General features: G+C 62.3%; 848 protein-coding genes, 6 tRNA genes, 1 other RNA gene, 2 pseudogenes and 5 riboswitches (2 of these 862 only partly in view). Of the genes and pseudogenes, 531 read left to right on the top strand and 326 right to left on the bottom strand.

The window, feature by feature from the left end:
• The 4 genes from C7T36_RS06335 to C7T36_RS06320 all read right to left on the bottom strand — a co-directional run.
• Positions 1 to 86, bottom strand: the 5' portion of a protein-coding gene (locus C7T36_RS06335; protein WP_033235695.1) for a hypothetical protein. Its footprint begins 160 nt before the window's first position; the window shows 86 of its 246 coding nt (coding positions 1–86); it begins with the start codon at positions 84 to 86; the stop codon falls past the left edge of the window.
• On the bottom strand, positions 86 to 472 hold the full coding sequence (locus C7T36_RS06330) for a nuclear transport factor 2 family protein (protein WP_033235694.1): 387 nt from the start codon (positions 470 to 472) through the stop codon (positions 86 to 88). Before C7T36_RS06330 ends, C7T36_RS06335 begins: the two co-directional genes overlap by 1 nt.
• A gap of 144 nt (positions 473 to 616) precedes the next feature.
• The gene (locus C7T36_RS06325; protein WP_045064125.1) at positions 617 to 1117 is read right to left on the bottom strand and encodes a flavin reductase family protein; all 501 of its coding nucleotides are present in this window, start codon (positions 1115 to 1117) and stop codon (positions 617 to 619) included.
• Between the two features lie 168 nt (positions 1118 to 1285).
• Positions 1286 to 2887 (bottom strand): PQQ-binding-like beta-propeller repeat protein, encoded by a 1602-nt coding sequence (locus tag C7T36_RS06320; protein WP_084702402.1) that lies wholly within the window; start codon positions 2885 to 2887, stop codon positions 1286 to 1288.
• Between the two features lie 44 nt (positions 2888 to 2931).
• Here C7T36_RS06320 and C7T36_RS06315 point away from each other — a divergent pair, with 44 nt between their 5' ends.
• Together C7T36_RS06315 and C7T36_RS06310 are read left to right on the top strand one after the other, a co-directional pair.
• Positions 2932 to 3543 (top strand): TetR/AcrR family transcriptional regulator, encoded by a 612-nt coding sequence (locus C7T36_RS06315; protein ID WP_052683308.1) that lies wholly within the window; start codon positions 2932 to 2934, stop codon positions 3541 to 3543.
• A 73-nt stretch (positions 3544 to 3616) separates the two neighbouring features.
• A complete protein-coding gene (locus C7T36_RS06310; RefSeq protein ID WP_033235691.1) occupies positions 3617 to 4303 on the top strand; it encodes a PadR family transcriptional regulator in 687 nt (228 codons plus the stop codon).
• A gap of 36 nt (positions 4304 to 4339) precedes the next feature.
• On the opposite strand, the gene C7T36_RS06305 is transcribed toward C7T36_RS06310, so the two are convergent.
• Positions 4340 to 5143 carry an IclR family transcriptional regulator gene (locus tag C7T36_RS06305; protein WP_033235829.1) on the bottom strand — a complete coding sequence of 268 codons (804 nt, stop codon included), beginning with the start codon at positions 5141 to 5143 and terminating at the stop codon, positions 4340 to 4342.
• A 272-nt stretch (positions 5144 to 5415) separates the two neighbouring features.
• On the opposite strand from C7T36_RS06305, the gene C7T36_RS06300 reads away from it, so the two are divergent.
• Positions 5416 to 6756, top strand: coding sequence for an HNH endonuclease signature motif containing protein (locus tag C7T36_RS06300; protein WP_045066613.1), 1341 nt, complete (start codon positions 5416 to 5418; stop codon positions 6754 to 6756).
• A 160-nt stretch (positions 6757 to 6916) separates the two neighbouring features.
• On the opposite strand, the gene bphC is transcribed toward C7T36_RS06300, so the two are convergent.
• The 5 genes from bphC to C7T36_RS06275 all read right to left on the bottom strand — a co-directional run bounded on the left by bphC (position 6917) and on the right by C7T36_RS06275 (position 12181).
• Positions 6917 to 7828, bottom strand: coding sequence for a biphenyl-2,3-diol 1,2-dioxygenase (bphC, locus tag C7T36_RS06295; RefSeq protein ID WP_045064119.1), 912 nt, complete (start codon positions 7826 to 7828; stop codon positions 6917 to 6919).
• 18 nt (positions 7829 to 7846) lie between these two features.
• A complete protein-coding gene (locus C7T36_RS06290; RefSeq protein ID WP_033235689.1) occupies positions 7847 to 9028 on the bottom strand; it encodes an acyl-CoA dehydrogenase family protein in 1182 nt (393 codons plus the stop codon).
• 52 nt (positions 9029 to 9080) lie between these two features.
• Positions 9081 to 10253 (bottom strand): Rieske 2Fe-2S domain-containing protein, encoded by a 1173-nt coding sequence (locus C7T36_RS06285; RefSeq protein ID WP_033235827.1) that lies wholly within the window; start codon positions 10251 to 10253, stop codon positions 9081 to 9083.
• A gap of 106 nt (positions 10254 to 10359) precedes the next feature.
• Positions 10360 to 11568: an alpha-hydroxy acid oxidase gene (locus C7T36_RS06280; protein ID WP_045064117.1), complete on the bottom strand. Its 1209-nt coding sequence runs from the start codon at positions 11566 to 11568 to the stop codon at positions 10360 to 10362.
• Positions 11569 to 11626: 58 nt separating this feature from the next.
• Positions 11627 to 12181: a hypothetical protein gene (locus C7T36_RS06275; protein WP_106939692.1), complete on the bottom strand. Its 555-nt coding sequence runs from the start codon at positions 12179 to 12181 to the stop codon at positions 11627 to 11629.
• A 291-nt stretch (positions 12182 to 12472) separates the two neighbouring features.
• Between C7T36_RS06275 and C7T36_RS06270 the strand changes: the two genes are divergently transcribed.
• The 3 genes from C7T36_RS06270 (at position 12473) to C7T36_RS06260 (ending at position 17261) form a co-directional block, all read left to right on the top strand.
• A complete protein-coding gene (locus tag C7T36_RS06270; protein ID WP_045064113.1) occupies positions 12473 to 13297 on the top strand; it encodes an SDR family NAD(P)-dependent oxidoreductase in 825 nt (274 codons plus the stop codon).
• An 11-nt stretch (positions 13298 to 13308) separates the two neighbouring features.
• Positions 13309 to 15522: an arylsulfatase gene (locus C7T36_RS06265; RefSeq protein ID WP_052683307.1), complete on the top strand. Its 2214-nt coding sequence runs from the start codon at positions 13309 to 13311 to the stop codon at positions 15520 to 15522.
• A 164-nt stretch (positions 15523 to 15686) separates the two neighbouring features.
• Positions 15687 to 17261 carry an AMP-binding protein gene (locus C7T36_RS06260; RefSeq protein WP_033235685.1) on the top strand — a complete coding sequence of 525 codons (1575 nt, stop codon included), beginning with the start codon at positions 15687 to 15689 and terminating at the stop codon, positions 17259 to 17261.
• A gap of 171 nt (positions 17262 to 17432) precedes the next feature.
• Here the strand turns inward: C7T36_RS06260 and C7T36_RS06255 are convergent, their stop codons facing one another.
• A complete protein-coding gene (locus C7T36_RS06255) occupies positions 17433 to 18101 on the bottom strand; it encodes a response regulator (RefSeq protein WP_033235681.1) in 669 nt (222 codons plus the stop codon).
• Positions 18098 to 19741 carry a sensor histidine kinase gene (locus C7T36_RS06250; protein WP_239654599.1) on the bottom strand — a complete coding sequence of 548 codons (1644 nt, stop codon included), beginning with the start codon at positions 19739 to 19741 and terminating at the stop codon, positions 18098 to 18100. Before C7T36_RS06250 ends, C7T36_RS06255 begins: the two co-directional genes overlap by 4 nt.
• A 158-nt stretch (positions 19742 to 19899) precedes the next feature.
• Between C7T36_RS06250 and C7T36_RS06245 the strand changes: the two genes are divergently transcribed.
• Complete coding sequence (locus tag C7T36_RS06245) at positions 19900 to 20895, top strand: tripartite tricarboxylate transporter substrate binding protein (protein ID WP_239654598.1); 996 nt, start codon at positions 19900 to 19902, stop codon at positions 20893 to 20895.
• Positions 20896 to 20990: 95 nt separating this feature from the next.
• Complete coding sequence (locus C7T36_RS06240; protein ID WP_033235823.1) at positions 20991 to 22373, top strand: CitMHS family transporter; 1383 nt, start codon at positions 20991 to 20993, stop codon at positions 22371 to 22373.
• A gap of 6 nt (positions 22374 to 22379) precedes the next feature.
• On the opposite strand, the gene C7T36_RS06235 is transcribed toward C7T36_RS06240, so the two are convergent.
• The gene (locus C7T36_RS06235) at positions 22380 to 23564 is read right to left on the bottom strand and encodes a nitric oxide synthase oxygenase (protein ID WP_045064107.1); all 1185 of its coding nucleotides are present in this window, start codon (positions 23562 to 23564) and stop codon (positions 22380 to 22382) included.
• Between the two features lie 237 nt (positions 23565 to 23801).
• On the opposite strand from C7T36_RS06235, the gene C7T36_RS06230 reads away from it, so the two are divergent.
• Positions 23802 to 24962 (top strand): globin domain-containing protein, encoded by a 1161-nt coding sequence (locus C7T36_RS06230; protein WP_033235679.1) that lies wholly within the window; start codon positions 23802 to 23804, stop codon positions 24960 to 24962.
• Positions 24963 to 24965: 3 nt separating this feature from the next.
• Here C7T36_RS06230 and C7T36_RS06225 read toward each other — a convergent pair whose 3' ends face one another.
• Entirely contained in the window at positions 24966 to 25712 is a 747-nt protein-coding gene (locus tag C7T36_RS06225; protein WP_045064105.1) for an FAD-binding oxidoreductase, read from the bottom strand.
• Positions 25713 to 25728: 16 nt separating this feature from the next.
• Positions 25729 to 26907 carry an FAD-binding oxidoreductase gene (locus C7T36_RS06220; RefSeq protein WP_239654596.1) on the bottom strand — a complete coding sequence of 393 codons (1179 nt, stop codon included), beginning with the start codon at positions 26905 to 26907 and terminating at the stop codon, positions 25729 to 25731.
• Positions 26908 to 27131: 224 nt separating this feature from the next.
• Between C7T36_RS06220 and clpB the strand changes: the two genes are divergently transcribed.
• The 5 genes from clpB (at position 27132) to pyrE (ending at position 33228) form a co-directional block, all read left to right on the top strand.
• Complete coding sequence (gene clpB / locus C7T36_RS06215; protein ID WP_033235677.1) at positions 27132 to 29684, top strand: ATP-dependent chaperone ClpB; 2553 nt, start codon at positions 27132 to 27134, stop codon at positions 29682 to 29684.
• A 177-nt stretch (positions 29685 to 29861) separates the two neighbouring features.
• Entirely contained in the window at positions 29862 to 30737 is an 876-nt protein-coding gene (locus tag C7T36_RS06210; protein ID WP_045064103.1) for a DUF5666 domain-containing protein, read from the top strand.
• A gap of 145 nt (positions 30738 to 30882) precedes the next feature.
• Positions 30883 to 31788: a hypothetical protein gene (locus C7T36_RS06205; RefSeq protein ID WP_045066608.1), complete on the top strand. Its 906-nt coding sequence runs from the start codon at positions 30883 to 30885 to the stop codon at positions 31786 to 31788.
• Positions 31789 to 31838: 50 nt separating this feature from the next.
• On the top strand, positions 31839 to 32639 hold the full coding sequence (locus C7T36_RS06200; RefSeq protein ID WP_045066607.1) for an SDR family oxidoreductase: 801 nt from the start codon (positions 31839 to 31841) through the stop codon (positions 32637 to 32639).
• A gap of 55 nt (positions 32640 to 32694) precedes the next feature.
• Positions 32695 to 33228 carry an orotate phosphoribosyltransferase gene (gene pyrE, locus C7T36_RS06195; RefSeq protein ID WP_033235674.1) on the top strand — a complete coding sequence of 178 codons (534 nt, stop codon included), beginning with the start codon at positions 32695 to 32697 and terminating at the stop codon, positions 33226 to 33228.
• 43 nt (positions 33229 to 33271) lie between these two features.
• Here the strand turns inward: pyrE and C7T36_RS06190 are convergent, their stop codons facing one another.
• Both C7T36_RS06190 and C7T36_RS06185 read right to left on the bottom strand, forming a co-directional pair.
• Positions 33272 to 33721, bottom strand: a complete 450-nt coding sequence (locus tag C7T36_RS06190; protein ID WP_033235673.1) for a MarR family winged helix-turn-helix transcriptional regulator — start codon at positions 33719 to 33721, stop codon at positions 33272 to 33274.
• A gap of 63 nt (positions 33722 to 33784) precedes the next feature.
• Positions 33785 to 34339, bottom strand: a complete 555-nt coding sequence (locus C7T36_RS06185) for a TetR/AcrR family transcriptional regulator (RefSeq protein WP_045064101.1) — start codon at positions 34337 to 34339, stop codon at positions 33785 to 33787.
• A 64-nt stretch (positions 34340 to 34403) separates the two neighbouring features.
• On the opposite strand from C7T36_RS06185, the gene C7T36_RS06180 reads away from it, so the two are divergent.
• The 6 genes from C7T36_RS06180 (at position 34404) to C7T36_RS06155 (ending at position 39170) form a co-directional block, all read left to right on the top strand.
• Entirely contained in the window at positions 34404 to 35084 is a 681-nt protein-coding gene (locus C7T36_RS06180) for a 1-acyl-sn-glycerol-3-phosphate acyltransferase (protein WP_033235671.1), read from the top strand.
• A gap of 63 nt (positions 35085 to 35147) precedes the next feature.
• The gene (locus tag C7T36_RS06175; RefSeq protein ID WP_033235670.1) at positions 35148 to 35858 is read left to right on the top strand and encodes a lysoplasmalogenase family protein; all 711 of its coding nucleotides are present in this window, start codon (positions 35148 to 35150) and stop codon (positions 35856 to 35858) included.
• Entirely contained in the window at positions 35851 to 36633 is a 783-nt protein-coding gene (locus tag C7T36_RS06170) for an SDR family oxidoreductase (RefSeq protein ID WP_045064100.1), read from the top strand. The genes C7T36_RS06175 and C7T36_RS06170 overlap by 8 nt, the downstream gene beginning before the upstream one ends.
• 74 nt (positions 36634 to 36707) lie before the next feature.
• Positions 36708 to 37301, top strand: a complete 594-nt coding sequence (locus C7T36_RS06165) for a DUF6636 domain-containing protein (protein ID WP_045066606.1) — start codon at positions 36708 to 36710, stop codon at positions 37299 to 37301.
• A complete protein-coding gene (locus C7T36_RS06160; RefSeq protein ID WP_045064099.1) occupies positions 37301 to 37981 on the top strand; it encodes a TrmH family RNA methyltransferase in 681 nt (226 codons plus the stop codon). Before C7T36_RS06165 ends, C7T36_RS06160 begins: the two co-directional genes overlap by 1 nt.
• Positions 37982 to 38048: 67 nt before the next feature.
• On the top strand, positions 38049 to 39170 hold the full coding sequence (locus tag C7T36_RS06155; RefSeq protein WP_033235667.1) for a glycoside hydrolase family 76 protein: 1122 nt from the start codon (positions 38049 to 38051) through the stop codon (positions 39168 to 39170).
• Between the two features lie 65 nt (positions 39171 to 39235).
• On the opposite strand, the gene C7T36_RS06150 is transcribed toward C7T36_RS06155, so the two are convergent.
• Both C7T36_RS06150 and C7T36_RS06145 read right to left on the bottom strand, forming a co-directional pair.
• Positions 39236 to 39898: a DedA family protein gene (locus C7T36_RS06150; RefSeq protein ID WP_033235666.1), complete on the bottom strand. Its 663-nt coding sequence runs from the start codon at positions 39896 to 39898 to the stop codon at positions 39236 to 39238.
• A 31-nt stretch (positions 39899 to 39929) separates the two neighbouring features.
• Positions 39930 to 40664: a VTT domain-containing protein gene (locus C7T36_RS06145; RefSeq protein ID WP_181317467.1), complete on the bottom strand. Its 735-nt coding sequence runs from the start codon at positions 40662 to 40664 to the stop codon at positions 39930 to 39932.
• A 182-nt stretch (positions 40665 to 40846) separates the two neighbouring features.
• Here C7T36_RS06145 and fbaA point away from each other — a divergent pair, with 182 nt between their 5' ends.
• Positions 40847 to 41884, top strand: coding sequence for a class II fructose-bisphosphate aldolase (gene fbaA, locus C7T36_RS06140; protein WP_045064096.1), 1038 nt, complete (start codon positions 40847 to 40849; stop codon positions 41882 to 41884).
• Between the two features lie 80 nt (positions 41885 to 41964).
• Here the strand turns inward: fbaA and C7T36_RS06135 are convergent, their stop codons facing one another.
• Positions 41965 to 42750, bottom strand: a complete 786-nt coding sequence (locus C7T36_RS06135; protein ID WP_045064093.1) for a nuclear transport factor 2 family protein — start codon at positions 42748 to 42750, stop codon at positions 41965 to 41967.
• A gap of 123 nt (positions 42751 to 42873) precedes the next feature.
• Between C7T36_RS06135 and C7T36_RS06130 the strand changes: the two genes are divergently transcribed.
• The 3 genes from C7T36_RS06130 to C7T36_RS06120 all read left to right on the top strand — a co-directional run bounded on the left by C7T36_RS06130 (position 42874) and on the right by C7T36_RS06120 (position 45436).
• Entirely contained in the window at positions 42874 to 43290 is a 417-nt protein-coding gene (locus C7T36_RS06130) for a DUF3151 domain-containing protein (RefSeq protein ID WP_033235662.1), read from the top strand.
• Positions 43277 to 44422, top strand: coding sequence for an aromatic acid exporter family protein (locus C7T36_RS06125; RefSeq protein ID WP_033235661.1), 1146 nt, complete (start codon positions 43277 to 43279; stop codon positions 44420 to 44422). Before C7T36_RS06130 ends, C7T36_RS06125 begins: the two co-directional genes overlap by 14 nt.
• Positions 44423 to 44506: 84 nt before the next feature.
• A complete protein-coding gene (locus C7T36_RS06120; protein WP_033235660.1) occupies positions 44507 to 45436 on the top strand; it encodes a cation diffusion facilitator family transporter in 930 nt (309 codons plus the stop codon).
• Here the strand turns inward: C7T36_RS06120 and C7T36_RS06115 are convergent.
• On the bottom strand, positions 45426 to 45890 hold the full coding sequence (locus C7T36_RS06115) for a pyridoxamine 5'-phosphate oxidase family protein (protein ID WP_033235819.1): 465 nt from the start codon (positions 45888 to 45890) through the stop codon (positions 45426 to 45428). The two genes, C7T36_RS06120 and C7T36_RS06115, sit on opposite strands and share 11 nt — an antisense overlap.
• A 64-nt stretch (positions 45891 to 45954) precedes the next feature.
• Here C7T36_RS06115 and C7T36_RS06110 point away from each other — a divergent pair, with 64 nt between their 5' ends.
• The gene (locus tag C7T36_RS06110) at positions 45955 to 46908 is read left to right on the top strand and encodes a YafY family protein (protein WP_045066605.1); all 954 of its coding nucleotides are present in this window, start codon (positions 45955 to 45957) and stop codon (positions 46906 to 46908) included.
• Here C7T36_RS06110 and C7T36_RS06105 read toward each other — a convergent pair.
• Complete coding sequence (locus C7T36_RS06105; protein ID WP_033235659.1) at positions 46905 to 47846, bottom strand: DUF808 domain-containing protein; 942 nt, start codon at positions 47844 to 47846, stop codon at positions 46905 to 46907. The two genes, C7T36_RS06110 and C7T36_RS06105, sit on opposite strands and share 4 nt — an antisense overlap.
• A 239-nt stretch (positions 47847 to 48085) precedes the next feature.
• On the opposite strand from C7T36_RS06105, the gene C7T36_RS06100 reads away from it, so the two are divergent.
• Positions 48086 to 48766: a class I SAM-dependent methyltransferase gene (locus tag C7T36_RS06100; RefSeq protein WP_033235658.1), complete on the top strand. Its 681-nt coding sequence runs from the start codon at positions 48086 to 48088 to the stop codon at positions 48764 to 48766.
• Between the two features lie 23 nt (positions 48767 to 48789).
• On the opposite strand, the gene C7T36_RS06095 is transcribed toward C7T36_RS06100, so the two are convergent.
• Positions 48790 to 50220 carry an MFS transporter gene (locus C7T36_RS06095; RefSeq protein ID WP_045064089.1) on the bottom strand — a complete coding sequence of 477 codons (1431 nt, stop codon included), beginning with the start codon at positions 50218 to 50220 and terminating at the stop codon, positions 48790 to 48792.
• Positions 50221 to 50278: 58 nt separating this feature from the next.
• Here C7T36_RS06095 and C7T36_RS06090 point away from each other — a divergent pair, with 58 nt between their 5' ends.
• Complete coding sequence (locus C7T36_RS06090; protein ID WP_045064086.1) at positions 50279 to 50776, top strand: helix-turn-helix domain-containing protein; 498 nt, start codon at positions 50279 to 50281, stop codon at positions 50774 to 50776.
• 39 nt (positions 50777 to 50815) lie between these two features.
• Here the strand turns inward: C7T36_RS06090 and C7T36_RS06085 are convergent, their stop codons facing one another.
• Positions 50816 to 51625: an SDR family NAD(P)-dependent oxidoreductase gene (locus tag C7T36_RS06085; protein WP_045064084.1), complete on the bottom strand. Its 810-nt coding sequence runs from the start codon at positions 51623 to 51625 to the stop codon at positions 50816 to 50818.
• The gene (locus C7T36_RS06080) at positions 51622 to 52317 is read right to left on the bottom strand and encodes a hypothetical protein (RefSeq protein ID WP_052683306.1); all 696 of its coding nucleotides are present in this window, start codon (positions 52315 to 52317) and stop codon (positions 51622 to 51624) included. Before C7T36_RS06080 ends, C7T36_RS06085 begins: the two co-directional genes overlap by 4 nt.
• Positions 52318 to 52438: 121 nt before the next feature.
• On the opposite strand from C7T36_RS06080, the gene C7T36_RS06075 reads away from it, so the two are divergent.
• Positions 52439 to 53104, top strand: a complete 666-nt coding sequence (locus C7T36_RS06075; protein ID WP_033235815.1) for a TetR/AcrR family transcriptional regulator — start codon at positions 52439 to 52441, stop codon at positions 53102 to 53104.
• Positions 53105 to 53998: 894 nt separating this feature from the next.
• Here the strand turns inward: C7T36_RS06075 and C7T36_RS06065 are convergent.
• A complete protein-coding gene (locus C7T36_RS06065; RefSeq protein WP_146153428.1) occupies positions 53999 to 54229 on the bottom strand; it encodes a hypothetical protein in 231 nt (76 codons plus the stop codon).
• A 16-nt stretch (positions 54230 to 54245) separates the two neighbouring features.
• Here C7T36_RS06065 and C7T36_RS06060 point away from each other — a divergent pair, with 16 nt between their 5' ends.
• Positions 54246 to 55586, top strand: a complete 1341-nt coding sequence (locus tag C7T36_RS06060; protein ID WP_045066603.1) for an HNH endonuclease signature motif containing protein — start codon at positions 54246 to 54248, stop codon at positions 55584 to 55586.
• 115 nt (positions 55587 to 55701) lie between these two features.
• On the opposite strand, the gene C7T36_RS06055 is transcribed toward C7T36_RS06060, so the two are convergent.
• From C7T36_RS06055 to C7T36_RS06045, 3 genes are all read right to left on the bottom strand, one after another.
• Positions 55702 to 56193 carry a GNAT family N-acetyltransferase gene (locus C7T36_RS06055; RefSeq protein ID WP_033235653.1) on the bottom strand — a complete coding sequence of 164 codons (492 nt, stop codon included), beginning with the start codon at positions 56191 to 56193 and terminating at the stop codon, positions 55702 to 55704.
• Positions 56194 to 56281: 88 nt separating this feature from the next.
• Positions 56282 to 57052, bottom strand: coding sequence for a site-2 protease family protein (locus C7T36_RS06050; RefSeq protein WP_084702401.1), 771 nt, complete (start codon positions 57050 to 57052; stop codon positions 56282 to 56284).
• A complete protein-coding gene (locus C7T36_RS06045) occupies positions 57049 to 57708 on the bottom strand; it encodes a hypothetical protein (protein ID WP_033235651.1) in 660 nt (219 codons plus the stop codon). The genes C7T36_RS06050 and C7T36_RS06045 overlap by 4 nt, the downstream gene beginning before the upstream one ends.
• Before the next feature lie 305 nt (positions 57709 to 58013).
• On the opposite strand from C7T36_RS06045, the gene C7T36_RS06040 reads away from it, so the two are divergent.
• Positions 58014 to 59303 carry an adenylosuccinate synthase gene (locus C7T36_RS06040; RefSeq protein ID WP_033235650.1) on the top strand — a complete coding sequence of 430 codons (1290 nt, stop codon included), beginning with the start codon at positions 58014 to 58016 and terminating at the stop codon, positions 59301 to 59303.
• Positions 59304 to 59357: 54 nt separating this feature from the next.
• On the opposite strand, the gene C7T36_RS06035 is transcribed toward C7T36_RS06040, so the two are convergent.
• Together C7T36_RS06035 and C7T36_RS06030 are read right to left on the bottom strand one after the other, a co-directional pair.
• Entirely contained in the window at positions 59358 to 59828 is a 471-nt protein-coding gene (locus C7T36_RS06035) for a 5'-3'-deoxyribonucleotidase (RefSeq protein WP_045066601.1), read from the bottom strand.
• Between the two features lie 48 nt (positions 59829 to 59876).
• Positions 59877 to 60107 carry a hypothetical protein gene (locus C7T36_RS06030; RefSeq protein ID WP_045064079.1) on the bottom strand — a complete coding sequence of 77 codons (231 nt, stop codon included), beginning with the start codon at positions 60105 to 60107 and terminating at the stop codon, positions 59877 to 59879.
• A 61-nt stretch (positions 60108 to 60168) separates the two neighbouring features.
• Here C7T36_RS06030 and C7T36_RS06025 point away from each other — a divergent pair, with 61 nt between their 5' ends.
• Together C7T36_RS06025 and C7T36_RS06020 are read left to right on the top strand one after the other, a co-directional pair.
• Positions 60169 to 61644, top strand: a complete 1476-nt coding sequence (locus C7T36_RS06025; protein WP_045064077.1) for a PLP-dependent aminotransferase family protein — start codon at positions 60169 to 60171, stop codon at positions 61642 to 61644.
• A gap of 155 nt (positions 61645 to 61799) precedes the next feature.
• On the top strand, positions 61800 to 62840 hold the full coding sequence (locus C7T36_RS06020) for a bifunctional 2-polyprenyl-6-hydroxyphenol methylase/3-demethylubiquinol 3-O-methyltransferase UbiG (RefSeq protein WP_045066600.1): 1041 nt from the start codon (positions 61800 to 61802) through the stop codon (positions 62838 to 62840).
• A gap of 84 nt (positions 62841 to 62924) precedes the next feature.
• Here C7T36_RS06020 and C7T36_RS06015 read toward each other — a convergent pair whose 3' ends face one another.
• The 3 genes from C7T36_RS06015 to C7T36_RS06005 all read right to left on the bottom strand — a co-directional run bounded on the left by C7T36_RS06015 (position 62925) and on the right by C7T36_RS06005 (position 68028).
• Positions 62925 to 64025, bottom strand: coding sequence for a CaiB/BaiF CoA-transferase family protein (locus C7T36_RS06015; RefSeq protein ID WP_033235812.1), 1101 nt, complete (start codon positions 64023 to 64025; stop codon positions 62925 to 62927).
• A 107-nt stretch (positions 64026 to 64132) separates the two neighbouring features.
• Positions 64133 to 66298 (bottom strand): ABC transporter transmembrane domain-containing protein, encoded by a 2166-nt coding sequence (locus C7T36_RS06010; protein WP_045064069.1) that lies wholly within the window; start codon positions 66296 to 66298, stop codon positions 64133 to 64135.
• Entirely contained in the window at positions 66295 to 68028 is a 1734-nt protein-coding gene (locus tag C7T36_RS06005) for an ABC transporter ATP-binding protein (RefSeq protein ID WP_033235645.1), read from the bottom strand. The genes C7T36_RS06010 and C7T36_RS06005 overlap by 4 nt, the downstream gene beginning before the upstream one ends.
• A 311-nt stretch (positions 68029 to 68339) precedes the next feature.
• On the opposite strand from C7T36_RS06005, the gene C7T36_RS30465 reads away from it, so the two are divergent.
• The 6 genes from C7T36_RS30465 to C7T36_RS05990 all read left to right on the top strand — a co-directional run bounded on the left by C7T36_RS30465 (position 68340) and on the right by C7T36_RS05990 (position 72702).
• A complete protein-coding gene (locus tag C7T36_RS30465) occupies positions 68340 to 68462 on the top strand; it encodes a hypothetical protein (RefSeq protein WP_255285212.1) in 123 nt (40 codons plus the stop codon).
• Between the two features lie 214 nt (positions 68463 to 68676).
• A complete protein-coding gene (locus C7T36_RS30460) occupies positions 68677 to 68799 on the top strand; it encodes a hypothetical protein (RefSeq protein WP_255285213.1) in 123 nt (40 codons plus the stop codon).
• 378 nt (positions 68800 to 69177) lie between these two features.
• The gene (locus C7T36_RS30455) at positions 69178 to 69303 is read left to right on the top strand and encodes a hypothetical protein (protein ID WP_257013114.1); all 126 of its coding nucleotides are present in this window, start codon (positions 69178 to 69180) and stop codon (positions 69301 to 69303) included.
• Positions 69304 to 69476: 173 nt separating this feature from the next.
• On the top strand, positions 69477 to 70907 hold the full coding sequence (locus tag C7T36_RS06000; RefSeq protein WP_045064068.1) for a diguanylate cyclase: 1431 nt from the start codon (positions 69477 to 69479) through the stop codon (positions 70905 to 70907).
• A gap of 62 nt (positions 70908 to 70969) precedes the next feature.
• On the top strand, positions 70970 to 72223 hold the full coding sequence (gene purT, locus C7T36_RS05995) for a formate-dependent phosphoribosylglycinamide formyltransferase (RefSeq protein WP_045066599.1): 1254 nt from the start codon (positions 70970 to 70972) through the stop codon (positions 72221 to 72223).
• Positions 72220 to 72702 carry a DUF456 domain-containing protein gene (locus C7T36_RS05990; protein ID WP_045064067.1) on the top strand — a complete coding sequence of 161 codons (483 nt, stop codon included), beginning with the start codon at positions 72220 to 72222 and terminating at the stop codon, positions 72700 to 72702. The genes purT and C7T36_RS05990 overlap by 4 nt, the downstream gene beginning before the upstream one ends.
• A 7-nt stretch (positions 72703 to 72709) precedes the next feature.
• Here C7T36_RS05990 and C7T36_RS05985 read toward each other — a convergent pair whose 3' ends face one another.
• Together C7T36_RS05985 and C7T36_RS05980 are read right to left on the bottom strand one after the other, a co-directional pair.
• Positions 72710 to 73492: an amidohydrolase family protein gene (locus tag C7T36_RS05985; protein ID WP_045066598.1), complete on the bottom strand. Its 783-nt coding sequence runs from the start codon at positions 73490 to 73492 to the stop codon at positions 72710 to 72712.
• Positions 73493 to 73610: 118 nt separating this feature from the next.
• Positions 73611 to 75005 carry an FAD-dependent oxidoreductase gene (locus C7T36_RS05980; protein WP_033235643.1) on the bottom strand — a complete coding sequence of 465 codons (1395 nt, stop codon included), beginning with the start codon at positions 75003 to 75005 and terminating at the stop codon, positions 73611 to 73613.
• A 231-nt stretch (positions 75006 to 75236) separates the two neighbouring features.
• Here C7T36_RS05980 and C7T36_RS05975 point away from each other — a divergent pair, with 231 nt between their 5' ends.
• Genes C7T36_RS05975 through C7T36_RS05965 form a run of 3 tightly spaced genes read left to right on the top strand, consistent with a single transcriptional unit; the run spans position 75237 to position 77340 of the window.
• Complete coding sequence (locus tag C7T36_RS05975; protein WP_045064066.1) at positions 75237 to 75662, top strand: hypothetical protein; 426 nt, start codon at positions 75237 to 75239, stop codon at positions 75660 to 75662.
• A gap of 38 nt (positions 75663 to 75700) precedes the next feature.
• Positions 75701 to 76120 carry a rhodanese-like domain-containing protein gene (locus C7T36_RS05970; RefSeq protein WP_033235808.1) on the top strand — a complete coding sequence of 140 codons (420 nt, stop codon included), beginning with the start codon at positions 75701 to 75703 and terminating at the stop codon, positions 76118 to 76120.
• Entirely contained in the window at positions 76117 to 77340 is a 1224-nt protein-coding gene (locus C7T36_RS05965; RefSeq protein ID WP_175393502.1) for an O-succinylhomoserine sulfhydrylase, read from the top strand. Before C7T36_RS05970 ends, C7T36_RS05965 begins: the two co-directional genes overlap by 4 nt.
• Before the next feature lie 60 nt (positions 77341 to 77400).
• Here the strand turns inward: C7T36_RS05965 and C7T36_RS05960 are convergent, their stop codons facing one another.
• From C7T36_RS05960 to C7T36_RS05925, 8 genes are all read right to left on the bottom strand, one after another.
• Entirely contained in the window at positions 77401 to 77955 is a 555-nt protein-coding gene (locus C7T36_RS05960; RefSeq protein WP_052683305.1) for an alternate-type signal peptide domain-containing protein, read from the bottom strand.
• Positions 77952 to 79580 carry a signal peptidase I gene (locus tag C7T36_RS30015; RefSeq protein WP_045064064.1) on the bottom strand — a complete coding sequence of 543 codons (1629 nt, stop codon included), beginning with the start codon at positions 79578 to 79580 and terminating at the stop codon, positions 77952 to 77954. Before C7T36_RS30015 ends, C7T36_RS05960 begins: the two co-directional genes overlap by 4 nt.
• 7 nt (positions 79581 to 79587) lie before the next feature.
• Positions 79588 to 80160, bottom strand: coding sequence for a SipW-dependent-type signal peptide-containing protein (locus tag C7T36_RS05950; protein WP_239654595.1), 573 nt, complete (start codon positions 80158 to 80160; stop codon positions 79588 to 79590).
• 22 nt (positions 80161 to 80182) lie between these two features.
• Positions 80183 to 80839, bottom strand: coding sequence for a signal peptidase I (locus C7T36_RS05945; protein WP_084702398.1), 657 nt, complete (start codon positions 80837 to 80839; stop codon positions 80183 to 80185).
• Positions 80840 to 80850: 11 nt separating this feature from the next.
• Positions 80851 to 81435 carry a hypothetical protein gene (locus C7T36_RS05940; protein ID WP_045064060.1) on the bottom strand — a complete coding sequence of 195 codons (585 nt, stop codon included), beginning with the start codon at positions 81433 to 81435 and terminating at the stop codon, positions 80851 to 80853.
• Positions 81436 to 81447: 12 nt separating this feature from the next.
• Positions 81448 to 82032 carry an alternate-type signal peptide domain-containing protein gene (locus C7T36_RS05935; protein WP_033235638.1) on the bottom strand — a complete coding sequence of 195 codons (585 nt, stop codon included), beginning with the start codon at positions 82030 to 82032 and terminating at the stop codon, positions 81448 to 81450.
• A gap of 287 nt (positions 82033 to 82319) precedes the next feature.
• Positions 82320 to 83129, bottom strand: coding sequence for an HAD-IIA family hydrolase (locus C7T36_RS05930; protein ID WP_033235637.1), 810 nt, complete (start codon positions 83127 to 83129; stop codon positions 82320 to 82322).
• 37 nt (positions 83130 to 83166) lie between these two features.
• Positions 83167 to 83934: a sulfite exporter TauE/SafE family protein gene (locus tag C7T36_RS05925; RefSeq protein WP_045064058.1), complete on the bottom strand. Its 768-nt coding sequence runs from the start codon at positions 83932 to 83934 to the stop codon at positions 83167 to 83169.
• A 508-nt stretch (positions 83935 to 84442) separates the two neighbouring features.
• On the opposite strand from C7T36_RS05925, the gene C7T36_RS05920 reads away from it, so the two are divergent.
• The 14 genes from C7T36_RS05920 (at position 84443) to C7T36_RS05860 (ending at position 98928) form a co-directional block, all read left to right on the top strand.
• Positions 84443 to 85417, top strand: coding sequence for an amino acid ABC transporter permease (locus tag C7T36_RS05920; protein ID WP_045064055.1), 975 nt, complete (start codon positions 84443 to 84445; stop codon positions 85415 to 85417).
• Positions 85414 to 86199 (top strand): amino acid ABC transporter ATP-binding protein, encoded by a 786-nt coding sequence (locus C7T36_RS05915; protein WP_045064053.1) that lies wholly within the window; start codon positions 85414 to 85416, stop codon positions 86197 to 86199. The genes C7T36_RS05920 and C7T36_RS05915 overlap by 4 nt, the downstream gene beginning before the upstream one ends.
• A 33-nt stretch (positions 86200 to 86232) precedes the next feature.
• On the top strand, positions 86233 to 87204 hold the full coding sequence (locus C7T36_RS05910) for an ABC transporter substrate-binding protein (protein ID WP_033235632.1): 972 nt from the start codon (positions 86233 to 86235) through the stop codon (positions 87202 to 87204).
• 10 nt (positions 87205 to 87214) lie between these two features.
• Positions 87215 to 88324 carry an FAD-dependent oxidoreductase gene (locus C7T36_RS05905; RefSeq protein ID WP_045064050.1) on the top strand — a complete coding sequence of 370 codons (1110 nt, stop codon included), beginning with the start codon at positions 87215 to 87217 and terminating at the stop codon, positions 88322 to 88324.
• A 32-nt stretch (positions 88325 to 88356) separates the two neighbouring features.
• Positions 88357 to 88890, top strand: coding sequence for a GNAT family N-acetyltransferase (locus tag C7T36_RS05900; protein WP_033235630.1), 534 nt, complete (start codon positions 88357 to 88359; stop codon positions 88888 to 88890).
• 87 nt (positions 88891 to 88977) lie between these two features.
• A riboswitch (SAM riboswitch) is annotated at positions 88978 to 89072 on the top strand.
• 9 nt (positions 89073 to 89081) lie between these two features.
• Positions 89082 to 89171, top strand: a complete 90-nt coding sequence (locus tag C7T36_RS30745; protein ID WP_317823110.1) for a putative leader peptide — start codon at positions 89082 to 89084, stop codon at positions 89169 to 89171.
• Positions 89172 to 89338: 167 nt separating this feature from the next.
• Positions 89339 to 90979 carry an ABC transporter substrate-binding protein gene (locus tag C7T36_RS05895; protein ID WP_045064048.1) on the top strand — a complete coding sequence of 547 codons (1641 nt, stop codon included), beginning with the start codon at positions 89339 to 89341 and terminating at the stop codon, positions 90977 to 90979.
• 3 nt (positions 90980 to 90982) lie between these two features.
• Positions 90983 to 91981 carry an ABC transporter permease gene (locus tag C7T36_RS05890; protein ID WP_033235628.1) on the top strand — a complete coding sequence of 333 codons (999 nt, stop codon included), beginning with the start codon at positions 90983 to 90985 and terminating at the stop codon, positions 91979 to 91981.
• Entirely contained in the window at positions 91974 to 92864 is an 891-nt protein-coding gene (locus tag C7T36_RS05885) for an ABC transporter permease (RefSeq protein ID WP_045064046.1), read from the top strand. Before C7T36_RS05890 ends, C7T36_RS05885 begins: the two co-directional genes overlap by 8 nt.
• Positions 92861 to 94483, top strand: coding sequence for an ABC transporter ATP-binding protein (locus C7T36_RS05880; RefSeq protein ID WP_045064044.1), 1623 nt, complete (start codon positions 92861 to 92863; stop codon positions 94481 to 94483). The genes C7T36_RS05885 and C7T36_RS05880 overlap by 4 nt, the downstream gene beginning before the upstream one ends.
• Positions 94470 to 95588 carry an LLM class flavin-dependent oxidoreductase gene (locus C7T36_RS05875; RefSeq protein WP_045064042.1) on the top strand — a complete coding sequence of 373 codons (1119 nt, stop codon included), beginning with the start codon at positions 94470 to 94472 and terminating at the stop codon, positions 95586 to 95588. Before C7T36_RS05880 ends, C7T36_RS05875 begins: the two co-directional genes overlap by 14 nt.
• Positions 95589 to 95613: 25 nt before the next feature.
• A complete protein-coding gene (locus tag C7T36_RS05870) occupies positions 95614 to 96984 on the top strand; it encodes an NtaA/DmoA family FMN-dependent monooxygenase (RefSeq protein WP_045064039.1) in 1371 nt (456 codons plus the stop codon).
• Entirely contained in the window at positions 96981 to 97787 is an 807-nt protein-coding gene (locus C7T36_RS05865; protein WP_045064037.1) for a DUF1684 domain-containing protein, read from the top strand. Before C7T36_RS05870 ends, C7T36_RS05865 begins: the two co-directional genes overlap by 4 nt.
• Position 97788: 1 nt before the next feature.
• A complete protein-coding gene (locus C7T36_RS05860) occupies positions 97789 to 98928 on the top strand; it encodes an LLM class flavin-dependent oxidoreductase (RefSeq protein WP_045064035.1) in 1140 nt (379 codons plus the stop codon).
• Between the two features lie 106 nt (positions 98929 to 99034).
• On the opposite strand, the gene C7T36_RS05855 is transcribed toward C7T36_RS05860, so the two are convergent.
• Positions 99035 to 99943: an alpha/beta hydrolase family protein gene (locus C7T36_RS05855; protein ID WP_045066596.1), complete on the bottom strand. Its 909-nt coding sequence runs from the start codon at positions 99941 to 99943 to the stop codon at positions 99035 to 99037.
• 173 nt (positions 99944 to 100116) lie between these two features.
• Between C7T36_RS05855 and C7T36_RS05850 the strand changes: the two genes are divergently transcribed.
• The 6 genes from C7T36_RS05850 (at position 100117) to C7T36_RS05825 (ending at position 106183) form a co-directional block, all read left to right on the top strand.
• Positions 100117 to 100827, top strand: coding sequence for a hypothetical protein (locus tag C7T36_RS05850; RefSeq protein ID WP_045066595.1), 711 nt, complete (start codon positions 100117 to 100119; stop codon positions 100825 to 100827).
• Entirely contained in the window at positions 100827 to 101303 is a 477-nt protein-coding gene (locus C7T36_RS05845; RefSeq protein WP_045064034.1) for an RDD family protein, read from the top strand. Before C7T36_RS05850 ends, C7T36_RS05845 begins: the two co-directional genes overlap by 1 nt.
• Positions 101300 to 101647: a YidH family protein gene (locus C7T36_RS05840; protein WP_033235620.1), complete on the top strand. Its 348-nt coding sequence runs from the start codon at positions 101300 to 101302 to the stop codon at positions 101645 to 101647. The genes C7T36_RS05845 and C7T36_RS05840 overlap by 4 nt, the downstream gene beginning before the upstream one ends.
• Before the next feature lie 91 nt (positions 101648 to 101738).
• A complete protein-coding gene (fgd, locus tag C7T36_RS05835) occupies positions 101739 to 102752 on the top strand; it encodes a glucose-6-phosphate dehydrogenase (coenzyme-F420) (protein WP_033235619.1) in 1014 nt (337 codons plus the stop codon).
• 147 nt (positions 102753 to 102899) lie between these two features.
• Positions 102900 to 104978 (top strand): phosphate acetyltransferase, encoded by a 2079-nt coding sequence (pta, locus tag C7T36_RS05830; RefSeq protein WP_045064032.1) that lies wholly within the window; start codon positions 102900 to 102902, stop codon positions 104976 to 104978.
• Positions 104979 to 104980: 2 nt separating this feature from the next.
• Positions 104981 to 106183 (top strand): acetate kinase, encoded by a 1203-nt coding sequence (locus C7T36_RS05825; RefSeq protein ID WP_045064030.1) that lies wholly within the window; start codon positions 104981 to 104983, stop codon positions 106181 to 106183.
• 23 nt (positions 106184 to 106206) lie between these two features.
• Here C7T36_RS05825 and C7T36_RS05820 read toward each other — a convergent pair whose 3' ends face one another.
• Genes C7T36_RS05820 through C7T36_RS05810 form a run of 3 tightly spaced genes read right to left on the bottom strand, consistent with a single transcriptional unit; the run spans position 106207 to position 110889 of the window.
• On the bottom strand, positions 106207 to 108546 hold the full coding sequence (locus C7T36_RS05820; RefSeq protein WP_045064027.1) for a serine/threonine-protein kinase: 2340 nt from the start codon (positions 108544 to 108546) through the stop codon (positions 106207 to 106209).
• Positions 108547 to 108553: 7 nt separating this feature from the next.
• Complete coding sequence (locus tag C7T36_RS05815) at positions 108554 to 109483, bottom strand: glutamate ABC transporter substrate-binding protein (RefSeq protein WP_239654678.1); 930 nt, start codon at positions 109481 to 109483, stop codon at positions 108554 to 108556.
• Between the two features lie 53 nt (positions 109484 to 109536).
• Positions 109537 to 110889 (bottom strand): hypothetical protein, encoded by a 1353-nt coding sequence (locus C7T36_RS05810; RefSeq protein ID WP_239654594.1) that lies wholly within the window; start codon positions 110887 to 110889, stop codon positions 109537 to 109539.
• Between the two features lie 163 nt (positions 110890 to 111052).
• Here C7T36_RS05810 and C7T36_RS05805 point away from each other — a divergent pair, with 163 nt between their 5' ends.
• Positions 111053 to 111643, top strand: a complete 591-nt coding sequence (locus C7T36_RS05805; RefSeq protein WP_045064023.1) for an NUDIX hydrolase — start codon at positions 111053 to 111055, stop codon at positions 111641 to 111643.
• A 140-nt stretch (positions 111644 to 111783) separates the two neighbouring features.
• Here C7T36_RS05805 and C7T36_RS30450 read toward each other — a convergent pair whose 3' ends face one another.
• Positions 111784 to 111915, bottom strand: coding sequence for a hypothetical protein (locus C7T36_RS30450; protein ID WP_255285215.1), 132 nt, complete (start codon positions 111913 to 111915; stop codon positions 111784 to 111786).
• A gap of 209 nt (positions 111916 to 112124) precedes the next feature.
• Complete coding sequence (thiE, locus tag C7T36_RS05800; RefSeq protein ID WP_033235613.1) at positions 112125 to 112817, bottom strand: thiamine phosphate synthase; 693 nt, start codon at positions 112815 to 112817, stop codon at positions 112125 to 112127.
• A 26-nt stretch (positions 112818 to 112843) separates the two neighbouring features.
• A riboswitch (TPP riboswitch) is annotated at positions 112844 to 112990 on the top strand.
• 2 nt (positions 112991 to 112992) lie between these two features.
• Between thiE and thiO the strand changes: the two genes are divergently transcribed.
• From thiO to C7T36_RS05765, 7 genes are all read left to right on the top strand, one after another.
• Positions 112993 to 114072, top strand: coding sequence for a glycine oxidase ThiO (gene thiO, locus C7T36_RS05795; RefSeq protein ID WP_045066593.1), 1080 nt, complete (start codon positions 112993 to 112995; stop codon positions 114070 to 114072).
• Entirely contained in the window at positions 114069 to 114284 is a 216-nt protein-coding gene (gene thiS / locus C7T36_RS05790; protein ID WP_045064021.1) for a sulfur carrier protein ThiS, read from the top strand. Before thiO ends, thiS begins: the two co-directional genes overlap by 4 nt.
• Positions 114277 to 115029 (top strand): thiazole synthase, encoded by a 753-nt coding sequence (locus C7T36_RS05785; protein ID WP_033235611.1) that lies wholly within the window; start codon positions 114277 to 114279, stop codon positions 115027 to 115029. Before thiS ends, C7T36_RS05785 begins: the two co-directional genes overlap by 8 nt.
• A 107-nt stretch (positions 115030 to 115136) precedes the next feature.
• A complete protein-coding gene (locus C7T36_RS05780; protein WP_033235610.1) occupies positions 115137 to 116111 on the top strand; it encodes an ABC transporter ATP-binding protein in 975 nt (324 codons plus the stop codon).
• A complete protein-coding gene (locus tag C7T36_RS05775) occupies positions 116111 to 116878 on the top strand; it encodes an ABC transporter permease subunit (RefSeq protein WP_033235609.1) in 768 nt (255 codons plus the stop codon). The genes C7T36_RS05780 and C7T36_RS05775 overlap by 1 nt, the downstream gene beginning before the upstream one ends.
• A 110-nt stretch (positions 116879 to 116988) precedes the next feature.
• Positions 116989 to 118446 (top strand): M28 family peptidase, encoded by a 1458-nt coding sequence (locus tag C7T36_RS05770; protein WP_174557325.1) that lies wholly within the window; start codon positions 116989 to 116991, stop codon positions 118444 to 118446.
• Positions 118447 to 118488: 42 nt separating this feature from the next.
• The gene (locus C7T36_RS05765; protein WP_033235608.1) at positions 118489 to 119346 is read left to right on the top strand and encodes an adenylate/guanylate cyclase domain-containing protein; all 858 of its coding nucleotides are present in this window, start codon (positions 118489 to 118491) and stop codon (positions 119344 to 119346) included.
• 5 nt (positions 119347 to 119351) lie between these two features.
• Here the strand turns inward: C7T36_RS05765 and thiD are convergent, their stop codons facing one another.
• A complete protein-coding gene (thiD, locus tag C7T36_RS05760) occupies positions 119352 to 120194 on the bottom strand; it encodes a bifunctional hydroxymethylpyrimidine kinase/phosphomethylpyrimidine kinase (protein ID WP_033235607.1) in 843 nt (280 codons plus the stop codon).
• A complete protein-coding gene (gene thiC, locus C7T36_RS05755; protein ID WP_045064019.1) occupies positions 120191 to 121816 on the bottom strand; it encodes a phosphomethylpyrimidine synthase ThiC in 1626 nt (541 codons plus the stop codon). Before thiC ends, thiD begins: the two co-directional genes overlap by 4 nt.
• Positions 121809 to 121916: riboswitch (TPP riboswitch) on the bottom strand. It overlaps the preceding gene by 8 nt.
• A 143-nt stretch (positions 121917 to 122059) precedes the next feature.
• Between thiC and C7T36_RS05750 the strand changes: the two genes are divergently transcribed.
• A complete protein-coding gene (locus C7T36_RS05750; protein WP_373557452.1) occupies positions 122060 to 122455 on the top strand; it encodes a GNAT family N-acetyltransferase in 396 nt (131 codons plus the stop codon).
• Positions 122456 to 122473: 18 nt separating this feature from the next.
• Here the strand turns inward: C7T36_RS05750 and C7T36_RS05745 are convergent, their stop codons facing one another.
• Genes C7T36_RS05745 through C7T36_RS05735 form a run of 3 tightly spaced genes read right to left on the bottom strand, consistent with a single transcriptional unit; the run spans position 122474 to position 124765 of the window.
• The gene (locus C7T36_RS05745) at positions 122474 to 123277 is read right to left on the bottom strand and encodes an exodeoxyribonuclease III (RefSeq protein WP_033235606.1); all 804 of its coding nucleotides are present in this window, start codon (positions 123275 to 123277) and stop codon (positions 122474 to 122476) included.
• A gap of 16 nt (positions 123278 to 123293) precedes the next feature.
• Positions 123294 to 124145 (bottom strand): GNAT family N-acetyltransferase, encoded by an 852-nt coding sequence (locus tag C7T36_RS05740; protein ID WP_045064017.1) that lies wholly within the window; start codon positions 124143 to 124145, stop codon positions 123294 to 123296.
• 29 nt (positions 124146 to 124174) lie between these two features.
• Positions 124175 to 124765 (bottom strand): peptide deformylase, encoded by a 591-nt coding sequence (locus C7T36_RS05735; RefSeq protein ID WP_033235604.1) that lies wholly within the window; start codon positions 124763 to 124765, stop codon positions 124175 to 124177.
• A 182-nt stretch (positions 124766 to 124947) separates the two neighbouring features.
• Between C7T36_RS05735 and C7T36_RS05730 the strand changes: the two genes are divergently transcribed.
• From C7T36_RS05730 to C7T36_RS05710, 5 genes are all read left to right on the top strand, one after another.
• A complete protein-coding gene (locus C7T36_RS05730; protein WP_033235603.1) occupies positions 124948 to 125301 on the top strand; it encodes a DUF3263 domain-containing protein in 354 nt (117 codons plus the stop codon).
• A 71-nt stretch (positions 125302 to 125372) separates the two neighbouring features.
• Positions 125373 to 125942 carry a LytR C-terminal domain-containing protein gene (locus C7T36_RS05725; protein ID WP_033235602.1) on the top strand — a complete coding sequence of 190 codons (570 nt, stop codon included), beginning with the start codon at positions 125373 to 125375 and terminating at the stop codon, positions 125940 to 125942.
• An 89-nt stretch (positions 125943 to 126031) separates the two neighbouring features.
• Entirely contained in the window at positions 126032 to 126736 is a 705-nt protein-coding gene (locus C7T36_RS05720; RefSeq protein ID WP_033235601.1) for a superoxide dismutase family protein, read from the top strand.
• 87 nt (positions 126737 to 126823) lie between these two features.
• Positions 126824 to 127948: a glutamate--cysteine ligase gene (locus tag C7T36_RS05715; RefSeq protein WP_033235600.1), complete on the top strand. Its 1125-nt coding sequence runs from the start codon at positions 126824 to 126826 to the stop codon at positions 127946 to 127948.
• 83 nt (positions 127949 to 128031) lie between these two features.
• Positions 128032 to 129411: a phosphatase PAP2 family protein gene (locus C7T36_RS05710; RefSeq protein WP_033235599.1), complete on the top strand. Its 1380-nt coding sequence runs from the start codon at positions 128032 to 128034 to the stop codon at positions 129409 to 129411.
• Here C7T36_RS05710 and mnhG read toward each other — a convergent pair.
• The 6 genes from mnhG to C7T36_RS05680 are packed head-to-tail and all read right to left on the bottom strand — an operon-like array spanning position 129377 to position 135674.
• Positions 129377 to 129721 (bottom strand): monovalent cation/H(+) antiporter subunit G, encoded by a 345-nt coding sequence (mnhG, locus tag C7T36_RS05705; protein ID WP_033235598.1) that lies wholly within the window; start codon positions 129719 to 129721, stop codon positions 129377 to 129379. The genes C7T36_RS05710 and mnhG overlap by 35 nt on opposite strands.
• Positions 129718 to 129987, bottom strand: a complete 270-nt coding sequence (locus C7T36_RS05700; protein ID WP_202026106.1) for a monovalent cation/H+ antiporter complex subunit F — start codon at positions 129985 to 129987, stop codon at positions 129718 to 129720. Before C7T36_RS05700 ends, mnhG begins: the two co-directional genes overlap by 4 nt.
• Positions 129987 to 130556: a Na+/H+ antiporter subunit E gene (locus tag C7T36_RS05695; protein WP_033235597.1), complete on the bottom strand. Its 570-nt coding sequence runs from the start codon at positions 130554 to 130556 to the stop codon at positions 129987 to 129989. The genes C7T36_RS05700 and C7T36_RS05695 overlap by 1 nt, the downstream gene beginning before the upstream one ends.
• A complete protein-coding gene (locus tag C7T36_RS05690) occupies positions 130553 to 132208 on the bottom strand; it encodes a Na+/H+ antiporter subunit D (RefSeq protein WP_202026177.1) in 1656 nt (551 codons plus the stop codon). The genes C7T36_RS05695 and C7T36_RS05690 overlap by 4 nt, the downstream gene beginning before the upstream one ends.
• A gap of 17 nt (positions 132209 to 132225) precedes the next feature.
• Entirely contained in the window at positions 132226 to 132843 is a 618-nt protein-coding gene (locus tag C7T36_RS05685) for a Na(+)/H(+) antiporter subunit C (RefSeq protein ID WP_033235595.1), read from the bottom strand.
• Positions 132840 to 135674: a Na+/H+ antiporter subunit A gene (locus tag C7T36_RS05680; RefSeq protein WP_045064013.1), complete on the bottom strand. Its 2835-nt coding sequence runs from the start codon at positions 135672 to 135674 to the stop codon at positions 132840 to 132842. The genes C7T36_RS05685 and C7T36_RS05680 overlap by 4 nt, the downstream gene beginning before the upstream one ends.
• A 193-nt stretch (positions 135675 to 135867) precedes the next feature.
• Here C7T36_RS05680 and C7T36_RS05675 point away from each other — a divergent pair, with 193 nt between their 5' ends.
• Positions 135868 to 136281: an NUDIX domain-containing protein gene (locus C7T36_RS05675; protein ID WP_239654593.1), complete on the top strand. Its 414-nt coding sequence runs from the start codon at positions 135868 to 135870 to the stop codon at positions 136279 to 136281.
• Here C7T36_RS05675 and C7T36_RS05670 read toward each other — a convergent pair.
• From C7T36_RS05670 to C7T36_RS05655, 3 genes are read right to left on the bottom strand one after another with little or no spacing between them, the layout of a single operon-like run.
• On the bottom strand, positions 136238 to 137581 hold the full coding sequence (locus C7T36_RS05670) for a hypothetical protein (protein WP_239654592.1): 1344 nt from the start codon (positions 137579 to 137581) through the stop codon (positions 136238 to 136240). The genes C7T36_RS05675 and C7T36_RS05670 overlap by 44 nt on opposite strands.
• Positions 137582 to 137594: 13 nt before the next feature.
• Entirely contained in the window at positions 137595 to 138968 is a 1374-nt protein-coding gene (locus C7T36_RS05660; protein ID WP_045064008.1) for a hypothetical protein, read from the bottom strand.
• 26 nt (positions 138969 to 138994) lie between these two features.
• Entirely contained in the window at positions 138995 to 139609 is a 615-nt protein-coding gene (locus C7T36_RS05655; protein WP_033235591.1) for a TetR/AcrR family transcriptional regulator, read from the bottom strand.
• A 117-nt stretch (positions 139610 to 139726) separates the two neighbouring features.
• Here C7T36_RS05655 and C7T36_RS05650 point away from each other — a divergent pair, with 117 nt between their 5' ends.
• The 3 genes from C7T36_RS05650 (at position 139727) to C7T36_RS05640 (ending at position 142858) form a co-directional block, all read left to right on the top strand.
• Positions 139727 to 140995: a cytochrome P450 gene (locus tag C7T36_RS05650; RefSeq protein WP_033235795.1), complete on the top strand. Its 1269-nt coding sequence runs from the start codon at positions 139727 to 139729 to the stop codon at positions 140993 to 140995.
• A gap of 91 nt (positions 140996 to 141086) precedes the next feature.
• On the top strand, positions 141087 to 141839 hold the full coding sequence (locus tag C7T36_RS05645; RefSeq protein ID WP_045064005.1) for an isocitrate lyase/phosphoenolpyruvate mutase family protein: 753 nt from the start codon (positions 141087 to 141089) through the stop codon (positions 141837 to 141839).
• 2 nt (positions 141840 to 141841) lie between these two features.
• Positions 141842 to 142858, top strand: a complete 1017-nt coding sequence (locus C7T36_RS05640) for a DUF2804 domain-containing protein (protein ID WP_045064003.1) — start codon at positions 141842 to 141844, stop codon at positions 142856 to 142858.
• 9 nt (positions 142859 to 142867) lie between these two features.
• Here the strand turns inward: C7T36_RS05640 and C7T36_RS05635 are convergent, their stop codons facing one another.
• The 8 genes from C7T36_RS05635 to C7T36_RS05605 form a co-directional block, all read right to left on the bottom strand.
• On the bottom strand, positions 142868 to 144490 hold the full coding sequence (locus C7T36_RS05635; RefSeq protein ID WP_045064001.1) for an amidohydrolase: 1623 nt from the start codon (positions 144488 to 144490) through the stop codon (positions 142868 to 142870).
• A gap of 8 nt (positions 144491 to 144498) precedes the next feature.
• Entirely contained in the window at positions 144499 to 146673 is a 2175-nt protein-coding gene (locus C7T36_RS05630; protein ID WP_045064000.1) for an AAA family ATPase, read from the bottom strand.
• A gap of 21 nt (positions 146674 to 146694) precedes the next feature.
• Positions 146695 to 147531: a phosphatidylcholine/phosphatidylserine synthase gene (locus tag C7T36_RS05625; protein ID WP_033235794.1), complete on the bottom strand. Its 837-nt coding sequence runs from the start codon at positions 147529 to 147531 to the stop codon at positions 146695 to 146697.
• A 56-nt stretch (positions 147532 to 147587) separates the two neighbouring features.
• On the bottom strand, positions 147588 to 148301 hold the full coding sequence (locus tag C7T36_RS05620) for a phosphatidylserine decarboxylase (protein WP_033235586.1): 714 nt from the start codon (positions 148299 to 148301) through the stop codon (positions 147588 to 147590).
• An 87-nt stretch (positions 148302 to 148388) separates the two neighbouring features.
• Positions 148389 to 148544, bottom strand: a complete 156-nt coding sequence (locus C7T36_RS30010) for a hypothetical protein (protein ID WP_162487719.1) — start codon at positions 148542 to 148544, stop codon at positions 148389 to 148391.
• A gap of 280 nt (positions 148545 to 148824) precedes the next feature.
• Positions 148825 to 149847, bottom strand: coding sequence for a MerR family DNA-binding transcriptional regulator (locus C7T36_RS05615; protein ID WP_045063997.1), 1023 nt, complete (start codon positions 149845 to 149847; stop codon positions 148825 to 148827).
• Positions 149837 to 150283, bottom strand: coding sequence for a hypothetical protein (locus C7T36_RS05610; RefSeq protein WP_045063996.1), 447 nt, complete (start codon positions 150281 to 150283; stop codon positions 149837 to 149839). The genes C7T36_RS05615 and C7T36_RS05610 overlap by 11 nt, the downstream gene beginning before the upstream one ends.
• 34 nt (positions 150284 to 150317) lie before the next feature.
• Positions 150318 to 150785, bottom strand: a complete 468-nt coding sequence (locus C7T36_RS05605) for an SRPBCC family protein (RefSeq protein ID WP_033235583.1) — start codon at positions 150783 to 150785, stop codon at positions 150318 to 150320.
• A 159-nt stretch (positions 150786 to 150944) separates the two neighbouring features.
• Here C7T36_RS05605 and C7T36_RS05600 point away from each other — a divergent pair, with 159 nt between their 5' ends.
• Positions 150945 to 152375, top strand: a complete 1431-nt coding sequence (locus C7T36_RS05600) for an amino acid permease (RefSeq protein WP_375128312.1) — start codon at positions 150945 to 150947, stop codon at positions 152373 to 152375.
• On the opposite strand, the gene C7T36_RS05595 is transcribed toward C7T36_RS05600, so the two are convergent.
• Together C7T36_RS05595 and C7T36_RS05590 are read right to left on the bottom strand one after the other, a co-directional pair.
• Entirely contained in the window at positions 152341 to 153594 is a 1254-nt protein-coding gene (locus C7T36_RS05595; RefSeq protein WP_045063993.1) for an FAD-binding oxidoreductase, read from the bottom strand. The two genes, C7T36_RS05600 and C7T36_RS05595, sit on opposite strands and share 35 nt — an antisense overlap.
• Positions 153595 to 153735: 141 nt before the next feature.
• Positions 153736 to 154881, bottom strand: a complete 1146-nt coding sequence (locus C7T36_RS05590; protein ID WP_045063992.1) for a CdaR family transcriptional regulator — start codon at positions 154879 to 154881, stop codon at positions 153736 to 153738.
• Positions 154882 to 154953: 72 nt separating this feature from the next.
• Here C7T36_RS05590 and C7T36_RS05585 point away from each other — a divergent pair, with 72 nt between their 5' ends.
• The 3 genes from C7T36_RS05585 to groL (C7T36_RS05575) all read left to right on the top strand — a co-directional run bounded on the left by C7T36_RS05585 (position 154954) and on the right by groL (C7T36_RS05575) (position 158245).
• Complete coding sequence (locus C7T36_RS05585; RefSeq protein ID WP_045063991.1) at positions 154954 to 155739, top strand: HAD-IIA family hydrolase; 786 nt, start codon at positions 154954 to 154956, stop codon at positions 155737 to 155739.
• Between the two features lie 80 nt (positions 155740 to 155819).
• Complete coding sequence (locus C7T36_RS05580; protein ID WP_080711786.1) at positions 155820 to 156377, top strand: DUF6764 family protein; 558 nt, start codon at positions 155820 to 155822, stop codon at positions 156375 to 156377.
• 245 nt (positions 156378 to 156622) lie between these two features.
• Complete coding sequence (groL, locus tag C7T36_RS05575) at positions 156623 to 158245, top strand: chaperonin GroEL (protein ID WP_033235579.1); 1623 nt, start codon at positions 156623 to 156625, stop codon at positions 158243 to 158245.
• 146 nt (positions 158246 to 158391) lie between these two features.
• Here the strand turns inward: groL (C7T36_RS05575) and C7T36_RS05570 are convergent, their stop codons facing one another.
• From C7T36_RS05570 to C7T36_RS30445, 3 genes are all read right to left on the bottom strand, one after another.
• The gene (locus C7T36_RS05570; RefSeq protein ID WP_045063990.1) at positions 158392 to 159852 is read right to left on the bottom strand and encodes a wax ester/triacylglycerol synthase domain-containing protein; all 1461 of its coding nucleotides are present in this window, start codon (positions 159850 to 159852) and stop codon (positions 158392 to 158394) included.
• A gap of 414 nt (positions 159853 to 160266) precedes the next feature.
• The gene (locus tag C7T36_RS05565; RefSeq protein ID WP_033235577.1) at positions 160267 to 160461 is read right to left on the bottom strand and encodes a hypothetical protein; all 195 of its coding nucleotides are present in this window, start codon (positions 160459 to 160461) and stop codon (positions 160267 to 160269) included.
• 28 nt (positions 160462 to 160489) lie between these two features.
• Positions 160490 to 160618, bottom strand: a complete 129-nt coding sequence (locus C7T36_RS30445) for a hypothetical protein (protein ID WP_255285217.1) — start codon at positions 160616 to 160618, stop codon at positions 160490 to 160492.
• A 1610-nt stretch (positions 160619 to 162228) separates the two neighbouring features.
• Here C7T36_RS30445 and C7T36_RS05560 point away from each other — a divergent pair.
• Complete coding sequence (locus C7T36_RS05560; RefSeq protein WP_033235576.1) at positions 162229 to 162780, top strand: VOC family protein; 552 nt, start codon at positions 162229 to 162231, stop codon at positions 162778 to 162780.
• On the opposite strand, the gene C7T36_RS05555 is transcribed toward C7T36_RS05560, so the two are convergent.
• Complete coding sequence (locus C7T36_RS05555) at positions 162762 to 163559, bottom strand: IclR family transcriptional regulator (RefSeq protein ID WP_033235790.1); 798 nt, start codon at positions 163557 to 163559, stop codon at positions 162762 to 162764. The two genes, C7T36_RS05560 and C7T36_RS05555, sit on opposite strands and share 19 nt — an antisense overlap.
• Before the next feature lie 283 nt (positions 163560 to 163842).
• Here C7T36_RS05555 and C7T36_RS05550 point away from each other — a divergent pair, with 283 nt between their 5' ends.
• The 5 genes from C7T36_RS05550 to C7T36_RS30000 all read left to right on the top strand — a co-directional run bounded on the left by C7T36_RS05550 (position 163843) and on the right by C7T36_RS30000 (position 166479).
• Positions 163843 to 165285, top strand: coding sequence for a wax ester/triacylglycerol synthase domain-containing protein (locus tag C7T36_RS05550; RefSeq protein WP_045063988.1), 1443 nt, complete (start codon positions 163843 to 163845; stop codon positions 165283 to 165285).
• A 220-nt stretch (positions 165286 to 165505) separates the two neighbouring features.
• The gene (locus C7T36_RS05545; protein WP_045063985.1) at positions 165506 to 165697 is read left to right on the top strand and encodes a hypothetical protein; all 192 of its coding nucleotides are present in this window, start codon (positions 165506 to 165508) and stop codon (positions 165695 to 165697) included.
• 59 nt (positions 165698 to 165756) lie between these two features.
• A complete protein-coding gene (locus C7T36_RS30005; protein WP_181317466.1) occupies positions 165757 to 165900 on the top strand; it encodes a hypothetical protein in 144 nt (47 codons plus the stop codon).
• Between the two features lie 76 nt (positions 165901 to 165976).
• Positions 165977 to 166276: a hypothetical protein gene (locus C7T36_RS05540; RefSeq protein WP_239654591.1), complete on the top strand. Its 300-nt coding sequence runs from the start codon at positions 165977 to 165979 to the stop codon at positions 166274 to 166276.
• Between the two features lie 59 nt (positions 166277 to 166335).
• Positions 166336 to 166479: a hypothetical protein gene (locus C7T36_RS30000; RefSeq protein ID WP_165826256.1), complete on the top strand. Its 144-nt coding sequence runs from the start codon at positions 166336 to 166338 to the stop codon at positions 166477 to 166479.
• A 68-nt stretch (positions 166480 to 166547) separates the two neighbouring features.
• Here the strand turns inward: C7T36_RS30000 and C7T36_RS05535 are convergent, their stop codons facing one another.
• Complete coding sequence (locus tag C7T36_RS05535) at positions 166548 to 166751, bottom strand: PspC domain-containing protein (protein ID WP_033235574.1); 204 nt, start codon at positions 166749 to 166751, stop codon at positions 166548 to 166550.
• Between the two features lie 138 nt (positions 166752 to 166889).
• Here C7T36_RS05535 and ppk2 point away from each other — a divergent pair, with 138 nt between their 5' ends.
• A complete protein-coding gene (ppk2, locus tag C7T36_RS05530; protein WP_033235573.1) occupies positions 166890 to 167804 on the top strand; it encodes a polyphosphate kinase 2 in 915 nt (304 codons plus the stop codon).
• A gap of 44 nt (positions 167805 to 167848) precedes the next feature.
• Positions 167849 to 168682 carry an alpha/beta fold hydrolase gene (locus C7T36_RS05525; RefSeq protein WP_033235572.1) on the top strand — a complete coding sequence of 278 codons (834 nt, stop codon included), beginning with the start codon at positions 167849 to 167851 and terminating at the stop codon, positions 168680 to 168682.
• A 4-nt stretch (positions 168683 to 168686) separates the two neighbouring features.
• On the opposite strand, the gene C7T36_RS05520 is transcribed toward C7T36_RS05525, so the two are convergent.
• The 3 genes from C7T36_RS05520 to C7T36_RS05510 all read right to left on the bottom strand — a co-directional run bounded on the left by C7T36_RS05520 (position 168687) and on the right by C7T36_RS05510 (position 173092).
• On the bottom strand, positions 168687 to 170738 hold the full coding sequence (locus C7T36_RS05520; protein ID WP_045063982.1) for a prolyl oligopeptidase family protein: 2052 nt from the start codon (positions 170736 to 170738) through the stop codon (positions 168687 to 168689).
• An 81-nt stretch (positions 170739 to 170819) separates the two neighbouring features.
• The gene (locus tag C7T36_RS05515) at positions 170820 to 171869 is read right to left on the bottom strand and encodes an alpha/beta hydrolase family protein (RefSeq protein ID WP_045063980.1); all 1050 of its coding nucleotides are present in this window, start codon (positions 171867 to 171869) and stop codon (positions 170820 to 170822) included.
• 176 nt (positions 171870 to 172045) lie between these two features.
• Positions 172046 to 173092: an alpha/beta hydrolase family protein gene (locus tag C7T36_RS05510; RefSeq protein ID WP_045063977.1), complete on the bottom strand. Its 1047-nt coding sequence runs from the start codon at positions 173090 to 173092 to the stop codon at positions 172046 to 172048.
• A 223-nt stretch (positions 173093 to 173315) separates the two neighbouring features.
• On the opposite strand from C7T36_RS05510, the gene C7T36_RS05505 reads away from it, so the two are divergent.
• The 3 genes from C7T36_RS05505 (at position 173316) to C7T36_RS05495 (ending at position 176886) form a co-directional block, all read left to right on the top strand.
• Positions 173316 to 174302 carry a dipeptidase gene (locus C7T36_RS05505; RefSeq protein ID WP_045063975.1) on the top strand — a complete coding sequence of 329 codons (987 nt, stop codon included), beginning with the start codon at positions 173316 to 173318 and terminating at the stop codon, positions 174300 to 174302.
• A 49-nt stretch (positions 174303 to 174351) separates the two neighbouring features.
• Positions 174352 to 175755 carry a dihydrolipoyl dehydrogenase gene (gene lpdA / locus C7T36_RS05500; RefSeq protein WP_033235567.1) on the top strand — a complete coding sequence of 468 codons (1404 nt, stop codon included), beginning with the start codon at positions 174352 to 174354 and terminating at the stop codon, positions 175753 to 175755.
• A 138-nt stretch (positions 175756 to 175893) separates the two neighbouring features.
• Positions 175894 to 176886, top strand: coding sequence for an iron-siderophore ABC transporter substrate-binding protein (locus C7T36_RS05495; RefSeq protein ID WP_045063972.1), 993 nt, complete (start codon positions 175894 to 175896; stop codon positions 176884 to 176886).
• 41 nt (positions 176887 to 176927) lie between these two features.
• Here the strand turns inward: C7T36_RS05495 and C7T36_RS05490 are convergent, their stop codons facing one another.
• Positions 176928 to 177341 (bottom strand): helix-turn-helix domain-containing protein, encoded by a 414-nt coding sequence (locus tag C7T36_RS05490; protein ID WP_033235565.1) that lies wholly within the window; start codon positions 177339 to 177341, stop codon positions 176928 to 176930.
• Between the two features lie 118 nt (positions 177342 to 177459).
• On the opposite strand from C7T36_RS05490, the gene C7T36_RS05485 reads away from it, so the two are divergent.
• Positions 177460 to 178311 (top strand): SDR family oxidoreductase, encoded by an 852-nt coding sequence (locus tag C7T36_RS05485; protein ID WP_045063969.1) that lies wholly within the window; start codon positions 177460 to 177462, stop codon positions 178309 to 178311.
• 52 nt (positions 178312 to 178363) lie between these two features.
• Here the strand turns inward: C7T36_RS05485 and C7T36_RS05480 are convergent, their stop codons facing one another.
• Positions 178364 to 179965 (bottom strand): MFS transporter, encoded by a 1602-nt coding sequence (locus C7T36_RS05480; RefSeq protein ID WP_045063967.1) that lies wholly within the window; start codon positions 179963 to 179965, stop codon positions 178364 to 178366.
• A 65-nt stretch (positions 179966 to 180030) separates the two neighbouring features.
• Between C7T36_RS05480 and C7T36_RS05475 the strand changes: the two genes are divergently transcribed.
• Positions 180031 to 180606: a TetR family transcriptional regulator gene (locus C7T36_RS05475; protein WP_045063965.1), complete on the top strand. Its 576-nt coding sequence runs from the start codon at positions 180031 to 180033 to the stop codon at positions 180604 to 180606.
• 7 nt (positions 180607 to 180613) lie between these two features.
• On the opposite strand, the gene C7T36_RS05470 is transcribed toward C7T36_RS05475, so the two are convergent.
• The 9 genes from C7T36_RS05470 to urtA all read right to left on the bottom strand — a co-directional run bounded on the left by C7T36_RS05470 (position 180614) and on the right by urtA (position 188932).
• Positions 180614 to 181147: a carboxymuconolactone decarboxylase family protein gene (locus C7T36_RS05470; protein ID WP_045063963.1), complete on the bottom strand. Its 534-nt coding sequence runs from the start codon at positions 181145 to 181147 to the stop codon at positions 180614 to 180616.
• Complete coding sequence (locus C7T36_RS05465) at positions 181144 to 182316, bottom strand: MFS transporter (RefSeq protein ID WP_045063961.1); 1173 nt, start codon at positions 182314 to 182316, stop codon at positions 181144 to 181146. The genes C7T36_RS05470 and C7T36_RS05465 overlap by 4 nt, the downstream gene beginning before the upstream one ends.
• Positions 182317 to 182326: 10 nt before the next feature.
• Positions 182327 to 183316 (bottom strand): LLM class flavin-dependent oxidoreductase, encoded by a 990-nt coding sequence (locus tag C7T36_RS05460; RefSeq protein ID WP_045063958.1) that lies wholly within the window; start codon positions 183314 to 183316, stop codon positions 182327 to 182329.
• A 103-nt stretch (positions 183317 to 183419) separates the two neighbouring features.
• On the bottom strand, positions 183420 to 184121 hold the full coding sequence (locus tag C7T36_RS05455) for a GntR family transcriptional regulator (RefSeq protein ID WP_045063956.1): 702 nt from the start codon (positions 184119 to 184121) through the stop codon (positions 183420 to 183422).
• 1 nt (position 184122) lies between these two features.
• The gene (gene urtE / locus C7T36_RS05450) at positions 184123 to 184815 is read right to left on the bottom strand and encodes an urea ABC transporter ATP-binding subunit UrtE (RefSeq protein ID WP_033235557.1); all 693 of its coding nucleotides are present in this window, start codon (positions 184813 to 184815) and stop codon (positions 184123 to 184125) included.
• A 3-nt stretch (positions 184816 to 184818) separates the two neighbouring features.
• Positions 184819 to 185637, bottom strand: a complete 819-nt coding sequence (urtD, locus tag C7T36_RS05445) for an urea ABC transporter ATP-binding protein UrtD (protein WP_033235556.1) — start codon at positions 185635 to 185637, stop codon at positions 184819 to 184821.
• Positions 185634 to 186740 (bottom strand): urea ABC transporter permease subunit UrtC, encoded by a 1107-nt coding sequence (gene urtC, locus C7T36_RS05440; protein WP_045063953.1) that lies wholly within the window; start codon positions 186738 to 186740, stop codon positions 185634 to 185636. Before urtC ends, urtD begins: the two co-directional genes overlap by 4 nt.
• Entirely contained in the window at positions 186737 to 187621 is an 885-nt protein-coding gene (gene urtB / locus C7T36_RS05435) for an urea ABC transporter permease subunit UrtB (RefSeq protein ID WP_033235554.1), read from the bottom strand. The genes urtC and urtB overlap by 4 nt, the downstream gene beginning before the upstream one ends.
• Positions 187622 to 187669: 48 nt before the next feature.
• Positions 187670 to 188932 carry an urea ABC transporter substrate-binding protein gene (gene urtA / locus C7T36_RS05430; RefSeq protein WP_033235553.1) on the bottom strand — a complete coding sequence of 421 codons (1263 nt, stop codon included), beginning with the start codon at positions 188930 to 188932 and terminating at the stop codon, positions 187670 to 187672.
• Positions 188933 to 189253: 321 nt separating this feature from the next.
• On the opposite strand from urtA, the gene C7T36_RS05425 reads away from it, so the two are divergent.
• From C7T36_RS05425 to C7T36_RS05385, 9 genes are all read left to right on the top strand, one after another.
• Positions 189254 to 189997 (top strand): TetR/AcrR family transcriptional regulator, encoded by a 744-nt coding sequence (locus C7T36_RS05425; protein WP_045063950.1) that lies wholly within the window; start codon positions 189254 to 189256, stop codon positions 189995 to 189997.
• 116 nt (positions 189998 to 190113) lie between these two features.
• Positions 190114 to 191298, top strand: a complete 1185-nt coding sequence (locus C7T36_RS05420; RefSeq protein WP_045063948.1) for an ABC transporter substrate-binding protein — start codon at positions 190114 to 190116, stop codon at positions 191296 to 191298.
• A gap of 15 nt (positions 191299 to 191313) precedes the next feature.
• On the top strand, positions 191314 to 192189 hold the full coding sequence (locus C7T36_RS05415) for a branched-chain amino acid ABC transporter permease (protein WP_033235550.1): 876 nt from the start codon (positions 191314 to 191316) through the stop codon (positions 192187 to 192189).
• Positions 192189 to 193193: a branched-chain amino acid ABC transporter permease gene (locus C7T36_RS05410; protein ID WP_045063945.1), complete on the top strand. Its 1005-nt coding sequence runs from the start codon at positions 192189 to 192191 to the stop codon at positions 193191 to 193193. The genes C7T36_RS05415 and C7T36_RS05410 overlap by 1 nt, the downstream gene beginning before the upstream one ends.
• Complete coding sequence (locus C7T36_RS05405) at positions 193190 to 193984, top strand: ABC transporter ATP-binding protein (protein ID WP_045063942.1); 795 nt, start codon at positions 193190 to 193192, stop codon at positions 193982 to 193984. Before C7T36_RS05410 ends, C7T36_RS05405 begins: the two co-directional genes overlap by 4 nt.
• Positions 193968 to 194672, top strand: coding sequence for an ABC transporter ATP-binding protein (locus C7T36_RS05400; protein WP_045063940.1), 705 nt, complete (start codon positions 193968 to 193970; stop codon positions 194670 to 194672). The genes C7T36_RS05405 and C7T36_RS05400 overlap by 17 nt, the downstream gene beginning before the upstream one ends.
• Before the next feature lie 9 nt (positions 194673 to 194681).
• Positions 194682 to 196328 carry a class I adenylate-forming enzyme family protein gene (locus C7T36_RS05395; RefSeq protein ID WP_045063938.1) on the top strand — a complete coding sequence of 549 codons (1647 nt, stop codon included), beginning with the start codon at positions 194682 to 194684 and terminating at the stop codon, positions 196326 to 196328.
• 113 nt (positions 196329 to 196441) lie between these two features.
• Positions 196442 to 197392, top strand: a complete 951-nt coding sequence (locus C7T36_RS05390) for an alpha/beta hydrolase (protein WP_239654590.1) — start codon at positions 196442 to 196444, stop codon at positions 197390 to 197392.
• A gap of 133 nt (positions 197393 to 197525) precedes the next feature.
• Positions 197526 to 198548, top strand: a complete 1023-nt coding sequence (locus C7T36_RS05385) for an alpha/beta hydrolase (RefSeq protein WP_045063933.1) — start codon at positions 197526 to 197528, stop codon at positions 198546 to 198548.
• A gap of 10 nt (positions 198549 to 198558) precedes the next feature.
• Here C7T36_RS05385 and ramB read toward each other — a convergent pair whose 3' ends face one another.
• From ramB to C7T36_RS05370, 3 genes are read right to left on the bottom strand one after another with little or no spacing between them, the layout of a single operon-like run.
• Positions 198559 to 199971, bottom strand: a complete 1413-nt coding sequence (gene ramB / locus C7T36_RS05380; RefSeq protein WP_033235543.1) for an acetate metabolism transcriptional regulator RamB — start codon at positions 199969 to 199971, stop codon at positions 198559 to 198561.
• Positions 199972 to 200027: 56 nt separating this feature from the next.
• A complete protein-coding gene (gene fmdA, locus C7T36_RS05375; protein ID WP_045063930.1) occupies positions 200028 to 201287 on the bottom strand; it encodes a formamidase in 1260 nt (419 codons plus the stop codon).
• Positions 201288 to 201315: 28 nt separating this feature from the next.
• Positions 201316 to 201603, bottom strand: coding sequence for an FmdB family zinc ribbon protein (locus C7T36_RS05370; RefSeq protein ID WP_072782287.1), 288 nt, complete (start codon positions 201601 to 201603; stop codon positions 201316 to 201318).
• Positions 201604 to 202123: 520 nt separating this feature from the next.
• Here C7T36_RS05370 and aceA point away from each other — a divergent pair.
• From aceA to C7T36_RS05350, 4 genes are all read left to right on the top strand, one after another.
• Positions 202124 to 203413 (top strand): isocitrate lyase, encoded by a 1290-nt coding sequence (aceA, locus tag C7T36_RS05365; protein ID WP_003941533.1) that lies wholly within the window; start codon positions 202124 to 202126, stop codon positions 203411 to 203413.
• A gap of 185 nt (positions 203414 to 203598) precedes the next feature.
• Positions 203599 to 204495 (top strand): 3-hydroxybutyryl-CoA dehydrogenase, encoded by an 897-nt coding sequence (locus tag C7T36_RS05360; protein ID WP_033235540.1) that lies wholly within the window; start codon positions 203599 to 203601, stop codon positions 204493 to 204495.
• A gap of 90 nt (positions 204496 to 204585) precedes the next feature.
• Positions 204586 to 206892: a 5-methyltetrahydropteroyltriglutamate--homocysteine S-methyltransferase gene (metE, locus tag C7T36_RS05355; protein ID WP_045063926.1), complete on the top strand. Its 2307-nt coding sequence runs from the start codon at positions 204586 to 204588 to the stop codon at positions 206890 to 206892.
• 65 nt (positions 206893 to 206957) lie between these two features.
• On the top strand, positions 206958 to 208001 hold the full coding sequence (locus tag C7T36_RS05350) for an NAD(P)-dependent alcohol dehydrogenase (RefSeq protein WP_045063923.1): 1044 nt from the start codon (positions 206958 to 206960) through the stop codon (positions 207999 to 208001).
• 19 nt (positions 208002 to 208020) lie between these two features.
• Here C7T36_RS05350 and C7T36_RS05345 read toward each other — a convergent pair.
• Together C7T36_RS05345 and C7T36_RS05340 are read right to left on the bottom strand one after the other, a co-directional pair.
• Positions 208021 to 208834 (bottom strand): annotated as a pseudogene (locus tag C7T36_RS05345) (SigB/SigF/SigG family RNA polymerase sigma factor).
• Positions 208831 to 209262 (bottom strand): anti-sigma factor, encoded by a 432-nt coding sequence (locus C7T36_RS05340; RefSeq protein WP_033235536.1) that lies wholly within the window; start codon positions 209260 to 209262, stop codon positions 208831 to 208833. The pseudogene C7T36_RS05345 and the gene C7T36_RS05340 overlap by 4 nt, the downstream one beginning before the upstream one ends.
• A 355-nt stretch (positions 209263 to 209617) precedes the next feature.
• Between C7T36_RS05340 and C7T36_RS30740 the strand changes: the two genes are divergently transcribed.
• Positions 209618 to 210157 (top strand): STAS domain-containing protein, encoded by a 540-nt coding sequence (locus C7T36_RS30740; RefSeq protein ID WP_342393910.1) that lies wholly within the window; start codon positions 209618 to 209620, stop codon positions 210155 to 210157.
• A 79-nt stretch (positions 210158 to 210236) separates the two neighbouring features.
• On the opposite strand, the gene C7T36_RS05330 is transcribed toward C7T36_RS30740, so the two are convergent.
• Positions 210237 to 211508, bottom strand: a complete 1272-nt coding sequence (locus tag C7T36_RS05330) for a glycosyltransferase (protein WP_045063920.1) — start codon at positions 211506 to 211508, stop codon at positions 210237 to 210239.
• A gap of 118 nt (positions 211509 to 211626) precedes the next feature.
• On the opposite strand from C7T36_RS05330, the gene C7T36_RS05325 reads away from it, so the two are divergent.
• The gene (locus C7T36_RS05325) at positions 211627 to 212055 is read left to right on the top strand and encodes a DUF6292 family protein (RefSeq protein ID WP_045063918.1); all 429 of its coding nucleotides are present in this window, start codon (positions 211627 to 211629) and stop codon (positions 212053 to 212055) included.
• Positions 212056 to 212110: 55 nt separating this feature from the next.
• Here C7T36_RS05325 and C7T36_RS05320 read toward each other — a convergent pair whose 3' ends face one another.
• A complete protein-coding gene (locus C7T36_RS05320) occupies positions 212111 to 212689 on the bottom strand; it encodes a DUF2231 domain-containing protein (RefSeq protein WP_045063917.1) in 579 nt (192 codons plus the stop codon).
• Between the two features lie 101 nt (positions 212690 to 212790).
• On the opposite strand from C7T36_RS05320, the gene C7T36_RS05315 reads away from it, so the two are divergent.
• Entirely contained in the window at positions 212791 to 213012 is a 222-nt protein-coding gene (locus C7T36_RS05315; RefSeq protein WP_033235535.1) for a hypothetical protein, read from the top strand.
• A 27-nt stretch (positions 213013 to 213039) separates the two neighbouring features.
• Here the strand turns inward: C7T36_RS05315 and C7T36_RS05310 are convergent, their stop codons facing one another.
• Together C7T36_RS05310 and C7T36_RS05305 are read right to left on the bottom strand one after the other, a co-directional pair.
• On the bottom strand, positions 213040 to 213894 hold the full coding sequence (locus C7T36_RS05310) for a polyphosphate kinase 2 family protein (protein ID WP_045063916.1): 855 nt from the start codon (positions 213892 to 213894) through the stop codon (positions 213040 to 213042).
• A 49-nt stretch (positions 213895 to 213943) separates the two neighbouring features.
• On the bottom strand, positions 213944 to 214678 hold the full coding sequence (locus C7T36_RS05305; protein WP_033235533.1) for a TetR/AcrR family transcriptional regulator: 735 nt from the start codon (positions 214676 to 214678) through the stop codon (positions 213944 to 213946).
• A 136-nt stretch (positions 214679 to 214814) separates the two neighbouring features.
• On the opposite strand from C7T36_RS05305, the gene C7T36_RS05300 reads away from it, so the two are divergent.
• From C7T36_RS05300 to C7T36_RS05275, 6 genes are all read left to right on the top strand, one after another.
• Positions 214815 to 216098, top strand: a complete 1284-nt coding sequence (locus C7T36_RS05300; protein WP_033235788.1) for a DUF445 domain-containing protein — start codon at positions 214815 to 214817, stop codon at positions 216096 to 216098.
• 106 nt (positions 216099 to 216204) lie between these two features.
• Positions 216205 to 216714 carry a helix-turn-helix domain-containing protein gene (locus tag C7T36_RS05295; protein ID WP_033235532.1) on the top strand — a complete coding sequence of 170 codons (510 nt, stop codon included), beginning with the start codon at positions 216205 to 216207 and terminating at the stop codon, positions 216712 to 216714.
• Positions 216704 to 217573 carry a heparin-binding hemagglutinin gene (locus C7T36_RS05290; protein WP_045063914.1) on the top strand — a complete coding sequence of 290 codons (870 nt, stop codon included), beginning with the start codon at positions 216704 to 216706 and terminating at the stop codon, positions 217571 to 217573. Before C7T36_RS05295 ends, C7T36_RS05290 begins: the two co-directional genes overlap by 11 nt.
• Positions 217574 to 217666: 93 nt before the next feature.
• Positions 217667 to 217960 carry a DUF2516 family protein gene (locus tag C7T36_RS05285; protein ID WP_033235530.1) on the top strand — a complete coding sequence of 98 codons (294 nt, stop codon included), beginning with the start codon at positions 217667 to 217669 and terminating at the stop codon, positions 217958 to 217960.
• 105 nt (positions 217961 to 218065) lie between these two features.
• On the top strand, positions 218066 to 219001 hold the full coding sequence (locus C7T36_RS05280; protein WP_045063911.1) for a diiron oxygenase: 936 nt from the start codon (positions 218066 to 218068) through the stop codon (positions 218999 to 219001).
• 50 nt (positions 219002 to 219051) lie between these two features.
• Positions 219052 to 220083 (top strand): alpha/beta fold hydrolase, encoded by a 1032-nt coding sequence (locus C7T36_RS05275; protein ID WP_045063909.1) that lies wholly within the window; start codon positions 219052 to 219054, stop codon positions 220081 to 220083.
• Here the strand turns inward: C7T36_RS05275 and purU are convergent.
• Positions 220080 to 220967 carry a formyltetrahydrofolate deformylase gene (gene purU / locus C7T36_RS05270; RefSeq protein ID WP_033235527.1) on the bottom strand — a complete coding sequence of 296 codons (888 nt, stop codon included), beginning with the start codon at positions 220965 to 220967 and terminating at the stop codon, positions 220080 to 220082. The two genes, C7T36_RS05275 and purU, sit on opposite strands and share 4 nt — an antisense overlap.
• Before the next feature lie 64 nt (positions 220968 to 221031).
• Between purU and deoC the strand changes: the two genes are divergently transcribed.
• Positions 221032 to 221697: a deoxyribose-phosphate aldolase gene (deoC, locus tag C7T36_RS05265; protein WP_033235526.1), complete on the top strand. Its 666-nt coding sequence runs from the start codon at positions 221032 to 221034 to the stop codon at positions 221695 to 221697.
• A 37-nt stretch (positions 221698 to 221734) separates the two neighbouring features.
• On the opposite strand, the gene C7T36_RS05260 is transcribed toward deoC, so the two are convergent.
• Positions 221735 to 223276 carry an HNH endonuclease signature motif containing protein gene (locus C7T36_RS05260; protein ID WP_045063908.1) on the bottom strand — a complete coding sequence of 514 codons (1542 nt, stop codon included), beginning with the start codon at positions 223274 to 223276 and terminating at the stop codon, positions 221735 to 221737.
• A 79-nt stretch (positions 223277 to 223355) separates the two neighbouring features.
• Complete coding sequence (locus C7T36_RS05255) at positions 223356 to 224126, bottom strand: DUF2993 domain-containing protein (protein WP_033235524.1); 771 nt, start codon at positions 224124 to 224126, stop codon at positions 223356 to 223358.
• A gap of 126 nt (positions 224127 to 224252) precedes the next feature.
• Between C7T36_RS05255 and C7T36_RS05250 the strand changes: the two genes are divergently transcribed.
• The 3 genes from C7T36_RS05250 (at position 224253) to C7T36_RS05240 (ending at position 228529) form a co-directional block, all read left to right on the top strand.
• Positions 224253 to 224831, top strand: a complete 579-nt coding sequence (locus tag C7T36_RS05250) for a hypothetical protein (protein WP_045063905.1) — start codon at positions 224253 to 224255, stop codon at positions 224829 to 224831.
• Between the two features lie 147 nt (positions 224832 to 224978).
• Complete coding sequence (locus tag C7T36_RS05245) at positions 224979 to 226418, top strand: Ig-like domain-containing protein (RefSeq protein WP_045063902.1); 1440 nt, start codon at positions 224979 to 224981, stop codon at positions 226416 to 226418.
• Between the two features lie 83 nt (positions 226419 to 226501).
• Positions 226502 to 228529: an Ig-like domain-containing protein gene (locus C7T36_RS05240; protein WP_045063899.1), complete on the top strand. Its 2028-nt coding sequence runs from the start codon at positions 226502 to 226504 to the stop codon at positions 228527 to 228529.
• Positions 228530 to 228601: 72 nt separating this feature from the next.
• Here the strand turns inward: C7T36_RS05240 and C7T36_RS05235 are convergent, their stop codons facing one another.
• The 3 genes from C7T36_RS05235 to C7T36_RS05225 are packed head-to-tail and all read right to left on the bottom strand — an operon-like array spanning position 228602 to position 230455.
• The gene (locus C7T36_RS05235) at positions 228602 to 229390 is read right to left on the bottom strand and encodes a hypothetical protein (protein ID WP_033235520.1); all 789 of its coding nucleotides are present in this window, start codon (positions 229388 to 229390) and stop codon (positions 228602 to 228604) included.
• A 6-nt stretch (positions 229391 to 229396) separates the two neighbouring features.
• Positions 229397 to 229897: a DUF2505 domain-containing protein gene (locus tag C7T36_RS05230; protein WP_045063896.1), complete on the bottom strand. Its 501-nt coding sequence runs from the start codon at positions 229895 to 229897 to the stop codon at positions 229397 to 229399.
• Positions 229898 to 229957: 60 nt separating this feature from the next.
• Positions 229958 to 230455 (bottom strand): DUF2505 domain-containing protein, encoded by a 498-nt coding sequence (locus tag C7T36_RS05225; RefSeq protein ID WP_033235518.1) that lies wholly within the window; start codon positions 230453 to 230455, stop codon positions 229958 to 229960.
• A gap of 74 nt (positions 230456 to 230529) precedes the next feature.
• Between C7T36_RS05225 and C7T36_RS05220 the strand changes: the two genes are divergently transcribed.
• The 4 genes from C7T36_RS05220 to C7T36_RS05205 all read left to right on the top strand — a co-directional run bounded on the left by C7T36_RS05220 (position 230530) and on the right by C7T36_RS05205 (position 235165).
• On the top strand, positions 230530 to 231573 hold the full coding sequence (locus C7T36_RS05220; RefSeq protein ID WP_045066586.1) for a UDP-N-acetylmuramate dehydrogenase: 1044 nt from the start codon (positions 230530 to 230532) through the stop codon (positions 231571 to 231573).
• 33 nt (positions 231574 to 231606) lie between these two features.
• Positions 231607 to 232803 (top strand): Ig-like domain-containing protein, encoded by a 1197-nt coding sequence (locus C7T36_RS05215; protein ID WP_045063893.1) that lies wholly within the window; start codon positions 231607 to 231609, stop codon positions 232801 to 232803.
• An 86-nt stretch (positions 232804 to 232889) separates the two neighbouring features.
• Entirely contained in the window at positions 232890 to 234398 is a 1509-nt protein-coding gene (locus C7T36_RS05210) for a hypothetical protein (protein ID WP_146153427.1), read from the top strand.
• Between the two features lie 50 nt (positions 234399 to 234448).
• Positions 234449 to 235165 (top strand): ESX secretion-associated protein EspG, encoded by a 717-nt coding sequence (locus C7T36_RS05205; protein ID WP_045066585.1) that lies wholly within the window; start codon positions 234449 to 234451, stop codon positions 235163 to 235165.
• Positions 235166 to 235179: 14 nt separating this feature from the next.
• Here the strand turns inward: C7T36_RS05205 and C7T36_RS05200 are convergent, their stop codons facing one another.
• Positions 235180 to 235929, bottom strand: a complete 750-nt coding sequence (locus tag C7T36_RS05200; protein WP_033235516.1) for an SDR family NAD(P)-dependent oxidoreductase — start codon at positions 235927 to 235929, stop codon at positions 235180 to 235182.
• Positions 235930 to 235944: 15 nt separating this feature from the next.
• Positions 235945 to 238266 carry an arylsulfatase gene (locus C7T36_RS05195; RefSeq protein WP_045066583.1) on the bottom strand — a complete coding sequence of 774 codons (2322 nt, stop codon included), beginning with the start codon at positions 238264 to 238266 and terminating at the stop codon, positions 235945 to 235947.
• Between the two features lie 317 nt (positions 238267 to 238583).
• Here C7T36_RS05195 and C7T36_RS05190 point away from each other — a divergent pair, with 317 nt between their 5' ends.
• The gene (locus C7T36_RS05190; RefSeq protein WP_033235783.1) at positions 238584 to 239846 is read left to right on the top strand and encodes an ROK family protein; all 1263 of its coding nucleotides are present in this window, start codon (positions 238584 to 238586) and stop codon (positions 239844 to 239846) included.
• Between the two features lie 15 nt (positions 239847 to 239861).
• Here C7T36_RS05190 and C7T36_RS05185 read toward each other — a convergent pair whose 3' ends face one another.
• Complete coding sequence (locus C7T36_RS05185; protein ID WP_033235515.1) at positions 239862 to 240221, bottom strand: nuclear transport factor 2 family protein; 360 nt, start codon at positions 240219 to 240221, stop codon at positions 239862 to 239864.
• Between the two features lie 70 nt (positions 240222 to 240291).
• Between C7T36_RS05185 and C7T36_RS05180 the strand changes: the two genes are divergently transcribed.
• Positions 240292 to 241161 (top strand): LysR family transcriptional regulator, encoded by an 870-nt coding sequence (locus C7T36_RS05180; RefSeq protein ID WP_045063888.1) that lies wholly within the window; start codon positions 240292 to 240294, stop codon positions 241159 to 241161.
• Here the strand turns inward: C7T36_RS05180 and C7T36_RS05175 are convergent.
• Genes C7T36_RS05175 through C7T36_RS05165 form a run of 3 tightly spaced genes read right to left on the bottom strand, consistent with a single transcriptional unit; the run spans position 241127 to position 243339 of the window.
• Positions 241127 to 242131, bottom strand: coding sequence for a tocopherol cyclase family protein (locus C7T36_RS05175; RefSeq protein WP_033235513.1), 1005 nt, complete (start codon positions 242129 to 242131; stop codon positions 241127 to 241129). The two genes, C7T36_RS05180 and C7T36_RS05175, sit on opposite strands and share 35 nt — an antisense overlap.
• Positions 242128 to 242520 carry a PaaI family thioesterase gene (locus tag C7T36_RS05170; RefSeq protein ID WP_033235512.1) on the bottom strand — a complete coding sequence of 131 codons (393 nt, stop codon included), beginning with the start codon at positions 242518 to 242520 and terminating at the stop codon, positions 242128 to 242130. Before C7T36_RS05170 ends, C7T36_RS05175 begins: the two co-directional genes overlap by 4 nt.
• Positions 242521 to 242565: 45 nt before the next feature.
• Complete coding sequence (locus tag C7T36_RS05165) at positions 242566 to 243339, bottom strand: PIG-L family deacetylase (protein WP_033235511.1); 774 nt, start codon at positions 243337 to 243339, stop codon at positions 242566 to 242568.
• A 101-nt stretch (positions 243340 to 243440) separates the two neighbouring features.
• On the opposite strand from C7T36_RS05165, the gene C7T36_RS05160 reads away from it, so the two are divergent.
• The 8 genes from C7T36_RS05160 (at position 243441) to C7T36_RS05125 (ending at position 251963) form a co-directional block, all read left to right on the top strand.
• The gene (locus C7T36_RS05160) at positions 243441 to 244667 is read left to right on the top strand and encodes an MFS transporter (RefSeq protein WP_045063885.1); all 1227 of its coding nucleotides are present in this window, start codon (positions 243441 to 243443) and stop codon (positions 244665 to 244667) included.
• Entirely contained in the window at positions 244613 to 245440 is an 828-nt protein-coding gene (locus C7T36_RS05155; RefSeq protein WP_045063884.1) for an alpha/beta fold hydrolase, read from the top strand. The genes C7T36_RS05160 and C7T36_RS05155 overlap by 55 nt, the downstream gene beginning before the upstream one ends.
• A 12-nt stretch (positions 245441 to 245452) precedes the next feature.
• A complete protein-coding gene (gene mshA, locus C7T36_RS05150; protein ID WP_181317465.1) occupies positions 245453 to 246811 on the top strand; it encodes a D-inositol-3-phosphate glycosyltransferase in 1359 nt (452 codons plus the stop codon).
• Positions 246808 to 247341, top strand: coding sequence for a YbjN domain-containing protein (locus C7T36_RS05145; RefSeq protein ID WP_045063879.1), 534 nt, complete (start codon positions 246808 to 246810; stop codon positions 247339 to 247341). Before mshA ends, C7T36_RS05145 begins: the two co-directional genes overlap by 4 nt.
• 134 nt (positions 247342 to 247475) lie before the next feature.
• Positions 247476 to 249077 carry an AMP-binding protein gene (locus tag C7T36_RS05140; protein ID WP_045063877.1) on the top strand — a complete coding sequence of 534 codons (1602 nt, stop codon included), beginning with the start codon at positions 247476 to 247478 and terminating at the stop codon, positions 249075 to 249077.
• Between the two features lie 46 nt (positions 249078 to 249123).
• The gene (locus C7T36_RS05135) at positions 249124 to 249879 is read left to right on the top strand and encodes a phosphoglyceromutase (protein WP_172936322.1); all 756 of its coding nucleotides are present in this window, start codon (positions 249124 to 249126) and stop codon (positions 249877 to 249879) included.
• A 162-nt stretch (positions 249880 to 250041) separates the two neighbouring features.
• A complete protein-coding gene (locus C7T36_RS05130) occupies positions 250042 to 251277 on the top strand; it encodes a cell wall metabolism sensor histidine kinase WalK (protein ID WP_033235781.1) in 1236 nt (411 codons plus the stop codon).
• The gene (locus C7T36_RS05125; protein WP_033235505.1) at positions 251274 to 251963 is read left to right on the top strand and encodes a response regulator transcription factor; all 690 of its coding nucleotides are present in this window, start codon (positions 251274 to 251276) and stop codon (positions 251961 to 251963) included. The genes C7T36_RS05130 and C7T36_RS05125 overlap by 4 nt, the downstream gene beginning before the upstream one ends.
• Positions 251964 to 252021: 58 nt before the next feature.
• Here C7T36_RS05125 and C7T36_RS05120 read toward each other — a convergent pair whose 3' ends face one another.
• The gene (locus C7T36_RS05120; protein ID WP_033235504.1) at positions 252022 to 252807 is read right to left on the bottom strand and encodes a hypothetical protein; all 786 of its coding nucleotides are present in this window, start codon (positions 252805 to 252807) and stop codon (positions 252022 to 252024) included.
• A 66-nt stretch (positions 252808 to 252873) separates the two neighbouring features.
• On the opposite strand from C7T36_RS05120, the gene C7T36_RS05115 reads away from it, so the two are divergent.
• Genes C7T36_RS05115 through C7T36_RS05105 form a run of 3 tightly spaced genes read left to right on the top strand, consistent with a single transcriptional unit; the run spans position 252874 to position 255765 of the window.
• Positions 252874 to 253824, top strand: coding sequence for a Ppx/GppA phosphatase family protein (locus C7T36_RS05115; protein WP_033235503.1), 951 nt, complete (start codon positions 252874 to 252876; stop codon positions 253822 to 253824).
• The gene (locus C7T36_RS05110; protein ID WP_045063872.1) at positions 253824 to 254927 is read left to right on the top strand and encodes a hypothetical protein; all 1104 of its coding nucleotides are present in this window, start codon (positions 253824 to 253826) and stop codon (positions 254925 to 254927) included. The genes C7T36_RS05115 and C7T36_RS05110 overlap by 1 nt, the downstream gene beginning before the upstream one ends.
• Positions 254928 to 254934: 7 nt before the next feature.
• Complete coding sequence (locus C7T36_RS05105) at positions 254935 to 255765, top strand: sugar phosphate isomerase/epimerase (protein WP_033235501.1); 831 nt, start codon at positions 254935 to 254937, stop codon at positions 255763 to 255765.
• A gap of 31 nt (positions 255766 to 255796) precedes the next feature.
• On the opposite strand, the gene C7T36_RS05100 is transcribed toward C7T36_RS05105, so the two are convergent.
• The 4 genes from C7T36_RS05100 to C7T36_RS05085 form a co-directional block, all read right to left on the bottom strand.
• Entirely contained in the window at positions 255797 to 257230 is a 1434-nt protein-coding gene (locus C7T36_RS05100; protein ID WP_045063869.1) for an HAD-IB family hydrolase, read from the bottom strand.
• Entirely contained in the window at positions 257227 to 259539 is a 2313-nt protein-coding gene (locus C7T36_RS05095; protein WP_045063867.1) for a glycerol-3-phosphate 1-O-acyltransferase, read from the bottom strand. The genes C7T36_RS05100 and C7T36_RS05095 overlap by 4 nt, the downstream gene beginning before the upstream one ends.
• 3 nt (positions 259540 to 259542) lie before the next feature.
• Positions 259543 to 261009: a wax ester/triacylglycerol synthase domain-containing protein gene (locus tag C7T36_RS05090; protein ID WP_045063864.1), complete on the bottom strand. Its 1467-nt coding sequence runs from the start codon at positions 261007 to 261009 to the stop codon at positions 259543 to 259545.
• Between the two features lie 128 nt (positions 261010 to 261137).
• Positions 261138 to 261785, bottom strand: a complete 648-nt coding sequence (locus C7T36_RS05085; protein WP_045063862.1) for a TetR/AcrR family transcriptional regulator — start codon at positions 261783 to 261785, stop codon at positions 261138 to 261140.
• Between the two features lie 135 nt (positions 261786 to 261920).
• Between C7T36_RS05085 and C7T36_RS05080 the strand changes: the two genes are divergently transcribed.
• From C7T36_RS05080 to C7T36_RS05050, 7 genes are all read left to right on the top strand, one after another.
• On the top strand, positions 261921 to 262565 hold the full coding sequence (locus C7T36_RS05080; protein WP_045063860.1) for a MerR family transcriptional regulator: 645 nt from the start codon (positions 261921 to 261923) through the stop codon (positions 262563 to 262565).
• Positions 262565 to 263410 (top strand): thioesterase family protein, encoded by an 846-nt coding sequence (locus tag C7T36_RS05075; protein WP_045063858.1) that lies wholly within the window; start codon positions 262565 to 262567, stop codon positions 263408 to 263410. Before C7T36_RS05080 ends, C7T36_RS05075 begins: the two co-directional genes overlap by 1 nt.
• A 34-nt stretch (positions 263411 to 263444) precedes the next feature.
• Positions 263445 to 264260, top strand: a complete 816-nt coding sequence (proC, locus tag C7T36_RS05070; RefSeq protein ID WP_033235495.1) for a pyrroline-5-carboxylate reductase — start codon at positions 263445 to 263447, stop codon at positions 264258 to 264260.
• A 127-nt stretch (positions 264261 to 264387) separates the two neighbouring features.
• Positions 264388 to 264624 (top strand): helix-turn-helix domain-containing protein, encoded by a 237-nt coding sequence (locus C7T36_RS05065; protein WP_003941845.1) that lies wholly within the window; start codon positions 264388 to 264390, stop codon positions 264622 to 264624.
• Between the two features lie 244 nt (positions 264625 to 264868).
• Entirely contained in the window at positions 264869 to 264970 is a 102-nt protein-coding gene (locus tag C7T36_RS05060) for a 30S ribosomal protein bS22 (RefSeq protein ID WP_003402602.1), read from the top strand.
• A 309-nt stretch (positions 264971 to 265279) separates the two neighbouring features.
• Positions 265280 to 266371 (top strand): NAD-dependent epimerase/dehydratase family protein, encoded by a 1092-nt coding sequence (locus C7T36_RS05055; protein WP_045066581.1) that lies wholly within the window; start codon positions 265280 to 265282, stop codon positions 266369 to 266371.
• Positions 266368 to 267393, top strand: coding sequence for a lysophospholipid acyltransferase family protein (locus tag C7T36_RS05050; protein WP_045063850.1), 1026 nt, complete (start codon positions 266368 to 266370; stop codon positions 267391 to 267393). The genes C7T36_RS05055 and C7T36_RS05050 overlap by 4 nt, the downstream gene beginning before the upstream one ends.
• 54 nt (positions 267394 to 267447) lie before the next feature.
• On the opposite strand, the gene C7T36_RS05045 is transcribed toward C7T36_RS05050, so the two are convergent.
• Positions 267448 to 268443, bottom strand: coding sequence for an HAD family phosphatase (locus C7T36_RS05045; protein ID WP_033235493.1), 996 nt, complete (start codon positions 268441 to 268443; stop codon positions 267448 to 267450).
• Positions 268444 to 268644: 201 nt separating this feature from the next.
• On the opposite strand from C7T36_RS05045, the gene C7T36_RS05040 reads away from it, so the two are divergent.
• From C7T36_RS05040 to C7T36_RS04990, 11 genes are all read left to right on the top strand, one after another.
• Complete coding sequence (locus tag C7T36_RS05040) at positions 268645 to 268905, top strand: glutaredoxin family protein (RefSeq protein ID WP_033235492.1); 261 nt, start codon at positions 268645 to 268647, stop codon at positions 268903 to 268905.
• Between the two features lie 141 nt (positions 268906 to 269046).
• A complete protein-coding gene (locus C7T36_RS05035) occupies positions 269047 to 269940 on the top strand; it encodes a redox-sensing transcriptional repressor Rex (protein WP_033235491.1) in 894 nt (297 codons plus the stop codon).
• Positions 269937 to 271298: a glutamyl-tRNA reductase gene (locus tag C7T36_RS05030; RefSeq protein ID WP_033235490.1), complete on the top strand. Its 1362-nt coding sequence runs from the start codon at positions 269937 to 269939 to the stop codon at positions 271296 to 271298. Before C7T36_RS05035 ends, C7T36_RS05030 begins: the two co-directional genes overlap by 4 nt.
• A complete protein-coding gene (gene hemC, locus C7T36_RS05025) occupies positions 271295 to 272269 on the top strand; it encodes a hydroxymethylbilane synthase (RefSeq protein ID WP_045063847.1) in 975 nt (324 codons plus the stop codon). The genes C7T36_RS05030 and hemC overlap by 4 nt, the downstream gene beginning before the upstream one ends.
• 60 nt (positions 272270 to 272329) lie before the next feature.
• Positions 272330 to 273892, top strand: a complete 1563-nt coding sequence (locus tag C7T36_RS05020) for a bifunctional uroporphyrinogen-III C-methyltransferase/uroporphyrinogen-III synthase (RefSeq protein ID WP_033235488.1) — start codon at positions 272330 to 272332, stop codon at positions 273890 to 273892.
• 77 nt (positions 273893 to 273969) lie between these two features.
• Positions 273970 to 274944 (top strand): porphobilinogen synthase, encoded by a 975-nt coding sequence (gene hemB / locus C7T36_RS05015; RefSeq protein WP_033235487.1) that lies wholly within the window; start codon positions 273970 to 273972, stop codon positions 274942 to 274944.
• Between the two features lie 51 nt (positions 274945 to 274995).
• On the top strand, positions 274996 to 275646 hold the full coding sequence (locus tag C7T36_RS05010; RefSeq protein ID WP_033235486.1) for a hypothetical protein: 651 nt from the start codon (positions 274996 to 274998) through the stop codon (positions 275644 to 275646).
• A 206-nt stretch (positions 275647 to 275852) separates the two neighbouring features.
• On the top strand, positions 275853 to 276314 hold the full coding sequence (locus C7T36_RS05005; protein WP_239654589.1) for a hypothetical protein: 462 nt from the start codon (positions 275853 to 275855) through the stop codon (positions 276312 to 276314).
• Positions 276307 to 276828: a hypothetical protein gene (locus tag C7T36_RS05000; RefSeq protein WP_045063842.1), complete on the top strand. Its 522-nt coding sequence runs from the start codon at positions 276307 to 276309 to the stop codon at positions 276826 to 276828. The genes C7T36_RS05005 and C7T36_RS05000 overlap by 8 nt, the downstream gene beginning before the upstream one ends.
• Positions 276821 to 277078: a hypothetical protein gene (locus tag C7T36_RS04995; protein WP_033235484.1), complete on the top strand. Its 258-nt coding sequence runs from the start codon at positions 276821 to 276823 to the stop codon at positions 277076 to 277078. Before C7T36_RS05000 ends, C7T36_RS04995 begins: the two co-directional genes overlap by 8 nt.
• A 31-nt stretch (positions 277079 to 277109) precedes the next feature.
• On the top strand, positions 277110 to 277391 hold the full coding sequence (locus C7T36_RS04990) for a metal-sensitive transcriptional regulator (RefSeq protein ID WP_033235483.1): 282 nt from the start codon (positions 277110 to 277112) through the stop codon (positions 277389 to 277391).
• A gap of 13 nt (positions 277392 to 277404) precedes the next feature.
• On the opposite strand, the gene C7T36_RS04985 is transcribed toward C7T36_RS04990, so the two are convergent.
• On the bottom strand, positions 277405 to 278016 hold the full coding sequence (locus tag C7T36_RS04985) for a TetR/AcrR family transcriptional regulator (protein ID WP_033235777.1): 612 nt from the start codon (positions 278014 to 278016) through the stop codon (positions 277405 to 277407).
• A gap of 254 nt (positions 278017 to 278270) precedes the next feature.
• Between C7T36_RS04985 and C7T36_RS04980 the strand changes: the two genes are divergently transcribed.
• The 9 genes from C7T36_RS04980 (at position 278271) to C7T36_RS04940 (ending at position 288001) form a co-directional block, all read left to right on the top strand.
• On the top strand, positions 278271 to 279017 hold the full coding sequence (locus C7T36_RS04980; RefSeq protein WP_033235482.1) for a 3'(2'),5'-bisphosphate nucleotidase CysQ: 747 nt from the start codon (positions 278271 to 278273) through the stop codon (positions 279015 to 279017).
• Positions 279014 to 279919 carry a sulfate adenylyltransferase subunit CysD gene (gene cysD / locus C7T36_RS04975; RefSeq protein ID WP_045063838.1) on the top strand — a complete coding sequence of 302 codons (906 nt, stop codon included), beginning with the start codon at positions 279014 to 279016 and terminating at the stop codon, positions 279917 to 279919. Before C7T36_RS04980 ends, cysD begins: the two co-directional genes overlap by 4 nt.
• Positions 279919 to 281820: a sulfate adenylyltransferase subunit CysN gene (gene cysN, locus C7T36_RS04970; protein WP_045063835.1), complete on the top strand. Its 1902-nt coding sequence runs from the start codon at positions 279919 to 279921 to the stop codon at positions 281818 to 281820. Before cysD ends, cysN begins: the two co-directional genes overlap by 1 nt.
• 24 nt (positions 281821 to 281844) lie before the next feature.
• Positions 281845 to 282204, top strand: a complete 360-nt coding sequence (locus C7T36_RS04965; RefSeq protein ID WP_045063833.1) for a nuclear transport factor 2 family protein — start codon at positions 281845 to 281847, stop codon at positions 282202 to 282204.
• Positions 282198 to 282989: an SDR family oxidoreductase gene (locus tag C7T36_RS04960; RefSeq protein WP_033235478.1), complete on the top strand. Its 792-nt coding sequence runs from the start codon at positions 282198 to 282200 to the stop codon at positions 282987 to 282989. The genes C7T36_RS04965 and C7T36_RS04960 overlap by 7 nt, the downstream gene beginning before the upstream one ends.
• A gap of 38 nt (positions 282990 to 283027) precedes the next feature.
• Complete coding sequence (locus C7T36_RS04955) at positions 283028 to 284170, top strand: sulfotransferase (protein WP_045063831.1); 1143 nt, start codon at positions 283028 to 283030, stop codon at positions 284168 to 284170.
• 35 nt (positions 284171 to 284205) lie between these two features.
• Entirely contained in the window at positions 284206 to 285267 is a 1062-nt protein-coding gene (locus tag C7T36_RS04950) for a DUF1214 domain-containing protein (RefSeq protein WP_045063830.1), read from the top strand.
• Between the two features lie 119 nt (positions 285268 to 285386).
• Positions 285387 to 287000 carry an ABC transporter substrate-binding protein gene (locus tag C7T36_RS04945; RefSeq protein ID WP_045066578.1) on the top strand — a complete coding sequence of 538 codons (1614 nt, stop codon included), beginning with the start codon at positions 285387 to 285389 and terminating at the stop codon, positions 286998 to 287000.
• 125 nt (positions 287001 to 287125) lie between these two features.
• On the top strand, positions 287126 to 288001 hold the full coding sequence (locus tag C7T36_RS04940; RefSeq protein WP_045063828.1) for a TIGR03619 family F420-dependent LLM class oxidoreductase: 876 nt from the start codon (positions 287126 to 287128) through the stop codon (positions 287999 to 288001).
• On the opposite strand, the gene C7T36_RS04935 is transcribed toward C7T36_RS04940, so the two are convergent.
• The gene (locus tag C7T36_RS04935) at positions 287992 to 288552 is read right to left on the bottom strand and encodes a TetR/AcrR family transcriptional regulator (protein WP_045063826.1); all 561 of its coding nucleotides are present in this window, start codon (positions 288550 to 288552) and stop codon (positions 287992 to 287994) included. The genes C7T36_RS04940 and C7T36_RS04935 overlap by 10 nt on opposite strands.
• A gap of 135 nt (positions 288553 to 288687) precedes the next feature.
• Here C7T36_RS04935 and C7T36_RS04930 point away from each other — a divergent pair, with 135 nt between their 5' ends.
• The gene (locus tag C7T36_RS04930) at positions 288688 to 289710 is read left to right on the top strand and encodes an ABC transporter permease (protein ID WP_045063824.1); all 1023 of its coding nucleotides are present in this window, start codon (positions 288688 to 288690) and stop codon (positions 289708 to 289710) included.
• 38 nt (positions 289711 to 289748) lie between these two features.
• Here C7T36_RS04930 and C7T36_RS04925 read toward each other — a convergent pair whose 3' ends face one another.
• Both C7T36_RS04925 and C7T36_RS04920 read right to left on the bottom strand, forming a co-directional pair.
• Complete coding sequence (locus C7T36_RS04925) at positions 289749 to 291680, bottom strand: acyl-CoA dehydrogenase (protein ID WP_045063823.1); 1932 nt, start codon at positions 291678 to 291680, stop codon at positions 289749 to 289751.
• Between the two features lie 43 nt (positions 291681 to 291723).
• On the bottom strand, positions 291724 to 292071 hold the full coding sequence (locus tag C7T36_RS04920; protein WP_033235471.1) for a hypothetical protein: 348 nt from the start codon (positions 292069 to 292071) through the stop codon (positions 291724 to 291726).
• Positions 292072 to 292181: 110 nt separating this feature from the next.
• On the opposite strand from C7T36_RS04920, the gene hemL reads away from it, so the two are divergent.
• The 7 genes from hemL to C7T36_RS04885 all read left to right on the top strand — a co-directional run bounded on the left by hemL (position 292182) and on the right by C7T36_RS04885 (position 300106).
• Positions 292182 to 293507 carry a glutamate-1-semialdehyde 2,1-aminomutase gene (gene hemL, locus C7T36_RS04915; RefSeq protein WP_045063822.1) on the top strand — a complete coding sequence of 442 codons (1326 nt, stop codon included), beginning with the start codon at positions 292182 to 292184 and terminating at the stop codon, positions 293505 to 293507.
• A gap of 59 nt (positions 293508 to 293566) precedes the next feature.
• Entirely contained in the window at positions 293567 to 294226 is a 660-nt protein-coding gene (locus C7T36_RS04910; protein WP_033235469.1) for a histidine phosphatase family protein, read from the top strand.
• The gene (locus C7T36_RS04905; RefSeq protein WP_033235468.1) at positions 294223 to 294834 is read left to right on the top strand and encodes a TlpA disulfide reductase family protein; all 612 of its coding nucleotides are present in this window, start codon (positions 294223 to 294225) and stop codon (positions 294832 to 294834) included. The genes C7T36_RS04910 and C7T36_RS04905 overlap by 4 nt, the downstream gene beginning before the upstream one ends.
• Positions 294831 to 295661 carry a cytochrome c biogenesis CcdA family protein gene (locus tag C7T36_RS04900; protein ID WP_033235467.1) on the top strand — a complete coding sequence of 277 codons (831 nt, stop codon included), beginning with the start codon at positions 294831 to 294833 and terminating at the stop codon, positions 295659 to 295661. The genes C7T36_RS04905 and C7T36_RS04900 overlap by 4 nt, the downstream gene beginning before the upstream one ends.
• Positions 295658 to 297322: a cytochrome c biogenesis protein ResB gene (locus C7T36_RS04895; RefSeq protein WP_033235466.1), complete on the top strand. Its 1665-nt coding sequence runs from the start codon at positions 295658 to 295660 to the stop codon at positions 297320 to 297322. The genes C7T36_RS04900 and C7T36_RS04895 overlap by 4 nt, the downstream gene beginning before the upstream one ends.
• Entirely contained in the window at positions 297319 to 298281 is a 963-nt protein-coding gene (gene ccsB / locus C7T36_RS04890; protein WP_045063821.1) for a c-type cytochrome biogenesis protein CcsB, read from the top strand. The genes C7T36_RS04895 and ccsB overlap by 4 nt, the downstream gene beginning before the upstream one ends.
• Positions 298282 to 298459: 178 nt before the next feature.
• Complete coding sequence (locus tag C7T36_RS04885; RefSeq protein ID WP_045066577.1) at positions 298460 to 300106, top strand: MinD/ParA family protein; 1647 nt, start codon at positions 298460 to 298462, stop codon at positions 300104 to 300106.
• Positions 300107 to 300262: 156 nt separating this feature from the next.
• Here the strand turns inward: C7T36_RS04885 and C7T36_RS04880 are convergent, their stop codons facing one another.
• Both C7T36_RS04880 and C7T36_RS04875 read right to left on the bottom strand, forming a co-directional pair.
• Entirely contained in the window at positions 300263 to 300469 is a 207-nt protein-coding gene (locus C7T36_RS04880) for a hypothetical protein (protein WP_033235464.1), read from the bottom strand.
• A gap of 138 nt (positions 300470 to 300607) precedes the next feature.
• Positions 300608 to 300814, bottom strand: a complete 207-nt coding sequence (locus C7T36_RS04875) for a BldC family transcriptional regulator (RefSeq protein WP_033235774.1) — start codon at positions 300812 to 300814, stop codon at positions 300608 to 300610.
• A gap of 237 nt (positions 300815 to 301051) precedes the next feature.
• Here C7T36_RS04875 and C7T36_RS04870 point away from each other — a divergent pair, with 237 nt between their 5' ends.
• Positions 301052 to 301438, top strand: coding sequence for a DUF4229 domain-containing protein (locus C7T36_RS04870; RefSeq protein WP_033235463.1), 387 nt, complete (start codon positions 301052 to 301054; stop codon positions 301436 to 301438).
• Entirely contained in the window at positions 301435 to 302538 is a 1104-nt protein-coding gene (locus tag C7T36_RS04865) for a PLP-dependent cysteine synthase family protein (RefSeq protein WP_045063819.1), read from the top strand. The genes C7T36_RS04870 and C7T36_RS04865 overlap by 4 nt, the downstream gene beginning before the upstream one ends.
• Here the strand turns inward: C7T36_RS04865 and C7T36_RS04860 are convergent.
• The gene (locus C7T36_RS04860; RefSeq protein ID WP_045063817.1) at positions 302504 to 303040 is read right to left on the bottom strand and encodes a GNAT family N-acetyltransferase; all 537 of its coding nucleotides are present in this window, start codon (positions 303038 to 303040) and stop codon (positions 302504 to 302506) included. The two genes, C7T36_RS04865 and C7T36_RS04860, sit on opposite strands and share 35 nt — an antisense overlap.
• Positions 303041 to 303133: 93 nt before the next feature.
• Between C7T36_RS04860 and C7T36_RS04855 the strand changes: the two genes are divergently transcribed.
• The 4 genes from C7T36_RS04855 (at position 303134) to C7T36_RS04840 (ending at position 305138) form a co-directional block, all read left to right on the top strand.
• On the top strand, positions 303134 to 303871 hold the full coding sequence (locus C7T36_RS04855; RefSeq protein ID WP_045063814.1) for a 1-acyl-sn-glycerol-3-phosphate acyltransferase: 738 nt from the start codon (positions 303134 to 303136) through the stop codon (positions 303869 to 303871).
• Positions 303872 to 303943: 72 nt separating this feature from the next.
• Positions 303944 to 304177 (top strand): HTH domain-containing protein, encoded by a 234-nt coding sequence (locus C7T36_RS04850; protein WP_033235460.1) that lies wholly within the window; start codon positions 303944 to 303946, stop codon positions 304175 to 304177.
• A 4-nt stretch (positions 304178 to 304181) separates the two neighbouring features.
• Positions 304182 to 304718, top strand: coding sequence for a Clp protease N-terminal domain-containing protein (locus C7T36_RS04845; RefSeq protein ID WP_045063812.1), 537 nt, complete (start codon positions 304182 to 304184; stop codon positions 304716 to 304718).
• A gap of 39 nt (positions 304719 to 304757) precedes the next feature.
• Positions 304758 to 305138, top strand: a complete 381-nt coding sequence (locus C7T36_RS04840) for a phage holin family protein (protein WP_033235458.1) — start codon at positions 304758 to 304760, stop codon at positions 305136 to 305138.
• A gap of 30 nt (positions 305139 to 305168) precedes the next feature.
• Here the strand turns inward: C7T36_RS04840 and C7T36_RS04835 are convergent, their stop codons facing one another.
• Positions 305169 to 306038, bottom strand: a complete 870-nt coding sequence (locus C7T36_RS04835) for a 1,4-dihydroxy-2-naphthoate polyprenyltransferase (RefSeq protein WP_045063810.1) — start codon at positions 306036 to 306038, stop codon at positions 305169 to 305171.
• Positions 306039 to 306099: 61 nt separating this feature from the next.
• On the opposite strand from C7T36_RS04835, the gene C7T36_RS04830 reads away from it, so the two are divergent.
• Complete coding sequence (locus C7T36_RS04830) at positions 306100 to 309294, top strand: BTAD domain-containing putative transcriptional regulator (protein ID WP_045066576.1); 3195 nt, start codon at positions 306100 to 306102, stop codon at positions 309292 to 309294.
• A gap of 10 nt (positions 309295 to 309304) precedes the next feature.
• On the opposite strand, the gene C7T36_RS04825 is transcribed toward C7T36_RS04830, so the two are convergent.
• Positions 309305 to 310132 (bottom strand): ABC transporter permease, encoded by an 828-nt coding sequence (locus tag C7T36_RS04825; RefSeq protein WP_033235455.1) that lies wholly within the window; start codon positions 310130 to 310132, stop codon positions 309305 to 309307.
• The gene (locus tag C7T36_RS04820) at positions 310129 to 311136 is read right to left on the bottom strand and encodes a daunorubicin resistance protein DrrA family ABC transporter ATP-binding protein (protein ID WP_033235454.1); all 1008 of its coding nucleotides are present in this window, start codon (positions 311134 to 311136) and stop codon (positions 310129 to 310131) included. The genes C7T36_RS04825 and C7T36_RS04820 overlap by 4 nt, the downstream gene beginning before the upstream one ends.
• A 243-nt stretch (positions 311137 to 311379) precedes the next feature.
• On the opposite strand from C7T36_RS04820, the gene C7T36_RS04815 reads away from it, so the two are divergent.
• From C7T36_RS04815 to C7T36_RS04800, 4 genes are all read left to right on the top strand, one after another.
• Positions 311380 to 312273: a type IV toxin-antitoxin system AbiEi family antitoxin domain-containing protein gene (locus C7T36_RS04815; protein ID WP_045063808.1), complete on the top strand. Its 894-nt coding sequence runs from the start codon at positions 311380 to 311382 to the stop codon at positions 312271 to 312273.
• A gap of 269 nt (positions 312274 to 312542) precedes the next feature.
• A complete protein-coding gene (locus C7T36_RS04810; protein WP_045063807.1) occupies positions 312543 to 313769 on the top strand; it encodes an ABC transporter substrate-binding protein in 1227 nt (408 codons plus the stop codon).
• A 26-nt stretch (positions 313770 to 313795) separates the two neighbouring features.
• Positions 313796 to 316516 carry an ATP-binding cassette domain-containing protein gene (locus C7T36_RS04805; RefSeq protein ID WP_045063805.1) on the top strand — a complete coding sequence of 907 codons (2721 nt, stop codon included), beginning with the start codon at positions 313796 to 313798 and terminating at the stop codon, positions 316514 to 316516.
• Positions 316513 to 317250: an ABC transporter ATP-binding protein gene (locus C7T36_RS04800; RefSeq protein ID WP_045063803.1), complete on the top strand. Its 738-nt coding sequence runs from the start codon at positions 316513 to 316515 to the stop codon at positions 317248 to 317250. Before C7T36_RS04805 ends, C7T36_RS04800 begins: the two co-directional genes overlap by 4 nt.
• Positions 317251 to 317268: 18 nt before the next feature.
• On the opposite strand, the gene menE is transcribed toward C7T36_RS04800, so the two are convergent.
• Genes menE through C7T36_RS04775 form a run of 5 tightly spaced genes read right to left on the bottom strand, consistent with a single transcriptional unit; the run spans position 317269 to position 320565 of the window.
• The gene (gene menE, locus C7T36_RS04795; protein ID WP_045063802.1) at positions 317269 to 318408 is read right to left on the bottom strand and encodes an o-succinylbenzoate--CoA ligase; all 1140 of its coding nucleotides are present in this window, start codon (positions 318406 to 318408) and stop codon (positions 317269 to 317271) included.
• Entirely contained in the window at positions 318405 to 318710 is a 306-nt protein-coding gene (locus C7T36_RS04790; RefSeq protein ID WP_033235450.1) for a DUF3349 domain-containing protein, read from the bottom strand. Before C7T36_RS04790 ends, menE begins: the two co-directional genes overlap by 4 nt.
• A 4-nt stretch (positions 318711 to 318714) precedes the next feature.
• A complete protein-coding gene (locus tag C7T36_RS04785) occupies positions 318715 to 319047 on the bottom strand; it encodes a DUF3349 domain-containing protein (RefSeq protein WP_033235449.1) in 333 nt (110 codons plus the stop codon).
• Between the two features lie 55 nt (positions 319048 to 319102).
• Positions 319103 to 319366 (bottom strand): hypothetical protein, encoded by a 264-nt coding sequence (locus C7T36_RS04780; RefSeq protein ID WP_033235448.1) that lies wholly within the window; start codon positions 319364 to 319366, stop codon positions 319103 to 319105.
• A 14-nt stretch (positions 319367 to 319380) separates the two neighbouring features.
• Entirely contained in the window at positions 319381 to 320565 is a 1185-nt protein-coding gene (locus C7T36_RS04775) for an inorganic phosphate transporter (protein WP_033235447.1), read from the bottom strand.
• A gap of 262 nt (positions 320566 to 320827) precedes the next feature.
• Here C7T36_RS04775 and C7T36_RS04770 point away from each other — a divergent pair, with 262 nt between their 5' ends.
• The 5 genes from C7T36_RS04770 (at position 320828) to C7T36_RS04750 (ending at position 326415) form a co-directional block, all read left to right on the top strand.
• Positions 320828 to 322252 (top strand): ABC transporter substrate-binding protein, encoded by a 1425-nt coding sequence (locus C7T36_RS04770; RefSeq protein WP_045063800.1) that lies wholly within the window; start codon positions 320828 to 320830, stop codon positions 322250 to 322252.
• A 75-nt stretch (positions 322253 to 322327) separates the two neighbouring features.
• A complete protein-coding gene (locus C7T36_RS04765; RefSeq protein WP_106939689.1) occupies positions 322328 to 324580 on the top strand; it encodes an ABC transporter permease in 2253 nt (750 codons plus the stop codon).
• Positions 324573 to 325316: an ABC transporter ATP-binding protein gene (locus C7T36_RS04760; protein WP_106939688.1), complete on the top strand. Its 744-nt coding sequence runs from the start codon at positions 324573 to 324575 to the stop codon at positions 325314 to 325316. Before C7T36_RS04765 ends, C7T36_RS04760 begins: the two co-directional genes overlap by 8 nt.
• A complete protein-coding gene (locus tag C7T36_RS04755; protein ID WP_051730716.1) occupies positions 325313 to 326056 on the top strand; it encodes an ABC transporter ATP-binding protein in 744 nt (247 codons plus the stop codon). The genes C7T36_RS04760 and C7T36_RS04755 overlap by 4 nt, the downstream gene beginning before the upstream one ends.
• On the top strand, positions 326053 to 326415 hold the full coding sequence (locus C7T36_RS04750; RefSeq protein WP_172936292.1) for a hypothetical protein: 363 nt from the start codon (positions 326053 to 326055) through the stop codon (positions 326413 to 326415). The genes C7T36_RS04755 and C7T36_RS04750 overlap by 4 nt, the downstream gene beginning before the upstream one ends.
• 63 nt (positions 326416 to 326478) lie before the next feature.
• Here C7T36_RS04750 and C7T36_RS04745 read toward each other — a convergent pair whose 3' ends face one another.
• The gene (locus C7T36_RS04745; protein WP_045071012.1) at positions 326479 to 326865 is read right to left on the bottom strand and encodes a VOC family protein; all 387 of its coding nucleotides are present in this window, start codon (positions 326863 to 326865) and stop codon (positions 326479 to 326481) included.
• 49 nt (positions 326866 to 326914) lie between these two features.
• Positions 326915 to 327808 carry a 1,4-dihydroxy-2-naphthoyl-CoA synthase gene (locus C7T36_RS04740; RefSeq protein WP_045071276.1) on the bottom strand — a complete coding sequence of 298 codons (894 nt, stop codon included), beginning with the start codon at positions 327806 to 327808 and terminating at the stop codon, positions 326915 to 326917.
• An 83-nt stretch (positions 327809 to 327891) separates the two neighbouring features.
• Here C7T36_RS04740 and C7T36_RS04735 point away from each other — a divergent pair, with 83 nt between their 5' ends.
• The 3 genes from C7T36_RS04735 to C7T36_RS04725 are packed head-to-tail and all read left to right on the top strand — an operon-like array spanning position 327892 to position 330043.
• Positions 327892 to 328536 carry a PaaI family thioesterase gene (locus C7T36_RS04735; protein WP_045071274.1) on the top strand — a complete coding sequence of 215 codons (645 nt, stop codon included), beginning with the start codon at positions 327892 to 327894 and terminating at the stop codon, positions 328534 to 328536.
• 1 nt (position 328537) lies between these two features.
• On the top strand, positions 328538 to 329548 hold the full coding sequence (locus tag C7T36_RS04730) for an o-succinylbenzoate synthase (RefSeq protein ID WP_045071009.1): 1011 nt from the start codon (positions 328538 to 328540) through the stop codon (positions 329546 to 329548).
• A 48-nt stretch (positions 329549 to 329596) separates the two neighbouring features.
• Entirely contained in the window at positions 329597 to 330043 is a 447-nt protein-coding gene (locus C7T36_RS04725) for a DUF6918 family protein (RefSeq protein ID WP_033236504.1), read from the top strand.
• 67 nt (positions 330044 to 330110) lie between these two features.
• Here C7T36_RS04725 and C7T36_RS04720 read toward each other — a convergent pair whose 3' ends face one another.
• Together C7T36_RS04720 and C7T36_RS04715 are read right to left on the bottom strand one after the other, a co-directional pair.
• A complete protein-coding gene (locus tag C7T36_RS04720; protein ID WP_045071271.1) occupies positions 330111 to 330938 on the bottom strand; it encodes a siderophore-interacting protein in 828 nt (275 codons plus the stop codon).
• 43 nt (positions 330939 to 330981) lie between these two features.
• Positions 330982 to 331581 carry a flavin reductase family protein gene (locus tag C7T36_RS04715; RefSeq protein ID WP_045071007.1) on the bottom strand — a complete coding sequence of 200 codons (600 nt, stop codon included), beginning with the start codon at positions 331579 to 331581 and terminating at the stop codon, positions 330982 to 330984.
• Positions 331582 to 331648: 67 nt separating this feature from the next.
• On the opposite strand from C7T36_RS04715, the gene menD reads away from it, so the two are divergent.
• From menD to C7T36_RS04695, 4 genes are read left to right on the top strand one after another with little or no spacing between them, the layout of a single operon-like run.
• Positions 331649 to 333262, top strand: coding sequence for a 2-succinyl-5-enolpyruvyl-6-hydroxy-3-cyclohexene-1-carboxylic-acid synthase (menD, locus tag C7T36_RS04710; RefSeq protein WP_033236476.1), 1614 nt, complete (start codon positions 331649 to 331651; stop codon positions 333260 to 333262).
• Entirely contained in the window at positions 333259 to 333702 is a 444-nt protein-coding gene (locus C7T36_RS04705; RefSeq protein ID WP_033236475.1) for a DUF3592 domain-containing protein, read from the top strand. The genes menD and C7T36_RS04705 overlap by 4 nt, the downstream gene beginning before the upstream one ends.
• A gap of 57 nt (positions 333703 to 333759) precedes the next feature.
• The gene (locus C7T36_RS04700) at positions 333760 to 334902 is read left to right on the top strand and encodes a glycosyltransferase family 1 protein (RefSeq protein WP_204369003.1); all 1143 of its coding nucleotides are present in this window, start codon (positions 333760 to 333762) and stop codon (positions 334900 to 334902) included.
• Positions 334903 to 334939: 37 nt separating this feature from the next.
• Positions 334940 to 335638, top strand: coding sequence for a demethylmenaquinone methyltransferase (locus C7T36_RS04695; RefSeq protein ID WP_033236474.1), 699 nt, complete (start codon positions 334940 to 334942; stop codon positions 335636 to 335638).
• Positions 335639 to 335650: 12 nt separating this feature from the next.
• Here C7T36_RS04695 and C7T36_RS04690 read toward each other — a convergent pair whose 3' ends face one another.
• The gene (locus C7T36_RS04690; protein ID WP_045071004.1) at positions 335651 to 336913 is read right to left on the bottom strand and encodes a geranylgeranyl reductase family protein; all 1263 of its coding nucleotides are present in this window, start codon (positions 336911 to 336913) and stop codon (positions 335651 to 335653) included.
• Positions 336914 to 337017: 104 nt separating this feature from the next.
• Here C7T36_RS04690 and C7T36_RS04685 point away from each other — a divergent pair, with 104 nt between their 5' ends.
• Both C7T36_RS04685 and htpX read left to right on the top strand, forming a co-directional pair.
• Positions 337018 to 338067: a polyprenyl synthetase family protein gene (locus C7T36_RS04685; RefSeq protein WP_045071268.1), complete on the top strand. Its 1050-nt coding sequence runs from the start codon at positions 337018 to 337020 to the stop codon at positions 338065 to 338067.
• 138 nt (positions 338068 to 338205) lie between these two features.
• A complete protein-coding gene (htpX, locus tag C7T36_RS04680) occupies positions 338206 to 339069 on the top strand; it encodes a zinc metalloprotease HtpX (protein ID WP_084703053.1) in 864 nt (287 codons plus the stop codon).
• A gap of 71 nt (positions 339070 to 339140) precedes the next feature.
• Here the strand turns inward: htpX and C7T36_RS04675 are convergent, their stop codons facing one another.
• A complete protein-coding gene (locus tag C7T36_RS04675; RefSeq protein WP_033236471.1) occupies positions 339141 to 339632 on the bottom strand; it encodes a YajQ family cyclic di-GMP-binding protein in 492 nt (163 codons plus the stop codon).
• A gap of 222 nt (positions 339633 to 339854) precedes the next feature.
• On the opposite strand from C7T36_RS04675, the gene C7T36_RS04670 reads away from it, so the two are divergent.
• From C7T36_RS04670 to C7T36_RS04545, 26 genes are all read left to right on the top strand, one after another.
• A tRNA-Tyr gene (locus tag C7T36_RS04670) sits at positions 339855 to 339937 on the top strand.
• A gap of 425 nt (positions 339938 to 340362) precedes the next feature.
• Positions 340363 to 340435: transfer RNA gene (locus tag C7T36_RS04665), tRNA-Thr, on the top strand.
• 45 nt (positions 340436 to 340480) lie between these two features.
• Positions 340481 to 340553 (top strand) — tRNA-Met (locus C7T36_RS04660).
• A 61-nt stretch (positions 340554 to 340614) separates the two neighbouring features.
• Positions 340615 to 340782, top strand: coding sequence for a 50S ribosomal protein L33 (rpmG, locus tag C7T36_RS04655; protein WP_003941903.1), 168 nt, complete (start codon positions 340615 to 340617; stop codon positions 340780 to 340782).
• 155 nt (positions 340783 to 340937) lie between these two features.
• Positions 340938 to 341423 carry a (3R)-hydroxyacyl-ACP dehydratase subunit HadA gene (hadA, locus tag C7T36_RS04650; RefSeq protein WP_172936632.1) on the top strand — a complete coding sequence of 162 codons (486 nt, stop codon included), beginning with the start codon at positions 340938 to 340940 and terminating at the stop codon, positions 341421 to 341423.
• Complete coding sequence (gene hadB, locus C7T36_RS04645; protein ID WP_033236469.1) at positions 341410 to 341835, top strand: (3R)-hydroxyacyl-ACP dehydratase subunit HadB; 426 nt, start codon at positions 341410 to 341412, stop codon at positions 341833 to 341835. Before hadA ends, hadB begins: the two co-directional genes overlap by 14 nt.
• Before the next feature lie 186 nt (positions 341836 to 342021).
• Positions 342022 to 342094: transfer RNA gene (locus C7T36_RS04640), tRNA-Trp, on the top strand.
• A gap of 31 nt (positions 342095 to 342125) precedes the next feature.
• Complete coding sequence (secE, locus tag C7T36_RS04635; protein WP_033236468.1) at positions 342126 to 342617, top strand: preprotein translocase subunit SecE; 492 nt, start codon at positions 342126 to 342128, stop codon at positions 342615 to 342617.
• A gap of 83 nt (positions 342618 to 342700) precedes the next feature.
• Positions 342701 to 343552 carry a transcription termination/antitermination protein NusG gene (gene nusG, locus C7T36_RS04630; protein ID WP_033236467.1) on the top strand — a complete coding sequence of 284 codons (852 nt, stop codon included), beginning with the start codon at positions 342701 to 342703 and terminating at the stop codon, positions 343550 to 343552.
• Between the two features lie 61 nt (positions 343553 to 343613).
• Complete coding sequence (gene rplK / locus C7T36_RS04625) at positions 343614 to 344048, top strand: 50S ribosomal protein L11 (RefSeq protein ID WP_033236466.1); 435 nt, start codon at positions 343614 to 343616, stop codon at positions 344046 to 344048.
• 111 nt (positions 344049 to 344159) lie between these two features.
• Positions 344160 to 344879, top strand: a complete 720-nt coding sequence (rplA, locus tag C7T36_RS04620) for a 50S ribosomal protein L1 (RefSeq protein WP_003941982.1) — start codon at positions 344160 to 344162, stop codon at positions 344877 to 344879.
• Between the two features lie 429 nt (positions 344880 to 345308).
• Complete coding sequence (gene rplJ / locus C7T36_RS04615; RefSeq protein ID WP_033236465.1) at positions 345309 to 345902, top strand: 50S ribosomal protein L10; 594 nt, start codon at positions 345309 to 345311, stop codon at positions 345900 to 345902.
• 78 nt (positions 345903 to 345980) lie between these two features.
• Positions 345981 to 346367, top strand: a complete 387-nt coding sequence (rplL, locus tag C7T36_RS04610; RefSeq protein WP_033236464.1) for a 50S ribosomal protein L7/L12 — start codon at positions 345981 to 345983, stop codon at positions 346365 to 346367.
• 255 nt (positions 346368 to 346622) lie between these two features.
• A complete protein-coding gene (locus C7T36_RS04605) occupies positions 346623 to 347738 on the top strand; it encodes an ABC transporter ATP-binding protein (protein WP_275586646.1) in 1116 nt (371 codons plus the stop codon).
• Positions 347739 to 347747: 9 nt separating this feature from the next.
• Entirely contained in the window at positions 347748 to 348542 is a 795-nt protein-coding gene (locus C7T36_RS04600) for an ABC transporter permease (RefSeq protein WP_033236462.1), read from the top strand.
• Positions 348543 to 348547: 5 nt separating this feature from the next.
• Positions 348548 to 349408, top strand: a complete 861-nt coding sequence (locus C7T36_RS04595) for an ABC transporter permease (protein ID WP_033236461.1) — start codon at positions 348548 to 348550, stop codon at positions 349406 to 349408.
• Positions 349405 to 350766 (top strand): MCE family protein, encoded by a 1362-nt coding sequence (locus C7T36_RS04590; RefSeq protein WP_033236460.1) that lies wholly within the window; start codon positions 349405 to 349407, stop codon positions 350764 to 350766. Before C7T36_RS04595 ends, C7T36_RS04590 begins: the two co-directional genes overlap by 4 nt.
• The gene (locus C7T36_RS04585) at positions 350763 to 351842 is read left to right on the top strand and encodes an MCE family protein (protein WP_045070992.1); all 1080 of its coding nucleotides are present in this window, start codon (positions 350763 to 350765) and stop codon (positions 351840 to 351842) included. The genes C7T36_RS04590 and C7T36_RS04585 overlap by 4 nt, the downstream gene beginning before the upstream one ends.
• Positions 351839 to 352834, top strand: a complete 996-nt coding sequence (locus C7T36_RS04580) for an MCE family protein (RefSeq protein ID WP_045070990.1) — start codon at positions 351839 to 351841, stop codon at positions 352832 to 352834. Before C7T36_RS04585 ends, C7T36_RS04580 begins: the two co-directional genes overlap by 4 nt.
• On the top strand, positions 352834 to 354081 hold the full coding sequence (locus C7T36_RS04575) for an MCE family protein (RefSeq protein WP_033236457.1): 1248 nt from the start codon (positions 352834 to 352836) through the stop codon (positions 354079 to 354081). Before C7T36_RS04580 ends, C7T36_RS04575 begins: the two co-directional genes overlap by 1 nt.
• Positions 354078 to 355310 carry an MCE family protein gene (locus C7T36_RS04570; RefSeq protein WP_045070989.1) on the top strand — a complete coding sequence of 411 codons (1233 nt, stop codon included), beginning with the start codon at positions 354078 to 354080 and terminating at the stop codon, positions 355308 to 355310. The genes C7T36_RS04575 and C7T36_RS04570 overlap by 4 nt, the downstream gene beginning before the upstream one ends.
• Positions 355307 to 356554 (top strand): MCE family protein, encoded by a 1248-nt coding sequence (locus tag C7T36_RS04565; RefSeq protein WP_033236455.1) that lies wholly within the window; start codon positions 355307 to 355309, stop codon positions 356552 to 356554. Before C7T36_RS04570 ends, C7T36_RS04565 begins: the two co-directional genes overlap by 4 nt.
• Positions 356555 to 356657: 103 nt before the next feature.
• Positions 356658 to 357311 (top strand): hypothetical protein, encoded by a 654-nt coding sequence (locus tag C7T36_RS04560; RefSeq protein ID WP_230590359.1) that lies wholly within the window; start codon positions 356658 to 356660, stop codon positions 357309 to 357311.
• Between the two features lie 36 nt (positions 357312 to 357347).
• Positions 357348 to 358163, top strand: a complete 816-nt coding sequence (locus C7T36_RS04555; RefSeq protein ID WP_045070983.1) for a hypothetical protein — start codon at positions 357348 to 357350, stop codon at positions 358161 to 358163.
• Positions 358164 to 358596: 433 nt separating this feature from the next.
• A complete protein-coding gene (gene rpoB, locus C7T36_RS04550) occupies positions 358597 to 362103 on the top strand; it encodes a DNA-directed RNA polymerase subunit beta (RefSeq protein WP_033236452.1) in 3507 nt (1168 codons plus the stop codon).
• Between the two features lie 118 nt (positions 362104 to 362221).
• A complete protein-coding gene (locus C7T36_RS04545) occupies positions 362222 to 366178 on the top strand; it encodes a DNA-directed RNA polymerase subunit beta' (protein WP_045070980.1) in 3957 nt (1318 codons plus the stop codon).
• Between the two features lie 53 nt (positions 366179 to 366231).
• Here C7T36_RS04545 and C7T36_RS04540 read toward each other — a convergent pair whose 3' ends face one another.
• The gene (locus C7T36_RS04540; RefSeq protein WP_033236450.1) at positions 366232 to 366618 is read right to left on the bottom strand and encodes a glyoxalase superfamily protein; all 387 of its coding nucleotides are present in this window, start codon (positions 366616 to 366618) and stop codon (positions 366232 to 366234) included.
• An 88-nt stretch (positions 366619 to 366706) separates the two neighbouring features.
• On the opposite strand from C7T36_RS04540, the gene C7T36_RS04535 reads away from it, so the two are divergent.
• A complete protein-coding gene (locus C7T36_RS04535) occupies positions 366707 to 367714 on the top strand; it encodes an MsnO8 family LLM class oxidoreductase (protein ID WP_045070978.1) in 1008 nt (335 codons plus the stop codon).
• Here the strand turns inward: C7T36_RS04535 and C7T36_RS04530 are convergent.
• Positions 367711 to 368208 carry a histidine phosphatase family protein gene (locus C7T36_RS04530; RefSeq protein WP_033236448.1) on the bottom strand — a complete coding sequence of 166 codons (498 nt, stop codon included), beginning with the start codon at positions 368206 to 368208 and terminating at the stop codon, positions 367711 to 367713. The genes C7T36_RS04535 and C7T36_RS04530 overlap by 4 nt on opposite strands.
• A gap of 73 nt (positions 368209 to 368281) precedes the next feature.
• On the opposite strand from C7T36_RS04530, the gene C7T36_RS04525 reads away from it, so the two are divergent.
• Entirely contained in the window at positions 368282 to 368482 is a 201-nt protein-coding gene (locus C7T36_RS04525) for a hypothetical protein (protein WP_033236447.1), read from the top strand.
• Here the strand turns inward: C7T36_RS04525 and C7T36_RS04520 are convergent.
• Positions 368479 to 369237 carry an acyl-[acyl-carrier-protein] thioesterase gene (locus C7T36_RS04520; RefSeq protein ID WP_033236446.1) on the bottom strand — a complete coding sequence of 253 codons (759 nt, stop codon included), beginning with the start codon at positions 369235 to 369237 and terminating at the stop codon, positions 368479 to 368481. The genes C7T36_RS04525 and C7T36_RS04520 overlap by 4 nt on opposite strands.
• A gap of 150 nt (positions 369238 to 369387) precedes the next feature.
• Between C7T36_RS04520 and C7T36_RS04515 the strand changes: the two genes are divergently transcribed.
• Genes C7T36_RS04515 through C7T36_RS04505 form a run of 3 tightly spaced genes read left to right on the top strand, consistent with a single transcriptional unit; the run spans position 369388 to position 374185 of the window.
• Positions 369388 to 370170, top strand: a complete 783-nt coding sequence (locus C7T36_RS04515) for a hypothetical protein (RefSeq protein WP_141484738.1) — start codon at positions 369388 to 369390, stop codon at positions 370168 to 370170.
• A complete protein-coding gene (locus tag C7T36_RS04510) occupies positions 370139 to 372298 on the top strand; it encodes an Rv1355c family protein (protein WP_258190578.1) in 2160 nt (719 codons plus the stop codon). The genes C7T36_RS04515 and C7T36_RS04510 overlap by 32 nt, the downstream gene beginning before the upstream one ends.
• Positions 372299 to 372328: 30 nt before the next feature.
• On the top strand, positions 372329 to 374185 hold the full coding sequence (locus tag C7T36_RS04505; RefSeq protein WP_045070974.1) for a bifunctional diguanylate cyclase/phosphodiesterase: 1857 nt from the start codon (positions 372329 to 372331) through the stop codon (positions 374183 to 374185).
• Here C7T36_RS04505 and C7T36_RS04500 read toward each other — a convergent pair.
• Positions 374174 to 374869 carry a GAF and ANTAR domain-containing protein gene (locus tag C7T36_RS04500; protein ID WP_045070971.1) on the bottom strand — a complete coding sequence of 232 codons (696 nt, stop codon included), beginning with the start codon at positions 374867 to 374869 and terminating at the stop codon, positions 374174 to 374176. The genes C7T36_RS04505 and C7T36_RS04500 overlap by 12 nt on opposite strands.
• 313 nt (positions 374870 to 375182) lie before the next feature.
• Between C7T36_RS04500 and C7T36_RS04495 the strand changes: the two genes are divergently transcribed.
• Genes C7T36_RS04495 through C7T36_RS04480 form a run of 4 tightly spaced genes read left to right on the top strand, consistent with a single transcriptional unit; the run spans position 375183 to position 383381 of the window.
• Complete coding sequence (locus tag C7T36_RS04495; protein WP_052683644.1) at positions 375183 to 377027, top strand: non-ribosomal peptide synthetase; 1845 nt, start codon at positions 375183 to 375185, stop codon at positions 377025 to 377027.
• Complete coding sequence (locus C7T36_RS04490) at positions 377024 to 378250, top strand: cytochrome P450 (protein WP_084703052.1); 1227 nt, start codon at positions 377024 to 377026, stop codon at positions 378248 to 378250. Before C7T36_RS04495 ends, C7T36_RS04490 begins: the two co-directional genes overlap by 4 nt.
• A complete protein-coding gene (locus C7T36_RS04485; protein WP_045070968.1) occupies positions 378247 to 382365 on the top strand; it encodes a non-ribosomal peptide synthetase in 4119 nt (1372 codons plus the stop codon). Before C7T36_RS04490 ends, C7T36_RS04485 begins: the two co-directional genes overlap by 4 nt.
• The gene (locus C7T36_RS04480) at positions 382365 to 383381 is read left to right on the top strand and encodes a glycoside hydrolase family 6 protein (RefSeq protein ID WP_106939687.1); all 1017 of its coding nucleotides are present in this window, start codon (positions 382365 to 382367) and stop codon (positions 383379 to 383381) included. The genes C7T36_RS04485 and C7T36_RS04480 overlap by 1 nt, the downstream gene beginning before the upstream one ends.
• On the opposite strand, the gene C7T36_RS04475 is transcribed toward C7T36_RS04480, so the two are convergent.
• From C7T36_RS04475 to C7T36_RS04440, 8 genes are all read right to left on the bottom strand, one after another.
• The gene (locus C7T36_RS04475; protein WP_045070967.1) at positions 383348 to 384604 is read right to left on the bottom strand and encodes a glycosyltransferase; all 1257 of its coding nucleotides are present in this window, start codon (positions 384602 to 384604) and stop codon (positions 383348 to 383350) included. The genes C7T36_RS04480 and C7T36_RS04475 overlap by 34 nt on opposite strands.
• A gap of 13 nt (positions 384605 to 384617) precedes the next feature.
• Positions 384618 to 385928, bottom strand: coding sequence for a lipopolysaccharide biosynthesis protein (locus tag C7T36_RS04470; RefSeq protein WP_045070964.1), 1311 nt, complete (start codon positions 385926 to 385928; stop codon positions 384618 to 384620).
• Positions 385928 to 386866 carry a hypothetical protein gene (locus tag C7T36_RS04465; protein WP_045070961.1) on the bottom strand — a complete coding sequence of 313 codons (939 nt, stop codon included), beginning with the start codon at positions 386864 to 386866 and terminating at the stop codon, positions 385928 to 385930. The genes C7T36_RS04470 and C7T36_RS04465 overlap by 1 nt, the downstream gene beginning before the upstream one ends.
• Positions 386863 to 388758, bottom strand: coding sequence for a hypothetical protein (locus tag C7T36_RS04460; RefSeq protein WP_146153424.1), 1896 nt, complete (start codon positions 388756 to 388758; stop codon positions 386863 to 386865). The genes C7T36_RS04465 and C7T36_RS04460 overlap by 4 nt, the downstream gene beginning before the upstream one ends.
• On the bottom strand, positions 388755 to 389924 hold the full coding sequence (locus C7T36_RS04455) for a glycosyltransferase (RefSeq protein ID WP_045070956.1): 1170 nt from the start codon (positions 389922 to 389924) through the stop codon (positions 388755 to 388757). The genes C7T36_RS04460 and C7T36_RS04455 overlap by 4 nt, the downstream gene beginning before the upstream one ends.
• A complete protein-coding gene (locus tag C7T36_RS04450; RefSeq protein ID WP_084703068.1) occupies positions 389921 to 390778 on the bottom strand; it encodes a glycosyltransferase family 2 protein in 858 nt (285 codons plus the stop codon). Before C7T36_RS04450 ends, C7T36_RS04455 begins: the two co-directional genes overlap by 4 nt.
• 139 nt (positions 390779 to 390917) lie before the next feature.
• A complete protein-coding gene (locus C7T36_RS04445; RefSeq protein WP_045070954.1) occupies positions 390918 to 392003 on the bottom strand; it encodes a glycosyltransferase family 4 protein in 1086 nt (361 codons plus the stop codon).
• Between the two features lie 3 nt (positions 392004 to 392006).
• A complete protein-coding gene (locus tag C7T36_RS04440) occupies positions 392007 to 392726 on the bottom strand; it encodes an ANTAR domain-containing response regulator (RefSeq protein WP_052683643.1) in 720 nt (239 codons plus the stop codon).
• Positions 392727 to 393103: 377 nt separating this feature from the next.
• On the opposite strand from C7T36_RS04440, the gene C7T36_RS04435 reads away from it, so the two are divergent.
• The 5 genes from C7T36_RS04435 (at position 393104) to C7T36_RS04415 (ending at position 398420) form a co-directional block, all read left to right on the top strand.
• Positions 393104 to 394069 (top strand): NADPH:quinone oxidoreductase family protein, encoded by a 966-nt coding sequence (locus C7T36_RS04435; protein WP_033236436.1) that lies wholly within the window; start codon positions 393104 to 393106, stop codon positions 394067 to 394069.
• A gap of 88 nt (positions 394070 to 394157) precedes the next feature.
• On the top strand, positions 394158 to 394628 hold the full coding sequence (locus tag C7T36_RS04430) for a MarR family winged helix-turn-helix transcriptional regulator (protein ID WP_033236435.1): 471 nt from the start codon (positions 394158 to 394160) through the stop codon (positions 394626 to 394628).
• The gene (locus C7T36_RS04425) at positions 394625 to 396151 is read left to right on the top strand and encodes a DHA2 family efflux MFS transporter permease subunit (RefSeq protein ID WP_033236434.1); all 1527 of its coding nucleotides are present in this window, start codon (positions 394625 to 394627) and stop codon (positions 396149 to 396151) included. Before C7T36_RS04430 ends, C7T36_RS04425 begins: the two co-directional genes overlap by 4 nt.
• Before the next feature lie 147 nt (positions 396152 to 396298).
• Positions 396299 to 397393 (top strand): LLM class flavin-dependent oxidoreductase, encoded by a 1095-nt coding sequence (locus C7T36_RS04420; RefSeq protein WP_045070950.1) that lies wholly within the window; start codon positions 396299 to 396301, stop codon positions 397391 to 397393.
• Between the two features lie 40 nt (positions 397394 to 397433).
• Positions 397434 to 398420, top strand: coding sequence for a pirin family protein (locus C7T36_RS04415; protein ID WP_181317463.1), 987 nt, complete (start codon positions 397434 to 397436; stop codon positions 398418 to 398420).
• 40 nt (positions 398421 to 398460) lie between these two features.
• Here C7T36_RS04415 and C7T36_RS04410 read toward each other — a convergent pair whose 3' ends face one another.
• Genes C7T36_RS04410 through C7T36_RS04400 form a run of 3 tightly spaced genes read right to left on the bottom strand, consistent with a single transcriptional unit; the run spans position 398461 to position 400691 of the window.
• Positions 398461 to 398988 carry a gamma carbonic anhydrase family protein gene (locus tag C7T36_RS04410; protein WP_033236431.1) on the bottom strand — a complete coding sequence of 176 codons (528 nt, stop codon included), beginning with the start codon at positions 398986 to 398988 and terminating at the stop codon, positions 398461 to 398463.
• A gap of 45 nt (positions 398989 to 399033) precedes the next feature.
• Positions 399034 to 399894: a DMT family transporter gene (locus C7T36_RS04405; RefSeq protein ID WP_045070946.1), complete on the bottom strand. Its 861-nt coding sequence runs from the start codon at positions 399892 to 399894 to the stop codon at positions 399034 to 399036.
• Positions 399891 to 400691, bottom strand: coding sequence for a crotonase/enoyl-CoA hydratase family protein (locus C7T36_RS04400; protein WP_045070943.1), 801 nt, complete (start codon positions 400689 to 400691; stop codon positions 399891 to 399893). The genes C7T36_RS04405 and C7T36_RS04400 overlap by 4 nt, the downstream gene beginning before the upstream one ends.
• A 109-nt stretch (positions 400692 to 400800) precedes the next feature.
• On the opposite strand from C7T36_RS04400, the gene C7T36_RS04395 reads away from it, so the two are divergent.
• From C7T36_RS04395 to tuf, 14 genes are all read left to right on the top strand, one after another.
• Complete coding sequence (locus C7T36_RS04395) at positions 400801 to 401622, top strand: TIGR03084 family metal-binding protein (RefSeq protein WP_045070941.1); 822 nt, start codon at positions 400801 to 400803, stop codon at positions 401620 to 401622.
• Positions 401619 to 403340 carry an acyclic terpene utilization AtuA family protein gene (locus C7T36_RS04390; protein WP_045070939.1) on the top strand — a complete coding sequence of 574 codons (1722 nt, stop codon included), beginning with the start codon at positions 401619 to 401621 and terminating at the stop codon, positions 403338 to 403340. Before C7T36_RS04395 ends, C7T36_RS04390 begins: the two co-directional genes overlap by 4 nt.
• A complete protein-coding gene (locus tag C7T36_RS04385) occupies positions 403337 to 404485 on the top strand; it encodes an acyl-CoA dehydrogenase family protein (protein ID WP_042921024.1) in 1149 nt (382 codons plus the stop codon). The genes C7T36_RS04390 and C7T36_RS04385 overlap by 4 nt, the downstream gene beginning before the upstream one ends.
• The gene (locus tag C7T36_RS04380; RefSeq protein WP_019744291.1) at positions 404482 to 406080 is read left to right on the top strand and encodes an acyl-CoA carboxylase subunit beta; all 1599 of its coding nucleotides are present in this window, start codon (positions 404482 to 404484) and stop codon (positions 406078 to 406080) included. The genes C7T36_RS04385 and C7T36_RS04380 overlap by 4 nt, the downstream gene beginning before the upstream one ends.
• Before the next feature lie 8 nt (positions 406081 to 406088).
• Positions 406089 to 408074, top strand: a complete 1986-nt coding sequence (locus tag C7T36_RS04375) for a biotin carboxylase N-terminal domain-containing protein (RefSeq protein WP_045070934.1) — start codon at positions 406089 to 406091, stop codon at positions 408072 to 408074.
• On the top strand, positions 408074 to 409234 hold the full coding sequence (locus C7T36_RS04370; RefSeq protein WP_029536739.1) for an acyl-CoA dehydrogenase family protein: 1161 nt from the start codon (positions 408074 to 408076) through the stop codon (positions 409232 to 409234). The genes C7T36_RS04375 and C7T36_RS04370 overlap by 1 nt, the downstream gene beginning before the upstream one ends.
• A 25-nt stretch (positions 409235 to 409259) precedes the next feature.
• Complete coding sequence (locus tag C7T36_RS04365; protein WP_045070925.1) at positions 409260 to 410057, top strand: enoyl-CoA hydratase family protein; 798 nt, start codon at positions 409260 to 409262, stop codon at positions 410055 to 410057.
• A 16-nt stretch (positions 410058 to 410073) separates the two neighbouring features.
• The gene (locus tag C7T36_RS04360; protein WP_045070922.1) at positions 410074 to 410685 is read left to right on the top strand and encodes a TetR/AcrR family transcriptional regulator; all 612 of its coding nucleotides are present in this window, start codon (positions 410074 to 410076) and stop codon (positions 410683 to 410685) included.
• 36 nt (positions 410686 to 410721) lie between these two features.
• On the top strand, positions 410722 to 411279 hold the full coding sequence (locus C7T36_RS04355; protein WP_084703050.1) for a DUF3558 domain-containing protein: 558 nt from the start codon (positions 410722 to 410724) through the stop codon (positions 411277 to 411279).
• Positions 411276 to 411800 (top strand): DUF3558 domain-containing protein, encoded by a 525-nt coding sequence (locus tag C7T36_RS04350; RefSeq protein ID WP_045070919.1) that lies wholly within the window; start codon positions 411276 to 411278, stop codon positions 411798 to 411800. Before C7T36_RS04355 ends, C7T36_RS04350 begins: the two co-directional genes overlap by 4 nt.
• A gap of 364 nt (positions 411801 to 412164) precedes the next feature.
• Positions 412165 to 412539 carry a 30S ribosomal protein S12 gene (gene rpsL / locus C7T36_RS04345; RefSeq protein ID WP_003941908.1) on the top strand — a complete coding sequence of 125 codons (375 nt, stop codon included), beginning with the start codon at positions 412165 to 412167 and terminating at the stop codon, positions 412537 to 412539.
• On the top strand, positions 412539 to 413009 hold the full coding sequence (gene rpsG / locus C7T36_RS04340) for a 30S ribosomal protein S7 (RefSeq protein ID WP_003941856.1): 471 nt from the start codon (positions 412539 to 412541) through the stop codon (positions 413007 to 413009). Before rpsL ends, rpsG begins: the two co-directional genes overlap by 1 nt.
• 204 nt (positions 413010 to 413213) lie before the next feature.
• Complete coding sequence (gene fusA / locus C7T36_RS04335; protein WP_033236420.1) at positions 413214 to 415316, top strand: elongation factor G; 2103 nt, start codon at positions 413214 to 413216, stop codon at positions 415314 to 415316.
• Between the two features lie 132 nt (positions 415317 to 415448).
• The gene (gene tuf / locus C7T36_RS04330) at positions 415449 to 416639 is read left to right on the top strand and encodes an elongation factor Tu (protein ID WP_033236419.1); all 1191 of its coding nucleotides are present in this window, start codon (positions 415449 to 415451) and stop codon (positions 416637 to 416639) included.
• A gap of 132 nt (positions 416640 to 416771) precedes the next feature.
• On the opposite strand, the gene C7T36_RS04325 is transcribed toward tuf, so the two are convergent.
• From C7T36_RS04325 to C7T36_RS04305, 5 genes are read right to left on the bottom strand one after another with little or no spacing between them, the layout of a single operon-like run.
• Positions 416772 to 417335 (bottom strand): hypothetical protein, encoded by a 564-nt coding sequence (locus C7T36_RS04325; RefSeq protein ID WP_045070916.1) that lies wholly within the window; start codon positions 417333 to 417335, stop codon positions 416772 to 416774.
• Positions 417332 to 418330 (bottom strand): DUF6286 domain-containing Asp23/Gls24 family envelope stress response protein, encoded by a 999-nt coding sequence (locus C7T36_RS04320; protein WP_045070914.1) that lies wholly within the window; start codon positions 418328 to 418330, stop codon positions 417332 to 417334. Before C7T36_RS04320 ends, C7T36_RS04325 begins: the two co-directional genes overlap by 4 nt.
• Positions 418317 to 418496: a hypothetical protein gene (locus C7T36_RS04315; protein ID WP_033236416.1), complete on the bottom strand. Its 180-nt coding sequence runs from the start codon at positions 418494 to 418496 to the stop codon at positions 418317 to 418319. The genes C7T36_RS04320 and C7T36_RS04315 overlap by 14 nt, the downstream gene beginning before the upstream one ends.
• Position 418497: 1 nt before the next feature.
• The gene (locus C7T36_RS04310) at positions 418498 to 418827 is read right to left on the bottom strand and encodes an Asp23/Gls24 family envelope stress response protein (protein ID WP_239654810.1); all 330 of its coding nucleotides are present in this window, start codon (positions 418825 to 418827) and stop codon (positions 418498 to 418500) included.
• Positions 418824 to 419288 carry an Asp23/Gls24 family envelope stress response protein gene (locus C7T36_RS04305; protein ID WP_045070913.1) on the bottom strand — a complete coding sequence of 155 codons (465 nt, stop codon included), beginning with the start codon at positions 419286 to 419288 and terminating at the stop codon, positions 418824 to 418826. The genes C7T36_RS04310 and C7T36_RS04305 overlap by 4 nt, the downstream gene beginning before the upstream one ends.
• Positions 419289 to 419487: 199 nt before the next feature.
• Between C7T36_RS04305 and C7T36_RS04300 the strand changes: the two genes are divergently transcribed.
• Positions 419488 to 420654, top strand: coding sequence for an NAD(P)/FAD-dependent oxidoreductase (locus C7T36_RS04300; protein WP_045071247.1), 1167 nt, complete (start codon positions 419488 to 419490; stop codon positions 420652 to 420654).
• Positions 420655 to 420734: 80 nt separating this feature from the next.
• Positions 420735 to 421502 (top strand): glutamate racemase, encoded by a 768-nt coding sequence (locus C7T36_RS04295; RefSeq protein WP_033236414.1) that lies wholly within the window; start codon positions 420735 to 420737, stop codon positions 421500 to 421502.
• 34 nt (positions 421503 to 421536) lie between these two features.
• Here the strand turns inward: C7T36_RS04295 and C7T36_RS04290 are convergent, their stop codons facing one another.
• Together C7T36_RS04290 and C7T36_RS04285 are read right to left on the bottom strand one after the other, a co-directional pair.
• Complete coding sequence (locus tag C7T36_RS04290) at positions 421537 to 421902, bottom strand: SPW repeat protein (protein ID WP_033236413.1); 366 nt, start codon at positions 421900 to 421902, stop codon at positions 421537 to 421539.
• Between the two features lie 135 nt (positions 421903 to 422037).
• Complete coding sequence (locus C7T36_RS04285; protein ID WP_052683642.1) at positions 422038 to 423123, bottom strand: phospholipase D family protein; 1086 nt, start codon at positions 423121 to 423123, stop codon at positions 422038 to 422040.
• A gap of 256 nt (positions 423124 to 423379) precedes the next feature.
• Between C7T36_RS04285 and C7T36_RS04280 the strand changes: the two genes are divergently transcribed.
• On the top strand, positions 423380 to 424126 hold the full coding sequence (locus tag C7T36_RS04280) for a DNA alkylation repair protein (protein ID WP_033236412.1): 747 nt from the start codon (positions 423380 to 423382) through the stop codon (positions 424124 to 424126).
• A gap of 83 nt (positions 424127 to 424209) precedes the next feature.
• The gene (locus tag C7T36_RS04275) at positions 424210 to 425454 is read left to right on the top strand and encodes a glycosyltransferase family 87 protein (RefSeq protein ID WP_045070911.1); all 1245 of its coding nucleotides are present in this window, start codon (positions 424210 to 424212) and stop codon (positions 425452 to 425454) included.
• Here C7T36_RS04275 and C7T36_RS04270 read toward each other — a convergent pair.
• On the bottom strand, positions 425438 to 426493 hold the full coding sequence (locus C7T36_RS04270) for a ferredoxin--NADP reductase (RefSeq protein ID WP_033236411.1): 1056 nt from the start codon (positions 426491 to 426493) through the stop codon (positions 425438 to 425440). The genes C7T36_RS04275 and C7T36_RS04270 overlap by 17 nt on opposite strands.
• A 362-nt stretch (positions 426494 to 426855) precedes the next feature.
• Here C7T36_RS04270 and mdo point away from each other — a divergent pair, with 362 nt between their 5' ends.
• The 7 genes from mdo to C7T36_RS04235 all read left to right on the top strand — a co-directional run bounded on the left by mdo (position 426856) and on the right by C7T36_RS04235 (position 434737).
• Positions 426856 to 428130 (top strand): NDMA-dependent methanol dehydrogenase, encoded by a 1275-nt coding sequence (gene mdo, locus C7T36_RS04265; RefSeq protein ID WP_033236488.1) that lies wholly within the window; start codon positions 426856 to 426858, stop codon positions 428128 to 428130.
• Between the two features lie 86 nt (positions 428131 to 428216).
• A complete protein-coding gene (locus C7T36_RS04260; protein ID WP_033236410.1) occupies positions 428217 to 429299 on the top strand; it encodes a MoxR family ATPase in 1083 nt (360 codons plus the stop codon).
• Positions 429296 to 430813 carry a VWA domain-containing protein gene (locus tag C7T36_RS04255; RefSeq protein ID WP_045070907.1) on the top strand — a complete coding sequence of 506 codons (1518 nt, stop codon included), beginning with the start codon at positions 429296 to 429298 and terminating at the stop codon, positions 430811 to 430813. Before C7T36_RS04260 ends, C7T36_RS04255 begins: the two co-directional genes overlap by 4 nt.
• A gap of 41 nt (positions 430814 to 430854) precedes the next feature.
• On the top strand, positions 430855 to 431178 hold the full coding sequence (locus C7T36_RS04250) for a hypothetical protein (RefSeq protein ID WP_045070904.1): 324 nt from the start codon (positions 430855 to 430857) through the stop codon (positions 431176 to 431178).
• Between the two features lie 316 nt (positions 431179 to 431494).
• Positions 431495 to 432637: an iron-containing alcohol dehydrogenase gene (locus tag C7T36_RS04245; protein WP_230590363.1), complete on the top strand. Its 1143-nt coding sequence runs from the start codon at positions 431495 to 431497 to the stop codon at positions 432635 to 432637.
• Positions 432638 to 432650: 13 nt separating this feature from the next.
• Positions 432651 to 434033 carry a GAF domain-containing sensor histidine kinase gene (locus tag C7T36_RS04240; protein ID WP_045070901.1) on the top strand — a complete coding sequence of 461 codons (1383 nt, stop codon included), beginning with the start codon at positions 432651 to 432653 and terminating at the stop codon, positions 434031 to 434033.
• Positions 434033 to 434737: a response regulator transcription factor gene (locus C7T36_RS04235; RefSeq protein ID WP_045071244.1), complete on the top strand. Its 705-nt coding sequence runs from the start codon at positions 434033 to 434035 to the stop codon at positions 434735 to 434737. Before C7T36_RS04240 ends, C7T36_RS04235 begins: the two co-directional genes overlap by 1 nt.
• On the opposite strand, the gene C7T36_RS04230 is transcribed toward C7T36_RS04235, so the two are convergent.
• Positions 434734 to 435222 (bottom strand): GbsR/MarR family transcriptional regulator, encoded by a 489-nt coding sequence (locus C7T36_RS04230; protein WP_033236406.1) that lies wholly within the window; start codon positions 435220 to 435222, stop codon positions 434734 to 434736. The two genes, C7T36_RS04235 and C7T36_RS04230, sit on opposite strands and share 4 nt — an antisense overlap.
• A gap of 68 nt (positions 435223 to 435290) precedes the next feature.
• Between C7T36_RS04230 and C7T36_RS04225 the strand changes: the two genes are divergently transcribed.
• Both C7T36_RS04225 and C7T36_RS04220 read left to right on the top strand, forming a co-directional pair.
• Positions 435291 to 436226 (top strand): ABC transporter ATP-binding protein, encoded by a 936-nt coding sequence (locus C7T36_RS04225; RefSeq protein WP_033236405.1) that lies wholly within the window; start codon positions 435291 to 435293, stop codon positions 436224 to 436226.
• Positions 436223 to 437887, top strand: a complete 1665-nt coding sequence (locus tag C7T36_RS04220) for an ABC transporter permease (RefSeq protein ID WP_045070899.1) — start codon at positions 436223 to 436225, stop codon at positions 437885 to 437887. The genes C7T36_RS04225 and C7T36_RS04220 overlap by 4 nt, the downstream gene beginning before the upstream one ends.
• Before the next feature lie 8 nt (positions 437888 to 437895).
• Here C7T36_RS04220 and C7T36_RS04215 read toward each other — a convergent pair whose 3' ends face one another.
• A complete protein-coding gene (locus tag C7T36_RS04215) occupies positions 437896 to 438366 on the bottom strand; it encodes a MaoC/PaaZ C-terminal domain-containing protein (RefSeq protein WP_045071242.1) in 471 nt (156 codons plus the stop codon).
• A 73-nt stretch (positions 438367 to 438439) separates the two neighbouring features.
• On the opposite strand from C7T36_RS04215, the gene C7T36_RS04210 reads away from it, so the two are divergent.
• Both C7T36_RS04210 and C7T36_RS04205 read left to right on the top strand, forming a co-directional pair.
• Entirely contained in the window at positions 438440 to 438883 is a 444-nt protein-coding gene (locus tag C7T36_RS04210) for a DUF6314 family protein (protein ID WP_045070896.1), read from the top strand.
• A 41-nt stretch (positions 438884 to 438924) separates the two neighbouring features.
• Complete coding sequence (locus C7T36_RS04205) at positions 438925 to 439134, top strand: DUF4287 domain-containing protein (protein ID WP_033236403.1); 210 nt, start codon at positions 438925 to 438927, stop codon at positions 439132 to 439134.
• 3 nt (positions 439135 to 439137) lie between these two features.
• Here the strand turns inward: C7T36_RS04205 and mftM are convergent, their stop codons facing one another.
• Together mftM and mftR are read right to left on the bottom strand one after the other, a co-directional pair.
• A complete protein-coding gene (gene mftM, locus C7T36_RS04200; RefSeq protein ID WP_045070894.1) occupies positions 439138 to 439962 on the bottom strand; it encodes a mycofactocin oligosaccharide methyltransferase MftM in 825 nt (274 codons plus the stop codon).
• Between the two features lie 11 nt (positions 439963 to 439973).
• Positions 439974 to 440573, bottom strand: a complete 600-nt coding sequence (mftR, locus tag C7T36_RS04195) for a mycofactocin system transcriptional regulator (protein WP_033236401.1) — start codon at positions 440571 to 440573, stop codon at positions 439974 to 439976.
• A 103-nt stretch (positions 440574 to 440676) separates the two neighbouring features.
• Between mftR and mftA the strand changes: the two genes are divergently transcribed.
• The 7 genes from mftA to C7T36_RS04160 all read left to right on the top strand — a co-directional run bounded on the left by mftA (position 440677) and on the right by C7T36_RS04160 (position 448290).
• Entirely contained in the window at positions 440677 to 440772 is a 96-nt protein-coding gene (gene mftA, locus C7T36_RS04190) for a mycofactocin precursor MftA (protein ID WP_072782308.1), read from the top strand.
• Positions 440757 to 441044: a mycofactocin biosynthesis chaperone MftB gene (gene mftB / locus C7T36_RS04185; protein ID WP_033236400.1), complete on the top strand. Its 288-nt coding sequence runs from the start codon at positions 440757 to 440759 to the stop codon at positions 441042 to 441044. The genes mftA and mftB overlap by 16 nt, the downstream gene beginning before the upstream one ends.
• Positions 441045 to 441119: 75 nt before the next feature.
• Positions 441120 to 442334, top strand: coding sequence for a mycofactocin radical SAM maturase (gene mftC / locus C7T36_RS04180; RefSeq protein ID WP_033236399.1), 1215 nt, complete (start codon positions 441120 to 441122; stop codon positions 442332 to 442334).
• A gap of 40 nt (positions 442335 to 442374) precedes the next feature.
• Positions 442375 to 443553, top strand: a complete 1179-nt coding sequence (gene mftD, locus C7T36_RS04175) for a pre-mycofactocin synthase MftD (protein WP_045070891.1) — start codon at positions 442375 to 442377, stop codon at positions 443551 to 443553.
• Positions 443554 to 443579: 26 nt separating this feature from the next.
• Positions 443580 to 445523, top strand: a complete 1944-nt coding sequence (locus C7T36_RS04170) for a mycofactocin system FadH/OYE family oxidoreductase 1 (protein WP_045070889.1) — start codon at positions 443580 to 443582, stop codon at positions 445521 to 445523.
• Entirely contained in the window at positions 445520 to 446341 is an 822-nt protein-coding gene (locus tag C7T36_RS04165; protein WP_045070887.1) for a mycofactocin-coupled SDR family oxidoreductase, read from the top strand. Before C7T36_RS04170 ends, C7T36_RS04165 begins: the two co-directional genes overlap by 4 nt.
• Positions 446341 to 448290 (top strand): mycofactocin system FadH/OYE family oxidoreductase 2, encoded by a 1950-nt coding sequence (locus C7T36_RS04160; RefSeq protein ID WP_045070885.1) that lies wholly within the window; start codon positions 446341 to 446343, stop codon positions 448288 to 448290. Before C7T36_RS04165 ends, C7T36_RS04160 begins: the two co-directional genes overlap by 1 nt.
• Positions 448291 to 448347: 57 nt before the next feature.
• On the opposite strand, the gene C7T36_RS04155 is transcribed toward C7T36_RS04160, so the two are convergent.
• Positions 448348 to 449586: an HNH endonuclease signature motif containing protein gene (locus C7T36_RS04155; RefSeq protein ID WP_045070883.1), complete on the bottom strand. Its 1239-nt coding sequence runs from the start codon at positions 449584 to 449586 to the stop codon at positions 448348 to 448350.
• Positions 449587 to 449958: 372 nt separating this feature from the next.
• Between C7T36_RS04155 and mftE the strand changes: the two genes are divergently transcribed.
• From mftE to eutC, 9 genes are all read left to right on the top strand, one after another.
• Complete coding sequence (gene mftE / locus C7T36_RS04150; protein WP_045071240.1) at positions 449959 to 450651, top strand: mycofactocin biosynthesis peptidyl-dipeptidase MftE; 693 nt, start codon at positions 449959 to 449961, stop codon at positions 450649 to 450651.
• A 70-nt stretch (positions 450652 to 450721) separates the two neighbouring features.
• Complete coding sequence (mftF, locus tag C7T36_RS04145; protein ID WP_033236971.1) at positions 450722 to 452119, top strand: mycofactocin biosynthesis glycosyltransferase MftF; 1398 nt, start codon at positions 450722 to 450724, stop codon at positions 452117 to 452119.
• Positions 452116 to 453603, top strand: a complete 1488-nt coding sequence (mftG, locus tag C7T36_RS04140; protein WP_045070881.1) for a mycofactocin system GMC family oxidoreductase MftG — start codon at positions 452116 to 452118, stop codon at positions 453601 to 453603. Before mftF ends, mftG begins: the two co-directional genes overlap by 4 nt.
• Before the next feature lie 73 nt (positions 453604 to 453676).
• Positions 453677 to 454984 carry a helix-turn-helix domain-containing protein gene (locus C7T36_RS04135; RefSeq protein WP_045070879.1) on the top strand — a complete coding sequence of 436 codons (1308 nt, stop codon included), beginning with the start codon at positions 453677 to 453679 and terminating at the stop codon, positions 454982 to 454984.
• 165 nt (positions 454985 to 455149) lie between these two features.
• A complete protein-coding gene (gene adh, locus C7T36_RS04130; RefSeq protein WP_033236961.1) occupies positions 455150 to 456673 on the top strand; it encodes an aldehyde dehydrogenase in 1524 nt (507 codons plus the stop codon).
• A gap of 58 nt (positions 456674 to 456731) precedes the next feature.
• Positions 456732 to 457304, top strand: coding sequence for a DUF779 domain-containing protein (locus C7T36_RS04125; RefSeq protein ID WP_045070876.1), 573 nt, complete (start codon positions 456732 to 456734; stop codon positions 457302 to 457304).
• A 112-nt stretch (positions 457305 to 457416) separates the two neighbouring features.
• Positions 457417 to 458880: an ethanolamine permease gene (eat, locus tag C7T36_RS04120; protein ID WP_092801744.1), complete on the top strand. Its 1464-nt coding sequence runs from the start codon at positions 457417 to 457419 to the stop codon at positions 458878 to 458880.
• On the top strand, positions 458877 to 460289 hold the full coding sequence (locus tag C7T36_RS04115; RefSeq protein WP_045070874.1) for an ethanolamine ammonia-lyase subunit EutB: 1413 nt from the start codon (positions 458877 to 458879) through the stop codon (positions 460287 to 460289). The genes eat and C7T36_RS04115 overlap by 4 nt, the downstream gene beginning before the upstream one ends.
• Positions 460286 to 461059 (top strand): ethanolamine ammonia-lyase subunit EutC, encoded by a 774-nt coding sequence (eutC, locus tag C7T36_RS04110; RefSeq protein ID WP_045070871.1) that lies wholly within the window; start codon positions 460286 to 460288, stop codon positions 461057 to 461059. The genes C7T36_RS04115 and eutC overlap by 4 nt, the downstream gene beginning before the upstream one ends.
• Positions 461060 to 461074: 15 nt before the next feature.
• Here the strand turns inward: eutC and C7T36_RS04105 are convergent, their stop codons facing one another.
• Positions 461075 to 461950, bottom strand: coding sequence for a glycosyltransferase family 2 protein (locus C7T36_RS04105; RefSeq protein ID WP_052683641.1), 876 nt, complete (start codon positions 461948 to 461950; stop codon positions 461075 to 461077).
• Positions 461951 to 462136: 186 nt separating this feature from the next.
• Between C7T36_RS04105 and C7T36_RS04100 the strand changes: the two genes are divergently transcribed.
• The 6 genes from C7T36_RS04100 (at position 462137) to C7T36_RS04075 (ending at position 470493) form a co-directional block, all read left to right on the top strand.
• Positions 462137 to 462682, top strand: a complete 546-nt coding sequence (locus C7T36_RS04100) for a hypothetical protein (RefSeq protein ID WP_033236954.1) — start codon at positions 462137 to 462139, stop codon at positions 462680 to 462682.
• Between the two features lie 219 nt (positions 462683 to 462901).
• A complete protein-coding gene (locus C7T36_RS04095; protein ID WP_045070869.1) occupies positions 462902 to 464251 on the top strand; it encodes an MFS transporter in 1350 nt (449 codons plus the stop codon).
• Positions 464252 to 464417: 166 nt separating this feature from the next.
• Complete coding sequence (locus C7T36_RS04090; protein ID WP_033236953.1) at positions 464418 to 466055, top strand: AMP-binding protein; 1638 nt, start codon at positions 464418 to 464420, stop codon at positions 466053 to 466055.
• Between the two features lie 3 nt (positions 466056 to 466058).
• Positions 466059 to 467726, top strand: coding sequence for a sigma-54-dependent Fis family transcriptional regulator (locus tag C7T36_RS04085; protein WP_045070868.1), 1668 nt, complete (start codon positions 466059 to 466061; stop codon positions 467724 to 467726).
• Between the two features lie 107 nt (positions 467727 to 467833).
• Positions 467834 to 469333, top strand: a complete 1500-nt coding sequence (locus C7T36_RS04080; RefSeq protein ID WP_045071237.1) for an aldehyde dehydrogenase family protein — start codon at positions 467834 to 467836, stop codon at positions 469331 to 469333.
• 47 nt (positions 469334 to 469380) lie between these two features.
• Positions 469381 to 470493 (top strand): NDMA-dependent alcohol dehydrogenase, encoded by a 1113-nt coding sequence (locus C7T36_RS04075; RefSeq protein ID WP_033236951.1) that lies wholly within the window; start codon positions 469381 to 469383, stop codon positions 470491 to 470493.
• A gap of 36 nt (positions 470494 to 470529) precedes the next feature.
• Here C7T36_RS04075 and C7T36_RS04070 read toward each other — a convergent pair whose 3' ends face one another.
• Positions 470530 to 471993 (bottom strand): hypothetical protein, encoded by a 1464-nt coding sequence (locus tag C7T36_RS04070; protein ID WP_045070866.1) that lies wholly within the window; start codon positions 471991 to 471993, stop codon positions 470530 to 470532.
• Positions 471994 to 472100: 107 nt separating this feature from the next.
• Here C7T36_RS04070 and C7T36_RS04065 point away from each other — a divergent pair, with 107 nt between their 5' ends.
• The 4 genes from C7T36_RS04065 (at position 472101) to C7T36_RS04050 (ending at position 477865) form a co-directional block, all read left to right on the top strand.
• Entirely contained in the window at positions 472101 to 474335 is a 2235-nt protein-coding gene (locus C7T36_RS04065) for an MMPL family transporter (RefSeq protein ID WP_045070865.1), read from the top strand.
• Between the two features lie 111 nt (positions 474336 to 474446).
• On the top strand, positions 474447 to 475877 hold the full coding sequence (locus C7T36_RS04060; RefSeq protein WP_052683640.1) for a hypothetical protein: 1431 nt from the start codon (positions 474447 to 474449) through the stop codon (positions 475875 to 475877).
• A complete protein-coding gene (locus C7T36_RS04055) occupies positions 475874 to 477238 on the top strand; it encodes a PQQ-binding-like beta-propeller repeat protein (RefSeq protein WP_045070864.1) in 1365 nt (454 codons plus the stop codon). Before C7T36_RS04060 ends, C7T36_RS04055 begins: the two co-directional genes overlap by 4 nt.
• A gap of 366 nt (positions 477239 to 477604) precedes the next feature.
• Positions 477605 to 477865: a GlsB/YeaQ/YmgE family stress response membrane protein gene (locus C7T36_RS04050; RefSeq protein WP_045070861.1), complete on the top strand. Its 261-nt coding sequence runs from the start codon at positions 477605 to 477607 to the stop codon at positions 477863 to 477865.
• 83 nt (positions 477866 to 477948) lie between these two features.
• Here C7T36_RS04050 and C7T36_RS04045 read toward each other — a convergent pair whose 3' ends face one another.
• Both C7T36_RS04045 and C7T36_RS04040 read right to left on the bottom strand, forming a co-directional pair.
• Positions 477949 to 478677 (bottom strand): GTP pyrophosphokinase family protein, encoded by a 729-nt coding sequence (locus tag C7T36_RS04045; protein WP_045071233.1) that lies wholly within the window; start codon positions 478675 to 478677, stop codon positions 477949 to 477951.
• 67 nt (positions 478678 to 478744) lie between these two features.
• Positions 478745 to 479344 (bottom strand): TetR/AcrR family transcriptional regulator, encoded by a 600-nt coding sequence (locus C7T36_RS04040; RefSeq protein ID WP_033236945.1) that lies wholly within the window; start codon positions 479342 to 479344, stop codon positions 478745 to 478747.
• A gap of 98 nt (positions 479345 to 479442) precedes the next feature.
• Between C7T36_RS04040 and C7T36_RS04035 the strand changes: the two genes are divergently transcribed.
• From C7T36_RS04035 to C7T36_RS03990, 10 genes are all read left to right on the top strand, one after another.
• Entirely contained in the window at positions 479443 to 481032 is a 1590-nt protein-coding gene (locus C7T36_RS04035) for a carboxyl transferase domain-containing protein (protein WP_045070858.1), read from the top strand.
• A 3-nt stretch (positions 481033 to 481035) separates the two neighbouring features.
• Positions 481036 to 483075 carry an acetyl/propionyl/methylcrotonyl-CoA carboxylase subunit alpha gene (locus C7T36_RS04030; protein WP_045070856.1) on the top strand — a complete coding sequence of 680 codons (2040 nt, stop codon included), beginning with the start codon at positions 481036 to 481038 and terminating at the stop codon, positions 483073 to 483075.
• Positions 483075 to 484238, top strand: a complete 1164-nt coding sequence (locus C7T36_RS04025; RefSeq protein ID WP_033236942.1) for an acyl-CoA dehydrogenase family protein — start codon at positions 483075 to 483077, stop codon at positions 484236 to 484238. Before C7T36_RS04030 ends, C7T36_RS04025 begins: the two co-directional genes overlap by 1 nt.
• Before the next feature lie 11 nt (positions 484239 to 484249).
• Complete coding sequence (locus tag C7T36_RS04020; protein ID WP_045070853.1) at positions 484250 to 484744, top strand: MaoC family dehydratase; 495 nt, start codon at positions 484250 to 484252, stop codon at positions 484742 to 484744.
• Positions 484741 to 485559, top strand: coding sequence for a CoA ester lyase (locus C7T36_RS04015; protein WP_045070850.1), 819 nt, complete (start codon positions 484741 to 484743; stop codon positions 485557 to 485559). Before C7T36_RS04020 ends, C7T36_RS04015 begins: the two co-directional genes overlap by 4 nt.
• A 12-nt stretch (positions 485560 to 485571) precedes the next feature.
• Entirely contained in the window at positions 485572 to 486327 is a 756-nt protein-coding gene (locus C7T36_RS04010) for a CoA transferase subunit A (protein ID WP_033236940.1), read from the top strand.
• Positions 486324 to 486974, top strand: coding sequence for a 3-oxoacid CoA-transferase subunit B (locus tag C7T36_RS04005; protein WP_258190576.1), 651 nt, complete (start codon positions 486324 to 486326; stop codon positions 486972 to 486974). Before C7T36_RS04010 ends, C7T36_RS04005 begins: the two co-directional genes overlap by 4 nt.
• 494 nt (positions 486975 to 487468) lie before the next feature.
• Positions 487469 to 516073, top strand: a complete 28605-nt coding sequence (locus tag C7T36_RS04000; protein ID WP_146153423.1) for a non-ribosomal peptide synthase/polyketide synthase — start codon at positions 487469 to 487471, stop codon at positions 516071 to 516073.
• A 121-nt stretch (positions 516074 to 516194) separates the two neighbouring features.
• Entirely contained in the window at positions 516195 to 529907 is a 13713-nt protein-coding gene (locus tag C7T36_RS03995) for a non-ribosomal peptide synthetase (RefSeq protein ID WP_045070848.1), read from the top strand.
• Positions 529908 to 530118: 211 nt separating this feature from the next.
• Positions 530119 to 535917: a non-ribosomal peptide synthetase gene (locus tag C7T36_RS03990; protein ID WP_045070845.1), complete on the top strand. Its 5799-nt coding sequence runs from the start codon at positions 530119 to 530121 to the stop codon at positions 535915 to 535917.
• 8 nt (positions 535918 to 535925) lie between these two features.
• Here C7T36_RS03990 and C7T36_RS03985 read toward each other — a convergent pair whose 3' ends face one another.
• From C7T36_RS03985 to C7T36_RS03965, 5 genes are all read right to left on the bottom strand, one after another.
• Positions 535926 to 537611 (bottom strand): amidase, encoded by a 1686-nt coding sequence (locus C7T36_RS03985; RefSeq protein WP_045070842.1) that lies wholly within the window; start codon positions 537609 to 537611, stop codon positions 535926 to 535928.
• A 153-nt stretch (positions 537612 to 537764) separates the two neighbouring features.
• Complete coding sequence (locus C7T36_RS03980) at positions 537765 to 538817, bottom strand: alpha/beta hydrolase family protein (protein ID WP_045070840.1); 1053 nt, start codon at positions 538815 to 538817, stop codon at positions 537765 to 537767.
• Between the two features lie 132 nt (positions 538818 to 538949).
• Entirely contained in the window at positions 538950 to 539813 is an 864-nt protein-coding gene (locus C7T36_RS03975) for an ABC transporter permease (protein ID WP_033231548.1), read from the bottom strand.
• A complete protein-coding gene (locus tag C7T36_RS03970; protein WP_033231388.1) occupies positions 539813 to 540676 on the bottom strand; it encodes an ABC transporter permease in 864 nt (287 codons plus the stop codon). The genes C7T36_RS03975 and C7T36_RS03970 overlap by 1 nt, the downstream gene beginning before the upstream one ends.
• Complete coding sequence (locus C7T36_RS03965) at positions 540673 to 541662, bottom strand: daunorubicin resistance protein DrrA family ABC transporter ATP-binding protein (RefSeq protein WP_045070838.1); 990 nt, start codon at positions 541660 to 541662, stop codon at positions 540673 to 540675. The genes C7T36_RS03970 and C7T36_RS03965 overlap by 4 nt, the downstream gene beginning before the upstream one ends.
• 337 nt (positions 541663 to 541999) lie before the next feature.
• Here C7T36_RS03965 and C7T36_RS03960 point away from each other — a divergent pair, with 337 nt between their 5' ends.
• Positions 542000 to 542851 (top strand): glycosyltransferase family 2 protein, encoded by an 852-nt coding sequence (locus C7T36_RS03960; RefSeq protein ID WP_033231386.1) that lies wholly within the window; start codon positions 542000 to 542002, stop codon positions 542849 to 542851.
• Between the two features lie 13 nt (positions 542852 to 542864).
• Here C7T36_RS03960 and C7T36_RS03955 read toward each other — a convergent pair whose 3' ends face one another.
• From C7T36_RS03955 to C7T36_RS03930, 5 genes are all read right to left on the bottom strand, one after another.
• The gene (locus tag C7T36_RS03955) at positions 542865 to 543815 is read right to left on the bottom strand and encodes a diiron oxygenase (RefSeq protein WP_033231385.1); all 951 of its coding nucleotides are present in this window, start codon (positions 543813 to 543815) and stop codon (positions 542865 to 542867) included.
• A 9-nt stretch (positions 543816 to 543824) separates the two neighbouring features.
• Positions 543825 to 544709 carry a prephenate dehydrogenase dimerization domain-containing protein gene (locus C7T36_RS03950; protein WP_045070835.1) on the bottom strand — a complete coding sequence of 295 codons (885 nt, stop codon included), beginning with the start codon at positions 544707 to 544709 and terminating at the stop codon, positions 543825 to 543827.
• Between the two features lie 6 nt (positions 544710 to 544715).
• Positions 544716 to 546815, bottom strand: a complete 2100-nt coding sequence (gene pabB, locus C7T36_RS03945; RefSeq protein WP_045070833.1) for an aminodeoxychorismate synthase component I — start codon at positions 546813 to 546815, stop codon at positions 544716 to 544718.
• Positions 546812 to 547219 (bottom strand): chorismate mutase family protein, encoded by a 408-nt coding sequence (locus C7T36_RS03940; protein ID WP_084703048.1) that lies wholly within the window; start codon positions 547217 to 547219, stop codon positions 546812 to 546814. The genes pabB and C7T36_RS03940 overlap by 4 nt, the downstream gene beginning before the upstream one ends.
• 230 nt (positions 547220 to 547449) lie before the next feature.
• Positions 547450 to 547938, bottom strand: coding sequence for a hotdog fold domain-containing protein (locus C7T36_RS03930; RefSeq protein ID WP_033231382.1), 489 nt, complete (start codon positions 547936 to 547938; stop codon positions 547450 to 547452).
• Positions 547939 to 548440: 502 nt separating this feature from the next.
• Here C7T36_RS03930 and rpsJ point away from each other — a divergent pair.
• The 32 genes from rpsJ (at position 548441) to truA (ending at position 566469) form a co-directional block, all read left to right on the top strand.
• Positions 548441 to 548746: a 30S ribosomal protein S10 gene (gene rpsJ / locus C7T36_RS03925; protein ID WP_003938093.1), complete on the top strand. Its 306-nt coding sequence runs from the start codon at positions 548441 to 548443 to the stop codon at positions 548744 to 548746.
• A gap of 17 nt (positions 548747 to 548763) precedes the next feature.
• Positions 548764 to 549420, top strand: coding sequence for a 50S ribosomal protein L3 (gene rplC, locus C7T36_RS03920; protein ID WP_045070827.1), 657 nt, complete (start codon positions 548764 to 548766; stop codon positions 549418 to 549420).
• A complete protein-coding gene (gene rplD / locus C7T36_RS03915) occupies positions 549417 to 550097 on the top strand; it encodes a 50S ribosomal protein L4 (protein WP_033231380.1) in 681 nt (226 codons plus the stop codon). The genes rplC and rplD overlap by 4 nt, the downstream gene beginning before the upstream one ends.
• Complete coding sequence (gene rplW, locus C7T36_RS03910; protein WP_033231379.1) at positions 550094 to 550399, top strand: 50S ribosomal protein L23; 306 nt, start codon at positions 550094 to 550096, stop codon at positions 550397 to 550399. Before rplD ends, rplW begins: the two co-directional genes overlap by 4 nt.
• Before the next feature lie 39 nt (positions 550400 to 550438).
• On the top strand, positions 550439 to 551275 hold the full coding sequence (rplB, locus tag C7T36_RS03905; RefSeq protein WP_033231378.1) for a 50S ribosomal protein L2: 837 nt from the start codon (positions 550439 to 550441) through the stop codon (positions 551273 to 551275).
• A 13-nt stretch (positions 551276 to 551288) separates the two neighbouring features.
• Entirely contained in the window at positions 551289 to 551570 is a 282-nt protein-coding gene (rpsS, locus tag C7T36_RS03900; protein WP_003940820.1) for a 30S ribosomal protein S19, read from the top strand.
• Entirely contained in the window at positions 551567 to 551971 is a 405-nt protein-coding gene (gene rplV / locus C7T36_RS03895) for a 50S ribosomal protein L22 (protein ID WP_033231377.1), read from the top strand. The genes rpsS and rplV overlap by 4 nt, the downstream gene beginning before the upstream one ends.
• Positions 551971 to 552777, top strand: coding sequence for a 30S ribosomal protein S3 (gene rpsC / locus C7T36_RS03890; protein ID WP_033231376.1), 807 nt, complete (start codon positions 551971 to 551973; stop codon positions 552775 to 552777). Before rplV ends, rpsC begins: the two co-directional genes overlap by 1 nt.
• A 3-nt stretch (positions 552778 to 552780) precedes the next feature.
• Complete coding sequence (gene rplP / locus C7T36_RS03885; RefSeq protein WP_003940899.1) at positions 552781 to 553197, top strand: 50S ribosomal protein L16; 417 nt, start codon at positions 552781 to 552783, stop codon at positions 553195 to 553197.
• The gene (gene rpmC / locus C7T36_RS03880; RefSeq protein WP_033231375.1) at positions 553197 to 553433 is read left to right on the top strand and encodes a 50S ribosomal protein L29; all 237 of its coding nucleotides are present in this window, start codon (positions 553197 to 553199) and stop codon (positions 553431 to 553433) included. The genes rplP and rpmC overlap by 1 nt, the downstream gene beginning before the upstream one ends.
• Entirely contained in the window at positions 553430 to 553711 is a 282-nt protein-coding gene (rpsQ, locus tag C7T36_RS03875) for a 30S ribosomal protein S17 (protein ID WP_003941020.1), read from the top strand. Before rpmC ends, rpsQ begins: the two co-directional genes overlap by 4 nt.
• A 327-nt stretch (positions 553712 to 554038) precedes the next feature.
• Positions 554039 to 554407 carry a 50S ribosomal protein L14 gene (gene rplN / locus C7T36_RS03870; protein WP_003940951.1) on the top strand — a complete coding sequence of 123 codons (369 nt, stop codon included), beginning with the start codon at positions 554039 to 554041 and terminating at the stop codon, positions 554405 to 554407.
• Positions 554407 to 554724, top strand: a complete 318-nt coding sequence (gene rplX, locus C7T36_RS03865; protein WP_033231374.1) for a 50S ribosomal protein L24 — start codon at positions 554407 to 554409, stop codon at positions 554722 to 554724. Before rplN ends, rplX begins: the two co-directional genes overlap by 1 nt.
• A 1-nt stretch (position 554725) precedes the next feature.
• On the top strand, positions 554726 to 555292 hold the full coding sequence (rplE, locus tag C7T36_RS03860; RefSeq protein ID WP_033231373.1) for a 50S ribosomal protein L5: 567 nt from the start codon (positions 554726 to 554728) through the stop codon (positions 555290 to 555292).
• A gap of 4 nt (positions 555293 to 555296) precedes the next feature.
• Positions 555297 to 555482: a type Z 30S ribosomal protein S14 gene (locus C7T36_RS03855; protein ID WP_033231372.1), complete on the top strand. Its 186-nt coding sequence runs from the start codon at positions 555297 to 555299 to the stop codon at positions 555480 to 555482.
• A 301-nt stretch (positions 555483 to 555783) separates the two neighbouring features.
• On the top strand, positions 555784 to 556182 hold the full coding sequence (gene rpsH, locus C7T36_RS03850) for a 30S ribosomal protein S8 (RefSeq protein WP_033231371.1): 399 nt from the start codon (positions 555784 to 555786) through the stop codon (positions 556180 to 556182).
• Between the two features lie 15 nt (positions 556183 to 556197).
• The gene (rplF, locus tag C7T36_RS03845; protein WP_033231370.1) at positions 556198 to 556737 is read left to right on the top strand and encodes a 50S ribosomal protein L6; all 540 of its coding nucleotides are present in this window, start codon (positions 556198 to 556200) and stop codon (positions 556735 to 556737) included.
• Position 556738: 1 nt separating this feature from the next.
• Positions 556739 to 557146, top strand: a complete 408-nt coding sequence (gene rplR / locus C7T36_RS03840) for a 50S ribosomal protein L18 (RefSeq protein WP_033231369.1) — start codon at positions 556739 to 556741, stop codon at positions 557144 to 557146.
• A gap of 31 nt (positions 557147 to 557177) precedes the next feature.
• A complete protein-coding gene (rpsE, locus tag C7T36_RS03835; RefSeq protein WP_033231368.1) occupies positions 557178 to 557849 on the top strand; it encodes a 30S ribosomal protein S5 in 672 nt (223 codons plus the stop codon).
• Positions 557849 to 558028 (top strand): 50S ribosomal protein L30, encoded by a 180-nt coding sequence (gene rpmD, locus C7T36_RS03830; RefSeq protein ID WP_003940751.1) that lies wholly within the window; start codon positions 557849 to 557851, stop codon positions 558026 to 558028. The genes rpsE and rpmD overlap by 1 nt, the downstream gene beginning before the upstream one ends.
• Positions 558029 to 558030: 2 nt before the next feature.
• A complete protein-coding gene (rplO, locus tag C7T36_RS03825) occupies positions 558031 to 558474 on the top strand; it encodes a 50S ribosomal protein L15 (protein WP_033231367.1) in 444 nt (147 codons plus the stop codon).
• 239 nt (positions 558475 to 558713) lie between these two features.
• Positions 558714 to 560033: a preprotein translocase subunit SecY gene (secY, locus tag C7T36_RS03820; RefSeq protein WP_033231366.1), complete on the top strand. Its 1320-nt coding sequence runs from the start codon at positions 558714 to 558716 to the stop codon at positions 560031 to 560033.
• Positions 560030 to 560575 (top strand): adenylate kinase, encoded by a 546-nt coding sequence (locus C7T36_RS03815; RefSeq protein ID WP_045070823.1) that lies wholly within the window; start codon positions 560030 to 560032, stop codon positions 560573 to 560575. Before secY ends, C7T36_RS03815 begins: the two co-directional genes overlap by 4 nt.
• Positions 560575 to 561372, top strand: coding sequence for a type I methionyl aminopeptidase (gene map / locus C7T36_RS03810; RefSeq protein ID WP_033231364.1), 798 nt, complete (start codon positions 560575 to 560577; stop codon positions 561370 to 561372). The genes C7T36_RS03815 and map overlap by 1 nt, the downstream gene beginning before the upstream one ends.
• Positions 561373 to 561727: 355 nt before the next feature.
• Complete coding sequence (infA, locus tag C7T36_RS03805; RefSeq protein WP_003418601.1) at positions 561728 to 561949, top strand: translation initiation factor IF-1; 222 nt, start codon at positions 561728 to 561730, stop codon at positions 561947 to 561949.
• A gap of 90 nt (positions 561950 to 562039) precedes the next feature.
• Positions 562040 to 562153 carry a 50S ribosomal protein L36 gene (gene rpmJ, locus C7T36_RS03800; RefSeq protein ID WP_003938068.1) on the top strand — a complete coding sequence of 38 codons (114 nt, stop codon included), beginning with the start codon at positions 562040 to 562042 and terminating at the stop codon, positions 562151 to 562153.
• Positions 562154 to 562402: 249 nt separating this feature from the next.
• Positions 562403 to 562777, top strand: coding sequence for a 30S ribosomal protein S13 (gene rpsM, locus C7T36_RS03795; RefSeq protein WP_033231363.1), 375 nt, complete (start codon positions 562403 to 562405; stop codon positions 562775 to 562777).
• Positions 562777 to 563190: a 30S ribosomal protein S11 gene (gene rpsK, locus C7T36_RS03790; protein ID WP_003940683.1), complete on the top strand. Its 414-nt coding sequence runs from the start codon at positions 562777 to 562779 to the stop codon at positions 563188 to 563190. The genes rpsM and rpsK overlap by 1 nt, the downstream gene beginning before the upstream one ends.
• Positions 563191 to 563214: 24 nt before the next feature.
• Positions 563215 to 563820, top strand: coding sequence for a 30S ribosomal protein S4 (rpsD, locus tag C7T36_RS03785; protein WP_033231362.1), 606 nt, complete (start codon positions 563215 to 563217; stop codon positions 563818 to 563820).
• 119 nt (positions 563821 to 563939) lie between these two features.
• On the top strand, positions 563940 to 565001 hold the full coding sequence (locus C7T36_RS03780) for a DNA-directed RNA polymerase subunit alpha (RefSeq protein WP_033231361.1): 1062 nt from the start codon (positions 563940 to 563942) through the stop codon (positions 564999 to 565001).
• Between the two features lie 29 nt (positions 565002 to 565030).
• Complete coding sequence (rplQ, locus tag C7T36_RS03775) at positions 565031 to 565579, top strand: 50S ribosomal protein L17 (protein ID WP_033231360.1); 549 nt, start codon at positions 565031 to 565033, stop codon at positions 565577 to 565579.
• A 5-nt stretch (positions 565580 to 565584) separates the two neighbouring features.
• On the top strand, positions 565585 to 566469 hold the full coding sequence (gene truA / locus C7T36_RS03770; RefSeq protein WP_033231359.1) for a tRNA pseudouridine(38-40) synthase TruA: 885 nt from the start codon (positions 565585 to 565587) through the stop codon (positions 566467 to 566469).
• Positions 566470 to 566539: 70 nt separating this feature from the next.
• On the opposite strand, the gene C7T36_RS03765 is transcribed toward truA, so the two are convergent.
• Positions 566540 to 567682: an acyl-CoA dehydrogenase family protein gene (locus C7T36_RS03765; protein ID WP_033231358.1), complete on the bottom strand. Its 1143-nt coding sequence runs from the start codon at positions 567680 to 567682 to the stop codon at positions 566540 to 566542.
• A 57-nt stretch (positions 567683 to 567739) separates the two neighbouring features.
• Here C7T36_RS03765 and C7T36_RS03760 point away from each other — a divergent pair, with 57 nt between their 5' ends.
• Both C7T36_RS03760 and C7T36_RS03755 read left to right on the top strand, forming a co-directional pair.
• Entirely contained in the window at positions 567740 to 568333 is a 594-nt protein-coding gene (locus C7T36_RS03760; protein WP_045070819.1) for a TetR/AcrR family transcriptional regulator, read from the top strand.
• Positions 568330 to 568887 carry an NADPH-dependent FMN reductase gene (locus tag C7T36_RS03755; protein ID WP_045070816.1) on the top strand — a complete coding sequence of 186 codons (558 nt, stop codon included), beginning with the start codon at positions 568330 to 568332 and terminating at the stop codon, positions 568885 to 568887. The genes C7T36_RS03760 and C7T36_RS03755 overlap by 4 nt, the downstream gene beginning before the upstream one ends.
• 5 nt (positions 568888 to 568892) lie before the next feature.
• On the opposite strand, the gene eccE is transcribed toward C7T36_RS03755, so the two are convergent.
• Positions 568893 to 570536 carry a type VII secretion protein EccE gene (gene eccE / locus C7T36_RS03750; protein WP_045070815.1) on the bottom strand — a complete coding sequence of 548 codons (1644 nt, stop codon included), beginning with the start codon at positions 570534 to 570536 and terminating at the stop codon, positions 568893 to 568895.
• Positions 570537 to 570598: 62 nt separating this feature from the next.
• Between eccE and eccB the strand changes: the two genes are divergently transcribed.
• Positions 570599 to 572062 (top strand): type VII secretion protein EccB, encoded by a 1464-nt coding sequence (gene eccB / locus C7T36_RS03745; RefSeq protein WP_045070812.1) that lies wholly within the window; start codon positions 570599 to 570601, stop codon positions 572060 to 572062.
• Here eccB and C7T36_RS03740 read toward each other — a convergent pair.
• On the bottom strand, positions 572055 to 572705 hold the full coding sequence (locus C7T36_RS03740) for a TetR/AcrR family transcriptional regulator (protein ID WP_045070810.1): 651 nt from the start codon (positions 572703 to 572705) through the stop codon (positions 572055 to 572057). The genes eccB and C7T36_RS03740 overlap by 8 nt on opposite strands.
• Before the next feature lie 153 nt (positions 572706 to 572858).
• Here C7T36_RS03740 and C7T36_RS03735 point away from each other — a divergent pair, with 153 nt between their 5' ends.
• Positions 572859 to 574982: an ABC transporter permease gene (locus tag C7T36_RS03735; RefSeq protein WP_045070809.1), complete on the top strand. Its 2124-nt coding sequence runs from the start codon at positions 572859 to 572861 to the stop codon at positions 574980 to 574982.
• On the opposite strand, the gene mycP is transcribed toward C7T36_RS03735, so the two are convergent.
• Complete coding sequence (mycP, locus tag C7T36_RS03730; protein WP_052683638.1) at positions 574979 to 576382, bottom strand: type VII secretion-associated serine protease mycosin; 1404 nt, start codon at positions 576380 to 576382, stop codon at positions 574979 to 574981. The genes C7T36_RS03735 and mycP overlap by 4 nt on opposite strands.
• Before the next feature lie 17 nt (positions 576383 to 576399).
• On the bottom strand, positions 576400 to 577866 hold the full coding sequence (gene eccD / locus C7T36_RS03725; protein ID WP_045070807.1) for a type VII secretion integral membrane protein EccD: 1467 nt from the start codon (positions 577864 to 577866) through the stop codon (positions 576400 to 576402).
• A 243-nt stretch (positions 577867 to 578109) separates the two neighbouring features.
• Between eccD and C7T36_RS03720 the strand changes: the two genes are divergently transcribed.
• From C7T36_RS03720 to C7T36_RS03675, 9 genes are all read left to right on the top strand, one after another.
• Positions 578110 to 582120: a type VII secretion protein EccC gene (locus tag C7T36_RS03720; protein ID WP_045070805.1), complete on the top strand. Its 4011-nt coding sequence runs from the start codon at positions 578110 to 578112 to the stop codon at positions 582118 to 582120.
• The gene (locus tag C7T36_RS03715; RefSeq protein WP_045070803.1) at positions 582102 to 583604 is read left to right on the top strand and encodes a type VII secretion-associated protein; all 1503 of its coding nucleotides are present in this window, start codon (positions 582102 to 582104) and stop codon (positions 583602 to 583604) included. Before C7T36_RS03720 ends, C7T36_RS03715 begins: the two co-directional genes overlap by 19 nt.
• A gap of 154 nt (positions 583605 to 583758) precedes the next feature.
• The gene (locus C7T36_RS03710; protein WP_033231349.1) at positions 583759 to 584064 is read left to right on the top strand and encodes a WXG100 family type VII secretion target; all 306 of its coding nucleotides are present in this window, start codon (positions 583759 to 583761) and stop codon (positions 584062 to 584064) included.
• A 117-nt stretch (positions 584065 to 584181) separates the two neighbouring features.
• Positions 584182 to 584478, top strand: a complete 297-nt coding sequence (locus C7T36_RS03705) for a WXG100 family type VII secretion target (RefSeq protein ID WP_033231348.1) — start codon at positions 584182 to 584184, stop codon at positions 584476 to 584478.
• Between the two features lie 322 nt (positions 584479 to 584800).
• Positions 584801 to 585244, top strand: a complete 444-nt coding sequence (gene rplM / locus C7T36_RS03700) for a 50S ribosomal protein L13 (RefSeq protein WP_033231347.1) — start codon at positions 584801 to 584803, stop codon at positions 585242 to 585244.
• Entirely contained in the window at positions 585241 to 585750 is a 510-nt protein-coding gene (rpsI, locus tag C7T36_RS03695) for a 30S ribosomal protein S9 (RefSeq protein ID WP_033231346.1), read from the top strand. Before rplM ends, rpsI begins: the two co-directional genes overlap by 4 nt.
• A 144-nt stretch (positions 585751 to 585894) precedes the next feature.
• Positions 585895 to 587241, top strand: a complete 1347-nt coding sequence (gene glmM / locus C7T36_RS03685; RefSeq protein WP_045070802.1) for a phosphoglucosamine mutase — start codon at positions 585895 to 585897, stop codon at positions 587239 to 587241.
• Between the two features lie 124 nt (positions 587242 to 587365).
• Positions 587366 to 587683: a hypothetical protein gene (locus tag C7T36_RS03680; protein ID WP_045070800.1), complete on the top strand. Its 318-nt coding sequence runs from the start codon at positions 587366 to 587368 to the stop codon at positions 587681 to 587683.
• The gene (locus C7T36_RS03675) at positions 587683 to 588948 is read left to right on the top strand and encodes a hypothetical protein (protein ID WP_045070798.1); all 1266 of its coding nucleotides are present in this window, start codon (positions 587683 to 587685) and stop codon (positions 588946 to 588948) included. The genes C7T36_RS03680 and C7T36_RS03675 overlap by 1 nt, the downstream gene beginning before the upstream one ends.
• 262 nt (positions 588949 to 589210) lie before the next feature.
• Here the strand turns inward: C7T36_RS03675 and C7T36_RS03665 are convergent, their stop codons facing one another.
• Positions 589211 to 590068, bottom strand: a complete 858-nt coding sequence (locus tag C7T36_RS03665; protein ID WP_045070794.1) for a dienelactone hydrolase family protein — start codon at positions 590066 to 590068, stop codon at positions 589211 to 589213.
• A gap of 89 nt (positions 590069 to 590157) precedes the next feature.
• Between C7T36_RS03665 and glmS the strand changes: the two genes are divergently transcribed.
• Complete coding sequence (gene glmS, locus C7T36_RS03660; protein ID WP_033231343.1) at positions 590158 to 592020, top strand: glutamine--fructose-6-phosphate transaminase (isomerizing); 1863 nt, start codon at positions 590158 to 590160, stop codon at positions 592018 to 592020.
• A 61-nt stretch (positions 592021 to 592081) separates the two neighbouring features.
• Here the strand turns inward: glmS and C7T36_RS03655 are convergent, their stop codons facing one another.
• Complete coding sequence (locus tag C7T36_RS03655) at positions 592082 to 592447, bottom strand: plastocyanin/azurin family copper-binding protein (RefSeq protein WP_033231342.1); 366 nt, start codon at positions 592445 to 592447, stop codon at positions 592082 to 592084.
• Between the two features lie 39 nt (positions 592448 to 592486).
• Between C7T36_RS03655 and C7T36_RS03650 the strand changes: the two genes are divergently transcribed.
• The 7 genes from C7T36_RS03650 to tsaD are packed head-to-tail and all read left to right on the top strand — an operon-like array spanning position 592487 to position 598934.
• On the top strand, positions 592487 to 593926 hold the full coding sequence (locus C7T36_RS03650; RefSeq protein WP_045070791.1) for an NAD(P)H-hydrate dehydratase: 1440 nt from the start codon (positions 592487 to 592489) through the stop codon (positions 593924 to 593926).
• 55 nt (positions 593927 to 593981) lie between these two features.
• A complete protein-coding gene (alr, locus tag C7T36_RS03645) occupies positions 593982 to 595187 on the top strand; it encodes an alanine racemase (protein ID WP_045070789.1) in 1206 nt (401 codons plus the stop codon).
• Positions 595184 to 596239, top strand: coding sequence for an alpha/beta fold hydrolase (locus C7T36_RS03640; protein WP_084703047.1), 1056 nt, complete (start codon positions 595184 to 595186; stop codon positions 596237 to 596239). The genes alr and C7T36_RS03640 overlap by 4 nt, the downstream gene beginning before the upstream one ends.
• On the top strand, positions 596229 to 596711 hold the full coding sequence (tsaE, locus tag C7T36_RS03635; protein WP_033231339.1) for a tRNA (adenosine(37)-N6)-threonylcarbamoyltransferase complex ATPase subunit type 1 TsaE: 483 nt from the start codon (positions 596229 to 596231) through the stop codon (positions 596709 to 596711). The genes C7T36_RS03640 and tsaE overlap by 11 nt, the downstream gene beginning before the upstream one ends.
• 53 nt (positions 596712 to 596764) lie before the next feature.
• Complete coding sequence (gene tsaB, locus C7T36_RS03630; protein WP_045070787.1) at positions 596765 to 597412, top strand: tRNA (adenosine(37)-N6)-threonylcarbamoyltransferase complex dimerization subunit type 1 TsaB; 648 nt, start codon at positions 596765 to 596767, stop codon at positions 597410 to 597412.
• On the top strand, positions 597409 to 597900 hold the full coding sequence (gene rimI, locus C7T36_RS03625; protein ID WP_033231337.1) for a ribosomal protein S18-alanine N-acetyltransferase: 492 nt from the start codon (positions 597409 to 597411) through the stop codon (positions 597898 to 597900). The genes tsaB and rimI overlap by 4 nt, the downstream gene beginning before the upstream one ends.
• The gene (tsaD, locus tag C7T36_RS03620; RefSeq protein ID WP_045070779.1) at positions 597897 to 598934 is read left to right on the top strand and encodes a tRNA (adenosine(37)-N6)-threonylcarbamoyltransferase complex transferase subunit TsaD; all 1038 of its coding nucleotides are present in this window, start codon (positions 597897 to 597899) and stop codon (positions 598932 to 598934) included. Before rimI ends, tsaD begins: the two co-directional genes overlap by 4 nt.
• Before the next feature lies 1 nt (position 598935).
• Here the strand turns inward: tsaD and C7T36_RS03615 are convergent, their stop codons facing one another.
• The gene (locus tag C7T36_RS03615) at positions 598936 to 600459 is read right to left on the bottom strand and encodes an Hsp70 family protein (RefSeq protein ID WP_052683637.1); all 1524 of its coding nucleotides are present in this window, start codon (positions 600457 to 600459) and stop codon (positions 598936 to 598938) included.
• A gap of 159 nt (positions 600460 to 600618) precedes the next feature.
• On the opposite strand from C7T36_RS03615, the gene C7T36_RS03610 reads away from it, so the two are divergent.
• On the top strand, positions 600619 to 601185 hold the full coding sequence (locus C7T36_RS03610) for a potassium channel family protein (RefSeq protein ID WP_033231335.1): 567 nt from the start codon (positions 600619 to 600621) through the stop codon (positions 601183 to 601185).
• Here C7T36_RS03610 and C7T36_RS03605 read toward each other — a convergent pair.
• Complete coding sequence (locus tag C7T36_RS03605; RefSeq protein ID WP_045071213.1) at positions 601175 to 602893, bottom strand: TIGR03767 family metallophosphoesterase; 1719 nt, start codon at positions 602891 to 602893, stop codon at positions 601175 to 601177. The genes C7T36_RS03610 and C7T36_RS03605 overlap by 11 nt on opposite strands.
• Positions 602894 to 603120: 227 nt before the next feature.
• Here C7T36_RS03605 and groES point away from each other — a divergent pair, with 227 nt between their 5' ends.
• Together groES and groL (C7T36_RS03595) are read left to right on the top strand one after the other, a co-directional pair.
• Positions 603121 to 603420 carry a co-chaperone GroES gene (gene groES, locus C7T36_RS03600; protein ID WP_003940763.1) on the top strand — a complete coding sequence of 100 codons (300 nt, stop codon included), beginning with the start codon at positions 603121 to 603123 and terminating at the stop codon, positions 603418 to 603420.
• A gap of 86 nt (positions 603421 to 603506) precedes the next feature.
• Positions 603507 to 605117, top strand: a complete 1611-nt coding sequence (gene groL / locus C7T36_RS03595) for a chaperonin GroEL (RefSeq protein WP_033231334.1) — start codon at positions 603507 to 603509, stop codon at positions 605115 to 605117.
• 65 nt (positions 605118 to 605182) lie between these two features.
• On the opposite strand, the gene C7T36_RS03590 is transcribed toward groL (C7T36_RS03595), so the two are convergent.
• The 4 genes from C7T36_RS03590 to C7T36_RS03575 form a co-directional block, all read right to left on the bottom strand.
• Complete coding sequence (locus tag C7T36_RS03590) at positions 605183 to 605920, bottom strand: anti-sigma factor (protein ID WP_045070776.1); 738 nt, start codon at positions 605918 to 605920, stop codon at positions 605183 to 605185.
• A gap of 1 nt (position 605921) precedes the next feature.
• Complete coding sequence (locus C7T36_RS03585) at positions 605922 to 606626, bottom strand: sigma-70 family RNA polymerase sigma factor (RefSeq protein WP_033231332.1); 705 nt, start codon at positions 606624 to 606626, stop codon at positions 605922 to 605924.
• A gap of 85 nt (positions 606627 to 606711) precedes the next feature.
• Positions 606712 to 607371, bottom strand: a complete 660-nt coding sequence (locus C7T36_RS03580; protein ID WP_033231331.1) for a fasciclin domain-containing protein — start codon at positions 607369 to 607371, stop codon at positions 606712 to 606714.
• Between the two features lie 253 nt (positions 607372 to 607624).
• On the bottom strand, positions 607625 to 607921 hold the full coding sequence (locus tag C7T36_RS03575) for a WhiB family transcriptional regulator (RefSeq protein WP_033231330.1): 297 nt from the start codon (positions 607919 to 607921) through the stop codon (positions 607625 to 607627).
• Positions 607922 to 608502: 581 nt separating this feature from the next.
• Between C7T36_RS03575 and C7T36_RS03570 the strand changes: the two genes are divergently transcribed.
• The 3 genes from C7T36_RS03570 to C7T36_RS03560 all read left to right on the top strand — a co-directional run bounded on the left by C7T36_RS03570 (position 608503) and on the right by C7T36_RS03560 (position 611018).
• Positions 608503 to 609324, top strand: coding sequence for a hypothetical protein (locus C7T36_RS03570; RefSeq protein WP_233363583.1), 822 nt, complete (start codon positions 608503 to 608505; stop codon positions 609322 to 609324).
• A gap of 193 nt (positions 609325 to 609517) precedes the next feature.
• On the top strand, positions 609518 to 610096 hold the full coding sequence (locus tag C7T36_RS03565; RefSeq protein ID WP_033231328.1) for a sigma-70 family RNA polymerase sigma factor: 579 nt from the start codon (positions 609518 to 609520) through the stop codon (positions 610094 to 610096).
• Positions 610089 to 611018, top strand: coding sequence for an anti-sigma-D factor RsdA (locus C7T36_RS03560; protein ID WP_106939685.1), 930 nt, complete (start codon positions 610089 to 610091; stop codon positions 611016 to 611018). Before C7T36_RS03565 ends, C7T36_RS03560 begins: the two co-directional genes overlap by 8 nt.
• A 118-nt stretch (positions 611019 to 611136) precedes the next feature.
• Here the strand turns inward: C7T36_RS03560 and C7T36_RS03555 are convergent, their stop codons facing one another.
• Positions 611137 to 611541 (bottom strand): DUF5319 domain-containing protein, encoded by a 405-nt coding sequence (locus C7T36_RS03555; RefSeq protein WP_033231326.1) that lies wholly within the window; start codon positions 611539 to 611541, stop codon positions 611137 to 611139.
• A 245-nt stretch (positions 611542 to 611786) separates the two neighbouring features.
• Here C7T36_RS03555 and guaB point away from each other — a divergent pair, with 245 nt between their 5' ends.
• The 4 genes from guaB (at position 611787) to guaA (ending at position 618085) form a co-directional block, all read left to right on the top strand.
• Positions 611787 to 613310, top strand: a complete 1524-nt coding sequence (gene guaB, locus C7T36_RS03550; protein ID WP_033231537.1) for an IMP dehydrogenase — start codon at positions 611787 to 611789, stop codon at positions 613308 to 613310.
• A gap of 41 nt (positions 613311 to 613351) precedes the next feature.
• Positions 613352 to 614491, top strand: a complete 1140-nt coding sequence (locus C7T36_RS03545; protein WP_033231325.1) for a GuaB3 family IMP dehydrogenase-related protein — start codon at positions 613352 to 613354, stop codon at positions 614489 to 614491.
• Between the two features lie 176 nt (positions 614492 to 614667).
• Complete coding sequence (locus tag C7T36_RS03540; RefSeq protein ID WP_033231324.1) at positions 614668 to 616410, top strand: GMC oxidoreductase; 1743 nt, start codon at positions 614668 to 614670, stop codon at positions 616408 to 616410.
• 103 nt (positions 616411 to 616513) lie between these two features.
• On the top strand, positions 616514 to 618085 hold the full coding sequence (gene guaA / locus C7T36_RS03535) for a glutamine-hydrolyzing GMP synthase (RefSeq protein WP_033231323.1): 1572 nt from the start codon (positions 616514 to 616516) through the stop codon (positions 618083 to 618085).
• 70 nt (positions 618086 to 618155) lie between these two features.
• On the opposite strand, the gene C7T36_RS03530 is transcribed toward guaA, so the two are convergent.
• Positions 618156 to 618392 carry a hypothetical protein gene (locus tag C7T36_RS03530; RefSeq protein WP_045070771.1) on the bottom strand — a complete coding sequence of 79 codons (237 nt, stop codon included), beginning with the start codon at positions 618390 to 618392 and terminating at the stop codon, positions 618156 to 618158.
• Positions 618392 to 619720 (bottom strand): PspC domain-containing protein, encoded by a 1329-nt coding sequence (locus C7T36_RS03525; protein WP_045070769.1) that lies wholly within the window; start codon positions 619718 to 619720, stop codon positions 618392 to 618394. Before C7T36_RS03525 ends, C7T36_RS03530 begins: the two co-directional genes overlap by 1 nt.
• A gap of 93 nt (positions 619721 to 619813) precedes the next feature.
• Between C7T36_RS03525 and C7T36_RS03520 the strand changes: the two genes are divergently transcribed.
• Genes C7T36_RS03520 through C7T36_RS03510 form a run of 3 tightly spaced genes read left to right on the top strand, consistent with a single transcriptional unit; the run spans position 619814 to position 623296 of the window.
• Positions 619814 to 621145, top strand: coding sequence for an ATP-binding protein (locus tag C7T36_RS03520; protein WP_045070767.1), 1332 nt, complete (start codon positions 619814 to 619816; stop codon positions 621143 to 621145).
• The gene (locus C7T36_RS03515) at positions 621142 to 621801 is read left to right on the top strand and encodes a response regulator transcription factor (protein ID WP_033231319.1); all 660 of its coding nucleotides are present in this window, start codon (positions 621142 to 621144) and stop codon (positions 621799 to 621801) included. Before C7T36_RS03520 ends, C7T36_RS03515 begins: the two co-directional genes overlap by 4 nt.
• A gap of 40 nt (positions 621802 to 621841) precedes the next feature.
• The gene (locus tag C7T36_RS03510) at positions 621842 to 623296 is read left to right on the top strand and encodes an MFS transporter (protein ID WP_045071210.1); all 1455 of its coding nucleotides are present in this window, start codon (positions 621842 to 621844) and stop codon (positions 623294 to 623296) included.
• A gap of 8 nt (positions 623297 to 623304) precedes the next feature.
• On the opposite strand, the gene C7T36_RS03505 is transcribed toward C7T36_RS03510, so the two are convergent.
• From C7T36_RS03505 to C7T36_RS03480, 6 genes are all read right to left on the bottom strand, one after another.
• Entirely contained in the window at positions 623305 to 624510 is a 1206-nt protein-coding gene (locus C7T36_RS03505; protein WP_033231318.1) for an MFS transporter, read from the bottom strand.
• 86 nt (positions 624511 to 624596) lie between these two features.
• Positions 624597 to 626003 carry a cell wall metabolism sensor histidine kinase WalK gene (locus C7T36_RS03500; protein ID WP_045070765.1) on the bottom strand — a complete coding sequence of 469 codons (1407 nt, stop codon included), beginning with the start codon at positions 626001 to 626003 and terminating at the stop codon, positions 624597 to 624599.
• On the bottom strand, positions 626000 to 626698 hold the full coding sequence (locus tag C7T36_RS03495) for a response regulator transcription factor (RefSeq protein ID WP_045070762.1): 699 nt from the start codon (positions 626696 to 626698) through the stop codon (positions 626000 to 626002). Before C7T36_RS03495 ends, C7T36_RS03500 begins: the two co-directional genes overlap by 4 nt.
• A gap of 53 nt (positions 626699 to 626751) precedes the next feature.
• Positions 626752 to 627393 (bottom strand): phosphatase PAP2 family protein, encoded by a 642-nt coding sequence (locus C7T36_RS03490; protein WP_033231315.1) that lies wholly within the window; start codon positions 627391 to 627393, stop codon positions 626752 to 626754.
• Positions 627394 to 627395: 2 nt separating this feature from the next.
• Positions 627396 to 628010 carry a M15 family metallopeptidase gene (locus tag C7T36_RS03485; protein ID WP_045070758.1) on the bottom strand — a complete coding sequence of 205 codons (615 nt, stop codon included), beginning with the start codon at positions 628008 to 628010 and terminating at the stop codon, positions 627396 to 627398.
• Positions 628011 to 628121: 111 nt separating this feature from the next.
• A complete protein-coding gene (locus C7T36_RS03480; protein WP_045070756.1) occupies positions 628122 to 628799 on the bottom strand; it encodes a helix-turn-helix domain-containing protein in 678 nt (225 codons plus the stop codon).
• 126 nt (positions 628800 to 628925) lie between these two features.
• Here C7T36_RS03480 and C7T36_RS03475 point away from each other — a divergent pair, with 126 nt between their 5' ends.
• Together C7T36_RS03475 and C7T36_RS03470 are read left to right on the top strand one after the other, a co-directional pair.
• Positions 628926 to 629777 (top strand): class I SAM-dependent methyltransferase, encoded by an 852-nt coding sequence (locus tag C7T36_RS03475; RefSeq protein WP_045070754.1) that lies wholly within the window; start codon positions 628926 to 628928, stop codon positions 629775 to 629777.
• Positions 629774 to 631177, top strand: coding sequence for an FAD-binding oxidoreductase (locus tag C7T36_RS03470; RefSeq protein ID WP_045070752.1), 1404 nt, complete (start codon positions 629774 to 629776; stop codon positions 631175 to 631177). The genes C7T36_RS03475 and C7T36_RS03470 overlap by 4 nt, the downstream gene beginning before the upstream one ends.
• 7 nt (positions 631178 to 631184) lie before the next feature.
• Here the strand turns inward: C7T36_RS03470 and C7T36_RS03465 are convergent, their stop codons facing one another.
• On the bottom strand, positions 631185 to 632384 hold the full coding sequence (locus C7T36_RS03465; RefSeq protein WP_045071208.1) for a serine/threonine-protein kinase: 1200 nt from the start codon (positions 632382 to 632384) through the stop codon (positions 631185 to 631187).
• A 297-nt stretch (positions 632385 to 632681) separates the two neighbouring features.
• Between C7T36_RS03465 and C7T36_RS03460 the strand changes: the two genes are divergently transcribed.
• The 6 genes from C7T36_RS03460 to C7T36_RS03435 all read left to right on the top strand — a co-directional run bounded on the left by C7T36_RS03460 (position 632682) and on the right by C7T36_RS03435 (position 640140).
• Entirely contained in the window at positions 632682 to 633407 is a 726-nt protein-coding gene (locus C7T36_RS03460; RefSeq protein ID WP_239654816.1) for a hypothetical protein, read from the top strand.
• A complete protein-coding gene (locus C7T36_RS03455) occupies positions 633404 to 634957 on the top strand; it encodes a DNA polymerase Y family protein (RefSeq protein ID WP_045070750.1) in 1554 nt (517 codons plus the stop codon). Before C7T36_RS03460 ends, C7T36_RS03455 begins: the two co-directional genes overlap by 4 nt.
• Positions 634958 to 634978: 21 nt before the next feature.
• On the top strand, positions 634979 to 635734 hold the full coding sequence (locus tag C7T36_RS03450; protein ID WP_045070748.1) for an alpha/beta fold hydrolase: 756 nt from the start codon (positions 634979 to 634981) through the stop codon (positions 635732 to 635734).
• A 162-nt stretch (positions 635735 to 635896) separates the two neighbouring features.
• A complete protein-coding gene (locus C7T36_RS03445; RefSeq protein WP_374700861.1) occupies positions 635897 to 637504 on the top strand; it encodes a sulfatase-like hydrolase/transferase in 1608 nt (535 codons plus the stop codon).
• A gap of 66 nt (positions 637505 to 637570) precedes the next feature.
• Positions 637571 to 638527, top strand: coding sequence for a R2-like ligand-binding oxidase (locus C7T36_RS03440; RefSeq protein ID WP_045070744.1), 957 nt, complete (start codon positions 637571 to 637573; stop codon positions 638525 to 638527).
• 104 nt (positions 638528 to 638631) lie between these two features.
• The gene (locus C7T36_RS03435) at positions 638632 to 640140 is read left to right on the top strand and encodes an HNH endonuclease signature motif containing protein (RefSeq protein ID WP_045070742.1); all 1509 of its coding nucleotides are present in this window, start codon (positions 638632 to 638634) and stop codon (positions 640138 to 640140) included.
• Here the strand turns inward: C7T36_RS03435 and C7T36_RS03430 are convergent.
• Positions 640113 to 640943 (bottom strand): alpha/beta hydrolase, encoded by an 831-nt coding sequence (locus tag C7T36_RS03430; protein WP_045070740.1) that lies wholly within the window; start codon positions 640941 to 640943, stop codon positions 640113 to 640115. The two genes, C7T36_RS03435 and C7T36_RS03430, sit on opposite strands and share 28 nt — an antisense overlap.
• A 116-nt stretch (positions 640944 to 641059) precedes the next feature.
• Between C7T36_RS03430 and C7T36_RS03425 the strand changes: the two genes are divergently transcribed.
• The 3 genes from C7T36_RS03425 to C7T36_RS03415 are packed head-to-tail and all read left to right on the top strand — an operon-like array spanning position 641060 to position 643109.
• Positions 641060 to 641596 carry a hypothetical protein gene (locus tag C7T36_RS03425; RefSeq protein ID WP_045071203.1) on the top strand — a complete coding sequence of 179 codons (537 nt, stop codon included), beginning with the start codon at positions 641060 to 641062 and terminating at the stop codon, positions 641594 to 641596.
• On the top strand, positions 641596 to 642168 hold the full coding sequence (locus C7T36_RS03420) for a YdeI family protein (RefSeq protein WP_033231305.1): 573 nt from the start codon (positions 641596 to 641598) through the stop codon (positions 642166 to 642168). The genes C7T36_RS03425 and C7T36_RS03420 overlap by 1 nt, the downstream gene beginning before the upstream one ends.
• Before the next feature lie 14 nt (positions 642169 to 642182).
• Positions 642183 to 643109, top strand: a complete 927-nt coding sequence (locus C7T36_RS03415) for a sucrase ferredoxin (protein ID WP_045070738.1) — start codon at positions 642183 to 642185, stop codon at positions 643107 to 643109.
• A gap of 29 nt (positions 643110 to 643138) precedes the next feature.
• Here the strand turns inward: C7T36_RS03415 and C7T36_RS30440 are convergent, their stop codons facing one another.
• The 3 genes from C7T36_RS30440 to C7T36_RS03405 form a co-directional block, all read right to left on the bottom strand.
• A complete protein-coding gene (locus C7T36_RS30440; RefSeq protein ID WP_258190574.1) occupies positions 643139 to 643261 on the bottom strand; it encodes a hypothetical protein in 123 nt (40 codons plus the stop codon).
• A gap of 112 nt (positions 643262 to 643373) precedes the next feature.
• The gene (locus tag C7T36_RS03410; RefSeq protein WP_045070736.1) at positions 643374 to 645494 is read right to left on the bottom strand and encodes an MMPL family transporter; all 2121 of its coding nucleotides are present in this window, start codon (positions 645492 to 645494) and stop codon (positions 643374 to 643376) included.
• A 136-nt stretch (positions 645495 to 645630) separates the two neighbouring features.
• The gene (locus C7T36_RS03405) at positions 645631 to 646131 is read right to left on the bottom strand and encodes a hypothetical protein (protein WP_033231302.1); all 501 of its coding nucleotides are present in this window, start codon (positions 646129 to 646131) and stop codon (positions 645631 to 645633) included.
• A 138-nt stretch (positions 646132 to 646269) separates the two neighbouring features.
• Positions 646270 to 646417, top strand: a riboswitch (cobalamin riboswitch).
• Between the two features lie 175 nt (positions 646418 to 646592).
• On the opposite strand from C7T36_RS03405, the gene C7T36_RS03400 reads away from it, so the two are divergent.
• The 9 genes from C7T36_RS03400 (at position 646593) to C7T36_RS03360 (ending at position 660366) form a co-directional block, all read left to right on the top strand.
• A complete protein-coding gene (locus tag C7T36_RS03400) occupies positions 646593 to 647546 on the top strand; it encodes an ABC transporter substrate-binding protein (RefSeq protein WP_045071201.1) in 954 nt (317 codons plus the stop codon).
• Entirely contained in the window at positions 647543 to 648583 is a 1041-nt protein-coding gene (locus C7T36_RS03395) for an iron ABC transporter permease (protein ID WP_033231300.1), read from the top strand. Before C7T36_RS03400 ends, C7T36_RS03395 begins: the two co-directional genes overlap by 4 nt.
• Positions 648580 to 649347 carry an ABC transporter ATP-binding protein gene (locus C7T36_RS03390; RefSeq protein ID WP_052683635.1) on the top strand — a complete coding sequence of 256 codons (768 nt, stop codon included), beginning with the start codon at positions 648580 to 648582 and terminating at the stop codon, positions 649345 to 649347. Before C7T36_RS03395 ends, C7T36_RS03390 begins: the two co-directional genes overlap by 4 nt.
• Entirely contained in the window at positions 649344 to 650114 is a 771-nt protein-coding gene (locus C7T36_RS03385) for a (2Fe-2S)-binding protein (protein WP_052683634.1), read from the top strand. The genes C7T36_RS03390 and C7T36_RS03385 overlap by 4 nt, the downstream gene beginning before the upstream one ends.
• A 120-nt stretch (positions 650115 to 650234) precedes the next feature.
• The gene (locus tag C7T36_RS03380; RefSeq protein WP_033231531.1) at positions 650235 to 653522 is read left to right on the top strand and encodes an error-prone DNA polymerase; all 3288 of its coding nucleotides are present in this window, start codon (positions 650235 to 650237) and stop codon (positions 653520 to 653522) included.
• Between the two features lie 47 nt (positions 653523 to 653569).
• Positions 653570 to 653755, top strand: a complete 186-nt coding sequence (locus C7T36_RS03375) for a hypothetical protein (RefSeq protein ID WP_033231297.1) — start codon at positions 653570 to 653572, stop codon at positions 653753 to 653755.
• 550 nt (positions 653756 to 654305) lie between these two features.
• Entirely contained in the window at positions 654306 to 658397 is a 4092-nt protein-coding gene (locus tag C7T36_RS03370) for a Pls/PosA family non-ribosomal peptide synthetase (protein WP_084703044.1), read from the top strand.
• Positions 658394 to 659134, top strand: a complete 741-nt coding sequence (locus tag C7T36_RS03365; RefSeq protein ID WP_080711574.1) for a BPL-N domain-containing protein — start codon at positions 658394 to 658396, stop codon at positions 659132 to 659134. The genes C7T36_RS03370 and C7T36_RS03365 overlap by 4 nt, the downstream gene beginning before the upstream one ends.
• Positions 659131 to 660366: a heparan-alpha-glucosaminide N-acetyltransferase domain-containing protein gene (locus C7T36_RS03360; protein WP_045070734.1), complete on the top strand. Its 1236-nt coding sequence runs from the start codon at positions 659131 to 659133 to the stop codon at positions 660364 to 660366. Before C7T36_RS03365 ends, C7T36_RS03360 begins: the two co-directional genes overlap by 4 nt.
• On the opposite strand, the gene C7T36_RS03355 is transcribed toward C7T36_RS03360, so the two are convergent.
• Entirely contained in the window at positions 660323 to 661099 is a 777-nt protein-coding gene (locus C7T36_RS03355) for a BPL-N domain-containing protein (RefSeq protein WP_045070731.1), read from the bottom strand. The genes C7T36_RS03360 and C7T36_RS03355 overlap by 44 nt on opposite strands.
• Before the next feature lie 166 nt (positions 661100 to 661265).
• Between C7T36_RS03355 and C7T36_RS03350 the strand changes: the two genes are divergently transcribed.
• Positions 661266 to 661577 carry a rhodanese-like domain-containing protein gene (locus C7T36_RS03350; RefSeq protein WP_045070729.1) on the top strand — a complete coding sequence of 104 codons (312 nt, stop codon included), beginning with the start codon at positions 661266 to 661268 and terminating at the stop codon, positions 661575 to 661577.
• Here the strand turns inward: C7T36_RS03350 and C7T36_RS03345 are convergent.
• Positions 661574 to 662659, bottom strand: coding sequence for a TDT family transporter (locus tag C7T36_RS03345; protein ID WP_045071188.1), 1086 nt, complete (start codon positions 662657 to 662659; stop codon positions 661574 to 661576). The two genes, C7T36_RS03350 and C7T36_RS03345, sit on opposite strands and share 4 nt — an antisense overlap.
• Positions 662660 to 662750: 91 nt before the next feature.
• On the opposite strand from C7T36_RS03345, the gene C7T36_RS03340 reads away from it, so the two are divergent.
• Positions 662751 to 663662 carry a LysR family transcriptional regulator gene (locus tag C7T36_RS03340; protein WP_045070727.1) on the top strand — a complete coding sequence of 304 codons (912 nt, stop codon included), beginning with the start codon at positions 662751 to 662753 and terminating at the stop codon, positions 663660 to 663662.
• 3 nt (positions 663663 to 663665) lie between these two features.
• On the opposite strand, the gene C7T36_RS03335 is transcribed toward C7T36_RS03340, so the two are convergent.
• Positions 663666 to 664130 carry a tRNA (cytidine(34)-2'-O)-methyltransferase gene (locus tag C7T36_RS03335; RefSeq protein WP_033231525.1) on the bottom strand — a complete coding sequence of 155 codons (465 nt, stop codon included), beginning with the start codon at positions 664128 to 664130 and terminating at the stop codon, positions 663666 to 663668.
• 120 nt (positions 664131 to 664250) lie between these two features.
• Here C7T36_RS03335 and C7T36_RS03330 point away from each other — a divergent pair, with 120 nt between their 5' ends.
• Both C7T36_RS03330 and C7T36_RS03325 read left to right on the top strand, forming a co-directional pair.
• Positions 664251 to 664901, top strand: a complete 651-nt coding sequence (locus C7T36_RS03330; RefSeq protein ID WP_045070726.1) for an excalibur calcium-binding domain-containing protein — start codon at positions 664251 to 664253, stop codon at positions 664899 to 664901.
• Between the two features lie 45 nt (positions 664902 to 664946).
• On the top strand, positions 664947 to 665555 hold the full coding sequence (locus C7T36_RS03325) for a pentapeptide repeat-containing protein (protein WP_033231293.1): 609 nt from the start codon (positions 664947 to 664949) through the stop codon (positions 665553 to 665555).
• Between the two features lie 23 nt (positions 665556 to 665578).
• Here C7T36_RS03325 and C7T36_RS03320 read toward each other — a convergent pair whose 3' ends face one another.
• A complete protein-coding gene (locus tag C7T36_RS03320) occupies positions 665579 to 665854 on the bottom strand; it encodes a DUF1905 domain-containing protein (RefSeq protein ID WP_045070724.1) in 276 nt (91 codons plus the stop codon).
• Between the two features lie 22 nt (positions 665855 to 665876).
• Positions 665877 to 666389, bottom strand: a complete 513-nt coding sequence (locus C7T36_RS03315) for a GNAT family N-acetyltransferase (protein ID WP_239654809.1) — start codon at positions 666387 to 666389, stop codon at positions 665877 to 665879.
• A 31-nt stretch (positions 666390 to 666420) separates the two neighbouring features.
• On the opposite strand from C7T36_RS03315, the gene C7T36_RS03310 reads away from it, so the two are divergent.
• Positions 666421 to 667278, top strand: a complete 858-nt coding sequence (locus C7T36_RS03310; RefSeq protein ID WP_172936014.1) for a bifunctional methylenetetrahydrofolate dehydrogenase/methenyltetrahydrofolate cyclohydrolase — start codon at positions 666421 to 666423, stop codon at positions 667276 to 667278.
• 4 nt (positions 667279 to 667282) lie between these two features.
• The gene (locus C7T36_RS03305) at positions 667283 to 667567 is read left to right on the top strand and encodes a DUF3017 domain-containing protein (protein ID WP_033231289.1); all 285 of its coding nucleotides are present in this window, start codon (positions 667283 to 667285) and stop codon (positions 667565 to 667567) included.
• Between the two features lies 1 nt (position 667568).
• On the opposite strand, the gene C7T36_RS03300 is transcribed toward C7T36_RS03305, so the two are convergent.
• Positions 667569 to 668141: an SWIM zinc finger family protein gene (locus C7T36_RS03300; RefSeq protein WP_045070720.1), complete on the bottom strand. Its 573-nt coding sequence runs from the start codon at positions 668139 to 668141 to the stop codon at positions 667569 to 667571.
• Positions 668141 to 670126 (bottom strand): DEAD/DEAH box helicase, encoded by a 1986-nt coding sequence (locus tag C7T36_RS03295; protein ID WP_239654808.1) that lies wholly within the window; start codon positions 670124 to 670126, stop codon positions 668141 to 668143. The genes C7T36_RS03300 and C7T36_RS03295 overlap by 1 nt, the downstream gene beginning before the upstream one ends.
• 45 nt (positions 670127 to 670171) lie before the next feature.
• Between C7T36_RS03295 and C7T36_RS03290 the strand changes: the two genes are divergently transcribed.
• The gene (locus tag C7T36_RS03290) at positions 670172 to 671164 is read left to right on the top strand and encodes a hypothetical protein (protein ID WP_045070717.1); all 993 of its coding nucleotides are present in this window, start codon (positions 670172 to 670174) and stop codon (positions 671162 to 671164) included.
• A gap of 4 nt (positions 671165 to 671168) precedes the next feature.
• Here C7T36_RS03290 and C7T36_RS03285 read toward each other — a convergent pair whose 3' ends face one another.
• Both C7T36_RS03285 and C7T36_RS03280 read right to left on the bottom strand, forming a co-directional pair.
• Positions 671169 to 672272, bottom strand: coding sequence for a homoserine O-acetyltransferase (locus tag C7T36_RS03285; protein ID WP_045071185.1), 1104 nt, complete (start codon positions 672270 to 672272; stop codon positions 671169 to 671171).
• A 32-nt stretch (positions 672273 to 672304) separates the two neighbouring features.
• Positions 672305 to 673600: a bifunctional o-acetylhomoserine/o-acetylserine sulfhydrylase gene (locus C7T36_RS03280; protein ID WP_045070715.1), complete on the bottom strand. Its 1296-nt coding sequence runs from the start codon at positions 673598 to 673600 to the stop codon at positions 672305 to 672307.
• A gap of 143 nt (positions 673601 to 673743) precedes the next feature.
• A riboswitch (SAM riboswitch) is annotated at positions 673744 to 673888 on the bottom strand.
• Between the two features lie 306 nt (positions 673889 to 674194).
• Between C7T36_RS03280 and C7T36_RS03275 the strand changes: the two genes are divergently transcribed.
• The 7 genes from C7T36_RS03275 (at position 674195) to yhjD (ending at position 680843) form a co-directional block, all read left to right on the top strand.
• Positions 674195 to 675418: an NADP-dependent isocitrate dehydrogenase gene (locus C7T36_RS03275; protein WP_033231283.1), complete on the top strand. Its 1224-nt coding sequence runs from the start codon at positions 674195 to 674197 to the stop codon at positions 675416 to 675418.
• Positions 675419 to 675634: 216 nt separating this feature from the next.
• Positions 675635 to 676774, top strand: a complete 1140-nt coding sequence (locus C7T36_RS03270) for an MFS transporter (protein ID WP_045070713.1) — start codon at positions 675635 to 675637, stop codon at positions 676772 to 676774.
• A gap of 25 nt (positions 676775 to 676799) precedes the next feature.
• Positions 676800 to 677645 carry an exodeoxyribonuclease III gene (locus C7T36_RS03265; RefSeq protein ID WP_045070712.1) on the top strand — a complete coding sequence of 282 codons (846 nt, stop codon included), beginning with the start codon at positions 676800 to 676802 and terminating at the stop codon, positions 677643 to 677645.
• Between the two features lie 9 nt (positions 677646 to 677654).
• On the top strand, positions 677655 to 678176 hold the full coding sequence (locus tag C7T36_RS03260; protein ID WP_233365883.1) for a ribonuclease domain-containing protein: 522 nt from the start codon (positions 677655 to 677657) through the stop codon (positions 678174 to 678176).
• Positions 678176 to 678685 carry a barstar family protein gene (locus C7T36_RS03255; RefSeq protein ID WP_239654807.1) on the top strand — a complete coding sequence of 170 codons (510 nt, stop codon included), beginning with the start codon at positions 678176 to 678178 and terminating at the stop codon, positions 678683 to 678685. Before C7T36_RS03260 ends, C7T36_RS03255 begins: the two co-directional genes overlap by 1 nt.
• 26 nt (positions 678686 to 678711) lie before the next feature.
• Complete coding sequence (gene trpS, locus C7T36_RS03250; RefSeq protein WP_045070708.1) at positions 678712 to 679746, top strand: tryptophan--tRNA ligase; 1035 nt, start codon at positions 678712 to 678714, stop codon at positions 679744 to 679746.
• 59 nt (positions 679747 to 679805) lie between these two features.
• Positions 679806 to 680843 (top strand): inner membrane protein YhjD, encoded by a 1038-nt coding sequence (gene yhjD, locus C7T36_RS03245; protein ID WP_045070706.1) that lies wholly within the window; start codon positions 679806 to 679808, stop codon positions 680841 to 680843.
• Here the strand turns inward: yhjD and C7T36_RS30435 are convergent.
• The 5 genes and pseudogenes from C7T36_RS30435 to C7T36_RS03225 form a co-directional block, all read right to left on the bottom strand.
• Complete coding sequence (locus C7T36_RS30435; RefSeq protein WP_258190573.1) at positions 680840 to 681745, bottom strand: glycosyltransferase family 2 protein; 906 nt, start codon at positions 681743 to 681745, stop codon at positions 680840 to 680842. The genes yhjD and C7T36_RS30435 overlap by 4 nt on opposite strands.
• Positions 681685 to 682671: a glycosyltransferase family 2 protein gene (locus C7T36_RS30430; protein ID WP_258190572.1), complete on the bottom strand. Its 987-nt coding sequence runs from the start codon at positions 682669 to 682671 to the stop codon at positions 681685 to 681687. The genes C7T36_RS30435 and C7T36_RS30430 overlap by 61 nt, the downstream gene beginning before the upstream one ends.
• Positions 682668 to 684572: a hypothetical protein gene (locus C7T36_RS03235; RefSeq protein ID WP_045070704.1), complete on the bottom strand. Its 1905-nt coding sequence runs from the start codon at positions 684570 to 684572 to the stop codon at positions 682668 to 682670. The genes C7T36_RS30430 and C7T36_RS03235 overlap by 4 nt, the downstream gene beginning before the upstream one ends.
• Positions 684569 to 685766, bottom strand: a pseudogene (locus tag C7T36_RS03230) (NAD-dependent epimerase/dehydratase family protein). The gene C7T36_RS03235 and the pseudogene C7T36_RS03230 overlap by 4 nt, the downstream one beginning before the upstream one ends.
• Positions 685767 to 685802: 36 nt before the next feature.
• Positions 685803 to 686240 (bottom strand): DUF6069 family protein, encoded by a 438-nt coding sequence (locus C7T36_RS03225; RefSeq protein WP_045070702.1) that lies wholly within the window; start codon positions 686238 to 686240, stop codon positions 685803 to 685805.
• Between the two features lie 203 nt (positions 686241 to 686443).
• Between C7T36_RS03225 and C7T36_RS03220 the strand changes: the two genes are divergently transcribed.
• A complete protein-coding gene (locus C7T36_RS03220) occupies positions 686444 to 688339 on the top strand; it encodes an alkyl/aryl-sulfatase (protein ID WP_045071182.1) in 1896 nt (631 codons plus the stop codon).
• A 12-nt stretch (positions 688340 to 688351) separates the two neighbouring features.
• Here C7T36_RS03220 and C7T36_RS03215 read toward each other — a convergent pair whose 3' ends face one another.
• Positions 688352 to 689587 carry a D-alanyl-D-alanine carboxypeptidase family protein gene (locus C7T36_RS03215; RefSeq protein ID WP_045071181.1) on the bottom strand — a complete coding sequence of 412 codons (1236 nt, stop codon included), beginning with the start codon at positions 689585 to 689587 and terminating at the stop codon, positions 688352 to 688354.
• A 174-nt stretch (positions 689588 to 689761) separates the two neighbouring features.
• Between C7T36_RS03215 and C7T36_RS03210 the strand changes: the two genes are divergently transcribed.
• Entirely contained in the window at positions 689762 to 690334 is a 573-nt protein-coding gene (locus tag C7T36_RS03210; RefSeq protein ID WP_045070701.1) for a dihydrofolate reductase family protein, read from the top strand.
• 58 nt (positions 690335 to 690392) lie between these two features.
• Here the strand turns inward: C7T36_RS03210 and C7T36_RS03205 are convergent, their stop codons facing one another.
• Genes C7T36_RS03205 through sdhC form a run of 4 tightly spaced genes read right to left on the bottom strand, consistent with a single transcriptional unit; the run spans position 690393 to position 693788 of the window.
• Positions 690393 to 691160 carry a succinate dehydrogenase iron-sulfur subunit gene (locus tag C7T36_RS03205; protein WP_033231276.1) on the bottom strand — a complete coding sequence of 256 codons (768 nt, stop codon included), beginning with the start codon at positions 691158 to 691160 and terminating at the stop codon, positions 690393 to 690395.
• Positions 691160 to 692911 carry a succinate dehydrogenase flavoprotein subunit gene (gene sdhA / locus C7T36_RS03200; protein ID WP_033231275.1) on the bottom strand — a complete coding sequence of 584 codons (1752 nt, stop codon included), beginning with the start codon at positions 692909 to 692911 and terminating at the stop codon, positions 691160 to 691162. Before sdhA ends, C7T36_RS03205 begins: the two co-directional genes overlap by 1 nt.
• Before the next feature lie 15 nt (positions 692912 to 692926).
• On the bottom strand, positions 692927 to 693382 hold the full coding sequence (locus tag C7T36_RS03195; RefSeq protein ID WP_033231274.1) for a succinate dehydrogenase hydrophobic membrane anchor subunit: 456 nt from the start codon (positions 693380 to 693382) through the stop codon (positions 692927 to 692929).
• A gap of 1 nt (position 693383) precedes the next feature.
• Positions 693384 to 693788, bottom strand: a complete 405-nt coding sequence (gene sdhC, locus C7T36_RS03190; protein WP_072782401.1) for a succinate dehydrogenase, cytochrome b556 subunit — start codon at positions 693786 to 693788, stop codon at positions 693384 to 693386.
• Between the two features lie 252 nt (positions 693789 to 694040).
• Here sdhC and C7T36_RS03185 point away from each other — a divergent pair, with 252 nt between their 5' ends.
• The 3 genes from C7T36_RS03185 to C7T36_RS03175 are packed head-to-tail and all read left to right on the top strand — an operon-like array spanning position 694041 to position 696826.
• On the top strand, positions 694041 to 694445 hold the full coding sequence (locus C7T36_RS03185; RefSeq protein ID WP_033231273.1) for a cytidine deaminase: 405 nt from the start codon (positions 694041 to 694043) through the stop codon (positions 694443 to 694445).
• Positions 694438 to 695733, top strand: coding sequence for a thymidine phosphorylase (locus C7T36_RS03180; protein WP_045070699.1), 1296 nt, complete (start codon positions 694438 to 694440; stop codon positions 695731 to 695733). The genes C7T36_RS03185 and C7T36_RS03180 overlap by 8 nt, the downstream gene beginning before the upstream one ends.
• Before the next feature lie 10 nt (positions 695734 to 695743).
• A complete protein-coding gene (locus C7T36_RS03175) occupies positions 695744 to 696826 on the top strand; it encodes an adenosine deaminase (protein ID WP_033231271.1) in 1083 nt (360 codons plus the stop codon).
• Positions 696827 to 696849: 23 nt separating this feature from the next.
• Here the strand turns inward: C7T36_RS03175 and C7T36_RS03170 are convergent, their stop codons facing one another.
• The 5 genes from C7T36_RS03170 to C7T36_RS03150 are packed head-to-tail and all read right to left on the bottom strand — an operon-like array spanning position 696850 to position 700072.
• Entirely contained in the window at positions 696850 to 698088 is a 1239-nt protein-coding gene (locus C7T36_RS03170) for a hypothetical protein (RefSeq protein WP_045070697.1), read from the bottom strand.
• 47 nt (positions 698089 to 698135) lie between these two features.
• Positions 698136 to 698435 (bottom strand): YbaB/EbfC family nucleoid-associated protein, encoded by a 300-nt coding sequence (locus tag C7T36_RS03165; protein WP_033231269.1) that lies wholly within the window; start codon positions 698433 to 698435, stop codon positions 698136 to 698138.
• Positions 698432 to 698788, bottom strand: a complete 357-nt coding sequence (locus C7T36_RS03160) for a hypothetical protein (RefSeq protein WP_045070695.1) — start codon at positions 698786 to 698788, stop codon at positions 698432 to 698434. Before C7T36_RS03160 ends, C7T36_RS03165 begins: the two co-directional genes overlap by 4 nt.
• A 1-nt stretch (position 698789) precedes the next feature.
• Positions 698790 to 699761 carry a C40 family peptidase gene (locus C7T36_RS03155; RefSeq protein ID WP_045070694.1) on the bottom strand — a complete coding sequence of 324 codons (972 nt, stop codon included), beginning with the start codon at positions 699759 to 699761 and terminating at the stop codon, positions 698790 to 698792.
• The gene (locus C7T36_RS03150) at positions 699758 to 700072 is read right to left on the bottom strand and encodes a hypothetical protein (protein WP_045070693.1); all 315 of its coding nucleotides are present in this window, start codon (positions 700070 to 700072) and stop codon (positions 699758 to 699760) included. The genes C7T36_RS03155 and C7T36_RS03150 overlap by 4 nt, the downstream gene beginning before the upstream one ends.
• 82 nt (positions 700073 to 700154) lie before the next feature.
• On the opposite strand from C7T36_RS03150, the gene upp reads away from it, so the two are divergent.
• Entirely contained in the window at positions 700155 to 700778 is a 624-nt protein-coding gene (gene upp / locus C7T36_RS03145; RefSeq protein ID WP_033231521.1) for a uracil phosphoribosyltransferase, read from the top strand.
• Between the two features lies 1 nt (position 700779).
• Here upp and C7T36_RS03140 read toward each other — a convergent pair whose 3' ends face one another.
• Together C7T36_RS03140 and C7T36_RS03135 are read right to left on the bottom strand one after the other, a co-directional pair.
• Positions 700780 to 702225, bottom strand: a complete 1446-nt coding sequence (locus C7T36_RS03140) for a phospho-sugar mutase (RefSeq protein ID WP_239654815.1) — start codon at positions 702223 to 702225, stop codon at positions 700780 to 700782.
• A 158-nt stretch (positions 702226 to 702383) separates the two neighbouring features.
• A complete protein-coding gene (locus C7T36_RS03135; protein WP_033231520.1) occupies positions 702384 to 703169 on the bottom strand; it encodes a purine-nucleoside phosphorylase in 786 nt (261 codons plus the stop codon).
• A 67-nt stretch (positions 703170 to 703236) separates the two neighbouring features.
• On the opposite strand from C7T36_RS03135, the gene C7T36_RS03130 reads away from it, so the two are divergent.
• Genes C7T36_RS03130 through C7T36_RS03115 form a run of 4 tightly spaced genes read left to right on the top strand, consistent with a single transcriptional unit; the run spans position 703237 to position 707385 of the window.
• Positions 703237 to 703935: an enoyl-CoA hydratase-related protein gene (locus tag C7T36_RS03130; protein WP_033231264.1), complete on the top strand. Its 699-nt coding sequence runs from the start codon at positions 703237 to 703239 to the stop codon at positions 703933 to 703935.
• Between the two features lie 12 nt (positions 703936 to 703947).
• The gene (locus C7T36_RS03125) at positions 703948 to 705108 is read left to right on the top strand and encodes a M20 family metallopeptidase (RefSeq protein ID WP_045070690.1); all 1161 of its coding nucleotides are present in this window, start codon (positions 703948 to 703950) and stop codon (positions 705106 to 705108) included.
• A complete protein-coding gene (locus C7T36_RS03120) occupies positions 705105 to 706253 on the top strand; it encodes a M20 family metallopeptidase (protein ID WP_045070687.1) in 1149 nt (382 codons plus the stop codon). Before C7T36_RS03125 ends, C7T36_RS03120 begins: the two co-directional genes overlap by 4 nt.
• Before the next feature lie 55 nt (positions 706254 to 706308).
• A complete protein-coding gene (locus C7T36_RS03115) occupies positions 706309 to 707385 on the top strand; it encodes a hypothetical protein (protein ID WP_045070684.1) in 1077 nt (358 codons plus the stop codon).
• A gap of 14 nt (positions 707386 to 707399) precedes the next feature.
• Here the strand turns inward: C7T36_RS03115 and C7T36_RS03110 are convergent, their stop codons facing one another.
• Positions 707400 to 707870 carry a gamma-glutamylcyclotransferase gene (locus tag C7T36_RS03110; RefSeq protein ID WP_045070682.1) on the bottom strand — a complete coding sequence of 157 codons (471 nt, stop codon included), beginning with the start codon at positions 707868 to 707870 and terminating at the stop codon, positions 707400 to 707402.
• Positions 707871 to 708048: 178 nt separating this feature from the next.
• Here C7T36_RS03110 and C7T36_RS03105 point away from each other — a divergent pair, with 178 nt between their 5' ends.
• Both C7T36_RS03105 and C7T36_RS03100 read left to right on the top strand, forming a co-directional pair.
• Positions 708049 to 709452: an NAD(P)H-quinone dehydrogenase gene (locus tag C7T36_RS03105; protein ID WP_033231260.1), complete on the top strand. Its 1404-nt coding sequence runs from the start codon at positions 708049 to 708051 to the stop codon at positions 709450 to 709452.
• Positions 709453 to 709636: 184 nt separating this feature from the next.
• Positions 709637 to 710830 carry a PLP-dependent aminotransferase family protein gene (locus C7T36_RS03100; RefSeq protein WP_045070679.1) on the top strand — a complete coding sequence of 398 codons (1194 nt, stop codon included), beginning with the start codon at positions 709637 to 709639 and terminating at the stop codon, positions 710828 to 710830.
• Here C7T36_RS03100 and C7T36_RS03095 read toward each other — a convergent pair.
• From C7T36_RS03095 to glpK, 6 genes are all read right to left on the bottom strand, one after another.
• Complete coding sequence (locus tag C7T36_RS03095) at positions 710815 to 711420, bottom strand: TetR/AcrR family transcriptional regulator (protein WP_033231518.1); 606 nt, start codon at positions 711418 to 711420, stop codon at positions 710815 to 710817. The genes C7T36_RS03100 and C7T36_RS03095 overlap by 16 nt on opposite strands.
• 11 nt (positions 711421 to 711431) lie before the next feature.
• A complete protein-coding gene (locus C7T36_RS03090) occupies positions 711432 to 712202 on the bottom strand; it encodes a tyrosine-protein phosphatase (RefSeq protein ID WP_045070676.1) in 771 nt (256 codons plus the stop codon).
• 8 nt (positions 712203 to 712210) lie between these two features.
• Positions 712211 to 713044, bottom strand: coding sequence for a phosphonate ABC transporter, permease protein PhnE (gene phnE, locus C7T36_RS03085; protein WP_033231257.1), 834 nt, complete (start codon positions 713042 to 713044; stop codon positions 712211 to 712213).
• On the bottom strand, positions 713022 to 713822 hold the full coding sequence (phnC, locus tag C7T36_RS03080) for a phosphonate ABC transporter ATP-binding protein (RefSeq protein WP_052683632.1): 801 nt from the start codon (positions 713820 to 713822) through the stop codon (positions 713022 to 713024). Before phnC ends, phnE begins: the two co-directional genes overlap by 23 nt.
• Complete coding sequence (gene phnD, locus C7T36_RS03075; protein ID WP_045070674.1) at positions 713819 to 714706, bottom strand: phosphate/phosphite/phosphonate ABC transporter substrate-binding protein; 888 nt, start codon at positions 714704 to 714706, stop codon at positions 713819 to 713821. The genes phnC and phnD overlap by 4 nt, the downstream gene beginning before the upstream one ends.
• A 153-nt stretch (positions 714707 to 714859) precedes the next feature.
• Entirely contained in the window at positions 714860 to 716350 is a 1491-nt protein-coding gene (glpK, locus tag C7T36_RS03070; RefSeq protein WP_045070671.1) for a glycerol kinase GlpK, read from the bottom strand.
• An 89-nt stretch (positions 716351 to 716439) separates the two neighbouring features.
• Between glpK and C7T36_RS03065 the strand changes: the two genes are divergently transcribed.
• From C7T36_RS03065 to C7T36_RS29995, 3 genes are all read left to right on the top strand, one after another.
• Positions 716440 to 718182 (top strand): glycerol-3-phosphate dehydrogenase/oxidase, encoded by a 1743-nt coding sequence (locus C7T36_RS03065; RefSeq protein WP_033231254.1) that lies wholly within the window; start codon positions 716440 to 716442, stop codon positions 718180 to 718182.
• A 106-nt stretch (positions 718183 to 718288) separates the two neighbouring features.
• Complete coding sequence (locus C7T36_RS03060; RefSeq protein ID WP_045070668.1) at positions 718289 to 719815, top strand: HNH endonuclease signature motif containing protein; 1527 nt, start codon at positions 718289 to 718291, stop codon at positions 719813 to 719815.
• 213 nt (positions 719816 to 720028) lie between these two features.
• Positions 720029 to 720220: a hypothetical protein gene (locus C7T36_RS29995; RefSeq protein ID WP_162487764.1), complete on the top strand. Its 192-nt coding sequence runs from the start codon at positions 720029 to 720031 to the stop codon at positions 720218 to 720220.
• 350 nt (positions 720221 to 720570) lie between these two features.
• On the opposite strand, the gene C7T36_RS03050 is transcribed toward C7T36_RS29995, so the two are convergent.
• Positions 720571 to 721107: a hypothetical protein gene (locus C7T36_RS03050; RefSeq protein ID WP_033231251.1), complete on the bottom strand. Its 537-nt coding sequence runs from the start codon at positions 721105 to 721107 to the stop codon at positions 720571 to 720573.
• A gap of 17 nt (positions 721108 to 721124) precedes the next feature.
• Positions 721125 to 722066: an oxygenase MpaB family protein gene (locus C7T36_RS03045; protein WP_045070665.1), complete on the bottom strand. Its 942-nt coding sequence runs from the start codon at positions 722064 to 722066 to the stop codon at positions 721125 to 721127.
• Positions 722067 to 722118: 52 nt separating this feature from the next.
• Here C7T36_RS03045 and C7T36_RS03040 point away from each other — a divergent pair, with 52 nt between their 5' ends.
• Positions 722119 to 722688 carry a TetR/AcrR family transcriptional regulator gene (locus tag C7T36_RS03040; RefSeq protein WP_033231249.1) on the top strand — a complete coding sequence of 190 codons (570 nt, stop codon included), beginning with the start codon at positions 722119 to 722121 and terminating at the stop codon, positions 722686 to 722688.
• On the opposite strand, the gene C7T36_RS03035 is transcribed toward C7T36_RS03040, so the two are convergent.
• On the bottom strand, positions 722675 to 723466 hold the full coding sequence (locus C7T36_RS03035; RefSeq protein ID WP_045070662.1) for a DNA-formamidopyrimidine glycosylase family protein: 792 nt from the start codon (positions 723464 to 723466) through the stop codon (positions 722675 to 722677). The two genes, C7T36_RS03040 and C7T36_RS03035, sit on opposite strands and share 14 nt — an antisense overlap.
• A gap of 13 nt (positions 723467 to 723479) precedes the next feature.
• Positions 723480 to 728000 carry an ATP-dependent helicase gene (locus C7T36_RS03030; RefSeq protein ID WP_181317462.1) on the bottom strand — a complete coding sequence of 1507 codons (4521 nt, stop codon included), beginning with the start codon at positions 727998 to 728000 and terminating at the stop codon, positions 723480 to 723482.
• Positions 728001 to 728117: 117 nt separating this feature from the next.
• On the opposite strand from C7T36_RS03030, the gene C7T36_RS03025 reads away from it, so the two are divergent.
• Positions 728118 to 729449, top strand: a complete 1332-nt coding sequence (locus tag C7T36_RS03025) for an anaerobic C4-dicarboxylate transporter family protein (RefSeq protein WP_045071171.1) — start codon at positions 728118 to 728120, stop codon at positions 729447 to 729449.
• Here the strand turns inward: C7T36_RS03025 and C7T36_RS03020 are convergent.
• Genes C7T36_RS03020 through C7T36_RS03010 form a run of 3 tightly spaced genes read right to left on the bottom strand, consistent with a single transcriptional unit; the run spans position 729446 to position 732186 of the window.
• Positions 729446 to 730561: an N-formylglutamate amidohydrolase gene (locus C7T36_RS03020; RefSeq protein ID WP_239654806.1), complete on the bottom strand. Its 1116-nt coding sequence runs from the start codon at positions 730559 to 730561 to the stop codon at positions 729446 to 729448. The genes C7T36_RS03025 and C7T36_RS03020 overlap by 4 nt on opposite strands.
• Before the next feature lie 38 nt (positions 730562 to 730599).
• Positions 730600 to 731601 carry an acyl-CoA dehydrogenase family protein gene (locus C7T36_RS03015; protein WP_084703041.1) on the bottom strand — a complete coding sequence of 334 codons (1002 nt, stop codon included), beginning with the start codon at positions 731599 to 731601 and terminating at the stop codon, positions 730600 to 730602.
• 21 nt (positions 731602 to 731622) lie between these two features.
• Positions 731623 to 732186: a helix-turn-helix domain-containing protein gene (locus tag C7T36_RS03010; RefSeq protein WP_033231245.1), complete on the bottom strand. Its 564-nt coding sequence runs from the start codon at positions 732184 to 732186 to the stop codon at positions 731623 to 731625.
• Between the two features lie 147 nt (positions 732187 to 732333).
• Here C7T36_RS03010 and C7T36_RS03005 point away from each other — a divergent pair, with 147 nt between their 5' ends.
• The 3 genes from C7T36_RS03005 to C7T36_RS02995 are packed head-to-tail and all read left to right on the top strand — an operon-like array spanning position 732334 to position 735555.
• Positions 732334 to 733728 (top strand): uracil-xanthine permease family protein, encoded by a 1395-nt coding sequence (locus C7T36_RS03005; RefSeq protein ID WP_033231244.1) that lies wholly within the window; start codon positions 732334 to 732336, stop codon positions 733726 to 733728.
• Positions 733709 to 734773, top strand: a complete 1065-nt coding sequence (locus C7T36_RS03000; RefSeq protein ID WP_045070657.1) for an isopenicillin N synthase family oxygenase — start codon at positions 733709 to 733711, stop codon at positions 734771 to 734773. Before C7T36_RS03005 ends, C7T36_RS03000 begins: the two co-directional genes overlap by 20 nt.
• Positions 734770 to 735555: an alpha/beta fold hydrolase gene (locus C7T36_RS02995; RefSeq protein WP_045070654.1), complete on the top strand. Its 786-nt coding sequence runs from the start codon at positions 734770 to 734772 to the stop codon at positions 735553 to 735555. Before C7T36_RS03000 ends, C7T36_RS02995 begins: the two co-directional genes overlap by 4 nt.
• Here C7T36_RS02995 and C7T36_RS02990 read toward each other — a convergent pair.
• Positions 735506 to 737011: an aldehyde dehydrogenase family protein gene (locus tag C7T36_RS02990; protein ID WP_045070652.1), complete on the bottom strand. Its 1506-nt coding sequence runs from the start codon at positions 737009 to 737011 to the stop codon at positions 735506 to 735508. The two genes, C7T36_RS02995 and C7T36_RS02990, sit on opposite strands and share 50 nt — an antisense overlap.
• The gene (locus tag C7T36_RS02985) at positions 737008 to 738264 is read right to left on the bottom strand and encodes a VOC family protein (RefSeq protein WP_045070649.1); all 1257 of its coding nucleotides are present in this window, start codon (positions 738262 to 738264) and stop codon (positions 737008 to 737010) included. The genes C7T36_RS02990 and C7T36_RS02985 overlap by 4 nt, the downstream gene beginning before the upstream one ends.
• A gap of 30 nt (positions 738265 to 738294) precedes the next feature.
• On the opposite strand from C7T36_RS02985, the gene C7T36_RS02980 reads away from it, so the two are divergent.
• Positions 738295 to 738756, top strand: a complete 462-nt coding sequence (locus C7T36_RS02980) for an Lrp/AsnC family transcriptional regulator (protein WP_045070647.1) — start codon at positions 738295 to 738297, stop codon at positions 738754 to 738756.
• Positions 738757 to 738821: 65 nt separating this feature from the next.
• Positions 738822 to 740153, top strand: a complete 1332-nt coding sequence (gene lat / locus C7T36_RS02975; protein ID WP_045070644.1) for an L-lysine 6-transaminase — start codon at positions 738822 to 738824, stop codon at positions 740151 to 740153.
• On the opposite strand, the gene C7T36_RS02970 is transcribed toward lat, so the two are convergent.
• From C7T36_RS02970 to uraD, 6 genes are read right to left on the bottom strand one after another with little or no spacing between them, the layout of a single operon-like run.
• Positions 740143 to 742839 (bottom strand): molybdopterin cofactor-binding domain-containing protein, encoded by a 2697-nt coding sequence (locus C7T36_RS02970; RefSeq protein ID WP_045070641.1) that lies wholly within the window; start codon positions 742837 to 742839, stop codon positions 740143 to 740145. The two genes, lat and C7T36_RS02970, sit on opposite strands and share 11 nt — an antisense overlap.
• Positions 742836 to 743642: an FAD binding domain-containing protein gene (locus C7T36_RS02965; RefSeq protein WP_045070639.1), complete on the bottom strand. Its 807-nt coding sequence runs from the start codon at positions 743640 to 743642 to the stop codon at positions 742836 to 742838. The genes C7T36_RS02970 and C7T36_RS02965 overlap by 4 nt, the downstream gene beginning before the upstream one ends.
• Before the next feature lie 7 nt (positions 743643 to 743649).
• Positions 743650 to 745014 (bottom strand): 8-oxoguanine deaminase, encoded by a 1365-nt coding sequence (locus C7T36_RS02960; RefSeq protein ID WP_045070636.1) that lies wholly within the window; start codon positions 745012 to 745014, stop codon positions 743650 to 743652.
• Positions 745002 to 745925 carry a factor-independent urate hydroxylase gene (gene pucL / locus C7T36_RS02955; RefSeq protein WP_045071166.1) on the bottom strand — a complete coding sequence of 308 codons (924 nt, stop codon included), beginning with the start codon at positions 745923 to 745925 and terminating at the stop codon, positions 745002 to 745004. Before pucL ends, C7T36_RS02960 begins: the two co-directional genes overlap by 13 nt.
• Before the next feature lie 17 nt (positions 745926 to 745942).
• Entirely contained in the window at positions 745943 to 746272 is a 330-nt protein-coding gene (gene uraH / locus C7T36_RS02950) for a hydroxyisourate hydrolase (RefSeq protein ID WP_045070635.1), read from the bottom strand.
• Complete coding sequence (gene uraD, locus C7T36_RS02945; RefSeq protein WP_045070631.1) at positions 746269 to 746787, bottom strand: 2-oxo-4-hydroxy-4-carboxy-5-ureidoimidazoline decarboxylase; 519 nt, start codon at positions 746785 to 746787, stop codon at positions 746269 to 746271. The genes uraH and uraD overlap by 4 nt, the downstream gene beginning before the upstream one ends.
• A 119-nt stretch (positions 746788 to 746906) precedes the next feature.
• Here uraD and C7T36_RS02940 point away from each other — a divergent pair, with 119 nt between their 5' ends.
• Positions 746907 to 747707, top strand: coding sequence for a tyrosine-protein phosphatase (locus C7T36_RS02940; RefSeq protein ID WP_045071165.1), 801 nt, complete (start codon positions 746907 to 746909; stop codon positions 747705 to 747707).
• A 7-nt stretch (positions 747708 to 747714) separates the two neighbouring features.
• Here the strand turns inward: C7T36_RS02940 and C7T36_RS02935 are convergent, their stop codons facing one another.
• From C7T36_RS02935 to C7T36_RS02895, 9 genes are all read right to left on the bottom strand, one after another.
• Entirely contained in the window at positions 747715 to 748062 is a 348-nt protein-coding gene (locus C7T36_RS02935) for a VanZ family protein (protein ID WP_045070628.1), read from the bottom strand.
• Positions 748059 to 748400: a hypothetical protein gene (locus C7T36_RS02930; protein WP_045070625.1), complete on the bottom strand. Its 342-nt coding sequence runs from the start codon at positions 748398 to 748400 to the stop codon at positions 748059 to 748061. Before C7T36_RS02930 ends, C7T36_RS02935 begins: the two co-directional genes overlap by 4 nt.
• A gap of 4 nt (positions 748401 to 748404) precedes the next feature.
• A complete protein-coding gene (locus C7T36_RS02925; protein WP_045070623.1) occupies positions 748405 to 748806 on the bottom strand; it encodes a DUF1707 domain-containing protein in 402 nt (133 codons plus the stop codon).
• 80 nt (positions 748807 to 748886) lie between these two features.
• Positions 748887 to 750683, bottom strand: a complete 1797-nt coding sequence (locus C7T36_RS02920; protein ID WP_033231230.1) for an acetyl/propionyl/methylcrotonyl-CoA carboxylase subunit alpha — start codon at positions 750681 to 750683, stop codon at positions 748887 to 748889.
• 140 nt (positions 750684 to 750823) lie between these two features.
• Entirely contained in the window at positions 750824 to 752236 is a 1413-nt protein-coding gene (locus C7T36_RS02915) for a condensation domain-containing protein (RefSeq protein ID WP_033231229.1), read from the bottom strand.
• A gap of 10 nt (positions 752237 to 752246) precedes the next feature.
• Positions 752247 to 752663, bottom strand: coding sequence for a SufE family protein (locus tag C7T36_RS02910; protein WP_033231228.1), 417 nt, complete (start codon positions 752661 to 752663; stop codon positions 752247 to 752249).
• The gene (locus tag C7T36_RS02905; RefSeq protein WP_045070622.1) at positions 752660 to 753562 is read right to left on the bottom strand and encodes a sulfurtransferase; all 903 of its coding nucleotides are present in this window, start codon (positions 753560 to 753562) and stop codon (positions 752660 to 752662) included. Before C7T36_RS02905 ends, C7T36_RS02910 begins: the two co-directional genes overlap by 4 nt.
• Positions 753563 to 753690: 128 nt before the next feature.
• A complete protein-coding gene (locus C7T36_RS02900; RefSeq protein WP_045070621.1) occupies positions 753691 to 755154 on the bottom strand; it encodes a condensation domain-containing protein in 1464 nt (487 codons plus the stop codon).
• Positions 755154 to 756635, bottom strand: coding sequence for a condensation domain-containing protein (locus tag C7T36_RS02895; RefSeq protein WP_033231225.1), 1482 nt, complete (start codon positions 756633 to 756635; stop codon positions 755154 to 755156). Before C7T36_RS02895 ends, C7T36_RS02900 begins: the two co-directional genes overlap by 1 nt.
• A 219-nt stretch (positions 756636 to 756854) precedes the next feature.
• Between C7T36_RS02895 and C7T36_RS02890 the strand changes: the two genes are divergently transcribed.
• A complete protein-coding gene (locus C7T36_RS02890; RefSeq protein ID WP_045070619.1) occupies positions 756855 to 758549 on the top strand; it encodes a DHA2 family efflux MFS transporter permease subunit in 1695 nt (564 codons plus the stop codon).
• Here C7T36_RS02890 and C7T36_RS02885 read toward each other — a convergent pair.
• The 3 genes from C7T36_RS02885 to C7T36_RS02875 are packed head-to-tail and all read right to left on the bottom strand — an operon-like array spanning position 758534 to position 761188.
• On the bottom strand, positions 758534 to 759175 hold the full coding sequence (locus C7T36_RS02885) for a nucleoside triphosphate pyrophosphatase (protein ID WP_033231224.1): 642 nt from the start codon (positions 759173 to 759175) through the stop codon (positions 758534 to 758536). The genes C7T36_RS02890 and C7T36_RS02885 overlap by 16 nt on opposite strands.
• 37 nt (positions 759176 to 759212) lie before the next feature.
• Positions 759213 to 759551, bottom strand: a complete 339-nt coding sequence (locus tag C7T36_RS02880) for an acyl-CoA carboxylase epsilon subunit (RefSeq protein ID WP_033231223.1) — start codon at positions 759549 to 759551, stop codon at positions 759213 to 759215.
• The gene (locus C7T36_RS02875; protein ID WP_033231222.1) at positions 759548 to 761188 is read right to left on the bottom strand and encodes an acyl-CoA carboxylase subunit beta; all 1641 of its coding nucleotides are present in this window, start codon (positions 761186 to 761188) and stop codon (positions 759548 to 759550) included. The genes C7T36_RS02880 and C7T36_RS02875 overlap by 4 nt, the downstream gene beginning before the upstream one ends.
• Positions 761189 to 761304: 116 nt before the next feature.
• Between C7T36_RS02875 and C7T36_RS02870 the strand changes: the two genes are divergently transcribed.
• From C7T36_RS02870 to C7T36_RS02850, 5 genes are read left to right on the top strand one after another with little or no spacing between them, the layout of a single operon-like run.
• Entirely contained in the window at positions 761305 to 762159 is an 855-nt protein-coding gene (locus C7T36_RS02870; RefSeq protein ID WP_033231221.1) for a biotin--[acetyl-CoA-carboxylase] ligase, read from the top strand.
• 52 nt (positions 762160 to 762211) lie between these two features.
• Positions 762212 to 762787 (top strand): HdeD family acid-resistance protein, encoded by a 576-nt coding sequence (locus C7T36_RS02865; protein ID WP_033231220.1) that lies wholly within the window; start codon positions 762212 to 762214, stop codon positions 762785 to 762787.
• A gap of 31 nt (positions 762788 to 762818) precedes the next feature.
• Positions 762819 to 763373, top strand: a complete 555-nt coding sequence (locus C7T36_RS02860) for a PH domain-containing protein (RefSeq protein ID WP_033231219.1) — start codon at positions 762819 to 762821, stop codon at positions 763371 to 763373.
• A 37-nt stretch (positions 763374 to 763410) separates the two neighbouring features.
• Positions 763411 to 764091 carry a response regulator transcription factor gene (locus C7T36_RS02855; RefSeq protein WP_033231510.1) on the top strand — a complete coding sequence of 227 codons (681 nt, stop codon included), beginning with the start codon at positions 763411 to 763413 and terminating at the stop codon, positions 764089 to 764091.
• Positions 764092 to 764099: 8 nt separating this feature from the next.
• The gene (locus tag C7T36_RS02850; protein WP_033231218.1) at positions 764100 to 765407 is read left to right on the top strand and encodes a HAMP domain-containing sensor histidine kinase; all 1308 of its coding nucleotides are present in this window, start codon (positions 764100 to 764102) and stop codon (positions 765405 to 765407) included.
• A 23-nt stretch (positions 765408 to 765430) separates the two neighbouring features.
• Here the strand turns inward: C7T36_RS02850 and C7T36_RS02845 are convergent, their stop codons facing one another.
• On the bottom strand, positions 765431 to 765964 hold the full coding sequence (locus tag C7T36_RS02845; RefSeq protein ID WP_033231509.1) for a GtrA family protein: 534 nt from the start codon (positions 765962 to 765964) through the stop codon (positions 765431 to 765433).
• A gap of 139 nt (positions 765965 to 766103) precedes the next feature.
• Here C7T36_RS02845 and C7T36_RS02840 point away from each other — a divergent pair, with 139 nt between their 5' ends.
• The 7 genes from C7T36_RS02840 (at position 766104) to C7T36_RS02810 (ending at position 773560) form a co-directional block, all read left to right on the top strand.
• On the top strand, positions 766104 to 767372 hold the full coding sequence (locus C7T36_RS02840) for a 5-(carboxyamino)imidazole ribonucleotide synthase (protein WP_033231217.1): 1269 nt from the start codon (positions 766104 to 766106) through the stop codon (positions 767370 to 767372).
• The gene (purE, locus tag C7T36_RS02835) at positions 767356 to 767874 is read left to right on the top strand and encodes a 5-(carboxyamino)imidazole ribonucleotide mutase (protein ID WP_045070614.1); all 519 of its coding nucleotides are present in this window, start codon (positions 767356 to 767358) and stop codon (positions 767872 to 767874) included. Before C7T36_RS02840 ends, purE begins: the two co-directional genes overlap by 17 nt.
• A gap of 24 nt (positions 767875 to 767898) precedes the next feature.
• On the top strand, positions 767899 to 768282 hold the full coding sequence (locus C7T36_RS02830; protein ID WP_045070612.1) for a hypothetical protein: 384 nt from the start codon (positions 767899 to 767901) through the stop codon (positions 768280 to 768282).
• Positions 768283 to 768302: 20 nt separating this feature from the next.
• The gene (locus tag C7T36_RS02825) at positions 768303 to 769484 is read left to right on the top strand and encodes a sensor histidine kinase (RefSeq protein WP_045071163.1); all 1182 of its coding nucleotides are present in this window, start codon (positions 768303 to 768305) and stop codon (positions 769482 to 769484) included.
• A gap of 10 nt (positions 769485 to 769494) precedes the next feature.
• On the top strand, positions 769495 to 770187 hold the full coding sequence (locus C7T36_RS02820) for a response regulator transcription factor (protein WP_033231507.1): 693 nt from the start codon (positions 769495 to 769497) through the stop codon (positions 770185 to 770187).
• A 128-nt stretch (positions 770188 to 770315) separates the two neighbouring features.
• On the top strand, positions 770316 to 771116 hold the full coding sequence (locus C7T36_RS02815) for an ABC transporter ATP-binding protein (protein WP_045070610.1): 801 nt from the start codon (positions 770316 to 770318) through the stop codon (positions 771114 to 771116).
• A complete protein-coding gene (locus C7T36_RS02810; protein ID WP_045070608.1) occupies positions 771113 to 773560 on the top strand; it encodes an ABC transporter permease in 2448 nt (815 codons plus the stop codon). The genes C7T36_RS02815 and C7T36_RS02810 overlap by 4 nt, the downstream gene beginning before the upstream one ends.
• A gap of 20 nt (positions 773561 to 773580) precedes the next feature.
• On the opposite strand, the gene C7T36_RS02805 is transcribed toward C7T36_RS02810, so the two are convergent.
• Together C7T36_RS02805 and C7T36_RS02800 are read right to left on the bottom strand one after the other, a co-directional pair.
• A complete protein-coding gene (locus tag C7T36_RS02805; protein WP_045070605.1) occupies positions 773581 to 774294 on the bottom strand; it encodes a TIGR03089 family protein in 714 nt (237 codons plus the stop codon).
• 21 nt (positions 774295 to 774315) lie between these two features.
• Entirely contained in the window at positions 774316 to 775830 is a 1515-nt protein-coding gene (locus tag C7T36_RS02800; protein WP_045070602.1) for an LCP family protein, read from the bottom strand.
• A gap of 94 nt (positions 775831 to 775924) precedes the next feature.
• On the opposite strand from C7T36_RS02800, the gene rfbD reads away from it, so the two are divergent.
• Genes rfbD through C7T36_RS02780 form a run of 4 tightly spaced genes read left to right on the top strand, consistent with a single transcriptional unit; the run spans position 775925 to position 779619 of the window.
• A complete protein-coding gene (rfbD, locus tag C7T36_RS02795; protein WP_045070600.1) occupies positions 775925 to 776779 on the top strand; it encodes a dTDP-4-dehydrorhamnose reductase in 855 nt (284 codons plus the stop codon).
• Between the two features lie 43 nt (positions 776780 to 776822).
• Complete coding sequence (locus C7T36_RS02790) at positions 776823 to 777737, top strand: glycosyltransferase family 2 protein (RefSeq protein ID WP_045070597.1); 915 nt, start codon at positions 776823 to 776825, stop codon at positions 777735 to 777737.
• Positions 777734 to 778813 (top strand): sugar phosphate nucleotidyltransferase, encoded by a 1080-nt coding sequence (locus tag C7T36_RS02785; RefSeq protein ID WP_033231210.1) that lies wholly within the window; start codon positions 777734 to 777736, stop codon positions 778811 to 778813. Before C7T36_RS02790 ends, C7T36_RS02785 begins: the two co-directional genes overlap by 4 nt.
• Positions 778814 to 778845: 32 nt before the next feature.
• Complete coding sequence (locus C7T36_RS02780; protein WP_045070594.1) at positions 778846 to 779619, top strand: SGNH/GDSL hydrolase family protein; 774 nt, start codon at positions 778846 to 778848, stop codon at positions 779617 to 779619.
• 4 nt (positions 779620 to 779623) lie between these two features.
• Here the strand turns inward: C7T36_RS02780 and C7T36_RS02775 are convergent, their stop codons facing one another.
• Genes C7T36_RS02775 through cofD form a run of 3 tightly spaced genes read right to left on the bottom strand, consistent with a single transcriptional unit; the run spans position 779624 to position 782538 of the window.
• Positions 779624 to 780181 (bottom strand): NUDIX hydrolase, encoded by a 558-nt coding sequence (locus C7T36_RS02775; RefSeq protein WP_045070592.1) that lies wholly within the window; start codon positions 780179 to 780181, stop codon positions 779624 to 779626.
• A complete protein-coding gene (locus C7T36_RS02770) occupies positions 780182 to 781549 on the bottom strand; it encodes a coenzyme F420-0:L-glutamate ligase (protein ID WP_045070590.1) in 1368 nt (455 codons plus the stop codon).
• On the bottom strand, positions 781546 to 782538 hold the full coding sequence (gene cofD / locus C7T36_RS02765) for a 2-phospho-L-lactate transferase (RefSeq protein WP_033231206.1): 993 nt from the start codon (positions 782536 to 782538) through the stop codon (positions 781546 to 781548). Before cofD ends, C7T36_RS02770 begins: the two co-directional genes overlap by 4 nt.
• A 402-nt stretch (positions 782539 to 782940) precedes the next feature.
• Between cofD and C7T36_RS02760 the strand changes: the two genes are divergently transcribed.
• Entirely contained in the window at positions 782941 to 783204 is a 264-nt protein-coding gene (locus C7T36_RS02760; RefSeq protein ID WP_165826358.1) for a WhiB family transcriptional regulator, read from the top strand.
• Positions 783205 to 783372: 168 nt separating this feature from the next.
• Here C7T36_RS02760 and C7T36_RS02755 read toward each other — a convergent pair whose 3' ends face one another.
• The gene (locus C7T36_RS02755; protein WP_033231205.1) at positions 783373 to 783861 is read right to left on the bottom strand and encodes a metallopeptidase family protein; all 489 of its coding nucleotides are present in this window, start codon (positions 783859 to 783861) and stop codon (positions 783373 to 783375) included.
• Positions 783862 to 783941: 80 nt separating this feature from the next.
• Here C7T36_RS02755 and C7T36_RS02750 point away from each other — a divergent pair, with 80 nt between their 5' ends.
• The 11 genes from C7T36_RS02750 to ahcY all read left to right on the top strand — a co-directional run bounded on the left by C7T36_RS02750 (position 783942) and on the right by ahcY (position 794687).
• Positions 783942 to 784340: a DUF3499 domain-containing protein gene (locus C7T36_RS02750; RefSeq protein ID WP_033231204.1), complete on the top strand. Its 399-nt coding sequence runs from the start codon at positions 783942 to 783944 to the stop codon at positions 784338 to 784340.
• A gap of 138 nt (positions 784341 to 784478) precedes the next feature.
• Complete coding sequence (locus C7T36_RS02745; RefSeq protein ID WP_033231203.1) at positions 784479 to 785852, top strand: phosphomannomutase/phosphoglucomutase; 1374 nt, start codon at positions 784479 to 784481, stop codon at positions 785850 to 785852.
• Positions 785853 to 785984: 132 nt separating this feature from the next.
• Positions 785985 to 787079 (top strand): hypothetical protein, encoded by a 1095-nt coding sequence (locus C7T36_RS02740; protein WP_045070585.1) that lies wholly within the window; start codon positions 785985 to 785987, stop codon positions 787077 to 787079.
• Positions 787079 to 788296 (top strand): mannose-6-phosphate isomerase, class I, encoded by a 1218-nt coding sequence (gene manA / locus C7T36_RS02735; protein WP_033231201.1) that lies wholly within the window; start codon positions 787079 to 787081, stop codon positions 788294 to 788296. The genes C7T36_RS02740 and manA overlap by 1 nt, the downstream gene beginning before the upstream one ends.
• Positions 788297 to 788298: 2 nt before the next feature.
• Positions 788299 to 789225, top strand: coding sequence for a cation diffusion facilitator family transporter (locus tag C7T36_RS02730; RefSeq protein WP_033231200.1), 927 nt, complete (start codon positions 788299 to 788301; stop codon positions 789223 to 789225).
• A 51-nt stretch (positions 789226 to 789276) separates the two neighbouring features.
• Positions 789277 to 790770: an amino acid permease gene (locus C7T36_RS02725; RefSeq protein WP_045070584.1), complete on the top strand. Its 1494-nt coding sequence runs from the start codon at positions 789277 to 789279 to the stop codon at positions 790768 to 790770.
• Positions 790771 to 790880: 110 nt separating this feature from the next.
• Entirely contained in the window at positions 790881 to 792104 is a 1224-nt protein-coding gene (locus C7T36_RS02720) for an alkane 1-monooxygenase (protein ID WP_045070583.1), read from the top strand.
• Positions 792101 to 792280, top strand: coding sequence for a rubredoxin (locus C7T36_RS02715; protein ID WP_084703039.1), 180 nt, complete (start codon positions 792101 to 792103; stop codon positions 792278 to 792280). The genes C7T36_RS02720 and C7T36_RS02715 overlap by 4 nt, the downstream gene beginning before the upstream one ends.
• Positions 792281 to 792283: 3 nt before the next feature.
• On the top strand, positions 792284 to 792466 hold the full coding sequence (locus tag C7T36_RS02710) for a rubredoxin (protein ID WP_033231503.1): 183 nt from the start codon (positions 792284 to 792286) through the stop codon (positions 792464 to 792466).
• A 34-nt stretch (positions 792467 to 792500) separates the two neighbouring features.
• Positions 792501 to 793121, top strand: a complete 621-nt coding sequence (locus C7T36_RS02705) for a TetR/AcrR family transcriptional regulator (RefSeq protein ID WP_045070579.1) — start codon at positions 792501 to 792503, stop codon at positions 793119 to 793121.
• An 87-nt stretch (positions 793122 to 793208) separates the two neighbouring features.
• Complete coding sequence (ahcY, locus tag C7T36_RS02700; RefSeq protein WP_033231196.1) at positions 793209 to 794687, top strand: adenosylhomocysteinase; 1479 nt, start codon at positions 793209 to 793211, stop codon at positions 794685 to 794687.
• A gap of 255 nt (positions 794688 to 794942) precedes the next feature.
• On the opposite strand, the gene C7T36_RS02695 is transcribed toward ahcY, so the two are convergent.
• From C7T36_RS02695 to C7T36_RS02680, 4 genes are read right to left on the bottom strand one after another with little or no spacing between them, the layout of a single operon-like run.
• On the bottom strand, positions 794943 to 795275 hold the full coding sequence (locus tag C7T36_RS02695) for a MazG nucleotide pyrophosphohydrolase domain-containing protein (RefSeq protein ID WP_052683630.1): 333 nt from the start codon (positions 795273 to 795275) through the stop codon (positions 794943 to 794945).
• Positions 795272 to 796180, bottom strand: a complete 909-nt coding sequence (locus C7T36_RS02690; RefSeq protein ID WP_106939684.1) for a hypothetical protein — start codon at positions 796178 to 796180, stop codon at positions 795272 to 795274. Before C7T36_RS02690 ends, C7T36_RS02695 begins: the two co-directional genes overlap by 4 nt.
• Positions 796177 to 796995 carry a metallophosphoesterase gene (locus C7T36_RS02685; RefSeq protein WP_045070574.1) on the bottom strand — a complete coding sequence of 273 codons (819 nt, stop codon included), beginning with the start codon at positions 796993 to 796995 and terminating at the stop codon, positions 796177 to 796179. Before C7T36_RS02685 ends, C7T36_RS02690 begins: the two co-directional genes overlap by 4 nt.
• The gene (locus C7T36_RS02680; RefSeq protein ID WP_084703036.1) at positions 796992 to 797957 is read right to left on the bottom strand and encodes a thymidylate synthase; all 966 of its coding nucleotides are present in this window, start codon (positions 797955 to 797957) and stop codon (positions 796992 to 796994) included. The genes C7T36_RS02685 and C7T36_RS02680 overlap by 4 nt, the downstream gene beginning before the upstream one ends.
• 110 nt (positions 797958 to 798067) lie before the next feature.
• Between C7T36_RS02680 and tmk the strand changes: the two genes are divergently transcribed.
• The 7 genes from tmk (at position 798068) to secA (ending at position 807768) form a co-directional block, all read left to right on the top strand.
• Positions 798068 to 798784 carry a dTMP kinase gene (gene tmk / locus C7T36_RS02675; RefSeq protein WP_084703034.1) on the top strand — a complete coding sequence of 239 codons (717 nt, stop codon included), beginning with the start codon at positions 798068 to 798070 and terminating at the stop codon, positions 798782 to 798784.
• Positions 798785 to 799000: 216 nt separating this feature from the next.
• Positions 799001 to 799678, top strand: a complete 678-nt coding sequence (gene mtrA / locus C7T36_RS02670; RefSeq protein ID WP_033231194.1) for an MtrAB system response regulator MtrA — start codon at positions 799001 to 799003, stop codon at positions 799676 to 799678.
• Complete coding sequence (gene mtrB / locus C7T36_RS02665) at positions 799675 to 801414, top strand: MtrAB system histidine kinase MtrB (protein ID WP_179300734.1); 1740 nt, start codon at positions 799675 to 799677, stop codon at positions 801412 to 801414. Before mtrA ends, mtrB begins: the two co-directional genes overlap by 4 nt.
• Positions 801414 to 803186 carry an MtrAB system accessory lipoprotein LpqB gene (gene lpqB / locus C7T36_RS02660; RefSeq protein ID WP_045070570.1) on the top strand — a complete coding sequence of 591 codons (1773 nt, stop codon included), beginning with the start codon at positions 801414 to 801416 and terminating at the stop codon, positions 803184 to 803186. Before mtrB ends, lpqB begins: the two co-directional genes overlap by 1 nt.
• A gap of 55 nt (positions 803187 to 803241) precedes the next feature.
• Complete coding sequence (locus C7T36_RS02655) at positions 803242 to 803943, top strand: ComF family protein (protein WP_045070568.1); 702 nt, start codon at positions 803242 to 803244, stop codon at positions 803941 to 803943.
• 174 nt (positions 803944 to 804117) lie between these two features.
• Positions 804118 to 804798, top strand: coding sequence for a ribosome hibernation-promoting factor, HPF/YfiA family (gene hpf, locus C7T36_RS02650; RefSeq protein ID WP_045070565.1), 681 nt, complete (start codon positions 804118 to 804120; stop codon positions 804796 to 804798).
• Positions 804799 to 804930: 132 nt separating this feature from the next.
• Positions 804931 to 807768, top strand: coding sequence for a preprotein translocase subunit SecA (gene secA / locus C7T36_RS02645; protein WP_045070563.1), 2838 nt, complete (start codon positions 804931 to 804933; stop codon positions 807766 to 807768).
• Between the two features lie 41 nt (positions 807769 to 807809).
• Here the strand turns inward: secA and C7T36_RS02640 are convergent, their stop codons facing one another.
• Positions 807810 to 808349: an Rv3235 family protein gene (locus C7T36_RS02640; protein WP_045070560.1), complete on the bottom strand. Its 540-nt coding sequence runs from the start codon at positions 808347 to 808349 to the stop codon at positions 807810 to 807812.
• A gap of 111 nt (positions 808350 to 808460) precedes the next feature.
• Between C7T36_RS02640 and C7T36_RS02635 the strand changes: the two genes are divergently transcribed.
• From C7T36_RS02635 to C7T36_RS02610, 6 genes are all read left to right on the top strand, one after another.
• On the top strand, positions 808461 to 808907 hold the full coding sequence (locus C7T36_RS02635; RefSeq protein ID WP_045070558.1) for an HAD-IA family hydrolase: 447 nt from the start codon (positions 808461 to 808463) through the stop codon (positions 808905 to 808907).
• Positions 808901 to 810310 (top strand): wax ester/triacylglycerol synthase family O-acyltransferase, encoded by a 1410-nt coding sequence (locus C7T36_RS02630; protein ID WP_045070556.1) that lies wholly within the window; start codon positions 808901 to 808903, stop codon positions 810308 to 810310. Before C7T36_RS02635 ends, C7T36_RS02630 begins: the two co-directional genes overlap by 7 nt.
• Positions 810311 to 810351: 41 nt before the next feature.
• Positions 810352 to 810846 (top strand): DUF6912 family protein, encoded by a 495-nt coding sequence (locus tag C7T36_RS02625; RefSeq protein ID WP_033231187.1) that lies wholly within the window; start codon positions 810352 to 810354, stop codon positions 810844 to 810846.
• Between the two features lie 117 nt (positions 810847 to 810963).
• Positions 810964 to 812082, top strand: a complete 1119-nt coding sequence (locus tag C7T36_RS02620; protein WP_033231186.1) for a ferredoxin reductase — start codon at positions 810964 to 810966, stop codon at positions 812080 to 812082.
• Positions 812083 to 812106: 24 nt separating this feature from the next.
• Positions 812107 to 813369, top strand: coding sequence for an acyl-CoA desaturase (locus tag C7T36_RS02615; RefSeq protein ID WP_033231185.1), 1263 nt, complete (start codon positions 812107 to 812109; stop codon positions 813367 to 813369).
• Positions 813370 to 813484: 115 nt separating this feature from the next.
• Complete coding sequence (locus tag C7T36_RS02610; protein WP_033231184.1) at positions 813485 to 814726, top strand: fatty acid desaturase; 1242 nt, start codon at positions 813485 to 813487, stop codon at positions 814724 to 814726.
• A 55-nt stretch (positions 814727 to 814781) separates the two neighbouring features.
• On the opposite strand, the gene rsgA is transcribed toward C7T36_RS02610, so the two are convergent.
• Entirely contained in the window at positions 814782 to 815813 is a 1032-nt protein-coding gene (gene rsgA, locus C7T36_RS02605; protein ID WP_045070554.1) for a ribosome small subunit-dependent GTPase A, read from the bottom strand.
• Complete coding sequence (gene aroA / locus C7T36_RS02600; RefSeq protein WP_045070553.1) at positions 815768 to 817075, bottom strand: 3-phosphoshikimate 1-carboxyvinyltransferase; 1308 nt, start codon at positions 817073 to 817075, stop codon at positions 815768 to 815770. The genes rsgA and aroA overlap by 46 nt, the downstream gene beginning before the upstream one ends.
• 49 nt (positions 817076 to 817124) lie before the next feature.
• Between aroA and C7T36_RS02595 the strand changes: the two genes are divergently transcribed.
• Positions 817125 to 817877, top strand: a complete 753-nt coding sequence (locus C7T36_RS02595; protein ID WP_045070552.1) for an SOS response-associated peptidase — start codon at positions 817125 to 817127, stop codon at positions 817875 to 817877.
• A 58-nt stretch (positions 817878 to 817935) separates the two neighbouring features.
• Here C7T36_RS02595 and C7T36_RS02590 read toward each other — a convergent pair whose 3' ends face one another.
• The 4 genes from C7T36_RS02590 to ybaK all read right to left on the bottom strand — a co-directional run bounded on the left by C7T36_RS02590 (position 817936) and on the right by ybaK (position 821355).
• A complete protein-coding gene (locus C7T36_RS02590) occupies positions 817936 to 818655 on the bottom strand; it encodes an SIMPL domain-containing protein (RefSeq protein WP_045070551.1) in 720 nt (239 codons plus the stop codon).
• A gap of 45 nt (positions 818656 to 818700) precedes the next feature.
• The gene (locus C7T36_RS02585; protein ID WP_181317461.1) at positions 818701 to 819264 is read right to left on the bottom strand and encodes a class F sortase; all 564 of its coding nucleotides are present in this window, start codon (positions 819262 to 819264) and stop codon (positions 818701 to 818703) included.
• A 25-nt stretch (positions 819265 to 819289) separates the two neighbouring features.
• Positions 819290 to 820504 carry a hypothetical protein gene (locus C7T36_RS02580; RefSeq protein ID WP_146153422.1) on the bottom strand — a complete coding sequence of 405 codons (1215 nt, stop codon included), beginning with the start codon at positions 820502 to 820504 and terminating at the stop codon, positions 819290 to 819292.
• Between the two features lie 356 nt (positions 820505 to 820860).
• Complete coding sequence (gene ybaK, locus C7T36_RS02570) at positions 820861 to 821355, bottom strand: Cys-tRNA(Pro) deacylase (RefSeq protein ID WP_045070546.1); 495 nt, start codon at positions 821353 to 821355, stop codon at positions 820861 to 820863.
• 185 nt (positions 821356 to 821540) lie between these two features.
• Here ybaK and C7T36_RS02565 point away from each other — a divergent pair, with 185 nt between their 5' ends.
• Both C7T36_RS02565 and rsrA read left to right on the top strand, forming a co-directional pair.
• Complete coding sequence (locus C7T36_RS02565; protein WP_202025927.1) at positions 821541 to 822266, top strand: sigma-70 family RNA polymerase sigma factor; 726 nt, start codon at positions 821541 to 821543, stop codon at positions 822264 to 822266.
• Entirely contained in the window at positions 822263 to 822544 is a 282-nt protein-coding gene (rsrA, locus tag C7T36_RS02560) for a mycothiol system anti-sigma-R factor (protein ID WP_033231177.1), read from the top strand. Before C7T36_RS02565 ends, rsrA begins: the two co-directional genes overlap by 4 nt.
• A gap of 90 nt (positions 822545 to 822634) precedes the next feature.
• Here rsrA and C7T36_RS30735 read toward each other — a convergent pair whose 3' ends face one another.
• Entirely contained in the window at positions 822635 to 822709 is a 75-nt protein-coding gene (locus tag C7T36_RS30735) for a 50S ribosomal protein bL37 (protein WP_095887907.1), read from the bottom strand.
• A 128-nt stretch (positions 822710 to 822837) separates the two neighbouring features.
• On the opposite strand from C7T36_RS30735, the gene C7T36_RS02550 reads away from it, so the two are divergent.
• Positions 822838 to 823053, top strand: coding sequence for a biotin/lipoyl-binding carrier protein (locus C7T36_RS02550; protein WP_033231176.1), 216 nt, complete (start codon positions 822838 to 822840; stop codon positions 823051 to 823053).
• 10 nt (positions 823054 to 823063) lie between these two features.
• On the top strand, positions 823064 to 824566 hold the full coding sequence (locus tag C7T36_RS02545; RefSeq protein ID WP_045070539.1) for a sensor histidine kinase: 1503 nt from the start codon (positions 823064 to 823066) through the stop codon (positions 824564 to 824566).
• Positions 824567 to 824700: 134 nt separating this feature from the next.
• Here C7T36_RS02545 and C7T36_RS02540 read toward each other — a convergent pair whose 3' ends face one another.
• Together C7T36_RS02540 and C7T36_RS02535 are read right to left on the bottom strand one after the other, a co-directional pair.
• Positions 824701 to 824955: a WhiB family transcriptional regulator gene (locus tag C7T36_RS02540; protein ID WP_003940950.1), complete on the bottom strand. Its 255-nt coding sequence runs from the start codon at positions 824953 to 824955 to the stop codon at positions 824701 to 824703.
• Between the two features lie 253 nt (positions 824956 to 825208).
• Positions 825209 to 826165: a diacylglycerol kinase family protein gene (locus tag C7T36_RS02535; protein WP_045070536.1), complete on the bottom strand. Its 957-nt coding sequence runs from the start codon at positions 826163 to 826165 to the stop codon at positions 825209 to 825211.
• Positions 826166 to 826206: 41 nt separating this feature from the next.
• Between C7T36_RS02535 and C7T36_RS02530 the strand changes: the two genes are divergently transcribed.
• Positions 826207 to 826677: a hypothetical protein gene (locus C7T36_RS02530; protein ID WP_033231173.1), complete on the top strand. Its 471-nt coding sequence runs from the start codon at positions 826207 to 826209 to the stop codon at positions 826675 to 826677.
• Positions 826678 to 826682: 5 nt separating this feature from the next.
• On the opposite strand, the gene C7T36_RS02525 is transcribed toward C7T36_RS02530, so the two are convergent.
• A complete protein-coding gene (locus tag C7T36_RS02525; protein ID WP_045070534.1) occupies positions 826683 to 827162 on the bottom strand; it encodes a GNAT family N-acetyltransferase in 480 nt (159 codons plus the stop codon).
• 5 nt (positions 827163 to 827167) lie between these two features.
• A complete protein-coding gene (locus tag C7T36_RS02520) occupies positions 827168 to 827788 on the bottom strand; it encodes an acid phosphatase (RefSeq protein ID WP_045070533.1) in 621 nt (206 codons plus the stop codon).
• Positions 827789 to 827872: 84 nt separating this feature from the next.
• Here C7T36_RS02520 and C7T36_RS02515 point away from each other — a divergent pair, with 84 nt between their 5' ends.
• Positions 827873 to 828670 (top strand): ParA family protein, encoded by a 798-nt coding sequence (locus C7T36_RS02515; protein ID WP_045071148.1) that lies wholly within the window; start codon positions 827873 to 827875, stop codon positions 828668 to 828670.
• Between the two features lie 6 nt (positions 828671 to 828676).
• Here the strand turns inward: C7T36_RS02515 and C7T36_RS02510 are convergent, their stop codons facing one another.
• Entirely contained in the window at positions 828677 to 829879 is a 1203-nt protein-coding gene (locus C7T36_RS02510) for a PQQ-binding-like beta-propeller repeat protein (RefSeq protein ID WP_045070532.1), read from the bottom strand.
• A gap of 9 nt (positions 829880 to 829888) precedes the next feature.
• The gene (locus C7T36_RS02505; protein ID WP_239654805.1) at positions 829889 to 831430 is read right to left on the bottom strand and encodes a DEAD/DEAH box helicase; all 1542 of its coding nucleotides are present in this window, start codon (positions 831428 to 831430) and stop codon (positions 829889 to 829891) included.
• Between the two features lie 429 nt (positions 831431 to 831859).
• On the opposite strand from C7T36_RS02505, the gene C7T36_RS02500 reads away from it, so the two are divergent.
• On the top strand, positions 831860 to 832555 hold the full coding sequence (locus tag C7T36_RS02500) for a ferritin-like fold-containing protein (RefSeq protein ID WP_033231169.1): 696 nt from the start codon (positions 831860 to 831862) through the stop codon (positions 832553 to 832555).
• 105 nt (positions 832556 to 832660) lie between these two features.
• On the top strand, positions 832661 to 832891 hold the full coding sequence (locus C7T36_RS02495) for a DUF3107 domain-containing protein (RefSeq protein WP_033231168.1): 231 nt from the start codon (positions 832661 to 832663) through the stop codon (positions 832889 to 832891).
• Between the two features lie 97 nt (positions 832892 to 832988).
• On the opposite strand, the gene C7T36_RS02490 is transcribed toward C7T36_RS02495, so the two are convergent.
• Positions 832989 to 833651, bottom strand: a complete 663-nt coding sequence (locus C7T36_RS02490) for a TetR/AcrR family transcriptional regulator (protein ID WP_033231167.1) — start codon at positions 833649 to 833651, stop codon at positions 832989 to 832991.
• Between the two features lie 395 nt (positions 833652 to 834046).
• Here C7T36_RS02490 and C7T36_RS02485 point away from each other — a divergent pair, with 395 nt between their 5' ends.
• From C7T36_RS02485 to C7T36_RS02475, 3 genes are read left to right on the top strand one after another with little or no spacing between them, the layout of a single operon-like run.
• A complete protein-coding gene (locus C7T36_RS02485) occupies positions 834047 to 835036 on the top strand; it encodes a DUF3152 domain-containing protein (protein WP_230589980.1) in 990 nt (329 codons plus the stop codon).
• Positions 835037 to 835059: 23 nt separating this feature from the next.
• A complete protein-coding gene (moeZ, locus tag C7T36_RS02480) occupies positions 835060 to 836247 on the top strand; it encodes an adenylyltransferase/sulfurtransferase MoeZ (RefSeq protein ID WP_045070524.1) in 1188 nt (395 codons plus the stop codon).
• Between the two features lie 47 nt (positions 836248 to 836294).
• Complete coding sequence (locus C7T36_RS02475; protein ID WP_033231496.1) at positions 836295 to 837149, top strand: TIGR02569 family protein; 855 nt, start codon at positions 836295 to 836297, stop codon at positions 837147 to 837149.
• A gap of 9 nt (positions 837150 to 837158) precedes the next feature.
• On the opposite strand, the gene C7T36_RS02470 is transcribed toward C7T36_RS02475, so the two are convergent.
• The gene (locus C7T36_RS02470) at positions 837159 to 837824 is read right to left on the bottom strand and encodes a FadR/GntR family transcriptional regulator (RefSeq protein ID WP_033231164.1); all 666 of its coding nucleotides are present in this window, start codon (positions 837822 to 837824) and stop codon (positions 837159 to 837161) included.
• Between the two features lie 90 nt (positions 837825 to 837914).
• Between C7T36_RS02470 and C7T36_RS02465 the strand changes: the two genes are divergently transcribed.
• The 6 genes from C7T36_RS02465 (at position 837915) to C7T36_RS02440 (ending at position 845522) form a co-directional block, all read left to right on the top strand.
• Positions 837915 to 839144 carry an MFS transporter gene (locus C7T36_RS02465; protein ID WP_045070522.1) on the top strand — a complete coding sequence of 410 codons (1230 nt, stop codon included), beginning with the start codon at positions 837915 to 837917 and terminating at the stop codon, positions 839142 to 839144.
• Positions 839145 to 839259: 115 nt separating this feature from the next.
• Positions 839260 to 840660, top strand: a complete 1401-nt coding sequence (locus C7T36_RS02460; protein ID WP_092801120.1) for a nitrate/nitrite transporter — start codon at positions 839260 to 839262, stop codon at positions 840658 to 840660.
• 56 nt (positions 840661 to 840716) lie between these two features.
• Positions 840717 to 843218, top strand: coding sequence for a nitrite reductase large subunit NirB (nirB, locus tag C7T36_RS02455; protein WP_045070519.1), 2502 nt, complete (start codon positions 840717 to 840719; stop codon positions 843216 to 843218).
• A 90-nt stretch (positions 843219 to 843308) separates the two neighbouring features.
• The gene (gene nirD, locus C7T36_RS02450; protein WP_033231161.1) at positions 843309 to 843704 is read left to right on the top strand and encodes a nitrite reductase small subunit NirD; all 396 of its coding nucleotides are present in this window, start codon (positions 843309 to 843311) and stop codon (positions 843702 to 843704) included.
• Positions 843701 to 844840, top strand: a complete 1140-nt coding sequence (locus C7T36_RS02445; protein WP_033231160.1) for a uroporphyrinogen-III synthase — start codon at positions 843701 to 843703, stop codon at positions 844838 to 844840. The genes nirD and C7T36_RS02445 overlap by 4 nt, the downstream gene beginning before the upstream one ends.
• Positions 844815 to 845522, top strand: a complete 708-nt coding sequence (locus tag C7T36_RS02440) for a sirohydrochlorin chelatase (RefSeq protein WP_258190612.1) — start codon at positions 844815 to 844817, stop codon at positions 845520 to 845522. The genes C7T36_RS02445 and C7T36_RS02440 overlap by 26 nt, the downstream gene beginning before the upstream one ends.
• 50 nt (positions 845523 to 845572) lie before the next feature.
• On the opposite strand, the gene C7T36_RS02435 is transcribed toward C7T36_RS02440, so the two are convergent.
• From C7T36_RS02435 to C7T36_RS02425, 3 genes are read right to left on the bottom strand one after another with little or no spacing between them, the layout of a single operon-like run.
• On the bottom strand, positions 845573 to 847315 hold the full coding sequence (locus C7T36_RS02435) for an NTP transferase domain-containing protein (protein ID WP_045070516.1): 1743 nt from the start codon (positions 847313 to 847315) through the stop codon (positions 845573 to 845575).
• 14 nt (positions 847316 to 847329) lie between these two features.
• Positions 847330 to 847629 carry an MGMT family protein gene (locus C7T36_RS02430; protein WP_045070513.1) on the bottom strand — a complete coding sequence of 100 codons (300 nt, stop codon included), beginning with the start codon at positions 847627 to 847629 and terminating at the stop codon, positions 847330 to 847332.
• A gap of 10 nt (positions 847630 to 847639) precedes the next feature.
• Positions 847640 to 848416 carry an alpha/beta fold hydrolase gene (locus C7T36_RS02425; protein WP_045070510.1) on the bottom strand — a complete coding sequence of 259 codons (777 nt, stop codon included), beginning with the start codon at positions 848414 to 848416 and terminating at the stop codon, positions 847640 to 847642.
• A gap of 63 nt (positions 848417 to 848479) precedes the next feature.
• Here C7T36_RS02425 and C7T36_RS02420 point away from each other — a divergent pair, with 63 nt between their 5' ends.
• Both C7T36_RS02420 and C7T36_RS02415 read left to right on the top strand, forming a co-directional pair.
• Positions 848480 to 851839, top strand: a complete 3360-nt coding sequence (locus C7T36_RS02420) for an ATP-dependent DNA helicase (protein ID WP_239654804.1) — start codon at positions 848480 to 848482, stop codon at positions 851837 to 851839.
• Positions 851840 to 855214, top strand: a complete 3375-nt coding sequence (locus C7T36_RS02415) for an ATP-dependent DNA helicase (protein WP_045070507.1) — start codon at positions 851840 to 851842, stop codon at positions 855212 to 855214.
• Here the strand turns inward: C7T36_RS02415 and C7T36_RS02410 are convergent.
• Positions 855211 to 855606: a membrane protein gene (locus tag C7T36_RS02410; RefSeq protein ID WP_033231155.1), complete on the bottom strand. Its 396-nt coding sequence runs from the start codon at positions 855604 to 855606 to the stop codon at positions 855211 to 855213. The two genes, C7T36_RS02415 and C7T36_RS02410, sit on opposite strands and share 4 nt — an antisense overlap.
• An 80-nt stretch (positions 855607 to 855686) precedes the next feature.
• On the opposite strand from C7T36_RS02410, the gene C7T36_RS02405 reads away from it, so the two are divergent.
• Complete coding sequence (locus C7T36_RS02405; protein WP_033231154.1) at positions 855687 to 856754, top strand: TrkA family potassium uptake protein; 1068 nt, start codon at positions 855687 to 855689, stop codon at positions 856752 to 856754.
• A gap of 42 nt (positions 856755 to 856796) precedes the next feature.
• Positions 856797 to 857693: an NAD(+) diphosphatase gene (nudC, locus tag C7T36_RS02400; RefSeq protein ID WP_045070505.1), complete on the top strand. Its 897-nt coding sequence runs from the start codon at positions 856797 to 856799 to the stop codon at positions 857691 to 857693.
• 4 nt (positions 857694 to 857697) lie between these two features.
• Here nudC and C7T36_RS02395 read toward each other — a convergent pair whose 3' ends face one another.
• Positions 857698 to 857955: a mycoredoxin gene (locus C7T36_RS02395; protein WP_033231152.1), complete on the bottom strand. Its 258-nt coding sequence runs from the start codon at positions 857953 to 857955 to the stop codon at positions 857698 to 857700.
• Between the two features lie 102 nt (positions 857956 to 858057).
• On the opposite strand from C7T36_RS02395, the gene C7T36_RS02390 reads away from it, so the two are divergent.
• Positions 858058 to 860181 (top strand): ATP-dependent DNA helicase UvrD2, encoded by a 2124-nt coding sequence (locus C7T36_RS02390; RefSeq protein ID WP_033231151.1) that lies wholly within the window; start codon positions 858058 to 858060, stop codon positions 860179 to 860181.
• Between the two features lie 373 nt (positions 860182 to 860554).
• Positions 860555 to 860845 (top strand): WhiB family transcriptional regulator, encoded by a 291-nt coding sequence (locus C7T36_RS02385; RefSeq protein WP_045070502.1) that lies wholly within the window; start codon positions 860555 to 860557, stop codon positions 860843 to 860845.
• A gap of 17 nt (positions 860846 to 860862) precedes the next feature.
• On the opposite strand, the gene C7T36_RS02380 is transcribed toward C7T36_RS02385, so the two are convergent.
• From C7T36_RS02380 to C7T36_RS02370, 3 genes are all read right to left on the bottom strand, one after another.
• Positions 860863 to 862182, bottom strand: coding sequence for an AarF/ABC1/UbiB kinase family protein (locus C7T36_RS02380; RefSeq protein ID WP_045070499.1), 1320 nt, complete (start codon positions 862180 to 862182; stop codon positions 860863 to 860865).
• A gap of 7 nt (positions 862183 to 862189) precedes the next feature.
• A complete protein-coding gene (locus C7T36_RS02375; protein WP_045070496.1) occupies positions 862190 to 863083 on the bottom strand; it encodes a hypothetical protein in 894 nt (297 codons plus the stop codon).
• 109 nt (positions 863084 to 863192) lie between these two features.
• Complete coding sequence (locus C7T36_RS02370; RefSeq protein ID WP_045070493.1) at positions 863193 to 864623, bottom strand: zinc-dependent metalloprotease; 1431 nt, start codon at positions 864621 to 864623, stop codon at positions 863193 to 863195.
• A gap of 91 nt (positions 864624 to 864714) precedes the next feature.
• Between C7T36_RS02370 and C7T36_RS02365 the strand changes: the two genes are divergently transcribed.
• Positions 864715 to 865761 carry a PDZ domain-containing protein gene (locus C7T36_RS02365; protein ID WP_045071144.1) on the top strand — a complete coding sequence of 349 codons (1047 nt, stop codon included), beginning with the start codon at positions 864715 to 864717 and terminating at the stop codon, positions 865759 to 865761.
• A 7-nt stretch (positions 865762 to 865768) separates the two neighbouring features.
• On the opposite strand, the gene C7T36_RS02360 is transcribed toward C7T36_RS02365, so the two are convergent.
• Positions 865769 to 866371 (bottom strand): PPA1309 family protein, encoded by a 603-nt coding sequence (locus C7T36_RS02360; RefSeq protein ID WP_033231147.1) that lies wholly within the window; start codon positions 866369 to 866371, stop codon positions 865769 to 865771.
• 147 nt (positions 866372 to 866518) lie between these two features.
• Here C7T36_RS02360 and C7T36_RS02355 point away from each other — a divergent pair, with 147 nt between their 5' ends.
• On the top strand, positions 866519 to 869476 hold the full coding sequence (locus tag C7T36_RS02355; protein WP_033231490.1) for a UPF0182 family protein: 2958 nt from the start codon (positions 866519 to 866521) through the stop codon (positions 869474 to 869476).
• Between the two features lie 104 nt (positions 869477 to 869580).
• Here C7T36_RS02355 and C7T36_RS02350 read toward each other — a convergent pair whose 3' ends face one another.
• Complete coding sequence (locus C7T36_RS02350; RefSeq protein WP_045070491.1) at positions 869581 to 870135, bottom strand: transglycosylase family protein; 555 nt, start codon at positions 870133 to 870135, stop codon at positions 869581 to 869583.
• A gap of 444 nt (positions 870136 to 870579) precedes the next feature.
• Between C7T36_RS02350 and C7T36_RS02345 the strand changes: the two genes are divergently transcribed.
• A tRNA-Met gene (locus C7T36_RS02345) sits at positions 870580 to 870653 on the top strand.
• 67 nt (positions 870654 to 870720) lie between these two features.
• Here the strand turns inward: C7T36_RS02345 and C7T36_RS02340 are convergent.
• From C7T36_RS02340 to C7T36_RS02325, 4 genes are all read right to left on the bottom strand, one after another.
• A complete protein-coding gene (locus C7T36_RS02340) occupies positions 870721 to 871365 on the bottom strand; it encodes a GntR family transcriptional regulator (RefSeq protein ID WP_045071140.1) in 645 nt (214 codons plus the stop codon).
• 49 nt (positions 871366 to 871414) lie between these two features.
• Complete coding sequence (locus C7T36_RS02335; protein WP_084703030.1) at positions 871415 to 872461, bottom strand: isopenicillin N synthase family oxygenase; 1047 nt, start codon at positions 872459 to 872461, stop codon at positions 871415 to 871417.
• 36 nt (positions 872462 to 872497) lie between these two features.
• Positions 872498 to 873262, bottom strand: a complete 765-nt coding sequence (locus C7T36_RS02330; protein WP_202025990.1) for an ABC transporter permease — start codon at positions 873260 to 873262, stop codon at positions 872498 to 872500.
• A gap of 95 nt (positions 873263 to 873357) precedes the next feature.
• Positions 873358 to 874140: an ABC transporter ATP-binding protein gene (locus tag C7T36_RS02325; protein ID WP_033231143.1), complete on the bottom strand. Its 783-nt coding sequence runs from the start codon at positions 874138 to 874140 to the stop codon at positions 873358 to 873360.
• Positions 874141 to 874379: 239 nt separating this feature from the next.
• On the opposite strand from C7T36_RS02325, the gene C7T36_RS02320 reads away from it, so the two are divergent.
• From C7T36_RS02320 to C7T36_RS02310, 3 genes are read left to right on the top strand one after another with little or no spacing between them, the layout of a single operon-like run.
• Positions 874380 to 875555 (top strand): hypothetical protein, encoded by a 1176-nt coding sequence (locus C7T36_RS02320; protein WP_045070490.1) that lies wholly within the window; start codon positions 874380 to 874382, stop codon positions 875553 to 875555.
• A 19-nt stretch (positions 875556 to 875574) separates the two neighbouring features.
• Entirely contained in the window at positions 875575 to 876552 is a 978-nt protein-coding gene (locus C7T36_RS02315) for an isopenicillin N synthase family oxygenase (RefSeq protein WP_045070488.1), read from the top strand.
• Between the two features lie 38 nt (positions 876553 to 876590).
• Positions 876591 to 877922 (top strand): amidohydrolase family protein, encoded by a 1332-nt coding sequence (locus C7T36_RS02310; RefSeq protein WP_045070485.1) that lies wholly within the window; start codon positions 876591 to 876593, stop codon positions 877920 to 877922.
• Here the strand turns inward: C7T36_RS02310 and C7T36_RS02305 are convergent.
• The 3 genes from C7T36_RS02305 to C7T36_RS02295 form a co-directional block, all read right to left on the bottom strand.
• A complete protein-coding gene (locus C7T36_RS02305; RefSeq protein ID WP_045070483.1) occupies positions 877919 to 879544 on the bottom strand; it encodes an acyl-CoA synthetase in 1626 nt (541 codons plus the stop codon). The genes C7T36_RS02310 and C7T36_RS02305 overlap by 4 nt on opposite strands.
• A gap of 90 nt (positions 879545 to 879634) precedes the next feature.
• Positions 879635 to 880837 (bottom strand): acyl-CoA dehydrogenase family protein, encoded by a 1203-nt coding sequence (locus C7T36_RS02300; protein ID WP_045070480.1) that lies wholly within the window; start codon positions 880835 to 880837, stop codon positions 879635 to 879637.
• Positions 880838 to 880864: 27 nt separating this feature from the next.
• Entirely contained in the window at positions 880865 to 882280 is a 1416-nt protein-coding gene (locus tag C7T36_RS02295) for an acyl-CoA dehydrogenase family protein (protein ID WP_045070477.1), read from the bottom strand.
• 148 nt (positions 882281 to 882428) lie between these two features.
• Between C7T36_RS02295 and C7T36_RS02290 the strand changes: the two genes are divergently transcribed.
• Both C7T36_RS02290 and C7T36_RS02285 read left to right on the top strand, forming a co-directional pair.
• Positions 882429 to 883571, top strand: coding sequence for a sensor histidine kinase (locus C7T36_RS02290; RefSeq protein WP_045070474.1), 1143 nt, complete (start codon positions 882429 to 882431; stop codon positions 883569 to 883571).
• Positions 883568 to 884206, top strand: a complete 639-nt coding sequence (locus C7T36_RS02285; protein WP_045070472.1) for a response regulator transcription factor — start codon at positions 883568 to 883570, stop codon at positions 884204 to 884206. The genes C7T36_RS02290 and C7T36_RS02285 overlap by 4 nt, the downstream gene beginning before the upstream one ends.
• Here C7T36_RS02285 and C7T36_RS02280 read toward each other — a convergent pair.
• The 3 genes from C7T36_RS02280 to C7T36_RS02270 form a co-directional block, all read right to left on the bottom strand.
• Positions 884200 to 885735 (bottom strand): multicopper oxidase family protein, encoded by a 1536-nt coding sequence (locus tag C7T36_RS02280; protein WP_033231135.1) that lies wholly within the window; start codon positions 885733 to 885735, stop codon positions 884200 to 884202. The genes C7T36_RS02285 and C7T36_RS02280 overlap by 7 nt on opposite strands.
• Positions 885736 to 885871: 136 nt before the next feature.
• On the bottom strand, positions 885872 to 886654 hold the full coding sequence (hisN, locus tag C7T36_RS02275) for a histidinol-phosphatase (protein ID WP_045070469.1): 783 nt from the start codon (positions 886652 to 886654) through the stop codon (positions 885872 to 885874).
• Positions 886655 to 886715: 61 nt separating this feature from the next.
• Positions 886716 to 887210 (bottom strand): carbonic anhydrase, encoded by a 495-nt coding sequence (locus C7T36_RS02270; protein WP_045070466.1) that lies wholly within the window; start codon positions 887208 to 887210, stop codon positions 886716 to 886718.
• A 77-nt stretch (positions 887211 to 887287) separates the two neighbouring features.
• On the opposite strand from C7T36_RS02270, the gene prfB reads away from it, so the two are divergent.
• From prfB to smpB, 6 genes are all read left to right on the top strand, one after another.
• On the top strand, positions 887288 to 888394 hold the full coding sequence (gene prfB / locus C7T36_RS02265) for a peptide chain release factor 2 (protein WP_033231132.1): 1107 nt from the start codon (positions 887288 to 887290) through the stop codon (positions 888392 to 888394).
• 19 nt (positions 888395 to 888413) lie between these two features.
• Positions 888414 to 889298, top strand: coding sequence for a mechanosensitive ion channel family protein (locus C7T36_RS02260; protein WP_033231131.1), 885 nt, complete (start codon positions 888414 to 888416; stop codon positions 889296 to 889298).
• Positions 889295 to 889780 (top strand): hypothetical protein, encoded by a 486-nt coding sequence (locus C7T36_RS29990; protein ID WP_181317460.1) that lies wholly within the window; start codon positions 889295 to 889297, stop codon positions 889778 to 889780. The genes C7T36_RS02260 and C7T36_RS29990 overlap by 4 nt, the downstream gene beginning before the upstream one ends.
• 73 nt (positions 889781 to 889853) lie before the next feature.
• A complete protein-coding gene (gene ftsE, locus C7T36_RS02250; RefSeq protein WP_202025995.1) occupies positions 889854 to 890534 on the top strand; it encodes a cell division ATP-binding protein FtsE in 681 nt (226 codons plus the stop codon).
• An 82-nt stretch (positions 890535 to 890616) separates the two neighbouring features.
• Complete coding sequence (gene ftsX, locus C7T36_RS02245; protein WP_033231129.1) at positions 890617 to 891522, top strand: permease-like cell division protein FtsX; 906 nt, start codon at positions 890617 to 890619, stop codon at positions 891520 to 891522.
• Between the two features lie 80 nt (positions 891523 to 891602).
• On the top strand, positions 891603 to 892079 hold the full coding sequence (smpB, locus tag C7T36_RS02240; protein WP_033231128.1) for an SsrA-binding protein SmpB: 477 nt from the start codon (positions 891603 to 891605) through the stop codon (positions 892077 to 892079).
• A gap of 14 nt (positions 892080 to 892093) precedes the next feature.
• On the opposite strand, the gene C7T36_RS02235 is transcribed toward smpB, so the two are convergent.
• Positions 892094 to 892678, bottom strand: coding sequence for a helix-turn-helix domain-containing protein (locus tag C7T36_RS02235; RefSeq protein ID WP_045070463.1), 585 nt, complete (start codon positions 892676 to 892678; stop codon positions 892094 to 892096).
• Positions 892679 to 892743: 65 nt separating this feature from the next.
• On the opposite strand from C7T36_RS02235, the gene C7T36_RS02230 reads away from it, so the two are divergent.
• The 3 genes from C7T36_RS02230 (at position 892744) to ssrA (ending at position 895686) form a co-directional block, all read left to right on the top strand.
• Positions 892744 to 893733 carry an NAD(P)/FAD-dependent oxidoreductase gene (locus tag C7T36_RS02230; protein WP_045071136.1) on the top strand — a complete coding sequence of 330 codons (990 nt, stop codon included), beginning with the start codon at positions 892744 to 892746 and terminating at the stop codon, positions 893731 to 893733.
• Positions 893734 to 893761: 28 nt separating this feature from the next.
• Positions 893762 to 895249, top strand: a complete 1488-nt coding sequence (locus C7T36_RS02225; protein WP_045070461.1) for an SDR family oxidoreductase — start codon at positions 893762 to 893764, stop codon at positions 895247 to 895249.
• Positions 895250 to 895315: 66 nt separating this feature from the next.
• Positions 895316 to 895686, top strand: a transfer-messenger RNA (tmRNA) gene (gene ssrA / locus C7T36_RS02220).
• 102 nt (positions 895687 to 895788) lie between these two features.
• Here the strand turns inward: ssrA and C7T36_RS02215 are convergent.
• Entirely contained in the window at positions 895789 to 897144 is a 1356-nt protein-coding gene (locus tag C7T36_RS02215; protein ID WP_239654803.1) for an HNH endonuclease, read from the bottom strand.
• A gap of 146 nt (positions 897145 to 897290) precedes the next feature.
• Here C7T36_RS02215 and C7T36_RS02210 point away from each other — a divergent pair, with 146 nt between their 5' ends.
• The 13 genes from C7T36_RS02210 to C7T36_RS02150 all read left to right on the top strand — a co-directional run bounded on the left by C7T36_RS02210 (position 897291) and on the right by C7T36_RS02150 (position 908593).
• Positions 897291 to 897941, top strand: coding sequence for an alpha/beta hydrolase (locus tag C7T36_RS02210; protein WP_045070458.1), 651 nt, complete (start codon positions 897291 to 897293; stop codon positions 897939 to 897941).
• Positions 897938 to 899293, top strand: a complete 1356-nt coding sequence (locus tag C7T36_RS02205; protein WP_045070456.1) for an NAD(P)/FAD-dependent oxidoreductase — start codon at positions 897938 to 897940, stop codon at positions 899291 to 899293. The genes C7T36_RS02210 and C7T36_RS02205 overlap by 4 nt, the downstream gene beginning before the upstream one ends.
• On the top strand, positions 899284 to 900024 hold the full coding sequence (locus tag C7T36_RS02200; RefSeq protein WP_045070455.1) for a DUF1365 domain-containing protein: 741 nt from the start codon (positions 899284 to 899286) through the stop codon (positions 900022 to 900024). The genes C7T36_RS02205 and C7T36_RS02200 overlap by 10 nt, the downstream gene beginning before the upstream one ends.
• An 11-nt stretch (positions 900025 to 900035) precedes the next feature.
• Positions 900036 to 901319, top strand: coding sequence for a cyclopropane-fatty-acyl-phospholipid synthase family protein (locus C7T36_RS02195; RefSeq protein ID WP_033231483.1), 1284 nt, complete (start codon positions 900036 to 900038; stop codon positions 901317 to 901319).
• A complete protein-coding gene (locus tag C7T36_RS02190; RefSeq protein ID WP_045070452.1) occupies positions 901316 to 902587 on the top strand; it encodes a class I SAM-dependent methyltransferase in 1272 nt (423 codons plus the stop codon). The genes C7T36_RS02195 and C7T36_RS02190 overlap by 4 nt, the downstream gene beginning before the upstream one ends.
• Complete coding sequence (locus C7T36_RS02185) at positions 902575 to 903354, top strand: DUF1295 domain-containing protein (protein ID WP_045070450.1); 780 nt, start codon at positions 902575 to 902577, stop codon at positions 903352 to 903354. The genes C7T36_RS02190 and C7T36_RS02185 overlap by 13 nt, the downstream gene beginning before the upstream one ends.
• Positions 903355 to 903416: 62 nt before the next feature.
• Complete coding sequence (locus tag C7T36_RS02180) at positions 903417 to 903794, top strand: CrcB family protein (RefSeq protein ID WP_033231121.1); 378 nt, start codon at positions 903417 to 903419, stop codon at positions 903792 to 903794.
• Positions 903791 to 904135: a fluoride efflux transporter CrcB gene (crcB, locus tag C7T36_RS02175; RefSeq protein ID WP_033231120.1), complete on the top strand. Its 345-nt coding sequence runs from the start codon at positions 903791 to 903793 to the stop codon at positions 904133 to 904135. The genes C7T36_RS02180 and crcB overlap by 4 nt, the downstream gene beginning before the upstream one ends.
• Before the next feature lie 56 nt (positions 904136 to 904191).
• The gene (pgm, locus tag C7T36_RS02170) at positions 904192 to 905829 is read left to right on the top strand and encodes a phosphoglucomutase (alpha-D-glucose-1,6-bisphosphate-dependent) (RefSeq protein WP_045070447.1); all 1638 of its coding nucleotides are present in this window, start codon (positions 904192 to 904194) and stop codon (positions 905827 to 905829) included.
• A 42-nt stretch (positions 905830 to 905871) separates the two neighbouring features.
• On the top strand, positions 905872 to 907083 hold the full coding sequence (locus C7T36_RS02165) for an MFS transporter (protein WP_045070444.1): 1212 nt from the start codon (positions 905872 to 905874) through the stop codon (positions 907081 to 907083).
• Between the two features lie 9 nt (positions 907084 to 907092).
• Positions 907093 to 907581 (top strand): MauE/DoxX family redox-associated membrane protein, encoded by a 489-nt coding sequence (locus C7T36_RS02160; protein ID WP_033231117.1) that lies wholly within the window; start codon positions 907093 to 907095, stop codon positions 907579 to 907581.
• Between the two features lie 60 nt (positions 907582 to 907641).
• The gene (locus tag C7T36_RS02155) at positions 907642 to 908379 is read left to right on the top strand and encodes a DsbA family protein (RefSeq protein WP_033231116.1); all 738 of its coding nucleotides are present in this window, start codon (positions 907642 to 907644) and stop codon (positions 908377 to 908379) included.
• A 138-nt stretch (positions 908380 to 908517) separates the two neighbouring features.
• Positions 908518 to 908593 (top strand) — tRNA-Ala (locus C7T36_RS02150).
• Positions 908594 to 908648: 55 nt separating this feature from the next.
• Here the strand turns inward: C7T36_RS02150 and C7T36_RS02145 are convergent.
• Positions 908649 to 911183 carry an alpha/beta fold hydrolase gene (locus tag C7T36_RS02145; RefSeq protein WP_033231115.1) on the bottom strand — a complete coding sequence of 845 codons (2535 nt, stop codon included), beginning with the start codon at positions 911181 to 911183 and terminating at the stop codon, positions 908649 to 908651.
• A 163-nt stretch (positions 911184 to 911346) separates the two neighbouring features.
• On the opposite strand from C7T36_RS02145, the gene C7T36_RS02140 reads away from it, so the two are divergent.
• Genes C7T36_RS02140 through bluB form a run of 3 tightly spaced genes read left to right on the top strand, consistent with a single transcriptional unit; the run spans position 911347 to position 913656 of the window.
• On the top strand, positions 911347 to 911973 hold the full coding sequence (locus C7T36_RS02140) for a lipocalin family protein (protein WP_045070442.1): 627 nt from the start codon (positions 911347 to 911349) through the stop codon (positions 911971 to 911973).
• Positions 911974 to 912007: 34 nt separating this feature from the next.
• Positions 912008 to 913030 carry a GTP-binding protein gene (locus tag C7T36_RS02135; RefSeq protein ID WP_045070440.1) on the top strand — a complete coding sequence of 341 codons (1023 nt, stop codon included), beginning with the start codon at positions 912008 to 912010 and terminating at the stop codon, positions 913028 to 913030.
• Positions 913027 to 913656 carry a 5,6-dimethylbenzimidazole synthase gene (gene bluB, locus C7T36_RS02130; RefSeq protein WP_033231112.1) on the top strand — a complete coding sequence of 210 codons (630 nt, stop codon included), beginning with the start codon at positions 913027 to 913029 and terminating at the stop codon, positions 913654 to 913656. The genes C7T36_RS02135 and bluB overlap by 4 nt, the downstream gene beginning before the upstream one ends.
• Before the next feature lie 15 nt (positions 913657 to 913671).
• Here bluB and C7T36_RS02125 read toward each other — a convergent pair whose 3' ends face one another.
• From C7T36_RS02125 to glp, 4 genes are all read right to left on the bottom strand, one after another.
• The gene (locus C7T36_RS02125) at positions 913672 to 915084 is read right to left on the bottom strand and encodes a DEAD/DEAH box helicase (protein WP_045070437.1); all 1413 of its coding nucleotides are present in this window, start codon (positions 915082 to 915084) and stop codon (positions 913672 to 913674) included.
• A gap of 234 nt (positions 915085 to 915318) precedes the next feature.
• A complete protein-coding gene (locus C7T36_RS02120) occupies positions 915319 to 915732 on the bottom strand; it encodes a molybdenum cofactor biosynthesis protein MoaE (protein ID WP_033231110.1) in 414 nt (137 codons plus the stop codon).
• Positions 915725 to 916717 carry a bifunctional molybdenum cofactor biosynthesis protein MoaC/MoaB gene (gene moaCB / locus C7T36_RS02115; RefSeq protein ID WP_045070434.1) on the bottom strand — a complete coding sequence of 331 codons (993 nt, stop codon included), beginning with the start codon at positions 916715 to 916717 and terminating at the stop codon, positions 915725 to 915727. The genes C7T36_RS02120 and moaCB overlap by 8 nt, the downstream gene beginning before the upstream one ends.
• Before the next feature lie 35 nt (positions 916718 to 916752).
• Positions 916753 to 917952 (bottom strand): gephyrin-like molybdotransferase Glp, encoded by a 1200-nt coding sequence (gene glp, locus C7T36_RS02110; protein WP_045070432.1) that lies wholly within the window; start codon positions 917950 to 917952, stop codon positions 916753 to 916755.
• A gap of 117 nt (positions 917953 to 918069) precedes the next feature.
• Between glp and moaA the strand changes: the two genes are divergently transcribed.
• The 3 genes from moaA to C7T36_RS02095 all read left to right on the top strand — a co-directional run bounded on the left by moaA (position 918070) and on the right by C7T36_RS02095 (position 920522).
• On the top strand, positions 918070 to 919143 hold the full coding sequence (gene moaA / locus C7T36_RS02105; protein WP_045071132.1) for a GTP 3',8-cyclase MoaA: 1074 nt from the start codon (positions 918070 to 918072) through the stop codon (positions 919141 to 919143).
• A complete protein-coding gene (locus tag C7T36_RS02100; protein WP_080711593.1) occupies positions 919136 to 919393 on the top strand; it encodes a MoaD/ThiS family protein in 258 nt (85 codons plus the stop codon). The genes moaA and C7T36_RS02100 overlap by 8 nt, the downstream gene beginning before the upstream one ends.
• 364 nt (positions 919394 to 919757) lie before the next feature.
• On the top strand, positions 919758 to 920522 hold the full coding sequence (locus C7T36_RS02095; protein WP_045070430.1) for a hypothetical protein: 765 nt from the start codon (positions 919758 to 919760) through the stop codon (positions 920520 to 920522).
• A 73-nt stretch (positions 920523 to 920595) separates the two neighbouring features.
• Here the strand turns inward: C7T36_RS02095 and nadE are convergent, their stop codons facing one another.
• Positions 920596 to 921420, bottom strand: a complete 825-nt coding sequence (gene nadE, locus C7T36_RS02090; RefSeq protein ID WP_045070429.1) for an ammonia-dependent NAD(+) synthetase — start codon at positions 921418 to 921420, stop codon at positions 920596 to 920598.
• A 33-nt stretch (positions 921421 to 921453) separates the two neighbouring features.
• On the opposite strand from nadE, the gene C7T36_RS02085 reads away from it, so the two are divergent.
• Complete coding sequence (locus C7T36_RS02085) at positions 921454 to 922008, top strand: nucleosidase (RefSeq protein ID WP_045070428.1); 555 nt, start codon at positions 921454 to 921456, stop codon at positions 922006 to 922008.
• Positions 922009 to 922023: 15 nt separating this feature from the next.
• Here C7T36_RS02085 and C7T36_RS02080 read toward each other — a convergent pair whose 3' ends face one another.
• Positions 922024 to 922746: the 3' portion of an META domain-containing protein gene (locus tag C7T36_RS02080; protein WP_045070426.1), read on the bottom strand. It continues 57 nt past the right edge of the window; the window shows 723 of its 780 coding nt (coding positions 58–780); its start codon lies off the right edge, out of view; its stop codon occupies positions 922024 to 922026.

The raw sequence follows: 922746 nt of genomic DNA, 5'->3' as shown, positions 1-922746 counted from the left end.
TCGAGCCACTGCACGCTGGTGTGCGCGTTGCTGTACTTCTCGATGAGTACTCGGTTGCCGCAATTGCGGCAGCTGACCTGCCGCATCAGCGTACGGCCATGTCCGACATCGCCCAGAACGCGCGCGTGCTGGTGATCTTGGCGTTCTCGTCGAAGGTCATCACGTCGATGGGGGAGACCTCGTAGATCTTGTCACCCATCGGTGTCACGACGCGGAAATGGAACGCCGCGCTGGAACCGCTGACACGCAGGGTCAGGAGTTCGATCTCCTGCGTGCGACCTTCGAGGGCACCGAAGAATGCGGCAATCGCCTCGCGGCCGACAACGGGTTCGCTGCCCACGGGATCCTCGAGAGTTCCGTTCTCCGCGTACAGGGCTGCGATGTCTGCGCTCGATCCGCGGGAAACCGCGTCGAGGTACGCGGTGACGGTCGCGGTGATCGCAGCGGTGATATCTGGTTCGACAGTAGTCATCGTCGTAATCCGATCAGTTGTGTCCCGGTGAGGTCGGCGGTGGGCGCCGACCTCACCGGACGTTATCGCTTCTGATCGTCCCTATCGTCGATGTCTCCCACGCAGCGGGACGCCCAGTTCAAACGTCGGCGGCTTGTCGGAGGCTTAGGCGTCGAAGCGACCGAAACCGCCACGGTAGAAGAGCAGCGGGCCGTCGTGGCGCAGCACGGTCAGATCCGTGATGCGTGCAACGACGATGGTGTGATCGCCTGCATCGTGCTCGTTTTCGATGGTGGCTTCGATACGGGCCAGGGCGCCGTCGAGGGCAGGCGCGCCGTTGGAGCCTGCTTCCCAGTCGACACCACTGAACTTGTCAGTGCCGCCGCGAGCGAAAGCCGAGCACATGTCCTTCTGATCGTGCGCAAGAACGTTGATGCAGATAGATCCGGCTTCACGCAGTTTCGGCCAACTCGTCGACGTCTTGGCCGGGCAGAACGACAGCAACGGAGGATCGAGAGAAACCGAGACCAAGGACTGGCACGTGAATCCGAGTGGGGAATCACCGTCGTGAGCGGTGATCACCGTGACGCCGGTGCAGAAGTTGCTCATCACGTCGCGCAGTGTGCGCCCGTCCAGCGCCGGCGGTGCGGCATTTTCTACGGACATGTGTCTCTCCTCGATCAAAGCTCTGCAAACAGGGTGTGAGTCCCTACGATGTGGGGCAACGGCGAGGTAATCCAGCGCCAGTCCCACTCAATGGCAGCGAACACACTTCTGCCCAGGATCCCGATCCACCCGGTCGCCTCTGCACTCCCGGTCAGTAGAAGCGCTGCCCTACGGGTTCGGGATGAACCCGTCGAGTCCGCCGGACGGTGCAATCAGTTCGAGTCCGTCCGGCAGCGTCGGGTTGATCATCGGCGCGAGTGGCGCAACAGCCGTCGACGTCATGACGCCCAAGGTCGAGAAGATTCGTCCGTCCGGAGTGACCGCCAGAATCCCTTCTGTGGTGTCGGTGGCGAAGCCGATGTTGCGCATGCCCTTTCCGGTGGCCGGATCGATGTCGACGATGGCGGACTTCACCGGCACCGAGACGGGGTAGCCCTGGATCGGGACGTCGTAGCCGTAGAAGACTTCGATCAGAATTGAGCCGTTCACAACCGTCGGGTTGCCGTTGCCGCGCACGATGGGCGCGCCGTACACGTCGCTGACCGGGAGCGTTGCGTTTGTCAGCTCGCTGAGATCGGCGTCCCAGAGCTTTGCGCCTGCGGCACTGTATGCGGAGAGGACGCCGGGATTGGTGAGTGCGTAGATAGATCCTTGCGCGTCCACGGCTACCGCGGCGGCAGCAGCGCCGGACGGAGCGTTCCAGAGTTCCTTGCCGGATGCAGCATCGAATGCATAGAGGAGTCCCTCGTCGTCACACGTGTAGACGGTTTTGCCGTCGGGCGAGATAACGGGGCTCGAACCGCTACCTGGGCCCATCTGCGCCGCAAAGGCAATGGAAATCGAGCCGGGGGCACCGTTCTTCGGTGGGGTGATGTCGAGGCCGTAGAGCGCGCCCTTGTCTTGTTCCTTGTCGGTTGCCGCGACGTAGACGCGTCCGGTCACCGAGTCCACTGCGGGAGTGTTTGCGCTCTGGACTATGCCGCCCATGATGATCTGGAAGATGGGATCCTTGATGGCAGGGTCCATCATTCCGCCGGCCCACATGTTCGGTGACATCGGAGTTTTTGTGTGCCGCTTGGCTATTGAGCCGGGAAGCTGGAACACGGGTGCGCGCAGCTCTCCGGTGGCCCGGTCGACCACCATCACCTGACCGAATACGGTGGTGCCGAAAACTGCACCGTCCTTGGTGAAAGCGGCTGTGACAAAGGGATTGATCGCCCGCGATCCGTCGGCAAAGGGGTTGGGGCTGGGCGCTGCCGGTAGGTCGATGACCCAACGCAGGGCGCCGCCACTGGTGTACGACCACAGTTGATCGGCGTCGCTGACAAAGATGTTGCCGTCGGCGTCGATGATGGGGGAGGAGATGATCGCGGCCGAGTCGACGCCGGTCTTGCCGCTCCACGCCGGCGTTTCCCAGACGATGGTGCCGAACTTGTCGAGCACGTGGAGGTTGGCGCTGCCCTCGGCCTTGCCTGTGGTGATGGCCAGGTTTCCGTTGGGCAGCATTGTGGGAGCGGTGAGAATCGAGGCACCCTGCAGAGCTGTCCACCGGGTGTAACTCTGCGCGGGTTGAACCCCCAGTTGCTGACGGCGATTGCCCGAATCGCCGTGCAGGGTAACCCAACCTGTGTCTGCATAGACAGATGTGTCGGGTTCGAGGCTTCCGTCGATACTTCCGGTGCTGCTTCCGAACCCTGTCGCGAGCACCGTCGTAGCGGCAACGAGTAGGGATCCGAACCTGGCCGGGGTCATTGATCTCAAGGGGCTCATTAATACTCCTTATTAGTAGTAATCGGAAAGGTACACTAAGCGCCATGAGTACGGGAGAGCTCTCGACCAAACAAAAACTTCTCGAAGTCGCGGAAGAACTCTTTGCCACGAAGGGGATTGAGGCGACCCTGGTCGGTGACATCGTTTCGGGTGCGGGCCAACGCAATCCGTCGGCGTTGCGGTATCACTTCGGCTCCCGCGAAGGCATACTCCAGGCGATTCGGGAGAAGTATCTGGTGCAGTTGGAGTCTCGACGAACCGTGATGCTGGCAAACTGGCAAGGCGATGTCACCCCGCGCGAGTGCGTCGAACTGATCGTGGCGCCGCTGGGGGAGATGCTCACCAGCGAAGCGGGCCGCAGGTACCTGCGCATTCTCGGCCAGACCATCTATCAGCTCGAACCCGAGCAGATAGATCAGGTACCGCCGAAGTATCCCAGCCTCGTCAGATCCATCGAGTTGCTGCGCGAATCCATCGGCCACCTGCCCGGCCCGCTGGTGGACGAGCGTGTGCGCGGCGCAATTCTGCTTGCCACCGCAATGCTTGCCGTCCGGGCACGTGATCTGACCGGGCGCCGCCGATTGCCGCTCTCGGCGGCGGACTTTCAAGCGAACGTCATCGACATGACGACAGCAGCCTTGACCGCCAATTCGTGAAACTCTCCCGCTAAGCGGGCACCTCGGTTTGTGATGCACCTCACCTGGTCGTTCGATTGTTAGACTCCTGTCCGTGTCCGCAACCGAAGACGTGTCCAGAGGACTTCCCGCAACGAGTTGGGCGGTCCTCGGAACGCTCACGTTCGGTGAGGAGCTGACAGGCAACGATCTCAAGAAATGGGCCGACTGGAGTGTCGGGTTCTTCTACTGGAGTCCGTCCATCAGTCAGGTGTATGCCGAGCTCAAGAAACTCGAGAAAATCGGGTTCGTGGAATCGCGGGTCGTGTCCGAACCGGGAGTGCGGGGTCGGCGCCTGTACGCGATTACCGAATCCGGAACCGAGGCAGTGCGCACCTGGTCGCGCGAAGCTCCTGTGGAGGTTCCCGTACTCAAACACGGTGTCATGCTTCGACTTTGGATGGGGCATCTCAATGACCCGCCACGGCTCAAGGCACTTGTCGGTGCGCATATCGCCAATGTCGAGGAGCAACTACGACGCGCGGAACTTCACGCAGACCACGCAGAAAACGAGCCCGCCTGGGCGTACTCCGTCATGACATTGCGTTGGTCGGTACGCTACTTCCGGGCTGAAATCGACCTTGCGCGTGAACTACTCGACGATATCGACCGGGCGTCGGCAGAATTTGCCAAGGTCGCCGAATATGATCCCCTCGGGTCACCGATCCCGGTGTCGCCTGGCCGATGGAAGGACATCGAAGATCATGTCCTCTCACTCACCCAGGATCAGCGCGATATCTGAGTAACCAGCTGCCCTCGGTCATGACCAACGTGTTGCTCACGCCCTGGCAGCGGTGGGCAGGTTTCGCAGCAGCTGCCGACGCTGCAAAGTCGGTGTGACAGTGTGAGATCCACCGTCGATGGCACGCCAGATCGCAGACGCGGCCATGCGGACGGGTGCTGCACTGATGTGATCGTTACGTAGCGCCTTCGTCGGCCCACAAATCGACACTGCGGCAACTGCCCGTCCGGGCAGTCCGATCGGTGCCGCCAGACAGCTGAAGCCGGCCAACCCACTCCCACTTTCGAAGGCCACACCGGCCTCCCGAATCCGGGCACGCTGGGGATGCGTTGTGGATTGCGACTCGAATGCGAGCAGCGCCTGCCCCAAGGCAGTCGTGGGAGCATGACGCCGTTCCCCGACGCGCGTCGGGACAGCGGCGGCCAGGCGCCCGCCGATCTTCTCGAGATACACCACATCGGAGCCGTCGAGAATGCCGAGGTGAACAACAAATCCAGTGACGCGATACAGCTCGTGCAGCAGTGGCAACGCAGCTGTGTGCAGGCGATCCTGGTGTACGGCGAGAGAGCCCAACTCGACCAGGCGCATACCGAGCTCGTAGTCGCGGCCGTCGCGCCGTAGCCAGCGCATCGAGACCAGCCGCTCGAGTAGGCGGTGGGCGGACGACCGAGGAAGGCCGGTGCGGCGAACAATCTGGGCGAGTGTGAGGCGGCCAGGACCGTCGAAGGTGTCGAGGACGAGTGAGACGCGGTCGAGAACGGCAGTGGGTGTCGAGTCAACCCCCAGGTCAGCGGAATCTAGCTTCACGGTCGCTACTTGGGACTCCAGTGCCATAGTCATCGCGTCCACTACTCCTCTTCGATGAAAATCTGTGAGCTGGCTATTTCAATTAGAAATAGTGTCATATGACTCGCGATTTGTGAAGTGAATCACGTAAACGTCCTGCATCTGGGCGTAGGGGCGTGGCGCGTTCGGGTTTTTGTGGGCGCCATTCCTGTCGACTGGGCGATCCGGCGCGCATGCGTGTCGCTTCGGTTTCAGATGTGCCCGATATGTCTCTTGATTCGAATAAGTGTTCGAGTATCATTGTGGTCAAGGGTGGGGAGGCTCTGATGACCACAGTCAGCGATTTTGTTTCGGTGGGGGATGTTGTAGCTGGCTCCGCTGCGGGTGTGCGTGGCAGGTTGTGGCAATTGCGCCCGGCGGAGGTTCGGGACGTTGCCGTGAGTGCGTCTGCGGAGATTCTTCGGTTGGAAGCGATTCGGGTTGCCGCGGTTGATGAGTTGGCGCTCAATCCTGATGAGCAGGTGCTGTGTTACCGGGGTGTTGGTCGGTGGTTGGCGGCGAACACGATGCTGCAGAATGCGGCCGGTAACAAGATCGCGGCTCTCGGTGCCGCGTTGCGGGTATTCCCGGATGTTGCCGCGCAGTTCGAGGCCGGCGACCTCTCGCTCGATCATGCGGCAATGATCGTCGCGTTCTGTGAATCTCCGCCAAAAGGAATGCCGGACAGGGCGTTACCGTCTTGCATGAAGACCCTTCTCGCTGCCGCATCCGGGGTGGAGGCGACCACCGTCAAACTCCGCTACGCGATTGCGGTTTTGGAGCGGATGTTCGAATCCGACGATGTCCCGCCGGGTGAGGACGATGACCTCAATGTCTTGCGGATTTCGCCGACGCTCAACGGTCGGGTGGCGATCAAGGGTGATTTCGACGCGCTCACTGGTGAAATGTTGTTGTCGGCTCCCTCGGGTTTGTCGATGCCGAAGCCAGCAGCGGAAGGAACCCCGGATCAGCGGTCCGCTGCCAAACGAACCGCCGACGCCTTCACGGAACTGATCCGCCGCTATCTCGACAACGCCATGACCGGTGTCGACGGCGGTCAGCGTCCGCACGTGAATGTGCACATCACCGCGAAAGACCTTGCCGAGCATCGGGAATGCGCCACCATGCGCAGCGATGTCGCAGCGGATTTCGATGAGCCTGATGTCGAAGATCTGGACGTCGGGTACATGCCGTGGATGGGACCACTCAGTGTGAGCCTGACCCGGATGCTCGCCTGTGACTGCATGCTCTCCACAGTGTTGATGGACGGCAACGGCGCACCGCTGGATGCGACCCCGCACAAACGCCTCGTCACACCCGAGCAACGCACGGCGTTGATTGCCCGGGACAAAGGCTGCGCCTTCCCCAACTGTGATGCCGTACCGGCCTGGTGCGATGCCCACCATATAAAACCCTGGTCAACCGGAGGCTTGACGGTGATGGACAACCTCACCCTCCTCTGCCGAACTCACCATCGATTGATCCACAGCACCAGCGGATTCCGCGGCATCTGGGAAATCAAAATGGGCGATGATCACAAACCCTGGTTTATCCCACCAGCTACGATCGACCCGAAACAACGACGCCGACGCTCCACCACCCGCCAAGGCCCAGTCCACCGAGACTGAATTCGGCTCTGCCGGAACTGAATACCGTGTGAGAGCTTCGCATCACCAGTCAAGACGATGCGAAGCCCACACGCATGCCTACGGGGTCCGAACACAGGAAAAGGGCTTGCGCACAAATGTGCGCAAGCCCTTCCCGGTAAAAATTTACATCGCTTAAAATTTACATCGCTGCCAGCGGTTCGCTGCCCGACCAGTCATGGCCCCAGTAACTGTCGGCGGTGATCTCCTCTGCCGAGTAGGAGTCCTGATCCACCTTCGATCCCTCGGTGCCGAACTCGATGTCCCAGCCGCCGGGTGCCCGGACGTAGAACGAGACCATCTTGTCGTTGGTGTGTCGACCCAGGGTCGAGGACACCGAGAATCCGTCCTTCACCACCCGGTCGAGTGCCTGGCCGACGGCGTCGAGTGTGTCGACCTCGACCATGATGTGAATCAGGCCGGGCGCGCCGCCGTGCGGGGCAGGGCACAGCGCCAAGCTGTGGTGGCGTTCGTTGACCCCGAGGAAGCGGATGCGCAGGGGGCCGAACTCCGGCGGCGCGGGCAGGCGGAATGCGCCACGCGGATAGAAGCCGAGAACATCGGTGTAGAAATCGAAGCTCGCAGCACTGTCCATGACCGGGAGAACAACGTGGCCAAGGCCCTGTGAGCCGGTGACAAATCGAGAGCCGAACGGCGTGACGACCGGGCTGTGATCGAGGATCGCGCCGTGGAAGATTTCCACATTTGCGCCGCCGGGATCGGTGAAGGTGATGACCTCTTCGACTCGGCGTGCGTCGGCCTCGGCCAGGGGAAGTTGGTCGACCGCGGTGCCGAACTTCTCCAGCGCGGCCTGAACGCGTCGTAGCGCGTTGCGATCGGCCACCTCCCAGCCGATGCTGACGATCTCGTCGCGCTCGCCCTCGACGATGACGATGCGGGCGGCGCGCTCGTCGAGACGCAGGTACAGCGCGTTCTCGTCCGGTCCGCTGCCCTTGGCGAAGCCAAGAACGTCGAATGCAAAAGTGCGCCAACGGTCCATGTCGTTGGTGGAGATCTTGACGTAGCCAAGTCCCTTGATGTCGGTGTGCGTCATCGTGTGTTGTTCCTTATGTCAGATCATCGCCCGCAGCGGGCCCTGCGGATCGGCGCCGAGGCGGCTGAGGGAGGCAGCGTGGAATACGGTGCCGGGGACGTGGATTGCGTGATGCTGGCCGGCATGGGCGTCGCGCCAGAAGCGCTGCAGTGGCTTGTCCATGCGAAGGGCGTTGCCGCCGCACCGCGGGTAGACCTGGTCGATGGCATTGATGGCACGCCATGCAGCCTGAACCTGTGTCTGTCGACCTTCTGCGCGCTGCTCGAACGTCACTTCCTTGCCTGCGTCGACGCGATCCCACATGCGATCGACATTGGCCAGCAAGGTGTCTCGCGCCGCGCGAATATCGGCCGTTGCCTGGCCGATGGCGAAGAGCGTGTACGGATCATCCTTGATCGCGGTGCCCTGGGCATTGATGCGATCAGCCTGGTATTCGTTGGCGTGGAACAGCATTCCCTCGCAAATGCCGATGGTCGCGGCTGTGATCCCGAGTGGGAACATGTTCGACCAGGGCATCAGGTACAGCGTCTCGGTGCGTCCGTACTTGCGTACAGCGGTACCGTCGATGACCTCGTCGCAATCCATGACGCGGTAATCGGGAACGTACGCGTCCTTGACCACAAGATCTTTCGACCCCGTGCCGCGCAAACCCATGACGTCCCACGAGTCTTCGATGATCTCGTAGTCGGTGCGCGGAATGATCACGTGCAGCATGCGGGGCGGCATTTCCATGTTGCCGTCCTTGTCGCAGGCCATAGCGCCGAGGAACGCCCAATCACAATGGTCCGTACCGGAGGAAAACTGCCAGCGGCCGGAGAACTTGTACCCACCGTCGGTGGGAATACACATGCCGCCGGGCATATAGGGAGAGGCCATCCAGGTATCAGGATCGGAACCCCAGATTTCCTGCTGAACCTTCGGATCGGCAAACGCCAACTGCCACGGGTGAACTCCGACAATCCCGTGGACCCAACCAGCCGACGGATTCAGTGACGCCATCCGCATTACAGTTTCCGCGAACTCGCGCGGATGCGCCTCCATGCCGCCGTATTCCTTGGGCTGCAACATCCGGATCGACCCGGCGGCCTTCATCTTCTTGGCGGTATCGTCTGCCAACCGTCCGATTTTCTCGGCCTCGATACCTTCTTGGAAAATGTCGTCGGCCATCAAGTTGATCTGTTCGAGCACTTCGTAACTCATGGTCACCCTATGTTGTGTTGTGTCGTGTGGTCTCGGTCAGCACGGGCTCTGATCAGGACGTGGTCTGAGGTGCCTGGGCTTCCCGGGCTGCGACGTTCTCGGCAACTTCCTGCTTCCAGCTCGCCACCGCGCGGGTGGTGTCGATCTCGAACTCGAAGCGCTTGGTCATGTCTTCGGTGACGTCCTCGACATCGGTGTAGAACTGGTTGTACCAACGCCGCAACTGATATACCGGGCCGTCTTCTTCGGAGAGAAGTGGATTGTCGATGGGAGCCTTGTTCTTCCAGATCTCCACGTCCTGAAGGAATCCCGTCTCGACGCCCTCGGTGAACTGCGCGGCCATAGCCGCAGTGTCCTCGTCGCTCATTCCGGGAAGCTTCTTCACCATGGCGCCGTACTGCAGCACGAAGGCGTTGTTCGAGATCGGGTAGTGGCAGTTGATCAGAACGGTCTCGATGATCTGACCGTTGGCCTCGCTCTTGAGCCAGTCGATCATGTACGACGGACCGAAATACGACGCGTCCGAACGAAGAACAGCGTTGGGATCGCCGTAGTTCGTACCGCTGATGACATCCTCACGTCCCACCGACTCCATGTACTGGCTCGCGACATGACCTTCGAAGATGTTCTTGAAATACCGGGGGAAGGAGTAATGGATGTAGAAGAAGTGCGCCATGTCCACGACGTTGTCCACGATCTCGCGGCAATGCGAGCCTTCGATGGTGAGCGTGTTCCAGCTCCAGTCGCTCCACTCGCTGCTTCCGAAGCCTTCGATCTCGGGGATGGTGACTTCTGCGGGTGGGGGGTTGCCCTGGGGATCGTTCCAGACGAACAGCTGGCCGTTGCGCTCGAGTGTCGTCCATGCACGGGTCTTGGCCAGCGGCGGAACGCGTCGTGCGTACGGAATATCCGTACATTTTCCGTTACCGCCCCAACGCCAGTCGTGGAACGGGCACGCGATCGAATCGCCCTTGACCGTGCCCTGCGCCAGGTTGCCGCCCATGTGACGGCAGTAGGCGTCGAGGATCTTGATGTCGCCCTTACTGTCGGCGAAAACAACCAGGCTGGTGCCGAAGATTTCGATCTGGTGTGGCGTTCCGTCGCGATACGTCTTGCTGAGTCCGAGGCAATGCCACCCCCGAGCAAATCGCGCCGGGGGAGCCGCCGCCTCGATTTCGCGAATTTCCTCGTCTGCCGTTGTGGGTGAGTCCGTGCTGAGCGACATGTCTTCCTCCGAGCCGCGTCCGACGACGCTGTCAGTGATGTGATCCACCCCATAGAACCGTTGGCGTGGTTGCCTCGGATACGGGCATTCCCGCTGGATGGAACACTTACTCTTGGGACCGGAAACTCGCCCCGCGTCGCATCATGTGGGAGCGATCGAGTTCGGCGATGTCACGTACGCCCATGAGCGTCAGAGTCCGAGCGATCTCCTCGCGGAAAATCTCGAGAACGTGCGCGACGCCGTCCTCACCGCCAACCGCCAGTCCATAGACGTACGGTCGGCCGATTCCGACCGCGGTCGCGCCGAGTGCAAGTGCCTTCACCACATCGCTGCCACGACGAATGCCGCCGTCCAGGTAGACGGGAACACCGCCGGATCCGCCCACTCGATCAACCACCGCAGGCAGTGCTTCGATGCTCGAGAGCGCGCTGTCGAGTTGGCGTCCACCGTGATTCGACACGACAATTCCGTCGGCACCCAGTCGGACAGCAGCAGCGGCATCATCCGGATCGAGAATGCCTTTGACGTACATCGGGCCGTCCCACAGATCGCGGATCTTCGCCAAGTCGTCCCAGCACAGTTCCGGTCGCAGGAGACTGACCTGCTTCTGCGCCGATCGCACTGCGGCGGCGGCGCCTCGCTCGTCGACCAACATGCGCGACGAGATTCGCTGGTGTTTGAGGAAGTTGTAGGCCCAGCGGGGTTTGCGGGCCGCGTCGAGGACGCGGGATGGCGAGAGAGTGGGCGGAATCCCCATGCCTCGCTTACGCTCCCCCTCCCGGTTTCCGGTCACCGGAACGTCAACCGTCACGAACAACGCGCTGTACCCGGCGTGGTGTGCGCGGTCGATGAATTTCTTCGCCAACGATTCCCCGGTGCGGACGCTGGTCCACGGGTAAAGCTGGAAGAAATGGTTCTCGGAGGTCGCGTCCGCGATCTCCTCCACGGTGTAACTGGATGCCGTCGAGATAACCGCGCGCGTGCCAACGCGTTCGGCTGCCCGAGCGGCAGCTCGTTCACCGGTCCACTGGATAAGTCCGGTCATTCCGGTGGGAGAGAGGAAAACCGGGAGATCGAGCGCTGTGTTCCCCACTTTGGCGGACAGCCCTTGACCTTCGTTTCCGGTCAAAACCCGGGAGCGAAGCGCCCACTTGTCGAAATCATCGACGTTGGCGCGCAGCGTCAGCTCGTCCTCGGCGCCGCCGTCGACGTACGCCCAGATCATCGCGGGCAGTGCCTTGCGGGCACGTTCGCGGTAGTCAGCGACGGTTATCGGTGACGTACGTGAGGACAGAGTGAATGCAATGGCCGACATGGAGCCACTCAATCACCGGAGAATCGCCCGGTTGCTGCCTGATCCCGCTCGGTGGAACTTACCGATCCGAGTGAGCAGTCTCCGCCACGGTGACCCACGCCCTGCCCGCGGTTACGCCTGCGTCATCGGTTGCACTCACGATGAAATCGGAAACATACTCCGAATCCTTGAGATACCGGGCGACGGCAGTGCGGGTAAACGTGAGACGCGAGGCATCCGAGACGAAGATTCGGGTGCGGAATCGACGGACGCTGTCGGCATCGAACGAGGCGTCGACGTGCGCGGCCAGCGCGGACGAAGTGCTCGCGGCGACAGGACCTTTGATGTCGCAGGCGATTCCCGACGCGTACACCTCGGCAACCAGGTGCCCGTACACGTCGCGGTAGTCGATGGTCCGGGCGATCCGCGACGGGCCGCCGTCGGTGGACGGGATTCGTTCGAGTGAACGGATACTTCCCACAACAGTGTCAGTCGGGCGTGGCGGGCCGAAGAACACCACATCCTGTTCGTCTGTCGACGCGTCGATCAAGCCGGCGGATGCGTCGTACAGCGTCGAAAATGTCGGCAGCACCGCGTGCGCCAAGGGATTCTCGTCGACAAGCATTGCAGTCACGATAACCTCCGTTTCCCCCGGCCAGTCGGCCGTTCGAGTGGGTGATGGCAACGCTAGTGACCATCGCGGCTACCACAGCATTTGCTCCCGCTGATCGGGAATATGTGCAGAAGTGCCATGTAGTGCGGCTGGGACGTGGCCGTGGTTTCGGTGGGCGAGACATCAGTTTCTGGTGGTATTGCGCTCGTTCCACCGTGCGGGAGATCCTCTGTCGAGCGGGGTGTAGGCCGAATAGTGTCACCCGAAAATTCGACAGAGCAACGCGTCACTGCAGGTTGCGAAGGGAATGCGATGAAACTCGAAGAATTGCGCGACGGAACAGCAGTGATCACGGGAGCCGGAAGTGGAATCGGCGAGGGTCTGGCCCGCGAAGCTGTCAACCTCGGAATGAATGTCGTCCTGGCGGACATCTCCGCCGAGCGCCTCGAGGCTGTGGCGACCGATCTTCGGGCAGACGGAGCCCACGTGCTGACCGTCCCGACCGATGTCACCGTCGCCGCAGATGTGGACGCACTGGCCGACGCGACCTACGCGAAGTTCGGTGCCGTGACACTGCTGGCCAACAATGCCGGCCTCGAATCCGTCGGGTTCACGTGGGACATTCCGGCTGACGAATGGCGCCGCGTCATCGACGTCAACCTGACCGGGGTTTTTCACGGCATCCGCTCGTTCGTCCCCAGAATGGGAGCCGACCCGCGGCCTTCCCACGTCGTCAACACCGTCTCGGTCGGCGGTGTGGCGATCACACCGAAGATGACGGCGTACGCGGCCTCGAAGCACGGCGTGCAGGCGCTCACCGAAAGCCTGTATCTCGAATGTGCCGAACAGTTTCCGCAGATCCGCGTCTCGGTATTCAGTCCGGGACAGGTTGCCACCAGGATTTTCGAGGACGTCGCGGTGCGCCCGCAGTCCGGGTCGGATACCGAGTTCTGGCGCGAGAACATCAGAGAAGGTATGTCGCCCGCGGCCGCAGCCAAAATCTACTTCGACGGTGTTGCGCAGGAAGAGTTCTGGATACTCACGCACCCCGATTCGTTCGACCGTCTGGCCGCAAAGCGGGCCCAGGTTCTGACCGGAAAACTACGTCCGGACGCACTTTTCGACGGCCGGAACTGAAAGGTATTGCTATGACGAACAAGGCACCTAACGTACTGATCGTCTTGGTCGATGACATGGGATTCGGCGCCACCTCGCCGTTCGGTGGGCCGATCGACATGCCCACGGCGCAGCGGCTCGCAGATGACGGCCTGAAGTACAACAGGTTTCACACCACCGCACTATGTTCGCCGACCAGAGCGTCGCTGCTGACCGGCCGAAATCCACACGCGGTGGGGTTCGGTACCGTCACCAACTTCGAGAGCACAGACCCCGGATACAACTGCACAAGGCCAGACAGCGCCGCAACGCTCGCGATGACTCTGCGTGAGAACGGATACAACACAGCAGCATTCGGAAAATGGCACCAAACTCCGGGTGTCGAAACGGGACCGGCCGGACCGTTCGATCGTTGGCCAACCGGGGAGGGGTTCGAGCACTTCTACGGATTTCTCGGCGGATCCACCGATCAGTACTACCCGGCTCTCTACAACGGCATCACTCCCGTGGACGCCCCAGCAGGTCCGGAGGAGGGCTACCACCTCTCCGAAGATCTCGTCGATCGCCTGATCGACTGGGTGCGCCACCAGCAGGCTGCCGCGCCGGACAAACCCTTCTTCACGTATCTGGCTCTGGGAGCGACACATTCACCCCTTCAGGTGCCGGCGCAGTGGAGAGACAAATACGCCGGGAAGTTCGCGCACGGGTGGAACCGTCAGCGCGACATCACCGTGGCACGCCAGCACGAGTTGGGCGTCGTACCGGAAGACGGACAGCTGACGGCGTGGCTGGATTTCATTCCCCAGTGGGATTCGATGAGCGACGAAGACCGTCGCGCGGCGGAATTGCTCATGGAACTGTACGCAGGTTTTGCCGAGCACACCGACGCTCAGGTCGGACGGGTGATCGACGCACTCGACGACATGGCCGCGCTCGAAAACACCTTGGTTTTCTACATTCTCGGCGACAACGGTGCGGCCGGTGAAGGCGGCATGCTCGGCACCGCCAACGAGGGCATCCTGTTCAACGGCCTGAAGGACACGTCGGCACGGATCATCGACAAGAGTGCGGAATTGGGTGGACCGACCACAGCTCCGCAATATCCGATCGGGTGGGCGCTGGCGATGGATACGCCCTACCAGTGGGTGAAGCAGGTCGCGTCGCATTACGGCGGCACGCGAAACCCGTTGATCGTGCACTGGCCGTCCGGCATCGACTCGGGTGGCGAGATTCGCGAGCAATGGCACTTCGTGTCCGACGTCGTTCCCACAGTTCTCGAGGCTGCGGGAATTGCGCAGCCAGAGACTGTCGGCGGCGTGGCGCAGCAGCCGATGGACGGAGTGTCGATGCTCTACAGCTTGAACGACCCGTCGGCGCCCGATCGGCGAACCACGCAGTATTTCGAAGTATTCGGCAACCGCGGGATCTACCACGAGGGGTGGGTGGCGTGTACCGCTCACCGCGTCCCGATGCAGGCGGCATCCGGCGACAAGCCATTCGAAGACGATGTGTGGGAGCTGTACGACACGAATACCGACTGGACCGAGGCCGCCGACCTGGCGTCGACCCGGCCGGACAAACTTGCCGAGCTTCAAGCGGTGTTCGAACGCGAGGCGGTCCGAAACCAGGTCCTGCTCGACAACACTCGCATGCAGAGGATGCGCAAGGGGTCGGTGAAGCCGGCGCCGAGTTCGCACACCTATCCCGGGTCGATGCCACCCTTGCTGCCGGACGCGGCACCCAAACTGTTCAATCGTTCGCACGCGATGACGGCGAACGTCGAACTGTCGGAGGCGGGGCGAACCGGCGTTGTCGTGGCTCAGGGTGCTCGCGCCGACGGCGGATGGAGTCTGTATCTGCACGACGGTGCCCTGACGTACTGCAACAACGTCGCCGATCTGCATGTGCAGCACGTTCGTAGCCGGGTGGTGATCGAACCCGGCCATCACGACCTGCGGATGGAACTGCACTACGAGGGCGACGGATTGGGCTCCGGCGCGCAGATCGTGCTTCTGGTGGACGGCGCCGTTGTTGCGTCGGATCGGATCGAGCGGACGACACCGTTCTACATCGGCGGAACCGGCCTGCTGACAATCGGGCGATGCCACGGCGTCGCAATCAGTTCCGACTACACCGACCGAGATCGTTTTGTAGGGACGGTGCGATCCGTTCGGGTCGATCTGGATGATCTGCCGTCGCGCGAAACGGAAGCGGATCTCGCGCGGATTGCATTTGCGGTGCAGTAGGGCCTTCGGCCCTGTGCGCCTTTTTGGTAGTCGGGCCTACCAGAAAGGCGCACGGGGGACGGAGGCCCCTCTGGAACCTGTTCCAGTTTTGTGCGATTGTGGATAACGTATTCGTGACCGGGAGCACATCTCGATGACGGCAGGCCGAGCAGAAGGAAGACCAGATGACAGACGAGTTTGCTGACCTCCACCGACCGATTTACGGTCCGGACCTGCTCATCACCGCCCTCGAACGGAACCACGACAAGCCGGCGCTGTACATCGGCGACGTTGTTCTCACCGGCGGACAGATGCGCGATCAGATCAGCTGCTTCGCCCAGGCACTCGCGTCGCTCGGAATCACCCAGGGCACCAGCACGGCGATGCTCTCCAAGAATCGTCCCGAAGTACTCATCAGCATGGGCGCCACCATGATCACCGGTTGTCGCGCCAGCGCTCTCAATCCGATGGGCTCCCTCGACGACCACAAGTACATCGTCGACGACGCTGAGATCGAGACCCTCATCTTCGACCCCAACGCTTTCGAGGACAGGGCCGCCGAGTTGAAGGCGTCGTCGCCGTCGTTGACCACGATCCTGTCGATGGGCCCGTCGGAGATCGGCATCGACATTCTGGCTCTCGCGGCAACTTTCGAGCCGAAGCCGCTCAAAGCCGCGCACGTCGACGCCGAGGACGCCAGCAGCATGGTGTACACCGGCGGCACAACCGGAAAGCCGAAAGGTGTTATCGGGTCGTTCCGTTCGGGCGCGGCGCTCAACCAGATCCAGATGTCGGAATGGCAGTGGCCCGAGGAGAATCGCTTCCTCATCTGCACGCCGCTGTCCCATGCCGGTGCCGCGTTCTTCACTCCGACGCTCCTGCGCGGCGGCGCGCTGATCGTGCTGCCCGCCTTCGAGCCCGGAGCAGTTCTCGAAGCGATCGAAAAGTACAAGATCACGGCAACCATGTTGGTGCCCACCATGATCTACATGCTCATGGACCATCCGGATTTCGAGAAGCGGGACGTCTCGAGTCTGCAGACGCTCTTCTACGGTGCATCCGCGATGTCACCGGCCCGCTTGCAGGAAGGCATCAAGAAGTTCGGTCAGATCTTCTTCCAGTTCTACGGTCAGAGTGAGTGCGGCATGACCATCTCGGTGCTCCGCAAGGAAGAGCACCTCGCCGACGACCCGGTCCGACTTGCCACGTGTGGCCGCCCGGTGCCGTGGCTCGACGTCCGGCTGCTCGACGACGATCTGAACGAGGTGCCGCAGGGCGAACTCGGTGAGATCTGCGTCCGAGGTCCTTTGGTCATGAAGGGGTACTGGAAGAAGCCCGCCGAGACTGCAGAAGCCTTCCGCGGTGGCTGGCTGCACACCGGCGACATCGCGCGCAAGGACGTCGACGGGTTCCTGTCCATCGTCGATCGCAAGAAGGACATGATCGTGACCGGCGGTTTCAACGTGTTCCCGCGAGAGATCGAGGACGTGATCTCCGCGCACCCGTCCGTCGCGTCCGTGGCCGTGGTGGGTGTGCCGGACGACAAGTGGGGCGAAGCCGTCAAGGCGTGCGTGGTTTTGCGCGGCGGGCTCACCGTCAGTACCGAAGAGCTGGTCGAGCGGGTGAAGGCGGCCAAGGGATCAGTACACGCACCCAAGAGCATCGACTTCGTGGACAGCCTGCCGCTGACACCGCTCGGCAAGCTCGACAAGAAGGCTCTGCGTGCGCAGTACTGGGAGACCAGCGACCGCGCTGTGTAGTCGTAGGAGTGAGCTGGCAGTAGGAGTGAGCTGGCAGTAGAAGTGAGCTGGCAGTAGGAGTGAGCACAGTTTTCCTCGAGTGAGCAGCCCCTGCAGCAGGATGCAAGGGCTGCTCACTTCGCAAAAAGGGTGCTAGCTCGCAGCGTCTCCGGACCTCAGCGTGTCCAGGTCTCAGCGTTTCCAGACGTAGCGTCGTTCCGGGCGGCCCACCACTCCGTACTTCAGGGACGTGGTGGACTGCCCGCTCGCGCACAGGTGCTCGAGGTAGCGACGCGCGCTTGCCCGCGAGATGCCGACGCGTTCGGAAATGTCTGTCGCCGAGGCAGGTTCCGCTTCTCCGCGCAGTGCGGTCTCGACCAACTGCAGGGTCTCGGGACTCAGGCCCTTCGGCAGGGGTGCTGCCACAACGCCGGCTACACCGAACGCTTCGTCGACGGCGGTCTGCTCGGCTTCACCCGCGCTGTCGAGGTTCGCGTACGTCGATCGGTACCGCTCGAGACGGTCACGGAGAACGTCGAATGTGAACGGCTTCATCAGATAATGCACGACCCCGCTGCGTAGTGCCTTCTTCACCGAGCCTGCCTCGCGCTCGCTGGTGATCACCAGAACGTCGAGTTCGGGCACCAGTTCCCGGAACGGAGCGATCAGATCGAGCCCTGTTGTTCCGGGCAGGTGGACGTCGAGAAGCACCAGATCGGGAACCAGGTCTCCGACGGCAGCCAGCGCGGCCTCGGCGGAGTGCGCAACACCGCATACCTCGAAACCGTCTATCCGCGAAACAAATCCGCTGTGCACACGCGCGACCATGAAGTCGTCGTCGACTACCAGAACTCGGATCATGCGCTCTCTCCGTCATGTAGGACTGCGGTGAAGACGGTCCACTCGAGACCCTCCGCAGTGTGAGTGCTCACGGAGACGTCACCGCCGCGCCGCCGACATGTCAGCCGCACCAACGCCAACCCGAATCCGTGACCGTCGCTCGATTGTCCCTTGGTGCTCCAGCCCTGGCTGAACACCCGCTCTCGATTTTCGGGCGCGACACCGGGGCCGGCGTCCTCGACACGCACTTCGACGGAGGCGCCCAAACCGCGAATGGACAACCGAACCGTGCGCCGCTCCGTCTCCGACATTTCAGCGACGGCATCGACGGCATTGTCGACGAGGTTTCCGACCACCGTCGCCACATCGCGCCCGAGCGCGCGTTCGAGAGTGCCCAGATGCGAATCGGCAGACAGGTCGACGGTCACCAATCCCTGTGCCGCCGCGCCGATCTTGGCAATGACAAGAGCGGCGGTGCCCACATCGGCGATCTTGTCGGTGACAGCCGCGCTGATCTGCGCCCGCTCCATGGTCAACCCTTCGACGTAGCCGACAACTTCGTCGTATTCGCCCAGTTGGATGAGACCGGAAATGGTGTGCAGTTGATTGTCGAACTCGTGAATGTGAGCGCGCAGTGCGTCGGTGCTGGTTTTGGTGACGTCGAGTTCTTCCTCCACAGCCCGCAATTCGGTGCGATCGCGGAACGTGGTGACCGACCCGATGGTGCGGCCTTTGGACTCGATGAGCACGGTGTTGAGAACAAGCAGCCGATCGCCGACCAGAACCAACTGATCGGATTCCGTTGTCCCGGAGGTCAGAACGCTCTGCAAGCGATCGTCGAGTCCCAGGTCTCGGACGGATTTGCCCGCGCTGCCGTAAGCGATGTCGAGAAGTTGGTGGGCGCTCTCGCTCATCAGCACCACTCGTCCCTGCGCGTCGAAGGCGATGACTCCCTCCTTGAGGCCGCGCAGCATTGCCTCGCGGTGGCGGACAAGATCGAGGATCTCGCCGGGTTCCATGCCGAGCGTCTGCCGTTTGACCCTGCGGGCCAACAGGATCGAGCCGACTGCGCCGATCACCGAAGCAACTGCGAGATACACCAGGAGGTTCGGCGCCGACTGCAGTAGGCGGGTCCAGATCGACGGGTACTCGATCCCGACTACGGCGCTGCCGATGATCGAACCCTCGTTGCCGAGAATCGGAACCTGCGCTTCGACGGCCTTGCCGGAGGACGTGTCGACCAGTCCCGTCTCGGACCGGCCCTGAGTCTGCGGCACGGCAGTGCCGACATCGCCGGGACGCGTGGAGATGACAACGACGGCGTCTCCATCGGCAAGAGACACGTACGTGACACCGGAGATTGCACGCACCGAATCGACAGATCCCTGCAGCCCCGAGCGGATACGGGTCTGAGCCCCGGGGAGTAGTTCTCGCACTGCCGGATTGGCGGCAAGCGACTCTGCTGCCGAGAGCGCGCGGCGCCCCTCCTCGCGCTGGAAACTCGCCGACGACTGCGCAAGCGAGAGTGCGGTCACGCAGAGAAGAACCGCCACGACGATCAGGAGTTGCAGTTCGAGTAGCTGTGTCGCCAATGTCTGTCGTCGACGGCGGAAGCGGGCGCGCAGCGGTATGCGTTCGGCCTGCGCGTTTCCTGTGGACACCTGCCAGACCCTAGCGCGGTAGTCGGGCGCCGGGAAAGTGGCTGTTTGTGAGCACAATGAGCACAAAGCACTTTGCGTTCCCAATGGTGACTCCAGTCACAAAGTGCGCCAGTATGAAATCTGTTCACACATCGAACCAGGCAGGAAAGGACAACATCATGAGTGCATCGACGCGGTTGAGCAGGCATATCGCCCTGCTGGCTGCCTGCGCGATGGCTCTCGTGGCGGCGATCGGATGCACTCCGGTCGAGTCCTTCCTCTCTGGTGGCCAGGCAGGAGCCAGTTCCGAGGAATTGCGCATCCTGGTGCCGTCGGTTGCCGGTGGCGGTTACGACCTGACCGCACGAACCATGGTGCAAGCCCTTGCCGACGAGGGAACCGCCACCGCCGACGTCGTGGTTCTGCCCGGATCGGGTGGCATCGTCGGACTCAACCGGTTGGTTCTCGAACGGGGTAACCCCGATCTCCTCATGGTGATGGGACTCGGTGTGCTCGGATCCGTGGAGATTCTGCCGTCCCAGCACACGCTTGCCGACGCGACCCCGATCGCGCGGTTGATGGACGAACCGGAAGCTGTTCTGGTTCCGGCAGATTCACCGTTCACAACCCTGGCGGATCTGACATCGGCGTGGACCCAAGACCCGTCGTCGATCTCGATAGGCGGGGGTTCGAGCGAAGGCGGACCGGACGGGCTGTTCCGGCTTCTCCTGGCGCGGGCCGTCGGCGTCGATCCGTCGCTGTCCCCGTCGCGCACGTACGACGGCGGCGGTGAACTGCTCCCAGCGCTATTGACCGGGCAGGTCGATGTCGCGGCAACCGGTCTCGGTGAATACCTGGATCAGATTGCGGCAGGAACGGTTCGGGTTCTTGCGGTCAGTTCACCGCAGCGCTCCCCGGCGGTGGACGCGCCCACCTTGGCTGAACTGGGCGTCGACGTCACCTTCACGAACTGGCGAGGCCTCATGGCGCCGCCGGGGCTGACCGACGATCAGCGACTGCGTCTGCAGACGCTGGTGACGGACTTGACGGCCAGCCCGCGATGGAACGAGCTTTCTCGCCGAAACGGTTGGAACAGTGCAGTTCTCACCGAACCCGAGTTCTCCGAGTTCCTGCAAGATCAATCCCGGTTTGTTGCTGCGACTTTGGACCGGTAGGGCGTCAACACAGAAGTTTCGTTTCACCCTCAGTAGGACATCAGCTGGATTTGCTGTGCCTTCTTCTCCTCGTTCCGTACGCAAAGGAGCTCACCATGCTCGTCACACTCGGCTTCCTCATGGTTGCGGTGTTCATGTTCCTCATCCTCACCAAACGTGCAACACCGGTGGTGGGACTGACACTGGTTCCCGTGGCCTTCGGATTACTTGCCGGAGCGGGCCTCGGTATCGGCGACATGATCACCGACGGCATCAAATCGCTTGCCCCCACCGCGGCGCTCTTGTTCTTCGCGATCATATTCTTCGGCATCATGATCGACGTCGGGTTGTTCGATCCGCTCGTGAAGTTCATTCTCCGGTTGGTGCGTGACGATCCGATGCGCTTGGTGGTCGGCACCGCAGTTCTGGCGATGGTGGTCTCCCTCGACGGCGACGGTTCCACGACGTTCATCATCGTGACGTCCGCGATGTTGCCGCTCTACCTCAAACTCGGAGTCAGTCCGGTGGTGCTGACAGTGGTCGCCGGGCTGTCCAACGCGACGATGAACATCATTCCGTGGGGCGGTCCCACCGTCCGGGCCGCCAGCGCCTTGGGACTTTCGCCGTCCGATGTCTTTGTTCCGATGGTGCCGTCGCTGATCGTCGGATTGATCATGGTGCTCGGGTTTTCGGTTCATCTCGGGATCATGGAGCGTCGCCGGATCGGGACTTTGGTCCTCACTTCTGAACGCATCCTCGAAAAGGTCGGAAACGGAGGAACTTCCAGCGCCGGCAGCGATAACAGTGGCAATGCCGACGACAGTGACGACGGCGGCGACACCGGACGCTTCATCGACGGCCTCGACCCCAAGCGGGATACGTTGCGGCCGAAGCTCCTGTGGTTCAACGCCGCGCTGACGACTGTCCTTCTGGTTGTTCTCGTCATGGATGTTCTGCCCATCCCGGTGCTGTTCATGATCGCGTCGTCGATCGCTCTCGCGGTGAACTTCCCTGCCGTCAAGGATCAGGGTGAGGCGATTGCCCGGCACTCGGCGAGCATCGTGTCCGTTGTCGCGATGGTGTTAGCGGCAGCTGTGCTGACCGGCGTTTTTCAGGGCACCGGCATGGTCGAGGCGATGGCCGAATGGCTCCTGCAGGTCATTCCCGACGCGATGGGCTCCCACCTGGCCGTCATCACCGGCGTCCTGAGCATTCCGCTCACGTTCTTCATGACCAACGACGCCTTCTACTTCGGCGTACTGCCGGTGCTGTCGGAGACGGCGGCGCAGTACGGAATCGAGCCGGTGGAGATGGCTCGGGCGTCGATCACCGGGCAGGCAGTACACATGCAGAGCCCGCTGGTCCCCGCGATTCTGCTGCTCGTGACGTTAGCCGGTGTGTCTTTGGCGGATCACCACAAGAAGGTCCTGTGGCGAGCCGGCCTCATCTCGATCACGATGCTCGTGGTCGGAGTTGCGTTGGGGCAGATCCCGTTCTGAGCGTGATCACGTGTGGAAGGGGCATCGACCTTGGTCGGTGCCCTTTTTCTTCGTCACGAAGTTGGGGCGGATGGAGAGATCTGGCTCGTCGTAGAGGCGATGGAACGTCGGAGTGAGAGAACTGGACATCGGCGGGTTCACCCAGGACCAGTCCGTCGGGCATTTGCGGCCCGCCTTTTCTTCGCGCCCGATGTGGTCGATGAATTGTTTTGCGACAGTGTGGTGGTCGACCATGATGACGCCGGCTTTGCGGTAGCTGTGAATAACTGCGCGGTTCAATTCGACCAGAGCACGGTCCTTCCACAGAGTGCGGTCGTGGCTCGTATCGAGTTCCAAATGCGCTGCCACGGCGGGAAGCATGTTGTAGCGATCGGTGTCGCTGAAGTTGCGGGCGCCCACTTCGGTACTGACGTACCAACCGCTGAACGGTGTGCAGGGGTAGACGATTCCGCCGATATCGAGATTCATGTCCGAGACTGCCGGAACGGCGTGCCATTTAAGGCCCAGGTCAGCGAACCACGGGTAGTCGGGATGCTCGATGGGTACCTCGAGGACAAGGTCGGCAGGCACGTCGAAGTACTGCAGTGGTTCGTCCGGAACCGAAATGAGCAGGGGTAGAACGTCGAACGGCGTTCCGGCGCCCTTCCAGCCCATCGACGTAACCTGTTCTGTCAGGTCGACGTGCCACGGGTCGCCCAGAATCGTGCCGTCCGGCTGCCGGTAGCCGGCGTAGCGGATCAGTTGCGGGCTGAGGATGCGGTACTCCTGCCCGTCCTCGCGGGGAAGTGGTCCGACGGTGACGACGGACTGGAGTGCGCCGCCGTTGGTCGAGAGCCGCAGGTGTTCCCAACAGGCTTCCGCCAGTGCGGATGCGGTGACGGCGTCGCGTGCGTCGATGAGTTTGAGGGTGCGCCAATGTGCGCGTCCGACGCACCGTGCGTGGTTGCGCCACGCGAGCTTGGCTCCGACCAGAAGTTCTTCGGCGGTGTGGGTGTACGTTCCGGTCCGATGCAGTTCCCGTAGCGCTTCGTGCCTTCTCGACGTCGGCAGGTGGCTCAGTTCCGGGGAGTCGAAGAACTCCACGCACTCGAGTTCGCGGCGTTGAAGATCGGTAGGCACCGGGGGATGTGATACGAGCGGAGTTGAAGGAGCGCTACCTTTTGGCAATGCATCCGGTCGAACAATATCCACGGCACGACTCCTGTTTGGCTGGTTCGGATTTCGCTGGACGTTAGCTCAACTGTCGAGCGTGTCGAAACCCTTGCTTATTTTGCACCCCCCAGCGAAAAAGGGACGGGCGTACCGAAAAAATCGGCGTGACGTGTGACATATACGGCCAAACATTTACGAGTGGGACATTTGTGACATAAGCTCCCCTCGGAAAGTTTGCGGCTGGTCTGCCGCGAAAAATCGGGACGAGGATTAAGCGTGGATTCGCAAGCAATTTCTCTGGTCCGGTCGAGCTTCAAGTCCATCGTCGCTGAAGAAGGCGGCCCGGAGCGGCTTGCCCGGACCTTCTATTCGCTGCTGTTCGCGCGCTCACCGGAGACACGCGAGTTCTTTCCGGCTGCAATGGACGTGCAGCGTGACCGTCTGTTCACGGCGATAGCTTACGTTGTCGAACGACTCGACGAGACCGACGAAATTCTTGAATATCTCGCGCAATTGGGTCGCGATCATCGCAAATACGGTGTAACGGACGAGCATTACCAAGCCGTCGGCAATTCGATGATCGAAGCCTTCGAGCTGTTCGGCGGCGCCGAGATGTGGACCGACGAGGTCGACAGCGCCTGGCGCAACGCCTTGGCTGTCATCTCCGCAGCCATGATGGACGCGGCAAACGCAGAAGACGGACCGCCCGCCTGGAGCGCCACGGTAATCGAGACGCGCACCGCGATCAGAGGAGTCGCGATCGTGCGACTCCAACTCGATCAGCCCATGGACTACCGGCCCGGTCAATACGTCAGTGTGCAGGTTGGCGCGCGGCCCCGGATGTGGCGATACCTTTCCCCGGCCAATCCGCCGGACGGATCGGGAATCATCGAGTTCCACATCCGTCAGGTAACCGGCGGCTGGGTCAGCCCCGCAATGGTCACGCAGACCACCGTCGGAGACATCTGGGTGATCGGGTCACCGATCGGCGGCCTCGGAATTCCGGAGAACACCAAAGACCTCCTGATGATCGCGTCGGGAACCGGCGTTGCACCGCTGCGCGCACAGATCCTGGAACTGATCCGTCGCGGCAATACTCGCAAGGTTCACTTGTTCTACTCCGGTGCGCATCCGTGCGATCTGTACGACCTCCCACATCTGTGGGCCCTCGCCGAGCGACATCCCTGGCTCACCATCGTCCCGGTCTCGGAAGACGACACCAATCCGTGGTGGCACACCGAGACCGAACCGCTGTCACCGATCGGAATGCCGAAGCGGATGACCGGAAAAGTCGGCAAGGTTGTCACATCGTTCGGGAACTGGGCGGGATGCGACATTCAAGTCGTCGGCAACGAATCCGTCGTGAACAGCACCAAATTCCGGCTCCGGGCCGTCGGCATCGACGCCGCGACCGTCCGCAGTGATCCCACGTACTGACCGTCAGTAAGGGTCGAAGCTTATGGCCTCGGCCGGCGTGCCCGTCGCAATCAGCCGATCTCGCGTCGAACGCACCATCGCAGCCGACCCACACACCAACACCTGGTGCTCGGTGAAGGCCCCGTACGACGAGACGACGTCGGCAAGCGTTCCCTCCACCAGATGATCCTCGCCGAAACCGATGTCGACGCCGAGCCTTTCGGCCCAGCCGTCGGGTGGGCCGGCGTCCGTGAGATCTTCGACGACGGGAATCGGTTGCAGCCACGGCAGTTCGTGGGCGAGTATCCACAGCATGTCCGCCGCGTACAGATCGCGAAGCGTTCGACCGCCGAAAAACAGGTAGACCAGCGGCGGATTCGGCGACTGGGCCAGATCGAGGATGATCGACCGCATCGGCGCCAAACCGGTTCCGCCCGCGATCATGATGACGGGCGGACCGTTCTCGTCGACGGCAAGATTGCCGCGCGGATCGATGATCGTCCAGATGTCGCCGGGTTGAGTGTCCTTGACTATCGCACCGCTCACCCAACCGCCGGGAACCGTCTTGACGTGGAACTCGAGCTTCCCGTCCTGCGACGGTGGCAGCGCGGGGGACAGCCGGCGAAGCAAGCGGGCATTCTGCGGCACGCTCACATCCACGTATTGACCCGGCCGGAACGGCACGACGTCGCCGATCAGGCGAACCACGGCCAGATCCTCACGCAGGCGGTGATGTTCGACGACAGTGCTGGTCCAGGATCGTGAAGTCATGGATGTCTCCTGAAAGTCAGTAGAGCGGGTCGTGCAGGATCTGGTCGATCGGAGTGCCACCGGCCCGCAACGCGTAGATCGTGGTCTTGATCATCGACGGTGACCCCGAGATCTGGATCTGACGGTCCGCCCACGAACCGAACCGCGCAACGACCCGACCGATAGGGCCGGTCAGGCGTGAATGCATACCGAATGGCGGCTCGAGTGCCGGCCCGCTGTGCCACCACGGATTATCGGCTTCCTCGGACACCGGTACGACGGTCAGCCACGGGTTGCTGAGCGAAATGTGCCACAAGGTCTCGAGATCGTAGAGATCACACGGGTAGCGTCCGCCGACAAAAAGATGAACACGCGGATTCTGCGCTCGCTGAGACATTTCCATCACCTGAGCGCGCAGCGGCGCGATCCCGGTGCCCGAACCGATCATCAGGACGTCGCGGTCGTGTGTGAAGTCCACTTCCAGGCCGCCGAGCGGAGTGGACATGACCCATTGGTCGCCGACATTGGTCTCAGTGACGATTGCCGGGCTCACCCAGCCGCCCGAGACCTTGCGGACGTGGAACTCGAGTTGGCCGAAGGGATTGGTCGGAATGGCGGGGGAGTAGTACCGCCACATTCGGGGGCGTTGGGGTACCTGCACCCCGACGTACTGACCAGCGCCGTACGGAATGGGCGGGTCGGTTTCGAGGCGCACTATCGCAAGATCGTCGAGCACGCGTTCGTGGCTGACGACGGTTCCGCCCCACAGCGCCGGGGTGGTATCGGACTCGGCGCCTTCCGCCATCGTGCTCACGACGAACTCGGTGAACTCGGACCAGGCTTCTTCGAGTTCGGGTGTCCACTTGTACCGGCTGTGGGCGCTGGTCCCGTGCATCGACTTCACGGCGCGCCTCATCGCAACTCCGGCAGCCCGGTAGTGCTCGCGTTCGACACCGTAGCGACGATGGTCGAGGCCGAGTTGAGTCAGGAATTTCCGGATCCTGCGCTGCTGCGGCAGGTTCTTCACGACAAATTCGATAGCGGTGACAAACCTGTGGCCTTGGGATTCCATCCCGGCCGGGAACAATGAGCGGTACAGAGGATGTTCGGCAAAAAGGGCCGTGTAGAACAGAGCTGAAAAGTGGGCGCGAGAGTCGTCGTCGTCGGCCAGAGCGTCGAGGCTGGATTGCAGGCGGGCGATCACCGTCGGATCCAATCGACACCCCTTTCGCAACAGCTGCAACTCTCGTCCCAATTCTAGTACGGCTCGAATTGTTACAAACGATGGCGAACCCGCCTGGCCAAATAAAACTTGAGCGGAATAGACTCAAGTTTGTCCGCGTTGAGCATATTGACACGGCCGCACCACCACCCGGAGCGGCCCACAACTTCGACTTCGACGCGCTTGTGGCGACCGGAGCCCGGCCAGAAAGGTGACAAGTGGACTCGTTCACACCAACAACCAAGACCCAGGCTGCGATGACGGCTGCACTGCAGTCGGCGTCGTCGGCGGGTAACCCCGACATTCGACCGGCACACCTGCTGGTCGCACTCCTCGACCAAACCGACGGCATCGCCGGCCCGCTGCTCAAAGCAGTGGGCGTCGATCCCACCGTCGTGCATCGCGAAGCTCAGAGCATGGTGGATCGCCTGCCGAAAACCACCGGTGCGAGCTCGACGCCCCAGCTCGGGCGTGAAGCACTCGCGGCGCTGACCTCCGCGCAGCACCTCGCCACCGAGATGGACGACGAGTACGTCTCCACCGAGCATGTGCTGTACGGACTTGCCGACGGTGATTCCGACGTCGCGACCCTGCTGAAGAATCACGGTGCGACACCAATCGCGCTGCGTGAGGCGTTCACCACAGTTCGCGGGAGCGCGCGTGTCACCAGCCCGGAGCCGGAAGGCACCTACCAAGCGCTGGAAAAGTACTCCACCGACCTCACCGAGGCCGCACGCAGCGGCAAGCTCGACCCGGTGATCGGCCGCGACACCGAGATTCGACGTGTCGTGCAGGTGCTCTCGCGTCGCACCAAGAACAACCCGGTACTCATCGGTGAGCCAGGCGTCGGCAAAACCGCGATCGTGGAGGGCCTTGCCCAACGCATCGTCGCGGGTGACGTCCCGGAATCGCTGCGCGGAAAGACCGTCATCTCCCTGGACCTCGGGTCCATGGTGGCCGGTGCCAAGTATCGCGGTGAGTTCGAGGAGCGCCTCAAGGCAGTTCTCGACGACATCAAGAACAGCGCCGGACAGGTCATCACCTTCATCGACGAGCTGCACACCATCGTCGGCGCCGGAGCCACCGGTGAATCCGCGATGGACGCAGGCAACATGATCAAGCCGATGCTTGCCCGTGGTGAGCTGCGGCTGGTCGGTGCCACCACGCTCGAGGAATACCGCAAGTACATCGAGAAGGACGCCGCACTCGAGCGTCGCTTCCAGCAGGTACTCGTCGGTGAGCCCTCGGTCGAGGACACCGTCGGCATCCTGCGCGGCCTCAAGGAGCGCTACGAAGTGCACCACGGCGTGCGCATCACCGACTCCGCGCTGGTAGCAGCAGCTTCGCTGTCCGACCGCTACATCACGTCGCGGTTCCTGCCGGACAAGGCCATCGACCTCGTCGACGAAGCCGCATCGCGTCTGCGTATGGAAATCGACTCGCGTCCCGTCGAGATCGACGAGGTGGAACGTACCGTCCGCCGACTCGAGATCGAGGAAGTGGCACTCGAGAAGGAAACCGACGACGCGTCGAAGGCGCGGCTCGAAAAGTTGCGCCAAGAACTTGCCGACGACCGCGAGAAGCTCAGTCAGCTCAGTACTCGCTGGCAGAACGAGAAGCAGGCCATCGACTCGGTGCGCGTGCTCAAGGAACAGCTCGAATCCCTGCGAGGAGAGTCCGAACGCGCTGAGCGTGACGGCGATCTGGGCAAGGCAGCCGAGCTGCGCTACGGCCGCATCCCCGCGTTGGAGAAGGAACTGGAAGCCGCAGCAGAGGCTTCCGGCGCCGCCTCCGACGGCGACGTGATGCTCAAGGAAGAGGTCGGGCCGGACGACGTCGCAGACGTTGTCGCAGCCTGGACCGGCATTCCGGCCGGCCGAATGCTGGAAGGCGAAACCGAGAAGCTGCTCCGAATGGAGTCCGAACTCGGCAAGCGCGTCGTCGGACAGACTGATGCCGTCGTCGCCGTCTCGGATGCGGTTCGCCGTGCCCGAGCAGGTGTTGCCGACCCCAATCGGCCCACCGGTTCGTTCCTGTTCCTCGGCCCGACCGGCGTCGGTAAGACGGAGCTCGCCAAAGCCTTGGCGGACTTCCTCTTCGACGACGAGCGCGCGATGATCCGCATCGACATGAGCGAATACGGTGAGAAGCACTCGGTGGCCCGACTCGTCGGTGCCCCTCCGGGATATGTCGGTTACGAAGCCGGCGGCCAGCTCACCGAAGCAGTTCGGCGACGCCCGTACTCGGTGGTCCTCTTCGACGAGGTTGAAAAGGCACACCCCGACGTGTTCGACGTCCTGCTTGCAGTGCTCGACGAAGGCCGACTCACCGACGGTCAAGGCCGCACGGTGGACTTCCGCAACACCATCCTGATCCTGACCTCAAACCTGGGATCCGGTGGAACACGCGAGCAGGTCATGGACGCGGTACGCCACGCGTTCAAACCCGAGTTCATCAACCGTCTCGACGACGTGGTCATCTTCGACTCGCTCTCCGAAGAGCAGTTGGAGCACATCGTGGACATCCAGCTCGAGCAGCTGCAGAAGCGTCTGGCTGCGCGTCGACTCACCCTCGAGGTGAACGGGGCGGCTCGGATGTGGCTCGCGGTGCGCGGCTACGACCCGCTGTACGGCGCTCGGCCACTGCGTCGACTCGTCCAGCAGTCGATCGGCGACCAGCTCGCCAAACTGCTCCTGGCCGGCAAAGTCCAGGACGGAGACACCGTGAACGTCGGTGTCAGCGAGGACGCGGACCAGTTGGTTCTGTCCTGATTCGGTAAGCGGAATGCCCCGTCGATCCACGTGGATCGGCGGGGCATTCGCGTTTTCTCTACCCTGGTTTTGTCGACGCTGGTTTTTGTCGACGTTGTTTTGTCTACGCTGAACGGCTGGATGCTCGTACGGCAGATGTGGTCCGCACCCGTAGGTCCGAAATGAAGGTGGCCAGGAATGACTGATCAGAACGATCCGCGTAAGTCGGACCAGCCGACCGAGCATTTCGAGATTCCCGAGCAGTACCAGAACCCACAGCAGTACCAGAACCAGGGGCAGCAGCAGTATCCCTACGGCGGGCCGGATCAGAACACCGAGTATCTGGGCCAGCCGAACCAGCAGGGCCAGCCCAACCCGACGCAGGCGTTTCCGCCCTACAACCCGCAGTTCGATCCGCAGGCCCCGCCGCCCGGCGCGACGCAGGCGTACCCGACATACAACGCGCAGCAGTACGGACAGACGCAGCAGTACGGACAGACGCAGCAGTATCCGGTTGGCGGCGGAAGTGGCGGCGGGGTGCCGCCGGAGCAACCATTCTTGGACAGTGGGTCGCCGGATGGTGGGAAGCGACGCAAGCTCGGGACCTGGATCGCCGCGGGAGTCGTCGGCATCCTGGTTGCCGTCGTCGCGATCATCGGGATTTCGTTGTTCGGTTCCTCGGGTGAATCGGGAACGCAGACGGCATTTGTTCCGCCAACCAGCACGGTGGCGCCGACGACGCCCAAACCCACGACCACCGCACCTGCGCCATCGCCTACACCCTCGCCGCTCGAAAACCTGCCTGGCGGACTCGGTGATGTCATCGGCCAAGCCGGCGGAGCTGTCGGCACAGTGGTGTCCAATGACGGCGGCACCCTGGTCATCAACTCGATCGGTGGATCTCAGACCACCATTCTCACCACATCTGAGACGACGCTGATCGCGTTCAACCGATCATCTGTCGCTGACCTGCAACCGGGTGACAACGTCGTCGTCGACGGCACCCCGGTGGAGAACGGCACGATGACCGCAAAGACGATTCTCGATACTTCATTGCCGTCGTTCGGCAACTGAGCCAGCGTGTCGTCGCGCTTATGAGACTTGGATCGAGGGGTTTCGCCGCACCGAAGATAACGCCGCCACACCGATCAGGTGACAGTTCTCGGGGTGTTGCGGGAGGTTGTCGTCGGAAGTCGCTAGGCTGGCTGTGATGACTGGAATGTGGTTCGGACTCGCATTAGTGGCACTCGCAGGCGCGGGTGCGCTTCTGTACGTCGATAGAACAAGACGTGATCAATCCGGCCGCGTACGTCAGATTTGGGCAAAGGCGCAGGGCTACACGTACACCGGTGCTGATGATCAGCTTGCCGGCGAGTGGCATCGCGCAGCGATGGCCAAGCAGGACTACCTGACCGCAACCGATGTTGTGCGTGGCACAAGACGAGGTGAGCAGTTTGTGCTCTTCGACCTCGAGGAAACAGCAACCATCGTGGCAGTTCGACGCGAAGTCGGGTCTGACGTCGACATTGATCTACGGCTCAAATCGACGGCACCGCCCAAGGACGGCGACCTCAATCTCCTGGGCGCAATCGGTCCGCGCGTCGTGTTTGCCACCGACCTCGAAATCGCTCGCCGGGTCTGTGACCAGCGTATGGTCGCCTTCACCGAATCAGTACCCCCGGCAATCAGCATGCTGTGGAGCGAAGGTCGCTGGACCCTCGGCTCCCTTCCGGTCTCGAGCACCGGCCGCGATTGGGATGCTGCCATCGAAGCTGTCGCACGGCTGTCCGGCATCCTGCACGTACTCCCTCCCGTCACGGATCCGCGTGAACTCGAAGTCGATCACGACCCGACCCGGCCCCGCCCCCGCAGCGACAAATCCGATGCACCGCTGAACCGCGAAGCGCCGCAGGCCGTTCGTAGTGCACCGCAGGCACCGCCGGTCGTTCGTGGCGCACAGCAGACACCACGCCGGGAGGCTCCGGAGTCGCAGCGTCGCGAGGAGTCGGACGTGCCCCGTCGAACCGCTCCGGAATTGCCCCGCCGCGAGTTTCCCGCCCCGTCGACCGCGCCGAAACCCAACCCCGGCACACAGCGCTCAGGAACCGTACGCCCCGTCGATTGAGCCGCGTGTAAGCCTCACCTTTCGAGGCGCGACGCACTAGCGTGGCCGGTATGTCGTCATCGAACTCGGATCGCCCCGCGCGTCCTGTAGCCCTGGTCACCGGTCCCACCTCAGGTCTGGGTGCCGGGTTTGCCAAGAAATATGCGTCGCTCGGCTACGACCTGGTGCTTGTCGCCCGAGATGAAGTGAGATTGCGTGATCTTGCCTCCGAGCTGTCCGCGATGTTCGGTACCGAATCCGAAATTCTGGTGTCCGACCTCGCCACGGAACCTGGCCGTGACGCAGTCGCCGACCGATTGGCCCGCGGCGTCGACGTTCTGGTCAACAACGCCGGGTTCGGTACCTCCGGTGAATTCTGGACCGCTGATCCAGCACTTCTGCAAGCTCAACTCGACGTCAACGTCACCGCCGTCATGCGCCTGACCCGTGCGGCGTTGCCCAGCATGATCGCGTCGGCGAACGGGACGATCGTCAATGTCGCAAGTGTGGCGGGATTGCTGTCCGGGCGCGGTTCGACGTATTCGGCCAGCAAGGCGTACGTGATTTCGTTCACCGAAGGATTGTCCGGCGGGCTGGCCGGAACCGGTGTTCGAGTTCAAGCGCTGTGCCCGGGGTTCATCCGCACCGAGTTTCACGAGCGAGCCGGAATCGAGATGTCGTCGATCCCGAAGCCGATGTGGTTGAGCGTCGATCAGGTGGTCGCGACGTCGATGAAGGACCTCGGCGACAACAAGGTCATCAGCATTCCCGGGATTCAGTACAAGATCCTCACCACTGCCGGACGTCTGGTACCGAAGGGCTTGGTTCGCAAGATGACCAACCTTGTCGGACGTGGGCGGGGTAGGACGTAGTGCACCTCGCACGGAGATTATTGCCTCGGCGCTGTGGTCGGTAGGCTGAGCACTCATGAGCGATCGTGAGGATTTGGCTGCGCTGGTGCGCGAACTGGCTGTTGTGCACGGAAAGGTGACGTTGTCTTCGGGCAAGGAAGCCGACTACTACGTGGATCTTCGCCGCGCGACGCTTCACCACAAGGCAGGGCCGTTGATCGGCTCACTGCTGCGTGAACTTGTTGCAGACTGGGATTTCGACGCCGTGGGCGGTTTGACGATGGGTGCAGACCCGGTCGCGATGGCAGTGATGCACGCGCCCGGCCGTCCGATCGACGCGTTTGTCGTCCGCAAGGCTGCCAAGGCCCACGGAATGCAGCGTCAGATCGAGGGACCCGATGTGGTTGGCAAGCGTGTTCTGGTTGTCGAGGACACCACGACCACGGGCAACTCTCCGCTCACCGCGGTGAAGGCACTTCGTGAAGCGGGCGCCATCGTGGTCGGTGTGGCAACCGTGGTGGATCGCGCGACCGGCGCCGACGCCGTAATCGGTGCAGAGGGCGTGGAATACCGCTCGCTTCTGGGCCTGGACGATCTCAACTTGGGCTAGCGCCCCCGTGCGCCTTTCTGGTAGTTCGCGCTACCGGAAAGGCTCACAGGGCCGAAGGCCTTGCCGACGTGATCATCGATCGCAGCTCGGCCAACCCCACGGTCAGGCGTTCGATCTGCTCGGGTTCGAGGTCCGCAAAATGCGGAATCAGGGCATCAGCGATGGCATGTCGACCGTCGGCTAGGGTCTTTCGTCCCACATCGGTCATCGCGACCAGTACGGCGCGGGCGTCGTCCGGATCCGGGCGCCGCTCGACCAACCCGCGCTCACCGAGTGTGCGCATCACCGCAGTTGCGGAGGGTTGTGAGCAGTGATCGATCTTGGCGAAGTCGCTGATCCGCATTTCGCCGTATTCCTCGAGCAACGCCAACGCGCGGAGCCAGGTCCGGGGGTAACGGTCGGCAGCAAGTGACGTCGCCATTTTTGTGAAGCGATGGGTATTGCTCACCAAGTCGACCAGTAGGTCGTGCAATCTCTGTTCCTGATCGGGCACGTTCGAATCCTTCCATAAGGTAATGATTGTGTAAACGAGTCTTTGGCGACAGTTGGCATTCGTTCAGGGGAGATGTGCAACCACAGTCGACCTGACCAATTCTTCGATGACGAGGTCAGGGGTCACGAGGCTCAGACTGCGGTTCGCGGCCAACACTGCAATTCCGTGCGTTCCCGTCCAGATCTTCAGTGCAGTCGCGTTCGGATCCGAGGCTTGGTCTGCTTCGGCCAGAGTCCGCAGAGCCTCGAAGAGTGGAAGCGACGTTGCCCGGAGGTTCGCGCCGGCGCCTTCGAGTAAATCGTGGCGGAACATCAGCTCGAACATCGCCGGTCGCTCCTGCGCAAAAGCGACGTATTCGATTGCGGCAGAGATCAATCGGTGTCGCGCGGACGTGGGTGCATCGAGTATCGGTGCGAGCCTTGCCCCCAAGTCACGTAGGCCCTGTGAGGCAATTGCCGCAAGTAGGCTGTTGTGTGTCGGGAAATAGCGTCTGGGCGCCCCGTGTGAAACGCCGGCTCGACGGGTTATCTCTCGTAACGTCAGGGCGGCGAGGCCGTCGGTGTCGAGAATGTCGACGCCAGTGGCGACGAGGGTGTCGCGGAGTGTGGTGGCAGACATGGGAGACAGTGTCTACCATCTAGGTGCGTAGACAGTGTCTACTCTCACTGATTGGGGTGTTGGCGTGCTGTATCGACTGTTCAAGTACATCTTGATAGGACCGGTTCTGTGGGTCTTCGGACGCCCCACGATCGAGGGGCACCGCAACATCCCGAGAAAGGGGCCGGTGATACTTGCCGGTAATCACCGGGCTGTTGTCGACTCGTTCTTCCTGGTTCTGAAAGTGCGCCGACGGATCACCTTTGTCGCCAAGAGCGAGTACTTCACCGGTTCCGGCATCAAGGGCGCGTTGCAGCGCTGGTTCTTCGGCGGCGCAGGTCAAGTTCCCATCGACCGCAGTGGCGCCGACGCCTCGCGGGCCGCACTGGACACTGCCGTCGGAATCCTCGAACGGGGTGGTGTGTGGGCGATCTATCCCGAGGGAACACGATCGCCGGACGGTCGCCTGCACAAAGGCAAAACGGGGGTGATCCGGGTTGCGTTGGAAACGGGTGTCCCCGTTATCCCGGTTGTTGTTCACGGAGGCGACGCGGTGAACCCGCCTGGCACCAGGATGTGGCGATTCAGCAAGGTGCACGTCAGTGTGGGCAAGCCGATCGACTTCTCCCGCTACCGAGAACTGCGGACCCATCAGGCTGTTGTGCGCGCGGCAACCGACGAGTTGATGGCGGCACTGTGCGAGCAGTCCGGGCAGGAATACGTCGACCTGTACGGGGCTGACGTCAAATCTCGTGATTCCCTCTGAATTACCCAGTACGGTCGTCTTGGACGCGTAACCAACTGCGCGCAACCAACAGGAGGACTGGGCATGGCAGGCAAGTGGGGCATCGAGCACGCGGTTTTTGCGGCGGCAACGGCGGCAACGGTGGCTGGGGCGGTGCTCGGCAACGAGCGTGTTCAGCAGATTGCCAAGCCGTTGATTGCGCCGTCGCTCGCGGTCAGGGTGCTGCGCAAGCGATCCGAGACCGATACCGCCGATACTGCGCTGCTCTTGGCAGGTCTTGCTGCGGCAACGATCGGTGATGTGTTCATGATCGACCCGGATAACGATGCTCGCCTGGTGAAGGGTGCGTCTTCGTTTGCCGTCATGCAGTCGAGCTATTCGGCGCTCCTGTTGCGTCGTGGTGCCAGGCCGACGAGGGCTGCGCTCAAGCCTCGGATGAGCGGGTGGTCCACGGCTTCCGGGTTGCTGCGTGCAAAAGCTCCCGAGGTCTCGATGCCGTTGACCGCGTACGGATTGCTGCTGGGAACCACGTCGACGTTGTCCGCAGATCCGGCTTTGTCGCCGGGGGCGAAGACGGTGCTGGACGTGGTGGTGCCTGGCGAGGAGCGGCGATCCTGGCTGGGTGTGGGCGGCGTGCTGTTCACCGCATCCGACGGTCTGATTGTGGTGCGACGCTTGTTCATTCGCGGCAAGGCCGGCCGTGCGGCCGCTGAGGGCGTGATTCTGGCGTCGTATGCGGCTGCTCAGTTGATGCTTGTCGAGGGAATGCTTGCTCTCGGTCGCAAAAATGCCTGAGCGGAGCATCTTCATCACCGGGGCGGCGTCGGGAATCGGCCGTGAGGCCGCGTTGTTGTTTGCGCGCAAGGGTTATCGGGTTGGCTGCTATGACATCGACGAGTCCGGGTTGACGGCTCTGGCCGCCGAGATCAACGAATTCGGGGGTGTGGCCGTGACCGGCGCACTCGACGTGACGGACCCGGAGCAGTGGTCGACGCAGTTGGCTCACTTTGTCGGTGCGTCGGGTCGACTCGACATCCTGGTCAACAACGCCGGTGTTCTGTCGTCGGGGAAGTTCGAGAGTATTTCCCTTGCTGCGCATCGCCGCATGGTCGATATCAACGTCACCGGCGTTCTCAATGGGACACACACGGCGTTTCCGTATCTGCGTGAAACACCGGGTGCTCAGGTTGTGAATATGTGCTCGGCGTCGGCCATTTACGGACAGCCTGAACTGGCGACATACGGGGCCACGAAGTTCGCGGTCCGAGGACTGACGGAGGCACTCGACCTCGAATGGGCCGAACACGACATCCGAGTGATTGCACTGTGGCCTCTCTTCGTGCAGACGGCCATGGTCACCGGAATGGATACCGGTTCGACGCGATCGCTTGGAATCAAGCTCACTGCAACGGAAGTCGCGCAGGAACTCTGGGATGCGACGCGCGGCGCCGGACGCATGCCCAAGGTTCACTATCCGGTGGGAGGGCAAGCGAAAGTGCTTCTTGCCGCGTCGCGATTCTCGCCTGCGTGGTTGTCGAGGTTGACGAACAAACGTTTAACCGGAACGTAATCGAACTCGCGATATAGTTCGGAATCGTTTTGTGGGCCGGGTTGAGGCAGAAGACATGGGTGGAGGTAGTCGCGGTGGTTCGTGTCCGGGTGGGATTGCTGTGTCTGAGTGTGGGTTCGGCGGTACTGCTCACTGGTTGTGGCGGTGACGCGCAGTCTGCGCCGACGCCGACTACGCAATCCAGTACGGCAGTCTCGACCACGCCCCAGGTGACGACGACCGTTCCGGTACCTGTCACAACGACGACGATCCCGCCCACAACTGTGTCGCCGACAACCACATTGACGGACGTGCACTTCGAGCGCAACGAGTCCTACTACTTCACCACTCCGGACGGGAACTTCCAGTGTGGCATCATCAGATTGCCCACCCGCATCGAAGCGGGGTGTGAGGGAACGACAACTCCGGTGCCGCCGCGCCCGGACAGTTGCATGGTGAACTGGGGCAACGGAATTCGTGTTCAAGATGAGGGTGAAGGTGCCTTCATGTGCTCTGGTGGCCCGGTGTACATGTCCGGCGGACCCGAAGCTGATCCGGTGCTTCCACCCGGAACGCCACTGTCTAAGCTGGGCTTCACATGTACTACCACGGCGACGGATGTCTCGTGTGTCAACGAGCAGACCACACACGGATTCACCGTGGCTGCCGATTCCAACGAGGTGTTCTGATGTCCGACGTGAGCGTAGAACCGGCCGACGAGGTCGGTCCGACAGAATGGGGCGAAAACCCGAACGGCGTCGGCCCGTGGGCGGAGTTTCACGGGACGGACCTCCCAACCGACGAGCGTTACGACCCGCTGCTTCTGCTGGAGGGTGACCGTCGAAACGTGTTGGACGAGTACAGGTACTGGACACGCGAGGCGATTGTCGAGGACATCGACTCGCGGCGTCATCCGATGCACGTGGCCATCGAGAATTTTGCGCACGACGCCAATATCGGCACCGTGGTTCGTACTGCCAACGCGTTTGCCGCAGCGGCCGTGCATATCGTGGGCCGGCGACGGTGGAACCGCCGCGGCGCCATGGTCACCGATCGGTACCAACACATCGTTCACCATGCTGACATCGGCGAGTTGGTCGAGTACGCACGTGAGAATTCGCTCACTATCGTTGCCGTCGACAACACCCCCGGATCGGTACCACTCGAAACCGCGAGCCTGCCGAGAGACTGCATTCTGCTGTTCGGCCAGGAGGGTCCAGGAGTGACCGAACTGGCGAAAGAGGTTGCGTCCATGACGGTATCGATTGCACAATTCGGCTCGACCCGCAGCATCAACGCCGGCGTCGCGGCAGGTATCGCGATGCATGCCTGGGTACGGGAGCACGCGGATCTTCGTAACTCCCGCTGACCTTGCCGGAGTCTGTTAGCTGGGTAGGCGCTAGCGCCGCAGGCTCCGAGGGGACAGGATATGTCTTATGCAGCAAGTGTGGGCGGAACGCGCAGATGCGGCCGAAGGAGCCATTGTCAGTCGGCATCTGCGACGGTTGTGGGCAATGCCGAGAACAGCGCTGGGTGTCGTGGCGTGGCCGGCGGTGCGCCGCGAGCGCATGTTCCGCCCGTGGCATTACTGGTGGCAGGCGCATCTGCTCGATACTGCCGTCGACGCGCTCGAACGTGACCCGACGCCCAAGCGTCGTCGTCGGATTGCCAAGGTTGCCCGCAGCGTCCGGGTCCGCAACGTCAGGTCCTGGACCAACAGCTACTACGACGACATGGCCTGGCTTGGGTTGTCGCTCGAACGCGCCCAACGGCTGTTTGCACTGGACCATCGCAGCGCCGTACAAGCTCTCGAATCTCAACTCTTCGACTCGTGGTCGCCGGAGGACGGTGGCGGAATTCCCTGGTGCAAGGGTTCCGATTTCTACAACACCCCGGCCAACGGCCCCGCCGGGATCATGCTTGCTCGGACTGGCAAGCTGTGGCGAGCTCAGGCGCACGCCGACTGGATCGAGGAGACTCTGCGTGATCCCGAATCAGGCCTGATCTTCGACGGTATCCGCCGCGACGGAACGCTCGAACGGGCCATTTACTCGTATTGCCAAGGAGTCACTCTCGGCCTGGAGACGGAACTGGCGACACGGTTGGGTGAACCGAGGCACCGCGAGCGGGTTCATGCCCTCGTCAACGCGGTCTACGACGGTTTGACCGATCGCGGCGTCATCATCGGAGGCGGCGGCGGCGACGGTGGCCTGTTCAACGCGATCCTGGTGCGGTATCTGGCGTTTGTCGTGGTCAACCTGACCTGGGAGAGCAACGAGGACATTCGGGCGAAGGAGATCGCCGCGCAGATCGTGCTGGCGTCGGCGGAAGCCGCCTGGAAGAACCGCCTCGAGGTGGAGGGGTTACCGCTGTTCGGTCACGACTGGACCCGCGACGCCACGCTGCCGAGGCTTTCGGGGGAACTGGCGACATTCACGGGAGGTTCGGTGCGATCGTCGAGCGTCCCGGAGCGTGACCTGTCAGTGCAGTTGGGCGGCTGGATGCTGATGGAAGCGGCGTACGTCGTCTCAGCGGCGGGGTATCCGCGTAAACGCTGAGCGCCAGAGCCTCAGCCGCGTAAACGCTGAGCGCCAGAGCCTCAGCCGGGCAAACGCTAAAGGCGTCAGTCCAGAACTTCCTCGACCTCGACGTCCTCGGCGGGGCGGGCCATTTCCTTGCGGTACTGCCAGATGCCGAGACCGGTGCCGACGACCAGGCTCACGGTCATCACGATCAGGACCGCCGGCAGGAGCCAGGGGACACGATCGAGGAACGAGCCGCCGTAGAAGCCGATCAGCAGCAGTACCGGCGCCCAGATGATTGCGCCGATGGTGCTGGCCACGGTGTACCGCGTGTGGTTCATCTTGGCTGCGCCCGCGACCATGGGGCACAGGGTGCGTATCCAGGGGATCCACCGGGCGATCAGGACAGCCCAGAAGCCGTGTCTCTCCAGCAGGATGTTGACTCGGTGCAGGTTTTTCTCGGTGAAGTATTTGCCACCTTTGCGGGCCTTGATGTGGTTGCCCGTTCGGTGACCGATGACGTACCCGACCTGATTGCCGGCAATGGCGGCGATCATGGCGCCCACCGAGAGAGCCCACACGTGTCCGGCGCCGGATTCGTGGCCGGCCAGCACAATTCCTGCGGTGATGAGGAGAGAATCGCCGGGAAGGAACAACCCCAGAATGATCGCGCATTCGATGAAGACGAATGTCACGACGATGATCCACACCAGCGCAGGACCAGCGGTTTCGAGGGGACCGAAACTGCCGGACGCGAGTGTCATGGTGGTCAGTTTCTTGCCTCGGTTCTGGTGATCAGTGAGTCGGTTCCTCGGTCACGGATTCCGTATTGTCCGTAGTTGAAGTATTCGCCGTTTCACCGCGTCGTGACGCGAGAAGGCGCTTTCCGATTTCGAAAACGATCGGCAGGACAGACACCAGGACGATCAAGATGAAGATGTAGTCGACGTTGTCGCGGATGAACTCGATCTGACCGAGGAGGTAGCCGAGCAACGTGACGCCCGCGCCCCACAGAATGCCACCGACGATGTTGTAGGTGAGGAAGAGTGAGTACTTCATCTTCGATGCGCCGGCGACAACCGGCGCGAAGGTACGCACGATCGGCACGAAGCGGGCCAGGATGATGGTGACCGGGCCGTGCTTCTCGAAGAACGCGTGCGACTCGTCGATGTACTTCTTCTTGAAGAACTTCGCGTCGTCGTTCTTGAACAGCGCAGTTCCACCCTTGGCGCCGATGTAGAAACCGACCTGGTCACCGAGGATCGCGGCAATCGGAATGGTCACCAACAGCACCCACAACGGTGCGAACGGTTCGATCTCGGTGGACTTGGACGCCGCGATCAACCCTGCGGTGAAGAGGAGGGAATCGCCGGGCAGGAGCGGAAACAGTAGGCCGGATTCGATGAAGACCACCAGAAGCAATCCCACCAGAACCCACGTTCCGAAGGAGTTCAAGAGGTTCACGGGATCGAGGAAGCCGGGCAGCAAGGCCAGGTTCGTCACGGATTCAGTTGCTGCCTGCACATTCACGGAGGCCAGACTACCGGGAGCGTCTGAGTGTTTCCCACCGCTGCAGGTCACCGCGTCGTCCACGTCACGGCGAGACCGCAAAGAGACGTGGCGACCACGACTTGCCATACTGCTAGGACCACACGAAGCGCTTTATACATCGTCGAGCGCTCCGAACGACACGTAAATGGAGGACTCCCGCCGTGCCTATCGCAACTCCCGAGGTCTATGCCGAGATGCTGAGTCGGGCCAAGGAGCATTCCTTTGCCTTCCCCGCTATCAACTGTGTCGGCTCCGAATCCATCAACGCAGCCATCAAGGGCTTTGCAGACGCCGGCAGTGACGGCATCATCCAGTTCTCGACCGGCGGTGCCGAGTTCGGTTCCGGTCTGGGCATCAAGGACATGGTTACCGGTGCTGCTGCACTCGCCGAGTTCGCGCACGTGATTGCCGCCAAGTACGACGTCACCATCGCGCTGCACACCGATCACTGCCCGAAGGACAAGCTGGACACGTTTGTGCGTCCACTGCTCGCCATCTCGCAGGAACGCGTCAACGCCGGCCGTAACCCGCTCTTCCAGTCCCACATGTGGGACGGATCGGCTGTCCCGATCGACGAGAACCTGGCGATCGCCAAGGAACTGCTTGCACTGTCGAAAGCTGCAAACATCATCCTCGAGGTCGAGATCGGTGTTGTCGGCGGCGAAGAAGACGGCGTCGAAGCCGAGATCAACGACAAGCTGTACACCTCGAAGGAAGACTTCGAGAAGACGGTCGACGCTCTGGGCGTCGGCGAGCAGGGCAAGTACCTCCTCGCTGCCACCTTCGGCAACGTGCACGGTGTGTACAAGCCGGGCAACGTCAAGCTCAAGCCTGAGGTTCTCGACGAGGGCCAGCGCGTTGCCGCAGCGAAGCTCGGCCTCGCTGCCGGCTCGCAGCCGTTCGACTTCGTGTTCCACGGTGGATCGGGCTCGCTGAAGTCCGAGATCGAGGATTCGCTGAACTTCGGCGTCGTGAAGATGAACGTCGACACCGACACGCAGTACGCGTTCTCGCGTCCGATCGCGGGTCACTTCTTCACCAACTACGACGGCGTCCTCAAGGTCGACGGCGAGGTCGGAAACAAGAAGGCTTACGACCCGCGCAGCTACCTCAAGAAGGCCGAAGCAGGCATGACTGCTCGTGTCATCGAGGCGTGCAACGACCTGAAGTCGGCCGGCCGCTCGGTGTCCGGAGGCTAGAACTGCTCGATCGAAAAACTGTGCGCGCCCACGAAGTCGACGACTTCGTGGGCGCGCACAGTTGGTTATGGTTCGAGTGTTTAACCGGTCTGGCTCGGGTCGCAGACCTTCCAGGTTCCGTCCTGGCGTTCCAGATCGAAGGTTCGCCACGACCGTTCCCCGGTTGCCGGGATGCTCGCCTCAACTTGGGCGATAGCGGTGTCGTCGGTGATTCGGACGGCGTCGACGGCGCTGACCTGGGGAATCGTCTTCTGCGTTACCGCATTCTGGTGGACCTGGGCAAAAGCGTCGTCCGGGACGGACTGGTAGTAGTCGGCGAGAGAACCACACGTTGCGGTGCGCAGAGCGGCAATGTCACCGGACGCGAGAGCGTCGACGTACGTGCTGATCGCCGTTTGGACCTGAGCTTCCGGTGAGTTTCCCCCGCTGCTGCTCTCGGACGAGACATACAGTGCGACGGCGATCGCGGCCACGATGGCGACAGCTGCTGCTCCCGCGGCGATGTACCACCCCTTGCCACCGCGCTTCGCCTGCTCCGGCGCGGCCGGCTCGATTCGAGTGGGAAGAGGCTGCTGCGGCGGAATTCCGGCTGCTACTCCGACGCGTTGCGGCGCGGCGCGGACCGGCTGTGGTGCCTTGGGCTGCGGCGACGGACGTTGCGGCGACTGACGTTGCGGTGCCTGGGGCGGCGGCATCTGGGGCTGCGGTGCCTTGGGAATGGCTACGGTTGCGGGCTCAGGCGCCGGGGGTTTCGGAGACGCCTTGGGGATCGCGACGGTGGCGGGTTCAGTCGGCGTCGAACTTTCCGGCGCGCCCTGTTTTTCCGGCGCGCCCTTTGTCGAGTTGTCGTCTTTCGAGTCCGGCACCGGTCATCCTTCGGTCTGGGGCAATTGACGTCCCCAGCGTAACGATCGGTCGAATCCGGTCGTAACGGCGACCACGGGTGAGGCGGTCCGGTGCCCACGGACCGCAGCGGGCACAATAAGCCCATGACCCAATTCGGTGACCTGCTCGGACCCAAGCCCACTCTGCTTCCCGGCGACGACGACGCGGAATCGGCCCTGCTCAACCACGCTGATCCGGCTCAGGTAGCGGCTGATCATCCCACTGCGTCCATCGCGTGGGCTTATCTGGCCGAGGCCGCATTCGAGAGCGGCGCAACCATCACCGCGTACGCCTACGCGCGTACCGGCTACCACCGCGGACTCGATCAGCTTCGTCGCAATGGTTGGAAGGGCTTCGGGCCCGTCCCGTACAGCCATGAGCCCAATCGCGGTTTCCTCCGTTGTGTAGCAGTGCTGGCCAAGGCCGCGCAATCGATCGGTGAGACAGACGAGTACGCCCGCTGCCTGGACCTGCTCGAGGATTGCGACCCCAACGCTGCCGAAGCGCTTGGCGTCGGTTAGCAGTTTCCGTCCGAGCGCGTCGAGCATCAAGGACCGCGCTCGCAAGTCGGGGCGCCGGCTGAGAACGTCGGCGCTACCGATTCTTCAATGCGCACTGGCCGCAGGGTTGGCGTGGTGGGTTGCCACCACGGTGATCGGGCACCACGCGCCGTTCTTTGCGCCCATTGCCGCTGTCGTGTCGCTCGGGCTGTCGTTGGGTGCTCGCCTGCGTCGCTCGTTCGAGTTGGTGGCCGGTGTGACGGTCGGCATCGGTATCGGCGATCTGATCATTTCCGGTATCGGCAGCGGCGCGTGGCAGATCAGCCTGGTGGTGGTGCTGGCGATGTCGGTGGCGGTCTTGCTGAACAGCGGCCCCATCTTCTCGATGCAGGCCGGTAACTCGGCTGTGCTGGTGGCGACGTTGATTCCGCCAGGGGGTACCGGCGGAATCGACCGCATGATCGACGCACTGGTCGGTGGTTTGGTGGGCATCGCGGTGGTCGCCATCATCCCCACACATCCCGTGCGACGCGCTCGTAAGGATGCAGCGGCGATTCTCGCGACGTCGTCGGAGGTGTTGGCGTTGGTGGCCGACGGATTGCGAGCCAACGATCCGGAGCCGATAGTGAAGGCTCTCCGTAAGGCCCGCGCGACGCAGTCGGCGATCGACGGATTGCGCACCAATCTCAAAGGCGGGCAGGAGATCAGTCGGATCTCGCCGCTGTACTGGAACACTCGCCCGCGGCTCGAACGACTCATGGCGACAGCCGATCCGATCGACAACGCGATGCGCAACATTCGAGTTCTGTCGCGGCGTTCCCTGACGTTGGTCAGGGACGACGAAATTCTTGATCCACGTCTGGTGACCCAGGTGGAGAAATTGTCCAAGGCCGTCGACGTCTTGAGGGAAATGATCCTGGCGGAACCGGGGGAGCAGCCTGATCAGGCGGAGGCCGCTCGGGTGCTACGTTCGGTGGCCAAAGAACTGAAGCCGGCAATTGTGGAGACGGCCGGCCTGTCTGCGACGGTGGTGTTCGCGCAGATCCGCTCGCTGGTTGTCGACTTACTGCAGGTGGCGGGGATGAAGCGTATTTCGGCAATCGCTACGTTGCCGCCCACTGTGGAGAAACCGGCGTACCAGCCTGAACACTGACCTTTGTCCCGCTCACCGAGCAACCCGTTGTATATATGCGAATGTATGCATATGATCGGGAGAACTCAGGAGGTAAGCGGTCATATGGGGTCAGGGCACGGTCATTCTCACGGTCACACGGCGGCAGATTCGGTCGGAGTAGGACCGAGTCCGACGCGCATCCGGAAGATGGTGATCGCACTTGCGATCCTGGTTGCCTTCCTCGTTCTCGAGGCGACCGTCGGCTTGCTCATCGGCTCACTGGCTCTGCTCGCCGACGCCGGCCACATGCTCACCGATGTTGTCGGCATGGCCATGGGGTTGACAGCGCTTCTGCTCGCCAAGAAGGGGAGCAGCACCGCTGCACGGACTTTCGGCTGGCATCGCGCCGAGGTCCTCACAGCGATGGCCAACGCGGCCATGCTCTTGGCCGTGGCGGCGTGGGTGATGTACGAGGCCATCGGCCGCATCGGTGACGAACCCGAGATTCCCGGCGGTGCCCTCATCATCACTGCCGCAGCGGGTCTGCTCGCCAATATCGTGGTCATGCTCATGTTGCGTGGCGACTCCAAGGACAGCCTCGCCGTGCGCGGCGCCTACCTCGAAGTGCTCGCGGATGCCGTTGGCAGCGTTGGCGTTCTGATCGCCGGCGCTGTGGTCCTACTGTTCGGCTGGACGTGGGCAGACATCGTTGTCGGTGTGCTCATCTCGCTGTGGGTGGTTCCCCGCGCACTCAAGTTGGCGGCCGCGTCGCTGCGCATTCTGACGCAAGCGTCGCCGGCCGATGTCGATGTCGAAACCGTCGAAGCCGATCTGGCCGCGCTACCCAATGTCAAGGGCGTGCATGATCTGCACATCTGGACCCTGACGACGGGGATGGATGTTGCCACAGTGCATTTGACCAGCGACGCCGATTCTTCGCACGTTCTCGAATCCGCCCGCGCGGTCTTGGAAAGTCACGGGCTTTCACACGCGACAGTGCAGGTGGAATCGTGCGCCAACGGCGAGCATTGCGAGAAGAACGTCACTTGGTGAACCGGGTGATCTCCTTTCCCGGCTTCCAGAGGTCCACGTACATATGTTCGTCGTCGACGGTCGTGTGAACCACCTCCTCGATGTCGAGGACAAAGAGGTGCAGGGGTTTCGGAACGTCGTAGGTGTAACTGGCAAGAACGGCCTCGAACTCGTCACCGGTCACCTCTCGTGCGGTTCCGGCGATCTTCGCGTCGCCGCCCTCCATCGTGTGCTCGCCGGGATTGCTGTGGAGGGCGTAGCGCCCGTCGCGGATGAGGTCCTTCGCCTTGAGAGCGCCGAACATCGATCCGAGCACCAGACGCCCGTCCAGCATTTCCACTTCGGTGCCACTGACCCGCGGTGAACCGTCCTTGCGCAGCGTTGCGAGCACGTGATGCTTGTGGGCCTTGAATCGAGCTTCGACGGCTGTGGCTAGGGCGGGAACTTCTTCGGAGAACTGCTTCCAGGTGACCATGACGGTCATTCTGCACCCCTATTCCTGACAACTTCTGTCAGTGATTCTCGGTAATGTTCGCTCCATGAGATCCGCGCGCCTGCTTCAGCTCATGTTGCGATTGCAGGGCAGTCGAGGAGTTGTAGCCGAGCAGTTGGCCGGCGAGTTCGGGGTGTCGGTACGGACGATCTACCGCGATGTGGCCTCGTTGTCCGCTGCCGGTGTGCCGATCTGGACCGGAAGTGGCCCGGGCGGCGGTATCCGCTTGCTCGACGGCTGGCAATCCAAGCTCTCGGGAATGACAGACGACGAGACGTCGGCGCTGATGCTGCTGGGCGTGCCGTCCATCGCCGCCGATCTGGGCCGGACGGATTCCGCGGACGCCGCGGCCGCAAAACTGCTGGATACGATGCCGCCGAGCCTGCGGAAAGGCGCGCGGTTGTGGCAGGACCGCATTCTTGTGGACGTCCCCGGATGGTTCGGTGGCAGCGACGATATCTCGGCACTGCCGACTATTGCGTCCGCGGTGCTGGATTCACGCCGACTACGTTTCACCTACCGTGACAACCAACGGACGGTTGATCCGCTCGGTCTCGTGATCAAGGCCGGGGTCTGGTATCTGGTGGCACGTCTGGGCGGTCGAACTCTGTCGTTTCGGGTCGGCCGAATCACCGGCCCCGTGGTGTGTGACGAATTATCCGACAGGCCTGCGGATTTCGATTTGGCGACATGGTGGGCGGCATCCATGGCGGAGTTCGACCGTTCGCTGTTGCGTTTCAGCTGTCGGATTCGATTGTCGCCCAACGGTCGGCGAAGACTCCCCGATGCGGTGGGAGTCGAGGCGTCGCGAGTGGTGCCAGGTCCGCCTGATTCGGCCGGATGGATGGACGTCGAATTGAGATTGGAAAGCCCTGAAGTTGCGCTCTCTCAGTTGATCGGTTTGGGTGCGGACGTCGAAGTGCTGGAACCGTTGTCGCTGCGCGATGCAGTGTGCGCGGTGGCGGAGCAGATGGCGGCGCGCCACAGGCACATCGACTAGGCCGTCGCCGATCGCTTTGCCAGCACGCTCGTAATACCCAACTGCGCTGCGACGATCACCGCACCGACCACCAGGCCGAGAGCTGCAGATGCAAGAGTGTTGACGATCCATGCCAGGACGCCGCCGACACCGGCAATATCCTTGACCGCTTCTTCGCCGTGATGAACGGCGTCGTAGAGGGGATGGAAGCCGAGTTCGTCGATGCCGACCAGAAGAATGTGGCCACCCACCCACAGCATTGCGGCGGTGCCCACCACGGAGAGCACCGACATCACGTGCGGCATGCCGCGAACGAGCCCGCGCCCGACCTTGTGAGTGAAACCGGACGACGACTCGGCGATGCGCAAACCGATGTCGTCCATCTTCACGATCAATCCGACAACGCCGTAGACGACAACGGTGATCACCACAGCGACGACGGCAAGAATGATCAGTCGGCTCCAGAAACCTTCACCCGCGATGGTGTTGAGTGCGATCACCATGATCTCGGCCGACAGAATCAGATCGGTACGCACGGCGCCGGAGACAACGGCCTCTTCGTCACGAGGATGCTCGTCTGCGCTCTCGTGATGGTCGCCGTGGCCGAAAATCGCTCCCCAGATTTTGTGGACAGCTTCGTAGCTGAGGTAACAGCCACCCACCATCAGCAGGGGAGTCAGTAGCCCGGGGAGGAACTGGCTGAGCAGCAGCGCGATCGGCAGAATGATCAGCAGCTTGTTGCGCAACGACCCGATCGCGATGCGCTTGATGATCGGCAGTTCGCGTTCAGCCGCCAAGCCGCGCACGTACTGCGGAGTGACAGCCGCGTCGTCGATCACCACGCCGGCAGCCTTGGCCGTTGCCTTACCGGTCGCGGCAGCTACGTCGTCGATCGACGCTGCTGCCATCCGAGCCAGAGCGGCGACGTCGTCGAGCAGGGCAAACAGTCCGCCGGCCATCACAAACCTCCAGTGGAATCAGTGGAAAGGGGTGGCCGGACGGATCCGGTAACGCAGTTGCTTGATCGCACGAAGTCTCTATCCCATGAACGTCGGAGGCGGCGGCAGGTCACCTCGAACGATACCGGCGACTTCGCAGCGTGAGTAGCGCAGACCCGACGTCAACTCTGCAGAGATCGTTGCGTTAAGGGCTTCCGGGCTAGTTGTTCGCGTGCGAGACTGCACAGGGGATCGACCGAATGGGATCGACCGAATGGGGCATCATGCGCGAACCGGACACAGCACAGGTCGCCAAGAGTTTCGACGCGATGGCGACTCACTATGACCGACAGATCGGACGCTTCGAGCGCTTTGCACTCGGTGACGCACGTAGATGGGCAGTCGACAAAGCGCGCGGCCGCGTCGTCGAGATTGCCGTGGGTACCGGCCTGAACTTGCCGCTCTACGGTAAGGACGTCGACTATGTCATCGGAGTGGACATCTCGAAAGCGATGCTCGATCAGGCCCGCGCCAGGGTCTCCGAGGGTGTGAGCACCAGCGTCGACCTCCGGTACGGAGACGTGCAGGAACTGGATATCCCCGACGAGTGCGTCGATACGCTGCTGTCCACCTACGCGTTCTGCACGATTCCTGATCCGGGCCGAGCTGCAGTCGAGGCCTTCCGCGTTTTGGTGCCCGGCGGTCGATTTGTACTGGCGGAACACGGGCCGAGCACCAATGTTTTTGCACGGGCCGTGATGAAGGTGGTCGAACCGCTTTTTGTGCGTTTCGGTTCCGACCACCTCACTCGCGATCCCATCGGATACCTCGAGGACGCGGGTTTCCTGATCGACGAAGTGCAGCGCAGCGGACGGGGCGGGGTCGTGTTCCGGGTAGTGGCGAGCAAGCCGGATCCCGAATGGACGGCGTTGGGTCACTGACTGACGGGCCGGACCTTGCCGGACTACTCGACGGGTATGCCTTGCCGCGGCACCGACTTCGTGCCGGCGGTCTCCGAGCTGGCGGTCTCCGTTCTGGAGGTGGGAGTCATCCCGAGTGATGCGACTGCGGATGCAACAGCAATTGCGACGATGACCCACCAGGCTTGTCGGAAGGTGTTGTAGTCGACCGCGGTTCCGAGGACTGCGATCAGGATGCTCACGCCAAGCACAGTGCCGATCTGACGGCTCATGCTGATGACGGCACTGCCGGTGGCCGATCGCGCAGCGGGCAGGTCGGCCGTTGCCTGCGAGAGGATGGTGGGCAGAGCGAGGCCGACGCCGATTCCGGTGATGATCCACCCCGGCAGCAGTTGGGCGGCGTAGTGAGGTGTCGTGTCCACCGACAGCAGGACAAAAAGTGTGCCGGCAGCCCAGAGCGCACTACCAAGAGCGGCTACTCGGCCGGCGGAGTATCTGCGCGTGAGGGCTCCGCCCACGATGGCAAACAACGGAACCATCATCGGACCGGGAGCGACGGCAAATCCGGTTCGCAGTGCCGAGTATCCCCAGACTTCTTGCAACCACAGGATATTCGCGAGAAGTCCGGCCGCGAATGTGGCGCTGAACAAGATGGCGGTGATATTCGACCAGGCAAACGAGCGGACTTTCAGGAGGTCCGGCGCGATCAGCGGAGCGGAGTGGCGGGAGTTGCTCCACCAGAACGCAATCAGAGTGACCGCGGCGAGTGCACAGGCAATAACGATGCGCGGGTCTGTCCATCCCCAGTCAGGACCCTGAACCAGGGCGAGAGCAAGAGCGCCGATACCGACGGTGAGGAGTGCGGCGCCGGCCAGGTCCATTCCTGCATCCGGGTCCTTCTCCGCGGCATCCGGGACAAGTCGAACGGCGAAGTAGAGCAGCACGATCCCGATGGGGACGTTGATCAGGAACACCCAATGCCAAGACGCTTCCACGAGCATGCCGCCGACAACGGGACCGAACGCCGCTGCCGCAGCACCGGAAGCAGCCCAGATGCGAACGCCGGATTGGCGTTTCGCGACCGGGAGTGCGTTGATCAGAAGTCCGAGGCTGGCCGGGGTGAGTGCTGCAGCGCCCACGGCCTGGACGATGCGGAATGTCACGAGCATCCACAGTGACGGGCTGAAAGCGCAAGCGGCACTGGCGAGAGTGAAGAGTGCGAGACCGGCGATGAACGCTCGTTTGGGGCCGATGCGGTCAGCCCAACGCCCGAGTGGGATGAGCAGTGCGGCGTAGACGATTGCGTATCCGTTGAGGATCCAGCTGAACTCGCCGAGTGAATGTCCGGGAAAGCTCTTCGCGATGTCGCCGAAGGCCACATTGACGACAAAGAGATCGAGGCTCGCAACAAATGGTGCTCCCGACAGGATTGCCAGAAGTGGGCCCGTCCTGACGGGCTGACTGTTGAGTTCCATAGTCAGGAACCTAAACCCTGGCTATGGCAATGGCAAGTCAGGGAGTAAGGTGATGAGTATGGACGCAGTGCGACTGACCGGAGTCTTGGCGGATCGGGACGCGTGGCAAGCCACGCATTGCTCGATTGGCCGCGCAATGGAAGTGGTCGGCACGAGGTCGGCGATGCTGATCCTGCGTGAGGCTTATTACGGCACAACCCGTTTCGATGATTTTGCGTCGCGGGTCGGTATCACCGAAGCGGTAGCGTCGGCGCGTCTGAAGGATCTCACTGCCGCCGGCATTTTCGAGCGTCAGCCGTACAAGGAGCCCGGGAAGCGCACCAGGCACGAGTATGTGCTCACCGAGATGGGCCGGGATTTACTGCCGGCGGTGTTGGCGCTCATGCAGTGGGGCGACAAGTACCTGCACGGGGGCAGGGGTGGGCCGCTCAACGTTGCCGACGACAGCACTGGTGAACCCGTGACGGTCGACGTGCGCAACCAATCCGGCCACGTTGTGCCACTGGGGGAGTTGCGGGTGTCCGTGAACGGCGCTCGGGTGCGCGGCAACAGCTAATCGTCGAATATCGATTGGCGATCCTGTTGAGCAAGGTGGTCATCGGAGGATTCGGTCGAGATACGCGCGGCGCTGGGTGTCGTCGTAATCCCCGGGTGGCCGGTTGCGGGTGACGACACGCTTAGCGACTTGCAAGAGACGTTCAGGTGCAGCTTCCTCGAGCGTTCCTATCGGTGCCAGCCAGCGCGGGACTGTGACCTCGCGACCTGGTCGGCGTGCAGTGTCGGCGATGGCGCGACCTACCTGTTCGGGTTGCAGCGTGGGTTGCAGATCGAGCGAAACACCAGAGGTGAGTTCGGTGTTGACTGCCGCAGGCATGATCGTAGTGACCGTGACTGCGGTGTGGGCAATTTCGGCGCGCACAGCCCGCGACAGGGCGGCAACGGCGAACTTGGTGGCGCAGTACACCGCGATTCCTGGTGTGGTCACCTTGGCGGCCATTGATGCGACGTTGACGATGTGGCCGCAGTTGCGGGCCAACATGTCGGGGAGGAAGACGTGCATGCCGTTGATGACGCCGCCGAGGTTGACCGCCACCTCCTGATGATGGCCTTCGAGGCTTTGGTCCACGAACGGACCTAGCCGCATGATTCCGGCATTGTTGACGAGCATCCGAACCGGGCCGTCGGCGCTGGCGGCAGCCCAGAACTTTCGCAGACTTTCCCCTTTGGTGACATCGAGATGCATTGACTTGGCATCGATTTCAGCAGCGGTGCGGGCGGCCTCCTCAGCGTCGAGGTCACCGATCCACACTAGTGCTCCCCTGCGAGAAAGTTCAGCAGCAGTGGCACGTCCGATGCCTCGGGCTGCGCCGGTGACACAGACGACGGCCCCGTCGAGTTCGATCATGACCGAACCTCCTCGTTCTCGAAGTGGCGCAACGCAAAGTGGGCGATAGTACGAATCTCACCGGTGTGCATCGTGAGCAACGCTCTACCGAGGTACAGCCCTGGTAGCAACTCGACGATCTCGTCACGGGTGCGTTTGATCGGGAAGGTCCGCACACTCGGATTGCAGTACTCCTCGATGCCGTAGTCCAGCGCGATCACGGGAATCTTGGGAGTGACCAGTCCGACATCGGCGCTGTAGCGAAAGTTGAAGCCCACAATCTCCGGGCCGGCCCGACGCAGGCCGCGATAGAGCGGCGCGATCACCCGCATCGCATAGCGCGCCAACGGGATCAGTCGATTGAACCCCGTACCTGACTCGGCGTTGAACGTCTTGCCCCGCCATGTCGGGTTGATCGCGAGCGGCGGATTGGCCAACGCGGCCTCGGGAACATTGAAGAGTTTGCCCACGATCAAGCCTTCGTAGGCACCGTCGAGCTGCTCAGGCCGTGATCCGGCGGCAAACAACGCGCCGATCTGGTCGCGGCGGTCGGCCCTACTCAGCTCACGCAGGTACCGCCATCCCTCTACTCGCGCTCGACCCGGCGCGTGTTTGGAGAGCTCACGCAACTCGGCCAGTATCGGCCCGATCACCGCTGTGACGGTGGAGGGAAGTTGGGTGGCAGCGGTAGCAGCAGGCGGTGTGGGTGACATCGATGAACGTCCTCTCGGTAGCCGATGAACTATTCTGGTACCAAACTGTGCCAAATATTATCGACAGGTGTCAAGGCCCCTACGCAGCGAACGAGACGAGGCGAATGCCACTATGGCTGTCATGAGTGCCCAGCCTGCGCGGAGCTACGGCGGAATCGATGCCGGCGAGCGGGTGCGGGTTCGCCGCAACCAGCTCATCGACGCCGCGCTGGGAATCATGGCCACTGACCAGTGGCGCACCGCGACGGTCGCCAGGGTGTGCTCGACCGCTGGGCTGAACAAACGCTATTTCTACGAAAGCTTCGACACCCTCGATGCGCTGGCGGCGGCCGTAGTCGAGGAAACCGCACGTCACGTAAGCGAGAGTGCCGTCCTCGCGTTCGCAATGTCAGCAAAGAAGTCCCTGCAGGAGAGGGCCTTTCAGAGCATCGACGCTGCGGTGCGAGCCCTGGTCGAGGACCCTCGTCGCGCCAGGGTGCTCTTCGACGCGGTTTCCGCGTCCCCTGCGGTATTGGCCCACCGGGCCGCGGTCGTTCAAGGCCTCGCGACGATCCTGGTTCAACACGCCCGCGAAGTTCACGATGTAAAACTCGAACGAGACAGCCTGGCCCGAGTTACGCCGGCGTTCCTCGTCGGCGGCACCGCCGAGGCGATCATGAGCTGGCTCAACGGCACTGTCGATATCACCCTTGAGCAACTGATCGATGACCTGAGCACGCTGTGGCTGATCACCGGCAACGGCGCCGCCGACCACGCCCGCCGGCGACTGCCCGAGGAAAAGCCGTGAGCATTGCAGAGGCGATCCGCGTCATTTTCTTACCCAAGGGTGGTTTGCCTGTGATGTGACGGTTGATCCGGCCACCTACGGTGTCCCAAATTGAACTCCGCTGCGCTCCGCTCTGGAAAAGCATTGATTTGTTTAAGGGATGGCCGCCGCGGCGTTCTCGACAGTCGACTGCTTATTGAGAAGTGCGACTTGATCGCTGTTTAAGGACACGATGGAGAGGTCGCCTACCCAGGTGTCAGCCCGATCCGTGCCGAAGCGAGTGCGCCTTCTGGCACGGAAACGTAAGTGCCGAAACGTATCCGATGAATCACCCGTGCAGCCTGCATTGTGGTGAGGCTCGATCAAAAGTTCCATGACCACCCGAAAATTCTGGTGGAGGATGACCGCTCGAGGCAATCTTGTTTGTAAATGGCTGCCGCGCCGCCGCTTCGCGCTGGCTTGCCAGCGGATATACAGTCGACTGTCTCGACGACCGAGTTCGCGTTCGCGCTCAATACCACCGAAAACCCTTGACGCTGGTGGTTAGCCCCATTGGGTGTTCATCTTGTTCGCGAGCCATTCTGTGTCCGTCTGGACCATCGGTCCGTGCAGGCAGTAGTGGCCGCCGTTGTCTTGGACGTAATGGGTGTAGCACTTGTTTTCGTATCCACCGTGTCCTGCGATGCGGGGCACTGTAATGAATCAGGCGGTGTTGGTCTCGGTCATGGTGGTTCCTTCCGGAGAGTCCGTAGAGTCGCTCCCCTCGACACGGTGTTCGGGGCGACTTGTGCGACGACTTTCTTGGCCGCTCGGGGAGTGAAACACCCCTGAAACACCTTAAGCAGTTTGGGGAGGAACCTGGCTTGATCAGTTCGTGGCGGCGAGTTGGTCGGTGTCGAATCTTTCGTGGCGGCGCTATGCGGTCGAGGTGACGACGGGTGGCGTCGAGTTTTGGGCGATCGTTTCCCAGCTGAGGGTGGGGTCGGCGAGTTTGCGTCGGGCGGTGTCTTTGACGTTGTGGGGGAGATCGGAGGTTGCGATGAACTGTTCGAGTTCGGCAAAGAGGTCCGGCTCGAGTGAATATTCTTGGAACCTGTCCGAAATGCCTCTTGAATCGAACGAACGTTCGAGTATCATTGTGGTCAAGGGTGGGGAGGCTCTGATGACCACGGTCAGCGATTTTGTTTCGGTGGGGGATGTTGTAGCCGGTTCGGCTGCGGGTGTGCGTGGCAGGTTGTGGCGGTTGCGACCGGCCGAGGTTCGGGACGTTGCCGTCTGTGCATCGGCGGAAATTCTTCGGCTGGAAGCGATTCGGGTTGCCGCAGTAGATGAGTTGGCGCTCAACCCGGACGAGCAGGTGCTGTGCTACCGCGGTGTTGGTCGCTGGTTGGCGGCGAACACGATGCTGCAGAATGCGGCCGGTAACAAGATCGCTGCCCTCGGTGCCGCGTTGCGGGGGTTCCCGGACATTGCTGCGCAGTTCGAGGCCGGTGATCTCTCGCTCGATCATGCGGCAATAATCGTCGCGTTCTGCGAATCACCACCAAAAGGAATGCCCGACAGGGCGTTGCCTTCCTGCATGAAGACTCTGTTGGCTGCTGCATCCGGGGTGGAGGCGACCACCATCAAACTCCGCTATGCGATTGCGGTCCTGGAGCGGATATTCGAATCCGACGACACCCCGCCCGGTGAGGACGATGATCTCAATGTCTTGCGGATTTCGCCGACGTTGAACGGTCGGGTCGCGATCAAGGGCGATTTCGACGCGTTGACCGGCGAAATGTTGTTGTCGGCTCTCTCGGGGTTGTCGATGCCGAAACCGGCTGCGGACGGAACCCCGGATCAGCGGTCGGCTGCCAAACGAACCGCGGATGCCTTCACTGAACTGATTCGCCGGTACCTCGACAATGCCGTCACCGGTGTTGACGGTGGTCAGCGTCCGCATGTGAATGTGCATATCACCGCGAAAGATCTTGCCGAGCATCGGGAATGCGCGACCATGCGCAGCGATGTCGCGGCGGATTTCGATGAGCCTGATGTCGAGGATCTCGATGTCGGGTACATGCCGTGGATGGGACCACTCAGTGTGAGCCTGACCCGGATGCTCGCCTGCGACTGCATGCTCTCCACCGTCCTGATGGACGGCAACGGCGCACCGCTCGATGCGACCCCGCACAAACGTCTCGTCACACCCGAGCAGCGCACCGCGTTGATCGCTCGGGACAAAGGCTGCGCCTTCCCCAACTGCGACGCCGTACCGGCTTGGTGCGACGCCCACCACATAAAACCCTGGTCGGTGGGCGGTCCGACGGTAATGGACAACCTCACCCTCCTCTGCCGAAATCACCACCGATTGATCCACAGCACCAGCGGGTTCCGCGGGATCTGGGAAATCAAGATGGGCGATGATCACAAACCGTGGTTCATCCCACCGGCCGCGATCGACCCGAAACAACGACGCCGCCGCTCCACCACCCGCCAAGGCCCAGTGCACCGAGACTGAAACCGGCCCTGCCGGAACTGAACACTGCGCGTTTGCTTCGCATCACCAGTAAGACGATGCGAAGCCAACAGGCATGCGCAGGTTCGGAAATTCCGTGGCGATATTCAGCCGTGCGTTAGCTCAAGGACTTCTTGAACCCGATGTGTGAGGCGACAAATCCGAGGCGTTCGTAGAACTCGTGGGCTTCTGTCCTCGTCTGGTCGGAGGTGAGCTGAGCGAGGAATGCGCCGCGGCGTGCCCCCTCGTCGCATGCCCAACGCAGCATTGCGCTCCCGATTCCCTGGCTGCGGTGATCCTCGTGCACCCGAACGGCCTCGATCTGCATCCGGGTTGCACCCATCCGGCTCAGTCCGGGGATGAAGGTGAGTTGCACGGTGCCGATCACGTTGTCGTCGGCGGTGGTGACAACAACAAGCAGGTGTGCGTCGTCGGCGTCGATCTTCTCGAAAGCCTTCTCGTAGATCGTCCGGGCGTCGGGATTTGTGGTTTCACGAGTGGACCCGATGGGGTCGTCGGCTAGAAGGTCCACCAGGGTGCCTACGTCGTGAAGCTCTGCCTTTCGGATGGTGTACACCGAATTGCCGCACTCTATCGACGCCGAAATCATCAGTGGTGCTCCTGTTGAAAAGTTAATAGACCGAAATGTCAGGTTCTCATGTCGGCGTTCAGCGTTGTTCGGAAGGGTGCGATCTCCGTCACGTCCAGAAGCGCATCAACGAATTGCCGGCCGCCGCGTAGTTCCCGGGTACCCCACTGAGTTCGAAGATCCAATAGATCGCGTCGAAAAAGATCACGTTGACCTGAGGGACAAAGAGAACTGCGACCAGAAGGAGTAATCCATACGGTTTGAACTGGTCGAGTTGCGCTCGGGTCGTTGGCTTCAGGAACGGTTCGAGCGCGCCGTAGCCGTCGAGTCCGGGAACCGGCAACAGGTTGAGGACGGTCGCCATCACCTGCAGGAACGCGAGGAAACTCAGCCCCGCCCAGAACGTCACATGCTCTGGTCCGGATCCGTAAATGCGTATGACGACAAGCAAGACTATGGCGGCGATGGCGTTGGTTGCCGGACCGGCCAGGGAGATGCGGGCCTGGACTTTGGGCGAGAACATCCCGGTGCGCAGATAAACCGCACCGCCGGGCAAGCCGATACCGCCAAGAGCTATGAACAGCACCGGGAGCCCGATCGAGAGCAAAGGATGGCTGTATTTCAACGGGTTGAGCGTCAGATATCCACGGGCTGCGACGTCGGTGTCGCCGTGACGCCACGCAATAAAAGCGTGCGCAAACTCGTGGAGACAGAGAGTCACCACCCAACCGGCGACAACAAGAACAAAAACCCCGGCTCCGCCGGCCACCGAACCTCGTTCGGAACTCCAGGCAACAACGCCGCCGAGGACAGCGACGGCCACGACCCCGAGGAAGACGGGGCTAGGCCGCACGGCTGACCTCGCAGCGCCCGTTCTCACCGGACCAACAGCCAGGTCTTGTCGTGGCGGTAGAACGTCGAGCGTTTGAGGTCTCTGGGGTTCGGAACACCGTCGCGCACGAGGTGGGCTGCGGGCGCTCCCAGTTGGACGGCTCGACCTTCCAGCCACCGTCGCCCAGCCCAGCGACTGCGGCGATCAACGGACGCCCGGATGCCTGGCAGCTTGGGGCTCGGAACAATCCGGACACCCTGCACAGTGCCCGAGAAGAGTTTGTTGTCGTCGACATACGCCTCACCGATCAATTCCTCGGTTCCACCTGGGCCGGTGACCGTGGCAGCGCCGACCAGCGCTATTCCGGCGTCGTCGCGAATCAGTGGCACGACGTGCGCGGTGCCTTTGAGTGCTGCGCGGGCAGCTTTTGCGCCCGTGGACAGTCTGTACGCATCGGTGGCGTCCGACCGATCCTCCGTGACGTAGGCGAGTTCGACGTCCAATAGCTCGAGACGCATCAGTCGCGTCAGCACCGCGGCAAACGCCGCGTCCGTGCCGACCACAATCAAGCGGGGTTCGGAGACGACCTTCAGTTGTGCCAGGGCCTCACTGAAGTCGTCTTTCTCGGGCACCTCCGGCAGCGCGAACGACGTGACCTCGCCCAACGGGAGAGGCACGGGTGAATCGCCACATCTGAGTACCACTGGGGTCAACGCGCGCTCCTAGCTCGATCATGACTTTGTCGGCGGTGGTTGCACCACCGACACCGCTCACCTGGCTGGGGAACAGTCGTCGGAATTGCAGACCACGATCCTAATGCGACGTCGGGTACAGACCGACAACTGCGACAACAACGAGCCGATTTCTGGACCGAAGGGTTTGATCGTGTGCTCTGGGCTAGACTTCTCCTTCGGTCACTGCAACAGCTCGGCTGCACAAGAGTGCGCGGATTCAGGCAGTACCAATGCGGCGGGACAACTGCTGCACGTCGACCGTAGGAGACAACGTCATGCCGGCAATCGTCCTGATCGGCGCCCAGTGGGGCGACGAAGGTAAGGGCAAAGCTACAGATCTACTGGGCGAGCAGCTTCAGTGGGTCGTGCGATACCAGGGCGGCAACAATGCCGGACACACCGTAGTTCTGCCGAACGGTGAAAAATTCGCACTGCACCTCATCCCGTCCGGAATCCTCACACCGGCCGTCACCAATGTCATCGGAAACGGCGTCGTGGTGGACCCGGGAGTGCTGCTCACCGAACTCGCGGGCCTGGAATCGCGCGGCGTGGACACGTCCCGCCTGCTGCTTTCCGCCGATGCGCACCTGATCATGCCGTACCACGTGGCCATCGACAAGGTCACCGAACGCTTCCTCGGTGCCAAGAAGATCGGCACCACCGGTCGCGGAATCGGCCCGTGCTACCAGGACAAGATCGCTCGCGTCGGCGTACGCGCAGCGGATGTCCTGGACGAGAAGATCCTGACCCAGAAGGTCGAGGCGGCACTCGAATTCAAGAACCAGGTGCTGGTCAAGATCTACAACCGCAAGGCTCTTGATCCCCAGCAGGTTGTCGAAGAAGTTCTGACGCAGGCGGAGGGCTTCAAGCACCGCATCTCGGACACGCGACTCGAACTCAACCTCGCTCTCGAGCGCGGCGAGACCGTCCTGCTCGAGGGTTCACAGGGAACGCTGCTCGACGTCGACCACGGCACGTACCCGTACGTGACGTCGTCCAACCCCACTTCCGGTGGCGCAGCGGTTGGTTCGGGCATCGGCCCCACCAAGATCACCACTGTTCTCGGAATCCTGAAGGCGTACACCACACGCGTCGGCTCGGGCCCGTTCCCGACGGAACTGTTCGACGAGTTCGGTGTGTACCTGGCCGACAAGGGCGGTGAGGTCGGTGTCACCACCGGTCGTGGCCGCCGCACCGGTTGGTTCGACGCCGTAATCGCCCGCTACGCAACGCGCGTCAACGGCATCACCGATTACTTCCTGACCAAGCTCGACGTGCTCAGCAGCCTCGAGACGGTACCGATTTGTGTTGCATACGACGTCGACGGTGTGCGTCACGACGAAATGCCGATGTCGCAGACCGACATTCACCACGCCAAGCCTATCTACGAAGAGATGCCGGGTTGGTCCGAGGACATCTCGAAGGCTCGCACGTTCGAGGAGCTTCCGCAGGCCGCGCAGAATTACGTGCTTCGACTCGAAGAACTGTCGGGTGCGTTCATGTCCTGCATCGGTGTCGGCCCCGGCCGTGACGAGACGATCGTCCGCCGCGAGGTCATCCGCTAGGAATTGTTTGTCGAAATCCCCGTTCCTTTCAAGTAGGAGCGGGGATTTCGTGTTTCAGGCTCGCTTCGACAAGTATTCGGTGACCGTCGTCCAATCGGGAAACTTGGTGGTGCCGAACTTGATCCACTCGCCCTCGAACCTGTCTGCGCCGTTGGCTCCGCGATCGTCGACGAGGAAGTCGCCTCGGTTGAGGTGCTTGTGGTGCGAGAGGATCAACCGCTTGTACGCGACGCTGCCTTCTTCCAGTCCGAGGTGTTCCTGGACCCACAAGACCTTGTCGTGCCACGCGGTTGCGTTCTTCCAGGGCGCAGTCGACAGGATGTAGGTGTCGAACTGCCGCGCAAGTTGGTGGTACGCGTCGATCGCGCCGTCGAGGGGATCCATACGCGAGAAGATGTGTGGGGCTTCGTCGAGGTCGTTTTCGAATTTCTTTCGCACATTGTCGGTCAGGCGATCGATGCCGGACTGGAAGTTGACGAGGGTGTTGTCGAGGTCGATGTAAAGAATCTTCTTGGATTCGGACATCTTGGATTCAGGCATCTGCGCCTTTCTTCGAGCAGAAAGAGTCCAGTTTTATCGAACTGGACTGAGATCAGTGAATTCTTCCCCCTCATCACAATGGCACGGGGGTCCGACAGAGTTGTTCTCGGACCGTTCGCCGACCTCGCCGAAGATGCCGCCGAGCGGTGCTGCCAGGCGAAACTGTTCCACTCGAATGTATGTACCTTCACCTTCTGCGGGCGCAAAAAAGTACACGACGGCCACAAAGAGTCCGATGCCGATAAGCGTTGCGAAGGTAGTCATAAGCTCATCATCAGGTCCACTGGTATTGAATTACATAGCCAAGTACTCGATACTGGACCGCATGATGACTCGAGTTCTCGGTGCCCGTTCCCTTGCGCGTGATCTCGGGTCCTGGCAGGAGGAATCGGGACGACGGCCCGCCTACCGCGCACTGGCCGACGGTATTCGCTTACTCGTGCACGACGGGCGCGTTCCGTTGGGCGTGGCTCTGCCGAGCGAGCGTGAACTCGCAACCGTGCTCGAACTGAGCCGCACAACGATCACGTCGTCGTACTCGGTTCTGCGGGACGAGGGCTATCTGATCAGCCGTCAGGGTTCGCGCAGCACCGTGGCGTTGCCTGCCGGTGCGCGGCCGAACGGCTTGATGTTCCGCCAGCACCAACCCGGCCCGAGCGGTGCCGTCGTCGATCTCAGTTATGCCGCGATGGCTGCCCCGGCCGAGCAGGTGCAGCAGGCGTATGCGTCTGCGCTGGAGTCACTTCCGCAGTTCCTGCCCACTCACGGCATGGAGCCGATCGGCATCGCAGAACTGCGGGACGTCATCGCGCGTCGTTACACCGCACGCGGCTTGCCTACGACGCCCGAGCAGATCATGGTGACCTCCGGCGCCCAGCACGCTTTGCGGTTGTTGTTGTCGGTGCTCACCTCTCCCGGCGAACGGGTACTGGTGGATCACCCCACGTATCCCAATGCGCTGGAAGCGATTCGGCGCAACGGGGCCAGGCCCGTTCCGGTTCCGGTGCGCCCGGAGTTTGCCGCCGCCGGAGCCTGGGATCTCGACGGAATCCGCAGTGCCGCAAGGCAAACCGCTGCCCGCATGGCCTACCTGATTCCGGACTTCCACAATCCGACGGGTCTGTGCATGGATTCCGCCGGGCGCGCGGAGCTTGCCAAGATCGCCCACGAGACCCGGATGACGCTTGTCGTCGACGAGACCATGGTGGACCTGTGGCTCGATGCGCCGCCGCCCGCTCCGGTGGCAGCGCACGGACGCGGCGCCGCCAAGACGGATGTCGTAACCCTCGGTTCCACCGCGAAGTCACTGTGGGGCGGCTTGCGCGTCGGCTGGATTCGGGCCGACCCCGCACTGATCACCCAGCTGGTGGGCGCTCGCGCGGCTGTCGACCTCGGTACCCCGGTCATGGATCAGCTTGCCGCGGCATACCTCCTCGCCGACGACCACTCGCTGCTCGACGAGCGTCGCGCGGTCCTGCGCGAGCAACGATCGGTTCTGCTCGACGCGGTAGCCGAGCGACTCCCGGACTGGAGCCCCACGATCGGCTCGGGCGGAATGTCGGTATGGATGCGCATGTCGGCACCCGTGTCGACTGCCTTGGCGGCGGTGGCGCCCAACTTCGGAGTGCTCCTCGCAGCCGGCCCGAGATTTGGCGTCGAAGGTGCTTTCGAGCGGTTCATCCGTGTGCCCTACGCACGTTCGTCGGAAGATCTGATCCGCGGAGTTGCGTCCATCGCCGCTGCATACGACACCCTTGCGACCGATCGGGACGCTGCAGACCAACGCCTCGTCGTCGTCTGAGCGGCTAGCCTGCGCTCGCGCGGGTACCCACCTGGAAACCAAGGTGAATCCAGGAGGTTTCGATGGCAACCGTCGAAGGGGTCAGTGCAGAGGGAGCTGGGGCAGGGGGCGCCGGGGCAGAAGGCGTCAGCGAATCGGAGGCATTGGCGGAACGGATGTTCGCGGCCGCGATCGGCGCGGCAGAACTGCAAGCGGTCTACCTCGGAGATCGGCTGGGCTGGTATCGCGCGTTGGCTGACTTCGGGCCCCTCACGTCGACGGAACTGGCTGACCGGACGGCAACCGTGGAACGGTATGCCCGCGAATGGCTGGAACAGCAGGCTGTGGCCGGGTACTTGGACGTCAATACGGATGCCGACCGTCGATATACGTTGTCCGCAGCACACGCCGCAGTACTCGTAGATCCAGAGAGTCTGCTGTATGTGGCGCCGATGGCCCGATTGTTCGTGGCGACGACAACGTCGATGCCCAGACTGCTCGACGCGTATCGCCACGGCGGCGGGGTGACCTGGGAGTCCATGGGCGTTGACGCGCGCGAGGGGCAGGCGTTGCTGAACCGCCCGATGTTCCTGCGCCAGTTGTGCCAGGAATTCTTGCCGATCATTCCGGATCTGCACACCACGTTGACCGACGGGGCGAAGGTCGCGGATCTCGGAATGGGGGAGGGATGGTCTTCGGTGGCACTGGCTATCGGATACCCGAAAGTCGAGGTTCACGGCTTCGACGTGGACGCGGCGTCTGTGGCTGCGGCGCGCCGGCATGCGAGCGACTACGGCGTCGACGACCGTGTGCATTTCTCGTTGGTCGATGTGGCCGGCCAAGCCCCTGAGCAGGAGCGGGTGGAATCGGGTACCTACGACGCTGTTTTTGCGTTCGAATGTCTGCACGACGTGCCGGACCCGGTCGGGTTTTTGTCCACCGCCCGGTCGATCGCGCGGCCCGGCGCACCGGTGATCGTCATGGACGAGCGCACAGCGAGTTCTTTCGATCCCAATGCCGGGCAGGTGGAGCAACTGCTCTACGGGTATTCGCTGACTTGCTGCCTGCCGGACAGTCTCTCCCACCCCGGAAGCGTCGGGACGGGAACGGTCATGCGTAAGTCGACACTCGAAAGTTTTGCCCTGGCAGCAGGTTTCGAGCGAGTGGATGTGCTGCCGATCGAGCACGAGTTCTTGCGGTTCTACCGATTGGGCTGACGCCCTGTGCGCCTTTGTGGTAGCCGGAACTACCAGAAAGGCGCGCGGGGCCGAAGGCCCTAGGTCAACACAGGGCCGAAGGCCCTAGGTCCAGACCGTGTCGATATCCGTCGCCTCGCGCGCCGGCGGCGACGGAACGCTCGCCGGGGTGCGGGAGAAACGCGGTGCCGGTGCGTGCTGGGTGACGCCGTCGAGTTCGATGAGCGAGCCGCGCGCTGCGATGTGCTCGTTCGACGGTGCTTCCGCGAAGGTCAGTACCGGCGAGACGCACGCGTCGGTGCCGAGGAAGATCTTGGCCCACTCGTCGCGAGTCTTGGACAGGAACTTCTCCGTGAAGAGTGCCTTCATGTCGTCCCATTTGCTGGAATCCATCTGATGCGGAAGCGTCGAGGGATCCAGTTCGAGGCCTTCGAGCAGCAGGGCGTAGAACTGCGGCTCGATGGAACCGACGGCCATGTACTTGCCGTCGGAGGTCTCGTAGGTGTCGTAGAACGGCGCACCGGTGTCGAGGAGGTTGACACCGCGCTCGTCGGACCAGACGCCGCGGCCACGGAACGCCCACATCATGTGGGACAAAGCGAGGGTGCCGTCGACCATGGCCGCGTCGACTACCTGGCCTTTACCGGAGATCGAACGCTCGACCAGGGCGGACAGGATGCCGAAGATCAGGAACATGGAACCGCCACCGAAGTCGCCGACCATGTTGAGCGGCGGAACGGGACGCTCACCCTTGCGACCGATGGCGTTGAGGACGCCGGTGAGGGAGATGTAGTTGATGTCGTGGCCGGCGGCGCTCGCGAGGGGGCCTTCCTGGCCCCAGCCCGTCATACGCCCGAAGACGAGACGAGGGTTGCGCTCCAACAGCACGTCGGGTCCGAGCCCCATACGTTCCATGACGCCGGGACGGAAGCCTTCGATGACAACGTCGGCGCGATCGACCAGGTTCAGGACCTTCGCGACATCCTCGGGATCCTTGAGGTTGGCTTCGACGACACGACGGCCTCGCTTGATCTGGTCGGAGGCGTTGGCGTCCTGAGGAATCTGGCCTGCGCGTTGCACGATGACGATGTCGGCGCCCATGTCGGCGAGCAGAGTCGCTGCGTGCGGTCCCGGTCCCAATCCAGCGAATTCCACGATCCGAATGCCCGCGAGCGGGCCCTTCTTCTCCACAGTTTCTGCAGACACACGAACTCCCAATTCAGACGGCGACAACACTTCTGACCCGACGGTAACCTGTCGGATCGATCAGGTGTGCTCCGGGGCACGGTGTCTACGCAGGGAGGCGTCGGTCACTAGACGGCGGCGCCTTCGAACTGAGCGTTGTAGAGGCGGAAGTACGCTCCGCCGTGGGCGATGAGTTGATCGTGTGTGCCTTGCTCGACGATCTGGCCGGCCTCCATGACCACGATCAGATCCGCATTGCGAATCGTGGACAGACGGTGCGCGATGATGAAGCTCGTGCGACCGGCTCGCAGTGCCGACATAGCGTGCTGGACAAGCTGTTCCGTGCGAGTGTCGACCGAGCTGGTCGCCTCGTCGAGAATCAGCAGCGACGGCTCGGACAGGAAGGCGCGGGCGATGGTGATGAGCTGCTTCTCGCCCGAACTGATGTTGGACGCTTCCTCGTCGAGCACGGTGTCGTAGCCGTCGGGCAGGGTGTGGATGAAGCGGTCCGCGAACGCCGCCCGGGCTGCCGCTTGGATCTCGGCTTCGCTGGCACCGATGCGTCCGTATGCGATGTTTTCGCGGATGGTGCCGCCGAACAACCACGTGTCCTGCAGGACCATGCCGACGTGCGAGCGGAGGTCGGCGCGCCGCATGTGTGCGATGTCGACGTCGTCGATGGTGATCCGGCCGGAGTCGACTTCGTAGAACCTCATGATGAGGTTCACCAACGTGGTCTTGCCTGCGCCGGTGGGACCGACGATGGCGACGGTCTGTCCGGACTCGGCAGTGAGGTTGACGTTCTCGATGAGCGGGACGTCCTTGTCGTACCGGAACGAGACGTTCTCGAACACGACGGTGCCGACGGTGCGGTGACGGCCGGCCTGCTCGGGGAGGACGGGGTTCGCGATGTCCGGAGTCTGCTCGGGTTCGTCGAGCAGTTCGAAGACGCGTTCCGCCGACGCGGCCCCGGACTGCAGACTCGACGACATCGAGGCGATCTGGGTGAGCGGTGAGCTGAACTGGCGGGAGTAGACGATGAACGCCTGGACGTCGCCGAGGGACATGTTGCCGCTGGCCACCTTCAGGGCACCCACCACTGCGAGCAGTACGTAGGTGATGTTTCCGACGAAGTTCATGACGGGCATGATCAGGCTGGACAGGAACTGTGCGCCGAACGATGCGTCGAGAAGTTTCTTGTTCTGTACCGCGAATTCGCGCTCGGCCTCGATCTGATGCCCGTAGACGCGCACCAGATCGCGGCCGCTGTAGGTCTCTTCGATCTGCGCGTTGATCTTGCCGGTTTCTTCCCATTGCGCTTTGAACAGAACCTGCGCGCGCTTGGCGACACGGGCAACCAACACGACCGACACGGGAACAGCGATGAGTGCGATCAGCGAGAGCATCGGCGAGATGACGAACATCATGGTGAGGACGCCGACGACCGTCAGCACCGAGGTCAGCAGCGACGTCAGAGTTTGGGACAGGGTCGACGAGACGTTGTCGATGTCGTTGGTGACGCGGCTGAGAACTTCACCGCGAGGCGTCCTGTCGAAGTACGGCAACGGAAGTCGGTGAATCTTCGCTTCGACCTCCGCACGCAACTTGTAGATCGTTTTCTGCACGATGATGTTGAGCAGGAACGCCTCCACCCAGGCGAGCAGCGACGCCATCACGTACACACCGATGGCGACGAGGATGACCTTGCCGATGGCGTCGAAGTTCAGCCCGACGCCGGGGACGACGTCGGCTGAGTTCTGAACCAGATCAGCGAACGTCGAATTACCGGATGCGCGAATCGCTTCCGCGGCCTCGTCACGGCTGATACCGGCCGGCAGGCTCTTGCCGATGAATCCGGCGAAGATGAGGTCGGTGACGTGACCGAGGATCTTGGGTACCGCGACGGAGAGCGAGATACTGCCGATCGTGGAGAGCACCACGACGAATACCGCGATCTTGTGCGGCTTCAACAGGCCCAACAGCCGTTTCATCGTGGCTTTGAACTGCTTGGGTTTGGTCGCCGGTGTGGTGGACGCGGGCTTCGGCGCCGGGGCATCGGGCTTGGGCTCGTCGCCGGGTGGCGGTTCGACAGGCGGTGGTCCGGATTGTTGCGGATCGTCCTGGGGCGGACCGTACTGGGGTGGACCGTACAGGGGCTGACCGTACTGTGGCGCAGGTTCGGCAGGCGGCGCTGTGTCCGGCTCCGCGGGGATCTTGGCAAATACGACGGTAGGAGCGTCGTCGAAATACTGACGATTGCCCGGACCGAAATTTGGGCCTTGCGGAATGGTCATGCGCTCATCTCCGCGGGAATCTGGGAGGCCACGATCTCTTGGTACGTCGGGCAGTTGGCCAGCAGGAAGTTGTGGTCGCCGAGTCCGACGGGAGCGCCGTCTTCGAGGACCATGATCTGGTCGGCGTCGATGATCGAAGACACGCGTTGCGCGACGACGATGACGGTGCTGTTCGTCGTAATCGCGCGCAGCGCTGCGCGAACGGCCGCGTCGGTGTGCATGTCCAGGGCGGAGAAGGAATCGTCGAAAATGTAGATCCGCGGTCGGCGGACGACGGCTCGGGCGATGGCCAGGCGCTGCCGCTGGCCACCGGAGAGATTCGATCCACCTTGCGCTATCGGGGATTCCAGACCCTGCGGAAGTTCCCGGACGAAGCCGTCGGCTTGCGCGACGGCGAGTGCAGCCCAGATGTCGTCGTCGGTGGCTGACGGATTTCCGTACCGGATGTTGGTGGCGACCGTGCCGGCGAACAGGTAGGTCTTTTGTGGGACGTACCCGAAGTTGGTGAACAGTTCGTCCTGATCCCAGCCGCGGACGTCGAGGCCGTCGATCAGAACCGCGCCGGCTGTGACGTCGAAGAGCCGGGGGATGAGGGAGACGAGGGTGGATTTTCCGCTGCCGGTGCTGCCGACGATCGCGGTGACGGTCCCAGGTAGACAGCGCATCGTCACACCGCTCAGAACCGGAGTCTCGGCACCGGGGTAGCTGAATCCGGCTCCGCCGAACTCCACGACGCCGTAAGGGTTGGTGGGGCGCAGCGGTTGGGACGGTGCCGGGACCGATGGCTTCGTGTCGATCACTTCGGTGATGCGGTCGGCGCAGACGGCGGCCCGTGGAATCACGACGGCCAACATTGTTGCCATCACGACGGACATCAGAATTTGCATGACGTACGCGAGGAACGCGCTGATCTGACCGATCTGCATGTCACCGGTGTTCACGAGGTGGGCACCGAACCACATGACCGCAACGCCGGTCAGGTTCGCGATCAGCATGACCGTCGGCAGGAGAACGGCTTGGTATCGACCGATGAGCAGGGCCGTGTCCGCCAGTTCCTTGTTGGCCTGATCGAAGCGCATGGTTTCGTCGGGTTCGCGAACGAACGCGCGAATCACGCGCATACCGGTGAGCTGTTCACGCAGTGCGCGGTTGATCTTGTCGATGCGGGCCTGCATGGTCCGGAAGTGCGGAATGAGGCGGGCGACGACCACTGCGACGGTGATGCCGAGTAGTGGCACCGAAATGGTCAGGAGCCACGACATCTGCAGATTCTCGCGTAGCGCCATGACTATGCCGCCGATGCACATGAGTGGTGCGCTGACGAGCATCGACGACGTCAGCATCACCAGCGTCTGGATCTGGAGGACGTCGTTGGTATTTCTGGTGATCAGTGTCGGGGCGCCGAAACCGGAGAATTCACGGTCGGAGAAACTGCCGACGGCCTTGTAGACGGCGGCCCGGACGTCGTGACCGAATCCCATCGAGGACTTTGCCGCCAGATACGTCGACGCGACCGAGGCGATGATCGACGCCAACGAGACCATCAGCATGATTCCGCCGGTCGACATGATGAATCCGGTATCACCGCGGGCGACGCCGTCGTCGATGATTCGGGCATTCAGGGTCGGCAGGATCAGCGACGCAATGGCACCGAAAAGTTGCAGCGCCAATACTCCTGCGAGCAACCAGCGGTACGGCGGCAGGTACGCCTTGAGCAGTTTTGCTAACACGGCGATCCCGATCTGGTTGCCACGCGTTCAGGATTGATCACATGCACACGGTATGACAGATCGCGGTCGGTGCGGGCACCGACTCTTACCTTTGCGGCCTTTTGTCCCAATCAATTGTGATGTCGATCACATTTGAATTTGAAGTTGAGTTCGAGTCACATGTCTTGATCTGGGGCTTTACAGATCACCGCGAACTGTCACGCGAGTCTTTGTCCTTAAACAAACTGGACGTATGTATTTCTCCTGACTACAAAGGCTCTCGGCGGTTCAAATGTGCGCCACGTCATAAATCTCACGCAAGGAGTTCAGTTATGGGTTCGGTCGAAAACCTTCTCGAGGCAAACGGTATGGGCTGGAGTCTGCTCAAGCTCCTTCCGCTGGTGAACATGCTCAAGACCATCCAGGGCCTCGATTCCGCCAGCTCGAACTCCTGACGTTCGCGCGCACGGCAATCTTTCGTAACGACACAGGAGTAGTCACATGACCTCGATCCGGAATCTCGACGCCTTCCTCAAAAGCGTTCTCGCTTTGGTGACCAAGCTGAACGCCGGATCGGCAGATTCTTCGGGTTCGACCGGTTCGGCTGCCGAGTAATTTCTCCAGCCTTTCCGATTCATCAACTGCATTTCTGAGAAAAGAGGAACCGACATGGGTTCGCAAGAAGAATTCAGCGCCGTTATCAAGAACCTCTTCCCGGTTCTCAAGGACCTGCTCACGGCTATCGGCGGTGGCTCGCTCACTCCGGGAACCGGCTCGGCCGCTGAGAAGTAGGTCTGAGAAGTAAGTCCCGTTTGCCCGAAAGTGTGGCTCGCAATTGACTGCGAGCCGCACTTTCTGCATTTCTGCTGTGATGCACATCACAATCTCTACTCTAATTGGCACTGGATTGCCGTCTTGATCTGCGGTTTTGATGACAGGTGTTACTTCGAGTCTTTGGTAGTAGCCACACGGTAGCTAGACAAGTACGTTTCTGCGGTCTATAAATGCTGTCAGCGCTAATTAGTGCGCTGCATCACAGCACGGGATGTCGCAGGGGGGCGACCGCATATTTCACCCCTGTGGCATGAGTTCCCAGACTGTTCGGTCACCGCCTGCGGCCGAAACGTCGCTGAACATTTCACATCACCTCTACGCACCAGGAGAACTCCTATGTTCGGATCACTCAGCGCACTCGGACCTCTGCTCACAGCACTCGGCGTTTTCCTCAAGTCGGTAGACACCTCTTCGCTCGAGGGCGACTCGGGATCCTCGGGATCCAGCGGATCTGCTGAATAAGACCAACCGCTAACAAGACCTATCAGGTGCCGAGTCCTCGGTACTGTGATGGTCGGTCACTTCGCATTGCCCTCTGACCGCGTCATCGGTCAGAGGGCAATGTGGTCTGAACGTGACGATAAGATTTGGCAGTCGCCCGATACGCCTTTTCTGGAGCGACGGTGAGGTGACGAATGACAAGGATGGGCCGAGTAACGCGGCTGCTGGTTGTCTTTGTCGTTGTCCTGCTTGCCGCGCTCATCGGAATTCTCACGCGGCCGCCCGGACTGCTCGCCACGTTCTGGTGCGCCAATGCGTTGCTGCTGGGAATGATGGTGCGGTGGCCGATTCTGATCGAGTGGCCCACGTGGATTGCCGCCGCCGTCGCTTATGTGAGCGCTGATCTGCTGACCGGCAACACGCTCTCGATGGCAATTCAGTTGAACGGTGCAAACCTGGTCGGGGTCACCGTTGGTGTGTTGCTGCTCGACTACCTCAAACGCACCCCGTTCCGCTTGGTCGATTCAACGTCTCTGATGTGGATGGTTGTCGTCGCCGGACTCAGTGCCTGCGCTACCGCGGCAACAGCTGGGCTGATGGATTGGGTCTTTCGAGGTGAGTCGTTTGCCGACACGCTTGTTCACTGGGGCAGTACGGAGTTCATGGCTTATCTGCTGGTGTTACCTCTGATTCTGTCCATGACCATTCCGTCCAGCATTGCGGAGATCCGCAGCAAGACGACTGTACGGGCAGTTCTCGCCATGACAGTCCCGTTGCTCGCTACCGCCGCCTGCATGCCGATCGCGCTCAGCATCGAGGGGCCGATTGCCCTTCTCCTGCCCATCCCCGCGCTGTTGTGGTGCGCTACCCGGATTTCGGTTCCGAGTACTGCGTTGGTTTCGGCAGTGTGGTCGGTGTGGTCGCTCATGATGGCCGACGCCGGCAGGCTGGCTCTCGGGGAACAGAGTGGCGCAAACGTGAACGAGGCGGTGATCACGTCGATAGCGGTCACTCTGGTTGCGTTGGGCCCCATCGCTGTGGCGTGTGCGACGCAGGAGCGTCGGGCTGCCGAGCGTGAGCTGTTCCGCGCAGTCGAATACGACTCTCTCACCGGAGTCCTCTCGCGCGGGCCTTTCCTGCGTCAGGCCGAAGAACGACTCCAACAGGCAACGCAGACGGCGTTGCCTATCGGATTGCTGATGCTCGATCTCGACCACTTCAAAGCCGTCAACGACACATACGGGCACATGGTCGGCGACAGTGTTCTCGCCGATTTCGGTGCCCGGATGGCAGAACGCGTCTCCGATACCGATCTGGTCGGTCGACTCGGCGGTGAGGAGTTCGCGGTCTTGCTCACCGGTTCCAGTTTCGCCCGTGCGACCGAAGTCGCCGAAGAGATCCGACATGCTCAGGTCCACGACTCGGCACGATCCGGGCATGACAGCACCGTCAGTATCGGACTCGCTTGGACAGATGACGCGACACCCACCTTGGCGTCGCTGATGGTCGCCGCCGACGCAGCCCTGTACGAAGCCAAGCATGCAGGCCGAAATGTCGTGAAAGCCCAGAACGTTAGTGACATCGTGAGTGGCGTCGTGTCTGAGCGGATCACCAGAACCGCGTGAGTTCCGCCATCGCGTCCTCTGGACACGCTGACCTGCATCGGGATTGGCATATAGTCGCAGCCATGCAGCCTGATTCAACGCCGTCGGACCTTTCGGCGCCCTCGGACCCTTCCTCGCTTCCACTCCGATTCGGCACTCCGCTCGCCGAGAACGCGATCAGAGTGATGATGTTGGGATCGGGTGAACTGGGCAAGGAAGTTGTCATCGCGTTGCAGCGATTGGGCGTCGAGGTTATTGCAGTGGATCGGTACCCGGACGCACCCGGGCACCAGGTTGCGCACCGGGCTCACACCGTCGACATGACCGATCCCGATGCACTGCTGGCCGTGATCGAACTGGAGAAGCCGCATTTTGTGGTGCCCGAGATCGAGGCAATCGCGACCGACGCGCTGGCCGTCGTCGAAGCGCGGGGTGAGACCGTAGTCATTCCGACGGCCAGGGCAACACAGCTGACCATGAACCGCGAAGGTATCCGGCGGCTTGCAGCCGAGGAACTGGGCTTGCCCACCTCGCCGTATGCATTCGCGAATTCACTCGACGAGGTTCGGGCTGCCACCGAACTCACCGGATTTCCGTGCGTGATCAAGCCCGTCATGTCGTCCTCCGGCAAAGGGCAGTCGACAGTGCGCACTGCCGACGAACTCGAGTCAGCGTGGGATTACGCGATGGCCGGTGGGCGCGTCAATCACGGCCGGGTCATCGTAGAGGGCTTTGTCGATTTCGATTACGAGATAACACAATTGACGGTCCGGGCCGTGGGCAGTGGCGGCGAGGTCGAGACGTCGTTCTGTGAACCGATCGGTCACCTGCAGCAGTCGGGCGATTACGTCGAATCCTGGCAACCGCAGCAGATGTCGGCGCTCGCCCTCGCGGCCGCTCGCGAGGTCTCCGAGAAGGTCACGTCCGCGCTTGGCGGTCGCGGAATCTTCGGTGTCGAGTTGTTCGTCAAGGGCGACAACGTGTACTTCTCCGAGGTGAGCCCACGTCCACATGACACCGGACTGGTCACGCTGCGCACACAGCGGCTCTCCGAATTCGAATTGCACGCCCGCGCCATCCTGGGGCTCCCCGTCGACACGACGCTCACCTCACCTGGTGCTTCAGCCGTCATCTACGGCGGCGTCGAAGCGCAGGCAATCGGATTCGACGGCGTCGCAGAGGCTCTCGCGGTGCCCGAGACCGACATTCGGTTGTTCGGCAAGCCGGAAAGTTTCACGCGTCGACGGATGGGCGTTGCCGTCTCCACTGCCGCAGATGTCGAGACGGCTCGCTCCCGTGCACGCGAGGCGGCGTCGAAGGTTCGCCCCGTCGGATGAGTCCGGCTGCGGAAGTTGTTGTCGGGCTGGCAATTCTGATCGGCTTGATCGGGGTGGTTGTGCCGATCATTCCGGGAACGCTGCTCATCTTGGCAGCAATTCTGGTGTGGGCGTTGATGACCGGTGGCGCGACCGCGTGGACGGTGTTCGCGCTGGCCGCGCTGGCTCTCGTGATCACGGGCGTCGTGAAGTACACGTGGCCCGGTCAGCGAATGCGTGCCGGGGGAGTGCCAAACCGCTCTGTCATGGTGGGCGGGCTTGTCGGCATCATCGGATTTTTTGTCGTTCCGGTGGTGGGGCTGTTTCTGGGATTCATCGTGGGAACGTATGTCGCAGAACTCGTGCGCTTGCGCAACGTCAACATCGCGTGGGCGTCGACGCTTCACGCGGTGAAAGCTGTGGGGTTGTCCATGGTGGTGGAGTTGTTCGGTGCGTTGATCGCGGCCGGGCTCTGGTTGGGCGCAGTCGTTTTCGTGTGAGCAGATTTCAGGAGTGAGCAGCATTTCGGGCGTGAGCACTGGCTCGTTCACACCGATACCAGGCGCGGGCGTTGCCACCCATCACGGCCGGAAGATCGTCCCCGACGGCGTCGGCGATCACATCGAGATCGTGGATCTCGAAGGCCCGGCGGGCGCGGGTGCCTGGCAGGTCGGTGCCGAACATCAGTGCCTGGGGATTGACAGCGTGGATTTGACGGAGCACGTCGCCGACGTCGGAGATGGTCGTGCGTCCGAATCCGGTGGCTTTGACTCGGACTCCGCGGTCCACGAGGTTGAGGAGATACGGCAGGCCGCGCGTCGACATGCCCAGGTGGTCGATCGACACGGCCGGAAGCTTCGCGAAAACTGGTTCGAGCGAGAGAAGTAGCGTCGCGTCGACGTAGAACTCGGCGTGCCAGCCGGCCAAATCGAAAGCCCGGTTTGCCAGGTCCGCGAGTTGACGCAGATCTGTTGCGCCGCGTCGGAGATTGAATCGGACTGCGCGAACACCGAGTGCGTCGAGGTCGACTATCTCTTTGTCGGTGACGTCGTCACCGAGTGCCGTGACGCCAACCCAGCCGGGGCCGAGTTCCGCGAGTGCCGTTTTGAGGTACTCCTGATCAGTGCCCTGATACGACGCCGTCACCACTGCTCCACCGTCCACACTCAGCCCCTCGAGAGTCGCCACCCTGGACCGGTAATCGGGGACGGTGAACGGCTCGGGCAGGTAACCGTGATTCTCGACCAGCGGAAAGCGCGGGTCGATGATGTGAACATGGGCGTCAAACACGTCATTCATTTTGCACGCTGTCAATATGACCTCGAACAGAAGACCGGCCCGATGTGACCTGAATCGCTACGTGGCGAATTTCGGTCATATCGGGCCGGTCTGTCTGTGATGCCTGTGGTTATGCCTTCTCGGGCTCCGAGGCTTTCAGCATGTCGTGACGCTCGACGACCTTGATGCGCTCGCGGCCTTCGGGTTCGCCGAGGCTGCGCTCGTGTGCGTCGAGGCGGTACCAGCCCTGCCACGTCGTGTACGGCACCTGCTTGCCTTCGAGGAATTCGATGACGGCGTTCTCGTCGGGGTGTGCGGCGCCGGTGAAGTTGGCCGAGTCCTCGAGGAGGTTCGCGACGGTTTCGTTGGCGTCACCCTTGGTGTGGCCGATGAGGCCGACGGGGCCGCGCTTGATCCAGCCGGTGACGTAGGTGGCCGGCATGAACCGGGCTGCGCCTTCGGCGGTGTCGTCGGCGACGACGCGTCCGGCGTCGTTGGGGACGGTGCCGGCCTGGTCGTCGAACGGCAGCTGCGTGACGTTCTGTGACAGGTAGCCGACGGCGCGGTACACGGCCTGAACATCCCAGTCCTTGTAGGTGCCGGTGCCCTTGACGTTGCCGGTGCCGTCGAGTGCGGTGCGCTCGGTGCGCAGGCCCACTACCTTGCCGTCTTCACCGAGAACCTCGGTGGGGGATTCGAAGAAGTGCAGGAACAGCTTGTGCGGGCGGTTTCCGACGTCGCGGATTGCCCAGTCCTGCAGCGTGTTCGCGACCATGTCGACCTGCTTGGAGTTGCGGCGAGCCTGCTCGGAGCCCTCGTCGTAGTCGATGTCCTCGGGGTCGACGATGACCTCGATGGTCGGGGAATGGTCGAGCTCACGCAGTTCGAGAGGGGTGAACTTGGCCTGCGCGGGGCCGCGTCGTCCGAAGACGTGTACCTCGATGGCCTTGTTGTTCTTGAGACCCTCGTAGACGTTGGCGGGGATCTCCGTTGGGAGCAGTTCGTCGCCGGTCTTCGCGAGGACGCGGGCGATGTCGAGGGCGACGTTGCCGACGCCGAGGACGGCGACCTTCTCTGCGGTGAGGGGCCATTCGCGGGGGACGTCGGGGTGGCCGTCGTACCAGGAGACGAAGTCGGCGGCGCCGTAGCTGCCGTCGAGGTCGATGCCCGGGATGCCGAGGGCGCGGTCGGCATTGGCGCCGGTGGAGAAGATGACGGCGTCGTAGAACGACTGGAGGTCGTCGAGGGTGATGTCGGTGCCGTAGTCGATGTTGCCGAGGAGGCGGACCTGCGGCTTGTCGAGGACCTTGTGCAGGGCGGTGATGATGCCCTTGATGCGCGGGTGATCAGGTGCGACGCCGTAGCGGATGAGACCGAAGGGCGCTGGCATGCGCTCGAAGAGGTCGATGCTGACACCGCGGCCGGAGACTGCGGTATCGGACTTCATGAGGGCATCGGCGGCGTAGATGCCGGCGGGGCCGGCGCCGACGATCGCGACCCGGAGTGGGCGGTTGGAGTCAGTCATCGTAAAGACAGCTACCTTCTTCGAAGTTCGGACAACGTATCGACAAGTATCCAATTTAGCCGAACCTAAGCACCGTGGAGTGTTTGCGGTTCGACCCGGTTCACACTTTCACCCCAACGGGCGTCGGTAAACCGTTTCTTTCTTTCAATTCTCCTGCAAGTGCGGTTCGAAGCGGTAGGGGTCCGCTACTTGACGGGCCACAAGCTGAGCTTGTGGGGGAGTATTGGTTTCATGAATGACCAGCGCGACGATTCCGGCAATTCCGAAAGCAAGACAGCATCGGCCGGGCCGTTCATCCTGGCAGTGGCAATTGTCGCGCTGATCCTCGGCGGAATCTTCATTTCGTCCTGGATGTCCCCGGCTGAGGAAAACGTCAGCGAAGAGGACCGCATCAGCCGTGTGGTCGCGGACTACGTCGCAGCTCACAACGAGAACGACACCAAGACGCTCCAGAGCCTTACCTGCACAAACTTCGATCCGGAGACCGGACCACTCGCCGATACCGAAGGTGACGTCGAGATGCAGGGCATCAACGAATCTGTGGTCAGCGGCGACCGCGCGACTGTCGATGTTCGGCTCTCCGGTGGCGGCCAGGATCAGCGCGTCGAGGTCTGGACACTCACGCGCGACGGTGAAGGCTGGGATATCTGCACCTGATCGCCCACACAATCCGGTCTTGTGAAAACATGGACAACGTGAGTTACGCAGGCGATCTGACGCCGGAGCAAGCCTGGGAGCTGCTCCGCGAAAACCCCGAGGCAGTGCTCGTCGACGTGCGCACCGACGCAGAGTGGAAGTACGTCGGTATCCCCGACGTCACGTCCCTCGGCAACTCGGCTGTGCAGATCGAATGGGTGAGCTACCCCAACGGTGCACGCAACGACAACTTCGTCGACGAGTTGAAGGAATCCGGTGTTGTTCCCGGCTCCGGGAAACCCGTGATCTTCCTGTGTCGATCCGGTCAGCGATCGATCGGGGCCGCAGAAAGTGCGACAGCGGCGGGCATCGGTCCGTCGTACAACGTGCTCGACGGGTTCGAAGGCGGTTTGGATGCCGACGGACATCGTGGAGTTGTAGGTTGGCGGGCCATCGGCCTGCCGTGGAGGCAGCAGTGAGCGGAATTCCCCAGGGCGGCGCATTTCAACGAGCGTTGCCGGACGACGTAGGTCTTGGCACGCTCGGTGTCCGCGGCGGATTGATGCGAACGGGCTTCGAGGAAACCTCCGAAGCACTGTTCCTCAACTCCGGATTTGTCTACGAGAGTGCAGAAGCCGCCGAACAAGCCTTTACCGGCGAAGTAGACCATTTTGTCTACTCCCGCTACGGCAACCCGACGGTCAAGATGTTCGAAGAGCGTCTGCGCCTCATCGAAGGCGCAGAGGCGTGCTTTGCGACGGCCAGCGGAATGTCCGCCGTATTCACGGCGTTGGGAGCACTGCTGGGCAACGGTGACCGATTGGTCGCTGCTCGCAGCCTCTTCGGTTCCTGCTTTGTCGTCTGCAACGAAATCCTCCCGCGCTGGGGAGTCGAGGTTGTTTTTGTCGACGGTGAAGACAATGCGCAGTGGGAAGAAGCGCTGTCGGTACCGACCACGGCAGTATTCTTCGAGACACCGTCCAACCCCATGCAATCTTTGGTGGACGTACGACGCGTATCCGAACTCGCTCATGCCGCCGGTGCAAAGGTAGTCCTGGACAACGTCTTTGCGACGCCGCTCCTGCAGCGAAGCTTGGACTTGGGCGCCGACGTCGTGGTGTACTCCGGCACCAAGCACATCGACGGTCAGGGCCGCGTCCTCGGTGGTGCGATCCTCGGAACCGAGGAGTACATCAGCGGTCCCGTTCGGGAACTGATGCGGCACACCGGACCTGCGCTCAGCCCGTTCAACGCCTGGACGTTGCTCAAGGGCCTCGAGACCATGCCGGTTCGTATCCGGCACTCTGTGGCGTCGGCCCTCGAGATCGCCGAATTCCTCGAAGCGCACCCGGGCGTCAAGTGGGTCAAGTATCCGTACCTGACTTCGCACCCGCAGCATGAACTCGCGAAGGCTCAAATGAGCGGCGGCGGAACAGTTGTCACGTTCGAGCTCAATGCGCCTGACGGCGAGGGCAAGAAGCGGGCGTTCGAGGTTCTCAACGGCCTGCGCGTCATCGACATCTCGAACAACCTCGGTGACTCCAAGTCCTTGATCACCCACCCCGCGACCACGACGCACCGGGCCATGGGTCCGGAAGGCCGTGCAGCAGTGGGTCTTACAGACGGCGTTGTGCGTCTGTCCGTCGGGCTCGAAGACACTGTCGATTTGTTGGCTGATCTGAAGCGAGCCCTCGGCTAGTTGTCGACGCAAGACCAAATCGCTCTGTTCGTGCACTCAGACGAACAGAGCGATTTTGTGTTATCCGATCGGTTGTTGTTGCGTGACCAGCTTGAACGACGGAATCGAAACGCTCTGATTCTGACCACCGTTGTCATTGCTCCGCATGAACTGGAACAGAACGATGACGTTGATGACCTGTCCGTTGTAGTCGCTCGTGAAGTCTGTGATGTCCGCGTTGGCGCTGTCGGACAGGAAGACGTTCACGTCCAAGTACGGCGCCAGGGCGCCGCCGATTGTTCCGGTCTGTGCGACTACGTCGGCCCGCAGGCGAGGACCGGTGGCGGATACTTTTGAATTGCAGGAGTAATAGACGTCCTGGCCGGGAAAGGTTCGGAAGGTCGAGATGTCTGGGATCGCTGTATAGGGGGCAGTATCGTAGTTGCGATAGAACCACCCCGTTGCAGTGGGTCCGCCAGGTCCCACGGTGCATGGTCCGAGGGAAAGGGTGCCGGCAGTAACCGTCTTGGAGAGCACAGTTGCGGAATCGTTCCACGAAGCAAGCGTGCCACTTCCGCCGAGAAGAACCGCAATCGCCGCGGTGGCCGCCAGGGCGCCTTTCCACTGTTTCTTCATTTGCTCACCAGCGCAGCAATTTCAGCGGGGAGTTCACCTGTGGGCGAGGTGGACGTCCACTGCCCTGCGATCTTACTGACCTTACGAGGTCCGCTGGATCCGAGTATCCACAATTCGTCAGCGCCAGTGAGCCAATGCAATTCGTCGTCGAGGCCAACTGCGGTGCGGAAGATCTCGGTTCCCGACGAGTCGGTGATCGAAGCAAACCGGCCTGATTCGCCAGTCACTATTGCAGCGAAATAGGTGCCCGAGTCACTGGGATCCCCAACTGGGACAACTGCAGTCGTTGTCGAAGTAGTTGGCAGGGTGGTTGTGGTTGTGGTCGGCAAGGTCGTGGTCTGTGTTGCTGTTGTTTCGGTGGTTGTGGTTGTGGTTGCGGTAGTTGTCGTTTGAGGAGGGGTCGTCGGTGTCGGAGATGATTCTGTTGCGGAGGTCGACGTGCTTGTTGTCGTTTCTCCGGCAGACGACGTTGTGGGTGCGGCCGTAGTCGTCGACGTTGTTTCGGGAGCCGCGGCGGGCGCCAGGCGGGCGGCAAACCCTGCCGGAACGGTCTGTGCGCCCTCTTTGACACATTTGGTTCCGACAAGCGAAGCAACGGAGATAGGAACAGGGAAGAATGCGGTCGATATCTGCGTGCCGACCTTGGTATAGATCTCAGCCGTATATGCACCGTCAGCAAGCAAACCGAAGAGTCCGACGGCTATCGTCGTGGTGAGGCTGCTGATATTGTCCACGGTGACGGTCGAGGTCGGCGTATCGTTCTTTCGAACGATGACTTTGTATGTGTATGGGCCGGTACCACTAGGCGCGGTCCAAGTGAGAGTGACAGTCGTTAACAGACCAAAGAGACCGCCAGTGGTGGCACAGGTTGCGCTCGGGACCCGCGGAGCTATGACGCTTGCGGCGGTGAATGTCGACTGGGCGCGTGCCGTGTCCTGAAATGCCGCAGCGGTTCCCGTCGTCTGTGCAATACCGAGTGACAGTGACACCAGAGTTGCTCCGGCAATCGTGGTTTTCACGAGCGTGCCCGATCGGGTTGCACGCGAAGGGGTATCCGATGGTGAAGAGATAACGGGTCTGTTTGTCGTCTCGATGCTTTCGCCAGTCGGAGGCTCCGGGCGGTTCGGTCGAGGCCCACCGGGCCTGAACGCGATCATCAGCAGGATTCCGGCGAGAACACCGCCGAGGAAGACGCCGATCGGTCCGGATGCCCAGGACACGAGGTAGCCAAGTTTGTTCATGCTGAACAGAACTCGATCAACGGTTGTGACGTAGTACGTCTCGATGTCAGCCTCGGCGTTCGCGTCACCTTTCAGAGTCAGTACTACGCCCGCAGCCTGCGGAGCAATGCTGTCGACGCGGTGGGTAATCCGAGTGCCCTGAGTATTGGTCACGCTGACAACGTCACCGACGGCGATCTCATCGGCAGGTGTTGATCGAGAGAAAGCCAGTGCACCTGTGCTGATTTCAGGTTCCATGGAGCCCGATCGGAAGACGAGCGGCTTGATCCCCAGAAACAGGCCCGCCGCCGCGATCACGATGCACAGAACTCCGGCGCATGCGCCGATCGTGAGCGCGAGATCCCGAACGCGACCGCGTCGATGTGAATGCTTCTCTCGGGTCATGGCGCGCTCACACCGACGTTGCAGTGAAGTTGAATGTAACTGTCACAGTGGTGCCTTGGACTGTCGTCGGCGCTGCCGCGTCCAAAGTCACGAGAAAGCAGATGTCGTCGACGCCGGAGGTGGCGGGCAGTGAACGAGTGCCGATGATGTTTGCGCTTGTACCCCCGTTCACGAGGGACGTATTTGCGATGATCGACGTTCCACTGCAGGTTCCGACATTGCTGGCATTGGCTGCGGTCCCTCCCGAGTACGTCGAGACTTTCAGGTACGGAGCGAGGGTAGACGTCGTCGATGTTGTATTGGCGGTGTAGGTGAAGGCTACAGACCCTTTGTTCTGAACTGGCAGCATGGCTGCAATGCTCTGTCCCGGAGACATATTGGCTTTGGTGAGCGCTGTGAATGCGTATGCGGTGGGGTTTCCTTGGTTTCCGTTCAGTTGGAGATCGATGGTTCCCGTACTGAAAGCGCCCGAGGTTGCCGTGGCTGTGTCGGTCCACGCAGCCATGGTTCCGACCGCACCTGTTCCCAGAACCATCCCGAGTGCGAGTAGTGCGCGAACCCGCGCACTACTGAGCATCATTCGAACTCTGCTGGGCGTGTTTTCAGAGTGTCGTGACATGTCCGGCGCTTTCGTTGTGTGACGCGGTGGCTGTTTCGGATAGCTGGATATCGTCAGACATCTGAACGTCGTCGACATTCGCGGCGCGATTGCGTCGGTCTCTGCGGCCCTCACGCGTTCCACTGACAAACATATAGACGGCATAAGCGGCGAGAGCGGTGACAACAATGCTCAGGATGATCTTGCGTTGCTCCCCGGTCAGCCAGCTGTGCACGTATCCGAGATACGGAAAGCTGTACCAGACCTTCCCTCTGATCTGTTCCGGGATTACCGGTTTTTCATCCGGAATGGAGTTGGCGTCTCCCTGCGTGGTGAAAACTCGTTCGCCGCGGGTGTTCTCACTGATGGCGACGATGCGATGTGTCACGACAGTCGGCTTTCCGGACTCCAACTGAAACGTGATGGGAGTTCCGATCGCGAGATCGTTTGCGTCTGCTTCCTTGACGACAATCAGGGAACCAGGCTTGTAGGTCGGCGACATCGAGCCTGTCAGAACCGTATATCGCTGCGCCCCAGCAAGGTACGGCACCACGATTGTTGCAATGATCAGCGCGCTGAGGACAAGCAGAAGCAGCCAGCTGGCAATGGAAGTGATCCACCAGATAGGTCCGCTTCGTTGTGCGCGGTGCTGTGCGTCCATCAAAATCCTCACTACGGCTGCGTGCGTGGGGGAACGAATTGTGTGCCCTTGAAGTTCAAGGTTGCGGTAGTCGACTGACCTTGTGCGGCACTTGCATTGACGGTCGCTCGCAGACACCACGTTGACGACGTGTTCGGTGAAAGAGTGGGCCTGGGTGTCGGTAGCGGAGTCGCAGGGTACTTGGCCGCAGTCAGGGTCCCGGTGTAGAGCTGCGTGCCGGTGGGCGTTCCGGTTGTGGGGCAATCGGCATTGCTGCCTACCTGCCACACCGTGAGATTGAGTTTCGGTTCCGGCTGCGACTGGCTTGCCGAGGTCAATTCGTATTGCACGATCATCGGAGTGCGGTTCGCGATGGTGATGGGTTTCTGGGAGTAGGCGCCAAGACTCATGGCGGTACCTCCGAAACCAGTCATCGTGTAACTCTCGGTAGCACTCGCGTAATCTGCGCCCAGGCGTAGGACCAACGTGTCTGCTGTCATTTGCAGCCCGGACACTGGAGTCTCGGCACGCCACAGGGCGCCGGTCTGTTGTGCTGATGCAAACATCACCACGATGACCGACGCACCTGCGAGTGCCCCCCAGGCTTTAGCTCTCACGGTTTCGCAGCCTCAGGGATTGATGGCTGTTTGCTCGATCTTGAGCGCGAGATCCGTCAAGTTGATCGACGCACCCTGAGCAACAAGGTCGTTCACGTTGGCGAATGTGATGACAACTGTGACGGCCACCGCGTCGCCGTTGTTGGCTTCTGTCAGGGGGCTCGCAGCGGTCACGACATTGCCGTCGACGGTGACAGTGGTCTCGACATCGATGTTGGCGAGGAGCTCCCCGGCAGTGGCGCCGGTTGCCGCTGTCGTGCCAGCTGTGATCGAAGCGGGATCCGCCTCGATGACGGCGTTCAATCGATCGCCGATTGCGGTGATCGATGTGGTGCAGTTGTACTCGAGCACCTCGGTCGGGACGATTCTGTATGCAGCAAGGTCTGCGGTGGGAATGGCAATGGTCGTCGGGTTCGTCGACGCCCATCCACTGGTGCCTGCAGCTGCGACGCAATCTGCGATTTGCAGCTCGCCGGCGGTGATGGTGTTTCCGCCGATCGTCGAACTGTCGCTCCAGTACGCGAGTGAACCTGCGCCGCCGAGGAGTAGTGCGCCCGCGGCTGCTGCCGCAATTGCACCCTTTGTCTGTTTCTTCATGGAGAGCTCATTTCTGGGGAGTCCGAATTGGGTCGTTCAGAAATGAGTATCAGCCATGGCAAACGATTCGTTACCGGTTTTGAAAAGAATATTTCGCCCAAATTGAAATTTTACGTTTGAGCTGGGAAAAGCCGCCTACCTGCGACTAGTCACCAATCCGTTAGTTCAACCTTGAAGAATTCTCCCGTTTGTCCAACTCGACAAAGGTTTTACGTTTCCTTTGTTTTGCGTTATTCATTCGGCTGGTTAACTACCCGTTCTATTTAGGCGATATGTCCGAATTATCTTTACTTAGTGCTACGAAAAGGGTCCGTTGTATTTCCGACAAGGGAGGCGACGGATTCCAGAACAATGGTGGGGCGGTAGGGATACAGCTCCACGGACGCCGGTGTCGAGATCCCGGTCATGACAAGGATGGTCTGCAAGCCCGCCTCCAGGCCGCACACGATGTCGGTGTCCATCCGGTCGCCGATCATCAAGGTGTTGGCGGAATGAGCGCCGATGGACCGCAATGCTGATCGCATCATGAGGGCATTCGGCTTGCCGACGTAGTACGGGTCGCGCCCTGTGGCTTTGGTGATCAAGGCGGCAACGGAACCGGTGGCAGGTAGCGAGCCGTCCCGCGACGGTCCGGTGGCGTCAGGGTTGGTGGCGATGAACCGCGAGCCTCGCTCGACCAATCTGATCGCGGTGGTAATCGCCTCGAACGAGTAGGTGCGGGTCTCTCCCAGGACGACGTAATCGGGATCGCTGTCCGTCAGGACGTATCCGATGTCGTGCAGCGCCGTGGTCAGGCCCGATTCGCCGACCACATACGCGCTGCCTCCCGGTCGCTGATTTGCGAGGAAGGTGGCGGTCGCCAGCGCTGACGTCCAGATGGACTTCTCCGGAATGTCGAGACCGGAGTTGAGTAGGCGTGCCCGCAAGTCTCGCGGAGTTCTGATCGAGTTGTTGGTCAGCACCATGTACGGGATGTTGTTCGATGCCAGTTCGGCGAGGAACGTGTCCGCTCCCGGCACCAAGTGCTCTTCGTGAACGAGGACTCCGTCCATGTCCATGAGGTAGGTCCACTGGGGTTCATTCGCGGTTGTGGTCATGTCTCAAGTATGTGGGAACCGCGCCCGACGTGGGCGATCAAGCGAGCAGACGCCACAGTCCGATCAGGCCGACGACGACAATCGTGTACCGCAGCGCGGTGGGGGACAGGCGTCGCCCGTAGCGGGCACCGAGTACCCCTCCGCCGAGCGAGCCGACTGCGATCAAACCGGCTGCTGCCCAATTGATCTGGTCGAAAGCCAAGCTGATGTACATCGCCGCCGCGACGATGTTGACGAGCAGTGAGAGCAGGTTCTTCGCGCCGTTCATTCGCTGCAGGGTTTCGGGAAGGATGGCACCCATCACACCGATCAGGAGGATGCCCTGGGCGGCGGTGAAATAGCCGCCGTAGATACCGACTGCAAACGTGCCGGCGGTCAGGAGCATCAACCTCGAGGTCGACAACGTTGTCTCTTCGGTGGAGCGCTTCTTCGCCCAGGCCTGGATGCGTGGTTGGAGAAGGACAAGAGCGAGCGCCAGGATCAGCAATACCGGAACGATCGTCTCGAATAACTTCTCAGGTAGGTGCATCAGCAACCACGAGCCGAGTAGCGCCCCGGACAGCGACGCCGGAATCTGCCACCGAAGCCGGTCCCATTGTCCCGACAATTCGCGTCGGTAACCCCAGGTGCCCGAAACGCCGCCGGCGACGAGGCCGACGGCATTGGACATCGTCGCAGTGACCGGAGGCATGCCGAAAGCCACGAGTGTGGGGAACGTGATCAGGGTTCCACTGCCCACCACGGCGTTGATCGCCCCGGCACCGATACCTGCCACGAGAATAAAAAATGCGTCCAGTCCGCTCACTCCGCAGACGGTACTGCAGGGTGATTCGGGGACGAGCGGTGGCTCGGGGCATCGGATACGGCTCATCCATCCAACACTGCATTCGCCGCTTTCGGGAGTCTTGCGATCAGCCTGATTTCAACGCGCATGGACCACTATTTCCCTTGTCTCGCAGGGAAATACAACATTTGACGACCGTGGATTCAGCGTCTAGTCTTTGCTCACCATCTCGAGCGACCGAGAGACCTGGCTCATCGACGTCGCAGCAACCCCCCGAGTGATCGGGAGCGGGTGCTTTCTGCCAGGACCGATGGAAGGCATCGCATGGGTATCACTCGCTGCGCCGGTATTGCTTCGTGCGCCGGTTCGAACGCGTACGCACCGCACCGTCGACGTCACATCGACCTGCGTCGTACCGCGTCGTGTCACTGTCGCTGACCGAAATTCTCGGCACCAGAAATTCGTCGCGCAGCATTCCCATTTTCCGAAAGGTCTATTTTGTGATGTCCACTCCGTCAGGCAGTGCGCTGTGAGCGCGCCGACCGAGATTCGTCCCGAGAAGTCGGTAGCCGAGCCGCAGCTTCCCGACTCGGAGCTTGTTGTTGCCCGCACCTGGCATCCGTTCCAATGGGTGGTCAGTGCGATAGTGCTGATCTTGCTGGCCCAGTTCATCCACGGTCTTGTGGTGAATCCCGGCTGGGACTGGCCGACGTTCGCGCAGTACTTCACCGCGAAATCGGTGCTTGCCGCCTTGTGGGTGACGATCAAACTGACCTTGTGGGGAACGATCCTGGGGTTCGGTCTCGGAGTCGTGCTGGCACTTGGCCGACTGTCGAATAATCCGGTTCTGCAGGTGATCGCCTGGACCTATATCTGGGCGTTCCGCTCGATCCCACTGATCGTGCAGTTGCTCTTCTGGTTCAACATCACCTACCTCTACCAAACGCTCTCTCTCGGAATACCGTTCGGGCCGGAGTTCTTCACGTTCCAGACCAGTGGCGTCATCGGCGGATTCACCGCAGCTGTCATCGGTTTGGCGCTGCATCAGGCTGCGTACTCCGCGGAGATCATCCGCTCGGGCATCATCTCGGTGGATCACGGTCAGATCGAAGCCGCTCATTCGCTGGGGATTCCGCGCCGGCGCCAGTTCTTCAAGATCATTCTGCCGCAAGCGATGCGGGCAATTCTTCCCAACGCCGCGAACGAGGTGATCGGACTGTTCAAGGGAACGTCCATCGTCTCGACCATGGCAATCGCCGAACTGTTCTACCAAGTACAGGTCATCTTCGGGCGCAACGGACGAGTGGTGCCGCTCCTGATGGTTGCAACACTGTGGTACATCATTCTCACGACGTTGCTCTCCATCGGCCAGTACTACGTCGAACGTCATTACGCTCGCGGCTCCGCTAGGGCTCTCCCGCTGACGCCTCTGCAGAAGGCGCGCAACAAATTCAACGAGATTCGTGATGCGCGTCTCGACATTCCGAGAGGCGTGACCCGATGACCGCGGAATTGCTCGAAGACAACGTCTATGCCGTCGAGGCGCGTGGCATCCACAAGTCGTTCGGCGCGCTGGAAGTACTTGCCGGCGTTGATCTCCTGGTCCGCAAGGGCGAGGTGACCGTTATTCTCGGGCCGTCAGGTTCGGGAAAGTCCACGCTGCTGCGCACCCTCAATCATCTCGAGAAGGTCGACCGGGGAACAGTACGGATCGACGGGGAACTGATCGGATACCGGCGCAAGGGAAATCGGCTACACGAACTGCGCGATCGCGAAATCCTGAAGCAGCGCTCGCACATCGGTTTTGTGTTCCAGAACTTCAACCTGTTTCCCCATCTCACTGCTCTGGAAAATGTAGTGGAAGCCCCGCTGTCGGCACAGAAGCGTGATCGCGACGACGTGTACCGAGAGGCGCGGGCTCTGCTCGAACGAGTGGGTGTGGGAGACAAAGCTGATGAGTATCCGCGTCAACTTTCCGGTGGCCAACAGCAGCGTGTTGCCATTGCCCGAGCCCTGGCACTGCGACCGGCTGTGATTCTCTTCGACGAACCGACGTCGGCACTGGACCCGGAACTGGTTGGTGAAGTTCTCGAAGTTCTTGCCCAGCTTGCCCGTGACGGTGCGACGTTGATCATCGTCACGCACGAAGTCGGGTTCGCCCGCGAGGTGGCGGACACCGCAGTCTTCATGGACGGCGGCGTCATCGTCGAACAGGGCCCGCCCTCGCAGGTGATCGACAATCCCGTCCACGAACGGACCAAAGCTTTTCTCTCCCGCGTTCTCTGACGCTCAGACACATTTTCCGAAAGGCACACACTGATGTTCTCCCGATCCCGCCGCGCGACTTTCCTGATCTCGGCTCTCGCCACAGTCGGACTGCTCAGCGCCGCGTGCAGCAGTGCGGACGCAGAGTCCGAGGGTAGCCAGGGCACCGCCGCCGCGGGTTACAACCTCACGGCCGAGCAGAATCGCATCACCACAGCGAAAGTCGATTCCATCGCTGCCGAGCTTCCTGCGGAAATCCGTGACAGCGGCACGCTGCGAGTGACCGGTAGCGCCGGATCCGCTCCGCCGCTTCGCTTCTACGCCGACGATGACAAAACCCTCATCGGTTCCGAAACGGACTTCGCCTACCTGATCGGTGATGTACTCGGGTTGAAGATAGACCTGCAGACGGCTGACTGGGCACAGAACTTCGTCCGGATCGACTCCGGTGAAGCCGACGCGTTCCTCTCCAATGTGACTGTCACAGAGGAGCGTAAGGAGAAGTACGACTTTGCCACCTATCGCCTGGACACCCTCGCATTCGAGGCCAAGAAGGGCGCCGGGGTATCCATCACCGAGCCCAAGGACATTGCCGGTCTGAAGATCGCGGTGGGTTCCGGCACCAATCAGGAAGCGCTGCTGGTCAAGTGGAACGAGCAGAATGTCGCGGCCGGCCTGGCACCAACCGACATCTCGTACTACCAGAACACAACCGACTACTACCTCCCGCTGCAGTCCGGTCGCATCGACGCCTACTTCGGACCGAACCCGTCGTCGCAGTTCCATGCCAAGCAGTCGGGTGAAACCGAGGTGGTCGGTGAGTTCTCCGGTGCGGGTGACACCCTGCAAGGTCAGATCGCTGTGCTGGTGAAGAAGGACAACGGACTGATCAAGGCTATTAACGACGCCATCAACCACACCATCGAGAACGGTACGTACCAGCAGATTCTCGAACGCTGGAACATTACCGGTGAAGCCGTCGACACGTCGCTGATCAACCCGCCCGGTCTTCCGAAGACCAAGTGAGTATCCGTCGATGAGTGAGATAGTCGATGTGATCGTCATCGGCGGAGGGCTTGTCGGGTCCTCCGCCGCGTGGCGGCTCGCGGCGCGCGGGCACAGCGTCGTACAGCTCGAGCAGTTCGCGCCGGGGCACAAGCACGGTGCGTCACACGGCACGTCACGTATTTACCGGCAGGCCTACGACAATCACCTGTACACCGGGCTGGCAGCGTCGGCTCTTCCGCTGTGGCGGGAGTTGGAAACCACAACGGACATCGGGTTTCTGGAACTGACGGGCGCCGTTGATCACGGGCTGCCCGCTGCGGTACTGACCAAGTCGCGGGTACTTGTCGAAGCGGGCATCAAGGGTGAGATCCTCACTCCTGCGCAAGCGTCGGCCCGCTGGCCGGGGCTGCGATTCGACACGACAGTCCTCCATCACCCCGACGCGGGCAGGCTGCACGCGGACCGCGCTGTCGTCGCCCTCGAAGCGGGTTCGCGACTCGAGGGAGCTGACGTCCGCCACGACACGCGCGTTCTGGCAGTTGCCGAGGCGTCGTACGGCGTCGACGTGATCACGGAGGGCGGGACGCTGCGAGGGCGGCACGTCGTTATTGCCGCCGGCGCGTGGACCGCGGAATTGATCGGGCGAAGCGACCTCGGCGCATCGGTCGTGTTGCCGACTTTGCGTACGACGCAAGAACAACCGGCACACTTTGCGCCACTCGATCCGGGAACGGCGTGGCCGAGCTTTGTCCATCATCCCGGTGCAGAGCTGGACACAGCCGGGATCTACGGGCTCGGTTCCGAAGACGGCATCAAGATCGGCGAGCATGCGACGGGGCCCGAGGTGACTCCGCAGACTCGCAGCTACACGCCCGACATCGCAGGCGAACAGCGTCTGGTCGACTATGCCGAAGCGTGGTTGCCGGGTGTCGATTCGACGCAGGTCGAGTCCCTGACCTGCCTGTACACCAGCACACCTGACAGCAATTTTGTGATCGACAGGGTCGGTGCGATCACCGTCGCCGCAGGTTTCTCCGGACACGGATTCAAATTCGGGCCGGCGTTGGGTGAGCTGGTGGCTGATCTGGTGGAAGGAAATGCTCTGTCGCCGCAGCAATTCCAGTTAGGGGTGCGGTGAATGCGGCGCAAGGAAACCGAAAGGAAGATCACATGAGTGTCGAGATTGCGGGAATCGGCGGCGTAGAGGTGCGGTCGGTGTCGCAGAACGATCCGCTGGCAGCGCCGCTCATCGCGGAATTGGCGCTGGAATACAGTTCGCGATACGGCGGTACGCGTGACGAGATATTCGAGGATCTCACCACCTATCCGGCCGAGGAATTTGCGCCTCCGCACGGAGCGCTGCTGGTTCTCACGCTCGGCGATCAAGCCATCGCCGGTGGCGCGTTTCGCCAATTCGATTCCACCACTGCCGAACTGAAAAGAATCTGGACGTCAGCGTCCTTTCGTCAGCGTGGCCTCGGAAAGATCGTTGTCCGAGAGTTGGAGTCCGAGATAGCAGCTCGGGGATACCGCAGGGTCTATCTCACAACCGGTCCGCGCCAACCCGAAGCGGTCGCGCTCTACTTGTCCTGTGGCTACGCACCGCTGTACGACACTGCACTATCACCGCTCGAGGTGGGGATTCATCCATTCGAGAAGAAGCTGCAGGTACGGCATGACTACGACCGGCGGGTATCGGCATGAGCGCGGCGGGGTTCCCGAAAATGTGGCGTAGCCTGCAATTCCTACTGGACGGGTTGACAACTCGCGATCATCTCGTAGACTTGCGAAAGACCATCTCGAGCGACAGAGAGACCTGGCTCAATGAAGTCGCAGCAACCCTTCGCGTCATCGCGTGAGGGTGCTACCGCCAGGATCGATGGAGGAATGAAGTAATGAAGGCAGTTGAAGGCGGTTTCGATACCGCGTGGTCGCGTCGTCACGTAGACCTGTGCCGCACAGCAGGATCGTTCTGTACTCACTGACCATGGCCGCGATGTTTGCCGTCGTAGTTGACCCTGGTCAGTCTCTCGAGGCTCCCGTACGTGGGTAAGCCTGTTTTCTCTTCTCTTCGTAGCTGATTCGTGCTTGCTTGCCCCGTTCTCCGGTGGTGACAAGCGCGCTTTTCCGCATGCCTCTTTAGGAGTTCTTGGTGTCTTCACGCTCAATCGGTGCGCGCTCACGCGTCACCGTCGCCGCTGGTATCGGCGCTATTTCGGTTCTCGGCACCGTACTTGCCGGTTGCAGCACCAGCAGCGGCGACACCAGCGCCGACGCCGGGCCGGCCCAGTCAGGTGGAACCCTGCGCTACGGACTCTCGACGGCGCCTACCTGCGCCGACCCCGCACAGGCGGGCACGAATCAGACCGTGTATGTCACTCGTACCGTGGTTGATTCGCTGACCGACCAGGATCCGGAGACGGGTGAGATCACACCGTGGCTGGCAAAGAGTTGGGACATCAGCCCCGATGCGGCAAGCTTCACGTTCACGTTGCGCGACGATGTCACGTTCAGTGACGGTACGCCGGTGACGGCCGAGTCGGTCAAGAAGAACTTCGACGTGGTCAAGGATCTGGGCCCGAACGCCTCACTGGCAAAGAGCTACCTGTCCTCGTACACGGGCACCGAGGTCGTCGACGCCCACACCGCCAAGATCAATTTCTCCGGTCCCAATGTTCAGTTCCTGCAGGCAACTTCGACCCCGCAGCTCGGCATTCTGGCGGACTCGACCACGGCACTACCGTCGGAGCAGCGTTGCGCCGGGACAGCCGTTGTCGGATCCGGCCCGTTTGTCTACACGGATTGGCAGCAGGATCGCTCGGTCGCGATCGAGAAGCGCGCCGGGTACAACTGGGCCTCGGATGTGACCGGCCACCAGGGGGAGGCGTATCTGGACGGCGTCAACTTCACGGTTGTGCCGGAGTCGGGAGTGCGTGCGGGCAGCGTCGCATCCGGCCAACTGGACGCGGTCAGTGACGCGTTGACGCAGGACGCTCCGCAGATCGAAGCGGCAGGCGGGCGAATTCTCACCCGGCCCAATCCTGGTGTGAGCTTCTTCTTCCAGCCCAACGTGAGCCGCGGTGTTCTTGCCGATCAGGCTGTGCGCCAGGCGATCATCCCCGCCATCAATCGGCAGGAACTTGTCGACACAGTGCTGGATCCGTCGTTCTTCCCGGCGACGAGCCCACTTGCGCACACCACTCCACTCTATGCCGATCAATCAGGTGTCGTGACCTATGACGCTGACAAAGCGGAAAAGCTACTCGATGCGGCAGGGTGGAAGGCCGGTTCAGACGGAGTGCGTGAGAAGGACGGCCAGAAACTGACTTTCGCGATTTCCTTCAGCCCGGCGTTCGCCGGAAACCAGGCAATCCTCGAGCTGGTTCAGCAGCAGCTGCGGAAGGTGGGTGTGGATGCGAAGCTCAACCTGCTGTCCAACGGGGAACTCACCGAGAAGCAGACTTCGGGTGACTACGATGCTGTGTACTACAACGCCACTCGTGCAGATGCGGACATTCTTCGGGCGTCATTCGGCATCGACGGTCGAAACCTCAACAAGCGCACCGCCGATCCGGAACTCGACAAGGTATTGACGGAGCAGCTCGCAACCACCGACACGGCGGCACGCGGTGAATTGGTCGCTCAGGCACAGGAACTGATCATCGATCGTGGACTCTCGATTCCGACGATCGAACTGTCGCAGGCAGTCGGCGCCGGAGCCTCGGTGCAGGATCTGAAGTTCGAGGCCTCCTCACGTCTGCAGTTCTACGACGCATGGTTGTCGGGTAAGTAAGTCATGACGCGATACGTACTCGCCCGACTGGGGCAGGCTGCGCTGGTCCTCTGGGCAGCGTTCACCATCTCGTTCGTGATCTTGTTCCTCCTGCCGAGTGATCCGGTCAGCATGGCTGCGGAGTCGGCAGGACAGGGTGTGGCGGTGGATCAGGCTGCACTCGAACAGCTTCGAGCGCGATACGGCCTGGACCAGTCGGTGTGGGCGCAGTACTGGACTTCGTTGACCAATGCGCTGCGCGGTGATTTCGGCACGTCGATCTCCACCGGTCAGTCGGTGACGGATGCGATCTTCTCGGCGCTGCCGAGCACGTTGGTGCTGGCAACCACGGGTTTGGTTCTTGCTGTGTTGTTCGGAGTGTCGATCGCGTTCTTTGCTACCTACACCCGTAAGCGCTGGCTCGCGAACCTGCTGTTCTCGCTGCCTCCTCTCGGGGTGGCGGTGCCTACCTTCTGGGTGGGTCTGATTCTGCTGCAGCTTTTCTCGTTCCGGTTGCACATCTTCCCCGCATTTGGAGACAAGGGATTCGCGACGGTTATTCTCCCGGCGATCACCCTGGCGATCCCGACTGGCGCCGTGATCGCGCAGGTGCTCACGACCAGCCTGCAGTCGACGCTGCGTTCGCCACACGTGGAGACCGCGTACGCCAAGGGTGCAAGCCGGTGGCGCGTGCAGACTCGTCATGCGTTGCGACTCGCGAGCATTCCGGCGTTCACCATTGCCGGTGTGCTGGTCGGAACTCTGCTGGCCGGTTCGGTGGTCGTCGAAACGGTGTTCTCCCGCGCCGGAGTCGGGCGTCTGACTCAGACGTCGGTGATGGCGCAGGACACTCCGGTAGTCCAAGGCGTGGTTGTCTTTGCATCCTTGGCATTTGTGCTCGTCAACCTGGCGGTCGATCTCTTCTATCCGTTGATCGACCCACGCATTATCTCGGCCAAGACGTCCGACACCGGGAAGTCACAGTCCGAAAGCTCGACAGATCTGGAGCCGGCGCATGTCTGACACGTTGATCGAACCACTCTTGCTCGATCCGATACCGGAGGCGAAGTCACCGGCTACCACGCGTCGGACAACTTCGGTGATCCGACGGATCAGTAAGCCGGGTCTGCTGATTCCGGTGCTGATCGTGGCTCTGGCCATAGGCTTTGCCGTGGCCCCTGGCGTATTTGCCAGTGGCGACCCGTTATCCGGCGTGCCGGCCGACAAGTTGCAGGGACCGAGCCTGGCACACTGGTTCGGAACGGACAACCTGGGACGAGATCTCTACACACGATTTGTGCACGGCGCTGCGCTGTCCCTGACCGCGACTCTCGTGGCCGTCGGTCTCGCGTTGATCGTCGGATCGTTGATCGGGCTGATTGCAGGATTTGTCGGTGGGGTTGTCGACGCAGTGCTGATGCGCATCGTCGATGTTCTGCTCTCGATTCCAGCCTTGCTGTTGTCGCTGGCACTGGTCACGGCGCTGGGTTTCGGCACCATCAACGTCGCGATCGCAGTGGGTGTGGCGATGGTCGCGAACTTTGCCAGGGTGATGCGTGCCGAGGTGATGCGGGTACGCAGCGCTGCGTACGTCGAGGCGGCTTTCGGCTCGGGAGTGCAGTGGCTCGGAGTTCTGCGCCGCCATATCCTGCCCAATTCGTATGCGCCCGTGATCGCATTGTCTGCGGTCGAATTCGGGCAGGCAGTACTTGCGGTGTCCGCGTTGAGTTTCCTGGGCTTCGGAGCCGTACCGCCCACCCCGGAATGGGGATCGCTGGTATCCGAGGGACGGAACTTCCTCGCCAATGCCTGGTGGATGACAACACTTCCCGGCCTCGCCATTGTTGCCGTGGTCATCTCGGCGCATCGCATCGGACACGAGATCGAAAGGAGCAACCGGCGATGAGGACAACGCAGGATCAGTTGCTTTCCGTTACCGACCTACAGATCTCCTACGGAGCCGCACCCGCGGTACACGGCGTGAGTTTCACGGTCGGCCGAGGTGAAGTTGTTGCAGTGGTGGGTGAATCGGGCTCCGGAAAGTCCACAACAGCCCATGCGATTCTTGGACTGCTCTCCGGCAGCGGACACGTCACCGGGGGCAACGTCGAGTTCGAGGGCGAACGGATCGACGACTACTCGGACCGGGCCTGGCAGAAAATCCGCGGTGCGCGTATCGGTTTGGTGCCGCAGGACCCCACAACGTCACTCAACCCGGTAACCCGAATCGGTGATCAGGTTGCCGAAGTACTCCGCATTCACGGTCTGGCCGACCGACGGAAAGCTCGGTTCGACGCCATCGAGGTGCTCGAGCGCGCGGGAATCGATCGTCCGGAGATCCGAGCACGGCAGTACCCACACGAACTCTCCGGCGGTATGCGGCAACGAGTTCTGATCGGCATCGCGCTGGTCGCGAACCCGGCACTGATCATCGCCGACGAACCCACCAGCGCCCTGGACGTCACGGTCCAACGACGGATCCTCGACCACTTGGACGAGCGGATCGCCGAATCCGGTGCCGCAGTTCTCCTCATCACACACGACCTGGGAGTGGCCGCCGATCGCGCGGATCGGATTCTGGTGATGCACGACGGTCGGATCGTCGAATCCGGGCCCACCGAAACGATTCTGGGAAATCCTCGACACGACTACACGAAGAAATTGCTGAGTTCGGCGCCGAGCCTGTCATCGGGACCCATCGATCGTCCGGTCCGAGCGCACGCAACTCCGTTGCTGACTCTGGCGGGGATCACCAAGCGCTTCACCGTCGGACGAGGCAGTGCTATCACCGCGGTCAACGATGTGTCGCTGACCGTACCGCGTGGACAGACAGTGTCGTTGGTGGGGGAGTCCGGGTCCGGGAAATCCACGACGGCGCGCATCGCAGTGCGGTTGGAGCAGGCGGATTCGGGAACCATCACCTTCGACGGCGCGGATATCAGCAAGGTCAAGGGCAGCGATCTGCGTGAACTACGCCGCAAGATCCAACTCGTCTACCAGAACCCGTACGCATCCCTCGATCCCAAGCTCTCGATAGTCGACATCGTGGCGGAACCGTTGCGTGCCTTCAAAGTCGGCACTCGAATTCAGCAGCAGGCCCGCGCCGCGGAACTACTCGACCAGGTTGCCCTGCCCGGGCAGTTCGGCAGCCGCAGACCTGCCGAACTGTCCGGCGGGCAGCGGCAGCGTGTGGCGATTGCGCGAGCACTCGCACTGAAGCCCGATCTGCTTGTCCTCGACGAACCGGTATCCGCCCTGGACGTTTCGGTGCAGGCACAGATTCTGGCGCTCCTCGACGAGTTGCAACGCGAACTCGGATTGACGTACCTCTTCATCTCGCACGATCTGGCAGTAGTGCGGCAGATCAGCGACATCGTCGGTGTCATGCAATCCGGCCAGCTGGTCGAAATCGGCACTACCGCAGAAATATTCGACAATCCCCGCCACGACTACACCCGAACACTGCTCGGTGCCATCCCCGGGCGGGACCACGCAGCCGGAAAGGCCGAACATGTCCGAGCATAATTCCGCAGCATTTCTGATCGGCCTCGAATTCGAGGGCACCGGTGTGCACCCCTATTCGTGGCGCCGCGAGGATTCGCGGGCCGAAGAAGTGTTCACCTCGTCCTACTGGGTGGACCTGGTGACCGCCGCCGACCGGGCAGGCGTAGACCTGGCCTTCTTCCCGGATTCGTTTGCCCTGCAGACCCAGGGGCAGCATGCAACGCGTGGTCGACTGGAAGCAGTTGCCACAGCTGCCCGATTGAGCGGCGTGACCTCGCGGATCGGGTTGGTTCCCACCGCGACCGTCACCCACACCGAACCGTTCCACATCTCGAAAGCGATCGCGAGTATCGACTTCTCGTCTTCGGGCCGGGCGGGTTGGCAGGTAGATGTATCCGACACTGACGCGGCTGCATCACTGTTCGGCCGAAAGGCCGTGCAGAGCGAACACTCGCTGTGGGAGGAAGCATCGGAGGCCGTCGAGGTGGTCAGCCGGCTGTGGGACAGCTGGGAGGACGACGCCGAGATCAGAGATGTGCCGACCGGACGATTCATCGATCGAGACAAGCTGCACTACATAGATTTCGAGGGCAAGAATTTTTCGGTCAAGGGGCCGTCCATCACGCCGCGCTCACCGCAGGGGCAACCGCTGATCGTGGTGGACGCGAGCAAGCCGCAGGCGCGGCAGTTGGCAACCGAGCGAGCCGATCTCATCCGCATCTCCGCCGCCGACCTGGGTGAGGCGCAGGCCACCGCCCGGCTGGTCCACGACAAAGCCGCGGAGAACGGCCGTACCGTTCGTGTTCTGCTCGACGTCGATGTTCTGCTCGGTGCCGATCGCGGGGCAGCGGACGACGCCCTCGCCGAACTCGAAGAGTGGGCAGGAGCGCCGTACACGCCGCACTCGGTGTTCTACCGCGGCGACGCCGGCGGACTGACCACGCTGCTTCGCGAGATCAGTGGTTCGGCCGGGCTGGACGGAGTGGTGCTGCGACCGTTGGCCCTGGCAGCCGGGGCAGCGAAGATCACCGCCGATGTACTGCCCGCGTTCAATCCGAGGCCGAACCTCGCCCCGACGCTGCGGGAGCGGCTGGGTCTGGGACTCCCCGTCAATCAGTTTGCGTAGCGGCGAGAAAAGAACAGGAAATTCGATGACACAGAACAAGATTCGTAAGCAAGTTCATCTGGGTGCTCACTTCCCCGGTGTGAACAACACCACCGTATGGGCTGATCCGGCCTCGAAGAGTCAGATCGAGTTCAGCTCGTTCGAGCATCTTGCACGCAGTGCCGAACGCGGCCTGTTCGACTTCTTCTTCCTCGCCGAGGGGCTGCGACTGCGCGAACATCAGGGCAAAATTCACGATCTCGACGTGGTCGGCCGCCCGGACACCTTCAGCATTCTCAACGCGATTGCCGGTGTGACAACACATCTCGGATTGGCCGGAACAATCAACACCACCTTCAACGAACCGTACGAGTTGGCCAAACAGTTCTCCACGCTCGATCATCTCTCGGACGGCCGGGCAGCCTGGAATCTGGTCACCTCGTCGGACGCTTTCACCGGTGAGAACTTCCGCCGCGGTGGATATCTGGAACACTCGCAGCGATACGCCCGCGCCAACGAATTGGTCGACGCGGTGCGGACACTGTGGGACAGTTGGAGTGTCACTCGCCCGCTCGTCGACCGTGAGCGCGGAATCTTTGCCACCGACCAGCAGGTCGGCCAGTTCTCGCACACCGGCGAACAATTCGACATCTCCGGACGATTCGAAGTACCTCGAAGCCCGCAAGGTCACCCAGTTCTCCTGCAGGCAGGTGACTCCGATGAAGGCCGAGAATTCGGGGCAGCCAAAGCCGACGCCATCTTCACCGGCCACGGAACGCTCGAAGCCGGAAAGGCTTTCTACGCGGACGTGAAGGGGCGCCTCGCCAAGTACGGACGGACGCACGCCGACCTCAAAATTCTCCCCGCCGCCACCTTTGTCCTCGGTGACAACGCGGCTGACGCCCAGGAGAAGGCGTATCATATTCGGAGGCAGCAGGTCGGACCGCAGACCGCTATCGCCTTCCTCGAACAAGTCTGGGGCCGAGACCTTTCCGAGTACGACGCCGACGGCCCGCTGCCGAAGGAAGACCCGACGGACGACGTCAACATCACCCGTGGACGCGTCCGTCACGTCAAGGATCCCCGCGCCGTTGCGGACCAGTGGCGAGCAAAGGCCGAAGCGGAAAACCTCAGCATCCGTGAACTGATCATCGATGTGACGGCCCGTCAACAGTTTGTGGGCAGCGCAGCGGAGGTGGCTGCCGAGATCGACAGCTACGTCCAGGGTGACGCGAGTGACGGATTCATCCTCGTCCCTCATCTCACGCCGGCGGGTCTCGACGAGTTCATCGACACCGTTGTACCCGAGTTGCAGGACCGCGGCAGTTTCCGCACGGAGTACGAAGGAACAACTCTGCGCAGCCACCTCGGGTTGCGTCATCCCCACGAGCAGGCCGAAGGAGTTCGCGCATCATGACCGTCACCGAGACCGGAGACACCACCTTTGTCGACGAATGGACTGCGTGGCATGCGTTGCGCGACGCCACCTTTGCCGAGCCGCTCGGTTGGCTGAGCCTGACCGCCCTGCACTGGCTGGTGGACACCGATTCCACTTTCTCGGACCTACCGGGTGCATGGCGGGCCGACGCAGATGCTGTTGTCGTCACCGCGAGGCCGGCAGACGACCTCTCGATCGACGGTGTTGCCGTGGACGGTTCGGTCACCCTGACACCCGTCGAAGGCGCGCCGGGATTGATCGTGAATCAGGGGCCCCGTCGAGTCGAGGTCATCCGCCGCACCGGTGAGGTCGCTCTGCGCATTCACGATCCGCTTGCACCGGCTCTGGCGCAGTTCAACGGTATCCCGACCTTCGATCCGAATCCGCAGTGGCGCATCGACGCTGTCTTCACCGCTTTCAACGAGGCTCGAACAGTGACGACGGGCGCTGTCGTCGAGAGACTCGAACATCACCACGATGCGCGCGGAACAATCAGTTTCGAGTACGACGGTGAAACTCGGACTCTGATTGCGTTCGCCGGCAAAGACGACGGCTTTCACATTCTGTTCACCGATGCGACCAGCGGGGTGACCACCTATCCGGGAGCGCGTTCGCTGCACGTAAGCCCACCAGTGCCCGGTGGTGCGGTAGTCCTCGATTTCAATCGTGCGTCGAATCTGCCGTGCGCCTTCACCGATTACGCGACGTGCCCCGTAGCCCCCGCGGAGAATCGCCTTCCGTTTGCGGTCGAAGCCGGCGAGAAGATTCCGGAAGTGCATTGACATGACGGTGCCGCTGTCAGTTCTGGACCTGTCGCCGATCAGCGAGGGCAGTACGGCGCGAGACGCGCTGCGAAACTCGCTGGACCTCGCGCGATCTGCCGAATCCTGGGGGTACAAGAGGTACTGGGTTGCCGAGCACCATTTTGTCGGCGTCGCGAGCTCGTCCCCGGCAGTACTCGTCGGGCTGATTGCTGCTGCCACCAACACTATTCGCGTCGGGTCCGCTGCCGTGCTGCTGGGTAACAACACGGCAGCCGAGGTGGTGGAGGCATTCGGTACCGTCGACGCGTTGTACCCGGGCCGGATCGATCTGGGTATCGGCCGCAGCGGCCAACGGCGGGTGGAAGCGCTTCGAGCCGTTGCCGCCGGCAAGACCGTGCCTGGTGCACCCAGGGAGACAGTGGTGCGTGAGGGTGTTGTGATCCCGGCGCCGTTCGATATTTCCGGACTGCTCACGTCACCGCGTCTGCAGGCGTCGCTGGAGGCCTTGGCATTTCCCGGCGCACAGGCCCCCGAGTTCGAGGATCACGTCGGCGAGATCCTGGCCCTGTTGAACGGCACCCACCGCACCCGTGACGGCATCGAATTGCACGCGAGTCCTGGCGAAGGCGCCGACGTCGAGGTGTGGGTGTTCGGCAGCAGTGCCGGGCCGAGTGCGGAGCTCGCGGGCAAGCTGGGGTTGCCCTTCGGCGCGAATTACCATGTGGCGCCGTCGAGCACACTCGAAGCGGTGCAGGCTTACCGCGCCGCGTTCCGCCCCTCGGACACGCTGGCGGAGCCGTATGTCGTGGTCTCTGCGGATGTCGTTGCGGCGGAGGACGACGCCACAGCGCGGGAGTTGGCGTCCACCTTCGGGCATTGGGCACACAGTATTCGCAGCGGTGCCGGAGCAATTCCGTACCCGGATCCCGCGACTGCGCTCCCGTTGCCCGAGCGCGAGCGCGCCTTGGTGGAGGACAGGCTGATCACTCAGTTCGTCGGCTCGCCCAGCACTGTTGCGGACCGGCTCGAGCATCTGCAGAAGCTGACCGGTGCAGACGAATTGGTGATCACCGGCGTTACTCATAGTCATGAGGACCGACTGCGCTCGTACCAGTTGTTGGCCAGGGAGTGGGGACTGCCTGCGCTGCTGGCGGCGTGAGTGCGGCGAGTGAGCATAGGTTTCGGCAAGTGAGCAGCCCCTCCTGCAGGCGGGAAGGGCTGCTCACTGCGCAGAACCTATGTCAGCTCTTCAGCAAACCCGACTCCTACGCTCCGATCGCCCCCGCGATCATCGGCCAGGACGCGCGCATGTCCGCTTCGAAGAGCCCCCACGTGTGGGTGCCCTCGGGGCGGTAGCTGAATGTGGCCGGTATGCCGAGTTGTGCGAACCGCCCCTGCAGCGCAGCGGTACACAGTTGAGTGATCCCTTCGAGCACGCTGCCGGGAATGACTCCGGCGATCGCGGGGATCGAGTTGATGCCGTCCACCGGTCCGGGGATACCGTTACCCGTGGCGATGAAGAGCTGTGTGCCGCGGAGCTTTTCGGCGTTGACCAACGGGTCGTGGGCAGCCCACTGCGGTCCGCCCGGCCGGCCCCACATGTTGTGGACGTTGCCGCGTCCGAGAACTTCCACCATGGATCGAACCGCCATCTGCCCCAGCCCGTCGACGGTTCGAGGACAACCACTGTACGAACCGACAGCGCGGTACAGTCCCGGCGCCTGAATGGCGAGGTCCAGTACCGGCCCGCCGGCCATCGAAACTCCGCCGAGAGCGTTCACCCCGGTTGTGTTGTAGCGAGAGTTCACCGCCGCGGGGAGTTCCTGCGTCAGGTACGTCTGCCATTTGTTGCGGCCGAGCGCCGGGTCGTCGGCATTCCAGTCGGTGTACATGCTGTACTTGCCGCCGATCGGCATCACCACGTTGACGTGTTTGTCGTCGAAGAAATCGCGAACCCCGGTGTTGTTGAACCACGAGATCCCGTCTTCGCCGCCGCCGACCCCGGTCAAGAGGTAGAACGTGGGCGCTGGGCCCCCGCCGGCGGGGGAGATGACATCGTTGCTGATCCACCGGTCCATGGACGGTGAATAGACGTCGAACCTCGTGACCGTGGACTGTGCCGACGCAGTAGGGGCGGTCAGGCTCAGAAAGCCTGCGACCATTACCGCCGCCATCGTGAGATGGATACCGAAGTGTTTCCCGAATCGCGTCACGATCACGTCTCCCCACGTTTGATGCTGACGGTTGCTGCTCGTCCCGGCGAATTGTGTATACCAACAGTGGCACAATGCGAAGCAGAGTAACGAATGTCCGTTATTCAGCTGGGTGAGTGGTGGAGGGCGGTCTCGTGGGTGCACAACCGGATCGACCTGCGCCCGATCTTGTGCGTCTGGGCTTCGGATTGGCGTCGATCACGCTTGCCACGGCCCGGCGAGCGGCGACTGCCGTGTTGGACTCCGTTCCGCGGATTCCGATCGTCGGAGAGCCGCTGGACCACGCAATTGCTCAGGTGAGTGCCCTCGGCAACGACGCAATCGCCTCTACCGCCGCGTTTGCCGACACAACCTTGCGGACGGTGATCAAGGCCGTGGTGGCAGCGGCGCTGGACGAAGTCGACATCACCAAGATCGTCATCGACAACGTCGACCTCGACACTATTGCCGAAACCATCGACGTCGACAGGATCGCCGAACGTGTGTCGCTGGAACCGATCATCGATCGCATCGACGTGGACGACATTGCGCGGCGATTGGATGTCGAAGCAGTGATCAATCGGCTCGACCTCGACGGCATCGTCGATTCCGTCGACATCGAACGGCAGATCTACCGGGTTGATCTGGTGAAGATCGCGGACCAGGTCATCGAGGGCGTGGATCTGCCACAGATCATCCGCGAGTCCACTGGGTCGTTGTCCACCGAAGCGGTCCAGGGTGCCCGCGTGCAGGGGATGCAGGCAGACGACGCCGTTGCGGATTTTGTCGGTCGACTCTTCGGACGCGACAAGACCGACAGGACCGACAAGACCGACAAGAACAACGAGAACGCAGGGCAGGAGTAGTGGCGACATCCCAGAATTCGGGTCCCGCCGGAATTGTGACCCGCGGTATCGCCGGAGCGATCGACCTGGGTGTTGTACTCGTTCTGATGGGCGGTGGATACCTCGCGGTGGCCTTTGTGCGACTGCTGTTCTCGCCGCAGACGTTCACGTTCTCCCAGCCCGGGATCTTCCTGTCCACGACGGCATTCATCACGGTCTCGACTGTGTATCTGACGGTGTGCTGGGCGACCACCGGCCGAACTGTCGGCAATGTGGTCATGGGCTTGCGGGTCATCACGTCGGGGCATCGGCTGGTTCGCTGGCCGCTGGCACTTGTTCGGGCCGTGCTGTGTGTGCTTTTTGCCTTCGGGCTCGGCTGGGCGGTCATCGATCGGCGTCGACGCTCGTTGCAGGACATCGTGCTGCGGACGGCGGTGGTGTACGACTGGCGTCAAGATCCGGACATCGTCGTTACCCACGGAGTGGAGCACTCGTGACCGAACCCAATAGACCGGACGAACGATTCACCCTCGCCAGCGAGCGAACCTTCCTGGCGTGGATGCGAAGTTCGTTGGCGCTGTTGGCCGGTGGGATCGCGATAGTGCAGTTGGTTCCGGGGTGGAGTACCGGGTGGGTGCGCACCACGCTCGGTCTTGTCCTGATTGTGTTGGCGGCGGCAGCCGCACTGGTGGGGATGCGTCGGTGGTTGCAGGTGAAGAAGGCGCTCGAAGACGGAGCCCCGATGCCGGAACCGCACGCGCTCTGGCTGTTTGCCCTGGCACTGGCCGCCGTGGCGGTTGCGGCCGGAGTGGCAACGGTGGTTACGAGCCTCGCCCGCTGATCCACACGTAGAAGTCCTGGAGTGGCCTGGATAGTGTGCAGAGAAGGCGATTTACACGTCATAGCAAAACAAAGACGAAGAGGAGCACACAGTGGCGCAGGAGCTCAAGCTCGGATACAAGGCCTCGGCGGAGCAGTTCGGGCCTCGGGAGCTGGTGGAGCTGGCAGTTCTCGCCGAACAGCACGGCATGGATTCCGTTGCGGTCAGTGACCATTTCCAGCCGTGGCGACACAACGGCGGCCACGCACCGTTCTCACTGGCCTGGATGACGGCAGTGGGCGAGCGGACCGAGCGCGTGCAGATCGGCACGTCGGTGATGACTCCGACGTTCCGCTACAACCCGGCCGTTATCGCGCAGGCTTTTGCGACCATGGGTTGCCTGTACCCGGGACGCATCATGCTCGGTGTGGGCAGTGGTGAGGCGCTCAACGAGATCGCCACCGGATTCCAGGGCGAGTGGCCGGAGTTCAAGGAACGCTTTGCGCGGCTGCGCGAGTCGGTTCGGCTGATGCGCGAACTGTGGCTCGGTGACCGCGTCGACTTCGAGGGTGAGTACTTCACGACTCGCGGCGCCTCGATCTACGACGTTCCCGAGGGTGGTATCCCCGTGTACATCGCAGCCGGTGGACCGGTTGTGGCTCGGTACGCGGGCCGCGCCGGTGACGGCTTCATCTGCACGTCCGGCAAGGGCATGGATCTCTACACCGAGAAGCTGCTGCCCGCAGTGGCGGAAGGCGCTGCCAAGGCCGAGCGTGACGTCGCCGAGATCGACAAGATGATCGAGATCAAGATCAGCTACGACACCGATCCCGAAGCCGCGCTCGAGAACACCCGATTCTGGGCGCCGCTTTCGCTCACTCCGGAGCAGAAGCACAGCATCGAAGACCCCATCGAAATGGAAGCAGCAGCCGACGCGCTGCCCATCGAGCAGGTCGCGAAGCGCTGGATCGTCGCGTCCGATCCCGACGACGCCGTCGAACAGGTCAAGGCCTATGTCGACGCCGGACTCAACCACCTCGTGTTCCACGCACCCGGACACGATCAGCGCCGGTTCCTCGAACTGTTCGAGCGCGATCTCGCACCGCGGTTGCGCGCACTGGGCTGACGGACAAGCACATCCTTGACGGTGCCTGCCACTCGCCGCGTGGCAGGCACCGTTCGTCTGTCTCGGTGCCACCGGTGGGCTGATTCTCGGTGACGGTCACCACTCATTCGAGCAAGCTGGATAGGTGGCCCCACTAAGCTGTGGGGCATGTCCAGCGCGCCTGCACCCGTGTCGAGTGTCTACATTGCTTCTCCCGAAGGTGATACCGGGAAGTCCACCATTGCATTGGGCGTGATGCAGATGTTGTGCGCGACGGTCGCCCGCGTCGGCGTTTTCCGCCCCATCGCGCGGTCGACTGCCGAGACTGACTACATCCTCGAATTGTTGCTCGAGCACACCACAGCCGATTTGTCGTACGAGGATGCTCTCGGTGTCACGTACGAGCAGGTGCACGAAGATCCGGAGGCGGCGCTCGCGGACATTGTCGCGAAATACCATGAGGTGGCCGAGCGCAGCGACGCCGTGGTGATCATCGGCAGCGATTACACGGATGTCGCGAGTCCCAGCGAGTTGGGTTTCAACGCCCGAATTGCCGCGAATCTGGGTGCCCCGGTGTTGTTGGCGCTGAAGGGCGCTCGTCGCACCACACCGGAAATACTTCAGCTGGCGCAACTGTGCGCGTCCGAATTGTCCTCGAACCACGCGCATTTGCTGGCAGTGGTTGCCAATCGCTGTGATCCAGCCACGCTCGACGACGTGAATGCGGCATTGGCCGGCTTGGGTGTTCCGACCTGGAGCCTGCCGGAGATTCCGCTTCTCATCTCGCCCACGATGGCAGAGTTGATGGAGGCCACCGGTGGCGAATTCTATTCGGGCGATTCCGAATTGCTGCACCGCGAGGCATTGAAGGTGATGGTGGGCGGGATGACCGCCGAGCATATTCTCGAACGGCTCACCGAGGGAATGGTGGTGATCGCTCCCGGTGATCGCTCCGACGTTCTGTTGGCATTGATGAATGCGCATGAAGCAGAAGGGTTTCCCTCGCTGGCCGGCATCATCATGAACGGTGGAATTACCCCGCACCCGGCGATCGCCGCACTGATGGCCGGGCTCAAGCAGCGTCTGCCGATCCTGACGACAAAGCTCGGAACCTTCGACACCGCCAGTGCCGCAGCGCAAACGCGCGGCCGCGTCGCCGTCGGATCGCAGCGTAAGGTCGACACCGCGTTGAGTTTGATGGAACAGCACGTCGACGCCGCAACCTTGTTGGGCCGGATGGCATTACCGATTCCGTCGGTCATGACGCCGCAGATGTTCGAGTACAAGTTGATCGACCGCGCTCGCGAGAACCGCAAGCACATCGTCCTGCCGGAAGGTGGCGACGACCGTATCCTTCGGGCCGCCGGCCGAGTTCTGCAGCGTCAGGTTGCCGATCTGACCATTCTCGGTGACGAGGCAAGCGTGCGCCGACGGGCCGGTGAACTGGGCGTCGACATCAGTGCCGCTCGGATCCTGGCGCCGGCGCAGTCCGAGTACACGGAACGATTTGCGCAGGAGTACGCCGCGATTCGCGCCCACAAGGGCATGACCGTCGAACGGGCCCGCGACGTGATCGCGGACATCTCGTACTTCGGAACCATGATGGTGCACTTGGGAATTGCCGACGGGATGGTCTCCGGTGCCGCGCACACCACCGCGCATACGATCCGGCCGTCGTTCGAGATCATCAAGACGGCGCCGGGTGTGTCGACGGTTTCCAGCATCTTCCTGATGTGCCTGGCGGACCGTGTTCTCGCGTACGGTGATTGCGCTGTCGTCCCGGATCCGAGTGCGCAGCAGTTGGCGGACATCGCTATCTCGTCCGCGCAGACTGCGAGCCAGTTCGGTATCGATCCGCGCGTTGCGATGCTCTCGTACTCCACCGGGGATTCGGGTTCCGGCGCCGACGTCGACAAGGTTCGTGCCGCAACCGCCCTGGTGCGCGAGCGACGCCCTGACCTGCTGGTGGAAGGACCCATTCAGTACGATGCCGCGGTCGAGCAAAGCGTCGCCGACCAGAAGTTGCCGGATTCACTGGTGGCAGGCAAGGCGACCGTGTTCATATTCCCCGACCTCAACACGGGCAACAACACGTACAAGGCTGTGCAACGCAGTGCCGGGGCGATTGCCGTCGGCCCCGTTCTGCAGGGGTTGAACAAACCCGTCAACGATCTTTCGCGCGGCGCGCTGGTTCAGGACATTGTCAACACGGTGGCCATCACGGCCATTCAGGCGCAGGGAGCGTAAGCATGAGTGACGGCACCGTACTGGTCATCAATTCCGGCTCCTCGTCCATCAAATTTCAACTCGTACACCCGGATACGGCGGAGTTGGTGGCACACGGACTCATCGAGCGCATCGGTGAATCGGACGGCCACATCGTCTACAACCACCGCACCGGAACCTCGGACCGCAACCTGCTCATTGCCGATCATCGCGCTGGACTGAAGATGGTTCTCGAGATTGTCGCCGAAGTGGGGCGTCCACTGAGCGAGGCCGGCGTCATCGCTGTCGGGCACCGGGTAGTACACGGCGGGAACATCTTCTACGCGCCGACGCTGATCGACGATTCTGTTGTCAAGGCCATCGCCGACCTGTCGACCCTTGCACCACTGCACAATCCGGCAAACGTGATCGGCATCGAGGTGGCCCGCGAGGAATTGCCCGACGTACCGCACGTCGCCGTATTCGACACCGCGTTCTTCCACACACTGCCGGCGGCCGCGTCGACGTACGCGATCGATCGGGACGTCGCCGAAGCCAACCAGATTCGGCGGTACGGATTCCACGGTACGTCCCACGAGTACGTGTCCGGCCGGGTCGCCGCATTCCTGGGTAAGGATCCGGCTGAGCTGAATCAGATTGTCCTGCACCTGGGCAACGGTGCGTCGGCGTCGGCGATCAAGGGTGGCAAGGCAATCGACACCACGATGGGCCTCACTCCGCTCGAGGGCCTGGTCATGGGTACCCGCAGCGGAGATATCGACCCCGGCATCATCTTGCACCTCAACCGGAACTCGGGCATGAAGGTAGACGAGATCGACGACCTTCTCAACCGCCGCTCCGGGCTGAAGGGACTCTCGGGTGTCAACGACTTCCGGGCACTGCTCGAGCTGATCGCAGCCGGAGACCAGCACGCGATGCTCGCCTACGACGTCTACATCCACATGCTGCGAAAGTACATCGGCGCCTTCATCGTTCAACTGGGCGGCGTCGACGTCATCACTTTCACCGGAGGAGTTGGGGAGAACAACATCGACGTCCGCCGTGACAGCCTCGCGGGCCTGAGGCGTCTGGGCATCGAGGTCGACGCAGTACTCAACGAGACGAAGTTTCGCGACGAGCGTCGTATCTCTGCATCCTCGTCGGCCGTGGAGGTGCTGGTGATCCCCACCAACGAGGAATTGGCGATCGCGCGCGCGGCGCAGGCGCTGGTTTCCGAACTCCGGTAAATCTCGCACTGCCCGCTTCGTGATCAGAAATTACTGTGCGGCCGAACGCTGTTCGCGAGGTCGACCAGAGCATAGCGATGCGTTCGGGAGACGGTGGTACGGGCCAGCGTCCGAAGACACATTTCGGCACCCGTGCGCAAACCGCGCTCGGTGAAGGGCAGATCGAGGATGGGTTCGAGTTCGTCGTGCGCTCGGTTTCCGGCCCTGATCCAGTCCAGTGCCGTGCCCAGTACCAGGGTCCGCATCTGCAGGCAGCGACCCTCGTCGGCCGGCAGGGCGCGGACGCGTCTGGCAGCCTCTCGGAGAGTTGCCTCGTCGAGGTTTGCTATCTCGGTGCGTGAGAGCATCGTCAGCACGCTGGTCATGCGGGCAACGTTGTAATGGCGTGAGCTGGTGGGGACCTCGTCCAGCGCCGTGACCGCGGCACCGGTGTCGCCGCGTTCGGCAAGTTGGCGTGCCAACCCGAATGCCGCGCTGACGTAGTTGTGGTCGGTCCGCCACACCGTGCGGTAGTACTTACCGGCGAAGCGGCACCATTGATCAGGATCCTCGGAATCCCATTGTTGCAGTACCAATTCGGCAGTTGCGGCCAGTGCGAGTTTAGGCGCCAACTCGCCGGGCAAAGCCGTGAGAACCGATTCGAAATGGGTGAAAGCCGATTCGAATGCGCTCTGCTGCAATCCCACCAGCCCGCGGTACCACTCGATCTTCCAATGGTCGCCGATGGTGGAATGCAGGTCGTCGAGTATCTTCTGCGCGGCTTCGGAATCACTCAGGTCCAGGTGCGCTTTGGCTTCGGCCAGTCGGAACTCCCCGGAAAACGCCGCCTCGGTTGCTGAGGCAACCCGATCGATCCCACCCTCACGGGCGCGTCGGAGTGCGTCGAGGGTCTGGGACGGCTCACTGTGGACGGCCGCGGCCAGCAACGGTGCACTCGGATCGGTGGGGTCGACCAAGGGGATGGGGAGTGCATGCGCAACCTCGAGTGGATCGAGACCGCTGTCGCGGGAATTGCCGTCGACGTACACGTCGGTCTGCGCAACCAGATCGTCGGTGCCGAAAGAGGTTCGTTGTCTACTGAATACGAGTGAGAGTCCCGGGTTTTCCTGGCCGCTCTGGTGCGCCAGTACCTCATGGAGAACACCGACAAGTTGGCCGCCGATCTCGTCCGCAGACTGGAATCGTTTCTTCGGATCCGGATCGGTGGCGCGCAGAAGCAACCGGTGGAAGAACTCGTACTCGCTCAGCACCGGCTCGTCGGCAGGGTCGGGAAGACCGTCGAGGTAACGGCCGTGTTTTGAAGGCATGTCGAGAGTGAGCACGGCAAGTGTACGGCCGACGGTGTAGATGTCGGACGCAACCGTCGGCCCGGTCTCGATGATCTCGGGGGCCTGGTAGCCCGCTGTGCCGTACAGGTATCCGAAATCTTCGATTCCCGACACGGCGCCAAGGTCGATGAGTTTCAACTGGTCCTCGGTGACCATGACGTTCTCGGGTTTGAGGTCGTTGTACGCCAGGCCGGTGGAGTGCAGATAACTCAGGGCGGGAAGAATTTCCAATACATACCCGATGGCCTGCTCGATCGGCATGTGACGGCCGTCGGGGAACGTGGCGAGTACTTCTCGGAGCGATCGCCCACCGACGTATTCCATGACGATGTAGCCCATGGGGGTGCCGTCGGGGCGAGGGTGCTCGACGAAGTTGAAGATCTTGACGATGCTGGGATGCGCTACTTCTGCGAGGAACTGCCGTTCGGCAACCGCGACGGCCTGTGCCTCGGAATCACCGAAGTGTAAGAGTCCCTTCAGAACTACCCAGCGGTCGCTGACATTGCGGTCGATCGCGAGATAGATCCACCCGAGGCCACCGTGAGCTATCGGCCCCTGCACCTCGTACTGACCGGAAACCAGTTCGCCTTCTTCGAGCAGCGGACGGAAGTCGAAAGTCGAACCGCACTTGGGGCACACACCACTCTGGCGCGCGGACGTGCCTGCCGCCTTGCGGCCCACCGGTTCTCCGCACTTCCAACAGAAACGTTTGCGTTCGGGAACCGTCGCATCGCTCATCACCGCCGACGCCGGGTCTACGTGGGGAACCGGGGGAACCTCGACCAGACCGCCGCCCAGACGGAGTTTGCGTGTCGAGCGCGAGCGGCGGGAACGAGTGGACCGGCCCGTCGGCGTCGACACGGAGGATGGCACGGACTCACGTAACTGTGCGGATGTCTGCTCGGGGCGGGCAGTGGCCGCGGTGAAATCCGGCTCGAATCGTGGCGCCGCCTGTGTGGCAGCATGATCGGGCTCGGTGGTGCCTTGATCGGTGGTGCCCTGATCCTCGTCCTTCGGATCTCGAGATTCTGTCATGACCGCCTCAATCCCGATACGCGGCAGGTGGGGGACCAGGAGTCGGTCCGAGCATGGTGAGCCAACGGTCGTAGAGAGAGTTCCAGGTGCCGTCGGTGCGGATCCGGTCCAGGGTGCCGTTCACGAATCGGACCAGATCGGTGTTGCCCGCGTTGATGCCGATCCCGTACGGTTCGGTGCCCAACGAACTTCCGACCATGTCGAGATACGGGTCCTGCGAGGCAAGTCCGGCAAGAATGGTGTCGTCGGTGCTGATGGCGTCGACCTGCCCTTGTTGAAGTACCACAAGGCAATCCGACCACATCGGCACAGTGACAACCGTGGCCGCGGGTTGTAGTTTCTGGATGCGGCTCAGTGACGTCGTCCCGTTCGCGACACAGACCCGTTTATCGGCCAGGTCGTCGATACTGCGAATATCGGATCCCCGTACGACCAGAATGCGTTGGCGCGCAGTGAAGTATTCACTGGAGAACTCGATCTTCTCCCGCCGCTCGCACGTGATGGACATGGTCTTGACGACGATGTCCACGGTGGAATCCTGCAGGGCTTCGATCCGCTCGTCGGATGTCAGGATTCGGTATTCGATCTTCTCGGGATCGCCGAGGACATCGCGGGCAACTTCACGGGCGATGTCGACGTCGAAACCCTCAAGGCGTCCGGTTGCGGGATCCCGGAAGCTCATGAGGTTGCTGCCGGTATCGAGTCCGACGATGAGGCGGCCACGTTCGCGAATCTTGTCGACACTCGGCTGCGGCGGGCGAGGATTTGCGTCGGCCGGGACCGGACGCAGGCTGGCCGTCGGATCTCCACAGTCGGCCGACGTTGTCGGCGTAGGGCTGGGCGCGATGGTCGCTTCAGCAGGTAGCGGCGGCTGCGTGTATGGCGTGGTGGTGGACGAGATGAGCTCCTCGCCGGGTTGGCCGCCGCACGCCACCAGGAACAGCGCGGCCGCACCTGCCGCAACCAGCGCACGCGCTTTTCCTCTGCCGCTCACTGATACTCCCGCAGCCGTGGCCAGAATCCGGCGGCGATACCGACAACGCCAAGTACGGCCAGCATCGTCACTCCCGGAGCCGACGCTGACAACACCCGCGAGGCGTGTGAGATGTCGGCGCGAAGGCTCTCACGGGAATCCGTTATCGCTTCCCACAAGGCGTCGTCGAGCGCGCGGTACTCGGCAGCGGAATCTTCCGCACCCGATCCGACGGCGATGTTCGCAGCTCCCGTGAAATCTCCGACGCCGAGGCGCAGAGCCATCCGATCGTGCGCCGCCACCCATTGATCGCGGGCGTCGATCGCCTGCGTGAGCACGGCGGTATCAACTCCCGACCGCCCATTGCCTTGCAGCTCACGGAGAATGGCGTCGACGTTGCTCACCTTGTTGATGAAGATGTCGGTCTCGTCGCCGTCGGAATCACGCTGGGCCAAACCCAGAGTCTCAACTGTTCGCGCTTGCTGGGCCATGATGCGGGCCTCGGTCAACTCGTGCAGCGGACCCGCTCCCGCGTCGAGCGCGCGGGTGGTGGTGATCGCCGAAATCAACCCGACCGTCAACAGCCAGATCAGCGCTGCAGCAACAGCTATCGAGGCGAGGATCAATCCGAGATTGAAGCGTCGACGGCTGTGTTGCGCGATGCGGATCTGGACTGCGATGAGCATGGACAATGCCAGTGCAAATGCGATGATCGGCCACCACGGTGGGCGGACAAAATCATTCTGAACCTTGGTGACCTGCGCTTCTTGTGCGGAATGCAGATGCTGAGCCGTGGGAAGCAAGGACGTTTGCATCAGATTCGACGCCTCGCCGAGATACGCGGCGCCCACAGGGTTTCCGACGCGATTGTTGGCACGCGCCGTCTCGATCAGCCCGGTGTACACAGTGAGGTCGGTCGAGATGGAGGTGAGGGCGGCTTGGCCGGCCATGTCCACAGTGTCGAGTCCGGCGGACGCGTTCACTATTTCTGCCGACGCCTCGCCGATCGACTGTGTATAGCGGTCGCGCACCGCCGGCGGTTCCAGTCCACCCCAGATGAACGCGGTGGCTGCGGCCGCGTCGGCAACCGACAGTGCGCTGTAGAGATTCTGAGCGGAGTTGGCAAGCGGTTCGGTTTCCGTCAGGACGTTGCCCAGGCGCGCTTGACGGTTCTCGATAGTCGCGGCGGCCAGGAATCCCGCCGCCAGGGTGAGCAAGATCAGGACTATCCCGACAGCGGTCAGGCGCCCGGGGGTCGACGTCATGAAATCGCGAAGTTCGCTCTGGATCATCGGCCTGGAGGCGGCTGTATCCACCGGGTCCTCGTCAGGCGGAGCGGGTGCGGTGCGAGGCTCGAGGGAGGGTGTCACGCGGCTGACCATCGAACACCTCTCACTCTCTGCACTCGGGCTGGAGGATCACTGGATTGCGGCCTCTTCGCGAGCATATAAGTATGGTCCGCACCGAGGGCAGATTGAACGGGTTAGTGTGGGGCAGGATAGTGGCGAATTTAAAGGCAGGGCGAGGTAGTCGATGCGTGGTGACGGTGACGGTTGGTCGGTCGGATCGGACGGAACTCGGCATTGGGGGCGTCACGGCGCCGCCGGATTGTTGTTGCGTGCCCCTGACGTAGACGGAACTCCGATGGTGCTGCTCCAGCATCGTGCGGCGTGGAGCCATCAGGGCGGAACCTGGGCTTTGCCGGGTGGCGCGCGTGACTCGCACGAAAACACAACGCATGCGGCAGTTCGCGAAGCACACGAAGAAGCCGGAATCGACGAGTCGTCGGTGCGGGTGCGGGGAGACGTCGTCACCATGCGCGCAGAGAGCGGATGGACCTATACGACGGTGGTTGCAGACGTCGAAAGTCCACTCGAGACGGTCGCGAACGGTGAGAGCACCGAATTGCGGTGGGTGCGCGAGGACGACGTCGAGAGCCTGCCGCTACATCCAGGATTTCATTCGGCCTGGCCGAGTTTGCGAACGTCCGTGGTTCCGGCGGACGAGGGAACGGATCAGGGCGGTGCCCGGACTGTTGTATTGCCGGACGGACGATTCGGTTGGACGTCGGGTAGTGCGGATTCTCTACAAGACGCCTCGGAGGCATCTCGCGCCCAGGCGTAGGACGGCTTCTCGCGCTCAGGCGTAAGACACTCCCGAGAAATACAAGAAGGGTCGGACTCGGCAGAGCCCGACCCTTTTCGTTGTAGTTTCGGCGGGGGCGGCAACGCGAACGAAGGGTCCGCAGCCAGCCGAAACGGCGCTCAGCTGAGCGTGTTCAGCGCGGTGATGAAGGAAACGGCGGTGATGCCGAGCTTGAGCAGTTCGCTGATCTTGCCGAGGTTCAAGTCTTCGAGTGAAGCGGTGCTCAGCGAGGCGGTGTCGATCGATCCCATGAAAACTCCTAAATTCGAATTGTTAGCTGAAGGTAAGCTATATCAGGAGAGTGTTGAACGCGGGACCAATGGACAGATCTGTGACCAAAATCACTAATTGGGATCATTCGGGCTGGTTAACGGACAATCGTGCAGCTTGTTTCTTGTCGAACTGGACAAGTTGACCAGTCCGGAACTTGCAGCTGGCCGCGAGCTGAACTGGAAGGTAACTAGAACACCATCATGTCGGCGAGGCGGCGCGCGGCTGCCTGCGGATCCGCGGCTTCCGTGATCGCACGAACGACGACAATTCGGGTGGCTCCGGCTTCGATGACCTCCGGAACGCGCGCCTCGTCGATGCCGCCGATCGCAAACCAGGGACGCGTCGGCGTTGCATCGGCAGTCGAGCGGACCAGATCCAAGCCGGCCGCGCTGCGGTTCGGCTTGGTCGGTGTCGCCCAGACGGGGCCGGTGCAGAAGTAGTCGACGCCCTCTTCGATTGCAGCCAAACTTGCCTGCGCGCGTGAGCTCGTGGAACGGCCGATGACAACGTCGTCGCCGACAACCGTCCGCGCGTAGGGGACGGGGATGTCGTTCTGACCCAGGTGCAACACATCGGCGCCTGACGCCATGGCCAGGTCGGCGCGGTCGTTGACGGCCAGGAGTGCGCCGTGACGCCTCGCGGCAGCCGAGAGAACGCCAAGCGCGATCAGCTCGTCCTTGGCTTCGAGCGGCCCGAACTCGCGCTCGCCCGCGGAGCCCTTGTCTCGGAGCTGAATGATGTCGACGCCACCGGACAACGCGGCTTCCGCGAACTGTGCAAGGTCGCCTTTGTCGCGACGTGCGTCGGTGCACAGGTACAGCCGTGCTGCTGCCAGGCGCTCGCGCCGGTCGAAGAGGTTACTGGGATGTGTGGGGTGCACGAAGCAAACGGTAGCCTCTAGGAAGCAAGGTTCGACACGGGAGTCCCGAAACTGTGCTGTCGCATTTGTCGCGAAGGCAAAGTTCGTGGGGCTGAGAGGGGATCGCGGCAAAGATCCCGACCGTCAGACCTGACCCGGATCATGCCGGCGCAGGAAGAAAAGGGTGGAATTTGTCATGAGTACGCACGCACGCTCGGTTGCGGTGGTCGGCGGGGGAGTCATCGGACTGTCCATTGCCTGGTACGCAGCGCGCGACGGATGGGCAGTACAGCTGTACGACCCGGCGATCGGAACCGGCGCATCCTGGGTCGCCGGTGGAATGCTCGCCCCGCTGTCCGAAGGATGGCCAGGTGAGGAAACGGCATTGACCGTCGGCGCAGCCTCGTTGGAGCGGTGGCCGGATTTCGGCGCGCACCTGCAGAAGTTCGGACCGTCGGTGTTCACCACCGACAGTTCACTCACCGTCGCTCTCGACAGCGCCGACGCCCAGGACCTGGCGACCATCGCGGAATGGGTCAGCGCGCAGGGGCACGAACTACAGATCCTCGGCCGAGCGCAGATCCGTGAACTCGAACCGATGCTCGGCCGCGGTATTCGCTCGGGGCTCATGGCTGTCGGTGAATCCGCTGTCGACAATCGTGTGTTGCTGGCCGCTCTGCGGGCCGCGTGCGTGGCGTCGGGCGTCGAATTGATCAACCGCGCTGTCCACGATCTCGCGGAACTCGCTACCGATCAGATCGTGCTGAGCGCGGGAATCACCTCACCGAAGCTGTGGCCAGGATTACCCGTTCGGCCGGTCAAAGGTGAGATCCTGCGTTTGCGCAGCCGGCCGGGAGTGACGCCGGCGCCCAGTCGAACCATCCGCGGCAGCGTCCACGGCCGACCCGCGTACCTCGTGCCGCGCGGCGACGGAATCGTGGTCGGTGCAACACAATACGAATCGGGCGAGGACACGCAGGTCACCATGGCCGGTGTGCGAGACCTGATCAACGACGCCGAAGCACTCATGCCGGCGATCGGTGAATACGAACTCTACGAGTGCGCGGCCGGCTTGCGTCCGATGACGCCGGACAATCTACCGCTGATCGGGCGGGTCTCGGAGCGTGTTGTCATCTCTACCGGGCACGGCAGGAACGGTGTGCTCCTGACTCCGGTCACCGCAGACGCGACACTCGCGTTGTTGAACGGCACATCATTGGTCGAGGTCAAAGGAACCGAACCCCAGCGGTTCGCAGCAGTGAAGGAAAATTCATGAGTGAGCAGGTCCCGATCGGGATCACCGTCAACGGCGAAGAACTCGAATTCGATCGAGCCGTCACGGTGACCGAACTTCTGACACACCTCGAACTGCCACGCAAGGGAATTGCCGTCGCCGTCGACGGTGCGCTCTTCCCGCGTGGGCGCTGGGACGAATCCGTCTCGCGTGGTTGGGAAATCGAGATCCTCACGGCGGTGCAGGGTGGCTGAACACGATCTCCTGACTATCGCGGGCCGTACGTTCGGCTCGCGGCTCATCACCGGCACCGGCGGCGCTGCCAACCTCGCAGTTCTCGAGGAAGCGCTGGTCGCGTCCGGCACCGAACTGACCACTGTCGCGATGCGACGCGTCGACGCTGCCGGCGGTACCGGCGTGCTGGATCTGCTTCGGCGCCTCGGAATCGAACCACTACCGAACACGGCCGGATGCCGCGGCGCGGCCGAAGCGGTGTTGACGGCGCAGTTGGCACGTGAAGCGCTCGAGACCAGTTGGGTGAAACTCGAAGTCATCGCCGACGAGCGAACCCTGCTGCCCGACGCCATCGAACTTGTCTCCGCTGCAGAACAATTGGTCGACGACGGATTTACCGTGCTGCCGTACACGACGGACGATCCGGTTCTGGCGCTTCGGCTCGAAGAGGTCGGTTGCGCGGCGGTCATGCCGCTCGGTTCGCCCATCGGGACCGGGCTGGGCATCGCGAACCCGCACAACATCGAGATGATCGTCGAGCGCGCAGGCGTGCCGGTCATTCTCGACGCCGGAATCGGAACGGCCAGCGACGCAACACTTGCCATGGAGCTGGGCTGCGACGCAGTGCTTCTCGCAACGGCGGTCACCAGGGCCAAGAATCCCGCGCTCATGGCGTCGGCGATGCGTCATGCCGTCGTTGCCGGTTTCGAGGCCAGGCACGCCGGCCGGATCCCGAAACGATTCTGGGCGCAGGCATCCTCCTAGGGGTCTTCTCGGGGTGGTTCCCGGGGTCCACGTCCTACCTGGGTACCACGTCGAACTAGACCTGCGACCGATGTGCAGGCGGTGCCGGATCAGGCAGAGTTCTGCTCATGATTGAACTGAGGGGATTGACCAAGGTTTACGGACCGACCAAGGCGGTGGACGATCTGACGTTCACCGTCCGCCCCGGCATCGTCACCGGGTTCCTCGGACCCAACGGCGCCGGCAAGTCGACGACGATGCGGATGATCCTGGGGTTGGATCGCCCGACGTCGGGTGAGGCGCTGATCGAAGGCAAGTCGTACCGCGAGCTCAAGGATCCGTTGCGTACCGTCGGCGCTTTGCTCGACGCGAAGTGGGTTCATCCGAACCGCAGCGCCAGGGCGCACCTGCAGTGGATGGCCGCGTCGAACGGGATTCCGAAGTCTCGGGTGGATGAGGTTCTCGGCCTCGTGGGGCTGTCCGAGGTTGCGGGCAAGAAGGCCGGCGGGTTCTCGCTCGGTATGTCTCAGCGTCTCGGCCTGGCCGGTGCGCTGCTGGGTGACCCGAAGGTGCTCCTGTTCGACGAGCCCGTCAACGGTCTCGATCCGGAGGGCATCGTCTGGATCCGTAAGTTCATGCAGCGACTGGCTGCCGAGGGACGCACCGTGCTGGTGTCGAGCCACTTGCTGTCGGAAATGGCTTTGACCGCGGAACAATTGGTTGTCATCGGTCGAGGTCGACTGATCTCGGACTCGACTGTCGCCGAGTTCGTCGATCGTTCGTCCGAGTCGACGGTTCGAGTGCGTAGTCCTCAGCTCGATGCATTGCGCAGCGTGTTGACGTCGCAGGGATTGACGGTGCGCGAAGACGGTTCGAGTGTTGTTCCCGCTCTGGTCGTTGTCGATTCCACCACCGAAATCGTGGGTAACTTGGCTGGTGCGCAGGGAATTGTGCTGCACGAGTTGGCTTCTCAGCGTGGTTCGCTCGAGGATGCCTTCATGAAGCTCACCGGCGACGATGTCCAGTACCACGCGACCGGGGTCACAGGCCCCGCCGTCGCGCAACCGAACGCTCACCAGAATGTCATGGGAGGTGCACTGTAATGGCTGTTCTCAGTGCTGAACGCATCAAGATCACCACGACCAAATCGCCACTCTGGTGCTCGGTCATCATCGTTGTTCTCGCTCTCGGATTTGCCGCCATCATGGGCACGGTAGCCAAGTCTGCGCTGACGTCGGACGCCCAAGGCGCCCCCGAACTCGACGCGGCACTTGCCACCGCCGGAATCTCGGGCTTCGGAATCATGGTCCTCATGATCATGGCGGCACTCGCGATCACCAGTGAGTACCGCTTCGGAACGATTCGCACCACATTCCAGGCAGTGCCCAATCGGGCATCGGTTCTCGCCGCCAAAGCCGGCCTGATCGGTGGATTCGGGGCAGTCCTGACCTTCGTTCTGGCATTCGGTGCCTACGCGATGGCCAAGGTCTTGGCCGGTGCCGACGCCAGCGTCGGCTTGACGCTGTCGAGCAGCTCTGACTGGCGCGCGATGTACGGCATCCCGATCTACGCGTTCTTCTGCGTCGTACTAGCCGTGGGTGTCGGTGCGATCATTCGTCAGTCGGCCGGCGCGATCGCCTTGCTGCTGCTGTGGCCACTGCTCATCGAGAGCCTCTTTTCACTGTTCGGCAGCTTCGGCGAGAAGATCATGCCGTTCCTGCCCTTCAACAACGCAAACCACTTCCTCAGCCCTGAAATGACGACCGGCGATTTCCACTGGGGACCGTGGGGCAGCCTGATCTACTTCGCGGTGTTCGTGCTGGTCATCTTCGGCATCAGCATTGTCCTGGTGAATCGCCGCGACGCCTGACCTCGACGCCTGACCTCGACGCCTGACACTGTGCGCCCTTGTCGACCGCCCGCGGTTGATAAGGGCGCACTGCCGTTTCCTTATCGGCTCCCGCGGTTACTCTTTCGCGCATGAGACTCCATCACGCGTTGGCAATCGGCATAGCCGGGGTTCTGGTGCTTGGTGGATGTTCGGCCGGGGCCAGGCCCGCAGACACGGCGCTGATCGAACCGCAGGCCTTCTCGGGGACGGTCACCGTCGACGCGGTCATGGGCCATCTCGATCAGTTCGGCAAGATCGCAGCTGCCAACGGCAATACTCGGTCCACGGAAACCCCGGGGTACGACGCCAGCGTCGACTACGTCGCAAACCTGCTCGAAGACAATGGTTTCGACGTGGAAACCCCGGAGTTCGCGTTCAGCTCCTTCGACCCGGGAACCGAGCTGTTGACCTCCTCAGGCGGAGTCGACTTTCCGGTCCGCGCATTGACCTACTCGACGTCCACCGGACCGGACGGGATCACCGCACGCGTCGTGTCGGTACCCGCAGACGAGACACCAGGTTGTGAAGCCTCCGACTACGACGGGCTCGATGCTGCGGGAGCTATCGTCCTCGTCACCCGCGGGGTGTGCCAGTTCGGCGCCAAGCAGACCATCGCAGCAGATCAGGGCGCCGCTGCACTGTTGGTGGTCAACAACGAAGACGCGATGTTGGGCGGCGGAACCCTGGGCGATCCGGATATTGCGCGGATTCCCACGGGAGGCATCAGCCTGTCGTCGGGGCAACAGCTTGCCTCAGAGGGCGGTGACGTCACTCTGGTGCTGGACACGGTCACCACCACAACACGCTCGCGCAACGTCATCGCGCAGACGAAGACCGGATCAAGCAGCGACGTTGTCATGGTGGGCGCTCACCTGGACAGCGTTCCCGAGGGGCCCGGTATCAACGACAACGGCAGTGGCAGCGCGGCCATTCTGGAGACGGCGCTGCAGCTCGGTAGTTCGCCGGACATCACCAACGCGGTGCGGTTTGCGTTCTGGGGCGCCGAGGAACTTGGCCTCGTCGGCTCGACCGAGTACGTTGCCGGGCTCAGCCCGGAGGAACAAGCGGCCATCGCGCTGTATCTGAATTTCGACATGCTCGGCTCACCCAACCCCGGATATCTGGTCTATGACGGTGACAATTCGGATGGTCTCGGCGAAGGTCCTGGCCCGGAAGGCTCCGCCGGTATCGAACGCACCTTTGTCGACTATCTCGGCGGTCGCGGAATTCCGGCAGAGGGAACCGACTTCGACGGACGATCTGACTACGGCCCGTTCATCGAGATCGGAATTCCGGCAGGCGGCGTGTTCAGCGGAGCCGAGGAGCTGAAAACCGTCGAGCAGGCACTGAAATGGGGCGGCGAGCCCGGCGTGAGTTTCGATCCGAATTATCACACCGCCTTGGACAATCTCGACAACATCGATCGGGACGCACTCGCCGCGAATTCCGCTGCGGTGGCGTTTGCGGTGGCAACGTACGCGCAGGATATCGGGGGCCTCAACGGAGTTCCGGTAGGCGAGGCCAGAAGCTTGGCTCGAACCCGGTGATCATGAGGCGCGCGGTGAGCAGCTCTAGGTTACTCTCGAGTAATGAGCGATCCGATCCCGAGCGAAGTACCCGGTGACGTGCGCGATGCCGCTCCTTCCGGCGTCCGCTCGGTCATCGGATCGGTGCTCAACACCGCGTCGGATCTGAACGGACACCAGCAGATCGTCGAGGCGCTACGACGTGTACGTCGGTTGCTTCCGGGCGACCCGGGGTTCGGCGACCCGCTCTCCCTGTCGGGGCCTGGCGGCGCACGGGCGGTGGCACGCGTCGCCGATCGTTTTCTCGACCACAAACCGGCCGCTACCAGGGAAATGAGCCTCGGCGCGTTGCAGGTGTGGCAGGCGGCCCTCGAGAAGATGGGCCGAGGCCGTGGTGATCAGGAACTGACTATCGTCTTCACGGACCTCGTCGGTTTCTCCACGTGGTCGCTCCACGCCGGCGACGGGGCGACGCTAGCGCTCCTGCGGGCGGTCGCGCAAGCTGTCGAAACACCCATCACGGATCGCTACGGTCACGTCGTGAAACGGATGGGCGACGGACTCATGGCAGTGTTCACCAGCCCAGACGCGGCAGTGGCCGCGGTCTTCGCGGCGCAGGAAGCCCTGGCGCAGGTCAACCTCGACGGCTATCGGCCCAAGATGCGCGTCGGCCTCCACACCGGAACACCCCGGCAACTGGGCGACGACTGGTTGGGTGTCGACGTCACCATCGCCGCCCGGATGATGGGATTGGGCGGCGACGGCAACGTCATGATGTCTGCGGCAACTCTCGAAGAACTTGCGCCGGGAACCCTCGAAGAGCTGAACCTGGAGATCCGTCCGTGGCGCCGCGGATTCTTTGCGACGACGCCGAACGGAGTACCGCAGGATCTGGGTATCTGGCGCGTGTGGCAGGCCTGATACTCCTACATTTCGAGCCGCCACAACGGTGACACGGGGCCGTGACCGGCTCCGAGGTCGTACGACGCCTCGAGGCATTTGGTCACCCATTCCTTGCCGAATGCGACGGCGTCGGGAACCGAATAACCGTGTGCCAGAGCGCACGTGATGGCAGCAGCCAGGGTGTCGCCGCCGCCGTGATCGTTGCCGGTCGCGATGCGGGGACTGCTGAACTCGAGGAAAGTGTCACCGTCGAACAACAGGTCGGTGCTCATGTCCGAGGTGCGCAGATGTCCACCCTTCACGATGGACCACTGAGCGCCCAAACCGTGAAGGGCCTCGGCTGCGCGACGTGCGGTGGCGTCGTCCTGGACGTCGATGCCGGTGATCAACCGAATTTCGTCGAGGTTCGGTGTCACAACAGTTGCGGCGGGGATAAGGACGTTGCGGACGGCGTCGAGCGCTTCCGCGTGCAGGAGAGGATCGCCGTGCATCGACGCACACACGGGGTCGACGACAAGCGGGATCGGCCGGTCGCGGCCGATCCCCACCTCCGCGGCAACCGCAGCTACCGCTTCGATGATGGTTGTCGACGCCAGCATGCCGGTCTTGGCGGCGCCGATGCCGATATCCGACACCACCGTCCGCACCTGATCGGCGACAACCTGCGGTGGAATCTCGTGGAAACCGCTGACGCCCACCGAATTCTGCACGGTGACGGCCGCAACGGCCACGCACGCGTGGACGCCGCACATTGCCATCGTGCGGGAGTCGGCTTGGATGCCGGCGCCGCCGCCGGAATCGGTGCCGGCGATGGTGAGGGCACGAATCGGCGTCTGGCCGGAGGGCGTCAGGGGAAGCAGGTTCACGTCGGAGAGCCTACCGATCGGACCTGGGGAAACCCCAGTTCGGTCCGGGCAGGTTCGGTTTCGAGGAGGTCCGCGTACTGACGGACGTCCGCCGAGATCCGCATCGAGCAGAACTTCGGACCGCACATCGAACAGAAATGCGCGGTCTTGGCGGGCTCGGCCGGAAGCGTCTCGTCGTGGAATTCTCGTGCCGTATCCGGATCGAGCGACAACGCGAACTGATCCAGCCAACGAAACTCGAAGCGCGCCTTGGACAGTGCGTCGTCCCGGGCCTGAGCGTTGGGGTGTCCCTTGGCGAGGTCCGCAGCGTGCGCGGCAATCTTGTACGTGATCACCCCGGTTTTCACGTCGTCGCGGTTGGGCAGGCCGAGGTGCTCCTTGGGGGTGACGTAACAGAGCATCGCGGTTCCGGCCCGCGCGATCATCGCCGCTCCGATGGCCGACGTTATGTGGTCATAGGCAGGCGCGATGTCCGTCGCGAGCGGTCCGAGTGTGTAGAACGGCGCCTCGTCGCACAGTTCTTCCTCGAGGCGGACGTTCTCTTCGATCTTGTCCATGGGAACGTGTCCCGGACCCTCGATCATGACCTGGACGCCCGCGGCTTTCGCGATCTGGGTGAGCTCGCCCAGCGTGCGCAACTCCGCGAATTGCGCGGCGTCGTTCGCGTCGGCGATCGAACCGGGGCGAAGGCCGTCACCGAGGGAGAACGTGACGTCGTAACGCCGCAGGATCTCGCACAGTTCGTCGAAGTGGGTGTACAGGAACGACTCCTGGCGATGGTGCATGCACCACGCGGCCATGATCGCGCCGCCGCGAGAAACGATTCCCGTCACTCGGTTGGCGGTCAGAGCGATGTAGCCGATTCGCACACCCGCGTGGACGGTCATGTAGTCCACACCCTGCTCACACTGCTCGATTACCGTGTCGCGGTAGATCTCCCACGTCAGGGCGGTGGGGTCGCCGTTGACCTTCTCCAGTGCCTGATAGATCGGAACCGTGCCAACCGGAACGGGTGAGTTGCGCAGAATCCACTCACGGGTGAGATGGATGTCCTTGCCGGTCGACAGGTCCATGATGGTGTCGGCGCCCCACCGGATCGCCCACACCATCTTCTCGACTTCCTCTGCCACAGAAGATGTTACGGCGGAGTTGCCGATGTTTGCATTGATCTTCACGGCAAACTTCTTGCCGATGATCATCGGTTCCAGTTCTCCGTGTCGATGGTTGGCCGGGATCACGGCCCGGCCTCTGGCCACCTCGGATCGAATGAGTTCCGCGGAAACACCCTCTCGGACAGCGCAATACCGCATCTCCGGAGTGATCACGCCGGCTCTGGCGCATTCCAATTGTGTCGAATCTCGTGCACTCCGCTCCCACGCGTCGCGCGTTCTGGGGAGGCCGCGGTCGAGATCGATCGTCGCGGCGGTATCGGTGTACGGACCTGACGTGTCGTACAGATCCAGATGCTCACCAGTGGTGAGGGTGACGCGTCTAAGCGGGATCCGGAGTGAATCCGATTCGAGATAGTGCTTGCTGCTGCCCTCGATCGGGCCGGTAGTCACGGCTGCCACGCCGTGGACAGCCTTGTTGAGGACAGTCTTGTTGACAGACTTCTCGTGCATTAATGCGCTCCCTACGCCGGCATTACCCGGTCAGGTTCATCCGGTCGACGGCCCTAGCCGTCCTCTCAGCCCGCTGGTGCGAGCCCCCGTGGTGGTTGTATGAAATTTTGTGCGCGTGCGCTCACAACGGCACCGGGCGACTGTATCTCAGTACCGAAAGAAAATCTCGGTGCGATTGCGGTCGGGTCGTTCTCGGTGCGAAAATTGGGCGATCCCGGGACAGCGTCGTCGGCAACTGTTTCTATGAGTGTCATGGATCACAGTTTGGGTACCGTGCGTGCAGCAGTGGAGGTTTCCACCATGAACAACTCCGCCATGAATAACACCGACATCACGCTGATCGACAACCCGTCACATGAACGGTTCGAATTGCTCGCGGGCGACGAACTGGTCGGCATCCTCGGCTATCGCGACGAAGACGAGATCCTCGGGTGCGGCGCCGAAGCCGGCGATGTGGTGGCGTACATGCACACCGTCGTCAAGGAAGAGTACGGCGGCCAGGGAATGGCAGCCGTATTGGTGCAGTTCTCGATGGATTGCGCCCGCGAACGTGAGTGGTCGGTTCGCCCGGTGTGCTCGTACGTGCAGCGATACCTCGGCGAGCATCCCGAATATCTCGATCTGCTCGTCGAGGACTGACCGCGCCGTTCCCGCTTTTCAGGAACCCAGCTGTGCGATCACAGGGGCGTGATCGCTGGCGCCCTTGCCTTTACGCTCGTTCCGATCGATTTCGGCGGACTCGACGCGAGCCGCCAGTGCGGGCGAGCCGAGAATGAAGTCGATGCGCATTCCCTGCTTCTTGGGGAAGCGGAGCTGCGTGTAGTCCCAATACGTGTACACGCCGGGACCGGGAGTGTGGGGGCGGACGACGTCCGTGAAACCGGACGAGATGAACGCGTCGAAAGCAGCGCGCTCGGCCGGCGACGTATGAGTCTTGCCTTCGAAGACAGCGGGATCCCAGACGTCCTCGTCGGTTGGTGCGACATTCCAGTCGCCGACGAGGGCGATCTGCTCGTCCGGGTTCTGCTTCAGCCAGCCTTCGGCGTCGTCGCGCAGCTTGGCGAGCCAGTCCAGCTTGTACGCGTAATGGGGATCGTCGAGTTCACGGCCGTTGGGAACATACAGGCTCCACACCCGCACCCCGCCACACGTCGCGCCGATCGCGCGGGCCTCGCGCACCTGCTCCGCTTCGGGGTCCTTGGTGAAGCCCGGCTGATCCTCGAAGCCGATCTGCACGTCGTCGAGACCGACACGCGAGGCGATGGCAACGCCGTTCCACTGGCTGAGTCCGACGTGAGCGACCTTGTAGCCGATCTCCTCGAAACGTTCGTACGGGAACTGCTCGTCCTTGCACTTGGTTTCCTGCATCGCCAGGACATCGACGTCGGATCGGTCGAGCCAATCGATGATCCGGTCGGTACGGGCACGGACGGAGTTGACGTTCCAGGTAGCTATGCGCACGCGGGCAAGCCTAGCGTCAGGCACCGACAGGCGCGGTGGCGTACCGGTAGCGATGATGTTCGACGAAGCCGAGCGAGCGGGCTGTCGCGACTGCCGCGGTGTTGTCTTCGGGAACGGCCAGGTAAGCATGGGTTGCGCCCTGGATTCGACTCCACCCGAGCAAGTCAGTGCAGATCAGAGTGCCGATTCCGTGCCGTCGGTGCGCATCCGCCACCGCGAGATCGAGCAGACCTGCCCACCGACGGCCGTCGGGGGCGTCGCTGACGGCGGCTCGTGCCGAAGCCAGAATCATCGTGTCGGCGCTGCCGATCGTTCCGGTGGCCACGCGCGTGAGGGAGTCCCCGGCGTGAGCGTCGTCGATGGTGGTCGTGAACTGTGGCGGCGTCGGGGCTACGTTGTCGAGGTCGGCGGCAAATATGATGCCCTCGCCGCCGGAAATCCACGTGGGCGGGGCAATTCCGAGGCGGTCGGGCAGCATCAGAGTGGTCGGACGTCCCCGATCTGCGAACCAGGAGCGGATGGCCGCCAGCGTTTCCGGGGTTCGCGACGCACTGCCGCCGGGTTCGCCGAGGGGGAGTGCCGAGTCCATGTCATGGGGCGAGTGCCCGATGCGCAGCAGCCAACCGTCGATCCGAGCCTGCTCGGTTCCCGGTGAACCGGCGGCCGCCGCGATCTCGAGGTTGCGGATGTCGCCCACTCGAATGGGCCGCGCTGCAAGAACTTTGAGCGCGATTACCTGATCCGCCGATACGGTGACAACGCGCCCGTCGTTGCCGCGAACCGTGATCGGGTCCGCGGATTCGAGGGTGCCGATCACGTCGGTCATCGGATGCGAGTAGCCGGGTGGGAGCTTGTACCGCAGCACCACCCGGCTACCGATCGAGATGGGCAAATGTCTCAGTCTTCGTCGTCGTGGCCGAACGGATCGTCGACCGTACCCGGAGTCCAGGTCAATCCGGGCTTACCCCAACCGGACTGCTTGATGGCCTTCTTCGCGGCGCGCGCATTCCGGCCGATCAGAACGTCGGTGTACAGGAAGCCGTCGAGGTGGCCGGTTTCGTGCTGGAGCATCCGGGCGAAGAATCCGGTGCCTTCGTACTCGACAGGGTTGCCGTCGGCGTCGGTTCCGGTGACCTTGGCCCAGTCGGCGCGGCCGGTGGGGAACTGCTCGCCGGGAACGGAAAGGCAGCCTTCGAAGTCGTCCTCGGGATCGGGCATCGTCTCGGGGATTTCCGACGTCTCGAGGACGGGGTTGACCACAACTCCGCGTCGGCGGGTGTCGCTACGATCGTCACCTGGGCAGTCGAACACGAAAAGACGCAGCGAAACACCGACCTGATTGGCCGCGAGGCCGACGCCGTTGGCGGCGTCCATCGTCTCGTACATGTCGGCGATCAGTTCGGCGATTTCCGCCGGAGACTGCGTGACCGGCTTTGTGGGCTCGTGCAGTACCGGGTCGCCGACGATTCGGATGGGGAGGATAGCCATGGCGTCAAGGATAGTGCGGCGCGCCCGCGTGGTTATCGCGGCCCGCCCGATACCTCGTGGTTCAATGGTTGCTGAAGAACAACGATGTGATTTGTTGCTCGGTCGGGCCACGTACCCGGGGGAACGCGGGCAACAGGGGGACACAGTCTCACTGACGGCGAATACAGCAGTCGAGGAGTGACATGGACAGCGCAGTTGCGCGTAGTCGAAGCCGGACCGATGGCGCCGAGGTCGAAGATGCTGCGGGCGTCAGCTCTGCCGGAATCAACGATGTCGGCGAAGACGGGCTTACTCGCCGAGAACACGACATTCTTTCCTTCGAACGCCAATGGTGGAAGTACGCCGGCGCGAAGGAAGTAGCGATCAAAGAGTTGTTCGACATGTCGGCAACCCGCTACTACCAGGTGCTCAATGCACTCGTTGATCGCCCCGAATCGTTGGCGGCCGATCCGATGCTGGTCAAACGCCTGCGCCGGTTGCGTGCCAGCCGGCAGAAGGCCCGGGCGGCTCGTCGCCTCGGCTTCGAAGTGACCTGAAGCCGCAAAACCTACACACAAACCTCTGTCGATGAACGGTCGAACCGCCCACTGGCGATAGGGTCGAGAGTGTGAGTACCCCGAAAGAGCAGCCGTCCGGACCACCACTACGCGCTATCGCCATGGTGCTGATCGCCCTCGCGATCGTGTTCATCGGGCTCGGTGCGGCGTCGCTCGGCGGTTCCGATTCCGACACCACGGCGGCCGAGCAGACCGAGACGAGCGCGCCGGCCGCGACCACAACAGCGGTTGCCCCCGTGACAACAGCGCCGGCTGCCAAAACCGGCACCGACTCCGCGGAAACCACGACGACACGCCCGTCCGCGACCACGACATCAGCCGGCGCGTCGGTGAGTGTCGATCCGTCGACTGTCAGTGTCCGGGTGCTCAACAACAGCACGGTATCCGGGCTCGCAGCAGGAACCGCGGAAGAATTGACCGCTGCGGGTTGGAACGTCGAGGAGACGGGTAACTACAGCGAAGGAACGGTGAGCACCACCACGGTGTACTACGGATCTTCCGCGGCAGAGAAGGCAGCGGCGCAGCAGATTGCCGCCGAACTCGGTGTGACGGCAGAGCCGCGATTTGCCGGTATCGCAAGCGCGTCGCCCGGTGTGATCGTCATCGTCACGTCCAACTGACCCGTCGGTTCGGACCACCCGTCGGGTCTGTGTACTACTCACGCCGTTATGATCAGTTGCACTTCCTCGCCACCCAAAGGAGCGGTTCGATGGCCCCCAGCAGCACCCGGCGTATGTCCTGGCGCGTCGTTGCCCCCGTAGTCGCACTAGCCGCTTTCGGCTTGACTGCCTGCAGTAACAACGAAGAGCCCAGCAACGTCCCCGGTACAACTCCGCCTGTGTGGACGGGTGCGGCCGACCCGAGCGCACACGAGAGCGAAAGCCACGGAGCGTCGTCGACTGCTCATGCCGGTAGCTCCGCAACCGAGACGGTTACCGCAACGTTGAACGGCGCAGACGGCAGCAAGGTCGGCACTGTCACGTTCACGCAGGAAGGTAGTGACGTCAAGGTCACCCTCGATGCAAAGGGTCTGACGCCGGGCTTCCACGGCTTCCACGTTCACCAGATTGCCAAGTGCGAGACCAACTCGGTTGCGCCCAGCGGCGGCGAGCCGGGCAACTTCCTCTCGGCCGGCGGACACTTCCAGGCAGAGGGCCACACCGGCCATCCCGCCAGCGGCGACCTGACGTCCGTACAGGTTCTCGAGGACGGCTCGGCCACCCTCGTGACCACCACCGACGCGTTCACGGTCGATCAGCTGGTGGCAAACGGCGGCACGTCCGTCATGATCCACGCAGGTGCCGACAACTTCGGCAACATCCCGACGCGTTACGCGCCGGCGCCGGATCAGCAGACCCTCGACACCGGTGACGCCGGCGCACGCGTTGCGTGTGGTGTCATCACCGAGAGCTGATCCTGCTCTGAGTTCTGTATCACTTCGGCAACTACCACGCAGTAGCCAGCACGGTGTTCTCGCGATCATTGTGGTTGGATTCTCTGCGTGGTAGTTCCATTTCCGGGTTCGCCGCGTCCGACGCTGGGCGTGGAGTGGGAGATCGCCTTGGTCGATCGTGTGACCAGAGATCTCTCCAATACAGCTGCCGAGGTGTTTTCGGCGGTCGAGGAGCTTGCAGGCTCCGAGACTCCGCACATCACCAAGGAGTTGCTGCGCAACACTGTCGAGTTGGTGACGGGCATTCACGACACGGTCGGCGAAGCCATGAGCGATCTCGATGCGTCCCTCGACCTGTTGCGCCGGGCCGCGGATCCGCTGGCCGTCGACCTCATCTGTGCGGGTACCCATCCGTTTGCCCAGTGGTCCACTCAGTTGGTCACGCGCACGCCTGATTACGACGAGCTGATCGAGCGCACGCAGTGGTGGGGCCGGCAGATGTTGATCTGGGGTGTGCACGTCCACGTCGGAGTGTCTTCGGCGGATCGGGTGTTCCCCATCATCAATGCGCTGTTGCAGCGGTACCCGCATCTGTTGGCACTGTCGGCGTCGTCGCCGATGTGGGCCGGCGTCGATACCGGCTATGCGTCCAACCGGGCACTGATGTTCCAGCAGTTGCCGACGGCGGGTCTGCCGTACCAATTCGAGAGCTGGGCCGAGTACGAGTCGTTCATCGACGACCAGATGAAGACCGGCGTGATCACCAAGATCGGTGGCATGCATTGGGACATTCGTCCGGCGCCCAAGTGGGGAACCATCGAAGTCCGGGTGTTCGACGGGGTGTCGACGCGCGCGGAACTGGGCGCGCTGGTCGCATTGGTTCACTGCCTCATCGTTGATCTCGACCGCCGCCTCAGCGCGGGGGAGACGTTGCCGAACATGCAGCCGTGGCACGTGAAGGAAAACAAGTGGCGCGCAGCCAGATACGGTCTCGACGCCGAGATCATTCTGGACTCGGCCGCAAACGAATGTCTGGTCACCGACGACTTGGAGCGACTGCTCGAAGATCTCACGCCGATCGCGGTGTCGCTCGGGTGCGCGGACGAGTTGGCATCCGTCGCCGATATTCCGCGCCGCGGAGCGTCGTACCAGCGTCAACGACGCGTGGCGGAAGCTCACGGTGGAGATCTGGTGGCAGTGGTCGACGCGTTGGTTGCAGAGTTGGGTACGTGACGCGCCGCTGAGCAGTTCGGACAAACAGTCCATTTGTCTAGACGCCGTCCAAGCACCGTTCACTCGCCGTTTACTATTATCCGGTGTTGACAGACAGTGTGTCCCGAAGTGGGGCTTCGACGGGACAGACGGGCCAGTCCTGGGCGGCTTCGCACAAGGTCCTGATTCTCGGTAGTGCCGCAGTGCTTGCCCTCGTTCTGGGCGTGCAAGCTTTTGCGTCCTACAAGGGATATCTCGGTCCGGTGGAAAGCCTGTTCGGTGACTACTTCCTGGTTCCTCGTTCGGCAACGATGCCGTGGGTGGGGCTGGCATTGGCCCTGGTCGGGCTCAATACCCGGGAGCGTGTGTACGCGATCTCCGCGGCTGTTGCCATCGACCTGGTGGTCGGAGTTATCCGCTGGTCCGCCGGCGGTCCGATCACGATGGGCACCGGCGGCACCTGGGTGCTCACTGCTATTGCGGTGTACGCGTTCTGGAAACTCACCGGTGAGCGTCGGTCCGGCGTGCTTCGCGGAGTGGTGTTGGGTGCGTTGCTGATCCTCGCCGCGAAGGTGGCCGAGACCTGGCTTTCGATCACCATCCTCCTCGGCACCGACGTGTGGGACGAGTACGTCTTCCTGGCCGATCAGGCGCTGGGCAACCCGTCGTGGGTCATGGGTCAGTTCGTCGACGCGCTCGGCCCGGTGGGAGCGGCGATCCTCGACTGGATCTACGTCGAATTGCCGGTCGCGATCATCGTTGTCGCGCTGTACCAATGCCGTAAGGGCTGGCCTTCGCATCACCTTCTCCAGACGTTTCTGCTGATCGGTTTGATCGGGCCGATCTTCTACATTCTGTTCCCCGTGGTGGGTCCGGTATTTGCGTTCGGCCCCCGCGGGTTCGGATTCCAGATCGGCGACTTCTGGCCGAATATCGTTCCGAACGTGGATTTCTCGGCGCCGGCGTCGCTGCCGTTCGACGACGCAGCACCACGTAACTGCATGCCGAGTCTTCATACGGCGTGGGCTGTTGCGCTGTTCACCCACTCGCGCCGCGGCCCGTGGTGGCTGCGGACCTTGGGTACGTTCTGGCTTCTCGCGACGTTGACGGCAACCCTGGGTTTCGGGTTCCACTACGGCGTCGACCTCATCGCCGGCGCGGTTCTGTGCCTGACTCTCGATGCCGCACTGCACGATCCGGAACGTGGTTGGGGTTGGTTCCGCATCAGGCTGGTGCTCGGCGGAAGCGCGATACTCGTCGGACTACTGCTGTCGTACCGGTTCGCGTCCGTGCAGATGGCGGCGTACCCGGAACTGTTCGGGCCGCTGCTCGTCGGAGTTCTGACCGCGATGTCGGTGGCCTTCTTCGCGACGTTCTACGCCAAGCCTGGCACTGCGCTTGCGCAGTGGGGCGGCCGGAGCGAAGACGTCGCGGACCCTACGGATTCAGCTACGGACTCTGCGGCGGGTCTTCCAATTCGTTGATCTTCATGACGGCGTCCTGCTCGCGCTGCTCGCGGTAGGCCACACGGCCGACGCTGTGTGCGATCACCGGCGCCGTCAGCATGGTGAAGATTCCGACCAGGACGAGCATCCAGATGTCGACGCTTCCGCGCAGCAGGAACACCGCGCCCATGAGAACAAGAACAAGTCCGACGACCTGAGGTTTCGTGGCCGCGTGCATCCGGCGCAATGTGTCGGGGAATCGCACGATGCCGACAGCTGCGGTCAGGGCGAGCACCGAGCCGAGGAAGATGGCGAGGACGCCGATGACGTCGAGGATGTTGCCGATCATCGGTCACTCACCCGGAATCGTGCAACCGAGACGGATCCGATGAATCCGACCAGAGCGAGTGCAACGATCGCGGGAACGATCGTGGTGTCTCCGCTGTACGCGGCCCATACTGCGAGTCCACACATGGCAACGGCGACAATCGTGTCCAGCGCGACCAGACGGTCGAGTGAGCTCGGCCCGTCGATGAGCCGGAAAGTGGTCAGGACTGCGGCGACCGCGAGCATCACTCCGGAGATGATCAGGATGGTGGTGATGAATCCGTTCATTATTGATCCTCCGCTCGTGGCGCATCGAATTCGTAGTCACGTTGGTGCCACGGGCTTGGTTGCCAGTCGGAGTCACGCTCGAACGACGCGATGAACAGTCGCTCCAAATCTTCGACCGAGCGATAGAACGCGCTCACCGCTTTCTGTGAACCTACGTCGAGGACGTGAACGTAGACGATCCGGCGGTTCTGGTCGATCTCGAGAACCATCGTTCCCGGGATCAGGTTCAGCACGTCGATGCACAGCGTGAGTACCAGGTCGGACTTGATACCCAGTTGGTAGCGCAGAACACCGGTGACGGGCGGCGGCGACGGCCGGATGGCAAGCCACGCCACCTGGATGCTGGAGACGGCCGCGTAGTACACGATCACGCCGATCAGACGCAGGATCGAGAGCACGTGCACTCGACCTTCCACGGGAACCGGCGGCAGCGGTAGAAGGACCATGATGACCAGGCCGACAGCAAGTCCACCGAAGATATTGCCCCAGCTGACGTTGCCCCACAGCAGAATCCACACGATCATGAGCCACAGGAGGACTCCGATGCGGAGTACGAGTGAGCGTTTCATCGCGGCGCCTCCTCGGTGTCAGTCACAGGCGTGTCAGTCACAGGCGTGTCGGCTACAGGGGCGTCGGCTACAGGTATCGGTCGGTGATCGCCGAGAACCGCGTCGATGTAGATGGACCGATCCTGTAGATCCTTCGCGGCTCGGTCGCTGATGTCGATGATCTGCCCGGCAAACACCGTCAACGCGAGGCCGACGCCCACGAGTGCGACTGTCGGGATCAGCATGAAGGCGGGAATCTTGCCGACGTCCTCGCGGTCGTCGAACGCGATGTCCTCTTCGGATTCGTCGATCAGAGCCGACGGGCTGACATCGGCGAGGTCGCCTTCGGGTGCGTCGGCGCGGGCGCGCCAGAAGGCCTTGGTCCACACACGGGCCACGGCGTAGAGCGTCAGGAGGCTGGTGACGGTACCGCCCGCGACGAGTACCCAGGCGAGTGCGCTGGCGTCGGAGGCTCCGGCTTGCAGCAGCGCAACCTTGCCGATGAAGCCGGAGAACGGCGGAATACCACCAAGATTGAGAGCGGGAACGAGGAACACGATAGCCAGAATCGGGCTGGCAGCGGCCAAACCGCCGAGGCGTCGTAGTGACGAGCTTCCGGCTTGTCGTTCGATGAGACCCACCACGAGGAAGAGCGTCGTCTGCACGATGATGTGGTGCGCGACGTAGTAGATGGCGCCCGACAATCCCGAGGTCGTGGAGAGCGCGATACCGAAGATCATGTAGCCGATATGGCTGACCAGGGTGAAGGACAGTAATCGTTTGATGTCGCTCTGGGCGATGGCACCCATGATGCCGACCACCATGGTCAACAGACCGCACACCATCAGGACATTGTCGAGTTCACCTTGCGGGAACAGCAGTGAGTGCGCGCGGATGATCGCATACACGCCAACTTTGGTGAGCAGGCCGGCAAAGACGGCGGTGATGGGCGCCGGTGCCGTCGGGTAGGAGTCAGGAAGCCACGCCGACAGTGGGAAGACCGCAGCCTTGATCCCGAACGCCACGAGTAGGACGCCGAAGATCGCGGTGCGGGTGCCGGCGGGGATGTTGTCGAACCGCAGGGCCATGTCGGCCATGTTGAGTGTGCCAGTCGCGGCGTATGCAAAGGCGATGCCGGCCAGGAAGATCAGCGAAGACACCATCGACACCATGACGTACGAGACACCCGCTCGAACGCGGTCGGCACTCGCTCCCAAGGTCAGCAAGACGAAGCTCGCGGACAGCAGCACCTCGAACCCGACGTACAGGTTGAAGAGGTCACCGGCGAGGAAGGCGTTGGAAATACCCGCGGTCAGAGCCAGATATGTCGGCAGGAAGATCGACACCGGCTGCGCTTCGTTACCGTCGCGGATACCCTGACCGATCGCGTACACCATGACGGTGAGCAGGACGATCGAGGAGACGACCAGCATCATCGCCGACAGTCGGTCGACGACGAGAGTGATGCCGATCGGCGAATCCCAGCCGCCCACCTGAACTGCGGTGGTGCCGTCGCGGTCTGCCAGATACAGCAGCATGCCGGACACAGCCACGACGGCGACCAGTGCGATCAGGGTGATGACTCGCTGGAACCGGGGACGTCGGCCGACAACAAGTGTGGCGGCAGCGCCCAGCATCGGAATCAAGACGGGCAGGGGCGCCAGTGCGCCCATGAGGTTGGACGAAATGGTCACGTGCGCGCACCTCCCTTACCGTCTTTCTGGCGCTTCTCAGGTTCTTTCTTGCGGGCGAGGTCAGTGGCCCAGTCGGGCACGGGTTCGTCCTCGAAATCGCCGTCGCGAAGATCTTCGTAGCACTCGATGTCCTCGAGGTTGACCAGTTGTTCCAGGGGGATGGGGTTGCCGTCCTTGTCGAATGCGTCGCCGCCGATGCTCGGCGCACCGGTGACGGGGTCGTCGGATCGGTCGTGGTCGGGAGCGTCGGCGGGCAACCGGCGCAGCAAGACCTTGGTGTCCTCGGGATCGTCTTCCACGGCGTCGGCGGTGTTGATCTTGTAAGACCGGTACGCCAGTGCCAGAACAAAGCCGGCCATGCCCATCGTGATGACGATCGCGGTCAGGATCATGCCCTGCGCCAGAGGATCGGCGATCTCTTCGTGCACGGAGTCGCGGCCGACGATCGGCGGATTGCCGTCACTGCCGCCGACGGTGAGGATCAGCAGGTTGATGCCGTTTCCGAGCAGAAGCATTCCCAGCAACATGCGGGTGATACTGCGCTCGATCAGCAGGTACACGCCCGTCGACGTCAGGACGGCGATCAGGAGGAGCATTCCGATATTTGCGCTCATGATGCTTTCACCTCGATTTCTGCGTCGAGGCGTGCGCCGAGACTTCGGAGTACGTCCAGCACCAGGCCGACCACGATGAGGTAGACGCCCAGGTCGAAGAACAGTGCGGTGACCAGTTTGACGTGGCCGATCAGCGGGAGGGTGAACTCGAAGACCGCCGACGAGAGAGCCGGGGCACCGAGGAACAGCGAGATGATCGCGGTGCCGGCCGAGAGAGCCAAGCCCAGGCCGAGGATCTTTCCGGCGTCGATGGGAACGGCTTCACCGAGTTCGTAGCGTCCACCGGCGAGGTAGCGCAACACGAGCGCAAGCCCGGCCGTCAAGCCGCCGGCAAAGCCGCCACCTGGCGCGTTGTGGCCGGAGAAGAAGAAGTAGATCGACAGCACCATGATCGTCGGGAAGACCAATCGGGTGGTGACCTCGAGGACCAGGGAGCGGTGACGCGGATCGATCAGGTCGCCGCCGCGCAGCCAGGTCGTGTCGGTGCTTGCGGCCGCTTTGTCGACGATCACCGAAGGCGCGTCGGACACTCGGGGCGCGATACCGAAGCGGCGGTTGCGGAACACAAGGCTGGCGACGCCCGTCGCGGCAACCAGCAGCACCGAGATCTCGCCGAGAGTGTCCCAGGCGCGGATATCGACGAGCAGGACGTTGACCACGTTCTTGCCGTTGCCGATGGTGTACGCGGCGTCGGGAAGCAGTTCGTAGATCGGACGCGTATTGCGAGCGTTGACTGCGTACGCCGCGATGGCGGTGATCGTGATTCCGACGGCACCGGCCAGAAGGGCGCGCGGCAACTTGAACCCGATGGCCTTACTCTCGTCGATCTCGGCCGGGAACTTTCGAAGCACGAGCACAAAGATGACCAAAGTCAGTGTTTCGACCAGGAATTGGGTAAGAGCCAGGTCGGGGGCACCATGCAGCGCGAACAACACACCGGAGCCGTAGCCGGTGAGTCCGACCAGGATCACGGCGGCCAGACGGTTGCGCATCACGGTCGCAGCGATGGCTGCGGCGATCATCATCAGCGCGATCGTCAACTGGATGGGGGAATCCCACAACCGGAGATCGACGCCCGTGTCGGTGTCGATGATCAGCAGGACCAGGGGAACGACAACCAGCGTCGCGAGGATGGTCGACTGCGTCCGGGGCAGTGAACCACGCTGCGTGACTCCGGTCAGACGCATGGAGATGGTGTCCATGCCGCGCAGGGTCGCGTCGTAGATACGGTCGGCGTTGCCGAGCGGAGGGTGCTCGAAGTGCAGGCGGCTGATCTGGCGTTGCGCGATGTAGAGCGCAAAACCTCCGGCGATGACCACACAGGTGAGCAGCAGCGGCGTATTGACGCCGTGCCACAACGCCAGGTGATAGTCGGCGTGCGGACCGGCGGGCAGGGTGGTGGAATACGGCGTCAGTAGCTTCTCGAGCTGCGGCGACAGTATTCCGGCAGCCAGTCCGGCAACGGCGAGCAGACCAGGGGAGAACAAGAACAGAGCGCTGGGCGCATGCATCTTGCTCACGGCGGGGCTGGGCTTGCTCAGGGTCTTGCGTCCGAACGCGCCCCAGATGAAGCGAATGCTGTATCCGACGGTCAGAATCGAACCCATCACGATGACAGTGATGACGGCGATGGACGACCAGTGGCCGAGGACGTCGGTTTCGAGCACCGATTCGAGGGCAGCTTCCTTGCCGACAAATCCGAGAAGCGGCGGTAGCCCGGCCATGCTGGCGGCGGCTAGGGCCGCGATGATCGCCAGCGCGGGGGCCGTCTTACCCAGATGGGCAAGTTTGCGCAGGTCACGGGTGCCGGTGGTGTGGTCGATGATACCGACCACCATGAAGAGCGCAGCCTTGAACATGGCGTGCGCCACCACCATCGTCATGCCGGCGAGGGCCGCGTCGCGGGTTCCCAGACCGACTAGAACCATCATGAAACCGAGTTGGCTGACGGTGCCGAACGCAAGGACGAGCTTGAGGTCGTATGCCCGCATGGCTCGCCAACCGGCCAGGATCATCGACAGCAAGCCGAGGCTGATGATGGTGATGCGCCACGGCGGTGAATCCGCGTATCCGGGGGCGAGACGGGCAACGAGGTAAATACCGGCCTTGACCATCGCGGCGGCGTGGAGATAACCGCTGACCGGGGTGGGCGCGGCCATGGCGCCGGGAAGCCAGAAGTGCAGCGGGACAATTGCGGATTTCGACAGTGCGCCGATCAGGATCAGGACAATCGCGACGGACGGCAACCATCCCGTCGGCGGGTTGGCGACCAGGTCGGACAGGTTGTAGCTGCCACCGGCTTGGCCGAGGATGATCATGCCGACCAACATCGCGAGACCACCAGCGGTGGTGACCAACAGTGCCTGGGTTGCGGCGCGGCGACTGGTAGCGCGCTCGGCGTAGTGGCCGACCAACAGGAACGACAGAACCGTGGTCAGTTCCCAGAACATGTAGAGCAGCAACATGTTATCGCTGGTCACGAGGCCGAACATGGCGCCGGCAAATGCCACCATTTCGGCAGCGAAGATGCCGAGGCGGGGTTCGTCGTCGTTGAAATATCGTGCGCAGTAGATCAGAATCAGCGTGCCGACACCCAGGACCAGGACGGCCATGATCGCGGAGAGCGCGTCGAATCTGAAGTCGATGTCCATCGACAGGCCAGGAGCCCACGTGATGTGGAGTGTCTCGACTGTGCCCCATTTGTCGATGACCCAACCGAGGCTGATCAGCGGAACCAGTGAGAGCGGGAAAAATCCATTTCGCCCGAACCTGCGCACCACAAGCGGAGCCAAGAGGGCGGCAACGGCATGGGCAAGCAGAATACTGAGCAAAAGGCACTCCGTCGTGTTGTGTTCAGCGGGCGGCGGGGTGTCCGAACAAATCGAACCTATCGGTAATTTCGGGACGTAGCCCCTTCACAAGGACACCGTCTGGGTGTATATATTACCGGCCCGTCTTCATTTGCCGTGCAGTGCGTCGCTTCGAACTACAACCGTGTGAACTGATACACGTATGTTGGACCGGGTGAAACCGCAGATCATCCGCACCGCTGCCCTTGCACATATTCGCGATCGCCGACTGATTCAGACCCGGTCGGTCGGGAAGACAGCGTTCTACATGGCCGGCGGCAAAATCGATCCGGGTGAGACCACCGAACAAGCATTGCATCGCGAGATTCGTGAGGAACTCGATGTCGGACTTGTCCCCGGCACCGTCGAGTTTCTCGACGTGTTCGAAGCTCAGGCGTTCGGGCATTCGGTAGGGACGGCGCTGCACATGAGTTGCTATCGCGCCGAGATGGACGGCGAACCCCGCCCGACGAGCGAGATCGCCGAGTTCCGGTACTTCACGTGCGCAGAGTACGAAGCCATGGACGACGTGGCACCAGGTTCGCTCAAAGTGTTTCGACGCTTGGTGTCGATGGACCTGATTGACTGATCAGACGCAGTCGGCGGCTCGCGTAGGCGCAGACGACCACGATCACGAGGGCTGTGCCGTTGAGGATCAGGACGTCGTCGGACGGTTCGAACCGACTGGCCGTGGTAGCTCCGGTGATGGGCGTGTAATCGGTCCACCCGTAGGAGAACTGCGGATATACCAGTAAGGCCAATGCCGTGGGTCCGAAGATCACACTGAGACCGACGAGCAGTCGCGACGCCCCGGTCCGCGCCGGTTCGGACTGCATGGCGCTGACAATCGTGTACGCCGCGCCGGCGCCGCAGATGCGGATCAGGACGTCGCTGACCGAAAGCGCGTTCTCCGAAGAGAACGTGGTTGTTGCGACGTAACTCGCAATTCCGGCAACGGACAGGACACCGAGCACGATGTAGCCGCCCACGAGTGAGGGACGAAACGCTGCGAGCGTTGCTGCCGCGATGATGAGGACCGTGAGAAAAATCGCAGTCGGAACGGGCGCCGATGCCCCGGTGCTCACGGACGCCGACAGGCTGTTTGCCACCGCGGATGCCAGCATGGCCGCGGCGGCCGTCGACATCAGCAGGATCTGGCCGCCCTTCTCCAAAACACGCGCGGCGATGACGGTGACCAAAATGGCACCGGCGACGACGGGAATCGCCGCCCACACCGTGTTGATGGTGATCCACCAGTTCACGGCCACGCCCATGAGCGTCAGCACTGCCGAGATCACCACAGGCCGCACTGCCATCCGTTCCGGTGGCTCGTCGCGATGTCGGTCGGCGTTGCTGCGCCACCAAACGAGCGCCGTAAGTGCAGTCAGTCCGAGGGCGATGAGTGTGGCGGCCACGATCGGCGGCTGAAACTGGGTGGTGTCTTGCGCGAGGTAGTCCGCATAGCGACGTGGAACTGCCGTGGGGTCGAGCAGTGCATCCGAAACGAACACGGCAACAAGCACACCCGCTACGGTGGCAGCCCGCACCATGCGGGGAATCGTGACCGTTATTGCTCCGAGCGCCACGCCGGCACCAACCGGGGACAGCGCCTCGAAGGCTTGGTAATACAGGCCTGGCAGTTCCAGCAGGAGCCCACCACATGCGACCAGCGCGGCCGTCCGAATCCGGGTACGAGCGAGACCAGCCGCGGTGCCGACGGCAACAACGGCCAGGACACCCGCCCCGATCGTGCCGATGGACCAGAACCGATCGCCCGACCAGATCGACCTGGACTGGCTTTCCAGGAAGGGAGCCAAGCCGACCACGGTGACCACGAATGCCGTCACGCCGCCGAGTATCAGACGGGGCGTCCTACTTATGACGGGCACCACTTCACGGTAGTCAATGAGCGTCGGATACGCCGGATTCTGCTGAATTGGAGTTGTGTGGAACTCGTCTGATGGCGGCGCAGCACACTGCGATGATCGCGACAAAGAGGAGAGCAGTTCCGATTGTCCGGGCGTTGACGTAGTCGACTGGAATCGTCGTGGTGCTTGTTGCGGATTCCACAAAAGCGAAGTTCAGTCGCACAGGGGGCCACGAAAGTTGATAGGCCAGAACAGCGATCGAGGTGAACGTCATTGCCGCGAACAGGATCGCGAGTCCGAGGGTGGCGTCGACCAGGCTGGCCGGAGCAAGCGCACCGAGCAACGCCGCTCCGCCGAACCCCAGGGCGGCGATTTTCACCACGATCGAAACGGCTCCGTGTGCAGTGGTGAAAGGGAGAAGCTCGGACAGGGGCACCGCGGCGAGGATGACCACTGCGACGGTGGCAGGGATGCGCTTGCTCAGTCGCAACCCCAGCGCGACCGCCACGCTCGAGGCGAGCACCACAACCCAAGGAGATTCCAGCGATGCCCATTGGCCGTATTCACCGTTGACAAGCATCAGGGTCGGGGCCGACGCCGCTGCGAGTGCTGTTGCGGCCCAGAGAAACTTGCCGCCCGCGCCGGACTGCTCGCCGAGTTGGCGGGCAGCAATCGCCGTGAGGACCAATGCCGCTGCGGCGCAGAGAATCATGACCACCCAGGCGGTGCCTTTACTCGCGAATTCCTGTCGGTCGACGATGGATCCGAGTATCCGGTGCCCGATTGCCAAGGCGATCACGGCAATGAGCGCGACGCGGATTTCGCCGGCGTCGGGGCGTCTGATGCGGAATCCGGACTGAGCGCTTATTGCGCAGGCGACTGCCAGTGCTGCAGTTGCCGCCAGCAACAACCACGCTGGTTCGCCCACAGCTGAGGTGCTCATCCGGCCGGCTCCGGTACCGAAGGCGTGCGCGGACAGATATCCTGCGATCACACCCAGTAGCACGCCGTTCCTTGCGGCGGTCCGATCCCAGCTTGCGGCAACTGCGCAGCCCAGAATGACGCCTGCCGCAACACTTTTGAGTACCACGAGTGTGATCAGCAGGTCGAGGACGGCAACGTCCGGAACGGCAACCCGGATCAGTGCGATGATCGCTGTTGCCGCGGTGACAACGATCCACGCTGCTCGGCGGGAACCGCTCCGCTGCGACAGTGCGCACGCGAGGACGGCTACGACGGAGCCCAGTGCAACGGAGGTGGGACCGCTGCTGATCCAGCGGTCGATTTCGGACTGCGAGGCGACAATCGCCCAGTCCTGCAGCGGGGGATTGGTCAAGGCGAAGGCGGCAAGTGCCCCCGACGCGAGTGCCGCGAGGGTGGTGAGGATCGCTCGGAAATCGACTGGCATCGAACCAACCTATCGCGGGCTCGCTCTCAGGCCGGTGGGGTCAGCGCGGGAAACCAGATGTCGGTCAGGACGTCGGCGGCCACGTCGGCGCCGGCGGTGATGGCGCCTTGCTCGGCCCAGCGGATGAAAAAGCGCTCGATCTGGGTGAGTAGCAGTTCAACTCGGAGTTTTGCCTCGTCGTGTCGCTCCTGCGGCCAGCGGGCAAGGTACGACGTCATCGCATTGGGGAGCGCCGAGATGCCGTCGCGCGCGAGGGTGCGAAATTCGGGTTCGAGAACCATGGCCTCGTCCCACGCGCGCATCAGGTGGTGGTGATCGCGGCACCAGTCGAGTGTCCGGTTGATCCACCCGGCAAATTCTGCGCGTGAACCGGAATCGAGGACGTGGTCGAGGTCCTGGAAGATCGCGAGCGTGCTGATGACGACGGAATTGGACCCGAGGGCCTTGAGTATGTCGAGTTTGCCGGGGAAGTGGAGATAGAACGTGGCGCGGCTGCACCCGACCGCGGCGGCGATGTCTTCCACGGTGACGGCGGCGTAGCCCCGTTCGGTGAACAGTGCGTCGGCTGCGGCCACCAGGTCGGCACGGGTCTGCTGCTTCTGCTTTTCGCGCAGAGTCGGTTTGGCGGCAGTGTCTGTCATTGGAGGAATCTTACGGCTGCCGACGAATTTGCACGAGACTATCCGTCTGTCACTTGACAGGCCGTTAGTGAAAGCTACTCTGTGGTGCAGGGCACAATCGACCGATCAGAGGACGCCATGACTATCTCGGATACAACGCGCACACCTGACCTGCCAGCCGGATTCGACGTCACGGACCCCGCGATTCTCGGCGAGCGGATTCCGTTCGAGGAATTTGCCGAACTTCGCCGAAGCGCACCGGTGTGGTGGTGCGAGCAGCCGCCTACCGTCGGCGGATTTCAGGACGAGGGTTACTGGGTTGTTTCTCGGCACGCAGATGTCAAAGAGGTCAGTCAGCGCAGCGATATCTTCTCGAGCTGGGAGAACACCGCCATTGCGCGCTTCGCGGACGACATGCCGCGCGAGGCCGTCGAGATGCTGCGGCACCTGCTCCTCAACAAGGATGCGCCGGAGCACACCAAACTTCGCAAGCTGATTTCCAAGCTGTTCACCCCGCGGGCCATCAACGGGATGCGCGACGAGTTGGACCGGCGCGCACGCAGCATCGTCGACACCGCTGTCGGTGAAGGACCGGGCGATTTTGTGAAGCAGATTGCCAGTGAGCTGCCGCTGCAGGCGATCGCAGATCTGATCGGCGTCCCGCAAGACGATCGCGACAAGCTGTTCAAGTGGTCCAACGAGATGATGGGCTACGACGACCCCGAGTACGTGGGTGATCCGGCGGTCGCGTCCACCGAGGTGCTCGGATACGCATACCAAATGGCCGACGCGCGTCGTACCTGCCCGGCCGACGACATCGTCACCACTCTCGTCCAGGCCGACATCGACGGCGACGCATTGAGCCCCGAAGAGTTCGGATTCTTCGTGCTGATCCTCGCGGTGGCGGGCAACGAGACAACCCGAAATGCCATCACCCACGGCATGATTGCGTTCCTCGAGAATCCCGAGCAGTGGGAGCTGTACAAGAAGGAACGGCCCAAGACGACGGCCGACGAGATCGTCCGCTGGGCAACACCGGTCACCGCGTTCCAGCGCACCGCCCTCGAAGACACCGAACTGGCCGGCGTCTCCATCAAGAAGGGACAGCGGGTGGTCATGCTCTACAGTTCCGCGAACTTCGACGAGGATGTCTTCGAGGATCCGATGACCTTCGACATCACCCGTAACCCCAATCCGCACTTGGGTTTCGGTGGAACTGGCGCGCACTTCTGTATCGGGGCGAATCTTGCCCGGATGGAGATCGACCTGATGTTCAATGCACTCGCCGACAATGTCCCCGACATCACCAAGATCGGTGATCCCCGTCGTCTGCGCTCGGGTTGGATCAACGGCATCAAGGAGTTCCAGGTTGATTACAAGAGCACAGGCTGCCCGGTAGCTCACTAGGGGCTACGCCCCTGTGCGCCTTTCTGGTAGCCAGCGCTACCAAAAAGGCGCACAGTAAGGTGACGTATCGCCTACTTTCAGGAGCCACCGTATGCCATCGATCAACGACAAGGCCACCGCTCTACTGGCGCTGCACCAGCCAGGAAACCCCGTCATTCTCCCCACCGTCTGGGATGCCTGGTCCGCAAATCTTGCTGTTGCGGCCGGTTTTGCAGCTCTGACCGTTGGCAGCCACCCGGTATCGGATTCCATCGGAAAGCCCGATAACGAGGGAATCACGTTCGGCGAGTTGGTACGCCGGATCAAGCAGATCACCGGCGCCGTCGACGCTCCGGTTTCCGTGGACATCGAGAGTGGATACGGACTCGAGCCCGCTGTGCTCATCGAAGGGCTGATCGATGCCGGCGCGGTCGGTCTCAACATCGAGGACACCGTGCACAGTGAGGGTGGCCGTCTTCGGGAGGCACAGGAGCACGCCGATTTTGTGGGTGGGCTTCGCCAGGCCGCCGACGCCGCAGGTGTCCACGTTGTTGTCAACGCGCGCACCGACCTGTTCGTGAAGCAGGTGGGCGACGAGGCTGACCGTGTTGACCGGGCCATTGCTCGCCTGAAACTGGCCGCCGATGCGGGAGCCGATGTTCTCTACCCCGTCGGACGGCACGACGACGCGGTCCAGCGGCGTCTGACGTCGGAGCTTCCGTTGCCGGTCAATGCAATCGGGATCCCGGATCAGGACGACCCGGCTAGTTTCGGCCCGCTCGGCGTCGCCCGCGTGAGCTTCGGGCCGTTCTTCCAAATGGCGTTGTCGACTCGGGCCAACGAGATTTTGGGGCGCTGGAAATAACAATGCAGAACGTGATGTCGCCAGGCCCGCTTCTCGATGCGCGTGGGCACCTCGTAGAGGCGGGCTGGGCGCCGTCGGAGGTCAAGACTTATCGGCGGTCGGCCGTCAAGGCGCCGAAGTTCAGGCTCAAGGAGTGGGACTACTACTGCGTGCTCACACCGGAATACGGGATTGCGCTGACCGTCGCGGACAACGGCTACATGGGGTTGCTCGGGGTGTCGTGGCTGGATTTCACCACTCCGGGTGAGGTCACGGAAAACGTGATGCTGCCCTTCCCAATGGGCAAACTTGGGTTGCCTTCCAGTGCCGATTCCGGCGACGTCGTTGTGTCGAAAGGTAAGGCGCGCTTCGAGTTCAGGCATATCGACGGTGGTCGTCGCCTGATCGTGGACTACCCGGCATTCGACCATGGCAAGGGATTGCACGCCGATCTGCTTCTCGAAAGCCCCGCCGATGACCGCATCGCGATCGCCACACCCTTTCCGAAAGCTCCGCGGTCGTTCTACTACAACCAGAAAGTCAACTGCCTGCCCGCAACCGGAACGGTTCGGGTCGGATCACAGGAATTTGCGTTTGCTCCGGAAGATGCCTTCGGAGTGCTGGATTGGGGCCGCGGAGTCTGGACCTACGACAACACTTGGTACTGGGGCTCGTCATCGGGATTGGTGAACGGCGAGCGCTTCGGCTTCAACATCGGTTACGGATTCGGAGACACCACAGCGGCCAGCGAGAACATCGTCTTCGTGAACGGTGTTGCGCACAAACTGGATCGCCTGGCGTTCGAGATTCCACGAACCTACGACGGTGCGCCGTGGAACTTCACGAGCAACGACGGCCGGTTCGAGATGAAGTTCGAGCCCATCATCGATCGCGCCGCGAAATTCGACGTGGGTGTCCTGCGGTCCATTCAGCACCAGGTGTTCGGCAGGTTCACCGGCACGGTTGGTCTCGACGACGGCACATCGGTGGAAGTTCGCGACCTCCTCGGGTTTGCGGAGGAAGTTCGGAACCGCTGGTAGGGGTGCTGGCTAGCCGGCGGCGTTCAGGTCTCCGTACACCGTTCGCCCCTCGAGGACGGTGGCGCGCACCTCGATGTCGGCCAATTCGGTGGGCGCCACATCGAGGGGATTGGCCGACAGCACAACAAGATCCGCGTAGGCGCCCGGGAAGATTGCGCCGATGCTCGCCTCGCTGAAGAGCTGCCATGCGGCGTTGACGGTATGAGCGCGCAGCGCAGCGTCGACGGGGATACGTTCCTCCGGCGCACGCACCTGGCCACTCGGCGAGAGTCGGGTGACCGCGTCCTGCATGTTCCGCAGCGGGTTGGCCGGGGTGACCGGGCCGTCGTTGTGGAATGTGAAGCGCTGCCCGGCGGCAAGGGCAGAACCTGCTGCCGCCCATGCTCCGCCGTGCTCGGGACCGAACAGATCGTCGACCAACACGTCGCCCCAGTAGTGCAGGTGATCGATGAAGATACTGACGGTGACGCCCAGTTCAGCTGCCCGGCGGAACTGATCCGCGCGCATGGCGCCGACATGTTCGAGGCGCAAGCGGTGATCGGACCGCGGAAACTCCTGCAGCAGTTGCTCCCACGCGTCGAGAACCATCGTGATTGCGTTGTCGCCGTGGGCGTGGCACGCGATCTGCCACCCCTGCTCGAAGTAGGCTGCGCTGATGTCGTGGATCTGCTCACCGGTGTAGTTGGCATGACCGTGGGTGCAGGCGATGCCGAGTCCGCGAGTGGCGGCTGTGTCGAGGTACGGGAAACTGGTCGCGATGTTGCCGACCCACGGTGAACCGTCCGACCACACTTTGATGCCGATCTGCTTGACCAGATCATCGCCCTCGCCGGGGGTGGCGTCCGTGGCGCGTTCCGGTGTCGACATTTCGTAGAGGCGGAACCTGGTGGTGAGCCCGCCCGCGTCGGCAATTGCCTTCAATGCCGGGCGCATTCGTGGGTCGAACGACATTTCGGCGACGGTGGTGATGCCGGCCGCATTGAGTCGGGCGCACTCGGCGGCCAACAGTTGGGGGTAGTCGCTCCCGATGGTCATCGCGTGGCCGGCAACGGCAAACACGGCCGGTGTCTCGTACGCCGCGCCGTCGAGTTCGCCCGAGGAATCGTGGCCGTACGATCCGCCGATCGGATCGGGGGTGTCGCGGGTGATCCCGGCCTGCGCTGCTGCTGCGGAGTTGAAGTATGCAACGTGGCCGGAGTTGTGCATGATCACGAGCGGGTGGTCCGGTGCGATCATGTCGAGCCACTCGCGCGTGGGCTCGGGTAAACCCGTCTGCAGCAGAGGATCCCAACCGTTGAGCGATGCACCGGCCGCGCCGCGTGCTGCAACGGTGTCGATGACCGTGGCAACAACGGTATCCGCGTCGGCGATCGTGACGGGGCGGATGTCGACCACTGCCGGGCCGAGCACGATCGCCTCTTCGAGTGGGTGCCCGTGCGGTTCGATGAATCCGGGGAGCACGCAGGCAGTTCCGACGTCCACCACCCGCGTACCTTCGCCGATGAGCGAGTCGATCTCGGTCCGCTCGCCGACTGCCGTGATCCGGCCACCGGTCACCGCCAGAGCGTTCGCGCGCGGAGCGTCCTCGTGCATCGTGACGATGTCGCCGTACAGAACCAGATCAGCATCCATGACAGTCCTCATCGGTTGTCGGCGTATGCCTGCAGGTGGGCTACCTGCTCGGGATCGAGTGACGGGCGGACCTTGTCGCGCGCGGTGGCAACGTCGGCGGCGGTCACGTCGGCGGCGTCCATGCTGCGGCGCATGGCTGCCAGGGCGGCTTCGCGCAACAGCGCTGAGCAGTCGGCTGCCGAGTAACCTTCCAGATCGACTGCCAGCGCGTCGAGGTCGACATCTTCCGCCAGCGGCACAGACTTACCCGACGCCTTGAGAATTGCCTTGCGCGCGTCCGCATCCGGCGGCGGAACAAATACAAGGCGTTCCAGTCGGCCTGGCCGCAGCAGTGCGGGGTCGATCAGATCAGGGCGGTTGGTGGCGCCCAATACCACGACATCACGCAGTGGCTCGACGCCGTCCATCTCCGTCAGCAGGGCTGCGACGACGCGATCCGACACCCCGGAGTCCGAGCTCTGCCCGCGTCGCGGTGCGAGGGCGTCGATTTCGTCGAGGAAGATCAGCGAGGGTGCGGAATCGCGGGCGCGCTGGAACAATTCGCGCACCGCTTTTTCGGATGCGCCCACCCACTTGTCCATCAGCTCGGCGCCCTTGACGGCGTGCACGCTCAGGTGGCCCGAGCTGGCAAGGGCGCGAACAAGATACGTCTTACCGCAGCCGGGAGGGCCGTAGAGGAGGACGCCGCGGGGCGGGTCGACGCCAAGGCGGGCAAAGGAATCGGGGTGCTGCAGTGGCCAGAGCACAGCCTCGGTGAGGGCCTGCTTGGTTTCGACCATGTCGCCGACGTCGTCGAGAGTGACGCTGCCGATGGACAGTTCTTCGGTACTGGACCGGGACAGTGGCCGAATCACCTCGAGTGCTCCGACGAGGTCGTCCTGCGTGATCTCCGGCGCTTCGGCGGATTTGGACGCTCTGGTCGCGGCTCGCAGCGCGGCTTCGCGGCACAACGCGGCGAGGTCGGCAACCACAAAGCCGGGTGCGCGGGAGGCGATGGCGTCGAGTTCGAGTGTGCCGGTGGGAACTCTGCGGAGCAACAGTTCGAGGAGTGCCTTGCGGGTGGCACCGTCGGGCAGGCTCAGGGAGAGTTCACGGTCGCACAGATCTTGACCGCGCAGGCGGGCGTCGACGGCTTCGGGGTGCGCGGACGTGGCGACAAACGCGATGCCGGGGGTGGCGACGGCGCTTCGCAGCTGTTCGAGGATGAGCGCGGAGACGGGTTCGGGTGTGGCGGGCAGTAATGCGTCGATATCGGTGATCAGGAGAACCCCACCGCCGCGCACACCGGCTACGGCGTCGACGATGCGCTGGAGTCGGGTATTCGCTTCGGTTGCACCGACTCCGGGGCCGTCGAGTTCCACCAGCTTTCGCGCCGAGAGAACTGATCGGGCGAGTGTGGCTTTTCCGACGCCTGCCGGTCCGGTGATCAGAACACCGAGGTGCGGGGACGCGCCGAGTGTGCGCAGCAGTTCCGGTTCGTCGAGCGCCAGGCCGAGCCACTCGGTGAGTTTGGCGGCCTGGGCCTGTGCGCCCACGAGGTGGTCGAGGGGAACGGCAGGGGTGGGCTCGGCAGGGACAGACACAGTGGCACTGGAAACAACACGGGCAACGCCGGCGGGACTGGCTGTTCCCCAGTCCACCGCCGAATTCGGCTGCACACTCACCGGCCCACCGGCCGGGTCGACGCCGGTGACGGTGAGCAGTTCCGACGTCCAGGCGACACCGAAGGTGCGGGAAAGAGCTTGAGTGGCTTCGGAAGTGCTGGTGCCCGGGCCCAAGTCGCGGGGGAGAAGCGAGACGGTATCGCCGACGCTCACCACCTTGCCGAGTAGGGCTTGGCGTAGAACGGTGGGGCTGATCGAGCGGGTTGCCATGGTGGAACCGGTGACGGAGACGGATCGTGCTCCGTACACCGTCACCGGACCCACCACGACGGACGAGTTCTCGGTGAGCCCCACGTTGGACATCGTGACGTCGTCCAACAGGATCGTGCCCGCCGGTGTGCCGGTGGGGGCCCGCCCCACCACGGCAGCAGTTCCGCGTGCGCCCATCAAGGCGATGGCATCCCACTCACGGATACCCAACGCTGCCAAGGCTTCGGGATGCAGGCGCACGACACCGCGTCGTAAATCTGCTGCGGAGGTGTTGAGTCGGACAGTCAGGGCGAGTTCCGGCGAAGTCACTCCCCGAGACTACGTCCTGAGCTAGCGAGGCCGACGCAAGCCGAGGCGCACCATCGAGCGTCGTCCACCCGCTGTGGGTTGACGACGGATCGCCCGGCGCTCCGACGGCTTGATGTCCCACGTTTCCGGCCGCGCCGCCACCCAGCGCTTGGAGCGGACGGCAAAGGGAATGTGAACCAGGTAGATCGCAATGAGAACGATCAACAGCACGTACGGGAAGGTGATCAGTGCGGCCGCGGTCAAGGCCACGAGGACCAGCAGCGCGGCAGCCATGTGCGGCGGCACGGATACCGATTTCATGGCCAGGGTCGGGATGCGGCTGACGATCAGAGCTGCCGAGAACAACATCCAGATGACTACAACTACCTGCGACGACCACCACCCGTCACCCCATTGGATGGTTGCAGCCAGGGGGGTGAGGGCGATCAGGGCGCCTGCGGGCGCTGGCACTCCGACAAAGTACTCACGGGCATATGCGGGGACGTCGTCTTCGTCGAGCAGGGTATTGAACCGGGCCAGGCGCAACACGATGCTGACGGCGTAGACCAACGCGATGATCCAGCCGAAGTTGGTGTCGTCCAACAACGTCACGTACAGGACCAATGCCGGGGCAACGCCGAAGGAGATGGCATCGGACAGCGAATCGAGCTCTGCACCGATCTTGCTGGTCGCGTCGAGAAGGCGGGCGATCCGGCCGTCGAGTGAATCGAGGACCGCCGCAGCACCGACCATCGCGAGCGAGATGCCAGGCTCGCCGTCGAGTGCGAACTTGACGGCGGACAGGCCCGCACACAGCGCGAGGATGGTGATGACGGACGGCAACAACCGCACGGCTTGCGTGCGTTTGGGCACCTTCATGGCCGGGCTGGTTGTCACCACCGGTCTCTTCACGGCTGGCTTCATTCTCGGTGTCTTCACGGCAGTTGCGCGATGACGGTTTCAGCGCCAATTGTGCGCTGACCTGGTTCGACCAGCAAGGTCGTTCCGGCCGGAAAGTACGTGTCGACGCGCGATCCGAAGCGGATCAGACCGTAGGTGTCACCGATGGGAAGGGCATCGCCGACACCGGCGTAGCAGACGATACGACGCGCGAGCAGGCCGGCGATCTGCACGACGGCAACGTCGTGTCCGCTCGCGGTCTCGATGAGCATGCTGTTGCGCTCGTTGACCTCGCTGGCGTCGGCCAGGTCTGCGGAGAGGAACTTGCCCGGCTGGTGAACAACCGTTTTGACGGTGCCTCCGACGGGAGCGCGCTGGACGTGTACGTCCAGAACCGACAGGAAGATGCTCACGCGGGGTCGAGGTTCGCTGCCGAGGTTCAGTTCGGCCGGCGGGACGGCATTGTCGACCAGTGCGACCTCGCCGTCGGCCGGGGCCACGACGACGCCGATGCGGTTGGGCGGTACCCGGTGCGGGTGACGGAAGAACGTGGCGCAGGCAGCTGCGGACACAAGGCCGGCTCGCCGCACCCACTTACGGTTGCGTCCCAGGGCTGCAACACCCAGCGGAGCGAGCACAAACGGAAGACCGGCGGGATGAAGCGGCGGAATCGCATGCCGAACCAGATCGACGATATGTCCGATTCCGGTGGGTTGCGGGGTTCCGGGGGGTGTGGGTCGGCGTGCCACAGGCTCCTCTAACTACTCGGTCGGTGTACTGCTGGCCGCACAGACACTACGGGGCGTCGTGCATCACTAGATTACGTGAGGCATCCGTTACTGCGGCATCTGTTGTTGCGGCACCCGGTATCGTCCGCCCCAGATCATGTAGGCGCAGTAGCCGAGCACACCGACCAGATAGAGAACGGTTGGGGCGACGAGGAGCCAGGTATTGACGGAACCATCCGTCGACGTGCCCGCGACCGCTGCCATCGCGGCAAGTAACAGTGCGGTGGCAGCGCCGAGCCATTCGAGGTCTTCGGAAATTCTTCGATCGAACTCGGCGCGATTGACCGGGTCCGTCCAGTATCGATGGTTCGCGATGCTGATCGCGTGCCCAGGAACACGGGGGATCAGGAACCTCGCTGACCCGAACTCGAGAGTGAGACCGAGGCAGATTCCGCCGATCGGACCGAGGAACGACCACTTCGAATCCCACCGGGTTACCGCACCGGACGCGTCGAAGTGACCGGGAATCTCGTAGGCAACTCTATTACGTGTGCGCAGCCTGTAGCGGCATCAAGTACGAGAAGTACCCGGCGTAGTCGGTGGTGCGGATAGCAAGAGGCAGTGCCGCGCCGCTCGCCCGAATCACCAGTGCCCGACCGGGTTGCGCTGCCGCGGCCTCGCGAAGTCGCTGCCGATCGACCAGCACTCGGAACCTCTCTGCGGGAACCACGTCAGCCGGATCGATCAGAGCGCTTCCGTCGGCGTCGACGCTCACGATCGCTGTTTCCGTGGAGCCGTTGAGCAGGGCCGCCAGTTGGTCACCTCTCAGTTCGGTTGCGCCACGGTCTTCGCGCAGGATGCGATGGTCCGGAAATTCACCGTCCTCGATGAGTGGGCTCGACACCGATCCACCGGGATAGGACGCGGTCACCGATCGGGTGGCGAAGGTGAGCGTCACGACTCCGACGATGTCTCGCATCCTTCGCGCAAAGGCGAGCGGAACGACTGCCGAGACGGTCAAATTGGATCGCACGCTCACTTCTGCGACCGCTAGCCGGTACCGATCAGTGGTGATAAACGCCGCGACACCGTCGTGAATGTCGATATGTACTCCGCGAAGGATCGGGAACTCCGAGTCGGCGTCCACCGCAAAAAGCACGGCGTCGAGTGCGCGTCGTACATCCCACGAATCGAGGGTGACGCCGGTAGCGGTCGGCCGTGAATCGATGAGCCGATGGATTCGATCGAGTTCGGCGCGGGCGTCGGCGAGCCCGTCTTCGAGATTGCGCAAGTGCGCGTCCAACCGGGAGTGTGGGTCCGGCCCGGTCAGGACGGCTGTCATCTCCCGAACCGGGACACCGACGCGGCGCATCCCCGCGATCAGGCGAGCATCACGAAGTTGGTCGTCGGTGTACCAGCGATAACCGGTGTGAGGGTCGACGGAGTGCGGAACCAGCACGCCTTCCTTGTCGTAGAAGCGCAGCGCACTGATCGGTAGCGCCGACGCCCTCGCCATCTCGCCGATTGTCAGGAGCGCAGGGGTCAGGAGCGCTGGGCTAGTGGTCACGATCGAATTCTGCCCGCAATCGCGCGATGGCGCCCCGAATCATCCGGCCGTATCCGTCGTCGGTCAGTGTTCCGGCCGCGTCTTCGGCCTTGGTCAGATGCTCGTGAGCTTCAGCGACTCGACCGAGTTTGTTGTAGTCGGCGGCCAGGTTGAGATGCAACGACGGGTAGAAGCCTGCAACCTGCAGCGTCGAATGATGTTCTCGAGCTCGGGTATCGGTCAGTGAATCAGCCGCCTGGAGCGCGCGTAGATCCCACCGGAGTTCGTCGGCGGGATCGTCCTGAACGTCGGCCATGTAGTGCGCGAGGGTGGCAACGTGCAGCGGATCAGTGCCGACGTCGCGCCATACGTTTTCGAAGGCAGAGCGAGCCCCGGCCCGATCGCCGGAGCTCGCCAATTCTTGTGCCTGCATTATTCGGTTCATCACGGGATCCATGAAAGGGATCCTGGAGTCTCGACCTGGTCGAGGGTCAAGCGAGAACGCTGGCTGCTTCCGCTTCCTTCTTCACACGCTCGAGAGTGGCGTTCATGCCCTTGACGAGTTCGACCTCGAAGCTGTCGTTGCCACCGAAGACCGTCTTGACCAGGAACTGCGAGACCTGGGACGTTCCGGTGGGAGCTTCACGGCGCTCGGTGAGCTTGGTTCCGGTTTCGGTCGCTTCGATGTTGTACGACCAGATGGTGCGGTTCTCGGCGATGCGGAACGCGACGGACTTGTTGGGCTCGAACCGAACAACCTTCGCTGTTGTCGGCCAGACGAGAAGGCCCTTGCGGTTGATGTTCAGGGTCTTGGCACCCTCACGGACGGTTCCGCCGATGACCTTCATCTTCTTGCACTGGGGGCTCCATTCGCCCATCCGCTGCAGGTCGGCGACGATCGCCCACACATCCTGCGGGGATGCATTGATGTCGATGCTGGCTTCGAGGGTGTTGGACAATGGTTTCTCCAGTCAATTTGATGATACGGCGAGTTACAAACACTTTTGCCGACGGTACGCGATACGTCAATACCCGATGTGCCTCAGGTCACCTTACGGCCAGGTCGCAGGGGTGGGCGGGAGGCTGGCGGCCGGTAGCGGACAATAGACGGCGCACGCATGCCTGCCATCCGACTGGAGTACCGAGTGAACACCGACGCCTTGCCCGACGAACGGGCCGGACTCAAGAGGGGGCTGACGGCGCGACACATTCGTTTCATTGCTCTGGGCTCGGCAATCGGAACGGGACTTTTCTACGGCAGTGCCGAAGCGATCAAGCGCGCCGGGCCGTCGGTTCTGCTGGCTTACCTGATCGGTGGCCTCGCGGTGTACCTGGTGCTGCGCGCTCTCGGTGAGATGGCGGTACGCAACCCCGTCTCCGGTTCGTTCAGCGAATACGCCAACCAGCATCTGGGTCCGCTCGCCGGATTCATGACGGGGTGGACGTACACATTCGAGATGGTGATCGTCTGTCTTGCCGACGTCACAGCGTTCGGCCTGTACATGCAGTTCTGGTTCCCGGACGTGCCACGCTGGATCTGGGTTCTGGCCGTCGTCTTCTTCATCGGCGCTCTGAACCTGTTGAGCGTCAAGGTGTTCGGTGAGCTCGAGTTCTGGTTCACGCTCGTCAAGATTACCGCCATCATCGCGATGATCGTGGGTGGCATCGCGATCATCGTGTTCGGATTCGGCGTGCACGACACCGACGCGGGAGTCAGCAACCTGTGGTCGGACGGCGGATTCTTCGCTACGGGAATCGGCGGGTTCCTCGCGTGCTTTGCAATCGTCATGTTTGCGTTCGGCGGCACCGAAATCATCGGAATCACTGCCGGTGAGGCGGAAGACCCGGCGCGGACCATCCGAAAAGCGGTCAACACCGTTCCGGTACGCATCATTCTCTTCTACGTCTGCACCCTCGCAGTCATCATGATCATCATTCCGTGGCAGACCATCACCAGCGACAACAGTCCCTTTGTGCAGATCTTCGAGAACCTCGGATTGGGCACCGCTGCTTCGATACTCAACATCGTGGTCATCACCGCGGCGCTCTCCGCCATCAACAGCGACGTGTTCGGCGCCGGCCGCATGATGTTCGGAATGTCCCACGCCGGTCAAGCACCGCAGGTCATGAAGAAGGTGTCCCGCAACGGAGTTCCGTGGATGACCGTTGTCATCATGACTGTCGCCTTGTTGGTCGGCGTGGTGCTCAACTACCTGATCCCGGACCAGGTTTTCCTCGTGATCGCGTCACTCGCGACCTTCGCCACCATCTTTGTGTGGGTCATGATTCTGCTGTCGCAGTTCCGTTCACGCCGCCAGATGAGTGCCGACGAAACAGTGGCACTGAAGTTTCCAGTGCCGCTGTGGCCGTACGGTCAGATCTTCGCGATCGGTTTCCTGGTGTTTGTCATCATCCTGTTGGGCGTCATTTCCGACACCCGTGTTGCTCTACTGGTGGGCGCCGGATGGCTTGTCCTGCTGGCCGGCGCGTACTACAAATGGGTGAAACCAGCCGTCAGCGCAGCGGATCGAAGTGGCGCATCACAGTAGGCATCGTGCCTGCCGTCATCGACTCCGCCATCATCTTTCCGGTCAACGGACCCAACGCGATTCCCCACATCCCGTGACCACCCGCGACATGGACACGCGGCGACTTCGTAGCACCGATCAACGGCAACCCGTCAGTGGTGCAGGGACGTGATCCGACCCATTCTTCGTCACGCGCAGTCCAGTCGATGCCGCGGAGCATGGGCTTTGCGGCGTCGATGATCGCCTGCACGCGACGCGGATCCAACGGTGCGTCTGGGCTGCGGAATTCCATCATTCCGGCGACTCGGAAGCGGTCGTGCAGCGGCGTGCACGCCACGCGCTGAGTGGGGAAGTACACCGGGTTCTTGGGCAGGTGATCGGGTGTGACGCTGAAGCTGTATCCGCGTCCCGCCTGCACCAGTTTGCGCACACCGAACGGCGCTGCCAGCTTGTTCAAGCGAGCGCCACTGGAAATCACGACGGCATCTGCTGCACGCGAATCACCGTTGGCGGAGCGAACACTCACGCCGTCGGCGCGGTCGTCGATTGACGCCACATCGAAGCCGGTGATGATCTCGGCGCCACGTTCACGGACGGCGTCGGCCAACGAGTTCACAAATTGCGGGGGATCGATGAAACGCTGACCACGCAGCCGGATTCCGGCCTTCACACCGGTGCCGAGGGTTGGCTCGAGCGAGTGGATCGCATCGTGGTCGAGGAGATCGAAGTCGACCTCGCCGCCGGCGGCCTCCACATGACGGAACTCCTCGACCAGGTTCTCGCGATCCTGCTCCGACGCAAACGCCGCGAGAAACGGATCAGCCAGTCGGGTGTGCTCCTTGACGCCACCGTCGGCAAGTTCGTCGAATGCGCCCAGCGCGGTTCGGTTGACCTCCGTGTAGACGGACATCGCTTCCTGCCACTTCGAGGGCGTGCAGTGGCGAGCAAATCCGACCAGGAACCGGATCAGTTTCAGATCGGTTGTCAGCGGAACATACACCGGCGACGACGGACTGAGCATCGCGCGCAGGCCGTACTGAAGGACAGCGGGTTCGGGGAGCGGAAGCGTGAGAGCGGGGGCTAACCAGCCGGCATTTCCCCAGCTGGCATCAGCGGCGACGCCATCACGATCGACGACAGTGACGTCGACTCCACGTTCCTGGAGGAACCAGGCCGTCGACAATCCGACCATGCCTGCGCCGACCACGACCACACGATCGGGGCTCTGACGAGTTCCCATGACCTGCTCCTTTAGCTCCGTTGACATGCGAGACGCCGGTCACACCGGCTCTGTTTCAAGCATGGGCTGAGGGGAGGGCAAAAGGAGTGGCCGTTCGGCCACAGGTAGAGATCAGGCGTTGTGCATATGCACAACGGGCGTTCAATTCCGCAGTTTGAACTGGAGCATCAGGATCAGTCGAGTGTCCGCGTCGGTCAGGTCAACACCACACATGTCCTTGCAGCGGCGTAGCCGATTGCGCAGGGTGTTGGGGTGAACGTGCAGTGCTGCGGAAGAATTCGCGACATCACCGCCCTTGTCGAGGAAGGTGCGGGCCGTGGCGACAAGTTCGCTGCCGTGCCGACGGTCGTGCTCGTCCAACGCGCCAAGGGGTGTGGCATCGCCCAGTCCGTCGAAGATGTCGGCGACATGCAATGCCAGTACCGACGCCAAGGTGTCGTTCATTCCCGCGACAATCCCGCCGGACCGGTTGTGCCGCAGCGCGCCCAGAACATGGTCGGCGTCGGCGCGCGATAGATGGCATTCGCTGGCGGATTTCACAGTTCGGCCCACCGCCACGGCAAGTTGTGCGCGTTCGCGGGCGCGACCGAGGAAGTCCTCCAGCAATCGGCGGGTGTTCGCTTCTTCAGCGGAGACAACAAGATACGTCGCGTCGATCAACTGCGCGATCACTGCGTCGACGGCCAGTGTGTCGAGATACAGACCCAACGACGCCGCGACGGTGCTCGGCATGAAACCGGCTGTCGCGCCAACCGCTACGACGGTCAGCGGTCCGCGCAGTCGCAAGTCCTCGGCGGCGCGGAATGCCTGCTCGCCGCCGCCGATCAGTGCTTTGACTCGCTCGGTCTGGCGGCGTCTGGTGCTGTTGATCCGGTCCCGCTCGGACGCGATGTGCTCCGCAACCACGGGCACAGCAGCGCGAAGTGTCGATTCCTGGGACGGCGTCGGCTCGCCGGCGAGTGCCACCCAGATAGACCCGACGGCAATGTTGTTCTCTCGCACGGCGATGACAAGCCGGGGAGTGATCGCCGGATCGTCGAGGTTGACGTAGATAGGGTCCGTCTCGCGGTGGAGGCGTTCGAAAACACCTGCATTCGAGAGTAGTTCGCGAATTCTGCCGGGTACCTGCCGGCCGAGGATGGTTCCGATCCGAGCCTCGTCCACGGCTTGTTCACCACCGGAGTAGGCAAGGACGGTCGAGTTCTCGTCCTCGATGGTGACGGGGGCTCCGAGTAATTCCGCCAAGGATCCCGCGACGCTGAAGAGATCGTCGTCGCGCAGGTCCATGAGGCTGAGCCTACTGAGCCGGTTCGTTTCTTGTGGTGCGACGCGTCGGGGTTGCAACTATAGGCTGGTGCAATGGCTGACATCGAAGGTGTTCTGTTCGACATCGACGGAGTCCTGCTCACGTCATGGCAGCCCATCGAGGGTGCCGGCGAGGCGGTCCGCGATGTGCGTAGTCGGGGCTTGGCGTGTGGGTTTCTCACCAACACCACCTCCCGCAGTTCGACCCTGATTGCGGAGGGACTGTGCGATGCGGGAATTGCCGTCGAGCCCAGCCAGATTGTCACTGCAGCAAGGCTCACCGCAGAGTACGTGCGCGCCACGTATCCCGAAGCGAAGGCCTGGGTGCTCAACAGCGGCGATGTGTCCAGCGACCTCGAGGGGATCGAACTGGTCGACAAGAACCCGGATGTCGTCATCCTCGGCGGCGCCGGCCCCGAATTCACACACGAGGCACTGAGTCAGGTGCTCGAATATTTGCTCGACGGTGTCCCGGTGGTCGCGATGCACCGCGGAATGATGTGGGAGACAGATACGGGCTTGAAGATCGACACCGGAACGTACCTACCGGGTTTCGAGGAAGTTGCCGGCGTCAATATCGCGGCCGTCGGCAAGCCGTCGCTCACGGGCTTTCTCGCGGCCACCGAATTGATGGACGTCGACGCCGAAGCGACGGTCATGGTGGGAGACGATCTGATCGGTGACATCCTTTCGTCGCAAAGGGTCGGGTTGACCGGAGTTCTGGTGCGTACCGGCAAGTTTCGGCAGGCAGTGCTCGAATTGGCGACGCAACAGCCGGACTATGTCATCGATTCCGTGGCGGATCTACCGGGCTTGTTGGAAACCTTGCTCGAGTCGTGACCTGCAAAGCGTGACGGACGTCATGTGAGCGGGTACTCTCGCGCCCGAATCCATGAACGTGTTCCAAGAAGGAGTTTTCTATGCCCTTGATCTCGTCAGTCTGGTTCCGCCGCTCGTCCTCACGAGTTAACGGAAGTACCAGTAGTCGGTTGGGGGGCCGCCTGGCGAGAACAGGGGCTGTGGTGACTGCGGGGATGGGCTTGGTTGCGGGGCTGGCGCTGGCAGGCGGGGGAGTCGCTTCGGCTGCACCCGTTACGTGTGTGTCGCCGCCGTTGGTCAACGACATCCAGGTGTCGGACACCGCGAGCTGTGGCGCACAGGCTGTTGGTGCGGGACGCTCGCAGGCCGGTGCCATGGAGAGCGGAACAGCTGTCAGCGTCTCGGCTGACAACAGCTACACCAACACTTACGCCAACGGTTTCGGAACGGCTCTCGGTGCTTCGCGCGGCAACGGTCAGGCGCACGCCTATGCACTCGGTGGCGGCATCGCCCGTGCCGGTGCGGCCGACGGAAACTTCACCGTCGCCATCGCCGGTTGGGGAGCGGGAGCGACGGCTGACGCCAACGGAGTCAACTGCATGGGCAACTTGTCCTTCGCTGTGAACTTCACCAACGGGCAGTTCTGCATCGCCGGCTGAGTCTTGACCTTGCACTCGGCACGCTCGAGTGCTAAAAATGCAATTGGCACTCGCGAGCTGTGAGTGCCAGGTCGAGTCAGTGAGACCGGGATCCATCGACACCCCCGGTCGTCCGTCGCGGGCACTGACTTAAGACCGCAGGCTAGATGGGTGACCTAAGCAAAATTCGGTCGCCCTGTGCCGATGAGGTGACCCGACGAGCGGTCACCTTGTGTGTCACCCCCTATCCGGAGGATCACTTCGCAATGGCAAAGATCATCGCGTTCGACGAAGAGGCACGTCGCGGCCTCGAGCGAGGCCTCAATGCCCTCGCCGACGCTGTCAAGGTGACGTTGGGCCCCAAGGGTCGCAACGTCGTTCTCGAAAAGAAGTGGGGCGCCCCCACGATCACCAACGATGGTGTTTCCATCGCCAAGGAGATCGAACTCGACGACCCGTACGAGAAGATCGGCGCGGAGCTCGTCAAGGAGGTCGCCAAGAAGACTGACGACGTCGCTGGCGACGGCACCACCACCGCCACCGTCCTCGCACAGGCATTGGTCCGCGAAGGCCTGCGTAACGTCGCAGCCGGCGCGAACCCGCTCGGCCTCAAGCGCGGCATCGAGAAGGCTGTCGAGGCTGTCACAGCTCGCCTGCTCGAAACCGCCAAGGAGATCGACACCAAGGAGCAGATCGCTGCTACCGCCGGTATTTCCGCAGGCGACCCGTCCATCGGCGAGCTCATCGCCGAGGCAATGGACAAGGTCGGCAAGGAAGGCGTCATCACGGTCGAGGAGTCCAACACCTTCGGCCTGCAGCTCGAGCTCACCGAGGGCATGCGCTTCGACAAGGGCTACATCTCGGCGTACTTCGCCACCGATGCAGAGCGTCAGGAAGCCGTCCTCGAGGACGTCTACATCCTGCTCGTCAGCTCCAAGATCTCCACGGTCAAGGACCTGCTGCCCCTGCTGGAGAAGGTTATCCAGTCCGGCAAGCCGCTCCTGATCATCGCCGAGGACGTCGAGGGCGAAGCTCTCTCCACCCTCGTCGTCAACAAGATCCGTGGCACCTTCAAGTCTGTTGCCGTCAAGGCTCCCGGCTTCGGTGACCGTCGTAAGGCTCAGCTCGCCGACATCGCCATCCTCACGGGTGGCGAGGTCATCAGCGAAGAGGTCGGACTCTCCTTGGAGACCGCAGGCCTCGAGCTCCTCGGCCAGGCACGCAAGGTTGTCATCACCAAGGACGAGACCACCATCGTCGAAGGTGCCGGCGACGCCGACGCCATCGCAGGTCGCGTCAGCCAGATCCGCGCTGAGATCGAGAACAGCGACTCGGATTACGACCGCGAGAAGCTGCAGGAACGTCTGGCCAAGCTGGCCGGTGGCGTTGCAGTCATCAAGGCAGGCGCAGCAACCGAGGTTGAGCTCAAGGAGCGCAAGCACCGCATCGAAGATGCAGTGCGCAACGCAAAGGCAGCTGTCGAAGAGGGCATCGTCGCCGGTGGCGGCGTAGCACTCATCCAGGCAGCTCCCGCCCTGGACGACCTCAAGCTCGAAGGTGACGAGGCAACCGGCGCGAACATCGTTCGCGTTGCACTGTCCGCTCCGCTCAAGCAGATCGCATTCAACGCAGGCCTCGAGCCCGGCGTTGTTGCGGACAAGGTCTCCAACCTGCCCGCAGGTCACGGCCTCAACGCTGCGACCAACGAGTACGAAGACCTGCTCGCTGCAGGCATCAACGACCCGGTCAAGGTCACCCGCTCGGCACTGCAGAACGCAGCGTCCATCGCGGCTCTGTTCCTGACGACCGAAGCTGTTGTCGCTGACAAGCCGGAGAAGTCTGCTCCCGCAGGCGATCCCACCGGCGGCATGGGCGGCATGGACTTCTGAGTCCATCCCCTTAGCTCCTAGAGGCCCGGTCCACCATTTGGTGGGCCGGGCTTTTACGTGAGTGAGGGTGTGGTGGGGCTCGACTTCACAAGTTTCTTCGCATGGCGCACGGCTTCGATCAGTCTGTTGATCGGAGGTTGTTTCTGTCAGGAAGTGACCTTGTTTCTGTCAAGATCGCGGGATCTCTCATCGGATGCCATCTTGAGCTGCTCGAAACTCGCGCGAAGAAGCCCAATGTAGTGATGGAGATCCGGCATTGCCACTGTGTCCGCTATGACATTGAGAGTTAACCCGCCGCCGGATGCGGCGACCATAAAGTGCCGCAGCCCATCCCCGTCCACTGGTGGTTGTGTCGCGAGCACAGCTGCGCCCGGTGCCCCGTTCAAAGTTAGCCCGTCGACCGAGAGCGGAATATTGCTCACCATTGTGTGCTGGTAGCAGGGGTGGTTCAGGTCGTACGGGTTCTTCCTACGTGTATATGCAATCAACCGCAGCAATGGTGCCGGCGCTGTTTCGATCGCAGCGCTTACACGGCGGATCGCGAGGTGGGAAGTGCGAGCTTTCTCCAAACGGGCAGACTCTGCAATGAGCGCCACCCGTTTCAACGGATCTTCGACGTGGGTGTGCATATCAATTGCCAGGATTACTAACTGATTTGCAGACTCCCAGTCTTCTATCTTGCGCATAGACCGTGGCACCATCGCAACGAGTGATCCCTTCGGCTCCTCACCCATCTCCGTCAGATACCTCATCAGAGCACCGCCGACGACTGCTAGCAGAACATCGTTGATGGTTGCCCCGGAGACTGCATCCTTGATCTGGCGAACAGCTGCACCGGGCAGCGTGATCTGCTCGAGTGTCCCAGACCCGCTCACCTTGCCGTTGAAACGGGTTGTTGGATGATCGCGGAAACTCTCGACCCAGTCGCCAGCAGCCTGTGCTTCGGCAACGGCCCTGTGAGCCGCACGATTGGCGGGCACGTGTCTGGCGAATCGTAGAACCTGGTTTGGCATACTCAGCACAGCATTGAGGAGCATGCGCGCCTTCAAAAACGGTATCGCAGGCTCGAACTCCGCCGGCCGCAACGTATCCGAAAAGATGGCTTCACCCAACATTCGGATCGCAATTCCGTCCGCGCCGCTGTGGTGCGACTTGAGGACTACAGCAGTCAGTCGGCCGGGCAGATCGTCCAGTCCCTCTACTCCATTGAAAAAGTGCAGTTCCCAAGGTGGACGTGTCAAGTCCATCCGGGAGGTCAACAACTTGCTAAGCGGATCCTGCAGTGCGGCCCAACCAGGCTCGGTGATATTGGTGACTTGCACGTGGTCACTCACGTCGAAGTTGCTGGCTGGGACCCAATGCGGATGCTCGAGGCTCAGTGGTGTTCGCTGAATGCGTTGCGTAAACATCCGGTTGTGGCCGAGGCGCGCAGTGACCCACTCGACGGCTTGTTCCTGTGAGAATTCCGAATCGGGGTGTCGCGAGGTCTCGAAGAAATAGACGCCAATGAGGTGTCCCAGATGCCCATCGGCTTCGTTGTAGATGTAATCGGCATCGCGTGGGCTCAATTGCGTAACCCTCATTGCCAATGGATTGGACAATCTCATGGGTGCTCCTCGTGTGGGGGTGCAGAGCTATATGCTGGCGCTGCTGAAGTCGAAAATCCCCGAGGCTTATGTCAGCCTCGGGGATTCTCTGAGTTCCATGGATGATGGCCAGAAGACCATGATCATTTGGTAGATCGACGGCTACCATCCGTCCACCCCAGACCGTTCACTTGGGGTTCTTGATCACCATGCTTCCGATGGCCGTGTACTCGGTAACGAGCCCAACCCAGTTCAGCATGTGGATAAGGTACCTCTCAATCATTGTAAATTCCTCTCATTTCAGACTGGTTGGGTGAAGGAAGACAAGGTGTCGAGGTACTTCGCAAATGTACCTACCAGGTCAACAGAACCGAACGCGACCATGTCGGACAAGTAGGCCAGAAGAATATTGAACATTGTTGTTTTATCTCCTAATTACGTGCCGGCGATGGAGCCGAGGCCCGATTGGATGAGTCCGGAGGATCCCGCAGAACCGGTAACCCCAAGATTGATGGCCGCGGACACGGTTGCGAATATTCCGCCAACTATGCCCTTCATCGACTCCAATACCGGCAGCAATAGTGCTGCATCGATGCTCCCGAGCGCGCCCATAAGGCTCGAAGTATCCACGATTTATTTGCTCCTCAACGATTGATTATTATTGAACGGGATTGAAATTCATATCGATGGACCCCATGACGGGAATCACGAATATGAACCCAATAATCATCTTGACCAGTTCACCGTACGGCGGGTCGAACATATCGGCGATTGATCCGAGTTTCATCATTCACTCCTGTCGTCAGAAATTATTCGGAAAAGAACTGCATTGCCATCAGCTGTTGCTGACGGCCTCGGCCAATGACCCCGTGCCAGCATCGACTCCGGGAATTATTGATCCGGAATACAGAACTCCCATGAGGTCGCTGAACATCGTCGCGGTCGTCGCAAAAAACAGTGCGAGCATACAGAGTTCCACCCTTTCGGTAGATCGGTAAACGATAGTTGCGCATTCATAAACGCCGGCTTGTGTAAGTCCACAAAGAGTAAAAACGTGGGAAGAGCTCAGGAAACACTGGTGTTCCAAACACTCAGATTTTCGTTGACCTGCTTACTCTTTGTGGATGCTTCTGGCATCACGCTAATGCAGGATAGCTCGATTCGGTCACTTTTTGTCAAAGAAATTTTCCGCAATCTGCAACATGTTTCAGTTTTTGCTGGTCACGCCCCTAGTTTGCGAACAATCGTCCTTGTGTCGGCCGATCGATGTGGCAACGGATCGGCCCTCCTGTGTGCTGGCCGGCGTGGATGCGGCCGATCATCTGTCGAATCCTGTGCCTGTATAGGTTACTTAGGCTGTCTACCAATAATTTTCGACGCATTGGCCGCTTGTCGACCGGTAATTCGTTCGATCCAAGTGAATCGACCAGAGCGGCTCGCGCACCTGGCGTATCCATCGAAAGTACTAGTGTCCGAAGGGAGTTCAGTGGAACTGTATCCGTCGAAAGTACTAGCGGGTGGCTAGTTTCGGCGCACCGCATCCTCTGAAAGTACTAGTTTCGGTGTACTGAACCCACTGAAAGTACTAGTCCAAGTGGATAATTCGGATGCGTCTAGGTTGGAGGGTGTCGCCACACTGATCGTCAGCGGGTGGGTGCTGTGGTCAGTGCTGTCGGGGATTTGTAGTCGGCTTATTGCTGCATGTTGCGTGCTACGTCATCTCGTTTCTTAAGCTCAGAATTTTCGGCCAATGACCTGGCCCTCGATCCCGTGTGGGTGACCAAACTCCATCAGGGAGCCGCGCGATAGTTAGTCGTGAGACTGCAATTTTTGCATCGAATTGCGCTTCTTGATCGGAAATACGGTTTCGGTCGGGGTGTTGTTAGACGTTGATCTTGTCGCTAATTTGCGGACGGGAATCGGATGTTGATCTGTTGTCGTCACCATGGGTAAGAGTGGTCTGTGACCGGTGCTAGTGCGAACCCGGCGCGACTAGTAGTTGTTAGAAGTCGTTTGTCGAGAGCCTGTTCGCGAAGTTTGATGCGATTGTGTCGGTCGGACGATCACAGACATCGTGTGGACGCGGTCGGATACTCATGGCTGAAGCAGTGCGTATGTTTGTCGGATTGGCTCGTTCGTTCGCGAGCTTGCTAGTGACGTTGACACAATTTCAGGAACACTGAGTACTGGGTCCAAGCCTTGCGTTGGGAGAGCCCGACCTGAGCGCCGCAGCGAATTCAGTTTAAGCTGCTGAGTGTCCGAGGCAGTAGCGGAAATCCACAGGTTGCGGAGGAAGCTCTTGCGCATTACCTCGCTGCCACGCGTCATCGACGTCGCAGGATAAGCAAAGGGAATGTGTGCGATGACCGACCTGAGTTTGCCGGAGGTACGAGAGTAATGGCTATTCGAAGCCTGAACCATGCGGTGCTGTTCGTTTCCGACGTCGAGCGGAGTGCGTCGTTTTACTGCGATGTACTGGGATTCGAGAAGCTTCCCGTGAATTTCCCCGGCGGCGCGTTCCTTCGCGGAGCGAACTCGGCAAACGATCACGACCTGGGACTCTTTCAGGCCAGCGCGCCACGGGCGCGAGATGGCGCGGTAGGTCTCTACCACCTGGCCTGGGAGGTTGAGACGCTGAGCGAACTCGCGCAATGCCGCGATCGCATGCTGGCCGCAAATGCTCTCGGCGGAGCGTCCAATCACGCTGCGACCAAGGCCCTGTACGGTCGCGACCCGGACGGAATCGAATTCGAAGTCACCTGGCTGGTACCGGACGGGCTACTCGACGGTGAACTTGTGCCTGGTGTTGCGCACACGCGACCGCTGGATATCGCTGCCGAGATCGAACGATACGGCGCTTCGACGCCTGGTGGTCCGCGAACGGATCGTGCGATTTACGCGCAACTCATGGGGCGCATGGAGGAACAGAATCAGGACGCTTCGAATTGATTCTTGGAGCGAAGATCGTTTGCGACGCAGGTATCCCAGATATCGCGCGCTGCGATACGCACCGTTGATACGAGTTGGTTCATTTTCATGTCGTCGATCGGTCCGCAGACAGAGAGTGCTGCGCGGTTGCCGTAGTAGTGATCGCGCGGACCGATTGACGTTGCCACGCAGGCAATTCCGAGCACTGATTCTTCGCGGTCCATCGCTACCCCGCGGTCGCGGACGCGATCCAATTCTGTGTAGAGGTGTTCTTGCGACGCGATGCTGTACTGGGTTGTCTTGCGAAGCGGAGCGCGTGTAATGCTCTGCATCTTGTCTGGTTCGAGATTGGCCAGAATTGCCTTGCCGACGGCGGTGACGTGTGCGGGAAGTCGCGAGCCCACACGGCTGGGGAGTGCTAGTGGCGTTCGCCCAGGGACGCGGTCCAAGTACAAGACGTCACTGTTGTTCAGTGCCGCCAGATGGACCGTCAGCCCGGTCGAACGAGCCAGCCGGTTCAAGACTGGCACGGCACCGTGGCGTAGCCGGTTCTGATTGAGTGCCCACTGGCCGAGTTCGTACGACTTGCTGCCGAGTTCGTATCGGTGTTCTTGCCGAGTGATCCACCGCTTGGTCACGAGTTGCTCGAGCAGGCGGTGAGCGGTGGAGCGAGGGATCCCCGTTCGCTGAGTTACCTCGGCGAGCGTGAGTGGCCCTGTGTTTTCGAAGGTTTCGAGGATGGCCGAAATTCGATCGACTACCGACACCGGATCGTCCACCTTGCGAGTGGTTCTCACCATGAACTCCTGTCCTCGCCGCGAATCTGTGATCGCAGTCACCTTAGTGTTGCCCGATTCGCGTCGGCAATTGTTCGGCCCAGCCAGCGGGAGTGAGTGCGGCGGCTCGGCCTCATGTTGTGTGCGCCGTTGCCCACAACTCATCGGGTGGACGGAGGGCTGTGCCTGCCGCCAGGAACTTGTGTGCACTCAGGTCCGGGGGAGAAGCCTGGGCAATCCCCGGATATTTGGACACCTGACCGATAGAATCCGGACAGTCTTCCAGCGTCGGATGTGAGGGGCACACATGATCTTTCGGAACTCGTTGCCAACCGGGGTAGCTCAGTTGGGTCCGCGGGATGCGGAGTTCATCTACAACGAGTCCGAGGGCCACCTCAGTCATATGGTGTGCGCGTACTTCTTCGACACTGCGGGCCACCCGCTGGCCGACATGACACACGCCGACGCGGTCGAATGGATTTCGGAACGGTTCGGGTACTGGCCGCTGTTCACGAGCCGAGTGCAGCGAGTTCCCCTCGACCTGGACTATCCGTACTGGGTGCCGGCAACTGATTTCGATGTCGACGATCATGTGCGGGTGCACAAGGCGTCGGGGCCCGGGTGGGCACCGGTGCGAGCGTTGCTGGGCAAGTCTCTGAGCTCGCCGATGGATCTGACGCGTCCGCCCTGGGAGTTGGAAGTCATGACCGGAATCAGCGGAATCGACGATCTACCCGGCGACCTGACGCTCATCATGCTCAAGACACATCACAGCGCGGGCGACGGTTTGGAGATCAGGAACCTCACCAACCGATTGTTCTCGGGGCCGGCAAAACCCAAGGCACCCGCACGGGAATCGGGTTTGCCGCTCGTGGAGATGATGGGGCGCAGTGTCCTCGGGTTCCCGGGACAACTGATCCGGTTCGGGAAGGGGCTCTCGGCGACAAAGGTAGCCGCAGAAGAGATCACACAGGCAGAGGAATCCGGTGAGTTGGCGAAGTACGTCGCAGACCGCCCGCCGACGCGTTTCAACCACGTGCTGGAGGGTGATCTGGCCCTGGAGTTCGTGACGCTCGACGGTGCTGACATCAAGGCGATCAGAGCCGCCGTGCCCGGGGTGACGGTGAACGATATCTTCCTGACGGTGGTGGCTGGGGCGCTCGAGAAGTATCTCGAGGAGAAAGACGAGCGGCCGGAACGCCCTCTGGCGGCAATGGTTCCGCGCTCGATGCGGCAGATTGCGGAATGGGAGTCGGCCAATCAGCTCGCGCTCCTGACCGTCGATCTGCACTCCGACGTTGCGGATCCGGTCGAGAAACTGACCCGGATCCGGGATTCTGCGCAAGTGGCCAAGGAGCGTAGCTCGCACCTCGCTGTCCGGAAATTCAGCACACGTATCGAGACGTCACCTGCGCCGTTACTACGTTTGACGGGGCTGGCCAGGCGCCTCAACAAGCTGAATACGGATCGTGAGGTCATGCAGCACACCACGATCAGTAATGTCCCGGTGACGATCGACGGAAACGTGTTCGACGGTGCGCCCGCAGTTGCCGTGTTGGGTGGGCAGGCGCCGGTTGACGGAGATGTTTTGCGCCACTTCCTGATTGCCGCGGCCGGCGGCGCGTTGACGCTCAACGTCATCGTCGCTCGCGGAGCGATGCCCGATCCGGAGCACTATGTCGTGCTGCTGCGCGAGAGTTTCGACGAACTGCGCCAGGCAGTGGAGTGCGACGTCCCCGCCGTCGAATGATTTTCCGGTCAGGTGCCCGCCGGGCCGGAATTGTTGTGGATCGCAATGAATTTTGTCCGGTAAATTGTTTCGAGAATGGGAAAATCGAGTTAATCGTTCATTTCGGACACAGGTTCTAGGATTAACACTAAGGTCGTAGACGACACATCAACGGTGAACCTTCGCCGGAACCGATTCTTTGGCGGTCGGGTGGGGATCCTTCTAGATAGGGAGTTCAGTCATGGGTTCTTTGATGGACATTCTTCTTGGGCCAGACGGGATGGGCACTCAGCTGGGGAGTCTTCTCAACATGCTGATGGGATTGGATAACTTGGGGGCTAATCTCTTTGGCTCGCTGAGTGACACCTTCGGAGGGATCTCCGGATCTCTCGATACGATTAGTTTTCTTCCTGAAGTTATCCCGCCAGCTTGATCCTGCAATCTGAGCAGTTGGCACATCCACTTCACTGAACAGATATAGAGGAGTACAACATGATTGAAGGATCCGTCATGGATGCTGCGGGTTCCGTTGGCACCATTATCGGCCAGGGGCTAGGCAGTGTCAGCGAAATCGCGGTCAAGGGCCTCACCGCCCTTGCCGAGCTGAGCGGCGGAACGCTGAAAGCCGCTAAGTAGCACAAAAGAGCTTGGTTTTGGGGCCTGAGCGCACTGCGCGCGGGCCCCAAAATGCTCCGTACCTGCGTGTTTACCCTTGATTATTGAGATTGAAAAACAATTTTCCATTTTGCTGCTGGATTTCGGTATTGCCGCTAGCGTACTGATTGACAATGTTCGTAAGTTTTCTGTTGAGGAGTTAAAAATGGGGTCGCTGGCAAACATCCTCGGTTATGTTATGGAGAATGGCGAAACCGCAACTCAGGCACTGGTGAATGTGCTGTTAGGGTTGGATAACTTGGGTGCCAACTTGTTCGGCTCGTTGGGTGATACCTTCGGTGGGATCTCCGGATCTTTTGATGCAATCAGTTTCGCACCCGCCGTTGTCGCTCCGTAGTCTTGCAGCTCTGAATTATCTGACCATCCCGTAACTGTGCGGATAGAAGGAGAACAAACATGATTGAAGGCTCCGTAATGGATGCTGCGGGTTCCGTCGGAACTCTTATCGGCCAGGGGCTAGGCAGCGTCAGCGAAATCGCTGTCAAAGGCCTGACCGCCCTTGCCGAACTCAGTGGTGGAACGCTCAAAGCCGCGAAATAGGTCAAGAGTTTTTATTGTGGGGTCCACGCGAGAAATGCGTGGGCCCCGCAATACTTTTCACGGGCGCGCTATCCCAATGGCATGAGCATCCAGGCTGCAAGATAAACCAAGGCTGCAGTTCCACCGGTGCAGACGGCAGCAATTACTGCCAGAACGCGAACCAGATTGACGTCGGCGCCAAAATATTCTGCAATCCCGCCGCACACTCCGGCGAGCATTTTGTTGTCGGTGGATCGGGTGAACGGGCGGGGTGTGTTGCTCTCGAATGTCATGGTTCAAGTCTGGCCTGACCAGGCCACTTCGACCATCGGGAATCACCCCCATCTATCCCTGATCTTCACCGAGCATCGAATTCGCCCGTTCATCAGGGCGTCACCAACTGGTTGCTGTTGACGGCTAGCCTGTCGGGAATGACCGAGATAGCAGAGCGCCGTCCTTTTCTCAGTGCCTTCGCCGACCTGTCGAGTGCGGTGGACCTGACTGACACGACGGCATTCACCGTCGACGACAGTGACGACGACGATCCCGTGTTGCTCACGGCACCAGGCGGTTTCGAGGTCGACACGTGGCGCGAGGGATACCCGTACGACTCTCGGATGTCACGCGAAGAGTACGAGATCGCCAAGCGTCTGCTGCAGATCGAACTCCTGAAGCTGCAGAACTGGTCCAAAGAAACCGGTGCCCGCCACGCGATCGTGTTCGAAGGCCGCGACGCAGCAGGCAAAGGCGGCACCATCAAGCGCTTCATGGAACACCTCAACCCGCGAGGCGCACGCGTCGTTGCATTGGAAAAGCCGTCGGCGCGAGAGTCGACGCAGTGGTACTTCCAGCGCTATGTGCAGCATCTTCCCGCTGCGGGCGAACTCGTGATGTTCGATCGCTCCTGGTACAACCGGGCCGGAGTCGAGCGTGTCATGGGGTTCTGCACGGACGAGGAGCACGAGCGTTTTCTGCGGCAGGTTCCGTTGTTCGAGCAGATGCTTGTCGACGACGGCATCAGCCTCATCAAGTTCTGGTTCTCCGTCTCACCGCTCGAGCAGCGGACGCGGTTCGCGATTCGGCAGGTGGATCCTGTTCGGCAGTGGAAGCTTTCGCCGATGGACATCGCCTCCCTCGACAAGTGGGATGCGTACACCGCCGCGAAGGAAGAAATGATCCGCTTCACCGATACGGAGACCGCTCCGTGGACCGTCATCAAGAGCAACGACAAGAAGCGTGCGCGGATCAACGCGATGCGGCATGTCCTCAGCCAGTTCGATTACGACAACAAGGATCACGACATCGTCGGAACGCCTGATCCGCTGGTTGTGGGCAGCCTGGAATAGCAAGACTGCTGACCGATGCCGTCGCGGTCGTTAGTGTGAGACGAATGGAGACCGTGCCGATCCAACTTCCCGATGGAACCGTCACTCCGATCCGCCTGTTTCCGGGACCGGTCGACGACGCTCCCGTCGTCGTGATGTTTCCCGGTCTCGGTGTGCCTGCTGGGTTCTACGATCCGGTGGCCGAAGCGTTGGTCACCGCGGGGTTCAACGCGGCGATCGGGGAATTGCGTGGCCAAGGCGACAGCCGGCCGCGACCAAGTGCGTCGTCGAGTTTCGGGTATCAGGAGTTGGTGTCGGTAGATTTCCCCGCCACCTTCGAAGTGGTGCGCGAAAGGTTCCCGGCGAGTACACCATTCCTGCTCGGTCACAGCATGGGCGGCCAGTTGGGGACGATGTACGCGGCGAGGATTCGCGGACGCCTCGGTGGGTTGATCCTGGTGGCGTCCGGTTCGCCGTACCACCGGGGCTTCCCGGGCATTCGCGCTCCGGGGTTGTATCTGGGTTCGTCGGCGATGTCGGTGACAGCCAACATCGCCGGGTTCTGGCCCGGTGATCGCCTGAGTGTCGGCGGCTTCGGGCGGCAGTCGAAAGTGTTGATCACCGACTGGGCCAGATTTGCGCGCACCGGCACCATCGAACCCGTCGGCGCGGACATCGATTACGAGGAGCGGATCGCCCGCCTGAACCTGCCGGTCCTGTCCGTCACCATCGACGGCGACGACCTTGCTCCGCGTCGATCCGCAAAGAACTTGGTGGACAAGCTCACCGGCTCACAGGTGACGATGGTGCACGTCGACGAACCACTCGGTCACAACGGCTGGATCCGGAAACCGGATGCTGTGACCGAGTGCATCGTCGCCTGGCTGCGCGACCGCTGATCGCTCAGCCGAATTTCTGCCACAGGAATTCGTAGGTCAGCGCGGTCTTGTAGGCCAACTGCGCGTTGTCCGCGGCGCCGCCGTGCCCGCCTTCGATGTTCTCGAAGTACAGCACCGGCTTGCCCAGTTCCTCCAGGCGCGCGGCCATCTTGCGAGCGTGCGCTGGGTGGACGCGGTCGTCGCGAGTGGACGTCGCGATGAGGATCGGCGGGTACGAGCCGTCCGCGTCGATGTTCTGATACGGGCTGTACTGCGAGATGAAGGACCACTCGTCAGCGTTGTCGGGGTCGCCGTACTCCGCCATCCAGGATGCGCCGGCCAGGAGGAGATGGAACCGTCGCATGTCGAGGAGTGGAACCTGGCAGACTATGGCGCCGAACAGCTCTGGGTACTTGGTGAGCATGATGCCCATGAGCAGTCCGCCGTTGCTACCACCCTGGGCGGCCAACAATTCCGGTGTGGTGATGCCGCGGTCGACCAGATCGCGAGCGACAGCCGCAAAATCCTCGTGCACCTTGTGGCGTCCGGACTTGAGAACCTGTGTGTGCCAACCTGGCCCGTACTCGCCGCCGCCGCGGATGTTGGCCACGACATACGTGCCGCCGCGAGTGAGCCAGGCCCGCCCGATGGAACCGCTGTACGACGGCGTCAGCGACACCTCGAATCCGCCGTAGCCGTAAAGAAGAGTGGGTCCGGGTGTGCTGTCTTCGGTGCCGACCACGAAGTAGGGGACCTGGGTACCGTCGGCCGAGGTTGCGAAGAACTGTTGCGTCACAATGTCTGTGGCATCAAAAAATGCGGGCGCAGCCTTGACGACCGTGGGTTCGGATTCCCCGATGACTCCGTGCAGAAGCGTTGCCGGCGAGGTGTATCCGCTGGCGTTGAGGAAGTACTCGTTGCCGGAATCGGGATCGGTGTCCAGGATTTCGATGGTGGTGAGCTCGGGCAGGCCCTCGAAAGGCCTTTCTTCCCAAGTGTTGTCGGCGGGAGTCAGAATGCGCAGGGTGGTCCGGACGTCGGTCAGAACGACGAGAATCAGATGATCGCGGGTCCAGCTGTAGTGGTCGAGCGACGAATGATCGTCGGGCTCGAACAGGACCGTGAGTTCGCGAGCGCCCGCGAGGTAATCCTCGTACCGAGCCGCCAGCAAGGTGCCCGTCGCGTACTCGGTGTTCTCGACCGTCCACGGCGATTTGGTGCGAATCAGCAACCACTCGTGGTGAATCGAGATGCCGGCGTCTTCGGGTGTGTCGATCAGAACGAGTTCGTCGTCGAGCGTGAGCTGGAACCGTCGTGAGTTGTAGAAATCGACGGAGCGGGTGACGAAGTCCCGCTCGAAGCCAGGCGTCGGATCATGTGATGCGGAAATCGCAACGTCGGTGCTTTCGCCCTCGTACAGCGTTTCGGCGCTGGAGAGGGGTGTGCCGCGCTTCCATCGCTGTGCGAGACGGGGGTAACCGGAATCGGTGAGTGATCCCGGCCCGGTATCGGTTCCGAGATACACGGTGTCGATGTCGATCCAGTCGATGTCGGTCTTGGCCTCGGGAAGGTAGAAACCTGCATCGGGTCCGTCAGGAGAGAGGAATTGTCGTGTCTCCATGTCGAATTCGCGAACCACTGCGGCGTCGGCTCCGCCGCGCGACAAACTGATCAAGGCGCGATCGCGGTGGGGGCGCAGCAACTGCGTGCCCTTCCAGACCCAGTTCTCGCCCTCGGCTTCGGCCAACGCGTCGAGGTCGACCAACACGTCCCACTCGGGGTTGTCGCTTTGATACTGCTCGAGCGTGGTCCGTCGCCACAATCCACGAATATTGGTGCCGTCGCGCCAGAAGTTGTACAGATACTCGCCGCGGCGACGCACGTACGGAATGCGGGCGTCGGTGTCGAGGACCTCGCGGACATCCGATTGCATCTGCTCGAAGCGCTCACCGGTTGCGAGTTGCGCTTCGGTGACGGCGTTGTGCGCACGCACCCAATCAAGAGCAGCGTCACCCGTGACGTCTTCGAGCCAGAGGTACGGATCGCTGTCGACGGGGGAGTTCTGATCGGATGTCATGGCTCCATTCTTACTGCTCCCCGCCGACAGCATTCGACCCCGCTCCCGAAAGGCAGTGGGAGCGGGGTCGAAAGTGCGGACTCAGACGTTCAACGAACGCGCGATCATCGGCCACGAGTTGTGGAGATCGTCCTGCCAGTAGCCCCACGAGTGGGTACCTGTGGGCTTGAAGTCGAACTGCGCGGGGATCTGCAGCTGATTCAGACGGTAGGCCAGATTGTGGGTGCAGTAGTTGACCGCTGCCTCGATGAGGCCGCCCACGATGATCTGGTTGGCCAGATTGGCGGGTTCACCGTTCATCGCAGGGTTGGCGAGGGTGTCGTGCGGGCCGGGCAGACCCGACCCGGTGGAAACGTACAGCTCGGTGCCGCGGAGCTTCTCGGCGTTGACAACAGGGTCGTTGTCGATCCAACCCTGACTGCCCACCGGGCCCCACATGTTCGCGATATCAGCACCACCACGGATGCCGGTGACCAGCTGAATAGCACCCTGGCCGACAGGAGTGCTGGTCTCGGCGCAACCGCTGTACGCGCCGACGCTCTTGTACAGGCCGGGGGCCGCGATTGCGAGATTGAGAACCGAGGTGGCGGTCATGGAGATCGCGGAGATCGACTGGACCTTGTTGGTGTTGAATTCGGCGTCGATGACGGGAGGGAGTTCCTGTGTCAGGAACGTCTGCCACTTCTGACGGCCGAGTTCGGGATCGTCGTTGACCCAGTCGGTGTAGTAGCTGAACGCGCCTTCTAGTGGCGTCACGACGTTGAGGTTCTTGTCCTGGAAGAAGTTCATGACGTCGGTCTTGCGCTGCCACGTCGCAGAGTCTTCGCCGCCGCCTGCGCCGTTGAGGAGGTAGAGCGTCGGGCGCGGTGCGCTGTTGTCTGCGGGGAGGATGACCTCGAGCGGAATGTTGCGACCCATCGACGCCGAGTACACGGAGATCGTGGACTTGCGGCCATTGTCGCTACGGCTCGCGAGGTACGAACCGGAGGTACCCGATGTGGCTTGTGCCGTTGTGCCGGATGAGTCGCCGCCCGCGGAGGCGATGGTGGGACTGATCAGCATCGGGATCACGGACAGTGCTGCTGCTACTGCAGCGACCAAACGTCCCCGCGTGAATGTACGAGCGCCCATACGATCTGAAACCTCCACTACGTGTGCCCCGGCGTGTGTCCGGGGTCGATGTCACTGGTCAGTAAACCAGAATTGCCATGGTCAGGGGAGCGTTTGATGGTTCCAGCATCCATGTAGCACACAACCCCGCTCTCCAAGTCGAGGAGAGCGGGGTCGAGTGCTTGAAGCTGGTGGTGTCAGACGCCCATGGAGTTGGCGATCATCGGCCACGAGTTGTGGAGATCGTCCTGCCAGTAGCCCCACGAGTGGGTGCCGGTGGGCTTGAAGTCGAACGTTGCCGGGATCTGCAGTTCGTTCAAGCGGTACGCGAGGTTGTGGGTGCAGTAGTTGACCGCTGCCTCGATGATGCCGCCGACGATGATCTGGTTGGCCAACACGCCGACCTGGCCGTCGACTGCCTCGTTGGCGAGGGTGTCGTGCGGGCCGGGCAGACCGGAGCCGGTGGAGACGTACAGCTCGGTGCCGCGGAGCTTCTCGGCGTTGACAACCGGGTCGTTGTCGATCCAGCCCTGTCCGTCGAGCGGGCCCCACATGTTGGTGACATCCGCGTCGCCGCGCATGCCGACAACCAGTTCGATGGAGCTCTGGCCGACCGGGGTGCTGGTCTCGGCGCAACCGCTGTACGCGCCGACGCTCTTGTAGAGGCCGGGGGCTGCGATCGCGAGGTTGAGCACCGAGGTGGCGGTCATGGAGATCGCGGAGATCGACTGCACCTTGTTGGTGTTGAACTCTGCGTCGATGACTGGCGGGAGTTCCTGTGTCAGGAACGTCTGCCACTTCTGAACACCGAGAGCCGGATCTTCGTTAACCCAGTCGGTGTAGTAGCTGAATGCGCCCTCGATCGGGGTGACGACGTTGACGTTCTTGTCATTGAAGAAGTCCATGACATCGGTCTGACGCTGCCAGGTCGCGCGGTCTTCGCCGCCGCCTGCTCCGTTGAGGAGGTAGAGCGTGGGACGCGGTTCGCTCGTGTCAGCCGGAAGGATGACCTCGAGGGGAATGTCGCGACCCATCGACGGCGAGTACACGGTGATCGTGGACTTGCGACCGTTGTCGGTGCGGCTCGCGAGGTACGAATCCGTCGAATACGTTGCGGGAGCGGTACGAGTTCCAGCGGTGTCACCACCGGCAGAAGCCATGGCCGGACTGACAAGCATCGGCAGCACGGACACCGCTGCAATCGCGGCGACCACACGGCCGCGCTTGAATGTACGAGAACGCATAGGCTTAAGAACCCTCCACCTGAATTACCTTGTAGATCCGCCCCGGGTGGAACGATCCTTCGTCGACACTTCTCCGTATGGGTTTTTGCATCCCGACGCATATAGAGCGTGCAAGTCTTGATCTTTCTACAGCATCGGCGCGCTATTCGCCAGTGAACCGAAGATTTGCTGAACGATTGACCAGTTTCGGATTGACCTGGCTGTTTACCTATATGCTCAACGGGTGAACCGGACATATCCGATCTGGGAACAGCACTGCTGCTTGCCGTTGCAGTCCAATGCCTCTATTGCGGAGCTATTGCGGTACCGGCGGCCTGAGGGCAGTTACGTTTCGGTCAATGTCGGCTACGCGCCGCACACACGTGCGGATTCAACCGCGCTGGTCAAGAGTTTTGCCTGGCAGGCGCGCGTCGAGTATCCGGAAATCACACCGGTCTCGACGATTCTCGATGTTGCCGACGTGCAGCGATCCGGCGGAATCGCGCTGGCATTCGACCTCGAGGATTCCAACCCACTCGACGGCGATCCCGACAACATCGCGTACTTCTACGATCTGGGCGTGCGGTCGATGTTGCCGACGTACAACCACGTCAACGCCGCCGGCTGTGGGTGCCTCGACTCCGTCGACACAGGCTTGACTGCGTACGGCCGCGAACTCGTGGCCGAGATGAACCGCGTCGGCATGATGGTGGACGGCTCGCACTGCTCGACCCGGACCGGTCTGGATCTGGCCGCTGCCACGACACGTCCCATGATCTACAGCCATTCGAATCTCCGCAGATTGTGGGAGCACCCCCGAAACATCACCGACGATCAGGCCAAGGCGTGTGCCGACACCGGCGGAGTTATCGGGATCAACGGCGTGGGAATCTTCCTCGGCGTCAACGGCCCCGACGACAACAAAGCCAGGCTCGAGGCGATGGCCGATCACATCGAGGAAGCCGTCGGACTCGTCGGTGTCGATCACGTCGGGATCGGTTCGGACTATTCGTTCGACGCGGAGGACTTCCTCGACGAGATACACAATCACGCGGCGTCGTTCTCCGAGGCGTACACCGCGTGGGGACCACTGCAGTGGGTTCCGCCGGAAGACACCCTCACCTTGGACGTCGTTCTGCGTCGGCGCGGTTTCGACGAGTCCTCGATCGAAGCGATCTACGGCGGAAATTTCGCCCGAGTTGCCGCAGAAGTTTGGTCTACTGGCCGGTAAGGCGACCATCCGGGGACAGGAAAACGATGCAGGACTACCCTGTTACATCGTGACCTCACACTATGACGTCGTTGTCCTCGGAGCCGGCCCCGGTGGGTACGTCGCTGCTATCCGCGCGGCACAACTGGGCCTGAGCACTGCCATCATCGAGCAGAAGTACTGGGGCGGTGTGTGCCTGAACGTGGGCTGCATCCCGTCCAAGGCGCTTCTCCGCAATGCCGAACTCGCGCACATCTTCACAAAAGAAGCGAAGACGTTCGGCATGTCCGGAGACGTGTCCTTCGATTTCGGCTCCGCCTTCGATCGCAGCCGCAAGGTTGCCGACGGGCGAGTCAAGGGCATCCACTTCTTGATGAAGAAGAACAAGATCGCCGAATTCGACGGCAAAGGCACGTTCGCCGACGCCAACACCATCAACGTCGAGCTCAGCAAGGGAGGCACCGAGACGATCACGTTCGACAACGCGATCATCGCCACCGGTTCCTACACCAAGCTGCTGCCGGGCACCTCGCTGAGCGAGAACGTGGTGACCTACGAAGAGCAGATCCTCACCCGCGACCTGCCGGGCTCGATCCTCATCGTCGGCGCCGGCGCCATCGGCATGGAGTTCGGTTACGTCCTCAAGAACTACGGCGTCGACGTGACGATCGTGGAGTTCCTCGACCGGGCACTGCCCAACGAGGACGCCGACGTCTCGAAGGAAATCGCGAAGCAGTACAAGAAGCTCGGCGTCACCATCAAGACCGGCGCCGCTGTCCAGTCCATCAGTGACGACGGCAGCAAGGTCAGCGTTTCGATCAAGGACAACAAGTCCGGCGAGATCGAAACCGTGGTCGTGGACAAGGTTCTGCAGTCCGTCGGCTTCGCACCGCGCGTGGAGGGCTTCGGCCTCGAGAACACCGGTGTCGCCCTCACCGACCGCGGCGCCATCGCGATCGACGACTACATGCGCACCAACGTCGAGAACATCTTCGCCATCGGTGACGTGACCGCCAAGCTGCAGCTTGCACACGTCGCGGAGGCGCAGGCCGTCGTTGCAGCCGAGACCATCGGCGGCGCAGACACGCAGACGCTCGGTGACTACCGGATGATGCCGCGTGCGACGTTCTGCCAGCCGCAGGTCGCGTCCTTCGGGTTGACCGAAGAGCAGGCCAAGGCCGAGGGCTACGACATCAAGGTCGCGAACTTCCCGTTCGCTGCCAACGGCAAGGCACACGGCCTCGGTGACCCGACCGGTTTCGTCAAGCTGATCGCCGACACCACACACGGCGAACTGCTCGGTGGACACCTCATCGGACCGGACGTCTCGGAACTGCTGCCCGAGCTGACCCTGGCCCAGAAGTGGGACCTCACGGTCAACGAGTTGGCACGCAACGTCCACACCCACCCCACACTCAGTGAGGCGCTGCAGGAAGCGATCCACGGCCTCGCCGGCCACATGATCAACTTCTAGGTAGGGCCTGCGGCCCCCGTGCGTCTTTCTGGTAGCTCACGCAACCAGAAAGGCGCACGGGCCTTTTTGTATTGCCAACACGCCAGATCGCGACTTCGAGTCCAGGTCTGAGCTGACGGCGCACTAGCGTCCCGATTCATGAAAACTCGTTGTGTACTGCTCGCGGCCGCTCTGGCTCTCGGTCTCACCGCGTGTGGAAACTCGGCCGGTACCGAGTCGACCGCGGCTTCGACGGCATCCGCCGAAGCCGGCGCCTTTCCGGTGACAGTCGACCACGCCTACGGTTCGACCACGATCGATGCCGAACCCATGCGGATCGTGACCATCGGATGGAGCAGCCAAGATTCGGTGCTTGCCCTGAACAAGGTGCCCGTCGCGATGGAGAGCTTCTCGGGCGACGGTGTCGAGAACAACATATTGCCTTGGGACGCTTCACTGTTGAACGGCGCGACGCCGGTTCTGATGACCACCAATCCAGATGTGCCGTTCGAGCAGATCCTTGCCCTCGATCCCGACCTGATCCTTGCCGTGTATTCGGGGATCACCGCGGAGAAATATCAGCGACTGAGTGACATCGCGCCCACCGTCGCATTTCCCGATCAGCCCTGGGACACCGCCTGGGACAAGCAGATGAGCATGATCGGTGCAGCGCTCGGGCAGCCCGCACGCGCACAGGAGTTGATCGACGACACCGGAGCGTATTTCAAGCGGCAAGCCGCCGAACATCCGCAGTTCGAGGGCAAGACGGCAACATACGCGATGCGCACCGACGAGGGCCTGATCGTGTTCTGCAACACCGATCCTCGCATCCGTCTGCTGGGTCAGCTCGGGCTGAAGACCTCGCCCGGGGTCGACGCGGTGTGCACGTCCGGCGACAGTTCGGTGTCCGTGGGGATGGAGTCCATCGAAACCCTCGACGCGGACGTCTTCATTCTGGTTGACGCCGACGGCACCAATCTCGACAAGCTGATGGCCTTCGGTCCGTTTGCCAACATGACCTCGGTGTCGAACGGCCGGATTGTTCGCCTCGTCGGAATGGACTACGCGATGGCAACGTCAGCGCCGACGGTCTTGAGCGTCCCGTATGCGTTCGACGAGTTCATCGCTCAGCTTTCGGGGGCGCTCGACTGACTCTCAGGCTTTACCCTCTGAGGCTTTACCGATTGCGGGCCTCACTGATTGCGGGCGTCGTAAGACTCTTGTGACGCAATGATTGTCGGCACGCGGGATTCGAGCAATTCGATCAGGGCGGTGATCTTGCCGGCCACGTCTGCGCCGAGTTCGGTCAGGCTGTATTCCACTTTGGGCGGGATGGTTTCGAGCACTTCACGGTGCACGAGACCATCCCGCTCCAGTGTCTGCAGGGTCTGCGAGAGCATGCGCTCGCTGACGCCGTCGACGCGTCGACGTAGTGCGCTGAACCGGTACGGGCCTTCGTGGAGGGCTGCCAATGCAAGTGCGCCCCAGCGGCCGGTTGCGTTCTGGAGCGCTGCCCGAGAATTGCATCCGCGAGCGAACACATCGGCCTCGAGGGTGGGATCCTGATCTGTTTCGGCAGCACAGGCAGGGGTATCGGTGCTGGTCATGTCCCCAGGTTACTACTAAACATACCGATAGCGCTAACTTCCAGGGTTGCACTTACGAATAATTAGTGCATGATGGTTGCAGAGCACATTTACGCTTCAACCTAAAACGGGAGTTCGCATGAGCATCGCAGTCACCGGAGCAACGGGAAACCTCGGACAACTTGTTGTCGAGGCACTGATCACGCGGGGCACACCCGCGTCGGACATCGTCGCCGTGGTTCGTAATCCGGAGAAGGCGGCGGATCTCGCAGCCCGCGGCGTGGTGGTTCGCAAGGCCGATTACACCGACGCCACGGCATTGGAAGCAGCCTTTGCCGGCGTCGACAAAGTGGTGCTGATCTCGGGCAGTGAGGTGGGCCAGCGGCTTGCGCAGCACACAAACATCATCAACGCGGCAAAGGCTGCAGGCGTCGGATTCATCGCGTACACAAGCATTTTGGACGCCCAGGATACGCCGATGAAGCTCGCAGCCGAGCACAAGGCGACCGAGGATGTGCTTGCCGCGAGTGGAATTCCGTTCGCACTCTTGCGCAACGGTTGGTACTGGGAGAACTTCCTCAATGACCTGGCCGGCGTTATCGAGCGCGGCGCAGTGGCCGGAGCGGGCGCTGACGGAAAGATCGCCGCTGCATCGCGGGCCGACTACGCCGACGCTGCCGCAGTTGTCGTCACCACGGACGGCCACGAAGGCGCAGTCTACGAATTGGGTGGTGACGAGCGTCTGACGTATGCCCAGTTCGCGGAGAAGGTCAGCGAATTTGCCGGCAAGCCTGTCGTGTATCAGTTTGTGCCGGAGGAGGCATACAAAGGCATTCTCGAGAGCGTCGGCCTGCCCGCCCCTGTTGCAGAGATTCTCGCGGATTCCGACGCTGCAATCGCCAAGGGAGCGCTGGACACCGAGTCCGGTGATCTGCAGAAGTTGATCGGCCGCGCCAGCACGCCGGTGGCTGAGGTTCTGAAGAAGGCGTAACCGCCGGTGCGCCTTTCTGGTAGCGGGAACTACCAGAAAGGCGCACAGGGGTTTACCCCATATGGACTGCGCCCTCAGCGGGGAGGTCGCCCTTCTTGGCGCGGACGAGCACTACGACAACGGGTGCGATGATCGCCAACAGGATTGCCGCCCAACCGAATGCGGCGGTGTATCCGGAGACCTCGGCGCCGAAGACGTAGTCGGTCATCGAGGCGATGAAGTCCTGCACCGGCTGGGGGAGCAGAGCCAATTCGTCGCCGGTCGGAACGGTCGCGTTCGACATGTCGACTGGAATGCCTTCCGGGGGGATCGGCGCCGCGTTGTCGGTGGTGAATGCGGACTTGGCCGACGCGTAGATCGTGGTGAAGAGTGCGGTTCCCAGTGCGCCGCCGATCTGCAGCGTTGCGTTGACGAGGGCGCTGGCTGCGCCGGCGTCGTGGTCGGGAACACCGATCAGTGCAAGGTTCTGCATGGGCACCATCAGCAGGCCCAAACCGAAACCGAAGATGGCAAGACCCGGGAACACGTGGGTCCAGTAGGAGCTGTGGACCTCGATCTGGGTGAGCATGAGCAGTCCGACTGCGGCAACCAGGGGGCCGGCAACCATGAGCGGCTTGGGGCCGATCTTGGTGGACAGCTGGGCGGCGGCGGTGGATGCAAGCACGATGAAGAAGGCCATCGGCAGTGAGCCGACGCCGGCCATGACGGGGCTGAATCCGAGCACGATCTGCAGGTAGAACGTCAGGTACAACGTGCCGCCGAGAAGCGCTGCGCCGACGAGCATGGACCCGATCAGTGCGGCGCCGCGGTCGCGGTGCCACGGAACGCTCAGTGGCAGAAGCGGATTCTTGCTACGGCTCTCGACGACCACGAACAGTGCCAGGAAGACCAAGCCCAAAGCGATGAACAGGAGGGTATCGGTCTGACCCCACCCGTGCTCGGCGCGCGTGAATCCGTAGACCAGGGATCCGAGTCCGAGTGCGATGAGGACGGCGCCGGGAAGGTCGTAGCTCGTGTCGCCGTGTGCCTTGGTTTCCTTGACGATCGGGACGGCAGCAGCAATCGCGATGAGCGCGATCGGAATGTTCACGAGCAGGCACCAGCGCCAGTCGACGTACTGAGTCAGGACGCCGCCGAGCAGCAGGCCGATCGCTGCGCCACCACCGGAAATCGCGCCGTAGACGGCAAAAGCCTTGGCGCGCTCCTTTTCTCCGATGAAGGTGGTGGTGAGCATCGAGAGCGCGGCGGGCGCGAGCAGTGCCGCGAAGACACCCTGCCCGGCGCGGGCGATGAAGAGTTCGATACCGGTCTGGGCGATCCCGCCGATGCCTGACGCCACGGCAAAGCCGGCCATGCCGACGATGAAGGAACGCTTACGTCCCCAGTAGTCGGCGATGCGGCCACCGAGCAGAAGCAGTGCGCCGAATGCCAGCGCGTACGAGGTGACAACCCAGGCGCGATCGAGGTCGCTGATTCCGAGTTCTGCCTGCGCGGCGGGCAGGGCGATGGAGACGATGGTGCCGTCGAGCACCACCATGAGTTGTGCAAACGCGACGATGCAGAGCACCAGCCAACGTCGTTGATGATTCGGGTTTTCGGAGATCGCCGGAGACGGCGGCGTTGCGCCGCTTTCGACGTCAGTGGTGGTCATCATTACAAGGTAAGTGAGCGCTTCTTCGAGAGTCAAACGAAATAGTTCGTTCGGTTACGATAATCACTATGGCTCCCACAGATGTGACCGCAACGAAGCAGCGAATCCTTGACGCAGCGCTAGAAGAATTCGGCACCTACGGACTCGCCGGCGCACGGATCGATCGCATCGCGAAGAACGGCAACGCCAGCAAGGAACGGCTTTATGCGTACTTCGGTGACAAGGTGGCGCTCTTTCACGCCGTGCTCGACGCGGATTTTGTCGAAGCCATGGAATGCGTGGAGTGGGTGGGCGGGGACATACCGCAGCATGCTGTCGAATTGTTCGATGCCATGACCCGAAAGCCGCACATCCAGCGCATGATGATCTGGGGCCAACTGCAAGGTGAAGGCCCGCGGATGCGTAAGCAAGCCGAAGAGCACTCCAGTTGGCTCCCGCGGATGGCTGCGATCCGCAAGGCTCAGGACGACGGCGGCATCGCAGCGCACTGGAATCCGGAAGACCTCATTACCTTGATCTTCGGCCTCGTCTTTGCTTGGGTGGTCGCACCCGGCATTATCGACAATCAATCCGTGGACGCGCAGGAACTCGCGCGCCGCCGTGAAGTGGTGCGGGAAGCGACAATTCGTATTTGCAAACCCTGATGGCCGGCTACGAAAAATCGCGTTGGACGCGCAACGTCGCGATAGTGGTAGCCAAGCCGTCGTATTGGGTGACCAGCAACGTGAATTCGATGAGCCGACGGTCGTCGAGGTGCTGGGACAACATGTTCCAGGTCACGTCGGTGACGTCTTTGGTGGTGACCAACTCGTCGACCGCGGTCAAGATCGCGTGGTGACGAGAACTCAACCCGGAAGCGTTGGGGCCCTCGATAATTCGGGCAAGCTCCTGGGCGTCGATTCCAGCCTTTCGGCCGAGCCTGATGTGGTGATCCATTTCGTAGTCGCACTGCCTCAGGTGTGCGACGCGCAGGATGATCAATTCGGTGTCGTGGCGTGAGATCCTGCCGCCGGGCATCAGTGACCCGGAGTAGTGCAGCCAACCTCGGAACAGGCCGCCGGTCCGACCTAACGTGCTGAACAGGTGTGCGTCCGGTGCGCCCGCGGCTTTCGAGAGGACACGCCAGATTCCCCAGTTGATCGGGCCAAGTTCTTTGAATCGGCCTGGCTGGATGCGTGCGTTCATGACGCGTACTCCTCGAGTGTCGTGGGTTGATACGACGCTAACACTGCCCGGAATCGGATTACGGCAACCAGCGCGGCAAGTGCGGCGAGAACGAGCATCGGTATCGACGGTCCCAGGCTCGGTTCGAGGACAACCAGCAAGACCGGCAGTCCGAAGCCGAGGTACGTGCCGACGTAGAAGATGCCCGTCAATGTTCCGCGTGACGCCGGTGGCGCAAGGGTTTCGAGGTCGAGGAGACCACTACGCAGGCACAGGCCATATGCGGTTCCGAGCGTGAGGGCGCACACGACAAACAGGGCAAGCGGCGGGTGGGCTCCGCCGGCTGCGACGAGGCAGTATCCGAGCGCGGCTAGTCCGGCACCGGCGCTTCCGGCCTGCCTGCCCCAATCGCGATGACGGGCAATGGTTTGAACGATGATGCCCGCGCCGAGTGTGAGTGCTGCGGCTATTCCGGGGAGTAGTGGTCCGGAGTATCGATCGCCGAGTCGCGCGGACATCGTCACGAATGAGACTGTCGCACTGGCAAACACCCAGGGCGCGAGCGGTAGCGCCCAGATCAAGGCCGAGCGGACGGATCGTTCCCCGTCGGCCGGTAACGGGAGCGCTGCCGAAGGTGAGGTCCGTGTTCGACTCCACATCGCCGCGGCGGCAACGGAACAGACGGACAGCAGCGCCGAGACGACAAAGGGCGTGGCCAAAGGAAAGGCCGCGAACTGGGCCATCAGGCCGGAGAACAAGGGACCCAAGGCAAAACCGGAAGTGAGGACAACGCCGGCCATCACGGTTCCGGCTTTGCCGCGCAGATCAGCGGCCCAGGCTGTGCCGGCGCCGATTGCCAGACCGGCGCCGACGCCGACCACAAGACGGCCAACCAGGAGGCCGGAAGTGTTGTGCCACAGCAAGAGAAATACCGTGCCCAGCGACGCCACCAGAGCTCCTGGCAGGACAACGGCTGCTCGTCCGACACGATCGGACAGCGCACCACCGGTCAACAGTCCGGGCAGCAGACCCAGCGCGTAGATGCCGAACACGCCGTCGAGAACGGCGTGCGAGAGTCCCTCGTGCTCCCGCAGTACCGGGATGAGGGAGGCAAAGTGGTTGGCGGCCCACCCCGTCGACAGAAGTACGGCAAGTACCGAGATGAACCCGCGACGGGATGGATCGCCCATGCCCGGCAGCTTAGGCGGGCACCAGGTTGCTGACGTCGGCGAGTAGTTCGAACGTGCGCAGCCACGCGGCGCGGTTGGTGCCGGTGGAGACGGTGATCAACTCGTCGGCCTGCGCGTGCTCGGTGAATTCGTCCAGGTACGTGCGGACTTCTGCGGGTGTGCCGACGGCGCTGTACCTGGCCATTTGCAGAACCTGTTGACCGGCGGGGGAGTCGAGCAACATGTCGGCCTCGTCGTCGGTGAACGTGCGGCCGCGGCCGAGGAGCAAGCTGACGCGGTTGCGCTTGGATTCGAGGAACTCTTGCTGAGCCTGCTCGGTGGTATCGGCTGCGATGACATTGACGCCCGCGATCACGTACGGCTCCGCCAACTGTTCCGACGGCTTGAACTCACGGCGGTAGATGGTCACGGCGTCGCGAAGAGCGTTGGGCGCGAAGTGTGACGCAAACGCGTAGGGAAGGCCGAGCATCGCGGCCAGTTTTGCGCCGAACAGTGACGAACCGAGGATGTAGAGGGGGACATGGGTGCCCTTGCCTGGCACCGCGCTGATGCCCGGAATGCGCGAGGTGTCGCCAAGATATCCCTGAAGTTCGAGGACATCCTGCGGGAAGCTGTCGGACGAACTGGGGTCGCGGCGCAGGGCCTGCATCGTCTTCTGATCGCTGCCGGGTGCGCGGCCGAGGCCAAGATCTATGCGTCCAGGGTGCAGTGTCTCGAGCGTGCCGAACTGTTCGGCAATGGTGAGCGGTGCGTGGTTGGGGAGCATGATGCCACCGGCGCCAAGTCGGATCTTGGTGGTGTGAGCTGCAACGTGGCCGATCAGGACACTGGTCGCGGACGACGCGATGGAGCCCATGTTGTGGTGCTCGGCGTACCAGATTCGCTGGTAGCCCCACTCCTCGGCTCGCTGCGCCAGCGTGACACTGGCGTCGAAGCTGTCTTTGGCGGTCTCGTTCTGGCCGATGTGCGCAAGATCGAGGATGGAGAGTGGAACCGACATGAAGTGGGCACCTTTCGAGGCGGCAGAAAACAGTTGTTGTGAGGTGCAACCGCCGCGAGTGCATTCCTATTTCCTCACCACCCGAAAAATCGAAACGCGCCCTTCAGTATCGAACCGCACTTGCCAGTGCCGCCAACGACAACGCCTGCCGCGCGTGCTCGACAACCACGAGCCTGCCGTCGTCGATGTGCGTCCGCAACGACTCGAACGCTTGTGGCAACTTGTTGTCGAGAACAAGTTCAGCTATCGCGATGTGCTCGTCGATCGTCGCTTCGATCCCGGCCGGTGTCAGGTAGTCGAACATCCGTACCGGCCGGATTTTGGCATTGACGGTTGCCAAGGCCTCCGTCAGTGCGGGGTTTCCGGCCGATACAAGTAGTGCCGTGTGGAACTCCTCGTCGAGGGTGACAAAGCTGGAGTCCGGTTCGAGTGAATGGGTGCGCAACGCATACCACTTTTCGAGTTCAGCGCCCAGAATATCTGCGTCGTGCCGGGCGTACTCCGTGTCGATGACTCGGCGAATTCCCTGCAGTTCGAGCAATATTCGTAGCTCGTACAATCCGTTGAGATCTTCCAGGCGTGGCCGGTACGGATACAGCCCATGCTCGCCGCGTTGAACCAAACCGTCGGATTGCAAGCGGGCCAGAGCTTCTCGAACCGGAGTTCTCGAAACTCCGTAGATCTGCGCGAGCCGCTCCTCGCTAAGTCGTTCCGTCGGCGTGATCTTCCCGGCCATCAGATCGGCCCGGATCGACTGATACACCTGATCCCGCAGCGATCCGGTCGAATGTTCGACGGCGGACATGTCAGATGGCCATCGCTCGTCGGACGGCATCGGTGGATGTGGTGCCTCCCTCTCCGGTCGACGTCACATGACCGGCCGCGAGAACGCTGTAGTGCTGCGCTGACTGGAGCGCGAACCCGATGTGCTGTTCGACCAGGAGGACTCCGAGATCGCCGCGATTGGTGAGGTCGATGATGGTGCGTTCGATCTCGGCGACGACGTTGGGTTGGATGCCTTCGGTGGGTTCGTCGAGGATCAGAATTTTCGGTTCGGTGATGAGGGCGCGGGCGATGGCGAGTTGCTGTCGCTGCCCACCCGACAGCAAGCCGGCTCGGCGGTCGAGCAGTGTGGTCAGCGCGGGAAACATATCCAATGCTTCTGCAATCAGCGCCTTTCCGCGTTTGCGGCCGTCCGCGACAACCTGAAGGTTCTCGGCCGTGGTGAGTTGGCCGAAGGATTGTTGTCCTTGGGGGACATAGGCGAGGCCGCGGGTAACGCGGGCGCTCGGGCGCAGTGTCGTGATGTCTTCGCCGTTCAGGAGGATCGTTCCACTGGTCGGTTTGATCAACCCGACAGCGGCTCGGAGCAACGTCGTCTTTCCGGCGCCGTTGTGGCCCATGACGGCGGCGACACCGTTGCCCGGAACGGTGAGCGAGATTCCGTGGATGACCTCGGTGCGTCCGTATCCGGCGCGGACGTCCTTGATTTCAAGCATGATTCACTCCTCGCCGTGAGGCACAGCCGCAGCGGTGCCGAGGTAGACCTCTTGGACTTTGGGATCGGCCTGAACCTGCGCGACAGTTCCTTCCGCAAGAACCTTGCCTGCTGCGAGGACGGTGACCGAGGTGGCAAATGCTCGCATGAAGTCCATGTCGTGCTCGACGACAACCACGGTGCGCGCACCACCGATACGACGCAGGAGGTTGCCGGTTTCCTCGCGTTCTTCCAGGCTCATTCCGGCGACGGGTTCGTCGAGCAGAAGTACCGAACAGTTCTGTACCAGAAGCATTCCGATCTCGAGCCACTGCTTCTGCCCGTGCGCGAGGATGCCGGCGGGTGTATCGCGTAGAGCTTCGAGTCCGGTGGTTTCGAGGGCTTCCTCGATCTCGGGGAGAACGGATTTGCGGGTGCGCAGCAACTCCCACGGGGAGCGGCCCGCACCGGCAGCGATGTCCAGGTTTTGCAGAACGGAGAGTTCTTCGAAGACGCTGGCGGTCTGGAAGGTGCGCCCGACCCCGAGGCGGGCGATCTTGTGAACCTTCTTGCCCAGCAACTGTTCACCGGACTTGGTGATCGAACCCGTCGCCGGTACCAGTCCGGTGATGGCGTCGACAAGGGTGGTCTTTCCGGCGCCGTTGGGGCCGATCAGAAAGCGAAGGTCACCCTGCATCAGTGTCAGGTCCACACTGTCGACGGCCTTGAACCCGTCGAAGCTGACACTCAAGTTCCGCACTTCCAGGTATTCGGAAGACATTCCGGCATTGCCGCCCAATACGGGGTTCGGTGCGCTTGTGTCGGTTGTACCGGTGCTGGTCATACGGACACCTCCACAGTTTCCGGTTCGCTGATTTTCGGTGTTTCGGGGGTGGTCTTTTCACGCTTGCGGCGGTGGCGCAGGAGCGCAAAGAGTCCGGCGACTCCGGCGGGGAAGAACCCGACGACGACGATGAACATCAGACCCTGGGCATAGATCCAGCCGGACGGCATCTTCTCGGAGAAGGCCGACTGAGCCCAGGCAACACCGATGGCACCGAGCACGGGGCCGAGAAGCGTTGCGCGGCCGCCGATCGCCACGCCGATGAGGAAGGCGATGGAGGGAACGATTCCGACGTCGGCGGGGGAGATGATGCCGACGATGGGCACGAACAACGCTCCGGCGATACCGGCCAGGAATGCGGCGGTGACGTAGGCGACCAGCTTGATGTTGGCAGGGTCGTATCCGAGGAAGCGCACGCGCTCTTCCTGATCTCGCACTGCGACAAGCAGTTCACCGTAGCGCGAGTTCATCAGCTGCCGGATCAGGGCGACGGAGGCGAGGAGCACTCCGGAGGCGATGAAGAACAGCATCTGCTTGTTGGCGGGGTCGTTGAGGTTGAAGCCGAAGAACGTGCGGAAACGGTTGAGTCCGTTGCTGCCGCCGATGGTCTGCTGACCGATCAGCAGGATGGCGAATGCCGCTGCGAGAGCTTGCGAGAGGATCGCGAAGTATGCACCCTTGACGCGTCGTTTGAACACGCCGAGTCCGAGGAGAAACGCGACGGTCGCGGGCAGGAACAGTACCGCGAAGATCGCAACGAACGGGGAGGCAAACGGCTGCCAGTAACCGGGCAGTTCGGTCTTGCCGGCGATCGCCATGAAATCGGGTACCGCGTCACCTTTGAGTTCGGCGTCGGCGATCTTGAGGTGCATTGCCATGACGTAGGCGCCGATGCCGAAGAACACACCTTGGCCGAGGGTGAGCATTCCGCCTCTGCCCCAGGCGAGTCCGATGCCTACTGCGACGATCGCGAAGCACAGGAACTTTCCCAGCAGGGAGAGTCGGAAGTCGGAGAGCACGGCTGGGGCCAGTCCGAACAGGATGATCGCGGCGACGGCGAATCCGCCCCAGACCCGGATTCGGGGATTGGTCAGGACGCTCATACGAGGCTCCTTGTCTTGACTGCAAACAGTCCCTGGGGACGCACTTGGAGGAAGACGACGATGATGACGAACAAGATGACCTTGGCAATCGATGCGGTGGTGGAGTACTCGATGAAGGAGTTCAGGATGCCGAGTGCAAACGCGGCGATCACTGCGCCCTTCATCTGTCCGAGTCCGCCGACGACCACAACCAGGAACGCGTCGATCAGATACGACTGCCCGATGGTCGGGCTGGTGGAACCGATCAGGGTCAGGGCGACACCGGCAACGCCGGCGAGTCCGGATCCGAGGAAGAAGGTGGTGATATCGGTACGGCGGGAAGATATTCCGCTGGTCTCGGCCAGATCTCGGTTCTGGACTACGGCGCGGATGCGCCTACCCATCGACGACTGCTTGAGTGCCAGCGACAATGCGATCACTGCCGCGATTGCCAGCACCAGAATGAAGATGCGGGTTTTCGGAACTACGGCGCCGAGGATGTCGACACCGCCCGAAAGCCAGGACGGTGCGGTGGTGTTGACGGCAGGCGCACCGAAGATGTCGCGCGCCAACTGCTGAAGGATCAGTCCGACGCCGAACGTCACCAACAACGTGTCGAGCGGGCGGTGGTACATCCGTGACACCAGAAGCACTTCCAGGGCCACACCCATCAATCCGCCGACGATGAAACCGACCAGTAGAGAGATGATCAACGAACCGGTTGCATTGGAGATTACCTGCTGTACAACGTAGGCCGTGTACGAGCCGGCCATGATGAACTCGCCGTGGGCCATGTTGATGACACCCATTTGGCCGAACGTGAGCGATAGTCCCAATGCAGCCAACAACAGAATCGAGCCGATGCTCAAACCTGTGAACAGCTGTCCGATCACAACATCCATGACAGACGTTCCACCTCTCTACCAGTCGGTTTCATTGCGGTCAGGTTGTTACTTGCTGGCGCCGAGACCCGAGGCCCACGGGTAGCTCTCGAGGTACGGGTCGGGCTCGATCGGCTGACCGGAATCCCAGACGGTGTAGATCAGTCCGTCGCTTCGGATTTCGCCGATGCGGGCGGTCTTGGTGATGTGATGGTTGTCGCCGTCGATGGTGACGAGGCCTTCGGGGGCTTCGAAGGTGACGCCGTCGGCGTTGTCCTGAATATCCTTGACAGCAAAGGAATTAGCCTTCTCGGCTGTGTTCTTCCACAGGTACACCGAGGTGTATGCAGCTTCCATGGGGTCGGACGTCGGCTTGTTCTGGCCGTACTTCGCCTTGTATGCCGCGACGAACTTGTTGTTTTCCGGGGTGTCGATGGTCTGGTAGTAGTTCCAGGCCGTCAGCTGTCCTTCGACGTTCTGCACGCCGATGCCGCCGACCTCTTCCTCTGCGATGGACACCGAGACAACCGGCATGTCGGCCGGCTTCAGCCCCACATTGGTGTACTCGCGGAAGAACGCGACGTTCGAATCGCCGTTGAGCGTGTTGAATACGGCGTCGGCGTCAGCCGTGCGGACCTTGTTGACGATGGTGGAGAAGTCGGTCGAACCGAGCGGCGTGTAGTCCTCGCCCTTGATCTCGATGCCGTTTGCTTCCGCGTACGCCTTGATGATGCGATTGGCGGTCTGTGGGAAGACGTAGTCACTTCCGACCAGGTAGAGGGACTTGACGCCCTTTTCCTTCAGGTAGTCCAGTGCCGGGATGATCTGCTGATTGGTCGTAGCGCCGGTGTAGAAGATGTTCTTGGAATCCTCGAGGCCCTCGTACTGAACGGGGTAGTAGAGGAGCGAATTATTGTCTTCGAAGACCGGGAGCATGGCCTTACGGCTCGACGACGTCCAACCGCCGAAAACGGCTGCGACACAGTCGCTGCTGATGAGCTTCTCCGCCTTTTCTGCGAATACCGTCGGCTCGGATGCGCCGTCCTCGGCGACGATCTGAACCTTTTTGCCCAAAACGCCACCGGCGTCGTTGATCTCCTGAACTGCGAGTGCAATCGAATCGCGCACTGTCACTTCACTGATGGCCATGGTGCCGGACAACGAGTTGAGTGAACCGACCTTGATCGTGTCGCCGGAGGTGTCGACGCACGATGCTGCCGTGGTGTCACCCGACGTCGTATCAGAGGCTTTGCTTCCGCAACCGGTGAGTACCAAACCCAGAGCTGCAAGAGCTGCCGGAGCGGCGAGGGTGCGCTTCGAGAAGGTTCGCATAGACGGGCCTTTCGTCTTCATGACTTCAGTACCTGGCTTTTCACCTACGTGAAAACAGGCGCGTGGCTACAGGTACATGGCTTCGGGGAACGGACTACCGGATGTGATGTATCCGGCTCGCGTATACGGCGTTGTATTCGTCGATGCGGATGAGCGTAGGGAGAACTTGTTTCTGAAAGAAATAGACTCGATCACCATCGTGTGTCCGATATGACGGTTTGATGAACGAGTGCTCACTCCGCAGGTCAGAGCAGGCTCGGTGTTAGCATCCTCGATATTCGATCAAGCATTCGCTTGACGATTGATGAGGGGATTAGACCAGTGCGTTCGACCCGACGGGAAGAGATACTCACTCACGCGGCAAAATTGTTCAGCGAGCGTGGTATCGCGGCAACGACGGTGCGAGATATCGCCGACGAGGTCGGAATTCTGTCCGGAAGCCTCTATCACTACTTCGAATCCAAGGATGCGATGGCGCACGAAATAGTCGTGCGTTTCCTCGAAGATCTCAACATCAGATACGAGGACTCGATCGAACCTGGTGGATCAGCTCGCGACCGGTTGGCCTCCATGGTCGAGGTGTCGTTCAATACCGCGCTCGACCACCCATACGCCACCGAGGTCTATCAAGGCGAAGCGATCCTGTCGTCCCAGCCTTCCGACGCGCCGATCACCGTTGCGGTCCATCAGGCGCACAGCTACTGGCGCACGGCAATTGCGAGTGGGATTGCAGACGGGGAGTTTCGCGAAGACATCGATCCTGAACAGTTTCATCGGTTGATGCGGGAGTCGGTGTGGTCGACGGTGGCTCAATACCGTTCACAGTTGGCCGAGTTGGCGCCGGAACTGCAGCGGAATTTGATCCTTGTGTTTCTCGACGGTTTTGCCCGCCGCGGAGACGGTTCCACAGCGCTCGCTCGGGTGAAGGCCAAGACTGACAATGTCGACGTTGCACCGCCGGTCGGCGAGGTTGCCGAACTGCGTTCGGACGTGGACGAGTTGAAGTCGGTGATCCGCGATCTGAGCACCGCAATTCGTGATCTGCAGGCCGAACAACGGGGCTGATCGCTCTCTGTTACGGCGGTTTTGACTATCTATGTGACCCAGTGCATACTTCTGCCCAGCGTCGTGAATCAAGCGCTTGTTTGATTTACCAAATATCGTTTGGACAGGAGTGGGATGTGAGACTCGCGAAGGCAATAGCCTTAGCCGCGGCAGTCGTGCTCGGGGCAGGTGCGTGTGCATCTGCTGGAGTCATTCCGGACAACGAGATCGTGATCGGGCTGGACGAGGATTCGACGGGCCCCGGTGCGTCGTACAGCACCATCGCGGGCAAGACGGTCCGCCTCAGCGTCGACTTGATCAACCAGGCAGGTGGGATCAACGGCAAGCCCGTCCGCCTGGTTGTCGAGAATGACGAGAGCAGTCCCACCAAGACGCCGTCGATCATTCGTAAGTTGGTCGATCAGGGCGCAAGTGCCGTCATTCTGGCGACCGGCAGCGGCTCGGTCCTGCAGGCGAAGTCGATTCTCGAGCAGTCGAAGATCCCGGCGATTGCACCCGTTGTCCTCAGCGACGCGTTTGCTTCGCCTCCTGGCAACGACTATTCGTTCATGATTCCCAACTCGCTCAAGCAATACGCCGAGGTGTATTGCGGAGCGTTCGAGAAGCTGGGCTACCGCTCACTCGGAATCCTCGGTGATGCAAGCGCTTCCATCGACGGCATCATCAAGACGCTGCGTCCGGCGCTGGAGAAGTGCGCAACGGTCACTGCCGTCGAGAAGGCTCCGGTAGACGCCGCGGACCTCACGGCGCAGGTGTCGCGACTCGCGGAGACGAAGCCTGACGCCATTCTTGTGGCCAGCATCGGTGGGCACTTCGAGATTCTGGCGCACAACACACTTTCGAAGATCGTTCCCGAGACGCAACGTTTCTCACTGGCCTCCATCGGAAACCAGCCGGCGTCGTGGGCTTTGGCCGATCCGAAGGCCCTGAGTGGCATGGTCTACATGGGATCGCTCAGTGCCGACAATGCGCGAACTGCGGAGTTGACCGAGAAGGTCCGGGCGGTCAAGGGCGCCGACTATCAGTTGACCGCCTACGACGCGCAATCGTACGACGCGGTCATGATGCTGGCGAAGGCCATCGAGATTGCCGGTGATCATCAGGACCGGACCGCCGTTCGTGATGCACTCCAGCAGGTTTCGGGTCTTCCCTCCAGTTTCGGCCAGGACGATTTGACACTGTCCTTCAGCCCGGGCGACCACTTGGCCCCGGACAGCCTGTGCGGACTGGTGCTCATCGAATTCGGTGACGACAACAAGCCCGCCCATCCGTGGGATTCCTATCAGCCCCCGTGCGGATAACCGAGGAGCTTTGACATGACAGACGCACAACTCTGGCTTGCAGCCATCGAGATCGGTGCTTTCTTCTCGTTGATCGCCCTGGGGATGTACCTCGTGGTGGTCGGCGCGGATTTCTTCAACTTCGCGATGGGTCCGTACGCCATGGCAGCGGCTATGGCGAGCAGTTGGATCGCGGTCAATCACGGGCTGGCGCTGTGGTTGGCCATGCCACTGGGAATTGCTGTTGCAGTGGCGCTTTCGGTGCTGACCGAAAAGCTGGTGGTGAAGCAGGTTCAGAAGCGTTCGGGGCGCGGTGAGCTGCCGGCCTTGGTAGCCGTGACGGCGGTGCTCTTCGGTATTCAGCAGCTTGCGGGAACCGTATTCGGGCGTACGCCGTTGCCGGGGCAGAAGATCTTCGACTTCGATCCGATCACCGTTGGCGGCGCAACGCTCGACAGCGCGACTGTAGTTCTGATCGTGGCGACTGCGCTGGTGTTCATCGGAATCGGACTGTGGCTGAACAGGTCTACCGCCGGCCGGTTGCTGCGCGCCGTGGGCGACAACCCTGAGGCAGCACGGGTACTTGGCTTGCCGGTCGACCGTGTTCGACTGATTGCCTTCACACTCGCGGGCGTCATCGCCGCGATCGCCGGACTGTTGTTCGCTCCCAAAGCCGGCGTGCAGTTCACCAGTGGATTGTCCTGGACGCTCACCGCATTCATCGCGCTGGTCATCGGCGGTACCGGGCGTAGCTGGGCACCGCTGATCGGCGGAATGTTGCTGGGCATCGTCCAGGTGTTCGCGCCGTACTACTTCGGTGCCAGCGCCGCACAGACCGCGATCCTCCTGATCGCACTGGTCTTCTTCGCCTTCCGCCCGGAAGGTCTGCTCTCGAGAAAGGTGCGCGTCTGATGGGTGCGATAACCACACCTCGCGCGATCAGGTCGCGAGCGCGGCTCGGCAACGTGTCGCGAGAAGCCCTGATTACGGTGACAGTTGTTGCCGTACTTCTCCTGTGGATGGGGCCCAGCCTGTACCGCCAGGACCTTATCTTCCTGGCCGCGACGTACTCGCTGATCGCACTGGGGATGTATGTTCCCTTCGTTCTGGCAGGTTCCCTGTCGATGGCCTACAGCGCCTACGCGGCGATCGGGGCTTACGCGGTTGCCTTGATGTCGGTGAAGACCGGGATGTCGATGTGGTGGGGGTGGCTCATCGGCGCTCTGGTCGCGGCGTGTGTGGCAGTGCTGCTCAGTCTTGCCACGCAGAAGCTTTCCGGGTTCTACCTCGCCGCTGTGACTCTACTGTTCGGAATTGCCTTCGAGCACTGGCTCATCGACGGACCGAGTTTCACCGGCGGTTCGGCGGGAATCTCGGGCGTCGCGGCTCTCACGATGTTCGGCTGGGAACCACCTCGTTATGCGTTGGTCGTTTTCGCGATTCTGTTCGTCTGCGTCATCGCCGTTGCGGTCGATCGACTACGGAAGTCCGTGTGGGGCCTGATGTTGCAAGCTTCGCGGGACAATCGGAACGTCGCCAGGGCATCCGGTGTCAACCCGATGCATCTGACCGTCGTGGCACTGGCTATCGGCGCGGCAATCGCGTCGACCGGGGGATCGCTCTTCACCGTCTCGGTTCAAGCGGTGACGCCGGAAACCTTCACCCTCAGCATCGTCTTCCTTGCCATCTTCATGCCGATCATCGGTGGCCGCGGTTCCGCGTGGGGTGCACCGCTCGGCGCTCTCATCGTGGTGATCGTGACACTCAACATGCCCGGCTATCAGGGCAGTGGTGAACTCTTGCTGGCGGGTGCGGTTCTGGTCATCCTGATCGTCGCGCCTGGCGGCGTGATCGGTTGGTCTCGCGCGTTGATCAACCGTCTGACTGCTACCTACCAGGAGCGTGATTCCCGATGACCGATTCGTTGCTCGAGGTTCGTGGGCTCCACAAGTCCTACGGCGGTGTGCGTGCCGTCGACGACGTGTCGTTCAGTGTCGGTCGCGGTGAGGTGATCGGTCTGGTCGGACCGAACGGCGCCGGCAAGACAACACTCGTCGACTGCATCTTCGGTACCCAACAAGCCGATTCCGGAACGGTCACGCTGGCCGGTAAGTCCCTGAGCGGCCCGTCGGAACGTCGTGCCAGGCAGGGGCTCTCGCGTACGTTCCAGCACCCGCAGTTGGCACTCGAACTCAATGCCGTCGACAACATCATCCCGGGACTCTACGGGCACCGGATCTCGTCGCCGCTGCACTCGCTGTGGTGGGCGATCAAGGGCCCGTTCGAGAACTGGGACAAAGCGTCGGACCAGGCTTCGGCGCTCGCGCGGGAGTATTCGATCAGCGACACCGAAAGCGCGTGCGGGGATCTGAGTCTGGGAGCGCAGCGGTTGGTCGAGGTTGCGCGTGCGATGGCCACCGGTCCGGAAGTGCTGCTCCTGGACGAACCGTTTGCAGGCGCGGATCACGACGGCATCGACGCTATTTCGGGCGCTGTCCGTTCCATTGCCGCGCAGGGCAAGGGTGTTGTTCTCGTCGATCACAACGTCGACCTCATCGCAGAACTTGCGACAACGGTTGTCCTGCTGAACTTCGGCGGCGTCGCGTTTTACGGTCCGCCGCAGGACTGCCTGTCCAGCGACGCGATGCGTGAGGTGTATTTCGGTTCCGACGACGAAGAGGGTGTGAGCAATGCTCGAGGTCGATAAGGTCACTGTCCGTTACGGATCGGCCATCGCGGTACGCGACGTCAGCTTCGTCGCTGCCCCCGGTCAGGTCACCGCGCTGGTCGGACCCAACGGTGCGGGCAAGACTTCTCTGATGGGCGCGATCTACGGTTCCGTACCGGCGTCCGGCCGGATAACCGTCGATGGCCGCAGTGTCGAGAAGATGTCGGCACTCGAACGCGCACGCAGCGGTTTTGCTTATGTTCCGCAGGGACGGCAGTTGTTCATGCGCATGTCGGTCCGCGAAAATCTACGCGTGGGTGCCGATCTTCTAGGTCTGAACGCGGACGCAGCGGATTCGGCTTTTGCGCGCTTTCCCATTCTGAAGGACCGCGCCGAAAGCTTTGCCGGGGTACTCAGTGGTGGTGAGCAGCAGATGCTGGTTCTGGGCCGGGCGTTGCTGGCAAAACCGTCGTTGCTGCTACTCGACGAGATGATGACCGGCCTCGCGCCCAAGATCGTGGCTGAATTACGCACGCTTGTAGGACAACTGGCATCGGAAGGGGTTACGGTGATTGTGGCCGAGCCCGCTTTGTCAGCATTGAAGGCGGTCGTGGACCGTGGGTACGTGATGCAACGCGGCGAGATTGTGCGCGAATGCGATTCCGCCGCTTCGCTGGATGCTGCTTACAAATTGTCGATGGGCGTGCACAGCGCCGAGGGGAGATGAACGACGATCATGCAGGAACCCACAACGTTGGACGTGGCAATCGGCGAGTTTGCCCTCGATCCGGATCGATTTTCCGGCGTCAGTATCAGTGAAATAGTCCGTCACTGGTCGGAGACCATTCCGGACCGCACGGCCTTCATCACCCCGACTTCGCGAATTTCGTGGGCGCAGTACGACGCGGCCGCGGACGCCATTGCGTCGGCACTCGAACTTTCCAGTGAGGGATACGGGCATGTAGCGGTGCTGCTTCCGGACACCATGGTCTTCCACGCCGCGCTGTGTGCCGCGTACCGGACCGGCCGGGTGGCCGTGGGAATCGGGTCGCGATCCGGGCTCCGCGAGATCTCGCATCTGATCGAACGTTCCGACGCCACAGTTCTGGTGACGACGCGATCTTTGCGCGGCGTCGACACCACGGAGTTGATCTCACAACTGCGACAGGCGCATCCCGCCCTCGACGTGGTGTTTGCCGACGACACCGGAGCCGTGAGTTTCGAACGGGCCGCCGCGGTGGGAGGTGTTGTCTCTCTTCCCGTGCCGAAGCGGGTTTTCGAGGCCTCGAGCCCGACCTTCTCGACGGCTGCCGTGTCCATGCTTAACTCGACGTCCGGTACGACCGGACTTCCGAAGCTGGTAACTCAGACGGAAGATCGGTGGGTTGCATTCTCCGAGATCGGCGCAGAGGCAGCCGATGTCGGACCGGAAGAAGTCTTCCTCGGGGCGGTTCCGGCTCCCTTCGGTTTCGGCCTGTGGACGTCGCATTTCCTGCCCGCGTTGCTTGGCGCCCCCAACGTGGTCATGGAGCGATTCGACGTCGCGGTGATGATCGATCTCATCGAACGTGAAGGCGTCACCGTGTTGAACTGTGTGAGTACACAATTCAAGATGCTGTTGCGATCCGACGCCGCTGCGAGCGCAAACCTCGATACGTTGCGCGTCATGTTTACAGGGGGAGAGGCGGTTCCGTACTCGGAGGCGCTGGCATTCGAGGAACGAACCGGAGCAGCAGTGCTGCAATTCTACGGTTCCAACGAAACCGGAGCCGTCTCCGTCACCACCGTCGACGACGACTCCGACACCAGGCTGCGTACCTGTGGTCACGTCATCGACCGGATGCAGGTTCGGGTATTCGACGACGCCGCAAAAGAAGTGGTCGGATCCATGCGCCGCGGGCAACCGGCGGTCAACGGACCGTTGATGTGTCAGGGCTACTGGGGCGACGTCGACGCCAACAACGAGCTGTACACCGAAGACGGCTGGATGCTGCTCGGCGACATCGTCGAAATCGACGAGGACGGTCGCGTCCGCGTTGTGGGTCGTAAGGCCGACATCATCATTCGCGGTGGCAAGAACATCTCCGCCGTCGAAGTCGAGGAATACGTCCGTGCGCACCCGCTGGTGGATTTGGTTGCCGCGGTCGGCGTCGACGACGCTCTGTTCGGGGAAAAGGTGTGCGCCGTTGTCGTGACCACGGACAGTGAGGCACTGTCCGCGGCAGAGCTCACCGAGTGGATGCGTGAGCAGGGCATCACTCGCGAATACATTCCGGAGTATGTGATGACGCTGGCGGAGTTGCCTATGGCAGCCGGCGGAAAGGTTGCCAAAGGCGCTGTCAAGGAACTTGTGCGCGAGAAACTGGCTGAGGCGATCTGTTGATCCGGCGGCTTCGACGGTGTCGGGTTAGTCTGATTCGGACCTAGCGCCGAGCTGTCAGGACTCCGATGCCATATCGACTCAGGACACCGATGTCCCATCGACTCAGGACACCGATGTCCCATCGACTCAGGACTCTGCTTCGCAGCCCGAAGCCCGGCGCGCTGATTGTGCGCTGGGTCTTCGGCCGTGACGCAGCAAAGGTCACCGACAAGCTGCGCAAACACGCGCCGGGAGGCGTCGACGCCATTCGGGATCAGTACTATCGCACCGATGATTCCGACGCCCGACTGGACGTGTATTTCCCGGCTGGTACGCAGACCGCGCTCCCCACCGTGGTGTGGACACACGGCGGTGCCTGGATTTCCGGCAACAAGTCCAACAACGCCACGTACTACGAGTTACTTGCCTCGCGCGGTTTCACCGTGGTGTCGCTGGACTACTCCATCGGACCGGAGCATCGGTATCCGACGGCGATCGGTCAGCTCAACGACGCGCACGCATATATCCTCGCGAACGCCGAGAGGTTGCACGTCGATCCGTCGAAGATATTTCTGGCCGGTGATTCGGCAGGTGCTCAGTTGTCGAGCCAATTGGCAACGATCATCACCAATCCGGAGTACGCGGACCTTGTCTGTGTGAAGCCGGCCTTGCATCCGGATCAACTGCGCGGAGTTGTGCTGAACTGCGGAATCTACGATGTTGCGAACATGGTAGGTGGCCCCGGCATCATCGGCTGGGGTGTCGATCGTTCGCTGTGGGCCTATACCGGTGATCGCCTTTTTGTCGATAGCACAGCGGCGCAACAGATGTCGACGCTCCATCACGTCACGGCCGATTTCCCGCCCGCCTACATCAGTGGCGGCAATGCCGACCCGCTGACAGATCGTCAGTCGAAACCTTTGGCCGACAAGCTGACTGGATTCGGCGTCAAGGTGGACACGTTGTTCTTTCCGGAAGATCACGAGCCGCCGCTCGGACATGAGTACCAGTTCAACCTCGATGGTGCAGACGGTGTGGTGGCGTTCGAGCGCACCGTGGATTTCCTGTCGGCGCGGGTTGATTGATCGTATCCCCTTGTTCTGCTTGAGAATTTGACAATCCCGGCAATCTGGTCGTCGATAATTGACAGGCAATTCCCAGGAACCGCATCTCCGCTAGCCTTGTGCCCGATGCTGTTTCCGACGCCCAGGAGTTGCCGTGCCCAAGTCGTCCACACGTCGATCGCCCAGGTGGGCGCTCGGCCTGTTGAGCGCGGTGTTCACGCTGATGATTATCGGCGGATTGGCGACGTACTTCAGCCCATGGCCGGGGACGTTGGCAATGCGGTGGATGGCGGAAGGAAGTGCAGATTCGGTTTCTGCGACGCTGTCGGAGTTGGCTCCGTCCGGCGTCGAGACGCGTACCGATGTGACCTACCGCGACGGCGATCCGGATGCCCTACTCGACGTCTACTTCCCGGATTCGGCGTTGGCAGCGCTGCCAACACTCATCTGGACTCATGGTGGTAGTTGGATCTACGGCGACAAGGAAGATTACTCGGGCTACTACAAGAGTCTTGCCGGCCAAGGGTTCACGGTCATCTCCCTGGACTACTCTCTGGGCCCGGACGCGACGTACCCGACAGTGCTCCATCAACTGAACGACGCCTATCGGTACATCACCGACAATGCGGAGCAGTTGCACGTGGATCCGAACGCACTCTTCCTCGGCGGCGATTCTGCGGGCGGCCAGATCTCGAGCCAGATTGCTGCAATGATCACCGACCCGGTCTACGCCGCCGAAGTCGGAGTCACGCCGAGCCTGTCGCCGCAGCAGGTCCGGGGCGTCGTCCTGGACTGTGGCGTCTTCGATATGTACGAATTCCTCGATCCCGACGGCAGATTCGGGTGGACGGCAGACCGCGAATCCGTTTGGGCCTACACCGGGACCAAGGACTTCGAGAACTCACCGGCGGTCAGGCAGATGTCGACGATAAACATCGTCACATCGGCTTTCCCCCCGACCTTCATCACCGGCGGCAATGCTGACGAACTGACCGCCGGCCAGTCGAAACCTTTCGCTGACAGACTCCTTCGTCTGGGTGTCGACGTCGACGCGCTCTTCTACCCGGATGACTACGAACCGGCGCTCGAACACGAGTACCAGTTCGATCTGGATACTCCCGACGGGCAGATCGCGTTCGATCGCACGGTTGCATTCCTGCGTGCGCATTCGCAGTAGCGTCGAGCCTCTACCGAATTACGTACGGCGAGATCGAGCTTCGATGCTCGCTGATGTCCAAGGCCTTGCCCAATGGAGGGAAAGCGCGCTGGGGGCAGTTCAAGCGTTCGCACACCCGGCAACCCGAACCGATCGGTGTGCCGGGATTGGACTCGTCCAAGTCCAAGCCGTCGCCGTAGACGAGACGGTGGGCATGGCGGATCTCGCAGCCCAACCCGATGGCAAAGATCTTCTGGGGCTGACCGTATCTCGCGGCCCGACGCTCCACTGTGCGTGCCACCCACAGGTACCGTCTGCCGTCAGGCATCTGGGCAATCTGCGGCATGATCTTGCCCGGGTAGGAGAAGGTTTCGTACACATTCCACAGGGGGCACGTGCCGCCGCTGGTGGAGAAGTGAAAACCGGTGGCGGACTGACGCTTCGACATGTTTCCGGCGCGGTCGACGCGGACGAACATGAACGGGACACCGCGCAGTTTCGGTCTCTGCAACGTCGACAGTCGGTGGCAGATCGTTTCGTAGCTGGCAGAGTAGAACGCTGACATACGTTCGATGTCGTACCGGAAATCTTCGGCCACATCGTGAAACTGTCCGTAAGGGAGGACGGTAGCCGCGGCGAAGTAGTTGGCCAGCCCGAGGCGAGCCAGCGACACCGATTCCTCGCTGGTGAAGTTGCCTTCGGCGACGAGGGAGTCGAGTAGGTCGTTGTGTTCGAGGTAAGCGAGCTCGGTGGCGAACTTGAATACCTGCTGACCACCGGAGAGGTGCGACGAGATCTCGAGGACCCGGTTCACGGGGTCGTACCGATGCAGAATGTTCTCGCCGAGGTCGATTCGGCGAACGATCTGCACGTCGTGAATCGTTTCCAGACGGCGGGCGATTTCGCCCGCGATGTCGCCACGGTGGAAACGCAGGCGTGACGTCAGTTCTTCCGCGGCAGTATCAAGATCGTGGATGTAGTTCTGCCGTTGGTAGAAGTAGTCGCGGACTTCCTCGTGGGGCATCGTGATGGAACCACTGCCGCTGCCGTCCGAAAAGCGATCCTCGGTGGCCGCGGCCAGCTGCGCCGTGGTGTTGCGGAAGCGGCGGTGCATGTTGACCATGGCCTTCGCCAACCCCGGATGGCTCGACACCATCTCGGCGATCTCGTGCGCGTCGGCGTCGATCCCCATTTCCTGATCGAGAGCCACCTCGCGCATCTCGGCGATCAGTCGAGTGTCGTCCTGCGACGAGAAGAAGGTGGTGTCGACACCGAACACCTCGCTGATCCGCAGCAGGACCGGCACCGTCAGCGGGCGGACGTCGTGCTCGATCTGGTTGAGGTAACTTGCCGATATTTCGAGCGTCTTTGCCAACGACGCCTGGCTCAGCCCACGCTCGGTACGCAGTTGGCGGAGCCGGACACCGACGAAGGTTTTCGACATTCAGCCAGGATACGAGGGGTGTAGGAAGTTCGCAAACTTGTGTTTGCAGACTTAACCTAGGCTTTGTTCTCGGCACGCGGAGCACCCATGCCGGGATCGATCTGGAACGGACCGTTCGCAGACGGGGCAAGTGGGAAGTCGAAGATCGCGGTCGGGAGATACACCGTCGAGCAGGAGTTCGGAATATCGACGACGCCGGAGAGCCGGCCTTCGATCGGCGCGGCGCCGAGTAGCAGATATGCCTGCTCCGGTGCGTAGCCGAACTTCGTGAGGTATTCGATCGCGTGCAGGCAGGCGCGCTGGTAAGACAGATGGGAGTCGAGATACTTCTGCTCACCGTCCAGCGTCACGGATGTGCCCGAGAATGCCAGCCACTCGGAGTACTGCGGATCTGTGTTGCCCGGCATGAAGATCGCATTCTCGGATACCCCGTAGGTGTCCATGCCGCCTTTGATGATGTCGACGCGCAGATCGATGAAGCCGCCCATCTCGATGGCGCCGCAGAAGGTGATCTCACCGTCGCCTTGGGAGAAGTGCAGGTCGCCGACGGACAGGTTCGCTCCGTCGACAAATACGGGGTAGAAGATTCGGCTGCCCTTGGTCAGGTTCTTGATGTCCTGGTTGCCGCCGTTCTCGCGCGGGGGAGCTGTGCGGGCAGCCTCGCCGGCAACACGCGTGTAGTCGTCGCCGGTGAGGGTGCCGAGTACGGCGTCACGGGGCTCGGGTGGAAGTGCCAGCGGGGGAACGCGATTGGGATCGGTGGCAATCAATGCACCTTCGCGGGCATTCCACTTGGCGAGCAAGGCCGCTGACGGCGCAGTGCCCATGAGTCCCGGGTGCACGATGCCGGTGAACGACACGTGTGGGATATGGCGCGACGTAGCGGTCTGTCCCGAGAAATCCCATACCGCTTTGTATGCGTCGGGGAACTGCTCGGTGAGGAATCCGCCGCCGTTGTTACGTGGGAAGATGCCGGTGTACCCCCAGCCCTGGCCGGCCAACGGTCCCGAATCTTCTTGGGGGATAGGGCCGATGTCGAGAATGTCGACGATCAGGAGGTCGCCGGGCTTTGCCCCTTCGACGGCAAACGGGCCGGAAAGCGTGTGCACGGTGGTGAGGGGCGCATTGAGGATGTCGTCCGCGGAGTCGTCGTTGTGAATGGCACCGTCGAACCACTCGCGGCAGTGAACACGGAACGCATCGCCCGGCTTCACCGTTACTGCGGCCGGAATATCAGGGTGCCAGCGGTTATGGCCGACGATGGCCTGCTCGGTGAACTTCTTGGTGGAATCGAGGGGGAACAGCAACTCCGGCATGTGAACTCCTCATCATCGAAGGTGATACTCAGGGGCGAGGTAGCTTGCGGTGCAACGGATTAGACGTAGTCGGGGTGACGGTGCGGCGAGTGCCCGGTAGTGAGCCGTTGACCACTGCCGGCTCATGGGCGGATCGCGCAGTGGCGTCGAGTAGTCCCATCGCGGCAGAGGATGCGTGACTCAATCTCGGTGTGGACATCACGCGTCGGGAATCAGCGGAGCATTGTGGGCACACAATCGACGAGGGAACCTCGGCCATCGCAAACGACCGTTCGAGCGGTCCGCAGCCGGTGCAGCGAAACTCGTACAGGGGCATGGCCGTCACGCTAGTGGAGGTTGGCGTCGGCGGCAGCGGAACGGCGAGCCCAGGTGCACACAAGTGTGCGAAATCAGGCCGAAGCGCACGTTTCGAGGCAACTTGTGTGCAATAAATCCCGCCTGCGCACGGTGAATCTGCGAATTCCACCCAGACGGGCGTGATTGCGGTCACTTCGAGTCACAAAATGTTGCTGGGAGTGATGCTGGAGTTGCCCATCGGCGGCGCGCTTGCGTCGTCGCAGTAGGTTGCGTGCATTTCGTTCACAGCCTGCAGTTTCTTGCTACCGGCCAGTAGGAAACCTGCCCGATTGGCGAGGTTTGAACCCCTCTCGATCTTCACAGTCTTAGCAAAGTGTGTTGAAAAGCTAGCGAAGATTGGCATTAGCAACAGGTAGACGGCACTTTTTCGATGTGTCATTCTCGATGAGTACACAAAAAGGGCCTGGCAAGGATGTGAAGCAGTACGCACGTACCGCTCACAACGGGCCGGACCAGTAGATCAAAGAGATGGAGTCTTGATGTCGACCACCGGCACCCCGAAGACCGCAGCAGAGCTTCAGCAGGATTGGGACACCAACCCTCGCTGGAAGGGCGTAACTCGTAACTACACGGCCGATCAGGTCGTCAAGCTCCAGGGCACCGTCGTCGAGGAGCAGACCCTCGCTCGCCGCGGATCCGAGATCCTCTGGGATCTCGTGAACAACGAGGACTACATCAACTCCCTCGGTGCACTTACCGGCAACATGGCTGTGCAGCAGGTTCGCGCCGGCCTCAAGGCCATCTACCTCTCCGGCTGGCAGGTTGCCGGCGACGCTAACCTCTCGGGCCACACGTACCCGGACCAGAGCCTCTACCCGGCCAACTCGGTTCCGACCGTCGTTCGTCGCATCAACAACGCACTGCTGCGCGCCGACGAGATCGCCAAGACCGAGGGTGACACCTCCGTCAGCAACTGGCTCGCTCCGATCGTTGCCGACGCCGAAGCCGGCTTCGGTGGCGCTCTCAACGCTTACGAGCTGCAGAAGGCCATGATCGGCGCCGGCGCAGCCGGCGTTCACTGGGAGGATCAGCTCGCTTCGGAGAAGAAGTGCGGCCACCTCGGCGGCAAGGTGCTCATCCCCACGCAGCAGCACATCCGCACCCTGACCTCGGCTCGTCTGGCTTCCGATGTCGCGGACGTTCCGTCCGTCATCATCGCCCGCACCGACGCTGAGGCCGCAACCCTCATCACCTCCGACGTGGACGAGCGCGACCGCCCGTTCCTCGACGGAACCCGTACGGCTGAAGGCTTCTACGGCGTCAAGAACGGCATCGAGCCCTGCATCGCTCGCGCCAAGGCTTACGCACCGTACGCAGACCTCATCTGGATGGAGACCGGCGTGCCGGACCTCGAGGTTGCAAAGAAGTTCGCCGAGTCTGTTCGCAGCGAATTCCCGGACCAGCTCCTGGCCTACAACTGCTCCCCGTCCTTCAACTGGAAGGCACACCTGGACGACGCGACCATCGCGAAGTTCCAGAAGGAGCTCGGCGCGATGGGCTTCAAGTTCCAGTTCATCACGCTCGCAGGCTTCCACTCGCTCAACTACGGCATGTTCGACCTGGCCTACGGCTACGCCCGTGAAGGTATGACGGCATTCGTCGACCTGCAGGAGCGCGAGTTCAAGGCTGCCGAAGAGCGTGGCTTCACCGCCATCAAGCACCAGCGTGAGGTTGGCGCCGGCTACTTCGACACCATCGCCACCACGGTTGACCCCAACACCTCGACGGCAGCTCTCAAGGGCTCCACCGAAGAGGGACAGTTCCACTAAGAACTGACATCGGGTGGGGGAGAGGCTCGGCTTCGGGTCTCTCCCCTGCTTGTATCACCGCACTACTTCTCTTTCGTCTTCAAAGCAGTTCCGATTGCGCCGGCCATCAGCGTCGACGCGGTTCGAAGTGCTTCCACAGCTACACCTCCACCAGACAAACTCCACGAGACAAACAAGGAGCTGACGTGACCAGCGAAAAAATTCAGCGCGTCGGCGTTATCGGCGCCGGAATCATGGGTGCCGGAATCGCCGAGGTGTGCGCCCGCGCACATGTCGATGTTCTGGTCTTCGAGCAGACTCGCGAGCTTGCAGCAGCCGGGCGTTCACGCATCCTGCGTTCGCTCGACCGCGGCGTGAGCAGCGGAAAGATCACAGAACGTGAGCGTGAGCAGGCCGCATGGCGTCTGCGTTTCACCTCCGATCTGGGAGATTTCGCGGACCGCCAGCTCGTTGTGGAGGCCGTCGTCGAAGACGAGAAGATCAAGAGCGAAATCTTTGCCGAGCTCGACGCGGTCGTGACGGATCCGGATGCGGTTCTCGCGTCCAACACGTCGTCGATCCCGATCATGAAGCTGGGTATCTCGACCAAGCGTCCCGAGCGAGTCATCGGTATGCACTTCTTCAACCCGGTGCCGGTTCTGCCGCTCGTCGAACTGGTGACGACGCTCAAGACCAGCTCCACGGTGTCGCAGCGCGCCGAGGCTTTTGCCAGTGACGTCCTTGGCAAGCAGGTTGTCCGCAGTGCCGACCGCTCCGGCTTTGTCGTCAACGCCCTCCTGGTGCCGTACCTGCTCTCGGCCATCCGCATGGTCGAGTCGGGCTTCGCCACCAAGGAAGACATCGACAAGGCAACGGTTCTCGGCCTCGCGCACCCCATGGGTCCGCTGGCTCTGACGGACCTGGTCGGACTCGACACCGTCAAGTCCATCGCCGACTCCATGTACGAAGAGTTCAAGGAGCCGCTGTACTCCGCCCCGCCGCTGCTCCTCCGTATGGTCGAGGCCGGTCTGACGGGTAAGAAGTCCGGCGCAGGGTTCTACGAGTACACCGACAACGGTCGTTCCGCCAAGCAGGCAAGCTAAGGCCAATGGCCCTGTGCGCCTTTCTGGTAGTTCCGGCTACCACAAAGGCGCACAGGGCGCTTGCGCCCCTCGGTTAGAAAGGTCGACCGCATGTCCAGCAGCACTGCAGCATTCGGCTCCAGCGTCCTGGGGTACCCGCGCATCGGGCCGCGGCGGGAGCTCAAGCGTGCCCTCGAGTCCTACTGGCACGGCAATTCCGACAAGGACGCACTTCTCGCGGTTGCCAAGGAACTTCAGGAATCGACCTGGAGCGAATTGGCTGCAACGGGATTGAGCCAGGTTCCCGGCAATACCTTCTCGTTCTACGATCACGTTCTCGACAACGCCTTGCTGTTCGGCGCCGTGCCCGAGCGGTTCAAGCCGCTCGAAAGCGCTTTGGACCCACTCGATTTCTACTTCACGATGGCGCGTGGACGTCCCGACTTCCCGCCCCTGGAGTTGGTCCGGTTCTTCGGCACCAACTACTACTACCGTCAGCCCGAGATCGACGCCGCCACCGAGTTCTCACTCCACTCGGAGGCGTTGCTCGACGAATTCGAGCGCGCCAAGGAACGAGGCATCGAACTGCGTCCCGTGATCATGGGACCGGTGTCGTTGCTTCTGCTCTCCAAGGTGGGGCCGGCAACCGAAGCGGTCGACGCCGATTTCGCGCCGCTCGATCGACTCGACGATCTACTTCCCGTGTACGAGAAGCTGTTCGAGCAGTTGGCCAAGGCCGGCGCAACATGCGTTCAGCTGGACGAGCCTTCGGTGACGGAGGATCGCTCGGCAGAAGAGCTCGATGCGCTCAAGCGGGCGTACGAGAAGCTGTCCACCGCGCCGCTGCGTCCGCGTCTGCTGGTCACAGGACCGTACGGCAAGTTCGGCGAGGCTCTGAACATCCTGGCTGCCACCAAGATCGAGGCATTCGGGCTGGACCTCGTGCACGGCCGGATCACGGCCGAAGAACTGGCTGCGGTTCCCCATATCAAGCGCAAGCGGATCTACGCCGGTGTGGTCGACGGCCGAAACGTCTGGCGAGTCGATCGTTTCAACACCTTGACGTACCTCAACGAGCTCAAGGACGTTGTCCCGGATCTTGTTGTCTCCACGTCGTCTTCGCTGCTGCACGTGCCGTACGACGTGCTCTCCGAGTACGACATCCCGGGAGACGTCGCGGATCGTCTGGCCTTTGCCAAGCAGAAGGTCGGCGAGGTCGTGACACTTGCGAAGGCCCTCACCGAAGGTCCGTCGGACAAGTGGCGCAAGCGTCCGACAAAGGTGCACTTCAAGCTCAAGCACGCCGTGCGAGCTCGGGTCAACGCAGTCAAGCCCGAAGATCGTATCCGCGCTCCGTACGAAGAGCGTCGTAAGGCTCAGCAGGAACGGTTGAACCTGCCCTTGGTGCCGGCTCAGACATTGGGCTCGTTCCCGCAGACCAACGAAATCCGCCAGGCACGTTACGAACTCGGCGAGGGTCGGTTGGAGTGGGACGACTACTACAAGCGCATCCAGGAAGAGATCGAACGCACCATCCGCCTGCAGGAGGACATCGGACTCGACGTCCTCGTGCACGGTGAGCACGAGCGCAACGACATGGTCCAGTACTTCGCCGAACTGCTCGAAGGGTATGCCTTCACGCACAACGGTTGGGTGCAGGCATACGGATCTCGTTGCACGCGTCCGCCGATTCTCTACGGAGACATCGCGCGTCCGAAGCCGATGACGGTCGAATGGATTGCGTACGCGCAGTCGCTGACCGACAAGCCGGTCAAGGGCATGCTCACCGGACCGGTCACCATGATCGCCCGTTCTTTCGTCCGTCAGGATCAGCCGCTCTACGAAACGGCAGAGCAACTGGCCCTTGTCATTCGGGACGAAATTGCAGATCTCGAAGCGGCCGGCATCGCCATCATCCAGGTGGACGAGCCTGCAATTCGTGAACTGCTGCCGCTACGTGAGGACGGCCGGGAGGCCTACCTGGAGTGGGCCGTCGACGCGTTCCGTCTGGCAACAGGTGGAGCGAAGCCGGAAACACAGATCCACACGCATCTGACGTACTCCGCTCGGTCGTCGGTGGTCGACGCCATCGAACGGTTGGACGCCGATGTGACGGCGATCGTCGCGACCCGCTCCATCACGTGGGTGCTCGACGCACTGAAGGAAGGCGCGCTCACACACGGCGTCGGACCCGGTGTGTACGAGTCCCGTTCGGCGAGGATCCCGGATATCGACGAACTCGACGAATTGCTCACGGAGGCAAGCGAATCGATTTCTCTCGATCGTTTGTGGGCAAACCCGGACGGTGGGCTCAAGACCCGCCATCCGTGGCAGCTCGAGCCGTCACTGCGCAACTTGGTTGCGGCGGCGAGACGACTGCGTCGCCGGGCCGAGAACGCTCAGGATACCGACAACTAGACAAATCGGTACAAGAAGGGACCTGCAATTTGCAGGTCCCTTCTTGCGCGAGTAGGCATGTACCCATGGTTACTGCTGCTGCTGCTTACGCCGCTATGTCCGCTGACGGTCCTCTGGAGAAGACCACCATCGAACGACGCGAGCTCGGTCCACTGGACATTCTCATCGACATCAAGTTTGCCGGAATCTGCCACTCCGACATCCACTCCGCCCGAAATGAGTGGGGCGGAACAAAATACCCGGTTGTCCCGGGCCACGAAATCGCGGGTGTAGTTGCCGCGATCGGCTCCGAGGTGACGACGCACAAGGTCGGCGACCGCGTGGGTGTCGGTTGTTTTGTCGACTCCTGCGGGGAATGTGACATGTGCGTCGCCGGTGAGGAGCAGTACTGCCGCACCGGAGTGACCGGCACTTACAACGCCAAGGGTCGCGACGGCGAGCGCACCCAAGGTGGGTATGCGACGTCCATCGTCGTCAACGAACACTTTGTTCTTTCGATCCCCGACGGCATCGAACTCGATGTCGCGGCGCCACTTCTGTGTGCAGGTATCACGTTGTACTCGCCGCTACGGCACTGGAAAACCGGACCGGGCACGAAGGTTGCGATCATCGGCTTCGGTGGTCTCGGCCATGTCGGTGTGAAGATCGCCAAAGCGATGGGGGCCGAGGTCACCGTCCTGAGTCAATCACTGAGCAAGCAGGACGACGGTCTGCGTTTCGGTGCGGATCACTACTACGCCACCAAGGACCCCGGAACGTTCAAGGAACTGCGTGGACAGTTCGATCTGATTCTCAACACCGTGTCGGTCAACCTCGACATCGACGCGTACATGTCGTTGCTCGCACTCAATGGAACCTTGGTCGAATTGGGATTGCCGGAGAAGCCGATCGAGGTGCGCGCGTTCTCGCTTGCCGCGAACCGTCGTAGCCTGGCCGGCAGCATGGTCGGCGGCATTCCGCAGACGCAGGAGATGCTGAACTTCTGCGCCGAACACGGAATCGGAGCCGAGATCGAACTCATTCCGGCAAGTGAGATCAACGTCGCTTACGATCGCGTGGTCGCAAGCGACGTCCGTTACAGATTTGTCATCGACACGGCCACAATCTGACCGCGGTCGCTACTGCGGGTTAGTCGAGTTGCTCGCGAAGGCTACTGAGAGTCTTCGCGAGCAACCGCGACACATGCATCTGCGATACCCCGACCTTCTCGGCGATCTGCGTCTGCGTGAGATTGCCGAAGAACCGCAGCATCAACACGGTCCTTTCCCGGTCAGGTAGCTTCTCGAGCAGTGGCCGCAGAGCTTCGTGATTCTCGACATTTTCGAGAGCTGCGTCGTAATCGCCGAGAGTTTTCCACCAGGGGTAGATCGTCGGTGTGGTTGGACGCAGCGCCGTCGACCGACACTGTTTGATAAGCGTTTCCGGCGATGAGCGCTTGGGCTACTTCTTCGCGTTCGACACCCAGCGTCGCCGCAAGTTCGTCGACGGTCGGAGCGTGCCCCAACTGCTGTGACAGCTCGCTGATCGCCTGGCCGAGTTGGAAGTGCAATTCCTTCATGCGGCGAGGAACGCGGACCGCCCAGCCGGTGTCCCGGAAGTGTCGACGGACTTCTCCCATGACAGTGGGGACGGCAAACGATACGAAGTCCGATCCACGACTGACATCGAACCGGTCGACCGCATTGACCAGACCCAGCCGTGCGACCTGAACAAGGTCGTCATGTGCCTCGCCGCGGCCGTCGAAGCGCCGGGCAATGTGCTCGGCCAGGGGCAGGCAGCGCGTGATGAGCGCGGCCCGCACTCGCTCGTACTCAACTCCGTGACGATCGAGGGTGTCCAACTTCTCGAAAACGGCTATGACGTCTCGATACTCGTCTGTCGACCGACGACGCGGCCGCGGTGGGCCATGCTCGGGCGATGCCCCGCGAGCGGACGATGTCACTGGCGCCTGCCGTCGGCTTTGGTGAACTTCATAGTCGTGATGTACCCGGCGCCATTCGGATCTTCTTCTTGATCAAGGGAAATCGAGTCGGTGAGGGCGGTGAGGACGTGCCACCCGAAGGATCGCTGGTCGGCACCGTCGGACTCAGCTGTCGTGGTCGCGACCGAAATATGTAATTGGGACGCCGCGTAGACAAATCGGCACACCAGTACAGAATCGGGGAGAGCTCGGACGATGAGATGCGTACAGATCTCATCCATGGCCAGCCTGATGTCGGCGATGGCGTCGAGGTCGAAGCTCTCCTGAATCGCGACGGTCGCAGCGAGCGCCCGCAATATCGACAGTTGGTCAAGGGTTGCCCGGATTCTCAACTCGACGACGGGTTGAGTGCGATCCTGATCGGGTTCGATTGCGCTGAGATGTGGCATGAGTTCTCCGGATCGTCGTACCAGGTGCCGGCCCCGGACGCTGGTGCGGTGAACCATACCGACCGATACGATCACAGACACCCCTATACAGAAAATATCTACGCCGGTGCGCAGACGCTTAATGGGGATTACCTCCAAAGGGTGCAGTTCAAACCACAACTCTGCGCAACCTCGACCACCAGCTCGTGACGTGCGACCGAACCGAACGCTCACACCGCGCTTGTGACCTCCGTCATCTCGGGGTACTGTTCCTAACCGAGGTTGAGCACACAGCCGATGAGGGATTATCCATTATTTATGGGGCCCGATATCGCGTGCGCCCCTGGTGGATGTCCCCCGTTTCTTTGCACAGTGTATGCCGTTGCGGGATGGGAGAACCATGACTGTTGTTCCAAAATCATCTGTTCCAGGATCGCCTCTTTCCGGGCCGTCCGTCTCTGGATCGTCTGTCCCTGGGAAGGCGAACGTAGGTTCGAAACCGGGCTTTTCGTACGCAGGTCGAGGTTCGCTCGACTACGGTCCGCCGCCATCGGCGACGTCGACCGCCTCGTTTCGCGCGAACAAGGTCAGTGCCTCTACGGTCGTGATTTCGGTTCGCGGTGAAATCGACTTGTTGAGCGTCAACGCATTCCGTGATTATCTGTCCAGCCAGGTTGTGCCGGGTCGGACCCTGGTTGTCGACATGTCGGATCTCGAATTCATGGGTATGTGCGGGTTGTCGTCGTTGTCGATCCTTGCCACGCTCACCCGGGATGCCGGCGGTGCTCTTGCCTTGATCTGTGGTCGACCCGTTCAGCGTCTCCTCAGAGCCGCCGGCCAGGAATCCATGTTCGACTGCTACACCTCGTTGGAGCACGCAGTCGGCCTCGGCGAAACCAAACGTTTCCTTGCCTGAAAGCGCTGAGTCATACGGCGTCAAGGAGTATCGGAGATACAGCGTCAAGGCGAATCGAACTTAAGGAGAATCGGGTCGCTCACCGAGCTACTTCGCTTCGGTGAGCGACTCTGTGCGCCCGCGTGCGGGGCGGCGCGGTGACGCAGCGACCATAGGTCCGCACAACTTCGCCGGCCACGTGTTCCCACGAATACGATTCGCACATCCTGGCTCTGCCCGCGCGTGAGAACAAGGCTCCTTCCTCAGCGTTGTCGAGCAAGTGCCGAACCACCCTCGCGGTCTGCTTCGGATTGTCGACCGGAACGCGGTGCCCGGTCAGTCCGTCCACCACGGTGTCGCGCAGCCCGCCGACCGGTGTTGCAACAACGGGAACACCGCAAGCCATAGCTTCGAGCGCGACGATGCCAAACGGTTCGTAGCGGGCCGTGCAGAGCAGTGCGTCCGCCGACCGCATCAACTTCGGCAGCGACTGGTGGGGAACGCGGCCGAGAAGTTTCACTCGATCCGCGACGCCCAGTCGTTCGGCGAGCTTCTGCAACTGCGTGGCGATCTCGTCGGTAGGCAGACCTGACGACGGTGGACCGCCGGCCACCACCAACTCGGTGTCGGGCAGCGACGCCAGAGCCGCTATCGCGACGTCGAATCCCTTCTGCTCTACCAACCTTCCGACGCACAACAATCGGTGCGGCGCGTTTCGTTTTGCCCGCGGCCCCTCCGGAGTGAAGTGGTCGATGTCGACGCCGGACGGAACCATGGTCGTCCGCGAGCGAGGCGAGCCGAGCCGGACGAGATCGAACACCTCGTCCGAGCTCGTCGCGATTACATGCGTCGCACCCTTCGCAACCAACTGCTCCAGATGGGAACGCTCCGAGGGGTTTTCGTCAGACAAGCCGAGATGGCGCCGTTCCGTGATACCGAGCGAATGGAATGTTTGCAAAACCGGGATGCCGAGAATCCTCGTTGCCAGTTCCGTGGCTATACCCGACATCCAAAAATGCGCGTGCACTACGTCGGGCCGGTCCAGAGTCCACAAATTCCGTAGTTCACTACCGAATTCGCCGAGATACTGCAGTAGTTCCTTGTCACTCAGCGCATGCAGCGGACCGGCTTCGGCATACACGACGGTATAACCACCACGTGCGCGAACACGGTCGGGACCGTGCGCACTCTGCCGCCGCGTGTACACCGTAACGTCATGGCCCGCGCGAACGAGCGCCGAGGACAACTCGTCGACGTGCAGATGCTGGCGTCCGGCAACGGAATTGCCCACCTGAGCCAGTGGGTCCGCATTGACCGACACCATGGAGATATTGAGCATTCGTCCGGGTGCGATGGCGGGCGAATAAGTCATCTGGGCGCCTCTCGGTTGACTGTTTCGTCTTCGGATACCCCCAGTGCATGATCTGAACCGGGTTTCGCTGCGCCCCGGGATGGGCACATTTCAAACACGCAAGGTGAGGAGTGGATCGATGACCGAACAGGTACTAGTCGACGCGAGTGTGGGGCTCGGATTCCAGCGGTACATCCAGTCGGTGGCCGAGGGCGTCGGCGCAGGAATCGAGCAATGGTGCTGCCGGGGTGAGCATCCGATGGAGGCGTACATCGCCCTCGATCGAGAGGTGCCACGTTTCCCCGGCCGGGAAGTTGCATTGCTGTGGGAGGAAACATGTGGTTGGGCGTTGGCAGTGGAAACCCGATCGGGTGAGGATCTGATCGTTCTCGGATACTTCGGGGACGACGCAGTGCCCACTGCGGACGTGGTCGCGGCATTCGGCGCGAGCGTCGGCACTCCTGACGCCCGGATGCGTCGACGCGCCTCGTGGACCAACGATCGTCCGCTGGCAGATTCCGATCGGACTGCGCGCCTGCTCCGTCAGTACGGTCACGACGCGAACTGATCGAATCCGCCAACTCACTACGTTCAGATCAACTAGTTCACTACGTTCAGATCAACTAGTTCACTACGTTCAGCGCCGGATCCAGGACCGGCGCTGACGCCGCCTCTGTGTCCAGATCATCCATCAGCCGGAACACGATGTGCCCGCCGATTGCGCCGCCGACACCGATGGCGCTCAGCCCGACCAGTGAAAGCAACCGCGCGAGTAACGGCGGCGGGGAATCGTTGCTGCGCAAGAAGTACGACACCAGGAAAGCGTCGATGCCTACCGCATTGCTCGCGGCGTGGACGAGCCCGACCCGGCGCGCGATCGTGTCGCGTTCAGACCAATCGAGCCAGCCCGTGATGAGGGCGGGCGGTGTTGTGACCAGTCCGAGAAGGATCAGGTTGCGCACTGTTTTCGGGTCCCGCACAACATAATCGAACACAACGGATGCAGTCCACGCTCCGATGGGGACAGCCACCAGTGCGGGATGTAGCGGGTGCTCGACTGGTGATCCACGAAGGATCGACGCAACTTTGCGCGTAGCCGGTGAGCGTGAGGTTGCGTCGAGGATTCTGCGTTGAAGCCCTGTGGACGGACCGTCCAGTTGGTCGGCGGATTCGATTCTGCGGAAAAGGTTTCCGATATTCATGTAATTCGGCTACCCCAGGTGCCGCCGGGGAAACCCGCTTGTCGGGGCTGTGTGCTCAGGCGTACGGTCGAATCGAAAGAGATCCGATCCGAGGAGCCAACATGAAGCTCAATCTCTTTGCGGCCTGGGCGTCGTACTTCCTGGTTCTAGTCACTGTGGTCTGTCTGGGCGGATTCCTCTTCGCGGCCGGATCAGGCAACGCCGGCTGGGCGCTGGTTTCGGGGTTGGCGGCAGCGGTGTCCATAGGCCTCATGATCGCGCTGTACAGCGGAACCGTTCGGCACGATCACAAGGTGCATCGGGAAACGCCCCACTTGTTCTGACTCTCCATCAGGCTGTTCTGAATATCATCAGGACTCGGCGAGTCGAGCCTTCTCGATCTCGACGTCGAAATCGGCTGGCGGCCATGACAGGTCGAGGCTCTCGAATGCGTCGATCAACAGTTCGGTGACGGCGATGCGGCTGTACCACTTGCGATCACACGGCACGACGTACCACGGGGCGTGCTCGGTGGACGTCTTGTCGAGCATCGCCTGATAGGCCTCTTGATATGCGGGCCACAGTTTCCGTTCGGTCACGTCGCCCGGGTTGTACTTCCAGTACTTCTCCGGCCGGTCGAGTCGCTCCTGCAGACGTTTCTTCTGCTCGTCGAGCGACACGAACATCGCGACCTTGACGATGGTGGTGCCGGCGTCGACCAGTTCCTTCTCGAACTGATTGATCTCGTCGTATCGTGCTCCCCAGACATCCGGCGGCACCAGATCGTGAACTCGCACCACAAGAACGTCCTCGTAGTGGGAGCGGTCGAACACCCCGAGATAACCGCCGCGGGGGAGTTGCTTCTTGATCCGCCACAGGTAGTGGTGCTGCTTTTCCTCGTCTGTCGGAACACCGAAGGACGCGTGGTCGACACCCTGTGGATCGACGTGCCCCACGACGTGGCGGACCATTCCGCCCTTGCCCGAGGTGTCCATTCCCTGCAGGACGAGGAGGACTGACCGCGAGTCACCCGAGCGACCGTTGGCATACAACAGTTCCTGCAAGCCAGACAGCACGGCGCCGCGTTCTTCGAGGAGACGCTCGCCGTCAGCTTTCTTCCCGGTGAATCCCGGAGTGCTGTTGCGGTCGAGACCTTCGAGATCGAAGCCAGGCTGTGATCGAAGGATCGTCACGGCCGGTGTTTCCCACAGCGAGTCGTCTGTCATACCCGGAGACTGTGCCACAGCCGAGGTGGCCTCCGTGGGAACTTCAGGCTCAGTCGTTTTCGGGAGCGATCAGCGGATGGGGCATGGATTTGAACTTGGCCGGCGAACCCTTGACGGCGGCGATACCGGTGATGCCGCCCCACGTCATCATCGTCAAGTAGTCGATCAAGGATTCAGCGGACATCGACTTGTTGGAGATCCACCAGTGCGTCGCCAACTGAATACCGCCGACGATGCCGTACGCCCACGGCAGAGATCCGCCGGAATCCATTTCCATCTCGCGCAGACGATTGCCCAGCACCGTGGACAGGAGTTCGGCGATCATTCGCTCCGACTCGGCGACGACGTCACGACTTGCGCCGGCTCCGTTTGCCATGACATAGAGGTAGATCGCCGGGTCCGACGCAACAGTCTCGACATACGCGGTGATCGTTGCGTGTGTCAGTTCGAAATCGTCGAGTTCGTCGCTGATGGCCTGATAGATGCGCGGCGCGAGAATTGTCTCGACGTACCGCATCATCGTGGCCGTCGTCAGGTCGCTCTTATCGGTGAAGTAGCGATAGAGAACAGTCTTGGACACGCCGATTTCGGACGCGATCTCATCCATACCGATTTCACGGCCACGCGCCCGGATCGCTGCGATGGTGCCGTCGACAAGCTCCTCACGTCTGGCGATCTTGTGTTCGCGCCAGCGTCGTTTGCGTCCGTCGGACTTCTCGGGCTTCGTGTCAGCGACAACTGGGCCGTCTACCTGCTCGTTGTCCTGCACAGCGTTCTTAGCCACGGGGTATCTCATATCTGTGGTGCGATCCACGTCCGAGCGGTCTCATTCCGTTTCAGCTTAGTGTCCGGGGAATTACGGTGGGCACGCACCTGCGGCTTCGACGCACCAGCGACAAGCTTTCGGCACAATGGCAAGGGTGCAGCAATTGAGCCCTAACGCTTTCGACTCGACTTTCGGCGACGACGCCAAGCGTCGGGACCTCCGCAAGATGAAGTTCTTCGCGACCGGTCTCCTCGGTTTCGCGACGGTCGTCTATCTGTTCTGTCGATGGCAGGAATCACGCGGCGCGGGCGAGTGGGTCGGGTACGTGAGGGCTGCGTCCGAGGCGGGAATGGTCGGCGCGCTGGCGGACTGGTTTGCCGTCACGGCGCTGTTCCGTCACCCGATGGGCATACCGATTCCGCACACGGCGATCATCAAACGCAAGAAAGACCAGCTCGGGGCCAGTTTGAGTTCGTTTGTCGGTCAGAACTTCCTGGCCCCGGACGTTGTGTCCGCGAAGGTGCAGCAGGCACAGATCCCGCTGCGGCTCGGGACGTGGATGGCAGAGCGAGACAACGCTGCGCGTGTTGCCGCGGAGACGTCGACGATCTTGCGGGGACTGGTAGAAGTGCTGCGCGACGAGGACATCGCGCAGGTCATCGACCACACGATCGTCAAGCGGTTGGCAGAACCGATGTGGGGCCCGCCGATCGGCCGGGTACTCGGTGAGCTTCTGAAGGAGAACAAGCAACTGCCGATCATCGAACTGCTGGCCGAACGCGCTCATCAGTGGGCGCTCGGCAGTCAGGAGACCATCGACCGGGTGATCGTCCGGGACTCTCCCGCGTGGTCGCCGAAATTTGTCGACGCGATGCTCGGCGAGAAGATCTACAAGGAACTGGTCGAGTTCACGTGGAAGGTGCGGGCAAATCCCGAGCACGAGGTTCGGCTGGCGGCCAATCGCTTCCTGATCGATTTTGCGGACGATCTCCAGAACGATCCCGAGACGATCAAAAAAGCCGAGGGCATCAAGGCCGAGATCATGGGGCGAGAGGAAGTCACCGGACTCGCGTCGGCGACGTGGAAGGTCGCGAAGCGGCTGATCATGGAATCGGTCGACGATCCCAACAGCACCCTGCGGACCAAGGTTGCCGAGAACGTCGTCGGATTGGGCATCCGCCTGCGCGACGACGAGTCGATGCGAGGGAAGGTCGACGGGTGGTTGGCCGCCGGTACGACGTACATCGCGGAGAACTACACCGACGAGATCACCGGTGTCATCAGCGACACCGTCGAGCGCTGGGACGCCGAAGAAGCAAGTCGCAAGATCGAGCTTCAGGTCGGTCGTGATCTTCAGTTCATCCGCATCAACGGCACGGTGGTCGGCGCGATAGCCGGTCTGTTCATCTACACGGTGTCGACGCTGATCTTCGGCTAGTAATCGGCCCTCGAATGTGACGTGCACCCCAGTGCTAGCAGTAGTGCTTGCAATAGTTAGCACCCTCTCCTACTCTGGGAAATGTCCACAGGAAAGGGAAGACGCAATGTCTGCGAAGTCGACGAACTCCGATGAAGGAGAACGTGAATCATCCGGTGCCGCAGCCGGAGCCAGCGACTTGGCAGCGCGCGTCGTCAGCTCTGCGGCACACGACATCGGGGGATTCATTCGTGCGCAGCGCGAAGCCGCACAAGTCTCGATGCGCCAACTTGCACAGCTCGCCGGTGTAAGCAATCCGTACCTCAGCCAGATCGAACGAGGCCTACGGAAACCGTCAGCCGACGTGCTCGCGCAAATAGCAAAAGGGCTCCGAGTGTCTTCGGAAGTCCTCTACGTCCAGGCCGGATATCTCGAACAACGGCCACATAGTCCGATCCGTGACGCCGTACTCGCAGATACCTCCATCAGCGAGCGACAGAAACAAGTGCTGCTCGAGATCTACGACTCGTTCTGTCGGGAGAACGATTCGACGCGGCCCGCTGCAGTAGCCCAGAGCGCAGCCCCCACCACAATTCCGGACTCAGACCTCCCAGAAGGAGAACAACATGACCGATAAGACCGCCATCGACAACGTCAAGACCTCGATCTACGCCGCAGTCGGCGCCGGCGACCTCGTCGTCCAGGCCGTTGCCGACGTTGTTGCCCAGGTTCGTGAGCGCGCCGAGACCAGCCAGGACGAGGTCACCGGCCGCGTCGACGGTGCACGCGAAAAGTTCGCCGCAGTGCAGGGCGACGTCGTGGAAAGCGTTGAGGCTCTTCGTGAGCGTCTCGCCGGCCTGCCGTCCGAGCTGCCCGAGGAGCTTGCCGAGCTGCGCGAGAAGTTTGCACCCGACGAGCTCCGCAAGGTCGCCGAGGCATACCTCAAGGTTGCAGGCGATCTGTACAACTCGCTGGCAGAACGCGGCGAAGATGCAGTTGAGCGCATCCGCAAGCAGCCGGCCGTCGAAGAGGGCATCGCCGCTGCGGAGTCCGCTCTCGGTGACGCCGTCGAGCTGACCGAAGACGCACTCGGAACCGTTGCCCGTCAGACGCGCGCCGTGGGCGAGCAGGCTGCCAAGCTGGCCGGCCGCGCTGCCGGACGCATCTCCGACACCGCCGAAGAGGTTGGCGAGAAGATCTCCGACGCCGGCGAGAAGATCGCCGATGTGGGCGACGAAGCTGCGCTCAAGGTCCTCGACCTCGGCGACCAGGCAGACGAGGCTTCCAAGGAAGCTGCAGCTCGCGTGACCGCTGCCGCATCCGACGTCCAGGAGCGCGCAACAGCCGCTGCCAAGAAGGCTGAACCCGCCAAGGCTGCACCGGCCAAGGCTGCGCCGGCGAAGGCTGCTCCCGCGAAGGCTGCTGCCGCACCGGTGAAGGCTGCTCCGGCCAAGACCGCTGCACCAACGAAGGCTGCACCGACCAAGAAGGCTTGATCGGCAGGCTCGACAAGTGAGAAGGCTCCTGCGCTCTCGGGTGCAGGAGCCTTCTGTTCGTGATGTCGGACTACGGAAACTAGGATGTAAGACGTGGTAGCTGTGGATGGCATTATCGGCCTGATTTTTCTCGCACTGAAGTTGCTTGCCTTGGCAGGTGCTGTCTTCGCGATCGTGCATGCCGTGCGGCAGCGCCCTGACGCGTTCACCGCAGTCAACAAGCTGACCAAGCCGATCTGGCTTGGCATCCTTGTCGTCGCGGCTTTGGTGTTGTTGGTGACGTCTCCGGTGGGAATGCTGGGCATCATCGCGGTAGTCGCAATCTGCGTCTATCTCGTTGACGTGCGGCCTCGCGTGGACGACATCCAGCGCGGTCCGCGCTGGTAGCGCGTCTTTCGCAGTTCGTCCCCACCGGGGTGGCACTATGCGGTGCTATTGTGGGTTAACGGCAGTCACACATAGATTGCCGGTCCTCGTGGGGAGTGAACTGCGATGTCTGTCGAGCATGACCGATCTACGAACGATCGGCGCCCATCCCGACTGACGCGTGCCGGTGACCGCCAGGAAACAGCGTCCAAGCTCCTTGCCTCGGCTGCCCGCACGTCCTACGACCCGTTGATCGAAATCGACTGGGAAGCTCCCGTCCCCGACGACCTGTACGGGATGAGCCCCGAGTGGTGCAGCCTCTACGGCACGCCGATGTGGGACGAGATGACGCAGCAACAACGCATCACGCTCACCATCCACGAGGCCGCCAGCATCGCCGGCACCGGCATCTGGTTCGAAATGATCCTCATGCAGATGCTCGTCCGCGACATCTACTTCCACGATCCTTCCACGGCGCACGTGCAATTTGCGCTCACCGAAATCGCCGACGAATGCCGGCACTCCACGATGTTTGCGCGCTCCGCAGCCAAATTCGGCGTCCCGTCCTACCGCCCGAATACCTGGATCCGCACCGCCGCGCGCCCGTTCAAGGCCACGGCCACCGGATCCCTGGCCTACGGCGGAACACTCTTCGCCGAAGAAATCCTCGACATGATGCAACGCGAATTCATGCGAGACACCCGAGTACAACCGCTCACCCGAACCGTCAGCAGAATCCACGTGGTCGAAGAAGCCCGCCACATCAGATTCGCCCGCGAGGAAACCGTCCGACGAGCAGCCAACATCACCCGGTTCCAGCAAGCCCGCGTCCGGTTCGTCCTTGCCGTCACCGCTTACTTCGTGGTCACCAGCCTCGTGAACAAGAACGTTTACGCAGCCGCCGGACTCGACGCCGAAGCGGCAATCCACGCCGCGAAAAACAATGTCCACTACCACGACATGGTGCGTCGAGGATGCGCGAATACCGTCGAGTTTCTTACCGAGGTCGGCCTGATCGGCGGCCCGTCAACGATGTTGCTGCGCCGAGCGCACATCATCTGACACCCATCATCCGTATCGATTTTCTTTCGAATTCAGTCAGGAGTACATGCATGTCCAGCAGTTCGCGAACCACCACACTCCGGGTATTGGCCGGAGTTGCCGGAGCCGGAGCGTTTGCGGCAGCCGTCGCCGCTATCCGTCGTCGTAGCTCCACCAGAGGGCTCACTCTCGTTGCCGACGTCGAACCGAACGCACTCTTGCAGACCCCGACGTTCAAAGCGGACATCAGCGAACTGACCACCGAAGACGGCGCGATCATCAACATCCGGGCATACGGCCCCGTCGACGGTGATCCCATTGTTCTCAGTCACGGCTGGACCTGCTCAACCGAATTCTGGTACCCACAGGTCAACGCGCTGGCCGGCGAGTACCGGGTCATCACGTACGACCAGCGCGGACACGGACGCAGTACTGTCGGCACTCTTCCGCTTGGGCCCGACGTACTCGCCGACGACCTCTCGGCAGTGCTCGGAGCGACCGTCCGTGAAGACAAGAAAGCCGTCATCGTCGGACACAGCATGGGCGGCATGAGCATCATCGCGTGGGCCGGAAAGCACCCCGGCGACGTCAAGAAGTACGCGTCGGCGGTAATGCTGGCCAGCACGGCAAGTGACCGTCTGATTGCCGAAACCATCGTGATTCCGCTGCCGGAACGCTTCCCGCGGGTGCCGGTTCCGGTCGGCCGCGCCATCCTCAGCTCGCCCGTGCCATTCGTGTCCTCGGGCGCGATGACCAAGGCGATCCAGTACGTCTCGATGTCGCCTAACGCCACCAAAGCCGAAGTTCAGTTCTGCGAGAACATCGTTCGAGAGTGCAAGCCGCGCATCCGCGGCGGTTGGGGAGCGGCCCTGAGCACTCTCGACATTCACGAGGGACTCGACAATCTCGAAGTGCCGACCACCGTGCTCGTCGGATCACTCGACCGACTCACGCCACCCGTCCACGCACGCAAACTCGCGCAGGTGCTCGACGAAGCAGGCAACCTCGAACGGCTGATCGTGATTCCCGGTGTCGGTCACATGTCGTCCATCGAGAGCATCGACGAATTCGACCGCGAGATCGTGCGGTTGCGCAATCTCTAGCTGAACACCACAGTCTTGCGGCCGTGCACCAACACCCGATCTTCGAGGTGCCAGCGCAAACCGCGGGAAAGAACAAGCTTTTCGATATCGCGACCCTGGCGGACCATGTCGGCAACATCGTCGGCATGGTCGACGCGGATCACGTCCTGCTCGATGATCGGGCCGGCATCCAGTTCCGCGGTGACGTAGTGGCACGTCGCACCGATCAGCTTCACACCCCGAGCAAAAGCCTGGTGGTACGGGCGGGCCCCGATGAACGACGGCAAGAAGCTGTGATGGATGTTGATCGCGCGGCCCGCCCAGTGCTCGCACAGTGACTGCGGCAGAACCTGCATGAACCGAGCCAGGACAACCGCGTCCGGGTCATGGGCGTCGACCAGGGCGCGCACCTTCTCGAAGGACGGTCCGCGTTCCGCCGGGTCCTTGGGAAAGGGAACGTGGTGGAAGTCGATCCCGTGACGCTCGGTCACGCTGCGCAAATCCTCGTGGTTTCCGATGACGGCGCTGATTTCGGCTGGGAGTTCGCCGCCGGCCGCGCGTCCGAGGAGGTCGTGAAGGCAGTGACCTTCCTTGCTCACCAGCAGGACGATTTTCTTGGGAGCCCCCGAATCGTGCAGCGTCCACTCGGTTTCGGGTCCGATCTCGGCGGCAACGGCCTTGAAACGCTCACGCAGTTCCTCGATGCTGATACTCACCGACGATGCCCGCACTGCCTGACGAGTGAAGAACCAACCGGTGTCCGCGTCAGCGTGATACGCCGCTTCGACGATCCAGCCACCGACATCGGTGAGGAAAGACGAAATGCGCGCGACGATGCCCGTCGTGTCCGGGCAGCCGAGGGAGAGTACGTAGCGTCGATCATCAGTCGAGGGTGCAGCGGTCATACCGCCTAGTCTCTCAGGTGTCGCAGTGCCGCTCGACGCATGGTCGTATGCCAAGCTTTCTTTCATGGCCCACGCTGCGCTCACTCGTTCACAGGTTGCCGCAATGGTCGACCACACCCTGCTCAAACCCGAAGCCACGGCCGCTGACGTCACGGCGTTGATCGACGAGGCCCGGGAATTGGGCGTTCTCGCTGTGTGCGTCTCACCGTCGATGCTGCCGATCCGGGCCGACGGTCTGATCACCGCCGCTGTGGTCGGCTTTCCGTCCGGCAAGCATCACTCCTTGGTGAAGGGTGCCGAGGCTCGTCTTGCCGTTGATCAAGGTGCCCGCGAGATCGACATGGTCATCGATGTCGGGGCAGCACTCGCCGGTGACTACAACGCTGTGCTTGCCGATGTACTCACCGTCCGTGAAGCCATGGGCGAGCACGCGGTGCTGAAGGTGATCCTCGAGACTGCGGCACTGCCCGACGAAGCGATAGTCGAATGCTGCCGCGCGGCAGTACATGCGGGCGCGAACTTCGTGAAAACTTCCACAGGTTTCCATCCCGCCGGCGGGGCAAGCGTCGAGGCTGTTGCGTTGATGGCCAAAACCGTCGGGCCGTCGGTGGGAGTCAAAGCCAGCGGTGGAATCCGCACGACGCAGGCAGCACTCGACATGATCGCTGCCGGTGCCACCCGCCTCGGGCTTTCGGGAACCCGTGCTGTGCTCGACGGTCTGGGGGAGTAGCACTGGATTACCCGATCGGAAGTGATTCAGACCTGATTCAAAACGGTGGCGGGTCGTTGCCGTAGTCGACGGGTTTGTGGGGCACCTGCTTTCGGGGCACATGTTTTCGGGGTGTGGAGATCGGGAAGGTTTGCCGCCGTTTGCGTTCCGCATTCTTCGCCGCCCGGTTTTGAATCTTGACGCGGCGATGTTTGCGTTCACTTCGGATGTGGGCGGCTTTGTTTTCCAGTCGTGTTCGTCGCGGTTTGCCGCCTTCCGGTGGCGGTGGTTCCTGCATCCCCGCGAGTAGTCCGGCAGCCCTGGTGCGGTAGCAACGCCCGGTCTGTGAGGTCAGGGTGATGCTGCGATCCGGATTCGGGTCCAGTTGCCACTTCCCGGAGTGCTTGAGGCGGTGGTGGTTGCGGCAGAACGCGCTCAGATTCGACGCGACCGTCTTCCCGCCCTTCGCGGGGTTGGTGTGGTTGAACGGATCGTTGTGGTCGAGGTCGCAGTTCCAGGCCGGGACATCACAGTGCGGCCATTGGCAGCTGCCCGCGATGACCCGCAGCCAGGTGTCGAGTGCGGCCCGGGGGCGGTACACAAACGCCGACGCAGGCACAGGTGTCGGTTCGGGTTCAGCATCTGCCGGGACTCGCACTTCCCGAACGTCTGCGTCTTTCGCGATGTCGCGGGCATGCTCAGCACTGATCACCCCGTACCCGTCGAGATGCGCAGGTTCATCCGATCCTGCGCGCAGGGCGGAATCGTGTATCACCACATGCACCAACGGCCTACGAACAATAACGAGACCGCTACGGTCCTGCGGGCAATCACCGCGCTCGCAGTCGCACATCAACACCGTCGAACCACTCACCAAAGCGCCCAACGCGTCGGCTCGGCGCTGCTCATACGTACGGGAATCATGGCGGCACACCGACATCGCCAATTCCCGCAATCGGCCGTCGAAGGCGCGGGCTTGTTCGGCCGGGATGCTGCCGAGGATGCGGGCCATGCCGTCTTCGGCGGCGCTGACCCCCACGAACCTGTCCGCCAGGGCTCGGCGGCGTCGTTCTCGCATTCCTTCCGGATCGACGCGGGCGACGATCCGGTCGATCGCCGCCGTCAACCGCCGACCCGTCAAACCGGTACCGCCGTCCACGGGTGGAGCCAACACCTGCTCGAGCAGCAAGCGTTCGACCTCGTCGATCAGCTCGTCACCGACATTCGCGGTCGCGGACTCGATCAACCCCACCCGGTAGAAATCGAGTTCGCCGCGGGCCATCGCCGCCCGCGTGCGATGCAACCGCGTCTTCAACGCAAAACCCAAACCGATGAGCTTCCCGGCAGCAGCACGGCCCATCGTCAGGACTGCGCCGACCTCGGATTCGGCCAACTCGTGCGCCGACGACGTCCACGTTCCGCCGTCGACATGCTCAGCGCTGCGGCGGGTGAAGAACTCCGCCACCACCGCCAGTTTCCGCTCGACCAACATCGCTTCACACGAATGCAACTGGGCCATCAAATCAACCAGGGCGCAATCGGTTTCGGTACCACTCAGCTGTGCCGAGATACCGAAACTCCCCACCCCCGGATCGAACATTCCCCAACCGTAATCGAAATTCTGTTCGAATAGAACGGTTATTCGAAATCAGTCGGAAAAGTCCGATAACAGGTAGAGATCAGGTGAGAATTCCGCAGCTGTCAGGGACTGCGGATGCATTCTGGGCCGAGGCATTGGCAACGGGCATCGCGTAGGCGCCGCCCTCGAGTGAAATCTCGATCGCGTCATCGGTAACGGTGAGCTCGGTGGGCTTCATGTCCAACGGGTAGGTCTGCAGGCTGTCGGTCAGAGTCTGGACGATGCCGTCGACCAGGTCGGTCGGAAGTCCGAATCCCAGGATCTCGGCGCCGACGGTTTGTACGTCGACAACTCCGTTCGAGATAGTCGGCTTGACCGTGAGCTTCGCGAGACCTGCCGGTCCGACGTCGAAGGCCAAAGTTCCCGCGGCGGAATCAGCCGTGACACCGGTGACAAGTCCGCCGAAGGTCTGTTCCTGGAGGGTGGCCAGGATTCCGGCAGTGGACCAGGTGACATCGGCGCTCGAGCTTCCGATGGTTCCGCTGTTTCCGTCGGACGGTTGGAGATTGATGTCGTTGACCTTTGCGTGGACCTGCATTCCCGTTGCCGGCCCGAATGACGAATCGTCACTGTCGATGGTGATGTACGGGACCTTCTTGTCGATGGCCTGAAGCAGGACAGGCTTCCAGCTCAAGCCCACGTCTACCTGCGAGCCGAGTTCACTCTGAAACTGGTCGGCCATGCAGCTTTTGACTTGATTGCGAACGTAGAGTTCTCCGCCGACAAGCGCTGCGACCAGTACAGCGATCACGACGAGCAGGATGATGAGCACACGATTGCGCGGGGGCGCGTTGTTTGCTGCGACAGTCATCTCAGGGATTCTTCCCGACGACTCTGAACGAACTCTGTGAATACGCGCCCATCCGATACTGTGATCTGAAACACAGAATGCCGTAGCCTGGCGGAAAAGCGCTCCAGACGGTCACCGGAGGTGGTCATGGCTCCAGACTATGAAGCACTCGAATCGTTGGCACTGCGCCAATGTGGGTTTGTTGCGACTGATCAGGCCGCCGCCCTGGGTTTTTCCGGCAGTGACTGGGACTGGCTCTTGGAATCCGGAACCTGGATTTCGGAGTGTCCGGGGCTGTTCCGGCTGGATCGGGTGCGCCGCACCGCGATGGACGAGTTTGCCAAATGGTGTACGTGGTTTGCCGGCCGAGCAACCGTTTCGCACTACAGCGCTGCCGAACTTCACGGTCTCGGCCACTTACAACCACGGTTCCTGCACTTGTCCGTCGGAGTGCCCGTTTCGGCGCCGACTCGTCAGCTTGCTCTGCACCGATGCTTGCTCGCGGAATCGGAATGCGAGCAGTTCGGAGCCATTCGAATTACGACGCCGGTGCGTACTGTCCTCGACATTGCGTCGGGTGGCATTTCCCAGGACCTGCTCAACGAAGTGGTGTCCGACGGCGTCGCGATCGGTCGACTCGACGCCCATGAGTTGTACCGCTCGTGCGAGAACGCCGCCGTCGACGTGGCTGTTCGCGTGGAATTGGCACTCACCGCAAGCCTGTAGTGGTAACCGACCTTGTGCCAAATGCACCAATTTGGCGAAAAGGGTAGTTGCGTTACAGGCAAAGGGATAACGTCACGGCATCAAAGCAGATGGACACTTGTCCTAGACACCTGTACTGGACGCCTGTCTGCTCCGTCGTCGAGAGGGATGTCTGTGAGTGGTGTTCGCCGTGTTGTCGGTGGTCTGAGTGTGTTTGCTGTTGCTGCGGGTTTCGTGGCGGTTGCGGGTGTCGGGGTTGCGGGGGCTGCTCCGGTGACGGCTGAGTTCAATTCGAGTGGTTACAAAATCACTCGAACAATCAGTGACGGGACGCCGTCCGAAGGTGATGTGATCACCTCCACCACGGTATTCAAGCGGACCGACTTTGTGGTCAATTATCTGTACGCGGTTCGGGATTTTCATCCGTCGTGCATGACGTATGTCGCGGGTTCGGCGAAGGTGAACGGGAAGGCGTACGCGCCGGAGACTCCGGTGAGCACTGACTCGGTGCGCGTGAGCGCGAGCATCACCGATTGGCCGTTGTATCAGAACAATACGAAGTCGTTCGAGTTTCAGTATCGGGTCGGCGCAGGGTGTGAGCGCGGTAATGATTTGGCGAGCACAGTGCATTTCGACGGTTCGGCTTGGGTGAATGACACGACAAGCGGTCGTGGTCCGTCGATCAATGTTCGGAAGAACGTCTCGACGACCACCGTGTCGCCGGTCAGCAGTGCCCAGGTGGGGCAACCGGTGACGTTGAGCGCGACGGTGACCGGTGGCGCCGACGGTGATCCGGTGGAGTTCTTCGACGCCGGTTCCAAGATCGGCGCCGGCACGCTCGCCAATGGTGTTGCCACACTTGACTGGACACCGACCACTCGTGGGAATCACTCGATTACCGCGAAGTTCGCCGGCACCGCGAGAGCTGTCGAGTCGACATCGGCGGCGCTGAACGTGAACGTCTCGCAGGCTGATTCTCCGTCGACTACCGCGCTGGCACCGATCTCGGGCGCTCAGGTGGGTAAGTCGACCACCCTCAAGGCGACGGTGTCTGCGCCGGGAACGGGTGGGACGGTGACATTCAAGGTCGGCGCCACGGTTCTGGCTTCGGTGCCGGTCGCAGGCAATGGCGAAGCCACTTACGCCTGGGTTCCGACGGTTGCGGGCGCGCAGACGGTTGAAGCTGTGTTCGCGGGCCGATCCGGTGTCACCGGGTCGAGCGCCACAGCGAGTACGACAGTTGCCGAGCAACCAGTCGGAACGACAAATTCCACAACAGTTCTCAGCGCCGGAGCGGGTCAAGTCGGTGTTGCGCAGACCGTTTCGGCTCAGATCAACCCGGCAAACGCCGGTGGCACAGTCACCTTCAAGGACGGTGAGTCGGTCATCGGCACTGCAACGGTCGATTCTTCCGGTAAGGCCGGCATTTCGTGGACGCCGGCAACTCAGGGCCAGCGCGTCGTAACGGCCGAGTACTCGGGCGCCGGAACAGTGACGGCTTCGGCCGATCAGGTCTCCGTTCAGATCGCAGCACCCGTCGACGGCGGAGGGCCCGGTACCGGCGGAACAGGTTCGCTCGGCAACCTCGGAAACATCTTCGGCTCCTAAGGCATTCGACACCTGGTGATGCCCCGTCCGCGTGAAGCGGTGGGGCATCACCCATATCGCTCGATTCTCGAGAAGGAAAATCTATGTCTGTTGGTTTTGCACGCCGTGTTGTCGGTGGTGTGAGTGTGTTTGCTGTTGCTGCGGGCTTCGTCGCGGCTGCGGGTGTCAGTGTCGCGGGTGCTGCTCCGGTGACGGCGGAGGGAAATGTGCACGGTTACCAGGTTGTGCGCACTATTTCGAACGGAACGCCCAGTGTGGGTGAGACGATTACCGTGAAGTCGGTACTGACTCGAACTGGTTCCCTCGAATACTTGCAGCAGGTCAAGGATGTTCATCCGGATTGTCTTACCTATGTGACGGATTCGGCCAAGGTTGACGGTTCGGCGATCGGCCGTGACAAGGTCGAGGTTGCTGCCGACTACGCGAAGATCTCTGGCAGTTGGGCGGTTTACTGGGATGGTGGTCTGATCAATCCGAAGTACCGAACGGTTGAGTTCAGTTATACGGTCGGTGCGGGTTGTGCTCGTGGTGTGGATTTGACGACTGAGTTGCATGTGAGTGGGACTTTGGGGTCGGGGCAGCTCAAGGGTGTCGGTCCGTCGATCAGCGTCGCGAAGAACGTGTCGACGACGACGTTGTCCCCGGCCAATGGCGTGCAGTTGGGGCAGTCAGTTCCGCTGAAGGCGACGGTTACCGGTGGCGCCGACGGTGATTCGGTGGAGTTCCTGGACGGTGGCACCACGATCGGCGCCGGCACGCTGGCCAATGGTGTTGCCACACTTACCTGGACACCGACCGGCGTCCGCACACACACCGTGACGGCCAAGTACCTCGGCAACACGAAGGTGGCAACCTCGACGTCGTCGGCAGTCGACGTCGTTGTGTCCGAAGCGGACAAGTCCACGGCAACCACGATCACCGGCCCAACGACTGCGGACGCAGGTGAGTCCGTGACTCTCGAGGCTTCGGTCTCGCCTGTTCCGGTGGGCGACACGGTGCAGTTCAAGGACGGCACAACCGATCTCGGTAGCGCAACGACCGTCGACGCCAACGGCAAGGCCTGGCTGACGGGTTCCTATGCAGCCGGTGAGCATTCGATCGTGGCGGTGTACTCCGGTTCCGGTCTTTACCAGACCTCGACGTCGACGCCGCATACCTTGACGGTCGCTCCCGTCGTGGTCGAGCAGAGCACCACGACCACCCTCGTCGGTCCGTCGAGCGCTTCGACAGGAGAGGAATTGTCGTTTACTGCCACGGTGTCGACCGGCGCTGCGGGCGGCACGGTGCAGTTCAGGGAAGGGGCCAGAGATATGAGCTCGCCGATTCCCGTAGACGCCTTGGGTAAAGCCACGATCACACCGACGTTCAACGACGCCGGTGAATACAACATCACCGCAGTGTTCTCCGGTTCGGGGAACTTCCTGGGTTCGACCTCGAGCGTTCAGACTGTGAAGGTCGCCGCGCCGGCTCCCGTCGATCAGCAGACCCAGACGGTCTTGACTGTTCCCGCGAACGCAAAAACCGGTACGGCAGTGGGTCTTTCCGTGACGGTCACGCCGGCTCCGTCAGGTGGCACGGTGCAGTTCAAGGACGGTTCGGGCACTCTCGGTTCGCCGGTGGTGGTTGTCGACGGCAAGGCGTCGATGATGCATGAGTTCGGCAGCGTCGGTACTCACGACATCACGGCGGTGTACTCGGGTGCGAGCGGATTCCTCACCTCTACCTCGGTCGTGCAGACGATTTCGGTCACGGCTCCGGCCGCAGAAGATCAGGAAACGTCCATCACAGTGAGCGCTCCGGCGTCCGCCACGAAGGGCGCAAAGGTAGATCTGGCTGCTGCCGTTGTACCCACGCTCAACGGCGGGACGGTTCAGTTCATGGACGGCGCCACCCCGATCGGCGGACCGGTTGCGGTAGTGAACGGTAAGGCGACACTCTCGCATGCCTTCACCGAGGTCGGCGATCGTCGGATCACCGCGGTGTTCAGCGGAACTGACGGATACCTCGGTTCCGAGACGCAGGCCGGCGTCACCGTCAAAGTAACGGCAGAGCCTGGCACCGGCGCTCCGACCGGTTCGCTCGGAGACCTGGGCGCCATCTTCGGTTCCTAGCTCGAAGCAGCATTGACGAAAGGCCCCGCCGCGGAGAACATCTCCGCGGCGGGGCGCTTCGTGTCTGTGAGGTCAGGGGTTCGGGGCTACAACGTGCCATGGCACGGTCAGGATGCAGTCACGCACGCGTCGCCGCGCCGGTTGAACCGGAATGCCCTGCCCACGAAGTATTTCCAGTGCCGCAGCCCAGCGGTGTCTGGGGCCGAACGACGCATGGGGCGCCGCAGTGGCCCACGCGCGATCCGCGGCCGTGAGTAGCGCGTGAATCGGTTCTCCCGGAACATTGCGGTGAATGAGGGCCTTGGGTAACCGTTCTGCGATGTCCGACGGTTTCTCGATGTCGAAGGGATCCCACGCCAAGGTGAGAGTCAGGGGTCGGTGCGCATCGAGCAGCACCCAGGCGCACCGACGCCCCAGCTCGTCGCACGTCCCGTCGAGGATCAAACCGCCAGGCGCCAAACCGGACTGAATGTGCGACCACGCCGATTCCACCGCGTCTTCGGGGTACTGGCGCAAAACGTTGAAAGCGCGAACGAAAATCGGTGACAGGCCGGCCAATTCGAACCCGCCGCGCGCGAAACTGACTCCGTTGCGGCTTTCCACCACGCGGGCGGGGTCGATTTCGAGTCCGATGACCCGGCGGTCGCGTCGTACTGCGGTGAGGCGGTCGGCCATCTCGAACGTCGTGTCGGGGCGGGCGCCGTAGCCGAGGTCGACGATCAATGGGTCGGCAGCGTCGTGCAGTGCCCGTTGAACGGCCCGGTTGTGCACGAGCCAGCGGTCGCTGCGCCGCAGACGGTTGATGCCGGTTGTGCCGCGTGTGATGACACCCTCGATCTTCGGGGGTGGAGCAGTCCTCACCGGGGGTCAGCGAGCGGCGAGCCAGGTCGCGGTGACCTGAGCTTCGGTGCGGAACAGGTCGACAAGATTGGTGAGCATCAGCTCTTCCAACTTCCCGCCGACAAAGGGGATGTGCACTTTGGCTTCCGACGACGTCCGCAAGGTGCATCCTGTTTCGGTGCCGAACAGTTCCATGGTTCCGGTGAGACTGCCCGGTCCGGCCGGGATGGAGGCCTCGTAGGTTCCGGTTACCGTGTCACCGAACGGGCTGTACGACTCGGTGCGCGTGATGATCAGATCGTTGCGCATGACGGTCTGCGCGATATCGGGTAGATCGGTGCGGGGCAGGACGTGGTGCAGGACGAGTTCGATTCCGGAATCGCTGACCTCGAAATGTTCCACCCGATTTTCGGAATGCTTGCGCATCTCCTCGACCCGGGCGTCCCAGTATCCGCGATCGGTCAGTGCTTCGTAGACCTGTTCGGGGGAGTGCTGGTAGCGGGCGGAGTAGTCGATGCGTCGAGCCATGATCGCAAACGATACCGGCTACCTGCTGTTACAGAAAAAACCTACCCCGCCCGCAATGCCCTATTTTGCGATCCAGTCCCGCGTGAAGTCCTGCTCCGCCTCGATCAGACGGGTGACCTCGTCGACGATCGCGCTTTCGATCTTGCCGCCGAAAATCGGGATCTTGACCTCGACCTCACCGGTGGCACTCAAGGTGCAACCCGTGTCGTCTCCGCTGAGCACCTGGGTGCCCTCGATGCGGGCAGGGACGCCGTCGACGTGCGCCGAGAAGGTTCCCGTCGCGGTTCCGCCGTTGAGCGGTGCGATGGTCTCGCTGCGCTTGATGACGATGTCACCCTTGATGAAGTTGGAGACCATGGAGGGAAGGTGCTCGGCCGGAATGACCTGCGACATGGTGACTGCGACGGTTTCGTCCCGGACAGTCAGTTCGTCGATGGTGGCGCCAGGGCCACCTACTGCGGCGATACGGTCACGCCAGTACTGCTCCGACGTCACCGCCTCATGGACCTTGGCGACGGGGACGGTGTACTTCGATGAATGCTCGATGCGACGGCTCACGATTGTGGAGGCTACCGTTTACCGATGTGTGGGACGTAACCATTGGCCAACGCGTCGTAGATTCCGGCGCTTTCGTGTCCGAGAACATTGACCTGTCCGGATTGACGACGCTCCGGGTAGGAGGACCTGCGCGGCTGCTCGCGGAATGCCCGACGACGCAGTCTCTGGTCGACGTCGTTCGGCTTCTCGATCGTGAAAACGTGCCGACGCTGATCTTGGCGGGCGGGTCGAATCTCGTCATTTCGGACGAGGGTTTCGACGGAGTTGTGGTTCGTGTGGCGAACACCACGGTGACCCTCGACACGGATCGTGTTGTCGCAGAGGCAGGCGCCGTGTGGGACGAGGTGGTCGGTCAATCCGTCGCCGCGGAATTGGGCGGACTCGAAGCCCTGTCGGGGATCCCTGGTTCGACGGGCGCAACCCCGGTGCAGAATGTCGGCGCATACGGCGTCGAGGTGGGCTCGCGACTTCGGCGGGTCCAGTTGCTCGATCGCCGCACCGGAGAGGTGTCCTGGGTCGATCCGTCGACTCTGCAACTCGGCTACCGCTCGAGCGTCCTCAAGCATTCGGACGCAGCGCTGGTTCTGGCGGTCGAACTCGACGCGACAACGGATGGACTGAGCGCGCCCCTGGCTTACCGGGAACTGTTCACGGCACTCGATGCTCAGGAAGGTGATCGATTGCCGTCGTCGCAGGTCCGCGAAGCTGTTCTGGGTTTGCGCGCCGGTAAGGCGATGGTGCTCGACCCTTACGATCACGACACGTGGAGCGCGGGTTCCTTCTTCACCAATCCGGTTGTGCCCGAGGATCGGTTGCCCGCAGTTCTTTCCGCTATTACGACGCAGCTCGGGGATGTGACTGTCCCGCAGTATCCGGGGGTCGGCGGAACCAAGCTGTCGGCGGGGTGGCTGATCGAACGAGCCGGCTTTTCCAAGGGATACCCGGGCGAGGACGCGCCGGCTCGGTTGTCGACTCGTCACACACTCGCCCTGACAAACCGCGGCGACGCGAAGTGCTCGGACATCGTGGCTCTCGCCCGCACCGTGCGAGACGGCGTGGACGCCGCGTTCGGTGTGCGTCTCGAGCCGGAACCGGTCACCGTGGGTTGCCGGATATGAGCTGACAATCGTTAGCGCGGGTAGCCTGTTGAGGTGCATCAGCTGGGTATTCGGAGAAAACGTTCGCGTCTTGCTGCTTTGGTAGCTGTTCTGCTTGCGGCGATGCTCGCTGTTGCGGGATGCACCATCGGTGGCGCCGAGACGGCCGGCGAGGCATCACCAGCTGACAAGGCACCCGTTGCGCAGGTTGTCGAGACGCCGGTTGTCGGTGCCAGGGACGTCAGCCCGATCGCCCCGGTATCCGTCACAGTCACCGGCGGCACTCTCGACGAGGTTGCGCTGAACAACTCGGCGGGTACCCCCGTCGCAGGTCAGCTGTCTGCGGACCGGACGTCTTACGTCGTCAGCGAGGCTCTCGGGTACGCGGCCACGTATTCGTGGTCTGGTTCCGCCACCGGCACGGACGGAAAAACCGTTCCCGTCGAGGGCAGTTTCACAACGTTGGCACCCGATTCGCAGACCGGCGGCACCCTCAACATCGCCGACGGTCAGGAAGTCGGAATAGCAGCGCCGATCACCCTCCAGTTCGACAACTCCGTCGTCGACAAAGCAGCAGTGGAGAAGGCGCTTGTTGTCACGAGCGTTCCGGCGACCGCAGGTTCATGGGCGTGGCTGCCGGACGATAACGGGGGCTCGCGCGCGCATTGGCGTCCCGCCGAGTACTGGGTCCCGGGAACCGTCGTTCATCTGGACGCGAAGCTGTACGGACTGAACTACGGCGGCGGCGCTTACGGCGATCAGGACCTCACTCTCGATTTCACTATCGGTCGTAGTCAGATCGTGAAGGCAAACGCGCCCAGCCACCGTATGCAGGTCGTCCGCGACGGCCAGACGATCATGGACATCCCCGTCAGCTACGGCGAAGGCAACGAGGCCCGCAACGTCACGCGCAGCGGCATCCACATGGTGACCGAGAAGTACGAAGATTTCCTCATGTCCAATCCGCCGTTCTACGAGAACGTCCGCGAACGGTGGGCCGTTCGCATTTCCAACAACGGTGAGTTCATCCACGCAAACCCGCAAACCACGGGAGTTCAAGGTTCGTCGAACGTCACCAACGGATGTATCAATCTCTCGATGTCGGATGCGCAGGAGTATTTCGGAACCGCGCTGTACGGCGACCCCGTCGAGGTGACCGGGACGTCGATCGACCTCTCCGCCGCCGACGGCGACATCTACGACTGGGCGATCGATCTCCCGACCTGGAAGTCCATGTCCGCGTTCGCCTGAGCCGCAAGAATCTTTTCTGTCGGCGGAACCCCTGGCATCACCGATGCGTCTATCCAGGTAGACACGGATGAATTCGGGGGATAGTCGTGAGTCTTCATGATGTTGTGGCGGATGGTCTCGCCCTTGTGGCATCGGTGCCCGGTCGTGTCGCCGATGTGGCATTGGCCCCGACCGCTGTGCTCCAACATTTCACCGACGATCGCGGCGAGTTCGACGACACAATCGCCGAAGCATCGAAGGTCGCCGACCTGGAACGCGAAGTGAACTGGGCAATCCGCGATGCACTGACTCCGCGGGCGACGGCGTTGGAGTACAGCGAACACGCCATTCTTGAAGACGATCCCTTCGACGCGATGTCTCATGCTCAGATTTTTGCGCATGTCGACGAGATGAAGCCCGACATTCTTGTCGCGATCAGTAAGGCCTGGACCGAGATATCGGAGCGGGTTGTGAATGGAATCTCGGCCTTCAACCTCGCCGTCGGATCGGCAATCGGTGACGGCTGGCAGGGCAAGGGTGGATCTGCGGCCTTGGAGGCTGTTCTTGCGTACTCAGCTGACGGCCAGGAACTTCAGACACGAGTGCAACTGGTAGCCAACAAAGTCGAAGAAGCAAAGATCGCACTGGGACAGGCAAAACAGTCGATACCGCGTCCAAGCGACGCATCGCTTGGGGAACAGCTCATCAGCATGATTCCAGGGGAGTCGTGGCGTCAGGCGCAACATGAAGCCGAAGAAGCGGAGCGACTGGCGCGCCAGGTCATGAAGGAGATGTACCTGCCGTACATGAAGCGCGCCGATGATCAGGTTCCCGTCCTGCCGCCCGCATTCAATCCCATCACCTCCGGCGGCGGAACCTCCGGCGGCCGTAGTCCGTTCCAGACCGGTACCGATCAGATGTCGTACGAGCAAGCGGCATCCGCCGCGGGCAACTACCAAACATCTGGCGGTGGTAGCGGATTGGAACAGCGCACAGCTGATTCGCCAGGTGGCGCCGGGACTGACCCGACGGTCGGCGGCGCGGGTAACGGTGCTTCGGCTGGTGGATCAGGTGCGACGCCAGGCGCTGCGCTCGGCGACAGCGGACGGGTATCCGGGTCGGGAATCGGCCGGAGTGAAAGTGGTTCCGGGCCGGCGACTACCTCGGCGGCGTCCGCTGTGCCGCAGTCTGTCGGCGGTGGGTCCATCCCTGGTGTCGGACATGGCTCCGGACTTGGTGGAGGTACCGGTCTCACCGGCGGACCTGGGAGTGGCGGATTTGGCGGTGGCGGATCTGCAGGTGGGGCAGGTGGCGGCATCGCGGGCGGTGGATCAGGCGCCAATGGATTGGGCGGCAGTGGTTTGGGCGGCAGTGTGGCAGGCGGCGGTCTGGGCAGTGCCGGCGGCAGCGGTGCCCGCGGCGGTGCGGCAGGCAGTCTCGGAGCAGCCGGTAGCCGGGGCATGATGGCCGGCGGAATGGGAGGCATGGCAGGCGGCCGCGGACAAGGCGACGACGACAAGATGCACGAGACGCCGGGCTACCTCATCACTCTCGACAACGGAAACGAACTGATCGGGGACCTGCCGATGGTCACGCCGCCGGTGCTGGGGCAGTGAACACTGGTGCTGAAGCAGTGAACACACAGTCACAGTGGCGCTTCACCGGAATGGAATTCCAAATTCTGTGGGAAGCCGTAGGTCGGGACAGATTGCCGTACCCATTGAAATTCCGTCCTACGGCCGAAACCATGACCGAACTGACTATGCAGCGGAAAAACGCGGCACTGCGGATCCGGCAGATTCTCGACGAGAGTATGACCGACGCGTTGCAGATACTGGCGGAGCCCACTGTACGCATCGAAGTGTCTGGATTTCACGGCGCCCGGATGAACATGGTGACACGGCTGCACGGTGCGATCGCCGGCGAGTGGGGAGTGCTGGTTGAGCAGTTGCCAGGTGCGGCAGCTGATTCCGGCTCCGATGTTGTTCTTTCGGTGCAACGGGCGTCGGTGCTGGTGTCCGCGATGGTGACGCACCTGCCGCAATGCCCGGCGGGGAAGGTTCGGGTCGCGTCGGCTCGGAACACGAAACATATTCCGGGAGAGTCGATCCTGAGTCGAGCCGACGATCCGCGACCAGCGCAGGAGCTGGGGAGGTTCTTTCGTCGGCCGCGCACGTCGATCGGTGAAATCACTATCTCGTCGGGCAGTGCCATAGACAGCAGACCGAACCGGGGTGACGTTGTCTTTCAATGGAACGACTTTGCCGACGACGGTAGGTACATCGTGAGAGGTGGTGAAACGCTCAGCGCTGTTGCGGCTTCCGCCCTCGACGTGGAAACGGCGATCATGGCCGCCGTTTCCACGAAGAGGCAACAACGCTAGGTGGTTGGGCTGTGCTAGGTCGTAGTGCGGTGGAAGCGTCCAGCACCTGCCTGATCGCGAGGACGCACGACGATCTGATCCAGGTTCACATGTGACGGACGTGCCGCGACAAAGCCGATGATCTCGGCGATGTCCTGAGCCACAAGCGGAGTGATGCCTTCGTACACCTTGTCGGCCTTCTCCTGATCGCCCTCGAAACGGACCAGGGAGAATTCGGTTTCGACGGCGCCGGGAGCGATCTCCGTCAACCGAACGGGCTTGCCCAACAATTCGCCGCGCAGGGTCCGATGCAGAACGGCCTGAGCATGTTTGGCGGTGGTGTACCCGGAACCGTTGTCGTATGCCTCGAGTGCGGCGATCGAGGTGATGGTGACCACCAAACCGTCGCCGGAGTCGATGAGCTTGGGCAGCAACGCTTTTGTGACCCGCAAAGTGCCCAGCACATTGGTTTCCCACATCCAGCGCCAGTCGTCGAGATCGGCCTCCATGACTGTCGCCAGGCCCTTGGCGCCGCCCGCATTGTTCACCAGGACGTCGACGCGGGGCAGGACCGCGGCAAATGCGTCGACGGAATCCTCGTCGGTGACGTCGAGTTCGAGCGCAGTGCCGCCGATCTCCTCGGCGATCTTCTCGAGGCGATCGAGGCGCCGGGCCCCGATCACCACGTGAAATCCCTGATCGGCAAGCGTGCGGGCAGTGGCCTCGCCGATTCCGGAGCTGGCTCCGGTGACAACAGCGACGCGGGCATCGGAAGAAATGGTCATGACGCAATCGTAGGGCTAGTCGGCCGCGTACTCTGCCTCCCGCTCGATGGATTCGATGTGACGGGCCGGGACCTGGACGGTTCCCGGGGTGTACGTGACGGCTCGGAGCGCGCCGCTGTAGCGGAAGCTGCCGCGTCGACCATGCAGGTCCCAGGACACCGGTCCACGCGCATCGACGCCGACCGAGATGCCGGTCCACGGCGCCATGCCCACAAGTTGGACCTGATCGCGGAGGTAGCCGGCCGGAACGCCGTCGACGCTGACGTCGAGGTTCCAGCGCAGGCGCGGCGCGACTCTCACCGCAACGTCGATGCGGGTGCTGCCCACCGCGAGCGGCCCGGTGTCGATGCTTCGGTAGTCCCCGAACGCGTTGTATCCGAGATGGAGATGGCCGTCTTCGACGTACAGGATGTACCCGCCTTGGGGGTCGCCGTGCGCTACGAGGACGCCGGAGTCGCCGCCCTGGTAACCGCTCAGTTCTACGGTGATGTCGAAGTCGCGGAAGGCGATGAGCCGAGACGATCGGTATCGCTCGAGGGTTGGGGTGCCTGCCAGGATTCGCACCGGCCGCGACAGCACTTGTTCCTCGGGCCGACGCACCGCTCCGACGCCGTTGCCCAACAGCGGGAAGACGGTGTTCGCCCACGCCGAGTTGTCCCAGGCGTCGGCAAGTTCGCGGACCTTGTCCGGGTACTGCGCGGCGAGATTGTTCAGTTCGGTGGGGTCTGCGGTGACGTCGAACAGTTGCCAGTCGGGTTCGTCGATGTTGTCGGGTGCCAGCGCCAGCAGTTTCCAGCCGTCCTTGTAGTACCCGCGGTTGCCGGTCATTTCGGTGTATTGCTCGGTGTGGGAGCTCGGTGCCACCGGTGAATGTAGAACGTGGGCAGCCGAGACTCCGTCGAACTCCTTGGCGGGAAGGCCATGACGCACGGTCGGAACGTCGATGCCCGCAAGATCGAGGAGGGTGGGGGTCAGATCGGTGACGTAGGCAAACTGGTCTCGAATGCCGTTGTCGGCCGCAGCCGGTTTGATACCGGCCGGCCAGGACAGGACAAACGGCACTCGGACGCCACCGGCAAACGATTGGCCCTTGTAGAACCGGAACGGGGTGTTGGACGTCTGTCCCCATCCGCGAGGGTAGTGAACCCCCAACTGCGGACCACCGATCAACGATTCGTCGTGCGGGACATCGCCCACCCACTCGGGATCCTGCACGTGCGCGAACTGCGCGAAGTAGCTGCGCGTGCCGTCCGAACCACCCTCGGCCGTGCCACCGTTGTCGGAGGTGAAGACGATGATGGTGTTGTCCAACTCTCCGAGTTCTTCGAGCGTCTCGACAATGCGGCCAACGCTTTGATCAACCGAATCCACCATGCCTGCATAGACTTCCATGTAACGGGCAAACCGCGACTGTTGCTCCGATGTCAGGGAATCCCATTCGGGAACGTCGAAGCCAGGCTCGGAATTACGCGGTGCTTGCCGCGTACCTTCGGGGAACAGTCCCGCCGCGAGCTGAGCAGCAAAGCGGGATTCACGGATTCGGTCCCAGCCTTCGTTGTAGCGGCCCCGGTACTTGGCTTGATCTTCGGGTTTGGCTTGCAACGGCCCGTGCATGGCGACGTGCGCAAAGTAGAGGAAGAACGGCTTCTCCGCATCGTGTGCCCGAAGGTCCTTGATGTAGCTGACAGCTTTGTCGGTGAGATCGTCTGTCAGATAGTAATTCTCGGGATACTCGTCGACGTCGACGACGGAGTTGTCGGAGATCAATTGATTGGGGTAGTAGAAGGAATTGAGGCCTTCGAGTGATCCGTAGTAGCGGTCGAATCCGCGCTGCGTCGGCCAGGAGTCGCGGCTGCGACCCGGCGCGAGGTTGGCATCACGCACGAGGTGCCATTTACCGACGGCGTATGTGGCGTAACCGGATTCGCGAAGGATCTCAGGCAGGGTCAGGATGTCGTCACCAAGCTCGAGCCGTAAGCCCGGGTAGCCGGGGTCGGCGTTTGCCACGAACCCGTATCCCGCGCGATGTGGATTGACTCCGGTCAGGAGCGCTGCCCGAGAGGGTGAGCACAGCGGCGTCGTGTGATAGTTGGTGAGCCGAACACCTTGTGCAGCAAGTCGGTCCAGGGTCGGTGTCTCGATCTCCGATCCGAACGGGCCGATGTCGCTGTATCCCATGTCGTCGATCAAGACGACCACGATGTTGGGGGCATCCGACGCCGGTGACGCTGTCGACGGCCAAGACGGGATCGAGTCGGCTGCGGTACGGCCGATCCGGCCACCGAACCCCTCGTAGCCGCGTGCGTGTGGTGGGGGAGTGGTGTCTGCGCCGGTCATGTCAGCACTAAAACAGCTGTATTTGCGGTTGGCCATAGTTGCATTCACTGTGATCGTTACCGCACCCGATTTGTGAAACTGGGCAGAGCTGCTATTTTTGGATCTATGTCGACCGACCAGCCTGCCGCTTTGCGCGTCACCTATGTGACCGCTGCGTTGGGGTCGCGTCTGCCTCTGGCACGCGAACTGTGTTGTTGCCGCCGTTCTTTCTGCAGCTAATTTTCTGCGCCGCTCTCCACCCTTTCTTCCTTGACCAGCATTGATGCCGGTCCGAGGGCTGAAGTGTGCGCTTTCTCCTCCTTCTGCAAGGGACTGCCATGTCGACCCCCACACTTACTGCCCCGCAACTTCGATCACGAACCGTCCTCTCCGGACCGCGGCCTCAGGTTGTTGCACCTGAGCTGCGCATCGCCGACGGACCGGCGGCAACGGTCCTCCGCATCGCTCGGCTGAGAGGCCCGATTTCGCGGGACACTGCTGCCAAGGCCTCCGGGTTGAGCATTGCAACCGTCAATCGGCAGGTCACGAGCCTGCTCGACCTCGGAGTGGTCCGTGAGCGAGCAGATCTGATTGCCTCAGGTGCCATCGGTCGCCCCAAGGTTCCGTTCGAGGTGAATCACGAGCCGTATCTGACGGTCGGCATCCACATCGGTGCAGCCGTCACCAGCATCATTGCCAGCGATATTCGGGGCCGGGTGCTCGGCGCCGTCGAAATCCCGACGCCCACCACCAATTCATCTGTTGCACTCGCGACTATCGCGCGATCGGCAAAATCGTTCACTTCCCGGTGGCACAAACGTCGACCGCTGGCTGTCGGCGTTGCGATCGGTGGACGCGTCGACTCTGCTACCGGCGTGGTCGACCACCCCCGATTGGGATGGAAGGGAGCAAAGGTCGGCGCCGTCATCGGAGCCGGATTGGGCTTGCCGGTTTCGGTTGCCGCGCACGTCGAGGCCATGGCCGCATCGGAATTGCTGCTGAGCGCCGATCGCACCGAGACACCGGCTACCGGGACCACTGCGCTGTACTTCTATGCGCGCGAAACATCAGGCATTGCGATCACTTTCGAGGGTCGCGTGCACACCCCGTCCAGCGGACCGGGCTCGATCGCGCACCTGCCGACGGGGTCGTCGGCTCGGTGCGCCTGCGGTTCCGTGGGGTGCTTGGAGGCGACCATCAGCGATCGAGCGATTGTGACGCAGGCGCTGTCGAGCGGCGCGGTGATTCAGGGTAGCGAGCGCATCACCATCGCCGACGTGTACGCGGCGGCCTCTGCCGGTTCGGCTGCGGCACATGAACTCCTGGTCGAACGAGCACGGGTGCTGGGTCGCACGGTGGCGCTGTTGCGTGATCTGTTCAACCCGGATCGTGTGATCCTCGGTGGCCAGGCTTTCACCGACTACCCGGCCGGCGCGCCGTATGTCGCCGAGGCTTTCTCGACGACATCGTCCCTGGAGCGTAAGGACATTCGGATCACCGGCTTCGGGAATCGGGTGCAGGAATACGCGTCGACCGTGGTGTCGCTGAGCTCGCTGTTCGCTGATCCGGCCGCAGCGATGCGCCGGGCCGCCGTAATCTGACTTCGTCTGTGCCGGTTACAGCTCCGGCCGGTCGAGTACCCGCAACCACCGTCCGTCGGGCTGGCGGCGCGCAACCTGAGTGCGTCCGCCGGTACCGTCGGCCGGCGCAGTGGAGGTCATCGCGAGATCACCGCTGACGACCGTCGGCAGCGCCTTCTCGACGGTGAACGTGGGTGCGGCAGCGAGCATCTGTGCGATCACGTCGCGGATGGCCGAACGCCCGACGGTAAGCGAACCGGGCGGAAATGCCATCACGGCGCCCTCTTCGTAGAGTCCCGCTACTGCGTCGGCGTCACCGGCGTTGGCGAACTCGACAAAGAGGCGAGCGAGGTCTTCCGGGGTCCGGGCTTCTCGAGTTGTGTCTGTTGTTGTCATGCCTCCATCGTGCTGCGATGCTGATGATAAGTCCAAGATCTGGTTTGTCTCGTAGCTAGAATCAACAGTTATGGAACTTCGGCAACTCGAGTACTTCGTCGCAGTGGTCGACGAAGCGAATTTCACCCGCGCGTCCGAGCGTCTCCACGTAGCTCAACCAGGTGTGAGTGCGCAGATCAAACGCCTCGAGCGGGAGCTGGGGCAGGAACTGCTCGATCGAAGCGGTCGGACCGTACGTCCCACCGAAGCGGGGCGCGCTGTGCTGCCCCACGCTCGCGCTGCCCTGGCCTCCGTGGCCAGCGTCCGCGACGTCGTGGACGCGCTGAAAGGTTTGGTCCGAGGCTCGGTTTCCGTCGGGATGGTGACGGCCTGTGCTTCGGCTGACCTGACAGATCTCCTGGCTCGGCTGCACCTCCGACATCCGGGTCTGGATATCTCTCTGGCCGAAGATGATTCACGCAACCTTCTTGCCGGTGTCGCGGACGGAACCTTCGACATAGCGGTTGTCGGGGTGGCGGGGGAGCTGCCCGAGGGCCTCGAATCCCGCGTGATCACCGATGAGCGACTGTTGGCGGGAGTGGCCGCGAATCATCCACTTGCCGAACGGGATACTCTGCCGTTCGCGGAACTCGGGACGCGGTCCGTGATCTGCCTTCCGTCGGGAACCGGTATCAGGACGTGCCTCGACGCGGCCTGCGTGGCGGTAGGCGTCGCCCCCACAGTTGCGCTCGAGGCCAGCAATCTCGGGATTATCGTCTCGCTGGCAGCGCAGGGGTTGGGGATGGCGGTTATCCCGGAATCCGCAGTGGGACAGTTGCATCGGATCAACCTCGAACCTGAGGCCCGGTCCCGCTTGGAACTGGTGTGGCGCGCCCGCGGCGGCAAGAATCCGGCGGCGTCGGCGCTCATAGATCTGGCGCGATCTGCTCCCGTCTCGTGACTTCCGATTGGGCGCGGTCCAACCCGCCGTGCTCGAGGGCCGCGAGGTGAGAAGTGTCGGTCCAGTACACAGCGCCTCGCCGACGTACGGTCACAGTCAACGTGGCACCCAGATGTTCCAGTGCGCCAGGAACGTTGCGGCGCTGCGCGGGAAGAGGTACCGGGAGGATATGGGCGTCCGACAGGGGAGCGCTGCCCTCGATCTCGACACTCCAGAGGTGATTGCGGCCGCGTAGTGTCCAGCGGTCGTCGGCAACCACTGTGGTCACGGGCGAGGTGACCGGGTTTCCCAGCCGGAATACGGTTCCGTCGGGCAGTGCGACAACAACGGCGGTGACTTCGGTGCGAAGCGGCCCCGCGCTGATCTGCCCGCCTGCGAAGGCGATACACGCATTCGGGTCGGTGAACCCCTGAGCCTGGCCCCACCACCAGGATTCGGGGAAACCACCCTTGCCCCAGTTCTTCTCGCCGTACACCTGTGCTCCGGTGAGATCCCAGGTCTCGCCGTCGATGATCGCGGCGCCCTCGGCTCTGCCACCGAGAAGCCACGGATGCCAGTACTGATTGAGAGCGGGAACAGACTGGAAATAGCTGGAACCGCCGAAGCGTCGACGCGGCCAGAATCGCTGGTTCGAGATGCGAACGTCCAGACGCGCGGTCTCGAGATCGGCGTGTACCTGATCCGTCGTGCCGCGAAAAGCGTTGTCCGCATAGGCCCCTAGCCGGTCAGGATCGGCATATCCGCCGGGATGCTCTGTGTCGCTGAGGAAACCGCCGGGATGCGCGGCTATCGCGAGCGTCGACCAATGGCCGTCGGCCGCTCGATTGATTCCGGCCAGTGCAATGACAACGCGGCCGCTTTCCGGCAGCGTGAACCGCCAGAAATAGCCTTCCATCGCAACATCGTGCGAGGCAAGTAGATTGCCGTACGGCGCGGTGGCGCCGGATGACCGGTACCCGGGAAGGTTCACGGCCCCAACACTGCCTGGGATGCCGTGACCTGAGCGACCAGACGGCCCTCGTCGTCCCGGAGTTCGGTGACTATCGCGATGGTGCTGCGGCCGGCATGCAGTGGCCGGGCAGTTGCAGTGACGGTGCCCTTGCGGACACCCCGAGTGAAGACCGTCGACGAACTGGTAGTCGAGGTGCCGGCGCCGGGTGGCAGGTTGAGGAATGCACAGACGGCGCCGACGCTGTCTGCCAGCGTCATCAAGGCGCCGCCGTGCATCCCGTTACCGGCGGTGGTGCGGTGGTTGTCCCAATCGAGGTGCCCGACAACCTCTTCGGAGGTTGCACTGTCCAACTGCACTCCGGTATGAACGGCAAAAGGCATGCTCGCGACAAGCTGTTCGAGGTCCATGCCTACCGATGCTAACCAGAAGTCGAAGCCGATGTGGAGCTTCGGCTACAGCGGAAGCGCAGTTTCCGACAGGCCGTCCGGGGCGTTGCGTCGACGGAACCACTCGGTACCGAATGCCGCGGTGAGCTGCTCGGTGGGCATTTCGAGGAACGGCCCGAAATCCCCGACCTGTGTGGCGTGCGCGTACATGGCCGCACGCTTCGAGCTGATCACCGAACTGACGTCGACGGCCGTGGTGAGCTGTTCGGCTGGAAGGCCGAACGTCTCGATGTCCGGTGGCTGCGCTTCTTCCGTCCACTCCGGATTGGCCAGCATCAGCATCTTCATGTGATCGCGGTTGGTGGACGCCTCGTAGACGAGCGGTGTGCCCGCGAGCTCAGCCGCCCGAATGCCGACGTAGTGCACCTGAATGTGGTCCGGGTGACCGTAACCACCATTGGCGTCGTAGATCGTCAGGATGTCGGCGTTCTCCTCGCGAAGAACTTCTGCCAGACGCTCGGCCGCCTCGTCTACTTCGGCATTGCAGAAAGCGTCGGGGTTCTCGTTCTCGGGGGTGCCGACCATTCCGGAATCCGGATAGTGCAACGACACGACACGGCTGGCACCGAGGGCATCGGTGGACGCCTCGAGTTCGCGGCTGCGACGCTCCGCCAATGATTCGTGCTCGTCCAACAGGCCGTCGGGATACTCACCCAGCGCACCGTCGGTGGCCGTGACGACAACAACGCGATGACCCGCGTCGGCAGCCATTCTCATGACGCCACCCGTGATGAATACTTCGTCGTCGGGATGGGCGTGGAAACACACCAGGACACTCATTCGCGCAATCGTAGGGCAAGCTACCGACAGGTCAACTCGAGCCGGGATTTGTGGTGGCTGCACATATTCTGTGAACCTTGTGGGGTGCACGAGAATCAGTCATGACCAGTTCCGACGATAAAGGCCTGATGGGGGCATATCGCGAAATATTCGCCGCCCCTGGCGCCATTGCCTTCTCCGCCGCCGGTTTCATCGCGCGGTTGCCGATCGCGATGATCGGCATCGGAATCGTGACGATGATCTCGCAACTTCGTGGTGACTACGGGCTGGCCGGCGCGCTCGCAGCAGTATTTGCGCTGTCCTGCGCCGTCATAGCGCCGTTGGTGTCCCGCACGGTGGATCGATTCGGGCAGCGCGCGGTTCTGCCCCTGGCCGCTGCGGTGAGCGCCATCTCGATCGGTGCGCTGCTGCTGTCCGTGAGATTCGAAGCGCCGGACTGGCTGCTGTTCGCTCTGGTGATCCCGGCCGGTGCGACCCCGACGATCGGTGCGATGGTTCGCGCCAGGTGGGTTGCGATCTACGTCGGAAAACCTGAGTTGCGCACAGCTTTTGCGTTCGAATCCGTCGTCGACGAACTCTGTTTCGTGGTGGGGCCGGTGCTCTCGGTCGGTCTGAGCATCGGGCTGTTTCCCGAAGCCGGTCCGCTCGCGGGAGTAATTCTTCTTGTGGTCGGCACGCTCCTACTGGTGGCGCAGCGATCGACGGAACCCAAGATTCATCCGCGCATACCGGGCCGGGGACGCTCGGTTCTCGCGAACCCGGCGATGTGGATCGTCATCATCGTGATGGTGATGCTGGGAACCATGTTCGGCGTCATCGACGTCGGTGCCATCGCGTTCACCCAGGAACAGAACTCGCCCGGGTCGGCGACCGTCGTCCTCGCCCTGTTTGCCGGCGGATCGGGAATCGTGGGCTTGGTGTTCGGGTCCCGGCACCCGACGCGCTCGCTACGCGGACAGCTGATGATCGCGTCCATTGCCGTCACCGTGCTGAGTATTCCGCTCCTGCTGGTCGGCAGCGTCGCGGGACTGGCAGCGGCCTACATCCTGGCCGGCGCGACAATCGCGCCGACGCTCATCATCGCCACAGCTCTTGTCGAGCAGATCGTTCCGCCCGAGAAACTCACCGAAGGCATGACGCTGACGGTGACCGGCCTGGGTGTCGGCGTGGCGCTCGGATCCGCGCTGGCGGGGCAACTGATCGACCGCTACGGAGTCTCGTCGGCGTACACGCTTGCCGTCGGTGCCGCGGTCACAGCCTCTATCGTGACGGCATGTCTATTCGTGAAGCCGTCAGCGTCGACGGCACGTCCATCGTCTACCGAGTAACCGGAAACCCGGAAGCAACCCCGCTGGTCCTGCTGCACGGCTGGGCACAGTCCTCGCAGTGCTGGGGTGAGCAGGTTCTGAGCGAACTGGCATCCTCGCACCGGTTGATCGCCGTTGATCTACGCGGCCACGGATACTCCGACGCCCCCGAAGACGGTTACGACAACAGCGCGAACTGGGCCGGCGATGTTGCCGCTGTCCTGGCAGCCGAGGGCATCACCGAGAAAGCCGTGTTGCTCGGGTGGTCGTACGGCGGGCTCGTGATCTGCGATTACCTGGCAGCGCACGGAACGCACGCTGTGGCCGGCGTTGTCCTGGTCGGCGCGATCACGAGCATCGGGCGCGGTGAGAAGGGCGGCAAGGTGGGTGCGGCGATGCGCAGCGCTGTTCCCGGTGCCATGTCGGAAGATCCCCGCGAGGCGATTCGGGCACTCGGCGCGTTCGGCAACGCGCTCACCGGCCCGCCGGAAGGCAAAGGGGCCCAGTCGCAGGCCCTGTTCGGTGCGAGCCTCGCGACCCGCCCGCGCGTGCGGGCCGCACTGTTCAACCGTGCGGTCGGTCACGACGAACTGCTCCGTTCCCTCGACATCCCGGCGCTGGTTCTGCACGGCACCGAAGACTCCGTTGTCGACGTGAGTGCAGGTAAGCACGCCGAAGAGCTGATTCCGAAGTCGCAGGCGTCGTACTGGGACGGCTGCGATCACGGGCCGTTCGTGGAGGATCCGACCCGATTCGTGTCCGAAGTGAGAACGTTCGTCTCCAGCCTCGGTTAGAGTTCGCGCCCGGTGAGGGGGCACTATGGAGTCGTGACACCCACGCACACTTCGCGCCCTCGCCGGGTGGCCGTACTGTCGGTCCACACCTCGCCCTTGGCGCAACCAGGCACCGGTGATGCAGGTGGGATGAACGTCTACGTCCTGCAATCCGCGATTCAGTTGGCAAAACGTGGTGTCGAGGTGGAGATTTTCACCCGCGCGACGTCATCGGCAGACGCTCCCGTCGTCGAAGCCGCACCGGGGGTTCGGGTGCGCAACGTCGCCGCCGGTCCGTTCGAGGGCCTCGACAAGGCAGATCTCCCGACGCAACTCTGCGCGTTTGTCGCCGGAGTCCTGCGAGAGGAAGCGCGTCGTGAACCGGGCTATTACAGCCTGATTCACTCGCACTACTGGCTGTCCGGGCAGGTCGGCTGGTTGGCTCGGGACCGCTGGGGCGTTCCGCTCGTCCACACCGCGCACACTCTTGCCGCCGTCAAGAACCTGTCGATGGCAGAGGGGGACACGCCCGAACCTGCCGCTCGGCAGATCGGGGAGCAACAGGTTGTGGCCGAGTCCGATCGGCTTGTTGCAAACACCACCGACGAAGCCAAAGCTCTCCACGAGTTGTACGGGGCCGACCCGACGCGCATCGACGTCGTCGCGCCTGGTGCGGATCTGACGCTCTATCGTCCGGGCGATCGTGATCGGGCCAGGGCGTCGTTCGGCCTGAATCCCAACGAAGTGATCGTGACGTTTGTCGGTCGCATTCAGCCCCTCAAGGCGCCGGACGTCCTTCTGCGTGCAGCTGCGGAAGTCATCAGCCGCCATCCCGGATTGCCGCTGCGGATCCTGGTCGTCGGTGGTCCCTCCGGCACCGGGTTGGCTCAGCCGGACGTCTTGATCGAGCTGGCACGCGCCCTCGGCATCACAGCGCAGGTGACCTTCCTGCCGCCGCAGGCGCCGACGCGGCTGGCCGATGTGTATCGGGCGTCGGATCTTGTTGCGGTACCGAGCTATTCGGAATCATTCGGCCTGGTGGCCATCGAGGCTCAAGCCTGTGGGACTCCGGTGATTGCCGCTGACGTCGGTGGTTTGGGTGTTGCCGTTCGCAACGGTGAGACGGGCCTACTGGTGCAGGGGCACAAGACTCAGGATTGGGCAGGCGCTCTCGAAGCGCTGGTCACCGAACCCGCGCGTCTGGAAACTCTTGCCGAGCGCGCTCCGCGTCACGCGGAGAACTTCTCGTGGGAACACACCGCGGACGGACTTCTCGAGAGCTACCGCAAAGCCGGCGTCAACTACAACAACGGAACCGGTCCCAGTGACTTCTCGCCCCGCCGCGCGCGGGGACTGTGGCGTCTGCGGCGGACCGGAGGAGTGCGTACATGAGCAGTGTTTCCGACATCATCGAGCAGGCCCTCACCGAGCGTGAACTCGAATTCACGAAGCGCGACGGCACTCATTTCATCGTCGAACTTCCCGGTGAGCACAAACTCAAGACGTCGACTTTGCTGACCGTCGGGAACCACGGTGTGCGGGTCGAAGCCTTTGTGTGCCGCAAGGTCGACGAGAACTTCGAGGGTGTCTACAAGTTCCTGCTCAAGCGGAACCGTCGCCTGTACGGGGTGGCGTACACGCTCGACAAGGTCGGGGACATCTACCTCGTCGGCAAGATCTCCGAACATGCGGTGACCGGTGACGAACTCGATCGGGTTCTCGGCCAGGTCCTCGAGGCTGCGGACGGCGATTTCAACGTCATCCTCGAACTCGGATTCTTCTCGTCCATCAAGCGTGAATGGGCGTGGCGCGTCTCGCGTGGGGAGTCGCTGGCGAACCTGCAACCGTTCAAGCATCTGATCGAAGAAGCGGACGCAGAGAACGCGGATGCCGAAGAATTGGACACTGCCGCCGAGAAGTGATGCGTGAGACATGTCGGCGATGTGTCCCGTAGGGTGTTCTTTACTTTGTGACTACCATCACGGAATAATGCTGTTTCCGTAAGTCACAGTAAATTGTTCGTCACCTTGCCGCGCAACCTTCACGAGGAGCACCGTTGAGCTTCAAGAGTCCGTTCCCCGACGTCGACATCCCCAACGTCAGTGTCTACGACTTCCTGTTCGGAAACATCGAACCCGCTGATCTCGACAAGACTGCGTTTGTCGAGGGCGCTTCGGGCACCGTCACCACGTACGCCTCGCTGATCGCGCAGATCAACGGCGTCGCTGGAGCCCTCGCTGCGCGCGGACTCGCTGTGGGGGACGTCGTCGCTCTGCATTCACCGAACGTCCCGGCGTTCGGATCCGTCTTCCACGGCATCTTGCGTGCCGGTGGCGTTGCGACCACCATCAACGCTCTCTACACCGCCGAGGACATCGCCAAGCAACTCACCGACTCGAAGGCCACGTTCCTCTTCACGGTCTCGCCGCTGCTTCCGCAAGCCAAGGCGGCGGCCGACGAGGTCGGCATCCCCGCCGAGAACGTGATCGTCCTCGACGGCGCCGAAGGTCACCTCTCGCTGCGCGATCTGCTCGGTGAAGGTGCGACGCCGCCCGAGGTTTCCTTCGATCCGGCCACCCAACTCGCGGTGCTGCCGTACTCGTCAGGCACTACCGGTCGACCCAAGGGGGTCATGCTCACCCATCGCAACCTTGTCGCGAATGTCTGCCAGATCATGCCGCGAATGGGTATCGGCTCCGACGACAAGATTCTCGCAGTCCTGCCGTTCTTCCACATCTACGGCATGACGGTGCTGCTCAACGCCGCGCTCTTCGCCCGCGCGAGCCTGATTACGATGCCGAAGTTCGATCTCGTCGAATTTCTGCGGATCGTCGCAGAGCAGAAATCGACGTACATCTTCGTCGCGCCGCCAGTCGCGGTCGCGTTGGCGAAGCATCCACTGGTCGACCAGTACGACCTGTCGAGTGTGCACACGATTTTCTCCGGCGCCGCCCCGCTCGATGCCGCCCTCGGCAAGGCCGTCGCCGATCGCCTGAACTGCCGGGTCCGTCAGGGCTACGGCATGTCCGAGATGAGCCCGGTCAGCCATGCAATTCCGTTCGACCGGGACGACATGCCGCTCGACTCGTGCGGTCCGACCATCGCGAACATGGAATGCAAGCTCGTCGATCCGGGTACCGGTGAAGAGGTTGCATACCCGGCGGCCGGTTCCGGTGAGGTCAGTGCGCCCGGTGAGCTGTGGTGCAAGGGCCCGAACATCATGGCCGGGTACCTCGGGAACGAGCAGGCAACCAAAGACACCCTCGACGCCGACGGTTACCTGCGTACCGGCGACATTGCGACCGTCGACGCCGAAGGTGTCGTCACCATCGTCGACCGTCTCAAGGAACTGATCAAGTACAAGGGCTACCAGGTTCCGCCGGCCGAACTCGAAGCGTTGCTGCTCACCCACCCTCAGATCGCCGACGCCGCCGTCATCGGAGTACTCGACGAGGAGGGCGAGGAAGTGCCGAAGGCGTTTGTCGTCCTGCAGGACGGTGCCGCGTTGTCCGAGGCCGACGTCATCGCTTTTGTCGCCGAGCGCGTCTCACCGCACAAGAAGGTTCGCAAGGTCGCCTTCATCAGCACGGTCCCCAAGTCCGCGGCCGGAAAGATTCTCCGCAAGGATCTGCGCACCGCAGAAGCAGCGCAAAGCTGATTTCGCGGCAGGGTTGATCAAGACGTGTTCCGGTACTCATGCCAGGATGAACGGCATGAGTATCGGAACACTGGTCCTGCTTCGCCACGGCGAGAGCGAATGGAATGCACTCAATCTGTTCACCGGCTGGGTGGACGTACACCTGACCGACAAGGGCATGGCCGAAGGCAAGCGCGCCGGCGAACTGCTCGCCGAGCACGGCCTGCTGCCCGATGTCCTCTACACCTCGCTGCTTCGCCGCGCGATCAGCACAGCCAACCTCGCACTCGATGCGGCCGATCGCCACTGGATCCCCGTCGTCCGCGACTGGCGCCTCAACGAGCGCCATTACGGCGCCCTGCAGGGCAAGAACAAGGCTCAGACCAAAGAGGAGTACGGCAACGATCAGTTCATGCTGTGGCGTCGTAGCTACGACACGCCGCCGCCGGCCATCGAAGCGGGCAGCGAATACAGCCAGGACACCGATCCGCGTTACGCAAACCTCGACGAGGTGCCGCTGACCGAGTGCCTGCTCGACGTCGTCAAGCGGTTGATCCCGTACTGGGAAGACACGATCTCCCAGGAACTGCTCGCAGGTAAGAACGTTCTGGTCACCGCTCACGGCAATTCGCTGCGCGCCTTGGTCAAGCACCTCGACGGTATTTCCGACGAGGACATCGCCGGTCTCAACATCCCGACGGGCATTCCGCTGCGTTACGACCTCGACGAGAACCTGCAGCCGCTCAACCCGGGCGGCACCTACCTCGATCCCGAGGCGGCCGCCGCAGGCGCTGCCGCAGTGGCGAATCAGGGCGCGAAGTAGCGCCATCATGATGACTTCCGAAGCCCCTCGAACTGACTGTTCGGGGGGCTTCGGCGAACAGCAGATGAACGGCGCGCCAACGCCGCCCACCGGGCGGATGACGTGGGCGGAAATGCTCGAACCCGCCGTAACCCACTCGACGCGCGAACGTACGATTGCGCCGTGAGTGTCGCAACTGCAGTGCTGCTGATCGTGGTTGGCGGCTTGATCGGATACCTCGTCGGAGGTGTGCTGATTCCGAGGCTGAGCTCACGGCACCGCGAACGTGCTGCAGAACAGACCGGGTTGACAATGTCGCAGGTCCTGGACCTGATCGTGCTGGCGTCCGAGAGCGGTATCGCCGTTGTCGACGGCTATCACGACGTGGTGCTGTTCAATCCCCGCGCGGAAGAGTTGGGGCTTGTCAAGAATCGCCGCGTCGACGAGCGGGCGTGGCAGGCAGCCCTGAAGGTGCTCGAGACCGGGCAACCCGTCGAAGTGGATCTGACGGCCACAACCGTCCAACGCGGACGCGACAAGATCGCGGTTCGCGGGGTGGCGCGTCTGCTCAGCAAGGACGAGCGCAATTTCGTGGTCCTGTTCGCGGACGACGATTCTGAGCAGGTTCGCATGGAGGCGACGAGACGCGACTTCGTTGCGAACGTCAGTCACGAACTCAAAACCCCGGTCGGAGCGATGAGTTTGCTGGCAGAAGCATTGCTGGAATCCGCCGACGATCCGGAGTCGGTGCGGCACTTCGGCGAACGAGTGCACAGCGAGTCGATTCGCCTCGGCAAGATGGTGACGGAACTGATCGCGCTTTCACGATTGCAGGGAGCCGAGAAACTTCCCGACCTCGATGTCGTGGACGTGGATACCGTTGTCTCCGAAGCGTTGTCGAGGTCGAGGTTGTCGGCCGAGGCAGCCGAGATCACCGTCACCACCGATCATCCGAGTGGACTCGAAGTTCTCGGCGATCAGACGTTGCTCGTTACCGCACTGTCCAATCTCATCGAGAATGCGATTGCATACTCGCCCAAGGGCTCTCCGGTGTCGGTCAGTCGCTCGATGCGCGGTGGCAACGTCGCCATCGCCGTGACCGATCGCGGCGAGGGAATCGCAAAAGCCGACCAGGAACGCGTATTCGAGCGATTCTTCCGGGTCGACAAAGCACGATCGCGCCAGACCGGAGGCACCGGACTGGGGCTCGCGATCGTCAAGCACGTAGCGGCCAATCACAACGGCTCCATCGACGTATGGAGCAAACCAGGAACCGGGTCCACCTTCACCTTGCAGATACCAGCGCATGTGGAGGAGACCGACGACCTCGACGACGGCGACGCGGGAGCACTCGGTTCCGGGCGAAGCGGTAGACGAGACTCAGGCAGTAAAGACACAGGCATGGAGGCCAAACGATGACGAGGGTGCTGATCGTGGAGGACGAGGAGTCGTTGGCGGATCCGCTGGCGTTCCTGCTCCGCAAGGAAGGGTTCGAGACCACCATCGTCAACGACGGCCCGTCGGCCTTGGCGGAATTCGATCGTTCCGGCGCAGACATCGTGCTGCTGGACCTCATGCTGCCCGGTATGAGCGGTACCGACGTGTGCAAGGCGCTGCGCACTCGTTCCGGTGTGCCCGTCATCATGGTGACGGCCCGCGACAGCGAGATCGACAAGGTTGTCGGCCTCGAACTCGGTGCGGACGATTACGTGACCAAGCCGTATTCGGCCCGCGAACTCATTGCCCGTATCCGGGCCGTGCTGCGCCGCGGCGTCGAGAACGAGGCAGACCTGGGTTCGGAAAACGGTGTCCTCGAAGCCGGACCGGTCCGGATGGACGTCGAACGCCACGTCGTCCAGGTGGGTGGGAATCCGATCACGTTGCCGCTCAAGGAGTTCGATCTCCTCGAGTACCTGCTCCGCAATTCCGGACGCGTGCTCACCCGCGGCCAGTTGATCGATCGTGTGTGGGGAGCGGACTACGTCGGCGACACCAAAACCCTTGACGTGCACGTGAAGCGGCTGCGTTCCAAGATCGAAGCGGACCCGGCCAAGCCGGAGCATCTCGTGACCGTACGTGGTCTGGGATACAAGCTCGAAGCCTGAAAGAACGACGAAAAAGTTCAGCCGCCCCACACGTCGTGTGGGGCGGCTGAAGTTGTTTTTACGCCTGAGCTTTGTTCTGAGCGATCGTGGTTGCCGGGTGGACTGCGATAAGGCCGAGCCCGGCCCGGCGCCTGCAGAGGCGAGCCAGCTCGTCGTAAACGGCCTTCCCGAGTAACTCGGTCAACTCCGGGGCGTACGACTGCCACACCTGCTTCTGGCCGACATGAGCGTCGGGCGAGCCCGAGCAGTACCAGGACAGGTCGTCGCCGCCCTCGCCCCAGCCGCGGCGGTCGTACTCGGTGATCGTGGTCTTGAGGATCTGAACCCCGTCCGGGCGGTCCACCCAGTCCTGGGTACGACGGATCGGAAGCTGCCAGCACACGTCCGGCTTCACCTCGAGCGGCTCGATGCCCTTCTTGAGCGCCATCGAGTGAAGCGCGCACCCCTGGCCGCCCGCAAAACCCGGCCGATTCAGGAAAATGCACGCGCCCTTGTAGCGGCGGGTGCGCAGCGCCGGCTCGTCCTCGAGGTCGTCTTCCTCGACGTAGCCCTTCTTGCCGAGACCCTTCTCCATGAACTGCCAGTCCTCGGCTGTGAGCAGTTTCACTGACGCATCGAGCTTGTCCTGATCCTCCTGATCGGAGAGAAACGCGCCGTGCGAGCAACATCCGTCGTCGGGACGATCGCCGAGAATTCCCTGGCATGCCGGAGTACCGAACACGCAGGTCCAGTGCGAGAGCAGCCACGTCATATCGGCGGCAATGAGGTGTTCGGAGTTGTCGGGGTCGACAAATTCGACCCACTCGCGCGGGAAATCGAGGTCGACCTCGGGGCTTGGAGTCATCTTGTGGGACCGGTCTGGGTTACCTGCTGTCACAAGGGCAGACCGTAGACCCAGTAACGTGGCGATGTGCGACTAGGGGTACTCGACGTCGGAAGCAACACCGTTCATCTACTGGTAGTGGACGCCCACCGTGGCGGCCACCCAACACCCATGAGCTCCACCAAGGCGACTTTGCGGCTGGCGGAAAACACCGACGACCGGGGCGACATCACCGTCGTCGGGGCTGATCGGCTGGTCTCCACGGTCGGGGAATTCGCCGGTATCGCCAAAATGTCCGGATGTGAGGAAATGATGGCGTTTGCCACCTCCGCCGTGCGCGACGCCAACAATTCCGAAGCCGTGCTCGCCCGCGTGCGCGCCGAGACGGGCGTAGGACTCGAGGTGCTCTCCGGTGTCGACGAAGCCCGATTGACTTTCCTTGCGGTCCGCCGTTGGTACGGCTGGAGCGCCGGACGCATCCTGAACCTCGATATCGGTGGAGGTTCACTCGAGCTCACCGCAGGCGGCGACGAGGATCCGGACGTCGCGTTCTCACTCCAACTCGGCGCAGGCCGGCTCACCAGGGACTGGCTCCACGCCGACCCGCCCGGCAAGCGCCGCGTCGCCGTGCTTCGGGACTGGTTGGACGCAGAACTGCTCGGACCAGCCAAGGAACTCCGCAGCGCCGGCGACTGGGACCGGACCGTCGGCACCTCGAAGACCTTCCGTTCCTTGGCCAGGCTCACCGGCGCGGCACCGTCCGCAGCCGGGCCGCGTGCCAAACGGACCCTGACCGCCAGCGGACTCAGGCAACTCATAGCCTTCATATCCAGGATGACGGCGTCAGACCGTGCAGAATTGGAAGGAGTGAGTGCAGATCGGTCACAGCAGATTGTGGCGGGCGCACTCATCGCAGAAGCAACCATGCGAGCGCTCGGAGTGGACGAACTCGAAATTTGTCCGTGGGCATTGCGCGAGGGTCTGATTCTGCGGAAGCTCGACACAGAAATGGGCGGTGAATTGGTGGTGAGTGCTTGATGACCGAGGACAGTCAGCAGATTTCCGTAGCGGAACTGCTCAAGCGGAACGGTCAGACGGTCGAGTCCCGCGGTGGGCGTCGTCGTCGGGGCGTGGCCGGAGGTATCTCCGTAGCTGAACTCACCGGCGAAATTCCGATCGTTCGGCCTGCCGGTTCACGTTCGGCAGCCGAATCGGACGCACCCACGGCGCAGCCTGAAACCAAGCCTGCCGAGACCGAGATCGTCGAGACCAAGACCGTCGAGACCAAGCCTGAGTCCACTCAGGCTCCGGTGACCGAGTTCACGCAGTCGGTCGAGAACGACGATTCGGACGACACCAAGATCGACCTTCACAAGCCGATCTCCAAGAGCGCGCCGGGGCAGTGGGTCAGCCGGGCACCCGTCGAGCCGAAGAAGGCTGCGCCTCTCGCGCCGACCCAGGCTGTACCGGTTGTGTCGACCCAGGCTGTACCGGTTGTGTCGACCCAGGCTGTGCCGGTTGTGTCTCAGCAGGCTGTGCCCGAGACCACGACCAGGAAGCCGGTGCCGGCTGGGCCACCGAAGGTGACGCAGGAGCCTGCTCTGCTGTCCGGTCAGACGTTGGCAGGTGACCTGATGCGGCAAGAACGCGAGGTTTCCCAGAATCCGTCGATGCGCTCGCCGATCCTGCCTCCGCGAGTCGCGCCAAGCCCGGCTGACGCTGATGTCAGCACCGAGATGATGGCCTCGATCAGCGACGAACCCGCCGAGAATGCCGGTTCGACGGAACCAGCCGCCGCAGCGCCGGAGCCCTCGCCTGCTTCCGTGGAAGAGGTTGCACCGGCCGAGCCTGCCACTGCAGAAGACACCGGCGATCGGAACTCGATCCGTGAATGGGCGATCCTGGCCGGACAGGTTGTTGTTGCGCTCATCATCGGCGGCGCGATGTTCAAGGGTTTCGAGAAGCTCTGGGACATGCTGCCGTGGGTGGCGCTGGTACTTGCCCTGATCGTTATCGTCGGTCTGGTGGCGGTTGTTCGAGTTCTGCGGAAAACGGACGACATCACGAGTTTTGTGATTGCGGTCGTTGTCGGCATGATCGTGACCTTGGGTCCGCTGGCGTTCTTGTTGACCTCGGGTTGATCCGACGATGATCGCTGTGGGCTTGTCGACGGCCTCGGTTTATCCCGAGAACACCGAAGCCGCGTTCCGCTACGCGGCCGATTTGGGATACGACGGCATCGAATTGATGGTGTGGGCCGAGTCGGTCAGCCAGGACGTCGGTGGCGTTGCGGCGTTGGTGCGCAAATACGGAATTCCGGTGCAGGCAGTTCATGCGCCGTGTCTGCTGATTTCGCAGCGTGTGTGGGGAGCCGATCCGATCGAGAAGCTCGAGCGGTCCGTCCGCACTGCGGAGACGTTGGGCGCCACCACTGTGGTTGTGCACCCGCCGTTTCGGTGGCAACGCAAATATGCCGACGGATTTGCGGATCAGGTCGTCGACCTGGAATCGCGAAGCAGCGTCGTCGTAGCTGTCGAGAATATGTTCCCCATGCGTGCCGACAGCTTTTTCGGCGGCAAGGACCGCTCGGCCGAGCGACTGCGTAAGCGCGGCGGTCCCGGTGCGGCGTTGTCGGCGTTCAGTCCGTCGTACGATCCCACCGATTCCGATCATTCCCACTACACACTCGACTTGTCGCACACCGCAACTGCCGGCATGGACGCGTTCGAACTGGCTGCGAGAATGGGCAAGGGACTCCAGCATCTGCATCTCGCGGACGGACGAGGTGCGTCGATGGACGAGCACCTGATTCCCGGCCACGGATCACAACCCTGCGCCGAGATATGCCGACACCTGGCCGCAACAGGTTTCACCGGTCAGGCCGTCCTCGAGATCAATACCCAGAATGCTCGCACGCGGCGGGAAAGATCCTCGATGCTGGCGCAGGCACTCGCGTTTGCACGCGAGCACCTGGCCTGAATCTTTGGTGGCTGTCAGCGATGTCCGATATTCAGCGATGCCCGGCAGTGAGCGCTGCGTCGAACTGTGAGCGCACTTCCTCGATGTGAGAATCGAGGTCGTCGAGTTGCCATCCTGTAGTGGAGATGGGGTCGAGAACCGAAACGTAGACCGGGCCCGGATGGGCGACAAGGGAATTACGCCACATGCGTTCACCGGCATTGTGGATCACAACCGGCACGATGGGAACTCCCGCTTGCATGGCCAGGTGGAACGCGCCCTTCTTGAATGCCCCGAGTTTTGGTGTGGCGGAACGTGTTCCCTCGGGCGCGATGACTATCGAGACGCCGTTTTTCAGCTTGTCGACGGCCGGTTGCAATGCCGCCTTGGCCTTGGCGGTGTTGGACCGATCGATGTACGCGACGTCCAACAGGGCGCCGATCGGAATGAAGCGAGGATCGTTTGCCGCTTCCTTCTTCGCCACTCCGGTCACGTCGCGTTTGATGACGGTGCCCAGTACCAGCAGGTCCAGCGAGCTTTGATGATTGAACATGAAGACGGCTGGGCGGTGATCCCATATATTGTGCTCACCGTCGATGTCGACGTCGATGCCCAGTAGCGACAGGGAGATGTCGGGGCCGTAGGTGCCCACGAGGTTGGCTCCCAATTGCCGGTTGCCGGTGACCAAGCCGGCCGAGAAGCCCACCACAGCAGTGGCAGCCAATGCGCCCATCGCGGTGGCGGTGCGCACCGTCGAGAGGGGAGTTGCTCCGCGTTGTGGTTTACGCAGCGTGACGGAGGGCCAGCCCTTGCGCCTCGCGACACTCGCCAGGGTGCGATCCGGATTCAAGGCGACGGGGCGGCCGACGGATTCGAGCATCGGAACATCTTCGGCACCATTGGAATACGCAAAGGCATTCCGCAGATCGACGCCGCGCTTCTCGGCGTAGGCCGCGAGTGCGTCGGCCTTCGCGGGACCCCATAGTGCCGGCGCCGACAGGTCGCCGGTGAGCATGCCGTCGATCACTTCGATTTCCGTGCACAGCACGTCTTCGATGTCGAGATCCGCGGCAACCCCTCGGGCCTGGAACGGCGTGGCCGATGTGGCCATCACAACGGTGTGACCGGCCTTTCGATGCGCCGCGAGAATCTCGCGAGCGTCGGGGTAGATCATCGCGGCGATTTCCTGCCTGAACAGCCGCTCGCCCCAGTCGTTCAGTTCTTCCTCGGTGCGGCCGGTAAGCGCGCGGACTGCGATGTCCATGAGCGCGCCGACGTCGGCACCGCGAAACTGGGTGTCGATGGCGGCGCCGGTGGTCCGCAGCAGTTCGCCGAGGCTGATATCGAAGCGCCGCAGTCGATCACGGTAGACAACGCTGGCGGAGTACCCGCTGATGAGGGTGCCGTCCAGGTCGAACGCGGCAATGGTGTCGGGTCCGGCTGGGGCCGCTTTGATCGCGGCGTGCAGACGCTCGAGTCCGGTCACGGTCCTGCTTCCTCGTGAGGGGTGGGATTGGGAGTGGCTGCGGCGCCATAGGATCTGGTTGCCGCGTCGAGGCGGGAGTGGGCGAGTTCGCGGATCCGCCGCAACCGGTCGACCAGAACCCGCAGTTCCTCGGCGAAGGCAATCCGACGCGCGGTGACCTCGTCGTCCACGGCTTCCACGAGATTGCGATTGCGGGCCAAATTGAGTGCGGTGGCAAACAATTCGCCGGATACCGATTCGCTGCTGGCAATCTGCTGACGCAACCGACGTTCGTGGGCAACGTCGATGCAGTTGCGGGTGAACGACTTTTCGTCGAAGGACTTCGACACCGGTGCGAGGACCAACTGATCGGCGACCACCTGGTACGCCTCGAGGAACGGTTGCAGTACACGGTGGGCTAGGTAAGGGCGAACGCCCTCGATGATGTGCGCGGTGCGGTTCGGGTCGGCGGTGACCGAGCTCCAACTGGGGTCGATCAGGTCCAGTTCGGTACGCATCTCTTCTTCGAAGGTGTCCCGGTCGCTGAAGAAGAACTCGAACTTCATCAGGTCCCGAATGCGTTTGGCCTCGTTCCAGCCGTCGAGGATCGGGTCAGTGAACTGCTCGTCTACCGCCGCTTGTAGGACCAGTTCTGCGATTGCCCGGGCGACGAGGAAATGAATGGTGTTGTTGCGGTAGAACGCCGCAACAAGACCCTGATCCTTGCCCAGGTAGAAGACCTTTTCGCCGCCCTTGTCGAAATGCATCAGCACGCCCGACTCGACATGCGTCTGCAGTGCCTTGTCGATGACGTGCGGATCGTCGAGTTCCACATCGCCGGCGAGCGGTAGTTTGCGCGCCGTGATGTATTGGAACAGGGGCGTGAGGATGAGGGTGAGTTCAGTGACGGTGAGCGCGCGATCCTCGATTCCGAGGAAGGGGAGCATCGCGAGAGAGGACACCGTAATCGGCGTCACCTCGTTGATGCGGTGGCACACTTCGATCGCAGCCTTCTGAATGGCCAGGCGCTGGTCGGGTTCTTGCCGGAGTGCTTCGGCAAAGGAAAGTGGCCGCCCGATCGTGACGTGCGCGACGCCGTTCCTCTTGCCTTGCGCTCGAACGTATCCGAACATCCAGCGCAAGCCTTCGGGCTTCTTCTCAGCGCCGAGGGCTTCGGCGGCCATGGCACCGACTTCGTAGAGTTGGTCGTAGCTCAGCGCTACCGGCACCAGGTAGACGTCGGAGGCGCCGCTGACGTGAAAAGCCTTGGCCAGATACGTCATCAACCCGAAACGCGGCGGACGAAGTTTGCCGGTGCGTCCACGACCGCCTTCGATGTACCACTCGAGATTGAATCGTTTGGTGAGCAGGTACCGCATGTACTCGTGCATCGACCACTTGTAGACCTCGTCGTCGCCGATGCTACGACGGATGAAGACGGTGCCACTGCGCTTGAGGATGGACCCCATTGGCCAGAAACTGATGTTGAGTCCGCCCATCACGTGATTGAGCGGAAGGCCGTTGTTGATCAGTGCGGGGCGGAGCACCAGCGGATCGAGATACGAGCGGTGGCTGGGAAGGAAGACAAGTGAATGTTCCTTGTTGAGCTCCCGCAGTTCGTCGAATCGGCTGGTGTCGACATCGATCGTGTACGCGCGAGCGAAGTAGCGTCCCAAACGATCCCACACCGCGATTGCCTGGCGGCTCTGGGTGGCAACCATTTCCTCGAGTGCTTCGCGCGCACGCCGGTCCACTTCGGCAACGGCGATGCCGAGACGGTCGGAGAGGGCCATGGTCTCGGTGGTGAAGCGCCGGGTGTCGGTGATTTCGTCGACGACAAATCGCGACACCTTGTACTGCCCGCCGATCAATTCGAGTTCTGCTCGCTCGAGGGCGAGGGCAGCCTGACGGCGGATGAACTCGGGCAAAGATCCGCCGCCGCTTTCGTCGAGGCGGCGTGACAGGTCGCTGAGCGGGGCGGGCCGGCCCTCGATGACCTGGCACCGGTCGGGGTCGGTACGCAGTGTGCGGCGCTGCGCGCTCCGGCCGGGGTGCAACGGATCTCGCGGGGCGAGCGCATTGCGAACGCGCCCTGCTACGTTCTGTTCGGTTCGGTTGCTGGGTAGCCACACCACTCGCAACGGAGCGAGCATCGGGTCGTCGGTTCGGCGGGACAGTTCGCCGAGCGTGCGATCGGTGATCGCGACGGTAGTCGACGGCTGCGCTGTGCCGCGAGCTTTGTCGGCCAACCACTTTCGCAGCACGCCTGCTTCGGCCTCGGTCATCGGCTCGGTCAGGTATACATTCTGTCGGGTCACGTCTGCGGTCATGACTCACGCACCTTCCGCAGCGGTTCCGAGGGCCACGATCTCATCGAGGCTGTCTTGGATGCACTGCATGAGTAATGCAGGTTTGGTGACGGCTGCGGTGTCGATATTGATTCCGATGCAGCAGATTCCGACGTGCGAGACCAGCGTTGCCATCACGGCGCAGCCAGGGGCGGGACCGAACGGGAACATCCGCTCGATCTTCGCGCCGGCAAGATAGACCGGGACGGGAACGCCCGCAACGTTGCTCGCTTGCAGATCGAGTCCGGTGGACTGGGACAGGTACCAGCTCGCGAGGAGCTGATTTGGCAGGCGCGCGAGGACGGGCGCAGCCAAGTCGAGGGCGTCGAGCGCCGGCTCTTCGCGAAGGTTCAGAACGATTTCGCGGACCTGCCGGATTCGTTTGGCCGGGTCCGTCTCGGAGATCGGGCCGCTGAAGCGAACGGCGGCAAATCTGTTGCCGCCGGACGGATCCGAGCCGGTGCGCATGCTGACCGGCATCCCCATGGGAACACTGTCGACCGATTGACCGAACGCGTCGTGATAGCGACGGAATCCGCCGAGCAGAGCTGCGACGTACGCGTCGTTGAGTGAGCCGCCGGCCGCTTTTGCGCCCGCTTTCAGTTCGGGCACACCAACTTCCAAGGTTCCGAACCAGCGACCGAGACCGCGTTCACGTAGGAGTGGAGAACCGGAACTGGCGGGCGGAGTGACAATTCGGCGCAGCGAGTTGGCGTAGTCCAGGACCTCGGTGGTTGTGGTGATCGGTTGTGTGATCGCGGTGGCCGCGATGTTGGTGACGCCGCGCAGCAGTCGTGCCACTCGCGACGGCGCCCGACGGATCTCGCCGATAACTTCTTCGCCGAAAGCACCGATCGAGGACAGATGCTCTGCCGGCGGCGGGGTGCGATCGGGCTTGTCCGGCGTGGGATCGGCGCGCCTGCTGTGCAGGAGCGTCATCATCTGGATTCCGCCCATGCCGTCCGTGATGGAGTGGTGGGTTTTGACGACAAAAACCGCGCGGCCGTCGTCCAGTCCCTCGATGAGCAGTGCGCTCCACGGCGGGCGAGCCTTGTCGAACGGTTCGGTGGCGAGGTGGCGGCACATACGCAGTGCGTGATCGAAATCGGCAGGCGCGGGTAGACGGACGCGTCGCAAGTGGTACCCGATGTCGAATTCGGGATCTACCGACCAGACCGGGTTACCCAGGTTCAGGGTGGGTTCGACAGCGCGCATCCGGATGCGGGGTACGACGTGCGACGCCCATTCGACAGCCCCGCGAAGACGATCCCAATCGGGCGCCTGGTCGAGGACTTCTACCGCGACGATCGGCGAGCGCAATTGTGGTTGCGCTTCTTCCATCCGCCACATCCCGGTCTCGAAATCGGACATCGTCCGGTTCGCGCCCCACGCGACCGCAGAGAGGTCGACGTCGACCGCACTAGGAGGAACAAATGGATTGTTGTCGGCCATACTTCAAGAACTCCCTCGGTCTTCGGGTCCACCCCGTCGTTCTGTATCTAAGTGTGGACCCGAGACCGTCGGCGCGTCCCGGTTTCGGTGGCAGTGAACAGATGTGACGTTCGACTGGACCGGTCAAATCAGACAGTGGCGACGGCGCCCACTGCGTTGAGTGCGATTTCTCGATAGAAGACACTGACTTCGTGCGGTGTCTGCGGACCGTCCGGCCGGAACCAGAGCGCCACCGATTGGCACATACCCAGCATGGCGCGCCCGGTGCCGGCGATGTCGGTGACGGTGAACTCGCCCTGTTCGACACCGGCGCTCAGTACGTCGGCCAGAAGGTTCTCGAGATGCTTTCGCTTGGCCGCATAGGCTTTTCGCTCTGTGTCTTCGAGGTAGCGCAGTTCGGAATCGAGGAAAGCGATGTCCGTTCGGCTGGTCATGTGCAATACAACGGCCTCGACAAGGTTTCCGAATTGTCGGGTAGGGGAGGGTCCGGCAGCGTCGACCGCTTCGCGTGCCCGGACGGTGACCGCTTCGATGCCGGTCATCATCAAGGCGACAAGAATGCCCTGCTTGTTTTCGTGGTGGTAGTACAGCGTCGGAACGGTGACGCCGGCGCGTTTGGCGATATCGCGGACGGAGGCGCCGTGGTACCCGAATTCGTGGAAGGTGGCCAGGGCTGCTGTGAGGAGCGGCGTCAGTGTCAGTGGTTCGACGGTGCGCCACCCTTCGTCCTGGGGCAGTGCAGCGTCCTGGGGCGGTGCAGAAGGTTTTCTTGCCATTGTGCCTGTGAGCTCCGCTCGACAATCGTTTCTTAGTGTTCGCTAGAACGTCCGAGGATAGTCCACGCAGGGGTGGGATCACGGGCGCATTTCGGTTGGATAGTATTGGTATCTAGTGAGGGGGCGAGGAGCGCGATGAAGATTTCCGAACTGTCGGCCAGATCCGGCGTGGCACTGCCCACTGTGAAGTACTACCTGCGTGAGGGTCTGCTGATGGCGGGCGAACCCACCAGTGCGACCGGCGCACAGTACGGCGACGATCACATTCGTCGCCTCGGGCTGATCAGAGCGCTCTCCGGGGCGGGCCTCTCCATTCCGCGCATACGTGCGATTCTCGATCTCGTCTCGGCGACGGACCTCTCCGAATTCGAGCGGATCGGACGCGCCATCGCCCAGCTGCCACCCCACGTCGAAAACGATCCGGTGCACGAATTTCCGCGGGCGCAGAAGGTGCTGGAGTTTCTCGGGCAGGTGTACGACCCGCGGTACGTCGCCGTCGCTCATCTGGAACAAGCGCTGATCGGTCTCGAAGGAGCAGGTCTGACGTTGAGCGAGGAACGACTGCGGGCTTACGGAGAACACATTCGAGGAATTGCCGAAGTGGAAATCGATCTGATGCCGCTCGGTTCGACGGAAGAGGCAGTTCGGTACGCGGTCCTCGGGACCGCGATGTACGAACCGGTCCTGACAGCACTACGACGCTTGGCGCATCAAGACCTAGGATCCGCAAAGTTCACGTCACCTGCGGAGCACACGACAAACCGGATGAAGGAAAATTGATGAGCACCAGCCCTTTTCGTGATCTGAACCGACTGGAATCGCTCGGTGGCGGCCGTTTCCGCGCAACGATCGACCCGATCTGGACCATCGGACCCAAGGTTCACGGCGGGTCGATGATGGCAGTGTGCGCGGCGGCTGCGAGAGCGGCGTTGCGCGACGGCGCTTCCGACAACGACGGTGTGCGGGCGATGCAACCTATCGCCGTGAGCGCGAATTACCTTGCCGCACCCGATCCGGGTGACGTGGAATTGGCAGTGACAGTGCAGAAGCAGGGGCGCCAGGTGTCGCTGGTGGACGTCGAGTTGAGTCAGGCGGGAAGGGTTGCCGTCCGCGCCGCGGTCACACTCGGCATTCCCGACGGCGACGTGCCTGCCTTCGTGAGCACCTCGTCGATCGACGACATGCCTGCGGAACCGTCGGAGCACGCCGCCGCGGTAGAGGGTGATCATCCGATGGCGCAGATCGTGCATGTCGGTCAAGGTTGCGACATGCGGATCGACACGACGTCCGCGCACTTTCTCACCGGCGCTCAGGGGGAGCCGGAGGTGCGGATGTGGGTGCGCGCTCGGCCCGATGACGAAGCGGATGTCGACACCGCGGTGTTGTTCGCGATCATGGCGGGAGACATCAGCGCTCCGGTCACGATGAACCGTGGACTGTTCGGCTGGGCGCCGACCGTGCAGTTGACGACGTACCTGCGCAGGCTGCCTGCACCGGGCTGGCTGCGGGTTCGGGCGAGTTCGGATGTGTTGGGCAGCACGTGGTTCGAAGAGGATCACGACATTCTCGATTCCACCGGGGCCGTGGTGGTGCAGAGTAGGCAGTTGGCCATGATGCCCCGGTAATTCCCCTCGATGTCGTCGTGGCAGGCTTGACGGCATGACAAGAATTGCGATTATCGGTGGCGGCAAGATCGGCGAGGCGCTGATCTCCGGGTTGCTGCACGCAGGCCATGCGATCAAGGATCTGGTTGTTGCCGAGCAGTATCAGCCGCGCGTGGAGGAACTGATTGCCGAGTACTCCATCCGCGTCACCACGATCGAGGACGCGGCCGACGGTGCTGACGTTATCGTGATCGCCGTCAAGCCGAACGACGTCGAGGCAGCTCTGACAGCGCTGTCGAAGGTGGATCTCGACGGTGATCTCGAGCAGTTGATCGTCTCGCTCGCCGCCGGTATCCCCATCGGGTTCTACGAAACGCGGCTTCCTGCAGGGTTCCCGGTGATTCGGGTCATGCCGAATACACCGATGCTGGTCGGCGAAGGCGTCAGCGTTCTGGCGCCGGGCCGACACGTCAAGCCGGAGCACCTGGAATTGGTGCGCGGAATTCTGGGCAGCGTCGGCAAGGTCGTCACGGTGCCCGAATCGCAGATCGATGCTGTCACGGCCGTATCCGGTTCTGGTCCGGCATACATGTTCCTGGTGGCCGAAGCGATGATCGATGCCGGTGTCAGTCTCGGTCTCACTCGTGCAGTGGCGTCTGAATTGGTTGTTCAGACGATGGTCGGTTCGGCCGCGATGCTCGATCGCACCGGAGACAGCGCCGGCGATCTTCGGGCTGCCGTGACCTCGCCAGGTGGCACGACAGCCGCAGCGCTTCGCGAACTCGAGGCAGGCGGTCTTCGAACCGCGTTCTACAACGCTCTCGAGGCCGCTAAGACGCGTTCAGTCGCAATGGGTGCCGCTGTCGAATAGTCGCCCATTACGCCACACCCGTCGCTTTAACCCCACAAGTACAGCTAAGCTCGGGGTTAGTACGTACGTGTCTGTTCCGCCGGAGGGGAAGCCGGCGGCGCGAGTCGTACTGGAGGTATGTGGATTTATGGTGTCTGCAAACAAGCCGTCCATGGGTTCGTCCCACGACGGGAAGCCGGCCGTGGCCGGAACACAATTCCTCACGGTTGCCGAGGTGGCAACGTTGATGAGGGTGTCGAAGATGACTGTGTACCGTTTGGTACACAGCGGCGAATTGCCCGCTGTTCGAGTGGGACGTTCGTTCCGTGTACATGCGAAAGCGGTGCACGATTATCTCGAAACCTCGTACTTCGACGCAGGCTGACCAGCCGATTCGGAGAGGACGACCTCGGCGTAAGCCCTGTCGCGGGCACAGCAGAAGCTGTGCCGGAGGCTCGGTTTATGTCGAGTGAGTCCGCACCGGTACGATAATCAACTGTCGTACCAGCAAGCTGGTGTCGTAAGGCGCTGAGCTAGTTAAAACGAGGGCCAGGCGCCAGTTGCTTGGCGCAGGCGTACGTGACCGGCGTGCGCAGGAACGCTATAGAAGAACGTGAGGGACACCCGCTATGGGTTCAGTGATCAAGAAGCGTCGCAAGCGCATGTCCAAGAAGAAGCACCGCAAGTTGCTTCGTCGTACCCGAGTGCAGCGCAGGAAACTCGGTAAATAAGCAATACTGTGCACTAAGCGTCGATGCCCGCCACTTCTTCGGAAGCGGCGGGCATCGTTGTCTGTTCGGGGCCTGTTCGGGGGGTTATGGACACGCCGTCCCACTCCGTGGGAGATATGTCTTGAATGAGTGTGATGCGGGTAAACAGCGCGAGACCCCGACTGGCCGTATGGTGGGGGAAACTTGTCACAAAAGTGATTCGGGAACGATCGTTCGTCCTGGATAGGGGGGTACTTGGTGGTAGTTCGTGACACAGCAGCCGACGAAAAATCAGCAGGCGACACGAAATCGGACAATGTAGTTCCCCGCGTGGTTCTCGTGACCGGCACAAGCCGATTTCTGGGCGGTTACCTGGTAACCCGACTGGCGCAGAATCCGGCAATCGAGCGAGTGATCGCCGTTGACTCCGTGAGCCCGAGCAAAGACATGTTGCGCCGAATGGGCCGTGCCGAATTCGTGCGCGCCGATATCCGCAACCCCCTCATCGGCAAGGTCATCCGAGGCGCCGAAGTTGATACCGTCGTACACGCGTCGACCCTGCAGAAGGCCCCCAAATCAGGTTCACGCGCAGCGATGAAGGACATGAACGTCATCGGCGCAATGCAGTTGTTCGCCGTGTGCCAGAAGGCCCCTACCGTTCGCAAAGTCGTTCTCCGCTCCGCGTCGGTTGTGTACGGGTGCAGTGCCAAAGATCCCGCCCAGTTCACGGAAGAGATGAGTGCGCGTCGGCGCCCGCCCGGAGGCTACGCCAGGGACACCCTCGAAATCGAGGGGTATCTCCGAGGCATGGGACGTCGCCGGCCCGACATCGACGTGGCAATTCTGAGACTTGCTCCGCTGATCGGCCCCCAACTCACCGCAACGGTCGGGCACTACATCAGTGCACCGGTGGTTCCCACCATTGCCGGACGTAACGCACGTCTGCAGTTGCTGCACGCCGAGGACGCGCTTGCCGCGCTCGAATGCGCCACCGTTACCCCGGTGGCGGGAACGTACAACATCGCAGCAGACGGGGTTGTGATGATGTCGCAGGCCATCAGGCGAGCCGGACGCATCGAAGTTCCGATGCCGCTGGCGCTGTTCCGCAGCGTCGGCAACGCCTTGGTGGGTTCGTCCATGCGGTTGTACACCGACGAACAACTCGAGTACTTCCGGTTCGGGTGCGGTCTGGACACCACACGAATGCGCAGCGAGATGGGATTCGAGCCGAGGTGGACGACGATGCAGGCGCTCGACGACTTCGTCCGGGCCATGCAGACGCGGCGGATCATCGGGTCCGAGTGGATCGACCGGGCGGAGAAAACGTTGACCGCGATAGTCGGCGGCAACGGAGCCGTGGCGTCACCGAGCGCCGACGTGATGTCGATGACGACCCCGGACCGAGGTGTGGTGGAGCGATGAGTGACGTGGCAAAGGTAATTCCGTTGCGGCCGCACCCAGCCCGAAGCGAAGCAAGCTCACGTGAATCGGTAACCGGCGCACAACGATTGGTGCGAGAGCAGAGCGAGCGCCGGCATCCCTCGAGTGGGGCGTTGCCACCCAAGACTCCGAACGACGGGTCGTTTGTCGACACCGTCCGCTCGGGACTGGTCGATCAGATCGCGTCGACGGCGGAGTTCCTACGGCGCCGGATGGCCGGTGACTACGAGGTCGACGAGTTCGGGTTCGATCCGCACTTCGCGGACCACATCGTCATGCCGGTGCTGCGGCCACTGTTCGAGAAGTGGTTTCGTGTCGAGGTCAGCGGAATCGAGAACATCCCCCTTACCGGCGGCGCTCTGGTGGTCGCGAATCATGCCGGCGTGATTCCGATCGACGGGTTGATGACGTCCGTTGCCGTACACGATCACCATCCGGCGCACCGGCCACTGCGAATGTTGGCTGCGGACATGGCATTCGAGATGCCGCTGGTCGGCGGACTCGCGCGCAAAGCGGGGCACACACTGGCCTGCAACCCGGACGCCGAGCGACTTCTGCGTGAGGGTGAAGTGGCGGCGGTCTTCCCCGAAGGGTTCAAGGGAATCGGAAAACCGTTCAGTGAGCGCTACAAGTTGCAGAGGTTCGGGCGCGGCGGATTCGTTTCGGCCGCAATGCGTACCGGAGTTCCGATCATCCCGTGCTCGATAGTCGGCTCGGAAGAGATCTACCCGAAAATCGGCGACTTGACGACGCTGTCGCGGTTGTTGGGCCTTCCGTATTTCCCGGTCACTCCGTTGTTTCCGCATCTGGGACCGCTCGGGCTGGTTCCGCTGCCGTCGAAATGGCACATCGAATTCGGGACGCCGATCGTCACGGACACGTACGACGCAGGTGCAGAAGAGGATCCGATGGTTCTCTTCGAAGTGACCGACCACGTGCGCGAGACCATCCAGCAGACGCTCTACCGGCAGCTGGCCAAGCGCCGCAACATTTTCCTGGGCTGAAAGCTGGGCTGAACTGAAAGTCCGGATCGGATTCGATCCGGACTTTCGATTCCGTCAGGCGTTCTGTTCTTTCCGACGCGCAAGGATGACGGCGAGTGCACCACTGATCGCCCCGAGCACCAGCGCCGTGGGAACACCGATCTTGGCCGCTTTGCGCGCGGTGCGGAAATCACGCACTTCCCAGCCGCGGTTCTTTGCGAGTTCGCGAAGATCGGCGTCGGGATTGATCGCAACTGCGGTACCGACCAGGGACAGCATCGGGACGTCGTTGTGAGAGTCGGAGTACGCGGAGCACCGCTTGAGGTTGAGGCCCTCGCGAACCGCCAGCGTGCGGACGGCATGCGCCTTGCCCATTCCGTGCAGGATGTCACCGACAAGACGGCCGGTGAAGACGCCGTCCTCACTCTCCGCGACTGTGCCCAAGGCTCCGGTCAGACCCAACTTCTCGGCGATGACCTGCGCGAGTTCGACAGGGGTAGCCGTCACCAACCAGACCTGCTGGCCCGCGTCCAAGTGCATCTGAGCCAACGCACGGGTGCCAGGCCAGATCTTGTCCGCGATCACCTCGTCGTAGATTTCCTCACCGAGTCGGGCGAGTTCGGCCGTTGACCGGCCGGCGACAAACGAGAGAGCCTTCTCGCGGCCCTCGGCAACATCGTCACTGCTCTCGCGTCCGGTTACCCGGAATTTGACCTGTTTCCAGGCGAAATCCACCAGGTCCGACGTTTTCAGGTATTTCCGGGCGGCCAACCCACGTGCGAAGTGAATGATGGACGCACCTTGGACCATGGTGTTGTCGACGTCGAAGAATGCCGCAGCAGTGAGGTCTCGCGGCACCGCCGGTACAGCGTCGTCGGCCGTGGGCTCTTCCGCTTGGGCGGCCGCGGTGAGTGCCAGGGCCGCGTCCGCACTGGCCTCACCGGCGAGGTTGGCTCGAACTTCCGATTCGCTCGGTCCCAGCGGATTCTTGACCCGGCGACGGCCAGGGAGAATGACCCCGGCCAGCCCCGACCCGAATCCGGAACCGTTCGGTAGTGATCGCGCAGGCACCCGCACCTCCCGTGTTGCACCGTTGAGCAGAGAACTCTTGAAGTCAGCCTATCCTCCGCGGTGAGGCTCCAAGGCGTGGATGGCGATGAGTGTCCGTGTGTGTGACCTTCCTCTCGGGCGATTTGGTATCGGGGTGGGCACAAAAGGCACACTTGACCGACTGATAGATGAACATCGCGCCTGAGGAAGGGTCCTTACTCGATGACTGTGAACACCCATGAAGTGACCTTGTTGACCCGTGCGGGATGTGCTTCCTGTGTAGGCGCGGCGGAGGTGCTGGCGCGGGTCTGCAGCGAGTTCGAGCTTGAAGTGACGTGCATCGACGTGGACGAAGCCGCAGCAAGCGACCCGGAACTGAGGGCCGAGTACGGAGACCGGCTACCGGTCATTCTTCTCGATGGGCGCGAGCACGGTTACTGGGAAGTCGACGAAGAGAGACTTCGAGCCGATTTACGCAAGTAAGGCAATGCTAAATATGGGGAAATCTGCCGCTCTGCAGGTTAAAGGCACATCGAACCCGTTCCAAGCAACTTTGTGCATGGGTTCACAAGCGGTTACCGTGGTGTGAACATTCCCCCCGGAGCATCGTGGAGGTCGACAACTGTGTCGGTCGGACGAGGAGCCAACGACGTGACCGAACCGCACCAGACGCACGAGCCATCGGCTCAGAGCGTCACCGGCGCTGCGGGCCGTCCTGTCACCACTGCTGCTCCAGTCGCTGCTGAGGTCGATTCCGCAACTACGCAGGATCGCGTCATCCCCCAGGCTACGGTGACCCGGTTGGCGGCATACCTGCGGGTCCTCGGAGTCATGTCCGATCGCGGTACGTCCATCGTCTCCAGCGAAGAACTGGCGCAGGCATCAGGCGTCGGATCAGCGAAGTTGCGCAAGGATCTTTCGTTCCTCGGTCCCAACGGTGTTCGCGGCGTCGGGTACGACGTCACCAAACTTCGCATCCGCATCGAGCGTGCGCTCGGGCTGGACCGCGGACACAAGGTTGTTCTGGTGGGCGTCGGAAACCTCGGGAAAGCACTGGTCGGCTACGGCGGGTTCAGCCGTCGTGGATTCGAGATGGTCGGACTCTTCGACAGCGACGCCGCTCGCGTCGGAACCCAGGTGGGGGATCTGACCGTGCGGGACACCGCCGAACTCGAATTCGCGTGCCGCGAACTGAAGGCCACCATCGGCGTCATCTCCACTCCGGACGAGGCCGCGCAGGACGTATGCGATCAGTTCGTTCGCGCCGGCCTCCTCTGCATCATGAGTTTCTCGCCGATCGCTCTCGACGTTCCGGATCACGTGGAACTGCGACGGGTCGACTTGGCAGTCGAAATGCAGGTTCTCTCGTTCAACAGTGCACGCAACGCAGATCAGGCGTCAGCTGCACCAAGAGTGCGCGTCGCTCATGCGGCACCCGCTTCGTCCCGTCCCTCCACAAGTTCACCCGCTCCGGTCGGAGCAGGTTCGACAAGAAACGGATCAGTGATCGCGCCGTGAGTGTTTTGCTTGTCGGGGTTTCGCATAGAACTGCGCCCGTGCCGGTTCTCGAGCGAGTGGCGGTGACCGACACCGACCGTCCGAAGTTGATCGACAAGCTTCTGGCGTCGTCGCACATCACCGAGGCGATGATCGTCTCCACCTGCAACCGGGTAGAGGTATATGCAGTCGTGGACGCATTCCACGGCGCTCTCACCGAGGTCGGCGAGATCCTCTCCGACCATTCCGGTCTGGACCTGACGGCCCTGCATGCCCACGCCTACGTGCGGTACAGCGAAGCTGCCGTCGAGCATCTCTTTGCCGTCGCGAGCGGACTCGACTCGATGGTGATCGGCGAGCAGCAGATCCTCGGCCAGATTCGTACTGCCTACGCGTCGTCCGACGCGCAGCAGGCGGCAGGGCGGGTTGTGCACGAGCTTGCCCAGCAGGCACTGCGTGTCGGCAAGCGGGTGCACTCCGAAACCGGAATAGATTCTGCCGGAGCATCAGTGGTGTCGGTGGCGCTCGACCGCGCTGCCGGAATCCTCGGTGACGGTGGATTGGTCGGACGCACCGCAGTGGTTGTCGGCGCAGGTGCGATGGGCGGACTGTCGGTCGCGCACCTGACCCGCGCCGGAATCGATCGCATCATTGTGGTCAACCGCACCCGCGAGCGTGCCGAGCACTTGGCGGACACCGCTCGTTCCAACGGCGTCATCGCCGAAGCTGTTGATTTCGAGCAGCTTTCAGCGGTCATGGCGCAGGCGGACGTGTTGGTGACCTGTACCGGTGCGGTCGGAGCAGTAGTCACATTGGCCGACGCGCACCGCGCGCTCGCCGAACCCGATCGCAACCCGAACAAGCATCTTGTCATCTGCGACCTCGGTCTGCCCCGCGACATCGACCCTGCAGTATCGGGTCTGCCTGGCGTCACGGTCCTGGACATGGAAGCGCTGCAACGGGATCCGGCTGCCGGGGCCGCGGCATCCGACGCCGACGCTGCCCGCGCCATCGTTGCCGGTGAGTTGGCGATGTACCTGGCCGGTCAACGACTCGCCGAGGTCACACCCACGGTAACGGCTCTGCGGCAGCGCGCCGCAGATGTCGTCGAATCCGAACTGATGCGCCTCGATTCGCGGTTGCCCGATCTCGACGATCCGCAACGCGACGAAGTAGCACGCACCGTACGACGCGTCGTGGACAAACTGCTTCACGCACCTACCGTGCGCGTCAAGCAACTGGCGTCGGCGCCTGGCGGAGATTCATACGCGGCCGCGCTGCGTGAACTATTCGAACTCAGCCCGGCATTGCCCGCGGCAGTGGCCGCACCCACCGATCGGGTGGACGGCGATCGCGGTGGAAGGGACAAGCAGGTATGAGCACCACACCACTGCACTCCGAGGGCACCCTGCGGATCGGTACTCGCGGAAGCCTTCTCGCCACCACACAAGCCGGAACCGTGCGCGACGCACTCATTGCGGCCGGGCACCCGGCTGAACTGGTCATCATCAAGACCAAGGGCGATCAGTCCACCGATCCAGTGCAGAAGATCGGCGTCGGCGTGTTCACTGCGGAGCTTCGAGAAGCGTTGGCAGACAACCGCGTCGACGTTGCCGTGCATTCGTACAAGGACTTGCCCACTGCGCAGGACGAGCGTTTCGTGATCGCCGCGATCCCGCCTCGCGAAGATCCGCGTGATGCGCTGGTTGCCCGTGACGGCCTGGTGCTCGGTGAACTTCCGGCGGGATCCAAGGTCGGAACCTCTGCGCCACGACGAGTGTCACAGCTCGCGGCCCTCGGTCTCGGGCTCGACATCGTGCCGCTGCGCGGAAACCTGCAGCGCCGGCTCGGCAAGGTCGAATCCGGTGAACTCGATGCCGTGATCCTCGCTCGCGCCGGTCTGTCCCGCATCGGCCTCCTTGATCTCATCACCGAGAACATCGAGCCCGTTCAGATGCTTCCGGCGCCGGCGCAGGGTGCGCTGGCAGTCGAATGTCTCTCTGCCAATGAAGAATTGGTGGCGATACTCGCAGAGCTCGATCACGCGGACACACGTGCGGCGGTCATCGCCGAACGCGCCCTGCTGGCCGAACTCGAAGCGGGATGTACTGCCCCCGTAGGGGCACTCGCCGAAGTTGTCGAATCAATCGACGACAACGGCATAATTTTCGACGAACTGTCGATCCGCGGCTGCGCAGCCGCATTCGACGGTTCGGACGTCATCCGTACCGGTGCAGTCGGTGCACCGGACAACGCCGAGGAACTCGGCAGAGCGGTGGCCCGAGAGTTACTCGAACTCGGCGCCCGAGAGTTGATGAACGTGACCACAGGCGAGGCCGCCGATGTTTGACACAACCTATTGCACTTGCACCAAGTTCCCATTTCGATACAGCGCACTGGAGAATCACCGATGACCCGAGTCCGAAAGAACACTCCCGGACGGATCCTGTTCGTGGGATCGGGACCGGGCGACCCCGCCCTGCTCACCGTTCGCGCACGCGACGTCCTCACCGGCGCAGCCTTGGCATTCACCGATCCTGATGTGGACAAGGGCGTCGTCGCTCTCGTGGGCATCGACATGGGTCGCGACGAGGAAACCGGCGAACTGATCGCCGACGTGCGTCCCGCACTCGGGGAACCGGCCGAGGTCGCCAAAACTCTTGTGCACGAAGCCAAGAACGGCCACGACGTCGTCCGTCTCGTCTCGGGTGATCCGCTTACCACGGATTCCGTGATCGCCGAGGTCACCGCGGTGGCACGCACCCAGGTTCAGTTCGAGGTCCTGCCAGGACTGCCCTCCGGCTCAGCGGTTCCCAGCTATGCCGGCATGGCACTGGGATCGGGACACACCGAAGCCGACGTGCGCGGCGAGGTCGACTGGGCCGCACTGGCCGCAGCACCGGGACCGCTGGTCCTGCACGCAACCTCCGGACACCTCGCCGAGACCGCCAGCGCGCTGGTCGAGAACGGCATGGCTCCGCAGACCCCCGCAGCGATCACCGTGCGCGGCACCACCCGGCAGCAGCGCACCGTCGAAGCAACGTTGGCGACGCTCAACGAGGCCGGCTCCGAACTGGTCGGCTCCTTGGTCATCACGGTCGGCAAGGTTGTCGCCCAACGCAACAAGATGTCCTGGTGGGAATCACGCGCACTGTACGGCTGGACCGTCCTCGTGCCGCGCACCAAGGATCAGGCCGGCGAGATGAGTGACCGTCTGGTCACCCACGGCGCCATCCCGATCGAGGTTCCGACCATTGCCGTCGAACCGCCGCGCAGCCCCGCTCAGATGGAACGCTCCGTCAAGGGACTCGTCGACGGTCGTTACCAGTGGGTCGTCTTCACTTCCACCAATGCTGTTCGCGCAGTGTGGGAGAAGTTCGAAGAGTTCGGCCTCGATGCCCGCGCGTTCTCCGGCGTGAAGATCGCCTGCATCGGCGAAGCCACCGCAGCCAAGGTCCGCTCGTTCGGTATCAACCCCGAACTGGTGCCGAAGGGTGATCAGTCCAGTGAAGGGCTGCTGGCCGAATTCGCGCCGTACGACGACGTTTTCGACCCGGTCAACCGAGTTCTGTTGCCCCGCGCCGACATCGCAACCGAAACCCTCGCCGAAGGCCTGCGCGAACGTGGCTGGGAAATCGACGACGTCACCGCGTACCGCACTGTGCGCGCCGCACCGCCTGCCGCCGAGACCCGCGAGATGATCAAGACCGGCGGATTCGACGCCGTGTGCTTCACCTCGTCCTCGACGGTGCGCAACCTTGTCGGTATCGCCGGCAAGCCGCACGCTCGCACTCTGGTTGCGTGCATCGGCCCGAAGACCGCCGAAACTGCCATCGAGTTCGGACTGCGCGTCGACGTGCAGCCCGAAACCTCGCAGGTAGGGCCGCTGGTCGAGGCACTGGCCGAGCACGCCGCTCGCCTGCGCGCCGAGGGTGCATTGCCGCCTCCGCGCAAGAAGTCACGTAGGCGCTAAAGCGCCTGTGCGCCTTTCTGGTAGTGCCCACTACCGGAAAGGCGCACAGCAACGTCCGACGAAGGAGAACCCGTCTCGTGTTTCCCACCCATCGTCCGCGCCGACTCCGGCGAACCCCTGCGCTTCGGCGACTGGTAGCGGAGACGACCCTCGAACCGCGGCACCTCGTGCTGCCGATGTTCGTTGCGGACGGTATCGCCGCCCCGCGTGAGATCTCCTCCATGCCTGGCGTGTACCAGCACACTCTCGACTCGTTGCGAGCAGCGGCTACCGAGGCGGTGAGCGCCGGCGTCGGCGGTCTGATGCTGTTCGGTGTGCCCAAGCCCGAGGACAAGGACGCACAGGGATCGGGCGCTATCGACCCCGACGGAATTCTCAACGTCGGATTGCGGGCTCTCGCAGACGAACTCGGTGATTCGACGGTCATCATGGCTGACACGTGTCTCGACGAGTTCACCGATCACGGGCACTGCGGAGTGCTGACACCGGCCGGCGCCGTCGACAACGACGCGACCTTGATTCGATACGTCGAGATGGCGTTGGCCCAAGCAGATTCGGGTGCTCATCTCCTCGGACCGAGCGGAATGATGGACGGGCAGGTCGGGGCGATTCGCGGCGCACTCGACGCGGCGGGGTACACCGAGGTCGGTCAGTTGGCGTACGCAGCGAAATACGCGTCGGCGTTCTACGGGCCGTTCCGCGAAGCAGTCGGATCCTCGCTGCAGGGTGACCGTCGTACCTATCAGCAGGACGCGGCCAACCGTCGTGAGTCGTTGCGCGAAGTTGATCTCGACATTGCCGAGGGCGCGGACATGGTGATGGTGAAGCCCGCCATGTCGTATCTCGACATCCTGCGCGAGACTGCGGACCGTTCACCGGTGCCGGTGGCTGCGTATCAGATCTCGGGGGAGTACTCGATGATCACAGCGGCTGCGCAAAACGGCTGGATCGATCGCGACGCCGCAGTTCTCGAATCGCTGACCAGCATCCGACGTGCCGGTGCCGACGTCGTTCTCACGTACTGGGCGTCCGAGGTCGCCGGTTGGTTGTGAGCTCGGACCAAGCCGGATGATCATGAAGTGCCGGACAGATAGGCTGTCATCATGACCGAGCCGTGGCAGCCTCCTCGCCAGGAACCGCCGTACGACAACCAACCGTCGTACGACAATCAGCAATATCAGAACCAGCAGTTCCAGAATCAGTTCCATCCGCTGGGCCCGATGCCGACCAATCCGTCGTCGCATCCTTCGGGCACGCAGAAGTCCGAGCCGCCGACGGACGTGGTGACGGCGATTCAGCTGTGGTGGGCAGTGGCTGTGCTCGGTGTGGTGCAGGGCGGCGCGATGATCGCGATGATGCTCGGTCAGAAGTCGTCGTTCATCGACGAGATGATGAGCAATCCCGCCGCCGCCGACGCGGGTCTCACCCGCTCGGACATCGAGAGTGTTTTCCCGATGGCTGTGGTGGTGTCGGTGATCATGATTTTGGTGTTCACCGCGCTTTTCCTGCTGGTCGTGCGATCGATGAGCCGCGGCAAGAACTGGGCACGCATGCTGTTGACCTTTGGTGGGGTCTTCATGGTCGTCTCTGCGATTCCGGTGATTCTCGGTCTCGGTGGGGGCGGTGACGGTGCCACCCTGCTGTTCGGCGGCGCGCAGATCCTGCAAGCTGTCGCGGCCGTCGGTGCGATCGTGATGATGCATCGCAAGGAGTCGAATCCGTACTTTCTGAGGTTCCCCCCACAGTCCCGGTGAGGCGCCATGCGGGGTAGTGTGAATCAGGTCACGACGGTAGTTGGGAGAGGCAAGCGCAGTGCATTCTCGAGACGCTTTGAACGCCGAGGGCACACATGACGCCCCACGACCGCGACGCAGCTCGCGAACCGAAATGATCGTATTTCTGCTGTTGGGTATATCCGTGATCGCCACTGCACTCCTGGTTGTCGTGCCAGGAGTCGTGAGTGGCTAGCGCGGACTCGGCACCTGTGACGACGTCGAAGAAAGTCCGGCCCCCCACCGCTGTCAACGCTGCCTTCTGGTTGTGGATAGCAAGTGCATTCCTCCTGATCCTGTTCGGCTTGATCAACCTCTCCAGCGCGTCGTACGAGCTCCGGGAGCAGTTCGCTGATCAGGGCGTACCGACGGACAACATCGATACGTATGTCACGTTCGTTCGCGTGTCCGGCGTGGCGTTGCTGGTCAGCGGCTTGGTTGTCGGCGGCTTGGCCGGCCCGACGCGGCTCGGCCGGAGGTTGTGTCGACGGATACTCGTCATCTATTCGGGAGTCTTTGTGTGGCTCCAGCTGGCACTGGTGATTACCGGTATCAGCACCGCTCTGGCGTTGGTTGTTCCGGTGATGCTGATCAGCGCGGGGGTGTCGATTTATCGGGGCTCGACGCGCAGCTGGTTTGCTCATGGCTGACAACGCGTCCGAGGTTCTGTTCTACGAGCCTGGTTCGCGGATGTCGGCTGTTGCCCTCGGTCCGGCGTTCTGCCTGGTGGCTCTGGTGATCGAATTGTTCACCGGGCCGGTGGTGCACTGGTTCGGATTGGCAATGTTCGCGGTGATTCTGACGGGCTTGGTCTACGTGCAGGTCACCGCCGCGCGCCGGCATGTGAGCGTCGAGTTGACCGACGCGATGCTTCGTCAGGGCACCGAGGAGGTTCCGGTCGACGAAATCGCCGAGGTGTTTCCCGAATCGGACGACTCCGCCTACGAAGACGAAATGGAGCCGTGGGAAACCGCCCGAGCGCTCGGCGAACTGTCCGGAGTGCCACGTCGTCGTCACAGCATCGGCTTGCGGCTGACGACGGGTGGTCTGGTCCGGGCCTGGGCGAAGGACGACATCGCGTTGCGTGAGGCGTTGAATCAGGTAATGGCGCGCCGCGGCGAAGCGGAAAGTGCGCGAGATTCCGAGAGGGTGTCCGATGACTAGAAAAGTCGATGCCAAGACCTTGGTTGGTGTTCTCGGTATGGTCGCGGCGCTGACGCTGGCGCTCGTGTGCTGGCGATCAGGGCTGACCACGTCGACCTTCGGTCCGATTATCGAGGGCGCACCGTCGTTCGAGGGCACCCACTACGACGGACTGTGGATCTCCGGTGCCGGTCTGGCTCTCTTGCTGGCCGGGCTCATGGCGATCGATGTGACGCGTCGGCTCCGTATGGCCTACGTCGCATCCGACTAAGCACTATACGGGTAGGGGGTATAGTGGCCTTATGAGTGGTTACAGCCCCGAGCAGGACGATCTGCTCAAACGTCTTCGCCGCATCGAAGGTCAGGTCGCGGGTATCTCGCGCATGGTTGCCGACGATCGGTACTGCATCGACGTCCTGACGCAGGTTTCGGCCGCAACCAGCGCGTTGCAGTCCGTGTCCCTGAAGCTTCTCGACGCGCATCTTGCCGGCTGTGTTGTCGAAGCCGCCAAGCAGGGCGGTCCGGAAGCCGACGCCAAGATCAAGGAAGCTCAGGCAGCGATCGCTCGCCTCGTTCGTTCCTGAGTAGCTGTTCGGTTCACTCCGTGATGGCCCGCGCGAGCGCGCGGGCGGAGAAGTTCACGAAATGCTCGGGTGTGATTTCTTTGGCGACGTTGATGACGATGGTGTCCGACAGGCCTTTGAGTCCGGAGAGCACAAGATGGATGAGCGCGGGGTCTTCGATCAACCGGCTGCCTTCGGCTGCAGCAGATTCGGTGAGCGCTCGAATCAATGCCGAGTTGAAGACCGCAACTGATGCGTGAAGTTCCCGCATACTGTCGCGGTCGGATCCGGCCATTCCCTCGATGTCGCGCCACGTGGTGGTGAGTCTGCCGACTCGCGCCCAATGCCGCGCAAATTCGGGAATCATGGACTCGAGTAGCGGCGTCAGTCCTTGCTCGCGGGGGAGCGAGCTCACAAAGTCCGCCATTTCCAGTTGGCTCTCGCTGAGCAGGGCGGCGAAGATGTCCTGCTTGTCGACGAAGTACTGGTAGATCAGGCCGGTGCTGGTTCCCGATCGTTTTGCCACCGCGCGAATAGTGAGCGCGGAGTAGCCGCCTTCGTCGAGGAGTGCGATCGCCGCGTCCAAGGTACGGCGTCGGCGCGCTTCGGCGTCGCCGTAGATCGAGTTAGTGCTGGTACTGCTCATTTGATCACCGTAGTCGGGACAGGCCGCAACCTCAATTGCAAATGAACGTCGTTCATTCTTGACCAAAGGGTTTGCTGTTCAGTGATACCAATCACAGAAAGAACATTGTTCGAAATAGAATGAACATCGTTCATTCTGGTGCTACGCTATGGCGCAGACCACATCGAGACCAGTGCGTAGCGCTGGACACTCTGCGGTCGGCCTGACGTTTCTTCCCGTATCCATCGGGAGGTCTACACAGTTGTGGAGTACCTATGACACGCACCAACGATGAACGCGCGGCGATCGAGATCGCCGCTGCGGCTGGAGAACTTCTGCTCGAACACCGGAAATCCCTCGGTGCGAACGACGTCGATGCCGCGACCTTCAAGGACGCTGCCGATCGGCTCAGTCACGACTTCATCGTCGCCGAACTTGCCCGACGCTTCCCTGCGGATGCGGTGCTGTCGGAGGAAGGCGCTGACGACCTCGCGAGGTTGAATGCGGATCGGGTGTGGATCGTCGACCCGCTCGACGGCACCCGTGAATACGGAGAAGCCGGCCGATCGGATTGGGCCGTGCATGTCGCACTGACCGAAAACGGTGTCCTCACAACAGGTGCGGTCGCGATGCCTGCCCTCGGCGTCACCTATGCAAGTAGTGATGATCGAACCGATCGCGGCGCTACGACGCCGGTACGCGTCGTCGTGTCGCGGACGCGGCGTCCGGAACCGGTCATGCGAATGGCTGACTCGATGGGCGCGGAGCTGATCGAGATGGGCTCTGCCGGCGCCAAAGCGATGGCGGTTGTATCCGGAGAAGCAGATATCTATGCACATGCGGGTGGGCAGTACGAGTGGGATTCGGCGGCCCCTGTTGCCGTCGCACGCGCTGCGGGACTGCATGTTTCGCGTATCGACGGCAGCGAACTTCGCTACAACCAGGAAAACCCGTGGCTGCCGGATCTGCTGATCTGCCGACCTGAACTCGCCCCGAAAGCACTGGAGGAACTGGGCCGATGACCACGACACTGACGCACCTCGAACGGCTCGAAGCCGAGAGCATCCACATCATGCGTGAAGCCGCCTCGCAGAGCGAGAACCCGGTGATGCTGTACTCGGTGGGCAAGGACTCCGCCGTGATGCTGCATCTGGCACGCAAGGCCTTCTACCCGTCGAAGCTGCCGTTTCCGCTGCTGCACGTCGACACCACGTGGAAGTTCCGCGAAATGTACAAACTTCGTGACAGTACCGCTGCTGCGGGCGATCTCGATCTGATCGTCTACACCAATCCGGACTGCGTGAAGCAGGGGATCAACCCGTTCACTCACGGCTCGGCCGTCCATACCGACATGTGGAAAACCGAAGGCCTCAAACAAGCCCTCGATCACTACAAGTTCGACGCGGCATTCGGCGGCGCCCGCCGTGACGAAGAAAAATCCCGGGCCAAGGAACGGATCTTCTCGATCCGATCGGCAGCGCACCGCTGGGATCCGAAGCAGCAGCGACCGGAGCTGTGGCGGATGTACAACGTCCGCAAGGCGCCGGGTGAAAGCCTGCGCGTCTTCCCGCTCTCGAACTGGACCGAGCTCGATGTGTGGGAATACATACGCCAGGAAGAGATTCCGATCGTTCCGCTGTATTTTGCCGACAAGCGTCCCGTCGTCGAACGTGACGGCGCACTGATCATGGTCGACGACGACCGGATGCCCTTGTTGCCGGGAGAAACTCCGGAACTCAAGAGTGTTCGGTTCCGCACCCTCGGCTGCTACCCGCTGACCGGTGCCGTCGAATCGACCGCCACCAGCTTGACCGAGATCATCTCGGAAATGTTGCTCACCACCACCTCCGAACGCCAGGGACGGGTCATCGACCACGACTCGAGTGCGTCGATGGAAAAGAAGAAGCAAGAAGGGTACTTCTGATGACTGTTTCCTCGGATCTGATCGCCGACGACATCGAGGCATACCTCGAGCGCCACGCGAACAAGAGCATGCTGCGATTCATCACGTGCGGCAGCGTCGACGACGGCAAGAGCACCTTGATCGGCCGTCTGCTCTACGAATCGAAACTCGTCTTCGACGATCAGCTGACGGCACTCGAAGCGGATTCGCGCAAGAGCGGCACCCAGGGTGAAGGGCTCGATTTTGCGCTCCTCGTCGACGGTCTCGCAGCCGAACGTGAGCAGGGCATCACGATCGACGTCGCCTATCGCTACTTCACGACAGAACGTCGCAAGTTCGTTGTTGCCGATACTCCCGGGCACGAGCAGTACACCCGAAACATGGTGACCGGCGCATCGACAGCCGATCTCGCGGTGATCCTTGTCGACTCACGCAAAGGCATCCTGACGCAGACGCGTCGGCACTCGTATCTTGTGTCGTTACTCGGGATCAAGCACGTGGTGCTCGCGGTCAACAAACTCGACCTCGTCGACTACTCGCAGGAGGTTTTCGATGCCATCATTGCGGACTACACGAGCTTCGCTCACGAGATCGGTCTCGACGGGTTTGTCGCCATTCCGATGTCGGCGTACAAGGGCGACAATCTCACCGAGCGCAGCGCGAATACCCCGTGGTACTCCGGGCCCAGCCTGATCGAACATCTCGAATCCGTGGACATCGACGATGCCGCCGCCTCGGCTCCGTTCCGGATGCCGGTGCAGTGGGTCAACCGGCCGGACCTCGACTTTCGGGGATTCTCGGGCCAGATCGTCTCCGGGACAGTCTCTCCCGGTGATCCGATCCGCGTGCTCCCCAGTGGAAAGACGTCCACTGTCGAGCGCATCGTGACGATGGGCGGCGACCTCGATGTGGCCGGTGCGGGCCGCTCGGTCACCATCACACTCACCGACGAGATCGACATCAGCCGCGGCGACGTGCTGTCCATCGGTGACAATCCGCCGGCCGTCGCAGACCAGTTCGAGGCCCATATCGTGTGGATGGGCGAGGCGCCCATGCTGCCCGAACGGCCGTTCCTGTGCCAGATCGGTACCGTCACGGTCACTGCGCGCATCACGAAACCGAAACACAAGATCAACGTCAACACACTCGAAAAGACCGCAACGACAACCCTCGAGCTCAACGAAATCGGTGTGTGCAACATCAGTTTCGATCGCGCGGTCCCGTTCGACCCCTACACGGGAAACCGTGACACCGGCAGCTTCATCCTCATCGATCGCCTCACCAACGGCACGGTCGGTGCCGGCATGATCACGCACTCGCTGCGCCGATCCGACAACATTCACTGGCAATCCGTCGACGTGGACGAGGCCGCGCACACCAGGCTCAAGGGACATAAACCCGCCGTTCTGTGGTTCACCGGGCTCTCCGGTTCGGGGAAGTCGACCATCGCCAACGACGTCGAGCGCCAACTGCACGCTCTCGGCGCACACACCTATCTCCTCGACGGAGACAATGTCCGTCACGGTTTGAATCGAGACCTCGGGTTCACCGAAGCCGACCGCGTCGAGAACATCCGCCGCGTCACCGAAGTGACCCGCCTGATGGCGGACGCCGGCCTGATCGTTCTCGCGTCGTTCATTTCGCCGTTCGAGGCCGAGCGTCATGCGGCCCGTGAGTTGATCGGGGACAGCCAGTTCGTCGAGATCTTCATCGATACCGCTCTTGCCGTCGCAGAGGAGCGAGATCCCAAGGGGCTGTACAAGAAGGCTCGACGTGGGGAGTTGGTGAACTTCACCGGCATCGACTCACCGTACGAAGCGCCGCAGAGTCCCGATATTCACATCGACACCAGTGTCACGACGACCGAGGATGCTGCGAGCGTCATTGTCGACTATCTCCGCGCCCGCGGAACCATTTCTTGACCCGCCTGAACATGAGGAGCCTTCATGCCTGACAGGGCTGACATCATTTCTGTCGTAGAAGATTACGTCAAGTATCTCGGAAGCCACGATGTTGACAATCTGGTTGCGCTGTTTGCCGCCGACGCCGTTCAACACGAACCGTTGGGTGTCAAGACCTATCGCGGGGTCGACGAGATTCGCGCATTCGACACGGCAAACGCGCAGGTCGACTTCACAGTCAGCCTGCTCGGTCCGATTTCGGTGACGGGAAAGTACGCAGCAATGCAGCTTCGGGTGCAGCGCGCCGGTATGGCCGACTTCGCTGCCTCCGACCTGTTCGAATTCGACGACAACTGCAAGATTGTCTCGTTGAGTGTGGTTCTCGATCCGCAGGCACTGTGTTGAGCGCTCAGGGCCTGCTGGCCGGCAAAGTAGTCGTGGTGTCGGGAGTCGGCCCGGCGCTTGGTCGTTCGATCGCAGTGCAGAGTGCGGCGGCCGGTGCGAAGGTTGTTCTGGCCGCCCGCACGTCCGAGCGTTTGGAATCGGTGGCAACCGAGATCCGTGATCGCGGCGGAATCGCTTTGGCGGTACCGACGGATCTCACCGACGTCGATTCGATTGCGTCGCTGGCGCAGACTGCCGTTGCTGAGTTCGGTGCCGTGGATTGCCTTGTGAACAATGCCTTTGTCCAACCGGCGCAGGTCCCATTGCTTGAAGCCGACATGGCTTCCATCCAGTCGGGCATCGACATCAACTTGCTTGCGGCGTTGAACGTCACACGCGCATTGGTGCCGGCATTGACCGAGGCGCAGGGGTCCGTCGTGATGGTCACGTCCATGGTGCTGCGCAATCAGCTTCCCGGGTTCGGGGCATACCGCGTGATGAAAGCCGGACTTCTGGCAATGGCCCGCAGTCTGTCGATCGACCTCGGTCCAAAGGGGATTCGAGTCAACTCCGTTGCCCCCGGCTATATCTGGGCGGACTCGGTCAAGAACATGTTCGAGAAGAAGGCTGCGGCCACCGGAGTCGACCCCAAGGTCATTTACGACGAGATCGCAGCGGGCGCCGATCTGCGCCGGCTACCAGAACCCGATGACATTGCCAACGCTGTCGTCTTCCTCCTGTCCGATTCGGCCAGGGCCATCGCCGGGCAATGTCTCGACGTCAACTGCGGTCACACGCACCACTGATCAACACACAAGACCGATCAATTCTCAAAGGACGTGTCATGACACAGGATTACGACGGCATTGGTTCCATCGAGGACTTGCACCAGGCAGCGTGCGAAGAAGCCGGGTACGACGACTTCGGTAGCGACGGCTATCTCGAAGGGCTTCGGGTTCTGCTCGAGTCGTTCCAGCAGGAAGCCGACCTCACTCCGCACGGCAAGGTGATTGCTCGCAAGATGATCATCGGAGCGCTCGCGGGACGACTGACCAGCGAGGCCGGATTCGCGAAACACCCCGAGCACGTCGATGTTCCGATCGAGCGTCCGATCTTCGTAGTCGGGTTGACTCGGACCGGCAGCACCGCGCTACACCGGTTGCTGGGCGCTGACCCGGCGCATCAGGGTGCCGAGATGTGGCTTGCCGAGACGCCGCAGCCGCGCCCGGAGCGCGACAAGTGGTCGGAGAACGAAGATTACGTTCGCTCAGACGCCTTCTACCGAGCCCGTCAGCGCAACGAGGCTGACCTGATGAAGGTGCATTTCATGGGGGCGGAGGAGGTCGAGGAATGTTGGCGGCTACTGCAGCAGACGATGCTCTCGACCGCGTTCGAGACCGTTGCGTACGTACCGAGTTACACCCGGTGGCTGGCGAAGCAGGACTGGACCGAAACGTATGCGCGGCACAAGAAGAACCTGCAGTTGATCGGGCTGCACGATTCGGATCGACGATGGGTGCTCAAGAGTCCGAGCCACGTCTTCGCGATCGACGAGATCATGTCGGTCTATCCGGATGCGTTGTTCGTTCGCACATTCCGGGACCCCCTGACATCGATGGCGTCCACTTTCAGCCTTGCGGAGCAGGGCGGACACGACATGTCGAAGGCCTTCGACCGTCCGGCCATCGGACGCACCCAACTCGACCTGTGGGCGCGCGGTAACGCGAACTTCAACAATGCCCGTACCCGTTACAACTCCGATCAGTTCATCGACGTCGACTACAAGGACTTCATCTCCGACGCGGTCGGCACTGTCGAGAAGATCTACGCGCAGTTCGACCTGCCCTTCACGGACGAGGCTCGGGCCGCGGTGGATGCGTCGCATCAGGCGAGCCTCGCAGAGCACCGTCGTCCGTCACACCGCTATTCGCTCGAGGAGTTCGGCGTGAGCGCCGCCGACGTCGAAGCGAAGTTCGCCGCCAGCTGATTGCTCGAAAAATCCACTAGAACAAGGAGACTCATATGAACGCTACTTGGGAAAAGTTCTGCGCAGATCTGCTCGAGGTCGGGAAGGTCCTCGAAGACGAGATCGTTCCTCAGGATCCGCTGACGCAGGCCGAGGGCGTCCGCTACCTGAGTCGGTTGCTTCGATACGGCACAATCAACTGTGTCGAGTACACCGATCCGCGGTGGCCGCAGTTCACGTCCGCACCGAACCCGAACATGATGACGAAGATCGGTGCCGACAACCCGGACAACGTCTACATGCGCGCCAACATTTCCGGTAAATACAGCTACCGGATCATCGGCAGCCGGGGCACGGTCCCGCTGATCACGTTCGGTTCACGCATCAATCGGTACCACATCGACGGCACGATGCTGCAGACCGGCGATCTGCACATCCACGACCTGGAGGTTGACGAGAACGGCCGTTTCGAGTTCATCGCGAGCGTGGACAAGCCTGCTGAGGGTGCCTGGCTGCCGCTGGCAGCCGACAGCAATCTCATCTCCGTTCGACAGACGTATCGGGATCGACGCAACGAGGTACCCGGTGAGCTGAGTATCGAGTGCCTGAACCCGGACGGCGACTTCGAGCCGCTGAGTCCGGAAGAGTTGGGCGTGCGCCTGGGCAAGTCGGTCGGGATCGTGAAGGGGATGGCGGAGACCTTCCTCGAATGGTCGCGCAAATTCCAACCGCACACCAACGAGATCTTCGACTGGGGACAGGACTACTTCCAGAACGCCGGCGGCGATCCGACGATCTTCTACTTGCACGGGTACTGGAAGCTCGCCGAGGACGAGGCGTGGGTCATCGAGACCGAAGTTCCGAACTGCGAGTACTTCAACTTCGTGCTGCAGAACTTCTGGGTGGAGTCGCTCGACTACAACCGGACGAACATCTACATCAACAACCACACTGCAAAGCTCAACGACGACGGAACCCTGACAATCGTGGTGGCGGCAAAGGATCCGGGTTACGGCAACTGGATCAACACCGATTCGCACGCGGAGGGGACCTGGGCGATGCGCTGGATCAAGGCGGACTCCCACCCGATTCCGACGTCGAAGGTAATCAAGCTCTAAGGCAGGCAGACTCACTCGGTCCTGTGTGAATCGTCGTACTACGTGGTCATATTGGCCGCGTAGTACGACGTTCGCCGCGCGGGATAATGTCACTGGTTCATCTTCAGCAGGGGAATCGTATGCACACCACAGTAATTCGGTCCACTTCCCGCCTGGTTGCGCTCGGTATTGCCGGCGCACTTCTGTTGACCGGCTGCGCGTCGAGTAGCGGCGACTCCTCGGATGCGAATCCCCAGACGCGCAGTGGTGCAGCTGGGTACGTCGGCGCACAGGACGCCGGGGAGCCGATCGGCGGAGGTGCTCTCACCTTCGGGTCCTATTCGTTCCCTTCCTCGCTGGATCCCACCAAAACTCAGGCTGCCGGCTCGACCGGCGGGACCGAAATGGCCGCAATCTACGACACGCTTGTGCGCAGCGACTCCGCAAGCGGGAGCTTCGTGCCACAGCTGGCGAAGTCGCTGACGAATAATGCCGACTTCACCGCGTACACGGTCACCCTGCCCGAGGGCTTGACCTTCAGCGACGGAAGCCCGCTCAACGCGGAAGCGGTGAAGTGGAGCATCGATCGATTCGTGGCGGGCAAGGGGGATGTATCGCAGTCTTGGTTGAACATTGTGGACCGCGTCGAATTGCCGACTGAGACCACTGTCGAGTTTGTGCTCAAACGGCCGTGGCGTCAATTTCCGGCACTGTTGTCGCTCGGCCCCGGAATGATCGTTGCGCGAAGCTCCGACGCAGGGGGAGCGTTCACTCCGATCGGGGCCGGGCCGTTCACCTTGGCCAAGTTCGCGCCGCACGAAGAGTTGATACTCGCAGCGCGCACGGACTACCAGGGAGGTAAACCCCCGCTGGACACGGTGCGGTTTGTTCCCACCGCTGGCGCCCAGGCTCAGTACGAATCGCTGAAGAGCGGTCAGATCGACATGACGTACATCCTTCGCGACGAGGCCGTAATCAAACGTGCTCTCGACGACGGATACTCCGGCTACCTCAGTCCCACCGGTCAGAACGGGATCGGCACGATCAACAACCGCGAGGGCAGGCCAGGAGCCGACGTTCGCGTCCGCCAGGCAATCGCGTACGGGGTGGACCCGGAAGCCGTCAATACACGTGCGAACAACGGATTAGGCACTGCCAGTTCCGAACTGGTACCGGTGTCGTCGCGGTGGTTCAACAACACCGAAGGCGTACCGTTCGATTCGTCGAAGGCAAAGACCTTGCTCGATCAGGCGAAGGCGGACGGATACGACGGCAAGCTCCGCTACCTCACGACCTCGGAACCCGGCCAACAGGCCACCGCATTGACGGTCCAGGCGTCGCTGAACGCCATCGGTTTCGACGTCACCATCGACTACGCAACCGACGTCACGGATCTTGTTCGCCGGGTGTACAAAGACCACGATTTTGACATGACCAGGGGCGGCGCTCCGGTCGGGGAGGAAGCGCCGTACATCAATTTGTACAACAGTATGGCCAGTGATTCGAAGAACAATCCTTCCGGTTTCGCAGATCCGGAAATGGACACGCTGCTCACAGCCGTGCAGACTGCGCCCACCGACGACGCTGTCCGCGACGCCATCAGCAAGGTGCAGGAGTACGCCAACGCGGCTGTGCCCTACGTAATCTGGGGCCCGGCAGCGGTATTGACGGCGTGGGACGACAACATTCACGGCGTCACACGCAACATCACGGACATCATGTTCTTCGACGAAGCCTGGATCTCACCGAAGTGAGTTGACTGTGCGAGACGATCCGGATGGCCGTCCCGGTCATCAGGATCAGTCGAGTGATTGCCTGCTGCAAGGCATTACGGTCGGGTCTGACATGTCAGTCGAGTAGCGATGAAAATGGTGGAACGATGAAGTGGTCGTTGGCGGGCGCGATGATCGACGCTCTGGAACTGTGCGAGTTGGCTCAGGTTACCGAAGAGGCGGGCTTCGACGGTATCGCAATGCCGGATTCCGTGTTCTATCCGGAGCAGGTGTCGGCGCCGTATCCGTACACCGCTGACGGCAAGCGGATGTGGGCCCCCGAGACGCCGATGCCCGATCCTTTCATAGCGATGGCGGCAATGGCTGCGGTGACGTCTCGAATTCAGTTTTACACCAATGTATTCAAGCTTCCGCTTCGTGATCCGTTGTTGACGGCCAAGCAGGTTTCGACCATGGCGGTGATGTCGGGAAACCGCATCGCGATCGGCGTCGGGTTGTCGTGGATTCCCGAGGAGTTCACCTTCACCGGTACGGAGATGCGTACCCGTGGCGCGCGGACCGACGAAGCGATCGAGATCATCAAGGCCGTATGTGCCGGTCGTGGTCCGGAATGGGTTGAATACCACGGCAAACACTACGATTTCGATGCTCTGATGATCAGTCCGGCTCCGGAGATTCCCGTACCGATCTACATCGGCGGGCACAGCGAACCGGGATTGCGCCGCGCCGCGAGGCTGGCTGACGGGTGGATGTCGGTGAACACCACCAAAGCTGAATTAGCCTCTGCCATCGACCGTCTGACGAAGTTGCGGGCCGAGTTCGGCCGTGCCGACGTCCCCTTCGAGATCAACGTCTCGCCCACCGACGTACGCGACATCGATGGATACCGCGAACTCGAGGAGTTGGGCGTCACGGAAATCAGAGTGTCGCCGTGGTATCGCTACGGCGTAGACCCCGGAGATCGTCAGGGAAGACTCGACTCGATTCGACAATTTGCCGACGAGGTCATTTCTCAATACTGATCTATCAGCGTCTGCATCGCCCGGCCGTAGAGTTTTGCCACCTTGTCCCGATCTGCGGTCGGCGCGATGCTCTCGGTGCTGAGCGCGCTCAGCAACCCCGACACCTGGGCGGAGACGAGCAGTGCCCGGGTGTAGGCGTCGTCGCCCGGTAAACGGGCGGCGAGGTTGGTGGCAAATGTGCTTGTCATTTCCCTCAATCGTCCGCGGATGCGGGGACTGTCGGATGCGCGTGTCAGCGCCGTGAACACCGACAGCATTCGGGCGTCTGCCTTGCCGAGGAGAAACGATGCGATCTGCTCGCCGAGCGTGTCGAGCGGGCCGTCGAACTGACCCTCGAAGTAATCCTCGACCGGTGTGGTTTCGAGGAACAGTGCTTCCTTGGATCCGAAATGCCGGATGACCAGAGCCGGATCGATACCGGCAACCTTCGCGATTGCCCGAACGGATGTGCCGCCGAACCCGTGCTCGCCGAACAGTTGGAATGCTGCGGCGCGAATCGCCTCGGGCGTCGAGGGATGATCCGCCTCTGGCGTCTGTCCACTGGGTGTCACGCTATCGACCTCTGTGCTCGCTCTCCCGCCGACCCCGTTGTCAACGCTGTTGACTCTATCGTGTCAACGGTGTTGACTGTTGAGTCTGTCAACGGTGTTGACAGCTAGATGCGGTTAGCGAAAAGAGTGTGAAATATGACAGATACCGACGTCAGGGTCCCGAGCGAAGCGGCGAAGACGACTGATCCACCCACAAACTGGAAGATGGTGGGCGGCGGACTGGCGTTTCCGCTTTTCTTCGTCATCATGTTCTGCCTGTGCTACGTCAGCGCCTTCCACTCGCCGACGCCGAACAACGCGCCGATCGTGGTGGTGGGACCAGCGTCGGTGACCGCGCCCTTGATCGACGGAATCGAAGAAACGTCTGGCGGCAAATTCGACATCGTTGCCACGGATAACGCAGCCGATGCGATCGCTCGGATCGGCAACCGTGACGCCATCGGCGCCATCGAAATCGGTGACACCGTGACCGCGCACATTGCAACCGGTGCCGGTGCCTCCACGGTGTCGGTAGTGACGGGGCTGGCCCATTCCATCGCGGATCAGACGGGGCAGCAGGTGACCTCGGTGGACTCGGCTCCGGTCACCGCGCGTGATTCCTCGACCGTCGGACTGTTCTACTTCCTGATCGTCTGCACCCTCGGTGGTTACCTGACCATGACTGTGCTCAGTCAGGTCGCGCCGAGAATGCGACTGAGAGAGCAATATTCGATTCTCGCCGGCGCGGCAATCCTCACCCCGCTCATCGCCTTCGGAATCACCAGCATCTTCATGCATGCATTTGGCGCGTCGTTCGGTGAGATCCTGCAATTGCTGGGGATTTCGATGGTCTACACCTTCACCGTGGGTGCAGTGTGCATTCTGCTCAACAAACTGCTGGGTCAAGCCGCGATCTTTGCGGTGTTGACGGTACTGGTCTTCATCAACTTCCCGAGTTCGGGCGGCGCTATTCCGGTGTCGTTCCTGCCGGGGTTCTGGCAGCACATTCATTCGTTCTGGCTCGGATCGGCGGCTATGGAGCCCATTCGGTCCGTCATCTACTTCGACGGCAACGGCGCCGGCCCGCACCTGATCGTTCTGGGTGTCTGGTTGGTTGCGGCTCTCGGGTTGACCGGCCTGGTCGCTGCCCGTCAGTCGAAGAAGGCGGCAGCGCAATAAAATTGGTGGGGCCGGGTGCTCCCGGCCCCACCAGATTTCTACTTCAGTCGTACTGCGTCCGTGCCGTCTCCGTCGAGCATCGCCGAACCCAGCAGAGATTCCGGGATTCCGAACCCGTCGATCAAGGTTGCGACATGCGGGCGCAGGGTGCGGCAGCGTTCGTTGATGCCGCGCGTGACGGCCTTCGAGCGCTCGACCGACAGATGCCGGTGCTCCATGAACCAGGCTTTGTCTGCTTCGATGACGGAGAGCGCGTAAAGGTCGCACACCTCGCCGAGAAGATCTTTTGCTGTCTCGTCCTCACATGAATCGATGCCGGCAACAAAGGCTTCCAGGATGACGCGCTCGATGTGCGCCTGCGCGGCTTTCAGCACGTGGTCCTGCACGAAGTTGAAGGCGTCGAACGGATTCTCCTCCCTCTTCTGTGCGGCCTGCAATCTCCGTGCGGCAGTGGAAAGCAGGTACTCTTCGCGGTCCTCGAACATCTTCATCTGAGTGCCGCGATTGAAGAGGCTGCCATCCTCCTCGTTGTCCTGCCGAGTGTCGACAATCGTCTGCAGGATCTGTTGGGCCGCAGTACGTTTCTTGACCACATCGGAGACCGTCGTGGCGGCGAAACGCATCCAGTCGACCGGGCTCATGCCGCGAACTTCGTCGGCGTAGGAGGTGAGCAGTTCCTTGGCGACCAACTGTGTCAGCACATGGTTGTCGCCTTCGAAAGTCGTGAAGACGTCGGTGTCCGCTTTCAATGCCGTGAGACGGTTCTCCGCGAGATAGCCTGCGCCGCCGCAGGCTTCGCGTGCCTCCTGAATAGCGCGAGTGGCATGCCACGTGTTGGCGGCCTTGAGTCCGGCGGCGCGACCCTCGAGTTCGCGCTGCTCCTGAGGATCAGGGTTCTCGCTGCTCTGGATGTCATGCATCGCGGCAACAAGTTCGTTCTGCGCGAACTGCAATGCGTACGAGCGGGCGATCAACGGCAGCAGGCGCTTCTGATGGACGAGGTAGTCCATGATCAGGACTTCATTGTCACTCTTGGGGGCGCTGAATTGCCTGCGCTGCAGGGCGTACCGACCCGCGATGGCCAAGCCGACACGTGCTGCCGCTGCTGCGGAACCGCCAACAGTGACGCGTCCGCGAACCAACGTGCCCACCATCGTGAAGAAGCGGCGGTTCGGGTTGTCGATTGCGGAACTGTACGTGCCATCCTCGGCAACGTCGGCGTATCGATTGAGCAGGTTGTCGCGAGGGATACGCACGTGATCGAACATGATGCGCCCGTTGTCGACTCCGGGCAGTCCGCCCTTGAAGCCGCAATCCGACGTCGTGACGCCAGGAAGGTCGTTTCCGGCGGCATCGCGGATCGGAACGACGAAGCAGTGCACGCCCTGGCTTTCGCCTCCGGTGATGAGTTGCGCGAACACTGCTGCGACGGTGGCATGTTCAGCGGCCCCGCCGATGTAGTCCTTACGCGAGGACGGAGTGGGGGAGTCGATGACGAATTCGCCGGTGGCCGCGTCGTAGGTCGCGGTGGTCTCGAGTTCCTGGACATCGCTGCCATGACCGGTTTCGGTCATGGCAAAACACCCGAGAAGTTCCAGGTCGATGAGGGGTTTGACGTAAGCCTGGTGGTGGCGTTCGGTGCCGAGGTTCTCGATGGCTCCGCCGAACAGTCCCCACTGGACGCCGGCCTTGACCATGAGAGACAAGTCGGACATTGCGAGCATTTCGATACTGGTTACGGCGCCGCCCGCATCTCCGGTTCCGCCGTGCGCTACCGCGAAACCGTTTGCGGCATAACCGAGATCGGCAAGAACTCGCATCTGTTCGAGGGTCTTGGCGCGGGCGATGGCGAGATTCGGAGTGAAATGCGGAGCAAAACGCTCGTCGGACAGTTCGCCGCGAACTCGCTCCCGCACCTCCCGCCAGCGTCCGTCGAGAGTATTCCTGAGGTGGTCCGCTGTGGTGGCCATGGGATCGACCCTAGCGCGAGGGTGCGACCTGTCAGCAGTTTCCTCAGCAGTTTCCAGCGGCGCCGGCTTCGATTCCTTCTCGGAACAGTTGTTTGTCGGCTTCCGGCATCGCTTGATACGACGGGTCGTTCTCCACGATTTTCAGGAAGTCCGCCGCAGCGTCCGCCGGGGCTCCGCCGCTCTGCGTCTGCTGCGTGACGTAGACCGACACAGCCGAGCAACCACCGAGAAAGGCAGGCTCGGTCCGGGGCACGGCGGGGACCGAACTGACGGACGAATTGGCAGCGGAAGTCACCGTCGTAGCGCTCGGGGCCTCGGTTTCCCCGTCGGAGCTGCAGGATGTGACAAGAATCGCAACTGGAATCAACAGCGTGGTCAGCAGTCGCCTCATAGCCCAAATAGTCCCATAATTGGCCTGTTGGGGCCGGAAAACGCACTTCGGCGCCGTAACTCCTACACCCTGTCGTTGTCAGATTCGACAGAACTGGGACACTGGAGGTCGTGACTGTGTCTTCCGGTGATTTCGACGTGCATGCAACGAACTCGGCTCGGCTCTTCGAGCGTGCCGGCAAGGTTATTCCAGGCGGCGTCAATTCGCCGGTCCGAGCGTTCGGTTCGGTGGGTGGAACACCCCGATTCATCCGTGAGGCGTCCGGCTACACGCTGACCGACGTCGACGACAACAAGTACGTCGATCTCGTGTCGTCGTGGGGGCCGATGATCCTCGGACACGCCCATCCCGCAGTCGTGGAAGCCGTCCGCGAGGCAGCCCTCGGCGGACTGTCCTTCGGTGCTCCCACCGAAGGTGAAATCGCGCTGGCCGAAGAAATCGTTGCCAGGGTCGCCCCCGTCGAGAAGGTTCGCCTCGTCAACTCCGGCACCGAGGCCACCATGAGCGCCGTGCGCCTGGCTCGCGGATTCACCGGTCGCACCAAGATCATCAAGTTCTCCGGCTGCTATCACGGTCACGTCGACGCATTGCTTGCCGACGCCGGATCGGGTCTTGCCACCTTCGGACTGCCCACATCACCCGGTGTGACCGGCGCACAGGCCGAAGACACCATCGTGGTCCGCTACAACGATCTCGACGCCGTCGCCGCGGCATTCGCAGCCAACCCGGACGCCGTCGCGTGTGTCATCACCGAGGCCGCTGCCGGAAACATGGGTGCCGTCGCGCCGCTGCCCGGTTTCAACGAGGGACTGCGCGCGCTCACCCGCGAGCACGGCGCTCTGCTGATCATGGACGAGGTGATGACGGGATTCCGCGTCAGCGCGTCCGGTTGGTACGGCATCGACAACGTCGCCGGCGACCTCTACACCTTCGGCAAGGTCATGAGCGGCGGTCTTCCGGCCGCGGCATTCGGCGGTCGCGCCGACATCATGGGCCATCTCGCACCGGACGGCCCGGTCTACCAGGCAGGCACCCTCTCCGGTAACCCGGTTGCCGTCGCTGCCGGTCTCGCCAATCTTCGCGCTGCCGACGCCGAGGTGTACGCCAAGCTCGGAAAGAACGCCACCACCCTCGGCACGCTCATGTCCAATGCGCTCACCGCAGAAGGCGTCGTCCACCAGGTGCAGTACGCGGGCACACTGGTCAGCGTGTTCTTCTCCGAAAACACCGTCACGAACTACGACGAGGCGAAGGCCGCGCAGACGTGGCGGTTCCCCGCGTTCTTCCACGAACTGCTCGCTCGCGGTGTGTACGCGCCGCCGAGTGCGTTCGAAGCGTGGTTCGTCTCGGCCGCGCTCGACGATCGGGCATTCTCGATCATCGCCGACGCTCTGCCGCACGCAGCAAAGGCTGCCGCAGCAGCCGTCAAGCCCTGAGACATGCACGATCCCGCTATTCCTTCAGCCCGCACCTACTTCAGCTAGGACTCTCGACTGTGACCGACGTCGACCATCCAGACCACACGTCCACCCGCACGATCGTGCATGTGCTTCGCCATGGTGAAGTGCACAACCCGCGCGGGATCCTGTACGGACGGCTACCGGGATTCCGGTTGTCGGTGGCGGGTGAGGCGCAGGCACGGGCGGTCGCGGCTGTTCTTGCCGATCACGACATCACCCATGTTGTCGCGTCGCCGTTGCAGCGGGCACAGGAAACCGCGACTCCGATCGCCGAGGCTCACGGCGTCGACATCACGACCGACGACAACGTCATCGAAGCCGGCAACGAGTTCGAAGGCCTCAAGGTTGCCGTCGGTGACGGCGCACTCTCGCGCCCGCGGCACTGGTGGAAGTTGCGCGATCCGTTCACTCCGTCATGGGGCGAGCCCTACCTGCAGATTGCGCATCGCATGCTCGCTGCCGTGAATGCCGCTCGCGTTGCTGCCGTCGGACACGAAGCTGTCATCGTCAGCCATCAGTTGCCGGTGTGGACTTTGCGACGGTTCCTGCAGGGCGAGCGCCTGTGGCACGACCCGCGTCACCGCCAGTGCGGCCTGGCGTCGCTCACATCGCTCGTCTACGAAGGCGACACTCTCGTCGACATCATCTACTCCGAGCCGGCAGGCGCATCCGATCCGAGAGTGACTGGAGCATGATTTTCCGCAAGGTCGCAGTAGCAGTCGCCACGGCTGCTGCAGCGATGCTCGTTCTCTCGTCCTGCGCGACCGGCGACGACGCCGTCGCAACGGGCGGCACGTTCGACTTCGTCTCGCCGGGTGGCCAGACGAAGATCTTCTACGATCCGCCGTCCGATCGCGGCACCATCGGAAAGCTCACCGGGCCGGATCTGATGACTGAAGACGCAACTGTCGCCCTCAGCGATTTCGAGGACAAAGTTGTCGTCCTCAATGTCTGGGGCCAGTGGTGTGGCCCGTGCCGCGCCGAAGCCGACGACTTGGAGCAGGTCTACGAGCAGACGCGTGATTCCGGAGTGCAGTTCCTCGGCATCAACGTTCGCGACGACACCAAGAACAAGGCACAGGACTTTGTCGTCGACAACAAGGTCTCGTACCCGTCGATCTACGACCCGTCGATGCGATCGCTGATCGCACTCGGCAAGGGATACCCGACATCGGTCATCCCGACCACCATCGTCCTCGACCGCCAGCACCGCGTTGCCGCTGTGTTCCTGCAGGAATTGCTTGCCGAGGATCTTCTGCCCGTGGTCGAACGAGTGGCAGCGGAAGAGCCTGCGCAGCAATGACACTCGCAAGTACTGAAACACTCGGCGCCGGCGTCGGTGAAGCATTTCAAAATGCCGCCTCGTCCGGGCCGCTATTTCTTGCACTGGGCGCGTGCCTGCTCGCCGGTCTGGTCTCGTTTGCCTCACCGTGCGTAGTGCCGCTCGTTCCCGGTTACCTGTCCTACCTGGCCGGGGTGGTCGGTGCGGACGCTCCGGCAATCACGGCAGACGAAGCCAGGACGCGAACTATTGCCCGCAGTAGCCGTCTGCGAGTGGCAGGCGCCGCCGGACTTTTCGTGGCCGGCTTCACCGTCGTCTTCGTGTTGGCGACGGCTTCCGTGTTCGGGGTCATCTCCACCCTGCTGATCAACCGCGACGTGCTGATGCGCGTCGGCGGCGTAGTGACTATCGCGATGGGTCTCGTGTTCATCGGCTTGGTGCCCGCGCTGCAGAAAGACGTCCGCTTCGAGCCGCGTCGAGTGTCCTCCCTGGTGGGCGCTCCGCTACTCGGGGGTGTTTTTGCGCTCGGCTGGACGCCCTGCCTTGGCCCGACGCTTGCCGGTGTGATGTCCGTGGCCGCCGGAACCGAAGGTATGACCGCGGCTCGCGGTGTCACGTTGATCGTGGCGTACTGCATCGGGCTCGGCTTGCCGTTCATCATTCTGGCTCTCGGGTCGGCTCGCGCCTTGAACGGTGTCGGTTGGCTGCGCCGCAACGCGCGAACAATTCAGATTTTCGGCGGAATCATGTTGGTGGCGGTGGGTATTGCCCTCGTCACGGGCGCGTGGGACCAGTTCGTCGGCTGGGTTCGTGACGCATTTATCTCGGAGGTGACGCTGCCGATATGACAGCTGACGACAATCACGACAACTCGACTTCGGCATTGCCTCGGCAGTCGACGATCGGCCGAGTCATCGCGCTCGGACGCAACACGTGGCGCGGTCTCACCTCGATGAAGACGGCGCTCGTGCTGCTGTTCCTCCTCGCAATCGCCGCTATTCCAGGCGCGCTGTTGCCACAGCGTTCCCTCAACGAGGGCAAGGTAGCCGAATACATCGCCGCGCGGCCCACCTTGGGTCCGTGGATGGACAAGCTCGAACTGTTCGACGTGTTCAGCAGCTTCTGGTTCACCGCGATCTACGCCCTGCTGTTCATCTCACTCGTCGGCTGCATCTTGCCGCGCTGCGTCGAACACGCAAAGGCTCTGCGTACCCGCCCGGTGGCGGCGCCGCGCAACCTCTCCCGCTTGCCGCACCACACGTCGGCCGTCGTCCCTGGCGAGACGCCCGAACAGTTGGCGGCGCGTCTGTCCAAGGAACTCAAAGGATGGCGCGTCGAAACCCGCACCGACGACGCGCGGTCGAAGCGCGACGGTGAAATCACGATCTCGGCGGAGAAGGGGTACCTCCGTGAATTCGGTAACCTCGTTTTCCACCTCTCGCTCGTCGGGCTCCTGATTGCCATCGCCGCCGGAAAGCTGTTCGGCTACGAGGGCAACCGCATCGTGATCGCCAACGACGGACCGGGATTCTGCACGACGTCGCCTGCCGCCTTCGACTCCTTCATCGCCGGACTCGAGCTCGACGGCACCGGGATGACGCCGCTGTGTTTACGGGTCAAGAACTTCGAGGCCGACTACCTCGAAACCGGACAGGCCGAGATGTTCACCTCGGACATCGCGTACCAGTCGGGCGATGACATCGACTCCGACACTTGGCGCGACACGACCATCGCGGTGAACCACCCACTGCGCATTGCCGGTGATCGCGTGTACCTGCAGGGCCACGGTTACGCACCGACCTTCACGGTCACTTTCCCCAACGGGGAGACCCGCACCGAGACTCTGCAGTGGCGACCCGACGATGCCGTCACCTTCCTGAGCAGTGGTGCGATGCGCTTCGACCCGCCAGGCGGCATGTACCCGGATGCCGACGAGCGACGCAAGAATCAGATCGCCATCGAAGGATTGTTCGCGCCGACGGCACTGTTCCACGGAAATCTGCTGTCGTCGAGCTTCCCGGCGATGAACGATCCGGCCGTTGCCATCGACATCTACAAGGGTGACACCGGACTGGACACCGGTAATCCGCAGTCGCTGTTCGAGCTCAACACCGAACTAATCAATCAGGGCCGACTGGTCAAGCAGGAACGTGTCAACCTGATGCCCGGCGAGAGCGCAACATTGGCGGACGGCACGCAGGTACGATTCGACGGCGCCGTCGACTTCGTCAACCTGCAGGTTTCGCACGACCCGGCTCAGCAGTGGGTCCTGGTCTCGGCACTGACGATGATGGCGGGGCTACTGGTTTCGCTGCTGATCAAGCGTCGCAGAATCTGGGCCCGTATCTATCTCGACGACGAACGACGTACGGTAGTAGAGCTCGGCGGACTTGCCCGTACCGACCACGCCGGCTGGGGCGACGAGTTCGATCGTCTCGCAGATCGACTACTAGACAGCCACTCGACTAACTCGGTGACCACACCGCACGTGCAGGAGAATGCCCGATGACAACCAACGAGACTCTCGCTCAGTACAGCGACTGGGCCTTCAAATCAGCCTTCACGGTGCTGGTTCTGGCGTTTGTGCTGCTGATCGTCGAGTACGCGTCGGCTCGCGCCAAATCCGTTCAGGAGAAGGAACTGGTTGCCGCAGGTGGTGGGGACGCCCTCACTCCGGGGCGCGTGACCGAGCAGCCGGTCAAGCCGCTCTCCGAGCGCTTCGGCGGGATGGGCCGCGCAGTCCTGGTTGTCGGCACCGTTCTGATCATCGCGTCGATCGTGCTCCGTGGATTTGCCACCTCGCGATTCCCGCTCGGCAACATGTACGAGTTTGTTGCCATGGCGTGTGCTGCAGCGTTGTTGGTCGGTCACGTTCTGCTGGCCAAGGCAACGTACCGATCGATGTGGGTCTTCCTGCTCGTACCGGTGCTGATTCTGATGTTCCTTGCCGGAACAATCCTCTACGCCGACGCCGCTCCCGTGGTTCCCGCACTGCGGTCCTACTGGCTGCCGATTCACGTGACCATCGTGAGCGTCGGATCCGGCATCTTCATGATCGGTGGCATCGCCAGCATCCTGTTCCTGCTGCGCCTCAAGTTCCCGCCCGGTGAAGAAGGTTCTGGCATCGGTGGCCGGATCGCCGAGCGGCTTCCCGACGCACAGACACTCGACCGCCTGGCGTACAAGAGCACCATCATCGCCTTCCCGCTGTTCGGTGCCGGAGTCATCCTGGGTGCTATCTGGGCGGAAGCGGCCTGGGGCCGGTTCTGGGGCTGGGATCCCAAGGAAACGGTGTCCTTCATCGCCTGGGTGATTTACGCCGCGTACCTGCACGCCCGCGCAACATCCGGATGGCGTGAGACGAAAGCCGCCTGGATCAACATCGCAGGTTTTGTGGCAATGCTCTTCAATCTGTTCATCATCAACATGGTTGTGTCCGGCTTGCATTCCTACGCGGGGCTGACCTGAGTCGATCCGGTACGGTGGGTTGTCGCCGACCGGTCGGGTTTTGTGCCCGCCCAGTGCAGCTGCGGCGGGGTACACGGTAGCCGGGTACCAGCCACGAAACTAGCTACGCGATAGCTGTATGGTCGTGTCTGTATCGGGCTGGGTGATCGACACGGAACAGATTTCGACAGGGGCGGACATGGCTGACAAGAAGGACGACGCGGGAGCGGGGATCTGGGAACCGGTGCGTCCGGCGCCTGCTCCGCATCAGCAGGCCGCACCGAAGCCTGTTCATGCACCGACTCCTGCATCGCCGAAGGATGTCGATCCGGGAATGCGAAGCTTGTTCGTCGCGCCGACGGACAACACAGCGCCGGGCCCCAACGGCCATGACTCCGTACCGATGTACCCGGCGCCGCCGACGCCCCCGCCTGCTACTACTGCCCCGACTGCAGCGTCGAATCCGATGCCGGCCCCGAACTCGATGCCTGTCCCAAATTCGACGCCTGCCCCCAACGCGGGGCGTGTGCCTGCTATTCAGTACCCCGGTGGGCCTCCCGGGCCGGCAAATGGACACTTTGCGTCCGGGCCATTCGCGGCCTCACTGCCGCCGCAAACCTATGAACCGTCGCCTGGGGTCGGCCGGACGAATGGTGCAGGCAATCCGGGTGCGGTGAATCCTGTTGCGGCGCAACAAGCTCCGGCGCCCCGACCGCAGTTTCCGGCTGCGCCCGCACCTTTGGGGCAGATGCCGCCTGCTGCTCGGGTTCCTGTTTCGCCACCCGTGCCCAACCCTCAGATGCCCAACCCGCAGATGCACGTCCCGCGTCCGCCTGCTGCGGGGCCGGCGTCGATCGTGGGAACGCAGCCCGCGCCCGGTCGGCCGGAATCATCGCTGCCGATGTCGGCGCAAGATCTCTCCAACGCGCTGTTGCTCAAGCCTGTGAAGCCCGCTCCGGTCGGCGGGTGGCGCAAGGCGGTGTACACGTTGTCGGGACGGAGTCTCAACCTCGGTAACGGCGCCAAAGATCAGCAGATGCTCGAGTTGACTCACAAGATCAATCAGCCCATGCAGGGCTGCTACAAAGTTGCGGTACTCAGCCTCAAAGGCGGAGTTGGGAAGACAACGACAACAGCGACTCTCGGCTCGACGTTTGCATCCGTGCGCGGTGATCGCGTCATCGCAATCGACGCGAATCCGGATCGTGGAACGCTCAGTCAGAAAGTTCCTCTCGAAACCCCGGCCACAGTCCGTAACCTTCTGCGTGACGAAGCGACCATCGAGAAGTACAGCGACGTTCGTGGTTACACGTCACAGAGTCGGCACCGTCTGGAAGTGCTTGCCTCCGACAGTGATCCGGCGGTTTCCGAAGCATTCAGCGGGGAGGACTACACCCGCACGGTCACCATGCTCGAAAAGTTCTACAGCATTGTTCTCACCGATTGCGGAACCGGATTGATGCACTCGGCAATGACAGCGGTTCTCGAACAGGCAGATTCGTTGATCGTCGTCAGTTCCGGTTCGGTCGACGGCGCTCGTAGTGCCTCAGCCACCTTGGACTGGCTCGACGCACATGGACACAGCGCGCTGGTCTCGAACGCCGTCGCCGTCATCAATGCGGTACGGCCTGGTTCGGGAAAGGTTGATCTACCCCGGGTAGTCGAGCATTTCGAACAGCGGTGCCGCACCGTTCGGCTGATTCCGTTCGATCCGCACCTCGAAGAAGGCGCCGAGGTTGACCTCGATCGACTTCGGTCCGGAACCCGTGACGCTCTCTTCGAGCTTGCTGCCGCGGTTGCCGACGACTTCCCGCGTTCGCACTACGGACGTCCGCTGCAGCGCTGAAACTTGCACAGGGCGATGACCCTGCAATCTGCACAGGGCGGTGACCCTACAATCTGCACAGGGCGGTGACCCTACAATCTGCACAGGGCGGTGACCCTACAATCTGCACAGGGCGACCGCCCTACTGCTGTAGGGGCGATCGCCCTGGCATGGGACCTACTGCGACGAATCAGTCGGAGCGCCGTCCTGGCCTCCCTGCTGCTTGCGTCGAGTTTGCTGATTTACGTTCCACAGGAACTCGGGATCGTCGTCAGGCCCCTTCACGCCGCCACCCGAGGCTCGGGAAGTGGGGGACGGTCCGAATGCTTTCCACATCAGGACGACCAATGTCACCAAACCTACTAACGCCAACAGATACAGCACGGCGCACCTCCTTCAAGTACAAGGAAGAGCCTACTCAGTCTCGGGTCTGGATCACCAGAATCCCTGGGACGTGGGTGCGGCTTGGTGCGCCGTGCTGTATTCGGGTAGAGCATTTGGGTAGAGCGCGAGCTCCGGTATTCAGTTGGCTTCGGTGGTCAGCGAGCGCAGAAGCTGCATGACCTCGGTCTCGCGGAAGCGACGGTGTCCGCCCGGAGTGCGAAGTGATCCGAGTCGGCCGGCGTGCGCCCAGCGGGTCACGGTCTTGGGATCTACGTGAAACAGAGCCGCGACCTGGCCGGGTGTCATGAGTGCGTCTGCGGCTACGTTGTATGTTGGTGCGCTCATCTGATGTTCCTCCGTCTTGGCGTCGAACATGTGTTTCGAAACAGTAGCTCAAAACCTACGCCGAGTTTGTTTCGGCGGCCCCTGTCCACGTTCGACCTTTTTTGGATTGGTAGCGCAATGTTTGCACAGAGTTGCCCAGTTAGTCGATCCTTAATATTTGGGTAAAGAAAAAGTAAAGGACAAACCGGATAAAGCGGGCCGATTATTTTAGTCGCCCGGAGTAGGTAACCTTGCAGTGTGAGTAAGTTGCCTGAACGTCCGGAAAACCAGCCTTCTACGCCCGACCTGGCCAAGTCGGAGCCCGTTAACTCTGGGCAAGCAATTGCCTCTGGTGGGGTTGTCACGAAGGGGCAATTGGCGAGAGATGTCGTGCTGTACTCGGTTGCCCGACTCGTGCTGGTAGTCGTAATCGGTGCCGTCATCATGTTCGGTGGAAAGGCTGTCGGTGCAGAGGTTCCCCTGCTCGTAGCTGCCTTGTTTGCCGTGTTGATCGCGCTTCCGCTCTCGCTTCTGCTGTTTGCCAAGTTGCGTAAGCGCGTCAATGTCGGCATTGCCGCAGTTGACGCTCAGCGTCGCGAAGATCGCGACGATTTGCGCGCCAAACTGCGTGGTGACCAGCGGTGACCTCGGAGGTGGTCGACGTCTCGCGCCGTAGTGCGAGAAGTTGGGTCGACAACGCGGTCCGACTGATCGAAGCCGACGCTCAGCGCAGCGCCGACACCCACCTCCTGCGGTACCCGCTACCGAACGACTGGCCCGTCCAGCTCTATCTCAAAGACGAGTCGACGCATATCACCGGCAGCCTCAAGCACCGTCTCGCGCGCTCGTTGTTCCTGTATTCCATCTGCAACGGTTGGGTTACCGAACACACGCCCGTTATCGAGGCTTCGTCCGGATCGACGGCCGTCAGTGAGGCGTACTTCGCGAAGTTGCTGGGGCTCGAATTCGTGGCTGTGATGCCCGCTCACACCAGTCCCGCGAAGATCGCCCTGATCGAAGCGCACGGCGGACGTTGCCACTTCGTCACCGACCCGTCGTCGATCTACTCCGAATCCCAGCGGCTCGCGCGCGAGTCGGGTGGGCACTACATGGATCAGTTCACTCATGCCGAGCGCGCAACGGACTGGCGTGGAAACAACAACATCGCCGCGTCGATCTTCACTCAGCTCGAACGTGAGGAAAACCCGGTCCCGGAGTGGGTTGTCGTCGGCGCAGGCACCGGTGGAACGGGCGCGACCATCGGTCGCTTCCTGCGCTACGGCAAATTCGACACCGGGCTGTGTGTTGTCGATCCCGAACACTCGGTGTTCTTCGACGCCTGGCGGGCCGGTGATCCGTCCATAGTCGGTACTCGCGGCTCGCGAATCGAAGGCATCGGTCGACCTCGCGTCGAGCCTTCGTTTGTCGGTCAGGTCGTCGATCGGATGATCAAGGTGCCCGACGCCGGCTCCATTGCTGCCGCACGCCACGCCAGTGACGCGTTGGGGCGCAAGGTCGGTGGTTCCACCGGAACAAATCTGTGGGGCTCCTTTGCCTTGATTGCGGAGATGATGGCGGCAGGACGAAGCGGCAGCGTCGTCACGCTGCTCTGTGACGGTGGAGAACGCTATTCGGGGACGTACTACAACGATGATTGGGTTGCGTCCGAGGGTATTTCACTCGAGACGCCGACAGCGGTTCTGGACGAGTTCATCCGATCCGGGGCGTGGACGGCCGGCGCCTGAGCGTTGGACGGCTCATCGTGATCCTGGGCCATGAATCGAGTCCGGCCGCTTGCTCGTGCGTGCGGATCCGGATGAGATCCGGGGACATCGTGCTCTCGGGTATGCGCTCGAATCCGAGTCGCTCGTAGTAGGGCGCGTTCCAGGGGACGTCGGCAAACGTAGTCAGGGTCACCACGTGATGATGGTGTGCTCCAGCCCAGTCGGCGATGGAGTCGATCAACTGCGCGCCGAAGCCTTTGCGTGAGTGCAGGGGGTGCACTGATACCTGCTCGATATGAACCCCGACGTCGATGATGTCGACAAGGGCGTATCCGAGAATTGTGTTCGCGGCATCGGTCATCACCCAGATGTGATCGGCTTCGAGGTACTTCGTGAGTTCGTCGAGAGTCGGGGGCGGATCGTCGGCAATGGCGTCCATTCCAACGTCTCGGAAGGGCTCACCCGCGGCTGTTTCGATCAGTTGCAGTGCAGGTAGGTCATCGGGGACAGCCAAGCGAATCACAGAATCCGTTGTACCTCGAGTGTCGAATTTCGCCCAACCGAGTCGCCCGGAATCCCAAACCTACGCAACCGTAGGTTGTGTATCGTTTGGCCTATGGACGCTCCCGAGGTTTCGCTCGACAACTACGAGGCTGTGTACGAGTACTACCGCGGTCACCAGCAGAATCGGTTCGTGGCCAAGCTTGCCTATGCCGCGCTGGCAATGAAATATCGTCCGCGAATTGCTTATGCACCTGGCGCGGAAGCCGCGTTGGCGGCTCTACTCGGGCGTGGGACGCAACTGGTGGTTGCGGTCAATCACCTTACGGAGAGTGACCAATTCACGCTTGCGGCGACGGCGTGGCGCACCCCACTGCGGCGTGTGATCGGGCGGACTCGCGTGCTGGCGAAGGATGAGCTCTTCGTTGATCCAGCTCAGCGCAAGAAGGTCGACATGATGGGCAGCATTCCGGTGTTCCGCAGCAAGAATCACGGACTGCGGGCCGTGTCGGACGCGGGCCGCGTGATGATGGACGTTGCGGCGCAGCGCTTGAGCGAGGGGGACTGTCTGGCGATTTTCCCCGAGGGAACCTGCAATACCGAGGATCCCCGGACGCTGCAGCACGTCAACAGCGGAATCGGCCACATCGTTTCGCGCGCAGAGAAATTGGGATGCTCGGCTGCGCTCCTGTCGGTTGGAATCAGCTACGGGCCGGATGCGGGTCAGGTCAAGAGCGCCCGGGTTTTCATCGGCACTCCGGTAGTCGACCTGGGTGGAAAACCGATGGACATCGCTCGCGTCGTACAAGGCGATCTGCAGCGTGCGGTGGACGGCGCCGTGGCGAGTTACTGATCACTGGCTGCCATTCGCCCCAATGTGTCAACTTTGGTTGACGCCCGCCGGTTGTCAACCTATATTGACAACATGACCGAAGCGACCTCACTCGCCACCGCCGCAGGCAGTCCCGATCCAGCGGAGGGCTTGCGGGCCGTTCGGGCGCTGCGACGACTGCTCGAACGACTCGAAGCCATCCAGGTTGCCAACGCGCGCAAGCAAGGATGGTCCTGGCAAGCGATTGCCGAGACTCTCGAGGTGAGCCGTCAGGCCGTCCACAAGAAGCATGCAAGCGCAGAGTCGCAACGAGGGAAAGGCAGGTAGGGAAATGTTCGAGAGGTTTACCGCAGACGCACGCGCGGTTGTCGTCGACGCGGTCGGCAGTGCCGATCAGGTGACTCCCCAGGAATTGTTGGAAGCACTTCTGGCCACCGACCGTGGCATCGCCACAGCGACCCTGCGCGAGTGCGGTGTCACCGCCGAATCGCTGCACAGCGAGACTCCGACGAACGATCTTGATCAAGACGCCGATGTGCTGGCGTCGATAGGCATCGACCTGGCCGCCATTCGGGAGAGCCTCGAGCAAGCGTTCGGGAAGGGAGCGCTCGACGAGCCTGCCGGGATCGGTTCGCGTCGTGGCAGATTCGCCTTCCCGCGCTCGAGATTCGAGAAGGACGCGAAGAAGGTTCTCGAACTGTCACTGCGGGAAGCGGTTGCGCACAAGAGCAACCACATCGGCGCCGAACACATACTCCTCGGCATTCTGCGTGTCGCCGACGGTCCGACGCGCGTGGCACTCGAAGCGCAGGTCAGCATCCCCGAGATTCGTAGCCGGCTGGAATCGGCGATGCGCCCAGCGGCCTAGACGCCACGACATGACGGGATCATGTGCCAGCATTCAGACATGACATTTCTGGCACGTCTCATAGTCAACGGAATAGCTATCTGGCTCGCCTCCATGTGGGTCACCGGAATCACCATCGACAGCAATCAAGACGATACGTGGGGAAACATCCTGGTCATCGCCATAATTGCGCTGATCTTCACCGTCGTCAACGCGTTCATCAAGCCGTTGCTGAAGCTACTGTCCCTCCCGCTGTTGATTCTCACGCTCGGGTTGTTCACGCTCGTCATCAACGCGCTCATGCTGATGTTGACGGCCTGGATCTCGACGTCGCTGGACGCCGGCTTGACCGTCGACGGATTCTGGACCGCTGTTTGGGGCGCACTGATCATCTCCGTCGTGAACTTCGTCCTCAGTGCGTTTGTGCCCGAGAATCGCTGATCGGGCTTTCGCTGATCAAGCTTTCGCTGATCAGGCCAGGCTGAGCGCAACTGCCGTCGCGGCACCCCAGACAAGCATTGCGAGTCCGGTGTCGCGCAGGGCAGGAATGAGAGCCATGCCCTGACCGCCCGAGCGCAGTGGTGCGTTGGCTCGGACTGCAAGTGGCAACGCGAGCAGTCCGAGCAGCGCCCACGGTGTTCGTAGAACAAGCAGCAGTGTTGCGATGAACGGAACAGCCAGCAGGACGACGTGCAACGTGCGGGTCTTCGCGTCGCCGAGGCGGACGGCGAGTGTGATCTTGCCGGATTCGGAGTCCGTCGGGATGTCTCGCAAGTTGTTGGCCACAAGAACCGCGCTAGAGAAGGAACCGATGGCAACGGCGCCGGCAAGTCCGGCAAGATCAATGCGTTCCGCCTGCACGAATTGAGTTCCCAGAACCGCGACCAGGCCGAAGAACACAAAGACGGCGATCTCGCCGAATCCGCTGTACCCGTACGGCTTCTTGCCGCCCGTGTAGTACCAGGCGCCGATGATGCAGAACACGCCAACCGCGACCAGCCACCACGCCGTCGTAGCGGCCAGGGCAAATCCGGCAACAGCCGCGACGGAGAAGCAACCGATGGCTGCGGCCTTGACGGTGCCGGGGCTGACCAGCTTCGATCCGACCAGGCGAATCGGCCCGACGCGATCGTCGTCCGTCCCGCGAATTCCGTCGGAGTAATCGTTTGCGAAGTTCACCCCGATGATCAAAGCCAGGGAAACGATCAGCGCGAGGAGCGCCTTCCACCACACCGCGTGATCCAGTGACGCTGCTGCTCCGGTGCCGACCAGCACCGGGGCAATCGCATTCGGGAGGGTGCGCGGTCTCGCGCCTTCGATCCATTGAGCAGCTGTAGCCATACAACGATCTTTGCACTGTGCAATACCATCGAACGCGGTGGATCAGGACAAGACTCGAGACGTGACTGGCATAACTCTGCTCGGCCCCGTGTCGATCGGGGCGGTAGATCGGTGGGTCGGAGTGCCCGGGCCGCGAGCGCGCGCCCTGCTCACCGCGTTGGCGCTCGATCCGGGGCATCCATGTTCGCCGCAGAGCCTGATCTCCGACATCTGGGGGTCGGAGCCGCCGCGCTCACCGACCAATGCTCTACACACTCAGGTGTCCAGGCTGCGATCCGCGCTCCCGGAAGGCGCCCTGGAGGTGACGTCGGCGGGCTATCGGCTCACGGTGCCACGAGATCAGGTTGATCTCGCGCGAGCCGAAGACGAGGTTCGAGCGCTTCGGGGTGCTGACGTGCACCCGCGCGAGTTGCTGACGAGAGTCACTGCAGCTCTGAATCTCTGGCGGGGGAGCCCGGGCGACGATGTTGTCGGGCCGGCGGGTGAGCAGTTGGCTTCGCGTGCCAAGAGCCTGCGCCGCGAACTTGTCACACTGCGACTGCGCTCGCTGCTCGAGCTCGGGGATTTCTCCGAGGCACTTCCTCTTGCGCGAGAAGCTCACGCCGACAATCCTTTCGACGACACCGCTGCCGGGAACCTGATGCGATCGCTCGCAGGTTCGGATCGTGTCAACGAGGCGCTCGAGATGTTCGCGGTGCACCGCGAGCGCCTGGCTGACCGGTTGGGCGTTGATCCGTCGCCGGCTCTGGTGGCGCTGAACGCGGACTTGCTCGCTGCGCCGACTGCGTCGACTGCGGCGGTCCGGAGTTCCCGCGCGATCGGTGTGCGCGCGGCACCCAACGCCATGTTCGGCCGCCGAGACGATATCGAGAGAATCGAGGCACTCCTCGAACGGTCTCGCGTCGTCACGATCCTCGGACCCGGCGGCGCGGGAAAAACCCGTCTGGCACACGAATTGGGGTCGCGGGCCTCGGCCCGCACGTCCGTTGTTCTGGTCGAACTGGCGTCGTTGCGAAGCAGCGACGACGTGATCGCGGCGATCGGTAGCACCCTCGGAATCAGTGAAGCCGATCTGGCACCAGGTCGCCTGACAGTCGGGCGAACGCACTCCGCCCGCGAGCGGTTGGTCGAGGTTCTTTCGGCCGGTCCGATGACGTTGATTCTCGACAACTGTGAACATGTACTCGGGGCCTGCTCGGACATCGTTGCCGAGATGATCGCAGCCAGTGCTCAGTTGACCGTTCTGACGACAAGTCGATCACCGCTCATGCTCAGTGCAGAGGTCGTCTTTCCGTTGCCTCCGTTGGAGATTCACGGTGATTCCGGGTCTGCGGTGGAATTGTTCACGGCTCGGGCCAGAGCCGTGCGACCGTCCGTACATCTCGATTTGGTGGCCGTCGGAAAGCTGTGCGCGACGCTCGACGGCTTGCCGTTGGCCATCGAACTCGCGGCGGCCCGCGTGCGGACGATGAGCGTCGAGGAAATCTCGGCGCGCCTGAGTGATCGCTTCGCGCTCTTGCGATCCGGTGACCCCACGTCGCCGGATCGCCATCGCACTCTGCACGCGGTGATCGACTGGAGTTGGAATCTGCTCGGCCCCGAGTATCGAGTGGCACTAGCTCGATTGTGCCGATTCCCGGCAGGTTTCACATTGTCTTCGGCGCGAGCGGTCGCCGAGTGGGACGGCGTGGATGACATAGCCGACGCGATCGAGGCTCTGGTCAACCAGTCGTTGCTTACCGTCGTCGACGGGCCGGACGGGTTGCGCTACCACATGCTCGAGACGGTTCGCGAATACGGCGAGGAGAAACTCGGCGATCTCGGTGAGGGGACGGAAGTTCTTCGGAGACTTAGTGGCTGGGCCGTCGCGATCGCCGGGGACGCTCGCCGACGGGCTCGTTCCGATCAGCTGCGCCTTGTGGGCGAGATCGACGCCGAACATGACAATCTCCTTGCTGTGCTGCGTTGGGCAGTCGACGGCAAAGACGGCGTGACCACAGCGAGTGTCTTCCCGGTTCTCGGAGTGCTCTGGTCGATTCGGGGTGCACACACGGAAGTAGCGAACTGGGCACCGAAGGTGATCGAAGCAACTCGAGATCACGACCTACGTGACGTAGACGGCGACTTGGCGGCCACGACGTTCATGTTGGTGGCGATGCATCTACTGTTCGCCGAACTCAGTCGCGATCACGTTCGAGCAAGGGTTCGCCTCCGAAAGATGCTGCGCGAGCGCGGCGATCTGCGGCCGATGCTCGTGTTTTTCATCCGACTGCTGAATAGTCCCCGCTCCGGGTACGGCGTTGCGCGGTTGTTGGCGGAAGGAGTCCGCAGCGCTGACACCGAGACCCGGACGGCCGCGTTGTTCGCGCGGTCGAACCTGCGCGAGAACATCGGCGACGTGCGGGGTGCACGTAGTGATGCCGAGGATCTTCTGCGGTACGCCCGAGAGATCGGAGACGAGTGGGGCGTCGCGATGGCCGCTCAACACGTCGGCTCGGTCCACAGTCAATCGACGAGGTATGCCGAAGCTGCCGAGTACTACGCGCTGGCAGCGGCGGCCAGCGAAAGTCTGGGAGCTCACGAAGAAGCGGTGCAGCTCATCGGGTTTCAGGCAAGCGCGTTGATCGCCGACGGCAATTCCACGGGCGGGCGCGCGTTGCTGGATCAACTGCGGCCCGCGCTGGCGCAAGTCGGCGCCAGCTCTGCGATCGAAAATCATCAGCGGCGGTCGGCGATGTCGGCCAATCTTGCCGAGGCAGACCTGGCGGAAGGCCATGTCGAACTCGGTCTACGCCAGTACCGAGAGGCGCTGGATCTGCTCGGCGACGCGATGGGCAATGTGTACGGAGATCCGTTTGTCATCCTGCTCAGCGCTGCCGCGGTATGCGCACACGCGCTGGCAGGGCAGTCGCCGAAGGTCGCGGATCACGTGCACCGGATGGTCGAGTCGAGTCTGATCAAGTTGCATCCCAACGGATATACCGATCTGCCACTGACGGGTTCGGTCGCAGCGGCCGTCGGTGCCTACGATCTGTCGACCGGGAATGTCGGGCCCGGCATCGAACTGTTGGCCCTGGCCGTCGTGATGCGGGGACGGCAGGATTTTGCCTCGCTGCAGCATGAACGGCTCATCGCATTCGCGCGCGGAATTGTCGGTGACCAGCAGTGGTTTGACGCGGTGAACACGGTTTCGAGATACCCACGCGCCACGACCCGCGAAGCAGTTCTTGCCGCGCTTCGCGGGTCGCGTGGGTAATCGTCTCGCTTTACGTCTTGCGCATGTACATCCGTACGGTCAGTGGTGCCATCACGGCCACGATGACTGCCGCTCCGACGAGCGACCACACAACGTGAATACCGAAGTGGCCTTCGTTCGCGAGTTCGCGGACTGCGGTCACCAATTGTGAGACCGGATTGACGTTCACGAACTTCTGCAGCCAGCTCGGCATGGTGGCGGGATCGACGAACGCATTCGACATGAACGTCAGGGGGAACAGCACGAGCATCGAAACACCCTGCACCGTAGACGCTTTGTTCATCATCACGCCCATGAGCGCAAAGATCCAACTGATCGAGAACGCGCACACCATCACCAGAATCGCGGCAGACAGGATGCCGATCGCACCGCCGGCCGGGCGGTATCCCATGGCAAAACCGACGATGAACGTAATCGTGGTGGCGATGCCGTACCGAACGACGTCGGCGAGCAAGGCGCCGGACAGCGGAGCGATACGGGCGATCGGCAACGACTTGAAGCGGTCGAACACACCCTTGTCCATGTCTTCACGAAGCTGAGTGCCGGTAACGATGGAACCGGTGATGACCGTCTGGACGAGGATGCCGGGGATGATCGTCGGCAAGTACGCCGTGACGTCGCCGGCGATGGCGCCGCCGAAGATGTACGTGAACATCAGAGTGAAGATGATCGGCTGGATGACAACGTCGAACAGTTGCTCGGGATTGTGCTTGATCTTGAGAATGCCGCGGTACGCCATCGTGAACGTATTCGCGAAACTCTGCTCGAGACTGATCCGCCGCGGAGCCGAAGTGAGATCGGCGACTGGCGATTTGGTAGTGGTGAGAGTAGTGGTCATGCGGGAATCCGATCGGAGTTGTTGTCGGAATCGGCGTCGTTGCGTCCATGGTCTTCGGGTTGATGCCCGGTGATGGTGAGGAACACTTCATCCAGACTGGGCTTCTGCACGTTGATCTCGTCGACGGCGATGCCGCGCTCCCGCAAACGGATCAGGAGATCGGCGGTTACGGATGGGTCGCTCAGCGGGGCGGTGATCCGGCCGACCTCGGGAGTGACACCTACCTCGACACCGAGCATCGACGCGATAATGGATCGGGCTTCGTCGGTTCGATCGCGCTCGACGAGTTTGAGATGCAACGACGAAATGCCCACCGACGCCTTGAGCTCGTCGGCTGTGCCGTTCGCGATCACTCGGCCACGGTCGATCACCGCGATCCGATCGGCCAACTGATCGGCCTCGTCCAGGTATTGCGTGGTCAGCATGACCGTCGAACCCTCGGCGACCAGTCGCCTGATCGTCTCCCACATCTGGGCGCGGGTACGCGGATCGAGGCCGGTCGTGGGTTCGTCGAGGAACAACAGTGGCGGGCGGGCGATCAGGCTGGCCGCGAGGTCGAGGCGTCGACGCATTCCGCCGGAGAAGTTCTTGAGAGGTTTGGCTGCGGCTTCGGTGAGGTCGAATTCCTCGAGAAGCTCGAGTGATTTCTTGCGGGAGTCCTTGCGGCTCAGACCGAGCAGACGGGAGAAGATCACCAGGTTCTCGGTAGCCGTGAGGTCCTCGTCGACGGACGCGTATTGCCCGGTCACGCCGATCAGGGATCGCACTGCCACGGGTTCGCGGCTGACATCGCGGCCGAAGATGCGGGCCTCACCGCCGTCGGGGCGCAGGAGGGTGGCGAGCATGCGAACGGTGGTGGTCTTGCCCGCGCCGTTGGGGCCGAGCACGCCGAACACCGATCCAGTGGGCACGGTGAGGCTGACTCCGTCGACAGCGCGTTGCTCACCGAACATCTTGACTAGGCCCTCGGCCTCGATGGCAAGAGGTGAAGCTGTGTGGTTCATGGGATCAAGCGTGACAGAGTGCGCTTGCATTTGCCTTGCGTGGAACTTGCGCAGCCGTGCGAGGGGTGACAGCGGGGAGCGCCGCAGGGCGATTATGCAGCCGCAGGCGCGATCGAGCGCGCGTGTGCTGATTCTGCGCGCGGCAGTGTTATCCATAGCGGCAGGCTTCTCCACAGTGGCAGCGTTATCCCCAGCCGAACATTTGTTGCTGACGTACGCCGATAGAGGCGGCACGCTCGCCACATGGGAATTCTCACGCGGGCACAGGCCCATCGGGACGGCATCAGCGACGCGCAGTTGCAGCGGGCCGTCAGGTGCGGAGAGCTGCACCGAATCGCAGCGGGAATCTACATGCGGGCCGATCACTACCGCGAACTCGATGCGCGAGCCCGTCACCGCCACACCGCCCTCGCCACCGCTGCAGCCTGCGGACCGGGCGCAATCGTCAGCCATGTGTCCGCGGCAGTGATGCACGGTCTGGACTGCGGCGGGTTAGGCCTGAATGTTGTGCACGTGACGCGGAACAGAAGCTCGGGTGGGCGAAAGAGTGCCACCTTCCACCTTCATCCGGTACCGCTGGTTCCGGAGGAGATCGTGCTTGTCGACGGTGTGGCAACGACGTCGCTGGCGCGCACGATTGTCGATATCGCGCGCACGACGTCGTTTGAGAATGCCGTGGTGATCGGCGACTGTGCACTGCGCCGGGGGATGAGACGTGACGATCTTGCATCCGTGCTCGAACGTTTGCACGGCCGCCGCGGAATGAGCCGGGCGCGGGTGGTTGCCGAGTTCATCGAACCCGGTGCCGAGAGCCCAGGGGAGTCCATCAGCCGGGTGCGCATGCGCGCCGACGGATGGCCGATGCCGACCTTGCAGCAGGAGATCCGCCTCGGCGGACGGTTCATCGGGAGGGTCGACTTCTTCTGGGAAGAATTCGGGGTGGTGGGCGAGTTCGACGGCATGGTGAAGTACCGCAGCGAGAATCCGGGTGCGGTGGTGGAGCGCGAGAAACTGCGCGAGGACGCAATCCGAGATGCGGGGTTCGAGGTATTCCGCTGGGTGTGGGCGGATCTGCGGGACTTCGAACGGGTGCGGGAGCGCTTCGATCGGGCGTGCGTGCGCGGCGTCGCGCGCTGAATGTTCGGCCGCGCGGGTGATCAGGCCTGCGGCTGAACATTCGGCCTGCGGGAGCTAGTCGAGCCGTGCGCGAACCAGGCAAAACGTAACATTGCATAGCGCTCCGTAACGAAATTTCGCGAAACCGCCCTTACGGAGCGACTCGCTCTAATACGCTGCTGCCAAGTCGGACGGACTGGCGCTTCCTCGGCTGAGTAGTCGCAGCTCAGTGGATCAGACCAGGGCAGGGCGTCCGAAACATCGCTGTCTACACACAAAAGGACGCGCACGTGAACTTGAAGAGAATTACCCCAGCAATCGCCGCGCTCGCGGCTGTAGGACTGCTCGTGTCGAGCTGTAGCAGCGATAGTGGTTCGGACCCGTCCGAGAACGCCGCGACCGGAGATCCGATCAAGGTAGGTCAGATCGCTCCGATCGAGGCGCCGGGGCTCGGCTCCGCCGCTTACGCCGCCGGCATGGTCGCATCGGTCGACGCTTTCAACGATCGGGGCGGCGTGAACGGACGCCCCCTCGAGCTGATTCAGTGCGACTCCATGGGTGATCCGAACAAGGAGGTCGACTGCGCGAACAAGATGGTCTCCGAGGGGGCCGTCGCGACGCTCGCGGACTTCACTCCGGTTTCGTCGGAGGCGTCGTCGAAGATCCTGCTGGACGCCGGAATCGCCCGCATCGGGCTGAACCCGGTGAACATGGCCGACTTCACCGCGACCAACGTCTACACGCCGTTCTCCGGTTCACTGCTCAACCTGTACGGAATGATCGACATGCTGGTGGCACAGGGCAAGACCAAGCTTTCCTTGATGCGCCCCGACCTTCCGGTGACCGCACAGCTGGTCGGCTTGCTGACCCCTGCGGTGCAGGCCAAGGGGGCGGAGATCGTCAACGACGTCGCAGTGGGTACCGGTGCGACCGATTACACCCAGTTCATCGCGGCGGCGGAGCGCAACGGCGCGCAGGGCGTGATCATGGCGCTGGGTGCGGCCGACGCGAACCCGATCGCGCAGTCGTTCGAGCAGCTCGGATCGAAGCTGACTTTCGCGTTGGGGTCGGCGGGCTTCTCCCAGGCGGACCTGCAGGATCTCGGCACCTTCGCCACGTCCTCGACGTACACCGGCCCGACTCCCGCAGCGTCGTCGAGCACCGACGACTTTCCCGGTCTGAAGGATTTCCTGGCAGACATGGAGAAGTCCGGTAAGGACGAACTGGGGCGCGAGAACCTCAACGGCGACGCGATGAACCCGTGGTTGACGGTGCGCGCATTCGGTGAGGTCGCAAAGGATCTCAAGGATGTCAACAAGAACACGGTCATGCAGGGATTCGAGAATGCCAAGGCACTTGACATGGCGGGCCTTGTGCCCGCTTGGACGCCGAGTGCGGTCGAGCCTTTCGGGATCTTCCAGCGCGTCTCGAACTCGATGATGTACCGGATGACGTTCGACGGTGACGTTGTCATCACCGATCCGGTTCAGTACGACCTGCGCAACCCTACTGCCTGAGCTGAATTCACCCTGGAGATTGACGAATGACTGAGTTCCTACAGTTTGCGATTCTCGGCCTGGGGGCTGGCTCTGCCTATGCGCTCCTGGCGCAGGGCATCGTGCTGGTTTATCGCGGTTCCGGGGTGGTGAACTTCGCGCAAGGCGCGATCGCCATGGTGGGGGCCTACTTCAGTTTGGAAACCCTTCAGCGAGATCATGATTGGGGCCTGGTTCCGGCTTTCCTCGTGGCAACGGTAGTGGCTGGACTGATCGGACTGGCATTTCAGCTGCTGGTGTTGCGGTGGCTCACCAATGCCGCGCCGATCGTCCGGCTGGCCGCCACCCTCGGCTTGATGGTGATCCTGCAGGCCGGGGTGCAGCAGTACTACGGCAGCACCCCGATCCGGGTGCGTGCCTTCCTGCCCGACGACGCGTATCACTGGGGAGGTGTTGTGGTACAGCAGGATCGGATGATCCTGCTGGGTATCGCGGTGGTGTCGACGGCGGCGCTGTGGGCCTGGACTACGTTCACCCGGGTGGGCTTGGCCATTACCGCGGCCGCCGAGCACGAACGAGCGGCCGCTGCGCTCGGCTGGTCTCCGCAGCGTCTGGCAACGTTGACCTGGACCGTTGGCGGAGCGCTCGCCGGTGCCGCGGGAATCCTGGTGGCGCCCTTGACCGGGCTCACTCCGTCGGCGTTTGTGGTGATCGTGACGGTCTCGGCGCTTGCCGCGGCTTTGCTCGGTGGTTTCCGCTCCTTCCCACTCACCCTGCTCGGCGGATTGTTGCTGGGTGTGGGTGAGAGCCTGATCGTCCTGTATCAGGACGGCCTGCGGGATCTCCTCGGGATGGAGACGCTCACCGGCGTCAATCGGGCTGTGCCGTTCGCGGTGATCCTGGTGGTGCTCGTTGTGCGGGGGAAGGGGTTGCCGCTGCGCAGTCATGTTTCCGAGCGGCTGCCCAAACTCGGATCAGGCGAGATCCGTTGGGCAGGTGTCATACTCGGAGTTCTGGTGACTGTCGGCATCATTGCGGCCGGTGGCGACTGGCTTCGGTCCTTGACGCTGACTCTGGCTGCGGCGGTGTTCCTGCTCTCGATCGTGGTCCTGACGGGTTTTGCCGGCCAGCTCTCGCTCGCCCAGTACACCGTCGGTGGCCTTGGTGCGCTGTTCGCCGCGCGGCTCGTCGGGCAGGCCGGTTGGCCACTGGTGCCGGCGGCGCTGGTGAGCGTGGTGGCGGTGATTGTGATCGGGGTGGTGTTCGCGCTGCCGGCGTTGCGAACGCGGGGTGTGAATCTGGCGGTTGTCACACTGGGGCTCGGGTTCACCATCCAGGAGATGGTGTTCAACAATCCGACCTTCACCGGCGACAAGCTCGAGGGTTCGGTGAAGATCAACCAGCTGAGTCTGTTCGGGCTGGAGGTGACGCCAACGCGTTACCCCGAGCGGTGGGCTCTGCTGTGCCTCGTAGCGCTGGTGCTGTGTGCACTGATGGTCGCGAATTTGCGACGCTCGCGCACCGGCAGACGGCTGATCGCTGTGCGGACCAACGAGCGAGCGGCGGCGTCGCTCGGGATCAGCGTGTTTGCCGTCAAGATCTACGCGTTTGCGTTTGCGGCCGGTTTGGCTGCTGTGGCAGGCATTCTCCTCGGTCTACGCAACACCGCGGTCACCTATCTCGAGTTCAACGTGTTCGCGTCGATCAATGCCGTAGTCCAGACGGTGACCGGCGGCCTCGGCTTTGTACTGGGTAGCGTCATCGGTGCGCTGATGGCGCCGGGAGCGCTGTTCAGCCGACTGCTCTCGGGCCTGGCTCTGGCCTCACTGCTCGGCGGTGTGATCCTCATTGTCACTCTGCTCACCAACCAGAACGGTATCGCCGACATGATTTCGCGCGGGCTTCGGTCGGTTCCAGGGCTGAGCACGCTCGGCACCCGCAAAAAGGGCCGTGGTCATCAACTTTCGGATGAATCGCCAACCGGTTCGGTAACCCCGACGCCATTGATCGTACGGGGATTGACGGTGCGATTCGGCGGCGTGGTCGCTGTCGACGGTGTCGACCTCGATGTTGCGCCGGGGCAAGTGGTAGGTCTGATCGGACCCAACGGGGCCGGGAAGACCACCGTGATCGACGCGATCACCGGATTTGTCAGCCCAGCGGCGGGGCGGCTCACCCTGGGGGACGACAACATCACCGGGTGGTCCACTGCGCGCAGGTCCAAAGGTGGGCTCCGCCGCTCCTTCCAGTCGCTCGAGCTGTTCGAGGACGTCACCGTCGGGGAGAACATCCATGCCGGCGCCGACGAATCGACTTGGCGCACATGGGTTACCGATCTGATTCGCCCCGGCCGTCATCCACTCTCGCCGAGTGCGTCGACGGTTGTGCGGGACTTCGAGTTGGAGAACGATCTGGACAAGTTACCGGGCGAACTGTCGTACGGTCGGCGACGGCTGGTGGGCATCGCCCGAGCGGTTGCCTCCGCACCGTCCGTCATCCTGCTCGACGAGCCGGCAGCCGGACTGGACGACGCCGAGAGCCGTGAACTCGCAGTTGCCATCCGGCACTTGGCCGTACAACGCGGCGCGGGGGTGCTTCTCGTCGAACATGACATGGGACTCGTGATGTCCACGTGCGATCGGATCGTGGTGCTCGAAGCCGGCCGGGTGATCGCGTCCGGAACACCGGACGCGATTGCCTCCAGCCCGGCTGTCCGCGACGCCTATCTGGGTTCCGACATCGAGACGACAACGGAGGCAACACGATGACAAGCACCAGTGAGAAGACGGTGGCGGCGGACATTGTCCTCGAATGCCGTGGCCTGAGTGCGGGTTACGCGGGGGCGGTGGTCTGCCGTGACCTCGACATCACGGTGCGATCGGGGGAGGTGGTGGCACTTATCGGCGCCAACGGCGCCGGCAAGTCCACCACCATGCTCACCGTGGCCGGAGAACTTGCCCCGATATCGGGCGAGATCTCGGTACTCGGCTCCAGTCGGCGTTCGTCCCTGTCGTCGTTGGCGCGTCGCGGTCTGAGCTACGTGACCGAGGAACGGTCCGTGATCATGGGCCTGACCGGGGCCGAGAACCTCCGCCTGGCAGGTGTATCCGCAGACGCCGCCTGCGCGATATTCCCCGAGTTGCGCGCTCTCCTGAAGCGTCCGGCAGGCCTACTGTCAGGTGGTGAACAACAGATGCTGACGCTGGCCAGAGCGCTGGCCCGGGAACCTCGTCTCCTGCTGGCCGACGAACTGTCGCTTGGGCTTGCGCCGCAGATCGTGCAACGCCTACTCGCCGTGGTGCGGGAGGCCGCGGACCGCCAGGGTCTCGGTGTACTCCTCGTCGAACAACACGTGCGGCAGGTGCTCGCGGTAGCGGATCGGGTGTACGTCCTGCGCCGAGGCGCAGTGATGATGGAAGGCACCGCAGCAGAGATCGGTGCGGACCTCGACGCCGTGCAACGTGCCTATCTGGCGCAGGGTCCAACGAGCACAGAGCAATAGGCTCCAGTGCGCAGAGCTCTAGCCGAACCTGGCCACCAGAGCCGCCCGGTCGAGTTTGCCTGGGCCACGGAGGGGGAGTGCGTCCACGACGAACAGCTCGCGCGGCGCTGCGGTCACATCGAGCGTGCGCTGAGCGTGGGCGCGCAATTCCTCGAGCGTCGGGGGTGCGCCTTCGGGCACAACGCACACCACGACCCGTTGGCCGAGGCGCGGATCGGCGACGCCGATGACAGCGCACTCCCGAACAGCGGGATGATCAGCGAGTGCGGCTTCGACGACCTGCGGCACCACAGTCAGCCCGCCGGTGGAAATCGCTTCGTCGAGGCGCCCGCTGATGCGCAGAACGCCGTCGACCACCGACCCGGCGTCGTCGGTGCGAAACCAGCCGGGCTCGGCAAAGGCCGGGTGATCCGGGAGTCCACGATACCCGGACGCGAGCATCGGCCCACCCAGCAGAACTCGGCCGTTGTCGATTCGAATCTTTGCCCCGGACAACGGGATTCCGTCGTACACGCATCCGCCGGCGGTTTCGCTCATGCCGTAGGTTCGCACAACTTCGATGCCCGCCGCGGTGGCTTGCTCGAGAACCGGTACGGGAGTTGCGGCTCCACCGAGCAGTACGGCGTCGAGGGAGGCAAGCGCGTCGACAGCACTGGGATCTGACAGCGCTTTGACCAACTGTGTCGGGACCATCGACGTGTACTTTCGCGGGCCACTCATCGCGGCAACCGCAGCGGGAAGCGCGGCGGGATCAAAACCCGAGCTGACGTCGACGACAACGGGTTCGGTTCCGGCGAGAGCGCTGCGCAGCAGAACCTGCATGCCCGCGATGTGGTGCGGCGGAAGGACAAGTAGCCAGGAACCGGGCCCGCCGAGGTACTCGTGGGTGGCCTCGCCGCTCGCGCGTAGTGCGTCGGCGCGCAGCATCGCTCCCTTCGGAGTCCCGGTGGTTCCCGATGTCGCCACAACCAGGGCAATGCCGTCGTCGATGGGTTCGCCGGGATGCAGAGCGTCGGAGAGCCTGGCTCTCTCGCGCGAATCAGCGGCCGGGACAGGGAGAACGGCGGGGCCTGTGCCGTCGAGTATCCGGGCGATGTGCGGCAAGACTTCGAGGACGGACGCGCCCTGCGGAATCGGTAGTGCTTCGAGGGTATTCATCGTCGAACGTCCGGTCCGGCCAGCGGCCAGCCGCCGGCAGCAAGATGACTGCGGACACGATCGACGTCGGTCTCCAGCGGCATCTCGTTGGTGATCTTGGTGATCAGGACCTGGATGTCGGTCTTCTCGATCGGGAGATCACCGTCTTCGATCAACGCGTCGGCAACCGCGTCGACTTCCGTTTCCGAGAGTCGACGCGTCAGCAGAGCAAACAACGGAATGTAGTCCTGTTCGGGAACGCCGTTGGGATAGCCGGCCCGCAACCAACCGACTATCGAGGTGAGGAAGGGCGGAAGGGCCATGACGTCAGCTCACATCTCGAACTTCATGTTCGGCGTTGTCGTCGAAGACGGGCCACCCGCCTGCGCGCAGACGCGCAGTCACACGTTCGACGTCCTCTTCGGAGGATTCCTCGTGGAGGATCCCCTCGATGATCGCCCGGAGCGTGTCGTAGTCGACGTGCCGATCCGGAACTTCGTGCGCGGATTCGATGGACATCGCGACGACCTGTTCGATTTCCTCGTCGGTCAGTCGTCGACGCAATACGGCGAGCAGCGCAAAATGATCTTTGTCCGGGATTCCTTCGGGGTATCCCGCCCGCAGCCAGTCGAGCACGCTGCGCAATGAATACTTGCTCAAATCCTCGGCCTCTTTTTCGTTTCGGTGGTGGAGTCGGATCGCCCTTGCGCCGGATTCAGAAGACGTTGATTCCGAACGTGCTGGCCAGGAAGTTCTTCATCAGCAGCAGTATCCCAGCGAAGATCGTGATCAGCACGACGGCAAAGCACAGATAGGCTCCGGCTTTGCCGAGTGGAGTGGGCCCGTCGGAGCCGTCGGCGTTCTGCAGACTCAGCGATTTGAGGCCGAGCGCAAAGATCGCGGGCAATCCGGCGCCGAAGAGCAGGCCGACGGCAACTACCTGCCAGAGTGATTCGAGAGTGTCGGTGAGGAGATGCATTCTCGTCTGCCCTTTCAGGAGTTGTGGGTGGTCTCGGGGGTCGGTGTCGGATCTGCGACGGGCACAGCTTGATTCTCGTCCCACTCAGCGGTCACGTTTGCTGCGTCGACAGGTTCTTTACGCGAACGCACGTACATGAAGATCGCAAACGCGATCAGGGCGGCGAAGACGACCAGAACACCGGCGAGTCCGCCGATGAAATGTGCGATGGCCCAGCAGATCGCGCCGACGATTGCGGCCGACGGGAGAGTGATCAGCCACGCGGCACCCATGCGTCCGGCGACGCCCCAGCGAACTTCGGCGCCCTTGCGGCCGAGGCCGGTGCCGAGGATGGATCCGGTGGCAACGTGAGTCGTGGACAGCGGGAGTCCGAGGTGGCTCGACGTAAGAATGATTGCGGCCGAGGATGCTTCGGCAGCTAATCCCTGAGGTGCGGAAATCTCGACGAGACCCTTGCCGAGTGTGCGAATGATTCGCCATCCGCCGAGGTAGGTACCCAACGCAATTGCGACGGCACACGTGAACTTGACCCAGAACGGCATCTCCGTCTCGGCGGTGATGGATCCGTGAGCCACCAAGGCCAAAAAGATGACGCCCATTGTCTTCTGGGCGTCATTGGTGCCGTGCGCAAGGGAGATCAGTGAAGCGGTGCCGATCTGACCGAAACGGAATCCCCGCTCACGCTCGTCTTCCTTGACGGACGCGGTGATCCGGTAGACGAGCTTGGTGCCGACGCCGGCAACCAGTGCCGCCACGACGGGGGCCAGGAGTGCCGGAACGACAACCTTGGTGAGTACGCCACCCCACTCGACGCCGCCCATTCCGATGGACGCGATCGCCGCGCCGATCAGACCGCCGAACAGCGCGTGGGACGAACTCGACGGGAGGCCGAGCAACCACGTCGCCAAGTTCCAGATGATGCCGCCGACCAGACCGGCAAAAACGATCAGCAGAAGGTCCTGTCCGCTGACCGCGCCCAGGTTGACGACGCCTTTGGCGACCGTCGCCGCAACCTCGACGGACAGGAAGGCACCAACCAAGTTCAGGATTGCGGAGAGTGTGACCGCGACCTTCGGTTTGAGTGCGCCGGTGGCAATGGATGTGGCCATTGCATTGCCTGTGTCGTGAAATCCGTTCGTGAAATCGAACGCGAGGGCGGTGACAACTACCACCAGGAGGATTACGAGCTCTGCGGTCACAACGTGAATTGTGCGTATCGAACGCGTAAATGTACAGCCAACGAGATGTGACCTTCCGTGACATGAGGTAGAGGCGGGCGCGTGGGCTGCGCTACCGCAGCTGAGGGCGTGTTCAGTGACACTGCTCCGAACTCTTGTGTTGCGTTTCACTTTTCCGTCTCACTGACCGGGAAAGCACATTCGTCGCGTTTTGATCGCTGATTACCTACGGCACTGAGCGCGCTGTTCGGCAGCGCACGTGTGTGAGAAGGAGAGTTTCGAAGTGAAGCCCAACAAGACCGCGAAGCTGGTTGTGGCACTGGCCGCAACTGCTGCATTGGTCTCTGCCTGTGCAGGCGACCGCGGTGACGACCCGTCGGCAACGTCGAACGGTGCATCCGTTGCGACGGCCGACGTTGCGTCGAAGAGTTCCGATGCCAAGTTCGGAACCCTGGATTCGCCGTGCGGCGACGGAGATGCGAAGGGCGCGACGGATCAGGGTGTCAGCGACACCGAGATCAAGATCGGTTTCGGCGACGACCGCGGCTACGTGAAGTCGCCAGGCCTCAACAAGGAGATGAGTGACGCGGTCAACGCCCTCATCTCGTGGTGCAACGATCAGGGCGGCATCAACGGCCGCAAGGTTGTCGGTACCGACTACGACGCGGCGATGACGCAGGCCAATTCGGTCATGCAGGAAGCCTGCGCCAGCCAGTTCATGTTGGTCGGCCACGGATTTGCAATGGACCAGACAGCAGAGCAGACCCGTGTGGCCTGCAACATGGTTGCCGTTCCCGGATTCACGGTGTCGCCCGACGCCGCCAACGGACCGATGACGTTCCAGGGTGTCCCGTTCCCCGTCGACTACGCCAACGGTTCGCAGTGGTTCCAGATGGCCGAGATGCATCCGGACCTGCTGAACGACTTCGACGTCGTCAACAGCACGATGCCGACGATCATCACCTCCACCAACAAGATTCGGTCCATCGCCCAGGCTGCGGGCTTCAAGCTCAAGGACTGCGGCGTCACGCTGAATTACGAGGGCGAATCCAGCTACGTGCCGTTTGCCGAGAAGTTCAAGGAATGCGGTGCCAAAGGCATCTGGACCTCGCGTTCGGCCAGCCCGGCCGAGCTGAACTTCGTCAAGTCTCTCGATCAGGTCGGCATCGATCCGATCTTCTTCGGTGAGGCCACCTGGTACGGCGAGTCCATCGCCTCCTGGAACAAGGACACCGGCCTGCTCGACAACCTGAACGCCGGCATGACCTTCCAGATGCTCGAGAACGCGGACAAGGTTCCCGCTGTCAAGAAGTACGTCGACCTGGTCAACGAGCAGGGCGGCAAGACGGCACTTCTCGGTATGCAGGCTGCATCGTCGTTCCTGCTGTGGGCCACCGCTGCGGATGAGTGCGGCAGCGACCTGACGCGCCAGTGCATGGTCAACGAACTGTCGAAGATCGACGACTGGGACGGCGGCGGATTGCATGCCGCTACCGATCCGGGCAAGAACATGCCGGCCACCTGCGGCCTCATGACGTCACTGAAGGGCGCCGAGTACTCACAGGCGTTCCCGACGACGGCAGGCGAGTTCAAGTGCGACCCGAAGTACATGGTTGCCACGGACAAGAGCACGTGGGGCACCGATCTGGATGCCGATCGCATCTCCACGAAGTACCAGAACGCGAATGTGATCAAGCCGCAGTCCTGATTCACCTGAGGAAGGTGGCGCGCTCCGCGTATGCGCGCAGCGCGCCACCTTTCCTCCCCTAACGAGGGTTCAGTTATGAACACTTTTGTCACTTTCACGATCCTGGGTTTGGTCCTGGGATCGGTGTACGCGATCGCCGCTTCCGGGTTGGTGCTCACGTACAACACGTCCGGAATTTTCAATTTCGCGCACGGCGCTCAGGCGATGCTCGGCGCGTTCATCTACTGGCAGTTGCGGTACGGCTGGGAACTCCCGACCGTGGTTGCGCTGTTGATTTCTTTGGTTGTGGTCGGCCCGTTGATGGGGCTGGGCCTGTATGTGTTCATCATGAAGGGCCTGCGCGATACGGCGGAGGTCACCAAAATTGTTGTCACGGTGTCGATCCTGCTGGGTATGCTCTCGATCTCGCACTGGTTCTGGCATCCGGAGACCGCGCGCACGATGCAGATGTTCTTCGGTGATCAGTCCAAGATCACGGTGTTCGGTGCGAGCATCCGCTACCACGAGTTGATCTGCATCCTCGTCGCGATCGGTATCGCGGTGGGCCTGCGGATCCTGTTCACCAAAACCCGCGCCGGTGTCGCGATGCGCGGTGTCGTCGACGATCCGGATTTGTTGCGCCTGAACGGCCATAACCCGGAACGCTTGGCGGCGTTGTCGTGGGCGATGGGATCGACGTTGGCGGTGTTGGCGGGTATCTTGATCACCCCGATCAGCGGCGGCACCCTCGAAGCGAACATGTTGACGCTGTTGGTGATCGACGCGTTTGCCGCCGCGATGTTCGGTCGGTTGCGCAGTATTCCGCGCACGTTTGTCGGCGCCGTGGTTCTCGGTCTCGCCGGTACGTACGTGTTGGCGTACTTCCCGACGAGTTGGAGTTGGACGTCGAATTTCCGTGTCTCCCTGCCGATGATCGCGTTGTTCGTGGTGCTGATCGTGCTGCCGCAGGACCGTCTGCGCGGCGCCGTCACTCGTACTCGCGAGCGGTATCACGTCCCGTCGGTCCGCAAGGCCGTCATCTGGGGTGTCGCGCTCATTGTCATCGTGTACCTGCTGCGTCTGCTGATGGTGACGTCGGCGATCACGACGTTGACGATCGGGATGACGTTCGCGATCATCGCGCTCTCGCTGACGTTGCTGACCGGGTATGCCGGTGAATTGAACTTGGCGCCGGTCTCTTTCGGTGCCATCGCTACCATCGTGGCGTTCCATTTCGGTATCTCCGGTAGCGGGTTGGCGGCGCATCTGAACCTGTGGGGCATCGTCGTCGGTGTGCTTGTCACCGCCGTCATCGGTGGTCTCGTCGCGTTGCCGGCGCTGCGTCTGCGCGGGTTGTATCTGGCTTTGGCGACGATGGCGTTCGGTGTGTTCCTCTCCAACATGGTCCTGCGTGATACCACCGAACACGAGATGTTCGGCATCCGGTACTCGCTGTTCAAGGACGGCAACATCGCGATCCCGCCACTGAAGGTGGGGCCGCTCGATCTCAGTAACGACACGGTGTTCCTGATGACCGTCACGGCACTGTTCTCCGTGCTCGGTGTCGGAGTGATCGCGTTGCGCAACAGCGGTTACGGGCGTCGACTCGCCGCGATGAAGGACAGCCCCGCCGGATCGGCGATGCTCGGCCAATCCCTGGTTCGGCTCAAGCTGAGCGTGTTCATGATCTCCTCCGGCATCGCCGGATTGGGCGGCATCCTGATGTCGAGCGCGATGGGCTCGGTCTCGGGTGAGAGTTTCGCGATCATGGTCTCGTTGTCGTTGCTGATGCTCACCGTCGTCGCCGGAATCGGTTATGTCAGTGGCGCCCTGTTCGGTGGTTTGATGGCGGGCATCGGTTTTGCCGTCATCATGGTCTCGTTCACCAACCTCGCGTCGGCGCAGCCCGAACTCGAGGGAATGTGGCTGCTGCTGGGCAACATCGCGGCAGTGAGCCCGGCGTTGATCGGTATCGGTGTCGGCGCGAACCCCAGCGGCACCATCCACCAGGTCGTCGAAGGGTACCGCCGTTTGATGAACGCCACACCGGTCCTCTACGGCGGCGCCGCCGTGATCGCGGTGACGTATCTGCTCGCCCTGGGTGGGGTACTCGGGAACTGGTGGTTTGCCTCCATCACCATCGCCGTGGTGTTCCTGTTGCCGGTGATCGGTGAAATGGTCATGCCGGCAGCAGTTCTCACCCCCGAGGAGTTGGCGGCGAAGAAGACACTGGTCCCGGAAGAGGTCGGGATCGACGTCCCGTACAGCGACGACGTCCGCGACGAACTCGACCGTGAACTCGGCATCGACCTCGTCAAATCCGAAAAGGAGTTGGCCGCTCATGTCTGAGACACCTTTGCTCGAAACCCGCGGTGTCACGGTACGTTTCGGTGGCCACGTAGCCGTCAAGGATGTGTCCCTGACGGTGGCCCCGGGAACGGTGACCGGGTTGATCGGCCCGAACGGCGCCGGGAAGACCACCCTGTTCAACACCATCACCGGGTTGCAGAAACCGACGTCGGGACAGGTCTTCCTCGATGGCGTGGACGTGACGAAGTTGGCGCCGCACAAGCGCGCCAACAAAGGTTTGGCGCGCACGTTCCAGCGCCTCGAGTTGTTCGTCTCGTTGTCGGTGCGCGACAACCTGCGCGTCGCCGGCGACATCCACAAAGCGAACAGCGGCAACAAGATCGACGTCGACGCCGAAACGGATCGACTGCTCGAGCTGACCGGCCTGAGCGATGTAGCGGCCAAGGATGTTTCCGACATCCCCACCGGCCGCGCCCGAGTCGTCGAGGTCGCGCGGGCCTTGATGACGAACCCGCGGATTCTGCTTCTCGACGAGCCGGCATCGGGTCAGACCGAGCAGGAAACGGAGGTGTTCGCGCAGATGCTCACCGACCTCGCAGCCGGGGGTCTGGGAATTTGTCTGGTCGAGCACGATATTCCGTTGGTGATGAAGGTGTGCTCGACGATTCACGTACTCGACTACGGAGCGGTGTTGGCCTCGGGTGATCCGGAGAAGATCCGCACCGACCCGGACGTGATCGCCGCGTACATCGGCACCGAGGAGGAAGCAGTATGACCGCAGCAACGATCGACCCGGCAGCGGCCGAAACACCGCGTCCGGAGCCGTTGCTCGAATTATCGGGTGTGCGTGCCGGTTACGGGGCCATCGAAGTCCTCCACGGCGTGGACCTCGTCCTGCAGCCCGGCGCCGTTGTCGCGTTGCTCGGGCCGAACGGCGGCGGAAAAACCTCCACGTTGAAGGTGTGCTCCGGTGTCCTACCGGTCACACGCGGGGAGTTCAAACTCGCCGGACGGGTCGTCAACGGAATCGAAGCGTCCGAACTCGCCCGGTTGGGTGTGTGTTCCATCCCGGAAGGCCGCGGGATCTTCGCGAACCTGTCGGTGCGGGAGAACCTGTGGATCGCCACCGGAACCGGAGCCTCGCTCGCGGACCTGGAAGAGGTTGCGTACACACGTTTCCCGATTTTGGGGGAGCGTCGGGGCCAGTTGGCGGGTTCGATGTCGGGCGGTGAGCAGCAGATGCTCGCTCTCTCGCGGGCATTGGGAACTCATCCGACGGTGTTGCTGCTCGACGAGTTGTCGATGGGTCTGGCACCACGGATTGTCTCGCAAATGTACGACGTGGTGGGTTCACTTGCCGCGGAAGGTATTTCCATCCTCGTGGCGGAGCAGTTCGCGCGGGCGGTGTTGCCGATCGCGACGTCGGCGGCGTTGATGTTGCAGGGTCGCGTTACTCGGGTCGGTGACCCGCATGAGATCGAAGAAGAACTTTCTACCAGTTATCTAGGAGGATGACGATGACGACAGTTGAAGATCGCCGTGATGAGTTCAAGAAGAACATCACCGACCTCAAACTCGACAAGGGACAGTCCGGCGGCGACGCGAAAACACTGTTCGGCGGCCTGATCCTGATGATCGTGGGGGTAGTCGGCGCATTCGTCCTCTACATCTCCTCGCTCACCGAATCGGACCTGCGCAACATCGCGTCGTACCAGATCTTGGCGATCGCGTTCCTGGCGTTGACGGTCATCGGAGCCGCGATGTTCATCGCCGCGTCCGTCGCCAAGGTCCTGCGGTTGTGGCTGGTGCGTCAGCTGCTCGAAGGCCAGGCCCAGACCGATCAGATCGCACAGGCACTGAACACCCGCATCTGAACCCGGCTCAACTGAAAATGCCCGCCACGGAAACTGTGGCGGGCATTTTCGTGCGCTCGGAGACTACTGCGGCGTTCGGGAGTCGCGTCGGATCGGATGATCGTCCGGAATCTGCACCATGACGATCGGCGTCCCGTCGGGATCGGCGATCCACATCTCGTGCAGACCCCACGGTTCCTGACGTGCCTCTCGGGCAATCTTGACTCCGGCGAGCACCAGTTCCGTTTGCACGGCCGTGAGATCGCGAACCTGCAGCCAGATCGCGCCCCGGAACCCACCGTTGCCTGTGGCGCCGTGTGCGGCGATCTCGATCAACCCCTGGCCGGCGAAGAACACTGTGCCGCCGGGGTATTCACGGGCGATAGCCAGGCCGAGGGTGTCTCGGTAGAAGCTCAGCGTCATCTCGTAGTCATCGGGGCGCAATATGGTTCGGCTGCTCAGAATCTCCACGGAACCATCCTTCCACGTCTCGCTCGGCGATATCAGAAATGCTCGGCAATCAGAAATACCAGGGATACGGCGACCAGTCGGGATCACGCTTCTCGAGGAAGGAATCGCGGCCCTCGACGGCTTCGTCGGTCATGTATGCCAAACGTGTTGCCTCACCGGCAAATAGCTGCTGGCCGACCAGGCCGTCGTCCTGCAGGTTGAACGCGTACTTGAGCATGCGCTGAGCTTGCGGGGACTTGCCGTTGATCTTGCCTGCCCACTCGATGGCAACGTTCTCGAGTTCGGCGTGATCGACAACCTTGTTGACCGCGCCCATCTGGTGCATTTCCTCAGCGGAATAGGTGTCGCCGAGGAAGAAGATTTCGCGAGCGAACTTCTGGCCCACCATCTTTGCGAGGTAAGCGCTGCCGTACCCGCCGTCGAAGCTGCCGACGTCGGCATCGGTTTGCTTGAAGCGGGCATGTTCACGACTCGCGAGGGTGAGGTCGCAGACGACGTGCAGGCTGTGTCCGCCGCCGGCGGCCCAACCGTTGACCAGGCAGATGACCACCTTGGGCATGAAACGAATCAATCGCTGCACTTCCAGGATGTGGAGGCGTCCGGCACGAGCCTTGTCGACGGTGTCGGCCGTTTCGCCTTCCGCATACTGGTAGCCGCTGCGGCCACGGATGCGCTGATCGCCGCCGGAGCAGAAGGCCCAGCCGCCGTCCTTCTTGCTCGGTCCGTTGCCGGTGAGCAGCACGGCGCCGACGTCGGACGTCATCCGGGCATGGTCGAGTGCCCGGTACAGCTCGTCGACGGTGTGTGGGCGGAAGGCATTACGTACTTCGGGGCGGTCGAAGGCGATACGAACGGTGCCTTGACTGACATGCCGGTGATACGTGATGTCGGTGAGATTCTCGAATCCGGGAACGGGGCGCCAAAGCTGCGGGTTGAAGGTCACGTAGGTCACGATAGAGGCAGGCATCGTAACCCCGACGAGTACCTGGAGTAGAACATGTTCCCCCACGCGCTAACGTGCAGGTCATGAGCGAACCCACCGTAGAAGGCAAGGAGACCGTCGTTCCCGACGAGCGTCGAGGCGGTTTCCCGGTCTTCCGCCACACACCTGCAGGTCCCGACTTCGGTCGTTTCGTCGAGGCGATGCGCAGGTTGCAGGACCTGGCGGTGTCGACGCACGTCCCTGACGAAGTTCTCGCGGAGATCGCCACGCAAGCGGAGGAACTTGCCGATCGACTGGCCCCGCACGAGGTGCCCGAAGGGGCGTCGCCTGCAGGCTCGAATATTCAGTTGCCTGGTCGCGGCAGTCTCCTCATGCCGCCCTGGACAATCGAGAGATTCGACGCCGAAGGTGTGCGCAGCACCGGCATGTTCCGGCGCTACCACCTCGGTGGCAACGGCGCGGCGCACGGCGGAATCGTGCCGTTGCTGTTCGACGACATCTTCGGCATGACCACCCACGCGGGTGGCCGCCCGATGTCGCGAACCGGTTACCTGCACATCAACTACCGCGCGATCACCCCGCTGAACACGCAATTGGTGATCGAAGGAAAAGTGGATCGGGTGGAGGGCCGTAAGACGTTTGTCAGTGCACGGCTGACCGACCTCGACGGAAAGCTACTTGTCGACGGTGACGCGCTCATGATCGAGCTACTCCCCGGTCAGCCCTGACATGTCTCCCATCTTCGAGTTGCCGTCGTTCGACGATCTGATCGCCGACGCAGTTGTGGTGAGTTTGCCGATGCGGGTGCGTTTTCGCGGGATCACGACGCGTGAGGCGCTGCTTCTGCGCGGCCCGGCAGGATGGGGGGAGTTCGCTCCGTTTGTCGAGTACGACGACGAGGAAGCCGCGCACTGGCTGCGCGCCGGCATCGAAGCCGCGTGGCTCGGCCCCCCGCCTGCGATTCGGGCCACGGTGCCGGTCAACGCCACGGTTCCCGCGATCGACGCGTCGGCGGTGCCGGAATTGTTGGAGCGTTTTCCCGGATCGCGAACAGCCAAGATCAAGGTCGCCGAAAAAGGACAGTCGTTGGCGGATGACGTTGCCCGGGTGAACGAGGTCCGTCGGCACATCCCCAATGTGCGTGTCGACGCAAACGGTGGGTGGAGCGTCGACGAGGCCGTTGTGGCGCTGCGGGCGCTGACCGAAGGCGGTGAACTCGAGTACGCGGAGCAGCCGTGCGCAAGCGTCGAGGAACTGGTGCGGGTGCGCGCAGCGGGGACGGGTGTGCGGATTGCCGCGGACGAGAGCATCAGGCGCGCGGAAGATCCGCTGCGAGTGGTGCGCGCTGGGGGAGCAGACGTCGCGATAGTGAAGGTGCCCCCACTCGGCGGTATGCGCGCGGTGGTCGCGTTGAGTACTCAACTTGCCGAGTACGGCGTGCCGGTGGTGGTGTCCAGTGCGCTCGATACGGCAGTCGGGATGGCGTCGGGGCTCGCGGCCGCAGCTGCGTTGCCCGAGTTGCCGTTTGCGTGCGGATTGGGCACTGGCGGGCTGTTCGTCCGGGATATCGCAGTTGTCGATCCGGCAATCTCGGGTGCTCTGTCAGTCGGCGCGGTCGAGCCTGATCCGTCGATCCTCACGCAGCTGACGGCCACGCCCGAACGCACCGCGTGGTGGCTGGGCCGCGTCCGCCGCTGTCATCGGATACTCGATCAACGAGGCGCGCTGAATTTCGTATAGTGTCGGGCCCGACCTGATGAACATCAGTCAAGAATGAAGGGATCGAAAGTGGTTGCAGCTCTGAACGAAACCCTGCTCGAGGATTCACGGCTTCCCGCGGTAGTCGCGGACGTGCAGACCTTGATCGACGCAGAGGTTTCGGATAAGTCGGGGGCCTCAGGGCTAGCTCTCAAGGGCGGCTACGGCGCAGTCAAGAAGGTGAGCCCGTCCATCGTGCCGGACGCAGTCACCGCACTTCTGCCCGAATTCGTGGCAAAGCTCGAGCCGTACTGGCAGGAATTCTCCGCCTCGGGCGGCGGAAGCTTCGCGGAGTTCATCACGGCTCGCGGCGACGCCGTTGCCAACTCACTGCTCCAGGTGACGGACGAGCGCATCGAAGGCAGCGACAAGGCCGTCGTCAAGTCGATGTACTCCAAGCTGCGTGGTTCGGCGCAGAAGCACGTAACGGCCGCACTGCCGCGTCTGGGTGATCTGATCCAGAAGCACGCCGCATAAGTTCGACCAGCACGACACAGAGCGGCCCGGGAGGTTTCACTCCCGGGCCGCTCTTCGTTGTGCCAGATCAGTTCGCTGCGTGGCCGTCGCGCCAGAACCCGGTGAACGTGATGTCGGTTTTCGGGAACTTGCGGTCGTTCACGAGGTGGCGTCGTAGCCCGGTGGTGAGGGCCTGCTCGCCGGCGACAAACGTGTACGACGGGCCTTCGGGAAGTTCGGCCGCGCGAACAGCCTCGAGGGCAAGTGCTCCGGGCTTGGTGTCTGTGTCTTCCCGGATGATCCAATGCACGTTCACGTGAGCGAGCTGCGGGAGGTCCTGCTTGTCCTCGACGTTCGGGATCTCGATGAAGACCTCTGCCCGCAGATCGGCGTCTGCGGTCTCGAGAATTCCGGCGATTGCCGGTAGGGCACTTTCGTCTCCGACCAGGAGTTGCCAGGTGCAGTCGGCGGTCGGGTTGTAGATGCAGCCCTCGTCGAGAAGCGCTACCTTGTCGCCGCTCGAGGCCGTGTCAGCCCACGCGGATGCCGGACCGATATCGCCGTGAAAGGCGAAGTCGATGTCGATTTCCGCTGTGTCGCCGAAGAGCCCGGATCCGGCGGGCCGGTACTCGCGGATCGTGTAATTACGCACCACGGGACGGGTGTCCTTGGACATCACCAGGTACTGCGCATACCAGAGGTTGTTTGCCGCGGACGGCAGTCGCAGCTCACTCTGGCCGGCTTGCGGGATGAAGAGGCGGAACCAGTGATCGGCGCCCATCGGGGTGATGGTGCCCAGCTCCTCGCCGGCAATCGTGATGCGGATGAAGGTGGGACTGATCCGTTTGTTCGCGACAACTTCGGCTGACGTGATGCTGCGTGACACCGGTTTCACGAACTTGGAGCGCTTGGCCATGACGGAACCCTCGATCGACGACAGTAGGTCAGGCAATCCTAACTTATCGTTTCGGTCTGCTGGGCCGCTCTTTGACGACAACCTCCGGCGGCAGGCCCCATTCCGAGCGGCCCAACCGACTCAACGGTGCCAACGCCGCGAACTCCGGCAAGCCGTCGTCGGCCAACGCGTCCGGGCGAACCGCGACGGCAACAACGTCGCCCATCACCACAAACGAATCACCGACCTCGATGACCTGGCGCAACGTGCATTCGATCGCAACCGGCGATTCCGCGACCCGAAGCGGGCGCACGCGTTCACTCGGCTCACTGCGAATACCCAACTCGAGAAACTCGTCGGCGCCGGGAGCGTAGGGGGCCGAACTGTCGTTGATCATGTCGAACAGCGACGCCGTTGCCACGTTGATCACGAACTCGCCGGTCGCCTCGATGTTGCGCAAACTGTCCTTGCGGCCAACCGAGGTGAACTGCACCACCGGCGGGGCCGCACTGGCCACGGTGAAGAAGCTGTGCGGCGCCAGATTGCCGACGCCGTCGGCCGAGAGCGTCGACACCCAGGCGATCGGCCGCGGAACCACCGTCGCCGTGAGCAACTGATAGAACCGGCGGGGTGAGGTGTCGGAGGGATCGAAGAGTGTGCGCACTCACACATGGTGCCGCAGACTCGCCCCTCGGAACGGCCCGGCCCGAACATCTGACACTCTTGAAGGCGTGAATCCGTCCACAGCACAAGCCACAGCCGTCGTCGACGAACTGGTTCGTGGTGGCGTGCGTGAAGTCGTGCTCTGCCCAGGCTCACGCAACGCGCCGCTCGCATTTGCCCTTCAGTCCGCAGACATCGAGGGACGCCTGCGTCTGCACATGCGGATCGACGAGCGGACAGCCGGCTTCCTCGCGCTCGGACTGGCAATCGCAGGCAAGCGTCCGGTGCCGATCGTCATGACGTCCGGAACGGCCGTCGCGAACCTCGGACCCGCAGTGCTCGAAGCGAACTACGCACGAGTGCCTCTGGTAGTCCTGAGCGCCAACCGGCCGTACGAAATGCTCGGAACCGGCGCCAACCAGACCGTCGAGCAACTCGGATTGTTCGGCAGCCAGGTGCGCGCCACCATCAGCCTCGGGCTGGCCGAAGACGATACGACGCAGAACAGCCAGTGGCGTTCCGCGGTGTGCCGGGTACTCGCCGCTGCCCGTGGAACCCGGTCAGGCAACGCCGGGCCCGTGCACTTCGACATACCGTTGCGCGAACCGCTGGTTCCCGACGTGCATCTGCAGGGGCCGGTTCCGGAAGGTCGGCCAGGCGGCGCAGCGTGGACCACCACGCAGAACGCAACACTCGACGTCCCCCTCGACCTGGATCTGACCGCAGACACCGTTGTCGTCTCCGGCCACGGCAGCGCGCTGCGACCCGAACTCGCCGGACTGCCGACCGTCGCCGAACCCACCGCGCCGCTGCACGGAATTGCGTTGCATCCACTGGCTTTGGCACAACTCAAACCCCGGCAGGTAGTCATCACCGGCCGTCCCACGCTGCATCGTCAGGTGTCCAAGGTGCTGGCCGACCCGAGCGTCGACGTCTATGCGCTCACTACCGGGCCGCGCTGGCCCGACGTGTCGGGCAACGTCCTTGCCACCGGAACCAGGGCCGTCGTGAGCGGAACACCGGACCCGGCGTGGATCGCGCGATGCATGTCGCTGACCGAGCACGCCGACGCGGCCGTCGCCAAGCAGCTGGCTGCCCACCCCAAGGCCACCGGCCTGCACGTAGCCGCAGCGGTGATGGGTTCTCTGGGCGACGGTGACCAGTTGCTTCTCGGAGCTTCCAACCCGGTGCGCGACGCGGCGCTGGTGAGTTACCCGAAGTCGTCGGTGCGAGTGCTGTCCAACCGCGGCGTCGCCGGGATCGACGGCACAGTTTCGGCCGCCGTCGGCGCTGCTCTGGCCTACGACGAGGGACGAACAATCGCCCTGATGGGCGACCTCACCTTCCTGCACGATGCCTCCGGGCTCCTGATCGGGACCGGGGAACCGCGGCCTCGCGACCTCACGATCATCGTCGCCAACGACGACGGCGGCGGAATATTCGAACTGCTCGAGCAAGGCGATCCGCAGTACGCCGGAGTGTTCGAGCGTGTCTTCGGCACGCCACACGGCATGGACCTGGCAGCACTGTGCGCCGCCTACCGCGTTCCGCACACCGCCGTGAGCGTCGACAAGCTCACGGAAGCGCTGGCACAACCCGCTGCAGGTATCCGGGTTCTCGAGGTTCCCACCGACCGCAGCGGTTTGCGGGAACTGCACGCATCAGTGCGAGCGCAACTGTGAGCGACGTGGTTCTGCGCCGTTTCCGCATCGGAATCCTCGTCGTTGCGATCGGCATTTCGGTTCTCGCGGTCATCCTCGTACTCGGTGCCTGGCGGAACGACCGGACCATCGAATCGAACATGGGGACCGCAACCGCCGAGGTGCTCTCCGCCGGTTCGCTGCGGTCCGCTATCAGCTTCGTGACGCCGGACGGCGCGAACCACAATCCCGAACTCGGCGTGCTCTATCCCACCAATCTGACTGTCGGACAACGCATCGAGGTCGAGTACTACAAGACCGACCCCGACCTGGTCCGGGTGGCCGGCCGCAGCGCGAGTGTCGCGCTGATTCCCGCCGGATCGGTCATCGTCGTGACGTGGCTCCTGGCCGGACCCGCCGTCTGGTACCTGCGCAAACGTGAGGCCCTGGTGCGCACGTCAGAGCCCGTCACCTCGAATTAGCCTGCGCTTCACACGAACACGGCACGGACTTTCCCTCGCACTGTCACCGTGATCGGTGTGAGAGTAGCCATCGTTGCGGAGTCATTCCTGCCCAACATGAACGGCGTCACCAACTCGGTCCTACGCGTGCTCGAACATCTCGACCGAACCGGCCATGACGCGATGGTCATCGCGCCGGACACCGTGGGAAATGGGCACGCCCCCACCCAGCACGACGGCGTCGCCGTGCACCGAGTGCCCGCCGTCATGGTTCCGAAAGTCAGTTCGCTACCGGTCGGACTGCCACAACCACGATTGACCGCCGCCGTTCGCGCCTTTGCGCCTGACGTCATGCACCTCGCGTCGCCCTTCCTCCTCGGCGCCGGGGGAGTAGGCATCGCCAAACGACTCCACGTTCCTACCGTCGCCGTCTATCAAACCGATGTCGCGGGCTTTGCCGAAAGCTACGGACTCGGCCTCACCAGCAGGGCAGCGTGGGCGTGGACCCGGCGAATTCACAAGAGCTGCAACAGAACCCTCGCGCCGTCCACCTCCGCCGTCGACGCCCTCGAAGAACACGGAATTCCCCGGGTCCACAAGTGGGCGAGGGGCGTCGACGCAGCAAGATTCGCGCCGTCGCGTCGTAGCTCCGCTCTGCGCCGAACCTGGAGCGGGGACAGTGATCGCCTGGTTGTCGGCTTTGTGGGACGGCTGGCACCGGAGAAACACGTCGAACGATTGTCCGCGTTGGCCGGAGATCGCAGCCTGCAACTCGTGATCGTCGGCGACGGGCCGGACCGAGAGCGCTTGCGCGCGCTGTTGCCCGACGCGGTCTTCACCGGCGCGCTCGGCGGAACCGATCTTGCCGAGGCCTACGCCAGCTTGGACGTTTTCGTGCACCCGGGAGAGCACGAGACGTTCTGCCAAGCCGTCCAGGAAGCGCTGGCGAGCGGTATACCCGTCGTCGGGCCGGACGCGGGCGGCCCGCGGGATCTCGTCTCGCATTGCCGCAACGGCTACCTCCTGCCGGTGGACAGATTCGGTGAACTTCTCCCCAGCGCAATCGACGCCCTCCGTCAGCGCGATCTGCGAGTGCAGTTCGGTTCGGCCGCTCGGCGGTCGGTCCTGCACCGGACGTGGCCGGCCATCTGCGACGAGTTGCTGAATCACTACGAGGACGTGCAAGGTCTTGGCCGGCGAACAGGCGCCCGAGCAGCCTGAACCAGCCCACTTCGCGAGTGTTGGTAGCGTTTGACGTGTGGCGACTACACACGGAACCCGGGCAACTCTCGACAAACAACCGCGCGAGGTCGCGTCGATGTTCGACGACGTCGCCGAGCGATACGACCTGACCAACACCGTGCTGTCCTTCGGCCAGGACAAAGGCTGGCGCAAGGCAACGCGAGAGGCCCTCGATCTCAAGCCGGGCGAGAAGGTTCTCGACCTCGCCGCAGGCACCGGAGTCTCGACCGTTGAACTGGGCCGGTCGGGCGCGTGGTGCGTCGCCACCGACTTCTCCAAGGGCATGCTGCAGGCAGGTCGCTCCCGCAAAGTCCCGATGGTGGCCGGTGACGCCATGTTCCTGCCATACGCCGACGACGTATTCGACGCAGCGACCATCTCCTTCGGTCTGCGCAATGTCTCCGACTTCGAGGCCGGCTTGCGGGAGATCGCCCGCGTCACCAAACCAGGTGGACGCCTTGTCGTCAGTGAATTCTCGACGCCCGTCTTCGGGCCCTTCCGCACCGTCTACATGGAGTACCTCATGAAGGCACTCCCACAGGTGGCCCGCGCCGTCAGCAGCAACCCCGACGCGTACGTCTACCTCGCCGAATCCATTCGCGCCTGGCCGACGCAGGAAGAACTGGCACGCAAGATCGAGGCAGCCGGGTGGAAGAACGTCAAGTGGCGCAACCTCACCGGCGGCGTCGTGGCGCTACATCACGCGACGCGCTGAAACCTGCTGTAATCAGCCGAACAGCGGACGGGAGTCGATCCTTCGGGATGCGGCTCCCGACGCTCGCCAGGCCCGCGCCGTCAGATCAGCGTCGGCGTCGGTGACGAGGTTGCCCATCACCCTGACCGCGACGGTCATCATTGCCTTCGACCGCATCGCGATCGGGCCGGACGCGGGGAGGAACCGCGGAACCGTGAGCAGCCCGGCAAGACGCCGCGCGACGGAGAACGCCTGCCCGTAATGCTCGCGTAGGACGCTCGGCCACAGTTCGGTCAGATCGCCGTCGCCGAGGTGTTCGACGATCAACCGTCCACCCTCGAGGCCGTAGTCGATACCCTCGCCGTTGAGTGGATTCACACACGCCGCGGCATCGCCGATGATCGCCCAGTTACGGCCGGCGATATTGGATACCGCGCCGCCCATCGGTAGCAAAGCTGAAGCAACGGAATGGATTTCACTGTTCCACTGCCATTCGCCGCGGCGCTGATCGGTGTACAGATCCAGCAGCGGGCGCAACGCTCCGGGGGCCGGCCGCTTGGCTGTCGCAAGGGTGCCGACGCCGATGTTCACCTCGCCGGTGCCCAGCGGGAAAATCCAGCCGTATCCCGCCTGTAGGGTGCCGTCGCCGTCACGCAGTTCCAGGTGCGACGTAATCCAGGGATCGGCGCTGCGGGGAGTTCCGACATAAGCGCGCGCGGCCACTCCGTACGCGGTGTCCCGATGCCACTGCCGCCCCAGCTTCTTGCCGAGCGTCGAACGAACACCGTCGGCGACGATGAGGGTCTGGCACCGCAGAGTGCTGGTTCCCGAGGGGCCGGACAGCACAACTGCACTGACCCGATCACCGTCACGGTCGACGTCGACGGCTTTGGTGCCTTCCAGCATCACCGCACCGGACTCGATCGCGCATCGTCGGATCCGATCGTCCAGCTCGGCGCGGGGGACAGCGCTGCCGATAGAGGGGAACGCTGTGGACGGCCACTCCATTTCCAGCTCTTGGCCGAAGCCTGATAGCCGGAGCCCCTTGTTCGTCGTGTGTGACCTAACCCACTCTCCGAGGCCTAGTCGATCAAGCTCGGCGACGGCCCGCGGAGTGAGTCCATCACCACATGTCTTGTCTCGGGGGAACACGGCCGCATCGATCAGGACGACGTCGCGGCCACTGCGCGCGGCCCATGCAGCGGCCGAAGAACCCGCAGGACCTGCACCGATGACCACAATGTCAGTTTCGGTCGGCTGGGAATTCACGGCGGGGGACTGCTCTTCGGCGGACACACTCACATCTTCCCAGGCTCGTGATCGAGACCGTGGCGAGGCCGTGCCAAGTGCGAACCGCTAGGTTCACTACCGTGGGAACCGAGCCGTCACTGACGACAGGAATGGGTACTGACATCGTGAGCACCGAAAAAACTGCTGCCGACACAACGGCAGTGAGCACCGTCGTAGCGGGCATAGACCTGGGCGACGAGAAGCTTGCTGATGTTGTCCGTAGTGGACTCGCCGATGTCGAAGAGTTGTTGGTCAGCGAGCTGTCCGACGGGGAGGACTTCCTCACCGAAGCCGCCCTGCACCTCGCGCGCGCAGGTGGCAAGCGGTTCCGGCCGCTGTTCACGATCCTGACGGCCCAACTCGGACCCAATCCGACCGATCCGTCCATCGTCACCGCTGCCACGGTCACCGAACTCGTGCACCTCGCGACGCTCTATCACGACGACGTCATGGACGAGGCGGAGATGCGCCGCGGCGCACCCAGTGCAAATGCTCGCTGGGGCAACAGTATTGCCATCCTCGCCGGTGACTACCTGTTCGCTCACGCGTCAAGACTGGTGTCGACGCTCGGGCCCGAAGCCGTTCGCATCATCGCGGAAACGTTTGCCGAGTTGGTCACCGGACAGATGCGCGAGACGATCGGTGCCAGGCAGGAACAGGATCCGATCGAGCATTACCTCAAGGTCGTGTGGGAGAAAACCGGTTCGCTGATCGCCGCTTCCGGTCGATTCGGTGGAACTTTCTCGGGATCCGACGCCACCCAGATCGAACGACTCGAGCGACTCGGCGACGCCGTCGGCACCGCATTTCAAATCGTCGACGACATCATCGACATCTCCTCCGTTTCGGAACAGTCGGGTAAAACCCCTGGCACCGACCTGCGCGAGGGGGTCCACACGCTTCCTGTGCTGTATGCCTTCGAGGAAGAGGGCGCCGATGCGGATCGTCTTCGCGAGCTGCTTGCCGGCCCGGTCACCGAGGATGCTGACGTCGAGGAGGCCCTCGCCTTGCTCGAACGTTCACCGGGAATGACCAAAGCCAAAGCAAAGCTGGGCGAATATGTCGATGCAGCCCTGGCTCAGCTGGCAGAGTTGCCGCAAGGCCCGGCCAACGAGGCCCTCGTTCGCTTGATCGACTACACGGTTCGACGGGTTGGCTGACGTTTAACCGCGTACACCGTTCGCGTTGCCCCGGGAACCCGAACACCCTTGCTCTTCGTTGTGCTAACGGGTCGGCTGCAAAAGCCGCGAAGTTACACGCGAGCAGTCGAGCTCGTTACGGGTAAGGGGTTGAGCGCTGTGCACGGCTACGCAAACGGAGCCAAGACTTTCGGGCTGCTGCTGGGCATGTCTGCCCTGATCGTGTTCATCGGATCGTTGTTCGGCAACCCGACCATCTTGTGGTTATCCGTACTTTTTGCCGTCGGAATGAACGCCTACGTCTATTTCAACAGCGACAAGCTGGCGTTGCGGTCGATGCATGCCCAGCCCATCACCGAGGTCGAAGCGCCCGTGATCTATCGCATCGTGCGCGAACTGGCGACTACAGCGCATCAGCCGATGCCCAGGCTCTACATCAGCCCGACAAACGCACCGAATGCCTTCGCAACCGGCCGTAATCCGCGCCACGCTGCGGTATGTGTGACCAGCGGAATCATGGGTTTGTTGAACGAACGAGAACTGCGAGCAGTACTCGGGCACGAACTCTCGCACGTCTACAACCGGGACATCCTGATCTCTTCGGTCGCCGGGGCCATGGCTGCCGTCATTTCCGGCCTGGCGAACTTCGCGATGTACGCCAGCATGTTCGGCGGACGAGGCAACGGTCAGGGAAGCAACCCGATTGCATTGCTGCTGGTCTCGCTTCTGGGGCCGATCGCAGCCACCGTGGTCAAACTGGCGGTCTCGCGCTCACGGGAGTATCAGGCCGATCAATCGGGAGCCGAGCTCACCGGTGACCCACTGGCGCTGGCGTCGGCGCTACGAAAGCTGGAGGCAGGTGTAGCGGCGGCTCCGTTGCCCCCTGAGCCTCGATTGGCGGCGCAGTCGCATCTGATGATCGCAAACCCGTTCCGGGCGGGGGAGAAGATGAGCAGGCTCTTTTCCACGCATCCGCCGATGGCGGAGCGGATCGAGCGTTTGGAGAAGATGGCGGGGATGTAGGGGCCTTCGGCCCCGGTGCGCCTTTCTGGTCGTCGGAACTACCAAAAAGGCGCACAGGGGCGCAGCCCCTACTACCGGTAGTTCACGAACTGCAGGGCGATCCCGAAGTCCTCACCCTTGAGCAGGGAGATGACGCCCTGAAGGTCGTCGCGCTTCTTGCTGCTGACGCGCAGCTCCTCACCCTGGATCTGTGCTTTGACGCCCTTGGGGCCCTCGTCACGGATCTTCTTGGTGATCTTCTTCGCGTTCTCACTGGAGATGCCCTGGACCAACGTTCCGGACAGTTTGTAGATCTTTCCGGACTGTGCCGGCTCTCCCGCATCGAATGCCTTCAGGGAGATGTCCCGGCGAATCAACTTTTCCTTGAACACCTCGAGGGCCGCCAGCAAGCGCTCCTCGGTGTCGGCGTTCAACGTGATCGTTTCTTCACCCGACCACTCGATCGACGCACCGGTGTTCCGGAAGTCGAAGCGTGTGGTCAGCTCCTTGGCAGCTTGATGCAGGGCGTTGTCCACCTCTTGACGGTCTACTTTGCTCACCACGTCGAAGGACGAATCAGCCACTTCTACACTCCCGCTTTCCGGTAGTCACAACATCGAGGTCTGCCCACCTTCCGTGCCGGTGGACACCTCGACGTTATCGGGTCGGCACCGCCGCTCACCACCCGGTTTGCAAAATGGGGGTGGGTTCGTTGTATTCTTCTTTCCGCACCAAGGAAGCCGTTCTTGGCCGCTGCGCGCCGCGATATACTTGCGAGTGCATCGGATCAAGACCTGGTGCAGCACGGCAGATTGCCCGAGCGGCCAATGGGAGCGGACTGTAAATCCGTCGGCTTATGCCTACGTAGGTTCGAATCCTACATCTGCCACAACAAGTCAGCCCCGATCCTGAATCAGGATCGGGGCTGACTTGTTTGTGTTCGGCCCCGGCTGCTCCAGCTCAGGCTGTTCCGGCTCCGATCGCGTCGAGTAGTCGAAGGCGCAGCAGTAGGTAGATACAGAGTTGTAGATACAGCGATGCAGTGCGCTGTCGGCCGAGACGCGGTGTGGCCGTTCTCAGTGTCGTCGTTCTCAGCGTCGTCGTTCTCGGGCACGAACGGCCGTAATTAGGCACGAGCGGCCGTCAATGGGCCGATATCCGTTGCGTCAAAGGCCTCGCCATGGGCTCGGATCGGTGCAACAATGGGCTGCGGCACTGATTTTGCCCCGATGACCTGGCGATTTGGTGCTGGAGCGCGTTCGTGTGTAATCTTTCGGAGGCTTCAAGAGAGCGGCAACGCACTCCGGAAGCCACGCCCCCTTAGCTCAGTCGGTAGAGCGTTTCCATGGTAAGGAAAAGGTCAACGGTTCGATTCCGTTAGGGGGCTCGCTGGATTGTGGTGCCGCGCTTTTTGCGCGACACTCGACACCGAGGCGGTGTAGCTCAGTTGGTAGAGCAAACGACTCATAATCGTTGCGTCGCCGGTTCAAGTCCGGTCACCGCTACACAATATGCATGATCCACCCTGATTGTTCGTAATCAGATACACCCGAAAGAAGGCATCCCGTGGCCTCCTCGACCGACGTTCGGCCCAAGATCACCTTGGCCTGCGAGGTATGCAAGCACCGTAACTACATCACCAAGAAGAATCGGCGCAACGACCCCGATCGCCTGGAGCTCAAGAAGTTCTGCCCCAACTGCGGAACTCACCAGTCGCATCGCGAGTCGAAGTAGCAAGTCCTTAACGGGACGACGATTTTCGCGGAAGACCCTCTTGGGGCCTGCGTCTTCGGGTCCTAGCTAGAAGAGAGTTTCTCCGCGTGACTGATTTGCAAGAGAACAAGGCAGCGGCCGAGGTCCCTACGGACCCGGCCGCTCATGCCGTCCAGATGGTCGGTCACCATTATCGTGTCGAAGACTTCTACGAGGTCGGGCGCGAGAAGGTGCGCGAGTTCGCTCGCTCCGTCCAGGATTCGCATCCTGCGCATTACGACGAAACCGCTGCAAAGGGCCTCGGATACGACGGCCTGATTGCTCCGGTGACGTTTGTTGCGATCGTCGGCGGCATTGCCCAACGTCGACTCTTCGAAGAAGTTGTCACCGGCTACGACTTGAGTCAGATTCTCCATACGGATCAACGGATCGTGCTTCACGAACCGATTCAGGTGGGGGATCGACTGTTCTGCGACGTCTATCTGGATTCGTTCAGGCAGGCTGCAGGTAGTGACATCATCGTGACCAAGAACATCATCATCAACCAGCACGGTCGAGAGACCGTCACAATGTGGACAACTCTGGTTGCCCGCACCGGTGGTGAGGTGGACGAGAACATCGCCCACGCAGTCAAGGATGTGATGATGCATGTCGCTCCGTAAATTTTCCGACGTGAATGTCGGCGATCTTCTTCCTGAGAAGACCGTCACCGTCACGCGTGGAAACCTCGTCAATTACACGGGCGTATCGGGAGATCCAAACCCGATTCACTTCAGTGACGAGGTTGCTCGACTTGCCGGCCTGCCCGATGTGGTGGCGCACGGCATGCTCTCCATGGGCATGGGTGCCGGATACGTCACCGAATGGCTAGGGGACCCGGGTGCGGTAACCGAATACAATGTACGGTTTACTAGTCCGGTAATCGTGGCAGCCGACAAGGCTGCCGAGATCGAGTTCACCGCCAAGGTGAAGTCGATCGACGAAGACAGCAAGACTGCAGTACTGGCAATTGTGGCAAAATCCGAAGGTAGAAAAATCTTCGGCCGCGCCACGGCCACAGTCCGTCTGGCCTGATAGCCGGGTAGATTGTGTTTGTTCCGGGGCTTTGAAGTACACTGAGATTTCTGGGATTCCTCAGCGCTGCGCGCTGCCCTGAACGTCGCAAGATGTTCACATCGGGTAGCGCGTATGTTGTGTGATCGCAGAGCGGTTAACCGAACCAGCAGGGCATGAAAGTGCCCGGCTGCGGACGTCAACCAAAGGGGCGTAGCTCAACTGGCAGAGCAGCGGTCTCCAAAACCGCAGGTTGCAGGTTCAAGTCCTGTCGCCCCTGCCCCCGGATGCCAGCGACTGAGAGGAACGACGTGAGCGAGGATCGCGACAAGCGCGACGCCGACGCTTCGGACGCGGAGACTTCACCGTCTTCCGCTTCGAAGGCTGTCGACGACACTGCAGCTGACGCGGCCACGCGTTCCGATCTTTCGCTGGACAAGGGAGACGCCGTAGAGGCGGCTTCCGCATCAAGTGGGGTTTCCAACAAGCCGACCGGCAAGCGCGCTGCACGCGGCGCCTCGGTTGCAGCGTCCACCGTGAAGACTCCGGCTCGGACGGCGTCGCCGAAGGCGACTGCAAAGAACCCCGGTAAGAACCCCAAGGCGAAGAAAGACAACCTCTTCAAGCGCCTTCGCAAGTTCTTCCGCGAGGTCATCGCAGAACTCCGCAAGGTCATCTGGCCGAACCGTAAGCAGATGGTCACCTATACCAGCGTCGTGCTGGCGTTCGTGGTCTTCATGGTCGCTTTCATCAGCGGCGTCGATATCGCTGTGATCAAGGGCGTTACCTGGCTGTTCGGCTGATTGTCGAATCGTCGGGCGTCCTTGCCTGCGAGCGCGAGAAAGACCCGCACGGGTCCGAGTAACGAGAGGAAGCGAGTGCCCCAGTGAGCACCCCCGAGAACGACACGAATGAGGCCTTGGCCGAAGAGCGTGTTTCTGCCGAGGCGGCAGCCGAAGTAGACGTCGAGGCTGGCGAAGGCACCGATACCGACGCTGCCGAAGACGCTGCAGACGGCACCGAAGCCGCGCAGACCGAGGCAACCGAGGACATCATCTCCGAGGACGCCGAGAACTCCGACGACGCTGCTCCGGCAGCCGACATCGAAGTAGAAGATCCGGTTGCGGAACTGAAGGCTGCTCTGCGCCGCGCACCAGGCGACTGGTACGTCATCCACTCGTACGCCGGTTACGAGAACAAGGTCAAGACCAACCTCGAGACCCGCGTTCAGAACCTCGACGTCGGCGACTACATCTTCCAGGTGGAAGTTCCCACCGAAGAGGTCACCGAGATCAAGAACGGCCAGCGCAAGCAGGTCAACCGCAAGGTTCTCCCCGGCTACATCCTGGTCCGCATGGAACTCAACGACGAATCGTGGGGCGCAGTGCGCAACACGCCCGGCGTCACCGGATTTGTCGGTGCCACCTCGCGTCCGTCGCCGCTGTCTCTCAACGACGTCGTCAAGTTCCTGCTTCCTCAGCAAGAGCAGAAGAAGCAGCAGGCTGCAGCAGCTGCCGTCGCAGCAGGCGAGGCGCCGGTCGAGTCCTTCGGCAAGCCCCTCATCGAGGTGGACTTCGAGATCGGCGAATCCGTCACGGTCATGGACGGCCCGTTCGCGACATTGCCTGCCAGCATCAGCGAGGTCAACGGAGAGCAGCAGAAGCTCAAGGTCCTCGTATCGATCTTCGGACGTGAAACTCCGGTTGAGTTGAACTTCAACCAGGTCGCGAAGATCTAACCCCCACACTTGCACTGTTAGACGCAAGACACACACCCAAGCTAGAAACTAGGAACTAGAGATGCCCCCAAAGAAGAAGAAGCTCGCCGGGCTCATCAAGCTGCAGATCCAGGCAGGTCAGGCTAACCCTGCACCTCCCGTGGGTCCCGCGCTCGGTCAGCATGGCGTGAACATCATGGAGTTCTGCAAGGCCTACAACGCGGCGACTGAGTCCCAGCGCGGCAACGTTGTGCCGGTCGAGATCTCGGTCTACGAAGACCGGACCTTCGATTTCAAGCTGAAGACCCCTCCCGCTGCTCGACTGCTCCTCAAGGCAGCCGGCGTAGCCAAGGGCTCCGGCGAACCGCACAAGACCAAGGTTGCCTCGGTAACCATGGATCAGGTGCGCGAAATCGCGAAGACCAAGGCTGAAGACCTCAATGCCAATGACATCGAGCAGGCCGCGAAGATCATCGCCGGCACCGCTCGTTCCATGGGCATCACGGTCCAGGGCTAATTCAGCAGCTCCACAGCATCACGTGGGAGGGCCGGCCAGGCCCTGACCACAACTGAACCATTCACCACTGCACCAAGTAACTCTCTGCAGTGATAAGTAAGGACAGAAGAAATGGCAAAGCGCAGCAAGGCGTACCTCGCCGCCGCTGAGAAGATCGACGCAGACAAGCTCTACAGCCCGCTTCAGGCTGCAAAGCTCGCCAAGGAGACGTCGTCCACCAAGATGGATGCAACCGTAGAGGTTGCAGTTCGTCTGGGCGTCGACCCCCGTAAGGCTGACCAGATGGTCCGCGGAACGGTCAACCTGCCCCACGGCACCGGTAAGACCGCTCGCGTCATCGTGTTCGCCGTTGGCGAGAAGGCAGCAGAAGCCGAGGCTGCAGGCGCTGACGTAGTCGGTGCAGAAGACCTGATCGAGCGCATCCAGGGTGGATGGGTCGATTTCGACGCCGCAATCGCGACTCCTGATCAGATGGCCAAGGTCGGCCGCATCGCCCGTGTCCTCGGACCCCGTGGCCTGATGCCGAACCCCAAGACGGGCACCGTTACCGCGGATGTCACGAAGGCTGTCAACGACATCAAGGGCGGAAAGATCAACTTCCGCGTCGACAAGCAGGCCAACCTGCACTTCGTCATCGGCAAGGCATCGTTCGACGATGAGAAGCTGGTGGAGAACTACGGCGCAGCGCTGGACGAGATCCTGCGTGCGAAGCCCTCGTCGGCCAAGGGCCGCTACGTGAAGAAGATCACGGTTTCGACCACCACCGGTCCGGGCATCCCGGTGGATCCGAACCGTACCCGCAACCTCCTCGAGGATGCTGCAGACGCGTAAGCAGTCCGCTGAACTGAAAGAAGGCCGATAGGGATTACCTCCCTATCGGCCTTCTTTTTTGCATTCAGGGAGAGGGCCCAGGGGCGATTTGGTGATGTGTTGCCCGGTGAGGTAGTCTTCAACGCGGAGTTCAGTGCTGGATATGAACTTCACCCCAAAATCATGTTCTACCCAAGACCGTTGGTTATTGCGCTTAGCGATGAGTGCAGTTAAAAGTCCGGAAATGTCCGGCGACCCACGCAGGAGGACGAGGTAAGGGGGAACGCATTCTGTGGTGGTTCTTTTCGCTTCCGTTTGTCTCCTCTGTACGCCCCGTGCGCCCTGCGCCGGGGCGTTTTGCATGTCTAGGACTTGTGGCTTGTCAGGTTCTCCTGGTGAGCCGCGGCGGTTCCGAAGTGGGATAACGACTGTCACGAGAGGAGGCGAAGTATGGCAAAGCCTGAGAAGGTTTCCGCAGTTGCGGAAATCACCGAGCAGTTCAAGGGTTCGACCGCTGCTGTGATCACGGAATACCGTGGTCTTTCAGTGGGCAACATCACGACACTGCGACGCGCTCTCGGAGAAGGTGCCACCTACTCCGTCGCCAAGAACACCCTGGTTAAGCGTGCCGCCGCTGAGGCTGGCATCGAGGGCCTTGATGACCTGTTCGTCGGACCGACCGCCATTGCATTCATCAAGGGCGAACCGGTCGACGCTGCGAAGGCACTGAAGAACTTCGCAAAGGAAAACAAGGCGCTCATCATCAAGGGCGGCTACATGGACGGCGCTGCGCTGTCCGTGGACGAGGTCAACAAGATCGCGGATCTCGAATCCCGCGAAATCCTGTTGGCAAAGCTTGCCGGCGCGATGAAGGGCAACTTGGCAAAGGCCGCAGGCCTGTTCAATGCTCCCGCTTCGCAGATGGCCCGTTTGGCCGCTGCACTGCAGGAGAAGAAGGCCGCAGAAGGCGGAGCTGCAGAAGCTCCGGCTGCTGCCGCAGAGGCTGCTACCGAGGCTCCGGCCGAGGCCGAAGCCGAAAGCTGATCCGCACCCGCGCATCACTGCTATATCCCCGCCCGGTCGCGGATCAGCGACATGGGACTTACAGGAAGGACCGCCACAATGGCGAAGCTCAGCACCGAAGAGTTGTTGGACCAGTTCAAGGAGCTCACCCTCCTCGAGCTCTCGGAGTTCGTTAAGGCATTCGAGGAGACCTTCGAGGTCACCGCTGCTGCTCCCGTCGCCGTCGCCGCTGCAGGCGCACCGGCTGCCGGCGCAGAAGCTGCTGAAGAGCAGGACGAGTTCGACGTCGTCCTCGAGTCGGCTGGCGACAAGAAGATCCAGGTCATCAAGGTCGTCCGTGAGGTCGTTTCCGGCCTCGGCCTGAAGGAAGCCAAGGATCTCGTCGAGAGCGCTCCGAAGGCAATCCTGGAGAAGGTTTCGAAGGAAGCAGCTGAAGCTGCAAAGGAAAAGCTCGAAGGCGCCGGCGCAAAGATCTCCGTCAAGTAAGACGGTTTTCTCCGCTGCTCACCTCGAGTAGTCGAAAGAGGGTCACTTCCTACGGGAAGTGGCCCTCTTTTTTATTGGGCGCATCCGGCGGGAATGTCCGGATCGGCGCAGGTCGGATGCGTGTCCGATTCAGGGTGCGTGTTAGTTTGTGCTTCGTACTTACTCGTTAGTAGTATTCGCAGTCACGGGTAACACTTCCATGCGATAGAGTGACCCAACCCACATCGGGTGGATGCATCGGACGGCGCGGAGGTAGTGGTGGGAGTAGAGGTAGCGGTAGACGGGCTGACTAAGTCTTTCGGGTCGCAGAGGATTTGGCAGGACGTGTCGTTGACGCTTCCCGCTGGTGAGGTGAGCGCATTGCTGGGGCCCTCGGGTACCGGCAAGTCGGTGTTCTTGAAGTCTTTGATCGGTTTGCTCCGCCCCGAGCAGGGTTCCATCGTGATCGACGGCACGGATATTTTGCAGTGTTCCTCGAAGGAGCTCTACGAGATTCGTAAGTTGTTCGGTGTGCTGTTCCAGGACGGTGCGTTGTTCGGTTCGATGAATTTGTACGACAACATCGCGTTTCCGCTCCGTGAGCATACGAAGAAGTCGGAATCCGATATCCGCAAGATCGTGATGGAGAAGCTCGATCTGACGGGTCTGGTCGGTGCGGAGGACAAGCTTCCGGGCGAGATTTCCGGTGGTATGCGTAAGCGTGCCGGTCTGGCTCGCGCGTTGGTGCTCGATCCGGAGATCATCTTGGTCGACGAGCCGGACTCGGGTCTCGATCCGGTGCGTACGACGTACATCAGTCAGACGTTGATCGATATCAATGCTCAGTCCGATGCCACGATTTTGATTGTCTCGCACAACATCAACCTTGCTCGTACGGTGCCGGACAACATCGGGATGCTGTTCCGCCGTCAGTTGGTGATGTTCGGTCCTCGTGAGGTGTTGCTCACCTCGGATGAGCCGGTGGTCAAGCAGTTCCTCAACGGCACGATGATCGGTCCGATCGGTATGTCGGAGGAGAAGGACGAGGCTCAGATGGCGCACGAGCAGGCGCTCGTGGATGCCGGTCACCATGCCGGCGGTGTCGACGACGTCGAGGGCATTGTGCCGCAGATGAAGGCGACGCCCGGTAATCCGGAGCGTCAGGCTGTTCGTCGTCGTCAGGAACGCGTCCGTCAGATCATGCACACACTGCCGGTGAACGCGCAGGCGGCAATCCAGGACAGCCTCAACGAGGAGGCGGGTCAGTTCAACCACGCCTACGCGGACGCGAGCGAGTACCAGGGGGAGTGGGACGGAAGCTCGCAGGATACACAGGTAATTCCAGCTTATGAGGGTGATCCCTACGGAAACACGACTCACGGACAAGGGTAGGCATAACGAATGGCGGGTACCCGCAACTCGGTTCTGAGTCCTGTACACGGGGCACTGACTCAGGCCGGCAACATCGTCGAACTCTTCGTCGAGGTCGTGAAGAATACGTTCCGGCGGCCGTTTCAGTTTCGCGAGTTCATCGAGCAAGCATGGTTCATCGCCAGCGTCACGATTTTGCCGACTGCGCTGGTCGCGATTCCGTTCGGCGCTGTCGTTTCGCTGCAGACCGGTTCGCTGATCAAGCAGTTGGGCGCTGAATCGTTCACCGGCGCTGCCAGCGTTCTTGCGGTGATTCAGCAGGGAAGTCCACTGGTGACTGCTCTGCTTGTCGCTGGTGCTGCCGGTTCAGCGGTCACCGCTGACCTCGGTTCGCGGACAATCCGTGAAGAGATCGACGCCATGGAAGTCCTTGGCATCAATCCCATTCAGCGACTTGTTGTTCCACGTGTGTTGGCGATGGTGCTCATTGCCGTATTGCTCAACGGGCTGGTATCCGTCGTTGGTATCGCGGGTGGCTACTTCTTCAACGTGATCCTGCAGGGCGGTAACCCCGGCGCCTACATCGCATCGTTCTCGGCGTTTGCGCAGCTGCCGGATATCTGGAGTGGCGAGATCAAGGCTGCGGTCTTCGGTGTCATCGCCGGAGTCATCTCGGCTTACAAGGGACTACACCCCTCGGGTGGGCCCAAAGGCGTTGGTGAGGCGGTCAACCAGGCCGTTGTCATCACGTTCCTGTTGTTGTTCTTCGCCAATCTGATTCTGACGATGGTGTACCTCCAGATCGTGCCGGCGAAGGGATCCTGACCTACATGACCATCGCACGAGGCCGCGGCGATCAGTTTCTGCTGAAGAGCCGCAAAGTAGCCAGAATGCCGCTCAACGTGCTTGATCGCGCGGGTGAGCAGATGTCGTTCTACGCGCGAGCCATTGCCTGGACACCGCGCACACTGCACCGCTACCGCAAGGAAACTCTGCGTCTACTCGCTGAAGTGACCTTCGGCAGTGGCGCATTGGCCGTCATCGGCGGAACTATCGGCGTCATCGCGATGATGTCCGGATTCACCGGCGTCGTTGTGGGATTGCAGGGGTTCGCGGCGCTGGAACAGTTGGGTAGCTCGGTCCTGACCGGCTTCCTGTCTGCCTACGTCAATACTCGCGAGATCGCGCCGATTGTTGCCGCGCTGGCCCTTTCGGCGACGGTCGGGTGTGGTTTCACCGCACAACTCGGTGCTATGCGTATCTCCGAGGAGATCGACGCGCTCGAGGTCATGGCAGTCCCGTCGGTTCCCTTCCTGGTGACGACTCGCATGATCGCCGGCTTTGTGGCCGTCATCCCGCTGTATATCGTCGGCTTGCTTGCCGCCTATCTGGCCTCGCGCGTGATCAGTACGGTATTCAACGGCCAGTCGACAGGGTCTTACGACCATTACTTCAACTTGTTCCTGCCACCGCAGGACGTGTTGTATTCGTTTGCCAAGGTCCTGGTCTTTGCTTTTGTTCTGATTTTGATCCACTGCTACTACGGATTTCACGCGTCGGGTGGCCCGGCAGGCGTCGGCGTGGCCGTCGGTCGCGCCGTTCGTGCGGCAATCGTGACTATCGCAGTGCTTGACTTCTTCCTCAGCCTCGCAATCTGGGGCACCACGACAACAGTGAGGGTGGCCGGATGATCGAGGCTCCGTCCGTTCTGCGCCGCCGTGTGCTGGGAATTGTGTTCTTCGTTGTGTTGGCGCTGTTTCTCACCTTCACGATCGGGGCCTTCAACAAGTCGTTCACCGACGTCGTGAAGGTCGATCTCCTGTCCGATTCCGTGGGAAATGCGTTACCTCCCAACGCGGATGTCAAGGTTCGTGGAATGTTGGTCGGTGAGGTGCGATCCGCGTCGACAACCGATGGTGTCGTCACATCGGTTCTCGCGATCGAACCGGACAAAGCCGAGTTGATTCCCTCCGACGCGACAGCTCGTTTGCTCCCGAAGACACTGTTCGGTGAGCGGTACGTCTCGCTGATCATCCCGGAGGGGACAACGGCTCCGCCTCTTTCGGCCGGAACCGTGCTTCATCAGGACAAGAGCGGCAACGCGATCGAGGTTGGCGAGGTCTTGGACGGTTTGCTCCCGTTGCTGCAGGCAATTCCGCCGCAGGATCTCGCGAACACCCTCGGTTCGCTGGCACAAGGCTTGACCGGCCGCGGCGCTGAGTTGGGGCTCACCGTTGACCGTCTCGAGGAGATTTTCCGCGAGGTCAATACTGAACTCCCCGCCGTGCAGGAGGATCTGCGCAAGTTCGCTGACTTCTCACAGACCTATTCGGAGGCCGCGCCGGATCTGGTGAATGCACTCGACACTCTGCGCACCACCGGAAACACGGTGGTGGAGAAGCAGAATCAGGTCAACACCCTGTTGGCTTCGTTGACGGCGACGTCGTCGACCACCGCTGCGTTCCTCGAGACAAACGCGCAGTCCATCATCACGCTGTCCGCAGACTCACGAGAAGCGCTGCAGTTGTTGGCTCAGTACTCTCCGACGTTCGGGTGCACCTTCAAGGGATTCGCTGAAACTACGCCGAAGGCCGCCAAGATTCTCTCGGCTGACGCGCCTGATCCCGGTGTTCGGGCAAACATTCAGATCGTCAACCCGAAGGGGCGTTACATCCCCAACCAGGACGAGCCTCGACTCGTCGACAATCGTGGACCGGTTTGCTACGACAATGTCACCGAGCCCGGTCGACCCTTCCCACAGTATCCCGGCGGTTCGTACGGTGACGGCTCGTACCAGGTTCCTTCCCGCAACGGTGGCCCCGAAACGATGGAGTTCTTGCAGGCTCCGGAAGGTTCGGGACCGCAGATGTTCTCGACCAACACCACCGGTCCGGTGCAGCAAGCCGGATATGCGGGCTCGCAACTCGAAGAGGATACGTTGAAGGTCATCTACGGCCAGGCTAATGGTGTTGCACCGGAGAATGTTCCGTCGTGGACCACTATGGTCAGCGCTCCCGCATTTACCGGTGCGGAGGTGAGCTTCCAATGAGAGGTCTCGCAGCACCGCTGACAAAGCTCATCATATTTGTCGTGGTCACGATTCTGGCAACAGGATTGCTGGCGGCGAGTATCGCAAACCTCGGAGGGGGAGGCGGGACCAAGTTCAACGCCGTGTTCTCCGACGTGACCTCACTGAACGAGGGCGACGAGGTTCGGATTGCAGGTGTGCGTGTCGGTCAGGTCGAGAAGATCGCCATCGTCAACGACAACCAAGCCGAAGTGCAGTTCTCGGTCTCCGATCGAGATTGGTTGCCGGCCAGTTCCATTGCCACGATCCGTTTCCGGAACCTGGTCGGGCAGCGTTACATCTCGCTGTCTCAGGGCGAAGGCAGCCAGGGTAAGAAGCTGACCGCAGGCGAAACGCTCCCTCTCGAGCAGACCCGACCGGCCGTCAATCTCACGACCCTGTTCAACGGCTTCAAGCCGTTGTTCACGACTTTGAGTGCCGAGGATGTCAACAAGCTGTCGTACCAGATCATCCAGGTTTTCCAGGGAGAGTCGGGAACGATCAGCGAACTCGTCCGCAACACGGCCAGCCTGACAAACACGGTGGCGGACAAGGACGTTGTCATCGGCGCGGTGATCAAGAACCTCAACGAAGTGCTGTCGACAGTAAATGCGAACGACAAGAATCTGGATTCGCTCATCGTCAACACGCAGCAGTTGGTAACGGGACTTGCCAACGAGCGCGGAGTTGTCGGGTCAGCAGTCACGTCGCTCGCCGGATTGACAGATGCAACGGCGGATCTGCTGGAGCCCACGCGACCGTCTATCCAGGGATCGATCACGGCGCTGGACACTTTGGCCACAACGCTGAACCGCCGTAGCGACGACGTGAATGCAGTGCTCGAGACCTTGCCCGTGAAGCTGGACAAGTTGACCCGTGTCGCCAGTTACGGATCGTGGTTCCAGTTCTACCTGTGCGGAATCGACATCATTGCAGGTCCTGGTCAGTCGGCAACATTGAACTTGCCGACCGGGTTGCCGACGGTCAATATGCCGATCTACACCAATGCGGCCAAGCGATGCACTCAAGACGGAATGAAGGAGTTGCAGGGCCGATGAAAAAGCGTCGTAGTCCGGCAATGGCCGGCGCCATAGGCATCGTCGTGGTGCTCCTGGCAACGTTGTCTGCCTTCTTCATGGATTCACTTCCCTTTGTCGGCGCAGGGTCTTCGTACGCGGCGGAATTCTCGGAAGCTGCTGGGCTCAAGCCCGGTAACGAGGTCCGCATCGCGGGTGTGAAGGTCGGCAAGGTGACATCGGTCGACCTCGACGGTGACCGCGTTCTGGTCGACTTCAAAGTCAAGGATGCGTGGGTCGGCGATCAGACGTCGGCGTCCATCCAGATCAAGACGATTCTGGGGCAGAAGTACCTGGCTCTGGATCCGCGTGGCACCGAAAATCTGGATCCGAAGGACCGAATTCCATTGGAGCGCACGACTGCTCCGTACGACGTTGTCGAGGCTTTCTCGTCGGCCGCGGACACTGTCGGTGACATCGACACGGAGCAGTTGGCGCAGAGCATGGAAACGCTGTCGGAGGCCTTCTCCGAGACGCCAGAGGACGTCCGAGCATCATTGGACGGTGTGAGTCGGTTGTCGCAGACTATCGCGAGCCGTGATCAGGACCTGCAGAAACTATTCGAGGCAACGGGCAAGACGTCGCAAATCTTGGCGGACCGGAACAAGGAGTTCACTCAACTGATCAGCGACGGCGCTCTGCTGGTGCAGGAGTTGAACAACCGCCAGCAGGCGATCTCCCAGTTGCTCACCGGAACTCAGCGGGTGTCACAGCAACTCACCGGATTGGTCCGCGACAACGAGGCGGCAATCGGGCCTGCGTTGACCCAACTCAACGGTGTCATCGACATCCTCGAAGCCAACAACGAGAACTTGGACAAGGCTCTGAAGCTCTACGAACCCTTTATTCGCCTGTACGCCAACGTCGTCGGCAACGGCCGCTGGTTCGACCAGGTCGTTGTCAACCTCCTTCCACCTGGTCTGCCACTGATTCCGGGCCCTCGTGATCCGATTCGTACGTTGGGAGGTAACTGATGGCTGATATCACTGAAGCCGAAAGTGGCTCCAAGAAGCGAACTCTGGCGATCATTGCCGCAGCGTTGATTGGCGTGTTGGTGGTTGGCGGCGCCTTGTGGTGGGTGTTCACCCGCGCGGGCACAACAACGATCACGGCGTACTTCGACAAGTCCATCGGTATTTACGACGGTTCCGACGTGCGAGTTCTGGGCGTGAAGGTCGGCACTGTCACCTCGGTGGAACCGCAGGGCGATCAGGTCAAGGTCGACCTCCGCGTGGATCGCGGAATCGATATTCCGGTGGATGCCAATGCGGCGCAGGTGACTCCGTCAGTAGTGGCGGACCGCTACATTCAGTTGACGCCGGTGTTCACGGGCGGCGACAAGATGGCCAGCGGTTCGGTGATTCCGATCGAGCGCACCGCCACCCCGGTCGAGGTCGATCAGTTGTACGCGAGCATCAACGACCTCGCGTCGGCGCTCGGACCCGAAGGTGCGAACAAGGACGGTGCGCTGTCCAAGTTCGTCGAGACCGGTGCCGCGAACCTCGACGGCAACGGAGCAGCGTTGGGGGAGAGCATTACCCAGCTGTCCGACGCGGCTCGTACGTTGAACGACTCGAGTGACAACATCGCGGTGACCATCAAGAATCTCAATACTTTTGTCGGAGCGTTGGCGACCAACGATCAACAGGTGCGCCAGTTCAACACTCAATTGTCCGACCTCACCGGATTTCTGGCGGGCGAACGCGATGATCTGGGTGCCGCTCTGAATCAGTTGTCCTTGACTCTCGGTGATGTCGCTAAGTTCGTGGCAGACAACCGCGATCAGTTGGCAACCACCGCAGAAGGCCTGATTGCGCCGACGCAGACGCTGGCGAACAACAAGGAAGCGCTCGCCAACACCCTGACCTTGTTGCCTCTCGCCATTTCCAATCTGGTGAACTCGTATGACGCCGAATCCGGAGTTCTCGCTTCACGTCTGGCCTTCCCGGACTTGCAGAACCCGGCCGAGGTGCTGTGCAAGTTGATGGATCTCGGCAAACTGGTGCCGGGTAATCCTCAGTTCGAGGAGTTGGGACGACAGATGCAACCCGCCATCGATCAGTGTGTGGCGGTGGCCGCTATGACGGATGCGGCCGACCAGGCCAAGAACATGAATCTCCCGTTCGGAATCCTCGCCGGCCCGGAGCGTGAGATGCAGGTTGTTCCTGGCACGGTGCCGGGTGTCGTGTCACCGCGACTGAGCAGCGGGGAGGGCGAGTGAAGCGCACAGTGATTGCCGGTGCGGGACTTGTGGTTCTGCTCGGTGCGAGTGCCTGCTCGTCGGAGGGCATCTATGCGGTGCCCCTTCCGGGTGGGCCTGACGTGGGATCGAATCCCATGAATCTGACCATTGAATTCGACGACGTTCTCGATCTGGTTCCACAGTCCGCGGTCAAGGTGGACGGTGTTCCGGTCGGGCGAGTAGAGAAGATCGGAGTCGGCCCGGACGGGTGGACCGCCGACGTGCGGATCATATTGGATTCCTCGGTGGATTTGCCGGCCAATGCCGTTGCCGCCGTGGAGCAGACCAATTTGCTCGGTGAGAAATTCATTCAGCTGTCAGCGCCTCCTAGTGGCGCGGACACTACGGCCCAGTTGTCGGACGGCGACTTGATTCCGTTGGATCGCACTCGCCACGCCACCGAGATCGAGCAGGTTCTCGGTGCATTGTCGCTGCTGCTCAACGGGGGCGGTGTCGGCCAGTTGCAGCCCATCGTCAAGGAGCTCGGCGCGGCGTTCGACGGGCGCGAGGGAACAACCAGAAGTCTTCTGGAACAGGCGAATACTCTCATCGGAGGCTTGAACGAACAGCGTGAGGACATCACTCGCGCGCTCGACGGTCTCGACGTGTTGTCCAGCCGGGTGAACGAGCAGAACGAGAAGATCGCCAAGGTCCTCGACGAACTGCCGGTGGCAATATCGGTACTCAACGAGCAGCGCCCGCAGTTGACGCAGATGCTCGCTCAAGTGGACCGGCTCGGAACCGTCGGTACCGACGTCCTGACACAGTCCAAGGACGATCTGATCGCAGATCTTCAGGCACTTCGTCCGACATTGCAGGCACTCGCTGCATCCGGTGACGACCTCGTCGGCGCGCTCCCGCTGCTTCCGACGTTCCCGTTCCCGGACGGAGTCGAGAAGATCACGCAAGGTGGGTCGGTCAATTTGTTCCTCGCTGTCGACCTGCAAATCGGTAATACGCTCTCCGGGCTTGGTGTCGGACAGGGAGATCCCGAGTATCGCCAGCCCAAGTTCGGTGATCCCAAGCCGGTGGTGGATCCGTCCAATCCGTATTACAACGGAAACGGACCGCGACCGGGCTGGCCCACAGTGTCACTGCTCCCGATCGCGCCGATCCTGCCGCAGTTGCCGATGGCACCTGCAGTCGGTGCCCCGCTCAACCCCATTCAGGGAATGCTGGATCAGTTCGGAATCGGTGGTGGACAATGAGATCGGCTCTGGTCAAGTGGCAGCTAGTGGGCTTCGTATTGGTCGCGCTCCTAGGACTTGTCTATGTGGGAGGCAAGTATGTGCGCCTCGACAACCTCCTGGGTTTCGGGCAGTACACGGTCAAGACGGAACTGCAGACGTCGGGCGGCATCTTCACCAATGCCGAGGTGACGTATCGCGGTGTGCCGGTGGGACGGGTTGGTGATTTGTCACTGACGGACGACGGGATCGAGGTCGATCTGAAGATCGACAACAATGCACCGCCGATCCCGGCGTCGACGAGGGCTGTTGTCGCCAACCGTTCTGCAATCGGCGAACAGTTCGTCGATCTGATCCCCGATACCGATCAGGGTCCGTTCCTCGAGGACGGTTCTGTGATTGCAGTGGGTGACACAGCGACGCCGGTTCCGGTCGAAGAAGTGTTGACCAGTGCGAACGGCTTGGTCCATTCGGTGCCCGTCGATGCACTGCACACCGTCGCGGTCGAACTCGGTGCAGCCTTCAACGGCAAGGGTGAGGACATCCAGGTTCTGGCCGACTCGTTGTCCGGACTCTCGCAGTCCGGCCTCGACACCTTGCCTCAGACGCTCGGATTGATCCGTGACAGCCAGACGGTGCTCACGACCCAGTCCGACCAGTCGTCGTCGATCAAGCAGTTCAGTGCCGACCTCGATGTCATTGCCGCACAACTGCGGACCAGTGACCCCGACATCAGGCGTCTGATCGACAACGGCATCCCGGCCAGCGAGCAGATCGGGGCCCTCGTCAACGAGACCGGTCCGGCACTGACCACGGACCTGACAAATCTGGCGTCGTTCGGCAGGACGTTTGCGCCTCGTGCCATTGCGCTGCAGCCGTTTCTGATCTTTCTGCCGGGGCTGGCTGCGGCGGGGCCGACAGTGGCTCCTGGTGACGGAACCGTGCATCAAGGGTTGGTGCTGGAGACAAACAATCCGTTGTCGTGCACCGTCGGGTACGAAGGCACCATGGCGATTCTCGATGACATGAAGCGTCAGGATCCCAACTTCGACGACACGCAGCAGGACTTCCCGTTGAACACAGCGGCGTCCTGTGAGGTCCCGCTGGGCAGCGAGACGGGTGTTCGCAGTGCCAACCGGGTTATCTACGCCGATCCCGGCACGATTCAACCGTGGGACTTCAAGCCGAAGGTCGATCCTGACAAGTTGAATCTCAATCCGATTGCTACCCAGTTGGCGCCGATTCTCGGAGTGACGCCGAAGTAGATGTGCCCCAGGGTGTGCTATTGGGTTGGGGCAGTTGAGGATTCGAGGCAACGGAATTGGTGCTGCCAGGATCCGGACATAACAGGTAAGTAGGGTAGTGAGCGTGATTCAGAAAAGCAGTCCGAAGGGGGTGACGGCGCCGCTTGTTGCGGTCGGCGTTCTCCTCGTAGCCGCACTAGTTGCGCTAGGTGTGTTCGGCGTCCCGTACGTGAAGGCGTTGACCACTGACCGCAACACCGCAGAGATTCGCGACGAGGCGTTGATCGGCGCCCAGCAGGTTGCGATCAATCTCAACAACGCCGACTCGGCGAATCTCGACGCGTCGATCGAGACCATGCGGTCTTCGGTTACCGGCGACGAGATGACGGTGTACCTCCAAAGTGTTCAAGACTCCATCACGGACGAACTGCGGAACTCCGGATCCAAGGCCGACGCCGAGGTGATGTCTGCTGCGCTCACCGAACTCAACACGGACGACAGGACTGCGACGGCACTTGTGGTCGTGAAGGTCACTACCACCCAGGGCAACCAGTACGTGAAGAACCAGGTCGGTATGCGATTGGGCATGGTCGAGGTGGACGGTATCTGGAAGGCCAGTTCGGCCGAACCCGTCGGAAACCGGATCGATCTGGAGTCGGGCACATTGCCGGGCGCCGACGGCACCGGCAGTTCCGATGGGTCGACGCCGGCAACCGAATCACCAGCGCCCACCGAGGCGCCCGCACCGAGCGTAGGAGGCGATTCAGGTGGCCAGTAGTCAGCCTCGATCAGCCATCCGAAGGAGAAGCGCGTAATGCCACCGAAGCGCAGAGTCGGGATGCCGCAGGCAAACCAGAACCGTCGGCCGAAGATAGCCGGATCAGCCCGCTCGTTGAACGTCCCCGCGGGGACGCCGGCCGAGGAACCAGCGAACGTCGAGGCCGTCGAGGCCGAGGTAGCCGCAACAGAGGCCGTCGAGACCGAGGCCGTCGAGACCGAGGCAGCCCCGAAGGCAAGCCTTCGGAAAGCCCCGAAGCCGAGTCCCGAGACGGCAGCCAAGCCGAGTCCCGAGACGGCAGCCGAGCCCAGCCTCGCGGAGGAACCGCCAGCACCAGAGCCTGCTCTGTCGAAGGAAGCGAGTCGCACTTCGTGGCCGCTGGTCATCGGCTTAGGCGCAGCAGCGGTGGTAGTCGCGGTGCTTGCGGGTCTGGCTTTTTTCAAGGTCGGCGCCCAGATGGACGATGTGGCATGGGTCGACGCGGGGGCGACGGCTGAGGTGCTGCGGGTGACTCCACCGGCGCTCGAGGCGGTGTTCACCTTTGCGCCCGGCACCTTCGACGCCGATTTCGACAAGGGCTTGCAGGGTCTGAACCAGGCCATGCGTGATCAGCTGACCGGGTACAAGGACACACAGAAGGCCGGCGTCGAACAAACCCAGACGGCGACTACGGCGGATGTCACGGAGATCGGTGTCACCAGGCTCGAGGAGGACCGAGCGCAACTACTCGCGCAGTTGAACGTGAGTTCGACGCAGAGTGGTGTGGCTGCCGGTTCCCGTTCCGGGATGGTTGTCGTCAGCTTGGAGAAGCAGGACGGTAATTGGCTGATCTCGGAGATCCGCGACCGCTGACAAATGTGTACGACGAGCTGGACCGGAAATAGATTCCGGTCCAGTTTTTCGTATCCGGGTCAGTGACTGGCTACACTACCGACAACGGTGTTCGAACCGAGTCGGTCGACTGTTCGAATGCCACGACTTACCTCGGCGCTCTTGACGGGGCGGTTCCGAAGGTCCAGTCTGAGCGGTGAACATGCACGGACGAGTGATCGGCAGTCTCACGTCAGCACCTGAATCAGACCCTCAGCTACACCCGACTCGACATTTCCTGAGTAAGGGTGTACTTTTGGACGTTGCGCTGGCTGCCTCCTGTCCACCCCTCGTCTCAACCGCTGCGAAGTCAAGTACTTCTTGCTTTCTGCGACGGGTTTCGTTCGGGTTGTAACCAGCGAAATTCGAAGCAGATACAGCGGCGGTCGCAACAGTACGGAGCGGCCCGCGTGAGGTGCTGGAAGGACGCATCTTGGCAGTCTCTAGCCAGACCAAGGCAGTTTCCGGAATCCCCGGAGCCCCGAAGAGGGTTTCGTTCGCGAAAGTTCGCGAACCCCTCGAAGTTCCCGGGCTTCTTGATGTTCAAACCGATTCGTTCGAGTGGTTGATCGGCGCGCAGAGTTGGCGCGAACGAGCAGCAGCTCTCGGCGACAATGCAGTGTCCGGCGGTCTCGAAGACATCCTCGCGGAGCTTTCTCCGATCGAGGATTTCTCCGGCTCTATGTCACTCTCCTTCTCTGATCCTCGATTCGACGAGGTCAAGGCCTCGACGGACGAGTGCAAAGACAAGGACATGACCTACGCGGCGCCGTTGTTCGTCACCGCGGAGTTCATCAACAACAACACTGGTGAGATCAAGAGCCAGACGGTCTTCATGGGTGATTTCCCGATGATGACCGACAAGGGCACCTTCATCATCAACGGCACGGAGCGCGTGGTTGTCTCGCAGCTCGTGCGTTCCCCCGGTGTGTACTTCGACAAGAGCGTCGACAAGAGCACCGAGAAGGACCTGCACAGCGTCAAGGTGATCCCGGGTCGCGGCGCATGGCTCGAGTTCGACGTCGACAAGCGCGACACCGTTGGTGTCCGCATCGACCGTAAGCGTCGTCAGCCCGTCACCGTCCTGCTCAAGGCACTCGGCTGGACCACGGAGCAGATCACGGAGCGCTTCGGCTTCTCCGAGATCCTCATGGCCACGCTGGAGAAGGACAACACCGCCGGTACCGACGAGGCTTTGCTCGACATCTACCGCAAGCTGCGTCCGGGCGAGCCCCCCACCAAGGAGAGCGCGCAGACCCTTCTGGAGAACCTGTTCTTCAAGGACAAGCGTTACGACCTCGCTCGCGTCGGTCGTTACAAGATCAACAAGAAGCTCGGCCTCAACGCAGGTCAGCCGATTGTTGCTTCGACGCTGACCGAAGAAGACATCGTCGCCACCGTCGAGTACCTCGTGCGTTTGCACGCTGGTGACACCTCGATGACGGCACCGGACGGCGTCGAGGTTCCCGTTGAGGTCGACGACATCGACCACTTCGGTAACCGTCGTCTGCGCACCGTTGGTGAGCTCATCCAGAACCAGATCCGCGTGGGCCTGTCCCGCATGGAGCGTGTTGTTCGTGAGCGCATGACCACGCAGGACGTCGAGGCAATTACGCCTCAGACCCTGATCAACATCCGCCCGGTCGTCGCTGCGATCAAGGAGTTCTTCGGAACGTCCCAGCTGTCGCAGTTCATGGACCAGAACAACCCGCTGTCGGGGCTGACGCACAAGCGTCGTCTGTCTGCCCTCGGCCCGGGTGGTCTGTCCCGTGAGCGCGCCGGCCTCGAGGTTCGTGACGTTCACGCGTCGCACTACGGCCGCATGTGCCCGATCGAGACCCCGGAAGGCCCGAACATCGGCCTGATCGGTTCGCTGTCGGTGTACGCACGCGTCAACCCGTTCGGCTTCATCGAGACGCCGTACCGCCGGGTTGTCGACGGCCAGGTCACCGATCAGGTTGATTACCTGACCGCTGACGAAGAGGATCGCCACGTCGTCGCACAGGCCAACTCGGCCATCGACCGTGACGGCCGCTTCACCGACGCGAAGATTCTCGTTCGTCGTAAGGGTGGCGAGGTCGAGTTCGTCTCGTCCTCCGACATCGACTACATGGACGTCTCGCCGCGCCAGATGGTGTCCGTCGCTACCGCGATGATCCCGTTCCTCGAGCACGACGACGCAAACCGCGCCCTGATGGGTGCGAACATGCAGCGTCAGGCTGTTCCGCTGGTTCGCAGCGAAGCGCCTCTCGTCGGTACCGGTATGGAGCTGCGTGCAGCTGTCGACGCCGGTGACGTCGTCATCACCGAGAAGACCGGTGTTGTCGAAGAGGTCTCAGCGGACTACATCACGGTCATGGCCGATGACGGAAGCCGCAAGACCTACCGGATGCGCAAGTTCGCGCGTTCCAACCAGGGCACGTGCGCCAACCAGCGTCCGATCGTGGACGAGGGACAGCGCGTCGATGCCGGCCAGGTCCTCGCTGACGGCCCTTGCACCGAAAACGGTGAAATGGCTCTCGGTAAGAACCTGCTCCTGGCGATCATGCCGTGGGAAGGCCACAACTACGAGGACGCGATCATTCTGTCGCAGCGCCTGGTGGAAGAGGACGTCCTGACCTCGATTCACATCGAGGAGCACGAGATCGATGCCCGCGACACCAAGCTCGGTGCCGAGGAAATCACTCGCGACATCCCGAACGTCTCCGACGAGGTCCTCGCTGACCTCGACGAGCGCGGCATCATCCGTATCGGTGCCGAGGTTCGTGACGGCGACGTGCTGGTCGGAAAGGTCACGCCGAAGGGCGAGACCGAGCTGACCCCCGAAGAGCGCCTCCTTCGCGCCATCTTCGGTGAGAAGGCCCGCGAGGTTCGTGACACGTCCCTCAAGGTTCCTCACGGTGAGACCGGCAAGGTCATCGGCATCCGCGTCTTCTCGCGCGATGACGACGACGATCTGCCTCCCGGTGTCAACGAGCTCGTTCGCGTGTACGTGGCCCAGAAGCGCAAGATCCAGGACGGCGACAAGCTCGCCGGCCGCCACGGCAACAAGGGTGTTATCGGCAAGATCCTCCCGCAGGAAGACATGCCGTTCCTTTCGGACGGCACGCCTGTCGACATCATCCTGAACACGCACGGCGTCCCGCGTCGTATGAACATCGGTCAGGTCCTGGAGACCCACCTCGGGTGGATCGGCAAGACCGGCTGGAACGTTCAGATCGCCGCTGACGGCACTCGTCCGGATTGGGCTGCGACCCTTCCGGAAGAGATGCTCGCCGCTCCTGCCGACTCGAACATCGCCACCCCGGTGTTCGACGGCGCGAAGGAAGACGAGCTCACTGGTCTCCTCGAGTCCACGTTGCCGAACCGCGACGGCGAGCAGATGGTCGGCCCCGACGGAAAGGCCACGTTGTTCGACGGCCGCTCCGGCGAGCCGTTCCCGTACCCGGTCTCGGTCGGTTACATGTACATCATCAAGCTGCACCACTTGGTCGACGACAAGATCCACGCTCGTTCGACCGGTCCGTACTCGATGATCACGCAGCAGCCTCTCGGCGGTAAGGCCCAGTTCGGTGGCCAGCGCTTCGGTGAGATGGAGTGCTGGGCTATGCAGGCCTACGGCGCGGCTTACACGCTGCAGGAACTGCTGACCATCAAGTCGGACGACGTGGTTGGTCGCGTGAAGGTGTACGAAGCCATCGTCAAGGGCGAGAACATCCCGGAACCCGGCATCCCCGAGTCGTTCAAGGTGCTCCTCAAGGAGCTCCAGTCGCTCTGCCTCAACGTGGAGGTGCTGTCCTCGGACGGCGCTGCCATCACGATGGCGGACGGCGACGACGAGGACTTGGAGCGCGCTGCGGCGAACTTGGGCATCAACCTGTCCAGGAACGAAGCGGCAACGGTCGACGACCTCGCGAACTAGGTTTCGGTCCCCGGGTTGCTCTGTGAAAGAGCGGCCCGGGGGCGTAGTTCACATTTGAATTGGCAGTCAGGTTGCCGGGTGACCGGCAACCGTAACCCCAACGGGGAAAGGAAGTTACGTGCTCGACGTCAACTTCTTCGATGAACTCCGCATTGGCTTGGCCAGCGCAGAGGACATCCGCAATTGGTCCTACGGCGAGGTCAAGAAGCCGGAGACCATCAACTACCGCACGCTCAAGCCCGAGAAGGACGGCCTCTTCTGCGAGAAGATCTTCGGCCCCACCCGGGACTGGGAGTGCTACTGCGGTAAGTACAAGCGTGTCCGCTTCAAGGGCATCATCTGTGAGCGCTGTGGCGTCGAGGTCACTCGCGCCAAGGTTCGCCGTGAGCGCATGGGTCACATCGAACTGGCCGCACCGGTCACGCACATCTGGTACTTCAAGGGTGTGCCGAGCCGCCTCGGTTACCTGCTCGACCTGGCTCCGAAGGATCTCGAAAAGATCATCTACTTCGCGGCTTACGTCATCGTCGGTGTCGACGAGGAGCTCCGTCACAACGAGCTGTCCACCCTCGAAGCCGAGATGCAGGTCGAGAAGAAGGCTGTCGCAGATCAGCGCGACGCCGATCTCGAGGCACGCGCACAGAAGCTCGAAGCCGATATCGCCGAGCTCGAGGCAGAGGGCGCCAAGTCCGATGTCCGCCGCAAGGTCAAGGACGGCGGCGAGCGCGAAATGCGTCAGCTCCGTGACCGCGCGCAGCGTGAGCTGGATCGTCTCGACGAGATCTGGAGCACCTTCACCAAGCTGAGCGTCAAGCAGCTCATCATCGACGAGCTGCTGTACCGCGAGCTGGTCGACCGTTACGGCGAGTACTTCACGGGTGCGATGGGCGCAGAGTCCATCCAGATCCTGATGCAGAACTTCGACCTCGACGCCGAGGCGGAGTCTCTTCGCGAGACCATCCGCAGCGGCAAGGGCCAGAAGAAGCTCCGTGCTCTCAAGCGCCTCAAGGTGGTTGCGGCTTTCCAGACCAACGGCAACTCGCCGATGGGCATGGTCCTCAACGCTGTTCCGGTGATCCCGCCGGAGCTTCGCCCGATGGTTCAGCTCGACGGTGGACGTTTCGCGACGTCCGACCTCAACGATCTGTACCGCCGCGTCATCAACCGCAACAACCGCCTCAAGCGACTGATCGACCTCGGTGCTCCCGAGATCATCGTCAACAACGAGAAGCGGATGCTGCAGGAGTCTGTCGACGCCCTGTTCGACAACGGTCGTCGTGGACGTCCGGTCACCGGACCGGGTAACCGCCCGCTGAAGTCCCTGAGCGATCTGCTCAAGGGCAAGCAGGGTCGTTTCCGTCAGAACCTCCTCGGAAAGCGCGTCGACTACTCGGGTCGTTCCGTGATCGTCGTCGGTCCTCAGCTCAAGCTGCACCAGTGTGGTCTGCCGAAGCTGATGGCTCTCGAGCTGTTCAAGCCGTTCGTGATGAAGCGTCTGGTGGATCTGAACCACGCGCAGAACATCAAGTCGGCCAAGCGCATGGTCGAGCGCAAGCGCGTCCAGGTGTGGGATGTCCTCGAAGAGGTCATCGCCGAGCACCCCGTGCTGCTCAACCGTGCACCTACGCTGCACCGTCTGGGTATCCAGGCATTCGAGCCGCAGCTCGTCGAGGGCAAGGCCATTCAGCTCCACCCGCTGGTGTGTGAGGCCTTCAACGCCGACTTCGACGGTGACCAGATGGCTGTTCACCTTCCGCTGTCGGCAGAGGCTCAGGCCGAGGCACGCATCCTGATGCTGTCCTCGAACAACATCCTCTCGCCCGCTTCGGGTCGCCCGCTCGCTATGCCGCGTCTTGACATGGTGACCGGTCTGTTCCACCTGACGCGTCTCGACGACGGTGTCGTCGGTGAGCTCGCTGCAGCTACGTCCGAGGGTCCGGAGCAGGGCGTGTACTCCAGCCCCGCCGAGGCTCAGATGGCCGTGGATCGTGGCGCGCTGACGGTTCAGTCGCAGATCAAGGTGCGTCTGACCAACCAGCGTCCGCCGCGCGATCGCGAAGCGGAACTGTTCCCCGAGGGCTGGAACTACGGCGACGGCTGGACCGCTGTCACCACATTGGGTCGCGTGCTCTTCAACGAGCTGCTTCCGGCGGACTACCCGTTCGTCAACGAGCAGATGCCGAAGAAGCGTCAGGCAACGATCATCAACGATCTTGCCGAGCGTTACCCGATGATCGTGGTCGCTCAGACCGTCGACAAGCTCAAGGATGTCGGCTTCCACTGGGCAACGCGTTCCGGTGTCACGATCTCCATCTCGGACGTTCTGGTTCCGCCGGAGAAGCCTGCCATCATCGAGGACTTCGAGGCTCAGGCCGACAAGATCGAGAAGCAGTACCAGCGTGGTGCTTTGGACAAGAAGGAGCGCAACAGCGCTCTGGTCACCATTTGGCAGGAAGCGACCGAAAAGGTCGGCAAGGCCATGGAGGCTCACTTCCCCGACAACAACCCGATCCCGATGATCGTGAAGTCCGGCGCAGCCGGCAACATGACTCAGGTTCGTTCGCTTGCCGGTATGAAGGGCCTGGTGACAAACCCGAAGGGTGAGTTCATCCCGCGTCCGATCAAGTCTTCCTTCAAGGAAGGCCTGACCGTTCTCGAGTACTTCATCAACACGCACGGTGCTCGTAAGGGTCTGGCCGATACCGCTCTGCGTACCGCCGACTCGGGCTACCTGACCCGTCGTCTGGTGGACGTGTCGCAGGACGTCATCGTTCGCGAGACCGACTGTGGCACCGAGCGCGGCATCGTCACCACGATCTCGGAGAAGCAGGCCAACGGCTCGATCATCCGCGATGCTCACGTGGAGACCAGCACGTACGCCCGCACGTTGGCTGCTGACGCAGTCGACGAGAACGGCAAGGTCATCGTCGAGCGTGGACACGATCTCGGTGACCCCGCGATCGACGCCCTGCTCGAGGCCGGTATCACGCAGGTCAAGGTCCGTTCGGTCCTGACGTGCACCACCGGCACCGGCGTTTGCGCCACTTGCTACGGCCGCTCCATGGCCACCGGCAAGCTGGTCGACATCGGTGAGGCTGTCGGTATTGTCGCCGCACAGTCGATCGGTGAGCCCGGTACCCAGCTGACCATGCGTACCTTCCACCAGGGTGGTGTGGCCGGCGCCGACATCACCGGTGGTTTGCCGCGTGTCCAGGAACTGTTCGAGGCACGTGTGCCGAAGGGCAAGGCTCCTATCGCGGACGTCACCGGTCGGGTGCAGCTCGAAGACGGCGATCGTTTCTACAAGATCACGATCGTGCCGGACGACGGCGGCGAAGAGGTTGTCTACGACAAGCTCTCCAAGCGTCAGCGTCTGCGTAGCTTCAAGCACAGCGACGGCGAAGACCGCCTTCTGGCAGACGGTGACCACGTCGAGGTCGGACAGCAGCTCATGGAAGGTGCTGCCGATCCCCACGAGGTCCTGCGAGTCATGGGTCCGCGTCAGGTTCAGATCCACTTGGTCAACGAGGTCCAGGAGGTGTACCGGAGCCAGGGTGTGTCGATCCACGACAAGCACATCGAGGTCATCGTGCGCCAGATGCTTCGTCGCGTGACGATCATCGATTCCGGTGCCACCGAGTTCCTGCCCGGTTCGCTCACGGAGCGCGCCGAGTTCGAATCGGCCAACCGCCGCGTTGTCGCTGAGGGCCGCGAGCCCGCAGCAGGTCGTCCGGTGCTCATGGGTATCACGAAGGCGTCGCTTGCGACGGATTCGTGGCTGTCCGCGGCATCGTTCCAGGAGACCACTCGTGTCTTGACCGACGCGGCAATCAACTGCCGCTCGGACAAGCTGATCGGTCTGAAGGAAAATGTCATCATCGGCAAGCTGATCCCTGCCGGTACCGGTATCAACCGTTACCGCAACATCCAGGTTCAGCCCACCGAAGAGGCCCGCGCCGCTGCGTACGCAGTGCCCGCGTACGACGACCAGTACTACAGCCCGGACGGCTTCGGCCAGAACACCGGTGCTGCAGTTCCGCTGGACGACTACGGCTTCAGCAACGACTACCGCTAGCGGTTAGTTCGTGAGAAATCCCCCGCCTCTGATGAGGCGGGGGATTTTTCGTTTCAGGAGTTACTGCCGCTGAGGTCCGGGATGACGATCTCTTGGACGGCCCACTTGTTGCCGTCGGGGTCGGCGAAGTAGATGAATCGTCCCCAAGCCTGGTCGTCGATCGGGCTGATATCGATCCCGCGGCTCTTGAACTCGCGCTCGGCCTCTTCGATGTCCTTGACTACCACCTGCATGCCGACGACCGAACCGGGTTCGGCGTCGGTGATTCCCTTGCCGATGCAGATGGAGCAGGCGGAACCGGGTGGGGTCAGCTGGACGAACCGCAGGTTCTCGTTGACGGTGTGATCGTGGTCGGCGTTGAAGCCGAGTCGGACGTAGAAGTCCTTGGCGCGGTCGATGTCGGTGACGGGAATGGCGACCAGTTCGAGCTTGATGTCCATGACGTGCCCTTCATGTGATGGTGAATTCCGGCGACAGGTCCAGTGTTGCGGGTATTGCGGTCAGAAACGGTCCTCGATTGCGAATCGGATGAAACTTTCCGAATTCCTTGTTGCTTCGAGAGTGCTTCTCTCACTGCTCGACCGATCCCGAACCCGGAGCGGATACCCCGACTCCGCCGCTCTAACTCATACTCTCGAGCGAGCCGAAGGTGCCGACGCTCTCGGCTACCACCGGTTCTGGGTCGCCGAGCATCACGCGGTTCCGGGTATCGCGAGTGGGTCGCCGGCTGTGCTTCTTGCAGCCATTGGCGCTCACACGCGCGACATTCGACTGGGCAGCGGCGGCGTCATGCTGCCGAATCATCAACCGTTGGTTGTCGCCGAACAGTTCCTGATGTTGGATGCCCTGTATCCGGGTCGGATCGATCTGGGTCTCGGCCGGTCATTGGGCTTCACGGAACCGGTTCGCCAGGCGCTACGACGGAGCAAGGACGCGCCGGACACGTTTGCCGCTGATATCGAGGAGCTGCGACGCTATCTGGACGGAACTGCCGTCGTCACGGCTCGTCCGGCGTCGCGCGGCGGGGTGCCGATCTTTGTGCTTGCCACGCGCACCGGGTTGAAAGTGGCAGCGCAGCTGGGGCTTCCGGTAGTCGTGGGTGGGCCCATGCTCGAGATCGGTGGTACCAACAGGGTGGAGGCGCTGGACCAGTATCGCCGGACTTTCCAGCCCAGCGACGCGCACCCCGATCCTTATGTCGTGGTCTCGCTCGAAGTCATGGTTGCCGATACCACCGAGGCGGCCCGTGAGCTGTTGATTCCGGAGGCGTACGCGCTCGCGGAATCGTCACGGACAGGGGAGTTTCCGCCGCTCGTGTCGGCGGAACAGATCAGGGGCGCAGCGCTCAGCGATCGAACCACCAGGCGTATCGACTCGTTCGTGGCTTCGGCCATGTACGGGACCGCAATCGAGGTGAAGCAGCACTCGAGTGATCTGGCCGAGCGGACGGGCGCGGACGAGTTGCTGGCGTCGACATCGACATACGACCGCGCCGCCCTGGAACACTCGGATCACGTACTGCGCGAGGTGATCTAGCGGGGAACGTGGAACTCCAGCAGCGTGGCCGCAGCGTCGTCGAGTTCTGACCACGGGACGGGCACGGACAACACGGCGATTGCCGAAGTCGGAAACTTGTCTCGAATCCGTTGGGCTGCTTCGGAATTCTCGTTCGATGCCAGATCCAGTGCAGTCCAGGGAATTCCCGGTTCATGGCCGATGACCAGGAGCGTGCTGACATTGGCGGACGTGGTCCGGATTGCGTTGATGACGTCGGCCTGGGATCCGCCGTAGATCGACTTGTCGAAGCCTGTCGGGGCGTCGACGGCGGTCGCGGCCAGGGTGTCGACGGTGCGCCGCGACGTCGAGCACAATACGGCGTCGATGGGTGGGACGTTCTCGCGGATCCATTCGCCGCCGAGGCGGGCTTCGCGCAGTCCCCGTTCGGCGAGTGGCCGCTCGTGATCGCGAATGCCTTCGGGATAGCTGGACTTTCCGTGTCTCATGAGAACGAGGGTGCGGTGGTCTGCCATGCGTTCACGTTATCCGCTTTGTCGCTACCAGTGACGGTTACTCTGGATGGTCAGGACCTTGAAGGAGGCTTCCATGGCAGGCAAGAAGCTCGATCGCACGCATGCTCGAACGGCTCTCGAGGTGGTACGGGAAAGCCCTACCATTGCACTCATCACTGTGGCGCCGGCTGTAGTCGTCTTCGGTGTCGTGTGGTGGCTCTTCGGTTTCTGGGCCGCGATCCTTCTCGCTCTGGTGTTCGGCGTTGCGGCAGTAGCTACTCGCAAGCTGCGTTAGAGCGCACTCACCTGTGCAACGGCGCGCAGTGCATCGCCCACCAGGAACCAGACGGTGAGGCGCGAACCTTCGACGTGGCTCCGTAGGACCACGTCGTCGCCGGCGACAAGGGGTGAGAGGTATTCGATCACCGCCCGGTGAGGCGTGCTGCGCAGTGCAGTTCGGGTACTGATCACCTCTTCGACGGCTTGCCAGTAAACGGCGTTGTTGACGTGATCGAACGGGTCGATATCAGTCACACGCAGGGTGAACGGAGTGTCGATGACGCCCGGTGCTTCGACGTCCGGTGCGTTGTCGGCGATCACACGTTTCCATTTGAGGCGATGTTCGTCGGTGGATTCCTCGAGTGGTTTCATGAAGTCGTCACTCATCCGGGTGGGCATACCGGACTCTGCACTGATGTGGATCCAGAACCCTTCCGTCTCGATCAGCGCACCGTTGCTGCCGTCGAAGCGGACACGCATGTTCGCCCACCTCGTCGAGAATGCGGAGCACCACCGGGTCATGGTCAGATATTCGGGCCAGATCGCCGGACGGATGACGTCGATGACGGTTCGACGCACGATCCAGAACGGGTGAGTGTCGACGGCCTCGATGGCCTCGATGTTGTCGGTGGCGATGTCTTGCAGGTATCGGGCGACGCCGTCCAGTCGGAGCGCTTTGGCCGCGTTGATGTCGCCGGTGCGCACCGGGCGTGTTTTCACGAAAATCGGTCCGCGATCGGGCTGCGGCGCGAGTGTGAGGTCTGAGTTCACGAAAGTGATTCCTGTTCGCCGAGGGGTTGCTTGAATTCTGCCAGGTGGTCGGTCGACGCAGAGATTCGAGCATCGGTGCCGATTTCTTGCGACAATAAGATTCTCTCCTCGCGCTTCGACTACGCACCTTCTGGTGTGGACGGGACTGTCATGACTCGAGCGGCGAGCACAACCTCTGTTACTGCGGTACGCACGACTACAGCACCCACGACTACGGCATCGGAATGTGGCTATTTCGACGCTACGTCCCGGTGCTGGTTCCTTGTTGCAACACCAGCGTCGCATCCGCGATTATGGCGCGAGTATCTAGACGGTGCGCGGGAGAACTATCGACATCACGGAGTCGAGAGTGTCGTCGAATACGACGACATAGTGGACGGGCTCTCGACAACGCTGTTCTTCGTGGCTCTCGACGACGTGGGACGTGTTGTCGGCGGCGTGCGCGTGCAGGGGCCGTACATGTGCGCGGACCAGGCACACGCTGTCCAGGAATGGACCGACCACCCCGGTATCGCACAGGTTTACGCCATGATCGACGGGCGTATCCCAAGTGGTGTGATCGAACTCAAGACTGCCTGGTGCGGGGCGCAAGCGGAGAGACGTGGTGAGCTGACGTCGGCATTGTCGCGCATCGCACCGCATGCGCTGTCGCTGCTCGGAGTCAGGTTCGCATTCGCGACGGCCGCGGGGTACGTACTCGACCGTTGGGCTACCTGTGGCGGCGTCATGGAGGATTCGATTCCCGGGGTTCCGTATCCGGACGAGCGGTATCTGACCCGCATGATGTGGTGGGACAAGCACACCTACGTGGACAAGACGCACCATACTCAGTTGCCGGCACTCCTGGCGGAGGCAGCCCAACTCGAGGGGGCGCAAGTGCCGTCTGACAGCTTCGCGGAAGATGGACTCGGCGATGGTGTCGGCCGGGAATGAGGCGCTCTGGCGAGCGAGAGTGTTCGACGAGCGAGTCGCCGCCGACGCTGCCTCGTTGGAAGAGGTGAGGCGACAACCGGATACGTTGGCACTCGACCATCGGGCTCGGTTCCGCGACGAGTTGTCGGGACTTCGCGACCTTCCTGATCGCCGGGTTGTCGACGAACCTTGTCGATGGGTGTACTACCCGTGGCGGCGCGAGCTGGTGGGAATTGTTGGTCCGCAATCATTTTCACTTCTCCGGTTGGACCGGAACCGGAACAAGATCACCCGTGACGAACAGGCGCGACTGAGACGGTTGCGTGTAGGAATCGTCGGGTTGAGTGTCGGGAATGTCATCGCGCAGGCTCTGGCGCTCGAAGGGTTGTGCGGCGAGCTGAGATTGGCAGATTTCGACAGTATCGACCTCTCGAACCTGAACCGAATCCCGGTGGGAATCACTGACGTGGGTGTCAACAAGGCGGTGGTCGCAGCGCGGCGTGTTGCCGAACTCGACCCGTATCTTGCTGTGTCGGTGTTTACGGCCGGGGTGACGGACGCGAGCGTCGAGAAGATTGTCGACGGTCTGGATCTGGTTGTCGAGGAATGTGATTCGCTCGACGCCAAGATGTCGATACGACGGGTGGCGCGTGGTCGTGGAATCCCGGTGATCATGGAGACAACCGATCGTGGGCTGCTGGACATCGAGCGTTTTGATCTCGAGCCGCAGCGGCCGTTGTTTCACGGGCTTCTCGGGAATGTCGACACAGCAACCTTGGCCGGACTAACGGCCCAGGAGAAGATCCCCCATGCGTTGGCGCTCCTGTCGGCCGCAGAACTGTCGGCGAAAATGGCTGCGTCACTGGTCGAAGTCGGGTCGACACTGTCGACGTGGCCGCAGCTCGGAAGTGAATGCTTCGCGGGGGCATCCGCCGTGGCGACGGCGGTGCGCCGGTTCGGCTTGGGGGAGTCGCTGCCGTCCGGCCGGGTCCGGATCGACTCGGGTGCCCGACTGAATTGCCTGCATGATCCGCTGGTCGACGAGGATGGCTCGCAGAGCAATGTTCCTGAAACGAGTGTGGCGGCTGGCGCGGCACCGACAATGCCGGCCGACGGCGTCGAGGCTGTTCTCGAGGCGATCAGGTGGGCGCCGTCGGGCGGAAATGCCCAACCCTGGGCCGTCGAGGTCGATGGGCCGGTGATCCACGTTCATGCGGATCGTGATCGAACGTCGTTGATGGATCTAGAGGGCCGGGCAACCCATGTGGCGATCGGTGCTGCCGTCTACAACGCGAAGGTCGCAGCAGCGGCACACGGAATTCTTGGTGACACCGTTCTACTTCCCGATCCGGATTCGGCAGATTTGGTGGCAAGCGTTAAGCTGGGAGAAACGACGAATCAGCTTCTGGCGCAGCACTACCCGGCGATGATGGAGCGAAGTACCAATCGAGGGGTAGGTGTGCAAGCACCGATCGGCCGTGAGCTCGAGGATGCACTGCGGGGCGCCGCGCGTGATGAAGGCGGCAACCTTCATCTGTACACGGACCCGCGTGATCTTGGTGTGTTCGGGGACGTCGTGGGTGCCGCTGACCGTATCCGATACCTGACGCCGATGCTGCACGAGCAGATGATCGGCGAATTGCGTTGGCCGGGATCGGAAACAGCGAATACAGGGATCGATATCCGCACACTGGGGCTCGCCGACAGCGAGGTGGCATTCCTCGACGTCGTCAGGCGTAGTGACGTGGTGACCCGGCTGGCGCGATGGGGCGCGGGAGAAGTATTGGGGATCAGTGCTCGTGACCGCATCACGTCGAGTTCGGCATTTGGTGTGGTGACTGTGGACGGTTCCTGTCTCGACGACTATGTTCGCGGCGGTTCGGCTGCCGAAGCGGTGTGGGTGTGCGCACAGGAGCACGGATTGGGTGTGCAACCCATGTCACCAGTGTTCCTGTACGCCCGCGACGGTAGCGACTGCGCGCGATTGTCCGACCCGTTTGCGAGCGAACTCGATGCATTGCGCCTGCGCATGCGAGTGCTACTCGATCTCGGTAGCGAGGAGTCCATTGCCTTGGTGCTGCGCCTGAGTCATTGTCCACCGGAAACAGTGCGCAGTGCGCGACTGCCCGCGAACAGTATTCGACGCTGAGGCACCGTAGAGAAAGTTGCAGGAGAAATCATGGACGGACGTAGCCTCGAACAGTTGGTGACCGACGTTGCCGGTCGACTGATGCCGGCCGATTCGACGACGTCGGTCGCAGCGGCCACCGAGGTCCTTCGCGACCTGGTCGAGTACTTCGGCGTCGACGTCAGCTTCCTGCGGCGCAACGATCACACGATCGGGGCGACGGTTCTGGTGGCGGAATGGCCGCAGCGCCAGGATGTTCCCGAACCCGATCCCTTGGGAGTGGTGTATTTCCGGGACGCGGACCCGGTTTTTGCGGCCGCCGAGAATGCGCGCGAAGCAGTGATCATCCGTCCCGAACCGAGCGGGTATCAAGACAGGATCCGAAGCGGCGCAGGTGTCGTCGAGACGTCGATGGCCGCCGTGCCCTTGCTGTCCGGTCCCGTCACCACGGGGGTCCTGGGATTCATCAAGTTCGGCGACCGGGAGTGGTCAACTCGAGAAATCAATGCACTCAACGCTATTGCCACTCTGTTTGCCCAATTGCAGGCGAGGGTGGCTGCGGAGGGGCGTCTGCGCTACCTGGCGGATCACGACGAGCTGACCGGACTGTCCAATCGGAGGATGCTTCTCGGTGAACTCGAACGACGTCTGCAGCCGGGGGAGTCCGGGCCCGTTGCGCTTCTGTTCCTGGACGTCGACCGGCTGAAGGTGGTCAACGATCTACTGGGACACAATGCGGGCGATGCGTTCATTCACGAACTCGGAAACCGCCTCGAAGGCAGATTTCCGGATGACGTCGTGGTCCGGCTCGGCGGTGACGAGTTTGTCATTGTCATGTCGGAACCGATGGACGCGAATGAGGCCGAAGTGGTTGCGCGCGAAGCGCAGTTGGTTGCGTCCACGCCGATCTCGCTGGGGACCGAAGAGGTGGGCAGAAGCGTGAGTATCGGTATCGCGGTGGCAAAACCGGGAGAGTGCAGCGTTGGCGAATTGCTCAGGTGCGCCGACGAGGCCGTGCTTACCGCAAAATCCGACGGAGGAAATGCGGTAGTGGTGTGCAGCGACGAGATGCGGGCAGCCAACGACGATCATGCGGAGATGGAGATGCACCTGCGCGCGGCAATTCGCGACGGCCAGTTGGAGGTGTACTACCAACCTGTTGTCGACCTGGAATCGGGTGCGATATCGGGTGTCGAAGCGCTGGTGCGGTGGAACCACCCGGTACGTGGTGTGCTTCAACCGGATTCGTTCATCGACATCGCCGAGGCTGCCAACCTGTCAGGGGAACTCGGCCGGCAGGTTCTGCGCGAAGCCTGCCGCCAACTTGCGCAGTGGAATGCGATGATTTCAGGGACGCCACTGTTCATGTGCGTGAATGTATCACCGGCGCAGTTGATTACCAGTGACTTTGTGGATTCCGTTGCAATCGAGTTGGAAACGCATGGCCTCTTGGGTAGCAGCTTGTGTATTGAAATCACGGAGCGGGCGGTGATGCACGATCTGGCTCACGTGTTGGTGACATTGCGTGGACTGGAGGAACTCGGCGTTCGCATCGCTCTCGATGATTTCGGAACCGGGTACAGTTCTTTGGCTCAGTTGAAGGTGTTGCCGGTCGACACGGTCAAGATCGATCGGGGATTCGTTCATGAACTGGGAATCGATCACGACGATCTGGCGATAGTCCACTCGATTGTCGGACTTGCAGATTCCTTCGGGCTGGACGTGGTCGCCGAAGGCGTCGACTCCGGTCGGGCGGCGCAAATACTGCTCGATCTCGGATGCCGATATGCGCAAGGATTTCTCTTCAGTCCACCGGTGAAATCCGACCGTATCGCGGCGATGCTGCGGGCCGGGCGCAGGTCGTCGCCGCCCCTACGAGTTACAACTCTGACGCCTTCACACCCGTAGTCCGACATCGACTATTGCGCGTGCGACGGCTGATACCGAAGCGTTGCACAACTGTGCGTGAGCTTGGATCAGCGCGTACGCCTCGTCGATTCCGGTGCGCCGCGCATCGGCAGTGATGCCTTTGGCTTGTTCGAGAATGATGCGCACTTTCAACGATTCCTGTAGCTGAGAACGAATCTGCTGCAGTTGATGGCGTTTCGACGCGTTGACGCAGTACCCCGTTGCCATGTTCGCCACCAGGTACGTGAAGACGATGTCGTCGGCGGACCACGGTCGTGGCTCGTGCGCGTACAGACTTACAACGCCGATCGTTTCGCCGTTGATCGACATCGGGACACTCGCAGTAGCTGCGATGTTCAACCGTCTGGCGTTCTCGGCAAATTCAGGCCAGAGATCGTGCCGTTGACGGATATCGGTGACAGCGATCCTCTCGCCCTTCTCGTATGCCGTCCGTCCGGGGCCGGATTGAAGTCCTTCCTGGCATCGTTCGATATCGGCAGCGGAATCGGCAATCGACGTGATGCATCTCAGTTCGCCCCCACTGACCAGGCTGATGCTGCCACCCGACACCCCGAGGACGTCGACGCTGTTTTCCAGCAACTCCGTCATCACGTCGTCCACCACATAGACGGTCGGCAGCAGCTGCACAAAATGTGCAAGAAGATCGGCGAATTCGAGATTCATCGTGGCTACCTACTCGTCAGCGCAGCGAGGACGAGCTGCCGGGAATCAGGGGTAGCTCTGGAGAGGGCCTGCAGCGCTGCCGGGTGTGGAAGGGCAGACTGCCGCCTAGTCGAAAGCTACACCGATCCGGGCCGGTGTGCCATGGAAAGACATCTAGCCATCGACCCGGCAGTGACATCTAGCCATCGACCCGGCAGTGGAGTAACTTTCAATTCAGAGCCGTTCCACCCCTGATTCCTGGTGGCGCGGTGCGTGGAGCTACCCCTGATTCCTGGTGGCTCGTCCGATCTGATGGACGAGTAGGCAGGCCCTCATGAATCACATTCAGCGTCACCTTCACTCTCATTTACCTGACGATTCCGTCGTGCGGCAGATCGCGCGAGTTGTGGAATCCGCGCCCCGCAGCGTCGCCGTTGCCTCAGTGGAAGAAGAGCTCGACTACGGCCAACTACATTCTCGCGCAAGCGCACTCGCCCAAGCGCTTAGATCTGCCGGGGTGGTTCCTGGTGATCTTGTGGCTCTCTGTGTGCCGCGTTCGACGGACTGTGTCGTCGGTGCGTTGGGGATCCTCTCGGCGGGTGCCGGGTACGTAGCACTCGATCCGCGGCAGCCCGATGCGCGACTTCGGTTTGCCGTCCAGGATAGTTCTGCTCGCGCGTTAGTTGCTTTTCCGGACGTTGCTGCCAGGCTCGATTGGGTCGACCCGATCGTTCCGCCGCGCACTGGGTGCGCACCGGTCGACGGCGAGGCTGTCATTGCCGAGACCTTCAGCACCCGACCGACAGATGCCGCTTACGTCGTCTACACGTCGGGTTCGACCGGTGAGCCGAAAGGCGTTGTCGCCGGGCACGGCGGATTGCTCAACCTGATCGACTGGCACCAACGATCATTCGAGCTGACCTCGAATGATCGATGCACGTTGATCGCGAGTCCGGGTTTCGACGCAGCAGTGTGGGAACTGTGGCCGGCTTTGACGGCGGGCGCGTCGTTGCACGTAGTTCCATCGGGATTGGAAAACGATCCGGTGCGGTTGCGTGATTGGCTGGTCTCCGAACGCGTGAGCGTGTGCTTTGTGCCCACCCCCCTCGCAGAATCGTTGATTGCCATGACCTGGCCGGAAAATACCGCCCTGCGGATTCTGTTGACAGGAGGCGACGTGTTGTACCACCGTCCGCCGCCTGGCTTGCCGTTCACTCTCGTCAACAATTACGGACTGTCCGAGGCGAGTGTCGTCTCCGTGTCGGGGGTTGTCGATCCGCTCGCCGGTGACACCCCAGCAGACGCGTTGCCCGCACTCGGTCGCGCGATCGACGGTGTCGACCTCGAGGTAGTCGGTGAGGACGGTTCCCCGGTCCGTGCCGGTGAGGTCGGAGAATTGGTGATACGGGGTGTATCGGTAGCCCGCGGATATCTCGGTCTGCCGGAGTTGACCGCGCAGAAGTTCTCACAGCACGGCGACGACCCCGCACAACGCGAGTACCGGACCGGTGATCTGGTTCGGCTCAACAGATTCGGCGATGTCGAGTTCTCCAGCCGACGCGACGATCAGGTGCAGATCCGAGGTAACCGGGTCGAAGTCGGTGAGATCGCCGGGGTACTCGATCGACACCCGGCGGTGCAGGCCAGCGTGGTGATCGTTCGCGGGGATCGGCAGAATCCATCTCTGGCTGCGTTTGTCGTTCGGGATGACAAGACGGCGGACATATCGGGGCTGCAGACGTATCTCTCGGCCCACCTTCCCGATCACATGTTGCCTCGTTCCATCATCGAACTTGACGAGTTCCCCACCACCGCACACGGAAAAATTGATCGCGCGGCGTTGGAGCGCGCGGCGCACTCGACCATCAGTGTCGACCGAGGCTCCTTGATCGCGCCTCGAAACGAGGTCGAGGCAGCGCTCGCCGAGATCGTCGCCATACGACTGGATCTGCCGGCGGTGGGGATCGACGAAAACTTCTTCGTTCTCGGCGGCCATTCGATGTTGGGCGCTCAGTTGATCATTCGGATAGCGGAGATGTACGGCGTCGAAATGACGTTGCTCGAGCTTTTCGACAATCCCACGGTTCGTGACATGGCCGCCAAGGTGGAACAACTGGTCGTGGAGCAGATATCCGGCATGAGCGATCAGGAGCTTCTCGACGCAGGACGGAGTGAATGATGACCACGGCACCGACCAAGGCTCCCAGTCTGATTCGACTACTCGACCCCGAAGTGCTGGCAGATCCCTACCAGCTCTATCAATCCTTGCGCGACGAGGCGCCGGTGATGTGGGATCCGTACCTACACGCGTGGGTGGTGACTCGTTACGCGGATGTCGCCGACGTACTCACCCGGTTCAAGGCTGATCGCACGCCCACCCCGGCAAAGCTGGCTGAGTTGGGGATGGAGCAATTGGCTCCGGTGGCGCAAGTGATGGTGCGTCAGATGCTGTTCCTCGATCCACCACAACACGGCCGGGTTCGCGGATTGGCGGCTGCGGCTTTCACACCGCGCCGCATTGCGGCCCTGCGCGGTCACATCCAGGAGATCACCGATTCGCTGATCGACGCGGTCATCGACGACGGGGGCATGGAGGTGATGGACACCCTGGCCAACCCGCTGCCCGCTATCGTGACGGCGGAGATGTTGGGAGTGCCCACCGAAGACCATGAACTGCTGAAGAACTGGTCAAGTGACTTTGCCGAGATGCTCGGCAATTTCCAGCACAATCCCGGCCGCGTTGCCGGTGTCCTGCGCAGCGTGGAGCAGATGACGGAATATTTCCAGGCTGCGGTGCGGAATGAGGCCACGCACCCCACCGACGGTTTGATCGGTGCGCTGTGCGCCGCGGAGATCGACGGAGACAGTCTCAGCGAAGACGAGATAGTGGCCAACGTCGTGGTGACCATGGTCGGTGGGCAGGAGACAACCACCAATCTGATCGGCAACGGCTTGCTCACGTTGCTCCGCCACCGCGATCAGTTCGAGGAATTGATCGACGATCCCTCGGGTCTGAGCGCAGCCATCGAGGAACTGCTGCGTTTCGAGAGCCCGAGCCAACACACGGCACGGATTGCTCCGGACGCGGTGGAGATTGCCGGACAACCGATTCCGGCAGGCCAAGCGGTGATCGCCGTGATGGGGTCCGCGAATCGGGACCCCTCGAAGTTCACCGATCCTGGTCGGCTCGACTTGCATCGCGCACCCAACCGTCACCTCGCATTCGGTTGGGCGGGGCACTTCTGCTTCGGTGCGCCGTTGGCCCGGATGGAGGCGCAGGCGGCATTCGGGACGGTGCTGGCCCGGTTGCCAGGACTGGAACTGGAACCGGGACCGATCCGGTGGCGCCCCAATTTGGGATTACGTGGCCTTGCGTCGCTGAACGTGCGGTGGTCGTTATGACCACCCTCGACAACGAGCGCCGGATCGCGGCGCGGAAAGCACTGCTCGAGAATCGATTGCGGGGAGCACAAGCGAACGGCGCATCACCTTCCGTGCCGCGCAGACGGGGGAGTGAGACCGGTGTGCACTACGCGCCGCTGTCGGCCGCACAGTTGCAACTGTGGTACCTCAATCGGTTGGCGCCGAAAGCGCTTGCGTACAACGAACTTGCCATTGTGACCAAGGACGGGGCTTTCGACGTCGAAGCCCTCAGCTGGGCCTTCAACGAATTCATCCGCAGGCATGAAGCGTGGCGCACCACGTTTGCGATGGTGGGAGACGAGCCGCGGCAGGTGATCCATCCGCCGGCGGTGACGGAGCTGCCAGTCTTGGATGTGAGCCACCTACCGTTCGACGAAGCGGTCGGCGTGGCAACAGACCTTGCCGTCGAGCAGACACGTCAGCCGTACGACACGAGCGCGGGTCCACTGATCCGGCCGCAGTTGGTGCGTGTGTCCGACTCATGTCATCGGTTGTACCTCGGACTGCATCACTTGATCTTCGACGGCGTCACGCTGTACCGGATATTTCTTCCGGAGCTGGTGTCGTTGTACAACTCTCGGATCGCAGGCACTTTGCCTGCGCTTCGTGAGTCGCCCGTTCAACACGGCGACTACTCCTCCTGGGAGCGGAAGTGGGTGGAGGGCGATGAGGTGGCGAACAGGATCGAATGCTACCGACGGCACTTCGAGGGGGCGCCGGCCTTGGACCTTTCGCTCGACCGGCCGCGTCCGCCGCGTCAACGGTTTGTCGGGTCTGTTGAGCCGGTTTCGGTTGACGCCGACACGGTGGCGAGATTGCGTTCCTCGGCGGGCCTGCAAGGGGCAACGCTATTCCATGCCTTGGCCGCGGTGTACGGGTACTGGCTCCAGTGTTACACGGGCAGTAGCGATGTCACGTTCGCAACACCGACAGACCTCCGTCAAAGGTCCGAACTTGAGTCAATGGTGGGGTACTGCCTCACTCCGACCGTGTTGCGCGCGCGGCTCAGCGCGCACTGGACATTTGCCGAGGCCGTCGCCGCCATGCGCACCGAAGTACTGGATGCGCTCGGGCGTGTGGTGCCCTTCGAACGGTTGGTCCGGGGACTGGACGTGCCGCGAGATCCGCGTATGAACCCGCTCTTCCAGTCGGTCCTGGTTCTCGAACCCCCGGCGGTTCCCGTCGACGACGAGTGGTCGATGCAGCTGATGGAGAACGCCGTCGGCTCCGGAGTTGGGCAGGTGAAGTTCGATCTGAGCCTCGAGTTGGACGAGCGCGACGACGGCCGGTTGGTGGGCAGAATCAGCTACAACACAGACCTTTTCGATTCAGGAACGGTCGCGTTGATGGGGCGTCATCTGCACCTGTTGCTGCGGCGGTGTGCGGAAAACCCCACCGCCGTCCTGAGCGAGCTGTCACTTGCGGATCCCGAAGACGTGACTCGGCAGCTGAATCTCAATCCTGCCCCTGCCCCTGCCTCTGCCGAGTCGGGACTGATCGGACAAAGCCCTCCGCGAACGATCCACGAGGCAATCGTGAATCGGGCGATCACGTCGCCGAATGCACCAGCGGTGACGGTGGGTGCGATCTGCTTGACCTACGGCGAGCTGGTGAACCGGGCCCGTTCGATTGCCGGACGTCTTACCCGCGTGGGTATCGGTCCGGGAACTGTTGTGGCGGTGTCGATGCCACGCACGATTGATCTCGTGCCGGCGATTCTGGCCGCCTTGATGGTGGGCGCTGCCTATCTGCCGATCGAGCCCAGGCAACCGGTGCGGCGGGCCCGGTTCATGCTCGAGGACGCGCATGCGTCGGTAGTGCTGACTGCCGAATCCTTGGCGGAGGAATTGACGTGGGTCGACTGCCCAGTGGTGACGGTGGACGGCCAGGAGCCCTCTGATCCAAGCACAGAACGGTTGGTCGACGCTCGGTACACGGGGGCAGTTCGGCCTGACGATTTGGCCTACATCATCTACACGTCGGGTTCGACCGGGACGCCCAAAGGTGTTCAGGTGGAACACCGCAATGTGCTGGATCTGATGTCGGCGTTGCCGGTGGCGCTGGGTCTCGATTCCGGCGACGTTGTGCTTTCGGTGGCCTCATACACGTTCGACATGTCGGTTGGCGACTACTTCGTGACTCTCGGGATCGGGGCCGGTCTTGTGGTCGCTACCACCGAGGAGATGCACGACCCGCGCCGGCTTGCGCACGTGATCGAGCAGTGCGGCGCCACGCGGATGAGCGCAACCCCCACCAGTTGGGCAGCGCTGCTCGAATCGGGCTGGGCAGGAAGCCCCGGGTTGATCGCGGGTGCGGTTGGTGAACCGCTACCGCAGTCGGTGGCAATGTCGCTGTCCGGTCTCTGCGCCGGGGTGTGGAACGGGTGGGGCCCAACCGAGACGACAGTGTTTGCCGGCGGCGGATCGGTCTCCCCGGATGAACCGGTGACAGTGGGCCGACCGATGCCGGGAACACGTCTGTACGTCACGGATTCGAGTGGGCGGATCCTTCCGATGGGTGTGCCGGGAGAGATTGTGATCGGCGGACCAGGGGTGTCGAGAGGGTATCTCCACCGCACGGGTGAGACGGCGCAACGGTTCGTACCGGATCCGTGTGTGCCCGGAGAGCGCGCCTACCGCAGCGGTGATCGCGGGCGGTACATCGCCGACGGACGGCTGCGGCACCTCGGGAGACTCGATGGTCAGGTCAAGATCCGCGGGTTCAGGATCGAACTGGGCGAGATCGAAGCGACGCTGAGAGAACATCCGGGCGTGGCAACGGTGTCCGTCGACGTCGGCACCGACCACCGCGGACAACCGCAGTTGCTTGCCTACATCGTCCCGGCCGAGAATTACTCCCGGCAGAACCAACCGGATGACGACGCGAATCTGCGCGCGTGGACACGGCAACGACTGCCGGAGTACATGGTGCCGGCCGTGATCATTCGAGTGCCGGCGCTTCCCACCTCGGTAAGTGGGAAACTCGATCGCCGGGCGTTGCGCGACCTGGCCGCTCGAATGCAGCGCGAAGGCGCAGATGAACATCGCAGCGCGGCAATCGCTTCCGAGAGGTCTTCTGCACGGGTGCTCACGCCGACGGAGCAGAAGGTAGCCTCTCTGTGGTCGATGCTGCTCGCCACCGAGGTGTCGGATCTGGATCGGAACTTCTTCGATCTCGGCGGGCATTCGATTCTGGCCGCGAATCTTGTTGCGCAGATCGAATATCGGATGGGTGCGCAGGTGTCGCTGGTCGATTTCCTCGACAAGGGCACTACCGTTGCTGGGCTTGCGCGCCTCGTGGACGGTGCGTCGTCGCCGGCCGAATCGCACGCGCCGGCTGTGACGGACCGGCCGCCCGCCTTCTTCGTGTTTCCCGATCTCCCGAGCGCGATGAGTCTGCGGCATCTGCGTACGCTGTGGGGCGACGAGCAGGGTGTGTATCCGCTGCTGCCGCTTGCCGCGTCGATGCGCCCGGAACGCTCGGATACCGTCGAGCAGCTCGTGGAGCCCATGATGTCGGCGATGCGGGCCGTTCAACCGGAAGGGCCATATGCACTGGCCGGCTTCTCGTTCGGCGGGCTTGTGGCGTACGAGCTTGCCCGGCAGTTGGATCGCGATGGGCAGCAGGTCGCATGGCTGGGGATACTTGACACTCCGACGCCGGAAACCGCAGGGCGAGTGATGAAGCGATGGAAGTCGTCGTCGGGACGACTCGAGCGACTGCGCCAGCCCGGCAGGATCAAGCTGGTGACCGAATATGCCCGCAACCTCCGATGGTCGGGCCGGGAGAAACTGATTTCCGCGGGAGTCATTCGGCGTTCGGCGACGGAGGATTTCGATCTCCGGGGTGTCTGGGACATCATGGCGCGCTACGAACAACGCGGGCACAGCGTGCCACTCGAACTATTTGTCACGTCGACGACGGCGGCGGAAGTGCGAACACCGATTCTGGGGTGGGATACCTTCCACGAAGGTCGGGTGCGCACGCACTTTCTGTGTGGAAGCCACGACTCGATTCTCGACAGCCCACAAATCGAAGAACTGGCAGAAATCATGCTGGCAGGTCTTCACGATGCAAGGGTGGACCTACCGTGATGTGGAATCGAATCGTTGCGTGTGCCTGCGCGGCTGTGCTCATGACGGGTTCGAGTTGTTGTGCGGCGGGTGCGCGAGACGACCTGGCTACTCTGCAGCAGGTCGCGTCCGGAGGTTTCTACGTCGACCCGAATTCGAGTGCGGCGCGCGCGATGGTCGACTACCCGGAAACCGCTTCGACCGTTGCCACGTTGGCCGACACGCCACAGGCATTCTGGCTCAGTGCAACATCTCCGCCGTCAGCGGTTGCCAACCAGGTGAGGCGCTACGTCGACGGCGCGGCGAGTGCGGATGCTGTTGCGGTGTTGGTCACCTATGCGATTCCCCAGCGCGACTGCGGTTCCTTCTCTGCCGGCGGGTACAGCAACGGCGCGGACTACCGGACCTGGTCGGACAATGTCGCGGCCGGAATCGGTAACCGTGAAGCCGTCGTGATCGTGGAACCGGACGCGCTCACCGACCGATCGTGCCTGTCTTCGGAACAGGTCGCGGAACGAATGGATCTACTTCGCTATTCGGTGAATGCTCTTTCTGCGGAACCGAATACGGCGGTGTACATCGACGGTGGTCATTCTCGATGGCTGGATGCACCCGAGCTGGCGAGTCGACTGGGATCGGCCGGCGTTGATCGAGCCAGGGGGTTCAGTCTCAATGTCGCCAACTTCTACACGACAGCGGAGCAGGAAGCATACGGCGAGTCCGTATCGGCGCTGACCGGAGGAAAGGGCTACGTTGTCGATACGTCACGCAACGGCGCCGGACCGCCACCCGAAGGGCCGCTCAACTGGTGCAATCCGCCGGATCGCGCATTGGGGTCGGCGCCGACAACACAAACCCAGGCAGCGCACGCGGACGCGTATTTGTGGGTCAAACATCCCGGCGAATCGGATGGTACGTGCAATCGCGGTGATCCGCCGTCGAGTGTGTGGTGGAATGCGTATGCTGTTGCGATTGTGCAGAATTCGGGACGACGCCGAAGTATTCATACGGCACGCCGTGAAATTGCTCTAGCGTAGGCGCGTCGAACCTGCGGCAGGACAGTCGATTCGGTGTAGGCGCGGGCCCTGGTCCTTCCACCGTCAGCCAAACGTGTGTGGAGGGCCTGATCGTCGAGCAGCAGTTCCAGTGCCCGGGCGAGTTCGGCGGCATTGCCGGGAGGAACAAGCAGTCCGGAACGATTGTGGTCGATCACGTCCCGTAGACCGCCGATGTCGGATGCGACAACCGGGGTTCCCGCGCTCATCGCTTCGATGGCAACGAGTCCTTGTGGTTCCGCCCATCTCGAGGGGACGCAGACCACGCGAGCCCTTCGCATGGCAGCCATGACCTGTTGGTGTCCGGCGTTGGTGCGCACGATCACTCGGCGTTCGGAGTCGCCGATCATCGATGGGGTGTCGGGGCGTTGCATTCCGATCACGACCAGTGGAATCGGCGTGGGCATGAGCCGCTGCGCGTCCAGCAGTGTCGTGATTCCCTTGTGCGGGCCGATGGCACCGATGAAGAGGAGGTAGTCGGTGGACGGGAGGAAATCGGCTGTGCCATTCCCCAGCCCCTCGTCACCCTGCCCCTCGTCACCGACATCGTCGGGTACAAACGACGGTATTACGGCTACCCGATCGCGGTCGACTCCCTTCAGACATGATTCCGCCACTGCTGTGCTGATCGGCAGAAAGAGCCCGACACGATCGAGGAGGTGCTGGCTCTCGGCCAGTCCGAGGACAAGTGGCACGGCCTTCGGTGCCCCGTAGAACTCGCTTGCACACCGAAGACACCGCTTGATTCCTGGACCCGGGCATACGGTGTCCAGCGCGTTTGCGGGTACCAGAGTTTTCTTGGCACAGTTCAGTCCGTAGTCGTGGAGAGTGACTACCAGTGCGGTTTGCCGAGGTAAGCGCAATCGCAGGCACGAGTGCAGGATCCATCCGTGGGCGTGCACTACATCGGGTTGTAGCCGATCGACAAGGCGCTGGAGGTGCCTCGTCAGTGCGGGATCGGGTGCGGTGGGATGAAATTGGTGGGTGGGGTCGGAGGTGAACGGTCGCAGGAATCGCGTCCAGCCAGGTAGGTGGTGGACCATGACCAGGCCTTCGAGCGAATGCGAGGCTGTGCCGCCTCGGCTGAGTGTGGCGACTGTGACTACGGTTCCGTCGCCGGCCAATCCGGTGGCCAGTGCATGCACGGCACGTTCGAGTCCACCGGCCGCCGGTGGGTAGCTGTCGGAGACCACGAGGACCTTCACCGGCGAACCCCCTTCACCGAAGAACCCTCTGCTGTGCGGGCACGATGATGTAACGCCACCGCGCCAACGCCCAGAGTGCGCCGAGGCTCTGCGCTGCGAGCCAGCTGATTCCGACAGCAACAATCCCCATGGAGGGCAACAGGATCCAGGAGAGCGCCAGGCACATCAGCAGCATCGACACGTTGAGCGTCATTGCCTCGCGCAGCCTGCCGACTGCACGCAGAACTGCCACCGCGATGTTGGTAACGGCGTCCGGGATGGCAGAGAGGGTGAGCACGATCAGCAGCATTTTCCCGTGGGCACTGTACGACTCGCCGAATACCCGCAAGGCCCAACCCCCGCCGATGAGGTAGACGAGGATCAGCGGGCCGAGCAACGCGGCGATGATCCGACTGCAGCGCCGCGCGAGAGCCGGGATGTCTTCGGGATCCGTTGCGGTCTCGGCGAACAGCGACATCGCGATGCATGGACTGATCATGAAGAACACCGCGCCGAGCATCCACGTCGCGTAGAAGTAGGCGCCGTCGGATTCGGACAGTCTGGCGAGCACGATGATCGGCAGCACGAATGACGTGACACTCGCAGCCACAGTCACGACGTGTTGCCCCAGAAGTGACGCACTCATATCCCGGACGTCGGAGACGAGGTGTCCGAACAGTGGCCGCATGCTGTGCTCACCGCGAATTCGTCTGCACCAGAAAGTCGAGAACACTACCGATATCACCGCGGACGCGCTCCAGGCCGTCAGAATCTGGTTGTGAGTGCCATTGATGAGCACGGGAAGGAACAGCAACGGAATCCGTAAGCCGGTGAACAGCATGTTGCGCGCGAGGAGCAGTCCGCTGCGGCGTAGCGCAACTGCCACGCAGTCGGCCAGCGTGCCGAGCGCGAAGAATGTGGCTCCCATCGTGAATGCCGCTGCGGCAACGGCGGTGCTCAGCGACGGGAGGGTGTGCAGAACGTATCCCAAGATGAGAACCACGACTGCGGACCCGGACACCGCAGTCACGATCACGACTGTCACTGCGGCGGTGAGTATTCGCCGCCAGCGATCAACCGTGAGGGTGCGCGGTAGCCACTCGACCATCGCGGTGGCAGCGCCGACGCTGGCGATCAATGCCGTCGCCTGCATGGCGCTGGTGGTGGCCGCCCCGACTCCGATGTCCGCTGTTGATGTCGTGTGAGCAACAACAAGCCAGAACACATAGCCCATGAGGGAGGTGAGAACGGTGCTCGCCATCATGTAAGAACTGTTGCGCAGCATCGAGTCTTCCGCTATTCGGGTCCGCGCGATCTGGGGGAGAGAGCCGAGTGTCACCTTCATCAGGGCGCCACGGAGAGATAGAGCACGAGGGATGTCGGTCCGACACCGACGGTGTCGGGGGTCTGGGCTATCACGATGTCGATCGCGACTCGGTACCGGCCGGGCTCGTTCGGTGCGAGGAACGACACCGTTCCGACCTGGGCACTGCGGGCATTTGTGTTGGTGTCGAAGGGCGCGGTCGGTGGTGTCGTGACAAACCGCGGATCGGTCGGTGAGACGCCGCCGATGGTTGCGGACACGTCCGGCGGCAGGGTGGGAAAGAGGAATCCGTAGCTGTACGAAGTCCATTCGATGTCGACCGGAGAACCGGGTGCCACTGCGAGTTGGCCCGCGATGGCAGTGTCGGGGCCGGTGAGAATCGTGTTGACATACCGTTCGGGCTGCGTTGTCTGCATCGCGAGCGCTCCGATCAACGCGCCGACGCACAGGGTCGTCAACGCGAGCGAGACCAGTGCGGTTTTCCCGACTCGGCGCCACGGTACGTCGGGGGCTGCGCGCGATTCAGGTTTCCGCGGAGACCGCCGGATGTGAATGGCCAACAGGGATAACATCACCGCCGATACGGCAAAGAGTGCCAGTGCGATGGTTGACGTGGTCAGTTGAAATCCCAATGGGCCAAGTGCCAGAACGGTTTCGAGCAGGATGATGAGGGTGAACAGGGCTGGAAGAAGTACGCGCAGCGGTTTTTCGAGTCCGTCGAAGCGGGTGTCGGTACTACCGGGCATCTTGCCGAGGATCAGCGCCGCGGCCGCCCACGCCGGTATGACGAGGAGTGCGGCCACTGCACACACCCGAAGTTCCACGGGAGCCCGGAGCAGTACCGCGGCGAGAGACACGGCCGCGACCACGGCGGAAACCCTCACTCCGGTAAGGAGATCGGAGGTCAGGACCACGTCCAGGACTTGGCGACTCCGAGTGGCAATGTCAGTGCGTTTCATGGCGTTCCTGTCAGATCGGTCAGTTCGGTGCCGACGCTGGCCGAATCGAGGCGGTAGACCCGGAGATGCTCGGTCGACATGATCAGCGACGCCCATGGCGCGTGGTCGAGTCGGTCGAGGTACGACGGCGGTGTCGGCAGGCCGGCCAGGGGATCTCCGCTGCCGTAGTTGTCCCCGTTGAAGGGTGGGGAATCCGCCATTCGGGTATCGACGACAAGGTAGTCGTAGGTTGCCCCGGCCAGGTCGGTAGCGAGCTTCGTATCGGGGTCGGTGTCGGTCTGGGTCAGCTCCCACACCGGAAAGTCGGATGACGGTTCGGAGACGTAGAGTTCGCCGTACGCCGCCAGCGCCAGCGTTGTGTATCGGTCGGTCACGACGCGCACGCGACCTTCTCTCAGTCGAATGTGTTCGGCCACCGTCCGAGCTTCGGAGCTCGCGGATCTGGTGTCCGAGCCCCAGAGAAACGGGCCGGGAAAGCGGTACGGATCGTTGAGACCGGCGCCGACATTGCCGATCAGCAAGACGATCAGGACGGCGAGCGAGATCAGCTTCCGGAACCGGATCACGATGCGTGGCAACCGATCCTGGAACGCGACGACGAGGGCGCACATCACTGCCACCCCGACATAACTGAACGCCCACGAGCGCCTGGCCCCCTCCGCACCCGATGGGGCCAGCACAAACAGAACGGACGGGAAGTAGACGGCCCCGATGGCGATGAATGCGAGGGTTGCGGACGTGACTTTGCCCCGCACGCGCGCGATGACCAACAGGCCCAACGCAAATATCGCGGCCACCGCTGCCGGGGCGGCGGCGGTGAAGGCTCGTTCCCAGAGTGGTTGGACATTGGCGGCGAGCAGTTCGCGGCCACTCGATTGTGACGTTGCGATGCTGCTCAACTGAGTCACCGAGTTGGCGAGATACGGCGAGAGGTAGCTCACGGTCGGTGATGCGACAAAGACAAGCCAGGCGGCTCCGACGGCCGCGGTGCCGCTCAGCAGAACCCACCATGCGTATGGCCTTTGGTGTGCGCGTACAAACCCGAATGCGGTGACAGTGACGGCGATTGCACCCGAGATCAGGAGCAAGGCGATGGTGGTCAGATGGTGGGTCACGACGCATACGGCGCCGCACGTGACCGCGATCGACAGAAAAGCGATTCGACGACGACGATCGTCCGACCGTGCGGCAATCGAGGTCAAAGCCAACGCCCACATGAAGAATGTGATGGCAACACCCTCGTACGCGAATTGAGTGTCGAAATAGATGGCAGACGGATTGAGGGCGTAGATCAGCGCTGCCACGGCACCTGCACGGGCGGAGCGCAGTAGCGACGTTCCAAGGACGTACGCACCGAGAATTGTCATCACGTGGGTGACGACCATCAACACTTCGCCGGCGGACCAGGCCGAAAGTCCGGTCAGCTGAGCGATAGAGGCGGACAGGGCTGACGTACCCGGGAAGTATTCGACGATCGGGATGATCGAATTGGGTGGGAACAGTTGGCCGCTCGACATGACGTCGACGGATTCACGCCAGTGCGCATACTCGTCGTGATACGACGGACCGAAAGGGTTTCGGAGATACTTCGGGACTGCCGTGAAGAGTCCGAGCAACGCTATCGCGCCGATGCGTTGATTGACTGTTGTCCCGAAAGCCGCCAGTTTGGCTGCCAGCGGAATAACCCCGAGCAGCATACCGACCCAGAAGGTTGCGTAGTAGACATTCGGCGGTGAACCGTCGGACGACATCCGGTACGACACACCGATCAGGAGTATTCCGAGTGCAAGGAGGATGCCTGTCGATGTCCACGACCGCAGCGCCGAGCGTGAAGTGTCGGAGAACCGGTGCCGCGGAGCTTGTTCGGCATCGACCGGGGCGAGTGCGATCATGATCGCGCCAACCGTTCGATCGCACGCAGGGTGGTCGACCACGACGTGTGGTCGGTGAATCGTCGATGGCGGTCCGGCGGAATCGACATCAAGGTGCGACGGAGTGCATCGACGTTGTCGGGTTCGACCAGATGGGCGCCTTCGTAGGTGCGAGTTGCTTCGACCAGTCCGCCCACCGCGTAGAGCACGACGTGTAGTCCGGAGTGCATTGCGATCTGCAGCGGACCGCTTGCCGACGCGCGCCGATAGGGAAGCACCACTACGTCTGTATCGCGGAAGAATTGGCCTGCCTCGGCGTCGCTGACGTAGCGATTCACGAAGGTAATGCGCCGACGGTGTGGACTGGCGGATATCAGTGCTGCCGGAGTCTGCCAGTTCTCCCAGGTTTCACCCACGATCGTGAGATGAAACTGTGCTGCCTGCTCGGCGCTGAGTTGGTTGAAGGCCACCAGGAGATCGTCGAGCCCCTTGTACGGTCTGATGAGGCCGAAAAAGAGCAGTCGGGTTGGCCCACTGCGGGAATCGTGAGAAGCCGGGGAATCGGCGGGGGAATCGGCGATGTGTGTGTACGGTCCGTGGGGTGCTGTTTCGATGTCGAGCCGGTCGAACGGACGCGAGCCGAATGTTCTGCGCAGTAACTCTAAATCATGGTTGTTGTGGACGAGCGCGCCGTGGGCGAGCGACAGCAGAAGGGGCATACCGCGTCGACAGTACATATCGACGCCCAAGACCAAAGCCTCACTGGTGTCCTGAGTCTCGTGAAACTCGACAACCACACGAATGCCGAGTACCCGGGCAAACAACGCGACGAGGATATAGGTGTGGAGTGTCGCGGTAGTCCACCATTGCAGTACAACCAGATTCGGCTTTGTCGCGCGAAGCCGAGCCAGGGCCCCCAATAAGCCAGGGAACCAGTACCAGTCGAGTTCGCCGATGCGAGTGACATTGTTGCCGTAGCGAAGCGCGGTTCCGGTATTCGGTGAGCGACGAGTAGTCGGATACAACCGCCGCGGGATGACCCGCCGTAGCAGGAGCACCGACACATCGTGCTCCCGACTCAGTTCGTTCGCAAGTGTGCAGGTGTAGGCCGACAACCCACTGAGGAAGTGAAAGCCCGGACCCACGAGCACTACCTCGAGTCTGCCTTCCGCGTTCACGCTGCTCACCCCGCAGCCTTCGGCAGATGCAGAACCTTGGGCGGACTGTTGGGTGGATTGTTGGGCGGATCACCCTGTGCTGCTGCGACTACCGAGATCCGGTGCACAACGGGTGCGATGTCCGGTCGGTGCTGCACCCGAATCCGAGTCAGGACGGCAAGGCAGGCAACACCATCTCGCCAGGTGATTTTCTTGCCCTCCGACACGGATCGTCCGTGATACGACACAGGCACCTCGAGAGGCCGGATACCGCACCGCAGTAATCGCGCTGTCATTTCCGTGTCGAGGCCGAAACCGCCCTCCGTCAATGTCAGGGAGCGCAGGTGATCGGTCGGGATGAGTTTGAGGCAAGTGTGCATGTCCGTCAGGCAAGCGTCGTACAACACGTTGGCAAACAAGGTTGTTGCGCGGCCTCCGATGGCAAACCGAAATGACGGAAAGCAGGCGTTGACTCCGCGGACCCTCGCGCCGAACACGTGATCGGAGTATCCGGCCAGTACCGGTGCGATCAGCGACGGAATATCGCTCGGCAGATATTCGAGATCTGCGTCGAGGATGACGAGGTGACTTCCGGCGGCGTAGTCCAACCCGGTTCGAATTGCCGCGCCCTTGCCGCGATTGACCGGATGGGTCACTACGACAATGTCTTTCGATGTCCGAGCGTCTGATCGCTGAGCTTCTAGAATTCGTGCGGTGCGATCGGTGCTGCCGTCGTCGACGACTATCAGTTCCATCCGGCACGGATAATGTACGGCGAATACGCGGTCTATCGCTGCCTTCAGCGTGCGTTCCTCGTTGAAGACCGGCATCAGTATCGAGAGGCTGACCAGCGGCTGGCTGTGCGGAAACGAAGGCTGATTCATTGCGGGTGCCACCTGACTCGTCCGTGCGGGGAGGGACGAGCTACCGGGAATCAGGGGCAGCTCCGAATATCGGTGCGGAAGTACCAGGGAACAAGGGCATGCCGACTAATTCGAACTTACTCCTCGGCGACTCTCCACGCTACGGCTCCCCTCGGAGTACATGTCGGTACACCTGGGCTGTTGCGGTCGCCACGCCGGCCCAGTCAGGTAATACCACGTCGTCGCCGGTACCGGCACTCAATTGAAGTGCGATCGCACGGGCTATGGACGTGGCGCCTGCAGTCGGTGGGATCAGGACTGCTCCGGTACCGAGGAATCGCCGAACAATCTCACGATGAGCTGGTATGTCGCTCAGGACGATTCGTGATCCTGCCGCGGCCGACTCGAGTGGGGCGATGCCAAAGGCTTCATGCTCGGACAACGAGACGGACACGTCCGCCGTCCGGAGCCAGCGATGCATGCCAGGAGTGTCCAGCCGTCCCGTGAACCGCACCCGGTCGCCGAGTCCGAGGCGGGCGGAACTGGCGGCCAGTGCATTTCGAGCAGAACCGTCGCCGACGACAACAAGCTGGACGGTGTCGGGCAATTCGACCATGGCCTCGATGATCCGATCCACCCGCTTGTATGGTTCCAATCGCCCGTGAAACAACAGCGTGGCGGTTTCGTCGGGATACGGCGTGGCGGCGCGTACTGCAGCTGCGTCGACGCCGTTGGGAATGACAGTTGTGTAGGTTTCGAGGCCCGGGAAATACGAATGCACCAACTCGAGTTCTGCATCGGAGACACAGACAACGGCCGAGCTCGAGGTGAAGAGCGCTCGGGAGAATTTCCGATAGAGCGAATGCAGCATGCGGGTGGATCGAGTGTGTCCGGTGCCGTGAAAATGTGGGGTGAAGACGACCGGCCGACGGAACCCGGTCAATGCGGCCAACGCGGAGGATGCGTGATAGCTGTGGACGTGGACGATGTCAAAAGTATTGTCGAGGTGCATGGTTCGCACCAAAAGTCGGGGTGAGACTGACATGACGGTGGTTGTCCAGGCGGGGTAGCGGTGAACAATCGAATCGCTTTTTTGCGGGGTCGCCGGCGTTTCCGCTCGACGGCTACCGGTGAAAACTTCGACATCGATCCCGGTCGAGCTCAGATGTGTGGCCAACTGCGCGACGTGGTCTTCGACTCCGCCGATGGACGGCGGGAATGCCGGTGTCACCAAAGCGACGCGCATCGATCACACCTTCAGTCCCAGTTCGACAATCGCCCGCGCGACGGACAGCACGGTCGCGTTGTGGCTGCGTGCGCGTCGGCGGATGAGTTGGTATGCCGAGTCGATGGTGGTGTTGTGGTCCTTCGAGATGATCCCCTTGGCCTGTTCGACAACGATTCGGGTTTCGAGTGCATGTTGCAGCTGCGTGGATTCCCGTTCGCGCTCGTGTAGTTCGAGCGACATGAGTATGAACCCCATCGCGACGGTGGTCAGTGCCTGGGCTGCGCTCACATCGTCGTCGTCCCAGATGATCATCTCGTGCGAGAAGACGGTCAGCGTCCCGATCGAGGTTCGGGCGGGGGCCGCGGAGCCACTCGAGATTCTCGCCTCCCGGTAAAACGGAAGCGCCGCCACGGCTTTGACGCCCAGGTGGCTCGCTTGGGCAGCAAAGGCAGGCCAGGCGTATGCGGCGCTCGGCACATCGGTGATCTGCACGCTGTCGAGTCGGGGTAACCTCCCTGGCCCTATCCGAAACTCTCGTTCGCATCGATCGAATTCGGGTGAGCTGACCGACGTGATGTCCGGTTGATCGGGAAGGGTGACGGTGATGCTTGCCGCTGCGGTATCGAATATGTCGGCGATGTAGCACACGAGTTCGTGAAGTGTTTGCGTTGCCGAGTTACCTTCGCGCGGCGGCGACGCGAAATGGGTCAGGGCACAGAGGTATAGGGCGTCATCATGCATGGGTATCCCACCGTAGGTCGTTACCGGTGCCGTGAATTGTCCCCGCAGAAGTGGAGTCTGCGCAGACGTGGCAGATGTTCCGTATCTTGTTCCAGTGCACAAGGTTCGGACATATTTGAATTCAGATGCTCTGAAATCCAGTTCCGAGGACGGAACCTGAGGTCAGAAACAAACTGAAATCCCGATATGACCCAAGCGTACAGACCCAGGGAATGAATGGGAACCCATATGGCCCGTGGTCGACGGCGAATTTCCTTGCGACCCTTGCGAAGCGAGTTTCCATACCTTGCGTCCGGTTCTATCGGCCGGGATGGTCGGACGGCAGGCTAAGGTCGGGAACAGATGATGTCCGATTGCTTTCTCGATGAGGAGTTGCTGTGCGTGCGATGGTTGTTACCGAGTTGTCCGGCCCGCAAGGACTCGACCTCGAGGAGATCCCCGAGCCTGATGCGTCCGGCAAAGTTCTCATCGACGTCAAGGCCAGTGGAGTCTGTTTTCCGGACTTGTTGATCACCTACGGCAAGTATCAGATCCGGCCGGAGCCCCCGTTTGTCCCCGGTGCGGAAATCTCGGGTGTCGTGATCACGGCGCCGGAGGAATCGGGATTCACTGCGGGCGACCGGGTCCTTGCGGCGACCTATCTCGGGGGATATGCGGAACGAATAGCAGTCGACCCTTCGCAGGTGTTGCGAATCCCGGACGCTTTGGATTTCGACGAAGCCGCGTCTTTGATCATCAATTACCAGACGATGGAGTTTGCGCTGGCTCGTCGCGCCAAGATCGTGGCCGGCGAAACCGTAGTTGTTCTCGGCGCGGCCGGCGGTGTGGGCACCGCGACCATTCAGTTGGCCAAGGCGCACGGTGCTCGGGTAATCGCCGTTGTTCGACGCGCCGGCGTCGAGGAGTTCCTCCGCGAGTTGGGAGCTGACGAGGTGGTGGCACTGGCGCCGGGGTGGGGTGAGCGGGTTCGCGAGCTGACCGGCGGCAAGGGGGCGCAGATAGTGGTGGATCCCGTCGGCGGTGACGCCTTCGACGAGGCGGTCCGCGTTCTGGCCCCTGAAGGCCGCCTTGTCGTGATCGGATTTGCCGGCGGCGGGATTCCCGAGGTGAAGTTGAACCGGGTGCTGTTCCGCAACATCAGCATTGTCGGGGCGGCGTGGGGTGAGTTCACACGTTCTGATCGCGACGCAGTTGCTGAGGTGCATGCATCGCTGGTGCGCCATGTCGAAAACGGGTTGCGTCCCATCGTCAAGGCTCGATACCTTCTGGAGGATGCGGCCTTGGCGCTCACCGATTTGGAAACGGGCAAAGTTCTCGGAAAGGCCATTTTGGTGCAGGAATGAGTTTCCGAGGGTGATGTTGCTCACCGGAAATCGGGTTGCGCGTTAGTTACGGTTGGGCAATAGTTGCATCCGCACTACTATTCGCCAGGTGATCGCCTCGGATTCTGATGACCTGTTCGGAGCACTCGACGAGTTGTTCACTCGCCTGATGAGCGCCGGTGATTCGGAGTCGATCGATGCACTGATCGAGTTGGATCTCTCGTTCAGTCAGGTTCGTGTGCTGTTTGCTCTCGGCCAGTGCGATGCGCCCGTCCCGATCAACGAGGTTGCCGACGAGCTTCGGCTCTCGGTGGCGGCGACGGGTCGCAATATCGACCACCTCGTGCAGATGGGGTTGGTCGTGCGGCGTGAGGACGAACGTGACCGGCGCGTCAAACGGGTTTCCCTGTCGGAGGCCGGCGTTAAGGTCACGTCCAATCACATCGAATGCAAGCGTGGACAGCTTCGTGATTTTGCGTCGCGCGTGCCCGCGCCGGAACGGCTTCGACTTGTCGAGGCGCTAGAGCCCATTCTCGCGGGTGACTACCTGCGAGCATCTACCCAGGAGACTTCGCGATGACATCGCCGAACGCGCCGGCACCGGCGTCCGACAAGTTAGACGGTGCGGTACTCAAAATCGCATCCGTGGTGGTGCTCGGTGCCATCATGTCGATTCTCGACGTGACCGTGGTGAGCGTCGCGCTGACTACATTTGCCGAGGAATTCGATACGTCCTACGCCACAGTGGCATGGACGATGACGGCGTACACGCTTGCTCTCGCAACAGTTATCCCGGTGACGGGTTGGGCGGCGGACCGATTCGGTACCAAACGGCTGTACATGACCGCGCTCGTGCTGTTCGTGCTGGGTTCGGTTGCCTGTGCGATGGCGTGGGACATCACGTCGTTGATCGGTTTCCGAGTTCTGCAGGGTCTTGGCGGCGGCATGTTGATGCCGCTCGGTATGACGATCATGACCAAGGCTGCTGGTCCGGAACGGATCGGTCGTGTCATGGCTGTGCTCGGTATTCCGATGCTGCTCGGCCCCATCGGTGGACCGATCCTCGGTGGTTGGCTGATCGAGGTCGCAAGCTGGCACTGGATCTTCCTGATCAACCTGCCGATCGGTGCCATTGCGTTGGCGGCAGCGTTCAAGATTCTGCCTTCGGACAAGCCCCAGCCTTCGGAGTCGTTCGACTTCCTCGGCATGGTGCTGCTGTCGCCGGGCCTGGCGCTGTTCCTCTTCGGTGTGTCGTCGATCCCCGAGGTCGGGACCGTCGCGTCGGCCAGGGTCTTGGTCTCCGCCGGTATCGGCTTGGTTCTGATCATCGCGTTTGTGTTCCATGCGCTGCGTAAGGATCATCCGCTGATCGACCTGCGCTTGTTCAAGAACCGGCAGTTGTCGGTCGCCGTGATCACGACGTCACTGTTCATCGTGGCGTTCATGGGCGCGGGTCTGTTGTTCCCGAGTTTCTTCATCCAGGTGGGTGGCCACACGACCCTCGAGGCCGGCCTCCTCATGGCTCCGCAGGGGCTTGGCGCAATGCTGACCATGCCGATCGCCGGCCGACTCGTGGACAAGATGGGCGCAGGCAAGATCGTGTTGACGGGTCTGCCGTTGATCCTGATCGGCATGGGTGTCTTTACGCAGGTCGCTTCCGATTCCCCGACCTGGATGCTGATGGCTGCCCTGTTCGTGATGGGTATGGGTATGGGCTGCACGATGATGCCGCTGATGACGGCCGCGATCGTGACGCTGTCCAACGAGCAGATCGCTCGCGGTTCGACACTCATGAATATCGTTCAGCAGACCGCCGGCTCTATCGGTACCGCTGTGATGTCCGTGGTTCTCACCAACCAGTTGCTCAATCGCGATCTGACAAGCAATGAAGTCGGCATGGCGCACCTTCCGCCGCCGGTGGGACCGGATCCGTCGACGGTCGATTCGATTCTGAGTTCTGCCGCCGACGCATTCGGCAACACGTTCCTTGTTGCTACCGTCTTGATTGCTTTGACCTTCATCCCGGCATTCTTCCTGCCGCGTAGCAAGACGACGCGAGTTGTAGCCGAGGGTGATTCAGCGGCGCCGATCATGATGCACTGACACGTATTCTTTTGCGCTGAGGGCGGTAAGCACATGGTGTGCCTACCGCCCTCAGTGCTGTTCAGGGTGCGGGAATAGCCCCAGATGGTTGAATGTTAAATTATCTACACGCAGTCGTAGGGATCAACGCCCTGAACAGGAGTAGCCATGCAGTTCGGAATCTTCACAGTCGGTGACGTCACCACAGACCCCACGACAGGGGTCACGCCCACCGAGCACGAGCGCATCAAGGCGATGACCACTATCGCCAAGCATGCCGAAGACGTGGGACTCGACGTCTTCGCAACAGGCGAGCACCACAACAAGCCGTTTGTGCCGTCGTCACCCACCACGATGCTCGGCTACATCGCTGCACAGACCGAGAAGATCACGCTGTCCACGTCAACGACGCTGATCACCACCAACGATCCGGTGAAGATCGCCGAAGACTACGCGATGCTCCAGCATCTCGCGGAGGGTCGCGTCGACCTCATGATGGGGCGTGGCAACACGGCGCCCGTGTACCCGTGGTTCGGCAAGGACATTCGCGCGGGTATTCCGTTGGCCCTCGAGAACTATCAGCTCTTGCGCCGGCTTTGGGACGAGGAAGTGGTGAACTGGCAAGGGGAGTACCGCACTCCGCTGCAAGGTTTCACGTCCACACCACGTCCGCTCGACGGCATCGCACCCTTTGTGTGGCACGGCTCGATTCGCAGTCCTGAGATCGCGGAAATCGCGGCGTATCACGGTGACGGGTTCTTCGCGAACAACATCTTCTGGCCCAAGGAGCACTACATCGAGCTCATCAACCTCTACCGTCAGCGCTACGAGCATTACGGACACGGCACCGCCGATCAGGCGATCGTCGGGCTGGGCGGTCAGGTCTTCATGCGTAAGAACAGTCAGGACGCCGTCAAGGAATTCCGCCCGTACTTCGACAATGCGCCGGTGTACGGTCACGGACCGTCGCTCGAAGAGTTCACCGAGCAGACGCCGCTGACAGTCGGTTCGCCGGAGCAGGTCATCGAGAAGACCCTCGCGTTCGCGGATTTCTTCGGCGACTACCAGCGCCAGCTGTTCCTCATGGATCACGCGGGTCTTCCGCTGAAGACGGTGCTCGAGCAGCTCGATCTTCTCGGCGAGGAAGTTGTACCGGTTCTGCGTCGTGAATTCGCAGCCCGTCGTCCGGCGCATGTCCCGGACAACCCGCCCACCCACGCGTCGATGAAGGCCGTCCGTGACAACAGCACGGTTTCGGCATAGGTCCTAGGCGCCCCGGAGTTACCCGAGGCAGGATGAAGAGATGAGCAACCTCGACATGCATCCCGTAGAGCAGGAATGTGAAGGCAAACCTGACAACAGCGAGATTCAGATCCTCACCCCGCGGGATGTTCCGCTCGGTGGCCCACGGGCAATGCGGGTGCGGCGCACATTGCCGCAGCGTGATCGTTCGCTGATCGGGGCGTGGTGCTTCGCCGATCACTACGGGCCGGACGACGTCGGCTCGGGGCCCGGCATGCATGTGCCGCCGCATCCACACACCGGTTTGCAGACGGTCAGTTGGTTGTTCACGGGGGAGATCGAGCATCGTGACAGCATCGGCTCTCACGCGATGGTGCGCCCGGGCGAACTTAACTTGATGACTGCCGGTAGCGGGATCGCGCATTCGGAGGTCTCGACGCCGAACACGAAGGTTCTGCACGGCATGCAGCTGTGGGTGGCTCTCCCGGACGCGGCTCGCGATACTGCCCCCGCGTTTGTTCACTATCGACCGGAACCGGTGACCATTGGGGGCGCCAGGCTCAGCGTGTTCCTCGGCTCGTTGGCCGGCGAGAAATCGCCGGTATCCACCTTCACCGAACTGCTCGGTGCCGAGATAGTTCTCGATCCGGGCGCTGACATTGCGCTCGACGTCGATCGTTCGCACGAACACGGTGTGATCGTCGATCAAGGATCGGTAGTGCTGCGTGGCACCACCGTCGGCTGGGCCGAGTTGGGTTATCAAGCACCGGGTTTCGGGAAGCTGACATTGCGCAATTCGGGTTCCGAACCGGCTCGGGTCCTGCTGCTCGGCGGCAAGCCCTTGGGCGAGCAGGTCATCATGTGGTGGAACTTCATGGGCCGCACGCACGAAGAGATCGTCGAGTATCGACGCAAGTGGCAGGCCGAACTGGCCTCTGGATTCGACGGCAGCGTCCCTGATCAACGTTTCGGCGTAGTGCCGGGATACGACGGTCCGGCGCTCCCGGCACCCGAGTTGCCGAACAGTACGTTGCGGCCCCGAGGTTAGCCGCGTCTCTTGCTGCTTCCGGCCGCAAGCGTCGTGTCGGTCAGGCCTGTTCGATGTCCTGATGGGCCTTGGCGAGCATGATGTAACCGGCGCCGTTGGCGCTGATCCCGGCCTTTTCGCCTTCGGAGAGTTCGCGTTTGACCTTGGCCGGTACGCCGGCGACCAGTGATCCGGGCGGGATCTGCATCCCCTGCGAGACGACGGCGCCGGCCGCGATCAGCGATCCCGAACCGATGTGTGCGCCGTTGAGCACCACTGCGCCCATGCCGACCAACACGTCGTCTTCGACGGTGCACCCGTGCAACACCGCGTTGTGGCCGACCGAGATTCGCTCGCCCAGGACCGCGGGGAACGTCGGGTCTGCATGCACCGTGCAGTTGTCCTGGATGTTGGTGTCCGCGCCGATGGAGATCGATTCCGCGTCGCCGCGAATGACCGCGCCGTACCAGATGCTGGCGCCGGCAGCGATGGTCACTGCGCCGACAACGGTGGCATTGGGTGCGATGAACGCACTCTCGTCGATCTGCGGGGTGCGTCCGAGAACAGTGGCGATGATCGGGTTGGTCATGGTTCTCCTGTGCGTTGGAATGAACGTGCTCTGACGGTACCTGGACTATTTCGGGGTGGGCTTTCGATTCATGACAACGGTGCCGATGCCCGCCACGACCACAAGTCCGATGGCAACAAGGGTCATGGAGTCGAGTGTCTGCCCGATGATGACTACGCCGGCCAACGCTGCTGCTGCCGGTTCGAGCGCAATGAGGACGGCAAAGACCTTCTTGGCCAAGGATCGCAGCGCCCACATTTCCAGGCTGTACGGGATGACGGACGAGAGGATGGCTACCGCCGCGCCGGCGGCAAGCATTTTCGGATCGAGCAGTTCGGATCCTCCGGAGACCACACCGAACGGCAGGGTGAGGACGGCTGCCACAATCGTGGCACCGGCCAGACCGTCGGCACTCGGAAGTGTTGCGGCGAGGTGTGAACCGGCGATGATGTATCCCGCCCAGGCTGCGGCCGCAACGAGTGCGTAGATCACGCCGACGACGTCGAGTCCCGATTCCCCGTGATCACCTAATCCGAGGAGAAGTACTCCGCCGAAGGCAAGCAGCACCCAGGCAAAGTCGGCCCAGCGCTTCGACAGCACCGCGGCAAGTGTGAGTGGCCCGAGAAATTCGATGGTGACGGCCGTTCCGATGGGCACCGTGTCGAGGGCCATGTAGAAGGCCCCGTTCATGACGGCCAGAGAAACGCCGAGCGCAAATATGCCCTTGCGCTGCCGGTTCGACCACCTGCTCCATCGTGGGCGGACGATGACTCCGAGGATGATCGCGGCGATCGTCAGCCGAAGCGTCGTGGCACCGGCCGGCCCGATCTGCGAGAACAGGGTCGTCGCGAATGCCGCTCCGAACTGGAGCGAAAGTATCGAGGTGAGGACTGCGCCGACCGGCAGTAGCTGACTGCCGGCCTTCATTCTCCGGTGAACTCAGGACTTCGACGCTCGAGCATCGCGGCGACGGCTTCGTGGTGATCGCGAGTGTGATGGGCGATCGACTGCATGGCGGCCGAGAGTTCGAGCAAACTCTCGAGGCTTTGGTGCTGGCCCTCGCGGAGCAGTTTCTTGGTCATGCGGAGCACCTGCGGGGGATTGGCGGCTACTCGCGCTGCCAAAGCGTGCGCTGCGGGAAGCAATTCCTCGGGCTCGGTGACCTGCGAGACCAGACCCCAGTCGAGTGCCTTGGTCGCGTCGATCGGTTCGCCGGTGAACGCCATCTCGGCGGCGCGGGCGTTGCCGATCGCGCGGGGGAGCAGCCAGGCTCCGCCGTCGCCCGGGATGAGTCCCACCTTGACGAAGCTCTCGGCGAAGACCGCCGCCGTCGACCCGATGCGGAGGTCACACATGAGGGAGAGATCGCAGCCCGCTCCGATGGCAGGGCCGTTGACGGCTGCGACGGTCGGCACCTCACACGTGTACAGCGCGAGCGGGATGCGTTGGATGCCGTGCCGGTAGCCCTGGCGGATCTCGCCGGGAGCACCACCGAACATGCCCTCCTTGTCCCGCATGTGCTTGACGTTGCCGCCGGAGGAGAAGGCCGACCCTGCTCCGGTGAGGATGACCGCGCGCACGCTCTGATCTCGGTTGACCGCGGTGACCGCGTCTTCGAGGGCTTCGATCACGTCTATCTCGGAGATGGCGTTGCGGGTGTCCGGGCGATTGAGGGTCCACGTGACCACATCGCCGGTTCGCGAGATCAGTACGGCGTCGCTCATGGGTGCTCCTGGTAGTCGATGGCAGTTGAGCTCAGTCTCTCACCACGAGATTTCTCAATAACAATCATTCGTGCTTGATTTTTATGACTACGAGTGTGATGCTGATCGCATGGCCGAACTTCAGACGTTCATCGATGACTTGCGGGCCGAAGGCGAGAGCCTCGACGCGCTGGTTGCGGATCTGCCCGAGGCGAAGTGGGCGACAATGACGCCCGCGGAAGGGTGGACCATCGCGCATCAGATCGGGCACCTGCACTGGACGGACAGTGCTGCGATCCTGGCTGTCACCGACCCGGACGGGTTCGCGGAGCAGTTGAAGGCGGCGTTCGTGAATCCGGCGGGATTTGTCGACGACGGTGCTGCCGAGCAGGCAGCCCGCCCGCCCGCAGAGTTGCTCGCCGATTGGCGGGCGGGGCGCATTGCTCTCGTCGAGGCGCTCACCGCTGCCCCGGCCGGTACCAAGTTTCCTTGGTACGGCCCGCCCATGGGCGGAGTGTCCATGGCAACTGCGCGATTGATGGAGACGTGGGCGCACGGGCAGGACGTTGCCGACGCGCTCGGCGTCGAGCGAGCCCCGACGGCGCGCATCAAGAACATCGCTCATCTGGGTGTCCGCACGCGGAACTTTGCGTACTCGGTCAACGAGAAGACGCCGCCCGCCGACGATTTCCGGGTGGAGTTGACGGCGCCGGACGGTTCGCTCTGGACCTGGGGGCCGGAAGATGCGCGGCAGAAGGTGACCGGGCCGGCGTTGGACTTCTGCTTGCTGGTCACTCAGCGTGCCAATCGCGCCGATCTCGATCTGGTCGCCGTTGGCGCCGACGCAGACGAGTGGTTGGGGTTTGCGCAGGCATTTGCCGGTCCCAGCGGCGAGGGACGAGCCGCCATCGGATCCAGCGGTGAGGGACGAGAAGCGAAGGTGGGCAAATGAGTTCGGTACGGATCGGTAACTGCTCCGGGTTCTACGGCGACCGCGTCTCGGCGATGCGCGAGATGCTCGAGGGCGGCGAACTCGACTACCTGACCGGCGACTATCTGGCCGAACTGACGATGCTGATCCTCGGCCGGGACCGGATGAAGGACCCGTCGCTCGGCTACGCGAAGACGTTCCTGCGACAGGTCGAGGACACCCTCGGCCTCGCGCTCGACAAGGGCGTGAAGATCGTTGCGAATGCCGGCGGCCTCAACCCGGCCGGACTGGCGGACGCGCTGCGCGAGGTCAACACCAAGCTGGGGTTGAACGCGAAGATCGCCCACGTCGAGGGTGACGATTTGATCTCTCGGGCAGACGAACTCGGACTCGGCTCCCCGTTGACGGCCAATGCGTACCTCGGCGCCTGGGGCATAGTCGAAGCCTTGTCGGCCGACGCCGATGTCGTGGTCACCGGTCGTGTCACCGATGCGTCGGTGATCGTCGGTCCCGCCGCTCATCACTTCGCTTGGAAGCGAGATGATTTCGATCAATTGGCCGGTGCTGTCGCGGCGGGCCACGTCATCGAGTGCGGAACCCAGGCCACCGGCGGCAACTATGCGTTCTTCACCGAGATTCCCAATCTGGGCCGTCCTGGCTTCCCGATCGCCGAGATCAACGCGGACGGATCCTCGGTCATCACCAAGCATTCCGGAACGGACGGCGAGGTGAGCGTCGGCACGGTGACGGCGCAGCTGTTGTACGAGATCACGGGCGGACGCTACGCAGGCCCGGACGTGACCACCCGTATCGACAACGCGGTGCTCACCCAGGAAGGCCCGGATCGGGTGCTGATCAGCGGAGTCACGGGCGAGGCTCCGCCGCCGCAGTACAAGGTCTCACTCAACACGCTGGCCGGGTTCCGCAACGAGGCCACGTTCATCCTCACGGGTCTCGACATCGAGGCCAAGGCCGATCTGGCGAAGACTCAACTCGAATCCTGGCTGACGAAGAAGCCCGCCGAACTGGTCTGGACTCTCGCTCGCACAGATCACCCGGATTCCGACACCGAGGAAACAGCGAGTGCGTTGCTGCGCTGCGTGGTTCGTGACTCCGACCCCAAGGTGATCGGTCGCCCCTTCTCCGCGGTTGCGGTGGAAATGGCACTCGCCAGTTACCCAGGCTTCTCGCTGACCGCGCCGCCGAGCAACGGACAACCGTACGGAGTGTTCACCCCCGGCTACGTCGACGCGGGATCGGTGCCTCACGTGGCCTTACTGCCAGACGGCACTCGCGTGGACATCGCTCCGTCGACGCTGACGCAGGACCTCGAACCGGTCGACGAACCTGAGCGTCCGGAGCCGTTGCCGCCACAGTCTTCGCTCTCGGTGCCGCTCGGCACGATCGCCGGTGCACGTAGTGGCGACAAGGGTGGAAACGCCAACGTCGGCGTCTGGGTTCGCGCGGACGATCAGTGGAAGTGGTTGGTGCACACTCTGACCGTCGAGAAACTCAAGGAACTACTGCCCGAGGCAGCGGAGCTTACCGTCACTCGCTACCAGCTTCCGCACCTTCGTGCCGTCAACTTCGTGATCGAGGGAATCCTCGGTCAGGGTGTTGCCTCGCAGGCGCGGTTCGATCCGCAGGCCAAGGGAATTGGTGAATGGCTGCGCTCGCGCCACATCGACATCCCGATTTCGCTACTCCCCACAACTGACGAGAAAGAGGATTCACGGTGACCGTGTGGACCACACCGGAAAGGCTTGCGCTTCGCGAGACCGTACGCGGATTCGTGAACCAGGAGATTCTGCCGCATCTGACGCAGTGGGAGCGCGACGGCGAGATTCCGCGCGAATTGCACCGCAAGGCAGGCGCTCTCGGGCTGCTCGGCGCCAGTGCTCCCGAATCGGCGGGCGGTGAGGGCGGCGACGCCGTCGACTCCATCGTGATCTGTGAGGAGATGCATCAGGCAGGTGCGTCGGGCGGGCTGTTCGCTTCGCTCTTCACCTGCGGCATCGCGGTGCCGCACCTGATTGCGGCCGGCGACGAGGCGCAGATCGAGAAGTGGGTCAAGCCGACCCTGCGCGGCGACAAGATCGGCTCGCTCGCCATCACCGAGCCCGGCGGAGGCAGCGACGTCGGGCACCTGACAACCACAGCCAAGCGCGACGGCGATCATTACGTCGTGAACGGCGCCAAGACATTCATCACCTCCGGCGTTCGAGCGGACTTCGTCGTCACCGCGGTGCGCACCGGTGGTCCCGGCGCGGGTGGTGTCTCACTGCTCGTGATCGAGAAGGGCACACCGGGTTTCACCGTCTCGCGCAAACTCGAGAAGATGGGCTGGCGCGCATCCGATACCGCGGAACTGTCCTTTGTCGATGCCCGGGTTCCGGTGGAGAATCTGGTCGGCGCAGAGAACAGCGGCTTCGCGCAGATCGCCCAGGCATTTGTTTCCGAACGTGTCGCGCTCGCCGCGCAGGCGTATGCCAGTGCAGAACGTTGCCTGGAGCTGACCCTCGAATGGTGCCGCGCCCGCGAAACTTTCGGTCGACCCCTCATCAGTCGGCAGGCCGTGCAGAACACCGTCACCGAGATGGCCCGCAAGATCGACGTCGCCAAGGTGTACACGCACTCGGTGATCGAACGGCACATGGCCGGTGACGGCGATCTGATCGCCGAGGTGTGCTTCGCCAAGAACACGGCAGTCGAGACGGGCGAATGGGTTGCGAACCAAGCCGTTCAGCTGTTCGGCGGCCTCGGATACATGCAGGAAAGTGAAGTGGAGAGGCAGTACCGGGACATGCGAATTCTGGGAATCGGTGGCGGAACCACCGAAATCCTCACCGGCCTCGCGGCCAAGCGATTGGGGTATCAGTCATGAGTGTCATCCGGTCAACACTGGACACCAATTCCGAGGTGTACCAGACCGCAACATCGACCATGAACACCAAGCTCGCCGAGATCGAGGTCGAGCACGCCAAGGCGCTGGCCGGTGGCGGCGAGAAGTACACCGAGCGGCACCACAAGCGGGGAAAGCTTCTGGCGCGCGAGCGGATCGAACTCCTGCTCGATCAGGATTCGCCGTTCCTCGAGCTGTGTCCCCTCGCTGCGTGGGGGAGTGACTTCCCGGTCGGCGCCAGCACCGTGGTCGGTATCGGCGTCGTCGAAGGCGTCGAATGCCTGATCGTTGCCAACGATCCCACCGTGCGCGGCGGCACCAGCAATCCGTGGACGCTGCGTAAGGGGTTCCGCGCCAACGACATCGCCATGCAGAACCGCCTCCCGGTGATCTCCCTCGTAGAGTCCGGTGGAGCAGACTTGCCGACGCAGAAGGAGGTGTTCATTCCCGGTGGCCGCATGTTCCGCGATCTCACTCAGCTCTCCGCCGCCGGAATCCCGACCATCGCACTGGTTTTCGGTAATTCCACTGCCGGAGGGGCGTACATCCCCGGCATGTCCGACCACGTCGTGATGATCAAGGAACGCTCCAAGGTGTTCCTCGCAGGCCCGCCGCTGGTCAAGATGGCCACCGGTGAGGAATCCGATGACGAGGCACTCGGCGGCGCCGAAATGCACGCCCGCAAGTCGGGACTGGCCGACTACTTCGCAGCCGACGAGCAGGACGCGATCCGCATCGGGCGCTCGATCGTCAAGCGCCTCAACTGGACCAAGAAGGGGCCGGCGCCTCGTGCCGAAATCATCGAACCACTCGAGGATCCGGAAGAGTTGCTCGGCATCGTTCCGGCCGACCTGAAGATTCCGTTCGATCCGCGTGAGGTCATAGCCCGTATCGTCGACGGTTCCGACTTCGACGAGTTCAAGCCGCTCTACGGTTCCTCCCTCGTGACCGGCTGGGCCGAGCTCAACGGTTACCCGATCGGCATCCTGGCCAACGCACGTGGAGTTCTCTTCAGCGAAGAGTCCCAGAAGGCCACGCAGTTCATCCAGCTTGCCAACCGCTCCAACACGCCGTTGCTGTTCCTGCACAACACCACCGGCTACATGGTGGGTAAGGAATACGAGGAGGGCGGCATGATCAAGCACGGATCGATGATGATCAATGCAGTAGCCAACTCCAAGGTTCCGCACATCTCCATCCTGCTCGGAGCGTCGTACGGCGCCGGTCACTACGGCATGTGCGGACGGGCATTCGATCCGAGATTCCTCTTTGCCTGGCCCAGTTCCAAGTCCGCCGTCATGGGCGGTGCGCAGCTTGCCGGCGTCATCTCCATCGTGGGACGCGCTGCTGCCGAGGCCCGCGGCCAGGTCTTCGACGAGCAGGCTGATGCCGGCATGCGAGCGATGATCGAGAACCAGATCGAGGCCGAGTCACTTCCGATGTTCTTGTCCGGGCGTCTCTATGACGACGGCGTCATCGATCCCCGAGACACCCGCACCGTGGTGGGAATGTGCCTGTCGGCCATTGCCACCGCCCCGATCGAAGGCACCGAGAACTTCGGCGTCTTCCGTATGTGAGGCACGCCGTGACAATCACTTCAGTACTGGTCGCCAATCGTGGCGAAATCGCCCGCCGTGTCTTCGCAACGTGCCGCAAGAACGGAATCGGCACGGTCGCGGTATTTTCCGACGCAGATGCCGACAGCCCGCACGTCGCCGAAGCCGATGCTTCGGTTCGCCTGCCGGGTAACACGCCTGCCGAGACCTACCTGCGGGGTGAGCTCATCATCGCCGCCGCCAAGGCTTCGGGCGCCGACGCGATTCACCCCGGATACGGATTCCTCTCCGAGAACGCGGAGTTCGCGCGCAGCGTCATCGACGCGGGGCTGACGTGGATCGGTCCGCCCGTCGAATCCATCGAGCTCATGGGGTCGAAGGTCGAGTCCAAGAAGATCATGGACGCCGCCGGAGTGCCGGTGCTGTCCGAACTCGATCCTGCCGCGGTGACCGACGCTCATCTGCCGGTGCTCATCAAGGCGTCGGCGGGCGGCGGCGGACGCGGAATGCGTGTCGTTCGTGAATTGTCGGCGCTGGACGGCGAACTGGAAGCGGCGCGGCGGGAAGCGCAGTCCGCCTTCGGCGACCCGACGGTCTTCTGCGAGCGCTACCTCGAGACCGGTCGGCACATCGAGGTTCAGGTCATGGCCGACCGCCACGGTGGGGTGTGGGCGGTGGGGGAGCGCGAGTGCTCGATCCAGCGTCGGCATCAGAAGGTGGTCGAAGAGGCACCGTCGCCGCTCGTGCAACGCATCCCCGCCATGCGCGACAAGCTGTTCGACGCTTCACGGCTCGCAGCCAACGCCATCGGTTACGAAGGCGCAGGAACCGTTGAATTCCTGGCTGACGAAAAGGGCGACTTCTTCTTCCTGGAAATGAACACGCGTTTGCAGGTGGAGCATCCCGTCACCGAGTGCACCACCGGACTCGATCTGGTGGAACTGCAATTGCAGGTCGCTTCAGGTGAAGTACTTCCGGACGAGCAGCCGGAGATCCGTGGGCATTCGATCGAGGTGCGCCTGTACGCCGAGGACCCCGCCAAGAACTGGCAGCCGCAGAGTGGAACCGTTCACCACATCGAGTTGCCCGGTGACCCGCAAGAATTCAGTGTTCTGCGTGAGCAGGGCGTTCGCCTCGACTCCGGCGTCGTCGACGGCAGTGTTGTCGGCGTCCACTACGACCCGATGTTGGCCAAGGTCATCTCGTACGCGCCGACGCGGACCGCAGCTGCCCGGCTGCTCGCGTCGACGCTGGCGCGCACCAGGATTCACGGTCTGCGGACCAACCGCGATCTGCTCGTCAATGTCCTGGCTCACCCGGCCTTCATTGCCGGGGACACCGACACGGCGTTCTTCGAGACCCATGATCTCGAGAAGTTGTCAACGCCTCTGGCCGATACCGACGCCGAAAGGCTTTCGGCGTTGGCGGCGGCACTTGCCGATGCCGCGCACAACCGGTCGTCGGCCCGCGTCATCGGCCGCTTGCCCAGCGGGTGGCGCAACCTGCCGTCGCAGCCGCAGAGCAAGAGTTACTCCACTGCGTCGGGCGACTACGACGTCCGCTACTCCCTCAGTCGAAGCGGCGTGCTGAGTGCAGAAGGCTTCGACGACGTGAGCCTGGTATCGGCAACTGAGACCCGGGTAGTGCTCGAGCAGAGCGGAGTTCGGCGTTCGTTCGACGTGGCGGCATACGGGAGTGAGATTTTTGTCGACTCCTCGCTGGGGCCGGTCGCGTTGACGGCGGCACCGCGCTTCGTCGATCCGTCGGCGGAAGTCGCCGCCGGTTCGTTGCTCGCTCCGATGCCGGGATCAGTTATTCGCCTCGGCGCCGCACTCGGTGACACCGTCACTGCCGGCCAGCCGATTCTGTGGCTAGAGGCCATGAAGATGGAACACACAGTCACCGCGCCGACTGCCGGTGTCCTGGTAGAACTTCCGGTCGCCGTCGGCCAGCAGGTCGAGGTCGGATCGGTACTCGCACGTGTGGAAGAACCCGCTACAGAAGAGGACGCATGATGAGTTTCATCGAAACCGAAGAGCAGAAGGAACTGCGGGCATCCGTTTCCAAACTGGGTGAGCGCTTCAACTACGTCGACTACGTGCTGCCCAAGGCACGCAAGGGTGAGCCGCTCACCGAATTATGGAACGAGGCGGGCAAACTCGGATTCCTGGGCGTCAACCTGCCCGAGGAATACGGCGGCGGCGGTGCCGGCATCTACGAACTCGCGCTGGTGCAGGAGGAATTGGCGGCACAGGGTGCCGGTCTGCTCCTGGTTGTCGTCTCGCCGGCCATCTGCGGCACCATCATCGGCAAGTACGGCACTGCGGAGCAGAAGCAGCAGTGGCTACCCAGCCTCGCCGACGGCTCCAAGATCATGGCGTTCGGAATCACCGAGGCCGACGCGGGTTCCAACTCGCATCAGATCACCACGACGGCACGCAGGGATGGCGACGACTGGATCCTGAGCGGCAACAAGATCTACATCTCGGGTGTCGATCAGGCTGACGCCGTCCTCATCGTTGCGCGCACCGAGGACTCCAAGACCGGCAAGCTCAAGCCCGCTCTGTTCATCGTCCCCACGGATTCTCCCGGATTCGTGAAGACGCAGATGGAGATGGACATCATCGAACCGGACCACCAGTTTATCCTCTTCCTCGACGACGTCCGTCTGCCGGCCGACGCTCTGGTCGGCGAAGCCGATGCCGCGCTGATGCAGTTGTTCGCCGGCCTCAACCCCGAGCGCATCCTGGGTGCGTCGATGGCCATCGGAATGGGCCGTTACGCCCTGAACGCCGCGGTGAAGTTCGCCAACGAGCGCACGGTGTGGAAGACGCCGATCGGTGCCCACCAAGGTATTTCGCATCCCCTCGCGCAGGTGAAGATCGAACTCGAGCTCGCCAAGCTGATGATGCAGAAGGCCGCGGTCCTCTACGACAGTGGTGACGATTTCGGTGCTGCCGAAGCCGCGAACATGGCGAAGTACGCGGCTGCCGAGGCCAGCATCAAGGCACTCGATCAGGCGATCCAGACGCACGGCGGGGCCGGTCTGACGAAGGAATACGGACTGGCCGCCATGCTCGGCGCGGCTCGTATCGCCCGTGTCGCGCCGGTGAGCCGCGAGATGATCCTCAACTTCGTCTCGCAGCACTCTCTCGGTCTGCCTCGGTCTTACTAGACGGTCTCACTGGAAAGGGCGAAGCATGACGGACGAGGACAAGCCATACGTACGGTACGAAGTATCCGGTGGTGCGGCCACGATCACTCTCGACTCACCACACAACCGCAACGCGATTTCGACGCGGTTGGTCACGGAGTTGCAGGCTGGACTGACGTCGGCGGCCGCTGATCCGGCAGTTCGAGCAGTGGTGCTCACCCACACCGGTGGAACATTCTGTGCGGGAGCCGATCTCAGCGAAGCATCCGGGTCGTCCGTATCTCCGGAGGAGGCAGTCAAAGAACGAGGGCGGGGAATGCTGACGCTCTTGCGCAGCATTCTCGAGCTGCCCAAGCCCGTGATCGGACGCATCGACGGTCACGTCCGGGCCGGGGGTATGGGTCTTGTCGGGGCGTGCGACATCGTCGTCGCCGGACCGGCGAGCACCTTCGCGGTGACGGAATCACGATTGGGGTTGGCCGCGTCCATCATCTCGCTCACGGTCCTACCGAGGCTCGACCAGCGATCTGCGAGCCGGTACCTGCTCACCGGAGAGAAGTTCGGACCGAACGAGGCCCACGCTATCGGGCTGGTGACGGAAGCGTCGCAGGGCACCGCCGAGTCGATCACTGAACTCTTGGTCACATTGCGTCAGTGCTCGCCACAGGGGCTGGCCGAATCGAAATGGCTCACGACCAGGCAGGTCCTGGCCGGATTCGACCGAGACGGCGAGGAGATGATCGCGCAGTCGGCGCGGCTGTTTTCCTCTGACGAGGCTCGTGAGGGCATGATGTCTTTCTTGCAGAAGCGTCCAGCAGCCTGGGCACAACAGAACGCACAGTAGAAGGGATGGCGGCGCGATGACTCGAGAACCCAAGCAGGACCGAAGTCGAGTCACGCGCTCCCACCTGCTCGAAGTGACGGTGGAGTGTCTCGCCGAACTCGGATGGGGTGCAACGACGATGAGTGTCGTCGCGCAGCGGGCCGGGGTATCCCGTGGTGCCATGCAGCACCACTTCCCGACGCGTGAGGACCTGATCACCGCGGCACTCGAGGTGATGTTCGACGCCCGAATGGATCAGGCACGCAAAGAGTCCACCGGCCTTCCCGCGGGTGCCGGTCGAACCGAGGCGATCATCTCCCGATTGGTCGAGTACTACACCGGCACTCTGTTCAAGGCAGCACTTCAGGTGTGGACGGCGGCAGCTTCCGACCCGGACTTGCGAGCGCGAGTGTTGCCACTCGAGGAACGGTTCGGGCGCATCGCGCACCGCATGGCCGTCGAGAGTCTTGGCGCCGACGACGCAGATCCGACGACGCACCGTCTGGTGCAGGCGACCCTTGACCTTGCCCGAGGGCTGGGGTTGGCAGATGTCTTGACCGACGACTCGCGTCGACGGTCCGAGGTGGTCAGAACGTGGGCGGCGCAACTCGACTCGACTCTCGTGCGTGTGTCAGCGCCGGTGTCGTGATCGCGCAGCTCTGATCCCGGAAGTACAGTCACCTGCATGCCGCGCTGCAGAGCCCTGTCCTTCAGTACCCCGTTGGTGGTCGCTGCTGCGGTGCTGGTGTCGGCTACCGGCTGTGGGGCCGACGACGGCACAGCGGAACAGTCCACAGGTTCAGCGCCCACCGCCCAGGCAGCAACCGATCCCGGTCCGATGTTCGCAGAATGCGGATCGGTGACGGATGAGGAGGTGGTCGCGGCTTTCGGGCTCACGTTCACCGATGTCACCAGAAACGGTGTCGGCTGTGAATGGACGGTTGCCGGTTCGTTGGGACCAAGCATCGCGTTCTCCTGGTACCGCGGCAGCCCGATCGGCCGCGAGCGCGCCGGTTCCGACCTTCTCGGTCGACCTGCCGCCGACATCACGATCGAGGGCCACTCCGGTTTCATCGCGTCGCGAGAAGGCGTTCTGTGCGAGTTGGGTATTTCCTTCGGGGGCGATTTCGTCCATTGGTCGGTGAACTACGGCTCCGCGAACGCCGGGCTTGTCGCCCCGCCTGCCGATCCGTGTGTTGTCGGGAAGAGCCTGATGGAACTCACTGTCTCGAGGGCACAGTGAGTCGCGCACGGGCGGCGGCGCTTGGCGCGTCGTTGATCCTGCTGACGGGGTGCGGTTCGACAGTGACGGGAACGCCGCTGGCCGAGGGCGGCTATCAGGGCAGTAGCAGCGAGAAGTTCGCCAACATCCTGCAGGAATGTGAAGCGGTGTCCGACCCGCAGATCGCGGCGGCAATCGGCGCCGACGGCGTCGACCGTGGTTTCTACGGGGCAATCTGTCGGTGGGACGGGGTTGGCGGCGCAGGTCCGGTCCATGTCACGTTCAACTGGTTCGAGACCGGCACCACCGATCACGAGGTCGCCGCATTCGAGGATCTCGGATATGTGGTCGAGAAGATCACCGTCAAGGGCAGTGACGCCTACCTCGTGCGGCAACCGGCGGATCCACAAAGCTGTGGCATCACCGCCGGCGCTCCGGCCGGGGGAGTGTTCGGTTGGTGGGTGCGCCAGCCGGCCGGCGGCATGGATGCGTGCGCGGGAGTCACTAAACTCGGAGAACTGACGCTCAACGTCAGTATTTGAACCTGCTGTCGAACCTGGTCGTTGCTGTGAGTTCCGTATCACTTCAGGCTCATTTTGACCACATAGCACGCTGGCAGGTATCGTTATGGGTCGTGTCCGGCATGCCCGGGCCGATCTGTGTGCCTAGCTAGGTATTGCCGTGCGCACGTTCGAGCAGTTATTGCTTCAGAACGAGCATCCGGCTGCCTGTGTGGGGGTATGCGACACGCCCGACCTCGGGTGCAGAGCGAGGCGCATTTGCGCAGCGCAGCAGTATCAGAGGTGGGTGAGGAGCAGCAGCTATCTTGCTCCAACTGCTAGATCCCTAATTTCAGAACAGCCAAGGTTGCTTCGAGCAGTCTGTTCCGACGTAGAAAGCCGGTAAATGCCAACCATCAACCAGCTGGTCCGCAAGGGTCGCCGCGACAAGACCGCCAAGGTCAAGACGGCAGCCCTCAAGGGCAGCCCGCAGCGTCGTGGCGTGTGCACTCGCGTGTACACCACCACCCCCAAGAAGCCGAACTCCGCTCTCCGTAAGGTCGCTCGCGTTCGCCTGACGACTTCGGTCGAGGTCACCGCGTACATCCCCGGTGAAGGCCACAACCTTCAGGAGCACTCCATGGTGCTCGTCCGTGGCGGTCGTGTGAAGGACCTCCCGGGTGTCCGTTACAAGATCATCCGCGGCTCCCTCGACACCCAGGGTGTCAAGGGTCGCAAGCAGGCACGCAGCCGCTACGGCGCCAAGAAGGAGAAGAGCTAATGCCACGTAAGGGCCCCGCTCCGAAGCGCCCGCTCATCAACGACCCGGTTTACGGTTCCCCGTTGGTGACGCAGCTCGTCAACAAGATCCTGCTGGACGGCAAGAAGTCCACCGCAGAGCGAATCGTGTACCAGGCTCTCGAGCAGGCACGCGAGAAGACCGGCACCGATCCGGTCGTCACGCTCAAGCGCGCCCTGGACAACGTCAAGCCTGCACTCGAGGTTCGTAGCCGCCGCGTTGGTGGCGCTACCTACCAGGTGCCGGTCGAGGTTCGTCCCGGTCGTTCCACCACGCTGGCACTGCGCTGGCTGGTCACCTTCTCGCGTGCACGTCGTGAGAAGACCATGGTCGAGCGTCTCGCCAACGAGCTCCTCGATGCCAGCAATGGCCTCGGTGCAGCTGTGAAGCGTCGCGAAGACACTCACAAGATGGCCGAAGCCAACAAGGCATTCGCCCACTACCGCTGGTGATGTAAGCGTCGGAGCAACTGCCATCGGGTGGGTGCTCCGACGCTGTCGCCGTTGGCGACCTGATCACATCGGCCGGTTAATTCCGGACAGAGGTGGTCGGGTTGCCGCGGCAGAGACATAATTGAAAGACCATGGCCTTGACGGTGGAACACACCGGATACGGCCGACACCCGAAAAACCAAGCAACGAGCGGGGAAGAAACCTGTGGCACAGGAAGTGCTGACTGACCTGAACAAGGTCCGCAACATCGGCATCATGGCGCACATCGATGCCGGCAAAACCACCACCACCGAGCGCATCCTGTTCTACACCGGTGTCAATTACAAGATCGGTGAGACGCACGACGGTGCGTCGACGACGGACTGGATGGAGCAGGAGAAGGAACGCGGCATCACGATCACGTCTGCCGCCGTGACTTGCTTCTGGAACAACAACCAGATCAACATCATCGATACCCCCGGCCACGTCGACTTCACGGTCGAGGTGGAGCGGTCGCTGCGCGTGCTCGACGGCGCAGTTGCTGTGTTCGACGGTAAAGAGGGTGTCGAGCCGCAGTCCGAGCAGGTGTGGCGTCAGGCTGCCAAGTACGACGTTCCGCGTATCTGCTTCGTCAACAAGATGGACAAGATGGGCGCGGATTTCTACTTCACCGTGCAGACCATCATCGACCGTCTCGGCGCGAAGCCGCTCGTTCTCCAGCTGCCCATCGGCGCTGAGGACGACTTCGACGGCGTCGTCGACCTGGTCGAGATGCGTGCCATCACGTGGCGCGGCGTAGTTCCGACCGGTGCACTGCCGACCATCGAAGAGATCCCCGCGGATCTCGTCGAGAAGGCTGCAGAGTACCGCGAGAAGCTGCTCGAAACCGTTGCCGAGTCCGACGAAGCTCTCATGGAGAAGTACTTCGGCGGCGAAGAGCTCACGGTCGAGGAAATCAAGGGCGCCATCCGCAAGATGACGGTCGCTTCCGAGCTGTACCCGGTTATCTGTGGCTCCGCGTTCAAGAACAAGGGCGTTCAGCCCATGCTCGACGCAGTCATCGACTACCTGCCCAACCCGCTGGATATCGGCGAGGTTGTCGGACACAAGCTCAATGACGAAGAAGTAGAGATCACTCGCAAGCCGAGCAAGGAAGAGCCGTTCTCGGCTCTCGCCTTCAAGATCGCTGCTCACCCGTTCTTCGGCAAGCTGACCTTCGTCCGCGTGTACTCGGGTCGTATCGATCCGGGCGCACAGGTGCTCAACGCAACCAAGGGCAAGAAGGAGCGCATCGGAAAGCTCTTCCAGATGCACGCCAACAAGGAGAACCCGGTAGAAGAGGCCGTAGCCGGCCACATCTACGCGATGATCGGCCTCAAGGACACCACCACCGGTGACACCTTGTGCGATCAGGCGAACCCCATCGTCCTCGAGTCGATGTCGTTCCCCGCACCGGTCATCCAGGTCTCCATCGAGCCCAAGACCAAGTCCGACCAGGAAAAGCTGGGCGTCGCGATCCAGAAGCTCGCCGAAGAGGATCCGACCTTCTCGGTCGAACTCGACGACGAGACCGGTCAGACCGTCATCGGCGGCATGGGCGAGCTCCACCTCGACATCCTCGTCGACCGCATGCGTCGCGAGTTCAAGGTCGAGGCCAACGTCGGCAAGCCGCAGGTTGCGTACCGCGAGACCATCACCAAGACGGTCGAGAAGCACGACTACACCCACAAGAAGCAGACGGGTGGCTCGGGCCAGTTCGCAAAGGTCATCATCGCTCTGGAGCCTTTCGTGGGCGAAGACGGTGCTACCTACGCATTCGAGAACAAGGTCTCCGGCGGACGTATCCCGCGCGAGTACATCCCCTCCGTGGATGCAGGCGCACAGGACGCGATGCAGTACGGTGTTCTCGCCGGCTACCCGCTCGTGAACCTGAAGCTGTCGCTGCTCGATGGTGCTTACCACGACGTCGACTCCTCGGAAATGGCGTTCAAGGTTGCCGGTTCGCAGGCGCTGAAGGAAGCCGCCCGCAAGGCCGGCCCCGTCATTCTCGAACCCCTTATGGCTGTCGAGGTCACAACGCCCGAGGAGTACATGGGCGACGTGATCGGCGATATCAACTCCCGCCGTGGCCAGATTCAGGCCATGGAGGAACGCAGTGGTGCCCGTGTCGTGAAGGCGCTGGTTCCGCTCTCGGAGATGTTCGGTTACATCGGTGACCTGCGGTCCAGGACCCAGGGCCGGGCGAACTTCTCCATGGTGTTCGATTCCTACGCAGAGGTTCCCGCGAACGTCTCGAAGGAAATCATCGCCAAGGCGACGGGCGAGTAAGTAGTAAGTACTGCGAGCTCCCCAGCCCGCGCCGGTAAGTAACCTCGGTTGCTTTCGGCACGAAGCACGACCAAGTAATAACCAACCGCACTGCTGCATACGGCAAGCAATTATCAGTCCAGGAGGACAAAAGTGGCGAAGGCGAAGTTCGAGCGGACGAAGCCGCACGTGAACATCGGCACCATCGGTCACGTCGACCACGGCAAGACCACGACGACGGCGGCCATCACCAAGGTGCTTGCGGATGCTTTCCCCGACCTGAACGAGGCTTCGGCCTTCGATCAGATCGACAAGGCTCCCGAGGAAAAGGCTCGTGGCATCACGATCAACATCTCGCATGTTGAGTACCAGACGGACAAGCGCCACTACGCGCACGTCGATGCACCGGGTCACGCCGACTACATCAAGAACATGATCACCGGCGCGGCTCAGATGGACGGCGCTATCCTCGTCGTTGCAGCCACCGATGGCCCGATGCCCCAGACGCGCGAGCATGTCCTGCTCGCTCGCCAGGTTGGCGTTCCGTACATCCTCGTCGCCCTGAACAAGGCCGACATGGTTGACGACGAAGAGATCCTCGAGCTCGTCGAGATGGAGGTCCGCGAACTGCTGGCCGCTCAGGAATTCGACGAGGACGCCCCGGTCATCCCGATCTCGGCACTCAAGGCACTCGAGGGCGACGAGAAGTGGACCCAGTCCATCCTCGACCTCATGGCTGCAGTCGACGAGTCCATCCCGACTCCGGTTCGTGAGACCGAGAAGCCCTTCCTCATGCCTGTCGAGGATGTCTTCACGATCACCGGCCGTGGCACCGTTGTCACCGGTCGTATCGAGCGTGGCGTTGTCAACGTGAACGAGGAGGTGGAGATCGTCGGCATCAAGGAGACCTCCACCAAGACCACCGTCACGGGCATCGAAATGTTCCGCAAGCTGCTCGACTCGGGCCAGGCCGGCGACAACGTCGGACTGCTCGTTCGTGGCATCAAGCGCGAAGATGTCGAGCGTGGACAGGTTGTCGTCAAGCCGGGCACCACGACTCCCCACACGGAGTTCGAGGGCCAGGCATACATCCTGTCGAAGGACGAGGGCGGCCGCCACACCCCGTTCTTCAACAACTACCGCCCGCAGTTCTACTTCCGTACCACGGACGTTACGGGCGTCGTGACGCTGCCTGAGGGCACCGAGATGGTCATGCCCGGTGACAACACCGAGATGTCCGTCAAGCTCATCCAGCCTGTCGCCATGGACGAGGGCCTGCGCTTCGCAATTCGCGAAGGCGGCCGTACGGTCGGCGCCGGCAAGGTTTCCAAGATCATCAAGTGAGACTCTTGTCTTGCTAGTTGATTCATAGCTCCGCACAGAAAGGCGCTCATTCCCTTCGGGGAGTGAGCGCCTTTCTTGTTGTTGTACTTGATTTCCGATGGTGCGGTTCCGGTCGGGAAACCCGAGCCAGACCTACTGCGCGGCGTCCACTCGATCTAGGTGCAGTAGTACCTGCACCGCAACATCAGAACCGTCGAGGTTGCGGCGCGTTGTCGACGCGATGTCCTCGGCGCGGGTGGTGAAGTCGACGACGTTGATTCCGGGATCGGCGTTGACCACTACGGAGAGTGTCGGGAGCCCACGGTCTACGGTGGCTCGTCCCTTAGCGGCACGGACACCGGGCAAATGTGCGAGTTCAGCTGCAACACCATCGGCGATCGGACCGAGATCAACACTGATTTCGGTGCCGGACTGTGCATGTCGGAGTGTTATTGCTCGGGCGCGGCGCAGCCGAAGATTGAGGAATAGCAAGCCGAATCCGGCAACAACGCAGAAGACAAAAGTTCCGGTAAGAACCCAGTGCCACCACGGTTGCTCGGGAATTCCGAGGAGCGTCGGTCGATCCAGCCGTGACACCCACGTCCGGATCAGACGGACGCCGGCATCCCAGGCGATGACGTACGCACCGGCGACGACGAGAGCAATGCCGATGATCAGCACAACGATTCGATCGAGCGCGGCTATGTAGCGGTTCACGATTCGACCTTCTGCTTTGCTGCGATTTCTCGGGCGAGAACGGTCAGACGGACGGGGCGCTGTAGGACGTCGAGGTGCGGTTGAACTGCTGTTTCGACGGCCGTGATCAGTGCGTCGCGATCCCCGCCGACGGTATCGATATGGACCTTGGCGTGTTTGCGGTCGACGGTGGTGTGGGCGCGTTCGACGCCGGGCACCGTTGCGGCTTGTCCGCTGCACATGCGGGCAATGTCGGTCGGGCGCATCCAGACGGTACCGGCATTCGGGTTCCCTAGTGGCACATGGGTTTTAGCACGTCGCTTCATCGCCGTCATGATCAGGACGACCCCGGCGACGACTGCTGCGATTGCCGTCGGTAGTAGCCACGTCTGCCAGTGCAATCGTGATGCCCATTCAACGGAGTTCGCGATCCACGGCGCAGATTCGAAGGTGCCGCGATTGATGAACCATTCACGCGAGACCACAAAAGCAAGCGCGAGTAGTCCGAACGCGATCACTACTGCCGATACCGCTGCGGCGGGTGCAGCGGCAGGCGTTCGAGGGGGAGTCCACTGCGAAACCGGTTGCTCGGCAGTGTCTTCGGGAATGCTGATGCCCGGTACGGCCCCGTCATCGGGGACCGTGGTTGCCGCGATCAGAACGTTCATTTCGTGCAGCGGGTAGCCGGTGAGGGATTCGACACTCGTGGCGACCTCGTTGTGCACGCGACCTGTCAGTTCGACAACAGAGCACGGCCAGTTGACCGCAAGAAAGAGATTGACGGATACGGCGTCGGACCCCATCGCGATGTCTGCCCGCGGCAGTTCCCGTCCGGTCAACTTGCTGAGTCCGCCGGTTTGCCGGACAACTCCGGGGACCGTGATCGCGGCGGCTGTGGCGATTTTCGACATCGCGCGGTCCTTGATGACCAGTACGCCGCGAAGGCCGGGGTCAACGGGGTCCGGTGTTGATGTGCCCGCCGTGGGGGTGGGTGTGGTGGACTCAGCCACGGCCACGGCTTCGGAGGATGGCGCCGAGGTCGAGGTGACCGTCGCGATGCGCGCCGATCGCCATACCGGCTGCTCCGAGTAGGACGGCAAAAAGGAATCCGCTGAACCCGCCCAGAATTCCGGCGAGGGCGAGGAGCAGACCGACCAGCAGGCCGACTGTCGTGCTGTTCACATCAGTTCCTTTCTTCGATGAGGGGTGCGAGCTGATCGTCAGGGTGGCTGACGTCGCCGACGGTGACGGTGATCGGTACGTCGACGACCTGCCCGACCGCGTCGCGGACGTGTTGAGCGACAGTCACGACGTTTGCCGGGTAAGCGACGGATATGTGTACGTTGCAACCGTTTTCGTCGATGACCACGCCGGTGACGCGCTTGCCCGGGAGGTAGGTTCCGACTTCGCCGAACTCGCCGCCGTGCAGTGCGGCGACACCGTGAACCGCCAGCGCGGCGTCGGCGACGGTTTCGGCTGCCAAACCGAGATCGATCCGTTCGGGACCGCTCACTGAACTCTCGGCTTCGCTTCCGCTTCGGTGCCCGGGTTCTCGGATTCGCCGAAGAGCATGACGTCGAAGACGGTGATGTTGACTTCGGTGACTTCGAGGCCGGTCATTCTTTCGACGGCCGCGATGACGTTGCGCCTGATTCCGAGCGCCAATTCGTGGAGGGCGACGCCGTATTCGGCGACGATTCCGATGTCGATCGCGGCCTGCTTCTCGCCGACCTCGACGGCCACGCCCTGCGCGTGATTGACGCGCGCACCAGGGATGCGGTCGCGGAGTGCGCCGACGGCGCGTGCGGTACCGCCGCCGACGTCGTACACGCCGTTGATCTCGCGGGTGGCTATGCCGGCGATCTTGGCGACCACGGCGTCCGCAATGATCGTTTTGCCCTGCGTGCTGTGGAGCGCGGCGCCGCCGTCCGCGCCGAACTGGACGCTGCTGCTTCCACTGGAATCGCTGGTCATGCGGTGCTCCCTGCTCGAGTTTCAGTGTGTGCGTCTCACCTGTCATTAACTCTAGTGACAACCGCTGCTTCCCAGCGGGTGCACCACACCTCCGTCCGAATTTGGTATGACAGAGTCTGACGTGAATACGTGACGGCTCTCATAGTGGGCGCCGATAGTGACGCAAGATCAGACGGGTGGGTGTGTGGTGGCACGGATAGTGATCGTGGGCGCAGGTTTGTCGGGGCTACGAGCCGCGGAGGAGCTGCGGCGCGCCGGTTTCGAGGGCGAGATAGTCCTAGCGGGCGGTGAGGCGCATCTGCCGTACGACCGTCCGCCGCTGTCGAAGGAAGTCATCCGGGGAGACAAGGACGAGACGACTCTGCGCCCGGCGGAGTTCTTCACCGAGAACGCGATCGACCTGAAGCTCGGTTCACCAGCACTCTCGGTGGATACCGCATCCAAGACCGTCGCGTTTGCCGACGGTTCGGAGCTGACGTACGACGATCTGATCATCGCCACGGGACTGACCCCAAGGCGCATCGGCGGTCTGCCTGAGCTTTCAGGCGTGCACGTCCTGCGTTCCATCGAGGAAGCACTCGCTCTGCGCGCGGACCTTGCGCCGGGCAAGCGAGCGCTGATCGTCGGTGCCGGTTTCATCGGCTGTGAGTTGGCGTCGAGCATGAAGTCGCACGGAGTTGACGTCGTTCTGCTCGAACCGCAGCCGACGCCGCTTGCATCGGTACTGGGCACGACGGTCGGTGCTCTGGTGGAGCGACTGCACCGAGACGCGGGCATCGACGTCCGGGTTGGCGTCGGGCTCGAGACTTTGTCCGGCGACGGCGTCGTAGACACCGCTGTTCTCGGTGACGGTTCCGAAATTTCCGTCGACGTGGTCGCCATCGGCGTCGGATCATTGCCGGTGACGGATTGGCTTGCAGATTCCGGGATCGAACTCGGCAACGGAGTGCTGTGCGACGCGGTGGGCCGGACAAGTGTCGAGAACGTGTGGGCGATCGGTGACGTGGCCGCATGGACGATCGGGGAAGCGCGCAAGCGCGTCGAACACTGGAGCAACGCCGGGGATCAGGCAAAGATTCTTGCCGGGGCGTTGACCGGTACCGGTGACGCGAATGCGCCCGCGCAGGTTCCGTATTTCTGGAGCGATCAATACGACGTGAAGATTCAGGCGCTGGGAACGGTGTCGTCCACTGATCAGGTGCATATCGTCAAGGACGACGGCCGCAAGTTTGTCGCCTACTACGAGCGTGATGGAGTGTTGGCAGCAGTAGTCGGCTGTGGCAGTCCTGCGGCTGTGATGAAGATGCGCGCGAAGATCGCTGCGGGTACTCCGATCGCCGAAGTGCTGGAAGCCGCAGCAGTGTGAGTTGCCCCAGCAGTGTGAGTTGATGGACAGGCGGGCGAGCTGATGCGGCTCGGTCGGGTTCGGGACGCTAGATTTGTTCGGTGATCGTTGCGCTCATCGACTCGGGTCTAGGTTTGCTCCCGACTTCCGCTTGGCTTCGCCGCCTGCGTCCCGAATTGGATCTGGTGTTGTCCCTGGATCCTGACGGCGCACCATGGGGGCCGAAGCCTGCGCCGTGGGTGATCGACCGGGTGCTCGGTGCTGCGGCGCGAAGTCTCGACCGGGGCGCGGAGGTCATCGTGCTGCCATGCAATACGGCGAGTGTGACGGCGCTCGAGCATGTCCGCGAGCTGGTCGGGCCTGGTATTCCCGTAATCGGGACGGTACCGGCAATCAAACCAGCGGCTGCCGTGTGTGAGTCGGTGGCGATCTGGGCTACGGCGGCAACCACGGCCAGCCGCTATCAAGCAGATCTGATCGCGGAATTCGCGGATGGAACCGAGGTAGTCGGCGTCGCGTGCCACGGCCTCGCCGACGCCATCGACCGAGGCGACCGAGCGGGCGCCTTGGCCGCGATCAGCGACGCCGCGGCCCGGACACCAGACGGTGTGCAAGGTGTTGTTCTAGGCTGCACCCATTACCCGTTGTTGCGGGACGAGATTGTTGCCGCGCTGCCCGAAGGAGTCTTGCTCTTCGACAGCGCCGAGGCCGTCGCAAGGCAGACACTGCGCCGTATCGACGCAGCTGAGATGGACACTTCAGTTGGTTCCGGGACGGTCGAGGTGTTTGTGAGCGGACGCCCAGGCAGCCTTCCGTCCAGCGCCGAAGCATTCGACGCCGGACGGTTGTTGGGAGCAATCAGGGCCTGAGTACTCAGTGGGCGGCCACTCCGTGGTCGCTGCTCTAATGGGCGGCCACTCCGTGGTCGCCGTGATGCATTCTGGCGGCCATCATCGGCATCGCACTCACTGCCACCACTACGGTGAGGACTCCGACAACCCAGGCTGTCCAGGCTGCGCCTTCGAGGGCGTGGAAGTTCATGACCCAGGGGGAGATGAACATCAGAACGCCGAAGACACCCATCGCGTAGTCGGCGACGGCCATGTCCGGTCGTGCCATGTGAGCCAGGCCGGCGAGTGCAACGAGCACACCCAGGACGATCAGTGACCACATAGCCCGGTCGTTGGTGGTCAACCAGATCGGCGACAGTGCGGCAAAGACACCGAGAACCACGGCTACGGCATCCTGCATTCGATTCCACGACTTCATGGCGAAACCTCCTCGAGCGAAAAGATTCTTTCACTCTCGAGTAGACGCCTTCCTGAGGTCCAGTTCAACTCTCCGACAATTGCATTCGGGTTGCAGTTACCCGCAGGCAGAGCCGGTTTGTATCAAGATTTGTGATCATAGGTGCGACTCGGGTGCGAGCCGTGCGATCTTTCGAAACCGGGGTGCACGGTGTGGGATAGCATCCGATCGCGATGCTGGGCCGGCAGGCACAAGTTCGGGGTCGTAGACGATTCGTGGTGTCGGCAATGGAGCAGTCAAGTCCCACACATCGAGCAACGCACGTGCGAGATCGGCATTCCAGTACGACAAATCTCCTTCGATGTACAGGTCGTCAGGGAGGAGTCGTTGGTAGTTTGACGAATCGAGTGCCTCCTCCAGTTCGTCCCACGATTTCCAGTCGAGATCAGTGCGGTACCGGTATGCCTGGTACCGGCTTCCGTCAGCCTGATCTCTTGGTATGTCTATGAAGACAACAGGGGCTTCGAGGCCGTCATCGTCCCAGAGGAAAAGCACGTCATCGATCCGGAACTCGTCTCCGTCCTCCAAGACGAGCCAGTCCGTGCCGAAATTTGTCGAGCGATGCGCGCGCCGGACAATCCGGTTCATTTCCTTGCTGGCGACTTCGTCGACATCGACCTCGCCGTAGTTGCATACGAAAAACCGTGCATCCGACGTGGTGACCAGTTCGTCGGCGGAGGTGTTGATTCCCGGAACGCCAAAACGGTCGTTGTCTTGATCTGCCCCGTCAGCCCACAGAGCGTTCAGGCGAGGCAGATCCTGCGCAGTGACCTGTTCTGATTCCGATTTCTCAGCAATGACGAAGGCACGTGTCCAGGCGATCATCGCGTCGGTACCGGAGATGACCGAAGCCTCGTTCGTTCGCCGCGAGGAGCGAGCAGAAGCATTCGCCGATCCGATCACTGCGCGCTCTGCGGTGGCAATCACCTTGGCGTGCAATGCCCCTGAGGACCACACCTCTACGCCCGCCGCGAGGTACGTTTCGATGGCCTGGGGGCTGGTGGAGTGCGAGCGGACGGCAGAATCCGATGCATTTGTCACCAGCACGTCCCCGAGTGTCAGTGGCATCAGTTTGGGCGCATCGCTGCCCAGAAATGCCACCGCCGCATACCGCGGACCTGCAGTCTGGATCGCTTTGGTGATCGCGCGCCACGCCTTCGGCCCGACAAACTTGTATTCCATCCCGGTATCCAACCAGACAGGATCAGATCTCACGCGGTGTCGGCAAGTTCGACTTTGTTTCAAGATTTGTGATCAGGGGTGCGGGCCGCGACCAGGCCGCGCGGGGCGGTGGCTGCGATGTGGCCGGAGAGCGCCATGAGCGTGAGTGTGGTGAAGGCCAGTGCGGTTGTGAGCATGGTTTCAGTGTTGCCGACCAGGCTGTGCCTATCTGGGGCGTTCGATGTGAGGACGCTGTGAGTTGTGAGATCGTGTCGGCATGGGTGATCTGAGTGCTCGTGTGGTGTGCGAGGCGTTGGCCGACCTGTCCGATCCGAAGGATGCTGTTCACCTTCAGCGGTTCTTCAAGACCGGGCCGGGGGAGTACGGCGAAGGCGACGTCTTCATCGGCGTTCGGGTGCCCAAGACACGGACTGTGGTCAAGCGGTTCGGCGGTCTCGAGTTGAGCGAAGTGCGTGTGCTGCTCGACAGCGAAGTTCACGAGTATCGTCTCGCCGGCCTGTTGATTCTGGTGGCGCAGTTCGAAAAGGCAAGCAGGCAGAGGTCTTTCGACGCCGAAGCTCGACGCACGATCGCCGAGTTCTACCTCGACGCGGTGGAGCGTGGGCGGGTGAACAACTGGGACCTGGTCGATTCGTCGGCCGGTCAGATTCTCGGCGGATGGTTGTTCGATCGGAACCGAAGCTTGGTGTTCGAGCTCTCGGATTCGGGCGACCTGTGGCGTCGGCGAGTGGCGCTGTTGACCACGTACGGCTTCATCACGCGGGGCGACGCGTCGACAACTCTCGAGCTCGCGGCGTCCGTCCTCGACGATCGTCGTGATCTGACGCAGAAAGCGATGGGCTGGATGCTGCGTGAGGTGGGCAAACGCGTCGACCGGGGTTTGTTGACCGGGTTCCTGGAGTTGCATGCGCACGACATGGGTCGTACCGCATTGAGCTATGCGTGTGAGCACCTCAGTGCGGAGGAGCGGACGCATTTTCGGTCGCTCCGTGCGCCGGTGTGAGACTTTGCCGTAACGGTCTGTGACACGATCGAGAGGTGCAGGCCTCCTCAGCTCGACTAGTTACAGCGACAACCATCGCGTCGATGCTCGCGGCAGCATGCGTGGTGCTGGCATATCTGGTGTACGTCGTGCGAGCCGTCGAACCTGTCGATTTCCTCGTCTATCGCTACGCTGTCGAGAAGTTTGCCAGTGGCGGTGACATCTATTCCGGGAACTTGTTCGGTCCGATGATCGAGCCTGAGGGAATGCCGTTCACCTACACGCCGTTTGCAGTGTTGTTGTTGTGGCCGACAGCGTTTTTCGACTGGTGGACTGCGTACCTTCTGTGGTCGCTTCTGTGCATTCTGCTGGTGGCGTGGACGGTTGCGCGCTTCACTCCGAGGTGGGTTCGCTTGCGGCCGTTGGTGATGGCGGCACTTCTGATCGGGGTGTCGGTGACACCGACGGTCAGCGCGCACATCTCGTTCGGTCAGGTAAATCTGCTGTTGATGGCACTGGTGCTGTTCGACATCACCCGAGATGACAATTCGATTCTCGGCCGGTACTTCCCGCGGGGACTGTTGATCGGCGTTGCGACCGCGATCAAGCTGACTCCGGGGTTGTTCGTCGTCTACTTCGTGGTGACACGGCAATGGCGACTGGCGATCTGGAGTTCTGTGGGTGCGGCCGCTGCCACTGTTGCTGCCGCACTGGTTGATCCGGCGCTGAGCAGAACCTTCTGGACCGAAGTCGTGTGGAGTTTGAGTGGCCGCGTGGATCTTACGGGCGAGGCGATTGCCAGTTCGGGTAACGGCTCGCTGCAGGGCACTCTGGCTGCGCTGGGTTCCTGGACGGATGCGGTGGTGATGCCGTTGATCGTGCTGGTCGGCGCAGCGGCACTGTGGATTGCGAGGCGGATATACCTCGACGGCCGTAGCGTCGACGCGGCACTGGTGATCGGGTTGAGCGCGCCGATTCTGTCGCCGATCAGCTGGATTCATCACTGGGTGTACCTGATCCCGGCGGCGGTCACGATACTGTTCCGGCTGCGTTCGCGTCGTGGTGTCGCGGTTTTTGTTGCAGCTCTGGTGGTGGTCTATTGCGGACCGAGTATGGGACAGCAGTTGATGGACGCGTCGGCGCTGCTCGTGCCGGTCGGAGCGATCTTGCGGGAGGGTTTCATCCTGGTCAGCGCAGCGGCAATTGTTGCTTTGTGGCAGATGCGGCCACGGCCGGACACTGTGTTCGGGCAGAATTCGGCGTTCGGGGAAAACGCTTCGGCCCCCGAATCCGAAGGGAATCAGGGGCCGAACAGTATCGAAGAATCCGGTGTCAGAACTCGATCTTGAGGCTGTCGGATACAGGCTTTGCCTGGCATCCGAGAATGTATCCGTTTGCGATGTCCTCGGCGTCGAGGATCTCGGAGTTGTCCATCTGCACTTCGCCTTCGGTGACGGTGCAGGCGCAGGAGCCGCATTCGCCTTCCTGGCAGGAGTACGGCACGTCGAGGCCCTTGGCGAGCATGATGTCGACGAGGGTCTGCTTGCGGGGCCAGACGAGTGTGTGGGTTTCGCCATCCAGTTCGACCTCGACCGTGGCGGCGTCTGCTGCTTCTTCGTCGGTGACCTCGGCGAGTTCGACGTCCTTGAACGGGTCACCGGCGAGTGAATTGAAGACCTCGGCGTGGACCTGTGTGCGGGGCATGCCGGCTTCGGCGAGTGCGTTGTGCACGGCGTCCATGAAGGGGCCGGGGCCACACATGAAGGCTTCGTAGGCGACAAACGGCTTGGCCAGCGTTGCCAGCTGCGATACAGCCGGGAGTCCCTGGACCGATTCGATCCAGTGAACGACGGTCAGCCGACCGGCGTACTTGGCCGCGAGTTCGCGGAGTTCTGCACCGAAGATGACGGACTTCTCGTCACGGTTGGCGTACACGAGGACAACGTTGCCGCTGCCCTGGGTGAGAGCGGACTTGAGGATCGAGATCACCGGGGTGATGCCGCTGCCCGCGCCGAAGAGCAGGAAATCGTGATCGAGCGACTTGGGGGTGAACACACCGGAGGGCGGCAGCACTTCGATGGTGTCGCCGACCTGAACCTTGTCGCACAGCCAGTTGGAGCCATAGCCGTCGACGGTTCGCTTGACGGTCACCTTGGGGGCGTCGTCGGTGAACGGTGAGCTGGCCAGGGAGTAGCACCGGGCAACAGAACCGGTCTGGTCGCTGGGGATGCGCAGGGTGAGGAACTGTCCGGGCTTGTAGTCGAACTTGCCCTTCAGGTCTGCGGGGATCTCGAATACCAGCGACCGGGCGTCCGAAGTCTCTTCCACGACTCCGGACACGGTGAGTACCGCCGATCGCGAGCTGTGCGGTACCTCGACTGTCGTCATCGCGAAGCAAGTCCTCTCGTGAAGCTGGGTAATGCGCAGGTCAGTGAAATGCTGCAGGTAGAACATGTTCTAGTTCAATGCTAGCAGTGATGAAAAGCTACTGGGGATCCTAGTCGCGCGGCAAAACGTTCCCGATCAGCGGGAATCAGACCGATCGTGATGGGGGCGCCTGGCGGGCCGGGGCGGTCACAACCTGCCCGAATGGGCGGTTCGGGGGCGGCGTCCGGGCGGTAATCGCAGCGAACTGTGGGTTCGGGCTGTCGGCCGGTCCACAGTGGAGTGCAGATGAGATGCCGATCACAAACAAGCGGCTTTCAATCACTCCCACCGTCACAGTCACGCATTCGCGAGGAGCAAAGAAGATGGCAATCGAGCTCAATCAGATCTGGGACTTCCCGATCAAGGAATTTCATCCGTTCCCCCGCGCACTCATGGGTGTGGGTGCTCACGACATCATCGGCGTCGAAGCCAAGAACCTCGGGTTCAAGCGCACCTTGTTGATGACGACGGGTCTGCGCGGCTCGGGAATCATCGAAGAACTGATCGGCAAGATCGAGTACCAGGGCGTCGAGGTGGTTCTCTACGACAAGGTGGAGTCCAACCCCAAGGACTACAACGTCATGGAGGCCGCGGCGCTCTACCAGAAGGAGAAGTGCGACTCGATCATCTCGATCGGTGGTGGCTCGAGCCACGACGCCGCCAAGGGTGCCCGCGTCGTGATCGCGCACGACGGTCGCAACATCAACGAGTTCGAGGGATTTGCCAAGTCCACGAACAAGGAGAACCCTCCGCACATCGCCGTTTCCACCACAGCCGGTACGGGTTCCGAGACGTCATGGGCGTACGTCATCACCGACACGTCTGACATGAACAACCCGCACAAGTGGGTGGGCTTCGACGAGGCGACCATCGTGACCCTCGCGGTCGACGACCCGCTGCTCTACTACACCTGCCCTCAGCACTTCACCGCGTACTGCGGCTTCGACGTACTTGCCCACGGCAGTGAGCCTTTCGTGTCTCGCCTGGATTTTGCGCCGTCGCTCGGCAACGCGATCTACTCGGTCGAGTTGGTCGCGAAGAACCTGCGCGAGGCTGTCTTCGAGCCGCGGAACCTCAAGGCCCGCGAGGGAATGATGAACGCGCAGTACATTGCCGGCCAGGCCTTCAACTCCGGCGGACTCGGAATCGTTCACTCGATCTCCCACGCGGTGAGCGCTTTCTTCGACAGCCACCACGGTCTGAACAATGCCATCGCGCTGCCTCGGGTGTGGGAGTACAACCTGCCCTCGCGCTACGAGCGTTACGCCCAGTTGGCGGGAGCTCTCGGTGTCGACACCCGCAACCTCACGACGGTGCAGGCCGCCGACGCTGCCGTCGAGGCCGCGATCCGTCTGGCCAAGGATGTCGGTATCCCTGACAACTTCGGTCAGGTGCGCACCGATTCGTACGCGAAGAACCAGATGAACACCAAGAAGTACGAGGGTCGTGGTGATGTCATCAAGGGTGACGAGAAGACTGTGCGCGCCATCTCCGAGCACATTCAGGACGACTGGTGCACCCCGGGCAATCCCCGTGAGGTCACCGTGGAGTCGATGATCCCGGTTGTCGATCACGCGATCAACAAGTCCTACTTCTAACGGGCCTTCGGCCCCGTGCGCCTTTCTGGTAGCCCGCGCTACCAGAAAGGCGCACGTGGGGCTTGCCCCCCATTGAAAGGTGTTCCATGTCCAATCGCACTTTCTCCACCGGCGTCGAAGTGAAAGATGCGCTGCGCGAGCAGGACTACATCGCGGACGACGAGTTTGCGGTGGTAGTTCACCTTGCGACGGCGTTGGGGCGTCCACTCCTGCTCGAAGGACCGGCCGGGGTCGGCAAGACGGAACTCGCGAAATCGCTGGCCGCGATCGGTGGACGAAAGCTCGTGCGATTGCAGTGCTACGAGGGTTTGGATGACAATCGGGCGCTCTACGAATGGGACTACGCAAAGCAACTCCTGCACGTGCAGATGCTCCGTGACCGGATCAGCGATCAGGTGGCCGAGTTCGACAGCGTCGCTGACGCGTCGAAGTTTCTGGCAGATCAGGATTTCGGTTTGTACTCAGAGAATTTCCTGTCGGTCCGGCCGTTGCTCGAGGCGATATTGTCACCGGAACCGGTCGTGCTTCTGGTCGATGAAGTGGACCGCACCGAGGAGTCCATGGAGGCGCTTCTCCTGGAAATTCTGGCCGAGCAGCAGATCACGATTCCCGAGGTCGGTACATTCGTGGCCCGGTCGCAGCCCTGGGTCATCTTGACGTCCAACGATACTCGTGAACTCTCGCCGGCGCTCAAGCGTCGGTGCCTGCACTACCATCTCGGCTACCCGACGTCCGAGCGCGAGCGTGAAATCGTCACCGCCCGTGCGCCGGAGGTTGATCAAGCCACCGCCTCCGAAGTAGTCGAACTGGCTCGAATCCTGCGTGACCTTCCGCTGCGCAAGAGCCCGTCGATCTCCGAGGTGATCGATGCGGCAAGGGCGGCAACGGTTCTCGCAGCCAGCGGCCTGGGGGTGTCGTCGGACGCCACGGTGCGCGACATCTTGCTGGCAGCGCTACTCAAGTACTCGTCGGATGTGACGCTTGCGAAGGAACGATTCGACGGAACAGCGCTGGAGTCACAGTCCCACAACGGCGGGGAGTCAGTCGAACGTGCCACTGTCGCAAGCAAGCCCGCGAACACGACGACAGCGGTGTTCCGGGGGACCGGCGGGCGGGATTCGCATCAACAAGGGATCCGCGGTGGCAGCGGACTCCGCTCGTCGCGATGACAATGCTCAGCTCTACCGCAAAGCCGTCGTTTGTCCTCGACGTGGTGTCGGCGAGCTTCGGCCGATTGCTGAGGGCGGCCGGAGTATCGGCGTCGCCCGCTGAGGTCATCGAGGTCCGGCGGGTCCTGGCGATGGTCGGGGCGTCGGATCGTGATGTCTTGCGTGCCTGCCTGCGGTCGGTGTGCGCCAAGTACTCTCACGAGCAACCGGGCTTCGATCGGGCATTCGACGCGTTGTTCCGTCCGATTCGAGACGGCAAGACGGCAGATCGCATTGCGTCCAGAACGGAAGTGGCCGACGGTCTGCCGACCGCACTCGGTATCGACGAGGATCAGGAAGTCGGCCGCTACGCGGAGTACAACGAGCGTGCCGCCGAGGTGGGTGACTACTTCGATACTCCGGAGGCGGAGAAGGGATTCAACCCGCACAAGGACGACGACGATGTGTCGATGACGTCAAGTGATGCTGAACTGTCGGTGGATACCGGTTCCGAAACGGGGCGACGGGGGGTCAGCTACACCGTGGACGTGGACAGAGCGTCGTCGGCTGTAGTCGGTGATCTCAGTACGAGTGTTGCTGCCGCTGTGGTGGGTTCGTTGTCCTGGGACGATCCGACGTCCATTCTCGCGTGGCTCGACGCGTACGATCCCAGCAAGGCCTATGCGGACGTCTCCGATGACGGACCGCTGACGCAGGCGCAGCTGAACCGCCTGGTCGAAGCTGTCGAAGCATTTGTTCAGGCGCTCTCCGCCGCTGCCCTGGCGGAGTCCGCTCCCGATGCCCCTGACAGTGAGGCGGCCGCAGGCCCCTCACATAACGACGTCGAACTTGCGTGCCACGAAGTGTTGCGCCGGATGCGAGGCCCCGCGAGACCGCGACCGCGCGAACGCTCCCGTGGGCGTTTGGACATGCGGCGGACGGTACGGTCGAGTTTGCGGACTGACGGCATTCCCTTCCATCTGGTGGTGAAAGCTCCTCGCCCCGATCGGGTTCGGTTGTTGCTGATCGCCGACGTCTCGCTGTCGGTCCGGCCCGTTACCGCGTTCACCTTGAGGCTGGCCCAGGCGATGCACCGGCGCGCCGACCGCTGTGAGGTGCTGGCCTTTGTCGATCGACCCGTCGACGTCACGGACACCCTGCTCGCCAGCAGTGGTGACGGCGCTCTGGCAGCGGTCCTGGCGCATCCAGGTCTGGACCTGGAAGCCAGCAGTGATTACGGGCGAGTACTCACCGAATTGCTGGACGAGCACGGCAACGCCTTGAACTCACGAACGTCCGTCATCATCGTCGGTGACGGGCGGTGCAACGGATTACCTCCGCAAGTGGAGAAGCTCGAGGAACTACGACGCAAGGTTCATCGATTGGCCTGGATCACGCCGGAACCACAGCGATATTGGAACCAGGCGTCGTGTGCGATGCCGGAGTACTCGAAGATCTGTGACGAGGTGGTGGTGGCTCGCGATGCCGCGCAGCTGATGGCCAAGGCGGCGGAACTGGGTCACGCACTTCGCTGAGGTGTGAAAAGCAATCCGAGAGTAGTGATGTACTGATATCCATGACGGTGACGAAGGCCGAGAAGTCGGCGCTGCGCTGGAAACCGATACTGCTGCTGACGGTAGTCGGTGCGGTATGCGGCCTTGTTGCTCTGGGAGTCTTCCAGTGGTGGTGGCAATCGTTGGCATCGCCGCACATCCTCACTGGCGGCGCATACTTCGATCCCGAGCCTGGTTTCACCGGAGCCAGCTTTATGGACCTGTACCCCGCAGAGCCTGCGCCGTGGTTGTATTCCGGATTGGTCCTCGGACCGACCGTGGTCGGCTTGCTCGCCGGCATCGTGTTCGTGCTGTTCGGCGGGCGGGATCGTCGTCGTCAGGAGTAAGGGTCTCCCTGGACGCACGGTCGAGGCATAAAGACAGTACCTACCCGATCGGGTAGGTATTCACCTCTCCTTGGGCGGGTGTGTGTCCGTCGATGCCCGCGTAGTCTCGGAACCGGCGCTTGTTAAGTGGATCACAGACTCGGCGCCGGGCGAGAGGAGAGTGGGAGCCGTGTCGGTGGATGTTCCGGACGCTGTTGACGCAGGTGAACACCGCCGTGACGCAGGTGAACACCGCCGTGACGCAGGTGAACACCGCCGTGACGCAGGTGAACACCGCCATGACGCAGGTGAACACCGCCGTGGCACCGCTGCCAGATTGGTGAAGTTCCATGCTCCGGAAATTGTGTTCGGCATCGGTTCCCTGGTCGAAGCCGCTCACGCAACCCTCCGATTCGGCGGTTTTCGCCCCTTTCTCGTCACCGACCCGGGCCTGGTCGAATCGGGATGGGTCAGTGAACTCGAGGCGCACTTGGCCGAGCAGGGGCTGCAGCCGACGGTCTGGGCTGGGCTGACTCCCAATCCCAAGGACTACGAGATTGCGGCCGGCTTCGGGGTGTACCAGGAGGGCGAGTGCGACGTCATCATCGCGCTCGGCGGTGGGTCTGTCATCGATGCGGCCAAGGGCGTCGCGGTTCTGGCCGCAAACGGCGGAAACATACTCGACTACGAGGGGGTCGATCAGGCGACCAAGCCGATTCCGCCCCTGGTGATGGTCCCGACCACGTCGGGTACCGGAGCAGATGTTTCTCAGTTCTGCATAGTCACGGACACCGCTCGGGGTACGAAGATCACGATCATCGGGCGAGCGTTGGTTCCGGATGTCACCGTCATCGATCCACGTTTGCTCACAACGATGCCCGAGTGGCTCAATGCGGCAACCGGATTGGATGCGTTGACGCACGGCATCGAGGCTTTCGTATCGCTTGCCCACAATCCGCTCACTGATCATCACGCACTCCGAGCGGTCGGCTTGGTCACCGAGAATCTGGTGCGCACAATTCATGAGCCGATGGAAATGGAAGCGCGATCCGTCATGGCTCAGGCGAGTCTCGAGGCCGGTCTTGCCTTCACCAACGCGATTCTCGGCGCGGCTCATGCGATGAGTCATCAAGTCGGAGGCATGCTGGATCTCCCACATGGCGTCATCAACGGGATCTTGCTTCCGCACGTCATTCGTTTCAATTCCACGACCGACGCGGCGCCGTTCGTGGCAATTGCTGCGGCGCTGAACCTTCCGGAGCAACGTGGCAGTGCGCAAGAAGCCGCGTTGGCGGTGGCGGATCGCGTCGAGCGGCTTGCCCGTGAGGTCGGTGTCCCGAAGGGTTTGGCGGAGTTGGGTGTTCGGGAGCAGGACTTGAGCCGCCTGGCAAGTTTTGCACTGCGTGATGCGTGCATGTCCACCAATCCGCGTGAAGCCACTCAGGAACAGATGGTGGCCTTGTTCCGGAGCGCGCTGTGAATCGGGCGAGATCATGACCGCAGACCTGTCGAGGCTCACCGGATTACGTTCGGGGAAGAGCACTTTCTATCCGCAGTACCGCGGCGCGGCTGAACGACTCGAGCGCGTCGTGCATGCATTGGAGTTGATTTCGCGGGCGCTGGTGAGAACAGTCGACGGCCCGGAGACGTTGGTCTGTGCTGTTGCCGAGGCCGCGCGTGCACATTTGAGTGCGCAGTGGGTGGTCTTTGCGCTCGCCGACGGCACCTTGCCTGACGCGGGGCCGCGACGGTTGGTTCTCGGACCGGACGCGACTCCGTTCCTGGTCGACAACGTCGAGGGTCCACCGCTGCCGGACGACGTCGTGGATTGTCTCAACGACATTCGGTGCGGCAGTATCGAATCGAATTCCGTGGTCGATCCGCACTACGCGTTTGTGCCGATCGTGCTCGGGGGTGGTGTTGTGGGCGCATTTGCGGCCTGGACTCCGCAGAATCGCACGCTCGATTCCACCGACGGCGCAGTTCTCAGCATCTTGGCCAGTCAAACGGCTGTTGCGCTGCAGAATTCGGCTCTGTATCAGCGCGGACAACTCTTGTTGTCGCGTGCCGAAGAGGCATTTGCCGAGGCCAATCGAACTGCCGCCGATCTGGCGGTGCGAAACAGTGAGCTGGAATCGACGCAACGTCAACTCGGGGTGGCGCACCGGCACCAGGTCGTCGACGACGAACGCCATCGTATCGCCCGTGAACTCCACGACAGCGTGACCCAGGCGGTGCTGTCAGCGGGTATGCAGATCGAAGTGTGCCGCAGTGACATTCCCGACGCCGAGCGAAGTGAAAGACTGGATCTGGCAAAGGATCTGACGAGGCGGGCCGTGGAGCAACTGCGCTCGGCGATCTACGCGCTCAACCACTCGTCGGATGAAGGCCGGACCTCGTTACCGGAGATGCTCGAGCAACTCAGCGTGGTCCACATGCCCGACGAGTTGGCCGTAAGTCTTCGTGTCGGCGGCACACCGGCCGAGCTTCCCGGTGAAACCGAACATGCATTGCTGCGGATCGCGGGCGAAGCACTCTTCAACGCCGCCGTTCACGCCCACGCCACTCGGGCGGTTCTCCGGTTGACGTATCGCACCGATACCGTGGTCTTGTCCATCTCGGACGACGGTGACGGAGACCCCGCGCGGATGCGATTGATCCTCAAACTGGCGGCGAGCAACGATCTCGACGGGCGGCACAGGGGCTTGGCCAACATGCAGTCCCGGGCACGCGAATTGGGTGGCACGCTCGATGTTCGTCGCGCGAGGATCGGGGGAGTCCAAGTGTTGGTTCGGGTGCCGCTCGCCGACAAGCCTGACAGTGATACTGAGACCGGCGCCGAAGATGCCTGTCCCACAACCGAGATCGAGGAATGATGACCACAGCACGCCCCGTCTCCGCCGGCCACGTCGGGCACAGAGATCCTGTCCGGCCCACCGAGAGTCGCGTAGTTCGGATCGTGCTCGTCGACGACCACGCGATACTGCGGCAAGGGCTGCGATCGGTGCTCGAGAGGGAAAACGATCTGCGCATTGTCGGCGAGGCATCGTCGTTGCCGGAGGCATTGTCGGTTGTCGATCGGGTGAGTCCCGACATCGTCCTCATGGACCTCAAACTCTCGGCGAGTTCGGACTACGAGGGATTGACGCTGTGCTCGCAGTTGTCCGTGGCGCATCCGAAACTCGGGTTACTGGTTCTCACCACATTTCTCGACGACCAACTGGTGGTTCGCGCTGTGCACGCCGGGGCGCGTGGATACGTTGTCAAAGACGTCGACACCACCGAACTGGTCCGGGCAATCCGGGCGGTATCTCGCGGCGAGAGTGCATTCGACTCGCGTAGTGCTTCCGCTGTGGTGCGCTCGTTGAACGGCCAGTCCACAACCAAGGACCGGTTGACGGATCGCGAACTCGAGGTCCTGCGGCTGCTCGCAAATGGATTGTCCAACATCAGGATCGGTGAGAGATTGTTCATCTCACCGACGACGGTGAAGTTCCATGTCAGCAATATCATGCGCAAACTCGAGGTGAGTCGGCGTGCCGAGGCAGTCTATGCGGCCAGCAAACAGGGATTGATCTAGACGCGCGTTGCTCGCCAGTCGGCCAGCATCCGCGGCATCTCCGCGGCCATGAAGTCGAAGAAGTCGCGAAGGTCGGCCATCCGGTCGCCGCCGCGTGTGCCTTCGCCAAGGACGCGAATGCCCTCTGCTGCTACCTCCGATACCTGGTACAGCGCAGACTGTTTGGTGACAAACGCGTCGGCCCACAGGTCTACACTGACGCGGTAGTGCTGACGCCTTGATCCCGGAACGGCGTCGCGTTCGATCAGGCTGACCTGTAGCAGGTATCGCACCGCGCCGGAAATGGCTGCCGCGCTCACGCCGAGCACCTCACCGAGATCGCCGGGAGTCGACGACGGCTGATTGCTGGTCATCAAAGCTGCCCAGACGCGTGCCGGCATGGGCGGGAAGCCCATGTCGATCAGCACCAGCGAGAGGCGCTCGACCAAGTGCCGGCTCTTGTCGGGATGGTCGGGCGGTTCATGTCGGGCGGTCATGTCGGTCATCGGGGAGTGTCCGATCTTTACGTTTTTCTATCTTCACACATTTGTGAAATCAGCGTACGGTCGAATTCATGGGTGCCGCAGTTTCGGTGAAAGACCTGGTCAAGACGTTCGGACCAACCCGAGCGTTGGACGGCTTGGATCTCGAGGTTTCCGAAGGCGAGATTCACGGATTTCTCGGGCCGAACGGTTCAGGCAAGTCGACCACCATTCGGGTACTGCTCGGCCTGCTGCGTTCGGATTCCGGCGAAGCAACGGTCCTCGGCGGCGATCCGTGGCGTGATTCCGTCGCCCTGCATCGGCGTCTGGCATACGTGCCGGGCGAGGTGAATCTGTGGCCGAATTTGACCGGAGGTGAGGCCATCGACCTACTCGCCGGCCTGCGAGGCGGGATCGATGTGTCTACGCGCGCAGAGTTACTCGATCGTTTCGAACTCGATCCCAGAAAGAAGGCGAGAACATACTCGAAAGGCAACCGGCAGAAAGTGGCACTCGTTGCCGCGTTCGCTTCGGACGTCGAACTCTATGTTCTCGACGAACCGACGTCCGGTCTCGATCCGTTGATGGAGGCGGTTTTCCAGGACTGCGTTCACGAGTTGGCCCATGCCGGGAAGACGGTTTTGCTGTCGAGCCACATTCTGGCAGAGGTGGAAGCGCTGTGCGATCGTGTCAGCATCATCCGTGAAGGGCAAACGGTGGAGTCCGGAACGCTGTCGGAACTGCGGCATCTGACCCGTACATCGGTATCGGTCACGACGCGCACACCGGTCGCCGGACTCGACGCCTTCGAGGGCACGTACGACGTGCTCGTCGATGGTGATCACGCGAAGTGTGAGGTCGACAGTGTTCGGCTCGGCGCACTGATGGAACACCTTGTCGGCTTCGGGATCGTGGCGCTGACGTCCACACCGCCAACTCTCGAAGAACTGTTCCTTCGTCATTACGGGGACGAACGAGCGAAGGAGAGTTCGGAGCATCTGCGAGCGGAATCGGGGGCGCGGCCGTGACTGCCACGATCAGCCCGGTCGACGTTCACCAAGGTACCCAGTTCACCGGTACATCACGGTTGGTTCGGCTTGCCTTGCGACGCGATCGAATTCAGCTCCCGGTCTGGCTGATTTCGCTGACCGTGTTTCTGATTTTTGTCGCTGCCAGCGTGGGTGGACTGTACAGCACTCCGGAGGAATTGCGTTCCGTTGCAGTCGGATCCGCAGTCTCACCCGTGGCGTTGGCCACCAACGGCATCGTGTCGGGATACTCCGAGGGCGCGATAGTTGCCAGCCAGGGCGTTCTGGTGTTTGCGTTGGCAGCGGCATTGATGAGCACGCTGGCGGTGGTGCGCCACACTCGGCAGAACGAGGAGACCGGGCGCGCCGAGATGATCGGTGCGGCGGTTGTCGGTAGGCGTGCGCTACTGACGTCGGCACTTGTTGTCACGATCGGTGCGAATATCGTTCTGGCTCTTGCCAGTGCAATCGGTCTGGTGGCCATCGGGCTTCCGGCGGACGGCTCGCTGGCGCTGGGAGCGGCGATCGGCGGCACCGGTATCGCGTTTGCCGGCGTTGCGGCTGTTGCGGCTCAAATCACGGACGGTGCTCGCACGGCCAACGGTATCGCGGGCGCGGCCATCGGAATTGCGTTCATGCTACGGGCGATCGGCGACGTCGACAGCACCGTGGTCGACGACGGTACCCGCGTGGTCAGTGGGTGGATGTCGTGGCTCTCGCCGATCGGGTGGGCGCAGCAGATACGACCGTACGACGACAACGCCTGGTGGATACTGCTGCTGCTCTTCGGTTTTGCCGTAGTTCACATCGGGATTGCCTTTGTGCTCATCGGTCATCGTGACCAGGGAGCGGGACTGGTCCAGCCGAGGCCGGGGCCACCGGTCGCGGCGCGCTGGTTGCCGTCGGCGTGGGGTCTGGCGTGGCGCATGCAGAGAGTGACGATGTTCTGGTGGCTATTCTCGGTAGTCATTCTCGGATTCTCGTACGGGGCAGTCGGAAACGAGATCGACCAGTTGGTGGGTTCGTCGCAGCAGACTGCTGACCTTTTCGAGCAGCTCGGTGGGGGATCAGCCGCATTGGTCGATTCCTACCTGGCGACCGCGTTGGGTTTCCTGTCGATAGTCATTGCGGCATATGCGGTTCAGAGCATTCTCCGCATGCATGGCGAAGAATCCTCGGGAAGGTTGGAACCGCTGTTGTCCACGGCACTTCCGCGCTGGAAGTGGATGCTTTCGCACGTAAGCACCGTTGTCGGCGGGGTGGTGCTCGCGCACATTCTTGCGGGCGTGTTCACCGGGTTCGCGTTCGGTCTGGTTACCGACGATATCGCGGGCAACACTGTGCGGATGGCAGGCGCGGCGCTGGCCTATCTGCCGGCAGTGCTGGTCGTTCTTGCAGTCGTGGCTTTGGTTTTCGGACTGTTTCCGGCGATTGCGTCGTCGCTGTCGTGGGGTATTTTTGCGGCCTGCATCGTTCTCGGGCAATTCGGCGTGCTGTTCAAGCTTCCCCAAGTAGTCCTGGACCTTTCACCGTTCACTCACGTTCCCACCGCACCCGCCGAAGCCGTGACCGCTTTGCCGCTGGTTGTGTTGACCGCTCTGGCACTAGCTCTCGGTGCGTCGGCGATTGCTGCGTTTGCACGCCGAGACATCCGAATGTAGCGGCTCGGTCACGATGTCGGTCGACAGTGGAGATACGCGTCTGTGACAACCTGGAACATGCGATTACCCTGCGCATCAACCAATTCGGCGGTTGTAGTCACCAGTCCACGCGAGCGCGTGTCGAGTACTACGTCGTCAACGGTGAGCGTGCCGCTCAAGGTGTCGCCGGGACGGAGTGGGCGCAGGAACTGTACGTCGCGCATGGACTTGCCGGCAATGACGTTCCATCGGTCGTAAATGCTTGCGACCACAAGTCTCTGACAAATTGCCAAAGTGTGTACTCCGCTGCCGATCAAGCCGCCGAACACGCCGGATTCGGCGGCCTCTTTGTCGGTGTGGAACCACTGAGGGTCCCATTGCGTCGCAAAGTCGACAATTTCCTGCTCCGAGACCGTGTATGAACTCAACTCCATGATCTGGCCGATCCGAAGATCTTCGGCGTAGACGGAGCGATGGTGAAGGGCGGCAGAATCGTTCATGTTCTTCTGGATCTCCTGCGGGTAGGCCTGTACTCGGAACATACGCCACCTACCGAGCCACTAGAATCGGGAGATGGTCAACGACAGGCACCTCGATCCAAACGCACTGGTAGGGGAGTGGAACTTCGAACGAAGGATCGTCGACCGCCGTGCAGAAGTTACAAAACGCGTCACGGGAACAACCACCATCGAAGATGCCGGTGACGGCCGACTGCGCTGGTTCGAAAGCGGGACATTGTTCGACGGCGACCTGGAGTTGCCGGTTTTCCGCACTCTGTTCATCGAGCAGCATGACGGCGAGTGGGCAGTCACCTTCGAGGACGGTCGAGAGTTTCACGACTGGGCGCCGGGAGACGACGTCGAGCATCTGTGCGGCGCAGATACATACCGGGGCCGCATCGACATCGATGTCGAGGAAGCCACAACAGACGCGCAGGCTGCGTGGTCCGTCGAGTGGACGGTGACCGGGCCGAGCAAGGACTACACGATGACGACGCACCTCGCGAGATCGTCGTAAATGACGCGCGACGCACGCATGGCGGCTGTAGATTCCGGGTCATGACTGAACCGGTGAAAGGCCCAGCGTCGTATTTTCCGTCGATCGAGAAGAAATACGGACGGCCGATCAGCGAGTGGCAGGAGCTGATTCGCAGTTCCGACCTGACAAAGCACATGGAACTGGTCACCTGGCTGAAGTCCGAGCACGGGCTGGGGCACGGACATGCCAATGCTCTAGTGGCGCATACCCTGAAGGAAGATGCCGGCTAGCACTTACCGCGCATCGAGTATCAGCCATCCACCGTGATGTTCGAACACCTCGAACGCCGCGCCGGTCTTCTCGCCAACGGCGCGCAGTGATTCGAGGTCGAAGGTCCGGATGTGCCCGTGGCATGCAGTTGCCTCGTCCTCGAACGGGACGGCGATGACAACACGCTCTCGGGCGATCCGCAGGGCCTGCGCGATCACCTTCTCTCCCACGGCATTGTCGACATGTTCGAGCAGATGAATTGCCGTGACGGTATCCGCACTCTTGTCGGGTGTTGGTACCTCACCGGCGTCGCAGATCAGTGTGTTGATCGTGATACCCAGTTCTGGGGCAACCGCGTCGAGCAGGATCATGGTTCCGGGCAGGATATCCGTCGCAGTGACGTCCATTCCGGCGCCGGCGAGGCGCAACGGCAGGAATCCGAAACACGACCCGAGGTCGAGGACGGAGCCGCGCACGAGTTCGTGTGCTTTCTCGTGGATGGGCGCAAAATCGGCGCTGCCGTCCAGGAGTTCGCGCAGTGAGTTCCGGTAGTAGGTGGTCCATGATTCGAGGGCTCCGTCGACGGTGGAGCGAACCAGTCCCACCATCGTGAGTTCGAATTCGTCCTGCCCGAAGTCGGCGTCCTGGATCGAGGCGGTCACGCCAGCGACGAGCCGTTCGCTGAGGTCGTCCGCAGTCAGGGAATGCCGCACCAGCAGCGTGCCGTCACTGCGATCGAGAGTGAGGGGACCTGACGCCACCCGCTCGACCGTGACGTGGCCGAACGACCATCGCCCGGGTGTCGAGGGCGCAAGTGAATCCATGACCGGTGCGGCGGGTGCTGACATGGTGGGCCTTCCTAGATGCTGATACCGGTGCGCAAGGACTGTGTTCCGGTTCGCAGAAGTTCGGGTAGTTCAAGTGCGTCGTCGGTGAGCCACTGTTCGTAGGCGGCCATCGCGACACCGAGCAGAAGGTAGCCCACAGTCCGCGGACCGTGATCGGTCGGTTCGAGGTTCATTCGCTTGGCAGCGTACTCGGCGACAACCTGGCGCCAGCCTTCGTACATCACCACCGAGTATGCCTGAAGCGTGGGCACGGTGAGGATGAGTTCCATCCGGTTACGGTGCACAGCAGTCTCTTCCGGGGGAAACGTGTTGAACGTCAGTAGTGCGGATTCGAGGGCGTCGACAAGCGGCATGTCCTCGGGCAGCGAATTGAAGTGTTCACGCATCTGAGCCAGATGACCGTCGAAGTCGCCCCATGGCACAGCGTTCTTGGACGGAAAGTAGCGGAAGAACGTCCGGCGAGCGATTCCGGCGGCGTCGGCGATCTGATCGACACTGACCTCGTTGAAGCCGAGCGTGGAAAAGAGTTCGATGCCGACCGTGCTGATTCCCTCCCTGGTAGTGGAGGGGCGACGACCTATCCGAGCGGACGGGTTTTTGCGGCTTCGCATACTTTTTCTGCTCCCAGTCTGTCATTCTGCACTCGATGCCATTACAGTGGTGAACCGAGTCACAGTGAAGTCCCACTCGTGACCACAGATTCAGGAGGAATCCATGTCCGATCGTGACAATAAGGCACTCGACAACGACCTCATCGAAGAATCGCTGGTCGAAGAGGTTTCGATCGACGGCATGTGCGGCGTGTACTGACCGTGCCTGCTTTGAATCTCGATGCGGGGTGGAAACTCCACCCGCAGGTAGCGCTTCGCCCCGAACCTTTCGGGGCGTTGCTCTACCACTTCGGAACGCGCAAGCTCTCGTTCCTGAAGAACACGACCATCGTTGCGGTGGTCAAGGCGTTGCCAGACCATCCTGATGTCCGGTCCGCACTACGTGCGCAAGGCATCGAAGATGACGCGGCTCCCCAATATGCCCGCGCGCTGAGCACTCTCGCCGACTCGCACATGATTGTGCCTGTCTGAGTCGCTCGCTCGCTCCCACGTGCGGAACAGCCCTCTGCACGTTCGCCCGCTTCATTTCTTTGCGAGGACACAGCCATGACCTCAGTTCTTGAACATCCCTCCACACCGGCACCGGTGGGTCGCCTCGTCGATCAGTTCGAACTCGGACTCGACGCCCCCATCTGCCTGACGTGGGAACTTACCTACGCCTGCAACCTGTCCTGCGTGCACTGCCTGTCGTCGTCGGGTCGCCGCGACCCCAACGAGCTGAGCACCGAGCAGTGCAAGGCCATCATCGACGAGCTGCAGCGTATGCAGGTTTTCTACGTCAACATCGGTGGCGGTGAGCCGACCGTGCGTTCCGATTTCTGGGAGCTCGTCGACTACGCGACGGACCACCAGGTCGGCGTGAAGTTCTCCACCAACGGCGTGAAGATCGACAAGAAGGTTGCTGCGCGCCTTGCGGCCAGTGACTACGTCGACGTGCAGATTTCCATCGACGGCGCCACCGCTGAGGTCAATGATGCTGTGCGCGGGCCTGGTTCGTTCGCGATGGCCGAGCGTGCGCTTGCCAACCTGAAGGAAGCCGGCTTCAAGGACGCCAAGATCTCCGTAGTCGTCACGCGGCACAACGTCAGCCAGCTCGACGAGTTCAAGGCTCTCGCGGACAAGTACGACGCGACCCTGCGCATCACTCGCCTGCGTCCTTCAGGCCGCGGCGCCGATGTGTGGGACGATCTGCATCCGCGTCCCGAGCAGCAGCGTGAGCTCTACAACTGGCTGGTCGCCAACGGTGAGGGCGTCCTGACGGGCGACTCCTTCTTCCATCTCTCTGCGTTCGGCGATGCACTGCCCGGTTTGAACCTGTGCGGCGCGGGCCGAGTTGTGTGCCTGATCGACCCGGTCGGTGACGTCTACGCATGCCCGTTCGCGATTCACGATCAGTTCCTCGCCGGCAACATCGTGAAAGACGGTGGCTTCCAGCACGTCTGGCAGCATTCGGACCTGTTCCAGGAACTGCGTTCGCCGCAGACCGGTGGCGCGTGCAGCAAGTGCAACCACTACGACTCCTGCCGCGGCGGCTGCATGGCAGCCAAGTTCTTCACCGGCCTGCCGATGGACGGACCCGATCCCGAATGCGTCATCGGAAACGGTGAAATGGCGTTGGCCGGCGCGGGAGAGATCCCCAAGTCCAGCGTCGACCACTCACGATCAGGTCAACGTAAAACCCCGCGCGCATCGGTGCCCTTGACACTGATGATGCGTCCCCCCGCCAAGATTTGTGACGAAAACCCGCTAGCGGGAATGTAAGTAGCTTTTCTGGCTACTTGCGATACGAGAGGTTTGATTGATGGCAAAGAACGCATTCTTCGAGACCGTCGCTGAAGCACAGCGACGTGCGCAGAAGAGGTTGCCCAAGTCCGTGTATGCAGCGCTGGTGGCTGGATCCGAAAAGGGTCTGACCGTCGACGACAATGTCGCGGCATACAGCGAACTGGGTTTCGCTCCGCACGCGGCCGGATTGCCGAACGAGCGGAACATGGCCACCACCATTATGGGGCAGGACATTTCGCTTCCGGTGATGATCTCGCCGACCGGTGTGCAGGCAGTGCACCCCGACGGTGAGGTGGCGGTTGCACGGGCCGCTGCGGCGCGGGGAACGGCCATCGGCCTGAGTTCTTTTGCCAGCAAGTCCATCGAAGAGGTCGCTGCGGCCAACCCGCAGGTGTTCTTCCAGATGTACTGGGTCGGTAGCCGCGACGTGCTCCTACAGCGTATGGAGCGCGCTCGCGCTGCCGGCGCCAAGGGCCTGATCATCACCACCGACTGGTCCTTCTCGTACGGCCGCGACTGGGGCAGCCCGTCCATCCCCGAAAAGATGGACCTCAAGGCCATGTTCCAGTTCGCGCCCGAAGGCATCATGCGCCCGAAGTGGTTGTTGGAGTTCGCCAAGACCGGCAAGATCCCGGACCTGACAACACCCAACCTCGCGGCTCCCGGCCAGCCGGCACCGACGTTCTTCGGCGCGTACGGCGAGTGGATGCAGACTCCGCTTCCGACGTGGGAAGACATCGCGTGGCTGCGTGAGCAGTGGGGTGGCCCGTTCATGCTCAAGGGCATCATGCGTATCGACGACGCCAAGCGTGCAGTCGACGCCGGTGTCTCCGCGATCTCCGTCTCCAACCACGGTGGCAACAACCTCGACGGCACCCCGGCGCCGATCCGTGTGCTCCCGGGGATCGCCGAAGCTGTGGGCGATCAGGTGGAAGTTGTTCTCGACGGCGGCATCCGACGCGGCGGCGACGTCGTCAAGGCTCTTGCGCTCGGAGCCAAGGCAGTCATGCTCGGCCGCGCGTACCTGTGGGGCCTTTCGGCAAACGGTCAGGCCGGTGTCGAGAACGTGCTCGACCTCATGCGTATGGGCATCGACTCGGGACTCATGGGTCTCGGCCACTCGTCCATCACCGAGCTCAGCAAAGATGACCTGGTCATTCCGGAGGGCTTCACCCGCACGCTGGGCGCGAGCTGAACCTCTGGCTCTGATCGAGCTGTGAGTTGAGCCTTCAGGAACACACAACCCTGGCCGGACACCTTGTCCGGTCCAGGGTTGTTTTCGGTCCGCACGAGACCAATCTTGCTGTGGGAAGAGGTTTCTCGGATCGGCACCGCGCGTACTACCAGCGCCGCGCCGAGGGCGGAGCCGGGATCGTAGTCACCGAAACGGCGTCGGTTCTGGAGAACGACTGGCCATACGAGCGTGCGCCGCTGGCATCTCGGTGTGGGCCGGGTTGGCGAGCGATCTCATCGGCATGCGCGGCGCACGGCTCCCTGGTCCTCGCGAGCCTGGGGCACACCGGGATGCAGGGATCGAGCGCCTACTCGCAGTCGGTTCTGTGGGGGCCGTCGAGGGTCGCTGATCCGGTGACACGCGAGCTGCCGATGATGATGGAACAGAACGACATCGACGCTGTGGTCGAGGGTTTCCGTACATCGGCAGCGCTTGCGGTGAACTCCGGGATGGACGGCATCGAGATAGATGCCGGCCCGCGAAGCATTCTGCGGCAGTTCCTTTCGGGGTTGACCAATACGCGCGGGGACAGGTACGGACGTGATCGGCTGACGCTGCTGCGGGAAGTCCTGCACGCAGTTCGCGGCTCTGTCGGTGCGAACCGTGTGGTTTCCCTCCGGATGTCGTGCGACGAGCAGGCGCCGTGGGCGGGCGTCACGCCGGAGCTCGCGGTCGGGTATGCCAGTGAACTGGAACGGTATCTCGATCTGCTGGTTGTGGTGCGCGGCGGTCTCTACTCGACCGCGGGGTATCGCCCGGACTTTCACGCAGAACCGAACTTCAATCGTGAACTGTGCCGATCCGTCAAGGCCGCAGTTTCGATTCCGGTTGTGTTGCAGGGGAGCGTCGTCGACATCGCGGACGCCCATGACGCGCTCGAGCATGTGGATTTTGTGGAAATGACCCGAGCGCAGATCGCCGACCCGGACCTGGTGGTGAAGTCAGCCCGCGGAGATCAGCCGCGTCCGTGCGTTCTGTGCAATCAAACGTGCCTCGTGCGCGATCCGCGTAATCCGGTGGTGACGTGCGTCGGAAATCCGACTGCCGGATTCGAGACGATCGATCCTGATGAGCGCGAGCAGGATTCGATTACCGGCCCGGTGCTTGTGGTCGGGGGCGGACCTGCGGGATTGGAAGCTGCACGAATCCTGGCCGGGCGCGGCGCTGCCGTCACCGTTGCAGAACAATCGTCACGGTTCGGCGGGATGATCCGAACCTTTGCGCAGGGGAAGGGGCGCAGTCGATTTTCCTTGCTTGCACAGTGGCTCGAAGACGAATGCCGTCGCAGCGGCGTCACCATGCTGACCGAGCACACAGTCAGCCCACCGGAGATCGACGACGCACGAGGCCGTGGAGGCGTGGTGATCGCGTCGGGCAGTATTCCCAGGCCGCCGACGTACTCCGTCGACACATCCGTTCTCTGGATGGACGCGGCGCAGGCGCAGAGGCTTGGCGGCGATTCGATCAAAGGCCCTGTTGTTCTTGTGGATCCGTTGGGTGGGCCGGTAGCCGTTGCGCTTGCGGAGGAGTTGGCAGAGTGCGGACTCGACGTCTCGATCGTCACACCTGACACAATCGTCGGTTCGCGGTTGGGTATGAGTGGCGACCTTGTCGGAGCGAACACCAGACTTCAGCAGGCTGGGGTGAACCGAGTGTGTTCCTCGCGGGTACGTGCGGTTGTCGACGGCTGTGTGCACGTCGAGAACGTCTACACGGATGTCGCTGCAGAAATCCGGTGCGCGACCGTGATCGACTGCTCGCCTCGATTGCCTGACAACTCCCTGCAGTATTCGGCAGGCGATTATTCGGTGTGGGCCGGCGTCGGCGACACGATTGCTCCGAGAACTGTTCTCGAATCCATCCACGAAGGGCGCCGCGCAGGGTTTACTACTGGAACAGGTTTCAATTCCGTGGAGAGGATCGATTCATGACCCAGGTACGTTCACTCGAAGGCCGTGTTGCATTCATTACCGGCGCGGCGCGTGGTCAGGGCCGCTCACACGCAATTCGCTTGGCCAGGGAGGGCGCGTCGATCATTGCGATCGACGTCTGCAGTGCTGTTGCCGAGCACAACACCTACGACGCAGCGACCCCGGAAGACTTCACTGAGACCGTCCGCCTGGTCGAGGCCGAGGGTGGCAAGATCCTCGCGCGTGAGGCTGACGTTCGAGACAGTGCCGCGCTCGCTGCTGTGGTGAAGGACGGAGTCGAGCAGTTCGGTCGACTCGACATCGTGGTGGCCAATGCGGGCGTCTGCAACTGGAATCGATTCTGGGAGATGTCGGACGAGCAGTGGGAAACCCTCATCGACATCAACCTCACCGGTGTGTGGAAAACGCTCAAAGCGGCCGTGCCGTCCATCATCGAGGGTGGGCGTGGTGGTTCGATCGTCGTGATCAGTTCGGTCGCCGGACTGAAGGCGATGCCCGGTCAGGCGCACTACGGAAGCGCAAAGTTCGGTTTGGTCGGTCTCACTCAGGCAGCGGCAAAGGAACTGGGGGAGTACAGGATTCGCGTCAACTCCATCCATCCGTACGGGGTCAATACCCCGATGGGTGTTGATCAGGGCGCTCTCGCCGTGTTCCAGAACTACCCGCAATACCTCCCGAACTTCACCCCCATTCTCACGGAGACGGCTTTTGCCGAGCCCGACGAGATCTCCGATACCGTCGTGTGGTTGGCCGGTGACGGTTCACGCACCGTGACGGCAAGCCACATCGCTCTTGATCAAGGTAACTCCAAGGTCTGATGACGCCATATCCTCGCCTCTTCGAGCCGCTGCGCCTGCGCGATTTCACCCTGCGTAACCGGGTGGTGTTCTCTGCGCACCTGACCAACTATGCAGAGAACGGGTTGCCGACGGCGCAGCATGCCGCGTATTACGAGGCGAGGGCGCGAGGTGGCGCCGGCTTGATCATCAGTGAGGAACATTCGACTCATCCGTCGGATCGACCGTACGAGAAGATGATCGCCGGATACAGGCCCGAGGTGGTCGAGGGCTATCGCCGGATCACCGATGCCGTGCATGCGCACGGGTCGGTGATCCTCGCTCAGATCAATCACAATGGAGGACAGGGCGCCGGAACGTATTCGAGGCTCCCGCTCTGGGCGCCCAGTGCTATAGCCGATCCACTGTTCCGGGAAGTCCCCAAAGCTGTTGACGACGGCGATATCGCGGAGATCCTCGACGGTTTTTCGCTGGTCGCGCGCAACTGTATCTCCGGCGGGTTCGACGGCGTGGAATTGCAGGCGTCGCAGTCGTCGATTGTCCGAGCATTTCTGGCGCGGTCGACAAACCAGCGAACGGATCGGTACGGCGGTGCTACTGAGAACCGTGCCCAGTTCCTCCTGGAAGTGTTGCGAGTTCTTCGCCGCGCCATCGGCCCTGATCGAATTCTCGGAGTTCGTCTGAGCGGTTACGAAGGAACCAGCGGTGGTATCGAGTTGCCTGACGCGGTCCTGACTGCGCAGCTGGTGGAAGCCGACGGTCAGGTCGACTACATCAACACCGCTATCGGCATGGCCACAGAGACTTTGCATTTGATCGAGGCATCGATGGCGGTGCCGAAAGGTTACGCGAACTTCATTCCATCGGCGATCAAGGAAGTGGTGTCACTTCCCGTGATCGGTGTCGGCCGATTCAAGTCACCGGAACAGGCTGAGCAGGCGTTGGACGAGGGGCTGTGCGATCTAGTGGGGGTAGTGCGTGGTCAGATCGCAGACCCTGATTTTGTGAACAAGGCACGCGCGGGCCAGCCCTCGCAGGTGCGAACCTGCCTCTCCTGCAACCAAGAATGCGTCGGACGGATGGGGCTCAACCGTTGGTTGGGCTGCACGGAGAACCCACGGGCCGGACGAGAGTCCGTTGCTTTACCCCGGCCGCGGTTGCAGGGCCGCAGCGTAGTTGTTGTCGGCGGCGGGCCGGCTGGTCTGCAGGCAGCGGCTACCGCCGCGCAGCGTGGGCATCGGGTGACGCTGTTCGAGCGCGACGCCGTTCTTGGTGGCCAGATCCGTACTGCCTGCGTGATGCCTGCTCGCCGGGAACTGGGTGATCTGATCCGAAACCTCGAATCCGAATGCCGCAGAGACGGAGTCGCCATCGAACTCGATACTGAAGTGACAGCGCAGAGGCTGATCGAGTTGGCCCCCGATGTGGTGGTGGTGGCGACGGGAGCAAAGCCGGTGCGCCCGGTGTGGGCGGGCGACCTGCGCAGAGTTGTGGGTGTTCGCGACGTGCTCGACGGGAAGGTGCTGCCGAGCGGTTCCGTATTGGTGTTCGACGAACTGGGATTCCACCAGGGCGCGTCGGTGGCGGAGTTCCTCGCAGATCGCGGGTGCGCCGTCACGATCGCCACCAACGGGATGGTTGTGGCCCAAGATTTGAGTATCACTTTGGATTTCGAAGGCTGGAACCGTCGGGCGCATGAGAAGTCGATAGTTCAGCGTACGGATCTGATGGTGACCGCCGTGCACGGCGAAGGTCCAGTGACTGTCGAACTGGTGCACCATCCCACGGGAGTCTCCGAGTCTGTTGCTGCGGACTGGGTGGTGTTTGCGACGCAGCAGGAACCGGTGGATGAACTGTGGAATGCGCTGCATGGCAGTTCCTTCGAGGTCTACCGAATTGGTGATGCTCTGTCGCCGAGGCGTTCGCACAGTGCCGTCATTGAAGGTCACAGGGTTGCAGTGAGCCTCTAATCGCACGCAGGCGTGTGCACCGGGGCGTGTTTGATCCCCGGTGCACATGGTGGTTGCTCAGGCTGCTGTTGGTGGTGTGTTCCCGGGAACGGGAACTTGGTACGGATCCACGGACATTGGTGGATAGAACCGGGTTTTTCGGTCGTCTCCGATGTCGACTCGCCACTCGGTGTGATGCATCATCCGATGGTGGTGACCGCACAGCAGGATCAGGTTGTCGAGGTCCGTGGGGCCGTCATCGAGCCAGTGGATCAGATGGTGGGCATCGCACCAGCCCGGTGGAGTGCCGCAACCGGGGAAGGCACATCCACCATCTCGCACCGTCAAGGCCCGCCGCTGCGGGACGCTGGCAAGGCGTGCCTTCATGCCGTGATTGAGCGGAACACCGTTGCCGTCGAGGAGGATTCGGGTGACCTCGCAGTCGCAGGCCAGCATTCGGGCGGTGTCGAGGCTGATGGGGCCGGCCCAGTTGGTGATCGCGTACCCGAGTTCCTCGGTGGAAGGCAACATGTCTTTGAGGGCCTGAAGATCGGTCATGTCTTTTGCGGTGGCGGTGATCGTCAGGTGCGGTTTCACGCCGCCTTCGACGGGACCGAGGCCCGCGGCTTCGTAGCGGCGCAGCATTTCGCAGAACCCGTCGGCGCGTCGAAGTGCCGGGGTGCGTCCGTCTTTCACACCGTCCTTCTCCGGTGTGGGCGCCGAGAGGGCGGACAGTAATGCGATGAGACGGGCACCGTTGACGGCGTCGAGGTCACCTTTCACGCTGACTCGCCCGTACAGTCCGCGGGAGGCGTAGAACTCGTTGAGCTCGGAATCTTCACCGGCCGGCACTCCGTCGGCACGGTTGCCGTACTGCTTCTGGATCCGTCTAATGGCCGCGCGGACGGAATCGCAGTCGGTGACCTTCTTCGAGGCGAGGGCCAGGAGGATCTCGCGGGCTTTCTCGACGTCGGCGAGGCTCATGTTCTTGGGCGGGCGCTGGCAGAAGTGGGCGACCTGACGCGCTTTCAACGCGTCGATGTCGCCGTCGTGAAAAGATTGTCCGACAACAGGTTCGAGCATGAACAACCGCGCCAGGCCGACAAGTTGGCTGCATTCACCGATCTCGAGATTGGTGGACAGGTGCAGCCACTGCGCGATGGCGCGGAATCCTTGGCCGCCGAGGGTGTCGCGGGTGAACATTTCCGTGATCATCACAACCATGCGGGACTGCATCTCGTGCCGGGCGCGAGCGAGGTCGAGAACCTCGCTCTTGAGGCCCTCGCCGTCGTATTGCCACGCTTCCCGACTGTCCATGCACTAATTTTAGTCGAACAGGATTTCGATTCCTAGGGACATATCGGACAGGTTTCTTGAATCTAGATCCGATAGTTGTTGATATGCAGTAATTTTCGTCTTTCTGGTGACGCGACTCGGTGATCTCCTGGTGTCGCCAGGGTTGCAGTCGCGAGCAGCACGCCGTGTGCAAGAAGTAACCCTGCTGTAGCAATTAGGTGCCGAATACTTCTGGGTACCAGAGGTATTGGTGCTTCGTCATGCGACGCTTTCGTGCTGTTATCCGCCCTTGATTGAAATGGCAGACTTTGACTTCTGGTCACTGTAGGGGGATCTTTGTGCCGGGGCATGTGCGCTGCCCATGCGCGAACGGCCGACGAATATGATCTCATCATGACCGAAACCCGTGAACTGTCCGCTATCCCGAGCCCAGGACTCGAGGGGTCTGCGCACACCGTCGTGGTTCCGGTCGGTTCTTTCGAGCAGCATGGCCCGCACTTGCCGCTGGACACCGATACCCGAATTGCGAGGGCGGTGTCGAACGAGCTTCCCGGCGTCGTGGTTGCCCCGGCCCTCGAGTACGGAGCGAGCGGGGAGCACGAGGGTTTTGCCGGGACGATTTCCATCGGCGCCGAGGTCATGGAAATGGTGGTTGTCGAGTACGGACGGTCGGCATTCCGGTGGGCGAAGAGGGTGCTGTTTGTCAACGGTCATGGTGGAAACGGTCCGGCGTTGGCAAAGGCTGTGGCGCTGTTGCGATACGAAGGCCGGGATGCAGCTTGGGTGCCTTGTGCGGTTCCGGGGGCGGACGCCCACGCGGGCAGGACAGAAACCAGCCTCTTACTGCACCTTTCGCCGGAATGTGTAGATATGAACCTGGCGGAGGTAGGAAATATTTCTCCTATCTCAGACCTGATGCCAGGATTGCGTTCGGGCGGTATGGTCGCTGTGTCGGATAACGGTGTTCTGGGTGATCCAGTTCAGGCAAGTGCCGTGGACGGCGCGCACATTTTCGACGAGTTGGTGCAACGTGTGACGGATGGACTGGCCCGGTGGAGTCCGGGCCCGGATGGGAGGCTTCGGTGATGGTTGTTACCGATGGGGGGCGGGCGATCTACCCGAACCGATTCGCGGTGTTTTCCCTGACGATCGCCTGATGCGACCCGCACGACTCCCCGACGGCTTCGGCATTCGGTTGGATCCCAAAGTTCGCACGTACTCGGGTGGCCGCGTGCTCATCGGCGGTTCGCCTACGCGCATGCTCAAACTGGCTCCGACAGCAGCGGCGATGATCGGCGACGGCTTCCTCGAGGTTGTCGACCACCAGAGCGCCGCGGTGGCGCGCCATTTGCTCGATTCGGGCGTCGCGAATCCTCGGCCCATGTCGACGCCGTCGGCGGCTGACGTCACTGTCGTGATTCCGGTCAAGGACAACGTTGCCGGCATCGAGCGGTTGTTGCCGGTGCTCAAGGATCTGGCGGTGATCGTTGTCGACGACGGGTCCGACGTTCCTCTCGATCCGCGGCGGGACTACCCGGGTACGGGAACTGTCACTGTTGTCCGGCACGAGTATGCGCGTGGTCCCTCGTCGGCCCGTAATACGGGATTGCGTTCGGCACAAACATGTTTCGTGGCGTTCCTCGACTCCGACGTCATTCCGCGAGCAGGCTGGCTCGAGCTGATGCTAGGGCACTTCAGTGATCCTGGTGTGGCGCTGGTAGCGCCGCGAATTGTGGCCCTCGATCCTTACGGGACGTCACTGGCTCGGTATGAAAGTATGCGTTCCTCCCTGGATCTCGGGCGGAAGGAAGCCGCCGTCAAGTCCGGCAGTCCGGTGTCGTACGTACCCAGTGCGGCCATGATCGTGCGGCGCGACGTGGCTCTGGACTGCGAGGGATTCGACGAAAACCTCGAGGTGGCCGAGGACGTCGATTTCTGCTGGCGCCTGCAGTCAGCCGGTTGGCGACTGCGCTACGAACCGGTTGCCAATGTCGCCCATGACCATCGGGTTCAGTTCGGCAAATGGTTCAGCAGACGAGCTTTCTACGGAACCGGCGCTGCGCCGTTGGCTGCACGCCATCCGGGTTCGGTGCCGCCCATGGCGATGTCGGTCTCGACGCTGTTCGCGTGTGTTGCGGCAGCAACGCTCACCAAGTCGGGGTTGGCCGGAGCGCTCGGCGCTTTGCTGTTCACCGTGTTCCGGTTGCGGAAGATGTTCACTGGTCTGACGCAGCCGACGCGCATCGCGGCGATTCTCACTGCCCAAGGATTTGTGGGCGGGTTCTGGCAATTGGCGTCGGCGATGTGCCGTCACTATTGGCCGGTGACGCTGTTGGCGGTGATCAGCTCACGCAAGATCCGGCGATTGGCGATTGCCGCGGCCGTCAGTGAAGGGCTGGTGGACTGGTATCGGCACCGCGAGCCAGGTGGTTTGGGTCCGGTTCGGTACGTGTTGTTCAAACGGGCCGACGACGTCGCGTACGGATTCGGCCTGTGGCGTGGTGCGATCGAGGCGCGCGACCTGGCGGCATTGAAGCCCCGAATCACCAAGTGAGCGTTCCGGATCGCGCAGACTTCGTGGTGGTCGGTGGCGGCACCACGGGCTGTGTGGTCGCGGCGAGACTCAGCGAGGACCCGGCCGCACAGGTGCTTCTTCTCGAGGCAGGAAGTGGATATCGTTCGACGGTTGATCTTCCGGGTGTCCTCGATGATCCGTATTTGCTCCCGGTGGGACCGGCTAGTGAACACACCTGGACGTATCCGGTCGAATTGACGCCAAGTCGACGCGCCACCGTCTCGCGTGGGCGAACTCTCGGTGGGAGCGGCGCGGTAAATGGTGCGTACTTCGCGAGGGCCACGCGCACAGATTTTGACCTCTGGCCCGATTCCTGGAGTTACGAGAAGGTGCTGCCGTACTTCCGGAAGTCGGAGACCGATCACGATTTCGGCGGGCCGTATCACGGTGACAATGGTCCAATTCCGGTGCGTCGGCGCCAACTCGACGACATGCATCCATTCAGCAGTCGGTTCCATGACGCGGCACGTGCAGCGGGTTTCCCCGAGGACGCCGACAAGAATGCGCCGGATTCGAACGGCGTCGGCCCGGTCCCGTTGAATATCTCGGACCATCGTCGTATCAGTACTGCGGTCGGCTACCTGTTGCCGGCGATGGGGCGTCGTAATCTCACCGTCGATGTCGGTGTCACCGTGCTGCGGATCGTGTTCTCCGGGACGCGGGCGGTGGGCGTCGATGTCCTCGACGGCACAGCGTTGCGGCGCATCCGCGGGCGCCACATCGTGGTGTGCTCCGGCGCGGTTGCGACGCCGCTCCTGCTCCTCACTTCCGGCGTCGGATCGGCTGATCAGCTTGTGGCTCATGATGTTCCGGTGGTGGTCAACCTTCCGGGCGTGGGGCAGGGTTTTGTCGATCACCCGGAAGTGCTGCTGCCTTACCGGTATTCGGTTCCGGAGGCATTGCGGCCGCAGACCCCGGTGCTGGAAATGGCTCTGAACGACGCGGACCTCGAAATACGTCCGTACACAGCGTCGTTCACAGATTTGGTACCCGGAATTCCGCAGATGGATCATGGGATCGGAGTGGTGCTGATGGCTCCGCGCAGCCGCGGAACCGTCGAGCTCGATCCGAAGGCGCCCGGTGGATCGCCGCGGATTCGATACAACTACGTCGACTCAGCGCACGATCGTCGAGTCCTCCGGCGGGGAATGCAGATCGCGGAGGACCTGCTCGAAACCATTGCGAAGACCGGGATGATCCGGCGGCCCGAGATCGAATATTCGGACGAGTGGATCGAATCGCGGTTGGGCACGTCGCTGCACATGTCGGGAAGTTGCGTCATGGGTTCGGAGTTCGATCCGGATGCGGTTGTCAACGATCGATGCAGTGTCCTCGGCGTCGAGGCACTCAGTATTGTCGACACATCGATCATGCCGGTGATTCCCACTCGCGGTCCCCATGCAACTGCGGTGATGCTGGCTGAACGAGCAAGTGAACTGGTGCGTGACGCTGCGCGGGCGTGAAGAGCAACCGACCATCTTCACCATTGTGATGTGATCGGCACTACAGTGGCAGGGGAGCGGAGGAACGCAGAATATGGCACGTGAACAGGCTGTGTACGGCAACCCGTGGGTAGCAGTGCGGCCCGGAGATGACGTAGCGGTGTTGGCACGTCGACTGTCGAGTGCCCATCAATCCTTTATCGACGCCCACGACGGGGCTGCAATAGCGGACGATTCGCGCGTGCGGTCCGTCGTGCTCGAATCCTGGATGCGTAGTCGAAACAAGGGCGTCGATCCTGACGTCGTCGGTGCTCCGGAGATGCTCGAGGGGCTGGATCTCGAGAGTTATCGCTCGTCCCATCCCATGTCTCTCATCCGGCCGGTGGTTCGAAAACTGCTGGTAGAGGATGCAGCGGATACAGGCCTGCTGATCGCGATCAGCGACGCACACGGTCGGTTGCTCTGGGTGGAGGGCGACAGCGCCGCCAAGGACCGGGCACTGTCGATGAATTTTGTCGAAGGCGCCGACTGGAGTGAAGACCGCGTCGGCACCAATGCTCCGGGGACGGCACTCGCGCTCGATCATTCGGTACAGATTTTCGGTTCGGAGCATTTCAACCGCACCGTGCACGACTGGAGTTGTTCGGCCGCGCCTGTCCACGACCCCACGACCGGACAGATTCTCGGCGCCATCGACATCACCGGTGGACCTCGGGTTGCCGTCCCGGAAGTGTTGTCGTTGATTCGTGCAACGGTGGCCGCCGCCGAATCGGAACTGCGGTTCCACCTGATCAACTCGCCGATCCCGCTCACTGCCTCAGCTCCGAGGCTGGAGACGTTCGGCGGCGGACGGCCGACTCTCGTACGCGGCGGTGAGCGGATTCCGGTCTCACAACGTCACGCCGAGATCCTGCTTCTGCTCGCGGAACATCCGGAAGGGCTCAGCGCCGATCACCTTGCGGTTCTCCTCGACGAAGGTGAATTGGACGGTGTCACTGTTCGCGCCGAGATGTCTCGCCTTCGTAAGGTTTTCGGCGCCGATCGGTTGGCGTCGAGGCCCTATCGCATCATTACCGAGTTCGCCACCGACGTCGACGACGTCCGCAAGGCTCTGGATCGCGGTGACGCAGCGACGGCCTTGCGCTTGTATTCCGGCCCGGTCCTGAGTGGATCCACCGCTCCGGGCATCGACGCAATCCGGGACGAACTGCGCACTCGGGTTCAGGCCGCGCTTCTTCGCGGCGGCGACGCCAACCTTCTCGCCAAGTGGACCACGTCGGTACATGGCCGGGAGGATTCGGTCGTCTGGGAGGCGTACCTGTCGACACTAGACCCGAAATCTGCACTGTATTCGCAGGTCAAGGCAAAAATTGATCTTCTGGACCGGCAACTCGGCCTCTGAGGAACGGGCGCGTTGCACCGACCGAACGGGCGCGTTGCACCGACGCAACGTAGTTGCAACGTTGCAACTCCTAGTGTTGTGAATCACACCCCACCGCGGGGTGGGACTGCAGTCACCGATCTCGTGACTGTGCCCAGGAAGATCACGTTTACATAGGAGCTTGCAATGACCGTGTACGCCCGCCCAGGTACCGCCGACGCGATCATGTCCTTCCAGTCTCGATACGACAACTGGATCGGCAACGAATGGGTTGCTCCGGTCAAGGGTCAGTACTTCGAGAATCCGACGCCGGTGACCGGACAGAACTTCTGCGACGTGGCACGTTCCACCGCGGAAGACATCGAGCTCGCTCTCGACGCAGCACACGCGGCGGCACCGGCCTGGGGCAAGACCTCTGTTGCCGAGCGCGCCATCATCTTGAACAAGATCGCCGATCGCATGGAGGAGAACCTCGAATCCATCGCGCTTGCCGAGTCCTGGGACAACGGCAAGCCGATTCGTGAAACCCTCAACGCGGACATCCCGCTTGCCATCGACCACTTCCGCTACTTCGCGGGAGCGATTCGCGCACAGGAAGGTTCGCTCTCGGAGATCAACTCCGACACCGTGGCGTACCACTTCCACGAGCCGCTCGGTGTAGTCGGTCAGATCATTCCGTGGAACTTCCCGATCCTCATGGCCGTGTGGAAGCTGGCTCCCGCACTTGCTGCCGGAAATGCCATCGTCCTCAAGCCTGCCGAGCAGACGCCCGTCTCGATCCTGCACCTCATCGGCATCATCGGTGACCTGCTGCCTGCCGGTGTTCTCAACATCGTCAACGGATTCGGCGTCGAGGCCGGCAAGCCGCTCGCATCGAGCCCGCGCATCAAGAAGATCGCGTTCACCGGTGAAACCACCACCGGACGCCTGATCATGCAGTACGCGTCGCAGAACCTGATCCCGGTCACCCTCGAACTCGGTGGCAAGAGCCCCAACATCTTCTTCTCCGACGTGCTCGCCGCTAACGACGACTACCAGGACAAGGCGCTCGAAGGCTTCACGATGTTCGCGCTCAACCAGGGCGAGGTCTGCACGTGCCCGTCGCGTTCGTTGATCCAGGAAGATATTTTCGACGACTTCCTCGCAATGGCTGCAATCCGCACCAAGGCTGTGCGCCAAGGTGATCCGCTCGATACCGACACCATGATCGGCGCGCAGGCCAGCAACGATCAGCTCGAGAAGATCCTGTCCTACATCGAGATCGGCAAGGCCGAAGGCGCCAAGGTCATCACCGGCGGCGAGCGGGCTCAGCTGGGCGGCGACCTCTCCGGCGGCTACTACGTGCAGCCGACGGTCTTCACCGGCAACAACAAGATGCGCATCTTCCAGGAAGAGATCTTCGGCCCGGTCGTATCCGTCACGTCCTTCAAGGATTACGACGAGGCCATCGAACTTGCCAACGACACTCTCTACGGTCTCGGCGCCGGCGTCTGGTCGCGTGATGGTGGAGTTGCCTACCGTGCGGGCCGTGACATCCAGGCCGGCCGAGTGTGGACCAACACGTACCACCAGTACCCGGCACATGCCGCCTTCGGTGGATACAAGCAGTCCGGTATCGGTCGCGAGAACCACCTGATGATGCTCTCGCACTACCAGCAGACCAAGAACCTCCTGGTCAGCTACGCGCAGAAGGCTCAGGGATTCTTCTGATCCTCGCTTCGCGCACCAGGTAAAGACAACACGAGAATACGAACACACGGAGGCTGGAATGGACGCTACTGATGTCACCGCAACTGATGACACGGCAGGCGTCGTTCCACCCCGTCTCGTGACTACCGCTGGGGCGGCTGATCTTCTGCGCCGCCTCAGCGGAAACCACGGCGAACTGATGATGCACCAATCCGGTGGATGCTGCGACGGCAGCGCACCGATGTGTTATCCCGCAGGCGAGTTCATCGTCGGTGACCGTGACGTACTGCTCGGCGTCATCGATCTGCGACTTGGGGTCGGTGAGGTTCCGGTCGACCTGCCCGCGGGTACGGATGCCGTTCAGGTCTGGATTTCCGGATCCCAATTCGAAGCGTGGAAGCATACCCAGCTGGTTCTGGACGTTGTGCCCGGTCGTGGCAGCGGTTTCAGTCTGGAGTCTCCTGAAGGGTTCCGATTCCTCAGTCGAGCACGGGCTTTCACGCAGCAAGAGAACGATGTGCTCAACTCGTCCGCAATCTTGGTCGGCGCGCAGTGGGAGGCCGGGGTGCGTCCCCTTCCGCCAACAGTTCCTCAGGTTGTGGCCGAAGCGGTGGACGCTTGCCCGGTTCCGGGCATGGCCGGCCGAGCCTGAGCGTTTTACAGTCCCGTCATCGCCGCGGCGATTGCCAATTACTTCTCACCCATACTGTTGAGCCACGCGGCGCCGGGCACTGGCGTCGTTGAATTCTTGACCGATTCAGAGGATGGACATGTCTCTTTCCGAGCACGTGCCGGACAAGTCGACGGGCGCGCACCACGACGGCGCCGATTTTCATGCAGAAGACAATTCGTATCTCGAAAAACGAACACTCCGCAAAGGCACGGCAGGATGGGTGCTGCTGGCCGGATTGGGAGTCAGCTATGTGATTTCCGGCGACTATGCCGGATGGAACAACGGACTGGCCGAGGGCGGATTCGGCGGTCTGTTGATTGCTGCCGTTGTCATCGCCGGCATGTACTTGGCGATGGTGCTGGGCATGGCCGAGATGTCGTCGGCTCTCCCGGCTGCTGGTGGCGGGTACACATTCGCCCGTCGTGCCTTGGGTCCATGGGGTGGATTTGCCACCGGCACTGCGATTCTCATCGAGTATTCCATCGCACCGGCCGCCATCGCGACGTTCATCGGTGCGTACGTCGAGTCGCTCAATCTGTTCGGAATCACCGACGGTTGGTGGGTCTACCTCGCGGTGTACGCGATCTTCATCGGCATTCACCTCACCGGTGCCGGTGAGGCGCTCAAGGCGATGTTCGTGATTACCGCCATTGCTCTCGTCGGCCTTGTCGTCTTTGCGGTTTCCGCTGTGGGACTGTTCGATTCGTCGAATCTCACCGACATCGCCGTCGATACTTCCGCGGCCGGGTCGTCGTCGTTCCTGCCCTTCGGTTTGATCGGAATCTGGGCGGCAGTTCCCTTCGCGATCTGGTTCTTCCTTGCGGTGGAAGGTGTTCCGCTCGCAGCCGAGGAAGCGCGCGAGCCGGAGAAGAACGTCCCGCGCGGCATCATCATCAGCATGCTGATACTGATCGTCACGGGCGCAGCAGTTCTGTTCCTGGCGACCGGCGCATTGGGTGCCGACGCGTTGTCCACGTCCGGAAACCCGCTGGTCGAAGCGCTCGGTGACAGTGGCGCCGCCAAGGTTGTCAACTACATCGGGCTCGCCGGCCTGGTCGCGAGTTTCTTCTCGATCATGTACGCGTACTCCCGTCAGACCTTTGCGCTCTCGCGTGCCGGATACCTGCCCAAGAATCTGTCGGTGACAAACAAACGCAAGGCCCCGACACTTGCGCTCGTAGTCCCCGGAGTCATCGGGTTTGCCCTGTCGCTCACCGGAGAAGGCGCGATGCTGCTGAACATGGCGGTGTTCGGCGCGGCTGTCAGCTACGTGCTGATGATGGTGAGCCACATCGTGCTTCGCAAGCGGGAGCCGAACATGCCCCGTCCGTATCGGACTCCCGGCGGAATTGCCACCACTTCATTTGCTCTTGTCGTCGCAGCGATATCCGTGGTCGCCACGTTCCTGGTCGATCCGATCGCAGCACTTCTCACGCTCGTCGCGTTCGGTGTTCTCATGGCCTATTTTGGTCTCTACAGTCGACATCATCTTGTTGCCAACTCGCCGGACGAGGAGTTTGCTGTACTTGCACAGGCGGAAGAAGAACTGGAATGAGCATGTACCACCAACAGGTTTCGGGCACGACTTACTCGTTCGAGAGTCTCGTCGACCTCATGGCCAAGGCGACACCACTTCGATCAGGTGACGAACTGGCCGGTTGCGCGGCGCACTCCGACGCGGAACGCGCTGCTGCCCAGTGGGTTCTGGCAGATCTTCCGTTGAAAGTATTTCTGGAAGATCTCCTCGTTCCGTACGAGGACGACGAGGTCACTCGGCTCATCATCGACAGTCACAACCGTCTGGCCTTTCAACCGATCGCGCACCTGACCGTCGGCGGCTTGCGGGACTGGCTCCTCGAGACTGCGTCGGCGCCAGGTGCCGCGGCACAACTTGCGGCGGTGAGTCCTGGCTTGACCCCGGAGATGGTAGCGGCGGTCAGCAAGATCATGCGTAATCAGGATCTGATTGCGGTCGCGAAGGCGATCAACGTCACCGCAGGTTTCCGGACCACCATCGGTCTGCCTGGTCGGCTGAGCACCCGGCTACAACCCAACCATCCCACCGACGACCCGCGGGGAATCGCCGCGGCCACGCTCGACGGTCTCCTCCTGGGTTGCGGCGACGCCGTCATCGGGATCAACCCGGCAACGGACTCTCCGCAGGCCACATCGGATCTGTTGCACCTCCTCGACGACATCCGGCAGCGATTCGAGATTCCGACACAATCCTGCGTGCTCTCCCACGTGACCACGACGATCGGACTGATCGAATCCGGTGTACCGGTCGATCTCGTCTTCCAGTCGATTGCCGGCACCGAAGGCGCCAATTCCGGCTTCGGAGTGAGTATTCCGCTGCTCCGAGAAGGCAACGAAGCCGGTCGGTCCTTGAACCGGGGGACTGTCGGGAACAACGTCATGTATCTCGAGACCGGGCAGGGTTCGGCGCTCAGTTCCGGCGCTCACCTCGGCACCGGCGGCGCTCCCGTCGATCAACAAACTCTCGAAACGCGCGCGTACGCGGTGGCCCGCGACCTCGAACCACTCCTGGTCAACACCGTCGTCGGATTCATCGGGCCTGAGTACCTGTACGACGGTAAACAGATCATCCGAGCGGGCCTCGAGGATCATTTCTGCGGCAAACTGCTGGGACTGCCGATGGGCGTTGACGTGTGTTACACCAACCACGCCGAGGCCGACCAGGATGACATGGACAACCTGTTGACCCTGCTCGGCGTGGCGGGTGCGGCATTTGTGATCGCGGTTCCCGGGGCGGACGACGTGATGCTCGGGTATCAGAGTCTGGCATTCCACGACGCGTTGTACGTGCGCCGGGTGTTGGGGCTGCAACCTGCCCCGGAGTTCGAGGCATGGCTGCACGGATTGGGGATGACGGACGGCGATGGACGATTATTGCCCGTAGACGCCTCCCTCTCACCGCTGCGAGCACTGACGGTGAACCGATGAGCGACGACTCGGCACCGGTTGTCGATTTCTGGAGTCCGCTCCGTTCGACAACGCAGTCTCGAATCGGCTTGGGCCGCACTGGAGATTCGTTGCCTACCACGCGAGTGCTCGAGTTCAAAGCCGCTCACGCTGCCGCGCGGGATGCCGTTCACGTTCCGCTCGATTCTGAGATTCTCGCTCGACGGGTCGAAGCCGTCGGAATCGGAGCGCCCGTGGTGGTGACCAGCGGCGCGTCCACCCGGAGCGAGTACTTACGCCGACCCGATTTGGGACGCCGGCCGGCTGATCTGCGTGCGATCGAAACGTCGGACCAGGACATTGGATTCATTCTCGCGGACGGACTCTCACCGCGCGCCCTCATGGATCACGGTGAGCAGTTGCTCACAGCGCTTGTTGCCGTGCTGGGAACGACGTATTCGATTGCGCCGCCCGTCATCGCGACCAATGCGAGGGTTGCGTTGGGTGATCACATCGCGGCGGCGATGGGTGTGCAGACTGCAGTGGTCCTGATCGGCGAACGGCCTGGACTCTCGGTTGCCGACAGCGTCGGGATCTATCTGACCCATCTTCCTCGAGTCGGACGCACGGACGCGGACAGAAACTGCATCTCCAACATCCATCCACCGGAAGGTCTGGGCTACGAGCAGGCAGCCCGCGTTGTCGCGGGTTTGGTGGCCGGTGCCCGGAAGCTGGGGCGTTCCGGTGTAGACCTCAAAGACACGTCGCGGGCAGACCAGTTGGCATCGGGTGAGGTGCTGACCCTCGAGTAGTGCCCAGAACAGTGCTCAGATGAAGAGCACTCGATATCTGATGCTTCCCTGAACCTTCCCCACCAGATTGCCGGCGTGGACGAACCACCTACCGCGGGGCATCGGGCAGATCCGTTGGGGTACAAGTGGGTTGAAGAGAAGCAAGGCAAGGAGGGTCGCGGCGACGATACGAGGAGCAGTCCGGCGCTGACCGTGTTGACGGAACCGTGAGTACAACTGCGCCGTGGCGATTCCGTAGGCGCGGGTTTGATTCCAGGTTCCGCGATACGTGTCACGAAGGCGGTAGGCAACCACGGCATCGGGTGCGTGTGCCAGCGTCATGCCGGCCAACTGCAGGCGCCAGCAGAGGTCGATATCCTCGCCGGAATTGACGTATCGGAGATCAAATCCGTCGACCTTGTCGAATGCTGTGCGCCAGATGCCGAAGGTGCAGGTAATGCCGTAGGGGAGGAAATCCTCACTGCCGAACTGCGTTCCGGTGAAAGTGCGCCACGTGGCAACCTCGCTCGAGTTGATCGACGCGGTTTCCACCACTCCGCCAACGGCATCCGAGTTTTCGGCGGCGCGGACGATCGCACTGAGCCACGACGGGTGGACGCGATCGTCTGCGTCACAGAATGCGATGAAATCGCCACTGGATGCGGCAACCCCGACGTTGCGTGCGTAGCCGCCGCCCCGTCCGGCCGACGCATCCACCAGGCGGAGGGAAAGGGCATCGGTAGACGGATGGGTCGCGATGTACGCGGCGAGTCCGTCGGTGGAACCGTTGTCGGCAACGACGACTTCGAGTGCTCCCTCGTAATCCTGCGAGGAAAGCGCGGTCAGCTGTTCGCCGATGTGGTCCATGGCGTTATACGCAGGGATTACCACGGACACAAGGTGCGGTTTCACGCGCCAAAGATACCGTATGCCTGGTAAAGCCGCTGCGTCGGATTTGCCGCTGGTCGCAGGTAGCAGCGCTGGTGTGGCCGCTCCTGTGATGTGATTGCTGTCGAGCCCGTCAGGGCTTGCGATTCTGTTTCGGTATGTCGCACCAGTGTGAGAGCCGCCAAGGCGGCACGTGATGAGGAGAGAACGATGGCCTTTGCCGGCAACGTGGACGAATTGGCGCTGCTTCAGTCGGTGCGGCTCAAGGAACGCGTCGGATCGGGTGTTCTTGCCGAGCACCTGGGAGTGAGTGCGGCATCCGGACAGGCCGCGTACGACGCCCTGGTCGAACAGGGTAAGGCCGTGGAGAGCGACAATGAGATCAGTCTGACGGACAAGGGTCTCGCCGAGCTGAACGATCAGCTCGATGCCGAGCGCGTGTCCATCGACGAGGATTCGATTCTCGAGGTCCTCGAAGCCTTCCTGCCGTTGGACGAGGAATTCTCAGCTCTCCTCGCCAGTGCTGACGCCGCGTCGCTGGCAGAGCTGGATCGCCGCGCGTCCAACGTGTTCGACGATCTGTCCGCGTTTGTTCCGCGCCTGTCGCGGTATCAGGACTTGTTCTCCGACGCGCTTGCGAAAGTTCAAGCGGGGGAGTCGAAGTGGATTGCGGAACAGGGAATCGACTCGTACGCCACGGTGTGGGTGGAGATCCGCCAGGAGTTGTGCGAGGCGGCTGGCAAGTCGGAGAACTGAGCGTAGTTTCTCGCAGTTGGCCGTCCGTCTCCCCCGGGAGTCGGACGGCCTTCGTCGTGTCACAGCGAAGTGAAACTCGTTACTTCAGGACATGAAGCGTGATGCGCATCACCCCCCACCCCCTTTCGGGGGTAGTGCGGGGGTGAGCCGGATCACTACCTTTCCTCTTATCGACGGTGAAGCCCACAGGGCAACACCACCGGACCACGGAGGAATCGAGTGACCACAGTCTCTCCCGCAGGGGGATCGAGTGCCGCAGGCACTGCGGCAGCCCCCGCGAAGACAACGAGTGTGCGGCGAGTTGCCATCGCCAGTTGTATCGGCACGACCATTGAGTTCTACGACTTCTTCATCTACGGAACCGCTGCGGCGCTTGTCTTTCCGACGGTCTTCTTTCCGGCGCTCGGGGCCACTGCCGGCACAGTGGCGTCGTTCGCGACCTTTGCCGTTGCCTTCATCGCACGGCCGGTCGGCGCAATGTTGTTCGGGCACTTCGGAGATCGCATCGGTCGCAAGAAGACGCTCATCTCCACTCTGTTGCTGATGGGTATTTCGACGCTGCTCATCGGTTTGCTGCCCGGCGCCGACACAATCGGTGTTGCAGCTCCGATCATCTTGGTGCTCTTGCGCTTCGGTCAAGGATTTGCAGTCGGTGGTGAATGGGCGGGCGCAACCCTGCTCACCGCGGAATACGCCCCGCCCGGCAAACGCGGCCTCTACGCCATGTTCCCGCAACTCGGCCCGGCCATTGCTTTTGTTCTCTCGAGCAGCACGTTCCTCATCACCGGCGCAGTTCTCGGCGACACCAACCAGGCATTCCTCGATTACGGCTGGCGAATCCCGTTCCTGTTCTCCATCGTGCTCGTCGGTATCGGCCTCTACATGCGCCTCGCTATCGAAGAAACTCCGGTCTTCAAGGCGGAGCAAGCTGATCGCGTCGCAGCGGAGAAGAACGAAGCCCCCCGCACCCTCCCGTTCCTGGATGCATGGCGTTTTCAGACCAAGGAAATTCTCCTCTCGGCCGGTGCGCTGGCCTGCCTGTTTGCCTTCTTCTATATGGGTACGGCATTCCTCACGAGCTACGGCACCAAGACGCTCGGATTCTCCCGCCCGTTCGTCCTGTCCGTCGGTATTGCGTCCGCCTTTGTCTTCGGCGCCGCGATCATCGTCTCCGCGCTGTACTCGGACCGGATCGGACGTCGCAAGGTCATCATGATCTCGTGTGGTCTGGCTGTGGTGTGGGCACTTATTCTGTTCCCGCTCCTCGATACCGGAACCCCTCTTGCATTCATCCTCGGAATGTTCGGCACTCTGATGATCTTCGGAATCGCCTACGGCCCGTGTGGCGCACTGCTCCCGGAAATGTTCCAGACCCGCTACCGCTACACCGGTGCCGGCCTCGGCTACAACCTCGCCGGTGTTCTGGGCGGCGCGGTGCCCCCGCTGATCGCAGCCCCGCTGGCCTCGGCCTACGGGAGCATGGCCATCGGAATCATGCTCGCAATCCTCGGTGTGGTGAGTCTCGTCTGCACCTGGGCGCTCGTCGAGACCAAGGACCACGCACTGTAAGGACAGTTGTCGGGCGGGGTGTCCGGACTTCAGACAGTTACGGACACCCCGCACCGGGAAGTATGTCGTGCATCACACCGAATCGAGTAAATTCGTAGATGAGAGGGTCCGCTGCGGCGGCCCCTCTCATAGGTGCCTGAACAGGTAACCGGAGAGGACAGAACACATGAGTACGCCGCTGCCCAGCTATACGTCCGGAGTATGGGACGGTCCGATGCTGGGCGACACCATCGGAGACAATCTCGATCGCACGGTTGCCGCGCACGGCGACCGTGATGCGTTGATCGACCATGCCAGCGGTCGACGATGGACGTACCGGGAGTTCGCCGAACAAGTGAACGGACTCGCTGCCGGACTTCTTTCCCGTGGTGTGGGGAAGGGCGACCGGGTGGGGATGTGGGCTCCCAACTGTCCGGAATGGACGTTCACGCAGTATGCGACGGCAAAGATCGGCGCGATCCTGGTCAACATCAATCCGGCGTATCGCTCGCATGAGTTGCAGTACGTGCTCGAGCAGGCCGGAATCTCGACACTGGTGTCTGCGGCCAGCTTCAAAACTTCGGACTACGCGTCGATGATCGAGACGGTGCGGCCGCAGTGCCCTGATCTGACGTCGGTGATCCTGCTCGGTTCACCCGAGTGGGACGGCGTGCTGGCGGACGGGTTGGCGGCGCAGGCAAGCGATCCGGCTCCTCTCGCCGCTGCGCAGGCTGCCTTGTCTGCGGACGATGCGATCAACATCCAATACACCTCGGGCACTACCGGTTTCCCGAAGGGCGCGACGCTCAGTCATCACAACATTCTCAACAACGGCTACTTCGTCGGCGAGTTGTGCCACTACACCGAAATCGACCGCGTGTGCATTCCGGTGCCCTTCTATCACTGCTTCGGCATGGTGATGGGCAACCTTGCATGCACCAGTCACGGTGCCGCGATGGTTATTCCGGGTCCGGCATTCGATCCGCGTGCGGCACTCGAGGCTGTGCAAGCGGAGAAATGCACGTCCCTCTACGGTGTGCCGACGATGTTCATCGCAGAGTTGGCGTTGCCGGAGTTCGATACATTCGACCTGTCGAGCCTGCGAACCGGAATCATGGCCGGCTCACCCTGCCCGGTCGAGGTGATGAAGCAGGTCATCGATCGCATGGGGATGGCCGAGGTATCCATCTGCTACGGCATGACAGAGACGTCTCCCGTGTCACTCCAGACCCGCTCGGATGATTCCATCGAGCAGCGCACCGAAACGGTCGGACGCGTCGGACCGCACCTCGAGATCAAGATCGTGGACCCGGCAACAGGATTGACGGTGCCGCGCGGAGAACCGGGCGAGCTGTGCACGCGCGGGTACTCGGTCATGCTCGGGTACTGGGAGAACGCGGAAAAGACTGCGGAGGCGATCGACGCTGCCCGGTGGATGCATACCGGCGACATCGGTGTCATGGACGAGGCCGGGTACGTCGCGATCACCGGACGGATCAAGGACATGGTCATCCGCGGCGGCGAAAACGTCTACCCCCGCGAGATCGAGGAGTTCCTCTACACCCACCCCGACATCCTCGACGCGCAGGTGATCGGCGTGCCCGACGCCAAGTACGGCGAGGAGTTGATGGTGTGGATTCAGATGCGCGAGGGCGCACGCGAACTGGACGCCGACGCCGTACGTGCCTACTGCACAGGTAAATTGGCGCACTACAAGATTCCGCGGTACGTGCATGTCGTCGACGAATTCCCCATGACCGTCACCGGAAAGGTGCGCAAGATCGCGATGCGCGAACAGGCAATGGAACTGATCGGGCAGGGCTGAGTCGTGTTCGATTCTTCAGGAACTCGCGATCCGGTTCGGCCCGAGATCGCGCTTTCCTGGAAACGCTCGCGGCTCAGCGGAGTCGACCCGTCCGCGGCAATCGCAGTGGATACCGCCGACCAGGATGCCGAGAGCCGGTTGCTGCGCGCGGCTACTCCGGTGCTCGACGAAGTTGCGCAGCAGCTCGCGGGCACCGGATTCTGTGTCCTGCTGGCAGATCGGGAGTGCCGCGTTGTCGCGTCGGTGTACTCGGACCGTCTGGTCGAGCGGACGATCGAGCGTTTGGGTGTAGTCAACGGTTCACGATTCGGTGAAGAACATGCCGGCACCAACGCCCTCGGTACGCCGCTCGAGGTGGGGAGAGCCGTGGTGATCCACGGCGAGGAGCATTTTCTCGACAGCCTCAAAGGTCTCAGTTGCTACGGACAGCCGATTCTGCACCCGGTGACTCGCCGGGTCGAAGGCATTCTCGACATGACCGGTATTGTCTCGCAAGCTAACCCACTGTTCGCGCCGTTCCTTGCGCGGGCAGCGGCGGACATCGAGAAGCGACTACTCGAGGGATCGAAAGCGTCGGAGCAGCGATTGGTCGACGCATTCCAGAGAGTGTCGCATCAGCGCAACATTGCCGTCGCGGCCATCGGCGACGACATTTTGCTGAGCAACCGAACGGCGTTGGATCTGCTGGACACCGCAGACCACGTATCGCTCCGGTCTTTGATCGCCGACCTCAACCCGGACCAATCGAGATTGGTAACAGTCGAATTGGCGTCCGGTGCACTCGCGCGAGTTCAAGCCGACAGAATTTCCGGCGCCGACGGTGGAGCGCTTTTCCTGGTCGAACCACTCCAGCGTGAGCGGGCGCCAATTCGTCGAACGCACGAGCGGACTCCGTCTCCGGGGGAACGACTGCGCCGCGATCTGATGCGGGCGCGGGCGTCGTCGTCCGCAGTTGCCATCTCGGGTGAAGCAGGTTCCGGTCGAACTTCGGCAGCATCGGACGTGGTCGGGAGCGTCGACGCCAGTTGGCACGATGCCACGCGAATCGCCTTCGACGGCCGTGAGCAATGGGTCACCGATCTCGTGCGAGCTGCCCGAAGGCGCTCGGGTGTTGTCGTGATCGAACAGGTGCAGCTGCTTCCCGATTCGGTGTTGCCCATGATCGCGGACTTGATCGACGCCAGCGCTGAGGGGCCGAGGATCGTTATGACCAGTGGAGCAGTAGCAGACCTACCGCCGACCATCGCGGCGTTGCTCTCGCGTTGCGCTTCCAGAGTTGTCATCACCCCACTGCGCGAGCGGCAAGCCGAGATTGCCGAGTTGGCGCAGGCGATGCTGGAAGGGATCTCGCCCGAACTGAGGTTGACCGCCAGTGCTGCCGAGGCGCTCACAGCGGCCAGTTGGCCGGGCAATCTCGCCGAATTGAGAGTTGTGCTGCATCGCGCCGCGGGCGATCGCGCGAGCAATCGCATCGACGTCACCGACCTGCCTGAGGACTATCGCACGACCACCAAGGTGTCGCGGTTGGCAGGACGGGAAAAAGCGGAGCGTCAGGCGATCATCGGAGCGTTGAAAGACTGCGGCGGCAACAAGGTTCACGCGTCGGCGCAGCTCGGTATCAGCCGAAGCACCCTGTACACGCGGATGCGGGCACTCGACATCACTGTCTAAGTTGCTGTCCGAACTCAGTTGTACAAAGTTCGGACAGTTAGCACCCGCGGAAGCGCGGAAGTATGGCGTGCATCACATTCGCACCTCACTACTTCAGGGAGTTTCCGATGACGGCAGTAGCCGAGCACACCATCAGTTCCGCGGTACAGGGATTCCTGAACGGCCCGAAAAAGCTATACATAGGCGGCGAATTCGTCGACGCGGCCTCCGGCAAGACCTTCTCGACGTACAACCCGGCTGACGGGCAGAAGCTCACCGACGTGGCGCACGGCCAGGCCGAAGACATCGACCGAGCGGTACGCGCTGCCCGCACAGCTTTCGAAGACGGACCGTGGTCGCGCATGAAGGCAAACGAGCGCGAGCGGATGATCTGGCGCGTCGGCGACATCCTCAGTGCCCGCGCCGAAGAATTCGGCCAGCTCGAAGCTCTCGACAACGGCAAGTCCGTCGCCATCGCCACAGCAGTCGACGTGGCCTGGGCCGCAGACGTTTTCCGCTACTACGCGGGATGGGCCACCAAGATCGAAGGCAGCACGGTCAACGTGTCCATGCCCTTCTCTCCCGGCGGCGAGTTCCACGCATACACACTGCGTGAGGCGATCGGCGTCTGCGGACTGATCGTGCCGTGGAACTTCCCGCTGCTCATGTCGTCGTGGAAGCTTGCCCCAGCACTTGCCGCAGGCAACACCGTTATCCTCAAGCCGGCCGAGCAGACTCCGCTCACCGCTCTGCTTCTTGCCGAGGTCTTCGAGGAAGCCGGCTTCCCGCCCGGCGTTGTCAACATTGTTCCCGGCTTCGGCGATGCAGGTGCTGCACTGTCCGGCCACGACGACGTGGACAAGATCGCGTTCACCGGTTCCACCGAGGTGGGTAAGAAGATCGTCGACGCCGCCAAAGGCAACCTGAAGAAGGTCACGCTCGAGCTCGGTGGCAAGAGCCCCAACATCGTATTCGCCGACGCGGATTTCGATTCCGCGGTGGAGGGTTCACTCAACGCCTGGCTGTTCAACCACGGTCAGTGCTGCGTTGCGGGTACTCGTCTGTACGTCGAGGACACCATCTTCGAGAAGTTCACCGAAGCCGTCGCGCACGCTGCGAGCCAGGTCAAGATCGGTCCGGGCCTCGATCCCACCACCCAGCTCGGGCCGCTGGTGTCGCAGGAGCAGTTCGACAAGGTCACCGGATACCTTCGCGAGGGAATCGCCGACGGCGCACGCGCACTCACCGGCGGCAACCGCTGGGGCGATCAGGGCTACTTCGTCGAGCCGACGGTTTTTGTCGACGTCAAGCCTGAGTTCTCGATCGTCCAGGAGGAGATCTTCGGACCCGTCGTGGCGGCACTGCCGTTCAACGCGGACGACGGACCCATCACTGCCGCAAACGATTCCATCTACGGCCTGGCCGCCGGCATCTGGACTCGTGACATTTCCAAGGCCCATCGCACGGCCAAGCGTCTCAAGGCCGGCTCGGTGTGGATCAACCAGTACAACGGCTTCGACACCGCGATGCCTTTCGGCGGATACAAGCAGTCCGGCTGGGGCCGCGAACTCGGCGCATCCGCCATCGACCTCTACACCCAGACCAAGGCCGTCAACATCGCTCTCTGATCGACCCCATCGCACATTCTCTCGTCCGACAATCAAGGAGATCACCAGTGAAGACCAAAGCTGCTGTACTGCTCGAGCCCGGAAAGCCTTTCGAGATCATGGAACTCGACCTCGACGGCCCGGGGGTGGGTGAGGTACTGATCAAGTACACCGCTGCCGGACTGTGCCATTCGGATCTGCACCTTACCGACGGTGATCTCCCACCGCGCTACCCGATTGTCGGTGGGCACGAAGGTTCGGGCATCATCGAAGAGGTCGGACCCGGTGTCACGAAGGTCAAGCCGGGCGATCACGTCGTGTGTAGCTTCATCCCGAACTGCGGCACGTGCCGCTACTGCTCGACCGGTCGTCAGAACCTGTGTGACATGGGCGCCACCATCCTCGAAGGTTCCATGCCGGACGGGTCCTTCCGGTTCCATGGCAACGGCCTGGACTTCGGCGGAATGTGCATGCTCGGAACATTTTCCGAGCGGGCCACCATCTCGCAGCACTCGGTCGTCAAGATCGACGACTGGCTTCCCTTGGAGACCGCAGTGGTCGTCGGTTGCGGCGTGCCGTCGGGCTGGGGAACCGCCGTCAACGCCGGTAACCTCCGCGCCGGTGACACCGCGGTGATCTACGGCATCGGTGGCCTCGGTATCAACGCGGTCCAGGGCGCCGTTTCGGCCGGCTGCAAGTACGTCGTTGTGGTCGATCCGGTTGCGCTCAAGCGGGAGACCGCACTGAAATTCGGTGCAACCCATGCCTTTGCGGACGCCGAGAGCGCTGCCGTCAAGGTCAACGAATTGACGTGGGGCCAGGGCGCAGACGCCGCACTGATCCTGGTCGGCACCGTCGACGAGGACGTCGTCAGTGCAGCGACGGCCGTAATCGGCAAGGGCGGCACCGTGGTGATCACGGGACTCGCCGATCCTGCCAAGCTGACCGTTCACGTGTCGGGTACCGACCTGACGCTGAACCAGAAGACGATCAAGGGCACGCTGTTCGGATCCATGAATCCGCAGTACGACATCGTGCGCCTGCTGCGTCTCTACGATGCGGGTCAGCTCAAGCTCGACGAACTGATCACCAACACGTACAGCCTCGAAGACGTCAACCAGGGCTACCAGGATCTGCGTGACGGTAAGAACATCCGTGGCGTGATCATTCACGACAAGTAGGACAAACTGCTGTGCGCCTTTGTTAACCGCGGTCGGTTAATAAAGGCGCACAGCGGTTTTTGCTTTTTTCAGGATCTGCATCAGCTTCAACAATGCCGAGAATTTCGCGAACACCGTCCGCCCGACTACCGAGCCGAACGCTGCGGAGTCCGTTGCGTCGAGGGCGTCGAGTAGATCGCGGAAGCTCTGGACTTGTTGCGCCATAACGTCGATGTCCACGTGTGTGGCTGTGTCCGGTTCGCGCAACGCCAGCAGGTATTGCGGCGCTGTCACCAATGCGACGGCCGGAATCTTGCGCTCGAACAGCGGTTCACCCTCACCGAAATGAATGACGGGGCAGGGGGCGACGATTCGACGGTCGCCGCTACCGATGTCGCGCCACAGCGGTGCGACGATATCGTGGACTTCCCGACTCGTCGCGTACAGCAGTTCCGGTTCCGGGGTCGCGTCCAACGTATAGGTGCCGAGTACGGTGTCCTCGGTGTCGCCGAGAGCGCCCAGATGCTCGATTGCTATCCCGGCCACCGCGCGTGACTGGCCCGCTTCGCCTTTCCACATGTCGGGGTGGGCCTCCAGCCACGTCGACGTTGCCTGTCCGTGTTCGGACACCGCGGGAATACGCAGGTGACCGGTGGTCAGAACAAACACGTACGACCGTCGATGTGGCTGTGCAACAGCATGGCGAGCCAACTCCATCATGCCGAGGTGGCCGTTCTCCTCGACCCCGTTCGTCCCGTCGCTGTGTGTGATGACCAGAATCGTTTCCGATGGTGAAGTGCCGGGGGAGACGGCCCAGACGGTGTCGGTTGTTGTTCCGGGATGCAAGGTTGCGTCCAATACGAGAGTCGCCTGCTGACCGGAATGGGCGGCAGCAACGACCTGTGCGCCCTCGTCACCCGCCACCCACACTGCCGGAATATCGTGATACGGCTGAGTGAACGGAAGATACTGTCCCAGAGCGTTGTCCGGTGCAATGCCACGCCACACCGCGATCACGCCGAGGACACCGGATTTGCGGGCCTTCTCGAGTTTCGGCCCCAACAGCGTCGCGGAGAGCACCGGATTGCGCAGGGTCTCGTCCGTCACCATCGGTCCCCACTCACTCACCAGCAGCGAGCGCGGGAGGTCGACGTGGGGAACCTCGATCACAGCGATAGCACCTTTGGCCTTCGACCACGAGGGGCGCTTGGCATTCAGATAGACCAGACGTGCGGTGATCCCAGCCGGTCCGGTGAGTCCGGAGTAGGGGAATGCGGACGAGACTCGCACCGGTCCGGTCGGCAGTTCGATGCGCAGTCCGTCGGCACGCTGAGGTAGATCCCAACGCTCGAAGGTGTGCGAATCACGGTGTACCTCTAGTCCGAGATCCACGAACTCACGGGCGACTTCCTCGACCACCGCATGATGCGCGTCAGTGCCGGTCAATCGAGGTCCCAGGGCGTCGAGGCGTTGTTGCCCGGACTGAAGTAGGTCGCGGTCGACGCTCTGGCCGTGTGTCATGCGGATGCCTTTCGTGGGGGCTTCTTGGCAAATATCTAGTGCCATAACGCGAATCGGACCGTACCGTATGACGTGGCACCGAGAGTCCACGGCGAGAGAGGCTTACGTTGGCTACCTATTTGTACAGGCTTGGGAAGTTTGCATTCCGTCACAAGTACCTTGTGTTGGCAACGTGGGTGATCGTCATCGCGATTGTCGGCGGCGCGATCGGCGCTACCAGCCCGACGTTCTCGAAAGAATTCAATCTTCCCGGCACGGATTCCCAGCGTGCCACCGAGCTGATGAACGAGAATTTTGCGGCTGCGGCAGAGCAACAAAGTAAGGCATCCACCAGCATTCTTGTCGCGGCCGACGACGGACTTGCTGCGCACAGTGATCAGATCGACCAATTGATCGCGCAGGCAAAGACTCTCCCGGACATCGTTGATCCCGAAACGATCGTCAATCCGGTCGCCCTCGCGGCGGCTGAACCGGCGCTTGCCAGTGCCGTACTGGGCGACGACGGCAAGGTGGGGTTGATCCAGCTCAACCAGTCGATCCGCATCGAGGATCAGACGCAGGCCAACAAGACGGCTTTCCTCGATCTGATGGCCAAGTTCCGTACCGGCGGTTTGCAAGTCGAGGGCACCGGTTCGTTGATGCAGGTCCAGACTGCTGGCGGATTGTCGGAGATGCTTGGCTTCGCGGTGGCGTTCATCGTCATGATCGTGGCCTTCGGTGCACTGATCGCGGCGTTCATTCCGCTGTTCACCGCGATACTCGGCATCGCACTCGCAACGCTGACCGTGACGCTCGGGGCGGGATTCTTCGACATCAACGAGGGTGTCACGGGCATCGTGACGATGATCGGCATTGCCGTCTCGATCGACTACGCGCTGTTCATCGTCTCGCGGTACCGCAGTGAACTCAATCTGGGTGGTAGTAGGGAGGCAGCAGTCGGTCGTGCGGTGGGCACTGCCGGCTCCTCCGTCGTTTTTGCCGGCCTGACCGTTGTGGTTGCCTTGGCAGCGCTGGCCGTGGTGGGTGTACCGATGATCACCCAGATGGGAATCTCGGCTGCGATCGCCGTGATTATCGCGGTGTTGGGCGCGATCACGTTGATCCCGGCTGTTCTCGGGGTGTTCGGCCGCTTTGCCTTCTCGCCGCGCATCCCCGGCCTGCGTCACGGAGACGAGCCCGAATCGATGGAATCGAACGGGCACCGGTGGGCGAAAGTGGTCACCAAGTACCCGTGGCCTATCGCCGGCATTGCGTTGGTTCTGCTGGTGATCGCCGCGATTCCGATGACAAAACTCGAGCTCGGGCTGTCCTTCACTCAGGACGAGGAGCAACCGGCACTCGCGCTGATGCAGCGAGGTTTCGGTGAGGGTGTCAACGGCAAGTTGTTCGTTGTGCTCGACTCTCCCGAAGGGACAGACATCACGCCCGTCGCAGCCAAGACGATTGCGTACATCAAGGGTCTGGACAACGTCGCCACGCCGGATCTCCTGATGTGGACCGGCAACGGCCCGGACGCGGCCAACCCAACCGTTGGGGCAAACTCCGCCCTGATCGCCGTAACTCCGCAGCTATCGCCGAGCGGTCCCGAAACACACGAGTTGATGGATCAGATCCGCGAATACGGGTCGACGGTGAAAGCCGAGGGCGCTGAACTTGGCGTCGCGGGTCAGACGGCGATTGTTGCCGACATGTCGTCGAAACTCAGTTCCGCCCTCATTCCGTATCTGATTGTGGTCGTCGGGCTGGCGTTCATCATCATGATGGTCGTCTTCCGTTCGATCCTGGTTCCGCTGACTGCAACTCTCGGATTCCTGTTCTCCATCTGCGCCACGTTCGGTGCCACGGTGGCGATCTTCCAAGAGGGCGCATTCGGGTTGATCCAGCACACCCAACCGATCATCTCTTTCCTGCCGATCTTCATGATCGGTGTGGTCTTCGGTCTGGCGATGGATTACCAGGTATTCCTCGTGACTCGAATGCGTGAGGAGTACGTACACGGATTGTCGGCAAAGGACGCCATCATCTCGGGGTACACCCACGGTGCGCGAGTGGTCGCGTCAGCGGCGATCATCATGATCTCGGTGTTCGGCGCGTTCATGTTGTCGTCGGAAACCACCAGCAAGATGATGGGCTTCGGACTTGCTGCTGCAGTCTTCTTCGACGCCTTCATCATTCGCATGATCGTGATTCCCGCGGTCATGTCGATTCTCGGAGACTCGGCGTGGAAGCTGCCGGCCTGGCTCGACAAGATCCTGCCCAACGTCGATATCGAGGGCGAAGCGATCCGGCTCATCCCGATCGAACAGGATCCAGACGCAGATCCGGTGCCTGTCGGGGTGTAATGACTTCTCCAATGGAAACCATCCGGTTGGTAACAAAAGTCGGTGCCGCCGCGACAGGTCCGGGGAGAGGCAACGCCTGCCTGGCGTGCCCTGAGGAAACTGCGAGGGCTGGTGGCCGACAAGAATTCCGGTTCCGATCGGACCGAAAAGTGGACGGTCGCGCTCACGGTGGTCTCGTTGATGGCCGGCGGCATCGTCTTTGCCGGAGTAGTCGATCGATGGAGCGGTTCGGACTCCGGTGAACTGACTGCGTCGTCCGTCGGAACGACGCAGTCGACCGAGGAGACGCAGGCCGAGGAGAATTCGGAGTACACCTACGTAACACCAACGGTGGTGTACCCGACGAGTATCCCGGGATGCACCAGCGTCGAGTCGCCTGGCGACGGCTTGTCATCGATCTCGTACTGGTCGACCGGGGCACAAACCTACGACGATCCACGGTTCCCGTGGTTCTCCGCGCCCAAGGCAACGGTGATGTCCGAAGCCGTCCAGCGGTCGCTGCCGGCTGTCGCCGAGATCGAGTTCGCAAGCCCGGAACGATCGTTGAACTTCGGGCCCCTCCACGTTCCGTCGGAGTCGTCCGAACTGCCAGAGGGGTTCTCACTCGAGGAGATGGCGGATACGACGGCATCCGCGACGCTGGTACGGGACGGAAAGGCCGGAGCACTCGACATCCGGGTGACGTCCCATACGGGCCCGGTTCCCCCGTGTATTGCCGGCTCGCTCGTCGAGCGCCGCACCCTCGCTGACGGTTCTGTCGTGGACGCGCAGGACACGTGGAGCGAAACCAACGGCGTTCGCACCCTGTCGCGTTCAGCGCTTCTGTACGGCGCGGATAAAACCTTCATCCAGGCGAGCGCGACCGACGGGGTCTATGCCGGTAGCCCCGGGGTCGAGATCAGTGGAGTCGTTCCGTTGACCGTCGAAGAACTGATCGCTTTGGTCAGCCTTCCGCAACTGCGCATTACGGCGCCGGTTCCAACCGGTACGGCACCTATCCAGCCCGGTTGCCAAGGATCGACACTCGACCCGTCCGGGCGGAAGCTGGATCGTGGCACCGTCGACGAGCTGGGAAGAGCTCTCCAATCAGGTTGGCGTGCGGCACCTCCCGGAATGCCAGTTCTCGAACCTGCGCTCGGGAGATTGGTTCTGGCCGAGAGCGACACCACGACTGCCTGTCAGGATCTTGTAGCGCGATCGGGCGGCAACGAGTCGGATCTGACTATTTCGATCACCAGCGGGCAGCCACTTCCCAAGGCGCCGAACAAGTACGACCCTTCGTACGACGGGCATCCGAAATCGGTGGTGACCGCCGAGGACGGCGCTGTGATCGTGCGCGACGAGCGTCATTACTCGGTCATGCCGATGGTGAATGGTGAAAGCACTCGCGAGGCAACGAGTGAACAGAGTCGGTCGGTAACTCTGACACAGCCCAATGGAACGCGGGTGTCGGTTCGTTCGTCGGCAGCGTCGCCGAACATGCCGATGACATATGAGCAATTGGAATTTCTCGCAACGATCGACGGGCTGGAGATTCGATGACCGAGGGGCTTTCCTCGCGGGCACGTCTGCGCATCGCGGCAGCTGCCGCGATAGTCACCGTTGCCGCAGCAGTGGTTACCGTGATCGATGCCGGGAACCGCGCCCATTCCGTTGACGTCGGGGCGCCGCTGTGGACCGTCGACGCCGCCGACGTTCTCGGACGGGAGTTCGCAGTCTTTCGCAGCCCGCTCGGCGGAACCGAATTCAACATGGAGATGGGCGGATTCATCGACGCGGGCTCGATAGTGGTGACAATGGCAGGTATGCCGGACCGGCAGTCGTACTCCCTCGACGACGCGGAACTCGTTGCGCTCGATGCCGAAGACGGCTCGGTGCGCTGGCGCGCGTCGGCCGTCGATATCGGTGGGTGTTCTCCGGCATTGCTGGACGGTTCGCTGCTCTGCTACTCCGGGCCGTATGTCTCTGCCGCCGCGTACTCGGTTTTCGACATCGAGAGCGGCGAGCGTCGAGACGTTGTCACGCCGTGGTCACCGATCATCGCGGTTGTCTCGGGCGATGACGTCCTGGCCCTCGAAGGTGATATCGAGAGCAACGACGTTCGTGTCCACAGTGGAAGTGTCGACGATCCGGAAGCCAACTGGTCCAAGGCATTCGACGTCGGCGGATCGTGGGAATCCGGCTACGTCGAGCCGGTGATGTCGGTGCGCGGCGATCTGGGCCTGATTTCCCTCGACGAGACTCTGGGTTTCGATCCGGAGACCGGCGATCAACGGTGGTTGTACGGCTACACCACGTGCTCGACCACGCACACATCCTCTGACGGTGTCACTTTGGTTTTAGAACGTGATTGCCAGAACGATGGGCAGGTGACAAGAGCGTACGCAATTGATCAGTACGGGCACGAATTTGCCAGTACGGATTTCGTGTCTTCCGGATCGGGATCGTATTTCAGTTTGCGTTACAGCCGTGACCAACTTGCCGGGGATTCGACTCCGATTATTCTGGGGGACAGCGGTTTCGACAGAAAGACCGGAGAGAAGCTGTGGACCAACCAGGAGGTGCTCGGTTCTGCGCAATCCTTGGCGGTGATCGGAGATGTGGTTGCTGTGACGAGCGCCGACGGTACGATCCGGTTCGTTGATCTGTCCAACGGGGAGGTCCTGTGGGATACCCGTACCGAACGTACCGGCGAGATTCTGTGGGACGGTGATCTCGTCGTAGACGAAGGAATTGTGTACGGAGTGAATCCGCGAACGGGTCAGCGCACCTGGGAGGTTCGCGTGGAACCGGATGGAGACGATGGTGTTGGCACCTGGGTGCAACCGCGCGAGTTGTGGGGAGGAGAGCGGGTGCTGTTGCGCTCGAGTGAGGACCGCATCACTGCGTTGAAGCGCTCGTAAGTGCACCGGCCTGCGGCGCCGGAAATGCTCTTTCCGGTGAAGGGATCAATCTCCTCCTCCTAGAGCGGTGGAATTCCTGGCGGCGCTCACACCGGTGACGGTGGATTGCGACAAGATAACTGCAGAGTGTACGGCAGGGTGGGAATCGAACTTCTTCAGTGTTCCAGGGCATCGTAGTGTGTATTGCTGATGAGTCGCCACGTGTAGTGCGCTGTGTGTCGGTCGCATCTGGCGGCCGTGTATTTCAGGTTGCATCTCGGACAATAATTTGGACAACAGGCGACTGTTACCTGTGACTGTGGTTATTGTTCGACTGGGCGGAGATTTTTCGGCCGCACGCATGCACGACATGTGAGAGGGGCTGTCATGGGACAGATCATCGGGACCATTATTTTCGGTGCAGTAATCGGAATCCTTGCGCGCCTGGTGCTGCCAGGTAAGCAGCAGTACGGGATGATCATCACCATCGTCCTCGGTGTCGCCGGTGCATTGATCGGATACTGGGTTTGGGGCGCCATCTCGGACAAGGGTGATACCGACGGAATCGACTGGATTCGCTGGATCATCAGCATCGCGGCAGCTGCAGTTCTGTCCCTCGGCTACAGCGCCGTGACGGGCAAGAAATAGGCATATCGCTTGGTCTGAAAAGTGCGCCCTCCCCATAGAGGAGGGCGCACTTTTGCCTGGGCAGAAATCTGTCTAGGCAGTGATCAGAGCCCGCGCTGTAGACGCAGGGCATTGAGAAACTGAGTCGGTAGTTCGAGTTCGACGCTCTCGTCGTCGGGATGGGGGAGAGCTTTGATCTTGGCGAACTCGTCGTTGAGTCGCTCCATCTTGACGTCCAGACGGTGTGCGGCGGCTGCGGCTTCGGTGAGCTCGTCGAGCAGTTCGGCCGGCACGTCCCGGTTGTACTTGTAATAGATCTTGTGCTCGAGACTGGCCCAGAAATCCATTGCAATGGTACGGATCTGGAGTTCGATCGGCACGTAAGAGACGCGGTCGCTCATGAAGACGGGCACTTCGACTATGAGGTGCAGACTCTTGTAGCCGTTCGGCTTGGGGTTGGCGATGTAGTCCTCGCGCTCGATCACCCTCAGGTCCGACTGGCTGGTGAGCATTTCGGCGATCCGATAGGTGTCGGAAATGAAGCTGCAGGTAATGCGCACGCCGGCGATGTCGAAGATGTTCTTCGAGATGTCCTCGATGGTGATCGGGATGCCGAGTCGCTCGGCCTTGCGCATGATGCTCTCCGGTGTCTTCACCCGAGATGCGACGTGTTCGATGGGACTGTACTGATTGATGTGGGTGAACTCGTCCTTGAGGATATTCACCTTGGTCATCAGTTCGGCGATACCGAATTGGTACAGCATCATGAATCGGGAGAACTCGGTTCGCAGTTCGGCGAAATCTGTTCGACTGATTCCACTACTGTCTTCCACGTTCGGCACGGCACCCTCATCTGTTAGCTGGTGTAACCAGTCTGCCACTGATTTTGCGGTGTCCGGTTCAGGGCGTGCGTAGTGCGGCGAGCGTCATAGCGCGCAGAACGCGGCGCGTTCGGGCAGGCGACGCCGGGTTGGCGCTGTGCGGAGTTGAGTTGATCAGGCCGAATGTGGCGTGGGCCTTGATTCGCGCATCGGCTTCGTCGAGTGTCGGATCGAGCTGTTCGAGGACTCCGACCCACAGTTCCACGTATTTGCGCTGCGTCTGGCGGACTTGCCGTCTCGCGTCGGCCGGCAGGCTTTCGAGGTCGCGATCCTGGATGCGGATCAGGTCCGGTTCACCGAGTGCGAAGTCGAGATGGAACTCGACGAGGGCGTCGAGCGCTGACGTCGGGGAGTCGGCTGTCTCGGTTGCGGCCGAACCGCCCTCGTACAACCGGGTGCTGATCCCGACGAGTAGTTCGACCAGGACGGCATCCTTGTTGGGGAAGTGCCGGTAGACGGCAGGTCCGCTGATTCCGGCGGCGGCGCCGAGATCTTCGAGTCGAACGCTCACGAATCCACGTTCGGCGATCAGGCGTGCGGCGGCGCCGAGGAGTTGACGTCTGCGATCTGCCTTCATCTGATCGCGCCGGGTCGGAGCCGTTACCTGCTCAGAGGGCATTCTTTTGATCTTTCTTCGCGTGTGACCTGGACAACTCAGTTAATCATAGTTAATCTAGTTTCAGTTATCGAGCATTAACTCATGGCGAAGGCGGCGGGATGACTCCCAGTGGAATCACGCAAGGGTCGGGATACCGATCCGATCACACCGTTCTGGTGGATGAACTGAAGAAGAAACTGGCTCAAGCCGCCCTCGGCGGCAACCAGAAATCGAGGGATCGGCACGTCAGTCGAGGGAAACTGCTTCCCCGGGATCGGGTGGATTCACTGCTCGATCCGGGCAGTCCCTTCCTGGAGTTGTCCCCGCTGGCCGCAAACGGCCTGTACGACGACGAGTGCCCCGGTGCCGGCGTGATCACGGGAATCGGCCGGGTGTCGGGGCGCGAATGTGTCATCGTGGCCAACGACGCAACGGTCAAGGGTGGCACGTACTACCCGATGACGGTGAAGAAGCATCTGCGTGCGCAGGAAGTGGCGTTGCAGAACAACCTTCCTTGCATCTACCTGGTCGACTCCGGTGGCGCCTTCCTGCCGCGTCAGGACGAAGTCTTTCCGGACCGTGAACACTTCGGCCGGATCTTCTACAACCAGGCGACTATGAGCGCCAAGGGGATTCCCCAGATCGCTGCAGTTCTCGGTTCGTGCACCGCCGGCGGCGCCTACGTACCGGCAATGAGCGACGAGGCAGTCATCGTTCGTAATCAGGGCACCATCTTCCTCGGTGGACCGCCGCTGGTGAAGGCTGCGACCGGCGAGATCGTGACAGCCGAGGAGCTTGGCGGCGGCGACCTGCACTCCAAGGTCTCGGGCGTCACCGACCATCTTGCCGAGGACGACCGCGACGCACTTCGGATCGTGCGCAACATCATTGCCACACTTGGCCCCCGCTCCGAGCGCCCGTGGGACGTGATCTCGACAGTTCCGCCCGTCGCCGACCAGAGCGAACTCTACGATGTTGTCCCGACCGATCCCCGTACACCGTACGACGTTCACGAGGTGATCACCAAGCTCGTCGACGGTGGCGCGTTCCAGGAGTTCAAGGCTGAATACGGCAAGACGCTCGTGACCGGTTTCGCCCACATCGAGGGCCATCCGGTCGGAATCATCGCCAACAACGGCGTGCTCTTCGGCGAATCCGCCATGAAGGGTGCACATTTCATCGAACTGTGCGACAAGCGCAGTGTTCCGCTGTTGTTCCTGCAGAACATCGCCGGCTTCATGGTGGGACGCGATTACGAGGCCGGCGGCATCGCCAAGCACGGCGCCAAGATGGTCACGGCCGTCGCGTGTGCACGGGTTCCGAAGCTGACGGTGGTCATCGGCGGTTCGTACGGCGCGGGCAACTACTCCATGTGTGGACGCGCGTATTCGCCTCGGTTCCTGTGGATGTGGCCCAACGCGCGCATCTCGGTCATGGGCGGCGAGCAAGCCGCGTCGGTGCTCTCGACAGTTCGCAGCGAACAGCTCGACAGCGCTGGTAACCCGTGGTCGGCTGACGACGAAGAAGCGTTCAAGGCGCCGATCCGTGAGCAGTACGAGGCGCAGGGCAATCCGTACTACTCCACTGCTCGACTCTGGGACGACGGCGTGATCGACCCGGCAGATACCAGAACTGTTCTCGGCCTGGCTCTTTCGGTGTGTGCAAACGCGCCGATCGAGCCGGTCTCCTACGGCGTCTTCAGGATGTGAGAGATGACTGAGCTTCGCACCATAGATACCGTCCTCGTTGCCAACCGTGGTGAGATCGCTGTTCGTGTGATTCGCACGTTGCGGGAGTTGGGAATTCGCAGCGTTGCCGTCTACAGCGACGCCGACGCCAATGCGCGCCACGTCCGAGAAGCCGATACTGCCGTCAACATCGGGCCTGCACCGGCACGCGAGAGCTACCTCGTCATCGACAAGGTGATCGACGCCGCCAAGGCCACCGGTGCCCAGGGTATTCACCCGGGTTACGGCTTCCTGTCGGAGAATTCGGCTTTCTCGGCAGCCTGCGCTGCGGCCGGAATCGCGTTCCTCGGGCCAAACGAGCGTGCCATCGAGGTGATGGGCGACAAGATCACCGCAAAAAACGCGGTGGCAGCCTTCGACGTGCCGGTGGTTCCGGGTATCGCGCGACCGAATCTGACCGACGAAGAACTGATCGCGGCAGCCGAGGACATCGGTTACCCGGTACTCGTCAAGCCGTCGGCCGGCGGCGGCGGTAAGGGGATGCGGTTGGTCGAAGATCCGGCCAATCTGGCGGAAGCGCTGCGCAGCGCTCGGCGCGAGGCCGCGTCGTCGTTCGGTGACGACACGCTGTTCCTCGAACGATTTGTCCTGCGGCCCCGGCACATCGAGGTCCAGGTTCTCGCCGATCAGCACGGCAACGTCGTTCACCTCGGTGAGCGTGAGTGCAGCCTGCAGCGGCGTCACCAGAAGGTCATCGAAGAGGCGCCGTCACCCCTGCTGGATCAGGTGACGCGCGACCGCATCGGCGCAGCAGCGTGCAATACCGCTCGCAGCGTCGACTACACCGGTGCCGGCACCGTCGAGTTCATCGTTTCGGCCGACAAGCCGGACGAGTTCTTCTTCATGGAGATGAACACCCGACTGCAGGTCGAGCACCCGGTCACCGAAATGGTCACCGGACTCGACCTGGTCGAGTGGCAGGTACGCGTCGCGGCCGGGGAGAAGCTGGCTTTCGAGCAGAGCGACATCACCTTGACCGGGCACGCCATCGAAGCCCGCGTGTACGCCGAAGATCCGGGACGCGGATTCCTACCGACCGGTGGCAGCGTCGTCGGTCTCGTCGAGCCGTCGGGATCGGGTGTACGCGTCGATTCGGGCCTGCTCGAGGGAACCGTCGTCGGCAGCGACTACGACCCGATGCTCAGCAAGGTCATCGCACACGCTTCCGACCGCGCCGGTGCTTTGCGCAAGCTCGATCGTGCGCTCGGCGACACCGCGGTTCTCGGCGTGGTCACCAACATCGAATTTGCACGCTTCCTCCTTGCCGATCCGGATGTGATCGCGGGCAACCTCGACACCGGCCTGCTCGATCGTCGGGTTGAAGACTTTGTCGCGGCAGACGCCACGGACGAGGTCCTCATTGCCGCTGCGGCCTATCGCTGGCTGGCACGGTGGACGGCTGCAGCATCGGTAGACCCTTGGGACGTTCCCAGCGGATGGCGCGTGGGGACTCCGGCTCCGACCAGCATCCGCCTGTCGGCCGGAACCCGGATTGCGCATGTGTCGATAGTCGGGACTCCCACAGACGCAAAGGTCGAGGTCGAAGGTTCGCAGCCGCAGGCTTTCAGTGCCGGCTTGACGGGATCGGAACTGGCTGTGGTGATCGACGGGCGTCGGCGCACGTTTGTCGTGGCCGAGACCGAGGGTGGGCTGTGGCTGGCCGGCGGCGGAACCTGGCATGTCCGCGAAGTTGCCGAGGTCAGCGTTCGAGGCGACGACGCGCACGCCGGTGACGCCGAAATCGCAAGTCCGATGCCGGGTGCGGTGATCGCGGTCAACGTCGAGAACGGCGCAGCCGTGTCGGCGGGGCAGTCACTGGTGGTCGTCGAGGCCATGAAGATGGAGCACTCGCTGACCTCGCCCATCGACGGAACCGTGGAAGTGCTTGTCCGTCAGGGCGATCAGGTGATGGTGGATCAGATTCTGGCCCGCGTCGTACCCGCCGCCGAAGCAGACACTGCAGAAGAAGACACCGAGAACACGACTCAGAAGGAAGAAGCCTGATGTCCGATTACCTTGCCACCGGAGCGCTTCCGGACGAGTACCAGCAGTTGGCCAAGACCGTTGCGGACTTCGCCAAGACAGTTGTGGCGCCGGTAGCCGCCGAGCACGACGCCAATCACACCTTCCCGTACGAGGTTGTTGCCGGGATGGCGGAGATGGGCCTGTTCGGTCTGCCGTTCCCCGAGGAGTACGGCGGAATGGGCGGCGACTACTTTGCCCTGTGCCTCGCGCTCGAGGAATTGGGCAAGGTGGATCAGAGTGTCGCGATCACTCTCGAAGCCGGAGTGTCCCTCGGCGCCATGCCGATCTACCGATTTGGCAACGACGCGCAGAAGGAAGAGTGGCTGCCGCAGCTCACCAGCGGAAAGTCGCTAGCCGCCTTCGGATTGACCGAGCCTGGCGCCGGTAGCGACGCCGGTGGAACCAAGACCACCGCCAAGTTCGACAGCGGCGAGTGGATCATCAACGGCAACAAGCAGTTCATCACCAACTCGGGCACCGACATCACGAAGCTCGTGACGGTCACCGCGGTTACGGGTGTCAAGGACGGCGGCAAGAAGGAAATCTCGACGATTCTGGTGCCGACCACGACGCCGGGATTCACGGCTGAGCCTGCATACAACAAGGTCGGCTGGAATGCGTCCGACACCCACCCGCTCACCTTCGCGGATGTCCGTGTCCCCGAAGAGAATCTGCTCGGTGAGCGTGGCCGCGGTTACGCGAACTTCCTGCGCATTCTCGACGAAGGTCGCATCGCCATTTCGGCGTTGAGCGTCGGTGCCGCCCAGGGTTGCGTCGACGAGTCGATCAAGTACGCGAAGGAGCGCGAGGCATTCGGGCGCCCCATCGGTCAGAACCAGGCCATCGCGTTCAAGATCGCGCGCATGGAAGCTCGCGCCCACGTGGCCCGCACCGCGTACTACGACGCGGCCGCATTGATGCTGTCCGGCAAGCCGTTCAAGAAGCAGGCATCCATCGCCAAGCTCATCTCCTCCGAAGCTGCCATGGATAACGCCCGCGACGCCACCCAGATCCACGGCGGATACGGATTCATGAACGAATACGCAGTCGCGCGGCACTACCGTGACAGTAAGATTCTGGAGATCGGCGAAGGCACTACCGAGGTGCAGTTGATGCTCATCGCACGTGAGGCGGGGTTGTGACGAACTCTCAAATGAACAGCGCAGAGACCAAGAAGATCACTCAGCGCGGACTCTGGTTCGAGGAGTTCGAACTTGGCGCAATCTACGAACACCGCCCAGGCCGCACGGTCACCGAGGCTGACAACGTGCTGTTCACGACGTTGACAATGAACACGCAGGCACTGCATCTCGACGCCGCGTACAGCGAGGACACACAGTTCGGTGTGCGCCTGGTCAATTCGATGTTCACGCTGTCGACGATCGTGGGACTTTCGGTTGCACAATTGACGCAGGGAACCATCGTGGCAAATCTCGGGTTCTCGGACATCAGTTTCCCGAAGCCGCTCTTCCACGGCGATACCCTGTATGCGGAGACGTTGATCGCCGACAAGCGTGAATCGAAGAGCCGCCCGGGTGAAGGCATCGTGACGTTGGTCCACACCGGTCGTAATCAGCACGGCGACGTCGTGGCCGTGGCAACTCGTAAAACGTTGGTGCAGTTGAGGCCGCAAGGAGAATCGTCGTGACGTGGATTCCGCCGGGGCCGGCGTGGTTGTTCTGCCCGGCAGATCGCCCGGAGCGCTATGCAAAAGCTGCGGCGGCAGCCGACGTTGTCATTCTCGACCTCGAGGACGGCGTTGCCGCTGACGACAAGGAGGCAGCGCGCACCGCGCTGATCGACACACCGCTCGACCCGGAACGCACGGTGGTGCGCGTCAATCCCGTCGGCACTCGCGAGCACGAACTCGACCTGCTTGCCCTCGACGGCACGCATTACACGCGTTTGATGCTCTCCAAGTGCGAATCGGCCGACGACGTTCTCTCGCTGGCCCCCGCCGAGGTCGTTGCGTTGGTCGAGTCGCCGCTCGGCGCACTGGCCGTGCAGGAAATCGCTCTGGCGGCCAACACCATCGGCGTGATGTGGGGCGCTGAGGACCTGATCGCCGGTCTCGGAGGCAATGCCAGTCGTCATCTGGACGGTTCGTACCGCGACGTTGCGAGGCACGTTCGCTCGAATACCTTGCTGGCAGCGAAGAGTTACGGCCGACTGGCTGTCGATTCGGTGTACCTCGATATCAAGGACCTGGTCGGACTTGGCGTCGAATCCGCCGACGCCGTTGCCGTCGGATTCGATGTCAAGGTCGCGATTCATCCCAGCCAGGTTGATGTCATCCGAGCGGCCTTCGCGCCGTCGGAGTCGGAAATCGACTGGGCACAAAGGGTTCTTGCGGCAGTGGCCCACGAACGTGGTGTGTTTGCCTTCGAAGGCAAGATGGTGGACGCGCCCGTTCTGCGTCACGCCGAGAAACTGCTGCATCGCGCCGGTATCCTCCCCGAGTAAGGAGAACAACGCATGAGCAAAGTTGTGAGTTCGGCACTCGACGCGGTTGCCGACATCGCCAGCGGGTCCACGCTTGCCGTCGGTGGGTTCGGACTGTGCGGAATTCCCGACGCCTTGATCGCGGCTATCGCCGAGGGCACCGCCACCGATCTGGAAGTGTTCTCCAACAACTGTGGTGTCGACGATTACGGTCTCGGAATTCTCCTGAGTGCTCATCGCATTGCCCGGGTGACGGCGTCGTACGTGGGGGAGAACAAAGAGTTTGCACGCCAGTACCTTTCGGGTGAGCTCGAAGTGGAGCTGACGCCGCAGGGGACTCTGGCAGAGCGTCTGCGTGCGGGCGGCGCCGGCATCCCGGCGTTCTACACGCCGGCCGGCGTGGGCACGCCCATCGAAGAGGGCGGGTTGCCCTGGCGTTACAACTCCGACGGATCCATTGCCGTCGCTTCTCCGCCCAAAGCGACCGCCGTTTTCGGGGATCGCCGCTATGTGTTGGAAGAATCGATTACCGCGGATTTTGCATTGGTGCATGCCGACTACGGCGATACCGAAGGCAACCTCGTCTTCAACAAGACCGCGATGAACTTCAATCCTCTTGCCGCAATGGCTGGTCGGATCACCATCGCACAGGTGGAACATCTGGTCGAGCCCGGCGAAATCGACCCGGCACACGTTCACCTTCCCGGTGTGTTCGTCCAGCGGGTCGTACATACGGGTGTGCAAGACAAGAGGATCGAGAAGCGAACCGTCTCAGGAGGCACCAAGTGACCAGTTCGGAGGAAGCTCGTGTCGGTTGGACTCGCCACGAGATGGCCGCACGTGCGGCTGCGGAGATGCGGCCGGGCGAATACGTCAATTTGGGAATCGGACTGCCGACACTGATCCCGAGCTATCTTCCTGAGGGCGTGAGGGTCGTACTGCACAGCGAGAACGGCATCCTTGGCACCGGGCCGTACCCGACCGAGGATCAGGTCGACGCCGACCTCATCAACGCGGGCAAGGAAACCGTCACCGTCAATCCAGGCGCCGCGTTCTTCGACTCTGCACTGTCCTTCGGCATGATTCGTGGCGGCCACATCGATACGGCGGTCCTCGGGGGAATGCAGGTGTCGAGTACCGGTGATCTTGCGAACTGGATGGTGCCCGGCAAGATGGTCAAGGGCATGGGCGGCGCGATGGACCTTGTCCATGGCGCTCGCCGCGTGATCGTGGTGATGGAGCATACCGACCGGGAGGGAAACCCGAAGATCCTCGAGCGGTGTACTTTGCCGTTGACGGGCCAAGGTGTGGTACATCGCATCATCACCGATCTGGCCGTGCTGGATGTCACACCGGAGGGCATTGCGCTGGTGGAGCTGGCACCGGGCGTCAGCGCTGAGTACCTGCAGAATGTGACGGGCGTTACGCTCGTGTGAATGAGTTGTGAGGTACGGAGAACGCGTCGGCGCATAGCCGGCGCGTTTCTTCGTGAGTAGGACCCGACCGAAGTCCGAACCGGCTGACGGCGGTCGATTTGTCTGGATAAAAAGGCCCGTGAACAGCGCGATTCCTCGCGAATTGCCGAGCCTGTACATTTATCGGGCGGTTACGCGGGGATTCGCGCGCGCGATAGGCCCGTGCGCGGAACTGCTTCGATCGTGCCCGTCGGAACGGTAGTGAGGGAGGGGGTTGTCCGCTGCGATTGTCGGATCCTGAGACGAGCCTTCGCGGTGGGCGAATTGTGGCTTGTTGCTGTAACGAACCTTCACTTCAAACTCGATATGTCTGGGTGTGGCTTTGTCATGCCTGCGGCCCATCGGAGATGATGGATCGTTCTGGCTCATTGAGGGTAGATGAGATCGGTACAAGTTGTGGCGGCGAGATGTGCGTCACAGCGTGTGCGTAATGGTGTGGAAGAGAGGCTGTGGGCGTGAAGTCGCTGGGAAACGGAAAACTGGAGAGCGGTAAGTCGGAGGTCGGCAGCTCGCCGGAAGAAGTTCAGCGATCTGGCGCATTCCCACTCTCGGCCGCACAGCTCGGTATGTGGTTCGCGCAGCACCTCGATCCCAGCGTCCCTGTCAACATCGCGCAGTACGTCGAACTTCGTGGCGCGTTGCAGCTGAACGTGCTCCGGGCGGCGTGCGCCGACGCCGGCCGCGAAATCGGTTCGGCCTTCGTTCGGATCATCGAAGTCGATGCACAGCCTTTCCAGATCATCGACGACACGCTCGACGACTCGGTCGGCTATGTCGACGTCCGCAGTGAGGCCGACCCGCACGACGCGGCAATGCGGTGGATGCGCGCAGACCGAAGCCGTCCCGTGGACATGCTCGCAGACCGATTGATCTCGGCAACCATCCTGCGCCTCGAACAGGACCGCTACTACTGGTACACCCGGGTCCATCACACGATCCTCGACGGATTCGGCGCGTCCACATTTGTCACTCGAGTCGCCGAGTTGTACTCGGCCCGCGTCGAAGGCCGTGAGCCCACGCCCAACGAGGCATCCGACCTGCGCGACGTGTACGAGGTCGACAACACCTACCGCAATTCCCATCGGTTCGACACCGACCGCACTTTCTGGGCCGAGAAGATCGCCGACCTCGACGAGATCTCGAGCCTGGCCGGTCGCAGCGCCCCGCCGACACCGGTCAGCCGCATCAACAGTGCGGCGCTGTCCAACCATGTGGAAGCGTTGCTCGCGCGATTCCTCGAACGCGTCGAGAAGACGACGGTCGCCGGCACGGTGGTCGCAGCGTTTGCCGCGTACCTGGCCCAGATGACCGGAAGCGAGGACGTGTCGCTGTCGCTGCCCGTCTCGGGCCGCACCACGGCAGTGCTCCGCCGATCCGGCGGAATGGTGTCCAACGTGGTGCCATTGCGCTTGAGGATTACCTCGACGACAACCGTCCAGGAACTTCTCGACGCTGTTGGCAGTGAGATGTCGGGCGCCCTGCGCCATCAGCGATACCGGCACGAAGACATGGTCCGCGACGGTGACGGCCCCGGTCAGGGCGGATTCTTCGGCCCGTGGATCAACATCATGATGTTCTCCACCGAACTTGCCTTCGGGCCACTGGTCGGTGAATTACACATCCTGTCAACGGGTTTGATCGAAGACCTCGGTGTCAACCTGTACCAGAGCGTCGGCGACACCCGGACGCACATCGACTTCGAGTCGAATCCCAACCTCTATTCCGCGTCGGTCGCCGAGCGTAACCACTCGCGCTTTGTCGAGTTCCTCGAAAAGTTCATCTCCGCCGAAACATCTCGCCGAGTCTGGGACCTGCCCATTGCGTCCGAAGAGGAGCGCAAGAAAGTCGCGCTCTGGAATCGCACCGGGTACCACGTACTTTCGCAGTCCATCACCGAGCCGTTCGAGCGTCAGGTCGATCGAACCCCGGACGCCACCGCGCTGATCTTCGAGGGGAGCTCACTCACCTACGCGGAGTTCGACGCGAAGGTCAACGGCCTCGCTCGCAAGCTCATCGACATGGGTGTTGGTCCGGAATCCCTTGTGGGATTGGCTATTCGGCGTTCCCTCGACCTCATGGTCGGACTGTATGCGATTGCAAAGGCCGGGGGCGCTTGGGTGCCGGTCGATCCAGACCATCCGGCGGATCGAACGGCGTACATCCTCGATTCCGCACGGCCGGTGTGTGTTCTGACCACCGCTCGGGATCAGGTGGACCTGCCGCTCGGAACCCGAGTTCTCGAAATCGACCAACTCGACGACGCGGAACTCGACACCAGTCCAGTCACGGATTCGGATCGGGTGTCGCCCCTGCGGTATTCGAATACGGCCTATGTCATCTACACGTCGGGTTCGACCGGTCGCCCGAAGGGCGTTGCGGTCACACATGCGGCGATCAACAACCAGCTCCAGTGGATGAACTCCGAGTACCACCTCGGCGCATCGGACGTATACCTGCAGAAGACAGCTACTACGTTCGACGTGTCTCTGTGGGGATTCTTCATGCCGTTGCGGGTCGGTGCGACCCTCGTGGTCGCGACCCCCGACGGTCATCGTGACCCGATGTACGTGGCTGCCAAGATTGCCGAGCATCGTGTCACCGTGACGGACTTCGTCCCGTCGATGCTCACCTTGTTCACCGCGAATGCCCCTGCCGGGTCATGTGATTCACTGCGCCACGTCTTTGTCATCGGTGAGGCGTTGCCGCCCGAGACGGCTACGGCCTTCCGTGAACTGTGCAGCGCGGATCTGCACAACCTGTACGGCCCCACCGAAGCTGCGGTCTCGGTAACCTACTACGAGGCTCGCAGGTCCGACACTACGTCGGTCCCGATCGGCTTGCCGCAGTGGAATACTCAGGCCTACGTCCTCGATTCGCACCTCCGCGCAACGCCGATCGGCCAGCCGGGCGAGCTGTACCTCGCCGGAGTGCAGTTGGCCCGCGGATACGTCGGTCGACCTGACCTCAGCTCCGATCGTTTTGTGGCAAACCCCTACGGTCCCGCCGGGGAACGTATGTACCGAACCGGCGACCTCGTGCGTCGACGTGACGACGGAAACCTCGACTACATCGGACGCACCGACTTCCAGGTGAAGTTCCGCGGCCAGCGCATCGAGCTCGGCGAGATCGAGACCGTGCTGCTCGCGCATCCCGACGTCTCGCAGGCCGTCGTGTTGGTGGTGCAGACACCGACCGGCGACCAGTTGGTCGGCTACATCGTGCCGGGTCCTGGCCGTTCCGTTGATTCGGCTGCTTTGAGCGAATTCGCCGGTCGAAGCCTACCGTCGTACATGGTTCCGGCTGCACTGATGGTCTTGGAAGCGTTGCCGCTCAACACGAGTGGCAAGCTCGATCGCGCAGCGCTCCCGGAGCCTGTCTTCGCCAGCGCCAAGCAGTACCGGGAACCGCGCACCGATACCGAGCGAGTTGTCGCCGACGTCTTTGCCGATGTCCTCGGTGTGGAGCAAGTCGGTCTCGACGACGATTTCTTCGAACTCGGTGGAAACTCCTTGGTGGCAACGCAAGTGGTCACCAGAGTCGGCTCCGCGATGGGTGTCCAACTCGGTGTGCGCGAGCTCTTCGAATCGACCACAGTAGCGACGCTTGCCGCGCGGGCCGAATTGCTGGCGGGAAATGTTCGGCCGCTGGCGCCACTCGTCGCAAAACCGCGTCCCGACGTCATTCCGGTGTCCTTGGCGCAGCAGCGAATGTGGTTCCTCAACAAGCTCGACCCGTCGACGCCGGTTTACAACCTTCCGTTCACGGTGCGATTGACCGGCACGGTCGATCCTGCGGCCTTGCACGCCTCGGTGATGGATCTTCTCGAGCGGCACGAGTCGCTGCGCACGCTCTATCCCGACACCGACGGCACCGCGCAGCAGGTGATTCTGCCGATCGACCAGGTGTCCATCGATCTCACTCCGCAGCGGATTTCCAAGCGTGAGGTGCAGGCCGCCGCTGTCGAGATCGCCGGACGCGGATTCGACGTGGCAACCGAGATCCCGTTGCGCGTCACGTTGTTCGAGGTCACAGCCACCGATTTTGTCCTTGTCATGGTGCTGCACCACATTGCGGCAGACGGCTTGTCCTTCCGCCCGTTGGCCCGTGATCTCCTGGTCGCGTACTCCGCACGTAGCGAGCACACCGCACCGGCATGGACGCCGCTGCCTGTGCAGTACGCGGATTATGCGCTCTGGCAACGCGCGGCCCTGGGATCCGAAGATGATCCTTCGTCGGAGTCCGCACGTCAGATCGCCTTCTGGCGTGAGTCACTCGCTGGGCTTCCCGACCAGCTGGATCTTCCGACCGACCGCCCCCGCCCGGCCGTTGCCTCCAATCGCGGTGCCAAGCACCACTTCCACATCAGTGAGCGCACCACGCGCAAATTGAACGCGTTGGCACGTTCGAAGAACGCGTCGCTCTTCATGGTCCTGCAAGCGGCGTATGCGGCGCTGCTCAGCCGACTCAGCGGAACCACGGATATTGCCGTCGGCGCTCCCGTCGGCGGTCGAAGCGACGAAGCGCTGAGCGATGTCATCGGTATGTTCGTGAATACCTTGGTGTTGCGGACCGAGGTAGACGCAGGCGAAACGTTCGAAGACTTGCTTGCCCGGGTGCGCGAGTCGGGACTGAGCGCCTACGGACACGCGGACGTGCCGTTCGAGCGTCTTGTCGAGGTCCTGAATCCGGCGCGGTCCCAGTCGCGTCATCCGTTGTTCCAGGTCGCGTTGACCGCCGAGATCAGTGGACGTCGCCAGTTGCAGTTCTCGGGGATCACTGCGGTCGCCACCGAACTGGAAGTTCCGGTCGCCAAGTTCGATCTCGAGCTGATGGTGTCGGAAAATCCTGAAGGAAGCGATGATTCAGATGTCCTGGACGCTACCTTCACCTATGCCACGGATCTGTTCGATGCATCGACCGTAGCTACGTTCGCCACTCGCTTCGTCCGGATTCTCGACGCGGTCACGGCTCGGCCGGCGACCACGGTCGGAGATCTCGAACTGCTCTCGCCGACTGAATTCGTCGACCTCACTTATGTCGCGTCCGACGACGCGATGCCGCGAGCGAGCCTGGCCGACATCCTCACTGCAGGTACGGCTGATCCGGAATCGGTCGCAGTGCGATTCGAGGGACGTTCGGTTACCTACCGTGAGCTCGACGAGCAGTCGTCACGGTTGGCCCGGGCGCTCATTGCACGTGATATCGGTCCGGAAACCACTGTTGCGCTGGCATTTCCACGGTCTTATGACATGGTTCGCGCGGTGTGGGCAGTGGCAAAGACCGGCGCCGCCTACGTTCCGGTAGATCCGAACTACCCGGACGACCGTGTTCGCCACATGCTGTCGGATTCCGCGGCACGAATCGGTTTGACGTCATCGGAGTTCCTGGGACAGCTGCCTGCCGCCACCGAATGGTGGGCACTGGACGATCCGTCCACCGTGAACCTCGTCGACGCCCAATCGGGTGCCACGGTCGTCGATTCCGAACGAACCACGCCGCTGCGCGACGAACATGTTGCGTACCTGATCTACACCTCCGGTTCTACCGGAAAGCCCAAGGGTGTCAGCGTTACCCACGGCGGGCTCCGTGGTGTTCGTGATGCCGCGCAGCGTCGGTACGGGGTCGACGAGGAGTCCCGGTTCCTGCACATCTGTTCACCGAGTTTCGATCCGTCGGTTCTCGAATGGATGGTGGCATTCTCCGCCGGCGCCACCCTTGTCATCGTTCCACCGGCGATCATCGGTGGCCCCGAACTGACCACACTGTTGCGCGACGAGCATGTCACCCACGCGATCATCACGCCCGCAGTGCTCGGCACGATGGACGCAGCCGAGCTGCCGGAGTTGGCCGTAGTCTCTGTCGGCGGCGACGTGACCACACCGGAACTGCTGGCAACGTGGGCACCGGGACGCGAGTACTTCAACGGTTACGGTCCTACCGAAACCACCATCATTTCGTCGTACGGGCACCTCACGGCAGGTCTGCCAATCGACATCGGCCGCCCCGTCGAGGGAATGTCGGCGCTTGTCCTCGATGAGCGACTTCACCCCGTCCCGGTCGGCACCAGGGGTGAACTCTATTTTGCGGGTGCGGCATTGGCCCGTGGGTACCACGATCGCTACGCGCTGACATCGGAGCGGTTTGTCGCCAACCCGTACTCGTCGGACGGCTCCCGGATGTACCGCACCGGCGACGTCGTGCGGTGGACCGGCACTTCTCGCGAGGGTGAGCCGGGCGTCCTGGAGTACATGGGCCGCAGCGACTTCCAGGTCAAGGTGCGTGGTTTCCGCATCGAACTCGGCGAGATCGACGCCGCGCTGACAGCACACGAGGACGTTCGTTTCGCCGTGACTCTGGGCCGTGAAGGCATCGCGGGAGTCATGGCCCTGGTCTCTTATGTCCAACTCGAAGGCGATACGAGTTTCGACGCCGAACGCCTCGCGGGTTTTGTCGGTGAATCCCTGCCGAGTTACATGGTTCCGTCGGTCATCATGGCCTTGGACGAGGTTCCGCTGACTCCGGTCGGAAAGCTCGACCGGGACGCGCTGCCGGAGCCGGTGTTCGAGGTGCGTGAATTCCGCGCGCCCACAACGCCGGTCGAGGAAATCGTCGCACAGATCATTGCCGATGTTCTCGGGGTGGAGCGAGTCGGACTCGATGACGACTTCTTTGCTCTCGGTGGCAACTCGCTCGTCGCCACGCAGGTCACCTCGCGCTTGGGCGCTGCACTCGACACCACGGTGCCGGTCCGCACGTTGTTCGACGTGTCGAGCGTCGAGGCACTCGCCGCGCGGGTGGAGACACACGCGGGCAGCGGTGGGCGCACCGCACTCGTCGCGCAGACGCGTCCGAGCAGCATTCCGTTGTCGCTCGCCCAGCAGCGCATGTGGTTCCTCAACCGCTACGACACGGCGTCTGCGGCGTACAACATCACCTTCGCGCTTCACTTGAGTGGAAATCTCGACGTCGCCGCGATGGAAGCAGCGTTCGAGGACGTGCTGGCTCGGCACGAGGTTCTTCGCACGGTGTACCCGGATACCGAATCCGGTCCGGTGCAGTCGATTCTCGACGTCGACAATGTGTTCCAGGGTCTCGATGTGGTGTCCGTCGACACCGGTGAACTCGACGACGCCATTGCCGCAGTCGGTTCGACGGCACTCGACATCACCGTTGACGTGCCGATCCGCGTGCGTCTGTTGACGCTGAGTGACACCGAGCACGTGCTGGCGATCATGGTTCACCACATTGCCGCAGACGGGTGGTCGATGGCGCCGCTGGGCCGCGACCTGATGATTGCGTACTCGGCTCGCAAGGACGGGATTGTTCCTCAGTGGCAACCGCTTTCGGTGCAGTACGCCGACTACGCGCTGTGGCAGCGTGCGGTCCTGGGTTCCGAGGACGACGCATCGTCACTGATGTCCCAGCAGATCTCGTTCTGGAGCGAGACGCTCGCGGGTCTGCCTGACCGGATCGAACTGCCCGCCGACCGGGCTCGACCCGATGTGGCGTCGATGCGCGGCGAACGATTCGCCTTCGACATCGCGCCCGAGTTGCATGTTCGCCTCGATTCACTTGCACGGGAGCACAATGCAACGCTGTTCATGGCGCTGCATGCCGCACTTGCGCTGCTGCTCGCCCGCCTGAGTGGGACATCGGACATCTCGGTGGGTACTCCGGTCGCCGGCCGCGGCGAGGCAGCGCTCGACGATCTGGTCGGTATGTTCGTCAACACTCTGGTCCTGCGCACCGAGGTCGACACGTCGGCTCCGTTCACGGAACTGCTTGCGGCGTCGAGCGATGCCGCGCTCAGCGCATTTGCCCATGCGGACGTCCCGTTCGAGCGGTTGGTCGACGTCCTGGCTCCCGCCAGGTCCCAGGCCAGGCATCCGCTCTTCCAGGTTGTTCTCTCGTTGCAGAATCTGGCGCAGACCGAGCTGGAACTTCCCGGCCTGGCAGTCAAGGCTGCCGAGGTCGACACGACAACAGCGAAGTTCGATCTCGAACTGTCGGTATCCGAGTCCATCGGAGTGCACGGCGAACTTCAGGGAATAGCCGCGGAGTTCACCTACGCTGCTGATTTGTTCGACAGCGGCACCGTCGAGGGCTTTGCTCGCCGACTGGTGCGCATTCTGGAATCCGTGGTCGCTGCCCCCGCAGTCGCTGTGGGCGACATCAATATTCTCGAGTCTTCTGAGCGGCTCGAGCTGACCGATGTGCGCGGCGCACAGGGTATTTCGGGAACACTGGCCGGAATTCTCACCGATGCCGCAGCCGTGAACCCGGACGCGCAAGCTATCAGTTACGCCGGTGAAACGATCACCTACCGTGAGCTCGACGAGCGCTCGTCCCAGGTGGCTCGTGTCTTGATCGGCCGCGGTGTCGGCGCCGAAGATCGAGTGGCCATTGCCATTCCGCGATCGGCAGATTCCGTGCTCGCGCTGTGGGCGGTAGCCAAGACCGGCGCCGCCTTTGTTCCGGTAGACCCCACCTACCCGGTTGATCGCATCACGCACATGGTCTCGGATTCCGGTGCCACAGTCGGAATTACGACGGAAGAGTTCGTGTCAGCGCTTCCCGCCGGATCCAACTGGATCACGCTCGAAGACGCTGTCATGGCCGCGGAGTCCGGCGCACCGATTCGTGCCGAGGAGCTGCGGGGCGTCATCCGCGCGGAAAACGCGGCATACGTCATCTACACCTCCGGTACCACCGGGCTACCCAAGGGCGTTGTCGTCGACAACGCCGGAGTGGCGAACTTCTGTGCCGTACAGGTCGAACGCTACGAGTTGACCGCAGACGCACGGACCCTGCACTTCGCGTCCCCGAGCTTCGACGCGTCGGTGTTGGAACTGCTCATGGCATTTGGCGCCGCATCGACCATGGTGATCGCGCCGACCACCGTCTACGGCGGCGCCGAACTGGCAGAAATCCTGAACTCCGAGGCAGTAACTCACGCCTTCATCACGCCCGCAGCCTTGGCGTCGGTGGACCCGGCCGGCCTCGACGCCCTTCGCGTTGTTGTCGTCGGTGGCGAGGCAAGCCCGCGCGCTCTGGTCGCCAAGTGGGCCGTACCGCTGCCGGACGGCTCCGTACGCGGCTTCTTCAACGCATACGGTCCCACCGAATCCACAGTTGCCAGCAATATCAGTGACACGCTGACCGCATTCGACCGGATGAACATCGGTGGACCGGTTCGCGGAATGTCCGCTCGCATCCTCGACGACCGGATGCAGCCGGTCCCAGTCGGTGTTGCAGGAGAGCTCTACGTGTCGGGCATCCAGGTCGCCAGGGGATACCTGGGTCAGCCCGCTCTGACGGCAAGTCGATTTGTTGCCGACCCGTTCGGCGACGCCGGTGATCGGCTGTACCGCACCGGCGACGTCGTCTGCTGGATCGACGGCCGCGCAGTGGAGTACGTGGGCCGCAGCGACTTCCAGGTGAAGATTCGTGGATTCCGCATCGAGCTGGGCGAGATCGAAGCAGCACTGTCTCGTTGCGAGGGAGTTGCACAGGCTGTTGCAGTAGTCCACACCGACGAAGAATTCGGTGATCGACTTGTCGGTTACGTGGTTCCCGATGCCGGGGCTGCCATTGAACCTGCCGCAGTGATCGATTCCGTCTCGAAATTCCTCACCGGGTACATGGTTCCCGACACAGTCCTGGTGCTCGATTCCATTCCGTTGACCACGGCAGGCAAGACCGACACCAAGGCGCTCCCGGCGCCGGCCTTCGCGGCCAAGGCGTATGTCGCGCCGGTCACCGCAGCTGAATCGATCGTGGCCCAGGTGTTCTCCGAGGTATTGGGTGTTTCGCCGGTCGGCCGTGACGACGACTTCTTCGACCTCGGCGGCAACTCTCTGATTGCAACTCGGGTTGCCGCAAGGCTGGGCGAGGCCCTCGACACCACGGTACCGGTGCGGGCGCTGTTCGAGGCGTCGACCGTACAAGCCCTTTCTGCTCGGCTCGAAGTCCATGCAGGCTCCGGCGCGGTTGCGCCGCTCGTTCCGCAGACCCGGCCGGAGCGGATCCCGTTGTCGCTTGCGCAGCAACGCATGTGGTTCCTGAACCGTCTCGAACCGGAATCCGCGGTCAACAACATTCCCGTCGCGATTCGTATCGCCGGCGATCTGGACGTGGTGGCGCTGAGCGCCGCTGTGCTCGATGTGATCGATCGGCACGAGGTATTGCGGACCGTCTATCCGGACATCGATGGCGTCGGATATCAGGAGATCCTGCCGATTGCCGACGTTGCACTCGACTTGGTACCCCAGCCGTTGACGGCTGCCGAATTGCCTGCTGCCGTGACGACGTCCGCGATGGCGGGTTTCGATGTGACAGCAGATATTCCGTTGCGGGCAGCGCTGTATCGCGTCGACGAGGCCGACTACGTACTGCTGTTCGTCGTCCACCACATCTCCACCGACGGCTTCTCCATGGGACCTCTCACCCGTGACGTCATGGTCGCTTACGAGGCACGCACTCGCGGCGGCGCTCCCTCGTGGACACCGCTGCCGGTCCAGTACGCGGACTACACGCTGTGGCAGCGCGACGTACTCGGTTCCGAAGGCGATCCGCAGTCGACGATGGCACGCCAGATCGAATTCTGGACCGCTACGCTCGCCGATGCTCCGGTACAGCTCGAACTACCCACGGATCGTCCACGACCGGCGCAGGCTTCGGGTCGAGGACATGCGTATACCTTCGACATCGACGCGGCGACTCATCGTGGAATGTCCGAGCTGGGCCGTGCAAACGGCGCATCGTTGTTCATGGTCGTGCACGCGGTATTCGCGTCGCTGTTCGCTCGATTGGCCGCTACGGACGACGTGACGATCGGTACTCCGGTCGCCGGTCGCGGAGACGCCGCGCTCGACGATGTTGTCGGTATGTTCGTCAACACCCTCGTGCTTCGCACCGAGGTCCGTTCCGGCGTTACATTCGAGGACTTCCTGACCCAGGTACGCGGCACCGATCTGGCCGCGTTCGCGCATGCGGATGTGCCGTTCGAGCGGTTGGTCGAGGTGCTCGATCCGGAGCGGTCGAGGTCGCGTAATCCGTTGTTCCAGGTGATGTTGGCTTTCCAGAACCTGGATCGTGTCGACTTCACGCTGGGCGGGCTCGAGGTCACGACCTTCGAACCGGAGTCGGAGAGCGCAAAATTCGACTTGTCGATTACGGTCACCGAACGGGTCGGCGCCACGAATGGCGATGCCGGGCTGCACGTGCAGATGGTCTACGCGACTGACCTGTTCGATGAAGGAACGATGGCCGCTATGGCGACGCAGTTCATTGCGTTGGCACAGGCACTCGTTGCCGACCCGAGCGTCGTGCCGAGCGATGTCGACATTGTCGACGACGTGGAACGCAGCGTGCTGTCAGGTGTATCGGCCGGGATGACAGTGCCGGCGGACTACAAGACCTTGGTCGATGTACTCGACCGAGGAGTGGCCGCTTCATCGACAGACGTCGTAGTAGTCAGCGGCGATCTCACTCTCACCTACGCCGAATTCGATGCGCGCGTAAACCGTTTGGCGCGTCAACTGATTGATGTCGGCGTCGGCCCCGATTCGCGAGTCGCGCTCGTGATGCGCCGCTCGATCCATCAGGTGATCGGCGTGTACGCGGTACTCCGTGCCGGTGCGGCCTATGTTCCCGTTGATCCCGAGCAGCCGGCCGAACGCAATCAGTACATCGTGGAGTCGGCAGCGCCGGTCTGCGTGCTGACCACGGATTCCGAACGCGGTGACGTCCCCGCAGGGTGGCCGGTACTTGGTATCGACACCCTTGACCTGCAGAGTTACTCGCCGGCGCAGATCCGTGACGACGAGCGCCGTGCCCCGCTGCGCCCGGACAACATGGCATACGTGCTGTTCACGTCCGGATCGACGGGACGTCCGAAGGGCGTCGGAGTCACACACGCGGCCGTTGTCAACCAGTTGTCGTGGATGCAGGCCACTTACGGCCTTACTCCTTCAGACGTGGTGCTGTACAAGACACCCGCGACTTTCGACGCCTCGGTGTGGGAGCTGTTCTGGCCCTTGATGGTCGGTGCTCGAATGGTGATTGCGGAGGCCGGCGGTCACCGTGATCCCGCATACCTGAGCGGTATCATTGCAGGTGAATCGGTGACGGTGGCTCAGTTCGTGCCATCGGTGCTTGCAGCAATGGCCGACGAGTTCGAGACTGCGGCGCCCACTTCCTTGCGTGCGACGTTTGCGGGCGGCGAGCAGTTGAACAGCGCTCTCGCGGCCCGCTTCCGCGCGCTGACCGGTAGTGATGTCCACAACCTGTACGGACCGACCGAAACGACGATCCAGGTCACGAGCCATCGCAGTTCGGATCTCGACGGCGATGTTGTGCCCCTCGGTGGCCCGGCGTGGAACACCGGATTGTGGGTGCTCGACTCCAGAATGCTTCAAGTACCACTCGGTGTTACCGGTGAGTTGTACGTATCCGGCTCTCAGTTGGCCCGGGGATACTTCGGTGACGTCGTTCGCACTGCGGAGCGCTTTGTTGCGCATCCGTTCTCGGAAGCCGGCGAGCGCCTGTACCGGACCGGTGACCTCGTCCGCTGGACGCGCTCGGGTTCACTCGAATTTGTCGGACGTTCCGACTTCCAGGTGAAATTGCGTGGCCAGAGAATCGAACTCGGTGAGATCGAAACACTGCTCGCGGCACAAGACGTTGTGTCCCTGGCTGCGGTCGCGGTCATCGAGGACACGCTGGTCGCGTATGTGGAGCCGGCCAGCGGTGCCGTGATCGATGAGACGGAACTGCGCCGGCGCCTCGCCGACTCTTTGCCCGGCTACATGGTTCCGGCAGTCTTCATGGTGCTGGGCGCCCTGCCGCTCAACGCCAACGGCAAGGTGGATCGGCGAGCATTGCCGGTGCCCGCGTTCGAGGCAGCAGTGTTCCGGGCTCCGGTCAGTTCTGTGGAACAGGCTGTGGCGCAGGTATTCTCCGATGTTCTAGGAATCGAACAGGTCGGCCTGGACGACGATTTCTTTGCGCTCGGCGGTAACTCGCTGATCGCGACACGGGTGATGTCTCGTCTGGGGCAGGCGCTCGAAACCAAGATTCCGGTCCGGGTGCTGTTCGACGCGTCGACAGTGGAAGAACTTGCCGCGCGCATCGAAACACACGTCGGTGGCGACGGCACACGAGCATTGACCGCGCAGGTGCGTCCGGCGCAGGTGCCGTTGTCGCTGGCGCAGCAGCGTATGTGGTTCCTCAACCGCTTCGATACCGCGTCAGCCGTCAACAACATTCCCGTTGCGGTGCGTCTCACCGGCAACCTGGATTCAGGTGCGCTTCACTCGGCGATCGCCGATGTCATTGCGCGTCATGAGGTTCTGCGTACGCTGTATCCGGAAACCGACGGTGTCGGCTACCAGGAGATCCTCTCGCCGGAGGATGCCTCGATCGAATTCGAGACCGTACGCATTGCCGAGGGCGAGCTTCAAGCGGAGCTCTATGCATTCTTCGTCGAGGGATTCGACGTCACTGTCGAGGTTCCGTTGCGGGCCAGGCTCTTCCAGCTCGCCGACAACGAATTCGTGTTGTCCTTCGTGGTGCATCACATCTCCACCGACGGTTTCTCGATGGGCCCGTTGACCCGCGATGTGATGACCGCGTACTACGCGCGCTCACAGGGACAGACCCCGACGTGGGCTCCGCTGCCGGTGCAGTACGCCGACTACGCGTTGTGGCAGCGCGAGGTCCTCGGCTCCGAAGGCGAGCCGACGTCCGTCATCGCGCAGCAGATCAACTATTGGTCCGACGCCCTGGCTGATCTGCCCGAGCAATTGGACCTGCCGAGTGATCGCACCCGCCCCGAGATCGCAACGGGACAAGGAGCGAACCACACCTTTGTGATCGACCCGCAGTTGTGGGCCGATGTGGAAGCAACAGGTCAGACGGCGGGCGCAACCCCGTTCATGGTCGTCCACTCTGCGCTTGCCGTGCTGTTGGCACGCTTGTCCGCGACAACCGACATCGCAATCGGCGCTCCTGTCGCCGGTCGCGGTGAAGCGCAGCTCGACGATCTGATCGGCATGTTCGTCAACACTTTGGTGCTGCGCACCGAGGTTGATCCGTCGATGTCGTTCACGGATCTCTTGGCTTCTGCGCGTGAAGTGGATCTGCAGGCGTTTGCCCACGCTGACGTTCCGTTCGAGCGGATCGTCGAAGCACTCGATCCGGTGCGCTCGCAGGCACACCACCCGCTGTTCCAGGTGGCATTGACCTTCCAGAACCTTGGCCAGAGTGCTCTCGAACTGCCCGGACTCACCGCCGCTGCTGTGGCATTCGACGCAGCACTGGCCAAGTTCGATCTGCAGTTCACTCTTGAAGACGCTGCTGACGCCGGTATGTCCGGCACCCTGACTTACGCGACGGACCTGTTCGACGCGTCGACAGCGGCCGAGTTCGCTGATCGATTCGTGTCCGTCCTCCGTGGCGTTGTCGCGGACCCGACTGCCGCCGTGGGCGACGTGGATGTTCTGACTTCAGGTGAGTTGGATCGTGTTCTGGCGTGGAGTGACACGGGTATCGACAGCGGTGTGGAGTCGACGTTGCCGGCGTGGTTCGATCGTGCCGCTGCGGAGTTCGGTGATCGGATCGCGGTGCGGTTCGGTGACGAGTCGTTGACGTATGCGGAGTTGTCGGTTCGGTCGAATCGGTTGGCGCGCAGGTTGATTGCGTTGGGCTGTGGTCCGGAGACGTTGGTGGCGGTGGCGTTGCCGCGGTCGGCTGATCTTGTGGTGGCGTTGTTGGCGGTAGTGCAGTCCGGTGCCGGGTATCTGCCGGTGGATCCGTCGTACCCGAGCGACCGTATCGAGTTCATGCTCGCCGATGCTGCTCCGGTGTGCGCGATTTCGTGGTCCGAGCGTGAGTTGGTGTTGCCTGCTGGTCTGCCGGTGGTCGATATCGACGCGGTGGATCTGACCGAGTTCGATGGTTCGGTGGTGACGGATGCTGATCGTGTGTCGCCGTTGCGTACCTCGAATGTTGCGTATGTGATTTACACGTCGGGTTCGACGGGTCGCCCGAAGGGTGTGCAGGTTCCGCACATCACGGTGGCGAAATTGTTCGCGAATACCGAGAGTGTGTACGGGTTCGACGAGTCGGATGTGTGGACGATGTTCCACAGTTATGCGTTCGACTTCTCGGTGTGGGAGTTGTGGGGTCCGTTGCTCTACGGCGGCACGTTGGTCGTCGTGGACTATGTGACGTCGCGGTCGCCGGAGCAGTTCCTGGAGTTGCTTGCTGCTGAGCGGGTGACGGTGCTCAATCAGACGCCGTCGGCGTTCTATCAGTTGGCCGAGGCTGATCGGTTGGCGTCGGAATCCGGTCAGGCCGCCGAGTTGTCGTTGCGGTGGGTTGTTTTCGGTGGCGAGGCGCTCGAGCTTCGACGTTTGTCGGATTGGTACGGCCGCCGCGGTGACAGTGCGCCGACGTTGGTGAACATGTACGGCATCACGGAGACGACGGTGCATGTGAGCCATCGCGTGTTGGATGCTGCGATGGCGGCGGATGCGTCGGCGAGTGTTGTGGGTCAGGCTATTTCGGGTCTGCAGGTGTTTGTGCTGGATACGCGTTTGGCTCCGGTGCCCGTCGGTGTCGCGGGTGAGATGTATGTCGCGGGTGTGCAGTTGGCTCGCGGTTATCTGGGTCAGCAGGGTTTGACGTCGACGCGGTTTGTGGCGAATCCGTTCAATGCCGGCGAGGTGTTGTACCGCACGGGTGATGTGGCTTCGTGGAACAGCGCTGGCGATCTGGAGTATCTGGGTCGCGCTGATGATCAGGTGAAGATCCGTGGTTTCCGGATCGAGATCGGTGAGATCGAGTCTGCGGTGTTGGCGGCTGTGTCGGTGGCGCAGACGGCGGTGGTTGTTCGTGAGGATTCTCCGGGTGATCAGCGGTTGGTGGCGTATGTGGTTCCGGCTGCGGGTGTGAGCGTTTCGGTCGACGATCTTCGGGTGTCGGTGGGTTCGTTGTTGCCGGAGTACATGGTGCCGTCGGCGTTTGTGGTGTTGGATGCGATTCCGTTGACGGTGAACGGGAAGTTGGATCGTCGGGCGTTGCCGGCTCCGTCGCTGCAGGTTGCGGTGTTCCGGGCTCCGACGTCGGTGGTGGAAGAGGTTGTGGCGCAGACGTTTGCGGATGTTCTGGGTGCCGAGCGTGTCGGTTTGGATGACGATTTCTTTGCGCTCGGCGGTAATTCGTTGATTGCGACGCAGGTGACGTCGCGGTTGGGTCAGGCGCTGGATGCTGCGGTGTCGGTGCGGGAGTTGTTCGAGGCGTCGACGGTGGAGGGTTTGGCCGCTCGCCTCGGTTCTCATGTCGGTGGTGGTTCGCGTGCGGCGTTGACTGCGCAGGATCGTCCGGCGCAGGTGCCGTTGTCGTTTGCGCAGCAACGCATGTGGTTCCTCAACCAATTGGACCGCGAGTCGGCAGCCAACAACATTCCGATGGCGATCACGCTTACCGGCGAGTTGGATGAGGCGGCGTTGTACGACGCTGTCATGGACGTAGTGAAGCGTCACGAGGTCCTGCGCACGGTCTACCCCGAGGTCGACGGAATCGGCTACCAGCGGATACTGCCGGCGGCAGCAGTTCCGGTGAATCTGGCTCCCGTGCAACTCGAGGCATCCGACATCGTAGCGGCGGTGACGGAGTTCGTCTCATCAGGTTTTGACGTCACGGCTGAGGTTCCGTTGCGGGCCAAGCTCTTCCAGCTTGCCGAGGACTCGTTTGTACTGGCGATAGTGATTCACCACATCTCCACCGACGGTTTCTCGATGGGCCCGTTGATCCGCGACGTGATGACCGCGTACTACGCCCGCTCACAGGGGCAGACCCCGACGTGGGCGCCGTTGCCGGTGCAGTACGCCGACTACGCGTTGTGGCAGCGTGGTGTTCTCGGTTCCGAGAGTGACACGGAATCCGTACTCGCAGAGCAGATCGGCTACTGGGCTAAGGCTCTCGACGGAGTTCCAGACCAGATCACCTTGCCCAGTGACCGCGCGCGTCCAGCCGTGTTCACCGGACGGGGAGCCACCTACAGCTTCCCGATTTCCGCGGATGTTCACCGCGAACTGGCTGCTGTGGGTCGCGAGCACCAGGCATCGCTGTTCATGGTGATGCACTCGGCGTTGGCAACACTTCTTGCCCGGTTGTCCGGCACCACCGACATCGCAGTCGGTACCCCGGTGGCCGGTCGCGGCGAAGCAGAACTCGACGATCTGATCGGTATGTTCGTCAACACGCTCGTGCTGCGCACCGAGGTCGATCCGGGGATGCGTTTCCTCGATCTGCTTACGTCGGCGCGTGAGAGTGATCTCGCGGCTTTCGCTCACGCAGACGTGCCGTTCGAGCGGCTGGTCGAGGTTCTCGATCCGGTGCGTTCGCAGGCTCACAACCCGTTGTTCCAGGTTGCCTTGGCATTCCAGAACCTGGGGCAGAATAACCTGACGCTGCCGGGACTCGATATCACCGAATTCGATATCGCGGAAACCGTAGCGAAGTTCGACCTTCAGTTGACCCTGGTGGAAGCTGCCGATGGTCACGGAATGACTGCGACCTTCACGTATGCGACGGACCTCTTCGACGAGGGGACAGTTGTCTCCTTCGCCGAGAGGTTGACTCGAATTCTCGAAGCCGTCGCCGTGGATGCGACGCAGGCTGTCGGCGACATTAACATCCTCGAAGCGCCTGAGCGCATCGAATTGACCAGTCGCCGAGCGTCCTCGGGCATCGAGCCGAAGCCGTTGGCCGACATCCTGGCCGAGACCGCGTTGCAGTATCCCTCCAACGAAGCTCTCCGCTACCAGGATCGGTCGATGACCTACGCCGAGGTCGACGAGTGGTCGTCGCGCCTCGCCCGTGTCCTGATCGCTCGCGGTCTGGGCGCCGAAGATCTGGTCGCAGTGTCGATTCCGCGTTCCATCGAATCGGTCCTGCTGGTGTGGGCGGTATCCAAGACTGGCGCCGCGGTTGTTCCCATCGATCCGCACTACCCGGCTGACCGCATCGCGCATATGGTCTCCGACTCGGGCGTCTCGGTCGGTCTGACTCTCGAAGCTGAACTCGCAGCACTTACCGACACCGTGGAGTGGCTCGCGATCGACAGTGATGCTTGCGCGGAACTGATGGCAGCGCAGGATAAGTCACCGATTCGTGAAGATGAACGTGTGCGCCCCGTCCTTCCGGCGCATCCCGCCTGGGTGATCTACACATCAGGCACAACGGGCTTGCCCAAGGGTGTTGTTGCTACCGGTGCGGGCCTCGCGAGCTTCAGTGCAACGCAGGCACAGCACTACCTGGTGACGCCGAACTCCCGCACGCTGCACTTCGCGTCGCCGAGTTTCGACGCGTCGATGCTCGAACTGTTCCTGGCTGTCGCGACAGGCGCTGCCATGGTGATCGTCCCGACGTCGATCTTCGGCGGCGACGAGTTGACTGCGCTGTTCAAGTCCGAACGCGTCACACACGCCTTCATCACGCCGGCGGCGTTGGCTTCCATGGATCCGTCGGGCCTGAACGATCTCGAGGTGGTTGGTGTCGGCGGCGAGGCGTACTCGCCGGAGTTGATGGCCAAGTGGGCGGATCAGCCGAACCGTCGACGTACGTTCCTCAATGTCTACGGTCCCACCGAGACCACTATCGTCACCAATGTCAGTGTGCCGCTGATGCCGGGCGACCGGATGACCATCGGCGAAACCATCGGCGACATGGCCGCGTTTGTTCTCGACACGCGTCTGCAGCCCGTTCCGGTTGGTGTTGCCGGTGAGCTGTACCTGTCGGGCCCTCAGGTCACCCGCGGCTATCATCGCCGGCCGGGATTGAGTGCGGATCGGTTTGTTGCCAACCCGCACGGCCTGCCTGGTGAGCGCATGTACCGCACCGGTGACGTTGTGCGTTGGACTGACCAATATCAGGTTGAGTATGTGGGCCGCAACGACTTCCAGGTGAAGATCCGTGGCTTCCGTATCGAGCTCGGTGAGATCGACGCCGCCCTTACGGCACATTCGGACGTCGAGTTCGCTGCGACGATGGGCACCACGCTGGCGTCCGGTGCTCCGGCACTGGTGTCGTACGTGTTTGTCGGCAAGGAATCTGCTGTCAGCTCGGCAGATCTGAGTGAGTTCGTCTCACGCACCCTGCCGGCGCACATGGTGCCTGCGTCGATCATGGTTCTGACCGACATGCCGCTGACCCCGGCCGGCAAGCTGGACCGAAAGGCTCTGCCGGAGCCGGTATTCGAGGTCAAGGAGTTCCGCGCTCCCACCACCGAGATGGAACGCATCCTCAGCGAGGTCTTTGCCGACGTTCTCGGCCTCGACCAGATCGGTACCGACGACTCGTTCTTCGCTCAGGGCGGAGACTCGATCATGTCGATCCAACTGGTATCCCGGGCCAAGGCCCGCGGTGTTCTCTTCACGCCCAAGGACGTGTTCGAGAACAAGACGGTGGCAGAGTTGGCCGAGGTTGCTGTCTTCGGCTCCGACGCCGACGCGATCACTGTTCTCGCCGAGATCGAAGGCGGCGGCATCGGTTGGATGCCGCTCACTCCGATCAAGCGCTTCATGTTCGAACGGCCCGGCAGCTACCAGCGGTTCAACCAGCTGTTGACGTTGGAATTGCCGCTGGGAATCGACCGGACCGGTGTTGTCGAAACGTTGACTGCGGTCATCGATCACCACGACATGTTCCGTTCGCGTCTGGTCGATGATCAGCGTGGTCCGGGCATGGCTGTGTCCGCGCCCGGAACCGTCGACGTGGATGGTTTGGTGCGCCGGGTGCAGGTTGACCCGGCGATTGCGGATTCAGAGCTGACGGCCATCGCGTCGGGCGCTCTCGACGACGCTCTCGGCCGGTTGGATCCGGCCGCTGGTGTCATGGCTCAGTTCGTGTGGATCGACTTCGGTGACACGCGTACCGGCCGATTGATCGTGGCTGCGCATCACCTGATCGTCGACGGCGTCTCCTGGCGAATTATCGTGCCGGACTTGATTTCCGCGTGGGCCCAGCGCAGTGGCGGAAGTGTGCCCGTGCTCGAACCGACGGGCACGTCCATGCGTACCTGGGCGCACTCACTGGCTGCGGAATCACGATCCGACAAGCGACTGGCAGAACTGCCACGTTGGCGTAAGACGCTGTCGACTCCGGACCCCATTCTCGGTTCGCGTGCGTTCGACCCCTCCGTCGACGTTGCGGCAACAGTCGAGCGTGTGCGCGTCGAGGTGCCCACAGACGTCACCGAGACGCTGCTGACCACCCTGCCCGAGATGTTCCGCGGCGGAGCCAACGACGGTTTGCTGGCCGGACTAGCTTTGGCACTGGTGCGCTGGCGGCGTGACCGGGGCATCGACACCGAAGCGGCACTGCTCCAGCTCGAGGGCCACGGCCGCGAAGAGGGCGTCGTCCCGGGTGCCGATCTCTCGCGCACCGTCGGCTGGTTCACGGCGGCCTTCCCCGTCGCCCTCGACCTTGCCGGTATCGACATCGACGACGCCTTCGACGCCGGAGTTGCTGCGGGAGCGGCGATCAAGGCAGTCAAGGAGCAGTTGCTCGCCGCTCCCGACAAGGGTGTCGGCTACGGACTGCTGCGGTACGTCAACGACGACACCCGCACCGAGCTGTCGAAGCTGAGCAGCGGGCAGGTCAGCTTCAACTACCTGGGTCGCATTGTGGCGGAGGATATTCCGGCTGCAGCGCAAGGCCTCGGATGGATTCCGGCACGCGACTTCTCCGATGTCGCCGCGCCGGAAGACCCGGACATGCCGGCCAACAAGGTTGTCGACATCAATGCCATCGTCAACGACGGCCCTGACGGCGCGGTGCTCGAAGCATCGTTTGCCTTCCCGAACGGATTGCTGAGCGCCACCGAGGTGCAAGCCCTGGCCGACCTGTGGGTCGGAGCACTCACAGCGCTGGCGCAGCACGCACAGGCCGTCGGCGCAGGCGGACTCACGCCGTCGGACGTGCCGCTGGTAACGCTGACCCAGCAGGATCTCGACGGGTTCGAGCAGCGTTTCCCGGCGGTGCAGGACGTCTGGCCGCTGGCTCCGCTGCAGTCGGGTCTGCTGTTCCACGCTGTCATGGCCGAGTCGACCGTCGACCTGTACTCCGTGCAGATGGTTCTCTCGCTGTCCGGCCGCGTCGACGCGGATCGCCTCCACGCCGCAGCTCAGGCCATCATCGATCGTCACCCGAACCTGCGCACCGCATTTGTGGTCGACGGAACGGGGACGCCGGTCCAGGTAGTTCTCGGTGACATCGACGTGCCGTGGCGCGAACTGGATCTCACCACAATCGCTGACAGCGAAGAACGACGCCGCGAGTTGGATCGGATTCTTGCCGAGGACCAGGCCACGCACTTCGACATGTCGAACCCGCCGTTGATCAAGTTCACGCTGATCAAGATCGCGGCGAGCGAATACCGCCTTGTTGTGGCAAACCACCACATCATCCTCGACGGCTGGTCCATGCCGCTGCTGCTCCAGACGCTCCTCGGCCACTACGCGATGCGTGGGAACATTCTCGCTCAGACGCGGGCACTGAGCTACCGGAACTACCTCGCGTGGCTGGTCCAGCAGGATCGCAGTGTGTCCATGGATGCCTGGGCGAAAGCGCTGGGCGGCGTCGAAGAGCCGACGTTGTTGGCTCCCACCGTCGTTGGTCAGGAATTCAGTGCGCTGTCGCAGAAGTTGCAGATCTCGCTCAGCGAATCGGTGACCGCGACACTGACCGGTTTGGCATCGAGGACCGGCGTTACCGCCAACACGATCGTCCAGGCTGCCTGGGCAATTCTGCTGGGACGCATGACCGGTCGCCAGGACATCGTCTTCGGTGCCACGGTCTCCGGCCGTCCGCCACAACTCGACAGCGTCGAGAAGATGGTGGGTCTGTTCATCAACACGCTGCCCGTGCGTGTCCAACTGGATCTGGCCGAGTCCGTCGAGGCATTGCTCTCCCGGGTTCAGATCGAACAGGCGGGATTGCTCGATCACCATTACCTCGGCCTGACCGACGTGCAGAGCGCCGCGGGCGTCGGCGGACTCTTCGACACTCTGGTGATCTTCGAGTCCTACCCGGTCGACCGTGACGGTCTTGCAGCGCAAGCAGAGTTCTTGGACGGCATGGTGATCGACGACGTCGCCTCCGACGATTCCACGAACTACCCGCTCACCCTGCTGATCGGTCTCGACGACCAACTGCACTTGACCCTTCGTTACCTACCCGACTTCTTCGACGAGTCGTACGCGCAGGCCCTGCTGGGTCGCCTCGAGACTCTGCTGACAGAAATCGGTGAAACTCCGTCTACTGCAGTCGGTGACATCGAGATCATGACCGCGCCTGAGCGTGCTTTGGTGCTCGAAACCTGGAACGACACGTCTCGTCCGGTTGTGGGTGGGTTGTTGTTGGATGGTTTTGATTCTGTGGTGGGGGTTTCTTCGGGTTCGCGGGCGGTGGTGTGTGGGGATGAGGTGCTCTCGTATGGGGAGTTCGATGAGAGGGTTAATAGGTTTGCGCGTTATTTGATCGGTTTGGGTGTTGGGCCGGAGTCGTTGGTGGGGTTGGCTGTTCGGCGGTCGGTTGATCTGTTGGTTGGGTTGTATGCGATTGTGCGTGCGGGTGGGGCGTGGGTGCCGTTGGATCCTGATGCTCCGTCCTCGCGTAATGAGTATGTGTTGGATTCGGCTGATCCGGTGTGTGTGGTGTCGACGGAGCGTGATGGTTTCACGGCGTCGGGTCGTCGGGTTGTGTGTGTCGATGTTGTTGATGTGTCTGGTTTTTCGGGTGCGCGGGTGTTGGATGTGGATCGGTTGTCGCCGTTGCGGGCGTCGAATACGGCGTATGTGATTTTCACGTCGGGGTCGACGGGTCGTCCGAAGGGTGTGGCGGTCTCGCATGCGGCGATTGTGAATCAGCTCGAGTTCATGCAGGGCGAGTATGTTTTGTCGGCTGCGGATGTGTATTTGCAGAAGACGGCGACGACGTTCGATGTGTCGTTGTGGGGTTTTTTCATGCCGTTGCGGGTGGGTGCGGTGTTGGTGTTGGCGTCGGCTGATGGTCATCGGGATCCGGGGTATTTGGCGTCGGTGATTGACGAGCAGGGTGTGTCGGTGACGGATTTTGTTCCGACGATGTTGTCGACGTTTTCGTCGTTGGTGGATCCGGGGTTGTTGGGTTCGTTGCGTGATGTGTTGGTGATCGGTGAGGCGTTGCCGGTGGAGGCGGTGCGTGAGTTCGGGTTGGTGTCGTCGGCGCGGTTGCATAATTTGTATGGTCCGACTGAGGCTGCGGTGTCGTTTACGTTTGCGGATGTGACGGGTGCTGGGTCGGGGTCTGTGGTGTCGATTGGTGTGCCGGAGTGGAATTGCCGGGTGTTTGTGTTGGATTCGCGCCTTCGGCCGGTTGCGGTGGGTGTTGCGGGTGAGTTGTATTTGTCGGGTGTGCAGTTGGCTCGGGGGTATGTGGGTCGTCCGGATTTGAGTGCGGATCGGTTTGTGGCGTCGCCGTTCGGTGTGGGTGGGGAGCGGATGTATCGGACGGGTGACCTTGTGAGGTGGTCGTCTGAGGGGGATCTGGAGTACATCGGTCGTACTGATTTTCAGGTGAAGTTCCGGGGTCAGCGGATCGAGTTGGGGGAGATCGAGGCGGCGTTGGTGTCGCATTCGTCAGTGTTGTCGGCTGCGGTGGTGGTGCGTGGGTCGGCGACGGGTGATCAGTTGGTGGGGTATGTGGTGCCGGCTGTGGGCAGTGTTGTGGATGTGTCGGTGTTGCGGGGGTTTGTGGGGGAGCGGGTTCCGGGTTATATGGTTCCGGCTGCTGTGGTGGTGTTGGATGCGTTCCCACTTAATTCGTCGGGGAAGTTGGATCGGGCGTTGTTGCCGGAGCCGGTGTTCGAGGCTCGGGTGTTTCGGGCTCCGGTGTCGTCGGTGGAGTTGGTGGTGGCGTCGGCGTTTGTGGGTGTGTTGGGTGTTGATCGGGTGGGGTTGGATGATGATTTCTTCGAGTTGGGTGGCAACTCCCTCATCGCGACTCGGGTTGTCATGCGGATCGCCGAAGAACTCGAGACGGCCGTACCGGTTCGCCTTCTGTTCGAAGCGTCCACCGTTCAGGAACTCGCCGCACGTCTCGAATCGCACGTCGGCGAAGGAAGCCGCCTTGCGCTGACAGCTCAGGATCGTCCGGAAGAGATTCCGCTTTCTCTTGCGCAGCAACGTATGTGGTTCCTCAACCGGTTCGACGGCTCCGCCGGTGCCTACAACATGCCGTTTGCTCTGCGACTGAGCGGCGAACTCGATCTGAGGGCGATGCGTGCGGCTATCGGCGACGTCGTTGCCCGTCACGAAACCCTGCGCACTGTGTATCCGGAAACCGATTCGGGACCGGTCCAGGTCATCGAACCGGTAGGACATACGCCGGTGCAATTGGACGTCGAAAGCGTCACGGAAGCCGAGATTGTCGGCAAGCTGGTCGAATTGGCGTCGACGAGGTTCGACGTGACGGCCGAAATCCCGCTGCGGATTCGGTTGTTCCAGGTAGCCGAGAACGAGTACGTTCTCGCCGTCGTGGTGCACCACATCGCCGCGGACGGCTCCTCGACTACTCCGTTCGCCCGCGACCTCGTCATGGCCTACGCGGCACGGGCGCAGGGAACGGCGCCGGGTTGGGCTCCGCTGGACGTGCAGTACGCCGATTACAGCCTGTGGCAGCGCGAGGTGCTGGGCAGCGAGGACGACCCGGAATCCGTGTCGTCCGAGCAGATCGCCTACTGGAGCCAGGCTTTGGCCGGGCTGCCGGACCAGCTGGACCTGCCGACGGACCGTCTGCGTCCCGCCGCGCAGTCGTACCGCGGTGGCTACCTTCAGTTCGAGATCGACGCAGCAGTGCATCAGGGTCTGTCGGCGCTGGCCCGTGAGCACGGAACCACCTTGTTCATGGTCACGCACGCAGCGTTTGCGGTCCTGCTGGCGCGCTTGTCCGGTACCGACGACATCGCGGTGGGCACCCCGATCGCCGGTCGTGGTGAGCGTGCGCTCGACGACCTGATCGGCATGTTCGTCAATACCCTGGTGTTCCGGACACACGTCGACGGCGCAGACAGCTTCACGGAACTGCTTGCCCGCGTGCGAGAGAACGATCTGCAGGCATTCGCGCATGCCGACGTTCCGTTCGAGCGACTGGTCGAGGTTCTCAATCCCGCCCGTTCGACTGCTCGCCACCCGCTCTACCAGGTGGGCTTCCTCTTCCAGAACATGGAACAGGCAAGCCTGGAACTGCCTGGTCTCACGGTGAAGGGCCTGGAGATCGACAACGGTGTTGCCCAGTTCGATCTGCAGTTGATCGTCGGTGACAACTACGACGAGCGTGGTGTTGCCTCGGGCATCTCGGCTGTATTCAGCTACGCCCATGACCTTTTTGACGAGTCGACAGTCCAGTCCTTTGCTGATCGGTTCAACACCGTTCTGGCCGCGGTTGTTGCCGATCCGTCGATCGTGGTCGGCGACATCGACGTGCTCGATCCGCATGAGTCGAATCAGGTTCTGCAGGAATGGAATGCAACGGAGCATGTACTCGACTCCGAGGCGACCCTGGTCGATCTGTTCGATCAGCAGGTTGCCGCGCACGGTGATTCCGTTGCGTTGGTGCACGGACTCGAATCGCTGACGTACGCGGAGTTCGACAACAAGGTCAACCGGCTCGCCCGCCACCTGATCGAACTGGGTGTCGGTCCGGAATCGTTGGTGGCGTTGGGAATGCGACGCTCCATCGATCTGGTGATCGGCATGTATGCCGTTGCCAAGGCAGGCGGCGGTTACGTTCCGATCGATCCGGATCATCCGGCCGATCGAACCGGTTATGTCCTCGAGATGGCCGCTCCGGTGTGCGTGCTCAGTACCGAGGACGACGCACCGTCGCTCACGGGGATCGACAACGTTCTGGTCATCGACACCCTCGATCTGTCGGGCGTCTCCGGAGCGCCTGTACACGGCGACGAGCGGATCGCACCGCTTCGTTCGGCGAATACCGCGTACGTGATCTTCACGTCGGGATCGACCGGCAAGCCGAAGGGTGTGGCGCTGTCCCACGCCGCGATCGTCAATCAGCTTCTGTGGAAGCGTGATCGCTACGGTCTCGACCAGACCGACGCAATGTTGCTCAAGACCGCAGCAACATTCGACCTCTCGGTCTGGGAGTTCTGGTCCGCGTTGACATCCGGGTCCCGCCTGGTCATCGCCGACCCGGACGGCCACAAGGACGCCGAGTACATGCTGGCGCTCATCGCCCAGGAGAAGGTGACGACGCTGCACGCGGTGCCGTCCATGCTCTCGATGCTGACGGCCGCAGCAGACGGCACTCTTCCGCAGTCGCTCGAGCGTGTCCTTGCCATCGGTGAGGCCTTGCCCGCGGCAACGGCGGCAGAGTTCCGCAAGGTGTCCGATGCGGCACTGGTCAATCTGTACGGTCCGACTGAGGCTGCGGTGTCAGTGACGGCGCACGATGTGGACGAGAGCGACACCTCGTCGGTCTCGATCGGTGCCCCGGAATGGAATACGCAGGTCTACGTGCTCGACGAGCGACTGCATCCGGTCCCGGTCGGAGTCACCGGTGAGCTGTACCTGGCCGGAACCCAGTTGGCTCGCGGTTATCACGGCCGCGCCGACCTGACGTCGGAACGCTTTGTCGCCAACACCTTCGGAGAACCGGGCTCACGTCTGTACCGCACCGGCGACCTCGTTGTCTGGCGCAGTGGCGGTGAACTCGAGTACGTCGATCGTGCCGACTTCCAGGTGAAGATCCGTGGCTACCGCATCGAACTCGGTGAGATCGAAGCTGTTATCAGAGCTGCTGAGTCCGTGGACGCCGCGGTTGTCGTCGCGAAAACCGATCCTCGACTGGGGGATCGACTGGTCGGGTACCTCGTTCCGCAGGCCGGGGCCACCGTCGACGTCGACAGCGTGAAGGCGGAGCTCGTCCGCGAGTTGCCGAGTTACATGGTGCCGTCGGCGTTGATGGTGCTGAGCGAATTGCCGCTCAACATCAACGGCAAGATCGATCGAAAGGCGCTGCCGGAACCCGAATTCGAGGCAACGGAATTCCGTGCCCCGAGCAACCCGGTGGAGGAGATCGTGGCGTCGGTGTTTGCCGAAGTCCTGGGCGTTCCACGAGTCGGGTTGGACGACGACTTCTTCGATCTCGGCGGAAACTCGCTGATCGCCACACAGGTCGTCGCACGCTTGGGGCAGGCACTTGACGCCCAGATTCCGGTGCGGATCATCTTCGAAGCGTCGACTGTCGGACTGCTGGCGTCGCGGGTGCTCGAACATGCCGGTTCCGGTTCGCGGGCACAGTTGGTGGCGCAGGAACGACCGTCGCAGATTCCGTTGTCTCTCGCTCAGCAGCGGATGTGGGTTCTCAACCAGATCGATCGCAGGTCTGCCGCGTACAACATCCCGGTCGCGATCCGGATGTCCGGCGATCTCGACGTCGCAGCATTGCAGTCGGCCGTCTCCGACCTTGTTGCTCGCCACGAGATCCTGCGGACGTTCTATCCCGATCTCGGGGACGGCCCGACGCAGTCGATTCAGTCGAAGTCGGCAGCCGTTGTCGACATGGCCGTGCTGTATGTCGGCGAAGACACGATTGGGGCCGAGGTCGCGAAGGTTGTCGGTCAGGGCTTCGACGTCACTGCCGGTGTTCCGCTGCGCGTTCGCCTGTTCCAGATCACGCCCACCGAGCATGTCCTGATCGTGGTGGTCCACCACATCAGCGGCGACGCCTTCTCGATGGCTCCGATGATCCGAGACACAATGATCGCGTACACGGCGCGTACCGGGGGAGCGGCACCCGAATGGAGTCCGCTCGAAGTCCAGTACGCGGACTACACGTTGTGGCAGCGCGACGTACTGGGTTCCGAGGACGATCCGGACAGCGAGCTGTCGACGCAGCTTGCCTACTGGACGCAGGAACTCGCCGGCATTCCCGAACTTCTGGAACTGCCGACGGACCGTCCTCGCCCACCGACGCAGTCGATGAAGGGTGCGGACTTCCTGTTCACACTCGGCACCGACTCCACGCGTCGAATTGCGGAAATCGCGCGCGAGCAGAACTCGACCGTGTTCATGGTCGTGCACGCCGCGTTCTCGGTGCTGCTGTCCAAGCTCAGCGGCTCGAACGACATCGCGATCGGTACACCGGTGGCGGGCCGTGGTGAGCGAGTCCTCGATGACCTGGTCGGTATGTTCGTCAACACGCTGGTGTTGCGCACGCAGGTGAAACCGGCAACCACGTTTGTGGACCTGCTGCAGCAGGTGAAGGAGAAGGACCTCGCGGCGTTCGGACATGCGGATGTGCCCTTCGAGCGTCTGGTCGAGCAGATCGGGCGTGAGCGCTCACAGGCGTACTCACCGCTGTTCCAGGTGATGCTCACGTTCCAGAACATGGCACTTGGCACGTTTGCGCTGCCGGGGCTCGAACTGTCGGCGGTCGATGACGGATTCGACTCGGCGATGTTCGACCTGCAGCTCACCGGTATCGAGGAGTTCGACGAGCGCGGAGCGTTGTCCGATATCCGGATGCGGTTCACCTACGCAACCGATCTGTACGACGCCGCGACCATGGAACTGTTCGCAGCCAGGTTGCGGGCCGTGGTCGACGCCGTTGCCGCAGATCCGACAGTGGTTCTGCGGACCATCGACATCGTGACGGACTTCGAACGCGCGCTGATCGAGGCCGCCGAGCCGAAGACTGCCGCCGATCTTCCGGACCTCGCAGCAGCGGCCGCCGCAGCAGATCCGACGGCGGTTGCCTTCACACACGGCGACACCGTGGTGACCTTCACACAGCTGGCCGAGAAGTTGGCGCTGATGAGAGCGACGATGGGTGCCGCGCTGGGTGCGGATGCCTTGATCTCCGTGTCTCTGACCGGCCTGGTTCCGGGAATTCTCCCGGCGCTCGGTGCTGACGGAATTGCCTCGTTGGTGAGCTCTTTGATTGCGGATGCGCAGGCGAGCGCGGAAAAGGGTGACCGTATCGACGGGTAATATGCAGTATTTGCCCAGTGGGCGGCATCGGGACGGCACACACTGTGCCTTACCGGTGCCGCCGTGTGTTGTCAGTTCGTGCTGTTGTCGGCTCGTGCGCAGTCAGTTGGAGGAAGCCTAGATGTCCGTCGGAATACCTGGACCACAGTCGCTGACGATCGAGGATCTCCCGAGACTGATCGCAGCGGTTGCCGAGGTGGAACCGGGCCGGCGCGCACTTGCCCACGGCGATACGGATATCAGCTACGAACGTCTACACAGCGAGCTCACAACCCTCGACGCAGCGATGGGCGGCGCGTTGGGGGCCGACGCGCTCGTCCCCGTTGTCATCTCCACCGTGTTACCTGAGCTGATCGCATCCCAAGACGGCGGACTCGGTGGCGTCGTGGACGCCTTGATTGCCGATGCCACGTCTGTGGTTGCCGTCGACGAGCCGACCGTTGTCGAGACAACCCTGGTGAGTCTGTTCGACGAGCAGGTGTCGCGAACCCCGGACGCGATCGCACTCCGGTTCGGCGACACGTCGCTGACGTATGCCGAATTCGACGGCCGCGCCAATCAGCTCGCCCGCGAACTGGTCCGACGTGGGGTCGGGCCGGACACACTGGTCGGTCTCGGTATCCGGCGGTCCGTGGAACTGCTGGTGGCGATGTACGCGATCGTGAAGGCGGGCGGCGCGTATGTGCCACTCGATCCCGATCATCCAGCCGAACGCGTGGCCTACGTCCTCGATGTCGCGGCGCCGGTCCTGGTGCTGACGGTGTCCACTGACGAGCTGACCCTCCCGGATGGTGTTTCCGTCCTCGAGATGGATACGACCGATGTGTCGGTTCATTCCGCCGAGCCGCTCGCCGATACCGACCGGCGCTCACCGCTGCGCGCTGACAACCTCGCGTACGTCATCTTCACCTCCGGCTCCACCGGGCGTCCCAAGGGCGTCGGGGTTGCCCACGGTGCGATCGTCGCCAACCTCGCGTGGCGCCAGGACGAGTACGCCTTCACCGCCGCGGATGTAATCTTTCAGAAGACACCCTTCACGTTCGACGTGTCGGTGTGGGAGTTCTTCTGGCCGTTGCAGATCGGTGCATCGCTTGTCATCGCGGAGCCGGACGGACATCGTGATCCCGCGTATGTCGCCCGCACCATGATCGAGTACGGCGTCACGGTCGTTCACTTCGTGCCGTCGATGCTGGCTGTCTTTGTCGCCGAACCCACGGTTTCCGAGATCACCACTCTCCGTTACGTTTTTGCGTCCGGCGAAGCGCTTCCGGCGCAGACGGCGGCGCGTCTGCGCGACGTCAGTTCGGCTGCGCTGCACAATCTTTACGGTCCGACCGAAGCTGCCGTCGACGTCACCTACTACGCCACCGGCGAACAGGACGAGGTGGCCGTTCCGATCGGGCGCGCGGTAGCCGGCACCGAACTACTGGTGCTCGACGACGCCCTGCGGGCGGTTCCTCCCGGAGTCCCCGGCGAGTTGTACCTTGCCGGTGTCCAATTGGCGCGCGGCTATGTCGCCCGTCCTGATCTCTCGGCCGATCGGTTTGTTGCGCATCCCACCGAGGCCGGTGCTCGTATGTACCGGACCGGCGACCTCGTTCGCTGGCGCGGGCTTGGTGCTCAGCGACTCCTCGAGTACATCGGCCGCACCGACTTTCAGGTGAAACTGCGCGGGCTGCGCATCGAACTCGGCGAGATCGAATCCGCACTTCTCGACAACGCTGCAATCGCGCAGGCGGCTGTTCTCGTCCATTCCGACGCGACTCTTGGTGACAACCTCGTGGCGTACGTGGTTCCCGCGCTAGGTGTTTTACTCGACACCGACGCTCTTGCAGATGAATTGGGCGGGCGCCTGCCGGACTACATGGTCCCGTCGCTGTTTGTCGAACTCGAGGCATTTCCGCTCAACGCCAGCGGCAAGCTGGATCGCAAGGCTCTGCCGGCACCCGAGTTCACAGCGCAGGTTGTCGAATACCGCGCACCGAGCACCCCGGTCGAGAAGACGTTGGTCGCGATCTTTGCCGACTTGCTCGGCCGCGACGATCTCGGCATCGACGACGGATTCTTCGACCTCGGTGGTAACTCGCTCCTCGCAACCCGGGTCGTGGCACGCGCCAACGCCGAACTCGGCGTGGAACTCGACATGCGAGCTTTCTTCGATGCTCCGACCGTATCCGAATTAGCCTCTCTGGTAGTCGATTCTGCCGGTGGCGGTACCAGAGCTCCGCTGGTTGCTCAGGAGCGTCCGGCACAGATACCGCTGTCGCTGGCACAGCAGCGCATGTGGTTCCTCAATCGGTTCGATTCCACGTCAGCCGTCGATCACATTCCAGTGGCACTCCGGCTGACCGGCGCCCTCGACGTCGAGGCACTACGCGCCGCTATCACCGATCTGGTCGAGCGCCATGAGAGCCTGCGCACCGTCTACCCCGAAATCGACGGTGTCGGATACCAACAGGTTCTCGCCGCGTCGGACGTCGTGCTGGACGTGACACCGGTTGTAGTCCCGGAATCCGACCTGATCGGCCGTGTCACTGCCGTTGTCACCGAGGGCTTCGACGTCACGACGCAGGTTCCCTTGCGGGCCAGCCTGTTCCAGGTCGCAGACTCGGAATACGTCCTCGTCTTTGTGGTTCACCACATCAGTGGCGACGGTTTCTCGATGGGGCCGTTGGTCCGCGACGTTGTGAGTGCGTACGCAGCTCGATCGCAGGGTTCAGCGCCCGATTTTGCTCCTTTGGGGGTCCAGTACGCGGACTTCACGCTGTGGCAGCGGTCGGTTCTCGGTGACGAGAGCGACCCGGAATCGTTGATTTCGCGGCAGATCGACTACTGGACGCATCAGTTGGCAGGGATGCCGGAACTGCTCGAACTTCCGACAGACCGCCCGCGCCCTGCTGTAGCAACCAACCGTGGTGCGTCGCACCAGTTCTCGATCGAGAAGAACTTGCTCGTCCGGCTCGAATCGTTGGCGCAGCAACACAAGGCTTCGGTCTTCATGGTGCTGCACAGCGCCATTGCCGTCCTGCTTGCCCGGTTGTCCGCTACATCGGATATCGCGATCGGTACGCCGGTCGCAGGTCGTGGCGATCGCGCTCTCGACGATGTGATCGGAATGTTCGTCAACACTCTGGTCCTGCGCACCGAGATCGACTCCGCGAGTTCGTTCGCGGACGTGCTGAAAGCCGCTCGCGCGACCGATCTTGATGCCTTCGGCCATACGGACGTTCCGTTCGAGCGCCTTGTCGAGGTCCTCGATCCCGCCCGCTCCCAGGCGCACAACCCTCTCTTCCAAGTCATGCTGGCGTTTCAGAACCTCGGCCAGAGTGAACACGGCGCTACCGATATCGGCGGGTTGACGGTCACGGGCGTCGAACTCGAATCCGCGGTGGCCAAGTTCGACCTCCAGTTCACCGTCTGGGAAGACCCCGAGCACGGCGGGCTGTCGATCATGATCGATTACGCCACAGATCTTTTCGATCCGTCGACCATCGATTCTGTTGCCTCACGGTTGGCGGCGCTCCTCGGCGTCGTCGCGGAAGATCCGGCCATCGTGGTCGGTGACATCGACCTGCTCACCGTCGACGAGCGCGAATTGGTGATCGGCACCTGGAATGCGACCGGCCATGAGGTGCCGGAGAAGACACTGGTCGACATGTTTGTCGAACAAGCGCATCGGACTCCGGACGCCACGGCACTCGTCTACGAGGACGAGCTGCTGACCTATCGCGATTTCTCGGCGCGTGTGCATCGACTCGCCCGGATGCTGGTGACGATGGGCGTCGGACCTGACACCTTGGTGGGCTTGGCAATCAGGCGGTCCATCGACTTGGTTGTCGCGATGTACGCGGTGATCGAAGCAGGCGGGGCCTATCTGCCGGTCGATCCCGATCAGCCCGCCGATCGCAACGAGTACGTTCTGGGGACGGCCGGACCGGTGTGCGTGCTGACCACCGATCGTGACGGTTTCACAGCGAGCACCACGGTTGTCTCGTTGGATTCGCTGGATACTTCCCAGTTCTCGGACGCAGCGCTTGTCGATACCGATCGGCTGGCGCCGCTGCGGCAGGACAACACGGCGTACGTGATCTTTACTTCCGGTTCGACCGGTAAGCCGAAGGGTGTTGCGGTTTCGCATCGGGCGATCGTGAATCGTTTGGTGTGGATGCAGGCGGAGTACGGGCTGACCGGCGATGATGTGGTGTTGCAGAAGACCCCGTTCACGTTCGACGTGTCGGTGTGGGAGTTCTTCTGGCCGTTGCAGGTTGGTGCCCGGTTGGCTGTTGCCGAGCCGGACGGACACCGTGACCCCGCCTACCTCGCGTCCGCCATTTCGGAGTACGGCGTCACCACCGCGCACTTTGTGCCGTCGATGCTCGACGTGTTTGTCGGAGAACCCTCGGTGGCGGCGTGTACTTCTTTGACCCGGGTGTTCGCCTCCGGTGAGGCGTTGACACCACAGGTGGCGTCAACGCTGCGGACGGTTCTTCCCGCTGCGCGCTTGCATAACCTGTACGGTCCGACCGAGGCCGCGGTCGACGTGACGTACCACGAGGTCACCGAATCCGACGTCGCAAGTGTGCCGATCGGTGCGCCGGTGTGGAACACCCGGGCGCTGGTGCTCGACTCGCGGTTGCATCCGGTGCCGGTCGGAGTTGCGGGGGAGTTGTACCTCGCCGGTGTTCAGCTTGCACGCGGCTACCTGGCGCGGCCCGATCTGAGCGCCGACCGGTTTGTCGCGGATCCTTTCTCCGGTAACGGGCAGCGGCTTTATCGCACGGGTGACCTGGTGCGGTGGAACAGTTTTGGTGAGATTGAGTACATCGGTCGAACGGATTTCCAGGTCAAGCTGCGCGGACTGCGCATCGAACTCGGTGAAATCGAATCGGCTCTACGCGATCACCCCGCGGTATCCGCGGCGGTAGTACTGGTTCGCAGCGACCAGTTGGTGGCGTATCTGACGCCGGCAGCGGGCGTCAGCCTCGACTGGGACGATATCGCCGATGCGTTGTCGCAGCGGTTGCCCGCATACATGATTCCGGCCTCTCATGTGGTGCTCGACAGCTTCCCACTGGGCTCCTCGGGCAAGCTCGACCGTGCGCAGTTGCCGGATCCAGTGGCTCGTAGTGCCGAGTTCCAGGCGCCGGTCACGGGTGCCGAAATTGCTGTGGCTCAGGTCTTCTCGGACCTTCTGGCAGTCGAGAAGGTGGGATTGGGTGACAATTTCTTTGCCCTGGGGGGTAACTCCCTCATGGCGACTCAGGTTGTTGCGCGGCTGGGACAGAGGCTCGACACCACCGTCGGTGTGCGGACCCTGTTCGACGCACCGACCGTCGGGGCACTTGCTGCCCGTATCGATGCGGGAACCACCACGGCAGCGCGGCCTCCGCTCACCGCGCAGGTCCGGTCGGAGCGTGTGCCGCTCTCGCTCGCGCAGCAACGCATGTGGTTCCTGAACCGCTTCGAACCGGGATCGAATGTCGACAACATCCCAGCCGCACTTCGGCTGACCGGGACACTCGATGTCGACGCGCTCCAGGACGCTCTCGACGATCTGGTGCGTCGTCACGAGAGCTTGCGAACTATTTACCCCGAGATCGACGGCGTCGGTTACCAGCAGGTTCTCGAACCCGCTCGTCTGATCAATCTTGCCCCGATCGACGTGGACGCCGATGATGTGGTGGCTCAGGTCGCCGCTGTGGTGGCGCCCGGGTTCGACGTGACCACCGAAGTGCCCATTCGCGTTTCGCTCTTGCGGATCACCGATTCCGAGTTCGTTCTCGTATTTGTCGTCCATCACATCAGTGGTGACGGATTCTCGATGCTTCCGTTGGTTCGGGACGTCGTCGCGGCATACGGTGCGCGATCGGCCGGAGCGGCGCCGCAGTGGGAACCACTTCCGGTGCAGTTTGCCGATTTTGCTTTGTGGCAACGCGAAGTCCTGGGCAGCGAGAGCGATCCGGACTCGGTGATTTCCGGGCAGTTCGACTATTGGCGAACACAATTGGCCGGTGTTCCGGATCAACTCGAGTTGCCGACGGATCGTCCGCGGCCCCGAATTGCAACCAATCAGGGTGCCTACCACGACTTCTCCGTTGATGCGGATTTGCTCGAGCGCTTGAACGCGGTCGCCCAGGCATCGAACGCCTCGCTGTTCATGGTTGTGCATTCTGCGCTTGCGCTGCTGCTCGCAAAGCTGTCGAGTTCCACCGACATCGTGATCGGCACTCCCGTTGCCGGACGCGGTGAGCAAGTGCTCGACAACGTCATCGGAATGTTCGTCAACACGTTGGTACTGCGAACCGATATCGATCCGGCGTCGACGGTCGCCGACCTGATCCACCGCGCCCGTGAAACCGATCTCGGCGCATTCGATCACGCGGACGTCCCGTTCGAGAGCCTTGTCGAGATCATCAACCCCGAACGGTCACAGGCCCGGAACCCGCTGTTCCAGGTCATGCTGACAATGCAGAACCTCGGTGGCTCTAGTCCGGAGTCGGCAGCGATGAACGGTGTTGCGGTGTCCGCCGTGGACATCGAATCGCCCGTCGCGAAGTTCGATCTCCAGCTGACGGTGAGCGAGGCGCCACAGGGCGGCCTTCTTGCGCAGTTCAACTATGCAACAGACCTTTTCGACGCAGCAACCGTGCAACTGTTTGCGCAGCGTTACGTCACGATTCTGCGCGCCCTGGCGGATGATACTTCTGCTGTCATCGGCGACATCGACGTATCGAGTGCCGACGAGCGTCAGCGGGTGCTCGTCGAATGGAACTCGACCGAGCGTCGTGTTCCCGACTCCACCCTGGTAGATCTCTTCGACGCCCAGGTGTCGGCAACACCGGATGCGCCGGCAATCACGTTCGACGCTACGACGCTGACATACGCGGAATTCGACGCCCGGATCAATCGTCTTGCACGCCATTTGATCTCGATCGGTGTCGGTCCCGATGCCATGGTGGGATTGTCGATGCGACGATCGCTCGACCTGCTTGTCGCGATGTACGCGATAGTGAAGGCAGGCGGCGCGTACGTTCCGATCGATCCGGATCAGCCGACCGAACGTAACGAGTACGTTCTTTCGACCGCGGCTCCGATCTGTGTCCTCACGACCTCGCTGGACCAATTCGAGACGTCGGTTTGCCCGGTTGTTCAGGTCGACACGATCGACCTGTCCGCTCACTCGGACGCTGCGATCTCCGATGCCGATCGCCTGGCACCGCTGCGGCCGGACAACACGGCGTACGTGATCTTTACTTCCGGTTCGACCGGTAAGCCGAAGGGTGTTGCGGTTTCGCATCGGGCGATCGTGAATCGTCTGGTGTGGATGCAGGCCGAGTACGGGCTGACCGGCGATGACGTTGTGTTGCAGAAGACGCCTTTCACGTTCGACGTGTCGGTGTGGGAGTTCTTCTGGCCGTTGCAGGTTGGCGCTCGGTTGATCGTTGCTGCAGTGGACGGACACCGGGAACCGGCATACCTCGCAGCTGCCATCGCGGAACACGGCGTCACCACTGTCCACTTCGTGCCCTCGATGCTCGAACTGTTTGTCGCAGAACCCGCAGTTCGCGGAGCGGATGCTCTGCGTCGGGTATTTGCCTCGGGCGAAGCGCTGCCACCGCAGGTTGCGCAGGAACTGTGCACACTCCTTCCGCAGGCTCGACTGCACAATCTGTACGGGCCTACCGAAGCGGCAGTCGACGTCACATTCCACGAGGTCACGCCATCGGATTCCGAGATCGTCCCGATCGGATCGCCGGTCTGGAACACTCGTGTCCTGGTGTTGGATTCGCGTCTGCGCCCGGTGCCGGTGGGTGTCTCGGGTGAGCTGTACCTGGCGGGAATCCAGTTGGCGCGCGGCTACGTCGGTCGGCCGGACCTCACGGCAGATCGTTTTGTCGCAGATCCGTACGGACCTTCCGGCAGTCGGCTGTATCGCACGGGTGACCTGGCGCGGTGGAAACGGTCGAGCGGAGCGAGGGGGGATGTTTCCAGCGTTGGTGAGATCGAATACATCGGGCGGACCGACTTCCAGGTCAAACTCCGCGGATTGCGGATCGAACTGGGCGAGATCGAGGCAGCATTGCGCGATCAGCCGTCCGTTGCGTCGGCTGCGGTGGCAGTGCGCAACGAACAATTGGTTGCCTACGTTGTGGGACACGCCGGCGCGGTAGTGGACTGGGCATCGGTCGAGACAGCACTGGCCGCACGACTGCCCGGTTACATGGTCCCGACGGCGCACGTTGTGCTCGAGGCATTCCCGCTGGGCACGTCCGGCAAGCTGGATCGAAAGCAGTTGCCCGATCCTGTTGCTCAGATCGCTGCCTTCCGTGAGCCACGGAGCGTGGCGGAGCTTGCGGTCGCGCGGATTTTCTCCGACCTGCTCGGCATCGAGCAGGTTGGCCTCGACGATGATTTCTTCTCGCTCGGCGGCAACTCGCTCATCGCGACTCAGGTCGTTGCGCGACTCGGCGAGGCGCTCGACACGACGGTTCCTGTTCGCCTGCTGTTCGACGCGTCCAGTGTGGAATCCTTTGCCTCGCTTATCGACTCGCAATCCGGTAAGGGCGCCCGCCCGCCGCTGGTGGCGCAGGAACGACCGGATCGTGTTCCGTTGTCGATTGCGCAGCAACGCATGTGGTTCCTCAACCGGTTCGACGCGTCCTCGGGTGTGGACAACATCCCGGTGGCCATCAGGCTGACCGGAGAGCTGGACATTGCGGCGATGCAGGCTGCGCTGGTGGACGTGTTCGAACGTCATGAGATTCTGCGAACGGTGTATCCCGAGATCGACGGCGTCGGTTATCAGCAACTGGTGGATGTGGACCGGATGGTTCCGGATCTGACGCCGGTTCGCATTCACGAATCCGTGGTTATCGATCGAGTTGCAGGCGTGATCCTTCCCGGATTCGACGTCACTCACGAGGCGTCGGTTCGAGCGCAATTGTTCGATTTGAGCCAGTCCGAGTACGTCCTCGTTTTTGTGATCCATCACATCAGCGGTGACGGCTTCTCGATGGGCCCGCTGATCCGCGACTTCGTCTCCGCGTATGTTGCACGGTCGCAAGGGCAGTCGCCGCAGTGGCAACCATTGCCGGTGCAGTACGCCGACTTTGCGTTGTGGCAGCGGCAGATCCTCGGCAGCGAGGACGATCCCGAATCGGTTATCTCCGAGCAGGTCACGTACTGGCAGGAACGCTTGGCCGGCATTCCGGACCAGTTGGATCTGCCGACGGATCGTCCGCGGCCGCGCATCGAATCGCACCGCGGAGCCGGATACGATTTCTCGATCGATGCCGAGCTCCGGGCGGGTCTCGATCGAGTGGCCCGTGAGGTCAATGCATCGCTCTTCATGGTGGTGCACAGCGCCCTGGCGGTCGTGCTCGCGAGGTTGTCCGGGACATCGGACATCGTGATCGGTACCCCGGCCGCCGGCCGTGGTGAACGTGCTCTCGACGATCTGATCGGTATGTTCGTCAATACCCTGGTGCTTCGCGCCGAGGTCGACCCCGAATCGTCGTTCGCAGACTTGGTCAGACATGTCCGGGAATCGGATCTCGGCGCGTTCTCGCACGCGGACGTCCCCTTCGAACGGCTCGTCGAGATTCTCAACCCCGAGCGATCTCAGGCCAGGCATGCGTTGTTCCAGGTCGGTCTGGCGTTCCAGAACCTGCAGCGATCGGTTCTGCAGTTGCAGGATCTGGACGTTGCCGACTTCGCGTTGCCGGACCTGCTGGCAAAGGTCGACCTGCAACTGACCTTGATCGAGTCCGAGTCGTCAGGCAACGGAGGACTGACTGCCCAGTTCACATACGCGACCGACCTGTTCGACGAGTCGACAATCGCATCCCTCGCGAACCGATTCCTCCGCGTTCTTAATGCTGCAGTAGTCGACTCGGCGCAGGTGGTCGGCGACATCGATATCATCGAAACATCCGAACACGCACAGATTCTCGACTGGTCACGGGGCAGTGACGAGGACCGGCTCGACGCGTCACCGATGACGTTGTTCGCGCAGTACGTCGACACCGATCCGTCGGCGTGCGCAGTGGTTGCCGGTGACGTCGAATTGTCCTACGGGGACCTCGATGCACTGTCCTCGGTCGCGGCCGCTCAACTCGTCGTCGCCGGCGTCCGTCCGGACGACGTTGTCGGCTTGATCCTGCCGAGGTCCTGGCAGTGGGTCGTAGCGATGGTGGCTGTGTGGAAAGCCGGTGCCGGCTATCTTCCGATCGACCCTGCTCTTCCGGAAGAACGGGTGAGCGCACTGCTCACCGATATCGCGGCACGGTGTGTGGTGGCGATCGAGACGCCCGACCTCGATCTCCCAGTGGTGCTGATCGGTGACGAGCACGTGGTCGCTGCCGACGCACCGGGTTGGGTCGATCGTTGGCGTGAGGACGGCGCGGATGCCCGAGTCGGCTACGTCATTTCGACGTCCGGTTCGACCGGGCGACCGAAGCCGACCGTCGTTCCGATGGCAGGTATAGCGAATACCGTTGCGTGGTATAACTCTTCGCTGCCAGCACGCGCCGGGGTTGCAGTGGCGTCGTCACCGAGTTTCGACCTCACGCAGAAGAACGTGTGGGGACCACTGACGAGTGGTGGAAGTGTGCACCTCGCACCCGCCGGCTTCGACCCGAGTGAGATCCTTCGTGTCATCGCAGACGAGCGAGTCACGACGGCAAACATGTCACCCAGTGCTTTCGACGCTCTGATCGATTCCGACGAAGACGACGTGCTGGCAAGCCTCGAGGTGGTGTTCCTCGGCGGAGAGCCGATACAGGTCAGCCGTCTGGGGCACCTGCTTTCGCGCGGAGTTCGAATCGTGAACAGCTACGGTCCCACCGAAGCGTCGGATGTGGTGTCGTTCCAACAGGCGACGGCAGCGGACACGCTTGGTGTTCCGATCGGCTCACCGGTGCCGAACATCGATCTCTATGTGCTGGATTCACGGTTGGGTCTCGTTCCGTCCGGAGTTGTCGGCGAGCTGTACGTCGGTGGTATCGGAGTCGGCCGTGGTTACGGCAACCGGTACGACCTGACGGCAGAACGGTTTGTTGCCAACCCCTTCGGGGCGGCCGGCGAGCGCATGTATCGAACCGGCGACCTCGTGCGCCGCAACACGGCCGGTGAGCTCGAGTACATCGGGCGCACGGATTTCCAGGTCAAGATCCGCGGTTTACGCATCGAGCTCGGTGAGATCGAATCTGCCTTGAACGCTGTGGATTCCGTCGGGACCGCCGTCGTCACAGTCCACGCTGATTCGGCGGTGGGCGACCGGTTGGTTGCCTATGTCGTTGGCGTCCCAGGCGCTGTGATCGTTCCGGAAATCCTGCGGGACGCTGTAGCGCAGCGTCTACCGGAGTACATGGTTCCGTCGGCGTTCATCGTCCTGGACTCGGTGCCGCTCAACGCGAACGGAAAGATCGACCGTCGGAGCCTGCCCGAGCCGGTGTTCGACACGGCGCAGTACCGCGAACCGCTCACCGTTGTCGAGAAGGCAGTTGCAGTTGTTTTTGCCGATCTTCTCGGCGTAGACCGAGTCGGACTCGACGACGATTTCTTTGCACTCGGCGGAAACTCGCTAATCGCGACGCGGCTCGCGGCCCGTCTCGGTCAGGCGCTCGATACCACCGTTCCGGTTCGGATGCTGTTCGACGCCACGACAGTTGAAGCACTGGCCCTGGCCATTGCGGCATCGGTAGGGTCGGGTCGACGAAAGTCGCTCGAAGCCGCCGAACGCCCGGACCGGTTGCCGCTGTCACTGGCGCAGCAACGAATGTGGCTTGTCAACCAGATGGACACGGCCGCAGGGACGTACAACATTCCGATGGCGCTGCGGTTGACCGGCGACCTCGACGTCGACGCATTGCGGGCAGCTCTGCGCGATGTCACCGACCGGCACGAGTCGCTCCGGACGTTCTATCCGGCAGACGACAACGGACCAACACAACGGATTCTCGACGTCGACGAGGCGCCGCAGTGCGCCGTCGTTGCCGTTGCCGACGCATCCGAGTTGTACTCACGCGTCGCCGCTGTGATGTCGACGGGATTCGACGTCTCCACAGAAGTACCTGTGCGGATGGAACTTCTGCACTGCGGGACCGGCGAGTACGTCTTTGCTCTTGTTGCACACCACATTGCCGCCGACGGTGAGTCGATGGCGCCGTTGGCGCGCGACATGATGATCGCGTACGAAGCCCGGACCCGAGGCAGCATTCCCGGGTGGAGTCCATTGACCGTGCAGTACGCGGACTTCGCGCTGTGGCAGCGTGACGTCGTGGGCACGGCCGACGAGATCGGTAGTGTCGCTGCCGCTCAACTCGAGTACTGGCGGGGCAAGCTTGCTGCGCTTCCCGCGATGGCCGGACTTCCGACGGATCGCCCACGTCCGAGTGCGGTGTCACCGGCAGCGGGTGCCGTCGAGTTCACCGTCAGTGAGCAGATCCACGCCCGGTTGGTAGAGATCGCCCGCGAACGGAATGCGACTGCCTTCATGGCAGTGCACGCCGCACTGGCCGTATTGGTTGCTCGCGTCGGGGCAACCAATGACTTTGCGATCGGTACCGCAGTAGGCGGGCGAGGGGAGCGTGCGCTCGACGATCTGGTCGGAATGTTCGTGAACACGCTTGCCTTGCGGACTCAGGTAGATACTGCAGCAAGTTTCGACGATCTGGTAGTTGCCGTGCGCGACGTGGATCTGGAGGCCTTCGGGAAGTCCGACCTCCCGTTCGAAGAAGTGTCCGAAGCGCTGGGTGCCTCGGCCGACGGACTCTTCCAGATCATCTTGTCGCTGGAACCCGCTGGCGGAGCCGAGTTCTCGCTGCCGGACTTGACGATCAGCGGAGTCGATTCACCTGTGGCGACCACGAAGTTCGACATGCAACTGACGCTCAGTAGCGCCGCGGACGGATACGGACTCTCCGGCGTCTGGATCTACTCGACTGATCTGTTCGACCAGGGAACCGTCGAATCGTTCGTGGAGCGGTTTGTTCGCGTACTCGAACAGGTCACCGACAACCCATCGAGGCCGGTCGGCGACATCGAATTGCTCACCGCAGCAGAGAAAGACGAGGCTCTCGGCGCTGCAGTTCAGTCCAGCGCTCCGAGTGGATCGAGCGCGGCCATCCTGCCCCAACTGCTGGCGTCGACAGTCGAGGCTGACCCCGAAGCTCCCGCCGTTGTGGTCGGCGACGAGGAAATCGACTATGCCGCAGTCGATTCACGTTCCTCGCAGCTTGCGCGTCTGCTCATCGACGGTGGCGTCGGTCCAGGAGACTTCGTGAGCCTCTCCGGCGTATCGGGAGCAGGCGAAGTAGTGGCGTGCTGGGCAATTGTCAAGACCGGGGCAGCGATTGCAGTCGGGCAGGCCGGAGAGGTTCCGGACTCTGTCGTGACGATCACGCCGGAAACACTCGACGCTGCGGTCGCAGAACCCACGCGTGCGATCAGTTACGCCGACCGCATTCGCCCGCTCACCGCTGACGACGTCGCATTCCAGGTGTTCGGAGACGGAGCCTGGGAGCAGACGTACGGGGAACTCACCGCAACCCTGTCGACCTGGAGCGAGAAGTACGCGGTTGATGTCGAGTCGCGAGTGCTGCAGACCGGCTCGATCGACGCGAGCGGACGGGTGCCCGCGATTCTGCTCGCTGCATCGGCGGGTGCTGCGTGGGTGGTGGCAGGTAGTGACATCGAATCGCTCGACGACCTGCTGGCCGACGAGTGGGTGACACACGCGGTGCTGTCGGTGGATGACGCTGCAAGCATCGATCGCAGCGAACTGCCGGATCTCGAACACGTCCTCGAGGAGCACAGCCCGCGCTCGTGGTGACCTCACGTACCGCGAGTGGTGGAACTCATATCCACTCGCGGTATGCGGCGCTCGGCAACTCCGCGGCTGTAACAATGGCACTCGGTTGCCGATGCATTGTGGGGAGCCGCAACGGGCGAGATGACCGTGAAAACAAGTATTACGCGAAGGTGAGTTGTCTGATGGCGCAAGGGGCCGACGTACATGCTGATCGATCATCGGACGTGATCGCATGAGCGCGGACGATCTGACCCCCGCAAAGACACGCGGAAGCCGCAAACCCCGTCCCACCCGTACTCGCCGCGTTCGAGTGCCCTTGCTGCCGCAGCTACTGGCGGCCGCCGTCGATATCGACCCAGGCGCCGTCGCCATCCGCTTCGACGGTCGTTCCGTCACCTACGCCGAGCTGGATGCCGCGTCATCGCAGCTGGCGCGTCTCCTCATTGCTCACGGAGTGGGACCGGAAGATCGGGTAGCGATCTCCATCCCACGCTCCGTCGAGTCGGTGTGCGCACTGTGGGCCGTCGCGAAGACCGGGGCCGCATTTGTACCGGTTGATCCCAACTACCCGGCCGACCGCGCCTTGCACATGCTTGTCGATTCCGGCGTCTCGATCGGCTTGACGGTAGCCGCTGTTGCCGAAGGACTGCCGGCGAGTCTGCAGTGGTGGGAACTCGACAACGCCGAGTTCCTGGCAAAGGCGGCCGAACTTCCTGCCGAACCGGTGTCGTACACCGAACGTGCCGGAACTCTGCGTGCGGAGCATCCCGCCTACGTGATCTACACCTCGGGTTCGACCGGTAGACCCAAGGGCGTTGTCGTCACGCATGGAGGCATTGCGAACCTGTGTGCCGAGCAGATCGAGCGCTACGGTCTCACTTCTGCATCCCGAACCCTGCACTTTGCATCGCCCAGCTTCGATGCCTCCGTTCTGGAATTGCTCCTCGCATTCGGCACCGGTTCCACGATGGTGATCGCACGCCCCGATGTGTACGGCGGCGACGAGCTCGCCGAACTGCTCACCGAAGAAAAGATCACCCACGCGTTCATGACTCCTGCTGCACTGGGATCGCTCTCTGCGGAGGGTGATTTCGACACGCTCGACGTTGTTGTCGTGGGCGGCGAAGCATGTTCGCCCGCACTGGTGACTCAGTGGGCGCCCGGACGAAAATTCTTCAACGCGTACGGCCCCACCGAAACCACCGTCGTCGCATCGATTGCCGAACTGACGGTCGACAGTCCGGTCACGATCGGCGGCCCGGTGCGCGGCGTCGGACTCTACGTTCTCGACTCCCGCCTGCAGCCGGTGGCGACCGGCACTGCCGGCGAATTGTATGTTTCCGGAACACATCTCGCCCGTGGGTACAACCAGCTTCCCACGACAACCGCAGCAAGTTTTGTGGCAAACCCGTTCGCGGACACGGGCGAACGTCTGTACCGCACCGGCGACACCGTTCGCTGGATCAAGGCCGGCGACGACCAACGCAGTCTCGAATACCTCGGCCGCGGTGACTCTCAGGTCAAGATTCGCGGATTCCGCATCGAACTCGGTGAGATCGACGCAGTTCTCGCCTCGGTGCCCGGCGTCGAATTTGTGGCGACACTTCCTCGGAGTGGGCCGACGGGTGAACCAGCATTGGTGTCGTATGTAAAGGCCGGAAACACGCTCGACGCTGAGGCATTGACAGTCCACGCACGCGGCGCACTGCCTCGGCACATGGTCCCGGCAGCAATGGTGATGCTCGAAGCTATTCCGCTGACTCCGGTCGGCAAGCTCGACGTCGACGCATTGCCGGCGCCCACATTCGAATCACGCTCGTACCAAGCGCCGTCCACGCCTGCCGAGAAGCTTGTGGCCGACGCGATTGCCGATCTCCTCGGCCTCGAACAGGTCGGCGCTTCGGATGATTTCTTCGAATTGGGTGGGAACTCCCTGATCGCCGCCAAGCTGGCCGGTCGTCTGGGCGCAGCGTTCGATACCCGCGTTCAGGTGAAGACTCTGTTCGAAGCGTCTACCGTCGAAGCGCTCGCCGCTCGCATCGAAGCCGAGACGGAAACGATCGGGCATGTGGCCTTGGCGCCGATGGTTCGTCCTGATCGTGTGCCATTGTCTCTTGCACAACAGCGCATGTGGTTCCTGAGTCGGTTCGACGCGGAATCTGCAGTGAACAATATTCCGATCGTTTTGCGACTGTCTGGTGAAGTGGACGTCAGTGCGCTTGCGCGCGCTGTCGAGGATGTTGTCGCTCGGCACGAGGTGCTGCGGACTGTGTATCCGGAGTTCGGTGGTATCGGCTATCAGGACGTTCTCGAAGTGTCCACGGCAGATATCGATCTGGATCCTCGGGATCTCGACGAGTCGGAGTTGCTTGCAGCTTTGGCGCCGCTGGTGACCGTTGGGTTCGACGTTTCCGTTGCAGTTCCACTTCGGGTTCGTCTGTTCCGTACCAGCCCAAGTGAATTCGTTCTCGCAATGGTGGTTCACCATATCTCTGCCGACGGTGTTTCGGTGGGTCCTCTGGTGCGTGATGTTGCATTGGCCTATCTTGCCCGGGCGCAGGGCGGCGCGCCGGCGTGGTCGCCGCTTGCGGTGCAATACGCAGATTTTGCGTTGTGGCAGCATGAGGTTTTGGGGGTCGATTCTGATCCGGCGTCGTTGATGTCGGAGCAATTGCGTTATTGGAGTGAGAATCTCGCGGGGTTGCCGGAGAAGATCGATCTGCCGTTCGATCGGAAGCGCCCGGCGGTTGCGTCGACGCGTGGCGCGGTGCATCGTTTCGATATCGACGGTGAGTTGCACAGGGCTCTGGAGCAATTGGCGTTGGATCGTGGTGTTTCGCTGTTCATGGTTGTGCATGCGGCGCTTGCGGTGCTGCTTGCGCGGATGGCGTCGACTGACGACGTGGTTATCGGTTCGCCGATTTCCGGTCGGGGGGAACCTGCGCTCGATGATCTGATCGGGATGTTTGTCAATACGCTGGTGTTGCGCACGCCGGTGACGTCGAACGTATCGTTTGCCGATCTTCTCGATCAGGTTCGTGAAACCGATTTGGGTGCATTTGCCAATGCGGACTTGCCTTTCGAGCGTTTGGTGGAGGTTCTCGAACCGGCCCGTTCGCAGGCGCATCATCCGTTGTTCCAGGTTGCGTTGTTCTTCCAGAACATGGCAGGTGACGCTCTGGAGTTGCCTGACCTGCGAGTCTCGGAGTTCGATGCGGGAATCGATATCGCAAAATTCGACCTTCAGCTGACGGCATCGCCGGTTGAAGACGAGGCCGGCGTCGGTACCGGCATGGTGATGTCGTGGCTCTACGCCACAGATCTTTTCGACGCCGCTACTGTTGGCGGGCTAGCCGAGCGCCTGACCACCATTCTCCGTGCGATGGTCACGAATCCGGGAACTGCTGTCGGTGACGTGGAACTGTTGTCCACCAAGGAAATACAGAACATCATCGAAGACTTCAACGACACGTCTCATCCGGTTGTGGGTGGGTTGTTGTTGGATGGTTTTGATTCTGTGGTGGGGGTTTCTTCGGGTTCGCGGGCGGTGGTGTGTGGTGATGTGGTGCTTTCGTATGGGGAGTTCGATGAGAGGGTTAATAGGTTTGCGCGTTATTTGATTGGTTTGGGTGTTGGGCCGGAGTCGTTGGTGGGGTTGGCTGTTCGGCGGTCGGTTGATTTGTTGGTTGGTTTGTATGCGATTGTGCGTGCGGGTGGGGCGTGGGTGCCGTTGGATCCTGATGCTCCGTCCTCGCGTAATGAGTATGTGTTGGATTCGGCTGATCCGGTGTGTGTGGTGTCGACGGAGCGTGATGGTTTCACGGCGTCGGGTCGTCGGGTTGTGTGTGTCGATGTTGTTGATGTGTCTGGTTTTTCGGGTGCGCGGGTTTCTGATGTGGATCGTCTTTCGCCGTTGCGGGCGTCGAATACGGCGTATGTGATTTTCACGTCGGGGTCGACGGGTCGGCCGAAGGGTGTGGCGGTCTCGCATGCGGCGATTGTGAATCAGCTCGAGTTCATGCAGGGCGAGTATGTTTTGTCGGCTGCGGATGTGTATTTGCAGAAGACGGCGACGACGTTCGATGTGTCGTTGTGGGGTTTTTTCATGCCGTTGCGGGTGGGTGCGGTGTTGGTGTTGGCGTCGGCTGATGGTCATCGGGATCCGGGGTATTTGGCGTCGGTGATTGACGAGCAGGGTGTGTCGGTGACGGATTTTGTTCCGACGATGTTGTCGACGTTTTCGTCGTTGGTGGATCCGGGGTTGTTGGGTTCGTTGCGTGATGTGTTGGTGATCGGTGAGGCGTTGCCGGTGGAGGCGGTGCGTGAGTTCGGGTTGGTGTCGTCGGCGCGGTTGCATAATTTGTATGGTCCGACTGAGGCTGCGGTGTCGTTTACGTTTGCGGATGTGACGGGTGCTGGGTCGGGGTCTGTGGTGTCGATTGGTGTGCCGGAGTGGAATTGCCGGGTGTTTGTGTTGGATTCGCGCCTTCGGCCGGTTGCGGTGGGTGTTGCGGGTGAGTTGTATTTGTCGGGTGTGCAGTTGGCTCGGGGGTATGTGGGTCGTCCGGATTTGAGTGCGGATCGGTTTGTGGCGTCGCCGTTCGGTGTGGGTGGGGAGCGGATGTATCGGACGGGGGATCTTGTTCGCTGGAGCGCTGAGGGGGATCTGGAGTACATCGGTCGTACTGATTTTCAGGTGAAGTTTCGTGGTCAGCGGATCGAGTTGGGGGAGATCGAGGCGGCGTTGGTGTCGCATGGGTCGGTGTTGTCGGCTGCGGTGGTGGTGCGTGGGTCGGTGATGGGTGATCAGTTGGTGGGGTATGTGGTGCCGGCTGTGGGCAGTGTTGTGGATGTGTCGGTGTTGCGGGGGTTTGTGGGGGAGCGGGTTCCGGGTTATATGGTTCCGGCTGCTGTGGTGGTGTTGGATGCGTTTCCGTTGAATTCGTCGGGGAAGTTGGATCGGGCGTTGTTGCCGGAGCCGGTGTTCGAGGCTCGGGTGTTTCGGGCTCCGGTGTCGTCGGTGGAGTTGGTGGTGGCGTCGGCGTTTGTGGGTGTGTTGGGTGTTGATCGGGTGGGGTTGGATGATGATTTCTTCGAGTTGGGTGGCAACTCCCTCATCGCGATGAAGTTGGCGTCCGAACTGAGTGCATCTGTTGGTGCCGACGTCCCCGTGCGCACGCTGTTCGGTGCATCGACAGTTGAATCCCTCTCCGCTCGAATCGAAGACACGCTTTGTGGCAGCGCGGCGTCGTCGAATCAGGCACTCGATGTTCTATTGCCGATCCGGGAAGCTGGATCGTCCGTACCGGTATTCTTCATCCACCCGATGAGCGGGCTGGCATGGAAGGCCTCCGGCCTGGTACCTCACCTCGACGCGCAGACGCCGCTCTACGGTCTGCAGGCACCGGTGATGGCGCAACCGTGGTCTCTGCCCACGTCGGTCGACGCATTGGCCGAACGCTACGTTCGCGAGATGCTGAGTGTGACTCCGAGCGGCCCGTTCCACATCGTCGGCTACTCGCTCGGCGGGTTCATCGGACACGCGTGTGCAGTTCTATTGCGCTCGAAGGGGTTCGACGTGAAGCTGGCAATGATCGATCCTCGCGGCACTACCGAAGTCGGGGAAAACCAGGCCCGGGACAACGTCTCCGAACTGGCCGCGGGATGGGGGGTCGACGTCGGGGACACCCTGGATCTCGGTGCGTTGGGCCGGGACGAGATTCTCGCGCTCGGCCGATCGCTCGATTCCCTGTCGTTCCTCTCCGACGAGCAACTCGGATCTCTGTACGATTTTGCGATCTCAGCTGCCTCGATAATCGACGGGTACGTACCGCGCGTCTTCGACGGTGACGCTGTACTTCTCAGCGCCACCGTGGGAGTCGGTTCGACAATCGAACTTGCCGAGGCCTGGAAGCCCTATGTCAATGGAACTTTGACTGAGACAACGGTCGAGAGTTCGCATCACTCGATGATGGAAACCGATCAGCTCGAGCTGATCGGTCCACGATTGGCGGCGTTCTTCAGGAGCTGATCGGAGCGTTAAGAGGACGTCGGCACAAATCTGAACGAGAAGCCGACGTTCTGCGTGTTTGTCGGGTCAGGTCCCGGGCCAGGTTGGGCAATAACCGACGTCGGTATCTGCCTGGCATTTTGGGTCAGAGGTGGCGCTTCCTGCCAAAAAGGCTGGGCAGCTTGGAGTTCCAACGCAATCTGAATGAGACCGGCTTCGTCCCACATACGACCACCGAGTTGGACTCCGAACGGAAGTCCGGTCTCCTTCGACCTTCCGGCCGGCGTCGTGACAACCGGAGCGCCTGTGTAGTTGGCCCAGGCGACGTCGGCGGTGACTCCGTCGAACAGTGCGATGCCCGCGACCTCAGAACGCTTACTGCCGTCCACACTGGCGCCTGGTACGAGAATGGCGTCGAGATTCTGCTCGGAGAGCATGCGGTTGTAGTCGTTTTGGTAGCGAAGCCTGTTGTGCGCCAACGTCATGTAGTCGGCGACTGGAACAGCCATCGATGCAAGGGCCTGCCCGACGAAGAGTGCTCGCTCCGGCTTGTACAGGCCGATCCGGTCGGAGAACTGCTGGTGATAATGGCCGGCCTCGGCCATATCTCCGGTCAGTAGTCCTGTCGGATAGGTCGGCATCGTCACGTCGACAAGCGTGCCTCCCAGTGCCACAACAGTGTCCGTGAACTCGGCGAACAGTGTGCCCAACGACGCCGGCAATTTGTCGACACCTTTACGGGGGATGCCGAATCGGCGGCCGGCGAGCGGTGACTGTCCACCCTGAGCTGCCAAGGGGTACCCGTCAGCCGGAACCGGGGGACCGGCAGACGTAGTTGGATCGTTGACGTCGACGCCGGCCATGTAACTGAGCAGCAAGGACGCATCGGCCGCACTTCGGGCCATAGGGCCGGTATGGTCACGCGTCCAGTTGAGGGGGATCGTTCCGTACGTGCTGCAACGTCCGAAAGTCGGCTTGACAGAGGTGATTCCCGTTGCGCTTGCCGGCAAGCGGAGCGATCCGCCAGTGTCGGTTCCAGTTGCCAGCGGACTGAAGCGGGCGGCCAGGACTGCAGCACTGCCGCCCGACGACCCACCCGGTGAGTACTCGGCATTCCAGGGGTTGCCCACTTGTGCCGTCGCCACACCGATGGCGAACTCGTCGCAGTGCGCGTGACCCATCAACACCATGCCCGCGTCACTCAGGCGGCGCCATACGGTCGAGTCACCCGCGGCGATGTTCCCTTCGAGGACGCGACTCGAGGCTGTGACCGGTAATCCCGATACCGCAAACATATCTTTCAGAGCGATCGGCAACCCACAGACCAGTGGTGGCGCTTCACCATCGCTCGTCCGCCCTGCGGTCGAGAGTCGTTGCGCTGCCTTCTCGGCGGCAGCGTACGCGACCTCCGGATAGATCCGGATCCATGAACCGATTCCACCGTCGTACTCGTGACTGCGTGTCAAGCACGCGTCGAGTAGCTCGCGTGGATGAAGGATGCCTTCCTGGAGCAGACTCGCGGCTTCGGTAGCGCTGAGCAGTGCAGGGTCGGTCGCGTCAATTGTGCTCGGAGCCGGCAATTGACTGTGTCGAGACGCCGAACGAATCGGCGTGGCTGCTGCAGGTTGTACGGCAGCGCCAACTGCAGTGGCACCGGCTACTCCGAGTGCCGTTGCGGCGCCGAGGAAACCACGTCGGGAAATGCCTGTGTTCACAAGAGATGCCTTCGAAAGTGTTGCTGGGGATGATCAGGAGATTTTGTCAGGTCAGGTAAGCGGAACCGCACCTGACGACAAAGGCCACCTGCTCGGACACTCCACAACGGGAGTGTCGCGAGCAGGTGGCCTTCGAGGTGAATCAGGTGCAAATCAGATTCCGAGCGAACCGGCGATGAACGGCCACGACTTGTGGAGATCGTCCTGCCAGTAACCCCACGAGTGGGTGCCCGTCGGGCGGAAGTCGACCACGGCGGGAATGTTCAGCTCGTACAGGCGCTTGGCCATGTTGGAGGTGCACAGGTTGGTAGCAGCTTCGATGACGCCGCCGACGATGATCTGGTTCTCCAGGTTTGCGCGTCCGTCATTCATGCGAGGGTTGAGGCTCGTGTCGTTCGGGAAGCCGGGAAGACCGTTGCCGGTGCTCATGTAGATCGGAGTTCCGCGGAGCTTTTCGGCGTTGACCAGCGGATCGTGATCGCGCCAGCCCTGACCGTCGAGCGGACCCCACATGTTGGTGACGTCGTCGACTCCACCGATCCATTCAGTGGTGATCCTGACGAACTGCTGGCCGAGCGGGTCACTGGTCTGAGCGCAGCCACTGTACGCGGCAACCGAGTTGTACAGTCCGGGATGCTCGATAGCGAGGTTCAGAACAGACGTACCGGACATCGAGATGGCGGACAATGCCTGCTCCCCGTTGCTGCCCAGTTCCTTGTTCAGGAGTGGCGGCAGTTCCTCGCCGAGGAAGGTCGACCACTTGTTGCGCCCGGCCTTCGGGTCGTCCTGCTCCCAATCGGTGTAGTAGGAGAGGCGTCCGCCCACCGGCGTCGCGACATTGACGTTCTTGTCGCTGAAGAAGTCGACGACGTCGGTCTGACGCTGCCAGGTCGCGGAGTCTTCGCCACCGCCTGCGCCGTTCAAGAGGTAGAGAATAGGACGTGGTTCGGAATTATCGGCCGGGGTGATGACCTGAATGGGCACCATCTTGTCCATCGACGCAGCGTAGACATTGACGACGAGTTGCCGATCATTGATCTTCTGCACGGACTTGACGTACGAACCGTTCGCGGCCACGTCGGATGCGGAATTGCCCGAGTTGTCGGGAGCGGCTTGTGCAATACCGGCGGTGAACAATGAGCAGGCGATTGCCAGAACTCCGACATGTGTGGCGCGACGCCAGGCTGGTTTCGTGTTTCGCGTCAAGACTTCTTACCTCTCGGTTGAAACGGTTCTCGGAAAAGCGGCGGTCTTTGCTTCCCGATTGGATATGTCGACCCGACCGTCGGATACGTTACGGGACGCCCCCGACTCGGTAGATCGATTTTCATTCAGGCGTTAGTCCGATGCAGCCCGACGGTATCCCTGAATTGCCGGATATATGAATATTGCGATCATTCCGAAGGACCAGGCAAATGTTTTGAGCACAGGTTCGAGAACTGGCCCACCAAGCGACATTCCTCGCATCGCTTCCACTGCTACCGACATCGGTTGTGCCGCGATCACCGGTTGCAACCAGACGGGATACGCCATTGTGGGGACAAAACCACTGTTGAAGAACATCAGCAGTGTGCACACGATGGAGACGATCTCGACGAGTGGAAGATTGTCCGACACTGTAGCGAGAGCCGTCACCATCACGGCAAATCCGATACCGAAGACAATCGGCAGAAGGAGCATTCCGATCGCGGCAACTGGGCCTTGGTTGAATCGGAAACCGGCGATGAAACCGACTCCGATGATCACGATCGTCGTCACGAGGACACGGATGGCCTCGGCGATCATGCGCCCGACCAACCCAGACGCACGGTGGGCCGGCAGCGTCCAGAAGCGGCTGAGTAGTCCGCTGGTCTTCTCGGTCCGTAGCCCGACAGCACTGGCAATGGAACCGAACATCGCGCCGACCAGAATGATCAGCGGAACAGTTCCGTAGATACTCGGCTGACCGGTGGCCGCGCTGATCGAGTTTCCGAGGACAACTCGGAACATGATGAGCGTCAGAGCCGGGTACAACAACGCTTGGATAGCGGTGGATGGATCCCGCGCCCAACTGACGAGCAGCCGCCGAGCTTGAATCAGGCTGTGAGTCCACAGAGCCTTCGCGGAGTTTTCCGGTAACGCGGCGTTGGGTTCCGGAAAGTTCAGCGTGCGACCGCGTCGTGGCTCGCTCTGGTCGAGTTTGCTCCTGTCGGTACTTGTCATCATGCCCGCCTTGTACTTGCCCAGTAGGCAAGGGGAGCGCAGACGACCAGCAGTCCCAACGACCACATCACAACCGGGAACATCGTGTGCGACGTGACGCCGCCGTGCGCGAGATCGCGCATCGCGAAGGAGAATTGTGAGACTGGCTGATTGCGCACGAAGGGGCGGATCCACTCGGGAAAGCCCGTCTCAGGAGCGAACCCACACGAGAGCATGCCCAGGATCAGCTGGGGAAGGGTAAGGGCCTGGCTGGTTGCCTGCGGGCTCTTCGAGAGTGAGCCGATAGCGTCGGCGCCCAGTGACAAGCATGTGCTGAACACCAAAGCCAAGCCGCAGAAGAGCGCTGCCTGGCCAAACCCTTCGGTGAATCGAAAACCGATCGCATGTCCGTAGACGAGTGCGGCCGTCAACGACACCACGGAACGGACGAATCCGCTGCTCATCCGGGACAGCAAGGGGACCGGTCCGTAGACCGGCATGGTCTGCATGCGCGAACTGAATCCGGTGATCTTCTCTTTTGCCGACATCTGTGCGGCCGAAATCGACGTGAAGGCCATCGCCTGCAACACGATGATCGGCATCAGGAACTGCGCGTAGTCGATGCCTTGGAGCTGCATCACGAACTTGAGCGGCAGGTAGAAACCCACAGTGAAGATCAGCGGAGCGATGACGGCGATAACCAGCTCGTAGCGTCGAACCATCGCCCGCAACGTGCGACCCGTGAGAACCCACCACTGCATGAGCGCCGACGGATTCGGGCGACGGTGACGTCCCACTCGCGTGGCAGCCGGAACCGAGATCTCACGGCGACCGGTCTTCTGCAGCGTCAGGTTCGGGGTTTGGTACTTGGTCGTAGTGGTCATGCAGGCTCACCGGCCTTGCCGGGTTCGGCAGCCTGAGGGCGTCCGGTCAACGAGAGGAAAACATCGTCGAGAGACGGGCGCCGCAGCGCGATGTCGGCAAGCGGAATTCTCGCGTGATCGAGGCGGCGCAAGGCCTCGGCAAGTGTCGCGGAACCGCGCGGTGCCGGGATTGCGATCTTTCCGTTGTCCTTGGCGATATCGAAACGGAAGTCCGGCGGAAGTAGGTTGCCCAGAGCGTTGGCTGCGGGGCCGAGTAACTCGGCGGACAGTGGAACGATCTCGCAGAAGCTCGCTCCAGTACGGGCCTTGAGCTGATCTGCGGTTCCCTCGGCGATGACCGAGCCCTTGTCGATCACGATGATGTTGTCGCTGAGAAGGTCGGCTTCCTCGAGGTACTGCGTAGTCAGCAGAACCGTGATGCCTTGTTCCTTCAGCGTTTGAACGAGATTCCACACGCTCTGACGGCTGCGTGGATCCAATCCGGTGGTCGGTTCGTCGAGGAATACGACCTCGGGACGAACGACGAGCCCGCAGGCGATGTCGATGCGACGACGCATACCGCCCGAGTAGTTGGCCACCGTGCGAGCGCCGGCCTCGACCAGGTCGAACTCCTCCAGGAGGTCAGCGGCCCGCTGCTTCGCCGACGCACGATCCAGGCCCATCAACTGTGCAAACAGTTCGATGTTCTCGCGGCCGGTCAGTGCATTGTCGAGTGCCGCGAACTGCCCCGTCATCATGATCGAACGACGAACTTCCGGGGCATTTCGTACCGCGTCGTATCCGGCGATCATCGCGCGTCCGCTGTCGGGACGGATCAGGGTCGACAGCACCTTGACCGTGGTGGTCTTGCCTGCACCGTTGGGTCCGAGAATGCCGAGAACCGATCCTTTGGGGGCCTGGAAGTTGATACCGCGCAGAGCGTGGACATCTTTGAAGGACTTGTGAACGTCCTCCACGACTACAGCCGCGTCCGTGGGAAAGGGCATCAATTCTCCGCTGTCTACATGGATGTGGTGGGGCTACCTTGGGTGGCCTGGTTGTGCCGATCCGGCTTGTGATGAGGCCGGAGGGCGCAGCCGCGGATGACCCACACGGATTGCGGGAACCTTGGTTGTCTATCTCCGAACGCACTGAGCATGTTACCGGAGGTGACACGTGCAACTTTGGCCTCAGACGGGGTGATTCGGTCGCTTTGCCTGGATAAGGCAAGCAAGCACGCAGTTGGGCCAGGACTAATTTGTGTGCCATCGCACACTCGGTTGCTCCGTGTCGGATACCTGACCGCATCGGTCGAATATCGTGCGTGGTGATAGCGTGCCGTCCATGGGCGTCCAGTTGTCGGTTGTTGTTCCGGTGTACAACGAAAAAGAATATCTTTCGGAATGCCTGGAATCCTTGTTGGAACAAGGCGACGATATTTCCGAGATAGTGGTTGTGGACAACAACTCGACCGACGGAACAGCTGAGATAATCAAAGAATTCGAACGGCGCTCGCCGAAGATTCGCTATTTAGTGGAAACTCGGCAAGGTGTTGTTTTTGCCCGAAATCTGGGATTCAATTCAGTGCAGGGAGAATTGATCGGCAGAGTGGATGCCGATACCCGGGTACTACCTGGCTGGGCTCGCGAAATACATGATCTGTTCACGGATCGGGAATTCGATGCCGTCACCGGATTCTCGTTGTTCTACGAATCGCCGTTCGCAACCGCGCAGCGCAACGCAGTTGCAAAGCAGGACAATCTCGGAAATCTCGGTGGCCTCAAAGATGCGCCTTCCCTGACCGGGTCGAATATGGCGATCAGAAAATCTGCTTGGCTGTCCGTGCAGGGATCGGTCAGTGATCGCAAGGATTTCCACGAAGACGTCGATCTGTCGTACTGCCTTCTCGGAAATGGCATGAAAATAGTCCAGAACCTTGCCATGCGAGCAGAAGTGTCCGGGCGCCGCGGGGAAACCGGTCCGATCGAGTTTCTGTCCTACAACAAAGCGTCGATCGCAACACTGAAACACCACGGCGCAATGAACCGTCGACTTCGCTTCATGATTTTCCGTAGTTCGATACTTCACACAGTTCTGTGGCCCGCATATCGCATGTACGACAAGAACACCGACGCAATGTCCGTGAAGCGACTGTTCTTCAGACCCGCCGCCCGTCAGATGCCGGTCGAGGCCTGAAGGAAGCTGATCCCTACGGTAGAGGGCGGTCGACACCGAGCGCGTCGTACAACTTTTTGATCCCACTGAAGTCCTGCACGAGTAAGCCGGATTCGGGAGAGTGCTCGACGTCGTCGATCATCCGGTGACCGCCGGCGATGCCCTCGGTATCCATGATCGCCCGCCACGCGCCGAAATCATTGCCGGCAAATGCTGCCATCGCGTCAGCCGCGCCGTCGACGAACCGTCGACGCTCATCCGAGTCGAGAGTGTCGAACACCGACACGGCCAGAGCGTCGGCGATCGACGCATGACAAAGTTCGTCGCGATTGTGAAGTCGGACCGTCGCACGATTGACCGGCTGAATGTCCTCACCGTCGATGATCACGTCCAGGTACGAGCTGATCGAGATCTCGGCGACGGTCATATATGCCAGTGCGACCACTGCGCGGGAACGCTCATCGGAGCATTCCGACAGTGCTTGCGCGCGAGCACGCACAGTCAGAACGTCCGGGAGAGACTTCGTGGGCAGCGACCATCCCCGTCCGCGACGGGTCGAGGAACTCGCGTTCAGATGCATCAGCGTGTGGTATTGCTCGTCGACCATGGCCTGATTGACAGCGACCGCGACGGAATCGGCGAACCCGACATCGAACGCGTCCACCGCGAGTAGCTCGAACCCGGGATTCACCACGCACCGCTCGATATCCATGACGTTCTTGTTGAAGGCAATCCAGGCCCACGCGCGGAGCCGTTCTTGCTGCTGCGGCGCGAGTGCCGTGTACACAGGGTGCTGGGCAAACGGCAGCAACGAGTCCGGATAGTCGAGTTTTGTGTGGTCGAAGAGATCGTCCAGATCAGGTTCGGGCTTCTTGACGGCGGCGCGACGAGGCCAGTTCTCGGCAAGTCGGCGCACGATTGCGCTCTCGACGGGATCCTCGGCGTCGAAGCCGGGAAGCGCAGGTGGTGCCACTCGATTGTGCATTGGTCCCTCCTACTCTCGGTTGCGCTCGGCTTCGTGGGAGCCGAGGTCCTCGAAGAGCGTCGCGGCGACCTCGTTCAGTTCCTCCGACTGATTACCCAGCGCACCGGCCGCCGACGCTACGAGATCCGAAAAGTCGTCGAAATTTCCTGTTGCCGCCTCCAACCGGGCAGCCGCAGCAGTCAACGCTTTGCGCGCAGTCGCGGCATAGGGATTGCCCGATTGAACATCCCAGTACACCTCGGGCTCGCCCGTGACGATTCGGGCAAGCAATGCGGAGAGTGTTCGATGGGGCGGCGGTCCGACATCGAGGGCGAGCTCCGGTGCCACGTCGAGTTCCGTCAACGCCAGACCGAAGGCCAACACCGAAGCATGGGTCAGGGCCTGGGTGGCAGCGGCCAGCCGATCATGACGGTCCGGATCCATGACAGGCGTCGACGCACCCCATGATCTGACCTCGTCGAGGAATTCGCGACACCGGGGGCCGTCGACGTAGGGAACCGCGATGACAGCACGACCACGCGGGCCGAGGGAAGGCCGGAACATCGGGTTGAGTCCGAGGAATTCACCGGCGCGACCGGATTCCTCGACGGCAACGGCAATGCGGGATTTGACCGACAAGGTGTCGACGATCAGCGTGTCGGCGCGTGCGGCACGCGTCAGTGTCGGCAATGCTGCGAGTGCGGTTTGCTCGGCTACGGCCAGGACAATCAGTTCCGCCTGCGCGAGTGCGCCCCGTACCGGTCCGTCGGGGCAGGAGATGTCGCCGACGAGATCGCTGCCGCGCGTCCGGTCCAGAACCGTCACGGATCTGCCGTCGTCGCGCAGGAGATCGACGAACATGGATCCCACCGCTCCGGCGCCACCCACTACGATCACATCACCCTGCGCCGGCATCGTGGGCTACCTTCCTATGCCCTTCTGGTAGCTCGGAGCTACATCGAGTGCGCGGAGCATCGTCGACGCCTTGACCGTTGTCTCGTCGAATTCCTCCTCCGCGTCCGACAGCGCGGTGATAGCGCCGCCGATACCGAAGCTCACTCCGGAAGACGTCGAAACCAGGGAGCGGATAACGATCGACAGATCGGCAGCGCCGCCGAGCGCAAAGTACCCGATCGAGCCGGAATACACTCCGCGAGGACCTGATTCGAGTCGGTCGATGATTTCCATCGTGCGCACTTTGGGTGCGCCCGTCATCGATCCGCCGGGAAACGCCGCTCGAACGCAGTCGACCGCTGACGAGTCGCCGCGCAACATTCCGCGCACCGTCGAGACCATCTGGTGAACGGATGAATACGATTCGATCCCGAACAAACGTGGCACGTGGACGCTTCCCGGGACGCAGACTTTCGCCAGGTCGTTTCGGGTGAGGTCAACGATCATCAGATTCTCGGCTCGGTCCTTCTCACTGTCGAGGAGGTCTTGCCGCAGCGCCGCGTCCCGCGCCCGAGTGACGCCACGGGGGCGAGTGCCTTTGATCGGTTTGCTCTCCACCTTGCCGTTGGAATCGACTCGTAGGAATCGTTCCGGAGACGCTGAGATGACCGCAATTCCGGTGAAATCGAGCAGTGCGCTGTAGGGAGTGGGGTTGATTGCGCGCAGATACTCGAATGTGCGCAGGGAGTCGATTGCCCCGTCGACAGCGGCCATATTGGTCAGGCACACCTCGTACGATTCACCGACGCGGATCTGTTCGAGCGCGTCCTCGATCAACGACAGGTACCGAGCCCGGTCGTGACGTAAACGTGCTTGTGCCCATACGGTTTCGCTGATCAGGGGAACCGGAATTCGCTCCTCGTCAGCGGCGCCGACTGCGGCAAGGACGTTGACGGCATGCGCGAGCCAATCGTCACAATCGTCTGCCTGCTGTGTTTCACGTACCGGGGTTTCACGTAGTCGCAAGACATGGGTTTTGCCGGCAGTGTGATCGATGACAATCGCGCGATCCGCGAAAACCATTGCCGCGTCGGGCGCCTCGGACGAGTGAGCACGGTGACCACCGGTCTGCGCCTTCAATTCGTATCCGAGGTAGCCGACATATCCGAGGTTGAAGTCCAGTTCCGGATCTGCGGGAATGTAGCGCGTCGCGAGTTGTCCGTCGAGATAGTCGAAAAACGGGACGTGAATGTGCTCGTCAGGCAGCCCCTTTCGCGTCACGGCGAGAACTCCGGCGTCTACGTCATAGGTGATGAACTCCGCCAACGGACCGGAAGAGTCGCCCATGATCGTGAACCGCGCATCGGGTTCCGACGTGGCTGCTCGATCGAGCCAGTACGGGTTTGGTCCGTCGGCAAAGAGAGCGGCGTATGCGGCGGACGGATCCACGGCAAAATCGAGCCGCACCTTGTCGACCTGGTACGACGACGCCGGCCGCAAACTTGGTGCCCGGGGAGTCGGATCCGGGCGCATCACGGACTCGAGAGTTCGGCCGACCGACAGATCGCGGAAGTTCGTGAGCAGTTCCACTCCGAATTCGGTGCTGATCGACTCGGGATGGAACTGAACTCCCCACATCGGCTTCGTCCGATGCCGCACTCCCATGATCACGCCATCCGGCGTCCATGCCGTCCGAACGAACTCGTCGGGAAGATTCTCGACGGCCAGTGAGTGGTAGCGGACTGCACGGAACGGAGAGGGCAGGCCGGCAAATACTCCGGACCCGTCGTGGTCGACAAGAGAAATCCGCCCGTGCATGGGTGCCGGCGCGAGTACGACATCTGCGCCGAACAGCTGACACAGTCCTTGATGTCCGAGGCACACACCGAGTAGGGGGAGCGGACCTTCGTCGATGAACCTGCGGCTGATCCCGAAATCCCGTTCCCGATCCGGTCGACCCGGCCCGGGGGAGATCACCACGTTGTCGAACTCGGCGAGATCGAGGGATTCCCACTCGGCGTCGTTGGTCACCACAGTGGGCACCACGCCGTTGACCTTGGTCAAGAGGGTGAAAAGGTTGTACGTGAACGAGTCGTAATTGTCCACGAGGAGCGTGCGGGAACTCATCTCGTTAATCCTGATCTCGGGCCGACTGATTCCCGCACATTTTCCACGTTTGCTTCCGGCCCGTCGATCACCAGGTCCTCGAGACGGCATGTTTCCGCGATCAGGAGCTCGTAAAGGGAGCTGAAGAACTCAGGTGACAGGTTGTGCTGGCGGGCGAATTGACGCGCGCGTTCCTGCACGACATGTACGCGAGACGGCTGCATCATCGGAACGTGACTGGTCCGCTTCCACTCGCCGATCTGCAGGCATAACAGGAGTCGTTCACGCACGGTCTCGAGCAGGGTGGCGTCGATGGCGTCGAGTTGGCGCCGGAATTTCTCCAGGTCGTCGCCGGGATTACGGTCGTGGGTCTGCGCGATCTCCCCGTGCGCGTCGGTGCCGGTCGAGTGCTGGAAGTCTGCCACGGTGCCTCCTGCTGCTGCGCTGTCGGAGGCGACGCCTACCCGTGACCGACGCGTTCAGCTGGCGCCGGCCACCGGTACCCCGACCGATCATCGCCGTTCGGGAAGGTGTTCCACCAATCCGGCGACTCGAAACCCTGGACATTCGTTCCTGCGAAGGCCACTTCTCGGTGTCGTGGACGACGTCGACGTTCGTGAATCGTCCTGTTGCCCAAATGTATTCGTACTAGTTGTTACTTCTTTGTCACCCAGGTGGTGATTTCGGCGCGGACGACTTCCTGGCCGGCGCGATCGACGATCGTGATCGGCACGACCAATTCGGTGCCGGTGGAGATAGCGCTGAAATCCGGCATGGGTGAAAGCTGTGCCACGGCGCGCAGGCCGGTCTCGGCCTTGGCCAGGTACTCGACGTTCATCGATTTCGGGATCCATCGGTGGGTGCCGGGGACGGTAGCTTCGCACAACATTCCCATCGCGACTTCGGCGAGGTTGCAGGCCGCTATCGCGTGGAAAGTGCCGAGATGGTTGTGTACGCCCCACCACTTCGGGGCGCGCACCTCGCACAGGCCTGGTTCCAGGGTTGTGACGCGGGGGAGAATGGACGCGAAGTAGGGAACGCGAACCGACATGGCAAGTGAGAAAACTGCCTGACCGAATGGGTTGTTCGGAAGCTTCTGCCAGGCGCGATAGGTGGGAGTCGTCGTACTCGAGGTCGAAGTCATGACGCGATCTTACTTGGGAGTAAGATCGTTGTCGCCCACATCACTATCGGAACGTGAGTGCCCGGAGTTGAGTAATTCGGACGCCTACGGCATACTAGTCGGGTTGCCTTGTCTGGGACTGGGTCGCTTGCGGCCAAGAGCAGTCAAGGGTGAAGACGTCACGAACAGCGTGTTGGGGTAACCCACCGATGATCGTGGCCAAGTAAGACGAGATGTAAAGCAAGACGGAAGCAGTACCTACTTTGTGTTCGACTTCGAACACGTCCGGTACACATCAAGCGCCAGATGGTCGAAAGATCATCGGCGCAGGATGAGTGAGAGAGCGACACGCCCGACCGCGTGTACCGGAGAACAATGACAAACGAACAGCGGCAGCGGATCTGGATGCGTCCCGATCGCTTAAGTGTTCGTCGTGTCATCGTCCAGGCAAGGACTGTGCAGACGAGGTAGCTCGAGCCTGACCAGGTGGGCTACGAAACGCGGCAAGAAAAGGACACTAAGCGTGGCGGGACAAAAGATCCGCATCAGGCTCAAGGCCTACGACCACGAGGCGATCGACGCGTCAGCGCGCAAGATCGTCGAGACGGTAACCCGTACGGGTGCCCGCGTCGTTGGACCTGTGCCGTTGCCGACCGAGAAGAACGTATATTGCGTCATCCGCTCGCCGCACAAGTACAAGGACTCGCGCGAGCACTTCGAGATGCGTACTCACAAGCGGCTGATCGACATTCTCGACCCGACGCCGAAGACGGTTGACGCGCTCATGCGCATCGACCTTCCGGCCAGTGTCGACGTGAACATTCAGTGACGGCGGAGACAAAAACAATGACTGATACCAAGATCAAGGGAATCCTGGGCACCAAGCTCGGCATGACCCAGGTCTTCGACGAGAACAACCGGGTTGTCCCGGTCACCGTCGTCAAGGCTGGGCCGAACGTCGTAACCCAGATTCGTACCGAAGAGCGTGACGGCTACACGGCTGTTCAGCTCGCGTTCGGCGCAATCGACCCGCGCAAGGTGAACAAGCCGATTTCCGGCCAGTTCGCCAAGGCTGGTGTGACCCCGCGTCGCCACGTCGTCGAGTTCCGCGTTGCGGATGCCTCCGACTACGAGGTCGGCCAGGAACTCACCGCTGAGGTCTTCGAGGACGGCGCATTCGTCGACGTCACCGGAACCAGCAAGGGTAAGGGATTCGCCGGAACCATGAAGCGTCACGGCTTCAAGGGACAGGGTGCATCGCACGGTACCCAGGCCGTTCACCGTCGCCCCGGCTCCATCGGCGGCTGTGCAACTCCCGGCCGCGTGTTCAAGGGCATGCGCATGTCCGGACGCATGGGTAGCGACCGCATCACGACGCAGAACCTCTCGGTCCACAAGGTGGACGCCGAGAACGGCCTGCTGCTGATCAAGGGTGCGATCCCCGGCCGCAAGGGCGGCCTCGTGATCGTCAAGAGTGCAGTGAAGGGTGGTGCACGAGCATGACCAGCACCGAGACCAAGTTGACCCTGGACGTCAAGGTCGCCGGCGGCAAGACCAACGGCACCGTCGATCTCCCCGCTGAGATCTTCGACGCTCCGGCCAACATCGCGCTTCTGCATCAGGTTGTCGTCGCGCAGCTCGCCGCTGCTCGTCAGGGAACCCACTCCACCAAGACCCGCGGTGAAGTCCGCGGCGGTGGCAAGAAGCCGTACCGCCAGAAGGGCACCGGCCGCGCACGCCAGGGCTCGACTCGCGCACCTCAGTTCGTCGGTGGCGGAACCGTTCACGGCCCGCAGCCGCGTGACTACAGCCAGCGCACCCCCAAGAAGATGAAGGCAGCCGCTCTCCGCGGAGCCCTCTCTGACCGCGCACGCAACGAGCGCATCCACGTCATCACCGAACTGGTTGCAGGGCAGACGCCTTCGACCAAGAACGCAATCGCGTTCCTCGGCGAGATCTCGGATCGCAAGAAGCTGCTGCTCGTCGTGGGTCGCCAGGATGTAGCCGCTTGGAAGAGCGTGCAGAACCTGGAAGGCGTGCATCCCATTGCACCCGACCAGCTCAACACCTACGACGTGCTCAATGCGGATGACGTCGTGTTCAGCGTCGAGGCGCTCAACGCGTTCATCCACGGGCCCGCCGAGACCGCCCAGGAAGAGAACAAGGAGGAGGCCAAGTGACGACCATCGCTGACCCCCGCGACATCCTGCTGGCACCGGTCATCTCCGAGAAGTCCTACGGACTTATCGAGGAAGGCACCTACACCTTCCTGGTGCACCCGGACTCGAACAAGACGCAGATCAAGATTGCCGTCGAGAAGGTCTTCGGTGTCACTGTGACCAGCGTCAACACCGCCAACCGTCAGGGCAAGCGTAAGCGGACGAAGTTCGGTTACGGAAAGCGCAAGAACACCAAGCGCGCTCTCGTGACTCTCGCCGCCGACAGCAAGCCCATCGAGATCTTCGGAGGACCGGTCGCGTAAGCGCCGGGACTTGACGAGACATAGAGGACGAGAAGACTCATGGCAATCCGTAAGTACAAGCCGACAACACCGGGCCGTCGTGGCTCGAGCGTCTCGGACTTCGCCGAGATCACTCGGTCGACCCCCGAGAAGTCGCTGGTTCGCCCGCTGCACGGCCGTGGTGGCCGTAACGCACACGGTCGTATCACCACCCGTCACAAGGGCGGCGGGCACAAGCGCGCCTACCGACTGATCGATTTCCGTCGCAACGACAAGGACGGAATCCCGGCCAAGGTCGCTCACATCGAGTACGACCCCAACCGCACAGCAAACATCGCACTCCTGCATTACGCAGACGGTGAGAAGCGCTACATCATCGCCCCCAAGGGCCTGGTGCAGGGTTCACCGATCGAGTCCGGTGCAGGCGCCGACATCAAGCCGGGCAACAACCTGCCGCTGCGCAACATCCCGACAGGTACCACCATCCACGGTGTGGAACTGCGTCCCGGCGGCGGAGCCAAGATGGCCCGTTCCGCAGGTGCCAGCATCCAGCTCCTCGGTAAGGAAGGCTCCTACGCCACGCTGCGTATGCCGTCCGGTGAAATCCGTCGCGTCGACGTGCGCTGCCGCGCATCCGTCGGCGAGGTCGGCAACGCCGAGCAGTCGAACATCAACTGGGGCAAGGCCGGCCGTATGCGTTGGAAGGGCAAGCGCCCGACCGTTCGTGGTGTCGTGATGAACCCGGTCGACCACCCGCATGGTGGCGGCGAGGGCAAGACCTCCGGTGGTCGCCACCCGGTCAGCCCGTGGGGTAAGCCGGAAGGCCGTACCCGCAAGAACAAGGCAAGCGACAAGATGATTGTTCGTCGCCGCCGTACCGGCAAGAACAAGCGCTAGGAGGGAGTGAAGGATGCCACGCAGCCTTAAGAAGGGCCCGTTCGTCGATGACCACCTCCTCGCGAAGGTGGATGTACAGAACGAAAAGGGAACCAAGCAGGTCATCAAGACCTGGTCCCGTCGTTCGACCATCATCCCGGACTTCATCGGCCACACGTTTGCGGTTCACGACGGCCGTAAGCATGTCCCCGTGTTCGTTTCCGACTCCATGGTCGGACACAAGCTCGGAGAGTTTGCACCGACCCGTACGTTCAAGGGTCACATCAAGGATGATCGGAAGGCGAAGAGGCGATGAGCAACACCGAAACCGCCAACCCGACTGCCAAGGCAGTAGCGCGCCACGTGCGCGTTACACCGATGAAGGCACGTCGTGTTGTGGACCTGGTCCGCGGGCGCTCGGTTGAAGACGCCCTGAACATTCTGAAGTTCGCGCCGCAGGCAGCGAGCGAGCCGGTCGCCAAGGTGATCGCCTCCGCAGCAGCCAACGCCGAGAACAACCTCGACCTCGACCCGAGCACGCTTGTCGTTGCGACGGCGTTCGTGGACGAGGGCGCGACCCTCAAGCGGTTCCAGCCGCGTGCACAGGGACGTGCGTTCCGTATTCGCAAGCGCACCAGTCACATCACCGTGATCGTGGAGAGCCTGCCGAAGTCCGGAACATCGACCCGTAATCGCCGGAAGGGAAGTGCTCAGTAGTGGGCCAGAAAATCAACCCGCACGGCTTCCGTCTCGGCATCACCACCGACTGGAAGTCTCGCTGGTACGCAGACAAGCAGTACGCGGAGTACGTCAAGGAAGACGTCGCGATCCGTAAGCTCCTCGCCACTGGCATGGAGCGCGCGGGAATCGCGAAGGTCGAGATCGAGCGCACCCGTGATCGTGTTCGCGTGGACATCCACACGGCACGTCCGGGCATCGTCATCGGCCGCCGCGGCGCCGAAGCCGATCGCATCCGTTCCGAGCTCGAGAAGCTGACCGGCAAGCAGGTTCAGCTGAACATCCTCGAGGTCAAGAACGCAGAAGCTGAAGCACAGCTCGTCGCACAGGGTGTGGCCGAGCAGCTCTCGAACCGCGTTGCTTTCCGTCGTGCAATGCGCAAGGCCATTCAGTCGGCCATGCGTCAGCCGAACGTCAAGGGAATTCGCGTTCAGTGCTCCGGTCGTCTCGGCGGCGCCGAGATGTCCCGGTCGGAGTTCTACCGCGAAGGCCGTGTGCCGCTGCACACGCTTCGTGCGGACATCGACTACGGCCTCTACGAGGCCAAGACCACCTTCGGTCGCATCGGCGTCAAGGTCTGGATCTACAAGGGCGACATCGTTGGCGGCAAGCGTGAGCTCGCAGCCACCGCCGCCGCTCCGGCCGGGGATCGCCCGCGCCGCGAGCGTCCGAGCCGTCCCCGTCGTTCCGGCGCAACCGGCACCACCGCGACTAGCACCGAGGCCGGCCGCGCAGCGACCGCAACCGCCGATGCTCCCGCAACTGATCAGAATCAGGAGGGCTGACGCATGTTGATCCCTAGGCGGGTCAAGCACCGCAAGCAGCACCACCCGAGCCGTTCGGGTGCCGCCAAGGGCGGTACCCAGGTGACATTCGGTGACTACGGCATCCAGGCTCTCGAGCCTGCCTACATCACCAACCGGCAGATCGAGTCCGCTCGTATCGCCATGACTCGGCACATCAAGCGTGGCGGCAAGATCTGGATCAACATCTTCCCGGATCGCCCCCTCACGAAGAAGCCGGCCGAAACCCGAATGGGTTCCGGTAAGGGTTCGCCCGAGTGGTGGATTGCCAACGTCAAGCCCGGACGCGTTCTGTTCGAGATGACATACCCCAACGAGGAGATCGCTCGTGAGGCCCTGCGCCGCGCGATGCACAAGCTCCCGTGCAAGTGCCGGATCGTGACCAGAGAGGAGCAGTTCTGATGGCTACTGGAACCCCAGCAGCAGAGCTCCGCGAGCTCAGTGAAGACGAGCTGGTCACCCGGCTCCGCGAAGCGAAGGAAGAACTTTTCAACCTTCGTTTCCAGATGGCCACAGGCCAGATGGACAACAACCGACGACTGCGCACCGTTCGTCACGAGATCGCGCGCATCTACACCGTCCTGCGTGAGCGTGAGCTCGGACTCGCTGTGGGTCCGGATGCAGGTGACGCGGCATGAGTGAGGAAAAAGCAGTGAGCACAGAAGAGCGCGCGAGCCGTAAGGTCCGTGTCGGATACGTAGTTTCCGACAAGATGGAAAAGACGATCGTGGTCGAGCTCGAAGACCGCGTCAAGCACAAGCTCTACGGCAAGATCATCCGCCGTACGACCAAGGTGAAGGCGCATGACGAGAACGGCGTTGCCGGCGTCGGCGACCGCGTTCAGCTGATGGAAACCCGTCCGCTGTCCGCGACGAAGCACTGGCGTCTGGTCGAGGTCCTCGAAAAGGCCAAGTAAGCCTGATCGTGATCTCGAGCTGATCGAGCACAACCGAATGGCCCGCTTCCCGTTGGGGGAGTGGGCCATTCGGCTTTCGGTCAGGAATGCAGATGGTGGGCAAGGTGCGCAGATTTGGTAATCGGTGAACCCTTCCCTACAATAGAACGGTTGCCTGTGGCAGAGGTGTGTCTTCACGTGCGCAGCTCGACCGGTGCTTGCAGTGATCGCCTTCATCGATGAACTTCGGTGGGGCAGCAGCTCAGACACGACGCAGGTGGCAACAATGACCGCGCGCACCGGGTCGGTAATCCGTTGCGCACGAAATTCCAGGTCTAGGGAGATCAAGTGATTCAGCAGGAGTCGCGAGTTCGCGTCGCTGATAACACGGGTGCCAAGGAAATCCTTTGCATCCGCGTTCTCGGCGGTTCGTCACGTCGCTACGCCGGGATCGGTGACGTCATCGTCGCCACCGTCAAGGACGCAATCCCCGGTGGAAACATCAAGAAGGGTGAGGTCGTCAAGGCCGTCATCGTTCGCACGACCAAGGAGCGCCGTCGTCCGGACGGTTCCTACATCAAGTTCGACGAGAACGCAGCAGTGCTCATCAAGGCTGACAGCGATCCCCGTGGAACCCGCATCTTCGGACCCGTCGGCCGTGAGCTGCGCGAGAAGAAGTTCATGAAGATCGTTTCGCTCGCCCCGGAGGTGCTGTGATGAAGGTGCACAAGGGTGACACCGTTCTGGTCATCGCCGGTAAGGACAAGGGCGCGAAGGGCAAGGTCATTCAGGCTTTCCCCGCGACCGACAAGGTCCTCGTCGAAGGCGTGAACCGAATCAAGAAGCACACCGCGGTTTCCGCGAACGAGCGCGGAGCATCCTCCGGCGGCATCGTCACGCAGGAAGCTCCGATCCACGTATCCAACGTTGCAGTCGTCGACTCGGACGGAAACCCCACTCGCGTGGGCTACCGCACCGATGAAGAGACCGGCAAGCGCGTTCGGGTTTCCCGGAAGAACGGGAAGGACATCTGACATGACCTCCACCGAAAACAAGGTCCAGCCGCGCCTCAAGGCACGCTACCGCGCTGAGATCAAGGACGCGCTCAACAGCGAGTTCGACTACGCCAACGTCATGCAGATCCCCGGTGTTGTCAAGGTTGTCGTCAACATGGGCGTCGGCGACGCTGCCCGTGACGCCAAGCTGATCAACGGCGCTGTCCACGACTTGTCTCTCATCACGGGCCAGAAGCCCGAGATCCGTAAGGCACGTAAGTCCATCGCGCAGTTCAAGCTTCGCGAAGGCATGCCCATCGGCGCACGCGTCACCCTCCGTGGAGACCGTATGTGGGAGTTCCTGGACCGCCTCGTGTCTGTCGCGCTGCCCCGTATCCGCGACTTCCGCGGTCTCTCGGGCAACCAGTTCGACGGCAACGGCAACTACACGTTCGGCCTCAACGAGCAGTCGATGTTCCATGAGATCGACGTGGACAAGATCGATCGCCCCCGCGGTATGGACATCACCGTCGTGACCACCGCAACCAACAACGAAGAAGGCCGTGCACTGCTCAAGCACCTCGGCTTCCCGTTCAAGGAGAACTGAGCGCATGGCTAAGAAGGCATTGGTCAACAAGGCCAACAAGAAGCCCAAGTTCGCGGTTCGCGCCTACACCCGCTGCCAGCGCTGCGGTCGCCCGCACGCTGTGTTCCGCAAGTTCGGCCTGTGCCGAATCTGCTTGCGCGAGATGGCACACGCCGGCGAGCTTCCCGGAGTTCGCAAGAGCTCCTGGTGATCTGAGACCTTCGGGTCTTGTCACTTCACGCTTGTGAATGGGCGTGGGTTCCTTCGGGAATCCACGCCCATTCGGCATTTATCGGGTATTTCCCAGATATGGGGACGCGCTGTTTGGACAGGACGGCCAAAGTTCCCTACACTAGAGCGGTTGCCGTGGCTGACGCATGCGTTCAGCTCGGTGCGGTAACTTACGCCGTCTGACATAAGTCGGACGGCCCAGCCGAATTGCTGGAGGCCCACGACCGGACTCGTCCGGTGTTGCATGGGAACCACAGCGAGAAAGGTGTCGAGGTCGACCTATGACCATGACTGACCCCATCGCAGACTTCTTGACGCGTCTGCGCAACGCCAACACGGCGTACCACGATGAGGTGAAGCTTCCCCACTCGAAGATCAAGGCGAACATTGCCGAGATCCTCAAGCGCGAGGGCTACATCTCCGACTTCCGTACCGAAGACGCCGAGGTCGGCAAGACCCTCGTCGTCGATCTGAAGTACGGCCCCAGCCGCGAGCGTAGCCTCGCCGGCGTGCGTCGCGTTTCCAAGCCCGGTCTCCGGGTTTACGCGAAGTCCACCAACCTGCCCAAGGTCCTCGGAGGCCTCGGCGTGGCGATCATCTCCACGTCGTCCGGTCTGCTCACCGATCGCCAGGCGGCCAATCAAGGAGTAGGCGGGGAAGTCCTCGCCTACGTCTGGTAGAGGGAGGCCACCACAATGTCGCGTATTGGAAAGATTCCGGTCAACGTCCCCGCGGGCGTCGACGTTACGATCGCCGGCCAGGACGTCACGGTCAAGGGGCCCAAGGGCACCCTGGCACTGACGATCGCCGAGCCCATCGAGATCGCCAAGGCTGAGGACGGCTCCCTGAGCGTCACTCGCCCCGACGACGAGCGTCGCAGCCGTGCGCTGCACGGTCTGTCGCGGACCTTGGTTGCGAACATCATCACCGGTGTCACCGAGGGTTACACCAAGAAGATGGAAATCCACGGTGTCGGTTACCGCGTGGCGCTGAAGGGCAAGGACCTCGAGTTCGCGCTCGGCTTCAGCCACCCGGTCCCGATCGAGGCTCCCGAAGGCATCACCTTCGTCGTCGAGTCGCCCACCCGGTTCTCGGTGTCCGGCATCGACAAGCAGAAGGTCGGGCAGATCTCGGCCAACATCCGTCGTCTCCGTCGTCCGGACCCGTACAAGGGTAAGGGCGTGCGTTACGAGGGTGAGCAGATCCGCCGCAAGGTCGGAAAGACGGGTAAGTGATATGAGCCAGACTGCAAACCAGAAAGCCAAGCGGATTCCGCTCGGCAAGGATGCGTCCACGAAGCGTCGTCTCTCGAAGACACGTCGTCACTTCCGTCTCCGCAAGAAGGTCTCCGGCACGCCCGAGCGTCCCCGCTTGGTCGTCAACCGGTCCTCACGCCACATCCACGTCCAGCTCGTGGACGACCTGGCAGGCCACACTCTGGCTGCTGCGTCGACCATCGAAGCCGACGTGCGCGTGGCCGAAGGCGACAAGAAGGCTGCGAGCGCGAAGGTCGGTCAGCTGATCGCCGAGCGCGCAAAGGCTGCCGGCGTGGAAGCAGTGGTCTTCGACCACGGCGGACACGGCTACCACGGTCGCATCGCGGCCTTGGCAGACGCAGCTCGCGAAGGCGGGTTGAAGTTCTGATGACCAACATTTTCAACGGAAGGACAGCCTGATGCCGGGACGTCAAAGGCGTGACGGCGGAAGCGGACCCGCCGGACAGAATGGCCCCAACAGCGGCGACAACAGCAACGCTCGTGGGGACAACCGTGGTGGCGGCCGTGACCGTCGCGACGGTGGCCGTGGCGGAAACGCTGCGGAGAAGTCACAGTTCATCGAGCGCGTTGTCACGATCAACCGCGTCTCCAAGGTCGTCAAGGGTGGTCGTCGCTTCAGCTTCACCGCTCTCGTGATCGTCGGAGACGGCAACGGACTGGTCGGCGTCGGCTACGGCAAGGCCAAGGAAGTTCCCGCGGCCATCCAGAAGGGTGTCGAGGAGGCTCGCAAGAGCTTCTTCCGCGTCCCGATGATCGGCAACACCATCACTCACCCCGTTCAGGGTGAGGCTGCTGCCGGCATCGTCATGCTTCGCCCGGCAAGCCCCGGTACCGGTGTTATCGCCGGTGGCGCGGTGCGTGCCGTGCTGGAGTGCGCTGGTATCGCGGACATCCTGTCGAAGTCGCTCGGTAGCGACAACGCCATCAACGTCGTGCACGCGACCGTTGCCGCGCTCAAGGGTCTGCAGCGTCCCGAGGAAGTTGCGGCTCGCCGCGGCCTCACCCTCGAAGAGGTTGCACCCGCCGGCATGCTGCGCGCACGCGCACAGGCTGCTGGGAGTGTGAAGTAATGGCAGATCTCAAGGTCACTCAGATCAAGAGCATCATCGGGACCAAGCAGAACCAGAAGGATTCTCTGCGCACGCTCGGTCTCAAGGGCATCCGTCAGACCGTTGTTCGTGAGGACAACGCACAGAACCGCGGTCTGATCAACGTGGTGCGCCACCTCGTAACAGTTGAGGAGGTCTAACCATGACCATCAAACTGCACCACCTGCGCCCCGCTCCCGGATCCAAGTCCAACAAGATTCGTGTTGGACGCGGCGAGGGCGGCAAGCGTGGTAAGACCGCAGGTCGCGGTACCAAGGGCACCAAGGCACGTAACACCGTGCGCGTGGGCTTCGAGGGTGGACAGATGCCGCTTCACATGCGTCTGCCCAAGCTCAAGGGCTTCAAGAACCCCTTCCGCACCGAGTACCAGGTCGTCAATGTCGGCGACATCGCCCGTCTGTTCCCCGAAGGTGGAGCAATCTCGGTCGAGGATCTCGTTGCCAAGGGCGCAGTCCGCAAGAACCAGCTCGTCAAGGTTCTGGGCGACGGCGAACTGACTGTTGCCGTTCAGGTGACCGTCGACAAGTTCACCGGTTCCGCCAAGGAAAAGATTGCTGCTGCCGGTGGTTCCGCCACCGAGCTGTGAGTAATCACGCGTAGCTAGTCCGATGGCCGCAGCGCAGCATTTGCTGTGCTGCGGCCATCGGCGTCTGTGCTGTTCGTCCCGAAAGTGTGGCCCCGTCGACCGGGTCAGGCACACTGGTTGTATCTTCGGCTTACCCGAGTTTCGTGGTCGGCTCGTTTAGTTCCCATAAATTGACTGTTAGAGTTCTGAAGTTCGGCAGGTCAAAAGATCTGCCCCCAACCGTCGTGCCAGGAGGATCTTTGCTTTCCGCCTTCGTTTCGGCCCTCAGGACACCCGACCTGAGGCGGAAGATCCTATTCACCCTCGGCCTGGTAGCCCTCTACCGGGTCGGCGCAGTGCTTCCGTCACCTGGTGTCGACTACGCCAGAGTGCGTGAGTGCATCGACATAGCTAACTCTGGTGACTCGGCGGGCATCTACTCGCTGATCAACTTGTTCTCCGGTGGTGCGCTACTCCAGTTGTCGGTGTTTGCGATCGGCATCATGCCGTACATCACCGCCAGCATTATCGTTCAGCTGCTGACCGTGGTCATCCCGAAGTTCGAGGAACTTCGCAAGGAGGGCCAGTCGGGTCAGGCCAAGATGACGCAGTACACGCGCTATCTCTCCATCGCTTTGGCTGTGCTTCAGTCGACGGGCATCGTTGCGCTCGCAGCTAGGGGACAGCTACTGCAAGGCTGTGACGACATCATCGCCGACAAGTCGATCTTCGGCTTGATCATTCTTGTCCTGGTCATGACGGCCGGCGCCGCACTCGTCATGTGGTTCGGTGAGCTCATCACCGAACGGGGCGTCGGTAACGGCATGTCGCTCCTCATCTTCGCCGGTATCGCCTCGCGTATCCCGTCCGAAGGCAAGGCCATTCTGGACAGCCGTGGTGGCCTCGTCTTTGCACTCGTCTGCTTTGCAGCGCTCTTGATCATTGCCGGCGTCGTCTTCGTCGAGCAGGGCCAGCGTCGAATTCCCGTCCAGTACGCCAAGCGCATGGTGGGACGCAAGATGTACGGCGGCTCGTCGACGTACCTGCCGCTCAAGGTCAACCAGGCCGGTGTCATCCCGGTGATCTTCGCGTCGTCGCTGCTGTACCTGCCCAACCTGATTGCGCAGCTCACGTCGGCCAGCACTGCGGTCGACCCCAGTTGGTGGCAGCGAATCATCAACACCTACTTGGTCAATCCCGCCAACCCGGTGTACATCCTGATCTACTTCGGTCTTATCGTGTTCTTCACGTACTTCTACGTCGCGATCACCTTCAATCCAGAAGAGCGCGCCGACGAGATGAAGAAGTTCGGTGGATTCATTCCAGGTATCCGTCCCGGTCAGCCGACCGCGGACTATCTCAACTACGTGCTGAGTCGCATCACCCTTCCGGGTGCGATCTACCTTGGCACCATTGCTGTTCTGCCCAATCTGTTCCTCGACATCGGGAACGGCGGCGGCGCGCAGAACCTGCCGTTCGGTGGCACCGCGGTGCTGATCATGGTCAGCGTCGGTCTGGACACCGTGAAGCAGATCGAGAGTCAGCTAATGCAGCGCAACTATGAAGGGTTCCTCAAGTGAGACTTGTCCTCCTTGGTCCTCCCGGTGCCGGCAAGGGCACCCAGGCCGCGATCCTGTCCGAGAAGTTCGGTGTTCCCCATATCTCGACGGGTGACCTCTTCCGAGCCAACATCGGTCAGTCCACCCCGCTCGGCGTGGAAGCGAAGAAGTTCATCGACGCCGGTGAGCTTGTTCCCAGCTCGATCACCAATGACATGGTGAAGGCACGCGTTGCCGAGCCGGACGCCGCCAACGGATTCCTGCTCGACGGATTCCCGCGCTCGGTCGATCAGGCGGAAGCCCTCGAAGGCATCCTGAAGGATCTCGATACGAAGCTCGACGGTGTGCTTTCCTTCGTCGTCGACGAGGACATCGTGGTGGAGCGAATGCTCGCCCGTGGCCGAGCAGACGACACCGAGGACGTGATTCGCAACCGCCTCCGGGTCTACCGCGACGAGACGTCGCCGCTGTTCGACTACTACAAGGGCAGCATCGTCTCCGTCGACGCGATCGGCGAGGTCGAAGAAGTCAACGCTCGCGCACTGGCAGCGCTGGGTAAGTAATGGTTTTCGGGCGTAAACGCAAGGTTGTTCCGTTCCGCTCCGCGGGCGAACTCGACGCAATGGCTGCGGCCGGCGCAATCGTGGGTTCGGCGTTGGTGGCGGTACGCGCTGCGGCAAAGCCCGGTGTCAGCACCCTGGAATTGGATGCGGTCGCCGAATCTGTCATCCGCGATGCGGGTGCGGTGCCGTCCTTCCTCGGCTACAACGGTTTCACCGGTTCGATCTGTTCTTCGGTCAACGACCGGGTTGTTCACGGAATCCCGTCGGCGCAGGACGTCCTCGCCGAGGGTGACCTGGTGTCCATCGACTGCGGCGCGATCCTCGAGGGTTGGCACGGAGACTCCGCGTGGACGTTCGGTGTCGGTGAGATAAGTGCAGCCGATCAGGATCTGAGCGAAGCAACTCGATTGTCCATGGAAGCCGGCATTGCGGCGATGATCGCAGGCAACCGTCTGACAGACGTTTCGCACGCCATCGAGCTCGGCACCCAGGCCGCCGAGAAGCTACACGGCCGTTCATACGGAATCGTCGACGGCTACGGCGGTCACGGTATCGGCCGTGAGATGCACATGGATCCGTTCCTGGCCAACGAAGGTGCCCCGGGCAAGGGGCCCGAGTTGGTGATCGGATCTTGCCTGGCAATCGAGCCGATGTTGACGCTCGGGACCACGGATACCGTGATTCTCGATGACGACTGGACTGTGGTGACCACCGACGGTTCGCGTGCTGCTCACTGGGAGCACACTGTTGCTGTCACGGCGGACGGCCCGCGAATTCTGACGCTGCGACCGGAGTAGTTTTCGGCTCCAACGCTCGACAAGTGTTGACAGCAAGAGTGATTCGCTCTTCGAGAAGTCCCGGTCCCGCAAGGGGTCGGGACTTTTTCGGTTGCTGGTTCGGTGGCCGCGGAGGCATGGATTGCCGCCCAGATGCGCTGCCGTAGGGGAGGCGCATTTGGCCTGGTCGTTCTCTTCGCGTAACATAGCTAGGCGGTGCGCCATGCGTGTCGACAGCTTGTGTGTGTAGGACTGCCGCTACGGGGAACAACGCACCGAGTCGATGTAAAAATCATGTCGATGAAGAAACCATTGCGTGCCAATGTAACGGAAGCCGATGCACGAAGCATGCCAAACCAAACGGATCGCGGAGGATATGGCTAAGAAAGACGGGGCCATCGAGGTCGAAGGACGAGTAGTCGAGCCGCTGCCCAATGCGATGTTCCGCATTGAGCTCGAGAATGGCCACAAGGTCCTCGCCCACATCAGCGGAAAGATGCGTCAGCACTACATTCGCATCCTCCCGGAAGATCGCGTTGTCGTAGAGCTCTCGCCCTACGATTTGTCGCGCGGACGCATCGTTTACCGCTACAAGTAACGAACTTCCCGGATCTGACCTGGGTCAGGGAGAAGTACGTCTGCCGGGGTTCGCTTTGGCAGGCTGCGACAAAACAGGAGATCAGAAGACGTGAAGGTTCAGCCGAGCGTCAAGAAGATCTGCGAAAAGTGCAAAGTGATCCGCCGTAACGGTCGGGTCATGGTGATCTGCGAGAACCTGCGTCACAAGCAGCGTCAGGGCTAGATCTAGCTTTTCGAAGATCTGCTTGGCAACAAGCAAAGAAGACCTTCCAGTACCAGCCATTGTTGACGAGACCCCACGCGATCGTTTACCGATCGACAGGGTCGGACAATGGTTCACCCCCGGCACGGAGGCCGGGGCCCCACTGAGTTAGTTGATGAGACCAGCCACGTTCTCGGACGTGGTTACTCGGCAAGAGGCACAGGGGATGGGCTGGGAGCAGACCTCCGCACACCGATAGGAAATGCCAACATGGCACGTCTCTCTGGTGTTGATCTTCCTCGCGAAAAGCGCATGGAGATCGCACTGACATACATCTACGGCATCGGCCGTACCCGCTCCAAGGAAATCCTTGACGCCACCGGCGTCAACCCGGATCTCCGGAGCAAGGACCTCTCGGACGAGGACCTGGCAAAGCTCCGCGAGTACATCGAGGAGTCGCTCAAGGTTGAGGGTGACCTTCGCCGCGAGGTTCAGGCCGACATCCGTCGCAAGATCGAGATCGGCTGCTACCAGGGCCTGCGCCACCGTCGTGGTCTGCCCGTGCGTGGTCAGCGCACCAAGACCAACGCCCGTACCCGTAAGGGTCCGAAGCGCACCATTGCCGGCAAGAAGAAGGCGAAGTAATGCCCCCGAAGTCACGTAGCACCGGTCCGAAGAAGACCCAGAAGACGCGTCGCAGGGATAAGAAGAACATCCCGCACGGCGCCGCTCACATCAAGAGCACCTTCAACAACACCATCGTGTCCATCACGGACCCGGCCGGAAATGTCATTTCCTGGGCGTCCTCGGGACACGTCGGCTTCAAGGGTTCGCGTAAGTCGACGCCCTTCGCCGCTCAGCTTGCTGCTGAGAGCGCTGCCCGCAAGGCGCAGGAGCATGGTGTCAAGAAGGTTGACGTCTTCGTCAAGGGACCGGGTTCGGGTCGCGAGACCGCGATTCGTTCGCTCCAGGCCGCAGGCCTCGAGGTCGGCACCATTTCCGATGTAACTCCCCAGCCGCACAACGGCTGCCGTCCGCCCAAGCGGCGTCGGGTATAAGCGGGAAGGAATAGGTAGAAAATCATGGCACGTTATACCGGACCCATCACCCGCAAGTCGCGTCGTCTGCGCGTCGACCTCGTTGGAGGCGACCAGGCATTCGAGCGTCGCCCGTACCCGCCCGGACAGCACGGCCGCGCGCGTATCAAGGAGAGCGAGTACCTGCTCCAGCTGCAGGAGAAGCAGAAGGCTCGCTTCACCTACGGCGTCATGGAGAAGCAGTTCCGTCTGTACTACAAGGAGGCGAACAACCGCCCCGGTAAGACCGGCGAGAACCTGCTCACCATCCTGGAGTCGCGTCTCGACAACGTCGTGTACCGCGCAGGCCTCGCTCGCACGCGCCGTCAGGCACGTCAGCTGGTCACGCACGGTCACCTTCTCGTGAACAACAAGAAGGTCGACATCCCGAGCTACCGCGTCTCGCAGTACGACATCATCGATGTCAAGGAGAAGTCGCTCGCAACGCTTCCGTTCCAGGTTGCCCGTGAGACCGTTGGCGATCGCCCGGTTCCCGCGTGGCTGCAGGTTGTCGGCTCGCGTCTGCGGATCCTGGTTCACCAGCTTCCCGAGCGTGCGCAGATCGACATTGCTCTGCAGGAACAGCTCATCGTCGAGTACTACTCGAAGTAAGGTGCTCCGCGCCCTGTGCGCCTTTCCGGTAGTTCCGACTACCGGAAAGGCGCACGGGGTCGCAGGCCCTTTCCCATCGTGGGCGTCAAATAGTGGACGTCCGTACAGGAGGAAATACCATGCTCATTTCTCAGCGACCCACGTTGACCGAAGAGGTCATCGCTGATAACCGCTCGAAGTTCGTCATCGAGCCCCTGGAGCCAGGTTTCGGGTACACGCTCGGCAATTCGCTGCGCCGCACGCTGCTCTCGTCGATCCCCGGCGCTGCTGTCACCAGCATCCGCATCGACGGCGTTCTCCACGAGTTCACCACGGTCCCCGGAGTGAAGGAAGACGTCACTGACATCATCCTGAACCTCAAGGGCCTCGTCGTGAGCTCCGAAGAGGACGAGCCGGTCACCATGTACGTCCGCAAGCAGGGCCCCGGCGCTGTTACCGCAGGCGACATCGTGCCCCCGGCCGGCGTCATCGTGAACAACCCTGATCTGCACATCGCCACCCTGAACGACAAGGGCAAGCTGGAGATCGAGCTCGTAGTCGAGCGCGGTCGTGGCTATGTCCCCGCCGTCCAGAACAAGGCGTCCGGCGCAGAGATCGGCCGCATTCCGGTCGACTCGATCTACTCGCCGGTGCTCAAGGTCACCTACAAGGTGGAGGCCACTCGCGTCGAACAGCGCACCGACTTCGATCGGCTCGTTCTCGACGTGGAAACGAAGAACTCCATCACCGCACGGGACGCGCTCGCTTCTGCGGGCAAGACCCTGGTTGAGCTCTTCGGCCTGGCCCGTGAGCTGAACGTCGAAGCAGAAGGCATCGAGATCGGACCCTCGCCCGCCGAGGCCGATCACATCGCTTCCTTCGGACTCCCCATCGAGGATCTGGACCTCACGGTCCGTTCCTACAACTGCCTCAAGCGCGAAGGTGTTCACACCGTCGGTGAGCTTGTCGGCCGTACCGAGTCCGATCTGCTCGACATCCGCAACTTCGGACAGAAGTCCATCGACGAGGTCAAGGTCAAGCTGCATTCGCTCGGCCTGTCCCTCAAGGACAGCCCCGCATCCTTCGATCCCACGACCGTTGCAGGCTACGACGCCGCCACCGGAACGTGGAGTGACACCGATGCCGGTTCCTTCGGCGATGCCGACGGTACCGAGGACTACGCCGAGACCGAACAGCTGTAGCAGCTCAGGTCCTTTACTAGGAGATCATCATGCCCAAGCCCAAGAAGGGTGCCCGCTTCGGCGGGTCGGCTTCCCACCAGAAGGCGATTTTCGCCAATCTGGCTACCGCGCTCTTCGAGCACGGTCGTATCACCACCACCGAGTCCAAGGCCAAGGCACTGCGCCCGTACGCCGAGAAGCTCGTCACGCACGCGAAGGCCGGCACGCTGGCTCACCGTCGTGAGGTGCTGAAGGTCATCCGTAACAAGGATGTCGTTCACACCCTGTTCGCCGAGATCGGCCCGTTCTACGCGGACCGTAACGGTGGATACACCCGCATCATCAAGACGATCCCCCGCAAGGGCGACAACGCGCCGATGGCAATCATCGAGCTCGTCAAGGAAAAGACCGTCACCTCCGAGGCTGACCGCGCACGTCGCGTCAAGGCTTCGCAGGATGCTCCCGCCGCAGAGAACGTCGTCGAGGCCGTAGAGGCCGACGCGACCGAGGCTGAGGTCGAGAACGCTGATGCAGTTGTCGAAGCTATCGAGGACGAGACCGCAACTGCGGCCGACGCCCCCGAGGCCAAGAAGGACTAGTTCCCTTGGTTTCAGCACACGCTGAATCGAACGAGCCCGCCGCCCCCCTCGGGGACGGCGGGCTCGTTCGATTGCGGCTCGATATCTCTTATGACGGCACCGACTTCTCTGGTTGGGCCAGGCAGACCGATCTACGCACGGTGTGCGGTGAGATCGAAGACAAACTGGGAACTGTTCTACGGCAACCCGTTCAGTTGACCGTCGCCGGTCGGACGGATGCCGGCGTCCATGCGAGTGGTCAGGTTGCGCACGTCGACGTGCCGGCTGATCTCCTGCCGGACGATCCGTCGCGATTGGTTCGGCGGCTCGCTCGGTTCCTGCCGAAAGATGTTCGAGTCAAGAGTATTTCCGTCGTCCCGGCTGATTTCGACGCGCGTTTCTCTGCGATGCGACGCTATTACGAGTACCGGGTGTCCAACGCGATGTTCGGTGTCGAACCGCTTCGTGTGCGTGACATGGTTTCCTACCCGAAGGCTCTTGATCTGGCCGCGATGCAGGAAGCGTCGCAGCGACTCTTGGGACTTCATGACTTTGCCGCGTTTTGCAAGCGCCGCGAAGGAGCGACGACCGTACGCGAACTTCAGCGGTTCGACTGGACACAAGAGGGCACAGTGTTCACGGCCTACGTGAATGCCGACGCGTTTTGTTGGTCGATGGTGCGGAGTCTTGTCGGCGCCGTGCTGTCCGTCGGTGAGGGGCGTCGTACGTCGGATTGGCTTGCCGGGTTGCTCGACGAATCCTCACGGTCGAGTTCCATCCTGGTGGCACCGGCCCATGGTTTGTCGTTGGTGCGAGTCGATTACCCGGATTATTCGGAGTTGGCGGCCCGCAACGCGATTACCCGTGAGACCCGCGAATTGCCGTCGGCCGGCGGTTGCTGCGGCGACTGAAGGCGCTCATGCGACATTGCCCTCCCACCATTGCCCTCCCACCACTGTGGGAGGGCAATGTCGTATCCGGCTATCCCGCCAATTGGCGCGCGATGACCAGACGCTGAATCTGGTTGGTGCCCTCGAAGATCTGAGTGATTTTGGCTTCACGCATGTACCGCTCGACCGGGAAGTCCTGGGTGTACCCGTAGCCGCCGAATACCTGCACGGCGTCGGTCGTGACCTTCATCGCGGCGTCTGTGGCAATGAGCTTGGCGACGCTGGCGTTGCGGGAGTACGGCACTCCGGCGTCGCGGCGACGGGCCGCATCGAGGTACGTGGCACGAGCGGAGTCGACGGCTGCGGCCATGTCGGCGAGCACAAAGCCGAGGCCCTGATGGTCGATGATCCGCTTGCCGAAAGCCTTGCGTTCCTTGGCGTAGGCAACCGCGTCGTCGAGTGCGCCCTGGGCGATGCCGACGGCAACGGCCGCAATTCCCAACCGACCGGAGTCGAGGGCGCTGAATGCGATGGGAAGTCCCTGACCGCGCTGGCCGATGAGGCGCTCGTCCGGGATGAAGGCGTCGTCGTAGTTCGCAGAGGCGGTGGGAACAGCGCGCAGTCCCATCTTTTCCTCGGGCTTACCGAAGCTGAGGCCCTCGGTGTCCTTGTCCACCAGGAGGCAGGAGATGCCGCGTGAGCCGTCGTCGCTGGTGCGGGCGAAGAGGTTGTAGAAGTCTGCCTTGCCGCCGTTCGTGATCCAGGCTTTGCTGCCGTTGATGCGGTATCCACCGTCGACGGGTGCAGCCTTGCAGGACAACGCTGCTGCGTCGGATCCCGCCTGGGATTCGGAGAGGCTGTAGGCGCCGATGGTGTTGCCGCCCAGCATGTCCGGCAGCCACTTGTTCTTCTGTTCGTCGGTGCCGAAGGTGAAGAGTGGGAAGCAGGAGAGGCTGTGAACGCTCACTGCGACGGCAACTGCAGCCCACCGTGAGGCGATCTCTTCGAGAACTTGCAAGTAGACCTCGTACGGCTGATCGCCGCCGCCGAACTCCTCGGGGTACGGCAAGCTCAGGAGCCCGGCTTGTCCGAGAGCGGGGAAGACTCCATCCGGGTACTTCTCGGCCTTCTCGTACTCGTTGACCTTGGGGGCGAGGACCTTGTCTGCCACGTCTCGGGTCAGTTCGATGAGATCGCGAGCTTCTTGGCTGGGCATCAGACGTTCGACCGGCACTGTCGACTCCTGTTTCTGTAGTAGTACTGACAACGATACTGCAGTACTGTTTTCAGTATGGCAAGAGTGACGGCACGCAGAGTGCAGCTATTCGATCAGTTGGTTGCGCTTTTTCTCGACGAAGGATTCGCGCATCTCACTCTCGACGAGATCGCCGCGCGCCTGCATTGCTCCAAGAGCACCCTGTACACCGTCGCAGCCGGCAAGGACGATCTCGTGCGCGCCGTCACGGTCCATTTCTTTCGTACCGCGACCGATGCCGTCGAAGACGCGGTTGCAGCTCATGCGGATCCGTTGCAGCAAGTGAGCGCGTACCTCGAGGCCGTCGGCGATCAGCTTTCCGCCGCATCGCACCAGTTCATGGAGGACCTCGCGGCGTCCACGTCGGCGCGTCAGGTGTACGAGAAGAACACGTCGATCGCTGCGAGTCGGGTACGCGAGATGATTGTTCGAGGTGTGGAGGCCGGCGCGTTTCGCGAAGTACACGCGTCGTTCGTCGCTGACGCAGCCTCGAACACGATGGTGCGCATACAGCAACGTGACGTCTACAAGGCGACCGGACTGGACGACGCGCAGGCGTACCGCGAACTTGCCGCCCTCATCACCACCGGGATTGCTGCGACGGGCGCGCCGTTACCATCAACGACATGACCGATCTGTTCGTCGAGGTAATTGTCGGTTCCGTGCGCGAGGGACGAATCGGCTTGGCTGTCGCCGATTGGTTTGTTGCGCGCGCCGTGAATCAACCGAATTGGTCTGTCTCGGTCATCGACCTCGCCGAATTGATGCTTCCAACCGATTTCTCGCCGTCGGAGGCCGCCGAGGAATTGCGTCGACGCATCGAGGGCGCCGACGCTGTTGTTGCGGTCACACCCGAATACAACCATGGATATTCTGCTGCTCTGAAGACGGCACTCGATTCGGTGAAACACGAATGGCGCGCGAAACCGATCGGTTTCGTGTCGTACGGAGGAGTGTCGGGAGGGTTGCGTGCGACGGAACAATTGCGGCAGGTTGTTGCCGAACTGCACATGGTCTCCGTGCGTCAAAGCGTGAGTATTCACCAGGCCCGCAAGCAATTCCGGTCACCAAATCCTACTGTGGACGCTATCGCAACCGATGCCGCCGACCGGATGATCGGTCAATTGGACTGGTGGGGAAGAGGACTGCGCGAGCATCGCGGCCGGAAGGCGTATCCCGGATGACTCCGCTACGGTGACACCGGGAACTCGGCCCCTGCGCGCGGTCGTCCGATGAAGGATGTTTCGGCGGCGATGGTCACCAGCGTGAGTTCGACGCTTGTCTTGTCGGTCGCGACGACAATCCTATCGCCGAGGGCATTCGGCTGGACGATCGTGAGATCGCGTTCGATCTCAGGCCACTGCGCCGGGTCGCCGTACACGTAGACCGCGGTGACACCGGCGCGCGGGGGAAGAGCTCGAACACCGTCGAAGACAACGGCATTGAAGGTTCCTTCCGGTCCTTGCCCGTGGCCGGAAACTCGGAGGCGATCGGGGACACCCATCGAGTCGATCAAGGGTGTCCAGGTCTCGGGCCGATCCGTGTGGATCAGAACCCGGGTCCCGGTGGCGACGGCACGGAAGATCAATTGTTGGGCGAGATAGAGTTCCCCGGCCACGAAGACGGTATTCACGCCGGTCCCCGCAACGAGGGCAGCAACGCCTTGGCCTCGATCGTCGGATCCGAGGAGTTGTCCGCATCCCGCCAGTGGGAGCTCGAGCGCAGTCAGGTCGGCAGCGTCCATCGTTCGGGTAGGCGAGATGGCGTCGAGCGAGGTGAGCGCGGTCGGCACGTTGGTCAGCAGGGCATCGCGTTGACGGCCACGCATGGATACCAGCCCGGCGACCGGGGCTGCTTTCGGGAGATGCCGAGTCGTGAATCGACAGGTGGCGCTCACTGCCGTCAGTCCGGTTTCGGGACGTGGCCGGAGCCGAACGGTGACCGAGGTGCCCAGTGTCGCGGCCGCCCATACCTGCGCGAGACTGCCTTTGGTAATTGCCTTCGGCTCGATTCCGTAACCGAGATTCGATACACCGGGAAGTGGTGTGGAACGCCATGTTTCGGCCACGTCTGCGACTTCCACACCGCGACTGACCTGTGCGATCGACGAGGAGATCTCGGGTGCTGTCAAGATGCGTGCCCGTGCGCCGGCAGCTTCGAGAACCCGCACCACTCGGCTTGTTGCGACGGAGATGCTGCGCGCCGCTCCGTCGCCGCCACCACCGCGGCGGTCGACGGCATCGGAGCCTGCGATTCGGTCGAATCGTAGTGCAAGCCAGACGATTCTGGTGGCCGTAGCGGGTAGCGGGCCGATCAGACGGTCGTACACCTCGGTTGCCGGTGTTCCGGACGCCACCCGAAAACCGTGGCTGACGATGTCGATCCCGGTGAGCGAAATGTCGTGTTGGTGAAGGCAATCTGCGAGTTCCGCAGTGGGAAGGGCATGGGACGCGTCGAATGACGTTCGGCCGATTCGGGTCAGATAGTCGTGCGGCGCCATGATCTCGACGACGCTCACCAGCGTCGAACCGTCGACGCGTAGGCCGATGGATTGCTCGCTGGGCGTCTGGAAGCTCACGATGGTACCGCTGGAGGTCTGGCACCGTCGCATGTATCGAACGGCGGTCCGAATCCACGTCGTGATCGATCGACCGCCGATATGCAGCAGCAGGATCACCGCGACGGCGGCTGCGATCGCGATTGCCCACCGCAATTCGAGTCCGGCAAACAGGGCGAGACACGCTGCGCTGATACCCACGGCCTGTGCACTGACGACCTCGCGCGCCGAGATCCTGTGCGACGACGGCCAGTACTTCAAACGTGATCTGTCCACGGTTCCACCCCCGGGGGAACTGTACTGTGTCATCTCAGGGGATGACAGGTACGGGGGGAAATATGGCTGCTACACCTACAACTCGGTGGCAGGTCAACGGATACCGCTTCCTGGTTCGGCGCATGGAACATGCACTGGTCAGGCGGGATGCGCGGATGCTGCACGACCCGATGCGATCGCAATCGCGGGCCTTGATCGTCGGTATCGTGCTGGCGTCGTTGGGTCTTGCGGGGTGTGGTGTGCTTGCGCTTTTCCGGCCTCAGGACAAGATTGCCGATGCAGCCATCGTGGTCGGAAAAGACTCGGGTGCAATGTTTGTCGCAATGGAGGGCACATTTCACCCGGTTCTCAACCTTGCATCTGCGAGGTTGATCATCGGTTCTCCTGACAAGCCTTCGATCGTGAAGGAATCCGAAATCGATGGCAAGCCTAGGGGAGCGCTGGTCGGGATACCAGGTGGGCCGTCGGCACTACCGGAGGCGGCAGATCCGACAAATGCGCCTTGGGCGGTGTGTGACACCGTAGGCGCCGACGGCAATCGGTCCGTGGCCTCGACGGTGCTGGTCGGCGAGCCGAAGTTGCGGGAAGTCGCGTCGTACTTGCCTTCCGATCACGCGCTTCTCGTGCGTTCGGGTGCTGATCATTTTCTCGTCTACGACGGGAGACGGGCTGCTGTCGACATCGGTGATCCGGCGATCACGCGGGCATTGGGACTTGAAGGAATCGAGCCGCGGCCGATCAGCGTCGGCATGCTCAATGCGATCCCGGAGGTTCCGCGGCTACAGGCTCCGGCCATTCGTGGTCTTGGCACAGTGCCGCAGTATCCGTTGGCGGACAAAACAGTCGGATCCGTTGTTCAAGTCTCCACGGGCTCCGAGATGATGTACTACGTCGTTCTCGAGGACGGTATACAGAAGGTCAGTTCAGCTGTGGCGCAACTGATCTACTTCTCCGACTCTCAAGGTGACTCGGGAATGGCCACTGTGACGCCGGATGCGATCAATCGCATTCCCTCGGTGAACGAATTTGCCACGGCCGCACTCCCGGCGCTGGCTCCGACCGTGGTGAACGAAGACGTAGCTCCGGTCAGTTGTCTTGTCTGGAAACCGGATCCGGCCTCGGTTGCAGCGCAGCGTAGCTCCGCGAGCGTGAGTGTGCTCGTGGGTAGCGACCTGCCGATCGCCGCTGACGCCAGGGTGGTTGCGCTGGCGCAGGCCGACGGGTCGGGGGATCGGTTGGATTTTGCCTACGTCGCGCCGGGTATGGGGGGATTTGTTCAGGCGACCGGGATCGAGACCGAGAGCACTCGGCGCGACAGCGTGTTCTATGTTGCCGATACCGGCGTGAAATACGGAGTGCCGAATGAAGATTCGGCGAAGGCGCTCGGACTCTCGAGACCTCCGGATCGCGCGCCTTGGCAAATGTTGGAGTTGTTGGCTTCGGGACCGTCACTCGACAAATCGAATGCCCTTGTTGCACATGACGGAATGACGCCAGACCCGTTTCCGGCGGCGCCGGTCAATTAGCGCTCGTGCGTGCGCTGAGAAAGTCCCCGACGCTGGTGACGGGGGCCGAAAGTATGCCAACGGCCGCGTCGATGATGAAGTAGGCCAAGCCCGTCCAGTCGGGGTCGATCGAGTCTTGCTGAACCAGTGACTCGTACCGGGCGCAGACGTCCGTGACCATGCGACCCATGATCCAGGCCCTGCCGGCCAGTACGGGTGGTGGCACGTCCGCGAGGAAAGCCCTCGTTTGCTGGATGAGGTCGTCTTCCAGCGGGTCCGACATCATGGAGATGAGTTCCATTCCGGATGGCACTGACCTCAATTGTTGGAGCAGGCGTGCCCGCCAGCTTGGCCGCGGCATCGATGCGAGCTGATCGGTCCACGGAAGGATGAGGCAGCTCAACAAGTCTCGGAGATCGGGGTTCTCGCCCAAGACGGCGACGAGTTGTGTGCGGCGCAGCTTGGTCTCGGTCGCGTGACGCTCCAACAAAGCGCGGATGAGTTCGTCGCGTCCGCCGAAGTGATAGGCCACGGCGGAGTGATTGGCGTTGCCTGCGTGTTCGGCGATGTGACGGTTCGACACCGCGTCGATGCCGTGGGTGGCAAAGAGTTCCTCTGCCGAGTCCAGCAATGACTGCCGCACCCGATCTCCGTGTTGTCCCATGCTTCCTCCGTTTGCTGGTTCCCTGACTGGTCTTCCGGCGCGACGCCGCGGAAGTGGGATCAACGTCACGACTCTACCGATTGCCATTTTAAGTCATGCGGCGTAATTTTTTTAAGACGCGCAGCGTAATTTTTGATATTTAGGAGTTCGACTATGACCACCACCGCATCGCCGGAAACCGAGCATCCGCCAGGCGAGCCCACGGAAGTCGAGGCTGCTGCTGCTCGAGCCCGAAAAGAGCAGATCGGCCGATATGTCGCGATGATTCTGCTGCCCTTCCTGATGGTCGGCATGATGATCACGGGGTATCTGGCCGCGATGCACGCGCCTTCCCCGAACAACATGCCGATTGCGGTGGCCGGGCCGATCCAGCAGGCCGATCAGTTTGCTGCTGCGCTCGAGGCGTCCGATCCGTCGGCCGTCGATGTGCGAGTAGTCAGTAGCGAGGACGAGGCACGTCAACTCCTCCTGGGCCGTGAGGTATCCGGCGTCGTGTCGTTGCCCGCTACGGGCGGCGACACAGCAACGGTCTACACCGCGAGTGCGGCCGGTGCTGCTCAAGTCTCGACAGTGACCGGACTTGTCGCCCCACAGGTGCTGGAGCAGGGGCTCAACGTGACGGTCGAGGATCTGGCTCCACTGCCTGCCCACGACACCGCTGGTCTGGCGGCGATGTTCATGGCCACAGCGCTCATGCTTGCGGGCTACATGCCGCTGAGTATCACGCTGTCCAACTCGCCGGAGCTGCTGCGATTCCGCCGAGTCGTACCACTTCTTGCCGGATGGTCTGCGCTGATCGCAGCGCTCGTGTGGTTGGTCACCGGCCCGATTCTCGGTGCAGTCGAGGGCCATACGGCGGCAGTTCTCGGAATCTCCTGGCTCGCTGTCTTTTCCGTCGGTTCCGTGCAGTTGTTCCTTACCCGGATATTCGGGCCGATGGCGGTTCTGGTCGGCATGCTGTTCATCATGGTGCTCGGCGTCCCGGCCTCGAACATGGGAATGTCGGTCTACACCCTGCCGTCGATCTACGCGACGCTGCACGGATTCCTGCCCACTGCGGCAACGGGTGAGGCGCTTCGATCAGTGCTGTACTTCGGCGGGGACGGTCTCGGCTCGCACCTGATCGTTTTGGCGCTCGGAGCAGCGCTTGCGCTTCTCGCGACCTTGGGCGTCGACGCGCTCAAGCGTCGTCGCAGTCCTGACGGTGGAGCGCCTGAGGTTTCCATGGCGTCGCTGACTGCTGGGCCACGTCCGACCAGCAACAAGGTTCGGTACGCGACTCTCGCGTTCTTCCCGTTTGCCATGGTTGTGCTGATGCTTTCGGTCATGCTCGGAGCGATGTATCAGCCGGCGCCCCGTGACATGCCGGTCGCTGTGGTTGCCGCTTCGAGCGAGCAAGCTGAGCAGGCCGTTGTGGGACTGGAACAGAACTTGGGCGGATTGTTCGATCTGCGTGCAGTCGATTCGGTGGACGAAGCCCGCCAGCTCGTTCAGGACCGCACGGTTGTCGCAGCATACGTACTGCCCTCCGCCGATTCGCCGACCGCGACTCTGATCACCAGCCAAGCTGCCGGCATGAGCCAGCAGCAAGCCGTGGCAGCTGTTTTCACGCAGGTTGCCCAGGGCCAGCAGGTGCCGCTGACCACGCAGGATCTTGCGCCGCTTGCCGATTCCGATTCCAGCGGCACGGTCAGTATGTACATTGCGATGGGCTGGATCATGTCCGGCTTCATGATCATCGTCGTCGCGAGCAGTGCTGCGCCCACGGTGATGAAGTTGCGGACTCTGCTCCCGGTGCTAGCCGGGTGGTCGGTCTTCATGTCCGCCGTGATCTGGACAATTGCCGGACCTATAGTCGGAGCGATCGACGGCCACTTCTGGCAGCTCTTCGGAACCGGAATCGTCGCGATCTTCTGTACCGCGCTGTTCACGACGGTGTTCGCACGGCTACTCGGGCTCCTCGCAGTCATCCCGGCGGTCGCAATCTTGATGTTCCTCGGGGTTCCGGCGTCTGGTGGTGCGATGTCGGTCTACATGGAACCAGAGATATTCCGAGTGCTCCACGGCATCCTGCCGATGCCTGCTGCCGTGGAATCGGTACGGTCGATTCTGTACTTCGGCGCGGACACAGTCGGGTCGCATCTGATCACGTTTGTGATCTGGGGCGTTGTCTCCTTGCTGTGCGTCATGGTCATCGACAAGGTTCGTTCCGCTCGGGCCGAAGATCTGCCCCCGGAGCACGCGGATCTGCCCCATGCTCAGCTGTCTGCTGTTTAGGGACGACGTGAACGGTGTCCTCGCTCTGCAAACACACGACGTATCGGAAACGATGACAGCAGGGCGAGGACACCGAGCGAACCTACGGCCGCGACGCCCAGGAGAGCCGCGTCGCGCGCGCGGTTGTCGGGCGGCGGCGGTACGGGCAGCGCAGCCAGAGTCGAGGTGTGGTGACCGAGCGGATAGGTTTCGACATCGCTCGGCAGCGCGGTGACGGCTGCCAACGGATCGACCACCCCATGCCCGACGTAGGGGTTCCAGCCCTCGGCCGGGGCGTGCGCCGTCGACTCGATGCGCTGAACTACCTGTGCAGCAGTGAGATCCGGGTATCGGGATCGAACCAGCGCCGCGGTTGCCGCGACGTACGGCGCCGCAAAACTTGTCCCGTTGATTGCTTGAACGGAGCCGTCCGGGCCGTACGTTCCGTTGGTCAACCCAGGTTCGGTGGGATGGAGTGACACTACTGCGGTACCGGGAGCGGCCACATCGACCCAGGGACCACCGAGGCTGAACGAGCTTGCCGCCCCGTTGGGATCGACGGATCCGACGGTCAGTACGAAGTCGTCGTACCAGGCGGGGCTGGCGAGCGTGTTGACCGAATTCCACAGGTCAGCATGGGGTGTCAGCGGGCTAGGAGTGGGATTCTGGGTCTTGCAGCCGCCGGATCCGACATTTCCTGCCGCGGCCACGACAACGATGTCCTTGACGAGCGCGGCGTATTGGATTGCGGCACCGAGGCGTTGATCGTTGATACCCTCGGCTGCCGACTTGCACGCAACTTCGGAGATGTTGATGACGGTGGCTCCCATGTCGGCGGCGTGACGGACAGCCATGGCCATCGTGTCGACATTTCCGTACCCCGACGAGTTCTCGGCGATGTTCGGGTCGCCTTGGCTGCCGGCAAGGGAGTACGCCGAACTGGACTGTCGGATCGTAATGATTGTCGCGCCGGGTGCGGCGCCGGAGAAGCCTGACCCAGTCACAGGTTGAGCGCCGATCAACCCAGCGACGACGGTACCGTGGGCGTCGCAATCCTCCGTTCCGTCGGCAGCTCCCACGTAGTCGCCACCGGGTTCCAGATTGGGAAGTCGGGGATGACGGCTGACTCCGGTATCGATCACCGCGACACGCTGCCCTGCGCCGGTCGTGATCGGCCAGACCGCATCGAATGCCAAGTCCAGCTGGGCAGGAGGGACATTGGCACCGTCGCCGCCCGACACTGCCGGGACGCACAGAGTGCGCTGTTGCGTGGCTTGCGGTGGCGCCGCGGGGCCGTCTTCGGGAAGCATCAACGGATCGACGGGTGGCGGCATCGCGCCGACAGCTACGCCTTGCCCCGCACATAGTGCGAGTGCGGCGATGGCGAGGAGTGTCGAAGTCCAGGATATTCCACGGTTCATGCGTGTATGTCCGACGCTCAGAGTCCGCGCATGACCGAAAATAGATCGGTCACCCAACAGATCAGAGGCACGATCAGCGCGATTGCAGCCAAGTCGACCAACTCTGCAACCCGTCGCATCACCGGGCTGAACACCCGGTTCGGTGCGAGGATGCCGAGCACGAGTGCCAGGATGAGAACGGCCATGGCGAGGGCAAATATGACGACGGCGTCGTCCTTGTGTGACCAGATCTGGGCGCCCAGAACAACTAGCACGATGGCAGCCCCACACGCGATGAGGGGAACCGCCTGGGCGGTACCGGCAAATGTGCGTCCGCGGAGCATCAGAACGCCTGCGGTGACTCCGGCAAGGGCAAGGCCGGACCAGACGATTCCGTCGTCGGTATGGACCGCGGCCACGCTCAGCGCACCGGTCATCGCCGTCACGGATGTCGCGACCACCAAACCGGTCAGGTAACTGCGGGCGCGTCCGGTTCGCTCGGTCAGTTCGTCGAAATTCGGCATGTCGGGTTCGGCGGCAAGATCACGAGCTTCGTCCAAGGGATTTGCCGGTACCGGCACTGGTGGCAACGGAAGCTTGGCAAGAATCATCGATAGCCGGGCCGAGTAGGCGAGGGTGATCAGCGCGAGTGCGATGGCGACTGCGCTGATCGTTTCCAGCGAAACGCGCGGCAGCAGCGTTGCTGCCGCAGTAGCTACGGTTGCGGCCAACGAGATGCCGAAAAGGGCTGTGAATGTGGCTAACCCGACGCCGCAGAGGCGCAGGCATAGTAAGGCGACCGATGCGACGAGCACGGAACCCATGAGAAGGTGTGGCGCCTCTAGGTCGTCGGGCACGGCAAGGAGACCAGCCGTGAATGCAAGTGGAACGCCGGCGCAACCGAGGACCAGTGCGCTTCCACTGTCGTGGTAGACGCGGGCTGTCACGATCGACGCAATGGTCAGTAGAAGGGACGTGATGAAAGCGCAAGTGGCACCCGATATTCCGGTTGCGCCGACAATCAGCGCGGCGGAGCCGAGCATCGATGCGAGGACAGCGATCACAGAGCCGGTGATCCGTGCGGCTAGTGGTGTCCACCGCCGGTAGGTCTGCGCGTCGGTGGCGGCGACGGTGTACATGATGTCGTCGAACAACGGCGGTGGAGCGGCAGCGTCCGCGGCTTCGAGAACGAGTAGTTCTCCGTCACGGATTCCATGCTCGTGAAGGGAGAGCGTGCCCGACAGCGGTGCGCGGCCAACCTTGGCCAGTGTCCAGTCCGTCGGTTCGAATTGTTCGGATACGGTGTCGAAATCGTTGGAGCCGCTGTGGCTTCGAATAGTGTCGACTATGCCGGGAATGACCAGTACGAGCGGAATGCGCAGCGGCACTGCGAGATCGACCTGCGAATGTGCCGACAGAACTGTCAGTCGACACAGCTCTGCCGACGGTGCGCTACGACGATCACCTGGCGCCGCCGGCGCCGTGTCGGTTGTCGACATGCTCATGAATCAACCCCACTGTTCACTGTCGAACCCCACCCTTCGACGCGATTCCCCGTTCGCGTCCCCCTTCTTTATCGGAACCATACGACACCGGACTGGGAATTGCTGCCGCCACTGCTCCAGTGGAACGGTTGCGCTCGAAGGTCTTGTCGGCCCGATGGGTTAGTGTCTTCTCGTTGCGTGGACTTTGTGCCGTGGGGGCGGTCCGGTTGATGTCGGACACATCGCAGCGCTGTAGGGGGCGAAGTGAGTACAGTCAGATTTTTGCGTCGGGCTCGGCGTGAGGCGCCGCGGGCGCCAGGCGGCGAGGTGACGTTGCAGGCGCCGCCCGAGATCCCTCGTGCGACTCCTGGCAATCTGCTGACCAAATTGCTGCCGGTGGTGATGGTGGTGGCAATGATCGGCATGGTCGCGTTGATGTTCACGTCGGGAATGGCGCGAAATCCCATGTCCCTGTTGTTTCCGATCATGATGATGGTCTCGATGCTCGGGATGCTGGCCGGTGGGGGCCGTAGTGGTGGCGCGCGGACCGCCGAGGTCAACGAGGACCGTAAGGACTATCTTCGTTATCTCGATCAGTTGCGTCGTGATGTCGACGAGACCGGGCAGGCGCAACGTCGGGCACTCGAATGGAGTAGTCCGCAGCCGTCGTTGCTGTGGACCCTGGCAGGCACGTCACGCATGTGGGAGCGTCAGATAACGGACCCCGATTATTGTCACGTGCGTGTCGGTCTCGGCAGTCAGAGGCTGGCGACTCGTCTGATCTCGCCGGAGACCGGACCGGTTGAAGACCTCGAACCGGTTGCATCCGTGTCGCTTCGACGATTTGTCCGTTCCCATTCGGTGGTCGAGGATCTTCCGACTGCGGTATCGCTGCGGGGGTTCGCCTCGATAGCGCTCGAAGGTCAGCGGGACGCGGCGCGGTCGTTGGTCAGGGCGATGTTGATGCAGTTGTGTACTTTTCACGGTCCTGACATATTGCAGATCGCTGTGGTGCGTGGCCCCGATACTCAGGTCGAATGGGAATGGGTCAAGTGGTTGCCGCACACGCAGCACCCGGAGGCATATGACGGGGCGGGCGCGGCGCGGATGGTGTACGGCTCCTATCTCGAGTTGGAAGGTGCTCTGGGTGAGCAACTTTCGATGCGAGGCCGCTTCTCGCGAAACGCGCCCGCATCGTCAGGTGTGCCGCATGTCGTCGTTGTCGTCGACGGCGGATTGCTGGAAGGCGATTCGGGTCTGTTGACGGGAGCGGGTCTGGATTCGGTGACGATCCTGGACCTGTGTGGTTTCTCGTCGTCGTTGTCGGCCAGTCGTGGTTTGCGTCTGGTGGTCGCTCCCGATCAAGTGGGCGCGGTCAGTAGTGCCGGCGTCGAGAAGTTTGCGCGCCCTGATTCCGTTTCCACGACTACCGCCCAGACCTTCGGCCGACGGATGGCGCCGTACCGTGCTGCTTCACAGAACGCTGTCGATTCGGGGGACGACGACACGGCGTCGCGCTCGTGGAGTCAGATGCTTGGCATCGGAAACGCTGCGCGGTTCAACCCGGAGCATGCGTGGTTGCCTCGCCAGGGACGTGATCGACTGCGGGTGCCGATCGGTGTCGGTGCCGACGGTCAACCTGTCGAACTCGACCTCAAGGAATCCGCTGAGAACGGAATGGGGCCGCACGGTTTGTGTATCGGGGCAACTGGTTCGGGAAAATCGGAGTTTCTTCGGACGCTTGTGCTGGGTTTGATCGCGACACACTCGCCGAACGCCCTCAATCTTGTCCTCGTGGATTTCAAGGGTGGGGCAACCTTCCTCGGTCTCGAAGAGGCACCGCACGTTGCGGCCGTCATCACCAACCTTGCCGAAGAACTGGCCATGGTGGACCGAATGCGCGACGCACTTGCCGGTGAAATGAACCGTCGTCAAGAACTCCTCCGGGCCGCGGGAAACTTCGCAAATGTGTCGGACTACGAAAAAGCCCGGATGGCGGGTGCCGCACTCGACCCGCTGCCTGCCCTGTTCGTCGTAGTGGACGAGTTCTCCGAATTGCTCAGTCAACAACCGGAATTCGCTGACCTCTTCGTGGCAATAGGCCGGCTCGGCAGATCGCTGCACATCCACCTGCTGCTTGCCAGCCAACGTCTGGACGAAGGGAAACTGCGTGGGCTCGACAGTCATCTGTCGTACCGAATCGGCTTGAAGACATTCTCCGCCAACGAGTCTCGGACCGTGTTGGGGGTCCCCGACGCATACTATCTACCCGGAAATCCAGGCGCCGGATATGTGAAAGCGGATTCTGCCGAGATCGTGCGCTTTCAAGGCGCGTACGTCTCCGGACCCTACGAGGGTGCGAGGATTGCGCCGACGCGACTTGCGACGGAACAATCCGTCGGTCTCGCTCCGGTGTTGTTCACCGCTGCGACGGTGATCAGTGATCACCTCCCGGAGGATGTGGTGGAGCCGGACTTCGTAGATATGGGGGAGGCAGGTGACGAATCACGAACGCTCATGGGAGTTCTCGTCGACAGGATCAAGGAGCACGGTCCGCGCGCGCACGAAGTGTGGCTTCCTCCGCTCTCCGAGTCTCCGACGCTCGATCAGCTTCTTCCGCGCGCCGTGTCGCGTGATCCGAATCTGCCCCGTGGAAATTTGAGTGCAGCGTTCGGAATTGTCGACAGGCCGTTCGACCAGCGGCGCGACCCACTTGTCGTCGACCTCAACGGGTCGACCGGAAATGTAGCGATCGTCGGCGGCCCGCAGTCGGGGAAATCGACGGCACTGCGGACCCTGATCATGGCGTTTGCTCTGACGCATACCGCGGAGCAGGTGCAGTTCTATTGCCTCGATTTCGGCGGCGGAACCTTGCTGGGACTGCGGGACCTTCCGCACGTCGGTTCGGTGGCAAATCGTCTCGATCAGGACAGGGTCCGGCGAACAGTGGCGGAGGTTTCGACGGTAGTGCAGCAACGGGAGCGACTCTTCCGTGAACTCGGTATCGACTCGATGGGCGAATTCCGGCGACTGCGCACTGCCGATCCCCGCGGAGTTGGTGTCGCCGCCGGCCTCGAACGCGACAGGTTCGGCGATGTCTTCCTGGTGATCGACGGGTGGCCAAGCGTTCGTTCCGACTTCGAATCTCTGGAAGGGCCGATCAGTATCCTTGCGGCGCAGGGATTGTCATTCGGGGTTCACGTCATGGTCACCGCGCCGAGGTGGGCAGATATTCGGCCGGCATTGAAGGATCAGCTCGGCACGCGGATTGAACTTCGCCTGGGTGACCCAGGAGACTCCGACGCGGGGCGCCAGAAAGCGAATCTGGTTCCGGAACGTCATGCGGGGCGCGGTATCACTCGTGAAGGCTTGCACTTGTTGACCGGGCTTCCGCGTATGGATGGCATCTCCAGCAGCGTAGAACTGAGCGCCGCGGTATCTGATTCGGTGATCCGCATCGCGGCTATGTCGACGTCCCGACCCGCTCCACCAGTTCGGATGCTCCCTGAATCATATACGCGTGCAGAGCTTCTCGCGTCTATCGGAGACAGGTGGCCGCAGGCAAGCGCGGGTGACGGTCGGTGTCTGCGGGTACCTGTCGGGCTGGGTGAAACCGACCTCGAACCTGTCTACATGGACTTCGCGGAGCATCCGCACCTCCTGATATTCGGCGATACCGCCTGCGGGAAAACGTCGCTGCTCCGCGGCATAGCCGAAGGGATCATGGCGTCGAACACACCGGCGCAGGCGAAATTGATCATCGGTGACTATCGCCATTCGATGTTGGGTGTGGTCGACGGCAATCACCTCGGTGGATACTCGGCCTCAGCGGCGACATTCGGTGAACTGATGGCGGACCTTGCTCGGATCGTCGGCGGAAGAATGCCGAATTCGGATACGACGCAACAACAACTGCGAGAACGCTCGTGGTGGTCGGGACCGGAAATCTACGTGATCATCGACGACTACGACCTGGTGGCAACATCCACCGGCAACCCGGTGGCGGCATTGCTCGAGTTCATTCCCCACTCGAAGGACGTGGGGCTGCATCTGGTGATCGCCCGACGATCCGGCGGGGCAGGGCGTGCACTGTTCGAACCGGTGATTGCCCGGATCCGCGACATGGCACCTGCCGGCGTCGTGATGAGTGGCAGCCGCGACGAGGGGAATCTGGTTGGCGCCGTGCGTGGTTCCGAGATGCCGCAGGGGCGGGGTACGTACGTGTCTCGGTCGCAGACCCAGCTGGTGCAGCTACCGTGGATGCCACCGCTGTGACATCGGGTCACACGTTGTCGGTGTCTGTTCATATAGGTTCGTCCAACGCGTGGTCGGCAACCGGGCAACGCGAATTCTGTTGCAGAGTCGACACCGAGCAGCATTCGTCGCCGGCCGCCGCGTTGCCTGCAGTCAATCCGCTCGATTTCATCGACGACAACTACATGGAGATCGGTGGACGAATCGTGCCTACCGATCTCGAACTGGTGCACTTGATTTTGCACACCGTGCAAGGTTGCGGTCTGGCAGATGCGGATGTGCTGTACCTGAGCTATCCGACCGAGTGGGGAAATACCCGAAAGGGACGGTTGCTCGACGCTGCGCGCCAGGTCGGGTACGACGTTGTCCTGGTCCCGACCGCGATTGCGATTGCGCGCGCCACCCGGGGGAGCTGGCGAGCGAGGTGCATCGTGGTGGAGATCCGCGGTGGTGACGTTGTCGTTTCGTGTGTGCGCGATTTCGACGGAGACGTCACGCTCATGAACACCCAGCGCAGAGCACTGTCGGAATTGCCGCAACTATTCGGTGAATTCGAGGAACTGACAGTTCGGGACTCTGTAGTAGTTGTCGGGCGACATTCGCATTCGATTGCGTCGTCCTTGGAGCGTGGGTCGCGAAGCATTCACGGCTATGCGAGCGTGCGTGTTCTCGACGAGAGTCGGATCGTGCGAGCGATCGTTGATCCGCGGGTGCGTCTGGAGTCGGTCACAGCAGAAAATTCGGCGGGTCGGGCTGTGGACAACTCGGCATTCGGAGATCGGTGGGTGCCGCCGTCAAGGCTGGTCACGCCAGCCGATTCGGGTGTCCGCCAGCGCCGATGGTTGCCGGCGCTGGCGGTGTCAGTCGTTGTTGTCGGACTGCTCGGGGTGGGCGTGGCGGTCGCGACCGGGCGAGCCGGCGTCGAAGGCACTGCGGTCGAAGGTACTGCGGTCGAAGCCCGAACTACTGACGGTGAGTCTGCCGATGTGGTGCCGCCGACCGCACAACCGACCACACTGGGGAGTGCCCAGCCGAGCACGCTGGTGCCTTCCACTACGTCGGCCGTGGCGACGACAACAATCCCGCTCGCCGGTGGCAACGTGAGCGTTGTCGTGCCGGCGGGGTGGGCGCCCGATCGCGGCGGATCGGCCGCAGGACGGATGGACTTGATTCCGGCGTCTGGGAATGATCGCAAAATCGTCATCGTCGAGAAGGAGCTCCGTGCAGGCGTCGAGTTCGACGCGGTCGAGATCGATCTGCGTGAGCAGCTTTCGGCGATAGAGGATCCACTCCGCTTCGGAAACCTCGAGTCCACTGTTGCCGTGGACGGACGAAAGGTTCTGTTGTACAGGGAATTTCCGGATGGATATTCCGAAGTTCGGTGGCAGGTATTTGTCGAACGTGGCAGGCAGGTGAGTATCGGGTGCCAGTACCTCGTCGGTGAATGGGACGCGTTCGAGCCGGAGTGCGTTCAGATCGTCGAATCACTGTTGTTCGTGAATTGACCGCGCGAAATTTCTTTTCGAACCGCCGGAACCGTCGGCGAGTGCGCGGCGTCCAAGTATGTGTAGCGCACATCAGGTACTTGTTGCCGGTGAAGGTCCGCCGGATGTGAGCCACCGCCGACACCGCGCATGCACATCACAACCAGGGGGAAACATGGGCTTTACCGCAACTACCGCTGAATTGATCAGTTCGGCGAATGTCATCAACGGCCATTTGGGCGACATCAGAGGACTGGTGAATGCTGTTCGATCCGAGGCGGAGGCGTCGAGCGGTTCGTGGAAGGGCAGTGCGCACACCGAATACGCCGACATCATGGTGCGCTACAACAACGCTGCCATGAAGCTCGATACGGCGCTGGGCGATATCTGTGAGCAGATCAAGCAGTCGGCCGGAACGTTCGACAGCGCAGAATCCGACAACGTGAGTTCGTTGCGCGGCGCGACCGTCAACATGTCCTGAGTGCTCTGAATCAGGCTCCGCGCAAGAACATTCGGTGAGTCGACTGAGATCGTCCCGGATGCGACAGACATACAGAGATCAGATTCGATACGGACATAAAGTGGAACGGGAGTGGTTATGAGCGAGAACATGATCAGGTACGACTTCGGCGGACTTGCCATGTTGTCTGACGAAATGAAGCGTCAGGCGCAGGCGATCAACGACAAGCAGGGCGAGATCAAGGTTGTTGTCGACAACCTGCAGGCGGGATGGGAAGGTGCGGGTTCTGAAGCCTGGAACGACGCTCAGCGTCGGTGGGGGCAGGCGTCGGAAGAGCTGAACATCGTGCTGGCTCAGATCGCCAACGCAACCGCGAGTGGTTCCGATTCGATGCGCGACGCCGATCGCGCCGCCGCGAACGGCTTCGGGCGCTGACTTCACGTCGCATGTGGCTTTCCGTTTTCTACCCCGACGAGCATCGGTCGTCGGGGTAGAAAGCTCTTGTATGAATGCTGCCAACGGTAGTCCGGACTCTCTTTGACCGGAGACGGTTGATACCGGTATCGTCTATCGGTGGCGTGCCGTAGGCCTCCGCATGTTGATGTCCGGATGTTTGATCGTGTGTTCGACTGCACGTTCGATTCCCGGAACTCGATGCGCAGGGTCCAGCGGTTCTCGGGTCTCAACTGGCCGCCGAGAATTGTCTATGCGATACGCACATGGTCAGCAGTGGAATGAATTAAGACGAGGAAGTTCTGTGTCTACGTACACCCCGAAGGCCGGAGATGTGACCCACACGTGGCACGTCATCGACGCCACCGACGTGGTGCTGGGCCGTCTTGCCGTTCAGGCAGCGACCCTGCTGCGCGGTAAGCACAAGCCCACCTACGCTCCGCACATCGATGGTGGCGACTTCGTCGTCGTCATCAACGCCGAGAAGGTTGCCATCAGCGGCAACAAGCTCGTTGGCAAGAAGGTCTACCACCACTCCGGATTCCCGGGTGGCCTGAAGTCCCGCACCGTCGGAGAGGTCCTCGACCGGACCCCCGATCGCCTCGTGGAGAAGGCCATCGTCGGCATGCTCCCGAAGACCAAGCTTGGTCGCGCGATGAGCAGCAAGCTCAAGGTCTACGCGGGCCCGAATCACCCCCACACCGCGCAGCAGCCGGTGCCGTTCGAGATCAAGCAGGTCGCACAGTGACATCGCCGGAAGAGCAGAACGTGACCGAAGAAAACATCGAGGCAGTGGAAGAATTCGCCGCCGAAGCAGTCGAGGTCGTCGAAGAGGTTGCAGCGGCTACGCTGGCACCGATCGTCATCGATCGCCCGATCCAGACCGTTGGTCGTCGTAAGGAAGCGGTCGTCCGCGTCCGCATGATCCCCGGCACCGGCCAGTTCAAGCTCAACGGCCGCACCATCGAGGATTACTTCCCGAACAAGGTGCACCAGCAGCTGATCAAGGCTCCGCTGGTTACGGTTGAGCGTCCCGAGTCTTTCGACATCGTTGCACTGCTGCACGGTGGCGGACCGTCCGGTCAGGCAGGCGCGTTGCGTCTGGCTATCGCTCGTGCGCTCATCGAGGTCACCCCCGATGATCGTCCGGCACTCAAGAAGGCCGGCTTCCTGACCCGTGACGCTCGCGCAGTCGAGCGTAAGAAGTACGGACTGAAGAAGGCTCGTAAGGCATCGCAGTACTCGAAGCGTTGATGCTTCGCCGAGGTTGACCGGCTGGTCTGCTTCGGCACCTGTTCGACTCGAGAGCAGGCGTCCATCGTTACCGGACGCCTGCTCTTGTGTTTTTCGGGAAAGATATTTCACAGAACTCGCACAAGATATTCAGGGAGTTGTTCGATGGGGCGGTTGTTCGGAACTGACGGTGTGCGCGGCTTGGCCAATGGTGATCTGACGGCGGATCTTGCGCTGCGATTGTCGATAGCGGCTGCGCATGTTCTGGCAGCTGAATCAACCGGTGGTGGCACCCGCCGCCCGACCGCGGTCGTCGGACGCGATCCTCGTGCGAGCGGTGAAATGCTCCAGGCAGCTGTCACGGCGGGGCTGACTTCGGCCGGCATCGACGTCTTGGATGTCGGCGTTCTGCCGACACCAGCGGTTGCCTATCTGACTGGTTTGTTCGATGCGAGTCTCGGCGTGATGATCTCCGCCTCTCACAATCCGATGCCGGACAACGGCATCAAGATCTTTGCCGCGGGTGGACACAAACTCGACGACGATGTCGAGGCCGCAATCGAGGCCGCCATCGACGGTGGTGTGGCGCCGAAGTTGCCGACCGGCGCGGGTATCGGGCGAGTACGCTCGGCCGGTGATGCCGCTGCGCTCTACTTGCAGCATCTCGGCACCGCTCTGACGCAGCCGCTCGACGGCCTGACCGTTGTTGTGGACTGCGCAAACGGGGCAGCCTCCGAGGTCGGCCCGGCGGCCTATCGGGCTGCGGGTGCGACGGTGATCGCGATCAGCGCCGAACCGGACGGCCTCAACATCAACGACGGTTGTGGATCCACTCACCTGGAGAATCTGCAGAAAGCAGTGGTCGAGCACGGCGCCGATCTTGGTCTTGCCCACGACGGTGACGCCGACCGTTGCCTCGCCGTCGACGAGACCGGGGCAGTGATCGACGGCGACGTGATCATGGCGGTGCTGGCGGTGGCGATGCACGAATCCGGAGAATTGGTCGACAACACACTCGTGGCGACCGTCATGAGCAACCTGGGTTTGCACCTTGCGATGCGGGCAGCGGGTATCGACGTGGTCACAGCGGCGGTCGGTGACCGCTATGTGTTGGAAGAACTTCGTACCGGCGGATACAGCTTGGGCGGCGAACAGTCCGGACACGTGGTGTTCCCCGGATTCGGAACAACCGGAGACGGCGTGCTCACCGGACTTCGATTGCTGGCCAGGATGGCGCAGACGGGTAAGTCGTCCTCGCAGCTCGCCGCAACGATGACGTCGCTTCCGCAGGTCTTGGTGAATGTGAGGGTGGAAGACAAAGCAGCAGTTGCCGCAGCGACCTCGGTAATGGCAGCGGTCGCCGATGCCGAGCGTGTGCTCGGTGACGCCGGCCGTGTTCTGCTTCGACCTTCCGGTACCGAACAATTGGTGCGAGTCATGGTCGAAGCTGCGGATCTTGGTGTGGCACGCAAGCTTGCCGACGAGCTGGCAGAAACCGTCGCAGCGGTGTAACCGCATGTAGCGTGATCGTCCGGTGGGGAACTGAATTCTGGTGGGAACGACCCACGGGGTTCGTGCGTCCAAGTAGTCATGGACCGCCGGATCTTTCGTGCGGCCGGGCGAAACGGAGTTCCGCATGGATATCGACCACACTGCTACCGATGAGCTCGAGCGTCGGACAGCGGCGCTTGCGCAACAGATGGGTGTGACTGCACGAACGTTGGAATTTCCCGAGTTCTCGGGCGCGTGTGCAGGCCGGGATTACGTCGAGTGTGGCAACACGCTAGCTGCTGCGCTGGGTGGGCTCCGGATACGGATGGTGGAACGTGCCCAGTTCGTCGAGGCTCTCGGCGCGCGTATCGGTACTTCCGCCCAAGCGATTGCGGATGTCGATCTGAGATTGGCAGACCAATTGCGAATGCACAGCCGCGAGTATACGAAATCAGGTTTCTGATGCCGATTCGCAATGCGGCCACGTCGACAGCTTCGGCAGATGCTGCGGAATCTATTATTGCGCAACGTAATTCGTTGTCGGTTCCGGACGAAATTCTCGACTCCGGTGGCGTCGGATTGGATTTCTTCGAGCGTTTTCACGACGCGGCCACTCGTCTCGGTATCGAAATGCGACCGCTGGGTAGCTACGACGAGATGTATCGTGCCGAATCGGGAATCGATCTGCAGGCTCTGCACGCTGACGTGTCGACGATGTCCCTTGCGGCGGAAGCGTCGTCGCGCGATTCGCAGGACTTCGCGGTCCTGTCCGAGTCGCTCGCGGAGATCTGGAATGTCGAGGCTGTGGACGACGTTGCCGGACGAGTGCGCGACGAGCAGCGAAGAGCGGAAGTCGATGTCGAAGCCATGCCGTTGCTGATTTCCGTCGCCGACGAGCTGGCAGGAATCGTTCGAACTGCTGTGGTGGACAAGGCTTTCAAGGTTGCGTCGCTGAATCGAGAAACGATCGGCGGTATCGATGCGCAGCGCATCGATCAGCTGGTGGACGTGAGCACGCAGCAAGGGGGCGTCGACGCAGTTGCCAAGGCTGCCACGTGGTTTGCGCCGTTGTCGGATGAGCAATTCAGAGCAGTACGATATGCCGCGCCGGTCGATCAGGTCGAAACTTGTAGAGCAGCAGCAGATCTCGTCAGACCTTGGATCGATCAGATCTTCAGGCCTGTGTACGTGGATACCCGCGACGAGTTCGACCGCGCCTGCGAGCAGGCACGGGTGGCTCTGACCGACGCTTTCGGGGTTGCCGCCGGTATCGTCTCCGAACTGTTTCCGGTCGAGAGTGAATCTACCGAAACGCGGCATTCTTCAGTTCCGGCCGACGCAGCGCAGACATCCGTGCCGCAAGCAGCCGAACCGTCGGGGGACAGGGTTGCACCTGCACTCGAGTTGGCGGTCGGTGCAAATACCTGGGGGTTCTCGCTCGCGCCGGACGGACGTGGGGTCAGTCTTGAAGTTCGTGACCTGTCAGGGGAGTCCGTCACTGTCACTGTGGAATTGGACGAGCACGGCTGGCCGAGAATCGCGGTGGAGACGGATGCCGCTCCCGTAATGTCCGAGGCGCCGGAGCCCGCGCCGCAGCCGTACCAACCCCCGAATCCAACTCCAGTAGACACTGCGCCGTCAGAAGACCCTGCACCGCCAGAACACCGTGAGTCGCTGAACGAACCGATTGTGACCGGAGCCGAATTAGCCGGGGCGGGGCCGATATGAGTTTGTCGCAGTTCGTCGCCATCAATGCGGCCATGGATTCGCAACTCGCCGAATTTCGCATGCGACGATCTGCTGCCGAACGTGACCACCAACAGCGGTGTGCACAATTCGGCGAATTGTCTACCGGTGTGAAGGAGTTCGGGCGTTTGCCCTTCGAACAGGGCGCGTTTCTGCGATCAGCGTCCGCGTCGATGCCTGGCGATACCGCGATGCCTGGCGACGCTGCGAAGTCCGGCCAGCCGGTACGAGATTCGAGTGCTGATTACCGGGAAACTGCCTGGCTCCGGCGAGCATCGGACTGAGAGTGGGTGTCGGACTGAGTATCCGCGTCGAACATGGGCGAGGTGTGCGGGAATTCGGTGTCCTGATCGGCAAATGCTTCGTAGCGCTTGTCGCCGGTCAGGTGGAATAGAAGGAATCCCGTCAGTAGGCAACGCGTCGTGGCCTGCGTTTTGCGTTCGGAGCCGCCGAGGCCCAATGCTCCCAGAAGGCGACGCCCTTCGATGAGACCAGCATCCTGGGCGTCGTCGATGGTTCGTCCGATTACGGGTCCGCCCCATTCTCGGGTGAGCGGGCGGGCGTTGCTGGTGAGTGAGTCGACGTCGTCCTCGCCGGCGAGGATCAGCCCGGGGGCTGTGATCTTGGACGCGTAGTTCTCGGCTTTGGGGGCGGTGGGTGCGGGGAAGAGTGCGGCGACGGCGGCGACGTTTCCACGTTGTGCGGCTGCGAGGACCGCGGCACCGGCACCCATCCCGTGTCCGGCAAATGCGACGTGGTCAGGATGAACGCTGATCTGCCCGGGACCGAGTCGGACACCGACGCAGATGTCGAGGGTCGAGCGCAGGTCTGCGGCCAATCCGAGGTGCGAGGGGACGGGGCCACGCTCACTTTCGGGTGCTGCGGCGACAATTCCCCAGGAAGCGAGATGCTGAAGTGTTTGTTCGTATTTGTGCGCACCGACCATCCAGCCGTGCCCGAAGGCGACGGCGGGGAGATTGAAGCCCGTTTCCGGGGTGTAGACGACTCCTGGTTGACCGGCCAGAGCGAGGTTGCCGCGCAGAACGCGGTGCGGTCCGCGCTTGGACAGCTCACGGGTCAGTGCCTTCAGTTTCGGTGCCACGGATCAAGACGTTATCCGATGTGGCCGTCGGCGTGCCCTGGCAACCGCAGAATGCGCGTGCCACGGGTGTCCAAGTACCCTGATTCACCATGTGCGGAATCGTGGGATACGTCGGCCACCGCCCAGCTCTGGGTGTCGTGGTGGAGGCTTTGCGGCGAATGGAGTATCGCGGCTACGACTCCTCGGGAATCGCGATTCTCGACGGAGTGGGTGGCGTTGAGATCGAGCGTAAGGCAGGGAAGCTGGCCAACCTCGAAGCTGAGTTGGAAGAGATCGGTGCGGACAGCTTTGTCGGCTCAACGGGCATGGGTCATACCCGGTGGGCTACACATGGTCGACCGACCGATCGGAATGCCCACCCGCATCGCGACGCGAGTGGGAAGCTTGCGGTGGTCCACAACGGCATCATCGAGAACTTCGCTCCGCTGCGTGCTGAGCTCGAGGCTGCCGGCATCGAACTGCTCAGTGACACCGATACCGAGGTAACGGTCCATCTGGTGGCGCGTGCGTACGCGGAGGGCCCGACTGCGGGTGATTTCGTCGAGAGCGCGTTGTCGGTTGTCCGTCGTCTCGAAGGCGCGTTCACGTTGCTGTTCACGCACGCCGATCATGCGGACACGATTGTCGCTGCGCGTCGTTCGACGCCGTTGGTGGTGGGTGTCGGTGAGGGCGAGATGTTCCTCGGTTCCGATGTGGCGGCGTTCATCGAGCACACACGCGACGCGGTGGAACTCGGTCAGGATCAGGCGGTGGTGATCACCGCGAACAGCTACCGGATCTCCGATTTCTCCGGCAACGAAGCGCAGGGGCGCCCGTTCCAAATCGACTGGGATCTTGCGGCTGCCGAAAAGGGCGGTCACGACTACTTCATGCTCAAGGAGATCGAGGAGCAGCCGACCGCAGTTGCGGATACGCTTCTCGGGCACTTCGAGAACGGCAAGATCGTTCTCGACGAGCAGCGGTTGTCCGACCAGGAACTGCGCGACGTCGACAAGGTTTTTGTCGTGGCCTGTGGCAGCGCGTATCACTCCGGTTTGTTGGCGAAGTATGCGATCGAACATTGGACTCGGCTTCCGGTCGAGGTGGAGCTGGCGAGCGAATTCCGTTACCGGGACCCGGTTCTGGACCGTTCGACGCTGGTTGTTGCCATCTCGCAGTCCGGCGAGACCGCCGATACGCTCGAAGCCGTCAAGCATGCCAAGGATCAGAAGGCTCGGGTTCTCGCGATCTGCAACACCAACGGCGCGCAGATCCCCCGTGAGGCGGACGCTGTTCTCTACACGCGGGCGGGACCGGAAATCGCCGTCGCGTCCACCAAGGCATTCCTGGCGCAGGTGACGGCAAATTACCTTGTCGGGTTGGCCTTGGCGCAGGCGCGCGGCACCAAGTACCCGGACGAAGTTGCCCGTGAGTACGCGGACCTCGAGGCGATGCCGGCTCTGGTGAGCAAGGTCATCGAGAACGCGGAACCGATCCGTGAGCTGGCTCGCACGTTTGCGCATGCGTCGACGGTTCTGTTCCTGGGGCGTCACGTTGGGTACCCGGTTGCGCTCGAGGGTGCGCTCAAGCTCAAGGAGCTTGCGTACATGCATGCAGAGGGCTTTGCGGCGGGCGAGCTCAAGCACGGGCCGATCGCGTTGATCGAGGAGGGCCTGCCGGTCATCATCGTCATGCCGTCGCCGAAGGGCCGTGCGGTGTTGCACTCGAAGTTGGTGTCCAACATTCAGGAGATCAAGGCGCGTGGTGCAACGACGATCGTGATCGCCGAGGAAGGTGACGACGCAGTACGTGCGCACGCGGATCACCTGATCGAGATCCCGGCGTCGCCGACCCTCTTGCAGCCGTTGCTGTCCACGGTACCGCTGCAGATCTTTGCCGCGGAGGTCGCCGCGGCACGTGGCTACGACGTCGACAAGCCGCGTAACCTGGCGAAATCGGTTACCGTCGAATAGTTTTCGGTGAAATCAGTGAGGCCCGCAACCTTCCGGTTGCGGGCCTCATTGCTGCCGACAGCTATTGAACGATCACAGTGCCTCGCATGTCGGGGTGCGGTGTGCAGGTGTAGTCGTAGGTTCCGGGTTCGTCGAAGGTGGCCGTGTAGGTGCCCGACTTCTTGAGCGGGCTTCGGAGCAGGCTTCGGGCACTGCCGATGCCTTTGACGTCGTGGGCCATGCCTCCGTCGTCGAACACCCAGGTGACCGTGTCACCCACGTTCACGGTGATGGATGCGGGGGAGTAGGCCATCCCGGTGACGGTGACGACGGGGCCACTCAGCGTGGTTTCGGGCGCACTAGGGGTGGAATCCGTGCTGGAACTGCACCCGACGAGGCCGGCGGTGAGCACGAGGCCCGCGAACATCGGGACGAGACGTGATTTCATGGTTCCGAGGGTAGCGACTGGCAAACGAAGGGTTCCGGCATGCGCGGGTACTACACGGCAGATCAGGTTCGCGAAGCGGAGGCGCCGTTGCTGGCGTCGTTGCCCGACGGAGTGTTGATGCGCCGGGCCGCGTACGGACTCGCTCGGATTGTTGCCGACGAATTGCGTTTGTACACAGGATTACTCGCTTCGAAGTCGGTGACTCTGCTGGTCGGCAGTGGCGACAACGGCGGTGACGCGCTCTGGGCCGGAGCGTTCTTACGTAAGCGCGGAGTTGCTGTGCGTGCGGTCCTACTCGACCCGGAGCGCGCGCACCGGCGGGGCCTCGAGGCCTTCCGCCGAGCGGGTGGGCGTATCGAGTCCGACCTCGGTACACCGGATCTGGTGGTCGACGGGATTGTCGGGATTTCGGGTCGTGGTTCGTTACGCCCTGCGGCGGCCGCGCTGGTGGAGCAAGTCCGCTGCCCGATCGTGGCGGTGGATCTTCCCAGTGGTGTGGACCCGAACACCGGGGGCGTCGACGGGCCTGCGGTGACAGCCGCAGTGACGGTGACGTTCGGCGCGCTCAAACCCGTGCATGTCCTGGCGCCGCAGCGGTGCGGTCGGGTGGAGCTGATCGACATCGGTCTGGATCTCGGGGAGCCGGATTTCCGCGCCCTCGATCCGGCGGAAGTGGGGGCGCGCTGGCCGGTTCCGGGCCCGAGTGACGACAAGTATTCGCAGGGCGTTGTCGGGGTGATTGCGGGGAGTGCGCAGTATCCGGGGGCTGGTGTGTTGTGCACGGGGGCAGCGGTCACGGCGACGTCGGGTCTGGTGCGTTACGCGGGTCACGGCGCGGCCGAGGTGCTCTCACGTTTCCCCGAGGTGATCGCAAGCGCGGCCTTCGAAGACGCGGGGCGCGTGCAGGCATGGGTGGTCGGTCCGGGTATGGGAACCGATGCCGACGCGGCGGCGCTGCTTGCATCTGTTCTTGCGACGGATGTCCCGGTCCTGGTCGATGCGGACGGGTTGAGCTTGCTGGCCGAGAATCTTGATCTGGCACGTCGGCGCACCGCACCGACGCTTCTGACTCCACACGCGGGTGAGTTCGCACGATTGGCGGGCACCGAGGTGGGGCTTGATCGGGTCGGTGCCGCGCGCGCTTTGGCATCGGATCTCGGTGCGACGGTGCTCCTCAAGGGTCATACGACAGTGATCGCTGATGGAGGCGGACAGGTGTTGGTCAATGATGCGGGTGGCTCGTGGGCGTCGACGGCCGGATCGGGTGACGTTTTGTCCGGTGTGATCGGGGCGCTGCTCGCTGCCGGGCTTGCACCGCTCGACGCTGCGGCCGTGGGAGCCAGAACACACTCTCTTGCCGCGAACTTGGCGGCCGCAGGCGGCCACGCCGACGTTGCCGGTGCACCGATCTCGGCATCGCCGCTGCTCGGGAGTGTGCGTGACGCAGTAAGAGTGTTGCGCAGCGTCGCGCGGAATTGAGTGATGTCAAACCCGAATTGATGTCGGAACTCGCGAGAGTGGCAGGATTGACGCCATGAAGCTTGCCGAAGGAAGAGCCCCGAAAGACCCAGAAGAAGGGGAGTCGGCAAGCGTCGCGGCAACAGGAGGTCCGCAGACCGAGGCGGTCGTGGACCTCGATGCCATCGCCCACAACGTACGGGTTCTTCGTGAGTTCGCCGGTGACGCGGCACTGATGGCAGTCATCAAAGCTGACGGGTACAACCACGGTGCCGTTGCTGTTGCGCGCACTGCACTCTCCGCCGGTGCCCGCGAACTCGGTGTCACCACGATCGGCGAGGCCTTGGTCCTGCGGGCAGCGGGGATCACCGCTCCGGTACTGGCGTGGCTGCATGGCGTCGACGCCGATTTTGCCGCCGCCATTTCCGCCGACGTGGAAATCGGGGTTTCGTCTCCGCGGCACCTGGCCGCGGTGGTGACCGCCGCGCGGGATCTCGGACGAACTGCCACGGTGACGCTGAAGGTCGACACCGGACTCAATCGCAACGGCGTCTCGCAGACCGACTGGCCGCAGATGCTGGCAGACCTCGTCGCGGCGCGAAACGAGGGCACGATCCGGTTGCGCGGAGTGTTTTCGCACCTGGCGCATTCGGACGAACCGCACCACGACGTCATCGACCACCAGAAGCAACGTCTGATCGATGCAGTTGCCGACGTCCGGGCTCACGGATTCGAACCCGAGGTTGTGCACCTTTCCAACTCGGCGGCGACGGTAACCCGTCCTGACCTGCGATTTGACATGGTTCGGCCGGGAATTGCGATATACGGGTTGTCGCCCGTACCAGAGATGGGCGATTTCGGTCTCCGACCGGCAATGACGTTGCGAGCGAAGGTGATTCTGGTGAAGAAGGTGGCCGCCGGTGAGGGGGTTTCCTACGGACACCTCTGGACCGCGCCGCGCGACACCACCCTGGCACTGCTCCCCGTCGGCTATGCCGACGGGCTTCCGCGCTCGTTGAGCGGGCGTTTCGAGGTCCAACTCGGCGGTAAGCGTCGTCAAGCCGTCGGACGGATCTGCATGGACCAGGTGATGGTCGATCTCGGACCAGATGGTGACGGTGTGCGCGAGGGCGACACCGCCATCTTCTTCGGCAACGGCGATCAGGGCGAACCCAACGCGCAAGCCTGGGCGGAAGTGCTGGACACCATTCACTACGAGATCGTGACCGGCCTGCGCGGGCGAACCGAACGTACGTACATCGGCGGGGAGGGTATCTCGTGAAGACTGCAGGACGAATGAGCATCCTCGGTGGGCTCCTCAGTGCGATTGCACTCGGTTCCATGGCCGGCGTCAACGCGTTGAAGACGGCCACTCGGCCAGGTCGAGAGATCTACGCAGACGAAGACTTCGACCTGATGACGCGGGACCGCGCGAGCGTTGTACGCACCGACGACGGGGTTGATCTGGCAGTCCGCGAAGTCGGGCCGGACGACGCTCCACTGACGGTTGTCTTTGTGCACGGATATTGTCTGAGCGCGTTTTCCTGGCATTTTCAGCGTCGTCAGCTTGCCGAGCGGTGGGGTGACGACGTTCGGATGGTGTTCTACGACCAGCGCGGGCACGGTGATTCGGGCATGCCTCGCGCAAAGAGTTGTACGGTCTCGCAACTCGGCCGTGACCTGGCGTCGGTCATCGAAGCCAAGGTGCCGATCGGTCCGGTTGTGCTTGTCGGTCATTCGATGGGCGGCATGACAGTGCTCGCGCTTGCCGGTCAGCGACCGGAATGGTTCGCCGGTGGCCGAGTTGTCGGTGTCGGGTTGGTATCGACCACCGCAGCGGGTCTCGCCGAAACCGGACTCACTCGCAATCTGCAGAATCCGATCATCGACGGTTTCCGTCTGGCTGTGCGGACGTCCCCGGGCGTCGTACAGCATGCCCGTGGCGCTGCGCGCGTGCTCATCACACCGATCCTGCGGGCCGCGTCGTACGGCACGGACGTGAGCCCTCGACTGCACGAGCTGTCGGACGGGATGCTCGATCGCACGTCGGTTGTCACCATCGTCAATTTTCTGCGGACCCTCGAATTGCATGACGAGAGTGGGTCTCTGCCTGTCCTCGCGCACACTCCGGCTGTCGTGATCTGCGGCGATCAGGACATGATGATTCCGTTTGCCAGCTCGCAACTGTTGGCGGATGCGTTGCCGGAGTCCGAATTGGTGCGAATTCGCGGCGGCGGTCACCTGATCCAGCTGGAGTTCCCGGCTATCGTCACGGATGCGATCGAGAGTCTTGTCTCACGTACACATAGTCAAGTGAGGTCCGATGTCGGCTGAAACCCTCCCTGAATCAGGAACCGTCACTCTGGAGACGACGGAAGACACGGAGGCATTCGGTCGCAGGCTGGCGGCCGGACTTGTCGCCGGTGACCTCGTGGTTCTCGACGGTCCCCTCGGCGCCGGAAAAACGGCACTGACCCGCGGTATCGGTGCGGGCCTCGGCGTGCAGGGACGCGTGACGTCACCGACATTTGTCATCGCGCGCGAGCATCGCCCCGGCATTCGCGCCGACGGCGGAACACCCGTCGGGATGATTCACGTCGACGCGTATCGCCTCGGCGACAGCGGGCCGCACGCTCTTGACGAGCTCGACGCCCTGGACCTCGATACCGACCTCACCGATGCGGTGGTCGTGGTGGAGTGGGGCGGCGACGTCGTGGAACGCCTTGTCGAGCGTCACTTGCGGGTGCAGCTTCACCGTGAACCCGAGTCGGATGTCCGGACAGCCAGTTGGGCATGGACGTCGTGACACTGCTCCCACCGTTGAAAGTAGTTCTTCACGTGCGAGTACCCTGAGTTATCGTGCTTGTTCTCGCGATTGATACCTCCACGCCGGCCGTCACCGCCGGAGTTGTCTCACTCTCGCCTCTCGGTGAGGTTTCGACGCTCGCCGTTCGGGTGACAGTGAACCCCCGCGCACACGCCGAGGTGCTTACCCCGCATGTTCTCGAATGCCTCGCCGAGGCGTCGATCACGCCGGCAGACCTGGGCGCCGTGGTGGTGGGCGTGGGACCTGGTCCGTACACCGGCCTGCGGGTGGGGATGGCGACCGGCGCCGCGTTCGGTGACGCGCTCAGTGTCCCGGTCTACGGTGTGTGCAGCCTCGACGCCATTGCCGCGGCAGTGCAGACGCCAGGCAACCTGCTTGTCGTCACCGATGCACGTCGACGTGAAATCTATTGGGCTCGTTACGATGAGGGCGTTCGAGTGGAAGGCCCCGCAGTGAATTCGCCGGGCGACGTCGACGCGTCGCCGTCGACGATTGTTGCCGGATCTGCTTCGCACGTAGACCTTTTCGATCTCCGGGTCGAGCCTGCGGAGACGCCGTCTCCGGCCGGTTTGGTCACTGTTGCAGCGCAAGACATTCTGGCCGGTGCGATTCCGGAACCGCTCGAGCCGCTGTATCTACGCCGCCCGGACGCCAAGACCTTGGCGGAACGCGGCAAATGAGCTACACCATCACGTCGATGACGGTCGACGACGCCGAGCGGTGTGCCGAGTTGGAACGTGCCCTCTTTGCGGGGGACGGGCCGTGGACCGCTCAGGCTTTTGTCTCCGAGTTGGCCGGCTCGCACAATCACTACTTCGTGGCTCGTGAGCCCGACGGTCGTGTTCTGGGGTACGCCGGAGTTGCATTGTTGGGCGCGCCGCCCAACATCGAAGCCGAAGTGCACACCATCGGAACGGATCCGGGTGCGCAGCGCCGCGGTATCGGCGGGGCTTTGCTCGATGCGCTCTTGGCTCTCGCGGACGACCGGGGAGCAGACGTGTTCCTGGAAGTGCGCACCGACAACGAACCGGCAATCGCTCTGTATCGGCGTGAGGGATTCGAGATCGTCGGAACCCGAAAGAAGTACTACCAGCCCAGCGGGGCAGATGCGTTCACGATGCGGCGGCCCGCCGTAGGTGTTCGCAAGAATGAGGAGCAGCAAGCATGATCGTCATGGGTGTCGAAAGCTCGTGCGACGAAACAGGAGTCGGCATCGTTCGTTGGAACGGTGACGGAACCTGCGATTTGTTGGCGGACGAAGTGGCGTCGAGTGTGGATCAGCACGCCCGGTACGGCGGAGTGGTGCCTGAGGTTGCGTCGCGCGCTCATCTCGAGGCAATCGTCCCGACCATGCGGCGTGCTCTCGCGGCGGCCGGTATCGAGAAGCCCGACGCTCTGGCTGTGACGATCGGACCCGGCCTGGCGGGCGCCCTGTTGGTGGGTGTGGCGGCAGCCAAAGCCTATGCGGCAGCGTGGAACATCCCGTTCTATGCGGTCAATCACCTCGGTGGCCACGTATCGGTCGACACCCTAGAGCACGGACCGTTGCCGTCGTGCGTGGCCCTTCTGGTCTCCGGTGGGCACACGCATTTGCTGCACGTCGAAGATCTCGGAAAGCCGATCGTCGAACTCGGAACTACCGTCGACGACGCTGCCGGTGAAGCATTCGACAAGGTTGCGAGGCTTCTCGGTCTCGGGTTCCCCGGTGGACCGGCCTTGGATGCGGCTGCGCAGGAAGGTGATCCGAACGCGATCCCGTTCCCGCGTGGCATGACGGGCCCGCGCGACTCGCGCCACGATTTCTCCTTCTCCGGACTCAAGACGTCCGTTGCTCGCTATGTGGAGTCGAAACAGCGTGCAGAAGAAGCTTTTTCGATTCCGGATATCGCAGCGTCGTTCCAAGAGGCAGTGGCCGACGTCCTGACGATGAAGGCGGTTCGTGCCGCCAAGGATGTCGGCGTCGGCACCGTGGTGCTCGGCGGAGGAGCAACCGCGAACTCTCGCATTCGTAGCCTCGCCGAGCAGCGGTGCGCCGAATCCGGTCTCACGCTGCGTATCCCGAAGCCGAGGTTGTGTACCGATAACGGAGTGATGATCGCGTCGCTGGCCGCGCACCTGATCGGTGCCGGAGCCGGGCCGTCGGAACTGAGCGTTGCAACCGATCCGGGATTGTCCGTCTCGATCAGCCAAGTTCTGCGCTAGGTCAGCCGACCGGTACAGGCAGGTGAGCGGTGGGGGTCGGCGCCGCGTTCTCCGTCGTCGGCTCGGGTGACGCGGACTCTGTGGGAGTCTCGGCGGTGGTTTCGGTGGAACCGGAACCACCGTTTCCGCCTTCGCCCGGAGCCAGTTCCGAAGGCCCACTCGGAATCTGTGGCAGGTTCTCCGGCCACCACGACGGTGTATCCGGCAGCGTGATGCCGGGAAGTGTCGGCCGGGCCGGGATGGTGGTCGTGGTTGTCGGCGGAAGAGTTGTCGGCGGAACGGTTGTCGTCGGTGTGGCCGACGGCGGCGCGGGCGACAACGTGAACTGATGTGTCTCGTACGGCTGTGTTCCGTACGGCTGTGTTCCGTACGGCTGTGCCCGGTACGGGACTGTTGTGTGGACAACCGTGGGCACGGGGTCATGTGACGGGATGACTGTGGAACCGGTGCTCGGAACGACGTCGGTTGTGGTGTGCGTTGTAGTCGATCCGGTGCCGGCCGGCGAAATCGGCGTGTTGTCGGTCGGGACGACTTCCTTGGCGGCATAACCCAATACGAGTCCACCGACGACTAGCGCGCCGATCAGCGCGCCCGACGCTTTGGCGGCCGGACGGATGCGCTCGGAAGTTTCCGAGCCTGCTAACGGGTAACGCAACGACGTCGCGGAATCTGCAAGTAGTGCAGCACCTTTGGCTGCGGCTGCTTCGGGCTCGTCGAATTCGACCGTCGGGACTCGTGCGGCGTCTGCGATTGCCGTACGCACAGTGGGGATATGCGCGCCGCCGCCGATGAGGACAATGGCCTCGACGGTGTGTGGTGCCGCGCTCAGGACGCTGCGGATCAGCGTGAGCGCGCGCTCGACATCCGCGGCGATAATGTCCTCGAACTCGACCCGGGTGATCGTGATGGGCCCACGTGGCAGGTCGATCGTGACGCTGCGAGTGGTGGAGAGTTGTTCCTTCGCGACGTGGCAGCGCGACATCAGTAGTTCGGTGTCGGTGTGTCGGCCGAGTGGATGAGGGTACTTGTCGGTGACAAACGCGACGAGGGCTGCGTCGATGCCTGCACCGGCAAGAGCGTCGGTGCGTTCGGAGATGAGGATCTCGCCGCTGTGATCGACCACGGACACGCTCAGGCCGCTATCGCCGAGGTCTATCTGCGCGGTGGCGCCGTAGCGTGCAGTCTTGCCTGTTTCTGCGAGATAGGCGTGCACCGCGGCCGGTTCGGGAATGAGCCGAACGCGGTTCGGCGACTTCGCGAGCGAGGATCGGATGCTCGCGAGCTGTTGGTCGGTCGAGTATGTGACCCCGATGGATCGAGGGGCAGCGGCGCGATCGGACACCTGCGTGGTCATCAGCTTGATCGACGCGCGCACCAAGTCTCCGACGTTGGTGTTGACCTGATCGGCGGAGACGAATCGTGTTTCGGCAGGCAAACTACCGGGTGTGGCTTCTGCGGAATCGGTATCGACGAGCGCGGAGTAGACGCCCGACGAACCCGTCGACATTCCCAGTGATGAACCCATCTTGCACCCCCTCGCAGGTGTTTCTGTGACCGCATATCGGTCGCCGTTACATGAACGTTACAGAACGATCGGCACGATTGCTCGGCAGTTTTCTGTGAGGAGGAGAACTTTTCGTACCGAAACGGTGGTTTTACCAGCGGGATTGCCGAATATTGAATTATGCGGAAAAAAGTCGAATCCCGGCAGATGGATACGCGTCAACGTCGTCGATTGATCGCGGGGGCGATACTGCGGCCGGTGCTGACCGTCGTCGCGTTGGGTTGTGCGTATTTCCTGTTGCCGTGGACCGACGCGCATACCGTCAGCGCATTTGCTCTGTTGGTCGCAGGCGGTGTCGCGGTACTGGGTGTCGCTGCCTGGCAGATCAAGCGAATCCTGAATTCGGATGTGCCGGCGTTGCAGGCCGTCGAGGCGGCATCTGTCGTGGTGCCGACGTATCTTCTGATCGTCTCGATGACCTATTTTGCTGTCGCAGGGGCCGACCCGACAAGTTTCACCGAACCGTTGTCGAGGATGGGTGCGCTCTATTTCTCGCTGTCCGTGTTCTCGACCGTCGGGTTCGGGGACATCGCCGCGAAAACTGATCTGGCCAGGGCATTGGTGTCGCTTCAGATCGTCTGCAACCTGGTGCTGATCGGCTTTGGCGTCCGCTTTGTTATTGCTGCCGTGTCCTGGTCCAAGGAACACAGGACACGGCAGACGAAGCCAGGTGACGCTAGCGAATGACGGGAACCAGCAGCTCGACGTTCTGATCGACACCGGCGCCGGTCAGCTTGGGATCGCGGTGAATGTCGTTGAAGGACAGTTCGCGGTACAGCGATGCCAGGCCCTCGGGCGATTTGTCACTGTGATCGACCGAGTACGGACTCTCGGCTTCGAAGAGCGTCGCGAGCAGCGAGACGGTGCCGTCGCCGTTGTCCGCGATTTCGATGATCCGGCCGAGCTGCGGGAAGTCGATGTGCGAAGCGGTGTTGATCTCCCAGAACCCCTGTTCCGGCGTGACACCGGGCCACGGGGTGATCTTGTTCTCGTGTGTGTGGCCGTTGACCCAGGCAAGAACGTTGGGGAAGCGGTGCAACAGTTCGAGAAGCTGCGAACCGCGGAAGCGCGGCTCGAGGATGTTCTCGGGGTCGGGGATGAGATTGTCCATCGTGTCGCTCGTGTGGTGGCTGAACAGCACGAAGTAGGTGTCGTCGCGGGACTGTGTGATCTTGGACCCGGCAGCGTCGAAGAACGTGCTGCTGCCGGCCCGAAGGGTGTCTTCGATCCAGCGGAACTGCGCTGTGCCCAGGGAGCCGTCGACAAAGCCGGCACGGTTGGTGGAGTCCATGCTGATTCCGACGACGCCGGGAGCGATCTCGAAAGAGTAGTAACCGATGCCGGTGTGATCGGCGTCCGGTGCAAATCCGTGACCAACCGGACCCGGACCGGTATGCGCCGGATCGAGGTGCGCGGCGATGAACTGCTTCGGCGTGAAGGGAGCACGGGCCGGGTCGGGGGTGACCTGGCGCGGGGGCGTCGTGAAGGCGGACAGAATTCCCGGAATGGCGCTCGGATCGAACTTGGTGGCGATGTCGATCTGCTTGGCCTGTTCCGGTGAGCCGGGAACTTCGAACTTGAGCGATCCGGTGTACATGGCCTCTAGCGGCGGGATGCCACTGGGAACGGTGCCGGACACCGAATCGTCGTGGTTGCCGAACACGCAGTACCAGGGAGTGTTCAGGCCAGGGCTCGAGACAGGGGTGAATGCGGCTCCGAAGAAATTGGGAATCTCGGGGAAGCCCGCCTTCTTGTACATGTCGAGCATCGGCGATTCCGGGTTCCAGTACAGATCTGCTCCGGAGTTCTGGACACCTTCGTAGCGGTCCTTCGCACCGGTGTTCGCCACGATCGTGCCGCCGTTGAGTGCGGTCAGGAACCAGTCGAGTTCGGCATGTTCCTTGTTGTCCGTGTTGTCGCCGGTGGTGACAACTGCGTCGAACGGTCGTGCCGTGTGCGGACCGCATCCGATGGAATTGACGCTTCGGACAAGCGAAATCAGGCCATGCGCAGTCAGCGTTTCCTGCGGACGGAAAGCGGAACCGGTGATCTGGTGGACGTATTCGAAGCGCATCGGCGACTGCGCGTCGAGGATGTGGACGTCGGTCAACTGCACGATCGATGCCAATGCGGTGCGACGGTCTTCGCGGCCGGACTTGGGTTCCGCGAGTTCGCCGCGCACGATGTTTGCCCAGCCAGGACCGGCTCCGAGTTTGCGGTAGCCGCTGCTGCCGATCGGCGTCGCGACTGCGTCGAGTGTGGTGCCCGCGCCCGACGTGGGCAGGGGAGCGGCGCCGGCATATTGCAGTCCCCACGGCTTGGCGCTCAGACCTACGGCGCCCACGGCGCCGAGTCCGGCAAAGGTCAGGAAACTACGGCGGTTGATGTTCGTCACGAATGAACAATAGGTGAACAAATTGGACGTGGGTCTGATTTCGCTGAGGACGAAGAGAAAAAACCCGCCCAGTCCTTGAGGGTTGGCACTCTCACGTATAGAGTGCCAATTGGCGCTGATCGAGTTCCGGCACCCGCGACGACGGGACTGCAGTGACGCGCCGTAAACGTCAAACCCAATCGCGTCTCGAGCAACCCTCGGGCGCACATACCCATGGAGGGCTCATCGTGGCGAGCGTCAACATCAAGCCGCTCGAGGACAAGATCCTCGTCCAGGCCAACGAGGCTGAAACGACGACGGCTTCCGGCCTGGTCATTCCTGACACAGCCAAGGAAAAGCCCCAGGAGGGCACCGTCGTTGCAGTCGGCGAAGGCCGCGTCAACGAGCAGGGCAACCGCATCCCGGTCGACGTCAAGGAGGGTGACACGGTCATCTACTCCAAGTACGGCGGAACCGAGATCAAGTACGCCGGCCAGGAGTACCTGATTCTGTCGGCACGCGACGTGCTGGCTGTCGTCTCCAAGTAAGACACACGTGATCCGCCCCGGAGTCCACACAGGATCCCGGGGCGGAATGCGTTCACGCCCCGAAGATTCAGGAGCTGACAGAACAGATGTCCAAGCAAATTGCGTTCAACGAGACCGCGCGGCGTGCTCTCGAAGCAGGCGTCGACAAGCTCGCCGACGCCGTCAAGGTGACCTTGGGCCCGCGTGGACGCCACGTCGTGCTCGCCAAGGCATTCGGCGGCCCCACCGTCACTAACGACGGTGTGAGCATCGCCCGTGAGATCGATCTCGAAGATCCCTTCGAGAACCTCGGCGCACAGCTCGTCAAGAGTGTCGCCACCAAGACCAACGATGTTGCCGGCGACGGCACCACCACCGCTACGGTTCTCGCTCAGGCGATCGTGCGCGGCGGACTCAAGAACATTGCCGCGGGCGCAAACCCGATGGCACTCGGCGTCGGAATCAACGCTGCCGCAGACAAGGTCGTCGAGGCGCTCATCGCCGCAGCAACTCCGGTCGAGGGCAAGAAGTCCATCGCTCAGGTTGCCACCGTCTCCTCGCGTGACGAGGAAATCGGCGAAATGGTCGGCGAAGCACTCACCCGCGTCGGCACCGACGGCGTTGTCACGGTCGAGGAATCCTCCACCGTTGCAACCGAACTCGTTGTCACCGAAGGTGTTCAGTTCGACAAGGGCTACCTCTCGCCCTACTTCGTCACCGACATCGATTCGCAGAAGGCCGTCTACGAAGACGCGCTGATCCTGCTCTTCCGCGAGAAGATCAGCTCACTGCCCGACTTCCTGCCGCTGCTCGAGAAGGTTGCCGAATCCGGCAAGCCGCTCTTGATCATCGCCGAGGACGTCGAGGGTGAAGTTCTCTCCACTCTGGTGGTCAACTCGATCCGCAAGACGATCAAGGCTGTCGCCGTGAAGGCACCGTTCTTCGGTGACCGTCGCAAGGCGTTCCTCGACGATCTTGCCGTTGTCACCGCAGGCACCGTCATCAACACCGACGTCGGACTCTCCCTCAAGGAAGCCGGACTCGACCTGCTCGGCAGCGCACGCCGCGTTGTCGTCACCAAGGACGAGACCGTCATCGTCGACGGTGCAGGCACCGCTGACGACATCGCGACCCGCGTCGCGCAGCTGCGTCGCGAGATCGAGAACACCGATTCGGACTGGGATCGCGAGAAGCTCGAAGAGCGTCTGGCGAAGCTGTCCGGCGGAGTTGCGGTCATCAAGGTCGGCGCAGCCACCGAGACCGATCTCAAGGAACGTAAGTTCCGCGTCGAAGATGCCGTCAACGCAGCCAAGGCTGCTGTTGCCGAGGGCATCGTCCCCGGCGGTGGATCGGCACTCGTTCAGGCCGGCGTCGAACTCGCCGACAACCTCGGCTTCACCGGTGACGAAGCTACCGGCGTCGCAGTGGTTCGCGCAGCACTCAACGCTCCGCTGTTCTGGATCGCATCCAACGCCGGCATCGACGGTTCCGTCGTTGTCAGCAAGGTTGCGGATCTCCCCAAGGGCCATGGCTTCAACGCCGCGACCCTGACGTACGGCGACCTGCTCGCCGACGGCGTCATCGACCCCGTCAAGGTCACCCGCTCGGCAGTGGTCAACGCCGCTTCCGTTGCTCGGATGATCCTGACCACCGAGAGCGCCGTTGTCGAGAAGCCGACCGAAGAAGTAGCTGACACCGGACACGGTCACAGCCACTAGGTTTCACGCACGAAAAGCGATCCCCCACCGAAAGTTGGTGGGGGATCGCTTTTTTCGTTTTCTGCTCAGACCAGCGGAATGATGGCGAACGGATCGCCCGTCGGCTGAGTCGATCCACCAGGAGGCTCGATCGTAAATGCCAGCTTGGTGTTGGGACCGATATTGTCCAGTACAACCTGAGTGGTCGGCTTGACGTCGGCAGGTGCCATGGTGCCCTTCGGAGTCATGGTGCTACCGTCCGGCGAGACCAGCCACATCTGATAAACCTGGTCCGGGCTCGGGGGAGTCACACCGTTCATCGTCAACACCGCGGCATCCTCGGACGGCGAAAACGCCGTTGTCGCGGTGCCGCCGCCGGGTACGTCCAGCGTGGTCGAGTGCATGTCGGGCGCGGCCATAATCTCGGAAACGGTGGTCGGCGACGGAGTGTTGTCGGTGATCTGGACGCCGATTCCGATACCCCCGGCCACGATGACCACGGCCGCTGCAGCGGCTAGTGCGACGGTCCATGGGCGTCGACGCTTGCGATGACTGGCAAGGGAGACCGGCGGAGCCAATTCCGGCGATTGTGGTGTCTCGGCAATAGCGTCGAGTAGGCGAGCGCGGAGCCCTGGCGGAGGTTCGACTGCGTCGACGATGCTCAGAGCAGCCATCGTCTCGGCGGCGAGCCGGACCTGAGATTCGAATTCCGCTCGAGTGGCCGCGTCAGTGCCTTCCAGGAGAACGTCGACAGCCCGACGCTCATCGGGGTCGAGGGCATCGATCGCGTAGGGGTGTGCCCAGCCGATCAGCTCTTCGTCCATCTCAGTTCACCCCCAGACATCTGCGTAGCCGGAGTAGTCCGTCGCGGATTCGTGACTTTATCGTGGGTATCGCCACGCCGAGGTCTTCGGCTACTTCTCGGTACGTTCGCCCGCCGTAGTACGCCAATGTCAAAGCTTCTCGCTGGGTCGCCGTCACCGATTCCAAACAGTCGGTGACGGCGCGATGTTCGTCTTTGCGAGTGACTTCTTCGCTGACGACGTCGAATTCGGGAGTCGAATTCGTGGTGTCGTACAGGGCCTGTCGATCCGTACTCGACTGTTCCGACCGCACCCGGTCGACGGCTCGTCGGTGAGCAAGAGTGAGTAGCCACGATAAGGCCGACCCGCGAACCGGATCGAAGGTGTCCACCGTTTTCCAGGCCTGGAGATACACCTCTTGGACAGTTTCTTCGGAGAAACCCGGATCGCGAAGGACCCGTAGAACCATCCCGTGCACGCGTGAACTGGTCCGGTCGTAGAACTCGGCGAATGCCGATTGATCGCCCCGAGCGACATTCTCGAGGATCAGCGCGAGTTCGCGGGATTCCGTGATCCGGGCGGTGCGCGCTGCAGAATTGTCGGTCGGACAAGCGTCGGTGTGCTCTGGGGCCTCGTTCGGTTCACTCACGTCGCGTGGCTCACCCGAGCTGAGTAATCCCGCCCCGAAGGTTCGTGTTGTTTCATCGACTACAACCGTAGCGTGCATGTCCGGTTCTTTTCTGTTGGCCCGCCGCTACTGCTGTGCGCCTTTGTCAACCAACGCGGTTGACAAAGGCGCACAGCAAGGGGGATTACTGCGGCATCAGCACCGAATCGATGAGGTAGACGGTGGCATTTGCGGTCTTGACGCCACCACAGAGGACGGTTGCGTCATTGACCTTGATGTCGTCGCCCGATCCGGTGACGGTGACCGTTCCACCTTCGGCGGTGGTGTGGGTGCCGTCGATATCGGCGGGAGCGATCTGACCGGGAACCACGTGATAGGTGAGGATCTTCGTCAGCGTTGCGCTGTCGGTCTTGAGGCTGTCGATTGTGGCCGGGTCGATTTTCGCGAAAGCGGCGTCGACGGGAGCGAAGACGGTGAACTCACCACCGTTGAGGGTGTCGACCAGATTGACGTCCGGATTGAGCTGACCGGATACGGCCGCGGTCAGTGTGGTGAGGAGCGGATTGTTCGACGCGGCTGTCACGACCGGGTCCTGCGCCATTCCGCTGACCGAGCCGGCGCCGGTCGGCACTGCCGCTGCGTAGTCCGCGCAACCTGCCCCGACGAGATCCGATGCGGGGTCTGCCATTGCACTGGTCGTCGACATCGACATGCTCGACGTTGTCGTCGCAGCGCTGGACGTGGCATCTGACGAATCATCGCTGTCGGATGAACAACCGACAATGCCGACAAGTGCGAATGACGCTGCTGCCGTGACTGCCAGAACTCGAGTGGAGGTGTTCATGGGTCTGCCTTCCGTAGATGAAGTGCCGGTGTGCACGTTCCGTACAAGGCATTCGGAGTCAGCAGTGAGGTGGATGGGTCGAGACACGAAAAGACCTCGAGACACGAAAAGACCTCGAGACACGAGAAAGCCCCCGAGTTCGTCGGGGGCTCTCTGGTCTCGGTCTGCGGGGTAAGCAGGTTGTGCAGTGCAGTGCAGTGCAGTGCAGTGCAGTGAAGTGAAGGGGAGGAGGCTTGGTTCTACCTACGCGGATTTACGACGCCAGGCGGCCGTTCCGGCGGTGGCGTGCATACAGTTCGCGTTCGGTTTCCGACATCCCGCCCCAGATGCCGTACGGCTCGGAGACGGTCAGTGCGTGAGAGCGGCACTGAATGAGAACCGGGCACTGGTGGCACATTTCCTTGGCTCGCGTTTCGCGTTGCGCTCGGGCTCGTCCGCGTTCGCCGTCCGGGTGAAAGAACATCGAGGAGTCGACTCCGCGGCACAGTCCGTGCATCTGCCAGTCCCAGATGTCTGCGTTCGGCCCGGGAAGATGATTAGGTGCAGGCATGTTGACTCCTTACTGCAAGCTCGTCGTGATCAACGAGCGGACCAAGTAGCCCGAAGATTATCCGGGCTTTCTATCGTTCACGCTTGCTAACCGTAAGGGTGCTGAGTAAATCGCGTCAATAGCCTCGATGAGTGGTGAGCGGCATATCTCGCAAAGCAAGATTTAACGAGAGAAATATTTACATTTCGACCACCTCGTGTGTAAGTGATCCGTTGCCGAATGATTGACAGTGTGGAGTGATGTGTAAAGTTCTGCAGATATTCCTCGTCTGAAGTGGCAGATCAGGGGGAGTATTCGTATTATGGACAAAGCGGAATCGCTCGTGGCCGTCTGTGATTGTCGGCGTTCTAGCGCGACCTTCGAATGACTGAATTGGGACTAAGTTCCCAATTCGCACTTTGGACGTTTGTCCATTAGGTAACCCGCAGTTAACCTAATGGATATGCATTCGTTAATAATTCAAGAAAATGAAAGTTTCAATTTCAGTTGAACATTTGGTGAATGGCTCCGGAATCACGGGTGTTGCATCCTGCGGTCCCCTCGCGGCGATCTGTGGTCGAGGGCACTGCAATGATTTGACCGTGTCGACAACTCTTCAGTCCGTGGCATTCGGGACAGAGCCCGGACTTGCGCCGCTTTCCGCTCCGGCAACCATCGAGGAGTGGTGGTTGAGCGCCGTCGCACTCGGTGGTCAGGGGCGGTATGCGCAGGCGCGTGCCGCCTTGAACGTCGTGGATCGGCGCACCGCCGGCCTGGCCGCAGATGGCGACTGTGTGTATGCCTCGTTGTCCGCAAGCACGCGGGCGTCATTCCTGCGGCAAACGGGCTGGCACGCGAAGGCGTCGTACGACGACGGACGTGCTCTTGCCATTGTCGCCGGACGAGGTGACTCTCCCGAGTTGGTCGCTGCCGCTTGTGACGCGTTGACCGGCCTTGCAGCCGACGCTCTCGGTCAGGGCCGCCTGGCGCTGGGATGGCGCCTGCTCGAGCGCTGCGCGGAGCAGATCAACCGTCTGGAAGGTGAGTCGGCGCGGTTGTGGCGTCAGGTGATCAGGCTCGAGTGGGTCTCGGCTGAACTTGCGCTCGCTTCCGGTGATTTCACGCCGGCGCTTCGACACGCTGAACGCGCTGTCGAACTCGCCGCCGGTGGTGATTCGCTCAGGCACAAGGTCAAGTCGGACCTTTTGCGATGCGCTGCGCTCACAGGTTTCGATCCGGGGCAGGCGGCAATGCTTGCAGGTGAAGTGTTCGATGAGTGTCGTTCGTCTGGATTACTACCGTTGGCGTGGGCGTCGTCGATGCTGATCGAGGGTGTGAGCGGGAGCCCCACGACACCGAATTCGGCCGCACTCGGCGCTGCGGTTGCGGCACGCGGGGGAGTGTTCCGTGAACTGTCCCTGTGAGGTGCGCCACCGATATGCCTCTGTGAGGTGTGCCACGCGGTAGCCGACGAGTTGTACACGTCGAAACATTGCCGCGGCGGGCCAGGCCTGCGCGGACCAGTCGGTCTGGATGGTTACTCTTAGAGGGTTCCGCTGTTAGTGGAAGCACACCCGCTCGGGAAGTGCCACTGTAACGCCAGGATTTTCGCTGACGATGACAAATACGAGCGATGAGTTGGACTCCGCGGTCGCCGCTGCAGCGCAGGGCGACCGTACAGCTCTAGCTTTGGTTTTGGAAAACATTCGACCCATGGTGGTGCGCTATTGCCGTGGTCGGGTGGGTGCGGCGGAGAGAGGCCACTTGTCGGCCGACGATGTCGCGCAGGAGGTGTGTCTCGCCGTGATGACCGCGTTGCCGCGTTATCAAGATCAGGGACGCCCCTTCATGGCTTTTGTGTACGGCATTGCTGCACACAAGGTTGCTGACGCCCATCGAAGCTCCGCCCGTAACAAGTCGGAGCCCGTAGCCGAAGTACCGGATGTAATTGCACTTGACGATGGACCCGAGCAGCGAGCGCTCGATTCGGAATCCAGCCGGCACATGCAGGAACTGCTCGGCACCTTGCCGGAGAAGCATCGAGAGATCTTGATTCTCCGGTTGGTTGTCGGACTGTCGGCTGAAGAAACGGCCGCCGCCGTCGGGAGTACCGCCGGAGCTGTACGAGTCGCCCAGCACAGGGCGATCGCGAAACTGAAAAAAGTAGTAACGAAAGCGGGTGAGAGCTATGGCTAGAGACGAGAATCGTGATTCTTCCGATCTCGATGACCTCACAGCCGGTCTCGCCGACGACGGTGCACCGGTGGATCTGGCTGCGGTTCGGCGCGACGACGCGCTGATCGAGGCAATTTCCCATGGTGGGCCGGTAGTAACCGATAGCACTGAGCAGTACGAACTGGCGTTGATTCTGTCGAAGTGGCGCGATGACGTCGTGTCGACCCCGATGCCGGAGGGCCCACTTCTCGACGATGTGATCGCAGCGATCGAATCGGCGCCCCCCAGCATTGCCGATCGCGAACGTTCTCGTTCACGTCTTCGTCTACTGCGCCCCGTTGCCGCTGCGGCAGCTGTCGCAGCGGTGGTGATCGGTGGCGGCTCGATGCTCACGTACGGGGCTGAACCGGGCGACGCACTGTGGGGTGTGAAGCAGGTTGTCTTCACGGAAGAAGCTAATTCGACAGTCGCGAAGATCGACACCACGTCCGAGCTCGAGAAGGCTGAGCGGTTGTTGGCCGCCGGGGATATTCCCGAAGCGAAGAAGGTTCTGGACAACGCTGCCCAGCGTGCCGGTGCTGTGAAGGATTCGCAGGCGAAGACGGATCTCGTAGAACGCTGGGGCAAGTTGATGACCCAGGTTCAGGAAACAACTACTCAGGCTGCGCCGCCGCCGTTGACCACAACTGACGGGCTGACAACGCTCGAGCCCCCGCCGGTGACGTCGATTCCCGTTCTGCCTGGCCCGACCTCGGATCTGGAGTTGCCGGGTACCAATCCGACGACATCGACGCCCAACCCAGCGATAGTTGCGCCGTCGTCAACAGTCCCGAGTCCGTCGGCGAACCCGACGACGACAACAACGACAACGTTGCCGACGACAACTACCCCGTCCTCGTCGAGGACGACAACAACGTCGCCGAATGTGAACACGCCGTCCTGAGCGTCGCGAGACCTGTTAGGCAGCAACGTAAATCAGTAGCAACGTAGTTCAGTAGCAACGGAATCAAAAACAGTGGGCCGGCAAGCGTAATGCTTGCCGGCCCACTGTTGTCAGTGTGTCAGGCGTCGAATCCGTCGCCGTGCATCGCTTCGTTCATGGATGCGTCGGCGTATCCACGGCAGTAGTCCCACGTGACATATGCCTCAGGCATGGGATCGTAGGCGGGTTCGTGAGGCCGAACCGTGCCGTCGACGAGGAGTTGAAGCAGGTTTGCCCGCAACATGTCCCAGTCGTGGTAGTGGTCCTGTTGGCAGTCCTCGCAGCACACCACGAGGCCGCGGATGCCACGATGAGCGAGGAGAGCCTCGTATACGGCGAGGTCAGCGAGATCTTCCTCGACTGCCTGCCGTTCTTGGGGGTCGAGTGGTTGACCCGGCTCGATGGCATCGAGTGCCGCGGAAGGGTCAGCGGGGTCGCCGGCAAAGGGATCTGGCGGCAGACCGGGAGGCAGTTGATCACGCACAGCACCACGGTACGCAGGTCAGGGGGGTCAGCGCCACTCGTTACGCGTACTTGCAGCGTGGGTGGGATGGTTCGGACCAATGTGCGGCCCGATACCATGGTGTTCAACGCCGGGAAAAGGTGCCAGGAATATCTTTCTGTGCAGGTGCCTTCTATCCGATATCCAGCTTTCGTAATCCGCTTCGAGGCAGCTGTTACAGCGGCTACCGAAAAGGCGAATCTAGGTCCATGGAGGGTCCTGACCGCATGACTAGTTCTGCAGGGCATGTACACACCGGAGGAGACGACCCCAACAAGGTCGCGATGCTCGGGCTGACATACGACGACGTACTGCTGTTGCCTGCAGCGTCCGATGTCATTCCGAGCCAGGTCGATACGTCGAGTCAGCTGACCCGCGATATCCGTCTGCGAATCCCGTTGGTCAGTTCGGCGATGGACACGGTCACCGAGTCGCGGATGGCCATTGCCATGGCCCGCGCGGGCGGAATGGGCGTTCTGCACCGCAATTCGTCCGTGGAGGTCCAGGCCGGTCAGGTCGAGACCGTCAAGCGTTCGGAGGCCGGCATGGTCACCGATCCGGTCACGTGTAAGCCGTCGGACACGATGGGTGAGGTCGACGCGAAGTGCGCTCGCTTCCGCATCTCGGGTCTGCCGGTCACCGACGACGCCGGACAGTTGGTCGGCATCGTCACGAACCGTGACATGCGTTTCGAGGTCGACCAGAATCGTCCGGTCGCCGAGATCATGACCAAGATGCCGTTGATCACAGCGCAAGAGGGCGTCACCGCTGACGTCGCGCTTGGTCTGCTTCGCCGTCACAAGATCGAGAAGCTTCCGATCGTGGACGGGAACGGCAAGCTTACGGGCCTGATCACGGTCAAGGACTTCGTCAAGACCGAGCAGCATCCGTTTGCCACCAAGGACCGTGACGGTCGTCTGCTCGTCGGTGCTGCGGTCGGTGCGGGCGACGATGCCTTCCAGCGTGCGATGGCGCTTACCGACGCCGGTGTGGACGTACTGGTGGTGGACAGTGCACACGGGCATTCGTCCAATGTTCTCGACATGATCGTCAAGCTCAAGCACGAATTGGGCGAGCGGGTGCAGATCATCGGTGGCAACGTCGCTACGCGCTCGGGTGCATTGGCACTCGTCAACGCAGGCGTCGATGCCGTCAAGGTCGGCGTTGGTCCCGGTTCCATCTGCACGACCCGTGTCATTGCCGGCGTCGGTGCTCCCCAGGTCACGGCCATCCTCGAAGCAGTCGCGGCATGCAAGCCTCTCGGCATTCCCGTGATCGCCGACGGTGGTCTGCAGTTCTCCGGCGACATCGCCAAGGCGCTTGCCGCCGGTGCGTCGACGGCCATGCTCGGCTCGCTCCTTGCCGGTACGGCCGAATCGCCGGGTGAACTGATCCTGGTGGGCGGCAAGCAGTTCAAGAGCTATCGCGGTATGGGCTCACTGGGCGCGATGCAGTCGCGCGGTGAGGCCAAGTCGTACTCCAAGGATCGCTACTTCCAGGACGACGTTCTCTCCGAGGACAAGTTGGTTCCGGAAGGCATCGAGGGTCGTGTTCCGTTCCGCGGACCACTCTCGCAGGTGACGCATCAGCTCACCGGCGGTTTGCGTGCGGCAATGGGTTACACGGGCTCTGCCACGATCGAGCATCTCCAGAACGCTCAGTTCGTCCAGATCACGGCTGCGGGACTCAAGGAAAGCCACCCGCACGACATCACCATGACGGTCGAAGCGCCCAATTACGCTGCCCGCTAAGTTCAGTTCGCTAGTTCACCAGTCACGAGAAAGGGGCGCGCGTGCGCGACCTCGTTGAAATCGGAATGGGTCGCACGGCCCGTCGTACCTACGAACTGGACGATGTGAACATCGTTCCCTCTCGGCGGACTCGTTCGTCGAAGGAGGTATCGACGACGTGGCAGATCGACGCGTACAGGTTTGACATTCCCATCCTCGCTCACCCGACGGACGCGTTGGTCTCGCCGACCTTCGCAATCGAATTGGGCAAGCGCGGCGGGCTCGGCGTCATCAACGGCGAGGGCCTGTGGGGCCGTCATGCCGATGTCGAGGCCAAGCTGGCTCGTCTTGTCGAGATTGCCGAAACCGACGGTGGCGTCGACGCCGCGATCCGCTACCTGCAGGAACTGCATGCGGCGCCGTTGCAGGCGGAATTGCTGGCAGCAGCGGTCGCACAGGTTCGTGACGCGGGGGTCACGACGGCGGTTCGCGTCAGCCCGCAGAATGCGCGCGCCCTGACGCCGGCACTGGTCAAGGCCGGAATCGACCTGCTGGTCGTTCACGGCACGATCATCTCCGCCGAGCATGTCGTGCGCACGGAGGAAGAGCCGCTCAACCTCAAGACGTTCATCTCCGAGCTCGACGTTCCGGTTATCGCCGGTGGTGTGAGTGACCACCGCACGGCGCTGCACTTGATGCGGACCGGTGCGGCGGGCGTCATCGTCGGCTACGGCTCTTCCGAGGGTGCAACCACGACGGGTGAGGTTCTGGGTATCGGGGTGCCGATGGCTACCGCTATCGCCGATGCCGCTGCGGCTCGCCGCGACTACCTCGACGAGACGGGTGGGCGTTACGTCCACGTCATCGCCGACGGTGACATCGCTACGTCTGGTGACCTGGCAAAGGCGATCGCGTGCGGCGCGGACGCTGCTGTTCTCGGCACGCCGTTGGCTGTGTCGGCTGAAGCTGCAGGCGGCGGTTGGTACTGGCCGTCCGCTGCTGCGCACCCTTCGGTTCCTCGTGGCGCGCTCCTTCCGGTTTCCTACGGCGAGCGGCCTTCGCTGGACAAGGTTCTGGCCGGGCCGTCCGACGATCCGTACGGTTCGCTGAACTTCGTCGGCGGTTTGCGTCGTTCCATGGCAAAGGCCGGCTACTCCACTCTCAAGGAGTTCCAGAAGGTCGGACTGACAGTCCGCGCCTGATTTGTCTGCATCTGTGGCCCTGGCTTCCTATGGGAAGTCGGGGCCACAGGTCTATGTTCAGGACTTTCGCGCGTTGGTGATACTTATGGTTACGCTTAGGGCACCCTTGTGGTGGCAGTCACAGCATTCGGGTGCATACTGACGGGTAACTACGTTTTCACGGTGGAGGTGTCCTGATGGGCAAGCAACGCGCGACGGATTACGACGTCCTGATTGTCGGATCCGGATTCGGCGGAAGCGTGAGCGCGCTTCGTCTTGTGGAGAAGGGCTACAAGGTAGGTGTCATCGAAGCGGGCCGACGGTACGCCGATGCAGAGTTCGCGAAGACGAGCTGGGATCTGAAGAAGTTCTTGTGGGCGCCCAAGCTGGGTTGCTTCGGTATTCAGCGGGTTCACCTGCTGCGCGACTGCTTGATTCTGGCCGGCGCGGGAGTGGGCGGTGGTTCGCTGAACTACGCGAACACGCTCTACCAGCCGCCGGAGCCGTTCTTCCAGGACAAGCAGTGGGCGCACATCACCGATTGGCGCAGCGAACTCACGCCGTACTACGAGCAGGCGCAGAAGATGCTCGGTGTTGTGCGGAACCCGCACATGACGCCGGCCGACGAGATCATGAAATCCGTTGCGGACGACATGGGTGTCGGCGACACCTTCATTCAGACGCCGGTCGGGGTGTACTTCGGTGAGCCGGGCAAGAAAGCCGCCGACCCGTACTTCGGTGGTGTCGGTCCCGAGCGCACCGGGTGCATCGAGTGTGGCGAGTGCATGACCGGCTGCCGCCATGGCGCCAAGAACACGCTCCTCAAGAACTACCTCGGCTTGGCCGAGACCGCGGGCGCCGACATCATTCCCATGACCACCGTCTCGGGACTTCGCGAGCACCATGACGGCACGTGGGATGTGTTCACCGAGCGCACTGGTGCATACGCGCGCAAGAACCGTCGGACGTACACCGCCGCTCATGTGATTCTCGCGGCCGGAACCTGGGGAACGCAGCACCTGTTGTTCGACATGAAGGACACCGGAGCGCTACCAAAGCTGTCCGGCACACTGGGCGAACTCACGCGCACCAACTCCGAATCCATTGTCGGCGCAGGCAAATACAAGGTCGATCCCAATCTCGATCTCACGCACGGAGTTGCGATCACGTCGTCGTTCCACCCCAGCGAGGACACGCATATCGAGCCGGTTCGCTACGGCAAGGGTTCCAATGCGATGGGCCTGCTGCAGACTTTGATGACCGACGGCGGTGGAGACAAGCCACGGTGGGTCAAGTTCCTCGGTGTGGTCGCGAAGAATCCGTATCAGATGCTGCGCATGCTCACGGTCAAGGACTGGAGCGAGCGAACCATCATCGCCCTGGTCATGCAGAACCTCGACAACTCCATCACCACGTACACGAAGAAAGGCCTGTTCGGCCGTCGCAAGGTCACCAGCAAGCAGGGCCACGGTCAGCCGAATCCGACGTGGATCCCCGAGGGCAACGATGCGACGCGTCGGGTTGCCGAGAAGATCGACGGCGTTGCCGGTGGCACGTGGGGTGAGATCTTCAACGTTCCGCTGACGGCGCACTTCCTCGGCGGTTGCGCTATCGCCGAGGATGCCGACCGCGGCGTGATCGATCCGTATCACCGCGTCTTCGGCTACCCGACGCTCAGTGTCGTCGACGGTGCCGCGGTGTCCGCGAACCTCGGTGTGAACCCGTCGTTGACCATTGCGGCGCAGGCTGAGCGCGCGGCGTCGCTGTGGCCGAACAAGGGGGAGGCAGACCTTCGTCCCGCTCAGGGCAGTGGTTACGAGCGGTTGACGCCGATCGCTCCCAAGTCGCCGGTGGTTCCGGCGTCGGCACCGGCGGCACTGGTTCTTCCGATTGTGAAGATCACGGGCGGCAAGAAGACTGCAGCGCCCGGAGTGGCATAACACTGTGGCGTAGCGAGGTGATCTTCGTCGCCCCCGGACTCCGTATGCTGCGCAGAGTCCGGGGGTGCGCAGGTTCGCTAGCTGGGGCGATTAGACTGCACGTGTGGCAGATATCGAGCAGCAGAGACCAGTTCTTGTCGTCGACTTCGGTGCGCAGTACGCGCAGCTGATCGCACGTCGAGTCCGTGAGGCCAAGGTCTACTCGGAGGTGATTCCGCACACCATGACCGTCGAGGAGATCGTGGCCAAGAAACCCTTGGCTGTTGTGCTCTCCGGCGGGCCGTCCAGCGTGTATGCCGACGGCGCTCCGAAGCTCGATCCGGCACTGTTCGACCACGACATTCCGGTGTTCGGCATCTGCTACGGATTCCAGGCGATGGCCGGAGCTCTCGGCGGCACCGTGGCCGAGACCGGCACCCGTGAATACGGTCGCACCGACATCTCGGTGTCCGGTGGCCTGCTCCACGACGGACTTCCCGCGACGCAGCCGGTGTGGATGAGCCACGGCGACGCCGTCACCGAAGCGCCTTCGGGATTCGAGGTCACCGCGACCAGTGACGGCGCTCCCGTCGCAGCGTTCGAGGATCGCGCCCGCAAGCTCGCCGGCGTTCAGTACCACCCCGAGGTTCTGCATTCCCCGCACGGACAGCAGGTTTTGAGCCGCTTCCTGCACGAGATCGCCGGTATTCCGGCAGCGTGGACGGCGTCCAACATCGCCGACGCGCTCATCGAGCAGGTGCGTGAGCAGGTCGGCGACGGACACGCCATCTGTGGTCTGTCCGGTGGAGTCGACTCCGCTGTTGCGGCTGCATTGGTTCAGCGCGCTATCGGCGACCGGTTGACCTGTGTGTTCGTCGATCACGGTCTGATGCGTGCCGGTGAGCGCACCCAGGTGGAGAAGGACTTTGTTGCCGCGACGGGCGCTCGCCTGATCACGGTGGACGCCGCCGACACCTTCATCGGTGAACTGGCCGGCGTCACCGATCCCGAAACCAAGCGCAAGATCATCGGCCGCGAATTCATCCGCAGCTTCGAAGGCGCTGTCAGCGATGTCCTGGGCGAGAACGCTTCTCAGGGCGCAACCGTCGATTTCCTCGTTCAGGGCACCCTGTACCCGGACGTCGTGGAGTCCGGTGGCGGCACCGGCACCGCAAACATCAAGAGCCACCACAACGTCGGCGGCCTGCCGGAAGATCTGCAGTTCAAGCTGGTCGAACCGCTGCGCCTGTTGTTCAAGGACGAGGTCCGCGCAGTCGGCCGCGAACTCGGCTTGCCGGAAGAGATCGTCGGACGCCAGCCGTTCCCCGGACCGGGCCTTGGTATCCGCATCATCGGCGAGGTCACCCGTGACCGCCTCGAAATCCTCCGCCAGGCGGATTCCATTGCGCGTGAAGAACTCACGTCCGCAGGCCTCGACGGAACGATCTGGCAGTGCCCGGTTGTCCTCCTCGCCGACGTGCGCAGCGTGGGCGTGCAGGGCGACGGCCGGACCTACGGCCACCCGATCGTCTTGCGTCCGGTCTCGAGTGAAGACGCGATGACCGCAGACTGGACGCGCTTGCCGTACGAGACCCTCGAGCGCATTTCCACGCGCATCACCAATGAGGTTCCGGACGTCAACCGCGTTGTTCTCGACGTGACGAGCAAGCCGCCGGGAACGATCGAGTGGGAGTGAGCTGATTGCTGTGCGCCTTCGTCAACCGACCGCGGTTGATGAAGGCGCACAGTGTTATTTGTGGTTCGAGCTATTTGCGGTTCGGCAGAATCACCAGCAGTAGGCCGGCGATGACTGCTGCTCCCACGAACAGCCACCGGAATTGAATGTCTGCTGCCGGGGCAAGGGAGAAGGGTCCGAGTAGTGCCCATCCGCTGACCAGGAATGCCGCGATTCCCGCGATGAGCAGAAGTGCGGACGGACGCTTGGATTTCGAGGTTTCCTCGTGTTCTTCGGTGCTGTTGCCGATGTCGTCGTAGTCGCTCATTACTGGTGTACCTCCAAGGCTCCGAATGTGGCTTTGGCGTTGATCGTCACGGTGGGGGCATCAGGTCCGGCCGCTGCGCCGGCGTGGACTCCACCGTCGAGGCAACGGGATCCGTCACCCATCACGACTGTGCAATCGTTCTGTGCCTTGACCGTCGGCGGCAGCAATACCTTGAACTCGCCGAATGCCGCCGAGACGTCGATGGTCTTGTCCTCGGTGAAGGTGACCTCGCTCAGATCCAGTGTGAAGCTGCCGAAGCCGCCGGAGTACGAGGACTGAATCTCGGACACGCTGGCCGGTGTCCACTTCTGCTCACCTGACGCGTCGAACTCGAGCGGGTAAACCAGCGACGCGAGGATCACGAAGCCGACGAGCGGTCCGGTGACGATCAGCAGCCCGTATCCCTTGCGGAAGAACGCCCCGAAGATCAATCCGAGTGCGATCACGGCAAGTCCGACTGCCCCGACACGGCCGGGGGTGAACCAGTCGTTGCCGGTTGCTGCGCCTGCGGCACCGACTGCGGTGGCGGCGATGATCGCCAGGCCCAGGACGGTCAGGGTCCAGCGGGAGCGTCGACGGCGAGGCGGAAGCGGTAGCAGGGGAGGGTTCTTGGTCACGGGGTCGGGTAGATCCCAGGCGAAGGGAGCAACGCCGAGCGGGTCCCACGCGGGCGGCGTGATGGCGGGCTCGCTCTTCGAAAGATCAACTGCTGGTGCCGATTCCGATGACGAAGTTGCTGCGGCCGGATCCGTGGGAACGTAGCTGTCGGGAAGCTTGGTGTACGGCGTGTACGTCGGCGGCTGGTTCGGGGCGAAGTATCCCGGGGTGAATGGTCCCGGGGTGAATCCTGTTCCGGGATAGACCGTTCCGGCGCCGATGTGCTGAGTGGACGAAGGTGGCAGCACCGGTGGGACAGGTTGGCGTTGGTAGAGCAGCCACAGGCCGCCGAGCATCAGCATGACGCCGATCAGTCCGGAACCGCCCTGGCCGGCGCCGAGCGGACCGATCGTAGTCGCGGCGATAGCAAGGGCTACCACCAGGACGATGGTTTTGGTGTGCTTGTCCGAGCGGTGGCGACGACCCGGCGCCGCTGCGGTTTGGCCGATGTCGGCGCGCGGGAAAGTCAGCCAGGCCACGACGTACAGCAAGATTCCCGAGCCGCCGAAGATGGTGGAGATGACAAAGGCAACGCGCACGAGGATCGGGTCGACACCGTATCGGTATCCGATTCCTGCGCATACGCCGGCAACGTGACCCTGGTCCGGTAGACGCACGGGGCGGGTCCGCCACAGATCGTTGATCTGTTCCTGGAAGGTCGGATTACTCATGGCTCCATCGTGGTGTGTTCGAGGGTGTTGCCGCATCAGGGGTGAACCCTGATCTTTGGCGCGCTCCTGGCCTGACTTCAGGGTTGGACCCTGATGTGCTCGAGCAGGGTTCGTGCCAGTATCGACTATGTGCAATCTGTGTCTGATCCCGCGCTCGTGAGTGCGCCGCTGCCGATACGAAAGTTGGAGCGGCGCTCCGGCGGTCGAATTGTGGGTGGTGTTGCCGGCGGTATCGCGGATCACCTGGGTATCGACGCGCTGAAGGTCCGTGTCGCGTTTGCGATTCTGGCTGCGATGGCCGGTGCGGGCATCGTCGCGTACGGAATTCTCTGGGTTTTCGTGTCGGCGGGTACCGACACCGAGAAGCCGAGCGCGGCAGAGCGACAGCGTGCTTACGGTCTGGCCGTTCTCGGTCTGGGCGGCGCGGCGGCGTTGTCGTGGTTGTTCAGCGGCACGGCGGGTTCTGTACTGGCGCCGTTTTTTGTTGTTGCGGTCGGTGCGGCACTGGTGTGGCGGGAGTTCGATTCCGAAGGCCCTCGTACCGTCATCGGGTTGCCGGCGCGGCCGACCGTCCTGACGTGGACGCGCGTGGTCGGCGGCGCATCGATGATCGTGCTGGGTCTGGCGGTCGTGGTGTTGGCGCAAGTCGACATCGACGCGTTGCGGTCGTCGTTGTTGGCCGTCGTCGTGACGTTGATCGGCGCCGGTTTGCTGACGGTGCCGTTGTGGTTGCGGATGTGGCGGGCGCTCGGGGCTGAGCGGGCCGCTCGAATTCGCAACGACGAGCGTGAAGAGATCGCGTCGCACCTGCATGATTCGGTGTTGCAGACGTTGGCGTTGATTCAGAAGCAGTCCGACAATCCGGTGGAAGTGGCGCGGCTTGCCCGTGGGCAGGAGCGCGAGCTTCGGAAGTGGTTGTTCAGTGGCGGCGAGATCGACCACACGAGCCTGACCGAAGGGCTCAAGATCATCGCGGGTGAGGTGGAGGATCAGCACGGTGTGACGGTGCGTCCGGTGACGGTGGGTGACGTGCAGTTGGACGGCGAGGACGGTCTGCCGAAGGAAGCGTTCACCGCACTTCTCGGCGCTACGCGTGAGGCTCTGGTCAACGCCGCGAAGCACTCCGGCGAGAAGGAAATCAACCTGTTTGCCGAGGTGGAAGGTGATCAGGTGAGCATCTTCGTTCGAGATCGCGGTGTCGGATTCGACGTCGACGCGGTACCAGAGGACCGTCAAGGTCTGGCCAAGTCGATTCGCGGCCGGATCGAGCGTCGTGGTGGCCGCGTCGTGGTTCGCTCCACGATCGGCAAGGGGACGGAAATCCGGGTACACATGCCGCTCGGGGGCAAGACGAGCACCGACTCTGACTTACAGTGGGACGAGCCCGCCGACCTTGTCGACAACCCGGAGGAAGCGCCCCAGTGACAGTTTTGCCCACACCCCCGTATCGCGTATTCCTTGTCGACGATCACGGGGTGTTCCGCTCCGGGGTTCGGGCCGAATTGTCCCGTGAAGACGACATGGAGATTGTCGGTGAGGCCGGTGGGGTGGCCGAGGCGATCGCCGGGATCAACTCCACGAAACCCCACGTGGTCCTGCTCGACGTACACATGCCGGACGGCGGCGGGGTGGCTGTGCTGCGCGGGATAGATTCCGGTCCGGTGTGCTTGGCACTCAGCGTTTCCGATGCGGCTGAGGACGTAATCGCGGTAATCCGGGCGGGTGCTCGGGGCTACGTCACCAAGACGATTTCGGGTGCCGAACTGGCCGACGGTGTCCGCCGGGTCGCAGGCGGCGACGCCGTCTTCGGGCCAAGGCTGGCGGGTTTTGTGCTCGACTCCTTCACCGGTCGATCCGCGGCACCGGAACCACAACTCGATCCGGAACTCGATTCACTGACTCCCCGTGAACTCGAGGTCCTGCGGTTGCTCGCGCGGGGGTACACCTACCGCGAGATTGCGGAGGAGCTGGTGATCTCCGTGAAAACCGTCGAGACGCATGCGTCCAACGTCCTGCGAAAGACCCAGCAGTCCAATCGCAATGCGCTGACACGCTGGGCTCATCGCCGCCAGATCGACTGAACTCTTCCGCGAGCGTCCACGAACGCGCACCATGGACCACATGACGGAACCACTGGCGCTGGCGTCGAGACGTGGGCGTTGGGTTGTTGCCGCCACGGTTCTCGGTTCGAGCATGGCTCTTCTCGACGGCACGGTGGTCAACATCGCGCTGCCGCACATCGGCGAGGAGTTGGGTTCCGGGGTGGCGGGCCTGCAGTGGACGCTCAGCGGGTACACGTTGGCTCTGGCGTCGTTGATTCTGCTCGGCGGCGCACTGGGGGACCGGTGGGGTAGGCGCCGGGTGTTCGTGTGGGGCACGGTGTGGTTCGCGGTGGCGTCGCTGCTGTGCGGCATTGCTCCCGACATCACGTTTTTGGTGGTGGCACGAATCCTGCAAGGCGTGGGTGCGGCACTGCTGACGCCGGGAAGCTTGGCCATCATCTCGGCGTCGTTGCGTGAGGAGGATCGGGGCGCCGCCATCGGTTTGTGGTCTGGACTCGGGGGAGTTGCGGGAGCGATAGGTCCGCTGTTCGGTGGCTGGCTCGTGGAGGTCGCCGGGTGGCGGTCGGTGTTCTTCCTGAACTTGCCGTTGGCTGCTCTTGTCGTGTGGGCGAGTGTGCGGCACGTTCCGGAGAGTCGTGACCCACATCCTCCGGAACGTCTGGATGTACTCGGATCTGCCTGTGCGGTAGTCGGTCTCGGTGCGTTGACCTACGGGTTGATCGAGATGAACCTGGTCGCCGGGGTGGTTGGCGCCCTTGTGTTGTGCCTGTTTGTCGTTGTGGAGCGACGGTCGCCGAGTGCGGTGGTGCCGCCGTCGCTGTTCCGGTCGAGAATGTTTGTCGCCGCCAATCTGGTGACCCTCGCGGTATACGGGGCGCTGGGCGGTGTGTTCTTCCTGCTGGTGCTGCAGTTGCAGCTGGTCGCGGGCTATTCGCCGGTGGCAGCGGGGGTCGCTACGGTGCCGATCACGGTGGCGCTACTGCTCTTTTCCTCGCGCGCCGGTAGGTACGCGCAGATTCACGGACCCCGGTTGCCGATGACCGCCGGGCCGGCAGTGGCAGCAGTGGGACTGGTGTTGATGACGAGGATCGGGGTCGACGCGTCGTACCTCACCGACGTGCTACCCGGAGTTCTCGTGTTCGGACTGGGTTTGTCGGTGATGGTTGCGCCGCTGACCGCGGCTGTGCTGGGTTCGGTTCCGGTGGAGCAGTCGGGAATTGCGTCGGGTGTGAACAACGCCGTTGCCCGAACCAGTCAGCTCCTGGCTGTTGCCGCGTTGCCGGGAATCGCGGGGATCAACACCGAAGCTCTGGCGGATCCGGCGCTGTTCTCCGACGGATTCACGATCGCGATGTACATCTGTGTGGGACTGCTGTTGCTCGGTGCGGCTATCGCGGCGGTACTGATCCGCGCTCCGGCGGCGCCGCCGATGCCGGAAACGGATTCGGTTGCCTGCAAACCACATTGTGATCTGACGGGGCCTGCGGTACAACCGAGTCGGACCCAGGATTAGGCGCTTGACTAGACGCTGATATCTCGATCGTGGCTCGGTACCAACGGGATTGCCGCGGCGGGGAAGGCGGCGACTATCGCAAACGCGATGGGATACCCGACCACACCGATGAGTGCGCCGACCACCGGCCCCACGGCGGACGCGGCAATGAATTGTCCGGTGTTCTGAGCGCCCAACGCTTTTCCCTGCCAGGTAGGCCCGGCCGCTTCGGCGACGGACGTGAACGCCAAGCCGTTGTCCGCGACACTGACAGTGGTAGCGATCAGCAGCACCAACGCCGGGATTCCCCACGGGGCGGCGTCGGCGGCAGCCATGGCCAGCATGACAACGGCGGCAGACATCGACACCAGGCGAAGCGGGCCGACCCGGCTACCGGCGCGGTCACTCCACATCCCGACGACGATGCGTCCCAGCGCCCCGACGAACTGTGACGCTCCGATGAGCAGGCCGGCCGGGGCGGCTTCCCAGTGTTGTTCGTTGATCAGCCAGACCAGTCCGAATGTCGACAGTGTGAACTGCGGAAACACCAGGAGAGCTGACGCCAGGTGGATGCGCCACAGGAAGGAGTTCGAACGGTAGGGGTTGGCGGCCGCGACCGGTGCCTGTGCGGTGGTGGCGGGCCGCGGGGGATTGACCAGGACAAGTGCGCAGACCACTGCGAGTGCGCCGTTCAGAACCACGGACAGAGCAACCGCCGAACCGATTCCCGAGTGCGCAGCCAGCGTCGGAACGGTGACCGACGCGATGGTGACGCCCAAGGGTTGGGACATCTGCCGGATGCCCATCGCCAATCCGCGGCGGTCCTTCGGAAACCAGCCGACAACCACGCGTCCGCTGGCGGCATTGGTGCTGGCGGCCGACATGCCGCCGAACAGGAACGCGATACCGAGCAACGCGTAATTGTCGGTGGTGGTGGCAGCCAGGGCCGCAACGGCGGTCAAGGCAAGTCCGATCGAGATGACCCACTTCTCTCCGAATCTGTCGGCCAACGCTCCCCAGGCCACGAGCGTGAGGACCATACCGAAAGTGGGCGCTGCAGCCAGAGTTCCGGCCTGCGCCAGGGAGAGTCCGTGCTCGGAATGCAGGAGGGGGATCAGGAAGGCGGGAGTGCTGACGAAGACGGTTCCGGCGGCTTGGGCGGCAACACCGAGGGCAAGCATCGTCCATGCCCGCGGTGTGACTACCGATTTTTCCAACCGTGACGCCTCAGTCATGGTGAGCCTCCCAATTCTTCTTTAGCTGAGGGCTCTGACGGTACTCCGGCTGTTTCACATGCTGAAACTAGAATCCCAAAATGTGGTCACGCCTCGTGGCCGGCAGTGGGGAGGCGAACGGTGAAGACCGTGTCTCCGTCCACTTGGTCGACGCTGATGGTGCCGCCGTGCAAGTGGATGTTCTCGACTGCGAGGGAAAGTCCCAATCCGCTGCCCTCACTGCGTCCGCGTGCGGTGTCTACCTTGTAGAACCGGCGAAAGATTGCCTGCCGGTCCTGGGGCAAAATGCCGGGTCCGTGGTCGACGACGGCGATGACGGCGTAGCCGGGTTCGGCGCTGAGTTCGACGCGTACCGGGGGTGAACCGTGCCGCAGTGCGTTGCCGACGAGGTTGGCGACGACTATGTCGATCCGACGCGAATCCACTCTGCTGCTGATGCTTTCGGGCGCGTCGAGCTCGACGGTTTCGGTCCAGCCGCGGCTCTCCAGCGTGCGCTCGGTCAGTTCGACGAGATCGACGTCGTCGAGGACGAGGCGTGCCTGTTGTGAGTCGTGGCGAGACATTTCGATCAGATCCTCGACGAGTCGAGTGAGTTTGCCGATCTCACTGCTCACGATGCGTGCGGCGGCACCGGCGTCGGGCGGAAGGTTGGGGATCTCTTCGCGAAGTATTTCACTGACCGGCACCAGTGCGGCCAGTGGCGTTCGCAGCTCGTGAGAGACGTCGGCGACAAACCGTCTTGCCTGCTCTTCGGATTCTTCGAGACCTTTGATCACCGCTTCGTTGCGTGCGACCATGTTGTTGAATGTTGTTGTCACCTGGGCAAGTTCGGCTACTCCGTTTTCCGGAAGGCGGACGCTGAGATCGCCGTCGGCGGCACGGGCGGCGGCCGCGTCGAGACGCTTGAGCGGACGTACCAGCGTCGACGCGATCCAGAAGCCGAGCAGACCGCTGACCAGCACGCCGGCAGCGAGGGTGAGACCGACGACTCGGAGCAGGTCGTCGAACTTGTCCTGTACCCCCACCAGTGGCCGGACGGTGACAGCTTTCACAAGTGTCTGGTTGTCGTAGCCGTCCTCCGCGGTCGTGTCCGTGACGTTGACGGACATCCCCAGCAGGATGCGCTCGGAGTCGAGTCTCTCGAAGCGGATCAGTTTCGAACTGTCCAAACCGCTGTCGAAGCTCGGCGGGATCGTCGCGGGATCGACGGATCCTTGGCGAACTACTTCACCGTCTGTGATCAGGGTCAGATCGGATGGGAAGACCTGTGAGAGGTTGGCGGGTGTCAACCCGTCCACCGGCATGCCGTCGAGGGACTGTAGCTCGTCGCGAAATTGTGCCGATGCCACGTCCTGAGCATTGGAATAGATCCACGACCGCGCCATGAGCGATACCGCGCCGGCTGTTCCTCCGGCGATGATCAGGACGATTGCGATGAACACCAGCACGAGCCGGGTCCGCAGACCGTCGACGCGCAGCCAGGCCGGTCTCATCGACCTGAGCCGGTGTTGAAGCGATATCCGAAGCCGCGCACGGTTTCGATGACTGTCGGTACGGCCGGGTCGTCCTCGATCTTTCCACGCAGTCGCTGCACCGCTGCGTCGACGATTCGGGAATCGCCCAGGTACTCCTGGTCCCAGGCTGCGGACAACAACTGTCGACGACTGAGAACCTGTCCGGGATTCTCGGTCAGTGCCAGGATCAGCCGGAGCTCGGTCGGGGTCAGGGTCAGCAGCGTTCCGCCCTTGCGGACCTGCAATGACGATCGATCCAGTTCCAAGTCGCCGAATGTCTCTGCCGCCGGTACTGCATCTGTTCGCGTCGTTGCGGGCGCCGACCGACGCACGACGGCTTTGATGCGAGCGTCGAGGACACGCGGACTGGCCGGTTTGACGACGTAGTCGTCGGCGCCGGCCTCGAGGCCGGCAACGGTGTCGATGTCGTCGGATCGAGCGGTGAGAATGATGATCGGGATCGAACTACGCGTGCGGATGCGTCGACAGATCTCGTAACCGTCGGCACCCGGGAGTCCGAGGTCGAGCAGGACGAGGTCGGTGGTGGTGAGTACGTCGTCGAAATCACTGTTGCCGTCGGGGCGATGGCTGACGTTGTGCCCGAGTCGGTTCAGTCCCAACGTGATTGCCTCGGCCACGGCTGGATCGTCTTCGATGAAAAGGATATTCACCATGATTAGGGGCCTTCCGGGGTCGGAGCAATCTCGGTCAGCCCACGGTACAGGTGTCACACTTTCGAGAGCCGTTCGTTGCCGGAGTTTGCCAGTACCGCGTGCCGTGCGGCGGTGGTGTTCAACGGAAATGCCGACACGGCGAGGGTGTAGCAACCGACGAGGAGTAGTGCACCCAGCACGTCACTCGGCCGGTGCCATTGCAACACGACTACCGAGATCGCGGTCCCGATGGTGATCAGCGCGCCGTTGACGGCGACGACGCCCCGCCACCTGGCCGGTGTGACGAGCACTGTCGCGCAGACCAGAGCAGTGATGGCGGTGAGAGTCCCGCTGGGGAAGGAATTATGCATGACAAGACCGTTCAGGTCTGGTCGATCCAGCGACTGTTTGAGAACCCAGGCCGTCGTGATGGGGCCGAGGGTCACGACGGCGACGCGCAGTGCCAGCGCAATCGGGTTGTTGCGCAACGTGATCATGAGTACCACGAGCACTCCTCCCACTATCAGGATCGGGGTGAGCAGGCCGATGAACTCAGTGGAGAACACGCCGAGGACTTCAGACGTGGCCGCGCCCACCATGAGTTGTTGATCGACGATCTGGCCACCGGCAGTGTTGACCGCCAATTCGAATTCGATTACTCCGAGGATCAAGAGTGCCAGTGCGGCAAACAGTCTCGCTGGTTTGACTCGTGTCATGGTCAGCCTTCCGCTCTTTCATCCGAAGGGTTGTTGCGTTGGGGCGGGCATTCCCCACCAGGAGTGGTCGCCAGTTCGAAATGCCACATCTCGTTTGCATAGGTCTGGCAGAGGCCGTAATCGCTGCCGTGCTGGATAAGCCAGTCGTCGGCATCCGTCGGTCCGATGTCTACTGCCTGTCCGCTGACATGCTTGGACAGACTCGGGGAGTGCACCCACTTGGACGCTTCGTCCACGCTGCCGTACTTGGCTACGGCTTCGTCGAACAGTCGCTGTTGGTATGCGGCTGATCGCCAACCCGACGTGACATGCATGTCCACCCCGGATGCCCGCGCATCCGCTGCGGCCATCTGCAGCGCCGCGAGAAGTGCGGAATCGAGGCGGGCCAGCGCGGGCATATGGGTGTCCGCCGCGCTGAGGCCGTCCTCGATCTCGCCGCCTGAGGGTCCTGAATCAGGTTGAGTGGCAAGGTAGTGATCGCTCTTGGGTGTGGCCGCCTCGGTGTACGAACACGCGCTGAGCATGAGCGCCCCGAGTGTGACTGCTCCGAGTGCGACTGCTCGGTGTGCGACTGCTCGGTGTGCGACGGGGCCGGCGATTCCGCGGTGGCTGGGCATAGTGCAGAGACTGCTCGGTCAGTGTCACCAGGAGGTCGTCACTGTTCGTCGACGGTGTCACGGTCTGCAACAGCTCTGTAACAGGACGGAACGAGCCTGGTGGGGCGTGCGCTAAGCGGGTCGGGGAACGGATGCAAAGGTGGACAGTTCGAACCACGAAGGCAAACTGCGACGCAGGGCTTCCGGCCCGGAAATGGTGACCTCACCTGATCGAATGGCGTCGGACCACGTCAGGTCGCCGCGCCAGATCTCGGTCAACGGCCTGAGCCCGGCCGATACGGACACGGTGACCTCGAAACCCGGGTCGAGGTCACAGACGTCGACCTCGTCGGAGTTGATGACCAGCCACCAGTTTCGTGACTGCCGATCGATTTCGGAAAAGACGAAGTGCACCACTGTTTTTCCGTCGGGCACAGCGGAGTGATCCACCCGTCGATGCATGTCCCACAGCAGGAGTTTGGGATCGAGATCCTGGTCGCCGAGTTCGCCGATCCAGCGGGTGCCCCAGATCCCCAGGGCCTCGACGACGGGGCGGAGTTCGCGTCCGGCGTCGGTGAGGCGGTAAGTGACGACACCGTCGGTGTTGTCTCGGTAGGTGATTCCGGCGGCAGTGAGTTGGTGCAGACGTTTGGACAGCAACGTCGGCGACATGCGGGGAAGGCCGCGTCGCAGGTCGTTGAAATGGGTACTTCCCATCATGAGTTCGCGCAGGACCAGGAGCGTCCAGCGCTCGTCGAGTAGCTCCATCGCCTTGGCGACGGGGCAGAACTGGCGGTACGACGACCCCACTTGTCAATCGTAGGCCGATGCGTGGGGCTGGTACAGATCCAGTACTGGATCGGTGACACTCGATGGTCGTAACGTCGAGGTCAGAGTGGAAATCGGTACTGCGAAAATTGATGGAGGAGAACGATAATGACTGAAGCAGCGGAGTTGGATCGAGCCCTCAAATCCAAGCACCGGGTGATGTGGGGGTTGGGCAATTATCCTGCGGTGGCAACGGAGGTCATCCCGGAACTCGGGCCGGTTGTGGCGGCGGCAGGCGGCGTGCGCGCCGGTGATCGGGTTCTCGACATCGCGGCTGGTTCCGGCAATGTGGCTATTCCTGCGGCGGCACTCGGCGCGCAGGTGGTGGCAACGGACTTGACTCCCGAATTATTCGATGCGGGAAGGAAGATGGCATCCGACGCGGATGTCGAACTCGAGTGGCGGGAGGCTGATGCCGAGGATCTACCGTTTGAAGACGGTGAGTTCGACGTGGTGCTCTCGTGCGTCGGTGTGATGTTTGCGCCGCATCATCAGCGGGCAGCGGACGAGCTTGTTCGAGTGTGCAAGGAAGGCGGCAGGATCGCTGTACTGAGTTGGACACCAACAGGTTTCATCGGCGAGATGTTCAAAGCCATGAAACCGTACGCACCTGCACCCCCTCCTGGTTCGCAGCCACCGCCGTTGTGGGGTGAGGAGAGTCATGTTCGTGAGCTTTTCGGTGACCGAGTTCGCGACCTGACTGCGCGTCGAGAAGTGCTGCAGGTGAGCAGGTTCCGCGATCCGGAAGACTTCCGCGACTTCTTCAAGGAGAATTACGGACCGACCATCGCCGTCTACCGCAATATTGCGGGCGACGACGCCAAGGTGGAGGCCCTCGACCGGGATCTCGTCGACTTGGCTCGCAAGTACAGCGAAGGAGGAGATTCCAGCGCCGGAGGGGATTCTCCGGGCATGGACTGGGAGTATCTACTCGTCACCGGTGTCAGGAGTACGTCATGACAAGCATTGATATTGCGCCGTTGAGATCGTCCGTCACCGGCCCGGTTTTCGGCCCGGAAGATTCGGGTTACGACGACGCGCGGGCCATCTGGAACGGCTCGATCGATCACCACCCGGCTGGGATCGCCAGGTGCCTTTCGCCGTCGGATGTGGCTGCGGCACTGGGTTATGCCAGAGAACATGACTTGGAGGTGTCCGTCAGAGGTGGTGGACATTCGTATCGTGGGGCCTCGGTGTGTGAGGGCGGTCTGATGATCGATCTCAGTGCACTGAACAACGTCACTGTTGATCCGTCGGCGCGTAGGGCGCGAGTAGGCGGCGGGGCGACGTTGGCGAACCTGGACGCCGCGACGCAGGAACACGGCCTGGCTGTGACAGGTGGGGTGATCAGCGATACCGGAGTGGGCGGTCTGACACTCGGCGGCGGTATGGGGTGGCTGACGCGAACGCTCGGATTGTCGATCGACAATCTGGCGTCGGCGGAGGTTGTGCTTGCCGACGGTGAGGTCGTGCGCGCGTCGGAAGAGAACCACCCCGATTTGTTCTGGGCGTTGCGAGGCGGGGGAGGTAATTTCGGTGTGGTGACCGAGTTCGAGTACCGGCTGAGCGCGATCGGGCCGGAAGTGCATCTCGGGTTCTTCTTCTGGGGGATGGACGACGGACCGGATGCGCTGCGTCTGTGCCGCGACGTGGTGCCGGCTCTGCCCCGCAACACGGGTGCGTTGATTGCTTCGAGCCTGTCCGCGCCGCCCGCGGCGTTTGTACCGGAGCAGTTCCACTTTCATCCCGGATATGCCTTGCTGGTGGCAGGTTTCGGTTCCGCCGAGGAGCATGCGCAGGTGATTGCGCCCATCAGGGAAGGGCTGCCGCCGCTGTTCGAGTTCGTCACGCCGCTCCCGTACACGGGGTTGCAGTCGATGCTCGACGATGCCGAACCGTGGGGTGCGTACGCGTACGAGAAAGCTCTGGACCTAGGGGATCTCTCCGATGACGTGATCGGTGTTCTGACCGAACATGCGGTGAAGAAGTCTTCACCGATGTCGTTCATCCCGATCTTTCCGCTGCAGGGTGCGTTCACCGCCGTCAGCGACGACGATACGGCGTTCGGTGGTTCCCGTGCCCCGCACTACGTGTGCAACATGACGGCCACGGCAACGGATGCCGGGACTCTGGATCTGGATCGAACGTGGGTGCGCAATATCTGGGAAGCGTTGCGTCCCTTGTCGACCAATCCCGGTGGCTACGTCAATTTCATGACCGACGTCGACGAAGAGCGGGTTCGCAGTTCGTACGGATCCGGCAAGTATGCACGCCTGTCCAGGATCAAGGCACAGTACGATCCGCACAACATGTTTCATCTCAACGCCAACATCAGGCCGGCTGCGTCGGCGCTGAAGTAGCAAATATTTAAACCGTGAACACCAGTACAAGCACGATCAGTATGGCCGCGATGATGATCGCCACCATCGCGGTCATGGCCAGTGGCGCCCAGGCGACCACTTTGTCCCGGGTGCTCGCGTCGGCGGGGCCGGTGGGTATCCGAGGGGGCCACGAGAACAGGTCGAGCGGGCTGGGGACAGAGCCGAGTGGCGTATTCTGTTGCACTGCAGGCAATCCGGTGACCGTGGGGCCCACCAGGCGATTGCGTCGGTGCGGGTCGGGGAGTTGGGTGGTGCGGTGCGCCCACGCCGGAACCGCTCCGTCGGACGAGAACACGGGGATGTCGATCAACTGATCGACGGAACCGCCCCCGGTTGCTACCGCGGCGAGTGCGTCGCGGGCCTTGGCCATGGTGGGCCGACGCGTCGGGTCCGGTTCGAGAAGTTGGAGCAGCACGTCCGTGAGCGGTCCGGATTTGGTGGGACGGTAGATCTCGGCTTTGGCGACTCGGTGCAGCAATGCAATTGCGTCGGAGTCGATTCCGAAGGGTGGTTGGCCTTCGATCACCGTGAAGAGGGTCGAGCCGAGGGAGAAGACGTCGCTCGCTTCGGTGGGATCGTCGCCGCGGGCCACTTCGGGGGCGAAGTATGCGGGAGTGCCGGTGATGACTTCGTCTTGACGGTCCGATCCGTCGCCCTTGGCGCGCGCGATTCCGAAGTCGCTGATCTTGACGATGCCCAGGGAGTCGCCGCGATCGGCAATAAGAATGTTGCCTGGTTTGATGTCTCGATGCACAATTCCGGCAGCGTGCGACTCTGCGAGTGCTGCGGCGATCTGAGCGCCGATCTGAGCAACTTCGAGGGGCGGCAGAGTGTCGGCGAGGTTCATGGCCTGCGCGAGGCTGCGGGACGGGAAGTACTCCATGACCAGCCACGGTTCGCCGGCTTCGAGAGCGACGTCGTACATGCCGATGGAGTGTGGGTGCGAGAGTTTGGCGGCGTTGCGGCCTTCACGAAGTGTTCGAGCGCGGATCTCCTCGGCGCTCTCGTTGTCGAGTCCGGCGGTGGTTGTGACCTGTTTCACCGCGACATCACGGCTGAGGAGGGTATCGCGGGCCAGCCAGACGGCGCCCATGCCGCCGCCGCCGATTTTGGATCGGAGTCGGTACCGCCCTGCCAGCAGGTATTCAGGGCCGATGCCCCTCCCTGTCTGCTCTCGAGATGTCACCACTCCAGGTTAGAGGATTGATACGGGTGTGACCCTCGAGGTTTGTGTGAACTTCGGACTTTTGTCGCTGCTTGACGGGTCCTCAGGGGCAGGCTTTACTGGAAACGAATCGAAACTATGTTCGATTGTGTTGTCTGTTCGATGCGTGTCAGACCCCGACTTCCCCGTGGTTTGCCGGCTTGAAAAAGATTGCCGGAAGTATCGCAGGACGGGGATGACGAAGTGACGGTGGTAGAGAGCGTTGCCGAGGCGGCGGGCGTGTCCCGCCAGGAGCGGTTGGCGGAACTCCGCAGCCGGATGGCCTCCATCCCGGCTCGCGGTGACGGGCAGGTTGTGTCGTCGATTCCCGTCGAGGCTGCAGTAGGAGTGACCGGGGATCGGGCGGACAAGGCGGGAATCCTGCCCGTGCCGGCCGGTATCGCAGAGTTGCTGCCGCAGGGCGGGTTGGTGCGGGGAACCGTGGTGTCCGTATCCGGGGCCGCGTCGTTGCTGGTGGGGTTGGTGGCCTCGGTGACCGCGTCTGGTGGACATGTTGCCGTTGTCGGCAAGCCGCAGTTGGGAGTGTTGGCCGCGTACGAGATGGGTGCGCAGTTGGAGCGTCTTGCGTTTGTCCCGGATCCGGGGTCCGATCCGGTCGAAGTTGCCGCAGTGCTGCTCGACGGTATGGATCTGGTGATTCTGGGATTGGCGGGTGCGTCCGTGCCCCCGTCGCGGGCTCGGGCAGTGGTGGCCCGCGCCCGCAGTAAAGGTTCCACTCTTGTTGTGACGGATGGTCATTGGGATGGTGTGGAGGTGCGGCTGGAGGCGCAGGTCAACGGTTACGGCGGTTTCGGGTGCGGACGCGCGCTGGGGCGGGGACGGCTCGAATCGCTCAGCCTTGCCGTGCGTGCCCGCGGGCGCTCGTTCCAGCCGCGCACCACCCGTCTGGATATCTGCAGCGCAGCGGGACGGGTGGAATGGAAGCCTGCACTCGAGGTGGGCGCAGCGCAAGTGGTGGCCGCAGCTCAGGTGGTGGCACTGTGAGCAGGGTTCTGGCGCTCTGGTGTCCGGACTGGCCGGCAGTGGCGGCTGCCGCTGTAGCCGACCTTCCGGCTACTCACCCGGTTGCGGTGACGTCAGGCAACAGGGTGATCGCGTGCAGTGCGACGGCCAGATCGGAAGGAGTGCGCCGTGGGCTGCGCCGACGCGAGTCGCAGGCGCGGTGCCCGGAACTGTATGTGGCGGCGGCAGATCCGGAGCGGGATGCCCGATTGTTCGAGCCGGTTGCAGCGGCTGTCGATGCGGCTGCGCCCGGTGTGGAGGTGCTTCGTCCTGGCCTGCTGGTGTTGAGTTCACGCGGTGCCAGTCGCTATTTCGGCAGCGAGGAGGCCGCGGCAGAACGGTTGGTGGATCAGGTTGCTGCCGTGGGAGTCGAATGCCAGATCGGGGTGGCCGATCAGTTGTCGACCGCGGTGATAGCTGCACGACGAGCCGCGCTGGTACCGCTCGGCGAGGGCGCTCGGTTTCTTGCTCCGCTGCCGATGTCGGAGTTGGCGGCCGAGCCGAGTTTGTCCGCACCGCATCGCGGTGAGCTGGTGGATCTGCTGCGCCGGCTCGGGATCAGAACCATCGGCGCCTTTGCGGACTTGCCGGCCGTCGACGTGGCGTCGCGGTTCGGTACCGATGCGGTGTTGGCGCACCGGGCGGCGCGCGGTGAACCGGAACGACCACCGTCGGCCAGGGCGTTGCCACCGGATCTCGACGTGGAGCAGCATTACGATCCGCCTATCGAACGTGTGGACGCCGCGGCCTTCGCCGGGCGCGCCCTGGCGATTTTGCTGCATGGCACGTTGTCCGGCGCCGGCGTCGCCTGCACGCGATTGCTGATATCGGCAAGCACCGGAAACGGCGAGAACCTCTCTCGTACGTGGCGCTGCGCCGAGCCGCTGACGCCGGAAGGAACGGCTGATCGAGTGCGGTGGCAACTCGACGGGTGGCTTACCGGCCGCAGTGAGGACAAGCCAACCGCAGGAATTACCGTGCTGCGCCTCGAACCGGTGGAGGTGGTCAATGCCGGCGCCTTGCAATTGGGCCTCTGGGGCGGAGTGGGTGATGAGGACGAACGGGCCAAGCGAGCGTTGGTGCGAGTGCAGGGGCTCTTGGGCGGCGAGTCGGTCCAGGTGGGTGTCCTCAGTGGCGGGAGGGGGCCGTCGGAGCGAATTACATTGGTGCCCTTGGGTGATGAGCGGGTAGCAGCGCATGATCCGGGGGCTCCGTGGCCGGGGCTGCTACCTCAACCGTCACCGGGATCGGTGTACGTCGACAATCCGCGGGTGTGGCTGACAGACGCGTCGGGCAAAGCTGTGTACGTCACGGAACGCGGAGTGTTCAGCGCGCATCCGGCGAGGCTGAAGTGGGGGAGTAAGGAATGGGCGGTGCAAGGATGGGCAGGTCCGTGGCCGGTCGACGAGCGATGGTGGGATTCGGCCGCGGTGCGAACGGCGGCGCGGGCGCAGGTGCTGTTGGAACAATCACGCGCGTTGTTGATGATCTGTGAGGGTGGCGAGTGGTCGGTGGAAGGTGTGTACGAGTGAATACGGCTAATCTGGAACATCGTGAGTATCGCTAACGTGCGCAGTGCCGGTGGAATCGAGATCAGCTACCGCGATTCGGGGGCCGGTTCCGGGACTGCCGAACTGCCTCCTGTCGTCCTCGTGCACGGCATGGGCGGCGACAGCGGCACATGGGATCGGTTCGCCAGAGCATTGCGGTCCCGCGATCGACGGGTTGTCTCGGTGGACCTTCGTGGGCATGGGCGCAGTGCCCGGGCGTCGTCGTACCTGTTCGAGGAATTTGCCGCGGACATCATGGACGTCTGTGATCACTTGGAACTCGATCACGTCGACCTGGTGGGGCACTCGCTCGGCGGGCACGCCGCGTCGTTGATCGCGCAGCGGCGGACGACCGGTGTTCGCAAGCTGGTCATCGAGGAAGCGCCGCTCCCACTGCGTCCCGGCGATCCGGAGCAGGTATTTTCTCGCAAGCTGCCGAGCATGTCCGAACTGTGGCACGCAACAACAAGTTTGGTGAGACATCCGCGGGCTGCCCTGGCCTTCGACAAGTCGATGACGGGATCGGCGCTGACGCAGTTCCGCCAACCGGATCAACTGTGGTGGGAATCCTTGCCGCTGATCGAAGCGGACACCTTGTTCTTGCGTGGTGGCCTCGGCGGCATGGTGGATTCCGATCGGCTTCGCGAGGTAAGCGCCACGGTCAAGCGGTGTGAGGTCAGGTCATTTCGCACCGGTCACAGCGTTCATCGGGACGGCTACCGAGAATTCGAGGCCGCGGTGGTGCCTTTTATTTCGTAAACCGCGCGTCCAGATGTGTAGAGAACCCGCCGACGGTCAACTCTGTGCAGACACACTGCTCTAGCAGACACATGCTCTAGCAGACACACTGTGAGAGGACGTCATCACGTGAGCCCAGAACCCGCGAACGTCCCCCAGTGCAGTCACGGATTGCCGCGTCGGATGTTCTTGGGCGGGATGGGCGCTTTGGCTCTTGCCGGTATGACGGATATCGGGTCGGCGGGCGCCGCAGCCGCGCCGTCGCGGGCAGCGCCCAGTGATTCGTTTCCCGCTCAGCCCAACATCGTGGTCATCATCACCGATCAGGAACGACGGCCGATGTACTGGCCGCAAGGGTGGGCGGAGCGGAATCTTCCTCATCGCCAACGCATTGCGCGTCACGGACTGACTTTCGATCAAGCGGTCTGCAACACGGCGATGTGTTCGCCCAGTCGGAGCACGTTCTTTACCGGGCTGTATCCCGCGCAACACGGTGTGACCAGAACCCTGACCGAGGGCGGCACCGTATCTCCCACCGAACCGCAGTTGCAGACGTCGGAGCAGAACATGGCGAAGATGCTGGCATCCGCCGGGTACAACGTCCAGTACCGGGGGAAATGGCATCTGAGCAAGGGAGCATCCGGTGGTGATCCGTCCAGTGACGACGTTGCCGCATTCGGTTTCGGCGGGTGGACACCACCTGATGCCGGACAGGACACAAACCCAGACCATTTCGGCGGCGGATGCGCCGATCACGACCGCCGCGCTGCCGAGGAAGCCGTCGAATTTCTCACCGGACCGGATGCCAAAGGGGACAAGCCTTTTGCGCTGATCGTATCGTTCGTCAATCCGCACGACGTCCTTGCATATCCCCAGTCGTGGGATGCGATGAGTGGTACGTGCGACAACTACGGGTCGGATGCGCCGGGAGCTTTCGAGCAGGGCATCGAACTCCCACCGACCTACGACGAAATCCTTGCCTTCAACTACAAACCGAGCGCTCAGGTGCAGTCGGAATTGTTGCTCGCCGCCGGACTCGGTCCATTGCTCGGACCCGATCAGGCCAGGCGATACATCAACTTCTACGCCTACATGCACAAGGTGGTGGATGAGCGCATCGGCAGTGTTCTCGACGCCTTGGAAGCCACTCCGGGGCTGCTCGACGACACCGTCATCGTGCGCATGTCCGATCACGGTGAGATGGGAATGTCGCACGGAGGCTTGCGGCAGAAGGTGTTCAACGCGTACGAGGAAACTCTGCGCGTCCCACTCGTGATCAGCAATCCGTTGTTGTTCCCACAGCCCGTTCAGACGGACGCGTTGGCGTCGTTGATCGACGTGATGCCCACTCTGGCCAACCTCGCGCAAGTGCCGGATCGTGCGTCGTGGAACTTTCTCGGCACCGATCTCACCCCCGTGCTCGTCGATGCGGCGGCGTATCCGGACGCACCCAGCGTGCACGTTCAGGACACGATTCTCTTCACGTACGACGATCAGAACTGTGCGACGCCCGACGGCCAGAACATCGTCACGCAGCCGAACCATATTCGTTGCATTCGGGACAGCAGGTGGAAGTACACGATGTACTTCGACCCGGCGGGAACTGCTGCGCCCCAATACGAACTGTACGACCTGATTGCCGATCCCCTGGAGACGAACAACCTGGCCAACCCGTTCAATTTTGCGTCCTACCAGCCCGCCAAAGCCGCCGAGATGAACGCACAACTCTTTGCCGCGATGCAGGCAAAGGGCGTTTCGCTGGCAGAGTCGAGCAATATTCCGCAAAACTGATTCACGACGGAGTTCTGCGGGCATTCCCCTCGGACATATGTCTTCGTTTCGGGAAGAAGGAATGTCATGACCGTCACCTCGCCGGGGCGAGAAGGATTCAGTTCCCTCCGATCAGGAGGGTTGAACTGGGATTGTTTTCCACTCCGATTGTTCACCAAGGGAAATGCCAAATTTTGGAACCCGGCAGACCTCGATTTTTCGAAAGATGCTCGAGACTGGCAAGAGTTGACCAGCGAGCAGCAGCGCAGCGCAACGTATCTGTGCGCGCAGTTCATCGCCGGTGAAGAAGCAGTGACCGAGGACATCCAACCGTTCATGCAGGCGATGTCCGCTGAAGGCAGGTTCAGCGACGAGATGTACCTGACCCAATTCTGTTTCGAGGAAGCCAAGCACACACAGGTTTTCCGGCTCTGGATGGATGAGGTCGGACTCACCGACGACCTGCATTCCTACGTCGCCGATAATCCGGACTACCGACAACTGTTCTACGAGGAGTTGCCGGCGTCGCTGCGGATTCTCCAGACCGACCCCAGCCCGGTCAACCAAGTGCGGGCGAGCGTCACCTACAACCATGTCATCGAAGGCAGCCTTGCGCTGACGGGTTACTACGCCTGGCAGAAGGTATGTGCCACAAGGGGAATCCTGCCCGGGATGCAGCAGTTGATCAAAAAGATCGGCGACGACGAGCGGCGCCACATGGCGTGGGGAACCTTCACGTGCCGCCGACACGTGGCTGCGGACGACGCCCTGTGGGATGTAGTGCAGGCGCGCATGGGCGAGTTGATGCCGATGGCTCTCGGTCTCATCAACTGGGTCAACGATCAGTTCGAAGTCCAGCCTTTCGGTCTCGACAACCAGGAGTTTCTCGAGTACGCGGCTGATCGTGCTCAGCGACGGCTCTCGGCAATCGAGTCTGCGCGTGGGCGTGACGTGGCCGAGATCGACCTCGACTACTCACCCGAGACGCTCGAGGAGAAGTTCGGTGCCGAAGACGCCGCAGTGATGATTGAGGCCGGTAGCTAGGTCAAAAGCTAAGCCGCCCTGAAGTTTCCAGTCGATATTCAGACTTTTCCGACTGGTTTTCGGGAGCCCTCGTAATCGAACAGGATTTCGATTAGGGTGGGGGAATGTTCGATCCGGGGGTGGGAAGTTTCGGTATCTCAGCACAGCTGAGTGGTACCGAAACCGATTGCGCCCTCGTTGATTTGATGGCCGAATTGCATTCGTGTGAGGCGATGTTGGTCGAGCGGAAGCTGGCGGTGGTGGCGGAGTTTTTCACCCGCCGCAGCGCCGAGCATGTCGAGGGTGGTACATGGACGTCGTCGGCGCACGAGTTGGCGGAATCCGAGGTCGGTGCGGTGTTGACGATGGGCCGTGCTGCTGCCGGGAAGCTCATCGGTTTGGGTTTTGCTTTGAAGACGCGGTTGCATCGCACTCGTGCGGCGATGGCCCGCGGCGAACTCGACTTCTACCGTGTCGGTTTGATCGAGTCCGCGACCGCGAATGTCAGCGACGAGCTGATCGACGAAGTCGAACGCTTGCTGCTCGAGCAGGTGTTGGCTCCACCCGTGGACGGCGGTACCGGGTTGACGGGTCGCCGGTTGACCGCGGCGATCGACCGGATCGTGGCCCGGGTCGATCCGGAGGGGATGCGGGAACGACGCCGCCGCGCCCTCGCCGACAGGTTTGTGGGGGTCAGTGCCGCCGAGGACGGGATGGCCCGCATCCTGGGCAGTATCCCGGCGGAGCAGGCCCGCGCCTTTGACGGCCGGTTGCGGGAGTTGGCGATGTCGGTGTGCCGCCGTGATTCGCGTACGTATGAGCAGCGGCGCGCGGATGCGTTGGGCGCGTTGGTGAGTGGTTCGACGGTGTTGGTGTGTGACTGCGAGCGCGGTGATTGCCCGCAGGACCGCAGTGGTTTGGTGATCATTCGCCGGCCGTTGGTACATGTCGTAGTACACGATTCCACCCTGAGTCCAGGATCGAACGAACCTGCACATCTCGACGGCTTTGGCGTGATCAGTGCCGAGCATGCCCGTGACATCGTGAAAGACGCAGACGTTCGGGAAGTGCGGGTACCGGAATCACCTGTGCCCGCCTCGGCGACGGTGTACCGCCCCGGCGCGGCACTCGATGCGTGGCTGCGGGTCATCGCGGGCAGTTGCCAGTGGCCGCACTGCGATGTCCCGGCCTGGAATTGCGACCTCGACCACACAGTTCCGTTCAACCACACCAACCCCGCACAGGGCGGGAAGACGGTCGCGTCGAATCTGAGCGCGTTCTGCCGCAACCATCACCGCCTCAAGCATTCCGGGAAGTGGCAGCTCGCCCCGAACCCGGATCGCAGCATCACCCTGACCTCACAGACAGGCCATTGCTACCGCACCAGAGATGCCGGACTACTCGCGGGGATGCAGGAACCACCGCCACAGGAAGGCGGCAAACCGCGACGGACTCGTCTGGAAAACAAAGCTGCCCGCATCCGAGGTGAGCGGAAGCTCCGGCGTGTCAAGATTCAGCACCGCACAGCACAACACGCGGAACGCAAACGCCGGCAAACGTTCCCGATCTCCACACCGCGAAAGCGCGTGCCTCACAAAACCGTCGACTACGGCAACGACCCACCACCGTTCTGAGTGCCTGCTGTGTTGCGGCTCAACCATGCCAAGCTGTAGTCCGCAATTTCGCGCCAACCGTGATCGATGGTGAGTGAGTGACCACGGTCGTCGAATACCTTGTACTCGTTGACCGTTGGCGCTTTGTGATACATCTTGAACGAACTGTCGGTGCTGGCTTTCGGGACCGTTCGATCTTGTCCGCCGCCGATCATCAGCAGTGGGCCGCGTTCGGTGTTGAAGTCGACGTGGGCGGGGCTGTGGGGATTGAAGTTGGCGAGCGCAGCCTCGAAGAGTGGTTGCCCGGGTGCCGGAATTACGTATCGCTCGTAGAGCGCGTCTGATTCACTCTTGGTGATTGCACTGGCAAAGGATTTGTGAAAGGAATCTCTGGTGTGCGAGTAAGCCTTCCGATAGTTTGTCGGATTGGACAAGACCGGGAGAACGCTGCGGAGTTGCACGAGGGGAAGTTTCAGGACGCCTTTTGGTTGTGCGGGGTCGATTGCTATTGCAGCGGAAGCTAATTTCTGACCCAGAAGTTTCTGTGCGGTAAGCCCGCCGAAGGAATGTCCGACCACGATCGGTGGAGCATCCAAGTCGGCGATCACCTTGGCATAGTGTTCGGTGATCTCGTCGATTCCGTGTCCCGCAATGTTTTCGGGGTGTTCTCGGGATTCCCCGACGGTGGCGCCGTCGCCAGGCCAACCGGGCGACATGGTGCCGTATCCGCGTTCGGCGAAGGCCTGGGCCCAGGGGTCCCACGCGCTGGGATGCATCCACAATCCGTGGATGAAAAGTACCGTCGGTTTGGCGGCAGTGGGCATGAGGACTCCTGTGATCGATCAGTTCTGATCGTCAGGGAATGCCCATTTTTGTCCAAGTCATTCACCCGGACGCCGCCACTGACGTGAAGCCGCACACAACTGGCAAGATTGCTGACATGTTCAGAACTTCGAATCAGCGATCCATGGCTGTGTGGTCCGCGGTATTTGTTCTCTCCCAGGCGAATATCGTCAGACTTCTGGGGCCGGTGGGTCCGCGGGTTCTGGAGGTGCAGACGGCATTCTCCGCACGTCGGTACCGCGAGGTTCTGGCGAAGATGGACGGCGCGGAGACGGCGCGGTTCCGCAGTCACTACTACCCGGACTTTGTTCATCCGGCGATCTACGCGGTCGCATTGCGCGCCGCCGGCCGACGGTTGGGGGAGCGCACCCCGCTCTCGCCGACGGTTCGCAAGGCGCTTGCCGCGGCGCCGGTGTTGTCCGCTGCCGGTGACTACGTCGAGAACATCACCGGGCTGTATCTGCTCGATCATCGTGACAACATCACCGACAGGACGGTTCGGATCACCACAGCGGTGAGCATCAGCAAATGGGTGCTTGCACTGGGAAGTCTCGGATATCTGTCGCAGGGATTTGTCAGAGTATGGGTAGCTCAGTGGCCGGGTGGCCGTAGGAATCGGGTAGAGGAGTACTGATGGCGCCGGAACTGGATATCGAATACTTTGCGGACGGCGCGGAATTCCGTCGGTGGTTATCCGAGAACTACGACGTGAGTCCAGGGGTGTGGCTGAAGATGGCCAAGAAGTCATCACCCCATTCGTCGATCGACTACGACCAGGCGCTCGATGTCGCCCTGTGTTTCGGGTGGATCGACAGTCTGCCGAGGAAGGTCGACGACAACTTTTTCTTGCGGAAGTTCTCGCCGCGCACGACGCGTAGCCCGTGGTCGAAACGCAACGTGGAGATTGTCGCGAGGCTCGAGAGTGAAGGATTGCTCGAACCCGCGGGCATTGCTGCAATCGAGAAAGCCAAAGCCGACGGCAGGTGGGAGCGCGCGTACGAAGGGTCCGCGAAAGCCGAGGTGCCGCAGGATTTCCTCGACGCATTGGCCTTGAATCCCCAAGCACAGGCCTTCTACGAAACGTTGAATTCGACTAATCGGTTCGCGATCTTCTATCGCCTGTTGGAAGCGAAGCGCCCGGAGACCAGGACCCGCCGGATACAGAAGTTCATCAGCCAACTCGAGGAGGGTAAGAAGTTTCACTGACGAGGGCTGACACAATGGCACTCGTGACCGAAGCCAAGACCTGCTCAGCGTTGTCTGCCGTCGACGAACCGTTGGAAGGCACGGCGGCCGTTGTGCGTGGTTGGGTGTGCCTCGAGTTTGTCGGTGCCTGGGGTCGGGATGTTCTCGACGGCACGGCTCTCGGGGAGGAACTTGCCACCGAATTGAGTCGACGCGCGGACGCTGCGGACGTGCGTGTGATGTTCATCAGACATCCCGGTCGAAACGAGACACTGTCTGCCGGTCGCGCACTGTCTGCCGGTCACACGGTGCTTCTTGCTCGTTCCGATCCCGATGATTCGTGGTGTGAACGACTGCAGATCGATTCGCCGTTCGATCTTCTCGACATCGACTTCGCTCTGCTCAGTGGGCCGGCCCCAGGACTGGGTGTCAGGGTCGACGAACCCGTGGTGCTGGTGTGCGCGCACGGAAAACGTGATCAGTGTTGCGCAGTTCTGGGCAGGCCGATTGCGGCGGAGCTGGTTCCGGCGTTCGGTGAGAACGTGTGGGAATGCTCGCATACGGGTGGTCATCGGTTTGCGCCGTCGATGATCCTGTTGCCCAGTGGCTATACCTACGGCCGACTGTCCGGGGCGGAAAGCCTTGCGGCGGTGGAGTCTGCGGTCAGCGGTCAAGTTCATCTTCCTGGGCTGCGGGGCCGGAGTCCGTGGAACTCGGTGGGACAGGTCGCGGAAATTGCTGTCCGGCAGTATATTCCCTGCGGCATCGACGATCTGAGGGTAGACGATCTGGGCGGTCAGCTGTGCATCGTCGAGCACGTCGACGGGCGGAGTTGGGAAGTGGAAACGCAGACGTCGGAGTTGGCTCCGCGTCCACCCAGCTGTGGGGCGGATCCCAAACCTGTTCGGTCCGTTGTTGCCACGTCGGTTCGCGAACTGGGTTCGGGCCTGATTCTTAATTAGTCGCAGTCGTGATCAGTCGCAGTCGTGCATCAGTTCACCAGGATTCCGTCGTCGACGTCGAAGTCCAGTCCCGCCGTGACGATGCCTGAGAACAGGAATGCCCCGCCGACGGCGATGGCGGGGACGGTGAGAATCCACTCGAAAATTGTCATGCTTCAAGTCTGACGACCCTGGCGCCGAAGAACATCGCCCCAGAGATCCATTTACGCAATCGGGTAGTCATCCTCGAGGATGACTACCCGATCGGGGAAAACCAGGAGCGGGTCAGTGCCCGATGCCGACCTTCGCGTGGATTTTCTTCATCCACGCCGGCGCCCACCAGTTTGCTTCGCCCATGAGCTTCACCAGGGACGGAACGAGGAGCATGCGGATGATGGTTGCGTCGACGATCAGTGCCACGATCATGCCGACTCCGAGGAACTTCATTACTCCAAGACCTGACATGGCAAAAGCGCCCGTCACGACGATGAGGAGGAGTGCCGCGGCCGTCACGATGCGGCCCGTTCGCTCGGTGCCGAACTTGACGGCCTCTTCCGTTGTCGCGCCGTCGTTCTTCGCTTCGACCATGCGCGACATGAGGAAAACCTCGTAGTCGGTGGACAGTCCGAAGACAACGGCCAGGATCAGGACAACAAATGTTGCTTCGAGCGGTGTCTGGCTGACACCGAGAAGTTCGACGCCGTGGCCCTCCTGGAAGACGAAGGTGAGGACGCCGAAGGTGGTTGCCAAACTCAAGGCAGCCATCAGCACAGCCTTGATGGGCAACACAATTGATCCGAAGGCGAGGAACAGCAGAATCAGGGTCGAACCGACCATGATCAGAATCATGACCGGCAACCAGTGCAGGACAGCGTTGTTGCCGTCGTCGACGGTGGCTTGCCCGCCGCCGACCAATAATTCGGCGCCGTCGGGCGCAGGGATCTCGCGTAGGTCGGTGACAGCGTCACTTTGGGACTGCGGCGTGGATCCTTCGCTGTAGAACGCTTGGATTGCGATCAGCGAGTTGGTGCTCGCGACGACGGTTGCCTGCGCGATGCCCTCGACTTGGCTTGCGGCTTCGGCTACTGCCGTGCCTTCGGCAGGGTTGAGCACGGTATCGCCCTCCGCCTGCAGAATCAGTGTCGCGCCGTTCCCTGTCTGGGGAAATTCGTTGACCAGCGTGTCCATTGCAGTACGAGCGGGGTCGTCGGTGGGCAATGCGGTGTACGAGAGTTCGCCGAGTCGCGCGCCCAGCAGCGGCGACGCCAGTACGAGAAGCAGGGTGACAATCGTGATCGATACGGCAACAGGTCGTTTCATCACCCACGTGACGACGCGACCCCAGAACCTGCGTGAACGTTCTTCTCCGCGTTGGGCTGCGCCCTTGCGCCACGTCAACGAGTTGATGCGGTGGCCCAGAATGGCAAGCAAGGCGGGTACCGCGGTCAGCGACAGTACTGCCGCGCTCAGCACGGCGGCGATGGCGCCGAACCCGAGTGAACGAATCACAGCTTGGGGGAACACGAGCATGCCGCTGAACGCGCAGATCAGCAGCAGCCCCGAGAACATCACGGTACGACCGGCCGTCAGGACCGTGCGGGTGGCTGCGGCACCCGGTTCGGAACCGGAGTTCAGTTCCTCGCGGTATCGCCCGACGACAAACAATCCGTAGTCGATGGCAAGGCCGAGCCCCAGCAGTGAGGCCACGTTGATCGAGAACGAACTGACCTCGGTGACCGACGTCAGAACTCGCAGTACGGCCAAGGCGCTCAGCACGCTCAAAACTCCGACAAAAACCGGTACGGCTGCAGCGACAAGACCGCCGAAGATGAAGACCAACAACACGAGGGTGATCGGGATGGCTATGGCCTCCGCGACAACAAGATCCTTCTCCAGCGTGGTGTTGAAGGCGACACCCACTACCGTGTTTCCAGCGAATTGTGCTTGCGCGCCTTCCACTTCGAGCGTGGGGAGCAGATCGGAAAATGTGGCGGAGGTGACTCCGGAATCCGGTGCCAAGGTGATGGCAACCGCGCCCATCGTTCCGTCGTTGGAGACCAGATTTGCCTTGGTCGCGGCGTCGGCGGTCCAATACGACTTCACCGAGGCTGTCGGGACGTTGGCCGTGAATTCGTCGACGGTGGCTGTCACCGCCGGGCCGATGTCGTCGAGACTTCGGCCGTCGGTCGGTGTGTAGATCGCAATGATGTCCGCGGTTTGCGGTCCGAGATTTTCCTCGACGATTGCTGCGACCTTCGCGGAGTCGCTACCCGGGTCGACAAACCCGCCTTGGCTGAGCTTTCCGAATACTCCGAGACCCCACACGCCACTGATCAGCACGATGAGAACTGCGAGCGAGAGCACCCACCATTTTCGGGAAACGACGGTTTGGGCCCAGCGTGTCATTGATCAACTCCGGTGAAATTTTCGGACATGGCCGTACCGACTGTATCGGGGGGAGGGATTCTGGGCATGACACACCGTTGCCGCTGAACGTAAGTCACGTTCAGCGGCAACATCGGCTAATACCTGGTGCGTGGAGTCAGCGATTGTCCTTCTTGGCCTGACGCCGTGCACCGGCGGCGATACTGGACGCTTCGAACTTCTTCTTGCCCGGAGAACTACGAGTTTCGTCGACGCGAGCCTTGCCCGCGGACGCGACCTTTCCGTTACCCGTGTCGATGTCGCTGAAGGACGGTGCGTCCTTGCGAGCGCGGCCCAGCCGCTCGTCCTTGAGCTCTCGGGCGCTCTGGCGCGAGACCGCTGCCAGCCGGCGGCTCACTCTGCTGAGCGCGTCTTCGAAAACTTCTGCTTTGCCGGCGTTGCGCGCATTTGCCGACTTACCGGATCCGCGTCCCTTCTTCTCGGCCACTTTTGCCGAACCCGCACGTCGGTACAACTTTGTGTACTTGTTGCGGGCTCGACGAATGCGCGTGTGCAGGGCGATCAGTTCGTCTTCGTCGAGTTCGGCAATCTGATCCTTTTTGGTCTCGAGGATCAACACGTATTCGTCCTCGGAAAGGGAATTCAGAATCTTTTTCACGTCTATTCCGATCTGTCCAGAGTTTCCGAATTTCGGTGGTACCGCATGCTAATCCTTTTTCGAGGTCCGTGGCGGAATACCGTGCTCTGGAGAGAGTCCGGAATGTACGCGGCGAGGCCGCCTGCGATTCGGTTCGGATGTGTCAGGCATACTGCTGGAAGCACTTGCAAGCCATGCGTGTGGGGGAAGCCGGTCCAATTCCGGCGCTGACCCGCAACGGTAGGTTCGTTCTCGAATCATCGAGAATGAATGAGCCCGAATGCCCGCCGCGTGGTGTGCGACATCCATTCGTCGTGGTCTACGAACCGGAAGTCCAGCGAGAGCACTGCCCGCGGATTCCCTATACGTGGTGGGTGTTCTCCCAGGATTCTCATTCGTGGCTCTGAGCCCTTTTGCGAGGTCCCGTGTCACTCAAGATTTCCCCCACCCGCGCCGTTGTCGTGTTGATCGCGACTGCGTTGATGGCCGCCGGTTGTTCGAAAGGTGAGGCAACCGAAAACTCCGCGTCGACGGAGTCGTTCGCTCAGCCGGTCAGCATCACCAATTGCGACCGTGAACTGGTCTTCGATTCACCGCCGCAGAGAATTGTGTCCTTGAACGGCCATGTCACCGAAGCACTTATCGAGATCGGCGCGGGTGACCGCATTGTCGGACGGGCATACAGCGACAACCCGCCCACCGCGGAGACCGCCGAACAGTTCAACAAGATCCCCAGTCTGTCCGACACGTTCCCGAGTGCCGAGCAGATTCTTGACGTGGATCCCGACTTCGTTGTCGGCGGTATGACCAGCGCATTCAACGAGAAGCAGGGAAGATCACGCGACGCGTTTGCCGAGAAAGGGATCAATACCTTCCTCTTCTCGGAATACTGCGGCACCGGTTTCCCCGATATCGGGCTGCTCGAGAACGACTACGCCCAACTCGGCCGGGTCTTGGGAGTCGAGGATTCCGCACGCGCCGTAGCCGAACAGATCAGCTCTGGCCTTGACGCAGTCCGCGCGTCGATCGGCGATGCCGCGCCGGTATCCGCGTTCTTCTACGACAGCGGTGAGGATGTTCCGACCACGATCGGTGGCGTCGGCGTCGGGCAACTGGTTGCCGAGTACTCCGGCGTGACAAACATCTTCTCCGAAGGCGCCAAGCCCTACATCGATGCAAGCTGGGAGGCTGTTGCCGAGCGTGCGCCCCAGGCGATCGTCGTCATCGACTACGGAGACAAGACAGCGGATCAGAAGATCGACTTCCTGCGGTCGCAGCCGTTGATGGCAACCACTCCGGCCGTCGCGCAGAACCGATTTGTCGTGGTGCCTCTTGCTGATCTCTTCGAGAGTTCCCGTTTGGTGCGCTCGGCACAAACCATTGCGAGCGCTTTCCATCCGGGTGCTGTTACTGCAGGCACTGACCCGGCGAAGTGACACTTTCACGTTCCGGTTACGGCGCTCTGCTGGCTGGACTGCTGGTAGCCCTGGCAGCCATGCTGGGGTTGGCGGTGTCGTTCGGGTCGGTGCGCATTCCCGTCGGTGACGTGTGGGCGATAGTCGGAGCACGCTTGGCGCCAGGGACTTTCGAGACCTGGTGGACAGCGGCGCGGGAGTCGATAGTGATCGACTCCCGCCTGCCGCGCGCCCTCACCGCTGCCGTGGTGGGTGCGTCGTTGGCGCTCTCAGGTGCGGTGGCGCAGGCGGTCACCCGCAATCCTTTGGCCGATCCTTACCTTCTCGGCGTGTCGTCCGGCGCGGGCTTCATGGTGGTGCTGGTTTCCGTGCTGGGTATCGGTGTTGGTGTCCTGGGCGTTTTCACGATTCCCGTCGCGGCCTTTGTCGGCGCGATGATCCCGCTGTTCCTCGCCCTGGTGATCGGTGGCAGATACCCTCAGCCCACGGCGATCATCCTGGTGGGAGTTGCTCTGGCCCAGATCTTCTCGGCGCTCATCACGTTCTGCATTCTGGTTCTGGCCGACGATCGGCACGTGACGTCCGTGATGCACTGGATAGCAGGCGGATTCGGCGATTCGAGATGGTCGACGCTGATCTTCCCGACCGTCGCGCTTGTTGTCGTCGGAGTTGCGTTGCTGCTCAGCGCGCGTTGGATGGACGTCCTGCAGACCGGCGACGACGGCGCCGCAGCCTTGGGTATGAACGTGCGACGCTTCCGCGTGTTGTCACTGCTTGCGGTGTCCGTCCTGGCCGGCGCTGCGGTGAGCGTCGCAGGCGGCATCGGTTTCATCGGATTGCTGATTCCGCACCTTGCGGGATTTGTGGTGGGTACCAGAGCAATCCGTCTGCTTCCCGCCGCCGCGCTGCTGGGCGCAGTGGCGATGGTGGCTGCTGACACGGTGGCACGCTCGGTGTCGGAATCGACAGAGCTCCCGGTGGGTGTGATCACTGCCTTGGTGGGAGCGCCGATATTCGTCTGGATGCTCTACCGGCAGTACAGGAGGTTGGAGCAGTGATTCTCGAACTCGTCGACACGCGGGCCCGTCTGGGAAGTCGTGAGGTGTTGCACGGCATAGGTTTCCAGGCTTCCGCAGGTGAGATTCTCGGTTTGGTCGGTCCCAACGGTAGTGGCAAGACGACGGCGCTGCGTTGCTGTTACAACGCGCTGACCCCCAGTGGTGGTGCGGTGCTGATCGATCGGGTGGACGCGACGGCATTGTCGCGCAGGGAGATTGCCCGAACCGTCTCGGCCAGCGTTCAGGAACCAGCGGTGTCCGGTGGGCTTTCGGTGCGTGAATCCGTTGCTCTCGGACGCACACCGCACCGAAATTGGCTGGACCGCACGACGGAGCGAGACGGCAACATCGTGGATCGGTGCATCGAACAGGTCGGTCTCGAGGCACTGGCCGGTAGGGACGTCGCGACGCTCTCCGGTGGTGAGCGTCAGCGCGTATCCATTGCCCGGGCGCTGGCGCAGCAACCGAAGATCCTGTTGTTGGACGAGCCGACCAATCATCTGGATCTGCGGCATCAGCTGATCGTGATGGAGCTGCTCACGGAGTTGGCGTCGCAGGGGTTGGCCGTGGTGGTCACGATGCATGATCTTCGCCTGGCCGTCGAATATTGCGATCGACTGGCGGTGCTCGAGGCGGGAAACTTGCGGGCGTGTGGGCCCACCGCTGCGGTGCTGGAAGAATCGTTGCTGGCCGAGGTATTCGGGATCAAGGCCCGCGTGGAGCACGGGGTGCGTCCGCGGATGGAGATTGTGGGGCTGGCGTGAATGACGAGATAGGCGCGATCTACGCGCGGATGGCGGCGGCGGTTCCGTTTTTCGAAAGCCTCGATGCTTATCCGGCGACCATCCCGGCCGAGGTGATGACGGACCCGGACTGGATGGCAGCGCGCGTCGCGGATACGGCAAAGCGGTGGGGGAGTGACGAGAGCCGGGTCAACGGCACTTTGTGGTGGTATTCGGCCAGTTCCACGTTGACCGGCATCCCGCTCGGAACGGGGTTGGTCACCGGTTTTGCCGCCGATCCGTCGCTGTCCGGGGCCCGGATTTTCCTGCGTGACGACGGCTATCTCGGGGGATTTGTTGCTGCTTCTCTCATCCCGATCACTGTCGGTGTTGACGAGTTGGCTCGGGCGATGCACGAGGCATTGACGCCTGTCATCGAGGTGCTGGCCGAGGTGTCCGGAGTGCGCGCGAAGGCGTTGTGGGCGATCACCACCGATTCCATTGCCAACCGCGCGCTCGATGCGGCAGGCGTACGCCGTGAGCGCGGAAGTGCCTGCGCTGCTGGATTGATCGATGCCCTCCGTAGTGCGGGCGCGCCCATTCCGCGGCCTCGTTTTGTGGATGTGAACGCGGGGGCGAACGCCGCGCGAGTGGAGAATCCGTTGACATCGGTGCCGGCGGGTCGACGACGGTTCACCCAGCGTGCGTCGTGTTGCCTGATCTACGAGGTGCCAGGCGAAGCCAAGTGCACCAGTTGCCCCAAGCGTGCGCCCGAGGATCGTGTGGGGTTGCTTGCCGCTCTTGTTTGACGGATGGCGGGTGAGCTGCCAAACTTGGAGGCATCGAACATAAGTTCGATGCACGATGCGTCTTCCCTCCCAGCATCGCGACTGTTCGCAAAGGCACTGTTCGCAATCGGTGAGGCAAGTATGGGCTGGGGTAATGGACCGCCGACGTGGTCCGAGATGGAACGAGTTCTGTCGGGACGCGCCGGCCGAGTCGAGCACGAAGATCTGTTTCCCGGGGACGGAAACGACAGCCCGGCATGGTCACGCAAGCGTGGGGAGTACACCGCCGGTGAACTCGCTCGCGGCAACAGCACCGTGCCGTACGCCGAACTTCACGCCCATTCTGCGTTCAGTTTTCTCGACGGCGCCTCACCTCCGGAAGAGTTGGTGGAGGAAGCCGTCCGACTGGGCCTGGAAGCTATTGCCGTCACCGATCACGACGGTTTCTACGGAGTGGTGCGGTTTGCCGAGGCTGCTCGAGAATGGGGAATGCGGACGGTGTTCGGGGCGGAGTTGTCCTTGGACTCCACACCGCGAGTGGGGGCGGCCGATCCCGGTGGGACGCACCTGTTGGTTCTCGCGCGCGGGCAGGAAGGCTATCGCCGGCTCTCCCGTGAGATCGCGGCAGCTCACCTGGCCGGTGGTGAGAAAGGGAAGTTGCAGTACAACTTCGACACCTTGACCGAAGCTGCGGGTGGGCACTGGCAGATCCTGACCGGGTGCCGGAAAGGTCATGTGCGGCAAGCTCTCACCGCCGGCGGGAAAAGCAGCGCCGCTGCGGCTTTGCGGGATCTGGTCGAACGTTTCGGTGCCGACCGAGTGGCGGTGGAACTCACCCATCACGGGTTGCCGGAGGACGACGAGCGCAATGCTGTTCTGGCACAGCTTGCCGCCGAACAGGGATTGCGAACCGTGGCGACCACGGCGGCGCATTTTGCGGCGCCCCCGCGTCGCCGGTTGGCCATGGCGATGGCTGCGGTTCGCTCCCGGCAGAGTCTGGACGACGCCGCCGGATGGTTGGCTCCGACGGGTGGGGCGCACTTGCGTTCGGGTGAGGAAATGGCGTCGTTGTTCTCGCTCTACCCGGAGGCGGTCAGCGGAGCTGCCGAACTGGCCCGTGAGTGCGCTTTCGATCTGAGGCTCATCGCCCCCAAACTGCCGCCGTTCGACGTACCGCCTGGCCGCACCGAGGCGTCGTGGTTGCGTGAGCTCACGATGGCGGGGGCGTTGGATCGTTACGGGCCGCCCGAGGGTGCGGAGAAGGCGTATCGACAACTCGAACACGAGCTGGCCGTCATCACGTCCTTGGACTTCCCCGGGTATTTCCTCGTTGTCCACGACATAGTTTCGTTCTGCAAGAACAACGACATCCTGTGCCAGGGACGAGGTTCCGCGGCAAACTCGGCGGTGTGCTACGCCATCGGCATCACCAACGTCGACCCGGTTCGTAACGAGCTCTTGTTCGAGAGATTCCTCGCACCCGAGCGCGACGGTCCGCCGGACATCGACGTGGACATCGAATCCGACCGCCGCGAAGAGGCAATCCAGCACGTGTACACCAAGTACGGCCGCGAGTATGCCGCACAGGTGGCCAACGTCATCACCTATCGAGGGAAATCGTCGGTGCGGGATATGGCTCGGGCACTGGGCTTTTCGCAAGGACAGCAAGACGCGTGGAGTAAGCAGGTCGGACGGTGGGGCGGCATCGACAAGAACGCCGAGACGGATATACCGCGCCCGGTGCTGGAACTGGCCGCACAGATCGAGGGGTTTCCCCGGCACCTCGGTATCCACTCCGGCGGCATGGTCATCTGCGACCGCCCGATTGCCGACGTCTGCCCGGTGGAGTGGGCGCGCATGGCCAATCGCAGTGTCCTGCAGTGGGACAAAGACGACTGCGCTGCCGCAGGTCTGGTCAAATTCGACCTCCTGGGCCTGGGAATGCTCTCGGCCCTGCACTACATGATGGATCTGGTAGCCGAGCACAAAGGCGTCACCGTTGATCTGGCGCAGTTGGATCTGCAGGAAACTGCGGTGTACGAGATGCTCCAGCGGGCAGATTCCGTGGGAGTGTTCCAGGTGGAATCGCGTGCGCAGATGGCGACGCTGCCGCGTCTCAAACCGCGGAACTTCTACGATCTGGTCGTCGAGGTTGCCCTTATCCGGCCCGGTCCGATCCAAGGTGGGTCGGTGCACCCCTACATTCGTCGGCGCAACAAACTCGAACCTGTCACCTATGATCATCCCTCGCTCGAAAAGTCCCTGAAGCGCACACTCGGTGTTCCGTTGTTTCAGGAACAGTTGATGCAGATGGCCGTCGACGTCGCGGGATTCACGCCGTCCGAGGCAGACCAACTGCGTCGAGCCATGGGGTCGAAGCGTTCCACCGAGAAGATGGAACAACTGCGCGCGCGGTTGTATCAGGGAATGCGCGACCTTCACGGAATCGATGACGCAGTTGCCGACCGTATCTACGAGAAGTTGTACGCCTTTGCCAATTTCGGTTTCCCGGAGAGTCATTCGCAGAGTTTTGCCGCACTCGTCTTCTACTCGTCGTGGTTCAAACTGCATCATCCGGCAGCGTTCTGCGCCGGACTGCTCCGGGCTCAACCGATGGGGTTCTATTCACCGCAATCGCTTGTCGCCGACGCCCGCAGGCACGGGGTGCGAGTGCACGGTGCGGACGTCAACGTCAGTCTGGCGCATGCCACCGTCGAAGCGGCGGGGCTCGAAGTGCGATTGGGGCTGGGCGACGTGCGCAGTATCGGTGACGCACTGGCCGAGAAGATCGTAGAACAGCGCACTCTCGGCGGGCGGTTCACGTCATTTCTCGATCTGACCGGAAGAGTGGAACTCACGACGGCACAAGCGGAATCGCTGGCGACGGCTGGTGCGCTCGGTAGTTTCGGAATTTCGCGAAGAGAAGCGTTATGGGCTGCGGGCGCTGCAGCGGGGGAGCGCCCTGATCGACTACCCGGGATGGGGGCATCGGTCACTGCCCCCACCTTGCCCGGTATGAGCGACGTCGAACTGGCGGCGGCCGACGTGTGGGCTACCGGAGTATCTCCCGACACTTATCCGACGCAGTTCCTCCGCCCGCAACTCGACGCACTTGGCGTGGTCCCGGCGTCCGGGCTGCTCGACGTTGCGGACGGTGATCGAGTGTTGGTCGGGGGAGCGGTCACCCACCGTCAACGCCCGGCAACCGCGGGGGGTGTTACGTTCATCAACCTCGAAGACGAAACCGGGATGGTCAACGTGGTGTGTTCGGTGGGGTTGTGGGCCAAGTACCGAAAGCTGGCCAATACGGCGCCGGCGCTCCTCATCCGGGGGAGAGTGCAAAACGCAGAAGGCGCTGTGACAGTCGTGGCAGACCGGATGCAGCGCATGGACCTCCGTGTCACGGCGAAGTCTCGGGATTACTGCTGACAGCGCAAACGATTAGCGTATCCAGCGCATGTTTGGCAATTTAGTTGATGAAATTCACCCCCGATATCACCCTTTTGGTGATTGGCGTCGACGTGGTGTCATTCACCCCCGGTTTCATCCTTTCTTTCTCATTCTTTGCCTTGTTGTTCGAGTATCTTTTCGGTGTCCATGGACTCGTCGAGGCAACTGTGGGCGTCCGTCGGGAAATTTTCGTCGCAGCGCGCGCATGGTGAGGTTTCGGGCTTCCCGCTAGGGACCTTCGGCGATGGTCGACCGTTCGCGGTGGTGTGGTGCAGCGTGGTGTGCGGGTAAATGGTCTTCGACCGAAATGCGGTTTAGCTGGTCTTTTAAGCGAAAATGCAGGACAACCCGGCGGCGAATATCAGTCCGATGGGCAGGCCGGAGTTGATACAGAAGTGAGTGTCGCCCAAAAAATGGGACGAAAGTCACATTGAAGGCAAATAGTCCTAAATCGGGCATGGGAGGAGACGTTTCCTCTGGCAGTTGTCTGCGAGTTACCCGTGAATCTGCTGGCAGTGGGTATTTCTTGATAGCGCGTCGATTTGTGCGGAAAAGAAATACGGAACTTTTGGATTCCAAACCTCTGGAATCGAGCAATTTTCGCGCTGGTTTTTTTAATAGGAACGACGTAGCGTCCATCCGTGCAATCAATCAGCTAGTTGAGTAGTGAAGTACAGGCAAGTGAAGTACAGGGCCGGGTTCCGGACTGGGGAAGCCGGAACACGGTGCGAAGGGGCGGGATTCATCCCGCGGAGGGAAATCATGTCGGAACACAAGGGCCTGTGGGCTGACGCCTGGTCCGGGTTGGGGACCACGCACGGCGCTCGGCCTACGGTTCGGCCTACACGGCCTCGCCGCCTGAATCACGTATTCGAAGCAAGTGCGGACTCCGTTCCGGACGCAATCGCGCTCGAGTGCGATGGATTTGCGATCACCTACCGCCAACTCGAAGATCGATCGAATCAGTTGGCGCACATGTTGATCGGTGAGGGTATCGGGGTCGGCTCACGTGTAGCGATCTTCCTGAACCGCTCGGTAGATACCTATGTAAGTCTATTGGGCGTGCTCAAAACCGGCGGCACCTTCGTGCCGATCGATCCAGGCGCACCGTCCGATCGCGTTGCGTACGTGGTCGAAGATGCCGGAGTTCAGCTTGTGCTGACCTCGACAGAGTTGGAGCCGAACGCCGAGGAATGCAACGTCGCGCGGCTCACCCTCGACACGAACGTAGCGGTGTTGAACTTCCAGCCGCAGCATCGGCCCGTCCTGGACCTTGCGTCGGACCCTGACCCGGCCTGCTACATCCTGTACACGTCTGGTTCGAGTGGTCGACCCAAAGGCGTCGAAGTTGCCCAGTCGAGTATCTGCAACTTTCTCGACGTGGTTCCCGACGTCTACGATGTTCGACCGAATGATCGTGTCTACCAGGGTATGACGATTTCCTTCGACTTCTCGATCGAGGAAATCTGGCCCACCTGGGCCCGCGGCGCAACCATCGTCGCCGGACCGACGGACAGTCGGCGACTTGGCGGCGAGTTGGCGGATTTCCTCGAAGAACGCGCCATTACGACGCTGTACTGCGTACCGACTCTGCTCGCCACGATCCCGCGCGATCTGCCCAAGATTCGAAATCTGCTGGTCGGCGGTGAAGCATGCCCGCGTGAGCTGGTGGAACGGTGGGCGCGTCCGGGCCGCAAGATCCTCAACACGTACGGGCCCACCGAGGCAACGGTCACCGCAACGTGGGGTGAACTCCTGCCAGGTCGGACGGTGACGATCGGTCGCCCACTCCCGACGTACTCCGTCGTCATTCTCGACGAAGCTCGCGGGCTGGTACCCCACGGTGAGGTGGGCGAAATCTGCATCGGCGGACGCGGTGTTGCGCGTGGTTATGTCGGACGCCCCGACCTGACCGCCGACAAATTCATCGATCACTTTTCCGTGCCGGCGGGCCAGAAGCTCTACCGGACCGGCGATCTCGGACGCTGGACGGCCGACGGTGAGATCGAATACCTGGGCCGTGCCGACGCCGAGGTCAAGATTCGTGGTCACCGAGTTGATCTCGGTGAGATCGAAAGTGTTCTCCTGGAACACCCGTCGGTGTCGGAAGCCGTGGTGGCGCTGGTCGCCGCATCGGAAAACGAGACGCCGTCGGAACTGTGCGCGTACATGGTGCTGGTCGACCCGATCGAGGACGAGTACCTGGTCGGGGAACTCGCGAAAGCAGTGTCGCAACGACTTCCGGCGTACATGGCGCCCGCATTTGTCGACTTCATTCCCGCATTGCCCGTGATGCCCAGCGGCAAAGTAGATCGATCGAAGCTCCCGGAACCGACCCGGCGACGTTTCTCGGCTCCTACCGGCCCGGTAGTCGAACCCCGGAACGAGCAGGAAGCAGCGGTTCGCGATATCTGGGCGCGGGCGTTCGGCATACCCGCAGACGAGATGTCGGTCGAAGCAAACTTCTTCGAAGATCTTGGTGGCCATTCGCTGCTGGCAGCAACGGTTATCTCTGCTCTGCGCGAAAGTGGCATCGGCGCAACTCCCTCGATCCGAGATCTGTACAGTCATCCCACTGTTCGCTCGATCACGCACGCGCTGGCAGCAGTGGGCTCCCAGCATCCGATTGCCCCGAATGTTGCTGTAAAACACACGGATACGGAAGTGGCTCGCGCCGGGGGCATCCAGTTGGCAGTGATCTATGTGTTCCTGCTGATCACGACGCTTCCCGTCTCGTACGTCTACACGAAGAACGACGGTTTTGTGTCGGTGCCGGTTCTGTTCGAGATGTTGGCAGCCATCATGCTCACGTATCTCTGCGTGCGCTGGTTCCTGCCGGTCATCAGTGCGCGCCCACTTGCCGCAGGAATCAAGCCTGGGCGATACAAACTCTGGGGTCCGACGTATCTGCGGCTGTGGACACTCGACCTGCTCCTCGCGGTCGGTGCTTTGCCCGTGGTCAGCGGATCGCCGTTGATGTCGATCTATCTCCGCATTCTCGGTGCGCGCGTCGGGCATCGCACTACCATCGCGACGTCCTCGATATCGTTGCCGACACTGGTCGAGATCGGAGACGGCGCATCGATCGGTTACGGTGCGACCATCCGGCCGTGGCGCGTCGAATCCGGTTCGGTGACGGTGGGGAAGATCGTCATCGAATCAGGTGCATTTGTCGGTGCAAACGTGGTGCTCGAACCTGGATCGACCGTCGGGGTACGCGCCGCACTCGGTGATCAGTCGCTGCTTCCGTCCGGGCACATCGTGCCGCAGGAGGCCAGGTGGGCAGGATCGCCGGCAGTGCCGACCGAGTTCTTGGATCCGGCGGTCGAAACCATGATGCGAGCCGAAAGTGTCCGTGCTCGTTGGAAAGTGCGTCATATCCTGGCAGCACTCGCCGGTCTGACGGCACTCGAAGTGGGTGCCATCGCCCTGATGGTTCCCGGTATCGCACTGGTCTGGGGCGCCCTCCTGGCTTGGGGTGTTTTGGCGGGACTGGTGGCGACGTTGTTTACCGGACCGATTTTCGTGATCACTGTCTGTGTTTTTGTTGCCGTGAACAAACGACTCGTTCTTCGCAACGCACCTGCCGGAATGCATCCTGTTCGCTCGGGTCTCGGTATCCGCAAGTGGATGGTCGACAAGTTGCTCGAGTTCAGTTTGCTGTTCACGAACTCGCTGTACGCAACGCTGTACACCGCGCCGTGGTTGCGGTTGCTCGGGGCGGACATCGGTCGCGGAGCAGAAGTCTCCACCGTGTCGCATATCGACCCGGACATGCTCACTGTCGGCAAGGACAGCTTCATCGCCGACATGGCCAGCGTGGGAAGTGCGAGCTTCGCAAACGGCCGGATCATGTTCCAGCCCACTCGAATCGGCGAACGCACCTTCATCGGTAATGCCGCGGTGATCCCGTCGGGTATGGAGATCGGCGACAATGCGTTGATCGGTGTCGCGACGGTGCCGCCTGTGAACGGTGTTCCGGAAGGCACGTCGTGGCTCGGTTCGCCCGCTATCTACCTGCCGAACCGTCAGGACAGCGGAGATTACGACGACGCGCTTATCTATACGCCGCCGCAGGATGTAGTGCGTGATCGCTACGTGATCGAGTTCTTTCGCGCCACCTTGCCACCCACAGTTCTCGGCGTGAGCTTCTACCTTTATCTGTTGGTCTTGTCCTCCTTGGCATTCGGGCGAGCACTTCCCGTTCCGGCCCTCGTTGCGCCGCTGGTCGCGATGGCGTCGAGCCTTGCGGTGATCGGATTCTGCGCGGCGGTGAAGCGAAATACTGTGGGACGCTACGAACCTCGGGTTGAGCCGCTGTGGAGTAAGTTCGTCCGACGGTCCGAATTTGCGACCGGGCTCTACGAAAGTGCTGCCGTCCCGATTGGCGTCGGGATGCTGGTCGGTACCCCGTTCCTGCCGATGGTGCTGCGATGGTTCGGCACGACAATCGGCAAGCGAGTGTGGTTCGGAACCACCTATCTCACCGAGTTCGACCTCGTCCACGTCGGCGACGACGCCACTATCGGAACCGAGTCGTCGCTGCAGACACACCTGTTCGAGGACCGTGTCATGAAGATGTCCACGATCACCATCGGCGATGGCGCCAGCATCGGGACACGATCGATCATCCTCTACGACACGGTTGTCGGCGAGGAAGCCTCACTCAGTCCGCTGTCGTTGCTCATGAAGGGCGAAGAGCTTCCGGCGCGGACGAGTTGGCGCGGAATTCCCGCTGAGGGGATTCGCGCCGACGACAGCTCGACTGTTCTCCTCGAGAAAGCTGTCCTCGAGAAAGCTGTCACCGACCAAGCTGTCACCGACATCGTCGTCGCGCAAGGAGTGTCCGCATGAAATGGGTATCGCTGTCTCAGAACAAGACCCGTCGAAGCACGACCTACAGCACGCGGCCGCACCCGCGGGCACTCGTGTACCGCGGCCCCGCGTCGTTACCGGGGTGCCCGGAAGCCGTCGCAGATCTGTTGTCGTCGAGCGCCTGGAACTTCGACGTGCGCTTTGTCGGACCGGACGAGGAGTTGCAGATCGACGATTCAACGCTCCATTCGGCGGCGCTGTACGCACAACCCGGCGGCGGTGACCTGGACAGGGCGTTCACGCACCTGCGCCGCCATGTTCCGGCGATTCAGCAATTCGTCCGATCCGGTGGACGGTACTTGGGATTCTGCCTCGGTGGTTACCTCGCGGGCCGCAGCCCCGGGTTCGAACTGTTTCCCGGTGATGCAGACCAGTACGTCGCGTTGCAGAACGCCGAAGTGCACGACACAAAAGGTGCTGTACTCGAGGTGGATTGGAGCGGCCAGATCGAGGAAATGTACTTCCAGGACGGACCGTACTTCTCACTCGACCGGCATTACCGGGATTACTACGATTCCGAGGCAGCGATTCTCGCGCGGTATCAGAACGGAAGTATCGCGGCTTTGAAGATCGACTACGGCAAAGGTCGGGTCGGGGTAGTCGGGCCGCATCCTGAAGCCGACGAATCCTGGTATCAGGGTGACGGTTTGCGGGCACCCGAGCACCTCGCCACCGACCTGGGGTACCGCTTGATCAACGCGGTGATGACCCGATGACAGCCAGTCCGCTCGCGCCGACGGAGCAGATCCCGGTAGTGGAAAAACAGCGACTTCTCGGGATCGACGCCGCCCGCGGTATTGCCCTGCTTGGCATGATGGCCGTCCACTCACTGATCGCCGTGAGCGACGACGGATCGCCCACGCTGTCCTACGGCATTTCGGCAGGGCGATCGTCTGCGTTGTTCGCAGTCCTGGCCGGTGTGGGAATTGCCTTCACGACCGGGCGCGCGCGGGTGGAACGCGGTGATCGCGGTGCCACAGCAGCGTCACTGGCAGCGCGTGCAGTGGTGGTCGGCGTCATCGGATTGATCATGGGATACACGCACGCGGAGCTCGCCGTGGTGATCCTGCCGTACTACGCGATCCTTTTCCTTATCGCTATCCCGCTTGTCTTCTTGCCTACCCGTGCAGTTGCAGCGCTCGGCCTGCTGATCGCACTTGTCGTGCCGGCCGTCATCGAATTTTTCGGGACATCGCTCCCCGCACCGAGCTTGGACAACCCGACGTTGGTCGGCATTATCGAGAATCCACTCGGATGGACCGTAGAACTGCTGTTGAACGGGGAGTTCCCGGCTCTTCCGTGGACTGCGTACATGTGTGCCGGTATCGTCATCGGCCGGTTGAAGCTGACATCTGCGAACGTGGCCGGTTGCTTGTTGGTGTTCGGCGCTGCACTTGCAGTCGGCACGCGAATTCTGTCCGAGGTCTTGATCTTTCATCTCGGCGGACTGGAACACCTCATGGCGGGCAGCGAATTGTCGCGCGAGGAAATTCTCGACATCATCGCCTACGGCGCCGACGGTTCGGTGTTCGGTTCGACGTGGTGGTGGCTTGCCGTCGACGGCCCGCACAGCAGTACGCCGCTGGACCTGTTGGGGACGATAGGGTCGTCAATGGCCGTGATCGGGGCGATGCTGTTTCTCGGCCACCTGGCGGGGACAAAACTGGATACGTTGGTCAAGGTCGTGATGGTGCCCTTGGCTGCCGCCGGATCGATGACCTTGACGCTGTACGTGCTTCACATCTGGTTCATTAATTCGAACTACGACACGTACGGCGCGTGGACGGGGTACATCCTGCAGGTTCTGGCCGCTTTTGCCATCGGACTTTTTGTGAAGTTGACTACCGGGCGTGGACCGTTGGAAGCGTTTGTGACGATGGTGGCAAATCGAAGCAAGCGGGCTGTTACGGAGAGGGCGTCCACAACTTCTCCGGCGCACCACGCCTGACCGTATCGATCAGATCGTGGCCCAGGTCGAATCGGATTCCGTCCGGATTGGTGAGACCGCGTGTGTACCAGGAACGCTCGGCTTCCGGGTGTGGTCCGACAACGCCGACGCGTCCGAGGCCGAAGTCGCTGACCACGGCTGCGACCTTGCCGTTGCGGTAGCGGGCCAGTACCTCCACCGGGGCGTCGTCGCGCAGTACGAAGATAGGGCCGTCCTGGAAGAACATCGTGCGTTCCTCCTCGCGCCAGGTGACGTTCACGATCGTGTTGCCTGTTGTGTCGATCTCGGACTTGCGGGACGAGATGTATCGAGCGGTGTCTCCCGGCAGCAGTCCGAAACCCGGTGTGGCCCCGGCCAAGTAGCCGCCAAGGCAGAAGCCGAGATAGTGTCCGCCGGTTCGGACCCACTCGCGGATCGACTCCGCGTGTTGTTCCATGTGGACCCATGCCGCCGACAGTTCCCCGCCGCCGGGTTGTGCATAGAGCGATGCACTCGCCAACGCTGCTGTCGTCAACGGAACATCTTCGTCCGGACCGCAGAACGTCACGTCGTACGGATCGGACGAGGATTCGAGTAACCGACCAACCGCCTCGGGACAACCGGGTGATGATGCCGGCCCGCGGTAGACCAAGGCGCGCCGGGGACGGATTCGGGTGGAATCGGCTGACGCGACAACAGTTCCGCCGATGGTGATCAGCGCAGCGGCCGAGACGAGGAAGGTGCGGCGATTCATCGCGTGATCAGTTCAGCTTGGCCCGGCAATCATGGGTTCACTTTATCGAACTCGTGGTTCGGCCAGGTCGTCGCGTCCGCTGCCGGTGGCACCCGCGTACCGTTACGGCAGAGCTAGGTTACCGAGGAAACCGGGAACCGCCGATACGAGAGTAGGACTGCGCACAATGTTGGAAGTCGATATCACTGCACTGGAAGCGGCACTGGCGGCAGGTGAGCCGTTGATCGATGTGCGGGAGGCAGACGAGTTCGCCCAGGTGCGTGTTCCCGGTGCCGTACTGATCCCGATGAGCGAGTTCGTCTCGCGGATGGGGGAGATCCCTGATGCCGAGACGGTGTACGTGATCTGCGCAGTCGGTGGCCGCAGTCTCCAGGTTGCCGAGTACCTCCAGGGTCGCGGCATCAACGCTGTTTCCGTACGTGGCGGAACTATGGAGTGGCACCAGTCCGGGCGCGAGGTCGAAACCGGCGCCGTCTAAGCGGGCGCGGGCAACGCTCCGCTGCGGATGGAGTTCACGGTGCGCGCTGCCACTGTGGCCCAGATTGGGATGAGCGCAAGCAGCAGCGCAGCGGCAACCGCGAGGATAAGTTGTGAACCGGTGGCGATACCAAAAGCGTTGGCGCCGACGGCACAGGCTCCGATCGGGAAGGTGAAACTCCACCAGCCGAGAGAGAACGACAACCCGCCTCGCAGGGCTCGGACCGTGACCGTCGTGACGGCGATGAACGCCACCACGCCGAGTGCGCCGACTACGGTGCCGTACACAAGCCCGAAGGTATGCAGGGCGTCGGCGGTGTCTGCGGCGACGGCGTGGCGTGCTGCGTCGGCCAGGAGATTGGCGGCACCGATCGACTGGCCGATCACGCCGAGCGGGATCCACAGTGACGGAGTGGCATTGAACGGAATCGCGTCGACGCCGCGAGCACGGTTGTCGGCGAACTGCCGAGCGACGGCTGTGGCGATGACCAGTGCCGCCGAGAGCGCCAGCGCGAACATCACGTAACAGAACACGAGAACCGACGTGCGGACGGCGCCTTCAGTCAGGTGCGTCGTCACCGCCGCTCCCGTCGTCGCGGAAACCATCGGCGGTACGACGGGCATGAGCCAGAACGGCATGGCCGTCGCCATGCCGGCGTCGCGGACCAGACGGACCATCATGACGACATAAGTGCACAAGCCCAGGGTTGTGCCCAGCACCCAGAGAGTTATCGAGATTGTCACCGCCGCGCTGTGGCCGAGATAGTTGGCGCCCGTGACGCCGGTCGCGGACCCGACTGTTACCAGGGCCATTGCCACCGCGCCGTAGAACGGGAACATCGCGGGGCTACGGAGGTAGGCGAGTGCAAAATCGCGGTGGGTGATCCAATGCGCGGCAAACGCGCCGATCAAAGCGATCAGGATGGCTGCGGCGAGGAACCAGAAGAGATCCGCCACCACGTGTAGTGCCGCGACCTCATGTTGGAGAGACGCCGCTGCCACCGACACGATTCCCGTTCCCATCGCCGCCGCAAACCAGTTCGGGGTGATGTGGGCAAATGCGGACGGGGTAGCGGTGCTCATGAATTCCAGTGTGTCGGTGTCGGGTTTGCCGACGGTAGATGGCCTGTTGTTGAATGCCCACAAATGGCGCTTGTGGGTCTAATCTGAACGCATGTCGCTGTCCCCGCGAGTCCCGGAACTCAGCGCCCTCGACGTCCTTCTGTCTGTGGGCCGCCTGGGAAGCATGGGCGCTGCAGGTCGGGAGCACGGACTCAGTCAACAGGCGGTCAGCGCCCGGGTTCGATCGGTTGAACGCCAACTCGGGATCAAAGTCTTCGATCGTGCCGCAACCGGTGTTCGCCCGACGGCTGAAGGTGGGCTGATTCTCGAATGGGCTAGTCACATACTCGTTACCGCAGAAGAGATGGCATCCGGTGTTGCTGCGCTGCGCGGCGAACGTGACGCGGCTGTCACGGTTGCGGCAAGTATGACCATCGCCGAGTACCTCGTACCGGGGTGGACGGTAGCCATGCGCCACAAGTTCCCCAGCGTCGTAGCTTCGGTCAGTCTCCACAACTCTTCCGACGTCTCCGCGCAGGTTCAGGCCGGCCGAGCCGACATCGGTTTTGTCGAAGGCCCGGACGTGCCGAGCTCACTCGCGTCCTGTGAAGTGGCGCGTGACCATCTGGTTGTTGTCGTGCCGCCAAACCACGAATGGGCCAACGGCGCTCCCGTTCCGGTGGAGGAGTTGGCCCGCACGCCCCTCATTCAACGGGAATCGGGATCCGGCACTCGAATGACACTCGAAAATGCCGTACCCAATTGTGCGCCACCACTTCTCGAGCTGACGTCGTGCACTGCCGTCAAGGCTGCTGTCGTTGCGGGCAACGCGCCGGCCGTGTTGTCGTCCTTGGCTGTTGCCGCTGATCTCACCGACGGCCGGTTGGTTGCCGTGACCGTCGAAGGTCTGCGGATGCCCCGCAGATTGCAGGCAGTCTGGGATCCGGTGCGAGGATTGCGCGGCGCGGCGCGGGATTTCCTCGACATCGCACTCGGTTCCAACACTGCTGTTCACTCGCGCTGAGGCTCAGACAGCACCCTTGAATCCGTGTTGACGCCACGCTTCATAGGTGACCAACGCCGCTGCGTTGGAGAGATTGAGTGAGCGTCGGCCGGGAAGCATCGGGATACGCAGACGCTCGGTGATGTGCTCGTCAGCCAGGACTTCTTCGGACAAACCCGTCGGTTCGGGACCGAAGAGCAGAACATCACCGGGTTCGTACGCGATATCGGTATACGGGACGGTTGCATGTGCGGTGAAGGCAAACACCCGTGCCGGGGTTACGGCCTCCCACGCTGCAGTTAGGTTCTCGTGGACAGTCACGGTCGCCAAGTCGTGGTAGTCCAACCCCGCTCGCTTGAGCTTCGGTTCGGACAGGTCGAACCCGAGTGGGCCCACCAGGTGTAGTTCACAACCGGTTCCCGCGACCATGCGGATCGCGTTACCGGTATTGGGTGGGATACGGGGCTCGTGGAACATGACTCGGAACACCACAAAACCCTACCGCGCATGCCATTGGCGGCCGCGATGTCGGGGTTTTTCCCATTCAGTTACCAAACTGCAAAGTTTGTGGGAATCTAATTGCCGCATTCTTCTCAGAACGGACATTTGATGAATACTCCTGCCGGTTGGAATCCCGACCCCTTCGATCCGACGATCGACCGCTACTGGGACGGCCAGCAGTGGACGGCTCAAACCCGTCCCAAAATTGTCGACGCCCCGACGCAGGTGTTCGGAGCACCAGGCTCGCCGCGGCAGGATCCCACCGCACCGGCCGATCAGAAACGCCGCAAGTGGCCGTGGATCGCGGGCGTTGCCGCAGCCGGGGTCGCAGTGATCGGAATTGCGGCAGGGACGGGAGGCTCCGAAGAGTCGAAGACCCCGGCGGCGACTTCCTCGACGACAGTGGCAGCGACAACTACGCAGGCAACGACAACGACCACAGTCAAGCCCACAACCACGACCGTCGCGCCGGCGACCACCACGACGGTGGCTCCGACTACGACGACAACACTCGCCATAGTCCCGTTAGTTCCGCAAGTAACCACAACGACCCAGTACGTTCCACCGCCTCCCGCCTACGTGCCGCCGAAGACGACTGAGCCCGCGTACATTCCGCCGCCGGTCAAGGTGCCTGATGCCGGGGTGTATTACGCGAACTGCTCAGCGGTAAAGGCTGCTGGTGCAGCGCCGATCTACCGCGGTGACCCGGGCTATTCCTCGAAGCTCGACCGGGACAACGACGGCGTGGCCTGCGAGTAGTAGGCGGTCGAGTTGCTGTCGGTAGTGCGGGGCAGTATGTAGGTCATGCCCCTCGAAGAATCCGACAACGTAGTCGGCGAAGACTATTCCGATGCTCGATTGCCGGGAAAGGTGTGGCGCCAGCGCACGTTCACCAATTGTGTGTTCCGTGACGCAGACCTGACTGGCATGACGACGGAATCGGTGGTCTTCGACAATTGTGACTTCACCGGCGCAGATCTGGGGGAGTCGGAGCACATCGGTAGCGCGTTCCGTTCGTGCAACTTCGCGCGGACCAGCCTGTGGCACAGCACCTTCCGAAACTGCACTTTGATGGGATCGACGTTCGACGGATGTCGCATCCGGCCGTTGACGCTCGACGAGGTGGACTTCTCGCTCACCTCGTTGGGTGGCGCGGATCTGCGGAGGATCGACTTCACGTCATGCCGCTTCCGCGAAGCGAATCTCGTGCGTACGGATATGCGTGATGCGATTCTGGTGTCGGCGGATCTGTCGGGCGCTCGTACCGGTGGACTCAAACTCGACGGCGCGGACCTGCGCGGCGCGCGCGTCGATCCGGGTCTGTGGACGTCTGCAGTCGTGGCAAACGCCAAGATCGAATTGATGCAGGCGGTGGCGTATGCGTCGGCGCACGGTTTGGTTGTCGACCTGTAGATGCAACCGGTCAACAGCGGGAGTTACCGCTCCAGGCGTTCCTCCAGCCGAATCGTCACGAGGTCACCGACGTCTTTGCCGATGGCTGTGCGGATGTCGGCCTTGACCGGGAGCTTGTGAGTGCCGTCGCCCAAGGCCATGAACGAACTCTGAAACGGATGTCCGTCGATTGTTCCGCGCACCTTGACCAGTCCGCGGGTACGGAAGTATTCGGCGGACTCCGGCCAGATCACGTATGTCCAGCCACCTTTCGCGTCACTTTTGCGCAGTGTGGCGGTGAATACCTTGTCCAACAACATGGTGGCATGCCCTTTCGGTTGGTCAGCGAATGAATTCTCGGGCCAGCAGATCCATGAGCAGTCCGTCCTTCCACTCGCCGTGACGATCGCGTGAGTACTCGCGCATCACCCCGACGTCCCTGAACCCGACCGATCGATAACACGCGATTGCCGCCGTGTTCTCCACTTCTGGATCGATGATCAATCGGTGGAACTTCAGATCGTCGATCAGGTGCGCACACAGAACGCGTATCGCCTCACGACCGAATCCGCGGCCGTGGACAGCCGGATCGAGAAAGAGATCGAGACCGGCGTGGCGGAAGTCCGGGTTGTCGTCGTCGGCGTACCACTGGATGAATCCGATCAGGTTCCCGTCGTGGAAAATGCTGTAGCGAATGGTGCCGGGCTCCGGAGCGGCAGGCCAGTCGTCGGCTGGATTCTGCCACCATTCGGCCACATCGGGATGCAGATGGATGGCCCGCAGACGGGCATGATGATCGGCGGCGACGGGTGCAAGAACCACCCTCGGACCGCGTAGTTCCGGAGCCGTTGTCACGCATCGACCCTAACCTGGAACAATGGTCGCCGTGACTGCAACGATCCTGGACGGTAAAGCTACCCGCGACGAAATTTTCGAAGACCTGAAGGTGCGGGTGAACGCGCTGAAGGCAGCGGGTATCACGCCCGGACTTGGCACCATTCTCGTTGGTGACGACCCGGGATCCGCAGCGTACGTGCGCGGCAAGCACAACGACTGCGCCAAGGTCGGCATCAACTCCCTGCGCCGTGACCTGCCTGCCGACATCACACAGGAGCAGCTCAACGCCACCATTGACGAACTCAACGCCAATCCCGAGTGCACCGGATACATCGTGCAGTTGCCGCTGCCCAAGCACCTCGACGAGAACGCAGCGCTCGAGCGCATCGATCCCGACAAGGATGCCGACGGCTTGCACCCGGTGAACCTCGGCCGTCTGGTTCTCGGCAAGGAAGCTCCGCTGCCGTGTACGCCGCGCGGAATCCTGCACCTGCTCCGCCGCTACGAGGTGCCGATCGCCGGCGCTCACGTCGTTGTTGTCGGCCGCGGTGTCACCGTCGGCCGCCCTATCGGACTGTTGCTGACGCGTCGTAGCGAAAACGCCACCGTCACGCTGTGCCATACCGGTACCCGTGATCTGGCTGCCGAGGTTCGTCGTGCAGACATCGTCGTTGCTGCCGCCGGCGTTCCCGGACTCATCACCGCCGACATGGTCAAGCCGGGCGCTGCTGTGCTCGACGTCGGAGTCAGCCGCACCGACGACGGTTTGCGTGGTGACGTTGCTGCCGACGTCAACGACGTTGCGGGCTTCGTCTCGCCCAATCCCGGTGGAGTGGGCCCGCTGACCAGGGCGTTCCTGATCACCAACGTGGTGGAGCGCTCCGAGCGAGTTCTGGCCGGAGCCTGACGACATGACCTCACCGGTTGGCCTCGTGAAGAAGAATTTGCCGATGATCACGGTTCTCGCCGTGATCGCAGCCGCGGTTGTTCTTGTCCTGGCCGACCGGTGGCGTCGCGGTTCGCTGGTCTTGGGGGTGGCGGTCATTATCGGTGCAGCTGCCCGCTGGTGTTTCCCACAGAATCGCGTGGGACTGCTCGCGGTGCGCGGCAAGAAGTTCGACACGGCGGCCATGGGCGTCATGGGTGCGTTGATCGTCTCGCTTGCTCTGACCATCGATCCGCTCGGTACGGACTGAGTCAGTTGTAGAACGACCCGACGTTTATCTCGCGCAACGGAATCCACTCACCCTGTAGTTTCTTGGCGGCGGAGTTCCGCCTTTTCGCCTGCTTGGTTCGAAGCGTGACGGCAAGTGCAGGTTCTTCGTCGATCCGGCCCGCCAGGGCGTAGATCGCCGCAAGATGGTGAACGCAGGGCGTGCGCCGACTCGAACAGTCACACGTGGCCGTGCATTCGGAAAGATTCACGGCCACAGTGATATCGCGCGCCTGTAGATCCGCGACGACGCTGTCCGGTAGCTCTCCGGTCGATACGGACCGGTTCGTGGTGCCTAGCGCCCGAATCATGCGGGCCGCGGTGTCGGATTGTGTCTTGTCCCAGAGCGGTACGGTGACAACAACAGTCGAGGTCTTACCCTTGGCGGTGACCTGGGCGGAAACCGTACCGGCAGAAATGTCCGTGAAGGTGACACCACCGTTGCGGGCCAGTGTGCGTGCGGTGGGCAAGGTGGGGTTGCGTCCGGATGTCGACGTTTGCTCAACCGTCCGCAACCACACACGGCCCCATGCGGTCACTCCGAATTCGGTAGCCATCAGATGATCACCGCGCCGTCGAGTTCGAGCAGTTCACGTAGTTCGCTGTCGGGAAGGTTTGCGAGGGCTCCTTCGGAGTTTCCGGAAATCGACTCGGCTACAGCTCTTTTGGATTCGTGCATGACGGCGATGTGATCTTCGACGGTTCCTCCGGTGACCAGGGTGTGGACGTTGACGGTGCGGTGCTGGCCGATTCGGTGGGCTCGGTCGGTGGCCTGATCTTCGACGGCAGGGTTCCACCATCTGTCGTAGTGAACGACGTGACTGGCGCGGGTGAGATTGAGTCCGAACCCGGCCGCGCGCAGGCTCAGAATGAGAATGGGCGAGGACGTGTCGTCGGTTTGGAAGGCGTCGACCATGGCGTCGCGACTGGCAACGTTCAGACCACCGTGGAGGAAAGGAACATCTGCGATGCCCAGTTCGGCCGCGAGGTGTTTCGACAGTAGTTCGCCCATCGTGCGGTACTGCGTGAACACCAGGGCCCGATCACCGTCGTCGACGATCTCGGCAAGCATTTCGGTTGCGCGATCGAACTTTCCGGAACGGCCGCGGAGATCCTCGCTGTCGCCGGTGACCTGAGCGGGGTGGTTGCATACCTGCTTGAGAGTGGTGAGCAGTGCAAGGACGTTGCCGCGTCGGGCAATTCCGGTGCCCAGTCCGGTATCGAACGCGTCCGCGACCGCCGCCCGGTAGATTCGCGCCTGTTCCGACGTGAGGGTGCACGCGACGGTCGAGAACTGCTTCGGCGGAAGATCCTTGGCAACAGCATCTTTGGTTCGGCGCAGCACGTATGGCTCGATGATCGTCGCCAACCTTGTTGCGGCGGACGCCGAGCGGCCGGATTCGATCGGGACGGCAAAACGCTGCCGAAAGCGTGCACGAGTTCCCAGTACAGCCGGATTGGCGACGTGGAACAAACTCCACAACTCTTCGAGACGGTTCTCGACCGGCGTGCCGGTCATCGCAACTTTGACGGTGGCATTCAGTTGCATTGCAGCTTTGGCGGCCAGCGACGACGGATTCTTGATCTGCTGCGCTTCGTCGAAGATGGCCGACGCCCACTGCGGCGTCTCCAGTTCGGCTGTGTCCGAACGTAAGACGCTGTAACTGGTGAGTACCACGGTGCCTTTACCTAGTTCCGCAGGCAGTGTGCGGCCGGACCCGTGATGAATGTGAAGGCTCAGGTGCGGCGCAAACCGCTCGATCTCGCGTCGCCAGTTTCCGATCACCGACGTCGGGCAGACAACAAGATGCGGGCCGTCTGCGGCTCTGATCGCGATCATCGAAATGGCTTGCAGCGTTTTACCGAGCCCCATTTCGTCGGCAAGTATGCCGCCGCCGGTCTCGGTCAGCGACGTCAACCACTCCACTCCAAGAACCTGGTACGGGCGCAAAGTCGCCTGAACCTGCGCACGATCGAGTGCGTCCACCAGAGTCTGTGCGTGGGTGAAACGCTGCACCGCCGCGGCAGCACTTCTGATGACAGTGTCGTCGCGGTAGAGAGCGGCGTGCCCGGCTGGTGGCATGGTGCCGTGTTCACCGCCCTCGATCACCCGCTTCCAGGCGCGCACCGACTCTCCGATACCGGGTTGATCCACGTTCGCAACCTGCAGTGCCGTTACCGCGTCGGCGAATTCGACAGTCCGAATTTCGACGTCGACGGGTGTGATGACGCTGTCGACGGGTACAGCCATTCGGGCGACGGCGGCGCTGCCGGCAGGGAGCCCCAACTCCGCGAGATGCCCGGCTGTATCCGGCACACCCCAGAACCCGAACGCCATGTTCTCGGGAAGGTAGGTCGCCTGCAGCTGATCCGGGCACGGTTGAGTCACGAGCGCCGATGGTAGCCGTGATCGATGACCGCGGGCCACCGGATACGTCCCCAAAAACCGCAGATCAGTTGTGGTTCTCCCGACATTGACGGGAGGCGACGAGTCCGCTCTGACGGAGAACCGGGCATTTCCGTCCTCGGACGTGATAGTCATTGTCCGTAGATCCGCAGTACCTGACACTTGCGAATAAGGAACCCAATGAAGCGACGAAAAAATCTCTCAGGTAGGCACTTTCGACTGCTCGTCGCTGCTGTCGGTGTGGGAGTGCTGGCACTTGCCACCGCAACGGGTGCTGCCGCCGCGCCGGTAGGTGTTCCCGTTACGAGTCCTGGCGGCGTCACCATGTGGGGCGGGGCCGACAATAATCAGCGCGACGGCGTCCCGACTCGGGGCAGTGTCGCCGCGATTGCTGCCGGCGATCATCATTCGGTGGCGTTGACCACCGACGGTCACATCGCCGCGTGGGGACACAGCGCGTGGGGAGAGCGTGACGGAGTTCCGACCGGTGGTGGTTTCACCGCGATTGCGGCGGGTGAGGACCACGCGGTAGCGCTTACTGCCGACGGACACATTGCTGCGTGGGGAAGTTCCGAATTCGGGCAACAGGACGATCTCCCGGCACGTGGTGGGTTCACCAGGATTGCTGCCGGTACTTACCACGGGTTGGCGTTGACTCCTGAAGGAACAATCGTGGACTGGGGCAGCGAGGAGTACGGGCAGCGGGCCGATGTCCCGACCGATGGCGGTTTCACCGCGATCGCCGCCGGTAACTTCCATTCGCTGGCGCTCACGACCGACGGCCACATCACCATGTGGGGCGGCAGTGCCGAAGGGCAGCGCGACGGGCTACCGACCGAGGGTGGGTTCACCGCGATCGCTGCGGGCGAGGACCATTCCCTCGCGTTGACCGCCGACGGTCACATCGTGATCTGGGGCAGCAACGAGTACGGGCAGCGCACCGGTGCTCCGACCGGCGGTGGGTTCACCGCGATCGCCGGCGGCTTCCGCCATTCGGTGGCGCTGTCTGCCGACGGCACGATCACTGCCTGGGGTAACAACGAGAACGGGCAACTGGGCGGTGTCCCGACCGGAGACGGATATACCGCCGTCGCGGCCGGGGCCTATCACTCGATAGCCCTCGGCGCGCAGACGGCGTCGACCGGATCGCTCGGAAGTCTGACCGGAAGCTGAATGCTCAGCGCGTCGTGCGCGCCAATTCCATTGTGCGGCGCAACAGTTTTGCTACAGCGTCGGCTTCGGTGAGGAACCCGTCGTGCCCGTCCTTGGAATTCAGGATTTCGAGGCCGGTGCATGTCGGGATTCCGGCGGCGATCTCTTCCTGCAGGCGCAGCGGGTAGAGACGATCGGAATCGACTCCACCGACAACGACCGGCACGGTGATGGACGCCAAAGCCGCTGCGACACCACCGCGTCCGCGGCCGATGTCGTGACGGTTCATAGCCTCGGTCAACAGCACGTAGGTGCTGGGATCAAAACGCGACACGAGCTTGTCTGCCTGATGTTCCAGGTAGCTTTGAACCGCGTATCGTCCACCGTTCCAGGGGTTTTCATTTCCCTGGGCGGTGTTCTCGAAACGTGTGTCGAGTTCCGATTCGGCGCGGTAGGTGAGGTGCGCAATGCGCCTCGCGATACCGAGGCCGGCCCGGGGTGTGCGCCCGGTTCCGTGGTAATTGCCGCCCTGCCAATCGGGGTCGGACATGATGGCGGCGATTTGTGTTGTCTGTGTACCGATTTGATCGGCTGTCGCGCGTGAACCCGTAGCCAGTACCAATGCGGAGTTCAGATTCTCGGGGTACGACACAGTCCATTCGAGGGTGCGCATACCGCCCATGGAGCCGCCGACTACCGAAGCCAGTCGATCGATGCCGAGCAGGTCGACCAGCTTCTTCTCGGCTGCGACCTGATCGCGAATGGAGATGCCCGGAAACCGGCTACCCCACGGTTTGCCGTCCTCGGCAAGGGAACTCGGGCCGGTGGTGCCACGACAACCGCCCAGAACATTGGTCGCAATGACACACCATTCGCCCGTGTCGACAGGTTCGCCCGGGCCGACCATTCCGTTCCACCAACCGGGTGACGGCTGATTTTCGGACGCCGGACCGGTGACGTGTGAGTCCCCGGTCAGGGCATGTTCCACGAGCACGACGTTGTCGCGGTTCGGGGACAGCTCGCCCCACCGTTGAACCGCAAGCGATACCGACGGCAGCACGGCGCCGTTCTCGAGTTGCAGCGAGCCGATGTCGACGGTTCCGACTCGGCCGTCCGGCGGCGGCAGGATATCCGCGACCGCTGTCTGAGCTTCGTTGACGGTCAAGACGTTGCCGCCGCGGTGAGGCCGGTTTCGAGGTCGGCGAGGATGTCGGCGATGCCTTCGATTCCGACGGCGAGGCGAACGAGACCGGGGGTGACGCCGGCTGCGAGTTGTTCCTCGGGGGTGAGCTGGGCGTGAGTAGTGGAGGCGGGGTGGATGACGAGGGAGCGGACGTCACCGATGTTGGCGACGTGGCTGTGCAGAGTAAGGGCGTTGACAAACTTCTTGCCGGCATCGATGCCGCCGGGCAGTTCGAAGGTGACGATGGCGCCGGTTCCCTTGGGGGTCAGCTGCTTTCCGCGTTCGTACCACGGTGAGGAGGGGAGTCCGGCGTAGGAGACGGACGCGACGGCGGTGTGGCCTTCGAGGAATTCGGCCACCTGCTGGGCGTTGGAGACGTGGCGCTCGATGCGCAGGCTCAAGGTTTCGATGCCCTGGGCGATGAGGAACGCGTTGAACGGTGCGACGGCGGAGCCGAGGTCGCGCAGGAGTTGTACACGCGCCTTGAGAGCGTAGGCGGGTGCGCCGAGGTCGGCGAACGTGACGCCGTGGTAGCTCGGATCGGGGGTGGTGAAGTTGGTGTGTCTGCCTTGCGTCCAGTCGAAAGTGCCGCCGTCGACGATGACGCCGGCGATGGCCGTGCCGTGTCCGCCGAGATATTTGGTGGCGGAGTGCAGCACGATGTCGGCGCCGTGTTCAAGGGGGCGGAGCAGGTACGGCGTCGCGACGGTGTTGTCGACGATCAGGGGGAGGCCGTTCTCATGAGCCACCGCTGAGATCCCGGGGATGTCGAGGATGTGGTTCTTGGGATTGGCGATGGTTTCGCCGAAGAAGGCCTTGGTGTCGGGGCGGATGGCTTCGCGCCAGTGGTCGAGGTTGTCGGGATCCTCGACGAACGTGACTTCGATGCCGAGCTTGCGAAGCGTGTAGTGCAGGAGGTTGTACGTGCCGCCGTACAGGTAGGGGCTGGCGACGATGTGGTCTCCGGCCTCCGCGATGTTGAGGATCGCGAGGGTTTCGGCGGCCTGACCCGAGGACAGGAGGAGTGCCGCGACACCGCCTTCGAGTGCAGCAATGCGCTGCTCGACGGCGTCCTGCGTTGGATTCATGATGCGCGTGTAGATGTTGCCCGGCTCAGCAAGGCCGAACAGCGCGGCGGCGTGGTCGGTGCTGTCGAAGACGTAGCTGGTGGTCTGGTAGATCGGCAGTGCGCGCGCGTTGGTGGCGGTGTCTGCGGTTTGTCCGGCGTGGACCTGCTTGGTCTCGAAGGACCAGTTAGCTGAGATGTCGGTCATGATTTGTGTACTCCAGTGGTCTGACGGATAGCTGTCGGACGGGGGCGAATGATCGCCGCCCCGTGCTGGGGTCTATCTACAAGTGCGACACATACTGAAAAACCTCCGTGGGGCTCGGCCCGGTCTGGGGTCCGTCCCTGTCGGACCCGCGCTTGTCGCCTGGAAATCCGGTGAAGCTGCAATTGCGCAGTTTCGCCTCGAGGCGACCTGGTCATCACCCGGGGCACCCCACCGCGGTTGGAGGGTTGCCGTCCAGCGAGCCGGGGCTTGACGCTGGTACTCATGACCGAGCTGAATTCTACCGGGAGTGAAGCCGAAGGATGACGCGGGTCGAAGTGTGCGGCGTCACCAGTCGCCATTCGACGCGACGGTGCCCACTAGCAGGCAAAAGTTACCGGTGAGTAGTGACTCGGAGGAGGGGCTGCCGGTTGCGGCCCCCAGCGTTAGCAGTACGCTTGTCTTGTTTGGGACTCATCTCCCGGGATCAGTCCACACAGTCTAGGTTTGATAATCGAACCGTTCGCGGACTCACTCACAAAGTGTGACCGCAACCGTGTAACCAGGGGAAACTTCCTAGGAGGACGCGAAGCACCCATGTCCAAAATAAAGGTTGAGGGCACCGTCGTCGAACTCGACGGCGACGAGATGACACGCATTATCTGGCAGTTCATCAAAGACAAGTTGATCCACCCGTACCTCGATGTGAACCTCGAGTACTACGACCTCGGTATCGAGTACCGCGACGAGACGGATGACCAGGTCACCATCGACGCCGCACACGCGATCCAGAAGCACGGCGTGGGCGTCAAGTGCGCCACCATCACGCCGGACGAGGCTCGTGTCGAGGAATTCGGTCTCAAGAAGATGTGGCGTTCCCCGAACGGAACGATCCGCAACATTCTCGGCGGCACGATCTTCCGCGCACCGATCATCATCTCGAACGTTCCGCGACTCGTCCCGGGCTGGACCAAGCCGATCATCATCGGCCGTCACGCATTCGGTGACCAGTACCGCGCCACAGACTTCAAGGTCCCCGGCCCCGGCAAGGTGATGATCACCTACACGCCTGAGGACGGAAGCGCACCGATCGAGCACGAACTGGTCAACTTCCCCGAAGAGGGCGGCGTCGTCCAGGGGCAGTACAACTTCACCACGTCCATCCGTGACTTCGCTCGCGCGTCGCTCACCTACGGACTGCAGCAGAACTACCCGGTGTACCTGTCCACCAAGAACACCATTCTCAAGGCGTACGACGGTGCCTTCAAGGACATCTTCCAGCACGTCTACGAGACCGAGTTCAAGGCTGAGTTCGATGCCGCAGGTCTGACCTACGAGCACCGCCTCATCGACGACATGGTCGCTTCCGCACTCAAGTGGGAGGGCGGCTACGTCTGGGCATGCAAGAACTACGACGGCGACGTCCAGTCCGACACCGTGGCTCAGGGCTTCGGCTCGCTCGGCCTCATGACGTCGGTTCTCCTGACACCGGACGGAAAGACCTGTGAGGCAGAGGCCGCTCACGGCACCGTCACGCGTCACTACCGTCAGCACCAGCAGGGCAAGCCCACCTCGACCAACCCGATCGCGTCCATCTTCGCGTGGACCCGTGGGCTCGAGCACCGTGGCAAGCTCGACAACACCCCTGAGGTCATCGGCTTCGCGCAGCAGCTCGAAGACGTTGTCATCAAGACCGTCGAAAGCGGCCAGATGACCAAGGACCTCTCGATGCTGGTCGGCGGCGACCAGGGTTACCTGACCACCGAAGAATTCCTCGGTGCGCTCGACGTGAACCTGCAGAAGTCGATGGCAGCCAAGTAGTAAAAGTTCCACAGCTTCACTTTCAGATGGGACGCCCGGGCACTCCGGGCGTCCCATTTGTGTCTGCTCTGTGCCTGCGGTCTCACGTGAGCGAACTCACCTGCTCTCACTTGGAAGTTCAACCAAGGGTGCGACCACAATTGACCAGTGACTTCGTCTACCCTTTCCCGCCCTGACGCCCCGACATCCGGGGTTCGCTCTGCCAGAGGCCCGGCGATGCTCGCGTTGGCGCTCGGCGGATTCGGAATCGGCACCACCGAGTTCGTGGCGATGGGTCTCCTGCCGGAGATGGCAACCGGGCTGGGCGTATCCGAGCCCACCGCCGGTCATGTCATCTCCGCCTATGCGCTCGGCGTTGTGGTCGGTGCGCCGCTCATCGCGGCCCTGACTGCTCGGATCCCGCGGCGCACATTGTTGATCGCGCTCATGATCGCGTTCACGGTGGGCAATGCCGCGTCGGTGTTCGCGCCGTCGTACACCACGCTGATGCTCGCCCGGTTTGTCGCCGGGTTGCCGCACGGTGCCTACTTCGGTGTTGCCGCCCTCGTTGCGGCGCATCTGGCTGAACCGGGTAAACGTGCCAAAGCCGTTGCCATGGTGATGATGGGTCTTTCCGTTGCCAACGTCGTCGGTGTGCCGGCTGCCGCGTGGCTCGGGCAGACCGTGGGATGGCGGAGTGCATTCGCACTGGTCGCAGTCATCGGTGCCGTCACCGTGGCGTCGCTGCTCGTCTGGATCCCGCGCCTCGACGCTATGCCGATCACCAACCCGATCACCGAACTCAAGGCGCTGGGCCGCATCCAGGTGTGGATGACTCTGATCGTCGGCATGGTCGGATTCGGCGGCATGTTTGCCGTGTACACGTACATCAGCACGACGTTGACCGACGTGTCCGGTCTGGGTGCGTCGTTTGTTCCGCTGGCGCTCATGCTCTACGGGCTGGGCATGGTGGCCGGCAACTTCGTCGGTGGCTACCTCGCTGACCGGGCGCTCATGAAGGGCCTGTTCGTATCGATGGCGTCGCTGGCGATCATTCTCGCGATCTTTGTTCTCGCCGTTCGCAACCCGTATACGGCGTTGCTCTTCGTCTTCCTCATCGGGCTGGCCGGTGCGTCCATGGTTCCGGGGCTGCAGACCCGCTTGATGGACGTTGCCGAGGACGCCCAGACCTTGGCCGCATCGCTCAACCACGCCGCCCTCAACATCGCGAACGCGTTCGGAGCCTGGATCGGTGGGGTAGTGATCGCCGCCGGTTTCGGTTACACAGCGCCCGCCGCCGTCGGTTCGCTCCTCGCCGTCGCGGGGCTCGGTGTCCTGGTGGTTGCGGTGATCCTGCAGCGTAGAGCCGCGAACTGAGAACACGTCGGCATCATCGGCTACGGTGCTTGCCGTGCCACAAACAGCTGACTCTCATATTCTCGCGCCTCACACGATCACGTCGGTGAACGTCAACGGCATTCGTGCCGCAGCCCGCAAGGGTATGACCGAATGGCTCGAGAAGACCGACGCGGATTTCATCTGTCTTCAAGAAACCCGAGCATCCGACAAGCAGTTGCACGAGACTCTCGAACCCGCTCTGTCGAACGGCTGGTTCCTCGTTTCGGCCGAGCCGTCGGCGAAAGGCCGCAACGGCGTCGCAGTCCTGTCCCGGGTCGAAGCCGATGCCGTCCGTATCGGTTTCGGTGACGACGAATTTCAGGACGCCGGACGCTACATCGAAGCGGATTTTGCCGACCTCACGGTGGCAAGTCTCTACCTGCCGACGGGGGAGGCTCTGACCCCGAAGCAAGAGGCGAAAGAACGGTTCATGAGTTCGTTCGCGGCTCACCTCGCGGTCACCGCTGCCGCAGCCGAGACGGCCGGGCGACACGTTGTGGTCAGTGGTGACTGGAACATCGCGCACAACGAAGCCGACCTGAAGAACTGGAAGGGAAACAAGAAGTCCTCCGGCTTCCTGCCCAGCGAGCGTGAGTGGATGGACGTCCTGTTTGCGGACGAGTCCCCGTGGGTCGACGTGTTCCGGGCATTGCATCCGGGCGTCGAAGGACCGTACTCGTGGTGGTCGTACCGCGGTAAGGCATTCGACAACGACTCCGGTTGGCGCATCGACTACCAGGTGGCGACCCGAGCGTTTGCCGAGCGTGCCAAGGCCGGGTTGATCGAACGCGCGGAATCCTACGATCTGCGCTGGTCCGATCACGCTCCCGTCACCGTCTCCTACCGGTAAGGCACCCGAATGCCCGAGGGCTCGAAGATGCCGAGCGCCAAGACACTCAAGGCCGTAGGCACCGTCGTCGTTGCAGTGGTCGCGGTTGTGCTGGCGATGGTGCTGTCGTCGCAAGACTCCGACAGTTCGGCAACGGCCGGCTCGGCGACCTCGACCACGTCGAGTTCGGCGACGACATCAACTCAGGTCAAGCCCGGGGCGACCACCAAGGCGGCGCAGTCGACGTCGGCCCAGAAGCCGGTGAGCAGCGATGCGCCTGCGCGGGTACTCGCCACGTTGGTCGAGATCGATGCCGGACGGTGGCCGGACTCCGCGAATGCGGTGGGAACCAAGGGCGGCGTTACCTTCCGTAACAGCGAGGGCAGGTTGCCGGCAGTCGGCGCCGGCGGTGGCCGCGTTGTCTATCAGGAGTGGGACGTCAATCCGAAGAAGAGTGGCCAGGGCCGTGATGCCGAGCGGATCGTCACCGGAAACGACGGTTCCGCGTGGTACACCCTCGATCACTACGAGACCTTCACAAGGATTCGCTGATGGATAGTTCGCTGATGCCTGATCGCGAAACTGTCGGTGTCGATCGGTGGCTCGACCCGGAATCCGGCGTCTCGTCGGTGGCGGTGTCGGGTGAACCGGCACTTCTGGACGAGTTGGCGCGTGATCTCCGGATGCGTGATCTTGTTGTCCGCACGGTTCGCGGATCGCACATGCAGACCACGGCGCAGGTCTTCGACGAGTTTGCGGCAGCATTTCAGTTTCCGTCACACTTCGGTCGCAACAAGGACGCCTTCGACGACGTCATGCGTGACCTCGACGACGTACTCGGCCTCGGCGCCGGGTTTGTCGTTCTGGTTCGAGAGGCTGAGCTGTTGCTGCGCGGCGAACCCGATCAGTTGCCCTGGTTCCGGGAGTCGATGGATTTCTACGCCGAGGAATGGGCGCCCACCACGTTCGGTACCGCGTACCAGTTCGGCTCGGGTTCCGAAGAAACCTTTGCGTCGGAACTCACGGTGCTCCGCTACCCGGAGACCACACACACTCCCTGAATCGCCCGCGTGGAAAGATCGGAAGCATGTCGACCCCTGCAGAACAGAAGCCCACGGCAAAGCCTCGCGTGCTTTCCGGTATCCAGCCGACGTCGGATTCCTTCCACCTCGGTAACTATCTGGGCGCATTGCAGCAGTGGGTGGGGCTGCAGGACGAGTTCGACGCCTTCTACTTCGTCCCGGACTTGCATGCCATCACCGTGACGCAGGACCCCAAGGAACTGCGTCGACGCACCAAGGTTGCCGTGGCGCAGCTACTTGCAATCGGGATCGACCCCGACCGCGCAACGATCTTCGTCCAGAGCCAGGTTCCCGAGCATGCTCAGCTTGCGTGGGTCCTGAATTGCATCACCGGTTTCGGCGAGGCCAGCCGCATGACGCAGTTCAAGGACAAGTCGTCCAAGCAAGGCAGTGACAACGCCAGTGTCGGGCTGTTCACCTACCCGGTTCTGATGGCCGCCGACATCCTGCTGTACCGCCCGCAGCGCGTTCCGGTGGGTGAGGACCAGCGTCAGCACCTCGAGCTTGCCCGTGACCTCGCGAACCGCTTCAACTCGCGCTACGGCAAGTCGTTTGTCGTTCCTGAACCCCAGATCATCAAGGGCACCGCCAAGATCTACGACCTGCAGGACCCGACGTCGAAGATGAGCAAGTCCGCAGCGAGCGACGCCGGTCTGATCAATTTGCTCGACGATCCCAAGGTGTCGGCCAAGAAGATCAAGTCGGCAGTCACCGACAACGAGCGTGAGATCCGCTTCGACCCGCAGGCCAAGCCTGGTGTCAGCAACCTGCTCACCATTCAGTCGGCCCTGTCCGGTGTACCGATCGAGACTTTGGTCGCGGGCTACGAAGGCAAGGGGTACGGCGATCTCAAGACTGATACCGCGGACGTGTTGGCGCAGTTCGTGACTCCGCTCAAGGCCAAGGTCGACGGCTATCTTGCCGACGAGGCCGAACTGGATCGCATCATTGCCGCCGGCGCGCACCGGGCCCGTGAGGTCTCGTCCCGCACGCTTGCGACCGTGTACGAGAAGGTCGGGTTCCTGCCGCCCAAGGGCTGAGCACGGTGCAAGTGAACGGCTGACACGAAACAGGTCGATACAGAAATAGGGGGACATCTGTGGCTGAATCAGTTGTCGTAGAGGAGCCGAGCTTTCTCGACAAGCAGCGGGCAGCGCGGCCGTGGCTCGATCACCTTGTTCGAGCGGGTATGCGATTCCAGAACCAGAAGGGCGACTACTACGCCGCCGGGATCACGTACTTCAGCGTCCTCGCTTTGATTCCGATCATGATGGTTGCGTTCGCGGTGGCCGGTTTCGTGTTGGCCGGCCACCCCGAATACCTGACTTCGATTCAGGAAGAGATCACCAAATCCATCCCCGGCAGCCTCGGTGACACCATCAACAGCTTGATCGACTCGGCAATCGACTCTCGCGCCAGTGTTGGTGCGGTAGGCCTTCTGGTCGCGTCGTACGCGGGTCTCGGCTGGATGGCCAATGTCCGCGACGCGCTCACCGCGATGTGGGAGAGCAAGCGTGACTCCAAAGGGTTTGTCAGAACCAAAGTCGGCGATATCGGGGCACTGCTCGGTCTGGGCGCAGCCTTGGTTATTTCACTCGGCATGTCGGCGCTCAGCAGTGGGCCGGTAGCGCGTCAGGTTGTCGTGTGGCTCAACCTCGAGAACATCACCGGCGTCGGCGTCGGACTGCGAGTCTTGTCGACGGTGCTGTCGATTCTGGCAACCTGGGCGGTGTTCCTGTGGGTGATCGCACGATTGCCCCGTGAACCGGTGAATCTACGCAGCGCCGCCAGTGCGGCACTGATGGCGGCTCTCGTATTCGAAGTGTTCAAACAGGTTGGTGCGATCTATCTTTCGGCGGTCAGTAGCGGCCCGGCCGGCGTCGCATTCGGGCCGATTATCGGTTTGCTCGTATTCGTGTTCACCGCTTCGCGCATGCTGCTGTTCTGCACCGCCTGGGCTGCGACGACCAAGAAAAGCATGGCACTGGCCTACATTCCGCCGCCCGATCCGGCAATCATCGCGCCGCGGGTTGTCGTCAGCGAAGGGGTGTCACCGTCACGCGCAGCGGCATTGATCGGAACGGGCGCTTTGGCGGGTCTCGGACTGTCGGGGCTCGTGCGCAGAAAGAATCGCTAGGCACGCTTCTGGCGTAGCAGTGTTCGGGGGAGATGTGGGTGCATCGGTGGATAGATCAGGCTGAGTGTGGATGCCAGAGTGAAGTAGCTGCGTAGTAGTCGGAAACAGAGGTACGCGGGAATGTACTTCACCGAACTCGGACGCCAGATCAAACAGACGACGACGGTCATGATCATCGACATCCCCAACAATGTGGCCACGATGGGCTGCCATTGCAGGGTCGTGAACGTCGATTGGAACGCCAATCCGGCGATTGTGGCGAAGAGGAGCAGTGGCGCGAGCATCGCGCGTCGGGCAGCGTTGACCAAGTTGAACGGAAGCACGAAGGTGCCGATCATCGTTTGTCGGTCGAACAGAATCGCGCGATTGCGTGCGGTGAGGTGGTAGATACTGCGGAACCATCGTGTTCGCTGTTCACGTAAATGGGCATAAGAGGCGGGGGTTTCGCTGTAGTACACGGCGCTCGGATCGGCCACGCTGTGATAGCCGGCGGCGGCCAGTCGCATGCAGATGTCGGTGTCTTCGCCGTTCATTCCCTGCACGATGCCGCCGACTTCGAGCAGTTGACTCCGGCGGTAGATGGCGAACATGCCGGGAATGCCCATGACGCCTTGGTAGCCGTCGAGGGACACCTGGAAGAAGCCGTGGCGCATGTACACCTCGATCAATCGGCATTTGTCGATCCAGGTTCTTTCCTCGCGGGGCATCGGTATCCCGCCGACGCAGCCGACAAGCGGGTTGGCGAAGTGGCGCATCGCGGTCTCGAGGCAGCGCGGCCCGATTACCGTGTCTGCGTCGATGCGTACGACGAACTCTTCCGTGATGTGCTCGATTCCCAGGTTCAGTGCAATGGCTTCCCCGGGGTCGGGCAGTCGAGCACGGTGCCGGTGATGTTGGTGCACTCGCGGATGATCCGTTCGGCGACATCGTGTGTGGAGTCGGTGGAGGCATTGTCGACGACGTAGAGATGGATTTGTCCGGGATAGGTCTGGGCGGCTTTGTCGACGGCGACGATGGTGTCCTCGATGTCGTGGGCCTCGTTGTGGGCGGGAACGAGAATTGCTGCGGGCGGCGAGAACTCATGGCGGCGTGACTTTTTCAGTGCCCGTACGCCCAGCGCTGCAGTCGAGACTGCCAGGAGCTGTTGCATCAGGAACACACCCGCGCCGATACCGCCGAGTATCGCCCAGCTTTTCAGGACTTCGACGAGGTCGTAGAGAACGTTGAGTGCGATCGCTGCACCCGCGATCGCGAATACCAGGCAACCCGCCAGCTTGAGGAAGGCGCTCAGGGGTATTCGCGGGTCGAGGGGCAGTGGGCCTTGGGGTGGTAGTTGAGCTTGCCGCAGGATGGTGTGCGGGAAGATGCCCAGTGCGATCAGCCCCGAGATCATCTGGGCTCCGAACACGGAGATCGAGATGATCCCGGCCTCGTGGAGTAGCCACGCGAGAGTATCGATGACGATGCAGAACAGTGCGTACTTGCCCAGCAGGGACACTCCGATGAAGACTCTGCGCCAGATATTCGAGTAGGCATGGATGGCGTAGGTCAGGAAGAACATCACGAGAAACAGTCTCAGCGGGAAGACAACGGTTCCTCGCCCGTCTGACAGGATGACCAGGTCTCGTGGCAGGTGGACGAGACCGGAATGAATCAGAAGTGTTCGGATGCACATGGCGATGATCGACAGTCCTGCGAACGTGACCAGGAATCCGTTGGTTCCGCTCGGCGGACGATCGACGGCATAGTCCGCCGGCGCACTGTCGACCGACCGGAAGTGGTCGATGACCGCTCCGGCCTCGTGTGGATCGTGCTTGACGTCGGTCATCGGGGTGCGATCACCCGTGCGGGGGAGTTGGGAGCGGTGGTGCCGTCGGTATTGACCACAAAACTGCCCTGCGACGTGACGACTCGAGCGGATTCGCTGCCGAAGTCCGGCACGGGTATGGTCCCGGGCTTCCCGACGTACTCGATGACCAAGCCGCCGGCACCTGTTGTGCTGGTGGCCGTTTCGACGATCATTCCGTCGTCGAACGCAGTGATGTCCAGTGCGGGGTCGGCGGATCCCGAGCGAATGCGGCCGTCCTCGATCCGTACCGGCGGGTTCACTTCCGGGCTTTGTCCGATCAGCACGAACGGTCTGCCCGGCGCCGGAGCGGAATTCCAGAAGAACTCCGGATCGTATTGAGCCGGAATGAATTTCGTCAGAGTTGGAATGGCGGCATTGAGTTCGTCGACTGCACTTGTTTTCGCGGAGTCCGGCCAGTAGACGGCAAACCCAGGGGCCAGCGCCCGCGGGAGCGCCGTGAATCCCGTCCCGAGATCGTCACCGAGAAGGAGTGCCGAGGTGGGCTGGAGTTGTATGGGATAGGTGGTCACGCGCACGTCGCAGCCGCCGAGGTCGCGGTCGCGTTGGACGGTCAGAGTCAGGGTGTTCTCCAGCAGTTGCGCCGCCGCGGGCAAGGAGACGACGGCCTGTGTCGACTGCCCGTCGAGCCTGCGACTGTCGACCAGTTGCCCGTTGAGCTGGACGTTGAGAATCCAGGTGAGATCATCGGGCGAGGCAGGGAGCGCCATCGCTACCCGAATCGATTGCGGCAGACGGCCGCCGGGCAAGTCGGCAAGTGAGTAGCCGATCCGCCATCGGTGGGCGTCGGCAATGGTCGTGGCGGAGGTGTCTGCGCCAAGCGTATTCACGCCGACCTCGGTGCCGACAGCCGGTGAAGTGTCGAGCGCCCGTGGATCGCTCCGTTCCGAATCGGCGGTGGCTACCTCGGGGAGGGTGAGGAATCTCGAGATCAGGGCTCCGCTTGGCGCGAGCACTCCGATGACAGGGGAGTCGTCGACTGTTCCGAGCACGATACCGTCGCTTGCATCGGTCTCGCCGGACGTGGACCAACCGAGGTCGGTTACCTTGTCGGCCGGGCCGATGAGCAACGCATTCTGCGCATCGGAACTCGGAACGGCATCCGAATAGGTCACCTCGTACCCGGCGCGGGTCAACGCGATTCCCATCTGCGCCGCCGTCGTACGCCACTCGTCGTTCTGATCGGCAAGCACGATTGTGACGCGACGATCCCACGAGACGACCGCATCCCGCACGGTGTGTACACGCTCGGTGAGGGCCGCCTCCACCACGCTCGCAGGATCGAGGTGTACCTGCATTCCGGCCGAATGGTCAGGGGTACACGTCCGGTTGTCCAAGGTTCCCTCGATCTGGACCTGAACACGGACCTGACCGTCGCTCGACAGTCCTTCCGGGACATCGACAATCACGTCGAGTCCGTTGTTCCCTCGTGCCACCTCACTCTTGTAGACCTGCTGCCCATCCATTCTCACGATCAAGAAGACAACGCTGTCCTCGGCCACCTGCGTCGTTCCGGTCAAACGGAGACGAGTCTCGCGGCGCGCCGAGTCGGCGGGGAAGGTGACGGCAAAACTCGTCGACGGGGAATCGTCGGTGAGCCAGACGCCGTCCTCGTAGCCGGCGCCCGACAACGATTTTGTGTAGTGACGATCCGCCGGAACGTCCAGGCTCGTATCGTCCACGTCGCGGGTGAACCACAGCGGCCGTACCAGCACGAAGACCAGCAGAAGTGCCAATGCCACACCCAGGATCCACCACGCGGAACGTGGAACGGTCCGGCCGCGCTCACCCCGGAAGTACCCGGATTCCGGAGCAGCAGGTTGCGCTTGCCGCTCGTCGTCGGGCTCGCCTCCGCCGCTCACTCGACCTGCTCCGTAGCCACCGATCTCCGGTTCCTGTTCCAGTAGGAGGTGCACGGAATTCGGCTCACGTCGACGCGATCGGTGTATTTCTGGGCGATCTCGACCGACTCCTTCAGAAGGCCGGTGACCAATCTGGTCGGTTCGAGACCCAGCCCGATCAATGTATCGTTGCGGGCGCTGAGCTGGTTTTCGTCGGCTTCGGCCCGCGGATTGGGCACCTCACTGATGTCCGCGCCGACCGTCTGGGCAACCAGGTGGGCCAGATCTGCCACTCTATGGGTTTCGGTCACCTGGTTCATCACGCGTACCCGGCCGTCGACGGAGGCCGCGGTTTCGGCGGCCAATCGTATGCAGCGCACTGTGTCCCGGATATTGATGAAGGCTCGCGTTTGCCCTCCTGTCCCGTGCACGGTGAGCGGATGGCCGACTGCGGCCTGCACCAGAAAGCGGTTGAGCACCGTCCCGAAGTCGCCGTCGTAGTCGAAGCGGTTGATCAGTCGTGGATCGAGATTCGTCTCGTCGGTTTGAGTACCCCACACGATCCCCTGATGCAGATCGGTGATGCGCACGCCGTCGTTGCGCGCGTAGAACTGGAACACCAACTGGTCCAACGACTTGGTCAGGTGATACACGCTTCCGGGGGCAGTGGGGTAGAGGATTTCGCGGGTATGCGAGTTCCCGTTCCGGTCGGGGTAGGTCACGGTGAGATACCCCTCGGGTAGATCCACCGGTACCGACTCGTACCCGTACACACCCATCGTTCCGAGATGGACTACATGAGCGTCGATGCCCGTGTGCACGAGCGCGGCCAGCAGGTTGTGAGTCGCATTGAGATTGTTGTCGACCGTGTAACGCTTGAGGTCCGGTGATTTCATCGAATACGGTGCCGCCCGCTGCTCGGCGAAGTGCACGATCACCTCCGGACGGAATGTATTCAGCAACTCCGTCAACGCCTCGTAATCGCGGGCGAGATCGAATTCGACGACGTCGATGCGGTGCCCCGTCACGTCGGCCCATGCCCGAACTCGCTCTGACAGGGGGGGAAATGGGAGTGAGTGACTGCACTCCGAGTTCGTCGTCGATTCGTCGCCGAACGAGACTGTCGGCGATCGTCACCTGATGTCCGTGCGCCGAAAGATGAAGCGCGCTCGGCCAACCGCAGAATCCGTCACCGCCGAGGATCAGTATTCGCATTGTTCACCTTTCATGCGCGAGAGCGGGATTCGGCCGTCATGTCCGTGCGGATGCTGCGACACCGGTGAGTAACGACACAATCGCGATCCCGATCGTGAAATATATTGCTGCACTGCCGATTTTCGAGGCTGTTGTCGCCGCGACGGTGAACGGCCACAGTGTGGCGGCGATCGTCGCGAGCATGCCGATCCACCCGAAGAAGTTCGACGCGCGTGGCGTCGAGACGATGAGAACATGCAGAAGCGCGGTGGCGACGAGAGCTGCGACGGCGGCACCGACGGCGAGGGAACCTGTTTGGGAGTTCCCCAGGGTTGTCGCGGGTGTGATCACCGGAGTGTCGAGAAGTCCTCGCACGATCAGCAAACCGACAACTGCGGTCAATGCCGCAACCAGTGCCGTTGCAGCTCCACCTGCCCAGAGTCGCGTGGCATTGACCGTTGGGGCCGTTGGTCTTCCAGCTGGAATCTGGCTCATCGGGCGGCTCCTTCGCCGATACGGACGTAGGTGATCTGTCCACACTGTATGCCGCACGGACGCGCCCACTTTCATCCTCAACGGGTGAATTGCATGTGGATCCCTGGGCGAATCACCCCTCCTGGGTGAGGCCGCTCCACCGCCGCAGATGAGACGCTGCTCGGTAAGTCCGATCCGAACATGGCACGATGGAAGGGATTTTCATGAGCATTCAGGCAGATGCGAGTGCGAGTGTGCAGTCTGCGCACAAGGAAGCATTGCGGACCCTTCCGTTCGGGGACGGTCAGGATCTTGCTGATGTGGAGCGGGGCTTCATCGCGTCGTTGTCCCCTGGGGTTGTGACGGATGCGGACGGGGAAGCGGTGTGGGACAGTGACGCATTCGGGTTCCTCGAGCAGGACTGCCCACCCACGGTCCACCCCAGCCTGTGGCGTCAGTCGAAGTTGTGCGCACGTCAGGGCCTATTCGAAGTCACCGACGGCATCTACCAGATCCGTGGCCTCGACCTGTCGAACATGACTCTGATCGAAGGCGATACCGGAGTGATCGTCATCGATCCGTTGATCTCCGCCGAAACCGCCGCCGCCGGGTTGACGTTGTACCGCGAGCACCGCGGCGATCGGCCGGTGACCGGAGTGATTTACTCCCACTGCCATATCGATCATTTCGGCGGCGTCAAAGGTGTCACCACCGAAGAGGACGTTGCCGCGGGCCGTTGCCCCATCCTGGCACCGAAGGGGTTTGTCGAGCATGCCGTCGCCGAGAACGTGTACGCGGGAGCTGCCATGGCCCGCCGGTCCGCATACATGTACGGCGCAGCACTGCCTCGGGGGGATCGGGGCGCGGTAGGGGCCGGGCTCGGTCCCACCACCTCGACCGGAACTCCGACCCTCATCACGCCGACCGTCGATATCGACCACACCGGTCAGACCGCGACGGTGGACGGGGTTCGGATCGAGTTTCAGCTCACTCCAGGTACCGAGGCACCCTCGGAGATGAACTTCTTCTTTCCCGACCGCCGAGCGTTGTGCATGGCCGAAAATGCCACTCATACCTTGCACAACCTGCTTACGCTGCGAGGTGCGCTCGTCCGGGACACGCACATCTGGGCGAAGTACTTGACGGAATCGATCAATCGGTACGCCGAGGGCACCGATGTGCTATTCGCCTCGCATCATTGGCCGACATGGGGAACCGAGCGGCTCACCGAGTTCCTGTCCATCCAGCGCGACCTGTACGGGTATCTGCACGATCAGACCCTGCGGGCGATCAACAAGGGGTCCAACGGGATCGAGATTGCCGAGGAGATCGAACTCCCGCCGGCAGTGGCCAAGGCCTGGCATACCCACGGCTACTACGGTTCGGTCAGTCACAACGTCAAGGCGATCTACCAGCGCTACATGGGTTGGTTCGACGGAAACCCGGCCAAGCTGTGGGAGCACCCTCCCGTCGAATCAGCGAAACGGCATGTCGAATTCATGGGCGGCGCCGACGAAACGCTGCGCAAGGCCCGCGATTCCTACGCCGGCGGTGATTTCCGTTGGGTTGCACAGGTATTGAACTACCTGATCTTCGCCGAGCCTGATAACGCCGAGGCCAAGGCGCTGCAGGCCGACACCCTCGAACAGCTCGGGTACGGATCCGAAAACGGCACCTGGCGCAACTTCTTCCTCATGGGTGCGTACGAGCTCCGCAACGGGTCGGTCGGGACACCGATCGTCACCGCATCGCCGGATATTTCGGCTGCGCTCACCGTCGAGCAGGCCTTCGATGCGATCGCTCTCCGGGTGGACGGGCCCAGCGCCTGGTCTGCGAACATCACGATCGACTGGCACATCAGCGACGAGGGTGTCGTGCACCGCAGTCAGCTGCGCAACGGTGTCCTGGTGCATTTCGACGTCGACGGGCCTGTGTCCGACCCCGACGCCGTCTTCACTCTGACACGACCCGATCTACTCACCGCGCTGCTGGGAGGCAAAGGTCTGGACGAGATGATCGCCGACGGCACCGTCCAAACAGGCGGAAATGCGCAGAGCGTGACCGAACTGATCAGCTACCTCGACAGCCCTGACCCCGATTTTGCGATCGTCACGCCGTAATCACGGCACAGGTCAGTTACGGCGTCGACGACTCAGCACGATCGCCCCGAGAATCAGACCGATGACGACAACGGTCCCGCCGACGGCGACGGTAGTGCGCGCCGTCGAGCTGAATCCGGGGTCCGGGGAGGTGCCGGCCGCGGACACTGCGGCGGGTGCCCCCGGCGTCGTGGCGGCGGTGACCTTCGGTTGGCTGCGGTCGGTCGAGGTATCGGTCAGCGTTCCGACGGTCATGGTGGAGGACATGCCGAATCCGTAGTCGAGAAGGCGGGCTGCCTGCTCCCACGGACGGATAGGTTGTGCTTCGCCGCCCATCAACGTGACCAGTAGGGTTCGGCCGTTCCGCTCAGCCGCACCGACGTAGGTATGACGGGCGTCGTCGGTGAAGCCGGTCTTGCCGCCCAGCGCTCCGTCGTAGTTGTAGAGCAGTTGGTTGTCGTTCGCGAGGGTGAAGCCTGGCCGGTCCTGATCGTCGGGGATCGTGGGGTCCTTCGGGAAGCCCGGAAATTGAACCGTCTCGGTGTGGATCAACTCGGCGAACGTCGGATTCTGCAGTGCCGCATGGAATATCACCGCAAGGTCGTAGGGGGAGCTGCTCATTCCCGGGCCGTCCAGACCGGAGGGTGTCGCGGTGCGGGTGTCGAGTGCACCGAGTTCCAGGGCCAGGGCGTTCATCTTCTTCACGGCGGCGTCGTCACCCCCGAGCTGACGGGCCAGGGCGTGGGCGGCATCGTTGCCCGACGCCATCACCAGCCCCTGCATGAGCTGCCGGTTGGTGTAGGTGCCGTCTTTGCCGAGTCCGACGGCGCTGCCTTCGGCATTTGCGTCCTCCGCGGTGGCGGTGACGACGGTATCGAGATTCAACGTGTCGAGCGCGACGAGCGCCAGAAGCATCTTGATGGTGCTTGCGGGACGGTACCGGCCGTGCGGATCTTTAGCGGCGAGCACGTCACCGGTTTCCGCGTCGGCGACCACCCAACCGGAGGCGGCGATGTCTGCGGGCAGTGGCGGCGCGCCGGCCGGCAGGACGACCCCGCAACCGCCGAGTCGATCCCCGCCAACCGGTTCGTCCGGTACCGGCACGGGGGCGGGCACGGTTGCTCCGGGCGCGGGAACCTCCGAGAGGTCTACAGCGGGAGCCGGCAGGCTCGTGAACGGGCAACTATCGGTATTGGGCGTGGTGAACGGTGCCGACGTTGTCGGTGGTGGTACCGGTTGGGCGAGTGCAGTACCTGCAATTCCAGACATTCCTCCGATTCCGGAGATCACTGTTCCGGCAACAACCACTGCACACGCTCGACGCCACATCATCGTTATCCGAGGGTAGGCGCATTGCGCGTAACCGCCGAATCGCCGTGCCGTCTGCCACAGTGGAAGGGTCAGTTTTCGATCGGTGCATAACGTCAAGGGCAGGGGATCGGTATGGGCAAGATTGTGGTGACGGAATTCGTGTCTCTGGACATGGTCATGGAGGCGCCAGGCGGTGAACCGGGCTATGCGCACACAGGATGGGTCTTTCCGTATCAGGAGGGCGACCAGATGAAGTTCAAACTCGACGAAACCCTCGCCGCGGACGTTCTCCTGCTCGGTCGACGGACCTACGAGAGTTTTGCCGGCGCGTGGCCTGAGCGTGAAGACGACCAAGGCTTCGCCGACAAGATGAACGAGATGCCGAAGTACGTCGTCACAAGTTCGACTGAGCCGCTCGAATGGAACAACTCGACGGCGCTCGAGGGCCCCATCGAGGAGTCCGTGCCGAAGCTCAAGGAACAGATCGACGGCGAAATCCTCGTAGCGGGAAGCCGGACTCTCGTTCACGCATTGCTGTTGGCCGGCCTGGTCGACGAGCTGCGCCTGATGGTTTTCCCGGTCATCCTCGGGTCCGGTGGAAAGGTGTTCCCGGAATCGGAGGACAAGATCGTGCTCGAGTTGGTGGAGGACCGTCGCTACGAATCCGGCGTGCAAGTTCTGACCTATCACCCGAAGGTCGCTTAACCGGCAACAAAAAATGCCCCTCCCGAAGACGGGAGGGGCATTTCTCTGTTCGAAAGATCTAGCGAGCGAACAGCAGCGCGCGCTTGACTTCCTGAATCGCCTTTGTCACCTGGATGCCACGGGGGCATGCGTCGGTGCAGTTGAACGTCGTGCGGCAGCGCCACACGCCGTCCTTGTCGTTCAGGATGTCGAGACGCTCGGAAGCGGCCTCGTCACGGCTGTCGAAGATGAACCGGTGTGCGTTCACGATGGCAGCGGGACCGAAGTAGCTGCCGTCGCTCCAGTACACGGGGCACGACGTGGTGCAGCATGCGCAGAGGATGCACTTGGTGGTGTCGTCGAAACGAGCACGGTCGTGCTGGCTCTGGATGCGCTCACGAGTGGGCTCGTTGCCACTGGTGATGAGGAACGGCTTCACGGCGCGGAACGCGTCGAAGAAGGGTTCCATGTCGACAACGAGGTCCTTCTCCACCGGCAAGCCGCGAATGGGCTCGATGGTGATGGTGACCGGCTTGCCGTCCTTGGGGAGCATGTCCTTCATCAGGATCTTGCACGCCAGGCGGTTGACGCCGTTGATGCGCATGGCGTCGGAGCCGCAGACACCGTGTGCGCAGCTACGACGGAACGTGAGGGTGCCGTCGAGGTAGCCCTTCACGTACAGCAGCAGGTTGAGCATGCGGTCGGTGGGCAGAGCTGGGACCTGGAAGCTGTCCCAGTGCTGACCGTCGCCCGATTCCGGGTTCATCCGCGCGATCTTGAGGGTCACCATGACGGCGCCTTCGGGGACCGGGGGGAGGGCTGGTGCTTCTACAGCAGGCGCAGACATCAGTACTTACGCTCCATCGGCTCGTAGCGGGTCTGTACCACCGGCTTGTAGTCCAGACGGATGTCGGAGAGCAGGCCGTCGCCCTCCTTGTATGCCATCGTGTGCTTCATGTACTCGGCATCGTTGCGATCCGGGAAGTCCTCACGAGCGTGGCCGCCGCGTGATTCCTTGCGGTTGAGCGCACCGACGACGGTGACCTCTGCCATTTCGAGCAGGAAGCCTAGTTCGATGGCTTCGAGCAGGTCGCTGTTGTAGCGCTTGCCCTTGTCCTGAACCGTGATGTGGTTGTAGCGCTCCTTGAGAGCACGCACGTCCTTGAGTGCCTGGGTGAGGCGCTCTTCGGTACGGAACACGGATGCGTTGTTGTCCATCGACTGCTGGAGTTCGGAGCGGATGTCCGCAACGCGCTCGTGGCCGTGATCGGACAGGATGACGCCGACCCAGTCCTCGACCATGGTGGCCGGGGCTTCGGGCATGTCGACGAACTCGGTGGAGTTCGCGTACTCGGCGGCAGCGATGCCGGCGCGACGGCCGAACACGTTGATGTCGAGGAGCGAGTTGGTGCCGAGACGGTTTGCGCCGTGCACGGAGACGCAGGCGCATTCGCCGGCAGCGTACAGGCCCTTGACGACCTCGTCGTTGTTGCGCAGAACCTCACCGTTGATCTTGGTGGGGATACCGCCCATGACGTAGTGGCACGTCGGGTAGACGGGCACTGGCTCTTTGACGGGGTCCACGCCGAGGTAGGTGCGCGAGAACTCCATGATGTCGGGGAGCTTCTCGTCGAGAACTTCCTCGGGGATGTGCGTCACGTCGATGTAGACGTAGTCCTTGTTGGGGCCGGCGCCGCGGCCTTCGAGGACTTCGAGAACCATCGAGCGGGCGACGATGTCACGCGGCGCGAGGTCCTTGATGGTGGGGGCGTAGCGCTCCATGAAGCGCTCACCGTCGGCATTACGGAGAATGCCGCCTTCACCACGAACAGCTTCCGAGATCAGGATGCCGAGTCCGGCGAGTCCTGTCGGGTGGAACTGGTGGAACTCCATGTCCTCGAGGGGAAGTCCCTTGCGGAAGATGATGCCCATGCCGTCACCGGTGAGGGTGTGTGCGTTGGACGTCGTCTTGTACATGCGTCCCGAGCCGCCGGTCGCGAAGATGATCGACTTGGCGTGGAAGATGTGCAGTTCGCCGGTCGAGAGTTCGTAGGCGATGACGCCGGTGGCAACCGGGCCGTCCTCGGTCTCGGTGATGGCGATGTCGAGTGCGTAGAACTCGTTGTAGAACTCGACGTCGTGCTTGACGCAGTTCTGGTAGAGCGTCTGCAGGATCATGTGACCGGTGCGGTCGGCGGCGTAGCACGCGCGGCGAACCGGGGCCTTGCCGTGATCGCGGGTGTGGCCACCGAAGCGACGCTGGTCGATCTTGCCTTCGGGCGTGCGGTTGAACGGCAGGCCCATCTTCTCGAGGTCGAGCACCGCATCGATGGCTTCTTTTGCCATGATCTCGACGGCGTCCTGGTCGGCGAGGTAGTCGCCACCCTTGACGGTGTCGAAGGTGTGCCACTCCCAGTTGTCTTCCTCCACGTTCGCCAGTGCGGCGCACATGCCGCCCTGGGCCGCGCCGGTGTGGCTGCGGGTGGGGTAGAGCTTGGTCAGTACGGCCGTGCGGGCGCGGGGGCCAGCCTCGATTGCCGCACGCATGCCGGCGCCGCCGGCACCGACGATGACCACGTCATAACGATGTTCCTGCATGAAGTCTGTGCTCCCCTAGCTCGCCGAGATATTGGGGTCGAAGGTGAAGATGACGTACGTGCCCAGGGCCATGATCAGGATCATCGAGAGTACGAGGATCGTGGTCAGCCAGAAGCGCGTGGAGTCCTTGCGGGAGTAGTCCGCGATGACCGTGCGCAGACCGTTACCGCCGTGCAACTGTGCCAGCCAGAGCATCGTCAGATCCCAGATCTGCCAGAACGGGCTGGACCAGCGGCCTGCGACGAATGCGAAGTTCAGACGGTGAACACCACCGTCGAGCATCAGCATGATGAACATGTGGCCCAGGACCAGGACGATCAGGGCAACGCCGGAGAAACGCATGAACAGCCATGCGTACAGCTCGAAGTTGTTCCGCGCCTTGGCCCGCGGCGAACGCGGGTTGTCCAGGCTGGCAGGACGGTCGTATGAGGTACCGAGGCTCTTGGCTTCGGGTCCGTGAGTAGTCGCCATGTCAGTGCTCCGCAAACATGTTGATGAGGATGCGTCCGGCGCCCGGGATCATCACCAGGAACCAGATCGCCAGAATGGTCCAGAGCATGACGCGCTGGTACTTCGGGCCCTTCGACCAGAAATCCACGAGCATCACGCGCACGCCGTTGAGGGCGTGGTAAAGGACCACACCGACGAGGCCGATCTCCATGAGACCGACGACGGGGTTTTTGTACGTGTCGATGACAGCGTCATACGTGTCGGGGTTAACCCGCACGAGAGCCGTATCGAGAACGTGTACGAATAGGAAGAAGAAAGTTGCGACGCCTGTGATCCGGTGTAGAACCCAGGACCACATTCCGGGGTCGCCCCGGTAAAGCGACCTCGTGCGCTCCTTCTGAGGAGCGGCTTCAGTCGTAGTACTCATCGAGTGCTGTGCCTCCAACGTCATTGGTGGACGCGCCGAGCCTGCAGAGAGCTTCGAGGTACTCAGCCCGGGCTCGACGGGATCCTGAACCGACTTGACTCAGACTCTAAACCCTGGTGAATCCGGGAACTAATCAGATGCGGGATTCGTACACCTACCAAACTCTTTGTAAGGTTTGCCTTTCCAATCTTCATACCGGCCGTATCGTGTCGTTTCTGCATGCATTCAGTTGGCGTGATTGGATTGTGAACCATGGGTGAAATCGACTGGAAGTTGTTGCGCCACAACGCGCAAGTGGTGATGCGTCGGGCCTACGCCCCGTACTCCGGATATGCGGTAGGTGCCGCGGCACTGGTGGACGATGGTCGAATCGTCTCAGGATGCAATGTGGAAAATGTCTCATACGGTTTGAGTCTGTGTGCCGAATGTGGACTGGTGAGTAACTTAGCGGCCACCGGCGGAGGACGCTTGATTGCCTTCTCGTGCGTCGACGCGGACGGCGCAATACTGATGCCGTGCGGACGGTGCCGACAGCTCCTACTCGAGCACGGTGGCGGAGAACTTCTGGTCGACACCTCACAAGGGCCGCGCCCACTCGCGGAATTACTCCCGGACGCTTTCGGGCCGGAACAAGCGGAAGGACTTCGCCATGTTTGACGCCGTGTCGATCATCAGAGCAAAACGTGACGGTCGGGAGCTCTCGGGCACCGAGATCGATTGGATCGTGCAGGCGTTCACCGCGGGAGTTGTGCCGGACGAGCAGATGGCGGCCCTCGCGATGGCGATCTACTTCCGCGGGATGACGCGCTCGGAGACCGGCCGCTGGACGCGGGCGATGATCGAATCCGGCGGCACCATGGACTTTTCGGACTTACCGATGGCGACAGTCGACAAGCATTCGACCGGTGGTGTGGGAGACAAGATCACACTTCCGCTGGTACCTCTGGTCGCCGCGTGCGGTCTTGCTGTTCCGCAGCTGTCGGGGCGTGGACTCGGCCATGCCGGTGGAACTCTCGACAAGCTCGAGGCGATCCCGGGCTGGCGTGCCGACCTCACCGCGGCCGAGATGGTGGAGATCCTCGCGAACCCGAAGATCGGTGCGGTCATCTGTGCTGCGGGCGCGAACCTCGCGCCGGCGGACAAGAAGCTCTATGCCCTTCGCGACGTGACCGGATCGGTGGAATCCATTCCCCTGATCGCGAGTTCGATCATGAGTAAGAAAATCGCCGAAGGAACCGGTGCTCTCGTGCTGGACGTGAAGGTCGGTTCGGGTGCGTATATGAAGGAACTCGGTGACGCGCGGGAGTTGGCGCGCACCATGGTTGAACTGGGCAACGACGCCGGTGTGCGCACAACGGCATTCATCACCGAGATGGGTACGCCACTCGGCTTGACCGCTGGCAATGCACTCGAGGTGCGCGAATCCGTCGAGGTGCTGGCGGGCGGCGGACCTGCCGACGTCGTCGAGCTCACCCTCCTCTTGGCTCGGGAAATGTTGTCGGCGGCCGGAATCGACGATGTCGATCCCGCGCAGAAGCTGGCCGACGGCAGTGCGATGGATCGGTGGCGCGCCATGATCGACGCGCAGGGCGGCGATCCGGATGCGGACTTGCCCGTGGCTCGACACACCGAAGTCGTCACTGCCGACCGCGACGGCGTCCTCACTCGACTGGACGCCATGGGCGTCGGTATCGCAGCGTGGAAACTCGGAGCGGGGCGCGAGCGCCAAGGTGACGCAGTACAAGCCGGTGCGGGTGTGCAGATGCATGCAAAGCCTGGTGACGTGGTCCGTGCGGGACAGAAGCTACTGACACTGCACACGGACACACCCGAGCGATTCGACGCCGCACGCCGGAGTCTCGACGGCAGTTGGGCAATCGGGTCCGAATCCGACACAGTGTCGCGACCGCTGCTCATCGAGCGAATTGTGGGTGACTCGCGTTAGCTTATGTTGCATGAACGCACCGGTGTTGAACTCGATTCGTAGCGCGCCCAAAGTTCTACTGCACGACCACCTCGACGGTGGTCTGCGTCCGCAGACAATCCTGGAACTGGCAGAAAATTGCGGATACACGGATCTGCCGGCACATACTGCTGCCGAACTCGCCCAGTGGTTTCGAACCGCCGCAGACAGCGGGTCGCTCGAGCTGTACCTCGAGACGTTCGCGCACACCGTGGCCGTCATGCAGACTGCCGAGGGACTCTCGCGCGTGGCACAGGAATGTGCCGAGGATCTGGCCGACGACAACGTGGTTTACGCGGAGGTGCGGTTTGCACCCGAACAGCACCTCGAACAGGGCCTGACGCTCGACGAGGTAGTCGAGCACGTACTCGAAGGATTCCGGGCGGGGGAGTCCGCGGCCCAGGCCCAGGGGCGCAAGATTCAGATCGGCTGTTTGCTGACCGCCATGCGCCATGCCGCCAGGTCCCGCGAAATCGCCGAACTTGCCGTGCGATTCCGTGACCGCGGTGTCGTCGGATTCGACATCGCGGGTGCCGAGGCCGGGAATCCGCCGAGTCGCCACCTGGACGCCTTCGAGTACATGCGGGATGCTAACGCGCACTTCACCATCCATGCCGGTGAAGCGTTCGGGTTGCCGTCGATTCACGAAGCCATCGCATTTTGTGGAGCCGACAGGTTGGGGCACGGTGTGCGAATCGTGGACGACGTCACTGCCGTCGACGGTAGCCACGAGCTGGGCAGGCTCGCGAACTTCGTTCGAGACATGCGCATCCCGCTGGAGTTGTGCCCGAGTTCGAACGTCCAGACCGGCGCCGTGGCTGCCCTGGCCGATCATCCGTTCGGACTGTTGGCAGACCTACGGTTCCGGGTCACCGTCAACACCGACAATCGGCTCATGGGTGATACCAGCATGAGTCGCGAAATGGCGGCGCTCGTCGAAACATTCGGTTACGGCTGGACCGACCTCGAACGATTCACGATCAACGCCATGAAGTCTGCGTTCATCCCGTTCGACCAGCGTCTCGCGTACATCGACGACGTCATCAAGCCCGGGTATGCCGTGTTGGTCGGGTAGCAGTACTGATCGGCGGGCGCCGTTTACTCGGGACGCAGGCGTGTCTCGAACTCACGCTCGAGTTCGCGCCACCCCTCGGATTCCTTGGTGAACGGCGCACTGGGAGCCATCCGGGACGGATCGGGATTGAGCAGGTACGAGACGTACCACCCGAGCTCGTTCGACGCGGACAGCGCTTCCTCGGTGGAGTCGTCGTCCGCGAAATCGGCTGCATCGGTGAACAATTCGACAGCAAGCTCGAGTTGTTCGACGTCCACGGCGTCCGGGCCCTGGGCAAGATCGTCGGCGATGCCGGGCAGAACGTAGACATTCTCGTCGGTGACTTCGATGTCGAGTGAACCGTCGACTGCGGCATTCTGGATCACGCCGTACGTGCTGACCTGTGACAGATCGTGCTCGTGATTGTCGGCAAGGTAGCGAGCGAGCGCGCGCTCGGACCGGAAGACGGTGATCAACCCGTCCTTTCCGAGGAAGATTGCCTGGTCACCCATGTAGCAACGAAGGGTGTAGAAGGTGTCGCCGGAGGTGATGATGCGGACCGGATCGACGCCGACCTCGCCCCAGAACGTCTCGATCTCGTCGTCGTCCTCGTCGAGTTCGTCTTCGTCGAATTCCTCGTCCTCGCCTTCCTCGGCGACGTCGTCCGCATCGACGGTGTTCTCGGCGGCTGCGAGGAGTTCGGCTTCGGCGACTGCGACGGCAGCGGCATCAACCTTGGGCGATGTCACGACGGTGTCGATCGCGTCGAGAACCTTGTCCCAGTCCTTGGCGATGGCTGCGCCGACCTGGTCCCAGATCTCGAGTCCTTCACGACCCTCGAAGGCGCTCGCGCCCGTCGCGAGTGCACCCAGGATCGGGTGGCCGCTGAAGAACCGGATCACGGAATCGAGTTCGCAGACCTCGCCGATATTGCGGGCCATGTTCAGGGTGTCTTCGAGTTCGGAGACAACCAGCGGTTCCGGGTCCCCGGCAGCAAGTTCCGGTACTCCGACGAAGTCGAACGTGAAGTTCTCCTCCGGTTCGAGTTCCGCGGCGGAGAGACCGGCAACAACACTCCAGGCGGGGTGGTCGACCAAATCGTTGTCGGTATCGGTGCGGATGAATGCGGCGAGTTCCGCGACCGAGGCAAACCCGTACAGGTCTTCCTCATGACCGAGGAAGGCCTCCCATTCGTCGTCGCCCTCACGCCACCGCGGCGCCCACAACGTGACGAGGTCTCCACTTGTGAGACCGATTTCGATCGGGACGATATCTCCAGCCATGGGCGGAAGCCTATCGACCCGACCGCCCTGCGTATAGCGCGGGTTACTCACACCTCGCCGAGTGAGCGACCCAGTTGATTCATCAGACGTTCACGTTCGACGTTGCTGCGGTGAACTGCCTGGTGGATGGTGGCGATAGTCAGTGCCGCGACGGCCTTCGGTTCCATAGTGGTTACGGCGTCGGTGATGGTCAGTTCGACCAGCGCGCCCATTCCGTCGACACAGGCGACAACCGTGCCGTCGGCGCTCGCGGCGGTCGCCCGGATGGCGTCGACGTCACCGACCGCATCCTGCATGAATCCGCACTGACTCTTGGCGCGCTCCATGATTCGGTCCATTTCGTTCATATCGATCGCATCCAGGTAGTGGGGGCTGTGTCGGTGTGCTCTTCGGCAGCTTGGGCGTCGGCCAATTGCTCACGTGTTGCGAGTCCCAGGGCGTTCACGATGTCGGCCGGAACCCCATCGGCTTCCAATTCGAGGCGGTGGCGGACGCCGGCCTCCATGGCGGCCCGGGCAGAGAGGGCCATGATCTCGGTGGCCAGGCGAGCACCGCCATAGCGTAATTCGCTGTGATGGATACGGATGTCGATGGGAATGCCCTGTTCGGTGGCCCGTAAGGCGATGGTTCCGCGGCGATTTGCCGCTACGGCGGTGATGACGCTCGGCGGGCGCGGTGTGTCCTGCATATTCGTGCTCATTTCACTCTGTGGGTCGGTAGAAGCCGTGAAATCCCATGCCGATGTTGGATGTTCGGACAGGGCTGACGCTGACCGGGTCTCCGGCTTCGACCATCTGGCCGTTGCCGATCACCATGGCAACGTGGCCGTCCCAGACTGCGAGGTCGCCCGGCAGAAGTTCGGACTGATCGACGGGGCTGCCGATGCCTTGTTCCTGGGCAAGGCGCGGAATATCGACGCCCGCTTGTCCGTAGGCCCATTGCGTCAAACCACTGCAGTCGAGGCCAACCCCAGGTGAGGTGCCGCCCCACTCGTATGGCACTCCTTGCTGGGTGAGTGCGTTGCGCACTGCTGCGGCGGCTTCGGCGTTGGGCGCGGTCGCAACAGAACCGTCGGGCAGATCGATCTGCAATCCAGCGCTGCCGGTACTGGCAGCAGAACCGGTTCCCGATTCCGGGTTGGTGACCCCGGGCGCGGGATCCGGCAGCGGGACCGACGGCACCAGAGCGGACATCTTGTCGGTGGACCCGGAGAGATCGCCGCGCATTCTCTCGGCGACGGATATTGCCTGCCCAAGATGGTCGAATGCAGCTGCAACGAGCATCAATTGGCCCGGCGGCGTCAGTAGGGCCGGACCGGCTTTGGCAGCGATCCCGAGAAACGACTGCAAGATGCCGTTCAGTTCGTTGATCCCGGCGGACACCGTCATGGTGGCCTCGTCGACAATTCCGGCGATGTCGGTGCCTTTACCGGTGAGTGTTCGAGTTGCCGCTTGGGTCTGTTCGGTCATTGTTGTCGCGGCGCGCATGCCCGCGGTGGATGTTCCGCCGCCGGACAGTTCCCCCAGTGCAGCGGTACCCAGTTGGTAGGCGATCTCCAGTACGTCCGACGCGATGCGGAGTCCGACTTCGGGTCCGTTCGAGTCGGTGACGCCAGAACCAAGGGTTGCCACCAGGTCGATGATCGGCCGGGCAAGGGCCTCGACGGGGATCATGTCCGCGCCGCTTCGACGATGGTGCTGCGAATCAACTCGTCTGTGCCCACGTACAGGTCGCGGGCGCTGTGTGTGGCGGCTGCGGCACTGGACACAACGGTGGCAAGACGGCCGAGATCGTCGATGTGAGTCTGTTGGGCTTCGCCGGTGACTCGGACGAAGTCCTCCGCAATCAATCCCAGGACTGCGCCGAGCGCAGTGTGATCGTGACGGGCCGCGTCGGCCTGGGCGCGGGCCACGGTGTCGGCGACGACGGCCAAGCGTGAACCGAAGTCTGTGATGTCTTCTGTGTGAGCTAGAAAATTGTCCAACTTCTCTTCCCCCCGTTGCGCTTACTCCTTTCTTGGACGCCGCCCGGGGCCGCTCGGTTCCCGAGGAACTATCCTCATGGTCATGCAAACGCACGTAGTCGACCATCCGCTGGCAGCGGCACTCCTGACGACAATGCGTGATGCACGCAGCGACAATGCGACATTCCGGTCGGCTCTGCGTCGGCTCACGCACATGCTCGTGTACGAGGCAATGCGCGACGCCGAGATCGAAGAGTTCCCCGTCGACACGCCGGTGGCAGCGACAACGGGAATTCGTCTGGCCAAGCCTCCGTTGCTGGTCCCAGTGCTGCGCGCCGGTCTGGGCATGGTCGAGCAGGCCAGTGCGTTGATCCCGTCGGCTGGTGTCGGCTTTGTGGGAATGGCGCGCGACGAGAAGACCCACGCGCCCGTTCCGTACCTCGAATCGCTGCCGGCTGATCTCTCCGGAATCCCGGTATTCGTACTCGATCCGATGCTGGCAACCGGTGGATCGATGGTTCACACGATCGACCTGCTCGTTGCGCGCGGAGCAACCGACGTGACAGCGGTGTGTGTTGTCGCGGCACCGCGTGGTGTCGACGCGCTTGCGGAGTCCGGCCACCCGGTTCGCCTGGTTCTGGCGAGCATCGACGACGGCTTGGACGAGAACGCTTTCATCGTGCCGGGCCTCGGCGACGCGGGCGATCGGCAGTTCGGACCGCGCTAGCCTACAAATTTTCTGCGAAGGCCCGGAGTTGTCTTGTCCGGGTCTTCGCTGCTGCCTGGGCGCCGGCGAGTTCGCTGCGGTTCGTTACCGGAATCACGACCTCGAGATAACACTTGAGCTTGGGCTCGGTGCCGGACGGGCGGACGACGATGCGCGTCGTCGCGCCGGTGAAGACCACCGCGTCGGTGCGCAGTGGCGAATCGACCGTCGCCAGATCTTCGAAAGCAGCCAGATCTTCGAAAGCAACTGCCTCGCCGCAGATTTCGTGCGGTGGATTGCTCCGAATGCGGTCCATGATCGTGGCGATGTCGGCAACGTCGTCGACTCTGCGGGAAACTTGGTCCCCGTGGTGGTAGCCGAATTCGAGGGCGTAGTCGTCGAGCACATCCAGCACGGTTCGGTCGGTGTCGGCAAGAGTGGCAACCAGATCGGCGACCAGGACGGCGGCCGAGATTCCGTCCTTGTCTCGGACGGCGTCGGGGTCGACGCAGTGGCCGATCGCCTCTTCGTAGGCGTAGACAAGGCCGTCGCCCGCGCGGGTCAGCCACTTGAATCCGGTGAGGGTGCAGGCGAATCGAGCGCCGCGAGTGGGAGCCAATTTCGAGAGCAGAGTAGACGACACGATGGTGGTCGTTACGAGGGAATTCGGCCGAGCCGCGGTGAGGACGTGGTCGGCGAGCAGCACGCCCGTCTCGTCTCCGCGAAGCATTCGCCACCTGTCACCGTCGCGCACCCCGACGGCGCAGCGGTCGGCGTCCGGATCGAGAGCGATCGCGAGATCGGCGTTCACCGTGTCGGCCAGCTCGAGAAGCGCATCGGTGGCGCCGGGTTCTTCCGGATTGGGAAAGGCGACAGTCGGGAAATCGGGATCGGGATCGAATTGCCCGGAGACTACGTGGACGTCGGTGAAACCGGCGGCGTGCAACGCGGCCAGTGCGGTATCTCCGCCCACGCCGTGTAGCGGTGTCAGTGCGATGCGAATGTTGCGGGCTTGCCCGTGTGGAAGCGTTGCGACGCGTCGTATGTAGTTTTCGATCACGGAGTTGCCCACCGGCGTCACCCGAGTTCTGGCAATGCTCGACGCGCCGCCGACCTTCGCGATCGCGCTTTCGATCTCGCGATCCGCCGGTGAGACCAGTTGGGATCCACCGTCGAGGTACACCTTGTAGCCGTTGTCCGCGGCGGGGTTGTGCGACGCGGTGATCTGGATTCCGGCGCTGGCGCCGAGTGCGCGAACGGCAAATGCGAGCACCGGTGTCGGTAGCGGGCGGGGGAGAAGAGTGACCTCGAATCCGGCGGCGGCCAGGACCTCGGCGCCGGCAGTGGCAAATGCTTCGGAACCATGGCGGGCGTCGCGGCCGACAACGATGTGAGAGCCACTGTGGCCGTGCGCGTTCAGCCACGCTGCGAGTCCGGCGGTGGTGCGGATGACAACAGCGACGTTCATCCCGTTGGGGCCGCCTCGCACCGGTCCGCGCAACCCCGCTGTGCCGAATGTCAGTGGAGCGGAAAAACGTTCGGCCAGTTCATGTTCGGAGAGCGATTCGAGTTCGCGCCTGGTGGCCGGGTCGGGGTCGGAGTTGATCCACTCCTGCGCCGCCAGGATCACAGTTCGCGGACCAGTTGGCGCAGCAGCGTTCCCACTCGGGTCGCGGACGCCTTGCCTGCCGCGAGTACTTCCTGATGATCGAGTGGTGCGCCGGTGATGCCCGCCGCAAGATTGGTGACCATCGAGATGCCCAAAACCCGTGCGCCCAGAGCGCGAGCCGCGATGGTCTCGTGGACCGTCGACATGCCTACGAGATCGGCGCCGAGGGTGCGCAGCATCCGGATTTCGGCCGGCGTTTCGTAATGGGGCCCGGGTAGTCCGGCGTATACGCCTTCGGTGAGTTCGGGGTCGATGGAGCGGGCGAGTGCTCGAAGTTCGGGGGAGTAGGCGTCGACGAGATCGACGAATTCCGCGCCCACCAACGGCGAGCGGGCCGTCAGGTTGAGGTGGTCACTGATCAGGACCGGCTGACCGACGGCGTAGTCCTCGCGGATACCGCCGGCGGCATTGGTGAGGATCACGGTGTCCGCGCCCGCTGCGATGGCGGTGCGAACGGGATGGACCACGGAGCTGAGTTCATGGCCTTCGTACGCGTGGGTGCGTCCGAGAAGCAACAGAACCTGGGTATCGCCGACGGTGACGGTTCGGATCCTTCCGGCGTGGCCGAGAGCCGACGGCGGAGCGAAGCCAGGTAGGTCGGCCATCGACACCTCGGCGGTGGGCTCACCGAACTGGTCGGCAGCGTCGGTCCACCCTGAACCGAGGACTACGGCGACGGAGGGCGGCGCGCTTCCGGTCATGGCGGACAGAGCGGCGGCGGCGGCTTCGGCGATCGTTCCCATGTGCGTTACCTTACTGACGAGTCGGGTCGGTTCGTCGGATGACCTACCGGGCATTACGCTGCCCTTCATGCCTTATCTCGAACGCGACGGCGACGTATTCATCCTGTACCTCGGAAACGAGGGAGAAACGGACAACGAGAACCGTTTCACCCCTGATTGGATCGACTCGGTGCACAGCGCACTCGACGAGGTCGAAGCGCACGAGGGGCCGGCTGCCCTGGTCACCACGGCGACGGGCAAGTTCTACACGAACGGCCTGGACACGACGTGGATCTTTGCCAACATCGACGGTCTTCCCGGGTACCTCGACAAGGTACACACGCTGTACACCCGCTTGCTGACCTTCCCGATGGCGACGGTTGCGGCGATCGGTGGCCACGCCTTCGGAGCGGGCGCGATGCTCGCGACGTCGCACGACTTCCAGATCATGCGCGCCGACCGCGGTTTCTACTGCCTGCCAGAGGTGAGCCTGAACATGCCGTTCACCGTTGGCATGTCGGCCCTGCTGAACAGCAGACTCCCCAAGCAAGCGGCCGTGGAGGCAATGACCACCGGGCGCCGATTCGGTGGTGCCGACGCACTATCTGCCGGAATTGTCCAGGAAACCGTCGAGGGTGATTCGGTGCTCGCGACCGCGGTGGCGAAGGCTGCTGCGCTCACCGCGACACACGGACCGAACCTGGCCGGAATCAAGGCCGGGATTCACCGAGACCTGTTGGTTGATCTTGGACGGGTGACTGACAAGAGCAACTTCTCGTTCGGGTGAGACAATGATTCAGTGAATCATGAAGTCGACGGCGTAGTCAGGTCTGTGGAGACCGATCTGATTGCGCTGTCGCATTCGATTCACGGTGATCCGGAGCTTGCGTTCGAGGAATTCCGCAGCAGCGCCAAGGTGTCCGAACTGTTGGAGCAGCACGGCTTCGCGATCACTCGCGGTGTGGTCGATCTACCCACGGCGTTCGATGCGACGTACGGCAGCGGAGAGCTGGTCATCGCGATCTGCGCCGAGTACGACGCTCTTCCGGACATCGGCCACGCCTGTGGGCACAACATCATCGCTGCGGCGGCGGTAGGTGCCGGTATCGCCTTGGCGTCGGTGGCGGACCAACTCGGCATCACCGTTCGGGTGATCGGAACTCCGGCCGAGGAAACCGGTGGCGGCAAAGTGCTGATGCTCGAGCGCGGGGCGTTCGACGGCGTCGGCGCCGCGATGATGGTTCACCCTGGCCCGATCGACATCATCGGTGCGACGTCGCTGGCCTTGGCCGATATCGCCGTCAGCTACCACGGACGGGAGGCTCACGCGTCCGCCGCACCGGAGTTCGGACTCAATGCCGCCGACGCGGCCACCCTGGCTCAGGTGGCAGTGGGGTTGTTGCGCCAGCACCTGCTCCCCGGTCAGCAGATTCACGGCATCGTCAGTGACGGTGGAACCGCCCCCAACATCGTGCCGGCGCGTTCGGAGTTGTTGTATTACTTGCGGGCGGAGACCGCCGCGTCGTTGGCCAATCTGTCGGAGCGGTCGAATGCCTGTTTTGCAGCCGGCGCTCTTGGCACCGGTTGCACTCATGAGATCCGCACCGTATCGCCGACCTACACCGAATTGACGCCTGATCCGTGGCTCGCTGACGTGTACCGCGAACAGATCCTGGACCTGGGCCGGGTGCCGTTGGCACCTGAATGGGAGCGTTCTCGTCCGCTCGGAAGTACCGACATGGGTAATGTCACCAACGTGATTCCTGGAATTCATCCTGTGATCGGTTTGGATTCAGCTGGGGCAGTGACACATCAGCCGGAGTTCGCTGCTGCGTGTGTCACGGAATCTGCTGATCGCGCCGTTGTAGACGGCGCAATAGCCTTGGCTCGCACTGCTGTCCGGGTAGCGTCCGATCCTTCGGAACGCGCCCGTCTGTTGGAAGGAGTAGATCGCCGGTGAACGCGGCAATCGATACTTGGATTCACGCGCATACCGACGATCTGGTCGCGTGGCGACGGCACATTCACGCCAACCCCGAATTGGCGCGCCATGAGTACGCGACAACGGAATTTGTCGCGACGCGGCTCATCGAGGCTGGACTTTCACCGAAGGTGCTTCCCGGCGGCACGGGGTTGACGTGCGATATCGGTCCGGACGGACCCCGCATTGCCCTGCGCGCCGACATGGATGCACTGCCGATGCAGGAGGCGACGGGTGCCACGTACTCGTCCACGGTCCCTGGTGTTTCCCACGCTTGTGGGCACGACGCGCACACCACGATCCTGTTGGGCGTTGGTGTGGCCTTGGCGTCGTTGCCGGAACTTCCGGTCGGAGTTCGGTTGATCTTCCAGCCTGCCGAAGAAGTGATGCCGGGCGGTGCGCTCGACGTCATCGCGGCCGGTGCGCTCGACGGTGTTTCGAGAATCTTTGCTCTGCATTGTGATCCGCGCCTGGAAGCGGGTCAGGTCGGTGTGAGACTCGGTGCGATCACGTCCGCAGCCGATACCGTCGAAGTGGTTCTGGATTCGCCGGGAGGCCATACGTCGCGGCCTCACCTGACAACTGATCTCATCTACGCGCTCGGAACTGTTGTCACCGGTTTGCCCGGAATGCTCAGCCGCCGTATCGATCCGCGCACCGGCACCGTCATGGTGTGGGGCGCGGTCAGCGCCGGTCAAGCACCTAACGCGATCCCGCAGACCGGCATGATGACGGGCACGGTCCGAACGGGCGATCACGAAACATGGGAACTGCTCGAACCTCTTGTGGAGGAGATCGTGCACGGACTGCTCGCACCGACAGGTGTCCGCTACCAACTGAACTACCGCCGCGGTGTCCCGCCGGTCGTCAATGACGAGATCTCGACGCGTATGTTCGAGGACGCCATCGCCAGCGTTGGGCAGGATGCCTTGGCAGACACACCACAATCCGGTGGTGGAGAAGACTTTTCGTGGTACCTCGAGACTGTCCCTGGCGCTATGGCCAGGTTGGGTGTGTGGTCCGGCGAAGGTGAACAACTCGATATCCATCAACCCACATTCGATCTCGACGAGCGCGCGCTCGGTGTGGGCGTGAAAGTTCTCACAAGCCTCGTTCTCGGTTAGTTCCGGTTCCCGTCGGGGGCACCGTTTTTCGTAAGGTTCGAGTGAAGGTACGGGCATGTCCATAGGTGTGGGAGTGCGAATCGGCACAGTGGTGTCGACGGCAGTGGTCGCGTCGAACGATCCAGGTTCGGCTGATCCGGTGGTAATCGTTCGCGATACGGTTCTCAATCAGCGCAAGGACGGCACCACCGTGCTCGGCGGCGAGTCGGAGTTGGGCGGCGGCCGCGAGTTCACGGAAAGCTGGACGGGTTTTGTCGCCCGCGTCGGCGATCCGAGCGGTGTTGCCGGAACAGCTGATACCCGTTATCGCGCTGAAGATTTGGTGGCAACGTCCATCCGCTGTCTGCTACAGGAATGCGAGCCGCTGCCCGATCGTGGGGGTAAGGACGGCGGAGCGCCCGACATCGTGGCGACGTACCCGTCACGCTGGGATTCCTCGACGGCGGCGATCCTGCGCGATTCACTGGTCTACGCGGGCCTCGAACGGGTCACCTTGGTATCGGACGCCGAAGCGGTGTCGGCGTGGTTCGAATCGGAAATCGCCGCGCTGGCCGGAACGCTCATCGGGATCTATCACGTCGACGACACCGGAGCCGCTGTCACCCTGGTGCGTTCGGGTGTTGCCGCCGGCCGCGCATTCGGATTTGCCGGCGACGGCAGCTCTCCGAGTTCACGAATCGCAACGGCGCTCGGCGCCTTCGGATGGATGCCGGAAAACCTCGACGCCGTTGTCGTGACCGGCGACGGTGACATGGCGGGCGACAAGGCAGCGATGACGGCCATTGCCGTTGGGGTCGCCGAAAAGCTCAATGTCCGTTGTGAACTCGGACCTGGTCCGGAACAGTCGGCAGCGCTCGGTGCGGCAATTCTTGCAGCCGGTTTCACGTCGACGTCGCACAAGATCGTGCCGATCGGACTGCCGCCGTCACATGACGTCACCGAAGTATTCGACAACGTCCCGAAGGTTGCCGTGTCGGCCGAAGGGGCACAGGTGGCCACTGCGGAGGCAGAACCTACGTTGGTGACGGAGACCGAGACCGGCAAATCCGGTTCCACGCGCATCGTGATCGCAGTTGCCGCCGTAGCGGCGATCATCGCGCTCGCGGTGCTGGCCTACTTCTTGCTGCTCTAGTCGGTCGATCTGGATTAGTCGGTCAAACCGTTTCCGGGACCCACGTTCCGGCTGTTTCGCGTCCGCAGTTCCCGGACGTAGTCGGCCGGAGCACCCGCGATCTCGGCTGCGTCGGCCATCACCCCGATGTAGCGAGCCGACGGAAGACCACCTTCGTAGGCGTCCATGACATACAGCCAGGCCAGAACGGCGCCGTCCGCAGTGTCGACACGTACCCGGATCTTGCGGTGCAGTCCGAGTTCGGCGCCTTCCCAGCGGTCGAGGCTCACCTCGTCCTCTTCCGGTACGTCGTAGAGGACTACGAAAACGCTGGAATTCGGGTCTTCCACAACTGTGGCGAGAGCGCCTTCCCAGCCGAGGTCTTCACCGCTGAAGGTCAGGCGCCAGCCACGCAACCATCCAGTTCCCGACATGGGGGAGTGTGGGCAGCGCAACAGCATCTGCTCGGGGTGCATGTTGGAACCGTACGCAGCATAAATCGACACGGGCGCAAGCCTAAACGGTGGTGTGAGGGTGACGCGAAGCGGACCACCGGACGCTAGTAATCTGGTACAAGCACTGCGCGACCTCGATCGCTGCAATAGCGTGACCAACGCGTGCTGTACATGAGGTGTATGGACTGGCGGGAGACCCCTGCCGGTCGCCTGACGACTTGGAGGACACATGACCCGGATCGTGATCATCGGCGGCGGACCTGCCGGATATGAGGCAGCGCTGGTTGCTGCCCAGCACGGCGCAACCGTCACCCTGGTCGATTCGGACGGCGTCGGCGGCGCGTGTGTCCTGTTCGACTGTGTGCCGTCGAAGACGTTCATCGCGTCGACCGGAATCCGCACCGACATGCGTCGCGCATCCGATTTGGGAATCACGCTCGATCCCGAGCAGGCGTCGGTGTCGCTCCCCAAGATTCACGCCCGTGTGAAGGCGCTTGCGCTGTCCCAGTCCTCGGACATTCGTGCTCGACTGCAGACGGTTGGTGTCGAGGTCCTCTCCGGCACCGCAGAACTGACGGACCAGGAACTCGGATTGGCGACACACCAGGTGCGAGCGACCCTCGCCGACGGTGAGGAGCGCACTATCGCTGCCGACGTAGTCCTTATTGCGACCGGTGCCAGCCCCCGCATCATCCCGGGCGCGGAACCGGACGGTGAGCGCATCATGACGTGGCGTCAGCTCTACGACTTGGAAGAGCTGCCCTCGCACCTCGTTGTTGTCGGTTCCGGTGTGACCGGTGCCGAGTTCGTGTCCGCGTACACCGAGATGGGCGTCAAGGTGACGCTGGTGTCCAGCCGTGACCGAGTGCTCCCGGGCGAGGATGCCGACGCGGCACTCGTACTCGAAGACGCGTTGGCCGAGCGCGGCGTGATCCTGGTCAAGCATGCGCGCGCCGATGCCGTCGAGCGCACCGAGGACGGGATCATCGTCAAGCTTTCCGACGGCCGCACGGTCGAGGGCAGCCATGCCCTCATGACAGTCGGCTCGGTTCCCAACACCGACGGACTCGGTCTCGACAAGGTCGGCATCGAGCTCGACAAGGGCGGCTACCTGCGCGTCGACCGCGTCTCCCGCACCGCGGTGTCGGGTATCTACGCTGCCGGTGACTGCACTGGCCTGCTCCCGCTCGCATCCGTGGCCGCCATGCAGGGCCGCATCGCGATGTACCACGCACTCGGTGAAGGCGTGAGCCCCATCAAGTTGAAGACGGTGGCGTCGGCGGTGTTCACACGTCCCGAGATCGCAACGGTGGGTGTGACACAGGCTGCAATCGACAACGGTGAAGTTCCGGCTCGTACCGTCATGCTGCCGCTCAACACCAACCCGCGCGCCAAGATGTCCGGACTGCGTCGTGGCTTCGTGAAGATCTTCTGCCGTCCCGCAACGGGTGTCGTGATCGGCGGAGTTGTGGTCGCGCCCAATGGATCCGAGTTGATCCTGCCGCTCGCGATGGCCGTGCAGAACAACCTGAGCGTCAACGACCTGGCCCAGACGTTCTCGGTGTACCCGTCGCTGACCGGTTCGATCACCGAGGCGGCGCGTCAGCTCATGCGTCACGACGACCTCGACTGATTTTCCGTAATGTGGTTTCCCGAAATCTGAGAATTCGATTTCACATATTGGCGTGATGGTGGGATAGTCGTGGTACCGGTCGAATCATGGATCGGTACCACGGCGCTCTCCCCGCCCCGTAGACCCCTCGGCGGCTCAGGGTGTTTTTCCTCTGATCTTTCTTTTTGCGTGCCTGGGAGTTTCTATGAAACACGCCGCGCTGTCTGCTCGTATGGGTGGGCTCCGTAGTTCTGCAATCCGTGACCTGCTCACCCTGACTGCTCGCCCTGACGTGATCAGTTTGGCCGGCGGCTTGCCGGACCCGAATTTTATTCCCCGAGAGCGCATTTCACAGGCAGCTGCCGACGCTCTCGGTGATGCGTCGTCCGTTCAGTACGGTGAGACCTCGGGGTTGCGACACCTTCGTGAGGTCATTGCGGCCCGCGAATCCGTCAAGATCGGCCGCACACTCGAATCGTCCGACGTGGTGGTCACGCATGGTTCCCAACAGGGCCTGAGTTTGCTGGCTCAGGTATTGCTCGACGCCGGTGACACCGTTGTTGTGGAAGATCCGGCGTATACCGGCGCACTGCAGGTCTTTCGGACTGCGCAGGCAAGCCTGGCCGCCGTCCCGGTCGACGCGGACGGCATGGATACCGACGTTCTCGAAGCGAAGCTTGCGGGTGGACTACGTCCGAAAGTTGTTCATACCGTGAGTAACTTTCACAATCCGCGCGGGTCCGTTCTTTCGCTCGAACGTCGCGCACACCTCGCGAAACTTGCCGATACGTACGGCTTCTGGATACTCGAGGACGACCCGTACGGGGAACTGTACTTCGACGGTCCGCCGCCGCTTCCGGTCGCAGCATTGTCGGACAGGGTTATTCGGCTGTCCAGTGCGTCCAAGGTGCTGGCTCCTGCCCTGCGTGTCGGCTGGCTGCACGGTGACCGGCGCGTGTGCGAAGCGGTCGAATTGATCAAACAGGGTGCAGATCTGTGCGGGTCGTCGCTCACTCAACAGATTGCGGCCGACTTGTTCTCGGACACCGCGTGGTTCGACGCGCATCTGGACAAGTTGCGGGCGTCCTACGGCAACCGCGCGAAGACTCTTGTCAGTGCCTTGGAGGCCGGCTTCGGCGACAGCGCACGATTCTCGCCCGTGCGCGGCGGCATGTTCTGTTGGATGGAGAGCCTTGAACCCGTAGACACTGCGGCGGTTCTCGATGTTGCCGTCGAGCATGGTGTTGCCTTTGTGCCCGGTGCCGCATTCGGCTTCGACGCAGACCTGAGCCTATCGGCCCGACTGTGTTTTGCGACGTATCCGGAAACAGTGCTGGAAGACGCCGCACGGAAACTGTGCGACGCCTTCCGTGATGCTTCCGCTCAGTCTCGGGGTTGAACTCCGCGCCACAGCAATTCGATTGCGGCACGGACCCGATCGTCGGCCCCGTCGGCCGTGGACGGTCCGCGGACGACAAACTGGTAGTAGGACATTCCCACGATCAGGTCGATCAGGACATCCGTGTCCACCGAGGAGTCCAAGGTGCCTGCGGCCTGCGCTTCGGACATTGCTTCCGTCAGGTGGACGCGGCGCCGTGAGACGTGTTGCTGCCAGCTGGCTTCGCGGACCTTGTCGTTCTGCAATCCGAGAACGATGCGTTTACGAACCAGGTCACCGGACGCGCCGGTCACGTCGACCATGCCGACCGCAAAGGAATTGGCAAGGTCGACGCGGAGATCGCCGGTGAAGGTTGTCTTCACCTCGGATCGGACGCTGTCGAGCGCTGCCGCCAGGAGTTCCTCGCGGCTCGACCATCGTCGATAGATTGCGGCGCGCGAAATTCCGGACCGAGTGGTGATGGCGGCGATCGTCACCTCGTCAGCGCTGGGGAATTCCGTCAACAATTCGATGGTTGCGGTAAGGACTGCTTCTTCGACGGCGGTATCGCGGGGGCGACCGGGTCCGCGCGGCGTTTCCGGTGTTGTCACGTTCTCGAGTATCACTGTGTTGCAAGCATTTTCGTGCGCAAGAGCGCAACCATTTCCTGGCTGAGTCCGGCCGCACGCAACGGCGCCAGAACGTCCCCGTGGCGCCGCACGAGTGTGCGCTGCATGACGGTCATGGAGGTACGCTCGGCGCCCATCATGGCGCCACTGGGCATGCTGTCCGCATCGAAGTCGAACGGTAGGAAGCCGCCCATGATCATCTGGACCCGCGCATGCAGGCGGGGTAGCTCAGCCGAGGTGCGGGCGTAGTCGTCTGCGATGGCGTCGGCATCCGCGCCGACTGCACTGAGCAGCGCCGCTGCAAACACCCCCGTGCGGTCCTTGCCTGCGGCGCAGTGGAATACGGTTCCGCCGGGGCTCAGGGCGAGGACGGTCAGACCTGTCGCGAGTTGAGGTGCCGCGGATTCCAGAAGGTCCGCATACCACTGGCCGACGTGATCGGGAGTGGTTACCTGTGGCAGCGCCTGATTCATGGCGGCGGGAGCGGCGACCTCGGCGACGAGTGGAATGTGGTGATAGGCGATAGCGTGAGCAGCGAGTGGGCCGCGCCCGGTGTGTGCCGCTTCGCCAGGGGACCGTAGATCGATCACCGTGCGGATTCCCCTGTTCCACAGTGAATCGGCGTATTCCGTCGACAGGTGTGAGACGTCGTCGCTGCGGAAGGCGACAGATTCGCGAATGTATCCGCTTGCCACTGGCACCGCGGCAAGATCGCGCAGGTTCACCGGGTCGAGCAGTTCGGGGGACGAGAGTACGTTGGTCATGGTTTTTCTCAGCTCAGTCGGGCGCGGATCATCGCGCTGATTCGGTCGATGACGGTGACGAGCACGATGATGCTCAGAATGATGGTGCTCAGGTGCCCGTAGTCGTACATGCGCATGGCCGTGGTGAGTTCCAAACCGATACCACCGGCACCGACGAGACCGAGAATTGTTGCACCGCGGACATTTCCCTCGAAGAGGAGCAGGGTGTAGCTGACAAGCAGGGGTGCTGCTTGCGGCAGAACTCCGTAGGCGATGATCTGCCGTTTGTCGGCTCCCGCGGAACTCAAGGCATCGAGTGGACCTTGATCGACCGATTCCATCGCCTCGGCGTAGATCTTGCTGATCGAGCCGAGGGAGCCGACCACGATGGCAAGCACACCGGCAAACGGGCCGAGGCCCACAGCGGAGACGAACATCAGGGCGTAGATGAGTTCGGGGATCGAGCGCAAGACGTTCAGGATCGCCCGGGATATGCCGTAGAGCCACTTCGGGGCGATGTTCGATGCCGCACCGAAACTGAGGATCAGTGACAGAACCGCGCCTACCAGCGTTCCGACAATTGCCATCTGGAGCGTTTCGATCAGCAGGGTGACGATGACGTCGAACTTGTCGAAAGTCGGCGGGAACAGTCGCGAGACAAAATCAACCATGTTGGGTACACCGGAAACCAGGCGCGCGGGGTCGGCGTCTGCGCCGGCAAACGACCACGCGAGGACCACTGCAATGACGATCAGACCGACCCCGCTGCGAGGGGAGGGTAGACGCCACGGTTTGGCGAGGCGTTCGGCTTCCTTCGACATAGCCTGCGTCTGTTCGCGCTTACTGCTCGATGATGTCTGCATGTTCACCATAGATCGTGCTCACCGCCTCTTCGTTGAGTTCTTCTGCACGGCTGTTGAATACGATGCGTCCGTCCCGCAGGCCGATGACGCGATCGGTGTACTTTCTCGCGAGGCCGACGACGTGAAGGCTGACGATCGCCGGAACCTGACGTTCGCGGGCAATCTCCCTCAGCAAGGTGAGGATGGTTCCGGCAAGTCGTGGATCGAGGGAGGCGACGGGTTCGTCGGCGAGGATCAGTTTCGGGTGTTGCATCAGAGTGCGCGCGATCGCTACCCGTTGCTGCTCACCGCCGCTGAGTGTCCGGCTCTGCTGAGATGCTTTGCCTTCCAATCCGACTCGGCGCAATAGTTCGAGAGCCTCGACGCGTTGGGTGCGTCCGAATCCGCCGATCAGGTTGACCGCACCGGCGTCGTACAGACCGCCGGTCAAGACGTTGGTCAGGGCGCTCAGTCGCGGCACCAGATTGAAGTGCTGAAAGACGTAGCCGACATCCGAACGCAGAGAACGTAAGTCGGAACCGTTCTGCTGCGCGACGTCTCGGCCGGCAACTGTCAATTCGTCGGCGGTGAAGTCGGTGAGGCGGGTCAGTGTCTTCATCAATGTCGATTTGCCGGATCCCGAGTGGCCGAGCAAACCGACTACTTCACCGGGGCGAACGGTGAGGTCGACGCCGTCGAGGGCGATGTTGTCGCCGAACGTGACTCGGATGTTGCGTCCAGCGACCACCGGCGGCGAAACTATGGACGAGCGCGGCGGGCGAATTACCGGCGCTGTCATCGGATGTTGTCCAGGTCGACTCCGGCAGCTTCCGCGATCGTGACCAACGGTTCGTACACCGAGAAGTCGGGATCGGCGGTGTACGTGCCGCCAACGCCCAGGATCTTCGATGCTTCGGGATTCGCCGAGAGCATTGCCGGGAGCTTGTCCTTGATCGCGTCACGAGTCTCGGAATCGAGGCCGCTGCGGGCGACAATGGAAACACCAACCGGGATGGGTGCGCTTTGGCCGACGATCCGGACGTCGTCGGCGGTGAACATGCCACCGGTTATGAACGACGTGTAGAGCTGGCGCGCGGTGCAGGCAACGTCGACGTTCCCGTTCATCAATGCGAGAACCGCAGAGTCGTGCCCGCCGGCAAAGGTGCTCTTGTAGTCGGTTCCGTCGGTGAGGCCTGCCTCGGCCATCATTGCCTTCGGCATGAAGTAGCCAGTGGTCGATCCCGGATCGACAAAGGCGACCTGATGTCCCTTGATGTCGGTGACGGATTGAATTGTGCTGTCGGACTTGGCCAGACAGTACGACGCTGGATCGGGTGCCCCGTTCCAGGCGAGGATGGGCTCGACGCTTCCCGTCTTGAATGCGAGGGCGGCCGAGAAAGGGCTGAGGACGGCGACGTCGACAAATCCGTTCCGAACAGCCTCTACGACGCCGAGGTAGTCCGCCGGTGACTCGTGTTTGACGGTTTTGCCGGTCGCGGTTCCCACCATGTCGGCGACATCGGTCATGATGGCGAGCTCTTTGACGTCATCGGTGCCGGGAGGCGTGGCAAAAATGATCTGATTCGAATCCGCAGACGAGGCTTCGGATTCGGTGGAGCACGAGGACAGGGCGAGTGAAGCGACGGCAGTCAACGCGACGGCGATACCGACTCGAGCACGCATGATGGACCTTCCGAAAAGGCGGGGGAGTTTGACGCCTGTTACGAAACCATCGGTGTCTGTATCGGAATTACGAGAACGCTGTACTCGTAATTGCGCGCAGGTGAACAGTTGGAGCGGCCTTCGGTGGGGCGCGCGGCGCCCCACCGAACCCGACTAATCGGACCAGTTGTACGTGCGTTCGACGGCCTTGTTCCACTCCGCGTACAGGCGGGAGCGCTCGGACTCTTCCATGTCGGGCTCCCACGTCTTGCCGACGGCCCAATTGCGGCGGATGTCGTCGGTATCGGACCAGTAGCCGACGGCCAAACCGGCAGCGTAGGCCGCGCCCAACGCGGTCGTCTCGTTGACAACGGGACGGATGACCGGCACTCCGAGAATGTCGGACTGGAACTGCATCAGGGTCTCGTTGACAACCATGCCTCCGTCGACCTTGAGGGCGGAGAGTTCGACGCCGGAATCGGCGCGCATGGCGTCGATGACCTCACGGGTTTGATACGCGGTGGCTTCGAGTGCTGCCCGGGCCAGATGACCCTTGTTCACGAAGCGGGTCAGTCCGACGATGACGCCGCGAGCATCGGGACGCCAGCGCGGCGCGAAGAGACCGGAGAAGGCAGGGACGATGTAGGCGCCGCCGTTGTCGTCGACGGTGGCAGCGAGGGCCTCGATGTCCTTGGCATTCTGAATGATCCCGAGGTTGTCACGCAGCCACTGGACCAGTGATCCCGATACGGCAACAGAACCTTCCAGGGCATAGACCGCCGGGGCGTCGCCCAGTTTGTAGCAGAGAGTGGTCAGGAGGCCGTGCTTGCTGTGGACCGGAGTGGTACCGGTGTTGAGGAGAAGGAAGTTGCCGGTGCCGTAGGTGTTTTTTGCTTCACCCACCGACAGGCAGGCCTGACCGAACGTGGCTGCTTGCTGGTCTCCGAGAATGCCCGCGACCGGAACGCCGGCCAGGTTGCCCCGAGGTCGACCCTTGCCGTAGATCTCGGAAGAACTGCGGATTTCCGGAAGCATCGACATCGGAATACCGAAATCCGCGCAGATGGACTCGTCCCACTGCAAAGTCTCCAGATCCATCAGCATTGTGCGTGACGCATTGGTGACATCTGTCACGTGCTGCCCCTCGGTGAGGTGCCACAAAATCCACGTATCGATGGTGCCGAAGCACAATTCGCCGGCTTCTGCCTTCGCGCGCGCCCCGTCGACGTTGTCGAGAATCCACCGGATTTTCGGGCCCGAGAAATACGTCGACAACGGCAACCCGGTCTGGGCGCGGTACTTTTCCGGCCCGGCGTCGCCACCGAGTTCCTGGCACAGCTGATCGGTGCGCGTGTCCTGCCAGACAATGGCGTTGTAGACAGGTTTGCCGGTCTTTCGCTCCCAGACCACCGTTGTCTCACGTTGATTCGTGATTCCGACCGCCGCGATGTCCGCGCGGGTGAGGTCGGCTTTGGCAAGTGCACCTGCCACCACTTCGCGGGTGTTCATCCACAGCGCCACCGGATCGTGTTCGACCCAGCCGGCTTGCGGGAAGATCTGTTCGTGTTCCTTCTGGGCAACGCTGACAACAGCGCCGTCGTGGTCGAAGATCATGCATCGGCTCGACGTGGTGCCTTGGTCGATGGCGGCGATGTACTGGTTCACATGTCTCCTTGGTTCGTGCGCTGTCGCAGTATGAGCATGAAGCTACTAGCCTGGATGCGAATTCGTCGTCGACTTACAGGAGATACGGGTTGAGTAAGCAGCAGGGTGTGCAGTTTCTCGGCCCACAGCAGCGAGAAGCTGCCTGGGAGCAGCTTCAGAGCGAACAGTTCGACGTTATCGTCGTCGGTGGCGGCGTCGTGGGTGTCGGCACAGCGCTCGACGCCGCAACGCGTGGACTCAAAGTCGCGTTGGTCGAGGCTCGTGACTACGCGTCTGGCACGTCTTCCCGATCATCGAAGATGTTCCACGGCGGTCTGCGCTATCTGGAACAGCTGGAATTCGGGTTGGTCCGTGAGGCATTACGCGAGCGTGAGCTCTCTCTGACGACACTGGCACCGCACCTGGTCAAGCCGCTCAAGTTTCTGTTCCCGCTGGCTCACCGCGTCTGGGAACGCCCGTACATGGCAGCCGGAATCTTCCTGTACGACCGGATGGGCGGGGCCAAATCGGTGCCCTCGCAGAAGCACCTGACGCGAGCCGGGGCACTGCGTATGTCGCCGAGCCTCAAGCGGAGTTCGCTGACCGGCGGAATCCAGTACTACGACACAGTGGTCGACGACGCCCGTCACACCATGACCGTCGCGCGGACGGCGGCGCATTACGGCGCTGTGGTCCGGACGTCGACGCAGGTTGTCGGCTTCCTACGCGAAGCAGATCGAGTGTCGGGTGTCCGTGTTCGTGACTGTGAAGACGGACGGACCGCCGAGGTCAAGGGACACGTCGTCATCAACGCGACGGGCGTGTGGACCGACGAGATCCAGGCACTGTCGCGTCAGCGTGGCCGGTTCCGGGTCCGGGCGTCGAAGGGCGTGCACATCGTCGTTCCTCGTGACCGCATCGTCAGTGAAGCGGCGATCATCCTGCGCACCGAAAAATCTGTGCTGTTCGTGATTCCGTGGGGCAACCACTGGATCATCGGAACTACGGACACGGATTGGAATCTCGACCTCGCGCACCCAGCCGCAACCAAGGCCGATATCGACTACATTCTCGGACACGTCAATTCGGTGCTCGTGACGCCTTTGACGCACGCCGACATCGACGGTGTGTACGCCGGCCTTCGTCCGCTGCTGGCCGGCGAGAGCGACGAGACGTCGAAACTGTCGCGTGAGCATGCCGTTGCCCGGGTTGCTCCGGGCCTCGTTGCCATTGCGGGCGGAAAGTACACCACGTACCGCGTCATGGCGGAGGATGCGGTTGACGTTGCGTCCGAGGACATTCCGGCGCGAGTTGCGTCGTCGATCACCGAGAAGGTGCCGCTCGTGGGCGCCGACGGATACTTTGCGTTGGTCAATCAGACCATGCAGTTGGGTGAGACGTACGGTCTGCATCCGTACCGCGTCAAGCATCTCCTCGACCGGTACGGTTCCTTGATCACCGAAGTGTTGGAATTAGGCCGCACGACTCCGGAGTTGTTGCAGCCCATAACCGATGCGCCCGATTACCTTCAGGTTGAGGCAGTGTATGCCGCGGCCGCAGAAGGGGCACTGCATCTGGACGACATCTTGGCGCGGCGCACGCGCATTGCGATCGAGTACCCGCACCGCGGCGTCAACTGCGCCCAGCAAGTCGCGGAACTTGTTGCCCCCGTGCTGGGTTGGGATGCCGAGGCCGTCGATCGCGAGGTTGACACCTACCGTGCACGGGTGAAGGCCGAAGTGGAATCGCAGGCTCAGCCCGACGATGAAGCAGCGGACGCACTGAGGGCAGCGGCACCGGAATCGCGGGTGGAAATCCTCGAGCCGGTAGTCGAGGTGGCGGACCGCGTGTAGTTGTTTTAACTGTGTGCGGTTCGTGGGCATTTTTCACTTATCGGACTTTTCCGACTGATTTCGAGGAGCTCTCGAATTCGAACAGGGTTTCGATTACGGTGAGAGCATGTTCGATTCGGGGGTGGGAAGTTTCGGTATCTCAGCGCAGCTGAGTGGTACCGAAACTGATTGCGCCCTGGTTGATTTGATGGCCCAGTTGCATTCGTGTGAAGCGATGTTGGTCGAGCGGAAACTGGCCGTGGTGGCGGAGTTCTTCACCCGCCGCAGCGCCGAGCATGTCGACGGCGGTACCTGGACGTCGTCGGCGCACGAGTTGGCCGAATCCGAGGTCGGCGCGGTCTTGACGATGGGCCGTGCCGCTGCCGGGAAGCTCATCGGGTTGGGTTTTGCGTTGAAGACGCGGTTGCATCGCACTCGTGCGGCGATGGCCCGCGGTGAACTCGACTTCTATCGGGTCTCTTTGATCGAGTCCGCGACCGCGAATGTCAGTGACGAGTTGATCGACGAGGTCGAACGCTTGCTGCTCGAGCAGGTGTTGGCTCCACCCGTGGACGGCGGTATCGGGTTGACGGGTCGGCGGTTGACCGCGGCGATCGACCGGATCGTCGCCCGCGTCGATCCGGAAGGCATGCGGGAACGACGACGCCGGGCCCTGGCGGATCGGTTCGTGGGGGTCAGTGCCGCCGAAGACGGCATGGCCCGCATCCTCGGCAGTATCCCGGCGGAACAGGCCCGCGCCTTCGACGGCAGGTTGCGGGAGTTGGCGATGTCGGTGTGCCGCCACGATTCCCGTACGTATGAGCAACGCCGCGCGGATGCGCTGGGCGCTCTGGTGAGCGGTTCGACGGTGTTGGTGTGCGACTGCGACCGGAGAGATTGCCCGCAGGACCGCAGCGGCATGATCATCATTCGCCGGCCACTCGTTCATGTCGTGATGCACGATTCCGCACTGCACGCAGGGTCGGATGAACCCGCTCATCTCGACGGGTACGGCGTGATCAGTGCCGAGCATGCCCGTGACATCGCGAAAGACGCAGACGTTCGAGAAGTGCGAGTACCGGCAGATGCTGAACCTGAACCGACACCTGAGCCGGCGTCCGCATCTGTGTACCGCCCCGGCGCGGCACTCGACACGTGGCTGCGGGTCTTCGCGGGCAGCTGCCAGTGGCCGCACTGCGATGTCCCGGCCTGGAATTGCGACCTCGACCACAATGATCCGTTCAACCACACCAACCCCGCACAGGGCGGCAAGACGGTTGCGTCGAATCTGAGTGCGTTCTGCCGCAACCATCACCGCCTCAAGCACTCCGGGAAGTGGCAACTGGACCCGAACCCGGATCGCAGCATTACCTTGACCTCGCAGACCGGCCATTGCTACCGCACCAGAGCTGCCGGACTACTCGCCGGCCAACAGGAACCGCCGCCACCGGAAGACGGCAAACCTCGACGGACTCGACTGGAGAACAAAGCTGCCCGCATCCGAGGTGAGCGGAAGCTCCGGCGTGTCAAGATTCAGCACCGAACAGCAAAACACGCCGATCGCAAACGCCGGCAAACGTTCCCGATCTCCACGCCCCGAAAGCGCGTGCCCCACAAAACCGTCGACTACGGCGACGACCCACCGCCATTCTGAATTCGTCGCCTCATCTACTAAAAGAGCCTCATCTACTAAAAGAGGTAGACGATTGCGTTGTTACCACCAGTGCAGGTGACAACTTTCTTTCCGGTGCAACTCATCGAATAGCGAGTATTGGTGACGGGGCTGACAGCGTTGATCGACACTGTCGCATTTCGTTTGCCTTGACTGACGTACTGATACCGAACTTCTTCGGCGAACTCGCATGACGTGGCTTTGCTGCCGGTCGCGGAGTTCGGCAATTCGTTGTTGGAAAACACGGGTCCGCAGCGCGTTGCGTTTGCTGGGACAGCTGTGCCGGACGCCGGCGCGGAGGTAGTGGTTCGAGCAGCTGCCGACGTTGTGGTGGGAGAAGATTCTGTGGTGGGTGTAGTTGTTGTAGATGCCGTTGTGTTGAGCTGAGTCGAAGATCGTGCGGATTGATTCGTCTCTGCGTCGAAGAGCATCGGCCGCACCCAGACAAGCCCAACAACCACAACGATCGCAGCTACCCCGGCACCGAGAAGAACCCACACCCACGCCGGTGTTTGTGGTGGCGGTGGATCTTTCGGTGGCTGTGAATCCCGCTGTGGTTGGGAGTCCCACTGTGGTTGAGAATCCCACGGATCTGGCGGTTGTGGGGCGTTCATATCGGCAGGTTCTCCGGATCCGTCATGAAGAGTGAATTGTCTGCGTTATGTATATCGGATCGCGGGGGCGCAGTAGCTATTGTCGGATGGGTGCGATGACGTTCTCATAAAGCACGCGCGAAGTCAGTGAGTCAGCACGATTTTGATGGCGACGATCAACGTCGCTACCGCAGCGAGACCGAACGCCGCGACATGAGTTGCTGTGCCGACTTTTTCGCCGCGGAGATAGCTGATGACGTAACTCGTGGAACCGATACGGAGCACCAACACAAATTCCGCAATCAATTGCGCAGTCCGCGGCTCGAGAAGGTTGAACCAGGCGGTTGCCAGAATGACGATCGGAACCACGGCCGAGGTCAGGATGGGCACGGAATCACGAAGAGCTTCGATTCTCTCCGCAGTCGTGAGTTCTCGATCATTGCGAATACTCTCGCCGACGCCCTCGGCGAAAGTATGCGCGATATACGTCGACAGGGCCGTGCCGATGACGATGGCGACGCCGAGCGATTCCTGAGATTGGGTGACCGGAATCAGAGCGGCCAGAGCCAAGATATTGCCGTACACGTAGGCGGTGGTCCGGGCGGCAATGCGCTCCTGCCCGAGGTGGCGACCGCGGGCGGTAATCGGGCGATTGAGCAGGGTACGTAGGCTCCGCGGCATCGCTTGATTATGGCAGATCAGGCATTTGGGCTGTAGTGCATCGGACTGTCACGGCGCGTTGCGGGAGGCAGGTTGCGGGCCGGTGTGTGAACGAGTGGCGCATCGGGCGCCGTCCTGCCCGTGGCTCGGTCCCAGCCCGCGCGGGCGCGCGGTTGATAACGGTAGCGCCACGGGACAAGGTGGAAGACCGCGTTGACGGTCTTGCCGACAGCTGTGTGAATCCTCGTCTCGCGCGCGCTCCACGAGTATCCGAGAAGATCGCGAACCGGCTGGTCGTACATACCGACGGTTAGCCACACAAAGCCTCGTGCGACGGGAATGCGTGCGAGCTTCCAGATCGGCTCGGGTAGCCACGTCATGAATGGCGGCTTGCCCAGGCCGGAGAGGTCGAGCACATCACGCGTGGCCTTGTTGTCCTCGAGAATGCTGCGGCACATGTGATCCCAATACTCTTGGAATGCCTCCCACGTTTCGGGGACGGGCCGCATGCTCATGCCGTAGAGGCGATACCACTGGATGTGCTCGGTGAAGAGTTGCCGTTTCTGTGCTTCGGTGAGGCCGCCGGAAAAGTTCTCCGCCGTCACGATTGTGCCCATGAAGAAGGTCGCGTGTGCCCAGTAGAAGGTGTCCGGGTCGAGGGCGTGGTAGCGCCGACCCAGCTTGTCGACGCCCTTGATCGTGGTGTGGTAGCCGCGTACCTGTTCAGCGGTTTCCTGGGCTCTGTCGCCGTCGAAGACAACTCCGGCGATGGGGTAGAGCGATCGGTAGAGGCGTTCCCAGCGCTCGTCGAAGAACTGCGAATGCTCCTCGACGCCGGCCCCGAGTCCTGGATGCATGTTCTGCATAGAACCTGCCCACACGCCCTGAAGCATGCCTCGCCAATCGCCGAAATACTTCCAGGTCAAGGAATCGGGCCCAAGCGGTGTTGGTGTGGGTACGTCATCACTTTGACTACGCATGTTGTCAGATTAGGATCGACAACATCAGTAGTCAAGGAATCGGAGCAGGGTAGTGGGTATCGAGGAACGGCGTGCAGCACGGAAGGCAGCGCTGTTCGATGTCGGCGTGACACTACTGGGCGCAGTGGACGGTCCTGCCGTCAATGTCCGGGCAGTATGTAAGGCTGCGGGACTGACGGAACGGTACTTCTACGAGAGCTTCACCGATCGCGATCAGTACGTGGTGTCGGTCCACTCATATGTTTCGGAGCGCGCCCAAACCGCACTCGCGGCAGCAGTAGCTACAGAGTCCGGATCCGAAGCGATTGCCACCGCAGCGGTTGACACGTTCGTGAAGTTGATGGTCGACGATCCCGCGATGGGTAGAGTGCTGTTGATCGCTCCGCTCTCCGAACCGGTGCTCGGAGGCCGCGGAATCGAATCGATGCCGGCTTTTGTGGACCTCGTCTATGCACAGCTCTCCGAAATCACTGATCCGGTGGAGAAGCAGCTGACCGCGGTGGGATTGGTGGGTGCACTGTTCACCCTGTTCATCGGATACCTCGACGGCACAATCGACGTAAGCCGCGATCGCTTTGTCGCGCACTGCGTCCGTTTGTTGACAAAAGCTAATCGCGCGTAAGCGGTTGGCAGGAAGGGCAGAAGAATATCTGTCGTTCGGTGAGCTGGTCGGGTCCGAGCAGTTCCTCGCGGATTCGCGTTCCGCAACGCCGACATGGCTTTCCGCGGCGGCCGTACACCCACGTCTGCCTCCCGGGACGAGTATCGCCGGTGGTCACCCGAACGTGACGTGATTTGTTGGCACCGACAATGCGGTGCGACAGATCGACTACGGCCGCGAGATCCGGAACCCGGTCTGTCGGTGTGCGTGGATGAAGCCCACGGAGAAAACAGATTTCATTGCGATACACATTGCCGAGTCCAGCCATGACCCGTTGATCGAGGAGCGCAACGCCGATCGGTTCGGAGCCCGCGCCGCGCAGATTTTCCTCCGCAACAGCACTGTCCCAATCCGGGCCGAGGAGATCCGGCCCAAGATGGCCAACGACGGAGTCTTCCTGGTTGCGATCGAGGATTTCGGTGATGCCGAGCGAAAACCCCACGGCAACAGCATCTTCGGTCGCCAGGATAATGCGCGCCTGATGGGCGGGGCGATGCCACCGCTCACCTGGTGCGTAGATCTGCCACGCGCCTTCCATCTTCAGGTGGGTGTGGACGGAGGCGTCGCCGACTCGGATCAACAGGTGCTTTCCTCGGCTGACTACGGAGTCGACTCGTGTGCCGGTCAGATTGACGGTGGCATATCGCGGGACACGCACGTCGCACGTGGTGAGTACCTTGCCGTTCAGTGCCGTGCGAAGTGCATTGGCCGTCCGCCAGACGGTATCGCCTTCGGGCATCAGTGAGCACCCTTCACGATCTCAGCCTGAAGCCGCGTGGGGTGGCGGCAAAACCGGCTTCGACCAAGACCGGCGCAAAGTTGTTGCCGTGGATGGTTTCGCCGTTCACCTTCTCGACGACGATCTTCTCGACTGATCGGTTCTTCACTATCTGGGCCAGAGACGTTGCTGCCGTTCGGAGTACGCCGGGGTCGTCGGTGAACGTCAGGATGGTTCGACCACCACGTTCGACATAGAGCACCAGTTCTCCCTCGACGAGAACGACCAGCGCGCCGGCCTTCCGCCCGGGTCGGTGTCCGGGTGATTCTTCGGCGTTCGATGCCGGCCATGGGAGCGCCGCTCCATACGGATTGGCGGGGTCGCACGCAGCAAGAGTGACGGTGGCAGAAGGGGTATGGCGACCCTCGATGGATTCCCCGAACGTACGCAGACGATCCACGACCGCAGGCGTGGAGAACTGCGCGCCGCCCAACGTATCGACGAAGTATCCGCGTCTTGCCCGGCCGTTGTCCTCGAAAGTACTGAGCACCTTGTAGATCAACGCAAATCCGCCGGGGACGTTCTCGCTCACCACGCTGCCTCGGGTGACAACTCCGTAGCGTTCGAGCAGGAGGTCCGCAGTCGCGTGTGCCCGCACCGTTGGATCGGGTTCGGCAGCCGGTAGCAGAAACCAGCGTCCGGCGGCGGTGGCCGGTCCGGTGCGCGCGGGCACCGCCGGACGCATCATTCCGCGATACGGACGGGCCCGCGGAACACGCCTCGGAGCGCGGTGGCTGGTTGTGGTTCGAGTGGTGTCGGATAGCAGAGCACGAAGTGGAGCAAGGGTGTCATTGCCGATGTGTCCGAGCCACACCAATTCCCACAGTGCGGTCGTGAGCGCGCCGTCTTCCGGATTGTCGAGTGCTTCGGCCAATTGACGGAAGAAGTAGGCGCCACCAGCGGTCAGGACGTCGAGGGCTTGCTGCTGCAAGTCCGAGACATCGGTGTCAGCAGGTGGATTGAGAGTCGCCGGGGCAAGGTCCGCCGGGTGCAGGACAACCCAACCGTCCTTGGCTGAGATGGCTCCGGACCCCGACCACAGGACTTCGCCGGTCGAAGTCAGTTCGTCGAGCATGGCAGGTGAATAGTCAGGGATTCGACTCGGCAGGATCAGCGATTCGAGCGCCGACGCCGGAATGGGAACTCCGGCAAGCTGATCGACGACGGCGGCAACGCCGTCGATACCGCGGAGAGTGCCGCCGACATGCTGCCAGCTGGGGAGGAAGCGGCCCAGAGTGGCGGTGCTGACGGGTTCCACATCCGCCCGGGCAGCAGCGAGTGAGCGTCGACGCAATCGCCGGAGAACCTCGGCGTCGCACCATTCGCTGCCGGCCGATCCGGGGCGGAATTCACCCTCGAGTACCCGCTTCTCCAAGGCAAGACGGCCGAGAACATCGCGAGCCACTGAAATGCCGATGCCGAATCTGGCGGCCGCGTCGGCGAGCGTGAAAGGTCCGTGCGTGCGCGCATAGCGGCTCAACAAGTCCTCGAGCGGCTGATCCACCGGTTCGATGAATGCGGCGGGCACGCCGATGGGTAGGGGTACGCCGAGGCCGTCGCGCAAGCGGGCGGAGTCTTCGATTGCCGTCCACCATTGTTGCCCGGCAAACGAAACATGTAGGGCGCGTTTGTCCGTCACCAGGGTGTCGAGCCACGATCGCGGATCTTCGAGGGAACGCGCGTTCACCTCCGCCGTCGTGAGTGGACCGAGCATGCGCAGCAGATCAGCAACACCCTCGAGGTCTTTTGCCTTGCGCTCCGGCACCAGTCGTTGCAGCTCGCGCTCGGCTTGCTCGATGACACCGCCGTCGAGCAGTTCCCGCAATTCGACGCGGCCCAACAGTTCGGCGAGCAGTGTGGAGTCGAGAGACAGTGCAGCCGCGCGTCTTTCGGCGAGCGGGCTGTCACCCTCGTACATGAAGGCGCCGACGTAGCTGAACAGCAGCGCACTGGCAAACGGGGATGGTGATGCCGTCTCGACATCAACGATGCGGATCTGGCGTTTGGCGATCTTGCCGAGTAATTCCATGAGCGCCGGCAGGTCGTAGACGTCCTGGAGACATTCGCGCACGGTCTCGAGCAGGATGGGGAACGTGGGAAACTTGCGTGCCACGTCCAGGAGCTGGGCGCTGCGTTGACGCTGCTGCCACAGCGGCGCACGCTTGCCGGGATTTCGGCGGGGAAGAAGCAGTGCGCGAGCGGCACATTCACGAAACCGTGAGGCAAACAGTGCAGACCCGCCAACCTCCTGGGTGACCAGATCTTCGATGTCCTCGACACCGAACGCAAAGAGTTCGGCGCCGGGAGGGTCGTTCTCGGTATCAGGTAGACGGATGATGATGCCGTCGTCGGAGGCAGTGGGGCTGGAATCCACGCCGTACCGTTCCTGCAGCCGGGCGCCGATGGCAAGTGCCCACGGAGCGTGCACTCGCTGGCCGTACGGGGAGTGCAGGACCAGACGCCAATCGCCGAGTTCGTCGCGGAAGCGTTCGACCACCAACGTTCGATCCGACGGTACCTGCCCGGTCGCGTTTTTCTGCTCGCCCACCAGCTGGATCAGGTTGGTGGTGGCGTTGTGGTCCAGGCCGCCGATGCGGCAGCGCTCGATCACATCGGCCTCGTTGCCGAGCGCTGTTTCACGGACGAACTGACCGAGAGCCTGGCCGAGTTCCGCTGGGCGCCCAAGACCGTCGCCATGCCAGAACGGGAGACGCCCCGGTTGTCCGTAGGCGGGGCTGACCAGAACGCGATCGAACGTGATTTCCTCGATCCGCCAGCTGGTCGCGCCCAGGGCGAACACGTCGCCGACTCGGGATTCGTAGACCATTTCCTCGTCGAGTTCGCCGACTCGGGAGGCTTTTTCGCCGACCATGTAGACAGTGAAAAGGCCGCGGTCGGGGATTGCGCCGCCCGAAGTGACAGCCAGACGCTGAGCCCCCGGGCGTCCGGTGAGTGTGTTGGCCTCGCGATCCCACACCAGGCGTGGACGCAGTTCGGCAAACTCGTCCGAGGGGTACCGACCGGCCAGCAGATCGAGGGTGGACTCGTACGCGGAGCGGGGAAGTGTTGCAAACGAACCACTTCGGCGGACAGTGTCGAACCAGTCGTCGACGTCGATCGGTTCGAGTGCCGTTGCGGCCACCGTCTGCTGGGCCAGAATGTCGAGCGGATTGGCAGGAACGGCCATCGCTTCGATCTTGCCTTCGACCATGCGCTCGACGGTGACGGCGCAGTGAATGAGATCGGTTCGATGTTTCGGAAACACCACGCCTCGGGAGATTTCGCCGACCTGGTGTCCGGCCCGGCCGACGCGTTGGAGTCCGCTCGCAACCGATGGCGGCGCCTCGACTTGGATAACCAGATCAACTGCGCCCATGTCGATTCCGAGTTCGAGGCTGCTTGTTGCGACGACGCACCGCAGTCGCCCGGATTTCAGGTCGTCTTCGATGATGGCGCGCTGATCCTTGCTGACCGAGCCGTGGTGGGCGCGCGCGAGCAGTGGTTCGGCACCGAAATTGACTTCGGTGGGTGTGCCGATTTGTGACGGCGGCTTCGGCATTTTTTCGACCACAACACCGGTGCGTTCGGCGTGGATTTCGTTGAGCCGAGCCGTCAAACGCTCGGCGAGACGCCTGGAGTTCGCGAACACTATGGATGAGCGGTGTTCGAGAACAAGATCGACTATCTGCTCTTCGACGTGCGGCCAGATGGAGCCCGCTTGGGGCGTCGGAGATTCTGATCCGTCTGCCGGTGTTGCGATGCCCAGTTCGGTCATGTCCTCCACGGGAACGCGGACGGTGAGGTCGAAGGTCTTGGCGGCCGGCGGCGCGACGATCCTGATGGGCGCGGACCCGGAAAGGAACCGCCCGACTTCTTCGTGGGGGCGGACGGTAGCGGACAAACCGATGCGCTGCGCGGGCGACTCGAGAAGTGCGTCGAGACGCTCCAGCGAGAGTGCGAGATGCGAGCCGCGTTTGGTCCCGGCCACGGCGTGGACCTCGTCGACGATGACGGTGTCGACCCCGGCCAACGTCTCGCGGGCGGCGGAGGTGAGCATCAGGAACAGCGATTCCGGGGTAGTGATCAGGATGTCCGGCGGCCTTTTGATCAACGAGCGTCGATCGGCGGGGGAGGTGTCACCGGAGCGGACGCCGACCGTGATCTCGGGCGGAGTGAGACCGAGGCGTTTGGCGGTTTGAGTGATGCCGACAAGCGGAGCGCGGAGGTTGCGTTCGACATCCACGCCGAGTGCCTTGAGCGGTGAGATGTACAGGACCTTGGTGGTGCGGTGACTCTCGTCCCGCGAAGCCAACTGATCGAGTGCCCACAGAAAAGCGGACAGCGTCTTGCCGGAACCGGTAGGCGCAACGACGAGGGTGTGCGCGCCGCTTGCTATGGATTCCCACGCGCCGAGTTGAGCCGGTGTTGGGGCGCTGAAGGCACCGTCGAACCATTCTCGTGTCGCGGGCGAGAACTTTTCGAGGACGTCGGTCACGTATCCATAGTGCACCTGCCCACCGACAGCGTGTTCAAACCTGCTGAAGACGTCGGCGGCATTATATTTTTCTCTAATCAGGACGGTTTGGCTGTTTTTCGAGAAGGCGAGTGCCAGATGGAAGCTGTAATTATTGCTCTCGAGCTCGTAGTGGTGCTCGGGGCAATCGTCATGGGCACTCGATCGAGTGGTGTTGCACTCGGTCTGTGGGGCGGTGCCGGCGTCGCCGTCCTTGTGTTCGTGTTCGGCGAGGACGTAGGAGCGCCGCCGGTCGATGCCCTCCTGATCGTGCTGTCCGTCGTGCTTGCGTCGTCGATGATGCAGGCAGCTGGTGGCATCGACTGGATGGTCACCATCGCGGCAAAACTGATCGAATCCAGGCCCAAACAGATCACGTTGATTGCGCCGTTGGTGTCGTTCCTCTTCTCGGTCGGCGCCGGAACGTCCAACATTCTGTATCCGCTGCTGCCCGTGATTTACGACGTGTCGTACAAGAACGGGGTGCGTCCGTCACGGCCGCTGTCGCTGTCCGTCGTCTCGACCGGTGTTGCGCTGGCGTGTAGCCCGGTATCGGCGGCCATGGCGGCGATGGTGACGTTGACCGATGTGTCGCCGTACGATTTCGAGCTCATCGACATCATCAAGATCACCTTCCCGGCAGCGGTGATCGGCATCATCATCTCGTCGTTCGCTGTGAATCGCCTCGGCAAGGAACTGGCCGACGATCCCGACGTACAGGCAAAGCTGAAGTCCGGAGAGCTAGCCGGCCCCGGCGCTGCGGCCACCACCGAACTGGTCTCGACGAAGACCGGTCGCAACGCAGCGCTGATCTTCCTCGCAGGTGTTCTGGCGATCGTGATCTTCGGACTCTTCAAGGGAATTCGACCCGAGGCAGCCGACGGCTCGCCGCTGGGAATGACCCCGATCATCGAGATGCTGATGTTCCTGGTCGGCACTCTCATCCTGCTCGTGTGCAAGCCCAATGTGGCCGACGTTCCGACCTCGACGGTGTTCCGCGCCGGTATGGTCTCGGCGATTGCGCTGTTCGGTCTCGCGTGGCTCACCGATACGTTTATCAGCGCTCACTTGGAGCTGATCACCAGCACCGTCGGCGACTTGGTCAGTGCCGCGCCGTGGATCTTTGCGCTCGGTGTCTTCCTGGTGTGTGTGCTCACCACCAGCCAGTCGACCGCCACCAGAACCATCGTGCCGATCGGGCTTGCGGCCGGTATCGCCCCCGGACTGCTGACCGGTATGTGGGCCGGAGCGTTTGCCGGTATCTACCTGTTGCCGACAAACGGTTCGCAGATCGCGGCCGCGAACTTCGACCTCTCCGGCAGCACGAAGCTCGGTACCAAGCTCGTGGACCACTCGTTCTTCCTGCCGACGATAATCCTGGCCGTGACCACGATTACCGCCGGCGCGATATTCGGAGTGGTGCTCGGCTAGCTGTCTCGGTAGTGGTCCCAGCTCGCCTTGCACGCGCGGGCGAGCTGGTCCACCCGCTCCGGATCAGAGCTCGGCCAGTCGACGCCGGGTTCCATGATGTGCGCGGCGAGGGCATCGCCGAGAAGGAACTCGCGTTTGAACTCCGCCTGCACGGCGCTGAGTGTGATGCCGGCAGCATCCGCGCGTGCTGACTGCTCGGCGAATCGCGCACCCGCTGTGATGATTTCGAAGCTGCCGAGATACGGCTGGTTAAGGGCGACAGCGTCCGGATCGTCGACCTGAAATCCCTTGCGATGTGCTGCCGCGAGAGTTCGGATGAGTTCGGGGTCCATCGTCACGGGATTGTCGCCACGTCGATTGCCGTCGTGATCACCGCGATTGGACAGTGCCACGACGTCAGGCAGCCGATCCTCCTCGGGGCGAAGTACATTGACCGCACCGTCGCGTCGCGTCGTGTGGTTCATCGTGTCGTGGAACGAGAGTGTCGTGAACGATCGCCGCACCTCGAAACTCTTCTCCACCATTTTCTCGACCAGAGAATCACGCGTGCGCTCGTACACGCCGAGTCCGCGATCTGCTGTCTCGGTGAACGTGTCGGCCAGGCGCTTCCACCCGGCGTCGTCGGTTGGTTCCAGCAGCAACGGGTAGAAGGAGAACGTGACCGGGCGGACGGCGTCTACGCCCGTGAGGTCCACCTTGTTGCCCGCCCCGGCCTGGTGAACACGTGCAAATGCTTCGCGCAGTGAAGCTTCCAGGTTTTCGGGCTTGGCGCGGTTTGGATCGCGGATCATGCGCGGATGAGGATTTTCGACGTACACGATGCGCGGATCGATCTCGGCCCACCGACGCACGATCGCGCTGGTCGACATGTCGGTGAAATCGAACTGTAGGCGCCTCGTGAACTCGGGTGCCAGAAACTCGGCAAGCTCTTCCGGGATGGCTGAACCCGAATGAGGGCAGCTCACAAGAAGATCGGCGCCCGCGATCGCGTCGTCGAGTGTGCGTGATTCACGATCGGCATAGAACGTCAGATCGTCGGGAGTGAAGCTGGTTCCGGCCGGAATGAGTACAGGTGCACCGTTGTTCGTGACACTGTTCATGACACTGTTCATGGCACCGAGCGTAATCCAGGGCAGCGGAGTGCACTCGGCTAATCGCGCAGTCGCTCGACCAGAGCAGTCTTTATTCCAGGGCGGGTGGCGGCTACCAGTGTGAACGTGGCTTCACGCATCAGACGCTCGGCCGTGTTGCTGCCCACCAGCGAGCGCGAGCCGGTAGCCGTGACGAAAGCCGCCGCAACCCGGACTGCGAGTTCGGAGGCCGCGGCGCGGGCGGCAGACATGTCGGCGTTGCCCGCCACAGCGCTGTCGAGCTGTTCACGCACCAGTTCGGCTTGGCTTTGGAACGGTTCCGTATCGACTCCGAGATCCGCCAACTCTGCCATTGCGCGCCGCGCGACCCCCATCGCCATGGCTCCGTTGAACCACAGGCCGGGCAGTTGAGTGTTCTGGAATTGCTGATCGTCGACAACTGCCGTGACCTGGGCGTCGGGGATGGCAAAACCGTCGAAAGCTATTCGGACGGTGTTGCTTCCGCGAGCAGCGATAAGGGGGAGTTCCTCGACGGACAGGCCAGGAGCGTCGGTAGCCTTGACCACCGAGTGGACGATGGAATTGTCGAATTCGTCCCGCGCCGACACGAGAAGAACGTCGACGATTCCCCAGCCGGTGACAAAGGGGGCTATCCCGTCGAGGACGTATCCGTGATCGACCCGGCGTGCCCACAGCAGGGGAGGGCGCGGGATGGCGCCGGCGTAGGCGACACCGCCCTGCAGTTCTCCGCTGACGAGGCCGTCCCAGTACTGCTCAGTCAGTGCAGTGTTGGTGGTCGATGCCAAGGCGCCGACGACGCCGTGATGCTGCATCCAGGTGAATGCAGTCGCGAGGCACCCGCCGCACAGTGTTTCGACAACCTCGACAAGTTCGGCCGCCGAAGGTCCTTCCTCGCCGAGCGCGGCCAGGCCGTAGAACCCGTCGGCGGCGAGGGCGTCGAAATGACTGCTCGGAATTTCACCGTCCGCGTCAACGCTGTCGGCAACGGGGAACAGAACGGTATCGGCGATCTCGCGCGCAAGTTCCGGCCACATGGTCACCGCTTCAGGGTATGCGGTGTGTCAGAAGGACGGGGGAGAACTCACGATCAGGAACCGGGCAATTCGATCGGTTCGGTTGAACCATCGGTGGGGAATGGTCGCCGCGTACAGCAATGTGTCCCCGACATTCAGCCGATGCCGTTCGTCCAGGCCCACTTCGACATCGACAGTTCCCTCGAGAACGTGAATGAATTCCTCGCCGGCGTGTTCAGTGTGTTCACCGGCTTCGCTGTGCGGCCCGGCCGTGATTTCGTTCGGTTCCATGGTGTGTGACCCGGTGGAACAGAACCGGATCGAGGAATCGTGGGCGAGTTCGAACTTCCGGCCCTCGTGCGCCCGCACCAGACTCGACGGCGTGCGCTCACCTTGGGCGAGTAGCGCATGAGCGGTAGTGCCAAGCGATTGTGCGAGTCTGTGCAGATTCATCACACTCGGCACTGCGCGACCGTTTTCGGTCTGACTCAGAAACGGCTGTGAGAGACCGGATTTCAGTGCAACCTCACGCATGGTCAATCCGGCTTCCTTGCGCGCATGGCGCACTGCGATACCGATTGCCGTTGCGATCGCCACTTGGTCGTCGTCCATGTGCTGAACATAGCAGTGCGGAGGCGGCGCATCCGAGCGGAGAATTTCATTACATGCGCGAAACAAAATTGACCACAGCAAGAAATTATCGACGTGCTCAATAGGGAAGTACACAAAACACTCCCAGCTACGGACGGAGATCGGCGCATGGCCATCCATCCAGTCGACGAGCGGTTGCCCTTTGCCCGCCAGTCAGCTTTTGCTCTTCAGCACGTCCTGATCATGTACACAGGCTGCATCACGGTACCGCTGGTGTTCGGTGCGGCCGTGGGCCTGGATCGTAGCACCGTTGCACTGCTGATCAGCGCCGATCTGCTTGTTGCCGGCATCATCACCATCATTCAGAGCCTGGGCGTGGGGAAGGTTGCGGGCGTACGACTTCCGATCGTCTGCGGCGCCACATTCGCCGGCCTGACACCGATGATTCTCATCGCCCAGGAATACGGATTGCAGGCGGTGTACGGCTCCATGCTGGTCGGTGGTGTGGTCGGAATCGCGCTGGCAGTGCCATTTGCCAAGATCGTCCGTTACTTCCCGCCGCTCGTGACCGGAGTGGTCCTGACCGTGATCGGTATCTCGCTGATCGGCGTCGCCGGTGGCCTGATCGTCGGAAACGACCCCACCGCACCGTCATTCGCAGATCCCAAGAACCTCGCGCTGGCCGCAGCTGTCGTTGCGATCGCAGTCGGTTTCATCTGCCTCGGGCGCGGAATGTGGACTCAGCTGGGAGTCCTGATCGCGCTGGTCATCGGTACCGTGATCGCCATTCCGATGGGCTTGATCGACCTCGGTGGTGTATCCGGTTCCGCGTGGGTCGGCATTCCCATGCCCTTCCATTTCGGAGCACCCGAGTTCCCGGTCACCGCAGTGGTGGCCATGAGCATCGTGATGGCAGTCGTGTTCGCAGAATCGACCGCCAGCATGTTGGCAGTCAGTGAGATCACCGGAAAGCCCTTGAAGAAGGCTGATTTGGCGCGTGGCCTGGTGGCCGACGGTATGTCCGGAGTGCTCGGCGGTATCTTCAACGCCTTTGTCGACACCGTGTTCTCGCAGAATGTCGGCGCCGTCGCGACTACCCGCGTGTACAGCCGATACGTCACCGCTACCAGTGGCGCCATCCTCATCGTTCTCGGACTGATCCCCCGAATGGGTGAAGTTGTTGCAGCACTGCCTGATCCGGTGGTGGGCGGCGTCGGCATCATCCTGTTCTCCACGGTTGCCGTCGTCGGCATCAACACACTCCGCAAGGTCGATCTCAGCGATCCGATCAATACGACCATTGCCGCGGTATCCGTCGGAATCGGTCTCCTTCCGGAGTTCGCGGAAGGAATGTTCGAGCGGTTCCCGTCGTCTGCGCAGATCCTGCTCGGCAGCGGAATCACCCTGGCCGCGGCGTCGGCCTTCACACTCAACCTGCTGTTCAACCACACCCGACTCGGCGAACTCGCCCGCAGTTCGCGCGAGAGCCTTCCCGAATCACCTGCAGTCGCACAATCCCCAGTCACACCGACAGGAGACGCCCATGTCACAGTTACCGCCTGAGTCCTTCGAAGTCCCCGTCATCGACATCTCCCCGTACGTTCTCGGCGGTTCGCCGCAGGAGCAGGCCAGAGTTGCCGCCGAGATCGACGATGCCTGCAGCAGAGTGGGATTCATCCAGATCCGAGGTCATGGAATTCCTGCGGAAGTGGCGGGAGGTCTCGCCGGCGCGATGGACGATTTCTTTGTACTGCCGATGGAGGCGAAGAACGAGTACCGCGTTGCCGGAGCCAACCGCGGGTACAGCCCGCCCAAGAGCGAATCGCTGAGCCTGAGTCTCGGCGTGGAATCCGCGACCCGGATGAACGATTTTTTCGAGGCGTTCAACATCGGCATCGAAGCTCGGTCGTTCACCGATCTTGATCTCTCCGAGGCGGATTACGGTATCAATGTGTGGCCGGACGTCGAGAGATTCCGGGCCAGGATCGAGTCGTACTACACACACGCAGCACGGATAGCTCGCACGCTGACCACTATCTTCGATGATGCACTGGGGCTGACGCCGGGGTTCTTCGACTCGATCACCGACCACTCGATCGACGTGCTGAGAATGAACAACTACGCGTTGCCCGAGGGAACCGTGACGTTGGACGGTGAGCTCAAGGGGATGGGTGAACACACCGATTTCGGGCTGGTCACCGTCCTGTGGGCAGATCAGGTCGAAGGGCTTCAGGTGCTCGGAAGCGACCAACGGTGGCACGACGTGTGGCCCGAAGACGATGCGCTACTGGTCAATCTCGGCGATCTGACGGCCCAGTTGACCAACGACCGCTGGATGTCGACGCTGCACCGCGTGGCACCTCCCGTGGTGAACGGCACCATCAAGCGGCGTCGTTCCGCCGCATTTTTCCACGACGGAAACGTCGATGCCGTGATCGAAACGCTGCCGAGTTTCTTCGACGAGTCCGGACTGGCGTACGAACCTGTCTCCGTCCGGGATCACATCAAAGCCAAGCTGGCCGGATCGCGGCAGGGCAAGTCCAACACCGCGGCCGGGCGCGAAGCCGAGCGGGTTCGCGTCGCAGCGCAGCTGGAGGCAACGTCGTGACTGCCGGGAATCTTGTTCTGGTCCACGGTGCCTGGGCCGGAGGCTGGGTCTGGGATTCGATGCTGGAACCACTGCGAGCGGCGGGGTTCAACCCGGTAGTCGTTGACCTTCCCGGGGCCGGCGTCCTCGATCGGGACACTGTCGTAGACCTAGGTGCCGTGACCGATCACGTTGTAGCGGTGCTCGATTCGCTGGACGGTCCGGCTGTGCTGGTAGGCCACTCGGGTGGTGGCATTGTGGTGTCGCAGGTTGCCGAGCGAGTTCCCGCTGCGGTCGCGGGAATCGTGTATGTCGCCGGGATGATGCTGCCGTCGGGTATCGACTTCGGAATGCTGTGCAACGAACTGGAATTACCGGCGCCCGTCGGGATCTCGCGATGGGTGGTCAGCTCGGATGACGGGTTTTCGACGGTTGTCCCGCCGGAGGCAGGTGCAGCGGTGTTCTTCCACGAGGCCCCGGTAGCCGACGCGATCGCTGCGGCGCGCCAACTTGTGCCACAACAGGAAACTGCACGACTGATGGCACCGACAATCACCCCCGAGCGATTCGGTACGGTTCCGCGCCTATACGTCGAATGCACCTTGGACCGTACAGTTCCGATCGAGACGCAGCGAGGAATGCAGCAGCGAGTGCCCGGGGCCAACGTGGTGAGTCTCGAGACCGATCACGCTCCGCAATTGTCCGCTCGCACCGAATTGGTCAGCGCGATCGCCGAATTTGCCGCAGATGTCCTCAGCCGAACTCGACGCCTTGAGCCAGCGGTAGTTGGTCCGAGTAGTTGATCGTGTTGGTTGCGCGGCGCATGTACGCCTTCCACGCATCGGAACCTGATTCGCGTCCGCCGCCGGTGTCCTTCTCGCCGCCGAACGCGCCGCCGATCTCTGCGCCCGACGTGCCGATGTTGACGTTGGCAATACCGCAGTCGGAACCGTCGGCTGCGAGGAACCGTTCGGCTTCCCGCTGATCGAGTGTGAAGATCGAGGATGAAAGACCCTGCGGCACAGCATTGTGGAGTGCGATGGCATCGTCGAACTCGTTGTAGGTGACAACGTAGAGGATGGGTGCAAAGGTCTCGGTGTGCATGATCTCGCTTTGTTCCGGCATCCGGACCAGCGCCGGGCGCACGTAGCAACCGGTGTCGCCGACCCGCTCACCGCCGCAGACGACGGTGCCGCCGCTCGACTGCGCGGCGGTGAGCGCGGACTGCATCGCCTCGAGTGCGGCGTCGTTGATCAGCGGACCGACCAGGACGCCGTCGTCGAACGGGTTGCCTACCTGTAGTTGTGCGTAGGCGGCAGAAATTCTTGCGACCAGCTCGTCGGCTATCGATTCGTGAACGATCAACCGGCGCAGCGATGTACACCGCTGCCCCGCAGTTCCGGCCGCTGAGAAGACAATTCCGCGAACTGCCAGATCAAGATCCGCGGACGGGGTGACAACGGCGCCGTTGTTTCCGCCCAGTTCGAGGAGGCTTCTTCCGAACCTCGCCGCCACTCGCGGCGCAACCTCGCGTCCCATGCGAACCGACCCGGTGGCACTCACCAGCGCGACCTGCGGATTGTCCACCAGTGCCGCACCCACGTCGCGTCCACCGATCACCAGTTGATGAACGCCTCGAGGGGCGTCGCAATCGGCGAGGGCGCGGCGCAGGAGGGTATGGCAGGCCAGCGCGGTCAGAGGTGTGGTCTCGGACGGCTTCCAGACCACCGTGTCTCCGCACACCAGAGCGATCGCGGTGTTCCACGACCACACCGCGACCGGGAAGTTGAAGGCCGAGATGACACCGACAACACCGATCGGATGCCACGTCTCCATCAGTCTGTGTCCTGGCCGTTCCGAAGGCATTGTCCGCCCGTAGAGTTGGCGCGAGAGACCAACCGCGAATTCGCAGATGTCGATCATTTCCTGGACCTCGCCGAGTGCTTCCGACGAGATCTTGCCGGCCTCGAGCGTGACCAGTTCCGCGAGATCCGTTTTGTGCTCGCTCAGGAGTCGGCCGAGTTGCCTCACGACGGCGCCGCGGATCGGCGCAGGAACCGTGCGCCAGTCACCGAACGCGTCGTGTGCTGCGGCAACCGCGCCGTTGACATCGTCAGCGGAATGTTGTTCCAGAGTGCGAATTTCGGTTCCGGTAATCGGTGTGCGAGCCGTCAGGTTGCCGGTCGGCCACTCGGCTCCGCAGCGAGCAAGCGCGGAGTGGGCGCGCTCGGCGAGAGCGGAAGGATCGGGAAGGTTCACGGGTGAGTCCTTTCGCGGGAGGCGTCCTGCTGCGTGCGGTACAACTCGAAAGGGTCGAGGATGGGGTGTCCGATGGCACCCTCGAGTCGATCCTGCCCGTAATCGGCGCTGTCCGCATCGGAAACGAATCCACCGGGCGAATCGAGGTTCGACGCAAAGATCCCAGCGGCGGACGCCGGCAGGAAGTCTTCGTAGACGATGGGCTCGCGAATTATCCTCGAACCGTCACGTCGGTAGGTGAAATACGCCAGGTCGGCGTCGGCAAGGCCGTCCTCCGTGGATGGAAACGCGTCTTCCCATACCGCCGTGTCCGGGGAGGAGATCAGAGCGTCGTAGATCTCGCGGCCCTTGCGGGTCAGCGCTATGCCGCGGGCCTCGACTTCACCGAAGCGCACGCGGACGGGGACATCGTGCACCGAACCATCCGGCTCGCGGAACGGGCGGTTCTCGGCCAACGCCCGAAACGAGGTCTGCCGCAGCAGGAGTGGTGGTCCACCCCATCGCGGTGGACCCTGAATCCGGTCGATCATGGTGATGCCGCGTTCGGTCATGCGGCGGTACAGATCGTCGATGTCGAGTACCCGCGGGGTGAGATGGTTGAGGTGGGTCGACCTTTGGCCTGCGATGTCCGCGGCCACCGGGGAGATGTGCGCAAGTTCTCGATACCAGGGCGCGTCGATCGGCTCGGTTCCGAGGCGGAAGGCACGGGTGGCGGCGTCGACGAAGTGTGTTGCCTGCGGCTCCGGCAACCCGTTGTCGCGCTGCGCCGCCGCGGCCAGGCGAAGCAGGTCGGGGGAGAAGAGAGATCGCGTACCCAGATATGCGGCGATTCTGCGCTGAAGATCGGCCGTGAAGAAGCGCTTGTCTGCGGTAGTGAGAACCGAAGTGAAGACGCGGAATGGGTTCAGCGCGAGTTCCCCCGGATCGGTGGGACGGAACGCGGTAGAGACCACGGGAACAGGGGGATCGGTGAGCCGCAGATCGTAGAACCCGACCGCCGACATCCCGAGGGCGCCGAAGATCGTCGCGACGTCGCGCAGTTCGCCGAGAGTGCCCAGCCGGATCGCACCGTGCCGTTCCGCACTGATCCGGCCCAGGGTTCCCCAGCGTTCCGAGCCCGGACGGGTGGCCGTGTAATCCCGATTGACCTGCAGTGTCACGTCAACCAGCGTGTTGTACGCTGGAACCTCGTTCCCGTACATCCGCGACAGTTCGGCGGCAAACCGAGAACGTAACTGCCACTTTTCAAGCATGTGTATGTCCGGTTACGTTAACCTTCGCGGGTGGGTGACGAACAGAATGACGGCGGAATTCCTCCGGTCGACGACACGGACAAGTTGTTGATTCGAGAGCTCGTTGTGGACGGGCGTGCCACTTTGGCGAGTCTTGCCGACAAGGCGGGGTTATCGATCTCGGCGGTGCAGTCGCGGGTGCGTCGGCTTGAATCGCGCAACGTGATCCGGGGGTACGCGGCCAAGATCGATCCGGAAGCTGTGGGTCAGAATCTGTCGGCATTTGTCGCGATCTCCCCTCTGGATCCTTCTCAACCCGACGATGCGCCGGCCAGGCTCCGGCACTTGCCCCAAGTGGTGTCCTGTCACTCGGTAGCCGGGGCCGAAAGCTACGTACTTCTTGTTCGAGTCGCCTCGCCCCGGGCGTTGGAGGCGTTGCTGCAGGAGATCCGAACGGCGGCCAATGTGAGCACCCGCAGCACGGTCATTCTTCAAACATTTTACGACGAATGACCGATCTGCAGTAATTTTTCCATCTAATCATCGACATGGCAATAATTTTGACTTAATCTTTGCGTATGAGTACCGCGACGCAAGGCTTCGACGGCAGTGCGGATTTCCCGGTGTTCGAGGTCCTGTCTGCCAGTATCCTCACGGACGGATTCGATCTGGTTCTCGATCTCGAACGCTCGCACGGTGTGTATCTACAAGATCTCCGCACCCGTGTCGACTATCTGGACATGTTCGGGTTCTTCGGGTCGTCGGCGCTCGGAATGAACCATCCGGACATTGCCGACGACGAGGCATTCTCGCGCGAATTGGCAATGGTTGCAGCAAACAAGCCGAGTAATTCCGACATCTACAGTGTGCCGATGGCACGATTTGTCGACGCCTTCGTTCGGGTGCTTGGCGATCCGGCGTTACCGCATCTGTTTTTTGTGGACGGCGGCGCCCTTGCTGTGGAGAATGCGCTGAAGGTGGCGTTCGACTGGAAGAGCCGACGGAACGAAAGTGAGGGGCGCTCACCGGATCTCGGGACCAAGGTCTTGCACCTGACCGAGGCTTTCCACGGGCGCAGTGGCTATACGATGTCGCTCACCAACACCGATCCGGGAAAGGTTGCCCGGTTTCCCAAGTTCGACTGGCCTCGGATCACCTCGCCCTATGTCGCGGACGGCCGCGACATCGACTCTGTCGAGCAGGAAACCTTGGCACAGGCCCGGCAGGCATTTCACGAGAATCCGCACGACATCGCCTGTTTCATCGCCGAACCGATCCAGGGTGAGGGTGGTGACCACCATTTCCGGCCTCGGTTTCTCCAGGCGATGCAGGAATTGTGCCGCGAGAACGACGCATTGTTCGTTCTCGACGAAGTGCAGACCGGGTGCGGATCAACCGGAACGCCCTGGGCCTACCAACAATTGGGGTTGGCACCGGATGTCGTGGCCTTCGGGAAGAAGACTCAGGTCTGCGGCATCATGGCAGGCGGCCGTGTCGACGAGGTGCACGACAACGTTTTTCACATCAGCTCGCGGATCAACTCGACGTGGGGCGGCAATCTCACCGACATGGTGCGTGCCCGGCGCATTCTCGAGGTCATCGAACGCGACCGGTTGATCGACCGGGTTCGATTCACCGGCGCGCACCTACTTCAGCGACTGACCGCGACAAGCGAAAGGTTCGACGAGGTCACCGAACCCCGCGGACGTGGCCTCATGTGCGCGATCACCCTGAGCGCCACCGAGTTACGCGACCGGGTGGTGACCGCGCTTCGCGAGGACGAGCATGTCCTCATTCTGCCGAGCGGGCAGCGCGGAATTCGGTTCCGTCCACCGCTGACCGTGACAACCGGTGAGTTGGACGCAGCGGTGGACGCCGTCGAGCGGGTACTGCACACACTTACCGCGTGAGCTCGGCCCAGATCCGATCCGGCGTCATCGGAGTGGCGAGGCACCGAACACCCACCGCGTCGAAGATAGCGTTGGCCAGTGCCGGGGCAACGGGATTGAACGGCGCTTCGCTCATGGACTTGGCGCCGAATGGTCCCAACTTGTCGTAGGTATCGGCAAAAAGAACCTCCGTGATCGGGAGATCCGCCAACTGCGGAACGTGATAGTTGCGCAATTGCGGATTCACCACATGCCCGTCCTCGATGACGATCTCCTCGAACATCGCTGCGCCGAGTGCCTGTCCCACACCACCTTCCACCTGCCCACGCAATTGTGCGGGGTTCAGTACCGTGCCGGCGTCGACAGCCTGGACCGACTGCAGAATGACGACCCGGCCCGTTGCTGTATCCACCGCGACGCGAAAGCCGTGGACGTTGAACGCCACCGACCGCGGCGAGCCGTCATGGTGGCCGTCGGCCGAGAGCGGTCCGCCGTCGAGGAGTGCAGGGAAACCGACAGAGCCGGTTGTGGTGGTAACACCGTCCGTCGTGAGTTCGACCGGACCGACGCACAGTGATTGTGCTCGTGCGAGTATCCGATCACGGAGGCGTTCGCACGCGATCTGGAGAGCCTTGCCCGCCACAACGGTGCCGGCCGAACCGAAGGCGCCGGTGTCGTGTCCACCGATATCGGTGTCGGATTGAGCGATCACGATGCGATCGACGGTGGTTCGCAATTCGGTGGCGGCAATCTGATGATGAACTGTTGTTGTCCCGTTACCGAATTCGGCGGTACCGATCCGGACCACATAGCGCCCGTCGGCCTCGAGGGTGACCGTGGTGTCGGCGAAATGTCCGCGCGGCGGGATCGTGGCGATCATCGCAACGGCCATGCCCTGCCCCGTTTTCCACCGGGGTCCGTCTGGCGGCGTCTGCCCTCGTCCGCTCGACAGCGCGCGCTCGACCAGGTCCAGACACTGATCGAGACCGTAACTGCCGAACTCGAGGTCGCCGTCCTCGACGTGCCAGTCCACGAAGTCGTCTCCCGGAACCACCACGTTGCGTCGACGGAACTCGAACGGGTCGACGCCGAGTTTCCGAGCAAGTTGATCCATCGCGGATTCGACGGCAAAGATGATCTGCCCCAGGCCGTAGCCGCGGAACGCACCAGAGGGCACATTGTTCGTGTACACGGCCTCGGCGTCGACGCGTTTGTTCGGGCAACGGTAGACGGCAATAGATTCCGCGCAGCCGTGGAACATCACTCCGACCGAGTGGTTGCCGTATGCGCCGGCGTCGGAGAGGACGTCGATCGCCAGCGCATTCAGGTGGCCATGCTCGTCAGCGCCCAACTGGACCGACACCCGCATCGGATGCCGCGACGGGGCCATCGTGAACTGATCGCTGCGACTGAACTCGTACTGCACCGGTCGGCCGGTCTTCCGGATGGCAAGGGCAACAAGATCCTCGGTCAGCATTTCCTGCTTGCCGCCGAAACCGCCACCCACTCGCGCGGTGAACACGCGGACTTCCTCGCGGGCGAGACCGAAGATGTGTGCCAACTCGTCCCGAACCAGGAACGGCACCTGCGTGCTGCTGCGAATGACAAGCCGGCCACCGGAGTCCAGCCATCCCACCGCGGCGTGCGTCTCCATGGCAACGTGCTGAACCCGAGCGGTCTGCCACGTGCCTTCCACAACGGCAGCGGATGCACTCAGGGCTTTCTCGACGTCGCCCACTCCGTCGTGGAGTGCGGCGACGATATTGCGCGTCGGCTCGGCGATACGCGCGGACATATCCTTGTCCGCGTGCAGAAGAGGCGCGCCGGGCGCGCGAGCGGGCTCCGGATCGAAGACAGCTGCGCGAACCTCGTAGTCGACCTCGATCAGCGCGAGCGCGCGCCGTGCGTCCCGCGGTGTCTCTGCAATGACAGCGGCAACTCGCTGACCGACGAAACGTACGGTGCGGTCGAAGATGCGGGTGTCGTCCGGATCGTCGGTGCGGTTCTGATGGCGCGCTGTGGAGAAGAGAACATCCGGGCTGTCGAGATAGGTCAGAACGGCAACGACACCGGGCGCGGACTGTGCTGCGGCAGTGTTGATCTCCTTGACATACGCGTGGGGGTGCGGGCTGCCGAGAACCTCTGCATGCACCAAGCCCGGCGGGACGTCGCCCTCGGCCAGATCCAGAGTGAAGGGTTCCGTTCCGGTGACGATTCGACTCGAAGCCGGGGCCGCAATGGAACGGCCCTGAGCTACAGAGCGATCCGCGTCCTCGACGTTCTTCGCGCCCGCCAGAGCGTCGCGGATCGAGCGATACCCCGTGCAGCGGCACAGGTTTCCCTTCATCGACGCCGGCAGGTTCTCCTTCTGAGCGGGTGTCAGCGCCGACGCCGTCACCACCATGCCTGCGGTGCAGAATCCGCATTGAAATCCGCCGGCGTCGACAAACGCCTGCTGCACCGGGTGAAGATCGTCTTCAGTGCCGAGACCGGTTGCGGTCACAATCTCGTGCCCGTCGATGCGGTGCGCCGGGAAGATGCACGAATGCGTGGGCGTGCCGTCCAGCAGTACCGAACACGCGCCACAATCCCCGGCGTCGCACCCCTTCTTGACGGACATGACGCCGTGCTCGCGCAGGAACGTCCGCAAGCACTGTCCCGGACGTGGTTCGTCGTCGCGGGCAACCCCGTCGACGGAGTACTTCATGTGAGTTCCTCCCTGACCTCTTCGGCCAGTAGTGCTGTCATCGACTCACGCCAGGGTGCGCTGCCGTGGACGTCCGTGAAATAACAGTCGGCTGGGATCACGCGAAGGGCGTCGGCCAACTCGGACGCGCTCGGGTGGGCGTCGAATCGCAGCACGTGGGGCCGCCGCGTTGCCGCCGTGACGCTGAGTGTGAAACCGGCGACGTCTTTTCGGCCCGCTACGACAACGGCAGACCGTCCGAGTGAGGTCTGAGCGAGTTTGCGTAATGCGGTGCGGGCGAGCAGCGACCGAGTGGGGAGAGTGATGCACCGAATGATGTCGCCGACGCCCAGCGCGTTGGTGCCGTTTCCGGTCACAAAATCTTTCACGGCCACACGGTATTCGCCGCTGCCCGGACGCCACACGGTCAATTCACCGTCGAGAGTGACGGCCATCGTAGTCATGGCACCGGCGGGAAACGACAGAGCAATGTTTCCGCCGACGGTGGCGTGGCGCAACACTTTCCACGACGCAAGCAGCGCGTCCGCGCAGTCCCGAAACAACTGCTGAGCCCGGAACTGTGCCAGAAGTTCGGAGCGGCACAGTTCCTCGATGGTGCAGGTCGCGGCAATCTCGAGGCCATGTTCGGTGACTGTGAGCGGCTCCCAGCCGAAGCCGGCCAGATCGACAAGCGTGCTCAGATGAGGTTGAGGTTCGGAATACAGCCAAGTGCCGCCTCCGATGAATCCGACACCGGTCGAGGGACCGGGCAGATCGGTCCGAGTGGCCGGCACCAGAACCTGATCGACCGTGTGCAGATCCACTGTCGGCTCACCCGGCCTTTCGCACCAGGTCGAGGTGAGCGCGAGCAACGTCCGATGCGACGACGTCCTCGTCGATCGTGGTTACCCGATCGTCGGCGACCACAACCGCACCGTTCACCATCAGAAGTTTCAACGGTGGTGTCGAGCCGAGCACCAACGCCGCGACCGGGTCGGTGATGCCGGTGTGCGCGAGCGTGTTCAGATCCCACACCGCGAGGTCGGCCAGTTTTCCCACTTCGAGGGAGCCGATCTCGTGCTCACGGCCGAGAACCCTCGCACCCCCGATGGTCCCGAGTTCCAGGGCGGTGCGAACCGTCAAAGCCTGGGGGCCGCCGCGAGCGCGGGCGAACAGGAGGGCGTGGCGCGACTCCTCGACCAAACTGCACGCCTCGTTGCTGGCCGCGCCGTCGACTCCGAGCCCGATGGTGACACCGGCGTCCAGCAGATCGCGGGTGCGCGCGATCCCGGCGCCGAGTCGCGCATTGGACGTAGGGCAGTGTGCCGCAGCGGTTCCCGTGCGCGCCATCGTCTCGATCGCGGAATCGTCGAGGTGGACGGCGTGCGCGAACCACACGTCCGGGCCAACCCAGCCCACTCGCTCCATGTACTCCATCGGCGTGCAGCCGAACAGCTCTGCGCAGAAGTCCTGCTCGTCCAGCGTCTCCGCCAAATGGGTGTGCATTCGGACGCCGGAATCCCGGGCCAGAACCGCGGACTCACGGAGCAACGCCTCGGTGACCGAGAACGGGGAGCAGGGTGCCACCGCGATCCGCAGCATCGAATCGGGGCTGGGGTCGTGCCACCGGTCGATGACCGACGCGGTGCCGGTGAGGATGTCGTCCAGTTTCTCCACGACGTGATCAGGCGGCAGTCCGCCGGAACTCTGCCCGAGGTCCATCGACCCCCGCGTCGGATGGAATCGCAGGCCGACCTGGGCTGCCGCCGTGATTTCCGCTTCGAACACGTCACCGGCATCGCGTGGGACCACGTAGTGATGATCGGTGGTGGTGGTGCATCCCGTCTTCGCCAGCGCGGCGAGGCCACCGGTTGCGGCCGTATGCACTGCGTCGGCGTCGATCCCCGCCCAGATCGGGTACAGCGTGGTCAGCCACTGGAACAGCGTCGAATCGGCAGCCAGGCCGCGAGTGATCCACTGGTACAGGTGATGGTGCGTGTTCACCAGGCCCGGCGTCACGAGGCAACCGGGGGCGTCGATGGTACGTGCCCCGGGAAACTCCGGAGCCGGCCCTTGGCCGACGGCCGTGATCGTATTCCCGGTAACTGCTACGTACCCGTCGGTGAATTCGGTACGGGCGCCGTCCATTGTGACGACATGAGCGCCCCTGATGACGAAGTCGGTCACGAAAGCCATCCGGCGTAGGTTGTCCACGATGGGCCGGCGTCCGGTGCGTCCGAGCGGCTGACGGCGGCCTGGATCAGGCCGTACGGGCGATCCGCGGCATGGAACACCTCGTTGTCGTTCTCGATACCGAAACGGCCGAGCGCGTAGTCGAAATGGTGCTTGTTGGGCGCGGACAGCCGCACCTCGGCGATGATCGGGAAGTCCTCGAGGATCGCCTTGCCGATCTGGAACAAGGTCTGCTGCAACGCAAGTGAGTGCACCGTCGCGAATTGCCTCACGATCTGTGCCTTGATGGCCACGTACACCGATTCCCAGTCGACGTCTGTGGTGGTGAATCGCCATTGCGCCACCAGTGTGGTGGCCATGACGCGGTCCTGCGTCGGTTCGAGGACGGTGTACGGATCCTGGAGGAACCCGGAGAACTCACTGCCGGTGGACTTGAGCAGAACCAGGTCCTTCAGGCCGCCGATCACCCAGGTTCCGGTGTCGTCGTGCGTGATCGACGCGGTTCGCACTTCCTGACCCTTGCGAATCCAGGTGTGATCGTGCTCGGCGCCGTCGACCACCGCGCGCTCCCAGGCGTACTCCTCGATCTCGATCCGTGCGCCCGTCACCGGTTCGATGTCGTCGACAAAATGCGATGCGAGTTCGAGACCGTACGACTCGATCGAGATCAGGCCTTTTTCCTTGGCGTAGGCGTACGCGGTCTGCTTCTGAGTGTCGGTGGGTAGCACCTTCGACTGATCGCCGGTGAGGTAGGCATCGGCGAAATCGCCTCGCAGACAAGTGGAGACGTTGATGTCGTGAATCTCGTGGCGCGGTGTGTCGCGGTAGATCCGGACAACACGATTCTCGGCCTTGCCGTACTGGTGCCCGGTGAGTTCGATGGTCCCGGAGAGCGGTGCGGTGGTGGTGTTGATGGTGTTCACAGTGGTTCTCAGCTCCCGCGATAGGTGGAATAGGCAAAGGGGGACAGCAACAGCGGGACGTGATAGCCACGGCTCGTGTCGTCTATCCGGAAGGTCACTGTCACTTCCGGGTAGAAGGTTTCCTGCTGGATCGACTCGAAATATGTTCCGGTGTCGAAGATCAGGCGGTAGGTTCCGGAAGTCAGGCCGTCTGGGGCAAGTTCGGCGACCCGGCCGTCGGAATCGGTGTGGGCCTGAGAAATCTGCGAACCGTCCGGCTCGCAGAGCTGGACGTGGACACCTTCGGCCGGGTTGCCGGTTGTCGCATCGAGGACGTGTGTACTCAGTACCTTGCTCATGCATCATCTCCGGACAACGAGTCGATCAGACGGGTGAGTCTGATGCGATTGATAGCGGCCAACTCGATTCGTAGCACGCGGCGTTCGGACTCCGGATCGTTTTCCAGTCGCTTCTGGAGGATGTCGAGGAGCTCGGTGGCCGACCGACCGCTTGCACAGACGAGGTAGACGTGCGAGAACTTGTCCTCGTACTCGGCGTTCTTGATGCGCAACTGCTCGAGGACGTCGGCGCCGGCCGTGGATACCGCGGCCTGTTCGCGACTCGACGACGCGTTCTCGGTGCGCTCACCGATACGCGGGTGCCCCGCGAGGGCTTTGTCGATCTCGGATTCGGGTAGGTCGCGCAGCACGGAATCCGCGCTGTCCAGCAGAGCGTCGAGGCTCGCGAAGGGCCGTGCCGCCGCGAGCGAGTTCGCCCAGGCGTCGGAGTGGCAACAGTCGAGCAGAGCCTTGCGCACCGATTGGTCTGCGAGTGCGTTGAACGCATCGAGACCGCTGGAATTCGTTGTAGGCATGTCCACAGCATTATCCGAACATGTTTCGGAAATGTAGCGCAGCAATTACGGGCGATCGTACGTCGCAATTGTCGCGAGTGTCATAAGTCGTGAGGGTGTCATCGCCTATGTTCGTAGGTATGACTGACAATCCGAAGCTGTCTTCCGTTGTTCCTTCGCTCGCGAACCTGCGTGATATCGGGGGACCGGAGTCCCGATTCGGCGGTTCGGTGCGAACCGGCGCGGTGTACCGCTCCACCGATCTAGCGTCGCTCAGCAAAGAAGGCGAGCAGACGCTGGCCGACTTGGCCGTCACCACGATCTACGACCTGCGAACCGCCTCCGAGCGCGAAACAGCACCGGACCGGACCCCGGCCGGAATCCGGGAACTCGGACTGGACGTATTGGCGGACAAGCAGTATCGAGCTATCCCGGCCCAGATGCAACAAATGATCGCCGATCCCCGGGCCGCGTCAGAGTTGCTGGGAAGCGGGCAGGCGCTCGAGTACTTCCAAGGCAGCTACCGCGATTTTGTGACCCTGCCCAGCGCGGTGGCGTCGTACCGCCAGTTGTTCCTCGATCTCGCAGAGCCAACCAGTGCGCCGGCACTCATTCACTGCACGACGGGTAAAGACCGGACGGGATGGGCCGCGGCGGCGCTGTTGCTCTTCCTCGGTGCGTCGAAGGACGCGGTGTTCGAGGACTACCTGCTGACGAACACGGTCCTGCTCCCGCTGTTCGCGCCGCTCTTCGAGAAATTTGCCGCCACGGGAGGGGATCCGACGCTACTCGAAGGCGTTCTGGGCGTACGGCCCGAGTACCTGGAGGCATCGCTTGCCGAACTGGAATCGGTGCACGGTTCCATCGAGGCGTACTTCACCGACGGGCTCAAGATCGACCAGGACACTCAGACTCGGTTGCGCGGCAACCTGATCGGCTGATCGCGGGTTAGACGGCGCGGGCGCGTCGCCGGTATCCGACGGCGGCGACGATCCCGATGCCGATCGCGATACCGACCAGATCGGCGGCCGCGTCCCACACCGAACCGGAACGGGAAATCGGCAGGACTCCCTGCAGGACTTCGGACACCGCGGCAAAGGCGATCAGCCACAGCGCCGTGAGCCACCAGGGGATTCTGGCGTGCAACGACGTCATCGCCAGAACCACGAACATCAATGTGTGGGTGACCTTGTCGCTGTTCTCCGGCCCGGACGGAACGGTGGATCCGGGGGAGAACAGCATGATCAGTGCGATCACCACAGCGATGGCGAGTGGCCAGTACCGGTTGTACGTCATCCGCGCGTCACCGTGAGTTCGAGGGCGCCCTCGGCAAGACGCGAAACCGCGTCTGTTGCGGTAGCAAGAGCATCGTCGTGGCCGGATCTTGCCCAACCGGTGAGTTCGGCAGTGGCGCCGCGGGGCGTCAGCAGAACCTCCGCCAGAAGTTCACCGGTATTCGGTTGGCACACAGCCCACGAGTAGACGGTGTTCTCGGCCCACTGAGATGTCCGGAGATCTACGTAACCGGGGTCGCTGATCCCTCCGTCGGCAAGCGCCGGTCGGTCGTCGACGCGTTCGTCCGCGCGCAACGCTCGCAGATACCACGCGCCCGCATTGATCTCTATCGGGTCCATGAATTCAGGAACTCCTGTCGTCGCGACGTTTCTTCTTGCGTTCTTTGTCCGTCCCGAACAGCAGCGCGCCGGCCAGCGGTATGGCGAGGAACCACAGCCACGTACCGGTGACGAAGAAGAGGATGAGGGCAAGAATCGGGATGACCGCCATGATGCGACCGGACCAGTCGGGGTCGAACTTCCGCGCTGGAACCGAAGCTGATGTGGCGGCGGGAGATGGAACGGGATCGGGAAGATCCTTGAAAACCGGAGCGAGTTCACTGCGAGTTGTTGCAGCCGTGACGATTCCACTGCGCTCGTCGAACTCCGAGACAGTGAGGCGACCGGCTGCAAAATGCTCGGTCAGTGCCGTCAATGCCTGCTCACGTTCAGCAGTGCCGATACGAATGTCGGGAACATCAGCCATGAGTGACAGCCTACTCAAACGACTGTGCGCCTTTCCGGTAGTGGGAACTACCGGAAAGGCGCACACGGGCCGGAGGCCCCTTACTTAAGTTCTGCCAGAACCGTGCCCTGAGTGATGGCTGCGCCGGCCTCGACGGACAGTCCGGTGACGATGCCGGCCTTGTGCGCGTTGACAGGGTTTTCCATCTTCATGGCCTCGAGGACAGCGATGAGGTCGCCTTCGGCGACTTCCTGGCCCTCGGTGACGGCAACCTTGACGACGGTGCCCTGCATCGGAGCGGTGACGGCGTCACCGGATGCTGCGCCGCCGCCCGCGCCGCCGCGCTTGCGTGCCTTCGGCTTCTTGCGGATGGCACCGGATGCTGCGCCGCCGCCGTTGCCGAGCGAGAACTGACCCGGGAGGGAAACCTCGACACGACGTCCACCGACCTCGACGACAACGTTCTGACGCGGCAGAGCCTCGTCCTCGTCGTCGACCGGTGCACCGGAACCGGCGTACGGCTCGATGGTGTTTTCCCAGTCGGTTTCGATCCACTTGGTGTAGATGTCGAACTTCTCGCCGTTGCCGACGAATGCCGGGTTCTCGACGATGTGGCGGTGGAACGGGAGGACGGTCGCGAGGCCGTCGATCTCGAACTCGGCCAGAGCGCGAGAAGCACGCTGGAGGGCTTCTTCGCGGTTGGCGCCGGTGACGATGAGCTTGGCGAGCATGGAGTCGAACTGGCCGCCGATGACGTCGCCGGCAACAACACCGGAATCGACGCGGACGCCGGGGCCCGAGGGCTCACGGTAGACGGAAACGGGGCCGGGGGCGGGCATGAAGCCGCGGCCGGCGTCTTCGCCGTTGATGCGGAACTCGAAGGAGTGTCCACGCGGGGTGGGATCTTCCTTGATGGAGAGCTCTTCACCGTTGGCGATGAGGAACTGCTGACGCACCAGGTCGATGCCTGCGGTCTCTTCCGTGACAGGGTGCTCGACCTGCAGGCGGGTGTTGACCTCGAGGAAGGAGATGGTGTCGCCCTGAACGAGGTACTCGACCGTTCCGGCGCCGTAGTAGCCGGCTTCCTTGCAAATCGCCTTGGCGGACGCGTGGATGCGTGCGCGCTGGTCGTCCGTCAGGAAGGGGGCCGGAGCCTCTTCGACGAGCTTCTGGAAACGACGCTGCAGCGAGCAGTCGCGGGTACCGGCAACAACAACGTTGCCGTGCTGGTCGGCGATGACCTGAGCTTCGACGTGGCGCGCCTTGTCGAGGTACTGCTCGACGAAGCACTCGCCGCGACCGAAGGCGGCGATGGCCTCACGGGTAGCGGATTCGAACAGCTCGGGGATTTCCTCGATGGTCTGGGCGACCTTCATGCCGCGTCCACCGCCGCCGAATGCTGCCTTGATGGCAACCGGTACACCGAATTCCTTGGCGAACGCGACGACCTCGTCGGCACCCTTGACGGGGTCCTTGGTGCCGGCTGCCATCGGAGCCTTGGCGCGCTCGGCGATGTGACGAGCGGTGACCTTGTCGCCGAGGTCGCGGATGGACTGCGGTGATGGACCGATCCAGATCAGGTTCGCGTCGATGACGGCCTGGGCGAAGTCGGCGTTCTCGGAGAGGAAGCCGTAGCCCGGGTGAATGGCGTCGGCGCCGGACTTACGGGCTGCGTCGAGAATCTTGTCGAATACGAGGTAGGACTCGGCGGAGGTCTGTCCACCGAGGGCAAACGCCTCGTCTGCGAGCTTCACGAACTGTGCGTCGGCATCGGGTTCGGCGTAGACAGCGACGCTGCCGTAGCCGGCGTCCTTGGCTGCCCGAATGACCCGCACCGCGATCTCACCGCGGTTTGCGACAAGCACCTTCGTAATGTGCGCGCTGGCATGACTGGGCACTGAGCCTCCTGTAGTTCGCATTATCTGTCTCCTCGGTGCACTGACGGAGCAGTCACCGTCGGAGTTTTACTGGCATCGCTTCGGAGTGTATTCATCGCTTCGATGCAGGTTGTAACCGGATCGGTCTACCTGGGCCGTGCTCACGAAACGGTTTGCAAAGCTACCGACGAGTAGCCGGGAGCGTCGTTTGTCGGGTTCTTCTCTTCGTTGCCGACGACCGTTTCTTCGATCGCTCGACGGAACGCCGCCACATACTTGTGCACCGACGAGTTTGCGGTGTCGTTGTTGGGATAGCGCACAGCCAGATTGAGACCCTGTGGTGTTCGATTGATCCAGAGGTAGACGTCATGGGTGTATGCCTTGCTGCGCAGCGCGCGTGCCTTCCATTCCGGCCACTGTGCTGCTTCCGGGACAAATCGAACATCCATGTAGGACACCACAAATCGAGGCCGGATCGGAGTTCCGAGTTTCTCTCCGATGCGATCGAACGGTATCGCTGCCGCCGGTTTGCGCATGGACATCGATGTGGCAGCCCGCTCGGCGAGAGTGTCGAAGGAGCGGTCGGAATCAATCGGGATGTCCAGTGGACACAAACCGACGAACCACCCGAGCGCGCCGGCCCATTCCTGAGCGGTGCGAGTGTGGATCGGCGTCACGACCCGGAAATGATCGACCCCGGCGACGTCATGTCCGACGGCGGCAAGGCGGCCGAGCAGTCCCGCGAAGTAGCCGACCCCGCTCGCGGCGCACTTGGCGCTGAACGCCTTCGACTGATCGGTGTCGAGAAGCCACGTCGACAGCCCGTTCTGGGACTCCGGACCCCGATCGCCGATAGGCAGTGGAAACTGGGGGAGTCCGCCGTCTTCCATGGCCTCTCGCCAGACGTCGAGAGCGGCGTCCTCGGCGTCTTGATCGGCCATCTGCTGGCGTTCCTGTGCCCCGAAATCGACGTAGCTGCCGACCGGGAACAAGTTGGCAGGCTGGCCCGTCAGATTCTCGCGATACAGCGACGCGATCTCGTGTGCGATCAGGACGATGGAAAAACCGTCGATGATCGAGTGATCGGCCGCGAAGAACACTGTGAAGGGGCCGTCGTCGGTTCGAGGTGTGAGGGTCGCAAACACGTACGACGGCCAACTGTGCGGTGACGCAAACTCGTCGAACAGGCGGTGCAGGTGCTCGAAGTTGACCTGGCTCGGCGAGTTGTATCCGTGATCGACAACGCCGATGTCGATTCCGTTCACGGGAACCGTATGCCGAATGATCTCACCCGACTCGGTATCGAGTGACGTGTGCGAGCGAAGAACTTCGTGCCGATCGATCCACTGCTGCAAGGTAATTCGGAAAGCCTCGAGATCGAGTGGTCCGGGGATCTCGAACGCCGTTCCGAGCCAGGACTGCCCGCCCGCGCCCGCGGACGAGCGCTGCAGGTGCGCCTCGTGGATGTACGACGCCGGGCGCGGATCAGGCGTCCATTGACCGGTTGCGCACGGAAGCCATTCGACGAGCGATCCACTGGGAATCGCGTAGTCGGCAAGTTCGGTGAATTCCATGTTCTTGTACTCAGCCCCGCAAACGACGCTTGATACGGGCGAGCATCGCGGACATGCCGCGCAGACGAAGGGGACTGACCGCTTCCGCGAGACCGAGCGCCGAGTAGAAATCGTCGGGAACCGCAAGAATCGCGTCCGCGCTCTGACCGTCGAGGCCCTGCGCCAGGATGGAGGCAAAGCCACGAGTGGTCGGGGCTTCTGCGGGCGCGCTGAAATACAGCCGGACCTTGTCACGATCGGCATCGTCCACCGAAAGGAACAGCGGCGACTGACATTCCGGAACTGGTTCCATGGCGTCTTGTTCGAGCTCGGCGGGTAGCGGCGGCAACTCGCGACTGAACTCGAGAAGGAGAGTGAGCTTGTCGGAGGTGCCGACGGCTGCGAAGTCGTCGACTATCTCCGCCAGTGGCTCAGGTAATTCGCTCATGCCGATGCTCCGGCGGGAACGTCTCCGGGTTCTTCGCCGACAGCGATCGGAACGCGCACGGCATTGCCCCACTCGGTCCACGAACCGTCGTAGTTGCGGACGTCGGGGTACCCGAGGAGGTGTGTGAGGACAAACCACGTGTGGCTCGAGCGCTCACCGATACGGCAGTACGCAACGATCTTGTCTTCGCGCGACAGGTCACCGTAGATCTCGTCGAGTTCTGCGCGCGTGCGGAAACGGCTGTCAGGGGCGGCGGCCTTGGCCCACGGAATGCTCCGGGCGCTGGGGATGTGACCTCCGCGCAGCGCGCCTTCCTCTGGGTAATCGGGCATGTGGGTGCGCTCGCCGGTGTACTCCTGCGGTGACCGCACGTCGATCAGCGGTCCGCCGCCGAGATGCGCCAGGACGTCGTCCTTGAAGGCGCGGATGGGAGCGTCGTTACGCGCGGTCACCGGGTAACCGGTGGACGTGGCAAACGGGACGTCGAACGAGGTGTCGCGGTTCTCCGCAATCCACGCGTCGCGGCCGCCGTCGAGCAGACGGACGTCCTCGTGTCCGAACAGGGTGAACACCCACAGAGCGTATGCCGCCCACCAGTTGCTCTTGTCGCCGTAGATGACAACGGTGTCGTCGCGGCTGATGCCCTTGCGGTTCATCAGGTCGGCAAAGGCCTCGCCGTCGATGTAATCGCGGGTGACCCGATCGTTGAGGTCGAGGTGCCAGTCGATCTTGACGGCACCGGGGATGTGCCCGATGTCGTACAGCAGAACGTCCTCGTCGGATTCGACCACCTTCAGTCCCGGCGCACCGATATTCGCCGACAGCCATTCAGTAGAGACCAACCGGTCGGGATTACTGAACTCGGCAAACGCGGGTAAAGGATCGGGGGCAACGGGCACGGGTGGCTCCTGTAAGGCGAATCGATCGGGTCGATAGACGGACTCCAACGATTCTAGGCGCTCCCCGCGTGGGAGTCGCTCGAATGCGTGCGAGGGCTCCCGCTCCCGCTGCCCCGAACCAGGTCGGGCTAGATCAGCGGTGTTCCTGCTCCGATCGCCGAATCCCTCAATTGTTCGGTCAGACTTCCGATCGGCGTCACGCCGCGCTTGCAGATGTCATGGAGTATCCGGTCCAGTTCGGTGAGGAAGTTCACCATCGTGACGTTCGCTACGTCGGTGTCCGGGAACCTCGATCGCAGTGACAAGCCGCGGTTTGTCCGTGAAATCCAGAACTGTGCGTCGTCGGCCACGGTGACGTTGCTGATGTGGTGAGCGTTGAGTTCGTCGTGATCGTCGGTGCCTGGAAGCCTGCGGTAGTCGATGTACGAGACCATGAAGACATCAGTGCGAGTGCGACGGATCTTCTCGCCCAACGCATCACGAACTTGTGCCATCGTGAGACCTTCGAGTGTCAGTGCCACCCGGAACGACGCGTGCGTATGTGCCAGCGACGCCCCGAAATCACCGTCCGGGGTGACCCGCACGGTGATCGGCGCGCTCGTGGTGAGCCACCCGATTGCGTCCGCCCAGCGGGGGTCCTTACGGATGTGCAACGGAAACTGCAGTGGCAGTGTGGATTTCCCGGTAGTTGATTCCGTGGTCATTCCCATCGCCGTGAGAACTCCGGTGAAGACACTGCCACCTGCCGCGGTGCAGATCGAGTCGAATTCCGCTGTCCGTTCGGCATCGAGGAGAACCCGCACGTCCGCTCCTTGCGGCGCCGGATGTCCGGCCTCCACACCGAGATCGAGGGGGAAACTCGGCGACGTGCCGCCACAGATTTCGTAGAACCGCTCCCACTCTCGCAAGCGGGGATCGTTCTCGATGGGAACGAGCCCGTCGGCTTCCAGTTCGCAGTAGCGCACGAAGCTGCCCGGATCACCCAGGTGGCTCATCACGTCGGCAACAGCACTCGCGTCGTCGAGCGCGGGGAGCGCGTTCAAGCCCTCGTAGATCTGACGGAGCTCACCGAGTGCGATGACCAGTGAATAGCCGTCCACCAATGTGTGGTCGAATGCGCTCAGGACTGTGTAGTGCTCGGCGCGCTCCACCGTCGCGAAGGTGTACGCGGGGAACGTCAAGGGATCGCAGACCTCGGTGAACCGCTTCTTGAGATGGCTGCGCAGTTCCGCAGTGGTGGCCGTGGTCATCGGTTCCGACGTGACGATAGTTGCGGTCGCATGGTCCAGATCCATCCGAACCGCACCGAACTCGCCGACCTCGAAGCCGGTGTGCAACGTGTCGTGGCGACTGATGAACAGTCGCAGAGCCAGATCCAGTGCCGGACGGTTCAATTGGCCGGGGAGATCGAAAGCTGCTGCCATCCAGACGCTTCGGCCGACGCCATGGGTGCGCGCCGTCTCGAGGTGGAAATGCTGATTGTAGGACGGCGGAATCGCGGATTCGGTGACAGCGTCGTCAGCCGGCTGCAGCGACCATTCGGTGACGACGCCGGGTTCGAGGCCGTAACGGTCGATCGATGTCACATGCATCAGGCGACACCCGACGCGCGTGAAATCGAGTAATCACCCTGGGTGGCAACAGTTGTGATGACGTTCGCCAGGTGCTTCGCGAAACGGGTGACCGACTCGTGCGCGGTCGGTGTGTCGGGATGGGAAATCGCCATCCAGGTACCGGTCTGCACCCGATTGATCCACATGGAGGCGATCTGCGTTTCCTTACCGCCGACAATGCCGGTGGCATTGGTCTCGACGTAGGTTTCCGATCCAGGCGTGCGGCGGCCGTCGATGTAGGAGACGATGGGGGGCGGCGTCAATGTCTTCGTAATTCCGGTCGACGCTCCCGCTTCACCCATGGCGGCGAGCACGACGTCGATCACTTGTTGCACCGATACGTGCAGGAGTGACTTGCCCCGGTGATACGCCTGCTGGCCGATCTCGGCCAATTGCGTGAACGTCTGTTGCTCCCCGATGTCGATTCCGACCGGAATGAGATTGACGTACCAACCTTGGGAGAACGTGTCGGCTTCTGATCGAGTGCTGACCGGCGAGAGCGCGATGAACTTGTCGCGGCCGGCCAATTCGAATTCGGTAATAGCGAGCGCAGTGAAAATTCCACCGATGAAATTCGATCCGTTCTCCTTGCAGACGGCCCCGAATTTCTCGCATTCGATATCGTCGGCCAATTCGAACCGCGATCCGATCGCGGGTTTCGGGGTGTCCTCGGCACCGAGCGGCAAGGCAAATCCCGGGAACGACCCACCGCTGCGCATGAGGTAGCCGAGCCACTCGTGAACCTCGGGAGATTCCATGGTCAAGGTCGCGGAGAGTTCCTGCTCGGCTCGACCCAGCTGGGCGTAACTACCCGCAGCTGGAAGCTCGATGTCGGTTCCGGTCGTTTCGGCGGCGTAGCACGCGCGCAGCTCCGCGTACGTCAGCACCATCGAATACATGTCGGTGTGCGCATGATCGATCGCGTGGAAGAGTGTGAAGCCGGGTGATTGGGGCGAGAGGTGCTCCACCGCGCCGAAGACAAACGCGGGCCAACCCAATCCGCTGGTCTCGGTGGCAAACTTTCGCTCGACCAGAGCGCGGACGTCCTCCGGGTCGCTCAGCTCCTGGCCTTCTCGGTATGTGAGATCGATGGTTTCCGGCGGCACCACATGGCGTCGCACCGGAAAGTTCGGGTCGCTCGGATCGGCCATCGCAGCGTCGAACGAGAACCAACTGTGCAGAGTGTCGTGCCGGCGGACGTACTTCGTCAGCGCACGCGTCATCGCCGCGCGGTCGAGCGGGCCGTCGAAATCGAAGGCGATGCCGATCCACGGCGATTGGGGATCACCGTTCTCAGCAGCGATCCGCGCACGTCGGAAGTGACGGTCCTGCATCGTTGTAGGAGGTAGATCCCGATTGATCTCTGCTCCGGCAGCGCTCGCGGCGCAGGCATCCGTGACCCCCCATTCGACCACCCTTCCGGGTTGTGGACGCCAATGGGTGATCAGATTCAGATCCATCGAGTAGGGCTCCTGCGCATGTCGTAAGAGAAGGTCCGTCCTGGAACTGGACAGACGATGAACTATCGCATTCGGGAGAACGGATTGTCTGTTCTTCCCTGTTCTAAACCGATAATGATTACAACCACACCTACCGGACATTGTGGTCATCTCCATAGTGACGTATCCAGAATGCCGTCATATGGACAGGGTGGCAACAACCTCGTCTAGTGTGGCCGGGTGCTTCCCACTACCCGTGATCGGTCGTCCACCCCGTCGTCACTGACGCCGTGGCTCGGCCTCGCGACCAGCCTCGCCGCGGCATTCATGCAGTTGCTCGATGCAACGATCGTGAACGTGGCATTGCCCAGCATCGCCGTCGATCTGGGCGCCGGTGTCTCCGCACAGCTGCTGATGGTGAGTGTGTACGTCCTGGCATTTGCCTGTTCCCTCATTACCGCAGCGCGTCTGGGCGACCTGTGGGGGCGTCGTGCGGTGTTCCTGACCGCATTGTCGGTGTTCGTGGTCGCGTCATTGCTCTGTGGACTGGCGCAGAGTGCCACGATGCTCATTGTCTGTCGTGGTTTGCAGGGTCTTGCGGCAGGCTCGATGTCCGCGCAGACGTTTGCGATCATCTCGGGATTGTTTCCGAAATCCCGTCATCCACGGGTGTTCGGGATCTACGGAGCAACTATCGGTCTGGCGACGGTCAGTGGCCCGCTGATCGGCGGACTGCTGATCGAATGGAATCTCTTCGACTGGGGTTGGCGGCTGATTTTCTTCGTCAATATCCCGATCGGCATCGCCGCACTGATCGTGGGCTACTTCCATCTTGCCGACGCCAAGGCGGATTCTGTTCGTTCGCTCGATCTGGTGGGCGCGCTGCTGTCGTCCGTCGCGCTCTTCTTGCTCATCTTCCCCCTGGCCGAGGGTCGCGCCCGCGGGTGGCCCACCCCGCTCGTCGTGATGATCGCGGCGTCGGTTCCGATCGCAGTGGCGTTTGTCCTCTACGAATATCGATTGGGAAAACACGGCGGCGATCCCGTTCTGCGCCTCGAACTCTTTCGAGACCGAGCATTTGCCGTCGGCGCAGCCCTGGCCTTCGTGTTCTTCGGCACTTTGACGTCATTGATCTTCACGATCAGCCTGACGCTGCAGTTCGGGTTCGGGTTCTCCCCACTTCGTGCCGGCGTCATGACGTTGCCATGGGCAGTGGGAATGGGGGTGGCGGCGGTGCTCTCGTCGGCGGTATACCGGCTGCTCGGCAACCGCGTACTCATTGTGGGAATGGTGGTTTTTGCCGGATCACTACTGACGCTCTCGACGATTCTCGAAAAGGTGGGGACCGATCCGTCCTGGCTTTCCCTGGCCGGGCCGCTGCTGATCGGCGGCGCCGGACTCGGTCTGTTCGTCGCGCCGTTGCAGACGGCCATTCTTGCTTCGGTGCGGCCACAACACGCAGGTTCGGTGTCTGGCCTGCTGCCCACCGTGCAACAGGTGGGGAGCTCGATCGGGCTGGCGCTGATCGGAGTTGTGTTCTTTTCGCTCGTCGCCGGCAATGCGCCCGCCGCGGTGCAAGGGGAGCGCGAGAACTACGTCGCGACGCTCGAGGCTGCCGGCCTGAACGAAGGTATCCGCGACATTGCCGAGAAGACCTTTGTCGATTGTGCGACAAGCCAACTCGAATCCGGCTCGCCGATGACGGTGGCGCCGGAATGCAGTTCGAAAGGTTCCGCAGTCGCAGCGAGTGGCCCCGCTCAGATGGCCGTCACGGCAGCGTATGCGTCCACCAGATCAGCGGCGGGAGAAGCCTTTCTGCAGGCCCAGCGCAGCGTGCTGACGATCATTTCCGTCATCGCGCTGGCAATTGCACTTGCATCGCTGGGGCTGCCGAAGGTCAATATTCTGGTGATGGAAGATCAGAAGACGCTCTGAGTGCGCCACAGATCGGAGACGGAGACACCTACGCGCTCCAAAAGGGTTCGCACCAAAGGTAATCCGATACCGATCACACTCGACGGGTCGCCCTCGATCTTCTCGACGAACCATCCACCAAGGCTGTCCAGCGTGAAAGCGCCTGCAACCTGCAGGGGTTCGCCCGTGGCGAGATAGGCCTCGAGATCTTCGGTGGACGGATTCGCGAAATGCACCACCGTGGCGCTGTGATCGGACGCGACGCGCACTATTTGGCCTTCGATCACCCGCATTACACAATGACCGGTGAGCAGAGTGGCACTACGGCCCGCCATCGCGGCCCACCGACGCCGCGCAACTTCGACACTGCCCGGCTTTCCGTGCAGCTCACCATCGATCAGAAGCATCGAATCACAGCCGACGACAACAACATCGGTCAAACCGTCTGCCGCCAGGCCGGGAACGATCTCCGCGGCCTTTGCCTCGGCCAGCACCGTGACCACCTTCTGCGGGGCCGCACCCGGTCCGAGTTCACCCGCGATCTTGTCTTCGTCGACACCGGAAACACGTACAACAGGCAAAACCCCGGCCGCCCGCAAAACTGCGAGGCGTGCCGGGGATGCCGAAGCCAGAACTAGTTGAGTCACACAAGCAGGCTAGATCAGGTGCGCTACCCGAACGGGTTCAGGTACGTCGTCCGAACGGGTTCAGGTACGAGTACGGCGAGAACGGCGCACGCGTGCGATGGAACTGCGTCGGATCTCCCCAGGTTTCGCTCGGGAGCGACTCGGCCGGAGCCGAACCACCCGATGCAGCGGCAAGGACGCTGACCAGCGCGGCAATCTCGACGTCGGTGGGCGAACCCTTGACGATCTTGATGACCGACGCATCCGAAACCGGGGTTTCGGCCTTTTCGGTCACCGCGGAGTCAGCGACGGCGCCGTCGACATCGGCACCGTTGACGGACGAAGTCGCCACAACTGTGACCTCTTCCGTCGTGATGTCCTCGGTAACTGTGCTCATAGGGGAATGTTCCCATGCTTCTTGGGCGGAAGGGAAACGGACTTGCGCTCGAGCAGACGCAGAGCGGCAACGATCTGACCGCGGGTGTGCGACGGCGGGATCACAGCGTCGACGTATCCACGCTCGGCCGCTACGTACGGGTTGACGAGGGTGTCCTCGTACTCGTTCTGCAGCTTCAAGCGCAATGCGTCGACGTCGTCACCGTTCTTCGCGGCTTCGAGAAGCTGCTTGCGGTAGACGAATCCGACGGCTCCCGATGCGCCCATGACGGCGATCTGTGCAGTCGGCCAGGCCAGGTTGAGGTCGGCGCCCATGTGCTTGGAGCCCATGACGTCGTACGCTCCGCCGTATGCCTTGCGGGTGATGACGGTGATCTTGCCCACAGTGGCCTCGCCGTACGCGTACAGCAACTTCGCGCCGCGGCGGATGATGCCGTTGTACTCCTGCTCGGTACCCGGGAGGAAGCCGGGAACGTCGACGAGGGTGATGATAGGGACGTTGAACGCGTCGCAGGTGCGGACGAAGCGCGCAGCCTTCTCGGACGCGTCGATGTCGAGGCAACCGGCGAACTGCATCGGCTGGTTGGCGACGATACCGACGCTGCGGCCGTCGACGCGGCCGAAGCCGACGATGATGTTCATCGCACGCTCGGCCTGGACCTCGAGGAACTCGTCGTCGTCGAGGATGCGGCGGATGACCTCGTGCATGTCGTACGGCTGGTTCGCCGAATCCGGGATGAGGGTGTCGAGTTCGATGTCCTCGGCGGTGAGGCTCTCCTCGATGGAACCGACGATCGGATCGGTGATCTCGCCGCGCGGTGCTGCTGCCTGGTTGTTGGACGGCAGGTAGCTCAGCAGGTCCTTGACGTAGTCGAGGGCATCCTGCTCGCCGGACGCGACGTAGTGCGCGACACCGGACTTGACCATGTGGGTGCGTGCGCCGCCCAGGTCTTCCATGGTGACGTCTTCGCCGGTGACGGTCTTGATGACGTCGGGGCCGGTGACGAACATCTGCGAGGTCTCGTCGACCATCACGACGAAGTCCGTCAGCGCGGGGGAGTACACGTGGCCACCGGCGGCGGGGCCCATGATCAGGGAGATCTGTGGGATGACACCGGACGCCTGAACGTTGCGGTGGAAGATCTCGCCGTACAGGCCGAGCGAGACGACGCCTTCCTGGATGCGGGCTCCTGCGCCTTCGTTGATGCCGACCAGCGGGCGGCCGGTACGGATCGCGAGGTCCATGACCTTGACGATCTTCTCGCCGTAGATTTCGCCGAGCGATCCACCGAAGACGGTGGCGTCCTGGCTGAAGACGCAGACGTCGCGGCCGTCGATGGTGCCGTAACCGGTGACGACGCCGTCGCCGACGGGACGGTTCTCGGCCAGGCCGAAGTTCACCGAGCGGTGACGGGCCAGGGCGTCGAGTTCGACGAACGAACCCTCGTCGAGAAGGGCGGTGATGCGCTCACGGGCGGTCAGCTTGCCTTTGGCATGCACTTTGTCGATGGCGGCTTCGCCACTCGGTGCTTGCGCCTGCGCTTGCCGGATCCGCAGATCCGCGAGCTTTCCCGCGGTCGTATGGATATCGGGTGCGGTCGCCGCCTCCGGCGCGTTGGGCTCTTGGACAGTGGTCATGAGTCGTGAGCTTAACGAGCCTACTCGGGCCGGTTCGAAGGCAGGTCCGATTGTTGCGGTTTCGTCCGCCTAAGCTACTGACCAGTACATTTTGCTCGTCGCCTTAGGCTGGGACTATGTGGACTGATCTGAACCGACCACCCCTCGATCAAGCGTCGCTGCGACGCGCACTCGTGCGCAGTGACGGCGGTAGCGATGCACGTGCGTTCTGGAACCGGCTCGACGTCGTCGAGAGCACCGGGTCGACCAACGCGGACCTCTTGGCACGCGCGTCGGATCCGGGCGCCGATCGTCATGTGCTGATCGCCGAACATCAGGAAAGCGCGCGCGGGCGACACGCGCGCACGTGGGTTAGTCCCGCGCAGGCACAGATATCGATGTCGGTTCTGCTGGGGATGCCCGGACTGAACCTCGCCGACATGGGTTGGCTGCCGCTGCTCACCGGAATCGCTGTCGTCGACGCATTGCGCACGGTGGCCGAGGTGCCCGCAGAACTGAAGTGGCCCAACGACGTTCTGATCGGTGACAAGAAAGTGGCCGGCATTCTCGCCGAGGTCGCGCGGACCACCCCGGAACCCGCGGTGGTCGTGGGAATCGGATTGAACGTGAGTCTGGGCGCCGAGGAACTGCCGGTGCCGACGGCCACGTCGCTCCTTCTCGAAAACGCGGAAACCGTTGACCGGGACACGTTGGTGCGGGCACTGGCACGGGAACTGGCGAGGCAGTTCCGCGGCTGGGAGAACTCCGGGTGGGATACCGGGGCGCTGGCAGCCGAATATCGCGAGCGCTGCGGAACTCTCGGCAAACGGGTACGTGCTGTCCTGCCGGGGGACAAGGAAGTTTTCGGCACGGCGACGGACATCGACACCTCCGGTCGCGTGGTCATCGAGATCGAGGGAAGTGGTGGCGAGACGTTTGCCGTTGCCGCCGGTGACATCACGCATCTGCGGGCGGCGCCGATCACGGACTAGAAAAACAGCGAGTCGTGTCCGTTTTTGACCGCTCGGGTGCTATTTTTCGGTCATGACCACACCGATCGTGCTTCCGACCGAATCAGAAATGGCAGAAAGCGCCCGGCGCGTTCTGACCGGCATGACTGTGCTCCTCGGCCTCCTGACGCTCGGCCTCGGTATTGCGGTTCTCGTATGGCCGGACGCCACACTGTTTGTCGTCGCGGTAGTGATCGCCATCCAGCTGTTCGCGTTCGGCATCGTGCAGATCATCCGTTCCTTCGCCGACGTCACCGCGAGCGGCGGCACTCGCACGCTCGTCGCGATCTCGGGCGCGCTTGCAGTGCTCCTCGGATTCCTCGTCCTGCGCAGCCCGCTGCAGACCGTGGTGCTGATCGCCCTGGTGATCGGTGCCTGGTGGGTGTTCCGCGGTGTACTCGACATCATCGCCGCGGCGTCCGGTGGCACTGCGGATCGTGGCCTGTCGATCGTGCTCGGTGTCATCAGCATCGTGGCCGGCGCGGTTGTGCTGCTGCAGCCTGAGTTGTCCCTCGAGGTCTTCCGGATCGTCGTCGGTGTCTGGATGGTGCTGTACGGCATCGTTATCGTCATCACGCCGTTCGTATTGCGCAAGCTCGCCCAGCCTTAATCTGTCCGAGGTAGATGGCACACTTCCCGTCATGGGATATCCGGAAGATGCGCTCGCCCAGGACGAGGAACTGATCCTGCATCGGCATCCACACTGGAAGATGCTGGTGGTTCCAGCGCTCACGTTTGTCCTGGCGACGGCCGTGGCAGGGTTTTTGCTCGGCGTGACACAGAAGCAGGTCGACGGGACAGCGCGTACCGTGCTGTCGATCGTGATCGGCGTCGCCTGGTTCGGCGTTGTCGCCTGGCGATCGGTGGCGCCGTTCACCGTCTGGAAGTTCACGCATTTCATCGTCACCGATCGACGGGTCCTGATTCGGCAAGGTGTGTTGACCCACACCGGAATTGACATCCCGATGGGCCGGATCAGCAACGTCCAGTTCCGGCACGGCCCGGTCGACCGGCTTCTCAAGACCGGCACGCTCGTGATCGCGTCGGCCAGTGACGATCCGCTCGAATTCGACGACATCCCGGACGTGGAGCACGTGCATTCGCTGCTCTATCACCAGGTTTTCGATTCCACGCAGCAACAGCACGAGCGAAACCGCCCCGAGGATCAGGGCGAAGATGACGGAAACGCTTGGTAATCACCGCGCAAAGGCTCGCTGTCCGTACGCTGTCCCTGTGACTGCCGTATTGCTAGCCGAAGACGACGAGGCCATTGCCGCACCACTTGCCCGAGCATTGGGGCGGGAGGGGTACACGGTCACAGTGGAACAGACCGGTCCCGCCGCACTGCAGCAGGCGCTCGAAGGTGACTTCGATCTGCTGATCCTCGATTTGGGGCTGCCCGGTATGGACGGGCTCGAGGTGTGCCGACAGATTCGCGCTCATCGGACGACTCTGGCCGTGCTGATGCTGACCGCCCGTACCGACGAGGTCGATTTTGTCGTCGGTCTCGACGCCGGCGCCGACGATTACGTGGGCAAGCCCTTCCGGTTGGCCGAACTGATGGCCCGGGTGCGCGCGCTCCTGCGTCGACACGGCAGTCGTGAGGACAGCATCGTCGAGGTCGGCGGTATCCGCCTGGAACCGGCCGCGCGGCGTGTCCTCGTCAACGGATCCGAGATCGCCTTGGCGAACAAGGAATACGAACTTCTGCGGGTGCTCCTCGAACACGCTGGTGAAGTCGTCTCCCGCGACGCGATCCTGCGTGAGGTCTGGGGGGACGTCGAGTTGCGCGGCTCGAAGACGTTGGACATGCACATGTCCTGGCTACGCCGGAAGATCGGCGACGAGGGCCCTGCGGTCGAACGTCGAATTGCCACTGTGCGCGGCGTCGGCTTCCGCATCAACACGGACTAGTTCGCTCGATGCGTCGGCGCATTCTCCAGTCGATTCTCGGGGTCGTCATCCTCACCGCGTTGTTGCTGGGTGTTCCGCTCATCTACACGGCTTGGTTGTGGGTCGAAGACGTGAGCCGCAACGATTTGCGGGTGCGACTCGATCGCATGGCCACCGAGGTGATCGCCCAGGAAGGTTCTCTCGGCGTTGTCGACGGAGCCCTCAATACCGACGCACTCCGATTGCTCACCCCGAACGACGCTCGACTTGTTGTCGTGTACCCGACCCCGTCGGACGGGGCCGCTCGCGTCGACATCGGCGAAGCGGTAGTGAAAAATCCGCTGGTCGAGTCGTTGGCAATGGGATCGTCCGGGTCACTGCGCCTCGAAGTGCCGTCGGAGAGATTGCGCACGCAGCAGAAGCAGGCAGTTGGGGCGGTCGGAGTTTTGGTTCTCGTCGCGATCACCACCGGAGCCGTCGTCGCGGTGGTCACGGCACGTCGACTAGCCGGGCCACTGCAGGACGTTGCCGAACGGGCGGCGAGGTTGGCAGAAGGTGATTTCCGGCCGGACCCACGACGCCACGACATTCCCGAACTCGACCGAGTGTCCGATGTCCTCGATGCAGCGACTGTCGAGATTGCCGGCCGACTGCAGCGTGAGCGAGCGCTGGTCGCGGACGTCTCGCACCAACTGCGTAGCCGACTCACCGCAGTGCGGCTGCGTCTGGACGAGTTGTCGGTGCACAGCGACCCTGATGTCGTTCACGAAGCTGAAGAAGCCATGGCCCAGGTTGATCGGCTGACGGAGGGAATCGACGAGTTGGTGCGGTCCTCGCGCAGCAGCGGTTCCGCAGCCACAACAGTCTCCGTGGTCAGCGAACTCGAAGGCGTCTGCGGGGATTGGCGGCCGCAGTTCGAGGATGCCGGACGAGCGCTCCGCTTGACCGGCGACCGCGGCGTGACAGCGTCGACAACAGGCTCTCGCCTGCGCGAAGCCGTGTCCGTTCTGGTGGACAATGCTTTTGCCCACGGCGACGGAACCTGCACGGTATCCGTTCGATTGATCGACGGAGCTCCCAAGCGCGAAGCGATGGTCTGTATCGAGGTGACCGACGAAGGCGGCGGGGTCGACAACAATCTCGCTCCGCACATTTTCGATCGAGGCTTCTCCGGGGCCGGTTCCACCGGCGTCGGGTTGGCGCTGGCGCGGGCGCTGATCGAAGCGGACGGCGGTCGGCTCGAGCTACAACGTCGAACGCCGGCACTGTTTGCGGTGTTCCTGCCGGTGGCGTCCGAAAAGCCGGTCGACGTCGGCACGCTGCGCGAACCGCGGTGACGTGAAGCGCGAATATCGCTGCGTCAGGCTTGGTCGAGTTCTTCTTCGGTGTGGTCATCGCTGACGATCTCGGCATTCTCTTCCGGGAATACGAATTTACGGAAGGACCAGAAGCGGAACACCATCTGCAGGAGATTGCCGATGATATAGGCGCTGATGAAGTCGGCGATATTCTCCGTCGTCAAGCTGACTTCGGGAACGCGCAGGTTGAAGACGTAACTCGAGATGTACAGCGGAATGAAGCTGATCACCACGCCGATCGCGCTGATGAAGAAGAACAGCGCTGCCTCGTGGGCAGGTTCGCGTCCGCCACGATTCTTGAACGACCACTCACGATTGAGGATGTACGACGCGATCACCGCGATAACGCCGGCGATGATCTTGGCGGTGATCGGCTTGGATTCGAGGATCGAGAGCTTGAGTGTGTAGAAGATGCCCGAGTCGATCAGGAAGGTGGTTCCGCCGACGATCGCGAACTTGATCAGCTCGCTGTGGCGCAGGGCAATGTCTCGGAACGGCTGGGGTATGCGGGCGATTACCCCGTCGACAAATGACACAACAGATGAGTTTACGAAAGAAAACCACGCCGTCATGGTTTTGTTCGGAAATCATCAGCAGAATCACAGACAGGGTCGGCGCTACGAAGCGCCCGCCCCGGCGCATGACTACATCCGGCGCATGACAACATAGATAGCCGTGACCGGCAATAACGACGCAGTTCAGTCCTCCCCCCGCCCGACCACCGCGCGACCGGCGAACAAGGCCATGCCTGTCGTCACCATGATCGGTGGTGGACAGCTCGCGCGCATGACTCACCAGGCAGCCGTTGCCCTCGGCCAGACGCTCCGGGTGCTGTCCGGAACGGCCGGTGAGCCGGCCGCACAGGTCAGCCCCGATGTTGTTCTCGGCAGCCACGACGACTTGGACGCGCTGCGCCGCGCCGCCGTCGGATCCACTGCGCTCACATTCGATCACGAGCAGGTTCCGACCGAACATCTCGAGGTGCTGGTGGCCGAGGGTGTCAACGTGCAGCCGCCGCCGCAGGCACTGATCTTCGCTCAGGACAAACTGCTGATGCGTCGTAAATTGGCAGAACTGGGCGCACCGGTGCCCGCGTACGCCGAGGTGACGTGGGCCGAGGACGTCGTACGTTTCGGCGCCGAGCACGGCTGGCCGGTTGTCATCAAGGCAACGCGCGGTGGATACGACGGCCGTGGTGTGTGGATCACCGACGACTCCGACGAAGCCGAGGCGATCGTCACCGAGCAGTTGGACAAGGGTGTTCCGCTGATCGTCGAGGAAATGGTGTCGATGCGCCGCGAACTGTCGGCGATGGTGGCGCGGTCACCGTTCGGTCAGGGTGCGTCGTGGCCTGTCGTGGAGACCGTGCAGCGACACGGCCAGTGCGCCGTTGTCATCGCGCCGGCTCCAGATCTGCCCGGTGCCGTTGCGGCAGAAGCGGAACAGCTTGCGTTGCGGATCGCGTCGGAGCTCGGGGTTGTCGGTGCGATGGCCATGGAACTGTTCGAGACGACCGACGGCCGTCTTGTAGTCAACGAATTGGCGATGCGCCCGCACAACTCGGGTCACTGGACCATGGACGGTGCCCGGACGTCGCAGTTCGAGCAGCACTTGCGCGCCGTTCTCGACTACCCGCTCGGCGATACGTCGCCGATTGCTCCGGTCACGGTGATGGCCAATGTTCTCGGTGCTCCCGAAGCTCCCGAGATGAGCATGGACGAGCGTGTCCACCACCTCTTCGCCCGGATGCCCGACGCCAAGATTCACCTGTACGGCAAGGGTGAGCGCAAGGACCGCAAGATCGGCCACGTGAACATCGTGGGCGGGGCAGGCTCGATCGACGACCCGAATTACGTTGCCGCAGTTCGGGAACGGGCTGAGCGGGCAGCGCACTGGCTTTCGTATGCAGTATGGACCGACGGATGGGATGTACACGGTGAGTGAGAGCATGAGCGCACAGGTCGGCCTGATCATGGGCAGCGACTCCGATTGGCCGACGATGGAAGCCGCAGCCGAAGCGCTCGCAGAGTTCGGAATTCGCTTCGAGGTCGGTGTGGTCTCGGCGCACCGCACCCCTCAGCGCATGCTCGACTACGCGAAGGACGCTGCCGGCCGCGGCATCAAGGTCATCATCGCCGGCGCAGGCGGAGCGGCGCACCTGCCCGGGATGGTCGCCTCGGCAACGCCGTTGCCGGTCATCGGTGTACCGGTTCCGCTCAAGTACCTCGACGGTATGGACTCGTTGCTGTCCATCGTCCAGATGCCTGCCGGCGTTCCGGTCGCGACAGTGTCGATCGGTGGAGCCCGCAACGCCGGTCTGCTCGCCGCCCGCATCCTCGGTGCCTCGGATCCCGCGCTGCAGGCGGCCATGGTGGCATTCCAGGAAAGCCTCGAGACCATGGTGCTCGAGAAGGACAAGGCGCTGCGCGAAAAGCTGCTGGGCTGAGAAGCTGCGTAGCTGAGATTTTTCATGCGTGAACGACGCGGCCTGCCGCTGACCCTGATCCGAGCTAGTCGGGGCAGCGCGCAGGCCGCGTTCGTGACGCAGGTGGCGGTGCTCTATGCCCGAGTGCTGGGCGCGCGCATCACCTTCGACGACGAGTTCGGAATTTTTGTCGCCTCCGGGATGCGGCGCGGATTTGCCCGCGGCGGAACAACTCTCGGTGGTGTGTATCTGACCCGCCGGAACATTACTCGGGCAGTGCTGCGTCACGAGGCGATTCATGCCGACCAATGGGCCAGGCACGGACTGGCATTCGGGCCGAAGTACCTGCGCGAGGAACTGCGCCACCCGGGCGTGCGAAACAAGTTCGAGATCGAAGCCGGGTTGGCAGACGGCGGTTACCGCGTCTGAGTAGCGCTACTGTGGGCGGCATGGCCCGTTTTCCGACTAGTGAACGATTTGTGCGCTGGACTACGGAACACGCGCGCGGCATCGACATCACCCTGGCTTGCGCGGTCGCCTTGCTGAGCCTGGTCACCGCCGCCACAGCCGGAGTCTGGGCTGTGATCGTCTCGCTCGGCATGAGCGTCCCGTTGGCGTGGCGACGGTCCCGCCCCGAGCTGTCCGGCATGCTGATTGCCGGCTTCGCGGTACTGCACGTTCTTGTCATCGGAAACACTCTGCTCGGCTGCGCGATAGCCGTTCCGATCTCGCTGTACGCCCTCGCCGCATACGGCGCGCGGTGGAGTAGTTTCACCGGACTGGGGATCGCCTTACTCGGGTCGATCGCGGCGGAGTTCCGATACTTCGGCTACGACGGCATTTCGTTCTCCGCGCAAGTGTTTCAAGCGGTGGGCCTGATGATCTTCATGCTTGCGGTCTGGGCATTCGGAGACTTGCGGCGCGTGCGAACCAAACAACTCGAAGGTCTGACCGAACGCGCGCGACTGCTCGAACTCGAGCGAGCGCAGGAAGCCGAGATCGCCACTATCAGTGAGCGTTCGCGGATCGCCCGTGAGATGCACGACATCGTTGCCCACTCGCTCACCGTGGTGATTGCCCAGGCGGACGGCGGTCGATACAGCGCGGCTAAGGATCCGCAGGCAGCGGTTCAGGCGTTGGAAACCATCGCGTCGACGGGGCGGGCGGCATTGACCGACATGCGTGCGCTTCTCTCGGTGCTCCGCGAAGATCGCCCGCGAGATTTTGCGGTGATTCCCGGCGCCGGCGGTATCGACGCTCTGCTGGGGGACCTGCGCCGCAGTGGACTTGATGTCACCGCGTCCGTGGCCGGAGAACCACGCGATCTGTCAGCCGGTGCCGGTCTGACCGCGTATCGCATCGTGCAGGAATCGCTGACCAACGTACTCAAGCACGCCGGACCCGGTGCCCACGCGGGCGTCGAGATCACCTGGACCGATACCGAACTCGTACTTCGCATCGCCGACGACGGACGCGGTGGTAGTGCTGCGCTTGTCGAATCCTCACCCGGTGGACAAGGCTTGATCGGGATGTCGGAACGCGCGCGGCTGCACGGCGGGACGATTACCGCCGGCCCCCAGGCAGGCGGCGGATACGCCGTGCATGCGGTGTTGCCGTACGAGAGGACCTAGGGTGTCATCCATGGACAACCCGGTGACTCCGATTGCAGTGGCTCTTGTCGACGATCAGCAATTGGTTCGAGCGGGTTTCCGGATGGTGATCGACTCACAACCCGACCTCGAAGTGGTGGTCGAGGCGTCCGACGGGCAGCAGGGCCTGAACCAGCTGGCAACTCGTCGGGTGGATGTCGTGCTCATGGACGTCCAGATGCCGAACATGGACGGGATCGAAGCAACGCGGCGGTTGCTGACTACGGCGGATGCCCCAAAGGTTGTGGTGCTCACCACATTCGACAACGACGAGTACGTGATGTCGGCCATCAGGGCAGGTGCCAGCGGATTCCTGCTCAAGGACGTGCCGCCGGAGCAGTTGCTCGACGCCATTCGCACGGTGCACCGCGGCGACGCCGTCATCGAGGCGCGGGCAACGCGGCGTCTGCTCCAGCATGTCGGGCCACTCCTCGAAGGCTCAGCCCCCGAGGCGGCGTTACCCGGCGATCTCACACCCCGGGAGATCGAAGTTCTCGAGGCCATGGCGTACGGGCTGTCGAACTCGGAAATTGCCGCCAAGTTCCACGTTTCCGAAACGACCGTGAAAACTCATGTGGGACGGGTTCTTTCGAAAACCAAATCCCGCGATCGGGTGCAGGCAGTTGTCTTCGCGTTCCAGATCGGACTGGTGCGCCGTGCTGACCTGTTGAGTGCTGATACGTAAACTTGGTACTGCAGGGCTTCGTACTGCTGAAGACTGATCCGGTGTCCTCCTGTGGGAGGATACGGCGAGCCCGAAATCGGTCCGCGCTCCGACGCGCCAGCCCCCGGTGCTCCCATAGCGTCGTAGACATGAATCAGCATAGGAACAGCGCGCCTGCAATCACGGCGCGCGGTGTCACCAAGGTCTACGGCACCGGCGACACCGCTGTCCACGCATTGGGCGGCATCGACGTGGATTTCGGCCGCGGAATGTTCACGGCGATCATGGGTCCGTCCGGCTCCGGAAAATCGACGCTCATGCATTGCCTGGCCGGTCTCGACACGGTGACAGGTGGGCAGGTCTACCTCGGAGACACGGAGATCACCAAGCTCGGCGACACCGAGCTCACCGAATTGCGCCGCGAGCGAATCGGTTTCGTATTTCAGGCCTTCAACTTGCTGCCGGTGCTGACGGCCCGCGCAAATATGGTGCTTCCGATGAAGTTGGCCGGCAGTGAACCCGAACCGGCGTGGATGGACCAAGTGGTCAAAACCCTCGGACTGTCCCAGCGACTCGACCACCTTCCGCACGAGCTGTCCGGCGGGCAGCAGCAGCGCGTTGCGGTGGCACGCGCATTGTTGCCACAACCGGACGTAATTTTTGCCGACGAGCCCACCGGTAATCTGGATTCACGTTCCGGTACAGAGGTTCTCGGTTTGCTCCGCACCGCTGTCCGGGAGAGTGGTCAGACCGTGGTCATGGTCACTCATGATCCGGTTGCGGCGTCGTACGCCGACCGAGTGGTGCTGATTGCGGACGGTCGTACGGCCGGAGAGATCTCCGGCCCCACCGTTGATTCGGTGATGGCCGCGATGCGCGGACTCGGGGCAGACGATCTGGGTAACGCCGGCTCGAGCAACGCCCCGCAACCGATCGGTGTCTACCGATGAGGGCACTGGCTTTTGCTCAGGCCCGGGCACATGCGGGCCGGTACGTCGCGTCGATCCTTGCCGTGGTGATCGCCGTCGGGTACATCGTCGCGACGTTGACGTTGAGTTCGACGGTGACCGCCAGTGTGCGGACATCGCTTGCTGCGCAATATAATACGACGGATGCGGTTGCGTCGGGTCCGGATGTGAACCTCGGGGCCTTGCGTAGCGTGCCGGGTGTGTCGGCAGTGGCCGAGGACGTCGCGGGATACGTCCGGGTCGATTCCGCGGAGCAAGGCGTGTCTTACGGCGATGTGCTGTCGGTTTCCGACAGCCCGCAGCTGCGTTGGCAGAGTCTCGCCCAAGGAGAGTGGCCGACCTCGCCGGGACAGGTTCTCGTGAGTGCTGATTCAGGGATTCCCCTCGGGGCCGAGATCATTGTAACTGCGGCGAATTCGGGGGAGAGCGCAGCAGATCCGAGTGCTCGGGTTGTCGGGTTTGTCGATCTGAGTGGGTCGGCGCAACGACTCGGCGGCACCAAAGTGTTTGCCACACCGGAGCAGGCTGCGACGTGGGCGGGTGACTCCGCCACCCGTGAGTTCCGCATCGTCGGTGACGGTTCGGTGACGCCTGACCAACTTGTGGAGCGGGTGGCGCACGCGCTGCCGGCGGACTCGACCGTTGTCAGTGCGGAATCCGCCACCGACGCCGCGGCAGCCGAGTACCTCGGCGGCACGGACATTCTCAGCACCGTGCTGCTGGCCTTCGGCGCGGTTGCGGTAGTGGTTGCGGCACTGGTCATCGCCAACACGTTTGCGGTCCTGCTGGCGGCCCGAACGCAGGAGCTCGCGTTGCTGCGGTGTGTTGGTGCGACCGCCACACAGGTTCGTCGCAGCATTCGGACCGAGGCTGCCGCAGTTGGTGTGATCGCATCGATCCTCGGAGTGGGACTGGGCATCGGATTGGCGGCCACGATCGGTGCGGTGGCCACTGCTGCGGACGTACCGGTACCGCTGTCGACTCTGACCGTCACACCGGTGACCCTGTTGGTCGGACTGGTGGTCGGCATCGTGATGACGATGGTTGCAGCGTCGGCACCCGGCCGTGCGGCAACCCGGTTGTCGCCCTTGGCGGCCCTGGTACCGATGGAGTCGAAGCCCGAACACGTGGCAGCCTCGGTGATTCGGGTTGCCTTCGGCATCGTTGCACTACTCGGCGGTATCGCGGCGACAGTAATGGGTGTGATCGGGCAGCAGGTGATGGTGGCAACAGTCGGCGGCTTGCTCTCGTTTGTCGGCATCGCGGCCCTGGCAGGTCGGATCGTGCCTGCGTTGATCACAGCGGCCGGTGGTGTCCTCGGGCGGATGATCGGCTCGGTGGGCGAACTCGCAGCGGGCAACGCCGGCCGGAATCCGCGTCGAACCTCTGCGACAGCACTGGCTTTGCTGATCGGAGTGGCATTGACGAGCACCATGGCGGTGGGTATCGCCACGGTGAAAGACGCTGCGCCGGTGGCGATGGACAACCAGTTTCCGGTAGATGTCATGGTGAGCAGTTCCGGATCCGCGTCACTGCCGGAGGCTCTGGGTACCGACATCGGCGCGATAGCAGGAGTCCGTGCCGTCAGCGGCCTGGTAAATGCAGATCTGATGCTCGACGGGCACGGGTCTCTGCAGGGGTACGGGGTGGATGCGGCGCAGGTGAAAGACGTTCTGCGTACCGATATTTCAGTTCCGGCTCCCGGCCAACTCGTGCTATCGCCAGCCGACCTGACCGACTACGGACTTGGCGGCGGCGATACCGTCACGCTGCGCGGAGATCGTGGACCATTCACCGTGAGTGTGATCGAGGGTGTGAAAGGGCAACCCGCACTGGTGGATCGAGCAGACCTAGCGGCGGCGTCCACCCCGACCATCGACGGTTACTGGGTCAGACTGGGCACCTCCACGGACGAAGAGGCGCTCGCCGTCACCGACCGCATTACCGAACTCGCGCGGCAGATCGCGCCGGGTAGCGACGTTCAAGGTATGACAGAGATGCGTTCGGCGATCGATTCGATCCTCGACACCATGCTGATGGTGGTTGCGGGCCTGCTGTCGGTTGCCATCCTGATCGCGCTGATCGGCGTCGGGAACACCCTGGCGCTCTCCGTTCTCGAGCGGCGCCGCGAATCCGGACTGCTGCGCGCACTCGGACTGACCAGGAAGGGAATTCGAGCGATGCTGATCTGGGAAGCGCTGTTGGTCGCGGGAGTCGCGTCGGTGATCGGTGTTGTATTCGGTCTGGTGTTCGGAGTCGCGGGAACGGCGTCTGTTTTCGGGCTTGGCGACGTGTCGCTCGGCGCCGTGCCCTGGGCGCAGTTGGTGGCCATCACCTTGATCGGCGGCGTGGCCGGAGTGATCGCCTCACTCCTGCCTGCCCGCCGAGCCGGGATGGTCTCACCCGTCAGCGCACTGTCGAGTTGAGCCTGCCTGGTCAAGTGCGGTCAGAACTGCTTCGTGACCTTCTCGGTGCCCACTCGGCGCGCGGTAGCATCCGCGTCCGGGTGGGCTACCTGCACGAGCGACGCGCCGGCGGCCAGCACCGACAGCAGTCCGCCGATCAGTTCTTCAGCCGAATCCCACGACGCGCTGGAGAGCACACGATCCGACGACGCGAGTTCGCGGGCGGCGGCGGATTCCGTTGCCGCGCGCACGGTTTCCGCAACCGATCGGCCTTCCAGGGCCGCTCCGGCGCCCGCGGCGCGGAACTGATCGCCATGCACTCGGATGGACGTCGCGTAGTCGGCAACCCCGATCGGCAGATCGCTCAGGCCCTTGCCGAATGCGTCGAGGGACAGCGCCGCGACCTCAGGGACGTCGGCGACGTCATCGAGTCGATCCGCCGTCACGAAAGCAAGTTCGGCGTCGGACTCGGGGGAGAGGACAACCTCGCACCCGGCCCACCACACACCGAGTAGGACGGCAACGCTCTGCCAGTGGGCCGGCAGCAGCACCGCAACTTTTGCTCCTGGCTCGAGAGCAAACTCGTCGCGCACCATGTTTGCGGTCTTGGCAGCCCAATTCATCAGGGTGCTTGCCGACAACTCGATGCGCTCGCCGCTCGCATCGTCGTAGTACGTGACCCGTGGTCCGGCAGGGTCGGCCGCGAGGATCGGTCCGAGGAGTGCGTCGGTCAGATTGTCGGCAGATGAAGGCATCCGCTCAGTTTACGCAGAGTATTAATTCACACAGCGGGGTCCGCTGGATGCGGCGTCGATCGGCGGTCCGGCGGGAGCGGGAGTCGGACTGGTCTCGGTTGTGCTCGCCGAGTCCGGTGTCCCGGAAGCTGAAGTCGAGCCGGAATCCGTTGGTGACACGGAATCGGCGGACGTCGGACCGGAGTAGTCCGAGGCGAGAACAACCCGAACGGTGTTCGAGGGCAACGACGAATCCGCTTTTACGGTCAAGCCGCCCAATGCGTCGGCGACGGCAAGGGCTGCGTCGTCGTCCTTGGACTTCGCAAAGACCGTTGACTCGGATACGTCTGCACCGGTGTTGTTTCCGACTTCGCCTTCCCGGTAGCCGAGTGCGCTCAGTGCTTCGGAGACTCCGCTCGCGAGTCCGCCGATATCGCTGGCGTTAGCTACGTCGACGGTAAATTTCGAGGCATCGACGGTAGGCGCCGCCGAGGTGGTTTCTTCTTCCTCGACCTCTGCGCCGACGAGGTTCGCGATGTACTTCTTCACCTCTTTCGGATCGACCTTGACGATCGACTCGCCGTAGTCGGTCATACCGTTGATGTCGAGTACCGGGATGGTTTCGAACTGAACCTTGCCGCCCGCCAAATTTTGCAGTTGCTTCGCGAATTCGATGATGTCCCAGTCGTCGTCGATCACCACCGAGCGTGACACGGCGTTGGTCAACGAACTGAGCTTGCCGGGATCGCTGAGTGTTTTTGCGCTGAGGACCTGGCTGACAAGGGAAGCCATGAACACTTGCTGACGCACGATGCGGTCGAGGTCGCCGCGGGGAAGATCGTGACGTTGCCGGACGAAGCTGAGGGCGTTCGATCCGTCGAGAGTCTGTTGGCCGGCCGGAAAATTGGCGCCGGAGAGAGGCTCGTTCACGGCCGCGTTGAGGCATACGTCGACGCCGCCCACAGCATTGGTGAGCAGAACGAATCCGAGCAGGCCGACCTCGGCGTAGTGGTCGACGGTGATTCCGGTCAGATTCGCGACGGATTCGATGAGTGCTTCGCGGCCCGCTTCAGTGGATTTGCGGTCCGACTCCGATTCGCTTGCTCCGTTGTTGACCAGCCGCAGACGCTCGGTCTCCTTGGTTGCTCCGAAGGCTCCGTTGATCTTCGACATGCCGATGCCGGGAACATTGACGTACGCGTCGCGGGGAATGGAGATCGCGGTGGCGGAACTGCCGTCGTTGGGAACGCGGATCAAGATGATCGTGTCGGTGTTGGACGCAACTTCCTCACCGGCCCGTAGCGAATCCAGCTCGCTTTGGCTCAGGGGATTTCCGTGCGCATCCGTTCGGCTGTCGGTTCCCACCATGAGGATGTCGATGGCGCCGTCCTTGCCGCCGCCCAAGCCGAGTCCGCTGGCGGTGGCCAGGGAATTGCGCAGTGAGTCCACTCCGCGCCAGGCAAAGCCGGTAACCAGTAACACCAGGACCGACACGACGGCGACGGCGATCCGGCCTGGGCTGGTCTTTGCTCGACTAGGCGCAGGCTGCGGACGCACGCGGCGTTGTGGTTGCTGGTGTGACACCCATCCAGGTTACTGGTCTACTCACGTCAGGTCGGGTACCTGGCGACGGCGTGCCAAACTGACGGGTATGACTAATATCCTGCTCACAGGGGCGCGCGGCCAGCTTGGAAGTCGTATCGAATCGCTTGCGCTCTCGGCGGGTCGAAGCGTTGTCGCTCTGGGTTCAGCACAGTTGGACATCACCGATCGTGGTGCGGTCGACAAAGCGCTGACGTCCGATGTTCTCTCACCCGAGACGGTGGTGATCAACTGCGCCGCGTACACGGCAGTGGATGCAGCGGAGTCGGATGAGGCGGCGGCCACGGCAGTGAACGAGACCGGGCCGAGCAACCTGGCATCGGCCTGCGCGCGGGCGGGTGCCCGATTGATCCACGTCTCCACCGACTACGTCTTTCCTGGTGACGCTCACAGCCCGTACGAGGTCGATTCGCCGACAGGGCCGTCGACGGTCTACGGCCGCACGAAGCTTGCGGGCGAGGAAGCCGTGCGCAAGTCCGGCGCTGATTCCGTGATCGTTCGCACCGCCTGGGTCTACTCGGGTGAGACCGGTGATTTTGTCGGCACGATGCGCCGCCTCGAAGGTGAACGGGACTTTATCGACGTCGTCGACGATCAGATCGGTTCGCCCACGTACAGCGTCGATCTGGCGGCCGGTCTGTTGGAACTGGCGTCACGTCCGTTCACGGGCACTTCGACACTGCACGCGACCAACGACGGGCAGGCCAGTTGGTTCGATCTGGCGCGCGCGGTGTTCGAGGAGATCGGTGCCGATCCGAATCGGGTTCGCCCGTGCACCAGCGCCGCATTTGTCCGCCCGGCGCCGCGCCCCGCGTACTCGGTGTTGTCCGGTGACGCGTGGGCGGCCGCGGGCCTGAGCCCGTTGCGCCCGTGGCGTGAGGCGCTTCACGACGCAATCGCGTGAGCAAAGTTCAGATGGAGCGCTCCGGGCGGCTAGGCTGACCGGCGTGAGTCCCAAGCTGGCCGTGGTAACGGTGACGTACTCGCCCGGCGAGCATCTCGAGAACTTTTTGAGCACACTCGCCGAGGCGACGACAGAAAAACCCCAGGTCATCATGGCCGACAATGGGTCGACCGACGGAACTCCCGAGGCCGCCGACAGCAAGTACGAACACGTTCGTCTGCTCCGTACCGGTGGAAATATCGGGTACGGAGGCGCGATAAATCGGGCTGTCGCGGAGATCGATCCGGCTGTCGAATTCATCGTGATTTCCAATCCGGACGTCCAATGGAGCCCCGGTTCACTCGACAAATTGGTGGCTGCGGCAAATCGGTGGCCAAGGGCCGGTGCGCTGGGGCCCAAGGTCCTCGAACCCGACGGCAGCGTGTATCCGTCGGCGCGATCCGTTCCCGACATCACTTCCGGTGCGGGACACGCAATTCTGGGCACGGTGTGGCCGAAGAATCCGTGGACGACTCGCTACCGCCAGGAGAACGAGGCGCTCACCGAGCGCGCGGTCGGCTGGTTGTCCGGTTCGTGCCTGCTCGTTCGCCGCGATGCCTTCGACGCCATCTCCGGGTTCGACTCCCGTTACTTCATGTACATGGAGGACGTCGATTTCGGTGATCGCCTCGGAAAAGCGGGTTGGCTCAACGTGTTTGTGCCCTCTGCGGAGGTAACTCACGCGAAAGGGCATGCGGCAGGGCGTCATCCGGAGTTGATGCTGCCGGCACACCACCGCAGTGCATACCGTTTCCAAGCCGATCGCCATCCACATTGGTGGCAGGCCCCGCTGCGTCTGGCACTGCGCGGCGGCCTGGCGCTTCGTTCCAAGATTGCCGTCGCATCCGCAGTGCGCGCTCGCACAGATCACCAGACCGATGACACTTCAGTTTCGAATCCCAGGGGACAACAACGATGACCGAACCTACTCCGACCGACGCGGTAATCCTGGTAGGCGGCAAGGGCACTCGCCTGCGTCCGCTGACCTTGTCGGCTCCCAAGCCGATGTTGCCGACGGCCGGTCTGCCGTTCCTGACGCACTTGCTCGCGCGGATCGAAGCTGCGGGCATCAAGCACGTCGTACTCGGTACGTCGTTCAAGGCAGAGGTGTTCGAGGACTACTTCGGTGACGGGTCGAAAATGGGCCTCGAGATCGACTACGTGTTCGAGAACGAACCGCTCGGAACCGGCGGTGGTATCCGCAACGTTCTTCCGAAACTTCGTGGCGACAACATCATGGTGTTCAACGGCGACGTACTCGGCGGCACCGATCTGAATGCGATCCTCGACACACACACGAAAACGGACGCGGACGTCACGCTGCACCTCGTCCGAGTCGGCGATCCGCGAGCGTTCGGCTGTGTACCCACCGACGAAGACGGTCGGGTGTCCGCGTTCCTGGAGAAGACCCAGGATCCGCCGACCGATCAGATCAACGCCGGTTGTTACGTCTTCAAGCGCGAGATCATCGAGCAGATCCCCGAGGGTCGCCCGGTGTCGGTCGAGCGCGAGGTGTTCCCGAACCTGCTGGCCGAGGGCAAGCGCGTCTTCGGTCACGTCGACACGTCGTACTGGCGTGACATGGGCACTCCGGAGGACTTCGTGCGCGGTTCAGCCGACCTGGTTCGCGGTATCGCGCCGTCACCCGCACTCGAGGGCCCGCGCGGCGAGTCCCTGGTGCATCCCGGTGCCGGTGTGGCTCCCGGAGCTGTGTTGATCGGCGGCACGGTTGTCGGACGCGGCGCAGAAGTGGGCGCAGGCGCCCGCCTCGACGGCGCAATCCTGTTCGACGGCGCCGTGGTGGAAGCCGGGGCAGTTGTCGAGCGATCGATCCTCGGATTCGGTGTTCGGGTGGGACCCCGCGCACTCGTCCGCGACGCGGTGATCGGCGACGGTGCCGATATCGGCGCTCGCTGCGAATTGCTCCGCGGCGCTCGGGTGTGGCCGGGTGTGACGCTGCCCGACGGCGGCGTGCGTTTCAGCACAGATGTGTGATTGTTGAGCTTCGCAACTGGAATAATGGCCGGATGACTTCATTTCCGAGCCGCTACGTCGCCCTCGGTGATTCGTTCACCGAGGGCGTCGGCGACGCAGACGACAGATTCCCCAACGGACTACGAGGTTGGTCCGAACGCGTCGCGGAGCAGTTGGCAATCGGCAACCCGGATTTCCGATACGCCAATCTGGCGATTCGTGGTCGACTACTCGGTCCGATCGTCGACGAGCAGCTGGGGCCCGCGCTGGCGCTGAAGCCGGACCTCGTGACGATCTACGCCGGCGGCAACGACATGATGCGCCCGAAGCTGGACCTCGACGCCGTGGTCGCTCGCTACGACACCGCGATTGCGGCGCTCACCGAATCCGGTGCTCGCGTAGTGATGTTCACCGCCTACGACACCGGATGGTCGGCGTTCTTCGGCAAACTCCGTGGCCGGATGGCCATCTACAACGAATTGGTGCGCGAAGTCGCCGATCGACACGGCGCGACCATCGTCGACTTCTGGCGGTTCGCCGAATATCAGGATCTGCGGATGTGGGACTTCGACCGCCTGCACATGTCACCTGCCGGGCATCAGAACATGGCCGCTCACGTGCTCGACGCCATCGGTGTGGACCACACTCTCACCGCGCCGGATCTCGGTCCCGTGCCGGCGCAGTCGAAGATCGAGGCCAGGCGCGAAGACCGTCAATGGACCCGAGAGTTCCTGGTGCCGTGGCTGGCTCGGCGCGTCAAGGGCGTCTCCTCGGGTGACGGAGTCAGCGCCAAGCGGCCCGAGTTGGCCCCCGCTTTTCAAGCCTGAAGGTTCAGACCTGAAGGCGCAGTCTCGCCAGCGAGACCATGTGGTTGACGCTCTCGTGTTCGGCATTGGCTGGGAGGGAATCGACGGGCCACCACTGCAGGTCCGTCGACTCCTCGCTGCGCACGATCGGTGAGTTGTCCGGTGCCACAACAAGAAACCTCAGGTCGAGGTGCCGGGTCGGGACGCCGAGTGAACACGTGATGGGGTGCGTGTGTGCGGAAAGAAGTGCGGGGTCGATGCGCAGATCGTGAATTCCCGATTCCTCGCGAGCTTCCCGCAAGGCGGAATCGATCACAGTGTCATCAGTCGGTTCGCAGTGTCCGCCGAGCTGAATCCACTTCCCGACACGCGGATGCAGAGTGAGCAGGACGTGATTCAGGCTTTCGTCGACAACGAGCGACGACGCGGTGATGTGCCCCGGCACATGACGACGAAGGCATCCGTCTGGTGCGGAGTCGAGAAAAGCCAACATGGTGTGACGGAGGGACTCGTCGTGCGCTGACGGCGTAGGCCATTGTTCCAGAACACCTTTGGCGGACCTGTGCAGAGTCTCTGCGCTCACCTACATCTCCACCAATGCGTCACCGGCTGCGGGAGCCGTACGGGGAGTGAGCGGTTCGAGGGGGTGACCGACAGCGACGGCGCCGAGCGGTTGCCAATCGGCGGGCACGCCCAGATGTTCGCGCACCGTGTCGGCGGCAAAGATCGTCGAACCGATCCAGCAGCTCCCGATCTCACGGGTCGCGAGCGCAACCAGCAAGCCCTGCACCGCCGCTCCCGCCGCCACGGTGAACATCGTGGACTCCGCAGCGGTGCGGCGCTCGTCCGGGTAGCTGTGCGCGCCGTCGGGGACGCAGAACGGGATGACAACTTCAGGGGCGTCGAACAGGATGTTGCCACGTGCGACGCGGGCCTGCGCGGATTCCTCGGTGCGTCCGTCGGCGCGGAGATCGGTGAGCCACTTCTCGCGTAGTGCTTCCAACAGTTGCTTGCGAATAGTGTTGGTGCGCAACCAGACAAAGCGAACGGGTCGGGTGTGGTGCGGCGCCGGCGCGGTCAACGCCTCGGCGATGGACAACCGAATCGCGTCGGCGTCAACAGGTTCCTCGCTGAACGCGCGAATCGAACGGCGCAGAAGCAACGACTGGCCGCGGCCCATCGCCGTGGCTTCGGCCGTGCCGAGCCAGAACAGATCGTCGGCACCGCGACGGATGAGATCCTGCGCTGTGGAACCGTTGTCCTGGAATCGCAAGCCGCGTACGACGGCAACCGGCACTCCGCCGAGCTTGCCCTTGACCAGATCGCCGGCAGCCGCGATTTCGTCGGCAACGGCGATCTCGGTCACGATCAGATCGTTACCCTGGCTGTCCTGCGCTCCGAGGTAACCGTGTAACACCGGGATTCCGGCGGCGCCGATCGCGGCGTCGGTCTGCCCGTTGCGCCACGCGCGGCCCATGGTGTCCGTCACCACGACGGCGACGGACTTACCGGCGGCATCGAGGAACCGAGCGCGCAGCGCGGCGGCACTCGCGTCGGGATCGACGGGAAGCAAAGCCAACTCGCCGCCGTCGACGTTGGAGCCGTCGATGCCGGATGCGGCCTGAACGATTCCGAGCTTGTTCTCCGTGATGAGGGTTCGGCCCTTACGCGCTACGACGCGTACGGCTTCCTGATCGACGAGTACACGCCGCGCGGCATCGCGCTCGTCGGGGTCGGTCGGGGACGAGACGATGCGGCCTTCGACCTTCGAGAACACTTTGCTCGTCACGACAAGGACGTCGCCGTCGCGGATCCACGGTGTTGCCTCGATGAGGGCAGCAGCCAAATCGTCCCCCGGACGGAACTCCGGAAGACCGTGAACGGGAATCACTTCGATGGCTGCGCCGGGCGAGTGATCGCCGGGAGCCTGATCGGTCGTGTTTGTTGTCACAGCGACACTCCGGCGATATCGAATGCGGTGGCCACCATCTCGGCGGTGGCCGCGGGCGAGGACATGATCAGTGGGACGGCGCGCACATCCACACCGTCGACGTCGGCGGTGTCACCTTCGTCGATCAGCCAGCCGTCGAGGATGCCGTTGATCGACCGGGCGCCGTAATGGCGACCGATTGCTTCGGATGTCGTCTCGACGCCGATGACGTCGAGGCACTCGTCGGCCATTCCGCGCAACGGTTTTCCGCCGATCACGGGGGAGAGTCCGATCACTTTGGCTGCGGTGGTGCGCAGTGCACCACGAATGCCTGGCACCGCCAGAATCGCGCCGACACTGACAACCGGGTTGGACGGAGCGATCAGGACGACGTCCGCGTTCTCGATCGCCTCGAGCACTCCCGGGGCCGGCTTCGCCTGTTCGGCACCGACGTGAGCAAAGCTGTGGGTCGGGACGTGTGCGCGGTGACGTACCCACCACTCCTGGAAATGGATCGCTTTCTGCTCGCCGTCCTCAGGGTCGGTGATCACGACGTGCGTTTCGCTGCGGTCGTCACTGACGGGGATGAGGTCAACGCCGGGATTCCAACGATTGCACAACGCTTCGGTAACTGCGGAGAGCGGATAGCCCGTTCTGAGCATCTGGCTGCGGATCAGATGGGTGGCGATATCGCGGTCGCCGAGCCCGAACCAGTCCGGCTTTGCGCCGTACGCGGCGAGCTCTTCTTTTGCGTTCCAACTCTCGCCCTTGTGGCCCCATCCACGCTCGGTGTCGATGCCGCCGCCGAGGGTGTACATGCAGGTATCGAGGTCGGGGCAGATACGCAGCCCGTGCATCCAGACGTCGTCGCCGACGTTGACCACGGCTGTGATCCGGTGTGGGCCTTGATATTTCTCGAGCGTTTCACCACCGGAGATGCCGAGTGCGTGTTGCACTCCTTGGAGGAAACGAGCTCCGCCGACGCCGCCAACCAATACAGTCACGTTCACTTGACAAAGACTAGGCGGTGCTCGGCTTGCCGTGTCCGCTGGGCGGTGTGTCAGATGCAAAACTCGGGCCGGAATACTAATGGATTCCTGTTCATTAGCTTGACCGCGACACGCTGGACGTGTGTAATCTCAAATGTGTCATTCCACCGATGTCGGCGAGTTTGCCTGCAGCGGGACCACATTCGAACGTAGTTTCGAGTGGTCAACGGGGTGGGGTTGAAATGGGTTGAAATACGGAGTGAAATTCTGCGCTATTACAGGTGAGGAGGCGGAACGATGCCCAATGAAAATGTCGAGATCAGTGCTCTGGCAATGACAGTGAGCTACGAACCGCAGACCGATTCCCAAGCAGGCGCAGCAGAAGGTGCCTGCAGTGAAATCGAGGCGGTGACTGCTCGGCCTGTGCTGAGTCTGGTGACCGGCTTCGAGGAACTGTTCGACACCATCGAGGATCAATGGCAGGAACGCGCACTCTGTGCGCAGACCGATCCTGAGGCGTTCTTCCCTGAAAAGGGTGGATCTACTCGGGAAGCCAAGCGAATTTGCCTCGGCTGTGAGGTTCGTGACGAGTGCCTCGATTATGCACTCGCCAACGACGAACGGTTCGGAATCTGGGGAGGGTTGTCGGAGCGCGAGCGTCGACGTCTCAAGCGGGGGATCATCTGATCTGCTGCTGAATCGGTTCGGTCAGCGTCGGGGCTGACGGGACGGTCTGCGAAAAGTCTTGACCTGCAACGGGGAATTGCAGGTCGTGCACAGACTTTCAGAGATATTTGCCTAAGGGACATGGGCTTTCGGCCCTAGCCTGCAGAGTACTTAGTCCTCTTCGGGTGCCTAGTCTTCTTCAGGGAACGTCGGATCGATCACTGATGGATCGACGCCGAGGAACGTACTGACTTGATGCACCAGCACGTCGTGAACCAGATCCGTGAGTTCGTCCGGATTCTTGGCACGCTGCTCCAGCGGTCGACGGAACAACACAATTCGCGCACGTGTCGTCTTGCCGTGGCGATCGATGCCGGCGGGGATCAAACGTGAGAGTGGGACAGGTCCGTCCGCGACAACTTCCGGTGGCCAGTTCACCGAATCCGGATCACGGGCAAAAATCTTCGGAACCTCGTCGACGGCGATGTCGAGTTTCTTCAGCCGGTCGTGCCATGCCAGGTCCACCGGAGCAAACGCCTCCATCACGAGGAGATCGAATTTCTCCGCTCGTGTCCGCCGTGCCGGAACTTCCGGCGGCAACAAAGGTCCGCGCAGGCCGCGGCCGTGCCGTTCGATCGAACGGGTGGTGATCGACCGTCTGCGGGGGGAGCGTGACATGGCGTCGAGATTACGACAGTGACGCTCCGTCGGTGTGTCCGAGTAGGTTCCCGCCGCGGGGAGGGCTAGGCTCCGTACCTGTGAGATCTCTGCGTCGCTGCTGCCGCCCCGGGTGCAAGAACCCCGCCGTCGCGACGTTGACGTATGTCTACTCGGACTCCACTGCGGTAGTCGGTCCTCTCGCGACCGTCGCTGAACCGCACTCGTGGGATCTGTGTGACAACCATGCGTCGCGTATCACGGTCCCGAAGGGCTGGGAAATGGTCCGGTACGAGGGTGGATTCTCGACCAGCACTCCGGACGAAGACGATTTGACCGCTCTTGCCGAAGCTGTCCGTGAGGCAGGTTTCGGCGACCGCGCCAAGGGACGTGAGGACACCGGCGTGTCCGCAGGCGACGACGCCCGTTCCGTCGCGCCTCCCGCGGTTCGCACCGGTCGTCGCGGTCACCTGCGTGTTCTGCCGGATCCGTCGGCCTGAACTTCCGGCCGCTTTTGCCTGACATCCCGTAGTCACGCGTGAAGCATTAGGCTTGCTCAGAACTTCCAGCGTCTTGCGAACTTCCAGTGTCCCGGTCGAAAGATCCGACGGGATGCGCACACAAGGAGAATGAATTCAGTGGGGCGAACAGCCGAGTCGGTTGCTGCAATCATCAAGGCGTACGATGTCCGTGGCGTGGTGGGTGAGCAGATCGACGAAGATTTTGTCCGCGATGTCGGCGCGTCGTTTGCCCGCTTGGTTCGGGACGAGGAGGGCGCTGCATCGACCGTGGTGATCGGGCACGACATGCGTGAGTCCTCACCCGCGCTGTCGGCCGCGTTCGCCGAGGGTGTCGTCGCGCAGGGACTCGACGTAGTACACATCGGACTGGCGTCCACCGACGAGCTCTATTTTGCTTCCGGGTTGTTGAACTGCCCCGGTGCGATGTTCACGGCAAGCCACAACCCCGCGAAGTACAACGGCATCAAGTTGTGCCGGGCGGGTGCGAAGCCAGTCGGTCAGGACACCGGTCTTGCTGTCATCTCCGGTGAGGTCGTCTCCGGAGTTCCCGAGTTCGACGGTCCGGCCGGCGCGGTCAGCAGCCGCGATGTGCTCGACGAGTACGCAAGCTACTTGCGTGGGCTGGTCGACCTGTCCGAGATGCGTCCGATGAAGGTTGCCGTCGACGCGGGTAACGGGATGGGCGGACACACAGCGCCCGCCGTCTTCGGCCCGATGCCGCTCGACGTGTTGCCGCTGTACTTCGAATTGGACGGCTCGTTCCCCAATCACGAAGCGAACCCGCTCGATCCGGCCAACCTGGTCGATCTGCAGGCGTACGTCCGTGAGACGGGCGCAGATGTCGGTCTTGCCTTCGACGGTGACGCGGACCGTTGCTTCGTGGTCGACGAAAAGGGTGACCCGGTGTCCCCGTCCGCCGTGACGGCACTGGTTGCCCAGCGCGAGTTGGCAAAAGAGCCCGGCGCGTCGATCATCTACAACCTCATCACCTCGCATGCCGTGCCGGAACTGGTCACCGAATTGGGTGGCGTTCCGATCCGCACCCGTGTCGGCCATTCGTTCATCAAGCAGCAGATGGCCGAAACGGGCGCAGTCTTCGGCGGCGAGCATTCCGCTCACTACTACTTCCGCGATTTCTGGGGTGCCGATTCCGGCATGCTGGCTGCTCTGCACGTGCTGGCCGCACTCGGTGAGCAGGACCGGCCGCTGTCTGAACTGATGGCCGAGTACACCCGGTACAGCGCTTCCGGCGAGATCAACTCGACCGTTGCCGATGCGGCCGATCGAACGGCTGCGGTCCTCGCCGCCTTCGCGGACCGCACAGAATCCGTCGACCGCCTCGACGGTGTCACGGTCAACTTGTCCGGTAATGCGTGGTTCAACCTGCGGGCATCCAACACCGAACCGTTGCTCCGACTCAACGTCGAAGCTCCGACGCAGGCCGACGTCGACGCGTTGGTCGGCGAGATTCTGGCGATCGTTCGAGGCTGAGTTCATTTTTCTGCCCGATTGGTTTGTCGGCGCGTCGGCCGCCTGGGATAGTTGGGGGACTATCCGCGCACGCGGTGCTGCGGTCGATGTTGGTTGCGAGAGAAGTTGTTACGGAGAAGGGGGTGCGGTGAGATGACAGCGCCGACACCGCTCCTCGACCTCGACGACAGTGACGCATTGTCAGCTGCCGATTCCGAGGGGTTACTGCGTTCGGTAGCCATGGGGGGCGCACAGATTCGTTCGACGGCTTCGGCGGTCGCGGAAGGCTCGCTCGATCGGTTGGCCGGGCTGCGCCCACGAAGCATCGTGTTGATCGCGGGATCGGCCGGTGCCAGACACGCCGCCCGGATCGCGGTTGCCCTGCTCGGCAATGCTGTGCCGTGCCCGCTGGTGCTGCTCGACAGGACGCCGTCGTGGGTCGGCCCCCTCGACGTCGTGGTGGTTGCGGGAGACGACGCGGGGGATCCGCGCCTGGTGGAGTCCGTCGACGGGGCGGTGCGCCGCGGCGCAGAAGTTGTTGTCGCGGTTCCCGAAGAGGGACCGATGAGGGCAGCGGCTGCCGGGCGCACGATGACCCTGCCGCCGCGTGTGTTCACTGCTCCGCGCCACACGATGATTCGCTTTCTCGCGGTCTTCGTTGCCGTGGTTGCCGCGATCGAGAACCGCGACAAGGGTGAAGCCGGACCGTCGTCCCTCGATCGGATCGCGGACGCCGTCGACGCCGAAGCCATCAGCGACGGGTTGTCCAACGAGGTGTTTCACAATCCAGCCAAATCCTTGGCTACCAGAATGCGCGATCGCCGACTGGTCGTGTGCGGCAGCGGCGCGGTCGCCACTGCGCTTGCCGACTATGCAAGCGCGTCGCTTCTGGCATCGGGATGCTCCGCGGCCTCCGGTGAACTGTCGGATGTGATCGCAGCGGCACGGGCCCTCTTCGCTCCGCCGTCAAGGGCCCCCGATTCGGTTTTTCACGATCCCTTCTTCCACGATCCGGAGCTCGACGGCCCGTTGCCGATCGACCCGGTTCGGGCATTCGTTTTTGCCATGGAAGCGGGACGCGGCGAGGTTGTGCGACGCATGGATGCGCTGGCCGATGCGGATCTGGTGATCGCAGCAGACGAGGACAGCGCCAATACGGGGGTATCGGAAGTGGAACAGGTGTTTGTCTTGGCATCGAGAGTGGACATGGCGTCCGCATACGTGCAGTTGACGGGTGGGCCGCGCTAGTGCACGAACTCGAGGGCGCTCTGCGGTCCTACGCCTGGGGGTCACGTACGGCTATTGCCGAACTTCGTGGGCTTCCCGTGCCGTCCGCACATCCTGAGGCGGAATTGTGGCTGGGCGCGCATCCGGGCGATCCTGCGCGCGTCGTCACCGACGATGGCAGTGAGTCGTTACTCGACGTGCTCGGCCGGGACCCGGCGCGGCAACTGGGTGAGCAGAACATCGAGGCCTTCGGTGAACGCTTGCCGTTCCTGCTCAAGCTGTTGGCAGCAGAGGAACCGCTGTCATTGCAAGCGCATCCGAGCGCCCGCCAGGCAGAAGAGGGCTTCCGCCGGGAAAACGCCCTCGGTGTTCCGATGGACGCACCCGTCCGCAATTACAAGGACGGCAGCCACAAGCCGGAACTGGTCGTCGCCCTGAGCACGTTCGAAGCGCTCGCGGGATTCCGCGAACCGACGAGGACTGTCAAGATGCTGCGCGCACTGGCGGTGCCCGAACTGGAGCCGTACATCGGTCTCCTTGAAGGACAACCGGATTCGGACGGCCTGCGGGCGTTGTTCACAACGTGGATAACCTTGCCGTCCACCGCGCTCGGAACATTGTTGCCGGCCGTCCTCGCGGGATGCATCGGTTACGCGTCGTCGCGAGACGCGGAATTTGCCGCGGAGATCCGCACCGCGCTCGAACTCGGCGAATCGTATCCGGGTGACGCCGGCGTGCTGGCTGCGTTGCTGTTGAACCGGGTCACCCTCGAACCAGGTCAGGGAATCTTCCTGGCCGCCGGAAACCTGCATGCCTATCTGCACGGACTGGCTGTCGAGATCATGGCGAACTCCGACAATGTTCTACGCGGCGGGCTTACCCCCAAATACGTCGATGTGCCCGAGTTGCTTCGGGTCCTCGACTTCAACGGATCCGACATCACGATTCTCGACCCGTCGCCGCACGCGGGCAGCGCGGACATCGTCTATCCGACGCCCGCTCCGGAATTTCGGCTCACGCGTATCGAATTGGGTGCAGACCTGACGGACAGCGTCGTTCCGGCTGGGGATCCGCGCATCCTGATCTGCACCGAGGGTTCGGTCACGGTGCGCTGTGGGACTGGCGAACTGGAACTCGATCGTGGCCGCGCAGCCTGGATTTCCGCTGACGAACCCATCGCGACAATCTCTCCCCGAAGCACAAAGGCACAGGTTTTCAGCGCCACGGTTGGCCGATAACCGTGTCGGCAGAAGGTGGAAAGAAAGCAATCCTGGCCGCATTGGGGGCTAATGCCGGAATTGCCGTAGCCAAATTCGCGGGATTCCTGATCACCGGGTCGTCGTCGATGCTTGCCGAGTCGGTGCACTCCGTTGCCGACACGTCCAATCAGGGACTGCTGCTGCTCGGGCAGAAGAAGGCCGAGAAGGAAGCCGACCAACTGCACCCGTTCGGATACGGGCGCAATCGGTACTTCTACTCGTTCGTGGTTGCGCTGGTGCTCTTCACTTTGGGTTCACTGTTCGCGATCTACGAGGGCATTCACAAGATCCAGCATCCGGAGGAACTCAACTCGGCGTTTGTAGCCGTTGTCATCCTGGTCATCGCCATGTGCCTGGAAGGGTTCAGTTTTTACACCGCGATGAAGGAATCTCGTCCGCTGAAGGGAAACGCGTCGTGGTGGTCGTTCATCCGTACGTCGCGCAGTCCTGAACTGCCGGTTGTCCTCCTCGAGGACACCGGCGCACTGATCGGACTGGTGCTGGCACTGGGCGGCGTCGGCCTGACGATGGTGACCGGCAATCCGGTTTTCGACGGCATCGGCACCCTGTGCATCGGCGTGCTCCTCGGCATCATCGCGATCGTCCTGATCGTCGAAATGCAATCCCTGTTGATCGGGGAAGGCGCGACCAGCGTCGAAACCGATCTCATCCTGGCCGCGTTGGTCGACGGAACCCGCATCGAACGAGTCATCCACTGCAAGACCCAGTACCTCGGTCCCGAGGAGATTCTTGTTGCGGCGAAGGTTGCCGTTCCGCTCGGTTCGACCATCTCGGATGTCGCGACCGCAATCGACGAGGCCGAAGCGCGCGTGCGTGCTGCTGTTCCGGCGGCACGCGTGATCTACATCGAACCGGATCTGGACAAATTGGTCACTCGCAAACCCTGAACAAAGCCTCTCGCACAGGCTTAGGCTGATGCCATCTCTAAGGAGGCGGCAGTGGCGATCAAGGACGAGGCCGGATCCGGTCGTTCCAAATTGTTCCGAACCAAGTCGATAGAGCAGTCCATCAAGGACACCGACGAACCCGAGACCAAACTCCGAAAAGATCTGAACTCCTGGGATCTCACCGTATTCGGTGTTGCGGTGGTCATCGGTGCAGGAATCTTCACACTCACGGCTCGGACGGCAGGCAATGTCGCCGGGCCGTCGGTGTCGCTGGCGTTTGTCATCGCCGCTGTTGCCTGCGGCCTGGCGGCACTCTGTTACGCCGAATTCGCGTCGACGGTTCCCGTCGCCGGTAGCGCATACACCTTCTCGTACGCGACGTTCGGCGAGTTTGTCGCCTGGATCATCGGCTGGGACCTCATCCTCGAATTTGCGTTGGCGTCGTCCGTCGTCGCAAAGGGATGGTCCCTGTACCTCGGTGAGGTGATGGGTTCACGAAGTCCGATCGTCGAGTTGGGTCCGGTCTCGTTCGACTGGGGCGCGGTGCTGATCATCGCGGTCATCACGGTGTTGCTGGTGACCGGAACCAAACTGTCGTCGCGAGTGTCGCTGGTGATCACGTCGATCAAGGTCGCCGTGGTGCTGCTCGTGATCATCGTCGGCATGTTCTACATCGACACCGACAACTACACGCCGTACATTCCGCCCTCGCAGCCCGGCAGCACCGGGGAGGGCATACATCAGTCGTTGTTCTCCTACGTCACGGGCGCAGGCGGCAGCACGTTCGGATGGTACGGACTCCTTGCAGCGGCGAGCCTGGTGTTCTTTGCGTTCATCGGATTCGACGTCGTTGCCACCACCGCGGAGGAAACGAAGGAACCGCAGAAGGCGCTGCCGCGGGGAATTCTCGGCTCACTCCTCATCGTCACCGTGCTGTACGTGGCGGTGACGCTGGTGCTCACGGGAATGGTGAACTACACAGTGCTCGAGGGTGACACATCCAATCTGGCAACGGCATTCGCGTTCCACGACATCACGTGGGCAAAGAATGTGATCTCGTTCGGTGCCCTCGCCGGACTCACAACCGTGGTGATGGTGTTGATGCTGGGGCAGACTCGTGTGCTTTTTGCGATGGCGCGCGACGGTTTGATGCCGCGGCGGTTGGCGCCGACGGGTAAGCACGGAACTCCGGTTCGGATCACCGTGCTCGTCGGGGTGGTGGTTGCCGTATTGGCCGGATTCTTCCCGATCGGCACGCTCGAGGAAATGGTGAACATCGGAACGCTGTTCGCTTTTGTTCTCGTCTCGATCGGAGTGGTGGTGTTGCGCCGCACGCGTCCGGATCTACCCCGCGGATTCAGGGTTCCTCTCGTGCCTTGGGTGCCGATTCTGGCGGTGTTGGCCTGCGTGTGGCTCATGTTCAATCTGTCGGTGGAGACCTGGATCAGGTTCGTCGTCTGGATGGCGCTCGGCGTGGTCATCTACTTTGCGTACAGCCGTCGGCATTCGTTGATCGGAAAGCGCGAGCGCGGCGAAATCGACTGAGTGTACAAATTTAAGGATTTGTATAGTTTTTTTACAATGTTGGCAGTATTGTCTACCTCATAGTGAAGTGACTCACAGCCGTGAGTCGTTCCGGATGGAGGAGGCACGCAGTGTCGACACACGTGAGCGCAGAATCCGATCAGATATCGGGGGAGTGGCGAGACAAGAAGCGGCATCTCTGGCTGCTCGGCTTGGTTCCTCCGGTCGCGATTTTCATCGCGGTGGGAATGGTGGCCCTGTTCAACAACATTGGTTTGGGCGTCGTGTCGCCGATCTGGTGGTGGATCGGGCCGCTACTCGTGTACCTGGTGTTGCCGGTCCTCGATATCTTCTTCGGGCCGGACGGTGAGAACCCGCCCGACGAGGTCATGGAGAGGCTCGAGAACGACAAGTACTACCGCTACTGCACGTACGTCTACATTCCGTTCCAGCTGGTCAGCCTCGTCATGGCTTGCTACTTGTGGTCGGCTACCGACCTCTCGTGGCTCGGTATCGACGGCGGGCTCGGATTGGTGTCGAAGATCGGTGTGGCGATCACCGTCGGGTGTGTTGCGGGCATCGGAATCAACACGGCACACGAACTCGGCCACAAGAAGGACGATCTCGAGCGGTGGTTGTCCAAGATCACTCTGGCGCAGTCCTTCTACGGTCACTTCTATATCGAGCACAACCGTGGTCATCACGTCCGGGTGGCAACTCCGGAAGATCCCGCGTCGTCGCGATTCGGTGAGAGCTTCTGGGCTTTCCTGCCGCGCAGCGTATGGGGATCCCTGCGATCGTCGTGGGAACTCGAAAAGGCGCGTCTCGATCGATTAGGCAAGAAGCCGTGGACAATTCGCAACGACGTCCTGCATTCGTGGTTGATGTCGGTAGTGCTGTTCGCTGTACTCGCCGCCGTGTTCGGGCTGTCGATTCTGCCGTTCCTCGCATTGCAGGCCGTCTTCGGATTCTGCCTGCTCGAGACGGTCAACTACCTCGAGCACTACGGACTGAAGCGGACGAAGTTGGCCAGCGGCCGGTACGAGCGCGCCGCGCCGGAGCACAGCTGGAACAGTGACCACATCTGCACCAACATTTTCCTGTACCACCTGCAGCGGCACAGTGATCATCACGCCAACCCCACCCGTCGCTATCAAACGCTCCGGAGCATGGACGGCGCACCCAATCTTCCGAGTGGTTACGCCAGCATGATCATGCTGGCCTACGTGCCGCCGCTGTGGCGAAAAGTGATGGACCCCAAGGTCGTTGCTCACTATGGCGGCGATATTACCCGGGTCAATATCCAGCCGGGCAAGCGGGAGAAGATCCTCGCGCGGTACGGAGCGAGTGCATGAGTGCCTACAAATGCCCCGTGTGTGACTACGTCTACGACGAAGTGAACGGCGCACCGCGAGAAGGGTTTCCGGCAGGCACGCCATGGGATGCAGTCCACGACGACTGGTGCTGCCCAGACTGTGGTGTCCGGGAAAAGGTGGACTTCGAAGCTGTATCGGCAAGGGCAGGAGAGTGAATGATGAACGACTACAAGCTGTATCAGTGCGCGCAGTGCGGATTCGAGTACGACGAGGCGCAAGGCTGGCCAGACGACGGTATCGAACCAGGTACTCGCTGGGATGACATTCCGGACGACTGGAGCTGCCCGGACTGCGGCGCGGCGAAGAGTGATTTCTTCATGGTGGAGATCGAGCGGGCCTGAATGGGTCGGCGGGAGCGGCGGTAATGTCGTCATCATGATGTCGACGCCCACCCGCTTGCCTCAGAAAGAGGCGTCCCGTCTGCTGCTGCGCGGTGCGGTGCTCGATTCGATGCGGGAGTTGCTGACCGAGCGGGACTGGTCCGAGGTGAGTCTGACCGTTCTGGCCAAGCATGCGGGTGTCAGTCGGCAGACGCTCTACAACGAGTTCGGTTCGCGGCAGGGTTTGGCGCAGGCGTACGCGCTGCGGCTCGCGGACGGGTTTGTCGACGCTGTGGACGACGCCGTTGCAGCAAACGAGGGTCGGAGCGTCGACGCCCTGATGTCAGGGTTCGGGGCGTTCTTTGCCTCCAGCGCGATGGATCCGTTGGTGCGTTCGCTCCTGACGGGGGAGGCGAAGCCCGATTTGTTGCGTTTGATCACGACGGACAGCGCCGTGATCATCGATCGGGCATCAATTCGGTTGTCGGAGAGTTTTCAGCGTGGGTGGATTCAGGCGTCGGCCGCTGATGCGGGCATCCTGGCCAGGGCAATTGCGAGGCTTGGCCTGAGTTATATATCGATGCCGCCCGAGTCCGGGGCGTCGGTGGCGGAGGATCTGGGTGCCTTGCTCGGACCGTTCATCGATGTTGCTCGAGGTGCGCGCGGCACGGTGTGAGGTTCGCCGCAATCACGGTGATGTCCTACTGCGTGGGTCGAGCGGATAGCCTTGAGTGGAGTATGCACGTCAACCAGGAGAGGGACGATGACGACCTCAGTTTCAACAACGCCCGTGGCCGACAACCGTAACGGTGTCGACTTCAAAGTTGCAGATCTTTCGCTCGCCGAATTCGGTCGCAAGGAAATCCGACTGGCCGAGCACGAGATGCCGGGCCTCATGGCGCTGCGCCGTGAATACGCAGAGGTCTTGCCGCTCAAGGGCGCTCGCGTTTCCGGTTCGCTCCACATGACCATTCAGACTGCAGTTCTGATCGAGACGCTGACCGCTCTCGGCGCCGAGGTTCGTTGGGCTTCGTGCAACATCTTCTCCACCCAGGATCATGCTGCCGCCGCTATCGTCGTCGGTCCCCACGGCACCCCGGAAGAGCCCAAGGGCGTTCCGGTGTTCGCGTGGAAGGGCGAAACCCTCGAGGAGTACTGGTGGGCAGCCGAGCAGATGCTGACGTGGCCGGGTGAGCCTGCCAACATGATTCTCGACGATGGTGGCGACGCCACCATGCTCGTGCTCAAGGGCGCGCAGTTCGAGAAGGCCGGCGTTGTTCCGCCGACGGACGACGATCAGGATTCCGACGAGTACAAGGTCTTCCTGGCTCTGTTGCGTCAGTCCCTCGAGGCCGACAAGGGCAAGTGGTCGGCAATCGCCGAGTCCGTCCAGGGCGTCACCGAAGAGACCACAACGGGCGTTCTGCGCCTGTACCAGGTCGCCGCTGCCGGTGAACTCACGTTCCCCGCGATCAACGTCAACGACTCGGTCACCAAGAGCAAGTTCGACAACAAGTACGGCACACGCCACTCGCTGCTCGACGGCATCAACCGCGGCACCGACGTCCTGATCGGTGGCAAGGCTGCACTCGTCTGCGGTTACGGCGACGTCGGCAAGGGCTGCGCCGAGGCGCTTCGTGGCCAGGGCGCTCGCGTCGCGGTCACCGAGGTCGACCCGATCAACGCACTCCAGGCATTGATGGACGGCTTCGAGGTCAAGACCGTCGAACAGGCCATCGGCTGGGCCGACATCGTGATCACGTCCACCGGCAACAAGGACATCATCACGTTCGAGCACATGAAGGCCATGAAGCACCAGGCCATCCTGGGCAACATCGGTCACTTCGACAACGAGATCGACATGGCCGGACTCGAGAAGTCCGGTGATGTCACGCGGATCAACATCAAGCCGCAGGTCGACGAGTTCACCTTCGCCGACGGTCACTCGATCATCGTGCTGTCCGAAGGTCGTCTGCTCAACCTCGGCAACGCGACGGGCCACCCGTCGTTCGTGATGAGCAACAGCTTCTCCAACCAGGTCATCGCGCAGATCGAACTGTGGACCAAGCCGGAGGAGTACGACAACGAGGTTTACCGTCTCCCGAAGCATCTCGACGAGAAGGTCGCCAAGATTCACGTCGAGGCCCTCGGTGGCACGCTGACCAAGCTCACCAAGGAGCAGGCAGAGTACATCGGCGTCGACGTCGAGGGCCCGTACAAGCCCGAGCACTACCGCTACTGATCCGACTTGTTCTCGGCAGCTTGACGATCGTCCTCGTCCTGGTCCACCTGATGGGCCAGGACGAGGAGTCGTTTGGCGTCAGCGTGCGTCGTGGGGGGCGACGCGTTGGCGCTGCCGTGAGGCGAAGCGCTGACACCTGCTGACCGAACCGGACTGGACGTCCAACGGATCAGTGTCAGCGTCGAACTCCCTCTCCGGATGGAATCGAGGGTGTTTCTTCCTCCGAACTGACCCGCAGATTAAACTTCAAGCAGGCTAACGTGGGGGAAAACGGATTTCATTCTCCTCTAATTTATGGAGCATGGCTGCCTCAAGATCGATTCCGGACTGATATGAGATCTTTATCACGTAGATCAAGATATCGGCGAGCTCACCTGGAAGCTCGGAAATAAGTTTGGCGAAGGGAAAGTCGCCTCGATCGAATTTCTTGACTAGGTTCGCAAGTTCGCCAACCTCGCCTGCGAGACCAACGGTATTGTGCAGCAAGGCTGAGTGGTCATCTGCAGTGACCGGTTGCGACCAAGGAAAATTGGTTTCGCGAGACCGATCAAAACGCTGCTGGATTTCTGTTAGTTCATTTAGGTTCATTTTATTCTCCGATCCAGCTTTCTAAATTCTTGTGCCGATTTCATAAGATTCGTTTTCAGTTCACGCTGCGTGGTGGATATTATTCGGGAATGGCTGCCGTTAGATCTAATTTGTTGAATTTTCCTTAAGTCGGCAGCCGCGATGCGGAGAATGTCGCAAACTTCCGTTAATTCTGAGTGTCGTTGCGACATTTCAGTGATCAAGAAGTCGATCCCTTTTATATCAATGATGGTTTCAGTCTGGGATTTATCCTCCAGCAGTACGGCAATTTCCGTGAACTTGGAATCCAATACCAGCTGGGACAATGTTCCATCGGTATGAGAAATATCTAACTGACTGCGGTGTAGGAGCCGGTTTCCGCGGTCGAAGTGTGCGCGAAACGCAAACACGGTGAAAATACAGCGCTCAATTACGGGGAGTTCCTTAACTACTCGGTTGGAGATTAATTGCAGCTCCGCAAAATTGACAGGAAGAAATGAACTAACCTCAAGAGCTCGGAAATATGCCGTAATCAAAAGAGTGGTCGAGTCGGCTGCGTCCAAGCCGATCTGTATTACCAGCAAACTAGGTAGTCGTCCATCCCCGCTCGTGACAATATTCTGATTGTCGACCAGAGTGACCACGGCCCGGTTCGACGTTGATTTCTTCTTTAGCTCTTCGATTGCACTCTGGATGGCGTCGCCATGCCTATTAATATACTCGCCGTGATTGAAGTGCAGCTCCGGAGGGCGAGTTGCCTGCTGCCAGCGCCTTGCGTCGTTAATATATTGATCGATGAACCCGTCGGTCGAGCACGGTATCTCACACGTCACAGATATCCGGAGGTTGTTAACAGGAGAAGTTTGGCAAAGGGCTTTGCATTTGGAAACGGCGGTGCCGAAATCATTTGCTTGAACATCTGTCACTTTGGCTCCAGATCTGATGGTATAAACATGTCGCGATTTGCTTGGAAGTTGAAGAGTTTTCCGCTGAATGTATTTTCTTCAATCTTGTATACTGCGAACTGGTTGTTCATGTTCGGGTCAGGGGGAAATCCTAAAGAGCCGACGCCCAGAACTTTGGTTCCCGCGGAGCCGACAGTTAGAATCTGATTGCTGTGAATATCGCCATGTAGCAGTAGTGCTACCTTGTAATGACTCGCAAGCGTCAGTAATTCGTATGAATGTTCAAGACCATGTCCGCCGTACCGGCTCGAGATCGGGCTATGGTGAACGACGAGTATTATCGGTTCGTCTGGCGTCGATGCTTCTAACGCATCGCGTAACTGCTCCAGGTCGACCTTGCCGTAGGTGTGATCTCCGTGATGGGCGCTGTTTACTAAAACAAAACGATATCCAAGCCTGGATACGCTGCAGATGGTTCGGGTGGCAGTAAATGTTTGTGCAGAGTCGTCGGTGATTCCGAACGCGAATTTATTGAATTCATGGAATGAGCACCCAGTGTCGGTTATGTCGTGATTTCCTGGACACACTAATACGCTAGAGAAATTCATCTTGTCGCTGAGTAGGTATTCATGAATATAATGGCTCGCGGTGTTGAATCCATTTTTGTTTCCACGAGTTGTGAAATCTCCAGATAATACGAGGATGGAATTCCCCCAGTCGGGATCCTCCTGGCGGATTGCCTTAGATGCTAATTCAAGGGCACGCTCTGGGCTTAGGTTCCCTCCGTCTGCGTTGAAATGAATATCGCTGATATGCACGATTGTGAGTTCATTCACGGCTTGCGGGGTCCTTTGTTCCAGTTGTGTGCACAGGTTTGGAGGTCCCCCGTGGTTTTTTCATCAATTATTTCAGTTGATAAATTTGGGAAGCCGAGCCTGCGTAGCCTTTCGGCGGCGATAATTGCGATTAGCGGTTGATAGGCAGTGGGAATGCTTAAGCTTTGCATGATTTGATGAACCGACGATGGTTTCATCTCTAATGCAATGGCTTCCGTTGCTGATTCGAGTGCTTTGAATACCTGATCCGATTCGGCTAGAGAAAGACGTAGGTCAGGTACTTCTTCGTCGTGACCCCCGGCTAATTTGGATCGATAATCATAGGTGTTTTCGTCTCTTGAATAGAGGTGGAGGCTGTCACTGAAATGGGTGTAAGTACCCATTTCGACATTTAGCCAACCGGCGAGGATTTCTTGAAGTAGAGTCCACTGTATTATATTGTAGGGAAGGCCCATGATAATATCGTTGCTTCTCATTATTTGCGTCCAGTTTAGTCTCCCATTGACAATTTTGATCATCGATGTAATGGAGCATGGAATATCCGCAGAAGCCGGTGTGCCAGTCTCGTCAGGCAGGTCAGTTCGTGAATCCCATATTTGAAGGACAGCTTGCCTGGACTGCGGGTTTTTGCTGAGCGCGTGGTATATTCCCAAAAATTGGTCGACGCCGAAATGTTGGCGCAAACGGAACCCGTACGCTCCAGGTGTGTTGGGTGCGATACCGATAAAATTCGGGAGCCGAGAATTCCAAGGAATAAGGAACTGTACATCTCTTCGCCCGCGAACGATCCAAATGAGCTCGGCGATTGCGAATGCTGGATTAATTGGGGGGTGCCGGGTTGTTGCAAATCTGCGGCGAGGATTTCGAAGGTGCAAGGTGACATTTAATATTTCGCGCGTTTGGTTGTCATTTGCGCCGCGAGTATTTGTCGCGGACGAAACTGATGGCCACAACTCAGTCATCAATGAATCGGCACAGTCTGCTACTACGAGTATTGGATCGGGAATGGTGTGCCTCCGGCGTGTTCGTTAGCTGGTTTGATTGCGGATACTAGTCGGGTGTTGGTGCATATGTGAGGGTTCTGCCGAACGGTGCTGACGGGGGCACGCGATGCGCGGGATACTCTTGGCGGGTGCGAATAGTAGAGGGATCCTTGGTGGCTGTCGAAGGTGTCGACGGCGCTGGTACGACCACGTTGATCAGTGGCCTAGTTGAGTGGCTCAGGATCAGGTCAGTGGGTGTCGAGCCAACGCACGAGCCGTCCTCGGGGCCGATCGGCGCGGTGATTCGTCAGGCCATCGATCAGCGACTGAAGTTCAGTAGCGAAATACTTGCGCTGTTGTTTGCAGCGGACCGACTAGACCACCTCGAAAATCCGGTGAACGGGATGCTGGGCGAACTGTCGAAGGGAAACTGGGTCGTAACTGACCGGTACGTGGCTTCATCATTTGCTTATCAGGGCGAGGCAGGAGGTGAGGAGGCGTTCCAGTGGCTCTCCGCGCTGAATCGGCACATCAGGCAACCCGATCTTACGATCTTCGTTGATACCGATATTGATGTGTGTTTGGAACGAATCGCGAAGAGGAGCGGCCGCGACGAACTCTTTCACCGCAGGGAGGCACTGGTAGCCGCGCGTGACCGTTATTTGCGGGTGCTGGCCGAACTTGATGTAACTGGACAAGTCTTGGTGGTGGACGGCAACCGGAGTCGCCGTGAGGTGTTGGCAGATGTTGCGGAGCGAAGTCAAGTGTGGACACGGCTTGTGTGTGCCTATCTTGACAAGCGATAGCCTTTGCAGCGGTGGGTCGCTGGCGTACGCTCCACCAGCCAGCGACGCCCTGGCACGTAATCGGTCCGGATCTCGCCCGCAAACTGGTCGATTTCGGGTGATGCGTCACGATAGCCACCCGATTCGGAAGTTTCCGGCACAGTAGAGGGAACACGCGGCACGCCGCACAGTCACGTAACGGTCTTAATTACGACTCGAAGATGCAACGATAGGGATATGAAACCAAGGATTCTGGTTGTCGACGACGACACGGCACTCGCCGAGATGCTCACGATCGTGCTGCGGGGTGAGGGTTTTGATCCCTACGTGGTAGGCGACGGAACTCTTGCACTTGCTGCGGTGCGCGAGACTCGGCCCGACCTTGTCTTGCTCGATCTGATGCTGCCCGGCATGAACGGCATCGACGTATGTCGGGTCCTGCGTGCGGATTCCGGCGTTCCCATCGTGATGTTGACCGCGAAGACCGACACCGTGGACGTTGTCCTCGGCCTCGAGTCCGGCGCGGACGACTACATCATGAAGCCGTTCAAGCCCAAGGAACTCGTCGCCCGGGTTCGCGCTCGCCTGCGTCGGACCGAGGAAGAACCGGCGGAACTGCTGAGTATTGCCGACATCGTGATCGACGTGCCGGCGCACAAGGTCAGCCGCGGCGGCGAGCAGATTTCGCTCACACCCCTCGAATTCGATCTCCTCGTCGCTCTTGCGCGCAAGCCCAGGCAGGTGTTCACCCGTGAGGTGCTCCTCGAACAGGTGTGGGGTTACCGTCACGCCGCTGACACCCGCCTGGTCAACGTCCACGTCCAGCGTCTGCGCGCCAAGGTCGAAACCGATCCCGAGAATCCCGAAGTGGTTTTGACGGTGAGGGGTGTCGGCTACAAGGCCGGACCGCCGTGACCGGTGGCGTTTCCCGTTGGCGTCGCCGCCTCAATCGGTGGCTGACGCCTTTTCTCCGGTGGTGCCACTCACTGAGTAACACCCTCGCCCACACGTGGCGACGATCGCTGCAATTGCGGGTTGTCGTCTCCACGTTGTCGTTGTCGCTGATTGTGATCGTGATCCTCGGTGTTGTGCTCACGAGCCAGATCACCGACCGACTGCTCGAAGCGAAGATCACCGCCGCCACGGAGGAGATGGATCGCGCCCGAGGCGTCGTCGAAGATCAGTTGGCCGGCGTCGACGGCAGTGCAGCCCTCAAAGACCAACTCGAGAGTGCGGCGTCAAGTTTGACGAGCCGCAATCAGGCGGGCGGTCAAGCATCGGGTTCTGCGGGCACCTTCGATCCCGCGCTGATCGTCGAGCAGGACGGGCCCCGAGATCCGGTGTTTGCCGGGCCGGCTGATCAGATCCCCGACAACTTGCGTGAGTTCGTTCACAACGGACAGATCGCCTACCAGTTCGCAACGGTCTCGGATCCCGAAGGGTATTCCGGCCCGGCCTTGATCATCGGCAGTCCCACGGCGTCGTCGATCTCCGGCCTCGAGTTGTATCTCGTGTTCCCACTTGCCAGTGAGGATCGCAGCCTGTCGCTGGTCCGCAGCACCCTGTTGATCGGTGGCGCTGTCCTACTGGTCCTGTTGGCAGCGATTTCTCTGCTCGTCGCGCGGCAGGTAGTGCTGCCGATCCGATCGGCGTCGAGGATCGCGGTGCGCTTCGCCGACGGCCGACTCAAGGAACGTATGCCGGTTCGCGGTGAGGACGACATGGCTCGTCTCGCAATGTCTTTCAACGAAATGGCGGAGAGCCTGTCGAAGCAGATCACCCAGCTCGAGGAGTTCGGCAATCTGCAGAAACGCTTCACATCGGATGTCAGCCACGAACTGCGCACCCCGCTCACCACAGTGCGGATGGCCGCGGACCTCATCCACGACGGCAGCGAGAGCCTCGATCCGATACTCCGCCGCTCGTCGGAACTGCTTGTTGCCGAACTCGACCGGTTCGAAGGTCTGCTGGCCGATCTGCTCGAGATTTCCCGGCACGACGCCGGCGTTGCGGAACTTGCGTCCGAGCAACTCGACGTCCGGATGTGTGCGCGGGCCGCGGTGTCCACCGTCCGCCACCTCGCCCGTGAATCCGGCACCGAATTGATAGTCGACATGCCAGACGATCCGGTGATCGCCGACGTCGATCCGCGGCGAGTCGAACGGGTCCTGCGGAACCTACTCGCCAACGCCATCGATCACGGAGAAGGAAAACCCATCCTGCTGCGCTTGCGAGCCGACGACGACGCTCTGGCCTTCATCGTTCGTGACAGTGGTGTCGGGCTGCGTCCCGGCGAGGAGAAACTTGTGTTCAACCGCTTCTGGCGATCCGATCCGTCGAGGGTCCGTCGTAGCGGCGGCACAGGTCTCGGCTTGGCGATCAGCGTCGAGGACGCCAATCTGCACGACGGCAAACTCGAAGCCTGGGGTGAGCCCGGTGTCGGCGCGTGCTTCCGTCTGACGTTGCCGCGAGTGCGCGGCAAGAAGCTGGTGTCCAGCCCGCTACCGCTGAAGCCGACGACGGCCAAGTTCGTGCGCACACCCTCCAATGCGGACATCGTCGCCGAAGAGGTCGGTGAGGTCACGTCGTCGATTCCGACGCCGCACGAGACCGAATCACGAACCGGCTCGCAAGGGGGTGAGCGTTCGTGATGCAGCGATACCGCCGTGGTCTCTTGGCGCTGAGCTTGAGCGCGCTGCTGTTGACCGGTGCGTGCGCGAGCTTGCCTGCCTCGTCGTCGCCGCAGGCGATCGGGACGCTTGCCACTGTGGCGCCGGGGACTCCCGTTGCTCCGCCGGCCTCGGGGCGTGAGCCCGATTTGTTGGTGCGGGACTTCGTGAAAGCGAGCACCGAACCCGCGAACCGGCACCTCGCGGCACGGCAGTACCTGACTCCCGAGATGTCCGCAAAATGGGACGACGCAGCAAGCGCCATCATCGTCGACAAGGTCGACACGCTCTCGGAGTCGCGGACCGATCAGGAAGCGATCTCCACGATTCGAGTCAACAAGGTCGGGCGTCTCGAAGCCGGGGGAATCTACGTTCCCGAGGACGGCAGTTACGAAGCCAAGATGACGCTGACTCTGGTCGACGGCGAGTGGCGGATCAGCGATCTTCCTTCGGGTGTGATCATGGAGCGCGCGGCGTTCCTCGGTGCGTACCAACGGAAGTCGTTGTACTTTCCGGATCCCAGCGGACAGACCATGGTTCCGGATCTGCGGTGGATATCGGGTTCCCAGGACCAGATGACATCGCAGTTGGTCGGCCTGCTGATCGAGGGGCCCAAGCAGGCGCTCGCGTCGGCGGTCCGCAACGAACTGGGCGCAGGCGTCGCGGTGATCGGGCCCATCACGAAGGCCGACGGTCGATCCGGTCAGGTGGGAGTCGGTCTCGGGGGCATCCGCATCGATTTCCGGATCGGTCAGTCGATGGACCCCGAAACTCGCGCTTTGTTTGCCGCCCAGATCATCTGGACATTGGCCGGCGCCGACATCGCCGGACCCTACGTTTTGCTGGTGGACGGGGCGCCTTTGGACGCAGCGCATCCGGAAGGCTGGACAACGGCCGACGTCGCCTCCACGAATCCGCTGGCGACGACCGGTGCGACTGTCGGGTTGCACGCCCTACGCGACGGTTCACTGGTCAGTGTCGGTGAACAAGCGGTCACACCCGTGCCCGGATTTGCCGGAACTGCAGGCAATCTTGCGTCTGTTGCGCTCTCTCGCGACGGCAAGACCGTCGCCGCAGTGGCGGATACCGCGAATCCTGATCCTGCAAAACGATTTTCGCTGACACTCGGTCCATACACCGAAGGTGCAGCCCCGGTCCTCGACGCCCCGGTGATCACCAGGCCGACGTGGGAAATCGACAACAACACGATCTGGGCGGCGGTGAACGGCAACACCGTGGTGCGCGTGGTTCGCGAGCCCACTACCGGTCGGACGTCGGTCATGAACGTGGACGTGGGCGCTTTGATCCCACTGGGATCGAACATTACCGAGCTGCGCCTGTCCCGCGACGGAGTTCGAGCGGCGATGATCATCGACGGCAAGGTGTACCTGGCGACCGTGGTCCGCCTGCCCAGCGGCGTTTTCGCGTTGACCAGTCCGCGGGCTGTGGCTCCGGGATTGGGCAGCACAGCGCTCTCACTCGACTGGAGCAACAGCGACACCATTGTGATCGCACGCAACAACTCCGATGTACCCGTTGTGCAGGTCGCGATCGACGGTTCTCGAATGGACTCGTTGCCCCGGGGCAATCTCACGGCGCCGGTGGTGTCCGTCGACGCGTCGCCCACCACCGAGTACGTTGCCGATGCCCGAGCAGTTTTCCAGTTGAACAACAACGATCCCGCGGGCGACAGGTTGTGGCGTGAGGTGCCTGGATTGACGGGGCAGAGGGCGATTCCGGTACTGCCCGGCTGAGTTTCCCGGTGGTGCACGGGGGTTGCTGTCGGTGGGCGGATGCACACTGACAGGCATGGGGGTCGGCGGTTTTCGGACATGGAGCAGTATCGGTGGGGCAGCGCTCGATCTGGTGTTGCCGCGTGAGTGTGGGGGATGCGGACGGATCGGTGTGCAATGGTGCGAGGACTGCGTCGCCATGCTTCGCGATCATCCGATCCGGCTCACACCTCGAGTCGATCCCGGCGCGCCGGCGTGGGCGCTCGGTCCATACAGTGGCGCGAGACGGCGCAGTGTGATCGAGATCAAGGAGCGCGGCCGACGCGACCTCGCGGCGCCTTTGGGAGTCGCTGTGGCCGAAGCGTTGACGCATCTGGCGCGGTGGGGTGAGCTCCACCATCCGACGCGTCGGACTTTGGTCCTGATCCCGGCCCCGTCCCGTTCGCGCGCCGCTCGTTCGCGCGGCGGGGATCCGGTCCGCCGCATTGCTCATGCGGCCTGTGAGGTCTTGCCGCCGCGCCGTGCCGAAGTTCATTCGGCATTGGCCATGACGCGTGGCGTCCGCGATTCCGTCGGGTTGTCTGCCGCTGCTCGGGCCACCAACGTTGCCGAGAAAATCGTCGTGACACGCGCGGGGGCCGGATTGGTGGATCGAGACGTCGACGTAGTGCTCCTCGATGACGTGCTGACGACGGGAGCGACTGCGGCAGAATCGATTCGGGTGCTCGCGAGGATCGGAATCCGGACAACTCTCGTGCTCGTTGTTGCCGGTGTGTAAATGAATTTCGGGCTAACAGTGGCACTCGCGCGGATTACGTACTAGCGTCGGCGGCACACCCGAAAACAGGTGGGAGGTGGTACTTCAATCCTGATGCCGGGCGGATCCCCTCTCGGTACTTGAAGAACTTGCCGCCGCTCAAACACTGAGCGGGGCCGTAATTGGGAGGTACGAGTGACGACCCCTTCGCAAGCCTCGTTTTTCATCGAGGACGCCACGACCGAGCGTTCCACGCAAACCACCGTTCCGAAGTCCGACATCGTCGTCAAGGGACGCAATGTCGAGATACCCGATCACTTCCGAGTTTATGTTTCGGACAAGCTGGCGCGACTGGAACACTTCGACCCCTCCATATTCCACTTCGACGTGGAACTTCAGCACGAACGTAATCGACGTCAGTCCAAGAACTGCCAGCGAGTCGAGATCACGGCCCGCGGCAAAGGACCGGTAGCGCGAGCAGAAGCCGCCGCAGACAGCTTCTATGCCGCATTCGAATCGGTGATCGACAAACTCGAGAGCCGCCTCCGTCGAACCAAGGACCGCAAGAAGGTCCATTACGGTGACAAGCGACCGCTGTCCGTCGCCGAGGCAACCGCCTCGCTAGTCGACGCAGACTCACTCGGTGCCACGCCCGATACTTCGCTGAACGGTCAAGAACCGGACGAATACGACGGCCCGGGCCGCGTGGTCCGCACCAAGGATCACCCAGCCGAGCCGATGAACATCGACGACGCTCTCTACGAGATGGAACTGGTCGGTCACGACTTCTTCCTCTTCCATGACAAGGAGTCCGACAAGCCGTCCGTCGTCTACCGTCGGCACGCATTCGACTACGGCCTGATCCGCCTGACGTGACCGATCTGTAGGTGGGTTGCCTCGCAACCTCGAGTTAGCGCCTACCATGGAATCCGGCCGGAGTTTTCGGACCCCGGCCGGATTTTTACTGTGTCACCCATTTGTTGCCGAAGATTGAGGACGAACAAGACTGTGCCGTCGCTGTCGCTATCGAAGCTGCTCCGTGTTGGTGAAGGTCGCATGGTCAAGCGCCTCAAGCACATTGCTGAGCATGTCGAATCACTGTCGCCCGAGGTAGAAGGCCTGACAGACGATCAACTCAAGGCCAAGACCGACGAGTTCCGCGAGCGTTACGCCGCTGGTGAGACGCTGGACGAGTTGCTGCCCGAGGCCTTTTCCGTCGCGCGTGAAGCGTCGTGGCGAGTCATCGACCAGAAGCACTTCCACGTGCAGATCATGGGTGGCGCGGCACTCCACTTCGGCAATGTCGCGGAGATGAAGACCGGTGAGGGCAAGACCCTGACCTGTGTGTTGCCGGCCTATCTCAATGCCATCGCGGGTGACGGTGTTCACGTCGTCACGGTCAACGACTACCTCGCCAAGCGCGACTCCGAGTGGATGGGCCGTGTTCACCGCTCGCTCGGACTCGAAACCAGCGTGATCCTCTCGGGTATGACGCCGGCCGAGCGTCGAGTCGCGTATGCAGCCGACATCACGTACGGCACCAACAACGAGTTCGGGTTCGACTACCTGCGTGACAACATGACGCACTCGCTGGACGATCTGGTCCAGCGTGGACATGCGTTTGCCATCGTGGACGAGGTCGACTCCATCCTGATCGACGAGGCCCGCACGCCGCTGATCATCTCGGGTCCGGCCGACGGCTCCAGCAAGTGGTACAGCGAGTTCGCACGTATCGCGCCGCTCCTGAAGAAGGACGTCCACTACGAGGTGGACATCCGCAAGCGCACCATCGGTGTCCACGAGGCCGGCGTCGAACTCGTCGAGGATCAGCTCGGCATCGACAACCTGTACGAGGCCGCGAACTCGCCGCTGGTGAGCTACTTGAACAACGCCATCAAGGCCAAAGAGCTCTACACCAAGGACAAGGACTACATCGTCCGCGACGGTGAAGTCATCATCGTCGACGAGTTCACCGGCCGCGTGCTGGTCGGCCGTCGATACAACGAGGGCATGCACCAGGCAATCGAGGCCAAGGAAAAGGTCGAGATCAAGGCTGAGAACCAGACCCTCGCCACGATCACCCTGCAGAACTACTTCCGTCTGTACGAAAAATTGTCCGGCATGACGGGTACCGCCGAGACCGAGGCCGCGGAGCTGCACCAGACGTACACCCTCGGTGTTATTCCGATCCCGACCAACCGCCCTATGATCCGTGTCGACAACGGCGACCTCATCTACAAGACCGAGGAAGCCAAGTTCGACGCAGTGGTCGACGACGTCGTCGAGCGTCACGAGAACGGTCAGCCGGTTCTGATCGGTACCACCAGCGTCGAACGCTCGGAGTACCTGTCCAAGCAGTTCACCAAGCGCGGAGTGGCGCACAACGTCCTCAACGCCAAGTTCCACGAAAAGGAAGCGACGATCATCGCCGAGGCCGGTCGTTCCGGTGCGGTGACTGTTGCCACCAACATGGCTGGTCGTGGTACCGACGTGGTGCTGGGCGGTAACCCGGACATCATCGCCGACATCGCACTGCGCAAGAACGGCCTCGACCCGGTCACCACGCCGGAAGAGTACGAAGCCGCGTGGGACGACGTCCTGAACCGCGTCAAGGAAGATGTCAAGGCCGACGCCGAGAAGGTTCGCGATGCCGGTGGCCTGTACGTGCTTGGCACCGAACGCCATGAATCGCGTCGTATCGACAACCAGCTTCGCGGCCGTTCCGGACGCCAGGGCGACCCGGGAGAATCCAGGTTCTACCTCTCGCTCGGTGACGAGCTCATGCGCCGATTCAACGGTTCCGCACTCGAGTCGATCATGACGCGCCTCAATCTTCCGGACGACGTTCCGATCGAAGCCAAGATGGTCTCCAAGGCCATCAAGAGCGCGCAGACTCAGGTCGAGCAGCAGAACTTCGAGATTCGCAAGAACGTCCTCAAGTACGACGAGGTCATGAATCAGCAGCGCACCGTGATCTACAAGGAACGCCGCCAGATCCTCGAAGGTGAGGATATGGAGGGCCAGGTCGAGCAGATGATCACCGACGTGGTCACCGCGTACGTCGACGGCGCGACTGCTGAAGGATATGTCGAGGACTGGGATCTCGAGCAGCTGTGGACGGCACTCAAGACCCTCTACCCGGTGGGTATCGACTACAAGGCTCTCGTGGGCGAGGACGGTGGGATCACCAGCGACCTCACCCGTGAGGAACTGCGCACCGCCCTGCTCGACGACGCACATGCCGCGTACAAGAAGCGTGAAGCCGAAATCGACGCGATTGCCGGCGAGAACGGAATGCGCGAACTCGAGCGCCGGGTATTCCTGTCCGTGCTCGACCGCAAGTGGCGTGAACACCTCTACGAGATGGACTACCTCAAGGAAGGTATCGGCCTGCGCGCGATGGCGCAGCGTGACCCGTTGGTCGAGTACCAGCGCGAGGGCTACGACATGTTCATCGGCATGCTCGACGGCTTGAAGGAGGAGTCCGTCGGATTCCTCTTCAACCTTCAGGTCGAAGCCACTCCTGCGCAACCTTCTTCGGGTATCTCGGTCACGGCCGGTTCCGCTGCCGCGGCGTCCGCGACCGCACCGAAGCCGCTGCCGACGCAGCAAGCGGCGGCAGGTTCCACGGGTACGGCAGCTCCATCGGCCTTGCGCGCCAAGGGACTTGACGACGACGGCCCGTCCAGGCTGACGTACACCGGCCCGGACGAGGACGGGAAGGCAAAGGCCACACGCGATCCGGCTGTCGACGCGGGGGACACTGCGTCGCGTCGTGAGCGTCGTGAAGCCGCTCGCACGCAGGCAAAGGGCAACCGCGCACCCAAGTCCAAGCGCAAGCGCTGATTCTCAGGCGCTGACCTTTCCGCCCGACAAAGGCTGGATGCTCACACCACGTGTAGTGAGGTGACCATCCAGCCTTTGTTGTCGGTGTTCTCGATCCTGGCGGCAATCGCAAAGGTTCGTGGGCCGCGTCGAAAGGTCGCGCACACTTCGGCGGCGTGGGGCGAGGCGGTGTTCACGTGTGTGCGGTGGGTTCGAGCGGCGCCGAGTCCGCGCGTCGGATCATGCGAAATGGAAAGGCGCTGAACAAGTTCCATCACCGTTGGAGACAGTACTGATTTGAGGTGTGCGGGACTTCGTCGTTGGTCGAGGACTTCGAGGACAAGGCGCAGAGACGTGTTCCAGAAGACATCGGCACCGGGTGCGACGGGCTCGGCAGTGAGGCTGGATTGCCCCGATGTTCCACTGTGCCCTGATGTTCCACTGTGCCCGGATGTTCCACTGTGTGGTGTTCTGCGTGCGGTGCCCAGCACTCGTTCGGTTCGGGCAGACGGTCGCCTGATCATCAGGGAATCGGCAGGCGGTTCGCACTGCGGCGCGGGTTGGAGAAAGCGTTGTGGTGTGTGGAGTTGGTCGATGGTCATGATGTATCCCCCGGATATTTTTTGCATCGCTCCCCCGAACGATGGTGAGAAGTATGACACGAACCCCTACAGATGTCGCAGAGATCACGGCCGCACCCTAATGTAATTCTGGTGCGGGGACTTCTGTTGGATGTGGGTGGCGTGCTGTTCGGTCCGGGGTCCGACCTGGACGGTCTCAGCGCGGTGGTTCGGCGGGCTCGTAGCGCGGGCATCGCGACGGGAATCGTGAGCAACGACCCGGGCGGAGCGGACGCCCAGTGGCTCCGTGACCTCGGCGACGGGGTGTTGGTGGACGACGTCGTGCTCTCCGGTGACGTCGGCATGGCAAAGCCGGATGCCGATATCTACCTTCTGGCCGCAACACGGTTGGGTCTGCGTCCGGCGGACTGCGTGTTTGTCGACGACCTCGAGGTGAATGTTCGAGGCGCCGTCGACGTCGGAATGGTGGGTGTCCATCACTACGACGCGGCCGACACGATCGAGGAGTTGTCGATCCTGCTCGATGTGGACGGTGCGCCGAGTCTTGGAGACATGTCGGCGGGTGATCAATCATGGTGAACAGATTGACGACTCAGGACGCAGCCTTCTACTTCCTCGAAGCCGGTAGCACTCCGATGCACGTCGGTTCGTTGGGGATCTTCCGGCAGCCGGGTACCGGGATCGATCACAACGAATTGCTGCGGCTTGTCGAAGAGCGACTCAGTCTGGTGCCGCGGTACCGGCAGAAGGTCCGGGAAGTTGTTCTGGGTCTGGCACGTCCGGTGTGGGTCGACGATCGAGATTTCGACATCACGTACCACGTGCGTAGGTCGGCCCTTCCGAAACCGGGATCGGCCGAACAGTTGAACGATCTGATCGCGCGCCTCATTTCCCGGCCGCTGGACAACACCCGGCCGCTGTGGGAGATGTACCTCGTCGAGGGGCTGGCGGACGACAGGTTTGCCATCTTCACAAAATCGCATTCCGCTTTGGTCGACGGTGAAACCGCGCTCGAGATCAGTCAGGTCTTGTTCGATCCGCAGGAGAAGCGTCAGCCTGGCGCAGAAGAGTTGTGGATGCCTGCCCCACCGCCCAGTGATCTGAATCTGCTCATCGGTGCGCTCGCTGATCTGGTGACGAGTCCGGGTGAAGGGGTGGCTCGCGCGAGGGCCGCGTTGGGCGACGTGACGACGTCGATGACGGAGGCGGTCAGTGCTGTCGGCAAGATTGCCGCAGTGGTGCGTACGGCCGCGCAGGTCGCCCCTAACAATCCACTCAACGCGCCGATCACGCGCAGTCGACGATTATCCGTCGCCAAGACTCCGCTCGACGACTACCGACGGATTCGGGCGAAGTACGGGTGCGAGATCAACGACGTGATCCTCACGGTGGTCGCCGGGGCATTGCGGAACTGGCTGTTGTCGCGGGGGGAGCCCGTTACCGAGGCGAGCGTTGTCCGCGCGCTGGTGCCGATGTCCGTGTACATCGACGGGCCGGACAACCCGGACGTCGAAGACCCGCAGGCACCCGGCCACGTGTCGTCGTTCCTGATCGACCTGCCGGTGGGGGAGCCCAATGCTGTCGTCCGGTTGTCGCACGTCGCGCATGCAACGGAAGCTTTCGCGCGTCAGGGCCGTCGGGTGACCGCTCAGACCATGGTGAAGATGTCCGGGTTCGCGCCCGCCACACTCCATGCGATGAGTGCGCGCGCGGCCAGCAGTCTTTCACAGCGCATGTTCAACCTCATGATCACCAACGCGCCGGGTCCGCAGTTTCCGCTGTACATCGGTGGCGCGCGGATGGAGGAGATGTATCCGGTCTCGCCATTGCTGAAGAATCAGACACTCAGTATTGCCTTGACGTCGTATGACGGGAATGTCTACTACGGTTTGAATGCCGACCGTGACGCGATGTCGGACGTCGACGTGGTGCGTTCGTTGCTCTTCGAGTCTCTCGAGGAGTTGACCGACGCCAGTCGGTAGGTGTTTCTCGCGCGTCGTGACAGTCCAACGAAGGTGGTCTCATGAGGGTGTACGTACCGGCAACTGTGGAAATTCTGCAGCGTTTGGTTGCCGATCAGGAGTTCGACGCGATGAGCCGGACTGCGTTTGCCGTCACTCCGGCACTGCGTGAGGCCTATGCGGCCGGGGACGACGACGAGTTGGCGGAAGTCGCGATGAGTGAGGCGGCGCGGGCGTCGTTGCGCTTGATTGCCGGCGCTGACGGACCGGTGACGTTCCGGCGTGCGGTGGTTGCCGCGGATGTTGACGACGCGAAGTTGCGTCCGGATCTCGATGACGCGGTAGTCCGCTTGGCCGGCCCGGTCACGATGGCGCAGGTCGCGTCCGTTCATGTTGATCTTGCGCAAGCCGAACCCGATATCGAGCGGGCGGCGGCGATTGTCGATGCTGCCGATCTCGGCGACACGGATGCCGAGTTCACCCTCGGTGACGCGGAAGATCACGAGTTGGCGTGGTACGCGGCGCAAGAGTTGCCGTTCCTGCTCGACCTGCTCTGAAATCGGACACCCGCTGTCCTTACTATGAAGTAACCTACGGTACCGTAACCTGATAACCTACGATAGCGTAGGCATAGGTAGTGCGGGTGAGCATTGCAGGTGAGAGGTGGAGGTCTGATGGGTCTGAAGGACTGGATCGAGGCACCGGCAGCGTCGGTAGTTCCGGCAGCGCGGTCGAAGCTCAATTTGCTGCGCGGTGCCGCAGCGCGATTGACCACACCTCTCTTGCCTGACGACTACCTTCATCTGGCAAATCCGTTGTGGTCGGCGCGCGAACTGCGCGGCCGGATCGTCGAGGTTCGACCGGAAACTCAGGATTCCGCGACGATCGTGATCAAGCCGGGTTGGGGTTTCGACTTCAATTACCAGCCGGGGCAGTACATCGGTATCGGCTTGCACATCGACGGGCGATGGCATTGGCGGTCGTACTCGTTGACGTCGCCGCCCAACTGGGAGAACAAGAAGATCTCCATCGCGGTGAAGGCGATGCCCGAGGGTTTCCTTTCGAGCCACCTGGTCAGCGGAGCTGTTCCGTCCGGCACGATCGTCCGTCTGGCCACGCCGGCCGGTAACTTCGCGTTGCCGGACCCGCCGCCGGAGAAGGTCCTGTTCATCACCGCCGGCAGCGGAATCACGCCTGTCATGGGCATGCTGCGCACGATGAATCGTCGAGGGCAGTTGCCCGACGTCATGCACGTGCACTCCGCTCCCACGGAATCCGATGTCATGTTCGCGGACGAACTGACGGCACTACATGCCGAGCACGAGGATTTTGTCAGCCACATTCAGCTGACGCGCCGCGACGGAAAGTTCAAGCTCAGTTCACTCGATCAGGTGTGCCCGGATTGGCGTGAGCGTCACACCTGGGCCTGTGGACCCCTGCCGTTGCTCGACGAGATCGACGACGTGTGGAAGGCCGAGGGGATCGAAGACCGCCTGCACATGGAGCGGTTTGCGGTGTCGAGGATCGATGCGTCCGCAGACGGCGGCACCGTCACGTTCGAGAAGTCGGGAAAGACCGTCACGGTGGACGGTGCGACAACACTTCTCGAAGCCGGGGAACAGTCCGGCGCTCTGATGCCTTTCGGTTGCCGAATGGGCATTTGCCAGACTTGTGTTGTACCTCTCGTTTCCGGTCATGCAATCGACCTACGCTCGGGAAAGCAGCATGTCGAGGGTGAACGCATCCAGACATGCATTTCCGCCGCGGCGGGCGACTGTACGCTGGACGCATAGCTTCTAGGCACACGGAGGACAACGGTGGCAATCACCGACATCAAAGAGTTTTCGCACCTCACCGCAGCTGATGTCGAAGCGCTCGGGCGTGAACTGGACCAGATTCGACTCGATGTCGAAGACTCTCGTGGAATCCGGGATGCTCGCTATATTCGTCGGGTCATTCGCGTCCAGCGCGCCTTGGAACTCGGCGGTCGTATCGCCCTGTTCGGTAGCAAGTACCGTCCCGCCTGGTTGGCGGGCACGGCGCTGCTGAGTATCTCGAAGATCATCGAGAACATGGAACTCGGGCACAACGTGATGCACGGGCAGTGGGACTGGATGAACGATCCGGAGATTCATTCTTGTTCGTGGGAATGGGATCAGACGGGCCCGTCCGAGCACTGGAAACGTGCCCACAACTACCAGCATCACACGTACACCAATGTTGTCGGGATGGACGAGGATCTTGGCTTCGGGATCCTGCGGATGACGCGGGACGAGGCGTGGAAGCCGATCAATCTTCTGCAGCCGATTGCCAATGTCATTCTTGCGGCGACGTTCGAGTGGGGCATCGCCCTGCATGACCTGACTGCGGCTTCCGAGTTGGAAGGTGCTGCGAAGGGGCAGCTGAACTCCCAGGCCAACAAGGATTTTGCACGCAAGATCGTCCGACAGGTCGGCAAGGATTTTGTGGTGTTCCCCTTGCTGACCGGGCCCGCGTGGAAATCGACGCTGACGGCTAATGCGACGGCAAATCTCGTTCGTAACCTCTGGGCGTACGTGGTCATCTTCTGCGGCCATTTTCCCGATGGTGCGGAAAAGTTCACCGTCGCAGAGTTCGAGCAGGAAACACGTCACGAGTGGTACCTGCGTCAGATGCTCGGTAGCGCCAACTTCAATTCCGGAAAGCTCATGGGGTTCATGAGCGGCAACCTGAGTTACCAGATCGAGCATCACGTCTTCCCGGATCTGCCGAGTAATCGCTATCCGGAGATTGCTGTGAAGATGCGTGCGCTGTGCGAGAAGTTCGATCTTCCGTACACGACAGGTTCGTTGTTCAAGCAGTATCTGCTTGCGCTTCGCACCATTCACAAGCTGGCCCTGCCGGACAAGTGGTTGATCGCGACCTCGGACAATGCGCCGGAGACTTCCTCGGAGCTGCGGTTCCGGGAGCCGGGACTCAAGGGTGCTGCGATGGCGATGGTCGACGATCTGCGTACCGATTCGGTGACCGGCAAGCGCTTGGGTCTGTTGACGGCTTTGAAGTCGCAGGCGCGTTCTCGCCTGCCGAAGCGCAAGAAGTGATATAGATTACATCGAGCAAAAGCTAACCTACGGTGCCGTAACTTACGCTAGAGTAGGTCGTGTTGAATCCGTTCGGCATGAACTTTTCGACAAGAACTCACCGTAGGAGGCCCGCATGGCGATTGCAGACGTCAAGGAATATGCGCATCTCACCGAAGCCGACGTTGAAGCGCTCGGTCGTGAACTCGATGCGATCCGTCGCGACATAGAGGATTCGCGTGGCGAGAAAGACGCACGCTACGTCCGTAACGTCATTCGTCTTCAGCGGACCCTCGAGGTCAGTGGTCGCGCTATCCTGTTCGCCAGCCGCAAGCGCCCGGCGTGGCTGCTCGGCACCGGCGTTCTCGGTGTCGCGAAGATCATCGAGAACATGGAACTCGGCCACAACGTCATGCACGGGCAGTGGGACTGGATGAACGATCCGGAAATCCACTCGAGCTCGTGGGAGTGGGACGTCACCGGCCCGTCGGCGCACTGGAAGCAGACCCACAACTTCCTGCACCACAAGTACACCAACGTCCTCGGCATGGACGACGACGTCGGATACGGACTGCTCCGCGTCACCCGCGACCAGCGATGGAAGCCGTTCAATGCCGGCAACCTCGTGTACAACACCCTGCTTGCGCTCTTCTTCGAGTGGGGCATCGCCGCGCAGCATCTCGAACTCGGCAAGGTGGCCAAGGGCCGCGCGGACATGGACGACACGCGTCGTAAACTGCGTGAGGTCGGCGAGAAGGTCGGCAAGCAACTGGTCAAGGACTACGTCGTCTACCCGGCACTCACGGGACCGGCATGGAAGAGCACTCTCAGTGCGAATTTCACCGCGAACATCATTCGCAATCTGTGGACCAACGCCATCATCTTCTGCGGGCATTTCCCGGACGGCGCCGAGAAGTTCACCAAGGCAGACATCGACGGCGAATCGCAGGCGCAGTGGTACCTGCGTCAGATGCTCGGTAGCGCCAACATCGAGGGCAGCAAGCTGATGGACTTCATGTCCGGCAACCTCAGCTACCAGATCGAGCATCACCTGTTCCCCGACCTGCCGAGCAACCGGTACCCGGCCATCGCGGTCAAGGTTCGTGAGCTCACCGACAAGTACGACTTGCCTTACACGACCGGGCCTTTCCTGGTGCAGTACGCCAAGTCGTGGCGCACCATCGCCAAGTTGTCGCTGCCAAACAAGTACCTCAAGGACACCGTCGACAATGCGCCGGAAACGGCATCCGAGTTGATGTTCGACGGCAACGCCGCCTCGAGCGTCGATCCGGTCACCGGCCGTCGTCGTGGACTCAAGAGCGCCATAGCGCAAAAGCGTAAGAGCGGAAAGCTGCGGAGCCTGCTCGGCTTGCGCTGATCAACTACCGAAAAAGCCCAGACACCGAAATCGGTGTCTGGGCTTTTCTCGTTGGTCAGTACTGGTCGTTGGATTTGATGGCCTCGAGGAGTTGCCGCACGGCAATCACACGACGGGCCGATTTTCCTTCGAGAAGATCCAGCTTGCACTCCGGGTCCGCGGGCGGGCCGAGGTGCGTGCATCCGCGAGGGCAATCCTCGATCTGTGCCGCGAGGTCGGAGAAAGCGGCTACAACATTCTCCGGTGAAATGTGGGCCAAGCCGAACGATCGGATGCCCGGCGTGTCGATCACCCAACCTCCCTCGGCGAGGGGGAGGGCCACAGACTGCGTCGACGTGTGCCGTCCCTTGCCGACGCCCGAGACGATGCCGACGGCTCGATTGGCGTCGGGGACAAGGCGATTCACCAACGTCGACTTACCGACGCCCGAGTGCCCGATCAGGGCCGTCAACTTGTCGTGCAGGATGGCAGTGAGTTCGTCCAGCGGATCGTCACGACCGGCCACGACCACTTGGATGTCGAGGTCGGCGAAGGTGCTGGCGAACTCCTCCGGCGGTTCGAGGTCGCTCTTGGTGAGGCACACGATCGGCGTGAGACCGCCCACATATGCCGCGACCAGGGCGCGCTCGACAAATCCGGTGCGCGGCGGCGGATCAGCCAAGGCAACCACGATCAGTAACTGCTGCGCGTTGGCGACCACGATGCGCTCGAACGGATCCGTATCGTCAGCGGTGCGTCGTAGCACGGTCGAACGCTCGGAGACCCGGACGATGCGAGCGAGGGTGTCGGTCTTGCCAGACAGATCGCCGACGATGTCCACCTGATCACCGACGACGATGGGCGTGCGGCCCAGTTCACGGGCGCGCATCGTCACGATCAGCCGGTCGGGATCGCCGCCGAGGACGCAACCCCACCGGCCACGATCCTTCGAGACCACCATCCCCGACTCGGCAGAGAGATGCTCAGGGCGGGTCTTGGTGCGTGGGCGTGATCCGCGACCGGGGCGGACCCGGACGTCGGACTCGTCGTACTGCCGCGGACTCAGAAGCTTGCCTTTCGCGCGGAGGGTGCCAGCATGTCTGTCCACATGTTCTCGAAGCCCGGCAGCGTCTTGGCCGTGGTTGCGACGTCGTCGACCTCCACGCCGTCGACGACCAGGCCGATGATCGCGCCGGCCGTGGCCATGCGATGGTCTGCGTACGAGAGCCATTGCCCACCATGCAGTTTCGCGGGGACAATGGTCAGGCCGTCATCGGTTTCGGTGACGGACCCGCCCAGCTTGTTGATCTCGTCCGCCAGTGCCGCCAGTCGATCCGTCTCGTGGCCCCGCAGGTGTGCGATGCCGCGCAGATGAGACGTTCCCTCTGCCAGCGCGGCGAGCGCCGCAACCGTCGGGGTGAGTTCACCGACGTCGTGCAGGTCGATGTCGATGCCGCGCAACGTTTCGGGACCTCGCACCGTAAGGATGCCGTCGGCGAGGGTGACCTCGGCTCCCATCGAGGCGAGAATATCGCGGATCGCGTCGCCGGGCTGCGTTGTCGACGACGGCCACAACGGCACGCTGACGGTACCGCCGGTAACAGCCGCTGCTGCCAGGAATGGTGTGGCATTCGACAGATCGGGTTCGATGACCCAGTCGATAGCGCGCACCGGTCCGGGTTCGACCCGCCAGGTGTCGGCGTCGCCGCCCGTGGCCGGAGTCGTGACGGACACTCCGGCTTCGCGCAGCATCTCGACGGTCATGTCGATGTGTGGCATCGACGGAACCGGCTTGCCGGTGTGGTGCACGGTGACGCCCTGCTCGAACGCTGCGGCCGAGAGCAGCAGGCCTGAGACGAACTGTGACGAACCGGATGCGTCGATGGTGACGGTTCCGCCGCGCAGCGACCCGGTTCCGGTCACGGTGAACGGCAGAGCGTCGCCGTCGATCTGCGCGCCCAGGCCTCGCAGAGCATCGAGGATAGTGCCGAGTGGCCGCGTCCGGGCCTGCTCGTCGCCGTCGAAACGGACGACGCCGTCAGCCGTTGCAGCCAGGGGCGGGAGGAATCGCATGACGGTACCGGCGAGCCCGCAGTCGACGTCGGCACCGCGCAACGGTCCGGGTGTGACGGCGAGCGTGCTGAGATCGCCCGCTTCCTCGATACCGATCCCGAGGTCACGCAATGCCGCGATCATGAGGTCTGCGTCACGGCTGCGGAGGGCGCCGGTGAGGGTGGACGGACCGTCCGCCAACGCTGCCAGGATCAGGGCTCGGTTGGTGATGGACTTCGATCCGGGCAGTGTCACCACTGCGTCGACCGGCGTTTGGGCTAGAGGGGCGCTCCACAGACTCAGACTCACGAGGTCCATCTTCTCTCATCAGTGGGAGATTGGTCGAAACCGTGCCACCCTGGGTGTCATGTGCGGAAGGTATGCGACCACAGCGGACCCGGCGAGCCTGGCAGTCGAACTCGATGCGATCGACGAGACCGATCACTCGTCAGCCGTCGCCGAGGATTTCAACGTGGCACCGACGACGCCGGTGCTGACGGTTGTCGAGCGCCACGATCGCGAGAACCCCGACAGCGATCCGGCCAAGCGGATTCGGCAGATGCGATGGGGGTTGGTGCCCTCGTGGACGAAAGAACTGGGCAAGGGGCCGGTTCTGTTCAACGCGCGCGCCGATTCCCTGGCGGAGAAACCGGCATTCCGAACGTCATTCAAATACAAGCGCTGTCTCGTCCCGATGGATGGTTGGTACGAGTGGCAGACCGAACCGCAGGGCGGCAAGAAAGCGTCGAAGATCCCGTACTACATGCACCGCGGCGACGGATCGAGGCTGTTCATGGCCGGCGTGTGGTCGGCGTGGCGCGATCCACGGATCGAGAACGCCGATCCGGTTCTGAGCTGTTCGATCGTCACCGTGGACTCGCTCGGCCACCTCGAACAGGTACACGACCGGATGCCACTCGCCCTGCCCCGTGATCGTTGGGACGCCTGGCTCGACCCCGATCACGGCGCGAACCCGTCACTGCTCGAACCGGTGCCCGAACTGTTCTCGGGGATCGAGATCGACCGAGTGAGGCCCCTCGTCAACAGCGTCAAGAACAACGGGCGCGAATTGATCGAGCCGGACGTCGACCGGGCAGGGGAGCAGATCAGTCTGCTCTAGTCGAGCGCCACGTCATTCAAAGCCACGTCATTCAAGGCCACGTCATTCCAAAGCCACGTCATTCCAAGGCCCACGTCACGGTGACCTCGAAGGACACCTGCTGGGTTCCCGGTGCAATGGCCATATCGAGCATCGCGCCACCGGGCGCCCTCATTGTCTGGTCGCCGGTGGTGCCTGGTGCTTCGGTGATCGTGATGACGTTCGACAGCGACGTCCCGGAAAGATCGGCGTATTGCTCCGCGCGGTTCTGTGCGTCCTCGAAGGCCCGAGTCCGAGCGTCGGCGAGCAGCGCCGAATCGTCGTCGATGTCGAAGGCGACGGTATTCAGGCGTGCCGCATCGCCGCCGGCGGCGATCCCCGCATCGAGCACGGCCGACGCTTTACCCAGATCCCGGACGACGACCCGCACCGAGTTGGTCGCGCGGTAACCCGTCACAGTTGCGCCGCTGAAAGGCCCACCGGATCCGTCGTACTGCGGCTGGACGGACAGATCGCTGGTCTGAATGTCTTCGGCAGCTGCACCCGCGGCGACCATCGCGTCGATCATCGCCCGGGCCTTCTCGTTCGCTTGGGATACCGCTCCCGACACATCCGGCGCAACAACCTCGACGCCGATGCCCGCACTGAGAATGTCCGGGGCCCCTCGAACCTCACCTGTTCCGACGACGGTGACCTCCTTGGTCGTGTTGTCGGTACTTGCGCAGGCGGTGAGCGAGATCGCGAGTGCGGCGGCCACTGCAAGCGTTGTCAGGTGTGGTCGGACAGACGTGAGGTTCATGGCCCAGAGGCTAGCGACTCCCACTACGCCGCGTGGTCGAATCCCTCATCGAGCCAGGGCGCCGGTGATCTCGGCGTAGGCAACAAAGTTCTTCGACGACAGCGTTGTTCCGTTCTCCAGGTAGCACGTCACGAGGACGAGCCGTCCAGGCTGTCGAAGGCGTAGTTCCGGCGACTCCTGCGCTTCGCCGAACTTCTCGTACAGCGCAGTCGAACGCACCGTGTACTCGAGTGTGCCGGAATCCGTTTCGATCAGCACCCGGCTGCCGGCCACGATGTCCGGCAGGGTGTCGAACACTGCCGCAGTCCCGGCGCCGGCGTGGCCGATCACGAAAACCGTTCCGTCACTGTCTGTTCCAGGCTCGCTGCGACAGCCGACCCAATACGCGTCCGCCAGGGTCGGTGGATCGAGCACGGGGCAGGCGCCTGCGGGCATCGGGAGCACTGTCGCGTCGATCCCCAGATCGGCGATCGACAACCGTGTCGGCTGGGCCATCGGGACCGACTGCGATTGCAGAGAATCGGCAGGAATCGTGTCGACCGATGTGTGCGCGGCCTCGAGGCGAGCTTGTCCGGAGACCGCGCACCCTGGCAGTAGCAGAAAGAGCATTGCCAGGATCAGGACACGACACCGATCAGTGCTGGTTCGGCGCATTGTTACGGCGCAAAACAAATGCACCCGCGGCGGAGACCAGCAATGCCGCGCCGCCGATTCCGGCGATCAGCACACCGGACGGTCCGGTGGACTCACTTGCCCCGGTCTGGAACACCAGAGCGTCGTCGTAGGCCAGGGGTACAAATGTGCCCTGCGGATCGTCGTAACCGTGGACCTTGTACCCCTCGGGGGTAGTGACCACGTACACCGGTTCCTTCGACGGTCCCGTCGTGGGCGCCGGGGTCCCACCGTCGATCTTCGGGATTCCCACGAGAATCGGGGGAAGAACGATCACCCGAGTGGTGGTTGTGGGAATCGACGTTGCCGACGGTGTCGACACTGCGGAGGACGTGGTGACTCGCGCAGACGTCGTGGTGGTCGGTTCCGTCGTCGTTGGTTCGGTGGTGGTCGGTTCGGTGGTGACCGTGGTGGTGGTCGGTTCTGTGGTCGTTACGTCGGTGGTGGTCGTGACGGGTGTTGTTGTGACGGGGGTTGTCGTCACCGTTGTGGTGGTCACGGGTGTTGTTGTGCTGGTTGTTGTTTCGGGTGTCTTGGGATCGGAGGGCATCGGCGGTTCACCGTGCTCGCCGTAGTGGTAGTTCTGGCCGTCGACCTGCACCCAGGTGATATCGAAGTTTTCCCACCCCGGGAAGTTCGGGTGTGAGGAAATATCGAGCACCCAGGGGGATTGGCCGATGAACTTTTCGGTCCACTGCCCGTTGCCGTCGATGTGTGTCCCCAGTTGCATGGTCTCGCCGGTGTCGGGGTTCGTGATCTTCAGGTTGATGTGCTGGCCCATCGCAGCGCTCTGGCCGTCGGGGTAGTAGACCGTCACGGTTCCGGGAGAGACGGAATATTCGCGCCCACCTGCGGCGATGCCGTCTGTCGGTGTGGTCCATGTCGGGGTCGACTGTGCGGCAACCGACGGCGTTGTTGTGCTTGCCGAGGGGGTTGTGGTCGCTGCCGTTGTGGTCTCCGAAGTTGCCGACGACGTTGCTGGAGTTGTTGCTGGCGTGGACTCGGAAGGCGTTGCCGACTCGGTGGTGGAGGGTGACTCGGCGGTTGTCTGCGCCGTTGTCGCCTCGCCGTTGTCGCCATCTGTTGCCGCTGCCGGAGCCGCAGCCGCGAATGCGGTGAAACTGGCGACGGCTACTGCTGCTGCGTAGATCTTGGTACGTCCGCGCTGATTGTTCACGACAGTATGGCCTTTCGGTCCCGAAAGCGGCGGCGCACAGGCTCGGATGGACGCACGGCACAGCAAGGCCGGGCAGGTCGAATCGAAGAGTGTGCCGATGGCGGTGGGTAGTTGATCAATCCTTCAATTACTAGGTAACTCGATGGTCGCTATGTCCGTCAAGTCCGATTTGCTGATCGTGCGCCATTTCACAGAAATGCGCTAATCCATTGCGTCGGAACATATTTCGGATGCGTTGCAAAGGGTGATTTCGGGGGTGAATCTCTCCGGGAAACGTCCCGCCGACTGGCTATCGTCGGGACCTTAGGTGTAGGCGGCTTCGGGACTTTAGGCCCACGGCTCTGTTCGAGTAATTGTCAGCCGGCAGTAATCGACGCTGTCGTCGCGCCGCACAGATCGACAAGGTCGCCAGGTGCCAGTTCGATTTCGAGTCCGCGCCGGCCCGCGCTGCACAGGACGCGATCCCACTCGAGTGCTGACGCATCGATCACCGTTGGCAGTTTCTTGCGCTGCCCCAGCGGGGAGATGCCACCGAAGACGTAGCCGCTCGAGCGCTCTGCGTCGGCGCGGTCGGCCATGACGGCTTTGCTTGCGCCGAGCGCGGCGGCAGCGGCTTTCAGCGAGAGTTTCTTCGGGACGGGGAGTACGGCAACGGCCAGTTTCCCGGTGTCGAGTTTGACGACCAGAGTCTTGAATATCTGACCTGCCGTGACACCGACAGCCCCGGCGAGGGCGGTGACCGCCTCGTCGCCGAAGGATTCCGCGCGCGGGTCGTGGTCGTAGCTGTGAACCTGATGGGCGGTCTTCGACTTCTCGAGGAGTTTGGTCGCAGGGGTCGCAGTTCCGGCCATTGCGACACTCTATGTCCAGAAGGGTCGAGCGAAGCGAGGGGGAATGTTATCCGGGGTCGAGCGAAGCGGGGGGAATGATGTCCGGGGTAGTGGTGTTGGTACTGGTTGATCCATCCGGAAAAAGTGAAGGAGCGACCGTGCTGGCTGTGTGCGAGCCACGACCGGCCCATAGGTCGGAACTGACGATGGCGGTAACCTTGATCCCCACGGCTAGTGAAGGGATCAGAGTGCTGGAACACGACCGGCCCAAGGACGAACAGTCGGAGGTCACCGAACCTGCCGATGCCGTTGCGTCCGAAACGCCCGAAACTGCGGATGAGTTGATTGCCCGTTTCGAGCGGGACGCGCTGCCTTTGCTCGACCAGCTCTACGGTGCCGCGCTGCGTATGACGCGTAATCCCTCGGATGCCGAGGATCTGGTTCAAGAGACGTACATCAAGGCGTACACGGCTTTCCGATCGTTCCGTGACGGAACCAATCTCAAGGCGTGGCTGTACCGGATTCTCACCAACACGTACATCAACTCGTATCGGAAGAAGCAGCGTCAGCCGGCGCAGTATCCGACCGACGAGATCACCGACTGGCAGTTGGCTGCTACGGCGGAGCACACGTCGACCGGGCTGCGTTCCGCTGAGGTCGAGGCGCTCGACGCGCTTCCCGACGACGACATCAAGGCCGCTCTGCAGGAGCTGCCGGAAGAGTTCCGCATGGCGGTGTACTACGCGGACGTCGAGGGTTTCCCGTACAAGGAAATCGCGGAGATCATGGGCACGCCCATCGGAACGGTGATGTCACGGCTGCATCGCGGACGTAAGCAGTTGCGCGGATTGTTGGGCGACGTCGCGAAGGACCGCGGGTTCAACCGGGGCGAGAAGGACGTAGCTGCCGAAGCGGAAGGTGTTACCCGATGAGCACGCAGGACGAATTCGAAAGGCTCGACTGCTCAGCGGTCATTGCCGACGTGTGGTTGATGCTCGACGGTGAATGCGACGATGCCAGTCGTGCGCGTCTGCAGCGACACATCGACGATTGTGGTTCCTGCCTCGCAGCGTACGGAATCGAGGAGAAGGTCAAGAGTTTGATCAGCCGCAAGTGTGGTGGCGAGCATGCGCCCGAGAGCCTCCGTCAGAGGCTCACCATCGAGTTGCGACGCACGATCATCGTGACGAGTACCGAAACCGACAAATAGTCCGGCTGGGGGCGTCTGAGACGTCAACAACAACAAGGGGCGGGGAAGCAAAGACTGCTTCCCCGCCCCTTGTTGTCGGTGCACTACATGTCAGGCGTTTGGACGCTTGCCATGGTTAGCTGCACTGCCCTTACGGCTACGCTTCTTACGACCGCGCTTACCCATGATTGGTCTCCCTTCTGTTTCTTTCGCGTCATTCTTTCACGCCCACCTCGGTGTGGTTCCATTGGCAGGTCGATCGGGTCTCCCGGCGGCGGAAGTCCTACCGGTTCTCGGCAGAAGTGAGGTTCACGATGGCAGAAGACGTGCGCGCGGAAATGGTTTCCACGGTGTTCCAGGTTGTCGTGAGTGAGGGCGATGTTGTCGCGGACGGCGACACGCTGGTCATCCTGGAGTCCATGAAGATGGAGATTCCGGTGCTGGCGGAGGTTGCGGGCACCGTCACCACCGTGGGAGTCAAGGTCGGCGATGTCATCCAGCAAGGCGACTTGATCGCCGTGATCTCCTAAGCGTTCGCGAATGTCCACTCTCAGCGACCTCCTGGCAGAACACACCGACCTACCCGGCACCGCCGTCGATCATCTGCAACGGGTGGTGGGCGAGTGGCAGCTCCTCGCCGACCTCTCCTTCGCCGACGTCCTGCTGTGGGTGGCCGCCGAATCGGATCAGTCCGCGCCGTCCGGAAGCGTGATCTGCGTCGCGCATTGCCGTCCGACCACCGCGTCGACGGCATTCCCGGAAGACGCTGTCGGGACCCTTGTGTCGGAGTCCGAGCATCCGCAGGTTCTGCGCGCGTTGGTCGAGGGACAGGTGGTGCGGACGGAGGATGCTGACTGGCGCGAAGGTATGCCGCCGCGCCGGGAGGCATTGCCGGTGCGATTGGACGGCCGTGTCATTGCCGCCCTGAGTCGCGATACCAACCTCTCGCATCAGCGGGCGCAGAGTCCGTTGGAAGTGGCGTATCTGGATTGCGCTGCCGACCTGTGTCAGATGATCAGCGACGGCACGTTCCCGGTTCGGGAATCGCGTTCGGATACCAACTCGAGTCCGCGTGCAGGCGACGGTTTCATCCGGCTCGATACCGAGGGGCGGGTGGTGTACGCGAGCCCGAATGCGTTGTCCGCCTATCACCGCATGGGGTTGAGTGCGGACCTTGTGGGCCAGGACCTCGCCGCGGTGACGCGGATGTTGGTGACCGACCCGTTCGAATCGCAAGAGGCTGCCGGCTACATCCGAGACACTTTGGCGGACAAGCCCGGTCGACGGATGGAGATCGAAGCGCGTGGTGCCACGGTGTTGCTGCGTGCGTTGGTCCTCAAACCGGATGGACGCCATGTGGGGGCTGCTGTTGTCGTCCGCGACGTCACCGAGGTGAAGCGGCGAGATCGTGCCCTGCTCAGTAAGGACGCGACCATCCGCGAAATTCACCATCGTGTGAAGAACAACTTGCAGACCGTCGCGGCGCTGTTGCGCTTGCAGGCTCGGCGAACCGGCAATGACGAAGCACGCCAGGCCTTGACCGAATCGGTACGACGCGTTACGTCGATCGCGTTGGTGCACGACACGTTGTCGATGTCGGTGGACGAGGAGGTCGACCTCGACGAGGTGATCGACCGGTTGGTTCCGATGCTCTCCGATGTCGCGGGAGTCGGTGCGCCCGTGACGATCCGGCGTGAGGGTAGTTTCGGTGTGTTCTCCGCCGAGCGAGCGACGCCGCTGGTGATGGTGCTGACGGAGTTGGTACAGAACGCGATAGAGCACGCGTTCGATCCTGGCGTCGCGGGCACCGTGACTCTCAGCGCGGAGCGTTCGGCGCGGTGGCTGGACGTGATCATCCACGACAACGGGCGTGGTTTGCCTGCGGGTTTCAGTCTCGAGAAATCCGACCGTCTGGGCTTGCAGATCGTGCGGACACTGCTCGGTGCAGAGCTCGGAGGTTCACTCGGATTGCACCCGGGAAGTGGTGGCGGAACCGATGCGGTTCTCCGTGTGCCGCTCGGCAGGCGAAGTGCGCGTTACTGATTCGCCTCGATCGCGATATTTCGAGCAGACAAAAAGCCCGGCACCATGGTGTGCCGGGCTGTCGTCTTCGACGGCAAAACGGGAGGAGCTGTACTCGCGTTCGCGTCGGACGTCTGAAGTACTCGAGTACTTGCCTAGACGGAAGTGCGTGCGCGAGTGCGTGCGTTACGACGCTTGAGTGCGCGACGCTCGTCTTCGCTCATTCCGCCCCACACGCCTGCATCCTGACCGGACTCGAGAGCCCAGGACAAGCATTCGGCGGTGACGGGGCAGCGGTTGCAGACAACCTTGGCATCAGCAATCTGTGCGAGGGCCGGTCCGCTGTTTCCCACCGGGAAGAACAGTTCGGGATCCTCGTCGCGACAGATTGCGTTGTGGCGCCAGTCCATCTTTTTCGCTCCTTAAGCTGGGTGTGAATACACCGTTTGGTACCAATGAGTTTGTGTGTGCGTAATCAATGTTTCCGCACTGTTACTTGTGAATGCTTTCACGAACTCGCGGTATGTCAATAGATTTGGACAGGTTCGTGGGCCAACTCACTAAAATCGGACGTACCGATTGGCAACCTTGTAGTCATCGGCATTTTACCCGAGCGCAATGACGGTTTTCCACTGTTTTTGCAGGTCAAGACAGTTGTGTGGATCACGCAGGCAGTGGAGCGAAGACCTCGAGTGCGTCCGGTACAGCGGTAAATTCGACCGATTTGCGAAGTCCGATGAAATCTCCGTCCATTTGAAAACCGATCGGCCGTGACGACTCGATGGTGATGGCCGCGACGTCGTCGGTCCGTACGAGGACATTCGATTTCGGCTCTGCGCCCTTCGCCAACAGTTGCCGGACAACCTTCAGGGAGGGAAGGACTTTGGTGCTCGTCATCGCGAAGAGTCCGAGCCCCGAGTCGAAAGTCGTTCCGGGATTGGTGTGTACGGGGCGCGCTTCGAGATAGGTCCACGGGCTGGAATTGGACACGAATGCATAGTGGACGCCCGGAATGGGATCCTGACCCGGAAGCTGGACCGTCAGTGCAGGTTCGGCTCGCTTGGCCCGGAAGAACGCGGCGATCGCGGTGCGCACGTATCGACTCGGCGTCGCGGGATCACCGTTCTTACGCCTGGCGTCGACGGCCTCGCACACATCGGCGTCGAGGCCCATCCCGGCGTTGAACGTGAACCATCGGTTGTCTGCGTGGGCAAGTCCGATGCGTCGACGAGTCCGCTCGCTCAAGAGATCGATCAGTTGATTGGTGGCATCGACAGGATCGGGTGCAATGCCCAGTGAACGGGCAAACACGTTGGCGGATCCACCGGGAACAACCGCGACGGTCGGAATGGGTCCTACGGGCACGGCTTTCATCGATGTCGGATGCGGCGATCCGAGGAGGCCGTTGACCACTTCGTTGACGGTGCCGTCGCCGCCGTGGACGATCACCACACCGAAACCGTCTTCGTGCGCTTGCCGCGCGAGTTCGGCGGCGTGACCACGATGGGTTGTGTGCGTCACGGTCAGTCGCACCCGACTCTCGAGAGCGTGAGCCAACAGATCACGACCGGCCGCGGTGGTCGAGGTGGCATTGGGATTGACGATCAGCAGTGCGCGCACGGGGCATGAGCCTATCCGGTGTCGTGTTCTAGGCTGGTCTCGTGCCGAATACTGCCAGTCCGAATACCCTTCCCAACACAGTCAGGTGGGCGGGTGCCCTCGTGACGCTGCAAGGTCTGGTTGCGGCCGGCTTTGCCGTAGTCGCCGTAATTCGGGGTCTGACCGGGCACGACCAGAGCGTGACCAACGGTTACGGGTTTGCCGCGTGGGTGGCAATTCTCGGTGGTGCCGTGTTGGCTGCCGGTATCGCGCTGCTGACGGGTCGGCGGTGGGGACGCGCGATTGCCGTCGTTGCGCAGTTGCTGCTTCTGCCGGTTGCCTGGTCGCTTTTGACCGACTCGCACCAGGTATTTCTCGGTGTTGTCCTCGGAGCGGTTGTTCTCGTGACGCTGGTTTTCCTGTTCTCCGCGCCCACGTCCAAATGGATGGCACTGGAGTACGGATCATTCTCCGACGAGATCGCGACCGAGGAGACCGAATCGACCGAGGGTCGGGACAAGACCGACAGCTGAACGCTCTAGCGAGCCTGCGCGGCCAACGAACCCAGGTGGTCGCCGGTCAGTCGGTAGGTGGTCCACTCGGTTTTCGCCTCGGCGCCGAGTGATTCGTAGAACCCGATGGACGATGTGTTCCAGTTGAGCACCGACCACGACAGGCGTGAGTATTTGTTGTCCGTGCATTCCTTCGCGAGAGCAGCCAACAAGGCTTTGCCGTGGCCTGATCCGCGCTCGGAGGGCTTCACGTACAAGTCTTCGAGGTAGATGCCGTAGACGCCTTCCCAGGTCGAGAAATTGCGGAACCACAGCGCCATACCGACAACATCTCCGCTCTCGGAGACCGCGACATGGGCAAAAGCGGACGCCGCATCACCAAAAAGTGCTTCGCCGATCTGAGCGGGTTTGACGGTGCACTCGTCGAGCGCCTTCTGATAATCGGCAAGTTCGTAGATCATGTCGGTGATCGGCTGGACGTCGGCGGGAGTGGCGCGTCGGATCATGGCACTCAGCCTTCCACGAGCGGTGGCACGTTGTGGTGCAGGAGATGCGTCGATCCGTGTTCGTACCCGAGCACCGAGTAGGCGCCGGGGGAGAGGGCAAAGCGTCGGCCCTCGGAGACGGGCAGTTCGAGCCACCGCGCGATGAGAGCGCGGGAGAAATGCCCGTGCCCGATCAGGATGACGTCCCGTTCGGCCAGCTGAGACGTCACCAGGCTGAGCACCATGTCCGTGCGGGCGCCGATCTGGTCGGCATGCTCGCCGCCCGGGCAGCGATGACTCCACACCGTCCAATCGGGGACGCTTGTGCGAATTTCAGGCGTGGTGAGTCCCTCGTAGTCGCCGTAATCCCACTCGGACAATGCATCCCATGTCTGCTCGTCCGGCAGCCCTGCGAGCTCGCCCGTGCGCTGGGCGCGCAGCCGTGGGCTGGTCAGGATCATGGGATTGCGGAGGCCGAGTGCTCGAATGCGATTACCGGTGGCGGTGGCCTGGATCTCGCCGAGCGCGGTGAGCGGGACTTCGGTGCGACTGGTGTGCTTACCGCTGCGGGCCCATTCGGTTTCGCCGTGACGCAAGAGAATGACGCGGGGATTGGACGTGACGGTGCTGCGAACCGAGGAGGCCATGTGCCCATCATTGCAGGACAACTCGTGACACGACATCCGCGTGTAGCGTTCGCCTCTTCGCTCGAAATGCGCAAGGATCTATCTGTGACGACGGTTCTCGCAGTGGCAAATCAAAAGGGCGGCGTGGCCAAGACCACGACCGTCGCCTCCCTCGGTGCGGCTCTGTCCGCTATCGGTCAACGTGTACTGGTGGTGGATCTTGATCCTCAGGGGTGCCTGACGTTCTCGCTCGGGCACAATCCCGATCGGCTCGAACGTTCGGTCAACGAAGTCCTGGCCGGTGATCTCGACGCCGCCGATGCGATCCTGTCTACCGGTGACGGCATGGATCTTCTGCCGGCAACCATCGATCTGGCGGGAGCGGAAGCGCTCCTGCTGATGCGTCCGGGCCGAGAGTTCGCGCTCAAGCGTGCGCTGTCTCCGCTGCTCGGGAACTACGACGTCGTCATCATCGACTGCCCGCCCTCGTTGGGTGTGTTGACGCTCAACGGATTGACTGCCGCGCAGTCGGTTCTTGTTCCGCTGCAATGCGAAACGCTGGCGCATCGCGGTGTGGGGCAGCTTCTGCGTACCGTGCGCGAAGTGCAGGCGATCACCAACCCCGACCTGGTTCTGCTCGGTGCATTGCCGACGCTGTACGACGCTCGGACTACACACAGCCGCGACGTTCTCGCAGATGTGAGCGACCGCTACTCGCTGCCCGTGCTCGCTCCGCCGATTCCGCGGACGGTAAAGTTCGCCGAGGCGTCGGCGTCCGGTGCGACGGTATTGGCCGGCCGGAAGAACAAGGGGGCCGACGCCTATCGCGATCTGGCGGCGAACCTTGTAAAACATTGGGCGGGAAGCGAAATCGTCACCTTTGTGCCGGACCCGACGGTCTGAGGCAAGTCAGCGCAGCGCAACCAGGGTGCCGTCGCGCTGTTCGAGAATGGTGTCGCCGGCGCTCGCGATGACGATCGGTGACGTGACGTCGCCGCGGTCGACGCCGATCATGCGGGTGACGGCGCCGTCGGTGGGGTTGATCACGGCAATTCCGTTGGGTACGGGAACAAGAAGCTGATCGGAGACCAGCGTGCCCGGGCCGGATGTTCCCTCGACGATCCAGGTGGGGGTCAAGTCGTTCGATCGAAGATTGATCGTCTGGGTGCCGGTCCACCACGTGATGCTGTTCTTGTCGGTGCGGAGGGTTGCGCGCTGAGAGTCGACGCCGTTCACGGGGTAGTCGACCAGTGCGGTGCCGGCGCCGTCGAAAATGCTGAGGCGAGAGACGGTTCCGTTTGCGCCGGGTAGGTAGACGGCGGTCTTCTCACCGGACACGGCGACGACGCGGGCACCCTCGGAATCCGGAAGCACGACCGTGCCGTATTCCTGCGGTTCCTGAGCATCCTTCGGGGCGGGATTCATGATCGTCAGACGGTTCGACGCGTCGCCCTCGCATTTCTGGAGGACGGACACGCGGCTGGAACTTGAAGCGGCGCTGAGTAATTCGCAACCTGCGTGCGGTTGCTTGTTGGGATTGACCGGGGCGTCGACGCGGCCGTACTCGAGCGTGCGCACAAGGTCCGAGCGCCACAGTTCCATGCGGGTGTCACCGAGGGAGATGACATAGGTGCCGTCGGCCGACAAGGTGACCGACGGATCGGCGTCGCTGTTGCGCTGGTCTTTACGTGCTCCGGTGTCGGCTACCAGCGAGGTGACTTGTGAGCACCCACGGTCGTCCTGGTACACCGCCACGACTCGATCCCAGGAACCGATAGCTCCGCACAGTGGATAGTTGCGCGAGTAGCGCCACACTTCGTCCCCGGTGGCGGGGTCACGGCCGACGACGTCGGAGCCGTCCGCTGTGACTGCGGCGTTGCCCACGGCGATCGGAGCTGTGGAGTCCGCGCTCGGGAACGCCCACACCTCGCGCAGAATGTCCGGAAGAACCGCGGACGTCGTCAGCGGAGGGAGAGCCGTGTCAGCGGTGACCGAGGTGGTTCCGCGCGCATCACTGCGCAACCACACCACGGTCACCGCCACGATCACGGCCAGCGCGATACCGAGAGCCGCGATTACATCAGAGCGAGTACGCCGTTCAGGTGCCAGCACATGGGGAGCTTACTCTGCTGCGGCTGCCGCAACGGCCTGCGCCGGGCGACGACGACGGCGACGGCGCGGCTTGGATGCGGCGTCGGAATCGGCTGAAGTGGCAGCATCGTCGGCGGGTGCAGCAGCATCCGCCGTGGGTGCAGTTGTCTGAGTTGCGTCAGCTGATTCGCTGCCGGCCCGGGTACGGCGACGGGTCCGGTTGCGACGAGGAGCGGCCTTCTCTTCGCTTCCGTCGGTGTCGGCAGCAGCCTTCGTGTCCGCGCTCGCCTTTTCGGGCGCAGCTTGCGCCTTCGCAGGCGCAGCCTTGCGGACGGTGCCCTTCGCGTCGGCCGGGATGGACAGCTCTTCGTACAGGTGCGGCGAGCTCGAGTACGTCTCGACCGGGTCGGGAATTCCGAGGCTCAGTGCCTTGTCGATGAGCTGCCAGCGAGGGATGTCGTCCCAGTCGACCAGCGTGACGGCGATACCGGTGCGTCCTGCTCGGCCGGTACGGCCGATGCGGTGGACGTACGTCTTCTCGTCCTCGGGGCACTGGTAGTTGATGACGTGGGTGACGTCGTCGATGTCGATACCGCGAGCAGCGACGTCGGTGGCGACAAGAACGTCGACCTTGCCGTTACGGAAGCCCTTCAGGGCCTTTTCACGGGCGATCTGTCCGAGGTCACCGTGGACGGCACCGACGGAGAAGCCGCGCTCGGCGAGATCGTCGGCGACTTTCTGGGCGGTGCGCTTGGTGCGGGTGAAGATCATGGTTGCGCCGCGACCTTCGGCCTGCAGCACGCGGGCGACCATCTCGGCCTTGTCGAGTGCGTGTGCACGGTAGATGTGCTGGCTCGTGCGATCGTGCACGGCGGACGATTCGGCTTCCTCGGCACGGATGTGCGTCGGCTGCGTCAGGAAGGTACGCGCCAGGGTGATGATCGGGCCCGGCATCGTTGCGGAGAACAGCATCGTCTGACGCTTGTCGGGGACCATGCCCATGAGGCGTTCGATGTCGGGCAGGAAGCCGAGGTCGAGCATTTCGTCGGCTTCGTCGAGTACGAGAACGCCGACCTTGCCGAGAATCAGGTGCGACTGGTTCGCGAGGTCGAGCAGGCGGCCCGGGGTGCCGACAACAACGTCGACGCCCTTCTGGAGTGCCGAGATCTGAGCTTCGTAGGGACGGCCGCCGTAGATGGGCAGAACCTGGAGACCGCGATCGCCGACGCGGAGGTACTTACTGGCGTTCTCGAGGTCGCGAGCAACCTGGATGCACAGTTCGCGGGTCGGGACGATGATCAAGGCGCGGGGCGTGCCGTCGAGGGCAGCGGTGCCATTGGAGGCAGTGGCGATGCGGTGCAGCAGCGGGACGCCGAAACCGAAGGTCTTGCCCATTCCGGTGCGGGCCTGACCGATGAGGTCGTCGCCGGCGAGAGCCAACGGAAGTGTGAGTTCCTGGATGGCAAAAGTGCGTTCGATGCCGATCTCGTTCAGCGCGCGGACGATTTCGTCGCGGACACCGAGTTCGGCAAACGTCGGGGGTACATGGGTGTCGTCGAGCTGGACGGACACGGTGTTTTCTGTTGCTTCGTCTTCGTGGTCGATCGTGATCTTGCTCAGGGGACTAGCCTTTCCTCGTTGCGGTACGCACGCACAAGGTAAGGGGCCTGGCCGTAAATCGGCCGAAGTCGATGCCCTCTTGTTCGTCGGCTCTGCCTACGCCTCAGCACTGGGGTTTCGCGGACCGATGTTCTGATGCCGTCCGTGAAATCTCGGCGAAGCGGGCAACAACCTTCGATGCAGGTGCGCGCACATTATCTGTGGGGTCCGTGAGTACTAGATCATCCCCGCTGAATGAACGGGCGGGGGAAACTAAGCGGACTCCCGAAACCATTGTAACGGTAACCGGGCAATTCCCAGCAAAGCATGGCCTAGATCACCCCTGTCGACATGGGGTGATCGAGGGGACCGAGCGGGGATGTGGCACTAGAGTTCGTAGGCATGGGCGCACACGATCTTGATGCTTCGACTGACACTGGAACCGCCGGCCGGGTGCCTTCCGACCATCCCGGCGTGATCGATTTGTTCGCGGTACTCGCGTACGGCGAGATATCAGCGTTCTATCGCTTGTCCGAGGACGCGCAGATGGCTCCTGACCTGCATGGAAAGGTTGCTTTTGCCAGCATGGCGGCGGCGGAGATGGCGCACTTCGAGACGTTGAGCGCGGCTCTGACGGAACGTGGGCACGAGATCTTTGCGGTCATGGATCCTTTCGTTCGCGCGCTGGACAACTACCACGCGTCGACCACTCCGTCGACGTGGATGGAATCCCTCGTGAAGGCCTATGTCGGCGACGGAATTGCCGCCGACTTCTATCGGGAAATCGGTCATTCGTTACCGGAAGACGTGGCCGAGATCGTCGAGGACGTTCTCTCCCAGACCGGGCATTCCGAATTCGTGGTCCTCGAAGTGAAGGCCGCCGTGGAGTCGAGCAGCCGGGTCAAGGACCGCCTCATGCTGTGGGGACGCCGGCTGCTCGGTGAGGCGATTACGCAGGCACAGTTTGTTCTCGCGCAGCGCGACGATCTCACGGACCTGGTGATTTCCGCCTCCGGTGATCTCAACGGTGTGGTCGCATTGTTCGACGGTATGCAGGAAAAGCATGCCGAGCGCATGGCCACGCTCGGACTGGTCTGAGCCTGTTCGCTATCGGCACAGCGCGGCAGCGAGCATGTGGGAGTGATGCTGCATTAGCCTGGCCAGGACAGCTGATGTATTTCACGAACAGTTCGGAGGTTGACCGTGGAGGTCAAGATCGGTGTAATCGACAGCCCGCGTGAGCTCATCGTCAACAGCGAACAGACCCCGGACGAGGTTGAGGCATTGGTCTCAGGCGTCCTCGGTGGCGGCGAGCCGGTTCTTTCGCTCGTCGACGACAAGGGCCGCAAGTTCCTGGTGCAGGCGAGCCGCGTCGCATATGTGGAAATCGGGCCGTCCGATATTCGCAAGGTTGGGTTTGCGCCTACCGTCTGATGCGTTAGGTAAGAAAAGGGCGGGCAGTCTCAGCTGAGACTGCCCGCCCTTTTCTGTAAGAAACAGGACTGCCGTAAAGATCAGGACTGCTGTGTCTTCAGGACTGCAAGGGCACTCTCGAGAGACCGCCCCAGGCCAGGGTCACCGTGATTTCGATGGCTTCTTCCTTGGGGATCGGGCGAGCTGCTTCCAGCCAGTAGCGAGCCGTGAACTGGCTGGCGCCGACCAGGCCGACGGCAAGGATGCGCGCCCGGTAGGGGTCGAGGCCGGAATCGTGGCTGACCAGGTCGAAGACTGCGTCGACGCACGCTTCGGTGGCTTGCTCGACCCGCGTCTGCACCTGCGGCTCACCCATGATGTCGGACTCGAAGACGAGGCGGAAGCCCTGTGAATCGTTGTCGACAAAATCGAAGAATGCCTGAACAGCGGCACGCACACGCTGTTTGTTGTCGGTGGTCGAGCGCAGGGCTTGGCGGACACCGGAGATAAGGCTGTCGACGTAACTCTGCAGAACCGCTACATACAGTTCGAGTTTGCCTGGGAAATGCTGGTACAAGACCGGCTTGCTCACGCCTGCGCATTCGGCGATCTCGTCCATACCCGCAGAGTGGTAGCCGTTGGCTACGAACACCTCGCTGGCAGCGGCGAGGAGCTGGAGCCGGCGTGCATCTCGCGGAAGGCGGGTGCTGCGACGGGTTCCAGCCGGCTTACCGGCCGATGTACCGCGATCGGATTCTGTCCGATCCGCGAGTTCTGTCATGTCGCTGTCCAATCTGAGCAAAAGTAAAATTCGGCCGCGGCACGAATATGTCGAGTCGCGAATGCGTACTCGCCAGTATCCTCCGTCACATCAGCCGTAGCTGCATGAACGATACCGTGTGTCGCGCGCTCGCGTTTTTTCGTCTCGGCAAGCGGAACCTCGCGCGGCGTGATGTGGTGGATGGCACATCTGACACGCCCTTGCCTGCGGGTTTCGTGCGGTCGGAGACTGCCGCTTGCGGGATGTGAGATTCTGGAGCCGTGACTGACCCAGGGGGACCGCGCATGCGTGGACGAACTACGCAGAACCCTGACCGTGACGAGCTTCGAATGCGCAGCGGAGTGAGCGAGCCGTGGGGCAACCAAGACGGTGAGAGCCGTGCGCCCGAGGACCGGATGTACGGAGAGCGCGACTACCGAGGAATTGCGTCGCACCAGCCGTTGCGAGCGCAGTGGGATCCCACGAAGAGGCAGGTGGGCAAGACCCCACGCACCCCACGGCCGGATCGCAGTGCCCGTAAGCAGAGTCGGCTCGGCAAGTTCGTTGCGACGTACGGGTGGCGTGCGTACGCGATTCCCGTGCTCGCGATTCTGACGATTTTTGTCATCTTCGACGCTCTGCGTGCGGACCCCGTCACGGATTCCTCGTCGTCTACGACGGCTACTGCCGACCTCGCGCACAGCACCGACGGGACCGATGTCATCGGGGCTCCGCCGGCCGCCGACGGCGAGTTCGCGGCATCGATACCGTCCGGAGCACTTCCGGATGGGGGACCGTTTGCGGTCACCGGTGGTGGCACGTGGCACATAGTCCCCGGAACTACGGGCAAGGTCGGGCAGGGCACCGAGCGTGAGTTCACGTACACCGTCGAAATCGAGGACGGCGTCGACACCACCGGATTCGGCGGCGACGAGTCGTACGGCCGGATGATCGATCAGACGCTGGCCAATCCCAAGAGTTGGACCAACGATCCGAAGGTCGCATTCCGGCGTATCGATTCCGGTTCGCCCGATTTCCGCATCTCGTTGACTTCTCAGATGACCATTCGCGACGGCTGTGGATACGAGATCGAACTCGAAGGCTCGTGCTACAACCCGGGTATGGATCGAGTCCTGCTCAACGAGCCGCGATGGGTTCGCGGAGCAATCTCGTTCCAGGGTGACATCGGTTCGTACCGGCAGTATCAGATCAACCACGAAGTCGGCCATGCCATTGGATACGCCCAACATCAGCCGTGCGAAACCGAAGGTGGTTTGGCGCCGATCATGATGCAGCAGACGTTCGGAACCGCCAATAACGACATCGCGGTCCTCGATCCCGACGGCGTCGTACCGATGAACGGACTGACCTGCCGTTTCAATCCGTGGCCGTATCCGAGAGCGTAAGTAGATAATTCAGGAGTTCGTTCGTGTCCGCATCACCCGTCGTCCTGCCACCTCTGGTGGAGCCTGCCGCTGAGTTGAGCCGGGAAGAAGTCGCGAGGTACAGCCGGCATCTGATCATTCCGAACGTCGGGATGTCGGGTCAGAAGCGGCTCAAGAACGCGAAGGTCCTGTTCATCGGTGCCGGCGGACTCGGCTCGCCGGCATTGCTCTACCTCGCTGCGGCGGGAGTGGGAACGATCGGCATCGTCGATTTCGACGAAGTCGACATGTCGAACTTGCAACGGCAGGTCATTCACGGCCGCTCGGACGTCGGCCGCTCCAAGGCGGTCAGTGCGCGCGAGTCGATCCTCGAGATCAACGACCACGTCGACGTGCGCTTGCACGAGTTCCGCCTGGACAACTCCAACGCGGTCGAACTGTTCTCCGAGTACGACCTGATCCTCGACGGCACCGACAACTTCGCGACGCGGTACCTCGTCAACGATGCCGCCGTCATCGCCGGTAAGCCGTACGTGTGGGGTTCGATTTATCGCTTCGAAGGCCAGGTCTCCGTGTTCTGGGAAGACGCGCCGGGCGGTGTGGGCCTGAACTATCGGGACCTGTACCCCGAAGCTCCGCCGCCAGGCATGGTGCCGTCGTGTGCGGAGGGTGGTGTGCTCGGTGTCCTGCCGGCGACTGTGGGTTCGATCATGGCCACGGAGGCCGTGAAACTGATCACGGGAATCGGCGAACCGTTGCTCGGTCGCCTGATGATGTACGACGCGTTGTCGATGACATTCCGCACAATTCGGTTGCAACGTGACCCGTCGCGGGCGCCGGTGACGGAACTGATCGATTACGACGAGTTCTGCGGTGTGGTGTCCGAGGAGGCGAGCGCGGCAGTGGCGCAGTCGACGATCACGGCGCCGGAACTCGCGCAGCTGATCGAGAGCGGTCGCGAGTTGCAGCTCGTTGACGTGCGAGAACCCGTCGAGTGGGACATCATGCACCTGCCGGGGGCGGTTCTGATTCCGAAGGGCCGGATTGTCTCGGGTGAAGCGTTGGCGTCGTTGCCGCAGAACAAGCAGATAGTTCTGTACTGCAAAACCGGTATCCGGTCGGCTGAGGCGCTTGCCGTCCTCAAGAGCGCCGGGTTCGCGGATGCCGTTCATGTGCAGGGCGGCGCGGTCGCGTGGGCGAAACAGGTGGATACTTCTCTGCCGCTCTACTAGGCGTGCCTTGCACCCCGTAGCGGGTTCGCACCGGTAGCGTTGGGGTGGTGAGCACAGGCCAACCTCCCCAACACGTGTGCTCCACCTTCGGCCTCCGCGAAGTCGAGCCCATCCCACTCGGTGCGGATTGGGACGGCGGTTGGTTGTGTGGAGACGTCGTCCTTTCTGCCGTCGCGGATCATGCGCGCGCGGCCTGGTCGGCAAAAGTGCGTGAGAATCTCGAAGTCGACGGGGTGCGTTTGGCCCGTCCGGTCCGATCGACCGACGGCAGGTATGTCGTATCCGGTTGGCGCGCCGACACTTTCATCGTCGGAACACCTGAACCGCGGCACGACGAGGTTGTTTCCATGTCGTGCCGGCTCCACGCTGCTACGGCGTCGCTGGAGCGTCCGCGATTCCTGGCGCAGCCCCCGGTCCCACCGTGGGCGGAGGTCGACGTGTTTGTTGCCGCTGACCGCGCGGCCTGGGAAACGGTTCCGCTGAGAATTGCGAAGGGCGTCGAGCAGCTCGAGTCGCCGACTCCCGACGGGCGTAAGAGCCTCGAACTGATCGCGGGTCTGGCCACTCTCCGTAAACCGGTTCAGAGTCCTGATCAATTGGTGCACGGTGATCTGTTCGGCACCGTTCTGTTCTCGGGCAGCATGGCTCCCGGGATCACCGACATCACGCCGTACTGGCGACCGGCGGCCTGGGCCGCAGCTGTCGCGGTTGTCGACGCCATCTCGTGGGGCGGCGCCGACGAGGCACTGGTAGGCCGGTGGGAGGATCTGCCGGAGTGGCCGCAGATGCTGCTTCGAGCCGTGATGTTCCGGTTGGCTGTTCATGTTCTGCATCCCCGGTCGACGGCGGACGCGTTTCCCGGGCTGGCCCGAACCTCCGATATCGTCCGGTTGCTTCTCTAGCTCGCGTGGTCAGCCGAAGTCGGCGACCAGGCCTTCGAACAGATCACGCGCTGCATCCGATGCGGCCCGTGTATCGCCCGCGATGACCGCCGTCACGAGGTTCTGATGCCGGCTGTGGAATCCTTCTCCGGTGGCGTCGATGTGCTGATGGATCGTTGATTCGATGACGGGCAGCAGGGAGTCGTAGAACTCCAGGTACACCGCATTGTGGCTGGCTGCGACAATCGCGCGGTGCAGTGCCGCGTCGGCCACGGCGGCCGCTGTGGTGTCGTGACCCTCCCAGGTTGCTGCCCGGACCGCGAGTAGGCGTGTCAGTTCGGCGACGTCGTCATCGGTGCGCCGGGCGGCGGCGAGTGTCGCAGCGGTGATGTCGAGTGCTCGACGCAGTTCGAGTACGTCGCGCTCGTGCGCTCCGGCGAAGTAGTTGCCGAGGGTGCCACCGAGATCGGTGAGTGCCACAACGTATGTTCCCGAGCCCTGTCGGCGCTCGAGCATGCCCGCGTGCACGAGTGCTTGCACAGCCTCGCGCACGGTGTTCCGCCCGGTGCCGGTCAGTTCGGTCAGTTCGGGTTCGGTGGGAATCCTTGTTCCGACGGGCCACGTTCCGCTCCGTATTTCGTCGCGGAGTTGTTCGGTGACCTGTGAGATGAGGCTGGCGCGTCGAACTGGTTGCACGTGGTGTTCCTCGGTTTCCGGTAACTGATCGGTGGTGACGCTAGATTATCTCCCTTGTGTCATTTCGTCCGGTCATCCTATGATTTCTCGGTGACTGCTCAACTGGAGAGAACAGAACGCCGCCCGCTCGTCAAAGGCCGTGTGCTCGTATTCGCTGCCATCGCGATGTCTGCGCTCGTACTGCGACTTGCGGTGACGTCGTTCTCTCCGCTTGCGTCGCAGATCCAAGACGAGTTCGGTTTCTCCGGTTCGGTGGTCGGTGTCTTCGGGATGGTGCCGACGGCGATGTTCGCCGTCTTCGGTCTGCTCACGCCTGCCCTGGCCAAGCGCCTCGGCCTCGAACGCACCGCGTTGCTGGCCATGATCATGGCTGCCGTCGGAATGCTGTTGCGCGCCATGATGTCTCAGACGTGGTCGTTGCTGGCCCTTTCGGCTCTCGCGTTGGCGGGCATGGGTATCGGCAATGTCGTGATCCCGCCGTTGGTCAAGCGATACTTCTCCGATCGTCTTGCCACCATGAGTTCGGTCTACATCGTCGCCGTGCAGATCGGCACCATCGTTCCGGCATTTGTCGCGGTTCCCGTGGCCGACGCCTTCGGATGGCGGTTCTCCATCGGATGGTGGGCTGCATTCGGCTTTGCCGCGGCCGTACCGTGGCTGATCACCCTGGCACGCTCGCGGAAAGCCGAAGCCGAGACAGTTGTTGCACCGGCAGTCGACGCGAGTCGCCGCGGTCAGGTGTGGCGTTCACCCGTTGCGTGGGGGATGGCCGGCATGTTCGGTATGACCTCGCTGATCACGTACTCGATGTTCACCTGGATTCCGTCGATCCTCGCCGACGCCGGTGCCAGTGATGCCTTCGGTGGAACCATGGTCGGAGTCTTCTCGGTGATGGGTCTGGTCGCGGCTTTCGGTGCGCCGACGCTCTGCGCTCGTATCGCTAATCCGTTCCCCGTGGTGATCGTCTGTGCTGCTTGCTATCTGATCGGCTTTGCCGGCCTGTACTTCGCGCCGATGGCCGCGCCGATCGTCTGGGTTGTCGTTCTGGGTCTTGGTCCGAGTACGTTCCCGATGGCGCTGACGCTGATCAACCTCCGCACTCGTTCGCACGTCGGATCATCGGCATTGTCCGGCTTCACGCAGGGCATCGGTTACACAGTGGCGTGCCTCGGACCGTTGCTGTTCGGCGTGTTTCACGATGCGACGGATGGATATGCGGCACCCTTCGGACTGCTCGTCGTTGCCGTCGTCGTAGTGCTGGTCGGTGCATATCAGGCCTGCAAGCCGCGGATGCTCGAGGACTCCTGGCACGCCCGATAGTCCTCACATCAAGTCCTGTTACCGGGTGAGGATCAATTGACTTCTCGGTCACCGCGCGCAGCACCGGCGCAATAACCGTTTTCTACCTTTAGGTCTCCCACACATTCAGGAGGCCCTGGTGAGTCATTACATCGAGCATTGGGATGCAGAGGACGTCGACGCCTGGGAATCCGGCGGCAAGGACATCGCGAAGCGAAACCTGATCTGGTCAGTGGTAGCCGAACACGTCGGCTTCTCGATCTGGTCGATCTGGTCCGTCATGGTGTTGTTCATGCCCACTGATATCTACGGCATCGACGCGGCCGGAAAGTTCTTCCTCGTCGCGGTTCCCACCTTGGTGGGTTCCATCCTCCGCATTCCGTACACGGTTGCAACCGCGCGTTTCGGCGGTCGCAACTGGACCGTCATGAGTGCGCTGTTCCTTTTCATACCAACACTTCTCACGCTGTACCTGATGATGAACCCGGGTGCGTCGTACACCACGTTCATGTTGGTGGCGGCTACCGCAGGCATCGGCGGCGGTAACTTCGCGTCGTCGATGACCAACATCAACGCCTTCTACCCGCAGCGGCTCAAGGGATGGGCGCTCGGTCTCAACGCGGGCGGCGGCAACATCGGTGTTCCGATGATCCAGCTGATCGGCCTGTTGGTGATCGCCACCGTCGGTAACCGTGCGCCGTGGATCGTGTGCGCCATCTACCTCGTGTTCATCGCTGCTGCTGCCGTCGGTGCTGCACTGTTCATGGACAACCTGGGTAACCAGAAGTCTGACCTGCGCTCGATGGCCACGGCGCTGAAGTTCTCCGAGTCCTGGGTGATCAGCTTCCTGTACATCGGCACGTTCGGTTCGTTCATCGGATTCAGCTTCGCCTTTGGTCAGGTTCTGCAGATCAACTTCCTCGCCGGCGGTGCCACTCCGGCTGCGGCGGCGCTGCATGCAGCCCAGATCGCCTTCATCGGTCCTCTCCTCGGTTCGATCGCTCGCCCCCTCGGTGGCAAACTCGCCGACCGGATCGGCGGCGGAAAGATCACGATGTGGACGTTTGTCGGCATGGCCTTCGCGGCATCGGTCCTCGTGACGGCCGGAACGATGGACGACAACACCGCAGGCGTCGCAAGTGCCGGGATCATGGTGACGTTCGTTCTCGGATTCATCGCACTGTTCCTGCTCTCGGGCATCGGCAACGGATCGGTCTACAAGATGATCCCCGCGATCTTCGAGGCGAAGGCGCAGAGCTTCGACCACATGGATCGGGCGGAGAAGGCAACGTGGTCGCGCAGTATTTCCGGTGCTCTCATCGGATTTGCCGGTGCGGTAGGCGGTTTGGGCGGTGTCGGCATCAACCTGGTGCTGCGCGCGTCGTACACCAGCCCCGCGAAGTCGGCGACGATGGCGTTCTGGGTGTTCCTCGCCTTCTACATCGCCTGCATCGCAGTGACCTGGTTCGTCTTCCTGCGCAAGCCGTCCACGCTCACCACAGACGTCGACGACGCGAAGGTTGCGGTCACGGCATAACGCCCGGCTCGCAGAATCTCCAGAACTCTCTCGTTACATCAGGAAGTAGGCGCGTCATGAGCAAGTCGGTTGTTGTCATCGGACACGGAATGGTCGGACACCGCTTCGTCGAGGCGCTCCGTTCGCGCGACGAGGCAAACACTTGGTCGGTGACCGTACTCTGCGACGAGCAGTACGCAGCGTACGACCGAGTCGGGCTGTCCTCGTACGTCGGAGCCTGGGACCCCAAGGAATTGGCGCTGGCCGGCAACGATTACATCGGCGACAGCCTGGTCGACCTTCGAGTGGGGGAAGGCGCGCTCTCGATCGACAAAGATGCACGCACGGTCACGACAACCACCGGCGACACGCTCTCCTACGACGCACTGGTGATGGCGACGGGTTCATACCCATTTGTTCCGCCGGTACCCGGTCACGACACCGACGGATGCTTTGTCTACCGCACACTCGACGACCTGGACGGTATCCGCGCTGCCGCCGAGAAAGCCGGCAAGGGCGCAGTCGGTGTAGTGGTCGGCGGTGGTCTTCTCGGACTCGAGGCCGCAAATGCTCTCTCGCTCATGGGAATGACGGCACACGTCGTCGAGCACAATGCGCGTCTGATGCCGATGCAGGTCGACGAGGGCGGAGGCGCTCTGCTCGCTAGACTCGTCACCGAGTTGGGGCTCACCGTCCACACGGGTGTCGGAACGGCGGGAATCTCGCAGGCCGACAACGGAATTGTGGTCGAACTGTCCGACGGCTCCACCATCGACGCGTCGTTGCTGGTCTTCTCGGCCGGAGTTCGTCCGCGCGATCAGCTGGCTCGCGACGCCGGCATCGCAGTGGGTGAGCGCGGCGGAATCCTGACCGACCTCGGCTGTGTCACCTCGGATGAGAACATTTACGCCGTCGGTGAATGTGCTGCGGTGGAAGGCCGTTGCTACGGACTGGTCGCTCCCGGCTACACGACAGCCGAGATCGTGGCCGACCGTCTGCTCGGCGGCGCCGCAGATTTTCCGGGTGCCGACATGTCCACCAAGCTCAAGCTCATGGGTGTCGACGTCGCCAGCTTCGGTGACGCAATGGCCACCTCGCCCGGTGCTCTCGAAGTGGTCCTCAGCGATGCAGCCAAGGGAACCTACGCCAAGCTTGTCGTCTCGGACGACGCGAAGATCCTGCTCGGCGGAATTCTTGTGGGGGACGCGTCGGCGTACGCGTCACTGCGACCGCTGGTCGGTCGCGAACTGCCCGGTGACCCAGCGGCATTGATCTCGCCTGCCGGGGAGAAGCCGGGTGCGGGATCGCTGCCGGATGATGCCGAGGTGTGCTCGTGCAACGGCGTGACGAAGGGTGCCATCTGCGGCGCGATCGCGGCGGGCGCGTGCGACATCGCGTCTGTGAAGGCATGCACCAGCGCGGGAACCACCTGCGGCGGTTGCCTTCCGACTGTCAAGCAGTTGCTCGCCGATTCGGGCGTCGTGATGTCGAAGGCGCTCTGCGAGCACTTCGCGCAGTCACGCGCAGAGTTGTTCCAGATCGTGCAGTCGACGCAAACTCGAACCTTCTCGGCTCTGATTGCCAAGTACGGCAAGGGTTCCGGTTGCGATATCTGCAAGCCCGTCGTCGCGTCGATCCTGGCGTCCACGGATTCCGATCACATCCTGCACCGTCAGCAGGCGTCGTTGCAGGACACCAACGACCACTTCCTGGCCAACATTCAGAAGAACGGTACGTACTCGGTCGTACCGCGCATGCCCGGCGGCGAGGTCACGGGAGAACAGCTCATCGTGATCGGTGAGGTGGCGCGTGATTTCGGTCTGTACACCAAGGTGACCGGCGGCCAGCGCATCGACTTGTTCGGCGCTCGAGTCGAGCAGTTGCCGGCAATCTGGAAGCGCCTGGTCGATGCGGGAATGGAGTCGGGACAGGCGTACGGCAAGTCCCTGCGAACGGTCAAGAGTTGCGTCGGATCGAGCTGGTGCCGCTACGGCGTCCAGGACTCGGTAGGAATGGCCGTCGACCTCGAGAACCGCTACCGCGGTCTGCGATCGCCGCACAAGATCAAGTTCGGCGTCTCGGGATGTGCCCGCGAATGCGCCGAAGCCCGTGGCAAGGACGTCGGCGTCATCGCGACGGAGAACGGTTGGAATCTGTATGTGGGCGGCAACGGCGGACAGTCACCCAAGCATGCTCAGTTGCTCGCTGGTGGCCTCGACGACGTCACCCTGGTCAAGTACATCGACCGCTATCTCATGTTCTACATCCGCACGGCTGATCGACTTCAGCGCACCGCACCGTGGGTGGACTCGCTGGACGGCGGACTCGACCACCTCAAGTCGGTGATTTGCGAGGACAGCCTGGGTATCGGCGAGGAACTCGAGGCGCTGATGGCCAAGCATGTCGAGGGCTACCAGGACGAATGGGCCGGTGTGCTCGGTGATCCGGAGAAGTTGTCGCGGTTCGTGTCGTTTGTCAATGCGCCGGAAGAAGCCGACCCGACGGTCGTGTTCGACGAGACCGGAGTGCGCAAGGTTCCCGTATTGATGGGAATGCCGAGCATCCCTACGCGCCGGTAATCGCTGCGTAACCCGTGGGTAACACGGGGTCCGTACAAACTAATACAAGAACCCGTGCGGCGTTGTCGCCGGATCGACAGGAGGACTTCGATGAGTGTCATCGATGCGCAGATCGCCAAGCTGGATTCCGAACGACTGGAATGGACTTCGGCGTGCCCACTGAGTCACCTCATCCCTGGACGCGGGGTAGCAGTGCTGCTCCGCGGCGGTGAGCAGGTGGCGCTGTTCCTCCTCGAGGACGGCACCTTGCGTGCCGTCGGCAACTTCGATCCCTACGGACGTGCCTCGGTGATGTCACGCGGACTGGTTGGAGACCGTGACGGTGAGCCGATCGTGGTGTCGCCGTTGCTCAAGCAGGCGTTCTCGCTGGTCGACGGCCGGGCACTCGACGACGAATCGGTGTCGCTTCCGGTGTACGAGATCAGGGTCTGGGCCGGCGTGGTGCAGGTGCACAGCACTATTCGGGCTGTCGAATCCGTCTCGTGAATGACAACATGCCACTAGCGGGGTTCACGGTCGGGATCACGGCATCGCGCCGTGCCGATGAATTTGCGATGCTGCTGACTCGTCGGGGAGCAGAAGTGGTGCACGCTCCGGCTATTCGCATCATCCCACTCGCCGACGACCGTGAATTGGAGCGGGTGACGCAGCAGATCATCGCGAGTCCGCCCGAGGTGGTTGTTGCCACGACCGGTATCGGATTTCGTGGTTGGCTCGAAGCTGCGGACGGGTGGGGTGAGGCCGAGAATCTCTCCGCGGCACTGACTTCGGCACGTCTACTGGCCCGTGGGCCCAAGGCCAAAGGTGCGATTCGCGCAGCGGACCTGCGCGAAGAATGGTCTCCGGCCTCCGAATCGTCGGCTGAAGTACTCGAACACCTGCTTGCGGAGGGGGTTGCGGGAAAGGTCATTGCCGTCCAGTTGCACGGCGCCACTACGGAATGGGAACCGATCCCCGATTTCTGTCAGGTGCTGCGGGACGCGGGTGCCGAGGTCATCGCGGTGCCGGTCTACCGCTGGGAACCTCCGGAAGATCCGACTCTGCTCGACCGGATGATCGAGGCCATCGCGTCATCTGCAATTGATGCTGTCAGCTTCACGAGTGCACCGGCGGTGGCGTCGATCCTGATGCGGGCCGATACGACGGGGCGACTCGACAGCATTCTCGATGCCATGCGCGGACCGGTGACGGCAGTGTGCGTCGGACCGGTGACCTCCGCGCCGCTGGAGGCATTGCAGGTCCCGACCACAGCACCGGCCAGGGCTCGCCTTGGAGCCTTGGCGCGACACATTGTCGACGAACTTCCGCAGCGTGCCAACCGTATTCAGGCGGGTGACCACGAAATCAGTATCCGCGGTGGTTGCGTTGTCGTAGACGGTGAAGTCCGAGCAGTGTCGCCGGCCGGTATGTCTCTCATGCGATCTCTCGGAGCGAGGCCGGGGCACGTCGTCTCTCGTGCCGAACTGTTGGCCGCCCTTCCGGGCAGCGGCGACGACACACACGCCGTCGAAACCGCCGTCGCACGCCTGCGCGCGTGCCTCGGCGCTCCCAAAGCCGTTCAAACCGTTGTGAAACGAGGTTATCGTCTTGCACTCGATCCCACCGAATACGCAGAACTCTAGCGACGTCCTGGTTCTCGTAGCGCACGGCACACGAAGTGCGCGGGGCGTGGAAATGATTGCCGCACTGGCCGAAGCGGTCAGTACCAGGGTAGGTGCAACTCGGGTGGCCTTTGTCGACGTCCTGGGTCCGTCGCCGTCGGAGGTTCTCCGCGACATCCCCGGCCGGGCAATTCTCGTGCCCGCGTTCCTGGCGTCGGGATATCACGTTCACACCGATGTGCGACGCGAAGTGGAAGGCAGTGGGCACCAGGGCGTCACGGTCACGCCTGCGCTCGGTCCCGATCCCGCGTTGGCCAGTGTCCTGATGCGCCGATTGCGCGATGCCGGTTGGCGCAGCGGCGACGCGATAGTCCTTGCCGCAGCAGGATCTTCCGATTCGCGCGCGCTCCGCGATGTCGAGCGCGCCGCCCTGATGCTGGCGGAGCAGGCCGACACGCGAGTCGATATCGGGTATATCGCAACCGGAACACCCAAGGTGGTGGATGTTGTTGCAGCAGCCCGAGTTCGCGGCGCGCACCGCGTGTTCATCGCGTCATATCTTCTTGCACACGGATTGTTTCACGAACGTCTTGGTGCGGCAGGCGCTGACGGCGTCACCGAACCTCTCGGAGTAGATCCCGGTGTCGTGGACCTTGTGGTCGACCGGTATTCGGCGGCTCGCCGCGGCGTTGCGGTGATCTGAGGCTGCTCGGGACCAGTGCGCCGTCGACGTCGTACCAGGAATGGTGAGCCTTATCCCAGCAGAACGAGTTCGGCCACGACGTTGTCGGGTGCCGATGCGGGCACAAGCGCAAACGCTGCCTTGCCTATCAAGCCCGCCAGATGTGAGGTGCGAACCGAAGGGTCTGCGTGCCAGCGGCCGTCATCGGTCTGCGTGACCGGAAGTAGTCGCACGGCATCGGAACTGACCTCGGAGGCATTCGCGACCACTCCGAGCAACGGCGGCAACGGAGTTCGCCCGGTGAGCGCACTGACAATGGTGGGCAGCATTGTCAACAGTGTGGTCACTGCTGCATAAGGATTTCCGGGAAGGCCGAGCACCACCTTTCCGGTGGGCAGGACTGCCGTGATCTGTGAACCGCCCGGACGCGACGCGACCCTGCCGACAACAATGTGGGCACCGAGACGGTCAAGGGCAGAGCGCATTTCGTCGGCAGCGCCGCCGCCCGTCGCACCGACGATCACGATGAGATCGGCGCCGTCGTCAGCACCCAGAGTGGTCTCGAAACCATCTGCGGTATCGCGTAAATGGGTGTCGGAGATGCATGCCGCGCCGCATCGCCCGAGAAGAAGCGGGAGGATGCCGCCGATGGAATCGCGTGTCTGGCCTTCGCGCAGTGGCCCGTCTCGTCGGATTTCGTCGCCCGTTGTCACGACCCGCGCACGCACCGGGCCGCGAACCAGGCCTTCGACAACTTCACCGCTGGTGGCCGCGGAGACGAGTACCGGTGTCACCGGTGTACCTGCCGGTGCGATGGTGAAACCGACGGTCCAGTCTTCGCCCTGCGGCCGAGCGTCGTTGCGCTGCGGTGTGTTCGGCAACAGCGTCAGTAATGGGGGAGTGCCATCGGCGACCACGTGTTCGTCCCGGAATACTGCGCTTGCGCCGGTGGGAAGGTGTGCGCCCGTCGCGATGCGGATTGCTTCACCGTCTGCCAACTCGAGAGTGGCGTCGGCGCCGGCGACGCGGACTTCCCGGCGAATCCGCCAGGGGCCGTCACCTGCAACGGCATAGCCGTCCATCGCGGAGACAGGAGATGGCGGTAGATCACCCTGTGCAACAAGAGGTTCGGCGAGCGTCGCGCCGAAGCTTTCGGCCAGCACTGCTCGGCGGGGGCGCAGTGGTGTGAGCGACTCCAGAACCGCGGCGCGGGCCCCCGCGATTGTCAGTCGAGGTAGCTCCCGTGCCCGTTCGAGATCCTCGGGAGTGTCGCAATCGGCTGTGCCACTCACCTGGAGTGCCGAGAATCCTTGGGTCAGTAGCTTCTTCATCGGCTGATTGTCGAGACCGGCACTCTCCCGAAGTGTCGCGATGCGCTCACGTAGTTCATGGAATACCCAGGCGGACAACAGAAATTGCGTTCGGTTGTTCTCGTCGACCGCGCACGTCACTGGGCCCAGGTGTGACGTTGAGTCGATCAGGGAGTCGACGACCCCGCGACTGACGTGTGGCAGATCGGCTGCCAGGACGACCACTACTGCGTCGTCGGGTAGTTCAACGGCGTTCAATCCTGCCCAGAGTGCCGACACCGGCCCACCGCCGATTGGCGACTCCTGGGTTTGCACGACCCCGGTGTCGAGGTCGTCGCGATGCGGTCCGACCACCACCGTCGTGCCTAAATGTGCTGTTGCAGCGAGTGCAATGTCGAGCAGACGGTGACCGTGCACCACAAGTCCGGGTTTGTCGACACCACCCATCCGGGTGCCGCGTCCGCCGGCAAGTATCAGCGCACAGGTAGGCGGATGGGCGTTCATGCGTCCATGCTGCCTTACGGGAAGGTGTGCCGTGCGCGCGCCATGTCGATCCGGCCGTCCTTGATCGGCACGCCCTCCAATTCCAGCTTCGCAATCTGTCGATGCGCCAGGTGCGCTGCGGGTTTCCCGGATGCACCCAGAACCCGATGCCAGGGGAGATCCGAGGAGTCGGTACGCATGATCCACCCGACCGTGCGTGGGCTGGAAAGCCCTACAGCATCGGCAATATCGCCGTAGGTGGCGACACATCCGGCGGGTATGGACGCGACGAGTCGGCGGACCTCTTCGATCTGTTCGTCCGTGGTGGCGGCCATTGTCTGAGTCTCAGAGTAGTTTGCGGATCAGGGCCGCAACCTCGTCGGCGCGCACGTGCGGCACCATGTGGTCGCAGTCGAACTCGACGCGGGTGAGGTTCGGGCCGAGGTGCTCGGTGATTGCCGTGCGGAACTCGTCGGTGACGTACGGCGGTTGCACCTTCATGGCCTGGACGATCACCGTCGGCATGGAACTCGGTGGCAGTACCGGTGGCCGAGCGAGTTCTCCCCACGCTGTGACGACGGCGGGAGTGGAGAGTCGCCAGTTGACGCGTCCGTTGTCGAGGTGGATCAGATGCTCTTCGAATTCCTCGTCCAGTACCGCCGGGGGAACTTCTCCCCACGAGCCGTGAACCTTTTCCGAACGCGCCTCGGCTGCATCCGTGTAATCCGGTGAACCGATGGTGAGTTCGGCCACTCGGCCCATGAACTCCGGATCGAGTCCGATAGCAGGATCGAGCAATACCAATCCGCGGACGCGGTCCGGCGCAGTCGCCGCGAGATGCAGCGCCAGAGCGCCACCGAACGAGTGGGCAACGATCAGGACCGGGCCGGACGCATGCTCGTCCAGGGTATCGATCAGGCTGGCAACATGCGCCTCGATATTCCACGGGGGAGACCAGGTCGAGCGGCCGTGACCACGCAGATCGGGAGCGATCCAGCGAGCGTCGGGGAGCTGATTCTCGGCCATCGACTGCCACCGTCGGCCGTGGCCGGTCAGACCGTGCAACGAGAGTATCTCCGGCGCACCGGCCGGGCCGTACAGATAGGTGTGGAGTGCGGGCACAGGCCAATCTTGCCCGACGCGGGCGATGTGTGCCGTGTCGGTGCCCTCTGATGGAATGCCTGGGTGAGTGAGACGATTGTGGCGCCACCGCCGGCGCGCACCAAGAACACCATCCCGCGGGCGCGGTTGGTGCACCGGGCCGCGCCCTCACTCGTTCCGCGGAAGTGGGACGCCGCCGCTGCGCAATTGTTCGCGGAGCCCGCCGACGATCCGTTCATGCTGGCCTTCGGCGGTGAGCAGTGGAATCCCTGGCAGGTGCTCGGCGGTCCGGGAACCGGCAAGTCGTCACTACTGGTCGATCTGGCGGTTGCCAAGATTTCCGGCGGCGAAGACCCGGAATCCGTTCTGGTCCTCACACAGTCGCGTCGGGCGGCAACAGCGGTGCGCGAACAGATCACCGCGGGCCTGTTCGGGTTCGAACGCGAGCGTGGCCCGCAGGCAACTCGGGAACCGCTGGTCCGCACCGTGCACTCCTACGCGTTTGCGGTGCTGCGGTTGCAGGCAGCAGCGCACGGCAACGCTCCGCCGCGTTTGATCACCGGGGCCGAACAGGACGCGGTGTTGCGTGAGATGTTGCGCGGCGACATCGAGGACGGCGCGCGGTACTGGCCGGAGCGGCTGAGGCCGGCGCTGGCCATGAACGGGTTTGCCGTCGAACTGCGCGATCTGATGTTGCGCGCCAACGAACGCGGCCTCGGACCGGAAGATCTGATCAAGCTCGGCAAGCGTAAAGGCCGTCCGGAATGGGTGGCTGCCGGACGATTCGCCGAGGTGTACGAGCAGGGAGTTCTGTTGCGCGCGTCCGTGGGCGTCGAAGCCCCGGAGGCGACGGCGCCGGCACTTGATGCCGCCGAGTTGATCGGTGCTGCGCTCACCGCGTTTGCCACGGACCCCGAGTTGTTGCGATCCGAGCGCGCCCGCATCCGTCACCTCCTTGTCGATGATGCCCAACACTTGGATCCGCAAGCCGCGCAATTGGTTCGGCTGATCGGAACCGGAACGGCAACGACGGTGATCGCCGGCGACCCGGATCAGTCCGTGTTCGGATTCCGCGGGGCTGATTCCCGTTTCCTGCTCGACCTGGCGGACAAGGGCGACGAGCGGGCAGTCATCCTGCCCACTACGTACCGCAACAACGCCGACGTCGCGGCCATTGCGGCGAAGGTCGCCGCACGATTGCCCGGCAACCTCGCTCACCGGATTGCGGTACCCGCCGACCTGTCTGATGACAATCCCGCTCACGCGTCGGTGCGAGTCTTGGGCACCACAGCCAAGGAAGCGGCAGTGGTCGCGGACACCTTGCGGCGCGCGCACCTCCTCGACGGCATTGCGTGGTCCGACATGGCCGTCATCGTGCGTTCGGTTCCGCGAACCTTGGCTCCGCTTCGACGTGCCTTGCTGGCGGCAGGCGTCCCAGTCACCACCGCAGCCACCGAACTCCCACTTGCCCGTCAACACGGAGTGTCCGGGCTACTCCTGCTACTTCGGGCGCTCGGGCGAGACGGGTTCACCGGCGACGACGCCTTGGCGCTCATGTCCGGCCCCGTCGGCGGCGCCGAACCGGTGACACTGCGGCGGTTGCGGCGCGGTCTGCGCCGCATCGAACTTGCTTCGGGGAAGGATCGCGAGTCCGCAGAACTGTTGCGGCTCATCCTGATCGACGAAGACCGAGCGCAATCCAAGCGATTGACCGCAAAGCTGACCGACGTCGAATCTGCCGCGCTGAATCGAGTGCTGTCGGTATTGCGCAAAGCCCGCGTGCCGCTCGATCGTGGACTCGGCGTCGAGGAAGTCCTGTGGGCGGCGTGGCAGGCCACCGGGCTCGAACGCCGCTGGGCGGCCGCGTCGGCGCGCGGCGGTCCGATCGGCTCGCAGGCAGATCGCGACCTCGACGCAGTAGTTGCGCTGTTCGATGCCGCAGCCACTTACGTGGACCGCTTGCCGCGTTCGCAGCTCGCGGGTTTTGTCGACTACCTCACCAGTCAGGAGATCCCCACCGATTCGCGCTCGCGCTCGGTGATCGCGCCGGATGCGGTCACTGTTGTCAGTGCGCACGCAGCGGCCGGACGTGAGTGGGCTGTTGTCGCGGTGGCCGGTGTTCAGGAAGGGCTGTGGCCCAGCTTGCGGGCACGCGGTTCGCTCCTTCGGACGGAGGCGCTGATCGATTTGATCAACGGTGTGTCGGACGGCAGCGATTCCGCCGAAGAGCGGTTGTCGAGAACTGCGCCGCTGCTGGCCGAGGAGCGTCGACTCTTCCTGGTGGCATGTTCTCGCGCACGCCGCCGGTTGTTGGTGACAGCCGTCGAATCCGCCTCGGGTGATACCGATCTGGTGCCGTCACGATTTGTCGACGAGCTTCTGCGCGGCGATCAGTTCGATGACGACGGCGCAGGTGAACCGGCGGTGCCCGCTCCCGAACCCGGTGACACCCGGGTGTTGTCCTTGCCGGCGTTGGTCGCCCAATTGCGCAGTGTGGTCTGCGATCCGGACCTCGCCGCGGGCGATCCCGAGAAGCACGCGCGTGCAGCTCGTCAATTGGCGCGGCTGGCCGCAGCGGGAGTGCGCGGCGCGCACCCCGATCAGTGGTACGGCACCAGCTCGCCCAGCACTGTCGAACCGTTGTGGCAGCCGGAGGACGGCCCGGTGGCGCTCTCGCCGTCCACCATCGAGTTGCTCGAAACATGTCCGCTGCGTTGGGTGTTCGAACGTCATGGCGGTTCCGATGGCGACAACACCCATGCCATCGCGGGCACGCTCGTCCACACTCTCGTTCAGGCACTCGCCGGGCGTATACCACCGGATCAGGTCGAGAAGGCACTCGAAAATGCCTGGGAATCCATCGACTTGGGTTCGCAGTGGTACTCGCGCCGGGAACTCAATCGCACCCGCGAGATGCTGGCCACGTTCACGGCCTGGATGAGTTCCACCCGCGGCGAACTCACCGAAGTCGGTGTGGAGGTCGCGGTCGAGGGCATTCTCGAACCGCGCGAGGAGGGGGAGCCGGCCGTCAAGCTCCGCGGCCGCATCGATCGACTCGAGCGCGACACCGAGGGGCGTCCTGTCGTCATCGACGTGAAGACTGCGCGAAACCCGGTCAGCAACGACGCGGCGCAGTCCCATGCGCAATTGGCGGCCTATCAGGTGGCGGCAGCGGAAGGGGCGATAGCGGGCGAGCCTGCGACGCAACCCGGTGGGGCCCGGCTGGTATTCGTGGCGAAGTCCAACAAGAAAGACGGTGCGACGCAGCGTGTTCAGCCGCCGCTGACCGCCGAGGCCGTCGAGATGTGGCGTGATGTCATCCACAATGCCGCTGCCGCAACGCAGGGGCCGCAGTATCTGGCACGGGTCAACGACGGATGCCGCCACTGCCCGGTGCGGTCCAGTTGCCCCGCCCACGACGAAGGACGGCAGGTGAGTTCCTAGATGGCGTCCAAGGCGCGGCGACCCAAGATCAGCCCGGTCGATCTTGCGCTCGCTCTCGGCCAGCACCCGCCGACGCCGGAACAGGCCGCGGTCATCGCCGCACCACTGGGCCCGACGCTGGTTGTTGCCGGCGCCGGCGCCGGCAAGACCGAAACAATGGCTGCCCGCGTCGTCTGGTTGGTGGCCAACGGATTTGTCGACCCCGAGGCCGTGCTGGGTCTGACGTTTACCCGAAAAGCCGCGCAGCAGCTCACTACTCGCATTCGCAAGCGCCTTGCCCGGCTTGTCGGTTCCGATGTTCTGCGCGCCCTCGACCCCACCGGGGGAGTGCGTGCGCGGATACTGGCCGGCGAACCCGAGGTCAGCACGTATCACGCGTATGCGGGCCGGCTGTTGTCCGAACACGGGCTTCTTCTGCCTATCGAACCGTCGGCGACTCTGCTCTCGGAGACGGAACTGTGGCAGGTCGCGCACCGAGTTGTCAGCGGCTGGGACGGTGATCTCGATACCGACAAGAATCCGGGGTCGATCACCGAAACCGTTCTGGCACTGGCCGGTCAGCTGTCCGAGCATCTTGTGGACCCAGATCAACTGCGCGGTGCGCACGCGGAACTCGACGCGTTGATCCACACGTTGCCTGCCGGGCCGAAGCAGCGCGGCGGACCGAGCAAGGAACTGCTCGGATACCTCGAGGTCCAGCACAAGCGTGTCGAACTCCTGCCGCTGGTTGCGAGGTTGTCCGAGACGTTGCGGTGGGAAGGAGCCCTCGACTTCGGTAGTCAGATGTCTCTCTCGGCGCGCGTTGCTTCGGGGCACCCCGAAGTGGGAGAAGCAGAACGGAGTCGCTTCCGGGTGGTGCTCCTCGACGAGTATCAGGACACCGGTCACGCTCAGCGAGTGTTGCTGTCCTCGTTGTTCGGCGGCGGCACTGACGCCCGCCTGGCTTTGACAGCCGTCGGCGATCCGATGCAGTCCATCTACGGGTGGCGCGGCGCATCGGCAGCCAACCTCCCACGCTTTGCGACGGATTTCCCACTCGCGAACGGAAACCCGGCTCCGACCCTCGAATTGTTGACAAGCTGGCGCAATCCGCCGGAGGCACTCGAACTTGCCAATCTCTCGTCTGCGCCGCTTCGTCGACGCGGGGTTGCCGTCAGCACCTTGCGAGCCCGGCCTGGGGCAGTTGCCGGCGATGTCCGGCTCGCATTGTTGCCTGACGTCGAGCAGGAACGAGAGTGGGTGGCGCAGAAAATTGCCGAGCAGTACGACGCTGCGCGCGCCGATGATCGACCGCCGCCTACCGCAGCGGTGCTGATCCGTCGCAATGCCGACGCCGCGCCGCTGGCCGAAGCACTGCGAGCAGCCGGCTTGCCGGTCGAGGTGGTCGGCCTCGGTGGACTCCTGCACACCCCCGAAGTTGCCGACGTCATTGCGATGCTGCGGGTAGTAGCCGATCCGTTGGCGGGCAGCGCCGCGGTGCGCCTGCTGACGGGGGCGCGCTGGCAGATCGGTGCCAAGGACGTTGCCGCACTGTCGAAGCGATCTCGGGAGCTTGCGATTTCTGCGGGTTACGGTACGGCGGGTGCCGTCACCGATTCGGCTGCGTTGGCCGAGGCCGTGCAGGATTCACTGCCCGGTGAGCAGGCCGAGCAGGCGGGGCTGGTCGATGCGATATCGGATCCTGGTCCGGCCGAGAACTATTCGGCGCTCGGCTATGCGCGAATCGGCGCCGTGGCCGGTGAGCTGGCCTCGTTGCGTGAACGCATCGGACAACCGCTCACAGAATTGGTGGCAGAGGTCGAGCGGGTGCTCGGCATCGGAATCGAGGCCGGTGCACGGACGCGACTCGGTGTGCTTGGTACCGCAGGTCGTGAGCACCTCGACGCCTTTGCCGATGTTGTTGCCAACTACGCGACGCGTCCCACCGCCAATCTCACTGGGATGTTGTCGTTCTTCGCAGCCGCCGAACAGATCGAAAAAGGGCTGACGCCCGGCGAAGTGGAGGTGGCGCCGGATCGGGTCCAGATTCTGACGGTGCACTCCGCGAAGGGACTGGAATGGGAAGTTGTTGCCGTTCCGCACGTCAGCGACGGTGTGTTCCCGTCCTCGACGGCGTCCGGTTCGTGGCTGGGAGCGCTTGCAGAATTGCCGCCTTCGCTGCGTGGTGACCGTGCCGTCGACGCAGATTCGGCCGACGGTGTTCCCGTGCTCGACCTCGAGAATGTCTACAACCGCAAGGATCTGCAGAACGCGATCGACGCGCACAAGCAGGCTCTCGGAGATCGCCGACTCGACGAGGACAGGCGCCTGTTCTACGTTGCTCTCACGCGAACCGAACGGGCACTGTTTATTTCGGCGCACCACTGGGCCGAGTCGGGAGCCGAACCCAAAGGGCCGTCGGAGTTCCTGGCCGAACTGCACCAGACGGTTACCGAAACCGGGGACATCGGCGTTGTCGAGACCTGGGCGCCGGACCCCGAACCCGACACCGAGAATCCGTTGGCATCCACACCGAGAACTGCTCAGTGGCCACCGGATCCGCTCGGTTCACGGCGCGGCGCGGTGGAGGCCGGCGCAGCCGCTGTACTGGCAGAGCTGGCGAAGCCCACTGAAACCAACCCTGACGACGCTGAAGTCGACCCTGAAGACGACCCGGAGAATTGGGCGTCGGATGTGACGGTGCTCCTGGCAGAACGAGAGGCCCGCGCCAATGCTCGTGCCGAAGTGATTCTCCCGGCACAACTTTCGGTGACACAGTTGGTCGACCTCAAAGCTGATCCCGACGAACTCGCGGCTCGATTGCGTCGGCCTCTTCCGTATCCACCGAACCCGCTGGCCAGGCGAGGTACGGCATTCCATGCGTGGATCGAGCGACGCTTCGGCGCAACACGGTTGCTGGATCTCGACGAATTGCCGGGCGCCGCCGATACCGGAGCCGGCCCGGAAACCGATCTGATCAAACTGCAGGATGCGTTCCTGCGTTCTCCGTGGGCTAACCGCAGTCCCGTCGAGGTGGAGGTCCCGTTCGAAACCTCCATCGCCGGAACGGTTTTGCGCGGCCGAATCGACGCGGTGTTCGCGGACTCGGACGGCGGCTGGACGGTCATCGACTGGAAGACCGGAGCTGAACCGTCCGCCGCCAACGAAGATGCTGTGGTCATGCAGTTGGCCGCCTACCGCGTGGCGTGGGGCGAATTGATGTCCGCGCGCGCCCGCGCGTCGGGACGGAAGGAAGAGTTTCCACTGCGCAAGGTTCGCGCGGCATTCCACTACGTGCGGACCGGCCGCACCATCTCGCCCGAGAACCTGCCGGACGGTGAAGCGCTGGCGCACCTCATCCGCACGGCAGGAGCCCGCGAGGACAGCTCGAGCTAGCCGGCGTTACGACGCGCCTTGAGAGCTTCGGTCACCAAGGGGATTTGCACTGGAAGGCGCGCGATCGAACCGACCTTCTGCGCAGTGGACGTCTTGTTGCTGCGGCACCAGTCCACTGCCATCTGAATGTTGGCGGGGAACACCGCAACAAATAGCGCTGCTGCCAGACCGGCTCCCAATCGGCGAGTTTTCGGAATGGCCAGAGCGGCCCCGATTGCCAATTCTGCGACACCGGATACCTGGGTGTATGTACGGGCTTCGCCGGGGAGTTGGCGGGGGACGGTGCTGTCGAAGAACGATGGCGCAACAAAGTGCATGGTTCCCGCGCCGAGCAGTAGAGCGGAAAGTCGAAGTGCGGCGGCCTGGCTGGATGTCGAACTTTTCGAAGACATTGACCTACCCTGCCTTACAGAGCCTGTGCGTGCCACTACTGTGGTGCGTCTGCGTAGTTACTAGTGAGAGAGTTGCAAGTATGGCCGGAAAGCTCCGGGCGCGTTTTTCCAGGTCGGAATCATTGGCCGACCAGCCTGACTTCGCCCTTGTCGGGGTGCTGCGGATTCCGCAGCTGCAGACCAGTCCTGCCCGCGCTATCTACAAGCGCGTTCTGGTTGCGCTCGGCGCGCTCGCAGCCGCAGTGCTCATCGTGTACATCGATCGTGCGGGGTATCGGGACGCGCAGGACAACGAGCTCTCGCTTCTCGACTGCATCTACTACGCCACTGTGTCGCTCTCGACCACCGGCTACGGCGACATCACGCCGTTCACCCCGTCGGCTCGTCTGGTCAACGTTTTGTTGATCACGCCACTTCGTATCTTCTTCTTGATCGTGTTGGTCGGAACCACACTGTCAGCTCTGACCGAGAGTTCGCGTCAGGCGTTCAAAATTCAGCGTTGGAGGCAGCAAGTGCGTAATCACACCGTCGTCGTCGGATACGGCACCAAGGGGCGCACAGCAATTGAAGCCATGATCGGTGACGGTGTTTCCGCATCCGAGATCGTGGTCGTGGACACGGACCGGGCTGTGCTTGACGCCGCTGAGGCCAAGGGCCTGGTGACCGTATTCGGTTCGGCAACCAAGTCCGACGTGCTTCGTCTCGCCGGGGCGCAACGGGCAAATTCGATCATCGTCGCGACCAACCGCGACGACACAGCGGTGCTCGTGACGCTCACCGCCCGCGAGATTGCGCCGAAGGCAAGAATCGCCGCGGCTATCCGTGAGGCGGACAACGCGCATCTCCTGCGTCAGTCGGGTGCGGACTCCGTGGTCCTCTCATCGGAAACCGCAGGCCGACTCCTCGGCATCGCCACCACCACGCCAACCGTCGTCGAGATGATCGAAGATCTCCTGACACCCGAGGCTGGATTTGCGATCGCCGAGCGTGCTGTCGAACGTGACGAGGTCGGCGGATCACCGCGTCACCTGTCCGACATCGTGCTGGGCGTTGTTCGCGACGGGCGACTGGTCCGGGTCGGTTCACCGGAGGTCGACGCTGTCGAGGCAGACGATCGCCTGCTGTACATCCGTCGCGTTGTCAGCTGATAGCTGGAACCCGGTATTTCGGCGCCCAGTAATGTCGTCAGCGTGAACGACTTCCAGCTGACCGAAACGCCTCTGCTTTCCCGCTCGAGTGTCGGCCGCGCCGAGGAATTACGGTCCGACGCAGCCGCACTGACCGCGGGGTGGAGTGACGCGTCGCTCTTACGAGTCAACTCGCGCGGTCAGGTGAAGGTGTCCGACGGGCAGTTGGTGTTCGGCGAGGCCACCGACCTGGGTGCGGAACCTGTCCGCGGCGCAGTGTTTCTCGGAATTCGTGACAACAAGCATGTATGGGCTGTGCGCGTGTCACTCCTTGCCGGAGAACTGTCGGATCTGCGGATGTTGGGCGGAACGCTCGACGACGCGGACGCAGGTCTACTGACGGGCGCGATCGCCATTCTCAACTGGCACGACAGTGCCGGATTCAGCTCGATCGACGGGGCTCCGAGTGAGCCGACGATGTCCGGGTGGTCACGCATTTCGACGACCACCGGCCACGAAGAGTTCCCGCGCACCGACCCGGCAGTGATCTGCCTGGTGCACGACGGCGCAGATCGAGTACTGCTGGCTCGCCAGCCGACGTGGCCGCCGCGACGATTCTCGATCCTGGCAGGCTTCGTCGAAGCGGGGGAGTCACTCGAGACGTGTGTGGTGCGCGAGATCAAGGAAGAAGTGGGCGTCGACGTCCACAGCGTCCGGTATCTGGGCAGTCAGCCGTGGCCGTTCCCGCGTTCGGTGATGCTGGGATTCACGGCGATCGGCGACCCCGCCGATCCGCTGGTGTTCGCGGACGGCGAGATCGCCGAGGGAGCGTGGTTCACCAAGGAAGAGGTGCGATCTGCTCTCGAACTGGGGGACTGGGCGTCCGACGCCGACGCGCCGTTGCTCCTACCCGGTTCCATCTCGATTGCGCGAGGAATGCTCGAGAGCTGGGTCAAATAGAGCCCTACAGTCCGAGGGCCTGCTTCACCTGATTGAGCGACGGGTTGGTCGCGACACTTCCGTCGGCGTACTTCACCGTCGGGACGATGTGATTGCCGTCGTTGACGCTGCCGACAAATTCGGCTGCCGACGGATCGTTCTCGATGTCGATTTCGGTGTACTCGATGCCCGACGCGTTGAGCTGGGTCTTGAGGCGGCGGCAGTAGCCGCACCACGTGGTCGAGTAGATGGTGAGGGCAGGAGCTTTTTCGGAAGTAGTCACGGCGCATATAACACCACGAGTTCGGTTGTTGTTCCGTAACCGGCCGTGTTCGCTTGCCCACATACGCTCGGGCACGCGGCGGCGCTGTCGGTACGTCCTGCCATGATGGTGCTCATGCCTGCGGACACCGGACTGGACCCGGAACAATCAGCCGCCGTGCTCGCTCCACGCGGCCCGGTATGTGTACTCGCGGGTGCCGGAACAGGCAAGACACGCACGATTACCCGGCGAATCGCCCACCTGGTTGCCGACGGTCATGTGCAGGCCGGGCAGGTCCTGGCGGTCACGTTCACCGCGCGCGCAGCCGGTGAAATGCGCGGCCGACTGCGGGAGTTGGGTGTTGGTGGCAGCGGCCCCCAGGTACAGGCGCGCACGTTCCACGCTGCTGCGCTGCGGCAACTCAAGTACTTCTGGCCGCAGGTGATCGGCGATACCGAATGGCGTCTGCTGGATCGTAAGTTCGCTGTTGTCAGCAGCGCCGCAGCCCGGGTGGGTTTGCCGACCAGCACCGAAAGCGTGCGCGACCTCGCGAGTGAGATCGAGTGGTCCAAAGCGTCGCTGATCGCGCCGGAGGATTACCCGCGCACCATTGCCAAGTTCCGCCGGGAGGCACCGGCCGATCCGGCGAAGGTAGCGCAGGTTTACGCGGCGTACGAGGAATTGAAGGCGCGCGGCCAGGACGGCATGCTGCTCGATTTCGACGATCTTCTCCTGCACACCGCTGCGGCACTCGAGGAGCACTCGTCCGTGGCCGACGAGTTCCGTGAGCGCTACCGCTGTTTTGTCGTGGACGAATATCAGGACGTCACGCCGCTGCAGCAGCGGGTTCTCGACGCGTGGCTCGGCGACCGCGACGACCTCACGGTGGTCGGCGACGCCAACCAGACCATCTACTCGTTCACCGGAGCTACACCGAATTACCTGCTCGACTTCTCACGGAAGTTTCCCGAGGCAACAGTGGTCCGGCTCGAACGTGACTATCGCTCCACACCCGAGGTCGTCTCGCTGGCCAACCGGGTCATCGGCGCTGCCACCGGACGAATCGCCGGTACCCGATTGCAACTCATCGGACAACGCGCGCCGGGTCCCGAGCCCGAGTTCGCGGAGTTCAACGACGAACCGTCCGAGGCACTCGCGATAGCCCGGTCGGTGAAACGTCTGATCGCCGCAGGCACACCGGCGGCGGAGATCGCGATCCTGTACCGGATCAACGCGCAGTCCGAAGTGCACGAGCAGGCACTCACCAAGCTCGGCATCCCGTTCCAGGTGCGCGGCGGCGAGGGTTTCTTCACTCGTACCGAGGTTCGTCAGGCGGTGACGGCGCTGCGGCAGGCCGGCGGTCGTGACGACCTTCCTGAAGGGGCAGACAGCGGCTCAGGACTTCTCTCGCTGGTCCGCGCGGTACTGGCCCCACTCGGACTGACCAACGAGGAACCAGCCGGTACGCAGGCGCGCGAGCGCTGGGCGTCACTGACTGCGCTCGTTGCGCTCACCGAGGAGCAGTTGGTTCACGATCCCGAACTGACGCTGCCCGGACTCTTGCAGGAGCTGACGGCGCGTGCCGAAGCGCGGCACCCACCGACGGTCCAGGGCGTCACGTTGGCGTCGTTGCATGCAGCCAAGGGCCTCGAATGGGACGCCGTTTTCCTCGTGGGTCTCAACGACGGCACCCTCCCCATCCAGCACGTGCTCGGCGATTCCAACTCCGCGCCCGATGAGGCAGCGGTCGAAGAAGAGCGTCGACTCCTCTATGTCGGTGTTACGCGCGCCCGTGAGCATTTGCACTTGTCCTGGGCGTTGGCGCGCAACGAGGGCGGCCGGAAATCCCGACGCCGCTCACGGTTCCTGAACGGGTTGATCCCCGAGGACTCGCCGGCCTCACGAATTGCCGCGCCCGCGCAGTCTGGCAAGAAGCGTCAGCGTTGCCGTGTCTGCGGAAAACCGCTCATGGGAACGTCGGCCACGATGCTCGGTCGATGCGAGAATTGTCCTTCCAACATCGACGTCGAATTGCTCGAGAACCTGCGTGCGTGGCGTCTCGACAAGTCACGCGAGAAAAAGGTGCCTGCCTACGTCGTGTTCAGCGACAACACGCTGACTGCGATTGCCGAGCAACGGCCACAGGACGCTCGGGGCCTGGTTGCCATTAACGGAATCGGACCGAAGAAACTCGAAGACTACGGCGAAGACGTCCTCATTATTTGCAAAACTGCAGGTCAAAAATAGGTTGTGCAGTTTCCGAGAATTCTCTAGTCTGGTTTCCAGTGCTACGGGGAGACTCGTGCGCTGAAAATTATCCGGACCGATCAGAAATGGAGGTGGCAAAAATGACGAACATGATTTCGTACCCCGTGCGTGAACAGTTCGCTGTTGCCGCCGCCCAGCTGCACCCAGCAGCAATCAGGTCCGTGTCTCTAAGCCATCGAGAAAATCCTCGATAGGACACATCCGTTCACTTACGGCCACGGACCCCGCATTACGCGGACCGTGGCCTTTGTGTTGGATCCCGTGCTTTCCGGTTTCCCGCTCGGTTGTGGTTCGCACCCATCGAACCCATTTTTTGCGACACGCCTGTCGCATCCAAGCTAGGAGAGACGAGTTGTCTACCCAGACATGTCGAGCCGTCACATTCATCGAGATCGCTTCCACCCGCCACGACCTGCCGTGCCGCGTATCCGATCCCGATCTGTGGTTCGCGGAGTCCCCGGCAGAACTCGAAAAAGCCAAGGCGCTCTGCGCGCAGTGCCCCATCCGCTCCCTCTGCCTGGGTGCAGCTCTCGACCGCGAAGAGCCGTGGGGAGTGTGGGGCGGAGAAATCCTCGACCACGGTGCAGTCATAGCAACCAAGAGGCCGAGGGGCAGGCCCCGTAAGCAACTCGTGTGTGCCTGAGGAGCTGGTTACACCTGTTACACCTGTGGCTCCGCAAATCCCGGCAGCCACCGGGTCAGGATCTCCATGTACGGGGCGTACGCGTCCAATTGGGCACAGATGCCCACCGAGCCGAGGAGGACTCGGAAGATCATCAGGTACTCGGGCGGCAAGTTGAGTGCCCGGGCCGTCCGGAACTGCGCGCTGTTGAAATCGGTCGCAGTTCCGGCGGCTCGTTGAAGCCAGGTTCGAGTGAAGTGAAACGACTCGGTCTGAATCGGATCGGTGAACGGACGTAGGTAGTCGGCGATTTCCTGTTCGGTGACGGTGCGGCCCGGAATGACAAAACCGTTGGCGCGCAACAGTTCTGTCAGTTCGTCGAATCGTTCGTCGACCGCCAGTCTGACCATTGTTCCCAAGACGGTGGGTAGCCCGCCCGGGAACGGGGCCGCCGCACCGAAATCGATGACACCCAACCGGCCGTCGTCGAGCAACATGAAATTCCCGGGGTGCGGATCGCAATGCAGCAGGCCGACGCGCGCCGGTGACGCGAAGTGGAACTCGGCGAGCAGCGCACCGGCTGCATTGCGCTGGTTCGGCGTTCCGCTCTCGATGATCCTGGTCAGCGGTGTTGCCGTCATCCATTCGGTGACAACAACTTTCGGTGCGCTGGCAACGACGCGCGGGATGAGGAACTGTGCATCGCCGTCGAATTCCGCGGCGAATGCTCGCTGATTGTCAGCTTCGATCCGGTAGTCGAGTTCTTCCTCGGTGCGCGCGGTGAACTCCTCGATGACCGGACGCACGTCGACGCCGGGCATCACCGATCCGAACAGGCCGGCAAATCGGGCGAGGGTCTTGAGATCGGCGCGCAGGGCTTCGTCGGCGCCGGGGTACTGCACCTTGACGGCTACGTCGCGTCCGTCGGACCACACGGCCCGATGGACCTGCCCGAGGCTGGCCGACGCGGTGGGGGTGTCGTCGAAGGACTGGAATCGATCGCGCCACTTGGTTCCCAGCTGCTGATCCAGCATCTTGTGGACCTGCTTGACGGGCAACGGCGGCGCGGCGGCCTGGAGCTTGTTCAGGGACTCGCGATACGGCTCCGCGAATTCCTCCGGAATGGCCGCTTCCATGACGCTGAGCGCCTGGCCCAGCTTCATGGCGCCGCCCTTGAGTTCACCCAAAACCGAGAACAACTGCTCCGCGGCCCTGGCGCTGAGCTGGGCGTCGATCTGGTCCTTGTCACCACCGGCGAGCTTGCGTCCGAAGCCCATTGCGGCCCGCCCGGCCATCCCAATCGGAATGCTTGCGAGTTTGGCAGTACGGGCAGAGCTTTTGCGCGGGATGTCGGACACCCCACCATCATGTCTGACGGATGCCACCGGCGCCCGTCACGGGTGCAAGGTAATGGCAACTGCACGACGTTTGTCGAGGCCAGCGACGTGTCGTGATGCGATATGGGACAAGATCGATCTCGAGGGTAGAGAACAAGCTGGCCGGCGCCGTCGCTTCGGACGCACTGATCGCCGACTCGATCTCGGACAGAGCGAGCGCGGTGGTCGCATGAATCATCGCGGGATCGGCGTAACCGGCGCTACCGAGCAACTGCGCCGCCAGGTGCAGCCAGTCCGGATCATGGGCCGCCCGGGTGATGTCGGCGCATCGCAGACAACTCGAGTGCCCGGGCAGCACCAATGGCCCGACAACGCCGCAGCCGTCGCGCAGGTGAACGGCAAGGTGGGGTATGCCGTACCGGACGAGGTCGGCACATAGACGAGGATCGGTGACCACGTCATCGGTCAGGACAACAAGTGCATTCCGCCACCCGGCAACGACGTGGCTGCTTCGGTAGCCGTGTGAGCGATGGACGGAAGAGCTGCCGTGACGCAGAGCCTGGGCTATGGAGTCGGACAGCGGTCCTTGCCCGTGGACGCGAATCGATCCTGCGTCGGCGCGCTCGCCCCGACTTGCCCGGAGGTATCCGCCCGCGGTGAGTTCGGCGAGCAGTTCGGTCATCACTGCGGCGCTGATACCGCGCCCCGTCGCAGTCCACATGATGGTCGCGATACTCGTGTGTCCGTCCATCAAGCGGAGTAGGGCTTGCAGGTCCCTGCCGTCGATTCCGTCAGGGGGAGTCAGGATCACAGCTTTCCCCGGGCGCCATCCGAGTTGAAGCCGGCCGTCCGGGCGCAGAAGAACAACGATCCGTGGATCCCATTCGGGACCCACGGATCGTGTGGTGTTCGGTGTGCTCATTCACCGATAGTGACAGTGAGCTGAGCTCTCCGGATTGCGAAAATCGTAGTTATCCACAGGCTTTCGAAGCGCTGACCTTGCACTTCGGCGTGGATCGCAACTTTTCGGTTTACTTGTCGTCCTGGCCGTCGTCAGCCGGCTTGTCCGATTTCGGCTTGTCTGTTTTTGTCTTGTCCATGGCTTCTTCGGCGGCCCGTTCCTTGGCCAGCAGAGCCTCGAGCTGAGCCATCGGATCGTCGAAATTGCCGGACTCGCCACCACCGGTGACACGTTCGATGAACGAGGTCGGGGCATCGAGGTCGCTGGAATCAGGCAGCAGATCCGGGTGCGACCAGATGCCGTCGCGGGCTTCCATTCCGGCTTCGGCAGTCAAGCGCTGCCACAGAGTTGCGGCTTCGCGGACCTTGCGCGGACGCAGTTCGAGTCCGACGAGTGTTGCGAACGTCTGCTCTGCCGGTCCGCCGGTGGCGCGTCGACGGCGAAGCGTCTCGCTCATCGCGGCAACACCGGGCAGGCGTTCACCGAGTCCGGCGGTGACTACCGTCTCCACCCAGCCCTCGACCAGAGCCAGCAGTGTTTCGAGGCGCTCGAGAGCGGCCTTCTGCTCCGGAGTGGTCTGCGGTTCGAAGGTGCCCTGTTGCATCAGGGCTTCCAACTTGGCGGGATCGGCCAGAGTCGACGGGTCGAGATCCTTGGCGAACTCCTCCATCGCCGAGAAGTCCATGGTGATCCCGCGGGCATATTCCTCGACGGTGGAGAGCACTCGCTGGCGCAACCACGGCACATGGCTGTACAGGCGATGGTGAGCAGCCTCACGTGCGGCGAGGAACACCAGGATTTCCTGATTGGGCTGTTCGAGCCCGTCACTGAACGACTGAACGGCCGCGGGAAGAAGAGCGGCGGTCCCTGCCGGGCCAAGGGGGAGGCCGATATCAGTGGAGGACAACACTTCCTTGGACAACTGGCCGAGAGCTTGGCCGAGCTGTGAACCGAATGCGAGTCCGCCCATCTGCGTGAGCATTCCCATCATCGGGCCGGCCATCTGAGCGGCCTCGGGCGGCAGGCCCTGAGCCCACATCCCCGACACCTTCTCGGCGACCGGATCGCACAGGCGCTTCCAGGTGTCGATGGTGTTGTCGAGCCAGTCGTTAGCCGTCCACGCAACGGTCTTGGTGGCGCCGGCGGGCAGCGTCGTTGCAGCGTCCAGCCACAGTTCCGCAAGGTGGGCCGCGTCGGCGATGGCCTTGACGTTGCCCTCGGTGATCGGTGTGACAGAACCGATCTGCTGGCGCGCGAGTTTCTTCGCGACGTCGTAATTGACAGGACCCGATCCGCCGGAACCCATCGACGAACCCATGCCACTGAGCATCTGGCCGAATTGCGTCAGCATCTGCCCGAGTTGTGCGGGGTCGAAACCTTCACCGCCCGCACCGAATCCGAACGGCATGTCACCACCCCCGAACGGATTGCCACCGGCCGCGTTCTTGTCACGGTCGGGATCGTCGTCGGAGTTGGAGAAGCCGAACGGCATGTTGCTCATACCTCAACGGTACAAGGGTTGGAGGCCTCGAGTAATGCGCGCTGTCACGCTGATGGCGAACAGCGGAGGCAATGGCTCTACCCTGGACAAGGTGAATCGACGGATCGTGACTCTCCTGGCCGCCCTAGCTCCCATCGTCGTCTTGGGCATCGTCGGATCGCTCGTCACCGTTCCGTACGTCGCGCTCGGGCCGGGACCGACGTTCAACACGCTGGGCACAGTCGACACCACCGTCGACGGCAAGCAGGTCACGAAATCCGTGGTCGACATCGAGGGCACCGAACTCGATCCGACAACCGGCAACCTCAATATGACCACCGTCTCCGTTCGTGACGGCCTCAATCTCTTCGAGGCTTTTGGTCTCTGGGCCAGCGGCGAGCACGGATTGGTTCCCCGCGCCGAGGTGTATCCGCCGAGTAAGACGAAGGAAGAAATTCAGCAGGCCAACACAGCTGACTTCCAGCAGTCCGAGAACAGCGCGGAACTCGCGGCACTCAACTTCCTGGGCAAGCCAGTCGCGTTGACCGTCACGAAGGTCACTCCCGACGGTCCCGCCAGTGGTGCATTGGCCGAAGGTGACACGCTGGTGAAGATCGGTGATACCCCCGTCGACACCGTCGGTGCGGTGCAAGAAACCGTTGCGGCGATAGCGCCGGGCACGCAGGTGCCGGTCACCGTGATTCGCGGCGGTGCCGAAACGACAGTGCCCGTGACTGTCGGAGCCCGGCCGAACCAACCCGAACTCGGATACCTCGGCATCACGCCGGAAGAGGTTCCCGACGTTCCGTTCGACGTGACGTTCAACCTTGCCGACATCGGTGGACCGTCAGCCGGCCTGATGTTCACCCTCGCGCTGTTGGACAAGCTGACGCCAGGTGAACTCAACGGCGGTCAGTTCGTCGCGGGAACCGGGACCATCGATTCGGACGGCACCGTGGGGCCCATCGGAGGAATCCGCTTCAAGCTCATCGCAGCCGCGGACGCCGGTGCTTCGACGTTCCTCGTCCCTGCGCAGAACTGCGACGAGGCAAAACAGAACGCGCCGGACGGGCTTCGACTGGTGAAGGTCGACAACCTGTCCGGCGCGGTTGACGCACTCGACAGCCTCAACTCGGGCGGCGAAGCACCCAGCTGCTAGTCCTCTGCTAGTCGTCTTCGACTTCGTCTAGCGTCGCGTACAACGCATGAACGATGTGAGGAGCCAAACCGTCGTACGTCAGAAGCGCCGGCTCGGCGTATGGATCTGCGTCCTCGTCCGGGCGCATCTGCAACAGCGACAGGGACGGGCCGTCGCGGAGGACGCCGACAAACAGGCGTGCCGCTCGTCGGTCCGGGTGCGCGTCGGCCGTCAGTCGGGCAATTTCGTCAGCCGCGTGTTCGTCGGTCAAGACCGGCTCGACGGCATGGTCGAGATCCGATTCCGCGGCGGGCGGCAGAACCACGATTTCCTGCACGAGGATGCAACCCTCGACGGAGTCGGGCCAATTGGTCGTGGCCAGGAACTCGTCGAGTGCGCGTGATCCGCCGATGATGTCGTCGGGGAGTGGCTCCTGTTCGATCGGGGTGTATTCGGCCCCGTCCTCGAGTTGGTCGAGCAGGCCCGGTTCGGCTGCGGCAAGCAGCTCGGTGGGTACCAGGGCATACAACTTGGGTGGCTGATCCCAGCCTTCGGCGTCGATGTGGTCGACAACTTCATGAACGCACCGGGCTAGCGCCTTCGGTGACCTGTTCGGATTTTCTTCACTCACCCGTTCATCCTTGCACCTCGTGTTGTCACGCCGTGACTGTTGTTACGTAGAGTGGTCCGAAACGGCCAAGTCCACTCGGGCATGGCTGCACTGATCGATGCACTCGGTTGCGGCGCCTCGGCGTCGCCGAATCTTGGAGCGTGGCACGTGGGCATGCGGCCCCCCGCAGGTTTACCCTCTCTGTCCAGACGCAGTCGAATCCTGTTGGGGGTAGCCGTAATTGTTGCGGTACTCCTGCTGATCGGTCCGCGACTGATCGGCATGTACACCGATTGGTTGTGGTTCGGCGAAGTCAATTTCCGAGGTGTTTTCACCAAGGTTCTCCTGACCCGCGCGCTGCTCTTCCTCGTCGTGGGTGTTGTGGTCGGTGCCATCGTGTGGTTGGCGATGATGCTCGCGTACCGCTCGCGTCCTGTTTTTGTTCCGGTGTCCGGTCCGAATGATCCGATCGCGCGCTACCGCACCACCGTCATGTCGCGTCTGCGTCTGTTCGGTGTGATCATCCCGATCGCAATCGGACTGCTGTCCGGGTTGATCGCGCAGGCCAACTGGGTCACGGTCCAGTTGTTCTTCAATGGTGGTTCGTTCGGGATCTCCGATCCGCAGTTCAACCTCGACGTCGGTTTCTACACGTTCGATCTGCCGTTCTACCGCTTCGTGCTGAACTGGCTGTTTGTCGCGGTTCTCCTGGCGTTCGTAGCGAACCTTCTCACGCACTACATCTTCGGCGGCATCAAACTCGCCGGTCGTGCGGGAACGTTCACCACGGCTGCTCGCATCCAATTGGCAGTCTTGGCAGGAACTTTCGTTCTGCTCAAGGCAGTTGCGTACTGGTTCGACCGGTACTCGCTGCTCTCGAGCGATCGTAAGGAGCCAACGTTCACAGGCCCCGGTTACACCGACATCAACGCGGTGCTGCCGGCCAAGCTGATCCTGCTGTCCATCGCAGTGATCTGTGCGCTGGCGTTTTTCGCGGCCATCTTCACGCGGGATCTCCGCATTCCGGCGATGGCTGTCGCTCTGCTCGTGCTGTCGTCGGTTCTGGTCGGTGCCGTGTGGCCGATGATCGTCGAACAGTTCTCGGTCAAGCCGAACGCCGCAGACAAGGAAAGCGCATACATCGAGCGGAACATCGCCGCCACCAGGCAGGCGTACGGCATCACCGACGACAAGGTGACCTATCAGCCGTATTCGGGTGACGGCACCGCAATTCCGCGCGACGTTCCGGCGGACGTCACGACCATTGCAAACGCACGCTTGCTGGATCCCAACATTCTTTCGCCCACGTTCACACAGCAGCAGCAGCGTCAGAACTTCTACGGATTCCCGCCGTCGCTCGACATCGACCGCTACGAGGTCGCGGGCGAAATGCAGGACTACATCGTTGCGGCGCGTGAACTCTCGCCCAACAACCTGCAGGGCAACCAGACGGACTGGATCAACAAGCACACCGTCTACACACACGGCGACGGCTTGGTGGCAGCGCCGGCCAACAGGATCACCGCTCCGGTCCTCGATCCGACCAAGGAAGCAGCCAACAACAACGCGGGTTACCCGATCTACACGGTAAGCGACATCGCGTCGTTGGCCGCAGGAACGCAGGTCATTCCGGTCGATCAGCCACGCGTTTACTACGGCGAGGTCATCGCTCAGGGCACCGCGGACTATGCGATCGTCGGTGGGGCGAGCGGCTCCGAACCGCGTGAGTACGACACCGAGCAGACCAAGTACACGTACACCGGATCCGGTGGTGTCGATATCGGAAACTGGTTCAATCGGTTGGCGTTTGCCGCCAAGTACACCGAGCGCAACATCCTGTTCTCCGGTGCGGTCGGCTCCGATTCCAAGATCATCTACAACCGTGACCCGCGCGATCGCGTCGGCCAGGTTGCTCCGTGGCTGACAATGGACGGCGACGCCTACCCGGCTGCTGTCGACGGCAAGATCGTCTGGATCGTCGACGCGTACACAACGCTCGAGAACTACCCGTACGCGCAGCGCAGTTCGCTCGAGGGCCTGGTGGCCGACAGTGTCGACGCCACCACTGGCCGACTCCTCCCGAAGAAGGAGGTGTCGTACATCCGTAACTCGGTGAAGGCCACCGTCGACGCTTACGACGGAACGGTCACCCTGTACCAGGTCGATGACAACGATCCCGTCCTCAACGCCTGGAAGGGTGTGTTCCCGAACACCGTCCAGCCGCAGAGCGCGATCTCCGACGACCTGCGTGCGCACTTCCGGTACCCGGAGGATCTGTTCAAGGTCCAGCGCGAGATGTTGGCGAAGTACCACGTCGACAACCCGACCGAGTTCTTCACCAACAACGCGTTCTGGTCGGTACCCAACGAGCCGACGGTCGAAGGTTCCAACCAGAACGAGCCGCCGTTCTACGTGATGGTCGGCGATCAGGAGACCGGTGAGCCGGCGTTCCGCCTCATCAGCCCGATGGTCGGCTTCCGTCGTGAGTTCCTCTCGGCCCACATTTCGGTGGATTCGGATCCGAAGAACTACGGCAAGATCACCGTCCTGCAGTTGCCGACGGACAAACAGACGCAGGGTCCGTCGCAGTCTCAGAACTCGATGATCTCGGATCCGCGAGTGGGTTCGGAGAAATCGATCCTCGAGAGAACCAACACCATTCGATACGGCAACCAGTTGGCGTTGCCGATCGCAAAGGGCGGCATTCTCTACGTCGAGCCGATGTACACCGAACGCAGTAACGCCAGCACGTCGTTCCCGCAGCTCTCTCGCGTCCTGGCCAGTTACCAGGAACCGGGTGTGTCCGGGCGAGTTCGGGTCGGCTACGCGTCGACGCTGGCCGAGGCTCTCGGTCAGATCTTCGACAACGGCGGTGCTGCCGGTGTGGCAACGGCTCCGGGCGGAACGGCCGAGACTGCGCCGACTCCGGATACGAGCACGGAAACCAATCCGACGCCCGGCGCCCCGGCCCCGGCTCCGACCGACACCGCGGCGGTTGTCGCGGAACTCGATGCAGCGCTGGTAAATCTGCGAGCTACCCAGCAGAGCGGCGACTTCGCTGCATACGGTGCGGCGTTGGATCGTCTGCAGAAGGCAGTTGACGCCTACCAGGCGCTGCCGAAGTAAGGTTGTCGTAGCAGAACGCGAAGGCCCACCATCGAAATCGGATGGTGGGCCTTCGCGTTTGTGCTTGTGCGTTGTGGGTTGTGGGTTGTGCTTGTACGCCGGTATCAGCGCAGTGCTGCGAGCACCTGCGGGTTGGTGTCGGCGAGCTGTTGGAACTGCGCGCCGAAACCGTACTGGTCGGCAAGTGCGCGAGCGGAGTCGTAGGCCTGCTGTGCGGCGGGCTTGACCTCGGCCGGGATCTGGACTGCGGCGATGGGTGCTTCGACGACGGCCGGTGCTTCTTCGACGACCGGAGCGGGCGCCGGAGCCGGCTCCTCGGATGCGACGGTCAGGTGCCTGCCGCAGCTGGGCCACGCGCCGGGGCCCTGGGACTGCAGGGTGTTCTCGGCAACGCGGATCTGCTCTTCCTTCGACGCGTTTGCGGGGGAGCCGGAGCCGCCGTTGGCGGTCCAGGTGCTCTGCGAGAACTGAAGTCCGCCGTAGTAGCCGTTGCCGGTGTTGATGTTCCAGTTTCCGCCGCTCTCGCACGCTGCGACGCCGTCCCAGTTGTGGGTGGCTGCGGATGCGGTGCCGGTGGAGATGGTGAGGGGTACTGCAACGAGGGCGCCGGCTACGGCCAATGTGCCTACTGCACGCTTGCTGATGCTGGTGTAAGACATGGGGTAAATCCTCTCCGCGCTCGCTGACAACGGCGGGCCTGCGGGTCGAGGTGATGCTTTCGTCCCGGGCGCTTCTCTCTCCGTGTCTCTGCCCCTCGAAGGTTTCGGGGGTTCCGATCCCGCGGGGCAGAGTCAGGCAGCGGCGGGTCGGCGTTCGCCCGGTTGATTCGGGCCGGGATCGACCGTACGGGAGTTGCTTTCAAGGTTCACTTCACAGTTTTACGAGCTGACTGTTCGGTATCGGTCCGGAAAATTCGGACAATCGCCAGGTCAGATCCCAGCGATGCGGATTCGAGGCGACTCCGTTACACGTCTGTTATGTGTTGATGGTCACGGAGAAATTGTGAAGCCGGTCACCGAAAATCATGGTTCAGGGCTCGGATGTGACTCTGGCGCAGGCGATTTGCATTCTGTTCACCGGCTCGTGTAGTTTTATCCATGCATCGCGGGGTGGAGCAGCTCGGTAGCTCGCTGGGCTCATAACCCAGAGGTCGCAGGTTCAAATCCTGTCCCCGCTACTAAAGAAAGAACCGCCGTACTGGAATCCAGTGCGGCGGTTCTTTTTTGTCGGTGTGTGTTGGTGTTTCAGCAGCGCGTCGTACGGACGAGTAGTCCCGCGACGTGAGCGCTCGCCGCGGCGCGGGCAGCAACAGCGTCACCGGTCTCGATGGCCGAGACGATCCGGGCATGCTCGGCCACGGCGAGCCGCCGGTTCAGATCCGAACCCCACATGTCCGTCCGAAACAGATGAGATTGACCATCCAGGCGGTGCAGAGCGTCACGGAGTGGGTCGTTGGCCGCTGTTTCCCGAATCAGATTGTGGAACTCGAGGTCCAACGCGGAATCGCGACGCCGATCCGGTGCGGTGTCCAACAATTCACGTTGTTCCTCGACCATCTTGTTCAGTTGGGAGACGATGTCGTGAGTGGCGCGGGTTGTAGCGCTGAAAGCCGCAAGGCCGTCCAGGACCTCGCGGACCTCGAACACCGCGCGCAGTGAGTCCGCATCGAGCGATTCGACCTTCGCACCGGCGTTGCGGGTGTGTACCGCGATGCCCTCGTAGATCAATTGCTGAACGGCCTCGCGAACCGGCGTTCTACTGACATTCAGCTTGGATGCGAGTGCGGGGACACTGAGCGGCGTGCCTGGGGCGAGTTCGCCGGAGAAGATGAGCTCTCGCAGAGTCTCGTGTACCGACTCGGTCAGCGGTGCACGTTCGGTTGTGGTCATGATTTCTTCTTCGTCATGGATTTCGTGGTCCCCTTGCACAGTGCTGACATTACCCGGCCGCGCGTACTCGTTCGGCTTCTCGCAAGTCCCCACCCGGGGCAATCCCACCTTTCAATCCTGCGACCTTGGCCGCGATGTTCTCGGCAATCGTGATCGGCGGATACCCGACCTCGCCGGGCTGCAGTGTTCCCGGTAGCGCCTCGATGACGGCGTCGTAGTTTCCGTCGAAAAAGAATGCGGCAGAACGCCGTCTGATGATCCGACCGTCGACGATCGGCGGATCGACGCGGTGAATCGTGGACCGCCAGCGGTCGTTGGTCCAGCGAGCCATCGCGTCGCCGAGATTGATCAGCAGGGCGTTGTCCGCTGGTTGGGCGTCATGCCAGAGATTGTCGGCGCCCAGGATCTGAAGGCCGGGCACCTGATCTGCCCAGAGGATGGTCAGAATCCCGAAGTCGGTGTGAGCGCCCATACCGGTCATTTCCCCGGGCATCGCGATCTCGCTTTCGGGGAGCGCGTAATTGTTCATTTTCAACGCATTGATCGAGTGGTCGAGCATGGAGTCGAAATATCCTTGCTCCAATCCCAGCGCATCGGTGAACGCGCGCATCAGGATTGCAGCCAAAGTCTGTGCGTGGGAGAAGTATTGCTCGACAGCAGGCCTGAATCCGGGTGCCGCATCCGGCCAGGTGTTGGCGGCGTAACTGGATTCGGGGAGGTCGAGGTCCGGGTAGTCGGCGGCCTCGGTTCCGACGACGACGGCTTCGTAGAAATCGTTCATCATATTCGCGGACGCGACACCCAGGCTCATGCTCAACGACTCCGACTTCGGCGGAGAGTATCCACGGTTCTCGGACGACGAGCGGGCGTACGTCTTCTTCACGTCCAGGGGTAGGGCGAAGAACTCGTCCAGCGCGCCGGCCAGTCCGTCGATCGATTCGCGTGGAATTCCATGTCCCACAATCTGAATGAAGCCGACTTCGCGGCAAGCCCGGTCCAGGTCGGTAGCGACGGCAGCGCAGGCAGCGTCGTAGCGCTCGGCCGGCGAGTTCATGACGTATGGGCTGATGTCGATGGTGGGAATCTCGAAGCTCATGTCAGTAGGTCCTTGTTTCGATGGGGAGTAGGTCGATCAGCGGCCGGACGTGTGCCACTTACCGACCAGAATGCGGGAGAGGTATCCGAAAGCGGAGAAGACCAGGACACCGAACAGTGAAGCAATGACGATCGCGCCGATCAGATCCTCGGACTGAAGTCGGCTGCGGTAGACGTCGAGAAGGGTGCCGATGCCGGGTTGTCCTTTTGCGAAGAACATGTCGCCGATAATGGCACCGACCACAACAAGTCCGGACGCGGTGCGGATGCCGGTGAGAATGGCAGGCATCGCCGCTCGCAGTTCGAGCTTTACCAGCCGATCCCAGCGCGATGCGCGTCCGAGGGTGAAGAGTTCATGCAGTCCCCGGTCCACGGACTGCAAACCGAAGTGGGTGTTGGTGATGATGGGGAACGCCGCGATCAGTACACACACCAAGGTGCGGGCAGTCATGCCGTAGCCGAACCACAGGCCGATCAACGGGACTATCGCGAGAATAGGAATGACCTGAAGCACAACGGCATACGGGTAGACGATCCGCTCGATCCACTTGGCCTGACTCATCAGTACACCCGTTCCGACGCCGATTGCAACGGCGACGACAAATCCCACCGCCGCGACCTGCGCGGTGACGGCCAGCGCTTCAAGCATCGGGCCGAGGTGTTTCCAGTCGAGTAGCGACTGGGTGAGTACCCGACTTGGGGGCGGCAGCATGAACTGGCGTTCGGGTGAGAGGACCAGGTTGCTCACTATCGACCAGAGCGCGAGGGCGCCGGCCAACGAGAGAAGGGGAAACGCGATCATGCTCCCGATCCTCTTCAGGCGTTGCTTCCAGAGCTGCGTGGGTAGGGAAGTTGCTGTGGTGCTTACTACTTCGCGGCGAAGTGTCAGTGCTTCGGTCATCGGAGGCTCCCGTGCAGACTGGCCGAAATTTCGGCGACGTATTCGGTGAAACGGGCGTCGTACCGCAGTTCCGGGCTGCGTGGGTAACCGAAGCCGATGTCGACGACAGAATGGATGCGACCAGGTCGCGCGGTCATGATGACAACCTTGTTGGCGAGATACACCGCCTCGGACACCGAATGCGTGATGAACATAGCGGTGAATCCCTTGTCCGCGTATAGCCGTTGAAGTTCGACCTGCATGTCGAGGCGCGTCATTTCGTCGAGAGCACCGAACGGCTCGTCCAGGAGCATGACCTCCGGAGCCAAGGTCAGAGCCCGCGCGAGAGACACTCGCATCTTCATGCCGCCGGACAGTGCATTGGGCAATTGCCCCGAGAAGTCTCGTAGACCGACAGCGTTGATGGCTTCGCCGGCGCGTTCACGACGGAGGGCTTTGGACACGCCGCCCAACTCGGCTGACAACTCGACATTGGATTGTACTGTTCGCCAAGGTAACAGCGTCGGCTCCTGGAAGATGAAGCCTACCGATTCGGTGTCGAGGGCAACGGATCCGCTGGTAGGACGCTCGAGGCCGGCTGCCATGCGCAATAGTGTCGACTTGCCGCAGCCGGACGGGCCGACCACGGCCACGAAGTCGCCACGGCGCACATCGAGATTGATGCCGTCCAGTGCCACCGTGCCGGTGTCGAATTTCTTCACTACATCGGTGAAGGCCATCTGCATGGACGTGGTCAGTCTGCGTGCGTCGGTGTCCTGCATCGTGTTTGCGAGTTTCATCCGTGCCTCCGGATCGTGTGATGCATGCAAAATATCTGCGTTCTGATGGGATTGAGTGTGGATTGCATGTATGTCGGGCGGATTTCTCAGTGTTAATTGATTGTGACATTGCAGGTGAATCGGTTATCTCGAATGATTAACCTGCGAGAAACAAAGCGGCATCTGCATGTAATCGAAGTGCTACAGACTCTGCTCATCCCCAATCTGCATGCCAGAGTCACTTCATTCGAGGAGAACCCGTGAATTCCAAACGTACAACCGTGGGAACCGCCAGTATTGCCCTCGCATTGCTTGCTGCATTCGGGTTGAGTGCATGCAGTTCGAGTGACGCCGACACGGCCGTTGCGTCGGAAGCGCTCGAGCCCGCTGCGGAGGGCCAGACACTAGCCGGCGTGTGCCCGGAAAACGTTGTAGTGCAGCTGCAATGGCAGCCGCAGTCGGATATGGGTGCGCTGTTCGAGATGCTCGGGCCGGGATATACGGTCGACACGGACGACAAGTCGGTCAGTGGCACTCTGGTCGCGGGTGGCAAGGATACCGGCGTCGATCTCACACTTCGGGCAGGTGGCCCGGCGATCGGGTTCCAGTCCGTCAGTTCTCAGATGTACGTGGATGATTCGATCACGCTGGGTCTGATCCATGGCGATCAGGTGATCGCCGCGTCGGCGAGTCAGCCCGTCATGGCGGTGACTCCACTACTCAAGTACAGTCCGGCAATCGTGATGTGGGACCCTACGTCGCACCCTGATTGGAAGAGTGTTGCCGACATCGGCAAGACCGATGCAAGCGTCGTGGTGTCCAAGGAACAGTTGTTCCCGCAGTGGCTGGTTGCGAAGGGGTTGTTGAAGCAGTCTCAGCTCGACACGAGTTACGACGGCGCACCGTCGCGCTTCGTCGGCGACCCGACCATTGCGCAGCAGGGATTCGCGAATTCCGAACCGTACACGTACGAGAACGAGACGCCGGCCTGGGACAAGCCGGTTTCCTTTGACCTGCTGAAGGATTCAGGCTTCGACATCTATGCGTCCAATGTGTCGGTCCGCGCTGACAAAGTAGAATCGCTCTCGTCCTGCCTGACCAAATTGGTTCCGATCATCCAGCAAGCGAGTGCCGACTACATCACCGATCCGGCCGCGGCCAACAGCGCGATCGTCGACGTTGTCTCCCAGGATATTTCGTTCAGTCCATACACCGAGGGCGAGGCTGCCTTCAGTGCTCAGATGTTGAAAGACGAAGGGCTGATTGCAAACGAGGCTGACGGTTCGGTAGGAACTTATGACATGGCCAGAGTCACCCGAAACGTCGCCGACCTGACGCCCGTTCTGGTGGCCGGCGGTGCAGCGATTCCGGATTCACTGACCGCAGAACAGATCTACACCAACAAGTTCACCAACCCGTCCATCGGAATCCGCTGATCAGGAGACTGGAAAAATCATGACGTACGAGATGACCGAACTCAACCGTGAGAGCCGTATGGGCGGCCTCGGTACCGAAACAACCGACCGCGAAGTGCGACGGATCGATCTCTCCGACTTCGAGAACCGCCGCAGCGAGATAGCGGACGAGTTATGGTCGGCTGCAACCGATATCGGATTCTTTCAGGTTGTCAACCACGGAATCGACATCGGTGAGGTTCGCAAGGCGTTCGCTGCCACGGAGAACTTCTTTGCGCTACCCGATGAGGTCAAGGCCCGATATCCACTCAAGAAGGGATTCAATTCCGGCTGGGAGAGCATGTCGCAAGTGCGGCCGTCGATCGGGACGCCCGATCAGAAGGAGTCCTACCAGGTAACCCGCCCCCACATGGGTGACCTGTGGCCCACCGACGACGAACTCGAGGGCTTCCGCGAAACGATTCTCGATTTCGAGGCACGGTGCTGGGGCGTCGCGATGGCCCTGCTCTCGTGTTTCGCAGACAAACTCGGATTCGAGCGGGACTTCTTTGCGAAAGCCCACGATCCGTCGGTGACCAGTTACCAGAGCACCCTCCGGTTGCTGCACTACTTCCCGCTCGCTCCCGATGCCGATGTCGCAGGAATGTGGCGCGCGGGCGCGCACACCGATTTCGACTGCCTGACCTTGCTCTTTCAGCGCGACGGTCAGGGCGGGCTGCAGTTGTGCCCTGGTAAGGAGATGGAGACCCAGGAATGGACGTCGGTGGAACCTGCCGAGGAAGCGATCACCTGCAACATCGGTGACATGCTGATGCGATGGAGCGACGATGTGCTGCCGTCGAACTTTCATCGCGTCAAGAGCCCAGGCCTGAACGACTACCGGGGCCCTAGATACAGCCTGGCTTTCTTCGCGCAGGCCAACCGCGACATCATGATCGAAGGTCCGGCCGGGAAGTATCCGCCGATCACCGCCGAGGATTATCTCTACCAGCGCGTGAATGCCAATTTCGCCCGCTGAGCCGACCGAAGACGCCGACCGAAGACACGGAGAAAACGATGAATACCGCACCTGCCAGCATCACCATCACCGACGTCACCGTCTACAGCGGCAGGCAATGGCTCGAAGGTCGAGACGTCGTGGTGACTGACGGAATTGTCACCGCGATCGAGGCGTCGCGCGGTACGTCGGCTCTCGGTGACCCGAAGGCCGGAAGTGTTGACGGATCCGGCGCTTACTTGATTCCCGGATTCGTCAACACGCACACGCACATTCAGCAGTCGCTGATGCGGGGGATCGCGGAGGGAACTCCACTACTCGAATGGCTGCTTGCCGTTGCCGAGGAATCCGTGCTGATCACCCCGGAAAAGGCGTACACCGCAACAGTTGCGGCCAGCCTTGAGGCCTTGCGGAGCGGTACCACCACATTGGTGGAACACATGTGGCCGCACCCGTCGAGCGAGGTACACGACGCTGTCATCCGGGGATTGCACGACACCGGGATTCGCGCCCTGCTGGGGCGTGGGGTGGGGGATCGATCGGACCCGACGCGTAAGTGGGGCTTCGATCCGCGGCTTTTGCAGCCATTGGGCGACGTCCTCGATCACACCGATCAGATCATGCGAGACGTTGCCGGATCGCGCATCGATGCGGCTGTGGCAGTGCCGAATCCGAGATCGTTGACTCCGGAGGGAATGGCGCAGGTGCGTGAATTCGCTCAGGCGCGCGGACTGACCGTATCGATACACCTGCTCGAGACACAGACCGACAATATGATGTGTACCGAACACACGGGGATGGGTGCGGTCGACTTCTTGGACGCTAACGATTTCCTGTGGGATCGAGTTCTCGCGGTTCACTGCGTCGAACTTGATGATCGTGGTCAGAAAGTGCTGGCAGAGAGAGGAGTCGGCGTCTCCTACAACCCGGTGAGCAACATGCGACTCGGTAGCGGGGTCGCACCGGTGCCGAGCTTCCTGGAAGCCGGCCTCGCAGTGGGGCTGGGGGTGGACGGCGCCGCCAGCAACGACACGCAGGACATGCTCGAAACCTTGCGTACCGGTGCCTACGTGCAGCGGGCCACCCGAGCGCGTGCGGACCTACTCGGTTTTGGTGCCATGATCGATATCGCCACCGGCGGCGCCAACAGTGCTCTCGGCTTGCCGCCGAGATCAGGCGGTGTGTCTGTCGGAGATGCTGCTGATCTCACCATGATTCGGTTCGAGCGAGACTTCGGATGCCTGCCGGTGCGCGACCCGGGTGCATCCATTCTCACGACCGGCACCCGGCAGATCGTCGACACCGTTCTGGTTGCCGGCGAGGTTGTCATCCGGGACGGGCACTCGAGGCGGGTGGACGAGGCTGAGCTGATCAGTGCACTGTCGGCCTAAGTCTTGTCGACGTCCATCTCGATCAGTACGCGGCGCAACAGCTTTCCCGTTGCGTTGCGGGGGAGTTCGTCGATGAACAGGACTTCACGGGGTACCTTGTATCGCGCCAAGTTGGAACGGACGTGAGATTTCAGATCCTCGGCGTTTTTGTCTGCACCGGGGGCGATCACAACGAAGGCGCGCAACCGGTGCCCGAAATCCGCGTCTTCCACTCCGATCACCGCAGCTTCCAGCACGTCCGCATGATCGGCTAGGAGGTTCTCCACTTCGAGGGGATATACATTTTCACCGCCCGAGACGATCATGTCGTCGTCGCGGCCGTCGACGAACAGCAGGCCGTTGGCGTCGAAGTGCCCGACGTCGCCGGTGGAGAGGAGTCCGTTGATGCGCTCCTTGTCGCGGCCGTCGGTGTAGCCCTCGAAGCTGAGGCCGCTCGAGACGAAGATTCGTCCGATCGTGTGGGGGGAGTTGATCTTCTGATTGTTGTCGTCGAACAATTCGACGTGGCACGTGACGGGCGCCCGGCCGGCGGTACCCGGTGCGATGGTGAGATCTTCGGGTGTGGCGACAGTGGCGACCGCTACTTCGGTGGAGCCGTAGAGGTTGTAGAGGACGTAACCGAATGCCTCCGTCACTCGTTTGCAGAGATCAGGTGAGAGGGACGACCCTGCGGAGAAAATGATCTTCAGCTGTGAGGTGTCGTATTTCGACAGCACTTCGGGGCCGAGATCGATGATGCGGGTCAGCATGGTCGGAACCACGACGAGACTGTCGCACTTGTGTTGCGCCACAAGCTTGACCGTGTTCTCGGGATCGAATTTCCGGTGCATCACGACGGTTTGTCCCAAGCCGAGGGCGAGCGCGAACTGGGAGACACCGGTGCCGTGGAAGGCCGGCGCCGCCATCATCATTGTCTGCCCGCGGCGCAGTGGTACCCGGTCGAGGAACTGCGCTGACGCCAACGGCGAGGTGTGGCTGCGCGGCGCGCCTTTCGGGGTTCCGGTGGTTCCGCTGGTCAGAAGTACGAACCCGCCACTGCGTCCCGGCGCCGGCACTGCTGAGGTTCCTCGTCCCGCAATGACGTCGTCGAGTGTGCGGATGGTGGTGTTTTCGCGCTCTGCCCACGCCCGGTATCGCCTTGTGTCCGCAGGGAGGGCGTCGGCGACTTCGGTGAACTCGTCGTCGTAGACAAAGGCCGCGACATTTTCACGGGCCGCGACGTCGACCAGTTGAGGGCGCGCAAATCCCGTGTTCATGAGGACAAGTTTGGTGCCGTTCTTGGCTGCCGCGAGCATGGTCAGAACCAGGCCACGATGGTTTCGGCACATGGCGCCCATCACCGAATCGGATGTGATGCCATCGGCCTGCCAGGCCCGTACCAGTGCGTTGCTCTGCCGTTCCAGTTCGGCGTACGTGATGGGTCCACGTTCGTCGATTATGGCTACCGCATCGAGGCCGTTCTCGGCATGCGCGTGGACGGGACCGGCAAATGGTCCGTACTTGTCCACAGCTGCAATGGATTTCAGACCCTTGTCGAGGCGGGGAAACGGAATCAGTCCCGCTCGTGTCATGACTCCCACGGCGCCGATGGTGTCTGTGATCTTGGTGACCAATCCGGGCATGGGCAAACCTCTTCCGAGCGTCGGTGAAAGGACCGGATCTCAGCCTAATCGAAACCGGATGCTTTCACCGACGATCTCGGTGCCGTGTTTTTACTTCAGTTCGGCAGACGTCTTTCCCAAGAGACGACGGGCAATGATCAGCTGCTGAATCTGCTGAGTGCCCTCGAAGATATCGAGAATCTTGGAGTCACGGCCCCACTTTTCGAGCAGTGGACGCTGTGAGTAGCCGTACGTTCCGGCGAGTTCCACTGCCTTGAGTGTGATGTCGGTGCCCGTGCGGCCCGCCTTGGCCTTGGACATCGACGCCTCGAGGGAGTTCGGCTTCTTGTTGTCTGCCATCCAGGCTGCGCGCAATGCGAGCAGGTAGGCGGCTTCCCAATCAGCTTCCATCCGAAGGAACTCGGCTGCCGCGGCATGCTGGTTGTAGGCCGGTGTGTCGTACGAGATCTCGACGCCGGCTTCCGTCAGGATGGTGCGCAGTTCTTCGAGTGCGGCGCGGCCGACGCCGACAGCCATGGCGGCGACCATCGGGCGGGTGTTGTCGAACGTCTGCATGACGCCGGCAAAGCCCTTCTCCACGTTGACCTCTGCGCTGCCGAGGATGTTGTCCGCGGGGATTCGGCAGTCCTGGAGCAAGAGTACGGCGGTGTCGGACGCTTTGATGCCCAGCTTGTGCTCGAGGCGGGCGACGCTCAGGCCCGGCGCGTCGCGCGGCACGACAAACGACTTGATTGCCGCTCGGCCCTTGGATTTGTCGACCGATGCCCAGACGACGATGTGGGTGGAACGCTCACCGGCGGTGACAAAGATCTTCTCGCCGTTGAGAACCCACTCGTCGCCGTCCAGAACTGCTGTGGTGGTGACTGCAGCCGAGTCGGATCCGAAGCTGGGCTCGGTGATGGCCATCGAGGCCCACACCTTGCCGAACCGTTCGAGTTGCTCGTCGGTGGATACGGCTGCAATCGCGGCGTTGCCGAGGCCCTGGTAGGGGATCGAGAGCATGAGACCCACGTCGCCCCACGAGGTTTCGAGGGAGTTGAGCAGTGCCGACATGTTTCCACCGTTTGCATTGCCGGTCTTGCCGGAGTCAGCTCGGCCGCCGGCAGCGCCGCCGATGTCGCCACCCGAGTCGGACAGACCCTCGACCATGGCGGCCATCGTGTCGAGTTCGACCGGGTATTCGTGTTCGGCCAGATCGTATTTGCGTGAGATGGGTCGGAAGATCTGAGCTGCGACCTGATGCGCCTGGTTCGCGGATGCTTTGAGCTTCTTGGGAAGTTCGAGATTGATCATCGTGGTTCTCCTGGAAAGTCAGCGGCGTCAGATGAGGACAATGCCCTCGGCAACGCCGATGGCTCGAAGGTCGCGGTACCAGCGCTCGACCGGGTGTTCCTTGGTGAATCCATGCCCACCGAGGAGTTGCACGCCGTCGAGGCCGATCTGCATGCCCTTCTCGGAAGCTAGCTTCCGGGCGAGGGCCGATTCACGAGCAAAGGACAATCCCTGCTCGGCACGCGAAGCGCCACGCAGCGTGACCAGGCGCATTCCGTCCAGTTCGATGGCGATGTTGGCCACCATGAACGCAACTGCCTGACGATGGCTGATCGGCTCGCCGAATGCTTCGCGCTCGTTCACGTACGGAATCACGTAGTCCAGCACGGCCTGGCTGGTGCCCACCGCCATCGACGCCCAACCGAGGCGCGCGAGGCGAATCGCGTCGGCGTACTCGGCCTTGCGCTGATCGGCGTCGCCGTCGCCGAGAAGTGCGGATTCGGGAACCGAGACATCGGTGAGGATCAGGCGACCGAGCGATGCGGCCCGCAGTCCCATGCTGGGGTCAGCTTCGACGACAAGGCCTTTGGTGTCCGACTCGACGATGAAGAACGACGGCTTGCCGTCGAGTTCCGCGGCGATGACAAAAAGTTCCGACGTTGCAGCGGCCGGTACCAGGCTCTTGACGCCGTTGAGGCGGTATCCGCTGGGGGAGCGAACGGCCTTGGTCTGCAGTGCGAAGGGATCGAACAGCGCGCGAGGCTCGTTGACTACCACTGCGGCACCGGGAACCTGCTCACCGGTGAATGCGGGGAGATACGTCTTCTGCTGCGCGTCGGTGCCCCACTGAGTAAGGGCGACAGCTACGCCGCTGGGAGCGAGGATCGGCAGTGCCAGCCCCATGTCTCCGTGTGAGAGCGCCTCGGCGACAAGCGAGTTGGTGACCGCGCCGCGATCGGATGCGGCGCCGTCGAGTTCCTCGGGGACGTTGATCAAGGTGATCCCGAGTTCGGCCGCCCGCTTCGTCAGATCGGCAGGAGCGGCGGCGGCCGCATCGGCATCGTGTGCTGCGGTGCGCAGGATTTCCGATGCAAAGTCGCGCACGGTTTCGACGATCATCTTCTGGTCGTCGTCGGGCGTGAGGTCGAAGTAGTCCGAGTTTTTGGCTGGGTTGTCCGGCAGTCGCTTGGGCGCGTCGTTGCCGGCCACCTTCTTGAAACCGCGCGTAGCGGCGCCGAGAGTCTTGAAGCCGGTCTTGGTGCCCTCGTAGGTAACCCGGTCGATGGTCTGGCGCAGGTTGAACTTTTCTGCGAATTCAGAACCGGTGATCTTGGTCAGCACGCGCATGGCGGTACCCATCGCATCGCGCTTGACGGGGTTGAGGCCGACTGCGGACGTGTCGCGGGGGTGCGCCGTGGCATGGCTCTTGCTCGGGGCCACACTGTCTTGCTTGGTCATGATCACCAGGGGTTTCTCGGTGTCGGGGCGTTGGACTCCCTTATCTTACTCAGGAGTAAGGTCGGATGTCGAGCATCCCTCGAAATGACGCGAGTCACGTCTACTCCTCCCTGAGTAGGAGGTGCCACGACCCCGAGCGTCATAGGCTCGACAGGTGAACCGGACAGAGGTGCCAGATCGGATTCAGCGGTATGTGCGCTACTCGCCGCTGGTATTGATTCCGTGCTTACTGATTGCCAGCACGTATCCCGGGGAGTATCGGGTCCCCGTCAGCTATTGGATCGTCTCGATGCTGTCGGCGATCATCTTCGTGGCTGGTCGCCGGTGGCCGGTACTTGCTTCGCTGGTCATCTCGGCACTTGCGGTTCCGATGTTCGTCGCCGACGCGTGGGGTCTGTCCGAGCTCGTGCCGTATCTCGGAGCGGTAGCCGTTGTCGATGTCACGATGCGGGCCGAGCGCCGGGAACTGGTTGCCGTATCTGTAATCGGATGGTGCGGTTCCGTACTGGCAGGGATCTGGTTCGAATCTCACGAAGCATTCTTCTCGGTCACGACTGCCGTGAAAGTGCTTGCGTACGTGGGCTTACCGCTGCTGCTCGGACTATTTCTGCGTTCGCAGCGTGAATTGGCCGCGAACAATCTCGCGCACACCCGAGCTGCGGAACGAAGCGCTCTGGCCCGTGAGCTGCACGACCTTGTTGCACACCACATGGCGTCGATCGTCCTGCGGATCGGAGTCGCTCAACACGTATTGGCACCGCAGGACGAGGCCGTGCGGGAAGTCCTCGCCGACGTGCGCGCGACGGCGTCGGATGCGCTGACCGATATTCGCCGTCTTCTCGTCGCATTGCGCGATCCCTCGCTCGGCGAGGTTGCTCTGGTCGAACCGGACGCCGTCGCCGCGGAGATCGAGGCTGCGCTCGATCGTGTGCGTGCAGCCGGCTTCCAGGTCAAGGCGCACGTCGAGTCGGGCGCAGGTGACCTCGACGCCATCGGCCGGTTGACGCTGTTACGGGTAATTCAGGAGTCGCTGACCAACGTCATGAAGCACGGAGACAGGAAGGGGCCCGTCTCGGTATCTGTTCGTCGCAACGCCGGTCGGGTCGACGTCAAGGTGATCAACAATGTCGAGGGGTCGGCGAAGGGCGCCGGACACGGCCTCGTCGGAATGCGGGAGCGTGCAGAGTTGGCCGGCGGTGAGATGACCGCAGGTACGCTCGGTGACGGAAGGTGGGAGGTGCACGTGAGTATTCCGCTGTTGGCCCATCCGCTGCCGGTCAAGGGTGGCGACTCGTGATCGCAGTGTTGGTTGTCGACGACCAGCGGCTGGTGCGAGCAGGTCTGCGGATGCTGTGCACTGCGGCCGAGGACATGACCGTATCCGGTGAGGCGTCGAACGGCGTCGAGGCGGTAGCGCTTGCCGCCGAACTGGATCCCGACGTGATCCTGATGGACTTGAGGATGCCCGGACTCGACGGGATCGGTGCCACGCGGCAGATCGTCAAGTCCGGGCAGCGCGCACGCATTCTCGTACTCACCACCTTCGACGACGACGATCATCTGTATCCCGCGCTTGCTGCCGGTGCTTCGGGGTTTCTCGTCAAGGACACCGAACCCGCCGAGTTGCTCGGTGCCATTCGCCGGACAGCCGAGGGCGACATGGTGTTCTCCCCGGAACTGCTCCGCCGCGTAGTGGATCGGGCGGTGATCGGCGCCGCCGCGGGCACTGCTGTGACAGAGGCGGTTTCGCTGACCGAGCGCGAATCGCAGGTTCTCGCCCTGGTTGCGGAAGGGAAGAGCAATCAGGAAATCGCGGACGCGTTGCATTTGGGTGTGACCACGGTCAAGACTCACGTGGCGAACCTGATGTCGAAGACGGGTTGCGACAATCGGGTTCGCCTCGCCGTGTACCACTTGCAGAACTTTCAGTGACCGGAGTGCGAACCAGGCGAAGGCATCGGCATGTCCATCTGCATCGGAGCCGCCTTCTGTCCCGGTTCGAGGACGAGGAATTGGCCCATCATCCCTTGATCCTCGTGCATCAGCAGGTGGCAGTGGAACATGTAAGGGAACGTGGGATCGGTGTACTCGGACCACTGCAGTGCGACGCGAACCCTGCTGCCCGGCGGTGTGTAGACGGTGTCCTTGAGGCCGCGCAGGTGCGGCGGGGGAGTGCGACCGTCGACGTCGAGGATCTGGAACTGCACGTCGTGGACATGGAAATTGTGTGGCCAGTTGTCCTTGTTGGTGATCGTCCACACCTCGGTCGCGCCGACCTCGGCCTCGAAGTCGATGCGGTTCATGTCCATTCGTTGCCCGTTGATCATGTACCACTGCAGATCGAAGGTTCGGGAAACGCTTGCCTTCGACGGATCGAGATGCGGCAGGGCGCCCAACTGCGCCGGGAGAGTCGACCGTGACGCGCGGCTGGCAACCCCTCGCAACTCGATGATGTCGAAGCGGTCGTTCATGCCGAAGTTCTCGGCGTCGGAGGAACTCACGCCACCGCCGTCCTCGATCGGGAACGACACCAGTGTGGTCGTCGCACCGGGGTCGACGCGAACCACGATCTCGGCTCGTTCGCCGGGGCTGAGCTGAATCCGCTTGATCGCAATCGGTGATTCGAGCAGTCCGCCGTCGGTGGCAATCAGATCGAACGTGCGGTCGTCGGGGAACCCCAGGTTGTAGAGACGGCCGGAAGAGCCGTTCAGGATGCGCAGTCGCACAACGCCGGTAGTGACGTCGAGGTAGGCATCGGCGATGCCGTTGGCGACGATCGTGTCGCCGAGCAAGCCGACGTCGGTCGGGTCGGTCTCGTCGAAACTGCCGTCCGCGGTGAATCGTCGATCCTGGATGATCAGTGGAATATCGTCCACTCCATAGGTTTTCGGGAGGTCCAGCGTATCGGTGTCGGCGTCGTCGATCAGGAACAGTCCGGCGAGTCCGCGCTGTACGTGCCGCTCGGTGGATCCATGCGGATGTGGGTGATACCAGAGCGTAGACGCCGCTTGGTCGATGGTCCACGCCGGTTCCCACCGCCCGCCGGCTTCGATGGTCTGGTGCGGTCCGCCGTCGAACCTGGCGGGTAGATGCATGCCGTGCCAGTGGACGGTCGTGGGCTCTGCCAGTGCGTTGTCGATCGTGAATGCGACAGATTCTCCGCGTCGGGCTCGGACCGTCGGACCGAGGATAGAGCCGTTGAAACCCCAAGTGTCAGTGATCTTTCCCGCGACTATCTCGGTGGTTCCGGCGCCGGCGCGGAGGGTGAAATGGCGGACGCCGGAGTCGTCGACCGTGGATGCAGCCAGCGGCGGAATCGGTAACGGACGTGAAGACCCTGCTGCTGCCGTAGGCCGCGAGGCGCCTGCGGAGTCGGCGGAGTCGGCGCCGCAGCCCACCGCAAGTCCGAGGGGCGCGGCAGCCAGACCGAACAGTATCGAGCGCCGGGAAATCCGGTTCATCATTCTCCTGAAGTAGTGCGTGATCGACTACTCCAAGTCAACGTGCCCGGATGCCGCGCCGAATCCTGCCGACGGGCCTGCCGGGACTCCTCCCTCAGGCCGTTGCGGCGAGTGGGGAGTTCTGCTACCTGGCCGGCTACCTCAGGCGAGCAAGAACATCTTCGTGCAGCAAGCCGTTGGTGGCAACGGCACTGCCACCGTGCGGGCCACTCCCGCCGGCCAAGTCGGTGAAGGTTCCGCCGGCTTCGCGGATCAGCACGTCCAGAGCGGCGAGGTCCCACAGGGAAACCTCGGGTTCGGCAGCGATATCGACTGCACCTTCGGCGACGAGGCAGTACGAGAAGAAGTCTCCGTACCCGCGGACGCGCCACACATGATCGGTGAGATCGATGAACTGATCGCGGATTCCGCGGTCCTTCCAGCCGGACAGGCTCGAAAAACTCAGGCTTGCGGATTCACTGCGGTCGACGGCGGACACCTCGATCGTTCGGGCGTCGCCGCCGTCGTAGGCGGTAAAGGCACCCAAACCTGTTGCCGCCCACCAGCGTCGGTTCAGTGCGGGCGCGCTGACGACACCGACGACGGGTACGCCGTCCTCGAGCAAACTGATCAGGGTCGCCCAGACCGGCACGTTGCGCACGAAGTTCTTGGTGCCGTCGATCGGATCGACCACCCACTGCCGTCCCTCGAATACCGCGTCGCCGCCGAACTCTTCGCCCAGCACCGAGTCGCCCGGTCGAGCCTCTGACAAGCTCGCGCGCACGGCGCGTTCGACGGCGAGGTCGGCGTCGGAGACCGGTGTGAGGTCGGGTTTGTCGTCCACTCGCAGATCGAGAGCGCCGAAGCGGGCGCGAGTGATCGCGTCGGCCTCGTCGGCGAGACGCAGGGCCAGAACAAGGTCGGAAGCGAGGTCGGTCACGGGTAGACAACTTACCGTCTTGCCCGCCCTGTCCCGTCTACGCGCCTACCTGTGCGCCTACCTACGCGGGCAGAACTTCGTTCAGCTTTCCGGTCGCCACATCGAAGACAAATCCGCGCAGTGAAGTCGTCGCCGTGATGAACGGACTGCTCTCGATTCGGCGTAGTGATTGCCGTACGTCTTCGTCGACGTCGGGGAACGATTCGGGCGACCAGGACGGTTTGACGCCGATCTCGTCCTGGATGGTGCGCTTGAAATCGTCGTCCGTGAACGTCAGCATTCCGCAGTCCGTGTGGTGGATGAGGATGATCTCGGTGGTGCCGAGGAGGCGCTGGCTGATGGCAAGCGACCGGATCTCGTCGTCGGTGACCACACCGCCGGCGTTGCGGATGACGTGTGATTCGCCTTCCTTGATGCCGAGGGCACGGTAGACGTCCAGACGGGCATCCATGCAGGCGAGAACGGCAACGTGTTTGCTCGGCGGCAGGGGGAGTGGCCCGGAGAATTGCGCGGCGTATGCGGCGTTGTTCTGTAGATATTCGTCGGTGACGGTCATGGATACGCCTTTCTGGTTCGGGTCCTGATTCGAGTCGCGGTTATTGCAGGGTTTGGCACCCGGTAGCCTTGAGAACCGTGCATCCTGACGTAATTGCAGACCTGAACGCGCTCGACACCACCCTTCGCACCTGCGAGTCGGTCGTGGACGTCGAAGAGCTGCGTCGACGCATCGACGAGCTCGAACATCAGGCTGCCGATCCCGGCTTGTGGAACGACCAGGATCACGCTCAGCAAGTAACCAGCCAGCTGTCGCATGCCCAATCGGAGCTTCGTCGAATCGTGGCGCTGCGAGAGAGGCTCGACGAGATGCCGATTCTTTACGAATTGGCAGAGGACGAAGGCCCTGACGCGATTGCCGACGCCGACGCCGAACGTGCCAGCCTGCGCGAGGACATCGCGGCGATGGAAGTCAAGACCATGCTGTCCGGCGAGTACGACGAGCGTGACGCGCTGATCAACATCCGCTCCGGCGCAGGCGGCGTCGACGCAGCGGACTGGGCCGAGATGCTCATGCGCATGTACATCCGTTGGGCGGAAAAGCACGACTACGGCGTCGAGGTCTACGACACGTCGTACGCCGAAGAAGCGGGACTCAAGAGCGCGACGTTCGCGATCAAGGGGCCGTACACCTACGGCACGCTGTCTGTGGAAATGGGCACGCATCGCCTGGTCCGGATCAGCCCGTTCGACAACCAGGGCCGTCGTCAGACGTCGTTTGCCGAGGTCGAGGTTCTGCCGGTCGTCGAGACTACCGACCACATCGAGATCAACGAGAACGACATCCGCGTCGATGTCTACCGTTCGTCCGGTCCGGGTGGTCAGTCCGTCAACACCACGGACTCCGCGGTTCGCCTGACACACATCCCGACGGGCATCGTCGTGACGTGCCAGAACGAGAAGTCGCAGCTCCAGAACAAGGTGTCGGCGATGCGCGTCCTGCAGGCAAAGCTGCTGGCGGTCAAGCGTCTGGAAGAGCGAGCCGAGATGGATGCGCTCAAGGGCGACAGCGGAAGCTCCTGGGGCAACCAGATGCGTTCGTACGTCCTGCACCCGTACCAGATGGTCAAGGACCTGCGCACCGAGTACGAGGTCAACAACCCGTCCGCAGTGCTCGACGGTGACATCGACGGTTTCCTCGAGGCCGGCATTCGCTGGCGCATGAGCGAGAACCAGTCCGCATAAGCGGCAACCGAAAGGCACGATGACTTTTCTCAGACCTGGGCAGAACCTGCTCGATTGGCTCCAGAACCCTGGATTGTCGGTCCTCATGACCGTGCTCGGAGCGATGATCCTTGCCCGTTTGGTCAGTTGGGGCGGTAACAAGGTCACCGACCAGATCGACGCCAACTATCAGTTGGGTGACGCTCTGGTGCGGTCGGAGGCGACCAAGCATCGTCACTCGGTCGCGCAGGTCATCACATGGGTGATCATCACGTTCATCTACGTGATCGCGACACTCAAGGTTCTCGACCAACTGAACCTGCCGATCGGCAGTTTGGTCGCACCGGCAACGGTGCTCGGCGCGGCACTGGGCTTTGGTGCGCAGCGCGTCGTGCAGGACATTCTGGCGGGCTTCTTCATCATCACCGAACGCCAGTACGGATTCGGCGACACCGTGCGTCTGGCGATCACTGGCTCGTCCGACGACGCCGAAGGTGTCATCGAGGACGTGACGTTGCGAGTCACTCGAATGCGGAACGCCGACGGTGAAGTGATCACCGTTCCCAATGGTCAGATCGTGAAAGCGACCAACCTGTCCAAGGATTGGGCACGTGCGGTCATCGACGTTCCGGTTCCCGCCACTGCCGATCTCAACCGCGTCAACGAGGTCTTGCGTCAGGTCGGCGTCGATGCAATGTCCGACCGTGGACTCAAGAAGCTTCTCCTGGACGAGCCGACGGTCATGGGCATCGAAAGCCTCGAAGTGGATCAAGTCAGCATTCGGATGGTGGCGCGCACGCTACCCGGCAAACAGTTCCAAGTCGGCCGGGCACTGCGTGTGCGAGTTGCCGCGGCACTGCGTCGACAAGGAATCACCGTCACGCCGGGACTTCATACGGGCGACATCGAGGAGGCGAGCGAATGACCGAGCAGGAACCCCGGCGCGGTCTCGACCGGCTCATCCATCTCGACTGGATGCCGTCCCGCTTGTTCGGTGGCCGGATGCGGACGTCGACATTCATCTTGGTCGTGGCCTGGATCCTCGCCTACGTCGCCAACGCGTATCTCAACCCGGCGGAGCCAACCGTGGCCACGCCCGCGCCGGCCGCAGGATCGTCGGTGACGGAGCCGTACACGCAGCCTCCGGTGGCGACAACGACAACAGCTGTCCCGGAATCTTCGACGCCTCCGTCCTCGGAATCGGTGCCGTCGACGACTGTGGTTCCCGGTTCAGCAACTCCCGGTTCAGCTCAGAGCGGTGTTTCGACGACGGTGACGACGACAGCACCGCCTCCAGGCCCTCCGGTCGGTAACTCCGGCAACGAAAATTCCGACTCGGGCAATTCCAACAGCACAGTCACGACAATTCCGAGCACAACAGCCGCGACAACCAGTGGAGCCGGGTAATACGGGCGCACTCGCCGCGCGTTGCTCCAAGGTCACTGTTCGATAACGGCTAGACTGGCTTGTTGTGATCAGCATGAAGAACGTGTCGAAGTCCTACAAGGCCTCCACCAGGCCGGCGCTCGACAATGTCAGTGTGGAGGTGGAAAAGGGGGAGTTCGTCTTCCTCATCGGCCCCTCCGGCTCTGGCAAGTCGACCTTCATGCGTCTACTGCTGAAAATGGAGTCGCCGACGTCCGGTGACATCGAGGTCGCGGATTTCCACGTCAACAAGTTGTCGGCCCGTCGAGTTCCGAAGCTGCGGCAGGCCATGGGTTGCGTTTTCCAGGACTTTCGACTGCTGCAGCAGAAGACGGTGTCCGAGAATGTCGCGTTTGCATTGGAAGTGATCGGTAAGCCACGCGACGTGATTGCGCGCACCGTTCCCGAGGTCCTCGACATGGTCGGCCTGGCCGGCAAAGCCGATCGACTTCCGACCGAACTGTCCGGTGGCGAGCAGCAGCGCGTAGCCATCGCGCGCGCTTTCGTGAATCGGCCGCTGGTCCTCCTCGCCGACGAGCCAACCGGCAACCTCGATCCCGAGACCAGCCAGGACATCATGCTGCTGCTCGAGCGCATCAACCGCACCGGCACCACCGTCGTCATGGCCACTCACGACCACCACATCGTCGACTCGATGCGTCGACGAGTCATCGAACTCGATCTCGGCAAGGTCAGCAGAGACGAAGCGCGGGGTGTGTACGGCGTCGGCAGGTAAACGCCGACTGCTCACCACTCGTCCGAACGCCCACCGGTAGCCGCGAAGCCGCCGATCATTCGAGAAGGAATCGGATTCCCCGATGCGTGCCAGTTTTATTTTCAGCGAGGTCCTGACCGGCCTGCGCCGCAACATCACGATGACCATTGCCATGATCTTGACGACCGCCATTTCGCTTGGACTCTTCGGCGGCGGCCTCCTCGTGGTTCAGATGGCCGGTAAGACGCAGCAAATCTTCCTCGAGCGCGTCGAGGTCCAGATCTTCCTGACCGACGACATTTCCGCCGCAGACCCCGGATGTGAGCAAGAAATCTGCAGCACTCTGCGGCAGGAACTCGAGCAGACACCGTCCGTCGTCGCGGTTCAGTTCCTCAATCGCGACGACGCGGTGAAGGACGCTACCGAGCGAGTGTTCAAGGACCAACCCGAGTTGGCAGCACTGGTCAGTCCGGACAGCTTCCCGGCGTCGTTCAAGGTCAAGCTCAGCGACCCGGAACGATTCGGCGTCATCAACGACACGTTCGGTTCGCGGCCAGGCGTGGAAAGTGTCCTCAATCAGCGCGAGCTCGTCGACCGTCTCTTCAGCGTCCTCGGCGGTGTCCGCAATGCAGCCTTTGCGATCGCCGTCGTTCAGGCCATCGCCGCTATTCTGTTGATCGCCAACATGGTTCAGATCGCGGCATTCACGCGTCGTACCGAGGTAAGCATCATGCGACTGGTGGGCGCAACGCGCTGGTACACACAGCTTCCGTTCCTGCTCGAGGCAATCGTTGCCGCCTTGATCGGCGCGGTTCTGGCGATCGCCGGTCTCTTCACAGCAAAGAACCTTTTCATCGACGGAGTGCTGGCCGACGTCTACGAAGCCAACATCGTCGCCCGTATTTCGAACAGCGACATCCTGTTCGTCTCACCGTTCCTGGTTCTCGCAGGCGTGGGAATGGCAGCGATCACCTCGTATGTCACGCTTCGTTTGTACGTGCGCGAGTAATTGGTTTGCACGGCCTTCTATGCTGAGAGCAAGAGTTGTTTGCATTATTGGGTAAGACAGCGGACTGAGAGGCCCGGACAGTGAAGGAAAAGGGCCGCAAGGTCATTGCGACCAATCGCAAAGCGCGTCACAACTACACGATCATCGACACCTACGAAGCGGGAATCGCGCTCGTGGGCACCGAGGTCAAGAGTTTGCGCGAAGGTAAGGCGTCACTCGTGGACGCATTCGCAACCGTCGACAACGGTGAGGTGTGGCTTCGATCGCTGCACATTCCGGAATACACACAGGGCTCGTGGACCAACCACTCGCCGCGTCGGACCCGGAAGCTGTTGCTGCACAAGCGCGAGATCGAACACCTCGTAGGCAAGACCCGCGAGGGCAACCAGACGCTGGTTCCGTTGTCGATGTACTTCTCCGACGGCAAGGTCAAGGTCGAACTTGCTCTCGCGAAGGGTAAGCAGGACTACGACAAGCGTCAGGACATGGCCAAGCGCACCGCCGAGCGTGAGGTGACCCGCGAGCTGGGGCGTCGGATCAAGGGCATGCGCGGGTAGTAGTCGGCCTGATCTCAGCCGCGGCGGTCGGCCGGCGCAGCGCGTAGGTGGACTCGTTCACCTTGCTTGCCGAACAGGCTGATCACCTCGGCCGGGCGGCCGTCTGCCGCACTGAATCGGTGCGGGATATGAGTGTCGAACTCGGCGGCTTCACCCGCGCCCATGACAAAATCGCGATCACCGAGCTGTAGCCGGACCCGGCCCGACAGCACGTACAGCCACTCGTACCCTTCGTGAGTACCCGGCTCGCGGATGTCCTCGGTGGGCGCGAGGATCATCTTGTAGGCCTGGAGGTTTCCCGGCTGGCTGGTCAACGGAATGATCGTCATCGATCCCACCTTTTGCGGTTCTTCCCGCACCCGAGGGTCTGCGATCTTGCTGTTGACGAGGTCGTCGAGCGGGACGCCGTGCGCTTTCGCAATCGGCAGCAGCAACTCCAAGTTGGCTCGGCGAGTGCCGGATTCGAGCCGCGACAGCGTGCTGACGTTGATGCCGGTCGACTCGGAGAGATCGGTCAACGTCATATCGGATTGCTGGCGCAGTGTGCGCAGGCGCGGGCCGATTCCCGCGAGGACGGCGTCGAACGATGATTCGGTCATTCTTCCATTTTGCCAAATCAGCAATCATGTTTGTCAAGTTGGTGTTGCGATGCAATCCTGAATTCATGACACAGACCTCTTACGACGCAGCAGACACCTACGACGTGGCAGTGATAGGAGGCGGCGCTGCCGGACTCAACGCCGCGATCATCCTCGGTCAAGCCCGCAGATCCGTTGTGGTTTTCGACAACGGCGCTCCGCGCAACGCAGCGGCAGATCACATGAACGGATTCCTCTCTCGCGACAGGATGAATCCAGCCGAACTCCTCGCCATCGGACGCGACGAAGTCCGGAAATACGGTGGAGAGTTCCATGACGGGACCGTCGTGGCGGTCGAACGAGACGAAGACTCCCGTGGGAGTGGATTCGCGATCACCCTTGCTGACGGCGCTCGAATCTTGGTGCGCAAAGTCCTGGTGGCGACAGGATTGACCGACAGGTTGCCGGATGAACTCAGTGCCTTCGGTGAGCGGTGGGGCCGCGACGTCCTGCACTGCCCGTACTGCCATGGATACGACGTGCGTGATCAACCGTTGGGTGTCATTGCCAAGAGTGTCGAGTTCGCGATGCATCAGGCCCCGATGATCCGTCAATGGTCGGACGATGTGGTGCTGTTCCTCCATCGGATCGAGGATCTCAGCGCCGAGGATCGGGAAAAGCTTGCAGCGCTCAATATTTCGATCGTCGAAGGCGAGGTGGCAGCGCCAGTACTCGAGGATGATCGTCTCGTTGGAGTGCAACTGGCCGACGGTAGAACTGTTGCGCGGTCGGCGATCTTTGTCGGAGGCGCGGTCACGATGGATCCGAACGATTCGATTCTGCGATCGTTCGGCGCAGCGACGGCGGCGACGATGATGGGTGAGTTCGTCACCGTCGACATGATGGGTGCCACAAGCGTGTCCGGCATCTTCGCGGCAGGCAACGTTGTCGATCCGAGTGCGCAGGTCATCATGGCCGCAGCAGCAGGCGCGAAGGCCGGAGCCGGAATCAACATGGCGCTTACGGCCGATGATCTGGAGGCGGCGTTGGCGCTCCGAGGTTCGATTTCTGCGTAGCAGTTGGTTTTCTGCGTAGCGTGGTGTGATGGATACGGTGCGAGTGTTGATCACAGGAGCTACCGGCTACATCGGCGGGCGTCTGGCGCCCAGGTTGGTTACAGCGGGGCATCACGTCCGAGTGCTGGTACGCAGTCCTGAGAAGTTGCGCGATGTGCCGTGGCGCGAGTCCGTCGAGGTAGTTAAAGCTGACCTGAGTGACAAGGCATCCCTTGCAGGCGCTTTCGACGATATCGATGTTGTCTATTACCTTGTCCACGCCATGGGCGGTGGTGGCTCGTTTTCCGATGTCGACAAGCGCAGCGCGGTGAATGTGGCCGAAGCGGCTGCGGCCGCTGGTGTTCGCAGAATCGTCTACCTCGGCGGACTGCATCCATCAAACGCAGAACTGTCGACGCATTTGAAGTCTCGGCTGGAAGTCGGCCGGATCCTGCTGGACTCTGCCGTTCCGACTGTCGTGTTCCAGGCCGGCGTGGTGATCGGTTCAGGTTCGGCCTCTTTCGAGATGGTTCGCCACCTGACCAACCGCCTGCCGGTGATGACCACACCGAAATGGGTGCACAACAAGATTCAGCCGATTGCCGTGCGCGATGTACTCCATTACCTGGTGGCTGCGGCGGCCACGACTCCGGAGATCAACCGCTCATTCGATATCGGCGGACCGGACATCATGCAGTACGGCGAGATGATGAACGCCTACGCCGATGTTGCGGGGTTGGTGCGTCGGCGCATTGTCGTTTTGCCGGTCCTGACCCCGAGGCTCGCCGGTCTCTGGGTGGGGTTGGTCACGCCCATTCCGCACGGGCTCGCAATGCCGCTGATCGAGTCACTGCAGAACGATGCCGTCATGCACGATCACGACATCGACGGTTTCATCCCGCCGCCAGAAAGCGGGCTCACCACATATCGCGAAGCGGTACGGCTGGCTCTGCGCAAGATCGGGAACGGAGAGGTCGAGACTTCGTGGTCGGGTGCAACCATCGCCGGCGCACCGTCGGATCCTCTACCGTCTGATCCGGATTGGGCCGGTGAAACGGTGTACGTCGACCATCGTGAACGTGATTGTGCCGCGGACCCGGAGACCTTGTGGAAGGTGGTCGAATCCATCGGCGGCGAGAACGGTTGGTACTCATTCCCTTTGGCCTGGGCAATTCGAGGATGGATGGACCGAGCGGTGGGCGGCGTCGGGTTACGGCGGGGTCGGCGTGATCCGCGTCACCTCAATACCGGTGAAGCCCTGGACTTCTGGCGGGTCGAAGAAATCGACAGAGGAAAGTTGCTGCGACTGCGGGCCGAAATGAAAGTCCCCGGTGGGGCGTGGTTGGAGCTGAGAGTTTCGGAGGGGCAGCGCGTCTCCGAAGGGCAAGGTGGTGGATCGCGTCTGGAGCAGCGCGCTGTATTTTTCCCGCGAGGCTTGGCTGGGCGACTGTACTGGTACTCGATCCTGCCGTTCCATGGCGTCGTTTTCGAGGGCATGATCACCAACATCACCAGCACAGCGGAACGCTCGATTTAATTGGTATGACTTCCGTGCGGCAGCGCGTTATAGTAGGTAGCCCCACGAAAGACGCGGGGCACACACGGGGCTGAACGGTTTCGACTGCGTGTGTTGAGTTAGGGGAAGCGTGTCGGTGCAGGCAAGAGACCACCGTAAGCGTCGCTGCAAACCTATAAGCGCCGATTCCAATCAGCGCGACTACGCTCTCGCTGCCTAAGTAGCGAAGCGTGTCTGTCAGCCCGGGGTTGCCCTCGACCCGGATCCTGGCATCAGCTAGAGGGCTTTACTGTTCGGCTCGGTCACGGAGTTGGATGGGACATCAAACAGTGACTGGGATCGTCATCCTGGCTTGTTCGCGAGACTGGGAGATCCAAGTAGAGACTTAGCGAACTGCACACGGAGAAGCCCTAGCGATTCAACGTAGGACCCGGGTTCAATTCCCGGCAGCTCCACAAAGAGGCAGGTCAGACACTCGGAAGCGGGTGTAGGGCCTGCCTCATTTTTATGCCCGACAATGGCCCGATCAACACTTAGGTATGCACCCTGCCCGTCACGCTTTATGCTGCCCAGCCGTTGAGGAGCACACTGACTGCGTGGTCCAGGTGCAGGGGGTCGCCGCCCCAGTTCGGAATGATCGCATTGTCCGGGATTTCGCCGCGCAGGAGTTGATCGGCCAAACCGCTGATCGGAGGGGCCGGATCGATGACATCGCCGTTGAGCGTCCGGAACTCGAACTGTTGATCGCCAAGAGCAGTAATGGCGAACTGGCCGCGATGTAGCGCTCGGTGGCAGGTCCCGCACAGCAGGATCAGGTTGTCGAGGTTGGTTTCTCCGCCGCGGCCCCAGAATTGCACGTGGTGAGCGTGCAGAAATCTGGTTCGACCGCATCCTGGTGTCCGGCAGCTTCCGTCACGGTAATTCAACGCCAACATTTGTTTGTGACTGGTGACGCGGGTCTTCCGGCCTAGATTGAGCACGCATTGCTTCTTGGTCTTGGCCAGGCGCAGGTGGGCGTTACAGAGGACTTCCTCGGAATCGTTGTCGGGGAGTGCAGGTCCGCCAGGAACCCGGAGGTTGTCGTGTTCGTGGAAAAACACCACTTCGGCCGAGTTGCTGACGCCGCTCGCGTTGTTTGTCGGGGCCGTGGCAGCTATTTCGGCCATCGCGAGGAGCGCCGGTCCGATGTCGCCGGGTGGTTTTTTCGCAGCGTTCTGCTGAGTGATCGGCTCGTCCGATAACGCGGTGGCGTCATCGTCATTGTCGATCTTGGGCTCGTTGCCGGGTGACGGCATTGCTGTCTGTGTTCGTTCACGTTCTGCCGAGGTGAGTGCGGCGAGGATACGGGCGCCGTCCTGTGCAGCGAGGCGACCTTTGATGACAAAATCGCCCGTGTCGGGGTCCCAATGCCAGCGGACTTGAAAGCGTTCAGGCGCTTTACTTTTGCCGGATTCGTTGTCGGCGACTTTGCGTAACCCGGCAGTCAGACGGTCGATCTGTGCGGCAGGTGCTTCGCGGCCGAGTCGGACCATCTGCTTCTCGTTTGAGGGAGTTGTGACTCGGGTAAGTGCGCGAACCTTCGAGTAGGACAAATTGCCTTGTTCGAACGCTTTCCGCATCGCGGGCAAAGGGCGGAGTGCTTTGGCGACACGAACGTATTCGCGTCCGGTGTGCAGGCTCATGCCACATTTCCAGGAGAGCCAGTGAGCGCATGAATGTAGGCCGGGACCGGCCCAGCCTCGTTGTTCGTCGAAGTCGGCGAGCAGCGTGAGGAATCGAGCGGTCGCTGCGGCGATTTGTCCAGCTAGTGCGCAGATTTCCACGCCGATGTTGTCGACGGCTTCACGCTTGGCCGCGAAGCCCATGACGTGATCGGTATCTCTGTCGGTATCTCTGTCGAGCTTGTCTGTGTCCATGCCAACCCCCCGGTTCGAATGTTCATTCGACAGTAGATCGAGGCACCGACAGATTTCGAAAAGCGTCCCCGCGGGGACGCTTCCGATCAAGAGAAGAAATCTCGCTAAGCCCCAATCCGCCAGGCTTTCGGTGCCGAATGCCCTATATGACGCTTCAGCATCGGACGCCCTATCGGGACGATCGCCACCTCACAGTGATGGTTCTGCCTGGTGGGAAGGTTTCGAGTCACCGCCGTTCGCGATTCTGGCATCTGTCGAACCTCCGGATGCGCCCGTTCTCGGCTGCGATTCGGCAACGTGGATTCGATGTCGTGGCGGTCAGGTATCGAACACGTGGGTGGAACGGTCGGGAGCAGAGCCCGGTTGCAGATGCGCGGCAGGTACTCGATCGGATCAAGGCACAAAACTCTGACGCGCAGGTCATTCTGCTCGGACATTCGATGGGTGGCCGGGTAGCCGCCGCTCTGTCGGGTGACGCGGCAGTCGTAGGAGTCGTCGCGCTGGCGCCATGGTGGCCGGCAGGGACGGACATCGGGCTGCGACAGGGTTGCCTGCTGCGGGTAGTTCACGGTACGGCGGATCGCTGGACCGACCCGGATGCTTCCCAAGCGGCGGTCCAGCTAGCGCGTAGATCCGGTCTCGACGCCGAGTGGATCGGCGTCGAAGGTGCCGGGCACTTCATGCTGCGCCGGCTATCACTGTGGCATCGACTGGCAGTAGATGCGGTCTCGGAAATAGCAGTGGTCTCGCAGAGCGCAGAGAAAACAAACGAAGCGAAGGCAGGAGAGCGACGATGAATTCGGGTGGACGGAGTTCGGTGAAGCGGAGTTCTGACAAGCGCAAGGTTGCTGTCGTCGGCAGCGGTGTCGCAGGTCTTACAGCGGCGTGGGTGCTGAGCAAGGACAGTGAGGTCACGCTCTACGAAGCCGATTCGCGGCTCGGCGGTCACGCCGATACACATGCGGTGACCGATCCTGAAGGTCGCAACTTCGCCGTCGATACAGGCTTCATCGTGCATAACGACCGCACCTATCCGACGCTGTTGAGATTGTTCGCCGAATTGGGTGTCGTGACACAGGAATCGGACATGAGCATGTCGGTCCGCTGCGAGGGTTGTGGCCTCGAGTATTCCGGCGGACAGGGTTTGCGCGGGGTCCTGCCAACGCCGGGACTGCTGGTGAACGGCAGCTTTCTGTCGATGTTGATGGAGGTCAAGCGGTTTCATCGACGAGCGCGTGCACTGCTCGAGCAGTCCGAGGACTCGACTGCCTCGACTGCCTCGACTGCCTCGACTGCCTCGACTGCCTCGACGCTCGATCAGACGCTCGGCGTATTCCTGCGTAACGGCAGATTCTCGGACTACTTCACCGCGCACTTCATGACCCCGCTGGTATCCGCGGTGTGGTCGTGTGACCCGTCGGCCGCTCTCGAGTATCCGGCGCGGTACCTCTTCGCGTTCCTCGATCACCACGGCATGCTTACTATCTCCGGTTCGCCGACCTGGCGGACGGTAACCGGTGGTTCGGTCGAGTACGTGAAAGCTGTGGCACAGAGCATCAGTGCCGTTCGCCTGAACACGCCGGTTCACGCGGTGTACCGGCACGATGATTCAGTCGAGATTCGTGGGGGAGATGATCGGCTCGAGACATACGACGCGGTGGTAATCGCGACGCATCCGCAGCAAGCGCTGAAGATTCTCGCCGATCCTACGGCCACGGAGCACGAGGTTCTCGGGGCTATGCCGTATTCGATCAATCACACCCAATTGCACACAGACGAGACTGTGCTGCCCGACAATTCGAATGCGCGGGCGTCGTGGAACTACTACCTGCCGCATTGCGATGCGAGGCCAGATCACGTGCTCGTCAGCTACGACATGACCCGGTTACAGCGTCTACCGGAGACCGGTCGACGGTACATCGTGACTCTCGGTGGCAAGGACATGATCGCCGCGGATTCCGTCATCGACCAGATGACCTACGAGCATCCGCAATACACGCCGACTTCCGTTGCAGCTCAAAGCCGGCTTCCCGAGTTGGACTCGGATGTGCTTGCTTTTGCAGGCGCGTACCACGGGTGGGGTTTCCACGAGGACGGTGCATTGTCGGGTTTACGTGCCGCAGAGCGGGTCGGAGGTCGGTGGCAGTGACCGGGCCGATTACACCGTCCATCGTCTACACGAGTATTCGCCACGTGCGAACAGAACCGCTGCACAACACATTCGAGTACAAAAGCTACAGCTGGCTCGTAGATGTGGACAAGTTGCCGCATTTGCCGAAAGCATTGCGTCCCTTGGCGAGGTTCACGGCTGCAGATCATCTCGGCGATCCCACCCTATCGATTCGCGTAAACGTCGAGTCGTTCTTGCGGGCCAACGGAATCGAGTTCGGCGGCGGCCGGATCCTCATGCTCGCGAATGCGCGTGTACTCGGCTATGTGTTCAACCCGTTGAGTGTGTTCTGGTGCCTGAATGACGATGGCGCCGTGCGGTGTGTGGTGGCTGAAGTTCACAACACCTATGGTGAGCGGCACTCCTACCTGCTCGAGACCAACGACAATGGTGCGGCACGCACGCCGAAGGAGTTCTACGTCTCGCCGTTCAATGACGTTTCCGGCGAGTACCGGATGAGGCTACCGCTTCCCAAGGAATCGGTGGAGCTGTCGATAGTGCTTGCCAGACCGGATCAGGCACCCTTTGTCGCCACGGTACGTGGTCGATGTGTTCCGGCCACCGCGGGCGTGATAATTCGAAGCTTTCTCGCGATTCCGACTGCACCACTGAGGGTCTCCGCGCAGATTCGATATCAAGGCATCAGGTTGTGGGCCAGACGATTACCGGTAGTTCCACGGCCGCAACATCAACCGCAGGAGGCAGTGTGATGACAACCGTGATGACAACAATGACTCGTAGCGCTGAGGTCGAACGCTGGCCAGGAGTTGCCACCGTTCCCAGCGGCCTCAAGGTGCGGGTGGCGTCGCCGGTTGCACGGGCGCTGTTCCACAAGGCGGTGGCTCGATTGCCGCTGCGCGTGCAGATGCCGGGGGGTGAGTACTCCGGTGGTGAGTTCTCCGGCGGCGGTGGACCCGATTCGCCGTTGATGGTCATTCATCGCCCGGATGACTTTGCTGCTCGGGTGGGCGACAGTGGTCTGATCGGATTCGGTGAGTCGTACATGGCGGGTGACTGGGAAGCCTCCGATCTCACCGCAGTCCTGGAAGTTTTTGCCTCTCGTGTGGCGACACTGATTCCCGACTTTCTGCAGCGGTTGCGTGGCCTCTACATTCCCAAGCAGCCACGTAGTGAACACAATTCGACGCAGAACACCCGCTCGAACATCTCGCGGCACTACGACCTCTCGAATGAGTTGTTCGAACTATTCCTCGACGACACGATGACCTATTCCAGTGCCCTGTTCGACGACCTGTCAGTAGGGGACTCCCAGTCATGGGACGTGTTCGCAGCCGCCCAGCACCGCAAAATTGATCGGTTGCTGGACGGTGCGGGCGTCGGGCCTGGTTCGCGAGTGCTTGAAATCGGCACTGGGTGGGGGGAATTGGCGATCCGAGCAGCCCAGCGTGGTGCGACGGTGCGTTCGGTGACGCTGTCGGTGGAACAGCAGGAACTGGCAGCCAAGCGGATAAGCGCTGCGGGACTGGCGGATCGCGTTCAGGTCGACCTTCTCGATTACCGGCAGGTGCAGGGGGAGTACGACGCAGTGGTGTCGGTCGAGATGATCGAGGCGGTCGGCCACCAGTACTGGGGAAGTTACTTCCAGAAGATCGACTCCCTGTTGGCGCCGGGTGGGCGTGCCGCGATCCAAGCAATCACGATGCCGCATGATCGGATGTTGGCTACCCGCAACACCTATACATGGGTGCACAAGTACATCTTCCCGGGAGGCTTCCTGCCCTCCATACGGGCGATCGAGGACGTCACTGAACGCATGACCACTCTTCGTGTGCGTGAACGCATGTCGATGGGTGATCACTACGCGCAAACGCTCCGCCTCTGGGATGAGCGGTTCAGTGCCCGCGCGGAGGAGGTCGCAGCGCTCGGATTCGATGACGTATTCACCCGCATGTGGCATTTCTATCTCTGCTATTCCGAGGCGGGTTTCCGTTCCGGATATCTCGATGTGCAGCAAGTGATTCTCGATCGGAGGAACCCGCGATGACCACCACGATAGATCGATCGATACAAGGCGCCGGCGTTGCTGGTCGTCTGTCGGAAATCCTCAGTCCGCTTGTCGGCGGCGAACTTCCGGTTCGGCTGACGGCGTGGGACGGCAGCGCAGCAGGGCCGGTCGATGCGCCGAAAGTGACGCTTCACAGCGCAAACGTGCTGCGACGACTCTTGTGGAATCCCGGAGAGTTGGGTGCGGCGCAGGCGTATGTTCTGGGCGAACTCGACGTCGAAGGCGATCTTGGCGAAGCACTCACGCATGTGTGGAAAGTGTCTGCCGAGCGTGGGCTGGGGTCGATCTCGCCGTCACCGTCGGTTATCCTCGCCGCGGTTAAGGCCGCGAGATCCTTGGGGGTGTTCGGGCGCCCGTTGCCACCTCCCGTGTCGCAGGCGCGGGTCAAGGGTCGCTTGCACAGTATGTCGAGGGATCGGGCGGCGATCGGTCATCACTACGACTTGTCGAACGACTTCTATTCGCTGATCCTCGACCAGAACATGGCGTACTCCTCGGGGTACTGGACTTCCGATGCACCGGAATACACTCTCGAAGACTCTCAGAAGGACAAGCTGGACTTGGTATGCCGCAAGATCGGACTCGATCGGGCGCGCGGGCAACGCTTACTCGACGTTGGTTGCGGGTGGGGTTCGTTGAGCGTCCACGCAGCTCGCGAGTACGGTGCCCACGTTGTCGGAGTGACGATCTCGGCGGAGCAGAAGGCGTTTGTCGACGCGAGGGTCCGATCGCTCGGCCTCGAAGATCGGGTCGAGATCCGACTGCAGGACTACCGTGAAATTCCGGACGGACCCTACGACGCCGTCGCGTCGATCGAAATGGGCGAGCATGTCGGCGAGGACAATTACCCGACGTATGTGAAAGCGCTGCACGACAATGTGATCGAGGGTGGTCGCGTGCTGATCCAGCAGATGTCGCGAACCGGGCCGCATCCGGGTGGTGGGCCATTCATCGAGTCGTTCATTGCGCCCGACATGTATATGCGTCCAGTTGGGCGCACCGTGGCGATGATCGAGGAGGGTGGGCTGGAAGTGATTGACGTTCAAGCGCTTCGGGTGCACTACGTGCGCACAGTCGACTCATGGATCGAGACGTTCGAGTCCAACTTCGATCGTGTCGTCGAGCTGGTCGGCATGGAGGTCGCCCGGGTGTGGCGTCTCTACCTCGTCGGCGGTGGCATGGCATTTCGTGACGGCCGGATGGGTGTGGATCAGATTCTTTCGGTGAGGCCGTCATGCCTTCGATGACGCTCGGTCCGATGTTGTTCGCGAGCTTTCTGGCGGTTGTTGTCACGATGGCGGTTACGGCGTCGATCGGTATACGTATCGGCCGGCACAATGTTGTCGACGTGTCCTGGGGCGTGGGCTTTGTGGTCATTGCCGCAGTGTCCGCAGTTGTCGGTGCGGGAGATCTGTGGCGCCGACTACTGATGCTCGCGTTGGTCGGCATCTGGGGCCTGCGATTGGCGTGGCACATGGCAGTGCGCTCGCGCGGTAAGGGCGAGGATCCTCGGTACGAGCAGATGCTGGGAAAGGCGTCCGGCAGCCGAACTCTGTATGCGATACGGAAAATCTATGTGACGCAAGGTATCTCCCTGTGGTTTGTGTCGCTGCCGATTCAGGTGTCCGCGGTGTCGTCAGGTGGGTTCAACCTGTTGGTACTCCTGGGCGTCGTGTTGTGGCTGGTCGGTGTGACGTTCGAGGCGGTCGCCGATCGTCAGATGGCGGAGTTCAAATCCGATCCCGGCAGTTACGGGCACATCATGGATCAGGGACTGTGGGCGTGGACGCGTCATCCCAATTACTTCGGTGACGCCTGCGTGTGGTGGGGCATATTCCTCGTCGCGGCATCGGTATGGCCAGGAGTATTGACGGTTCTCTCACCGATTGCGATGACATATTTTCTCGTGTTTGCGACCGGCGCGCGACTTCTCGAGCAGCACATGGCGCACCGCCCCGGTTATCGTGAGTACCAGGAGCGGACGAGCTACTTTATTCCGCAGCCGCCGAAGTAGGTCTGGCTCAGAAGTGGGTCTGGCTCAGTAGTAGATCTGGCTCGAGCGAGTGAGGAGCGCGAATGAGTGAACTGGGCTTGCCGGCGGCTATCGGAGCGGTGGCCGCCGGTGGTGCGCTCGGAGCGCTGACGAGATACGGGTTGGGTGAGTGGTTTCCCCATATCTGGACTACTCTCGTGATCAATGTCGTGGGGTCGCTGATCCTCGGAGTGCTTGCGGCACTGCTGATTCACGACAAGGTCTGGTACATCTTCCTGGGCACGGGATTCTGCGGTGGCTTCACGACGTTCTCGTCGTTTGCGGTTCACGCGGTTACCGAAAGTCCGATGCGATCTATTCTGTACGTTCTCGGCACTTTGATTCCGGCGATCTTGGCCGCAGCGTGGGGCAGAGCCCTTGGCGAGCGCTGGATGCGTCGTCGTGAGGGGGCGAACGTATGACCGTTCTCCTCGTAGCGATCGGCGGAGGCGCCGGAGCGACCGGTAGGTACCTGCTCGCGAAATACGTCCCGACATACCGGGGATTTCCGGCAGCAACATTCGCGGCTAACGTCCTGGGTTGCTTTCTCCTCGGATTGTTCACCGGCGCAACACTCTCCACTGCTATGGCGGCCTTGCTTGCAACCGGGTTCTGCGGCGGTTTGTCCACGTACTCGACGTTTGCGACCGAAAATGTGGGCATGCTGGACAAGCGTCAGACGGCGATGTCGCTGGTGTACATCATCGCCAGTCTTGTCGTTGGGCTGAGCGTCGCCTGGTTGGGAATTCAGATCACAGGGTAGAGAATGAGCGGCAGTCGTGTCGGCTGCGTAGTCGACCACCGGGCTTAGGGGGATTCGTGGCGCACGAACGAGCAGGACAGGTGGCGCAACCTCAGGATTTGATCGACGTTCCGCACTTGGTTTCCGCGTATTACACACGGACACCTGATCCTGAGGATCCGATGCAGCAGGTGCTGTTCGGGACGTCGGGGCATCGGGGTTCCAGTCTGGACGGCGCGTTCAACGAAGCGCATATCCTGGCAACGACGCAGGCGATCGTGGAGTACCGCGCATCGCAGCGCATTGACGGGCCGTTGTTCATCGGCCGCGACACGCACGCGTTGTCCGAGCCGGCCTGGCTGTCTGCGCTCGAAGTTCTTGTTGCCAATGACGTAGTGGTGCTGGTTGATTCGCGCGACGCCTATACCCCCACACCCGCTGTGAGTCACGCGATTCTGCGATACAACTCCACCGCGCCCGAGGCCAAGGCCGACGGAATTGTCGTGACGCCTTCGCACAATCCGCCCCGTGACGGTGGGTTCAAGTACAACCCGCCCCACGGCGGCCCAGCTGATACCGATGCCACGTCGGTCATCGCGGACCGTGCCAACCAACTGCTCCGCGACGGACTGGCCGGCGTCCGGCGCGTCACGACGGAACAGGCGCTGGCCAGGGTCGAGCGGTACGACTTCCTGCGCTACTACGTCGACGACCTGCCGTCGGTGCTCAACCTCGACGCGATTCGCGACGCGGGTATCCGCATCGGCGCAGATCCGCTCGGCGGCGCCAGTGTCGACTACTGGGGAGCCATCGCCGAGACTCATCACCTCGACCTCGAGGTCGTCAATCCTCTGGTCGATCCGACGTGGCGATTCATGACGCTCGACACCGACGGCAAGATCCGCATGGATTGCTCCTCGCCTGACGCGATGGCGTCGTTGATCGGTATTCGGGATCGCTACGACATCGCCACCGGCAACGACGCGGATTCCGATCGGCACGGAATTGTCACCCCCGACGGCGGTTTGATGAACCCCAATCACTATCTGGCCGTTGCCATCGAGTACCTCTTTGCTCACCGCCCACAGTGGGCTGCAGGCACGAAGGTCGGGAAGACCCTGGTCAGTTCGTCGATGATCGACCGCGTTGTGAACGGACTGGGACGCGAACTCCTGGAGGTACCCGTCGGCTTCAAGTGGTTCGTACCCGGGTTGCTCGACGGTTCGGTCGGGTTCGGCGGCGAGGAAAGCGCGGGAGCGTCCTTCTTGCGTCACGACGGTTCGGTGTGGACGACGGACAAGGACGGCATCATTCTTGCGCTGCTCGCGTCCGAGATCACGGCGGTGACCGGCAAGACGCCGTCGGCGCACTACACGGCGTTGACCGAGAAGTTCGGTAGCCCCGCCTACGCCCGCATCGACGCGCCCGCGAGTCGCGCGCAGAAGGCGGTACTGGCAAAACTGTCACCGGAGCAGGTCACCGCGACGGAACTGGCGGGGGAGCCGATCACCGCGGCTCTGACGGCAGCGCCCGGAAATGGCGCCGCGATCGGCGGATTGAAGGTGACTACCGAGAACGCGTGGTTTGCGGCCAGGCCGTCGGGAACCGAGGACGTGTATAAGATTTATGCCGAGTCGATGAAGGGCGCCGATCATCTGGCTCAGGTTCAGTCGGCAGCGAAGGACTTGGTGTCAGGTGTCTTGAACGCGAACTAGCTCGCGGCCCACTCGTGTCGCCCGGCTAGAATCCCGGGCGACATGAAAACTCGCGCAGCCAGGCTGCCACAGGAAATCTGGGTGCTGGTTTCCGCCAGCTTCGTCATCGCTCTCGGATTCGGCATCGTTGCCCCGGCGCTACCGCAATTCGCCCGCAGCTTCGATGTATCGGTTACGGCCGCCACAGTCGTCATTTCGTCGTTTGCATTCATGCGCTTGGTGTTTGCGCCGATGAGCGGCACCTTGGTGCAGAAACTCGGCGAGCGCCCGGTGTACATCCTGGGACTGTTGATCGTCGCGTTGTCCACCGGAGCGTGCGCGTTTGCGCAGGAGTACTGGCAGCTGCTGTTGTTCCGGTCACTCGGTGGTATCGGTTCCACCATGTTCACCGTGTCGGCGCTAGGTTTGCTTATCCGGATGTCGCCGCCCGACCATCGGGGACGCGTATCCGGTCTGTATGCGACGAGCTTCCTGATGGGCTCGATTACCGGTCCGATATTTGGCGGCGCGCTGCTGCAGTTCGGCCTGCGGATGCCGTTCCTCATCTATGCGGCAACTCTGGTCATCGCAGCCGCTGTAGTTTTCTTCAGTCTGCGCGGTTCACATCTTGCGTCGCCGGACAAAGGTGCGTCAATCACACCGATGACGTTGTCGGAGGGACTACGTTCGCCGGTCTATCGCGCTGCTCTGGGCTCGAATCTGGCATTCGGTGGTGTCATTTTCGGCGTCCGTGTCGCGATGGTCCCGCTTTTTGTCGTTGAGGCTCTCGGTCGTGAAGACTCGGTGGCCGCATATGCGCTGGCAGTTTTTGCGGTCGGAAATGCGCTGGTTCTGACCTTCTCGGGTCGGCTCTCGGACAAGTACGGACGTAAACCGTTTGTGCTTGCCGGGCTGGTTGTCTGCGGCGCCGGCACGATGGCGATCGGATTCACGCACAACTTGGTGGCGTTTTTCCTGATTGCTGCCGTGACGGGCGCGGGCTCCGGTTTGATGAGTCCGTCGCAGCAGGCTGCGGTTGCCGACGTCGTCGGGTCCAAGGCGCGCGGTGGTCCCGTTCTGGCGGTGTTCCAGATGATGTCCGACGTTGGTGGTGTGGTCGCGCCGATCTGCGCCGGACTACTGGTTGAGCATTTCTCGTACTCGGCAGCCTTCGCGACGATGGGAGCTGTGGTGATCATTGCGAGCGTGGGTTGGCTGCTGGTGCCTGCGAAGGCTGTGACCGCGAAAACAGTCAGTTCCGAAGTCCCTCTGTAGGCTCGGCTCGTGGCTATTCGCATCGTGAGTCTTGTGGCCCGCTTGGGTTTGGCAGCCGTGTGGCTGATTTCGGGTGGCATCAAATTCCTCGATCCCGTTCAGACGAAGATCGCCGTCCGGGCGTATCAATTGTTGCCCGAGAGCCTGGTCGGCCCCGTGGCGATTGCGATGCCGTTGGTCGAGATCGTTCTCGGATTACTGCTGCTCGTTGGCCTCGCCGTACGAGCGTCGGCTGCAGTGTCGGTTCTCATGCTGGTTGTGCTCATCAGCGTGATCATCTCGGTCTGGGCACGCGGATTGTCCATCGACTGCGGCTGTTTCGGGGGAGGTGGAGCTGCCGACGTCGACGCGTGGGACTACCTCAGCGAGATCCTGCGCGACATCGGATTCCTGGCATTGGCCCTGTGGTTGTGTTTCTTCCCACGGTCACCGCTCGCATTGGGACAGGGATCACGTACCGCATTCTCAGTTGAAGCACAGTCTTCAATGGCAAGGTGAATACCCGGGGAAGGTAACCCCTCGGTAAAATCGTTTCGACGCACGAAGGACTGCATCAGCGTGAGCGCCAAGAACAACAAGTACAAACCGGAACCGGTGTCGAGTCGGTCCACTTATGTCATCGGTGGAATCGCGGTCCTGGTGATCGCAGCCCTCGTCATCGGCGGTGTCCTGTGGCAGTCGAGCAAGAACAAGGTGCAAAACGACGGATACGGCTCGGTTCAGAACTCCGAGGTGGTTGTCACCGTGGAGGACAACGGCGTCGTGCTGATCGGAAAACCGGACGCACGTACCACTCTCGACATCTTCGAAGACCCGCTGTGCCCGGCGTGCGCTGCACTCGAGCACTTGAGTGGCCAATCGGTATCGGCAGCTATCGACGCCGGTGACGTTGCTGTTCGCTATCACATGCTCAACTTCCTCAACCGGGCATCGAGCAGCGGTGATTACTCCACCCGCGCGGGCGCCGCATTGCTGTGCGTCGCGCAGGACGGCGACGCGATTGCCTACTCGAATCTGCACACCACACTCTTCTCTCCGGACAACCAACCGTCTGAAGGCGGCAAGAGTGATCACACCAACGACGATTTGGCTCGGATAGCCGGCGAAGCCGGTGCATCGGATGCAGCTACTACGTGCATCTCCTCTGGAGCCAACGTGGAGGCCGCTGCGGCCAATGCTGCTGCAGCCAGCGAGGCACTCTCCGCCGCCGGCGGAACGGGCACCCCGACGGTTATCGCCGACGGCAAGATCGTCAGCACCAAGAACAGTGACTGGGTTTCGCAGTTCACCTCCTGAAGCAGTGTGCGGCCGCTCTGAAACCCGGAGCGGTCGCACCAGCTTGACCAGGCGATTTGTTGCTCACCGCGCAAGTGGTGTAACTTTCTTCAAGCAAGCGGCAAGCAGAACAACCGCCTGCGAGTTCGAACTGAATACGGGGCTATGGCGCAGCTGGTAGCGCACCACACTGGCAGTGTGGGGGTCAGGGGTTCGAGTCCCCTTAGCTCCACCAAAAAGAGCAGGTCAGACAAAATGTCTGACCTGCTCTTTTTTGTCGTTTTCGGCCGTTAGCTCAATGCCCGCTCGAGTGCCTCGCCCGTAGCAACGGCGTACGGGGCCCGCAGAATGTCTTCGTGCGATCCGGCTACATCCTCGAAAGTGATCTGGCCGGTGGCGATGGCCGACCAATCGTGTGCATCCTGTCGGTTGTCGTCGCCGCGGATGACCACAACAGAACCGCGATACGGGCTTGGCGCGTACTTGCGCAGGGACGCCAGTCCGCGATGGTAGAAGAGGTACCACTGCATCGACGGGTCGAACTGCATGATGCCCGCGACTTGGTACCGGAGCCAGATACCCAGAACCGATGTTTTCGAGGTCCGGGCTCGGGCATTGAGCACCGGCTCGCCGGATTCCGATGGAGCCGGCGGCTCAGTGGTGTCAGGCCGCGGCCCGATCATGTTCTCCCGCAACCGAGTGTCCAGAATGACAACGTGTTCGACGATCTCGCCTTCCGCGTGGAGGCGATTCGCGATTTCGAGGGTGACAAACCCGCCGTGGGAGTAGCCGCCGAGCACATACGGGCCGTGCGGACGGACCTTCCTGATCTCACGGATGTATCGGTCGGCCATCTTGGCAACGGTGCGATCGGGGAGCCCGCGAGATTCCATCCCGTGTGCTTGCAACGCGTACACAGGTCGATCACCGGACATCGCCTGCACCGTCGCGAGAAAGCTCAGTGCAGGCGCACCGGCTCCGGTGATCAGGAAGAGCGGAGTTCGGGAACCGCTCGTGGCAAGGGGAACAAGCACAGATGCCCGGCCTTCGTCACGCTTCTTGTTGCGCAGCATCGCGTCGACCAGCGCGGCGAGTTCGCGGATGGTGGTGGCGCCGGCAAACTGGGCGGCGCTGACGGTGACCAGTACAGCGGCTCGTAGTGCGGCGAGCATTTCTGCGGCAGCGAGTGAATCTGCGCCGAGGGCAAAGAAGTCGTCGTCACGGTCGAGTGATTCGATCCCGATGATCTTGGACCAGACGATGGCCACCCGAAATTCGGTGATGGTCTCGAGAGTCGGCGTGGCGGTGGAGGTGGAGGTAGCGACCGGCGCCGGTGTCGGCAGTGCGTTGCGATCGATCTTTCCGCGTTCGTTGCGGGGAATCGAGGCCAGCATCACGATGTGGCGGGGAACCATCCAGCCGGGCAGGCTCAGAGATACCGCGCGTCGAATCTCCGCGGGAGACAGAGCAATTCGCTGTGAATCACTCACGACGTATGCGCAGAGCTCTGGGTGGTCGTTCTCGGTCCGAACGATCACGGCCGCATCGACGACGCCGGCCACCGCGCGGACGGCGACGTCGACTTCGGTGGGTTCGACAAGGTATCCACGAATTTTCACAGCATCGTCGAGTCGGCCTTTGAGTTGCAGTTCGCCGTCCCTGTCGATGCATCCGCGGTCGCCGGTGCGATACAGGCTGATGCCGTCGCCCAGCGGTGTGAATCGTTGCGCTGTCCGCTCCGGGTCGCCGTGATAACCGTCGGCCAAGTCGCTGGAAATGACATGGATTTCGCCGATCTCGCCGTCGGGCAGCTGGTTGCCCTCGGAATCGACTATCCGGACTTCCTTCCCGTCACGTGCTCGACCGGCGGGGACGATGCCCGCCGGGAACGTGGCTGCGGGAGGAAAGACGTTGTAGGCGACGACCCCCGTTTCCGTGGTTGCCATCCAGTTGACATAGGTCACGTCCGCGAACCCGCGATCACGGTGACGTTGGTAGTCGTCGCCGTGAACAGCCTCGCCGTAGGTAACGACAACGCGTAGGGAACTCTGGGGATCTGCGCCCGGTTCGGCGGCATTCTGCTGCGTCCACGCCCGCAGGAACGACGGAGCGCAATGAGCTGTGGTGATCGAGTTTCTGCGGAGCCAACTGCCCAGGGTGGAACTGCCGTCGACGCGGGGGTCCCAGCAATACACGGTGACACCGCTCATCAAACCCATGATGAGTGCGGTGATACCCGCGCCGAAGCTGACGGGCAGAAGGTTCCCGATGTGATCGTCCGGTCGGAGATCGATGGCGGCGGCAAGTTCGTCCGCCTTGTTCAGACACATCGAATGGCTGAGCACCACTCCCTTGGGTGCGCCGCTGGTGCCGGAAGTGAATGCGATCATGGCTGGATCGGAGCTCAGTGACTCGAGTGCGTTGCCGAAACGGAACGGAGTGGCAGCGGCGTGTTCGAGGATTGTCGCGATGGAGACCGCGCCCGACGTGGACAGGATGTGCTCGCGCCTGGCCGGCGGCAGCTGCGGGTCGATCATGACGAGTGGCCGACCGGAGATCAGTGTGGCAAGGATGCGGACAACGGCCTCGGCGGTGGGGTCGAGTTCGACAGCTACCGGACAGCGGCCGTGCGGCCCGCGAATATCGAGTTCACGCGCGAGTGCGTCTGCGCGGACTTCGAGATCTGCGAACGTGATCTGATCCCGTGGGGTGACGACGGCAACGGTGTCGTGCTGCATAGAGGTGACGCGGCGCCACCGCGATTCGATGGTTTCGTCGATGACGGCATACCGCGTCCGTTCGAGCCCTAGATCGACCACGTTCATGTCTGACGCTCCGTTCCAGCTATCAGTTACTTATTAGCAAAGACTACAGAAGGTTGGGTATCGAGGTCTATAACAAACCAAAAGTAGTTTTCCATACGACCAATCCGCGGGACCATCCGCTCCGAATGTCAGGCGAGAAAACAAACGAACGGAAGGCAATGACATGAAGTGGTCGGGGAGATGTGCGATTGCGGCAGTCGGAGCGGGTGTCGGTATGGCGATGACGGCCATGCCGGCGCAGGCAGCTCCGATGTCAGCGGACTTGTGGGGGGACTTGTGGCAGCCGTTGGCACCCGTCGAAAAATTGGATGTCGAACGCTACGTCGGCGACTGGTACCAGCTGGCAGCGGTGCCTCAGCCGTTCAACCTGATGTGCGCCAAGGACACCCGGGCGCGATACGAGGTGCTCGACTCGTCGAATGTGAGCGTGCAGAATACGTGCACGACCTGGGCTGGGGACCAGAGCGGCATCGCCGGTAATGCCCGGGTTACCGATACGCAGTCCGCAGCGCAACTTCATGTCAGTTTCCCGGGCGTACCTTTTCAGGACGGACTGGACGGGCCGCCCAACTACATCGTCACCTACATTGCCGACGACTACTCGTGGGCACTGGTGGGTGACCCGCTTCGAACGTCCGGGTTTGTATTGTCGCGTTCACCCGCAGTCGATGCCGCGGGGTGGAGTGAGATACGCCGAGTTGCCGAGAGTCGCGGGTACAACGCATGCACGATCGTGACGTCACCGACAACCGAAGGCAAGAAGGAGATTCAGCCGCTCTGCACAATCTGACGGCCCGCTAGGATTGCGTGGTGCCTAGGATTTCTTGGTGAAAAAACAGATTCCCGTGATCGTCGTCGCAGGATTTCTGGGTTCGGGAAAGACGACGCTCCTCAATCACCTTCTGCACAACAACAACGGTGTGCGCATCGGGGTCATCGTCAACGACTTCGGCTCGGTCAACATCGATTCGATGATGGTGGCCGGCCAAGTCGACTCGACGCTCTCACTGAGCAACGGGTGCCTGTGCTGCGCGGTCGATGTATCCGACATGGACGAGATGCTCGACAAGTTGGCGCACAGCCAATCCGAGATCGACGTCATCGTCATCGAAGCCAGCGGACTGGCGGAGCCGCGCAACATGATCAGGTTGGTGCTGGGCAGCGAGAATCCGCGGGTCGTGTACGGCGGCCTGGTTGTTGTTGTCGACGGGGCCAACTTCCGATTGACACGTAGCACCCATCCCGAGCTCGATCAGCACGTCGGGTTAGCGGATCTACTTGTCGTGAACAAGATCGACTGCGTCGACTCTGCGGAACGCGAGGCCTTCACGGAGGTGATTCGTGGGCTCAACCCCCGAGCGCCGATTGTGGACACCACTCACTCGCGCGTGGACCCAGCGCTGCTGTTCGATTTCGCGGCCGCGCCGCAGCCGTTACCTGGTCAGCAGATGAGCCTCGACGAACTGCTGCGCGACGATCATCACGACCACATTCACACCCATTACGAGGCAGTCGATTTTGTGTCCGACACGGCGCTCGATGCGCGCGCCGTCACAAAATTTCTCGAGAACCAACCGGCCGGTGTGTACCGGATCAAGGGGTTCGTGAACTTCGATATCCGGGGTTACACAGGCAAATTCGAAGTACAGACAGTGGGTGATCACGTGCGAATCACACCATTACGGTGGAAGGCCGGCGAGCCGCGGACTACACAGTTGGTCGTGATCGGCAGCGGCATGGACAGTGCGGTCGTCCGGGACACGTTGAGTGAGTGCATACGCGTCGAGGGAGTCGAGTTGCACCCCGATGCGATGCTGGGATTGCACCGCTATACCGTCGGAGCGTGAGTGAATCAGCTGTATCTGTGTACGAAGCGATCCGGCGCCGGCGCGACGTGCGGGCAGAGTTTTCCGGTGAGGTTATTCCGGACGATGTGCTGATGCGCATCCTCGACGCGGCACATCGGGCGCCGAGCGTCGGGAACACGCAGCCGTGGGATTTTGTGGTGGTCCGCAATCCGGACACGCTCTCGACATTTGCCGCGCACGTCGCGGAGGCGAGGGTCAATTTTGCTCAGTCTCTGCCTGACGATCGGCGCGAGACGTTCGACCCCATCAAGATCGAGGGGATCACGGAAAGCGGTACCGGGATCGTTGTCACCTACGACCCGTCGCGCGGAGGCCCCAACATTCTCGGCCGTCACACGGTCGACGACACCGGCTTGTTCTCTGCAGTTCTCGCAATTCAAAACCTGTGGCTGGCCGCGGTTGCCGAGGACATCGGCATCGGGTGGGTGTCGTTCTACGACGAGGAATACCTCACCGAACTGATGAACATTCCGGCTCCGGTGAGGCCCATTGCCTGGCTGTGCATCGGGAAAGTAACTCAGTTCCAACAGGTTCCGGATCTCGAGCGCTTCGGATGGAAACAGCGCCGGCCATTGGCCGACGCTGTCCATTTCGAAACCTATTGAGTTGTCCGCTCGCGGTTAGCGGGCTGCGGGACGTCCACCGGTACGGGCCCGGCCTGCGCCGCCGGACCGCGCGCCACGAGACTGACCACCCTGGCCGCTGCGAGCCTGGCCGCCCTGACCTGAACGTGCCTGGCCGCTACGAGCCTGACCGCCCTGACCGGAACGTGCCGGACGAGATCCGCGGCCGCCGCCCTGCGGTGCCACCGGAGCCTTGGGTGCGGGGGTGACATGCGGTGCGATGTCGCCGACAAGCTTCACGACGTGCTCGGAGTTCGCAGTTGATCGAACGGGCGTCACCTTGATAGCTGCCTTGCGCATGAGGAGCGCGAGATCCTTGCGCTGCTCGGGCAGGACGACGGTGACTACGTCACCGGCGCTGCCGGCGCGAGCGGTACGGCCACTGCGGTGCAGGTACGCCTTGTGCTCGGCCGGGGGATCGACGTGCACAACCAACTCGACGTCGTCGACGTGAACGCCGCGAGCGGCAACGTCGGTGGCAACCAGAACGCGAGCCTCGCCGGCGGAGAACGCGGCAAGGTTGCGATCGCGGGCAGCCTGGGACAGGTTGCCGTGCAGGTCGACGGACGGAATGCCCGACTCGGTGAGCTGGCGAGCCAACTTACGAGCCTGGTGCTTGGTGCGCATGAAGAGGATGCGTCGACCGGTGCCGGACGCCAGCTTCTCCACCAGAGCCTTCTTCGCTTCGACGCCGTCGACGTCGAACACGTGGTGCGTCATCGCGGCGACGGGGGAGTTGGCCTCGTCTACCGAATGCATGACCTCGTTCTTGAGGAAACGCTTGACGAGCTTGTCGACGCCGTTGTCCAGGGTGGCGGAGAACAGCAGTCGCTGGCCGTCGGCCGGAGTGGACGAGAGAATGCGGGTGACGACGGGCAGGAAGCCGAGGTCGGCCATGTGGTCGGCCTCGTCGAGGACCGTGATCTCGACGGCGTCGAGGCTTACGAACTTCTGCTTCATGAGGTCTTCGAGGCGACCGGGGCACGCGACGACGATGTCGACCCCGGCCTTGAGTGCCTGGACCTGACGGTGCTGCGAGACGCCACCGAAGATGGTGGTGACGCGCAGGTCGTAGGCCGCGGCAAGCGGCTCGAGGGTTGCGGTGATCTGGGTGGCGAGCTCGCGGGTCGGCGCGAGAACCAGTCCGAGCGGGCGGCCCGGACGACGCTTGCCGCCGGCCAATTCACCCGCGAGGCGCGAGACCATGGGGATGGAGAAGGCAAGCGTCTTACCGCTGCCGGTCTTTCCGCGGCCCAGGACGTCGCGTCCCGACAGAGTGTCGGGGAGGGTGTCGATCTGGATCGGGAAGGGGGAGGTGATTCCGCCGTCTTCGAGTGCTTTGACCAGCGGCGGACGTACACCGAGGGAAGCGAAGGTAGCGGTAGTGGTGACAGTCGAGGTGTCGGACAAGTGTGTTCAGAGCCTTTCGGGGCACTTTGCGTGCCCGGATGCCGACACGGCAAAATAGCCGTATCTGACAATCAAGCACAGTGGTGGCGGCGCTGCCGGTCGGCAGGCTTCTTCGCCGTAAGAAGTGCGGGTGCGTTAAGCACTCTTCGCGAACTGAAGTTGCGTTCTTTCGACGCTGGGTGCCCACTTTCGGACACCTAGTGATGCTGAGTCTACCTGGACCGCGCGACTTCTCTACAACCCGACCCACTCGGAAACGCCACTGGCGAAGCGCTGACGCTTCCAGATCGGCACTTCGGCCTTGATTCGTTCCACCAGTTCGGCGCACGCTGCAAACGCTTCCGCGCGATGTGGGGCAGCGACCGCGGCAACCAAAGCGTGGTCGCCGATCTCGAGATGTCCGACGCGGTGAATCGCTGCGACGGGTAGGCCGGTAGAAGCCGACACTTCCTCGCAGCAGGTGCGCAGAAACCGTTCGGCGTCGGGGTGTGCCTGGTACTCGAGGGCTGAAACAGCTTGGCCACCATCATGATTGCGCACCGTGCCGGTGAAGACGACAACAGCGCCGTTCTTCGGTCCGGCGACGGCAGCGTCGACGGTGGCGGCTTGAATCGGATGTTCGGAAATTCGTGCGAGCAGTTCAGTCATCGTGCATTCCTCCGCCTGCAACCTGCGCGAGCAAGTGATCGATGATGGGGTCGAGGACGGCAAGTCCGTCCTTCACGCCGCCCGGAGATCCGGGCAGATTGACGATGACAGTGCGCTCTGTGAGTCCTGCCACTCCGCGGCTGAGCGAGGCGTGTGGGGTCTTTTCGAGCCCCTTTGTGCGGATCGCTTCCGCGATTCCCGGTAGTTCGCGGGTGAGAACGGCAAGCGTCGCTTCGGGCGTGGCATCAGTGGGAGAAGCGCCGGTTCCGCCGGTGCTGATGATCAGGGCTGGGGAACCGGTTCTGGCGTCGTCGATGCCCGCGGCGATGTCGGCGTCGGCGTAGACCAGTGGGCCGCGCACTTCGAAATCGCGATCCCGGAGCCATTGTTCGATGGCGGGGCCGGTTGTGTCGGGGCGGGTCCCAGCGGCGCCACCGGTAGACGCGACAAGGACGGCCGCGGTGCGCGTGGTCTCGAATGTGTTTGGGGCAGTGCCAGATTCAGGTGCCGGGCCGCTCTCGCGCGTCCAATGTCCGCGTTTACCACCGTCTTTGGTGAGCAGGCGGACGCCGTTCATGGTGGCAGCGGGGTCAATGGCTTTGACCATGTCGTGCAACGTGAGCCCGGCCACGGCAACCGCTGTCAGCGCCTCCATCTCGACGCCCGTCTGCCCGCGAGTCTTGGCCGTAGCTTCGACGGTGATCGAGGTCTCGGTGAACCCGAACTCCACTTTGACGGACGACAACGCGAGTTGATGACACAGCGGAATGAGCTCGGACGTCTTCTTTGCGCCCGCGATGCCGGCGATCCTTGCTGTCGAGAGGACATCGGCTTTGGGCATTCCGTCGGCCCGGACGAGGCGAATGACCTCCGCAGTGGTGACCAGTTCACCTGCGGCCACCGCAATGCGCGTCGTCTCGGCTTTTGCGCTCACGTCGACCATGCGGGCGCGGCCCTCGCCGTCGACGTGTGTCAGTTCGGTCATTGAAAGTCCTTACCGTCCTTTTCAGTTCCAGCGTTTCAGTTCCAGGCAGAGAGCGGAATGACGCTTACCGGTGTTCCGGCATCAAGGTCGGTGACGTCGGCGGGAATGTCGAGAAGTACGTCCGCCCAGGCCATCATGGCAACAAGATGGGAGCCGGTGCCGGACACCGGTTCGACGCCGTCGCCGGAGCGTCGTCCGCGGAGGAACTGGCGCTTGCCGGGGATTGATCGCAGCGCGGTAGTCAAGGGGCGACGTTCGGATGCGATGGGTGGCAGTCCGGCGGCGCGTCTGATGTTCTTGCGTGCAAACACTTCGAACGACACCATTGTGCTCACCGGGTTTCCGGGGAAGCTCAGTATCGGAACCTCGTTGACCACAGCTGAGCCCTGCGGACCGCCCGGCTGCATCGCGACGTGGCCGAACGCAGCACCGAGGGGTTGCAGCGTTTCCTTCACGACCTCGAAGTCGCCCATGGACACACCGCCGGAGGTGAAGACAAGGTCTGCGACAGATGTTGCGTACGAAAGTAATTCGCGGAACACATCCGGATCGTCGGTGCTGCGGGCGATGGATACGACGTCGGCCCCGTTGGCGCGGGCCAAGCTCGCCAGGGCGGGCCCGTTGGAGTCGTAGATCTCGCCGGGGTTGAGTTGTGTTCCTGCGCTTTTCAGTTCGGCGCCAGTAGTGATGACGGCGACCCGTGGCGGTGTGTATGTGATGACAGTTGCTGCGCCGACGGCCGCGAGTGCCGCGATGTGCCGCGGTTCCAGGCGAGTGCCTTCTCGAACCAGGAGCATGCCAGCCGTGATGTCGCTTCCGCGTTCACGGACGAACTCTCCGGCGGCGCGTCCACGGTTGATCGTGACGGCGTGCTTCGAGTCGCCGGTGGTGTCTTCGACTGGGATGACGGTGTCTGCGCCTTCGGGCATGGGGGCGCCGGTCATGATCCGAAATGCCGAGCCCGCGAGATGTTTCGGGGGAGTGCCACTACCCGCTGCGAGAACTCCTCGCACAGCGAGTGTGACGGGCGTGTTGCGTACGGACTCGGCGTCGACGGCGTAGCCGTCCATTTGCGAATTGCGGAACAGAGGCAGATCGACAGGGGAGGTGACGTCCGCCGAGACTATCGACCCCAGCGCCTCGGTGAGGGGCAGGGCGGTGGGTGCCAAAGTGTGCAACCCGGCCAGCAATCCGGATACGTGCTCTTGATGGTCTTCGACGGAACGTGCGCTCACAGCGATAGCCTCGACATGGTCCGATTCTAGATGGTCTGGTTCCAGGTCGAGTGATACGAGTGACACTTCCCGTTGCCCGCTGCGCCATACTGGAGTGATGTGGAACCTGGTGCAGCGATGACTCCGGTGGTGGTGGGGATCCCCACTGTCCGGAGCAATTCTGTCCGTGGCAATCCCGCGTCGATGACGGGCCGGCCTGACACCGACGTATTGATCGACAAGTTCGGGCGCGTTGCCCGTGACTTGCGAATCTCGATCACCGAAAAGTGTTCACTGCGTTGTACGTATTGCATGCCCGAGGAAGGCCTGCCGGTCATTCCCACTGAAGATCTGTTGTCCACCGAAGAGATTGTTCGCGTTGTAGGTATCGGAGTAGATCGTCTCGGCATTCGAGAAGTTCGTTTTACCGGCGGCGAACCGTTGATGCGCAAAGATCTCGAGAAGATTATCTCCGGCTGTGCTGAGCGTGTTCCCGGAATTCCTTTGGCAATGACTACTAATGCCGTCGGATTGGAACACCGCGCGCAGCAATTAGCGGCAGCCGGATTGACCCGCGTCAATGTCTCTTTGGATTCAGTGGATCGCGCGCATTTTGCAGAACTGACGCGCCGCGACAGACTGCCGTCGGTGTTAGCGGGAATTCACGCTGCGGCGCGAGTAGGTCTGGCTCCACTGAAAGTGAACGCCGTTCTTATGCGTGAGACGTTGAGCGGGGCGGCGGAGCTTCTCCACTGGTGCGTGGACGCCGGCGTGGAATTGCGATTCATCGAGCAGATGCCCCTCGACGCCGATCACACGTGGGCGCGAGAGAACATGGTGACCGCCGAGGAACTTCTCACCGTATTGGGCACTCGATTCACTTTGACCGCGATCGGGCGTGACGACCCCAGTGCGCCGGCCGAGGAATGGAAAATCGACGGCGGTCCGGCGACGGTGGGAATTATCGCTTCGGTGACTCGATCTTTTTGCGCCGACTGCGATCGGACACGTATGACAGCCGAGGGAACTATTCGGTCATGTCTGTTCAGCGATCGTGAAGTGGACCTGCGAGCAGCACTGCGTTCAGGCGGCGGTGACGATGAGATCGCTGATCTGTGGCGGGGCGCAATGTGGAACAAGTGGGCAGGTCATGGGATTGCGGCAGAAGGCTTTGTGCCGCCGGAGAGAAGTATGGGTGCAATCGGTGGCTGATTCGGAATCGATGTCGGTTCGATACTTCGCTGCAGCCGCAGACGCTTCGGGGTGTCGTAGCGAGACACTCGCGCTGCCGCATTCAAGCACGCTCGCTGATCTTGTTGCTGTTCTGTCTGACAAATACGGCCCCGACATGAAGCGCGTTTTGTCCGTTTCTGCGTATCTCGTCGGCGAGGAATTGACGCGTGATACCGGTCGCGTCGCGGGGCCTGCGGTAGACATTTTGCCGCCTTTCGCGGGCGGCTAGAGCTGTCGATCAAAATAAACCTCAAAATTCTTTTGCGGTTTACTGTCGCTGACAGGTACCGACCTAAATGATGAGATCGGATGTCCTAAGAGGCCCGGTATGACGTGTTGATCCGATTTGCGATGCAGCTTCGTTGTGCTGGTCAGCGCATTTTACCTCGGTGTTTGACTGACATTTGATTGTCGTTCTGATTAGTCGGAATTGTCTGACTGAACTCATACTTTTGGGGGATGTACCATTTTTGGTATCCGCGTAGATGCGTCATTCACATGAATGACAAGGGATTTTCCGAGTCGGAATTTTCGCCAAATTCATGTGTTACCTTTTGTCGTAATTCCCCCCGTGAATGGTGAAAGGTACTTACATGTCCCGCAATTCCACACGTCGTCTCGGTTTCGCTTTTGCTCTCGTCGGCGCAGCAGCCCTGACGGCTCCGGCACTTGCCGGAGCGACCACCGGCTCACTCGGTTCTTCCGATGCCCCCGCCGCAGGCTTCACCTGCTCGGCACTGTCGACCGAGACAACCCCCAATGGCTGGGGCATTCCGTTCGACGACGAGAAGAAGCAGGTTGCCTTCTACTCGGACACCGATGTCCTCGATACGGATGGTTCACTGAAGCTGGAGATCACCGCACCCTCGCCTGACAACCGTTCGGTGTCGTACCACTCCGCCGGCTCGATCAAGCTCTCTGACGCCGTCAAGACGGAGATCGGCTTCGCAGAGAAGGCAGCCAGTTCACAGGCATCGTTCCAGTTGCGTCTGAGCGGCACCACGAACCCGGCTGACAATGGATTTGCGACCGTGTACTGGGTAGCAAACGGAAACGACTCCGTTGACACCACCAACGGCGGAGCACACACCAACATCCAGAACGGCAAGTGGATCAGTACCCGTGACATCGGCGGTGCCCCTAAGAACGTTCCGACGGACCTCGCGGCAATCGCCGCAGCAAACCCCGACGCTACGGTTGAGCATTACGGCGTCAGTATCGGTCGCGCCGATGCCGGGCTGACCCACGTCGACGCCGTGAAGTTCAACGGTTGCACCACCAACTTCGCGCTGAAGGACGAGCCTGCCGGCGCGTTCGGCAGCCTGGGCAACATCTTCGGCAGCCTCTCGGCCAGCTGATAACAGCAGAACGAAGCACGGCGCCCACCTTCCTCTCGGAAGGTGGGCGCCGTGCATCTATAGGAATTGGGGGCTAACGCCACCAGGTGTCGAGCGGGGTAACCGGAACGGTCCGCTTGTGACGGGTGTTCAGGTACATCTTTTCGAGTTTGTCGGATACCTCCGTGGAGACGTCCTTGCCTTCGAGGTAGTCGTCGATCTGGGCGTAGGTGAGTCCAAGCGCCACCTCGTCGGGGAGGGCGGGGCGGTCGTCTTCGAGGTCGGCGGTGGGCACTTTGCGCCACGTGCTCTCGGGCGCGCCCAGTTCCTGCAACAGTGCGGCGCCCTGCCTCTTGCTCAGGCCGGTCAGCGGGGTGATGTCGACTCCGCCGTCGCCGAACTTGGTGAAGAATCCCGTGATGGCCTCGGCAGCGTGATCGGTGCCGATCACGATGTACCCCAATTGGCCGGCGATGGCGTACTGGATCATCATGCGCTCCCGAGCTTTGATGTTGCCGCGCACGAAGTCTCGCAGTTCACCGTCGCCCAGGGCCTCGGATGCTTCACGGGCTGTGGCGTCGGCTCCTGGCTTGACGTTGACGGTCAGGCTGCGGTCGGGCTTGATGAAACCGAGCGCGATCTGCGCGTCGGACTCGTCGGCCTGCTCGCCGTACGGCAATCGAACGGCAACAAACTCGGCGTCGTGGCCCTCCTCTCGCAGTTCTGTCACCGCGCGCTGAGCGAGCGCACCGGTCAGTGTGCTGTCCTGCCCGCCGCTGATGCCCAGCACGTATCCCTTGGCAGGAGTGGACAGCAGATAGTCCTTCAGGAACTGAACCCTGGTGCGGACTTCGGCCGCCGGCTCGATGGACGGCTTCGCGCCTAGTTCGTCGATGATGCTCTCGCGCAATGTGGCCATGAGGGAACTTTAGCGACAGGTATCGTCTCGCGCATGAGTGCGAAGAAAGTTCTGGTGGTCAGCGCAACCAAGGCGGAGGCGGCGTACGTTCCGCAGGAGTTCGAGTTGGTGATCACCGGTATCGGAAAGGTCAGTGCGGCAACGGCAGTCGCGTCGGCGCTGGCACGGTTTCTTCCCGGAGAGTTGCCGTTGGTCGTCAATATCGGCACTGCAGGCGCGCTGCACGTGCATCACGGCGGGCTGTTCGTGCCGGGTGTCGTGATCAATCACGACATCAGCAGTGCGGCGATCAGATCGTTCGGCCACGAGGTTGTGGATCGACTGGCCTTAGTCGACGGCGACGATTCGGTTCTGGCCACCGGCGACGCATTTGTCTCCGACGCGGCCGTCCGGGATGCGCTCGCGCAGCGGGCCGATCTGGTGGACATGGAAGGTTTTGCGGTCGCCTACGCGGCGCGGGCCGCCGGTGCTCGGTGCCGGTTGGTCAAGCATGTGAGCGATCAGGCTGACGATTCCGCTCTGGACTGGCCGGCCCAAATCGATGCCAGCGCCCGCGAATTGGGGCGGTGGCTGGCCGAGAACGTCTGAGTCGGACTCGCTAGATCAAGCCTGGGCTGTCAGGATCAAGCCGTTGCCGTCGGGCTTGCGGAGCGTCATGGTTGCGGCGTCGACGGCGACGGTGACCTCACCGTCGAGCACTGTCAGGACGTGCCGTTCGATGTCGGCAATTTCTGGCTCGCACGCCATCCTCGTGGTACCCATCGGGGCGAAGGTGATGGTGGTGTCGGTGACCGTTGCCGACCCCATCATGCGGTTACATCCGGTGCTGCCGGTGACCGATCCGTCGGCGGCGATCGTGAGTTCCGGCGCCGAGGTTTCGAGCGCCAGGCTGGATGTGACGGCGTCGGGAGTGATGAGCGACGTCACGGTCCAGGCAGTGCCCTGAACAGGACGGTCCGGGTCGACGACCTTCTTGTCGGCAAGCGTGACGGTGATCGTGTCTGTGGTGAGGGTGAGTGTGTCACCGGACAGTGTCCAGGACGGCTGTGCGGAAAGGAGCGTTGTCACCCAAGCGTCGGATTCCATGACGGGGGGCTCACACGCCATCATGGTGGTGGCCATCGTGTCTGTGGTGATCTTGCCGTCCGTGAATTCGACTGCGCCGCTCGCTGTATTGCAGCCGGCAGTCGCCGCCACCAGGCCGGGCGTCGTGAAGTCGAGGGACAGTGGGCCGCCGCCGGGAATCGGGGTTCCGTCCACCTGGGTGGAGATGAATACCCGCCCTGCGGGATCGGCGACCGAGTCCGGTGTTTCCGAGTTGCTGGA

The organism is Rhodococcus sp. AD45-ID, assembly GCF_003023755.1.
GTDB classification, from domain to species: domain Bacteria; phylum Actinomycetota; class Actinomycetes; order Mycobacteriales; family Mycobacteriaceae; genus Rhodococcus_F; species Rhodococcus_F globerula.
Note: the sequence above shows the minus strand (reverse complement) of the source record. Positions and strands in the feature narration are given on the sequence as shown.

Coding starts and splice junctions, on each gene's coding strand:
- C7T36_RS06155 (WP_033235667.1), top strand. CDS start 38,049: ATGCAGCAAGTGTGGGCGGAACGCGCAGATGCGGCCGAAGGAGCCATT.
- C7T36_RS05060 (WP_003402602.1), top strand. CDS start 264,869: ATGGGTTCAGTGATCAAGAAGCGTCGCAAGCGCATGTCCAAGAAGAAG.
- C7T36_RS04165 (WP_045070887.1), top strand. CDS start 445,520: ATGACCCAGGTACGTTCACTCGAAGGCCGTGTTGCATTCATTACCGGC.
- C7T36_RS03330 (WP_045070726.1), top strand. CDS start 664,251: ATGAATACTCCTGCCGGTTGGAATCCCGACCCCTTCGATCCGACGATC.
- C7T36_RS03425 (WP_045071203.1), top strand. CDS start 641,060: ATGTTCAGAACTTCGAATCAGCGATCCATGGCTGTGTGGTCCGCGGTA.
- nirB (WP_045070519.1), top strand. CDS start 840,717: ATGAGCAAGTCGGTTGTTGTCATCGGACACGGAATGGTCGGACACCGC.
- C7T36_RS03540 (WP_033231324.1), top strand. CDS start 614,668: ATGGGCAAGCAACGCGCGACGGATTACGACGTCCTGATTGTCGGATCC.
- C7T36_RS30745 (WP_317823110.1), top strand. CDS start 89,082: ATGAAGGCAGTTGAAGGCGGTTTCGATACCGCGTGGTCGCGTCGTCAC.
- C7T36_RS03855 (WP_033231372.1), top strand. CDS start 555,297: ATGGCTAAGAAGGCATTGGTCAACAAGGCCAACAAGAAGCCCAAGTTC.
- C7T36_RS06265 (WP_052683307.1), top strand. CDS start 13,309: ATGACGAACAAGGCACCTAACGTACTGATCGTCTTGGTCGATGACATG.
- C7T36_RS04020 (WP_045070853.1), top strand. CDS start 484,250: ATGAACAGCGCAGAGACCAAGAAGATCACTCAGCGCGGACTCTGGTTC.
- C7T36_RS05750 (WP_373557452.1), top strand. CDS start 122,060: ATGAGTGTCATGGATCACAGTTTGGGTACCGTGCGTGCAGCAGTGGAG.
- urtE (WP_033235557.1), bottom strand. CDS start 184,815: ATGCTTGAAATCAAGGACGTCCGCGCCGGATACGGACGCACCGAGGTC.
- C7T36_RS04510 (WP_258190578.1), top strand. CDS start 370,139: ATGGACTCGGCGATGGTGTCGGCCGGGAATGAGGCGCTCTGGCGAGCG.
- C7T36_RS04275 (WP_045070911.1), top strand. CDS start 424,210: ATGCTCGCGGCAGCATGCGTGGTGCTGGCATATCTGGTGTACGTCGTG.
- C7T36_RS06325 (WP_045064125.1), bottom strand. CDS start 1,117: ATGTCCGTAGAAAATGCCGCACCGCCGGCGCTGGACGGGCGCACACTG.
- C7T36_RS04565 (WP_033236455.1), top strand. CDS start 355,307: ATGAGATCGGCTCTGGTCAAGTGGCAGCTAGTGGGCTTCGTATTGGTC.
- C7T36_RS05250 (WP_045063905.1), top strand. CDS start 224,253: ATGGCTCCAGACTATGAAGCACTCGAATCGTTGGCACTGCGCCAATGT.
- C7T36_RS05655 (WP_033235591.1), bottom strand. CDS start 139,609: ATGACAGACACTGCCGCCAAACCGACTCTGCGCGAAAAGCAGAAGCAG.
- C7T36_RS04685 (WP_045071268.1), top strand. CDS start 337,018: ATGGGTACTGACATCGTGAGCACCGAAAAAACTGCTGCCGACACAACG.
- C7T36_RS04485 (WP_045070968.1), top strand. CDS start 378,247: ATGACCACCCTCGACAACGAGCGCCGGATCGCGGCGCGGAAAGCACTG.
- C7T36_RS04595 (WP_033236461.1), top strand. CDS start 348,548: ATGACCATCGCACGAGGCCGCGGCGATCAGTTTCTGCTGAAGAGCCGC.
- C7T36_RS05650 (WP_033235795.1), top strand. CDS start 139,727: ATGACTATCTCGGATACAACGCGCACACCTGACCTGCCAGCCGGATTC.
- C7T36_RS06150 (WP_033235666.1), bottom strand. CDS start 39,898: ATGACACTCGCGTCCGGCAGTTTCGGTCCCCTCGAAACCGCTGGTCCT.
- C7T36_RS05095 (WP_045063867.1), bottom strand. CDS start 259,539: ATGACCGCAGACGTGACCCGACAGAATGTATACCTGACCGAGCCGATG.
- C7T36_RS02780 (WP_045070594.1), top strand. CDS start 778,846: ATGACTTCATTTCCGAGCCGCTACGTCGCCCTCGGTGATTCGTTCACC.
- C7T36_RS02805 (WP_045070605.1), bottom strand. CDS start 774,294: ATGCCTTCATCTGCCGACAATCTGACCGACGCACTCCTCGGACCGATC.
- C7T36_RS02350 (WP_045070491.1), bottom strand. CDS start 870,135: ATGTCTTACACCAGCATCAGCAAGCGTGCAGTAGGCACATTGGCCGTA.
- C7T36_RS02545 (WP_045070539.1), top strand. CDS start 823,064: ATGTCCACTCTCAGCGACCTCCTGGCAGAACACACCGACCTACCCGGC.
- C7T36_RS04765 (WP_106939689.1), top strand. CDS start 322,328: ATGAACACTTTTGTCACTTTCACGATCCTGGGTTTGGTCCTGGGATCG.
- C7T36_RS03140 (WP_239654815.1), bottom strand. CDS start 702,225: ATGAACGTCGCTGTTGTCATCCGCACCACCGCCGGACTCGCAGCGTGG.
- C7T36_RS02490 (WP_033231167.1), bottom strand. CDS start 833,651: ATGACAGAACTCGCGGATCGGACAGAATCCGATCGCGGTACATCGGCC.
- C7T36_RS06080 (WP_052683306.1), bottom strand. CDS start 52,317: ATGTCACCCACACCGCCTGCTGCTACCGCTGCCACCCAACTTCCCTCC.
- C7T36_RS03050 (WP_033231251.1), bottom strand. CDS start 721,107: ATGCCGCGGAGCCTACGTACCCTGCTCAATCGCCCGATTACCGCCCGC.
- C7T36_RS04080 (WP_045071237.1), top strand. CDS start 467,834: ATGACGGCAGTAGCCGAGCACACCATCAGTTCCGCGGTACAGGGATTC.
- C7T36_RS04225 (WP_033236405.1), top strand. CDS start 435,291: ATGGGTGCCGCAGTTTCGGTGAAAGACCTGGTCAAGACGTTCGGACCA.
- C7T36_RS05770 (WP_174557325.1), top strand. CDS start 116,989: ATGAGACTCCATCACGCGTTGGCAATCGGCATAGCCGGGGTTCTGGTG.
- C7T36_RS04805 (WP_045063805.1), top strand. CDS start 313,796: ATGACTGAGTTCCTACAGTTTGCGATTCTCGGCCTGGGGGCTGGCTCT.
- C7T36_RS05765 (WP_033235608.1), top strand. CDS start 118,489: ATGAGCGATCCGATCCCGAGCGAAGTACCCGGTGACGTGCGCGATGCC.
- C7T36_RS04850 (WP_033235460.1), top strand. CDS start 303,944: ATGACCGAAGCGACCTCACTCGCCACCGCCGCAGGCAGTCCCGATCCA.
- tsaE (WP_033231339.1), top strand. CDS start 596,229: ATGTCGGCTGAAACCCTCCCTGAATCAGGAACCGTCACTCTGGAGACG.
- C7T36_RS05400 (WP_045063940.1), top strand. CDS start 193,968: ATGCTCGAGGTCGATAAGGTCACTGTCCGTTACGGATCGGCCATCGCG.
- C7T36_RS04575 (WP_033236457.1), top strand. CDS start 352,834: ATGGCTGATATCACTGAAGCCGAAAGTGGCTCCAAGAAGCGAACTCTG.
- C7T36_RS03580 (WP_033231331.1), bottom strand. CDS start 607,371: ATGAACACCTCCACTCGAGTTCTGGCAGTCACGGCAGCAGCGTCATTC.
- infA (WP_003418601.1), top strand. CDS start 561,728: ATGGCTAAGAAAGACGGGGCCATCGAGGTCGAAGGACGAGTAGTCGAG.
- C7T36_RS03760 (WP_045070819.1), top strand. CDS start 567,740: ATGGCAAGAGTGACGGCACGCAGAGTGCAGCTATTCGATCAGTTGGTT.
- C7T36_RS03995 (WP_045070848.1), top strand. CDS start 516,195: ATGTCCGTCGGAATACCTGGACCACAGTCGCTGACGATCGAGGATCTC.
- rplB (WP_033231378.1), top strand. CDS start 550,439: ATGGCAATCCGTAAGTACAAGCCGACAACACCGGGCCGTCGTGGCTCG.
- C7T36_RS02140 (WP_045070442.1), top strand. CDS start 911,347: ATGAAGTGGTCGGGGAGATGTGCGATTGCGGCAGTCGGAGCGGGTGTC.
- C7T36_RS03970 (WP_033231388.1), bottom strand. CDS start 540,676: ATGACCACTACGACCAAGTACCAAACCCCGAACCTGACGCTGCAGAAG.
- thiC (WP_045064019.1), bottom strand. CDS start 121,816: ATGCACGAGAAGTCTGTCAACAAGACTGTCCTCAACAAGGCTGTCCAC.
- C7T36_RS03780 (WP_033231361.1), top strand. CDS start 563,940: ATGCTCATTTCTCAGCGACCCACGTTGACCGAAGAGGTCATCGCTGAT.
- C7T36_RS02915 (WP_033231229.1), bottom strand. CDS start 752,236: ATGGAATTCACCGAACTTGCCGACTACGCGATTCCCAGTGGATCGCTC.
- C7T36_RS02325 (WP_033231143.1), bottom strand. CDS start 874,140: ATGAAACTCGCAAACACGATGCAGGACACCGACGCACGCAGACTGACC.
- C7T36_RS05080 (WP_045063860.1), top strand. CDS start 261,921: ATGAAGATTTCCGAACTGTCGGCCAGATCCGGCGTGGCACTGCCCACT.
- C7T36_RS04505 (WP_045070974.1), top strand. CDS start 372,329: ATGGACGGACGTAGCCTCGAACAGTTGGTGACCGACGTTGCCGGTCGA.
- C7T36_RS02970 (WP_045070641.1), bottom strand. CDS start 742,839: ATGAAGTACTCCGTCGACGGGGTTGCCCGCGACGACGAACCACGTCCG.
- C7T36_RS02180 (WP_033231121.1), top strand. CDS start 903,417: ATGAGTGAACTGGGCTTGCCGGCGGCTATCGGAGCGGTGGCCGCCGGT.
- C7T36_RS05330 (WP_045063920.1), bottom strand. CDS start 211,508: ATGACTTATTCGCCCGCCATCGCACCCGGACGAATGCTCAATATCTCC.
- C7T36_RS03505 (WP_033231318.1), bottom strand. CDS start 624,510: ATGACTGAGGCGTCACGGTTGGAAAAATCGGTAGTCACACCGCGGGCA.
- C7T36_RS30740 (WP_342393910.1), top strand. CDS start 209,618: ATGCCGTTGCGGGATGGGAGAACCATGACTGTTGTTCCAAAATCATCT.
- C7T36_RS03520 (WP_045070767.1), top strand. CDS start 619,814: ATGTGCTCGAGCAGGGTTCGTGCCAGTATCGACTATGTGCAATCTGTG.
- C7T36_RS05870 (WP_045064039.1), top strand. CDS start 95,614: ATGACACAGAACAAGATTCGTAAGCAAGTTCATCTGGGTGCTCACTTC.
- C7T36_RS02585 (WP_181317461.1), bottom strand. CDS start 819,264: ATGCTCTTTCTGCTACTGCCAGGGTGCGCGGTCTCCGGACAAGCTCGC.
- C7T36_RS04825 (WP_033235455.1), bottom strand. CDS start 310,132: ATGACCACTACTCTCACCACTACCAAATCGCCAGTCGCCGATCTCACT.
- map (WP_033231364.1), top strand. CDS start 560,575: ATGGTTTTCGGGCGTAAACGCAAGGTTGTTCCGTTCCGCTCCGCGGGC.
- glmM (WP_045070802.1), top strand. CDS start 585,895: ATGGGGCGGTTGTTCGGAACTGACGGTGTGCGCGGCTTGGCCAATGGT.
- C7T36_RS04580 (WP_045070990.1), top strand. CDS start 351,839: ATGAAAAAGCGTCGTAGTCCGGCAATGGCCGGCGCCATAGGCATCGTC.
- C7T36_RS03560 (WP_106939685.1), top strand. CDS start 610,089: ATGGCTAGAGACGAGAATCGTGATTCTTCCGATCTCGATGACCTCACA.
- rpmD (WP_003940751.1), top strand. CDS start 557,849: ATGGCAGATCTCAAGGTCACTCAGATCAAGAGCATCATCGGGACCAAG.
- C7T36_RS04255 (WP_045070907.1), top strand. CDS start 429,296: ATGACAATGCTCAGCTCTACCGCAAAGCCGTCGTTTGTCCTCGACGTG.
- C7T36_RS05980 (WP_033235643.1), bottom strand. CDS start 75,005: ATGACTGACTCCAACCGCCCACTCCGGGTCGCGATCGTCGGCGCCGGC.
- C7T36_RS04985 (WP_033235777.1), bottom strand. CDS start 278,016: ATGAGCAGTACCAGCACTAACTCGATCTACGGCGACGCCGAAGCGCGC.
- C7T36_RS02540 (WP_003940950.1), bottom strand. CDS start 824,955: ATGGACTGGCGCCACAACGCAATCTGTCGCGACGAGGATCCCGAACTG.
- C7T36_RS02375 (WP_045070496.1), bottom strand. CDS start 863,083: ATGAGCACACCGAACACCACACGATCCGTGGGTCCCGAATGGGATCCA.
- rplQ (WP_033231360.1), top strand. CDS start 565,031: ATGCCCAAGCCCAAGAAGGGTGCCCGCTTCGGCGGGTCGGCTTCCCAC.
- C7T36_RS04380 (WP_019744291.1), top strand. CDS start 404,482: ATGAGTGTCATCCGGTCAACACTGGACACCAATTCCGAGGTGTACCAG.
- rpsG (WP_003941856.1), top strand. CDS start 412,539: ATGCCACGTAAGGGCCCCGCTCCGAAGCGCCCGCTCATCAACGACCCG.
- C7T36_RS03270 (WP_045070713.1), top strand. CDS start 675,635: ATGCTCGCGTTGGCGCTCGGCGGATTCGGAATCGGCACCACCGAGTTC.
- C7T36_RS05135 (WP_172936322.1), top strand. CDS start 249,124: ATGAACGGCATGAGTATCGGAACACTGGTCCTGCTTCGCCACGGCGAG.
- rpsE (WP_033231368.1), top strand. CDS start 557,178: ATGCCGGGACGTCAAAGGCGTGACGGCGGAAGCGGACCCGCCGGACAG.
- mdo (WP_033236488.1), top strand. CDS start 426,856: ATGGCAATCGAGCTCAATCAGATCTGGGACTTCCCGATCAAGGAATTT.
- C7T36_RS05495 (WP_045063972.1), top strand. CDS start 175,894: ATGAAAACTCGTTGTGTACTGCTCGCGGCCGCTCTGGCTCTCGGTCTC.
- C7T36_RS05960 (WP_052683305.1), bottom strand. CDS start 77,955: ATGAAGAAACAGTGGAAAGGCGCCCTGGCGGCCACCGCGGCGATTGCG.
- C7T36_RS04425 (WP_033236434.1), top strand. CDS start 394,625: ATGACATCGCCGAACGCGCCGGCACCGGCGTCCGACAAGTTAGACGGT.
- C7T36_RS06090 (WP_045064086.1), top strand. CDS start 50,279: ATGGACGCAGTGCGACTGACCGGAGTCTTGGCGGATCGGGACGCGTGG.
- bphC (WP_045064119.1), bottom strand. CDS start 7,828: ATGACGCACACCGACATCAAGGGACTTGGCTACGTCAAGATCTCCACC.
- C7T36_RS05775 (WP_033235609.1), top strand. CDS start 116,111: ATGGCTGTTCTCAGTGCTGAACGCATCAAGATCACCACGACCAAATCG.
- C7T36_RS06020 (WP_045066600.1), top strand. CDS start 61,800: ATGTTCGCGGCCGCGATCGGCGCGGCAGAACTGCAAGCGGTCTACCTC.
- C7T36_RS03610 (WP_033231335.1), top strand. CDS start 600,619: ATGCGGAAAAAAGTCGAATCCCGGCAGATGGATACGCGTCAACGTCGT.
- C7T36_RS02410 (WP_033231155.1), bottom strand. CDS start 855,606: ATGTCTTCGAAAAGTTCGACATCCAGCCAGGCCGCCGCACTTCGACTT.
- C7T36_RS30000 (WP_165826256.1), top strand. CDS start 166,336: ATGATTGAAGGCTCCGTAATGGATGCTGCGGGTTCCGTCGGAACTCTT.
- C7T36_RS03035 (WP_045070662.1), bottom strand. CDS start 723,466: ATGCCCGAAGGCGATACCGTCTGGCGGACGGCCAATGCACTTCGCACG.
- mftC (WP_033236399.1), top strand. CDS start 441,120: ATGACCTCAGTTCTTGAACATCCCTCCACACCGGCACCGGTGGGTCGC.
- C7T36_RS03500 (WP_045070765.1), bottom strand. CDS start 626,003: ATGAGACCGGCCTGGCTGCGCGTCGACGGTCTGCGGACCCGGCTCGTG.
- mycP (WP_052683638.1), bottom strand. CDS start 576,382: ATGAACCGTGGAATATCCTGGACTTCGACACTCCTCGCCATCGCCGCA.
- C7T36_RS05510 (WP_045063977.1), bottom strand. CDS start 173,092: ATGCGTTCTCGTACATTCAAGCGCGGCCGTGTGGTCGCCGCGATTGCA.
- C7T36_RS02215 (WP_239654803.1), bottom strand. CDS start 897,144: ATGGACACAGACAAGCTCGACAGAGATACCGACAGAGATACCGATCAC.
- C7T36_RS05485 (WP_045063969.1), top strand. CDS start 177,460: ATGAGCATCGCAGTCACCGGAGCAACGGGAAACCTCGGACAACTTGTT.
- C7T36_RS04585 (WP_045070992.1), top strand. CDS start 350,763: ATGAGAGGTCTCGCAGCACCGCTGACAAAGCTCATCATATTTGTCGTG.
- C7T36_RS05915 (WP_045064053.1), top strand. CDS start 85,414: ATGACCGCGGAATTGCTCGAAGACAACGTCTATGCCGTCGAGGCGCGT.
- C7T36_RS03590 (WP_045070776.1), bottom strand. CDS start 605,920: ATGGACGAAGAGCTGATCGGCTGGGCACACCCCTACGCGATCGATGCC.
- C7T36_RS04780 (WP_033235448.1), bottom strand. CDS start 319,366: ATGCATCTCCTCACCGACACTCTCGAATCACTCTGGCAGGTAGTTGCC.
- mtrA (WP_033231194.1), top strand. CDS start 799,001: ATGAAACCAAGGATTCTGGTTGTCGACGACGACACGGCACTCGCCGAG.
- C7T36_RS02820 (WP_033231507.1), top strand. CDS start 769,495: ATGGACAACCCGGTGACTCCGATTGCAGTGGCTCTTGTCGACGATCAG.
- C7T36_RS04730 (WP_045071009.1), top strand. CDS start 328,538: ATGTCTCCCATCTTCGAGTTGCCGTCGTTCGACGATCTGATCGCCGAC.
- C7T36_RS05315 (WP_033235535.1), top strand. CDS start 212,791: ATGAAGCTCAATCTCTTTGCGGCCTGGGCGTCGTACTTCCTGGTTCTA.
- rfbD (WP_045070600.1), top strand. CDS start 775,925: ATGACTAATATCCTGCTCACAGGGGCGCGCGGCCAGCTTGGAAGTCGT.
- C7T36_RS04500 (WP_045070971.1), bottom strand. CDS start 374,869: ATGAATCTCGAATTCGCCGATCTTCTTGCACATTTTGTGCAGCTGCTG.
- C7T36_RS30005 (WP_181317466.1), top strand. CDS start 165,757: ATGATTGAAGGATCCGTCATGGATGCTGCGGGTTCCGTTGGCACCATT.
- C7T36_RS04875 (WP_033235774.1), bottom strand. CDS start 300,814: ATGAGCGCACCAACATACAACGTAGCCGCAGACGCACTCATGACACCC.
- rpsL (WP_003941908.1), top strand. CDS start 412,165: ATGCCAACCATCAACCAGCTGGTCCGCAAGGGTCGCCGCGACAAGACC.
- C7T36_RS04955 (WP_045063831.1), top strand. CDS start 283,028: ATGACACAGGATTACGACGGCATTGGTTCCATCGAGGACTTGCACCAG.
- C7T36_RS06100 (WP_033235658.1), top strand. CDS start 48,086: ATGGGATCGACCGAATGGGGCATCATGCGCGAACCGGACACAGCACAG.
- C7T36_RS05585 (WP_045063991.1), top strand. CDS start 154,954: ATGGCTGACATCGAAGGTGTTCTGTTCGACATCGACGGAGTCCTGCTC.
- rsrA (WP_033231177.1), top strand. CDS start 822,263: ATGAGCACGCAGGACGAATTCGAAAGGCTCGACTGCTCAGCGGTCATT.
- C7T36_RS05290 (WP_045063914.1), top strand. CDS start 216,704: ATGACCGATAAGACCGCCATCGACAACGTCAAGACCTCGATCTACGCC.
- C7T36_RS03990 (WP_045070845.1), top strand. CDS start 530,119: ATGAGCGCGGACGATCTGACCCCCGCAAAGACACGCGGAAGCCGCAAA.
- C7T36_RS05525 (WP_033235572.1), top strand. CDS start 167,849: ATGGAGACCGTGCCGATCCAACTTCCCGATGGAACCGTCACTCCGATC.
- rplC (WP_045070827.1), top strand. CDS start 548,764: ATGACTGATACCAAGATCAAGGGAATCCTGGGCACCAAGCTCGGCATG.
- C7T36_RS02390 (WP_033231151.1), top strand. CDS start 858,058: ATGATGGTGCTCATGCCTGCGGACACCGGACTGGACCCGGAACAATCA.
- C7T36_RS02875 (WP_033231222.1), bottom strand. CDS start 761,188: ATGACCACTGTCCAAGAGCCCAACGCGCCGGAGGCGGCGACCGCACCC.
- C7T36_RS06330 (WP_033235694.1), bottom strand. CDS start 472: ATGACTACTGTCGAACCAGATATCACCGCTGCGATCACCGCGACCGTC.
- thiS (WP_045064021.1), top strand. CDS start 114,069: ATGAGTGAGCAGGTCCCGATCGGGATCACCGTCAACGGCGAAGAACTC.
- C7T36_RS05695 (WP_033235597.1), bottom strand. CDS start 130,556: ATGAAACGCTCACTCGTACTCCGCATCGGAGTCCTCCTGTGGCTCATG.
- purE (WP_045070614.1), top strand. CDS start 767,356: ATGTACACGGTGAGTGAGAGCATGAGCGCACAGGTCGGCCTGATCATG.
- C7T36_RS04410 (WP_033236431.1), bottom strand. CDS start 398,988: ATGACCAACCCGATCATCGCCACTGTTCTCGGACGCACCCCGCAGATC.
- C7T36_RS02715 (WP_084703039.1), top strand. CDS start 792,101: ATGAGTGCCTACAAATGCCCCGTGTGTGACTACGTCTACGACGAAGTG.
- C7T36_RS03115 (WP_045070684.1), top strand. CDS start 706,309: ATGTCCATAGGTGTGGGAGTGCGAATCGGCACAGTGGTGTCGACGGCA.
- mftA (WP_072782308.1), top strand. CDS start 440,677: ATGTCCGATCGTGACAATAAGGCACTCGACAACGACCTCATCGAAGAA.
- C7T36_RS02640 (WP_045070560.1), bottom strand. CDS start 808,349: ATGACCATCGACCAACTCCACACACCACAACGCTTTCTCCAACCCGCG.
- C7T36_RS03005 (WP_033231244.1), top strand. CDS start 732,334: ATGGCCATCCATCCAGTCGACGAGCGGTTGCCCTTTGCCCGCCAGTCA.
- C7T36_RS05855 (WP_045066596.1), bottom strand. CDS start 99,943: ATGGCGGCGGTAATGGTCGCAGGCTTTCTGAGCCTGACCGCCCCTACT.
- mftR (WP_033236401.1), bottom strand. CDS start 440,573: ATGCGAAGCCGCAAAAACCCGTCCGCTCGGATAGGTCGTCGCCCCTCC.
- rplP (WP_003940899.1), top strand. CDS start 552,781: ATGTTGATCCCTAGGCGGGTCAAGCACCGCAAGCAGCACCACCCGAGC.
- urtA (WP_033235553.1), bottom strand. CDS start 188,932: ATGCGAACCTTCTCGAAGCGCACCCTCGCCGCTCCGGCAGCTCTTGCA.
- C7T36_RS05245 (WP_045063902.1), top strand. CDS start 224,979: ATGTCTGTGAGTGGTGTTCGCCGTGTTGTCGGTGGTCTGAGTGTGTTT.
- C7T36_RS03300 (WP_045070720.1), bottom strand. CDS start 668,141: ATGGCTACCGAATTCGGAGTGACCGCATGGGGCCGTGTGTGGTTGCGG.
- C7T36_RS03280 (WP_045070715.1), bottom strand. CDS start 673,600: ATGACCGACATCTCAGCTAACTGGTCCTTCGAGACCAAGCAGGTCCAC.
- ramB (WP_033235543.1), bottom strand. CDS start 199,971: ATGTCGAAAACCTTCGTCGGTGTCCGGCTCCGCCAACTGCGTACCGAG.
- C7T36_RS02335 (WP_084703030.1), bottom strand. CDS start 872,461: ATGAGCTTCGAGATTCCCACCATCGACATCAGCCCATACGTCATGAAC.
- C7T36_RS04125 (WP_045070876.1), top strand. CDS start 456,732: ATGGACGCTACTGATGTCACCGCAACTGATGACACGGCAGGCGTCGTT.
- C7T36_RS04040 (WP_033236945.1), bottom strand. CDS start 479,344: ATGCCCTCTGAGCAGGTAACGGCTCCGACCCGGCGCGATCAGATGAAG.
- C7T36_RS05230 (WP_045063896.1), bottom strand. CDS start 229,897: ATGGCTCGACGCATCGACTACTCCGCCCGCTACCAGCACTCCCCCGAA.
- C7T36_RS06315 (WP_052683308.1), top strand. CDS start 2,932: ATGAGTACGGGAGAGCTCTCGACCAAACAAAAACTTCTCGAAGTCGCG.
- C7T36_RS06285 (WP_033235827.1), bottom strand. CDS start 10,253: ATGTCGCTCAGCACGGACTCACCCACAACGGCAGACGAGGAAATTCGC.
- C7T36_RS05580 (WP_080711786.1), top strand. CDS start 155,820: ATGCCCTTGATCTCGTCAGTCTGGTTCCGCCGCTCGTCCTCACGAGTT.
- C7T36_RS04815 (WP_045063808.1), top strand. CDS start 311,380: ATGGGAATTCTCACGCGGGCACAGGCCCATCGGGACGGCATCAGCGAC.
- C7T36_RS06115 (WP_033235819.1), bottom strand. CDS start 45,890: ATGGTCACCTGGAAGCAGTTCTCCGAAGAAGTTCCCGCCCTAGCCACA.
- C7T36_RS05415 (WP_033235550.1), top strand. CDS start 191,314: ATGACAGACGCACAACTCTGGCTTGCAGCCATCGAGATCGGTGCTTTC.
- C7T36_RS05255 (WP_033235524.1), bottom strand. CDS start 224,126: ATGACTGTCGCAGCAAACAACGCGCCCCCGCGCAATCGTGTGCTCATC.
- C7T36_RS03470 (WP_045070752.1), top strand. CDS start 629,774: ATGACAAGCATTGATATTGCGCCGTTGAGATCGTCCGTCACCGGCCCG.
- tsaD (WP_045070779.1), top strand. CDS start 597,897: ATGATCGTCATGGGTGTCGAAAGCTCGTGCGACGAAACAGGAGTCGGC.
- C7T36_RS04460 (WP_146153424.1), bottom strand. CDS start 388,758: ATGATCGCACTCGCCCCGGTCGATGCCGAACAAGCTCCGCGGCACCGG.
- mftD (WP_045070891.1), top strand. CDS start 442,375: ATGGCAAAGAACGCATTCTTCGAGACCGTCGCTGAAGCACAGCGACGT.
- C7T36_RS02860 (WP_033231219.1), top strand. CDS start 762,819: ATGGGATATCCGGAAGATGCGCTCGCCCAGGACGAGGAACTGATCCTG.
- moaCB (WP_045070434.1), bottom strand. CDS start 916,717: ATGACCGAACTGACACACGTCGACGGCGAGGGCCGCGCCCGCATGGTC.
- uraH (WP_045070635.1), bottom strand. CDS start 746,272: ATGAGCAAGGTACTGAGTACACACGTCCTCGATGCGACAACCGGCAAC.
- adh (WP_033236961.1), top strand. CDS start 455,150: ATGACCGTGTACGCCCGCCCAGGTACCGCCGACGCGATCATGTCCTTC.
- hadA (WP_172936632.1), top strand. CDS start 340,938: ATGGTCGGTCACCATTATCGTGTCGAAGACTTCTACGAGGTCGGGCGC.
- urtD (WP_033235556.1), bottom strand. CDS start 185,637: ATGACCAGCACCGGTACAACCGACACAAGCGCACCGAACCCCGTATTG.
- C7T36_RS03435 (WP_045070742.1), top strand. CDS start 638,632: ATGTTCGATCCGGGGGTGGGAAGTTTCGGTATCTCAGCACAGCTGAGT.
- C7T36_RS02930 (WP_045070625.1), bottom strand. CDS start 748,400: ATGGACCCGATAGAGATCAATGCGGGCGCGTGGTATCTGCGAGCGTTG.
- C7T36_RS02205 (WP_045070456.1), top strand. CDS start 897,938: ATGAATTCGGGTGGACGGAGTTCGGTGAAGCGGAGTTCTGACAAGCGC.
- C7T36_RS03930 (WP_033231382.1), bottom strand. CDS start 547,938: ATGACTTCGACCTCGAGTACGACGACTCCCACCTATCGCGCCTGGCAG.
- cysN (WP_045063835.1), top strand. CDS start 279,919: ATGACTGTTTCCTCGGATCTGATCGCCGACGACATCGAGGCATACCTC.
- C7T36_RS04135 (WP_045070879.1), top strand. CDS start 453,677: ATGGCACGTGAACAGGCTGTGTACGGCAACCCGTGGGTAGCAGTGCGG.
- C7T36_RS03420 (WP_033231305.1), top strand. CDS start 641,596: ATGGCGCCGGAACTGGATATCGAATACTTTGCGGACGGCGCGGAATTC.
- C7T36_RS02230 (WP_045071136.1), top strand. CDS start 892,744: ATGACACAGACCTCTTACGACGCAGCAGACACCTACGACGTGGCAGTG.
- alr (WP_045070789.1), top strand. CDS start 593,982: ATGAAGCTTGCCGAAGGAAGAGCCCCGAAAGACCCAGAAGAAGGGGAG.
- C7T36_RS03735 (WP_045070809.1), top strand. CDS start 572,859: ATGACCACCACCGCATCGCCGGAAACCGAGCATCCGCCAGGCGAGCCC.
- phnE (WP_033231257.1), bottom strand. CDS start 713,044: ATGCAGACATCATCGAGCAGTAAGCGCGAACAGACGCAGGCTATGTCG.
- C7T36_RS03185 (WP_033231273.1), top strand. CDS start 694,041: ATGGGTGAAATCGACTGGAAGTTGTTGCGCCACAACGCGCAAGTGGTG.
- C7T36_RS02280 (WP_033231135.1), bottom strand. CDS start 885,735: ATGAACCGGATTTCCCGGCGCTCGATACTGTTCGGTCTGGCTGCCGCG.
- C7T36_RS06110 (WP_045066605.1), top strand. CDS start 45,955: ATGAGATCCGCGCGCCTGCTTCAGCTCATGTTGCGATTGCAGGGCAGT.
- C7T36_RS03375 (WP_033231297.1), top strand. CDS start 653,570: ATGAAATTCACCCCCGATATCACCCTTTTGGTGATTGGCGTCGACGTG.
- C7T36_RS05240 (WP_045063899.1), top strand. CDS start 226,502: ATGTCTGTTGGTTTTGCACGCCGTGTTGTCGGTGGTGTGAGTGTGTTT.
- groL (WP_033231334.1), top strand. CDS start 603,507: ATGTCCAAGCAAATTGCGTTCAACGAGACCGCGCGGCGTGCTCTCGAA.
- C7T36_RS04210 (WP_045070896.1), top strand. CDS start 438,440: ATGGTCAACGACAGGCACCTCGATCCAAACGCACTGGTAGGGGAGTGG.
- purT (WP_045066599.1), top strand. CDS start 70,970: ATGCAGCCTGATTCAACGCCGTCGGACCTTTCGGCGCCCTCGGACCCT.
- phnD (WP_045070674.1), bottom strand. CDS start 714,706: ATGCGTGCTCGAGTCGGTATCGCCGTCGCGTTGACTGCCGTCGCTTCA.
- C7T36_RS02630 (WP_045070556.1), top strand. CDS start 808,901: ATGGTGAACAGATTGACGACTCAGGACGCAGCCTTCTACTTCCTCGAA.
- C7T36_RS03020 (WP_239654806.1), bottom strand. CDS start 730,561: ATGAACAGTGTCATGAACAGTGTCACGAACAACGGTGCACCTGTACTC.
- C7T36_RS03740 (WP_045070810.1), bottom strand. CDS start 572,705: ATGGGACAACACGGAGATCGGGTGCGGCAGTCATTGCTGGACTCGGCA.
- C7T36_RS03000 (WP_045070657.1), top strand. CDS start 733,709: ATGTCACAGTTACCGCCTGAGTCCTTCGAAGTCCCCGTCATCGACATC.
- C7T36_RS02405 (WP_033231154.1), top strand. CDS start 855,687: ATGGCCGGAAAGCTCCGGGCGCGTTTTTCCAGGTCGGAATCATTGGCC.
- C7T36_RS06025 (WP_045064077.1), top strand. CDS start 60,169: ATGATGACTCGAGTTCTCGGTGCCCGTTCCCTTGCGCGTGATCTCGGG.
- C7T36_RS04240 (WP_045070901.1), top strand. CDS start 432,651: ATGACCGCAGACCTGTCGAGGCTCACCGGATTACGTTCGGGGAAGAGC.
- C7T36_RS02340 (WP_045071140.1), bottom strand. CDS start 871,365: ATGACCACAACCGAACGTGCACCGCTGACCGAGTCGGTACACGAGACT.
- C7T36_RS03045 (WP_045070665.1), bottom strand. CDS start 722,066: ATGCGTAGTCAAAGTGATGACGTACCCACACCAACACCGCTTGGGCCC.
- C7T36_RS02145 (WP_033231115.1), bottom strand. CDS start 911,183: ATGAACGTGGTCGATCTAGGGCTCGAACGGACGCGGTATGCCGTCATC.
- C7T36_RS06320 (WP_084702402.1), bottom strand. CDS start 2,887: ATGAGCCCCTTGAGATCAATGACCCCGGCCAGGTTCGGATCCCTACTC.
- C7T36_RS05640 (WP_045064003.1), top strand. CDS start 141,842: ATGCAGAACGTGATGTCGCCAGGCCCGCTTCTCGATGCGCGTGGGCAC.
- C7T36_RS06010 (WP_045064069.1), bottom strand. CDS start 66,298: ATGACCATTCCGCAAGGCCCAAATTTCGGTCCGGGCAATCGTCAGTAT.
- C7T36_RS03355 (WP_045070731.1), bottom strand. CDS start 661,099: ATGAATCGCCGCACCTTCCTCGTCTCGGCCGCTGCGCTGATCACCATC.
- C7T36_RS03305 (WP_033231289.1), top strand. CDS start 667,283: ATGACCTCACCGGTTGGCCTCGTGAAGAAGAATTTGCCGATGATCACG.
- C7T36_RS05295 (WP_033235532.1), top strand. CDS start 216,205: ATGTCTGCGAAGTCGACGAACTCCGATGAAGGAGAACGTGAATCATCC.
- C7T36_RS05010 (WP_033235486.1), top strand. CDS start 274,996: ATGACCGAGCCGTGGCAGCCTCCTCGCCAGGAACCGCCGTACGACAAC.
- C7T36_RS30440 (WP_258190574.1), bottom strand. CDS start 643,261: ATGACAATTTTCGAGTGGATTCTCACCGTCCCCGCCATCGCCGTCGGC.
- C7T36_RS06240 (WP_033235823.1), top strand. CDS start 20,991: ATGCTCGTCACACTCGGCTTCCTCATGGTTGCGGTGTTCATGTTCCTC.
- C7T36_RS04490 (WP_084703052.1), top strand. CDS start 377,024: ATGATGACCACGGCACCGACCAAGGCTCCCAGTCTGATTCGACTACTC.
- C7T36_RS04205 (WP_033236403.1), top strand. CDS start 438,925: ATGACTGAACCGGTGAAAGGCCCAGCGTCGTATTTTCCGTCGATCGAG.
- C7T36_RS06205 (WP_045066608.1), top strand. CDS start 30,883: ATGTGGTTCGGACTCGCATTAGTGGCACTCGCAGGCGCGGGTGCGCTT.
- metE (WP_045063926.1), top strand. CDS start 204,586: ATGTCCAGCAGCACTGCAGCATTCGGCTCCAGCGTCCTGGGGTACCCG.
- C7T36_RS06160 (WP_045064099.1), top strand. CDS start 37,301: ATGTCCGACGTGAGCGTAGAACCGGCCGACGAGGTCGGTCCGACAGAA.
- C7T36_RS04965 (WP_045063833.1), top strand. CDS start 281,845: ATGCCTGACAGGGCTGACATCATTTCTGTCGTAGAAGATTACGTCAAG.
- C7T36_RS02315 (WP_045070488.1), top strand. CDS start 875,575: ATGACGTACGAGATGACCGAACTCAACCGTGAGAGCCGTATGGGCGGC.
- C7T36_RS05155 (WP_045063884.1), top strand. CDS start 244,613: ATGTCTATTCGTGAAGCCGTCAGCGTCGACGGCACGTCCATCGTCTAC.
- C7T36_RS05720 (WP_033235601.1), top strand. CDS start 126,032: ATGGCCCCCAGCAGCACCCGGCGTATGTCCTGGCGCGTCGTTGCCCCC.
- C7T36_RS05190 (WP_033235783.1), top strand. CDS start 238,584: ATGTCGACCCCCACACTTACTGCCCCGCAACTTCGATCACGAACCGTC.
- C7T36_RS02680 (WP_084703036.1), bottom strand. CDS start 797,957: ATGACTGAGTTGTGGCCATCAGTTTCGTCCGCGACAAATACTCGCGGC.
- C7T36_RS05660 (WP_045064008.1), bottom strand. CDS start 138,968: ATGCCAGTCGATTTCCGAGCGATCCTCACCACCCTCGCGGCACTCGCG.
- C7T36_RS05780 (WP_033235610.1), top strand. CDS start 115,137: ATGATTGAACTGAGGGGATTGACCAAGGTTTACGGACCGACCAAGGCG.
- C7T36_RS05105 (WP_033235501.1), top strand. CDS start 254,935: ATGATCGCTGTGGGCTTGTCGACGGCCTCGGTTTATCCCGAGAACACC.
- C7T36_RS02695 (WP_052683630.1), bottom strand. CDS start 795,275: ATGAACCTAAATGAACTAACAGAAATCCAGCAGCGTTTTGATCGGTCT.
- C7T36_RS03460 (WP_239654816.1), top strand. CDS start 632,682: ATGGCCTCCATCCCGGCTCGCGGTGACGGGCAGGTTGTGTCGTCGATT.
- C7T36_RS04250 (WP_045070904.1), top strand. CDS start 430,855: ATGACGGTGACGAAGGCCGAGAAGTCGGCGCTGCGCTGGAAACCGATA.
- C7T36_RS03325 (WP_033231293.1), top strand. CDS start 664,947: ATGCCCCTCGAAGAATCCGACAACGTAGTCGGCGAAGACTATTCCGAT.
- C7T36_RS06120 (WP_033235660.1), top strand. CDS start 44,507: ATGGGGTCAGGGCACGGTCATTCTCACGGTCACACGGCGGCAGATTCG.
- C7T36_RS03430 (WP_045070740.1), bottom strand. CDS start 640,943: ATGCCCACTGCCGCCAAACCGACGGTACTTTTCATCCACGGATTGTGG.
- C7T36_RS05310 (WP_045063916.1), bottom strand. CDS start 213,894: ATGACAGACGACTCGCTGTGGGAAACACCGGCCGTGACGATCCTTCGA.
- C7T36_RS05625 (WP_033235794.1), bottom strand. CDS start 147,531: ATGAAGGTGCCCAAACGCACGCAAGCCGTGCGGTTGTTGCCGTCCGTC.
- C7T36_RS03260 (WP_233365883.1), top strand. CDS start 677,655: ATGCCCGAGGGCTCGAAGATGCCGAGCGCCAAGACACTCAAGGCCGTA.
- ftsX (WP_033231129.1), top strand. CDS start 890,617: ATGCGTGCCAGTTTTATTTTCAGCGAGGTCCTGACCGGCCTGCGCCGC.
- hadB (WP_033236469.1), top strand. CDS start 341,410: ATGTCGCTCCGTAAATTTTCCGACGTGAATGTCGGCGATCTTCTTCCT.
- C7T36_RS03445 (WP_374700861.1), top strand. CDS start 635,897: ATGTTCTTGGGCGGGATGGGCGCTTTGGCTCTTGCCGGTATGACGGAT.
- C7T36_RS02225 (WP_045070461.1), top strand. CDS start 893,762: ATGGATACGGTGCGAGTGTTGATCACAGGAGCTACCGGCTACATCGGC.
- C7T36_RS04025 (WP_033236942.1), top strand. CDS start 483,075: ATGTCCGATTACCTTGCCACCGGAGCGCTTCCGGACGAGTACCAGCAG.
- C7T36_RS30460 (WP_255285213.1), top strand. CDS start 68,677: ATGGGTTCGCAAGAAGAATTCAGCGCCGTTATCAAGAACCTCTTCCCG.
- C7T36_RS02925 (WP_045070623.1), bottom strand. CDS start 748,806: ATGGCTGATGTTCCCGACATTCGTATCGGCACTGCTGAACGTGAGCAG.
- rplL (WP_033236464.1), top strand. CDS start 345,981: ATGGCGAAGCTCAGCACCGAAGAGTTGTTGGACCAGTTCAAGGAGCTC.
- C7T36_RS05395 (WP_045063938.1), top strand. CDS start 194,682: ATGCAGGAACCCACAACGTTGGACGTGGCAATCGGCGAGTTTGCCCTC.
- C7T36_RS05185 (WP_033235515.1), bottom strand. CDS start 240,221: ATGACAACAACAGACACAACTCGAGAAGCCCGGACCCCGGAAGACCTC.
- C7T36_RS05860 (WP_045064035.1), top strand. CDS start 97,789: ATGACGGTGCCGCTGTCAGTTCTGGACCTGTCGCCGATCAGCGAGGGC.
- C7T36_RS04270 (WP_033236411.1), bottom strand. CDS start 426,493: ATGACGACAGTCGAGGTACCGCACAGCTCGCGATCGGCGGTACTCACC.
- C7T36_RS06095 (WP_045064089.1), bottom strand. CDS start 50,220: ATGGAACTCAACAGTCAGCCCGTCAGGACGGGCCCACTTCTGGCAATC.
- C7T36_RS04555 (WP_045070983.1), top strand. CDS start 357,348: ATGCCACCGAAGCGCAGAGTCGGGATGCCGCAGGCAAACCAGAACCGT.
- C7T36_RS30430 (WP_258190572.1), bottom strand. CDS start 682,671: ATGACCGACGTCAAGCACGATCCACACGAGGCCGGAGCGGTCATCGAC.
- C7T36_RS03215 (WP_045071181.1), bottom strand. CDS start 689,587: ATGTCTGGAATTGCAGGTACTGCACTCGCCCAACCGGTACCACCACCG.
- C7T36_RS05560 (WP_033235576.1), top strand. CDS start 162,229: ATGGCTATTCGAAGCCTGAACCATGCGGTGCTGTTCGTTTCCGACGTC.
- C7T36_RS04230 (WP_033236406.1), bottom strand. CDS start 435,222: ATGACCGACATGACCGCCCGACATGAACCGCCCGACCATCCCGACAAG.
- C7T36_RS04905 (WP_033235468.1), top strand. CDS start 294,223: ATGATTTTCCGCAAGGTCGCAGTAGCAGTCGCCACGGCTGCTGCAGCG.
- C7T36_RS03320 (WP_045070724.1), bottom strand. CDS start 665,854: ATGTTGTTGGACAAGGTATTCACCGCCACACTGCGCAAAAGTGACGCG.
- C7T36_RS03255 (WP_239654807.1), top strand. CDS start 678,176: ATGGATAGTTCGCTGATGCCTGATCGCGAAACTGTCGGTGTCGATCGG.
- C7T36_RS02940 (WP_045071165.1), top strand. CDS start 746,907: ATGACTGACAATCCGAAGCTGTCTTCCGTTGTTCCTTCGCTCGCGAAC.
- urtC (WP_045063953.1), bottom strand. CDS start 186,740: ATGAGCGTCCTGACCAATCCCCGAATCCGGGTCTGGGGCGGATTCGCC.
- C7T36_RS04845 (WP_045063812.1), top strand. CDS start 304,182: ATGTTCGAGAGGTTTACCGCAGACGCACGCGCGGTTGTCGTCGACGCG.
- C7T36_RS05390 (WP_239654590.1), top strand. CDS start 196,442: ATGTCCCATCGACTCAGGACTCTGCTTCGCAGCCCGAAGCCCGGCGCG.
- C7T36_RS04030 (WP_045070856.1), top strand. CDS start 481,036: ATGACTGAGCTTCGCACCATAGATACCGTCCTCGTTGCCAACCGTGGT.
- rplK (WP_033236466.1), top strand. CDS start 343,614: ATGCCCCCAAAGAAGAAGAAGCTCGCCGGGCTCATCAAGCTGCAGATC.
- C7T36_RS05120 (WP_033235504.1), bottom strand. CDS start 252,807: ATGACTCCAAGCCCCGAGGTCGACCTCGATTTCCCGCGCGAGTGGGTC.
- C7T36_RS05470 (WP_045063963.1), bottom strand. CDS start 181,147: ATGAACGCACGCATCCAGCCAGGCCGATTCAAAGAACTTGGCCCGATC.
- C7T36_RS02085 (WP_045070428.1), top strand. CDS start 921,454: ATGAGTGCGAAGAAAGTTCTGGTGGTCAGCGCAACCAAGGCGGAGGCG.
- C7T36_RS02590 (WP_045070551.1), bottom strand. CDS start 818,655: ATGAACCTCACGTCTGTCCGACCACACCTGACAACGCTTGCAGTGGCC.
- C7T36_RS02785 (WP_033231210.1), top strand. CDS start 777,734: ATGACCGAACCTACTCCGACCGACGCGGTAATCCTGGTAGGCGGCAAG.
- C7T36_RS03010 (WP_033231245.1), bottom strand. CDS start 732,186: ATGGACGACGACCAAGTGGCGATCGCAACGGCAATCGGTATCGCAGTG.
- C7T36_RS02185 (WP_045070450.1), top strand. CDS start 902,575: ATGCCTTCGATGACGCTCGGTCCGATGTTGTTCGCGAGCTTTCTGGCG.
- C7T36_RS03615 (WP_052683637.1), bottom strand. CDS start 600,459: ATGGGTTCATCACTGGGAATGTCGACGGGTTCGTCGGGCGTCTACTCC.
- ccsB (WP_045063821.1), top strand. CDS start 297,319: ATGACAACCAACGAGACTCTCGCTCAGTACAGCGACTGGGCCTTCAAA.
- fmdA (WP_045063930.1), bottom strand. CDS start 201,287: ATGCCGGAGTTGCTGTTCCCCCTCGATTCCACCAAGAAGTTCACCGAG.
- C7T36_RS05475 (WP_045063965.1), top strand. CDS start 180,031: ATGGCTCCCACAGATGTGACCGCAACGAAGCAGCGAATCCTTGACGCA.
- mftM (WP_045070894.1), bottom strand. CDS start 439,962: ATGTCAGCACCCGCCGCACCGGTCATGGATTCACTTGCGCCCTCGACA.
- C7T36_RS04395 (WP_045070941.1), top strand. CDS start 400,801: ATGGCCGAACTTCAGACGTTCATCGATGACTTGCGGGCCGAAGGCGAG.
- C7T36_RS02310 (WP_045070485.1), top strand. CDS start 876,591: ATGAATACCGCACCTGCCAGCATCACCATCACCGACGTCACCGTCTAC.
- C7T36_RS05875 (WP_045064042.1), top strand. CDS start 94,470: ATGTCCGAGCATAATTCCGCAGCATTTCTGATCGGCCTCGAATTCGAG.
- C7T36_RS04925 (WP_045063823.1), bottom strand. CDS start 291,680: ATGGCCACCACAGCGGACCACCTCAGGAATACTCTCGACGGACGCTGG.
- C7T36_RS03960 (WP_033231386.1), top strand. CDS start 542,000: ATGGGCGTCCAGTTGTCGGTTGTTGTTCCGGTGTACAACGAAAAAGAA.
- C7T36_RS05170 (WP_033235512.1), bottom strand. CDS start 242,520: ATGGACCTCGAACAGCTTGTCGCGAGCATGCCTTTTGCCGTTCATACC.
- C7T36_RS05590 (WP_045063992.1), bottom strand. CDS start 154,881: ATGGACCTGCGCGACGACGATCTCTTCAGCGTCGCGGGATCCTTGGCG.
- C7T36_RS05935 (WP_033235638.1), bottom strand. CDS start 82,032: ATGAAGAAACAGACAAAGGGTGCAATTGCGGCAGCAGCCGCGGGCGCA.
- C7T36_RS03415 (WP_045070738.1), top strand. CDS start 642,183: ATGGCACTCGTGACCGAAGCCAAGACCTGCTCAGCGTTGTCTGCCGTC.
- sdhC (WP_072782401.1), bottom strand. CDS start 693,788: ATGAGTACTACGACTGAAGCCGCTCCTCAGAAGGAGCGCACGAGGTCG.
- C7T36_RS02210 (WP_045070458.1), top strand. CDS start 897,291: ATGACGCTTCAGCATCGGACGCCCTATCGGGACGATCGCCACCTCACA.
- C7T36_RS06130 (WP_033235662.1), top strand. CDS start 42,874: ATGACCCAATTCGGTGACCTGCTCGGACCCAAGCCCACTCTGCTTCCC.
- rplJ (WP_033236465.1), top strand. CDS start 345,309: ATGGCAAAGCCTGAGAAGGTTTCCGCAGTTGCGGAAATCACCGAGCAG.
- C7T36_RS05165 (WP_033235511.1), bottom strand. CDS start 243,339: ATGAGTGTCCTGGTGTGTTTCCACGCCCATCCCGACGACGAAGTATTC.
- C7T36_RS04480 (WP_106939687.1), top strand. CDS start 382,365: ATGTGGAATCGAATCGTTGCGTGTGCCTGCGCGGCTGTGCTCATGACG.
- C7T36_RS03675 (WP_045070798.1), top strand. CDS start 587,683: ATGCCGATTCGCAATGCGGCCACGTCGACAGCTTCGGCAGATGCTGCG.
- C7T36_RS05515 (WP_045063980.1), bottom strand. CDS start 171,869: ATGGGCGCTCGTACATTCACGCGGGGACGTTTGGTCGCTGCAGTAGCA.
- C7T36_RS03950 (WP_045070835.1), bottom strand. CDS start 544,709: ATGCCGGCGCAGGGTGATGTGATCGTAGTGGGTGGCGCCGGAGCGGTG.
- eccD (WP_045070807.1), bottom strand. CDS start 577,866: ATGAGCATGTCGACAACCGACACGGCGCCGGCGGCGCCAGGTGATCGT.
- C7T36_RS05610 (WP_045063996.1), bottom strand. CDS start 150,283: ATGGATCCCGTGATGAACCGAATAATGCAGGCACAAGAATTGGCGAGC.
- groL (WP_033235579.1), top strand. CDS start 156,623: ATGGCAAAGATCATCGCGTTCGACGAAGAGGCACGTCGCGGCCTCGAG.
- C7T36_RS04415 (WP_181317463.1), top strand. CDS start 397,434: ATGAGCAACCTCGACATGCATCCCGTAGAGCAGGAATGTGAAGGCAAA.
- purU (WP_033235527.1), bottom strand. CDS start 220,967: ATGACCGCTGCACCCTCGACTGATGATCGACGCTACGTACTCTCCCTC.
- C7T36_RS02260 (WP_033231131.1), top strand. CDS start 888,414: ATGACTTTTCTCAGACCTGGGCAGAACCTGCTCGATTGGCTCCAGAAC.
- C7T36_RS05890 (WP_033235628.1), top strand. CDS start 90,983: ATGACGCGATACGTACTCGCCCGACTGGGGCAGGCTGCGCTGGTCCTC.
- C7T36_RS05910 (WP_033235632.1), top strand. CDS start 86,233: ATGTTCTCCCGATCCCGCCGCGCGACTTTCCTGATCTCGGCTCTCGCC.
- C7T36_RS05595 (WP_045063993.1), bottom strand. CDS start 153,594: ATGGGAACTCGTCAGAGCCCCGATCGTGTGGTCGTGGTCGGCGCAGGC.
- C7T36_RS03365 (WP_080711574.1), top strand. CDS start 658,394: ATGAAATGGGTATCGCTGTCTCAGAACAAGACCCGTCGAAGCACGACC.
- C7T36_RS02755 (WP_033231205.1), bottom strand. CDS start 783,861: ATGTCACGCTCCCCCCGCAGACGGTCGATCACCACCCGTTCGATCGAA.
- C7T36_RS06260 (WP_033235685.1), top strand. CDS start 15,687: ATGACAGACGAGTTTGCTGACCTCCACCGACCGATTTACGGTCCGGAC.
- C7T36_RS04035 (WP_045070858.1), top strand. CDS start 479,443: ATGACTCCCAGTGGAATCACGCAAGGGTCGGGATACCGATCCGATCAC.
- C7T36_RS02705 (WP_045070579.1), top strand. CDS start 792,501: ATGATGTCGACGCCCACCCGCTTGCCTCAGAAAGAGGCGTCCCGTCTG.
- C7T36_RS05050 (WP_045063850.1), top strand. CDS start 266,368: ATGAGTGACGTGGCAAAGGTAATTCCGTTGCGGCCGCACCCAGCCCGA.
- rplD (WP_033231380.1), top strand. CDS start 549,417: ATGACCAGCACCGAGACCAAGTTGACCCTGGACGTCAAGGTCGCCGGC.
- C7T36_RS05905 (WP_045064050.1), top strand. CDS start 87,215: ATGAGTGAGATAGTCGATGTGATCGTCATCGGCGGAGGGCTTGTCGGG.
- C7T36_RS02525 (WP_045070534.1), bottom strand. CDS start 827,162: ATGATCCGACGCGCCACTCCCGCCGACGTCCAGCCGATCACCGACATG.
- C7T36_RS03275 (WP_033231283.1), top strand. CDS start 674,195: ATGTCCAAAATAAAGGTTGAGGGCACCGTCGTCGAACTCGACGGCGAC.
- C7T36_RS06245 (WP_239654598.1), top strand. CDS start 19,900: ATGAGTGCATCGACGCGGTTGAGCAGGCATATCGCCCTGCTGGCTGCC.
- C7T36_RS02595 (WP_045070552.1), top strand. CDS start 817,125: ATGTGCGGAAGGTATGCGACCACAGCGGACCCGGCGAGCCTGGCAGTC.
- C7T36_RS04980 (WP_033235482.1), top strand. CDS start 278,271: ATGACACGCACCAACGATGAACGCGCGGCGATCGAGATCGCCGCTGCG.
- menE (WP_045063802.1), bottom strand. CDS start 318,408: ATGAATACCCTCGAAGCACTACCGATTCCGCAGGGCGCGTCCGTCCTC.
- C7T36_RS06075 (WP_033235815.1), top strand. CDS start 52,439: ATGAGTGCCCAGCCTGCGCGGAGCTACGGCGGAATCGATGCCGGCGAG.
- C7T36_RS05900 (WP_033235630.1), top strand. CDS start 88,357: ATGAGTGTCGAGATTGCGGGAATCGGCGGCGTAGAGGTGCGGTCGGTG.
- C7T36_RS03345 (WP_045071188.1), bottom strand. CDS start 662,659: ATGAGCACCGCTACCCCGTCCGCATTTGCCCACATCACCCCGAACTGG.
- mftE (WP_045071240.1), top strand. CDS start 449,959: ATGACCGAAACCCGTGAACTGTCCGCTATCCCGAGCCCAGGACTCGAG.
- C7T36_RS02655 (WP_045070568.1), top strand. CDS start 803,242: ATGGGGGTCGGCGGTTTTCGGACATGGAGCAGTATCGGTGGGGCAGCG.
- C7T36_RS02910 (WP_033231228.1), bottom strand. CDS start 752,663: ATGAGCGAATTACCTGAGCCACTGGCGGAGATAGTCGACGACTTCGCA.
- C7T36_RS02305 (WP_045070483.1), bottom strand. CDS start 879,544: ATGCCCGGATTGGTCACCAAGATCACAGACACCATCGGCGCCGTGGGA.
- C7T36_RS04370 (WP_029536739.1), top strand. CDS start 408,074: ATGAGTTTCATCGAAACCGAAGAGCAGAAGGAACTGCGGGCATCCGTT.
- ybaK (WP_045070546.1), bottom strand. CDS start 821,355: ATGGCCGGAACTGCGACCCCTGCGACCAAACTCCTCGAGAAGTCGAAG.
- rplV (WP_033231377.1), top strand. CDS start 551,567: ATGAGCAACACCGAAACCGCCAACCCGACTGCCAAGGCAGTAGCGCGC.
- C7T36_RS02165 (WP_045070444.1), top strand. CDS start 905,872: ATGAAAACTCGCGCAGCCAGGCTGCCACAGGAAATCTGGGTGCTGGTT.
- C7T36_RS06210 (WP_045064103.1), top strand. CDS start 29,862: ATGACTGATCAGAACGATCCGCGTAAGTCGGACCAGCCGACCGAGCAT.
- C7T36_RS05145 (WP_045063879.1), top strand. CDS start 246,808: ATGAGCAGTGTTTCCGACATCATCGAGCAGGCCCTCACCGAGCGTGAA.
- C7T36_RS04525 (WP_033236447.1), top strand. CDS start 368,282: ATGGCAGGCAAGAAGCTCGATCGCACGCATGCTCGAACGGCTCTCGAG.
- aroA (WP_045070553.1), bottom strand. CDS start 817,075: ATGGACCTCGTGAGTCTGAGTCTGTGGAGCGCCCCTCTAGCCCAAACG.
- C7T36_RS04405 (WP_045070946.1), bottom strand. CDS start 399,894: ATGAAGGCCGGCAGTCAGCTACTGCCGGTCGGCGCAGTCCTCACCTCG.
- C7T36_RS03975 (WP_033231548.1), bottom strand. CDS start 539,813: ATGACAAGTACCGACAGGAGCAAACTCGACCAGAGCGAGCCACGACGC.
- nirD (WP_033231161.1), top strand. CDS start 843,309: ATGAGTGTCATCGATGCGCAGATCGCCAAGCTGGATTCCGAACGACTG.
- C7T36_RS05950 (WP_239654595.1), bottom strand. CDS start 80,160: ATGATGCTCAGTAGTGCGCGGGTTCGCGCACTACTCGCACTCGGGATG.
- C7T36_RS30010 (WP_162487719.1), bottom strand. CDS start 148,544: ATGGCAGCGGTCGCGGGCACGTCGACGGATGGTTCCGTCAATACCTGG.
- C7T36_RS04790 (WP_033235450.1), bottom strand. CDS start 318,710: ATGGCCCTTCCGCCCTTCCTCACCTCGATAGTCGGTTGGTTGCGGGCC.
- C7T36_RS05405 (WP_045063942.1), top strand. CDS start 193,190: ATGACCGATTCGTTGCTCGAGGTTCGTGGGCTCCACAAGTCCTACGGC.
- C7T36_RS05205 (WP_045066585.1), top strand. CDS start 234,449: ATGGAATTCCAAATTCTGTGGGAAGCCGTAGGTCGGGACAGATTGCCG.
- C7T36_RS05570 (WP_045063990.1), bottom strand. CDS start 159,852: ATGAGATTGTCCAATCCATTGGCAATGAGGGTTACGCAATTGAGCCCA.
- C7T36_RS05550 (WP_045063988.1), top strand. CDS start 163,843: ATGATCTTTCGGAACTCGTTGCCAACCGGGGTAGCTCAGTTGGGTCCG.
- C7T36_RS30455 (WP_257013114.1), top strand. CDS start 69,178: ATGTTCGGATCACTCAGCGCACTCGGACCTCTGCTCACAGCACTCGGC.
- C7T36_RS30445 (WP_255285217.1), bottom strand. CDS start 160,618: ATGAAACTCGGATCAATCGCCGATATGTTCGACCCGCCGTACGGTGAA.
- C7T36_RS02620 (WP_033231186.1), top strand. CDS start 810,964: ATGGGTCTGAAGGACTGGATCGAGGCACCGGCAGCGTCGGTAGTTCCG.
- moaA (WP_045071132.1), top strand. CDS start 918,070: ATGACTCCGGTGGTGGTGGGGATCCCCACTGTCCGGAGCAATTCTGTC.
- C7T36_RS03295 (WP_239654808.1), bottom strand. CDS start 670,126: ATGACTATCACGTCCGAGGACGGAAATGCCCGGTTCTCCGTCAGAGCG.
- C7T36_RS04895 (WP_033235466.1), top strand. CDS start 295,658: ATGACAGCTGACGACAATCACGACAACTCGACTTCGGCATTGCCTCGG.
- C7T36_RS05320 (WP_045063917.1), bottom strand. CDS start 212,689: ATGAATATCGGAAACCTTTTCCGCAGAATCGAATCCGCCGACCAACTG.
- upp (WP_033231521.1), top strand. CDS start 700,155: ATGCAAACGCACGTAGTCGACCATCCGCTGGCAGCGGCACTCCTGACG.
- C7T36_RS02815 (WP_045070610.1), top strand. CDS start 770,316: ATGAATCAGCATAGGAACAGCGCGCCTGCAATCACGGCGCGCGGTGTC.
- C7T36_RS05075 (WP_045063858.1), top strand. CDS start 262,565: ATGAGCACCAGCCCTTTTCGTGATCTGAACCGACTGGAATCGCTCGGT.
- C7T36_RS02300 (WP_045070480.1), bottom strand. CDS start 880,837: ATGATCAATCTCGAACTTCCCAAGAAGCTCAAAGCATCCGCGAACCAG.
- C7T36_RS02550 (WP_033231176.1), top strand. CDS start 822,838: ATGGCAGAAGACGTGCGCGCGGAAATGGTTTCCACGGTGTTCCAGGTT.
- C7T36_RS02710 (WP_033231503.1), top strand. CDS start 792,284: ATGAACGACTACAAGCTGTATCAGTGCGCGCAGTGCGGATTCGAGTAC.
- C7T36_RS05945 (WP_084702398.1), bottom strand. CDS start 80,839: ATGGACGCACAGCACCGCGCACAACGAAGCGGACCTATCTGGTGGATC.
- C7T36_RS06185 (WP_045064101.1), bottom strand. CDS start 34,339: ATGTCTGCCACCACACTCCGCGACACCCTCGTCGCCACTGGCGTCGAC.
- C7T36_RS04115 (WP_045070874.1), top strand. CDS start 458,877: ATGAGCATGTACCACCAACAGGTTTCGGGCACGACTTACTCGTTCGAG.
- C7T36_RS06270 (WP_045064113.1), top strand. CDS start 12,473: ATGAAACTCGAAGAATTGCGCGACGGAACAGCAGTGATCACGGGAGCC.
- C7T36_RS04515 (WP_141484738.1), top strand. CDS start 369,388: ATGACTCGAGCGGCGAGCACAACCTCTGTTACTGCGGTACGCACGACT.
- C7T36_RS05455 (WP_045063956.1), bottom strand. CDS start 184,121: ATGTCCGCCGTCGAACATTCGACCGGATCGCTGCGGGATCAGGTGTAT.
- C7T36_RS30465 (WP_255285212.1), top strand. CDS start 68,340: ATGGGTTCGGTCGAAAACCTTCTCGAGGCAAACGGTATGGGCTGGAGT.
- C7T36_RS04305 (WP_045070913.1), bottom strand. CDS start 419,288: ATGACCAGCGATTCCAGTGGAAGCAGCAGCGTCCAGTTCGGCGCGGAC.
- C7T36_RS03195 (WP_033231274.1), bottom strand. CDS start 693,382: ATGGCGACTACTCACGGACCCGAAGCCAAGAGCCTCGGTACCTCATAC.
- C7T36_RS04055 (WP_045070864.1), top strand. CDS start 475,874: ATGACCGAGGGGCTTTCCTCGCGGGCACGTCTGCGCATCGCGGCAGCT.
- C7T36_RS04760 (WP_106939688.1), top strand. CDS start 324,573: ATGTCTGAGACACCTTTGCTCGAAACCCGCGGTGTCACGGTACGTTTC.
- C7T36_RS04900 (WP_033235467.1), top strand. CDS start 294,831: ATGACACTCGCAAGTACTGAAACACTCGGCGCCGGCGTCGGTGAAGCA.
- C7T36_RS06200 (WP_045066607.1), top strand. CDS start 31,839: ATGTCGTCATCGAACTCGGATCGCCCCGCGCGTCCTGTAGCCCTGGTC.
- C7T36_RS04940 (WP_045063828.1), top strand. CDS start 287,126: ATGAAGTGGTCGTTGGCGGGCGCGATGATCGACGCTCTGGAACTGTGC.
- C7T36_RS04820 (WP_033235454.1), bottom strand. CDS start 311,136: ATGAACCACACAGCTTCACCTCTTGCCATCGAGGCCGAGGGCCTAGTC.
- C7T36_RS03170 (WP_045070697.1), bottom strand. CDS start 698,088: ATGGCTGGAGATATCGTCCCGATCGAAATCGGTCTCACAAGTGGAGAC.
- C7T36_RS04155 (WP_045070883.1), bottom strand. CDS start 449,586: ATGGACAGTCGGGAAGCGTGGCAATACGACGGCGAGGGCCTCAAGAGC.
- rplF (WP_033231370.1), top strand. CDS start 556,198: ATGTCGCGTATTGGAAAGATTCCGGTCAACGTCCCCGCGGGCGTCGAC.
- C7T36_RS03090 (WP_045070676.1), bottom strand. CDS start 712,202: ATGACCAACGTACTCTCGTCCCCCGAACTGCTCGACCCGGTGAACCTG.
- C7T36_RS04010 (WP_033236940.1), top strand. CDS start 485,572: ATGAGCAAAGTTGTGAGTTCGGCACTCGACGCGGTTGCCGACATCGCC.
- C7T36_RS04465 (WP_045070961.1), bottom strand. CDS start 386,866: ATGAAACGCACTGACATTGCCACTCGGAGTCGCCAAGTCCTGGACGTG.
- C7T36_RS04950 (WP_045063830.1), top strand. CDS start 284,206: ATGAACGCTACTTGGGAAAAGTTCTGCGCAGATCTGCTCGAGGTCGGG.
- C7T36_RS03025 (WP_045071171.1), top strand. CDS start 728,118: ATGGAAGCTGTAATTATTGCTCTCGAGCTCGTAGTGGTGCTCGGGGCA.
- C7T36_RS03485 (WP_045070758.1), bottom strand. CDS start 628,010: ATGCCCAGCCACCGCGGAATCGCCGGCCCCGTCGCACACCGAGCAGTC.
- C7T36_RS05805 (WP_045064023.1), top strand. CDS start 111,053: ATGCGTGGTGACGGTGACGGTTGGTCGGTCGGATCGGACGGAACTCGG.
- C7T36_RS02985 (WP_045070649.1), bottom strand. CDS start 738,264: ATGCTTGAAAAGTGGCAGTTACGTTCTCGGTTTGCCGCCGAACTGTCG.
- C7T36_RS04470 (WP_045070964.1), bottom strand. CDS start 385,928: ATGAAGGTGACACTCGGCTCTCTCCCCCAGATCGCGCGGACCCGAATA.
- C7T36_RS05180 (WP_045063888.1), top strand. CDS start 240,292: ATGGAACTTCGGCAACTCGAGTACTTCGTCGCAGTGGTCGACGAAGCG.
- C7T36_RS05350 (WP_045063923.1), top strand. CDS start 206,958: ATGGTTACTGCTGCTGCTGCTTACGCCGCTATGTCCGCTGACGGTCCT.
- C7T36_RS02270 (WP_045070466.1), bottom strand. CDS start 887,210: ATGACCGTCACCGACGAATATCTACAGAACAACGCCGCATACGCCGCG.
- lpqB (WP_045070570.1), top strand. CDS start 801,414: ATGCAGCGATACCGCCGTGGTCTCTTGGCGCTGAGCTTGAGCGCGCTG.
- C7T36_RS04735 (WP_045071274.1), top strand. CDS start 327,892: ATGAGCGAACCCACCGTAGAAGGCAAGGAGACCGTCGTTCCCGACGAG.
- C7T36_RS03490 (WP_033231315.1), bottom strand. CDS start 627,393: ATGACACGAGTCAAACCAGCGAGACTGTTTGCCGCACTGGCACTCTTG.
- C7T36_RS30450 (WP_255285215.1), bottom strand. CDS start 111,915: ATGGGATCGATCGACACCGCCTCGCTGAGCACCGCTTCACTCGAAGAC.
- C7T36_RS04070 (WP_045070866.1), bottom strand. CDS start 471,993: ATGACACACGGCCAGAGCGTCGACCGCGACCTACTTCAGTCCGGGCAA.
- C7T36_RS02520 (WP_045070533.1), bottom strand. CDS start 827,788: ATGGCCTCCTCGGTTCGCAGCACCGTCACGTCCAATCCCCGCGTCATT.
- C7T36_RS03680 (WP_045070800.1), top strand. CDS start 587,366: ATGGATATCGACCACACTGCTACCGATGAGCTCGAGCGTCGGACAGCG.
- C7T36_RS05555 (WP_033235790.1), bottom strand. CDS start 163,559: ATGGTGAGAACCACTCGCAAGGTGGACGATCCGGTGTCGGTAGTCGAT.
- C7T36_RS03340 (WP_045070727.1), top strand. CDS start 662,751: ATGTCGCTGTCCCCGCGAGTCCCGGAACTCAGCGCCCTCGACGTCCTT.
- pta (WP_045064032.1), top strand. CDS start 102,900: ATGTCCAGCGCGCCTGCACCCGTGTCGAGTGTCTACATTGCTTCTCCC.
- C7T36_RS04100 (WP_033236954.1), top strand. CDS start 462,137: ATGGCCTTTGCCGGCAACGTGGACGAATTGGCGCTGCTTCAGTCGGTG.
- C7T36_RS03210 (WP_045070701.1), top strand. CDS start 689,762: ATGGGCAAGATTGTGGTGACGGAATTCGTGTCTCTGGACATGGTCATG.
- ppk2 (WP_033235573.1), top strand. CDS start 166,890: ATGACCGAGATAGCAGAGCGCCGTCCTTTTCTCAGTGCCTTCGCCGAC.
- C7T36_RS04290 (WP_033236413.1), bottom strand. CDS start 421,902: ATGAAGTCGTGGAATCGAATGCAGGATGCCGTAGCCGTGGTTCTCGGT.
- C7T36_RS05260 (WP_045063908.1), bottom strand. CDS start 223,276: ATGTTCGATCCGGGGGTGGGGAGTTTCGGTATCTCGGCACAGCTGAGT.
- C7T36_RS04920 (WP_033235471.1), bottom strand. CDS start 292,071: ATGAGGCGACTGCTGACCACGCTGTTGATTCCAGTTGCGATTCTTGTC.
- glmS (WP_033231343.1), top strand. CDS start 590,158: ATGTGCGGAATCGTGGGATACGTCGGCCACCGCCCAGCTCTGGGTGTC.
- C7T36_RS06255 (WP_033235681.1), bottom strand. CDS start 18,101: ATGATCCGAGTTCTGGTAGTCGACGACGACTTCATGGTCGCGCGTGTG.
- eutC (WP_045070871.1), top strand. CDS start 460,286: ATGAGCGACGACTCGGCACCGGTTGTCGATTTCTGGAGTCCGCTCCGT.
- C7T36_RS05020 (WP_033235488.1), top strand. CDS start 272,330: ATGACCCGAGTCCGAAAGAACACTCCCGGACGGATCCTGTTCGTGGGA.
- C7T36_RS03175 (WP_033231271.1), top strand. CDS start 695,744: ATGAACGCACCGGTGTTGAACTCGATTCGTAGCGCGCCCAAAGTTCTA.
- C7T36_RS04260 (WP_033236410.1), top strand. CDS start 428,217: ATGTCCAATCGCACTTTCTCCACCGGCGTCGAAGTGAAAGATGCGCTG.
- C7T36_RS02235 (WP_045070463.1), bottom strand. CDS start 892,678: ATGACCGAATCATCGTTCGACGCCGTCCTCGCGGGAATCGGCCCGCGC.
- C7T36_RS05340 (WP_033235536.1), bottom strand. CDS start 209,262: ATGCCACATCTCAGCGCAATCGAACCCGATCAGGATCGCACTCAACCC.
- C7T36_RS05700 (WP_202026106.1), bottom strand. CDS start 129,987: ATGAACGGATTCATCACCACCATCCTGATCATCTCCGGAGTGATGCTC.
- C7T36_RS05110 (WP_045063872.1), top strand. CDS start 253,824: ATGACCGAGGACAGTCAGCAGATTTCCGTAGCGGAACTGCTCAAGCGG.
- C7T36_RS02415 (WP_045070507.1), top strand. CDS start 851,840: ATGGCGTCCAAGGCGCGGCGACCCAAGATCAGCCCGGTCGATCTTGCG.
- rplA (WP_003941982.1), top strand. CDS start 344,160: ATGGCAAAGCGCAGCAAGGCGTACCTCGCCGCCGCTGAGAAGATCGAC.
- uraD (WP_045070631.1), bottom strand. CDS start 746,787: ATGCCTACAACGAATTCCAGCGGTCTCGATGCGTTCAACGCACTCGCA.
- C7T36_RS04755 (WP_051730716.1), top strand. CDS start 325,313: ATGACCGCAGCAACGATCGACCCGGCAGCGGCCGAAACACCGCGTCCG.
- C7T36_RS03755 (WP_045070816.1), top strand. CDS start 568,330: ATGACCGATCTGTTCGTCGAGGTAATTGTCGGTTCCGTGCGCGAGGGA.
- C7T36_RS02330 (WP_202025990.1), bottom strand. CDS start 873,262: ATGATCGCGTTTCCCCTTCTCTCGTTGGCCGGCGCCCTCGCGCTCTGG.
- C7T36_RS02865 (WP_033231220.1), top strand. CDS start 762,212: ATGACCACACCGATCGTGCTTCCGACCGAATCAGAAATGGCAGAAAGC.
- C7T36_RS03585 (WP_033231332.1), bottom strand. CDS start 606,626: ATGCACGCTACGGTTGTAGTCGATGAAACAACACGAACCTTCGGGGCG.
- C7T36_RS04400 (WP_045070943.1), bottom strand. CDS start 400,691: ATGAGCGACGCCGTACTGATCTCGCGAACCGGCGATGTGGTCACGTGG.
- C7T36_RS02880 (WP_033231223.1), bottom strand. CDS start 759,551: ATGAGCACAGTTACCGAGGACATCACGACGGAAGAGGTCACAGTTGTG.
- rpsD (WP_033231362.1), top strand. CDS start 563,215: ATGGCACGTTATACCGGACCCATCACCCGCAAGTCGCGTCGTCTGCGC.
- C7T36_RS05325 (WP_045063918.1), top strand. CDS start 211,627: ATGACCGAACAGGTACTAGTCGACGCGAGTGTGGGGCTCGGATTCCAG.
- C7T36_RS05370 (WP_072782287.1), bottom strand. CDS start 201,603: ATGCCCCTGTACGAGTTTCGCTGCACCGGCTGCGGACCGCTCGAACGG.
- C7T36_RS05200 (WP_033235516.1), bottom strand. CDS start 235,929: ATGACCATTTCTTCCGATGCCCGCGTCGCTGTTGTCACCGGAGCCAGC.
- C7T36_RS05520 (WP_045063982.1), bottom strand. CDS start 170,738: ATGACATCCGATCAGAACTCCCCCGTCGACAGCGATCCGTACCTCTGG.
- C7T36_RS02935 (WP_045070628.1), bottom strand. CDS start 748,062: ATGACGTACAACCGGTACTGGCCACTCGCCATCGCTGTGGTGATCGCA.
- C7T36_RS02095 (WP_045070430.1), top strand. CDS start 919,758: ATGTCCCGCAATTCCACACGTCGTCTCGGTTTCGCTTTTGCTCTCGTC.
- C7T36_RS03705 (WP_033231348.1), top strand. CDS start 584,182: ATGAGCGAGAACATGATCAGGTACGACTTCGGCGGACTTGCCATGTTG.
- eccB (WP_045070812.1), top strand. CDS start 570,599: ATGGCTGCTACACCTACAACTCGGTGGCAGGTCAACGGATACCGCTTC.
- C7T36_RS03530 (WP_045070771.1), bottom strand. CDS start 618,392: ATGAGCGACTACGACGACATCGGCAACAGCACCGAAGAACACGAGGAA.
- C7T36_RS04720 (WP_045071271.1), bottom strand. CDS start 330,938: ATGGCCAAGCGCTCCAAGTTCGTGAAACCGGTGTCACGCAGCATCACG.
- C7T36_RS03220 (WP_045071182.1), top strand. CDS start 686,444: ATGAGCATTCAGGCAGATGCGAGTGCGAGTGTGCAGTCTGCGCACAAG.
- C7T36_RS04995 (WP_033235484.1), top strand. CDS start 276,821: ATGACTAGAAAAGTCGATGCCAAGACCTTGGTTGGTGTTCTCGGTATG.
- C7T36_RS05160 (WP_045063885.1), top strand. CDS start 243,441: ATGACCAGTTCCGACGATAAAGGCCTGATGGGGGCATATCGCGAAATA.
- C7T36_RS03400 (WP_045071201.1), top strand. CDS start 646,593: ATGGCCGCCGGTTGTTCGAAAGGTGAGGCAACCGAAAACTCCGCGTCG.
- C7T36_RS03160 (WP_045070695.1), bottom strand. CDS start 698,788: ATGAGCACGAATATGCAGGACACACCGCGCCCGCCGAGCGTCATCACC.
- C7T36_RS05880 (WP_045064044.1), top strand. CDS start 92,861: ATGAGGACAACGCAGGATCAGTTGCTTTCCGTTACCGACCTACAGATC.
- C7T36_RS05730 (WP_033235603.1), top strand. CDS start 124,948: ATGGACAGCGCAGTTGCGCGTAGTCGAAGCCGGACCGATGGCGCCGAG.
- C7T36_RS05465 (WP_045063961.1), bottom strand. CDS start 182,316: ATGGGCGATCCATCCCGTCGCGGGTTCATCTCGGTACTTGCCGTACTT.
- C7T36_RS02610 (WP_033231184.1), top strand. CDS start 813,485: ATGGCGATTGCAGACGTCAAGGAATATGCGCATCTCACCGAAGCCGAC.
- C7T36_RS04050 (WP_045070861.1), top strand. CDS start 477,605: ATGGGACAGATCATCGGGACCATTATTTTCGGTGCAGTAATCGGAATC.
- ftsE (WP_202025995.1), top strand. CDS start 889,854: ATGAAGAACGTGTCGAAGTCCTACAAGGCCTCCACCAGGCCGGCGCTC.
- C7T36_RS02895 (WP_033231225.1), bottom strand. CDS start 756,635: ATGGATCTGAATCTGATCACCCATTGGCGTCCACAACCCGGAAGGGTG.
- C7T36_RS05885 (WP_045064046.1), top strand. CDS start 91,974: ATGTCTGACACGTTGATCGAACCACTCTTGCTCGATCCGATACCGGAG.
- phnC (WP_052683632.1), bottom strand. CDS start 713,822: ATGACAGCGCCGGTAATTCGCCCGCCGCGCTCGTCCATAGTTTCGCCG.
- C7T36_RS04945 (WP_045066578.1), top strand. CDS start 285,387: ATGCACACCACAGTAATTCGGTCCACTTCCCGCCTGGTTGCGCTCGGT.
- C7T36_RS02625 (WP_033231187.1), top strand. CDS start 810,352: ATGAGGGTGTACGTACCGGCAACTGTGGAAATTCTGCAGCGTTTGGTT.
- pabB (WP_045070833.1), bottom strand. CDS start 546,815: ATGAGTTCCCGCACGCTCCTCGTGGACAATTACGACTCGTTCACGTAC.
- eat (WP_092801744.1), top strand. CDS start 457,417: ATGGACATGTCTCTTTCCGAGCACGTGCCGGACAAGTCGACGGGCGCG.
- rplE (WP_033231373.1), top strand. CDS start 554,726: ATGACCTCCACCGAAAACAAGGTCCAGCCGCGCCTCAAGGCACGCTAC.
- C7T36_RS06305 (WP_033235829.1), bottom strand. CDS start 5,143: ATGACTATGGCACTGGAGTCCCAAGTAGCGACCGTGAAGCTAGATTCC.
- C7T36_RS02435 (WP_045070516.1), bottom strand. CDS start 847,315: ATGAACGCCCATCCGCCTACCTGTGCGCTGATACTTGCCGGCGGACGC.
- C7T36_RS04600 (WP_033236462.1), top strand. CDS start 347,748: ATGGCGGGTACCCGCAACTCGGTTCTGAGTCCTGTACACGGGGCACTG.
- C7T36_RS02485 (WP_230589980.1), top strand. CDS start 834,047: ATGTACGGAGAGCGCGACTACCGAGGAATTGCGTCGCACCAGCCGTTG.
- C7T36_RS06085 (WP_045064084.1), bottom strand. CDS start 51,625: ATGATCGAACTCGACGGGGCCGTCGTCTGTGTCACCGGCGCAGCCCGA.
- C7T36_RS05690 (WP_202026177.1), bottom strand. CDS start 132,208: ATGGGCGCACTGGCGCCCCTGCCCGTCTTGATTCCGATGCTGGGCGCT.
- deoC (WP_033235526.1), top strand. CDS start 221,032: ATGGCCCACGCTGCGCTCACTCGTTCACAGGTTGCCGCAATGGTCGAC.
- C7T36_RS06040 (WP_033235650.1), top strand. CDS start 58,014: ATGCCGGCAATCGTCCTGATCGGCGCCCAGTGGGGCGACGAAGGTAAG.
- C7T36_RS06225 (WP_045064105.1), bottom strand. CDS start 25,712: ATGACTTCACGATCCTGGACCAGCACTGTCGTCGAACATCACCGCCTG.
- C7T36_RS05820 (WP_045064027.1), bottom strand. CDS start 108,546: ATGACAGAATCTCGAGATCCGAAGGACGAGGATCAGGGCACCACCGAT.
- C7T36_RS03100 (WP_045070679.1), top strand. CDS start 709,637: ATGAAACACGCCGCGCTGTCTGCTCGTATGGGTGGGCTCCGTAGTTCT.
- C7T36_RS02195 (WP_033231483.1), top strand. CDS start 900,036: ATGACAACAATGACTCGTAGCGCTGAGGTCGAACGCTGGCCAGGAGTT.
- cysD (WP_045063838.1), top strand. CDS start 279,014: ATGACCACGACACTGACGCACCTCGAACGGCTCGAAGCCGAGAGCATC.
- proC (WP_033235495.1), top strand. CDS start 263,445: ATGACAAGAATTGCGATTATCGGTGGCGGCAAGATCGGCGAGGCGCTG.
- C7T36_RS06300 (WP_045066613.1), top strand. CDS start 5,416: ATGACCACAGTCAGCGATTTTGTTTCGGTGGGGGATGTTGTAGCTGGC.
- C7T36_RS04390 (WP_045070939.1), top strand. CDS start 401,619: ATGAGTTCGGTACGGATCGGTAACTGCTCCGGGTTCTACGGCGACCGC.
- C7T36_RS03955 (WP_033231385.1), bottom strand. CDS start 543,815: ATGCACAATCGAGTGGCACCACCTGCGCTTCCCGGCTTCGACGCCGAG.
- rimI (WP_033231337.1), top strand. CDS start 597,409: ATGAGCTACACCATCACGTCGATGACGGTCGACGACGCCGAGCGGTGT.
- C7T36_RS06170 (WP_045064100.1), top strand. CDS start 35,851: ATGCCTGAGCGGAGCATCTTCATCACCGGGGCGGCGTCGGGAATCGGC.
- rpmC (WP_033231375.1), top strand. CDS start 553,197: ATGGCTACTGGAACCCCAGCAGCAGAGCTCCGCGAGCTCAGTGAAGAC.
- C7T36_RS05090 (WP_045063864.1), bottom strand. CDS start 261,009: ATGGCCGACAACAATCCATTTGTTCCTCCTAGTGCGGTCGACGTCGAC.
- C7T36_RS05600 (WP_375128312.1), top strand. CDS start 150,945: ATGCCTGCCATCCGACTGGAGTACCGAGTGAACACCGACGCCTTGCCC.
- C7T36_RS03180 (WP_045070699.1), top strand. CDS start 694,438: ATGTTTGACGCCGTGTCGATCATCAGAGCAAAACGTGACGGTCGGGAG.
- C7T36_RS04355 (WP_084703050.1), top strand. CDS start 410,722: ATGCCGCGCTGCAGAGCCCTGTCCTTCAGTACCCCGTTGGTGGTCGCT.
- C7T36_RS06030 (WP_045064079.1), bottom strand. CDS start 60,107: ATGACTACCTTCGCAACGCTTATCGGCATCGGACTCTTTGTGGCCGTC.
- C7T36_RS05195 (WP_045066583.1), bottom strand. CDS start 238,266: ATGACCGGCGCAGACACCACTCCCCCACCACACGCACGCGGCTACGAG.
- C7T36_RS02900 (WP_045070621.1), bottom strand. CDS start 755,154: ATGCATGTGACATCGATCGACCGTTACGGCCTCGAACCCGGCGTCGTC.
- rpsM (WP_033231363.1), top strand. CDS start 562,403: ATGGCACGTCTCTCTGGTGTTGATCTTCCTCGCGAAAAGCGCATGGAG.
- C7T36_RS02565 (WP_202025927.1), top strand. CDS start 821,541: ATGGCGGTAACCTTGATCCCCACGGCTAGTGAAGGGATCAGAGTGCTG.
- rpsS (WP_003940820.1), top strand. CDS start 551,289: ATGCCACGCAGCCTTAAGAAGGGCCCGTTCGTCGATGACCACCTCCTC.
- mftF (WP_033236971.1), top strand. CDS start 450,722: ATGCGACCCGCACGACTCCCCGACGGCTTCGGCATTCGGTTGGATCCC.
- C7T36_RS03105 (WP_033231260.1), top strand. CDS start 708,049: ATGACCCGGATCGTGATCATCGGCGGCGGACCTGCCGGATATGAGGCA.
- C7T36_RS03165 (WP_033231269.1), bottom strand. CDS start 698,435: ATGAACGAAATGGACCGAATCATGGAGCGCGCCAAGAGTCAGTGCGGA.
- C7T36_RS04420 (WP_045070950.1), top strand. CDS start 396,299: ATGCAGTTCGGAATCTTCACAGTCGGTGACGTCACCACAGACCCCACG.
- urtB (WP_033235554.1), bottom strand. CDS start 187,621: ATGGATGTTGTGATCGGACAGCTGTTCACAGGTTTGAGCATCGGCTCG.
- crcB (WP_033231120.1), top strand. CDS start 903,791: ATGACCGTTCTCCTCGTAGCGATCGGCGGAGGCGCCGGAGCGACCGGT.
- C7T36_RS03655 (WP_033231342.1), bottom strand. CDS start 592,447: ATGAAATCACGTCTCGTCCCGATGTTCGCGGGCCTCGTGCTCACCGCC.
- pyrE (WP_033235674.1), top strand. CDS start 32,695: ATGAGCGATCGTGAGGATTTGGCTGCGCTGGTGCGCGAACTGGCTGTT.
- C7T36_RS03495 (WP_045070762.1), bottom strand. CDS start 626,698: ATGGTGAATATCCTTTTCATCGAAGACGATCCAGCCGTGGCCGAGGCA.
- C7T36_RS03360 (WP_045070734.1), top strand. CDS start 659,131: ATGACAGCCAGTCCGCTCGCGCCGACGGAGCAGATCCCGGTAGTGGAA.
- C7T36_RS03155 (WP_045070694.1), bottom strand. CDS start 699,761: ATGATCCCCGTCGAGGCCCTTGCCCGGCCGATCATCGACCTGGTGGCA.
- C7T36_RS05275 (WP_045063909.1), top strand. CDS start 219,052: ATGTCCAGCAGTTCGCGAACCACCACACTCCGGGTATTGGCCGGAGTT.
- C7T36_RS05000 (WP_045063842.1), top strand. CDS start 276,307: ATGGCTGACAACGCGTCCGAGGTTCTGTTCTACGAGCCTGGTTCGCGG.
- C7T36_RS05065 (WP_003941845.1), top strand. CDS start 264,388: ATGGTGTCTGCAAACAAGCCGTCCATGGGTTCGTCCCACGACGGGAAG.
- C7T36_RS05825 (WP_045064030.1), top strand. CDS start 104,981: ATGAGTGACGGCACCGTACTGGTCATCAATTCCGGCTCCTCGTCCATC.
- C7T36_RS04440 (WP_052683643.1), bottom strand. CDS start 392,726: ATGCATGATGACGCCCTATACCTCTGTGCCCTGACCCATTTCGCGTCG.
- C7T36_RS04450 (WP_084703068.1), bottom strand. CDS start 390,778: ATGAATCAGCCTTCGTTTCCGCACAGCCAGCCGCTGGTCAGCCTCTCG.
- C7T36_RS04160 (WP_045070885.1), top strand. CDS start 446,341: ATGACGCCATATCCTCGCCTCTTCGAGCCGCTGCGCCTGCGCGATTTC.
- C7T36_RS04495 (WP_052683644.1), top strand. CDS start 375,183: ATGAATCACATTCAGCGTCACCTTCACTCTCATTTACCTGACGATTCC.
- C7T36_RS04855 (WP_045063814.1), top strand. CDS start 303,134: ATGGACGCTCCCGAGGTTTCGCTCGACAACTACGAGGCTGTGTACGAG.
- thiO (WP_045066593.1), top strand. CDS start 112,993: ATGAGTACGCACGCACGCTCGGTTGCGGTGGTCGGCGGGGGAGTCATC.
- C7T36_RS06055 (WP_033235653.1), bottom strand. CDS start 56,193: ATGATTTCGGCGTCGATAGAGTGCGGCAATTCGGTGTACACCATCCGA.
- C7T36_RS02500 (WP_033231169.1), top strand. CDS start 831,860: ATGGGCGCACACGATCTTGATGCTTCGACTGACACTGGAACCGCCGGC.
- rplR (WP_033231369.1), top strand. CDS start 556,739: ATGAGCCAGACTGCAAACCAGAAAGCCAAGCGGATTCCGCTCGGCAAG.
- C7T36_RS06105 (WP_033235659.1), bottom strand. CDS start 47,846: ATGGCCGGCGGACTGTTTGCCCTGCTCGACGACGTCGCCGCTCTGGCT.
- C7T36_RS06290 (WP_033235689.1), bottom strand. CDS start 9,028: ATGAGTTACGAAGTGCTCGAACAGATCAACTTGATGGCCGACGACATT.
- C7T36_RS05545 (WP_045063985.1), top strand. CDS start 165,506: ATGGGTTCTTTGATGGACATTCTTCTTGGGCCAGACGGGATGGGCACT.
- C7T36_RS04885 (WP_045066577.1), top strand. CDS start 298,460: ATGGCTGACAAGAAGGACGACGCGGGAGCGGGGATCTGGGAACCGGTG.
- C7T36_RS02120 (WP_033231110.1), bottom strand. CDS start 915,732: ATGACTGAACTGCTCGCACGAATTTCCGAACATCCGATTCAAGCCGCC.
- C7T36_RS04235 (WP_045071244.1), top strand. CDS start 434,033: ATGACCACAGCACGCCCCGTCTCCGCCGGCCACGTCGGGCACAGAGAT.
- guaB (WP_033231537.1), top strand. CDS start 611,787: ATGACTAGTTCTGCAGGGCATGTACACACCGGAGGAGACGACCCCAAC.
- C7T36_RS05085 (WP_045063862.1), bottom strand. CDS start 261,785: ATGGCAAGAAAACCTTCTGCACCGCCCCAGGACGCTGCACTGCCCCAG.
- C7T36_RS03525 (WP_045070769.1), bottom strand. CDS start 619,720: ATGAGTAATCCGACCTTCCAGGAACAGATCAACGATCTGTGGCGGACC.
- C7T36_RS04530 (WP_033236448.1), bottom strand. CDS start 368,208: ATGGCAGACCACCGCACCCTCGTTCTCATGAGACACGGAAAGTCCAGC.
- C7T36_RS05635 (WP_045064001.1), bottom strand. CDS start 144,490: ATGGATGCTGATCTGGTTCTGTACGGCGACATCGTCACGATGCACGAG.
- C7T36_RS06035 (WP_045066601.1), bottom strand. CDS start 59,828: ATGTCCGAATCCAAGAAGATTCTTTACATCGACCTCGACAACACCCTC.
- C7T36_RS03575 (WP_033231330.1), bottom strand. CDS start 607,921: ATGCCTGCACCTAATCATCTTCCCGGGCCGAACGCAGACATCTGGGAC.
- rplO (WP_033231367.1), top strand. CDS start 558,031: ATGACCATCAAACTGCACCACCTGCGCCCCGCTCCCGGATCCAAGTCC.
- C7T36_RS03510 (WP_045071210.1), top strand. CDS start 621,842: ATGACGGAACCACTGGCGCTGGCGTCGAGACGTGGGCGTTGGGTTGTT.
- lat (WP_045070644.1), top strand. CDS start 738,822: ATGAGTACCGCGACGCAAGGCTTCGACGGCAGTGCGGATTTCCCGGTG.
- C7T36_RS03380 (WP_033231531.1), top strand. CDS start 650,235: ATGGGCTGGGGTAATGGACCGCCGACGTGGTCCGAGATGGAACGAGTT.
- C7T36_RS03350 (WP_045070729.1), top strand. CDS start 661,266: ATGTTGGAAGTCGATATCACTGCACTGGAAGCGGCACTGGCGGCAGGT.
- C7T36_RS02740 (WP_045070585.1), top strand. CDS start 785,985: ATGACAGCGCCGACACCGCTCCTCGACCTCGACGACAGTGACGCATTG.
- C7T36_RS30015 (WP_045064064.1), bottom strand. CDS start 79,580: ATGACCCGAGAGAAGCATTCACATCGACGCGGTCGCGTTCGGGATCTC.
- C7T36_RS05735 (WP_033235604.1), bottom strand. CDS start 124,765: ATGGCTATCCTCCCCATCCGAATCGTCGGCGACCCGGTACTGCACGAG.
- C7T36_RS03225 (WP_045070702.1), bottom strand. CDS start 686,240: ATGAGCCAGATTCCAGCTGGAAGACCAACGGCCCCAACGGTCAATGCC.
- C7T36_RS02430 (WP_045070513.1), bottom strand. CDS start 847,629: ATGGCCGCCACCACGGACGAACAGATCGAAGAGGTCCGCCGACTCGTC.
- C7T36_RS05460 (WP_045063958.1), bottom strand. CDS start 183,316: ATGTCGGTTCCACTCTCCATCCTCGATCTTGCGCACATCGGCCAGAAC.
- C7T36_RS05645 (WP_045064005.1), top strand. CDS start 141,087: ATGCCATCGATCAACGACAAGGCCACCGCTCTACTGGCGCTGCACCAG.
- C7T36_RS04090 (WP_033236953.1), top strand. CDS start 464,418: ATGAGTACGCCGCTGCCCAGCTATACGTCCGGAGTATGGGACGGTCCG.
- C7T36_RS06175 (WP_033235670.1), top strand. CDS start 35,148: ATGGCAGGCAAGTGGGGCATCGAGCACGCGGTTTTTGCGGCGGCAACG.
- aceA (WP_003941533.1), top strand. CDS start 202,124: ATGTCGACCACCGGCACCCCGAAGACCGCAGCAGAGCTTCAGCAGGAT.
- rpsQ (WP_003941020.1), top strand. CDS start 553,430: ATGAGTGAGGAAAAAGCAGTGAGCACAGAAGAGCGCGCGAGCCGTAAG.
- C7T36_RS03205 (WP_033231276.1), bottom strand. CDS start 691,160: ATGTCTGCGCCTGCTGTAGAAGCACCAGCCCTCCCCCCGGTCCCCGAA.
- C7T36_RS03135 (WP_033231520.1), bottom strand. CDS start 703,169: ATGGGAACGATCGCCGAAGCCGCCGCCGCCGCTCTGTCCGCCATGACC.
- C7T36_RS04285 (WP_052683642.1), bottom strand. CDS start 423,123: ATGGAATACAAGTTTGTCGGGCCGAAGGCGTGGCGCGCGATCACCAAA.
- C7T36_RS02190 (WP_045070452.1), top strand. CDS start 901,316: ATGACCACCACGATAGATCGATCGATACAAGGCGCCGGCGTTGCTGGT.
- C7T36_RS05040 (WP_033235492.1), top strand. CDS start 268,645: ATGACTGTGAACACCCATGAAGTGACCTTGTTGACCCGTGCGGGATGT.
- C7T36_RS05930 (WP_033235637.1), bottom strand. CDS start 83,129: ATGACCACAACCGCGAATGAACCCCAGTGGACCTACCTCATGGACATG.
- rpsK (WP_003940683.1), top strand. CDS start 562,777: ATGCCCCCGAAGTCACGTAGCACCGGTCCGAAGAAGACCCAGAAGACG.
- C7T36_RS04540 (WP_033236450.1), bottom strand. CDS start 366,618: ATGGACATCAAGCTCGAACTGGTCGCCATTCCCGTCACCGACATCGAC.
- C7T36_RS05480 (WP_045063967.1), bottom strand. CDS start 179,965: ATGATGACCACCACTGACGTCGAAAGCGGCGCAACGCCGCCGTCTCCG.
- C7T36_RS03370 (WP_084703044.1), top strand. CDS start 654,306: ATGTCGGAACACAAGGGCCTGTGGGCTGACGCCTGGTCCGGGTTGGGG.
- C7T36_RS04840 (WP_033235458.1), top strand. CDS start 304,758: ATGACATTTCTGGCACGTCTCATAGTCAACGGAATAGCTATCTGGCTC.
- C7T36_RS04750 (WP_172936292.1), top strand. CDS start 326,053: ATGACGATGACGACAGTTGAAGATCGCCGTGATGAGTTCAAGAAGAAC.
- C7T36_RS29990 (WP_181317460.1), top strand. CDS start 889,295: ATGACCGAGCAGGAACCCCGGCGCGGTCTCGACCGGCTCATCCATCTC.
- C7T36_RS05280 (WP_045063911.1), top strand. CDS start 218,066: ATGTCTGTCGAGCATGACCGATCTACGAACGATCGGCGCCCATCCCGA.
- C7T36_RS04800 (WP_045063803.1), top strand. CDS start 316,513: ATGACAAGCACCAGTGAGAAGACGGTGGCGGCGGACATTGTCCTCGAA.
- C7T36_RS04215 (WP_045071242.1), bottom strand. CDS start 438,366: ATGAACGATTCTGCCGCCCTTCACCATCGCTCCGTCTACGCCGAAGAT.
- C7T36_RS03475 (WP_045070754.1), top strand. CDS start 628,926: ATGACTGAAGCAGCGGAGTTGGATCGAGCCCTCAAATCCAAGCACCGG.
- C7T36_RS03410 (WP_045070736.1), bottom strand. CDS start 645,494: ATGACACGCTGGGCCCAAACCGTCGTTTCCCGAAAATGGTGGGTGCTC.
- C7T36_RS05125 (WP_033235505.1), top strand. CDS start 251,274: ATGACGAGGGTGCTGATCGTGGAGGACGAGGAGTCGTTGGCGGATCCG.
- C7T36_RS05975 (WP_045064066.1), top strand. CDS start 75,237: ATGAATGACCAGCGCGACGATTCCGGCAATTCCGAAAGCAAGACAGCA.
- nadE (WP_045070429.1), bottom strand. CDS start 921,420: ATGGCCACATTGCGCGAGAGCATCATCGACGAACTAGGCGCGAAGCCG.
- C7T36_RS03290 (WP_045070717.1), top strand. CDS start 670,172: ATGAAGCGACGAAAAAATCTCTCAGGTAGGCACTTTCGACTGCTCGTC.
- C7T36_RS02830 (WP_045070612.1), top strand. CDS start 767,899: ATGCGTGAACGACGCGGCCTGCCGCTGACCCTGATCCGAGCTAGTCGG.
- C7T36_RS02850 (WP_033231218.1), top strand. CDS start 764,100: ATGCGTCGGCGCATTCTCCAGTCGATTCTCGGGGTCGTCATCCTCACC.
- C7T36_RS03060 (WP_045070668.1), top strand. CDS start 718,289: ATGTTCGATTCGGGGGTGGGAAGTTTCGGTATCTCAGCGCAGCTGAGT.
- C7T36_RS02960 (WP_045070636.1), bottom strand. CDS start 745,014: ATGGCTTTCGTGACCGACTTCGTCATCAGGGGCGCTCATGTCGTCACA.
- C7T36_RS04535 (WP_045070978.1), top strand. CDS start 366,707: ATGAAACTTTCCGAATTCCTTGTTGCTTCGAGAGTGCTTCTCTCACTG.
- C7T36_RS05685 (WP_033235595.1), bottom strand. CDS start 132,843: ATGAGCGCAAATATCGGAATGCTCCTCCTGATCGCCGTCCTGACGTCG.
- hemC (WP_045063847.1), top strand. CDS start 271,295: ATGAGCACCACACCACTGCACTCCGAGGGCACCCTGCGGATCGGTACT.
- mnhG (WP_033235598.1), bottom strand. CDS start 129,721: ATGATCGGCAACATCCTCGACGTCATCGGCGTCCTCGCCATCTTCCTC.
- rplX (WP_033231374.1), top strand. CDS start 554,407: ATGAAGGTGCACAAGGGTGACACCGTTCTGGTCATCGCCGGTAAGGAC.
- C7T36_RS04835 (WP_045063810.1), bottom strand. CDS start 306,038: ATGGCTACAGCTGCTCAATGGATCGAAGGCGCGAGACCGCGCACCCTC.
- C7T36_RS03440 (WP_045070744.1), top strand. CDS start 637,571: ATGACCGTCACCTCGCCGGGGCGAGAAGGATTCAGTTCCCTCCGATCA.
- sdhA (WP_033231275.1), bottom strand. CDS start 692,911: ATGCAGGAACATCGTTATGACGTGGTCATCGTCGGTGCCGGCGGCGCC.
- C7T36_RS04590 (WP_033236460.1), top strand. CDS start 349,405: ATGATCGAGGCTCCGTCCGTTCTGCGCCGCCGTGTGCTGGGAATTGTG.
- C7T36_RS03650 (WP_045070791.1), top strand. CDS start 592,487: ATGCGCGGGTACTACACGGCAGATCAGGTTCGCGAAGCGGAGGCGCCG.
- C7T36_RS05865 (WP_045064037.1), top strand. CDS start 96,981: ATGACCGTCACCGAGACCGGAGACACCACCTTTGTCGACGAATGGACT.
- rpsH (WP_033231371.1), top strand. CDS start 555,784: ATGACCATGACTGACCCCATCGCAGACTTCTTGACGCGTCTGCGCAAC.
- C7T36_RS02810 (WP_045070608.1), top strand. CDS start 771,113: ATGAGGGCACTGGCTTTTGCTCAGGCCCGGGCACATGCGGGCCGGTAC.
- C7T36_RS05990 (WP_045064067.1), top strand. CDS start 72,220: ATGAGTCCGGCTGCGGAAGTTGTTGTCGGGCTGGCAATTCTGATCGGC.
- C7T36_RS03965 (WP_045070838.1), bottom strand. CDS start 541,662: ATGCCCTTTCCCACGGACGCGGCTGTAGTCGTGGAGGACGTTCACAAG.
- C7T36_RS05410 (WP_045063945.1), top strand. CDS start 192,189: ATGGGTGCGATAACCACACCTCGCGCGATCAGGTCGCGAGCGCGGCTC.
- C7T36_RS04990 (WP_033235483.1), top strand. CDS start 277,110: ATGAGTGGTTACAGCCCCGAGCAGGACGATCTGCTCAAACGTCTTCGC.
- C7T36_RS04360 (WP_045070922.1), top strand. CDS start 410,074: ATGACTCGAGAACCCAAGCAGGACCGAAGTCGAGTCACGCGCTCCCAC.
- C7T36_RS02370 (WP_045070493.1), bottom strand. CDS start 864,623: ATGAGCAACATGCCGTTCGGCTTCTCCAACTCCGACGACGATCCCGAC.
- C7T36_RS03565 (WP_033231328.1), top strand. CDS start 609,518: ATGACAAATACGAGCGATGAGTTGGACTCCGCGGTCGCCGCTGCAGCG.
- C7T36_RS02870 (WP_033231221.1), top strand. CDS start 761,305: ATGTGGACTGATCTGAACCGACCACCCCTCGATCAAGCGTCGCTGCGA.
- C7T36_RS04365 (WP_045070925.1), top strand. CDS start 409,260: ATGACGGACGAGGACAAGCCATACGTACGGTACGAAGTATCCGGTGGT.
- C7T36_RS05490 (WP_033235565.1), bottom strand. CDS start 177,341: ATGACCAGCACCGATACCCCTGCCTGTGCTGCCGAAACAGATCAGGAT.
- C7T36_RS04445 (WP_045070954.1), bottom strand. CDS start 392,003: ATGCGCGTCGCTTTGGTGACACCGGCATTCCCGCCGTCCATCGGCGGA.
- C7T36_RS05535 (WP_033235574.1), bottom strand. CDS start 166,751: ATGACATTCGAGAGCAACACACCCCGCCCGTTCACCCGATCCACCGAC.
- C7T36_RS03130 (WP_033231264.1), top strand. CDS start 703,237: ATGCCTTATCTCGAACGCGACGGCGACGTATTCATCCTGTACCTCGGA.
- C7T36_RS06060 (WP_045066603.1), top strand. CDS start 54,246: ATGACCACGGTCAGCGATTTTGTTTCGGTGGGGGATGTTGTAGCCGGT.
- C7T36_RS04930 (WP_045063824.1), top strand. CDS start 288,688: ATGACAGATACCGACGTCAGGGTCCCGAGCGAAGCGGCGAAGACGACT.
- C7T36_RS02825 (WP_045071163.1), top strand. CDS start 768,303: ATGGCCCGTTTTCCGACTAGTGAACGATTTGTGCGCTGGACTACGGAA.
- ahcY (WP_033231196.1), top strand. CDS start 793,209: ATGACGACCTCAGTTTCAACAACGCCCGTGGCCGACAACCGTAACGGT.
- C7T36_RS03710 (WP_033231349.1), top strand. CDS start 583,759: ATGGGCTTTACCGCAACTACCGCTGAATTGATCAGTTCGGCGAATGTC.
- C7T36_RS04280 (WP_033236412.1), top strand. CDS start 423,380: ATGGGTGATCTGAGTGCTCGTGTGGTGTGCGAGGCGTTGGCCGACCTG.
- C7T36_RS06280 (WP_045064117.1), bottom strand. CDS start 11,568: ATGTCGGCCATTGCATTCACTCTGTCCTCACGTACGTCACCGATAACC.
- trpS (WP_045070708.1), top strand. CDS start 678,712: ATGTCGACCCCTGCAGAACAGAAGCCCACGGCAAAGCCTCGCGTGCTT.
- C7T36_RS06000 (WP_045064068.1), top strand. CDS start 69,477: ATGACAAGGATGGGCCGAGTAACGCGGCTGCTGGTTGTCTTTGTCGTT.